We start from the raw sequence: 922,746 nt of genomic DNA on the forward strand, positions 1-922,746 counted from the left end.
TGGTGTTTTTTATTGCCTATTGTGGCCGATGCACCCCGTAATCGAAGCCAACACCCTAAAAGCCGCCTTAGATAAAGTCATACATCATTTGTATAATTATTTATTGAATGTATAATAATATCCAACAAAGACCAAAACGGCTAAATATCATGCAAACACAAGACGCTTTATATTACCGCCGAGCCGATTATGCAGAGAGCCTGCTAACCAGCCTAAACGGCATCACACATGCGTTTACACTCTTTGCCCCGCGCCGCATGGGTAAAACACAATTTCTATTAAAAGACATTGCCCCTACTGCCGAACGTATGGGCTTCAATGTGTTTTACTTTTCATTTATGGACGATACAGGCGCAAACGTTGCCGCCGATTTTCAAACAGCCTTATATCACTTCGCCCAAAGCATACGGACAGGCAGCGGCATCAAATCATTTTTAGGCAGTCTGAACAAAATTGACATCATGGGCATAGGCATAGGGCGGGAAAACAAAGCCGAAACCCTACCCAAAATCAGCGACATTATTACCAGCATAGCCCACGACAACGCTCCGACATTGCTATTGCTGGACGAAGTTCAGGAACTGGCACGGATAAAAGACACAAGCGGCCTAATACGTTCATTGCGCACAGGCTTGGACATCAACCAAAACCGCGTGAAAACCATTTTCACAGGCAGCAGCACCAATGGCCTGAAAGCCATGTTCAACAACAGCAAAGCCCCGTTTTTCCACTTTGCCCACGCCCTGGATTTTCCCCTTTTAGGTAAAGAATTTACCGACTTTTTAGCCGATGTTTATCAGAAACGTACAGGCAAACAAGCCGATAAAGCCGCCTTTTACACCATGTTTAAGCGGTTGAACCACACGCCTATGTACATGCGGGCAGTTGTACAAGACATGATAATCACACCCGAATTAAGCCTAGAAGAAGCCGCATCAAGCCGCTTGCAGCAACTCAATGAACAACACGCCGAAAAAGGAATCTGGGCAGAGTTAAAACCGATTGAGCAGGCCATTTTGGCGGATATAGCACGCAACCCCAACACCAGCCCGTACAGCCAAGAAAGCCGGCAACGATATGCCGCCGCGCTTGGCATAGCCAACGTGAGCAACAGCAACGTACAGGCCGCCATTAACCGCATGGAACGGCAAGACTGGATAAACCGCAATGCAAGCAGAACATTACAAATCAACAACCCGCTATTGCAGACATGGATTTTAGAAAACACACCCTAGCGGTATGATCAAAGGCCGTCTGAAAGTTTACAACCACACCTAGCCCGCGATTAGCTACCAACGGCGAAAACTAAGAGATTATGAAGTTATGAATACTTTAAATGCAGGTTTTGAACTAATAAATGAAATTTTTGCGCAAACACAAGCCAATAAGCCACAGCCAAGAAAATATCAAGGTTTACCTGACTGTAAAATAACAGGTGAAATTTACTCTTTGCCATTGGCTGCAGTATTGTGGTGTGGTGTTCCTATTGAAGAATCTGAAGCTGCAATTGCAGAGTCTGAAAATATGGGGAAAGGAATTTATAGGCACCCTTATATTCCATGTTTAGAAAAGAAAACGAGAGCTTTATATTTTGCTATTCAAGAGAATAAGTTAAGAACCTGTCGTGAACATGGAGATGGCGGAGAAGGTAATGACCATGTGGCCTATGATCGCCGACACTTCTGGGCGTCTGATTTAAAGGAATTTATTGAGCAATACCACCCTGATGATAAGCCAGCATTCCTTTTTAGCGATGAAGAGCGAAAACCGGAAATAGATTTACTAGAATATCAGCGTATGAATGCAGAATATATCAAGCAGCAAACGGAGATAGTTCGTCTGAAAACAGAACTTGCTGCCGCTGAAAGTAAAGCGCGAGATAACGAAGCTGCTAAACTTACTGCAGATGATAGATTAGAAAAAGCAGTTCAAGTATATAGAGAAAACAAAGCAGAAATTGAATCGTTGAAAGAAGAAAATAAAAGGCTAAAAAATGCGATTAAGCAACCATCAGCCAAAACCACAAATAAGCAAAACGAAATCATAGCGGGGTTATCAGTTTTGTTTACTAAAACGGATGGCGCACAGCCATACGAAATGGCAGAAACCATTTTGCAAGAATGGCAGCGCAATACAAAAGTGTTAGGCAGCGCACCAAGTAAAGAAGCAATAGCTGCTTATATCAAATTAGGTATGGAACGAATTAAACCTTAATCCAATATTGGATTAAGTATATCCAATATTGAACTAACCGCCCCTATGAGGGCGGTATATTTTCGCCATGTTCCAACAACGCCCAAAGAGGTAAAAGGAGATTGAAACATGGCAGATGCCATCTTACGCCAACTTGAAGTACGAAAACGCTTGGGAAACATTTCATCAAGCGCGCTTTGGTACCGGCTAGACCCTAAAAGTCATCTTTTTGACCCCGATATGCCGAAACCTTTCAAACTATCCGCCAACGGCCGTTCAGTCGGCTGGCTGGAAAGTGAAATCGACGCTTATATCGAAAAACGCGCCGCCGTGCGTTTAGGTGCATAAGGGGGGAAATCATGAATCAAAAAAATAACCGCCCAAACACCGGCAAAGGCATTTCAGGCGGCCAAAAAAAGGATAGCCGTAATCATACCGTTGTTTCATCAACCGATAAACAGGTTCAGCGAAAATTCATCCTGCAACGCTTGCGCCAACGCCCCCATAGCACGCTTGAGCTTCGTAACTTCGGCATTTGTGCGCCGGCTCCCCGCGTACTGGAATTACGCAGGCAGGGCTTTGATATTGCGACTACTTGGCGGCATGAAGAAGACCATGCGGGCATTACCCACCGCATAGGCGTTTACAGCCTGATAAGCGAGAAAGGGGCGCAGGTATGAATGCATTGATCACCATCCCTTTTTACGACCAATCTTTAAATCTGATTGATTCAGACGGCAAGCCTTTTGTTGCCATGCGCCCTATTGTTCAGGGCATGGGCTTAGCTTGGCAGACGCAAGAACGGAAGTTAAAAAGCAGGTTTAGTTCAGTTATCACCATAATGGTGACAACTGGTTTAGATGGCAAAAAATATCAAATGCTTTGCCTGCCTTTGGATAAGTTGCCTACATGGCTAATGACGCTTAATCCGCGCAAAGTTAAACCGGAAATCCGAGAAGCGATTAAACGTTACCAAGCCGAAAGCGAAGCGGTATTGTGGCAATACTGGACAGCCGGCATTGCGCGGCGTGACGAGATACGGCAAGCACTATCCGAGCTTATGGCAACAGAGGCGGAATCACTCAAGCGTGGCAGTGTGGCCGGTAAAGACCTGTATATCCGCAAACTGGAGAAGCAGCGTAACCAAGCCCAAATCGCCGCATTACAAGCGGAGCTGCCGTTTATTTGGAATGTGGTAGAGGAAAGGGCAACAGCATGACACCAAAGCAAGAACAGTTTGCCCGTTTATACATCGAAACCGGCAACACAACCGAAGCATACCGCAGGGCGTATAGCACGGAAAACATGAAGCCCGAAACCATTACGAATGAAGCCTACAAGCTACTGCAATCCCCCGATATTTCCGCGATGATAGATGACCTGAAAGCAGAGCATAAGGCGCGACATTGCGTAACCGTCGATGATGTTATTGCCGAGCTGGAGCAGGCGCGGCAGGCGGCGTTAAGCACGCCTACACCGCAATCCGGCGCGGCTGTATCAGCCACAATGGGCAAGGCTAAGATTTTGGGCTTGATTGTGGATAAAGCAGAAATCAAAGCAGAAGCGGAATTACATAGCCGCAAAATCGAACCGCCTCTTGAATCGCCTTTGAGTAAAGAAGAGTTAGGCAAAGTGATTACGATGTCTTCCGGTGATTTAAGCACTATTACCCTTGCCGATCTTCAAGCGGTTACGGGTGATAGCAATGAAAAGCTGTATTGGGCAATTGTAACCATCATCTCAATAAAGAAAATAACCTGATTAACCAGATTTTCAGGCGGCTTATAGGCTGCCTGGTTTGAATTTGAGGAATAAAGGCCGCTTCAGGGTAAAAATGCCACAACCATGGCAAATTGCCACACTTGCAACAGGTACACGAACAATGAATTTGCTGACAAATACGCGCGTGCGCGCGAGAGAAAACCCCTTACTTGACACTGGCGGAAAACCACGGCAATATTCAGCCATCGGTTTCAATCAACCGACCAGCCGTGGAAAGCTGGCACAAATCGGCAGACAAGCCGCCGGGAACTCAAATTCTTTGAGCGGTGTTTTTACGTCTGCATATCCCCTTGTTTTACCTTTCGCAATGGTAGGCGGGGGCAAGGTACGGCCTAGCCGTGCCGGTTCGATTTGCCGGTTTTCCACCCCTTGCCCTTTGCTTGCCGCCCACCGCGTGGAAACGGAAAGCGGCAAAGAAGCCAAATCGAAAGGTACGATCATGCCAAAAATCCGTAAGGGCTATTCACGCCCGCTTATTTCCCGCTCTATCCGTTCGTTTGATTCGCTTGCCGAGGCAGGCCGTTTTATCGACCGTCTGACTTCCTGCAATGCCAACGACTACCGTTTCAATATCGTGCAAAACGGCACGCGCTGGACGGTGTGCAATGTGATTTCGGGAGGTGTGCAATGAATAACCGTCTTACCGTCAATAAATTCCATTATTCCGGCTTGCCTGAATTATTGGGCAACACCCACGCCTTGGCTAATTCCGAACGGTTAAGCCCTGAAGATGCAGATTATCTGCACTCTTGCGCCGATTCGGCAATGGTGTCGCTTGGCTCATTGCTGGAAACATTCGGGCGTTTGGTTGAAGTGAACAGCCACGCTACTGAAGTTCACCGTATTGAAAACGAGACTGTTGTTCAAGCCGTGTTGGATATGAACACCATCGTAGGCGGCCTGATGCCTGTTTTGGCCGAAATCATGCAGGACTTGAAACACGTCCAAAAAGAGGGAGTGTGATATGGCAGCCATGACTTCAACCGTAAACTTGATCGCCCCCGTCTACATGCACAAAGAAACCTTTTCACCGGCAGACGGCAATTGTGAAGAAACCTGCTATACGGCTTCCGTATTACCGCCCTGCCATTTGCGGCCCGATACTGATTGGCTTCAGAAAGAATGGAAGCCTTTCAATGCGCCCACGCAAGAGGAAGCGGAAGCCGCCGCAATGGCTTATTGCCGCGTTCAAGGCTGGCAGTATCAGCGCGTAAGCGGCAAGCAGCCGATTTATCCGCAAATTCACCATACCGCCGACTAATCCAAATTATCCCATTTAGCCTATTCGCCGCCGCACCCAATATGCAGCGGTAGGGTTTTTGCAGCCGCAAACTTTCCGAAACCTTAAGTTTTACTAACCTGCATACTTTTTAAGTATTTGATTTAAATGGAAATGGTAAAAATAGTGATTTTGGTGGTTTGGGCTGCATTACGGGCAGAAAGAGATTGAATCATGAACGACACCAGCAAGCTGATTAATGCAGACAACGTGCGGGCAGAGGCGCAACACCGCTGGCCGGGTATTTTGACCGCTTTGGGTGTGCCGCCTGAAGCATTGAGCAACAAACACCAACCATGCCCGGCTTGCGGCGGGCGCGACCGCTTCCGCTTTGATGATAAAGACGGACGGGGAACGTTTATTTGCAGCCATTACAACAATGGCGGTGGTGATGGTTTTCACTTGGTGCAGCACCTGTTTGATTGCGATTTTACCGCTGCCCTGAAATATGTGGCCGAAGTGTTGGGTTTGACCGCTTCAGACGGCGGCAAAACGGTAATGCCTGTTTCTGCTCCGCAGAAGCGCGTAGAGCCGCCTAAAGACCGCTTGGCTATCTTGACTAACCTTTGGAATGAATCGCAGCCATTGAGTGAATCTGACGCCGTTATCGGCTATTTGCGGGGGCGTGGCTTGGCAATGGCAGCCGATATGCCGCAAATGTTGCGCTATCACCCGGCATTGCCCTATTGGGTGCAGGTAAACGGCCAATGGCGGCAACAGGGCAATCACCCTGCCATGCTGGCCGCAATTTGTGATTTAGACGGCCATTTGCAGGGTTTGCATCAAACCTACCTGAAGCCGGCATGGGCTAAACCGTATGGCGACAACGGAAACCATCGGCCGACATACAGCAAGCTGAATCTGCATCACCCCGAAACGGGCGATACCCTGCCTGCCAAGAAAATGCAGAGCCGCTATACAGGCAGTCTTACAGGCCATGCGGTGCAGCTTTTCCCGATAGATGAAAAGGGGCGTTTGTGCGTGGCAGAGGGCATAGAAACCGCACTGGCTGCCCGTGAATTGTTCGGTTTGCCTGTATGGGCGTGTTTGAGTGCAGGCGGGCTGAAATCGCTGGTGTTGCCCGACGGCCTGAAAGAATTGCTGATCGTGGCAGACCATGACGAGCCCCGCCCTATCGGCTATGAAGCTGCCCACGGTTTGGCTGTTCGAGCCATCAAGCAAGGCGTAAGGGTGCAGTTATGGCAGCCGGATGAAGCAGGCGACGCACTGGATGAATTGTGCAAGCGCAGCCGCCCGGCTTGGCGGATTGTGCAGCAACTCAACACGGAATCGGCAAATTAAAAAAAAGCCGTCTGAAACGTAATGCTTCAGGCGGCAGGAAAGAGGATAGCTACATGAATGAAATTGTACAGCAAACCGGTGCAAACGGTGCAGAATGTAACGATAATGCCGTTTTGGCGGCATTGGCAGAAGACACCGCCATCATTATCGATCCGGCCACGATTAAACCGTTTACCCCTGAATCTCGCTTTGTTTGCGACAACAAGGGCGTATGGTGGGTAGAAGTGAAAAACAACAGCGAAACAGGGGAACCGCACGAAATACCCTTACGTTTGAGCGACACTATCGACCTGATCGGCAGCGGGCAAGATGTGGCAGGCAATTATTACCGTGTAATCCAATACCGCGACAAGATCACCCGGCAGAACAAAATAGCCGTTATCCCCACTGCCGACATAGGCAGCAACCAAGGCTGGCAGCGTTTGCAGTCGTGGGGTATCACCATCTATTCAGGCCGCCGTAAGCGCGAACTGTTGGCAGACTATCTGCAAACAGAGGGCAGTAAGGCCGCCTATACCATCACCGAAAAGGCGGGCTGGCACGATAAAGCCTACATTCTTCCAAGCGGCGAAGTAATTCATACCGGTGAGGAAGCCGCCCGGATCATCTACAACGGCGACAAGAGCCAAGCAGCGGCGTATCTGCAATCAGGCAGCCTTGAACAATGGCAGGCTGAAATTGCGCGATATGCGGCAGGTAACAGCCGCCTATGCCTAGCCCTTGGCATTGCCTTTGCCGCCCCTCTCTTATCGCTTCTGAACGTGGAATCAGGCGGTTTTCACCTATACGGCGACAGTTCGGACGGGAAAACCACTGCCGCCCGCGTCGCATTGAGCGTATGGGGCAAGCCGTCTGACATTCTGATGACGTGGCAAGGCACAGGGCTGGCGTTTTCCAATACCGCCGCTGCCCGTAATGACGGCCTGCTGGTGTTGGATGAAATCGGACAGGCAACACCGACAGTTGTCAGCAGTACCGTTTACGGCATCATGAACGGTGTTAATAAGGCGCAGGGTGCAAAAGACGGCGGCAACCGCCATCAAAGCCGCTGGCGCGTGCTGGTGCTTTCTACCGGTGAAAAAACACCCGATACCATTATGCGCGGTACCGCCGACTGGCATGCAGGCCAATCGGCAAGGCTGCCCTCTATTCCCGCCGCCGCCCAATACGGTATCTATGACACTTTGCACGGCTTTAGCAGCGGTGCCGAATTATCGGAGCATTTGCAGGCTGCCGCTACCAACCAACATGGCAACGCAGGCCGTGCATTTATCCGCCTGCTGGACGATACCGCCAAAGACAGAGCGGAAGAACGTATTAAAGCCTTTATGGACGGCCTGCCCGAATTAAGCGGACAAGCCCGCAGGGTTGCCAAGCGGTTTGCGCTGATTGCCGCCGCCCTGGAATTGGCCGCCCCGGTAACAGGACTTGCCGCTGGTGTCGGTATGGCAGGTATCAAACAGTGCTTTGACGCATGGCTGGCACGCACTGGAAGCGGCAAACAAGAGGACAAGCAAATCATCCAACAGGCAGAGGCATTTATGCAGATGCATGGTGATTCATTGCGTTTTATCGGTTGGAATGATGCAGAACCATACGTTAATCGCAATCATGCCGGCTATCGTAAATCTGCCACACAGGAAAACTCGCCTGATGAATTTTGGATCATCCCTGCCGTTTTTGAATCGGAAATCTGCCAAAGCTTTGATACGGCCAAAGTGTGTGCAGTTTTACACGGTATCGAGTGGCTGAAAAAACCTGATGGCACACGCTGGAGACACCAGCGCAAAGGTAAAGGGCGGTTTTATGTGTTGGTAGGCTTAGAACCGCCAAGTGATGAAGTGCCGGAATCGGAATAATCGACCGCAACTATACAAAGGCCGTCTGAAAATTCAGGCGGCTTTTTATTGTGGGTACGACCAACAGCAAAGCAGGGAAAAACGCTATACGCGAGAACAATTAAAAAGTAGTGGTTACCGTGGTTACTTACAATTAAAAATGCCCTGTAAGCCTTTATTTATAAGCCTTTTGGCGGTAACCACTTACAAAAATTTACATGGTTACCTGCCGGTTACCGTGGTTACCCTTTTAAAATCAGTGATTTATATTGTAAAGAAAATTTGGTAACCAGCGGTAACCAGTAAGAAAAATCTTAGTGGTTACCCGCAAAGCCTTTATCCATAAGGCTTTCAGCGTTTGGTAACCGGGTAACCACGGTAACCGGTGATTTTTCTGTATATATATACTTTCAGTCAGGCTAGTTTGCCTAATGATGCTTTGTTGATTCACTGGTTGGAAAACTTCCATGCTTTTATACCTATTAAATTTCCCAATAGGAAAACAAAGGGTAAAATATCAATTATTTTTTTTCGTAATAAGAAATACTTGGAGGTTGGGAATGGCTACTGTAATCGATACATTGTTTATCGAACTTGGTATTGATGCCAGCAAGTTTTCAAGTGAGGCGCAAAAAGCGACCGAAAAACTTGAAAAGATGGAAAAGGCTTTTGATAAGTCGGAAGCTGCTGCAAAGAAAAACGCAGAGCAGGCCAAGAAGAACGAAGTACAGTTCAAGCAGCTTGAAAAAAACATCAGAGATTTAGTCAAAGCATTTACTTCGTTTACTTCATTGGCTTTAGGTTCCGCTATGCAAGATACAGGCAAAGACATGATGGACAGTATTAGTGAAGCGGTAACTCAACTTAACCCGGGGATGATGTAATAGCAGGGAAATGAGCCATGAAAGCAGATACCATGAGTGCAACTGAAATCTATCACTTACGCCGCTCTATCCGGCTAAGTGGAGCAAAGCGGTTTCATACGACCACACAACGGGAATTTGCCGATATTCTCGGCGTATCGTTGGACGCTGTGAAAGCATGGGAACAAGGCCGCCGACGCCCTAGAGCCGCTGCCGTAACACTCTTGAATCTTATCCGGCGTAATCCAGCTATTGTTGAGACAATGAAAGTAGATTGATCCGTATCGTAACCATTAAATAGCCCGACACAGCAAAAGAGCTTCACTCGCCGGTGTCGGTATTATTTTAATTTAACGCACTTTGGATAAATTGCACTTACGGGGGCAGTGTCATCTTTTCTGTACACAATAAAAAAGCTGCCAAATAAGTTCATGCAGATGTATCATTGTGCGATGCAATCAAGGTATAAAAACGTGTGACTTTGACAAATTGGGGGTATGTTTGGGGGTATTTTGTGATTGTGTTAAAATAAATAACAATATAATCAATATTTTAATTGCATAGTTTGAGTCTGACCTTGACACTGAAAAAACAGCAGCCTTTTAGGTTGCTTTTTTTACGTCTTATATTGTCCAATAACGTCCACAAGATTTAATCAGGGCAAGGCTTAATGGTAGGGCCCTTATTGGATTGGATGGTCGGCTGCTGCAAGAACTACACGATTTAACTGGTTAAACTCCTGGACCTGTTTCCTGTACAAGAATATCAGTAGCTATATCAATGATAATACCCAGAGCAAAATTTCGCTGCTTGCTAGCAATTGGTGCATAAGTAAGGCTTATTTCTTGGCTGGGTTTAAAAAGCACTTTGAGTTTCTGCTAATTTTTATAAGTTTTTATTTTTTATATGTAAATTTCTTTTGCTGGAATATTTGATTTAGTGGCGAGTATTTGAATGTTTATTCAAATCTTTATGCTAAATAAATTGGTGTGCAAAGTGATGATTGCAGTTGTATTGCAGTGGGTTTGATATTTGAACATACTGAAAATTGGTGGGGAGTTGATTGAAATTTTCTATTTTTTGTGAATTTGTTATTGGAGTTTTAGGTTATTCAATTTTAATATTGTGGTAGATTATGCTCTAATTCTGATTTTTGAAAATGTAACAATAATGTCACAATTATTAAATAAAAGGTCATAATTTTTGCTGAGCGGTGTAAATATATTTGAATCATGATTTGATTATGTATTAGGATGCTGTCTTTCACACTAAAACAAAAAAGTACTACAGAGTACTTGAAGTATCATTACGGAGACCTTTAATTATGAAAAATATTATTATGGCTGCTTTGTCATTGTTGGGTGCAAGCTCTGCTTTTGCCTATATCAATATTAATACCGCCAATGTAAATGAGTTGGCAAAATTGCCTGGTATCGGCTTATCCAAAGCTGCGGCAATTGTGGCATACCGTAACCAAAACGGATTATTCAAGAGCTTGGATGAATTGAAAAATGTGAAAGGAATTGGTGAGCGTATTATTAATCGTTTGCGTGAGGAGGCGACGGTTGGTGCAGTGGCAGAATACTTTTAAACGTTTTATTTTGTATTGATGGAGACGGCAAGCCATTTTGCCGGAATTTAGCTTGGAATATGTAGTGATACTAATATTGAGCTCTGATAAGTAGTGTGGTTTGTGAGCCAAATATTATGTGAAAGCCGTCTGAAATATAAGTTTCAGACGGCTTTTTGATTATGATTTGAAGAAATTTTTTAGGGGCTAAGGTTGTTTAATATCTTAATCGGTTGATTATCCAAAAAATGGTACATTTGTTAAATAAGATATTGTATAGGCTTATTTTTTACGCTTGGCTCTTGGGTGGGTTTCATCATAAATCGTAGCTAGATGGTCGAAATCGAGCTTAGTGTAAATTTGTGTGGCGGCCAAACTGCTGTGGCCTAGAAGTTCTTGTACTGCGCGAATATCTCTTGCAGCTTGTAACAGATGGCTAGCGTAGCTGTGGCGCAACATATGTGGAGAGATATGTTGTGCACTGTTGTGTTTGAGTGCCCATTGTTTTAAGCGGTTTTGTATTTGACGCTGGCCTAGGCGCCGCCCTCGGTTGTTGGTAAAAACAGCGGTTTCTCCGTCAGCTGCTAGCCTGACTGGCATATATGCTTGAAGGGCGTGAATACTTTTTCCCACTATCGGGATTTGTCGTTGTTTGTTTCCTTTGCCTGTAACTTTTACCCAGCCTTCCTCAAGCATGATATCAGCTATATTCAGCTGCTGTAATTCGGAAAGGCGCAGGCCGCTGCCATACATCAGCTCAAAGATGGCATGATCGCGTAAGTCTATATTTTCTTTTTCTGCAGTATGATCTAAAAGGTGGTTGAGCGGTTCTTGATCCAATGCTTTGGGCAGACGAGCGGGCGCTTTGGGCGCTTTGAGACCTTCGGTTGGGTTGGTATCGAGTAGTTTGTTTTGGACTAGCCAGTCGCAATATTGCCGCCAAACTGATAATTTGCGCGCAATGCTCCGAGGGTGTTTGGATTGCTGGGAAAGTTTTTTGAGTGCTGTAATGAAATGACGGCGGTGTAGTATTTGATTGGCAGCATTTTCGTGAAGCAGTGTGTCGAGCTGTTTTAGATCCCTGTCGTACGCTGCAATGGAGTGAGCTGATTTCCCTTGCTGCTGCATGCTTTGCAGATAGGCTGGGTAATATTGGAGCAGTTGGCTGATTAGCATGGGTTTGGATGGTGATAGGCCGTCTGAAAGATTTGATTGTACTTTAAATAGATTTGAAGTTTATATTTAAAATATGAAATTCTGTGGCGGGATTCGTAGCCGGTGGTGAAGGTTCTTGTTTGGAATAATTTCATTCGATTGCTGCTATAAAATAAGTGATCTATTTTCTGTAGCAATAGAAGCGAATGAGTTGGATATTGTGTTTAGATAGACTTTGCTATTTTAGAAGCCGAATGGGGCAGAATGAGGTGGTCGATCATGGTTTCGGTCACGTTGTGTAAGCATAGTTATAAGCCATCATTTTGATTCGGTAGGCGTAAGCAAAATTTTGAAGCTTTCAGGTATCGAATTCACTTTCTGAGTATTGTAGCTAAAGCACACCATGCCGGTTTGTACACGTGCGATAGTTGTTTGGTCGCTTGGACGGTATAAGTGATACAACAAGGTAAACCCACAGCGGAAAATATCAGAGATGCCGATTTGAATGCTAAGCTCATCACCGTGGTGCGCTTGTGCGGTATATTGTATCGCTGTATCTGCCATAATCAGGCCGTTGCCGCCGCCAATATCGATTTCGCCGAGTTGGTGGTGCTTCAGCCAGCGGATACGCGCTTCATGACATAGGCGCAATACGGCATCATTGCTAAGGTGGTTGCCATAATTAATATCTCCTATAGCAATGGTGATGTTGGTGCTAAATAGGATTTTTTGCGGAATTTCGACAGTAATACGGGGCATCTTTGGATTCCTCGGCCGTTGTACTGCGAGTGTTAATTATTTTCCTGCTCACGGATGAGCAAGACTGGAATAGAGGATTGGCGGACAACCCCCTCTGCAACTGAACCGAGTAGTAAGTTAAGTAAACCGCTGAAGCCGTGGGTTCCCATAACAATATAGTCAGCCCTGCGCTTTTCTGCTTCACTGACAATCAAATCAGCCGTTTTCTCCCCCGCACTTTCCAGTACTACTACCTCGCTGGTTACTCCTGCGGCTTCAAGTGTGTTGGAAGCGCGTTGTAAGATTTTCTGACGTATATCGGCAATAGCACTATCTAGTTCGGAGTGGTTGCTAAAGCCTGCTACACCCCAGCTGTTACGTGTGAAATCAGCAATGTGGACGACGGTTACAGATGCGTTAAAAGCTTTAGCGAGGCGGCAAGCCTCGCTTAATGCGCCCATAGCGGCTTGACTATCATCTACAGGAACCATGATGGTATGTATGGGGGTGGTTGTTTGAGCGGCATCGAGCATGGGTTTCTCCTGTTTCAGATGGCTATATTGTAGTCATTCTAATCACATATATAGCTTAGCATAAATTGTTTGGCGGCGTGCGGCAGTGTGATCAGGTGATGCTGGTTGAAATCTTTATTATGCTCACCAGTAGGGATGTCGGAGTTAGTGGGGCATGATGGTGTGGATAAGCCGGAAATAAAGTTAAAAGTATTGGGATTGATTGGCAGGTTGTAAAAATAAATATCGGATTTATTGTGCCGGATAGATACCATTTATAGGGAAGGTATTGTTGGTTTAAAAGGCCGTCTGAAAATTTTCAGGCGGCCTTTTTAAAAAGTTAGGTACTGCTCGTATCGGTATCGTGTTTACCAGGGTGGCGTAAAGTCATGCTGTGTTTGAGTGACTGCAAAGCAGTATCAATCATAGCGGGGATCAGTAAAGTGGTATCCAGCTTTGAAGTATCTGTAAGCAGGATACGCATCAGGCCGGAGCAGAGTGATTTCAGATAAATGGCTGCTGCTTCTATATTCAGGTTAGCAGGTAGCTTTCCTTGATCAATACATTGTTGCAGTGAGGCATATAGTTGGTCGTGCCAAAAAAGCTGGTTATAGCGGTGCATCAGGTTGACGATAGCTTGGTTCTCTTCTGTATGCTCGCATTTCAAATACAAGATGCTGATAAATTTTTGATGTATTACATTGCTCTGCATTTGTTCGAACAGATTTATCAGGGTATACCGCAGCCCTTGCCATGCATCGGCAGATATATTGTTTATATCAGTGGCTGTTTTAGTATTGAAATCGTTACAGATATGTTGGAATAGGGCATCGAAAAGATCTTCTTTATTTTTAAAATGCCAGTATAGGGCACCGCGGGTAACACCTGCGGCTTGGGCAATTTCGTTGAGAGAGGCTCGTGCTACGCCACGGCTGTAAAAGGTATCTAGTGCGGCCAGTAGCAGGTGTTCACGGGTTTTCATAGCCTCGGCTTTTGTTTTTCGCATAGTGGTCTATAGTTATAATTTGTAAAAAAACAAAGATATTATAATGATGTATCTTTATTACATGCAATGGTGTATGTATAATTTAAAAATAATATTTTTAAAATAACGAGAGAACTTGTAGGCAAAATTTATTTCTTCCTAACGGTAAGAAACGGGCAGCAGAGCATGGCTTAACAGTTTAGATGCGGAAAATACTATAAAATTCCGTATGCTGTTTGCGGAAAGTGTGATTGCCGCTTGATTTATGGAATTTTATAAAATAGGAAAAGAAAAATGTTGAGCAATATACCCAAAAAATTGCGCTTGCCGGTATTGGCAATATCGGCTGCATTGGTATTGCAGGCATGTGGCGGATCAGACACGGCTGCACAAAAACAAAAAAGTGCGGCAGCTGCCGAGAGGCCGGCTCCAGTAGTCGGAGTGGTAACAGTTCAACCGCAGCAGGTAGTCATTAGCACTAATCTGCCGGGGCGGTTGGAAGCACACCGTTCGGCAGAAGTGCGGGCGCAAGTAGGGGGTATCATTAAGCGTCGACTTTTCCAAGAAGGGAGCTACGTAAAAGCAGGCCAGCCGCTATATCAATTAGATAATGCGGTTTATAGCGCTAATTTAGAAAGTGCCCGCGCCCAATTGGCTTCGGCTCAGGCGTCGTTAGCAAAGGCTAATGCCGATTTGGCTCGTTATAAGCCTTTGGTTGATGCAGATGCGATCAGCAAACAGGAATATGATGCCGCTGTGCAGGCGAAACGTGCTGCAGAGGCATCTGTTAAATCCGCACAAGCAGCCATTAAATCTTCACAAATCAATGTGAATTATTCCCGTATTACAGCTCCGATTTCAGGTTTCATCGGGCAATCAAATGTATCTGAAGGTACATTGGTATCAGCCAATGATGCGACAGTTTTGGCAAAAATACAGCAAACCAATCCGCTGTATGTCAATCTAACCCAATCTGCATCTTCTGTAATGAAGATGCGCCAAAGTATTGCTGATGGAACAATGCAGTCGGTAAACGGCGCGGTAGAGGTTGATATTTTGATGGAGGATGGCGCCCGATATGCATATAAAGGCCGCCTGTTGTTTGCAGATCCGACCGTTGATGCAACAACAGGCCAGGTAACATTGCGTGCGGAAGTGCCTAATCCGGATAACGTATTGCTACCCGGCCTGTATGTTCGCGTAGATCTGCCACAGGCAAAAATGGCGAATGCTTTTGTTGTTCCCCAGCAGGCGGTTGCGCGTGGCCAGCAAGATACAGTAATGGTTGTAAATGCAGACGGAACAATGGCGCCGAAGATGGTGACTGTAAGCCAACAACAAGGTAGCAATTGGATTATTACGGGCGGACTACAGGCTGGAGATAAGGTGATTGTCGAAGGTTTGTCGATAGCGGCAATGAGTGGTGCGAAAAAAGTTACGCCTAAAGAATGGAGTAATCCTAATCAAGTACAAGCTACCCAATCTGACAAGATGCCTGCAGGTGCGCCGGCATCTGAACCTACAGCTTCGTCAGCAAAGTAAGGAACGGAAATGGCAAAGTTTTTTATTGACCGACCTATCTTTGCATGGGTAATTGCGATTTTTATCATCATTGCCGGCTTACTTGGCATTCAAAATCTGCCGGTATCACAATATCCCTCGGTTGGAGCGCCGACAATTACATTGACGGCCACTTATCCGGGAGCTTCTGCACAAGTGATGGAAGACAGCGTTCTGTCGGTAATCGAACGCAATATGAATGGTGTAGAAGGCTTGGATTATATGTCTACCAATGCAACTTCCAGCGGCTCAGGTACGGTTAGCCTTACTTTTAAACCCAATGTTGACGAAAACCTCGCGCAAGTTGATGTTCAAAACAAACTTTCTGAAATTACGGCCGCACTCCCCGCTACGGTTCAGCAAAACGGGGTAGTGGTATCCAAATCGCGCTCAAATTTTCTGATGGTCTTGATGATGTCGTCTAAAACGATGACGACAGAAGATATTGCTGACTATATCGAACGCAATATCAAACCAGAGGTACAGCGTATCGATGGAGTAGGTGATGCCCGTTTGTTTGGCTCGCAGCGCGCGATGCGAATTTGGGTTGATCCTGCCAAATTACAAAATTACAACTTATCGTTTGCAGATGTATCGACAGCTATCAGCGCTCAAAACGCACAAATCTCAGCAGGTACACTGGGAGCATTGCCGGCGGTTGCAGGGCAAACAATCAGTGCTACGGTAACGGTGGATGGGCAACTGGCCACTCCAGAAGAGTTCGGTAAGATTATTTTGCGCTCCAATAATAGCGGAGCGAACGTTTATTTGCAGGACGTAGCAAAAATCGAGTTGGGCAGCCAAAGCTACAGTTCGTCTACACGTTTAAATGGCGAGCCTTCTGTCGGCATGGCTGTAATGTTGTCAAATAGCGGTAATGCCATGGCAACGGCTGCTGCAGTAAGAGCGAAAATGGAGCAGCTGCAGCGCTTTTTCCCCGGAGATTTGACTTGGAGTGCACCTTACGACACATCTAAATTTGTCAGCATCTCTATTGAAAAAGTAGTGCACACCCTTCTTGAGGCAATTGTGCTGGTGTTTATCGTGATGTTTTTGTTTTTACAAAATATCCGATATACCCTTATCCCTACTATCGTAGTGCCGATTTCTCTATTAGGAGCTTTCGCATCTATTTGGTATTTGGGAATGTCGATTAACGTATTAACCATGTTTGCTATGGTATTGGTTATTGGAATTGTTGTTGATGATGCGATTGTAGTGGTGGAAAACGTTGAGCGGATTATGGCGGAAGAAGGTTTGTCGCCACGGGAAGCTACTAAAAAAGCAATGGGACAGATTTCCGGCGCGGTTATCGGTATTACCGCCGTTTTGATTTCGGTATTTGTCCCCTTGGCGATGTTCAGTGGGGTAACAGGAAATATTTACCGACAGTTTGCCGTAACTATGGCAATTGCGATTGCTTTTTCTGCCTTTTTGGCTCTTTCGCTGACACCTGCTTTATGTGCTTCTTTGTTGAAACCAATCCCCAAAGGACAGCACCATGAAAAAACCGGATTTTTCGGTTGGTTTAACCGTAAATTTACGGCATGGACGCATGGTTATGAAGGGTGGGTTGCTAAAGTTTTACGTAAAACTTTCCGTATGATGATGGTTTATTTGGCGTTGGGTGGTATTGCGGCATTCTTATTCATGCGTATCCCCAGCTCATTCCTACCTCAGGAAGACCAAGGCAGCTTAATGATGATGGTACAGCTGCCCGCGGGCGCCACCAAAGAGCGTACGGATGCCACTTTAGCTATAGCTAATAAGGTAATCACCTCAATGCCGGAAGTGGAAAGCTTTATTGGTGTTTCGGGCTTCAGCTTTGCAGGTTCGGGACAGAATATGGGTTTTGGTTTCGTTACATTGAAAGACTGGAGTGAGCGCAAGGCTCCGGGTAGCGATGCTTCTTCTGTTGCCGGCAAGATTACCGGTGCGCTGATGGGAAGCGTGAAAGACGGTTTCGCTTTGGTATTGAATCCGCCGGCTATTATGGAGCTTGGTACAAGTTCTGGGTTTAGCATGTATTTGCAGGATCGTAATAATAACGGTCATGCCGCGTTACTTGCCAAGCGTAACGAGCTAATTGGAAAAATGCGCCAGAATCCGATGTTTAATCCGGCCAATGTGCGTTCTTCAGGTTTGGAAGATGCTCCTCAATTGAGAATTGAAATCGACCGTTTGGCAGCAGCTGCGCAAGGAATCGATTTTTCCAGCATCCGTACTGCTCTAGGGGCGGCTTTGGGGTCGGCTTATATTAATGACTTCCCGAATAATGGCCGGTTGCAACGTGTTATCGTACAGTCTGATGCTGCCTCCCGCATGCAGCCTGAGGATCTATTACGTATTACTGTACCTAACAGCTCGGGTATTGCCGTACCGCTTGCGTCGATAGCGACTGCATCTTGGCAAACGGGTATGGAACAAAGTGTTCGGTTTAACGGTTATCCGGCAATGCAGATTGACGGTGCGGCCGCGGCCGGTTATTCATCCGGTGAAGTAATGGCTGAAGTACAACGCATGGTGAATGAAATGGACGGCTACAGCCTTGAATGGGCAGGACAGTCGCGAGAGGAAGCCAAGGGTAAGTCGCAAACTATGATCCTATACGGTTTTGCTATTTTGGCTGTGTTTTTGGCTTTGGCCGCTTTGTATGAAAGCTGGTCGATTCCGTTGGCTGTGATTTTAGTGGTGCCGTTGGGGTTTTTAGGTGTGGTGCTGGGGGTAACCGGTCGCAATCTGACCGGTGGTCTTTTGGGCTTGCCACCTTCATATCTCAATGATATTTATTTCCAAGTAGGCTTGATTACGGTTATCGGTTTAAGTGCCAAAAATGCTATCTTGATTATTGAGTTTGCCAAAGACTTACAAGCCCAAGGCAAAACGGCGGTTGAGGCGGCACTCTCTGCGGCTCATTTACGCTTCCGTCCGATTATTATGACTTCGTTCGCATTTATTTTGGGTGTAGTGCCTTTATACGTGGCATCGGGTGCCAGTTCTGCAAGCCAGCGTGCCATTGGTACAACCGTATTGTGGGGTATGTTGATTGGTACAGTATTGGCTGTTTTCTTAGTGCCGTTGTTTTATGTCGTAGTGCGCAAACTCTTTAAGGGTAGTACACATGAGCAGGAACGTGCGCGGCAGCATGCGGTAGAAGTCGGCATTACGCCTGAAATGGCCGATAAGTACCTGCATGATGCGCAAACAGGTAGTCGCTCACTTGAGCATACTTATCCGACGGAAGATGAAAGCAAGGATAGTTAAGATGAAAATGACAACTATAAAACCTGTTTTGACTGCGGTGGCGGCAGGTCTCATTTTGTCGGCATGTACGATGATTCCGAAATATGAGCAACCTGCGGTGAATATACCCACTTCTTTTAAATATGATACTGCCGAGCCCGGAATCCAAGCAGCCTCTTTGGGGTGGCAGGATTATTTTGCAGACCCGCGCTTACATCGGCTGATTGAGTTGGCTTTGGCTCAGAATACGGATCTGAAGGCAGCGGCACTCAATGCAGAGGCTGTGCGTTCTCAATATATGATCAGCAGAGCCTCATTACTGCCTGGTATCAATGCCAGCGGTAGCGGCAGTCGGTCGCGTGTTGCTGCAGACCTGGCCGGAGGAGCTTCGTCTATTTCCTCTGCCTATAATATAGGTTTGGGCATTACGGCTTATGAGATAGATTTGTTCGGCAAGGCACGTAGTAATGCAGAGGCTGCTTTGCAAAGTTATTTTGCAACTGTGGCCGGTAAAGATTCTGCCCATTTGGCTTTGATTGCGGGGGTGGCAAAGGCCTATTTCAATGAGCGTTATGCCGAAGAAAGCATGAAGTTGGCGCAAAATGTTTTAAAAACCCGCGAACAAACTTATAAGCTGACTCAATTGAAGCATAAGGCAGGAGTAATATCCGCAGTCGATTTACGGCAGCAGGAAGCACTAATTGAAGCAGCGAAGGCATCTTACTCCTCTGCGGTACAAGGCAGGGAACAAGCGCGTAATGCTTTGGCGGTGTTGATTAACCAACCGTTACCTGATGATTTGCCGGATGGGTTGCCTTTAAGTAAGCAGTTTAAAATTGAGCGGCTGCCTGCCGGATTATCTTCGGAAGTATTGCTGAACCGACCGGATATTCGTGCCGCAGAATTTGCTTTGAAACAAGCCAATGCCAATATCGGAGCGGCCCGCGCCGCCTTTTTCCCGAGCATCAGTCTCACGGGTATGGTGGGAACCGGATCTACTGAGTTGAGCGGTTTGTTCGGTGCTGGTAACCGTACTTGGACATTTGCGCCCAGTATTAATCTGCCGATTTTCAATTGGGGTAGTAATGTTGCCAATTTGGACTATGCAAAATTGAAACAACAAGTAGAAGTAGTTAATTATGAAGCGGCTGTACAGTCGGCTTTCAGAGATGTTGCTGATGCTTTGGTCGCACGGGAGCAGCTGGATAAAACGTATGCGGCGAATGTTAGCCAAAGCAAAGCATATGCCGATTATTTGAGATTGGTTAATTTACGCTATAAACACGGCGTGGCCAGTGCGTTAGATTTGCTAGATGCAGAACGTAGTAGCTATGGTGCGGATACGGCTTTATTGAGCACGCAGCTTACTCGTTTGGAAAATTTAGCCGACCTATATAAAGCACTTGGAGGAGGTTTAAAGCGCTTTACTACCCAAGAAGAGCCTGTTTCTCAGTAAAATATGTTATTGATGTTATAAGTTGCTGGAGGCCGTCTGAAAATAGGATATGAATATTTTCAGACGGCATTTTTTATGAGAATTACACATGGTTTTCATCAAGCCGATTAAGCACGATTCATGAGGTAATCAGGCCGCTAGTGCAGGCTTTGCGTAAATTGAGCGTTACTTTTGGTGGCGAGTGATTTTTTATTGTTGCAAGGAGGTATTTTTTATCTTGTTAAGATTACTTGTTTGGTAAAACACAACATATTCTATTTGGTTTGCTTCTGAAATTATAGCTGTTTCAAAAAGCTACTTGAAAGAAGAGGGTATTTCGTGATATAAATCACGTTTTACTATTTTAGAAGTTTGGAGACTGACCATGGCACGAGTTTGCAAAGTGACCGGTAAGCGCCCGATGTCTGGCAACAACGTATCACACGCCAACAACAAAACCAAACGTCGTTTTTTGCCCAACTTGCAATCACGTCGTTTTTGGGTAGAGAGTGAAAACCGCTGGGTTCGCCTGCGTGTATCTAACGCAGCATTGCGCACCATTGATAAAGTAGGCATTGATGTCGTATTGGCTGATCTGCGTGCTCGCGGCGAAGCTTAATTTAACGCTTACTGAGGATTACTGCAATGCGCGATAAAATCAAATTGGAATCTAGTGCAGGTACTGGCCACTTTTACACCACTACCAAAAACAAACGCACTATGCCCGGCAAGCTAGAGATCAAAAAATTTGATCCGGTAGCCCGTAAGCATGTTATCTATAAAGAAACCAAATTGAAATAATTGGTTTTTGATAGTAGTCTGTGCTAAAAAACCTTTGTGTTTACACAAAGGTTTTTTATTTTGAAAGAGTCCTTCTAAATATAATCAGACGGCTTATGTTGCGGCTTGGTTTGTGTTTTGTACGAAGCCGGCTTTCTTATCTATACTCTGTTTATATTCAAAATAGGCCGTCTGAAAATGTATTTCAGATGGCCTATTAGATATTAAATAACCCTCATCTCACTTATTAGCTACCCTGTAAGCTGTTTGGTAATCAGTTTTTTAATCGGTGGGAAATTATTGCCGATTCTTAATACGGCATTGCGCAATAGTTTAGCCGGAGGCGTCTCATCGGTAAATAATTTCAACAACATATTGGTACCATGATACAACGGTTTGGCTTGGCGCATATGTTTAGCATTGTATTGGCTCAGGATATGCTCCGAACCAATATCCAAATGATGCTTGTGGGCATTCAGAATTAATGTGGCTAAAATCTCTGCACTGGATAAACCGAGGTTGAAACCGTGAGCAGTGACAGGATGCATACCAACTGCCGCATCGCCGATAATAGCACTACGGGTGCCGTAAAAACGTTGGGCAATCATACCTACCAAGGGGTAACTGTGTATGGTGCTGGCCAACTCCATGTCGCCTAATCGGTGGTTGAGCTGTTTTTGTATACTTGCCGCTAACGCTTCAGGTGTCATAGATTCGATTTCGGCTGCTTTGTCGCTATCTACGGTGATGACGGTATTCGTGAGGTGCTCTTCCAGTGGGAGCAGGGCGATGGTTCGACCATAATGGAAACATTCGTAAGCCGTATGTTGGTTGGAGATAGTGTGCTTCATACGGCAGACAAACATTGTCCGGCTGTAGTCATGCATATCGCAGGAAATGCCAAACTGGCGTCTTGTTTGGGAAAAGCGGCTGTCTGCAGCAATTAACAGGCGGGCCGTTAACGTTTTGCCGTTGTCGAGGATTGCTGATACACCTTGAGTGTCGGTTTGTGTATGTATTACGGTGCTATTGCACAATAAAGTAATATTTTTTTTATCGCGAATGCTTTCATAAGCCGCTTGGCGTATGTTGTGATTGGAAATAAGATAGCCTAAGCAGTCTGCTGAAATATTCAGGGTTTGATCGGGAGGGGGGAAATGGAGTTGGTAGGAAGAATTACCGTTCAATACTTTGGCATCACGTAGGGGATAGATTTCGCTTTCTGAAATTCTTTGCCATATACCTAACCGTTGCATAATATTTTTTGAAACGTGGGTAAGGGCGATTTCACGACCGTCATAAGGCGGATTTTGAAGCGTTTCCAGAGAACTTTTCTCTATTAGGGTAATATTCAGACTGCTGTCAGCGAGCGCAGCGGCAAAACTTAAACCGGCAGGGCCAGCGCCGATAACTAAAATATCGCTGTTCGTTGTCATGGTGCTTCCTTGGAATAATAAATATTTCAAGCTGGGTGAGGATAAACGAAAGCGGCCGTTTGAGGGAAAACTTTTGAAATTTGCTTAATATATGTCAAAATCTGATGCAGGTAAGCTTGGATAGTTTAAATATAAGCATAAAAAATTCAGACGGCATTTATTAAAATGCCGTCTGAAATATTTCTAATCGGATCGCTTATTTCCAATAACGCCACCAAGGCATGCTATCCAATTTCCATCCGGTTTGCAGATAGGGGCTGTTGGGGAAGTTTTGCGACAAAATACGGCGGGTATCGTCTGCCAATTGGGGTTTGTTTAACCGTTGATAGGCTTGCTCCATGATGGCTAGAGCCTCTTCTACAAAACGTGTGTTTTGATACTGCTGAACCACTTTTTGCGCACGGTTTGCAGCCGCCAAATAGGCTCCGCGTTTCATGTAATAGCGGGCTACCGCAATTTCATTACCTCCCAAGGCATCTACCAGCTTGGTCATGCGTTCGGTGGCATCTTGTGCGTAGCGACTGTTGGGATAGCGTTCGATTAATTGCGCAAAAGCATGATAAGCATCGCGGTTTGCTTTTGGATCTCGGTCAGACCAGTCTTGCGAGGCCAGTTTGTTCAGGAAAGACTGATCTTCATTGAAGAGGATGAGGCCTTTTAAATAAAGGGCGTAATCCATATTCGGATGTTGGGGGTACATACGCTGGAAACGCTCAACTGCGGCGAGGGCTTTTTCAGGTTCGTCATCTTTATAGTAGGCATATGCGGTGTCAAGCTGCGCTTGTTGCGCATGGCGGCCATTAGGGAAGCGCGATTCTAAAATTTCGTATAACTTGATGGCTCTAGTATAATTGTTGCTGTTTAAGTCGTCTTGCGCCTCGGTGTAAAGACGTTCTACTGTCCAATCTTGGGTCATTTGGGCATCTTTATCTACGGTGCCGGTAGCGGCACAGCCGCCCAATGCCAAGCCTAGAGTTACTACTAAAAGAATTTTTTTCATGCAAAACACTTCCTTTGACAATGAAGCCGATTATAACGATGATTTGGAGTTTTCGGCAGCCCCTGATGCAGAAAGTTGCATAAATTTAACCATTCCGGTCGACTTTGCCGGTATGCGTTTGGATGCGGCTTTAGCTAAATTATTGCCTGACTACTCACGCAGCCGCTTGACCGGATGGATTAAAGAGGGTGCGGTTTTACTAGATAATAAACCAACACAACCGAAAGATAAATTAATAGGTGGCGAACAAATTGCAGTAACCGTAAAGGTGAGCGATGAAGCATTGGCTTTTACTGCGGAAGAGATGGATTTGGATATCGTTTATGAAGACGATACCGTAATCGTGATTAATAAGCCTGCCGGTTTGGTGGTGCATCCGGCAGCCGGTAACTGGAGCGGTACTTTGTTAAATGGTTTGTTGGCACATTGTCCGGGTTTGGCACAAGTACCACGGGCAGGTATCGTACATCGGTTGGATAAAGAAACCAGCGGTTTGATGGTTGTAGCAAAAACTTTGCCGGCGCAAAATCATTTGGTTCAGCAGTTGCAAGCGCGTACGGTGAAGCGGATTTACCGTGCGGTTGCGAATGGCGTCGTGCCTTTCGATGGCAAAATCGATACTTTGATTGGGCGTGATCCGCATAACCGTTTAAAAATGGCGGTAGTGAAGTTTGGCGGCAAGCCTGCGGTAACGCATGTGAAGGTATTGGAACGTTATCGGGCGCACAGTTATATAGAGTGTGCATTGGAAACGGGGAGGACGCATCAAATCCGCGTACACATGCGGGAAGCCAATCATCCTTTGGCCGGAGATCCCGTATACGGTAATCCGCGCCATATATGTTCCGATCCGGTTAAAGAGGCAGTTAAAGGACTGGCACGGCAGGCACTGCATGCTTATCGTTTGAGCTTTGTTCATCCGCTCCGCGGGGAAACGGTTTCTTTTGAAGCTCCTATTCCGGAGGATATGTATCATTTGCTATCAGTCTTGCGTTTGGAGGCCGGATTGGATTCATCGTTGAGCGACGCGGTCGAGTGGAAAGACAAGCTGGGCGGCGATGACGATGATGATTGGAATGATGATGACTATGATGTTGAAGTCATGTATGTGCGTGATTAAGCCGAATGATATTTCTTTAAAATGCTTTATGCATGTTTGATACTTTATATTGTAGAATCGGTGTTTTTGAAAAATATGGCAGTCTCTCTATATATTATGAGGCCGTCTGAAAACAGAAAGAAGAAAGCTGTAGCATGAAATCATTGGATTTAAATGAGGCAATTGGGATAAGCAACGGCGAAACAGTATTTCTGCGGGCGGATTGGCCCGCTCCTTCGAATGTGCATACATTAATCAGTACGCGTAACGGCGGTGTTAGTAAGGCGCCTTTTCATAGTATGAATGTCGGTATGCATGTCGGCGATGATGATGAGGCTGTTTGTGAAAATCGGCGAAAAATTCAGAATCAGGTCGGCTTACCTCTAAAATACCTTAATCAAGTGCATGGTACGGATGTCGTACAGGCGGTTGATGGAGAAGTGCCTGCTGATGCAGATGCGAGTATAGATCGTAGCGGAATGGTTGCTTGTGCCGTGATGACTGCCGATTGCCTGCCGGTTTTGTTTTGTGACCGCATGGGTACGGTGGTTGCAGCGGCACATGCCGGGTGGCGCGGTTTGCAGGGCGGTATATTACAAAATACTGTGGCTGCCATGGGCGTGCCGCCTGAAGAAATATTGGCTTATTTGGGGCCGGCTATTGGCGCTGACGCTTTTGAAGTAGGGCAGGATGTCTATGATGCTTTTTGTCGAGAGATGCCTTTGGCGGAGGCAGCCTTCGAGCCGATCGGAGATGGTAAGTATTTAGCAGATATTTATATGCTGGCACGTTTGATATTGCGGCGGGAAGGTGTGACGCAAATTTACGGCGGGGATCGCTGCACCGTATTGGAACGTGATTCATTTTTCTCATATCGTCGGGACGGGAAAACCGGACGTATGGTAAGTGCCATTTGGTTAAATAAAGATTAAAGCATAAGGGGGATATGATATTTTTGAAATTTTGATATTAAATTTATAAAGAGCCGTAGCCGGTATTTAAAACGGCCTGTCTTAAAGAAGTTTGCATGGTAACACGCGAAGATGTTACGAATTGTGGGTTTAACATAAATCGCTGAAATATAAATAATTCGGCAGGTAATATTTGGATAATATGGATAATAAAATTAAAGGTATGATGATCGCCACAGGTTTGATGCTGTTCGCATTGTTTTTTGGTGCGGGCAACTTGATTTTCCCTGCGGCAATGGGGCAGCAAGCCGGTAGTAATTTATGGTCGGCAATGTTTGGTTTTATGTTGACTGGTGTCGGCTTGCCTTTGTTGGGGGTAGCCGCAATCGGTTATTCGGGTTCGCGCGATGTACAAGAGTTGGCCTCGCGCGTCACTCCGTGGTTTGGTTTTGCTTTTGCCGTATTGCTTTATCTTTCTATCGGCCCGATGTTTGCTATTCCACGTACAGCCACAGTAGCTTATGAAATTGGCGTCGTTCCGTTTTTGGGTGAGCTGACCCAATATGGGAAGGAAATCGCTTTGGCTGTTAGTAGTGTGGTATTTTTCGCCGTTACTTATTGGCTGTCTATTTCTCCGGGTAAATTGGTTGACCGTATTGGTAAGGTTTTAACCCCCGCTTTATTGTTAAGTATTGCAATTTTGGTTGGAGCCGCTATTTTTTCGCCCATGAGTGATTTACAGGTTGCGCAGGGCGGTTTTGTAGAATTACCGGTGCTGACAGGCTTTTTGGAAGGTTATAACACTATGGATGCATTGGCTTCGTTGGTGTTTGCCATTATTGTTATTGACGCAGTGAAATCAATGGGGGTTGAAAATCAAAACCAAATCATGCGCTTAACTATTGCTGCCGGCGCCTTGGCCGCTCTATGTTTGGTTTTGGTATATGCTTCGATTGCTTATATGGGGGCTACTAGTGTTGGCTTGTTAGGTTTGCTTGATAACGGTGCTCAGGTTTTAGCTTTATCGGCTCAACATTATTTTGGTGTTGGCGGGAATGTTTTGTTGGCGGTGATTGTATTCTTGGCTTGTTTGAGCACTTCTGTCGGCTTAATTACTTCTTGTTCAGAGTATTTCAACAGGGTTTTCCCTCAGATTTCCTACAGAAACTTTGCTATTATTTTTACACTTGTCTCATGTATTTTGGCCAATAAAGGCTTGAGCGGTATTATTAGTTTCTCTATTCCGATGCTGATGTTGCTCTATCCATTAACAGTAGTGATTATTTTATTGGCATTTTTGCATAACTTTTTTGGCGGAAGCCGTATTGTTTATGCATGCACGATGTTTGCAACATTGGTAGTAGGATTGTTGGATGCATATAAAACCGCATTTGGATTTAGCGCTAAAACTTTAGAGTCTATCAATAATACGTTGCCATTTTATGATGTAGGATTGGGATGGATTTTACCTACACTGGTAGGATTCTTATTAGGCTGTATGTTGAATGTAGCTTTAAAGAAAAAAAGATCTTAAATTAAAGCCCGTCTGAAATTGAGTTTCAGACGGCCTTTTAAAGTAAGAATGATGATTGGAAGAAATCTAATAATTAAAACTTACTACTTAAGAATAATAAAATCCTGGCCTGCGAACATAGATATTTTATTGCTAATGCGGAGAGTAAAACTTTAATTCAAATAACAGACTAAGAAGAGAAACACAAATTATTGCAGCAGGTATGGCACTATGTGCCATACCTGCTGCAATATTAATGGTATTTTTTAATTTGTAATTGATATCTTGACCGTATATGGCCGTAGATTATTATTTTTTCTGGCTCCATTTCGGGTTTGTAAAACACGTACTTCATAAGGCCCGGTAAAAGGGAGAATCTGATCAGAGGTTGCTAATAATTCATCACTTTTATTCTGACCTAAATAGCGTACTGAAACATCGATGTTCGGATTACTGTTATTCCAATTAATATTTAAGGTTTGCCCTTTTTTTGCATAAAAGCGGTAGCTGTCAAAATCATAACCTTTAATTTTCCCTTTATAAGTAGCGGAGGAGGAGCCGGGTTTAAATTGTACATTCACCGTTTTAACAGGCTTATCGCTGTTTGCAATAGCTGCTAACGGTGTTACGGCTAACATTATAGATAGGGATAATGTTGAGATTGAACGAATAAGCATAGTTTAGATCCTTATTTGATAACGTTTTAGAAATGATTGAGTAGTAATATAAAGAATAAAATTGAACAAATATTATATAATAAATTTATATATTTAAGGCATATTTAAATTTATTTGGAATATCATACGGAAATATTGATATGCGAGCAATAGGTTTTCATATCATGAGGTAAGTGCAAGCAACCTATAAATTGTGTTTGGCTAACTGGCCTATATCGTTCACAATAAATAACAAAAATAATGGCTCTACAGGTAGAGTATTTATCCAGATAAATTAATGTTTATCATGGCTTTTCAGCTGGTTGTCGCTTCGTTGTGCCGTTTTGCTGTATTCATTGCATTATGGCTCGGCGTTCTGTCATATATAGTCAGTTCGGTTGGTTATAGGTAGTACGTATCTTGTTTTCTTCAACTTTGGCAAGTTACAAATCATATTGTGTCAGGGTTAAAACCTTGCTCACTCAAAAAGCTACTGGCAAGACTTATGAGGCTTTGGGGTATAGTAATAGCAACTTGTAATCCATGCCAGTGATGATTTTTCTTATGGGATTGCTACTAATATAGTTGCTGGTATTTTTGCTGGGAGCAGGGGGGGCTGATTAAACCGTGTAGTTTTTGCAACAACCGACTATTCAATCAGACAAGAGTACTTTATGCGGCTTTGGCCATTTCATTTTTTGTCAGTACACATAGTATTTCCTTGCCGTCGATTTCTTTTCACATGAACCGCCCCTAATAAATACATAATCAAATAACACACCATTTCTGTTGTGTTGATCCATGTCGACCATCGACAAACGGCAGTAAAACTCCGGTACTCTGTACAGGGCAAGGCGGACATATGCTGGGTTATGAGGTTGGATAAATACTACTTTAATGCCTAGACAGGTTTATGATTTGTAAATTCCGACATGACCGCATATGCAAAATAGCCTCTGTTGGTTACCTGATGTTTCGGTAATAGGAATTGAACCTTGTACAACAATTTGATTCAGCAGGTTCTCGATGACTGCCAAAATGGTTTTATCCAACGGTATATTGCTTATAAGTGCCGGTATGTGCAATAGCTTTTTCCGCCTTATGGGCTTTCAGCGGTATAGGTTGACGGTGTACCATGAGGGATAATTGTCTGAAGGTGTTAAACCTGTACAGTGCTTCTTGCGGTTTTGGCTTGCTCTTAGATGTGGTAAAAGCTTTCCCTGCGAGGAGAATAGTAATTTGGTGGCCTCATCTTCCTCAAGTGATACGGCAGGGGTATTTACCAATTGAAAGCAATCTTTCTTTTTACCAATATGGTATTTAGCCGCTACAATTTACTGCCTGCGAGATAATAACCAAGTATGGGGGCTTAAATGCCGTCTGAAACTTGTAGGCTTTAGTGTTTTAAATTTGAGGTTACTTAGCAGCATTTCGGGGGGTGTTTCCAAGGATATTTATAGAGCATTCCTAAAATATACCCCTCTTTTAAGTTGATTTAGCAGAATTACTTTATGCTTTAGATGTTATTGGATATAAAATCAGTGGCAGGAGAATAGGTGAACCGGCTGAAAGCCTTGCTCTGATTGAATCTTGTGGGTGTTATCGGACGATATAAGGCGTAAAAAAAGCAACCTAAAAAGGCTGCTGTTTTTGAGTGTGGTGCCCGGAGCCGGAATCGAACCGGCACGACCTGTTTAGGGTCGACGGATTTTAAGTCCGTTGTGTCTACCTATTTCACCACCCGGGCTATACTCAAGCTTTTTATTTCTTGAATATATTTAACTGGAGGCGGGGGCGCGGATTTTAACCGGCCTAGATAAGGGTTGCATCCCTTAACGCATAAACACTCTGCCACCCCGCCATTAAGGCTTTTGTATTTGGAGGCGGAAGTCGGAATCGAACCGGCGTCCACGGCTTTGCAGGCCGCTGCATAACCACTCTGCCATTCCGCCTAAACTGCAAACAAGCCGTTTTGTGGTTTAAACGGCTTGGTTTATATTTGGAGCGGGAAACGAGTCTCGAACTCGCGACCTCAACCTTGGCAAGGTTGCGCTCTACCAACTGAGCTATTCCCGCGTGGGTATGTCAAAATTAATTTTGGAGCGGGAAACGAGTCTCGAACTCGCGACCTCAACCTTGGCAAGGTTGCGCTCTACCAACTGAGCTATTCCCGCGTGGGTATGTCAAAATTAATTTTGGAGCGGGAAACGAGTCTCGAACTCGCGACCTCAACCTTGGCAAGGTTGCGCTCTACCAACTGAGCTATTCCCGCTTTGTTCTCTAGTGAAGAGAGAAAGCTATTATAGTGTCTAAAAAATAAATGTCAAGCATTTAGGAAAAATTATTGTTGAAACTCTTTCCAAGCCATTTTAAGATAATAGAACATAGACCAAATGGTTAATATTGATGCAATCAACATCAGCATATTGCCGATATATATTAAGTCAAAACCGTAAAAATTTCTTAGGCCGACGAGTAAGCATAAAATGGCTGCCATTTGTGCTGCAGTTTTAAATTTACCTATGGTGGCTACAGCAACGCTGCCACGCTTACCCATTTGAGCCATCCATTCGCGTAAAGCGGAAATAGTAATTTCACGGCCAATGATAATCATGGCAAATATGGCGTATGTGCGCCCCAAGCTGACAAGTAGGATCAATGCAACGGCAACCATCAGTTTGTCGGCTACAGGATCCAGAAAGGCCCCGAAATCGGATGTTTGCTTCCAGCGGCGGGCTAAGAATCCGTCAAACCAATCGGTTATCGCTGCGGCAGCAAAGATAAATGCAGCTAGCCAATTGACGGTGATATGGTCGTTTAGCCACTCTTTGGGTAAGAAAAATAAGATAGTAAATACCGGAATGAGCAGGACGCGCATCCAAGTGAGGAAAATCGGGATGTTCCACGGCATGGTTTCGGCAAGACTCTCTTTTTTGAAGTTATCAGGAGGGCTAAAATATGGCCTATTATAGCGAATTTATGATGATGCTTGTGGATTTCTGGCAGATTCGGATCTCCGGTCATCATTAAGTTTTTATGTTTATTGCAGGTCCTGATGGCCAGTCGGAGTATTTTATTCTAACTTTTCTTCTTAGCGGACAGAAAACCTTCTCGGAATGAGGTATGTCGTGTTTGAGAAGGCTTTCGGATGCTGTATCATTTTATGGTTCGCGATGAACAGGTAATGCGCCAAAGCTTTGGGCAACAGGCATGATTTCTATACTGTTTACGTTCATGTGCGCTGGACTGCGATATAACCATAATACGGTGTCTGCAATATCTTCGGGACGAATGAATTGTACTTTTTCGTATAATTGGGCCGCTTTTTCATGATCGCCTTTGAAGCGTACATTGGAAAATTCGGTTCCTCCGCATAATCCCGGTTCTATATTGCTAACGCGTATACCGGTTCCTGCTAAGTCGGCACGTAAGTTTAAGCTAAATTGTCTTACATATGCCTTGGTTGCACCGTATACATTACCTCCGGGATAGGGATAGGTGCCGGCGATCGAACCGATATTGATAATGTAACCACTATTACGGGTTACCATTTGAGGTAGTATTTGCCGGGTTAGATAAGTGAGTCCGATGATATTGGTTTGGATCATGGTTTCCCAGTCTTCAAAATCTGCTTTATATGCAGGATCCAAGCCCAGTGCCAAACCTGCGTTATTGATGAGGCAGTCTATTTGTTGGAAGGGCTCAGGTAGTCTTTCTAATGCGTTACGAATACTTTCTTTGTTGGATACATCCATCTCCAGAGCCGTAAATTTAGAGCCTAATATGTCTTGTAGTTCCTGCAGCTTATCTATGCGTCTAGCTGCTCCGATTACTTGAAATCCTGCTTTTATAAAGCTATGGCACATTGCTAAGCCAAATCCGGCGGAAGCGCCGGTTATTAAAATAGCCATTATCTCTCCTTGGAAAACAGTTATTTGATAGTGTGTGCTTACTAAAATAAAAGCATTATAAGGTTTGAAGAGGTCGGAAACCAGTAAATATAAAATGAATCAAATGGCTATCTGTAAAGAAAGGTGTATAAATGATTTATGGCCAATAGTTATGCGGTGGCTTGTGGGAACTGTATTTTGCTTGCTGCTCCTAATGCTTAGCAGGAGTGGTGGTGAAGAGTAAACCAGATACGGTATGAATCAGTATCCGTTTTATGTTTTTTATGTAGGCCTTTATCCCATTTTTTATGGCCGGATGCTTTTTATTGACCGGTAGAAGACAGCTTTAATTTTATTTTTAAGTTTGGCTAAAGATTGATTACTTATCATTATAGAATCTAGGATCACAACCATAATCTAATTTATTAATTTTTAGGAGTATTTCTTGATGAATGCAGTTTCACCTTTTGTATTTATGTTGATTCCGGCAGTGATATCGGTAATAGGCGGTGTTGTTGCCTTACTTTGGAATCCTTCCCCTCAGGCTAGGAGCATGATACAGCACTTTGCGGCCGGCGTAATTCTGGCGGCATTAGCCACTGAGTTACTGCCGGAAATTGCACGCGAACATGCAAAGCCTTCTATATTGATTATTTCTTTTGCATTGGGTAGTTTTTTTATGTTTGGTATGAAGCTGTTGACCGATTATTTAGAGAAAAAAGAATTATCAAAGCAGCGGGAGGGGGAGCCTAAAGGATTGGCTTTGGGAATGTTGGTTGCGACGTTTATTGATATTGCCGTTGATGGCTTGATTATTGGTGCGGGTTTTGCCAGTAATACTGAAACAGGTATGATATTGGCCTTGGGTTTATCGGTAGAAATGTTGTTTTTAGGGTTAGCTTTAGTATCGGATAGATTGAAAGGCTGGAAAATTGTAGCGGTTACTGCGGTGTTAGGTATTGAAATTCTGGCTTTTGCTTATTTGGGCAACTTGCTCCTCAGTAATGCTTCGACTATGGTTATATCGGCTGTTCTCGCTTGCAGTGCTGCCGCGCTCTTGTATTTGGTTACAGAGGAATTATTGATAGAGGCACATGAAACAGAAGAAAAAAATTACTATACCTTGGTGCTATTTGCCGGCTTTTTGGCATTTTGGAGCATTCAAATGTTGGGTGTAAAGTAACTTATTGAAATATTTGTAATATAATAATTTTTTGAATATTATGAATGAGAAATTCCATATGATTTTTTGATTTAATTATTGGTATATTCCGTTTTTCGTAAAGTAGTTATAAAAATCGAAAGATGGATATGTAGCCGACCAACTATTTTTATCGAGCATGAACCTAAATATGTGATGTATGTTCTCTTGAAAATGTTGCTCGGCTTTATTTTTTGTGGATATGGTTATATTTCTTAAGCCTGTAAATCGGCTGTACGACATTTTTTCTTAAGTAAATCATTGACAGAAAAACCATGTTCGCCCATTATCCTTTCAAAGTGAACTTTACTTGTGGAAAGGAAAAAATGATGAAAATGAAAACAGCTTTGGCACTCTTGAGCTCGACGTTAGTTTTTGCGTTAACTGCTTGCGGTAGTGGCGGTACATCCGGCGAACCTGCAAAAGGACCAATTTCAGAGGCTCGCACTACAGCTTTTAAAGCGATGATGCCGAATTTCAGCAGTATGGGCAAAATGGTAAAAGGCGAAGAGTCTTATGATGTGGAAAAGTTTAAAACTGCCGCTGCTGCGTTTGCAGAAGATAGTAAAAAGCCTTTTGAGCATTTTCAAAAAGATGAGCAAGGTGATGGCGACTTATTACCGGTTACTTGGGAAAAACCGGACGAATTTAATGCCCAAAAAGAAAAATTTGCCGCTGCGGTTGCTGAGTTGAACGCTCAGGCTCAAACAGGTAACTTGGAGGCTATTAAAGTTGCTTATGGTAATGTTGGAGCAAGTTGTAAATCTTGTCACGATACATTCCGCCGTCCTAAATAAGTTGCTTAGCCCATAAATATAAAAGGCCGTCTGAAACATTTCAGGCGGCCTTTTATATTTATGGGCTAAACTCGGTTAATACTTTCAATTTAATATATTCAATTAAAGGTTGAAAATGCTTTGGTACAGGTTGGTTATTTTATGAGCATAGGTTTTGTTCTGAACCGAATAGTTCGTACGGTATTTTCTCCTGCTGTTAGGGAAAGGGTTTGTAGTTTAATATCACTTATATATGTATCTTTACTACAAATTTGCATATGGTTTAGAGGATGAACTATATGGTGATGAGATTCTGCATCATACTGGCTTGTATATGTTAAAAAGAGAGGGGGCTATAATTTTTATTATGCGCCTTTTTCTTTGTATTGATTCTTAAGATAAAAAATGCACACATTCTTTTGGAATGTGTGCCAAGTCTACAAAGGAGAAATAGAGGAGAAACTATTAACTGGTAAGTTCAAACCAATCAATGCCGAAATTATGCCAAAAATTTGTAAGTGCCGTCAATCATTTGTTTATTTTATTACGTTATCTGTGTGATGGTGTTGTTATTTTGTAGTTAAATTCCATGGATAAAAAATACGCGCATCAAAAAGGATGCGCGCCAAGTCTACAAAGGAGAAATAGAGGAGAAAGTTAAGCTGCGCTAAGCAACTTAACGGGTGTTATTATCCCTGTTTTGTCGTGGTTAGTCAATTAAATTTTGCGATTTCCATCATAAAAAAAGCAAAATCGCAACATAACGCACATTTGTAAACTTATTTTTGTTCGTTTTTTTTCACTTTGACGGAATGTCAAATCAGTGGCCTAAGGGCATCAGGGTTATTGTTTAGGCGGGTTTATCCTGAGAATTTGTATTTTTTAAGAATACGATAAGGTACGGAAATACTCGGGTGGTATGAAAGTTAGTGTCTGCACATTACCCCTTATCCGATAAGATTCGCTGTAAATTAGCTGTTGCCTAGGAGTTTGATTAAGTCGTTAGCACTTTCTGTGCGCTCGCGATGGCTTTGTTCAGGTTGGTGGGTATTGAGAGACGACCACTTACTTTGGCTGCGTGCCTTATTTAAAGCTGTGGGTAATTTCGAAGCCTGCCAAGGTGCTTTGCCGCTTTGCATTCGGATTTGTGTCTGCGTCGCATGGCCGCGGCTTTGCAGCGCCGTGAGTAAATCTAATGCCCGGGCAGCCAGTAGGGTGATAGTTTCTGGATCGATATGTAAAGTTTGTTTGCCGGAAAGTTTGTCGGAAATGGTTTGCATATTTGGTAGAACTCCACCTAAAACACTGCCGATGGCGGTTCCTAATCCGAGTGAGCCGCCGAGGGTAACCATATCTACGCCTAGGCCGATGAGTGCCCCCGTAGCGGCTCCGGTAGTGGTGCGTATACCGTATTCTTTTAAAAGTTCGCTATCGAACGGATCTTGGCGGAACTCTTTCAACATCCATTCGCCGGTGTCGATTTCACTGTGATAAAAGCGGTAGTTGTGAAAAAGCTGTTGTTGTAGCTTGCGTTCGAGTTGTCGGACGGCCGCCTGCATAGTTTGTAGAACAGGCTGCGGGTTGTCGTCTTCATTGATTTCTTGCTTGTATGCTGCAACGTCAAGTAGGAAGTGGGCTATATCACGTTTGGATTCGATATCAAGCTGCTGCCATTCCCGGCGGCGCATGGTGATAAGCCGGTCAAGTACTCCGCGATCGGGTAGCATGGTGGCAAGGTTGTCCCATAAACGGATTTCTCCTTCAAAATCAAAAGCTACAGTATCGAATCCGCTGTATACGTGTAGGTTTCGGCGGGCAAGCATTGTCGTCCAGTCGGTTAGGTCTTGTTCTGCGATAAAGTTGAAAACAGGCATCACTGGTTTGGCACACCAAGACAATACGGTGAGCTCGTCTTTGTATTTGTTTAAAACAGGTTCGCGAGCGTCTACAACATATAAAGCCATATCGCTTTGCAGCAGTTGGCGCAATACTTTGGCTTCTTGATTGAAATCTCCTGTGGCAGCGGGGCTTTCGAGAAATTGTTGCAACCGTTCGATACCGTCTGAACGTGGCGATGTGTTTTCCTCCAGCCAGTCTAATACGCCGCCCGCATCTTCTAATCCGGGTGTGTCATAAAGATAAACCAAGGTTTCGCTACCGTTATTGATTGCGGCCTTTTCGACATGGCGGGTGGTGGCGGCCGCATTTTTTACCTCTCCGAAATTGCTGTCGCGCAGAAGTGTTCGCAAAAGTGAGGTTTTACCAGTATTGGTATGGCCTACTACGGCAAGTGATAGGGGCTTCATATGGTTATCCTGATCGTTTTGAAACGGCTTTTAGGCCGTCTGAAAACCGTATTCAATATTATGAAAATTGAGAAATATCATTTTATTTTTCAATAGTCGGCTGGGTACGGCTTTGCTGACTGATGCGCGGTGGATCAATCCATGCAAGCTGGCGTTCGGCTAAAGCCGTATGCCATTGCTCCATATAATTTTGAAGGCCGTCTGAAGGATGGCTGTCAGTTTCTGCCAACAGTTGCACAATTACGCCTCCTTGGGCTGCTTCGGCTAGAGTAAGCAATTGACGCAGAATACCGCGGTCAGGTACTTGGCGCGTACGTACGCCTACTAAAAGTTGTACAGGCTGTTGAGATAATTCTTGTTTTAAGGCTGCTACGGCGTCGCGGCTGTCTGCTATTCCTTTATCTAACCAATGAATACCGAGTATATGGCGGTGCCATGTTGGGTCGGACCATGGACTTTCAAGCATGATGGCCCATTTTGGGGTGTTCTCGTCCAAGCGGATTTTGGGCTGGACGGATTTCACGGTTTCGGTGTGGATGTCGGCATCTACTATTTTGGTTTGCCAAAGTTGTAGAATTTGTTGGTAATACGGTTTCTCGATAGGTAGCGGGCTTTGCACGCTTTTGGCCAGCCATTTGCATATCAACCAAGCAGCAGCCCGCGGCAGCCAGCCGTAACAGATGATGCTGCCGATGAGCAATCCGCCCCATTGTCGGGCGGTTGTGGTATCGCCACTCATTCGGCTTGCCAAAACGGCTTGGGTATCGGGGGTTGGAAAGCCTAGTTTGGCAGGGAGCCACGTCAAAATCTGTACGATACTGGCAAATGCTCCGTCGCTCAGTAAAGTGCTTTCCCAGTTGAAGGTATATTGCCGCACCATCAGTAATAAAACGACCGCGGCAAGCATCCCGCTCAAAGCGGCTAACCAAAGTCGATGGCTGATCAGGCTTATTTGCCAGCGCATGCCGGGTTTGTGCCATTCGTCACCATATAAACGTAAAATGGCTTGGTTTATAGGATCTTTGCCGCGTATCCATAAAGCAGGGTTGACAAAAAAACCGTTAGATTTGAAGCGCGGCATCAAGGCGAACAGTAACCAAGCCAGTAGCATGAAAGTGTGTAGGCCGAGCACGCTGGCAAGGATGAAAAAGAAATTCAAGCCTGATTGTTGCATGAGGGTAAAAGTGCCGGTAAAGCCGCCGAACAGCCAAAAGAGGGTAGCGGCCAATAGTAGCCAAGAAAATGTACTTCGTACTCGGGTCAGTGCGTCCTGAAGGCGATGATCGCTATCAATCATTTCGGCGCGGCGGTTTAGCTTGGTTTCCGGACTACCTTCGGTATGGCGGAGGGTTTCGGTTATCGGCTCGGGGTCGGCAGAAAAAATATAGCCGCGCTCTTGTAACAAGCGGACGAGTTCGGTGAGCTGGCGGGACGGATTGAGCATAAGAGTAGGATGCCGTCTGAATCAAAGTGAAAAAACAATTTTAGCATAAGTGTTTTTTGCAGTAGCTGATAAAGAGGCTGTCTGAAATTTATGGATATGAAATTCAGGCGACCTGCTTTCTTTATATGAACAGTCGCTCTTTAATGTAGGCTGTCATATATTTTTTCGGCCAATGCGGCGCTAATACCTTCTACTTGAGCCAAGTCTTCTTTGCTGGCTGCCGCAACACCCCTTAGCCCGCCAAAGCGGGTTAGGAGTGCTTGGCGGCGTTTGCTGCCGATACCCGGAATGTCAGTGAGTGATGAGGTAATGCGTGCCTTATCGCGCTTTTTACGATGGCCGGTAATGGCGAAGCGGTGAGATTCGTCGCGTACGGTTTGCAGTAAGTGTAGGGCAGGGCTATTGGGCGGTAGGCGGAACGTTTCTCCGGTGAGCGGGAGGATAAGTTCTTCTAAGCCGGCTTTGCGTTCGGGGCCTTTGGCGATACCGATGATGGGGATATTAAGGCCAAGCTCCTGCCAAACGTTGAGGGCAACACCGACTTGCCCTTTACCTCCGTCGATTAAGACGGCATCAGGCCATTTGACGCTTTCTCCGTTGGCTTGTGCTTCCGCCATTTTGCCGTAATGACGGGTCAATACCTCTTGCATGGCGGCATAATCGTCGCCTGGTTTTGCGGTGGTAATGTTGTAGCGGCGGTATTGGCCGGGTTGGATTTTATGTTCGTCGTATACAACACATGATGCTGTAGTTGCTTCGCCTTGGGTGTGGCTGATATCAAAACACTCTAACCGTTGAAGATTGTCGCTGTCGGTGTTGAGGATGCGTGCCAAATCTTCGATACGTTGCTCTTGGTTATGGTGTTGCAGTTTGTGTTGGTTAAGGGCAAGACGGGCATTTTGCTCGGCCATCTTCAGCCAGACCCTCCGCTCTCCTATGGTTTTTGTGATGAACTGTATTTGTTTGTTGTGTTCAAGATTCAATGCTTCTTGTACGGCGGCAGGTACGGTAAAGTTGCTGATAATGATATCGGGTTTGTTTTTGCTCAAATAATGTTGGGCGATAAAAGCCTCCGCATAATCTTGGGCTTGAGGGTCAGGATCGTTGCGTACATCGGGAAAGAAGCTTTTGTCGCCGACATGCCGCCCGCCGCGGATGCTGACCCAATGAATACAGACCGCACCGCTTTCGATAAGCAGGGCAAGGATATCAATATCGTTAGGGTTATTGGGATTTTTGCTATCGATAAATTGTTGGCTTTGTACCAATCCCAGTGCCTGCAGTTGGTCGCGATAACGTGCCGCTTCTTCGAAATTGAGGGAGGCTGCAGCCTTTTGCATTTTGTGTTGAAGTGTTTGAGTGAGCTCATCGGTTTTGCCGTTGAGAAATGTAACGGCCTCTTGTACGCTGGCTTTGTAATCTTCTTGGCTGATGTGTCCGACGCAGGGGCCTGAGCAGCGGCGGATTTGATAGAGCAGGCAAGCCCTGTCCCGGTGTTCGAAAACGCTGTCTTCACAGGTGCGGAGACGGAATACTTTTTGCAGAATTTGGATGCTGTCGCGTACGGCGTAACCGTTGGGGTAGGGGCCGAAATATTGGTTCGGTTTTTTAAGTGTGCCGCGGTAATAGGCCATTTGCGGGTAGTCGTGACCGCTGAGCATGAGATAAGGATAGCTTTTGTCGTCGCGAAATAAGATGTTGTATTTGGGTGAGAGGGCTTTGATGAAGTTGTTTTCCAAAATCAGAGCTTCGGCTTCACTGCGGGTAAGGGTGGTTTCCACCGAAGCAACTTGTTTGAGCATCAGTTTAATGCGCGGCGAATGGTCATTTTTTTGGAAATAGCTTGACACCCGCCTTTTCAAGTTGACGGCTTTCCCGACGTATAACACGTGTCCATCCCGGTCTAGCATGCGGTAAACACCTGGTAGGTTGGGTAGGTTTTTAAGAAAAATATCAATATCGAAAGTTTGGCTCACGGTGTGCGACGGATAGGTTTCAGACGGCATAAATAATACATTAATTCTTGGCAGCCGTCTGAAAACGGTGGAAGCCCGGAAAATCTTTTCCGGGCTTTATTGATATTGCGATGAAGTGGTTTTTGTTGTGTATTCAAGCTAAATCGAGTTTGTAAAAATTACGGGACAAACTTTACTTAAGATTTGTCCCGCATAAGCATAATAGATATGTTTACCGCTTGGCTATCAGTTGCAGAATTTGCTGATATCCGCGTCATAACGCTGTATGAGCTGATCGCGGTTGTTGCTGCGGGCACTCTCCGCAAACTGGCGGTTCATGCGGGCTGTTTTACAGTTGGCTTCGCGTTGCTGACGGTTTTCTTCTTCGATTTTTTTATTTTGCTCTTCTATTTGCCGGTTATGTTGCGCCACTTGGTTGCTGAGTTGTTGTTGCTGTTCGGCCAAGGATTCTCCGCTTACCGGTTCTGCTGCGGGAGCGGCAGGCGGCGGGGTGACGGTTTGGGTACGCACGTTCAGACGGCTGGCATGAGAAGGTTTGAGATTGCGTGGTACGTCTGAGTAACTTGTGCTGCCGTTGGCATTTTTCCAGCTGAATACTTCTGATGCGTATAAGCTGCTGCTTGCGAACAATACGCCTAGGGCGAGAATTTTGGCGGTTTTGATAAGTTGCATAGTTGGTTATTCCCCTAAATTGTGGTTTTCATAGCCCTGCTATTGTACTGTGTAATCAGCGGGATGTCATGGGTGGGAAAGGGCGGAAATTTGGCTAAATTTTCGTAAAACGGCCTGACAGAAAGGGTGTAAATTTGCTACAATGCCGTGCATCTTGCACAAACTGAAAGTCTGAAAGCATCATGCGTATCGTAGAAAAAGCCTATACCTTTGACGATGTTTTGTTGGTTCCCGCACATTCCCAAGTGCTCCCGCGAGACGTTAGCCTCAAAACCCCGCTCACTCGAGCCATTTCTTTGAATGTTCCCTTACTTTCCGCCGCGATGGACACGGTAACCGAAGCCAGGTTAGCCATTTCTATGGCACAGGAGGGCGGTATCGGTATTATCCATAAAAATATGAGTATTGAACGCCAAGCCAATGCCGTGGCGAAAGTTAAGCGTCACGAAAGCGGTGTGGTGAAAGAGCCCGTAACAATTTCACCCGATATGCCGGTTGGTGAGTTGATGGAAATGCAGGCGAAACGCAAGCGCAAGATGTCGGGGTTGCCGGTAGTGGAAAACGGTAAAGTGGTCGGTTTGGTAACCAACCGTGATTTACGTTTTGAAAAGCGTTTGGATCAGCCTGTATCTGCGATTATGACACCGCGCGAACGTTTGGTAACTGTACCTGAAGGTACGTGTGTCGATGAAGCGCGCGATGTGATGCACGAGCACAAAGTAGAACGTGTTTTGGTGGTTAATGATAATTGGGAGTTGAAAGGCCTGATTACTGTAAAAGATATTTTGAAAAATACCGAGTTTCCTAATGCGAATAAGGATAGCGACGGTCGTTTGCGTGTCGGCGCAGCCGTGGGGGTTGGTGCGGATACGGACGAGCGCGTAAAGGCTTTGGTTGAGGCAGGTGTCGATGTATTGGTAGTGGATACTGCCCATGGCCATAGCCAAGGCGTATTAAACCGTGTTAAATGGGTTAAGGAAAATTTCCCTCAGGTACAGGTCATCGGCGGCAATATTGCTACGGCTCAGGCTGCACGTGACTTGGTGGCCGCAGGCGCAGATGCGGTTAAGGTGGGTATTGGCCCCGGCTCGATTTGTACAACCCGTATCGTGGCCGGCGTGGGGGTGCCCCAACTGACTGCTATCCATAATGTAGCCGAAGCGTTGAAAGGTACGGGTGTTCCTCTGATTGCGGATGGCGGTATCCGTTTTTCAGGTGATATTGCCAAGGCATTGGCTGCCGGCGCGCATTGCGTGATGCTGGGCGGTATGTTTGCCGGTACGGAGGAGGCCCCGGGAGAAATCGAGCTTTATCAAGGCCGTTCTTATAAATCTTACCGTGGTATGGGGTCTTTGGGGGCAATGAGTCAAGGTTCTTCAGACCGTTATTTCCAAGATAAAGAAGATAATGCCGATAAATATGTACCGGAAGGTATTGAGGGACGGGTGCCGTATAAAGGCCCGATTGTGCAGATTATCCACCAGCTGATGGGTGGTTTGCGCTCGAGTATGGGCTATTTGGGATGTGCGACTATTTCGGAAATGCATGAGCGTGCGGAGTTTGTGGAAATTACTTCGGCAGGTATGAGTGAATCACATGTGCACGATGTGCAAATTACCAAAGAAGCACCAAACTATCATATTCGTTAGGCATTAAACAGGGGGGTTGTCTCAAGCAGGCAACCCTTTGCTGTATTTGTAGGACGGTAATGTTTCAGCAGTTTGATTATTGATAGGGTTGGATTACGGTTGGTTCGCCGTTTGGTACGTTATTTATACTGTAGGCAGCCTGCCGTTTTGCATCATTTTATGGTGCCTAACTCGATTTAAGAGATTTTTGGGGAAATACTCGTTTGATACCGTCTGAATCAGTATAATCCCGTTCGGTAATGTTTTTTCAGACGGCGTGGTTCGGATAATATTTTATTATCTAGATTCGTACTGTTATTTTTTATTTTCAGGAGACTTTGCATGAGCGCAATTGTTGATATTTTCGCCCGCGAAATTTTGGATTCACGCGGCAACCCGACTGTTGAATGTGATGTGTTGCTCGAATCGGGCGTGATGGGACGTGCCGCAGTACCTTCAGGTGCATCTACCGGTCAAAAAGAAGCTTTGGAGTTGCGTGATGGTGATAAAAGCCGTTACTTGGGTAAGGGCGTGTTGCAGGCTGTTGAAAATGTAAACAATGAAATCGCTCAGGCTTTGATCGGTTTGGATGCAAGTGAGCAATCTTATATCGATCAAGTTATGTTGGATTTGGATGGTACCGATAACAAAGGACGCTTAGGTGCGAATGCTACTTTGGCCGTATCTATGGCTGTGGCGCGCGCTGCAGCTGAAGATGCAGGTTTGCCATTATACCGTTACTTGGGCGGTGCAGGCCCTATGGCTATGCCTGTACCTATGATGAATGTTATTAACGGCGGTGCACATGCCAATAATAGCTTGGATATCCAAGAATTTATGATTATGCCGGTAGGCGCCTCCAGTTTCCGTGAAGCATTACGGTGCGGTGCGGAAGTATTTCATGCTCTGAAAAAATTGTGCGACAGTAAAGGTTTTCCCACAACGGTCGGGGATGAAGGTGGCTTTGCTCCGAATCTGAGCAGTCATGAAGAAGCATTGAAGCTGATGCAAGAAGCAGTAACTGCTGCCGGTTATATTCCGGGCGAGGATGTGTTATTTGCTCTGGATTGTGCTTCGAGCGAGTTCTATAAAGACGGTAAATACCATTTAAGCGCTGAAGGCTTGGCTTTGAGCAGCGAAGAGTTCGCCAATTATCTGGCCAAGCTGGTTGACGAGTATCCGATTGTGTCTATTGAAGACGGCATGGATGAAAACGACTGGGAAGGTTGGAAGCTGTTAACCGATAAGTTGGGTGCTAAAGTACAGTTGGTTGGTGATGATTTATTTGTGACCAATCCGAAAATTTTGGCCAAAGGCATTGAGGCTGGTGTAGGTAACGCCTTGTTAGTAAAAGTAAACCAGATCGGTACTTTGAGCGAAACCTTAAAAGCAGTAGAGTTGGCTAAACGCAACCGTTATACCAGCGTATTGAGCCATCGTTCGGGTGAAACCGAAGATAGCACTATTGCGGATTTGGCCGTAGCAACCAATTGTATGCAAATTAAAACCGGCTCGTTAAGCCGCTCTGACCGTATGGCAAAATATAACCAATTGTTGCGTATTGAAGAGGAGTTGGGCGAAGCCGCATACTACCCGGGTAAAACCGCTTTTTATCAACTGGGTAAGTAAGGTCTGATACATGAAGTGGGTAACAGTGGTTTTAATTGCAGCGTTGGGTGGCTTTCAGTATAACCTTTGGTTGTCGAAGGGTGGCTGGCGCGATATGTGGAGCTTGCAAGACCAAGTGGTTGAGCAAGAGGCCAAAAACCATGTGCTTACCTTGCGCAATGCCGCACTGGATGCAGAGGTAACCGATTTGTCGGAAGGCCGTGATGCTATTGCGGAAATTGCCCGTGTAGATTTGGGTTATATCCAAAACGGTGAAGTTTTTTACCGATTAGTGAAGAAGCCTTAAAGCTTTTTAGTAGTATGAAAATGCCGTCTGAAAATATTTTCAGACGGCATTTTCATTACATATTTATAAATAATATTAATGATGTTTTTATTGCGGAAGATAAGGGGCTAAGGTGTGGCGTAGTATCTTGTAGTCAGATACTTCAGTAATATTGGCTTCACCTATGCGATTTAAACCAATAAACCTCATAATGCCGCCACTAACTTTTTTATCATGTTGCATGTGTTGTATCCAGCGTTCAAAAGGAAACTGGGGCGGAGCTGTTGGTAAGCCGGCTTTTTCAAGTAAAGTAGCAACGCATGCAATATCTTGGTCGCTGATTGAGCCTGTTTGGCTGGATAGTCGGCAGGCCAAAACTAAGCCGGCAGCTACGGCTTCTCCATGTAGCCAGTTGCCATATCCCATTTCTGCTTCGATAGCATGGCCGAAAGTATGGCCAAGGTTTAGCCAAGCACGAATACCTTGCTCGGTTTCATCTTGCCGTACGATGTCTGCTTTCATTTTGCAGCAGTGATAAACGGCTTCTGCTAACGTATCAGGATTCTTTTGCGTTAAATCAGTAACGTGTTGTTCTAGCCATTTTAGAAAATCCGCATCACCGAGAAGGCCGTATTTAATGACCTCTGCCAAGCCGGCAGATAGTTCGCGAGAGGGAAGGCTGGATAAGGTGTCCAAGTCAGCGAGTACGGCTTGAGGTTGATAAAAGGCGCCAATCATATTCTTGCCTAGAGGATGATTGATGGCTGTTTTTCCTCCTACTGAGGAATCAACTTGGCTAAGTAGGGTTGTCGGAATTTGAATAAATGGAACACCACGTTGGAAGGTAGCTGCAGCAAAGCCGACCATATCCCCAATTACTCCTCCTCCTAGGGCGATTAATGTGGTTTTCCGGTCAGCATGATTCTCTAGAAGGCCGTCAAAAATAAGATTTAATGTTTGCCAATTTTTGTGTGCTTCTCCATCAGGCAGAATAATCGCAAAATGCGGAATACCGATATTATTTAATGCCGTCTGAAGCTGATTCAAATATAGTGGCGCTACGGTTTCATTGGTGATAATGGCTACTTTACCCGTAAGATGGCGTTTTAATATATCCTTATTGCCCAGTAGTTTTGAACCTATATAAATGGGATAAAAATGGGAAGGTGCTTGTACGGTTAAAGTGCGCATAAGTTATTTTTTCTCACGTATGGCTGTAAGTAGCTGCTCAATGGTTTTTTGGCAGTGATTGCGGTTGGCATCCAGTATAATATGGGCAGTTTCCCGGTATAGGGCATCTCTAGCAGAATACAGTTCTTGTAGTTTACTGAGAGGATCCGGAACATTTAATAATGGACGGTTACTGTCGCAGCGTGTGCGTTCCAGTAAAATTTTCGGCAGGGCATGGAGGTAAATAACCGTACCACGTTGACGTAAATAACGGCGGTTTTCTTCTCTCAGTACGGCACCTCCGCCGGTAGCAAGTACAATGGGATTTCGTTGGGATAGTTCGTCAATAACAATACTTTCCCTGTTGCGAAAACCTTCCTCGCCTTCCAGCTCAAAAATAGTTGGAATAGAAACCCCGGTGCGCTCACATATCACATGATCACTATCGTAAAACGGACGCTCCAATAATCTTGCGATTTGCCTACCGATAGTGGTTTTGCCTGCACCCATTAAACCGATTAAAAATAAATTGCCTGCTATGTTTTCCATAGCAGGCATTGTAAATGAAAACTTCTGAGAAGTGTTTAATTTCTTAACACTTTAAAATTTTCATCCGAATCAAGTTAGTAACGCAGAGTACTGCCGATATTATCCATAATGCGCGGGGTAATAAAGATCAACAATTCGCGGCGTTTTTCATTACGTGATCGAGATTTGAAGAGATTGCCGACAACCGGAATATCTCCTAATAGTGGTACTTTATTCACAATATTACGGTTCTCTTCTTCATAAATACCACCGACAATTAAGGTGCCGCCGTCTTCAACCATCGCATTGGTTTGCAGGTTTTTAGTGCTGATACATTTAGTTGTCAAACTGTTGATCACACAGTCTTGGGGCGTATCTTTATTAATTTTGATAGTCATAATAATTTGCCCGTCGGGGGTGATGTTAGGTGTTACAGTCAGCCCTAATACGGCTTTTTTGAAGGTAATCGAAGTGGCACCGCTGGAGGTAGCTTCTTCATAAGGAATTTCAGTACCTGATTCGATAACGGCTTCTTTACGATCTTGGGTCAATACTCGAGGGTTGGAAATAATTTTCCCTCGGTTTTGCTCTTGCATAGCACTCAGCTCTAAGCCCAATGCGCCGGAGCCGATCGCGCGTACTAAGGCGATGCTGGAGGAGGCTGCAGCTGTAGGCAAGTTGATGTTGGGACTCATGGTGAAAGTAGGAGCCGTTATAGTATTGCCTCCTGATAAAATAGTATTGGCATTAGCTAGATTGGCTGTTCGTTGTGCACCCAAGTTATCAACAGCATTTGACCAGTTTGAACCCCAGCTATTATTCGTACCAACGCCTTGATAGCCAAATTTCACACCAATATCACGTGAGAAACCATCATCGGCCTCTACAATACGAGCTTCTACCATCACTTGACGAGCCGGAACATCCAATTCATCAATTAATTTTTGGAATTTCTGAATTACAACACGGTTATCAGTGATGATAAGGGTATTGGTGGCAGGATCTATCAAAGCACTACCGCGCGGACTAAGTAGGGTGTTGTGGTTTTTATCTGTATTGCTACTTGAGTCATCCAAACGTAGAATTTTCCGGAATTCTTCTACATTTTTATACTTGAGCTGGAAAGTTTGTGAAAATAGAGGACCGAGCTCTTCAATTTCTTTTTGTGCTTGCAACGTTGCTTTATCTTTTGCCAGCAGCTCTTCACGAGGAGCAATATTGATGATGTTGCCTTGGCGACGCATATCAAGATTACGTGCCTGCATCACTAAATCCAAAGCTTGATCCCAAGGTACATCTTTGAGACTCAGGGTCATTTTGCCATTTACGCTATCACTGGCAACAATATTGGTACCGGATTCTTTAGCTAAGATTTGTAAAATAGTACGAACCTCAACATCTTGGAAATCCAATGAAATACGGCGTCCAGTAAAGTTGCGTTTCGGGGCACTGCCCAAGCCTTGAGAAGCGACATCAGTTTTGGGGGAAATTTCAAAACTAAAACGACTGTTGCCCTGCTGTGTACGGATATCCCAGCTACCTTGGTTACGGATAATAACTTGGGTCGAATTACCGATACGTTTCATAGTTACGTTTCGGACGGGGGTGTTGAAGTCAGAGACATCCAAACTACGCTGCGCTTGAGTCGGCAGAGGGTAGTTTTTCAATGTAATGATGACGCGGTCGCTTTGTTGTTTAATATCCGGTTGGCTGCTGAAAGAAGGAGCTGTTAGTTCGATAATGCCGCTGTTTCGGTTACCGCGTCGGAAATCAATGTTTGCAGAAATCTGAGTTTGCTTGTTGCTGGAAGTAGCAACAGCTGCGGATCGTGAATTGCTTGATACTATGGTGCTGGTAATATTGTTATTATAAGTAGGCGCAGTTGTTTTATCAGCTGCTTCGCTGACATAGACCCATACTTCGTCACCTTTGATTTCGGTATTGTATTGGCCTGCATTATTTAGACCGAGAAGGATACGCGCCCTATCATTGTTTTGGGCAGCTGTGATTTGATTTAATAAAGGATCGGCATATTCTAATACGGATTGGGGTAATTGAATGCCGGTGCTGGGAAAGTCTAAGGCAATACGCGCTGGAGTAGTCGTAATAAAACCGCTTGGTGATACTACATCGCGGTCAAATTTGATTTTGATGATTTTCTGATTGTCCGGCAAAGTTGAAACATTGATGTCTGTAATATTCCCTGCCCAAGCAGCCTGTAGAGTCAAAGCGAGGCTGAAAGCAGAAAGCATTTTGATTTTATTGAATTTCATTATCTTGTTACCCCTTTAATTATTTGTTTGGTTGGCGTTGTTGTCCGATGTGCTGCTGAGAGGTAGCTCGGCATTACGAAAGGTCCAGTTGCCGTAAGTATCTTCTACAACTTCCACAATTGTGATTTTGTCTTCACGAATAGATTGAATTTTACCGAAATTTTGCCCGATATAGTTACCAGGGCGAACCGTATAAACATGACCATCTGCCTCAACAAAACCTGATGTACTGCCGTTCTTAGTCAGTCTGCCGACATAACGGAGGTTTTCTAGACTGAAAGCTTCCAATACTTCTTTGGGTCTGTTTGTGTTAGGCGCATTGGTTCCTTGATTGGCTGCGTTTAAACGTTTGCTATCAAAAGCATTTAGTCCCGTATAAGTAGGAGGATTATAGGGTTGTGGCGGATTAACAGTCGGTGCTTCAAAAGGTCGGATGCTTGCTTTGGCTTGTTTTTGGGTATCTTCCATCCATTGATGTAAATCTTCATGCTTAGGAGAACAAGCAGTCAATATAATGAAGCAAGGGAGTAAAAGTTTAATTTTCATTTGGTACCCCGTTAGTTTTTATTGGCTTCGCTAGCGGCAGCCTCTAATTCTGCGGCAACTTCTTCAGCAGGGCGGGCTTTATAGGTATTGGCCGTGGCACTCAGAGTCAGTTGATTTGATTTGTCATCAGATTTCAGTTGTAATGATTCAAGCGTAATGATGCGCGAAAGTTGGCCTACATCACGTGTGAATTGGCTAATCTGATTATAACGTCCGCTGATGCTGATATCGTATGGCAGTATCTGGATAGGGCCGTCGTTGATTGGTGCTTTGGGGCTTACGCTGTCCATTCTCATGCCATTTGAAGCTCCCGCTTGATGAAGTTCTTGGATCAAATTCGGAATTTCTGCATCCGTGGGTAATTGTCTCAACAGCACATCAAAAGCGGAGCGCAAAGATGCAAGCTCTTTTTTCAGATTATCGAGGCTCGCTGTTTGGATACTTTTTTCGTTATAGGTGCTTTTTAGCTCAGTTTCTTTTGTTGCAGCTGTTTCCAGTGCATCGAGTTGCGAGCGGAAAAGCAAGCCATAGCCAAGTATTAAAATACCCACTATAACAATAATGGCAAGCAGTAGTTTTGCGGGGCCTCCGAGTTGGTGGAGATTTTTGATGTCTAGGTCTTTATTCATTTTAGTCATAATTATTTCACCTCGGCTGCGACGGTTGTGTTATTCGGAGCAGGTGTAGCCGTGCGTTGGTTTAGCAAGACTTTTAAGGTGAATTCTTGTGCATTATTTTCTTTTTTGATGCTCAACAGTTCAGGCTGCATGAATACCCCTGTGCTTGGAATCGAACGCATAAACATGGCGATTTTATTGTCGCTTGTTGCTTTACCACTGATGGTATAGGTATCTGCAGACTCTGCTTGTATATTGGTTAGGTAAGCACCTTCCGGAAGAAGAACATTTAAAGTATCAATAATAGATGCTGCTTGGAAACGCTTTTCTTGTAGTTCTTCAACTTTTTGCTTACGTGTAAGAAAGTTTTGTTTCTCTTGCTCAAGTTGTTTGATTTCCACAAGTTTTTGATCTAGCTTTTCTATCTCTGATGAAAGAAATTGGTTACGGTCTTCTTGTCGGCTAATTGCTTGGTTTAAGCCTACATAAGCTAAAGCAGATAGGCATAGACCTATTACTGCTGCCGTCAGCATCATAATTTTAAATTGTTGTTTCTTTTTTTGTTCAATCTCTTCACGATAAGGAAGAAGGTTGATTTTAATGAGTTCGATCATGTTTATAACCCCCTAAGTGCCAAACCGAAGGCAATAGTCAATAATGGTGCGTCTCGTTGTAATTGTGGTAAGTCTATATGGTTGCTATGGTTTGTATACAATACCGGGTGAATACATTCGGTAGCCGTATTTGTTTGGGTAAAGACGGTTTCCGGCAAACCATTTTGTTGTGCAGGCAGACCCGTAAGTAGGATATGCTTCACGCTGGAGAATTGATCGCTAGGCTGAGTTGTGTAATAAAATTGTAAGACCCGTTGGATTTCTTGCGCCACTTGTATATTAAAACGGTCGGCAACTTGGCTTTGGTAATCGGAGGGTTTTGATGTGGAAAGCAGAATTTGATCTGCTTTTTCTTCGGTAACTTGGTATGTGCGTTGAATGAGCTGATTCAGCTGTTCTGCGCTTACAGAAGTTTCTTGTTTGTAGAGTATTTTGCCTTTTTCTACAATCAATGCGTACATTTGTGTTGCGTGAATGCCAATCAATGCAATTTTTTCATCTGCCATTTCAGGAGCATGTTGGTTGATCCAGAACGAAAAGGCGTTTGATTGCGCGAAAAGATCAACATCCATAAATGATAGGGGCATGCCGGCATTTTCAAACATTTCGATACGCGGCTCTACATCATCTTTACGAACCGCAGCCAGCAGGATTTGCTCCGATGCAGCACTTGAGTCTACAACTTGATAATCGTAGTTCATTTCTTCAATGGGAGCGGTTTGAGAGACTTCAAACTCTACAAAGCCTTCAATATCTGTTTCTGCGTTTTGGGCGTTGTATGTTAAGTTTTCAATTGTGGAGAGATTCTGTGGTAATGCAGCAACAATATTTTTGCTGTTGGCATGCAATTGGGTATATGCGTGTTGCAAATACGTGGTTAGCTGTTCGTAGTCTTGAATTCTACTGCCTTTGATAATATTTTTAGGCAATTTGGCAATAACATATTTTTCCAACTGAATTTGGTTTAAACTACGGCTGGAAACTTGAACCAAGGTGATTGCATTTTGTGTGATATCTACGCCTATAGCAGAACGGGCGGATAACGAATTTAATGCCTTATTATTTGTATTTTTTACACTTTTTTTGAAACGCATCATGTAACTTTCTTGCTCTGAGTAAGTAAATGGTGTTTGGCGTTAACTGTAATGTTTCTTTCTTAAACGGGTTCTGTTTAGGCTGCCCATTTTGAAATATTTGGTTATTTTACTTTATTTAATGCTTTTGATGGCAAAATTTATATTTGGTTATGGTTAAAAAGATTATAACAACTCTAGTTGGTTTAATATTCGGATTGGCTTTATTTGGAGTAGGCCTTTTGGCGATTGCAATTTTGGTTACATATCCCAAATTACCTTCGTTGGATACATTGCAGCACTACCAGCCCAAAATGCCTTTAACGATTTATTCTTCAGACGGCAAGGTCATCGGCATGTACGGCGAGGAGCGCCGCTCGTTTACAAAAATAGCTGATTTTCCTGACAACCTGAAAAATGCTGTAATTGCGGCAGAGGATCAGAGGTTTTATCAGCACTGGGGAGTAGACGTAATTGGTGTTGCGCGTGCCATATTAGGTAATTTGAGTTCCGGTTCAGTACAATCGGGGGCTAGTACGATTACCCAGCAGGTTGCTAAAAACTTTTACTTAACCAATGAGCGTACGTTTACGCGTAAATTTAACGAAGCTTTATTGGCTTATAAAATCGAACAGTCTTTAACTAAAGATCAGATCTTAGAGCTGTACTTTAATCAAATTTATCTTGGCCAGCGTGCCTACGGTTTTGCGGCAGCCGCTCAAATTTATTTCAATAAGCCGGTAGACAAACTGACTTTGGCTGAGGCATCTATTTTGGCCGGCCTGCCCAAGGCTCCTTCTGCATTTAATCCTATTGTAAACCCCCAACGGGCTAAAGTACGTCAGCAATACATTCTGAATAATATGGTGGAACTGAAAATGATCAGTCCGCAAGAGCGTGATCAGGCTTTAGCTGAAAAATTGCATTATGAACGGTTTGTACAGCGGGTAGATCAAAGCGCACTGTATGTGGCTGAAATGGCAAGGCAAGAGCTTTACGAAAAATATGGTGAAGATGCCTATACCCAAGGCTTTAAAGTTTACACTACGGTAAGTACCGAACATCAAAAAGTAGCCACAGCCGCTTTACGTAAGGCATTACGCAATTTTGACCGAGGCAGCCGCTATCGAGGAGCAGAGCATTATCTGGATTTAAGTAAAGAAGAAAATCCGGAAGATGCCGTTAGCCAATATTTGTCTTCTCTTTATACTGTCGACGGCTTGGTGCCCGCAGTAGTGACGGCAGCCAGCAAACAGTTGGTGACGGTTCAGATGCCTGATGGAGAAGAAGTAAAATTAGGTAGTGCGAATTTGGGCTTTGCTGCGCGGGCCGTCAATAATAAATCCATGGGAGATGCTCAAATACGCAAAGGAGCGGTTATCAGATTGCAAAACCGTAATAATCGCTGGTATGTAGCCCAAGAGCCTTTGTTGCAAGGGGCGCTGGTTGCTTTGGACAGTAAAACCGGTGCGGTTCGCGCTTTGGTGGGCGGTTATGATTTTCACAGTAAAACATTCAACCGTGCTACACAGGCACAGCGCCAGCCGGGATCGTCATTCAAACCTTTCGTTTATTCTGCAGCATTGGCAAAAGGTATGACTGCCTCAACGGTCATTAATGATGCACCAATCTCTTTGCCGGGGCGTGGGCCGAACGGTTCTACTTGGAATCCTAAGAATTCAGATGGACGTTATGCGGGTTATATTACCTTGCGCCAAGCTTTGACCGCTTCTAAAAATATGGTTTCCATCCGTATTCTGATGTCGGTTGGTGTGAATTATGCACAGCAATATATTCAGCGTTTTGGCTTCAAGCCGTCTGAAATACCGGCCAGCTTGTCTATGGCTTTGGGAACAGGTGAAACTACCCCATTGAAAATGGCGGAAGCTTATGCAGTATTTGCTAACGGCGGTTATAAGGTTTCTTCTTACGTTATTGACAAAATATATGATAGCCAGGGACGGTTGCGCGCCCAAATGCAGCCTTTAGTTGCAAAAGAAAATGCCCCTCAGGCTATTGATCCCCGCAATGCATATATCATGTACCGTATGATGCAAGATGTTGTCCGTTATGGTACGGCCACCCGAGCTAATGCTTTGGGCCGAAGTGATATTGCAGGTAAAACCGGTACAACTAATGATAATAAAGATGCCTGGTTTGTCGGATTTAACCCGGATATCGTTACGGCCGTTTATATCGGTTACGATAAGCCCCAGAGTATGGGACGTGCGGGTTATGGCGGTACTATAGCGGTACCGGTGTGGGTGGATTACATGCGTTTTGCGCTGAAAGGCGTTCCTACAAAAGGAATGACGCCGCCTGAAGGTTTGGTTAACCGGGGTGGGGAATACTATTTGCGCGAGCAGCAGAGCACCAATCCGAATCTGCCTCTCGATAATCGAGCCAGCAGACCGGTGGCGAGCGAAGAGCGTGATTCAAGTATCGCCGCCGAACAATCGCCGGGTAAATCCGAGCAAAACGGAGGGGCGCCGTCTGCTGCTCCTTCGCAAGGAGGGGAGGGTTCGTTACCTTCTCAGCCCGCACCGGCTCAAGGCGGAGGACATGGCCAATTGGATTCCTTATTCTAAGGAGACTCCGATAAGCAAAATATAATCTTAAACAGCCGAAACGGTTTGCCCGTTTCGGCTGTTTTATTATCGGATTGATAAAGAAGATGATAATCAAAAAATGCCGCCTGAAAAATTAAATTTCAGACGGCACGGATTATGATGGTCATATGGTTTTGTTATTGCCGACAAGCCCAAAAATTTATATGCGATAAAGGCGTGCGATAGTTTCTGCCGCTGCTACACATTCTTCTACGCCGGCGACCAGCGCAATACGGACATAGCCTTCGCCGGGGTTGCCGTCAACACCATCCCTAGCTAAAAAGCGGCCCGGCAATACTTGGATAGCTGCTTTCTCCCATAAATTTTTGGCAAAGGCCAAATCATCGCCTCCGGGTACCTTTAACCATAAATAAAATGACGCATCAGGCATATTTACATCAAAAGATTGGCGTAATATCGGCAAGACTTTATCGAATTTTTCTTGGTATAGGCGGCGGTTTTCTTCAACATGCGCTTCGTCATTCCAAGCAGCAATGCTGGCACGTTGGACCGGAATGCTCATGGCACTGCCGTGATAAGTCCGGTAAAGCAGAAAAGCTTTTAATAATTCAGCATCTCCGGCTACAAAACCTGAACGAAGGCCGGGAACGTTCGAACGTTTGGACAAGCTGGTAAACATCACAATGCCTTTATTGCTTCGGCCTAGCTCTGCTGCGGCTTGTAGACATCCGATAGGTTTGTTGCCGTCGAAATAGATTTCCGAATAGCATTCGTCAGAAGCAATGACAAAACCATAGCGGTCTTGCAGGTTGAAGAGTTCCTCCCAGTCTTCTTTCTGCATCACGTTGCCGCTGGGATTATTCGGAGAGCAAACGAACACCAAGGCGGCACGCTGCCAATCTGATTCGCTGATTTGCGACCATTGCGGCAGAAAGCGCGGGGCATTACAGTTTGCGAAAACAATATCCGCTCCACCTAAAAAAGCAGCTCCTTCGTAAATTTGATAAAACGGATTGGGGCTGATAACGGCCTGTTTGTCATCTTTGTGTGCCAACACTACTTGCGCAAATGAAAATAAAGCTTCGCGGCTGCCTAATACAGGCAGGATTTCAGTGTCAGGGTCGAGCTGTAAGCCGTTATAGCGTCTGGCCGCCCAATCGGCACAGGCTTGCCGCAATTCCGGCAGGCCGGCAGAAAGCGGGTAGGCGGAAAGCTCCGGCAGGGCTTCTGTTAGCGCATCGGTAATCACTTTAGGGGTCGGATGTTTCGGTTCGCCTATATGCAGGGGAATAGGTTTGATACCTTCGGGCGCATTACAGTTTTGCATGGCTTCGCGTAGGCGGGCAAAAGGGTAGGGCTTGAGCTGGCTTAGTAAAGGATTCATAGCGAAAATTCAAATCAGATAGGATAAAACGGTTTAATGTTAACACTATTTGCTGTTTTAGTGGTTTGCCAACATTCGAACACCCAATGCTTGCAGTTTGTCGAGTGTATATGTCCATGCGTCATTAATGGATTCGCAAGCAGTGTTTTCGGCTTTTAGGCCAAACTCGATATGTGGTTGTTGAAATCTGCCTGCACCGTCCGGTTTGCCTACGCTTGGCAGACTGAAAGTGCGGATGCCGGGATAGATTGCTTCGATTTCATGCATCAGCGGGACGAGCTTAGACTCGGCAATGTCAAATAAATATATTTGGCGTTGGCAATTTTTGCGTTTATGGAAATATTGCGCATAGTATGTTGACAATACCCATTCAGCCATCGGATGCGCCATTACGGGGAAACCGGGCAGGAAGTAATGTTGGCGGATAGAGAAACCGGCGATTTGGTTGTAACGGTTTGGAATTAATGTGGATTCTTTGGGAAACTCCGCCATTTTCAACCGTTGGAGGTGGGGTGCGGAGTCAAGACTATCGCCCCGTTGCAGAGAAACTTTTTCAATCAGGGCAGAGGCCTCTTCGTGCAGCACTAAAGGTGTATTTAATGCTTCTGCCGCTGCCTGTCGGGTATGATCGTCCGGTGTGGCTCCGATGCCTCCGGTCACAAAAGTAGGTAGGCCGTCTGAAAAACTACGGCGCAGCTGTTTGGCCAACCATTGCCGGTCATCAGGCAGATATTGTACTTGGCCTAGATTAAATCCGTATTTTTCTAAGAGTGATTTAAAAAACGCAAAATGTTTGTCGGTACGGCTGCCGTGTAGGATTTCATCGCCGATAATGATTAAGTTGAAGTACATGCGGGTATCCTTAAATAATTTAAGACTAAGTGTGCCGAAGCCGTCTGAAAACAGGTATGCAGTTGGAAAAACTGGACTAATCAGCAGATTCATACAATAATAAACCCATTTTGACACTATATCTGCATTACATCGGAATAAACAGCATGAGCACACAAAATCATACTATTTTACAGACTCTTCCTGTCAGCCAAAAAGTCGGCATTGCTTTTTCAGGCGGCTTGGACACATCAGCAGCCCTTTTATGGATGAAGCTCAAAGGTGCGCAACCTTATGCCTATACGGCCAACCTCGGGCAGCCGGATGAGGAAGATTACGATGCTATTCCACGTAAAGCCAAAGAATACGGTGCGGTAGAAGCCCGTCTGATAGACTGCCGTACACAATTGGCTCACGAAGGCATTGCTGCCATCCAATGCGGTGCGTTTCATGTGTCGACCGGCGGAATGACTTATTTCAATACCACGCCGTTGGGGCGTGCGGTTACCGGTACCATGCTCGTAGCCGCTATGAAAGAAGATGACGTGAACATTTGGGGCGACGGTTCGACTTATAAAGGCAATGATATCGAACGCTTTTACCGTTATGGTTTGATCACCAACCCGAATTTGCGTATTTACAAACCATGGCTTGACCAACAATTCATCGATGAATTGGGTGGGCGTCAGGAAATGAGCGAGTTTCTGATTGCCAATGGTTTCGATTATAAAATGTCGGTGGAAAAAGCCTATTCTACTGATTCGAATATGCTCGGTGCGACTCATGAAGCCAAAGATCTCGAGTTTTTGAATACCGGCATTAAAATCGTCAAGCCTATTATGGGCGTGGCGTTTTGGGACGAAAGCGTAGAGGTCAAGCCCGAAGAAGTGACTGTACGCTTTGAAGAAGGTGTGCCTGTGGCCATTAACGGAAAAGAATACGCTGATCCGGTAGCTTTATTTTTAGAAGCGAACCGTATCGGTGGCCGTCACGGTTTGGGTATGAGTGACCAAATCGAAAACCGCATTATCGAAGCCAAATCACGCGGTATTTACGAAGCTCCGGGGATGGCTTTGCTGCATATCGCTTACGAGCGTTTGGTAACCGGTATTCATAATGAAGACACTATTGAGCAATACCGTATCAACGGCTTGCGTTTGGGACGTTTGCTGTACCAAGGCCGCTGGTTCGATTCACAGGCACTGATGTTGCGCGAAACTGCGCAGCGTTGGGTTGCTCGTGCCGTTACGGGCGAAGTAACGCTGGAGCTGCGTCGTGGTAATGATTATTCGCTGTTGAATACCGAGTCGCCCAATCTCACTTATGCACCGGAACGTTTGAGCATGGAAAAAGTAGAGAATGCAGCCTTTACACCTGCCGACCGTATCGGTCAGCTGACTATGCGTAATCTGGATATCGTTGATACCCGTGCCAAGTTGGGTATTTATTCGAAATCAGGCTTATTGCAATTAGGTGAAGGTTCTGTGTTGCCGCAATTGGGTAATGAGAAATAGTGTACACAATTGATTAAATTTGAAAATAAAGGCCGTCTGAAATTTTTCAGACGGCCTTTTTAGTATTTTATGCTGTACGGGAATAAACTATCTATAGTTAATATAATTTGGTTAAATATTTTATCATTAGATTTATTTGGAATAAATGGTAGAGTATTTGCTATTATTCGCATAATATTTTTATTGAAACCGCTGTTTTATTTAGACAGCTAGTGACTATTCAAGAAAATTTAACGAGGGAGAAAGTATGAAGCGTACATTAATTGCAGCATGGATTGCGGCATTACCGGTGTGGGCGGTTGCCCAAGATACGGTGGTGTTTGGAGACAGTTTGAGTGATATCGGCCAGCCGGGGTGGGCTCTAAAAGCTACATATACAGACGAAACGGGGCAGCCGCATCGGTTATACGGCGAAATCGTAGCTGAATCTTTGGGTAGTAAACTGGTTGCTTCAGGAGCCGGCGGTACTGATTATGCTTATAGCGGGGGTGTTGTGGTAGGCAGTAATAGCGAACGTACTGCCGCGCAGCCGAATTTGGCCTTGCAAACGCAGGTAGATAATTATCTGGTTGCTGGTGTTAAAAAAGATGCCCTGCATATTTTATGGGGCGGCGGTAACGATATGGCGGCTATTTTGGAACGGGCGCAAAGCAGCGCTTCACCTGCTTTGTCGGCGGCGGTAGACATTGCGGCTGCTGCTCAAGCCAGCGGTAAGCAGTTGCAGAGTTTGAAAAATGCCGGGGTAGATTTGGTGGTGATGCCGAATGTACCGAATGTTGTTTATACGCCTACTTTGTTCGAATCATTTGCTGCGGCAGCGGCAGCGAGCGTTAATAAGCAGGTGAGCGGTGCTTTGATAGCAGCGGGACAGGATGCCCAACAGGCGGCAGCAACAGCTGGTATGGTTGCTGCCCAATTTACCCAAGCATTTCAGACGGCTTCAGCTTCATTGGCTACCAGCAAGCAAACTTCGTTAGCAGACTTTGAAAATGCCCGTGTTGCGGTACTCAATGACACTGTTGAAAAATTATATGCTACGCCTATAGGTGCGGCATTGACGGCGGCAGGTGTGGGCAAGGCGGCTTTTTCTGCGGGATTGCAGGCTCAATACCAAACATTTTCGACCAGTGCGGCGGATGCAACGGGCCGCTTGAATAATGAAACCAATACAGCTATCGGCAAAGTCGGTGGCAATGTTGTCCGATTGGATACCAACCAACTTTTCACCGATATATTAAATAACCCGGCGGCTTATGGATTTAATAATACGACTGTTCCGGTTTGCAGTAGCAGTACTGCGCAAACTTTATGCAGCCCTGCCAATGCCGCAGAAGCGGATAGCCGCTTGTTCGCCGATAGTTTCCACCCAGGACCGAAAGCACATCAGATAATGGCCGATTATCTGCTTAGCACGCTACAGGCACCGCAAGAAATAGCAGGGTTAGGACGCACGGCCTTATCCGGTAGTTTGGCGGCGGCAGATTTTATCAGAGAGGAAAGCCGCCGAAGCCGTAAACAGCCTCCGCGCACATTAGATGCGATAGCTGCGTACAATCATAACGGTGATGACGGGCAGACTGTTTATGCGGGTGCAAAGGTGCAGTTTGATCCGCAATGGCAAGCCGGGGTAATGGTCGGAAGACAAAATGTAGACAGCCGTTATGGTCAAACCGAGATTGGCGGCAGAGCCCATCATTTCGGGGCTTATTTGCGTTATGATATGCCGCGTGCTTGGGTAGGCGGTTTGCTGCAGATCGGTGATGCCGATTATACGACGCGTCGAAGCATCGTGTTAGGCCAAAACCGCATTAGCCAGCAGGCCGAAAGCGGTGGCCGTATACGGTCGGCAGGTTTGTTCGGCGGTTATGATGTATGGCGGCAAGGTGATACCCGTATTGCGGCTTTGGGAGATTTGACTCTATCTTCAGGTAAAGTCAATGCCGTAAACGAGAGAAGCGGCGGAGCGACACAGATGCAATTCGCCGAACAAAATATCCGCTCATTGCGTAGTGGTTTGGGTTTGGAGGCCAAACATACGGTAGGTAATCTGACGCCGTTTGCCAATGTGCGTTGGGTAAAAGAGTGGAAAAATAACCAACAACAGGTAACGGCCACTTTAAACGGTAGCAGTTTTACTTTGCCAGTAGCCGATGAAGACCGTAGCTGGATCAACGGCCAACTGGGCGTGGTATGGCAACCTAAGGAGCGCTTGCGTTTCCACACTGCCTTGGGGCGAGATTTTGCCCGTGAAGGCAGCAGTAATACTTCGGTGCGGGTAGGTGTGGGAATGCTGTTTTAAATCTCTGGTGAAGCGCGGAAGCAGATAAAGTTGATATATCGATAATCTGCAGTATTTCACCGTTCAAATGCCGTCTGAAAAGTTTCAGACGGCATTATTTTGTTAATACCGCTGTTTAGATATTTTTTATTTGATATTTTTTATTTGAATTGCTGCAATTTTAAAATTTTATTTTTTTAGATGGGTTGTTTGGAAACTTATTGGATTTTCAGACGGCCTTGGTAGATAGGCCGCCATATTATCCGTTTGCTTGGTTATAAAATTTTTAGGTTGGCGGGTTTTGTGTAAACAGTGCGGCAAGGGCTGAAAGGCGGAGGGTGTCGCTCCCCCATTTTCGCGCCTGTAGGTGGCGCATCCAATTTATCGGTTTTATAGATGAGTTGATTGCGGTTGCAATATCGTTGGAGAGGGTATTCTGATGTTGCTGCCAAATAGCAGAGGCTTGGTTTAGTAGATTGTGCTTTCTCAGCCAGATAGCGGTAGAGTGCAGATAGCAAAGGTAATCGCGGCTTTGGCAGCGTTCTATAGTCAGATAATCACCCGGATCATCTTCAAAGTCGATAAAGCCGATGATACCGTCCTCGCAAACGATCATATTGCGGGCGAATGCTTGGCTGAGATATTGGTTTTGCTTGTGCACGTTATCGATGGCATCCAGGCCTTGTTGCCAATACTCAAGGCGGTCGGGGCTGTTTTCGATGTAGTGAAGCAAGGTATGATCGCCGATATGGGTGAACATCAATCCGTTGTCGGCTTCTGCCAAAAGGCGCGGAACGCGGATATGATGCCGGCTGAGTTGACGCAAACGACGCGCTTCAATTTTCAGTGCTGCCCGCCCGCCCGGATTCGGAACCGGTTGCAGTGCACCCAAATTTAATGAGCGGGAAAGAATACTGAGTAGGGTGTAGCGCCATTGGGGAATGGTTTTGCCGGTTTTGCGTACCCATACATTTAGGCCGTCTGCAAGAATATGGTGGGCAATGGTGGCGGATTGCGTGGCAAGTAGGCGGTTGAGTTCAGCGGTATAGTCTGTCATCGGCGGGCATCTTGAAAACGGTAGTAGGAAGAGCCGACAAATGATGCGGCTTTACGTAGAGGCTTGCCTCCGAGAATGCTTCTGTGGCGGAGCTGTTCAAAAGGCCGCAGGCGGCTGCTGTCGCCTAATATCGCCTCTGCAACAGCTAAGCCGGCAATGCCTGTAATGGCCATACCGTGGCCACAATAGCCTTGCAAAAAGTAGAGGTTGGCTGCTTGGCGGCCAAAATGCGGAGTAAGGTTGGGAGTAATATCACAATCTCCTCCCCATGAAAAGTCGATGCGTGCATTTTCGAGTTGCGGGAAAACTTTCAACATATCACGGCGGACGGCTTGGGTCATGCGTTTGGCATCATAGATGAATTCACTGTCTTTGCCGCCGAAAAGAAGCCGTCCGTCGGCGCTGAGGCGGTAGTAATCGAGAATGTAGCGGTTGTCGCATGCGGCCATATTATTTCGGATAAGCGTTTGCGCGGTAGTACCTAATGGTTCGGTAGCAATCATAAAAGTGCTGACCGATAGGGCTTTACGGTCTAGACGTCGGAATGCGCGGTTACGGTTTTTGCCGGCAAATGTATTAACTGCCAACACAACGTTGTCGCATTGAATGGTAGCCGCGGGAGTGTGTACCAGCCAACCTCCGAAAGCAGGCTCCATGCTGATGAAGGGGGTGTTTTCATATATATGCGCTCCCGAAGCGGCTGCGGCACGAGCAATGCCTAAAGTATAGTTGAGCGGGTGAAGATGTCCTGAAAGAGGATCATATAGGCCGCCGAGATAGCGCTCGCTGGCGAGTTGTTGTTGAAGGGCGGTTTTATCCCACATTTCCAGATGGGTAATGCCATATTGGCGGCGGGCTTTTTCCTGCCACTCTTCTAAGGCTTCTAAATGACGGGGGCGGATGGCAACGGTGGCATAGCCTCGTGTCCAATCACATTCGATACGGTATTTACGGATGCGTTCGTCTACCAACTCGACAGCTGCCAGTGATTGTTGCCAAAACCACAGGGCGCGTTCGCTGCCGGCCTGCCTTTCTAAGGTTCCCATTCCGCAGGCATAATCGCTGAGTATTTGCCCACCGCTGTGCCCGGATGCTCCCGAGCCGATACGGGCAGCCTCGATGAGCGCGACACTATAGCCGTTTTCAGCCAGCGGTAGCGCAGTACATAAGCCTGATAGCCCGCCGCCGACAATACATGTGCCGACTTCAATATGCTCTTTTAGTTGAGGGTATCGGGGTGGTGAGATAATGCTGTGGTGGTAATAAGAGGAGGTGGAGTCTTTTGAAGCCGGAGTTCGCATAAAAATAAAGTTGTTGTCGGCAAACTGTTTTCAGACGGCACCGATATTTTGAAGTGGAAAACCGAGGCCGTCTGAAAACGGTCTGAAGCAGGTATTAATACAAATAACAAGTATGGTTTGAGAGGTATAAATACAAATTTGATGGTTGGTTGATTATAGAATTAAATTGGAAAATCGTCTGCATGTTTTTGTAAACACTTAATAAAAATACAGGCCGTTTTGAAACGGCCTGTATTTTTATGCCTGATTGGCTTTTTCAAGCGCTAATTTTTCTTGGCGGTAAGCTTCGGCCGCTTCCCGTTCCCGCTTCGTAGTTTGGCGCATCATGTAGTAATTGATAAGGATGACCAAGCTGCCTACGATGGTGATGAAAATAGTGGCCAATACGTTCATCTGCGGATCAAGGCCGAGTTTGATTTTTGAGAAAATCACTTGCGGCAATGTGGAAGATCCCGGGCCGGATAGGAACGAAGTAATTACCAAATCATCCAACGAAAGGGTAATACCCAATAAAAAGCCCGATGCGATAGCAGGAGCAATCAGAGGCAGGGTAATCACGAAGAAAATCTTCAATGGACGGGCGCCCAAGTCCATTGCTGCCTCTTCTAGAGATTGATCCAATTCAATCAAACGTGAGCGGATGACCACGGTGATATAGGCCATGCATAAAGTGGTGTGACCGAGAAAAATGGTGAAAAAGCCCCGGTCAAAATACAGGAAACTGAGCAGTTCGCTGTTTTGCAGGAACATTTGCACTTGGATAATCAGCAGCAGCATTGATAGGCCGGTAATAACGTCAGGCATTACCATCGGTGCAGATACCATACCTGCAAACAGAGTACTGCCGCGGAAGCGCTTGATACGCGCGAGAGCATAGCCAGCCAGTGTACCCAAAATAACGGCAGCAAAAGACGAAACCAATGCAATGCGAAGCGAGAGCCAGGCCGCTTCCAGAATAGTGCTGTTTTGTAGCAGTTCGCTATACCATTTGGTCGAAAAACCACCCCATACGGTTACCAGTTTGGATTCGTTAAACGAATAAATGACCAGTACGACCAAGGGAATGTAAAGGAACGCCAAGCCGATAAACAGCATCAGCTTTAAGAACCAGGAGAGTTTGTGACCCTGCATTATTTCGCTCCTTCTTCAAGTTCGCGGTTTTCATAGCGGTGGAACAGCACAATAGGCACGACCAGCAGCAATACCATGATAACGGCAACGGCGGAAGCCAATGGCCAGTTGTTTTGGTCAAAGAATGCCTGCCACAATACTTTACCGATCATCAGATTTTCTGGGCCGCCTACCAGTTCGGGAATCACAAATTCACCGACGGCAGGTACGAACACCAGCATCGACCCTGCGATAATGCCTGTTTTCGAAAGCGGCAGAGTAATAGTGAGAAAAGATTTGATCGGGCCGGCTCCAAGATCAGATGCGGCTTCAAGTAAGCGGCCGTCAAGTTTTACCAGCTGGGTATAAAGCGGCAGAATCATAAACGGCAGGTAGGCATATACCATAACCAAGTTGAGCGAGAAAGCATTGTAGAACAAATCCAACGGTTGGCTGATAACGCCGTATTTCATCAGCATGTTATTAATGATGCCGTTGTGGCCGAGTAACCCCATCCATGCATAAACGCGCAACAGGAAAGATGTCCAAAAGGGCAGCATGATAGCCAATAACAAGCCGTTGCGGATAGAGGGGTTGGCACGGGAAATTGCATAAGCAATCGGGTAGCCGAGCAGCAGACAGATAATGGTTGTCGTCAGCGCGGTTTTGATAGAAAGCCAATAAGTCAGCAGATAAATATTATTGCCGCGCCCTTCGGTAAACGGATTCAGCATTTGGCTGAGCGTAGACCAGAAGTTTTGGAAAATATCCGCATAGTTTTGATAGCTCAAGGCGATATTCAGACGGCCCATGTCGGGGTCGGTGGTGATCAGCGGAGAGTAGGGGGGAATGGCCAACTCCTGCTCAGCAAAGCTGATTTTCAATACAATCGCAAAGGGAATCAAAAACAACACCAGCAGCCAAATATACGGTATGCCGATAACCAGGCCGCGGCTGGGCTTAAAGTGAAGCTTGCTTTTGAGTTTAGGAAAATCCATTGGGCTTGCCCTTTATTTAGCGGGTGAGCGGGGTAGGCTGGTTTGCAGGCCAGCTCATGTACACGGTTTCGTCCCAAGTAGGCGGTGTGATATTGCGTACATACCAATACGGGGCAGGAACTTGGCTTTTTATGATGCGGCCGTTTTCCAACTCAACGTGATAGGTAGCAAAGCTGCCGAGATAGGCAATTTCTTTAACCGTACCGCGCGCCCAGTTGAACTCGCCCAAGTGTTCGGGTTTTTCTTTATATAGGTCGATATCCTCAGGGCGGATACTCAACCATAAATCTTGCTCGGTTGGGCCGCCTAAGCCGTGGTCGATGCGCACGGGATTTTCCAGCTCGGGGCAGTGGATGACGGCGTAATCGGCATGGTCTTCCGTTACCGTGCCTTCGAAAATATTAGTTTCGCCGATAAATTCAGCGGTAAAACGACTGTTAGGGAAGTCGTACACGTCGCTTGGGGTACCGACTTGCTGCAATTGGCCTTCGGACATAATGGCAATACGGGTTGCCATGGTCATGGCTTCTTCTTGGTCATGGGTAACCATAATGCAGGTAACGCCGACTTGTTCGAGCGTGTTTACCAACTCGAGTTGTGTTTGCTGGCGCAATTTTTTATCGAGGGCGCCTAATGGTTCGTCAAGCAACAGGATTTTCGGGCGTTTGGCCAAGCTGCGGGCCAATGCGACGCGTTGTTGTTGGCCGCCTGAAAGCTGGTGCGGTTTACGTTTTGCAAATTTGGTCATTTGAACCAAGCGCAACATTTCTTCTACGCGGGCGGCGATTTCGTCTTTCGGCATTTTGTCTTGCTTGAGGCCGAAGGCAATATTTTGCTCTACCGTCATGTGCGGGAAGAGGGCGTAGCTTTGGAACATCATATTAATCGGCCGGTCGTACGGGGCCAGTTTGGTAATGTCTTGCCCGTCGAGGATGATTTTTCCTTGTGTAGGCGTTTCCATGCCCGCAAGCATGCGCAGCAAAGTTGATTTGCCGCAGCCTGAGCTGCCGAGTAGGGCGAATATTTCATGTTTGTAGATATCGAGGTCGATATGGTCGACAGCGTAATTGTCACCAAACTTTTTCACCAGCCCTTGGATTTGCAGGTAGGGCGCGGCGGAAGAGGCAGCGGTTGCGGTCATGGGCGAATGCTCCGGTTAAGTAGCAAAATGCCGTATGCGGCATTTTTTATAGGGTGATAAAAAGCTGTTTGCTTGCTGGAAAAGCGCACGGGCAGCAGGTTATGTACAGTTGAATTACAAACTTGTAATTATATTAGGCTATGGCTTTTCGGGGCAATATAAAATTGGCTTAATGTTGGTATTTCTTGGTTAGAAGAATTGTTTTGCATTGTCGGGCGGCTTTTAATGAGGGAAGGTCGTATTTTTAGGTACGCTGAAATGTATTTCAAATACTTTTTTACAAGAGATCTAAATCCGGTTGGGAGTATGTGTGCGGATATGTAAAAGGCGCGTTGCTGTAAAGCAAAGCGCGCCAAATGTCGGATTGGGATGGTTTTAGGCCTGTAATTTCAATAAAACACCAGCTAGTGATTTTTGCCAGTCGGCAGGGATAATGCCTAAGGTGTTTTGAATTTTGTTGCAGTCCAGCACACTGTAGGCAGGGCGGGCGGCAGGAGTGGGAAAGCCGCTGCTGTCGATGGCATGGATTCGGGGAGGTTGTTGCGTCGGATCCTGTAAAGCGGCAGTTTCGAAAATCGTGCAGGCAAAGTCATACCAAGAGGCGGGCTTGTCGCCACAGTAATGATAAATACCACGGGGAAAGTCTGACTGTTGCAGCATGGTAAGGATGGTTTGTGCCAAATCGCCGGCGTAAGTGGGCGTGCCGATCTGATCGTTAACTATATGCAAGTCTCCACGCTCTTGAGCTGCTTTCAGCATAGTTTTCACGAAATTTTGGCCGTATTCGCTAAATACCCATGAAGTGCGAATAACCACGCTGGCGGAGTGTTCGGATAATGCCAGCAGCTCGCCGGCTAATTTTGATCGGCCGTAAACGCTTTGGGGTTCGGGAGCATCACTTTCGGTATAGGGAACTTTATTGTTGCCGCTGAAGACGTAATCGGTCGAAATGTGCACGAAGCGGGCGTGTACGGCACGGGCTGCGGCAGCTAGGTTATATACGGCGCGCGCATTCACGGCAAAGGCTTTGGCGCTTTCGCTTTCGGCCTTATCTACGGCAGTATAGGCCGCTGCATTGATGATTGCATCGGGTTGGAAGTTTTGCGCCATATTGAGAACGGCGGCGGCATCGGTAATGTCGAGTGTGGCAGAGTCGGCGGCAATCAATTCCCAATCTTCGGGCAGACGGTCTTTGATGCAGCGGCCGAGTTGGCCTTTGGATCCGGTGAGCAGAATTCTCATGAGTCATTTCCTTAGGTTGTTTGTTATCCAGGGTATATACACCGATAGCCCGTGTGCGTAGTTGTTGTTAATGGGCTGCGGGGTAGATTGGCCGTTGATTGGGTTCGGCTGTGCCGTAATCTATAATATATTTCAGACGGCGTGATTGTTTCCATTATAAAACAAGCAACATAAATTACACGAAATTATTTGATTTTTTGAAATATTCTGATGAGCGTAGTGAAAGTTAAAAAATGTGTTGTGTTTAAGATAATTATTTATTGTTACGATGCCTTCATTTTGTAATAGTGCGGCTTTGGGCTATACTCAATCAGGTATGTTTCAATAGACGGTATGAAATTGCGTTTGCCGTTGAAGCGGTAAGATTTTGTTTGATTTGAACGGAGTGTTCTAAAAATGTTGAAAAAATGGTTGGCCGCGGTTGCGGTGATGTTGTCTTTGTTTAGTTTGAGCGGTTGCGGTTATAACACTATGCAGGCCCAAGATGAGGCGGCTAATGGAGCTTGGTCGGAAGTTTTAAACCAATACCAGCGCCGTGCCGATTTAATTCCGAACTTGGTAAATACGGTAAAAGGTTATGCCACACATGAGCAAGAGGTATTTACCCAAGTAACCGAGGCGCGCAGTAAGGTAGGCAGCATTCAACTGACTGCCGAAGACGCTACCGATCCGGAGAAAATCAAGCAGTTCCAACAGGCTCAAGGAGAGCTGAGCAGTGCGCTTTCACGTTTGTTGGTGGTTTCTGAAAACTACCCCCAATTGAAGGCCGATCAAAACTTCCGTGATTTGCAGGCACAATTGGAAGGTACGGAAAACCGGATTTCTTTGGCGCGTAACAATTATATCAAAGCGGTGCAAACTTATAACACGACTTTGCGCCAATTCCCGCAAAACATTACGGCAAAAATTTTCGGCATGAAGGTTCGCGCCAATTTCAGCGTAGAAAATGAAGCCGCCGTTTCCAATGCTCCGAAAGTTTCTTTCTGACTTTCTAGGTTAGTGTTTATTCAGACGGCCCAACCTTTTATAGGCCGTCTGAAAATTCCGTATGTTGAAAACATTGTTTTTATTTGCGGTTACGGCTTTAGCTGAGATTATAGGCTGTTACCTGCCTTATGTTTGGCTGCGGCAGCAAGGTTCACCTTGGTTGCTGGTGCCGGCGGTTGTAAGTTTGGCGTTGTTTGCCTGGTTATTGACTTTGCACCCAACTGCCAGCGGTAGAGTGTATGCGGCTTATGGTGCGATTTATGTGTGTGCCGCTTTATTGTGGCTGTGGCAGATAGATGGCGTTCGCCCTACGGCAACCGATTTGCTCGGGGCTGCGCTGTGTTTGAGTGGAATGGTCGTCATTATGATGGGGGCGAAAACATAAAACCGCCAAGGTAATATCAGCGGTTATTTTCAGCCTTCTTGCCGACTGTTTGAAAACGGTAACTTAAAATTATTTTCTTTTAAAGCTGCTTTAAAACAATGCGAGAGCGGGTTCGGTTATTCCGTGTATGTAGTCTTAAACCGCGTATGCTTGGTTTATTTAGGGAAAAGTATGCTATTGAATATCCAACGTTTCGGCACTTTTCTGGCAGTGTTGCTGACCAGTATAGGATTATTTGCCGCCGATTTGGCAGCGATACCGCCGCTTACAGCACCCGTTATGGACAGTGCGCAGATGATGCAGCCCGAGGCACGGGTGCAGCTTAATACGCACCTTACCCAATATAGTCGTGACAAAGGCAGCCAGATTGTTGTGTTGACGGTTCCTACCATTGCTCCTGAAACTCCTTTTGATTATGCGGCCAGAGTTATGGAAGCATGGGCTCCGGGGCGCAAAGATGTTAGTGATGGCGTGTTGTTGCTGTTGGTGCGCGACGAGCGAAAAACCCATTTGGCAGTGGGGCGCGGCTTGGAAGGTGCCATTCCTGATGTTTATGCCAAACGTATCTTGGAAGATGTTTTACGTCCGTATTTGCAACGGGGTCAAACCGATCAAGGTATTTATGCGGCTGTGGCTCAGATTGAAAAACTGATTGCAGGTGAAGAGCTACCTCCTCCCGTACACACTAGTACCGGATATGATGTGCAAGAAGAGGGTAGCAGCCTGATGTTTCTGCTGATCTTTCCGTTTGTTATCGGCGGCTTCTTAAAAGCAGTATTTGGGCGGATTTTGGGCAGTTTGTTTACCGGAGGTGCATTGTTCGGCCTGGCTTGGTTTTTGGGCTGGGGCGTGATTATTGCCGCTCTGGCCGCTGTTGCAGGCGCAGTGCTGGTGTTTGCGCTTGGCAGCGGGACATTTATTTCAGGAGGCGGCGGACCGATGCGTGGTGGCGGTTGGCACAGCGGAGGAGGTTTTAGAGGGGGCGGCGGCTTTGGCGGCGGCGGTGGTTTTGGCGGCGGCGGTGCATCGGGAGGTTGGTAATGCAGGAAAAAAATAGATTTAAACGTTTATGGCAGCATTGGCTGCATCCCCGCTGGCGTGTCGAACGGTATTTCCCTTCATCCGAATTAAAGAAGCTCAGTGATGAAATCGGTAAATCCGAACTGACCCACTCGGGTGAAATCCGATTTGTGATCGAGTCCGGTTATGATAGCACCGATGTATTAAAAGGCATAGATACGCGTACTCGGGCATGGCAATGGTTTGGCGAGTTGGGTGTGTGGGATACCATGTCTAACAGCGGGGTGTTGGTGTATGTTTCTTTTGCCGATCATGCGGTTGAAATCGTAGCGGATCGCGGGATTGCGGCAAAAGTACCGGAAAGTGAGTGGCGCCGGGTGTGCGACAATATGTTGTTGCATTTCCGCGGCGGTGATTTCATTTCCGGATTACGGTTGGGATTGCGCGATATCGGCACGATTTTGGCCCGGCATTTTCCACAACAGCCGGACAGCGATGTCAACGAGCTTTCTAACGATGTGATATTGCGTTGATAACGGTTGCTTCGGTATCCCGTTTTAATATAAAAAACAGGCCGTCTGAAAATTTCAGCAGGCCGTCTGAAAATTTCAGACGGCCTGTTTTTTATATTTTTAATAAATACTGCGGTTGCTGCTTGCAAGTGCGGCGGCAATATCATCGGCCAGTAGCTCGCATTCCGATAAATTGAGATTGCTGATGGTAATGCGGATGGCGGATTGTTTCCGAATGGTAAAAGGAGAACCGCTTTGTACCGCCCAGCCTTTTGCCGCAAGAGATTGGATGACATGGGGTTCGTTGCTAACGGGCAGCCAAATATGCATACCTTCTCCGGTTTCGGGATGGTAGGGCAAATGAATATTGTGGCGGCAGAGGCTTTCTAACAAACAGGTACGCCGCCGGCTGTAACTTTCTGCAATTTCATTTAAACGTGAAGGAGTGAAGTTTCTCCAAATATGCAGTGCCATGTGTTGCAATAATTTGCTTATCCATCTCGGACCGAGGGTAAAGCGTATTTTCATGGCACTCAGAATGGGCGTATTACCTGTTGCGATAGCGATGCGGAAATCAGTGCCGAGGAATTTACTGGTCGACGTAGAATAAATCCATTCGTTTTGAAATCCTTCCATGCCGTGAAAGGTTTGGTGGCTGAGCGCCCCCCAATGGTCGTCTACGATTAAAAGAGCCGTATGGCGGCTTAAAGCTTGCTGCCATGCCCGCCAGCGAGAAGCACTGTAGCAAATGCCGGTTGGGCTGTGCGCGCGTGCTGTAAGGATAACGGCCGAGGCACCTGCCAAATCGTTTTCATCAGGTATTTTTGCACCTTCGCTATCGAGTACAAGTGGTACGGCTTGCAGGCGCAGATGGTTAATCAATGCGAGGGCCGGTGGCCAGCAAGGGTCTTCGATGAGGACTTTTGCACCGGGCATGCAACGCTGGGTCAGGGCGCGTTCGATAATATCGAGTGTACCGAAAAAAAGATACGGTTCGTGCTTGATTCCGCAGCGGGCATCCAGCCATTGGCGGGCAAAATCCACTAAATCACTGCTGTCGCCATGACTGCCGACATCCGTAGCCAGTGTGTAACCTTCGGTTAACTCAGGGGTAAGAACGGGCAGTAACCGGCGGTCTACATTGCCGCTGGCTAAATCCACCAAGCCTGCCGGAATTGCCATTTCGGGATAGTGGGCTGCCGTTTTTTCGGGCACAAAACTGCCTCGGCGGCCATCTGTTTGGATAATGCCGGCATCCCGTAATTGCTTATAAGCGGCTGAGACCGTGTTGGGATTAACGTTGAGTTCGCTTGCCAGTGCGCGCACGGTCGGAAGTTTGTAGCCCGGCGGCCACGTTTCGGTACGGACGAGTTCTTCTATTGAGGCGGCGATGTTGACAGCACTGTTGCCTTTCGGTTTTAATTGCATAACACAAAATTAATATTGTTCTAGTACAATAAAATCTAACCTACTTTTCAATATTTGGCAAGCGTTTTCAGATGGCATAACCCCAATGCTTTCATATATATCAAATTGTGTTGATGTATATATTTGAGGCCGTCTGAAAGAACCGTACAATGCAATTGCAATTCCGCCGGGCGGAGCCAATTATTATGAATAATTCAATTATTATGAATAATTAAGGAATACAAACTATGTCAACCGAGCCGCAATCCAAACAGCCGAAAGAGCAGGTTATCCAGCTTTATCAAGGCAGTAAGCGTATTCATCCGAAGTTGGCGAAGGGACGCTTTGCCAATTTGCGTATTTTGGCGATTTTAGCCACGCAGTTTGTATTTTATGTTTTGCCTTGGTTTAACTGGGGCGGCCGGCAGATGGTGCTGTTTGATATTCCCGACCGTCATTTTTATATTTTCGGTTTGTCGCTGGGCATGGGTGATTTAATTTATCTGGCCGGGTTGCTGATTATTTGTGCATTCGGTTTGTTTTGGTGGACAACGTTGGCGGGGCGCTTATGGTGCGGCTATGCCTGTCCTCAAACCGTTTACACCGAAATTATGTTGTGGATAGACCATTTGGTAGAAGGCGACCGTAACAAGCGTTTGAAGCTTGAAAAAGAGCCGTGGAATTTTCGTAAAATCCGCATTAAAGCCACAAAGTATCTGTTGATTTTTTTAGTGTGCGCATGGACAGGGTTGACATTTGCCGGTTGGTTTACCCCTATCCGGGAGCTGATTCCAAGCCTGTTTGATTTCAGTATCAGCGGGGGCGCATTGTTTGCGGCTGCTTTTTACGGCTTCATGACTTTCTTATTTGCACATATTATGCGCGAGCAAGTGTGTAAATACATGTGCCCGTATGCGCGTTTCCAAAGTGCCATGTTCGATCACGATACATTGATTATTTCTTATGATGAGGAGCGCGGCGAACCACGCGGCGCCCGTAAGAAAAATGTCAGCCGCGAAGAAACGCCTTTGGGTGATTGTATCAACTGTACGATGTGTGTTCAGGTATGCCCCGTAGGTATTGATATCCGGGATGGTTTGCAATACGAGTGTATCGGTTGTGCCGCTTGTATTGATGCTTGTGATGAAATCATGGATAAAATGAACTATCCGCGCGGCCTGATACGCTATACCACCGAAAGCGTGCTTAAGCACGAATATACAGATAAAGATATCAAAAAACGCTTGCTGCGCCCGCGTGTGTTGGGTTATGGTGCTGTTTTATTTATCGCCGTGGCAGCGTGGTTGTTCGGAATCTCTACCCGCGAAGCGTTGCGTATCGACATTATCAAAGACCGTGGCGTGATGGTGCGTGAAAATAAAGCGGGTTGGTTGGAAAATGCTTATAATCTGCGCATTATCAACTCCAGTGAAGACGAACAGGTGCTCAAAGCCAGCGTAAGCGGTTTTGAAGATATCGCCCTTACCGGCCTGCCCGAGGAGGGGGTGCGTATTCCGGGAAACGATACCATCACTATTCCCGTTCAGGTTTCTACCATTCCTGAATACGCGGATAAAGGCAGCCATCCGATTGAGTTTACCTTCCGCTACCACGAGACAGATGATGAATCTGAATTTCGCACCATCATTGAAAAAGCATCTTTTATCGGAGAGTAATATTGGTTAAAGAGCAGCAAAAATCCAAGGTTTGGTATAAAGAACCCTGGCCTTGGATTCTTATGAGCGGCCCTGCTATTGTAGTAGTGGCTGCTTTTATCACCTTGTATATCGCCCGAAGCAATTCCGTAGATTTGGTGAGTGATGATTACTATAAAGACGGCAAGCATATTGATATCCAGCTTCACCGTGATGAAGAGGCATATAAGCGTAATATCCATGCCCAAGTATTGGTAAGTCCGGGTTTCGATAGTGCAAAAGTTTTTGTAAGCGGTGATTTCGACCCCAAACAGCCTCTGAATTTGTTGTTGATGCATCCGGCACGAAAAGCAGAGGATCAAACCGTAAAACTACAGCCTGTCCAAGAGGGTGTGGCCTCGGGCGGAAAATATGAATATAACGCAGTATTCAAACCCTTGCCGCAAACCCACCATTGGTATGTGCGTGTAGAGGATGCGGGCGGGATTTGGCGCGTAGAAGACAAATGGTTGGTTAGTCAGGGTAATGCAATTAGTCTGAAGCCTATGGACAAACTGCTGGCCCCTGCGGCTAGCTCCTCCAACTAAGTTTTAACAGTATTATTTTTATTTGTTTTAATCAGGACCGTTTGAAAAATATTTCTTTCAGACGGCCTTTTTATTTATTGGTTGTATGCGGCGGCAGTTACACATGATAACATTGCTGCTTTATAACCTTATTTTCACCGTTGGGATATGCAGACGGTATTGTCAAACAGCCAGTCAATCATCAGGACACGAAAAGCATGGACGATTTAATCAAAGAAGCAGCCCTTCATTTTCACGAATTTCCAACCCCCGGTAAAATCCAAGTTGCGCCGACAAAGCCGCTGGGTACTCAGTATGACCTTTCTTTGGCCTATTCGCCTGGTGTTGCCGCACCTTGTATGGAAATTTACAACGACCCTCTGGCTTCGTACAAATATACCGCGCGTGGTAATTTGGTTGCCGTAATTTCCAACGGTACCGCCGTATTGGGTTTAGGTAATATCGGTGCGCTGGCAGGTAAGCCGGTTATGGAGGGTAAAGGCGTACTGTTTAAAAAATTCGCCGGTATCGACGTATTCGATATCGAAGTCAATGAAACCGATCCTGATAAATTAGTTGATATCATCGCCTCGCTTGAACCTACTTTCGGTGGTATCAATCTTGAAGATATCAAAGCGCCCGAATGTTTTTACATTGAGAAAAAGCTGCGCGAGCGCTGTAATATTCCCGTATTTCACGATGACCAACACGGTACTGCCATCATTACCGCAGCCGCCGTATTGAACGGCTTGCGCGTTGTTAACAAAAAAATCGAAGAGGCAACATTGGTTTGCTCGGGTGCGGGCGCAGCGGCGATTGCCTGTTTGAACCTGTTGGTTGCTTTGGGTATGAAGCGTGAAAATATCACCGTATGCGATTCGAAAGGTGTGATCTACCAAACCCGTGAAGACAAAGACCGCATGGACGAATCTAAAAAACAATACGCCATTGCCGACAACGGTCAGCGCGTATTGGGAGATGCGGTTCCGGGTAAAGATATTTTCTTAGGTTTGTCGGGCCCCAATGTTTTGAGCACCGAAATGCTCAAAACTATGAATGACCAGCCAATCGTATTTGCCTTGGCCAATCCCCAGCCGGAAATTTGGCCGCCAGAAGCCAAAGCTGCCCGCCCTGATGTGGTAATCGGTACGGGGCGCTCTGATTTCCCAAATCAAGTTAACAATGTATTGTGCTTCCCCTTTATTTTCCGCGGTGCGCTGGATGTGGGTGCGACGACGATCAACGAAGAAATGAAATTGGCTTGCGTGCGCGCGATTGCGGATCTTGCTTTGGCCGAAGCCAGTGATGTAGTGGCGGGCGCATACGGCGGCGAAGAGCTTACTTTTGGCCCGGAATATCTGATTCCCAAACCTTTCGACCCGCGTCTGATTGCCAAAATCGCACCGGCCGTTGCACAAGCTGCCATGGATTCGGGAGTGGCAACGCGCCCGATTACCGATATGGATGCTTATGTTGAAAAATTGACACAAAGCGTTTATAAAACCAGCCTGTTTATGCGTCCGGTATTCAATCAGGCTAAGAAAGAAATCAAGCGCATTGTATTAACCGAAGGTGAAGACGAGCGTATTTTGCATGCCGCCCAACAAGTGGCAACGCAAAAACTGGCTTTCCCGATTTTGGTAGGTAACTTGGAAGCGATTGAGGAGCGTTTGCAGTCTCAAGGCTTAACAATCCAAGCAGGTAAGGATTTTACCGTTATCGATCCGCACCAAAATCCTTATTTTGAGGAAAGCTGGAGAGAATATTACAAACTGCGCCAGCGTAAGGGTGTAACCGAAGAAATGGCCCGCCGCCGCGTTCGTGCCAACAGTACGTTGATCGGAGCGCTAATGGTGCGTTTGGGTCATGCAGACGGCCTGGTGTGCGGTACGATGGGCCGCTTCCGCGACCATTTCACTATCATGGAAGAGGTGATCGGGTATAACAATCCCGAAAAAGACGCCTTTGCCATGAATGCGTTGATTTCTAATAAAGGCAACTATTTTATCGCAGATACTTATGTAAACCATGAGCCGACCGCCGAACAGCTTGCCAAGGGTACGATTATGTGCGCCCAAGAAATGAAGCGTTTCGGTATTAAACCGAAGGTGGCATTGGTATCTAATTCCAACTACGGTTCGCATGTGGATAAAGATACACTGAAGATGCAGAAAGCTTTGGAGCTTATCCGTGCTGCCGATCCCGAATTGGAAGTGGATGGTGAGATGCAGGCCGATGTGGCGATGGACGAAGTGATGCGCAAAAAAATCTTCCCCGAAACCACGCTTAGTGGTTCGGCTAACTTATTGGTAATGCCGGGGGTGGAGGCCGCCAATATCAGTTACAACCTCTTGCGTGTACACTCTTCCAACGGTATCACTGTCGGCCCGATTTTGATGGGTTTGAATAAGCCGGCTCATATCGTAACGCCGATTTCAACCGTACGCCGCATTGTGAACATGATTGCGTTGGCGGCAGTGGATGCCCAACGTTTGTAATTAGTTTCTTAGAACCAGTAAGGCCGTCTGAAATTTTCAGACGGCCTTTATTTTATTAGGTGCCGATTTGAAATATTTGTTGTAGTGTTAGGCTTGATGAAGAAATGCTGTATTTCCAGCCGGGAGCCGCCTGGAGTCGATGTATCGGTTGGAATAACAGAGCCTATCTTTTATTCCAAACAATTTTGTTTAGTCGGCTTAAAATTTGTTTTTCGATTGTTCTTTCGGTTGGTTATGTGTGTATTTCTCGCCGACTACCTCTTTTAAGGGTTCGGCCTCGGCGATTTTTTCGGCGGCTTCCTGCTTATCGTCCTCATCAGGCAGGCTTTCTTCTTGAAGCATTTCGGCGGCCGGTGAGAATTGGAATTTACCGTATACGGGGAAATGGTCGGAACCGATCGAAGGCAAAACTTTAATTTCACTCATCATGAAATCGTTGCTGTGGAAAATATGGTCGAGAGGCCAGCGCAGCAGTGGGTAGCCGGCATGAAAGGTATTGTATAGCCCGCGGCCTTTGCGGGGGTCGAGAAGTCCGCTGATTTGTTGGAATAATTGCGAAGTGCGGGACCATGCGACATCATTCAGGTCGCCGAATACTAATACGGAATGGTTATTGCGACCGATTTCCCTGCCGACTAACAGTAGCTCGGCATCGCGGTCGGTAGCGGTGTCTGCTTCGGTAGGGCTTGGCGGCATCGGATGTAAACAGTAAATACGAATCCATTGGCCGGAGCGCAGTTGCAAACCGGCGGCAATCGAAGGGATATTTTCTGCCACCCAATGGCGGATTTCTACATCGCGTAGCGGCAGACGGCTGTATAAGTGCATACCGTAAAGATTGTCGAGTGGGATTTTAACCGTATAGGTGTAGCCCATATCGGTTTCGAGAGGGGACAATTGCTTTTCCCACCATATATCGGTTTCCAGTGTTAGAACAACATCGGGCTGGTGTCGGCGTATTTGCGCCAATAGCAAATCGGTACGCCGGTTTGGGGTGAGCACATTGCTGGTGAGCAGGGAAATAGTATGTTCGTTATCGGGTCCGAGGTATTGTAATACTTCAGGTCGGGTGAGACGGGTATAGGCGGCGATTGCTTTAAGTTGGTAGAGAAAACAAGCCAGATTGATAACTTCAAAAACATTGAATAACCAATAATCGGTAGGGCGTAGCAGCCAGTTGAGTATTACGCATAAAAGGCTGACGGCTGCAATTTGCAGGCGGGGAAAGTCAAAAATACGAAATACCCAATGGGGGTGCTTACATAGCGGTAATAAAGTGGTAATTACCGGCAGCATCAGAAGGGCGAGTAGTAACCAATCGGTAGCGGTTAGTTCAGTCATAGTAAAGAATGATCAAACAAAAGCAGGCGGTTGTTGTCGGGTATGGCTTGGATTTTCAGATGGCATATCGTTTTCAACAGCCTTTTCCAATATAGCCGATTAAGACTTCGACGGCAAACTTATTCCGATAAGCTGTTTGTTCCCTTGTGTACGCTTTGTGGATAAGTAGGCTTTTTAGTTGAATCGCTTAGAAAATTTATGATTGATTGAAAAATGGGCAATGTGCTGATTGGTGGGGTCGCAATATATACAAATATTTGCCAAGCAGTTAATTCTTCCATATTTGTACATAGTGCTCTCTGTCTGATGATGCTTAATATGCCTGAAACATAAGTCAGGTTAAGGCTGCCTGAAAAATACTGCGGATTTATCCTTGATAAATGTTTGCGTATATGTGCGCATTATGTGGATAAGTATTGTTGTCGCTTGAAATATTTTAGAAAAATATAATTGCTTAAAAAGTGTGCAGTTATATGGTTGCCATATATTAGGCCGTCTGAAAGGTTAGACAAGATATTTTTTAGCTAATCGGATTTTTTTGGGCTTGTATGGTTGTTTGATTGTTAATGTCGGGTAGCTCAATTTATTCGATATTTATCCGCATAGTTTGTTTGCTGTCATGTGCATGGTGTGTGGATAAGCTGCTTTATGATTTGAATTGCTTGGAAAAAATAGATTTGCTTAAAAAATAGGCAATATTGGCGTGTGGGGGGAGGTTTGATACATAGTGGGCAAAGTTGCTTATCCTCATCTGCTGTTTGCGGTTGTGTGTACGATGTGTGGATAAGTGGGGTTATATTTTGAATGAATTGATAAAAATAGATTTGCTTAAAAAATAATCAATGGTGTATGGTAGGGGCGGCGCGTTATAATTCGGACGGCCTGTTTTATTTGGAAAACTTATGCATACTCTTTCTGCACAAGCACGTAGTGCTGCGGCACGTGAGCGGTTGCGCCGTGGTCGGCGGTTGGCGACCGGCTTACTGATAGCGGCCTGTATTTTGTTTGCGGTGTCGGCGTCTTATGTGCGCGAATATCCCGTTCTCGGTTATGTTAAAGCTTTTGCCGAAGCGGCTATGGTTGGGGCTTTGGCTGATTGGTTTGCAGTAACGGCATTGTTCCGCCGACCTTTAGGCCTACCGATTCCGCATACGGCAATTTTGCCGCGTAACCAACACCGTATTGCGGATGAATTAGGGCGTTTTATCGAAAACAATTTTTTGCAGGGGCGGCCTATTGCATTGCGTGTTTATCAAGCTGCGCCGAGTGAAAAATTATTACGTTGGCTGGCCGGAGAAGATATGCGCCGGCGTTGGTTGCCTTGGTTGGCTGTACAGCTGCCGGTTTTATTAAAGGTGGCCAAGCCCGACCAAGTGGCGCGATTCGGCAGCCTTATGCTGGCGGAACAATACAGCGGCGATAAAATTGGTAAAACGCTGGCCAATGGTATGGCCGTATTAAAAGCTCAGGGCTTGCATGAAATGCTGCTGCTGGCTTCTATCAAACAGTTGCGACGTTGGTTACAAGATGCCGAAACACGGGTCATTCTTGAGCAAAACCTGCGGGAGTGGGCGGCAAGGGTAGAAAGTGATGCGCCCAGTGCGTGGGACAAAATCAAGGCATCGTTAAAGGGTACACTGGTAGAACGTGTAGACGGCTGGGTAGCAGCTAAAGCTTTGGATTGGGCAGATGACTATTTAGCAGCGGCTCTGGATAATCCGCAGCACCGCTTGCGTTTGGGTTATGAAGAACAGTTCGACCGTATTACCGACGCTCTGAGGCACTCTCGGTTATGGCATAAGCGTTTGGAACAGGGTAAGATGCAGTTGGCACATTCACCGGCGGTACAAGATACATTGGCGCGCGCTTGGGTGAGCTTGCAGAATTGGACGGCTGCCGATGTGGTGAAAACAGATTCGTTGTGCTTGGCGCAGTTGAACAAATTGCTTGACCATATGTTGTCTCAAGCACATGAATATCCGCAGTTTATGCGGCGGGTAGATGTGCGTTTGTCGTTGATGGTACGCGATTTTGTGATGAAGTATAAAGATCGGGCAGCAGTGTTTGTGGCGGAAAAGGTGAAAAGTTGGGACAGCCGTCAGATGGTCGAAAAATTGGAATTAAGCGTCGGCAAAGATTTGCAGTTTATCCGTATCAACGGCACGCTCGTCGGCGGTTTGGTGGGATTGGTGATTTATACTGTATCGCAATGGCTATTTTGAGTTTGAATAAACTGAAAGAATTATATTTTTGAAAGGTTTACTCTTTTTCAGACGGCCTTGTCTATAATTAATAGATCGTTTCAAATAATGGTGCAGGTGCCGCGATATGCTGTCGTATCATTGCCGTATTAGAGGCTGTTATAAAAATACCGCCCGGGGAGAGGGCGGTTTTTATGTGAGAGCCATTGGGTTTTAATCTCGGCAAGGCTGCACCAATACCCAGGGTGCCACTACGACTGCCCACATATCCTGGTTGTCATCGAGAAACTGCCGTGCCTGATTTTCCGTCACCACGCCGAACCGGCCTTGCTGCATCAGCTTTGCCAACTCAGTGCTGTTATCGTCAGCCATCATCTTGGCAATGCCGATTAAATCCAAATCTTCGGCCACATAAACCGCTACGCCGCGTGCAAAGTGCGGTTGTAGTTCAAGCCATGAAATGCGGGCGGTTTCGAGATTGAGTTTGTCGCTGAGCAAGGGTTCGGACATAACGGCTCCGTGCAGATTGAAAAAAATGTATTGTACCGAAATTCAGACGGCCTGGTTTGTTATGCGACGGTATATTTTACAATTATAATGTTATACAGTATCATTTTGCTGTTATTCTAATATTATCTGTTTTCAGACGGCCTGCTTTTTCGGCAGGCCGTCTGAACTCTTCATACTTATGAAATCTATTTTACTGGCCGGCCTCAGCCGGCGACTGATTTTGGCTGCGGCAGCATTGCTTTTGCTGTGGGGTGTTTACTTCTGGGCGGTTGGGTTATGAGTATCGTTGTTGAAAATCTGACTGTAAGTTACCAGCACCGCCCGGCTATCCATCATTTTGATATGACTTTCGATGATGGTCAGATGTGGGCGGTATTTGGGCCGAACGGCGCAGGTAAGTCTACTTTGCTCAAAGCCGTGATGGGGTTGGTAAAAGCCGATACCGGAAAAGTAGAATATAAGGATTTGCAGCGCAGTGGGATCGCCTATCTGCCTCAACAAAGCGAAATCGACCGTAGCCAGCCGATGACAGTTTTTGAATTGGCGGCTATGGGGCTTTGGTATGAAATCGGCTTTTTTAAACAAGTAAATGCCGTACAACGTAAGCGGGTAATGCAAGCTTTGGAACGGGTGGAAATGGCCGATGCCGCTGACCGTCAAATCGGGCATTTGTCAAACGGCCAGTTTCAGCGGGTATTGTTTGCCCGAATGTTAGTTCAGAACGCCCGTTTTTTGTTGTTGGACGAGCCGTTTAATGCAGTGGATGCGAAAACGACTTATGCCCTATTGGAAGTTTTGCGCCAATGTAACCGCGAAGGATGCGCGGTGATTGCGGTATTGCACGATTATGAACAGGTGCGTGCATATTTCCCGAAAACAGTATTGGTGGCACGGGAAAAAATTGCGGCGGGAGCTACCGAACAAGTGTTGATGGATGAGGCTCTGGCAAAGGCCAATGATGTCATGATGCGCCACGGTAGCGGTGATTGGTGTGCGGCCTGATATTTTCAGACGGCTTTTGATCAAGGCTTAAGGCCGTCTGAAAAAAGCGGTACGGTATAAAATGAATATTTATGAATTGATTGTTTCCCCTTTTGTAGAATTCGACTTCATGCGCTATGCGCTGGCTTCGGTGGTATTTTTAGCTTTGAGTGCTGCGCCGGTAGGGGTGTTTTTGGTGATGAGGCGCATGAGCTTGGTAGGTGATGCCCTGAGCCATGCCGTTTTACCGGGTGCGGCCATAGGTTATATGTTTGCCGGTCTCAGCCTTCCGGCAATGAGCTTAGGCGGATTTGCAGCCGGTATGCTGATGGCTTTGTTGGCAGGCTTGGTTAGCCGTTTCACTAATTTGAAGGAAGATGCTAACTTTGCCGCATTTTATCTTAGCAGCTTGGCAGTCGGCGTTGTGCTGGTGAGTAAAAGCGGCAGCAGTGTGGATTTACTGCATTTGCTGTTTGGCTCGGTATTGGCGGTAGACTTGCCCGCTTTGCAATTGGTCGCCGTTGTAGCCAGCCTGACAATCGTTACATTGGCAGTGATTTACCGGCCTCTGCTGCTTGAGAGTATTGATCCGCTGTTTTTAAAGGCTGTGGGTGGTAAAGGTGGCTTTTGGCATATCCTGTTTTTGATTTTGGTGGTTATGAATTTGGTAGCGGGCTTTCAGGCATTGGGGACGTTAATGTCTGTCGGATTAATGATGTTGCCTGCGATTACCGCCCGTTTATGGGCAAGAAGTATGGGCGTGCTGCTGTTGTTGACGGTAGGATTTGCTTTGCTGTGCGGGTTTGGTGGGTTGCTGTTTTCGTATTACATTGAAATACCTTCGGGGCCGGCGATTATCTTATGGTGTGGTGTGGCTTATTTATTGTCGGTCGTGTTCGGTTGGGAAAGCGGTTTGTTACCGAAGTGGTTGCGTCGTTTACGCCATCACAAAGTCTGATGAATAGTGCCGTCTGCATTCCGTTTCAATGAAAATTATAAGTGTGAGTGAAAAACTTTCAGACGGCCTCTATGGTTGGAGACATTAGGTTGGCAGCATGGTGTAACTGATAATTGTATTGTCGATTACGGGTAATTAGCTGTTAACCGAATATGGGATTGGCTTGAAAGAGTTGTGTAATAAAGGCTAACAGGCCAACTGTTATACTGTTTTTTTACTGCAATTTGTTATGTTATATCATTGGAGGATTTTATGAAGCATTGGAAATTGGGCATATTGGCGGCTTTGGTTTCGTTCGGTGTGCAGGCCGAGCCACTGAAAGTAGTGGCCAGCTTTAGTATTTTAGGCGACGTTGCCAAGCAAATCGGTGGTGAGCGGGTGGCAGTACAGAATATAGTCGGCGCGGATCAAGATGCCCATGCCTACCATCTGACCAGTGGTGATATCCAGAAAATACGCAGTGCAAATTTAGTGTTGCTTAATGGTTTGGGTTTGGAAAAAGCCGAATTGCAACGGGCGGTGAAGCAAAGCAAAGTGGCGTATGCTGAAGCTACCCAAGGTATCAAGCCGTTGGCTGCTATGGAAGAAGGGCATCATCACGGAGACGGCCATGATCATGACCACGACCACGGTGAGTTTGATCCTCATGTGTGGAATGATCCTATGCTGATGCAGCGTTATGCGGCGAATGTAACTGCGGCCTTGATAAAGGCCGATCCCGAGGGCAGGGCGGAATACCGCCGCCGTTTTGCCGCATATCAAAACGAATTGAAAAAACTACATGTCGATACTGCCAAAACCTTTGCTGCTATTCCTGTATCTAAGCGTAAGGTGTTGACCGGACATGATTCCTTTGCCTATATGGGCAAGCGTTACAACATACAATTTGTTGCACCGCAAGGGGTGAGCAGCGAAGCAGAACCTTCGGCCAAACAAGTTGCAGCGATTATCCGGCAAATTAAGCGCGAGGGTATTCAGGCTGTATTTGCCGAAAATATCAAAGATGGCCGCATGGTTGAGCGTATTGCAAAAGAAACCGGTGTGAAACCGAGCGGCAGGCTTTATTCGGATGCGCTCGGCAAAAACAGTAATGCCGATACTTACGTCAAAATGTATCGTTCCAATGTACAGGCATTGGCTGCTGCCATGAAATAAATCTCATCCGTAATTTCATGCCGTCTGAAAACTTTCAGACGGCATTTTATATTGCAAAACTTGACTTTGATTAAAATTTGCAGTATCTTTCGAAGATTAATTTTATGCGCCGATTTGACACAGCTTGCGGGCGCGAAAACAGCTAAAGCGTGCGGTTGAGATGCCGTAATGCTGTATATAATTTTTGGCCCGCTGTGTTACACAACGGGCTTTGTTGTTTTTGGATGGATTATGATTATTCTGGACAACGTTTCCAAACGTTACCAACATCGCGACAAATCATGGTTTACTGCTGTAGAGCCGACTACCTTGTCTATCGAGCAGGGTGAAGTATTCGGCTTGATGGGGTATTCGGGAGCCGGCAAATCGACGCTGTTGCGTCTGATTAACCTGCTTGAGCGTCCCGATACCGGAAAAGTGGTGGTGGACGGACAGGAACTTACGGCGCTCAATGCGGCCGATTTGCGTCGTGCGCGCCAAAATATCGGTATGGTGTTCCAGCAGTTCAACTTGTTAAGTAACCGAACCGTGGCCGACAATGTGGCTTTTCCTCTGGAAATTGCAGGTTGGCCTAGTGACAAAATCAAGCAGCGCGTAGCCGAATGTTTGGAAATCGTTGGTTTGGACGATCGTGCCGGTCATTACCCTTCCCAACTGTCGGGCGGGCAAAAGCAGCGTGTGGGCATTGCCCGCGCATTGGCTCCCAGCCCTAATGTGATTTTGGCGGACGAACCTACTTCGGCATTGGATCCCGCTACTACCCGCAGCGTATTGGAATGTTTGCAAGACATTAACCGTCGCTTCAATGTGACGATTGTCATCGTTACCCATGAGATGAGCGTTATCCGTCGCCTGTGCGACCGTGCGGCTTTGTTGCATCAAGGAAAGTTGCTGGAAGTGGTGGATGTACGCGACAATCGGATTCATGCCCAATCTGAAATTGGCCGCGAACTGATTCAGGAGGATTGAAATGGCCGATATCACTTTTGCACAAGCTGTCGCCACAATCAGCGGGATGCGCGGCGAAATTATCCAAGCCTTGTGGGAAACCTTCATTATGGTCGGTCTTTCCACAACATTTGCCGCTATTTTCGGTACTTTGCTCGGCGTGTGGTTATTTGTCACCGCAAACCGTCAGTTGCATTACAGCCGTCCGATTAATCTGGTGTTGGATAATCTGGTCAATCTGATGAGGGCATTTCCGTTTGTAATTCTTATGATTGCCATGATTCCGGCCACACGCGCTATTGTCGGCAGTACCATTGGCCCTGTAGCGGCCTCGCTGGTGTTAAGCGTATCCGGTTTGTTTTATTTTGCCCGGTTGGTTGAGCAAAACCTGCGCGAAGTACCGCGTGGTGTAATTGAGGCTGCCAGCAGCATGGGGGCGACGCCGATGACGATTATTCGTAAGGTATTGTTGAACGAAGCCCGTGCGGGTATGGTGTCTAGCATTACCGTATTGGCCATCGGCCTGCTGTCATATAGTGCGGCGGCAGGTATGATCGGCGGCGGCGGTTTGGGTGATTTGGCCATTCGTTACGGCTATTACCGTTACCAGACCGAAGTTATTATTTTTATTGTTGCTATTTTGGTGTTATTGGTAGTATGCATCCAAAGTTTGGGCATGTTTATCGCCCGTAAGTTGGATAAGAGATAATTTTAGGTATCAGATTCAGCATGAGATAGCAGGCCGCCGGAATATTCCGTTTTCAGACGGCCTTGAAAATAATTTATATTTAATCAAACAAAACATTGCATTCATTTCAAGGAGATATATTATGCAAACCAACATTTTATTGAAAACTTTCTCTGCCGGCGTCTTGGCATTGGCACTGGCGGCTTGTGGTGGTCAAAAAGAAACTGCACCTGCCGCTGCTTCGGTGGCCTCAGGTGTTGCTGATACTGCTGTTGATAAAAAAGAAATTGTTTTCGGTACAACAGTAGGTGATTTCGGCGATATGGTGAAAGACCAAATCCAGCCTGCGTTGGAGAAAAAAGGCTATAAAGTGAAGCTGGTTGAGTTTACCGATTATGTTCGCCCGAACTTGGCTTTGGCCGAAGGTGAGTTAGATATCAATGTGTTTCAACATAAACCTTATTTGGATAATTTCAAAAAAGAGCATAACTTAGACATTACAGAAGTATTCCAAGTACCGACTGCTCCCTTGGGATTGTATCCAGGTAAGCTGAAATCATTGGATGAAGTGAAAGATGGTAGTAGTGTATCTGCACCGAACGATCCTTCCAACTTCGCCCGCGCTTTGGTTATGTTGGATGAATTGGGTTGGATTACTTTGAAAGAGGGCGTAAACCCGCTAACTGCTTCTAAAAACGATATCGCCCAAAATCTGAAAAATATTAAGATTGTTGAACTGGAGGCAGCTCAGTTGCCGCGTAGTCGTGCAGACGTTGACTTTGCAATCGTAACCGGCAACTATGCTATGAGCAGCGGTATGAAATTGACCGAAACTCTGTTCCAAGAACCTAGCTTTGCTTATGTAAACTGGTCTGCTGTGAAAACTGCTGATAAAGACAGCCAATGGGTGAAAGATGTAACCGAAGCTTATAATACTGATGAATTCAAAGCTTATGCGCACAAGCGTTTCCAAGGTTACAAATATCCTGCGGTTTGGGGTGAACAAGCCGTTGCCGGAGCTTCTGCTGAAGCCGCCTCTGCGGCATCCGCTGCCAAATAAGCTATATTTTCCGGTTGATAAAAACGCCTGTCCTGTTAGGAGAGGCGTTTTTGTTTATCGTCTATATTTGAATAAAGATTTAGATGTCGATAAAAAGGTTATTGATTCGATGCAGAATCGTTATGTCAACTTGAGGAAATGGCTCGGTGATTTACAGGTTTTACCAGTAGAAAATATATCTGAAACTGCATCATGGTGATATATGCCGTCTGAACGTTTCAGGTGGCATATATCAATCAGAATAAATAGAAGAGCATATTGCGCGGAATGTGTTGTTGGAATTTCGTATCAGGACAATTTGGCAGCAGTTTCGTGGTCGCGCAGAATTTTTTCATATACGGGGCCTGGAATATATCGGCGTACCACATCACGCCAGCCCTCCGGACCAACCATGCCTTTAACCATTGTAGATGATACTTCGGCAAATTCCCGTGGCGGCATCAGCAATACGGTGGAGATTTGGGGCTGCAAATCACTATTGATATAGCGCATTGAGCGTTCATATTCATAATCTGAAGCTGTTCGTATGCCGCGCACAATAAATTGGGCGTCGATGCTGCGTGCATAATTTACTAAAAAACGATTACCAAACGAAGTAATACGTACGTTTGGAAACTCTTTGGTAGTGGCCTCCAGCATTTCAATGCGTTCTTGTACGCTGTATGTGCTGCGTTTGTCAGGATTAACGCCGATGGCAACGATCAATTCGTCAAATAAAGCTTGTGCTTCGCGTATCATCCATAAATGGCCGTTGGTAGGAGGGTCGAAGCTGCCGGCATAAACCGCGCGACGGATAGTTTGGTTCATATTGATACGATGTTATTTAATGCAGATTGCAGCATAAACGCCCAAACTGATGATGTCAAAGAAAATGCCGCCTGAAGGTTTTTCAGACGGCATTTTTATTTAATAACTTTTAAAAACAGCTCATATATCGTATCGTCGTATAGGCTATTTTAGGATGCTGCTTAATCTTCACCGGTGAGGGAGGTCAAGATATGCAGCAGGCTGCTAAAGATATTGTAAATTGAAATGAAGATGGTTAAAGCGGCACTGATATGGCTGGTTTCGCCACCGTCAATTACAGTGCGGATTTGATACATAATCAGTAGTGAGCTGAAAATCACAAAGCCGGCAGAAATCGTGAGGCTTAAAGCGGGAATTTGCAGGAAGATATTCGCAATTACGCCAACCATCAATACTACCGCTCCAACCGTTAAGAAACGACCCAAAGACTGCATATCGGCGTTGGTGCGTCTTGCTAAGGCAGACATGGTAAAGAAAACCGCTGCTGTCATGACTGCCGCAATACCGACTATTTGTGCGCCATTGCTAAAGCTCAATGTGTATTGAAGAAGAGGACTAATCAATACGCCCATGCCGAAAGTAAATACCATAAGCAAAGCAGCGCCGGTATTGCTATAGCGGTTTTTTTCAATCAAAAAACACATGCCGTAGAAAAAGGCGAAGAATACGCCTAAAGCTACCCAACGGTTGCCAAATAAACTGAACAGGCTAAAGCCCATTTGGTTGCTTAAAAATGCGCCGAGGGCACAGGGGATAAATGATAGACCTAGTAGGCCATAGGTTTTTTGCAGTACGGTATTTTTTTGTACTGCGCCGGGGGCGGCTGGTTGTGTGTAATCGTAAACGTCGCGTTGCATGGCGTTTGCTTCCTTTTATTTAGATAGTAAGTACGTTGTTGAAGAAAAATGATTTTAACAGCAAATCATGAAAAATGTTGAAAAATTCTCTCAAATAAATGTGAGTTCCTAAAAATTTTATCAGAATAGTTTATTTATGTTGGTATTGGACATGAGCCGGAAAAATATCATGTGGCGGTACATTTCGCTTACTTCAAAAAATTAGGGGAGTTTACTGAAAATACAAGAAGTTGGAAGAAAGTAATTTACTTATGTAGGATAATGGGTGGAGTAATTTCGTATTGAACCATCTTTCTGGTAACGGGATACTACATTTCTTTCAATCTTAAATGATTGAAGAAATTAAGAGTATTTTTAGAGCTTGTATTTAATTGGGCGATATGTGCAAAATAAGGCTGATTTGTTGGCAATCCCAAGCTATAATCCGAGAATGCCGTGTAGAAACGGCTTGTGCTGCTGATGGCAGACAATATGAAATTCAATTCATTTATCAAGGTAAACAGACCGTCACTTAGGAGAAAAGATTATGACTGCTGCAAATAATTACGAGCGCGTACAGCACGCAGGTTTGCGTGAAAAAATTATGAGCGCGGAGCAGGCAGCCGAATTCATTCAAAACGGTATGAATGTAGGTATCAGCGGCTTTACTGGTGCAGGCTATCCTAAAGCCGTGCCAACAGCGTTGGCAAAGCGCATGGAAGAGGCGCATGCACGTGGTGAGGAATTCGGTATCGGCATGTTGACCGGTGCTTCTACCGCAGATGAGTGCGACGGTGTATTGGCGCGTGCGCAAGGTATCAAATTCCGCACGCCGTTCCAATCTGATCCCACTTTGCGCAAACAAATTAACGCAGGCGCTACCAACTATATTGACGTGCATCTGTCTCACTTGGAGCAGCAAGTGCGCTACGGCTTTTTTGGAGAAATGGACGTTGCGTTGATTGAAGTAACCGGTATTTTGCCTGATGGCCGTTTAATCCCTTCGTTGGGTATCGGTACTAATAACCAATGGTTGAAATCTGCCAAAAAAGTAATCGTTGAGGTTAACAGCCGCCAAAATATTTTGCTTGAAGGTATGCACGATATTCATCCTGATATCGGTGTGCCGCCGAACCGTAAACCGATTCCGATCACAGCGCCGAATGACCGTATCGGTTCCCCTTATTTGGAATGTGATCCGGATAAAATTGTTGCGGTGGTATTAACCGATTTGCCTGACCGTAACAGTAAATTTGCCGATCCGGATGATAATTCAAAACGCATTGCCGCCCAAATTATCGATTTCTTCTCTCATGAAGTGAAAATGGGCCGTATGCCGAAAAACCTTCTGCCGTTGCAATCCGGTGTGGGTAACGTAGCCAATGCCGTATTGGCAGGTCTGCAAGATGGCCCGTTTGAGAACCTGACCGGCTATACCGAAGTATTGCAAGACGGTATGTTGGATTTGATTCTTTCCGGCAAAATGCTGTCTGCTTCGGCAACCGCATTGTCATTCAGCCCGGATGCGCTAGACCGTTTTAATGCCAATATTGAAACGTTGAGATCAAAAATTATTCTGCGCCCGCAGGAAGTTACCAACCATCCCGAAGTGTCGCGCCGTTTAGGTGTGATTGCGATGAATGCAATGATCGAGTGTGATATTTACGGTAACGTAAATTCTACCCACATCATGGGAACCAATATGATGAACGGTATTGGTGGTTCGGGCGACTTTGCACGCAATGCCTTCTTGTCTTTCTTTGTGACTCCTTCTGTCGCAAAAGACGGTGCGATTTCTTGCATCGTACCGATGGTGTCGCATCACGACCATACCGAACACGATGTGATGGTATTGGTAACAGAGCAAGGTTTGGCTGATTTGCGTGGTAAGTCTCCGCGTCAACGTGCCAAACTGATTATTGAAAATTGTGCGCATCCGGATTATCGTCCGATGTTGAAAGAATACTATGAGCGCGCTGAAAAAGCAGGTGGTCTGCATACTCCTCATGTTCTGAACGAGGCGTTGTCATGGCATCAGCGTTTTGTAGAAACTGGTGATATGCGCATCAAATAAGTATCAGAATTGCTTGATTAAAACCTCTGCTTAGGCAGAGGTTTTTGCTTCATAGAGATGATATTAAGATTTTCAGGTATAGTTTCTTAATTGTTACTTATGATCTGGGTATTTTGATTAAGTTATTGCCAAATAAATAATCGATAAGAAGGGCCGTCTGAAAGTTGACTGATGCCAACATACTAGATTATTCAGTTTTTTGTATATATGAAGCATAGAATTTCTGTGGTCGAATAAATTCTAGGCCAGTATTTAAAAATGTTTGGTTACGCTAGTTATTTTCGGCGGAGATAAGTAAAACCAAGCCATATGGTGATGGCTTGGTTTGATTTTTATTGGCTAATCAAAGAAGTTACTCTTGGGGTGTATAGCCTTGCACATGGTCGGCTCCATCGCCGAAGAAATAATTTTCCATTTGCTGTGCAAGATATTGACGGGCACGGGGGTCTGCCAAGCTCAAACGGTTTTCATTAATCAACATGGTCTGATGACGTGTCCATGCCTCCCATGCTTCTTGTGATACATTTTCAAAAATACGCTTCCCCAACTCATTGGGAAGAGGTGCGAATTTCATACCGGGGGCTTCTTTGCCCAATTTCACGCAGTGAACCATACGGGTCATGGTGTCGTTCCTTTGAGAATGATTCAGACGGCTTTTATTTTAGCCGAATGCAGACAACCTGTATATTGTGGGATTTAGATCCGATAAACAAATACTTTGGATTTGCGTCCGCTATCATCATATTCGCGGCGACGCTCGGTGGGCAGTTGGTCTACCGAAGCCGTTTGGAAGCCGCGCTCGATGAACCATTCGCCAGTATGGGTGGATAGGGCAAAAAGAGTATGGATACCGCGTGCTTTCGCTTGGTTGATCAAATGCTCAAGTAAGAGTTCACCGTACCCGCTATCTTGTGCTTCGGGTGAAACGACTAAACAAGCCAATTCTCCCACACCCGCTTCATCAAAGGTTTTCAAGATGACACAGCCGTAGATATGACCGTCGTGTTCTAATACGGAAAATTCGCTAATGTGGTTTTCAAGATATTCACGGCTGCGGCGCAATAGAACACCGGACTCTTCCAAGGGGCGTATTAAGGTAATGATGGCTGCAATGTCGCTGCTGGTAGCCTGACGAATGTTGATAAACGGGTTTCGGGCAATAGATGTACCTGCGCCATGCCGTGTGAATAGTTCGCGAATCAGGCTGCCGTCTTGGAGGCCGCTAAGTATTTGTGTGCGGCTTACACCATTTTCGACAGCATTGATCGCATGGCCGATAAGGCGGCGTTGTTGGTCATGGATACGGTCTGAGTTTAAATATTCTTGTGCTTCGCGGGCAGAGAGGTTGTCGAGTAACAGGCCTTGTTTATCGAGAATACCTTCCTGCTCGGTCAGGTAAATCAATTTTTCGGCGGCTAAGGCGATGGCAACTGCCTCGGCAATATCACCCATGCTGAGATTGAAAGTTTTTCCGCTCAGAGAATAGCCGAGCGGGCTGATTAATACCAATGTGCCGTTATCCAAATATTGGCGGATGGCTTCAGTATCAATTTTACGGATACGGCCGGTATAGCCCATATCTATACCGTCGATTACACCCAACGGGCGAGCAGAAACCATATTGCCGCCAGCTGTGCGTAGAGGTTTATTGCGATAAGGAGAAGGTGCGATACCTACAGCTAATGCGGCTTCTATTTCGTAACGCAGCATACCGCTGGCTTGTTTGGCACGAATAAGAGTGGTTTCATCGGTAATGCGGCGGTTGTTGTAATATTCCGGAGTAATGCTGTCTGCTTCGAGTAGACTATTGATTTGGCTTCTCGAGCCGTGTACGACTACAAGTTTCACACCTAAGCTAGCCAGCAGGTTTAGGTCGGATGCGATCGAACGTAGGGTAGCTCCCTCTAACAGTGTGCTGGAGATGCCGATAACGAGAGTTTTGCCCCGTAGATAGTTAATATAGGGGGCGGCTTCACGAAAGTCGGGAACGAAAAATTCGGAATGACTCATTTTCGGCTTAGCGCAGTAAGAAAAGGTAGAAAAGTTGCATGATCAATACGGTAAGGGCCACCATTGAAGCCATGGTCCAGTTGAAGCCTTCTTTGGCATCTTTTTGTGAGGCGGCTTGATTGGTGGGTTCTCGTTTGGTCGTAGTAGTCAGCATATTATCGAGCAAGTCGGCAATTTCGTGCTTGCTCATGGTTTTTTGCTTGCGGACTTGAGGGCCTAGGCTATGAACCAGCTTTACGTCGGTGATGGCATTAGGTAATTGGCCTGGTTTGACATTTTTAGGCATCTCGCGGGTATGGTGTTTGGCTTGGAACAAACCTTCGCATTTGCTGCACACGACATAGCCTTGGGCAACATTAAGTTGGTTGTCTTTAACCCATAGCTGGGTTTTACAGTGCGGACACACGCTGACTGGCATAATCGGCTCGGCCTTTTGAATCAAGGATATATTATTTTAAGGGGTTTCTGAGTTTGTGTATATCAACTACCGCCTGAGAAAAAGGCGGTTAGGTATTACTCTACGCCGTACCGTTCGCGGTATTGCCGAACAGGTTCTAAGTAACTTCCAAACTCTTCATTATTGTGTAAGAGGGTGAATAAATCGTTGAGATTTGCAATGGAGATAACCGGCAGACAGTATTGTTGCTCGACTTCTTGTACCGCCGAAAGTTCGCCGGTGCCTTTTTCCATGCGGTCAAGTGCAATCACAACGCCTGCCGGTTCGGCGTTTTCACCTTGAATCAATTTTACTGATTCGCGTACGGAAGTTCCGGCAGATATGACATCATCGATAATCAATACCTTACCTTGTAGCGGTGCGCCAACCAATACGCCGCCTTCGCCATGGTCTTTCGCTTCTTTCCGGTTGTAGGCAAAAGGTACGTTTATCCCTTTTTCGGCCAGCATCATGGCTGTAGCGGCCGCCAAGATAATGCCTTTATAGGCAGGGCCGAACAGCATATCAAATTGAACTTTACTGGCAATAATGGCTTCGGCATAAAATTTGGCTAGTGCCAAGGTTCCGGCGCCATCGTTAAATAGACCGGCATTGAAGAAGTAAGGAGACTGACGGCCGGCTTTGGTGGTGAATGAACCGAAACGCAAAACATCTTGGCTGAGAGAGAATTTTAAGAAATCTTGGCGGAAATCAGACATAACGGTCTTTCTTCAAAATAACAAAGGGTAGGGCAAATATGGTCGATTATAGCAAATAAAGAATATGCGTATGGGGTTGTAGCTTTCAGACGGCCTTGGGTACTTCTTAATTATTATTTTTGAGGGTTGGGAATTTTCAGTGTCCGCCGCCGCCTCCGCTGCCAAAGGGCGGTTTGGCAAACCATACTACGGTAATCATGAGAATAAACAAAATGCTTCCTGCCCAAAATATTTCGTTTGAGCCGATTAAAAAGCCCTGTTGGGAAATGGTGCGGGCTATCGTCCCGTATGCTTGTGTATCATTCATGCCCAGTTGTACCATACCGTTTAATGCCTCGCGTGTGGCATCGGAATAGGGTGTAATATTTTCTGCCAATTGGGTATGATGCAGGGCTTCGCGTTTTTCCCACATCGTGGTTACCACAGATACGCCGACACCGCCCATAAATACCCTTAGGAAATTTGATAAGCTGCTTGCGGCGGCGATTTGGGAGCCTTTCATATTGGAAAGTGTAATGGTGGTAAGCGGCATGAAAAACATAGCTACGCCCAAACCTTGCCAGAATTGCGGCCAAACTACGTTGCCGAAATCCATACCGGAATAGAAGGTGGTGCGCCAATAGAAGGTGCCGGCAAAAACCAGAAAGCTGGCACTTACCAACCAGCGCATGTCGAGCTTTCCGCCGAAGCGTCCGATAATAGGGGATAAAATGACCGGCAGAATGCCGACGGGTGCAGCCGCCAGCCCCGCCCAGGTGGCGGTATATCCGAGGTGCCCCTGTAATACTAGCGGTAGCAGGGTGAGCGTTCCCATATAGAGCATAAAACCTAGGGAAATAGTGATGACGCCCACGGTAAAATTACGGTCTTTGAAGAGTGATAAGTCAACAATCGGATATTTTTCGCCCAGCTCCCATACGATAAAGTAGCCTAAGCAGACAGTGGCAATGACAGCCAATAAAATAATTTCTCCTGATGCAAACCAGTCTAATTCTTTGCCGCGATCAAGCATCATTTGTAATGCACCGACGCCGATAACCATTAAAACCAATCCTGTATAGTCGACAGGTGTCCGTTGTATTTCGGTTTCTCTGTGGCGCAGATGTTTCCAAGCAACTAATGCGGCAACCAGGCCGATAGGTACGTTGATAAAGAAAATCCAGCCCCAATGCCAATTATCGGAAATCCACCCGCCTAAGATAGGCCCCATTACCGGAGCGACAACGACAGTCATCGCCCATAAAGCCAGTGCCAATGTCCGTTTTTCGGGAGGATAAGATGCCATCAGCAAGCTTTGAGAAAGAGGTATGAGCGGCCCCGCGATAAAACCCTGTAATACACGGAATAACACCAATAAGCCCAAACTGTGGGCAATACCGCACAGCCATGACATAACAACAAAGCCAATGGTAGAAAAAACAAATACGCGTACTTCACCGAAACGACGGGCCATAAAGCCGGTGAGTGGAACTGAAACGGCATTGGCTACGGCAAAAGAGGTAATCACCCAGGTTCCTTGTGTCGTAGCCGCTCCTAAATCGCCTGCGATAACGGGAACGGCAACGTTGGCGATGGTGGTGTCCAGCACTTCCATAAAAACAGCCATACTCAATGCTAAGGTAACCAACACCAATGGAAGGCCTTTGAGTGGCGGGTGATTCATAATATTTTCCTTTGGATTTCAGACGGCCTGCCGGATAAGGGCTTGAAACAGCAGTCAGATAATTTTCATTACAACACTTTTTGTTTTTATTTTTAATAGAACGGCCTGTAAATTTTATTGGTTTGGGTAGCGAAGTGGGTTTCTTACAAAAAGGCCGTTTAAAAGCATAAGTTGCACCAGAAGAAGTTTGTGTTTGAAAATTGTTTGGCAAATCGGAATGGATGCTTTGCGGAATGTTACCGGAGATAAATCATTCAGACGGCCTTGTACATCAGCCAAGCGATTAAGTAATTCGGCAAATAAGGCCGTCTTTTTTATTGGGAAATACATTTTAGACTTAATATAACGGCAGCCTGATAAATTCTTATCCGGCCGCCTAAGGTATTTATTTTGCGTATTTTTCAAAGATTTGGTCAATCAGTGCATCTGCGGCAGCCCAGTCTACCGGGTCTGCTTCGGGGGCTATTATATTTTTGGCTGCGGCAGCCGCCATGTTTTGGCCGTTTTCATTCTTGGTGTCGACTGTAACCGACATAGACAAACCGACCCGAAGAGGATTTTTTTGCAATTCTTGCGGATCCAAGCTGATACGTACCGGTACGCGTTGCACAACTTTAATCCAGTTGCCAGTAGCATTTTGCGGCGGCAGCATGGAAAAAGCGCTACCCGTTCCGGCCGATAGCCCCATAATTTTGCCTCGGTATTTGACTTTATTGCCATAAAGGTCAGAAGTCATGACTACAGGTTGGCCTATGCGCATTTTGCTTAATTGTACTTCTTTAAAGTTGGCGTCCACCCAAAGATCTTGTAAAGGAACAACAGCCATCATCGGTGCGCCGGGTGTTGTTTTTTGGCCGATTTGGATATTGCGTTTAGCGATTTGGCCTGAGGTGGGAGCGCGGATTTGGGTACGCTGAAGGTTTAACCAAGCATCTTTAATGTGGCTGACGGCAGTTTGTACTGCTGGCTGCTGGCGTAGGGGAATATTTTTACCTAATGCGGCTTGAACTGATGATTCTTGAGCCTGAACTGCTTTTAAAGCGGTTTGTGCCTGCACCACAGCGGCACGGGCATGGCTCAGTTCTTCTCCTGAAATAGCATCCGTGCCGGCCAAAGATTCGCGCCGGCGTAGGTCTGCCTGTGCTTTTGCCAAATCGGCTTTAGCGGCTAAAACCCGTGCTTGCGCTTCGGCATTGCCTGCATTTTGTTGTTGGTATTGGCGGATAGCCTGAATCAGTTCGCTTTGCGCCCTGTCGTATGCCAGTTGGAAGTCACTATCATCCAGTATCACCAAGACATCGCCTTTTTTTACGATATCAGTATCTTCGACAGCCACTTTGCGTACAGTTCCAGCTACTTGGGGGGTGATCTGTACCAAATGGCCGGCAACATAGGCGTCTTCAGTTTCTTCTTGGTGTTGCCAAACCAGCAGGTATATCAGTAGGAATCCAAGACCGATGATGATAAAAAAGAGAGTTAGCAGAGTCAGATTACGTTTACGGTGGCCGGATATGCCGGTTTTTCTAACGGTAATAGATCCCGGTTGTTCTGTTGCCATTTCGGTGCTTGGGGAAGAAGTATGATTGTTATTCATAGTGATATTCGGCTTTGTTTGGTTGTATTCTTTATTCACAACAGTGTCGGGACGATTGGTTTTGTGCGGCCGGCAGGTATCAGTTTGGAATCGATTTTGCGATGTTGTTGCCCGTTTCGTACTTGGTTGCCCCGATATGATTACTTTGAATTGTACGACTATTTGCGCTCCGCTGCCTTATACTATTTCGTTTGGTTAAGGCAATTGTATTCATTTTAATACGGAAATTTGAATACGGTTTATTCAAAAATGCTTTCAGACGGCATACATACTTTTCTGATGTATGGATGCCGTCTGAAAATAATTGGCAGAAGTTTATTTTATTCCGCCTTAAATCCTCCGCCAAGCTGTGCATGTAAATTGCTCCATGAGGTTAGCAAATCAGCTTGGATTTTTACACTTTGTTGCTGTTGTTGTAGTGCTGCGTCTTGTTTTTGCAGATAAGTGAGCTTGCTATCCAATCCGGCACGGACTCTACGTTGGCTGGCCGTGGCTGATTTGTTTGCGGTTTGCTCCGCACGCTTTTGCAAATTAGCTTGTTCTTGCAGTATTTGGTAATCACTGACCGCATCTGCCGCTGAGCGCATGGCATTCAATACGGTTTGGTCGTATAGGGCAATTTGACGGTTATATTCTGCGCGGCTCATAGCTAACCGTGATTGTAAGGCTCCTGAAGTGAAAATCGGTAAATTAACGGCAGGCAGAAGCCCCAGCATGGCGGAATTTTTGCCGTTTACAATATTGAAAGCGTCAATATGCGATAAGCCGGCCAAAAGCTTAAGTTCGATATTCGGGTAGAATTCCGCTTTCACTGCTGTGATGTCTTCGGAGCGAGAAAGCAGTAAAGCTTTTTGAGCGGCAATATCGGGCCTGCGGCTCAGTAAATCTGCCCGGATATTGTTGATGCGCAATGAAGGAGCATTTGAAATCGCCGTGGGTTGGAAGTTATCGAGTGCATTGGGAGCCTGCCCGCAGAGTGTTGCAAGACTGTGACGGAGACGGGCGCTTTGGCGTTGCAATTCAAGAAGCTGACTTTGCAAAAGCAGCTGAGCCTGCTCGGCAGGATATAAGGCACTACCAGGCAATAGTTGTGCTTGGATGCGTTGGCGTAATAGCGTTTCGGTTTCTGATGCGAGAGCGATTCGTTCTTGTAAGATTTTTTCTTGTGCAGAAAGGCTTTGTAAGCTGAAATATTGGGCGGCAACCGCTTGTGCAACTGTTAGGCGGGCTTGTTCCGCTTCATATGCAACTGCTTGTTTTTGTCCTAAAACGGAACGTATGCGGGCACGGTTTTTGCCCCAAAAGTCGAATACCCAGCTGCTTTGTACGGCCAAGTTGGCAAATTTTAAAGTATTTCCGGTATCGCCGTATGGTGAGGAGGGCTTGGGTGAAACGTAGATTCCTGCCCCTTGGGCGGTTAAACCGATTTGAGTTTTATCGGCGGCTTCGGTGATCCCCAGTTGGGCTTGCGCCTGATTAAAGCGGGCTTGGGCGGCGCGCAAGTCCGGTGAGGTTGCTAATGCGCGGTTAACCAATCGATTGAGCTGAGGATCATTTAGCTGCCGCCACCAGTATGGGGCACTTGGTGTGGAACGGCCTTTCGGCAACGAATACGCCGTTGGAGATTCCAACGGCGATTGTTTTCCAAGGGGTGCGCATGCTGCCAATAGTGATATTGCGCTTACCAGCGTTGCGCATCTTAGGATAAATAAACGGTTCATACAGTTTTCCAGCAATACTTCTGTCTGCGACCAAATCAGTTGTTCAGTCGGGTCAGCAGTTTGCTCAGCAGATGGTGCAGTTGGGTATAATCTTCTTCGGTAAATACGTCCCAGACATTATCGCCATTATCAGAAATCTTAGGCCAAATTTTCTGGATGAATGATTCACCTTCGGCAGTTAATTTTAGCACGATTTGCCGACGGTCTTGTTGGTTTATATGCCGTTCTACCCAGCCGCGCTCTACCATTTCGTCGGAAAGACGGGTAGCACTGGTACGGGTCAGATCCATCAAATCGCTCAGGCGGGAGGGAAGAATTTCACTGTTTGGGCTTACATATACCGCCATTACGGCAAACCAAAGGTTTTCATTAATGCCGTAAGCTTTCAGACTTTCATTCAGTTTGCTGCTCAAGCGTTCGGTAACAACACGAAGCATGCGGGTTGCCCGTGCCTGCGGTTCTGAAAATTGAGGCAGTCGCTCGGAAAGCAGGCGTAAAGCATTAGATAATTCGGCTTGTGAAAAACTCATATTTATTATCTCGAAAATTAGATTTAAGCAAAACCTTAAGTTACATTAACAGTGGAAACTTCATGTTAGCAGAGGGTAAATGCAGGTAGGCTATAAAATAGATAATCGGTTAAGCTATGCAACAGGCGGTTTAATCACTTCTTGAATTGTTTTATTGTGAGTTGTGTTGCAGGTTGCTTTTCTATTTTTAGCTTTCGCCAGGTTTGGGGAGCAATGTCAAAATACCTTTTTTTAGGGAAAGTGTATTTTGATCGGTGGAGTGCTCGTATATGGCGGCTTTCCTTAAGTCTAGTACTTGGGTTCGCGGTTGATTGTCTGTTGTGCGCCAGCTAATGAGATAAAGGGTGGGAGATACTGTTGTGATGGCTGCATGAGTACGGTATATGCTGCCTTGAGTAATTGGAGTGAGGAGAATTTCATTATCAGAAACAACGGTAAAATTATAACGTTCGTTGCCGAAATCAATACGGTATGTTCTGCCGGCAGCTGGGAAGGGAGATTGACCGTTGTTTGCAAACGGGCTTGATGCAATAGCAGTATTTTCGGGTGTTGGTGAAGGAGAAGGGTGTTCAATTTTAATTGAAAATGCAGCATCTGTTTGGGGCATAGCTACTGTGGGGGCTGCTTCTTTTTCAATGCGGACAGGAAAGGTGATATCGGGAGTAAGGATCTTATATTCTAGACCCCAGGCCGGCAATGCCGCGGCCCAAATACCTATACCGTAATAAATAATTGGTCTAAACATAGTGCAACTCATACTCCATTGAATTTGTTTTATTTATAAATTAAATACCTTGTATCTCCAGTTAGACTTTTAGATTTGAATTTAGTTTCTATACTTTACTAATAAAATAGCATTAAGAATTATTATTTTATTTTTCATAAAAATGATGCAGTTATATTCTATAACAAAAGTATTTTTGCATATTTGTTGCATTAATGTTTGGGGACGGATTGGGAATTTTCCTACGTTATGATGGTGTTTCTATATTCCATGAAAATGGAAAATAGGAGTATTAAAATACCAATTATTACAGTTTGAATTAAATATGGAGACGTAAAATTTATGTGTTATCGGTTTAATGCTATAATTTAAAAATTGCACTTGTGGTTCGAGAACCTCCCACATAAAAAAACTAAGGAAATTGATATGTCTAGAAGTGAACAGGAGTTAGACGGGATTACTTTATTGGGTGATAATAATACCCAATATAAAACCGAATATGCTCCGGAAGTACTGGAAGCTTTTGACAATAAGCATCCGGATAATGAATATCTCGTTAAGTTCGTATGTCCTGAATTTACCAGCCTGTGCCCGATGACCGGGCAGCCGGATTTCGCCACTATCTATATCCGTTATATTCCTGACGTGAAAATGGTGGAAAGTAAATCACTCAAACTCTATCTCTTTAGTTTCAGGAATCAAGGTGATTTTCATGAAGATTGTGTGAATATCATCATGAAGGATCTGATTTTGTTGATGCAGCCTAAGTATATCGAAGTACTGGGGGAGTTTACCCCCCGCGGAGGTATTGCTATTCACCCGTTTGCCAATTATGGGCGCCCGGGAACACGCTTTGAAAAAATGGCTGAAAACCGCCTCTTTACTTACGATTTGCCTTAAACAAAAATTACCCGATTATTTTTTAAGCTTAAGTGAAATACCTCAATTGGTATGCCGTCTGAAAGTTTCTTTCCGGCTGCTTTTGTATGCCAATGATGAATGATAGAGGTATGCGGTTTACTTTATTCTGATTGAAAGATTGTTATGTATCATTTTACAGCGGAACAACAAAGCAAAGCTTTGGTTTGGTTGTGCTTTTTTCATATTTTAGTTATTGCGGCCAGTAATTATTTGGTGCAGTTTCCATTTGAAATTTTTGGTTTTCATACCACCTGGGGAGCTTTTACTTTTCCCTTTATTTTTCTAACTACCGATTTGACAGTACGCATTTTCGGCCAATATTTGGCACGTCGGATTATTTTTTGGGTGATGCTGCCGGCCTTACTGTTGTCTTATGTGGTTTCGGTGTTGTTCAGCGAGGGAAATTGGATGGGCTTGGCCTCTCTGTTCAGTTTTAACACCTTTGTCGGGCGGATTGCCTTGGCTAGTTTTGCTGCTTATGTAGTAGGGCAGCTTTTGGATATTTTTGTTTTTAATCGCTTACGCCGTCTGAAAGCTTGGTGGGTTGCGCCTGCAGCTTCAACAGGATTTGGTAATGCGGTTGATACTTTGGTTTTCTTCAGTATAGCTTTTTACGCCAGTAGTGACAGTTTCATGGCGGCCAATTGGCCAGAGATTGCGTTTGTTGATTTCTTATTCAAACTGATTATTTGCGGTTTATTCTTTTTACCCGCATACGGTGTGATTTTGAAGTATTTGACGGCCAAACTGACGACTTTAAAGAAGAAAGAAGAACCTTTGTTTGAATCTGCTTAACAACTGGCTTCAAGATTTTTTGTTGGCCTATTATTCTGGAAAACCGGCTTTAGAGAGGCCGGTTTTCTTATTGCGGAAAGCTAAGCCATCCATATTTCGTTTTAAAAAAAAGATTGCTGCCATGTAAAATAAGCCAATTGCCACAAGGCCCAAGCACATACCAGCATGCCAGCTATAAAACGGACATATTGTTGTTGCAGAAATCCTTTAAGTTGGCTTGCGAAAAAGCCCATTGCAAGCAAATTAGGCAGGGTTCCCAAGGCAAAAGCCAGCATATACAACCCGCCTTTTAAGGCACTCCCACTACCTAGTGCGTAAAGTGATGCGCTATATACCAATCCGCAAGGTAACCAGCCCCATAAAATACCGACTCCCAAACAAGCCGGTAGTGAGCGTATCGGTAGTAATTTGTTGAGCAGAGGATTTAAGCGCCTCCATATTGGGCGGCCTAGGTTTTCGATTTTGCTGGCGGTGTTGGTAAGACCAGCCAGATACAGGCCTAACAGCAGTAGAAGTATATGGGCGGCGATGAATAAAATATTTTGAATGCTACGGGTTTGATCTAATGAAATACCGACTTGGCCTAGTAGTCCGAGTAAGACACCTATAATCGTATAACTGGAGATGCGGCCGATATTAAGCAGTAAAATCAACCAAAAGCGCCGGATGTGCGATGGCAGCTGTAAGGCAAATGCGCTGGAGAGTCCACCGCACATGCCGACACAATGTCCGCCCCCGAAAAAGCCGATTAAAAATAATGTAAATAAGGTAATGTTGCCGCTCATGGCTGTTGCCGCTTGGTTGGAATAATGATGAAGCAGTAGCAGTTATTGTAGCAATAATATCTTTAGGCTGCTGATTTGTGGACAGTGCAATACACATAAATTGTAAAGGGAATAATATTAAGGAAGCTCTTTTTGGGGAGATCTTGCATTTGATTTCCATGGAAGAAAGATCTATTAGATAGGTATATCCATATGTAAATTCGAGTAATTTTTACAAATGCTGCTTGAAAATTTGGCGGCTAAATGGAATCTTATAAACGAACCGGGCGTGGCTCGGGTTTTTAAATCTCTTAGGGAGTCTAAATTATGGGGCTGTTTAGCTTTGTTAAAAATGCAGGTGAAAAGCTGTTTGGTAAAGATGAAAAAGAAGTAGCGGCTGCGGCTGCTGCCAATGTGGCGGATTTGAACGGTAAAGCTTCTGCTGCGATCCAAACCTATATCGAAAAACAAAATCTCGGTTTAACCGGTTTGGCAGTATCTTTCGACGGTGCGACCGGCAAGGTTACCTTAAACGGCTCAGCACCTTCTCAAGAAGCTGCCGAAAAAGCAGTGCTGGCTGCCGGCAATGTAACCGGTGTGGCTGATGTTGATAATAATTTGGTATTCCCTGCTGCCTCTGCTGCACAATATCATGATGTGGTAAGTGGTGATACTTTGTCTGGTATTGCTAAAAAATACTATGGTGATGCCAACAAATATATGAAGATCTTCGAGGCCAATAAGCCTATGTTGAGTGATCCCAACAAAATTTATCCGGGGCAGAAGTTGCGTATTCCTGAATAAGCTCAGTTTATTGGATAACTAACGACCTTATCCTAAGGCCGTCTGAAAAAAGTTTCAGACGGCCTTTTTGTGTTCAGATGTTTTTGAATAAACCATATTGCTACGAAAATTTCATTCATTTTATTTTTAAGTGTTTTGTAGTGAAGCTAATTTGACATAAATTTATTTAAAGTAATTTTTTTTTAGAATTAAATTTTTTCAAATCATGTTTTAGGTATCGATTCATGTAATTTTACCCAGTGCAATTTATTTTTTTTTCGCCTAATATTCGAAGCACAGACTATTTTGTTTGCCCGATAAGGATAAAAAATGAGCAAAACATATACTACTAAATTTTCATTGCTTGCAGTGGCTGCGATGGCTTTGGCCGCATGTTCGCCTGCCGAGCAGAAAAGTGCCGCTGCTACTGATGCCGCTCCTGCTGCCGGAACCGTAAAGTATGTAGCAATCACAGCCATTGTCGACCATCCTGCTTTGGAGAGTGTGCGTAAAGGTGTGATAGAGGAGCTGAAAACACAAGGTTTTGAAGAGGGTAAAAACCTGAAAGTCGATTTCCAATCCGCACAGGGCAGTACGGCTACAGCGGGGCAAATTGCGAAGAAATTTGCAGGCGACAAACCCGATGTGATTGTTGCCATCGCCACACCCAGTGCACAATCCATGGTTGCGGCAACCAAAACCATTCCGATCGTATATGCGGCAGTAACTGATCCGGTTGCGGCGAAACTGGTGCCGAGTTGGGAGGCTTCTAAAACAAACGTTACCGGCGTTTCTGATGAGCTGCCGTTGGAGCCGCAGATCGAATTGATCAAGAAAATTGTGCCTAATGTAAAATCCGTCGGCTATGTGTATAGCCCGGGAGAAGTAAATTCAACGGTCGTATTGGATCAGCTGAAAGCAGCCTTGATTCCTCAAAATATCACCGTAGAGGCTGCTCCTGCACAGCGCAGTGCCGATGTGCCGACTGCTGCCCGCAGCCTGAAAGGCAAAGCTGATTTGATCTATACTTCATTGGATAACAATGTGGTGTCTGCATTTGAGTCGCTTTACAAAGTAGCCGTAGAAAATAAGCTGCCACTTTTGGCATCTGATACCGGTTCGGTAAAGCGCGGTGCAGTAGCCGCATTGGGTGTTAATTATATTGATCTGGGTAAGAAAACCGGAGAAACGGTTGCCCGTATTCTAAAAGGTGAAAAAGCCGGCGATATTCCTTCTGTCCGCATGGACAAGCTTGATCTGATCGTGAATAAAAAGCATGCGCAAGAGCAAGGCCTGACTCTTTCGGATGAAGTTTTGAAAGAGGCGGCAGAGGTACAGGAGTAAAGCAGAACATTGGATGAGATTGCTGAAGGTTTTACGCAGTCTCTCGGAACCATAAAGGCCGTCTGAACGGAAATCATTATTCGGACGGTCTTTATTGTTGGATTTACAGTTTGAAAAATAAGCAGAAAAAAATGTCTATAGAAGCATTATTCGGAGCGTTTGAAAGCGGTTTGATTTATGCACTGGTAGCCATCGGTGTGTTGATTTCCTTCCGCATTTTGGATTTTCCTGATCTGACTGCCGACGGCAGTTTTCCCTTGGGTGGTGCGGTGGCCGCAGTTTGTATCGTAAGCGGGGTAAATCCGTGGTTAGCTTGTGCCGCAGGAATGCTTGCAGGCGCGGTAGCCGGTGTGGTTACTGCCTGGTTGCATGTGTCGCTGGGTATTTTGCAGCTCTTGGCCAGTATTTTGGTGATGGTCGCGCTGTATTCCGTCAACCTCAGAATTATGGGGGCGCCGAATGTACCGCTGATTGGGGAGAGTACCGTATTTACTCCATTTGTTGCCGAGGATTTCAGTAATCAATATTGGGTGCAGCCGCTGGTGATTTTGGGTTTCGTGATAGTGGCAAAACTGGTTATGGACTGGTTTTTCTCAACAGAAGCGGGTTTGTCGATGCGCTCGACGGGGGCTAACGGCCGTATGGCTAGGGCACAGGGCGTGGGTACGTCTAAGATGATTATTATCGGTATGGCGATTTCCAATGCACTGGTTGCATTGGGCGGCGCGCTGTTTGTGCAAACACAGGGCGGTGCTGATATTTCTATCGGTGTAGGTACGATTGTGATCGGTTTGGCGGCAGTGATTATCGGCGAAACTTTAATGCCGAGTAAGCGTGTGTGGGTATGGATACTATCGGTGGTGGTAGGGGCGGTGCTATACCGTTTGTTTATCGCCTTGGCCTTAGGCAGCGAAACTTTGCGCAACATAGGTTTCGGCCCGCAAGATTTGAATCTGCTTACCGCTGTTTTAGTCGTGATTGCTTTGCGTATGCCCTATATTAAACGCCGCTTGAAAAGGAAACATTCATCATGATGCGCGCCGATAATCTGAAAATTACTTTTAACCCGGGTACGCCGATTGAAAACCCGGCCTTGCGCGGCACCAGCTTGAGCATTGCAGATGGTGAATTTATAACCGTTATCGGCAGCAACGGCGCGGGTAAATCTACATTTTTAAATGCCATCAGCGGTGATTTGCAGGTGGACTCGGGAGTGATTACGATTAACGGTCAAGATGTTACCCGTTTGCCCGCCCATAAGCGCGCACATCTTGTCGCTCGGGTGTTTCAAGATCCGATGGCAGGAACTTGTGAAGCTCTGAGTATTGAAGAAAACATGGCACTTGCTTATAAGCGTGGACAAAAACGCGGCTTGGGGTTGGCTTTGAATAAGGCGAACCGCGAGCTTTTCCGTGAAAAACTTTCAATACTGAAGTTGGGTTTGGAAAACCGTTTAACCGACCGTATGGGCTTGCTCTCGGGCGGACAGAGGCAGGCGGTTAGTTTGCTGATGGCTAGCTTGCAGCCCAGTAAGATTTTGTTGCTTGATGAGCATACCGCCGCACTCGACCCGAAAACGGCGGCTTTTGTATTGGAGCTGACCGACCGTATCGTGAATGAAAACAAACTCACGGCCATGATGGTTACCCATTCGATGCGGCAGGCTTTGGATCACGGTAGCCGTACGGTAATGCTGCATCAAGGGCAGGTGGTGTTGGATGTATCAGGTGAGGAGCGTGCGGGTATGGATGTTCCTGATTTGTTGGACATGTTTGAGCGCACGCGTGGTGAGAAAGTGGCGGATGATACATTATTATTGGGTTGATTATTGTAAAATGATTGAACTGTTTAATATTGAATAATTGCCGGCCAAATATGCTATGCCGTCTGAAACTAAGTTTCAGACGGCATTTTTTACTTTGGGCCAGATAGGTTTGAAAAAAGTTTATTTTTAATTGACTAAAAAATGATGGGAGTATCAGGCTTTAAATTGATAAATAAAACTTAAGCCTGGCGGCGGCGTGCGGCCATTTTTTCACCGATAATGGTTAACTGTTCGACCGGAATAAATTTTTTGCCTAGCTCAAATAAGGGTTCTTCCAGCGCCAAGTGTTGTTTATAGGCTCGCGTAAAACGACGCAGAATTTCTTCATTCGGAAGATATGGTGTGTCGCCGGTTAATTTTTCAAATTCTGCGGTAAGTGCTAACCAATTGAGATGAAGGGATTCGTGCTGTTGTAACAGCAGGTTGATATCATTTTGAGTTTGCGGGGCATATTGTACCAATAGAGGGAAAAAGTCCTCTTCTTCGTCTTGATGGTGAAGTGGCGCAGCCTGTGTGAAGTAGCGGATGATTTGTCGTACGGCTTGGACTGCAACAGCGTCATATCCTTTTTCGGCAATGTGTTGCGGTAGAAGATTAATATCGTTGCAGAAACGGCGTACTTTTTCGTGGCATGCGTACAGCATTTCGACAGGCTCTGCAAAGGTTGTGCTTGTTTGGCCGGCGGGTGTAATTTGTATCATGACAGTAGGCTTTCCGACAAAATGATTAATTTATATGATAGCCGATTGGTGCGGTATTGCCATTCTTCAGAATGACTAGCGGCAACATGTGCCATCGAGAAAGTTGTGCATCACTATTCGGATGTAAAATAGTAAAGATAATAACTATTGTGCCGCACTTGATACAATCCGTATGTAGGGCCAAGCGGAAAACGGCGGATAAAGTTTCAGGCCGTCTGAAAATATGCTAATTTAGTATGGTTTTAATAACGGTTCGATAAGGGGAAAAACATGTATATGTTGGCGAAAAACCGTGCCGAATACGACCGGGAATGGGCGGTAGGGCGGCAACTGGCCGCATCGGATACGCAATCTCTGATTGAACGGATTCACGCGGGCGGTTCGGCGGCTCTTGAAGCATTGGATAAATTATCAAATATCCATTTTGCCCGTGCTTTTGTTGCATTAGAGCAGACCGATCTCCGAGCTTTCCGTCAAGAGTGCTATACGGCGGGCAAACTGCATATTATGGCTGCTTTTAATGATGGTCATGGCGGCCAGCCGTTTAAGGTTCATAGCGGAAATTATATCTATATTTTGTTTGCGGCTTTAATGTCGGGAAATCCTGCTTTAATCGGATTTTTGCAGCAAAATACCGAACATATCGGGCAGGGTGGGTTTAAGTTTTCCGGTGTGGATGGCGAACCGTATTTGGCGCAAACGATTTTATTGGCTTTGAAAGGCGATTTTTCTGCTGTGGCGCAGCGTTGTGCGTTATTTTTAGAAAAACCGGTAACTAAAGCAATGCAGAAGCGTTTGGCGGATTTTCAATTTTTGCAGGCGTTGGCAGAGGGGAATATCAAAGCAATGATCGGTTCGCTCACTTCTTTGCTCGAACCTGCTACCGCACGCCGTTCCGCCCAAGGTATGCTTTGCGGGTGGGATTTCTGTTTACAGCCGCAGGTATTGATCTATTTGCGGGTGGCGCAATTGCATGGTTTCGTATTGAACATTGCTTCGAATATTGCGCCGCGCGGCTTGGCTTTGGCACCGATGCCGTCTGAATATAGTGAATCTTATCCGTGGATGGCAGATTATGATTTGGGTGCACCTTTCGACCGGCAATATCAGTGGCTGGAGAAATTAAGCGCATAAAATTGATTGGTACGAGGTGATAGGCCGTCTGAAATATTGAGTTTCAGACGGCCTATAAATTTGCAATAACCTTAGTAAACCTATTATAGCCAATGCTGGTGCTAGGTGATTGTAGTTTAGTCTATGTGGTTTGATTTTATTGAGTAGGAGAAAGCCGTCATAACTGGGCGCGTAAATTATGAGTTATGACCCGTGGCGGCTAAACAAGTTTGTGTCAATTAATTGATATAAAAGTGATTTTTCTGTTTTCATTGATAGCTTATATGATTGCAAACAAAATTATGCCAATACGGTAACAGCATCACCTACGGCAACCGTGCCGCTGTTGAGCGCCCGCATGTTCATGCCGAAAATGGCTTTTCGGGTTTGGGCTAGGGTTTTCAGCGGCTGTTGTTGGGGGTCTTTTTCACCGTTGTGCAAATCTACGGTAGTCATCACACAGCGTGTACAAGGTTTGAATAATTCAAACCGCACATTACCGATTTGAATTTCCCGCCAGCTTTCTTCTTCATACGCTTCGATACCGTTAATCACGAGGTTAGGGCGAAAGCGGCGCATTTCCACTGTGCGGGGCAGGGTGGCATTCAGAGCTGCCAAAGAGGCTTGGTTGGTAAGCAGATAGGGTGCACCGTCGGCAAAGGAAAGAGGGGTGTCCGTGCCGGCAAGGGTACGGTTGCTTGGTGCGCCGATATAATTCAGACGGCATTGCGTACCGATTTTGCTGCTTAACCATGGGTCTGTATCATTGGTGTTTTGTTGTGCGGCAAAAGTATCTTTCCATACGGTTACATTGCTTGTTAACGTAAATTTTTTGGTAGGAAAAAAGCGGGATTCTCCATCAGGTGCGGTCAGGTATAAACCATCGGTTTCCACTGTTGCCTGCCATAGAAGTAGTTGGGGATATTTGCGGGCGGTGATGAAATTGCCTGTAAGGTCGGTCAGCAGCCAGCAGCGGTCGTGTTTAATGCCCATGGGTAGGATTTCCGTTTGTGCCATGTTGATGCCGCGCATGGATTTAACGGGATAGTAAATTAGTTCGGTCAGTTGCATAGTGGACTTCCGTTTCCGTGTGGTTGGAGCAAGTGGCAAGCAGAGCAAGGCCGTAATCGGCATTTGGATGGGTGGCCTGAAGGCTCCAACGTTATCGTAAAACCATTCTCTCTTCAACATACGCGATAGATTTTGATTGTAAAGAGATTTTGACTGTAATTTAAGTTGTCGGATTCTGAATGTTGCTTGCCTTTTAATTATTGGAAAACGTATCTGTATTTGTGATGTAAAAGGCTGTCTGAATGTATGATGGTGTTGATAGGCTTTTAATGCAGTTTAAGGCTTAAAATGATATGGGAGGTTGTCAGACGATATATTTTGAAATTCATCGGGCTGGTGTGTATTTATGGGTATACCGATATTAAAAGCCGACAGTTCACAAACTGTCGGCTTTTAATATCGGGCAAACGAAGAGTGAAGTATCTTAGGCTTCTGTTTGGTATTGCAGAGGCCGCAAGCCTAATTTGTCCATCAGCAGGCGGTCTTTGTCTTCTTCGGGGTTACCGGTAGTCAATAGCTTGTTGCCGTAGAAAATAGAGTTGGCACCTGCCAGAAAACACATGGCCTGCATGGCTTCGGGCATTTCGCCGCGCCCTGCCGAAAGCCGTACATAGCTGTTGGGCATGGTAATGCGGGCAACGGCAATGGTGCGTACGAATTCTGTCCAGTCTAAGTCTTCGGCATCGGCCAGCGGCGTGCCTTCTACTTTTACCAGTTGGTTGATGGGTACGCTTTCGGGCTGGGGGTCGAGATTGGCGAGGCTGGCGATCAAGCCGGCACGCTCGGGACGGCTTTCGTTCATGCCGACGATACCGCCGCAGCATACTTTCAAACCGGCACGGCGTACTTTACCTAAGGTATCCATACGGTCTTCGTGTTGGCGGGTATGGATAATGTCGTTGTAACGCTCGGGGTCGGTATCGAGATTATGGTTGTAGTAATCCAGTCCGGCATTTTTGAGGTCTTCGGCCATGCCTTCTTCGAGCATGCCGAAGGTGCCGCAAGTTTCCAAGCCGAGATTTTTGACGGCGGCGATAATTTCGCTAACTTGTTCGACATCTTTTGGTTTGGGGCCGCGCCAGGCAGCACCCATACAGAAACGGCTGGCTCCGCGTGCTTTGGCGATTTGTGCTTTTTCGAGAATTTCGGCCACATCCATCATGGTTTCTTTTTGAACCTCGGTGCTGTAATGCGCCGATTGCGGGCAATACTCGCAATCTTCGGGGCAACCGCCGGTTTTGATGGAGAGTAAGGTAGAGAGTTGGATTTCTTGTGGGTTGAAATGCCGGCGGTGTACTTCTGCGGCCCGGTAAATTAAGTCGAGAAACGGCATTTCAAACAGTTCTTCTACTTGGCATTTGCGCCAATATTGTGCGGTAGCGTGCGGGTTGCGTTCGCTTTGGCGGCGCAAGGCAACTGGGGATACGGTCATGATATGGCTTTCTGTGGTTTGCAGCGGCGCAATGACGCTGACGTGCCGTTTGCAAGCGCAATGTTTGCAAGGGCGGTGGTAGGGATAAGGCCGTCTGAAAGCTATAAGGATTCAGGCGGCCCCAGTATGTGCCGCTTAGTGTAGCATACAAATAAGTGGCGGACATATTTGATATATGGTAGGAATGCTTTACATCGGATTGGCTTTTCCTTTTATGAGGTTGGTGTGGGATGAAAGAAATAGAAAGGCCGGTATTTAAAGAAAGCCAGCCAGAAAAAGTTCGTTTAATTGATACGTATATTTTTTTGAGATGGAGCGAAAGAGGTGCTGCGGCGGTAGGAAACACGAGGTTGGGCTGCAAGCCGCATAACTTTTTAGGAGCAGCCGCTTGGTGAAGGCTTTAGCAGCCGGTGTTAATTGAGTAGCATTTCCTGCATTAATTTCATTCCCCACTGCCAACCATGCAGATAACCGTTCAAATGGCCTTCATGAGGCGACGTAAGTAAGCGGGCATTCCAACAGGCCGCTTGTGAAGCTGCCCATTCACGGGTGCAGTAAGGGTCGTTATTTCCGATAACCAAAGCGGTTTTGCAGTGACAACGTACCCTTTGCAGTGTATGGCAGCCATCATCGGGAAACGCGTGTTGCAGAGGCGAAACCAAAATCATATTTTTGATCCGCTTTTGCGTGTTGACATCTGCGAGATAAAGCCATGCCAGCCAGCCGGACACGCCCGCGCCATGTGAAACTACAGCGATATTCCGACTATGTATATCCTGCCAAGCCTGTCCAATAACCTGTTGCCAGTGAGCAATTGTCTGGTTTTGAGAAACTTCCGTAAGGCGGACGGTGGGATAACTGACTGCCCAACGGTCGATCCACATTTCAGGCTCGTCCGCATCGCGGACCAGCAGTAGGGTAAGGTCTTCGAGTTCTTGCGTATGCATGGCTTTGCCTAAAAGTTTCAGACGGCCTTATCGGATAGAAAATAAACAGTAGGGCTAAAGCAGTTTACAGCGAATAATCATATTCCACCACTAAAGGCGCATGATCGGAGAATTTTTCATCTTTATAAATATGGGCGTGCAGTGCGCGTTCGGCCAAGTGAGGCGTTACCATTTGATAGTCGATACGCCAGCCCACATCTTTCGCATAGGCCTGCCCGCGGTTGCTCCACCAAGTATAACCAGGTACTTCGGGGTACAATTTGCGCCACATATCCACCCAGCCCAAATCGCGAATCACTTTGCCTATCCATTCACGCTCTTCGGGTAAAAAGCCCGAGTTTTTCTGATTGCCTTTCCAGTTTTTCAAGTCGATATTTTGATGGGCGATATTCCAGTCACCGCATACCACAATATCACGGCCTTCCATTTTCATAGTTTCCAACATCGGGTAAAACGCATCGAGAAAACGGTATTTGAGTTCTTGTCGTTCCGGTGCGCTGGTACCCGAGGGTAAGTAAAGCGAAATAACGGAGAGATTACCGAAATCGGCACGTACAAAACGGCCCTCACGGTCAAATTCTTCAATACCCATACCATATTGAACATTATCCGGAGCCTGTTTGCTATAAATGGCCACACCGCTGTAGCCGCGTTTTTCGGCACAATGCCATACACCGTGCATACCATTCGGATTACGCATTTCAGGCTTCATATCAGCCTCTTGGGCTTTTAATTCTTGTACGCATACCACATCGGCATCCACTCGGGCAAGATATTCAATAAAGCCTTTTTGAGCGGCAGAGCGAATACCGTTTACATTGGCAGAGATAATTTTCAGCATAAATGTTTGGAAAAGGAAAAAATTGAAAGGTTGTATTGTACCTGAAAACCTTTTTGGACAGTTTGGGGAAAATAATAGTTATTTTATTGCTTTTGCTATTTTGTTTGGTTGTTATCATGCAGTTATATTGTTGTGCGGCTTTTTCGGCGGCTACGGCTGTGCTGCCGCCCGATGCGGGGCTGCTGCCGTTAATGTAGGCCAAGGTCGCGCCCAATGCGGGGCTGCTGCCGTTAATGTAGGCCAAGGTCGCGCCCAATGCGGGGCTGCTGCCGTTAATGTAGGCCAAGGTCGCGCCCAATGCGGGGCTGCTGCCGTTAATGTAGGCCAAGGTCGCGCCCAATGCGGGGCTGCTGCCGTTAATGTAGGCCAAGGTCGCGCCCAATGCGAAGTGTCCCAGTATTTGGGCGGCTTCGTTTTTGTTTTCACCGTGGCCGAACTGCTGTCCGATAGCGGCTGCCTGCAGGTCGCTTTGTCCGCCCAATGCGCCGGTAATGAGGGTGGTTGCGGCATTTAGGGCGCGGCTGTTGCTGCCGCCTACGCCCCAATCGCGGGCTTTTGCATAGGCCGTCTGAAAGCTTTCGCTATTGTTTAGCAGAAAGAGGGTTTTTCCTGTGTCGTCCAGATTGGCGTAATGCATTTGTTGTTCGGGCGACAGGTTGTTGAGGGCTTCTGCGCGGGCGGTTTCTTGCTCTTTTAGGGCATCGGCAGCCATATTGCCGCTAATGGTGCGTACGGCGGAGAAGATGTCGGTAGTGGCTTTGGCAACGGTTTGCTGTTTCTGCATCACCTCGCGGATATCGGGCAGGGCGTCGATTTGGCGGTGGGCGGCTGCCGCATCGCTGTTGATGCCCAATTCCTGTGTGGTGGTTGCTTTACCGCCGATATTCAGACGGCCTTCGCTTAGGGTGGCGTGGATCTAATAGTAAGAAAATGCTGTATGAAAAGTTACAGGCTGCTTTCAATCTGTAAAGGCAGCCCGAAAATCAGCGGCAAAAGTAACGATTAGAAATTGTCAAAACTAACAATGCAAAAAGTTGGGTCTTGACCCAACCTACGCTTACTACTTGCTAAAAAAAGAAAAAAATCCCTGTTTCCCTTTCTATTGCTATAGAAACTAAATCAAATATCTGCTTATAGATTTCTTCAGGGCTTTCCTGTATCCAATCTCTCAAAAAGTTTCTAAGGATAATTAATTTTTTAATATCAGTAATTTCTTCATTTTCGAAATCATCTATATTAATATCAAGTATATAGTTGATTTTTTCAAAAAAATCAGATGAAAATAGTTTATTAATTTGTTCCTGGTTAAGTGTTATTTCAATTAACTCATCTTGACTAGCTTCATTATACATTAACCTCTGTAAAGCTAATATATTAATAGGAACTGTGATGTACTTCATGATTTTATCCTAGTTCTTAATCTTAAAATGGGTTACTTCATTATATTCAGCAGTAGTTCTTCCAGCCTGTTTTCCCGTTGATATAATTTTATTATTTGGTACAGTTCCATTTAAATCAAGATAATTTCTTTTTCCAGATATTTTAGTATCTAAAATTCTAAAATATCCTCCCGCAATGTCCTGAACAATCTGTATCCCATTCTTTCCTTCATATATAGCTTTACCTTTAGGGGTAAAATATATTTTAGGATTGCTACCAACAAATTTTCTAATAGTTTCGTCTAAATCAGCTTCCTTCCAGTTTTGGCTGTATACTTGGGCACGTTTAGCACCCAAAGTTACCTTTTGTGGCACGGCAGCCATTTCTCCATCTACAGGAGAAGGTTTAGCTATTTGATTACCTCTTTGTAAGGTCGTTAATGTTTTAGATGAAGTTGCTTTAATTGCTGCCCCCGAAATGGCGGCTCCCACTACCGGACTAAGCTTCACCCCCGTATCCAGTAGTTTTGCACCGTCCGTTAACTGGTCTTCGTGGTAAGTTAAGTCAGGAAGGTTGGAATCCAACGCCAAGCCCCATGCCGAAAGGTCGGTTCTGCCTGATTCGGTTAGTGAGAACAGTAATCCGTTATTTATGATGGTCGCTGCCGCCTGATTGGTATTTCTCAAGTCGGCAATTGCGTTCAGATGGCATTCATTCCCTTTGCTGCGACAAAGTTCTCTCAATGCTTGGGATTGCTTTTCACCTTTTTTGCGGTATTTTTCAATTATCCTTTCTTTTTCTTCGTCTGTCTTGGCACGTTTAAGCTCGGCACGTAAATCGTTGACATCTTTTAAACTTAGATAGTTATTCTCGACTGCATTCTGCCCAATCACCCCGCCAATCTGCGCACCCAAGGCAGAGCCGCCGTCTCCGGTTGCGCCAACGATAGACGCAATTACACCGGTAGTCGATTTAATTTCATCTTTGATATGCTCGGGTAACAGGTTGGCGTTGAATTCTCCCGTTACCGGATCGCGGGCGGTTTGTCCGTCGTCATACTGTTGCGCCAAATATTGTGCGGCTTTTTCGGCGGCTACGGCTGCACTGCCGCCCGATGCGGGGCTGCTGCCGTTAATGTAGGCCAAGGTCGCGCCCAATGCGAAGTGTCCCAGTATTTGAGCAGCTTCGTTTTTGTTTTCACCGTGGCCGAACTGCTGTCCGATAGCGGCTGCTGCATAAGGGGCGAGAGTGTTGGCGGCTGCCTGCAGGTCGCTTTGTCCGCCCAATACGCCGGTAATGAGGGTGGTTGCGGCATTTAGGGCGCGGCTGTTGCTGCCGCCTACGCCCCAATCGCGGGCTTTTGCATAGGCCGTCTGAAAGCTTTAGATTGCTTTATATTACAAGTATACCGTCTGAAAAAGATAAGATTTTTTCAGACGGTATCAAACTTATATATTTAAAATTTCATATTATTTTTTCTTCTGTTTATATATGAATTTATAAGTTTAGTTATTATGTTTAATAGTATTAAAAATATAATGCTTGAGATAATTGAGGCTATAAGATAAATTTCTTTTGTTTTGAAAATAGGTATGTGTATGGGCCTGTATTGATTGTCTGAGAATCCAATAAATAATCCATATCCATAACAAAATAATAATAAAAAAGTTGAAACAAGATTAACTATTTTGTTTTTTATAAAATATCTTAATGTGGCAATAATAAGTAGTGCTAGGAAAAAATAAAGATATGCTATAAATGCAGCACCAAAAGATCCTGTAATATAGTCTATTATTGTTTCAAATATATTTCCTTCTTTATAATTAATGCTTAATAATAAGTATGCAAAAAAAATATATGAAATAATAAAAAATGTTAATGAGGTACAAAAAAAGTGAAAAATAAAAGAAGGTTTTTTCATGATTTACATCCTTGCTTTTCTGTATAGCCTAGGAGATTACATCCATATTGTATTCTTGACTTGTAGTCTAAAATATTTACTCCGCTTACTATTTCAGATACTTTCCGAAATAGCTGTTTATTAGCAAGATATTTATCATGAATCGGTTGTAATACTCTTTGTTCATCTTTAAGTTGCTTAATATCCCATTGTATTGGGTTGGGTCTATTGTTATATAAATATTTAAAATTATTAAAACCTTGTGTTATTAATGTATCTCCAGCTTCTTTACGCCAACTATAGATATCAGGATTAGAAAGGATTTTACCAGCACCAAATGTTATATAGGAGCCGCAACCATCTGCTCCGAGGCCTGTTATACAATTACGAGAAACTTTTTCTGCACCTTCAAACCATTTTGCCCCCACTCCTAAGTTTTTCTCATATTGGTTACTTGCTGCAAAAAAGTCTGCTCGGTTATCAATGGTATTCATATAATGAACCAATCTATCTTTTGCTTTTTCCGTATTGTAAATGTAATTAAATGTTTTATTAGATGTTCTTGAAACATCTTGTCTCATGACGTTCCATGCTTCTTGCATAGAAATATACTTTATTTGATTTGAAATTCCTGTTCTACATGCATCACTATACGGATTTGTAGAACATAATCTTTGTACTTCCTGATCTAGTAATTCACTAATTTTTTCAGCTTCTTGAGTTGATAATTCACCACGTTTCATTCTTTGGAAATGTATTGGGGTGAGATAATTATTTTCTACAGCATTTTTGCCAACGGCGGCATTGATTTGGGCGCTTAATGCCGAATCACCGCCAATGCTGCCTACAAATGCGCCTACCGCACTGCTGAGACTGCGGATGTTTTCTTTCTGATCTTCGGTGAGGTTGTTCGGATTATCCGCTGCTTCTTGACCGTATAGTCCTGCCGTAATCACTTTGGCTGCGGCCTCCGCACCGGTGCCGGCTATTGCGCCGGTACCGAAGCTGCCGCCGTTGGCATAGGCCAGTAAACCGCCGATGACGGCATGGCTGAGAAGCTGTGCCGCTTCATTCGGATGACTGCCGCTTTGCCCGAAAGTTTTACCGACCGTTTCGGCGGCATAGGGTGTTGGCGGCTGCTATAGCGCTGTTGATGCCTAATTCCTGTGTAGTGGTTGCTTTACCGCCAATATTCAGACGGCCTTCGCTTAGGAGCGTAGTTGCTTGAATAGTAAGAAAATACTGTCTGGAAAGCTGGAATTTTTTCAGACGGCAGTGTCATTTACCAAAACAGAAAAATAATTAAATTGAGTTGGCAAAAGAGGTTATTCTACAGTTCGTTAAATTTCATTAAAGAAATCAGGATTTTCAAACAATTTGTAAATAAAATTTTCTATTGAATCTGCTAATGGGTTCTCCATATCCCATATCCAATATACAGGTTGTTTAGGTTTGTCTACATCTCGTATATCAAAACAAACAAAATATTCGCTAAATCTTTCGAAAAATGGTACTTGATATGGCTCGAGAACGAAATCTGGAGATATTTGTTCTGACTCTCCTTTTAGTATATCTGCAATTGATAGGGGATCCATTAGTCTATTTACTTCCTCTGTTACTTTACTTTTATCAGCACTAGTTTTAAAGAAACCATATCCTATTTCTTGCCAAAAATAGAGCAAATCAGATGGAATATGAATATATTTTTCCAGCTCTGCAAAGTCGTCATCTGGCAGCTTGAAAAATAAATTTTTTTCTACAGGCGATGTATATTCACTTGGGTCATCCATAATAACGGAAGCATTCTTTATTGAATCAAACATATTATTTATCCTAATCTTTTTGAAGACTTCTTAGTGGGCCACCTGAGCGGTGAATACCGCCTTGATGTTGGTCAGGGTATCTAGCAGGAGTAATATTTTGCCAAATGTTAGCGCCATTATTTTCTAGTGGTTGAATATGATGTACATCATATTTATCTCCTATATTCCTAATGCGTAGCCCTGTTTTAGATGAATTAACAGGCTTAGTATAGGTTGGCCATTTTTGACCTGTATTCTGTTCCCATTCTCTGATGAGTTTAGCTTTATTTCTGCCAAACTCCGCTCGGCGTTTTGCCAACTCCTGCTGGCTTGGTCTGGCTGTACCATTGGCTCTTATATATTCAGTTAACCCTGCACGCTGGCTAAATTCAATACGATAGCCCGTTTGAGCCTGAATATCATTTAAGTATTCTCGAATATTCAATGCTCTTTGAGTTACCGCGGTAGGTGTTTGATAAGCCTGATAGTTATTATTAAATCTTGCTACATATTCAGCTTGGCTTCTTCCTCTCGGTTGCGTTCTTAAAAACTCTGCAAATGCCCTCATTTGAGCAATTTCTGCAGCAGTTATAACACCCCTTCCTTCTGCGTCTATATTTCTATATGTCGGAAACCCATTAAAGTTAGGTATAAAAGAGCGTACTTGTGCCAATTGAAGATTATTGGCCGCAATATTAGAATCATTTCTCACTAATTGTGGGGCTCTAAATCTTCTTCCGGCGGTATTATTCTCCACCGCATTCTGCCCAATCACCCCGCCGATCTGCGCACCTAAGGCAGAGCCGCCGTCTCCGGTCGCGCCCACCACGGCAGCAATCGCTCCCGTAGCGGCTTTGATTTCATCTTTGATATGCTCGGGTAACAGGTTGGCGTTAAATTCTCCCGTTACCGGATCGCGGGCGGTTTGTCCGTCGTCATACTGTTGCGCCAAATATTGTGCGGCTTTTTCGGCGGCTACGGCTGCACTGCCGCCCGATGCGGGGCTGCTGCCGTTAATGTAGGCCAAGGTCGCGCCCAATGCGAAGTGTCCCAGTATTTGAGCAGCTTCGTTTTTGTTTTCACCGTGGCCGAACTGCTGTCCGATAGCGGCTGCTGCATAAGGGGCGAGAGTGTTGGCGGCTGCCTGCAGGTCGCTTTGTCCGCCCAATACGCCGGTAATGAGGGTGGTTGCGGCATTTAGGGCGCGGCTGTTGCTGCCGCCTATGCCCCAATCGCGGGCTTTTGCATAGGCCGTCTGAAAGCTTTAGATTGCTTTATATTAAAAAATATGCCGTCTGAAAAATATAATATTTTTCAGACGGCATATTAGCCATTTTATTTTAGGTAGTTTGATTTATTATACTACTTACCATCATTTTCTGCTCCTTTTAAGAAAGTAAGAAAGCATTAAAATATTTCAAAACTTAATGTTTTTCATTGTGTTTAATATTTAGAATGTAAATATTTAATAATATGGAGTGAAATTATCTTGCTTATAATTTAAAATTATTATATTTTTATTTGCAAGAGTCTACAGGGTATCTCCATTGAATGATTATTTGCTTTTGGTTTGAGATATCGTCAAAGCTGATGAATATAGCCTCTTTATCCCGGCATACCCCATTAAATCCAATGGAAGGAATTTTATTTTCAATAATGCTATTTATTTTTTTATAGTCTTCTTCTGTTCCTTTGATATAAAAGTTATTAATGCTTAATGGACCTTGTTGGGCGTGATTTTTTTTATATATTTTATAAGGTTTTATAATATATTCAATTTCGGCTGATATTTTATTATTTCTTTCTGAGTAATCTTTTTTGTACCCGAATTTTTCTTTTTCAAATTCAAACCTCGTTACTAAGAATATTATAAAAAAGAGGAATGCTGAGAAAAATAGAATTTGGTATCTTAATTTTATATGAATATTAGAATGCCACATTAAAATAACTCCAATTGAAATATTTTATATATTTATGTATTTTCTGTTCAGTCTGTAATAAATTTTCCAATTTTTACCATATTTGCTTTCCCAATAGAGCCAGAAGGAGATTTAGTTGTTGTAATTCCAAATTCAAAAGATATTTTTCCACTAGGAGTTTTGCTACTACCTACACAGGCAAAATAACCACATCCTGATATTGTTGTAGATTGCCCTTGAAGGGTATTTGTAATTGTTTCCCATAAACGAGCTTTTTCAATAGATGATAAATTATTAATATTACCTGCTGTAGCTGTTACGCTGGGTATACCTAAAAAATTAATATTATTATTTTCTTTAATGTTTGGGGAGGCTGATGCTCCTAAAAATATTTCTCCAGTAACTCTATTTACAGCTAAGCTTAGTCCGTAGTTTAATTTATCAGTAATAGGTAAATTAATAGTAGTAGCCCAGTAATGAATGCTGGGATTATTAGCCCATGGGGTATTATAATAGTTTACAAAAGCAGGTATAGGCTTAGCTGGATTATTATTTCCATAAGAATTTAATTCTTTCTTTGTTATTTCTCGACTTAAATCTGCTTCCTTAACATATTTGCTACATAAGGTAATATTACCATTTTCAGCACATGCAGCTTTTAATTTTTCATTACGATTTTTACTTATTGCATAAAGCTTTTGTTGAGCTGTGCGATAACATGCAGCTATATTTTGATTTTGTGAGCAAGATTTAATAGTATCTCGATATTTATCCCAATCTTGCTGAAGTAAGTAATTATTTTCTACCGCATTTTTGCCAACGGCGGCATTGATTTGGGCGCTTAATGCCGAATCACCGCCAATGCTGCCTACAAATGCGCCTACCGCACTGCTGAGGCTGCGGATGTTTTCTTTCTGATCTTCGGTGAGGTTGTTCGGATTATCGGCGGCTTCTTGACCGTATAGTCCTGCCGTAATCGCTTTGGCTGCGGCTTCCGCACCGGCGCCGGCTACTGCGCCGGTACCGAAACTGCCGCCGTTGGCATAGGCCAGTAAACCGCCGATGACGGCATGGCTGAGAAGCTGTGCCGCTTCATTCGGATGACTGCCGCTTTGCCCGAAAGTTTTACCGACCGTTTCGGCTGCATAGGGGGCGAGGGTGTTGGCGGCTGCCTGTAAATCGCTCTGTCCGCCAAGCAGGCCGGTGGCTAGGGTGGAAACCACATTCAGTGCGCGGGATTTGCTGCCGCCCATCTCCCAGTCTTTGGCTGCCCGGCTGGCTAGATCCAATCGTACGGCCGCTGTATCTATGGCAGCCTGATCATTGCTTTGCAATGCCGTCTGAAGCTGTTCTTGTGCCTGTTGCTGCTCTTTTAGGGCATCGGCAGCCATATTGCCGCTAAAGGTGCGTACGGCGGAGAAGATGTCGGCAGTGGCTTTGGCAACGGTTTGCTGTTTCTGCATCACCTCGCGGATATCGGGTAGGGCGTCGATTTGGCGGTGGGCGGTTGCCGCATCGCTGTTGATGCCCAATTCCTGCGCGGTGGCTGCTTTACCGCCGATATTCAGACGGCCTTCGCTTAGGGTGGCGTAGGTGGTGCCGCTGTCGCCACCGCTTTCGTATTGCGGCAGGGTAGGGGCGAAGCCGGCTCCTTGGTTCATACTTTGTCCGGCAATGGCGGATGATTTGCCCAATGCGCTTTGTTTGAAGGCTTCGCCGGAATTGAGCTGTCCGCCGTAGCCGCCGCTCAACCCGATATTTGACGCTTTGTAGCTGCTTTGGTTTTGAATATCTTCAAAGGTAAGGCTGTCGGCAGTCAGCTCGTTTTGCGCTGCGGGGGCGGTTGAGGTGATGGCGCCGCCTTTGAGGTGGACGCTGTCGGCTTTGACATGGTAGCCGCCTTCTCCGGCAAAGAGGCCGGATTGTCGGTTGCGCTTTGTCCGCCGACTTCAGAACTCGTAGGTATGGTTAACTGCCCTATGCGGCATAACCGTACGAATCCCTTTGAAATGAAAATATGCACAGCCGTCTGAAACAGTTTTAAGAAAACGGATTTCAGACGGCTTTTTAAATAAATGCCGTCTGAAAAGTTAGAGTTTTTTCAGACAGCATAGAACTGTCAATTATAGAAAGTATACTATAGGTACGTCCCATATCTGTGAATTTTATATATTATTTAGGTTGCAACTTACTAATCATCCTTATTTACTATATCAAATAGATTTTTAGTAAGATTTAGGCATTCATCTTTGCTTAATTTGAACTCTTCTCCCATATCCATTGCAATTAAATTCATAATTATATCTCGGCTTTCTTCGTTAAAATTAGATGAATATTTATTTAGAATTTTCATAGATATATAAGAAATAATATTTGCATCAAAATTATTTTCAATGTTATCTTTTAAATATAAGAGTGCATCTAAAAAGCTTCGATCAAAATTAGTATTAATCTTCATTTTTTAATTCCTTGATTAATTTCATGGCCTGTTGGTGGATAATGTTGCCCAGAAACAACTTGACCATTTATAGATTTTGGATGTACTTGAATGACATTTCCATTTTTGTCATAATTTTCCATCCATTGTCGAACATGACCATTGTTAGGATTATATTCTGTTACAAAAGAAGCTCCTCTTGTATATCCTGCTTTTTTAGAAGGAACTTCTTTATCATAATACCTTATACGCCCATCAGGTAATTTTGTTATTCTAACAGCTGACTTTTGAGCCCCCTGAAGGCCAGATAATTTTGCCCGCAAAGCTGCTTGTGCATTCAAATTATTAGAAGTGGAGGGATTATTTCTGTTAGATACCTTTTCATTAATAGCAGGTGCCTCTTTAGATATGTCAGTATGTTTGACACCTTTCAGATTATTAACTTTACTGGCACCAGTAGTACCTACCATTCCTGCTTTACCTACACTCAACGTATCCACCGCCAGTTGCACATAATTGGCAGCCTGTTCAGATAAGCCCAGCTTTTTCAAACCTTGAACAGTAACAGTAGGTCTTTGTTCGCTGGCTTTCTTTCCGAAATTGCTCAAACCGGTAATCAGATGGTCGCTTGATGAAGCGAGGCCAACTGCTGCTGCACCACAAGTCAGGCCAAATGTTTGGGCACAAGTGGCTGCGCCACCTTTTACCGAAATAACAATACCCGATGCACCGCCTACAATTTCAGCACCCGGAGTGATATAGCGATGGAGGATACTTTTATCTTCACGGCTCAGCTTTTCGTATTGTGCTGTTAAATAATCAGCAAGTATTTTCGGATTATCGGATAAGAATTGCATTGACTCGATTTGTAAGTCTTTATAACTTCCCGAAAATCTTGTGTCTTGAGCAAACGCAATAATACGTTTGACATCTTGACGGCATTCTTGAATTCTACCGCCCTGGCACTCTTTGTGTACTTTATCCTTTAATACTTTATATATATTTCGAACTTCTCTTGATGTTTTAGCTAAAGCATTCTCAGTCAGATAGAAATTATTCTCGACTGCATTCTGCCCAATCACCCCACCGATCTGCGCGCCTAAGGCAGAGCCGCCGTCTCCGGTTGCGCCAACGATAGACGCAATTACACCGGTAGTCGATTTAATTTCTTCTTTGATATGCTCGGGTAACAGGTTAGCGTTAAATTCTCCTGTTATCGGGTCGCGGGCGGTTTGTCCGTCGTCATACTGTTGTGCCAAATATTGTGCGGCTTTTTCGGCGGCTACGGCTGCGCTGCCGCCCGATGCGGGGCTGCTGCCGTTAATGTAGGCCAAGGTCGCGCCCAATGCGAAGTATCCCAGTATTTGGGCGGCTTCGTTTTTGTTTTCACCGTGGCCGAACTGCTGCCCGATAGCGGCTGCGGCATAAGGGGCGAGGGTGTTGGCGGCTTTGGCCGGATTCAAGGCGTATGTTTTGGGCGGCATCAAGGGCGATGGTGTCGCCCGCGCCGGCGTTGGTGTGGTGCAGCCGGATGTCGCCTTCGGTAGCTTGTAGATTGAGGTTGCCGCCGGCGGTGAGGCTGTTGGCCTGGCTTTGGGCATAGCTTTGGTTTTGGCTGGAATTGGCGGTTTTGAAGCCGACACCGGCTTCCACCTTGGCAATCACGCCCTTGCCGGAAACGGCATTATAGGCCTGATAACCCTGCGCGGCGGCGGCCATGCCTTGCAGGGCGCGGGTGCGGCCATCGGCTTTGCTTTCGGCTGCACCTTCTACGGCGTTGAGCAAATCAATCAGCGGTGAGGAGACTTTGGCAAAGCTGCCGATTTTGACATCGCGCTCGGATTGCTGATTGCTGCCGTAGTTGCTGTCGGCCAAGACATCGATGCTTTGGGCGCGGATGTTGATATCCTTGGTGGCGGAAACATCGGCCACTTGCTGGGTGTAGCGTTCTGAGGCACGGATGTTGACGTTGCCGTCGAGGCTGCCGATTTAGGCTTTGACTTGCTCTACCTGATTGCTGCGGCTGTTTTGGGTGTTTTTCATCCAACCGCTGAAGTATTCAGTGTCGGAGATTTGGACGGAGCCGATGCCGCTGCTGGTTTTTTGTTCGCTTTGGCTTTTGAAATTGTTAGAGAACAAAGGCCGTCTGAAAATTGATATTTCAGATGGCCTTTATTTAGCTGTTAGTTATTCAATGCCCATAAATTCTGGCAGATTACGAATAAAATTAATTTCTTCCTGCGTGTAACTATTTAACTCTAAAGATTCAAGTGTTTCTAAAAAAATTTTTATATCAATTTGATTCATTTCTTGGAAATTTATAGCTATACTTTCCATAATTTCAATAGCTGAATCTGGATTTAATATCTCTTCATTTGAAAACTCGAAAAATAAAAGGGCATCTATTAATGATTTCATTAAAATTTGGTTCATATTAATTCCTATGGTTTAACAACTTTTACGGATATATTTTTAATGTTTAACTCCTTAAGTAATTTATTAGCTCTATTTGCTTGTAATTCTGATGAAACCTCCCACCGTCCAGTCATTCCATTTTCTTTAAGTGCTTGTGATTGCCTGATTGCTTGATCCTTAGCTTTTGGGGTAGTTACAACGGAAATCTTTCTATCAATCAGTATATTATTCTCCACTCCATCAAATCTTACTAGCTTTTTACTACCATCAGCTAATGTCCTTTCTAGAGCAGGTGCTTCTCCCTGTTTAGTTTGAATATTAGATCGGGCTCCAGTTGCAGCATCATTGTAGCTACGAGCTTTTGAGCCCATATGCGCATTTTCTTTTACCCAAATGACATTTTTATCACTAGCATTCCACTGATTGCCAACCTTAGATTTCCCAATACTGCCAATTATTCCAACTGAGGCGTACATTGCTGATTTTGCATGGTCGATAACTTCTTGGTCATTCATGCCACGGAAATCAAGAATTTTACCTAGTGCTCCGTTGCGGTAGCCGTCTGCGGTTCGCTTCAAGAATTCAGAGTTACGCTCTACAATTGATTGGTCAAGATTGTTTCTTAAATCTTGCCGGGTGATTTCGTCGCGACAAGTTTGATTGTTGCCGCACAATAGGTGGAGAGCTTCCTTACCGGGTTTAGAAGGGTCTGGTCTGGGGTAATTATCACTCTCAGTAATTACTGCCCAGTCGCCTGATTGCGCACCTCCAATTAAATCAGCACAGCCTTTTGTTTGCGGGGCGGTAGTACAAATATTGACTAGTTTTTGCCGCTGATAAGAATCTAACGCAGCATAAGTTTTCTTCACATCTACGCAAGCTTGTTCATTGCCTGATTGGCAATGTTCTTTTAATGCATCTGCATATGCCCAAACTTGTTTTTCAGTCAGGTAATTATTCTCCACCGCATTCTGCGCCACCACGCCGCCAATCTGCGCATTCAACGAAGAATCGTCCGCTACTCCGCCAACCAGCGCACCGACTGCTGCACTCAAGCTCTTGATGTTTTCTTTTTGCGTTTCAGACAGACTATTGGGGTTGGCGGCGGCTTCTTCGCCGTACAAACCGAGGGTAATCGCTTTGGCTGCGGCTTCCGCTCCCGTCCCTGCTACTGCGCCGGTTGTGAAGTCTCCGCCATTGGTGGCGGCTACTACGCCGGCGAGGATGGCGTGGCTTAACAGTTGCGCGGCTTCGTTGGGGTTGCTGCCGTTTTGGCCGAAGGTTTGGCCTATGGTTTCAGCGGCATAGGGCGCGAGGGCGTTGGTGGCCGTCTTAAGACCGCTTTGGCCGCCCAGTGCGCCGGTAACGACTGTGGTGACGGCATTCAGGGCGCGGCTGTTGCTGCCGCCGATGCCCCAATCTTTAGCGGATTGCTCGGCCTGATTGTAACGCTGCATGGCTGCTGCTATGGCCTGATTGTCTTGGTTTTTAATGGCCGTCTGAAGCTGATCGTATGCCTGCTGCTGCTCTTTCGCTGCCTTATCTGCCATATTACCACTGAAGGTTTTCACCGCCGAGGCAATATCCGCCGTAGCGGCGGCTATGGTTTGCTGTTTGTCCAACACTTGTTGGATATCGGGTAATTCGTTCAGCTTTTGATGTGCGGTAGCTGCATCGCTGTGAATGCCCAGCTCTTCAACCGTGGTTGCTTTACCGCCGATATTCAGACGGCCTTCGCTTAGGGTGGCGTAGGTGGTGCCGCTGTCGCCGCCGCTTTCGTATTGCGGCAGGGTAGGGGCGAAGCTGGCTCCTTGGTTCATACTTTGTCCGGCAATGGCGGATGATTTGCCTAATGTGCTTTGTTTGAAGGCTTCGCCGGAATTGAGCTGTCCGCCGTAGCTGCCGCTCAAACCGATATTTGACGCTTTGTAGCTGCTTTGGTTTTGAATATCTTCAAAGGTAAGGCTGTCGGCAGTCAGCTCGTTTTGCGCTGCGGGGGCGGTTGAGGCGATGGCGCCGCCTTTGAGGTGGACGCTGTCGGCTTTGACATGGTAACCGCCTTCTCCGGCAAAGAGGCCGGATTGTCGGTTGACGGTTGCGCTTTGTCCGCTGCCTTTGCTTTGGTTGAAGTTACCCGAGGCTTCCCAAGCTGTGCCGAGGGATACCTGTACCCGTACGCCGGCACCGCTTTGTTTGCTTTCCTGAGAAAGTGTGTCTTGCAGGCTTTCGATATGGAGCTTGCCGCCGATATCGGTGTCGATACGGCGGGCGGTGGCGGCGGCACCGCGCAGGGTTGTACCGCCTTTGCCGGTGATGCGGATGTGGTCGGCATTGAGTGTGGTGTTTTCGCGGGTTTGGGCATCGCTGCGGTATTTGCCTTTGCCGGCACCGGCTTCGGCATAAACGTATACGCCGGTTTGTGCCCCTACGGATGCGCCTACGCCGACAGATGCGCCGACATTACTGTTCTTACCGTCTGCATGCTGCCGGCTTTGTCCGGCTTCTTTTTAATCTTTAATTTTTATTTAAATATAGATTTATTTGAATCATAATTTATTATTTATGTTTTTAATCAATATATCTAGAACTTTAATGAGCAGTTGATACATGCTATGGGTTACTTAAACACTTTGGATTGTTCTTATGTTCACCTTGTCTCCATGAAATAGAGAAAGAAATTTTACCACATATATAATATTTCTTATCAGCTTCTACACCATAGTCCATATTTTTCTCAGCGCGTATGTCGGTGATTGAAACATCTTTTTTGCAATAGTAAGAAGTGTTTCCAATTTGGTTGAATCCTTGGTTATATAAGGCTTCTTTAAATGCATAATATTCAATACACTTGGGTAAGGTAATATATGCGCCCACATAAACCCATGCATTTTTTTCAACATATTTACCATCTCCATAATCCCATAATTTTGCATTTAGTGATTGAGCTAATTCGGAAATAGTATTTTTTGTATGGTTTAGCTCGTATAAACCATTGTTACTTAAAAATCTTTCTGGTTTTTTGGATGAATTTTTAAGCATAAAGAAGAAAAAAAGCACAAATAAAAGGCTTGTTATCTTCATGATTATTTCAAATTTTTTCACAAAAAATCCTAATTAAAAAATGCAAAGAAATAAAAAGTTAAAATATTATTTCCCATGAAGATCATTAAATAAGCCATTCAATTTTAAGGTGGGGTTTACCACCAATAATGTGTATCTTTTAATATTGGATTAAATAGCGTATAAATATCTCTGAGTTTGAAAAAAAGGGTTAAATCTTGGGTTTGATAATTTAGTAATCTTAATTTCCTACTTTGCTACTAATAAAAATACCTACTAGAGTACGGAGAATATTCTCTGCAGGATTTTTTCTTTGGATTTTTCAAGAATTAGCTGTTGTGTTGATAATCAATTAATAAAACCAAAATTATATTTAGAAACAATACCGTCCGTGGCATATTTGAAGCAATAGTAGGATAATTTATTGATATCCCATTTTTTTGAATGGTTGAGCTATCAGTCTTGGTATAAAAATTTATGTTGACCAAAAAATATTAATCACTAATAAAATTAGTATAATTACACCAAATATTAAATTAATCCTTAATAAAAGCAAATTAAATTTGTTTGATATCTCTTTTTTTCCGAACAATATTTTGAAATATTTAAAATTTAAGTGGCTAAATTTAATTAAAAAATCAAAAAATCCAGAAATTTCTCCTTCTTCTTTAAATATTTTGTATGAAATTATGAAGTTCAGTATAGCTACTATTATATAAATTAGTATCAGAATTCCAAAAAAATAAGGTGATGACATCATTTAGTGTTTCCTTTTGATTTAGGTACATTAACTGTCCATTGATAACCGATATTTGCATTGGCGATTGCTGAAGCTCCTCCTCCTACTTTTCCTGTTAACACTAATGGTTCATTTCTTGAAAGATGTGCACCTGCACAACCACCTAATACAATACCTCCACCAGCAGTACTACATACTTCAGTAAAAGCACCATCTCCTCTAGAAACATTCGAAGCGGATAAACCAGCAAAAGCTTCGAAGCCAGTACCGGCTGTAAGAGCAGCTGTTATTACAATGCTTTTATCTTGGTTAATAGTGACACTTAAATTGGCACCTAATCCCAGTGCAGCCGTTACCTCCGCAGTAAGGGCAGCATTTGCCTTGTAGGTTTTTAATAGATCAAATAATTTTTTTCTCTCTGCAGCAGTACTATTTGCATTGACGATAAATTGTTGGGTTCGTTGATGTGCCATTTGTTGTAGATTGCTTTGTGCATTTGGAGAAATCCCAAAATCACTCAACGAGAAATTATTCTCCACCGCATTCTGTCCAATCACCCCTCCAATCTGCGCACCCAAGGCAGAACCGCCGTCTCCGGTCGCGCCCACCACGGCAGCAATCGCTCCCGTAGCGGCTTTGATTTCATCTTTGATATGTTCGGGTAACAGGTTGGCGTTAAATTCTCCTGTTATCGGGTCGCGGGCGGTTTGTCCGTCGTCATACTGTTGCGCCAAATATTGTGCGGCTTTTTCGGCGGCTACGGCTGCACTGCCGCCCGATGCGGGGCTGCTGCCGTTAATGTAGGCTAAGGTTGCGCCCAATGCGAAGTGCCCCAGTATTTGGGCGGCTTCGTTTTTGTTTTCACCGTGGCCGAACTGCTGTCCGATAGCGGCTGCGGCATAAGGGGCGAGGGTGTTGGCAGCTGCCTGCAGGTCGCTTTGTCCGCCCAATACGCCGGTAATGAGGGTGGTTGCGGCATTTAGGGCGCGGCTGTTGCTGCCGCCTACGCCCCAATCGCGGGCTTTTGCATAGGCCGTCTGAAAGATGGTATTTTATGCAGATTTACTATTTACAAGCGGGATAATCTTTATACGCATTTTTATCGCATGTACGTTTTCCATTAAATAAATATCCTTTTTTTTCCATACATAAAGAAGCTTTAATGTATTTGTTGTCTGACATCTCTGCATTATTCCATGCATTTTCAAATCCACAAGAACGCATATCGTTTTGCACCACTTCGTAACCAGGCCATTTGCCGTTTTTTTTCCAATATTCGCTTGCTGTAGGAAATGTACCGCAACCAACCAGCCATACCATTATTACTATTGCCATCAACATATTCTTTTTCATTTGTAAATCCTTTCATTCACCAATTTGTTTTACTGTTAAAACTTGCAGGTTTCCATTCGGGTAAATTATTAGGAGATTGTTGCCAATATCTCTTATCTCTACACAAATCATTACCTTTTCCATAACAACTGTGCACCGTAGCTGGATTTCCAAGCATATCCTTCCATTCTTGCCATGTGGTTTTACCTTCAGAAAGATTCCCACCTGTCGACTTATTTCCACCGATTAAGCCGCCCACCGCATCGGCTTTATGAGATTGGTACTTCAATTCGGCTGCGGCAGCCTGCTCAGATGACATTTTTTCACGACCCTGCAATGGAGCAAGAAAACCGTCAGCTTTGCTTGCGTTATAGGCCGGCCCTACAAAATGAACCGTTAAAGCAGGTAATTGTCCCAATTGTGCTTCATCTTTAGCCAATGATTCCAAAGCATTGCCTGTTGTCATTGCCCCACGGCTATGGCCATCGATATGAACACCATCTTGCCCGTATTTAGCCATAATGGCTTTGGTTTCTTGAGTAGCATTGGTTAGCCCCATAAAATCATTTTCCATAAATTTCATATACCCTGCTACCAGCATTTCTGCAAAAGCATTATTGGTTTGTGGGAAATAAATGAAGTATTGGACGTCCGGATTATGTTGGTCGGCATATTGGGCGGCAGAATCGATATTGGTAAAAATGCCATTATTAAATACGGTTACTTTTCCTCCCGGACCAGCCTGCAGGTTCTGCTTTTCTTCATCGGTTACTTTTCGATACTTGGGCAACTCTTTTCCATTTTTGTCTGTTCCATTGGGAATAATTTTGCCATCTTTATCTCTTTCCAATACATATACATCAGCAGACTCCACAAACATTTTGTTATAAGCTTCATCGCTACTAAACGTTAATGCCAAATCCGTTAACGTGCCTTTAGCATCTCTTTTTGCTTCTACGTTGGTCAACATTTGCTGAATATCAACAGCCTCCAATTTTCTGTGCGCACCCTCTAAATCTTTTCTGATTGATTCAGCAGCTTTTTGTCCATTTTCAGAAGAAATATTGAATACACCATCACTGAGTACGCTATAGGTTGTACTGTTATCGGATTTAGATTCTGAAGAATTGGCGACCTGATCCATAACCACACCACGGGCAATCGCATATTTACTGCCATTCAGCATATTTTGATCAACACTTACACCCATACTGCTGGCACTGCCGCTTGTATGATTGCTCATGTTTTCATAGCTGAAATCATTGGCAGTCAGCTCGTTTTGCGCTGCCGGTGCGGTTGAGGCGATGGCGCCGCCTTTGAGGTGGACGCTGTCGGCTTTGATATGGTAGCCGTCTTCTTCGGCAAAGAGGCCGGATTGTCGGTTGACGGTTGCGCTTTGTCCGCTGCCGTTGCTTTGGTTGAAATTGCCCGAGGCTTCCCAAGCTGTGCCGAGGGATACCTGTACCCGTACGCCGGCACCGCTTTGTTTGCTCTCCTGAGAAAGTGTGTCTTGCAGGCTTTCGATATGGAGCTTGCCGCCGATATCGGTGTCGATACGGCGGGCGGTGGCGGTGGCACCGCGCAGGGTTGTACCGCCTTTGCCGGTGATGCGGATGTGGTCGGCATTGAGTGTGGTGTTTTCGTGGGTTTGGGCATCGCTGCGGTATTTGCCTTTGCCGGCGCCGGCTTCGGCATAAACGTATACGCCGGTTTGTGCCCCTACGGATGCGCCTACGCCGACAGATGCGCCGACATTACTGTTCTTACCGTCTGCATGCTGCCGGCTTTGTCCGGCTTCGAGCATGATATCGCGGGCGGAATCCAAAGAGAGGGTATCGCCGGCTTGTACCTGCGTGTGTTGCATGCGGATATCGCCTGCGGTGGATTGGAGGTTGACGTTTCCTCCTGCAGACAGGCGGTTGCTTTGGCTTTGCGCGTAGCTTTGGTTTTGGCTGGAATTGGCGGTTTTAAAGCCGATGCCGGCCTCGGCTTTTGCCAATACGGCTCCTTGTTTCAAGTCTTTGGGGTCGACGGCAGTGCCGTTTTGCAGTGCTTTTTGTACGGCTTGAGCGTTATCGGCGGCTGCGCCGGCGACTTTGTTGACGGCATCGTAAGCCTGATAGGCTTGGGCACCGGCGGCCAGCCCTTGGAGGGCGCGGGTGCGGTCGTCGGCTTTGCTTTTTACTGCGCCTTCGGCGGCATTGGCTAAGTCGATGAGCGGTGATGAGACTTTGGCGAATGCACCGATTTTAAGGTCTCGTTCAGATTGGCTGCTGCTGCCGAGATTGTGGTCTTGAAGGATGTCGATGCTTTGCGCGCGGATGTTGATGTCTTTGGCCGCGGCTACATCCGCAACTTGTTGGGTATAGTTGCCGCCTGCTTGGATATTGACATTGCCGCCCAAGCTGCCGACTTGTGATTTGACTTGCTCTACTTGGCTACTGCGGGAGCTGCGGGTGTTTTTCATCCAGCCGCTGAAGTATTCGGTGTCGGAGATTTGGGCGGAGCCGATGCCGCTGGCGGTTTGTGTTTCGCTGAGGTTGCTGCTGTTTTGGGTAGAGCGGATATTGACATCGCGGGCGGCATTGAGGGTGAGATCTTCTTGTGCGACGGCACTGCTGCCTAAAATGTTGATATCGCCTTTTTGGGTTTGCAGGGTGGCGGTACCGCCTACGGACAATCGGGTAGCGGTAGTATTGGCCAGTGCGCCCCGGCCGTCGCCGCGGTCTTTGAATGTGCCGGCGGGAGTCAGCACGTCGACGGTATCGATAGCGAAACCGCTGCGGCGGCTGTCGGCGCTCTGGTTTTGGCTATCGGTGGCGAATCCTAGGTTGATGTTGTCGCGGGCATGCAGCAGGGCGTTGCCTTCGGCGGAGATTTTAGTGCCTTCGCTGTTGATGCTGCTTTGGGTAGCGATAATGTTTAGGTTGCGGCCTGCGGTGATTTCTCCGGTAACGGCTTGTTCCGAAGCGGTATTTTGCCGGATCTCGCTATTGGTTTGGCCTCCGCGGATAACCAGAGGCGATTGTACAGACGTAGCGCCTTTAAATGTGGCCAAGCCGTGCGTAACGGATTTTCCGACCAGGCTGCCGCTGTTTTGGCTGCCGGCCATGGTTTTGTCGTAAACGTCTTTGGTTACTTTGAGCGGGTTATAAACCAGCCCTACGGATAAGCCGCTTTGTTTGCTTTGCTGCTCGGTATGGTTGCTGTCTGTGATATGCGCTGCGGTCAGGTTGACTTCGCTGCCTTGCAGGTTTATGTCTTGACCGGCATTCAGACGGCCTGCTTCGATGTTGAGAGCCTTATCCGCAATAATGGTTGTGTTGCCTTGGGTGCTGCCGATTTGGGAAAGGGTAAGGGTTTGGCTTGTGCCTTCTTGTTGCAGGCTTTGGCTGGATTTGCCGTAGCCTATGGAGGCAACGCCGCCTTTCAGGCTGCCGGTAAAGCCTTTGCGTGTTTCCTGCTGGAAGTTTTCATGATGAGTAGTATCAGTAACGGTATCAATATGAATATTTTGTCCGGCAACTAAACGGGTTTGTTCTTGTGCCAAAATGTTACTGCCACTTACCGTCAAATCATTGCCTGCACTAATCTGGATATTTCGTGCGGCAAGATTGCTGCCAACGGCATTTTCTTCAGCTATCCGGATATTGCTGATATTGGTCTGCTTACGTCCTCCTCCGGTTCGTCCGACATGCTTGGAGGCGTCATCAACCGTGTTGCTGCTGTTGCCTGCATTCAGTGCAATATCGTTACCGGCGCTCAGATTGAGTTTGCCGTCGCTGCTGTAAAGATCGGCGGCTGTGGTACTGATGTTATTTTGAGCTGCCAGCGTAATATCGCCTTGTGCATGAATGGTGCTGCCTATATCGGTATGACTGTCACGGATAATATGGTTGTCGGCATCAAAATGGTTTTCCTGATGGCGGCCAGTACCCACAGCTCCCAGTACAATCTTATTACCCGCCTGCAACAACGTTTGACCGTTGACTGCTGAATTGCCGATGTCGGCGGCAGCAAGGTTGATATTACGCCCGGCATCCATTTGCAGAATCGCATTCTCTGCACCAGAAACGTAAATGCCGGCCAAGCGATCAAGATGGGTAACCGAACCTTGTTCGTTTTGGTTGCTTGCACTGGTACTGCGGTGATTGATGTCGCGCTCTGCTTGCAGCAGCAAGGTATTGTCGGCATCTATGCTGCCTCCAATATTGTTGATATCTTCGGCGGCATTGGCAGCCAATCGGGCAGCATGGATTCTGCCGCCGATGTTGTTAACCGTATCGGCATTAATTTGCAAGGCTTGGCGGGCGGCTATGGTACCGCTGTTGTCAAGGTTGCCGCCTATATCCAATGCAGCGACACTGCCTGAGAGTAGTGCGCCGTTGCCGTCTATATCACCCGGTTGTACACGGACATAAACTTGCGGTACAAAGACAACTTGGACACTACCGTCGGGTAATGTAACATCTTGAGCAACCAGCCAGATGATATCACTGGTAAGGCGAGCAATCTGTTCTGCATTCAAGGCGATACCGGGAGTGAGGTTGAAAGCTTGTGCAGCAGTGATTCCGCTGTCCATCAAGGCCTTGAATTGTTCTTCATTATTGCTATGGCCATTCAAATAACGTTGGCCGGTGAGGTTCAGAATCTGCTCAGTGACCATGCGTTGCTCGTAATAGCCGTCGCCTAAGCGTTTATGCATATTTCCGGAATCAATGTTCAAGGCTTTGAGCATGTAATCGCTGGATAACCACTGGCGGTAATTGGTAAAAGCAGGGTCGGTTTCAATCAGATAACTGCCAGACTGGGCATTAACGGCAAACAGGCTGCTGTTCGGCAGTGTAGCGCCCGGTGTGCCGGTACGCACGGCTACTTCGGCAGCGGTGGCTGCATTGGTTTGTCGTACTGTTTGCTGGCTGTCATTTTGTGTTTTTGTGGCTTCGGCAGTGATAGTTTGGGCCGTGGCAGCACGATTTGGGATGTCTATGACCGATGTGGCCGCATCGGTGTTGATGCGCAAACCTTGGCGTTTCTCGGTGGTGTTTGCAGGTGTAACAGCCGCATATTCCCGGTAGGCAAAAGAGCCGAGGGAAATATGGTTATTGATTTCCGGTGCCGGAGCGTAATCTACCCGGTTGTGACCGGTACTATCCCGGCCTTTTTGGTGGTTACGCCAGTAAGAATGCAGGCCTGGAGAGGATTCGCTGTTCCAGCGCCCTTTGCTTATGTTGAGCCCGGCCTCGGCTGCTTGTTGCTGGGTCAGGCAACCATCGGCATTTGCGTTCTCGACCGCGCAACCCAAATCATGGGTTATCTTAGTGCCGAAGGATTCTTTATTAAACAATTGGCCTTTAGGCAGATTAGCAGCCAGCTTGCCTCCAGCCACGATTTGGCTGTCGCTGTTCCACAATTCACTGGCGTTAATGGTCAGATTGTTACCGGCAATAATTTTGGCCGGAGCAGTTTCTGTAACACGGGTTTCCTGGGTAATACGCCAATAATCATACTTATGCCAGCTTTCATGGCGTTGGCCGTCAGGAGTGCGCAACTGATTGGATTCATCGTTAAAAATACTCCAGCCCAATTCGGTCTGAGTGCCTTCGCGCAATCGTTCATCGCGCCCTTCTTGTGCCCCGTATTCAACGATATGTTCACGACTGGTTTCCACCAGCTCGGTCTTAAGGTGCTCGTTGGTGTTACGCAGTTCTTTGGCGTAAATTTGCATATCACCACCAGATTCGATGGTGGCGCTGCTGTTGTGGATGGTGTCCGCTGTGCCGATGGCTTGGTTTCGTCCGTCCAGTGCACCACCAATGGCCATTTCTCCATCGCTGAGTATTAGTGCATTTTCCCGGTTGGTGAGGTTTTTTACTCCAAGATCAAGACGGCTTCGTGCTGCAATGGTGCCGGCTTTACCGTTTTCATTGTCGTTATTCAGGGTTTGGGCGGCAATAGCCAGGTGATTGCCATAAATTTTGGCGTTTTCTCCTAGATTGTGGAGCGTTTGTGCTGCAATCACGGTGTCGGCACCATCAATCAGACCCTGATTGGTTAGGGTGCCGCTGATCTGAATTTGTGTGTCAGTGGCGTTGATTGCTCCGGTAGCTGTGTTGTCAAGCTTGTCCGCTTGCAAATGCAATTGTTGGCCGGCTTGCAAATTGCCCCGATTATCCAGTGTGCCGTCAATTTGAATATTTGCGTTACCTGAGGCGGCCATATCGCCGCGCTGCTGGTAATCCGAGGCAAGATGGGCATTCAGGTTGCCCAAAGAGATGATTTTGCCGTCAAGGTTATTCAGAGTTTGGCTGCTCAAATTGAGTTGGTTGCCTGCAAACAATTTACCAGTGTGGTTTTCGAGGGTGGTCAGCGGATGATTGCCATTACTGAGAGAAAGTGTATCAGTCGCAGTGATTTTGCCTTGGCTGTTATCCAGGTTATGGCTGTTGATGTCTATGTGGTTGGCTTGAATGCCTTGGCTTTCGGTTTGGGTTCGGCTGTTATCCAACAAGGCTGTTTGAATGGAAAGGGATTCTCCGGCAGCCATCAGCCCCTGTTGGTTATTTAGCTCGTTGGTACTGGCAAGCTGCATATTGCCAACGGTCTGGATTTCTCCGTTTTGGTTATAAATGGCCGTGCTGTCGACAATGATGTTATTACCGCTCAATATGCTGCCTTGCTGGTTTTCTAGCGAGGAAGTATGGATCGACAGGGAGTCTTGTGCCAACAAGCCGCCGTTGCTGCGGGTGTTCTGATTGTTGAATGCGTGGCCGTGCGTATCGATATTGAGCGTACCGTTACTTTGTATCATGCCGCTGCTGTTGTTTAACGCGCCGCTTTGTAGCTCGGCTTGCGTGATGGCGCTGATACGGCCATTCTGATTATTGAGCTGTTGTTGCTGGGTGTCGATATGCAGATGCCCGTTAACACTGATTTCACCAGCCTGATTATTCAAACCCAGGCTGGCTAGGGTGGTTTCACCACCCGAAACAATACGACCCCGGCTGTTGTCCAGGTCTTTTTGGGCATGGAGGGCTATCTGGCCGCCAGACAGGATGCCGCTTTGATTGCCAATTTTCTGGGCTTGGATGTACAGTTGATCGGCCGCCGTGATTTGACCGCTCCGATTTTGTAGATTGCCGCTATTATTGATTGTTGTTGTGGAGCTTGCGGAGCCTATTTCACCGTTTTGATTGTCCAGATTGTTGCTGTTTAGACTGAGTAACCGATTTGCAGCAATCAAGCCGCTTTGGTTGTTCAAGTCGCCCGTCACATTGGCTGTCAGCATGCCGGTGCTGAGTATGTGTCCTTGTTGATTGGTCAGAGTACCGGAGGATAGCAGCGTATCGCCGCCCGTTATTTGCCCTTGAGCATTGTCCAGCGTCCGGGATGTGAGTTGCAAAGACTCAGCAACAGCGATGCTGCCTTGGTTGTTGGTGCTTTCGGTTGCCTGGATATGGGCTGTTTTAGCAGCTATTGTGCCATCATCGTTGTTCATCCTGCCGCTTTGAATATTGAGGTCGGCTGCATAAATGCCTCCGCTGCCAGCAGTATGACTATTGTCCAATATTTTCTGGTGCGTGTTAATCAAGGCGGCTTTCTGTGCAATCAGACTCCCATTTTGGTTCAGTAAAGCTCCGCTCTGAATTTCAGCCTGCTGCCCGGCACCGATTTGCCCATCGGTATTGGTAAGTTGCCGACCTTGTGTGTCCATGGTAATGTTTTGATTGGCTAGAATTTGGCCTTGGCTATTGTCTAGAGCACCGCTGCTTATTTGCAAGTCGGTTTGGCTTAGCAGTTTCCCTTGTGTATTGTTGATTTGCTGGTTGCCTGCGCGCACATCCAGTTTGTGTCCCTGTATTGTGCCTTCAGTATTCTGGATGCCGCTTGCCATCAGCGAGATATTTCCCGTGGATTGGATGCGGCCTTGCTGGTTGTTAAGGCTGCCTGATTGTCCATCAATCGAAACGGTATCTTGTCCTGAGATGATTTCACCGGCTTGATTGTCAATGCCTTTGCTTTGCAGCGTAATGGATTGATTGGCATGCAGTTTGCCTGCTTGATTTTGCCAAAGCGCCGCGGCATTGATATAGAGTGCATCGGCGCTGGCAATGCTGCCTTGCCGGTTGTTACCCTCACTGGTTCGGATTTCGGTGCTTTCACCGGAAGCTATATTGCCTTTGCTGTTGTCAAAGTACTCGCTTTCGATATTGATGCCATGACGGGCGCGGATTCGGCCGGATTGGTTGCTGAATGCCTGAGTTGCGCTTTGGAAATCAGTGGTTTCGATTTGGCCTTGGTTATTGTTGAATGTTTGTCCTCCTGCGTTCAGGTTATGCAAATTCAATATGCCCTGATTGCTGAGACTGCTGTGGCTGTTCACATCCGTTTCGCCGTTGGCACTGATACTGCCGCTGTTAATTAGGTTATCTACAACAGCAATGCTGCCTGCGGCTAGTGTTACAGGAACACTTGTAGTCGGCACGGTAGTAGTGACACCTCCGCCGGTGGCGGTGCTGGGGGCAGGAGAGGCGTTGCCGTTATTACTGCCGTTATCGGAGGAACCGTCGCCGGTGCTGCTGTCGGCCGGGGTGTAGCCGATCAGGCCGTTGTTACGGTTGGTGAGCGTCGCGGTATCTACAGTCAATGTCTGCAAACCGGTTTGGCTGATGTCGCCACTGTTGAGGAGAGTGTCTGTTTCAATATCGAGGCGGGCTGCGCTGGTTTGGCCGCTGTTGCTGATTTCGCCGTTATTACGGATGTTCAGCTCGTTGGAGGAGGCTAACAGACCGCTGTTGTTCAATGAGGCCGTCTGAATGGCGGCTTTGCCTTGGGCGGAAATGCTGCCGCTGTTTTCAAGCGCATCGGCACGAATGCTGACGGACGCATTATCAGCATGGCTTTGCTTTTGCTCGGAAGCAACGATGCTGCCGCTGTTGCCGATTTTGCCGTCGGCGCTGAGGGTGACGCCGCCCGCTCCTGCGAAGATTTGGCCGGCATTGTTGATGCCGATGCCCTTATCGGTGCTGACAAGGCGGATTTTACCAGCATACATGCCGCCGAGGCTGCCGGTATCGATGGACACTTGGGGGGTATCAGTAGTTTGGCCGTCTGCAACCGGGGTATGCGTGCCGTCGGCGTGGATGTCGTTGCTGCCGGCAACCACTTGCAAGTCTTTCGCCCAAATGCCGGCATTGATCTGGGCGGCACGGGCGAGGATACGGGTGTAGTCGCTGTCGGACGTATTAAGGCCTTTACCTGTAATGTCGATGCTGCCACCGCGTATGATAAAGCTTTCAAGATAGCCGTTGTTGAGCACTGGTTTGCCGGTAGTGAGTGTGACGCCGGCGGTGTTGATGAAGCCGCCGCCGTTCACCTGAATGCCGGCGGGGTTGGCCATGATCACTTCGGCGCGTTTGCCGCCTACTTCGATGTAGCCGTTCAGCAGGCTGGGGTTGCTGCTGTTGACTTGGTTCACAATCACTTTGGCTTCGCCGCCGGCCAGCCATGGATTGCCCTGTATCCAGCCGCCCAGCTGTGTTTGGGTATTGCTGCGGCTGTTGTTGAGGATGGCGCCTTTGCCGTCGACGTCGAACTGGCGGTATTGGTTCATCGATACGCCGCCGACCGTCGGCGTTTGGATGTTGACTTGCGGCAGGCCGTTGCCGGTTTTTAAGACGGTGGGCTGCTGGTTTTGCGGGGCGGCTTTGTCGGCCGTAATGCCGGTGGCGTGAGCGGGAAGTACCAACGCCAAACCGAACGCGAGCATCAGCGAGAAACAGACAACTGGTAGATGCAACACCGGAGTTGCTCCCCTTGCTAAAGTCGTGCCACCCGCGCTGTCCTGAACTGATTTACCTTCACGGGTAGTATTTTCGGCAACCACCACCATTTGGCCACGTTTTTTGTTGAAGATGACTTTATATAGGGTTTTGTTCATGATAATGCTTTGTTCAAATAAACGTTTGAATAATTGGAATAGATACTAAATAATTGTTTAAAACGGTGCTTGCCGTATAGGGTGAGCCTTCTCCCATGCAGCTTGTTGTACAGCATCAACGGCTTGCCCTTTAAACAACATGATTCTCATGCCGCGTTCATCCCCTCTATGATGTAAAGAACGCACGCATTGATGGGGAAATAGCTGAACCGTTATATTTTTTATTAGGCGGCTGTGTCCAAAGGGAGCAAACCAATTAATGAACCACATGCAATCACCACTGTTCCAATCTTGGTTCTGCAGCAAGCTGTCGTTCGATTCCAGGTAACGTGATTGAGCCGCCTCATCGAAGTAGGCCCACGTGATATAACCCAGAGGTTGGGCATGACGGCTAAACAAGGCAAACTGGCCATTTTTCAATACGGGCAATACCCAAGCAGCCATTTCGTTGATAGGGCTGTTGCAATAGGCTTTTGATTTCATCCACAACCAGGTAATAGCGCCAAAAACCTCTGCTTCATTCCAAATTTCATCAGGAAACAGGCTCGGAGCAACAACATCTATATCTTCAAATTTCATTTATCTGCTTTTCATTAAAACGAATAATTCAAACTGAATCCCAATGCCGTATTGGCCGTCTGAAAGCCGGAGGGCTTTTTAAACGGCCTGCCGGCGAACACATCGTAATAAAGCTGGCCGCCGGCCTTGATTTGCCCTTTAAGACCGACCACGCCGCCGGCGAGAGTTTGATCGAGCAGTTTCGGCGCGGATGGCCCAGACACATGGCCGACATCGGCACCGATATACGCCAAATGTCCCGGCCGGTATTGCCAGCTCAGATCGTTGCGCCAATACCAGCCACGCTCGGCCGCCAGGGTCATCTCGCCATCGAAGCCACGCACGGTGTATCGCCCGCCGATGGCAAGTTTGTCCAGCTGTATCAGCGGCGATTTGTTCCATTGGGCATGTACGGCGGTGTCGTAGGCCAAAGTCTGTTTGCCGATGGAGAAGGGTAGGTTGAGACCGGCATCGGCAGTGAGGATTTTCATGCGCGAAGTGCCTTCGCCGACGGCTTCTTCAGGCGCACGCAAGCTGTTGGCCCCGCCGGTACCGCGTTTGTAGGCCGCACCAAGGTTGAGGGTGGCATTGCCGATGTATTCCTTGTGGCTCAGATTGAGTCCCCAACCGGCGGTTTTGCGGCGCTGTACGGGAATTTCAGCATCATTGATGAAACTGTGTGATTCCTGCTTCCACAGTTTCAAACCGGCATGACTTTTACGGTGGGCATCCCGGTAAAGCAGGCGGGTGACGCCGATGTCGGTATTGAAGCGCTCACCGTTGTAATCATAGTTTTCACTATCGCCGGCCACCGCCTGATGGTAGCGGTAACGGCTGTGGTTGAACGCCCACAGCCAGTTGCCGAACGGCACTGAATAATGTGCTGCCAGAGATTTGCTGCCGCTGCCGGTGGTGTGGCCGTCGTTATCTGTGTAGCTGGCTTTATGGCCCAAATCGCGGCCGTATGAAAGATAGAACAAATCGCTCAAACCAAACGGGTTGTCGGCCGAGAAGGTCACATTGGCCTGGTATTTGCCGGTTTCCTTACTGCCGCTGTCGTCAACGCCGAAACTCAGGCGGTAGGGCAGAGGGCGCTGCTGCCATTGCACCACCACGTCGCTTTGGTTGGGGACTGCTGCCGGTTCGATGCGGATGTCGGCTTCGGCGGTGGGGATGCGTTTGAGGTTTTCCAGTCCTTGCTCCAGATCACGGAGATTGAGAATTTGGCCGTTTGAAATAGGAAATTCGTTCTGAAAGTTTGCAATGCGTCCTGCGGTATTATTGCTGTTTTCTTTTCCTTGCACATATAGTTTGCCTATACGTCCGGGGGCAACAGTTAAGGTCAGGATACTGTTATTTAAGTCTTGCGGGGCAGCCAAAATGCGGGTGGTGATATAACCCTTGCCGATTAATGTATTTTGGGTAGATGACATTATGCGGTTGATTCCTTGCGCCCCCAAGCACATACCGGATTTAAATCCGAGAGAATCTAATGACTTTTTGAGGTCTGCTTGAAATTGCTGTGCACTATCGCCATCAAGCAATACTTGTTGGATGTGGAAGCATGGAGACTCCTCCTCCGGCAGGGTTGTTGCAGGTGATTGTATTTTTCTATCTAAACGTACATCTTGGCTAGGCTGCCATTGTTGCTGTTGCTGGTCGATGCGCTGCTGTTCGCGCAAAAAATGATTTTCTTGTACTTCGGCGGCTTGATGTTCTGATTCTGCAGCGATGGGAGCCGAAAAAAGAGTTGTTGGTAAGGTAAGGGTGACTAAAGCTGTTGCTAAGGGTTTGATTTTATAGTTTAGCGTTTTCATCTTTATTAAATAAACTTATCTGGTTGTTAGATATATTTTATTTGTAAAAATAATTTAACATTAAGTGGAGCTGAAAGGCTGAACCAGGTAATAAAAGGTTAAAACTTAGTAATGGGCGGTATTGGGAAGTCGCGATTTCATTTTCAGTAAGAGAACTTATTTATTATTTTATTTAAATCTTAACAGGCTCGCCGTAAGACTATTGGTATCTCTAATTGAAACTGGCTGTGGATTTTCAAAAAATTGAAATACTTGAAGTTTATAGGGTTCTAGCCATTATTTTCAGACGGCTGTTTGAAGATACCTGTTGCGGATCCTTATGCACATGATATTAGGCTACAAAAAACCGCTGTAATATACAGCGGTTTTTTAGTAAGAAGCCCGTATTTAGGCTAGTTTGCCATGGCACTGCTTATATTTTTTGCCACTACCGCAAGGGCAGGGATCGTTGCGGTGGATAAGTTGGCCTCGAGCTGCTAATGCTTCCGGGCTGAAATCGTTACCTGTCGGATCGAAAGCTTCGGTAGCCAAATTGTCGCGCGATTCTCCCAAAACTTCCGCCATAGCAGGTGCACCGGAATGGATTTCTTGTATGTCACTAATTTCCTGCGGTTGTGTTTCCGCAATGATGTCTTCGGTACGCTCTATTTGAACAGAGGTTAGCAATGAGGCAACGTTGTGCTTGATGCTGCTCCATAAGTTTTCAAACATTGAAAAAGCTTCGCGCTTGTATTCTTGTTTGGGGTTTTTCTGTGCGTAACCGCGCAGGTGGATGCCTTGGCGTAAGTAGTCCATAGCGGCTAAATGTTCGCGCCAGTTGCTGTCGATAACTTGCAACATAACGTTGCGTTCGAAGCCACTCATGGTTTGCTCGCCGACAATTTCTACTTTTTCGGCATATTCACGTTCTACTTGCTCTATCAGGCGGGCTTTGATATCCGGATTATCTAAGGTTTTTTCTGCTGAGAGCCAACCTTGAATATCGGCGTGAACGCGGAATTCGCCTGCTAATTGGGCTTCAAGTGCGGGAATATCCCATTGCTCCTCCATGCTGTCAGGCGGCATATGCAAATCGACCAAGTCACCGATTACCTCTTCACGGATACTCTTAGCCAGCTCGGTTACATTGTGATTGGTTAGGATTTCGTTTCGTTGGTGGTAAATCACTTTACGCTGGTCATTCGCAACGTCGTCATATTCCAATACTTGTTTGCGCATATCGAAATTGCGGCCTTCAACTTTGCGTTGTGCCCCTTCGATTTGGCGTGTTAACAGGCCGTGTTCAATGGCAACGCCGCGCTCGGGTGCGAGGCGGTTGAGAATGGCAGCAGCACGGTCAAGTGCAAACAGGCGAAGTAAAGGATCTTCAAACGAAAGGTAGAAGCGGCTTGAACCGGGATCTCCTTGACGGCCGGCACGACCGCGCAGCTGATTGTCGATACGGCGGCTTTCGTGGCGCTCCGTTCCGATGATGTGCAGGCCGCCGGCAGCCAATACTTTTTGATGCTCTTCTTCCCAACCGGCTTCCAGCGCGGCGATACGGGAGGCTTTTTCTTCATCGCTCAGGCTGTTGTCGGCCATGATGGCATCGGATTGGTGTTTGACGTTACCGCCCAATACAATGTCGGTACCGCGTCCGGCCATATTGGTGGCTACGGTAATCATGCCGGATTTGCCCGCTTGTGCCACGATCAGTGCTTCACGTTCGTGCTCTTTGGCATTTAAGACGTTGTGAGGTAATCCCTCACGATTTAGAAGCTGGGATACGAGTTCGGAGTTTTCAATACTGGTGGTGCCCACCAATACGGGCTGACCGGCTTCATAACAGCGTTTGATGTCGGCGACGACGGCTTCGTATTTTTCTTCTGCACTTCTGAAGATTTGGTCGTTGGCATCTTTGCGCTGCATCGGACGGTTGGTCGGGATAATAACCGTTTCCAAGCCATAGATGCTTTGGAACTCAAATGCTTCGGTATCGGCTGTGCCGGTCATGCCGGCAAGTTTGTCGTAGAGACGGAAATAATTTTGGAAGGTAATTGAGGCCAGTGTTTGGTTTTCACGTTTGATTTCTACGCCTTCTTTTGCTTCTACGGCTTGATGTAAGCCCTCGGACCAGCGGCGTCCTGCCATCAGACGGCCTGTAAATTCATCGACAATAACGATTTCGCCGTCTTGGATAACGTAATGCTGGTCTTTGTGGAACAGGCTGTGTGCGCGTAATGCGGCCATCAGATGGTGCATCAGCATAATGTTGGCAGCGGAATATAGGGAATCGCCTTCTTGTAACAGGCCGATTTTTACCAAGATATCTTCGGCATGCTCATGGCCTGCTTCGCTCAGGATAACCACATGGCTTTTTTCGTCCACCCAGTAATCGCCTTCACCTTCTTCGGTTTCTTGGCGGGTAAGCATGGCGGGTACTTTATCCATGACTTGATAAAGTTGTACGTTATCATCGGCTTGGCCGGAGATAATCAGCGGTGTACGCGCTTCGTCGATTAAGATCGAATCGACTTCGTCCACTACGGCAAATGACAGTTCGCGCTGGACCTTATCGTATTGGTCGGTAACCATGTTGTCGCGCAGGTAGTCGAAACCGAATTCATTATTGGTGCCGTAGGTTATATCGGCGTTGTAAGCGGTTTGGCGGTGGAAAGGCTCCATATCAGCCACAATCACGCCTACGCTTAAGCCTAAGAAGTTATACAGTGGCTCCATGATGCTGGCATCGCGGCGGGCGAGATAGTCGTTGACGGTTACGACATGTACGCCTTTTCCGGATAGGGCATTCAAATAGACGGGGAGGGTGGCAACCAGTGTTTTGCCTTCGCCTGTACGCATTTCTGCAATTTTACCGTCGTGCAATACCATGCCGCCGATCAGCTGTACATCGAAATGACGCATACCGAGCACGCGTCGGGAAGCTTCGCGGCAAACGGCGAAAGCTTCTTCGAGAATATCGTTAAGTGTTGCGCCATCGGCCAAGCGTTGTTTGAATTCGGCGGTTTTGGCTTGAAGCGCTTCATCGCTGAGTGCTTGGATTTCGGCTTCGCGGGCATTGATTCGATTAACTGTTTTACGGTATTGTTTGAGCAGACGGTCATTACGGCTGCCAAAGACTTTTTTGGCTAATTTTGTAAGCATATATGGATTTCCTGCGCCAGAGTTAAAGTTGGCAATCAACTGCCGATTTTAACACAAACGCTGCGTTTTAAGGGACAATGCCGACAGATATGGCGGCCGATCAGCCGGATTTCAATTCTGGGAATATAACTTTTCCCTGATCTTCGCCCGTCGAAGGGTATCGGATACGGATCAGTATTATGGATTTAGACCAAATCGGTAGGCGTAATGCCGGAGCGGTAGAACACACCCGGTTAAAGAGCTTGATTGCGCAGGCACGTTATTGGCATAGACTGCATAGCCGGGTAAGTGAGATTCTTCCGGCCAATTTACGTCCTTATGTTCAGACGGCATGTATTGAAGAAGGTTGTTTGGTATTGTTGGCAACCAATAATATGGCGGCGTCACGTTTGAAAATGTTGATGCCGGGGCTATTGCCACAGTTGCGGCAGTTGGATAGCCGTATAGAGAGGGTGCGGGCACGTTTGATACCGCAGCCGCCCCAGGCGTTAAGAGAAAACCGCTTGCAGATGAGCAAAGCGGCTTTGGATGGTTTCAGCCGCACAGCCAGACAGTTACAGCATCATCCGGAGCTGGCTGAGGCTTTGCAAAAGTTGGTGCGGCGTCGGAAAAATACGGCTGGGTAATTTCTAGAATATTGAATATATTTTGAAAATTTATCTTATTGATGGAGTGTTAATGCTACTTGAGTAAGGTTGTGCGGATTCCTACTTATTGTGTTATGCATGTGTAAATTTATGTCGTTTTATTTTGATATAAGACAAAACTGATACACAATACATAGACCATATGACATATCGGTTTGGCCGAAACTGCTATGGTTGGAAACCAATCGACGGATAAGGTATGGCTTGCTGCTAAAAACCGAGCTTTTGTATTGCGTTTCTCAGCTAACCCGTCCCTGTTTTAGGGAAATCTAGAAATACCAAGGAGTATATTATGAAAGTTTATCTGGCTATGATTTCCGCTGCTGCATTAGGCTTGGCAGCCTGTTCGCAAGAAGCTCCGAAATCTGCCGAAACAGCAGCACCTGCTACCGAGGCTTCAGCAGCAGCTTCTGCTCCGGTAGCAGAAACCGCACCTGCATCAGCCCCGGCTGCTGCATCATCAGCGGTTCCGGCAACTGCGGCAGCCTCTGATGCGGCGTGCAGTACGGTTGTCGAAGCAACTGATGCGATGAAATACAATGTATCTGAAATTAATATCAGCAAAGCTTGCCCGAAATTCTCTATTACTTTGAAACATGTAGGTACGATTCCGAAAGCGGCAATGGGACACAATCTTGTGATTGCGAAAACGGAAGATGTTGACGGCGTGGTTCAAGAAGGTGCGGGTGCGGGTGCCGACAATAACTTTATTAAGGCGGATGATACCCGTGTAATCGCCCACAGTAATTTGGTGGGTGGCGGTGAGGAAACTACCATCACGGTTGATACCGGCAAATTCTCGGCGGGCAACCAATATGAGTTTTTCTGTACGTTCCCCGGCCATGTGTCGATGATGCGCGGCAAGGTGAATTTGACTGATTAATATGCTTTAAATCAATTGAGAGGCCGTCTGAAATTTTCAGACGGCCTTTTTTATGGTTTGGGTAGTAGGAGATTTTACAGTTTATTTTTAAAACTTATATTCTAAAGAGCTGGTTTTTTTATATCTTGCCCGTGGTGGGGTTTTATAGTCGGCGGTAGAATTTTATCGGCTGTACGGATGGGTATGCAAATTCGGGCGGTGCTACGAAGAATATGGATATTCGCTGCTTTATATTGTGCGGTTGTGTTGTTTGATTTAACACAAAGCCGCCAAAGCATATCCGTATCATACTGAACACCGTTGCGAATGCTTGCTATCAGGGTTATTTTTATTTATTGGGAAAGTATTCCGTGTTCTCAAAGGAGTAAGATTATGAAAACTTATTTGGCTATGATTTCCGCTGCCGTACTGGGTTTGGCAGCCTGTTCCCAAGAGTCTCCCAAATCTGCTGAAACCACAGCGCCCGCTGCCGAATCTCCGGCATCGGCCGCAACGGCAGCCTCTGCTGAAACCGCATCTGTCGCGGCGGCAGATGCGGCTTGTAGTACGGTTGTGGAATCTGATGACGCTATGAAGTTTAATGTGTCGGAAATCAATATCAGTAAAGCTTGCCCGCAATTCTCGATTACGCTGAAGCATGTGGGCAAAATGCCCAAAGCGGCAATGGGGCATAATATTGTGATTAGTAAGGCCGAAGATGTGGATGCTGTGGTGAAAGAATCTGCCGCAGCAGGTGCCGATAACGAATTTGTAAAAACCGATGATGCTCGTGTGATTGCACACAGTAGCTTAATCGGTGGCGGTGAGGAAACTACATTTACGGTTGACACCGGTAAATTCGCAGCCGGCAACCAGTATGAATTTTTCTGCTCATTCCCCGGCCACGTAGCCATGATGCGCGGTAAGGTGAATCTGACGGAATAATAGGCAGTATACATAAAAACACTTACGGGACTTCAAAAAAATGCCTGCAGGATAATGCGGGCATTTTTTGTTGCATAGCTTGCCAAACGGGAAAATATGGAAAAGATATGGATATATACACCTTATTATTTGATGATGCCGTCTGAAAAATGCGTATTCAGACGGCTTTTTAAAGATTGTTAGGTAATAGTGGGGGCGATGTATTTGGTTGCAGGTGTTGGCCGTCGAAGTAGATAAATTAATTTTCCACTAACGAGCCGCCTGCCGTGTCGGCTTTATGCTCTGAATATTCAGGTAATGCTTCCTGGCTGTTTTGGGCTTGTTCGATTAGGGATTTTTCTAATTGCTTGCTGGCTTTCGCTCCCAATTTGTAAAGTTTTTGGGCGCGATTTACCAGATTGCCCCGGCCTTCGGAAAGTTGTTTATAGGCAGCCTGATATTGGCTTTGTGCCTGCTCCAGGTTTTTACCTATATTTTCTAGTGTGCCGACAAAACCGACGAATTTGTCATATAACTTGCCGCCCTCTTCGGCAATCGCAAGTGCGTTTTGGTTTTGCTGCTCATTACGCCAAATATTGGCTACGGTCCGCAAAGTAGCCAGCAGGGTACTGGGGCCGACCAGCATGATGCGTTTGTCGAAGCATTCTTGGAATAGGGTATTGTCGTGTTGAAGAGCCAGCAGATAAGCGGGCTCGACTGGAATGAACATAAAAATGAAGTCGAGGGTATTGATGCCTTCGATGTTGCTGTATTGTTTGAGGGAAAGCCCTTTGATGTGCGCGCGGATGCTGGCGACGTGTGCCGCCAAGTGCTGTTTGGCTTCGCTACTGTCGGCAGCTTGGGTATGGCGCACATAAGATGTCAGGGATACTTTGCTGTCGATAATGATTTGTTTGTTGTCGGGCAGGTTGACGAGAATATCGGGTTGCAGCCGGCGTGTACTACCGTCTTCTTCCGTACGCGTGCCTGCAGCCTGGACAATATATTCACGGCCTTTGAGTAGGCCCGAATTTTCTAATACCGTTTCGAGTATCATTTCGCCCCAGTTGCCTTGGGTTTTGTTTTGAGTGCCGGTGAGGGCTTGGGTAAGTGCTTGGGCGTCATTATGCAGTTGCGTGTTGAGGTTTTGCAGGCGTTTGAGTTCGTTTTCGAGAGTTAACCGTTCTTTGGCTTCTTTTTCGTAAGTATTTTGTACCAATTGGCTGAATTGCCCCATCCGTTCATTGAGCGGATTGAGCAACCGATTGAGGCTTTCGGTATTTTGTTCGTTGAATTTTTTGGTTTTTTCTTCGAGTATGCTGTTGGCGAGATTTTGGAATTGGTCGCTTAAGCTGGTACGCGCCTCGGTAAGTAAGGCGAGCTTTTCTTCGTGAGCAATTCGGTCTTGCTCAATGCGGGTGGCAAGGCCTTCATTGCGGACTTGTTCTTCGGCCAACTGCCGGCGTAATTCTGTCGCTTCGGCTTGTAGAACGCCGAATTCTGTATCCCGCTGTTGTCGCGCTTGGTTGACCAGTGCGGTTTTTTCTTCGTACGCCAGCCGCTCTTGTTGGATTTGGGTGTGCAGCCGCTCGTTACTAACTTGCAGGGCAGAATAGGTTTGCTGTAATTCTTGGTAGTCTTCTTTCAGACGGCCGTATTCATTGTTGTGGGCTTGCAGATTTTCAACTTGTTGGGTAGCGGCGGCAAGACGGCTATGTATATCTTGTATTTGTGATTGTAGCTCGTGAACAAGTTTACGGCTTTCTTGGAGTTCGGTTTGCAGGCCGGGCATTTGGGCAGCTGTGGTTTCGGCTGCCGTAAGAGCGGTTTGGCTGTGCCGGTATTGTTGTTGCAGCTCTGCCAGTTCGGCTTCTGCCGAGGTGCGTGTTTTCTCGGAGAATTGGTATTGTTGGTTCAGTTCGGTAAGGCGGTTGTTGAGTTGTGCGGTTTCGGTTTGATGTTTGTTACGCAGTACCAGCCAAACAAGTAATGCACTCAGTGCGGCTGCGGCAAGGGCTGTGAAGACTAGGATAATAGGGGCTGAATCGGTCATGTTTGTGAGATAAGATTGGGTTGGTAAAGGTTTTTTATTATAGCTTATCGCGGATAAACGTTTAGGGCTTTATCAGCAATGAAACATGGCAAGTTTGATTGGATAAATTAAAAAATGCCGTCTGAAAATTCAGACGGCATTTGTTTTGTATAGGGTTTAAAGGGTAACCCTATGCCAATCAGGCGGTTTTTAATTTGCTGTTTACATCGCGTAGTGCGGTGCGCAGGCCTTCTTCAATCACGGGGTGGTAGAAAGGCATATCGAGCATTTGTGTGATGGTCATTTTTTGCTGGTGTGCCCAAGCCAGCAGATGCGCAAGGTGTTCGGCTGCGGGTCCGACAATTTCGGCGCCGAGGAATAGTCCGCTGCCTTGTTCGGCGTAAACGCGCATGTGGCCTTTATTAACCAGCATGACGCGGCTGCGGCCTTGATTGCGGAAGGATACTTCGCCGATGGCAACGTCATCCGGATTGGGATATTGGGCTTGGACTTGGGCGAATTTCAGACCGATGCTGGCAATTTGCGGGCTGGTAAAGACTACGCCGATAGGGCTGCGCCGTAAACCATTGCGGATTTCGGGGTAAGTACCCGCGTTTTCACCGGCAATTTTGCCTTGGTCGCTGGCTTCGTGCAGCAGCGGCAGTTGGTTGGATGCGTCTCCGGCGATAAAAATGTGGGGAATGCTGGTTTGCATGGTGAGACGGTCGGCTTTGGGAACGCCGCGTTCGTCTAACTCAATATTGAGGTTTTCCAAGCCGATTTGGTCGGTGTTGGGGCGGCGGCCTACTGCAGCCAGCAGGTACTCGGCAGTGAATACTCCGCTTTCGCTTCCTTCGCTCCATTGAACTTCTACTTTGCCTTTGCTATTGAGTTTTACGTCGGTTTTAGCATCCAGATTCATGGTGAGTTCTTCGCCGAATACGGCTTTGGCTTCTGCGAGTACGACAGGATCGGAAATGCCGCCGAGCATACCGCCCAAGCCGAAGATGTGTACACGCACTCCTAAGCGGTGCAGTGCTTGTCCGAGCTCCAAACCGATAACGCCGGGGCCGAATACGGCGACGCTTTCGGGCAGCGTATTCCAAGAGAAAACGTCATCGTTAATAATCAGCTTGTCGCCCAAGCCTTGCCATTGTGGGAGGATAATCGGGCGCGAACCGGTAGCAATAACGATGCGGTCGGCAGTGATTTGGGTATGGTCGTCGATTTGAATGGTGTGTTCATTGATGAATTTTGCTGCACCGATGATGCGTTTATCGGCCGGCCATTCTTCTACGTCGCTCACTACAAAACCGACAAAGCGGTCGCGTTCGGATTTAACGCGGTCCATAACTTCTTCACCATTGACTTCAATACTGGTTTTATCCAGGTGTACGCCGAACGGGTCGGTATGCAAGGCATGATGGCGGGCTTCGGCTGCGGCAATCAGTAATTTGGAAGGCATACAGCCTACGCGTGCGCAAGTGGTGCCGAATGCATGGCTTTCAATTAAATAAACATTGTCGGTGTGCAGGCGCGCGTTGCGGAATGCGCCCATGCCGGCGGTGCCGCCGCCGATAACTACTACGTCTGCTTGGATTTTTTTCATTCTGTTTCCTTGGGCGGCCGTTTCAGACGGCATCGCTTTGTTGGTATGGGATTATTTCGGCTTTGTATTGTCGTTTTAAACTTAAGAAATCAAAAGATTATTTAAGGCCTTGCTATCGGCAGGGTAGTTAAAAGCAATTTGTAAAGCCAGATATAAAAAGAGTTACCCGCCTGCCTTAGGATGCCCTGTGACTATGCGGATAACCCTTGATTAATCAGGTTGTTGGAAACAGCCTGATTTTTCGGTTTGCATTAACGGTATTAAACGTTGGCCAAGTAAGCTGCCAAATCTTCGCTGCCGCCGATATATTTGCCGCCGATGAATACTTGCGGAGCGGTAGCTTTACCGGTAATAGCGCGTACAGATACGATGCTGGCGTCTTTACCCAATACGATTTCTTCGTAAGCCAAGCCTTTTTCTTCCAAAGCGGCTTTAGCTTTGGCACAGAATTGGCAGCCGGGTTTGGTGAAGATAGCGATGGATTCTTGCGGTTTCCATTCGGGGGCAATGTGTTTCAGCATGGTGTCGGCATCTGATACTTCGAAGGGGTCACCTTCTTTTTCAGGTTCGATGAACATTTTTTCGATTACGCCGTCGTTTACCAGCATAGAGTAACGCCAAGAGCGTTTACCGAAGCCCAGGTTGTTTTTGTCAACCAACATGCCCATGCCTTCGGTGAATTCGCCGTTGCCGTCGGGGATCATCACGATGTTGTCAGACTCTTCGTCGGCAGCCCAAGCATTCATTACGAAAGTGTCGTTTACTGATACGCACAAGATGCTGTCTACACCGTTTTCTTTAAACGCGTTGGCCAACTCGTTGTAGCGGGGCAGGTGGGTAGAAGAGCAGGTGGGGGTGAATGCGCCCGGCAGAGAGAATACGACTACTTTTTTGCCGCTGAACAATTCATCGGTAGTAACGTCTTTCCAAGAATCGCCTACGCGGGTGTGGAAGGTGCAGCTCGGTACTTTTTGACCGGTACGATCTACTAAAGCCATGTGATTACTCCTAATCGTTAAAAAGGTTGGAACAACTATATTAATTTCACGCTTTGCATTATAGCGTCTATCGGTGTGGGTGTTAATTTACACTTCAAATGATTGTTATTATGAAAAGCTATATATATTTAAAATTTGATTGGATTTGTTTGTTGGGGCGATGTATCCGTATGCGTGTGGGCGACCGGGCTGTCGGTCATCACTTTACTACGGACAAAGTTTTCGGAAATTTCTTTGAGTTGGAAACGGTCTGCTCCGGGATATTGTTCGGGCATGAGGGGAGCGTCAAAATCGATACGGATGCATAGGCCGGGCATGGAAACTATACGCCAAAGAGAGCGGAAAAGGTTTGTTTTGCCTGCATACGAGGCGGTGGTGGTGCGTTGCCCGGTATGATCATAATAGCGTAAAGCAATACTTTGAATCGGTACGTTGCTGTCGATGGCGGCTTGGAACAATGCGGCTTTGAAAGGTAAAACATCAATACCCAGTGAAGTGCGTGCCTCAGGAAAGAAGCTGACATTCAAACCATGCCGAAGGGCGTCGTTAACTGCTTGTTTGGCCGGTTCGATATCGCGGCGGGAGTCGCGGTTGATGAATACTGTGCCGGCATTTCGTCCCATTTTGCCTAATATGGGCCAGCCGCTGATTTCTTTTTTTGCAATGAAACTGCTTGGATAGACTGCGCTGATGGCAAAAATATCCAACCATGAAATATGGTTGGCGGCAACTAATGCACCTGTCCCTTGCAGCATTCGGGGCGGTGCTCCGATTTCAAGGCGGATATCCATGGCTGTCAAAGCACCGCTACCTAGACGGATCAATACCTGTTCCCGCCCGGCTGCATCGTCGCTTTTTACATTGCGCAGGTCGCGACCGGTACGGAACAACCAACATGCCATACGGCATAAGCGGGTGATACGTTTGGTAAGAGGGGCTTTTTGTTTGGACATGGCGCCGAAATTAGGTTTTTTAATCTAATCTTAAATTATATTACAAGTTTGTTGGGTGTGCAGACTAAATCTGATTTGGCTTGGGAACAGTATTGTTTGGAGTATATATAGACATATATGGAATACGGCTAAGATTTCAGACGGCATTTTTGAAAATGAAACATAAATCTGGCAGATGGCAAATAAAAATACAAGAATAAGCTTCGGGCTTGTTTTGTTTTCGTACCTTTTTATTTGGGGCCGTCTGAAAAGCAAGCCGATAAGCGCGCATATCAACTATGATTTTATAGTTTATGCTTTCCGTCATGCAGTCTGCGGGCAGGCTTTGGATTGCATGCCGGTGAAGGATGGTGAAAAAGCGCTTTATGAAGGCTGTGGTAATTTTATACGGGTTTTTGTGTTGCCTTTTATCGTGCCGCTAATACAGAAGGGGTAAGTGCGGCTTTGAGCTTGACGTTATATCCGCCTTCTTCTGTTGCTTTGACTTGAAGCCACCAGAATCCTCCTTTTTTGTATGACCAATATTGTTTGTCGGACCAATCGCCATTGAATAAAAAAGCGGTTAGCTCGCCCAACCAAGGCTGGTGGCCGACAATGACAACGGTTTCATCGTTATGGATACTTTCTAATAGCCGGGGGAGCGTGCGGGCATCGGTTTCCGGATTGAGGCGGGAAAGCGACAAATAATCCTTCCTCAGATAAGAAGCGGTTTGCCGGCTGCGTTCTGCTTGTGATGCCCATAATTGATAATTGGGAGGCAGGTGTCGGTTTAGCCAGGCGGCCATTTGTTTGGCTTGTTTGCATCCTTTGTCGGTCAGACGGCGTTCCAGATCGGGTGGTCCGTATTCGGCTTCGGCATGCCGCCATAAAATAAGATCCATTTTTATTCCCTTTAAAGTATCCGCTAATCGTATTGTGATTATAGCGTGCTTTTCAGGCGGCCTATATAATGCGGCGCATGGATAATTTATTAGATTGGCAGGCTTCTTTGCCGGATGTTTTTTTTGCTCCCGAAGTGGTAGTCGCACAATCTTTGACGGCGGCCTTGCGCAGTTTGGGGGCGGAATTTTCAGTGCGGCTGCTGTATCTTGGGAATGTGGGTTTTGATCCGATTTTTGCCGGTGGTTTGCAAGAGCAGGGTAAAAATAATTGGTTTGCCCGCGATGTTTTATTGTGTTTGAACGGCACACCGGTAGTGTGGGCACGTAGTATGTGTCATGAAGGTGCAGATAGATGGTCGGCATTACTTGATTGTGGTACCCAACCTTTGGGGGAACGTTTGTTTGACGGCTCTCTGCCCTTGATCCGTACGTCTTTCGAATACGCAAGTATACCGCCTGCCCGGTTGCCGCAAGGTTTGGTTGCGCAGGAGGTATTGGCAAGGCGTTCGTTTTTTGATTGGGAAGGGCAAACACTTGGTTTGGCAGAATGCTTTTTACCTGCTTTGTCTCAGTTTTTACCGGCCAAGCCACAATAAGTTTGCTGGCGGCTTAGTTTGCATTATGAAAAGCTGTTTTTATAATTAAGGCGCCGGGTGCTAAATTTAAGACATAGGATCAATATGTGGTAGATGGAATGTAAAAGCCATATAATGCCCGATTGCCTGAAATATGCTTTCATTGCTCAAATATATTTCTATAATATTGATATAAAATTTTCAGACGGCCTTGTGAAAACCAACTCCTTTACTTTAACTTTCCATGGAAAAGAATATTAAAAGACTATTACTGCGGTTTCTGCCCCGTTATGCGGTTGGCAGAATATCGGTGTATGCGCGTCTGATGCGTATCGAGAAGCCTATTGGTACGTTGCTTTTATTGTGGCCGACGCTTTGGGCGCTATGGATTGCGGCAGAAGGTATGCCCGATTGGCCTATTTTGTTTGCCTTCGTTTGCGGTACTTTTTTAATGCGCAGTGCGGGATGCGTCATTAATGATTTTGCTGACCGTGATATAGACGGGGCGGTTGAGCGTACAAACCAAAGGCCGTTTGCCAAAGGTTTGGTTACCAAAAGCGAAGCTTTGCTGTTGGTGTTGATATTGTGTTTGTTGGCAGCCTTGTGTTTGTTGCCTTTAAACGTGCTGACGTGGCTGATGAGCCTGCCTGCACTGTTTCTGGCGATGACTTATCCCTTTACCAAAAGATTCTTTCCCTTGCCGCAACTCTATCTCGGTTTGGCCTTTTCATTCGGTATTCCTATGGCTTTCGCAGCGGTAAGCGCGGATGTACCTCATTTGGCATGGTTGCTTTTTGTGGCTAATGTGTTTTGGACATTGGCTTACGACACTGTTTATGCCATGGTTGATAAAGAAGATGATCTTAAAATAGGCATTAAAACGTCAGCCATTACATTTGGCGATTATGATGTTGCGGCGGTGATGTTATGTCATTTCTGGTTTACTGCTTTGATGGCTGTTTTAGGGTGGCAGATTGGAGCAACATGGCCTTATTGGGTGGTTTTACCGATTGTCGTTTACTGGCAATGGCATCAGTATCGGACGATTAAGACGCGTGATCGGGGAGCATGTTTCCGTATATTTTTAGAAAATAACCGGATAGGCCTGCTTTGGTTTGTGGGTATTGTTTTACATTATGCTTTCAAACTTTAAATGGATCCGTCTGTGGCCGCCTAAGGTGCCGAAGTTGAGTTTTAAAGCACTTTTTAAATTATAGATGATTGATTTATTTTTGGAATTGTGCTGATTATGTTGCCGTTGCAAATGTAAAATACTTTGCAAAGATTGAGATTTAAAACAACACTCGGTACAATCAGCGATTGTTTTGCTTACTTACTAAAGAGAAGTTCTATGAGCCTTATCGGCGAAATTTTGCCCATCTCCCATATTTTATTAGATTTGGAAGTTAGCAGTAAAAAACGTCTGTTCGAACAGGTGGGTCTGCTGTTGGAAAATGAGGCCGGTTTGGCACGGGCGGATGTTTTCGATTGTCTTTTTGCCCGTGAAAAACTAGGTACTACCGGTTTGGGGCAGGGCGTTGCCATCCCCCACGGTCGTCATGCTTCTGTAAAAAAAGCTGTCGGTGCGTTTATCCGTACCAAAGAACCGGTTGCTTTCGATGCGCCTGACGGTAAGCCTGTTTCGCTTGTTTTCGTATTGTTGGTGCCTGAAAATGCGACGGGCCAGCACCTCGAAGTTTTGTCTAAGCTGGCGGGCAAATTTTCACAAAAAGCAGTACGGGAAGCCTTGATGACTGCAACCGATCCCACAGAGGTACAGCACCTGCTAACCGAAGAGTAAATATTATGCCGAGTGTTTCTGTCCGCCGCCTGTATCAAGATAATCAAACCAAATTGCAGTTGGCTTGGGCAGCCGGTACGGCAGGTGCCGACAACCGCATCGGCGTAGAGGCCGACAAGCCCGTTTTGGCGCTGGTCGGCCATTTGAATTTTATCCATCCCAATCAAGTGCAAGTGTTAGGTGTTGCCGAAGTCGATTATCTGCAGCGCGTTGAGAACGGTGATATCTCATACAGTTTCGACCAATTGTTTGATTTCCCGATGTCGCTGGTGATTGTCGCTAATGGCCTGCCTGTGCCGCCTATTTTGCGTGATTATTGCCATACCCATAATGTACCGCTGCTGACTTCAAAGCTGGAAAGCCCATATCTAATGGATGTGTTGCGGATTTATCTGCAGCGAACTTTGGCTGTTTCCACGGTAAAGCACGGTGTGTTTTTGGATGTATTCGAAGTGGGAGTGTTGATTACAGGGCAATCGGGCTTAGGTAAGAGTGAGCTGGCTTTGGAATTGATCTCACGGGGACATAGCTTGATTGCAGATGATGCGGTGGAGCTTTACCGAACAGGCCCGGAAACATTGGACGGACGCTGTCCGCCGATGTTGCGTGATTTCTTGGAAGTACGCGGTTTAGGGGTGTTGAATATCCGCCATATTTTTGGCGAAACCTCTATCCGACCTAAAAAAATACTTCAATTAATCATTAATTTGGTTGCAGCTGATGATGAGTATATGAAGCGGCTCGACAGATTGAGTATCCGTACCGAAACCGAATCCATCTTAGATGTAAGTGTACGTTCGGTGACCCTGCCGGTAGCGATAGGTCGAAACCTTGCTGTTTTGGTAGAAGCTGCGGTGCGGAACTATATCTTGCAATTACGGGGTAAAGACAGCACCAAAGAATTTCTCGAACGCCATCAAACTATGTTAAAAGAAGACGAACTCAACCATGAAAATAGTTCTAATTAGCGGTCTTTCCGGTTCGGGGAAATCGGTTGCGCTAAGATTATTGGAAGATTTAGGTTATTTTTGCGTCGATAATCTTCCGCTCAAACTTTTACCCTCACTTATTCTTTACCATATCGGTGAAGAGACTGTAGAAAATTTGGGAATCAGTGTCGATATCCGTTCACGCATTGATTTGTGTGAAGCACGAAAGCATATTGAAAATCTTCGAAACCAGGGCCATGAAGTCGAAGTGCTGTTTTTGGAGGCTGAGGAAGGCGTATTGGTACGGCGTTTTTCCGAAACACGCAGAAGCCACCCCCTATCTGGTCAAAATCTCACACTGTTGGAAAGTTTGAATCAAGAAAGGCAAGCCCTATCGCCGCTTAGAGAAATAGCATACTGCATTGATACTTCTAAGATGAATGCCCAACAGTTGCGTTATACCGTACAGCAATGGTTACAAATCCAGCGTAAGGGCTTATTGGTTATTTTGGAATCTTTTGGTTTCAAATACGGCGTGCCGACCAACGTCGATTTCTTATTCGATATGCGCAGCCTGCCTAATCCCTATTATGATCCTGAATTAAGGCCGTTTAACGGCATGGATAAAGAAATTCAAGATTATCTTGATGCCCAGCCTTTAGCGGGTGAAATGCTTGAGGATATCAACTTATTTCTTTCCCGTTGGTTGCCGAGAATGCAGATAGAAAGCCGTAGTTATGTCACCATAGGCATCGGTTGTACTGGTGGCCAGCACCGTTCGGTTTATATGGTTGAGCGCTTGGCGGAACGGCTTTCCGGTCAGTATGAACTTCTGGTACGCCACCGCCAGGCACAGAATTTAGCCATGCGTTAAACAGTATGGAATCGTTATTGCTTTGAAAAGTTAAAAGCTTAGAAATACAATCTGCTATAATGCAGTTTTATTTTCAGGCAGCCTTGGTGCTGCCTGAAATACATTATTCTTTTCCGAGATATTTTCAGACGGCATATTGGTTTGATAACTCAATAAAAGCCAAAAATAACCTGGCCTAATAATGGGCCTCTGCCAATTATGAAATAAAAAATTAAAGAGAACAATATGGCAATCCAATGGTATCCCGGCCACATGCACAAGGCCAAAAAAGCCATTATTGAAAGGCTTAAAAGTGTTGATATGGTGATCGAGGTACTCGATGCCCGGTTGCCGGCTTCCAGCGAAAATCCGCTGTTGGCAAAGCTTTCAGCCGATAAACCGAAATTGAAGATTTTAAATAAACAGGATTTGGCGGATCCGGAGCGTACCGCTGTGTGGCTGGCTGAGTTTCAAAGCCGTCCTAATACCAATGCGATTGCGCTGGATGCCTCAGACCGAGGGGCAGCTGCCAAATTAATTGAAGCCTGCCGAAAGTTGGTGCCAAACCGTAAAGGTGTCGACAAGCCGTTGAGGGTATTGATTTGCGGTATCCCCAATGTGGGCAAATCTACCTTGATTAACGGTATGCTGGGTAAAAAGTCAGCCAAAACGGGTAATGAACCCGGGATTACTAAAGCCGAGCAACGTTTGTTTTTGGCCGATGATTTTTGGTTGTACGATACGCCGGGAATGCTATGGCCTAAAATCATTGTAGAGGAAAGCGGTTATAATCTGGCTGCCAGCGGTGCGGTGGGGCGTAATGCTTTGGATGAGGAAACCGTAGCACTTGAGCTTTTGGACTATCTGCGCCGTCATTATTTGTCGTTGTTGCAGGAGCGTTACCAAGCCGATAGAGATGCAAGCAGCCACTGGCGTGATGACGAGTGGTTGGAATGGATAGGACGTAAACGCGGCGCATTATTGCCGGGCGGGCGCATCAACTACCAAAAAGCCGCCGAAAATACGTTAACTGATTTTCGCGACGGCCAAATCGGCCGCATTACTTTGGAAACGCCGCAACAGTGGGAAAATTGGTTGAAAAAAGCCCGGCAGCACGAGGCGGCGTTAAAAGCCGAACGCGAGGCGAGAAAAGCGGCGCGTAAAGGCCAACCCCTGCAAGAGCATTAAATGTTAATTTGATGAAACAATATTTTCAGACGGCTTGGCAATATACGGGCCGTCTGAAAAATACCGGTTCAAATTTGATTGCATTACGGAAACCATGTCGAAACCACGTTCGCAAACCATCAGAATTTTTTTACCCGACGGTAATCCGCGCAGTATCCGCAAAGTAGAGCGCAGCAGTAACAGCAATATCCGCCTGTTTGATATTCCGCGCGCTGAGCTGGGAAAATTTTGTCAAATGAACGAAGCGGCAAATATGGGTATTTACCTGCTGCTCGGAGACGGTCAGCTCTACATCGGGCAAACTTCCGATTTGGGCGCGCGTCTGAAAACGCATGACAAAAACAAACCGTTTTGGCAACGGGCATTTGCCGTTGTTTTAAATAACGATTTCCGTACGTTCGATCATTTGTATTATCTTGAGAAAACCGCTATCGAGCATGTGCAGAAGGCGGGACGGCTGGTGTTGGAAAATGGAACGGCCGGAAACAACCATCGCCATCTGCATGATTCGATCAGATCGGACTGCGAGAATATTTTTGATGAAATCGAAACCCTATTGGCGGTATTGAATCAGGATTTTTTCACGGAAGAGAAGGCTGCTGTATTGCCTGAGATATGCGCTTCGGGTGTTGTGGTGGAAAATGGAAAAACTTTATCCGTTGAAACAACGGCTGATGAGAGGCTGTCTGAAAACAATAGGGAGATATTTTATTGTAAACGTGGCGTTGCGGATGCGCGTGGCTTTTTACATGAGGACGGTAAGCAATTTATTGTAATGGCGGGTTCTTTGATCAATAGCGAGTATGCTTCATATGCGCCGCGCGCTATTGAAATACTGCGTCAACAATGGCTTTCAGAGGGCTTGTTGTCGCCGGTAAATTCCAAACAATACCGATTGAATCAAGATCAGATATTTAGCAGTGTCAGTTATGCGGCTGTGATGGTAATTGGTAAGAACGCGAATGGTAGAGCTGAATGGAAGAATGCTTCGGGCCGAACATTTAAGGAATGCTATCCGCAAGAGTCTGAAAAATAAAATGGCCGCAAACCGTATGCCTGAAATACTGTAATTATTCAAAAAAACGGTAAACCGATATGATATGGTTTCAGACGGTTCCACATTATTTCAGGCCGTCTGAAAAAATAATATTTTAAGAATGAACGATAAACTTTCTCCCGATGCGCTGATAGAAGCCGCACTGTTAACCCAAATCGAGCCCTTGAGCGAAAAAGCCATGCGAGAGTTGTGTGTGCCGCCGCTTTCCGCAGATAAGCTGATTGACGTACTTTCTACACTGAAAGCACGTTGGTACAACCGTGCATTGCAGTTGGTTCACACACATGAGGGCTGGCGCTTCCAAATTGATGCCCGTGCATTCGAGCGTTTGGGCAGTTTGCAGGAGCAGCGCGCACCGCGTTACTCGCGGGCTGTAATGGAAACACTGGCGATTATCGCTTACCAACAGCCTGTTACCCGAGGTGATATCGAAGGCATACGGGGCGTAGCGGTGTCCAGTAATGTGATGCAGACGCTTCAAGACAGAGGTTGGATTGAGGTAATCGGCCATCGGGATACGGTTGGACGGCCGGCTTTGTGGGCGACCACAGAGGCGTTTTTAACCGATTTGCAGTTGAATGATTTAACCGAGCTGCCGCCGCTTACCGAATTGGGTGAATTGGTGTTGCCGGATTTGATGGAACCCCCGCCTGAAGATGATAGCGAAGAGATTGAGAAAGATATAGTGGAAGCGGTAGAAAACGTTTCTGCATCAGAAAACGGCGGCACTTTATTAAATTAAAGGCCGTCTGAAAACCGTAATACGGATTAAATGATTTTAAAGGCGTTTAATTGGTGTTATCGGGCTAAATGAGGTGGGCAAGCGCCGCACCGTTTTAACCATCCTGCCGCATAAGCCGCAGAAGAACTGTTTGAAGACAGTTAGGAGATATGTCATGAAAAGTAAACAACCTACCAGCAAACGGGAGTTTAGGGACGGTGTGGGCACCAAACCTACTACCCGCAAACCTCAAGCCAAACGCTCGGGTAGTCCGAAAGCACAGATGCAAGCGGCTAAAGGTAAGTCGCAAGCTAATGATAAATTAAAAAATACCACTGGCAATGAGCAAAGTGCGCCAAAAGTGCGTGTCGCACGGGCAAAGAAATTAGTGGTGCGTTCGCCCAACCAAAAAATCCAAGACCGTGTACGAGATTTGAAAGATAAGCGTGTAGATGCCGAATATATCGAACCAGTACGCTTGCAAAAGGCGTTGGCTGCATCAGGCGTAGGCTCGCGGCGTGAAATGGAAGAATGGATTGCACAGGGCTTGGTGAAAGTTAACGGGCGAGTGGCCGGTTTGGGTGAAAAAGTCGCTCCGGGTGATCAGGTATTGGTGAAAGGTCAGGTGATTAACCTGAAATGGGCCGACCGTTTGCCGCGTGTGATTCTGTATTATAAGCAAGAAGGCGAGATTGTTTCGCGAGACGATCCGCAAGGCCGGATCAGCATTTTCGACCGTTTGCCGCAAGCCGCCAGCAGCCGCTGGGTTGCTATCGGCCGATTGGATATCAATACCAGCGGTTTGCTGATTCTCACTACTTCGGGTGAGTTGGTACAGCGGTTTGCCCATCCAAGTTTTGAGGTAGAGCGCGAATATGCCGTCCGTGTGTTGGGCGAGTTGACGACCGAGCAAATGAAAATGCTGACTGAAGAGGGCGTGATGCTCGAAGACGGTTTGGCAAAAGTAGAGCGCATATACGAGCAGGGCGGAGAGGGTGCGAACAAATGGTATAACGTGGTGATTAAAGAAGGCCGAAACCGCGAAGTACGCCGTATTTTCGAAAGCCAAGGTTTGACTGTGAGCCGGCTGGTTCGTGTGGGTTTTGGCCCGATAGGATTACCCAACCGTTTGAAACGTGGTCAGTTTTACGAGTTGAATCCTGCAGAGGTGGCCAATATTATGAAGTGGGCGGATATGCCTCTGCCGGGCGAGCGCCGCCGTAAAAAATAAGCATATTCTATATGCCGGTTGTATCAATAAAGGCAGGTATAAGCTCTGTTTAATGTTGGAATTTCAGTATGGTTTTATGATTTGCAGATAGAATCCATTTTCTGGATTTCTCGTTGACTGATCATTCTGATGCCGTCTGAAAGAAAAATAATGATGGAAAAGCCCCGTTCGTTTTCTGCTGTTCAGTTCATTGCATTGTATGAGGTAGGCAAAGGAATTCTGGCACTGCTTACCGCTGCCGTAATTTGGTACGATCGGGATAAACTATCGTTATTAGCACAAGTGCTAACAGAAGGTTTACATCATTTTTTTGGTCGCTTTCTTGTTTATCAAATCGATAAATTGTATGCATTGAGCCAAACGGCGATTCACAACGTATATGCTGTTATCACTATGTTGGTAATTTATGCCCTGATTCGTTTTGGTGAAGGCTATGGGCTATATCGTGAACGAACTTGGGGTTATTGGTTTAGTTTTATTGCTTACGGTTTGTTTGTCCCTGTTGAGTTGTACGAGGTTGTAAAACGGTTTAATTTTGTTCACTGTATGGTTTTTATTGTGAACATTGCCATTATGGTGGTGATTTATAAGCGGATGAAAAAACAGGGGTTGCTGTAATTTTTAAGGGGCTGTATTAGATTGGCAGTTATGTTACCCTTTAAAAATGAAGATAACATACTGTAAACTATCTAAAAAAGTACAAAAAAAGTTGCTTGAATTTTTTGTACTTGAGGTAACCGCCCGTTCTGCTGCCAATTTATTGGATATTAACCCCAATTCAGCAGCTCTGTTTTACCGTAAAATTCGCCAAGTCATTGCCTATCATTTAGAGCTTCAAGCTGATGAAATCTTTGATGGTTCAATCGAGCTTGATGAGAGTTATTTTGGTGGACAACGAAAAGGCAAACGCGGTCGCGGAGCGGCTGGGAAAGTAGCGGTATTTGGTATTTTGAAACGTCAAGGCAAGGTTTATACTGTTGTCGTTAAAAATACCAAACAAGATACTTTACTACCTGTTATTAAACGAAAAATAATGCCTGATAGCATTGTTTATACGGACTATTACAAAAGCTATGATGTGCTAGATGTGAGTGAATTTACGCATCACAGAATCAATCATTCAGAGCTTTTTGTCGACCGTCAAAACCATATCAACGGTATTGAAAACTTCTGGAATCAGGCAAAGCGCGTTCTACGAAAGTACAATGGAATTGACCGAAAATCTTTCCCTTTATTCTTGAAAGAATGCGAATTTCGTTTTAACTTTGGTACACCAAAAGAGCAACTTAAAATCTTGCGAATTTGGTGTGATATTTAAGGCTAATCTAATACAGCCCCATTTTTAATTAAGGCTTGCATGGAAACATGTAGGCCTTTTATTTTGCTGATTATAGGGCGCGTATTTTTAAGTTGATTAAAAATTTAGAGGCCGTCTGAAAATTATTGAGGCTTGGGTTTGATTGCATTTCCAATGATTGCCGGGTACATGTGGGATAAGTGCATCGGGATTGACCATGGTGTAGAAATATAAAAGCTTGGCTGAGTAAATAGGCCATACTATGGGAAATATGAAGATAGTATCTTGAGGGGATGAAAAGGCTGGATTCGGTTTATATTTGCCCTAAGCTGAGCCATATTATTTTGAAATAAAAAACAAACCTGCTTTGATTTTATCAAAGCAGGTTTAAAATTTTTGGTCGGAATGAGAGGATTCGAACCTCCGACCCCTTCGTCCCGAACGAAGTGCGCTACCGGGCTGCGCTACATTCCGATTAAGCTGGACATTATAGATAGTAATCCGCTTTTTAGCAAGTTTTGTTTACAGTTTGGAGGAAACGGGTTTTATCCAGTCAAAATTTTGACGGTTATCTGCCTGAATGTAGTACGAAAATAGTAGGGCGCTTTTTTAGTTGAGGTAATTCGCTGCGCTTGCGCCATTCGGATATAGGCAGGCTGATGATGTTTTGGGTGGGTAAGGTTAAGTCGCAAGCGATGCAAAGGCGGGTATCAGGGTGCAGTATATTTATGGCATCTTCGAGTAGAGAATCATTCCGATAGGGCGTTTCGATAAATAATTGGGTTTCATTTTCTATTCGCGAATGCTGCTCTAGTTTTTTTAATGCCTGCAAACGTTCTGTTTTATCAGTAGGCAGGTAGCCTTTAAAGGCAAAATTTTGCCCGTTTGTACCGGAAGCCATCATTGCCAGTAATAGGCTTGAAGGGCCGATAAGGGGACGTACTTCAAAGCCGTGCGTGTGTGCCAGTGCAACTAAGTTAGCGCCGGGGTCGGCTATTGCCGGGCAGCCGGCTTCACTGAGTAATCCGAGGCTTCGGCCTTCGTGCATAGGCTCCAAAAGCTCGGGTAAGATTTCTTGTGGGGTGTGTTCGTTGAGCGGTTTTAAATTTAATTCACGAATAGGTGTCGTAACGCCTAAGTGTTTGAGATGGGCGCGGGCTGTTTTTTCTGCCTCAACAACAAAGTCTTTTAAATTAATAATTTGAGCCTGCTCGTGAGGTAATAAGCAGGGCGTATCGGCAGTGCCTAGGGGGGTTGGGATAAGATAGAGAATTGGTTTCATATACGGCGTTTTAAATGTCGGTGGTAAAATGTTAGATAATGCAACCCATAAGTATTTATTGTTTTCTTATACGATATAAATACCTTCGGTATTGAGAAAGTCGACCAATCGGAAAAGCGGTAAGCCGATTAATGCGTTGGGGTCGGTTGTTTCAATCCGTGAAAGTAGAGCGGCGCCGAGCCCTTCACTTTTCGCTGCTCCGGCACAATATATAGCGTCCGGTTCTCGTTCCAGATAGCGGCTGATCTGTTCAGAGCTCAAAACCCTCATAGTGACGGTAGTATGGTCAACATAGCTATGCAGTTTGCCGGTGGCGGTATTCAGTAGGCATAGGGCACTGTAAAAGTCAATGTGCTGTCCTGATAGTTCCTTTAGCATTTGTTGTGCTTTTGCTACGCTCATGGGCTTGCCTAATTGTCTGCCGTTACAGTAGGCCACTTGGTCGGCACCGATGATGAGGGCCTTCGGAAATTTTCCAGCTAAGGAATATGCTTTGTTTTTTGCGAGCCTGAGGGCAGTCGTTTCAGGTGTCTCGCCTGATAGGGGTGTTTCATCGCACTCAGGTTTTGCGATTTCGAAATATAGTCCCAGTGTTTCCAGCTGCTGCCGGCGGAAGATGGAAGTTGAACCCAAAATAATTGGTAAGTAGGTATTCATCTGTATAAAATATGTAAAAACATTGACGTTAAGCTTTCAAAATTATATCATACCCCGTTTATGTTAGACCCTATTTTGATTGACCCCGAGGTGTTCGCAGCTGAAAAGCGCCGTTTGCAGGGCGAGTTGATACTGAATCAGCTTGACGAACGCGTTTGGTCGCACGAATATTTGGCAGACACTCAAGCTAAGGTATCGTTTACCCTACAAGGCGGACGAGACCGTTTGCAACGTTTGTTTCTGGAACTGGAGCTCAAAGGCGACGTACCGTTGATTTGTCAGCGGTGTGTAAAACCGATGCCGTTCCGGTTTGATGAAGCAAGCCGTATTGTATTGTTTGCTGATGAAAACAGTTTGGACGAAGCCATGCTGGCCGATGATGAGTTGGAGGGCATGCTGCTTGAGAAAGAATTGGACGTGCGTGCGTTGCTCGAAGACCAAATCCTGATGGCTTTACCGTTTTCGCCGCGGCATGAGGATTGCGGAAATGTTGTACTGACTGAAGTCAATCAAGACAAACCCAATCCTTTCGCCGTATTGGCAGGGCTGAAAAGCAGCCGCTAACCCATTTGTATTTTAAAATTTAGGAGCTTGAAATGGCCGTTCAACAAAACAAAAAATCTCCCTCTAAACGCGGTATGCACCGCTCTCATGATGCGTTGACTGCGCCTGCTCTGTCTGTTGACAGCGCTACCGGCGAAGTGCACCGCCCGCACCACATTTCTCCCAACGGTATGTACCGTGGCCGTAAAGTGGTAAAAACCAAAGGCGAATAATCTTTATTTTGCCTTTTCTAATAAGACGAAAGCCAGACGATTGCCTTTGAGCTGCAATTACTGGCTTTTTTCCGTTAAACAAACAGCGGTTCGCTTGCCTGAGCCGTTTTAGTGGTAGTTTCAGCCATGACAACAAAAATTTGGTACACCTATGATGATATCCACCGCGTTATCAAATCATTGGCAGAAAAAATTCAGGCTTCGGGTGTGAAGTATGATGCCATGATTGCGATCGGTGGTGGAGGTTTTATTCCTGCCCGTATTTTGCGCTGCTTTCTTGATATTCCGATTTATGCTGTAACCACTGCTTATTACGACAGCGAATATGAAGGTAAAACTACTGAAGAAGTTAAAAAAGTCCAGTGGTTGGATCCAGTGCCGGATGTATTGTCCGGTAAAAACGTACTTGTCGTTGATGAGGTGGATGATAGTCGTGTAACGTTGGAATTTGTATTAAAAGAGCTGGCGAAAGAAGATTTCGGCACTATTGGTGTTGCCGTATTGCATGAAAAAATCAAGAATAAAGTCGGCCAGCTACCGGAGGGAATGCCTTATTTCAGCGGCATTACTGTGGAAGACTGGTGGATTAATTATCCTTGGGATGCGGAAGAGCTTGACGAGCATAATCGTTTGGCTGCGATCGGCCCGCATTAAAACTATGATCTCGCAGCAGATTTGCTGCGGTGTTTTTTTATAGACAGATAAATCCTTTCAGCCTTGCGTTTCCAAGACAAAGGCCGTCTGAAAAGAAAGGGGATAGATAATGATTACTTTGGCTGTAGATGCTATGGGAGGAGACGCCGGACTGGATGTCACTATCCCGGGCGTATTGGCTTTCTTAAAACAACAAGAGCAGGTAAAGCTCATTTTGGTGGGGGATGAAGAGAAAATCCGTGTGGCTTTGACTGCAGCAAAAGCCCCATTGGATCGGATTGAAATCTGCCATGCTACCCAAGTGGTTGAAATGGACGAACCGCCGCAGTCGGCATTGAAAAATAAAAAAGACTCTTCGATGCGAGTGGCGATCAACCAAGTGAAGGAAGGGCGGGCTCAAGCCGCTGTATCGGCTGGAAATACCGGTGCATTGATGGCAACGGCACGTTTTGTGTTGAAAACCATTCCCGGTATTGAACGGCCGGCTATTGCCAAGTTTTTGCCATCTGCCGGTAATCATATGACTTTGATGTTGGATTTGGGCGCAAATGTTGATTGTACCAGTGAGCATTTGGTGCAGTTCGCAGTTATCGGCGGTGCCCTTGTTCAAGCATTGTACCCTGAGAAAGGCGCACCACGTATCGGTTTGCTGAATGTCGGAACGGAAGATATAAAAGGTACGGATACTGTTAAACAAGCCTATCGTTTGCTCAAAAGCAGTGATATGAATTTTATCGGCAATGTAGAGGGTAACGCGGTATTTGGAGGGCAAGTTGATGTAGTGGTGGCTGATGGCTTCGTAGGTAACATTATGCTAAAAACCATTGAAGGCGCAGTGAAATTTATGGGCAGCGCAATTAAGCAGGAATTTCAAAGCAGCCTGTTTACCAAGGCCGCTTCCTTATTTGCACTCCCTGCACTAAAGAGCTTTAAAAACAAGCTGGATCCACGCCGTTTTAACGGTGCTATCTTCCTAGGGTTGCGCGGAGTGGTCATTAAAAGCCACGGTGGTACAGATGCGGTCGGATTTACCTATGCTTTGGAAGAGGCATACCACGAAGCTAAGGCGGGAAGCTTGGCAAGAATAGAAGAAGGTGTTGCGGCCCAGTTATCGGTTTTATCGGAAAAGAAAATGGAAGCAGAACAGGCGGCCATGGCCAATAATTTGGACTAAATATTGGTAAATGTTGGGATGCTTTTGCGATGCAGCCCTGATAAATAGGCTTGGCGGCATTGAGTAATTAGAGTGTTTTGACTACAATCGCATCTTAACGATGCAAACCAGTAAAGGCTAAAACCATGCAATACGCCAAAATTCTCGGTACGGGCAGTTATCTGCCGGCTAGCCGTGTGACTAATGACGAACTGGCACAAAAGGTAGATACCTCTGATGAGTGGATTACCACGAGAACAGGTATTAAAGCCCGGCATATTGCGGCAGATAATGAAAAAACCAGTGATTTGGCGACAGAAGCAGCCAAAAGAGCTCTGCTGGCTGCTGGTGTAGATGCGGGAGAAATCGATCTGATTGTACTTGCAACGGCTACGCCTGATATGCAGTTTCCCTCTACCGCGACGATCGTTCAAAATAAATTGGGTATCGCTGGATGCGCTGCTTTTGACGTGGCGGCAGTATGTGCCGGCTTTATGTATGCTCTCACTACCGCTCAGGCGTATATTCAAAGCGGTATGGCTAAAAAAGCATTAGTTATCGGGGCCGAAATATTCAGTCGGATTGTGGACTGGAACGACCGCAGCACTTGTGTGTTGTTTGGTGACGGTGCGGGTGCAGTCGTGTTGGGCGCTTCAGAGCAACCGGGCATTATCGGTGGAAAACTGCAGGCAGACGGTAATTATTTACCTTTGTTGCAAGTGCCGGGGCAAATCGCCGGTGGCAAAATCACCGGTACGCCGTTTGTGCAAATGGACGGACCCGGTGTATTTAAGTTTGCAGTAAAAACATTGGCCAAAGTAGCAGAGGATGTTTTGGAGCAAACCGGCACTTCGGCGGAGGAAATCGATTGGATTGTGCCTCATCAGGCTAATAAGCGGATTATTGAAGCTACCGCCAAACATTTGGGTTTGAGTATGGATAAGGTGATTCTGACGGTAGAAGAGCATGCAAATACTTCAGCAGCCTCCATTCCGCTTGCCTTGGATACGGGTATCCGTAGCGGGAAAATACGCCGAGGGCAGACTTTACTGCTTGAAGGTATAGGAGGTGGTTTTGCATGGGGGGCGGTGCTGGTAAAATACTAAAGGCCTAGAGGCCGTCTGAAGCCTTCAGACGGCCTTATTTTTATTTTATAAATCAACTTAAAAAATAATAATGAAGCACAATAAACATTACGGAACGGTCAGCTATTGGTTTGATGACCGTAAAATCGGAGCGATCCGCTCGGATGAAAATAGGGGGAGGCATGTGATGCTGACAGCAGAACAGCTTGCCGGAGATTATAAATTCCCGAAAGCAGGAGACGAAGTTTGCTATGGTTTGGGAGTCGATGCTAAAAGCCGCCCGCTGGCGCTTGCCGTAGAACGCCTGAAACCGCCGCCTGAAGGAAAGAGGGTGCGTTTGGTGCTCGAATATTGGGATTTCCAACGCAACGGCGGATATGGTTTTTATGGTGATGACAGGCCGGTGCAAGTGTTTATTTTAGGACCGTCCCTACGTGACCAGCGTCGTGTACCAGAGGATGGAAGCATGCTAGAAGGGCTATTGTTGCAGCATGGTAATGGACAATGGATACTGGACGATGTTGTTAGCGTAGACCATTTAGATGTAGAACAGCTTTCGGATTCACCTCATTCGGCGGATATTACAAAAAATATTGTGACAACCGGTCTTGAGGCTGAAGCTGAAGAGGATTATCGAGTTAGCTGGGATGATGAGCCTCAGGTAAAACAAGAAAGTTCCATCCCCATCAATACGTTGTTGGAAGGGCGTGTTGTTTATTGGGATAAAAGTCGCGATTACGGTTTCATACAATACGGTAATGAGCGTGTATTATTTTATTTATCAGCTTGCCAAGATGGAAAGCAGCCTTTCGAGGGCGCAGTTGTTAATTTTCTATGCCGCCCATTCGGCGAGGAAGAAAGTAAGCGAGCTGTGAAAGTGGTATTAAAAGACGAATATGCCCATTTATCGCCCTCTATCTCTTCCACAGAAACAGGAAAGAAATACTTAGTGCCGCGGAAATACAAAATATCGTTATATATATTTTTTATACTGGTTTATGTGGCTTTTTTAACGTATCGTTTTTGGCCGTTGGCATTGTGGTATGCAGTGTGGAGCATAGTCGCTTGGTTGATGTACCGGCATGATAAACAGCGCGCTTTGGCATTTGGAGCCTATAGGGGTTTTGCCGGCAGGATACCGGAGTCGACTTTGTTGGCGGTAGGCCTGATAGGCGGTTGGCCCGGAGCATTGCTTGGGCGTTTCTTCTGGCGCCATAAAACTACCAAACAGCCGTTTGTTGCTTGCTTTTGGATTACCGTATTGATAAATATTTTGGTTACGTCACTATTGGTGTGGTCGGGTATTTTGGATTGGCTTTCCCATTTGCTAACCGTTGAATTCGGGTCGAACGGGTTGTCGTAATTTAGGATAAGATTTTTATGCTGCCCGAGAGCGAATTAAAAAAGATGTTTCCCGTAGTAATGACGCCCAGTCATGACGGTAAATATTTTCAAAATTATACATAGTCATTGTTAAACCTGCTATCAGCCTCTTATGACTATGGTTTTGGTTTGCCAGATATCCCTTCAACGCGGAGAGAGTCTGATTACGCGGGCAAGAAATAATGCAGTAGCCGAGTTTTTATCTCATTCCCAGTGGACACATCTTTTTTGGATAGATAGCGATATTGGATTTTCACCGCAGGCGGCAATCCGTTTATTACTATCGGATTACGATGTCGCTTGTGGGGTTTATCCGCTCAAGCATGAAAATTGGCCGCTAGGCGGACTTCCTCAGGGCATGACACGGCAGCAGTTCGAAGCACAATATACCCGTTATACTGTAAACATAGTCAATGCAACAGTAACGGAGAAGTTGAAATAAACATCGGTTCAGACGGCTTTTTTGAAGTAGACGAGACCCCTACCGGATTTATGCTGATCAAACGCAGCGTATTTGAGCGTATGATATCTGCCTATCCTCAATTGCGTTATGTACCTGATACACTAGGTGTTGCCGATCAGGGACTGCATTACCGCTTTTTTGATGTAATGGTGCATCCGGATAGTGGACGTTATTTGTCTGAAGATTATGGATTTTGCAAATTATGGCGTGATATCGGCGGTAAAATTTATGCAGATGCAAATTCTAATCTAAATCACCAGGGTAGTAAGTTGTATTGTGGAAATTTTGCTGAATCGCTGACAAACAGCTTACAGTTTGCAGTTGGGGCGCCTAAAGGGATGAGTATGAAGCTGCATGGTGCCGAATATCACAACCAAACGGAAGCGGCTCTCAATAGTATGAGGGAAGCATCTTAAAATAAAAGAAATCAGTGTTTGCCGGTTTGCTTTTATTATGCAGTTGGTGTGGATTTTTCTTGAATATTTTTATGTAAAAGAGTTGAAACATTATGAACTTTGCCTTTTTCTTTCCCGGCCAAGGCTCGCAAAGCCTAGGTATGATGAACGGTTTTAATGAAAGTAACGTTGTAAAAGCAACTTTTGATGAAGCTTCTGCGGCTCTTGGCCAAGACCTATGGGCTATGATGAATGCCGAAGATGCAGGGCCGATTAATGAAACCGTAAATACCCAGCCGCTGATGTTGGCTGCCGGTGTAGCCACTTACCGTGCATACCTTGAAGCAGGTGGGCAGGCACCTAAAGTTGTGGCAGGTCATAGCTTGGGCGAATATACGGCTTTAGTAGTTGCAGGTGCATTGAAATTTGAAGATGCCGTCAAACTTGTACGTTTGCGTGCCGAATTGATGCAGTCTGCCGTACCGGCCGGAGTGGGAGCAATGGCTGCTATTTTGGGTTTGGAAGATGAACAGGTAAAAAACATTTGTGTTCAAGCGGCGCAAAACGAAGTAGTCGAAGCTGTTAATTTCAATTCGCCCGGCCAGGTTGTTATTGCCGGCCATACTGCTGCCGTGGAGCGTGCAATTGCATTAGCAAAAGAAGCAGGAGCCAAGCGCGCTTTACCCTTACCGGTATCTGTACCCTCGCATTGCAGCCTGATGAAGCCGGCTGCTGAAAAATTGGCAGAAGCATTACAAGACGTGGAAATTACCCGTCCGGAAATCGAAGTAATCCATAATGCCGATGTGGCTGCTTATACTGATGTGGAGAAAATCAAAGATGCATTGGTACGTCAGCTTTACAGCCCGGTACGATGGACTGAAACCGTTAATGCATTGGTTGAACGTGGTATCACTGAATCAGCGGAGTGCGGTCCGGGTAAGGTCTTGGCAGGTTTGGCCAAACGTATTAATAAAGCCGCTGTTTGTACGGCTCTAACTAATATGGAGCAGGTGGTAGCATTTATTAATTTAAAATAATCTGTAGTTAAGTCAAAATGATGTAAGCCGTCTGAAGTTTTTTTGGGCGGCACTTTCATATTGTCTATTGTCCTAATTTTTCATCGGAATTTATATATGTTGCATAATTATGTTATTAGTCTTCCTCAAGCAGAGGAAAGAAGACAACATATTAGAAACGAGTTTGATGCGAAAAATATACCATTTAAATTTTTTGATGCACTACAACCATCGCTTGAATTACAGCAACATATAGTGAAGATGCTTCCGCGTTTGCAAGATGAGCCCAATATGACTGATGGAGAAAAGGCATGCTTAATGAGTCATCTTGTATTGTGGCGGAAATGTCTTGAAGAAAATTTGCCATATATTGCTATTTTTGAAGATGATATTGTTTTAGGAAGTCAGGCTGAAAAATTTTTAATAGATACGTTATGGTTGGAGCAGAGATTTGCTAATGATGCATATTTCCTATGCTTGGAGACCGTGTTGCGCTTAATTAATTTAAAATCAACTGGAATACAAGAATATCAAGGCAGACAGTTTAAATTTCTAGAAAGCAGCAATAGTGGATGTGGTGCTTATATTATATCAAATCAGGCTATTAGACTGTTACTCCAAAAGATACATACTTTGTCAGCTTATGATTTAAATCCTGTAGATGTATTAGTTTATGATTACTTGAATAATATTCCTAAATTTTCCTTATACCAATTAACTCCGGCTCTCTGTATTCAAGATAGTGTTTTAAATAAACAAAAAGGATTAGTAAGTCAATTGGAAAAAGATAGGTTTTTTAATTTTAATAACTTGCCTAAAAAGAAAAAAAGAAAAAAATTTTCTGAAAGAATTCAACATGTATTGTTGAAGCCTATAAGAATGATAAAAAAAGTGCAGCGTCAGCGTGTTTTATTTTTATAGCTTTTGAAGAGAGTCTAATGAATAAAACTATTTTATTTGGAATGCCATCTTTTGCAGGGATGTATAAGCTAATTGAAAAGAATCTACAGTATTATGGATTTAATGTAATTAATATTGTAGAAGATTTTGATAATTGGAAGCCATCTTTAAGTGAAAGAATTTATGGTAGATGGAGAAAAATCCGTTATCGTGATTATAGCTATAAGCACAGTTTAAAAGCTAAAAGATTGAAATATTTGGCAAGTGAGAGAATTCAAGGAGTAAGTTTAGACTATGCATTATTTATAAATGGCCATATATATAGCCAAGATTTTCTAAAATTTATTAGTAAAGAAAGTAAACATGGTATTGTTAATTACCAGTTTGACGGCTTACATCGATTTCCTGAGATTTATTCAGTAATTGATATATTTGATCGGTTTTATGTTTTTGATTCGAGTGATTTGGAATTTCCAGGATTAAATATTTATCCAGCAACTAACTTTTACTTTGATTATGATCTGCATGATAGTTATGAAATAAAGAGCGATTTTTATTTTATTGGGGCACATATGGATTGTAGAGTGAATGTAATCAATAATTTTTTAAGATACATAAAAGCAAATAAGTATTCAGCTGATATACAAGTGTGCGGAAAAGAGGTTGAAAAAAGAACTTGTTATCTTGATGGAATTAAATTAAATAATGGATTTATTTCTTTTGAAGAGAATTTAAAAAGAAGCCGGCAAAGCAGGGTCCTGGTTGATTTTGTAATAGATGAACATTCGGGCTTATCATTTCGAACATTTGAAGCATTGGGATATAGAAAAAAGCTTATTACTACGAACACAAAGATTTTAAATTATGATTTTTATCATCCTAACAATATTTTGGTTTGGGATGGTGAGGATTTTTCTAAGTTAAATGACTTTTTAGAGCTACCATACTATGAAATTGATATTGGTATTCGCCAGAAATATAGCTTTGGTAACTGGATTAAATATATTTTAAATATTCAACCACATCAAAAAATTTCACTTCCTCAATAGAGTTATATATTGGAGATAATATTGGCTGATTATCCTTTAGTTTCTGTAATTATTCCCTGTTTTAATGTTGAGCAATACTTACCTGAAACATTAGAGAGTTTGTTTGCTCAAACTTATAAAAATTTTGAAGTTATTGCTATTGATGATGGTTCTACAGATGGTACTCTTAGATTGTTAGAGCACTATGCGGAAAATAATGCCAATTTAAAAGTTCTGAGTCAAGAAAATGCTTATTGTGCTGTAGCTAGGCAAAATGCTATTGCTTATGCTAAGGGAAAATATTTAGTTTGTTTAGATTCGGATGACAAATTAGATCCTAGTTATATTGAAAAATGCGTTGCTGTGGCTGAGTCTAATAATGATGTCGCGATTGTTTATAGTAATGCTGTTTTGTTTGATAATGAAAATAAGCCTTGGTATTTGCCGGAGTTTGATACAGTTGGATTTTTATTAAAAAATTGTATATATGTTACTGCATTGATTAGAAAGTCAGTATTTGATAAGGTCGGAGGGTTTGATACTTCACTTACAATGTATGAAGATTGGGATCTATTTATCTCTATTATAAAGAATAATGGTAAGGTATTTAAGATAAATGAATATTTATTTTTTTATAGGAAAAGAAAAAATAAAACATCTGTTTCTAATTCTATTTCCAAAGAAAATGAATCAAATAACTTATTAAAAATTTATAACAAGCACTATGAGTTTTATATTAAGAATGGAATTTACTTTCAAGAATTAATGTGGTCTGGGTTTGAAAAAAGGGAAAAATTAAAAAAGTATTATAATAGGTTTTATAGAAAAATATTTTATAAGTGGTTTAGGCCAAAAAAATATCGTCAAAATTCTTATATGAAATAATGATTTTAGGGTACGGTATCAATATCGATTCTGATTGCCAAAGAAAGGATGATTCATGAGTTCACAAAATTTAACCGGTAAAGTTGCGTTAGTTACAGGTGCTTCGCGCGGTATTGGTGCGGCGATTGCGGATACATTGGCGGCAGCTGGTGCCAAAGTTGTCGGTACGGCTACTTCTGAAAGCGGTGCAGCCGCTATAGGCGAGCGCTTGGCGCAATGGGGCGGAGAGGGCAAAGTATTGGATGCTGCTACGGAAGGTAGTATTGAAGCTTTGATCTCCGAGATTGAAAAAGAAAACGGTAAATTGGATATTTTGGTGAATAATGCCGGAATTACCCGCGACAACCTTTTAATGCGTATGAAAGAGGAAGAGTGGGATTCTATTATGCAGGTAAACCTGAAATCGGTATTCCGTGCCAGTAAGGCCGTGTTACGCGGAATGATGAAACAGCGCAGTGGTCGTATTATCAATATTACTTCCGTTGTCGGCGTAATGGGAAATGCTGGTCAAGCTAATTACTCGGCTGCAAAGGCAGGCTTGATCGGTTTTTCAAAATCTATGGCACGTGAGGTAGGCAGCCGAGGTATCACTGTGAATTGTGTCGCTCCTGGTTTTATTGATACTGATATGACCCGTGCTTTACCTGAAGAGCAGCGTGCGATGTTTGAAGCGCAAACGGCTCTGGGCTGTTTCGGTGAAGCTCAGGATATTGCTGATGCGGTTTTGTTTTTGGCCAGCCCTCAGGCTAAATATATTACCGGGCAGACATTGCATGTTAATGGTGGCATGCTGATGCCGTGATATTTTGAGTTTTTTTAAGGCCGTCTGAAAATATATTTTCAGACGGCCTTTTATTTATATTCCCAAATAGGTTTATATTGGTTTGAATATGAAGATGATTGGTCTATTGTTGGTAGGTTATATCAATAGTGATCAATCTATCGGTTTTAAATTGAATGGTTGCTTAAAATGCAAAATATTTTACTCAAGTATAAAAAGTTCTTTACCGTGTTGTTTTAACCATGTTTTAGCGTTAATGGTATGCGGGGTATAGAGGTTGACGGCAGCCCAGAATTGTTTACTGTGGTTGGGATGAACTAGGTGGCAGAGCTCGTGTATACATACATAGTCGATTACAAAATCGGGTGCGCCTATTAGACGGTAGTTTAGGCGGATACCGCTTTGGGTACGGCATACTCCCCAAAAGGTTTTGGCGTTTGATAGTGCTATGGCTGCGGGAAATAGTTCTAATTGTTCTGCATGTGTTTGTAAGCGTGGAAGTAAGATATTTTCTGCTTGAGTTCTTAAAAAGCGGAGCAAGTGGGCTTTTTGTTGTTCCTGCTCTTTTTCAGGAAGAAAAATATGGTTTTCGGCAATCTCAATATAGGGCTTATTGTGGCTTCTCACATCATGTGATATGCCTCGATACCAGATTTTTTGAGGAATATTGTTTTCAGGAGGCGTTTCCGCAAGATTGCGTTTAAGAATATTACGTAAGACTTTTTCGTTGGTTTGAAGCCAGTAGCGAAGTTGTTTTTCGTTGAGCTTAGGCGGGATGCTTAAGCTGATCTGGTTACCGTGCATAGGGCGCAAGATAATGTTTTTTTTCGCACGGCGGACTATATGCAAACAGATAGAAAGGCCGTCTGAAAGAGTATGAGATATTTGCATTTATAGCCAGCCGAGATAATAAAGCAAGCTTAGTAAAATAATTACGGTAGCAGTTCCTAAAATAATACGGCGCCAAAGTGCAGGAATAGCATTGTTTGCCAAAGCCCGATTAAAATGCTGCCAGCCGAAAATTAGTGCCACCGCTGCAAAAGCAACGGCGGCTAATGAGTCATTATCCATTTCAGACGGCCTTTGGGGATTTGGCGCACGGGCCAACACCGCTGATTTGTGATTGCTGCTCTTCGATCCAATGTTCGCATCGCTTCATCATTTCTTCGGGTGTGCCACTATTGTGTGCGATGGGTTGGCCGATAATAACGGTTATTTCGCCCGGGTATTTCATAAAAGAATTTCGCGGCCAAAATTCACCGCTATTGAGTGCAACGGGTACCAAATCCATTTCAAACATTTTAGCCATACGGGCTCCGCCATAACGATATTTCCCACGTTCACCCGGCGGCATACGGGTACCTTCGGGAAAAATAGCAATCCACAAGCCTTCATTGCGGCGGGCAATACCTTGCTCCATCAATTGTCGACTGGCTTCCGCACTGTTGCTGCGGTCGATACCAATGGCTTTGGTTAGCTTCAAGCCCCAGCCAAAAAAAGGAAGTTTGAACAGTTCGCGTTTGGCTACATATACATGCAGCGGAAATATTTCTTGAAGGGCTAAGGTTTCCCATCCCGATTGATGCTTACTGCAGATAATAGCAGGACCTGCCGGGATATTTTCACGGCCGATAACGCGGTATTTAAGGCCGATAATATTTTTTAGCATCCATAATAAGGTAAGAGCCCATAATCTTCCCATTTTCCCTGCTCCATTTGGAAACAGTAAAGCAGGAGGAAAGAGAAATAAGAACATCGGCGGGGTAATCAGACACAATAACAGCCAATAAAGTAAATTTCGGAGTAACAGCATGATGATTCCGGTTAAATCGTCTAAATCAGGCGGATTGTAGCATGTTTGGAGAAGGATATTTTCAGACGGCATGCTTTGCTTCGGGAAAGAGCCGCCTGAAAAATTGGATTTAGGAGAAAGATATCAGTCCGCGGCCCCCGGTGATTGTTGCTCGCGGATATACTGGGAAAAGGCCATCAGATCGTCAAAAATTTGGGTATTTTCAGGTAATAGGTCTGCTTGGGTAGCAAGTGTTTTTTTACCTTTTCCTGTCAATACTAAAGCGGGTTTGCCGCCTACCGCCGCAATTGCCTGTAAATCGCGTAGGCTGTCTCCTACCAGCCAAGTTTCTTTGGCCTCGGCATTGAATCGGTCGATAATATCTTCAATCATACCGGGTTTGGGTTTGCGACAGTTACATGCGGAGTCGGCCGTATGCGGGCAAAACCAAATACCATCGATGTGTCCGCCGGCCTGCTGTACTAAACGGTGCATTTTTTGGTGCATTTCGGTTAGGTCTTGCATAGTGAAATAGTGGCGGCCTATGCCGGATTGGTTGGTAGCAACTGCTAGGGTATAGTCTGCTTGTGTTAGAAGGGCTATGGCATCCATGCTGCCTTCTATCGGCATCCACTCATCAACATTTTTTACAAAGTCGTCACGGTCGTGGTTAATAACACCGTCACGGTCAAGAATAATTAGTTTCATTTTTTATATTCCAAACAAACTAAGCAGGTTCCAGCATCTTGCAGAGTTGATTTATATGGTATGAGAGGGTGGGGTTATAGTTTAATGCCTGTAAAGGGTTATTAATCTTATGTTTGCCGTTTTGTTTTAATATAACAGCTTGGGTAATATATTCAGCTAAAGTTTGAGGGTTATTACGAGAAAAGAAAAAGCCAGCTTGGTTATTCAATACTTCACAACATCCCATATTGTCTGCCAATACGACACGTGTACCGCTTAATACCGATTCTACGCCAATTAATCCGAATGGTTCGTATTGTGACGCCATAATGGTGTAATCGGCAGCTTGGTAGAGTTCGGGCATGTTTTTACAAAAGCCCAGCTCTATCACATTTTTCATAGGACGTGGTAATGGAGAGCCGGCAACGGCAAGCTTAACAGGTAAGTTTGTTTGTTCAAAAAAATCGGCTAGAAAATCTAAACCTTTACGTTTATGCCCAGTAGAGGGAAACAAGAATACCGTATCTTTTTCATTAAAGCCGTATTGTTTTCTGAGTCTAGAAATTTGCTCCTTGTTGGCAGGTTGAAAGCGTTCGGTATCTGCTGGTGGATGAACTACATGGATTTTTTCAGGGGATATACCGTACAAAGAGGTAAGCTCATGTTGCATTAAGTGTGAGTGTGCCATAATAGACTTTGCAGTTTTATAATTGGTATGGTTACGATGGATAATGAGCTTATCAAGAATCCCTCCTTGCTTTTGCATGCCTTTTAGGTAGCCCAAGTGCGTACCGCCACAGATAAATACATCTGCATAGTCAGTAGGGTTGCAAGCAACTAAATATTCATTCGATTGGCGGTATTTTTGTAGCTGTGGGCTGAAAAAGAACGGCCTAAGTTTTTTGGGAATACGTTTTTGATTAATCTCTACAGCTTTAATGTGTTGGTATAGAGGCAGTTGGGTATCGAAGGTAGTAGCATAAATTTTGACCGGATGTTGGATTGCCGTTAAATATTTAACAAGGTCAAAAGTATAGCTTTCCATACCGCCGCCGCTACGAAAACGGTTGATGCTGATAGTGATGTTTTTATCCATAAGATTTAATCTAATATTGGGGCTTTGTGAAGCGGTAAACCATTCAAATCTTTAGCTGAAAGTTGCGGTTCGCCTTTTAGTGGCCAGTCTATGCCGATATCCGGATCGTTCCAAAGCAGGCAGTGTTCTGCTTCGGGATTATAGTAGTCGGTACATTTGTAGACAAATTCGGCACCTTCGCCCAAAACATAAAAGCCGTGGGCAAAGCCTTCGGGAACCCAAAGTTGGCGGCGGTTTTCGGCTGATAGTTCTGCACCGACCCATTTGCCAAGAGTGGGTGAGTTGCGGCGTAGGTCGACAGCGACATCAAATACTGCTCCGGCTACCACGCGTACCAGTTTGCCTTGGGTGTTGCGGGTTTGGTAATGGAGGCCGCGCAGTACGTTAGCAGATGATTTCGAATGGTTTTCTTGTAAGAAGGTACAGGGGGCGATATGGGTTCGGAACCATTCGTCACGAAAGGTTTCCATGAAAAACCCCCGATCATCGCCGAAGACTTTCGGCTCTAGGATTTTAACGTCTGCAATGGCGGTGTCGATAATGTTCATATATTTTCACCTTTGGTTTAATGGGTATGTTGCAGTAGTCGCAACAGATAGCGTCCGTATTCGTTTTTTGCCATAGGTGCAGCCAGGGTTTCGAGTTGGCCGTCTGAAAGCCAACCATTGCGCCATGCAATTTCTTCTAAGCAAGCAATCTGCATATTTTGCAGTTCTTCAACGGTTTGTACGAATGATGCGGCTTGATGTAGGCTTTCATGTGTGCCGGTATCTAGCCAGGCAAAGCCACGACCGAGTAGTTGTACTTTCAGCGAACCGTCTTCTAGGTACATTTGGTTAATACTGGTAATTTCCAGCTCACCCCGTTCGGACGGTCTAACCTGTTTGGCAAATTCCGTTACTCTGTTATCGTAGAAATACAGGCCGGTTACAGCCCAGTGTGATTTGGGTTGGATTGGTTTCTCTTCGATAGAAAGGGCGCAGTAGTCTTTGTCGAATTCAACAACACCAAAGCGTTGCGGGTCTTTTACTTGGTAGGCGAATACCGTTGCGCCATGGCTCTGTGCTGCTGCTTTTTGCAGGCTTTGGCTGAATGATTGCCCGTAGAAGATATTGTCACCCAATACTAAGCATACGCTGTCGTTACCGATGAATGACTCGCCTATGATAAAAGCTTGGGCCAGACCATCAGGACTGGGTTGGACGGCATATTCTATTCGTATGCCGAAATCACTGCCATCACCGAGCAGACGGCGGAAAGCCGCATTATCTTCAGGGGTGGTAATGACTAAAATTTCACGTATACCAGCTAGCATTAATACCGATAAAGGGTAATAAATCATCGGTTTGTTGTAAACTGGTAGTAGTTGTTTGGATACGCCGCGGGTAACCGGATAGAGTCGGGTACCTGAGCCGCCAGCCAAAATAATACCTTTCATACGTTTATTCCTTGTTATAGCTTGTGTGTATTACCGATCCCGTGTGGTTGGGTGTCCGAGCCGCTCCATTGCATATGAACCGTCTAATACACGTTGCCACCATTCGGTATGATTCAGATACCATTCTACGGTTTTTCGCAGGCCGCTTTCAAAGCTTTCTTGTGGTTTCCAACCTAATTCGCGTTCGATTTTTGAGGCATCTATGGCATAGCGGACATCATGCCCGGGACGGTCAGGAACGAACGTAATCAAATCTTCGTAATGGTTTACACCATCGGGCTTTTGAGGAGCTATTTCTTCAAGTATTTGACAGATGCTACGTACGACATGAATATTGCTTTGCTCGTTGTGCCCGCCGATATTGTAGGTTTCACCAACTGTGCCCCGGGTAAGGACAGTATAGAGCGCGCGGGCATGATCTTCTACAAATAACCAATCACGTATTTGCTGGCCGTCGCCATAAACAGGCAGCGGTTTGCCTGCCAATGCATTTAATATCATTAAAGGAATGAGTTTTTCTGGGAAATGATAAGGGCCGTAGTTGTTTGAGCAGTTGGTCACCAGTGTCGGTAGGCCGTAAGTGCGCTGCCATGCGCGTACAAGATGGTCGCTTGAGGCTTTGGAGGCAGAATAGGGGCTACTTGGTGAGTAGGGCGTGGTTTCGGTAAACAAGTCGTTCTTGCCGTGTAAGTCGCCATACACCTCATCGGTAGAAATATGATGGAAACGGAAATTATTTTGAGTTTCGGCTGGCAGTTGTTGCCAATAAGATCGAGCTGCTTCAAGAAGGGTATAGGTGCCGATAATATTGGTTTCCATAAAGGCTGCTGGGCTATCGATAGAACGGTCGACATGGCTCTCGGCAGCCAAATGCATCACGGCGTCAGGCCGGTATTCTGTAAAGATGCGGTCTAATTCTACGCGGTTGCAGATATCGGTTTGCTCGAAAGCGTAGCGAGGGTTGTCGGCTACGGAAGCGAGGGATTCCAAATTGCCGGCATAGGTAAGTTTGTCGACATTGATAATATGGTGTTCGGTATGGGTGATAATATGGCGGATAACTGCCGAACCGATAAATCCGGCACCGCCGGTAATCAGAATGTTCATTAGAAATTTCTTTTTTAATATTTATAGGTTTATAGATTAGCGCAAAGACTCTTGCCATTGTTCGAAGGCCGTCTGAAAAACTGCTGCCAGTAGCCGTTGATTTTCATTGCTGTTGTTTACGTGATAAAAACTGTCGAGTTCAGGGGTATTCATGGTGGTCACGTAATCTTCCATAAATTTACCATAGCCTTCGTCTTCATCATCATAATAAAAGGCGGTAAAGCGTTGTCCTAGCTCATTAAAATCTTCAGGAATAAGTGCCCCGTCCATATGGGTCAATACAAAATCAGCACCGCTCATCTCTCCGGCCAGCATGGCTTTAAAATCCGAGGCGCTTTCGGGGGAATTTTGCCAAGTAGGGTTTGCCAAGCCTTGCGAGGCGGCCCATGCCCAATACATACCGATATGGGTGGCTGCGGCTTCCGGCGGAAGGTTGGCAGGATAGTTTTCATCTGTATGGAATCGGATATTGTCGTACATGGCGGTAGGCTTTCTTTATAAGCGGTTTGACCGATTATAGCATTTTTGCGGAAACGACAGAGGCCGTCTGAAAATAGACGGCCTCGGGAAAATATACATTCCGGCTTTAACCTTAGTCGGTTAGCTGTGAAATATCGGCTACCGCATTGAGTTGCTCAGCTAAACTGTTCAGTAAGTTAAGGCGGTTTTGCTTAATGCTTGCATCATCTGCCATCACCATCACACCGTCGAAGAATGTATCTACTTGCGGCTTGATAGCAGCCAACTCGGATAAGGCGGTTTGGAAATCCTGTGCAGCCAGTGCTGATTCGATCTTAGGTGCCAGATTTTGAGCGGCTGTGAACAAGGCTTTTTCTTCTTCTTGCTGGAATAGGGCAGGATCAGGCAAGCCCAATTCGGCATCGGCCTTTTTCAGCAGGTTTTGTACACGTTTGTTAGCTGCGGCCAAGGCAGAGGCTTCCGGCAGTGTCTTAAATGCGCTTACAGCCTGCAGACGCGCTTCGATATCACTTAAGCGTGAGGGCTGTTTGGCTAAAACGGCAGCAACGATATCTTGCGGATAATCATTCTGAAGCAATACGGCCAAACGTGCACGCATAAAGTCGGCTACTTCGGCTACGGTGTTAGATGCGAGTTTGCCGGCAGGAAAACTGTCGTAAGCGGCTTGAAGTAAATCATTGATGCCCAAATCATGCCGCATGAGCATCCGTAATACGCCCAAAGCGGCACGGCGCAAGGCATATGGATCTTTGTCTCCCGTCGGAATCAGGCCGATGCCCCAAATCCCTACCAAGGCTTCGAGTTTATCTGCTAGCGCAACGGCGGTGGCCGTATGGCTTTCGGGTAGTGAGTCACCTGCAAAGCGCGGTTGGTAGTGTGCTTCGATGGCAGAGGCTACTTCTTCGCTTTCTCCGTCTAGGCGGGCATAGTATTTGCCCATAGTACCTTGTAACTCGGGGAATTCACCTACCATTTCGGTAACCAAATCTGCTTTGGCCAAGCGGGCGGCACGCTCTGCTGTTTTGCTATCGCTGCCCAATGCTTCGGCCGCATAGGCGGCAATTGTGGTAAGACGGGCTACACGTTCTGCCTGGCTGCCCAGTTTGTTGTGGTAAACCACATTTTCCAGTTTGGGTAAGCGGCTTTCAAGCGTGGCTTTTTGGTCTTGCTTGTAGAAAAATTCGGCATCAGCCAAACGGGCGCGTAATACACGTTCGTTTCCGTGGATGATATGCGCGGGGTTCTCGGCTTCTAAATTGGATACCAATAAGAAGCGATTCATTAGTTTTCCGTTACCGTTTAACAGCGGGAAGTATTTTTGGTTTTGCTGCATGGTGAGGATCAGGCATTCTTGAGGTACGGCGAGGAAATGTTCTTCAAATCCCGCTTCGAGTACGACAGGCCATTCAACTAATGCGGTAACTTCGTCTAATAGGGCCTCATCGGCAGCTACGGTCGCTCCCAAGCCGGCGGCTTGTTGGTTTAAGGCTGATTGGATAGCCGTTTTGCGTTCGGCAAATGAAGCAATGACTTTGCCCGTACTCCGCATTTTTTCAGCATATTCGTCAGCATCGGAAAATACTATTTCTCCTTGAGACAGAAAACGGTGCCCTAAGGTATGGTTGCAGCTTTGCAAACCTAATACGGTTGCGGGTACGGTATCCTTGCCATGCATCACGACCAAGCCGTGAACAGGGCGCACGAAGGTATGGGTACTGCTACCCCAACGCATAACTTTCGGAATCGGCAGTTTTTTTACTGCTTGCGCCAACATATCACTGATAAGTGCGCTCAATGGTTGGCCGGTTTGGGTAAATTCGTAAGCATATACATCTTGCTTTCCGTCATTGACGATCGAAAGCGAAGCGATATCGGTATTGCATGAGCGGGCAAAGCCTTCTAAAGCTTTAGTTGGGGTGCCGTCTTTCATACCGGCTGCTACCGAAGGGCCTTTGCGGGTAACTTGGCGGTCGGCTTGTACGGATTTGACGTTACGTATTTGAACAGCCAGACGACGGGGCGAGGCGTAGGCGGTGTAATCAGGATTGCTTTCGATAAGTTGTTCTTTTTCCAAAGATTCGACGATGGAGTCTACCAAGCTGTTGCCCAAAAGATTGAGGGCTTTGGGCGGCAGCTCTTCGGTGAGCAGTTCGATTAACAGGGTTTGGTTAGTCATAATATTTTTAACTTTCGGTATGTTTTCAGACGGCATTCTTGAGAGAAACATCAGGCCGTCTGAAAATATCTTTTAATGTTTTTAATCGGCTTGTTTTTTAATCAGCGGAAAGCCTAATTTTTCACGGCTTTCGACAAATTTTTGCGCGACCATACGGCTGAGGGTGCGCACTCGGCCGATATAGGTGGCCCGTTCGGTAACAGAGATAGCACCGCGCGCATCCAGTAGGTTGAAGGTATGGCCTGCTTTCAATACTTGTTCGTAGGCGGGCAGGGCAAGGCTGGTGTCTTCTACTTCCAACAAACGTTTGGCTTCGGCTTCGAAATTATTGAAGTTTTGCAGCAGAAGTTCTACGTTGGCGTATTCGAAGTTGTAGGTAGACTGTTCAACTTCATTTTGGTGGTATACATCGCCGTAGGTAACGGTTTGGCCGTCGAGCGTTTTCGCCCATACCAGATCGTAAACATTTTCAACGCCTTGCAGATACATGGCCAAGCGTTCGATACCGTAAGTGATTTCGCCCAGTACGGGAGAACAATCAATACCGCCTACTTGTTGGAAATAGGTAAACTGGGTAACTTCCATACCGTTTAACCATACTTCCCAGCCCAAGCCCCATGCGCCTAAAGTTGGATTTTCCCAGTCGTCTTCTACGAAGCGGATATCGTGCTCCAGCGGTGAAATACCCAGTTCGCGCAATGAATTGAGGTAAAGCTCTTGGATGTTTTCCGGCGCCGGCTTTAATGCCACCTGAAATTGGTAATAATGTTGCAAACGGTTGGGGTTGTCGCCGTAGCGGCCGTCTTTAGGGCGGCGGCTGGGTTGTACGTAAGCGGCAAACCAAGGTTCCGGGCCGAGGGCGCGCAGGCAGGTGGCCGGATGGCTGGTACCTGCTCCGACTTCCATGTCGAAAGGTTGCAGGACGGTACAGCCGTGGTTAGCCCAGTAAGTTTGCAGCTTAAAGATGATTTCTTGAAAGGTCAGCATGATAAAGTGTTCGGAATAGTAGAGAGATAAAGCCGCTATTTTACTGTTTCGGCGGCCTATTGAACAGGGATTCGGCTGTCGCATCGCCGTTAAGTTGGGTATAATGCGAAAAATCACTAAATTACGGTGTATTACAAATACGCTGATATCCTGTTTGCTTTACTTTGAAAAGAGAGGCTGGAAATGTCTGATCGTGACGACGATAAAGAACAACGTTTAGGTTTGTGGATTGCCGGCGGAGCTGCGGGCCTGGCTGTTTTGGCAACATTATTTTACGGTATTTGGGGCTGGGAAAACGGCCATGTCGAAGGTGCGCCCACTTATGGTCAGGTCTCGGCAGCTTCTGCTGAAACGGTAGCTGCTTCTGCCGCTTCCGGCGAAGCAGTGACTAATCCGGCCGAAGTTATTTTGGCTCCTGTTGCAGCCAGTGCGGCAGATGAAGCTTCCGTAGTTGTGGAAAATGGCGTGGTGAAATTCTATTTTGCCAGCGGTAAGGCGGATTTGGCCGTTGGTGCGCAAGATGCTTTGCAAGACGTATTGGCCGGTACTCAAAATGGTAAAAAAGCAGTGGTTTCCGGTTTTCATGACAGTACCGGTAATGTACAGCAAAATGAAGAATTATCGAAACAACGTGCTTTTGCCGTACGTGATGCCTTGTTGGCCCTCGGTGTGCCTGAAAGTCAGATCGAGTTACGCAAACCGGCCAGCTCGGATGGCGGCGGTAGCGGTAGTAATGCCGAAGCTCGTCGCGTTGAGGTAGTTTTGGAGTAAAGTTCCCCTAACTTTTGAACAGCCCGGAAATATCCGGGCTGTTTTATTTTTAGTGGCGGATTATGGATTAGATAGTAGCGGATTAGAAAAAAATGTGAAAGGACGTAGGATAGAAAGCCTTTTAGAAGGCAAGAAATGTTCAAATAGATAAGATCGGGCCAGATAAAAGTATTAAAGGCCGCCTGAAAAGACGGCCTTTGCTATATTGCGTTTGGAAATTATTTGAACGGTTTAACTTCCAAGCCGAACATCGCACGGGCGGTATTTAGCATTTGGCAGCTGAACCCCCACTCGTTATCATACCAAGCAAATACTTTAACCATATTGCCGCCGGTTACTTTGGTGAGCGTGGCATCATAATGGCTGGCTTCGGTAGTGTGGTTGAAATCCATAGAAACCAAAGGAAGGCTGTTGTAACCTAAAATTCCTTTTAACGGGCCATTTTCGGCGGCTTTTTTCATGATTTCGTTAATTTCGTCTACAGTAGTATCTCTGCCTGCCTTAAAGCTGAGGTCCACCAGCGAAACGTTGATTGCCGGTACCCGGATGGCCAAGCCGTCTAAGCGGCCTTTGAGTTCGGGTAATACCAAGCCGACCGCTTTGGCTGCTCCGGTTTTGGTTGGAATCATATTCTCTACACCACTACGGGCGCGGCGTAAGTCTTTATGGCGTACGTCGGTAATGTTTTGATCGTTGGTCAGGGCGTGGATGGTAGTCATCAACCCTTTACGGATGCCGATGGCGTCATTGAGTACTTTGGCAACGGGGGACAAGCAGTTGGTTGTACATGATGCATTGGAAACTACAGTCATATCGTCAGTTAAAACATCATGGTTCACACCGTAGACGATCGTAGCGTCTACATCGTCTCCACCGGGAGCGGAAATCAGCACTTTTTTTGCGCCCGATTCTAAATGTACCTTAGCTTTTTCTTTGCTTGTGAATGCGCCGGTACATTCCATTACCAAGTCTACTTTCAGTAGTTCCCAAGGTAATTCCGCTGGGTTGCGGGTAGAGAAGAAGGGGATTTTTTTACTATTAATAATTAAATGGTTTTCATCATGATCAACATCGGCGGAAAAGCGTCCGTGTACGGTATCAAATTTGGTCAGATGGGCATTGGTTTCCAAACTGCCGCTGGCGTTAACGGCTACAATCTCGAGTTGGTCTTCCAATTTATAATCGTAGATTGCGCGTAATACTTGGCGTCCGATACGGCCATAGCCGTTGATGGCAATCCTAATGCCCATGTTTGAATTCCTTATATAATATAGTTTATGTTTCGCAAAATTGCAGTTTTTTGGCAGGGCGGATTATATCGTAATGTAGTGGTGTGTAGTCAAGGTGGAGTTACAAGCGGTTACAGTTTGAAGCCATAAGGTGTTGCATATGAGAACGGTTATTCAGTGGTTAGATGATATGGGAAATAGGTGCTAGGAAAAATTGGGAAAAACGGTACGGATAGATAATGTAAAGATATAAATAAAAGGTGGCAGGCAAGGTTTAAAAACAGCAGATAAAAAAAACCATCTATACCAAGGGGAAAAGTATAGATGGCCAAACACATTACGGGGAAAACGTCTTACTCACTTACTCACTTCTCATGAAGTAAGTGTTACTTCAGACGTAAGAATTATATAATAGTTCACTAAAATTAGTGTTAATAATTGTAAATATGAAAAATGAATAAATAATTTGTTGATATTAAATAAAATTTAATAAATTTATTTGACTGGGATTTTATGGATTTAAGGGGGAAATAAATTTCCATTGCCCGGGTAATAACGATTGGGTATCCAGTTCTCCGAATTTTTCACGGTGTAGATGGCTGACTCGGTTACCAGCGGCAGCAACCATACGTTTGACTTGATGGTATTTGCCTTCGGTAATGGTAAGCATCAGCGTAGTGGGGGTTTCCAATACGGCATCTGCGGCACAAACGGTTTCTTGATCATCGTGCAGCAAGACGCCTTTTTTCAGCGTCATGCAGATTTCCTCATCTGCCGGGTGCTTGAGTGTGACGCGATAGAGTTTGGCCACTTTATGCTTTGGCGAAGTAACCCGATGGTTGAATTGGCCGTCGTTAGTAATCAATAAAACACCGGTGGTGTCTGCGTCAAGCCTGCCGACTGCCTGCATATCTATATTACGCATATGGTTGGGAAACAAGCTGAAGACACTCGGATATTGTTGGGGCTTGTGTGAGGTTTCATAGTTGGCAGGTTTGTTGAGTAATATATAAAAAAAAGGCATCGGTACTGTGACGATTTCTTCACCATCTATTTCTAACTTGTAGATATCATCAGGATTAATATCGGCTTTGGAGTTGTTGGAAATTTCACCGTTGAGGGCGATACAGTCGTTTTCGATCAGCCATTGGCATTGTTTGCGACTGCCTACGCCTTGTGATTGGATATATTTGAGTAGTTGCATGGTGATATGGAATATTGAATACAAAGCCGTATTGTAATTTATTTGAGGCCATCTGGAAGGCAAAAAAAAGCCCCTGCGTGAGGGGGCGTAAAAGGAACACAAACCACTACCAAAATTTTATGGGCATCTATAAATCTGCTATGGAAAGATGGGCTGCAGGATATAAAGCCCTATGCAAATCTCCGGCACAAAGTGTGAAATCTTGGCTATTGCCTATAGTAAAGCGGCCTTGTAGGGGTATCAGCTCAAGCAGATGGGTATTGGCAACTTGTATTAAAGAATCCTTTGTATGACGTATGCGTTGCTGGAGTGTGTGTAGTGCGCGGCTATACAGGCTGCTTTTAGGACTGATAGCTTTGGTGTCTGCAATCCAGCTTAAACGGGCTTGATTAGCATTGTCTTCTATCAGAAAAATCCCTTGGCGGTTTCTATACGGTATATCCGCTTGCGGCAGCCAAACATAATAATTGCCATCAAGCGTAACATATACGCTCTCATGAACCTCAGCGCTGCTATTACATTGGGTAGCTAATAGCAAACGATATGTATGCTGGTGTAGTCGCAATATATCTAGAGAGATTTGCTTGAAAATATTTTCTGGCATATAACTCTCCTTTACTGTTGGTTACCGTTAACCATATAGTACGGAAAATTAAAAATAATTGCAAATGATAATTGTTTTTATTTAAAAAAATTATTTTAGTATTTTGTATTTAAAGGAAATAAAGTTTATTTAAATAGGGGTGGTTATGGTTTTTCATTATCGGAACAGGCTTATTTTTACTTTGACGGCTGCTTTTAGTATGATGCGGTTGAATTTTAAAGAAAGCTTTTATCTAGTATGAGCCAACGTCAAATTATTCTTGATACCGAAACCACGGGTCTTTATCCCCAAAGCGGCGACCGTATGGTGGAGTTTGCCGGTTTGGAAATGGTAAACCGCCAATTTACCGGTAGTAACCTACACTTATATATTCATCCGGAACGTGATATGCCGGAAGAGGCGGCCGCCGTGCATGGTTTAACGATTGAGGTGCTTGAAGAAAAAAATGCGCCTATATTTGCCAAGGTGGGACAGGAAATTGCCGATTTTTTACGCGGAGCCGAGTTGATTATCCATAATGCCAAATTCGACGTAGGTTTTTTGGATATGGAGTTTTCCCGTATGGGTTTGCCAAGCATAGAGGAGTTGGGCTGCCGTGTTACGGATACTTTATCGATGGCGCGCGAAATGTTTCCGGGCCAAAAAGCCAGTTTGGATGCGTTGTGTACCCGCTTTGATGTAGATCGTAGTAAGCGTGTGTACCACGGTGCATTAATTGACTGCGAATTGTTGGGTGAAGTGTATCTGGCGATGACGCGTGGCCAGTTCAGTTTGGTTGATGGTTTGGCGGAAACCGCTGCCCAAGAGGAGGTACGGCAAGTGGCACGTCCTGTACATTTGAAAGTGTTGAAGGCAGATGAAGCCGAATTGGCCGAGCATAAAGCATATTTGGATATTTTGGACAAGGCTTCCGGTGGTAATTGTATTTGGCGGCCTAAAGAAGCAGAGGCTGAAGCATGAGGCGTAATATCGCATTGATTCCGGCAGCTGGAGTGGGCGCGCGTTTTGGTGCAGACAAGCCTAAACAGTATGTCGTGATTCATGGTAAAACAGTATTGCAGCACACGCTGGACATATTCATCAATCATACAGCTATACATCATGTAGCCGTTGTATTGTCGCCGGAGGATAATTATTTTCAGACGGCCTCATGTGAGCGTGTGAGCATCTTACGTTGTGGTGGAGCAAGCCGTGCGGAAACGGTGCGAAACGGTATCAATGTTTTGCTGGGAAAAGGTGTTGCAGCGTTAGAGGATAACATTTTGGTGCATGACGCCGCACGTTGCTGTTTACCCGAACAAGCTCTAGACCGATTGATCGAATCGGCGGGAAGCCGCTCCGAAGGGGGAATCCTGGCTGTGCCGGTTGCCGATACGCTCAAGCGGGCTGATGCAGGGCAGCAGGTTGAAGAGACCGTTTCCCGGGATGGTTTGTGGCAGGCACAAACGCCGCAGCTGTTTCAGGCTGCATTGTTACAGCGTGCTTTGTCGGGTGATTTAGATAAGGTAACTGATGAGGCAGGTGCTGTGGAAGCATTGGGCATAAGACCATTTTTGGTAGAAGGGGATAGCCGCAATTTGAAATTGACCCTGCCACAGGATGAATATATTGTGCGCCTGCTTCTTTCGGATAATTTGTGAAATATCTACTGTAGGACGATTTAATGGGCGACAAGCCACAGTCGGTTGTTGATGGGGTTCCTATAATAATGTGCCGTCTGAAAATAAACGAATGAAGGGTAAACCTCAAGGGTATCTATGGTGCCTCCAATAAGTATGGTCTGATTTGGTTAGGCCCATGATTTTTTTAGGTAAAGATTAAATAGGATCCGTATAGGGATCTGATATAGAAAGTATGAAGGTTAAATAATGAATATCCGTATCGGACAAGGCTATGATGTGCATCAATTGGTAGAGGGGCGCCCTTTGATTCTTGGCGGAGTAACGATTCCGTTTGAGAAAGGTTTATTGGGGCATTCTGATGCCGATGCTTTATTGCATGCGATTACAGATGCACTGTTAGGTGCCGCGGGTATGGGCGATATCGGCAGCCATTTTCCTGATACTGCAGCAGAATTTAAGGATGCAGACAGCCGCATATTATTGCGTGAAGCCTACCGTAGCGTAGTAGAGGCTGGCTGGCGTGTGGTTAACGTAGACAGCACCATTATTGCTCAGCAGCCTAAGCTTGCTCCGCATATCGCTGCCATGCGTGCCAATATCGCTGCGGATTTGGGTTTGTCTGAAAATGCCGTCAACATTAAAGGAAAAACCAACGAAAAGCTGGGCTATTTGGGGCGCGTAGAAGCAATTGAGGCACAGGCTGCGATCTTGTTGCAAGCAGTATAGGGCGGTGTGAAACTGCTGCGGCAGCGGTGGAAAAATGTTAGGATTTATTGGTCAGTGTGGTTTCAACGAGGAGATATTTCATGGCAACACAAGATGATTTGAAGCGTATTGCGGCAGAAAAAGCCGTAGAATTCGTACCTGAAAACGAGTATATCGGTATTGGTACGGGCTCAACCGTTAATTTCTTTATCGAAGCTTTGGGAAAAAGCGGTAAGAAAATTAAAGGGGCGGTCGCTACCTCTCAGGCAACGGCCGATTTGATGGCTAAGTATGAAATCCCGCAGGTAGCTCTAAACGATGTGATGGGTTTGGCGGCTTATTTTGATGGTGCAGACGAAGTCAATCATTCGTTGCAAATGATTAAAGGGGGCGGCGGTGCGCATTTGCGTGAAAAAATTGTCGCCAGTATGGCGGATACTTTTGTGTGCATCGCGGACGAAAGCAAATATGTGTCACGTTTGGGCAAATTCCCCCTGCCGGTAGAGGTGATTCCGATGGCACGCTCGATGGTATCCCGTCATTTGCTGGCAATGGGTGGTGAACCGGAATTGCGTTTGAATTTTGTTACCGAGTCTGGTAATCAGATTGTAGATGTACACGGTATGTATTTCCCTCAACCTTTAACTTCGGAAGACGAAATTAATAAAATCGCCGGTGTGGTTGAAAACGGCTTGTTTGCCCGTAATGCGGCCGATATTTTGGTGTTGGGAACTGCTGATGGGGCAAAAGTCATTAAGCCTCAATAGTAAATTGTTGGTATGATACCGGCAAAGGCCGTCTGAAAGCCTAGTTTCAGACGGCCTTGTTTTATTTATGGGGTAGTACAAAAGAGTGCAGTGGAATGTTTTCCGAGAAGTATTTATATAAGAATTAGTAGATAAAAATATTAGAACTAATATTTAAGAATTTGAAAATACGCGGAAAATAAGTATTAAACAAAGGATTCGGTTTGGTTGGCGGTATCAACGGCCGATAAAGGTAGCTGGCAAATATTTTAAGTAGTAAATATGGATTTGAGTTTTTTATATGGCTGGGTAGTGGCCATATTCGGTTTGTTGGGTGCAAATGTGTCGGATGCGGCATTGCCCCAATGGCTTCAAAATAGTGTTGAGTTTATCAGGAAGCAAAGTCGTGAGCAGACTGAATCGGCAGCACAGGCACACTTTGGCGCATATGTGTCTGCCGTATCTGATGGTGACAGTATCAGGGTAATTGATCCAAACGGCCAACGGCGGCGTATACGTTTCGCTTATGTCGATGCTCCCGAATTAAACCAAGCATACGGTAAAGCAGCGCGTAAGGCCTTGATGGAGATTATCGAGGGACAAAATGTGGAAGTGCTGGTGTTCGATCGCGACCGCTACGGACGGGAAGTCGCTCAAGTCCGCCTCAATGGCCGGGATGTAGGTTTGTGGATGATTGCCAACGGGCATGCTTGGCATTATAGGCAGTATGCAAAGCGTGCTCAAAATGGTGTGGACTACAGTGATTATACGTATGCCCAAGCGCAAGCCCGGCAAAACCGTATTGGTTTATGGCGGGCAGCCCGGCCGCAAGCTCCGTGGGATTTTCGGGCAATGATCAGGGAGCAGCAAAGTAATACGGGTAAGTAAATATTAAAGAAACAGTATTCGGAAAACCATATACAATATTTGATTTAAGGGTAATGCCTCCCGGATGATATGCGCCCCCTGAACAATTGTCGCCTAGCCGCTCATAAATAGGCCGTAGCTGCCGTGTTAGGTCGGTTTGCGATACAGGATTTATCACGATACAAAGTATGATTGATTATGAACAAACATATCCGCCAAGAAATATTTGAAAGATTGCGTGCCGATAATCCGCATCCGACTACCGAGTTAAATTTCAGCAGCCCATTTGAGCTACTGATTGCCGTATTACTTTCTGCGCAGGCAACGGATGTTGGCGTAAATAAAGCCACGGCCAAGCTTTTCCCTGTTGCCAATACACCGCAAGCCATGTTGGATTTGGGTTTGGAAGGTATTATGGAGTACACGAAAAGCATCGGGCTTTATAAAACCAAATCCAAGCATATTATTGAAACTTGCCGTATTTTATTAGAAAAACACGGTGGGGAAGTGCCGGATACCCGAGAGGCTTTGGAAGAGTTGCCCGGTGTAGGGCGTAAAACGGCGAACGTTGTATTGAATACGGCTTTTCGCCAGCTTGCTATGGCTGTAGATACCCACATTTTCCGAGTCAGTAACCGTACACGGATTGCTCCGGGTAAAAATGTACGTGAGGTTGAAGACAAACTGATGAAGTTTGTTCCGAAAGAATTTTTGCTGGATGCCCATCATTGGCTGATTTTGCATGGCCGGTATACCTGTAAGGCCCAGAAGCCGCAGTGCGAACGTTGCATTATTAATGATTTGTGTGAATATCCAGCAAAAACAATAAAGATATAAAATATTTTCCTTGGAAAATATTTCTAAAGATATTGCTTTGCTATGGTAATTGTTTATATCGCATTTTGTTTGGGGCTCTGCTTATTTTTTCAGACGGCTATAAACAAGTATTTCATTTTTTTAATAAACGTTTTGTGCAATCAGGCTTGATTTCATTTAAAATGATCTTTGGATCGGTTGATGGACAATATGAAAACAAAAGGAAAAGTTGTGAATAATAAGCCAAAATATATCGCACTGCTTCTTGCTTCTTCGCTGGCTTTGGGCGGCTGCGACAAAGTAAGTAGTTTCTTTGGTCAAGATGAAGCTAAAGAAGGCAGTTTGGTACAAACGGTCGAAACTAAAACCGAGGACGGCACGGTTAATATGCTGCTGCCCGACTTTACCAAACTGGTTGAGCAAGAAGGCCCGACGGTTGTGAATATTCAGGCAAACAAAGCGACGATGACGACTGCATCGCGCAGTGACAACGGTATGGACTTGAGCCAATTCACCGACAATGATCCGTTTTACGAGTTTTTCAAACGACTGGTTCCGAATATGCCGGATGTGCCGCAGCAAGAAGAGGATTCCGAGCTTAATTTCGGTTCAGGCTTTATCATCAGCGCCGATGGCTATATTCTCACCAATACCCATGTAGTCAACGGAATGAACAATATCAAGGTGTTGCTTAACGACAAGCGCGAATATACAGCCAAGCTGGTTGGTTCGGACCAGCAATCCGATGTGGCATTATTGAAAATCGAAGCCAAAGACCTTCCGGTCGTAAAAGTCGGTAATCCCAAAACTTTGAAGCCGGGCGAGTGGGTTGCCGCCATTGGCGCCCCGTTTGGCTTTGATAACAGTGTGACGGCAGGTATCGTATCGGCTAAAGGGCGTAGTTTGCCAAATGAAAATTACACCCCGTTTATTCAAACCGATGTGGCGATTAACCCCGGTAACTCAGGCGGCCCGTTATTTAATCTGCGCGGACAGGTAGTTGGTATCAACTCTCAAATCTATAGCCGTAGCGGTGGGTTTATGGGTATTTCTTTCGCCATTCCGATTGACGTTGCCATGAATGTTGCCGAACAATTGAAATCAACCGGTAAAGTACAGCGCGGTCAATTGGGCGTGATTATTCAGGAAGTTTCGTATGATTTGGCCAAATCATTTGGTTTGGACAAGGCCAGCGGGGCGTTGATTGCCAAAGTTTTGCCGTCTAGCCCGGCTGCTAAGGCAGGATTGCAGGTGGGCGATATCGTCCGCAGTGTAAACGGTGAAGAAATCCGTACCTCAAGCGACTTACCCGTTATGGTAGGTGCAATGGCACCGGGTAAAGAGGTCATCTTGGGGGTATGGCGAAAAGGTAAGGAAGTAGAAGTCAAAGTGCAGCTTGGTTCGGTTGATGGTGCTAATGAGTCGGGTGAGGCTGCATCTGATAATACTACCTTTGGTGCACAACAAGGCCAAGGTTTTACCATAAGTGAAATGGGATTGAGTTTGCAGGTGCGTGAGCGTAACGGTAGTAAACGCTTGGTGGTGTCGAATGCGGAAGGGTTGGCGGCACGGGCAGGGTTACGCAGGGGCGATGAGATCCTGGCTGTTGGCCAATTGAGCGTAGAAGATGAGTCTACTTTCCGAAGTGCCATCGAAAGTACGGGAAAAAATATTCCGCTTTTGGTGCAGCGCGACGGCAGTACTTTGTTTCTTGCAATGAATCTGCAATAAAGATGATTAATGCGTTTCAGACGGCCTTTTTAAAAAAAGGCCGTCTGAAATTTTTGAAAACCATAATTTAGTATATTTGATTCGGCTTCAAATCAGTAGGCCGGATTTTATGTTTTCTCCGAGGATACTATGTCTGAAACCCGTATTCCGCGCGGCCCGGTAATGGCCGATGTACAAGCTTTCAAGCTTACTGAAGAAGAAAAGCAGCGCCTGCGCGACCCGGCAGTGGGCGGCGTGATTTTATTCCGTCGAAATTTTGAAAATATCGAGCAGCTTAAAGCGTTGGTGGTGGAAATCAAAGCTTTGCGTACTCCCGAATTGATTATTGCCGTAGATCATGAAGGAGGAAGGGTACAGCGTTTCATAGAAGGCTTCACCCGTTTGCCCGCCATGAGTGTATTAGGTGAAATTTGGGATGAATCCGGAGCGGATGCAGCTAAAGCTCAGGCGGAACAAGTCGGTTGGGTATTGGCTACCGAACTTTCTGCTTGCGGTATTGATCTATCATTTACGCCAGTGTTGGATTTGAACTGGGGGCAATGCGCCGTTATCGGTAACCGTAGTTTCCACCGAGAGGCTGAGGTTGTTACTGAATTGGCTTTGGCATTGCAGAAGGGTTTAAATCGTGGCGGTATGAAAACTTGCGGTAAGCATTTTCCCGGTCACGGTTTTGTAGAGGGAGACAGCCATCATGTGCTTCCACAAGATAATCGTTGCCTGAAGGAGCTTGAAGCGGCCGATATTCTGCCTTTCCGCCGATTGGCTGCCGAAGGTATGGCGGCGGTGATGCCCGCACATGTGGTTTATCCTCTGGTAGATTCGAAGCCCGCAGGCTTTTCTGAAAAATGGCTCAAGCAGATTCTGCGTAGGGATATCGGCTTTAACGGGGTGATATTTTCAGACGACCTGACTATGGAAGGCGCTAGCGGGGCGGGCGGAATTAAAGCGCGTGCGCAAATTTCGTTTGATGCGGGCTGCGATATTGTTTTGGTATGTAACCGCCCGGATTTGGTCGATGAATTACGTTGTAATTTTGAAATGCCCGACAATTCCGAGTTGGCTGCACGCTGGCAGTATATGGCCAATACTTTGGGAACGGAAAAAGCGCAAGCGATTTTGGAAATGCCCAAGTTTCAAGCTGCTAGGGTTGCCGTTGCCCGTTTGGCGAGTCCTAAAGATTTGGCCGGCGGTGTGAAAGTAGGTGAAGCATTTTAACGGTATTTTTATGATTGGTTAGGCTTAAGTATTGGCAAAATGAATGATACGCTGAAGAATTATATTACCCCTAGCGGTTGGCAGGCATTAAAAGACGAGCTTTATCAGCTGGTCAATAAAGAGCGCCCTGAAATCGTGCAGGTAGTGAATTGGGCGGCCGGCAATGGCGACCGTAGCGAAAACGGCGATTACCTTTACGGTAAGCGTCGGATGCGTGAAATTGACCGCCGCATTCGCTTTCTAACCAAGCGTTTGGAAGCGGCCGTGGTTGTGGATCCCGAAGCAAGAGAGCCGACCGATCAGATATTTTTCAGTGCTACGGTTGAATTGTTGCGTGGTGATGGCAGCGAGCAAACCGTTAAAATCGTCGGAGTGGATGAAATTGATACTGCCCGCAACAAAATTTCTTGGGTATCTCCTTTGGCCCGTTGTTTGATTAAAGCGCGCGAGGGAGATGAAGTTGTGCTGAACGGTCCGGATGGACAGGAAACCATCGAGATTTTATCGGTACAATATATCAAGATTGACTAAAGAATTTCTATTTAAAGTGATTTTCGTAAAATAGGCCGTCTGAAAAAACAGAAGATAAGTATCTGTAATTTTCAGACGGCCTATATTTAAATTTTGATCTATCGGTATCCGTATTAAAAGATTTCACCCCGCTGTTTTTCAGAAAGCGGGGTGAAATCTTTTATGGAAATGAGAAGGCTTTAAGCCACGTTTACCCCCAATAATTTACCGATGAAAGCCGTGGATGCCAATGCGACGGAGCCCCAAATCAATACGCGCATCAGTGCCGGCAGAATCCGTGCGCCGCCGAGTTTGGCCGATAAAAAGCCCAAAATGGCCAAGCCGATTAAAGTGGTTCCGGCTAATACCGTCATTAATTGTTCGGAAGGAGTGAGCAGCGCAACAAGCAGCGGAAGGATAGCTCCGCAACAAAAAGCCAAAGCGGAGGCTCCCGACGCTTGCAAAGGATTGGCACTGGCGGTTTCGGTAATGCCGATTTCGTCACGTGCGTGGGCATCGAGCGCATTATGTGCGGTCAGCTGTTCCGCCACTTGTTGAGCCAGCTCTGGTGTCAGTCCGCGTTGGCGGTAAATTCCCGCCAGTTCAGCTAGTTCACGTTCGGGGTTGTTGGCCAATTCATATTCTTCTTTGGCTAAGTCGGCGCGTTCGGTATCAGATTGGCTTGATACGGATACGTATTCGCCAGCTGCCATGGAAATGGCTCCAGCTACCAAGGCGGATACACCGGTAAGCATTAATGTGTGGAAATCGGGCTTGGCAGCGGCTAAACCCATCAAAAGGCTGGCGGTTGAAATCAGGCCGTCGTTTGCACCGAGCACACCGGCCCGCAGCCAGTTACCGCGGTGGCTGTAATGTTGTTCGCTGTGGGAATGCATGAGAGTTCTCTATCGTTAATAATTTCTTATAAATCTTAACATAGAAGGATTAAGTAAAGCTTAAATTAGAGAGTAAGCGAATAGCTGCCCGGTTTGATTGCTACTGCCAGGCCTTCTTTTGTGTCTGTGTTTCTATTGCATCACAATATACTGTGCCTATGACCTTTGCCATAAGTAAGTCTGTAAAGATTGATCGGTATAAAATAGGTATTAAGATTGAACAACTTCGGAGGGTGAGTCCTATCAGGTAAGCACGTTGGTGCATATCCGTGCTTACCAAGATTAATAAAGGACTGTGGTGTGTATTTCAGTAGTAAAAAACGCTGAGATTCTTAATCGTATTTACAGAGTTTCGGGGTATCAATTGTTTTGTTTCCGCTTATTGCGGCCATTTCATTTCACCGCTTAATACCTTGGCACTTAATTCCAAATCTTGGGTGCCTTTGTAATTCGGATATTCGGCTTTTATTTTTTGGATAAATACCTTGCTTGTTTCACCTGGATGCCAATTTTTTTCCACATGGCGCAGATATTCTTGGTTTTCTTGAATAACCTTTGGACTAGGTGTACCGATAAAGTGTCCGGGAATAACCGTTTTGGGTTCTAATTCTGCCATTTGTTGAAGGCTTTGCTGCCAGCGGCTACGGGCTTCTGCCGTTTGGCTGTCAGCCAACCATAAGTGCATACCTTGGTAAAGTTGCACACCGCCAAATAGGGTGCGGCTTTGCGTATCCCATAAATAGGTATGTGCAGGGTCAATATCTTGGCCTTTTATGGCTATGCGGCTGTTGCCGACTGTCAAGTTGTTGCCGGTAAAAGGTTGTGGCAATACTAAAGCCTTTGGGGCATTTTCTTTTAGAATCGGTGACCAATAGTTGTATTTGCCGATAATACTGTTTTGAATATGATTAGCAGTTTCGGGAGTAGCGATTACCTTTGCCTTTGGAAAAGCTTGGGTGATGACATCTAAGCCAAAATAAAAATCAGGATCATAGTGGCTGATATAAATGATTTTCAGAGGTTTGTTGAGTGATTGCAGTTGAGATACTACTTTCAGTGCGTCATTACGTTGGAATTGTGCATCTACAAGCATCAACTCGCTGTCTCCTTCGACGATAACGCTGGTAACCGGGAAAATACTATTTTCTTGAGGGTTGTAAGTATGAAATTTTAAGTTATCCGCTAAAGCGGTTTGGCTTAAAAGTGAAGCAGTTAGAAGTAGTGCGGCGGTATTTTTCATTGTATAGAACCTTATATTGGATAACGAATTTGATTGTATTCGTTTTAAAAATAAAAAAATAGATACTAAAATGAAAGTATTGTTTTCAAATATGGAAATTAAAAATGGATTTAAATGCAGTAAAAATGTTTATTGCCTTGGTTCAAGCGGGAAGTTTTTCGGGTTGTAGCACTAAAACAGGCATTCCTATTGCCACTTTGAGCCGAAAAATTAAAGAGTTGGAAAGATACTTGAGCGTACAGCTTATTGAGCGTTCCCGCCAAGGTATCCGTTTGACATCAAGCGGCCAGCAGCTTGTTGAACAGGCAGGAGAAAGTATTGAAAGTTTGAGTACGGTAGAGCAGTATATCCGTAACAGCCAGCAAAAATTAACTGGAAAATTAAGACTTTCGATGCCGCAAGCTTTTGAATTGTGGTGGGCATTACTGCATGATTTCCAATTGGCTTATCCTGATATCGATGTACATGTAGCAGCGAATAACCGAAAACTCGATCTGATTGCTGATGGTATTGATGTGGCTGTTAGAGTGGGAGCTGTCGGAGTGGAAAATATGGTAGCGAAAAAAGTGATGGAACTGGAAATGCGCTTGGTAGCCGGAAAAACGTTTACTGCCCGTTACGGCATGCCGGACAGTATTGACAGGTTATTGGATTTTCCTTTGGCTTGTAATGCAGAGGCGGCGGATAAGCAGGCAGAATGGAGACTGGGTGGTGAGATACTGGTGGTAAAGCCGCATTTTGCTACCAATGATTATTTCCATTTGCGATATTGGGCATTGTTGGGTAACGGTATATGTGAGCTGCCGGCGATGCTAGCAGATAGTTTTATCCGTAGTGGAGAGCTTGTCATCGTTTTGCCAGAGCAGGCTTTGCCTAAGCAAAATATCCATTTGGTTTATCCCAGCCATCGTCATCCATCCAGCATCGTGCGTGTTTATATTGATTTTTGTGTAACTTGGTTGCAGCAACATGATATGGTTGGGCAAGCAACTTTGCAAGGTATTCCCTTGAGATTGGGATTAGGGTAGCTTGTAAATTTATTTTTCTATATTAATCAATTATCTTGTTATGTCTGTCGGCTATTCTTTAGGATAGCAATGTAAGGGTTATGGATAGTGATTATTGCCCGCGTAAAAAAAGTGAATCTAAATCTTTTAACGACAGTTTTACCCAAGTAGGGCGGCCGTGGTTGCATTGGTTGCTACGCGGTGTACGTTCCATATCGCGCAAGAGAGCGTTCATTTCGGGCAGGGTGAGTTGGCGGCCTGCACGTACCGAACCGTGGCAGGCCATGGTAGCAAGCATTTGGTTTTCCCGTGCTTCTATGGTTTGGGCCGATCCTGTATGGGCGACTTCATGCAGCATATCGCGCGCCAGTGCGGCAACATCTGATTTCCCTAGCATTTGCGGTACGGCCCGCACGGCGATGGTGTTGCCGCCCATATCGGAAAGTTCCAAGCCGTATTCGCACAATATTTCACCGTGATCTGCCAAGGCGGCGATTTCCTCATGGCTTGCGGTAAAGGTAACGGGGATCAGAAGAGATTGTGAGGATAGGCTGCCTTGTTCGTTGCGGCGTGCTTTCATTTTTTCATAATTCACCCGTTCGGCTGCAGCGTGCATGTCTATCAGCAACAGGCTTTCCTCGGCTTGAGCCAATATATAGATGCCTAAAAGTTGGGCGATGGCGAAGCCGAGGGGAGGTGTTTCCGTATCGGTTGTTTGGTTTTCACCAGTGGAAGGTGTGGTGATTCCGTTTGTTTTGCCACCGAAATAAGCCGATTCTATTGGGTGCAGCTCGGTATCGTTGTGATTAACCGGTTTATGGTCACGGTATAGCTCCGCGTATGTATTGAGTGCAGCCTGGCTTTCGCGTAAGGATAGGCTGCGTTGTTGGGGCGGCCGTGCGGCCGGGGTATAGGAGACAGGCGTGGATTTGATATTGTCATTTTTAAAAGTAGCACTTTTTTCGGCAGGTAAAGGATTCATGCCGTCTGAAAAAGAAGAGGTAGGGTTTGCAGAGTTTTTTTCCACTGCAATGTTATGCAGTATGCTGCCTGCATTGCTAACGCTTTCGGTTTGGTCGGCCCGGGTTTCTGCCAAGGCTTTGTTGAGGGTGTGGAAAACCAGCTGATGTACGGCTTGGCTGTCTCGGAAACGGATTTCGGTTTTGGTTGGGTGTACGTTGACATCCACAGCTTCGGGCGGCAGTTCTAAAAATAGTACGAATGCGGGGGTAAGTGCATTGTGCAAAACGTCGCGATAGGCTTGCTTAACGGCATGTAGCATGACTTTATCGCGAACGAAGCGGCGGTTGACAAAGCAGAATTGTTTGTCGGTTTTTCCTTTGGTAAAAGTGGGTTTGGCAATAAAACCGGTTAAACGCAACGGGCCGCTGCCGCTGTCGATTTCCAGCGAGGCCGTCTGAAAGTCTGCGCCGACAATCGCGGCTACGCGTTCACCGAGCGATTGCGGCGGATATTGGAAAACGGTTTTACCTTCGCGCTTGAGAGAAAAACCGATATGGGGATTGGCCAATGCCAGGCGTTCGAGCATGGTGGCGCAATGGGCGTATTCGGTGTTTTCTGACTTCAAAAATTTACGGCGTGCCGGTGTATTGAAAAATAATTCGCCGACTTCTACGGTAGTGCCGACCGGATGTGCGGCAGCACCGCCTTGGTGGAGTTTGCCGTCTACGGCACTGATGCGTCGTCCATGGCTGTTATCGGCTTGTCGGCTGGTTAGTGTGAGCCGCGATACCGATGCGATACTGGCTAAACCTTCGCCACGAAAACCCATACTGGCCACGCGCTCCAAATCGGAAAGGCTTTGTATTTTGCTGGTGGCATGGCGTGAAAGCGCCAATTCGATATCGTCCGGATGAATGCCTTTGCCGTTGTCGGTAATGCGGATGAGTTTGATGCCGCCGCCCGAAAGTTCGACATTGATTTCGGTAGCGCCCGCATCAATGCTGTTTTCAACGATCTCCTTGACGGCGTTGGCCGGGCGTTCGACTACTTCACCCGCTGCGATTTGGTTGACAAGATGGTCGGGAAGGGCGGCAATACGGTTCATTTTCATCAATCGGCAAGGGTACTTAATGGGGGTGATTATAGCGTATAGGCCGTCTGAAAGGAAAAAGCTCCCTCTTGACGACTTTTGATTAAACAGGGTAGATTGGTGTCAAAGCAAGTTTGCTTTTGTTTTTTTAGATTTTTTTATTCCATTTTATCTTAGCGGTGCCATGAAAGAATTATCGAATCAGCCGGCTTAATTTTATTGGTTATTCAGTTTTTGTAACGTTTCATCAATAAGGTTGTGCCTGCGGTGAGTACCATGTGCGATGCCAGGAGGAACTATGCAGAAAACCAGCCCAGCCAGCAGAAACCTTGATGAGGCTTACCTTGAAGCCAGCCGTATGCTGGATATTGTCAATACACCCGAGGAGCAATTGAATGACGAACAGCGCCATTGGGTATCTTCTCAAGTAGCCGAAAATTTTGCCAACCACGTTAACCGCGGCTTTTTGAATTATCGAAAATCAGTAACCGAAACTACGGATTTTGCGCTTACCGATTGGTGCGGCGAAGGTTCGATATTACGCGATATTATGGGGCGCGAATATATCGATATGCTCGGAGGATTCGGGCTTTATAGCCCGGGTATCCGTCATCCTAAAATTGTTGCAGCTGTCAAAGCCCAGCTTGACCGAAGCCCGCAATACAGTCAGGAAATGCTTGATCCCTTGCGAGGGCAGTTGGCTAAAGTATTAGCCAAACTGACTCCGGGAAATCTGCAATACGGATTTTTTGCCAATAGCGGCACCGAGGCGGTGGATGGGGCGATGAAACTGGCCAAGCTTTATACGGGACGGCGCGGTTTTATCTCGACTACCGGCGGCTTTCATGGCAAATCTTTAGGTGCGCTTTCGCTGTTGGGTAAGTTTGTTTACCGCGAGCCTTTGCTCCCTCTGCTGGGCGGTATCCGCCATGTACCATACGGTGATGCCGATGCGGTGGAGCAACTTTTGCGTATCGCCGATTCGGTAGGCAGTATGGATGTGGCGGCCGTTGTGGCAGAACCCGTGCAGGGAGAGGCCGGAGCGATTGTTCCGCCTGACGACTATTGGCCTCGATTGCGCGAAATATGTAGCCGTTATGGCGTCTTGCTGATTGCCGATGAGGTGCAAACCGGTTTTGGCCGCACCGGTAAAGTATTCGGTGTAGATCACTGGGGGGTAACGCCCGATATCATTTGTTTCGGCAAAGCCTTGGGCGGTGGCGTAGTACCGATGTCCGGCTTTTTCTCTAGCGCTGAAATTTGGGCATGTCTCGAACCCAATCCGTTCATGCATACCACTACTACGGGCGGTAACCCGTTGGCTTGTGCCGCTGCGCTAGCCGGAATCAGTGTTATGCTCGAAGAAAACCTACCTCAGCAGGCAGCGGAAAAAGGCGAGTACCTGATGAAGAAAATCGGTATGTTGCGCAACAAATATCCGCATATTTTGAAAGATATCCGCGGTAAAGGCTTATTGCTTGCTATGGTGTTTGAAAACGATGAGATCGGCTATAAAGTGGTTTCGGGTTTGTTCAAGCGCAATGTGTTGACTTCGGGTACGCTGAATAATTCTTCAGTCGTTCGTCTTGAGCCCGCACTCAATATTTCTTACGAATTACTCGATGAAGTGTTGTTACGGTTGGAAGATACGCTTAAAAGCGTCAGCGAAGCGGTTTAAATGAAAAGGCCGTCTGAAACAGAGTGTTCAGACGGCCTTTGTGTTTACTAAGTAATAAAATGGTACGGAGTCAGTCGTGCGGAAACAAAGGAGAGAAGCGATGGAATATAAATTATGGATTAATGGTGCGTGGCAGAATGGTGCAGATACAATTGCTGTCGAAAATCCGGCTACGGGCGAGACTGTAGCACAAGTGGCAGTAGCGGGAGAGAAAGAAGTTAACGCTGCGGTGTCTGCGGCTAAAGAAGCATTTGAAGACGGTCGTTGGAGCAAGCTCAGCCCGGGAGAGCGTTCGGCCGTATTGTGGAAAATGGCGGATATCGTTGAAGAGCGTAGTGACGAGTTGGCAAAAATCGAAAGTGAAGACAGCGGTAAACCTTACGAATTTGTCAGCAAAGGAGGGGATTTACCCTTTGTGGCAGACAATTTGCGCTTTTTTGCTACTGCCGCACGCGATATCCATGGCAGCCGTGCGGGTGAGTATAATCCCGCGTATACCTCGATGTTGAGAAGAGAGCCATGCGGTGTAACAGCAGGTATTGCGCCGTGGAATTATCCACTGCTGATGGCAGCTTGGAAAATAGGCCCGGCATTGGCCGCAGGTTGTACTTCCGTTATTAAGCCTTCCGAGCTTACCCCGCGTACCGCATTATTATTGGGAGAAATTGCTCAAGAAGCCGGTTTGCCTGACGGTGTGCTGAATATTATTACCGGAGCCGCAGAAACGGGTAAAGCGATTGTGGCTCACCATGATATCCAAATGGTAAGTTTAACCGGCTCCAGCGATACCGGAAAATTTATTATGCGCTCGGCGGCAGATACCCTTAAGCGCGTACATTTGGAACTAGGCGGAAAAGCTCCCTTGATTGTTTTGGCGGATGCCGATATTGAAAAGGCAGCAGAAAAAGCAGTGTTCGGCGGATTTTTCAATTCAGGGCAGGATTGTACTGCTGCTACGCGTCTTTTAGTGCATGAATCTGTTGTGGAACAGTTTACTGAAGCACTGCTGGCTGCAGCGAAAAACTTTAAAGTAGGCTTGCCCTTTGAAGCTGATACTATGATGGGATCGTTGATTTCAGCCAAGCAGCTGGAGCGGGTATCCGGTTTTGTCGAGCGTGCCAAAGCGGCAGGTGCAAAAGCATTGTTCGGCGGACACACGCTTGATTTTGGGGGCGGTCATTATTACAGCCCGACTATTCTCAGCGGCGTGGAGCAAACTGCTGAAATTGTGCAAAACGAAGTATTCGGCCCGGTAATGACCTTGCAAACATTCAAGAATGATGAAGAGGCATTGCATATGGCCAATGATGTGCGCTTTGGTTTGGCTTCATCGGTATTCACAGCTGATGTGGCCCGCGCTATGAATTTTTCAGCTAATTTACGCTTTGGCACGGTATGGGTAAATGATCATTTGCCGTTGACTTCTGAAACACCGCATGGTGGGTTCAAGCAATCCGGTTTTGGTAAGGATTTATCGGCTGAAGCAGTGGGAGATTATCTCATTACCAAACATGTAATGGTCGCTTTGTAGTTAGCTTTTCTTCTTAGGGAATCAAATGGTTGGAGGATATAGTAGGTATTAATGCCATGTAACCCAATTAATCAGCCGACTTGATGAAAGATTATTTGATAACCGTTTTACAAAAGTAGAAGGGCTACCTGATAGATATATTTTCAGATGGCTAAAGCCCTTTGTAATGCCTCTAAATTCTTTTGAAAGAATTTAGAGGCATATTTTCTATAAGAAGCAGAGCTTACTTCTTTGCTAAGCTAGCCCGCAGAATGCTTGTTATGCATTTTGTATAGAGCCGCTTCCTTTTTCTTTTCAGCAGGTACAGTTCTTATGGAATAGCCATATATTTATGTAAATGCCACTATCAAAAATCAAATGTAAGTGTTTACAAATCGTATGATTTCAGAATGGTATGGAGTGCAAAATGTTTAGAGGGAAATCTTTTGGCAGGGAAATGAAGCCGTAAAATACGTAGTTATTGAAGATTCGGTTAAGTGGATTGCAAACTGCAAATGAATTGTTTTAGAAGCTTGAGGATAAGCAGCTATATTATTGGGTTTTATGCGGATTAGCGGAAAAGTCATTTGAAAGGCGGGCGTTTAAATTTATCAGAGAGTAAAAAAGCTTTGCATACTAGGTATTCAGGGGGGTTATAAAGATTAAAGGTTGATATCTGCTTTATTTGAGGAATAAAAATACCCGCCCTGAGGCGGCGGGTATCGGAATAGGGCAGAAATTAACCTTTGCGAGCCGGCAGTTTTTCTTTAATACGGGCTGCTTTACCGGTCAGGCCACGCAAGTAGTACAACTTGGCACGACGTACGTCACCACGGCGTTTAACTTCGATTTTTTCTACGTTCGGAGAGTACAGTTGGAAAGTACGCTCAACGCCTTCGCCGCTAGAGATTTTGCGAACGATGAAGTTGCTGTTCAGACCACGATTGCGGCGGGCGATAACAACACCTTCGTAGGCTTGCAGACGGCTGCGTGAACCCTCTACTACGCGTACAGATACCACAACGGTGTCACCCGGAGCAAATTCGGGGATATCTTTGTTCAAACGAGCGATTTCTTCCTGCTCTAATTGTTGGATCAAGTTCATTTTAATTTCCTAAATTATAATGGGATTCTCGTTCCTCTTGCTTAATTTCCTGCAAGAGCCTAGATTCCTGTGGGGTTAATTCGCGCTTTTCCAGTAAATCAGGGCGGCGCGCTAAGGTGCGTTGTAACGCCTGCTTGAGACGCCACTCGGCTATCAGTGCATGGTTACCAGAGCGTAAAACTTCCGGTACTGCCATACCCTGAAATTCAATAGGGCGGGTATAGTGTGGGCAATCAAGCAGGCCGTCGGCAAAAGAGTCTTGTTCGGCGGATCTGCTGTCACCCAACACGCCGGGTAAGAGCCGTAATACTGCATCCATCAACATCATGGCGGGAAGCTCTCCGCCTGAGACGACAAAATCGCCGATACAGATTTCTTCATCTACTTCTTGTTGCAACAGCCTATCATCTATGCCTTCGTAGCGGCCGCATAGCAAGATAAGATGTTTTTCAGTAGCCAGTTCACACGCTTTGGCGTGGGTAAGCGGTGTTCCTTGCGGGCTGAGGTAAATTACTTTGCCTTGGCTATTTTGTGCTTTCGCTGCGTTGAGGGCTGCGGCTAGGGGGGGGGCCATCATAATCATGCCAGGTCCGCCGCCGAAAGGCCTGTCGTCAATATAGCCAAGTTTGTTATCGGCAAAACTGCGCGGGTTTATGACATTGAATTGCCATAAATTTTGCTTTAGTGCTCTTCCGGTTACGCCATGGCATGTGATGCTGTCGAACATTTCCGGAAAGAGGGTAATTGCTTGAATGAGCATTAATAATCCAAGCCCCAGTCAGCAATAATAATGCCGTTGGCACTGTCGACTTGGTCGATATAGTGGGAAACGAACGGAATCAGTTTTTGCCCATGTTCACCTTCAAGCACCAATACATCATGAGCACCGGTTTCCATTAGGTTTTTTACTTTGCCGAGGGTTTGGCCTTCTCGGTTATTTACCGTCATGCCGACTAAATCGGCCCAATAATATTCGTCTTCTTCGGCGGGGGCAAACTCACTGCGGCATACTTCGATGGTGTAGCCTCTGAGTGCGAAAGCCGCATCTCTATCATCTATGCCTTCAAGCTTTACTTGAAGCTCGCCGTTAACTGCTTTGCCTGATTCGACTTTGACTGTTAAAAGACGTCCGTCTTTGTTTAGCCGCCACTCGGGGTAGTCCAGCAGGCTGTCGGTATATTCCGTGCCGGCTGCTATTTTTACCCAGCCTTTTATGCCGAATACGCCTTTGATGTAGCCCATGGCTACCCATTGTTGAGTGTCGGTCATGGCAGTCTAAATCAGAGGATTAGGCGGCAGCTTTTTGTTCTTTGACTAATTTGGCTACGGCGTCGCTCATTTGTGCGCCTTGGCCCAACCAGTGGTTTAAGCGTTCTGCGTTCAAACGTACGCGTTCTTGTTTTTCATTGGCTACGGGGTTGTAGAAGCCTACGCGCTCAATGAAACGGCCGTCGCGGCGGTTGCGTGAATCTGCAACTACTACGTTGTAAAACGGACGGTGTTTTGAGCCACCACGGGCTAAGCGGATAACTACCATGTTGATTCCTTCTGTGAAAATCGGATATATAGAAAACCGCTAATTTTAGGGTATTTTGCGGTTTTTGTGCAAGCATTTATTGTTTGTGCTTGCGCCGGGTGTTGTGTTCAGGCGGCAAAAGCGGACGTTCGGCTTCGCAGATTTCGCCCTCGTGGGGAGAGGGGCGTATATGAAAGCCTAGTTTTTCGGCCAGCTTGAGCATGGGTACGTTGCTTTTGAGGATTTCCGCAGTCATGCTGCGATAACCCTGTGTGGCGGCATGGCTGAGGATTTGCTGCATCAGATGGTAGGCTAGTCCTTGTCCGTGCATGTTTTCGGCGACACTGATACCGAATTCGCAGCTTTCGGGAAACCGATTGCAGCTATATCGGCTGATGCCCAGCAAAATACCGTTTTCATCTTCGGCTGCAAACGCTGCTTCACGGTGGTAATCGAGATTACAGAAGTTAGCCAGCATCGTTGGATTGAGCTCTTTAATATGTGCCATAAAGCGGGTTTGACGGCTTTTTTCCGAAAGGTTGCGTACATATTGTTGCTCTGCCTCGGCATCTTCGGGGCGGATGGGGCGGATGAATACGCTGCCGCCGTTTTTAAGTGTGAAAATATGGCTGGTTTGATCAGGGTAAGGGCTTAGCACGTTGTCGGCTCGACCGAGTGTGGAGGAAAAGTCAAGCTTGGTAACGGTGTTTTGTTGCCCGATATTGATATGTAGGGTTTGCAGTGTGTGAAGTTTATCGGTCGCTTCGTTGAGGCTGTGCAACCATTGGTAAAGGTTTTTTTGTTGGCGTTTGAGGTTGAAAGTGTGGATGAGGGTGTCGGCATGCATGGTATTGAAGGGTGGCAAAAAGGCTAGCGAGACGTGGTTTTTTTCTGCAGATAGAACGAAACCGTAGCGGTTACGCTCCAGGATTAGGTTCAGGCCGTCTGAAAGGGGTGCTGTTGCGGGATTGTATTCGGGTAGATATAAGGATTTCAGCCATTTTTCAGGTATATCCGTTTGGGTAGATGCTGCCTGTATTTCGGGTGTTTTGACATAAGCGGGCAGTGGTTTGGCGGTTTGGATAAGCTGCTGTTTGAAGCGGTGGTAGCGTTGGTGCTGGTGGAAAGCTTGCATGGCTTGTTCGGAAGTGGAAAACTGCATCAGGCCACGGGCATGGGGACTGCTGATAATCAGTGGTTTGGGCGATTGGTTCTGCAGTTGTGCCAATGCGGTGGTAATGCCTGACTCGGCACCGTCGGGCGTGGGAGCGATTACGGCCAACAGGGCGTGGGTATGTTTGCTTTCGAGGTGTTCATGAGCCAAGCCTCGGTAGTGTGTAATGCTTGGGTTGCTACCAATGTAACCGTTGTGACGTGCGGCAGGGCGGCGGTTATCGTTGCTGACGCGTAAGTCGATATCAAGGATTTCTGCTCTCCGTTGCAGCCAACCGCAGGCTTCGTTGGCAATCAGATGCAGGTGGCTGGCAGGTAGTTTGTTGGAGGAGAGGGCGTGAATGGCAGTGAAGAGTTCTTCGGGAGTGAAAGTGGGTAGAAAGCCGCAGCGGCCTGCAAGGTGATGCAAAATGGCTTGTTCGCGAGTGTCCGCATAATGGTTGCAGTGCAGTATCAGCGGTTTTTTGCGGGCGCAGTGGCGTAAGGCGCTGAAGAGTTCGCGTAGGTTTTGGGCAGGTTGGTATTCAATGATAACCAGTTTGGTTTGTTTGTCTTCAGCGAGATAGTCGAGAATTCCGGCACTGCATTCGGGCGTTAGTTTTGGGTGCAGGCCGACATGGTGTGAGATGCCTATCCCGGCTTGCTGCAAAATAGGATTGATAAGGGCGGAAAATTCACTATGGCAGCCGACTAGAGCAATATCGCCTTTACTAAAAGGTACGGTATATACGCTGCCGTGCAATCTAGCCGCAGGGGTGGTTAGTCCGGAAGTATTGAGGGCTATGATATGCAACCCCGCTTGTTTGCCGCGGGAGATGGCATTTTGTGCCAGTTGCCATTCGCTATCGTTAAAATTATCCCAATTTTGCATAACGATTATATGGGGAATCTGCTTTTTATAGCAGGCCTTGAATATGGCATCGTAGGTATCGGGCATGGTAACGATCCATGCGGTATCGGCATATTCGGGTACTCTGTTGATATTCGGGAAAGCTTTAATGCCGCCGATTTGTTTATGGCGCGGGTTGATAGGGGTGATGCGCCCTGAAAAGCCGCCGCGCAAGAGGGCGGAAAGAATGCGTTCACCCAAGCTGTATTGGCGTTCGCTGGCACCGATAAGAAGAATATGTTCCGGCTGGAAAAATTTGGAAAGCGGGTGAGGCGTAGTCATAATCAGATGCCTTTGGCGGAATTTGCCGATGATGCCAATCTTACAATATTAAAGTGCGGGAGTATTGGCTTTAGGGTTAAGGTACGAAAGGCCGTCTGAAAAAAGTAGTAACTGCTATGGTGGTAGATGTACGCTGGTTTTCAGACGGCCAGCCGTAATTTTATTTTTGTTTGGGGCGGAATGCTTGGCAGATATCTGGGTGGGTTTCGATAAATGCACCGCCGATTAAATCAATGCAGTAAGGAATGGCGCTGAATAGACCGTGCACTTGGATATCTCCGACCGGGTTACGCACGCCGCCTAGGGTTTCGGCAATTGCTTTCGGTCTTCCAGGCAGGTTGACAATCAGGCTGCGGCCGCGAATGCCTGCTGTTTGGCGGGACAAGATAGCAGTCGGCACATAATATAGGCTGATTTGGCGCATTTGTTCGCCGAAACCGGGCATTTCTTTGTCGATAACGGCAAGGGTAGCTTCAGGCGTGACATCACGCGGGGCGGGGCCTGTGCCGCCGGTTGTAAATATGAGGTCGCACTGGTCGTGATCAGCCATGCGGCACAAGGTGTTTTCAATTTCGGCTTGATCGTCGGGAATGAGGGCTTCAATAAAACGGATAGGGTTGCGAACTGCCTGTTCCAGCCAGTTTTTCAGTGCGGGGATGCCTTCATCGGTGTAAACGCCACTGCTGGCGCGGTCACTGGTGGAAATCAGGCCGATGGTAACGGTTTGCATATAGATGATCCTTTTAAGCGGCTTGTTTTACAAATCGGTAAGCAGAAGGCGGATTTTTTCGATGGCCTGATGGGTTTGGCGGCTACGGAAATCGGGTGAAGACGTATGGCCGTCATTAAAGCCCGTCATGCCGATTACACCGCACAAGTGGGCATAGGCTATGTTGAGTTCGCGCGCTAACACGGCTTCGGGCATGCCGGTCATACCGATAATGTCTGCGCCGTCGTTTCTAAAGCGCCGTGCTTCGGCACGAGTAGGCAGGCGAGGGCCTTCGATGCAGCCGTATACAGCACTGCTGATAACAGGTGTTCCATGTGTTTCCGCATGTTTGATCAGGCCGACACGGAATTTTCGGTCGTAAGGGTGAGTAAAGTCGGTATGCACGACTTCTTGGTCGGCACCTTCGAAAAAGGTAGATACGCGGCCCGAGGTATAGTCGATAATATCGTCAGGTACTACCAGCGAGCCGGGTTCGATGTTGGAATTAAGGCTGGTTACCGAACCTACGGAAACGATACTTTGAACACCTAAAGAGTGTAATGCCCAAATATTGGCGCGGTAGTTTATTTCGTGAGGCGCCAAAGTATGGTTGAGGCCGTGGCGGGCGAGAAATACGATTTGGTGGCTGCCGAGTGTGCCTTGCATGAGCGGACTGCTGGGCAGGCCGTAAGGTGTGCGGACAATTTCGCGGTGGGTAATGTGCATTTCGGGCAGGCGGGTGAGTCCGCTGCCGCCGATGATGGCGATCATGAGCTAGACTTTCGGTCGGTTGGAGAAATGTTATTGTAAAGGATTTGAATCGTGCTGAGTATGATTGTTGGCACTGCTAAACAGAGGATTGGAAATGCAATAGACGAGATAATCAAAACCAGCCGTTTGAAAATGTCGGCTGATTATTTTCAGACGGCCTACTTCTCAAATTATGAAGAGTTAAGAGGCTCTAAAAATATGCTGCAGTTATAAACGTTAAGAAAGCCGCAAAAGGCCTATTTGCTTTTGCGGCTTTCTTAACGTATAGATGCTTTACAGGTGTGGTGCGATGGTTTGCAGCATTTGCGCCAGTACTTTCGGATTGGCGGCAACGATATCACCGCTTTCCAGCCAGCCTTCGTTACCATGCATATCGGTAACGATACCGCCCGCTTCCTGTACCAACAGAGCGCCGGCTGCGATATCCCAAGGTTTTAGGTTAAATTCGAAGAAACCGTCCAAACGGCCGCTGGCTACGGCGCATAAATCCAAGGCAGCAGAGCCTTCGCGGCGGGCGCCGGCGGTTTTGGCAAGAAAATCTTTCAAGATAGCCAGGTAGGTATCCATTATGCTTTGATCGACCACCGGAAAGCCTGTGCCCATCAGGCAGCGGTTCATTTCGATGCGGTTGGATACACGGATGCGGCGGTCGTTCAGAAGTGCGCCTTGGCCGCGCGAAGCCATGTAGCAGTCGTTGCGTTCTGGGGCGAATACCAAAGCTTCTTGTAATTTGCCTTTGTGCAGCAGTGCCATAGAAACAGCATATTGAGGGTGACCGTGCAGATAGTTGGTAGTGCCGTCCAGTGGATCAATCACCCATTCGTATTCGGGAGTGGCAGGTACGTCTGCGGCGGCTATTTGTTCGATTTGCAGACCTTCTCTGGTTTTGCTGGCACGGAAGTAACCGCCTTCTTCGCTGCGGATGAGGTGGTCGGGATAGCTGTAAAACAGGGTGTCGAGAATCAGGGCTTCTGAAGTACGGTCAACATCGGAAACAAAATCGTTAAACGCCTTGCTGTCGATTTTGATGGCATCTAAGTTGGATGAAGCGCGAATCATCATATCGCCGGCTTTTCGGGCGGCTTTGAAGGCTGTATTTAAAATAGGATTCATGGCAGTCTTTCTAAATCGGGTACAATGGCTGCTTGCATCGGCAAACAGGCAAAACGTTAAAACGATAGAAACCGCCGCCGCAGATATATTGGGCGGTAAAAGCAGTTTCCGATGTTAAAGAGCATTCAGACGGCAATCAAAGGCCGTCTGAAAAATGTGTTGCAATTATACGCCCATTCTGAAAATAAAGCATGATGAATAAACCGACAGTTCCCGATTATCTCGACAATATCCATATTATTTTGGCGCGTACCAGCCATCCGGCCAATATAGGATCCGCAGCGCGCGCGATGAAAACCATGGGTTTGGGACGACTGACACTGGTAGCGCCGCAATTGATTGCAACGCCGATGACGCCCGAGCCGCCTGTGTTTGATTCCGCCAATGTGCAAAACTTTGTTTTGCCCGAAGAAAGTTTTGTGTTGGCTTCGGGGGCGGCAGACGTATTAGAGAGGGCGAGGATAGTAGCTGATTTGAGTGAAGCCTTGGCAGAAACTACTTTGAGCTGCGCCCTTACCAGCCGCAAGCGCGAATTGACCTCGCCGCTGCAAACTCCGCGGGCATTGGTGCCCGAGTTGTTGCAGGCGGCACATTCGGGACAGCAGGTAGCGTTGGTGTTTGGCAATGAAACGTTCGGTTTGAGTATCGAAGAAGTGCAGCAGTGCAACCGGTTGATGACGATTAACGGCAATCCCGATTATTTTTCACTCAATCTAGCCCAAGCCGTGCAGGTGGTCTGCTATGAGCTTTTCAGTCAGGTCGATATGCCGATGACGCATCTCGAACAGGAAAACCGCCCTGCTACGCATAGCCAGGTCGCTGGTATGGTGGCGCACATGGAGAGCGTGATGGATGAAGTCGGCTTTTTTAACCGCCGCAACGGTGAAAGATTAATGCGGCGTATGCAGAATTTATTTAGCCGTGCCAATATGGAAACAGAAGATATTGATATTTTGCGCGGATTTTTTAATACGGTAACGCGCCGTTTGAAATAGGCCGTCTGAAAAATGAACTACGCATTAGATGCCTTGTGGTGGCGGTTGACTGATCCGAACGTACGCGATTTGGCCGCTTTGCTGACTGCTCCTCCGCTATGGCATACGGGGTGCGAACTGGAAATACGTAAACTTTTGGGTGAAACAGGTTTTCGTTATCTATTGGCTTTGGATGAAAATCCGATGCCTTTGCATCGGCATTTGCAACAAGAAATACCTTTTAGCCATAGGTTGGGGTTTTATGCCGAAAGTTTGCTGGCGTTTTGGTTTGCTCATGCGCCGCATACGCAGCTTTATGCCCGCAATCTGCCCGTGCAAGATAAAAACGGGCATACATTGGGAGCGTTTGATTTTATTGCCGCAGTGAACGGCAAGCCCTACCATATCGAGTTGACATGTAAGTATTACGGTAGCTTTTGCGGCAAGCCTGAAAACATGATCGGGCTTAATCCGAAAGACCGTCTGGTCGACAAGGTGGCAAAATTACAGCGGCAACTGACATGGTCGCAATTGCCTGAAGGAAAAGAGGCTTTGAAAAAGGCTGGATTTGGCCATTTTGATACAACAGCCGTATCGATTGTGCGCGGCATCGGTTTTTTTTTCAGAACGGCGGGTGGAGCGCGAACCGTTGAATCCTTACGGTTGGCATGGTTTGTATATAGATGACTGGACACAATATACGCCTGTAACAGGGCAGCGTTATTACCCTTTGTTGCCTATGCAGATACTTTCGCCTGCTCGGGTATCGGAAACTTACGCTGCCGAGGCAAGTATTTTGCCTGAAATCCGGTTTGGCCAAATCGCCGTGCTTGAAAAACGACCGGACGGCTATTGGCATGAAACTGCACGTATTATGAAAAGCAGGCCGTCTGAAACGATATAGCCGTTTTTTATTGTGAGAATATATTTTATTTCCGCATTGTGATAAACTTGCAATTTAAATTTTTGCCCCTTTGTGGGCGCTTACGGAACAGCATCAACGGGCACAATGCCGGTTGTATTGATTAACCCAGTATAATTAAGGGCTTATAATGAGCGTAACTGTAGAAACGTTAGAAAACTTGGAGCGCAAAGTCGTATTGTCTTTACCTTGGAGCAGCATTAATGCCGAAACCGACAAACGCCTGAAACAAACACAGCGCCGTGTAAAAATCGATGGTTTCCGTCCGGGCAAAGCACCATTGAAAATGGTTGAGTCTATGTACGGTGCCAGCGTACAAAACGACGTAATGAACGAACAGGTGCAACAGGCTTTCTACAACGTAGCAGTAAGCGAAAATCTGAAAGTGGCCGGTATGCCCCGTTTTGAAGGCGTGGAAGAGCAAGATGACAAAGAAGCTTTCAAAGTTGCCGCTATTTTTGAAGTATTCCCTGAGGTGGTTGTAGGTGATTTGGCTGCTCAGGAAATTGAAAAAGTAACCGCCCAAGTGGGTGATGCGGAAGTTGATAAAACTATCGATATTTTGCGCAAACAGCGTACCCGTTTCAACCATGTAGCGCGAGAAGCCCAAAACGGCGATCGTGTAATTATTGATTTTGAAGGTAAAATCGACGGCGTACCATTTGAAGGCGGTACTTCCAAAAACTATCCTTTCGTATTGGGTAACGGTCAAATGCTGCCTGAATTCGAAGCCGGTGTAGTAGGTTTGAAAGAAGGCGAAAGCAAAGATGTGGAAGTAAACTTCCCAGAAGATTATCACGGTAAAGACGTAGCAGGTAAAACCGCCGTATTTACTATCAAACTGACCAACGTATCAGAGCCTGTATTGCCTGAAGTAGATGAGCAGTTTGCCAAAGCATTGGGCATCGCGGACGGCGATGTAACTAAAATGCGCGAAGAGGTGAAGAAAAACGTAGAGCGCGAAGTGAAACGCCGTACTCAAGACCAAACCAAAGAGGCGGTGATGGAAGCTTTGCTGAAGTCTACCGAAATCCAGCTGCCCAAAGTATTGGTAGACGAAGAAGCCGCACGTTTGGCTGCGGAAATGAAGCAAAACTTCGTTAACCAAGGTATGGCTGATGCTGCCAATTTGGATCTGCCTGCCGATATGTTTAAAGAGCAGGCAGAGCGCCGTGTAGCTTTGGGTTTGATTCTTGCCAAAGTGGTAGAGGAAAACAAGCTGGAGCCTACTGAAGAGCAAATTAAGGCTGTTGTTACCGATTTTGCGGAAAGCTACGAAGATCCTCAAGAGGTTATTGATTGGTATTTCGCCGACCAACAACGTTTGCAAGGCCCGACTTCTTTGGCAGTGGAAGCCAATGTTGTAGATTTCGTATTGACTAAGGCTAAAGTTACCGAACGTGCTTTGTCGTTTGACGAAGTAATGGGTGCACAAGCCTAAGCCGGCGCAAAGCTGAGTGATTGAAAAAGCACCAAGCCTTTTTGTGTTTGGTGCTTTTTTGCAGAATTATCCTGAAGAAGGAAAGGAGTAGAAAATGACTCTTGAAATTGAAAATAGCTATTTGGTGCCTACGGTTATCGAACAAAGTGGCCGCGGCGAGCGCGCGTTTGATATTTATTCGCGTCTTTTAAAAGAGCGGATTATCTTTTTGGTTGGTCCCGTAAACGATCAAACTGCCAATTTGGTGGTGGCGCAGCTGCTGTTTTTGGAAAGCGAAAATCCCGATAAAGATATTTACCTTTATATTAATTCACCGGGAGGGTCGGTAACGGCAGGTATGTCGATTTACGATACCATGAATTTCATCAAACCGGATGTTTCTACCCTCTGTTTAGGGCAGGCTGCCAGTATGGGTGCGTTTTTGCTGTCGGCCGGAGCCAAAGGAAAGCGTTTCGCTCTGCCAAACAGCCGTGTCATGATTCATCAGCCTTTAATTAGCGGCGGCTTGGGCGGACAAGCATCTGATATTGAAATACACGCTAAAGAGCTGCTGAAAATCAAAGACAAGCTCAATCACTTATTGGCTAAGCATTGCGGACGCGATGTCGCTGATTTGGAGCGGGATACGGATCGTGATAATTATATGTCTGCGGAAGAAGCCCGCGCTTACGGTTTGATTGATCAGGTATTGGAAACTCGAGATAGTATCCATCAGTCTAAATAAGATCCGGTAAGATAAATATTTGATATTTAATTTATTCTGAAAGGCCGTCTGAAAAAATCAGGCGGCTTTTTTATCTGGAAATAATGATGTCAAAAGTTATAAAACAAACATATTGTTATCTGCTTGGGGCAGGTGGTTTGAGAAGCAAGGATAGGTTATAAACAATGGCTTGGAAAATCTGAATTTGATGCAAGCTCTTTTCATTTAAAAGTTATACCATCTTATAAGAAAATTCATATAGAAACATGGAATTATAATTTTGAGCGCTTCAGATTGCACAACAATTATACTTATGGCATATAATTTTTAGTTATAAAGAATATCAAAAGTGATTCTTTGTATTTGCATCGGGCTTAAAGTAGAATATCAAAATTACATTACAGTTAAGATTAAGGTTGATCATTATGTTGAAAAAAATCGTACTTGGTAGCATTGCCGCTTTGGTATTAGCTGCTTGCGGCAATGAAACAGCCGGAAACAGCGCTTCTGTTGCGGCATCTGCTCCGGCTGCAGCTTCATCAGGCTCTTTGCTTGAGCGTATTAATAACAAAGGTACGATTACAGTTGGTACGGAAGGTACTTATGCGCCTTTTACCTATCATGACGAATCTGGCAAGCTTACCGGTTACGATGTTGAGGTTACCCGTGCAGTAGCTGAAAAATTAGGCATTACTATTGATTTTAAAGAAACTCAATGGGACGCTATGTTGGCCGGCTTGAAAGCGGGTCGCTTTGATATGGTTGCCAATCAAGTTAGCCTTACCACTCCTGAGCGCCAGGCTACTTTTGACAAGTCGGAGAATTACAGTTATTCCGGCCCGATGGCGGTTAGCCGTCAAGATGATGACCGTATCAAATCATTGGCAGATATGAAAGGCTTGTCTTCAGCCCAGTCTTTGAGCAGCAATTATGGCGAAATGGCACAACAAGCGGGAGCTAAAGTAGTGCCTGTTGACGGTATGGCGCAAGCCTTGGCATTGGTACAGCAAAAGCGCGCTGATTTCACCTTTAATGATTCTTTGGCCTTGCTTGATTATTTGAAGAAAAATCCGCAATCCGGCTTGAAAACGGCTTGGGTCGCTCCTGCGGAAGAAAAATTGGGTGCGGGCTTCATTGTAAACAAAGGCAATGAGGAAGCATTGGCTAAAATTAGTACCGCGGTTGAAGAACTGCGTGCAGATGGCACATTGAAAAAATTAGGTGAACAATTCTTTGGCGAAGACGTAAGTGTTAAGTGATCTCTTAAGCGCATTACCGTTTATGACTGAAGCCCGTGCGGCTTTGGTCATAAACGCTTTTTGGCCGATGGTAAAAGCAGGTTTCATTTATTCCATTCCTTTGGCCGTTGTCTCTTTTATATTTGGTATATTGATTGCCTTGATAGTTGCCTTGATACGGATTATACCGGGCAAGGGTTTTGCATACCGTTTATTGTTGGCCGCAGTAAGGTTTTACGTATCAGCTATCAGGGGAACGCCGATGCTGGTGCAGTTAATGATAGTGTTTTACGGTTTGCCCGCTATCGGTATCCGTTTGGACCCACTTCCTACGGCTATTATCGGCTTCTCGCTCAATATCGGTGCCTATGCCTCAGAAACGATCCGCGCGGCGATCTTGTCCGTACCGAAAGGGCAATGGGAGGCCGGTTTTACTATCGGCATGACCTATATGCAAACTTTCCGACGTATTATTATGCCGCAGGCGTTTAGAGTATCCGTACCGCCTCTGAGTAATACGTTCATTAGCCTGTTTAAAGAAACTTCGCTGGCTTCGGTGGTAACGATTACCGAGCTTTTCCGGGTAGCACAGCAGATTGCTAACGCCAGTTACGATTTTTTACCGGTGTATATCGAAGCAGGTTTGGTTTATTGGGTATTCTGTTTCTTCTTGTTTATCGGACAGTCGAAATTGGAAAAACGCCTTGACCGCTATATAGCCAAGTGAGAATGATAGATGATAAAAATCCGTAATATTCATAAGGCTTTCGGTAGTAACCAGATTCTTCGCGGTATTGATTTGGATATTGCTAAAGGCAATGTGGTGGTGGTACTTGGGCCTTCCGGCTCTGGGAAAACGACTTTTCTTCGCTGCCTTAATGCTCTGGAAATGCCTGAAAAAGGTGAAATCGAATTCGACGGTTCTCCTGCATTAAAAATTGATTTTGCCACTAAGCCGTCTAAAAAAGATGTATTGATGCTACGCCGTAAATCTGGCATGGTTTTCCAACAATACAATCTTTTTCCCCATAAAACTGCATTGGAAAATGTGATGGAAGGGCCAGTAGCCGTACAAGGCAAGCCTGTAGAGACGGCTCGTGCGGAGGCACGGGCTTTGTTGGAGAAAGTTGGTTTAGGAGATAAGGCTGATCTTTATCCTTTCCAACTTTCCGGCGGCCAACAACAAAGGGTAGGAATTGCCAGAGCTTTGGCAATCCAGCCTGAGTTGTTACTATTTGACGAGCCTACTTCGGCGCTTGACCCCGAACTGGTGCAAGACGTGTTGGCAACTATGAAAGAGCTGGCGCGCGAGGGCTGGACTATGGTAGTTGTGTCCCATGAAATTAAATTTGCTTTGGATGTGGCAACAACAGTGGTCGTTATGGACGGCGGGGTAATTGTAGAGCAGGGCTCACCCGAACAGTTATTCCAAAATCCGAAGCATGAGCGAACCAAACGTTTCCTACAACAAATTAGAGCAGAGGCATAAACTTTATTCTTTTGACTAAGATGTTGCATATCTCGGCGGTTTCTGTGATTTTTTAGATACTATCCGTTGTTTTAAAAATGCCGTCTGAAAACTATTTTGGTTTTCAGACGGCATTTATTTTAAAAGAGCAGCAGATAAAAAATCGTTCCGGATAAGCTTGGTTTTGCTGCTGAAGAAATCAAACAAGCGTATAAGTTATCTGGATGTTTTACCGCTAGATACGGTAGGTTAGCTTGGAATCTTACATGTTTGTTTGATTTTTTAACAGTTTTGCGCAGCTGATAACAACCTTAAAACCTATATGTAAGTACCGCTCCGCTGCCTTCAGCATGTTTACGAAATTCAGTCAGGCTTCGTGTATTTCGCTTGTTAATTGGCGGCAGAAGCGGCTGCTTCGGAGGTTGCAGCAGGTTGTTGCTCGGCCGGCCGTTCAAATCCTTTTTCTTTCATGCAGGCATCGAAAGCGGCACGGTCTTGGCCGGCACCGGTGGTTTGTTGGCACTCTTGCAGAGCTTGCTCAACTGCAGGGTTGGCGCCTTGAGGGTGGGAAGACTGCTGTTCTTGTTTTGCATCGTTGCTGGCACAAGCAGACAGCATCATAATCAAAGCAGTAGTTGCCAATAATTTTTTCATATTTCAAACCTTTCGATTGTTTTTCAAATAATGCTCCGTTCCTTCCCTTTGATAACTCAGGTTGGGAAAGCAGTCATGCGTTTACATATATTCTGCTTTTTCAGGAGTATCGAAGCTTTTCAGTACTTGCCGGCTCAAAGAGCCTCATACTGTTCAAGAGGGTGCGGGGTTATGCCGCACTTGTACTTTACGACTATCCGTGATTTGGGAAAGTTTCAAAAAAATTTATTGGGTTTGTGAAATGCTTTTGATTTTTTTGATAAAAAAATAGAATTTTATGCTTAAATGAAGAGGAAATAAATTGAACAATGTGATTAATGCAATGGAGATTCAGTTTTGTGTTTGGCATTTATCCATGCGACCAAAGACAGCATAACGGGCACTTCCACCAATACGCCGACAACAGTAGCCAGAGCTGCTCCGGAATGAAGTCCAAAAAGTGAGATGGCTACTGCAACGGCCAATTCGAAAAAATTAGATGTTCCGATTAAGCAGGCGGGTGCGGCGATTTCATGCGGTAGCTTGAGTAGACGGGCACCGATGCGGCCGATAAAAAATATGCCGTATGTTTGTAACAGCAGAGGGATAGCGATCAATACGATGACCAATGGTTGTGCGATGATGGTTTGAGCTTGGAAACCGAATAGTAGGATAACGGTCAATATCAGCCCGCAAACGGCAAAAGGTTTCAGACGGCCTGAAAAAACAGTAATAGAATGTTTGCGTTTGATTAATAAGCGGCGTGTCATCATGCCTGCTGCGAGCGGTAATACAACGTAGAGTAGGGTTGAAAGCAGCAGCGTACTCCAAGGAACCATAATTTCGGAAACACCGAGTAAAACAGCGGCAATAGGTGCATAGGCAACAATCATAATTAAATCATTAACGGATACCTGCACCAAAGTATAGTTGGGATCACCTTTAACGAGTTGGCTCCATACGAAAACCATGGCGGTGCACGGTGCAACGCCTAGTAAAATCATACCTGCAATATATTGTTGGGCATCGTTGGGGTTTACCATTGAGGCAAAGAAAACTTTGAAAAACAGCCAACCCAGAGCTGCCATAGTGAATGGTTTTATTAGCCAGTTAATGATTAAGGTAAGGAATAAACCTTTGGGGCGTTTTCCGACTTTTTTTACTGCCGACCAATCAATCTGGATCATCATCGGGTAAATCATTAACCAAATTAAAACAGCCACCGGCAAATTAACATGTGCCCATTCGAGTTGGGCAACGGCTGCAAAGATATTGGGTACCGTTAAACCCAACAAAACGCCTGCGGCAATCGCCAAGGCAACCCAAATGCTTAAAAAGCGTTCAAAAATTCCCATTATTTATCGCCCCGTTCATTAGAAAGTTGGTTATTGTTACAAGTGTTTAATCCGCTGCCCGTTAGCGTCGATAACCGGTTCGCCATCTTCTTTAAAAAATACCCCTTGCTGCGGAGAAGGCAGAATATCCAACACTTTTTCAGACGGCCTGCATAATGCCGTACCCAAAGGGGTGACCACAAAAGGGCGGTTAATCAGAATAGGGGCTTTTAGCATGGCGGCTATAACGGCTTCTTCGCTTAAGGTATCATCGTTAAGATGAAAGGCTTGAAATTCGGGAACATTGGTTCGCAAGGCCGAACGTGCACTTAGACCGCTTGCCGCCAGCAAACCGCGTAAGTCGGATTCGCTTGGCGGTGTTTTGAGGTATTCGATAATGTGCGGCTCGATACCTGCATTGCGGATTAAGGCGAGGACATTTCTGGAAGTGCCGCAATTTGGATTGTGATAGATGGTTACTTTTTGCATAATGAGTTTCCCAGTCGGATACGCGGTTTTTGTTGCGGAATACCGCATTGGTCGGGTGCAAGGCATGCGGTCAGAGTGTTCTCCAAACGGAAAATGCCGTCTGAAAAAGAAAGGTGGTATTTGCCGATGGTTTGATATTGGTATTCGACTTCGATTTCTGCATCGGGCAAATCCAATTTACGCTCGCTCAGGCGGATGATGCTCAACAATTTGGCGGGTGAAAGCCTGTGTTCGGTATCGTGCGCTACCCATAATTGGAAACCTATTCGGGTTTCATGGCGGATAATACCGCCGCAATCAATAAAGTGCTTATCGTTTTTGGCGACTTCGGTAATATGGAAATGTGCGGGTACGGCAGAACCGCAGGGCAGGATGAATGTCAGTGCATTAAGGTTGTGGAGATGTTGTTTGAACTTGGAAAGTTTCATATTGGTTCGGATTTTTTGTCGGAATGGGCTATACAAATAGTATCCAGTGAAGATACGGCTTGGCGGCAATGGGAATTTTGTGCGCCTTGTGTTGGAGGATAGTTGGAGCAACATTCTTCGGTTAGAAATGTAGTAAGCCCGACCATAAGTGCCAAATCTGCATGATAGCGTTGAAAGCGGCCTTCTTGTGTGGCTTTGATTAAGCCCGTGTGGCACAAGTCTTTCAAATGGAAGGAGAGGTTGGCTGGAGATATGTTGAGGGTTTTAGCGATTTCTCCGGCCACCATCCCAGCGTCACCTTGAGTAACCAGTATGCGGAAAACGGCCAACCGTGTGGCAGAACCTAATGTGCCGAATAATTTGCTTGCAGTTTCAATATCCATTGTCGAATGATAGCATCCATATTTCAATATTTAAAGAAATATTGAAATATGGATAAAAATATATGACCGACAGTAGAGGCCGTCTGAAAAACAGGCTGTCGGTCATATGTCTTAATAAATAGGTTGTTGGCGCTTGTATTGATTTAATTGTAATGCTTTGCTCTATAAGAGATTTTTTGATACAGCTCATCATTGTAAAGATCGCTTACAGGCACGATATAAAACAGCTCATTACTGCGGACAAAGCGGCTGATCAGGTTTTTATCAATGTGCAGAATATGATGACGCAAAGTATTCAAACCTCTGAAGAGCATATGTTGTGGTGATAAATAGTTGTCGGAATTGGGGCGGATATCATTCATAGCATCCAACGCTAATAGTTTCCGGTTACGCTCTTCTTTTGTAAGTGGGTGAGAAAAGATAGAGCGGAAATAAAACGGGTGCTCAAATTTTGGCGGCAGGCTCAGCATGGATCCGCTTGGGCCGATGGGGTAATCATCGCCGATATAGTGTAAGGTATGTAAAAACAATTCACCTTTGCGGTAATCGATTTTTTTCAGTGCGTCAAAAGTTGCCATGGCCGCCATTTGGTGGTCTTTATGTGCGTCTAGATTGGGAGTAGGGACAACAATAATATCAGGCTGAAATACTTGAATAATATGGGCGAGATTGCCGACCAAATCATGCCAAGTTGAGCCGCCGGTCAGCTGCTTCGAGAATTCGGATGAGTTACCGCTGCGGAAGATATTCAGGTCTGCCGTATCCAGTTTAGTTGATTTCACTTCCATATCGGGATGTTGGTACATTTCTTCTAAAGTACCGTCAAAAAAGCCAAGTTGTAAGATTTGTTCAGAGGGAACTTTGGCTAATAGCGGAACGGTTAGGCTGTTCCAAACGCGCATACGCCCCTTTTGCAGATATTGGGCTTCTGCTTCTTCGGGTTGGGTGCGGTTGTAAAGGTTGGGATAGTGGAAGCTGCCTCCCTCGCTGGCAGTTAATGTGACAATAAAACTATTTTGCGCGTGTGTTTCGTATAAACCGTATGCAGATAATTCGGCATCATCAGCATGAGGTGCGATAACCAGAATTTTTTTACCTTCTAACTGTCGGGCCGGATAAACGGATAATTCGATTTCCTGATTGGAAAAGGCTAATCTTTGCGCAATAAGCTTTATGCATTTATCTGTTTCGCTGAATGTGTGGCTTAGGTTGAGATAACGTATGCCGCGACCTCCGTGTTCGACAGGATGCTGCCATTGGCCTTTGCTTGATTCAACTGTGATTACAGGGAGTTTCCAGTAGCCAGATAAAGATGATTTCACACGTATTTTGGCTATTACTGTATCTCCTTCGTTTAAATTTGCCGGTAACTCCAGCGTACCGTTTTTCAACTGTACTTTTGCAGAAATAGGTAAATCATATTGATAGTCTTTATTGGTATTGTAGGTAAATTGTTTTTTACGGCTGATAGCGATAATGGCTGCAGCAATGGGCGTTAATAAAACGCTGCTGAAGAAAATGCTTAACATGATGGTGCCCGTATTGGTGGGTGTATATTTTGGGGAGGTTCGTGGGATGGCGGGAGCTCTACTTGGGAATGCAATAGATGGAAAGAATTATTGTAGAAATTTTATACACCCAATAATTAAGAGAATTCTTATGTCTATCTTAATTTTTTTGTGAAAGTATGAAAGCCATTTTTTGATGTGGAAATGATTTTCACAAACATGAGTACTGTCAGAGTATATTGCACAAGGATTATTTGAGTATGTATATAACATAAGATAGGAGTGTAAAGTGTTAAGAGTTAATATTATTTTTTAAAGATTTTTATTTGTTTTATTTAATTACTTTGAACTACATAAAACAATTCTGAGAATACCTGATATTATTAAAAGTGTAAATAAACAATAATATTTTATTTTTATTTGTCATTTTATTTTAATTTTAGTAATTATAATTATATTGAAATTTTATAGCTTATTAGCAGTTGATTTTATATGGATGGTGGGTTCATTTTTTGTAATGAAAAGATATTTGCTTTGATCGTAAAACCGAAATCAGCGTAATAAAAACGCCCGCCTGTGATTATTCAGGCGGGCGTTTAATATGCATTGCTAAGCACTTTAGTGATGATGTATTTGGTGATTGGTTTTGCGTGGATCAAGGCGGTTATACATTACCCATACCATTAGGCTTAAATAGCCGATGCTGGATAATACGCCGATTACAGCAAAAATCGGTATAAGGCGTTCTATCATAGAAAATACTCCAAGATGAAATGATGTAAGCTGAAGCAATAGGTTTTCAAGTTATACAGCGAAATTGCTGCTTATTTTTCCCGTAGTTATATTCACAAATAAAACTATATTTTTGAATATAATAAAATTATGATACTGAATGAACGGTCCGTCAATGATGTTGCATGGTAAAAGTCATTGTAATCATAGAATTTACATATTGATACGTGAGCAGTTGTATTTTTGCAGCTAAATTTTGTTACGTTTGTTTGAATGCTTCAGGCAAATTTGATTTTTATTTTATGTTTTAAAATTTAAAAGTCATGATATTATGTTTTATTTGTTTGGGGTTGTAATGAATACTTGGTTATCTGCATTGGCGGGCGGTCTGCTTATTGGTTTCGCAGCCGCAATATTATGGCGTGGGTATGGCCGGATTATGGGGTGTAGCGGTATTTTAGCCGGGCTTTTTCGGGGTGGGGCTTGGCGAGTGGCATTTGTTGCAGGTGTTTTGGTTTCACCTTGGTTATATAAAATTTGGTTTGGTATTCCGGAGATTGTAGTCACGAATCAGCCGGTCCTTTTGGTGTTAGGTGGATTATTGGTAGGTTACGGAGTACGTTTAGGTTCTGGTTGCACCAGCGGACATGGGGTATGCGGTTTGGGGCGGTTATCAAAACGCTCGGCAGTGGCGGTGGGTGTGTTTATGCTGTTTGGATTTTTAACTGTTTTTATATTGAAGCATATGGTGGGTATAGTATGAAGATTTTAGGGGTATTTTTGTCCGGCCTTTTATTTGGATTCGGTCTGCTGCTTTCGGGAATGGCTAATCCGCAAAAAGTGCAGAATTTTTTGGATGTATTTGGTAATTGGGATCCGTCGTTGGCTTTTGTGATGACGGGAGCGGTAATTGTTACATTATGGGCTTTTCGTATCGGAAGAGGCGCAAAGCACAAAGCGCAACCAAAATGGTCGGAACGGTTTCATAGTCCGGAAACCGTACATATCGACAAATCTTTATTGCTGGGCAGTGCTCTATTCGGTATCGGTTGGGGTGTAGCAGGTATTTGTCCGGGGCCTGCATTGGTATTGATAGGCATGCTGAGAGTCGAAATGTTGTGGTTTGGTGGTGCAATGGCAGTGGGATTGTCGTTATATCACTTGCAGAACAAGCATCGGATAGCGTAAATTGCTTTATAGTTATTCAAGATAGGAATTTCGACCTGAATGTCGGAGGTCGGTAGCCGATATTTTTTGGCGGGCAGACAAATAGTCGTTAATACGGACGAGCGGCCGTTCCTTTTTTATAAGTTTGTAGAGTTTATCGATAGTTTGGGAGGTGCTATGAAATATATTCCGGTATTCTGCGGTTTGGCTGTATCGGTATTGGCGGGCTGTGCAGCCACTCCCGAGCAGATTGCGGCCAGAGAAGAAGCAAGGCGCCGTTACGAGCAAGATCTTCAGATTACCTTGGCAGCACAATGTGATGTAAAAACGGCTGAAATCATGCGGGCGCAATTTGATAAATCCGTCGACTTGGATAGTAAGGCAGGAAAGGAATTTCGCTTGCAATATATTGATAAGATTTCTGATCCTATGTTCCAAAGCTGCTACAAAATGGCTTGGCAGAACTATATTTCTCAGAAAAAGTTGCAACAGATACGTTATTACTACGATGACTGGGATGACTTTTATTATCCGTTTCAGAGGCCGTTTCGGCGTTATTACGGGTGGTGAGTAACGATATTGAAGATGATTTCAGACGGCCTGAACACATAATATTGGCCGTCTGAAATTTTCTAAGCCAGATTCATATTGAATATTATTAAATGAAATACAGTACAACAATATTGCGGGGAAAGAGGAAAACTACTGTTTAAAAACGGTTTTGTTGAAAAGGCGGAATATGCAGAAAATTTTATTGACGTTATTTGCTTTGTTTTGGGCAGTGACGGGGTTTGCTAAAAGTAATATTCAAGACAACACATTTTTATGGAAAATCAGCAAAGAAGGTAGACCTGATTCTTATCTGTTGGGTACGATGCACGTCGGCCCTGTGGGTGTGCGGCTGCCGGCTGCTTATCAGGGTGCATTGGATCGAGTTGAACGGTTGGTGGTAGAAAGCAATGAGGCCGAATTGCATGATCCCCGCTATGCCGCGGATATGGCAAAAATGTTTTTACTGATGGCAGACGGCCGAACTTTAAATCAATCGCTGGGGGCAAGGCGGATAGAGGCATTAAACCGTTCTTTATCGCTAGGTAACGACAAATTGGCATTTGACGGCAACAGTAAATTGAAACCTTGGGCCGTATGGCTTTCCGTTCAAAGCTTGTTTGTGCCCAAAGGTTATTCTTCCGAATACGGTATTGATGTCCAGTTGATTAAGCGTGCAACGGAAAGCGGAAAGACAGTGATGGCGTTAGAGCGCTTGGAGCCTTTGCATTATTTTCAAACTGTTCCCGAAGATAAAATCAAGCGGGGTTTTGATGTCATCAATCGCAATCCCAAGCGTTTTTTAAAGCAGCAGGCACAAGCAATTGAAGACTACTATGCAGGTAACGCTTTAAAGTTGTGGTCGGATTTGGCTAATCCGAACTATGTATTGGCAGGAACGCCCGGGCGCGACAGGGCATACTGGCAAGACTTTCTATACAATAAGCTTTTAATCGAGCGAAACCAGCAATGGCTGCCAAAGCTGATTGAAATTTTGCCTAAAGAGCCGACTTTGGTGGCGGTAGGAGCGGCGCATCTTGATGGAGAACATGGCTTAATACGCCGTTTACGTCAGGTTGGCTACCGGGTAGAACCGGTGCGAACACGATAACCGTAAAGGTATAAATTGACCCGAAGTTGAAAAAGGCGGATAATTTACAACACTCTATCTAACGATATTTATCTGTTTCAGACGGCGCTTCACGCCGTCTGAAACATTTGTAAGGTTTAAAACACACATGAAATCTCCCGAACTTTTATTACCGGCCGGCGGCTTGGAGCGTATGCGTGCCGCATTTGATTACGGTGCGGATGCCGTTTATGCGGGTAGCCCGCGTTACTCGCTGCGTGCGCGTAACAACGAATTTGCCAAATTGGACGTATTGGAAACCGGCATCCGAGAAGCGCACGAGCGCGGTAAAAAATTCTTTCTTACAGTCAACACCTTACCGCACAATAGTAAGCTGAAAACCTTCATAGCGGATATGGAGCCATTGATTGCCATGAAGCCCGATGCTTTGATTATGGCAGACCCAGGCTTGATCATGAATGTACGCGAGCGTTGGCCGGAAATGCCTATTCATCTTTCCGTGCAAGCGAATACCACCAACTGGTGGGGCGTGAAATTCTGGCAGAAAATCGGTGTGGAGCGCATTATTCTTTCCCGCGAGCTTTCTATGGAAGAAATCGCCGAAATCCGCCAAGAATGCCCGGATATCGAGTTGGAGGTATTTGTACACGGTGCATTGTGTATTGCTTATTCCGGCCGCTGCCTGCTTTCGGGTTATTTCAACCACCGCGACCCCAACCAAGGTACTTGTACCAACGCTTGCCGTTGGGATTACAAAGTACATGATACCGAAACCGATGAAATGGGTGACAGCAAACTCTTGCAAGGTTTTGATTTTAATAAAGCCCAAGAAGAAGCCAATTCAGTTTTCGAAGGCATTAACGGACAAATCCGCCATCCGGCTGCTGATAAAGTATTCTTAATAGAAGAAGCGAACCGCCCCGGTGAGCTGATGCCGATTATGGAGGATGAACACGGCACTTACATCATGAACTCCAAAGACTTACGTGCGATTGAGCAAGTGGCCAAGCTGGCGGAAATCGGCGTAGACAGTTTGAAAGTAGAAGGACGTACTAAGTCCGTATATTACGTTGCCCGTGTGGCTCAGGCCTACCGCAAGGCTATTGATGATGCCGTTGCCGGCCGTCCCTTCGATTACAGCTTGCTGGCTGAGCTGGAGGGCTTGGCCAATCGCGGCTATACTCCCGGATTTTTGGAACGCCACCAGACAAAAGAGTACCAAAACTATCTCTCAGGCCATTCTTTGGCCAAGCAAAGCCAATTTGTCGGTCAAGTTACAGAAATTGATGAAGAGGGCTGGGCTACAGTGGATGTGAAAAACAAATTCAGTGTCGGTGATACCTTGGAAATTATTCATCCGAGTGGAAATCAAACACTGGTATTGGCGCAGATGAAACGTAAGGGAGAAGCAGTTGAGGTGGCTCCCGGTAACGGTGTCCAAGTACAGATTCCATCAATGAAAGGTAAAGAAAAAGCCTTATTGGCCCGTGTGATGAATCCGTAAATGGTGAGATAAAAAGATGCCGTCTGAAATTTTCAGACGGCATCTTTTTATATTTTTATGGTTCAAGGTGCAGTAATACTTGGAACGGGCAGTCATACAATGGAAAAGAAAATAAATAATTTGAGCTGTATGCAAATAGGGTTAACGTATGGTTTCTTAATAGAGGATGATTAGTTTTTATCTGTGTAATCAAAAGCTTTTCTTTATTTAATGAAATGGTTATGCCCCATATACCAGGCCGTCTGAAATTTTTCAGACGGCCTTTTTTAACCCGCTTTTTAAAATCAAATATAAAAGAATATATATATAAAATATAATTATTATTATTTGCAAATAATAATAATTATATTTTATAATAAATTTGTATGTTAATTAACCTTTACAGTAGTAAAGTTGGGTGTTGCTGGTAATGGTTTTATTTTTATATTTTATAAAACAATGTTTTAATGATGGAGGTGGTATGTTTCGGCATAAATTGGGATATTTGAATTTATGTTTGCTGGCGGTTTATTGCACCGGTTGTGCTTCAGGGGGAGGAAGTTTGGAAGTTGATAAGATTCCGGACCGTAGTAGCAATATTCAACGTGGGCCTGTGTATATAAAAGGGGATACGCCAACAGCGGCAGATCAAACCGAGTTGGGTTATACCGTAACCGTACCGTGGGGAGAAGATTGGGAAAAACATGGTGTGAAAGCGGTAACTGAAACCCGGGTGGATAAAGACGCGAGCCAATACGATGCCATCCGCTTTGTGGCAGACGATGGTAAAAAAGAAGAGCGTCTGATTTCACTAAAACACGATGGGGAAAAATGGTATCCCGGGAATGGCTTGGATGACGTTGCTCTGGAGTCGGATTTAGCTAAACATGGTTTGTTTGGTAAACGCTATGGAACGGATTTTCGTGAGGATACATCGAAAGAAACCCGTTTGCGTGAGCATGCTTTTGAATATAGCAAGGTTGGTTTCGTAGATATCGTGGTGAAAGGGGAGAAGCGTTGGCAAGATAAAATGTACCGCAATATCTATTACAAAGGACAAAACAAAACTGCCGATATGCCGGTAGGCGGTACTGCGGAGTATTCGGGTACGTGGGAGTATGCCACTCGAAATCAGGTTTCGAGCAACGGTTTTCATCTTGCGGGCAGCCAACCGGATAATGGGCGTTTCAGTAAACAGAATACGGCGGATTTTAAAGTTGATTTTGGCAGTAAAACATTGAACGGGGCTTTGAAAGCACAAAATTCAAACCGTCGCGGCGGTCAGATTCACTATGACATTTCGGCAAATATCAGTGGCAACGGATTTCGTGGCGAAGCGGTAAAAAATACCAAAGGTACGACTTTATTTGAAGATGATTCATCTAATAACCCCTTAGATGATAAAGCGGATGTAAGCGGTTCATTTTTCGGGCCGAAAGCCAGTGAGTTAGCCGGCCGCCTAAATGGTAAAACGGGTAGTATTGTCGGTGTTTTTGCCGCAGAACAGAAAACTTCAGACGGCATTAAAACAGACGGTAAGCAGATACACAGTTCTGTTTTGCGCTTTAATCCCGAAATGACCAAGAACTATCAGATATCTGAATCGGCAAAAGGTTTTGAGAACAATAATTTTTCAGGTGATATCAAGTTGTTGCAGTTGGATGGAATGCTGATTGAACTAGATAAAATGGCAGAAAAGAGTACGGCCAATCCGATATGTTGTGATGTTTTTGATTTTGTACGCTTGGGACGCTACTTCGATGTGGCCAGCCAAACCAGCAACAAGGCAGGTTATTTTATCCAAGGCCATGTAACGCCTGAATCTGATATGCCGGTAAATGGTAAGGCTAAGTATAACGGTTTTTGGTACGGCTACGGTTTCAGTAGCCAAGACGGAAAAGGAGTTTTGTTCTCCGGTAGTAAGCTAGATGCCGACTTCACCGCCGATTTTTCTAATAAAAAACTGCTGGGTAACTTACACAGTGCCGCCGGTGTGCCGGGGGCGGTAGAGTTTGCCGCAGATATCAAAGGTAATGGTTTTTCAACCGATAAGGCAATATTAAAGATCAATGCCGACAGCGGTAACAATCTAAGCCGTAATTTGATTGCGGGAGAAGGGCGGGTTCATGGCCATTTTTACGGCAGTAAAGCCAACGAATTGGGCGGAACCGTTACTAAAGATGATCATTCATTTGCCGCAGTATTTGGTGCTAAGCAAATTAAATAATCTTTATTTTCAATAGATTTCCTAATTTTTCAATTATGTAATTCAGGTTTGGAGGCTATCGAATTAGGCTCTCCAAGTTGTCGTGCGGTTTGTCTGCATGCAGGTTAATAAGGAATGGTATGTCAAATTTATTATTCACCCGACGCTTTCGTATCAATTATCTGGCTTATGTAGTATCTACGGTTTTTCTAGGTATACCTTTATGTGCCGGAGCGGCACAAAATACGAACTTATCAGAAGATGCAGCACTGAACGAAGCGGAGCTTGAAACTGTTCACGTATGGGGAAAGCGTTCACCTGTAAAAAGCGGTAATGCCAGCGGTTTGGGCGAAATTAAGAAAATATCCGGAAGATTACAGCGCGAGCAGGTGGAAAACATTCGTGATTTAGTGCGTTACGATCCGGGAATTGCCGTGAATGAGTCGGGGGGACGGGGAACATCGAGAGGCTATGCTATACGTGGTGTTGAAAAAGAACGGGTAGCGGTAACGGTGGACGGTATGGGGCAGGCGGTTATGCTGAAAAGGAGAGATCGAACTGCAGGGCTTAATTCTGCTTCACGTTCCAGCGGCGCTCAAAATGAAGTCGAATATGAAAACTTGAAGGAAGTTGTGTTGAATAAAGGATCTGCTTCTTTTGAGTCAGGTAGTGGGGCATTAGGGGGTGCAGTTGCTGCTACTACCAAAGATGTTTCTGATTTTTTGGATGAGAGGGAGAATTTTTCCGGACGTTTTAAAACCGGATTTACATCGAAAGATATGCGTAAGATGGGATCACTTGCTTTAGCTGGTCGTATTGGAGATTTTGAAGGGTTTATCCAATATACCCACCGAGGCGGGCATGAGACCAAAGCGCATGGTGATTTATATAAACAAAGTGTTTATGTGCAGAACTATTCAGATGCTTCACGAGGGAGGTTGCTTTCTGCCAACCAAGTGAGTGGTACAGATGCGGAAAGCGGTGCGATACGTCGGATACCTAATCCGCTAGATTATTTGAGTGGATCGTGGTTATCTAAATTTGGTTGGAATATTACGCCGGAACATTATGTTGGCGCAGTAGTAGAAAACAGCCGACAGAAATACCAAGTTCGGGATATGTTTGTACCGAATTATCATGGAGCACGAACGATAAAGGATGTACAAGAACCACTATATGAAATTGATAGTGATGTAATTAAATATACGCCGACCAGGTTTTATGTAGATGACCATGATAATCGGCGCTTGGGTATCGAATATAAATATCGAGCCTCCGAAAATGATTCGGGTTGGTTGCCGGATACATTAACTCTACGGGCAGATAGTCGGGATTTACAGCTAAAAACTACTGTGAAAACATTGAACTGCTCTCCTTGGCCGAGTATAGATATCAACTGCTGGCCTGAAAAAAGTGCGGATAATGTTGGCAAACGCGGCTATTGGTTGGATACCGTCTTGGCGCAAAAAGATACACGGTTCGAGTTAGATGCCGGTAAGCAGTGGCAATTTAAGGATATAACTTACGATTTATACTTTCGTAGCGGCTATACCCAATCCCAGTTTGATGTAGACGAACGCGCTCGATACGTTAAGGTTGATCCAACTATTACCGGATTTGAAGTATCTGAATATGATTATTCAGATCATGCAGGGCCGATTAAGGGGAAACATTGGTTTGTTTCTGTGGGTAACCATGTGGATTTGGATGAAAAAGTATCATTGAGTGGCGGAGTCCGATATGACCGACATAATTTTTCAGCGAAACCAGATGATGAACAAAAGAAAAGAGGGATCATCTTTACTAATAGCCGTTATGGTAATCTTTCATGGGATTTGGGCATGCAGTATCGCCCTGTTGATGGTTTAGCATTTTCTTACCGTAACAGCAGTGGTTTTAGGGTACCAAGTATAGTAGAGCAGCTAGGGCCAGATTTTAATATCAGCAGTGTATTTTTGCAGCATCAGCCGCCCAAGGCAGAAAAATCGCTAAATAATGAAATCGGCATAAATTGGCAGAGTCCTTTACTAAAATTTTCAGGGAGTTATTTTTGGACAAGCTATCGGGATTTGATTGGAGTAGCCTCTAAGCCAAAACCGAGCGGTATCGGTCATGGAGATAACGTTTATTACAATCTGCATAGGGTTAAGACTTATGGGTTTGATGTTAGTGCATATGTGGATGGTAACACGCTTTGGCAGAAATTACCGGAAGGTTTGAGATTATTTGCTCGTGTCAGCCAGACTAAACATAAGGGAACAGTGGAAATCAGTCCTGAATATAGTATGGTTTTTGGATACTCCCTAGATGCAATACAGCCGTTGAGGATTGTGTACGGTATTGATTACAACCGACCGGATGATAAATGGGGAATAAATTTTACTACTACATATTCAAAGGCTAAAAATCCTAATGAATTGGTACTAAATATGCGTCAGGGTAGAGAAGAAAAAGTCAGTGATAGTATGGATGTCCGTGCAAAAAGCTGGCGTATTGCCGATTTGTCTGGTCATTATCGTTTTGGTAAAAATAGCGTTTTACGGGCCGGGGTGTATAACTTATTTAACTACCGCTATACCACTTGGGAATCTCTGCGCCAAACCTCCTATGGCTTGGATGCACGGATTTCTACCCCTAACTATACTGCCCTAGCAGCACCGGGACGCAATTACCAAGTTAGTTTCGAAATAAAGTTTTAACCGCTTATAAATTTGGGTTATCTGCCTACTTCACGAATAAAGCAGGCAGATAGCCCTGTTTTTAAGAGTGTGGTGTTTAGACAGGCGGCAGGCTTTAAAGAGAGTGCCGGCTTTTCCTTCTGATTCATTTTCTACCGCATTGTGGAATGAAATCGGTAAAAAATTATTTCACCGGATAAAAGTATGAAGTTATTGTTCAAAGGCTTATCGGAAGTGTCGTGTGGGCGGATATTTATCTTTTGGGGCTGTTTATTGTGTGTCGGTGTAGGGGAGTCGATGGCGCAAACTTTGAATCCTTCGGATGAACCGCCCGATTTGCAACGCAAGTTGGAACACAGCAGTCATTTATTGGAAAGCACGGCTGTTCCTAATGAATATCCCATATTGTCTTCGGAACATGGGGTATACCAAGTTAGCAGCGAGCAAATTTTGGCCCAGCCCCGATTGTTGGAGCAAGCTATGCAATCGGTTGTCGGCAGGAACAATGTGGCGGGGATTTCAAAAATTTTGCCTTTATATATGCGTTTGCCCGGGCATAACCCTGCATTGGCCGCCTATGCCCAAGGTATTTTGCTAATGCATAAAAAGGAATATGCCGAAGCGGCCGGATATTTTCGGCAGGCAGGTGTGGATTCTCATTATGCGGAGGCAGCTTCGCTTTATCTGGCTGCTTCAATGGCTGTGAACAAACAAAATTACGAAGCGCGGCAGATATTGGATGATCTGAAGGCAAACGCTTCCGATAATACTATAAAAGAAGCTGTCGCTTTATATGCCAATTCATTGGAGCAAAGAGGAAAATGGCAAGCCGATTTATCTGCTTCATTTATTTACGACCGCAATCTTAATAATGCCCCTGATGCCCGTAGCTCTGGTGGTTTTACGTTTAATGAAAAAATTGAAGATAGCGGTATACGCTTTCAATCTAATGTGGCCCGCCGTATTGCGCTACCTAAAGGTTTTTATTTACAACCTTATGCGGATATATGGGGAAAATATTATAAGAAGGCAAGGGATTTTAATGATTTGAATATTCAAACTGCTATGGTGCTGGGTTGGTCGGATCGGCGCTATGATTTATCCGTCAAGCCGTATGCAGGAAAGCGTTTTTATGGCAACCGTCCCTATTCCCATACAGTCGGCAGCCGTTTTAGTTTGGCCCGCCGTTGGCAAGATTATATAACCACTTCGGTTGCCTTTGATCATGCACAAGAAAAACTTTCTAGGAAAGAGCGTCGGATATATAACAATAAAAACAATGAGATTAGCTTTAATTTGGCCGGTAGTGATCCTAATGGCGGTTTTGGTGCTTTGATTGGTGTTGATATTGGCCGCCATTACGGAACCCGGGATTCTGAAGACCGTTATCAAAGCCGCCGTATGCGCTTATTGTGGTCGCAGCAGCTGCCCGCCGGTTTTAAAGGGCAGCTTGGCTTGGTGAAGGAAAAGCGCAAATATGGGGGAGGCACTTTGTTTACGGGAATACATCATCGTAGGGATCAGTATACGTTGCTGAGCGGAACATTATGGAATGATAAATTTGAGATTGCCGGGTTGACGCCCAAATTATCTTGGCAACGGCAGAAAAATCAAAGTAACAGTATTTTAAATACATTTAGCAAGCAAGGTGTATTTGTTGAGATAGAAAAGAAATTTTAACTTAAAATATAGTAATTAATGTTATAATTTAAAGCCGTCTGAAAGTGTATATTATCTTTTCAGACGGCCTGTTTTAAAATGCGTGTTTCAATAAAATAAGGATGGTCTGCTTATATATAGGCAGGAAAAATCCGTTTGCGATAACCATGAAAAATCATCATCATGTTTAAGAAAACACTTACTCTTCTATTGGTTTTTTCTTCGCCGCTTTATGCGCAAAATCAGACAACTCCGCCACAGCCGGCACCCGATCCGGTATCTTTTGGAAACGGTGTGGAAAGATACAAGACATCGTCGCAAGAAGTATTACCCGATAAGCCGTCTGAAAAACTGGGGTCGGAGGTATTAACCGAAACAGATTTACTTGCCAAGCCGGAGACATTGGTCTATTTGATTAACCGGGCGGTAGTAAACAAACAATGGGATTTATTGACAGATTTGTTGGCAGTATACCGCCGGAGTGAGCAGCCCGACCAAAACCTGATTCGTCATGCCGAAGGTGCTTTATTGCGTAAGCAGGGGCAGGTAGGCGAGGCGGTAAAACGTTATCGCAGCCTGCTTGAGGAACAGCCGGAGCTAGATTACGTCAAGCTTGATTTGGGTTTGATGTTGGTCGAAGATAAACAATACAAAGAGGCCGAGGAAGTGTTGTCTTCGCTGAAGGATTCCGATTTGCCACCCCGTGCTAAAAATATGGCGGCGGCCTATAGCAAGGCGTTGGACAAGGTGCAGGCGTGGCAGCCGGATTTTTCTTTACACTATGAGCGTACGGATAATGTAAACAATGCCTCAAATGAGCGCGTAATCGAATGGCAGGGAAAACGGTGGACAAAAAATGCCGAAAGTCTGCCGCAAAGTGCCGAAGGTTTCCGCTACGGTGCAGGGTTTAAGCGTGATAAAAATATAGGTGGCAACCATTTCATTCATGCCAATTTGAGCGGGGACGGCGTGTTTTATTGGGACAACCATGATTATGACGAACAAAGCCTGCGCTTGTCGTCAGGTTATAAGAATCAGAATGCGAACCGTTCATGGGGTGTAATCCCGTTTGTTGAGAAAAACTGGTTGGGAGGCTCCTCTTACAGCCGCTTACACGGCGCAGGATGGGAATACGGCTATAAAGTGTCGCCCAGGCTGAACATTGCGCTTAACGCTTCGCGTACCGAGCGGCGCTATGATAAGGAAGAAACGGCCAAACGGTATAACGGATTCAGTAATGCGTTGGGTACCACCGCCACATATAGGGTAGACCGCTCGTGGACGGTGTTCGGCGGTTTGGATTATCAGGTAGATAATAACCGTGATGCCTCGGTATCCTCCGACCGCCGCGGTGTCCGCATCGGAACAGTCAAAAACTTTGATAACGGTTTGGGCACCCGTGTGAATTTGCGCTACACCCGCCGTATTTTTGATGCGCCGGAGCCTGTGGTTTACCGCTATATCCGTAAAGACCACGAATATCAGGTACAGGCATCGGTATGGCATCGTAAATTGGCTTGGCAAGGTATCATGCCCCGGTTGAATTTCCGTTATCTGAATATCGACAGTAACATGCCGGGCTTTTACTCCCGCAGTAGCGCCCAGTGGTTTGTAAGTGTTGAAAAAGCATTTTGATTGAGTATTAAAAAATGCCGTCTGAAAATTTTCAGACGGCATTTTTTATCGGAAGATATGTTTTAACCCATCAGTCCGCCAATATATTTAACCAAAGTGATACCGCTCAAAATAGCCATCAATACCACGACTACGATGCCAGATAAAGTCATCCAAAACGGGTGTTTGTAGTCGCCGACAATTTTGGTTTTATAGGCGGCCATCAGGATCAAACCCAAAGAAATAGGCAGAATCAGGCCGTTGAGCGTACCGACGAATACCAATACCTGCGCGGGGCGGCCGATAGTGGCGAGTACGGCGGTAGAGATCAGAATGAAGCCGATGATCCATTTGTTACGGTGGCGTTGGATGGCAGGGCTTAATCCGGCAATAAATGATACGGATGTATAAGCCGCCCCGATTACGGAAGTAATGGAGGCCGCCCAAATCACCACGCCGAAAATCATCAGGCCTGCCGAGCCGGCGGCATAGGCAAACGGCGTAGATGCCGGGTTTTTAGGATCAAGCTCTACGCCTTGCGATACCACGCCGAGTACGGCCAAAAACAGTACGATGCGCATGATAGAGGCGATTAGGATAGCCGATACCGAACTTTTGCTGACTTGGGGCAGCGCTTCTTTACCTTTGATGCCCGCATCCAGCAAACGGTGTGCGCCGGCAAAAGTAATGTAGCCGCCTACCGTGCCGCCTACCAAGGTAACGATTGCGATTGCGTCAAGTTCCAAAGGCGCAAAAGTACGTACGACTGCTTCGCTAACAGGGGGATTGGCTTTAAAGGCGACATAAACAGTCAGCGCAATCATGACAAAACCCATGATTTGGGCAAAGCGGTCCATCACTTTACCTGCCTCGCGGAATAAAAATATACCGATGGCGATGATACCGCTGATGATGGCGCCCATCTCAGGGCTGATACCGGTGAGGAGGTTCAAGCCCATGCCGGCCCCGCCGACGTTACCGATATTGAAGGCTAAGCCGCCTATTACGATTAATAGTGCCAGAAAGTAACCCGAACCGGGCAATACTTTGTTGGCGATGTCTTGTGCACTTTGTTCGGAAACGGCAATGATGCGCCAGATATTCAATTGGGCGCCGATATCCAACAGAATAGAAAGTAAAATCACAAAGCCGAAACTGGCCAAAAGAGTTTGGGTGAAAGTGGCAGTTTGGGTAAGAAACCCCGGGCCTATGGCAGAAGTAGCCATTAGGAAGGCCGCGCCCATTAAGGCACTGCGGTTGGAAGGTTTGCTAGACATCTGAAGAACTCCTTGTTATAGAGGCATAGCCGTTGAAATGATATGCTTTGATATTTTATGTATATGATTTTAAAAGTAAATATTTCGATTAGGAAAATTTCAAGCAAGATGGGCGGCTTCAGCCGGCCTTGACGGCAATACCGCCGGCCCGTAACGCATCGCTGATTTTGTCTGCGAAAACCAAAGCATGAGCGCCGTCTCCGTGAAGGCAGATACTGTCGGCACATACGGCAACTTCGCCGCCGTCTACGGTATTTACCGTTCCTTGGCGGATCATTTGCAATACTTGGGCAATGGCTTCGTCGTCATCTTCGATTTGGGCATCGGGGCGGCTGCGCGGTACCAGGTTGCCGTTAGACAGATATCGCCGGTCGGCAAATACTTCCGAAATTACACCTAATCCGGCGGCTTTTCCGGCTTCTAAAAGTTGGCTTCCGGAGAGTGCCATCAGTTTCAGTTTGGGATCGAACTGCCGTACGCAGTCTACCACGATATCGGCTAAAGCACGGTTGACAGCCGCTTGGTTATAAAGCGCGCCGTGCGGTTTTACATAGGCCATTTCCATACCTTGGGCGCGGCATAACGCCTGCATGGCTCCTAATTGGTAAAGGAGATGGGCGCGTAATTCCGCTTCGGGTAAATCCATATTGGTACGGCCGAAATTTTCACGGTCGGGGTAACCGGGATGAGCGCCTATCCGTACACCGTTAAGTTTGGCCCACTCCAGAGCACGTTGCATTTCGGCGGCATTACCCGCGTGCAGGCCGCAGGCGATATTGGCGGAGGAAACCCTTTGCAGCAGGGCTTGGTCATTGCCGCAGCCTTCTGCTAAATCAGCATTAAGGTCAACTTGCATCATTGGCTATCTTCTTTATTTGGTTTAAATACACTTGGTTTTTTCTTTGCAGATGGGCTGCTTGGGCAGGCGTTATCCGTTGGAAATAAACAGGGCTGCCGAAGCGGATTTGCGCCAAACGCCCTAAATCGGCTGCCGCAACGGCGGCGATTTTCGGATAACCGCCCGTGGTTTGGGCATCGGCCATCAATACTATCGGCGAGCCGGAAGGGGGAACTTGAACCGTGCCGAATGCCACGGCATGAGAAAGCATTTCAAGCGGTTCGCGTAAAGTGAGATTACCACCCTGCAAGCGGTAACCCATGCGGTTGCTGTTACTTTGCAGCGTCCAGCTTTGGGACCACAACGCACGGTGTGCTTCCGGCGTAAATGCTTCGTATTCGGAAGAGGGCAACGCATGGATGCGGTTGGTCAGCGCAATCGGTGCGATACCGATTTTAGAAAGTTTGCGTGCTCCTTGGCCGATTGCGATTTCATCGCCGGCGCGCAGACAGCGGCCTTTAAATCCGCCGAAGCCGGTTTTTAAATCTGTGCTGCAAGAGCCAAGAGCGGCGGGTGTGTTAAAACCTCCCGCTACACATAAATAACCATACATGCCTTGTACGGCGCGGGTAAGCGTGAGTATTTGGCCGCGTTTGGCGGTGTAACGCCAGTATGAGTGAATCGCCTCTCCATCGAGATCGGCTTGGTAAAGGGCTCCGGTAATGCAAAACGGCGTATCTTGGGTAAACGATACACTGATACCGCCTAAGGCAATTTCCAAAGCCGCTGCCGAGGGGTTATTGTGCAACAACAGGTTGCCTGCCTGCAAAGCCAGCGTATCCATTGCGCCGGCATGTCCGATACCGAAGCGGCGCAACCCGAAACGTCCTAAATCCTGAATATGTGCAATAGCCTGCACGGAATGTACGCGCATCATAGAATCACCTTTTCCGCGACAAAACGTACGGTATCTCCGGCGGCCAGCAGGGTTGGCGGCGAAGCGTCCGCTTGAAACAAAGCGGTTTCGGTTCGACCTATCAGTTGCCACCCGCCGGGTGATGAAAAGGGGTAAACCCCGGTTTGGCTGCCGCCGATGCCGACAGAGCCTGCCGGAACGGAGGTGCGCGGTGTGGCACGGCGCGGTGTGTGAAGGTGCTCGGGCAGACCGCCCAAATAGGGGAAGCCGGGCTGGAAACCCATCATATATACGGTGTAAACCGGCTCGGTATGACGGCGTACGATTTCGGCGGGTGTGGTTTGGTGAAAGGCCGCGACTTCGGCAAGGTCTTCGCCGAACTCACCGCCGTAATATACGGGAATTTCAATATGACGGCCTTTATGCACACTGCTTTTGATTGTTGCCCATAGCTTATTAAGGCCGTCTGAAAGAACGGCCAAATCGGTTTGCGGGTGAGCGAATACGGTAAGGTTGTTCATGCCTGTTACGGTTTCCGACACACCTTCCATGGCGGCAGCGGCTTCGGCAAAGGCCCATAGTTTTTGCTGCTTTTCCAATGAAGCAGGCGGCGGCAGAGTACATGCCAATGCAGATTCGCTGATAGAAGTAATGATTAAGGCAGACATGTGTGATTTTTTGTTAGTTTATTTTAAAAAAAGTGTTTGTTTATAGCTTTTTGTGTGTTGGGTGTCAATAATCGCTGCGTAAAACCTGCTATTGATTTTTTTATGAAATTTGGCATTTTAGAGGAAGGTTGCGAGCGCAGCCGGAGAATGATTTTGGTATGTAATCTTTTATTTTAGCGAGTGTCGGCCGTATTATTTTTTTGTTTTACCCATATGAAGTTTGCTTGAAGACGGGGAACCGATGAATATGCTTGCGACATGGCATATATACAACAAGGCCGTCTGAAATTTCAGACGGCCTTGTTGTATTTTAAATTAATAAATATAGTGACTAATTTGTATATGTTTTAAATATTTATCGGTTTGCGGGAGTATTTTTTGCGGAAAGGCGTTGGCGCCGTTTTTCCTGTTTTCGGCGAACGTTGCTGCGCCAGATAAGCTGTACCAAAATATAACCGCAAACGGCAAATGTAATACCCATTACTAATACGCCGACGGTTAAAGGTTTTCCGAATTGCAGCGCCCAACGCCCGGCATCGGCCCAAAAACCGGGCTCTCCTAATGCCGGCATGACCAAATCTCCGGCAGGAGTATGGCCTGTTAAGAGTAAACCGCCGAGTTTGTATGCGGCAACATATAGAGGGATAAGGGTAAGAGGGTTGGTATAGAGCGTAGAGAAGAGAGCTACGGGCAGATTGGTGCGGGTGAAATAGGCAATGAGCAGGGCAAACGCAAATTGCGTGGGAGCCGGAAGCATACCGCAAAAAAGCCCGATAGCTACCGACAGAGCAACTTTGTCGCGCTTGAACGACCAATATTCGGGCTTGTCGAAAAGCGGTGCGAGAGGTTTGAAAAATCGGGAAGCAAAGATTTTTTCACGGGTAGGGAGTTTGTGTTTCCAACGTTCGATCATGTGTGTTGCTTCGATTATTATGGTTGGTCAGGCGGCTTCAAACGGAGCGGTAAAATAAGTTGCGCTATTGTTATCCGGCCGGGCATGATGCCGTTGCATTGGTACATCAGCTTAATTCGTTATTGTAATTAAATTTTGCAGCTAATTGTATTTAAATTCTTTGAAATTGAATTAATTTTGATGTTTTGCTGAAAATTTCCGAAAAAATATAAGTATTTTTGAAACAGGAGGCTAAGATTGCCGTCTGAAAAATTCAGACGGCATAACGGCGGATGTGCAATATTGTTATCAGGGTTTCCAGATTTCGCGTTTGGGTTGCAGGTAACGGGCATCATCGTAGGTAATCAATAGTTGGGGTGCAAGCGCGACAAAGATTGCCGTAAAAATACCGCTGAGAAAACCTTCCCCCCAGGTAAGCAGGAAAAATACCGGAAACGCGTTTCCCCATAATACCGCCGGTTCGTATGCCCCTGTAAATTGAAGGCAGAGCAGTAATACTATGCCGGTAAGTATCATGCTGGCGGCTGCCGTAAAAAAACCATTGACGAATATGTAGATAAAAATATGCGGCGGCAGACGGCGGCTGAAACGACGGACACTCAAATTCAGTAAAATGGAAGGCAGCAGTAAGGCCAACGTATTGATACCGATGACGCTTAGATTTTCCACGCCGTGCAGCAGCCAAGTGTAAGGAATCAAAAGTAGGGTGCCTAACCAAAGTGCAGCAGGGGCGCCCAGCATCAGTACTACCAAGCTGATGCCAAGCAGATGATAAGTCATTCCGGCCAAATGGCCTTCACCCAGTTCGACGTGAAGCCCCCATAAGATGCTTAATGCGACCGCAGCGGCAGCAAAGGCCGGCAGCCGTTTGTGAACGGCTGATAAGGCCGGTTTGGCGGTTTTAATCAAGATAAGCAATAACAAAATATTGGCGCCGACAAGTATTGTGTGGGGGAACCAAGAGGCAAGGAAATTCATGGCGCTAAAGTTTGAAGATTTTAGGGCGAACTATTGCATTATACGCGTGCAGATGCAGCTGTGAAGGTAAAAAGTTCGGGGGAAGGCTTGATACAGTACGATTTGATTCGGAGGGCGGTTTCAGATGGCGGAAAGCGGTTCTGTTCATATCAAAAACACGTTAAAATAACGCATTTGTCTGAAGAGTGCTTCAATGGCTTGGCCTGTTGTCCGGATGGGCGGCAGCATTGGGGATTTCTGATTTCTTAATTCGGGACTGCCGTATTTATGTTGTGGATTTTTTTATTGATTATCTTGGTCGGTGCGATTGCCTGTGTACTTTGGGTCCGTCATCGCCAAGAGCAGGAATGGATGCGCGAGCTGACTTATCTGAGCCGCCATGAAAACGGAGAAAAAAACAGTGGGGCGGCGGAAATGAAACCTGCCAAAGAAATCCGCGGTGCCGACCCTAATCTGCAAAATATCCGTCAAAGCCACAAGGCCGCGGAAGAGGCAAGGCAGGTGTATGAAAAAACGGTTGCCAAGCTACGCGAGCTTTCTCCAAAGCACAGTCGCAAGTTGGATGCTATTTCCGGTAGAAATATGCCGTCTGAAAACGACAATCTTGATGACTTGCCGATTTTTGCCGCATTGCCGAAAACAGAAGAATTTGCCGAAGTTGATGATAACAACAGCGTGCCTAAGCCGGTAAATCCGGAGCAGTCGGAAGCAGCAGAAGCATCCGTTCATCAGTTAAAAGCAGAGCCTCTGGAAGCAGCCCGTGAAGATAACGGCAATGACCGTGCGCATGATATTCCCATGTTCGGCGCCGTATTGGAACCTATGGTGAAACCGGCAGAAGCCGTAAGGAGCGGTAAGGCGATGGCGCCGGCGCCGTATCTGACTTTTGAAGAAAGTGAATACCGCCCGGTAAAAAAAGTTGATGCGGACCTTCCCGTTATTACTTTGGAAGAAGCGACCCGCAGCCTGCATGAGACACCTTTGGCCGATTTAATCAAATCTCCCGAGGAAGAAACGGTAGCGACAGTAAAAACACCGCCGCCCGCGGATTTGGAAGTAGTCGATATCAATTGGCATTTTAAGCCGGCTTTGGAAATGGAGGGCATACAAACGCCCAAGCCGCCGGTAGAGCTGAAAACCATCAGCCCGGACGATCCCGCGTTGGTACGTACGAGAAACCGCACTTTGGCGGAAGTTCAGAAAATCAGCCATGATGTCCCGAAAACAGAAGCGCGCCCCGCAGCTATTGGCGATGCTTCTGCCGCGCCCAAGATTATCGGTGAAGACGATATCCGCAGTAATCTGTTGCGCCAGCGTTTGGCGCGCCGTCGCCAGGTTTCAGCCGAAAGCCCGGTACAGGAGGTTATACCTAATGTGATTCCTGAGGGAGAGATTCTGGCTAACTTGGCTAAAACGGATTCGCCGGTAAACCGCCAGCGTATCCGCCGGGTAAGTACGGCTATGCGCGAGAGCGTAATTCCCGAGGCGGCCCGGGTGGAGCAAAGTCATGCGATCCGGCTCCAAACGCCTAAAGCCACGGCTCCGATTTCGACCCGCTTTACGCCTTATACGGCGGCGGTGATTCCTGCTCCGACGGCTACGGTGGTAGAGCCTCCCCCCGTTCCTGAAATAGAAATGCCTGCAATCGATATTCCGCCGCCACCTGTATTTCAGGAAGCGGAAATATATCCCCATGTAGCGGATGAGGTTGAAATATTGCCGGAACCGGCACCCGTAACGGCGAGCGCGCATATCAGCGATACTCCCCGTTGGTCGATTACCGATCGTTTGATTAGCGAATCGGCTGCCGTATTTACCGAGCATGTGCCGCAACGCAGCCCGCTGGCGGAGGTTTTGGGCGAAGAAACATTTGAACCAGAGGCGGAAGAAGGGCAATGCGGTACTTCTCCGGCGCCTATGCAGCAAGCCCAAACCCAAACCCAAACCCAAACGGCAAATCCGGCAGTGCATATGCCGTCTGAAAACCGTTTGCCTTCTGTAGATTTGCTTTTGCCACCGCAATACGATCCGAGTGCCGCCCAAACGGAAGAGGCCTTATTGGAAAACAGCATTACGATTGAAGAAAAGCTGGCTGAGTTTAAAGTTAAAGTCAAAGTGATGGATGCTTATGCCGGGCCGGTGATTACCCGCTATGAAATCGAGCCTGATGTCGGCGTGCGCGGTAATGCGGTATTGAATTTGGAAAAAGATTTGGCCCGCTCGCTGAGTGTCGCTTCTATCCGAGTAGTGGAAACCATACCGGGTAAAAGCTGTATGGGCTTGGAGTTGCCGAATCCGAAACGGCAGATGATACGCTTGAGCGAGATTTTTAATGCCCCTGCATTCCAAGATTCCAAATCTAAGCTGACCTTGGCTTTAGGGCAGGATATTACCGGTGAACCGGTAGTAACCGATTTGGCCAAGGCCCCCCACCTTTTGGTAGCAGGCACGACCGGTTCGGGTAAGTCGGTAGGTGTGAATGCAATGATTCTTTCCATGCTCTTCAAGGCAACGCCCGAAGAAGTCCGCATGATTATGATCGATCCGAAAATGCTCGAATTGAGTATTTACGAAGGTATCCCGCATTTGCTCGCACCCGTGGTAACCGATATGAAACTGGCGGCAAACGCACTTAATTGGTGTGTGAACGAAATGGAAAAACGTTACCGCCTGATGAGCCATATGGGTGTGCGCAATTTGGCAGGCTTCAACCAAAAAGTAGCCGAAGCCGCCGCACGCGGTGAAAAGTTGGCAAACCCGTTCTCACTGACGCCCGCTGATCCGGAACCTTTGGAAAAATTACCGTTTATTGTGGTTGTGGTAGACGAATTTGCCGATTTGATGATGACGGCAGGTAAGAAAATCGAAGAGCTGATTGCGCGGTTGGCGCAAAAAGCCCGCGCAGCGGGTATCCATTTGATTTTGGCTACCCAACGCCCGAGTGTGGATGTGATTACCGGTTTGATTAAGGCCAATATTCCGACCCGTATCGCATTCCAAGTATCGAGTAAGGTGGATAGCCGTACCATTTTGGATCAAATGGGTGCGGAAAACCTTCTCGGCCAAGGCGATATGTTGTTTTTACCGCCCGGAACGGGTTATCCGCAGCGTGTGCACGGTGCATTCGCATCTGATGAAGAAGTGCATAAAGTGGTCGAATATTTGAAACAGTTTGGCGAACCCAATTATGTAGATGATATTCTGACTGCCGGTGTCGGCAGTGATGATATGTTCAGCAATGCCAACAGCGGGCGTAATAATGATGGCGAACTTGATCCGATGTATGACGAAGCGGTTGCCTGCGTATTGAAAACACGCAAGGCGAGCATTTCATCTGTACAGCGTCAATTGCGCATCGGGTATAACCGTGCGGCACGTTTGATTGATCAGATGGAGGCGGACGGTATCGTATCGGCACCGGAAACCAACGGTAACCGTACGGTATTGGCACCGCCGAATAATGAAAGCTTGGATTAATGCCGCTTGGTATAAATAATAAAAGGCCGTCTGAAAGTTTCAGACGGCCTTTTATTTTGGTAGGCAGCTGTTTTTTATTATTTAATCGGTAACCGCACGCGCGGACGTATTGATTTTCAAATGATCGGTGGTATTCCGAAAGCACGGTCACATTTAGCCCGCCGGATTTAGCTCGGATCAAATATATATTGATGGAATATGAAATCAAAGCCAGGGCGCAAGATCGGCCGTATCGATATCCCAAGACCATACGCCGTTGCCGTTATTGTTCAGGCCGCGTAAAAACAGATAGCGGACAGCAACCGTTTGCAGCGGGCGGCCGCGTTGTTTGAAATAACGCGCAGTGGCAATGGCGTAAATGAGGGCTTGAAGATAATAGTGGTGCTCGGCCATGGCGGTATCCATATTCTCTGCGCTGTAATCATTGCTGCTATTGCCTAAGTGATTGGATTTGTAGTCGATAATGCAGACATGGCCGTCTGAATCCTGATAGACCATATCGATAAAGCCGTTCAAAAAACCTTTTACGTCGCTGAAGTCGAGTAGTGCGGCGGCATCAATGCACACCTGCGGCAAACGTATGTGGTCTTGGGCCAACCATGTTCGGATATGCGGTAGTTTGAAATCCTCCATGTGCAATACAAACCCCATTTCGGGCAAACGCTGTTTGGTTGGTATATCGGCCAAGGCGTATTTCCCCGTGAGCTGTGTTCGGCGGGTATGTTCGAGCATGGACGCAATAGAAGAATACCAATACTCCGCATCAAAGCTGTGTTTGGCTAACGTGGTGCGGATCAATTCAGTTTGTTCGACGGCGGAAAGATTGAAATTAAATTTCTCAAGTAGTTCATGCAGGCAGATACCGGCAGCCGCACCGCGTGGGAAATCGAAGATGCTGTCGGCTTCGGCAGTATCGGTGCCGGATACGGGCAGGTTGGACAAGCCTGCTTCGGCGGGGTCGAGCGTGGGTTGCAGTTCGCTGTATTCGTAGTCGTGGGCGGGGGTGGTTCTGCTTAAGCCGGTAAAGCTGGTATGTCGGATAAATTCGAATATGCGTTCAGGCAGAATATGTGCCTGATAGTTGCCTTGTGTGCTGTTGTTTGCGTGGTAAACGGCGGGAGGCGGGATATCGTTGCATAAGGCAATACCGCTATCGGGGTGTTTTTGCACAAAGCTTTGCCAATTCCGATAAAACATCTGCATTTCTCCGGCGGCTTTGTTGCTTTTTCTTTCGGCCATATATGCAGCGGCCGTGTCTTCACGGCTTGTTTGCGGCGTACCTTCCAATAAATAGGCAAAAGTATTATCGGGCGTATTGTTGCAATAGCCTGCATAGATGGTTAGCTGTTCCGCAGCACGGGTAAGGGCTACATATAAAAGACGCAGGTTTTCCGAGGCGGTTTCATCGGCTAATTGTTGTTCGTTGCTGCTGTCGAGCTGGTGTTTGGCCAGTAATTCGGTGCCGCCGGAGGGCGTGTGTAAAACCTGCCAATCATCCGGAGTGTTTTTAGCCGCATCCCAAATAAAAGGGCAGAACACCAGCGGATACTCCAATCCTTTTGAGGCATGGATGGTGACGATTTTGACCAGTGCTTCGTCGCTTTCCAAACGTAGGATGTTGCTTTTGGCAGATTTACCGCTATGTGCGCTTTGAATTTGTGCCTGAAGCCATTGGAGCAGTGCAGCGGGCGTGTGGCTTTGTTCGTCTTCTTCGGCCAGTTTTTCCAGAAGCTGATGATAATTAGTAAGGCTGCGTTCGTTACCGGAGGCAAGCAGATGGGTTTCTATACCGTGGCGGGAGGAAAAAGCCTGCATGGCGGCGTAAAAACCGTGTTGTTGCCATTGTTGTGCGGCCGTTTCGGCCGAATGTATCCACTCGGATAATTCGGCTTCGCTTTGGTTTAGGGTGTGTAGGTCGGCAGCAGTAAAACCGAAAAGGACGCTGCTCAATACAAATCTTAAAAGCTCGGTACGTTGGGGTTGAAGCCAAAAGGAGATCAGAGCCGCAAGGGCAGCGGCCTCTTCGGCTGCAAATACCGAATCGTGGTAGATTAATACGCTCTGAACGTTTCGGGCTTTGAGCGCTCCGGCTATCATATGCCCTTCGTTGTGGGTGCGTACGAGCACGGCGATATGGCCGGATTGCAGCGGCTCTCCTTGAAAGTTCAGACGGCCTGTTTCGGCTTGGTTTAGGATACCGGCGATTTCATCGGCACAATAATCGGCCGCCCTGCGGCGTAGGACTTCTTTACTGACGGCTTCGGTTTCATTGCCGTGCAGCCAGCGGATGCGGATGACATTTTGCGGCGGATCCAGCCTGCTTTCGTTACGTTGCGCGCGGACCTCTGCAAAATCAAGGTCTTCGAGTACAAACGGGCGTTGCTTTTGGTTAAACAATGCACTGATGCCGTCTACCAAGGCCGTGTGGCTTCGATAGTTTATATCGAGCGTATAGTGATATTCGGCATCTTTGGCTGCCTGCAGATAGGCATAAATATCGGCACCGCGAAAGCTGTAAATAGCCTGTTTGGGGTCGCCCACCAAAAATAGAGGGTTGCCGTGCCGGATAAAAATATCACGGAAGATGCCGTATTGTAGTGGGTCGGTATCTTGGAATTCGTCTATCAGGGCTACTTGCCAGTTCTCTGCTACCGTTTTTGCAAAGGTATGTCCAAGAGGGCTTTCGTTGAGAGCATTGTGGACATCAATCAGCAGATCATCAAAGTCGCGTTCCCGGTTGGATTTTTTGTATTCGGCCTGTGCCTGGTTAAGGTAAACCAGCATATCTATTTGCAAGGCGGTGAGAACGGCCGTTGCGGCTTCTTCGTGCGCTGTTTTCAGACGGCCTAGTTCGGCCAATATATGCAGTTGCTTAAATGCTTCGTGGTTGGCAGTTTGGCCTTTCTTTAGCTTACTTTGTAGTATTTCGGCATCCAGATCAGCCAATTTGCCTTTGGAATCTCCGGGAATCAGACCGTTATCAGCCGCATATTGCAATTCGGCGAACAGTTCTTTAAATGTGCTTTCACGGTAGCTGTTACCGTTTAGCGTAGGACGGACATTCCAGAAAATACGGATAAGTTCGGGCAGTCGGTTGCGGACATCCTGCCAGCAGGTGTGTAATTCCGCTTCAATTTTATCTAAGTCGGCATTGGGCCGTCTGAAATTCAGATGGGGGCGGTTGAGAAACCGGCGCAATGATGCCAGCATGTTTTGCGGAGTATATTTGTGTTCATATACCAAACGTGCCAAGGTGGGATTGTTCGCAATACGGGTGCGCCAAAAATCTTGGGCGGGTAGAAGTAGGCGCTCGTCGTTTTGCTCGGTAAGCTCGGTATCGAAGGGTACTTGGCATAGAAAAGCGTAATCGCGCAAAAGCCGTTGGCAGAAACCGTGTATGGTGAAAATGGCCGCACTGTCGAAATCGGCAATGGCGGCTTTCAAACGGATAACCAGCCGAGGCAGGTTTTCTTTTTTCAAAGCTTCGGCAAGCAGCTTGAATATAAAATCATCGGGAGCCTCTTCTTGCCGGCGGTATTGCCGGTAGAGGGTGTGCAGTGCTTGATAGTCGGTATCGTGACGGATCAGTTCGATGCCGGGGGTTAATGTTTCCAATACTTCTAATGCGTCTTCCAACCGTGCGCGCAGGCGGGTTTTCAGTTCGGCGGTGGCAGCTTTTGTGAAGGTAACGACTAAGATTCTTTCCACAGCCATTTTTTCAAGCACAATCAGGCGGGTAAAAAGGGCTGCTATGCCGTAGGTTTTACCAGTGCCCGCAGAGGCTTCGATCAGGTTGGTTCTTTCGATGGGAATAGTCAGTGCGTTGAAGGGTTGGGTTTGGAACATCATATGAAAAAATCAATATAGTGGCTGGCAGAATTATATAGATAATCGGTTTTCAATACTGTTATGTATCGAATTATTTTTTAGAAAGCATGGTTATGAGCGGCTGCATTGGCTGAAGCTGAAAATTAATTTGTAGAATATTGGGCTTTAATTCAATTCCGGACAATCATGATGATTTGTCTGTTTTGGCACATACCGCATATAATAAAAAGTTGAATCTCAAAAAAATAGTTTTTCAGGCCGTCTGAAAAGTATAGGCGATTCAGATGGCCGGATACTCAATATAATGATAGAAAGGTATAAAAATGAAGCAGTTTTGTGTAAAAACCTTACTCCTTACCACAGTATTTGCATTGGGTGCATGTGCCACCGAATCTTCGCGCGTATTGGAAACCGCGCAAGTGGCAGGTGCGGCTACCGCGGCACAATATCAAGGTGTGCGCAGCCCGATTGCGGTAGGTAAGTTCGACAACCGTTCAAGCTTCCAGCAAGGTGTGTTTTCAGACGGCGCAGACCGTTTGGGTAATCAGGCAAAAACCATTTTGGTAACCCATTTGCAGCAAAGCGGCCGCTTTAATGTGCTTGACCGCAGTAATATGGCGGAAATCAAAGCGGAAGCCGGTATCCGGGGGCAGACACAAGCGTTGAAAGGCGCGCAATATGTGGTAACCGGTGATGTAACTGAGTTTGGCCGTAAGGAAGTGGGCGATCACCAATTGTTTGGCATCTTAGGCCGCGGTAAAACCCAAGTGGCTTATGCTAAAGTGAATTTGAATGTCGTGAACGTTTCCACCTCGGAAGTCGTGTATTCGGCTCAAGGAGCAGGGGAGTTCGCGCTTTCCAACCGTGAGATTATCGGTTTCGGCGGTACGGCCAGCTATGACTCTACTTTAAGCGGTAAAGTGTTGGATTTGGCCGTTCGTGAGGCAGTAAATAAATTGGTAGCCGGTATCGATAGCGGTATGTGGCAGCCGGCGAAGTAAGCATCTGACGGAGATCAAGGGAGATAGGGAAAATGAAAAAAATACTCTTGCTGCCGCTGGCTGCGATGCTGGCTGCGTGCGGTACGTCGCAACAGACTCTATATCACTGGGAAAAATACCCCGATACCGTTTATCAAGGTATGCAGGGGAAAAAATCCCCTGATCAGCAAGTGGTTGAATTAGAAAAGTATTTAGAGCAGGCTAAATCTAAAAACAAGGCGGTTGCTCCCGGCGTATATGCCCAGTTGGGTATGCTATATGTAGAAATGGGGCGAGGCGAGCTGGCTGCAAAGGCATTTAACGAAGAAAAGGTAAGATTTCCCGAGTCGGCGCAATTTATGGATTTTCTATTGAAAAACAAATCAGCCAACCAAGGAGCCGGTAAATGAATACGTTGCGTATATGTGCAGCGGCTTTAGCTGCAGCTTTATTGGCGGGCTGTGCGAGCCAAGCCGTGCCTCATGACTATAGTGCCTTTAAAGCCAGTAATCCGCGTTCTATTTTAGTATTGCCGCCGGTAAACGAATCGCCCGATGTTAATGCGGTGAACGGCTTTTTGTCGCAAACCACTTTACCTTTAGCCGAAGCTGGCTATTATGTGTTTCCCGTGGCGGTAGTGCAGCAAACTTTCCGACAAAACGGTTTGGATCATTCTGCGGATATTCACGCTGTTCAGCTCAGTAAGTTGCATGAAATTTTCGGAGCGGATGCAGTGCTTTATCTTAAGGTGAAACAATACGGTACCAGCTATAAAGTATTGGTAAGCGATACCCGTGTAACTGCTGATGCAATATTGGTCGATGCTCGCAGCGGCCAAGAGTTGTGGCGCGGAGAGGCAACTGCTTCCAGTACGGAAAATCAGAGTCAGCAAGGATTACTGGTTATGTTGGTACAGGCAGCAGTTCAGCAGATTGCCAGCAATATTGGTGATAAAAGCTATGAAATCGCCGGAATGACCGCACAGCGTTTACTCAATGCAGGCGGCTCGAAAGGTATTTTATATGGACCGCGCTCGCCTTTTCATTGGAATCAGAAGCAAGAGAAGTAAATAGCCTTCTATTAATCAAGCTAATAAAAAAGCCGCTTGCCTATAGCCTATAGGTAAGCGGCTTTTTTTAAGTTGGTTGTGCGTATTTGTTTGGGCTGGCTTCTATTCGTTGGTTTGACCTGAGCGACGGGCCCGGATAATTTCGATAATGCCTGGCAATATGGAAATAACGATGATCGCGGCCAATACCAAACTAAGGTTGTTTTTGACGATCGGTAGATTTGCGAAAAAATACCCAGCGTATGAAAAAGAGGCTACCCATAAAACCGCGCCGATAACGTTATAGTGCAGAAAGCGGCCGTAATGCATATCACTCATGCCTGCAACGAAGGGGGCGAATGTGCGTACAATCGGTACGAATCGGGCGATAATGATAGTCTTGCCGCCGTGTTTTTCATAAAAACGGTGGGTTTTTTCCAGATAACTGCGGCGGAAAATTTTGGAATCGGGATTGGCAAACAATTTGGCGCCGAAATACTTGCCGATCATGAAATTAACCGCATCGCCTACAATAGCGGCAATCAGCAGCAGCAGTACCATCACATGAATGTTCATACCGCCCACAGCAGCAATACCGCCTGCCGCAAACAATAATGAATCTCCGGGCAGGAAAGGAGTAACCACCAAGCCGGTTTCACAGAAAATAATTAAAAACAAAATGGCATAAATCCATAGCCCGTACTCTGCCGACAATGCAGCCAGATGTTGGTCGATATGGAGAATAAAATCAATAATGGTACTGATCACGGTGTTCTTTCAGATATAAATATGAAATATTTGTTGTAAAGCCCCAAGCAGGCTTTCAGACGGCATAGCTTGTATAAAAGTTCATCATTTTAAGCGAAAAAAGTAGTCGCGCCAAATCAGCCGCCTATACGGCGCAGCTTGCCGCTGAACGTTGAAACAACGTACAATCAGATGTTTTCCAGTCTACCGGTTAGCCTTGTGAACCAGCTGATTTTTGATTTTTCCGCCGATGCTTATCCGGCATTTGATAAGTTTTTGGGTACCGCCAATGCAGAGCTTGTGCATGTGCTGCAACAGCAGCACGGCCAGTTTATTTATGTTTGGGGTCAGCCGGGGTCGGGGAAAAGCCATTTGTTGCAGGCATGGATAGTACAGGCTTTGGCGGCAGGTTACCGTGCCGCTTATATTGATGCGGCCGGTATGCCGCTTACCGAAGAAGCATTTGATGCCGATTATCTCGCCATCGACCAAGCGGATAAGCTCGGTGATGAAGAGCAGGCTTTATTATTCAGCATATTCAACCGATTCCGTAACAGCGGTAAGGGCTTCTTGCTGCTTTCCGCAGATGCGCCGCCGCAACGGCTGATGATTCGGGAAGACTTACGCACACGCATGGGTTATTGCTTGGTATATGAAGTCAAACCGTTGACTGATGAGGAAAAAATCAATGCTTTGATGAGCATGGCGGCGGCGCGTCAGATTACCGTGGAGCCTGAAATTTTCGAATACCTGCTGAACCATTGGCGCCGAGATATGGACAGTCTAATGCAGATGCTTGATACGCTCGACAGCTACGCGGTTACATTGGGTAAACGTATTACTCTGCCGTTGTTGCGCCAACTTTTAAAACAACAGGAAGCCGAATGAAAAACCTCGCCATTTTCGATCTCGACAACACATTAATCAACATTGATTCCGATAACACCTGGCCGCAATACCTGATGAAAAAGGGCGTAGTGGATGCAGAGTTTGTGCGTATCAAAAACGATAAATTTTATCAAGACTACAAAAATGGCTGTCTCGATATAGATGAATTTTTAAAATTTCAGTTAGAGCCGTTAAGCCGCTTCGATATGGAAGAATTGGCGCAAATGCACCGTGAGTTTACACAGGAGTTTATCCTGCCGCATATTAGCCCGATGGCAAAAATGCTGGTACAAAGCCACCGCGACGCAGGCGATGAATTGTTAGTCATTTCTTCGACTAATGAATTTATCATTACCCCGATTTGCCATTTGTTCGGCATTGAAAATATTATCGGTACGCAGCTTGAAGTCGGTACGGACGGCCGCTATACCGGCGCATATATCGGTACGCCCAGTTTGAAAGAGGGTAAAATCACGCGCTTAAACGAATGGCTTGCCAAGCGCGGCGAAAGCTTCTCCAGCTACGGAAAAATCTATTTTTACAGTGATTCAAAAAATGATTTACCGCTGCTGCGTATTGTTTCTGATCCGGTAGCTGTGAATCCGGACGAGGAACTGCAAAAAGAGGCAATGGCCAACGGTTGGCCGGTTTTAAACTTCATGTAAGGTATCCAGCCTGTGGCACATTTCAAACCGGTTATTATCACCACCACCGCTCCGAATCTCGATGAAGCGCGCCGGATAGGTGCGGCTTTATTGGAAAAAGGTTTGGCGGCGTGTGTTCAATATGAAAGCATCACCAGCCATTACTGTTGGCAGGGAGAAGCGGTTTGCGAAGATGAAATCCGCATTACTATTAAATCTGCCCGCTGCCATTATAAAAAGGTAGAAAAAACTATTTTGCGTTTGCACAGCTATGAGTGCCCGCAGGTTCTGATGCAGCCTGTGCATAGAGGGTTTACTCCATATCTGGTATGGGCAAAAGCGGCTTTGGGTTTATAATACAGGCCGTTTGAAAGCGTGTATAATCCGGCAGTATAGATTTCAGACGGCCTCAGATGCCGTCTGAATGCTTTAAAAGATTGAATTTGATTTAGCAGAAAGAAAACCATGTTCCGTACCATGTTAGGCGGCAAAATTCATCGTGCAACCGTTACGGAAGCCGATTTGAATTATGTCGGAAGCATTACGATAGACCAAGACCTGCTTGATGCCGCAGGCATTTGTGTGAATGAAAAAGTACAAATCGTCAATAACAACAACGGAGCCCGCCTCGAAACCTATACCATTCCCGGCGAGCGCGGTAGCGGTGTTATTTGCTTAAACGGTGCCGCCGCGCGTTTGGTTCAGAAAGGCGATATCGTGATCATCATGTCGTATGTGTTGATGAGCAACGAAGAAGCGCAAAAACACGAACCGAAAGTGGTATTGGTGAACGAGCACAACAAAATCCGCGGTATTATTCATTACGAACCGCCGCATACGGTGTTGTAGAAAAGGGTTCCTTAAAGGCCGTTTGAAAATGATGTTTCAGACGGCCTTTTCTTGTTTATATCTGTTGCACACTGCATAATCGTTGGCTGTATATTCAAGTGATGCCGTCTGAAAAGGAATATGTATGAAACCCGCTAAATTTTTCAAACTCGCCGCTTCGGTGTTGAAGCGGCTCGATGCTTTGTTGCCCCCCGAAACTGCTGAACCGGATTGGCAGGCATTGGCTTTTCGCTGGCAAACGGTGGGTAGGAGCGGTATTTTGGAAAGTTTGCCGCAGCCGCATACCTTCCCTTTGAGCCGCTTGGCTGCGGTGGATAATCAAATACAGCGGTTGGTACGTAATACCGAACAGTTTCTTGAAGGCCGGCCGGCTAATAATGTATTGATGACCGGTGCACGCGGTACGGGTAAATCTTCACTGGTTAAAGCTTTGCTGCACGAATACGCAGGGCGGGGGTTACGATTGATTGAGGTGGATAAAACCGATTTGGTAAGTTTGCCCGCCTTATTGCCGATATTATCGAAGCGGCCTGAGAAATTTATTGTTTTTTGTGATGATTTATCATTTGAAAGCGGTGAAGATACTTATAAAGCTTTGAAAACCGCATTAGACGGTGGCTTGTCGCAACGTTGTGTCAATGTTTTGGTTTATGCCACTTCCAATCGACGCCATTTGATGCCGGAATATATGGATGAAAATACTGCCGTAACCGGTATTCGCGGGGAAGTGCATCCGAAAGAGGCGGTAGAAGAAAAAGTATCTCTTTCCGACCGTTTCGGTTTGTGGTTGAGTTTTTATCCGTTTGATCAGAATGATTATTTACAGGCTGTTGCCAATTGGTTGGATGAGTTCGGTTTGCCGCTGGACGATACCGCCCGCCAAGCTGCTTTGAATTGGTCGTTGATGCGCGGCAGCCGCTCGGGGCGGACGGCTTGGCAGTTTGCCTGCGATTGGGCAGGACGTTTGCCGCAGCAGCGGGTGTTGGATTAATTATTCAGACGGCCTGTTGAGATAATCGTTAAGCAGGCAGATAAGGCGGCAGGGTTAGTATGAATATGGTACAATCGACGCCGATTTGAATAATTTGGGGAAGCTCCGAAGCGGCCGGTTCAAAGCCTTACCCTTATCGGTAAGCAGAGCGGTAGCTGGCGGGGCTTTCCGTTGCATAAGGTTGATATAAAATGATTTCTACTAACGGCATTACCATGCAGTTCGGCGCCAAGCCGCTGTTTGAAAATGTGTCTGTGAAATTCGGTGAGGGCAACCGTTACGGCCTGATCGGTGCCAACGGTTCGGGTAAGTCCACATTTATGAAAATCCTAGGCGGTGATTTGGAACCGACCAGCGGCGAAGTAGCGATTGAAAACGGTGTACGCTTGGGTAAATTACGGCAAGACCAGTTTGCCTACGAAGATATGCGCGTGTTAGACGTAGTGATGATGGGGCATGCAGAAATGTGGGCGGCCATGACGGAGCGTGACGCTATCTATGCCAATCTTGATGCTACCGAAGACGATTACATGCGTGCTGCCGAATTGGAGGCCAAATTTGCCGAGTACGACGGCTATACCGCCGAAGCGCGTGCTGCCGAATTGCTCAGCGGCGTAGGTATTTCTGAAGATTTGCATAATGCTCTGATGAGTGAAGTTGCTCCCAGTTTCAAACTACGCGTTTTGCTGGCGCAGGCGCTGTTTTCAAAACCGGATGTGTTGCTGCTCGACGAACCAACCAACAACTTGGATATCAATACTATCCGTTGGTTGGAAGGTGTGTTGAACCAATACGATTCCACAATGATTATCATCTCGCACGACCGCCACTTTTTAAATGAAGTGTGCACTCATATGGCTGATGTCGATTACAACAGCATCACCATTTATCCGGGAAATTACGATGATTATATGTTGGCTTCGGCTCAATCACGCGAACGGGCAATGAAAGACAATGCGAAGGCCAAAGAAAAGCTGCAAGAGCTGCAAGAGTTCGTGGCGCGGTTTAGCGCCAACAAATCTAAAGCCCGTCAAGCTACAAGCCGTCTGAAACAGGCAGATAAGATTAAAGCAGAAATGGTAGAAGTGAAGCCTTCTACCCGCCAAAACCCGTATATCCGCTTTGAAACTGATGAAAAAGCCAAATTACACCGTCAAGCCGTAGAGGTAGAAGGGCTGAGCAAACGTTTTGAAACCCAATTGTTTAAAAACCTCAACTTTATGCTGGAAGCCGGTGAGCGATTAGCGATTATCGGCCCTAACGGTGCAGGTAAATCCACTCTGCTGAAATTATTGGCCGGCGCATTTGACGCAGAGTACGGTGAAGGTGTAGAAGCCGATGCAGGCACGATTAAATGGGCGGAAAAAGCCAATGTGGGCTACTATCCGCAAGACCATGAAAACGATTTCGATGTTGAGATGGACCTCACCGAATGGATGCGCCAATGGGGGCAAGAAGGTGATGACGAACAAGTGATTCGCGGTACCCTCGGCCGTTTACTGTTCGGCAGTAACGATGTTGTAAAGCAGGTACAGGTACTCTCGGGCGGTGAAAAAGGCCGTATGCTGTACGGCAAACTGATTTTGCTCAAGCCGAACGTATTGGTGATGGACGAACCTACCAACCATATGGATATGGAAAGTATCGAGTCGCTGAATATGGCTTTGGAAAAATATAAAGGTACGCTGATTTTCGTATCGCACGACCGTCAGTTCGTATCTTCTTTGGCCACTCAGATTATCGAGTTGGATGGTAAAGGTGGTTATGAACATTATTTGGGCGATTACGAAAGCTATTTGGATAAAAAAGGCGTGTAATTATCTGATGGTTTGAAAAATGCCGTCTGAAACTTTGGTTTCAGACGGCATTTTTATATGCAATATATTTTTTAAGCGGAGGTAATTTTATTTATGAGTAAAACTGTTTATTTGTTCTTGTAAGAGAATTATCTTTTGAAGGTTATCTTGCTCCAGTTGATTTAGCTGTTTTAACTCAGGAAGAGTATAGGTTGATAAAAATTTTATAGCCTCCTCAGATTCTTTTTTCATTGTCGATAGCTGTTCTTGAATATTAGCTATTTCCAAATCAATATTACTGTTATTTAGATTCAGTATTTCATTACTTAATTCATTAAGATTTTGTTGTTTTGTTTCTGCTATTTTTTTACGCTCAGCATAATTGTAATATTGTAATAAGATAAATTTATTATTATCTATATCACTCAAGGAGGTTGAGCTTGTATCCCAATCTGAGGGATCAAGGGTTTGGTTGTTTATAATATAAACTTGGGCATATATATTTGTAGATATGGTAATTAAAAAAAAGAGGAGCCATTTTTTTAATTTATTGTTTTTTTTATAATGCATCTTGTAGTTCTCCTAGCATTCTTGGCTGCGTACTTGATAGGGCTTCAAGAATTTATCAAGTAATTCGTATACGCCTTTATCTATCATTTCTTTAATAGCGGCAGTTTTAGGATCTGAAACTTCAACAGAGTAATCAAGCCCGTAATCTTTCGTGCCAATCAGTCTGAAAAAGTTATTTCCGGTTTTTATGGTATAAATGGCATTTGTCAGATTAATACTGGCTAAATCACCTGTTTGGGTTCTTACGATGGCCCCTGTCCATGAGTCGATTAATCTTAGATTAATCGTAGTCGTAATCATACTTACGTCATGTCTGAACTGATATTGGTAGATATCTGCAGCAATACTGCGCTTACTGGGTAATACGTCGCTTTCGTCATATTGGATAATTGCCCCGCTGATATAATAATTAGAGGGAAATAATACACCTATGGGTAAATGTTGGAGAGTAGTCATAGTTGCAGCAAAATTTTGAATAATACCCGGCTGCATTCCATAGCGAGGATCTAGAAAGTTATTGCGAGAATCTGCTAAACCATCTGGGGAAAGTGGCGTTTCCAACACATCAAAATGTTTGAAATGTACTAATGAATCCATCACCATATCTGATAATACGGTTGAATTTGTATCAAAAATTTTCCCGGTTTTATCACGGATAGGCGCAACAGACATACGGAACCGGCTATTATTTTTTAGTTGTCCTGATTTTTGTGCCGCAATAGTTTGAGCATCAAAAAAATCTTTATGTAAGTTGCTTAAACACTCTAGTTTTTTTCCATAAAAAGTACGGTCGGTTGAAATTTGCTTAGAGCGCTCGTCAGCTACTTTTTGTTGTTTTTGAAGACTTTTTTCTGAGCGGTAATGAGCTCGGGATAGTTCTAAGTCAGTTGTCGTACAAGCACTTAATGCAAGAGCAGCAGCCGCTGCGATAATAGAAGTTTTTAAAGAAGTATTAATCATTTGCAATAGCCTCGAAGTAATTATTCCCCCGGATTTCTACGGTAATATTATTTTCATCGTCCTTGCCGGATCCTGTACATACAACGCCTGCACAAGCAGATGCACCGCCTGAAGACTTGGCACGGACGGTGGTGTTTTGTGCTTTTACACGCACATTATTAACTTTCACTCGAGAGGTGGAGTTCCCGTATTGTTTTCCGTTTTCAATAATGATGATTGCCGCATCGCCGTCGCTATTGTCTTGTTTATATCCGTCACTAATAATGCGGGTATTCTGAACTAAAATATTTTTATTTTTAGGATTTTGGATTTGTATGAGCGGTTGGCTTGTGCCGGGTTTAGATACAATAGTACCTCCTTGAACGACAATGTTATTGCCATTTTGAATAATCTTGCCGTCCTTCAATCCGTTTATTTTTATAATTTCCTTGTTTTTAGTTTGCGAACTAGCTGAATTCTGGGGTTGAGTAGATTTGGGTTGGCTTGCTGAACCTTTGTTGGTAATCGAACTAGGGGATGCCATCACTAAGCTGGATATAGCCAATATAGTGGCAGCGAATTGGAATGTTTGAATTGCTTTTGCCATTTTATGTTCCTATTGTGGCTAGTTTTTAAATACCAATTAAGGAAACACAAGTCAGTATTTTTCATGTAGATACTTCATACTGACTTGTGTTTAAAAATAAATTATTTATTAATCACTCCGCCTGCATATGCGGCACCACCACCGCTTGCTTTGGCTCTAGCCTTAATCGTACTATTTTCGATTACGCCGGTAGTTACGCTAAGTTTTACACCTTTCATATCAGGTGATGCGCTAATTACACCACCGGCCATGGCTTCAGAATCTTTTCCGCTTGCCTCGGCAGTAGCATCAATGGTGCTGTTGGTAATTACTCCTGTTGTAACATTCCCTTGAGCTCCGGCGACAGCGCCAAGCACACTCGCAACACCTCCTATCCCTCCTGCTTGCACCGCAGCAGTCATAGACATAGCCAATAGAAACAGAGTAATTTTTTTCATGATCAAATCCTTTGAAATTTAAAGATTAAAAACTTGGGTACCGGTAATTGAGGTGCACCTAATTACGTTAGTAAGATATGTTGCTCTAAAAAGAAGTTCAATTAATAAAATTACAGAAAGATTTTACGGATATTAACAATTGATTTTATTGGAATTAAAATAGATGTCCTATTATTGAAATAATAACCTTGTGTGTAGTCATCTATATAATATATTGGTGTTTTCGATAAAAATTTATGATGTTATAATAATTTATATTATGAAATTTATGATAAATAAATGAGCATCAAACAATGGCCTCAAGGGGAGAGGCCGCGTGAAAAATTATTAGAGAGAGGGGCTGCCGCGCTTAGCGATGCGGAACTGTTGGCAATTTTGTTGCGCGCCGGTACGCGTGGAATGAGTGCAGTGGATTTGGCACGCTATCTGTTGGGTGAGTTTGGCAGTTTGGGTAGGCTAATGAATGCGGATCAGCGCGAGCTTTCGGCTTATAAAGGCATGGGGCCGGCTAGCTATACCCAATTTGCCGTGGTACGCGAAATCGGGCGGCGTGTGTTAAGTGAAGAACTATCGGAAGAAACGGTATTTAACCACCCTCAGGCCGTAGCGGATTTTTTACGTTTACAGCTCGGACATGAAAAAGTAGAGGTAACGCTGGCCTTGTTGTTGAACCAGCAGAACCGGTTAATTTGTCTGCGTGAATTAGGAAGGGGGACGGTAGCGGAAAATACCGTATATATCCGAGAGGTGGTGAAATTGGCTTTGGAAAACCATGCCAGTAGCTTGATTATTGCGCACAACCACCCGGGCGGGTTACCGGAACCTTCGAATGCGGATATTGACTTTACCCGCAGATTGCATCAGGCATTGGCACTGGTAGATGTGCGCTTGTTGGATCATTTTGTGATAACGGCGAGTCAGGCCGTATCCTTTGTCGAACGAAGGCTGCTTTAAGCCGTTCTACGCTTTATTGGTGCTGTTAATCCGTGGTTTGTGTCTCTTCGCTACCGGCAGTTTCATTAGGCAACAGCCAGTTTAAGACAATAGCCAAGATAGCGCACAGGCCGACACCGGCAAAGCTCATATTACCGAATTTCATCACCATACCGCCTACACCGGTAGTCAGTACGGAGCTGACAATCACCAAGTTTTTGGGTTGCATCAAATCAACTTTTGCATCAATCAGTGTTTTTAGGCCGAGCGAGGCAATGGTGCCGAATAGAAGAATCATCACGCCACCCATTACCGGTAGTGGAATAGAGGCCAGAAATGCATTGAATTTACCGAAAAAAGCCATGGCAATCGCGAAAACGGCGGCCCAAGTCATGATTTTGGGATTGCTGTTTTTAGTGAGCATGACCGCACCGGTTACTTCTCCGTAAGTTGTTACGGGCGGACCACCGATTAAACCGGCGGCGCATACGCCTAGGCCGTCGCCGGCAAGTGTTTTGTCTAAGCCCGGATCTTTGGCATAGTCTTTACCGGTTACTTTTCCGATCGCCATTACCCCGCCGATATGTTCAATAGCGGGTGCAATCGCTACCGGCAGCATAAATAGGGCTGCATGCCAGTTAATTTCGGGCGTAATGAAGTGGGGCACGGCAAACCATGGTGCTTCTATAATCGGAGTGACATCAACCAAACCCATGATTAAAGCGACAATATAACCTGATACAACACCGATCAAAATCGGGATCAATTTCATCATTTTGCTGCCGAATACAGCTACTAAAACGGTAATGGCAAACGTAAAACCCGATAGCAAGAGAGATTGGCTGTATTCCATCACCTGATTGCCGCCTGATTGTCCCATGGCCATTTGGCTGGCAACAACTGCTACCGACAAACCGATCACCATAATAACCGGGCCGATAACTACGGGAGGAAGCAGTCGGTTAACAGCAGCCAAACCGCGCCATTTAATCAGTGCGGCAAAAACAAAATACATAAAGCCTGCGGCGAACAAGCCGAACATGGTGGCAGGCAGTCCCCATTCGGCAATTGCGTAAATGATCGGGGCGATAAAGGCAAAAGAAGAGCCGAGGAAAATCGGCACTTTACGCTTGGTAACTAATTGGAACAATAGAGTACCGATACCTGCTCCCAATAGAGCCATTGCCGGATTCAAGCCGGTAAGCAGCGGTACCAAAACCATTGCGCCGAAAGCCACAAAAAGAATTTGTGCGCCCGAAACGGCCATTTTGAGTTGTTGCATGTTAATTCCTGTTAACAATCTTAATAAACGGTGTGGATTATAACGCTGTGTGTTGATTTTGTATGTAGCATTCCGTTTGTATAAAAAGATTTGCCTGTTAAAAAAGGAATATAGTGGCGATTGGGGTATACGTTTTTAGCAATATTTATACTAAATATTTGATTTTAAATGAGTATTATTCTATTTGACTGATGATGCTATTTTACGGATAAGGCCGTTTTTGAATTTTGTGGAGCTTATCGGCTACAGAAAATATGACGAATTATTGCATTAGTGTCGTATTGCTGATGTGACTATAAGAAAAATGCCGTCTGAAATGTTTTAGGCGGCATTTTTTTATGTATATCAAGATGAAGATAACGATGGATGTAACCTACGTTTTTCAGACGGCCTTACAGATAATTTAATTGGTGTTGCCGAATAAATGAAAATTTATTGTTTATTTAGCCATTAAATGAGGTTATTTATATGATTAGCCAATAAAACCTAGGCAGATTACATATGCAAAGCCGCCTTGGAGGCGGCTTAGGGCGGATTTTTAGGCGTTGACATTAATCACGGTACGTCCGCGAATTTCCCCTTTGAGGATACGTTGAGCCACTTCTACAGCTTTTCCCAGCGGATATTCATTGATCATTTCGGCCAGCTTGTTGCGGTCAAGGTAGCGTGCCAAACCCTCCCAGGCAAGGCGACGTTTTTCGACAGGGGCATATACGGAATCGATGCCGGCCAAAGTGACGCCGCGTAAGATAAAGGGCATCACGGTCGTTACCAAATCAGCACCTTGTGCCAAGCCGTTGCAGGCTACTATGCCTCCGTAACGGGTTTGGGCGAGAATGTTGGCCAGCGTGTGGCTGCCTGCCGAATCAATGGCGGCGACCCAGCGTTCTCGAAGCAGAGGTTTGGATGACGGAGCATCTAATTCGCTTCGGTCGATGATTTCGTTTGCCCCCAATTTGTGCAGATAATCGGCTTCATGCATCCGGCCCGTAGATGCAGTAACGCGGTAACCGAGTTCAGCCAGCAATGCTACGGCAACCGAACCGACACCGCCGCCTGCTCCGGTAACCAATACTTCGCCTTTATCGGGCGTCGTGCCGTGTTGCTGCAAGGCCAATACGCCCAGCATGGCGGTATAGCCCGCGGTGCCGATTGCCGCGGCCTCTCGCGTTGTAATACTGTCGGGCAGTTTGATCAGCCATTTGGCCGGTACGCGCGCAAGCTGTGATAAGCCGCCGTGATGGGTAAAACCGAGATCCCAGCCGTTGGCAGTAACACGGTCGCCGGCTTTGAAATCAGGGTGGGAGGACTCTGTTACCGTACCGGCAAAATCAATACCGGCAATCAGCGGAAAACGGCGTACGACAGGTGATTTATGGGTGAGCGCCAAGCCGTCTTTATAGTTGATCGTACTGTATTCTACGGCTACGGTTACTTCACCTTCGTCTAAATCGTGCGGTTCTAGAGTCACGATTTCGGTTTGCCGTCCTGCTTCGGTTTGGCTGAGGTAGATGGCTTTAAACGGCATAACGGCTGCTCCTTAATGCGGGTAGACATAGGTAAAGATATTTTGATTCTGCCTTGAACAGCAATGAATAGCAAGCGTATTGAGGAAGAAATAACTTCATGCCGGGGCGTTTAAGGTTTGTTAGCTACTCGGTGGTATCAGGTGCATGAACTGAGCAGGGCATGAGATAAACAAAAGAAAATAACAGGCGGCCTGATGGATAAATATATGGTTAGTTATCGTTTTCAGACGGCCTGATGGTGAAATTAGCGGTGTTTATTTGTGTAAACCGCATTCTTTGCTGTCACGGCTTTCCCACCACCAGCGGCCTGCTCGAATGTCTTCACCTTGTTTGACCGGGCGGGTGCAGGGTTCGCAGCCGATGCTGGGGTAGCCTTGGTTATATAAATCGTTTAAGGGGATTTGATATTTGTGCGCATAGGCCCAGACATCTGCTTCTTCCCAATCGTAAATCGGATTGAATTTGGCAATTTTTCTGATCTGGTCGTGTTCTTCAAAATTTAGATCGGTTCGGGTGGAGGATTGGCTGCGGCGTTGGCCGGTAAGCCAGGCAGGTGCGTTGGATAGGGCACGGTTGAGCGGTTCGATTTTGCGTATATGGCAACATTGCTTGCGCTTTTCGATACTTTCATAAATGGCAGAAATACCGTAGTCGTGATCGAATGAGGCGGCAGCTTTTGCTTGCGGATGGTATACCTCGATAGGAATGCTGTAACGCGTATTGGTGATATCAATCAACGCTTCGGTTTCGGGGTTGAGTTTGCCTGTATTTAAGGTAATGATACGCAAGGGTAACGACAAACGGGCGATTTGATCGGTAATTACCATATCTTCCACCGCCAGACTCGATGCGAATACGGCCTGCGGATAGCGTTCGGCGATTTCCTGTAGGCGCGTTGCGAGAGAAGCTTCTAAAGCGGTTAGTCGGTTTTCATCAGCGGTATGACTGGTGGGGACTTGCCAAAGTTGTGGTTTGCTCATGATGTCGGCCCAGTTATCGGTATTGAATAACCGTATTTTCAGCCGCAAAGATGCAGTTGGGAAAGAATGGTTTTTTATGTACTTATAACTAAAAGGTTTATCATGTGTTTTGCTTGTATATACAAAAGCCGTTGCTTAATATTTCTCACATTTGATATCTTGGTTTCTGCAAAAAATTTCAGATTGCTCTGCTTTGCAGGCGCGGCTGACTTGCAGGCGGGCAAGCCCTTCGTTTTCGGAAGCGGCTTCATAAGTTTTACCGAATGGAGAAGTGCGGCATGTATATAGATTGCGCACGGCTTGGCGGTTTTCAATCACAATCCGCTGTGTCTTGTTTTGTTGTTCTAAAAATTGAACGCGGCGGCTTAGTTCTGCAACTTGCTGCTCCAAGCGGGCGATGCGTAAATTGTCGGAATCAGCAAAAGCGCTATAGGGCATCATCAAGGCAGTTAAAGTTAATAAAAAAGCTTTTTTCATAAATAAACAAGGGGGCTGTATTAGATTAGCCTTAAATATCACACCAAATTCGCAAGATTTTAAGTTGCTCTTTTGGTGTACCAAAGTTAAAACGAAATTCGCATTCTTTCAAGAATAAAGGGAAAGATTTTCGGTCAATTCCATTGTACTTTCGTAGAACGCGCTTTGCCTGATTCCAGAAGTTTTCAATACCGTTGATATGGTTTTGACGGTCGACAAAAAGCTCTGAATGATTGATTCTGTGATGCGTAAATTCACTCACATCTAGCACATCATAGCTTTTGTAATAGTCCGTATAAACAATGCTATCAGGCATTATTTTTCGTTTAATAACAGGTAGTAAAGTATCTTGTTTGGTATTTTTAACGACAACAGTATAAACCTTGCCTTGACGTTTCAAAATACCAAATACCGCTACTTTCCCAGCCGCTCCGCGACCGCGTTTGCCTTTTCGTTGTCCACCAAAATAACTCTCATCAAGCTCGATTGAACCATCAAAGATTTCATCAGCTTGAAGCTCTAAATGATAGGCAATGACTTGGCGAATTTTACGGTAAAACAGAGCTGCTGAATTGGGGTTAATATCCAATAAATTGGCAGCAGAACGGGCGGTTACCTCAAGTACAAAAAATTCAAGCAACTTTTTTTGTAATTTTTTAGATAGTTTACAGTGTGTTATCTTCATTTTTAAAGGGTAACATAACTGCCAATCTAATACAGCCCCTAAACAAGAATTAATAAAACGCAAAATTATAACATTCCGCATATAACGAAATCTGCTAAAGAAAGTAAAAAAGGTTCTTTCCGCTGTGTTTCAGACGGCCTTAATATAAAAGTTATTGAGACTAATTGAACCATTAAGGCATACGATGAACCATTACCCGATTTATACCGATTTAAAAGGCCGCCCTGTGTTACTGGCCGGTGCGGGCCATGTGGCAGAACGAAAAGCCGAAAGTCTGTTGGCGGCTGGTGCGCGTGTACGGGTGGTGGCGGAAACCTTAAACGAGCATTTTCGGAAATGGCATGCTTCGGGTGTAATTGAATGGTTGGGTACAGCGTTTCACGAATCTTTGCTGCAAGGGGTGTTTCTGGTAGTAGCGGCAACCGATGATCATGCGCTCAACCGCCGTATTTTTGAGGCAGCCGAAGCTTCTGGGAAATTTTGCAATACTGTAGACCAGTTGGATTTGTGCTCTTTTATTGTGCCTGCCGTAATTGATCGCAGCCCGATACAGATTGCCGTATCTAGCGGCGGCAGTGCGCCGGTGTTGGCGCGCAAATGGCGGCGGCAGATAGAAACGCTGATACCGCAGCACACAGGAAAAGCAGCAGCTTTGGCCGGGAAATGGCGTAGCCGCGTGAAGGCGCAAATAGCCGATATGAGTAGCCGCCGCCGTTTTTGGGAAAACCTTTTCGACAGCCGTTTTGATACTTTGGTCGCGCAAGGTAAAAAAGAGGAAGCCGAAGCCGAATTGCAGGCACAGTTGGAAGGTTCGGGAGCACAGCAGGGCGAGGTGGTATTGGTGGGTGCGGGGCCGGGCGATGCGGGTTTGTTGACGCTTAACGCATTACAAGCCATACAGGCGGCGGATATCGTGTTTTACGATGCTTTGGTTTCAGAGGAAATCCGCGCCTTAATCCGTAAAGATGCCGACAAGGTGTGTGTGGGTAAACGGGCAGGACTGCATCAGGTACAGCAGGAACAAACCAATGCTTTGCTGGTGGAACATGCTTTGGCCGGCAAACGGGTGGTGCGTTTGAAAGGCGGAGATCCGTTTGTGTTCGGGCGAGGTGGCGAAGAGGCGCAAGTATTGGCGGAGAAAGGGATTCCGTTTCGTGTAGTGCCGGGTATTACCGCTGCTTTAGGGGCAACCGCTTATGCCGGTATTCCGCTAACGCATCGTGATTGTGCGCAAACCGCACTGTTTATCACCGGGCATTGCCGTCCAGATGGTTCGGAGCTGCATTGGCAAACACTGGCACGGGGCAACCAAACGTTGGTGATCTATATGGGCACGATTAAGGCGGCGGAAATCACAGAGCAATTAATCGCACACGGACGTGCTGCGGATACGCCCGTGGCAGTGGTATCTAACGGTACCTTGCAAAAGCAAAGCGTGCGTACCGGTATTTTGGCCAATCTGCCCGAATTGGCGGCGGCAGCCGAGCGGCCGGCTTTGATGGTGATTGGCGAAGTGGTCGCCTTGCGTGAGGAATTACGTTGGTTTGCCGATAACGGTGAAAATTAAAGTATTTATTTTTACAACATGATAAGGTATTTATAAGATTTCCATGGCTAAGGTTGGAGACCGTCTGAAAATATCGGCAGCAAAAAGTAGGCTTTTAAGCCTGCTTTTTTCTATGTGCGCTCCGTTTTTCAATTAGCTAATATTTTTCAGACGGCCTTGCTATACCTAAGGGTAAATCCATAAAAAGCGCATAAACACATTGGATTGCATTATGCGGAAAGTTTATGTGCAAGCCGTGGTGCTGACCTCCAAACGGCGGTTATGGAATGCTGCCAGCGTTCCGCGGTGGCCAATGCTGACAATCATACTGTCGGGCAGGCGGGTGCGTATCAGGCGGTAAAGATAGGCTTCGGTATCTTCGTCCAGCGCACTGGTGGCTTCATCGAGCAGTATTGTTCTCGGGCGGCTGAGCAGAATGCGGACGAAAGCGATACGTTGCAGCTCACCCGGGGAAAGCCGCTGTTGCCAGTCTTCGATGTCATCCAACTTCTCAACCAGATGAGACAGGCGGCATTCGGTTAAGGTTGCCGCTAAACCGGTATGTTGCGGGTTGATGTTTGGATAGCATACCGCTTCTCGTAGGCTGCCTTGAGGCATGTACGGGTGTTGCGGCACAAACAGCATACCGCTTTGGGCTGGGCGGCGTATCAGGCCGCTGCTGCCAAATGGCCATAAACCTGCCATTGCACGCAATAATGAAGTTTTGCCGCAACCGCTGGGGCCTTGTATCAGTAATGCGTCGCCTTTTTTGATATGGAAGTTGAGTTGGGTGAGCAGAGCTTCGCCGTTATTGCGGTATATGGAGAAACGGCTTAATTGCAGGCCGTCTGAAATTTCTTCGATATCCGCTTGAGAAATGATTTGTGTTTTGCCAAGGCTGGTGAGAAAGCCGCTTAAGCGCTCCAAACGTGCACGATAAGCGGTGAATTGTTCGTAAAAATTGCGGAAAAACGACATGGCTTTCTGTAATCTGGCAAATGATTGTACGGTTTGCTGCATATCGCCGATTTTGATTTGCCCGGCAAAAAAACGAGGGGCTTGCAGCATAAGCGGCAGCAGTTGCATACATTGTGAAAAGATGTCGTTGAAGCCGCTTAAGGTAACGCTTTGGCGGGCAATGCGCCAGCGATTGCGGATAATTGAGGCGAAGCGTTGCGAGATTTGGCGGTGTTCGCGCCATTCTCCGTTGTAAAAGGCAATGCTTTCGGCATGGTCGCGTATACGGATTAACGAGTAGCGGTAATTGCCGTTGAGTTTTTCATTGTCGTAATTGGAGCGGATAAGCGGACGGCCTATCCACATGGCAGCGGCGGTAGCCAGCAGAATGGCAGCATATACGAAAAAAACGATACCGCGCGGAATTTCAAAGCCGAGTATGGGCAGCGTGCCGGCCAATCCCCATAAAACAAGGGTGAATTCTATAGTGGAGATAATCGAATTGAGCATGCCGCGTACGAATTCTATGGTTGAAACAATAAAGTCTTGTGCATCTTGCTGAATGCGTTGATCGATATTGTCGGGCGTATGCCGCTGCATTTGCAGGCGGTAATAGTTTTTATCCGATAACCAACGGCGGGTGAGTACGCCGTTAAGCTGTTCCGACCATTTAATCGCCAGAGCCTGGTCCAGAAAATCATTAAAAATGCCGTTTACTGCGCGTATGAGCATTACTGCGGCATTAATCGAAACCGCTGTCCAGAATACGGCTGCCAGTTTGTCTTGCAGGGCACTGTATGCACTGTTGTAGAGGAAAGTATTTAAAACGAACAGGCGTATTTCGGTTAGCAGCAACAGTATCATCAAAGCAATCATAAAAGCTGCTTTTATACTGATTTTACGGTTGAGGCAGGGGCGGAGTATCTGCCAAAATTGTTGGCCGAAGCGCGTTTTACCGATACAGAAAATGATGATCACCAAGGCTGCCGTTACACCGCCAAATGTTTGTAGCAGCCATAAAGGCGTTGCATAAAGTTCGATTTGCCATTTTTGCATAAAAATTTCACAAGGCCGTCTGAAAATGTTTCAGACGGCCTAAAAAATGTCTGTTGAAGCGGGAGTTACTATTATTTTTAATAAAACAAAAGGTTGTTAAAAAAGCTAAGCAACCGTGGGAAAAAGCGTTGTTTTCGAATTATAATACGAAAATCTTATGTAAATAAATATGATTATCAAAATTAATTTATTTTAAAGAAATAATATTGAATAAACTTTCAGGGATTTCAGCTATGAAAAAACAAACACAAGGTTTGGCATTGCTGCCTTTTTTAGTATGTCAGGCATTGGCATATGCAGAAACAGAGCAGGCGGAAGCAGGAAAAGTGCAACTGGATACCGTGGTGGTTAAGGCAAAATCGGCAAAGTCGTTTTCGATTGCCAGTGACGGAGATTTACAGGACCGTGTCAATCTGGGTTTGTTGGGGCGGGCAAATGCTTTTACCGTACCGATTACCGTGGTGAATTACGATGAGAAAATGTTGGAAAACAATGCTGCCCGAACTTTGGTGGATGCGGTGGCACAGCGTGATGCTTCGGTGATGCAGTTCGGAGGAGAAAGTAACACTTTGCAAGGGCTGTATATCCGTGGTTTCCAACTTGATGCACGACAGTTCAGCGTTAACGGATTGTCGGGTATGTATGCTTACCAAAGTTCGCCCACGGCGGCAGTCGGCTCAGCACAGCTGATTAAGGGAGCCAGTACTGCCATCGGCGGTATGGATCCTGAAGGCGCGGTTTCGGGAGCGGTGAATATTGAAACTAAAAAGGCGGCTGATGAAGGCAGTCGAAAAATCGGTATCGGCTATTTCAGCAACAGTCGGGCACAAGCTACGTTTGACTTGGGGTGGCGTTTCGGTAACGCGAAAGAGTGGGGTATCCGCACCAACGGCACATTTCGGCACGGTGACACGGCACGCAAAAATTATCAGGAAGACAATAAAGAGTTTGCCCTTAATACCGACTATCGGGGTGAGAAACTCCGTGTGGCATTGGATCTGATGCAGGCCGAACGTAAAACTACAGGTGCGCGCGCCCGTTTCCAAGATTTGCAAAATTTGCAATTTTCTTTGCCGAAAGCACCCGACGGAACAACCAATCTGGTACCGGGCTGGCAGGCGCAAACCACCCAAGACCGCACCGCTATGCTGACTTTCGGATACGATACCGATTGGCCGGTACAGTTTTCAGGCGGCATCGGCTATAGCCGCTCGAATTATCAAGGTAACTTTGCGCAGCTTACCGCCCTTAACGAAGCTGGGGATTATTATGTGGGGACGGCTAGAAACGGTTCTCGTTTATCTGATCAAACCAGTAAAACCTTCAGTATGAATCTGACTGCCCGCGGTGAGCTGGAAACCGGTGATGTATCGCACAACTGGAGCGCAGCTTATGATCGTGTGCGCCGTTCACGTTTGAATTATTGGGGCAGCGGATACAGCAACAGTATTGCTACCAATATTTATAACCCTTACGGCAACAGGGCATTTGGTGATACGGCTCCCGTATTGGCCGGGCTGAATGCCTTGCCCGATGTTCATTCTACTTATACAGCCAACAGCGTAGCGTTTTCCGATACATTGGGCTTTGCCGACAACCGCTACCGTTTGACTTTGGGCGGACGGATGCAATGGATCGGACAGGAGGATAAGCCGCGTCGCACAAATAATGCTTATCAAAAGGCTTCTGCACACCGGTTCAGTCCGATGCTGGCAGCCGCATGGGTGCCGGGTAACGATTGGGTAGTTTACGGCAACTACATGGAAGATTTGGAACCCGGTGCGATTGACAGCGAGAGCGGTACGATGGCTAAACCGCGTGTAAGCCGCCAAATGGAAGTGGGTGTGCGTAAAAATTGGGGTAATGTGGTCACTGCTTTGAATGCTTTCCAAATTTCCCGTCCCGGTTATTGGCGAGGCAACAGCACTTCAGGTACGGATTTTGTGCGGATGAATGCCATTGCAGGCGAAGAGCAGGGTAAAGAGCGTAATCGCGGTATCGAGTTCAATACCTATGCCAACTTGCTCAACCAAACACTGCGTCCGAGTTTTGGTTTGACGTATATGAAGGCCGACTTGATCGACTATCCGACTTACGCAGATAACTTGGTTAACGGCAGCCAAGTAGCCAGCCCGCGCGTGATTGCCAAAGCAGGCGTGGAGTGGGATTCTCCGTTTGCAGACGGCCTGACCTTAAATGGCAACGTGCAATATTACGGTAAGTCTTACCAAGATACACAACGGCAATATAAATTGCCCGGATATATGCTGGTGGATGTGGGTGCACGTTATACAACCATGTGGGCAGGTAACAAGTTGGTCGTTAGCGGAGCAGTAGAGAATCTCTTTAATAAAAATTATTGGCAGGTACAACGCGGTCAGTATGACCGCAGTTTTGCCGTATTGGGCTTGCCGCGCACTTATTGGTTGAAAGCTTCTTTAGAGTTTTAAGCGCTGTCATGCGACCGAATCGGATAGGATGGTTTAAGTATCGGCAGAAAGCGGTTCACCAATAATTGCTAATCCCCCGGTTCGGCAGGCTTGAGCAGAAACGGATTCAGTATTCAGACGGCATTGAGTAATCTTTATTGCAACGGCAAAACGGTTTATTCGCTATCTTGTCTTTGCATATGTCGGATCAAACGATTGCGCAGCCAGCGGGCGGCGGCAGGAATTTCGCCGGCTAACATGCCGACTTCGCCGATTTCCGAATCACGCAATACGTCTGCCGCTGCTCCGTGCAGCCATACGCCGGCGCAAGCTGCTTGGTAGGCATTGAAGCCTTGTGCGCAAAGGCTGCCGATTATGCCGCTGAGAACGTCGCCGCTGCCGGCCGTTGCCAGTCCGGGGTTGCCGCTGGTGTTGGTGTAAATTTCTTCTCCATCGCGGTATACCAAACTGTTGCAACCTTTTAAAACTACACACGCATCATATTTCCGGGCAATGTCGAGTACGGCTGTGCGGCGGTCTGCTTGAACCTCGGCAGTCGTGCAGCCGATTAGACGTGCCGCTTCGGCTGGATGGGGGGTGAGAACCAGATTGGTTCGGTTGGGGTGTTTTTTCCAATCAGGTTGGTGCGATAGCAAGGTGAGGGCATCAGCATCCAGTATGAGCGGCGCTGTGGTTTCGGTGAGAAAGTATTTGACCAATTCGGCGGCGGTGCCATCCAATCCCAAGCCGCAACCGACAACCCAGGCGTTAATATCATTGCGGCTACATAGGTTTTTTGCGGTAGCCAGCATAATTTCGGGGTGCTCGGGAATAACTGGTAAGGGCAAGGCCGCTTGGTTGAATCCGGCCCAGACTTTACCGCAGCCGTTATACAAGGCTGCCGTTGCCGCTAAAATTACCGCACCGCTCATGCCGCTACTGCCGCCCGCAATCGCCAATGTGCCGTATGTGCCTTTATGGCTTTCGGGGTGACGCGGTTGGAATAAAAAAGGAAAATTTTTGCTTTGCTCCAAGTATGCTCGAATATCTGTTGTTTGATACGGGCTTGAAAACATGGTGATTCCTAGCGGGGGATTGGTTACAATAAGGTATCGGACGGCGGTTTGCGGGCTTATTTTTTATTGGCGGTAGTTTATGATCAGATAGTTGCCAACAGTTGATCGTTTCCTTGTCCGCTTAGATTAAACTGTATCAGAAATATTTGCTCCGACTATATCATCTATATTCAAGAAAGTAATTTATGAAGCAAAGTTTGAAAGTATGGGATTTTCCGACTAGGCTGTTTCACTGGACTTTAGTGGCTGCTTTTGCCTTTATGTGGTACAGCGGTGAAAACGGCGGTAGCCTGATGGCATGGCACTTGCCTTGCGGACTGCTCATTTTAGGTTTGGTAGTGTTCCGCTTGTGTTGGGGCATATGGGGTAGTGATACGGCGAGATTTGGCAGCTTTGTACGTGGCCCGGCGCAGATCCGCCGTTACTTACAGGGTGATATCTCGGAAAATGAGCAGCCGGGGCATAATCCGCTGGGTGCTTTGATGGTATTGGCTCTGTTGGGCGCATTGTCTGTACAGCTGCTAACGGGATTACTGGCCAGCGATGAAAACATGTGGTTGTACAACGGCTACTTAAACGGATTGGTAGGCAGTGAAACAGGTGCCCAAATGCGTGGCATCCATGTGGCCTTTTTTAATGTATTGTTGGTATTGGTAGTGGTTCACGTTGCAACGATTTTGTTTTATAAGTTTGTGAAAAAACATAATTTGATTACGCCGATGCTTACCGGATACAAAGAGCTGGAAGGCAAGCTGCCGGTATTGAAATTTGCCGGCGCCGTAAAATTCGTATTGGCGGCGGCAGTTGCATTTGCAGTGGTTTGGTTGGTACGCTCGCTGGCTTGAGTGCTGTTTATCAAATGGATACAGGCCGTCTGAAAGCTTTCAGACGGCCTGTATTGTTTGGAACAAAGTTACCTATTATTTATTTCAAATTCAAGCGGTGTGCCCAAGTTTTGACGAACGCGGTAATTTCGGAAACACTTTCGGGCTTCAGCCACGGCTTGGCTTCTTTAGCCAGTTTTTTGATGTCGGTAAAGTTGATTTCTCCGGCACGGTATCTTGCCCAGTGGGTTTGAACAAAATTTTCCATCTCTTCTAGGTGCTGCTCTTGAGTATGTTTGAGTAGGAATTTTAATGCTTGTTTTTCAAGGATATTCATAGAACTTCAATAAATCGGGTAATGTAAGGGTTAAGGCTGCCGATAGCTTGAGCAGACTATAATATATGTTTGTTTTTTTACTTAAATATCAAGTATTGTGCGAATCATAAGCAGGCCGTCTGAAAGCTTTCAGACGGCCTGTTGATCATCATACATTCAGATACATTTAAGCGACTTGGGTTTGATGCTCTTCGCCGTTGCGGGCGCGGATTACACCGATGCGGTAAACGGTTTCGCCTTGTGTTTCCAATAGTTGCTGTACTGCATCCGCGTCTTCCTGAGAAACCACCACGACCATACCGATACCGCAGTTGAAGGTACGGTACATTTCCTGTGTTTCTACGTTGCCTACCGCTTGCAGCCACTGAAACAGTTTGGGTAACGGCCATGAGGCGGCATCAATTTGGGCTACGGTATTTTCAGGCAGGATGCGAGGTACGTTTTCGGTAATACCGCCGCCGGTAATGTGGGCCATGCCTTTGATAGTGTATTGCTTTAAGGCCGCTAAAATCGGTTTGACGTAAAGGCGGGTAGGAGCAATAACGGCTTCGCGCAAGGTTTTTTCGCCATCAAAAGGTGCGTCTAAATCAGGCTGGTCGCGGTCGATAATTTTGCGGATGAGAGAATAGCCGTTGGAGTGTGCGCCGTTCGAAGCCAGACCCAATACGATATCTCCGGGAACAATACTGCGGCCGTTGATAACCTTGTCTTTTTCTACCACGCCCACGGCGAATCCTGCCAAATCGTATTCCCCCTCGGGGTACATGCCCGGCATTTCTGCCGTTTCCCCGCCGATTAAGGCGCAGCCCGATTCTTCACAGCCGGCGGCGATACCTTTGATTACATCGGTTGCGCGGGCGACATCAAGCTTGCCGCAGGCAAAATAATCAAGGAAAAACAGTGGTTCGGCACCTTGTACGAGAATATCATTCACGCTCATGGCAACTAAGTCTATGCCTACGGTATCGTGCTTATCCCAATCGAACGCCAGTTTTAATTTGGTGCCGACGCCGTCCGTACCCGATACCAAAACAGGATTACGGTATTTTTTACTGATTTCAACCAATGCGCCGAAGCCGCCCAAATCCCCCAAAACCTCTGGGCGCATGGTGCGTTTGGCAAACGGTTTGATATTTTCGACTAATTGGTCGCCGGCATCGATATCTACGCCGGCATCGCGGTAGCTCAGTGAATCGCTCATCTTGCGGGGCTTTCTTTGAGTAGTTGGGTGGGTAAAAGTCGGCTGCTATTTTACCTGATTTTTCTAATACCTGCCCTGATGCGGCAAATTATTTCTCTATGCCACTCCGATTCGTTTTGAAAGGCAAATTAAATGACATTTAAAACTTAAGGATACAGATGCAAAAGCAGCATTTAGCTGGTATCCTGAAGAATAGTGATAAATGACTTTTAATAAGGGCAGGTTAATGTATCTGAAGAAAAAGCGCGGAATACAGCCGTGGATGGCGGCGGTAGCGGCATTACTTGTTGTAATATGGTTGTTTTATGCATTGGGCAATATACTGACCCCTTTTCTCATTGCTGCGGTGCTGGCTTATATTCTGAACCCTTTGGTAGAAAAATTGCGTGACAGAGGTATGAAGCGGACACTTGCTTCGATGTTGGTCATGGTGTTTGCTTTGGTCGTTTTATTGGCGTTGGTGCTGATTATCGTACCCATGTTGATTAACCAATTCAACAATTTGGTTGCACGATTACCGCAGATAGTAGGTTATGTTCAAAATACACTACTGCCGTGGATACAGGGTTTTGCCGGTGATTATGTATCCTTGAATACAGATTCGATTGTGGCTTGGTTGCAATCGCATACCGGTTCGTTAAACGAGGCTCTGCAAAAAATCGTACCAACGGTGATGAAGCAGGGGGGGAATATGGTGTTGGGCGTAACCAATCTGTTTCTTTTGCCGTTTTTGCTGTATTACTTTTTGCTTGATTGGCAACGTTGGGCACATGGTATACGCGCTCTTGTGCCACGCCGTTATATCGATACCTACAGTCGCATCAGTTCCAATATGGATCAAGTATTGGGTGAATTTCTGCGTGGGCAGCTTACCGTAATGCTGGTGATGGGACTGGTTTACGGCATCGGCTTGATGCTAACCGGTTTGGACTCCGGCTTTGCCATCGGCATGATTGCCGGCATTTTGGTTTTCGTACCTTATCTGGGAGCATTTACGGGCTTACTGTTGGCTACTTTGGCAGCTTTGCTTCAATTCGGTTCGTGGCAGGGATTGCTGATGGTTTGGGCAGTTTTTGCAGTTGGCCAATTTTTAGAAAGCTTTTTCATTACGCCGAAAATTGTCGGCGAACGTATCGGTTTGTCGCCTTTCTGGGTGATTTTCTCGTTGATGGCTTTTGGTCAGCTGATGGGTTTTATCGGAATGTTGATTGGTTTGCCGTTAGCAGCCGTGAGCTTGGTATTGCTGCGTGAAGGAGCCGATGCTTATTTTAAAAGCCATTTTTACCAGCATAAATAAAAGGGAAATAACCCATATCGAAAGGCCGTCTGAATATTTTCAGGCGGCCTTTTTTAAGGTCAATGGTATATTGAGCCGGGTTGATTGAAATATTACTGTACTGTTGTCGGGTGCGGTTCGGCAGGGAGTATGCCATTCCCAGTGTTCTTGCTAAGTAAGAATGGGTAAGAAAATGACCGGGTTTTTACCCGGCCGTATGTAAAATTTATTTGAAGTTAGTTACGGAATTTGCGAAACAGGCGCTTTTCGGCTGAGTTTCCATTTGATACCGTAACCGATTAATACCGGAACTACGGATAAAATACTTTTAAATGTCCAAGTAGCGTACCAAGGTTTTGCGATAACGATAGTATCGGTGGTTGCACCGGGAACAACGATATCGCGGATAGCTATCCAATCCAGATAAGGCCACCAGCAGGCGGCAAGCAACCCCAAGAATATCGGCCAAATCAGTCGGGTTAGATTGCGCTGCCACAAAATAAAAAATACAACCGCCCAAACCAAAGTGAGCAGGCTGATTAAAAGCGTGGTGTGCGTGGGCGCACCGAAATAGTCGGCGATAAAGTAGGTTAGCGCTACCCACAATGCCGCCAATACGGCCATAATCAGTTCTTCAGGGCGTTTAAACATACCAAGGTTGTCCTTTTATCAAGTGTTGCAAATCATTATACCAACAGTATCAGTTGCTGCAAGCATTCGCAGATGCTGTATTTGAGGGATTACTCGAAAGATATTTTTAAATGGGTAAAATTTTATATGCCGTCTGAAAGATCGGGGTAATCGTTGTATAATCGCCGATTACATTGAAAAATTTTCAGACGGCCTTTGCCGCTTTTGTTTTATATCATGGCCAAACAAAACCGCACCCAAATGTTTCCCGAAGAATGGCGCGCCAGCAGCTCTTTAGCGGGAGTTTATGCTTTACGTATGCTGGGCATGTTTTTGGTTTTGCCCGTTCTTGCTCTGTATGCGGCTACTTTGCCCGGGGCGGAAAATAATAAAGTATTGATTGGTTTGGCCATGGGGGCGTATGGCTTGACCCAGGCGGTAATGCAACTGCCCTTAGGGATGGCCTCCGACCGTTTCGGCCGGAAAAAGGTGATTTATGCGGGCTTGCTGGTGTTTGCAGCAGGCAGCTTTATGGCTGCCGTTGCAAATAGTTTGGAAATGCTGGTTTTAGCCCGTGCGGTGCAGGGGGCGGGAGCAGTGAGCGCAGCGGTAACGGCTTTAGTAGCCGATCTGACGCGCGAGGAAGTCCGTACCCGTGCCATGGCCATGATAGGCTTGAGCATTGGTTTGACATTTTCATTCAGCTTGGCGGTCGCTCCGCTGCTAACCCGTTGGATAGGGGTGCCCGGCTTATTTTTACTGACGGCCGTGCTGACCTTGATCAGCATCGCTGTAGTGGCGTTTATAACTCCTGATCCTGTCCGCTCAAAACTGCATGAAGACGCGCAAGTCCAACCCGGGCGCTTGGGAGAGGTATTGAAAAACGGGCAGTTATTGCGCCTGAACTTCGGTATTTTCGCACTTCATGCCGCACAAATGGCATTGTTTACTTCGTTACCGTTTGCCATGGTGGCGCAAGGTCTGGATAAGGTACAGCATTGGCAGGTGTATCTTCCTGCTACCGTTATCGGTTTGATTGTGATGGTGCCGTTGATTATAGTCGGGGAAACGCGCAATAAGCTCAAACAGATATTTATATTAGGTATCGCATGTATAACAGCCGCGCAATTGGCGCTTTGGCTCGGCTTATCGTCATTGTGGTGGATTGCTTTGGCTTTAGTGGTGTATTTTATCGGCTTCAATGTGTTGGAAGCCAGCCTGCCGTCTCTAGTATCGAAAATCGCTCCGTCTGATTTAAAAGGCACGGCTATGGGTGTTTATAATACCTTACAGTCTGTCGGTTTGTTTGTTGGCGGAGCAGCCGGCGGCGTATTGTTCCAATACTTCGGTTTCGGCGGTATATTCGCATTCTGTATCGGCTTAATGTTGTTATGGTTCTGGGTGGCGGCTACCGCGCCTGCCCCAAAGCCGGTAAAAAATATTGCGTTCGGCGTACCAGCAGCTTGGCAGGGGCGTGAAGACGCTTTACACTCTGCATTAAATACGCTTGACGGTGTAGAGGCTGTGAGTTTCAGTGCCGACAAACAAACCGTGTATATCAAGGCACTGCAAAAAGGTTTTGACGAGGCAGCGGCCAACCAAATAATTTCAGGAGTAGAAAATGTCATTAAATAAAGTGATTTTAATCGGTAACCTTGGCCGCGACCCAGAAGTGCGCTATATGCCCAACGGCGAGGCCGTATGTAATTTTAGTATCGCAACCAGCGAAACTTGGAACGACCGTAACGGCCAGCGTCAAGAACGAACAGAGTGGCACAATATCACTATGTATCGCCGCTTGGCCGAAATTGCGGGCCAATATTTACGCAAAGGCAGTCAAGTGTATATTGAAGGCCGCATTCAAAGCCGGAAATATCAAGGTAAAGACGGCATTGAACGCACTGCATACGATATTATTGCAAGCGAAATGAAAATGCTCGGCTCGCGCAGCGGCGGGAGTTCTGCCGAATATGCGGATCAAGGTAGTTATCAATCGGCGCCTTCTCAAAATCATTACCAAAGCGCACCGCCTGCTTACCAGCAGGAAGCCCCGGCAGCCCCACCGGCAGCACCGCGCCGCCAAGCCCCAGCAACGCCTGCCGCTCCGATCGATGATATTGATGATGATATTCCGTTCTGAGTGTATAGAAAGAAAAAACGGAAGCAAGGCTTCCGTTTTTTCTTTCTTACATTTCAAACCATTTATTACACCGAACGTACATTTTTATAAATCAACTTCGCGATTCTACGGCTAACTCGGTATTGAATTAGGTTTGCTCGAATATGGTCAGGGTCGTCCAGTAAATGAGTAAGGTTAAACCCACTGGTGTTGTAAAGAGTTTGCTTGCGGTCTTTACCTACAATTTCGGTGAGTTTTTTATCCAGTATTTTTTGCGAAAACCGTTCTTTTTCAGGCTTCTTACGGTCTGCATCAAACAAGGCTTTCATCGTATCCGTATGCGGGGATAAAATCGCATCAAAACGCGCTAACACAATCAGCGGCAGCATTACATGGCGATATTGTGGCGGACGGTAGGTACCGCGTAAACCGTTGGCAACAACCACCAAGTGTTAAAAGGAAAAGGACGTTCCACGCGAAACGGAGGCAAAATAGCGTTTTGCCATCGTTGAGTGATTGATCAACCAAATCAGATATTCTGGTAACAAGGCTTCTCCCCTCTAAATTAATTATAAATGGATTGCTTATTACCAATTTATCTTAATACCTCACGTAATAAAAATAAGTCATCAGCTCCCTTTGTGTTACCAATAAAATAGCATTGTGTAGCCAAAATGACGGCTTAGGATCATACTTCCAATCAATGCTTGTGAGAAGTGTAGTATTAATTTGATAAGAGTCTTCTGGAAGTGGTATGAAGCGGTATTATGCCGACAAAGGAAATAAAGCATAAAATTTTTATGGCTCTCTTGAAACGAGTTAAATAAAGGAGTGAAGAATGTCGGCAGAACAAATGAACACCTTGGAAGAGATTCGTGCGCAGATTGATGTGATTGATGCGAAGCTGATTACGTTGCTTGCCGAGCGTCAAAAATATGTAAAGCGTGCGGGTGAGATAAAGCCAAAGAATAATCCTATGGCTGTTGCAGCCCCTGACCGCGTCGCACAAGTGATTGCAAAACGGCGTGAGCAAGCAGAAGTAGTAGGCTTGGCACCTGATGTGGCAGAAGCCGTTTGGCAGGCGATGATCACAGCGTTTATTGCATTTGAGCATCAGATAAATGTTGCTGATTAGCAGTATATCATTATTTTTGAATTATTTTTATTACGACGTATTTTTATAGATGGGTGTCGAGTGCCATCTGTAAGACGGAGATTCTGGGTGATGTTTTTTTAACACTCTCAATATACATATAATAGTAAACCGGAATGTCTAAAAGTTGATGTAGGGCGAATGAATGGATATTGAAATAGGATACTGCGTTTCCTAGATTTGGTATTCTTATCCAACTTACGAAAATTTTGTTTGGAAAGGTGCAAATCTATAAAGTAAACGGCTTTACCATGTCATTAAAATTAGATTGCAACGGTTGCTATTTTGGCTATCTTTGATACAATAAGCACTATATTTGAAAGCAACAAGCAAGCCGCCGCAATTCGGGCGGCTTGCGTTTTTATATTAAAAAACAGGGCGGGTGCGCCGCTCTTTTGGAGAAGAAGAAATGCAGAAAATTCCGTTGACCGTACGCGGTGCCGAATTGCTGAAAGCCGAATTGCAGCACCTTAAAAGTGTGGCCCGACCTGCTGTCATCGAAGCCATTGCCGAGGCCCGTTCACATGGTGATTTGTCTGAGAATGCCGAATATGAGGCTGCTAAAGAGCGCCAAGGTTTTATCGAGGGGCGGATCGCTGAGGTAGAGGGTAAGCTCTCGATGGCGCATATTATCAACCCGGCCGAAATCCATGCCGAAGGCAAGGTGGTTTTTGGCGCAACGGTGACTTTAGAAGACTTAGAAACCGAAGAGCGCGTTCGTTATCAAATTGTGGGTGAAGATGAGGCAGATATTAAAGAAAATAAAATTTCTGTCGGCTCGCCGATTGCACGAGCTCTGATTGGTAAAGAAGAGGGTGATGTGGCTGAAGTACAAGCTCCGAGCGGTGTGCGCGAGTATGATATTGTGAGTGTTGAATACATTTAATTGTATTTTACAGAATTGCTTGCTGTGTTATTAATGATTGAGGGCATCGGATTTAATAGAATTGGATCCGGTGCCTTTGTTTTCCGATTCTAATTTGTAAAAACATTTTAAAACAAGGGTACAAAGATTATTGGTTGGATTATGTGGCAGATAGGATGATCTGGCTGGGTAAATATACAGTATCCTCATATATTTACTGTGGTAATATTTGCACTAAGAGGAACGTTTATCCGGATAAACCTTTGCTTTGTCTTAAACGTTTGACAGTAAGGGCAGGCTCAGCGTATACAGGCAGACATACGATAAGCAAATTATAAAATGAGGTAGGAATGAATAAACTGGCAGCAGTGTTGGCAGGTGCATGGTTGGGCTTGCAATTGGGTATAGGTTATCTGGCCGTGCCGGTGCTGTTTTCTCATATGACGAAAATGGAAGCCGGAGCTATGGCCGGAAGTATGTTTAATGTTGTGGCCTATAGTGGTTTGGCGGTATGGTTGTTAATTTATTTTATAGGCCGTCATGAATTGAGCCGAAGCCTAATCCGTACCAAAACCAATAAATTCGTTTTGCTGTTGCTGGCTTTGTTGGCGATAAATCAATTTTTGGTTACGCCGGTAATTGAAGCGCATAAGGCGGGAACAACCAATTGGTTGCTTTCTCTGGTAGGCGGGAGCTTCGGACAATGGCACGGCACTTCGAGCGTGATTTATATGGTTTGCAGTATATTGGCTTTCGGATTGGTATTTCGTATGTTACGCTTGGAATGGCATTAAGCTAGATTTGGATATTAAACAAAGGCCGTCTGAAAATTTTCAGACGGCCTTTGTAATTCAAGATAGGGTTACTCTTTAAGCTTCAATATTTTTACGCCATAAAACCAGTAATTTGCCAATATGCTGAACTAGCTGAGCATCTACGGCTTCGCAAAGAGCTTCGCACATTTCGATACGTTCGCTGCGGTCATCACCCAAAACACGTACTTTAATCAATTCGTGCGCGGTGAGCGCCGCATCGGTTTCTTTAATAACCGATTCGGTAAGGCCGTTTTGGCCGATCATTACTACCGGATTCAGGTGGTGGGCACGGGCTTTAAGCGCCAAAATTTCTTTATGGCTGAGCTTGTCTGTCATGATGAACTACTTTAAATCAAATAAATAAATTCTTATTTTACGCGAATTGCAGCCTTTCGTGCAGAAAATAACGTACAATAGCACTCTTTTGTTTTTCAATATGGCTTTATGGCAGTCCGTTCGAAATCCTCCAAAGCTTGGCTCAACGAGCATGTGAACGATCACTATGTGCATATGGCGCAAAAAGATGGCTATCGTGCGCGCGCGGCTTACAAACTTTTGGAAATCAATGAAAAAGATAAGTTGATCAAGCCGGGTACAGTATTGGCAGATTTGGGTAGCGCTCCGGGCAGTTGGTCTCAGGTGGCAGCCAAACTGGTCGGCCAAGGCGGTGAAGTTTTTGCTTTGGATATTTTGCCGATGGAACAGATTGACGGCGTATCGTTTATCCAAGGTGATTTTCGTGAAGAATCCGTATTGGCGGAGTTCGAATCTTTACTTGCGGGGAGGCCGCTAGACCTTGTAATTTGCGATATGGCCCCCAATATGTCGGGCAATGCAGTAACGGATCAGGCCCGTAGCTTCTACTTGTGCGAGTTGGCCTTGGATTTTGCGGCCAACCACCTGAAGCCTGGCGGTATGTTTTTGGTTAAAGTATTTCAAGGTGCCGGTTATCAGGAGTATCTGTCGGAAATGAAGAAAGTTTTCACTACAGTACAGACGCGCAAGCCCGAAGCTTCACGCAATCGTTCCAGTGAGATTTATCTATTAGGTAAAAATAAACGCTGACAATGCACCTGCCCTGATTTAAAATTCATTTTTCATTTTCACCCTATTTATGGAGCCTGTTTCAGTGGGGAATACCGTTAAAAACTTATTGGTCTGGCTGGTTTTGGCCGTGTGTTTGATGGCAGCATTCAATGCCATCACCGACAAACAGGAAAACAAACAGCAGATCGAATACTCGCAATTTATCGAACAAGTTAATAAAGGTGAAGTAGCCAGTGTCAATATCGAAGGTTCGGTAGTTAGCGGCTATATGATCAAAGGCGAGCGTACCGACAATACGCCTTTCTTTACCAATGCTCCGTTGGATGACAATCTTGTTCCTACGCTTTTAGAGAAAAAAGTGCGTGTGCAGGTAACGCCGGAAGAAAAGCCGAGCATGTTTACTAGCGTGCTATTTAGCTTGCTGCCTGTATTGCTGCTGATCGGCGCATGGTTTTATTTTATGCGCATGCAAAGCGGCGGTGGCGGCAAGGGCGGAGCTTTTTCATTCGGCAAGAGCCGCGCCAAGTTGCTGGATAAAGACAACAATAAGGTAACTTTTGCAGACGTGGCAGGTTGCGATGAGGCTAAAGAGGAGGTGCAGGAAATTGTTGATTACCTAAAAGCACCCAACCGTTACCAAAGTTTGGGCGGACGTGTGCCAAGAGGCATTTTGCTGGCTGGTAGCCCGGGTACCGGTAAAACTTTGCTGGCCAAGGCGATTGCAGGCGAAGCGCAAGTACCGTTTTTCAGCATTTCGGGCTCGGATTTCGTAGAAATGTTTGTCGGCGTGGGTGCCAGCCGTGTACGCGATATGTTTGAGCAGGCCAAGAAGAATGCGCCGTGTATTATCTTTATTGATGAAATCGATGCGGTAGGCCGTCAGCGCGGAGCAGGCTTGGGCGGTGGTAATGACGAGCGTGAACAAACCTTGAACCAACTGCTGGTTGAAATGGATGGTTTCGAAAGTAATCAAACTGTTATTGTGATTGCTGCTACCAACCGTCCGGATGTGTTGGATCCGGCGTTGCAACGTCCCGGACGTTTTGACCGCCAAGTAGTTGTGCCGTTGCCGGATATTCGCGGACGTGAGCAGATTTTGAAAGTGCATGCGAAAAAAGTACCGCTAGATGAATCTGTGGATTTAAAAACTTTGGCAAAAGGTACCCCGGGTTTTTCAGGTGCGGATTTGGCCAACTTAGTGAATGAAGCCGCCTTATTTGCAGGCCGTCGCAATAAAATCAAAGTAGACCAAAGCGACTTTGAAGATGCTAAAGACAAAATCTATATGGGGCCGGAGCGCCGTTCGATGGTGATGCACGAAGATGAGAAGCGGGCCACTGCTTATCATGAGGCAGGTCATGCCATCGTAGCTGAAACATTGGAAGGAACGGATCCTGTTCATAAAGTTACCATTATGCCGCGTGGTCGTGCTTTAGGTTTGACTTGGCAGTTACCTGAACGTGACCGCATCAGTCTATATAAAGATCAAATGCTGAATCAGATTTCGATTCTGTTCGGCGGTCGTATTGCCGAAGATATTTATGTAGGCCGTATTTCGACAGGGGCTTCTAACGATTTTGAGCGTGCTACTCAGATTGCGCGTGATATGGTTACCCGTTACGGTATGTCGGAAAAAATGGGGCCGATGGTGTATGGCGAGAACGAAAGCGAAGTATTTTTGGGTCGTTCGGTAACTCATTCGCAAAATATCTCCGAGCGGACTATGCGCCAGGTTGATGCCGAAATCCGCCGTATTATCGATGAACAGTATGCGGTTGCTTACAAAATCTTGAGTGAAAACCGCGATAAAATGGAAACCATGACCAAAGCTTTGATGGATTGGGAAACCATTGATCGTGATCAGGTGCTGGAAATTATGGCAGGTAAACAGCCCAGCCCGCCTAAAGATTACAGTCATAATATCCGTACTGAAGAAGTTGTTGAAACTCCTGCTTCTGAAGAGGCTGTGCAGGCTGAGTCTTCAGAGCATGTACAACCTACAACAGGTTCTGCGGATATTGAGACAGGGCGTCCTAATCCTGATGGAGATCAACCGCATCAGCCTTCGGATAAAATTTGATGGCAATACAAAACAGCAGCTTGAAAGGCTGCTGTTTTTTTATGGTATTGAATGGGCGTATGAATAGATTATTTTACCTAGCCTGTCGGATCAGGAATGGCTTCAGACGGCCTAGGAAGAAATCAAGATTTTGATACTTATAAGGAAATAGTAGTTATCCATAAATAAAATCACATCACTTTGATATTTATTAATGACTCGGATGCCCTATATGGTATCGTTTGTAGTTTCCATAATTATATAATATGCAAATTTTATCAATGTAGTGGCGATCGCCGAAGACCTGACGTTGTAGTAAAGATTAAAGCATATTGAGTTTTTATTTTCGCTATCTTGATGTATTTGTAAAAGAAACCTATGAAAAATTATCAATGGCAATGTAACCGTTTTACTCTCGATTTGGCAGAAACCAAAATTATGGGTATCGTGAATTTAACGCCTGATTCGTTTTCAGACGGCGGTGTTTATTCGCAATCAATTCAGTCATCTTTAAAGCATGCCGAGCAATTGCTTAAGGATGGTGCGGATATATTGGACATAGGCGGCGAGTCTACCCGTCCCAGTTCGGATTACGTGTCGCCAGAGGAAGAATGGACACGAGTAGAACCCATATTGGAAGAAGTTGCAAAATGGAATGTACCTGTTAGCTTGGATAGCCGGCGTACTATTGTCATGCAGCGGGTTTTGTCAAATGGTTGGGTAGATATTATTAATGACGTGTCGGCATTGTCCGATACAGGTGCGGTTGATCTGCTGGCAGGGTACGATAAGGTAGGCGTGTGCTTGATGCATATGCAGGGAGAACCGAAAACTATGCAGCAAAATCCGACCTATCAGGATGTGGTGGCGGAGGTGGCCGCTTATTTGGATGAGCGGGTTCGTATTTGTGAGGAGGCCGGTATCGCAAAAAATAGAATTGTGGCAGATCCGGGGTTCGGTTTTGGTAAAACTTTGCAGCATAATATTGCTTTGATGGAGCATTTGGAAGAATTAGGAGCCAGTATTGATTTGCCGTTGCTGGTTGGGATTTCTCGAAAAAGAATGATTGGCGAGCTAACCGGAGAAGGTAATGCGGAGCTTAGGGTTTACGGAAGTGTTGCGGCTGCTTTGGCTGCTGCCGCACGCGGCGCCCAAATACTGAGGGTACATGACGTAAAAGCCACTTCGGATGCGTTGAACGTATGGCGCGCATTAGGTGTCTATAGTCGGTCCGTCAGATAAAACCAAAGAAGTAAATTTTCAGGTTTAAGCGGCATAGGATTTAGCAGTAAAAAATATTTCAGTTGCAGATGGCATAAGTAATGGTTATTGGGATAAAAACCGTATAGATAACCGTTTGAACGCTACAAGCAGCCAGCTGTCCTGATTATGCTTTCTTATTTGGATTAGTAGCAGATAATAGTGAAGTATTTTCAAAAGCGGAAAGACTATGCCTGCCTGGGGCAAAAGCGGATAAACCGCTAGCTGCTTTGGTTGTGCTGATTTAGAATGTCTACTGAATTAAATGGAGACTCCATAATATGGCGAAAAAATATTTTGGTACCGATGGCGTTCGCGGCGAAGTCGGCCAATTTCCGATTACCCCTGATTTTGTATTAAAGCTGGGTTATGCCGCCGGCCAAGTATTGGTGCAGCATGATAGCGAACAAAAGCCGACTGTGATTATCGGTAAAGATACCCGCATTTCAGGCTATATGTTGGAAGCGGCATTGGTGGCGGGCTTTACCGCTGCCGGTGTAAATGTGATTCAAACCGGCCCGCTGCCGACGCCGGGCGTAGCATATTTAACCAAGGCTTTACGCCTTTCTGCCGGCGTGATGATTTCCGCTTCGCATAACGTTTATTCCGATAACGGCATTAAATTTTTTGCAGAAGGCGGCGTTAAGCTGAGCGATGAGATTGAGTTGGAAATCGAAGCTAAGCTGGATGAAGAAATGAAAACCCAACCTTCTTCCGGTTTGGGTCGGGCCCGTCGTATTAATGGTGCGGATGACCGCTATATCGAATTCTGTAAATCAACCTTTCCCTCGCAAATGGACTTGCGTGGTCTGAAATTGGTAGTAGATACAGCTAACGGCGCAGGATACCATGTCGCCCCTAAAGTATTCCATGAGTTGGGTGCCCATGTCATTACCATCGGTGGAGAGCCAAATGGCTATAACATCAACGAAAAAGTAGGCGCTACCCACCCGAAAGCATTGCAGGCGGCTGTTCTGCAAAACGAAGCCGATTACGGTATTGCATTGGATGGTGACGGCGATCGTTTGATTATGGTGGATAAAAACGGGAAAGCCTACGACGGCGACAGCCTAATTTATGTAGTGGCCAAAGCCCGCGCCAAAGAAGGGGTTGATATAGGTGGCGTAGTAGGAACTGTGATGACCAATATGGCGATGGAGTTGGCCTTGCAAGAGCAGGGTATACCGTTTGCCCGTGCTAAAGTGGGTGACCGCTATGTCTTGGAGCAGCTTCATAAACGCGGATGGTTGATTGGCGGTGAAGCCAGCGGCCATATTTTGTGTATGGACAAACACAATACCGGAGACGGTATTATTTCGGCTTTGCAAGTGCTGGCCGCTCTCAAAACCCTTGAGCAGGATTTGGCAACGGTATGCGCCGATTGGCAGCCGTTTCCTCAAACCATGATTAACGTACGCATCCAAAAAGGCCAGGATTGGCAAACTGCTTCGAAAGATGTATTGGCCGAAGTAGAGAAAGAGCTTGAAGGTAAAGGACGTGTCGTGTTACGGGCGTCCGGTACAGAGCCTGTAGTGCGTGTGATGGTAGAGGCGCGCCAAACCGATTGGGCTAAGCACGGTGCGGAGCGGATTGCGGCAGCAATCCAAGGCACTAAAGCGACAAAAAAGTAAAGTAAGCGGACAGTATAGTTGCCGCTGTTTTGAGGCCGTCTGAAACGCGGCCTGGAAACCGGATATTGTACCGAGGGAGGCCTTAGCGATTAGTAGGGTTTATCGGTACAATATTTCTGTAGTTACCGGTTTCTTCGTTATAATAACGAATTGACTTTTCTCATCAGGGAATCCGATCTGCATGTTAGCCTTATTAGAAGCTTTTTTCACCCAATACGGATATGCAGCCGTATTTTTCGTACTGGTTGCTTGCGGTTTCGGCGTACCGATTCCGGAAGACATAACACTGGTAGCCGGAGGGGTGATTTCTGGTCTGGGCTATGCCAATGTGCACATCATGGTTTTGATCGGAATGTTGGGGGTGCTGGTAGGGGACGGACTGATGTTTACGGCCGGCCGCATCTACGGCCATCGTATTTTGAAAGTTCCTTTTATTGCCAGGGTTATGACCCCGAAGCGCTATGCACAGGTACAGGAAAAATTTGATAAATACGGCAACCGCGTATTGTTTGTTGCCCGTTTTTTACCCGGATTGCGCACGCCGATTTATATTACCGCGGGTATCAGCCGCAAAGTATCCTATACCCGTTTTTTACTGATGGATGGCTTTGCCGCCCTGATATCGGTTCCCGTATGGATATACCTTGGTGCATATGGTGCAGAGCAAACCGATTGGCTTATGGAAAAAGTACATCAATTCCAGTCCGGTTTGTTTGTATTAATTGGTATAGGTGTGGCGATATTGCTTTATTTCTGGTGGAAAAAGCGTCAGCGTTTACGTTTTTACCGTCAGCACTTAAGCGAGCTGCGGGCCAAGCGCAAAGCTGAGCGGGCCGCAAAAAAAGCCCGATAGTAAGTTTGTTTGTTACAATGCCGTCTGAAATGTTTCAGACGGCATTTATACCGCCTAGACTTCAAACAGTACGATATCGATACATCATCAATAATTCTGTATGCTCCTGTTATGAGGGAGCGGGCTATTTGAAATCTTATTTGCCGATATGGAAATTGGTTTCCGTGTAATGCATTTACGATAAAACAGAAGTAAAGGATCATCTCAATGACTGAAAAAATTTACGGCGACGGCGCGTTTCGCCGGGAATCGTTGAAAGGCTCGACTATTGAAAACACGTATGCCGGTGCGCTGTCGTTTATGCGCCGCCGTTATACTCGTGATTTGAGTGGTGCGGATGTAGTGGTTTCAGGTGTGCCGCTTGATCTGGCAACGACTTTTCGTCCGGGAGCCCGCTTAGGGCCGGCCGCGATTCGGGCGGCCAGCGTGCAATTGGCCGAGTTGAATTTGTTTCCTTGGGGTTTTGATCCGTTTGATGATTTGGCCGTTATTGATTACGGCGACTGCTGGTTTGATGCGCATAAGCCGTGGGGCATACGCGAAACCATCAAGCAGCATGCTTTGGATATTATCACCAACAGTGATGCCAAAATGCTCACTTTGGGTGGCGATCATTTCATTACATATCCTTTATTGCAGGCACATGCCGAAAAATACGGTAAGCCGCTCAGCCTGCTGCATTTCGATGCACATTGCGATACCTGGCCTGACGATGATCCCGAATCATTGAACCACGGTACGATGTTTTATAAAGCGGTGAAAGACGGTTTGATTAATCCGGCTACTTCCGCACAAGTCGGTATCCGTACTTGGAACAGCGACTTTATGGGTATGAATATGCTGTTTGCACCGTGGGTAAATGAAAACGGCGCAGAAGCTACTGTAAAACGGATTTATGAAATTATCGGTGATAATCCCGTTTATATCACTTTTGATATCGACTGCCTTGATCCCGCTTTTGCTCCGGGTACGGGTACGCCTGTTCCGGGCGGATTGGATTCGCATACGGCTTTGAGCATTGTACGCTCGTTGGGTGATTTGAATATTGTCGGTATGGATGTGGTAGAGGTATCGCCTGCTTATGATAATGCGGAAATCACCGCCATTGCTGCTGCGCATGTGGCCGCCGATATGCTGTGCTTGATGCGTAATAAAAAAGTAGCCGGGAAATAATTTGTAATAACGGGATATGTCGGGTTGTAGTGCACCGTTATATTTCGCGCTGATAGCGGTAGCGGGATACTTATTGCATATATCGGCATGGTTGGTATCGGCTTGCGTGATCCGCAGGCCGATATGCATATTCAGGATAAGGATGATGGCATTGAAAAAGCGTATTTTCGTACTTTATACGGGCGGTACGATCGGCATGTGCCAAAGTGCCGAGGGTTTGCGCCCTGATACCGCATTGGTTGGGAGGGCATTGAAACCATTTTCAGACGGCCTTGATTTCGATTGGCACGTTTGCAGCCCTTTGATTGATTCGTCTGCGGTAACATTGGCTGATTGGCAGCAATGGTTGGATTTGTTGGCCGATAAGATACCTCAATATGACGGTATTTTGGTACTGCATGGAACGGATACACTGGCTTATACTGCCAATATACTGGCTTTGGGGTTGCAGAATTTGGATAAGCCTGTGGTATTGACCGGTGCCCAATGGCCGTTTGATAGCGAGGGCAGCGATGCGCCTTTCAATTTGGCAACGGCAGTAGCAGCTTTTGAGCTGCCCGATTTGCGTGAAGTAGCAGTAGCATTTAACGGAAAGCTTTTTGCGGCGGTGGGCAGCAGTAAAATCAGTACGGAAACATCTGAAGGTTTTGGTAACCCGCATTTTGGCATACTGGGGGAGTGGGTGGAGCGGCAAGGTTGGCAGAATCTGGATATCAGGCCGTCTGAAAACTGCGGGGGCGGTTTTTTTGCCCGGTCGTTGGACTCCTCTGCCAAGGTGTGGTGCCATACGCTAACGCCCGGTTTTTCCTCGCATATACTGGCATTTCAGTTGGCAAAGACAGATGCCCAAGCCGTGATACTGCAAAGTTACGGTCATGGTAACGCGCCTGCGGAGGAAGATTTTATTGGTGCCGTATCGGCTTTTACCGGGCATGGCGGTTTGGTGTTGAATATCAGCCAAGTGCAGCAAGGGTGTGCCGCGGCGGTTTATGCACAAGGTGATGCTTTGCGTCGGGCTGGTGTGGTGAATGGCGGTAAGGCCAATCTGGAAACTGCGCTAGCTTTGTTAACGTGGGCGGTATCGTTAAAATGGAGTAAAGCGCGTTTGGAAGAAGAACTGCAATTTTTGAAATTAGTATAAGCATTTTGCCGTCGTATAAAAAAACATGCCGTCCGAACGATTTCAGACGGCATGTTTTTTACATTACGAATCAGGCATAAACAAAGTAAGCCCAGAAGCCGACTAAAAGAATACATAAGATATTCAGCAGCATCCCTGTCCGCATCATTTCGCGTTGCTGGATTAACCCCGTGCCAAATACGATGGCATTAGGCGGAGTGGCAACCGGCAGCATAAAGGCGCATGAAGCACCGATACCGATAACAAATACCAATACTTCTTTAGGTAATCCCATTTGGGTGGCAATGCTGGCAAAAATCGGTACCAACAATGCGGCAGAAGCCGTATTACTGGTAAATTCGGTCAGGAAGATAATAAAAGTCGCTACGGCCAAAATCACGATTAAAGGATGGGCGAGGACGAAAGTCGTTGCAATTTGCTGTCCGAGCGCTAATGAAGCGCCTGATTTTTGCAATAGGCTGCTCAGTGCGATACCACCACCGAACAGCATCAATACGCCCCAATCGGTATTGCGGGCAATTTCTTTCCAACGGGCCACGCCGAATACGACTACGGCAATTGCGGCAATTAAAGCTACAACGGTATCAGGATTACTGATGCCGAAAGCAGTTTTAATTTTGTCGCCCGAGATCCACGCAACAACCGCACCAATGAAAATCAACATGGCTAATACACGGTGGAGGGTCCAAGGAATTTCTTCATTGGTAACGGTAACTTTTTCGCTCAAATTCGGGCGTAGGATAACAAACAACGAAATCAACATCAGCGGCAGAATCAGCAGCATCATGGGCAGACCCATTTTCATCCAACCGGCAAAATCCAAATCAAGTGCTTTGGCGGCGATTGCATTGGGCGGAGAACCAACTACGGTTCCCAGGCCGCCGATGCTAGCGCAATAGGCGATCCCGAGTAAGACAAAAACAAACGTTTTACGGTCTTTCTCACGGTCTAGGTGGTCCATCATACCAAGAGCAAGCGGCAGCATCATGGCTGCCGTGGCAGTGTTGCTGATCCACATCGAGAGAAACGCCGTAACGCCGAAAATAGCCAAAACGGCGATTTTCATATTACCGCCTGAAAGCGAGATCAACCATAAGGCGATTTTGCGGTCGAGACGTTGCATATGCAGGGCTGTCGCCAATGCGAAACCGCCGAAGAAAATATAAATAATCGGATCGGCAAAACCTGCCAGAGCAGTTTTCGTATCCATTTCCGGAATGCCGATAATGGCGGCCAATACCGGAATCATCAGCGCGGTCACGGTAATATGTACGGCCTCGGTAAACCATAAGATGGCTACGAAAATTAATACGGCGATACCTTTGTTGGCATTTGTTTCATAGGGAAGAATCTGATAAATCAAAAAACTGACAATAGCGGCAATAAAGGTGATCAGCAGCCCTTTGAAATTAGTAATCGGCAGCTGCGCGCTTAGTAGCTCGACATTGTCGGGGCGTTGGTCTTTCTGTTGGGTCATTGTTTCTCCTGGTCATATAGGCGCGGATAATTTGAAGTTAATTGCAGTATAAAACGTGATTTTGGCTGGTTTTGCTGCAAATTCACCGATTTATTATAAATGTAACTGTATGTAATTGTAAAGATATTGTTAAGCTGTCTATTGTGATTTGACGATGATATGCAGATGGTTTTAATTGTCGGCGTGTCGCTTCATATTTTAAAAGCAGTTGGTACTGGTCGGGTGCAGTCGGCAGAGAGCAAGACAAAAGGCCTTCCTTGTTAAAGAAGGCCGTCTGAAACAATACGGGCTGTTTAAATCGAATAATCAATCAGCTCGTTTTGCGAGAATATATAAATTTGTTTGGGGGTGAGTGCGATTTCTTGTCCGACTCCCAAGCCTCGGTGGGCAACTTCACTGTCGGCAAAGCTGACATGGATATCGCGCTTGTCGTGCAGCGGCTGCATAGTCAGATGGGTAAGTGCGCCTGCAGCATGGATTTTTTTTATACGGGCTTGCAGCATCGGGGTATTACCATTTTCGGCAATCGCCCATTCGTGCGGGCGGATATAGCCGGTGGCGGTCTGCTCCTGCCAGGCTGCAGTGCTATCCAGCGACCACTTGAAGCCGTTGTATGTCCAAGCACCTTTCTCAATACGCCCTTCGAAGGCATCGGTTTCACCGAGAAACTCGGTAACGAAAGCATTGGCCGGGCGGCGGTAGAGTGTGTCGGCAGTGCCTATTTGTTCGATGCAGCCGTGGTTCATCACAACGATTTCATCGGATACTTCCAGTGCTTCTTCTTGGTCGTGTGTAACTAAAATACTAGTGATGTCCAGCTCGTGGTGGATATCGCGCAACCAAACGCGCAATTCTTTGCGTACTTTGGCATCTAACGCGCCGAACGGCTCATCGAGCAGCAACAATTTCGGCTTGACTGCCAATGCGCGTGCCAAGGCGATGCGTTGGCGTTGGCCGCCTGATAGCTGGTGCGGGTAAGACTTGGCCAAATGGGAAAGTTGTACCAGCTGCAGCAGCTCTTCGACACGCGCGCGGATTTCGGCTTTACCCGGGCGTTGAGCTTTTGGCAGCACGGTCAGGCCGAAAGCGATATTATCGAATACGTTCATGTGACGGAACAGAGCGTAGTGTTGGAATACGAAGCCTACCTTACGCTCGCGTACATGTTTGTCGGTAACGTCTTGCCCGTCGAACAGGATTTTACCGCTGTCGGCATTTTCCAAACCGGCAATAATACGCAGCAGGGTAGTTTTTCCGCAACCGGAAGGGCCCAGTAGGGAAGTGAGCTTACCTGTAGGTACGTTGAGGTTGATATTGTTGAGCGCACGAAAGTTTTGGAAAGATTTGTTCAAATTTTGGATGGTGATGCTCATACGCTGCTCCTTTCGGCGGCGGCAAGTTTACGTTCTTGAATGCGGCTGATGATGTTTTGTACGGCAAGGGTGGCCAAAGCCAGCAGTGCCAAGATGCTTGATAAGGCAAACGCGCCGGTAAAGTTGTATTCGTTGTAGAAAATTTCGACCAGCAGCGGCACGGTATTGGTTTCGCCGCGGATATGCCCTGAAACAACGCTGACTGCGCCGAATTCGCCCATAGAGCGGGCATTGGTCAGGATAATGCCGTACAGCAGCGCCCATTTAATGTTGGGCAGGGTGATGCGCCAAAACATCTGCCAGCCGGATGCACCTAAAATCAGTGCGGCTTGCTCTTCACTATCGCCTTGTGCCTGCATCAGCGGAATTAGCTCGCGCGCGACAAAGGGAAAAGTAACAAACAGGGTGGCCAGAATAATGCCCGGAATGGCAAAAATGATTTGGATGCCTTGTGCTTCAAGCCAGCCGCCGAATGCGGTGTGTGCGCCGAAAAGCAGAACAAACATCAAACCGGCAACAACGGGCGACACGGAAAACGGTAAATCCAGCAAGGTAGTGAGAAGCTGTTTGCCGCGAAAATCGAAACGGGTCAATAGCCAGGCCATGGCTACGCCTAGTACAGCGTTAACGGGCACCACAATGGCTGCGGTAATTAATGTCAGGCGGATGGCAGACCAAGCTTCAGGATCGGTTAGCGATTGAAGATAAAGGTTCCAGCCACCTTTCAAAGCCTCGTAGAATACGGCGGCCAGCGGTACCACCAGCATCAGCAGTAAAAAGGTGAGCGCAGTGCCAATCAGGATACCGCGCAGCCATTTCGACTCGGTTAGGTTAGGATTGGAAATATTCGTTTTCATGTTTCTCTACTTTTTGTCTTTATTATTTTCAGACGGCCTTTTTTTAGCCTTATAAAAGCTAGGCTTTTGCACCGGCCCGTTTGCTCAAAGCCCATTGGCCGATATTAAGGGCGAATAAAATCACAAATGAAATTATCAGCATGAATAGGGCTACTGCCGAGGCGCCGGTTACGTCGAATTGTTCGAGTTTGCCGGTAATGATAAGAGGCAAGATTTCCGACACCATGGGGATATTGCCGGCGATAAAAATCACGGAGCCGTATTCTCCCGTAGCACGGGCAAACATCATGCCTGCGCCGGTAAGCAGAGCAGGGGTGATTTCGGGCAGTAGTACGCGGCGGAACGTGGTGAAGCGGCTTGCGCCCAACGTGGCGGCGGCTTCTTCATATTCGCCGGAAAGCTCTTCCAAAACAGGCTGTACCGCCCGCACGATAAAGGGGAGGCTGACAACAACCAATGCAATCCAAATACCAATGGGTGTGAAAGCGATTTTGATATCAAACGGAACAAACCAGCGGCCTAGCCAGCCGTTAGGCGCATAGAGTGTGGCCAATGCGATGCCGGTTACCGCAGTAGGTAGGGCAAAAGGTAGATCAACCAAAGCATTGACCAAGCTTTTGCCGGGAAAGTCGTAACGTACCAATACCCACGCTACTAATGTGCCGAAGACAATATTGGTAAGCATGGCGTAAAAAGACATTTTCAGACTGAGCCATACGGCGGCTAAAACATTTGGCTCGGAAATGGTACGCCAAAAGCCGTTCCAACCGATATCTGCCGCCTGAACCGCCATCATGGCAAAGGGCAGCACCACCAGCAGCGAAAGGCATAAAACGGTTAGGCCGAAGCTGATTTTGAAGCCGGGTAGTACGCTCGGGGTTTTCAGTAGCAACATAATCGTAAAGTAAGGGAATTTTGATGATGCTTACTTTAGCGAGGCCGTCTGAAAAAGGGAAAGAATGGTTTATTGTATGTAAATGAAGTTTGGTTATATACCCCGGGTGTATGGTGCGTAAGCCGGGCGCTTTTCTGGATTCGTTTCGTTAAAGAGCGGTAAAAATGGTGGGAATATTGAGGTAAAAGTCAGTAACAAAATAGGATAGCCAATACGGATTATCCGACTGATATTTATAAACGATAAAAGATGCCGTCTGAAACATTCAGACGGCATCTTTAAATAAATAGAGTGTGTTTGCCGGTCATTCAACCAAATAGTAGCCGGTTAAATTTCAAATGTACTTTGTGCCTGCGTGCTGCTGATCATGCCTGCAGCAACGGTGTGGTGTGTCGCTTCGTCGATCAGGATAAACGAGCCGGTAGCCGGATTTTCTTCATATGTGCTAGCAGTAAGCGGTTGCTGTGTTTTCAGGCTGATGCTGCCGATATCGTTTAGTTTCAGTTCGGTGGCGGACTGCACGTGGCTTAATGTATGTACATCCCAAATGTAGGAAATTTCATTGATTTTTACGGCGGTAGTTTGTGTGGCTTGTTTCAGCAGATATTTACGGCGCAGATTGAGCGGCGTTTCGTCAAACCAGCATAAGGCCGCCTGAAAGTTTTGACCGGGGCGGGCGGTGTGGGTGGTGGCTAAAATACTGTCGCCGCGGGAAATATCAATATCTCGATCAAGCGTGATAGTGAGGGTTTCACCTGCTTCGGCAGATTCGGTTTCACCGTCCGGGTTGTAAATTGCGCCGATACGGGCGTTTTTTCCAGAGGGCTGTATAACCACTTCGTCGCCTTTTTTCAGGCGGCCTGACTCCAAGCGGCCTTGATACCCGCGAAAGTCGTCACTGCTGCTGCCGTCTTGGCGGGCAACGCGCTGAACGGGAAAATGAGCAGGCAAGTCGGCACGGCCTTGGCCGGCGACGGGCAGACTCTCGAGCAGCGGCAGCAGCGGTTGGCCTTGATACCAAGGTGTATGCGGGCTGGTTGAAACGATATTGTCGCCTTGCAATGCGCTAATCGGCAGATAATAGATAGTTGCTTGTAAGCCGATTTGGGCGGCTAAGGCGGCATAGGATTCGGTAATCGCACGGTAACGGTTTTCGTCAAAATCAAGTAGATCCAGCTTGTTTACCGCTACGATGATATTCGGGCAGCCCAGCAGTTTTAAAATCGCACTGTGGCGTTTTGTTTGCGGTAGCAAGGCGGCGGGCGAGGTGGAAAAGTCCACGCGGGTGGCGTCAATCAAAATAATCGCGGCATCTGCGGTGGATGCTCCGGTTACCATGTTGCGGGTGTATTGTTCGTGACCGGGCGTATCGGCAATGATGAATTTACGCTTGGCGGTGGCAAAATAGCGGTAGGCCACATCGATGGTAATGCCTTGTTCGCGTTCGGCGGCGAGGCCGTCGGTCAGGCTGGCGAAATCTATATTGCGGCCCTCGGCTGCATCCCGGTTGAGCTTTTCGAGTTGGTCGGTGAGCAGGGTTTTGCTGTCGTAAAGCAAACGGCCGATGAGAGTAGATTTACCGTCATCAACGCTGCCGGCTGTGATAAAGCGCAAAACGGGTGCGGTATTTGCGGACATGGCTTTTTCCTTTTGCAGATGGCTTGAAATTTGGGCTTTACTTTAGCGAGGCCGTCTGAAAAAGGGAAAGAATGGTTTGTTTTAATAAAATGCAATTTCGTTATATATATGACGGATTAGTTGTTTTAGATGGCTTTAGGTGCAGAGGATATGCTGATTGCAGGTGTTCCGGCTTTATTAATATAAGCTGTCATGTATTAGGGATAAAAATAAAAAAATCCCCTGTTTTAAACAGGGGATTTGCAAAGGGAAAAGTGGTTATGCCAAACCGGATAGAGCAGCAGTATCTTGTGCAATCATCAGCTCTTCGTTAGTCGGAATTACAACTGCTACGGGGCCGTTGCCGGTAGCGGTGATAACGCCCGCATTGCCGAAGCGTGCTTTTTGGTTGGCTTCCGCATCTGCGTTGAAGCCCAAGAATGCTAGATAACCCAATACTTTGGCGCGGATAACGTCTGAGTTTTCACCAATACCGCCGGTGAATACCAGCGCATCGATGCCACCTGCCGCAACGGCCATGCCGGCAACGTACTTGGCCAAACGGTAAGCAAAGATTTCCAGTGCCAATACGGCACCTTCGTGGCCTTTGGCAGCTTCTTCTTCAATAGTGCGGCAGTCGCTAGAGAGTTCGGAAATACCCAGTAGGCCTGATTTTTTGTTCAGCAAATCGGTAATTTCGGTGATGGTCATGCCTGTGTTTTGAGCCAGGAAAGAGAACACGCTCGGATCGATATCACCGCTGCGGGTGCCCATAACCAAGCCTTCCAGAGGGGTTAAGCCCATGCTGGTATCGCGGCATTCGCCGTTTTGAATGGCGGCGATAGATGCACCGTTACCGAGGTGGGCGATTACCATGCGCAGGCTGTTTTTGTCTTTACCCAAGAAACGGGCGGCTTCGTCGGCAACAAAACGGTAGCTGGTACCATGGAAGCCGTAACGACGCAGGCCGTATTTGCGGTAAAGTTCGCGTGGTACGGCGTAAGTGTAGGCGTGTTCGGGCATGGTTTGGTGGAATGCGGTATCGAATACGGCTACATTGGGCAGACCGGGGAAAATGGTTTGTACGGCGCGGATACCCAGTAGGTTGGCAGGGTTGTGCAGCGGTGCCAGCGGGATACATTTTTCGATACCGGCTATAACGTCTTCATTAATCAGGATTGAATCGCTGTACGTTTCGCCGCCGCTTACTACACGGTGGCCAACGGCGGCTACGCGGTCGGCCAGGTTGCGGGTTTTCAATTCTTCCATCAGCGCGCCTACGGCACCGGTGTGGTCGGGTTGTTGGGTTAATTCTACTTTGTGTTTTTCGCCGTTTGCTTTAAAGGTGATGTAGGCATCCGGCAGATTTAGTTTTTCCGCCAAGCAGCTCAGGATCACTTCGCCGCTGCCATTGTCGAGCACGGCGCCTTTTAAAGAAGAACTGCCGCAGTTTAATACCAAAATCAGTTGGGAAGACATTAAAAACTCCTAGTGTTTAGTTTGGATTTATCATAAAAAATAGAATGATAAAGAAAAGTGATTGTTGAGCGGGCTATATTCTAACAAAATTTCTTGTCCGGCGGCATTTTGCTTGAAATAGTGTTATAAAATTTCTGTTTTTGGGGCTAATCAGAAAAATGTACCGGCACCGACATAACGGTCGGCAAAATAACGATTGTTCATTTGTTCGGTACGGATGGTTCCTCTGCTTGAGGGCGCGTGGATGAATTGGCCGTTGCCGATATAAAGGCCAACGTGGGAATATTTACTGGAGCCGCCGGTGTTAAAGAAAACCAAATCTCCCGTTTTAAGGTTTTTGGGGGAAATAGGGCGGGCGGCCGCAGCCATATCGCGTGCGGTACGGGGCAGTTGTATGCCGAGAGCGTTTTGATAAACAAACTGTACCATACCGCTGCAATCAAAACCTGTAGCCGTGCTGTTGCCACCATATTTATAAGGTGTGCCGATCAGGCTCATGCTGTGTAACATCAGCTCTTGAGAGGCCTGATCACGGCCGATGTGGGTGATTCTGATTTTCTGAGTTTGAATACTGCTTATTTTGGTTTTAGGTGCTTTGCTACTGCCGCAGGCGGCCAGTTGGAGAATGGAAACGGCGAGAATGGTGGATTGGAACAGGGTTTTCATTAGGATGACTTAATCGATGGCAGTGGAATACTATTGATTATAGTAGAACTAGGCGATTAGGCAGGTAAACAGTTTGCGGATATGCATTTTATTGTTGTATTTGCTGTTTAAGCAGATTTGTTTTTCGGCTTTTTAGAGGCCGTCTGAAACTTTACAAGAATAGTTTGTAGCCGTGTAATAGCCGCGGGGAATAATCTTTTTATCGGCATAATATAAATATGTATGTAAGCCTGTTACCGATATTAGATATGATGTGTTTTCTATTTTATCGGGTTATAAATATTGAGGCCGTCTGAATTTTCTTATAGATATTTCAGACGGCCTGTTTCAATTGTGGCAAATTATGCAGGCTCGGCCATACTGAGTGCTTGTTGGATATCAACGGCCACAATACGCGATACGCCTTTTTCCTGCATGGTTACGCCGATCAGCTGTTCGGCCATTTCCATGGTGAGCCGGTTATGGGAAATATAGAGGAACTGGGTTTGTGCCGACATTTCTTTCACCAGATTGCAGAAGCGGCCGGTATTGGCATCATCCAGCGGTGCATCGACTTCGTCCAGCAGGCAGAAAGGTGCTGGATTGAGACTGAAGAGTGCGAACACCAAGCTCATGGCAGTAAGGGCTTTTTCTCCGCCGCTGAGCAGGTGGATGGTGCTGTTTTTCTTGCCGGGCGGGCGCGCCATGATGGATACGCCCGCTGAGAGCAAATCGTCACCTATCATATGCAGTTTTGCTTCTCCGCCGCCGAAAAGGGTCGGGAAGAAGGTTTGTACCTTTTCATTAACCGCATCAAAGGTTTCTTTAAAGCGTGCTTTTGTTTCGTTGTCGATTTGAGAGATGGCTTCTTCGAGCAAATCAATAGCGGATTGTACGTCTTCGCTTTGGCTTCGGTAATAGCCGTCGCGTTCACGTGCTTCTTCCAGCTCTTCCAGTGCGGCCAGGTTTACGGCACCGAGTGCTTGGATTTTTTGTGCCAAATTGCCGATATCTTCGCTTAGTGCGTTGAGATTACCCGAGGCATCCGCGAGGTTTTCAAGTTCACTTAGATCAGCATTGCGAACGGCGAGATTTTCGTGGAAACGTTTGGCATTAAGCAAGGCTTCTTGCTGTTGCAGCAGGGCGGTTTGTGTGGCGGCTTGCAGTTGGGGCAGTTTTGCCGATAGAGCCTGCTGCTGTGTATATTGTTGACGCCCTTGTTTCTGTGTGGCCGAAAGCTGATCTTGGATACCGAGATACGCTTCATCCAAGGTTTGTACTTCTTCACCCAAACTTTGTAGTTTGATGTGTTGTTCGTCATTTTGCTGTTCGGCTTCGTAAGCCAGTGCCAGTTCGCTTTGGCGTTCCTGCCAGTCAAGCGTTTGTTGCTCGAGCTGGGCAAGCTGCTGCTCTCGACTTTGTTTTTGCTGTTGCAGTTTGTGTACGGCTACTTCGACCAAACCATATCGGCGGTTGGCCTCTAGAAGGGCGAGTTGCGCCTGCTTGAGTTGGTTTTGTTGCTGTTGGCGGCTGCCTGAAGTGGTTTGTTGTTGTGTTTCCAGCTCCGAACATGCTTCGGTGAGTGTGGCGATGTCGTCTTCGAGGCCGTCTGAAGTTTGCTCGAGTATCAGCTGCTCTTCTTCGAGTTGCAGTAGTTCCCGGGTGATATGTTCGCGACGGATTTGCCCTTGGTTGGTACGGGCCAGTAGTTCGGCTGCACGGGTTTGAGCGGCCTGGTACTGTTGATTGTGTTGCTTCTGCTGCTGTTGTAGGTTTTTATAGTGTTGTTCGGCGGCAAGAAGGGCGCTATGACTTTGGTTACGTTGTTGTTCTGCTGCCGCCAGCTTTGGTGTGAGTGTAGCCAATTCGGTGTTAAGCTCGTCTAAGCGGGCCTTACGGGAAATCAGATTTTCTTGCCCCGCCTCTGCGTAAAGTAATACGCCGGCTCGGTCGACTTGGTGTCCTTCTGGAGTAAGCCAAAGTTGTTTGCCTTGTAAGTCGCCTTGGTGGGCAAGGGCATAGTCTAGATCCGGGGCGCATAATACGCCGTCCAACCAATGGTGCAAAGCAGCTTGGAATGCGCCTTGAGCATGAATTTGGTTAAGAAGGGCCTGAGCCGGCAGTGATTTTTTTAGGCCGCCGCTGAGTTTGTTGTCGATCCAAGCTGCCCGCCCGTTCGGTAGAGGGGTAGGAGGGTGGAATGTAACTGGTACGGCTCGGGCATGCAGTCGTTCGGCCAGAAATGCACTTAGGGCATGCTGCCATTGGGCTGGTGCTTGTATGTGTTGCCAAAGTTGGGGCATTTCTACAGCGTCGGTATGCTGCCAGAAATCGCTGTTGGCATTGTCTTGCGCAAGTAATTGGGTAAGGGCCTGTTGTTGGGCGGTTAGTGTGATGTGTTGCTGTTGAATGGTCTGATGATTCGCCGAGGCCGTCTGAAAATCATTTTGCAGGGTTTCAAGTTGTGTTTCCGCAGCCAGCAATTGTTCTTCGTAATGTTCTTGTTGGCTTTGCAATAAGGCTGCCTGCTCTTGCGCTGCTTCGGTATCTGCTCCGGCGGGCAGGTTCAAGGCCTTATTTTCTTCGTCTAAGCGTTGGCGGCGCTGAGCATGCTGTTTGACGGTTGCTTGGGCGTGAGTCAACTGTTGTTGTTTGAGAGCCAATTCACGCTTGATACGGTTGTATTCGTCTTGTTGAGCTTGGAATGCATTGTTTAAATTAGATTGTGCTTCTTCAAGCTCGGGCAGGCGTTCTTCATGCTCGGCAACTTGCATTGCCAGTTCGGCTAGCTCAACTTGCTTGTTTTCAATTTGGATATCGTGCTCTTCAATCTCCGCATGAATTTCTTGCTGTTGCTGGTGGATACGCTGCAACTGGGCTTGTGCCGCTGCTTTATCACGTTCGATACGCTGGTGTAGGGTTTGTTGGTGGCGGATTTGTTCTTCTAGGCGGGCGATTTGTTCACGCAGCACACTGCGACGGTTGCTGATATCTTGTACTTGTATCTGTTGCGCTTGCTCTGTAGCTTGCAGTGCATGAATTTGTTCTGTCAAAGCTTGGATTTGCGCGGCCATTTCGTCTTGTTGTTGTTGGAACTGCCGGTGTTGTGCAGTAGCTTTGTCTGCATTAGCCAAGGCTTGTTGCCATTGCAGGTAATCCAGTAAATCTTGTTGCTTTGATAGCTGTTGTGTAAGGGTTTTGTAGCGTTGGGCCGTTTCGGCTTGCTTTTCAAGTTTTTCAACCTGGCGGGCCAATTCGTTTTGCAAATCTGCCAAACGTTGCAAATGCTCGCGGGTATCTTTCAGACGGCCTTCTGTTTCTTTGCGCCGCTCTTTATATTTAGATACGCCTGCCGCCTCCTCTATATATGCACGTAACTCTTCGGGGCGTGCTTCGATAATCCGGGAAATCATGCCTTGTTCGATAACGGCATAACCACGCGCGCCCACACCCGTTCCCAAGAAAAGGTCGGTGATATCTCGGCGGCGGACAACTTGATTATTGATAAAGTAGGTGGATTCTCCTTGTCGGGTCAGTTGGCGTTTGATACTGACTTCAGCATATTGCCCCCATGGTCCTTGTAGAGAGTGGTCTGCATTATTGAAAACAAGCTCTACAGAAGCGCGTGGAGCGGGGCGGCGGGTCGCCGCACCATTAAAAATCACATCCTGCATGCTTTCACCGCGTAATTGCTTGGCGGAAGCCTCTCCCAGTACCCAGCGAACTGCATCGATTACGTTGGATTTTCCGCAGCCGTTTGGGCCTATTACTGCAACGAGTTGTCCCGGTACGTGAATGGTTGTGGGATCGGTAAAAGATTTAAACCCTGCAAGTTTAATATGGGTAAGGCGCATGTCGGTGAAGTTTGCTTTGAAAAAAGACTGCTATTTTAGCTGAAAATTATTATTAAGTGATGGATTTTTCGGATAGAAAATACTTAGATATATAGTGCAAGACGGGTTTAAATTTCAAGTGAAATATTTGATCGGTCGCCGGATAAATTTGAATATTCAAATTATATCCTAGGCTGCCTACTCTAAATTACTTGTGTGAAGCGGATTGTTGCAGAAAAGTAACGGGTGAAACTACCACTTGTCAGGTTAACTAACCGTATAGGTATGCTAAAGAAATGCGAGATAAAATGCCTTTATCATCTTAAACATAGTAAAGGGGTTATTATCTATTGTCTGCCGATTTGCTGGGGATTTTGTTTCGGCAGATATATCGGGGATGTTTCTGTCTTAAGTTAACCTCTTAAAATTAAAACAATTTATTAAAATTTATATTCAAATAAAATTAGGAGCCTGTCATGATGTTTTCTCGTCGCCATTTAGTTTGGGTTTTGTTGCCGTTTTTCGCTACAGGTTGCGTCACTCACTCTAAAGTGACTTGGGTTGATACTAAAGACATTGTATACAGCACTTCAGTTCCAGAGGGGCGCTCTTCAGTAGTGTTTTACCGATCTAGTGACGCAATTGACGGACCAACGGTAAATATTTATGTAAATGGTGAATATCTAGGTTCGCTGCAGCCCAATGCATACCGTCAGGAAACAGTATGTGCGCAAAATCAACGTTTCCATGCGGATTTTACAAATCAAGATCGCGCATATCGTAAAAAGGCCGACTTAGGGGATTACTATAATCTTCCTGAGGCGGCTGTATCTTTCTTTAAAATTACCAACAATAATGGACAACCGGCTTTGGAACCCGTAACTCCGGAGCAGGCTGAGGCTGATTTAAAAGGTGTTCAGCAGCAAAACCATACTTTGTCACGCGTATCAAAAGCCAGCCAATGTGCCGAAGTATTGAAAAAATACAGCTTGCAGGCTTCGGCTTTATTTAAATTTGATCGTTCCGAATATAAAGATATGTTGCCTCAGGGTAAACGTGAGGTAGCTGCAGTTTCTGATGATATCAAGCAAAATCTCAATCGGGTCAGCAGCATTTCCGTAATCGGTCATACCGATCCGGAAGGTAGTGATATTTATAACAATAAATTGTCGACTGCTCGTGCTGCTACTGTGAAAAAAGCGTTGATGGAAAGTGGCCTCCAAGGTGGAATGATTGTTGCCGAGGGACGCGGTAAAAAAGAGTTGTTGGTAACTAACTGCCGTGCTCAACATCCGAAAAATGCCAAAGCTCGCCAAGAGTGTGATCAGCCTAATCGTAGGGTAGAGATTCTGCTTCATGGTGAAAAAGCTGCAAAATAAATTAGTAAAAATAAATACATATATCAAATAAAATAGAAAAGATAAGGTGAATCAAATGGCGAAAAACATTACGCTCAATATTAATAATGCTAAAGAAGTAGTGGAAAGCATCAAAATTCAGACTGCCAGTGGTGAGGCTGTCCGTATTGCGGCGCAACCGGGTGTGAATTATCAATTTATTGATGACCTAACTCAGTTCGGCCCTGAAAATATCATGATTAAGCGTGTTGGGGACGACTTGTTTGTAGCGGTTGAAGGTACAGATATTGCTAATCCCGATTTAGTGATTGAGGGATACTACTCGGGTAAAACCAGTGCGTATAAAGATAGCTTGCTGATCGGGCAGCATGAGAACGGTAATATTTATCCCTATATCCCTGAAAGTACCCTTCCGGAGGATGCGGTAACCTTGCTGGCTGAAGAAGTGCAAGCCGGTCAAGCTTTGGGTGGAGAAGTGATCCAAGCTTTATGGATGCCGAATCCATTATGGTTATTGGCTTTGATGCCGTTGGCCGCATTGGGAGCGCAAGGGGGTAATAATAACGATACTCCAGTTCCAGAGCTTCCTGCTCCTGAAATCACAGTTGATGCGCCAGACCTGACTAATGATAATACCCCGACTATTAGTGGTAAGACTGATGCTGAGCCGGGACAAACAGTTTCTGTATTGATTACAGACGCGGAAGGCAAGCAGCAAACAGTTACTACTACAGTTAAAGATGACGGCACCTATGAAGTGGATGTAAAAGAGCCTTTGGCTGATGGAGAATATACTGCTGAAGCAACTGTGAATAATAAGGCTGGTAAAACAGCTACTGCTACTGATCCTGGAACGGTAGATACAATGGCGCCAAGTGCTCCTGTTGTAACTATTATCGAAGATAAAAATAATGATGGCTATATCAGTTCTGATGAATTAGATGGTGATATCAATGTAACTGTAACGTTGCCACGAGATGCCGTAGCGGGAGACACGCTGAACGTCGACACCAACGGCGACGGCAAACCCGACTTCAGCCATGTACTGACCGCAGCCGACATCGTTAAAGGCAGCGTAGACGTACCGGGCGTTAAGAATCCCGGCGAAGGTAAGACCCTGACCGTAGAGGCCTGGGTGACCGATCCTGCCGGCAACAGCGGCGAGAAAGGCCGCGACAGCGCCGAAATCGACACCCAAGCACCGGGTGCGCCGACGGTTGAAATCAAAGACGGCGGCGACGGCTATGTGAACGGCGAAGAAGCCAAAGGCGGCGTAGAAGTATTGATCACCCCGCCGAAAGACGCGAAGCCGGGCGACGTATTGGAAGTTGACTATGACGGCGACGGCAAACCGGACTTTACCAAAGAGCTGACGCCGGAAGACATCGCGGGCGGGGTAACCGTAACCGTACCGGAAGACAAGATTCCGACGGACGGGCCGCTGGAAGTAAGCGCGACCGTAACCGACGCGGCTGGCAATACCGGCCCCAAAGGCAGCGACAGCACCCAAGCCGATACTGCCGTACCGAACAACGGCGTAGCACCGGTAGTGGAAATCACCGAAGATGCCAACAACGACGGCTTCATCAACCGCGAAGAGCTGGATGGTGCGGTAGACGTTAAAGTCAGCTTCGACGGAGACAAAGTATCCGTAGGCGACGTTGTGAAAGTGACTTCGGGCGGCGTTACCAAAGAAGTGATCGTTACGGCCGAAGACAAAGCCAAAGGCTACGTGACCACCGAATTCGACGCACCGGCACACGGCAGCGAAATGGTTGTGACCGCAGTGATCGCAGACAAAGCCGGCAACGTTTCCGAGGAAGGCCGCGACAGCGCCAAATTGGATCTGAGCGATTTGGTTTCAGACGGCGTCAGCATCGTGATTGACGAAGATGCCAATAACGACGGCTTCATCAGCAAAGAAGAGCTGCAAGGTACCATCGACGTTACCGTTACTCTGCCCAAACAGGCAGTGGCGGGTGATCTGCTGGTCGTGACCGCCACGGGCAATACCCCGAAAGAAATCACGCTGACCCAGGCCGATATCGATGCGGGCAAAGTCAGCACCAGCTTCACCGCACCGGGCAACGGCACCGAGTTTGTCGCCACAGCGCAAGTGAGCGATGCCGCAGGCAATAAGAGCAATGTTGCCGAAGACAAAGCGACGTTGAAACTGGACGAGCCTGGCGCACCGGTAGTGACCATCGTTGAAGACAAAAACAACGACGGCTACATCAACGCGGACGAATTGGACGGCGACATCAACGTATCGGTAGAGTTGCCGAAAGGAGCGGTTGCGGGTGATACCCTGACCGTCACCGACAACGCCGGTAACGAACAAAAAGTCGTACTGACGCCCGAACAAATTGCCGCAGGCAAAGTAGAAGTTACCCTGCCGGCACCGCAAGACGGCGGTAAGATCGAAGTAAGCGCGACCGTAACCGACGTAGCCGGTAACACCGGTCCGGCGGGTACCGATTCCGCCACCGTAGACACTACCGTATACAAAGGTCTGGTGATCGAAATTACCGAAGATGCCAACAACGACGGCTACATCAACGCGGCCGAGCTGAAAGGCAACGACATCGACGTACGCGTTACCCTGCCGGAAGGCGCGGCAGCCGGCGATACCCTGACGGTAAGCGGCAGCGGCAATACCGACAAAGTGATCACGCTGACACCGGAGCAAGTAAAAGCCGGTTACGTGGACGTGAAATTCAATCCGACGGGTGACAACACCGACTTCGTAGCGACCGCCTCTATCCGTGATGTGGCAGGCAACAGCGCCGGTCCGGTTAACGACAGCGCCCGTCTGCAACTGAGCGCGCCGGGCAAACCGATCGTGACCATTACCGAAGACGCGAACAACGACGGCTTCATTAACGGTAAAGAACTGAACGGCGACATCGGCGTCAACGTAGCGCTGCCGGCGACAGCCGTAGCGGGAGACACGCTGAACGTCGACACCAACGGCGACGGCAAACCCGACTTCAGCCATGTACTGACCGCAGCCGACATCGTTAAAGGCAGCGTAGACGTACCGGGCGTTAAGAATCCCGGCGAAGGTAAGACCCTGACCGTAGAGGCCTGGGTGACCGATCCTGCCGGCAACAGCGGCGAGAAAGGCCGCGACAGCGCCGAGATCGACACCCAAGCACCGGGTGCGCCGACGGTTGAAATCAAAGACGGCGGCGACGGCTATGTGAACGGCGAAGAAGCCAAAGGCGGCGTAGAAGTATTGATCACCCCGCCGAAAGACGCGAAGCCGGGCGACGTATTGGAAGTTGACTATGACGGCGACGGCAAACCGGACTTTACCAAAGAGCTGACGCCGGAAGACATCGCGGGCGGTGTTACCGTAACCGTACCGGAAGACAAGATTCCGACGGACGGCCCGCTGGAAGTAAGCGCGACCGTAACCGACGCGGCTGGCAATACCGGCCCCAAAGGCAGCGACAGCACCCAAGCCGATACTGCCGTACCGAACAACGGCGTAGCACCGGTAGTGGAAATCACCGAAGATGCCAACAACGACGGCTTCATCAACCGCGAAGAGCTGGATGGTGCGGTAGATGTTAAAGTCAGCTTCGAAGGCGACAAAGTATCCGTAGGCGACATTGTTAAAGTGACCTCAGGCGGCGTTACCAAAGAAGTGATCGTTACCGCGGAAGACAAAGCCAAAGGCTACGTGACCACCGAATTCGACGCACCGGCACACGGCAGCGAAATGGTTGTGACCGCAGTGATTGCCGACAAAGCCGGCAACGTTTCCGAAGAAGGCCGCGACAGCGCTAAACTGGATCTGAGCGATTTGGTTTCAGACGGCGTCAGCATCGTGATTGACGAAGATGCCAATAACGACGGCTTCATCAGCAAAGAAGAGCTGCAAGGTACCATCGACGTTACCGTTACTCTGCCCAAACAGGCAGTGGCGGGTGATCTGCTGGTCGTGACCGCCACGGGCAATACCCCGAAAGAAATCACGCTGACCCAGGCCGATATCGATGCGGGCAAAGTCAGCACCAGCTTCACCGCACCGGGCAACGGCACCGAGTTTGTCGCCACAGCGCAAGTCAGCGATGCCGCAGGCAATAAGAGCAATGTTGCCGAAGACAAAGCGATGTTGAAACTGGACGAGCCTGGCGCACCGGTAGTCACCATCGTTGAAGACAAAAACAACGACGGCTACATCAACGCGGACGAATTGGACGGCGACATCAACGTATCGGTAGAGTTGCCGAAAGGAGCGGTTGCGGGTGATACCCTGACCGTCACCGACAACGCCGGTAACGAACAAAAAGTCGTACTGACGCCCGAACAAATTGCCGCAGGCAAAGTAGAAGTTACCCTGCCGGCACCGCAAGACGGCGGTAAGATCGAAGTAAGCGCGACCGTAACCGACGTAGCCGGTAACACCGGTCCGGCGGGTACCGATTCCGCCACCGTAGACACTACCGTATACAAAGGTCTGGTGATCGAAATTACCGAAGATGCCAACAACGACGGCTACATCAACGCGGCCGAGCTGAAAGGCAACGACATCGACGTACGCGTTACCCTGCCGGAAGGCGCGGCAGCCGGCGATACCCTGACGGTAAGCGGCAGCGGCAATACCGACAAAGTGATCACGCTGACACCGGAGCAAGTAAAAGCCGGTTACGTGGACGTGAAATTCAATCCGACGGGTGACAACACCGACTTCGTAGCGACCGCCTCTATCCGTGATGTGGCAGGCAACAGCGCCGGTCCGGTTAACGACAGCGCCCGTCTGCAACTGAGCGCGCCGGGCAAACCGATCGTGACCATTACCGAAGACGCGAACAACGACGGCTTCATTAACGGTAAAGAACTGAACGGCGACATCGGCGTCAACGTAGCGCTGCCGGCGACAGCCGTAGCGGGAGACACGCTGAACGTCGACACCAACGGCGACGGCACACCCGACTTCAGCCACGTACTGACGGAAGCCGACATCGTTAAAGGCAGCGTAGACGTACCGGGCGTTAAGAATCCCGGCGAAGGTAAGACCCTGACCGTAGAGGCCTGGGTGACCGATCCTGCCGGCAACAGCGGCGAGAAAGGCCGCGACAGCGCCGAGATCGACACCCAAGCACCGGGTGCGCCGACGGTTGAAATCAAAGACGGCGGCGACGGCTATGTGAACGGCGAAGAAGCCAAAGGCGGCGTAGAAGTATTGATCACCCCGCCGAAAGACGCGAAGCCGGGCGACGTATTGGAAGTTGACTATGACGGCGACGGCAAACCGGACTTTACCAAAGAGCTGACGCCGGAAGACATCGCGGGCGGTGTTACCGTAACCGTACCGGAAGACAAGATTCCGACGGACGGCCCGCTGGAAGTAAGCGCGACCGTAACCGACGCGGCTGGCAATACCGGCCCCAAAGGCAGCGACAGCACCCAAGCCGATACTGCCGTACCGAACAACGGCGTAGCACCGGTAGTGGAAATCACCGAAGATGCCAACAACGACGGCTTCATCAACCGCGAAGAGCTGGATGGTGCGGTAGACGTTAAAGTCAGCTTCGACGGAGACAAAGTATCCGTAGGCGACGTTGTGAAAGTGACTTCGGGCGGCGTTACCAAAGAAGTGATCGTTACGGCCGAAGACAAAGCCAAAGGCTACGTGACCACCGAATTCGACGCACCGGCACACGGCAGCGAAATGGTTGTGACCGCAGTGATCGCAGACAAAGCCGGCAACGTTTCCGAGGAAGGCCGCGACAGCGCCAAATTGGATCTGAGCGATTTGGTTTCAGACGGCGTCAGCATCGTGATTGACGAAGATGCCAATAACGACGGCTTCATCAGCAAAGAAGAGCTGCAAGGTACCATCGACGTTACCGTTACTCTGCCCAAACAGGCAGTGGCGGGTGATCTGCTGGTCGTGACCGCCACGGGCAATACCCCGAAAGAAATCACGCTGACCCAGGCCGATATCGATGCGGGCAAAGTCAGCACCAGCTTCACCGCACCGGGCAACGGCACCGAGTTTGTCGCCACAGCGCAAGTCAGCGATGCCGCAGGCAATAAGAGCAATGTTGCCGAAGACAAAGCGATGTTGAAACTGGACGAGCCTGGCGCACCGGTAGTCACCATCGTTGAAGACAAAAACAACGACGGCTACATCAACGCGGACGAATTGGACGGTGACATCAACGTATCGGTAGAGTTGCCGAAAGATGCGGCGGCAGGCGATACCCTGACCGTAACCGACAACGCCGGCAACGAACAAAAAGTCGTACTGACGCCCGAACAAATTGCGGCAGGCAAAGTAGAAGTTACCCTGCCGGCACCGCAAGACGGCGGCAAGATCGAAGTAAGCGCGACCGTAACCGACGTAGCCGGTAACACCGGTCCGGCGGGTACCGATTCCGCCACCGTAGACACTACCGTATACAAAGGTCTGGTGATCGAAATTACCGAAGATGCCAACAACGACGGCTATATCAACGCGGCCGAGCTGAAAGGCAACGACATCGACGTACGCATCACCCTGCCGGAAGGCGCGGCAGCCGGCGATACCCTGACGGTAAGCGGCAGCGGCAATACCGACAAAGTGATCACGCTGACACCGGAGCAAGTAAAAGCTGGTTACGTAGACGTGAAATTCAATCCGACGGGTGACAACACCGACTTCGTAGCGACCGCCTCTATCCGTGATGCGGCAGGCAACAGCGCCGGTCCGGTTAACGACAGCGCCCGTCTGCAACTGAGCGCGCCGGGCAAACCGATCGTGACCATTACCGAAGACGCGAACAACGACGGCTTCATTAACGGTAAAGAACTGAACGGCGACATCGGCGTCAACGTAGCGCTGCCGGCGACAGCCGTAGCGGGAGACACGCTGAACGTCGACACCAACGGCGACGGCACACCCGACTTCAGCCACGTACTGACGGAAGCCGACATCGTTAAAGGCAGCGTAGACGTACCGGGCGTTAAGAATCCCGGCGAAGGTAAGACCCTGACCGTAGAGGCCTGGGTGACCGATCCTGCCGGCAACAGCGGCGAGAAAGGCCGCGACAGCGCCGAAATCGACACCCAAGCACCGGGTGCGCCGACGGTTGAAATCAAAGACGGCGGCGACGGCTATGTGAACGGCGAAGAAGCCAAAGGCGGCGTAGAAGTATTGATCACCCCGCCGAAAGACGCGAAGCCGGGCGACGTATTGGAAGTTGACTATGACGGCGACGGCAAACCGGACTTTACCAAAGAGCTGACGCCGGAAGACATCGCGGGCGGGGTAACCGTAACCGTACCGGAAGACAAGATTCCGACGGATGGCAAACTGGTGGTTGAAGCGACCGTAACCGACGCGGCCGGCAACACCGGCCCCAAAGGCAGCGACAGCACCCAAGCCGATACTGCCGTACCGAACAACGGCGTAGCACCGGTAGTGGAAATCACCGAAGATGCCAATAACGACGGCTTCATCAACCGCGAAGAGCTGGATGGTGCGGTAGACGTTAAAGTCAGCTTCGACGGAGACAAAGTATCCGTAGGCGACGTTGTGAAAGTGACTTCGGGCGGCGTTACCAAAGAAGTGATCGTTACGGCCGAAGACAAAGCCAAAGGCTACGTGACCACCGAATTCGACGCACCGGCACACGGCAGCGAAATGGTTGTGACCGCAGTGATCGCAGACAAAGCCGGCAACGTTTCCGAGGAAGGCCGCGACAGCGCCAAATTGGATCTGAGCGATTTGGTTTCAGACGGCGTCAGCATCGTGATTGACGAAGATGCCAATAACGACGGCTTCATCAGCAAAGAAGAGCTGCAAGGTACCATCGACGTTACCGTTACTCTGCCCAAACAGGCAGTGGCGGGTGATCTGCTGGTCGTGACCGCCACGGGCAATACCCCGAAAGAAATCACGCTGACCCAGGCCGATATCGATGCGGGCAAAGTCAGCACCAGCTTCACCGCACCGGGCAACGGCACCGAGTTTGTCGCCACAGCGCAAGTGAGCGATGCCGCAGGCAATAAGAGCAATGTTGCCGAAGACAAAGCGACGTTGAAACTGGACGAGCCTGGCGCACCGGTAGTGACCATCGTTGAAGACAAAAACAACGACGGCTACATCAACGCGGACGAATTGGACGGCGACATCAACGTATCGGTAGAGTTGCCGAAAGGAGCGGTTGCGGGTGATACCCTGACCGTCACCGACAACGCCGGTAACGAACAAAAAGTCGTACTGACGCCCGAACAAATTGCCGCAGGCAAAGTAGAAGTTACCCTGCCGGCACCGCAAGACGGCGGTAAGATCGAAGTAAGCGCGACCGTAACCGACGTAGCCGGTAACACCGGTCCGGCGGGTACCGATTCCGCCACCGTAGACACTACCGTATACAAAGGTCTGGTGATCGAAATTACCGAAGATGCCAACAACGACGGCTACATCAACGCGGCCGAGCTGAAAGGCAACGACATCGACGTACGCGTTACCCTGCCGGAAGGCGCGGCAGCCGGCGATACCCTGACGGTAAGCGGCAGCGGCAATACCGACAAAGTGATCACGCTGACACCGGAGCAAGTAAAAGCCGGTTACGTGGACGTGAAATTCAATCCGACGGGTGACAACACCGACTTCGTAGCGACCGCCTCTATCCGTGATGTGGCAGGCAACAGCGCCGGTCCGGTTAACGACAGCGCCCGTCTGCAACTGAGCGCGCCGGGCAAACCGATCGTGACCATTACCGAAGACGCGAACAACGACGGCTTCATTAACGGTAAAGAACTGAACGGCGACATCGGCGTCAACGTAGCGCTGCCGGCGACAGCCGTAGCGGGAGACACGCTGAACGTCGACACCAACGGCGACGGCAAACCCGACTTCAGCCATGTACTGACCGCAGCCGACATCGTTAAAGGCAGCGTAGACGTACCGGGCGTTAAGAATCCCGGCGAAGGTAAGACCCTGACCGTAGAGGCCTGGGTGACCGATCCTGCCGGCAACAGCGGCGAGAAAGGCCGCGACAGCGCCGAGATCGACACCCAAGCACCGGGTGCGCCGACGGTTGAAATCAAAGACGGCGGCGACGGCTATGTGAACGGCGAAGAAGCCAAAGGCGGCGTAGAAGTATTGATCACCCCGCCGAAAGACGCGAAGCCGGGCGACGTATTGGAAGTTGACTATGACGGCGACGGCAAACCGGACTTTACCAAAGAGCTGACGCCGGAAGACATCGCGGGCGGTGTTACCGTAACCGTACCGGAAGACAAGATTCCGACGGACGGCCCGCTGGAAGTAAGCGCGACCGTAACCGACGCGGCTGGCAATACCGGCCCCAAAGGCAGCGACAGCACCCAAGCCGATACTGCCGTACCGAACAACGGCGTAGCACCGGTAGTGGAAATCACCGAAGATGCCAACAACGACGGCTTCATCAACCGCGAAGAGCTGGATGGTGCGGTAGATGTTAAAGTCAGCTTCGAAGGCGACAAAGTATCCGTAGGCGACATTGTTAAAGTGACCTCAGGCGGCGTTACCAAAGAAGTGATCGTTACCGCGGAAGACAAAGCCAAAGGCTACGTGACCACCGAATTCGACGCACCGGCACACGGCAGCGAAATGGTTGTGACCGCAGTGATTGCCGACAAAGCCGGCAACGTTTCCGAAGAAGGCCGCGACAGCGCTAAACTGGATCTGAGCGATTTGGTTTCAGACGGCGTCAGCATCGTGATTGACGAAGATGCCAATAACGACGGCTTCATCAGCAAAGAAGAGCTGCAAGGCAGCATCGACGTTACCGTTACTCTGCCCAAACAGGCAGTGGCGGGTGATCTGCTGGTCGTGACCGCCACGGGCAATACCCCGAAAGAAATCACGCTGACCCAGGCCGATATCGATGCGGGCAAAGTCAGCACCAGCTTCACCGCACCGGGCAACGGCACCGAGTTTGTCGCCACAGCGCAAGTCAGCGATGCCGCAGGCAATAAGAGCAATGTTGCCGAAGACAAAGCGATGTTGAAACTGGACGAGCCTGGCGCACCGGTAGTCACCATCGTTGAAGACAAAAACAACGACGGCTACATCAACGCGGACGAATTGGACGGCGACATCAACGTATCGGTAGAGTTGCCGAAAGGAGCGGTTGCGGGTGATACCCTGACCGTCACCGACAACGCCGGTAACGAACAAAAAGTCGTACTGACGCCCGAACAAATTGCCGCAGGCAAAGTAGAAGTTACCCTGCCGGCACCGCAAGACGGCGGTAAGATCGAAGTAAGCGCGACCGTAACCGACGTAGCCGGTAACACCGGTCCGGCGGGTACCGATTCCGCCACCGTAGACACTACCGTATACAAAGGTCTGGTGATCGAAATTACCGAAGATGCCAACAACGACGGCTACATCAACGCGGCCGAGCTGAAAGGCAACGACATCGACGTACGCGTTACCCTGCCGGAAGGCGCGGCAGCCGGCGATACCCTGACGGTAAGCGGCAGCGGCAATACCGACAAAGTGATCACGCTGACACCGGAGCAAGTAAAAGCCGGTTACGTGGACGTGAAATTCAATCCGACGGGTGACAACACCGACTTCGTAGCGACCGCCTCTATCCGTGATGCGGCAGGCAACAGCGCCGGTCCGGTTAACGACAGCGCCCGTCTGCAACTGAGCGCGCCGGGCAAACCGATCGTGACCATTACCGAAGACGCGAACAACGACGGCTTCATTAACGGTAAAGAACTGAACGGCGACATCGGCGTCAACGTAGCGCTGCCGGCGACAGCCGTAGCGGGAGACACGCTGAACGTCGACACCAACGGCGACGGCACACCCGACTTCAGCCACGTACTGACGGAAGCCGACATCGTTAAAGGCAGCGTAGACGTACCGGGCGTTAAGAATCCCGGCGAAGGTAAGACCCTGACCGTAGAGGCCTGGGTGACCGATCCTGCCGGCAACAGCGGCGAGAAAGGCCGCGACAGCGCCGAGATCGACACCCAAGCACCGGGTGCGCCGACGGTTGAAATCAAAGACGGCGGCGACGGCTATGTGAACGGCGAAGAAGCCAAAGGCGGCGTAGAAGTATTGATCACCCCGCCGAAAGACGCGAAGCCGGGCGACGTATTGGAAGTTGACTATGACGGCGACGGCAAACCGGACTTTACCAAAGAGCTGACGCCGGAAGACATCGCGGGCGGTGTTACCGTAACCGTACCGGAAGACAAGATTCCGACGGACGGCCCGCTGGAAGTAAGCGCGACCGTAACCGACGCGGCTGGCAATACCGGCCCCAAAGGCAGCGACAGCACCCAAGCCGATACTGCCGTACCGAACAACGGCGTAGCACCGGTAGTGGAAATCACCGAAGATGCCAACAACGACGGCTTCATCAACCGCGAAGAGCTGGATGGTGCGGTAGACGTTAAAGTCAGCTTCGACGGAGACAAAGTATCCGTAGGCGACGTTGTGAAAGTGACTTCGGGCGGCGTTACCAAAGAAGTGATCGTTACGGCCGAAGACAAAGCCAAAGGCTACGTGACCACCGAATTCGACGCACCGGCACACGGCAGCGAAATGGTTGTGACCGCAGTGATCGCAGACAAAGCCGGCAACGTTTCCGAGGAAGGCCGCGACAGCGCCAAATTGGATCTGAGCGATTTGGTTTCAGACGGCGTCAGCATCGTGATTGACGAAGATGCCAATAACGACGGCTTCATCAGCAAAGAAGAGCTGCAAGGTACCATCGACGTTACCGTTACTCTGCCCAAACAGGCAGTGGCGGGTGATCTGCTGGTCGTGACCGCCACGGGCAATACCCCGAAAGAAATCACGCTGACCCAGGCCGATATCGATGCGGGCAAAGTCAGCACCAGCTTCACCGCACCGGGCAACGGCACCGAGTTTGTCGCCACAGCGCAAGTCAGCGATGCCGCAGGCAATAAGAGCAATGTTGCCGAAGACAAAGCGATGTTGAAACTGGACGAGCCTGGCGCACCGGTAGTCACCATCGTTGAAGACAAAAACAACGACGGCTACATCAACGCGGACGAATTGGACGGTGACATCAACGTATCGGTAGAGTTGCCGAAAGATGCGGCGGCAGGCGATACCCTGACCGTAACCGACAACGCCGGCAACGAACAAAAAGTCGTACTGACGCCCGAACAAATTGCCGCAGGCAAAGTAGAAGTTACCCTGCCGGCACCGCAAGACGGCGGTAAGATCGAAGTAAGCGCGACCGTAACCGACGTAGCCGGTAACACCGGTCCGGCGGGTACCGATTCCGCCACCGTAGACACTACCGTATACAAAGGTCTGGTGATCGAAATTACCGAAGATGCCAACAACGACGGCTACATCAACGCGGCCGAGCTGAAAGGCAACGACATCGACGTACGCGTTACCCTGCCGGAAGGCGCGGCAGCCGGCGATACCCTGACGGTAAGCGGCAGCGGCAATACCGACAAAGTGATCACGCTGACACCGGAGCAAGTAAAAGCCGGTTACGTGGACGTGAAATTCAATCCGACGGGTGACAACACCGACTTCGTAGCGACCGCCTCTATCCGTGATGCGGCAGGCAACAGCGCCGGTCCGGTTAACGACAGCGCCCGTCTGCAACTGAGCGCGCCGGGCAAACCGATCGTGACCATTACCGAAGACGCGAACAACGACGGCTTCATTAACGGTAAAGAACTGAACGGCGACATCGGCGTCAACGTAGCGCTGCCGGCGACAGCCGTAGCGGGAGACACGCTGAACGTCGACACCAACGGCGACGGCAAACCCGACTTCAGCCATGTACTGACCGCAGCCGACATCGTTAAAGGCAGCGTAGACGTACCGGGCGTTAAGAATCCCGGCGAAGGTAAGACCCTGACCGTAGAGGCCTGGGTGACCGATCCTGCCGGCAACAGCGGCGAGAAAGGCCGCGACAGCGCCGAGATCGACACCCAAGCACCGGGTGCGCCGACGGTTGAAATCAAAGACGGCGGCGACGGCTATGTGAACGGCGAAGAAGCCAAAGGCGGCGTAGAAGTATTGATCACCCCGCCGAAAGACGCGAAGCCGGGCGACGTATTGGAAGTTGACTATGACGGCGACGGCAAACCGGACTTTACCAAAGAGCTGACGCCGGAAGACATCGCGGGCGGTGTTACCGTAACCGTACCGGAAGACAAGATTCCGACGGACGGCCCGCTGGAAGTAAGCGCGACCGTAACCGATGCGGCCGGCAATACCGGCCCCAAAGGCAGCGACAGTGTTAATGTTGATACCAAAGCACCTACTATAGACATTAACCATATTGCCGGTGAGAACCAAGGTGCGACGGATGCCGACGGTTATGCTGTAATCAATGCGGCGGACAAACAAAACGGCTTCAACGTATCGGGTGTAACCGATGCGGAGAACGGTCAGACCGTAGTTGTGAAAGTATTGGATGGCAACACAGAGGTGGCCAGCTATACCACTACCGTGACTAACGGTACATGGAGTGCTGCCGTACCTGCGGGAGCTGCTTGGGTTGCCGACGGTAAAGCGTATAGCTTCAGCGCCAGCGTTACCGATAAAGCAGGTAATACAGCTACTGACGTAGACGTAACCAAAGCTACCGACTTGACTGCTCCGAATGCCAATACGACCAAACTGGTTATCAGCAGTGTGGCAGGTGATGACGTATTGAACGGCCAAGAATCTGCTGCTACTGAAGTTCCGGTGGTAGGCAAAGTAAGCGGTGAATTTAAAGCCGGAGACGTCGTAACCGTAGTGGTTAACGGCAACAGTTACACAAGCAAAGTAGATGCACAAGGTAACTTCACCGTTAAAGTCAAAGGTAGCGATTTGGCGGCCGATGCGGATAAGGTAGTAGATGCCAGCATCACGACTACAGACGCGGCAGGCAATACCGGTACGATAACTGCTACCCGTCCGTACACCGTGGATGGAAAAGTTTCTATCGACATCAACCATATTGCCGGTGAGAACCAAGGTGCGACGGATGCCGACGGCTATGCTGTAATCAATGCGGCGGACAAACAAAACGGCTTCAACGTATCGGGTGTAACCGATGCGGAGAACGGTCAGACCGTAGTTGTGAAAGTATTGGATGGCAACACAGAGGTGGCCAGCTATACCACTACCGTGACTAACGGTACATGGAGTGCTGCCGTACCTGCGGGAGCTGCTTGGGTTACCGACGGTAGAGCGTATAGCTTCAGCGCCAGCGTTACCGATAAAGCAGGTAATACAGCTACTGACGTAGACGTAACCAAAGCTACCGACTTGACTGCTCCGAATGCCAATACGACCAAACTGGTTATCAGCAGTGTGGCAGGTGATGACGTATTGAACGGCCAAGAATCTGCTGCTACTGAAGTTCCGGTGGTAGGCAAAGTAAGCGGTGAATTTAAAGCCGGAGACGTCGTAACCGTAGTGGTTAACGGCAACAGTTACACAAGCAAAGTAGATGCACAAGGTAACTTCACCGTTAAAGTCAAAGGTAGCGATTTGGCGGCCGATGCGGATAAGGTAGTAGATGCCGGCATCACGACTACAGACGCGGCAGGCAATACCGGTACGATAACTGCTACCCGTCCGTACACCGTGGATGGAAAAGTTTCTATCGACATCAACCACATTGCCGGTGATAACCAAGGTGCGAAGGATGCCGACGGCTATGCTGTAATCAATGCGGCGGACAAACAAAACGGCTTCAACGTATCGGGTGTAACCGATGCGGAGAACGGTCAGACCGTAGTTGTGAAAGTATTGGATGGCAACACAGAGGTGGCCAGCTATACCACTACCGTGACTAACGGTACATGGAGTGCTGCCGTACCTGCGGGAGCTGCTTGGGTTACCGACGGTAAAGCGTATAGCTTCAGCGCCAGTGTTACCGATAAAGCAGGTAATACAGCTACTGATGTAGACGTAACCAAAGCGACTGATTTGACTGCTCCGAATATTACTGTGGATGCTCCTGATAACAGTAATGACAATACACCGACTATTACAGGTACGACGAATGCACCTGCCGGTTCGGTAGTAACTATTTCTGTTACAGACAGCAATAGCCAAGTACAAACCTTCACGGCAGTAGTGCAGCAAGATGGTACATACCGTGCAGATGTTCCGAATCCGCTTGCGGACGGTAATTATCTTGCAACAGTTACCGTAAAAGATCCGGCCGGTAATGAAGCAAGGGCACGAGATTTAGGTAGTATTGATACTGTTAATCCGACTGTATCTGTGAATGACGCCAATCTTGCAGTGAAAGAGGCTTCAGGTGCTAGCGTAAGCGGTATTATTAAAGTTAGCGATAGTAATGGTGTAGCTTCCGTGACCGTTGGTGGCAAAGATGTAACTTCTGCTACTACTTCTACGCCTGTAGTTATTACCACTGCTAAAGGTACCTTGACGATTACCGAATACAATGCTTCTACCGGTGTGGTTTCTTACACTTATAAAGAAGCTAATAAAGCACAAGATCACAGCCAGGGAGATTTATCAGTACGTGACAGCTTCATCGTAACCGTACGTGATAAAGCGGGCAATATGGTGATGGACAGCTTGGATGTTGTCATTACAGATACTGCTCCGGTTGCTGCGAATGATACAAAAGCAATCAATGAAGGAGACATTAGCGTAAGTGGCAATTTGTTGGCTAACGATACAATTGGTGCAGATGCGCCAGTCACTGTGAGCATCGCCAAATCTGCCGGTAATTATGGTGTACTGACCGTAGATGCTTCTGGTAACTATAAGTATGACTTGAACTCTGCGAATCCTGCTGTTAAAGCATTGAAAGACGGCGAGACTCTGAAGGAAACCTTCAGCTACACAGTAACCGATGCAGACGGCGACAGTAGTACTGCCCAGCTGACTATTACGATTAATGGTGCCAGCGATAAATCTGTTATTGGCACTAACAAGCCTGATGTTATTACAGGTGGCAATGGAGATGATGTACTGGTCGGCGATACAGGTGGTTCTGAAATCATCATTACCCCGGGGGCTAATTACAATGTAATGATCCTCTTGGATAATTCGAACAGTATGAACTTCTTTAAAGCGGCTAATGGTTTGACTTATGGAGAGATGGCTAAGAAATCATTGTTGAAGTTGGCAAATGATTTGGCCGGGCATGATGGTAAGATTAACGTTGCATTCATGACTTTCAACAAAGTATCAAATATGCAGTTGAGCATAAAAGACTTGAATGGCAGTAATGTTGATCAATTAATCAATAAGATTAATAGCTTAGCATTTACGGATGCAACCAACTATGATGATGCTTTCCGTGATGCGACAACTTGGCTAAATAGCGTTTCATCAAATGGCTATAAGAATGTTACTTATTTCTTAACTGATGGTGAACCGACTACTTATGGTACAACTGGTTGGATTAATGGTGCTTATGTAACACAAACATCAATGGATGCCGCCTTGTCTAGCTTTAAAGGGCTGAGTGCGATTTCAGATGTACATGCCATCGGCTTCTCTAAAGGTGTTGGTAACAATACACTGAAATATTTCGATAATACTTCCGATAGTGATTTGGTGTATAACCAAGAATGGCAAAATTATTTTGCACCGTCAGGTTACAACACTGTTAAATTGAGCGGTTATACCGGTGAGTCTGCGATTGTAAGTAACCCTGATGAACTGGATGCTGCATTGCAACACGGTACTACTCAAATTCATTTGGATAGTGTTTCAAATGATGTAATCAGTGGTGGTGCAGGTGATGATATTCTGTTTGGTGATACAATCAACACGGATCATCTGTCTTGGGTGAACACTAGCACAGGTGTGGCGTACACTTCTGATAACCATGACGGTCAAAGCATTAATGCGCTGAAAGAGTACATTAAATGGACCGATAACAGTGGTGCAGATGCTACCAGCGATCAAATCAACAGTTATGTCCGCAGCAACTGGCAGGATCTGTTGGATGGTCGTAGTGATGGCGGAGACGATACGCTCAACGGTGGCAGCGGTAATGACATTCTGTTTGGTGGAGCCGGAAACGATACGCTGACTGGCGGTGAAGGTGCTGATCAGTTTGTATTCCTGGCCAACAGCAACAGTGGTCAAGATATCATTACTGATTTTGAGGCCGGTGTGGATAAAGTAGTGTTTGCCGACTTGGTAAGCCCTGCTCAGTTGAAAGGTGCTGTTTGGAATGATGCAACCCATACCTTAAGCTTTACCGGTGTGGGCAGTGATGGCCAAACTTACAACAACAGTATCACTTTCAAAGGAATGGCTTCGGGCCAAACCCTAAACATTATTTTGGACAACCATGTTGAATTTATCGGTTAAAGTTGTCTGAATATATCCCACTATCAAAGCCCTGCCGAAAAAGCAGGGCTTTTATTATTTATTTAGATAAGGCTGTCTGAACATAAGGTTGCTTGGAAGATAAAAGATATAGGTGATATGGTTACCATGTTTTGAGTGTTTCAAATAATGTTTTGAATAAATGGTAAACTTTGTTTGCAGAAAAAAATTTTATGGGGTGAAAATATATTCAAGCCAAAAAATTTCTAAGATAGAAGGGGACTAATAATTTTTCTAAATAGGTTTACTTTCTAACTTTACCTTTACAATACAGTCGGATTAAGATGCCGTCTGAAAAGATTAGAGAAACAAATAATATGCCTAAAATTACTTTGATTGCCGCTTATGCGGCGCACCGCTGTATCGGTATTAATAACAGTATGCCGTGGCATTTGCCCGAAGACTTTGCTTTTTTCAAACAATATACTCTCGGCAAACCGGTTGTTATGGGTAGGAAAACATGGGAATCGCTGCCTAAAAAGCCATTGCCGGGTAGGCGTAATATTGTTATCAGCAGGCAGGCAGGTTATATTGCTGAAGAGGCGGAAATTGCAGCTAGCCTTCGGGAGGCTTTTGAAAAATGTTTGCATGCTGAAGAAATCATTGTGATGGGGGGGGAGCAGATTTATCGCCAGAGCCTGCCGTTTGCAACCGATTTAAGAATTACCGAAGTGGATTTGGATGTGCAGGGCGATGCGTTTTTTCCGGAAATTTCCCGTAAAGAATGGGAAGAAGTTTCCCGAGAGGTATATCAAAGCAGTAAAAACATCCGTTATGCTTTCGTTCACTACAAAAGAAAAGATACTGCTAAGCTTGATGTGGCTTGCGGATAAAAAGTAGAGCTTAAAAACCGTTTATTGACCATGCCGCTATCTTGCTATATTTTTCAGACGGCTTTACTTTATTCATGATCGCGTAAAATATATTATCTGATATTAAACTTATTGCCAGAGTTTCACAAATAGGCAGCGGCAAAACAAATATTAAAATTCAGGAATCTAACCAATGACCGAAACAATCCAACGTGACAGCATGCAATATGATGTTGTAATTGTCGGGGCAGGGCCTTCAGGCTTAAGTGCAGCCATCAAGCTCAAACAGTTGGCTGAAAAAGCAGGCCGTGAGATCAGTGTTTGCGTTGTAGAAAAAGGCTCCGAAGTTGGTGCGCATATTTTATCCGGTGCCGTAATTGATCCGAAAAGCCTTACCGAGCTACTGCCGGATTGGAAAGAGCAGGGCGCGCCGCTTACCCGTAGCGTTACCGAAGACAAGGTATTATTTCTCACAGCCCAAAAAGCACATAAATTAATTACCCCGCCCAGTTTTCAAAACCATGGCAACTACATCATCAGCTTAGGGCAGTTAACACGCTGGCTGGCCGAACAAGCCGAGAGTTTGGGCGTGGAAATTTATCCCGGGTTTGCCGCTTCGGAAATACTTTATCACGAAGACGGTTCTGTAAAAGGTATTGCGACCGGTGATATGGGTATCGGTAAAGACGGTCAACCCACGGCAAATTACCAGCCCGGTATGGAATTATGGGCGCAGCAAACTATTTTCAGCGAAGGTTGCCGTGGTTCGTTAACCAAGCAGGTGATTAAGCGTTTTGCCTTGGATCGAGACAGCCAGCCGCAAACTTACGGTATCGGTATTAAAGAAATCTGGGAAGTCCCCGAAGCACAATGCAAGCCGGGTTTGGTTATCCATACGATAGGATGGCCTTTGGACAACCAAACCTATGGCGGTTCGTTTATTTATCATTTGGATAATAACCAGGTAGCCGTAGGATTTGTAGTTGGCTTGGATTATCAAAATCCCTATTTATCGCCGTTTGAAGAATTACAACGTTTTAAAACACACCCTGAAATACGCAAAACCTTCGAAGGCGGGCGCCGCATTGCTTACGGAGCTCGAGCCTTAAGCGAAGGAGGCTTGCAGAGTTTGCCCAAACTCAGTTTTAAAGGTGGCGTATTGGCGGGCGATTGTGCAGGCTTTTTGAATGTACCGAGGATTAAAGGCATTCATACCGCCATGAAATCCGGAATGCTGGCGGCAGAGGCCGTATTTGGCGTATTAGGCGAGAGCGTTGAAATAGAAAGCGGTAAGGAGGCTTCGGGCTTGAACGAATTGTTCAAACAAAGCTGGCTTTACCGTGAGCTTTACGAGGTACGCAATATCCGCCCCTCATTCAGATACGGACTTTGGCCCGCCATGATTTACACGGCTCTCGAGCAATACGTTTTCAAAGGCAAGGCGCCGTGGACACTTCCTCACCATGGTAGCGATCACAGCAGCTTACGTAAAGCCGCTGCTTGCCATCCGATTGATTATCCGAAGCCGGATAATGTGCTGACTTTCGACCGCCTCAGCAGCGTATTTTTGGCAAACCTCAGTCATGAAGAAAACCAGCCGGTACATTTGAAATTGGCCAATTTCCAATTAGCGTTGGATGTGAACAAAGCCGATTATGCTTCTCCGGAAACAAGATATTGCCCGGCTGCGGTATATGAAATCGTAGAGGCAGAAGGCAAACTGGCTTTGCAGATTAACGCGCAAAACTGCGTACATTGCAAAACCTGTGATATTAAAGACCCGACCCAAAACATCACTTGGGTTTGTCCTGAAGGTGGAAGCGGCCCGAATTACGGTGCTATGTAATAACAAACTTTCTATGGTTGTCAGGCTGGTAGTGAAATAGTCTTTGGCAGATAAGTCGATGTTATCTTGTCTCGTTCCAAAGGCCGGCAGTATGATAGTGATGCCGAATCAAAGAAAGCTTGCGTACCGTTATCGCTAGAAGCTGACCAATATTTCATATCTGCTCTTAAGATGAAGAGTACCTGATTACAGGTACTCTTTATTTTTTGTGCGATGATAAGCGGAGATAGAAGGAAAGAATTTAAACATTTACTTGATGTTCAAACCAATTACAGCACAATCACCATATAATACTGATAATAAGCCGCTATTTTTTGATTTTTTTTTCACTGTAATTATGCCACTGTTCCCTTTGTGTTTGATCTCTTCAAACACAATAAAACTGTGCGCCATATCCAGCAGCGTTACCCAACTGAGCAGCTTTTGCATCAATACCTCCAATTCGGACTCGTTGTAGTGTGCCTCACTTTCGCTCGAGTGTGTTTTCCATGTCATATAGCGACTGAGATCCGCTGGAGTCTTACCTGCTCTTGCTTCTAGGCCGTCTGAAACAACATTGAACGTATTGCAAACAAACAGTTCGGGCAGCTTGCCTGATAAGTTTGAATCTGATTAAACGCCCCTCTTACGGCCGCTTGGGCATCCGCCGCATTTTTCAGCATCCAGCACCACCAGCGGCAAACCGTTTACAAATAAAACCACATCAGGCCTGCGCTCTGTGCGTTGGTTTTTGATGGTGAGTTGATTTATCACCCGCAAACAGGTTGTCTAGCGGATAATCCCAATAGACCAGCCAAGCCAGCTTGCCTTGCGTATGGCCGTTTTCGTAGCTCTCCAGCTTCACGCCCTCGGTCAGCATCCTGTGGAAAGCCTAATTGCCTGCCGTTAAACCCTGAGCGTAAACGCTTTCCGCCTCGCGTATTACCTGCGCAACCTGTTTATCGGTTAAATCTGGATTAATCGCCGCTACAGCCTATTACAACACCGGTTGAGCAAAGCTTGCGAATACGCGCATTGAAAGGCTGCCGCTTGGCTCAAGCGGCTGAGACGTGATGATATTCATCGCCTAGGGACTGCAACATCTCAACAGCTATTTGTTAGATATCTGATTCGTAGATTCTGCTCATATTCCGTTTTCCTTTTCAGACGGCATGCTGAAAGATATATTTTTATTTTTAATGCATAAATGTGTTTTTAGACAGGATTTGGCGATATTTAGGCCATCTGAAAAATTAGGGAAGCTGTGCGTTGGTTTCGGTGTAACTGCTGGTGGCGTAGACTTTATCGGATTTGCAAATTTTTAAACAGGCGGCGACCTTGATATTTATATGGAAAAGAAGAAGACAATAAAAAAAGACCTTGAAGAAATCAAGGTCTTTTCTTTGTAACTGGTGGAGGCGGGGGGAATTGAACCCCCGTCCGAAAGCCCTCTACAAAGCGTTCTACATACTTAGTCGAATCTATTTGAATCTTGTTTCCATTCCGCCGACCGACAGGCTGTTTGGAAACCAGTTACCTTAAATCTTATTTCCTGCCAAGTAACCCGACAGAAAACCAGCCAATGTAAATGACGTTGCCGTAGGTTTTACCCTACACAGCCCATCGGCCAACTGTTGCAACGGCAGGCCTTAAGCGGCCAGTGCGTAAGTTTCGTCGTTTGCGACTATTTAATTTCAGTGTTTTACGGGAATCTGAGACCCCGGTATGCCCGCATCTGCTTCGCAACCCCCGTCGAAACCAAGATCGCCCCCAGATAGGAATCGCCGATTATACGCGCTTTGCGGCAAAAACGCTACCGGAGGGCGTACGGCGGAGGGTAAGAAGGCACAGTATTTCGGTTATAATGTCAAAATATTTGTAAGGATTGATGATTATGTATGACGTAAACACGCAAGACGTGCGCCGCTTTTTTGCGGATGTGTGGCAGAAGCGTTTTTTGCCTTTGGAATTGGACGCCTTGCAGCAGAAGGCTTTGCGTATTATCGAAGCGCATCCCGAATATCATCATTTTTTAGAGAATATCGAGGATTATCTGGAAACGGTGTGGACACCCGAAAAAGGTGAAACCAATCCCTTTTTACATATGTCGCTGCATTTATCCGTGCAGGAGCAGGCGGGAATCGACCAGCCGCCGGGCATCCGCGAAATCCACCGTCGCTTGTGTGCGAAATTCAATGATGATTGGGTGGCGGCTGAGCACGGCATGATGGAGGCTTTGGCCGAAACGGTATGGGAAGCCCAGCGTTTCGGGCGAGGCTTGGACGTGAATGCTTATATGACCCGTCTTCGCAAATTGTTGGGCTTAGGGCAGGAGGATAACGCCCGTATCAATCCGCATGAAGTGGCTGTTTCCGATAAAATCAGTAGTCGTGATTAGATGATTGGTAAAGGTTGTATGGTTTTCAGACGGCCTTTCAAAAGCGAAAATAAAAAAGGGAGGGAGCTGACAATGGGTATCGTCTTAACACTATTTCTGGCTGCAGTTTTTATCGTGCTGCCGGTAATGATTTACAACCGCTTGGTGCGCGCGCGTAATGAATACCGCAATGCGTTGGCGCAAATTCAGGTTCAGCTGAAGCGGCGTCATGATTTGGTGCCTAATTTGGTAGAGGCAGCCGCAGCGGCGTTAAAACACGAGCGGCAAACGCTTGAAGCGGTGATGACTGCGCGCAATCAGGCGGCTGCCGTATTGCAGTCTTCTATGGGTAGCGGTGAAACGGCGGCATTGGCGCAAAGCGAAAATGCGCTGACCTCGGCTTTGCGCGGATTGAATGTGGCGGTTGAGGCTTATCCTGAATTAAAAGGCAATGAAACGATACAGGCTCTAACCGAAGAATTATCGAGCACGGAAAACCGTGTGGCGTTCGCGCGGCAGGCCTACAATGATTCGGTGATGTCGTACAACAATACCCGCGAAACGTTTCCGGCTTCTTTGCTGGCTGATTTCTTCGGCCACAAGAAAAACGCTCCCTTGCTGCATTTTGATGATTATGCGGCTATTCGGCATGCGCCTAAAGTACATTTGGATTTAAACGGGTAAAGTATGCGCTTTCTCGAGCATCAGCAAAAAGCACGCCGCTTAAGTGGTGTGCTTTTGCTGTTTTATATGTTGTCGGTGGTTGCCGTATCGGTGTTGGCGGCGGTATTGACGGCTTGGGTCAGCTCTATAGGTATCAGTATTTCTGCCGATAATAGCCGAAGCCGTTATGAAACCGTTTTTATTTTGTCTTTTCTACTCACCGGAGTAGTAGTGGCCGGTTGCAGTTGGTTCCGGATGCGCCGTCTTGCCAAAGGCGGCAAGGTGGTGGCCGAAGCTTTGGGCGGACAGAGATTACGCAGGCACGAAGCGGATTTGGGTGGGCAGCGTTTGTTGAATGTGGTGGAGGAAATGGCGGTGGCTTCATCAATGCCCGTTCCCGCGGTGTATATTCTGCCGGAGAAAAGTATTAATGCCTTTGCCGCCGGTATGACGCCTGCCGATGCGGTAATCGGTATTACTTACGGTGCAGTGCGCATGCTGAACCGTAATGAATTGCAGGCCTTGGTAGCGCATGAGTTTAGTCATATTGTAAACGGCGATATGCGTAGCAATATGCAGCTTTCGGGTTGGTTGTTCGGTTTGCAGGCGATCAGCGTAGCGGGACGATTGCTGACTTTTGGTGATACGCAGGAAAGTTTCTGGGATTCGGCAAATTCGGTTTTGAATAAAAAGCAGGATGATGCACAGTTTCTGCCGACAGCCGTTTTGGGTATTCCTTTGCAGATTTTAGGTTGGTTCGGCTCATGGCTGGCGGGCTTGATTCAGGTGGCTATCAGCAGACAGCGCGAGTTTTTGGCCGATGCGTCGGCAGTGCAGTTTACGCGGCAAACAGAAGGCTTGGCCTCGGCTCTGTATAAAGCGGCAACGGCAGAAGATACTCGTTTCCATGCTGTTCATGCAGCGGAATATGCTCATTTTATGTTTTGCAGCATTGACGGCAGGCGCAGATTTTGGGCGGATTGGTTGGCGACGCATCCCGATGTAGTCGAACGCATCCGCCGCATCAGCGAATACCGTGCGCGTCGTTGGGAAAACGCTATCAGAAGGGCGGAGGAAAATGCGGCGGTGGTTGTGTTTGATGTGGAAAGCGGTATTTCCGGCTTTGCACCTGCCGCTTATTCTGAGCAGGCTGGTTCTCGTGAAAGGCACTATCTTTTGCAGGCAGTGCGTGCGGCTGATGCGGATTACGATATGCGGCAGCAGTGCTGGGCGGATTTCCTGGGAGCGGAGCGTTGGCAAAGCGCGGCAGGTGATGCCGAGCGATTGTTGGTGGCATTTGCCGTTTTATGGCTGCCTGACGGCATAGCCGATGAAACATTATCTCTTTGGGAGCGGCATTATCCGGTACGTGCCGCGTGGTATCGGCGTTTGCGGCAAAACCAACTGCACGGCCAGGTACGCTTGGCGATATTTGAACAACTACTTCCTTCTTTGGCATGGTTATCTGTGCAAGAAAAGCAGGTGCTGCAACAGGAGTTGATGCGTGTGTTGCAAGGCCGGGTTTTATCGCCGTCTGAATCTTGGCAGTGGTTGATGGTATGCGCTTATACCGCTAATAGTGAATCATTGTTGTCGATTGAAACGGCAGGTATAAGGGCGGAAAACATATTAGAAAAAGTCGCGGCATGGGCAGCGGGAGGCGGTAGTTTGGCTGCTCCCTTGTTAGACAAATTGCCTGACGTTTTACAAACTGCCGCCGCATGGCAGCCTGAGCAGAGGCATAAACTTTACGATGCATGCCGTTATGCCCTTGCGGGGCAGTCGGATGAAGAATGGCGGAGCGGTGCGGAGGCAGCGTTGGGTTTGTACCTTTTGGATAAGGGGCTTAGGTGTAAACGATAAAGGGCAGATTAGAGATATTTAAGGGCCGTCTGAAAATTTCAGACGGCCCTTTCACAAAAGTATTGTGTGTCACAAAGGCGCAAGGTCATTCTTATGAACAATAGCTGTATATAAAGCGGTACCCGCAAAGATTTTTAGGATACCGCTGCTGATTTTAGGTGGTTAGAAATAACCGGCTTTCTTGCGTTCTTCCATTGCAGCTTCTGATGTGCGGTCGTCCATACGGGTGGCGCTGCGTTCGGAAATGGTGGCGGCGGCGGTTTCGGCAATAATTTCAGACGGCGTGGCGGCAGTGCTGGCAACGGGACAGGTACATGAAATATCACCGACAGTACGGAAGCGGACACTTCTTACCGAAGCGGTTTCTCCATCACGTTTGGGGGTAAGCGGGGTAACGGGAACTAGCAAACCGTTGCGTTCGACTACTTCGCGTTGGTGCGCGTAATAAATCGGCGGTAGTGCGAGGTTTTCACGTTCGATATATTGCCAGATATCCAATTCTGTCCAGTTGGATATCGGGAAAACGCGCATATTCTCACCGGCAAACAAACGGGTGTTATACAAGCTCCACAGCTCGGGGCGTTGGTTTTTCGGATCCCACTGGCCGAACTCATCGCGGAAAGAGAAAATCCGCTCTTTAGCACGTGCTTTTTCTTCGTCGCGGCGCGCGCCTCCCATTAGAGCGTCGAAGCCGTGTTCTTCGATTGTTTCCAATAGCGTAACGGCTTGCGCGGCATTACGAGAATCGGTTTCCCTGCGCAAAACCACTGTTCCTTTTTTGATAGAGTCTTCTACATGGCCGACAACAAGTTTTACGCCGGTGCGGGCGACGGTTTCATCCCGAAAGCGGATGACTTCGGGGTAGTTGTGTCCGGTATCGACGTGCAGTAGTTTGAAAGGCAGATTGAGCGGGCGGCCGGGAATGCGGAAGGCTTTGACTGCCAGCGAAAGCAAAACAACCGAATCTTTTCCGCCGGAAAATAATAGGGCGGGATTTTTCGATTCGGCGATCACTTCGCGGATAATGTAAATGGATTCTGCTTCAAGCCAATCGAGGTGTCGATTTTGAATGGGCATAATGATTCCTTTTCGGGCGATGTCTTGAATAGGTTAGGCTCTACTTTAAACAGGCCGTCTGAAAAAGGGAAAGAATGCTTGGTTGTAATAAAATGCGCTTTGGTTATATGAAGAGGTGGAGTGGATTTGCTTGGCTTTATTTCTTAGATAGTTTTGCCATTGAAAAAGGCCGTCTGAAAATTTCAGACGGCCTTTTTTGTATGCAGCGGATATTAATTGCTCAATACGTCTACACCTTTGGGCGGTGTGAATTTGAAAGTATTGCGTGAAAGGTTCGGCTTGGTATTGAGGTTGCTGAAGCTAATGCTGGTTTCGTTGCCGAAGCTGTCTTTCAACTGCATGGCGGCCAGATTGTCTCCCTTGAAGCCGATTCGGATATATTGGTAGCCGGCGTTGTTGCGTTTAGGCTGTGCCAATACATAATCGATACCGTTGCTGCTGCCGTCTTCTTTCAGGTTGTAGCTGCTTTCAAGCGCGGTTTTATTTGAAAGGATGGCGGCGGGACTGTCGCCGATGGTTTGGTTTTGCGATGATTTGGTTACTTGTGCCAAGTCAACATCGTAAAGCCAAATGGTTTTGCCGTCGCCAACGATGGTTTGTTTGTAGGGGCGTGTGTATTCCCATTTGAACAGGCCGGGGCGGAGGATTTGAAAGGAGCCTTGCGTGGTTTGGGTGCGCTTTTTGCTTTTCACGGTTTGGCTGAAGTTTCCGCTGATGCCGTCCGTATCGGCATTAAATTTTTTCAGCGCATCAATAGCGCCTGCTTGTGCAAAGCTGATGACACCGGTAAGCGCCAATGCGGTAAAGGTTCGGATGATGCGTTGTTGTTTCATAATGCTCCTTTTTGGATGGGACAACATGTGTGTTGCCATTATGGCGTGTTGTCGGAAAATTTCCAGTAGCCGGATACGGGCGGCAGTTGTTTCAGATAGTGGTTATGCGGCAGGATAAATTGTGTAAACGGCTAAACCTTAACACAATCGGTTGAGTTCAAGAGGATTTTATTTTTGCCTGAAAGCGGCTGTTTACGTTTATTTAAATGCCGTTGGTATGGTAAAGCAGCGGGCAAAAAAATGTAAATTCAAAATTCATTGTGATTTTTAAATGATTTTCGGGCTTGCGCTATAATGGTAGATTATTTGTAAGAAGAGTATTTTGTACGAAACATGGATTCTATTTATCCGTTTTTGGAAGCGGTGCTTTTAGCAGAAGACGCTGTTGAAAAATGTCGTTTGACAAATGAGATTTACCAAGCCCGGCAAGCTGGGCGGTTGGGGTGTTTGGCTGCCGGGGCAGTGGCTGATTTCCGTTTTGCCGGTCGGCCGCGGCGCCCTTTATTGGTGCCTCCGGCACAAGTTCGGCAGCGTAAAATGAGCACGAAAGAGGGATATGCGGCCATGCTGCATGCCATCTGCCATATAGAGTTCAACGCCATTAACTTGGCTTTGGATGCGGCTTATCGTTTCCGCCTGTTACCGGAAGCTTTTGCCGACGACTGGCTGCGGGTAGCCAAAGAGGAAGCTTACCATTTCAGCCTGATGCGCGGGCGCTTGAATGATCTGGGTTATGACTACGGTGATTTCGAAGCGCATAATCATTTATGGGACATGGCTTATAAAACCGCTTTTGATCCTTTGTTGCGTATGGCGTTAGTGCCGCGTGTGTTGGAAGCGCGCGGATTGGATGTTACACCGGGAATACGGGCCAAAGTTGCCCAGCGCGGTGATGATGAAACGTGTGCGGTTTTGGATATTATTTATCGTGATGAAGTCGGCCATGTACAGATCGGCAATTATTGGTATCAGTACCTTTGCCGGAAGCGGGGCTTGGAACCGGTGGCTTTGTTCAGGCGTTTGTTGAGTAGGTATGATTTGTTTGTTTTCCGCGGTTATGTGAATTTGGAAGCAAGAGAGCGTGCAGGTTTTAGCCGTTTTGAGCTGGCAATGTTAGAAGATTTTGAAGCATCTTTAAAAGTCCGGCCGATGCAGGGGAGTTGGCAGCAGGCATTAAGCCGTTAACATTCAATGGGTAATATTTTGTGCTGTTTGCATTATCACTATAAATCCTCTTAAAAAATGCCGTCTGAAATTTCAGACGGCATTAGTATTAGGCAAGACCGGTTTAACTGTCTATCAAAACAGTGCAGGCCGAGATGCCCGCAATTTTTTATCAGTTATGGGTTTACACCGTTTCGGGTAATTCCATATTCAAAACGGCTTGTTCTTGAGCGGTGCGGAATTTTGCCAGTTTTTCTGCCAGTTCGGCATCTTCGTTAGCCAAAAGGGAAACGGCGAATAAAGCCGCGTTGGCCGCGCCTGCTTCGCCAATGGCAAAGGTGGCAACCGGTACGCCCTTTGGCATTTGTACGATGGATAGCAGGGAGTCTTCGCCGCGCAGATATTTGCTCGGTACGGGTACGCCCAAAACGGGCACGATGGTTTTGGCAGCGACCATGCCGGGCAGATGGGCTGCGCCGCCTGCTCCTGCAATGATGGCTTTAATCCCGCGCTCACGGGCAGTTTCTGCGTATTCGAACATTAAATCGGGTGTGCGGTGTGCGGAAACCACACGGGCCTCAAAGGATACGCCGAATTGCTGTAGGAATTGGGCGGCATGTTGCATTACCGGCCAATCGCTGTTGCTACCCATAATAATACCGACTTGAACCATGGTGTGTTCCTTTAAATATAAATATCAAACGCGCTTTAAGAAGGGCGGTGTTTTCAACGTTGGTTGAGTTGGACGGCCGCACGCTTGGCGGCGGCACTGTCAGGATAGGTTTGGATAAGTTTGCGTAAGGTATCGCGTGCGATATCCCGCTGCTGCATCCGCTGTTGGCACAAGCCTACGTTATAGAGCGCATCGGGAGCATCTGGGCTGCTGCGGAAACGGTTGGCGTAGCGGTTGCCGATATTGATCACGGATTCGCAGTTTGATAAGCGGTAATGGCTCTGCATCAGAAGAAACATACTGAGACGGTCTGTTTCGCTGCCGTTGCCCCCGCCTTCCGCATCATTGAGCAGGTTTACGGCGGCAGTGTAGCGCCCCTGGTTGTATTGTTGGCGGGCTTGCAGATAGCGGTCTTGGTCACGGGTATTGTTTGTTCGGGCGGGTACGGAGCTGGTATTGCTCCGGTTATCTTTTCGCGCTGCGGGGCGAGCGGTACGGGCGGGTACTGATGAAGCGCGTTCGAGTTGTTGAATGCGCTGCTGCAAGCTTTCGATTTGTTGTTGCATGCGTGCGACGTGTATGCCCAAGCGTTCGATTTCGGATTGCGTATCAACGGTGGGATAGGGTACCGGTTTGGTTTCGCGTATGTAAGGCGGCGGATTGCCGGTATCCGGAGCGACTGCCGAAGGTTGTGCCGTAACGGCGCATGCACTTAGAAAAATACTGGAAAGACTGACAAGACAGGTTTTTTTCATAATGTTTTCCTGCGGGTTTATTTTTTGAGCAACAGGGTTAGACCATCGCCCACGGGCAGGGTGATCGGAATGATACGGGTATCGTGCGGTAAGGATTCGTTGAAATCTTGCAGAATTTTCAGACTGGGCGGGTTGTCTGCCGCCGGCGGATTTATAACCCGACCGTTTAGCAATACATTGTCGATAGCTATCAGGCCGCCTTTGCGTACCAATCGCAGGCAATATTCGTAATATTGCGGGGTGGGCGGTTTGTCCGCATCAATAAAGGCGATGTCATAGCTTTCTGCTTCGCCATCGTCCAGCAGCTCTTCTAAAGTGAGTAAGGCCGGTTGGAGATGGAGCGTGATTTTATCAGCCACGCCGGCACGTTCCCAACTTTGGCGGGCGATATCGGTAAAGCTGACGTTGATATCGCATGCGGTAATTTTACCGTGGGGCGGCAGAGCCAAGGCCATGGCGGTACTGCTGTATCCGGTGAATACGCCGATTTCGAGATATCGTTCGGCGCACATCAAGCGTGCAAGCCATGCGAGCAGAGAGGCCTGTTCGGGGGCAATCGCCATATTGCCCAAGCGGTGCTGTGCGGTTTGGCTACGCAACTCGGTAAGGGCGGGATGCTCGGGTTCGCTGATGCGGCGAAGATAATCAATAAGGCCGGGGTGGATATTGCCGGTGTTTATGGTCATGACTGAGGCCGTCTGAAATAATCAGTCGGGTTGGTAGGCATAAGGTTTTTTTGGCAGAGCGGCTGCTGCAAAGTCGGCCTGTTCTTCGGGGTTGAGTTCGACATCCCACAATAAGGCGCGGTTTTTCAGGCGTTGTTCGGCTTCTTGCGGGTTTTTATCCAGGTATTCTTCGATAAATTGGGTAGCTTCGGATTTGTAGTTGTACATGCTGTGTGCTCCTGATAAAAATCGGCTGTCCCTAACCGTATGCTTCAGTATTCGGGGCTTGGCTCGGGTGGCGCTTATTATAGCCGATAAATTTTTTTCGAGGCAGTCTTTAAGGTATAATTATCGTTTTGAAATTTAAGGCCGTCTGAAACCTTTGCAGGAATATTTTAAATAAAGATATCCCTGCAAAGGTTTCGTTTGGCAAACCGCTGCGTTTCAGACGGCCTTTTTTCCCGTATGGTGGACAAGTTTATGTTGAAAAAATGGCTGCACAAAGTGCTGCCCGGCGGGCGCGGGCGTGTGCAAAAGCAGGTGTTGGAATTTGCGGAGCACGGCATTCGTGCCGATATGATTAGCTTTGCCGCTGAAAAGGTGGTGAAAAGACTGCATCAGGAAGGATTCCAGGCTTATGTGGTGGGCGGAGCAGTGCGCGACCTGCTGCTGGGGATCGATCCGAAAGATTTTGATGTGGCTACCGATGCGACTCCTGAGCAGGTACGCAAGGTGTTTCGCCGTAGCCGCATTATCGGACGCCGTTTTCAAATCGTGCATGTGATGGTGGGGCCGGAAACGATTGAAGTAACGACTTTCCGCGGTGGTAGTAAGGTTCAGCAAAACGAGCACGGCCGCATCATGAAAGACAATACTTACGGCAGTATTGAAGAGGATGCCATGCGTCGGGATTTTACTTGCAATGCCTTGTATTACGACCCTATTCGCCAGCAGTTATTAGATTTCCACTGTGGGGTGGAGGCGGTGCGTGCGCGTAAATTGGTGATGATAGGAAATCCGGCGGCGCGCTATCAGGAAGATCCGGTTCGGGTTTTGCGCGCAGTACGCCTTTCGGGCAAATTGGGCTTCGAGGTTGATGCGCCTACGGCTGAGCCTATCCCGCATGAGGCAGGCCGCCTGAAGCAAGAACCGGTGGCCCGGTTGTTTGACGAAATTATGAAACTGCTGTTTTCGGGGCATGCTCTCCAATGCTTGCAACAGCTGAAAATATTGGGGGTGGATGCGAATATTCACCCGTTGCTGAATGCCTTGTGCCAAAGTGCGCAGGAGAACGGTCAAAACATTGTTACTTTGGCCCTTCATAATACGGATGCACGCCTGCGTGCCGATAAGTCGGTATCGGTGGGGTTTGTATTGGCAGCGGTATTATGGCCGCAGCTGAACGGGCGTTGGCGACAATATTTGATGCAGGGGCAGAAACCGGCAGGCGCCATGAATTCGGCGATTGCCGATTTTCGAGATGAAATGGAAAAGGGTTGGGGCGTACCCCAGCGTTTTGCTGCGACTATGCGCGAAATTTGGGTATTGCAGCCTCAGTTTGAATACTGCAAAGGTGCACGGCCACACCGGTTATTGGCGCAGCAGCGCTTCCGTGCAGCTTACGATTTTTTAATATTGCGCGCGCAAATGGGTGAAGTAGATGAGGCGTTGGCCCAATGGTGGACGGCTTTCCAACATGCCGATGAGGTTTTGCGTAATGAAATGGCGCAAAGCAGTATGCGTAGCGAGAGCGCTTCATGGGATGATGGCGGAGAGGTTGCCGTAAAGAAAAAACGCCGCCGCAAGCCGCGCAAACGGAAACCTAAGGCGGAAGCGGCATAACAGATATATTTGTTGTAATTGGTAAAACATTTAAAACAATATTCGGCTTGGCTATATAATGCCCCGCCAAACGATTTTTAGGAGTATTTAATGCAAATCTTACCTTTCCAAAAAGAGATTGCCGAACGTATGTTGGCTGGTACGGAAGGTGAAATCATTCATCCCGAATCGGTATTCGTGCAAACGGAAAACGGCTATTGGGTGGCATGGCATGAAGGGCTGGCAGCCGTTTTGGCTCCGGACACTCCGCCTGATATTCCTTGCGATTGGGTGGAGGGCGCACATTCTCTGGAAGAAATGGTAGCGTTGCTCGAAAGCGGCGAGTATGCCGAAGTAATGGAGTTTGACGGCGATGACGAAGCATGGCAAGAGGCGTTGGCAGAATGCGGCGAAGATCATGACCATACTGAAAGCTGTTGCCATACTAAAAATTAATTTGGTTTTGTGATATCGGATTAATGTATTTAAATTTAGAATAAATTTTACGGCGGCTCTGTTTGGGCCGCCATTGTCTTAATCTGCCGATGGGGAATGTTTAAAACCGTAGGCACGCTGTCGGTAGTATTTATTTAGGAGTTTCAAGCCAAACTAATTCTTTTGGTTTGCGGAGAACGCATAAGGTGCGGATTCTGCTGTTTTGTATTTTGGATTTGTTTGAATATGCCGTCTGAAATTTTTTCAGACGGCATATTTTATGGGATTGCCTTGGATAAATAGGGTTTTAAAAAATAATTAAACAATTGTACGGCGCAGGGAGCTTCTTACCATACGCTAAACAGATTTAACCTGTTTTACGGTACAATGCCGGATTATCTTGACTAAAAAAGGGTTGCCGCACAGATGGCTTCTTTAGAAACCTGGATCGGCCTGCGCTATCTGCGGGCAAAAAAGCGCAACGGCTTTATGTCGTTCATTACAATGATTTCGATTGCCGGTATCGCTTTGGGCGTTATGGCGCTGATTGTGGTGCTGTCGGTGATGAACGGTTTTCAGAAGGAAATCCGCGGGCAGTTGCTGAATGTGGCGCCGCATGCGGAAATCGGTTATTACGATTCTTCTGCCGGAGAATCATGGCAGGATTTGCGCAAATATATAGCCGGTAAAAAAGAAGTATTGGCAACGGCGCCTTATGTCGCCGACCAGGCTTTGCTGGCTAACGCCGGTGAAGTGCGCGGTGTACAGTTGCGCGGTATTCTTCCTGATGAAGAACAGGCAGTGGTGGATTACGGCCAAAATATGCCACAAGGCAGCTTTAAAGATTTGAAAGCGGGTGAGTTCGATATTATTCTCGGCCAAGGTTTGGCGGAAGCCTTGGGGGCAGAAGCCGGCGGTAAAGTAACCGTGATTACGCCTGAAGGCAATGTTACGCCAGCCGGCGTGGTACCTCGTTTGAAACAATTTAATGTAGTCGGTATTGTGAAGACGGGGGTGTATGAGGTCGATAACTCGCTGGCGATGACGCATTTGCAGGATGCGCAGGTACTCTACCGCATGGGCGACGGCGTAGGCGGTTTGCGCTTGAAGTTGGCCGATCCGCAAAATGCCCCGTCGTTCACCGCCAATCTGATTCCGAAAGCAGAGCAGGACAAAGTATGGGTGCGCGATTGGACTTTTTCCAACCGCAGTTATTTTGAGGCGGTAGAATTGGAAAAACGTATGATGTTTATCATTCTTACGCTGATTATCGCGGTGGCGGCTTTTAATTTAGTTTCGTCTTTGGTGATGGCGGTTACCGAAAAACAAGCCGATATTGCGATTTTGCGTACCTTGGGTCTGTCGCCCGGCGGCGTGATGAAGATTTTTATGGTACAAGGTGCGTTTGCAGGCTTTTTTGGTACTTTGATAGGCGTGGTGTTGGGAGTATTGTTGGGCTTGAGCGTAGGCCGAATCGTGGCTTTCTTTGAAAACCTTTTCGGTGTTCATCTGATCAATTCACAAATTTATTTTATCGATTATCTACCCAGTGACGTAAATCCGCGTGATGTGGTGGTGATTGCTTGTATTTCGCTGTTGTTGGCATTTTTAGCCACCCTTTACCCGAGCTGGCGGGCGGCGAAAACCCAACCTGCGGAGGCTTTGCGTTATGAGTAATGTAGTTTTGTCGTGCAACCGTGTCAGCAAAAGCTATCGTGATGGCGAGTTAAATGTAAACGTGTTGCAAAACCTTGATTTCCAAGTGGCGGCGGGTCAGAGTGTGAGTATTATCGGTGCTTCGGGTAGCGGTAAATCAACTTTGCTGCATATTTTGGGCGGTTTGGATATGCCCAGTTCGGGCAGCGTCAATCTGATGGGTCATGATTTGAGTAATATGAGCCAGAAGACGTTGGGCGACTTGCGCAATCAATACTTGGGCTTTGTTTACCAGTTTCACCACCTGTTACCGGAGTTTTCGGCTTTGGAAAACGTGATGATGCCGCTTTTGATCGGTAAAAAGCCTAAGGTGGAAGCCGAAAGCCAAGCTGCGGCTATGCTGGAAAAGGTCGGGCTAAAACAGCGTATGCTGCACCGCCCGAGCGAGCTGTCGGGGGGGGAGCGCCAACGTGCGGCGATCGCCCGCGCATTGGTTACCCGTCCGAAATGTTTGTTGGCTGATGAACCGACCGGTAATCTTGACCGTAAAAATGCCCAAAATATTTTGGATATGATGCTGGATTTGAAAAACGAGCTGGGTACTGCTTTGGTAGTGGTAACACACGATGACGAACTGGCTGCCCGTTTCGATCGGGTAATGCTGATGAGCGACGGTTATCTGGCAGATAAACCTGTTGCGTAACCGTATTGTAGCGGTATGTTTTGCTGAAAAAAGCCGTCTGAATAATTTTTCAGACGGCTTTTTTGCAGAATAAGCCAATCTATAAACAGTAACCACTAAAAAAGCTTTATTTTAGAGCCAATTCAAGAAAATGAGCTGCTTTGATGCCTTTAGGTAAGGATATAGGCGGCTTTCTGTATAATGAAGGCAGAAATATTTATATGGAAGCTTTCCGGCCGATGATTACATAAACTTAAATATGTATCGTTTGAATGTGCGAGAAGCCTCTATGCAATATTCTCACGATAACAATACCCAATTATAGGAGAACTCATGCAGCAGAAACCTTTTCCCCGCGTTTTAACTATAGCCGGATCTGATTCAGGCGGAGGGGCAGGCATTCAGGCGGATTTGAAAACCTTCGGAGCGTTAGGCGCTTACGGAGCCAGCGTAATTACGGCGGTAACGGCTCAGAATACGCGCGGTGTGCAGGGTGTGCATGTGATACCGCCGCAGATGATTGGGCAGCAGTGCGAGTCGGTATTTAGCGATATACGCATTGATGCGGTGAAAATCGGTATGCTGCCTGATGCCGCCAGTATTCGTGTGGTGGCAGATATGTTACGCCGCTATACCGTTCCTTTTGTGGTGTTGGATCCTGTATTGGTGGCAACCTCAGGCGACAAGCTGGCCTTGGAAGATACGGTGGAAGTAATGTGCAGCGAGCTGCTTCCTTTGGCTGATGTCCTGACACCGAATTTAAGTGAGTTGGCGGCTTTGACGGGTAATCCGCTTGCCACGGATGAAAAAGAGATGTTGGTGCAAGGCGAAAAATTGTTGGATTCGGGAGCAAAAGCCGTTTTGCTCAAAGGCGGGCACTGGCAAAGCCAAGAAGAGGCCCGTGATTGGTTGGTACAACAATCGGCGCAGCCGCAATGTTTTGTGAATGCGCGTGTTCCGACTCAAAATACACACGGTACGGGTTGCACGCTGTCGGCGGCAATTGCGGCTTTGTATCCGCATAGGGGCAATTTGAATTTTGCCGTAGCCTCAGCCAAAAGCTATCTGCATGGGGCGATAGAGGTCGGCCAATATTGGCATCTCGGCAGCGGGTATGGTCCTCTGGCACATTTTTGGCGTACGGTTCGGGATTGATTGCCGGTGTTTATCCAAAATAAGTAAAGCTTAAAAGCCGCTATTTTACGAGGCCGTCTGAAATTTTCAGACGGCCTGTTGTTTTCATGTTTCGATATGGCGGCTTTATACGCCGAACCCCGGTTTTATACCGCTGGCTCTGTTTGCCAAACGATGCCGTCTTGTATCAAAAAAAGCATATCGGCTATATAATCCGGTCCTATGAAAACGATTACTTCCGCACAAAACGAACAATTGAAGCGCTTGGCCAAACTGCTTGGTTCTGCCAAAGCACGCCGGGAGACGGCCCAAACGGTATTGGAAGGCATACATTTACTGCAAACCTATCTGCAAAACGGCTTTGAGCCTTTGCAGGTGTATGTTCCCGAATCTAAATTACAATTTGAAGAGGTTCAATCCTTATTGGTACTTTTGCCGCCGGAAAAGGTGGTGTGCGTAAGCAAGGATGCTCTGGGAAAAATTACCAGCCTGGCCGAAGGCGAAGACGTGATGAGCCTGATTGCCATTCCGGCTGAAGAGGCATTACCGCAAAACGGAGATTGCGTAGTGTTGGAGCGGGTACAGGATCCGGGCAATGTCGGTACGATTTTGCGTAGTGCTGCCGCATCAGGAGTTTCGCAGGTGGTGTTGAGCGAGGACAGCGCCGATGTTTGGTCGCCGAAAGTATTGCGTGCCGGGATGGGAGCGCATTTTTTATTGAAGCTTTTCCGCGGCGATTTATTGCAATGGCGTCAGGCTTACAAGGGCAAGGTTTGGGCGACCGCTTTGAGCGAAAAGCGTCATTACAGTTTGTACGAAATGCCCGAGCATATGCCTTGCGCGTGGGTGTTCGGCAACGAAGGCAGCGGAGTAAGCGATTCTATGCTGGATTCGGCGGATGGTACGGTAAAAATTCCGATGGCTGGAGCAACCGAGTCGCTCAATGTGGCGATGGCGGCGACTATATGTTTGTTCGAACAGATGCGGCGGCGTTTATAGGCTGTTTGATGTGATGGCGAAATAGCGGTATTTATAGTGCCGATGACAATTTGAAAATAGGAAAAATAATGCAATTACAAACATTTGATGATGCGGCTGCGAAACGTTTGGCCGGGCTTTTGGATAGCAAGGCCGAAAACGGCAATGCTATGCGTTGCGACGAAGTACAAGGCTTTATGATGGCTTTGCTTTCCGGTCCGGACGCTTTGAATACGGCCGAATGGCTGCCCGAGGTGCTGGGTGATGAAGAGTTGTTTGACGAGGCAGAGAAGGCCGAAGTTGAAAAGTTGGTTTTGAGCTGGGCGGCCGATATGAAACAGCAGCTGGCGGCGAAAAAACTGCCGGAGTTATGTTTGTATGATGATGAACAGGGCAACAGCGATTTTTTCAGCTGGTGTAATGCCTATCTCTATGCTCTTGACGTCGTGCCTACCGACTGGTTTGCCGAGGCTGATGATGAAGAATTTGAAGACTTGTTTTATCCGTTGATGGCATTGGCCGGGTTTTACGATGAAGACGAAGAAGGGCGCACCGTACTTTCCCTCAGTGATAAAGAGCTGACGGCATTAGAAAGTGAAGTTCCGCATACCTTGCTGGATATTTACGGTTATTGGCAGGCGGTGATTAACAAACCTAAAACCGTGCGTCGGGAAGGCGAAAAAATCGGACGTAACGATGCTTGCCCGTGTGGCAGCGGCAAAAAGTACAAAGCCTGCTGCGGTAAAAACTAAGCTTTTGAAGGACGTTTCTAGAACGTTATTCCTGCTGTTTGCCGTTCGGTTTTGCATCGGGTGCCAGTTGTAAATTAAGTGCTTTTAGCATGAAAGGCCGTCTGAAAGTTTCAGACGGCCTTTTCCCATATTTGCAGTTTCTATATATGCAAGCTTTATTACTGTTTTGAAAAAGACTACAATAAAATAAAATTTCCTCAAAAAATTAAGCCTTTGAATATGACAAACGACCATATTAAATACTAATGAAATTTTCCTCTTTTCGCTCCGTTTTGATAGCAGTATTACTGACCTCTTTGGCTTACAGCTTTTGGAAAAGTCCGGCGTGGCTGCAACTTTGTTATGGCTTGGCTTTGTTTTTATTTGGCATGCAGTGTATTGAAGAAGGTTTGCGTAATGCCGCAGGAGGTACCTTAGAACGATTGATGGCGCAGAGTACGGCAACCCCGGTGCGGGGCATGTTGTTCGGCATGGGTGCGACTTTTATCCTGCAATCCAGCACGTTGGTATCTCTGCTGACCATTGCTTTTTTAAGTACGGGACTGATCGGTTTGGCAGGCGGCATAGCCGTATTGCTCGGTACCAATTTGGGGGCGACCAGCGGTATTTGGCTGCTGGCTTTGGCCGGGCAGAGTATCAGCCTCAGTCCCGTGGCCGTGCCGATGCTGGTGTTCGGCATTCTGATCGGTTTTTTCAAAGGAAAAATGAAGGCGATAGGGCGGGTTTTGGTTGGTATTGCCCTGATTTTTATCGGTATTGATGCGATTAAAAACGGTTTTCAAAATGTTGGCGACCAAGTCGATTTTGCTATGTTGGCCGCCGGCGGTGCGCTCGAAGTAGCCGTATTTAGCGGCATCGGGTTATTGCTTACCATCATTCTCCAATCCACACATGCAACCCTCATTCTTACGCTGGCGGCATTGGCCGGAGGGCAAATCAGCTTGGAGCAAGGGTTTGCCATTGCCGTCGGTTCAAACGTCGGCAGCAGCATTTCTACTGCTTTAGTCGGTATGCTGGGCAGCCAGCGCAGCGGTAAGCGGCTGGCTTTGGCACATTTGCTGTTTAACGTGGTAACAGCCGTGTTGTCATTATTATTATGGCTTCCGCTTACGGGCGGAGTAAAAATGTTGGCCGGATGGGTCGGTTTGAACAATTTACTACAGCTGGCATTGTTTCATACCTTGTTCAATCTGTTGGGATTGGCGGTTTTTTGGAAACTGCAAAACCGCTTGGCCGATATGCTGATGCGCTGGCTGCCTGAGAAGCCTGAAGAGGTGTTGATTGCCAGTGAAATAGAAAGTAAAGCCCGTAAACCCCAAAAAGAACCGGTGAGCCATGCGCTTTACCTTTCCAAGAATATGCTTAAATCCAGCGATACCGCTGTGATGGCAGTCCATCAGGAGTTACGTCATTTCGGGGCGCTTTGTTTGGAAGTTATTTGCCATGTTTTATTTGTTTCCTCTAAGCAGCTTTACGAATATGCGGAACAAGAACTGCCGCCTCCGGAACCGCCGTTGGAGCTCGACGCCGAGCAGCTTTACCGTTGCCACATTAAGCCTGTATACAGTGAGTTGTTGGATTTTACCAGCCGTGCTGATTTTGAAGATGCACAACAGCAGCATTTGATGATGCAGGCGCAATTGGCTGCATTGCATATGGTGGAAACGGTGAAGGACAGTAAGCATTTGCAGAAAAATATGCGCCATTATCTGCAACAACCCGATCACAGCCTATATCCCCATTACCTCGACTTGCGCAAACGTTTGTTTGATATTTTGGTTTTATTTAGGCAGACTGCCGCCCAACCTTTGTATAGCGAAGATTGGTATGCCGGTGTCGCACGCTTGGAAGAATATACCGTTATGCTTGACACCGCTTTCCGCAGCCAAGTTTTATTGTTGTTGAGAGACAAACAGATTGATGGCTGGGGCAGTAGCTCGTTGATGAACGATATCAACTATGCCCGCCGCATCGGTAGCGGTTTACTGGAAATTTTATGTGTAGCCGAAGACAAATTACTGGATGAAACCGAAGAAGATACAAAAATTTTGCATGTTTGAATAATCTGCCTTTTATTTGATTTCCGCCCGGGTAGTGTTTGTCCGGGCGGATTTTTGTTTACATACACCTCCGTACAAAATAAAACAGCCAAAAGCACTTGATACTTTTCAGACGGCCTTTATATGAAAAATGCACACCATTCAAAAAAAGGAAAAATCATGAAAGCCGTTTCCATGCTCAACCTTGTGCCGGTGCGTGCAGGGCAGACTAATGCCGAAGCCATCGGATCTATGGTTAAGCTGGCAAAGGAAGCCGAAAAACTCGGTTATGCGCGTTATTGGATTGCCGAACACCATAATACGGGCAGCTTGGTCAGTTCGGCCACACAATTGTTGATTGGCCATACTTTGGCGCATACGGAAACCATCCGCGTTGGTTCGGGCGGTGTCATGCTGCCTAACCATAGTCCGTTGTTGGTTGCCGAACAATACGGCACGTTGGCTACCATCTATCCAAACCGTGTTGATCTCGGGTTGGGGCGCGCACCCGGCACCGATCAATTGACGGCAGCAGCCTTGCGCCGTAACGAGCGGGATGTTTCGCTGAATTTTCCCGATGATGTCCGTGCCTTGCAGCGTTATTTTGGCCCGGCAGACAAACAAGGTTATGTGAAAGCATTTCCGGGCGTGGGCTTGGAAGTGCCGCTGTATATACTCGGCTCGAGTACCGAAAGCGCATACCTTGCGGCGGAGTTGGGTTTGCCTTATGTCTTTGCCGCACATTTTGCCCCGCGTATGCTGGAAATGGCCGTAGAAATTTACCGGCGCGGTTTCAAACCTTCGGCAGTGCTTGATAAGCCCGAAGTGATAGTGTGTTTGAATGCTATTGTGGCCGACAGCGATGAAGAAGCCGCTTATTTGGCAACCTCACAAGAGCAATTTTTTCTGAATGTGGTGCGAAATACGCGCAATCCTTTGCCCTTGCCGGTAGAAAGCATGGAGGGAGTATGGAGCCATCCGGAAGAAGCAATGGTAAGACAAATGCTTTCTGAATCTTTGGTTGGCAGCAAAGAGAGGGTGGCCAAACAGCTTGAATCATTCCAAAACCGTTTGCATGCGGACGAAGTGATGGCGGTCAGCTATATTTATGATGAAGAAAAGCAATACCGTTCCTACAGCTTGCTAAAAGAAATAGTTTCTGATGGCTGTATCGGGTAAGTAGAAAATAATATAAATGCCGTCTGAAAATATTTTCAGACGGCATTTATTATATTAGGGCTTGCGAGGGTGTGTTGTTAAAACAGATTGGCTGGAAAGTTTGCAATAGGTTCTTTACGGACAGGAAAATATTGTTATCTGAGAGTAGCTGGTGAAGGTTAATTGTTAATTTGGAGCTTTTTCAAGCTATTTTGGAAATTATTCGACAGCCGAGAAGTTTAGGCGGTTTGATAGGCGGATTGTGTTGGCCGGTAAGTGTGTAGCCAAATTTAAATATTTAAGAAGTTTGCAAATGGCTGTTTGGAAATTGGTTTTAGGTTTTATTAGTATCAAGATCAAGCCCGTCTGGATCTTAAAAGTAAAGTGAGCCGGATTTTCTTTAGTTAAGAAGATTTTCAGTATTGTTTGCACTTACGGATTTAAAACAGGTCGTTTAAGCCGAGATAGCGCACTGCGCACAGTAATTTAATGTGAAACACAAAAAGTAGTTATCAAAAGAGTATTCGTTTATTTTAAATGTTTGGGTATAGCCGGGCAGCACACCTATGTTCAATTTACAGACAAATTAAAACATACCGTATCCTTATAGCTATCCGATTTCATCTGTATGAAATTGAAATGTCCTATAGATATAAAGGGTATTTAAACGGGAGTTTTCAAGCTGCGTGCAAGAGCTAAAGTATCGGCGATCATACCGTTTCCGCTACTGATTTTACTGGCAGTTTCAATAATTAGCAGATTGGCAGGGCGGCCGGCATGAAGGCTCATGCGCATTTCAGCAGCGGTGAAGGGCAGGCCGCGGCTTTGGAGAAATGCTTGGGCGCGGCGGTTTGCTGTGGTCAGCATGGGCAACAAGGTAATGTCGAGGTGGAAGCGGCGTACCCCCAAAACAATGATGCGGGCGGCAAACCAGTCTGCTTCTTCAGTGAAAGTATCGGGGCTTGGCGCATCGAATTTATGACGCATCGCTGCAATCAGCATGGCTACGGTACGGATTTGAGGCAACATCGCTTCGCTGATCATCGGGTGCTCGCCGGTAGTTGCAGGTAATGTAGTTTGGCATAAATCGGCACGGTGGCTGTTGCCGTCTACAATCAGGTGGGTGCAGTGTAAGGGTTCTGTTTGCGGAAGGGTTTTCAAGGTCGCTGCTTTCATTTTATTTGCTCCGGTTAGATTCGGCGGCAAATAAAAGAAGCCGCCTAAGTTTTCTTGGGCGGCTTTTTTCGCGTTTGCTTATGTGGTTTTGCTGTGTTTCAGACAAGCGCAAAAGAGTACCGCACATTTGTGTGGTACCAATAAAAATAAGCAAAGGGGCGTAAATTAGATGTATTCATGGGCTTGAGATTAAAACAAAGCATCGAGTATTGTCAATATCCAATTTGCAAAATCTATAATCATTTTTATAAACTCTTGTAATCCTTGCACTTTATTCTCCCCATTTTTTCATTAATGTGTGGGGGATGCGTAGCTGGTCAAGAATACGGGCAACAACAAAATCAATAAGGTCTTCTATGGTTTTCGGATGGTGGTAGAAACCAGGGGACGGAGGTAGTATTACCACGCCCAATTTGGCAAGATTTAAAAGGTTTTGCAGATGCAGGGCGGATAAGGGGGCTTCACGCGGGACGATAATCAGTGGTTTGCGTTCTTTGATGGCAACATCGGCCGCGCGTTCGATAAGGTGGTCGGAGGTGCCGTGGGCAATGGCGGCCACCACTCCCATGCTGGCGGGGCATATAATCATGGCATCGGCAGGATTTGTTCCGGATGCGGGCGGTGCAAACCATTCGTCTTTTCCGAATACCCGCAGCCGTTCGGGCGGAACGCGAAAATGCTCGCATAAGGTTTTCTGACAAGCATCTGCCGAAGCAGGCAGCTGAAGCCCCATTTCTTGCTTTGCAACCACTTGGGCGGCTTGGGAATAAAGCAGCCATACGGTTTTACCCGCATTCAGCAAACACTCGAGCAATCGCATTCCGTAAGGCATACCTGAAGCACCGGTAAAGGCTAGGGTAACGGTTTGTATAGAGTGCGTTTGAGTATTCATTGAAGGGTGCAAGTGCAAAAGTAACGGTAGGATTATAAACGATAAGGCAGCTTAAATGGGAATCGGAATAGCAGGAATGATGGCAGGAGATACATTGGGTACGGAAATGTTTTCCTAAAGGTTTTCAGACGGCCTTTGGGGAAAGATAAAGATATGGTTTAAGAAAAATAGGCATCTTATTTTTGATAAATGCTAAAAATTATATGAATATTGGAATTTTTCTCTTTTCTTAATATTTTTTTCTGTTATCTGCTTGCAGATTTCGGGTAGATACATTACATTTCTTCACATAAAAATTGAGCTTAAACTCAATGAGACGCCAAGTTAACAAGGCGAGAGAAGGAAGAGAAAAAGCAGTACCATTACAGCAAACGAGCTATCCGATAAAATTCGGATATAGCTCGTTTTTAATTTTGGGCTAGGCAAATCAAGCCAAAATCATTGCCTAAACGTTTTTCAGACGGCATCTGAGTTGCCTCAGTAAGTTTCAGTTGGTGTTTTAGTGTGCTTATGTGCAATGTGGGCAGTTAAGTATCGGGCATATCTGTGAATAATTAAAAACATAGCTGTGTTACAATAGCCGTTGGATTTTTTAATTTTCCGTTGTCAGATCAAGTAAAGGGAAAAATGATGGCTCAAATCGCCCGTGATATTTTTAAAGCTTACGATATCCGTGGTATTGTCGGTAAGACGCTCACTGAAGATGCCGCATATTTAATCGGTAAGGCTATCGCATCACGTGCAGCCGCACAAAATCTCACTCATATCGCCGTAGGTCGAGACGGGCGTTTGAGTGGTCCGGCTCTGATGGATAATTTGATACGCGGAATTACCGAATGCGGAATTCATGTGTTGAATGTGGGTATGGTGGCCACACCGATGCTTTATTTCGCCGCTATCCGAGAATGTTCCGGAAGCGGCGTAATGATTACCGGCAGTCATAATCCTCCTGATTACAATGGTTTTAAAATGATGCTCGGCGGCGATACTTTGGCCGGCGAGAGTATTCAGGAATTGCTAGCCGCTATCGAAAATGATGCTTTTGTAGAAAATGCGGTTGCTGGAAATATTGCCCATAAGGATATTTCAGAAGAATACCGCGAATATATAGCAGCACATATTAAGTTGCGCCGCCCGATGAATATCGTTATCGATGCCGGTAATGGCGTTGCCGGAGCTTTTGCCGGTGATCTTTATCGGGCTTTGGGCTGTACCGTTACCGAACTTTATTGCGATGTAGATGGCAATTTCCCAAATCATCATCCCGATCCGGCCAAGCCCGAGAATCTTCGAGATGTTATACATGCATTGGAAAACGGCGATGCCGAAATTGGTTTGGCATTTGATGGAGATGGTGACCGTTTGGGTGTTGTAACCAAAGATGGCCAAATTATTTTCCCCGACCGTCAGTTGATGTTGTTTGCCCAAGATGTTTTGAGCCGTAATCCGGGGGCGAAAGTGATTTTCGATGTGAAATCCACCCGCTTGCTGGCTCCTTGGATTAAAAAGCATGGCGGGGAGCCGATTATGGAAAAAACCGGGCATAGCTTTATTAAGTCTTCCATGAAGAAAAACAGCGCATTGGTTGCAGGGGAAATGAGCGGCCATACTTTCTTTAAAGAACGCTGGTTCGGCTTTGACGATGGCATGTATGCCGGCTGTCGTATGTTGGAAATTATTTCCGCTTCGGATGATCCTTCTGCGGTATTAAATGCTTTGCCCGATAGTATTTCTACTCCTGAATTGAATATCCATCTGCCTGAAGGCAGTAATGGCCATCAGATTATTAGTGAGTTGGTGGCAGATGCCGAATTTGAAGGTGCGCAAGAGGTTATTACCATTGATGGCCTACGTGTTGAATTTGCAGACGGCTTCGGCCTGATGCGTGCTTCCAATACGACCCCCGTATTGGTATTGCGCTTTGAAGCCGATACGGATGAGGCAATTACCCGAATTCAAAGCCAATTCAAGCAGTTGATTGAAAGCTGCCCGGGCTTGAAATGGCCTTTATGATTAATTGCTTTTAAAACATTAAAAATATGCCGTCTGAAATTTTCAGACGGCATATTTTTTATCATGGTTTGCTAAATTAGGATTTAGGCAAGTTTGAAGATTGCTCCGTATTTTCCAGTTCGGTAACATGCGGCGCATCTGTTACGGGTACTTCGCTGACTGGGATTTGCTCGTCAGGATCAAGATCCGAAGGAGGGGCTACTTGTACCGCCTCTGCGATATCGGCTTCTAGCTTTTCAGGAGAGTGTGCATCAGTTTCTTCTACACTCATGCCTTCGCTTTGCAAAATGCTATCCGTGATTTCAGAAGCTGCAGGAGCAACTGCCGATACGGCCAAATAAGAAACCGTAACCGATTTATTGCTGCGTAAAGCCAGCTGTTCTTGCAAAGCCTCTTTACCCATCAGGCTTTGGGCTCCCGTACTTAAATGCTGTATCACTTTCTGATAGCTGCGGTTTAATTCATCTACTGCGGCAGCGGTATCGATAAAGTGTTTATCGACATCTTGACGGTAATGCTGGAAAGTTTGTACTAATTCTTCATGCTCTTTTTGCTTGGCTTTATTCTGACGCAATAAAAGCCATGTTATCAGGATACCAACTGCCAGTCCGATAACGAATGCCAGTATGAGTTGTACTTCCCAAGGCAGTGTGTTCACAATACTCTCCTTTTCCGGTTTGGTAATTTTAGGTTGCCCAAATATGAAAATAAATACCGTAGATTCGTATCATTTTCTTTTTTGGCAGCTATTTTCAAGAATAGATATAGTCTTCATCTTACCAATGAAGCGAATAGATAAACAAGGTTTATAGCTTATAAAGTTATTTGATTTTATTAAACAATAAGATATGTTGGAGAGAAATATAAATATGCAGCTGGATAGGCTGCCTGTACGTTACTGTTGCTCACGTTGGCTATACCAAGCGTGGCGGCATATCGTTGCCGGCTTTCTTGGCTATACGGGCTGGTGTTGGGGTTGCGTGCTATATCGGCCAAAATGGCCTGCTCAATCGGTTTTAACTCTGCCCAGATTCCTTTTTCGGCGTGTTGTTCATTGAGTTGCTGCAAGCGGCTTGATGCGGCTTCTTCTAGGCTTAATTCGGGTGTGATTATCATGTCTTGTACAACTGCCCGCATGTACATAGGCGTGTGGTTCAACCGCTTAAACATGGTGTAAAAGGCGGCTTTATCGGCTTGTTTGCCTGTACGTTTCTGATAAACATCGGCTAAAAAGTCGGTAAATTCTTTACCTAAAAGGGGAAAATCCAGGGCGTGGGCAAAGTGGAAAAACGGGGCTTTGCTGTTGTTGAACATGGCTTTCAGGCCATTGGTGCTGCTGCCTGTGAAAATGGTTTTCACGCGGTTTTGGTTGATGTCCAAGCCTGTGCGCAATGAACGTATTAGGCCGCTTGTGTCTTTTATCCGTGCCAGTTCCTGAACTTCGTCCAGCAATAGCAATGTCGGAGCGTTGTCGTGGGCTATGCTGGTAATAATGTCGCTGATTTTGGGTAGGGTTTCGGCTTTGTTTTCCCGCCCTATGCCTATGCCCATGATGTCAATTTTGTTCAGACTGCCTAAAAATGATTTGATGCCGCTGCCTGTCCGTATGCTTTGGGCGAAGTGATATAAGGCTGTTTGAAAATCGGCGGCAACGTTTGCGCCTGTATCGTCCATAAATGAAAAGTAAAACACATTGAAGCCCATACGTTCGGCAGTAGGGGCAATGTCTTTTAATAGAAATTGTATTTTACCCATGCGGCGCGGGGCAAAGAGTGTAAACGCATATGTGATGCCGTTTAGGCTGGTTAGCAGTCTCTCTGCATAATTGGCGCAGCGGCAATATAAAGCGTCTTTTGTTTGCATGATATTCAGCCGTTTTGGTCTTTGTTGGATGTTATTACACATTCAATAAATAATTATATAAATAATATATGATTTTATCTAAGACGGCTCTTAGGGTGTTGGCTTCGATTACGGGGCATATCGACCACAATAAGCAACAAAAAACAGCAACGGAACTGGTGTTTGTGACTTTCAGGTAACCTATAACCCGCTGGCAACAGCTTTCAGGCTATCCACTGCTTTGTTATACCAATCGCTATACCACTGCATCATTGCCCAGCGTTCTTCCATGTAGTCAGCTCGGTTATAGGCGGCTCTTATCTTGTTTTCTTCAACGTGGGCAAGCTGTAATTCGATAGCATCAGGATTAAAGCCTTGTTCATTCAGTACGCTACTGGCGAGGCTGCGGAAGCCGTGGGGTGTGGCAATGCCTTTATAGCCCATGTTATTGATGATTTTGCCTAAGGTATTTTCACTGATATAGCCGCTGGTGTTCTTGTGGCTCGGGAATAGATACGGTGTTTCCCCCGTCAGGTCGTAAAGCTCTTGCAACAGCTCAATTGTCCAATCCGACAATGGAACTTCATGCGGTCTTGGCCGCTTCATTCTTTCGGCCGGAACGCGCCATAGCTTGGCCTTGAAGTCGATTTCTGCCCACATACCGCCCCGCAATTCGGTATTACGCAAAAACACCAGCATAATCAACATCACGCCGATTCTGTTCTGCTGGTTCACATCGGCCACAAGCAAGCGGCGGTAAAATTCGGTCAGCTCTTCACCCGGCAAAGCGGGCATATGCTTGGTTTTGGGTTTGGGCAAATACTGCTTTAATGCACGGGCGGGGTTACGGTCTGTTAATTCCAACATGGCCGCATATTCAAAAACCGCCCCTATCCATTGCCTGATTTTCTCGGCAGTCGGAATTGAACCGCGTACAACGATGCGATCTAACAGGTTCTTAATGGCCGCCACATTGATTTCATCCAACGGCATATTGCCGATTAACGGTAGTACGTCTTTCTGGAAGTGGTGTAATACCCTTTCTGCATGTATGGGCTTCCAGCGATGCAGGTTGGCCGCGTGCCATTGATGGGTGATTGCCTGAAAGGTGTTAGCCAGTGCTGCTGCTCTTTCGGCTTTGGCTTGCTGTTTGGTCGCGCTTGGGTCTTGCCCTGCTGCCAACATAGCGCGTGCATTATTAGCTGCTTCGCGAGCTTCTGAGAGTGATACAGCAGGGTATTTACCGATTGAAAGCAGTTTTTCTTTTCTATCAATACGGTACTTCAATCGCCATAACTTACCGCCTGCGGGGGTAACAACCAGATGCAGGCCCGCCCCATCTGAAAGCTTATAGGGCTTATCAGTTGGCTTAGCATTTTTAATTTGACGGTCATTTAGTGGCATTTGGGGGTATTTTTTTCAGGGGTATTTGCAAGATACCCCAAAATATACCCCCGCTTTTTGGTTGATTCAACAGGATTGCATTGGACGTTATTGGATATAAAACCGGTGACGAGGGAATGGGTAAACCGGCTGAAAGCCTTGCCCTGATTAAATCTTGTGGACGTTATTGGATAATATAAGACGTAAAAAAAGCAACCTAAAAGGCTGCTGTTTTTTCAGTGTGGTGCGGACGGAGAGACTCGAACTCTCACACCTCTCGGCGCCAGAACCTAAATCTGGTGCGTCTACCAATTTCGCCACGTCCGCAAAGAAAGCAATAATATCAAAAATTTTTAAAGATGCAAAGGGGGAGAGCTTGAAAAGGTGGAAAAAATGCCCATGTAACGGGGTATTCATTTATATAATACATACAATGGCTGTTTGATATGCCGCTTCAGATTTGGGAAACGCCTGATTGAATGAGGGCGGATTTTTAGTTAATTGGTTGTTTTAATTAAATAGAAGGATAAATATGTCGGCTTTATTAGTTCAGGATTATTTGCAAACCCAAGGTTTGCGGTTGCCGACAGATGAAGTGCGGGTAGCACTGATGACGCTGCAGGCAGTTATAAATATGGGTGAGGTTTCGGTAGACCGTAATATTTTATGGTACTGCCGAGATCATGTGGTTTTATCGGATTACGTGGCTGAAAATTCTGATAATGAAAAGCTGCTTAAACAAATTTTCATGGCCCTTGATTCTGTAGGTAGCCGTTGCGAAGGTTGGCAAAGTATAGCGGTATATGCATTGATGCCGTCTGAAAACGGGCAGCCTTTTTTATTGCGCTTAGCGCAACAGGGATCGGTATTGGAACAAAAAATCGAGGTAAATGAGGAGAGCGGAAGGCGTTATTTATCTTGCCGAACGGCAGCTACCGGTTGGCTGAATGTTGTTAATGATATGCAAAAATGGTTTGAGTTGGGCGAGGTAGAAGGAGATCATCATCGTTGCTTGAGCCAGATGGTGTTGCCGGTATGTGCTGAAAGCGGCAAAGTATTGGGTGTGGTACAAGTAGATTGTGCACAAAAAAATGCTTTTGATAATGCGGTGCAAACTGATTGGGTAGCATTGGCAGTTGCACTGGCCGAACCAATGCAAGCTTTGTTGGGGGAAGGTTCGGAAGGGGAGTGCGAGAATGAATAAGCCGCTTAAATTTGTCGCATCTTGCCGCCTGCCGACCGAATGGGGTGTTTTTACCATGCATGGCTTTGAAGAGAGCCCGGGCGGACAGGAGCATATTGCGCTGACAATGGGTGATTTTTCTGACGGAAAGCCTGTTTTGGCTCGAGTTCATTCGGAATGTTTGACTGGAGATGCTTTATTTTCGCAAAAATGCGATTGTGGTCCTCAATTACAGGCTGCAATGCAGGCAATACAAAAAGAAGGGCGGGGAGTAATAGTATATTTACGCCAAGAAGGACGGGGCATCGGTTTGATTAATAAGATCCGTGCTTATCAACTGCAAGATCAGGGCTTGGATACGGTAGAGGCAAATGTGGCGTTGGGGTTGCCTGTGGATGCACGCGATTTCACATTGGCAAAACATATGTTTGAATATTTGGGTATCAGTGAGATACGGTTGTTGACGAATAATCCTCGGAAAGTAGAAGTTTTGCAAAATGCCGGAATTCATGTGAGCGAGCATGTGCCTTTGCAAGTGGGGTTGAATTCTGAAAATCAATCTTATTTACATACTAAGGCGGAGAAGTTCGGACATTGGTTGGATGTTTAAAATAAAAGTAATATTTGGATGAAATTAATTTTTATTAATTTCAGATATTTATTTTATTTTTAATAGAAAGATAAATAAAGTGCTTGCGCGCATGTAAGAAATTTGGTTTAATTACGTTCTCGCAACGTTAAGCGAGAATAAAAAAGGGTGATTAGCTCAGTTGGTAGAGCGTCTGCCTTACAAGCAGAATGTCGGCGGTTCGACTCCGTCATCACCCACCAAGTCTTTTATGCGGAGTGGTAGTTCAGTTGGTTAGAATACCGGCCTGTCACGCCGGGGGTCGCGGGTTCGAGCCCCGTCCACTCCGCCAATATTCGAAGAAGAGCCTGATAATATCATCAGGCTCTTCTTCTCTTTTTAGAAGAATATTTTTATAATATTAAAAGCCGTCTGAAATATATTTCAGACGGCTTTTTGTGATTTGAAGAAATGTAAATATTTTATATCTTATTTGGTTGAACTTAAATTTATTGTGCTTACTCTTTTCTTTATATCAGAAAAATCAATAATATTAAAATGCGATAAAATGAATTTCTTTATAAAATATCAGCATATTAATATCTTATGTGATGGTGCGATACGGCAAAATCGTAAGACCCTTTATAAAATAAAAAAATAACTGCCTAAAGAATATTTGTTTGATATAAAAGTGCTAAATAATCTTTATATTAAAGTAATATCAGGCCGTATCTGAATTACAGATAACCCACGACTTGGTAAGGGGGTGTTTTGAATAAGTTTGTATCAGCCTATTGAAAAAGGCCGTCTGAAATTTCAGACGGCTTATCGCTGCAATGCTTTCCCCGTCTTTGTTAGCCGCCTGAAAGCAAAGGGCAAGCCGATAAAGCTGATACTGATTGCCATCATGCGTAAATTGGCCGTAATAGCATTTACCTTGCTTCAAAACGGGCAAGATTTCCAGCCAAGCCGCTACCAGTAAGCAAATTTAAAAGCCTTAGATATTAAGAGACTGAAAAAGAAAAACACCCTGAATAAGTCAGGGTGTGGCTTCATGAAATGTCAAGAAATGTAAATATATTTGACGATGTAATACACTATCTTTTTGATATATAGCCTAAATTTATGAAGAGGCTTTGCCTTTATTCATGCTCATAACGGTCAGGAAAAGTGCTGCAAAGACTACCGCGGCAATTGTCCAGCCCAAGCTGCCTGTGATCAGGGCTTGGCCAATCAGGCCGCCTTGAATAACGTAGTAGCACATCGGAATCAGAGTTTTACGGATGATATCACCTTCACGGTTAATCAAACCGACTACCGCAGCCGCAGCTACCACATTGTGTACGGCGATCATATTACCTGCTGCTCCACCAATCGCTTGCAATGCAACTACCAGTGCGGAAGCGTCAATGTTGGAATAAACTTCTTGGGCGGTTGAAAATTGGAAGTAGGAGAACATCATGTTGCTGACTGTATTTGAGCCTGCAATAAATGCGCCTAAAGCACCAATCCAAGGAGCAACATTCGGCCATGCATTACTGAACCAATCTGCCGCACTTTGTGCCAACACCATCGGCATGGCGGGTAGAGCTCCGGCTGCAGTCATATCACCAGAAGCGGAGTTGATGAACACTTGTACCATCGGAACAGACAACAGCAGTGCAGGTGCTGCGGATATCATAGTTTTGCCTGAGTTGCCCCAACCGCGCATGAAGTTTTTCATGCTCATACTAAAGAGAGGGATGCACAACAGAGACACTAAGATTAATACTGTACCCGGAGAGTAACCGAACTGTACTTTAGAGGTGATGGAGGTACCAAACAGATTGCTAAGAGTAATAGTGGTAAGCTCCCCGGTTAAGAATGCTTTTAACGGAGCAACTACACGGGTCAGAATTAGCACGCCGATTACGATTACATAAGGAGCAAAGGCGCGGAATACAGAGAAAGTCGGTTTATTGTCGTCTTGGCTATCTTCCAAATTGCCTACCCAGGTGCTCTCCCATTTGTTGCGTTCAGGAAAGTCGAATACTTCTTTGGGTACGAACCAACCGCGCTTGGCTGCGGGTACGACAATCATCAGGCCGACAAAACCGCCTACCAATGAAGGAAACTCCGGGCCTAAGAAATGGGCAACCAAGTAGTAGGGGAAAGTAAAGGCGATACCGGCAAACAAGGCAAATTTCCAGGCAGCTAAACCTTCGCGGAAAGAGCGTTTTTCACCGAAGAATCGGGTTAGCATGCTGACCAAAATTAGCGGAATGAGGAAACCCACCAAAGCATGTAGTAGGCCGACATTGGCGGTAATCTGCATCAGGTATTGTTCTACGGTAGCGGGAGCAACTGCGGCTGCAACATCTTCTTTGTTGTTGATGCCGGTCCATACGCCCAGAAGCAGAGGTGTGCCTACTGCGCCGAAAGATACGGGAGTAGATTGGATAATCAATACCGACATAACGGCAGCCATTGCCGGGAAGCCCAAAGCCAGTAGCAAAGGAGCGCCTACGGCAGACGGTGTACCAAAGCCGGAAGAACCTTCTACCAGAGAACCAAATAACCAGGCAACGATGATTACCTGAACACGGCGGTCGGGTGAGATATCCATAAAGCCTTGGCGGATAGATTTGATGGCACCGCTTTCTTTAAGAGTATTCAACAGCAAAATTGCTCCGAATACGATATACAGTACGGTTAGGGCGACAATGACGCCATTTACGGTAGCCGCTGCAACGACGGCCGAATTTGTTTGCCAGACAAACAAAGCCAAAAGGGCGGTCACCAAATAGGCCGTCCCCATGGAAATTTTGACTGACAGACGCATTACCACCAATAAAACGAATACGGTGATAATGGGGAGCAATGCTAAAAATGTATGCAAAATGCTCATGGTTTTCTCCAAAATGATGATGGATTGCTTGTTAAGCCAGGTATTTTTGTTTTGTACCGCACAGTTTCCCCAAATAAGGTATTTCTAGGATATGGCGGTTATGGTTATTGTGTTATTTGGCCGGGTTGTTATTCTCCTTCTTCCAATTGTTTTCAGATGGCCTGTTTGGTTATGTAGAGGCCGTCTGAAAAACCTCTTAACTGTGTATTTTGATTACTTGCAGGTATTGCGGGTAATCATCATGTGTTTAGGTATTTTTTTGTTTTTCCGTTTGTTTTTCCGCAACCATCTGATGTAGTGTTTTGGCTGCAGGTTTGAGTGGTACGTGGTTGAGAGTCCAGCCCATTTGCTGGCTAGGAGCCAAGGCGCGGAAGGTGGTTGCCGCCCAACCAAAGGCTCGGTAGGCTTTTTTGCCGCCGAAAATACCGTTAAAGGTACGCCAGGCAATTTGTTCACCTAGGTTGTGAGAAGCGCCTTGGCCTTTAATCGGATATGTAACTTGCTCGTTAGGGGAGCGCTGCGCTTCTTCGCGCAGACGTGCCATTTGTTCTGTAATCGGAATTTTTACCGGGCAAACCTCTACACAGGCGCCGCACATCGAGCAGGCTGTCGGCAAATCGCGGGTTTTATCCAAGCCCAGTAAGTGTGGTGAAATGATTTCGCCGATAGGGCCGGGGTAGGTAGTACCATAGGCGGCACCGCCGATGCGGCTGTATACCGGGCAATGGTTCATGCACGCGCCGCAACGGATACATTGCAAGGTTCGGCGCATTTGTTCTTCGCCGTAAGCTTGCGTACGGCCATTATCCAGCAGTACCAGATGCATTTCCTGCGGACCGTCCAGTTCGTTGATGCGGCGGGGGCCGGTGATCATATTGAAATAGGTAGTGATAGGTTGTCCGATGGCACTGCGCGGTAATAGGCTGTATAGAGGCGGAATGTCGGACAGTTTTGCCACGACTTTCTCAATGCCGGTAATGGCAATGTGTACCAGTGGTACGGTTGTGGTTAAGCGGCCGTTACCTTCGTTCTCTACCAAACACAAAGTACCGGTTTCGGCAACGGCGAAATTTACGCCGCTTAGGCCGACATCGGCGGTGCGGTAGATATCGCGCAGGGCTTTGCGGGCAATACCGGTGAGTTCGTCTACATCGTCGGTCAGTGCGGTAGAGAGGTGGTCGCGGAATAGCTCGCTTACTTGTTGTTTGGTTTTGTGAATGGCGGGCATCACGATGTGGGTTGGTTTTTCACCGGCCATCTGAACAATGTATTCGCCCAAATCACTTTCAATCGCACTGATGCCGTGGTCTTCCAAATAATGGTTCAGCTCGATTTCCTCGCTCACCATAGATTTGCCCTTAACCATCAGCTTACCGTTATGTTGTGTAACGATATTGTGGATGATTTGGCAGGCTTCTTTAGGCGTTTCCGCCCAATGAACCTTCACGCCCAAGCGGGTGAGGTTACTTTCCAGTTGCTCCAAAAGCTCCGGCAGACGTGAGAGTGAGCGTTGGCGGATATGCTCGCACAGACTGCGTAAGCCTTGCAGTTCGACTTCATCCGACAGAGAAGCCTTGCGACGGGTCATCAACATATCCATGGCCGTACGCAGGCTTTTGCGTAAGGGCTTGTCGGCCAGCGCGACTTGTGAATTTTGCTTGAATGTTTCCGGTTGGGGATGAATGGTGATTACAGGCTTGCTCATGCGGTTTCCTCCAGGTCCGCCGGATTAATGTGATCGGGCAGAACAGCCAAGACGACCATATCGCGCGGACCGTGCGCACCATATGCCAAAGTCAGCTGGATATCGGCGGTTTTGGAAGGGCCTGACACCAATACAACGTTGGTCGGCATGTCGCCGGCCATCTGTTCGCCTTCTACGGCTTGGTGAAAGTTGTTATACATACGGGTAGTATCGAACAAGCAAATATGTACCGGTGGTACCAAGCTTTGGCTGCGGGGTTCTTCAGGTGTGGGCCAAAGCATCAGTGTGCCGGTGTGGGCGATACCGCAACGCGAAGAGGTAAAGCCGGCATCAACACCGTTGAAAAATTCGTCTTTCCAATCTTCGATTAGTCGGTCGAATACTTTGATTTCTACTTCAGGAGCATTGCTTTGCAAGGCTTGGGCGGCGAGCTTGCCATGCTCTGTCTGCATCGGCATCAGGATATTTTTCAAACCCTTTTCTTGCGTTACTTGGCAGAAAACCTGAGTCCAATTGTTTGAGTTTACCCAGTAAATTTCGGTTTTGACTGCACGCATGGCTTTGGCCCAATGTTTGAGACGATCGGTTTCGTTTGGCCATTGAGGTGTCATTTCGGCGTAATAATCGAAGGTATCAGGTTCGCGCATCGGGTAGGCATCGGCTTTGCGCAGTTTAGCTAAAATATTTTCACGTGCACTCATGATTTCCCTCCCGTACGTTCTAATAAGAAGGTTGCAATGTGCTTGGGTTTGGGCATACCGGGTTCGTCTTTGGCGATTTTTCCGCCGATATTCAACATGCAGCCGGCATCGGCGCTGATGATTTCTACTGCACCTGTTTCCTTGAAGGCGCAAACCTTATCGGCAACCATCGCACCGGAAATATCGGGATGTTTTACTGAGAAGGTACCGCCGAAGCCGCAGCACTCACTTTCGTGGTCGTGTACGACACGTTCTACGTTGGTAAGGCTGTCGACAAGCTGCCAGCCGGTGAGGTGCACGCCCATTTCGCGGCGGGCAGAACAAGAAGTGTGTACAGCCACCTTGGCAGGCTGACCTTTATCTTGCGGTTGGTAACCGATACCAACCAAAAAATTGGTGAATTCGACTACACGCGCGGCAATATCTGTAGCTTTTGCTTCGTAGGGCGTATCTTTGAACAGACCGGGCCAATGATGTTTCATCATGCCGCCGCAAGAGCCTGAAGGCACGACAATCGGCCAGTTTTCGGGAAAAAGATCAAGCTGTGATTTGGCTACATCGAACGAATCTTTAGGATGGCCTGAAGTAAAGGCCGGTTGGCCGCAGCAGGTTTGTTCCATAGGGAAATGTACACGTATACCCTGCTGTTCGAGCAGGGTAATGGCATCCATACCCGCTTCGGGCATGAAAATATCAAGCAGGCAGGTGCCGAAAAAATAAACGTCGCTCGGCATTGTGGCGGTGGGTGCCGGTGAAGCCATTTTGTGTTATCCTTCTTTGGTTAATTGGTATGACCAATTTTTTTAAGCTTTTCGACACTTTACAAAAGCTTGCAGGTTCGGTCAATTCATTTGCCATCAATTAAAATGTAAAAAATGTAATAAGATGTAGTTTATTTTGGTATTAAAAAAGCTTTATTTAGAAAAAAATTGCTGATTAAGTAAGTCGTTACCAGATTTTATTGTAGGTGGTGACAATCGTTGAGATGATGTTAATAAAAAGGAGCTATATAGTGGGAAATTCGCAAATTCGCCCGCTGTCGGTTACCGAGCAGGTAGTTGCTGTATTGGAACAGAATATTTTGGATGGTGTGTACAGCAGTGGTGCCAAGCTGCCTCCGGAGCGGAAATTGGCCGAAGAGTTTGGTGTTTCCAGGCCATCCGTACGTGCCGCATTACAAATGTTGGTCGCTCGCGGTATGGTCGTGTCGCGGCATGGGGACGGACATTATGTATCCGTACGTTTGGAAGAGGGATTGCTCAACGGCTGGCAGGAATTATTGGAACGGCATGAATATCTGCAAAATGACGTATTGGATTTCCGCCGCTCTTTAGAAGGTGTTATCGCGGGTTTGGCGGCAGAGAGGCGTACGGATACCGATTTGAACCGCTTGCAGTTTTGGTTGGATGAGCTGGAAAGTGCGTATCAAAGCGGTAATATCGAAAGACAATCGGAAGCAGACGTAAACTTTCATCAAGCCGTGGCGGAGGCTGCGCACAATATATTGTTCGCACATATTTCGGGCAGCCTGTTACATATGTTACACCGCCATACACAGCAGAATTTAGCCAATATGTTCGGTGTGGCTGATGTAAAGCCTCAGTTGATGTCGCAGCACCGTGCTATTTTTGAAGCCATTCGTGCCCAGTTGCCTCATGCGGCTGCTGCTGCTGCCCAAGGCCACTTGGATTTTGTCGGAAGCTGTCTGACACAGGAAAGAGAACAAAGCCATTGGCGGCAGCGGGCGGAAGCTTTGGCTGCGAAAGATTTGAGGGAATATAAGGGCAACGGTAAATAGTAAAGTTTTGCTATATTTGCCGGCAACAACCAGAAGATAATTTTGTTATGATATAAATTTTGCCAGGTTGTTTGGCAGATAGTAATTAAGAATGTGGGAGCAGAAAAATCATTATGTTGTTTCAGAGGGAGTACGGGAGCTTTTTATTCTTTAGTGAAAGGCTGATTTGTGGCAAGATAATGGTTTGCCGTATCAATAACGATAAAATAACAAATACGGTAAATCTTTCAGACGGCCTGCTGCTTTCATGGCGTTAAATATCCTATTCCAATCATTAGCTTGCAGTAGTGAAACGATAAATTATGCCGTCTGAAAATTTTTCTACACTTATATATTTGCCTACCGGTAAGCGTATTAAATTTATCGGCGTTGGCGTAATAAAATTAAACGGAGCAGATTTTGAACCACTTTACTACGTTGGGATTGTCCCGCGAAATTACCGACGCACTGGCCGAACAGGGCTATGAAACACCCACTCCTATTCAGGCCGCAGCCATTCCCAAAGCCTTGGCCGGACATGATTTGCTGGCTGCCGCACAAACCGGCACGGGTAAAACCGCTGCCTTTATGCTGCCGAGTTTGGAGCGTTTGAAACGCTATGCGACGGCAAGCACTTCTCCTGCGATGCATCCTGTCCGTATGCTGGTACTAACGCCCACACGCGAGCTTGCCGACCAAATCGATCAAAATACTTCGGCTTATATTAAGAATTTGCCGTTACGCCATACTGTGTTGTTCGGCGGCGTAAATATGGATACGCAGGTAAAAGATTTACGATCCGGTTGTGAAATCGTGGTCGCTACCGTAGGCCGCCTGCTCGACCATGTTAAACAAAAGAACATCAATTTATCCAAAGTCGAAATCGTAGTGTTGGATGAAGCCGACCGCATGTTGGATATGGGCTTTATCGATGATATCCGCAGCATTATGCAAATGTTGCCCAAACAACGGCAAACCCTGCTGTTTTCGGCAACTTTTGCACCGCCTATCCGTAAGTTGGCCCAAGATTTTATGAAAAATCCGGAGCAGATCGAAGTTGCCGCGCAAAACACTACTAATGCCAATGTTGAACAGCATGTGATTGCCGTTGATACGGCTCGCAAGCGTAATTTATTGGAACGTTTGATCGTCGATTTGAACATGAATCAAGTGATCGTGTTTTGCAAAACCAAGCAAAGCGTTGATCAAGTAACGCGCGATTTGGTGCGTCGGGAGTTAGCCGCCCAAGCGATTCATGGCGACAAATCGCAGCAAACCCGTTTGGAAACGCTCAGTGCCTTTAAAGAAGGACGCTTGCGTGTGTTGGTAGCAACCGACGTTGCTGCCCGCGGTTTGGATATCGCCGAATTACCCTTTGTAATTAACTATGAGCTGCCGACACAGCCTGAAGATTATGTTCACCGTATTGGTCGTACCGGTCGGGCAGGGGCGGATGGCGTCGCCATTTCCCTGATGGATGAAAACGAGCAGAAAATGTTTGAGTCGATTAAAGAATTAATCGGTCTTGATATTGCTGTGGAGCGTATTGAGGGCTTTGAACCGCGTTGGTGGGACAATCAGGAAAACAGTCATGCTGCAACGGATAACCGCCATAATACCGAGCGGTCGGCCCGTAACCAGCCATCCGAACGTCAGTACAATCGGGAGTCGCACCAAACAGGGCGTGAAGAGCGCGATAATAAGCGTGAGAGCCGCAGCAGTGAGCGTGATGCGGGTGCCGCTTGCGGAAAAATTGCAGGCCGTAGCCGCCGTAGCCGCCGCGAGCAACCCAAGTGTGCTTTGCTGCAACCGAATTTCGGTATACGCTGATATTCTGTAAATATTGAATGATTTTAGGCCGTCTGAAATATGATTCAGACGGCTTTTTAACTTTTAATAATAGTATGTTTAGAAGGGATTTACTTTCTATAAAGTATGTAGCTTGCTTGCTATCAGTAAATACCTGCCAATAAAAAATGCCGTCTGAAACATATATTTTCAGACGGCATTTTTTATTATTTATTAATAGAGAATTATAAGGCGGCTAATACGGCATCACCCATTTCGGAACACGAAACCTGTTTGGTGCCGGCTTCGAAAATATCGGCGGTACGGTAGCCTTGTTCCAATACTTTTTGTACGGCTTTTTCGATTTGTTGCGCACGCGCTTCGTCATTGAGGCTGTAACGAAGCAGCATAGCCAGTGACAAAATGGTTGCCAGCGGATTGGCTTTATCTTGACCCGCGATATCGGGCGCCGAACCGTGAGAAGGTTCGTATAAACCTTTGCCGTTTTCATCCAACGAGGCAGAGGGCAGCATACCGATGGAACCGGTAAGCATCGAAGCTTGGTCGCTTAGGATGTCGCCGAAAATATTGCCGGTAGCGATGACATCGAATTGTTTGGGTGCGCGCACAAGTTGCATGGCGGCATTATCGACATACATATGGCTGAGGCTGACTTCCGGGTAGTCTTTGGCGACTTCTTCAAAAATTTCTTTCCACAGCTCGGTAGTTTCCAATACATTGGCTTTATCTACCGAGCAGAGTTTTTTACCCCGTTTTTGGGCTGCTTCGAAAGAAACTTTGGCAATACGGCGGATTTCGCGTTCACTGTATTTCATAGTGTTGAAACCTTCGCGTTCACCGTTTTCCAAAGTACGGATACCGCGCGGTTCGCCGAAATAAATATCACCGGTCAGTTCGCGCACAATCAAGATATCCAAACCGGCGACGACTTCTGGTTTTAGCGTAGAGGCGTTGGCCAATTCTTTATAAAGGATGGCAGGGCGGAGGTTGGCAAACAGGTTCAGATCTTTGCGGATTGCCAACAAGCCGCGCTCAGGGCGCAGTGGGCGTTCGAGTTTATCGTATTGGGGTCCCCCGACCGCGCCGAGTAATACGGCATCGGCGTGGCGGCACAGATTTTGGGTAAATTCGGGGTAGGGGTGGCCGTATTCGTCGTAAGCCGCGCCGCCGAGCGGAGCATAGCTATAAGCGGCATCCAAGCCTTGGGCGATTAATTTGTCGAGCACGCGCACGGCTTGGGCAATGATTTCAGGGCCGATACCGTCACCGGGGAGAATAGCGATTTGTTTGGTCATAAAAATTTATCCTTAATTTATATGGAGAGAATAAAAATTTTTGGAGTGCTTCGGTAATTTATTTACCAATACTTTCCGTACGAATTTTAAATACCGCCTTGCGGATATAAGGTTGGTTTCCTACTAAGGGCGCATGTGCGTCTGTCGGGAAAAACAGGGCAAATTGGCCGGACGCGACTTCAAACCATGTATCGGGCGCATCTGTAAAAAATTCGATATCGCGCTGCTCGTTGTAACCCAAACCGTTTTTCAGACGGCTTTTTTCAATCCAGCCGTAACCTTCGCTACTGTTGATGGGTATTTGGATATCGACATGATATTGATGTGCCTCGGGATATGCAGCCTCTCTGCTACGCATGGCTTCGCTGCCGATAAAGATACGGATATTGGGGTTGGTACATGGTATTTGCCCGTCGGGCAGTGCGTGGAAGTCAAGTGATTGCATCAGTTCGAAAGCTTCTGCGAAGTCGGGATGCAGAGAGCTATAAAATGCAGCGTTTGTAATGGTATCTAAAATCATAGTGTTTGAAGAAAGGCCGTCTGAAACTGGTTTTCAGACGGCCTGTAATATCAAGAATGAAACAGCCAGGGTTGGGTAGATTTACGCTTGGCTTCGAATGCTTTGATTTCATCGGCGTGTTGCAAAGTCAGGCCGATTTCGTCCAAGCCGTTAAGCAGGCAGTGTTTGCGGTGTTCTGTAATATCAAATACAAACGATTCTCCGCTCGGTGTGGTAACGGTTTGTTTTTCCAAATCGATATCCAGTGCATAGCCCTCTGTGGTTTCGGTTTCCCGGAACAGTTGTTCGACAACGGCTTCATCAAGCACGATGGGCAGCAAGCCGTTTTTGTAGCAGTTGTTGAAGAAAATATCGGCAAACGAGGGAGCGATAATGGCGCGGAAGCCGTAGTCGTCCAAAGCCCAGGGGGCATGTTCGCGTGAGGAACCGCAGCCGAAATTTTTGCGGGTCAGCAATACTTGCGCGCCTTGGTAGCGTGCTTGGTTGAGAGGGAAGTCGGGGTTTAGCGGGCGCTTGCTGTTGTCCATGCCTGGCTCGCCGTGATCCAAATAACGCCATTCGTCGAATGCATTGGGACCGAAGCCGGAGCGTTTGATGGATTTTAAAAATTGTTTCGGAATTATGGCGTCTGTATCGACGTTGGCACGGTCTAGTGGGGCAACCAGTGCGGTTATGCGAATAAATGCTTTCATGGGTGTACTTTCGGTTGGCAGCCGGGATTCGCAGGTGAATCCCGGAGGAGTGGGCTTATTGCGCGTTGTGGCGTTCGGCAGACTGCTCAAGTTTGCTGCCTGCTTTTTGCACATCAGCTCCGAAGCCAGCTACGGTATTGCAGGCACTGAGTAATACGGCCGCACCTAGGGCAAGCCAAAAAGTTTTTTTCATCATGGTGCTTTCCTTTCGGGTAGCGGTGGTCATTTAGTTAGCTACGCGTTCGATAGTGTTGCCGGCTTTTTGTACGTCTTTGCCGAAACCGGATACGGTGTTGCAGGCAGAGAGTATAGCGGTGGCGGATAGGGCGATAAGAATTAGTTTTTTCATCTTTGAAACTCCTTTTAGATATCAAGTACAGCCTGAAAAGCATAGCTGTATCGGTATCATAACCGAGCGGCTACGGTGTGACAATCTTGCGGTTGCCGCTGAGGCGGGTTTGTAAATTTTGCTTTATAAACTGCGTACATCGGTAAAGTAGCCGGTAACGGCGGCGGCGGCGGCCATTGATGGGCTGACTAAATGGGTGCGCCCGCCGTTGCCTTGGCGGCCTTCGAAGTTTCGGTTGGAGGTGGAGGCACAGCGTTCTTGCGGTTCGAGGCGGTCTGCATTCATAGCCAGGCACATGGAGCAACCGGGTTCGCGCCATTCGAAGCCGGCTTCGATAAAGATTTTGTCTAAGCCTTCTTTTTCGGCTTGTTCTTTAACCAAACCCGAGCCGGGTACGACCAATACGCGTTTGACGTTATCGGCTTTCAGACGGCCTTTGGCTACGGCGGCGGCTTCACGCAAATCTTCGATACGGCTGTTGGTGCATGAACCGATGAAAACAACATCAACCGGTATTTGGTTTAACGGGGTATCGGCGGTTAGTCCCATATATTGCAATGCGCGCTCCATACCGCTGCGTTTGACCGGGTCGTTTTCATCAGCAGGGTTAGGGACTTTGCCGTTGATATCCAATACCATCTCGGGAGAGGTTCCCCAGGTAACTTGTGGTTCGATATCGGCAGCATTAAATTCAAATACTTTATCGAATTGAGCGTTTTCATCTGAAACGAGGGTACGCCAATAGTCTACGGCTTGGTTCCAATCTTCACCCTTGGGTGCAAACGGTTTGCCTTCGATATAGTCGATTGTGGTTTGGTCGACTGCTATCAAGCCGGAGCGGGCTCCGGCTTCTATGGCCATATTGCACAAAGTCATACGGCCTTCCATAGAAAGATTACGGATGGCTTCTCCGCCAAATTCTATGGCATAGCCTGTACCTCCGGCCGTGCCGATTTGTCCGATGATATAAAGTGCGAGGTCTTTTGCGGTAACACCGGCTTTCAGACGGCCGTTTACTTTAATCAACATGGATTTGGATTTTTTTGCGGTAATACATTGGGTGGCCATGGTGTGTTCCACTTCCGATGTGCCGATACCGTGTGCCAATGCACCGAATGCGCCGTGGGTAGAGGTGTGGGAGTCGCCGCATACGACAGTCATGCCCGGCAGTGTTGCGCCTTGTTCGGGGCCCATGACATGAACAATACCTTGGCCTTTGTCTTTAAAAGGAAAATAGGCAAGCGCACCGAATTCTTTAATGTTGTCGTCAAGCGTATCAACCTGTAGTTTGGAAATTGGATCTTTGATGCCTTCGTCCCAATGGTCGGTCGGAGTATTGTGATCGGCGGTAGAAACCACGCTGTCGACACGCCATAATTTCCGGCCTGCCATTTTCAAGCCTTCAAAGGCTTGGGGGCTGGTGACTTCGTGTACCAAGTGGCGGTCAATATATAGTAAAACGGTACCGTCTTCTTCTTCGCGGACGATATGGCTGTTCCAAAGTTTGTCGTAAAGGGTTTGTGCGCTCATGGTTTTCTTTTACCGTTGTCGTGGATATGTGGTCATGTTAGACTTTTTGGACTGAATATGCAATAGATTGCAATAGAAATTAAAAAATAAAGATATTTTTGGACATTTTGTCTTTTTTGTGTATGAAATAGCGGGCATTAAGCCCGCTGGGTTATTTGAGTATTGGTTGTTTTAAGATTTAGGGGTGCTGTCCCGCAGTTCCCGCCGCAGTATCTTGCCTACGTTTGATTTGGGGAGATCATTGCGGAATTCTATATCTTTCGGTACCTTATAGCCGGTTAGTTCGTGCCGTGCGTACTCTATCAGCTCTGCTTCGGTAAGCGAGGGATCTTTCTTAACGACGAAAAGTTTTAACGCTTCGCCGGTTTTCTCACTGCTGACACCGATGCAGGCAACTTCCAATACTTTGGGATGTTGGGCGATAACATCTTCGATTTCATTTGGATAGACATTAAATCCGGATACCACAATCATATCTTTTTTGCGGTCGACCAGTTTGATCCAGCCTTTTTCGTCTACCACGGCAATATCGCCCGTAGCCAAGTAGCCGCGGCTGTCTAATACTTTGGCGGTTTCGTCGGGGCGGTTCCAGTAACCGTTCATGACTTGCGGGCCGCGAATCCACAATTCTCCCGCTTCCCCAATACCCAGAGCTTGGCCGTTATCATCACGGATTTCAATTTCCGTATTGGAAATGGGTAAGCCGATATTGCCGGTATGAGCAGTAATGTTCAGCGGATTAATGGCCACACCGGGGCTGGCTTCCGTGAGCCCGTAAGCTTCTACAATGGGAACGCCTGTAATGGCCTGCCATTTGTCTGCAACGGCTTTTTGCACCGCCATGCCGCCGCCTAATGCTAATTTCCAATGTGAAAAATCGAGTGATTTGAAGGCTTCTTGGTTAATCAAGGCATTGAAAAGCGTATTGACGCCGATAAATACGGTTATTTTATGTTTGTCGATTTCTTTAATTAATGCAGGTAAATCGCGCGGATTGGTAATCAATAGGTTGGCGGCGCCCATTTGCATGAAAATCATTACATTCACGGTAAGGGCGAAAATGTGGTACAGGGGAAGGGCGCTGAGTGCTACCTCTTTATCACCGTTCAAACTTTGGCTGATCCATTCTTTTGCTTGTGCCATATTGGCGCAAATATTGCCGTGTGTTAATACGGCGCCTTTGGCTACGCCGGTCGTGCCGCCCGTATATTGTAAAAAGGCGGTATCCTCAAGCGTGATATCGACCGGAATAAAAGGTCGGGCACGTCCGAGGTTAATGGCTTGTTTGAAGGTAACGGAACCGGGCAGGTTGTAGTTCGGCACCATTTTTTTTACTTTGCGTACTACAAAGTTGGTCAGCCAGCCTTTAAAGCTGCCGAGCAAATCGCCGATGCTGGCGACAATAACGTTTTTTACTTGCGTACGCGGTAGAACCATTTCCAGCGTATCTGCAAAATTTTCCAATACGACAATGGTTTGGGCTCCGCTGTCGTTAAGTTGGTGTTCCAACTCGCGGGGTGTATAGAGGGGGTTGACGTTAACGACAATCATACCGGCCTGTAGTGCTCCGAATAATGCAACCGGATATTGCAATAAATTGGGCATCATAATGGCGACGCGGTCGCCTTTAGTCAGTTTGAGATGATCTTGAAGATAGGAGGCAAAATGTCCTGAAAGTTCGGCCAACTCGCCGTAAGTCAGGCTTTTTCCCATATTGATAAAAGCAGGACGGTTGGCATATTTGGTACTGCTTTTTTGAAAAGCATCAACTATCGAAGTAAATTGGCGGATATCCACTTCTTCTTTCACACCTGCTTGATAGCTTTGTAACCAGACTTTTTCCATGATGTTTTCTCCTGATGGTTATTGTTATTGGCCGGGGAGGCTTCTTATCTGCATACGCAATCCAAGCAGATAACGTTCAATATATCCGAAATCGATGATAATCGCTGAACTTATTTTGAGTAAGTGCTTTATATCATAAAAATGCCGTCTGAAAAGCAATTTTTATCTTATCGTATTGATAAGTAATGATATTTTATTGTGTAGATATCGATTTGGCTGAATGCTTTATGCGTAAAGAGGCTAAGGTAATGGTGAAAGAAATAATATTCAAATGTGAAAAAGCATCCGTTTGATAACGGATGCTTTGAAATTTTGAAACCATATTTGATTTGTCGGAGGAGGATTAACTTTGTACGTTAATGCCCGCGGTAACGGTCATATTTTGAGCTTGGCTATTTGCCGTGTTTAAAAAAGATGAGGCCAAATCGCTGCAACATCCGCAGCAGGTAGCTACGCCAAGTTGTGCCTGCAGATCGCTGAGCGTACTTGCGCCGGCAGCAACGGTTTCTTGAATTTGACGGTCGGTAATGGCATTGCAGATACATACGAACATGATGTGCTCCTGTTTCTGTTTTCTCTCAAATAATGATAAGAGTCAGTTTTATTTGTTTATGTAAATATAAATAAAAACTGTTCGCATTGCAAGTATTGAAAATGTAAATTATGGTGATAAAAGCAGAAAATAGGATAGTTGGATATTGTGCTTATTATTTGATTACGGATAGGTAAGAAACAATGATGATACCCTCACCTGGATTTTGATATGAGGGTATCGTATAGAGTTTAAACAGTGTGTTTATGATTGAGAATAAGATTTAATAGACATCGCGCTGGTATCTTTTCTCTTCTCTCAGATTGTTCAGATACTCTTCGGCGTCATCCTGATCCATGTTCCCTTGTGTGGCGATGATATCAAGCAGGGTATTTTCTACATCGCGCGCCATACGGGAGGCATCGCCACACACATAAATGTGTGCGCCTTCTTGCAACCAACTCCATATTTCTTCGGCGGCGGTAGCTAATTTGTGCTGGACATAAACTTTTTCCGAGCCTTGCCGGCTCCATGCTAAGTCGGCGCGTGAGAGCAAACCGTTTTTTCTATACTGTAGCCATTCGCTTTGGTACAGGAAATCATCGGTAAATTTTTGATTACCGAATATCAACCAGTTTTTGCCGGTATCACCGTTTGCTTCACGTTGTTGCATAAAAGCGCGGAAAGGAGCCACTCCGGTGCCTGCGCCTATCATAATAATAGGTGTACCACCGTTTTCAGGCAGACGGAAATGCGGGTTGGGTTCCACAAAAACCCGTACAGTGTCTCCCTCTGCAAGCGTGTTACCTAGAAATCCTGATGCCGCTCCCGTATAGCTGTGTCCGTGGTGTTCGAATCGGACAACGCCGACGGTAAGATGAACTTCTTCGCCAACCTCTTCTTGGCAAGACGCAATAGAGTAGAGCCGGGGAGTTTGAGGGCGGAATAGATTGAATAGGGTTTCTGCATCCAGAGGATTGGGGTGGTCGGAAAAAACACCTACGGGTGGGGTTGCCGCCAGATAAACATCTAATGCTTCCGCGTTTTCTACCGTCTGTTTTAGCACTTCATCATTGCTGAGTAAGGCATATTGGGTGACTAATGCGGGGGTGTTTTGGGTAATGTCCGCATGATGGGTGAGTGCATTGCGGATATCGGTTTCGCTACCGCTTGGAAGTTTGACGGTTTCGCTACCGTTGAGTTGATGCAATGACAATATTTCATCAACCAGCGTGCTATTATTTACCGGCCAAATACCCAAGGCATCTCCGGCTTTGTAGCGGATACCCGAGCCTGATAAGTCGATTTCGATATGTTCGACATCTTTTTCCGCTGTGCGTGCGGTAATTTTTTGACGCACCGAAAGGCTAGCGGTAAAGGGTTGCTCTTTCGTATATAACTGCGCGGGTGGGGAGTGAGTTTGTGAAGTCGAGCTTTGGGGAGCATTATTTGCGGTATTTTGCCGGCACAATTCACTTATGGTTGTACTGATTTGTTCTATCCAAGCATTGGCTTGGGTGTCATAGTCTAAATCACAGTCAACGCGTTCGGCCAAACGTTTGGCACCTAGCTTAGACAGCTGGTTGTCAAAATCCTTACCCGCTTGGCAGAAATTTGGATAGCTGGTGTCGCCCAAACCCAATACCGCAAAACTAAGCTTGCTTAAATCCGGTGCTTTTTTGCCGAAAAGGAATTTATACAGAGGTACGGCTTCTTCGGGTGGTTCGCCTTCGCCCTGGGTAGAGGTAACCAATAATAAGATATCTTCTTCAGGCAGGTTTTTGCTTTTGAAGTCGGCCGCTCCGATTAAGCGCACATCAAGCCCTGAGGTTTCGAGTTTTATCAGTAAGTCGGAGGCAACGCGGCGGGCATTGCCGGTTTGCGAGGCCGATAATATGGTGATACGGCGGGCTGGCGCCGCATCGGCAGAAAAATTTTCCGAGAAGGCTACGGTTTGCGCCACGCCTTGGCTTTGTGCCCAGCAGTAACCGGAAAGCCAAGCCAACTGAGTAGGGGAAAGGGCGGCAAGTTGCGTTGCTATTTCAGGCGGTAGAGGTAGGCTGGTCATTTATATGATTCCTTTTTATTTGTTTGTTCATACTTTAAACAGGCCGTCTGAAAAAGGGAAAGAATGGTTGGTTGTAATAAAATGCTATTTTGTTATAAGCGTGGAAAGTATATTGGCTTAGGCCGTCTGAAAAATGCGCGTAAGATGGGTAATGTGGCGTAGTTTATTGTGTCTGGAAGCTTAAAGTTAGTAACAAATATTAACGATTCTTGACTTATATGTAAGCTTAATGTTAAATAAGCAAGATTATTGCACAAAAATTACGGTCTTAAAGCAGTCGGTTGTCGGAAAATAAAAAGATATACGGATTGCAATACTGCTGCCGTTACTAAAACGGAAATGTTGCAATCCGGCATATGTTCGCTTTTTCGATACGATACTGTATCTAATCCGTTCTCATCGTCTGGCTTGCTATAAAAGGGCTGGTTCGATATTCAAAAAAACATATCAATATGAGGTTTACAAATGGGTAACTTTAATCCGATGTATGTCACTTTTGGCATCTATCTGATTGCTGTGTTGCTGATAGGCTTCGCTGCTTATTTCTCCACCCGCAATTTTGACGACTATATTCTCGGAGGCCGCAGTTTGGGCAGTTTCGTAACTGCGATGTCTGCCGGTGCATCCGATATGTCAGGTTGGCTTTTGATGGGCTTGCCGGGCGCGATTTATGCAACCGGTATGAGTGAGGCTTGGATTGCCATTGGTTTGACGGTTGGCGCATATTTCAACTGGCGCTTGGTAGCCGGCCGCTTGCGGGTGCATACCGAATATAATAACAATGCGTTGACGCTGCCTGATTATTTCTTTCACCGCTTCGGTGCGGAAGGCAAACTGATGAAAGTGATTTCTGCTGCCATCATTTTGTTTTTCTTTACTATTTACTGCGCTTCGGGCATTGTGGCGGGCGCTCGTTTGTTCCAAAGCCTTTTTGATATTTCATATACTCAAGCTATGTGGTTGGGCGCGGGTGCGACTATTGCTTATACATTTATCGGCGGTTTCTTGGCCGTTAGCTGGACGGATACCGTTCAAGCTACTTTGATGATTTTTGCTTTGATCTTGACGCCTATCATGGTGTATTTGGCTGTCGGCGGTGCTGCCGAAATGAGTGCGGCTATTGCTCAGGTGGCGGCGGCTACCGGTAAGGAGTACGGCAGCTTGCTGGCAGGCACGACCTTGATCGGTATTATTTCAACTGCCGCTTGGGGTTTGGGTTATTTCGGCCAACCACATATCTTGGCACGTTTTATGGCGGCAGAGAATGTGAAATCATTGGTGAAAGCCCGTCGTATCGGTATGACTTGGATGATTCTGTGTTTGGCCGGCGCAGTAGCCGTGGGCTATTTCGGTATTGCTTATTTCGGCGCGCATCCGGAGCAAGTGTCAAGTATGGCCGGTAATGATGAACGTGTATTTATCGCATTGACTACCTTGCTGTTTAATCCATGGGTGGCAGGTGTGATTTTGAGCGCGATCCTGGCAGCCGTCATGTCTACTTTATCGTGCCAGTTGCTGGTGTGCTCAAGTGCCATTACCGAAGACTTTTACAAAGGCTTTTTACGCCCGAATGCTGCCCAGCAAGAGTTGGTGTGGATCGGCCGTCTGATGGTTTTGGCCGTAGCGGTTATTGCGATCGTGATTGCTTCGGATCCGGAAAGCCGCGTATTGGGCTTGGTAGCTTATGCTTGGGCAGGTTTTGGTGCGGCTTTTGGCCCTGTGGTGATTTTATCGGTATTCTGGAAACGGATGACGGCCAACGGTGCTTTGGCAGGTATGTTGGTAGGTGCGTTGACAGTGGTATCTTGGAAAGCTACCGGCAGCAGCCTGTATGAAATTGTTCCGGGTTTTATCGCCTGTGCGATTACCGTTGTTGTCGTATCCTTGATGGGTAAAGTACCTGCTTCGGTAGAAACTAAGTTTGAAGAGGCCGATAAGGCTTTCAAAGAAGCTAACTAGTTGAAAATGTATCATTTGAAAATGCCGTCTGAAGCTTTCAGACGGCATTTTTATTTGTGGTTTAAAAATAAAATGACTTATTCGATATTGTGATGCCGTCTGAAATGTTTCAGACGGCATATTGGAAGGTAAGGTATTGCTGGAGTAGTTTGTATATATTTCAAAAATAATCTTGCCGCCGGTTGCTTTTGCCGTATGCCGCATATCGGGCACGGGCGGCTGTAAGGCGGTTGTAGGTAAGGCGTTGGGTATTTTCGTTATCGTATACAACCATTTCTCCTTGCGGTGGCGGTGGCAGCGCATCAAACCATTTCGGTAGCGTTTCCCAATAGCTGCGCGGAATATGAATAATGGAAAACATGTCCGAAGCCAGCCCTATCCCGATACTTATTTGTGTTGATGATGCCTGCAGACAATAACCCCGATCATTGAATAAGCAACAGTCTGAATCATAATGATAACGGTATAAGCCGATTTTAACGGCTTGGGGATCGGCGAATAAGGCGGCAAACATTCGTTCGAATAAGGAGGGACGATATAAGCCTTCGCTCAGCATTCCGTAAAGATTGGCCAGCCAGCGGGTGTATTCATCCATGGTAAAGCCAAACGTATGCAAAATCTTTTCTACGCGTTGGTGCGGCCTTTGTGCAATGAGTTCGACAAACTCGGCACTTATTTGAGGAAGGCGGTGTTGCAGGGCTTGGTGCCAGAGGTAAACGAAATGGTCTTCACGGTTATGAGGGTTTCGTAAAATACTCAATAGCTTTAACTTTAGTACCTGCCATAATGAAGATGGAATTTTCAGATGGCCAGAAGGGGATTGGCGTAAGTTTTGGCAAGCTTCTTCGAAGCCGCTTTCGTATCGGCTGAACCAGCTTTCCAAATTATATTGCTTTCCCCCGTTGCCATTGTCAAAGGTCAGCGTATATAAATTATTTACTTCAAGATTGGATGCGATATTCACGCTTTGTGCTTCGCCTCGGTAAGGGGAATGAAGCAGATTAACCGGCCAGCGGTAGACATTTTGGTTTTGCGGATTTACACGAGTGTTAAATGCAAACTGCCGCTGTTCGGTTTGAGCGATGAAATGATGGCCTTTAGTCAAATTAGCCACTAAAAGAGCATATGACTTTTCCGAACACTCGGAGTTTTCACAATCGCTAAGGATAAATGCCCGCATATGAAACCGTGATAAGGAAATATGAAAAGTTCATCATAAGTGCTTTGAAAGAGCAGGTAAAGAATCAGCTAGGTAAAATCCGAGTTTGTTATTATATGAATTAATTGTTTTTGTTTGATGGCAACGGATAGATATGTTCGGCGGCATTTTAATATTTTTCAGACGGCAGGGAGGACAGTTTGATTGATTTTACTTGTGATGCAGACGTAAGCATGTGAAGATCCGCATAGCTATATTATTTTGGAGAGTGAAATGATGGGTAATGAAAATATTATTCGTGCTTGGGCGGTAAAGCAGCCCGGAGCAGAACTTGAGCGTTATGATTTTGACGCAGGCCAGCTGAAAAACGACGAAGTAGAAATTAAGGTTGAATATTGCGGTATTTGTCATTCTGATTTGTCGATGATGGCTAACGATTGGGGTTTCAGCCACTATCCTTTGGTACCTGGTCATGAGGTGGTCGGCGAAATAGTGAGAATGGGAAACGCGGTAAAGGGTTTGAAAGTGGGGCAAAAAGTCGGCTTGGGGTGGACAGCAGAATCATGCCAGCACTGTGATCCCTGTATCGGTGGCCATGCTAATTTATGTTCCCATGCTGTGCCTACGGTCCTTGGCGGAATACATCAGGGCGGTTTTGCCGATAAAGTGCGTGCCCAATGGCAATGGGTGATTCCTCTGCCTGAAAATATGGATATGAGTAAGGCTGGCCCTTTACTATGCGGGGGAATTACCGTATTTGAGCCACTGTTGCAGCATGGAATCAATGCCAGTCATAAAGTTGGCGTAATCGGCGTTGGCGGTCTCGGTCATATGGCGTTAGGTTTTTTCAATGCTTGGGGCTGCGAGGTAACCGCATTTAGTTCGAATCCTGATAAATATGATGCGATTTACCGCATGGGAGCACATAAAATTCTGGACTCTCGCGATACGGAAGCATTTACCCAGGCCGCAGGAAGCTTGGATCTGATCGTTTCAACGGTTAACGTGAAATTAGACTGGAATGCTTACATGACCTTGCTGAAACCGCATGGAAAACTGCATATTGTCGGTGCTACGTTGGAGCCACTTGATATTGCCGCATTTTCATTGATCAGCGGGCAAAAAGCCGTAGCGGGGTCTCCTACCGGTTCGCCGGCACAATTGCGTACAATGATAGAGTTTGCCGCCCGTAAACAGGTAGAGCCGATTGTTGAAGAGTATCCGATGTCTCGGGTAAATGAAGCTGTTCAACATCTTGAAGCAGGCAAAGCACGTTATCGGATTGTATTAAAAAGTGATTGGTAAAAATAAAGGCCGTCTGAAAAATTTCAGACGGCCTTTATTTTTAGTCTAATAATGATTTTTTTATTACCGCAGGATTACCTGCAGCCAAAGTATAAGGAGGAACATCTTTGGTAACAACGGAGCCAGCCCCGATGACTGCTCCCTCGCCGATGGTAACTCCCCCCATAATGATGGCACGCCGGCCTATCCAGGCATTGTCTCCGATAGTGATCGGATTGGTTTCCGTGTAGCCGTCAAATATACGCCGTTCTTTATCAAACTTATGGGCATTTGAGTAAAATATGCACTCAGGCCCCATGAGGACATTTTTACCGATGGTTAATCCCCGGCAAATTTCACTGTTTACCCCAATTCCCGAGTTATCACCTATCACAGTATCGGGAAATACATACGCACCTTTTTCAATATTGACATTTTTCCCCATATTCGGACAAACTTGTTTTCCTAATAGAAAGCGGATTTTTTTAGCTGTTTTCCCAAATGGTTTGCTGTAAGAGGGAGGTAACCAACTGCCTAATACCATCAATATTTTTAAACTGATTCTTCGTTTCATTAATTATTTCTCCCTAATTGATGATTTATATCATCTAAAATAAAGGTATATTGCATAATCTATCTTTAATTATTTGGATATAAATAATTATGAATATGCCAAATGTATTATAGCAAATCTGATTGCATTTTAAATACTCAGTATTTTCAAGAAAGTATGCCTATACTTGAATTGGATTCTATACCTGTTTATGTGGAAATCAGTTGATATAATATAAATATTCGGTTGTTTCCGAAAAAATTGCTGTATAGCCATCTGAATCAGATAAGGATAAGCCTAATGAGGTATAGCCGGCGTGGGCGGTTTTTAATATTTATTAGGGGGAATAAAAAACAAGTGGTTATTTAACCACTTGTTTTTTTATTGGTGATAGGTTAATTAATGGTGGTTGTCTGCTCTTGGCTTTCTTTTAGTGCGATTTCGGCTTGCTCATCGGCATGATAGCTGGAGCGCACCATCGCACCGATAGCGGCATTTGTAAAGCCCATGGCATAAGCCTCTTGTTCAAACTCTTTGAATTGAGCAGGCGTTACATAACGTAAGACAGGCAAGTGGCCGTCTGAAGGTTGTAGATATTGCCCTACCGTAATCATTTCGATGTTGTGGGCACGCATATCACGCATAATTTCCCGTACTTCGTCATCTGTTTCACCAAGGCCGACCATAATGCCCGATTTGGTAGGAATATGTGGCATCATTTCTTTATAACGGCGTAATAATTCGAGAGAATGCTTATAATCTGAGCCCGGGCGGGCCTGTTTGTATAGGCGCGGGTGAGTTTCCAAATTATGGTTTAATACATCAGGCGGAGTTTGAGCAAGAATCTCTAAGGCGATATCTAAACGCCCACGGAAATCGGGCACAAGAATTTCGATTTTGGTTTGCGGGCTCTTTTCGCGGATGGCATTGATACAATCGGCAAAATGTTGGGCACCGCCATCACGCAGATCGTCTCGGTCAACAGAGGTAATCACGACATAGCGCAGATTCATCGCCGCAACCGATTCTGCCAAATTTTTCGGTTCGTCCGGATCTAGCGGGTTGGGGCGGCCGTGTCCTACGTCGCAAAATGGGCAGCGGCGGGTACAGATATCGCCCATAATCATAAATGTTGCGGTTCCCTTGCTGAAGCATTCGCCGATGTTAGGGCATGAGGCTTCTTCACATACGGTATGCATTTTTTGATCGCGCAGTATGTTTTTAATTTCGAAAAATTTTTTTCCACTTGGTAATTTGGCGCGAATCCACTCGGGTTTTTTTAGTTTTTCTTCAAGAGGAACAACTTTAATCGGAATGCGCGCGGTTTTGTCGGCACCTTTCAGTTTGATGCCTTGTTTGGGATCTGTTTTGATTTCGCTCATGATGTGTCTTTCGAGATTAGGCAAGATTGGCGCTAAGGTGTTCGGTGAGTTTTGCGGCAACTTCGCTTAGAGGCGGACAGGGTGTGATGAAGTCGGCAATCTGTACCATTTCCATTCCGGCATAGCCGCAGGGATTGATGTGTGTGAAGGGGGTTAAATCCATATCTACGTTTAATGCCAAGCCGTGGTAAACTGAACCGTTTTTAATACGCAAACCTAGTGAAGCGATTTTTCTTCCATCAACATATACGCCGGGGCGGGCCGGATCGGCAGCCGCTTCGATACCGTAATCGGATAAAGTGGCGATAATACTGTTTTCTAAAGCCGAAACAATATGGCGAACACTGGTTTTGCGGCGTTTAAAATCAATCAAAGTGTAAATGACCAGTTGGCCGGGGCCGTGGTAGGTAATTTGTCCGCCTCGATCAATTTGTACAACGGGAATGTCGTCATGTATTAACAAATGCTCCGGCTTACCCGCCAAACCTTGGGTAAAAACCGGAGGGTGTTCGACTATCCACAGTTCATCCTCGGTAGCATCGGTGCGCTCCGCATTAAATGCTTTCATAGCTTCGAAGACGGGTGTGTATTCAGCTTGGCCCAGCTCTACAACTTTCATTTTATAAAACCATTTTGATCATCGGATGGCTTGTGAGGGCACGATAAATATTATCCAGCTGCTCCTGGCTAGATACATTTACTTTAGCTGTGGCACCTAAATAATTGCCTTTACTGCTTGGACGGATACTGATTTGCCCGGCTTCGGTATCCGGGGCGTGTTGACGGATGATTTCCAATACTGTTGATTCGAATTCAGGATGTTGCGCACCCATGATTTTCAAAGGGAACTGACAGGGAAATTCGATCAGTGAGGTTTGTTCTTCAGACATTGCAACTCCTTAAAAAGCGGCATGCCGGTTATCTGAAACATTTCAGACGGCATAGACAACAAAATTTTTTTTATTCTATCGCAAAGTGCCGTCTGAATCTATGTTGCAGGGAAATCGTTAATCAAAACATTTTTACACATTTGCTACCGGTATGGGGATGATTTGTGTAAAGGTTGAACATAGATGCCGGCCATCTTCTTTTCAAGGCTTGAAAAAAGTAGTGCTGCCCCAACTTCGCAGTTAACCTAATTTGCAATGAAGCAAGAGATACCAGCAATGACAGACAAAAAATTCGAGGAATACAGTGCATTGGCAACATTGCCCTTGCGTGACGTGGTGGTTTATCCGCATATGGTGTTGCCGCTTTTCGTAGGTCGGCCAAAATCAATTGCCGCGCTGGATTTGGCGATGGCAAATGATGAGCCGGTATTTTTATTGGCGCAGCGCAACCCCAATGATGAAGAACCCAATGCTAAAGATCTGCATGAGATGGGTACGGTTGCACACGTCTTACAAGTATTAAAATTGCCTGATGGAACAGTAAAAGTATTAGTAGAAGGTATCCGACGTGCCCGTGCGCTAACCGTAGAAGATAACGGGGATCTGTTTCTGGCACATGTGGAGGCTGTTTATGACACCGAAACGGATAATGCCGATATGGAGGCATTGCGTCGAACCTTATTAGCCCAATTTGATCAGTTTGCCAAACTGAATAAAAAAATACCTGCCGAAGTTTTGGGTACCATTCACGGCATAGAGGATAATAGCCGCTTGGTAGATACTGTGGCCGCCCACTTGCAATTGAAGCTTGACCAGCGCCAAGAAATTTTGAATACCGTAGGTGTTTCGGCGAGGATGGAATATTTGCTGGCGCAAATCGAGTCTGAGCTGGATATTATGCAGGTGGAAAAGCGTATCCGCGGGCGTGTAAAACGCCAAATGGAGAAATCGCAGCGCGAGTATTACCTTAATGAGCAAGTCAAGGCAATTCAGAAAGAGTTGGGTGAGGAAGACGAGCGTGGCGAGCTGGATGCGTTAGAGGCAAAAATTAAAGCTGCCGGTATGAGTAAAGAGGCTGAAGAGAAATGTCTGTCTGAACTCAAAAAGCTGAAAATGATGCCGCCTATGTCGGCGGAATCAACAGTTGTCCGCAACTATATTGATACTTTACTTGAGTTGCCGTGGAAGAAAAAATCACGCGTTATCAAAGATATTGCAAAAGCAGACCTGGTGCTTGACGCAGACCATTACGGTTTGGAAAAAGTAAAGGAGCGTATTCTGGAATATTTAGCAGTTCAGAAACGTGTTGATAAAATCAAAGGCCCGATTTTGTGTTTGGTAGGTCCACCGGGGGTAGGTAAAACTTCTTTGGGTGAATCTATTGCCAAAGCAACGGGACGCCAGTATGTGCGTATGGCTTTGGGTGGCGTTCGGGATGAAAGCGAAATAAGAGGTCACCGCCGCACCTATATCGGTTCGATGCCGGGTAAAATTTTACAGAACATGGCTAAAGCCGGTGTAAAAAACCCATTATTTTTATTAGATGAAATCGATAAGATGGGGAATGATTTCCGCGGTGATCCTGCTAGTGCCTTATTGGAAGTGCTTGACCCTGAGCAAAACAGTAAGTTTGCCGACCATTATGCGGAAGTTGATTACGATTTGAGCGATGTAATGTTTATTGCTACATCCAATAGCTTGAATATCCCTCCGGCATTGCTTGATAGAATGGAGATTATCCGTCTTTCAGGATATACCGAAGATGAGAAAATAAACATTGCTATGAAATATCTGGTACCTAAGCAGATGAAGCGCAATGGTGTTAAAGAGGGTGAGGCAGTCATTGATGAAACCGCTGTGCGCGATATCATCCGCTACTATACCCGCGAGGCCGGGGTGCGCTCGCTTGACCGCGAAATTGCTAAAATCTGCCGTAAAGTCGTGATGTCGGTTGCTTTGGCAGAAGATAAAAAAGCGGCAAGTAAGCCTAAGGGTAAAGGCCGAACCGGTAAAGCAGCTGTTGTAAGTGTGAATGCCGAAAACTTGCATGAATACTTGGGCGTTCGCCGTTTTGATTACGGTGTGGCCGAATCGGAAAACCGTATCGGGCAAGTAACAGGTTTGGCCTGGACGGAGGTTGGCGGAGAATTGCTGACTATCGAAGCCGTTGCTTTGCGTGGCAAGGGTAATATAGTGCGTACCGGTAAGCTCGGAGATGTGATGCAAGAGTCTATTTCCGCTGCTTGGAGCGTAGTACGCTCTCGTACCGAAGGTTTGGGTATTGCACCTGACTTCTACGAGAAAAAAGATATGCATGTGCATGTGCCGGAAGGAGCTACTCCGAAAGACGGCCCGAGCGCGGGTATTGCGATGACATTGGCTATGGTTTCGGCTTTAACCGGCATTCCGGTTCGTGCTGATGTGGCGATGACTGGGGAAATTACCTTGCGTGGCGAAGTATTGCCCATCGGCGGCTTAAAGGAAAAACTCTTGGCTGCATTACGTGGCGGTATCAAACATGTTTTGATACCGAAAGATAATGTGAAAGATTTAGAGGAAATTCCTCAAAATGTGAAAGACGGCTTGGAAATTCATCCTGTCAAATGGATTGATGAAGTATTGGCTTTGGGCTTGGAGCGCCAACCGGAGTCTTGGAAAGATCTTGAAGATACTGTTGGTCCCGCATCGGGTACTACAGTAACGGGCAAGTCAAGTACAAAAGCCACCAAGCATTAGAATTGTAGCTGATGTGTTGTAAAAGGTATGGAGTATAGTGGATAAACGTCAATAAACCGCCATATTCCGTACCTTTGTGCTTGACACGGTGTTTTTAGGCTTGTTATAAAGTCGCCAGATGTGTAAGTTTTAACCAAATGCCCGTTATACGTGGCTTTCATTATTCTCTAAACGATAGAAAGGGACTTATCGTGAACAAGTCTGAATTAATCGAAGCGATTGCTCAAGAAGCTGATATTTCTAAAGCTGCTGCCTCTAAAGCATTGGACGGTATGATTAATGCCGTAACCGGCGCCTTGAAAAAAGGCGATACCGTAACTCTGGTCGGTTTCGGTACTTTCTATGTTGGTGAGCGTGCAGAGCGCCAAGGCCGTAACCCTAAAACCGGTGAGCCCCTGACTATTGCAGCAGCCAAAACACCTAAATTCCGTGCAGGTAAAGCATTGAAGGATGCTCTGTAATAAATATTTGTTTTAAAAGCATCCACAGAGCAGGCTTTCGGCCTGCTTTTTTTATGGTTGAAGTTTTTCTTTTACGCAAGTCGGAGTCAGTAATTATTGTTCTGCGCGATTTGTACGGGTTACATTTGGAGTATTTGAAAGACCGAATTTTCAGGCGGCTTGAGATTGCCCGATTTGAAAAGAGGCCATTTCCCAGCCGACCTTTATAATTAATCATAAAGATTTTTTGAGATATGAGATGTACGAATATGAAAAATGCCGCCCATAATTTTAGTGGGCGGCATTGGTATTTCAATTAGTTATGAAGCAAAGCGTTTTGCTACTTCATCCCAATTTACGATTTCCCAAAAGCCTTTGAGGTAGTTCGGGCGGCTATTGCGGTAGTCGATATAATAGGCGTGTTCCCATACGTCACAAGTCAACAATGGAGTGGCATCTCCGGTTAACGGAGTGGCGGCATTGCTGGTGGAAACCAAGTCTAAAGAACCATCGGTTTTTTTGACCAACCAAGCCCAGCCGGAGCCGAAAGTACCTGCAGCACAGGCATTGAATGCTTCTTGGAAGGCTTCAAAGCTGCCCCATTTGGCATCAATTGCGGTAGCTAAGTCACCGCTAGGTTTGCCTTGGCCTTTGGGTGTAAAGCCCAGCCAGTAGAAAGTGTGGTTCCAAGTTTGGGCCGCATTGTTAAAGATGCCACCTGAAGATTTTTTAACGATTTCTTCCAAAGACAGATTTTCAAATTCGGTGCCTTTGATTTGATTGTTCAGGTTGGTGATATATGTTTGATGGTGTTTGCCGTAGTGGTATTCTAAAGTTTCTTTGGACAAGTGCGGTTCGAGAGCGTCTAAAGCGTAGGGTAGTTCGGGCAATTTGTGTTCCATGATTCACTCCTGTGGTTTGGTGTTTGTGTGTTTGCATACTTGGAAAAGCTGCCTGTTGTTAAGTGGCGGCTACCAAGTTTAGCTTGATTGATTTTACCTGCTTCGGCTTGAAAAAACCAATAAAACTTATCGTAGCTCTCTTCCAACCGTTATAATGATAAGTTGATCGATAAGGAATGCAGTATGAATGATTTAACCGATATGATGCCGTCTGATGATAGGGAAGTGAGTGTGCTTTCGTTGCCGCCGCATTCAATGGAGGCTGAACAGTCGGTATTGGGCGGTCTGTTGTTGGAAAATTCGGCATGGGATCGCATTGCTGATGTGGTCATGGGAGAAGACTTTTATCGCCACGAACACAGAGTAATTTTCCGTGCTATTGCCAATTTGATTAATGAAAGCCGTCCTGCTGATGTGATTACGGTTCAAGAGGCATTGGAGCGTAATGGCGAATTAGAAGCGGCGGGAGGCTTTAATTATCTGATTACATTAGCTCAGAATACGCCGTCTGCAGCTAATATCCGCCGTTATGCTGAGATCGTTCGCGAGCGTTCGATTATGCGGCAATTGGCAGAGGTCGGAACGGATATTGCCCGCAGTGCTTATAACCCTCAGGGGAGGGATGCGGGGCAATTATTGGATGAAGCGGAAAATAAAGTATTCCAAATTGCGGAAAGCACAGCAAAATCCAAACAGGGTTTTTTGGATATGCCCGGGCTGCTGAAAGAGGTGGTTGAGCGCATTGATATGCTTTATTCGCGTGATAATCCTAATGAGGTAACAGGTATAGCAACTGGCTTTATTGATTTAGATAAAAAAACATCAGGTTTACAGCCGGGTGATTTAATTATTGTTGCCGGTCGGCCCTCTATGGGTAAAACGGCTTTTTCAATCAATATCGCTGAATATGTAGCAGTGGAATTAAAGTTGCCGGTTGCCGTATTTTCCATGGAAATGGGGGGGGCACAGCTTGTAATGCGTATGTTGGGTTCGGTTGGGAGAATTGACCAGCATGTGTTGAAAACCGGAGCGTTACAGGATGAACACTGGGGGCGTTTGAACGATGCGGTTGTGAAGTTATCTGATGCTCCGATGTTTATTGATGAAACACCGGGTCTGACTGCACTTGAATTGCGTGCCCGAGCGCGCCGTTTGGCCCGTCAGTTTGGTGGCAAGCTTGGTTTGATTGTGATTGATTATCTACAATTAATGCAAGGTTCTGGCCGTTCGGATAACCGAACTGCGGAATTGGGTGAGATTTCACGTTCTTTGAAGGCATTAGCCAAAGAGTTGCAGGTGCCGGTGATTGCTTTGTCGCAGTTAAGCCGTGCAGTAGAGCAGAGAACCGATAAGCGCCCGATGATGTCGGATTTGCGTGAATCCGGTGCGATTGAACAAGATGCTGATTTGATTATGTTTATGTATCGTGATGAATACTATAATGCTGAAAGTCAGTTGAAAGGTTTGGCTGAGTGTATCGTCGGTAAACATCGTAACGGCCCAACGGGTAAGGTTTTTCTCACCTTTATGGGGCAGTTTACAAAATTTGATAATGCGGCTTATATTCCTGAGTCGGCAATGATGGAAGATTGATACATAAGTATAGCGAAATACCATATTTTATTAGGTGCTCTCACACTTATCGTTTAAAATGCCATCATAAAAAATTCACAAAATACTACACATTACGTAAGCCCATGCAGTTTGAAACTAACTTGGTCTTACCGAATTACGTCTATCAGGCAAATTTATGCATTTGAAACAAAAAGGTTTTACACTAATCGAATTGATGGTGGTGATTGCCGTGATGGCTATCATGGCAACCATCGCCCTTCCAAATATGAGCCAATGGCTTGCCAGCCGGAAAGTGGCATCGCAAGCCGAAAAAGTGGCTAATCTTCTCCGTTTTGCGCGTGCGGAAGCCGTGCGTTTGAACGCTCCCGTTTATATTTGCCCTGTGCAGGTAAGATCTGACGGTAATATCGACAGTTATTGTGATGCTAATTATGCCCAGCAGGGTATTGCAGCATATGCCGAGCGTGATGATAATCCCAATAAGTATGAGCGTAAATCTACTGATATAGCCTTGCGTGCAGTGCCGTTGAATATGAATGGTAGCTCGGCAATTTCTTTTAGTGCCGAATCTGTACCTGTTTCAGGGACGGGTAATGGGGCGGCAGTTAAAATGATGGGATTTTTACCTAACGGTAACTTCGGCTATAACACCCAAAATATGAGTCCTACCAGTTTAAGCTGGTCGGCGGGGGCCGTAGTTTTGACTTTGAGTGATACTGCCAATGGTTCGGGTTATCAATCCAAGCTGTTAGTTGATAACAGTGGACGTGTAAGTTTTTGCGAACCTGGTGATTCACGGACTGGATGTAGTGATGAGGAAAAACCATGAAAGTAATGAACGTGAAGTCATATGATGTTCAACAGTCCAGCCGTGGCCGTCTGAAAAATCAGCAGAGCGGTATGACGTTAATCGAAGTATTGGTGGCTATGGTCGTGCTGGCTTTAGGTATTTTGGCATTGTTGGCTACCCAGCTACGTACGGTTTCCGGCGTGGCTGAAGCGCAAAGTCAAACAGTTGCGGCACAAGCAGTGCAGAATCTGATTGAAGGTATGTTGGCTAATCCAACAGCTACGGCAGTAACAAAAAATGGCAATGAAACAGGTTGGAAAAGTTATTCTTATGCTGCTTATCATAAAACCGGTACCGCAAAGCAAACTTCAATAACAAATAAAAACGAATTTACTAAAAGCGAGTTGGCGGCAAGTCAATTGGCTGAGTTTGAGAATGCATTAGTCAATGTTTCCGAGACTCCTGCACGATATACAATTGCGGCAAATGCAACCGGTGATACGGTAATTACCGTAACATGGGGTGGAGATGACCAAATAACTGAAAGCTATACTTATTCGGCACGGGTATCACAATAATGACGATAAATATAAAAAAAACAAGACACATAACGGCGGCAAGAGCACGGCAAAAAGGCTTCAGCCTGATTGAATTTTTGGTGGCCAGTATATTAAGTATGATTGTGTTAATCGCAGTCGGCTCGGGTTATTTTGCTTCACGGAAAATCAATGATGTTGCGCTTGCCAGACTTTCCGTACAGCAGGATTTGCGTAATGCGGCCAATCTGATTGTGCGGGATGCGCGTATGGCAGGTGGTTTCGGTTGCTTCAATATGTTAAATCATAAAGCAGATGCGATTAAAAGCGATGATGATGATATTGCTAAAAGCGATGATGATGATATTGCTAAAAGCGATGATGCCGCAGAGTATCCACCAAAATTAAAGCCTGAGGATACCGCACAAACTACTTTAGTTCCGATTAAGCAGCAACCTTTGCCTAAGTTAGGTTTAAAAGGTAATGCTTTGATCTTCCAATATGGTATCGGGTCTGCTTCTGTGTCGCAGAATGCGGCAGGCAGCTTACGCTTAAATATACCCACCGGTGATCCTTTGCAGGGATTAAATGCTTCGATGCCTTTGATTATCAGCAGTTGTAATGTTTTAGATCGGCCTTCATCCATTACTTGGGCCAATGATCAGTTAACTACTACTCCGGCTATTGATGCAACTCATGTACCGGCAGAGATGGTAGTACAGCGTTACGTTGCGAATGCCTATGGTATTGGAGATGAGGGGGGGTTGTTGCGTTATGAGTTAGGGAGTGATGGGAAGTGGAGTAAGGATTCCGCGCAATTATTGATGGCAGATGTCAGTAGTATGACTGTGAATTATGGTTATCTAGTATGCCCGAATAATGCTGCAGGCGCTGTAGCAGGCACAGCAGCAAGTGAAACCTATCAATTTTCTACCCAGCTCCGTACTGATATGGCACCTGCTTTAATCCGTATTACGTTGAATGGCGGCAGTATGGCTGCGGGGGGGGGTAATATTGATGCCGGTAATGTAGATATTTATACAATTGATGCTGCTGTAAGGGGAGGCATGACATGCGAAGACAATATTTAAGCAATATGCCGCCGGTTAAGCAGCAGGGCTTTGCTTTGTTTATCGTTCTGATTATGATGATTGTAGTGGCCGTATTGGTTGTGGCTGCAGCCCAATCCTACAATACGGAAATGAGGATCAGCTCAAATGATGCCGATCGCAAGTTGGCGATGTCGGTTGCAGAAGCCGCCCTACGGCAAGGAGAGAGTGAAATTGCAGATTTGGAGGATCCTAGTTTTACTGCTGATTGCACAGATGGCTTATGCTCTCCTGCAAATGCGCAAGCTGCAACAGTTAGCGGCACCCGTCAAGGCACGGTTAATTTGGCTGCAGGCGGTACTGTTCCAGTTTGGCAGCCTAAATCATGTGGTGAAGATACTTGCTTGGAAAGCAAAGGTAAAACGTATGGGGCAACCGGTAGCGGTGTCAGTAAGGCGGCACGTTATGTGATTGAGTTTATCAGTCATCAAAATAATGTTACGGTTTATCGTGTAACAGCCCGTGCTTGGGGTAAAAATGCCAATACTATGGTAACGGTACAATCTTATGTTGAATCATCGGGTAATTGATACGGGCAAAGATTATGAATCAAAAATTGAATACTGCCGGTATGACATTATTGGAAATTATGATTGTTATCGCTATTTTAGGTATATTGGCAACTATCGCGTATCCTTCCTATATCCGTTATGTAGAGCGTGGCGATTTGGTTAGTGCACAAGCGGATATGATGAAAATTAATGCTTTGTTAAAAACCGAGCAGGTTAAAAATCCAAAAGTAGATTTGCAAAATGCGGTTACTATCAGCAATGAGTTGGATAAGAGGGTCAATGAAAAATATACGGTGGCCTTGAAATTGAAAGAAGCCGGTTGCCCGACTACTTATTGTTTGGTAAGTGTGCCTAAAGATAGCAACTATACGCTTGCCGCATGGATGGATAGCCTGGGCAATAATTACAGTTGTACTACTGCCGCGGCAGCCAATGGTTTCAATACCAGTGGCGCATGTGAAAAGCGGTAGTAAAGCGGTAGTTCGGCATCAATTATCTCCTTATAGCAAAATTAGGTGCATAAAAGCATCAAATCTATATTTGTTGATTTTATGAATATATAAGGCCGTCTGAAAACACGGATTGCAGCACATGCTACAATCTTGCTTTTCAGACGGCCTTTTTACAATTATGGCAAAAGCACCGAAAACAATTTATCAATGCAGCGAATGTGGCGGTACAACTCCAAAGTGGCAAGGAAAATGCCCGCATTGCGGTGAGTGGAATACGTTACAGGAAAGTTTGGCAGCGCCTGAGCCGAAAAATGCCCGTTTTCAGTCTTGGGCGGCAGATGTATCTCAAGTACAGGAGCTGTCGAAAGTAACGGCAACAGAAGTGCCCCGTTGCGCAACAGGTATGGGCGAGTTGGACCGTGTATTGGGAGGAGGTTTAGTTGAAGGTGCGGTGATTTTATTGGGAGGTGATCCGGGTATCGGTAAATCAACCTTGTTATTGCAAACAGTTGCTCTGATGGCCAAAAACCGAAAAGTTTTGTATGTGTCCGGCGAGGAATCGGCACAACAAGTGGCTTTGCGCTCCCAACGTTTTGGTTTGCAGAGTGATGGTGTAAACCTTTTGGCTGAAATCCGTATGGAAGCGATTCAGGCGGCTTTGAAGCAGCATGAACCTGCGGTTGTGGTGATTGATTCGATTCAAACCATGTATTCCGATCAGATTACTTCTGCACCTGGCTCGGTTTCCCAAGTACGTGAGTGTGCGGCACAGCTGACGCGTATGGCGAAACAAATGGGGATCAGTATGATTTTGGTCGGCCATGTAACCAAAGATGGAGCAATCGCAGGCCCGCGTGTGTTGGAGCATATGGTCGATACCGTGTTGTATTTTGAAGGGGATCAGCATTCCAATTACCGCATGATACGTGCGATTAAAAACCGTTTTGGCGCGGCCAATGAATTGGGTGTATTTGCGATGACTGAAACAGGCTTAAAAGGTGTTTCCAATCCATCGGCGATTTTTTTGGCGAGCTATCGTGACGATGTGCCCGGTTCATGCGTATTGGTTACTCAAGAGGGTAGTCGTCCGTTGTTGGTAGAAATTCAGGCATTGGTAGATGATGCGCACGGTTTTACTCCCAAGCGCTTGACGGTTGGATTAGAGCAAAACCGTTTGGCGATGTTATTGGCGGTATTAAATCGCCATGCAGGGATTGCATGCTTTGATCAAGACGTATTTTTAAATGCGGTAGGTGGTGTCAAGATTAACGAACCTGCTGCGGATTTGGCGATTATTTTGGCTATGCTTTCCAGCTTTCGAAACCGTCCTCTGCCTGAGAAAATGGTGGCTTTCGGTGAAATCGGTTTGAGCGGCGAGGTGCGTCCGGTCGCACGCGGGCAAGAGCGTTTGAAAGAGGCGGAAAAATTGGGTTTTAAAAAGGCTATTGTGCCTAAGGCTAATTTACCGCGTGATATGCGGGAGTTTCCGAATTTACAGATTTTTGGTGTGAGCAGTTTACAAGAAGCGGTAGAAATTTGCCGCCATGCCGCAGATTCATAAAACATCAGTGAATATATTTGACGATATATTTCCTGCTTATTTGAAACCAGATTGATAAAAATCGGGATGATTGTTAGAGGTAGCGGTTATTCAATCAGCTTTATCCATGCCGTCTGAACATTTTCAGACGGCATTTGTTATTTTGCAGTTATTCGGAGATTTTAAAATACTCGTATAAGAGATATTGCTTGATTACATCAGGTTTGTGTTGGGCAAGGTTTGGATAAATGTTATTAGGGTTAATAGGGTTTGAATAAGTATTCTTCATTGTGGGAAGAGGGGGTTCTTTAAAAAAATGAGCTGCAATGGTAAGTTGCCGTGTTGGGTGAATGAAATTTTCTTATTAGGCAACCGTTTGGCTTGATAATTTCTCCAATAATGAAAGCCGGATAATCTTTGGGGATTATCCGGCTTTATTATATCTCGAACTTTATATTTTATGGTCTAGCCGCGTTTGGCCGGAGTACTTTTTTTAAAGCTGCCAGCAGATTTTGGCTTGCCTTTGAAGCCTTCGCTTTTTGGTTTACCTTTGAAACCCTCGGTTTTCGGTTTGCCGCCGAATTTTTTATCACCGATTTTTTTCTCCCCCCAAGAGCCGCCTTTGCCTCCCCAGCTTTTGCCTTTGGGTTTGCCGGCGCCGCCTTTGCCGCGCTTGCGGGTGGGTTCCATGCCTTCGATAGTCATTTCTGGCAGTTTTCGGTTAATGTATTTTTCGATTTTGTGCACTTTTACATATTCGTTTACTTCTGCAAAGGTAATCGCCAGGCCGGTTCGGCCTGCACGACCGGTTCGTCCGATACGGTGCACATAATCTTCGGCTTGTTTGGGTAAGTCGTAATTGATAACGTGGGTGATGGTGGGGACATCAATTCCGCGTGCCGCAACATCAGTAGCAACTAAAATTTTAATACGACCTTTACGCAAATCCATCAGGGTACGGTTACGCCAGCCTTGCGGCATATCGCCGTGCAGGCAGTTGGCAGAAAACCCTTTTTCGTAAAGTTCGTCGGCCAATTGTTCACTCATGGCTTTGGTGGAAGTAAAAATAACGGCTTGATCGATATTGGCGTCTCGTAGAATATGGTCGAGCATGCGGTTTTTATGGTTTTTATCATCACAGTATAAAAGTTGCTCTTCGATTCTACCTTGTTCGTCGACACGTTCGATTTCGATAACTTCAGGATTTTTAGTCAGTTTGCGCGCCAGTTTGCCAACAGCACCATCCCATGTCGCTGAGAAGAGCAGGGTTTGGCGTGATTCGGGAGTGGCTGCAACGATGGTTTCGATATCGTCGATAAAGCCCATGTCAAGCATGCGATCGGCTTCGTCAAGAATCAGCACCTCAAGGCGGTCGAAGTCGATGCGCCCGCTGCGCATATGATCCATCAGGCGACCAGGGGTAGCGACGATGATGTCGACGGGGCGGCTGAGGGCATGAATCTGTTGGCCGAACGATGAGCCGCCGACCAAAGTGACGGTTCGTAGCCATTTCATATTTTTTGCGTAAGTTTGGGCGCTTTTTTCAACTTGTGCTGCTAATTCGCGGGTAGGAGTCAGAATCAGGGCGCGCGGGCCTTTTCCGGGTTTTTCGCTGCGGCGGGTAACGCATTGCAGGGTAGGCAGCAGGAAGGCGGCGGTTTTTCCCGAGCCGGTTTGCGCCGATGCCATGATGTCTTTTTTGTTGAGAGCGGCTGGAATGGCTTGGGTTTGGATCGGAGTGGGGATGTCGTAACCGGCTGCGGTCAACGATGAAAGGATGTCTTTATTTAGAAGTAGGTCGGCAAATTTTACGGACATGATGTTCCTAAAACGGACAACAACACATTCTGCCGTTTATCAAATCGGCAGCCTGAAGCATGGGAACGGGTAACGAAAAAGGTTACTGCAAGGTTGTCGCAAGCTTTTATGCTTGTGGGTTAAACATCGGCGACAACCTGCAAATCAGAGATACGCTCAAAGGCGTGCAAGCAACTGGGCTTGGGTTGGCTGAAGACGATGGCTTCAAAGGTAATGAGGGGTGAATCATAAAGAGATATGCTATTGCGGTCAAGCACAATCGGGTTAAGTAGGGTAAAATCGCTTTTTTATCCAACTGGCCGTCTGAAAAATGAGTGACATTACTGCATTTGTTAACCGTTTGGGCAAAAATGCCAAGCATCAGTTGAAATGGGCACGGCGCAACGATATCGAGGCTTGGCGTTTGTATGACCGTGATATTCCCCAATATCCTTTTGCCGTTGATGTTTACGGTGAATATATTCATTTGCAGGAATATGATACGGGGTGGCTGATGCAACCGGAGGAGTATGAGGCTTGGTTGGCCGAGGTGGTGGAGGCGGTTGCCTTTGTAACCGGCTTCAGTGCTGAAAATATCCATTTGAAACGCCGTGCGAGGCAGAAAGGTACGCAGCAGTATGAGAAAACGGGCTTGGCGGGCGAGGATTTTACTGTTACCGAAAACGGACGCCGTTTTTGGGTGAACTTGGAAAAATATTTGGATACCGGCTTGTTTTTGGATCACCGCAACACGCGCCGGCGGGTGGGTGAAATGGCTGATGGCAAGCGGTTTTTAAATTTGTTTTCCTATACCGGCAGTTTTACCGTATATGCCGCTACGGGCGGCGCGGTTTCAAGTGAAACGGTTGATTTGTCGAACACTTACTTGGATTGGGCGCGGCGTAATTTCGAACTGAACGGCATGGATTTGGAAGCGCATCAAATTGTGCGTGCGGATGTGTTCCAATATCTTCAGGCGGCTTTGCAGGAGGGTAAACGATTCGATTTGATTGTGATGGATCCTCCCAGTTTTTCCAACAGCAAAAAGATGCTGGACATTCTCGATATCCAAAGAGACCATGGGCGTTTGATTGACGGGGCTATTGCTTTGTTGGCCGAGGGCGGCGTTTTGTTTTTCTCTAATAATCTGCGCAGTTTCGAGCTGGATGCTGCGGTATCGGAAAAATATAGGGTGAAAGATATTTCGAAACAGTCTGTACCGGAAGACTTCCGTAATAAAAAAATCCATCAATGCTGGGAAATCCGCCGTCGTTAAAAAGGCCGCCTGAAAGGAAAAATATGAAACTGTGGATAGGGATGGTATCTGTGTTTTGCTTGGGCGGTTGTATGTATGCAGAAACGCCCTATGGCAGAGTGGCGGCGGTAGATTTGCCGGTACACAGCCAAACCACGGTAAATAAAACCGTTACTATCAACGCGCCGCCGGGTACGACGGTGATTTATCAGGATTCCGAACCGGTAGGATATCCGATTCGTCCCCGCTACCGTTATTGATAGAGCAAATAAAAACATGCCGTCTGAAACTTTGCAGGTTTCAGACGGCATGTTTGTAGCCAGATTTAAATCATACGGTTGAATACCAAATGACCGTTTTCGGCTTGGACACTGATGGTGCTTTCAGGCGCATAACGGCCTTCGAGCAGAGCTTTAGCCAGCGGGTTCTCAATTTCGGCCTGAATCGCGCGTTTGAGCGGACGTGCTCCGTAAACGGGATCGAAACCGGCTTCGGCAATCAGATCCAATGCGGCATCATCCACATGCAGGCTCAGATTCATGGCTGCCAAGCGTTTTTCCAAGCTGCGCAATTGGATTTTGGCAATACTGCGGATATTGGCCTGATCCAAACCGTGGAAAACGACTACTTCATCAATACGGTTGATCATTTCGGGACGGAAATGCTCTTTCACATCTTCCATTACCACTTCTTTTACCGCCTCATAGTCGGCGACGCCCATTTGCTGGATGTGTTGGCTGCCGATGTTGGAGGTCATCACAATCACCGTATTTTTGAAATCTACAGTACGGCCTTGTCCGTCGGTAAGCCGGCCATCGTCTAATACCTGAAGCAGGATATTGAAGACGTCGGGATGGGCTTTTTCCACTTCGTCCAGCAAAATCACGCTGTAAGGTTTGCGGCGCACTTGTTCGGTAAGGTAGCCGCCTTCTTCGTAACCGACATAACCCGGAGGCGCACCGATTAAGCGGGCAACGGCGTGTTTTTCCATATATTCCGACATATCAATGCGGATCAGATGGTCTTCACTGTCGAACAAGAAGCTTGCCAAGGTTTTGCACAACTCGGTTTTGCCGACACCGGTCGGGCCGAGGAACAAGAAGCTGCCGTAAGGTTTATTGGGGTCGGCCAGGCCGGAACGCGAACGGCGGATGGCGTCGGAAACCGCACGCACCGCTTCGTCTTGGCCAACTACGCGGACATGTAATACGTCTTCCATTTTCAGTAGTTTTTCACGTTCGCCTTCCATCATTTTGCTCACTGGGATACCGGTAATGCGCGAAACGATTTCGGCTACTTCGTCTGCACCGACTTTAGTGCGAAACAGCTTGTTGGCCTGTACTTTGTCGGCGCTTTGTTCGGCGGCCTCAAGTTGTTTGCCAAGCTTCGGCAGTTCGCCGTATTCCAATTCGGAGGCGCGGGCAAAATCTCCTTGGCGCTTGGCCTGCTCGATTTTTACTTTGACATCGTCAATTTGTTTTTTGATGTCGGTGGTGCTGTATGAAGAGGCTTTTTCAGCTTTCCAGATTTCGTCCAAATCGGCGTATTCTTTTTGCAGTTGGGCGATTTCTTCACCGATTAATTCCAAGCGTTTTTTACTGGCGTCGTCGCTTTCTTTCTCAACGTGCATTTTTTCCATGCGGAGCTGAATGATGCGGCGGTCAAGCTTATCCATTTGCTCGGGTTTGCTGTCGAGTTCCATCTTGATGCGGCTGGCCGCTTCATCGATAAGATCGATGGCTTTATCGGGTAAAAAGCGGTCGGTAATGTAGCGGTCGCTCAATTCGGCAGCGGCTACAATCGCCGGGTCGGTAATATCGATACCATGATGGATCTCGTAACGCTCTTGTAAGCCGCGCAGAATGGCGATGGTATCCTCAACACTCGGTTCGCTTACCAATACTTTTTGGAAGCGGCGCTCCAAGGCGGCGTCTTTTTCTATGTATTGGCGGTATTCGTCGAGGGTGGTGGCACCAATACAGTGCAGCTCGCCGCGTGCCAATGCCGGTTTGAGCATATTGCCTGCATCCATTGCACCGTCGGTTTTGCCTGCGCCCACAAGGGTATGGATTTCATCGATAAAGATTAAGGTATTGCCGTCATCTTTAGACAGGTCATTCAAAACGGCTTTCAAGCGTTCTTCGAATTCGCCGCGATATTTCGCACCGGCAATCAGGGCTGCCAAGTCGAGTACCAGCAGGCGTTTGTTGCGGAGGCTTTCAGGCACTTCGCCGTCGACGATGCGCTGGGCCAAACCTTCGACTATGGCGGTTTTACCGACACCTGGTTCACCGATTAATACAGGGTTGTTTTTGGTGCGGCGTTGCAATACTTGGATGGCGCGGCGGATTTCGTCGTCGCGGCCGATAACGGGATCAAGCTTGCCTTCGCGGGCGCGTTCGGTTAAGTCGAGCGTGTATTTGGACAATGCTTCGCGTTGGTCTTCGGCGTTGGGATTATTAATGCTTTCTCCGCCGCGAACGTTGTCGATGGCCGCATCCAGTTGTTTTTCAGTAATGCCGGCATTTTTAAGAATTTTGCCGGTATTGCCGTTTTCTTGCAGTAGGGCGAGCAAAAACAGCTCGCTGGCAATGTAAGCGTCGCCGCGTTTGGTGGCGGCTTTATCCATCAGATTCAGTGTGTTTTGTAATTCGCGGCTGGGCAGGATTTCACCGCCTTGTCCGGAAACTTTGGGCAGGCTGTCCAGTTGTTGTTGCAGTTCGCGTTTGATTTGGGCAACGTTACCGCCTGCCTTGACGAGTAAAGCGGCCATGCCGTTGTTTTGATCGTCAAGCAGTGCTTTTAAAATATGGCCGGCTTCGAGGTGGCCGTTATCTTGCGCCAATGCCAGGCTTTGGCCTTCTTGTAGGGCTTGCTGGAATTTGGCGGTTAATTTGTCAAATCGCATAAATACTTCCTCCTCGGGAAATAGTGTTGTGGTATGCGGTGTATATTGGGTTTCCTGTGGATAAGTCAATTATTGGAAATGTTAAATTTTGTATTTCTGTGGATAATTTTATTTGTACGTTGATGCGCCCGGATAAGATAATAATGCCGTCTGAAAAGGTTTTCAGACGGCATACATATATGAAGCAAAGAAAAAAGTTTTAATTTAATCGGGAAGGTTTTTATTACCCGTAATCATGGCTCGAACCAAATTTATTTTACCGATGTATGACATCAGAAGGGCGGCGGCAACGTGTAAGACAATTAATGGAATCAGGCTATTTGCCAAGGTTTCGTGCAGTTCTTCTATCATTTCGTCACCCCAAAACATATCGGTTCCCATCATATATCCCGTAATGCCCAAGCCGATAATAATGCCCCACAAGGCCAACATCATTAATGCGCCGAAAGGGTTATGGCCGGGATGAGGATCGGGTTGGCGGTTTTTTAATATTTGCCAGTGAGCACGCAGGCGGGAGGGGGTGGGCCAAAAGTCGCTGAAGCGTGCATGCCGGCTGCCGATAAAACCCCAAATAACACGGAAGCTGACAATGCCTACCGCGGTATAACCGATAATTTGATGGATATCGCTGCCGCTTTCGGTAACGGCAAGGTTGGCTAATATGCAGGCGGCAAGTGCCCAGTGGCAGATACGGACGGGAAGATCCCAAACTTTAACGGTACTCATGGTTGGCTCCTATTTGAAAACCTTTTATATGTAATAGCTTGCGAAAGAAATTTGTTATATGGGCAAGCGGTAAAGCGTAAATATTTGATTTTTATTTGCAATCGATCAAGATAAAAATACTTTCGGATATTGTATTTTTATTTTGAGAAACTGGATTTTGGTCGGTTGTAAAAGTATGGGCTGGGGGCTAATAAGGCCGTCTGAAATTTCAGGCGGCCTTTTGACTAATTGGGCGGTATTAATCAATTTCGCTTTTTACGGCTTTGCCGGTTTTGGTGTCGAAATAAATTTCTACTTTTTGGCCTTGTTTGTTTTTGCCGTAAAGTTCATAGCAGTTGTCGCTGGTTTTGAATTTTTTAATGGTATAGCCTTGATCTTTCAGCTGCTGCTGGAATTTTGCCGGCGGAATTTGTTCGCTTTTGGGATGGGCTGTGCATTTTGCAGAGGCGAAAGCGGAAACTGAGGCGGCTACGGCTATCAGGCCGAATAAGGTTTGTTTCAACATGGTACTTCTCCTTGAAGGGGTGGAATCAGCGTTTTGCTGTGAGGCTATTTAAACAAATGCTTCTTAAGAGAAACTTAAAATCAGACTATTTTTGAAAGACAAAATATTTTTATTGTTAACATATTGTAAATAAATGAATTTTATTTTATTTGGGTATTTGGGAAAGAAAGGTTTTTTGTTAAGGATTGCTTAATTTTACTTTGATATAATTAAAACCATTTGACATAACAACTACAAGATAAGGAAATTTTATGCAGATGCGTTTGACTGCAAACCGTGCCGTATTTTTATTTTGCTTGTATTGTATGCTGGTATTCAATATAGGTTTTTGGCAGGGAGTATGGGTAAAAAGCGAATCCACGGCAGGGCATGATTGGCTTTTACTGGCTACAATGCCGTTATTTATTTTGGCGGCCATGAATTTTTTAATACAGCTTTTGTTTTGGCCGAAGGTACACCGCTTTTTGATACCGCTTTTGTTAGTGCTGGGTGCGGGTGCGTCTTACGCCATTATGGTACAGGGTATTTATTTCAATTCGGATATGATTCAAAACCTGCTGCAAACCACGCGTTCCGAAGCTACTGCATGGCTTTCGGTTAAGTTTTTCGGCTGGGTATTGCTGACTGGGGTTCTGCCTGCTGCTTTGTATGCGCGCTATGGCAAAATCAAATCCGATTTGAAGTGGCATAAAAAGCTGATGTGGCGTTTGGTCAGTATGGTTGTTTCCATATTGGTTGTAGCGGCGATCGCGGCAGTGGCATATCAAAACTATGCTTCGTTTTTCCGTAACAACAAAGGCATTAACCATCAAATCGTGCCGACTAATTTTATCGGTGCCAGTTTTAAAACGGTTTATAACATTTATGATTCGCACCGTCCGTTTGAGCAAATTGGTACGGATGCTACGCGCGAGCGTACACCGGGCGAGCGCAAACGCCTGCTTGTACTGGTAGTGGGCGAAACCACCCGCGCGCAAAACTGGGGATTGAATCCCGGCGCTCCGGACACCACGCCCCAGCTGAAGCAAATGGCCGATGTAGTGAACTATACCGAGGTTTCTTCGTGCGGTACGTCTACCGCCATTTCCGTACCGTGTATGTTCTCGCGCATGAACCGTAGCGATTACAACGGTAATAAAGCCAAGCATCAAGAAGGGTTGATGGATATCTTGCAGCGTGCCGGCCTTTATACCAGCTGGCGGGAAAATGACGGAGGCTGCAAGGGCGTCTGCGACCGTATCAAGCATGTGGATATCCGCGAGTTGGCCGATAAAAGCCAGTGTGGTAGCGAAGGTTGTTTGGATATGTCGTTGTTGAACGGTTTGGAAAAAGAAATTCAGGAGATGCCGGGCGATGGTGTCATCGTGCTGCATACGATGGGCAGCCACGGGCCGGCTTATTATCAGCGTTATACTGATGAGTTCCGTAAATTTTCACCGACTTGCGATACCAACCAAATCCAAGACTGCAACAATACCGCTTTGCAAAATACATATAACAACACTATTGTTTACATCGACCATATGTTGGCTTCGAGCATAAATATGTTGCGCAAACAGCAAGATAAATCGGTAGCATTGTTGTATTTGTCTGACCATGGAGAGTCTTTGGGGGAAAAAGGCATGTACCTTCATGCGGCTCCGTATGCGGTTGCACCACCGGAACAAACCCAAATTCCGATGATTTTTTGGGCAAACGAAAATTGGTACGGCGATATGAAGGTTTCAGCCGCCTGTATGCGTGAAAATGCCGGCAAACCCTATTCGCACGATAACTTGTTCCACTCCGTACTCGGGATTACCGATGTGAAAACCGAAGAGTATAAGCGTGATTTGGATATGTTTGCCCAGTGCCGTTCATAATTAAGCAGGAGCGAGGCCGTCTGAAAATTCAGGCGGCTTTTTATATTGAAAGATAGGGTCGTAGTTGAAAATTATCATATTTGCCAATAAGCTTACGCAAAGGCGGAGTCGGCGGTATTCCGCATTTGAACAACAGCCCGTCAGGGCATATAGCAAGGAGATGCATATGAGCCAGGTGTTTACACTTTCCAGCCCCGAATTTACCGAAGGCGCACTGTTAGACAGCAGTTATCAGGCAGATCGGGACAATCAGTCGCCTGAACTGCACTGGCAGGGCGCTCCCGAAGGTACAAAAAGTTTTGCCGTTGCTATGCACGACCCTGATGCACCTACAGGTGGTGCGGGTTGGTGGCATTGGATGCTGGTTAACCTGCCTGCCGATACGGAGGCTCTGGCGCGTAATGCAGGTTCTGCCGATGGCCAACACCTGCCCGAAAATGCCCGCCAGTTGCGAAATGACGGCGGCAACATAGGTTATATGGGTTGCTATCCGCCGGTGGGTGATCCCGCACACCGCTATATTTTTACCGTATATGCTTTAAACGTAGAGCACTTGGATTTGCCTGAGGATGCTACTACCAGTTTGGCCGGTTTTATGGTTAATGCGCATACCATCGGTAAAGCAAGCCTCAGCGCGCGTTATGCGCGCGAGAGCGAATAAAGCCTGATCCAAATTGCCGTGCCGCTCCGAATCGGAGCGGCTTTTTTACATTTTGGGGCGTAATATGGGCGGCCGTTTTGGCGAATACCGTAATATAAATTGTTATATGGGGCATAGTGTTTGCCTGCGATATAATGTCTGCTTTCAGACGGCCTTATCTTTAAGCATAGAAAATGACAAACCAATCTTTGAATTTAACATTAATGTTTCGTGAATATTGCAGCCTATGCCACAAAATGAAGGATGCTTTGGAAACTTACCGGCTGCAATACGGCTTCGAATTGGAAATTATCGATGTCGACGAAAATGCCGAACTGGAAGAAAAATACAACGAATTGGTACCGGTTTTGCTGCACGGTGATCGGGAAATCTGCCATTGGTTTTTAGACGAAAACGCCTTACGGGATTTTTTGGATAATTATAGAAAAGGCAATATTTAAAATGAAATGCCGTCTGAAAATTTTCAGACGGCATTTCATTCTTTCAAAGAGTTTTTTAAAGGCCGGATAGCAGTTGGGAATAATAAGGTTTTTCTAAGCGGTATTTTCAGACGGCCTTAAAACATCTTCACGCCGTTTCGGGTATAATCCGCCCTTACTCTCGAAAGCTTGTGAATTATGTCTAAAAAACCGAAACACGAACTGGAAAACAATAAATTAAACAAACGCCTGCGTCATGCCGTAGGGGATGCCATCAACGATTTTAATATGATCGAAGAGGGCGATAAGATTATGGTGTGTTTGTCGGGTGGAAAAGACAGCTACGCCTTATTGGATATCCTTCGCCAGTTGCAAGCCAGCGCGCCGATTAATTTTGAATTGGTAGCGGTGAATCTCGATCAAAAACAACCCGGTTTTCCCGAGCATGTGCTGCCGGAGTATCTCAGTTCTATCGGCGTACCTTTCCGTATTGTCGAAGAAGACACTTACTCTGTGGTAAAGCGGGTGATTGAAGAGGGAAAAACCACTTGCTCTTTATGCAGCCGTTTGCGTCGGGGCGTGCTTTACCGTGTGGCTAAAGAATTGGGCGCGACTAAAATCGCATTAGGCCACCACCGCGATGATATCCTGCAAACTATGTTCCTAAATATGTTTTACGGTGGCAAGCTTAAGGCTATGCCGCCTAAGTTGGTATCCGATAATGGCGAACATATCGTAATCCGCCCGTTGGCGTATGTAAAAGAAAAAGATTTGGAGCGTTACGCGGAATTAAAACAGTTTCCGATTATTCCGTGTAATTTGTGCGGTTCTCAACCCAATCTGCAACGGCAAGTGATTAAAGAAATGTTGAACGAATGGGACAAAAAATTTCCCGGCCGTATCGAAAGTATGTTTTCAGCTTTACAAAATGTCGTTCCTTCGCATTTGGCAGATATCGAACTTTTTGATTTCAAATCGTTGGAGCGCGGCCAAGCTTTAAAACATGGCGGTGATTTGGCTTTCGACCGGGAAAGCGTGCCACAGCGTTTCCCCACCGCGGAAGATGGGGATACTATCCGGGTAGATGGCGCTCCGGCGAAAAAAGTCATTAATATTTTGGCCAGTAAGCCGAAAGAGTAAAAGTCCAGCCGATAGGCGGAAGCCGTTACAGCATTAAATTTTCTATTGATTAAAAATGCCGTCTGAAATATTCAGCCGGCATTTTTTGCAAAAGGAAAACAAATACATTCGAAGAAATTATTTGCCAAACAGATAGGGTGATTTTTATGGTTTGGCAGCGGGTGTTTCCTAATATATCCCGTATGTGTATACGCCGTTTGGCCAGAAGATCGTATGCCTATTCCGAATGGCACTCGGTGTTGTAATGTCGTGCTAAAAACTGTAGAGCTGCTTGTACTACCCAGCCGACGCCAAATGCAAACAACAGCGTACCCAAGCCTACCGCTCCGCCCAGCAACCACCCGACCAAGCACACGCCGCCTTCGATCAAAGTGCGCACCAAACCCACTCGCCAGCCGATGGCTCTGCACAAACCAACCATCAAGCCGTCTCTCGGGCCTGCTCCCAAATGGCAGGTGAGGTAGAGTGCCGAGGCAATGCCAACGATGGTTACCCCCGCCACACAGGCTGCCAGCTGCTGCCAAAAACTGTTAACAGGTTGAATATATTGGACAAAAATACCAAGCGTTGCCGCAATCACCAATATGTTCATCATCGTACCCAAGCCGGGGCGTTGGTGTAGCGGAATCCAGGCCAGTAGCACCGCCACACTAATCCAAAAAGTTGTCCAGCCTAAATGGATGCCGGATGAGGCAGAAATGCCTTGTGCAAGTACCGTCCACGGTGTAGAACCGAGTTGGGCAATAACAAGTAGCCCTTCTCCGATGCCGAAAAGAACCAGCGAGAGGAGTAAAACAGTGAATGGTTTAGTTGAAAACTCCCAAAGATGGTTTGCCGACCATGGTGTGCGAGGCAAAACTTTGCCGTTGTTTTTCATTGCGTGTATTTCCTTTTTTTCTTAGTTTTTTGATTATCTCCGATATTTTCCGTTGATAGAAGTTTATTGCATACTGAATATTAAGAAAACCAAAGGACTCTTAAAGATTATTTTAAAAATGCCGTCTGAAAACTTTCAGACGGCATTTTTGCTGCGAATCACGGCTTTAAAATGGAATGTTTCTAGAACTGGGGATTGTTTTCAGCAGTGATTATCCGGCAGATACTTTGGCAGACTTGGGTGTCTTGCGGTTGTCTGCAAACATCGTTAGCAGCCGGTAAACGGAAAAGATACCGATTATTAAATTAGGAACGATATAAACTGCCATAACCCAAGTTTTGTGGCTGTCTGTGCCTGAAAGAAGGCCGTGGGCCGTAATCAAAACATAGGATAGAAATGCCAAGGGATGAATCCATCGCCACAGCGAGCCATGCAGGTGACGGCGCAGGTAATGGGCGGTCATAATCAGGAGGCCGATGTAAAAGCCGCACTGCCCCAAACCTATCCATATTCTTAATTCGTGCGGCAGGGCAAACGGTAGTAGTAAGTCGTAGAGGCCGGGTCGGACATAGTTGTCTCCCAAGAGAACCAGTGCGTGAAAAAGTGCCAGTGCCAGCCCCAGCAGTGCGGTGAAATCGTGCAATGCCATTGCAGTTGGCGCGAAATTGGCAGCTTTGGCGGCACGGCTCGACAGCAGCAGGCCGAATAACACGCTCAAACTCATGGAAAAATAAGCGGCTAGCCCTGATGAACGTGAGAGTAGCCAATAGCCCGGGGCATCGGAAGAGAGGGATTGGGCGAGGGGGAGGGCCCACTGGGCGGAAACCGCTATGGCGGCAGCAGTACCGATAAGGGCCGCAGATATGATGGTAAACCAAGGTATGGGTTGTCGGGCAGAGGCGGTATTCATAGTGTTGTTTCCAAATGGGGATCAAGCAGGGCAGTATGCGGTGCGTGCAGCCAATCGAAATTTCCGCTTGTTTGCCAACCTTGCGTTTCACTGTACCAGCAGGCAGATAGATTGTTTTTATCTACCAACCAATGTTGCGCATCAATACTGCCAAGTATGACGAGTGTTTTGGCAGCGGTTTCTGCTTCAATGATATTGGGTGCGGTTACAGTGGCGCAGACAATATCGCTTTGTGCGGGTAATCCGTTGGCGGGGTTGATAATATGATGCTGCATTTGGCCTTGCCGCTGCCAGCGGCGATAGTCCCGCCCGGAAGTAGCGACGCAGCCCTGCTGCAAATAGAAAGAAGCTGCGGTTTTTTCTTGATTTATCGGATCGATAATGGCAATCGGCCAGCCCGGCTGTGTTTCAGGTGTGCCGGATATGGCAATATCTCCTCCGGCGTTTACCAATACCGCACCATATCCGGCCAAACGGTTGGCGGCTTGTTGCGCGCTCCACCCTTTTGCTGTACCGCCTAAATCAATTTTTGCGCCATGTAATCGGATACTACGGGTATCAGAGCAGCATTCGATATTTTTCCAATCGGAGCAGGGGCGGGATTGCGGCCATGTAAATACGGCATCGGGGCAGTTGTATCGGGCGGCTATTTTTTCGAATGAAACATCATATCCGGCATGCAACAAGGCAGGTAGTACGGTGGGCGTAACCAAGCCGTTGCTGTATCGCGCCGCGTAAAGAGCCACTTGTAAGGCAGCCCAAAAATCCTCGCTTGCATAGCCGCCACCGTTTCGGTTGAGGCAGTTCAGCTCACTGTCGGGTATGAAACGGCTCAGGCGGTTTTCCCATTCGGCAAACCACCGGGGCGCTTTTTCCAAAGCCGCTTGTGCGCTGGTGTCGGTAGATTCCAGCAGTATTTGCACGGTACTGCCCATCGCACGAAATTCTATTTCCAACATGGCTTTGTCCTGTTTTCATAGATTAGCGTGAAGAAGAGGTATAAGCGACCGGCACGGTTTCATATGTCCGTAGGATAGGGGTTTGGTTATCGGGTAATTGGGCAGATGAAACTTCTCGCAAGGATGCTGCTGCGGTAGTTTGGGGCGGGGCTGTGTTTACGGTAGTTCCGCTATCGGTTGCTTGTTCTGCCAACAATATCCCCCATGCACCCAATACGCCTGATACCGAGGCGGCAATCAAGCCGGTTTTAAACCAAAGTATGCGGTTATCAGCCATCGTCTCTCTCTCCGTGTTCGCCTTCGTCATCGTCATCATGATCGCGCTCGTATTTTCGTGCGTATTGTTGAGGCGGCGGCGCGGTATTAAGGGCGGCGGGAACGGATAAAATTTGTTTGGTTGCAGCATCAACATATACCAAACCTTGCTCGGTGCTAACTTCGTATGCCGCACGTCCGTCGAATCGGACTGCTTGCGGTTGCCCGCTGATACGGCTCGCAGGGTAGGTTTGCTGTACGATTTGCAGGGTGGCCGAGGCATCATTGGGGATGGCGGCAGTTTGTACGGGTGCGGTTGGAGTTGTTGTATCAGCTTTTGCCGTAGCGGACGATTGCATGGCAGTGCCGATTCCGGCCAGCAATACTGTTGCGAATACACCCAGCAGGATGCTGGTAAATAAGGCTTTTCGGTTCATAATTAGGGTTTCCTTTGTGCCGGGCGGCAGGCAGTATTTTGCCGCGTTATGGAAGCAAGCATAAACGGATTGGATTAAGGGTAGCTTAAATCTTGGAAAATAAAGAAAATCTATAATTAAGGGCCGTATGGCAGGGTATGAAAAATGCCGTCTGAAAAGGTTTCAGACGGCATTGTCATATTATTTTAAAGAGAGGCTGATTTGATTACGGGCAGGGATTGCTTATCTCTGCATGTACTTTATCAATTTCCGCTAAAACATCATCACTCAAGATGACATTAACGCTGTCGATATTTTCCCGCAATTGTTCCAATGAAGTGGCTCCGATAATGTTGGCGGCAACAAAGGGGCGGCTGTTCACGAAAGCAAGGGCAAGTGTGGCCGGAGTGAGCCCGGCGGCCTCGGCAATTTGGGCATAGCGTTCGGCAGCGGCAATGCCTTGGAGGTTGTTGTAACGTTGGAAGCGTTCGAACAGTGTGAGGCGTGCGCCGTCGGGGCGATTGCCGTGACGGTATTTACCGGTCAACCTGCCGAAAGCTAATGGCGAATAGGCTAATAGGGGAATATGTTCCCTTAGGGAAATTTCCGCCATGCCGACTTCATAGCTGCGGTTTAGTAAGTTGTAGGGGTTTTGTACCGATGCAACTCGCGGAGAACCGGGTAAAGATTCATGTGTACTGAGATGTCGCATCACGCCCCATGGTGTTTCGTTTGATAAGCCGTAGGCACGGATTTTGCCTTCCCGAACTAGTCCTTGCATGGTTTCAACAATACGGGTGAAGGATTCGAACCGCTCGTTTTCATCCGGCTTGGCAAAACCCAGTTTGCCGAAGAAATTAGCTTGCCTGTCGGGCCAGTGAAGCTGGTAAAGGTCGATATAGTCGGTGTTTAGCCTTTGCAAACTGGCATGACAGGCCTCGATAATTTGCTGCGGGGAAAAGTCATTACTGCCGCCGCGGATATGGCCACCGAAATTATTTAGCCCGACCGGCCCCGCTATCTTGGTTGCCAATACAAAATCATCGCGTTTGCCGCGGGCTTGAATCCACGAACCGATGTATTGTTCGGTGGTAGCGTAGGTTTCTGCTTTGGGTGGTACGGGATAGAGTTCGGCAGTATCGATAAAATTTACGCCTTGCGAAAGCGCATAATCGAGTTGCTCATGCGCTTGGGCTTCGGTATTTTGCTCGCCCCAAGTCATAGTGCCGAGACAGATTTTGCTGACTTGGATGCCGGTTTTGCCGAGCTCATTGTATTGCATGGTGTTCTCCGGGTTATTTAGCGGCGGCGTTGTTGCACTTTACGGCTGATATGGCTTACGGCTTTTTGAACCAGATAGGCAACAACAATTTGTTTGATTCTTCGCATTAACATAGCGGTATCCTTAAGAAAAGATAGGAAGAAAAGCCGTTTTTATTTGCTTGCCGACAAATAGGTAGGCCGTCTGAAACTTTCAGACGGCCTTTACATTGTGTTAGAGCAATACTTTTTCAATACCTCCGTTGGTTGCCCGTTCTATAAAATCCTGTTGCCAGTTGTCTCCAAGTATATGTTTGGCCATTTCGATAACAATGTAATCGGCTTCGATATTGTTATCATCGCTATAACGGCTCAAACCTTGCAGACAAGCAGGGCAGGAAGTGAGGATTTTCACTTCTTCGGCAGCAGGCAGTGCCGCCAGATTTTTGGTAATTTCTTCTTGTTTGCGGAATTTCACCTGTGTGGCGATATCCGGTCTTTTCACCGCAAACATACCGCTTTCGCCGCAGCAACGGTCACTGAGTAAAACTTCCTGTCCCATCAGTTTGCTGGTGAGCTGGGTGGGGTTGGTTGTTTTGATCGGCGTGTGGCAGGGATCGTGGTAAAGATATTGTTTGCCGGCGACACCGTCGAGTTTGATGCCTTTTTCAAGCAGAAACTCGTGGATGTCGATAATACGGCAGCCGGGAAAAATTTCTTCAAATCGGTATTTTTCCAATTGGTCGTAACAAGTGCCGCAGCTGACCACCACGGTTTTAATGTCGAGGTAGTTGAGGGTATTGGAGACACGGTGGAACAATACGCGGTTTTCGGTAGTGATTTTTTCGGCTTTGTCTGCCATACCGCCGGCATCTTGCGGATAGCCGCAGCACAGATAACCCGGGGGCAGTACGGTTTGTACCCCGGCATGCCACAACATGGCTTGAGTTGCCAAACCCACTTGACTGAACAGACGTTCGGAACCGCATCCCGGAAAATAAAATACGGCTTCACTGTCTTCGGATAAGGTAGGATTACGAATAATCGGTACGGTTTTGTTGTCTTCCACACCCAATAGCGCGCGAGCTGTTTTCAGTGGTACGTTGCGCGGCAGGGGGCGGTTGATAAAATGAACGACTTGTTCTTTGATCGGCGTGCTGCCCAAAGTGGCTTTTGGGGCTTCTTTTTGTTTGTTCAAGCCCAAATGAAACTTTCGTCCCATCTTATAGCCCCAGTTTTGCAGGCGGAAACCGGCATCTACTACGCTTTTACGCAATACGTTTACGGTACGCGGATCTGTGGCGTTGAGAAAAGCCATGCCGGCGGCAACGGCGGGATTGAATTTGCGTTTGCCCGATTTGCGCAAATAATTGCGGATGGCAACTGTTACATCACCGAAATCAATATTGACCGGGCAAGGTTTGACGCAGCGGTGGCATACGGTGCAATGGTCGCCTACGTCGCTGAGTTCGTCGAAGTGGCGCAGCGATACGCCGCGGCGCGTTTGTTCTTCGTATAAAAAGGCTTCAGTAAGCAGGCCGACACCGAGGATTTTGTTACGCGGGCTGTAAAGCAGGTTAGCACGCGGTACATGGGTAGAGCAGACGGGTTTGCACTTGCCACAGCGCAGGCAGTCTTTCACCGATTCGGCAATGGTGCCGAGATCGGATTTTTCCATAATCAGAGATTCTACGCCCAGCAGTTCGAACGAAGGTGTATAGGCGTGGCGCAAATCGGCACCGCGCATCAATTTGCCGCGGTTGAAATGGCCTTTGGGGTCGATTTTGGCTTTGTAATCCCAAAACGGTTGCATTTCTTCGTCGGTGAGGTATTCCAGTTTGGTGATACCGATACCGTGTTCGCCTGAAATGACGCCGTTGAGGCTGCGGGCGATGCCCATGATACGGTCAACAGCTCTATGGGCTGTTTGCAGCATTTCGTAATCATCTGAATTGACCGGAATATTGGTGTGTACGTTACCATCGCCTGCGTGCATATGCAGGGCGACAAATACCCGGCTGCGGACTACGCGGCTGTGGATTTTTGCCAAGTCGGCTAAAATCTTAGTATCTGTTTTACCGCTGAAAATTTCGGCGAGCGGTTTCATGATGTCGGCTTTAACCGATACGCGCAAACGGAAATCGCGAAAAGCGGTAAAGCAGCTTTCTTCGTCTTTGGCCTCGGCGGCAGCATGTACGGCTTCGCCGTAGCGTTGTTTGTATTGGGCTAAGGGGGTGTCGAGATTATCAAGCAGCCACTGCCAACGTTCTTTGACTTGGTTGACATGGTTAAGGGCATGATGGGCGCGGCTGCCCAAGAGTTCTTCGCTAGGCAGATCGGTTCCCATTTTATCAACGGGCAGTTTGCCTTGCAGATAAGGGATCAGTGCCTCGCATAGAGCGAGTTTGTTTTTAATCGACAATTCGATATTAATGCGCTCGATGCCGTCTGAATATTCTCCCAAGCGCTCAAGCGGAATCACTACGTCTTCATTGATTTTAAAGGCATTGGTGTGCTTGGCGATGGCAGCGGTGCGGCTTCGGTCTAGCCAGAAGGTTTTGCGGGCTTCTGGGCTGACGGCGATAAAGCCTTCGCCGTCGCGCGCTTGTGCCAGAGAGACAATATGTTCGGCAGCTTCGGTAACGGCTTGTTCGTCATCAGATACTATATCGGCAATCAACACCATTTTGGGGCGGCCTTTGCCGGCCGCTTTGGTCGCATAACCGACGGCTCGGACATATCGCCAGTCGAGGTGTTCCAAACCGGCCAGTTTTACACTTTCGTGCGCCAGCAGATAGTCGCGGATTTCCACGATAGACGGAGTGGCATTTGCCACAGTGCCGAAGAACTCCAAGCATACGGTACGGATATATTTCGGCATGGTGTGCAATACGAAGGCTACGCTGGTAATGATGCCGTCTGTACCTTCTTTTTGCACACCGGGCAGACCGGCCAAGAATTTGTCGGTAACGTCTTTACCAAGGCCGACTTTACGGAATTTGTGGCCGGGGATTTCCAAGCGTTCTGTTTTAGCGATGGTTTGACCGTCCGCTTTTAGGGTATGGACATCAAAAATAGCAGTTTCTTCGTCATGAATTTTGCCGAAATTGTGGCGCACCCGTTCGATTTTCAGCCATTCTCCGGCCGGGTTGACCATTTTCCACCAAGCCAGATTATCTAAGGCCGTACCCCATAATACGGCTTTTTTACCCCCTGCATTCATGGCGACGTTCCCCCCTACGCACGATGCGTCGGCAGAGGTGGGATCGACGGCGAAAACCAGTTTGGCAGCGGTGGCGGTTTCCTCTACGCGGCGGGTAACAACGCCCGCACCGCAGTGGATAACGGGATGTTTTCCTTCCAAACCGGGAAGTTCGACAAATTCTACACCGTTGTGGCGGTCGAGTTTTTCAGTATTGATTACCGCGCTCATGGCATCCAGAGGTACGGCACCGCCGGTGTAGCCGGTACCGCCGCCGCGCGGAATGATGGTGAGACCTAGTTCGATGAGGGCTTTTACCAATGGGGCAACTTCGGCTTCGGTATCGGGATTGACGACTACGAAAGGATATTCGACACGCCAGTCGGTTGCATCGGTAACATGGACGACCCGCGCCAAACCGTCAAACATGATATTGTGTTTTTTGGTAATACGGCTGAGACGCTTGAAGATTTGGTCGCGTTTTTGGCGGGTGTCTTCAAAGCTGTCGTCAAAACGGGTAACGGCAGCTTCGGCACTACTGATCAGCTCCGCAACAAGCGGGTTGTCATCGCGGCGTTTTTGGATTTCGTTTAGGCGGTGCCGCATCTCTTTGACCAATGCTTGTTGGCGGTCGGTGTGTTCGAGCAGATCATCTACCAAATAGGGATTGCGTACAACTGCCCAAATATCGCCCAATACTTCAAACAGCATACGCGCCGAGCGGCCGGTTACCCGTTGGCCGCGCAAGGTTTGCAGGATGTTCCACGCCGGCTCGCCCAGAAGGCGGATAACGATTTCTCGGTCAGAATACGAAGTGTAGTTATAAGGGATTTCCCGGATGCGTTGCGGTGTGCTCATGGGTAGTGTCCGTTTTTATTTTGAGATTTTGCCGTTGGTGTATGGTAAAAAAATTCAACATAAACAGGCCGCGTGTGTTGATTCGAAGCCTGCACAAGCAGTGGTTCTGTTGATAATAAGTTAATTAATGTAATGTAATTTCAACCTTTTTTCAATGGAAAATATCTGTACTGCAATATGTATAAAATTCATCTGCATTGTTTGCCGGTTAAGGTGCAATCAAGGCTTGGCGTTTGAGTTGAAAACGGTTATAATAAACTTCTTACGGCGGGTCTCCCTGCATAGCAAGTTGGAGCAACGGGTCAGGGGCGGAAGCCAGCAGCCCACTCTGAGGCGTTAGTGCCAGGGGTTTGGCTCGCCACCTTATTTAAAAATGCCGATGGTCGTGTACCATCGGCATTTTTTGTTTTTGTAAAAGTATAATTATAGGAAATAAACGGTTGTTTGATTTTTTATAAGAATAAATATAGAGCTGTAGTCAGTGGTGGCGTAAGTGTGTTATGCAGTTTTAAAACTATATATTTTTGATATTTAATTGAGTTTTTAATTTGTATTTGAAGATATTATATTTTAGAGGCCGTCTGAAAATTTTTTCAGACGGCCTCGCTTTATGAAGGGAAATATTTTCGTTTGTTTGTATCGGAAAATAAGTTCAGCTTCTTGGAAAATAAATTTAGCTTCGACAAGGTAGGAATACTGTACGTTGGCTTATGGGTTATGTGTCCGGGAGTTTAAGTTTGTTATTTTTCATCAGGATAATTGGAATACACTGTCAGGCCGTCGTAGGCCGGAGCAACACCGGCAGGGCAGCGTGCTAATAAATGGTCATAATCAAGACCGTGGGTCATGTGTATAAGCCATGTTTGTTGTGCGCCGATGCGGGCGGCAAAGTCTAGGGCTTGGGCCACGCTAAGGTGGCTGGGGTAGGGGTGCTCGGCCAGGCAGTCGATAAAGAGGTGATCTAAGCCTTGTAACGCGCTAATTTGGCTATCGCTAATATCGTTTGTGTCGGTGAGCCAAGCGATGTTACCGATACGATAGCCGGTGGTTTCCCAAGGGCCGTGTGGCATTTGGAAATGTAAGACCGGTACTTGGTTGATATACAGGCCGTCTGAAAGAGGATGGGCTTTCAATACGGGGCGGTTCCAATGGGTATTGGGTGGAAAGAATGCATAGCCGAAGCGTTCGGTAATATTGTTTAAGGTAAAAGCGCTTCCGTAAATAGGGATGGCACCTTGCTGGCGATAGCAAAAACCGCGTAAATCGTCTATGCCGTTCAGGTGGTCGGCATGGGGGTGGGTATACAGTACGCCGTCGATACGGGGGATATTCTCGCGTAATACCTGTTCGCGAAAGTCGGTACCTGTATCAATTTGCCAGCCTTGGCCGCCGATATCCAGCCAGGCGCTGCAACGTGTACGCCGGTTTTTCGGATTGGTGCTGGTGCAGACAGGGCATGGGCAGCCGATGGCGGGAGTGCCTGATGAGCTGCCGCAGCCGAGTACGGTAAGGCGGATATCGGTCATGTTGTCGGTTTGGGTTATGTTGGAGCCGTCTGAAAAGGTTTTTCAGGCGGCCTTGTGATATTTAAATACCAATACGCGGTACTTTGTTAAACAAAGTATAGAAATTATCCGTGGTAACGGCTGCTATGTTTTCCAATGTGTCGTTACGTAACTGTGCGATAAATTCTGCGGTGTGGCGTACATAAGCGGGTTCGTTGGGTTTGCCGCGTTTCGGTACGGGAGCCAAGAAGGGCGCATCGGTTTCAACCAATATACGGTCGGCCGGTACGTATTTGGCCGCTTCTTGTATATCCGCTGCGTTTTTGAATGTAACTATGCCTGAAAATGAAATATAAAAACCTAAATCAAGTGCCATTTTGGCAACACGTACATTTTCTGTGAAGCAATGGATAACTCCGGCATGGGCGTGGCCCTCCTTAAGCAAAGCCATGGTGTCGTCCGCCGCCTCGCGGGTGTGGACGATTAAGGGTAATGCTGTTTGGTTGGCTGCTTCGATATGCTCTGCAAAACGGCGGTGTTGCCAGCTTAAATCACCTTTGCACCAATAATAGTCCAAGCCGGTTTCGCCTATGCCGACTACTTTGGGATGCGCGGCGTGTTGCACCATTTCGGCGATACTGAATTCTTCGGCGTCTTGTTGGTCCGGATGAACGCCGACAGTGGCGAAAATATTCGGATTGGCTTCTGCTATGGTTAAAACTTCCCGAAAACTGTCGCGGCTTACGCTGATAGCCAATGCCTGCTTTACTTCGTTTTCTGCCATGTTGGCCAAAACTTCGGGCAGACGGCCTGCCAGTCCTTCGAAATTCAGGTGGCAGTGTGAGTCGATTAATTGCATAGGTGTGTGTTGCTTATAGTGTAAAGGTCGCCCGGTCATTGCGCAGAGTCGGGCCGAGTTCGGCTTCAATCAAGTGCTTGGTTTGGATGCTGATTTCATCATTGCCAAATGCCAAACCAACACCTTTGGGGCGATGTGCGGAGGTACGGGCGGGATTAATCCAAGCTACTTTTGTGCGCAGGAATCTTTTATCAGGCATGCCCGGCAGTTCGATGGCCAATAGGATTTCGTCACCTAATGAGAAACTGTCGTCCGTTGGTACAAAAAGTCCGCCGTGTTCGAGAAAAGACATATAGCTGTTGTAAAGCATAGTTTTGTCGCGCAGTTGGAGTGCGAGCATTTTTCCGGGCAGGTTTTCTAATGGTTTCATGATTTTGCCTTTGTTATTTGTTTTGCCAGAAACTCAAATAGTCGAGCAACAGGGCTTCGGTTTGCATTTTAACACTTAAGGTGTGATAGCCGTAAGGGCTGAGGCGGTTTAAGGTGGCAATCAGAGAGAACAGTTTGTCGGGCCGTGTTTTTTTGCCGGTTTGCCGGATGGTTTCTGTGTGTGTCGGATAATAAAGGGGCGGCATATTTTGTTGTGCCAAGCCGACGTCTAAAAGCCATTTGTGCAGCCAGTCGAGCAAAACGGCGAGGGGAAGCTTTTGTTTGTCGAAGAGGGCGGCATAATCGAGAATGGCTAAGAGTCGGGGGGTAGCCAGTAATTCGAGCAATTGTCGGCGTAGTTCGTCTTGTTCGGGTGAAACTTCAAAAAGTGGCGCGCCGCTGTGAAATGCCAGTAACGATTCGGCATTCTCTATCTGCTGGTGTTTAAGGTAGGCAAGTGCTTCGGAATACGAGGGGGCAGGCAGCAGCATTTGGCGGCAACGGCTTTTGATGGTAGGCAGTAGCTTGTCTCTCGAATGGCTGACCAAGAGAAAAATGACATCGGCGGGCGGTTCTTCCAATGCTTTGAGCAGGCTGTTGGCAGCTTGGATATTCATGCTCTCGGCAGGATGTATTAGTACGACGCGCCTGCCGCTGCGTACGGAGGTGAGCTGGATATCTTCGATCAGTGTGCGAACGGCATCTATTTTGATTTGTAATAGTTTGCGTGCGGTGTTTTCTCCTTCGGGTCGCTCGGGCGTCAGCTCGTAGAAATCCGGGTGGCTTTCTTTTGCAAATAGGTGGCATGACGGACAATGGCCGCAAGGATGGTGTTCCGCTTGCGGTGATTCGCACAATAAGGCTTGTGCCAAATGGCGGGCAAAGGCCGTTTTGCCGGTGTTTTCTTTACCGGTAAACAGCCACGCGTTGGGCTGGGTTTGCCATGATGCGGCTAGTTGCTGCCATTGGGGTTGGTGCCAGGAAAAAATCATTGCTAGTTGCTTTTTATTAAATCTGGTGTTGATTATACAGGGCTTGATGCCGTCTGAAAGTTTTGGCTAGGTTTTTACCAATGGCCGCAAAATCGACTTGGCTAGGTGTTATTTAACGGTATCGTTTACCGCGTTAGGTTTTGGGGTTGAATATTTTTCAGGCGGCGATGCCGAAATGCCGCGCCAAGGTGTTTTCTATATTTTGCCTTACATGCTCAAGAGGGCGGTTGCTGTCGATAATTGCATAATGTTCGGGCGAGGAAGCCGCCCGTTTCAGGTAAACTTCGCGAACGCGGGTGAAAAATTCCGCCTGTTCTTGTTCGAAGCGGTCTTTTTCGCGTGCTTGGCTGATACGGCTCATGGAAACTTCGAGCGGAACATCCAACAATAGGGTTAAGTTCGGACGGAGGTTCCCCTGAACCCAATTTTCCAGTATTTCGATATCCGGTAACGGAACGCCGCGTCCTCCCCCCTGATAGGCGAAAGTAGCATCGGTAAAACGGTCGGAGACGACATGGATGCCGGCTTCGAGTTTTGGGAGGATGATTTCGTCCAAATGCTGCTGTCGTGCGGCGAACATCAGCAGAGTTTCGGTACGCAAGCCGGCACGGGTGGCAGGGTTGAGCAGTATGTCGCGCAACGCTTCTCCCAGCATGGTGCCGCCCGGTTCGCGAGTGAAGTAAACCGGTAAGTTGTGGGTGGCGAACCAATTGCGGATCACTTGCAGATTGGTTGATTTTCCGGCGCCGTCGATGCCGTCGAGAGTGATAAATTGTGCTTGCATATCAGAGTCGGGAGTATTAATGGGAAGATTATAGCGAAATAGTGCCGGATAATATATCCGTTATCATAAAGAGGCCGTCTGAAAACCAATTTTCAGACGGCCTCTTTTTTATTGCTGTGGGTATTATTTTTTCAAAATATATTTGCGTACCGCGGCATTGTGTTCATCCAGATTATGGCTAAACTGGCTAAGCCCCGTACCATCCATGCGTGAGACGAAGTAGAGGTATTTTTCGGGAGAGGGGTGGGCGGCAGCTTCTAGGGCTGCTTTTCCGGGTAAGGCGATCGGAGTGGGGGTGAGTCCGGCGCGTGTATAGGTATTGTAGGGGGTATCACGCTGCAGATCCGCTTTACGGATACGGCCATTATAGCGGCTGCCCATGCCGTAGATAACAGCCGGATCGGTTTGCAGACGCATACCGATATTGAGGCGGTTGACAAATACGGCCGATACATGGCGTCGGTCGGCTTCATGGCCGGTTTCTTTTTCAATCAGGCTGGCCATAATCAAGAGATCGTAAGGGTTTTTATATGGCAGGCCGCTTTGGCGCTCATCCCATGCGGCTTGCAAATGGCGCTGCATGGTACGGTAAGCAAGACGGTAGATTTGCAAATCGCTGCTTTCTGCATCTATTTCATAGCTGTCGGGAAAAAATAACCCTTCGGGATTATTGCTTAGAGGAGAGGGATCGATTTCTTTTAATAGTTTTTCATCACTCCAGCCTTGGGTATCGTGTTTGAGGTCAGCGGTATTGTTGATGATGTTGCGCATTTGTGAAAAACGCATGCCCTCGGTAATGCGGATGGTAATGGTATCAGGGTGGCCGTCACGCAGGCGTTGCAGAATCTGCCATGCGGAAATTTGCTTAGGCAAACGGTAGGTGCCGCTGTGTAGTTGGTTGTGCACGCCCGTGAGGTAGGCCGCGACTAGCATGACATGGCGGTTATAAACAATATTTTCATCTGCCAATTTTCGGCTTACGGCTGAAATACCTTGCCCTTTTTCAACGCGCATACGGTAAATTTGCTCGTTGCTTTTGGGAACAAAGAGAAGTCCCGCAAAAACCAACGTACATAAAATAAACAGGCCCAGTAGCCATTTAAATGCTTTTTTCAACATGGTAGGATATTTGTTCGGATTATTTTCGTGAAAAATTTGGCGACAGTATAAAGCTGAAATGCAGACTGTGCTATGCTCAGATAAAGTATTCTTGATAAATTACAGTGGCCGGCTGAGGAGGTAAAGCGTGGATAAGGTCAGGAAAAGTAATGAAGAGTGGCGTGCGGAGCTTTCACCTGAGGTTTATTATGTGACTCGTGAAGCGGGCACGGAGCGCCCTTTCAGCGGACTTTATAATGATTTTTATGAACATGGTGATTACTATTGCGCCTGTTGCGGAGCGCTTTTGTTTAAATCACAGCAAAAGTTTGACAGCCATTGTGGCTGGCCGGCTTTTTTTGATGAGGCGGAAATAGGCAGCACTTACCGTGTGCGCGATTTAAGCCATGGTATGGTACGAGAGGAAGTACGTTGCAGCAGGTGCGAAGCACATCTGGGGCATGTGTTTCCGGACGGACCTCCGCCTACGGGTGAACGTTACTGTATCAATTCGTTGGCGATGGCGTTCAAAGCCCGTTCTGATACGGAAGCGGAGAAATAAATTATTACATGTTGAGTTAAATAGAAAAGAGGGATTCGGCTGTATTTTCTCTTTTTATTTTGAATAATATACAAACGATATTGAGCAGGCCGTCTGAAAGTCAAATAATGATTATGAATACGGAAAATTGGCGACAGGGTTGGTGGCTGCACGCCCGCCGGGTTGATTCGCCGAATTTCGGCAAGCGTGAAAGTGGCGAAAAAGTTTCGTTGGTGGTGTTGCATAATATTTCATTACCACCTTTCGAATACGGCAATGGTGCAGTAGAGCAATTGTTTACCAATAGTATTGATCCGCATGCCCATCCTTTTTTCAGTGTTCTTACCGAATTGAGGGTATCAAGCCATTTTTTAATTACAAGGCAGGGTGAGGCGGTACAATTTGTTTCATGTGACGATATGGCCTATCACGCCGGTATTTCTTCATTTCAAGGGCGTGAAAAATGCAATGCTTTTTCAATCGGTATCGAATTGGAAGGTTGTGACTTTGAACCTTTTTCCGAAGCCCAGTATCAATGTTTGGGTAAGCTGCTGCGAGCCCTTGCATCTGCTTATCCGATTGAGGCGGTTACAGGACATCAGGATATCGCACCAGACAGAAAAACCGATCCCGGGCATTTTTTCGATTGGGAGCGTGTAGGCCATTGGGGACTAAACGTTGTACGTTAAACGCCTAAATGCTGTCAGATAGGTTAAATTTTCGTTATAATTGCGCGTAAATGACATAAAAAGCGTTTGAAGATTGGCAAAATGCCGTCTGAAAAAACGGTATCGGTAATTTTAAGATACCTCGCTATATAAACACTGCTTTTAAATTTAAATAGCATTTGGTTTTAAACGGTTTTAAGCGGCGTTTCGGTTAACGATACGTCTTAAAATAACAGACAAGGCAGATTTTCTACTTGGGCGGGTTGCCGAAAAAAGCATGGCACAGCGTTTTAGGTGCCTTTTCAATATATAAAAAAACAGGCTTGAATTTATGAATGATACTACCCTGATTATTCTGGTTTTATGTGCAGCCGTGATTCTCGGCTTGATTATTTACAACATGTATCAGGAAAACAAATACCGCCAACAAGTGCGCGAGCAATTTGGCCATGCCGACCAAGATGCGCTTTTGGGCAGCAAGCCTGCATCGGTACGTGATGGTAAGCAAGGAGGTGTTCAAAATACACCTTTGCGTGCGCCGCGCAAAAAAGATTTGTCCGAGGCAGAAATTCCCGCATCCAAACCATCGGTAAAGGCAGCGGTGGAAGACGATTTGTTTACTGCTAAAGTGAGCAAGGCGGCAGCATCCAAGCCGGATGTGGAAATCGAAATACAAGATGACTTCGATGTTGAACCGCAAACATATGCCGAGCCTGTATTGGCGGCAGAAGAAGAGAAAAGCCGTGAGGCGTTCGCATTTGAAAAAGTAGCTGCACCGCAGCCTTCTCAAACCAAGTTGTACGGCAAGAAAAAAATGCTGCTTGATTTAAATGATCTGACCAAGCTGCAATTGCCTTGGTTTGACCCGCGCTTCGATTATATGGCTTATATTTCTTTAAGCGAACCGCAGGAACTCCATGCGATTCCCCGCCTTTCCAACCGCCACCGTTTCCAAATTGCCGGTTGTACTATGGATGACCGTTTCCAAATCGCAGAACCGATTCCGAGCGTTTATTATCAAGGTTTTGTTATCGGTTTGCAGGCAATCAGTCGCAATGGCTTGGCTACCGTACAGGATTTGGAACATTTTGGCGAGCAGGCTAATAGTTTTGCAGAGAAAATGAACGGCGGTTTGATGTTGACCGATGTGGATGCTTTCTTAAACGTAGCCCGCCCCCTGGATGAGTTATGTGCCCGTGTTGATAATACGATTGCTATGCATTTGGTATCGCGAGGCACCGTGAGCGGTACGGAATTGCGGGCGGCTGTAGAGGGCTTAGGATTCGAATTAGGGGCCGACGGAGCTTTCCATCTTTGCAGCGAACAGGGCGAACCTCTGTTTACAATCACCAACTTAGATAATTCGGCATTTACCGCAAGCCTCTTATCCAGCCAAGCTTATCGCGGTTTCAGCATGCTGTTTGATATTCCGCATGTGCCGGCAGGAGAAAAACAGTTCAACCGCTTCATGGATTTGGCGGTTAAACTTTCCAGCAATTTAAGCTTGGATTTGGTAAACGACCGTTTGGAAGAGCTTTCTACCCAATGGTTGAAAGAAGTCCGCAATTATGTATTGGCGCGGCAAGATGAAATGCAGAAAGTAGGCATAGAGCCGGGTAGTGATTTGGCACAACGCTTGTTTTCTTAACGGTTAAATAGTTTTTCAAGAAGCGGGTGCATCATTTTTAGTGCACCCGCTTTGTATCTGTATATCCGGCTTAAGTCTAGATATCCCGAATATTCATGTCAGCCATTAATCTTGAGGATGCTGCCGGGTTATCTTAAGCCTTATTTAAAATCATTGTTTGTTCGGATACTGTGAATACGGTAGTCGTATCAGATATTTGATTTTTATTTATAACGGTTTCAGTCGGTTAGATAACAATGCCGTCTGAAAACTTTGTTCAGCTTTCAGATGGCATTGTTATTATGGAAAATCCAGTTCAACGCATCCGCTCCCTCACCGAACTACTTAATCGTTATGCTTACGAATACTATACATTGGATACGCCCAGTGTACCTGATGCCGAGTACGATAAACTTTTTCGGGAATTACAAGCTTTAGAGGCTGAATATCCTCAATACCGAGAGAAGGATAGCCCCACCCAGCGGGTAGGCGGGCAGCCGTTGGCGGGATTTGATAGTGTTGTGCATACAGTGCCTATGCTTTCCTTAAATAATGCTTTTTCCCCGCAAGATGAAAATGGTGTATTTGATCACACCGAGATGCTGGCTTTTGACGAGCGCATAAAGAGCGGTTTGAGTGGAGTGGAATATGAATATGTCATTGAGCCGAAATTTGACGGCTTGGCAGTTAGCCTGTTGTATCAAAACGGTGTGTTGGTACAAGCCGCAACACGGGGGGATGGTTCGACCGGTGAGGATGTAACTCAAAATGTACGAACAATCAGCAATGTACCGTTGCGCTTGCAAGGTAGTAACGTACCTGAAATGATTGAAGTACGCGGTGAAGTATTGATGTTAAAGGCTGATTTTGCTGCTTTAAATGCCAAGCAAGAGGCGGAAGGGCAGAAAATATTTGCCAATCCGCGTAATGCGGCAGCCGGGAGTTTGCGACAGCTGGACTCACGTATTACAGCCCGTCGCCGCTTACATTTTTTTGCCTACGGTATTGCCCGTATCGAGGGAGGCAATACTTGTAGCGAGCATAGTAAAGAATTGGCATATTTAAGCACATTGGGCTTCAGTCTGCCTCATGGAAATTTCGGTTGTTTTGACAATATTGGTTCGGTGCTGGCATTTTATGAGACCGTATCTGCCCGTAGGGCTGAATTACCGTATGAAATTGACGGGATGGTGGTAAAAGTCAATTCACTGGCACAGCAGGATATGCTTGGATATATATCCCGTGCTCCACGCTGGGCAATTGCACATAAATTTCCGGCGGAAGAAGCATTAACGGTGGTTGAAGCGATTGATGTTCAGGTGGGGCGTACCGGTGCTGTTACACCTGTGGCGCGGCTAAAACCTGTATTTGTCGGAGGGGTAACCGTTACTAATGCTACATTGCATAACGAGGGAGAAGCGCGCCGTAAAGATGTACGTGAAGGTGATACTGTTGTGGTGCGCCGTGCAGGGGACGTGATTCCGGAGGTCGTACGTATTGTGCCGGAGCGGCGGCCGATGATTGTGCAATCGGTAGATGCGGGAGGCCAACCGGATTTGTTTGGCGAGAAGGATAATACTGTCGGGCAGGTACCTAAATATCCTCCTTATAGTTTGCCGGCATCCTGTCCGATTTGCGGAAGCGGCATCGAGCGGGAAGAAGGCGAAGCAGTAGCACGCTGCAGCGGCGGAATGTTATGCCAGGCACAGCGTGCACAAGGATTGATTCATTTTGCCTCGAGAAAAGCTATGGATATCGAGGGGTTGGGGCAAAAACAGATTGAAGCTTTGGTAGCGCAAGATTTAGTGCGTCATTTTGCCGACATCTATCGTTTGAATGTTCCGATACTACAGCGAATGAAGGAAAACGGTACCGTTGAGGAAACGGATACGGTAAAAACAGAGGCTCAGAAAAAATCTTCGCCTACCAAGTGGGCGGAAAATATCTTGGCCGGTATCGAGACTAGTAAAACACCTGATTTGGCAAGATTTTTATTTGCTTTGGGCATCCGTCATGTTGGCGAAAGAACTGCCAAAGTGTTGGCTCAGGCATTCGGTTCTTTAGAGCGTGTACGCCGCGCCCCCGAGCCGTTATTGGCCTGTTTGCCGGATATCGGCGGTGTGGTGGCGCATTCGGTAGCACAGTTTTTTGCCAGCCCCGAACAAAATACAATGCTGGATGATTTGTTGGCTGTTGGCGTATTACCGAAAAGCCAGCCGGTTGTTTTAAATCCGGCGGAATATGCAGCTCCGCAACGTTGGTTGGCAAGGCTGCCTGATTTTAAATTAAGCGAAACTCGGGCAGCGGCATTGTGGGATTTGGCAGGCTGTAGTGTAGAAGGATTGTTGCACGATAAGGCTTTGCCGATCGAATGGCAGCAATGGCGCAGCCAACTTAAAAATAAAGTATTATTAGAGCAAATACAGAATTTTTTAACAGAAATTTTGTCTGAAGGCGGCCAGCAAATGGTTTCAGACGGCCTAAGCGATAAAGTTGTTGGCAAAACTTTTGTGTTGACAGGTACATTGTCGAATCTGAAACGTGATGAGGCTCAGGCCATGATCGAAGCGGCTGGTGGTAAAGTATCGGGTAGTGTATCGAAAAAAACCGATTATGTGGTTGCAGGTGAGGCAGCCGGCAGTAAATTGGAAAAAGCCCGGAGTCTAGGCATAGCGGTATTGGACGAGGGCGGGCTATTGGCGCTATTGCAAAGTTAATGTGGAAGCATGACTGCTTTCTTAGTATTAATGGCAACAGATAATATATAGAAGATATGTTGTTCGGTTGTCGTTTTAAATATGAAAATATTTTCAGTGTATTTTTACATTTTTAATTTTTGGGAGAAACAAAATGAAACCTATTAAAAAAGCCGTATTCCCTGTGGCAGGTATGGGAACCCGCTTTTTGCCGGCAACTAAGGCTAGCCCGAAAGAAATGCTGCCGATTGTAGACAAACCTTTGATTCAGTATGCAGTTGAGGAAGCATTAGAGGCCGGTTGTACCGAAATGATTTTTATCACCGGCCGTAATAAGCGCAGTATTGAAGACCATTTTGACAAAGCTTATGAGCTGGAAACCGAATTGGAAATGCGCAATAAGGAAAAATTATTGAGCTATGTGCAAAATATCCTGCCTTCCAATGTTACTTGTTTGTATATCCGCCAGGCTGAAGCTTTGGGGCTGGGACATGCGGTACTGTGCGCGCATGCTGCGGTAAATGACGAACCATTTGCAGTTGTATTGGCAGATGATTTGATTGATGCGCCCAAAGGGGCTTTGAAACAAATGGTGGAAGTATATAACCAAACCGGTAACAGTGTATTGGGCGTAGAGACTGTCGAACCTTCCCAAACAGGTTCTTACGGTATCGTTGAAGTAGAGCAATTAAAAAGCTATCAGCGCATTACCAATATTGTTGAAAAACCTAAACCCGAAGAAGCTCCCTCCAACTTGGCTGTAGTGGGGCGCTATATTTTAACGCCGCGTATTTTTGATTTGCTGACTAATCTGCCCCGTGGAGCGGGTAATGAAATCCAGCTGACCGACGGTATTTCCCGTTTGTTGGATCATGAATTTGTGTTGGCGCATGCTTTTGACGGTACACGTTATGATTGCGGCAGTAAAATCGGCTATTTGGAAGCTACCCTCGCTTATGGTTTGAAGCATCCTGAAACGGGTGCTGAGTTTAGTAAGCTGCTGAAGCATTACGCAGAAAAAGCTTAAATCGACGGCAGATGGTTTTAGATGATTGTATTGCTTCTCCGGGTCAAGGCCGTCTGAAAAATTAGTAAACAGATAAGATTTAAGCCAATAAAAAACGGATTCCATTTTAGTTTGGAATCCGTTTTTTATTGATTTTGTTTTGATATGGGTGTTTATGGTGCTTCCCGATGGGTTTGATACCAATCGATAAATGCGGCGGGCTTGACGAAACCCAGCAAAGCTTCGCTACGACTGCCGTCCGCACGAATAATAAAAATTCCCGGAGGGCCGAATAGGCCGTATTCTTTAAGTAGGGCTTGGTGTTCCGGCGTATTTGCCGTTACGTCTATCGTAAAGAAACGGTTCATATCTACGGCTTCGGTGACTTCTGTCTGATTAAGGGTGTAGGCTGCCATTTCTTTGCATGAAATACACCATTCGGCATAGAAATCCAGTAATACGGGAGCATTAGAATTAGTATCCAAAGCCCTTTGCATGGCTGCTTTGAGTTCGCCGACATCCGTAAATACATGTCCATAAGTATGATTGCCCGTAGAGGTAGTAGGATTCAGCGTAAGAAAATGATGCAGAGCGGTACTTTGTCGGTTAATGCTTTGATAGCCGAACCAAGATCCCCCGGCCAACAAGACGATACCCGCTATCAGACTGAAAGATTTCAGACGGCCTGTTAATTTCGGTAATTTTGCCAGCATTAATCCGGCGGGAATGATCATTAGCAATGTATAAAGTGTTGCTACAACGGAATAAGGCAGGTAAGGAGTAGCCAAATAGACGGCAACGCCGAGCAGGATAAAGCCGAATGCGTATTTGATGCCGTTCATCCAAGTGCCGGCTTTAGGCAGAATATGACCGCCGAAAGTACCGATAAGGATTAGCGGTATGCCGGTGCCGATGGCCAACGTATAAAGCGCTAAGCCGCCAAGGGCTGCATCTCCGGTTTGCCCGATATAGCCGAGTGCGAATGCCAGCGGTGGAGCAACACAAGGACCGACGATCAGTGCTGAGAGCATACCCATCACGAATACAGATGCTACCTTGCCACCGGATAGGCGGCTGCTTTGCTGTTGGAAATAACTTTGTAATGATGACGGCAGTTGGATACTGAATACACCAAACATTCCTAAGGCCAGTATGACCATTAATACTGATGCGGCCAATACCACCCAAGGTTGCTGCAACCATACGGTTAGCAACGCACCTGTAAGTCCTGCGAAGACACCAACCAATGTATAGGTGAGCGCCAAGCCCTGTACATATATGAACGACAAAGTAAAAGCGCGTTGTTTGGAAGCGGATTTATCACCGACTACGATACTGGAAACAATCGGAATCAGGGGATACATACAGGCTGTAAAACTTAGCCCCAAACCGGCCAGAAAAAATGCCAATAAATTGGCATTCAGAGTATCCCACGATAAGGTAAACCGGCTATTGCTTCGGCTAGGAGAGCTTGCGGGCGCGTTATCGGAAGGGGCAAGGAAACGGTCTACACGGTTTGATGGTAGTGCTTCGGGTTGGTAAATTCCCTCGCTGCCGATATTAAAAGTGGTTTCAACCGGCGGATAGCAAACCCCCGCATCGGCACAGCCTTGGTAGCTGAGGGTGAGGATATAAGGTTGCGGTGTACGGTTGTATGGCCAGTTAATTTGTGCCGCCTGATGATAAACCGTTTGTTTTCCGAAAAATTCGTCTTCTTTAATTTCTCCGCGGCTGTATTGCGGGCTGTTCAAAAAGCCGGCAGGAGAGGTATCGGCAGTGATTTTAGATTGATACAGATAATAGCCGTTTGCAATTGAAAATTGCACATTGATTCCTTGTTTGGTTGCGATAACTTGGGGAATGAATGCCTGTTCGGGTGGTAATAGTTTGGATGCATCTATCCCCCATGCCGTTTGGACCAATGCAAATAAGGAAAGCAGAGCGTAAAAGAATTTTTTCATAATCGTGTTTAAGGGTTTCAAACCGTTTATGGATTAGTCATAGGTTTTCAGACGGCTTGGCATATATTTTAATTTTTTGAAGACGGATAATTGCCCGATCCAAGTAAATCCGTATAACCGCCGTGATTGGTTATGCGGGTATAGCCGAGTTGCCGGAGTATTTTGCGAGCCGTTTCGGCACGGCGACCGCTGCGGCAATACAGATTGATTTGCATATCTTTATTTGTGCTGACAGTAGCGATTTGTGCACCAATATGCTCAACCGGAATATTTATGGCACTTTGCAGATGGCCTTTATCAAATTCTTGCGGCGTCCGTACGTCAATCCAAATACCGTCAGTGCTTTTGAGTTCGGATGCCGAGGTTGTGTGAGGTACGGAGGCAGTTGTTAGAGCTACCATTATTGCCGTAATTAGTATGCCGGGCTGTTTTGAAACCATCAATCCGCCGAAATAAATAGTTTGATTGGGCGGATTATACCCTGTTCAGACGGCATTGGATGCCGGTACGACAGTATTTAATCAATTATTACGGATAAATGATTGGTTTTGCCTATGGCTTACGATTCATTTATGTATATGTAATATTACAAATAGATAAAATATAATGTAGGATACTATTAATATAAATATTAATTTAAGGGGTGCTGGTGTTCGGCAAAATATTACCCTTTTGGGTAACCGGTGTAGTGGTTTCATTTGCTTTGCCAACGGCTGAGGCATGGTTGATATTGGTTATGGTGTTACTGCTATTCGCAATGGTTTGGCAATTTCCTAAGTTATTGCTACCGTTGTTTTTTGTATCGGGTATAGCTTACGGGGTATGGAGAACCCAGAACAGTTTGTCCGCACAGTGGCCGTTGGAGGCGCAGCAGGTGCGATTATCCGTTACAGTAACCGATTTGCCTCAGAAGGATGAAAACAGGGTACGTTTGCGGGTGGAGGCAATAGATGAAAAAGGCCGCAGCTACCGTTTGCAATTGTCTGATTATCAGTTGAGGGATTGGCCGGTCGGTAGCCGTTGGCTGATTAATGCAAGAGTCCGGCCGCCAATAGGAGAGGTAAATACGGTAGGGTTTAATCGTGAAGCGTGGGCATTGGCAAACCGTATCAACGGCATAGGAACAGTAGGCAAGTGGCGGGAAAGCTTGGGGCAAAGTGCAAGTATACCCATACAAAAACTTCGTGAAGCCATTAGTTTGAATTGGCAAGGCGACAGCCATTCGATGGTGTTTTCAGACGGCAGGGCGCTGATGCGGGCTTTGGGTATCGGAGAACAAGGGGCATTAAGTATTAGGCTCTGGCAGGTATTCAGGCCGCTGGGGTTAAGCCATCTGGTCAGTATTTCGGGCTTGCATGTGGGTATGGTGGCGTTTTGGGCGGGTTGGCTGTTAAAAAAGTTACTATACATTTTGCCTTATACGCCTGCCAGACCTAAAGCATGGATACTCGCTGCCGGAGTGTCTACGGGTTTGGCATACGCAGCTTTGGCGGGATTCTCTATTCCTACCCAACGCAGTATATTGATGTTGTTCGCTTTTGCATGGGCGTGGTGGCGGGGTAGCGGCTGTTCGGTGTGGCAGGGCTGGTGGCAGGCTTTGGCAATGGTTTTGCTGATTGAACCTTCGGCTGTATTAGATAACGGTTTTTGGCTCTCTTTCGGTTTGGTAGCTGCCTTACTGTGGATATCGTTCGGGCGCAACCGTAAATATATTTCCGGTTGGCGGTTGGCTGTGGATGGCCAATTGGCTGTGACTGTATTATCAGTAATCGTTTTAGGCGTTTTGTTTTCTTCTGTGCCTATTATCAGCCCCTTGGTGAATGCTGTAGCAATTCCTTGGTTTTCATGGATTTTGGTGCCTTTGGCCTTGTTGGCTTCTTTGTTACCTTGGCCGCCGTTGCAATGGCTGGCGGCTGCGGCAGGCGAGTATACCCTGCAGGTATTGGCAAAGCTCGCTGAATATGCGCCTGAATATACGATTGCTGCCGCTCCGTGGCCCTTAGTCGTATTGGCTGTTATAGCGGCAGGATTGGTATTGTTGCCGCGCGGATTGGGGCTGAAACCTTTTGCTTTGATCGTATTGTTAGGTTTCCTCGTTTATAAGCCGCCCATGTTGGAGAAAGAGCATCTGAAAGCGACCGTATGGGATGTCGGGCAAGGATTATCCGTATTGTTGCAAACCCGCAATCATAGCTTGTTGTTCGATACGGGTACGGAAGCGGCAGCCAATATGGCAGTAGTGCCAAGCTTGAATGCGGCTGGGGTAAAGCGTTTGGATGGATTGGTATTGTCTCATCATGATGTGGATCATGATGGTGGTTTTACGATATTGGCTAAAGCTAAACAACCTGATGTTGTTTGGGCGGGACAGCCCGAATTTTATCCGAATGTCCGACATTGCGAGGAACAAGCTTGGCAATGGGACGGAGTACGGTTTGAATTCTTGAGAGCGGCGGCGATGTCCGGCAAGGAGCATGATAACGACCAAAGCTGTATTTTGCGTGTGTTGGTTGGTCATCAAGCATTGTTGCTGACGGGAGATTTAAGTCAGGCAGGTGAGCAGGCATTGGTAAATCATTATGGAAAAAGCTTGTATAGCCAAGTTTTATTATTGGGGCATCACGGTAGTAACTCATCATCTTCGGGTACGTTTCTGAATGTTGTTTCTCCTGTTTATGCAGTGGCTTCAAGTGGTTATGCCAATCCTTACCAACATCCTAGCAAGGCTGTCCGCAATAGGATTAGGGCACATGACGCCCGTCTGTTGCGTACCGATTTATCGGGTGGTTTATGGTTTGAGCTGGATAATGAGGGTATCAGGCAAGGCCGTCTGAAGATTTGGAAACCTTATTGGCAGAAAAAGCCTTTTGAATAATAGACAAAAAGCCGTCTGAAAATTTTCAGACGGCTTTTAAAAATTTATTTGTATAAGTAAAAACGAATATTGCAATACTTGGCTTTCAAGTTATTACCGTAATTTTTTAGCTGCCTATGAGTGTTAAACGTTGACCAGGAGTGATGGTGCGGGTATTTCGATTCCAACGGCGGATATCGTTTACATCCACATTGAAGCGGTTGGCGATGGTATTTAATGTATCACCTTTGCGTACAGTGTAGGAAACATTACGTACGGCAGCGTTGCGCTGAGCTACTGCCGTTACTTTTAATGTTTGGCCCACACGGATATTGTTACCTTTGATATTATTGGCGGTAACTAAGTCGGCAACGCTTAAGTTGTATCGTTGGGAAATACTGTATAGGGTATCACCCGCTGCCACTTGATGGGTACCTGTGTTCTGGGGTTGACTGTTGGCTCGGGCTAAGCGTGCTTCGGTACGCTGTTGTTGTTTGGCTCGAGCTTCTGCAAGTTGTGCGGCACGGGCACGTTCGGCTGCTTCCCGCGCTTCTACTTCCGCAACAGCATTACGTACGGCATCGGCTGCATTAACACGCATACTTGAGGCTTGGGCTAAAGCCAATAGTGGATCTTCTTGTTCCGACAAGGTAAATGCTTCGGGTGCTGCCGAAGCTAAGTTATCAGCAGCAGGTTCGTTCAGCGGTTGTTGGGTAGGCAACGGCAAAGGTTCATTTAATGCGACTGCTGTTGTAGTGTTGGTATTGTTTACGTTGACGGCTGATTGAGAAGTGGAAACACGCTTGGGCATGGCAGAGGCAGTAGTAGTTGTGCTGCTATTAATTTGTACCGGAGGAGCTGCTGCTATGGTTACCGGAGCTGCTGTTCGCCGGGTAAAGTCGGCTTGTGCCGGTTGTTGTGATGCTACTGCTATATTTTGAACAACCGGACGGGGAGTGGCCGCAACGGTTTGGATGGCAGGCACATCCGAAATATAAGTATCCGGCGTATTATCGGTATCTAAACCGGCAAAATTCGTATAGGCTTTATTTGCACCGTTGTTCAAGCTGTTTTTGGCAACCAGGATGCTTCGGCCCGAGCTAATGCTGTTTCCGCTCATGCTATTTAGGCGCTTGATATCAGCGACACTCATACCGGTTTCCGCTGCGATGCTTGAAAGGCTGGTATTGCCGTAAGCAGTGTATACATCCCATGAAAGCAGAGTATCGGGATTGGCTTTACGCAGGTTTTTCTCAAAATTTCCGGCTGCTTTTACAGGCAATAAGAGTTTTCGGTTGGCTTTAGGTACGAATACGGGAACATTAAAGCCGGGATTAAGTGCTAAAAATTCGCTTTCGCTGATTCCTGCTAAGCGTGCAATAGCAGCATTGTCAATGGGTTGGTCAATGCTGACGGCTTTGAAGTGGGGTTTATTGTCGATATCGCTGAGATTAAGGCCGAAGCCTTCAGGGTTGCTGACTAAATTGCGAACAGCCAAAAGTTTCGGTACATAATTACGCGTTTCGTTGGGCATGCGCAGATTTTCGTAAGTCGGCTCTAACCCTTGGGCACGGGCACGGTTAACGGCGCGGCCTACATTGCCTTCTCCCCAGTTGTAAGCGGCCAGAGCCAATGACCAATCACCAAAAAGCCCGTGCAGGTATTGGAGATAGGTGAGGGCGGCATCGGTTGCTGCATAAACATCGTGCCGGCCATCGTAAAGTGCAGTGCGTTCCAAGCCGTAATGGCGACCGGTAGCAGGCATAAACTGCCATAAGCCCGAAGCACCGACGTGGGAACGGGCTTTGGTAACGAATGCGCTTTCAATAAAGGGAAGTAATGCGATTTCAGACGGCATATTGCGTTTTTTTACTTCATTTGCAATATGGTACATATAAGGTTTGCTTCGGTTGATTGTGCGGTCGAAATAAGCACTATTTCTGACAAAGCTGTTTTCATGACGGCGTACTAATTCGGGATTTACCTCTGCCATTCTGAAGTCTTTGCGCAACGCGTTCCAAAGGCTGCCTCCGGCAAATTGGGTTGTGTTGCCGGTTTCAAGAAGTGAGGCGTTTAGACGCATCATCGCCATACCGGTTTGATTGGGCGTGGCTGCTTGGCCAAGTGACGCCATAGAGAAGGCTGAGATACCGGTAACTGCGAAAGCGATTGTTTTTAGTTTAGCCATAGTCTTGAATTTATTTAGCTTGTAAGTCAATCTTGGAATGGTAACTGTTCGGGCTTTATGCCGTCAAGCTTTGGTAATGTTAAATTTTTTTCTTGATAATATAGCAACTTGTTGTTTATGCTGAAAGGCTTCGGCTGTCTTAACTAGGTTTAGAGAACCGCAGGCCGGTATTGGTAACGGATATACGGATGATGATGAACGGATTATCGGTTTGGTTGGCGGATACGCAGTTAGGGCGTTATAGCGTAAAAAAAGAAGAAGCTTTTTATGAGCGTGCGTTGGATGGCGTATATGGCGGTGTGCAGGTGCAGCTGGGGTTGCCGGATTGGCGTTTGTGGCCGGGAAAAGAAGTATTGTATGTCGGACGTGATATATATATGAAATCCGAGGCAGCCGCTTTGGCCTGCCGGAGCGTAGATGTTTTGTTGATGCCGCATGTGTTGGAGAATTGTTCGGATCCTTCCCGGGCTTTGGCTGAAGCCTACCGCATATTGAAGCCTGAGGGTATGTTGGTGCTAACCGGGTTTAACCCGAATTCTTTATGGCGCTTCAGCCGTCTGTTTGATGGTAAGCGGTTACCGCAAAGAAGCAAATGTTTGCCTTTGCCCGTGTTGAAAAAGAAGGTGCGGGCGGTAGGTTTTTCGATTCAAAGCGGTAGTTTTATGGTTTATGTGCCTCCTTTTGAAAACAAAAGGTTGCTGGGTATCTGCCGATTTATGGAGGCGGCGGGCGACCGCTGGTGGCCGCATGGCGCAGCGGTTTACGGACTGGTTTTGGTGAAGCGTGTAGCCGGAGTCAAACCTTTACCCGAATATGAGTATAAAGCAGGTGTAAAAGGGGAAATGGCTTTAGGGTTGGCTAATGTTTCGTTGCCTGTAAAAATTTCCGAATGAGCGTTACCAAATAAAATTTTTGCTTCCTTGTACTTTTATGAGGGAGATAGGTGCGGATACTGGGTAGCGGAGGATATGATGAAAAAATGTGTAGTCTTAAGCGGAGCAGGGATAAGTGCGGATAGTGGTTTGAAAACGTTTCGTGATGCGGGTGGTTTGTGGGAAGGGCACCGTGTAGAAGACGTGGCAACACCTGAGGCTTTTGCTAAAAATCCGCAATTGGTATTGGATTTTTATAACCAGCGCCGCCGGCAAGCGGCGGAGGCCTTGCCTAACGAAGGCCATTATGCACTTGTAGCCTTGGAAGAATATTTTGATGTTCGGATTATTACCCAAAATGTTGATGATTTACATGAGCGCGCAGGTAGCAGTAATGTGCTGCATTTACACGGGGAGCTGAATAAAATCCGCAGTACGCGTGATGAACACGATATTGTGGTATGGCAAGGGGATCAGTCCTTGGAAGATACGGATGCTGAAGGTTGTTTGATGCGCCCGCATATTGTTTGGTTTGGCGAGGAAGTGCCTATGTTTGAAAAAGCATTGGAAGAGGTGGCCGGTGCGGATATTCTGATTGTAGTAGGTACCTCTTTGCAAGTTTATCCGGCTGCATCATTACTGCAATATGCTCCGCCCCATGCGGATATTTATTTAGTGGATCCGAACCCGAAACAGGTAGGTGCGAGGGTGGAGGTTATTGCTAAAACGGCTAAAGAAGGATTGCCGTCTTTGGTAGATTATCTTGTAAAACAGAGAATTTGATCTGTTTTTAAATTATAAGATCGGGAAATTATTTGATTGTTTTATTGGATTTTAAAAGGCCGTCTGAAAATATTTTCAGACGGCCTTTTTAGTAACGTATGCACGGTTTATTTGGCAGGGGTATCCATCCAGTCCACACGGTTCATTTTACGGACGACTACCCATTCGTCGCGATTGGAACCTACCGTTCCGTAGTAGTTGAAACCGTAGGCCAATTGGGCGTAGCCGCCGATCATATGGGTAGGTTTCAATACGGCGCGGGTAACCGAATTATGGATGCCGCCGCGTTTGCCCGATACTTCGGCTCCGGGTACGTTGACGATTTTTTCTTGTGCGTGGTACATCAGAATCATCGTCTCCGGTATGCGCTGGCTGACTACGGCACGGGCAGTGATGGTACCGTTGGCGTTGAATATTTCTACCCAGTCGTTATCGGTAATACCTGCTTTTTTGGCATCGGCTTCGCTAATCCAAACGTTGGGGCCGCCGCGGAATAGGGTCAGCATCCGCAGGTTGTCGGAGTAGGTGCTGTGTATGCCCCATTTTTGGTGCGGGGTGAGGAAGTTCAGCGTGATTTCAGGGTTGCCGTTTTGGTGTTTGCCAAGCATTTTCTCCACGGTTTTGAAATTGACGGCCGGGCGGTATACGCACAAACTTTCGCCGAACGAACGCATCCACAAATGGTCTTGGTAGAATTGTTGGCGGCCGGTGAGAGTGCGCCACGGAATCAGCTCGTGTACGTTTGTGTAGCCTGCATTGTAGCTGACTTCCTCACTTTCGATGCCCGACCAGATGGGCGAGGAAATAATTTTACGCGGTTGGGCAACGACATCACGGAAGCGGATTTGGGTGTGTTCCGAAGATTCGGCAAGATGGCGGTGTTCGCGTCCGGTTGCTTTACCCAGTGCGTCCCATGCTTTCACGGCAACGTGGCCGTTGGTTTCGGGTGCGAGGGTCAGAATCATCTCGGCGGCATCGATGGCGGTATCGAGTTTGGGTTGTCCTTTGCCGACACCTTCTTCGCGTACGCCGTTGAGTTTGCGCAGCAGCTCGACTTCATGGTCGGTTTGCCAAGCCAGGCCTTTACCGTTGTTGTTTATTTTTTCAAGCAATGGGCCGATAGAGGTGAATTTTTCGTAAATCTTACCGTAATCACGCTCCACTACCGTCATATTCGGCATGGTTTTGCCGGGAATCGGATCGCATTCGCCATGTTTCCAGTCTTTCGGATCGAAAGGCTGGCCCATTTCTTGAGGGCTGTCGTGCATCAGCGGGGTTAGTACGATATCTTTGCGTACACCGATGTAATCTTGAGCGATTTCGCTGAATTTTTTGGCGATGCCTTTATAAATTTCCCAGTCGGTTTTACTTTCCCATAACGGATTAACCGCTTCGGTCAACGGATGGATGAAGGGGTGCATGTCGGATGTATTCAAATCGTCTTTTTCATACCAAGTGGCGGTAGGTAAAACGATATCGCCATAAAGGCAGGTAGTCGACATACGGAAATCCAATACCGTCAGCAAATCAAGTTTGCCTTCGGCGGCCGGACGCACGGTAATTTCAGACGGCGTGATACAGTCGGCTTCCTCGCTGAATACGGCGTTTTGCGTGCCAAGCAGGTATTTCAGGAAATACTCGTGGCCTTTGGATGAGGAGCCGAGCAGGTTTGAACGCCATACAAACAGGTTGCGCGGGAAATTTTGCGGATTGTCAGGGTCGTTACAGGCCATGTCGAGGCTGCCTGATTTAAGACCATTAACGACATATTCGACAGGATTTTCTCCAGCGGCCGCGGCTTGGTCGGCGATATCGAGCGGGTTGGCCGACAGCTGGGGTGCCGAAGGCAGCCAGCCCATGCGTTCGGCTTTGGCGTTGTAATCGATCATCGACAGTTTGGCCATTTCGCCGTTGGCATTGGGGGCGAGGATTTCATCTACGCCGACTTTTTCATGACGCCATTGGCTGGTATGAGCATAGAAGAACGAAGTGCCGTTCATTTGGCGTGGAGGACGGTGCCAGTCGAGGCCGAAGGCTAGCGGAGCCCAGCCGCTTTGCGGGCGCAATTTTTCCTGGCCGACATAATGACACCAGCCGCCGCCCGATTTGCCGATGGCGCCGCAAAGCATCAGCATATTGATGATGCCGCGGTAAGTCATATCCATGTGGTACCAGTGGTTGAGGCCGGCGCCGACGATTACCATGCTGCGGCCTTCGGTATCGTGGGCATTTTGGGCAAACTCGCGCGCTACTTTGATGACCAGCTCCGGTTGTACGCCGGTATGGATTTGCTGCCATGCAGGGGTATAAGGTTTGAGTTCGTCGTAAGAAGCGGCACAATTTTCATCGTTTAAGCCGCGCTCGATACCGTAGTTAGCGGCCATCAGGTCGAATACGGTAGCTGCGAGTACGGTTTCGCCGTTACCCAAAGTGATGCGTTTGGCGGGTACTTTACGGTAAAGCAATTCGTCTTTTTCAGAGGCGAAATAGGCAAAGCCCACTTTTACGACATCGTCGCTTTGGTTTTGCAGGCTCAATGCGGCGTGAAGTTCTTCGCCTGATGCGAGGGTTTCCAAGTTCCACTTACGGCTGCCGTCCCAACGGAAACCGATAGAGCCGTTAGGTGCTTTAAGGCTGTTTTGCCGTTCGTCCCAAACCAAGGTTTTCCATTCGGTGTTGTCGGTTTCGCCGAGTGAGCCGTCAATGTCTGAAGCCCGCAGGAAATATTCGGGTATATAACCGTTACCGTTTTCTTTCAGGCGAACCAGCATCGGCATATCGGTATAGCGGCGGATATAGTCGGTAAAGTAGGGCGAGGGATTTTCAATGTGGAATTCTTTCATAATCACATGACCCATCGCCATCGCCAAGGCCGCATCGGTACCTTGTTTGGGAGCCAGCCAGATGTCGCCGAATTTGGCCATTTCGCCGAAGTCGGACGATACGGCAACGGTTTTGGTGCCTTTGTAGCGTACTTCGGTATAGAAGTGGGCGTCGGGAGTACGCGTCATCGGTACGTTCGAACCCCATACCATTAGATAGTTTGAGTTGTACCAGTCGGCCGATTCGGCTACGTCGGTTTGTTCGCCCCAGATTTGCGGGCTGGCAGGCGGAAGGTCGCAATACCAGTCGTAGAAGGAAAGCGGCACACCACCCAGCAGGCTGAGGTAGCGCGAACCGGATGCATAGCTCACCATCGACATGGCAGGAATGGGGGAGAAGCCGATAACGCGGTCCGGACCGTAGTTTTTCACGGTATAGGCGTTGGCGGCGGCAATGATTTCGTTAGCCTCTTCCCAGCCGGCACGGACGAATCCGCCCAAGCCGCGGCGGGTTTTATAGGCTTTGGCACGGGTTTCATCTTCAACGATATAAGCCCATGCTTCGGTAGGTGACATGGTTTTACGGGCTTTACGCCACATTTCGGCCAATACGCCGCGTATCATCGGGAATTTCACCCGTTGGGCGGAATATACATACCAACTGTATGATGCGCCGCGCGGGCAGCCGCGCGGTTCGTGGTTGGGTAAGTCGGGGCGTGTACGCGGATAATCGGTGGCTTGTACTTCCCAAGTGATCAGGCCGTTTTTCACGTAGATTTTCCAGCTGCAAGAGCCGGTACAGTTCACGCCGTGGGTGGAGCGTACTTCTTTATCGTGCGCCCAGCGGTTGCGGTAGGCGTTTTCCCACTTGCGGTCTTCGAGCGTAACCGCGCCGTGGCCGTTGGCAAAGGTTTCGTGTGCTTTGCCGAGGAATTTTAGTCTGTCTAAAAAGTGGCTCATGGAAGTATTCCTTGCTGATGCGCTCTTAAACGGCTGTGCCGTCTGAAAGCTGTTCTCAAATCAAAACCGATTTCTATGCCGTGTAATATAAAATAGCGGGGTGGTAAAAAATATGCCCCGAAAGGGCGTGCACGTGCGGCATTGGCATAGGGTGGGTACTACCGTAAAGATTAGGCGTCCTACTACTTTCGGCTTAATGATCGGAGAAGGCACTCATGCCGCCTGAAAACAAATGTGCCTAACTAAGCAAGCGTAATGACGGCGGCTGGATTTTTTTGGAAATTTGTTATTTGGAGTATATGGTTAAGTGAAATGCCGTCTGAAAAATTTCAGACGGCATCTTTTAAATATGGAAGTAACCGGTAAGATTTATAGTGTGTATCAGCTTGTTTAGATGTGTTTTTATTTTCCTGTGATGGCTCTTGGATTACCGTGTTTCAGACGGCCTTTGTTTGTTCGGGTAAGTAAAAATCACCGCTGCCTACTTTGATTGCTTCATCCCTGACAGTAATCCGGTTTTCCCCGTTTACCCGGAGTGACAAACGGTTGGGGCGGCTCATATGGTCGCCTTGGAAAATAGTATGGCTGATGGGAGTCCGTTGGAAAAACGCATAATTTCGAAGGCGTGATCAGCCGCGTGAAGGGAACAAAGGCATAATACCGGTTTGTTGCGGCAAGCTGTTGCGGATACTGTTTAGGCGGCTGCAGATACGTTGAGTAACTGCTTCGGCCGCTGCCAAATCGTCATTTGTGATCTCGCTATGGCTGCGGTTGAATAATGCGGTATCAAGCAAACGTTCGGCGTGCATGCCCTTACGGCAATAGTGTAAAACTCCCGGTTCGTTTTCACCAAATAAAGTGCCGACTACACTGCTGCGGGTTAATGCGATACCCAATGCCGCATCTTCGCCTCCGAAACGTTTGAAGATTTCGTCTTGGGGAAAACCGCCACAGGCCAGAAGGGCATTCTTACGGAAAACGGTGTTGCCGCCTACGGTCATTTCCAGCCGCTGCCATGCTGAAGGCAAACCACAGTGTCGGAGATAGCGTTCCGGCAAGCCGACAGGTTTGAGTTTCAAACGAACCAAGCTGAGTTCGGCATATTGGGTAAGGGCGATAAGGGCGGCTTCGAGCGCACCGGCTTCATAGGCATCGTCGGCATCAAGAAAAGCAAGATAGTCTGCATCGCTTTGCAACATCCCCCAATTGCGCGCCCGCGATACGCCGCCGTTATCAGGCAGGAACGAAGGTTTGATACGAGGATGGGCAGAGGCCAATTGGCGGATAATATCGCGGCTGGTGTCGGTAGAGGCATCGTCTATCAGCCAAACATAACGGACTTGTGTTTGAGCTAAGGCGCTTTCGGCGGCACGGGTTATGGTAGAGGCAGCGTTATAACAGGGAATAATGACATCAAGAAATGTGTTCATTGCAATATTATCCGCGGGATGATAGGTATGGGTAATGTTGTAATATTTTTTGTATTTTTATACTTTTTATGCGGACTAAGGAAGTAATTTTATCGATACTTGTAGTCATTTAAGTAATTAATTTTTATCTGTTATTAAAATGCCGTCTGAAAATTATTCAGACGGCATTATTTGGGTGTTTCATTCTTAAAAACAGAATGAAAAAACTCTGAGTTTTATTGTGATTGCTTGGCTAAAAAGTCGTTCAATTCGACTGCTGTCGGCATACCGCTTTGGGCTCCTGCTTTGGTAACGGAGAGTGCGGCGGCGGCACAGGCATATTTCACTGCTTTGGCCAAATCGTGTTGCCAAAATACCGCCAGTGCGCCGTTAAATGTATCGCCCGCACCGGTAGTGTCAACAGGAGTAACGCAGTAGGTCGCTTGGCTGCGGATTTCACGGTTTTCATCCACATACATAGCGCCTTCGCTGCCGCGTGTCATGATAACGGGGCAAGGTGTTTGGCTGATTAATGTTTCTGCAGCAGTATTTTCAGGCAAACCGAGGCTGATTGCGAGTTCGTAGGCATTGGGCGTTAGCGCGGTGACCAGTTGTAGCAATTCTTGCGGCAGTTTTTGTGCGGGTGCAGGATTGAGGATAAAGGGTTTGCCGTGCTTGGCCGCAAGTTTGGCGGTGGCAAGCACGCAGTCGGCGGGTATTTCCAATTGGCTCATCACAACATCGGCAGCGGCGATACGGTGCTCATTGGCTTCGATATCGGCCGGTGTCAGGCAAAAGTTGGCACCAGAGATGACAATAATATGGTTGTCGTTTTCTGCAACTGTAATGTTGGCCAGACCGCTGGATTGTCCGGTAACGGTTTTAACACCTTCGGTATTAACGCCTTCTTTACGCAGGTTGGCCAAAAGCTCTTGGCCGAAACTGTCGTCGCCGACAGCACCGATCAGATCGACTTGAGCACCTAAACGGGCAGCCGCTACGGCTTGATTGGCACCTTTGCCGCCCATAAATTGATTGAAGCCCTCACCCAGTAGCGTTTCTCCTACCGTTGGAAATCGGGAAGAGCGGGTAACGAGATCCATATTGATGCTGCCGACAACAGTGATTTTGCAAGATGTAGTCATTGTTTGTTCCGTGTTGAGATTAGAATTGGAGTTTTATTGCGGAGAGCCGCTGATTGTTAGTAATCAATTTGCTAACCCATTATGCTCTTTGCGATGGTAGCGGAGAATATAAAATATTATGCCGTCTGAAAAAATTCTTATCAGGCGGAAACCGAATATCTGCATATTTAAAATCGGGTTTCCGTCTTGTTTTTCAGACGGCATTAAGTAATGTTGCTTCCGTTATCGGCCTAAGCGGGCAATTACTTGCTCGGCATAGTCGCAGCTGGCACTGATGCCGACTCCAAGTTTGTCGGCCTCTTTAATGACGCTGCTTACCAAAAAATGCGCTAAGCCTTGACCGCGGTATTGGGGGGCTATGCGTGTTTCGGTGATATTCCAACTGTTACCGATCAGTCGGTATTCAAGGTAGCCGATTTCTTCGCCGTCTTCTTTGGAGAGAGTAAAACGGTTGTTGTCCGGATGATGCTGGATATTGTTCATCGCAAACGCTCCTTCTTCGGGTTGAAATACGGTTGTTTGTTACCGGATACAGTATAGGCCGTCTGAAACAATCGGGCAATTCAATCAGCATTGCGGGCCGATTCCGCCGGGCAGGTTGTTTGTAATCTGCCGGAATTTAAATATCTACTTCAGCAGTGTCGCCTTCAGCTTCCATCCAGGCGCGCCGGCTGGCGGCTTCGCCTTTGCCCATCAGTTTTACAAAAATGCTTTGCGTTTCTTCTGCCGCACCCTCGGGAATTTGAACTTGCAACAGTCGGCGTGTGTCGGGATGCATGGTCGTATCTTTGAGTTGGTCGGGGTTCATCTCTCCCAAGCCTTTGAATCGGCTGATGGAGTAGGCCGATTCCCTTACATTTTCTTTTTGCAAGCGTTCGAGAATACTGTCTAGCTCGTTTTGGTCGAGCGCATAGAGTTTGCGGGCAGGTTTGTTTTTACCCAGTGCGTTTACATCTACACGGAACAGCGGCGGCTGGGCAACATAAATATGGCCTTTTTCCACAAGTTTGGGAAAGTGGGTATAAAACAGCGTTAGCAGCAATACTTGGATATGCGAACCATCGACATCGGCATCCGAGAGGATGGCGATTTTGCCGTAACGCAGGCCGCTTAGATCAGGATTATCGTTTTTGCCGTGCGGATCAACGCCTATGGCAACGGAAATATCGTGGATTTCGGCATTGCCGAACAATTGGTCGCGGTGGGTTTCGAAACTGTTGAGCACTTTACCGCGCAGAGGCAGAATGGCTTGCGTGGCTTTGTCACGGGCCAGCTTGGCGGAGCCGCCGGCCGAATCGCCTTCTACTAGGAAAAGCTCGTTTTCGCGAGTATCTTCGCTTTCGCAATCGGTCAGTTTACCGGGCAGTACGGCGACGCCGCTGCCTTTTTTTTTCTCGATTTTCTTAACCGAACGCATACGCGCTTGGGCTTGCTTGATGGCGAGTTCGGCAATTTTCTTGCCGGCTTCTACATTTTGGTTGAGCCAAAGTTCGAGTGGGTCGCCGGATACCGAGGCCACTAGCTTTAAAGCATCACGGTTGGTGAGCTTATCTTTGGTTTGACCTTGAAATTGCGGATCTAGTACGCGCGCGCTTAAGACGAAGGCGACTTTGCCAAATACATCGTCGCTTTGGATTTTGACGCCGCGCGGCAGCAAGTTGTGATGGTTGATAAAGTTGCTGACCGCATTGAATACCGCTTGCTTTAAACCCGCTTCATGAGTGCCGCCCAAAGGGGTGGGAATCAGGTTCACATAGCTTTCGTTGGCGGTATTGCCTTCTTCCAACCATGTGAGGGCGAATGCGGCACCTTCGCCGGGCGTGAAATCCCCTTCGTGGTCTGCTCCGATATAGTTTTCAGAGGCAAATACCGGTACGGCTTCTTGAGCTTCGCTGATGAGGTTGGTGAGATAGCCTTTAAGGCCGTCGGGATAATGCCAGCTTTGTACGAAAGGTTCGTTTTGCCCTTTAACCGGGCGGGTCAGGGTAACGGTAACGCCGGGCAGTAATACTGCTTTTGCACGCAGCAGCCGCTCCAGTTCGGGAATACTGTAATTCGGTGATTCGAAATACTTGCCGTCCGGCCATACACGCACTTCGGTACCGGTATCGCGTACGGCACATTTGCCGACTTCGACCAGAGGTTCGACCACCTTGCCGCCGGCAAATACGATGCGGTGGATTTTACCTTCGCGTTTGACTGTTACCTCGAGACGCTGCGATAAGGCATTGGTAACCGATACGCCCACACCGTGTAGGCCGCCTGAAAAAGCATATGCGCCGCCGTCTTTTTTATTAAATTTACCACCGGCGTGCAATTGGGTGAAAACTAATTCGACAACAGGAACGCCTTCCAGCGGATGCAGGCCTGTGGGAATACCCCTGCCGTTGTCTGCCACCGATAAAGAACCGTCGTCGTGAATGGTTACCTCGATGCGGTCGGCAAATCCGCCTAAAGCTTCGTCTGCCGCATTATCAATGACTTCTTGGCAGATGTGAGTAGGGCTGTCGGTACGGGTGTACATACCGGGGCGTTCTTTTACAGGATCAAGCCCCTTGAGGACGGTAATACTGGATTCGCTGTATTGTGAGGGAGTGGTCATGGGTTTATGTTGTCATTAATATTGGTTTGAGCAGTTTCATACGGCCTGTTTGCTAATAAGGCCGTATAAAAGTAGAAAATTTTATGGTCGGGCAGAATTCTAACATGATTCACAATAGTGTTTCATAGGCCTTTTTATACGGCTTTTTTAAAAATCGGCAATTAAAAACGCTTTCAGAAGGGCTGAAAGCGTCGGGTGTCAGAGGCTAGGTGCTTGAGCGGATAGTTTGCCGACTGTTTTATGCAGCATAACTCGCGGCAGGACGGGCTTTATGGCGTTCGATATAGCGGATAAATACGGCGTCGGCAGGCAAAGCGCTGGCACGGTTAATCAGCCAGTCAAGCAGGTTGGTGTAGTATAAGTCGAGTGCAGTAAAGTGCGAATCTACTATGTACTCACAGTTTTCGAGATGTGCGCGCAAAGTATTAACAACAGTATCTAAGTCGCCGTAGCCGATAGAGCTGCGTATATGTTTTTCATTTACCAAACCGCGAAGTTTATCCATGCCGGCATATTCTAGATGGATGGCAAACAGTAACCAGCGGTAATATTGCCCGCGTTCTTCGCTGCCAGCAGAGGGAATGAGATTTTTATTCGGGAATTGTTCTGCAAGGTAGGTGACGATTGCGGCAGTTTCGGTGAGTACCTGGTTGCGGTGTTTCAGAGCGGGCACTTTCCCCATCGGATTAATTGTTAAATAGTCGGGTGATTTGAGATCGTCAAACGACATGGCTACCACTTCGTAATCGGCGCCGCATTCTTCCAGCATCCATAAAACAGTGTTTCCGCGAGAGGGCGAAGCGGTGTAAAGAATAAAGTCTTTCATGGGGTTATCTCAATATTTGGTTGGGGGAGTGGCAAGTATACGCGTAGTTTGTGTTAGTTTTTGTCAGATAGCTGTTTCAGATGGATTTTCTTTATTAAATAAGCGTTGGCTGTGAATAAAAGCCGGTAACAAAAATATTTTTATCAAAGTAAAACCGATAATTGTTTTACAGTACATATCATTTTTTTACCGGACAAACCAATGGTAGGCAGTAGAACAGCAGCTACAAGAATTTAGAAAATGTTCTAAAACTATAAATAATGTTGGTATAGGCCGTCTGAAAATAAAAAACGCTTTCAGACGGCATGAAAGCGTTTGGGTGGATTCTTGATTATTTAAGTTCGATTTGGCGGCGGTTGAACTCTTCCAGCGATTCCAGCCCGCGTAGAAAACGGGAAAGTTCGAGCAGTGCGCCTTCGTAAACGCCGCGTTTGAAGTCGATTACTTCATCTATCGGCGCCCAATATTGGTGCCAACGCCAGCCGTCAAATTCCGGGTGGCTGGTGGCACGAAGATGGACATCGCTTTCCCGGCCGACTAGGCGTAAGAGATACCAAATTTGTTTTTGACCGCGATACGAACCGCGCCATTCACGCCGAACCCAATGCGACGGCACGTCGTAACGCAGCCAATCGCGCGTACGCCCTAAAATTTTGACGTGGTGAGGTAATAGGCCGACTTCTTCCAGTAATTCGCGGTACATTGCCGTTTCCGGGCTTTCTCCCGGTTTGATGCCGCCTTGCGGAAACTGCCACGAGTGCTCTCGCACCCGTTTGCCCCAAAATACTTCGTTGCGATCGTTGGTTAAGATGATACCGACATTGGGGCGATATCCTTCTCTGTCCAGCATAGTGTCGCCCTTGCAAAATAAAATTTTAATCGTGGGATTTTCCCATAAGCGCGGGGCTTTGACAAATCTATCGGCATATTACCGGAGCATTGTGTAAACTAAATTCTTTTTATTTGAGAAACCTACGTACAGGTATGTTAAAAAATGTTGGTTTTTACATGCTAAAGTATTGCATCTTCAGGGCTTTTGCCGTTTAATTCAGGAATGTGTCCTATTACAGGCAACATTGCGTTCCGAGCCGGTTTCGGCGCGGAGGTTTTGAATATCACTTCATCAAAACGGGAAGGGTAATTAATGAAAAAAACATTGTTGGTTTCTGCTTTGGCAGGCTTGTTTTTGGCTGCATGCGGCGGATCAGGTAATCAACAGACCGAAACGAAAGCTCCGGAAACACCCGCATCTGAAAATGCGAGCAGGATAGAAGCTCCTGCTGCTACGGGCAGTTTGAATATTTACAACTGGTCGGATTACGTTGACCCGGAAACGGTTACCGAATTTGAAACAACCAATGGTGTTAAAGTTCGTTACGACTATTACGACAGCAATGAAACCCTAGAGGCCAAGGTGCTGACGGGTAAATCGGGTTATGATTTGGTTGCCCCTTCCATTGCCAACGTGGGACGCCAAATCCAAGCGGGTGCTTATCAGGAAGTGGATAAGGCCCAGATTCCGAATTATGCCAATATCGATCCCGAATTGCTGAAGATGATGGAGCAGGTTGATCCCGGCAATAAATATGCGGTTCCCTATTTTTGGGGTATTAATACTTTGGGTATTAATAAAGACCAAGTTGCCAAGGCACTGGGTACCGATAAGTTGCCTGATAACGAATGGGATTTGGTATTTAACCCCGAATATACGGCTAAATTGAAATCTTGCGGTATCAGTTTCTTAGACAGCCCGACCGAGCAAATTCCTTTGGCTTTGAACTATATCGGTAAAAATCCGAATAGCGAATCACCCGATGATTTGAAAGCTGCAGTTGATATGATGAAAAAAGTACGCGGCGATGTGAAGCGTTTCAGCTCTTCAGGTTATATCGATGACATGGCGGCAGGTAACTTGTGTGTTGCCGTAGGTTACGGCGGTGATTTGAATATTGCTAAAAACCGTGCCAAAGATTCTAAAAACGGCGTAAACTTGCAAGTGCTGACACCCAAAACAGGTGTCGGTATCTGGATTGATTCGTTTATGATTCCGAAAGATGCACAAAATGTTGCCAATGCCCATAAATACATCAGCTACACACTTGATCCTAAGGTGGCGGCTAAAAACGGCAATTTTGTGACTTATGCGCCGGCAAGTTTGCCTGCACGTAAGCTCATGGATCCTGCTTATGGTGAAGACAATTCGATTTTCCCGAGCGAAGAAGTGAAAGTAAAGAGTTTTGTCGTGCTTCCCAAGTCGCCCGATGCGGTGAAATTGAGTGTACGTCTGTGGCAGGGATTGAAAGCCGGTCAGTAAGTTTCAGACGGCTTAAGCTAAAAGCTGGTCAGCCACCCCAATTAATATAAATTTTTTTAGAAAAAGCACCGTATGATAGCGGTGCTTTTTTATATTTATTAAAGATATGCCGGTTGAGTTCATAAAAATTATTGAGATAAACCCAATGGCATATTTGTTCAATATGGTTTGTATATTGAAGATATAATCAATCGGCGGTAATTTCGGAAATAGACAATTTCCCATTGCAGTCGTTACAATAGGCCGTCTGAAAAAAGGTAGAACATGAATATTCTGATTTGTAACGATGACGGCTATTTGGCAAAAGGAATCGCTATTTTGGCCAGAGTGGCGGGGGAGTTCGCCAATGTGCGTGTGGTGGCCCCCGAGCGCGACCGAAGTGGCGTGAGTAACTCGCTGACGCTTGACCGCCCATTACGCATCCGCCAAGCTGAAAACGGTTTTTATTATGTGAGCGGTACGCCGACCGACTGCATTCATTTGGGCTTGCATGCTTTACCTGAATTCAAGCCCGATTTGGTTTTATCCGGCATCAACCATGGCGCGAATATGGGGGACGACACCCTGTATTCAGGTACTGTGGCAGCGGCTACGGAAGCTTTTTTGCTTGGCATTCCCGCCGTGGCATTTTCTTTAAACGATTATAGCGGCCGTTATTGGGATACTGCTGAAAAAGCCGTATGGATGATGCTGGAACATTTACTTAAAAAACCGCCTAAGCAACCTATATTGTGGAATGTGAATATACCTGCAGTTTCTCCTGAGGATATCCAAGGTTGCAAGATTACCCGTTTGGGACGGCGCCATCATGTGCAAAGTATTGTTCCGGCGAGTAATCCGCGCGGTGAGGCCGTATATTGGATAGGCCCTGCCGGCGATGTTTCCGATCGTAATAGCGGTACTGATTTTGCCGAGAGTGAGTCAGGTTTTATTACGGTAACCCCTTTGCAAATCGATTTGACCAATTATGATGCGATGGCCGAAGTGGCCGCTTTCTGGCAGGGAGTCGTTTCCTAATGCAGCATGGCCGTTGGACTGGTTTTGAAAACCGGCGCGACAGAATGATAGACCGCTTGGCTCGTATGGGTATCGGTATGACTGTTTTGCAGGCAATGGCGTCGGTACAGCGGCATTTGTTTGTCGAAGAGGCGCTGCGTACTCGTGCTTATGATGAAATGTCGCTACCATTAGGTTTGGGACAAACCATTTCCCAACCCTATACCGTGGCTTGCATGACCGAGCTGTTGCTGGGCAGTCAGCCGCGTAATATGCGAAAAGTATTGGAAATTGGCACCGGTTGCGGTTATCAGACTGCCGTATTGTTGGCTTTGGGATTGCCGGAAATATATTCCGTAGAACGGCTCAGGCCGCTTCACGAACGCGCCAAGCAACACCTGCGTGCGGCAGGATTGTTGGCCAAAGCAAGAATGGTCTGCGGCGACGGCTATCTCGGCTTGCCTGAGGTGGCTCCGTTTGACGGAATTTTGGTAACGGCGGCTCCTTCTAAAATACCCCTGGCCTTATTGCAGCAGCTTGCGGTAGGTGGGCGCATGGTACTGCCTTTGGATGAAGGTGGCCGCCAATATTTGTGGTTGATCGAAAAAACCGCCCAAGGCTATCGGGAAACTTGTGTGCAAGAAGCCAATTTCGTTCCGCTTGTCGGTGGCTCCGATACACCGTAAAAAAACGCTAAAGACTTGAGAGATGGGCATAGTTTGATTATGATATGCCCGAATTCCGAATCAGAACCACCAAACAAAAGGTATTAGAGATATGTTAAGAAAAACCGCATTCCGTATTGCTCCTGCCGCCGTTGTATTGGCTTTGGGTGCATGTTCGTGGCTGCAGCAGCCGGCAGCTCCGGTGGTGCAGGGAACCGCAGGCACAGTGGGCAGCACGGTGGGTGCTGCCGATCAGAATCCTTACGGCGCAACACCTTATGATCCGAATGCGGCAGGTTCAGCTCCCGTACCTTATACACCACCTCCTGCCGCTCCTGCTTCTACAGGTACTTATATTCCTTCTTATGCGCCGGTGGATATTAATGCGGCAACACATACAGTAGTGCGGGGTGATACTGTTTATAACATTTCCAAACGCTACAATATTACCCAAGACAATCTGCGTGCATGGAATAATTTGGTTGATAATAACATCGGCGTGGGCCAAGTATTGCGTGTGAAGCCGGCTGGTTATGTTGCTCCTGCCGTGGCCGCTAACACCCCTGCTCCGCGTCAAACCGCACCGGTAGCTTCGACAACCCCTGCTACTCCGGCGGCGACCCCAACCGTATCGGGCAGTACCCGCAATGTTGCAGGTATTACTTGGCAGCGCCCGACGGCAGGTAATATTGCAACTAACTTCGGCGGCAATAATAAAGGTGTAGAAATTGTCGGTACGGCAGGCCAAGCAGTGGTTTCCGCGGCAGACGGTAAAGTAGTATATGCAGGCTCGGGCTTGCGTGGTTACGGTAATTTGGTAATCGTGCAGCATAACTCTACTTTTTTAACTGCTTACGGTAATAATCAAAGCTTGCTGGTAAAAGAAGGACAAACTGTAAAACGTGGCCAAACTATTGCCCGTATGGGTAATTCCGATGCTTCTCGTACCCAGTTGCATTTTGAAGTCCGCCAAAACGGTAAGCCGGTGAATCCGACCCAATACGTACCGTTTTAATTTTCAATCACGTTACATACGGTTCCATGCCGCTTTCCAATATCCTATAGGGAGTTGGAAAGCGGTTTTGTTTTGTCTTTCAGATAAGCTATGTAAAAATCTTTTAGTTTGGAGTGTAAAATTTATTTTAAATACATATTGTTATGTGTTATTTGGGAGGGTTTGCAGATGTTGGTAAAGTCTTAGGTGGCTTGTTGTATAAGGCAGTATGCAGTATTATTGGACAGGTGTCCAATTGTTGATGACGGAAGTTTTGATTATGTCCGACCATGCCCGTGCACAATTTATTAATGCCGGCTTACGGCTTTATCCGCAGTATGGTTATTACAAATTATCCATACGCTTGTTAGCGGCAGAGGCGGGATTGAGCCCGGGGATGTTTCACCATTTGTTTGCCGATAAAAATATCTTTATTCATGAAGTACTGGAAACACAGCATGAAAAAACTTTTGGCCGTCTGAACCTGTCCGGTTTAGAAGGCAATGCGTTGGTAAAGCTGAAAAATTCTCTGCAAATGTTGGCCTTTTGCATACGAGACAACCTTGATTGGGTACGTCGGGCATTTGCCGATAGTGGCGAGGGTGCGGAGATAGTGGCTGGGTTTTGGCGGCAGAATTTCAGTTTGCAAACAGAATATTTTTTAGATTTGTTGGCAGCCTGCGGAACATTAGAAGAAGCGGAACAAGTCCATAGGCTGGCTTATTTGAGCAGTTCGGTTATCGGACCTATGGTAATCGGTATGCGGTTGAGTGAAATGGGTGTGTTGTCTGATGCTTTAGGGGCGCATATTCCTGATATTTTGTCGGATGAGGCGATTTGCCGTCGTATTGATTGGGCGTTGGCAGCTTTATTCCCTGATGAGAGGTTGTTTTTGGTTGAGGGGCAGGTATGAAAAAAATGTTTGTCGTGTTGGTATTGGCGGTGCTCGTGTTAGTGGGGTTGTATGCCTACCAACAGCGGAACCACAATGAATTACCCGAAGGCTTTTCGGCTTCGAACGGTCGTTTGGAATTAAACCGTTTGGATGTGGCTTCGCTCTATGCAGGTCGGATAAAGGCGGCACCGGTAGACGAGGGCAGCTATGTTAAAGAGGGGGATATATTGGCCGAGCTGGCTTCCGAATCCGCCAGTAGCCAACTGGATGCGGCAAAAGCTCAAAAACAGCGTGCACAGGAAGCCGTTGCCCGAGCGGATGCGGAAATACAGGCATACGAACAGCAAAGGAAAGTGGCCGGATTAGAGTTGGATAATGCTCAAAAATTAAAACGTGATGGCTTGGTTTCGGATACTGAGGTAGCCAAGCGTAAAGCTGCATTGGATAGTGCTACCGCATCGTTGAATGCGGCGCGGGCCGCAAGGGCCGAAGCGCGGGCTGCCGCTTCGGCTGCCCAAGCACAAGCAGACGGAGCTGCTTCGGTGAGTGATGATATGGTTATCCGTGCGCCTATCTCTGGAAGGGTGGAATATACAATTGCTGATGCCGGCAGTGTGATCGCGGCAGGTAGCAAAGTGGTGAGTTTGCTTAATCCGTCGGATGTTTCTATGAATATCTTTCTGCCTAATGCGCAAATGAGCCCTCTGAAGGTGGGAGATGAAGCACGTATCGTACTCGACAATATTGATGCGGTATTTCCGGCCAAAATCAGTTTTATTGCTACTTCCGCCCAGTTTACGCCTAAAGCAGTGGAAACAGCGGATGAACGTGCAAAGCTGATGTTTAAAGTCCGCTTGAAAGTGCCGGCGGAAGTAGCGCTCCGATATGAAGGTTTGTTGAAAGGCGGCATGACGGGTAACGGTTATGTCCGTACCGATGCCCAAGCCCAATGGCCGGCAAATTTGGCGGTTAGGTTGCCTGATGTGAAAAACTGAATAATAAGAAATTAATTAATGTTGTCATATTTTCAGACGGCCTGTTTGGCGATAATCGAAATTGCCATGCAGCATCGGCTAAATGGTAATTGTCATTTGGAGGCCGTCTGAAGTTATTTGGTAAACAGAGGAGAAAAGTATGAAAGCGAAGTTGAAACAGTATTTGGAAAATCTTTATCAGCAATATCAACAGCATGATGAGGGAGAAGCGGATCGTCTCAATCGGTGGTTAAGTTTAGAGCCCGAAACAGCGGCGTTGCTGGCGGTTATGGTGCGCAGCAAGCAGGCGAAGAAAGTATTAGAGGTAGGTACTTCGGGAGGTTATTCCACTTTGTGGTTGGCCGATGCGGTGCGGGATCACGGTGGTTCGGTGCGAACGTTAGAGATAAATAAAGAGCGTAAAAAAACGGCTAAGCAGCATTTGCGGGAAATGAAGCTTGATGGTTACGTTCGCATGGAAGTATGCGATGCCGGTGATTTTTTGGCTGAGTATCAAAAATATTACGATGTGGTATTTCTTGATGCGGACCGCAGCCGTTATGCCGGTTATTGGCCGCATCTGCAAAGAGTTTTGGCCAAACCCGGTAGCCTGTTGGCTGTGGACAATGTTTTATCGCATCCGGAGGAGTGTGCTGAATTTTTGGCTTTGGTGGCCGCAGACAAGGAATTCAGATGCACGACTGTGCCGGTGGGTAAAGGATTATTTGTGGCAGTTAGGATTTAAGCATGGGAAAACGGGCGGGATTTTGTTTGCGCCCGTTTATCAAATCAACCGCTTGAGGCTTAAAACCTGATGTTGTGGTTTGAGGCCGTCTGAAAGAAATGGATGAATACCGAACAAACATCAGCCGTTACCCTTCATGCCGTATCACATCATTACGGTAAAACCCTTGCGCTCGATAATATATCTTTAGAGTTGCCAAGAGGGGTAACCGTCGGCTTAATCGGCCCGGACGGTGTCGGTAAATCTACCTTGCTGTCGCTGATAGCGGGTGTGAAAGTGCTGCAAAACGGCAGTATTACGGTATTGGGCGGTGATATTGAAGATAAAGCGGCCAGACAAGATTTGGCGTGCCGCATTGCTTTTATGCCTCAAGGTTTGGGACGTAATCTTTATCCTACGTTGTCGGTATATGAAAATATCGATTTTCATGCAAGATTGTTCGGCTTGGAGATACGGGAGCGCAAGCAGCGTATTCAGAGATTATTGGATGCCACGGGCTTGGCTCCGTTTCCTGATCGTGCTGCCGGAAAGCTTTCAGGCGGCATGAAACAGAAATTAAGTTTGTGTTGCGCTTTGGTACATAATCCCGACCTGTTGATTTTGGATGAACCGACTACGGGCGTTGATCCGTTGTCGCGTCGGCAGTTTTGGGCTTTGGTTGAAACCCTGAAGCAGGAAATCGGCGGAATGACGGTGATTGTCGCTACGGCCTATATCGAAGAGGCCGAGCATTTCGAACACCTTTGGGCAATGGATGACGGCAAATTGCTGGTTAATAGTCCGACGCGCGAGGTAATGCGGCATTACGGGGCAAAATCTCTGGAAGAGGCCTATATCGCCATGCTGCCTGATGAGAAGCGCCAAGGGGTGGGTAGCTTGGAAATGACACCGTTTGTCGCTGCAGAAGGGCAGCCTCCTGCGATGGAAGCGCACGGGCTGACCAAGTGCTTTGGTAATTTCACGGCGGTGGATAATGTGAGTTTTACCATTCAAAAAGGTGAAATTTTCGGATTTTTAGGATCGAACGGATGCGGCAAATCCACAACCATGAAAATGCTGACGGGTTTGATCGAAGCCAGTGAGGGAACCGCTGAATTATTAGGTAAACCTGTAGATGCGGGCGCGATGGATGTGCGTATGCGGGTCGGGTATATGTCGCAGGCGTTTTCGTTATATGAAGAATTAAGCGTTCGTCGAAATTTGGAACTGCATGCGCGCTTATATCAGATGGGTGAAGCGGAAGGACGGCGGGCAGTTCGAGAGGCTTTGCAGCAGTTTGATTTGGCAGATGTGGCCGATACTCCACCGGCGGCACTTTCGCTGGGCATGCGTCAGCGGTTGCAGCTGGCCGCCGCTTGCTTGCATAGGCCGGAAGTGTTGATTTTGGACGAACCGACTTCAGGCGTGGATCCGGCCGCACGCGATATGTTTTGGCGTCATTTGCTTAAGCTTTCACGCGAAGACCGCATTACCATTTTTGTTTCTACACATTTTATGAATGAAGCCGCCCGTTGCGATCGTATTTCCTTTATGCACCGCGGGCGGGTATTGGCGGTTGGCACCCCGCAGGAGTTGCTGAAGCAACAAAATGTTTCCGATTTAGAAGAGGCTTTTATCGGATATTTATTGGCGGACGAAGAGGCAGAAAACCAAGCGGTAACAATGCCGTCTGAAAACCTGCCTTCTGAAACCGCACAAATTGCTTCGGACTATTTACAAGCGGTGCCTGAAAAAACCTTCGGTTCCAATCAGAATAAAATCATTTTTTCAGACGGCTTGCCGGCACAGGAATCGAGGCCGTCTGAAAAAGCGGCGGCTTCGGGAAATAGCTGGTTGGGCGGAGTATGGACGTTTGCCGCGCGTGAGGCCAAAGAGTTATTGCGTGACAAAATACGTTTGTTTTTTGCCGTGCTCGGACCGGTGATTTTAATGGCGGCTTTGAGCTGGAGTATTTCATTTGATGTTCAAAATCTGCGGTTTGCTGTTTTTGATCAGGATCAGACCACCCAAAGCCGTGAGCTTGTCGAATATTTTTCAGGTTCGCCTTATTTTGTTGAGTTGCCGCAACTACAAACACGAAACGATATCGACCGTGTGTTGAAAAGTGCCGAAGCACAATTGGTGATTGATATACCTTCCGGCTTCGGTGTGGAAATGATGCGTGCCAACCGTCCGGAAGTCGGATTTTATATAGACGGATCCGCTCCGTTTAATGCGGAAAATATCAAGGCGTATGTGGGAGGGATTCTCTCTCTGTATACCCGGGATTCGCTACTTGCTACGGGATTGCCGGTTTCATTGCAGCCGGCGGCGGATATGGAGGCGCGCTTTCTTTATAACCAAGATTTCAAAAGTATGTATGCCGTAGCGCCGGGTATTATGATGATGGTGCTGATGTTGATCCCTGCCATGATGACGGCCATAGGTGTCGTACGTGAACGAGAGATCGGCTCGATTGCAAACCTGTATGCTTCGCCGGCTACTGTATCCCAGTATCTGGTCGGCAAACAGCTGCCTTATATTGTTGTCGGCATGGTGAATTATTGCGTTTTGTTTTTCATGATGATTTTTTGGTTTCAGGTGCCGTTGAAAGGATCGTTTGCCGCGTTGACTTTAGGTACGGTGTTGATGATATGCGTATCTACCGCCCTGGGTTTATTGGTATCCAGTTTTGTGCGCTCGCAAGTGGCGGCAATATTTGTAACCGCTATTATCACATTGGTGCCTACGGTAAATTATTCCGGTTTTCTATACCCCATTTCTACCATGACGGGTAGTGCTTATTGGATAGGTACGCTTTTCCCGGCGTCATGGTATCTGCGCATCAGTGTCGGTACGTTTACAAAAGGTTTGGATTTTACGGGCTTATACGGTGAATTTGCGGTTTTGGCAGTGAGTGCTGCGGTATTCTTAACGGCTGCCTGCCTGTTGTTGAAAAAGCAAGAGGTGTAACGGGATGCGTGTATTGAAGACTATTTGGCATCTGGCCGTGAAAGAGTTACGCAGTCTTTTCGGCGACCCGATGCTTGTATTGATGATTGTGTTTGTTTTTTCGGCATCGATTTATTCTGTAGCCAAAGGTGTGAGTAGCGATGTGAAAAATGCGACGGTAGCGGTGATGGATGCGGATAGGTCGGTTTTATCGTACCGCATACGCGATGCCTTGCAAGCACCTTATTTTAAGCCTGTTCAAGATATTTCCCGCGAAGAGGCAGACGCGGCACTGGATTCCGGGCAGTATATTTTTATTCTCGACATTCCGCCCAATTTTGAGCGTGATGTGCTGGCGGGAAGAGGTCCGCAGCTACAATTGTTGATTGATGCAACCACTATGACGCAGGCGGGTGTAGGCGCATCTTATATCAATCAGATTTTCAGACGGCAGGTTAACGAGTTTCTCCATATAAAAGGGGACGAGGCGATGATGCCCGTCGAACCGGTTGTGAATATCGTTTTCAATCCAAACAGCCGTAGCGATTGGTATATGCCGGTAATGGAAGTCGGCAATATGATTACATTACTTTCTTTGGTGTTGGTGGGTGCAGCGGTTATTCGTGAGCGGGAACGCGGTACGATAGAGCATTTGTTGGTGATGCCGGTAAATGCGGTAGAAATCATGATGGCGAAAGTGTTGTCGAACGGCATCGTGATCTTGGCAGCTTCGCAGTTATCAATGTGGTTTATGGTGCATAAAGTTATCGGCGTTCCGATAGACAGTTCGGCCATTATGTTGTATTCGCTGGGAGCGGGCGTATATCTGTTTTCGATTGCTGCTTTGGGGATTATGCTTGCCACTATTGCTCCTACCATGCCGCAATTCGGTCTGCTGATGTTGCCGGTGTTTATGGTTATGCTGCTGTTTTCAGGCTCCGGAGCACCGCGAAGCAATATGCCGCAAGTTGCTAGGCAGCTTAGCGAATATTGGCCGTCTACTCAATTTGCACAATTTGCACAAAACGTATTATTCCGCAGTGCGGGTTTGGAAATTGTTTGGCCTCAGCTGTTGGCGATGGTGCTGACAGGTGCCGTGTTCATTGTATTTGCATTATTTCGCTTTAAAAAAATGCTCGAGCAGCAAGGATAAAGCAGAGGCCGTCTGAAAGGAAAAGCATGATGAAAACAAAATTACCTGTTTGGTCTGTAGGTTTGTTGGCCGTTGTTATGCTGTCCGCTTGCCCAAATACTTTTGTGCCTTTGAAAAGCCAAATTGAAATACCACAGAAATTTGACCACGCGGCAGCTGCCAAGGGGAGTACCGAAATTAAGCAATGGTGGCGTAATTGGCATGACCCGGTATTGACGGCATTGATTGAGCAGGGGCTAACCCAGAATCACGATATGCGTATTGCGCTTAGCCGCTTAAATGAAGCACGTGCGATTAACAAAATGGCAGAAGCCGATATGGGGCCAATGGTGGGCTTGAGCGGTTCGGCAGGTTTGATACGGGGAAATGCGGATAATCCTCTCAATCGCGATACACGCGCTTTGCTTGGCCGTTTTCCGCAAACCTCAAATATGGCTGATGATACGCAAAGCATTCAAGGAAGCAGCCTGACGGGAGGTTTTACAGCTTCTTGGGAGCCTGACATTTTCGGTGTCAAACGCAGTGATGCAGATGCTGCCGGCTATGCTTCTATAGGTGTACAGGAACAGGTGTATGGAGCGCAGATATTGTTGGCCGCCGATATTGCAGATAACTATTTTCAAGCGCGTGCAGCCCAAAAAAGTATGCAGATATCCCAACAGCGAATCACTGTTATGCAGCGTATGCTTCAATATGTGACAGGTCGTTTTCAATCCGGGCAGCTAACACGCTATGAAGTAGGTGATGTCGAAAGCAAGCTTACGGCTTTGCAGGCAAGGCAAGCCACCATCCAAACGGAATATGATACGGCGGTACGTAAAATAGCCGTATTAATCGGGCAAACGCCCCAGCAATTCAATTTGCCCGAATCTTCTATTGACGTATTGGCGATACAACCTGCGGCACCTTCGGGACAGACGCCTCAAGGTATGTTAGGGCGCCGGCCGGATATCCGTACCCAGGAGGCGCAAGTAAATGCTTATGCAGCCAAACTTGCCAGCGCTAAGGCTGATTTGCTACCCCGTTTTACTATTAATTTTTTAGGGCAGGGTGGAAAAATTTCTGTTGATAGCGATAGTGCGCTTAAGGGTTGGGGGAATTTGTTGGGCGTGGGTATACAAGTGCCGATTTTTACCAATGGACGGCTCAAAGCCAATATCGCTGCCAGCGATGCCCGTTTGCAGGCTGCTCTTTTACAATATGATCAAGCTGTTTTAAGGGCTTTAGGGGAAGTTGATAGCGCATATCAAGCCAAATATGCTCTAAGCAGACAAAGCCTGTTGTTGGCTAAAGCCCAGCAGCAGGCAGCCAGACAAGCTGCAGATGCTCAAAAACTGTTTAAATACGGCCATAAAACGTTGGATGAGGCTTTAAAAGCCCGGTTGATGCAATACGAAATGGCTGAAAACCTACTGCATACCCAAGTGACTGGCGCACAAGCCTCTATTAATCTGTATAAAGCCTTAGGTGGAGGATGGTAAAGAAAGTATCAGGAAGCCAACTCTAGAACCAAAAGATTTGATTTGAATGAAAAGGGTAATTGGATGTTTCCATCAATGTTAACCCAGCTGGTGTGGCTACTTGCCAAATAATTTGGCGGCTTTATTGAGGAAATATTTTTTGTAATGATTATTATGTCAATAATATTTATGAGGCTTTATTTTTAGGCCTTTGGCGGGATTTTTGAGTAAGTGCACCTCTAAATGATTGTTGTCGTTGAATTATGCCGCTATGTAGTGGAATTAAATCTGATTCTATGTAAGCTTGTTGTTAAATTTCATTAAAAAATATGCAAAAAAAGACTGTTCAATAATTGATAAACAATGTAAATTATGCAAACTAAGGTAGTTGTACGAATTAAGTACCTACTGTTTTTGGTTTTGAGATTATTGAGAAAAATATCAAAGAGGAATTGAAATGCAGACGAAGCAACGCCCTGTATTCCTGGAACTCCCCAATATCAGGTTGCCGATTCCGGGAATTGTTTCCATCCTGCACCGTATCAGCGGAGTGATCTTGTTCGTGAGCCTGCCGCTTTTGCTATGTTTTTTAGCCGGTACCTTGAGCAGCGAATCAGCATTTGAAACCTATCAAAATGTTGTGTCTAATCCTTTGGTCAAGCTGGTGTTAATCGGCCTTTTATGGGCATATCTGCATCATTCGATTGCAGGTATCCGCTTTTTGCTGTTGGATGCGCATAAAGGTTTGGAACTTGAGACCGCACGTTTAACCGCCAAAGTGGTATTTGTATCGGCTTTGGTGCTGACAGTTATTTTGGGAGCATGGTTATGGTAGACCGTAAACTGGCCGGTGCCCATTACGGCCTGCGCGATTGGGCGATGCAGCGGATTACAGCAGTCGTTATGTTGGTTTATACAGTTGCATTTGTTATTTTTCTTTTGTCTTTGCCGAGCGGTTATGAGGCTTGGCAGGAATTTTTTGCTCAAACCTGGGTTAAAGTTCTGACCCAAGTTACTTTTATCGCTTTGTTTTTACATGCCTGGGTAGGTATCCGCGATTTGTGGATGGACTACATCAAGCCTTTCGGTTTGCGCTTGTTTTTACAATCTGCAACCATTGTTTGGCTGGTGGGCTGCTTGGTGTATTCGGTTAAAGTAATTTGGGGGTTGGTATGAGTTTTCCTGTTCGTAAATTTGATGCAGTTATTGTTGGCGGCGGCGGTGCCGGTTTGCGTGCCGCCCTTCAATTGTCGAAATCTGGCTTGAATACTGCTGTATTGTCAAAAGTATTCCCAACGCGTTCGCATACCGTTGCGGCTCAAGGTGGTATTTCTGCTTCTCTGGGTAATGTCCAAGAAGACCGCTGGGATTGGCATATGTACGACACTGTAAAAGGTTCGGATTGGTTGGGTGACCAAGATGCCATTGAGTTCATGTGCCGCCGTGCTCCAGAAGCAGTTATTGAGCTGGAGCATATGGGTATGCCTTTCGACCGCGTCGAAAGCGGCAAAATTTATCAACGTCCTTTCGGCGGTCACACGGCTGAGCGGGGTAAACGTGCGGTAGAGCGTGCATGTGCGGTTGCAGACCGTACCGGTCATGCGATGCTACATACTCTGTATCAGCAAAACGTGCGTGCCAATACACAATTTTTTGTGGAATGGACGGCGCTGGATCTGATTCGTGATGAAAGCGGTGATGTGGTCGGCGTAACGGCGATGGAAATGGAAACGGGAGATGTTTACATTTTCCACGCTAAGGCTGTTTTATTCGCAACCGGCGGTGCGGGTCGTATCTATGCTTCTTCAACCAATGCCTTTATGAATACCGGTGATGGTTTGGGTATTTGTGCCCGTGCCGGCATTCCGTTGGAGGATATGGAGTTTTGGCAATTCCATCCTACCGGCGTTGCCGGCGCTGGCGTGCTGATCACAGAAGGTGTTCGTGGCGAAGGCGGTATCTTGTTGAATTGCAACGGTGAGCGTTTTATGGAACGCTATGCGCCGACAGTAAAAGATTTGGCTTCTCGCGATGTAGTATCGCGTGCTATGGCGATGGAAATTTACGAAGGTCGCGGCTGTGGTAAAAACAAAGACCATGTATTGCTGAAAATCGACCATATCGGTGCCGAAAAGATTATGGAAAAACTTCCGGGTATCCGTGAAATTTCCATTCAGTTTGCAGGCATTGATCCAATTAAAGACCCGATTCCGGTTGTGCCGACCACCCATTATATGATGGGCGGTATTCCTACCAACTATCTAGGCGAGGTAGTTGTCCCTAAAGACGGTAATCCGGAAGCTGTAGTCAATGGTTTGTATGCAGCTGGCGAATGCGCTTGCGCTTCAGTTCACGGTGCAAACCGTTTGGGTACCAACTCACTGCTTGACTTGGTAGTATTCGGTAAATCGGCCGGCGACAGTATGATTGAATATATTAACAAGCAAAGCGGTTGGAAAGAGTTGCCGGCGAATGCCGGAGCATTGACAAAAGCCCGTTTGGATCGTTTGAATAATCAAACAGGCGGTGAGAATGTTGATGCGTTGCGCCGCGAATTACAGCGTACTGTTCAGTTGCATGCAGGCGTATTCCGCACAGATGCCATCTTAAAAGAGGGTGTTGATAAAGTATTGGCTTTGGCTGAACGTGTAAAAAATACTGAGATTCAAGATAAGAGCCAAGTTTGGAATACCGCCCGTATCGAAGCCTTGGAATTGGATAACTTGATTGAAGTGGCAAAAGCTACTTTGATTTCGGCGGAAGCGCGTAAAGAGTCACGCGGTGCACATGCTTCGGATGACCATCCAGAGCGTGATGATGAAAATTGGATGAAACATACTTTATTCTACACCGCAGATAACAGTCTCTCTTACAAACCGGTTCATACCAAGCCGCTGACCGTAGATTACATTGAACCGGCCAAACGCGTTTACTAAGGACAACAGCACATGGAAAAAGTACGTTTTAAAGTCTATCGCTATAATCCTGATGTGGATGCAAAGCCATATCTTAAAGATTACGAGATCGAAATCGAGCCTACTGATGTCAAATTGCTTGATGCTTTGGTTAAGTTGAAAGCGCAAGATGATACCTTATCGTTCCGCCGCTCTTGCCGCGAAGGTATTTGTGGTTCAGACGGCATGAATATCAACGGTAAAAACGGTTTAGCATGTTTAACTGATATTCGCAGCCTGAAACAGCCGATTGTATTGCGCCCTCTGCCCGGGTTGCCTGTTATCCGTGATTTGATTGTGGATATGACCCAATTCTTCAAGCAATATCACTCGATTAAGCCTTATGTGGTAAATGATGAGCCTGTAGATGCCAATAAAGAGCGTTTGCAAAGCCAAGAGGACCGGAAAGAGCTGGATGGTTTGTACGAATGTATTTTGTGCGCCTGCTGTTCGACAGCATGTCCGTCATTCTGGTGGAACCCGGACAAGTTTGTAGGTCCTTCAGGCTTATTGAATGCTTACCGTTTTATCGCAGATACCCGCGATACCATTACCAATGAGCGTTTGGATAACCTAAATGACCCATACCGCCTGTTCCGCTGCCACACTATTATGAACTGTGTGGATGTGTGTCCGAAGCACTTGAATCCGACCAGAGCCATCGGTAAGATTAAAGAAATTATGTTGAAACGGGCAATCTGACCATATGGCAAAATTTGACGAAACTGAGAAACGGCGTATACGTTTTCAAACCCGTCGAGGACTGCTCGAGCTGGATATCCTGCTCGGGCGGTTTATGGAAAAAGAATTCCAACACTTGGGTGATGATGAGTTGGCAGTGTTTGTTGAAATTTTAGATTTGCCGGATCAAGAGTTTTTAGCCTTGGTAAATCGGAAAGAAACAACGGACCAACTGCATTTTATCCCGCTTTTGGAAAAGATCAGGAAGGCTTGAGGATTCTGTTCCAACAGGCCGTCTGAAACACACTATGCAGTTTTCTGCATTGTATTCAAATAAGAAAATAGGAGTTAAAGAGATGTCTAAAACCATCAAGTTGCAAGTTGAAGGCCAAGAAGCATTTGAGCTGCCGGTTTTGGAAGGTACCTTAGGCAACGATGTTGTCGATATCCGTACTTTTACCAAAGAAACAGGCATGTTTACTTTCGACCCAGGTTTTGTTTCTACAGGCAGCTGCGAATCGAAAATCACGTTTATTGATGGCGAAAAAGGCCAGCTCTATTACCGCGGTTACCCGATTGAGCAACTTGCGGAAAATAGTGACTATCTCGAAACCTGCTATCTGCTGATTTTCGGCGAATTGCCGACAGCCGAACAAAAAGCCCAATTCGAGCATACCGTAAGCCGCCACACTATGGTACATGAGCAGTTGACTTGGTTCTTCCGCGGTTTCCGTCGTGATGCACATCCGATGGCTATGATGGTAGGTGTGGTGGGTGCATTGGCTGCATTCTATCAAGATAGCTTGGATATCAATAATGCGGATCACCGTCGTATTGCAGAGTTCCGTTTGATTTCGAAAATCCCGACAATCGCTGCAATGTGTTACCGTTATTCAAACGGTTTACCGTTCAACTACCCACGCAATGATTTGTCTTATACCGCAAACTTCATGCACATGATGTTTGCAACACCATGCGAAGAGTATCAACCTAATCCGGTATTGGTGCGTGCACTTGACCGTATCTTTATTTTGCATGCTGATCACGAGCAAAATGCTTCTACTTCTACCGTGCGCTTGGCCGGCTCTTCTGGTGCTAATCCGTTTGCATGTATTGCTGCCGGTATTGCGAGCTTGTGGGGTCCCGCACACGGTGGTGCTAATGAAGCTGTGTTGAAGATGCTGGATGAAATTGGTGATGTATCGCGTGTTCCTGAATTTATGGAAGGCGTGAAAGAGCGTAAATACCGCTTAATGGGTTTTGGTCACCGCGTTTACCGTAATATGGATCCGCGTGCTAACATTATGCGTGAAACTTGTTACGAAGTGCTGAAAGAACTCGGCTTGGAAAATGATCCGAAGTTCAAATTAGCGATGGAGTTGGAGCAAATTGCTCTGAACGATCCTTATTTCGTTGAACGCAAACTGTATCCCAATGTGGATTTCTACTCAGGTATCGTATTGTCTGCATTGGGTATCCCGGTTTCTATGTTTACCGTTATCTTCGCCTTAGCGCGTACAGTAGGTTGGATTTCGCATTGGCATGAAATGATTGCCGATCCGGGTCATAAAATTAGCCGTCCGCGCCAGCTTTACACCGGTGCAGTCCGCCGTGATTATGTTCCGGTAGATAAACGTTAAACTGCAAACCCGAATACAAATTAAAAATAGTTAGTTCAGAAGCCGTCTGAACCCGTTCAGACGGCTTTAACTATAAAATTGAAGTTATGTAAAAGTGCGGACAGAAGCTGCCATACCCGAATACGGAGAGTAGAATAAGCATATTTTCAAATATAAATGTTTGAAAATAGGCCTATTCTACTCTTTATTTTTGACCAACAAAGGGCTTTAGCCATGATGGACGACAAACAGAGTTTTTCTTATTTATTTGGATCAAACGCACCTTATATTGAAGAGCTTTACGAAAATTACCTCAACAATCCAGACTCAGTAGATGAGCATTGGAAACAATATTTCGGGCAATTGCAAACTCAACCGGGCGCGGTTGAGCGTGATGTTGCCCACCGTCCGATTCAGGAATCTTTTATTAATTTAGCCAAGCGTCCGCCTGTTGCGGCAGGAGTGGATCCTGCTTTATTGCAAAAACAGGTATCGGTTTTACGCTTGATTTCGGCATACCGTATCCAAGGCTCGGGAGCAGCTGATTTGGATCCGTTAAAACGGGTATCCCAAAGTAATGTGGATGCATTGGATCCAAAATATCACGGCTTAAGCGATGCCGATATGGCTGTACAGTTTAACATTGGCCAAGGCGATTTCTGCGGCAGTGAAAAATTGCCTTTGTCTGACATTATCAGCAAATTAAAACAAACGTATTGCGGTAATATCGGTGTCGAATACATGCACATTTCAGATGCTAATGAACGCCGTTGGATTCGCAAACAATTCGAAACAACTCTTTCTACACCGCAATATAGCGCAGATGAAAAACGCCGCATTCTGAAGCAGCTAACTGCCGCAGAAACACTCGAGCGTTACCTGCATACCAAATATGTAGGACAAAAACGTTTCTCCGTAGAAGGAGGCGAAAGTGCTATTGTCGGTTTGAATTATCTCATTCACAACGCAGGCAAAGACGGTGTGGAAGAAGTGATTATCGGCATGGCGCACCGTGGCCGTCTGAATGTATTGGTGAATACTTTAGGCAAACTTCCGCGCGATCTGTTTGCCGAATTTGAAGGCCGTGCAGAGGCGCTTTTGCCTAGCGGCGACGTTAAGTACCATATGGGTTTCAGTTCGGATATCGCTACGGCGAACGGTCCGATGCATGTTACTTTGGCCTTTAACCCTTCGCATTTGGAAATCGTCAATCCTGTAGTTGAAGGTTCGACCCGTGCCAAGCAGCGCCGCCGCGGAGAAGAGGGCCACAAACAGGTATTACCTGTTCTGATTCACGGTGACTCTGCATTTATCGGCTTAGGTGTTAACCAGGCGACCTTTAACCTTTCCAAAACCCGCGGATATATGACGGGCGGTACAATCCATTTGGTGATTAACAACCAAATCGGCTTTACTACTTCCGATACCCGTGATGTGCGTTCGACAACGCACTGTACCGATATTGCCAAAATGGTTGAGGCGCCGATTTTCCATGTCAATGCGGATAATCCTGAAGCAGTATGTTACGTAATGCAAATTGCTATGGATTACCGTCGTACCTTCAATAAAGACGTGGTTATCGATTTGGTTTGCTACCGCAAACTCGGCCACAACGAAGGTGATGATCCGTACCTGACTCAGCCTATGATGTACAAAAAGGTTGCCCAACACCCGGGCACTCGTGCGTTGTACGCAGAAAAACTGGTAGCGGAAGGTGTAATCAAAGCCGAAGATGCCGAAGAATATATCCAAGAATACCGTAATGCTTTAGACAAAGGCGAGCATGTAGAGCAAACCCGCCTGTCTGATTATGAAAGCAAACATCGTGTTGATTGGTCGAAGTACAACGGTAAAGATTGGCGCGAAGAAGTGGATAGCAGCTTGTCTGCCGCAGATATCAAACGTTTGGCAGATAAATTTACCCAAGTACCGGAAGATTTGGCTTTGCACAATACGGTGAAAAAAGTATTGGAAAGCCGTAAGGCTATGGCTGCCGGCGAACAGCCGATTGATTGGGGCATGGCGGAAACATTAGCATATGCCGGCTTGGTAACGAACGGTATCGGTGTGCGTATTTCCGGTGAGGATTCCGGTCGCGGTACTTTCTCCCACCGTCATGCAGTATTGCATGACCAAAATCGTGAAAAACGCGATGCCGGAATATATGTTCCTTTAGCTCATATGGCAGAAGGACAAGCCGACTTTGTCGTTATCGATTCAATTTTGAATGAAGAAGCCGTAATGGCTTATGAGTATGGTTATGCCTGCTCAGCACCTGATAAATTGGTGATTTGGGAAGCTCAGTTTGGCGACTTTGCCAACGGCGCCCAAGTTGTAATCGACCAGTTTATTTCTTCCGGCGAAACCAAATGGGGACGTTTGTGCGGTTTGACAACTATTTTGCCGCATGGTTATGACGGTCAAGGACCTGAGCACTCTTCGGCACGTTTGGAACGTTGGTTACAACTTTGTTCTGAGCACAACATGCAGATTGTTATGCCGTCTGAAGCTTCGCAAATGTTCCATATCCTGCGCCGCCAGGCTTTACGAACTTATCGTAAGCCATTGGTTATTTTTATGTCGAAACGTTTGTTGCGCTTTAAAGATTCAATGAGCCCGCTGGAAAACTTTACGGAAAACTCTACCTTCCGTCCGGTTATCGGCGATGCGGTTGAACGTAAGGATAACGGCAGCGTAAAACGTGTTGTGATGTGTTCGGGTCAGGTTTACTATGATTTGGCTAAAGCTTGTGCCGAGCGTAACCTTACCGATGATATCGCTATTGTACGTATTGAACAGCTGTATCCGTTCCCGTATGCAGAAGCTCAAGCCGAATTGGAGAAATATCCGAACGCAACCCAAATCGTATGGGCGCAAGAAGAGCCGAAAAACCAAGGTGCGTGGTATCAGACCCGCCATCGCTTGGAGCGTTTATGCAAAGAAGGACAGCAAGTTTCTTTTGCCGGACGCCCAAGCAGCGCCTCTCCTGCAGTAGGTTACATGAGTAAGCACATTGCCCAACTGAAGCAGTTGGTAGATGATGCATTGGAATTGAACTAACGACTATAAGGCCGTCTGAATGTTCAGACGGCTGCATACCAAACTGGAGAACAAAATGATTGTTGAAGTAAAAGTACCTGTATTATCAGAAAGCGTTTCAGAAGGTACGCTGATGAGCTGGCATAAAAAAGTCGGTGAATATGTTGAGCGTGATGAAATCCTGATTGATGTAGAAACCGATAAAGTTGTACTTGAAGTGCCTTCTCCCCAAGCAGGTGTATTGGTAGAAATCATTGCGCAAGATGGCGAAACAGTTGTTGCAGAGCAATTATTGGCTAAAATCGATACCGAAGCCGCTAAAACAGAAGCAAAACCCGCTACTGAAGCTCCCGCTCAAGCTCAAACCGAAACAGCTGAAACCGCACCTGTATCTTCCAATGCTCAAGCCGGTGTGGCCATGCCGGCTGCTGCCAAACTAGCTGCCGAGAAAGGTGTTGATATTGCCGGCGTACAAGGTTCAGGTCGCGACGGGCGAGTGTTAAAAGAAGATGTGCAAAATGCACAAGCTGCTCCTAAAGCGACAGCGGCAGCACCTTCGGCTTCTGTACCGGCCGGTGCACGTCCGGAGCAGCGTGTGCCGATGAGCCGCTTGCGCGCCCGTGTCGCGGAGCGTTTGTTGGCTTCACAACAAGAAAATGCAATTCTGACTACCTTCAATGAAGTTAACATGAAGCCGGTTATGGATTTGCGTAGCAAATATAAAGAACAATTCGAAAAAGAGCACGGCGTGAAGCTGGGCTTTATGTCGTTCTTTGTTAAAGCAGCTGTAGCGGCATTGAAGAAATACCCGGTCGTTAATGCCTCTGTTGACGGCAATGATATTGTTTATCACGGTTACTTTGATATTGGTATCGCCATTGGCAGCCCGCGCGGTTTAGTTGTGCCGATTTTACGCGATGCAGATCAAATGAGCATTGCTGATATCGAGAAAGCCATTGTAGATTATGCAGTTAAAGCAAAAGACGGCAAGATTTCTTTGGATGATCTGACCGGTGGTACTTTCAGTATTACAAACGGAGGTACTTTCGGCTCAATGATGTCTACGCCGATTATCAATCCACCCCAATCAGCGATTTTAGGTATGCATGCGACTAAAGAGCGTGCCGTCGTTGAAAATGGCCAAGTCGTTGTCCGCCCGATGATGTATTTGGCACTTTCTTACGATCATCGCATTATTGACGGTCGTGAAGCCGTATTGACCCTGGTAGCTATTAAAGATGCTCTGGAAGATCCGGCCCGCTTACTGTTGGATCTGTAATTTGTTTTCAGACGGCCTTTGTAGTTTTATAAGGCCGTCTGAAAAACAATTGGATCCGGCCTAAATTTAAAGGGAACGGCATGAGATATGCTGCATTGACATTTGTTTTACTGTTGGGCGCTTGCGCAAGTTGGCAGGGAAAAGAATATGCTGTTGGCGCTTATACTGCTAGCGGACAACCTGTAAACAAACATTTTAAAATCAACAGTAATAAAGCCGGTATTGAAGTGGCTCGGGATTCATTGTGTAAGGTATATCCGAATGCAATCATCCGTGTCTACAACAATATTACCCGGCAAGAGGTAGTTGAATACAGCCCGTATTCATGCCGTACCCGACGTTAATAGCTCAGGCCGTCTGAAAAACGAACTAAAATCGTTTTTGAATAAGTGCCTGAATCAAATTATGCAAAGGATTTTTGATGTCTCAATTTGATGTAGTAGTAATTGGTGCCGGCCCCGGCGGTTATATTGCCGCTATCCGCGCAGCACAACTTGGTTTTAAAACTGCGTGTATCGATGCAGGAGTAAACAAAGCTGGAGATGCTCCTGCTTTGGGTGGTACTTGTCTGAATGTAGGTTGTATTCCGTCGAAAGCATTGCTGCAATCATCAGAGCACTTTCATGCTGCCCAACATGATTTTACAGAGCACGGCATCAGTGTTGACGGATTGAAATTCGATGCCGCGAAGATGGTCGAACGCAAAGACGCTATCGTTACCAAATTGACAGGCGGTGTGAAATTCCTTTTCCAAAAAAACAAAGTAACCAGTTTGTTCGGTAAAGGCAGCTTCAAGGGCAAAAACGGTGATTTATGGCAAATTGAAGTTGACAACAACGGTGAAAAAAGCGTGGTTGAGGCCAAACAAGTGATTGTCGCTACCGGTTCCGTGCCACGCCCTCTGCCTTTGATTGATATTGATAACGTTAATGTGTTGGATAACGAAGGTGCATTGAACCTGACGGAAGTGCCGAAAAAACTAGGCGTAATCGGCTCGGGTGTTATCGGTTTGGAAATGGGTTCGGTGTGGAAGCGTGTTGGTGCTGAAGTAACTATTCTCGAAGCTATGCCTATATTTTTGGCAGCGGCTGATCAGCAAATTGCCAAAGAAGCCCTTAAAGTCTTTACCAAAGAACAGGGCTTAGACATTAAATTGGGCGTGAAGCTTAATGAAATTAAAAATGTTGAAGGCGGTGTGTCGGTAAGTTATGAAGCGGCAGGCGAACAAAAAACCGAAACATTTGATAAATTAATCATTTCTATTGGCCGTATTCCGAATACTGAAGGTTTGAATGCCGAGGCTGTCGGTTTGGAAAAAGACGAGCGCGGATTTATTAAAGTAGACGGAGAATGTCGCACCAACCTGCCTAATGTATGGGCAATTGGCGACGTAGTACGCGGTCCGATGCTTGCACATAAAGCCAGTGATGAAGGCGTTGCTGTTGCCGAGCGTATCGCCGGACAAAAACCGCATCTTGATTTTAATACCATTCCTTTCGTTATCTACACTGATCCGGAAATCGCATGGGTGGGTAAAACTGAGGAACAGTTAAAAGCTGAAGGTGTTGAATATAAAAAAGGTACGTCAAACTTTGGTGCTAATGGCCGAGCATTAGCCTTAGGAAAAGCCAAGGGCCTGATTAAAGTTTTGGCAGATGCCAAAACCGATCGCGTACTGGGTATCCATATGATCGGCCCGGTTGTGAGCGAATTGGTAGCAGAGGGTGTGATGAGTATGGAATTCTCTGCCAGCAGCGAAGATATTGCCCGCATTGTACATGCGCACCCGACTTTATCCGAAGTGATGCACGAGGCTGCATTAGCTGTAGATAAACGTGCTTTACATGGATAAGCAATATTAATTTTAACTAGCCGTAATCTGACAACAGGCCGTCTGAATTATCAGCCGGCCTGTTTTATATGTTATATAATGCTGTAAAGCTATTGTTATCTAAAAAATAATTGGAATTGTGTATGGGGTTGCGGTTGTTAAAGTAGAATGGGGGGCAGGCCATCTGAAAAACATTAAATTTATTTTTGATGAATATCCTGCGAAGTATTACCCGTATTAATACCTATAAGCCGCTACTGTTTGTTAGATTTTATTATCAGAAAATCAATAGACTACTGATTATTTATAGCTGTTTCTTATTCAAAACTTGGTAATTTCATGATTAGTAAAGAAGCACTTGGGATTTTATTTTTGCCGGCGGGCATACTGAGTATGTGTATGGCGGCTTTATGGCAGATGTATATTGTAGTAACTGAAAGTTACCCGCTCAATCGTTATAAAGAGTGGCGGTTGGTTGGTGTTGTAACCGCTTTATTTTTTAGTTTCAGTATCGCCATTTATTGGTTTTGCCCGAATGCCCGTAAAAAAGGCATTATTTTTGCGTTATTGGGTGTAGGTGGCGTATTGATGTATATCTTGGCAAAAATATGGCTGCCGTGGAAAGAGTAATATTTTATATGCTTTAGCAAGTTTGTTTGTTAAATCTGTATAAATAGAATTTCAATGTAATTCAGATGATTAGTATGAATAGCTTTGATTTTTTGTGATAATGTTACTTTCAATGCTTGACACATATTTTCTTGTTCGGTATAGTTCTCATCTCTCGACGGAGAATTGGCTGAGAGGCTGAAGGCACACCCCTGCTAAGGGTGCATGTGGGCTGAAACCTGCATCGAGGGTTCGAATCCCTCATTCTCCGCCAGTATTATTGCAAATCCCACTACTTTTTAGGTAGTGGGATTTGCTTTTCTTTGGCTGGTTTGTTCGAGTGAAGCAATTAAGTAAGCAAATACTTACTTGGCAAGCTACTTTCAAACTTTCTTATCTGATTTTACCCCGTATTTATTTGAGGAATTATCTTGGATAAGAAAAGGGTTGCCTTGGTTTGTTACTTAGTCTGATTATTATTTTTCCCATTAATTCCAATAAATAAATTCGTTTTAAATTATTACAAATTATCCGTTCTATTGTATATTCTTTATCGCATCCATTGTATGCGTATAAGCAAAATAAGCTTGGCGTATAAACTGCTTTGCGGCAGTGATATAATGTAAAAAATTTCCCTGAAAGTTCGTTTAAAGGATAAATAATGGCAAACGTATTAGTTGTACCTGTTTCTACCCGTTCCGATGGTTGGGCAGTCACTCAGGCTGTTGCTTCTGCCCTGCCTAATGCGACTACCTACCGTGCTTTTGATGATTCGGGTGTGGCCGAGCGTTTGATTAGCGCCGGCAAAAGCGATGACTGGTTTGATATGTTAGTTGCGCGTGTAGGCGAGCTTGATGCTGAAAATGTAGTTATTAAAGGTATTAAACCCGATGCCGAACGAGTATTCTTGTCTACTAAGAATCTTGAGTTGGCTTTATCTTTTGATGCTGCCGTAGTATTTGCCGTTTATACCGCCAACAATGATGTGGAGTGTGTGGCAGAGCGTTTGAATTTGGCTAAGCAGGAATATGTTACTGCTCCGGGCTTGTTGGCCGGTTTTGTGCTAGATGGCGGTGACGAAGGGGCAGGTGCGACTATTGCCGAGAAAACAGGGTTAACTTATTTCGGTTCCAGTGAAAACATTAAAAATGCCGATTTATTATTGAAGAAATCGGGCGGCCGAATGTCTCCGGCACAATTCCGCGTCAATATGATGGAGTCTGCCAGCAAAGCAAATAAACGCATTGTTTTGCCGGAAGGTGCGGAACCCCGTACTGTTCAGGCTGCGGCTATTTGCCATGAAAAAGGCATTGCCCGCTGTGTGTTGTTGGCACCACGAGCCGAAGTAGAGGCAGTTGCGAAAGAACGCCATATAAAACTACCTGAATCTTTGGAAATCATTGATCCGGCAACTTTGGTGGAACAGTATGTAGAGCCGATGTGTGAATTGCGTAAGAGCAAAGGCCTGACTCCTGAGCAGGCACGCGAGCAATTGCAGGATACGGTTGTACTAGGTACTATGATGATGGCGCAAAATGATGTCGACGGTTTGGTATCCGGCGCCGTGCATACAACGGCCAATACCATTCGCCCCGCTTTGCAGCTGATTAAAACGGCTCCGGGCGCCAGCTTGGTTTCAAGCGTATTCTTTATGTTATTGCCTAATCAAGTATTGGTATATGGTGACTGTGCAGTAAATCCTGAGCCTACTGCCGAACAATTGGCTGATATTGCCATTCAGTCTGCCGATTCTGCAAAAGCTTTCGGTATCGAACCAAAAGTAGCGATGATTTCTTATTCTACTGGTACTTCTGGCAGTGGCCCCGCGGTAGAGAAGGTTGCCGAAGCAACTAAAATTGCTCAAAGTAAGCGTCCTGATTTAGCTATTGACGGTCCGCTTCAATATGATGCGGCTACCGTACCGAGCGTAGCCAAATCTAAAGCGCCTGATAGCAAAGTGGCGGGGCAGGCAACCGTATTGGTATTCCCTGACCTAAACACAGGTAACTGTACTTACAAAGCTGTACAGCGTAATGCGAATGTCTTGAGTGTTGGCCCTATGTTGCAAGGTTTGCGTAAACCGGTCAATGATTTGTCGCGCGGTGCGTTGGTAGATGACATTGTGTACACTATCGCTTTGACTGCAATCCAAGCAGTACAAATGGCTGAATCTTAATCTGCTTTTTTAATACAAATTTACGGTGCGTGCCTAGGATTTTGACAAGAAGTATTTAGATTGCAACCTATGTGATTTAATGTGTAAGATATTGTATATATTAGTTTTTAATATGCTGTCTGAAATTGATTTTGATAAGGTGTGATGTATTGAGAAGATAAATAGAAATCATTTTAAAAAGACCAATAAAAAGGCCGTCTGAAATTTTGGCTGTGATTTCAGACGGCCTTTTATGAAGAGGCTGTTAGTTACTGCTTTAATACATAGGCCAGAGCATATTTTCTGCCGTTGTCGTCGCTCTCCCAGTAAACACCTTGGATTTCAGGTTCGAAGCCGGGCAGTTCGTTTACACTTTCTTCCAATGCACGGAAGTAGGCTAATACGGCTCCTCCCCAGATTTCTCCGGGTACGATACAAAGTACGCCCGGAGGATAAGGAAGGGCGCCTTCAGCGGCAATACGGCCTTCGATCAGGCTTAAAGGTACTAAATCGATATCGTTGCGAACATAGGCATGATGCGTTTCAGACGGCATTAGTTTTGTAGCCGGCCATTTGTCTCTCCGGAACATGTCTTGCAGCAATTGATTTAATTGATGTTTGCGGTAAAAGTCGTGCATACGTTGGCACAATTCCTGAATCCGCATATTTTGGTAAATAGGGTATGCGGCGGCAAGGCTAGGAAGCATTTCGCGCACCAAAGTATTGGCTTCGTAAAGTTCTTCGAAGCGGGCGATGGTTGCAACCAAATGCTGGAACTTGGCCATGTTTTCCGCCGGAGTCAGTAGAAACAAAATTGAGTTTAAATCTGCTTTTTCGGGAATCAGTGAGCGTTGGCGGAGATAATGCGCCAATACGGAAGCAGGAATACCGCTGGGCTCATACTCGCCTGTTTCACGGTTGATTCCGGGGGTTGTAAGCAGCAGTTTGCAGGGGTCGATGAAGTATTGATTTTCTGCATAGCCGTCGAAGTCGTGCCAAGAAGCATCTTTTGCAAAGCGGAAGAATGAAATATCGTCGACCATATCTTCACTTTCGTAATCCTGCCAAGGTTTGCCGTGAACGGTAGGAGGAACAAAAGGTTTGATAAGTTTGCAGGTTTGCAGCAGCATTTTCCGCGCTTCGATACCACCAAGTACACATTCACGCCACATACGCTGTCCGGCTTTGCCTTCGTGCATTTTGGCGTTAACGTCCAGCGATGCAAACAATGGGTAAAACGGGCTGGTGGATGCGTGCATCATGAAGGCATTGTTAAAGCGTTTGTGGTTGCAGTATCGTGCTTGTTTGCTAATGTGATTGTCTTTTTTATGGATTTGCGAAGTTTGTGAAAATCCGGCCTGTTGTTTGTGCACGGATTGGGTAACTAAAATACCGGGATCATTCTCATTTAATTCAAGCAATAAGGGGGAGCAATCGCGCATCATGGGGATGAATTGCTCGTAGCCTACCCACGCCGAATCAAAAAGGATGTAATCGCATAAATGGCCGATCCGATCAACCACTTGGCGCGCATTGTAAATTGTGCCGTCGTAAGTACCCAATTGGATGACGGCTAAGCGGAATGGGCGTGGGCTATCGGCACGCTCGGGGGAAGCTGCCCTGATGCGTTTGCGAATAGAGGTTTCGTCAAAATCATTTTCTGGAATTCCACCGATTAGTCCGTAGGCATTTCGGGCTGTCTGCATATAAACGGGGATGCCGCCGCTCATTGTTAATGCGCCGTGATGTACCGATTTGTGGTTATTGCGGTCGAATAAAACCAAATCACCGGGTGCGACGAGTGCGTTGATACATACTTTGTTAGCGGCAGAGGTGCCGTTTAGAACAAAGTAGGTTTTATCGGCATTGTAAACTTTGGCGGCATGTGCCTGTGCGGTATAAGCCGGGCCTTCGTGAATCAGTAGGTCACCTAGGCGTACATCGGCGTTACATGAATCGGCACGGAATAATGTTTCTCCGAAATAAAGGAAAAAACGCCGGCCCGAAGGGTGTTTGCGGAAAAATTGGCCGCCTTGATGACCGGGGCAGTCGAAAGCGGCATTTCCATAATCGGTATAGTCTTTGAGGGCTTGGAAAAAAGGCGGGTCTAGGGAATCGATGTAGTCGGATGCGGCAGCGTTGATGAGCTGGCCGTTATAATATTTTTGATCCAGTGAGAGTTCGATCACTCCATATACTTCAGGAAGCCACTCGGCGGGTACGCTTTGACCATATTCCACAGCGGCAAAAATCGGTATGGCGAAGCCGAGCCGTTCTAATTCTTCCCACACCGTAGGCAGATCTTCGATTGTGGCCACTACTGCACATACATTGGTGAAATCGGTAAGATTGATATCCATTGTTTTGTAGTCGGCTTCAAATGCGAATTCAGTCCCTTTGCTGGCTGCGATTTTCATGGCTTTCCTTTGCAGAGAGTGATGGTGGAAATTTAAGAGAATAGGGCAAAGATTCTAGAGTGTCTATTTCTTTTACAGGTTTGTTATGCGCTTTGTTTTGTTATGAGCATACTTGATTATGAGGCCGTCTGAAAAAGAATGAGTAAAGGCAATCTTTAGTTATAAGCTTCTTGCCGCCTGTCTTAAATGTACATATGCCGCGTTTTGAATTTTCAAGTCGCGGCATGTGATGGATTAATGATGATTTATTTCAAGCAGGCTTTTAACCATTGTTGGCGTTGCATCGGGGTAAGCAATTGGTAAAAACGGTGCTGGATTTTTAATTCGCCTATTGCGAAATCCATACTAGGCATATAGCGGGCTTGGATATAATCACGGGCAGCGTTTTCGTTAAAGCTTTCCGCGGAAAGCAGCCGCATCAGTGTAGGATGGCGGAAGCGGCTGATACGGTTATTTTTGCTGTTGGCTTGGTCGAGTTCGCGTTTGTAATCGTAACGGATGGTGCGCAATTGGTTGCGCTGTTCCGGAGTGAGAGAAAGCTGGCGGATATCGCAATTGGGTTGGAAATCATCCAAGGGTGCTGATAAGGGGGTGGCAGATAATAAGCTGGCACTACTGAACAAAGCACCAAATAATGTGGTTTTGATAACAAGCGGACGGAGCGGATGAAAGTGCAGCACAGTTGTTTTCCCTATCATTCAATCTATTGAGGAATGTAGCCGATGGGCGTGTGAAACACGGTATAATGGCCGTAAACTTGCGTAAAACCGCATTATCAACCAAAGCTGCGGTACTGTCTAATAAATTAATAAGGTATTACGGTACTGCAAACGGTATATTGTAAATCATATGCCGCCTGAAAAATGGAGAATACAAACGTGACAAATTACCGTATCGCCCCCAGTATTTTATCTGCAGACTTTGCCCGTTTGGGTGAGGAGGTTCGTGATGTTATTGCTGCGGGAGCAGATTTAATTCATTTTGACGTAATGGATAATCATTATGTTCCTAATCTGACTTTCGGACCGATGGTATGCGAGGCCTTAAAACCATATGCTACCGTGCCTATTGATGTTCATTTGATGGTGGAACCGGTAGATGATTTGATCCAATCGTTTGCTAAAGCAGGGGCCGATATGATCACTTTCCATCCGGAGGCAAGTCGGCATGTCGACCGTAGTTTGAGTTTGATTAAAGATGCCGGATGCCAGGCTGGTTTGGTATTGAACCCGGCGACACCTGTTTATCTGTTGGAAAATGTATTGGAGCGGCTGGACATGGTGTTATTGATGTCGGTTAACCCGGGCTTCGGAGGCCAAAGTTTTATTCCGCAAACCTTGGTTAAAATACGCCAAGTACGGGATTTACTGGACATGTATGAAAGCGAGAGCGGGCGCCGCATTGCTTTAGAAGTAGACGGGGGGATCAAGGTCGATAATATTGCCGCTATTGCAGATGCGGGCGCAGATACTTTTGTTGCCGGATCAGCTATTTTCGGTCAGGCCGACTATAAAGCGGTGATTGATCAGATGCGTACGGCCTTAGCATAAGTAGCTAAACTAGCTTGAAATAGATTGTGTAATAAATCTACAGATACCTGCCGATCAATCGCGGCAGGTATTTTTGTGCCATTCAAAAGATTCGGTCTTGTTTGAAAGCTCATATTTTAAGAGATGTGTGCAAATCATATAAAATGACAAAAAACAAGCAAAATTGTTAAAGCCTGTTAATTTAATATTAAGTGTCAAAAATACATCTAATTATAATTTAAAATATTAAATAAATTTTTTAATTGAAATAAATATTTATTTTATTCCTGTTTTTATTGAGTTTGCTTTCCATGAAACTGAAAAAAACCTTTGACGATTGACAACAATTTCCGTATTTTAGATAGCCTAAAGATTAACTAAATACACTTGCCCGCATTACCGTAAATCTCAAGTATTTTTATTACACTTGATGATGTTTGAAGCAGATGCAAGAGCGGCAGCCTCTACAACAATTTGCAGGAAAGGTTCATTATGTCCATGCTGTATGATCGTACACTGGAAAAAGAAAATTGCGGATTCGGCCTAATCGCCAATATTGATGGCGAACCAAGCCATAAAGTGGTTCGTACCGCTATTCTCGGCTTGTCACGTATGCAACACCGTGGCGCCATTCTTTCAGACGGCAAAACAGGTGATGGCTGCGGTTTGCTGTTGCAGATGCCTACCACGTTTTTCCAAACCGTTGCCAAGGAAGAAGGGTTTTCGTTAGCGCAAAATTTTGCCGTCGGACAAATTTTCCTGCCGCAAGACGAAGCATTGGCACAACAATACATTGCCATTATCAATGAAGAGTTGATAAATGAAACCTTAAGTGTGGCGGCGTGGCGTGACGTACCTACCAATGTATCGGTATTGGGTTCTATTGCCGCTGCCGACATGCCCAAAATCAAGCAAGTGTTTATCAATGCGCCCAGTGGCTGGCGTATTCAAGATGTACAGCGGCGTTTGTTTGTAACCCGCCGCCGTATTGAGAAACGCATTGATCATGATGATTTCTATATCTGTAGCCTCTCAAACAGAACTATTATCTATAAAGGCTTGTGCATGCCTAAAGACTTGCCCAAGTTTTATCTGGACTTGGCCGATTTGCGTATGCAGTCAGCAATCTGTTTGTTCCATCAGCGTTTTTCAACCAATACTATGCCGCGCTGGAAGTTGGCCCAGCCGTTCCGCTATCTTGCGCATAATGGTGAAATCAATACGATTTCTGGGAACCGCGCATGGGCACGCGCACGTGCTTATAAATACCGCACACCGTTGATTCCCGATTTGGCAACTGCTGCTCCGTTTGTTAACGAAACCGGCTCCGACTCGAGTTCGCTTGATAATATGCTGGAGCTATTTGTTAATGGCGGTATGGATTTGTTCCGTGCTATGCGTCTGTTGGTGCCGCCCGCATGGCAGCAGAACCCGGATATGAGCGATGATTTGCGCGCATTCTATGATTTCAATTCCATGCACATGGAGCCATGGGACGGTCCGGCCGGCATCGTGCTTTCAGACGGCCGTTACGCAGCTTGTAACCTCGATCGCAACGGTTTGCGTCCGGCACGTTATGTCATCACCCAAGACCGTTTGATTACCATTGCTTCGGAAGTAGGTATTTGGGACTACGCCCCTGATGAAGTGGTAGACAAGGGCCGCGTCGGCCCCGGCGAATTACTGGTGATTGATACCGGCAAAGGCAAGCTGATGCATTCTCATGAAATTGATGATGAATTACGTGCGCGCCACCCTTACCGTAGTTGGTTGGATAAAAACGTACAGCGCCTGATTCCGTTTGAGCAATTGCCGGAAAACGAAGTGGGCGAAGCGAATATGGATGCTGAAACGCTTGCCGTATATCACAAGCAGTTCCTTTACGATCTTGAGGAATTGGAAAGTACCGTGCGCGTGATGGGCGAGAACGGTCAGGAGCCTGTAGGTTCGATGGGTGATGATGCGCCGTTTGCCGTATTGAGTGAACGCCCACGCCTGATGTACGACTATTTCCGTCAGTATTTCGCCCAAGTAACCAATCCGCCTATCGATCCATTGCGAGAAGCACATGTGATGAGTTTGGCTACCAGTATCGGCCGTGAGATGAGCGTGTTTTTCGAAGCTGAAGGCATGTCGCATCGTGTAAACTTCAAATCGCCGGTTCTGTTGTATTCCGATATGCAACAATTATTGCGCTTGCCTGCCGAACACTATAAGCATGTTGTACTTGACATGGTTTACAGCCCAGATGAGCGTAACCTCAAAGAAGCCTTGGAAAAACTTTGTGATGATGCCGAAGCAGCGGTACGCGATGGCGCCGTATTGTTGGTATTGTCTGATAAAAATATTGCCAAAGACCGCCAGCATATCCCTGCTGCACTTGCCGTAGGCGCAGTACAAAATCGCTTGGTAGCAACCAACTTGCGTTGTGATGCCAATATCATTGTAGAAACAGGTTCTGCCCGCAATCCGCACCATTTCGCAGTATTGATCGGCTTGGGTGCGACTGCTGTTTATCCGTATCTGGCTTATGAAAGCTTGGGGCATATGGTAAATGTGGGGGCGATTACCAAACCGCTGCGTGTTGTTATGGCCAACTTCCGCAATAGTGTGAATAAAGGTTTGTACAAGATCATGTCGAAAATGGGTATTTCCTGCATTGCATCCTATCGTGCAGCCCATTTGTTCGAAGTGGTTGGCTTCAGCAGCGAAGTTACCCGTTTGTGTTTCCCCGGCATTACCAGCCGTGTAGAAGGTGCGACATTTGCCGACCTGCATGAGCAGCTTTGCAGCCAACGCAAGCGTGCATGGCAGCGTAGCAAAGGCATTGACGCGGGCGGCTTGCTCAAGTTTAAACCTCAAGGCGAGTATCACGCTTACAATCCTGAAGTGGTTAATACTATGCAGGCGGCTTGCAATAGCGGAGATTACAGCAAATACCGTCTTTATGCCGATGCGGTGAACAACCGCCCTGTAACCACCATCCGTGATTTATTACGCTTGAAAATCGAAGGGCGTGAGTCTATCGCTATTGATAAAGTAGAACCAGCCGAAAACCTCTACAAGCGTTTTGACAGTGCGGCTATGTCAATTGGTGCATTAAGCCCTGAAGCGCACGAAGCATTGGCAATTGCGATGAACCGTTTGGGTGGGTATTCCAACTCAGGTGAAGGCGGTGAAGATCCCCGCCGTTATGGTACTGAAAAAGTATCTCGGATCAAGCAAGTCGCGTCCGGCCGCTTCGGCGTAACGGCGGCCTATCTGATGAGTGCCGATGTTATTCAAATCAAAGTGGCTCAGGGTGCGAAGCCGGGCGAAGGAGGCCAGTTGCCCGGCGACAAAGTAACGCCTTATATTGCACAGCTTCGCTATGCTGTGCCGGGTTCTACCTTGATTTCTCCGCCGCCCCATCACGATATTTATTCGATCGAAGATTTGGCACAGCTGATTTTCGATTTGAAACAGGTAAATCCGAAGGCTTTGGTATCGGTAAAACTGGTATCGCTGCCCGGAGTCGGTACGATTGCTACCGGTGTAGCCAAAGCTTATGCTGATTTGATTACTATTTCGGGTTATGACGGCGGTACGGGAGCAAGTCCGCTTTCCAGCGTGAAATATGCCGGTTCTCCTTGGGAACTCGGTTTGGCCGAAGCGCAGCAGGCTCTGGTAGAAAATAATTTGCGTCACAAAATCCGCCTGCAAGTAGATGGTGGTTTGAAAACCGGTTTGGATATTGTGAAGGCCGCTATTTTAGGAGCTGAGAGTTTCGGTTTCGGTACGGGCCCGATGATTTCTTTGGGTTGTCGCTATTTACGAATCTGTCATCTGAACAATTGCGCTACCGGTATCGCTACCCAAGACGATACTTTACGCAGCAAGCATTATCACGGGTTGCCTGAAAAGGCGATGAACTATTTCAAATTTATCGCACAGGACGTACGCGAGCTGATGGCTGAGTTAGGCGTGGAAAAACTCACCGATTTAATCGGCCGTACAGATTTGTTGGAAATCGTTGAAGGTAAAACTTCCAAACAGCGCGGTTTGGATTTAAGCAAGTTGCTGTATGCGCCTAAAGTGCCGGAAGGCAGCGCGCGCTATTGCACGCAGACTAACGAACCGTTTGATAAAGGCTTGCTGAACAGGGCGATTGTAGAAGAAACTCGAGAAGCATTTGTTTCGGGTGGTAGTATTGATGCGAGTTTTGATATTACCAACGTAGACCGTTCTGTAGGCGCTACACTTTCCGGTATGGTTGCTGAAAAATACGGTAACCGTGGCAATGCCGAACAAACGTTTAACCTTCATTTCGACGGTACGGCGGGCCAAAGCTTCGGCGTATGGCTGGCCGGCGGCATCAATCTGACACTGACCGGCGATGCCAACGACTATGTCGGAAAAGGTATGGCTGGCGGGCGCATTGTGATTAAACCGCACAATGGTGCTGCGTTTAAAGCCGAAAAAGCCACTATTGCGGGTAATACCTGTTTATACGGTGCGACCGGTGGCGAATTGTTTGCATCAGGTCGTGCCGGCGAGCGTTTCGCCGTGCGTAATTCGGGAGCAACTACGGTAGTAGAAGGTATCGGCGATAACGGTTGCGAATACATGACCGGTGGTGTGGTAACGGTATTGGGTAAAACCGGTATCAACTTCGGCGCAGGTATGACGGGGGGTTTTGCTTATGTACTTGATGTTGACGGCTGTTTCCAAGGCCGTATCAATCCTGAAATGGTAGAAGGATTGGGTATTGAAGATTTACCAATGCATCAAGAACATTTGCGCGGCCTGATCGAGCGTCATGTGAGCCTGACCCACAGCCGTATCGGCGAGGAAATATTGGCAGATTGGGAAAACTATATCGGTAAATTTGTTCTGGTAAAACCCAAGGCAAATGATGTGGATGCACTGCTGGGACACAAACGCCGAACCGTAACCGAGCTACGGTTGGTAACTCAGTAAGTGCCAAAGTTCAGACGGCCTGAAAAATTTAAACAGGCCGTCTGAAAAGACTGCTTGATTGGATAAAGGTATTATTTTTGAACCGACTTCAGCCAATTTCGCATTAAATCGATTTCAGGCCGCTGGGCCGCGATAATGGATTCTGCTAATTTTCGGGTTGCCGGATTGGTGCCGTAGCGAAGTTGTATCTCCGCCATATCGATTGCCCCTTGGTGATGTGGAATCATAGCTTGGGCAAATGCAATATCGGGATCGGGATGCTTCGCCGCATCTGCCATAGCATGATGTTGGTTTAAACCCAGATATGCTTGGGTATGAGGATAGGCTTTACCGGAAGGCGGGGTAGTCGTCGGATGCTGTTTTAGCCAGTTGGACATTGTCTCGATCTCAGCCTTCTGGGCGGCAATAATATTTTTTGCCAGTTTGCGCATGGTTGGATCTTGGCCGTATTTAAGCTCAATCTCAGCCATGGCGACAGCTCCTTGATGATGGGGAATCATACCCGCATTGAAAGCAGCGTCTGGATTGGCGATATATGCCGCTTGATTCATACCGTGATGCATATGTTCCATGCTTTGCAAATAGGCTTGGATATGCGGTGCGGTACCGTTTTTCTGGATGTGATACCCGTTGTGCATTGAGGCGGGCTGTCCAGGTATATGGCAGGCAGAAAGCAAAATGGCTGTGGCTAGATTGGAAATTAACAAGATTCGGTTTTTCATCGGATTTTCCTGAGTTGGTATGATCGGGAGAAGCAGTATTAAAAGCATAAGGTCTAACCCCCGGTTAAGGTCAAGCAGCGTAAAACGGGTTTGTAAAACATTTAGGTAGATTATCCAACGATTACATAATCGGTTGCCTTTCCTGTTTGTGGGAGGGTAGACGTCAAAATACAAGGAACACCACTATGAGTGAACGTGAAAACGTATATCAGTTTATCGACCTGCCGCGTGTCGATCCGCCGAAAATTCCCTTGAATACGCGCAAAACCAGTTTCGTAGAAATCTATCAGGCTTTCAGCGACAAGCAGGCGCAAGCGCAGGCAGACCGTTGTTTGGCTTGCGGTAATCCGTATTGTCAAAACAAATGCCCGCTGCACAACAATATTCCCAATTGGCTGCGCTTGGCTAACGAAGGACGTATTATTGAAGCGGCGGAGCTGGCTCATACTACGAATAGTCTGCCGGAAGTATGCGGACGCGTCTGCCCGCAAGACCGTTTGTGCGAGGGCGATTGCACCTTAAATGCAGAGTTTGGTGCGGTAACGATAGGCAATGTGGAAAAATACATTACCGAAAAAGCCTTTGAGATGGGTTGGAAACCGAATCTGCATGATGTACCCAAAGCAGGTAAAAAAGTAGCCGTTATCGGTGCTGGGCCGGCCGGTTTGGGTTGTGCCGATGTGTTGGTTCGTAACGGTGTAGATGTGACCGTATATGAGCGTCAACAGGAGATTGGCGGTCTGCTTACCTTTGGTATTCCTGCGTTTAAGTTGGAAAAAGAAGTGATGGTACGCCGCCGTGAAGTGTTCGGCGAAATGGGCATCGAGTTCAAGCTGGGCGTGGAAATCGGTAAAGACATCGGCTTGCAGGATTTGGTTGAACAATACGATGCGGTATTCCTCGGCGTCGGCACATACCAAGGTATGAAGGCCGATATTCCGAACGAACATGCCCAAGGTGTATATTCCGCGTTGCCGTTTTTGATTGGTAATACCCAAAATTTACTCGGATTGCCAAGTGCGGACTATGTCAGCATGGAGGGCAAACGCGTGGTTGTATTGGGCGGAGGCGATACCGCTATGGACTGCGTCCGTACTTCAGTGCGTCAAGGGGCGGCAGAAGTTACCTGTGTTTACCGTCGAGATGCGGCTAATATGCCGGGTAGTAAAAAAGAGTTTACCAACGCTAAAGAAGAAGGTGTGGCTTTCCAATTTAATGCCCAACCGGTTGCGATAGAAGCAGATCCGGTTGCCGTTGAAACCGATGCTACAGGTAAGGTTACCGGTATCCGTATTGTGAAAACCCGTATGGGTGAGCCTGATGAAAAAGGCCGCCGCCGTGCCGAAATTATTGAGGGTAGTGAGGAAGTTATCGATTGCGATGCGGTTATTGTGGCATTCGGTTTCGCACCGCATGAAATGCCGTGGCTGCAAAGCGTCGGTGTGACAACCGATAACCGCGGCCGTATTGAAGCGCGTGGTATTTATAAGCAGCAAACCGCCAATCCGAAAGTGTTTGCAGGAGGAGATATTACCCGTGGTTCGGATTTGGTCGTTACGGCTATTGCCGAAGGCCGGGATGCAGCCGAGGGTATTCTGGATTATTTGAATATTTAATTTATTTTAAATATTTGTTTTTAATGAGTTATAAGGCCGTCTGAAAGTTTAGGCGGCCTTTTTATCAAGATTTAATACACATTACACGATACCGGATAGTATCTGTATAATTTTATTTCAAGAGATATAAATCAAATGATTTTCAGACGGCCTTATTTATAATGCCGTCTGAAAGTATTTATACGACAAGACAACCTCCAGTCATAAGGAACGACAAGATGAGCAGTTCTGTTATTACCGTGATCGGTAAAGACCGTATCGGTATCGTTTACGATGTATCCAAACTGTTGGCCGAAAACCAATTGAATATCCTAAACATCAGCCAGCAGCTAATGGATGATTTTTTTACCATGATTATTTTGGTTGATACGAAAAAATGCCCGAAAAGCCGCCGGGAAATCTTAGATTTATTTGCAGAAGAAAGCAAAAAACTTGCTTTGGATATCCGTATGCAAAATGAAGAGATTTTTAACGCTATGCACCGTATTTAAGGGGATGTGATGCAAACGAGTATTCACTCCAACGAAATTTTGGAAACCGTCAAAATGGTGGCGGATCAAAACTTTGATGTCCGCACCATTACCATCGGTATCGACTTGCATGACTGCATCCATCCCGATATCGAGGTATTAAACCAAAATATTTACAATAAAATCACTACAATCGGTAAAGATTTAGTAGCTACGGCAAAGCATTTGTCGGCTAAATACGGTGTTCCGATTGTCAACCAACGTATTTCGGTAACGCCGATTGCACAAATTGCCGCGGCAACCGGTGCCGATAGCTATGTGAGCATTGCCCAAACTTTGGATAGGGCGGCAAAAGCCATCGGCGTATCGTTCATCGGCGGCTTTTCCGCTTTGGTGCAAAAAGGAATGTCGCAGGCAGACGAAGTATTGATCCGTTCGATTCCCGAAGCGATGAAAACCACTGATATCGTGTGTAGCTCGATTAATATCGGCTCGACCCGTGCGGGCATCAATATGGACGCAGTGAAGCTGGCGGGGGAAACCATTAAACGAACGGCAGAAATTACACCGGAAGGTTTCGGTTGCGCCAAAATCGTGGTGTTTTGCAATGCGGTGGAAGATAACCCTTTCATGGCAGGTGCATTTCACGGTTCGGGTGAAGCGGGGGCAGTGATTAATGTCGGCGTATCCGGCCCCGGCGTAGTGAAAGCGGCTCTGGAAAATTCCAATGCGGTTACTCTAACTGAAGTAGCCGAGGTGGTGAAAAAAACCGCCTTCAAAATTACCCGTGTCGGTGAGCTTATCGGTCATGAAGCCAGTAAAATGCTGAATATTCCTTTTGGCATTTTGGATTTATCACTTGCTCCGACACCGGCGGTGGGTGATTCGGTGGCGCGTATTTTGGAAGAAATGGGCTTGAGCGTATGCGGTACGCACGGCACTACGGCTGCTTTAGCTTTGTTAAATGATGCCGTGAAAAAAGGTGGCATGATGGCATCAAGCGCGGTAGGCGGCTTGAGCGGTGCTTTTATTCCCGTATCGGAAGATGAGGGTATGATTGCTGCTGCCGAAAGCGGTGTGCTCACATTAGATAAATTGGAAGCCATGACCGCGGTTTGTTCGGTAGGCTTGGATATGGTGGCGGTACCGGGCAGCACGTCGGCGGCTACCATTTCCGGCATTATTGCGGATGAAGCGGCCATCGGTATGATTAACAGTAAAACAACTGCCGTACGCATTATCCCCGTGCCGGGTAAAGATGTCGGCGATAGCGTGGAATTCGGCGGATTGCTGGGCTATGCGCCGATTATGCCGGTAAAGGAAGGTAGCTGCGAAATATTTGTAAACCGCGGTGGGCGGATTCCCGCACCGGTGCAATCCATGAAAAACTGATAAAACCGATGATGATATGAGGCCGTTTGAATATTTTTCAGACGGCCTTTTTAATCGGCTGCATATATTGGCTTTGCTTTTTATATTTGATCCATATATCAGCTAGAATGGGGGCTGTTCCCCTGATGGTTGTTCTTATCAAATGTCATTTTATTTGCAAGGCCGTCTGAAAGGCATACGAACTATTTATTGTCATATCCATTTATACAGGGTAACTTGCTATAATGCGACGGACAATACAGTTGTCTTTTGCCTGACGGGTTACCCTAAGCAAAGGATTCTGCTGACTTGCCGTATAGTGTGCCGAATTTCGGTATTTAAGGTTTAGGCCGTCTGAAAGGCTGATTTTATTAAGGAAAACCAATGTCGCTTCCCGTTATGTCTGAACAATATCTGTCTCGGCTGAAAGCTTTCGAGGCTGTTATTTTGTCCAACCAAACCAAAATCGAAGCATGGTTCCGCCAAAAGTGGAGTGAGCATACGCCGCCATTTTACGGTTCGGTTGATATCCGTAATGCCGGATACAAAATGGCTTCTATTGATATGAATCTGTTTCCCGGCGGTTTTAATAATCTCAACCCGGCGGTAGTGCCGTTGGCGGCTTTGGCTGCACAGAGTGCGGTAGAGCGTGCTTGCGAAACGGCCAAATCGATTTTGATTGTGCCTGAGAACCATACGCGTAATACGTTTTACCTGCAAAACGTGTATGCATTGAGCAATATTTTGCGTTCGGCAGGTTTTGAGGTTCGCTTGGGCAGTTTGAATCCTGAAATTACGGAACCTACCGAATTAACCACAGCCTTAGGCGATAAGGTTTTGTTGGAACCTTTGCAATATACGCGCAACCGTGTTCATTTGGCAGACGGCTTTTCGCCTTGTTTGGTGTTGTTGAATAATGATTTGTCCGCAGGTGTACCGGAAATTCTGAATGGCTTGAGCCAAAAAGTGCTGCCCCCGTTGCACGGTGGCTGGACTTCGCGTCGGAAAACGGCGCATTTTGCCGCCTATAATGAAGTGGCGGCAGAATTTGCCGAATTAATCGGCATTGACGAGTGGCAGATTAACCCGTATTTCGAACAAATCAGCGGTTTGAATTTCCAAGACCGTGAGGGTGAAGACGCACTGGCCGATGCGGTGGAGAGAATGCTGGCAAAGATTCAGGCCAAATACGATGAAAAAGGTATTACCGATAAGCCCTTCGTGATTGTAAAAGCGGATGCCGGCACTTATGGTATGGGTGTGATGAGCGTGAAATCGGCAGACGAAATTCGCGGACTCAACCGTAAAAACCGCAATAAAATGGCCAAAGTGAAAGAGGGCCTGGAAGTTAGCGAGGTTATCGTTCAAGAGGGCATTTATACCTACGAGACCTTAAACGGCGCGGTTTCCGAACCGGTGGTTTATATGGTAGACCGTTTTGTTGTGGGTGGTTTTTTCCGTGTACACGAAGGCCGCGGCACGGACGAAAATCTCAATGCTTCGGGTATGTTGTTTGTGCCTTTAGAGCAAAACATTCCGGTAGCAGGCGATGAAAGCGGCGGAGAGGAGCGTTGCAAACGGGTATTTGCCCAATGGGACAGCTTGGGCGTACCGCAAACTAACGGTGATCTTGATTGCGAATGCAACCGACTTTATGTTTACGGTGTATTGGCAAGGCTTTCATTGTTAGCCGCAGCATTGGAGCTTGGGCAGCCCCAACCTGCCTCGTAAGTACACACTATAAAAACATGCCGTCTGAAACTTTCAGACGGCATGTTTTTTTATCTAAATGATAAATTAGTGTTTACAGCATTTTTTCATATCCAACACCATACGGCCTTGGATTTTACCATCGTGCATTTCTTGGAAAATATCGCCTACCTCATCCAACGCGCGAGTCTGTACCACAGGAACAACCAAACCGCGGGCGCCGAAGTCGAAGGCTTCCGCCAAGTCTTGGCGTGTGCCGACTAAGGAACCGACAACTTCGATGCCGTCCAAAACAGTGCGCGGAATAGACAAATCCATGGTTTCCACCGGCAGACCGACCGCAACCACACGGCCACCTGCGCGAACGCTGTCTACCGCATTATTGAAGGCCACTTTGGATACTGCCGTAACGATAGCGCAATGACTACCGCCATCGGTAATTTCTTTGATACGGGCGACGACATCTTCTTTAGCGCTGTTGATGACTACTTCAGCGCCTACTTCTTTGGCTAATTGCAGTTTGTCGTCATTAATATCAACGGCAATCACGCGCGCACCGAATACTTTAGCGGCGTATTGGACTGCCAAGTTGCCCAAACCACCTGCGCCATACATGGCAATCCATTGGCCGGGACGTACACCTGCTACTTTGGTGGCTTTGTAAGTGGTCACACCCGCACAGGTAATCGAGCTGGCTTGGGCCGGATCAAGGTTGGCCGGTACTTTAACCGCATAATCTGCTTCAACGACACAATATTCAGCCATGCCGCCGTCTACGGTATAGCCGGCATTTTTTACGGTACGGCATAAGGTTTCACGCCCGCTGTTACAATATTCGCAATGACCGCAGCTTTGGTAAAGCCAGGCGATGCTGACACGGTCGCCCACTTTCAAACTGGTCACATCGGGCGCGATTTCCTTAACAATGCCTATACCTTCATGACCTAATACGCGACCGGGTTGTTTGCCGTAATCGCCGGCTGCCACATGAAGGTCGGTATGGCATACACCACAATACTCCACCTCAACCAAAGCCTGGCCGGAGCCTACTTGGGGAATGTCTTTTTCTACTACTTCTACGCCGTTACAGGCTTGATTGACAACTGCTGCTTTCATATCGTTACTCCTTATCAAAAAATATTGGAAACCGGTTGAATGAAACAGATGCAATAACCGTTTGATCGTAGTTGTCTTGCGGCAGAATTGCCGTTTCACTCGAAATAAGCAATCTTTTACAAGACGATATCAGTATTGCCGAAGTAGGTTGTTGATTCAAATTAAAAATCATAAAGGTTTTTTCAAAGCCGAAAAAATTGGCCAATGTGACTTTATAACGTTATGGTTGGCGGATAGGGTAGATATGTAAGTTTTGTATCACACACTGTTCTAGTATGTTATCAAACATATGTGTATCTAAAATGTAGGCTTAAATAGTGGTATTTCGCATAGCAGTGATGATTTTGCTATAATCAAAGGCTTTAAGAGCCGGCTTTTCAGACGGCCTGCCAATCGGAAAATAATCATGACTAAACGCGTATTGACGGGTGTTACCACCACAGGTATTCCACATTTGGGCAATTATGTCGGCGCAATCCGCCCCGCCATTCGAGCCAGCCAAGAAGAGAATACCGAATCTTTCTTATTCTTAGCCGATTACCATGGCCTGATCAAATGCCGTGATCCCGAAATGATTCATCAATCTACGCAGGCTGTTGCCGCTACTTGGTTGGCTTGCGGCTTGGATCCTGAGCGGACGACTTTTTACCGCCAGTCTGACATTCCCGAAATTATGGAATTAAACTGGATCCTCACCTGTATCACGGCCAAAGGCTTGATGAATCGCGCACACGCTTACAAAGCGGCTGTTCAGGCCAACGAAGAAGAGGGTAATGATCCCGATGCAGCGGTCGATATGGGTTTGTTTTGCTATCCGATGTTGATGAGCGCCGATATTCTGATGTTCCGCGCACATGATGTGCCGGTAGGCCGCGACCAAATCCAACATGTTGAAATGGCACGTGATATTGCAGGACGTTTTAATCATCTTTACCGTGATTTATTTGTATTGCCCGAAGCCAAAATCGAAGAAAACGTTCAAACTTTGGTAGGCTTGGATGGCCGGAAAATGAGTAAAAGCTACGGTAATACTATTCCGCTTGTTGAAACCGAGAAAAAATTGCAAAAAGCCGTGAATAAAATCGTAACCAATTTGAAAGAGCCGGGAGAGCCCAAAGGTACGGATGAAAGCCCTTTATTTGAAATCTACAAAGCTTTTGCTACCGAAGAGGAAACCGCCGCTTTTGCCGTTTCTCTTGCCGAGGGTTTAGCTTGGGGAGAAGCCAAAAAAATATTGGGTGCGAAGCTGAACGAAGAATTAGCCGATAAGCGCGAGCGCTATCACGAGTTGACCGCTAATCCTGCCAAAATCGAAGAAATTTTGTTGGCAGGTGCTAAAAAAGCACGTGCAGAGGCGCGTGAGCTTTTGACACAAGTGCGCGATGCAGTGGGTATCCGCGTATTGAAGTAAATTTCTAACAATAGAATGAAAAGGCCGTCTGAAATTTTCAGACGGCCTTTTCGTTTTAGAATACCTACAGGTAATTGTTTTTAAAATGGTTTAATATCATTAGAATAGATTTTTAAATGTTGATTGAATAATAAAATTTTTTATTGGAAAATCTCTGCATCGATAAGGGCATATGAATTTACTCTTCTCATATTTATTGGTCGGGTGTTATTTGAAAAGTAAACAGTGCCGTCTGAAAAATAGTTTCAGACGGCACTGTTTATCGGCTGTCTTCAAGCAGGTTTGCTTGAATTGGGGGCATGAAGAATACAAATTCGGATTGGTTGATAGGACAACACGGTGTTTATAAAAAAGCAGGAGCTAAACGGGTAATCGTATCGCGCAGTGCAATTAGTTTGCCGTGGAAGAAATGAGAGGCTTGGGGTACGGTTATAACAGGAATGTCTTGGACAGCGGCCCATTTCAGCGCATTATTCAGGGGAACGACATCATCGGTTTCGCCGTGAATCAACAAGGTTTGCGCAGGTACGGGAGAAGCTGGTTCGCTCCGTTCATACATACCGACGGCAGGGCCCATTAACAGTAGTAAATGGGGCGTTCGTGTTTGAGAGGCGAAAAGTGAGACATAACCGCCAAATGAAAAACCGCCAAGTACAAATTTGGGCGCATCAGGATGTTGGGTACGGGCATAATCGATTACAGCAATACAGTCTTCAGTTTCACCTTGGCCGTAATCGTGTGTGCCATCGCTGTTGCCCACTCCGCGCAAATTAGGCAGGTAACAATGGAAGCCCAATTGACTGAGTGCTTTGGCAGCGGTTTGTATTACTTTGTTGGTATTGGTTCCGCCTTGGCGGGGATTGGGATGGTTGATAACCGCCACACCGCAAGCATTACCTTGGGCGGGAATATAAATGGTTTCCAGCAAACCTGCCGGACCGGGAATCATAATAGGAGTAGGGGCTTTTAGCATAATGTTTCGTTAATAGGGAGGCCGTCTGAATTTGGGTTAGAGGGGAACAGAATACGGTATTTATTCGGATGCCGGCGGATCAATCAATAAACGCTCAACAGCTTTGCCTTGTGCCAAATCTTGGGAAAGAATGTCTTGCAGATCTTCTTCATCAACATAGGTATACCAGCGGCCTTCAGGATAAATGACCATAGCCGGGCCGGATTCGCAGCGCCCGAGGCAGCCCGTGCTGCTGATACGCAGTTTGCCCGGGCCGATTAAGCCTTGCTGTTTGGCGCGGCCTTTTAAAAAATCAACTGCTGCATCACCTTCGCCGTTATCGTTACAGCTTTGTTTGCAGTTATCGTGGCGGGCATTGGTGCAGATAAATAAATGTCGTTCGAAATAGCTCATGAGATATCCTGTGGGTGCCGTCTGAAAAGTTTATAAAAATAAATTTTTACCGTTGTTCACATTATGTGATTTTATGGCTGAAAGCATACGCTTGAAATCCAAATTGTATTTTTCGCTCAATTTCTCGGCACGTTTTTTCAGATTGTCGAAATTTTGTTCGCGCGGAGCGCTTTGAAAAGCAAAAACCGCCATATTCCCGTGGCTTTCTGCAGGCAATTCCAACACACGACCTTCGAAGACGTCAAGCAGGCTTTCGACAAACCGTTGGTAGCGTTTGTCGCCGCTCCACCAGTTGGTTACGAATATACCGTCCGCCGATAAAGCGCGGCGGCAGTCGGCAAAAAAAGTTTCGCTTACCAGCGCATCGATAATTTGTTCACCGTCAAAGCCGTCTACCAAAATCACATCAGTACCGCCGCGTACGGTTTTAATATATTCGGCTCCATCTGCCTCAACGATTTCAAATTGCTCTCCTTCAAACGGCAATTCGAACAAACTGCGCGCGACACTGATAACTTGCGGATTAATATCTACAGCGGTTTGTTTGGTATGCGGCAGATAAGCATCAATCCAGCGTGCAAACGAACCGCCGCCCAAGCCGATTTGGGTGATATGCCTGGGTTCCTTTTCGGCAAACAGCAGCCAAGCCATCATAGCGCGGCTGTAAGACAATACCAATTCGGCAGGGTAATCCAGATTCATAGAGCTTTGAATTGTGGCGCTGCCTAAATGCAGCGAGCGGATGTTGCCTTCTTCGGAAATACCTACTTCGGGCAATTCGAATTTCTGTGCCCTAAGGCGGCGGTAGGGATGTTGTGCCATAGATGAAAGCGATGGATATAAAGACGTTTATTTTAATACAAATCAGCTTTGCAGACAGATTTTTATCAGAAAAGGTAACTGGATTTATACTTTGTATAGCTTAATCTGAAAAATAATTCAGATAAAAAACATGATATTATATTAAATTTGTAAAATTTTTTACCGATATCGCTTGCCAATGTTAAAAAAAATAGGCATAATGCGTGCTTCTTTAGCCGGTATAGCTCAGTTGGTAGAGCAGCTGACTTGTAATCAGAAGGTCCCGAGTTCGACTCTTGGTGCCGGCACCAAGAAATTCAATAAAGATAAGGCTTTCCGCAGGATGTGGTGCATTTTTGGTGCAGCAGTCTGAAAGAAAGCCTTATTTTTTATCATTAGCCAATACGATGTCTTTCGACCCATAGGTCTACTTCCTTTTTCGACCACAATTTCTTTTTAGGGGATATGCTTCTCTCCGGTGGGAAATCTGCACGTTTGGCATAAGTGCGCAAAAAATAGGGGCGTTTAATCCGTAATAGTTCTGCGCAATCGTTTGCGTCGTAATATTGTTGTGCCATTTGTTGCTCCAATAATAAAACAGGCCGCTTGTATGCGGCCTTGGATTAATCTTGATTAATGTATGGTTTAAGGTCGGGCGGGGTGTAGCTCCCGCCTTTTTTGATTTTGCCGTTGTCGTCAAATACCGGCTGCCCATCAACAAACTTGCTCCAGTTTGAGCGGTTGACTTCGGATAGAGCTTTATCAATATCAAAGCCCATCATATAGCCAACGCCAAGCGCGGTTACGATTTGATCGCACAGGGCATCCAGTAACTCCACTTGCCGGCTTTTGCTTTCGCGGATTAACTCAACCGCTTTAAGGTTTGCTGATTCGCAAGCTTTAAAATTTTGCGCATTATTTGCAAGATGCTTCCCTAGGTTACTACCGCGCATAATTGCTTCAAACATTTCCGCTATTTCTTCGATGTGGCAGCCAAGTTGCACGGAAATATCTTTCTGTTCCGGCTTGGGTTTGGCCGCCTTGAACCAATCTAAAATGTCAGATAACAGCGGATCATGTGATTTTTTACTTTGTTTCCACGCTTCCCGCGCCATGAACAATCCGAATTCCATGGTAAATTCTCGATGCTCTTCCGGGATATCGTATTGATTCTCGCGCAAATAAGGAAGAAGCCATGCTTCAAAGCGACGGTACTCTTCTGGAATAATATCTGATGTATTTTCTTTTATCATTTATCTTGCTCCTTAATAAAATTTTGAATGCGCTTGCCGATCCATCGCATGACTGGAACGACCATGCTGTTACCGATAGCCTTATAACGTAGGCCGTCCGGGCAATCTTCGGCGGGTTTGCCTCGCCACGGTATGCGTGTGTGGTCATCCGGGAATCCTTGTAGCCGCTCACACTCAACAGCGGTTAGCCGCCGTACTCGATACTTATCGGTTACGGCATGGACGCCGCTGGCAACCAGCGTGTAGGACTTGTTATCAGTAATTACGCCTATTCCAGCACAGCCCGACTGTCCGTTAGGATTTTTATTTATAACGTTGGCGTTTACGCAGATTACGTTTGTCATGCCGTTGTGCTGGCAATCAAGCGTGTGTGCTTTGTCTGATACACAAGGGTCTTGGCGACCGTTGACTACAATTAAATCTGTGGCAGATTTAAAATCCCGCGCCTTAACTGTCGAGGACTTGTCGTCTTTAATGTAATGTCCAAAGCCCATCATTCTGTATGTTTGAGAGCTGCTACCAATTGTTCTGGTAGTTGTTTCCCTCGGCGTTCCGCCCGTCTCAAAATCCCCTCGCGCGCGTGCGCGCTCAAAAAGTATTTCGGCAGGGGAGATATCTCCAGCACTTGCCACAAGAAAGATTCTTCGGCGTCGTTGGGGCACTCCGAAAAATTGAGCATCGAGTACGCGCCACGCGATTTTGCGGGATTGTCCAAACACACAACCAGCGTTTGTCCATCTTTTCCCTGCTGGTTCAAGCGGATGTTCTTCGCCGGCAAGTCCTGCCAAAAAACATCCAAAGGCGTTGTCTTTTGTAGACAAGACGCCTGGGACGTTCTCCCATACCAAGATGCAGGGCGGCTGTCCGTTTCCTGCCCGAATAGTGTCAATTGCATTTAAAATTCTCACTAGTACAAGTGTTAAATTTCCGCGCTCGTCATCCAAACTTTTTCTTTCACCAGCGACCGAAAATGCTTGGCATGGAGTTCCGCCGACCAAAATATCAGGAGCAGCAATCTCGCCCGATAAAATCTTTGCTGGCAGCTTTGTCATGTCGCCAAGGTTAGGCACATTAGGCCAGTGATGCGCCAAGACTGCTGCTGGGAAAGGTTCAATCTCCGCAAACCAAGCTGGCTGCCAGCCTAGCGGCTCCCATGCCACGCTTGCGGCTTCTATCCCACTGCATACGCTGCCATAAATCATTCTTTGCTCCAAAATTAAAGCCGCTATCTTTTACGGATAACGGCTTGCCAGTTTATTAATCGGCGGCGGTGCTGGTGTCGTATCATTCATCACCGCCTTTCTTCTCACCACAAAACGGGCAGAAAGAATGCAGTAGCTTTTGCTTTTGCTTTACCGACTTTGTATTTCCATTCTTATAAGTCTTTTTTATTGAAAAACTTAGATTTGAAAATGTAGACTTGTCCGAAAACTCGCCCCCTGATAGCGTAAATACTGCCTCTATCTTTGGATTTTCGTCTAAAACAAAACCTTTTTCTGCTAAGTTTTTAGCAAATTTATCTTGCAATTCATTAATACAATTACACATTTCCTACTCCTAAATATTTTTCTGATTTTTTTGTCATATCATGCCGCCTTTTCGGCCACTTGGCCTACTAAATCCAACATATCCAAGTAACGCTGTTTGCTTTTACGGACGGCCTGTAAATTGTCAGGCTCGGCCATGTTGGTAAAATCACGCTCAAGTAAAAACAAGCTGCCAACAATACGGTAAAAGCAGATTTTTACATGCTCCACAATCAATCCGTATTTGGTTGACGCTTGGGTAAGGCTAAGGCCGTTTAAGATGTCTTTAACCATCTGTTTTAGCTGCTCCGGCTCGCCCATGATGGCCTTAAAAAGGTACTTGGAAACGTGATTACCTGCTACGCTCCCGGCATCTGTATAGGCTTTTACCGTGTATTGCCCGATCGAGTTGCAGAAGTAGTTTATAAGCGCAATCAGGTTTTTAAAGTATTCCCGACGCTCTGCCTCTGTCGTCTTGGCATCTACATCATAATCCTGCATCTGCTTTAGGCAGCGATCGTGCATTTTAATCAGCAGCGGATTGTTTACTTGCCGTGCGAAAACCAAGATGGTGTCGCACAATACGCGGATATTATGGAACGCGCTTTTGCTGTTGTAGGCCAGTAAAGATTGCAGATTAACTCGGCAATAAAGCTCAATGTCTATCTGCTCGTCTTTGTTTGGCTTAATACCGCCGCCACGGTAAATCATGCTAATTATGCCTTGTGATGGCAGGGGGCTTTTGTTTGGATTATATTTTTTAGTGCGTTTAGCCATTTTTTAATCCTCTTTGGCCTGTGGTAGCGGCTGCCAGTAAACAACTTTGGCATACCCATCTTCCTCGCATTTAAAGAACATCTTTCCGTTTTCTTTAAATACCTCGGAAACCGTTACATCGCCGCTTTCGGTCTGCACAATCACTTCCGCTTGGTCTTCGTAGACGTCTTCCGGGTCTTCTGCGCCAATCCAAGCGTATTGCGGATGGCGAGAAACCAGCTCTAGATATTTACGCTCGATTACATATGAATAATTTTCAGATGCAATGCGGCATAACGAATAAGCATCTCTTTGCACAACAAAGATGTTCATTGGCTCCGTGTTGAATATTTCATTTTTAGTGTCAATTACACGAACTAAATCGCCAAAATTAAACTTAGCCATTTTCATACTCCATCGCTTCATCAATCGCATCACGGATTTCTTTAAAATTTTTATGCGCCATGTTGGCCGGCGCAAACCCATAGCCGTTATAAATAACTTGGCATGGCTGCTCTTCTAACATTGCTTTTTCTAACCAATCAAGCCGAACTGTGTCGGGGTGCGGAATAAGCTCTAAATCTTCGGCTTTATATTCATTTAAGCCAAATTCGTCATAATCGCCATGTTCGCTTGGGCATGTTGCCCATACTTGGACAAATTTCCCGTCATCAGAAACATCGATTACAACACCTGTTGCCGAACCATCTATTTCAGATAAAATTTTTACAAGGTCGCCCTTGCGGAATGAATTACTCATATCTTCCTCGCTCAAAAATAAGCCGCCTGAATCGGCGGCGGATAATACGCTCAAGAATCAATTGCCCAATGACTAGGGCTAGTCTGATAATGTCGGGCATGGTTTATCGCTTTTTCTTGCGTTGGTTTTTCGGGCGGCGGAATGGTTGGTAATTCTCGGGCTTGTATTTGCTTTCGATTGGCTTTGGTTCCGCTGGTTTGCGCTCCAAGGCCTCTTTAATATGATTTAATACTTTGCGTAGGCTGTTCATTTTTCATTCCCAAATAAAAGCCCTGCATGGAGCAGGGCGGGGTTAAATGTCAGAATGGTATGTCGTCATCAATATCATCGTGCGGTTTAGATTGGACGCCATTTTGCTGTTGCGCTTGGTGCGGCGGCTCTTCTGATTGGCCGTCATTTTTTCCGCCAATCATTTTCATTTGATCGCAGATGATATCGTATGCGGTGCGCTCGATACCGTCTTTACCGGTGTACTTGCGGCTTTGGATTTTGCCCTCAAGGTAAACCAAGCTGCCTGTATGCAAATATTGCCCGGCGATTTCAGCCAGCTTGCGGTAAATGGTGATATTGTGCCATTCGGTGCGTGTTTGCTTTTGGCCGTTGGAATCTTTCCAGCTTTCGTCCGTGGCTACGGAAAAATTGCATACGGCATCACCGTTGGGCATATATCGAGTTTCAGGGTCTCGGCCTAAGCGGCCTATTAGGGTTACTTTGTTCAGCATTTTTCTTCCAATTCTTTAATTTGTTGTTCCAATTCACCCAAGAAACTTACAACCTCGGTTTCAATTTCTTGGATTAAGTCATCATCTCGATTTATGCGTATGCACTTGTAGGATAGGTGTTCAGGCAGACGGTCGTCATAACTCACAAAGTCGCACCATTTTCGCCCCGTGCAGGCCATTTGCCATTGCATTTGATAAAAATATTCATCTTTGGGCTTTGAGTTTTTCAAAAACCCAATATGAACGGCTGTTGTTGGGCATTTAATTTCCACAAGTCCGTCAGGATATACAAGGCCGTCCGGGCTTGCGCCGCTCCCTGTAATTTCAGGGTGCTGAATAAAGCCTATCTCGCTCACGTCATTACCGGTTTCGATGATGTAGATTGCCCGTGCTTTCGGCTCTAAATCGCGGCCATGCTGAAGGCTTCGGCTGTTTACTGATTCGCTTGGGCTATTAGTTAGGCGCTCGCAAAGAAGTTTGTTTAAATAATCTTCACGCGCCTTGTAGTATTGGCCGTTTCTGCCTTTTGCGGCAACGGCATAAACCATGCTTGCTGTAACCTTGCCAGCCCTAGCGGAAAACCATTCGTCTGTGCGTTGTTCCATGTTTTTTCCTTTTAGGCCGTCTGAAAATTCAAACGGCCTATTGCTACTCTACAACTTCAGCGGTGACGGTGTTTTCAGCAACTGCTTTCAGTCGCTCCATTTCGTCAACGCCTAAAATATTTCTACTTTCTCTGCCGATGGATTTAAGCCAATCTCGCAATTCATCTACGCCGCGCATAGCTACTGTCTCTCCTGTTGCGATAAGCTCGGCGCGCTCGTTGCTGTTTGTGTCGCCGCGGAAAGGGCTTACTTCGGCTTCGGAAACGCCGTCATTGGCATCTTTAATGCGCTCGGCTTCGTCCTCGTCATATATTCCGGTAAAACCAAATGCCAAGCGTGCTGCCTGAATCATTGCCTTATGTCTATGCATTCGTTTGGTATGTGATTGCCAAGGGCCGGTTACATCGCCATATTTGGTTTTAAATGGCGGGCGGTACACTTCGTCTAAGTATTCACGGGCAACAATCGGGTGGCTGCGGTCTTTGCGGTAAATAACACACTCTACCCATTCATGGGCTTTTGATTTCGCCCCTTCGGGCTGCGTCATTTCTGAAGAATAATTAAATTCCATGCCGTCAAATTTTTCATGGCGGTTAATAATGCTTGCCCAACCATCAACGCCGACAACAGGAGTAATGCCGTTGGATTTATCAGGGAATGCGTAAATCTCTTTTGTAAACGGGTTTAAGGCGTGTTGTGCAGCAACAATCATTAAAGCATTAAACTGTTCGTTTGTTGCTTCACCTTTAAATACCGTGGCTTTGAGTGTGCTGATTAATTCAGCCGGGTTCCCGGGAATATTGAATTTTTCGGCTAGTGTTAGTGCCTGTTTTTCGGCAATTGTTAATTCTTTGCTCATTGTCTTACTCCAAAATTAAAGCCGCTCAATCGGCGGCTTGGGTAGGGTGGATTAAAGCTGCATCTTTCCCGTAAATCTCACGGATAAGCAGCTTTACAATTTGCTTTGTAGCACTTTCTGAAAATGTTGTTTGCGTCCTGCCTTGCTCTATCACAAGGCACTTGTTTTTCACCATAAAGGTGGTTTTCATATCAACCTCACTTATACGCTTCCGCATCACCACGGAAGAATTGATAATCCATCTGCTCGTATTGCTTCAGGGCTTCGATTTCTGCCGCCCGTGCTGCGCTTTCAAGCGCGTTTAGACGCTCGGCAGTATCATCGGTAGGCTTGGGTGTGATTACCTCGTATTTACGCTCTAAGGCTGCTTGCTGGTCGCAGCTCGTAGGCGTAAAGCTAACGCAGCCGAACATTAAAAAAGCCGCTATTGCGGCAATTGTTGTGTTTTGCATAAGTCCTCCTGCTCTCGGCAGTATTGGGCTGCTTCTTCCATTGTTCCGAAAACTTTTAAGCCAATAAATTTACGGTCACGAATTGTGTAAATACTTTTGTTTTTATTGACAAAGCATTTGCCGTTATCGTGGTAGTAGCCGGCAGTCCATTGTCCGGATTTTGTCCGTTTGTAAGAAAATGATGCGATCGGTTTCATGATGCCCGCCCCATAATAAATCCGACAAATACGGCCAAAATAGCCATTAAAGGAACAATCCATGTTAAGGCCGCTGATTGTGCTTGATAGCTTTGAATCAGATTATCACGCTCTTCTTCAATAATTTCAGCCGCCTTTTGCGCTCGGAATCGTGCAAATTCCAAGGCTTCTTGTTGCCCTAAAATTTTAATGTCGGATTGGTACTGTCGCTCGATATGCTCTCTGGCGTCTTTATCAGATACCCCCGCAAGTATTTGATTAATTGTCATGGTCTCTCTCCTGTTAAAAATCGCTTACTGAAGCCGTCTAAGCTAAACGGCTTGATAAACAATCTAAGGCTGCTTAGGCCAGCCAATCCGCCACCGCCTCGGGAAAGGATGAAATGCCGATCAATAGCTGCCGCTGTTATCCCTCACCTGCGGCTGGAGGCCACATCATGAATGACTGCATAGCAAAGCGTGTAGGCTCTCGCAGTTTCCGGGTAGCTATCCCGTTGGCCGCTAGCTCTGCCACGCTTTGATATGCCGTCTTAGACGGCCTTGGTTACATTGCCTGAATTACCCCCGCTATCAGGGCAGGGACAAAAATAACGGCTGCGATTGCAGCCCCTTTTAAATACTCTTTCATGCCAAATTCCTTTTCCAATAATCAAGGATTTCTGCTTTTTCGCTATCCGTGTAGTCTTGGTCGTTACCCCAAAACTCGGCCATAGCGATTTGCTCTAATTCGTCTTCCGGCGTCGGTTCGTCTAAATCCCCACAATCCAATAGATGATTGTCGTAGTCTTTTGCTTCGGCAAGCCAAAACGCCCGTACTTTCTGCGCTTCAATTTCCGCCCAATCATCTATTGCTTGGCGGCGGTCTGCTTCTCGATAGTAGGCTGTCATGCCCCAGTCGATGTTGTTCATGGTTCTCTCTCCCAAAATCACTTACTAAGGCCGTCTGAATCAAACGGCCTGATAAGTAATCTTTTTGCCTCGCGGTATCCTATGTTCCTCCGCAGTTTTGTATTGGCTGCCTGCTAGGGCTTATCGGCCTTGCCCCCCAGCTCTCTAACTGGGCTTGACCGTTTTATATACCGCTAGGTCTTGGCTCGGTGCGGTGTATTGCTGTGTTTTGCTGCTATGGGTGTATTTAAACATAGCGTTTAATAAAATGCAAACGATTTGTTTAAATAATTTGTTTAAAATTATGAAACATATTGTTTAGTAAAAGAAAAAACTTTGATTGACTGTGAAGTCAGGGCAACAAAAAAGCCGCACTAGGCGGCTTGAGAGTGAAAGAAAACCCGCATGGGGCGGGTTGATTTATTTATGAGGTACTTACAAAAGTCATGTGTCTGCTTTCTGCCAAGACAGTGTTGCCGGCCTTTAAGCATACATGAACTTTCTGTTCATGTTCGACCTGAAATCCATTGATGGTTTGGTTGAACATGAATGTAAACGATTCTGGTGTATTTTGCTGTGGCAGTTGTTCAATATCAACTGGTGGTGCTTCTATGGCTGAAAGGAGTTCACCATTCAGTAACACCTCCATTTGTAATGGTTGATTTGCTAATTCTTTTATCTGCTGTAGTGATAGGGCAAAAGCAGCAACAAATGCCAGTTTACCAATAATGACCTTGGGCGCAGGAATGGGGTAAATATCATTGTAAACGCCAATCAGGCTGTATTTATTGGGGTCGGCATGGATGATCATATCATCACAATACTGAACGTTGAATGAAATTGGCGTCATGCCTTTTGCTCCAAATATTCATATTGTTGCTCAAATGCGGCGCGGATTTCTAAAGGCGAAACCCCTAATGCATTGGCAAGCTTTTCAACGGTCTCATTTCTTAAAGACAGCTTGGTGTTTTCAATGCGTGACAAGTAGGGCTGGGGCAGTTGAGCCGCTTTGGCAAGCTCTGATTGAGTAAATCCTTTTTTCATACGCAGACTGACAAAGGTTTCGCCCTGCATTTCGCGTTCCAGACGTGCTGCTATTTTGGCCGCTGCTTTATCCATAGCGGCTTTTCGTCGTGGATTTTGGCGGACATTATGAATATACTCATCGGCAGTTGTTGTACGGCTGCTAATGGGTTTGACGGTGACAGACTGGCCGTTAATGATGATATGACTTGTTTCAATCTGTGCATGAGACAATGGGGCTACGATACAGGTTGCAACGGCAAACGTAAAAGCGGCACCTGTGCGTACCCATTCAGTTTGAGTGCAGTTCTTCATAGTCTTTGATTATCCGTGTTGTGATGGGATGTTCGGGCTGATAATTAAAATTATCCAGCTTCTTATTAATAACAGCGAGAATATAAATTTCTCGATGGTAGGAGCCGTTAGGTTGTTTTTCAAAAATAGGGGCATAAATCATGCGGTAATCGCTTACCTCGCCATCATCAAACCTAATGCGTATGACTTTGATGCCTTGCTTCTGCAAGGAAAGTATAGGTTTACATTGCAAACCTAATGGCCCGGGTGGACTATATTCCCTATGATATTTGTCATTTAGTATATCTTCTGCCAAGAAAGGATTGGTATTCAGTATATTGATGACATTATCTAAGTAACCGACGGCTGCTTCGCCTTCCTCACCTTGCTCGAAGAATCGGTCTAGGTCATTCTCAGCATTAAAATGAACATTGACTTGCATTTTATATCTTTTTAGTTATATCCCGCAATCAAAAAATCACAATGGTGATTGCCCGGTCTGTTTTTTATCGTGATTAATCCAACACGCTCCACCAAAACACGCGGCCGATAATGGACACGTCCTCTGCGCTTACTTCCTCGTCGGGCCATTCCGCTGTGTTGTAGCTTTTCACCCGGATTTTATTGTCCGGTAGGTTTTGCAGGATTTTCGTGCGCAGTAGGCCGCCGTGATTAATGGCGTATATCTTTCCGTCTCTTATTCTTTTATCGCCCGTATCAATGCCGATTGTAGAGCCGTCGGGCAGTACTGGCTCCATGCTGTTCCCCTCGATTTTTACGCAAACAACATTTTCAGGTGCAACACCTGATTTTCTTAATGTACGTCTAGAAAATCTTAATTTATTGCCGTCGTTGTACTCGGATATATCGGCGGCAAAGCCGTTCCCGGCTGATAACTCAATATGCTTGTATAGCGGCACTTCGCAGTCATCGTCATCTAACGGGGTGTTGTTATCCCAAGCATCTACGCCGCCAATGATGGTAGCATTTGATTCAATTGGTTGCCCGCTTGTCATTTCGCCACGGCCTGTTTCCAGCCAAAAGATAGAGCAGCCAATAATTCTAGCTGCCTCAATCATTCCCTGTTTTGATACGCCTCTCGTTTCCCAATTCTTGACCGTTTGAGGCGATGTATTAAGCAATCGTGCTAATGCTGATTGCCCTTTAACGCCTTTCAATTCTTCAGCTGCTTTGTAAAGCCTTTCTGTTATCTCGTTCATCTTTAATTCCTGTATTTCTAGTGCCTATATTTAACAATATTTAAACAAGTTGTTGTTAAACAAAGTGATTGACTATTTTTCAAACATAGTGTTTAATAATAGACATAAAATTAAACAGAAAGTTTAATGATGGACAAAAAAAAGAACATCGAACGAGATAGAAAATTGCTGATGCGTCTTGGGGGCTACTCAAAAGTTGCGCGCATGACAAATAAAAGCCCTCAATGTGTTTTTAATTGGGGTAAGCGAGGAATCCCGCCAAGGGTGAAATTGGATTTCCCTGAGCTTTTTTTGAAAAAAGATGCTTGAAAGAAGAACTTAATGAACGAGTTGAAATTTGTAGTTTGGGAAGATGCTTTTGGTTGTCCGGCTGGCTGGGAATTGATGGAAGAAATTGAAAAGCAAACGTCTGTTGTCCATTCAGTTGGCTTTGTGATTGCTGAAACGGAGCAAACACTAACGCTTGCTCCGCATATCGGCGGTCAGAACCGCGAAAACCAGCAGTATGCCGGTGTAATTACCTTACCAAAGCGGCAGATTATTTCTATCTCGTCTTTAGTCAATATTCACGCGATGTCTGAGTCTGCGCTTGAGGCAATACCTTTTGTTGATATGACGAGAGATGAAATTGTAGCGTATTTCAGCCGTTATGGCTTCAAAGATAAAAACGGTCATCATATTGAATTTTGTGATGATTTTTTAGCTTTGGTGGATTTAGCTAGTAAGTAGACGAGAAAAAGCCCGTGGGGGAACACGGGCAATTTCAGATGTGCAACTCACTAACTTACGGAGTAAGCAAATTATGAACGAAACAGAATCACAAAGCAAGCAGATTTTAAATCATCTGCAATCAGGCAAGGGGATTACCAAAGAAGATTTGGCAGTCCGCGTAAAAAAGCTTGTACAGGTGCAGGAACAAATGGATTCCGCCATGAAATCGGAAGACGTTGAACTGTCCTTTGAATTATTTCAAACGTGGCAAGCTGTTATTGAGCAGGACGCCGAAGCAGTTAATTCTGCCTTTGCAGGATTAACAAATTCTGACCTGATTGAGATTGCGATTATTGCCGCTGGCGAGCGGGGTGAAGATGAGCGTCAAAACTGGCTGAAATATTACGAAGCCAAGCGTTATTACAACATCTTGGCCAACAAGAATTTCAATCAGCAAAACTTCATGGAAGCCATTCGGATTTTCGAGGGTTTTTATGTCTATGGCGACAACATAAGAGGTGGCAAGGATGAGTGTTAAGTTGATGTCAAAAGCTTGGGAGATGGATATTCCGTCTGGTCAAAAAATGGTTTTACTTGCCTTATGCGACCATGCCAATGATGACGGCGAATGCTATCCAAGCCAAAAGAATTTGGCGAAAAAATGCAGTATGAGCAGCCGGGCAATTTCCAATCACATTAAGTGGCTGCATGACTGCGGTATTTTGGAGTCTGAACGCCGCCAAACAACAAATGTTCGTAAATCAAACCGATATTTTATCTCGTTGGAGAATTATCAAGCTGCAAATTCTGCACATGCAAATTCTGCACATGCAAATTCTGCATACCCGAACATGCAAAATTTTCCATCCGAACATGCAAATTTTGCACCTTCGTATATAGATGAACCATCAGAAAGAACCATCAGAGTAGAACCATCAGATATTTGCGATGACGCTTTCGCGCTATCGGCCCCGACGGTTGAGGTTGAAGTTTTGCCTGCTGAAAAAATCAAGCCTGCTAAACCGAAAGACAGCTCCAAATCAGCGAAGCTATGGGAAGCATATGCCGCTGCATACCAACAACGATATCAGGGGGCTTTGCCTATCCGCGATGCGAAAACAAATTCCACGCTGTGCAAAATCATTGACCGTGTTGGTGAAAAAGAAGCGATACAGCTTGCTTGGTTTTACCTATCTCACTCGAAGGCGTATTACACCCAGCGCAGTCATGATGTCGGTATTTTCTTGCAAGACTTGCAAGCCATCCGAACGGATTGGGTAACTGGCAGGTATTCAACGGCAGTACAGGCGCGGCAAGCCGAAAAAACAGCTGCAAACCTGCAAAGCCATAACGGCGCGATCGAAATTCTGAAAGCTAAGGGGTTGATGTAATGACTACTGAAAAATCGAAAAACTTGCAAATCTTGGAAGCGATTGCTGTTGCTGCCGAGCTGGTTGGTGCGGAATTGAGCGATGTTGCAAAGGCGGCGATGGTTGAAGAACTGACCGTCTATCCACTGGCAGACGTGCTAAATGCCCTAAACCGCTGCCGAAAAGAACTGACTGGACGCCTGACTTTAGCAGCAATCCTGCAACGTCTTGATACTGGCCTACCGTCTGCCGATGAAGCGTTTGGTCTGTTGGTTGATGGCTGGAAAAACGAAGCCGTTACGGTGGTGGTGCCTGAAATTGCGATGTTGGCTGCCGGTATGGGTGCAAGCGGATTGTACGACAACGGCGACAAAACCGGTGCGCGTATGGCTTTCAAAGCAGCGTATGAAAAGCTGGCTGCCGATTTAGATTTATCTAACGGGGTTAAATGGACGGTATCGCGTGGCACAGATCGGGCCAATGCAGAAACGGTCATCATGGAAGCCGTGCGATTGGGCCGGTTGCCGAAAGAAAAAGCAATGTCCTTGTTGCCGTCTGAAGCGACTGAATCGCGGGAATTTTTGCTGACCGGCCAAGTGTTGAGCTTGGAAGATAAGCAGCGAGCCAAGCAGCACACTGGCAAGTTACTGTCTTTGCTATCCAGCAAAATTATTACAGGCAATCAGCAGAGCAATCCGGCAGATGATGAGCGTTTGCGGAGAATTGAAACACAAATCTACGGCGAGGTGAGGGCATGAAATGCTACCGCTGCGCACATGCGGATTTTAAATCCAACGCGAACGATCCGGTTTTTAAGGGCTTTTTGTTTTGCGGGAAAGTGGCTTCAAAAGCTACTAGACGCCCAAGCAATGAAGTGTGCGACAACGGCAAGTTTGAGCCTGCCGGTGAAGATGTTATGAACCGCCGCAGGGTGTTTTTTGAGAGCAACGGAAAGGTTGTGCCATGGAAAAGATAGTCCGTGCTTACGCGCATAACGCCAATCTTGTTGTTATCGAGTTCGATTCGGGCGAAATGTGCGCTTACTGCGATAAAACGCCGGTGCTTGAAAAGATTGGGAATGTCTTAGCGGTGAATTTGGACGTGCATCATACGCGCTTGCAAGCAGCGATCAACGCGGCGGTTGGTGAATCTGCTGATTTGGATATGACTGTAATCCGCCAATTATTGGTGCGTGGCCGTGAATATGTTGGCGGCGGATATGTAGTGCGGAGGTTGAAATGAGTGTGCATTTTTCATCTAAAACAGATTTATGGGCGACGCCTCAAGATTTTTTTGACAATCTAAACGAAGAGTTTGGATTTGAATTGGACGTTTGCGCACTGCCCGAAAATGCAAAATGTGAAAAATATTTCACGCCTGAGAACGACGGGTTAAAACAAGATTGGACTGGCACTTGCTGGATGAATCCGCCATATGGCCGAGAAATCGGTAAATGGATGAAGAAAGCCTATGAAAGCAGCTTAACGGGTAATGCGACGGTTGTCTGTTTGGTGCCGGCTAGGACAGACACTAAGTGGTTTCATGATTTCGCAATGAAAGGCGAGGTTAGATTTATCAAAGGCCGTTTGAAATTTGGCGGGTCAAAAAATTCTGCGCCTTTCCCGTCTGCGGTGGTGATTTTCAGAGGTGAGACATGGCGCGCTTGAGGAAATGCCGAGTATGTGGCGAAGAGTACGAGCGCCGCAACATAAATCACATGGCTTGCAGCCCTAAATGTGCGGTCGAGTATGTCCGCCAGCAAAAGGAAAAGGCGGCACTCAAGAAACAGGCTGAAGAGAAGCGCAAGGAGCGAGTTAAAAAGGCACAGATGCGCGAACGCTTGGAAACCATTCCGGAGCTTATCAAGAAAGCGCAGGCGGCCTTTAACGCCTACATACGGGCAAGGGATAAGGGCAAGCCGTGTATTTCTTGCGGTACGGCATGGCGAGAAAACTTTCAGGCTTGCCATTATGTTCCGGCCGGTCGAAGCAATAAGTTACGTTTTGACGAGGACAACGTTCACGGTGGTTGCGTGAGATGCAATATGTACGAGAGCGGCAACTTGAGAGGTTATCGCATAGGTTTAATCCAGCGTATTGGGGTTGAGCGTGTCGAGCAGATGGAAACTGATTATGAGATTCGCAAGTGGGATAAAGACGAGTTAAGAGCTTTGATCGCTTTGTATCGGAAAAAGACAAGGGAATTAAAAAGTAATGGTTGATTGTCTTTACCATTTTTCAAAAAAGACAAATTTTTAGGAGTGTAAGCATGGAAACATTTAAAGATATGCCATTTGGCGATGCTATTGAACTGCTAAAGAAAGGCAAGAAAGTTTGCCGTGCAGGTTGGAATGGCAAGGGTATGTGGTTGTTTCATGTTTCAGGGCAGGAAATGGCGCGCCGCACGGGATATGGTTTCGGTCAATATTTATATGAGCCTAATTGGAATGGCTTCATTGTGATGAAAACGGTAGACAATAATCTTGTTCCTTGGACAGCAAGCCAAACGGACGTTTTGTCAAACGATTGGCAGATTGTAGATTAATTCAGGGCTGCATAGTATGCCAATCACTGCAAGCATAGTTAAAACAACAGACGGAACGTTTATCCCGTCTACCGCTTACGATGCCGAGCTATTAGGCGAGCTGAAAGCAGGCAAGCCGTACAAAGTGGAAATCAAGCAAATGAGTAACCGCAGCTATCAGCATCATAAGCTGTTTTTTGGCGGCTTGCTGCCCTTGGCTTATCAGTATTGGCAGCCTACTGGCGGCTTGATAACGGACGTTGAGCAAAAGCTGATTGAGGGCTTTGCAAAGCGTTTAGAGGCCATGCACGACAGCGGCGGCTTATTTATCGAGTTTGCGGGTGAGTTTGTTCAGACTGTAGCCCGTAAGCGTGGCGAGAAAATCGGTGCGGTATTGCAGAGCATGGAATCATTCCGTAAGTGGTTGACGATTGAAGCCGGCTACTTTGACGTTTACGAGACGCCTACCGGCATACGCAAAGAGGCCAAGTCAATCAGCTTTGGGAACATGGAGCAGGAAGAGTTTAATGCGTTTTACAAAAACTGCTTTCAGGTGGCATGGAACATGATGTTGTCGAGCAAGTTTGAAAGCGAAGAAGCGGCCTTGCAAGCGGCGCAAGAGATGATGGAGATGGGCGGATGAATACATTTCTTGAAATACTTTTTTTGATTGCAGGGCTTATTTTTTGCGGATTTGGATTAGTTGGCGTGTATTGGCTTGTTTTACAGATAGGCGCATATCGGCATCAGGCGCAAATCCTTAGCAAATTGGGCGTGAAAAGCCAAAAAGAAAGAAATATTAATTTTATTAAGAATTGTTTGTTGTTTTCAATTCAGGTGGTTATTTACTTTGTTGCTGGTGGGTTTTTGATTGGGGCGGTGAAATGAATTATGACGAATTACGCGAATATGTAAAAAACTTATTTGAGGGTAAGGTTGATAAAGGCGGGCGGCCTTACTTTCGGCATTGTCTTCGGGTAGCTAAAAATAGTACCGATTCTGAATTGGGCTTGCTTCATGACGTAATGGAAGATTGCGGCGTTACCCGTGAAGAGCTGCTGAATTTAGGCTTGCGTGAAAAGCTTGTTGATGCGGTAGAAGCTATCACCAAGAAAAAAGGTGAAAGCTATGACGATTATATCAACCGCATCATTTCTTTTGCGGAAGAGACGCGCTGGCTTTCAATTTTATCTGTTAAGCAAGCTGATTTAGTGGACAACATGGATGTTTCGCGGTTGCCAGTAGAGTTGACACAAAAAGACTTTGAACGGTTAAAAAAATACCGTAAGGCTTATGCAAAGATTGTTGAGGCAGAAGAGAGAATTCGATGTGAAATTCTTGCCGAATTGAGTCAAGAGAATAACTGATTTGGCTTTGGGTGAAAGCGGAAGAAAGCGGGGAGTAGTATGTATCGGTCGGTGGATGAAGTATTAAGAGATGTTTATCGGTTGCACGCAGTCCGTATTGAGCCGATGAACAACACGGCGCAGGTTATGCAGTGGTGCGAGTACAAGGGCGTTAGAGGTGGCGGGGGAGAATTGACGCAGCACGAACACCATGCCAATGCTGCAATGGTGATAGCCCGTGTAGAGCGTGTATTGAACCGCTATGAGCTTGCAGTAGTACAGTGCCAATACAGTGCGGATTATAGTGGGATTATTGACTTGACGGCCTTTATCGAGCGGCAAAATAAAGGCGTGAACCTGTTGATATGTGATGCCGTGTTATCAAACTTGTTTTCAGGTCAGCCCAAGCAAACGGCAATCATGGATAAGTACGACTTAAGCAAGGGGCATTTCTACCGACAACAGAAGAAAGTTAAAGGCATCGTGGCCGCATTATTAGATAGCGCGGTGTGCAAGCTACAAGATGAATTTGAAAGTTGTCGGATTATTGAAAAAGACGCCGCTTAAGAAATTGATTTTATTAAATCCTATTGACAGAAAGCGGGGAGTTTTGGTAAGATTTTGCTATATTCGGAAGTTAGTGCGTATAAGTGATTAGTTTCTGATTTTTTAAATTGCTGCCATTTGGTTCTCTCCCTATGGATATATACAGCAGTTTATAAAATGTTTGGTTCTAAGTTTCCTAGGCCGAAAACCAAACGAAGTGTATTAAGAAAAGGCGGTTAGGCTTTATTGCTTAGCCGCTTTTCTTTTGTGTTTTCAAATACGGGAAAATCCCGTATTACAGATGTTGATATTTTCCGGCCAATCCAGTTGTAGGGATTATCTCTACAACTGGATGAAACACTTGTTTAGTTTTCGATTTGATGCCTAGTGAGTTGAAATAAAATGCTAATCATAGCTATTGCTTGGTTGGCATTTTCTGTAACTGATACCTAGGGCGTCATGAAACAATATTCCAAAATTCAATAAATGCGGCGTATGGACTAAATCCATGCGCCTTTTTTCATGGGTGAGCGTATGAAACGCATGGCCTTAAACCTAAAGATAGACCAGCACATTATCTTACCTAGCGGGCGCGCTGCCCGTGTGCGGTACATATTCGCTGATGCGGTATTGCTGGAGTATCTGGACAACAAAGAGCGTTTACAGTTATCGCGCCTGTTTGCTGTTAAGCATTGGGGTGTGTGAAACAAGAAAGGAAGCCTGATATGGCGGAAGAAGCAAAACGCCCAGTTGGGCGACCGAGTGGATTTAAACAAGAGTATTTAGAAGCGGCAGCTCATTACCTTAAAGGCGGCTTTATTGAGTGCGGCGACAGAGTTCCGACTGTTGCGGGGCTTGCTTGTTTTATAGGAACGAGCAACCGGCAAGTGTGTCGATGGGCAAGTGAGCACGAAGAATTTCGTCATGCGTTAGAAGCGATCAAGACCGCTCAAGAGAAATTGTTAATTAACGGCGGGCTTAGCGGGGATTACAACGCAACGATTGTGAAGCTCATGCTTGCTAATCATGGTTACAGCGACAAAGTAGAAAACAACCATACAAGTTCAGACGGCAGCATGACGCCTGTTACTAAGATTGAGCTAGTTCCGAAGTCATGAGTACTGTTCAGGTTGAGTTGCCGCCAAAGATTGTCGAGATATTTAGCGAGCCTAGGGGTTCGTTGCGATATCGAGGTGCGTATGGCGGGCGTGGCAGCGGTAAGTCAATGGGCTTTGCCAAGATGGCCGCGATATGGGGGCTGATAGAGCCGCTTAGGTTTTTGTGTACACGCGAGTTTCAAAACTCAATCAAAGAGTCATTCCATGCCGAGCTAAAGACGGCGATTGAAAGTGAGCCGTGGCTCGCTGCGGCCTATGATGTGGGTATTGATTACATCCGCGGCGCAAATGGCACGGAGTTCATTTTTAAGGGCTTGCGTAACAACATTCAGTCCGTTAAGTCTTTGGCTCAAATTGACGTATGTATTGTCGAGGAAGCAGAAGATATTTCCGAGTCTGCGTGGGAAGTGTTAGAGCCGACGATACGCGCGCCGAAGTCTGAAATTTGGGTTATTTGGAACCCGAAAAAGAAGGGAAGCGCAACAGACAAGCGTTTCCGACAAAGCACGCCGCCACGTTCGTGCATTCTGCCGATGAACTATTCGGATAATCCGTTTTTCCCGGCAGAGCTTGAAGAGCAGCGGCGGCACGCCAAGGAAGTATTGGACCCTGCACGCTATGCTTGGATTTGGGAAGGTGCGTATTACGAGCTTTCCGATGCGCAAGTGTTCGCTGGTAAATACTTGATTGCTGATTTCGAGCCGTTACAGGGTTGGAATGGTCCTTATTACGGACTTGACTTTGGTTTTGCGAAAGACCCGACGGCAGCAGTCGAATGTTGGGTGGCAGATGGTCGTCTGTATATTCGGAAGGAAGCTGGCGGGGTTGGGCTTGAGCTGGATCACACTGCAAAAGAGTTGATTAACGCGATACCTGATATAGATAAGCATGTGATAAGGGCGGATAACGCGCGGCCTGAATCAATTAGCTATTTGCGCCGCCACGGTCTGCCTCGCATTACGGCAGTGGAAAAAGGTAAAGGCAGCGTAGAGGATGGTGTTGAACATATCAAGTCGTTTGAAAAGGTGATAATTCACCCGAGCTGTATGGAAGTTGAAAATGAGTTTAAGTTTTACAGCTATAAAACTGACCGCATGAGTGGTGATGTGCTGCCCGTACTTCTTGATGAATACAACCACTACATAGATGCTATACGCTATGCCTTGCAGCCGTTGATTAAGAATCGAGGCGAGGCCAAACAATTCAAAACAGGATTTATGTGATGTCTTATAAAACGCTACACCCTGAGTATAGCTTAATGCAATCCGAGTGGACGATGGCGACAGATGCGTTAATGGGCGAGTCTCAAATTAAACTGCGTGGCGAAACATATCTTCCGAGGACTGCCGGAATGATTAACGCGGCTAACTCTAACACAGTCGATGTCAATGCGTTATATCAGGCCTATAAAAGTCGAGCGCAATATCCTGAGTGGGTGCGTGATGCTGTGCGGTCGATGATTGGTTTGATTTCCCGGCTGCGGCCCAGCGCTGAGTTGGATCATCCGAAAATCAAAGGTATGGAGCATAACGCAACGGCGGATGGCTATCCTCTGCAACAGCTATTTTTACGCACCGTACAAGCCAATATCCGGAAAGGACGCTATGGTCTGCTTTGTGATGTCGATGATATGGGCTTGCCTTTTATCGCTACATACGACGCGGAAAGCATAATTAACTGGAAATTGACTGCCGGTGCAGATGGCCGCATGGATTTATCTTTGCTGGTATTGAAAGAGTCTGTGCCTAAGTCCGCTGATATGTACAGTCATGACACTAAGGACGAATATCTTGTGTACTGGCTGGAAAACGGCGCGTGCTATTCAAAGCGCATTGGTAATGATGGGCATGAGGTTGGCGAAGTGCGCAGCTTGGTAACGAGCGGCAATAATCCTCTTGGATTTATCCCGTTTGTTTTTAGCGGTGCTGTTGACAACGCCCCTGATGTGGATATTGTTCCGCTATCAACGATGATTAAGGCGGCGGTAAAGTCGTATCAAATCAGTGCGGACTATTTCCAAGAATTACACCTTACAGCGCACCCACAGCCGGTTATTACTGGGCAGGATTTAGAAACCGCCAATATGATTACCGGCCCGATGATGGCGTGGGTGCTGCCCAGTCCTGAAGCGCGGGCGTTCTACCTAGAGATTGGCGGAAACGGCATTGAGGCCAAACGCCAAGCGATGATAGAGCAGAAAAACGCTGCACTTGAAGCAGGCGCGCGCGTGATGGATGTTGGTGGTACCGAATCAGGAGAAGCACGCCTCGCCCGGCAAAATGATCAGTATGCGACCTTGCAAAGTATCGTTCGCAACAGCGCGGAAGCGATCGAACAATGTCTGCGCTACTTAGGCGAGTGGTACGGCCTGACGGTAGAGCAGGCCAATGAACAGCTTAAATTCCGCGTGGATTTGGATTTCAATAAGGTCATTGATACTACCATGCTGCAACAGTTGTTTAATGCGGCGCAAATGGGTATGGTTAGTCCTGAAACGGTTTGGGAGTACATGCAGACCGGCCAAATTCCGGAGCGTGGTTGGGATGACGAGCATGGACGAATTTTAGATGCGGGAATGAGCAATGGCGGACAATCTGAATGATTTGAGCATGCAAAGCGCAATCAGGCTTGAGGGGGTAAAAGAATACCTGTCGGCTGATATGCGCGAGCGTCTGTTATCCATGCGTGAACAAGTCAAGCGTGTGCTTGATGTAGATGACGAATTGTCAGATATGACACGCAAAGAGCTGCAGGATGTGCTGGATGAACTTGATGCAGTGCTTTTATCTGCCTTTGCTGTTGCGACAGATGGCTTAAAAAAAAACTTAACTGATTTGTCATTAATATTGGCAGATCACGAGGTTGCCGCACTTGGCGCATTGGGTGTGAATGTTAAGCAGCCGTCTGGCCTTGTGATTCAAACCTTGCTGAAATCGCGACCGCTATCAGTCGAGGGAATGACGACAGAACCACTGCTTGAACCGTTTATCAATGGGTTTTCCGCTAATCAGCGCATGCGTATTTCCGCTGCGATTAAGCAAGGTATCGCGCAAGGGCAAACTAACGCTCAAATCAGACAAAGGATTATCGGCACGAAAAAGGCCAATTACAATGATGGCATTGTCGGTGCTTCTTTCCGTTCCGCTGATGCTATTGTCCGCACTTCTGTGCAGCATGTTTCTAGCATGGTTCGGCAGGCTATGGCGGAAGAAAACCGCGATATTGTCGAGGGCGTGCAGATTGTCGCAACGCTTGATGGGCGAACATCCAGCTTGTGTCGATCGCTTGATGCCAAAATCTACCCGTTAGACAAAGGGCCGCGGCCGCCATTTCACGTTAATTGCCGCACGACAACCGCGCTGGTGCTGAAAAAAGAGTACCGAGGCCGTGAAATTGTCGGAACCCGGGCTAGTATGGGTGGGCAAGTATCTGATGGCCTAACCTATTATGACTGGTTAAAAACGCAATCGGCGGCGTTTCAGGACGAAGTATTGGGCGTTCAGCGCGGAAAGTTATTCCGTGATGGCGGTATTAGTGCGGCGAGGTTCGCCGAGTTGCAACTTGATAAAAAATTCCGCCCGCGCACGCTGGATGAATTGCGCGAACTGATTCCAACGGCTTTTAACAAGGCCGGACTTTAAAATTAATTTTCTTTTCTGCCCTGTGCATTACGCGCAGGGCTTTTTTATTGGGTAAAGCCCATGATTAACGTCTTTAGGAGACAAAATGAAATATCAAAACATGGTAATGAAACACGGTTATTGCAATACTGCCCATGAAGATGGTGTGGGTAGTGGTGCAGGTGGTACGCCACCTGAAACATTCACCGCCGAAGAAGTGGAAAAGCTGGTTTCAGAGCGTTTGAATGAAGCGGTAGCCGGCCTGAAAGCGAAGAACGGCGAAGTTATCGGCGACAACAAAAAGCTCAAGGAGCAGTTGGCGCAGTTTGACGGCATTGACCCGGCAGCAGTTAAAGCCATCTTGCAGCGTTTTTCGGATGATGAAGAAGCCAAGTTGATTGCCGAGGGCAAGATTGACGAGGTTTTGAATAAGCGTACCGAACGCATGAAAACCGCGCATGAGAAACAGTTGGCTGAAATGACCGCTAAAGTCGAAGCAGCCGAAGCGCGTGCGGCCAAGTTCACCGATCGTGTGCTTGGTGATGCGATTCGTGCCGCGGGTTCGGAAGCCGGTATTCACAAAACAGCCTTTGAAGATGCGATTTTCCGTGCCAAAACCGTGTTTGATATTGACGATGACGGCAATGCCGTAGCGAAAGACGGTGTTTTCGGCAAGGACGGCAAGCCGCTCACTTTAAAAGAGTGGTTTGGTGATATGCAGGAATCTGCGCCGCACTGGTTCCCAATGCCTCAAGGTGCGGGGGCGCGTGGCAGCGGAAGCTCGCAGCCCGGGCAGAAAAACCCGTGGAAGAAAGAAACTTTTAATCTGACTGAACAAGGCCAGATTTATCGTGAAAATCCTGAATTGGCGCGCCAACTGGCAGCTCAAGCAGGGCAAACTATTTAAGATAAGGAACTGAAAATATGGCAGCAACAAAAATTGCAAATGTGATTGTGCCTGAAGTATTTGCCAAGTACACCATTCAGCGCACGCGCGAAAAATCAGCTTTATTTCAAAGCGGCATCATCTCTGATATTCCGGAAGCGCAATTGATTGCACAGCGTGGCGGTGCCGGCATTGTCTTGCCGTACTGGAAAGACTTGGACGGCGATAGTGAGGTATTGGCTGACAACAAATCGCTTACTCCTACTAATATCGAAGCCGGGAAAGACGTGGCCGTCTTGCATGCGCGCGGTAAAGCGTGGGGGGTGAATGATTTGGCTACTGCTTTAAGTGGTGATGACCCTATGGGGGTGATCGCTAATCTGTCCGCTGATTACTGGAACCGCCAAATGCAGAAAATGCTTTTGGCGTCACTGAAAGGTGCGTTTTCAGTCGATGCCATGGCCTCGAATATTCACAACATTTCAGGTGGTTCCGGTGCGGCTGCTGTAATTGGCGGCGAGGCGATTGTGGACGCCGCCTATAAGTTGGGTGATGAGGTGAATCAAATCACCGCTATTGCTATGCACTCTGCAACTGCTGCGGTGTTGGCAAAACAAGGCTTGATCGAAACGGTGCGCGACGCAGACGGCGTCATCCTGTATCAGACCTACATGGATAAGCGCATCATTGTTGATGATGGCATGCCTAACGAGGGCGGTGTTTACACTACATACCTGTTTGGTGCCGGCGCAATCGGCTATGCGGAAGTTCCCGCACCTGTGCCGGTTGAAACCGATCGTGACAGCTTGGCAGGTGAAGATGTCTTCATTAACCGCCGCCACTTTATCTTGCACCCGCGCGGTATTAAGTGGGCAGGTGCGGCCGGTATCGCGCCTGATAATGCTGGACTGGCGACTAAGACAAACTGGTCTAAAGTGTACGACACTAAAGCCATCCGCATTGTCGCCTTGAAGCACAAAGTAACTGCCGCTTAATAGCGGTTTTTTTATATCCGCCAATCTTTCGGGGTTGGCGGTTATTTTTTGAGGATGATGATATGGGATTAGCAGCATTTAACCGCATGCGCCGTGAACAAGCAGAGGCTAAAGAGCGCGAGCAAGCAGAATTGCAGACAGAATTACAGCCGGTACCTAAAACAGTGGAAGAATTGAAAGCCGCTTTAGTTGAATTGGGCGTAGAAGTGCCTGATGGTGCGAAAAAAGCAGAATTGCAAGCCCTATATGCCGATGCAATGAAAAAAGACGAAAGCCCGGAAGATGGCGATTAACGTTTATATAACCGTTGCCGATGTCAGCGAGCGGATGGGTGGTGGGTGGTGGACTGATGTATCACCCGAACGCTCTGTTATGTTGGCTAATTTATGGCTGACAAGCCGTGGTGTTGTTTTCGGTGGTGAAGTGCCTGATGCCGTGAAGCAGGCTGGTGCGGAACTGGCTGTCTTGGCTGGTTCAGGGAAGCTCTACGCGGACAAGCAAGTCGGGCTATTGGCCGAAACCGTGCAAGCCGATTCAGTGAGTGTTTCGCAATCGTTTTCAGCGTCGGCCAAGTTGATAACCGCAGAGATGCAGATTATCGAGGCTTTAATTAAGCCTTATATCGGCATTGCCGGTAGCAATCCATTTGTTGTCCCGCTGGTGAGGATGTAATGAAAGCTACGATTCAAGCGAAACTGGCCGCCGCCTTATCCGGGAAACTGGCTGATGCTACGCAGCCGTTGACGTTAAAGCGTGTTGAAAAGACGGCGGATAAGGTGCGCGGCACGTTTACCGAGATGACAACAGAGTATGTCGGGCGCGGGGTCTGCCGTTTGTCGTGGGGAGCGCGTGAGGCCGCCGCGCTGAACATCCCGCAGACAGACGGTAAAGCTATCATCTTGCAGTCTGAAATAGACACTATCCCGCAATCAGGCGATTTAATCGACTTCGGCGATGGTTATTGCAAGGTGATTTTTGTGTGGCAAGACCCCGCGCGGGCGACATGGAAGCTGCAATACAGAAAGGCTTGATATGGCATGGGATAAGATGCCTGATATGTTTTCAGACTTGGTTCGCGAAGATGTAGACAAGCGTGTTAGGGGTTTTGCGATTACTTGCTTTCGCAGCATAGTTTTTAATTCACCGGTCGACCAAGGCAGATTTAAGGGAAGCCACATTATAAGTGTCGGCAATCCTGATTACACGGTAACAACCGCATTAGACAAGGCTGGTTCGATAACATTTCAAGCTGGTGTTGCTGTTATCAATAGCGTGCCGGTTGGCGGCATTAAAAAAATCTATATCCAAACCAATCTACCTTATGCAACGCGGCTTGAGAACGGTTGGAGTAAGCAGGCGGCTAATGGTATTTACGCCGTGTCCTTTAACTACGCAGTGCAGGCTTATAAATGACGGAATATCAGTTTAAGCAGGCGGTTTTATCTCTAATCTTGGGAGCAGGCATCGTTAATGATGCCCAAGTGGACGTACCGAACAGTAAGTCTTTCCGGCCGCCTGATGGCGTATGGTTACGGGTAGGATTTAGCGGTGCGCAAGGTGTGTTTTCCGGTTTCGGCAGCCGTCCTTGTACGCGCAGAACCGGCTTAATCATGCTTCAGTGCTTCACCTGTGCGGAAGAGTACACTAAGCCGCTTGACGAGCTTACAGATGCGCTTGTTGGCCTGTTAGAGTGGCATTTTGCTGATGGATATGAGCTTCAAGCTGCTGAAGTGATTGATGTGGGCGAAACGGAAAACGGAGCCTACTATCAGAAAAACGTAAACATTCCCTTTTTGATTAAAACAGCCGCCTGAATGGGCGGTTTTTATTTGGAGTAAAAACTATGAGTTCAGGCGCAAAACAAGTCCTTTATATTGTGGCCGAAACCGTTGCCGGTACTACGCCGGCATCACCAAAGTGGCTGACTTTACCATTTAAGACATCCAGTCTTGACGGTACCGTGAATAAAACTGATTCGGACACAATCGCAGATGGTCGATTGGGCCGCGGCGGCTTGCCGACAAGTATGGAAGTGGCCGGCGATATTCAGGTAAACGCGGCATTCGCCACTTATGATGATTTGTTGGCAGCGGCGTTTTTTAATAATTGGTCGTCTGAAACGCTTGCAATCGGTTCTATCCGAAAAACATTCAGCGCAGTGCGCGGTTATACGGACATTGCCAACTACCAAACATTTACCGGCTTACATGTTGCCAATTTCGCATTGGAAATTCCAGAAGAGGGCTTGGTAACGATGACTTTCGGCATGGCCGGGCTGAATCGTTCGCAAGCTAATAGCGTGCCGGCCGGAACTATTACGCCGCCCGTGCTGAATGAAGAATTTACCAATGTGGGTGTTGGTGAGCTGACTGTTGACGGCCAATCACTGAAAGGTGTTGCCTGTGTAACCGCATTCAGCTTTAACTTGGATAACGGCTTGCAGGTGCAACGTTGCCTAGGCAGCGGCTTGGCAGTTGGCAAGCAGCTTGAGGGCAAGGCCAAAGTAACCGGATCGTTTACCGTGGCTTGGAGTACGAAAGCAGCCGAGCTGTACGAGAAGAAATTCAACAACGGTAAAATTGCCCTGAAAATCCCGTTTGGCGACGGTGCCGGCAATCGTTATGAATTAAGCCTACCAGTTGTAACGATTAACGGTTCGCTGCCGAGTGGTGGAGCGGAAGAATTGCTGACTACGCAATTTGAATACACCGTCCAAGACCAATCGCCGATCCTCAAGCGCGTTACCGCATAACCTGATAGCCCTGCCTTAATCGGCGGGGCTTTAATTTTGGAGTAAAACATGGCCTTAAAGCTGAAGAAGAAACAGGAAATCGAAGCCCGCTGGGTAGATTATAAAGATGGCGACGAAACACTTGCCCGCTTTTTGATTAAACCGATCGAAGATAGCCGTTACCAAGTAGCGGTCGAGCGCAATCAAATCGGAACCCGTGCTGATGGCGTAACGATTGATAATATCGCCGATGACGCCCGCCCGTTTTTGGAAAAAGACGCCGAAGCCGTTGCCCGTTATCTGCTGGTAGATTGGGATGGTGTTGAAGATGCAGATGGCAATGCCATTAAATACAGCCCGGAAACCGCCTACGAAGTATTGACTAAAACACAAATCGGCTTGGTGCTGTGGGCGTGGATTAAAGAGCAAGCTGAGGCAATTCAGGCTGAAGCCTATAAAGACCGGGACGAACTGGTAAAAAAGCCGTTGAATGGTACAAATGGCAAACCGGTGGTTTCCAAAGCCTAAAAAAACGCAAGGTTTACGAGTATCTCAACATGGAGCCGCCGAAGCAGCCTGAATACTCGTATCTTGCCGATTGGTTTTTTTTCGCTTTTGAGCAAATCAGCCGGGCGCGCCGGTATGAGCAGGGTATAGCTCTACCGTTGCGCTTGGTTGATATTACCGCTTTCGCTGAATGCGAGGATATGCCGGTAAGCAGAAGCATTCTGAACCGTGTGATTTTCGCTATTGACGACGTGGAGCTTGCCCGTATGCGGAAAAAATAAAGTCTATTTTAGTTTCATAGCAAAATACCCGAAAGTTCGCAGCTTTCGGGTATTTCTGTATTCAAACCTTTGACACAGAAAGATTGAATAGTTGTATGGATTGTAACATATATTTTAATTCCATCAAGGAGTTAATTGTGGAATATGGATTATTTTCAGTTGCATTGGCTTGCGGGTGCTTGATATTGATTTGGCGGTTGCCAGAGATTATTCGCGCATGGAAAGAATAGGGGGCGGTTGTAACGTAACCGTCTATTCCAAAACTTACCCAATTGTATTAAAATTTAGCTTTACTCACTTTAACAAATGGGGGCGAGATGAAGAAAATAACAGTGATTTCGGGTGAGTTGGCAGCAGGTGAATATGAATACAACAACATTATGATAAAGGCTGATAAAAAGAGCATTCGACTGGCTACTGATGTTGTTGGCTATTCGATTTCTAGCGATGGGAACATCGTTTTGTCGTTGAAAAAGTATAAGACGCTTACTATTGAAAATAATGATGACTTTTTGGGAATCATTAAAATAAATTTGGAAAATGCTAAACCTGAGGATAAGTCCATTGCCAATGTAGGCTGGACAATATTAATTTTAGGGTTGTTGCTGACATACGGTTTATATTCTTGTGGAACGCGTTCCACATCTGGCATTGTTAAGGATAATGCAATAGGTTCATACCCGGAATCAGCCTTTCCAAAGCTATATGCGAAATGGGGGGCAGATGGAGTTAAAAGAATTATTGCCAATGATAAAGCTGCGGCAGCGTATGCAGCACGATCAGGGAAATGTGATGTAGTTGAATTTGTAGCATTTTCGGAAAGAAGCTTATATCCGCATCGAATTGTTAGTTTTGTAGATTGTAGAAATGGCACACGTATTTACTACGATTCTAGTATGGTTAATAAGTAAGGTTGTCATAAAATGAATAAATTTTTAATAGCCATTGCGTTGCCAATATTATTTCTATTAAATGCATGTAGCCATAATTCTTATAATACTACGCCTCATCAAGTGGATACTGGCTGGTCTTCAGGAACTTGGTCATCATCTACTTATGAAGGTAGCACTTATAAACCTGTTAGAGTAAAAGGCTATTATCGTAAGGATGGAACTTACGTTAAACCTCATACGCGAAGCAGGCCAAGCCGAAGAAGGTAAATTTATACACTTTTGGTCGAGAGGGTGAGGAATACAACACCCCGTAACAGGGGGAATAACTCCAGCCTATCTTGTGGGGGGCTTTCGAACCTCTCGACCGCCCAATCCGCCTAGTGCGGATTTTTTATTGCATAAAATAAAAAGATTGGGTATATTGCGCGCATGAGGTGTCGTAGCCTTATGTAAAAGCGGTAATCACCCCGTAAGCGTGATTTTTTTGCGTCCATAGATAATGTGTCATGGTTCTCTCTCCTCAATATCATGACCGTTTCCTTTATGGCCGAGAGGGCGAGGAATAAAATACCCCACAGGGGAAATAACTCCACCCTTCTTTTACAGGGCTACGAACCTCTTGGCCGCCCATTTGGGTAAATTTCGTAGATATGTAAAGGAAACATCATGAACGCAATCAGTATCGACTTTGCACAATTCGTGCAAATCCATCATTCCACCCCGATCACTACAAGTGAATTTATCGCCAAAGCGTTTGGCAAAAACCATAAAGACGTTTTGCGTAAAATTGATGAAATTCGCACGCAAGTCGTTGATTCTTTCGAGAAGCGCAATTTTGCGCCGCTAGAGAAAAAAGTAAAAAGCAACCTTGGCAATGGGCATTATACAACTAGAGCCTACGAACTAACCAAAGACGGCTTTATGCTCTTGGTGATGGGCTTCACGGGTAAAGATGCAATGGCTATTAAAGTAGCCTATATCGAAGCCTTTAATGCAATGGCCGAGAAGATTAAGCAGTTGGAAGCGCAGCCGGTTCAGTTGCCGCACATTATCGGCGAGGAACAGGCGGCACAAATCAGCAAGGCGGTATTGGCAAGATGCAGCCGCACGGGCGAAAGCTGGCAAAAAGTGTATCACGGCTTGCATGATTACTTAGGCGTGGATAGCTACCACAACATACCGTTTTCGATGTACCACACGGCCATAAGGTATCTGAACAGTATCGACAATGCGCCCGAACTATTTACACCGGAGCCAAAGCCTGAACCACGCGAACCAAAGCCAAACTTTGAGGTTGTCAACGGACGGCGCGTGAAGTACACCCTAAACCTGAACATTAAGCAGTTTGACGACAACGAAGAAGTCTACTTTATCAAAGTGCAAACAGGAAAAATCACCGAAATGCAGTCTTTCCGGCCAAGTAACGCACGGCTGGAAAAGACTAACTAAATAAGGCAAAGACCCCGTGAAAGCGGGGTTTGCTATGAAAGTTTACAAGTATAGCTTTAACGGTTAAGATAGCTAAACTATGATACAGCCAAAAACGAAATCTGAAGAATTATTTAGAAAAATTGAGGCGCTATACGAGCAAGATAAGCCGGTTTTGCCGCTTCAAATACAACGCTTAAAACAAGACGTTATTAAGAGTGTTTTTTCTGAGAGCGTTGGTTTGGGGCATGTGCTTTATGGGCTGATTACCGGCTTGGAAAATAAGCCTGATGAAATCGCATCGCGCTATCGACAAGCGCAACACTATCTTAATGATTGCCTTATTACGCATATGAATTTTATGACGGCATTTAAATATGTTGGTCAATATCATGAAGCGGGAAGGGCTTTTGAGGCTGCATTCGAGACGGTAGATCCTAGCAACCCATTCCAACTTAGATGTATGATATCCCATGCTGCGAGGCTTGGTTTTTATAAAAAAGGGCAAACAGCCATAGAGTTGTTGCAAAAGCTCAACGAAGTTCCTGATACTGCTGAGCGGGCAACTCTAAAAAGTTTGGAGGATTTCTCCATGAAGGAGCAAGAGCTTACTGGTTTGATTGCACAGATTTTGTCTTTTCTGCACAGTAAAGGTATTCATAAGCGCCTTAACCATATAGAAACTTCTCATCTTTGTGAAGATGGTGAGAATTTCCATGTTTATTCAGTTCTGCTTGATGGCCAAGAACCGGAAGAAATCGCACAATATCAATACGAATGCGATAATGTATTAGCTGATTTTGCTAATGAGAAAGGTATTGATTTAAGCAATTTTGTTGTCAATATTTTGCCAATTGAGGCTTAATCATGATTAAGCCTTCAGACCTAATTGATTTTTCCAAAAAGCAGTCTAATGCGTCCGATGAAGTTGCACGCCGTTGTGGTATTCATGCAGCTTATTATGCTTTGTATCATGATGCACTTGAATGGGCAGAACAAAATGGCTTCTGCTTTAACGGTGGTGAAAGTAAGCATAAACAGGTGCGTGATTTTTTTGAAGGGCATCAAGATCGCAGGGCAAAAGCTGTTGGGCATATTTTGAAAGCAGCTATTACCAAGCGAATTCTTGCTGATTACCATTTGGAAAAAGATGTGGGGCAGGCAGAGTTAAAAACACATCAATATCATTGCCAAATGGGTATGCAGGATTTGAATAGCTTGAAAAAAGCATGTGATGAATCAAATAAAACTGCCTAGTAGCCTAATATTGGTTTATTAAAACCCCGCTGATGCGGGGTTTTTTACGCCGTCTGAAACAGGCGGCTTTTTTATGGATAACAGATAGCAAAAAGCCCTGAAAGGCGGGAATCTTTCAGGGCTTTTCTACATTAACTTAATACGAGTAAGTCAATGAATAGGAAAGATTATAGCAAAACAAAAATGGAATTGCACCCTAGGGAGGGTATGAAATTGGAAATGTACACAAGCCCATTTGTCCGCGCTTGCATTGGCATTGCCGTGTTGTTGGTAGCCTCAGGGTTGCTTGCTTTGATGGTTACACCTTTGATTTATGCCTTGAAGTAGGCCGTCTGATTATTTTTCAGACGGCTTTTTTATTGGAGTTGGAATATGGCCGAACAGAAATCACGCTTAGTAGTGGAAATCAGCGCGGAACATGCCGAACGGGCAATTGCGCGCTTGAAAAAAGAGCTGCAAGGGCTGACTGAAAACGGACAAATATCATCTGCCAAGGTTCGGCAGCTTGGCGAAGATGCCTATGCGCAAACCGGTAAGCTGGACGCGATGGCACGGTCTGTAAAGCAGCTTGCTGCGTCTTATTTGTCATTCCAATTGGTACAGAACGGTATTGCCCGGGCGGATGCTTATACCGGATTACAAAACCGCTTGCGTCTTGTTACCGATTCAACGGAAGAGCTGAATGCGGCGATAGACGAAACCTACAAGATTGCACAGCGTACGCGCGGATCGTGGGATGGAACGGTTCAGGTGTATCAGCGATTTGCACAGAATGCGGATAAGCTGAATCTGTCAATGAAAGATGTCGCGCGGGTTACTGAAACTGTTAACAAGGCCGTTGCGATGTCAGGTGCTTCGGCCGCTGGTGCGGAAGCTGCCTTGTTCCAGTTTGGTCAAGCGTTGGCAAGTGGCGTGTTGCGTGGCGACGAGTTTAACTCAATGGCAGAGCAAACGCCTGCGGTTATGGATGCATTGGCAAAAGGTCTTGGCGTTACCCGTGGCGAGCTGCGGGCAATGGCGGCTGATGGCAAGTTAACAGCAGAAACGGTAACACAAGCGTTATTAAGCGTGTCGTCATCGGTAGATTCTGATTTTGCTAAAACCACGGCGGCAGTAAGTCAATCGTTTGCAATGTTCGGCGATGCTCTTACTAAGTGGGTTGGTGAGATGGATAAGGCCACCGGTGCATCATCTGTTTTGGCTGCCGGTATTTCGTTGTTGGCTGGCAATATTAACGCGCTGGCACTTGGCGCAACTGCCGGCGGATTAGCAATGCTTGCCCCGCGCTTGGTTGCAGTTACGGCGGCTGCCGGCGGTGCGAGTACGGCACTATTTACGATGCGCGGCGCATTGGTTGCAGTGCAAGCCGCATTAACCGGCCCCGCCGGTATAGCATTGGCTGTTTTTGGCGCCGCCGCCGCTTACGATCATTTTGTGGATAGCAATGAAGATTTGGCGGCAAAGATTGATAGTCGTACCAATCCGGCTTTGAAAGAGTTACAAAAAGAGTTTGATAAGCTAGATAAGCGCGGCAAGGAACTTAAGCTTGAGGAAGTTGGCAAAGCTGCAGAAGAAGTTTCTGAAGCAATGGAAACATTGCGTAAACGATTAAGTGGCGGATGGGAGCATAACAAGCCGCTTGATGGTGTGATTAAGCAGTTTTTAGACGGCAAGATCGCCATTGATGATCTAGACGCCGCCATGTTGAATCATGGCGTTAGCTCTGAAAAGACCCGTGCGAAAGTGATGGAGCTGGCGAGTGCCTATGATAAAGGCCGAGTAAGCGCAGAGGACTTAAAAACACAGCAAAAATATCTGAACGGCGAAATATCCGACATGCAGAATGCCGCCGGCAAGGCGGGTGCCGGTGTTGACGGCTTGGCTAACAAACTGGACGACTATGCTGCAAAGGTTAAGGCTGCCCACGAGGAAACACAAAAGCTATTTGACCGTTGGGCGAGTGCTGACCGAAACAATGCCCGAGTGTTGGAATTGATGAAGCAGCACAACGTACCTCAAACGGTTGCCAAGCGTATGGCCGAGGCAGAGACGGCGGCGGTTGGTGGCGGCGATCATGCTGTATTTATGGCTAGGTTTAAGGCATGGAAAGAAGCCGAAGCTGCCTTAAAGGTGCAGTCTGAAATCGCTAATATCGAAAAGCAGCGGAATGAATCGGAAAGGGCAGCGACAAAACAAACCAAAACCCGAACTGCCGAGCTTGAAAAGCAGCGGAAGATTTTAGAAAAAACCGCCTATCAATCGCCTTATAGCGGTAATTACCGTATCAGCAGCGGCATGGGTGCGCGCAATACCGGTATTAAAGGCGCATCGACCAATCACCGGGGTGTAGATGTCGCGATGCCGGTAGGTACGCCGTTAAAAGCAATGGCAGACGGAACGGTTACAACACACATGCAGAACGGCGGTAAGAGCGGCTATGGTCTGTATGTGAAAATCCAGTATGACGACGGCAGCAGCAGCTTGTACGGCCATTTGAGCGAGTTTCTAGCCAAGAGCGGCCAACGTGTTAAGGCGGGAGAAGTTGTAGCGTTGTCCGGGAATAGCGGAACCAGTAGCGGCCCTCATGCCCATATTGAAAACCGTGATGCAAAAGGCAATTTGCGGGATTTTCGCAAGGTTGTCGGCACACAGGCAGCATCTGATGAAATGAGCCAAGTCCAAGCCAAGCGTCGAGAGCGCGAGGATGAGGCTAAGACAAAAATGGAGATGGTGCAGCGGCAGTATGACGCATATCTCTTAAAGATGCGCGAAGAAGTCGCTACGTTGGGTGTGAAAACCGAGTATGCCCGCCTTGAAGCGCAAATCAAAGTAGGTATGTATGCCGATTTGTCGCCTAAACAGCAAGAAGCCATGCTAAACGAGGCCAAAATCCGTGATGAAGCGGTGAAGAAAAACGAGGTGGCTGAAAAATATAAAGAGCTGATCGAGCAAATCACCGGTAGTAAAGCTATTGAAGAATATCAGGTGAAAGTTGCTATGTTGTCGCAGGCATGGGAAGAGGGAAAAATCAGTGCGGAGCAGTACCAGTTAGCTGTATTGAAACTTCCAAAGCCTGATCAGATGAAAGACCCGAATGACTATTTGGGCGGCGCGATGGATGGAATTGTGAGTTATCAAAACCAAATCGGAACGGTTCGCAAACAGGTTGAAGATATGGTTGTCGGCTCTCTAGGTACGATGGAAAACGCTTTAGTTGATTTCGCGACATCTGGGAAACTTAGCTTTAAAGACATGACGGCCAGCATACTAAAAGATTTATCCCGTATGTTGATCCGCATGGCCTTGGTTCGAGCTTTACAAGCCGCAATCGGTGGAAGTGGTTACTTTGATGCCGGCGGCGGCGGGCATTGGTCATCTATCAAAGTCGGCGGAACATATTCCGACGGTGGCTATACAGGGCCGGGCGGAAAGTACGAGCCGGCAGGTATCGTGCATCGTGGCGAAGTGGTTTTCTCGCAAGAAGATGTGCGGCGTTTCGGCGGTGTTGATCGTGTTGAAGCTATGCGTTTGCGCGGTTACGCGAGTGGCGGAATTGTCGGGCAGCCATCTGCTAAAGGGCAGGGATTGGGCGGCAACACCGTGATAAACGTTACCGTAAACCGAGACGGCTCGGCGGAATCTGATGTTCAAAGTGACATAGAAACCGGCAAGGCATTGGCATCTTTTGTTAAAGGACAAATTGAAGAGTGGGCTTACAGCAATATCGCGAGGCCGGGAGGTAAATATTATCGTGGTTGATGAATAAAGAAATTTGGTGTCGTTATGGTGAGTTTCAAAAGATGCACATCACGGATTTTTGGTGTGCCACCATAGCGGCATAGACCAAAGCAAAACCCCGCAGACTTGGGCAGGTCTTGCGGGGTTTCTGTATTTAACCTTACTGAACTAAGGGAAAATCATAGATGAATTATAAACCAAAACATCAAGTAAAGGTAGATGGAAAGATGAATGCTAAAGATGCAGGAATTGTCGGTAAGCGACTGGCAAATGCAGCAATCATATTTGCCACCTTGACTGGGATGGCGGCTTTATTAGCAGCTATTGCACAGTTCTACAAATAACTATCTTACATATTCCAAAAAAATAAATATTGCATTAACATACATAGTTACTCACCTTATGAATATGTATAAAAAATGCCATTAAAAGTCAACATTAAAACAATTGGGAAAAGGCTACAAACGCACGTTACGATAAAAGACGGCAGCAAGGTTGTTTTTAAAACAACATTCGGTGCGTTGATATTGGAACATTGCTTGTCCGGTTCAGGTAAATACTGGGTAGCAAACTTTGCCAATAGCTCGCACGAAGATTCGGGCAAAACCTTTATTTTCAGCCTGCCTTGTGGTGAGCAAATCTTTGAGGGCTATACAGAGGGCGGATTTATACAGTCCTTCCAGTTTACAGATGATGACCGACTATTTGCCAAATATCAGTACGGCCTTTTTGAATTAGACTTTGCCGGAAAGTTGGTTGAGCGTAGGGCATACCTGCAAAAGATGCTGGAAGAGGCCGGCACGGATTTAATTTATAGCGCTGATTGGTATCTGCAAGAATATGACTATAGCCCTGAAGCCATGCAGAAAATGTGCGATGCGATGGATAGAGCCTTTAACAAGCTGATACATGAATATCATGGCAAAACATGGGGAGCCAGTGCATTACGCGTAAAAGGCGAGCTGCTGGAAAAGCTAGGCAAGGATGAAGAAGCCTTACAGGCATACACCGATGCCCTGTACCTAAATGGCAAGGTTGGTGTTAAAAACAAAGCTAAGGCCATTTATCGGCGGCTTGGAATAGAGCAAGGTACATATCAGCCGACTAGGTTGGTTAAGATTTTCGCTTGCGAAAACGATATATCGTCGAACGAACAGAAGCAGCGGCAGCAGCAAGAGCGCGAAGATTTTTTCTTGGAAAATGCCAAAAGGCAACGGCAACAGGTTTTGGCTGAACGGCATAGAGAAAAGTACGCCAAAACGCACCCGCCAAAAGTGAATAAGGTAATGAATAGGCTATTAAGAGCATTAATAGTTTTATCTGGTATTGCACTGGTTTATTTAGTTTTAAGTGGGGGATAAAGTAATGATTGAAATAGTAATGGCTCCATTGTTTAATTTATTGAAATTGTGTGTTTTGTTTATTATTATTGACTATACCGTTTATTACGGCGGAATGTATATTTACCGGGAATTAACCGGAGCTTCAAAATGGGAAGCAAGGGATAAATTCCGGTTTTCCGGCAGAATAACCGCTGCCATCATTTGTAGCATAGTAGCGTATTTCATTTTTTAGTTGGCATCACTTTTTAAAGCCCCGCAAACGCGGGGCTTTTGCATTTCTTGGAAAAAATTATGAGCGATATTTTTGAATGGCCGGTAGATATATCCGGTACCAGCCGAGAGGTGAAGTTTGCTGTCAGAACCGTGCAGTTTGGCGATGGTTACGAGCAACGGCAGGCCAAGGGATTGCGGAAGAAAACCGAAAGCTGGCAGGTATCGAAAGTCGGTTACAAAGCAGAAATCGATGCGATTGAAGCATTTTTAAATGCCCGTGCAGGGGTGAAATCGTTTATATGGCGGCGTGATGGTGCGGCTGATTTACGCGTTACCGTAGACGGCTACAACACGACGCCGCAGGGCGCGGATGTTTGGAAAATCAGCTTTACTTTTAAGGAGGTACTCGCATGAACCCGAGAATAGCGCAGATGTCTGGCGAGATGATTAAAACGCTTTCAAGCAGTGAGCAAGACGCTTTGCTTGATTTGTGGCAGGTAGATTTTCGGGAGCTTGGCGGCGAGGTCTTTTATTTCTGTAACCACATGAACGAAAAGGGAACCGCGGTTGTTTGGCAGGGGCAGGCGTATGATCCGTACCCAATCAAGGCAGACGGTTTTGAGTTGTCATCTCAAGGCGCGGGCAACCGGCCAACGCTAACGGTATCCAATCTGCTTGGCTTTGTAACTGGAGCGGCAGAGCGGTTTAATCAGTTTGTCGGCGTTACCGTTATCCGGCGGCAAGTGTGCGCCAAGTTTTTAGATGCCGTGAATTTTCAGGCGGGCAACACGGCTGCCGATCCGACGCAGGAAGTCGTAAGTAAGTTTGTAGTCGAGCGACTGGCGAGCATGACGGCGGAAGTTGCAACGTTTGAATTGGCAATGCCGTCTGAAGCAGACGGCGCGATTATCCCGGCACGGATTATGTTGGCAAACATTTGCTGCTGGCAGTATCGGGGTGAGGGTTGCGGTTATACCGGGCGGGCGGTTGCAGACCGTTTCGATATGCCCACAAGAGACCCTGCCAAAGATGCTTGCAGCGGCACATTAACCGGCTGCCGTGCGCGTTTCGGTGCGGTAGCCGTGCTGCCGTTTGGCGGTTTCCCAAGTTCGGACAAGGTGACTACATGATTAATTTAACGAAAAAAACAGTTGAGCAAATCCGCCGCCATGCGGAAGAGGCGGCTCCTAATGAATCTTGCGGCCTGATCGTTATGGCAGGGAGAAAGCAGATTTATGTAGCTTGTGAAAACACGGCGGAAAATCCGGCTGAAACTTTTGAGATATCGGCGGACGAGTGGTTGGCGGCTGCCGAAATGGGCGAGATTGTGGCGGTGGCGCATTCACACCCGAACGGCGAACCTTTTTTATCAGGGGCTGACCGGCAAATGCAAATCGGCAGCGGTGTAGATTGGGTATTGGTTGTCGGCAGCGAAGTGAAGATATTCCGCTGCTGCCCGCACTTGCGCGGTCGCTTGTTCGATTACGGCAAGGCGGATTGCGGAACATTGGTGCGCGATGCTTTTATGTTGGCCGGTATCGACTTGCCCGATCATGCCCGTACGGAAATGGACGCTGACGCAGCTGCCGGATATTGGGAAAAGCATCTTGAAGCGATTGGCTTTAAGCGCGTGCCTGATATTGCCGATTTACAGCCGGGCGATGTGGTGTTGACGGCATTGGGCGGACAAGCAAACCATGCCGCGTTTTACCTAGGGCATGGTGAAATTCTGCACCATGCCTACAACCATTTAAGCCGCCGCGAACCTTATAACGGCTATTGGCGGGATTGTACGCATTCTATTTGGCGTTGCCCTGATTGGCAGCCGGAAATGATTCGGGCAGTTGAAAATGATTTAGCATTTAGCACATGAGGTATTGGAATGATTACAGTATGTTTGTACGGCGACCTACGACAGTATGGCCGCCGTTTTAATTTGCATGCGGAAAGCCCGGCAGAAGCGTTGCATGCGCTTTTCACCCAGATTGATGGTTTGCGCGAATATATCCGCAATGGTGTGTATCAGGTGCGGTTTAAGCGTCAAGACCACAGTGAAGATAGCATTCGGGATACTTTCAAACAGCCTGATTCGGGCGTGTTGCATATTGTGCCGCGTGTGGCCGGTGCAGGCAGGAATGGCGCATTACAAACGATTATCGGGGTTGTTTTAATTGTTGTAGGTTATTTTACATGGGCTTATGGCGGTCAAGTATTAGTAAGCGCAGGGGTAGGCATGGTTCTTGGCGGCGTTGCCCAAATGCTGACTAAGCAGCCTGATTTTGATTCGAGTAGCGGTGCTGAATCAAGCCGAAACACATCATTTTCAAACTTGAGTAATACGGCGGCTCAAGGCAGGCCGGTACCGCTGGCCTATGGAATTTGCTATTGCGGCAGCCGCGTCATTTCGCAGGGCGTTGAATCGCGCCGCATACAAACGGGAGCTGACAGCAAATCCATCAGCACGGGCAACAGCGTTGTGAAGATGGTGGCCGAGGCGGCGGGGGTAGATGCTACCGGTAATGACCCGCTGGCGGTGGACTTAACCCTTGGCATGGAAAAAACATATACCCGCGGCGTGGCGGCAACTGCACCGAACGGGCAGAAATACGAAACCGATTTTAATGACGACAGCGTGCGCGCTAGAAACTATCAGGCGTCGTACACAGTAAAGTAGGAGTGTAGAGATGGGTGGACAATCAGGCGGCGGCGGATCAACGCCGTACGAAGCACCAAATACCTTATCAAGCGCGCAATCGTTGCGGATTATTGATGCGATTTCAGAGGGTGTTGTATCGGGTTTTGCTAACGGGGATAGTGCGCCTTTTAAAAGCGTGTTTTTAGATGATACGCCCGTGCAGAATGCCGACAACAGCTACAACTTCAAGGGTATTGTCGGCTTTTTCCAGCGCGGTACCCAGGATCAAACTTATGTTCCGGGCTTTGACGCATCGGAGCGTACTGTACCCGTATCAACATCGGTGAAAAAAGCAACGCCCGTTGTGCGTGCGGTATCGGATGATTTGGTTAACCGGTTGCGCGTAACCGTAGGCGTTGATCGGAATGTGCGCGTAAAAGATAACGGCGATTCGGTGGCGGCCACTACCCAATTGCGCATTGAGCTGGTGGGCAATAGCGGGGTAGTTGCGGCCAAAACGGTTACTTTTAAGGAAAAGGGCAGCGGCGCATATTATCAAGACGTGCTGTTTAACAAACTTCCGCCCGTGCCGTTTAATATCCGCGTAGTACGGGTTACTGCGGACAGCACAACCGATAAAATCAGTAATAACACCTTTTTCGCATCTTACGTTGAAATTATCGATGCCAAGTTGAGCTACCCGCACACTGCCTTTGCTGCACTGGCGATTGATTCGGATCAGTTCGGTAACAATGTTCCGCGCCGAAACTATCTGCTTAAAGGTCGTTTGGTAAAAGTGCCGAGTAATTACGACCCGGAAACCCGTACTTACAGCGGCGGTACTTGGGATGGCAGCTTTAAAACCGCGTGGACGAACAATCCGGCATGGGTGTTTTATGACGTGCTTACTCAAGCGCGTTTTAGCACGCTGGCACGCCGTCTGAAATTGGCCGATGTCGATAAATGGGCGTTGTATCAGGTAGCCAAATACTGCGATGAATTGGTGGATGATGGTTTTGGCGGGAAAGAACCGCGTTTTGTCTGCAATGCCTACATTACTGACGTTACGCAGGCGGGCGAGTTTTTAACGAACCTTGCCAGCGTGTTTACAGGTTTGCCGCTATGGAACGGCAATCAAGTATCTGTGGTAATGGATGCCGACGCCGATCCGGTGGCCTTGTATAACAACAGTAACGTTAAAGACGGCTTGTTTACTTATTCCGGCGCGGCTTATAAATCTATCCATACTGCCGTACACGTCCAGTATGTCGATAAAAACGATAGCTATCGGACGAAAACCGAGTATGTGGCTGATAATGATGCCATTGCCCGCTATGGCCTAAACATTAAGCAAATAACCGCTTTTGGTTGCGATTCTCGCGGGCAGGCTGCCCGCTTTGGTGCGTGGGTGTTGCAAACAGAATTGCGCCAGCAAAACATGGTGTCTTTTGAGGTAGGCCGTGATGGTCTGAAACATCTGCCTTACGACATCGTGCAGGTGATGGACAACCATTACGCAGGAGCCGAGCTGTCTGGCCGCGTGCAAGCTGTGGACGGGACGACCGTTACACTAGACCGAGATGTTATTGATAGTGTAGGCGCGCTGTTTTATTACAGTGATGCGGATGGCCTGAAATCTACCAAAGTAGTACAGCAGCCGGCTGCCAATCAGGTAGTGCTTGAATCGGCAGTCGGCGTATCAGTACAGACCGGCTGGGCATTGAGCGGTAAAGTCAAGCCGCGCTTATACCGTGCGATTGGCATTAAAGAAAATACGGAAGAAGGTACTTACACCATTTCCGCTTTGCTGCATGATCCGAAAAAATACGCAGCGGTAGACAAATGGGCGAGCTTTGATCGTGAAATCACAACTCTGCATAACGTAGAGCCGGTATTGATTAATGGTGATTTGGCAACAGACGGTAATGCGGTTGTGCTTAGTTGGGATAACCTGACTGCCAGCGGCCAAGTGCTGACCTACGATATTAAAATTTATCGAAATGGGCAGCTTTACCGTCATACGCCTGATGCTCAAACGGCTGAAATCCGCCTTGAAAACCTGCCAAACGGCGATTACAAGGCTGAAATACGCGGCAGAAACGCCCGCGGCGTGCTGTCTGAGCCATTGGTTAAGGCGTGGAGTATTAATTATTCCGTAACCGGTTTGCGCGCTATCCCGAAAACATTCGCCATTGGCTTGGATTGGGTATTGCCGCAAACGGTAGTATCAAGTCTGACCTCTGAAGTTTGGTATAGCCAAACAAACGATATTCAGACGGCCACTAAGCTGGTATCGCTGCCTTATCCGCAGAATCACTACACCCTGACAGGCGTCGGAATTTCCGACGTCTTTTATTTTTGGGTGCGCATTGTTGATGCGGCGGGTAATGCGGGCGAGTTTACTGCCGCCGTACAAGGTCAGGCGGATAATAATCCTGCCCCGATTGTGCAGCAGATTCAGGGGGCGATTACTAAATCTGCATTAAGCCAAAGCCTGATTGAATCACTCAACAGCGATATGTCGGCAACAGCGCAGACGGAAACGGCTAAAGAAGCGGCAATTCGCGCAGCCGAAATACGCGCCACGGCGAACAAGGCTGCATCTGACTTGACTGCTAAGGCCTCGGAAATCGGCACACGCGTATCTGCGGTTGAGACCGTGAATAACCAACAGGCGCAGCAGATTAGCACGGTTACGGCGGCTCAAGGTCAAACTGCTGCGGGATTGGAAGCAGAAAAGAAAGCCCGGGCAGATGGAGATGCGGCGGAAGCATCGGCCCGTCAGACGCTTGCATCGCGAGTAGCAAGCGCGGAGAGCGACATCACACAAGAGGTATTGGCAAGAACTGCCGCCGATAACGCGCAAGTAGCCGAAACCAATGCTTTAAAAGGGCGGGTTGGAAATGCCGAAAGCAGTATTACTGATTTGCGTGAATCTAAAGCAGATGCCAGCCAAGTGGCGGCAATTGCCCGTACGGCATTACAGGCTGAATGGCGAGGTTATGCGGATAGTCTAAACAATGTTGAATATGTTAATAACAGCGTTAATTTAGATGAAAGAAATCCGTCGTGGTACGCGGCCAAGGCCAGGGGCGACTATAAGATGCTTGCTGATGCCGGTCGGTTAGGCATTGGAAATTTCGGATGGGTAACCGTAATAACAACTAATGCTTATGGCACATCGGCTCATGTTACGCAACGGGCGGTATCAAGTAATAGTGGTTTAGTTTGGCAGCGCGTCGGCGTGGACGGTACTACATGGGGCGGCTGGACTAGGCAAGAAACTGTGGCGGGAGCGGCTGAAAAGGCAGAAGCCGCGAAAAATGCAGCAATTGCAGAAGCGCAACGGTTAAGCATTGTCACTGATTCCAGAATCACTGCTTTACAGCAAACCGTAGCCGAAAAAGACCGCGCGACGGCCAGTCAGCTTAACGCACTGACGGCCAGCCTGAACAATATTGGCGGTGTAAACCTGCTGGTGGATAGTGAGTACACTAGCCCGCTGGCTTGGTCAGGCGCGGCTGCTTTATCGTCGTCGGTTTTTCGTGGCCGCCGTTTAATCCGCATAGGCGTTAAAACGGATGGTGTGGCACAGATTGGCACGGTGCAGGTTGTTGGCGGAGGAAAAACCAAGCTGGTCGCCGGAGTTGAATACACTTTATCCATGAATATTCAAGGTACCGCAGGGTTCCAGGCAACAGGCATGAATTATGTGTATTTAATGCGTGATAGTGCGGAGGGTGTAAATCATAGGCTAGATAGAATTCCGATTACGGCAAGCTTAGGGAACCGAGTTAAGTTGACGTTTACTGCACCTTTTACCAGTAACACGGTGCGGCTGCTGATTGCAGCCAATGGTACGTTTGCTTCTTCCGATTGGTTCGCCTTTCATTCGGTTAAGCTTGAGCGGGGTGGTGTGGCAACGGACTGGTCTGCTACGCCTGAAGATTTAGATGTAGCCGTATCTGCTGTTGATGCCTCATTAACTGATTATAAAGCAGCACAGGCTGCCAAAGATCAGGCAACGGTTACGCAGCTATCCGGATTGACGGCCCGGGTCGGCAGTGCGGAATCAAGCATTAGTCAAAATAGTAGTGCCATAGCTACCGTGGACGGCAAAGTACAGTCCATGTACACGCTCAAAGTTGAAACAATCAGCGGCGGGCGGAAAGTGGCGAGCGGCCTCGCTCTTGGTGCTGATGGACAGACTGGCGACAGTCAAATCTTGCTGTATGCGGATAAGCTGGCACTTGTGAACCCTAGCAGCAAGGCAATCAGCCCGCCGTTCGTAGTGACTACTAAGGCCGGCGGTGGGGCGCAAATGGCATTGGACGGTGATTTTATTGCCACGGATAGCATTTTGGCGCGCCATATCGCGGCAAATCAGAAAATCACTACGCCGATTTTGGATGCGCCAACCATTAATGCCGGACGCCTGAATAGTACGACTATCAATAATGGTAACGGGGCATTCACTGTAAATGAAGCAGGTGATTTATATGCTCGAAATGGTCGATTTGAGGGGGTGATTAGGGCAGATAAGATAGAGGGATTTTTAGTTGAACAGATTACCGTTAGAAGAGGAGAAATAACATATCGATACGGAACTACTAGCGATTACCGATGTAGTTATGTTTTTGAAAAAGTGGATGCAAGGGCAGCATACGCTGCAATTGAAACCATTGAATCATTTGCAACTGCGAGCGGCTCTAATGCCATTACAACAAATACTTATGTGAGACTATATCTTGATGATGTTTTAGTTAGGCCGCGCAGAGTATATGAAAGTTTAGATGGCGTGGATAGCTCTAACGCTACCGCCGGTCACCCCAAAACTGGTGTTGTTCCATTGCCGGTTTTTAAGGTTGGCACTGGTAGCCATACTATCCGAGTTGAGGTTTACGGGTGGCGTCAAGGGGTAGGAATAACGGCTAATGTGCCTGATTTTTTAACAATCACGTTTAACTACAATTAATCAGCCGCCGAAAGGCGGTTTTATTTTTATTAAAAGGAAAAAATATGTCTGAAAAAATTATTGCAATCAAAAAGCAAATTGAAGATGAAGCGACAGGCGCGGTATCTGAATATCACGTTATCAAGCACTTTTATGTTGATCGAAGTGTGAGCTATGCCGAAGTTGGCTTTGCAACTTATTTTAGTGAGGCTGCTTATAAAAACGGCCGCCGCCCGGTATCGACAACGGGGATTATCCTTAAAATTAATCAGGTTCCGCCGCGTGGAGAAGATTTAGATAATTGGTTTTATAAGATCGCTGCTGCCCAATTGGAAGAATCGGAAAGCGGGTCTGTTTTGGCTGGTGGTGAATTAGTGATGGAATCAGAGTAACCCGCTTCGGCGGGTATTTTTATACCCGCCAAACTTCGAAAAGAAAGGTAGAAAATGCCTGTAAACACTACAAGCACGGCAACCTACGCGCTCAATGTTGGCGCAGTGGGCATTGTTGGTACTTTTATGGGAATGCCGCTGGACGCCTTAATTTTAGGCGCATTCGCAGGGGCAATCATGCACGGCCTAAGCGCGGCAGGTAGCCGCACTAACGGCATTACAACAATCATCACTAGCACGCTGTTAGCGGGAGCGTTTTCCCCTGCTGTGGTGGGTTGGCTGATTGTTAATGTTGATATGGGCAACCCAGACTATGAGGAGTCAGTATTTAAGCCTCTTGTATCTGTAGCTATCGGTGGCGCGTGGCCTTGGCTTTTGCCGCTGCTATCGGACGGCGTTAAAGAGATATGGGCTGCCGTTGTTGGCCGCTTTATCCGTTTTATCGATTATATGGGGGGCGGCAAGTGAGCATGTTTTTAATATGGGTCAATATGGCAGCGGTGGCGGTTATATTTGTGCATTGTGTCTGCCGATTATCTCGCAGACGGTGGACTGTGTGGCAGCCGGAGCTTTTGGCACATGCTATTTTGTGCGGCGGCGCGGTGGGCGTGCTTGGGCATAGCCTCATGCAAGGCGGATTACATCACCCGTCTGAGATTGTGATTAACGTCGGTATGGCAGTGTACTTTTTATCGCAGAGCTGGCGGCGTTATCTCATATTCCGCTTTAAATAACAGGCCGTCTGAAATGGACGGCCTTACTTTTTGGGAGTTTTAAAATGGCTAAATATGGCAGCACGGGCGCAGAAGTTCGCGCTATCCAGCACGCGCTTGGCTTGGTGATTGACGGACATTTCGGCGCGAAAACCAAAGCGGCGGTAGTTGATTTTCAGCGGGTCAACCGCCTTAAGCCGGACGGCATTGTCGGCCCTCATACTTGGAGCTTGCTTAAAATTGAGCTTGGGGCGAAAGAGCTGTTACCGCTTGATCGTTCGGCGTTTTTTAACGAGGTGCGCGGCTTGTTTCGTGGCGGCCTGAAGCAATCTCAAGTTGACGGCCTTAATGCCTTGTTGGACGCAGTGACCGGCTGCGGCATTAACGAGGCAGCTTATATGCTGGCAACCGCCTGTCATGAGACGGATTTTACTATGCTGCCCATCGAGGAGCGCGGCAAGGGTCGCGGGCGTGATTACGGCAAGCGATTAAAAGAGAGCCGCCAACCCTACAATGATACGGCAGCGATTTTTTACGGCCGCGGCTATGTACAGCTAACATGGTATGAAAACTACGCCAAGGCCGGGCAAAAACTAGGCATTAATCTGTTACAAGAGCCAGAGCTTGCGTTACGCCCGTTAATCGCCGCCCGCATCATGCGCGAGGGAATGCTTGAGGGCTGGTTTACCGGGCGGAAACTATCGGATTATGTCGGCCTTTATCGTGCCGAGTATGTAGGCGCGCGCCGCATCATTAACGGGCAGGATAAGGCCGCAGCGATTGCCGATTACGCGATCGCTTTTGAAACTGCGTTGCGAAAGGCTAAAAAATGACTTGGTTAATCAAATACCGCTGGCCGCTGTTGGTCGCAGCGGCTTTGTTGTTTTTGGCCGCCGGCTGGCGGATTGACCGCGCGACGCAGTACCGCCAAGGCCATGCAGACGCAACAGCCATGATGCAGGCAACGGCTGATAAGCAAGCCCGCCAAGCTGCCGAAGCGGCAATCGCCAAGGAACGCGCTGCTGCTGATGCACTGGCAGAAAAACAAAAGGAAATTGAGTATGAAAAACGCCAAACCGCCGCTGCTGTGTCTGCTCTTGATGTTGAGCGTAAGCGCGTGCAGCAATACGCAACACGCCGTGCCGACAGTCTATCCCAAGCCGCCGGTACCGCCCGCACATCTGATGATGATGGAGCTGCCCGAGGCTGGCAGTTATTCGGCGCGTGCGCGGCAGAATATGGAGATATGGCAAAAGTAGCCGATACACAACGAGACGCGCTGGCAGAGTGGCAGGCTTATGGTAGCGCGGTCGAGCAGATAAGAGGTGAGTAATGGATCGAATCACTATCAAGCGCGGGGCTACCCTGCGCTTTTTTGTCGACTTTGACTTGTCGGCGGAAGAAATCATTAAGACGTTTAGCGGTGCGACGGCTAAAGCAGCCATTCGTCCGGCTAATCGTGCCGCATCATCGATGCTGCTTAATACGGCGGTCGATGCGGCTAACCAACGCATCATCTGCGAGCTTCCGGCGGCAAAAACGGAAATGCTGGCAATCGGCTTGCACATTGTCGATATCAGGGTGGCGTCGGCGGCTGGTGAAGTGGATTACAGCAAAGATATTGAGATTAATGTAGTGAGGGAAACAACAAATGCTTGAAAATTTTAAAGTTATCGTTGGTTATGTGGATGGCGTGCCAATATATACCGATTTACTGTCGCTTTTTCAGTCGGCACCGGGCAATAGCGGCAAGTCGCTTGAGGATTTTAAAAACTGGTTTTTTAACCTTTCTGCAGCGGCTTTGCCCGGTGCCGATAGCGGTGCGCCTGCGCCAACACTGGCGGAAGTGCAGTTGTCTTTGGCTAAAGAAGCCGGCTATCAGACTGTTGCTGAGTGGTTGCAGTCGTTTAAAGAAACTCCATTAAATGAACCGGCGGAAACGGCCTTAAATAGCATTGTTGGAGATGACATGTTGAAAGAAATTTTATCACTGCTTGGAGAAAATCAAGATGGCACAAAATAATTTTAGTATCGCCCTATTGGCTATGGCTCGCGGTGTAGCTGATGCTAAACAGGCGGCGGAGTCGGCAAAAGATGTTGAAATAGCCGTGGATGAAGAGAATACTCTTAAGGCTAACGGAAAAGACACAGGCATTAAAATCATTACGGAAAACGGGGTGGCTAAAGCTGTTGGAGCTGCTTTAAGTTCATCTGACACGGCCTCGAAACTTGCTGAAGAACAGGCGGCATTCCGGCAAAGCCAAATTTCTGCCAATATTCAAATCGCCCTAGAAAAGGGCGTTTTTTATATTGAGGACGGATTAACGTCTGATTTACGCGGCAAAGCATTGTCCGGCTGGTGGAAAACCAACAAGCAGACGCCTGAAGAAGCAGCTTTGGTATCTGCTCAAATCCAAGACTATATTAATCGTCTGCCTAGTGGGGTAGTGGTGAAAGCCCGGCATGGCAGTGTGTTTTCAATCGACAAAAATGTCGGTGCGTTGCCCGAAAAATTCGGCACGGATGGTCGTCGCATAACTGTTGGCGGTATGACGTTGACTATTGACGGTGCGCAACCGTGTATTTATATCGATAAAGATAGCGGCGACGGCCGCGTGTACGATTTTCGCGGCGCGGAATTTATTGTTGAATCATTAGGTGTGAACGCATTTGAATATACCGGCGACAACAATGTGATTTTAAATGGCGGTATTATGCGCACGCGCGCATTGTTAGAGTTTGGATATGTCCGCGGTGCCGATAAGGACAAAATGCTGTTCGCACCGATTGATGGCTGGACAAAAGAACGGCCTGATATTGGTTTTGGATATGCCGACAAGGGATTGTGGGAACTCGGTTTTAATACCACAACCCTGCGCCATGACCTTGCCCGTTACCGGAATAACGCCGCCCAAGTCCATGAAGTACGCCAACCTGACGGCATGAATAAAGCGCGTTGTGCGGAACTCACGCGCCAAGAATCTAGCCGTAAATATGATTCTGTCGGCGGCTATTGGGATGAAAATGGGGAATCGGCATTCCCGCAAGACGATGGCACTACTTCGCCGATGTGGGGAAAATGGCGCGGCGGGCAACGCGGTAGCCGTGGTAACGGTATCACTCTGTACAACTGCCATAATACAACCATCTTTGATTTTGATATTGAGGGATTTGACGGATCGGCTGTGCAGATGGGTTTGTATGCGACACAAGACTGCCAAGATGTTGCTGGCGGCGATACTGCTACCGCTGAAGCAAAAGGCATGATCGCTTATGACACACTGATTTGTGGCGGCTGGTTTGACAAGATGTACACTGGCGGCGTTGGTGCGGTTCGGGCGGTTGGTCTTACTGTTACAGGTTTGCAATGCCAAGGTAACAAGGTCGGTCATCCGGACTGGTCGGTAGAACATAGCCGTGATGGAAAGATGGTAACAATTGACCCGGGTTATATGTTGTGGACATCTCGCTATATGCCGATGGTTTCGGTTGTTTTTACAAACAATCATTTCGGCACGGCTGCTCGGAAAGTAATTGACGCGCACACCGGCAACGATATAACCATCACCGGGAATAGTGGATCAGCCGGTTATTATGGCATATCAGTAGTTATAGAGGAGACGTTTGCCAGTCAGAGAGATGCAGGCGCGCCGGCAGAAACATCCAGCTTTTATTACCAAGAATCAAATATGACTATTGCCAATAATAATGTGATGGGCGGTGTTTATGGCGTCCATTTAAATAACGGTGCGACCGGTATTAAGGCGCGAAAAGACCGGGGGTTATGGTGGTTGCGCGGCAATATTAAAGTGCGCGATAACATCATTAAATCTGCCTATGTTGGAGTTTGCTACAACTACGGCCATTATGGCTTTGATATCACCGGTAATAGCGTTACTTTTGCGAATAAGCTAGGAGAGCCGTACGGCCAACGCCGTTTGAATACTATTAATGTAACGGACGGCGGCTCGGGATATAGCGCAGGAACCTACTTAACCATTAGCGGCGGTGGCGAATTGGCGCGTGATGGCTATGCCGAACCTGTTATTAAAGATGGCGTGATTACCTCTGTGGTTGTGCGCAAGACAGGCACTCGTTATGAGGATGCCGCAAGTATTGTTGTAACCGCTGTTGATCCAACAGGAGCGGGTAGCGGAGCGACGTTTTCAGCGACAATATCCGAGACAAGCTACGCTTATATGATCGGTGCCGAGCCGCGTTACGGGGCAATGCAAGTTAATTTCACGGGCAATCGTGCAGCAAACTCGCCGGATGGTAATTTCGGCCGCTTGCTTGTTTCCGGTACTTGTATCGGATCAACATTCCGCGACAACTTGTTTAACGAGACGCCTTATACTAAGGGTGATGATGCCTCGAAACCGTACATTTCAGCCAAGGATTATGTCCATCGTTCGGGGTTGCCGTCGCAATTGTTAGCGCAAACTCAGGATCATGTTGACAGTCACCACGAAAACAACAAGGCGATTAATGAGTTGAGCGGAAAGGTTACGGATTTGTTATTTAAAAACAAATATGTTACAACCAAAGCCCCCGAAGTGCCTCTCACAAGCTCAGAGATTGAAACCCTTGTAAACAACCGTGTTGCCGCTATTTTGGCGGAAAAAAATGTGCAAGCATCAGAACCTGCCGCCAGCCCTGAATCTCAGGCAGGTACTCAGTCACAACCGGAAGCGACTAATGAAGAGCCTACCAGTGGCTTGCCTAAGATTTTGTCATTTAATATGGCAACAGCTACCGGGTCACTGGTTCGCGATGACAGTAATGCCGTAACGGTTGAGGTTGGTGGTAGTTATCCGCCTCCGGGATGGTCTGATGTGGCCGATGTGTCGGGTGAAAATAAGTTCATCATGGCACGGCTTAAGGACAAAGTTTCGGCTTCGGCCGGCGTTTACCCGCGCTTTAAGGTTGATTTATCGGCGGAAACTGAAAGTACTATCGTGCTGCCAATCAAAGTACACAGTCTTGGCACTCGGGCAGGGGTTGTTTCAATCGGCCTAACGCCTTATGTGAGCGATGATATTAGTACAAGCCTGCTGATTGATAAAAAAACCGAAACCAATCAGATCGCTATCCGGAATATGAGCCGATACAGCGTATCGATCGATGGAGTAGCAAACACGGCTGATACTCGACTAGACTACGATAAATGGTACATCTTGGTGCTTAAATCTAAGTTGGGTGGTGAGTATATCAATTTAGGTACAAACCACACTGGTAACGGTCAGATTGACGCTGATTTCGGCGCAGGTTTAACTGTGTATCGTAACCATACGCCGAGCGCGGAAGATTTGAACTCTTTGGTTGAGAGTTTAAAAGTTAAGTATCATAAGTAAAAAAAGGCCGTCTGAACTATCCTAAAAGGCGGTTCAGACGGCTTTTTTTGTTTTGGCCTACTGCCGCGCTTTTCGTGCGCGTTGCCACGCTTCGCCAGCCTCTTGGGCAATCCTAGAGGCATTTAAAATTTGTTCGGGGGTGAGGTTTTTCGGTTGCTTGATTAATTTACCGTCAAAAAACACCTCTCCGCTTTCTTCTCCTTTGACAAACTTAAAGACCCAGCCATCCTCGTGGGTGGCTGTCTGTTGTTCAAAATCTACTGTCCAGCGGCGTTGCCAATTCCGGTTTTGATGCGCCATGTAATTTTCCTTTATGCAAAAAAGCCGCGCTTGGCGGCTTTAATTAAATCTCAATTCCTACTTTAGCAAAAGAATTCACCACTAATTGCAGGTTTTTAACTGCCTCTTGCAGTTTTTCTGTTTCATTTCTTTTTGCGGCTGCCCAATATTCAGCAGCGCGGTTTAAGTACACTTTGGCATTTTTTCGCGCCATTGTGTGTAATTTGAAACGTTCGTTTCCATCAAATACAGCTTTTGCTGCTGCGAAAACGGTTAAAAAGTTTTGAGTAGTAACAGTTGTTTTCATTTTATTTCCTTACCCCTGATTGACCGAGGTGCGTCTTGCGCGATTCGCGCTGTTTCTCTATGTGTGTATAATACCAATCTGCCTAAATTTAGGCAAGTATTAAATTTGTTAAATTATGTAATAAGATTGCCAATAACAGAATCTATCTTAATCTGCTTTTCTTTTAGCAAGGTTAAAATGTCTACAACAATCCCGGGCGGAATTTTTCTTGTGCCTGCCACCATTTCTCTTATGCGGCGGCTATTTATATTTAGCGCATCGGCTAAATCGGTTTGCCACCGCTCACCATATAAAACTTTGCCGATTGCTGTTAGATTTTCAGCGGTGAACTCTTTGTCGGCAGCATAAAGGTAATCGTAATAGCCTTTCCAGAATGGGCCTTGATTATGGAGTTTTACGCCGCGCAAGGCTTCTGATTCTGCCGGTATTTTATCTATAATTCTGGCGATTTCTTCTTGATCCGCCAGCTTCACAAGGCCCGGCTTTTTAGCCATCATAGCTATCCCTGTTGCTGGGTGAGTAAGTAGCTGTGCCTGTACGTCTGCCGGAATTTCACGGCCATAAACGTGGGCAGCCAACTGGCCTACCGCATTCATGATTTTATTTATGTCATTCATTTTTTATCCTTTTCAATAGGCGGCAATAAACCGCCTAAATGGTTAGCTAATAACCAATTGCTCGGCTTCTTGCCAGCTAAGGTTATTAATAATAGCCTGTTTCTTTTTCTCGATTTGTTCTGTGCGGCGGATGATGATATTTAGCAGACGACGATATGTTTCCCGCTCTTCTTTTGAGAGTGGATCGAAGTCTATAGAATCGAAAAATCCGGCTTCAGGGTTTTCCGCTTGATATTGAGTATTTCCTGCTGCTTCTTTTGCTTCAAGCGGGCTTAGTTTTTTCTCTGCCCACTTAATAATCCAATCACTAGCCAGTTGGCTGTTTACTCTTTCGATTTGGTTAAGTTTATCCATTTTGAGGGCTCCTTTTATAGCCTTTGAGGTCGGCACCATTGCCTTACCGCGTGATATAATAATAGCACTTTGCCTAAATTTAGGCAAGTACTATATCATTTATTTTATGTGGAGATTGAGGGGATAAAAATGCTGCGCTAGTCTAATAAATCCGCCACGCCTGCCATATCCGGAGCGTAGTATGTGTTTTGCAAAATTCGGATATCTCTATGGCCTGATATTTTCGCAAGCAACATAACGTCAACCTTTTTTGCCATTCTTGTTAGGGCTTCTCTTCGGCTATCATGGAAATGTAAATCTTTGATTCCTGCTGCATCTCTAGCGCGGCGGAACAAGCTGTCTAATGATGCGGCCTGAATATTAAATACTTCTACTGGGTGATTATTTTTTAGTTTGCTGATGATCTCTATTGCTCTGCGTGATAAGGGTACGTCTCGGCTATGTCCGTTTTTGGATATTTTAATGTGTGCAAGCCGCCGTGATTCGTCTATGTCATCCCAAGTCAAAGCACATATTTCACCTGCTCGCATAGCTGTTTCTATGGCAAATAAAAATGCCAAGGCTGCACGCTCGGAAACTGTGGTTACAGGGATATCTTCTACATACCCAAGATTTTCACATATAGACTGTATCTCTGCTTCTGTTGGCCGCCTTGTTCGTGGTTTGGCTTGCTTTGGCTTGCTAATTTTGAGTAGGGGATTTTCTTTTAGCAATCCCCATTCTTTCATGGCGTGATCGCAAATAGCTGATAGTGAGGATATTTCGCGCAGGACGGAATCAGGCTTTACTTCGGTTAGTCTCTTATCTCGCCAGTCTGCAAAGTGGCTTGGGCGTAGGTTTTCCAACAATACATCCGCTAATTTGCTGTTCCGTAGCAGTAATTTTATGCGGTATGTTTCGTGTTTGGCCCCTCGCTTTTTTGGAGTAACCTCGTTAAGATAGCGCTCTGCTATATCTCCAAAAGTCAGATATTTTGCCGATACATTTTCAACGCCATCAAGTATGGCCGCTTCCATTCTTGCCGCCCATGATTTGGCGTCTGTATGCGTTCGGAATGTTGCTGATTTACTTATGCCCTTAATGCGGACTTGGGCGCGCCATTTTTCGCCGCGTTTGGTGATGGTTGCCATATATTTTTAGGTGCATTTTTGGTGCAATGATGGTACACTAAAACGCATCATAAAGCATCATTGAGCAATATTTAAAAAAAATAACCTTTTGAAATTTATTTATAAAACATTAAAAAGCAGTAAATGGCAGGTTATTTTCGGCGCGTGGTGCCGGCACCAGAAAATTTAAAACAGCCTAGTCTAATGATTAGGCTGTTTTTCCATATGTAGCATGCTTAGGCTTTGGAAAAGCTTATGAGATATTAATCATTCGCTATCGTGATTGATGCTTTATATTAAGGAAGTTTTTATATTTGAAACATTTTTTATAGAACGATAAAAATCAGGCCGTCTGAAAATGATTAAGAGGATGGGAATACTAATCATAAAAGTTGTTTTAAAATTCAAACAGTGCAAAATATAAAAAGCCGCCCGGTAATTCCGGGCGGCTTTTTTTTGTGGTTTTTATACCTCAGACATCGTCATCAGACTGGCATTGCCACCCGCTGCGGTGGTATTGGTACTACGGCTGATTTCTTCGAAAAGCTGCAACGTATCCACGCCGGCTTGAGCGTTGACGATACGGATCAGTGCTCCGTCAGTTTCGGCCAGGGCGCGTTTGACTTCAACGGGTAAGCTTTCAAGTGCGACGATATGGCTGATGCCGGTTTGTTCCGGATAGGCCGATACTTCCAAATGATTGCCTAAATGCTCTTGCCAGATAGCCAATGGATGGGCGGGTAACACCGATGCCTTGATATTGGCTGCGCCCAAGTGGATAAGCGCGGCGTAAGCGCTTTCCAGTGTGCCGCCGTAGAGCCATACTTTTTTCGGTGCTTTCCAGGTTAGCACGTTGTTTTCTCCGGTAGGCCCGGTTAATACGGATTTGGCTCCGCGTAAAGTATTAACGCGGCATTTGCCCAATTCGGCGGCCAAGCGCAATTTGGTTTCTTGGTCGAAACCCATTTGGTGCATTTGGCTTTCCAATTCGGCCAGAGCTTTTTCATCCGCTTTTCCAATACGGTTGAGTGTCGGAGACTTCCAATATTCGGCTGCGGTAAGGCGTTGCAGGTAGAAAGGGCCGCCGGCTTTTGGTCCGGTACCTGATAGGCCGTGGCCGCCGAAGGGTTGCACGCCTACTACTGCGCCGACAATATTGCGGTTCACATAGATATTGCCTGCTTCGATGCGTTCGGCGATATGCTCGATAGTGCTGTCGATACGGCTGTGGATACCGTGAGTTAGGGCATAGCCTTTGGCATTGATTTGGTCGATCAGCTGGTCAAGCTCTTCTGCGCGGTAGCGTACGACATGCAATACGGGGCCGAATACTTCGCGTTGCAGCTCGTTGAGGTTGTTCAGCTCAAATAAAACCGGGGCTACGAAAGTAGCGTTTTCAGCATCTTCGGGCAGGGCGGTTTGATGATAAGCCTTGGCGGCTTTTTTCATCTTTTCAATATGGGTGAGCAGATTATGCTGTGCTTCTGCATCAATCACCGGGCCGATATCGGTATGCAGCTTGATAGGATTGCCGACGCGTAATTCGTTCATGGCGCCTTTAATCATAGTCAGCATGTGATCGGCAATGTCTTCTTGCAAACAGAGGATACGGAGTGCGGAGCAACGCTGGCCGGCACTGTCGAATGCGGAATTGATGACATCGCCGCATACTTGTTCGGCTAAGGCGGTACTGTCGACGATCATGGCGTTTTGGCCGCCGGTTTCGGCGATTAATACGGGTGTATCCGCACGGTTTGCCAAGGTGCGGTTAATGAGCTTGGCCACTTCGGTAGAACCTGTAAAAATCACACCGTTGATACGTGGGTCTTGCGTCAGTGCGGCTCCGGCCTCGCCTGCACCCAATACCAGTTGTAGGGCATCTTTAGGGATACCGGCTTCGTGCATCAGCCGTACGGCGTAATAGGCAATCAGGCTGGTTTGTTCGGCAGGTTTGGCGACTACCGTATTCCCTGCGGCCAAAGCGGCTACGACTTCGCCGGTAAAGATGGCCAGAGGGAAGTTCCACGGGCTGATGGCAACAATGGTACCGAGTGCGCGTTCGTTGCGCAGGGTTTGTTCTGCCTCCTCGGCATAGTAGCGGCAGAAGTCGATGGCTTCGCGCACTTCTGCAATGGCGTTTTGCAAGGTTTTTCCGGCTTCGCGCACGGCCAGCATCATGAGCTGTGGTGTGTGTGCTTCAAGTAAGTCGGCAAAGCGGCGTAGGCATTCTGCGCGCTCGGTTGCTGTCTTGGTTGACCATGTGGTTTCGGCGGCATTGGCGGCAGCGATAACGTCGCTGATAGAGGCCGTCTGAATAAAGGCCGCACTGCCTACCGTGTCATTATGGTCGGCCGGATTGAGCACCGGATGGGCGGGTTGGCTTTCTACCGGTACGGCGGTAATGGAAACAGCCTCGATCAGTTGGGCTGCCGCTTCATTCATTTCGCGCTCAAGCGCTTGTAAAACAAACTCGTTACTTAAATCGACACCGGCAGCGTTCAGACGGCTTATGCCGTATAGATGTCGGGGCAGCGGCAGTGCGGCATGCATACGGCCTGCGGTTTGTTCGGCGGTATCAAGCGGGCATTTTACCAAGTCGTCTATGCTGACTTTTTCATCGACGATTTGGTTAACGAATGATGAGTTTGCACCGTTTTCTAGCAGGCGGCGTACTAAGTAGGCCAATAGGGTTTCGTGTGTGCCTACGGGCGCATAGATACGGCAGCGGCGGCCTAGGTTTTGCGGGCCGACAACTTGGTCGTACAGGGTTTCGCCCATACCGTGCAGGCATTGGTGTTCGAAGTCTTTGCCTTCTCCCATTTGGTAAATGGCAGCAAGGGTATAGGCGTTATGGGTAGCGAATTGGGGGAATATGGCATCTTGTGCCGCCAGCAGTTTGCGCGCACAGGCGAGATAGGAAACATCCGTATGTACTTTACGGGTGTAAACCGGATAGCCGTCTAAGCCATCAACTTGTGCCCATTTGATTTCACTGTCCCAATACGCGCCTTTAACCAAGCGGATCATGAGTTTTTGGTTGTTGCGGCGGGCTAGGTCGATCAGATAATCGATGACAAAGGGGCAGCGTTTTTGATAAGCCTGTACGACAAAGCCGATACCGTGAAAGCCGGCCAAATCGGGATCGGACACCAGAGCTTCCATCAAATCAAGCGACAACTCAAGGCGGTTGGCTTCTTCGGCATCAATATTCAGGCCGATATCGTATTGTTTGGCCAATAGGAATAATTGTTTTAGGCGCGGCAATAATTCGTTCATCACACGCTCATGCTGGGCGCGTACATAACGGGGGTGAATGGCCGAGAGTTTGACTGAAATGCCGTTGCCTTCGTATACGCCGGCTCCTGCGGCATCTTTGCCGATGGCATGGATGGCGTCAATATAGTCTTGGTAGTAGCGGTCGGCATCTGCTTGGGTCATAGCGGCTTCGCCGAGCATATCAAATGAGAAGCGGTAGCCCATTTTCTCGCGCTCTTTGCTGTTTTTCAGCGCTTCTTCAATGGTTTGTCCTGTAACGAATTGTTTGCCCAAAAGGCGCATGGCGTAATCGACGCCTTTGCGGATGAGGGGTTCGCCGCCTTTGCTGACAACGCGGGTTAGTGCAGAACCGAGATTTTGCTGTTTGGTATTTGCAGAGGTGAGTTTGCCGGTAATCAACAAGCCCCAGGCGGCTGCATTGACAAACAACGACGGACTGTTGTTCAGATGGCTTTTCCAGTCGCCGCCGGAGAGTTTGTCTTGAATCAGTTTGTTACGGGTGGCGGTATCGGGAATGCGTAGCAGGGCTTCTGCCAAACACATTAAGGCAACGCCTTCTTCGCTGGAAAGTGAAAATTCGTGCATGAGGGCATCAACGCCGCTGGCTTTGCTGCGGTTTTCACGCACTTGGGTAACTAGGCGGCGAGCCAGTTTGGCGGCGGCCTCGCGCTCCAGCGGGGTCATTTGCGCTTGGTTGAGCATATCTGCAACGGCTTCGGCTTCATCGCGGCGGTAAGCGGCAGTGATGGCATTGCGTAATTCTGATTGAGAGTGAGAAAAGGCGAACATTTAGGTGTAATCCTTTTAATAACAGTGGAAAAGCACGGCTGGTTTATAAAACCGGCTTTTGTGGGTACAGGATGGCTATTTTACTTGGAAGGCAGCTTGTTTTGCCGTGTTTTCTTTTGTTCCAAGTCAATGTTCCGCATAGCTGTCATGCTATGTAGGTATATTGTTTTAAAAATAGTTTTTGTAAGCATATTGTGCTAAACAAGCTTATATATCAGAAGCGGCCTGTTCGGGCAAGCAGGCCGTCTGAAAATATAGTTACCAGGTTGTATGCTTATTGGTTCTCATCGCGTGTATAAACCAAAACCGCGGCAGCCAGATCTTCGGCAGCTGTGCCGACCGCTTTATATACGGTAATCTCCTCCTCGCGGCTGCGCCCGGGATGTTTGCCTTGGCAGAGGCTTTCCAAATCGGCGCATACTTGTTCTCGTTTGAAAATGCCGGCGGCCATAGGCGAAAGCAAATCTCCGGCTTTATCGAGAGCCTCGTCCGTATCGACAAATACTGAGGTGTCGGCAAACATGGCATCATCCGTTTCGCGCATATCAGGCTTGAAACTGCCAATTAAATCAATGTGTGTGCCGGGACGGATCCATTCACGCAGAACCAGAGGGGCGGTAGATAAGGTAGCGCAGCTGACGATATCACTGCTTTGCACTGCACTTTGCAAATCTGTTACGGCCTCGGCATTGAAGCCTTGCTGCCGTAGCGTTTCGGCAAGCTGTTCTGCCTGTTTGGGATAGATGTTCCAAATAAGAATTTTTTCCAGACGGCGCACTTCGGCATATGCCGGAGCAATTTCACGGGCAACATTACCGGCTCCGACAATCAGTAAACGGGAAGCATCTTCGCGTGCCAAATATTTGGCAGCCAATGCCGAAGCGGCAGCAGTGCGGCGGCAGGTGATTTGGTTGCCGTCCATTACGGCAACGGGTACGCCGTTTCGAGCGTCAAACAACGTGTAGGTGGAATGTAGGCCGGGCAATTGGAATTTGGCACTGTTATCCGGGTAGATGGTAACGTGTTTAATCCCCAGATATTTGTTTTTCTGCCAGGCAGGCATCAATAGCAGGGTGGCAGCAGTATCATCACTGTCGATAGCGTGTATGTGGCGGCGCGGTACGGTACAGCCTTCGTTGAAAACTGCGTGGATGGCTTCGATTAATTCGGGATAGGGCATGCGTTCGCCGGTGCTTTGGTAGTCGAAAATCTGCATATCGGATTCCTGAATGATTGTGAGATAGTAGGGAATAATCGTTATCTTATCATATTGTATATTTTCGTATAGTGGAATTTTTATAGATGCTTAAGTGCAAAACAGGGGTTGTGATAAAATGCGCTAGATTCAGCCCGCCGCGCATATAACTGGCTAACTTGCTCGGTGTGCTTTTATAAACCGCATATCAATAAAAATTGATTCCTCCTTATCGCCGATATTCCAAATTTATTATGAAAAACCAAGAACAAGCAGGAAGCACGCACGAACAAAGTAATAATTTTTTGGCCAACCGTTTACATACTTTGCGTAAGCAAGCTGGGTTGACTTTGCAGCAGTTGAGTGAAAAAAGCCATATTTCCGTATCGGCTCTTTCCAAGATTGAAAAGGGGCAGTTGTCGCCTACTTATGAAAAAATCGCTTCTTTGGCGCGCGGTTTGAATATCCATGTTGCAGAACTATTTCATGAAGAGACTGCCGCTATGCCAAACGGACGCTTGACGGTTAGCCGTGCCGGTAGCGGGCGGATACACAGTACCGACCAATACGACTACCGGCCATTATGTGCGGAATTGAGCAATAAACAATTTGTGCCGCTGTTAACGCGTATCAAGGCCAGAAACGTGCATGAATTTCCTACCTTGCTGCAACACGAAGGGGAAGAATTTATTTATGTGTTGGAGGGCGAAGTAACACTCCATACCGATTTTTACTGTCCGACAATGCTGAGCCAAGGCGATTCCTGCTATTTCGATAGCGGTATGGGACATGCTTGTGTGGCGGGCTCGGAAGATGCTTGGGTATTGTGGGTATCTTCGCATACTTCGTTCGCTTAGATCCGTATGCAGTTTATCTAAAAAATATAATTATCTAAAAAATATAACCGTTGATTATAGAGTAAAGGCCGTCTGAAACTTTCAGATGGCCTTTGTTTACCGGTTCGACAGATAGTTAATGATCCAGTTTTTTACCTGCCGCTTCACTTACCGCAGCAATGGCCAACAACGATACCACGCCGGTAAAGATGATATAACAGGCAATCGGCACGTAAGAATGGTCAAACTCTTTAAGCAAGAATGTTGCAACCAACGGTGCTGTACCACCTGCCAAGGCCGCACCGATTTGATAACCCAGCGTAATACCGGTATATCGTACATTGCTTTTGAAAATTTCAGAAAACATCGTACCCAATACTGCGGTAGTAGGGGCCCAGATAATGCCCAATCCGATCACAGTTGCCAATACCAGCATGAAAAACGATTGGCTTTGCAGCAACCAAAAATAAGGGAAGGCGTACAACATCATCAGCAGAACACCACCGATATACACGGTTTTACGGCCGATTTTATCGGAAAGCGCACCCATCATCGGAATCAGGATAGTCGTGATGATGGTGGCAATGGTAACAGCATTAAGCACCTGAGTACGGCTGAAGTCCAGCTCTGTTGTCGCATAGTAAACAATGAAGGTAGACATGATATAAAAGGGAGCGGTTTCAACGAATTTCGCACCCACGGCAATCAATACTTCACGTTTGTGATGTTTGAGTGTTTCAAACAAAGGCACGGCTACGACATTGCCACTCTCTTGGTTTTTCTTGAAGGAAGGCGTTTCATCAATGCCTTTGCGAATCAACAGGCCGACAAATACCAATACTGAGCTCAACACAAACGGCACGCGCCAGCCCCATGACAAAAATGCTTCGTCGGGCAGCATACTCATCACGGTAAGCGCCAAGGTAGCCAACAGCATACCGATGGTAACCCCCATTTGCGGTACGCTGCCGAAAAAGCCACGTTTATTATCGGGTGCGTATTCGACCGCCAACAACATAGCACCACCCCATTCACCGCCAATGCCCAAGCCTTGCACCAAACGCAGCGTAACCATCAAAATCGGCGCAGCAATACCGATAGCTTGGTAAGTAGGCAGAAGCCCCATCAGTACAGTCGCACCACCCATTAGAGACAGGGTGAGTACCAGCGTTTTCTTACGGCCGATTTTATCGCCAATATGACTGAAGATAATGCCGCCGAACGGGCGGATGAAAAACGACAAGGCAAATGAAGCAAATGCCAACATCGTGCCGACAGCAGGGTCTTCGGCAGGGAAAAACAATTGGTTGAATACCAATGCCGCTACCGTGCCATAAAGGAAATAGTCGAACCATTCGATTGAGCTGCCGACCAAGCTGGCGAGCAATACCCGGTTGGATACTTTTTTACTGTGCATAGCTTCTCCTCTGATGCATGTTTTAAAAAATGTAAATTTATTTTATACGCTATTTAATTTTCTTAAAAGAAAATTTTATCGAAAAATATAAATCACATACTGATTTTTCAGACGGCCTTCAATTTAACTGCAAGACAAGCGGCGAAAGGCGTACAATGAACACATATTATTGATTTCGAACAGCTATGAATGCCCGTTTGCCTTCGAAGTGGCTGCCTTTGCTGCTGGCGGTTGCGATTTTTATGCAGTTGCTGGATGCCACGATTTTAAACACGGCCTTGCCAAAGATGGCGGTTGATCTGAATGTGCCGTATTTTATTTGGCATATTCTTTATGCTGGTTTAGGATTTTGAATTGATTTGGAATTTTGAATTAGAGAGAAGCGCTGATGTTTAAGCTGATGTTTAATATGTTGGCTGATTTAATTTATTCAAATCACAACTTGAAGATAGGGGAAAGAGAAAGCTTTCCCCTGCTGATTTTATATAAGCAGATCAAATAAAATTATAGTTTATTAAAAGGTGAAAGAAATCTATGCTTTTTATGATTAAGCTACTTTTCAAGGCGCGCGCTTTTTGACAATCAAGTAGTTTCCGTATTTGCTTTTATCTGTTTTGACACACAAATATTCCCCGCAACGGGTTATATCGGATTCGTTAATCAATTTTACCATCTCAGCTTCGGGTTTGAGATCCTGAATAATTGATTTATAGTATAACGATAAAGCAATGCCGCATACCAGCAGCAATCCCAAACTGCTTGCCGTAATGATCCAACTTAATTGGGCCAACCGGCGGTTTTTTGCGGAAGTGGCCTCCAGATAAGTGTTGAATTCCTTTGTATGATGAATAATACTGTCGCGTGCATTGTTGAGGGTCTGCTCATAATCACTGATACTTCGTTCCAAACTATTTTTTACATCGGTTCGAACCGATTGAACTATCTCGCTTCGTGCCTGTTCTAAATGATGCGAGATTTTGTCATTTGTCTGGTTGCCTATAGTTTGGCATTGATCTTGAAAAAGCCGCATCAGCTCAGCAGTTTCATTAATCAGCTGACTTAATCTGTTTTCGTTCATTTTCCCATCTTTTAAAAATTATCTTGAAATTGACATGCCATGGTTCATTTCTTGCCGCTGTGCATCTTGCTGGAGCTGAATTTGCTGTTTGTATTTGATGGCTTCGTCGGCTCTCTGCATCATCTCTTTTCCTGCTTGATTATCCCCGAGGGTATTAATAGTTTGGGTGAAAGTGATGCTGTCGGAAGCTGCGGCAGATTTCAGCATATTGATTTTATCGGATAAAGACGGCTTCTCCTGTGCAGGTGCGTTGTCGGCAGATGCAGCAGGTGCTTTCACAAGAGAATCTTTACGCTCTTGCTCAGCGGATTGGCGAAGGCTTTGTTCGGTAGATTGGTAATAAAACCCATCTGCTTTAGCGCGCGCGCCTGCTTCAACATCTCCGGCAATAACTTCTACTGCTTTACGGGAGGCATTACTAAGCACCTATGTAATGTGAACCGTAAGTAATATAAACACGGTTATCATGGATATCCCGGTCAAATTTATTGACCATTGCACGGTATTCTTCATTCCGTTGCAGATATTCTTGCGGACGGGTTAGCACGCCTATACCGGGTTCGGTAAAATTGGCAATACCGTGTTTACCCAAGGCTGTACCCAACACCGGTACCGGACTTCTAGAGTCAAACGGGTCCAATCTTGACATGGAAAGAGGCAGTGTAAAAGGCAGCCGCCGGTCATGGTTGGCATAGCCGCCTTTATGTTCCAATGCTTCGATTTCTTCAGCAGTAGCATATTTTTTTACCGCACCGTAATGCGGAGAGGCGGCGCACACCACATCAGTGGCCATACAGAGGTTGGTAATGCCACGTGCTTCTGTGTCGGCGGGAATGCGGTAGCCCAAACCGGCCGAGCCGTAGCCGTTGTAGGTATAGGCATGGTCGATGGCATCGCCGAAATAGTGCTTCAGGTATTGAACTTCAGCGCCGCCAAGGGAGTGGCCTGCCAAGTAGACGTTAGGGGAAATACCGCTGATATTACTTTCTGTTTTAGCATATTCAAATAGACGATAGCCAAATTCGCGTGCCTCGTCGAATTGAGGGTTGGTACGGGTCAACACCATCGCACCGTCTGTCCACAGTCCATCAACCAGCAGCCCTTCCGTTCCGCGGATGGTACCGTGAAATGCTTTGGTAGTTTGGCTTTGGTAAATCGAACCATTGAAGCCGTCGCCTCTGATAGAGCTGTGTTCATTAGGGAAATCTTCAATAACGTCTAAACTCTTCTACTTCCCCGTCGGGATAAATAACCCTGACAATCTGCTTCCCATCTTTCACATTGATACGGTGTTTATGATCGGAATAGCTGTCCTCGGCTAAAATGGCATTTAAGTATTCGGCTTTATTAAATGTTTGCTCAGTCATTATTTTTTCCTGACTTCATTTTTTCCTGACTTCATAGCGGATAATAGCTAATTGTTTTTTTTGTTCTTCCCCAAATTTTTCTTTGGAAGAAAGTTGTACTGTAAACTTCTTAATACTGTTACTGTTGCCTCTTGGTTGGTTGAATCTCCAAAGCGTGTAATAACCATCTTGGCGATATAGATTGTCTGAAACCTTATCCCTGTCTGTTACACGTCCGGAATAGCGAACCATACTGATGTTCGGATTCGGTTCAAAATCCATACCCAATAATCCCCACTGCCAATGACAGGGTTTTTCTTGGTTTAAATAATCTTCATCCAGTAAGGCATCGAAATATACCGTGCCTTTGTAGACGTTTGAATTGACTTTTTCAAACGGAACAGAAATCGTTGCTTGAAAATTAGCCCGTGCTCCCATTAGTTTATTGGTGTCATATCGGCAGTTAGGAATGAAATAATGTGCATAGGCGGAAACTGCTTCGAGATTGTCGGGCGCGTCTTTCAGCGTAACGGTAAATTCATAAGCCTCTTTAGGATTGGGGTTTTTTTTAACCTGAAATTTTTCCTGATTGACGGTTTGCTGGATATCGTTCATCGGTTTTCCTGTAACGTTGGTACAGCCTGCTAAAGCGAGCAGCAGCACTGCGGGGTGGATAAGGGAGAAACGGGGCAACATGGCATGCTCCTTGTTTTAAATCGGTTGGCAAGATTGTTTTCAGACGGCCTATTGTAAATAATGTTGTTTGTGAATTGTATGGTTTATTAACGTTAGGAAGAATGTTATTGGGATATTCGGTTTTGTTAAAGGATTGTTGGCTATTATTTTTTCCTTACTTCATAGCGGATAACAGCTAATTGTTTTTTTTGTTCTTCCCCAAATTCTTCTTTGGAAGAAAGTTGTACTGTAAACTTCTTAATACTGTTACTGTTGCTTCTTGGTTGGTTGAATCTCCAAAGCGTGTAATAACCATCTTGGCGATATAGATTGTCTGAAACCTTATCACTGCTTGTTACACGCCCGGAATAGCGAACCATACTGATATTCGGATTCGGTTCAAAATCCATTCCGAATAAGCGCCACTGCCAATGGCAGGGTTTTCCTTGGTTTAAATAATCTTCATCCAGTAAGGCATCGAAATATACCGTGCCTTTGTAGACGTTTGAATTGATTTTTTCAAACGGAACAGAAATCGTTGCTTGAAAATTAGCCCGTGCTCCCATCAGTTTATTGGTGTCATATCGGCAGTCGGGAATAATGTAATGTGCATAGGCGGAAACTGCTTCGAGATTATCGGGAGCATCTTTCAGGGTAACGGTAAATTCATAAGCCTCTTTGGGATTGGGATTTTTCTTGACCTGAAATTTTTCCTGATTGACGGTTTGCTGGATATTGTTGACCGGTTTTTCCGTAATATTGGCGCAGCCTGCCAGAGCGAGTAGCAGCATTGCAGGGTGGATAAGGGAGAAGCGGGGCAGCATAGTATGCTCCTTGTTTTAAATCGGTTGACAAGATTGTTTTCAGACGGCCTATTGTAAATAATGTTGTTTGTGAATTGTATGGTTTATTAACGTTAGGAAGAATGTTATTGGGATATTCGGTTTTGTTAAAGGATTGCAGGCTATTATTTTTTCCTGACTTCATAGCTGATGGTTGCTAAATGCTGTTGCTGCTCTTTGCCGAACTGCTCTTTGGGAGATACATGTAAAGTAAATTTTTTATCCATAGGTTTTCCTACGAGTTGGTTATATTTCCAAAGTGTAATATAACCTTCTTGGCGGTATAGGCCGTTTGAAACCTTATCACTGTCTGTTACACGTCCGGAATAGCGAACCATACTGATGTTCGGATTCGGTTCAAAATCCATACCCAATAATCCCCACTGCCAATGACAGGGTTTTCCTTGGTTTAAATAATCTTCATCCAGTAGGGCATCGAAATATACCGTGCCTTTGTAGACGTTTGAGCTGACTTTCTCAAACGGAACTGAAATCGTTGCTTGAAAATTAGCCCGTGCCCCCATTAGTTTATTGGTGTTATATCGGCAGTCGGGAATAATGTAATGTGCATAGGCGGAAACTGCTTCGAGATTATCGGGAGCATCTTTCAGGGTAACGGTAAATTCATAAGCCTCTTTGGGATTAGGGTTTTTCTTGACTTGAAATTTTTCCTGATTGACGGTTTGCAGGATATCGTTGGTCGGTTTTCCTGTAACGTTGGTACAGCCTGCCAGAGCGAGCAGCAGCACTGCGGGGTGGATAAGGGAGAAACGGGGCAACATGGCATGCTCCTTGTTTTAAATCGGTTGGCAAGATTGTTTTCAGACGGCCTATTGTAAATAATGTTGTTTGTGAATTGTATGGTTTATTAACGTTAGGAAGAATGTTATTGGAATATTCGGTTTTGTTAAAGGATTGCTGGCTATTATTTTTTCCTTACTTCATAGCTGATGGTTGCTAAATGCTGTTGCTGCTCTTTGCCGAACTGCTCTTTGGGAGATACATGTAAAGTAAATTTTTTATCCATAGGTTTTCCTACGAGTTGGTTATATTTCCAAAGTGTAATATAACCTTCTTGGCGGTATAGGCCGTTTGAAACCTTATCACTGCTTGTTACACGCCCGGAATAGCGAACCATACTGATGTTCGGATTCGGTTCAAAATTCATTCCTAATAAGCGCCACTGCCAATGGCAGGGTTTTCCTTGGTTTAAATAATCTTCATCCAGTAAGGCATCGAAATATACCGTGCCTTTGTAGACGTTTGAGCTGACTTTCTCAAACGGAACTGAAATCGTTGCTTGAAAATTAGCCCGTGCTCCCATCAGTTTATTGGTGTCATATCGGCAGTCGGGAATAATGTAATGTGCATAGGCGGAAACTGCTTCGAGATTATCGGGAGCATCTTTCAGGGTAACGGTAAATTCATAAGCCTCTTTAGGATTGGGATTTTTCTTGACCTGAAATTTTTCCTGATTGACGGTTTGCTGGATATTGTTGACCGGTTTTTCCGTAATATTGGCGCAGCCTGCCAGAGCGAGTAGCAGCATTGCAGGGTGGATAAGGGAGAAACGGGGCAGCATAGTATGCTCCTTGTTTTAAATCAGTTGGCAAGATTGTTTTCAGACGGCCTATTGTAAATAATGTTGCTTGTGAATTGTATGCTTTATTAGCGTTAGGAAGAATGTTATTGGGATATTCGGTTTTGCTAAATGATTACTGGTTATGACTGCTTTATGATTTTTATAGCGGATAGTTATCTTAGATTTTTTCTGAATTGTCTATATTTTTATGATTCTAATATCGAATATATAAAATTTAGTGATATTGTATATTGGATCTGTAGCTAAAAAATTCATGATTAAGGAAATTAATAACATTAGCTATGTTTAATTTTCAATAGTCAATTAAAAAATTGAAAAATGGTGAATACTTTTTAAAAAGTTAGAAATTAGATTTATTTTCTATTGGAAATTTTTAATCTTTTAAAATTTTCTGCTATTTAATTTTCTTAAAAGAAAATTTTATCGAAAAATATAAATCACATACTGATTTTTCAGACGGCCTTCAATTTAACTGCAAGACAAGCAGCGAAAGGCGTACAATGAACACATATTATTGATTTCGAACAGCTATGAATGCCCGTTTGCCTTCGAAGTGGCTGCCTTTGCTGCTGGCGGTTGCGATTTTTATGCAGTTGCTGGATGCCACGATTTTAAACACGGCCTTGCCTAAAATGGCGGTTGATCTGAATGCGTCGCCTTTAAATATGCAGTCGGCAGTGATCGCCTATGCGCTAACTTTGGCTTTGCTGATGCCTTTGAGCGGCTATTTGGCCGACCGTTTCGGTACGCGCAAAGTGTTTATTGTGTCGGTAGCGGTTTTTATGCTCGGTTCGACTATGTGTGCCGCCTCAACCAATGTTTCCGCTTTGGTAGCGGCAAGGGTGGTGCAGGGGATAGGCGGTTCGATGCTGGTGCCTATTCCGCGGCTGACTTTATTGAGGGTATATGAGAAGTCGCAATTGCTCAATGCGATTAATTATGCCGTTATGCCGGCTTTGCTCGGCCCTGTATTGGGGCCTTTGGTGGGTGGTTATTTAGTGGAATATGCCGGTTGGCATTGGATTTTTCTGATTAATCTGCCGATTGGTGCATTAGGTATTGTGATTGCATTAAAAATTATGCCTGATGTCAGAGGTAAGCTGAGCCGTTTTGATTTGCCGGGCTTTTTATTGTTTGCTATTGCCGCATGTTCGTTCAGCTTGGGCGTTGAGTTGGCGACCCATTCGCGGGCTTGGTCGTTTTCTTTATTGTTGGCTTTAGCGGGAGTAGCGTCCGCTTGGCTGTATTGTCGGCATAGTGCCCATAGCAAAGCACCTTTGTATGCCCGCAATTTGTTCATGGTGCGTACTTACAGATTGGGTTTGGCCGGAAATTTATTCAGTCGTTTGGGTATCAGTGCGGTACCGTTTCTATTGCCGCTGCTTTTTCAAGTCGTACTCGGCTTGAGTGCGAGTTTGTCGGGTTGGCTGGTTGCGCCGCTTGCTATGGCTGCTTTGTTGATGAAGCCTTTGATTAAACCTGTGATGGATAGATTCGGTTATCGGCGGGTTTTGGTGTTTAATACCCGGTTGCTTGGCGTGCTTATTATGTGTTTGGCCCTGCCCGAGGGAGATGCTCCTTTGTGGCTGTGGGCGGTTTTGCTGTTTTTAATCGGCAGTAGCAATTCGTTACAGTTTTCGGCAATGAATACCCTTACTATTTCTGATTTGCGCCCCTATCAAACGGGTAGCGGCAACAGCTTGATGGCGGTCAACCAGCAGTTGGCGGTTAGTTTGGGTATCGCATTGGGAGCCTTGGTATTGCAGGTTTTTAGTAAAAGTACCATCGGAGAAGAAAATCTGCATAATGCATTCAGATATACTTTTGTGTATATTGGTATGGTAACGTTTGCTTCTGCTTGGATCTTTGCACGTTTGCACCGTTCCGATGGTCAAAATCTCTTAGTAAAAACACCTAACCACTAATGAGAGGGGAATATCCGATGTCTTTTCCTATTCATAAATATCGTGCCGGCGGTAAAAAGCTGGATTTCAAACAACGTAGGCCTGATGATAAATCCGATGTGCCGCAAAAAAAGGCTGACCGCCGTGCGGAAACCGAACAGCTGGGTCAAGAGCTCAATAGCTTGCAGGATATTCTGTATGCGGAATCGAAGCACCGTTTTTTAGTGGTTTTGCAAGGTATGGATACTTCGGGTAAAGACGGTACGATTCGTGCTGTTTTCAGAAGTGCCGATCCTTTGGGTATGCGTGTGCAGGCTTTTAAGGCACCGAGCGAAGAAGAAAAGGCGCGGGATTATTTGTGGCGCGTACATCAGGTAGTGCCGAAAAACGGTGAAATCGTAATTTTTAACCGCAGCCATTATGAAGACGTTTTGGTTACGAAAGTGCGCGGTTGGATAGACGAAGCCGAATTTGAACGCCGTATCCACCATATTAATGATTTCGAACGTATGTTGGCTGAAACAGGCACTACGGTGATTAAAATCTTCTTGCATATTTCGAAAGAAGAACAACGTGAACGTTTGCAGGCCCGCTTAGATGAGCCTGATAAAAATTGGAAATTCAATCCCGGTGATTTGGAAGACAGGAAATATTGGGATGATTTTATGCAGACTTACCAAAACGTAATCGCCGCTACCGATAAAGATCATGCACCGTGGTATGTGGTACCGGCCGATTCCAAATCAGCGCGCAACGTGGTTATCGTTAATATTTTGCTTGAGCATTTGAAAAAGCTGAATCCGGCTTATCCTGTGGTCGATAAAACAAATTGGCCGGATAAAATCGAATGATATGGAATACTTCTATTAAAAATGCCGTCTGAAATTTTCAGACGGCATTTTTTGTAAAATCAATCATGCGTATTTTATTTTCAATAAAAAAGCAGTTGAAAATAAAACAGCTGCTTTGATTGAATGCAAAAGCAAAATTTATTTACGCAAAAGCTCTTCGGTTGCAGCGCGTGCTTTATCACTGATTTCTTCTGTGAGATAGGCCTTCATTTGGGAATAAACCAATGCGATGACGGCAATATCGTCGGTGAAGCCGAGCGGACCCAGTAAATCGGGAATGCTGTCGATAGGGCTGAAGAAATAAACCAGTGCGCCCAAAATAATCATCTTGGCGCGCTTAGGTGTGCTTGGCTCTTTAAACAGAAAATATAAGGCGTAAAGCTGTTTGATAGCCGGTGCACCCAAGCGGCCGGCAAAGCGTGCCAGCTTGCGCAGGAAGCCGGGTTCATCGAGCTTTTTACGGCGGAATTTGGGGATAAACTCTTCGGGCGAAGGGTTTTGTTTCATACGGCATCCTTTCTGAATAAAACAGAGCCTTATCGGCATCAACGAAACCACGATAAGCAGCGGTAAGCCGGTTTGCTTTCGGGCTGAGTTCAAAATGGAGTAATGTGCTTGTTATTTCAAGACCCTGTGTTTTCAGGCGGCATTGAAAAATTATGTTTGGGAACGTTTGCGTCTTTTTTCACGGTTCATAAGGGCCAGATACATCATGGCAACATTAATCGAGTCGTTTAAAGCATCGTGGCGGGGCAGGTCGGGGATGCCGAGTTTTTCTACCATGGTAGCCATGCGTAGGTCGATATAGGCATTATGTATGGTTTTATTCATTTCTTGCTGGTAGAAAATACTGGAAACCTCTACCTGACGGTTGGGCAGCTTGATGCCGAGCATGGGTTTTAAAAATTTGTTAACCATGGCGATATCGTATTCCAAATAATAGCCGACCAAAGGCCTCCCGCCGATAAAGTTTAAAAAGCGGTGCAGGGCTTCTTCTATCGGCATGCCGTCTGAAAGATCTTTAGGCCGTAAACCGTGTATGGTAACGTTGGCTGCCTCCATAATGCCTTCGGGCTTGACCAATACGTAAAAAGATTCGCTGGTTAAGATTTCGTTGCCGCGTATTTTGACTGCGCCGATGGAAATAATTTCACCCTCTTTCACATTCAGGCTGGTGGTTTCGCAATCAAAGCTGACCAATTCGGTAGGATGCTCTTCATAAAGAAAATCGTAGCGGGAATCGCGCAGTTTTTTACGCTCGCGCTGCTTGAAAAAGTTTTCAAACATCAGTGCACCCCCAAATGGAAATGATGGCTGACCATGGCTTTGAAGCGTTTGACTACTTGCAAGGCGTCTTTAAGCAAATCACGCTCAAGGGTGGAGAGCTGTTCGGTGTCGACTTGGTTCGGCTCGATCAGACCATGCTCGCTTAATGCGCTCAAGCCGGATTTCAGGCGCAAGTCCATCAGATAACCGAGTGCTTCGGCAGTATCTTTGCCCAATTGCTCATCCAATACTTTCAGCTGTACGAGTTTGGCGATGCGTTCGAAAGAGTTGGTTTCCTCTACCCGCGCTTCTAAAGCTAAGGCCCGGAGGCCGTGAACAACGGGGAAAGTTCCCATTTTTTTGATATCCATTTTGTCATGTTTGCCGCGACCGAGAAGCTGGGTAAAGAATCCTTTGCTGTGGGTGTCGAAAAGCTCAATGGCACGGGCAAAAGCCATCAGCATGCCGGCATCGTTGCTGAGGGTTTTCTGAAGATGCTGCTTCAATTCGGCTAACATATTTTCTGATCCGGCAACGGCTTTCGCATCAATAAAAATAGCCAGATTCATCATGGATTCGGGGCTGGGCGAAAGGCACCAGCGGGTAAGCATTTTCTTAAACTCGGACAGGGTTTTGCGCCATAACGGGTTGTTGACCATGATTTTGCCGTTGCAGGGCGGGTAGCCCAAACGCTCCAGCGTGGCGGAAAATTCGGCGGCGGTTTTTTCCGCCAAGACCAAATCGGCTTGCTCGGTGAGGATAAGGGCGTTGTCTTGGTCGGTTTTGAGAATCTGTTCGCCTCGTCCTTCCGAACCCATTACAATCAAACATGAATTTTCATAAAGTTCGGGCGGAGCTAACAGCCGCCATACTTTTTCAAACAGGCTTGAATTCAATACCTGCATCAGCTGTGCCAATTGCGGCGCGCGCACGCCGTTGTTGCGTAAGATTTGTATGGACTGCGTCATTTGGGAGGCGATGTCGACCAGCTCGTCTATCGTTTCCGCACGTTCCAAACGCTGGGCGACAAGGTGGGTGTGGTTGGAGAAGTAGGCCAGCACGTCAATTTGCTCCAAGGCGCCGACAGGCTCACCGTCTTCCAACACAATCACCCGCTGGATTTGGAATTGGGTCATACGCAGCAGGGCGTTGAAAACAAAATCTTCAATATCAATAGCAATCAGGTTGAAAGTAGACCATTTGCTGACGGCTTCTTCAGCAGACGCGCCGGCAATCGTAATATCTCGAAATGCCGACTCGGTAAATAAGCCGACTTGGCTTTCATGCTTCACCAATACCGATTTGCTTTTACGCTCTTTCATCACCTTTGCGGCATCTAAAATACTGGCTGATCCATCTAACCATACCGTATTGTGGCGGTAGGCATCGCGCACTTTTGCCGTAAACAGGCTTTCAAACTCGTGCTGTTTGCTGTTTACCGAAAGGCTGGACAGTTTTTCCGCAACGCTGGCATAGAAATAAGCACCGAAGCGAGGATTGGATTCCATCAGCTGCATCACGGTAGCTTTGGGAATGGTGTAAACAAGCGCCTGTTCTTCTACGGCAAACTGATGAGAACTCGCTCCTTCAACCAAAGCCCGCGCTTCAAAAGTATCCCGTGGGCGGTAGATAGCCAGCACCTCGCCATCCGGCCCTGTTTCCTTAATCATGCCTTTAATCACGACATACAGATGATCAATATTTTGCTGCGGGCTGATGATGACTTCATCGTCATTAAAAAATGCGATATTCAGCGATTCTTGCAGGATTTTTTGCTCGGAATGACTGAGCATATCGTAAGGCGGATAGTCGAAATCGAAGCGTTCCATTAGCACATCCCTTGATAATAATTGAATTGACGAGAGGCCTGCGAAGCGAAAATACAAATAAGAAGTGAAGTTGTTTTTGTTTTACGGGCTAAAATGCCCTTGTTATATTTCAATCGGGTATACCACCTACTATACCTAAAATTTTCGGGATTCGGTTATGTTTTTTATAGTGATTAGGGAAGGGGTAAGGGATTGCTTTGATTGATAAAATAGGATTAGGGTAGGCATAAGGCCGTCTGAAAATAAGTTTCAGACGGCCTTTTATTGATAAATAGCAGGATTAAGCAAGTTTACTGCTTACCCATCCCTCCACTCCATCTAATGCTTCAGTCAGCTTGCCGACTTCCGTGCCGCCGGCTTGTGCCAAGTCGGGACGACCGCCGCCTTTGCCGCCGATTTGTTCGGCAACAAATTTCACCAAATCTCCGGCTTTGACTTGGGTGGTTAAGGGTTTGGATACGCCTGAACACAGTGATACTTTGCCGTCGTTTACCGCTGCCAGCAGCACAACGGCTTGGTCGGATTTTCCGGTCAGGTCGGTAACGATATCCCGCAGAGCGGCAGCTTCGGCGTCGATTTGAGCGACTACCAAGCGGGCGGTGCCCAAGTCTTTGGCGTTGTCGAGCAGTTTGGCGGCGGCGTGTACGGCCAGTTCGCCTTTGGCTTTGGCCAGTTCTTTTTCCACCACTTTGGCTTGTGCGGCCTGGGCTTGGATTTTGTTCAAAACGTCTTTTTCGGTTTGCGCTTTCACTTCGCCGATGATGTCTTTAATCAGGCGTTCTTGGTTTTGCGCCCATTGCAGCGCGTTCAGACCCGTGATGGCTTCCAAACGGCGGACGCCTGCGGCGATACCGCCTTCGCTGATGATTTTAAACAGGCCGATGTCGCCGGTGCGGGCAACGTGGGTGCCGCCGCACAATTCGGTAGAGAAATCACCCATTTTTAATACGCGCACTTCTTCGCCGTATTTTTCGCCGAACAGCATCATGGCACCGGCGGCTTTGGCATCGTCCATGCTCATCACGGCGGCTTCAACGGGTACGTTGGCCAAGATGGCGGCATTGACGCGGCGTTCCACTTCGGCGATTTCTTCGGCGCTGACTGCTTGCGGGTGGGAAATATCGAAGCGGGTAAGTTCGGCGGTAACCAGCGAACCTTTTTGTTCGACATGGCTGCCCAATACATCGCGCAATGCTTTGTGCATCAAGTGGGTTGCGCTGTGGTTACGCATATTGGCATTGCGGATATCGTTGTCGATTTTGGCGGTAACGGTGTCGCCGACTTTCAGACGGCCTGAAACCAACACGCCGAATTGGCCGAATACGGCGGCTTTGATTTTTTGCGTATCGCGCACTTCAAAGCGGTTTTCGCCGGCAAAGATATAGCCGACGTCGCCGATTTGGCCGCCCGATTCTGCATAGAAAGGCGTAGTGTCGATCACGACGGCGCCGCTTTCGCCCTCGGCTAGTTCGTTAACGGCTTCACCATCTTTATAGAGTGCCAATACGGTGGCTTCGGTTTGGCGTTCGCTGTAACCGCGGAATTCGGTATCGCGGCCTTCGTAAGCCAGTTGCGCATCGGCTTTGAAGCTTTGGGCTGCGCGGGCGCGGGCGCGTTGGGCTGCCATTTCGCGTTCAAAGCCTGCTTCATCCATGTCGATACTGCGTTCGCGGCAGATGTCGGCCGTGAGGTCGTAGGGGAAACCGTAGGTGTCGTAGAGTTTGAAGATTACTTCGCCGTCAAGCTGTTTGCCGCCGTTTGCCAGGGCTTCTTCCAACAAGGCCATGCCGGTTTCCAGCGTTTGCGCGAAGCGGGTTTCTTCGTTTTTCAAGGCTTCGGTAATCTGCGCTTGCTTTTCTTTCAGTTCGGGATAAGCGCTGCCCATTTCGGCAACCAAGTCGCCCACGAGTTTGTGGAAGAAGGCTTGTTTTTGGCCGAGTTTGTAGCCGTGGCGTACGGCACGGCGGATGATGCGGCGCAATACGTAGCCGCGGCCTTCGTTGCTCGGCAACACGCCGTCGGCAATCAGGAAGGAGCAGGCGCGGATGTGGTCGGCAATTACTTTCAGGCTGGGCTGTTCCATGCTGAAGGGTGTGCCGGTTTCGCGGGCGGCGGCTTTGAGCAGGTTTTCGAACAGGTCGATTTCATAGTTGCTGTTCACATGCTGCATCACGGCGGCCATGCGCTCCAAGCCCATGCCGGTATCGACCGAAGGTTTGGGCAGCGGGTTCATATTGCCTTGTTCATCACGGTTGAACTGCATGAATACGCAGTTCCAGATTTCGATAAAGCGGTCGCCGTCTTCTTCCGGGCTTCCCGGCGGGCCGCCCCAAATATGGTCGCCGTGGTCGTAGAAGATTTCGGAGCAGGGGCCGCAGGGGCCGGTGTCGCCCATTTGCCAGAAGTTGTCGGAGGCGTATTTGGCGCCTTTGTTATCGCCGATACGGATGATTTTTTCAGACGGCAGGCCGATTTCGTTTTGCCAGATGTCGTAGGCTTCATCATCTTCGGCGTAAACGGTGGCCAAGAGTTTTTCTTTAGGGATGTTCAGCCATTCGGGCGAGGTGAGAAATTCCCAAGCAAAATGGATGGCATCGCGTTTGAAGTAGTCGCCGAAGCTGAAGTTGCCCATCATTTCGAAAAAGGTATGGTGGCGCGCGGTGTAGCCGACGTTTTCGAGGTCATTGTGTTTGCCGCCGGCGCGTACGCATTTTTGTGCGGTAGTGGCGCGGTTGTAAGGGCGTTTGTCGAAGCCTAGAAATACGTCTTTGAATTGGTTCATACCCGCATTGGTAAACAGTAGGGTGGGATCATCGTGCGGTACTAATGAGGACGAGGCCACAATCTGATGGCCTTTGCTTTCGAAGAATTTTAAGAATTTTTGGCGTAGTTCTGCGGTTTTCATGATGTTTTCTATTTGAAAGTAAGAGGTTTTTCGAAGCGGCGCATATTGCTTTGGGGCCGTCTGAAAATGAAAATAAAATCTTGCTAATATTACCGCAGATTTAGGCCGCCGCCTACCCAAAACAAGCCTGTTGCTTTATACTTTTGCGGAATATTCGAAGCCTGCGGTATGGTGTAGCCGTGGGCTTGGTTATTTCCGACTAACCTTTTGCATAAGGAACTTTAATGATTAAAAAAATATCATTACTCGGCCTTGTGGTATTGGTGCTTTCGGCTTGCGGAGACAAGTCGAACGAAAAAAAACCGCCGAGTGCGGCTGCTTCAGCTGCTGAAAATACGCAAGCTGCAACCGCCCTTCCTGAAACTACTTCTTTGAAAATCTATAACTGGTCGGATTATGTCGATCCAGAAACCGTAAGCGCATTTGAAAAGCAATACGGTGTCAAAGTTACTTACGATGTGTATGACAGCGATGAAGCACTCGAGGCTAAAGTACTTTCCGGAAAATCCGGTTACGATATCGCCGGACCTTCCAATGCTTTTATCGGACGCCAAATTAAAGCGGGTGCATATCAAAAGCTCGATAAATCTTTAATTACCAATTATAAAAATATCAATCCTAAGCTGCTTGAGCTGATGCAGGAAGTGGATCCCGGCAATGAATACGCCGTGCCGTTTTTTTGGGGAACAAATACGTTTGCCATCAATGTAAACCGTGTGAAAAATGTTTTGGGTACCGACAAACTGCCTGATAACCAATGGGATTTGGTATTTAATCCCGAATATACGGCCAAATTGAAAAAATGCGGTATTAGTTATCTGGATAGTGCCGCTGAAATTTATCCGATGGTATTGAATTATTTGGGTAAGAATCCCAATAGCAGTAATATTGATGACATTAAAGCCGCGACTGAATTGCTGAAGAAAAATCGCCCCAATATCAAACGCTTTACTTCATCCGGCTTTATTGATGATTTGGCACGCGGTGATACCTGCGTTACCATCGGCTTTGGTGGTGATTTGAATATTGCTAAACGCAGAGCTCAGGAAGCTGGCGGTAAAGAAAACATCCGGGTGATGATGCCCAAAGAGGGAGTGGGTATTTGGATTGATTCTTTTGTGATTCCGAAAGATTCACAAAATGTACTGAATGCACACCGTTATATCAATCATGCTTTGGTGCCTGAAGTGGCGGCAAAAAATGCCGAGTATGTAACCTATGCACCTTCCAGTGTACCGGCGCGGGAGTTGATGGATACCCAATACCGTGATGACAATACTATTTTTCCGACGGATCAAGATATGGAAAACAGTTTTATCATGGTGCCGATTGAGCCTGAAAGTTTGAAATTTATGGTACGCCAATGGCAGAGTATCAAAGCCGGTAAATAGTTTTCTTACTGAAAGCACCGCTTAAAATGTATAGTCCCTTGAAATGGTTTTTTATTTAAAGGGACTATTTTTATGTGTAGGGTAGTGAAAAAGTAGGCAATTTGTTCTTGGTAATTTATGGGGCGTTTGAATGGTAGTGATTGAAATGAGGTTTTTTTATATAGAGTAACGGGTTTAAAAATTGCTTTGCTAGGCTGTTTGGGAATAAATTTTTGAGACGGTTCGGAGCAATGAATCAGAAAATAGTTGGAAAGTTAAAAAATACCGTCTGAAAAAGTTTCAGACGGCATCTATATAAATAATATGAAATATTATTGCTTAAGCAAAAGAATATTAATCAAACATTGATGTTGATTAAAAACGCCGCTTTAGTTTGCACATCTGCATAATGTTGACTGCCAGTTCCTCAACCGATTTATCTGTAGTGTTGGTAAAGGGGATGTTATGGCGCCGGAATATGGCTTGGGCATCAGACACTTCGCGGCGGCATGTGTTGATTTGGCTGTAGTTGGAATCGGGGCGGCGCTCTTGGCGTATGGCTTGCAGGCGTTCGGGCTGGATAGTCAGGCCGAATAATTTGTTTTTGTAAGCTTTTACCATGCGGGGTAGATCGGTGCTTTCCAAATCATCGGGTGTGAGAGGGTAGTTGGCGGCTCGGATGCCATATTGCAGCGCAAGATAGAGGCAGGTTGGCGTTTTGCCTGAACGGGAAACACCCATCAAAATCACATCGGCGTCTTTTAAGTCTTTGCCGCTAATGCCGTCGTCGTGGTTAAGTGAGAAGTTTACCGCCTCCATTCGTGCGTCATATCTTTCGGTATCTGCGATGCCGTGGTTTCGGCCGGCCTTGTGGCGTGCGGAAATGCCCAGCTCGCATTCGATTTTATTTAAAAATGCATCGAAAAAACTTAAATGCATACCCGCACTGGTTTTGACTATTTCACGGATTTTTTCATCGATGATGCTGGTGAATACCAACGGACGTTGACCACTTTGTTCTGCGGCATTATTAATAATATGTACTAAAGCCTGTGCTTTTTCCGGAGTATCGACGAAAGGATAGGTAGCCCGTTTAAAACTGATGCCTTCAAATTGATCAAGCAGGGCTTCTCCCATGCTTTCGGAAGTAAGGCCTGTACGGTCGGAAATAAAAAATGCAGGACGGCGTGCCATAGAGTTTCTCGCTTTAATATCGGTTCGGCTGTAAATGAAAACCGGCTTGTATTCTTTTAGGAAATAATAACTTAATTAATATATAGCCGATTGTGCAATTACATATCATACCAAGCCCGAAGGAGGGAATAAAGGGTTAAGCTGAAAACTACACATTATTACTAATGATTTTTAATAAAATGGAAATACACATATTTTTGAACTTTTTTGATTTTTTTTGGTATAAAATTGCAGAAATAAAACTTCATGTTATGCGGGGATAATTGTTAATTTATTCCGAAAGTCCTAATTTAACGGTGTTTAACATAGAAAAGTCGGTTATTGTAGTAGAGTTTCATTTAACTACAAATGCGAAAAGCCGCAATTTTAAAAGCCCGAAGGCTGATTCCGCAGCAAAGAAAAAGCATGACAGTCGGCAAGGGAATTAGGTAGAATAGCCGCGCATAATTCATTTCTTTTTTAACTGACATAACCTTGGATGAAAAATGTCTGCAAATTACGTTATCTGGTTTGAAAATCTACGCATGACCGATGTGGAAAGCGTAGGTGGTAAAAACGCCTCACTGGGCGAAATGATCAGTCAGCTTACCGAAAAAGGTGTGCGTGTGCCGGGCGGCTTTGCTACAACGGCTGATGCATATCGCGCATTCTTGGCACATAACGGCTTGAACGAACGTATTTCAGCAGCACTGGCTACGTTGGATGTTGAAGACGTGGCGGAGCTGGCGCGGGTAGGCAAACAAATCCGTGAATGGATTTTGGAAACACCTTTCCCCGAACAGTTGGATGCCGATATTCAAACCGCTTGGGAAAAAATGGTGGCTGAAGCAGGCACCGATCAGATTTCGGTTGCCGTCCGCTCTTCTGCAACAGCTGAAGACTTACCGGATGCTTCGTTTGCCGGCCAGCAGGAAACTTTTTTGAATATCAATGGTTTGGAAAACGTTAAAGAAGCGATGAAGCATGTATTCGCCTCTTTGTATAACGACCGCGCTATTTCTTACCGTGTGCATAAAGGTTTCGCACACGATGTTGTAGCATTGTCCGCCGGCGTTCAACGCATGGTTCGTTCCGACAGCGGCGCGGCCGGCGTGATGTTCTCCATCGATACCGAAAGCGGCTTCGACCAAGTGGTATTTGTTACCTCTTCTTACGGTTTGGGCGAAACAGTAGTTCAAGGTGCGGTTAATCCTGATGAATTTTATGTTCACAAGCCGACTTTGCAGGCTGGAAAACCTGCTATTTTGCGTAAAACCCTCGGTTCTAAACTCATCAAAATGACCTTTACCGACCAGGCTCAAGCCGGTAAGTCGGTTCAAGTGGTTGATGTGCCGGAGAACGAGCGTAAGCAGTTCTCGATTTCGGACGAAGAAATTACCGAGTTGGCAAAATATGCGGTGATTATCGAGCAGCATTACGGCCGTCCGATGGATATTGAATGGGGTCGTGATGGTGTAGACGGTAAACTGTATATCTTGCAGGCGCGTCCGGAGACTGTGAAGTCGCAAGAAACAGGTGGTCGCAGCTTACGCCGCTACCGTATTGATCAAAAATCAACCGTATTGTGCGAAGGTCGTGCAATCGGCCAAAAAGTTGGCCAAGGCGTAGTACGTTTGGTAAAAGACGCTTCTGAGATGGAAACCGTAAAACCCGGCGACGTGTTGGTTACCGATATGACTGACCCGGATTGGGAACCTGTTATGAAGCGTGCGGCTGCGATTGTTACAAACCGCGGCGGCCGCACCTGTCACGCTGCGATTATCGCCCGCGAGCTCGGTATTCCGGCTGTCGTAGGTTGCGGTAACGCAACTGAGGTATTGTCTGAAGGCCAAGAAGTTACTGTATCTTGTGCCGAAGGTGATACGGGTTTGATTTACGAAGGTTTACTGAATGTAGAAGTAAACGATGTGGCTTTGGATAATATGCCCAAATCACCCGTTAAGATTATGATGAACGTGGGTAATCCCGAGCTGGCATTCTCGTTTGCAAGTTTGCCTAGTGAAGGTATCGGTTTGGCACGTATGGAATTCATTATCAACCGCCAAATCGGTATCCATCCGAAAGCTTTGTTGGAGTTTGACAAACAAGACGAGGATTTGAAAGCGGAAATCAGCGAGCGTATCGCAGGCTACGCCTCACCGGTATCATTCTTCGTTGACAAGATTGCCGAAGGTGTTTCTACTTTGGCCGCTTCCGTATACCCGCGTAAAGTTATCGTACGTATGTCTGATTTCAAATCAAACGAATATGCCGGTTTGATTGGCGGTAATTTGTACGAACCTCATGAAGAAAATCCGATGCTGGGCTTCCGCGGTGCGGCTCGTTATGTGTCGGAAGACTTCAAAGACTGCTTTGCTTTGGAATGCCAAGCATTGAAACGTGTTCGCGACGATATGGGCTTAACCAACGTGGAAATCATGATTCCGTTTGTCCGTACGCTCAGCGAAGCCGAACAGGTTGTTAAAGCATTGAAAGAGAACGGCCTGGAGCGCGGCAAAAACGGTCTGCGCTTGATTATGATGTGCGAAGTGCCGAGTAATGCTTTACTTGCCGAGCAGTTCTTGCAATATTTCGATGGCTTCTCTATCGGTTCGAACGATATGACCCAGCTGACCTTAGGCCTGGACCGCGATAGCGGTGGTCCTATTGCAAGCACATTCGACGAGCGTAATGCCGCTGTTAAAGTAATGTTGCACTTGGCTATTTCGGCTTGCCGCAAGCACAATAAATATGTGGGTATTTGTGGCCAAGGTCCTTCGGATCATCCTGACTTTGCCAAATGGTTGGTTGAGGAAGGAATTGATACCGTATCTCTGAATCCGGATACCGTGATTGAAACCTGGTTGTATTTGGCAAAAGAAGTAGCTGCTAAATAAATGTGAAGGGTGAATCATCAACCCAAAAAACGCCGTATTTTTAGGATACGGCGTTTTTTATTTGCAGGAATGTTTTTTGCTTTAAATCAGAAGGCCGTCTGAAATTTGCTTTACAATCCCGTTTTCATAATAGCTTTTTTCAACAAAATATGTCTGATCTTTCTCCGCATGAAATTTTTAAGATAACTCTGGAAAAAGGTGTTGCCAAAACATCAGAGTGTATCGATACATTGACAGTTTTAGGCTTTCTCGGCGGGGCATTTATTTCTATCGGTTATTTGGCTTATATTCGTGTGACGGGAGTGATACCGGCGGAGTGGGATGGATTGGCCGCATTTTTAGGCGCCGCTGTTTTCCCCATTGGTTTGATTTGCATTTTGATTGGCGGTGCGGAACTGATTACGGGCAACATGATGGTTTTACCTGCCGCATGGCTATCTCGTCGTATTTCTATGGAGCAATTGTTGCGGAACTGGTTGTGGGTGAGCGTGGCAAACTTGGTGGGTGCTATGTTTGTAGCATGGTTTTTCGGGCATTATGTTGGTTTGACGGAGGGGGCTGTTTGGCATAAAACTTTATCGGCGGCTCAAAGTAAAGTAGATGCCGGCTTCGGTAGGGCCTTGGTTTCGGGTATCGGTTGTAATTGGTTGGTCGGTATGGGCGTATGGCTATGCTACGGTGCAAAATCATTTGCCGGTAAAATTCTCGGAATTTGGTTTCCGGTGATGATTTTCGTATTAGTCGGTTTTCAACACGTTGTGGCCAATATGTTTGTCATTCCTGCTGCGATTTGGGGAGGAGCGGGTATTGGATGGGATCAGTTTGCTTACAATATGCTTGCGGTGTATGTAGGTAATGCCATTGGCGGAGCGATTTTTGTGGCAGGAGCATATTGGTATGCCTACCGGAATAAAATTTAGAAGAGAGTTGGTTTGCCCTTAGGATTATTGATGTATTTTAAAGTGATATGGCTAACAACCAAAACCAAATGTTATTTAGCAATGAAAAGGCCGTCTGAATTTTTCAGACGGCCTTTTCATTGCTAATAATTTGATTATTTGAGGATTATGTAGATTGGTGCAAACGGTGTACGTATTCTACTTCTTCACGGCTGCCCATGATAACCGATACGCGTTGGTGTAAGCCCTGAGGTTTGATATCCAGCATATTTTCGATGGCATTGCCGGAAGCGCCTCCTGCCTGCTCGAAAATCAGACTTAAAGGATTCGCTTCGTACATCAAGCGTAATTTACCTGGTTTTTGCGGATCACGGGCGTCTTGCGGGTACATGAATACGCCGCCGCGCATCAAAATGCGGTGGATTTCGGCCACCATGGAAGCTACCCAACGCATATTGTAGTTTTTACTACGTATCCCTGTGTCACCGGCTAACAGCTCTGCAATATATTGTTGCATAGGGGGGAACCAGTGGCGTTGGTTAGACATATTGATAGCGAATTCTTTGGTTTGTGCAGGTATTGAAGGGTTTTCCAGTGTTTTGATAAAGGCGTTATTCTGATCTAGCGTGAAAACGAATACACCGTGTTTTAAGGTGAAAACCAATTGTGTTTGAGGGCCGTATAGAACATAGCCACTGGCTACTTGATCGCGGCCTTTTTGTAGGAAAGATTCTGTATTCAGTTCGCCTTCGGGTTTGGCCAAAATAGAAAAAATAGTGCCGACCGAAATGTTGACATCGATGTTGGATGAACCGTCTAACGGGTCGAACAGTACCAGATAGCCGCCTGAGTCATTGCATGCAACGAATGTATCTTCTTCTTCACTGGCAATACCGGCTACATTATTGTCAGATTTTAGTGTCTGAATGAGTAAATCGTTGGCGATGACGTCTAGTTTTTTTTGGTTCTCGCCTTGGACATTGCCGCTTCCGGCTTCGCCCAACACACCGGCCAGTGCGCCCAACCGTACTTGGCTGTTAATATCAATACAGGCAGTTACGACCGACTGCAATACAGAGCCTAGCTCTTTAGGCAAATTGTTCGCTTGTAAATGTTGTGGGAGGAATTCGGCTAAAGTAATCATTGGTTTCTCTCTGTTTCAAATGATTTTGAATTGGTATTTGGGTGTGCGCCGCTTTTTTGATATACGCTGCTGAAGCAGGAGCTGGCGGCTTCGATTAATTTGGCTCTTGCTTCTTCACTGATGCTGCCGGTAACGGCTTGTGCAATTTCAGTTGCAGTTAATTTTTCATAGGCATTTTCTGCCGAACATTCGCAGATTTTTTGGATTGGCTCGGTATTTCGTAATGCTGCAGGTGCGGCTGCAACACATTCTTGGGTAGATGCCGCAATAAATTTACTGCGGAAGGTATGGCTGAAAGATTGTTTGGCCTGCTCTTGTTCTTTAGTGCAAGCTCCTAGAAGGAGTGGCAATAAGAGAGTAGGCAAACATAAGAAGCGGGCAAGCATATATCGTACCAAAAAGTAAGTTTGCGGTTATATTGTCGTATAGTGTAATCGAAAGTGTTTGGGCTTGCATGTCTTTAAAAGATATCTATTAATATTGTCCTTGTTTGACAATATCAAGAGGTGATAGTGCTTCTTTCTTAGCTAATGACTGATAGTATTTCTAAGTCTTCATCGAACAAGGAATAAGTTGTTTCAGAATCAAGATTAAATTCACGATTGGGTTGAATATAATTCAAGCGGACTTGTGTCATCGCGTAATATTCTGCGGCCATAATGGTATCAACATGGCTTTCATGCCGATAAGCGTCTCGAATAACTGAATCTGTTTCTTCGCCGATAAACAAATCAGAATCGATGGCTGAAATGGCTTCTTTCAAGGCGAACCAATACAACCCATATTCAAGATACCGCTTATTTGCAGCATTATCTATTACACGCTGATAAATGATAGATGCCGCATTTTTAGCGAATTCATCAATAGTAGGTTTTTTGTCTTCAGGGAATTTATTGCTATATGTATCGAACATTTCATTTTTAAATTTTTCTAATTCAGATTGGCTGATTTTATTAATTCCATTCATATTTATATCCTTTTTAACGATATTGGGGAATCTCAACAATCATATCACCAAGATTCCCTAAATCAATTACTTTTTATAGATCGCCAAGCTGATAGTTTGAAGGCCGTTTGAAATATCATGCCTTAAAAATATCTTTAATATTCTTATTTAATTTGGTAATCAAGTTTAAACTGCGCAGTCTGGTCTTGATCCAGAATTTTAACCAGCTCTGGTAGTGTTGTTTTCAATTGTTCAGCCAATATATAAGGCGGGTTGACGATAAACATCCCGCTGCCGTGCATACCGAAACCGTCTGGACGGGGAGCATTTACGTGGAGTTCGGCACAGAGATATTGCTCGGGAGCCAGTTTAACCAATTGCTCGGGTAGTTTTCTGCTCTCTTCGCGTGAAAGACAGGGATACCATACCATGTAACAGCCTTGTGCAAAGCGTTTTAATGCTTCTTGCAGGGTATGGGATACACGGCTGTAATCTTGCTTTTCCTCATACGGAGGATCAATCAGTACGACGGCGCGCCGAGTCGGTGGCGGCAGCTGGGCGATAAGTTGCCGGTAGCCGTCGCCTTGGGCAACAGTGCCGCGTCTACCTAATTTGGCTTCGCGCATATTGTTTTGTAAATGGTTGAAGTCGGCAGGATGCAATTCGAATAAGCGGAGTTTGTCGCATGGGCGGGTTAGGGCTTGCGCAAGCCAAGGGGAGCCGCAATAGTAATTGCCTTGAGGTAGGATGGTATCAAGAAAGTTGAGAAAATCTACCAAAAGAGGGTCTGAAGGCTTTGCCTTTTTCAGGCGTTGGATACCTTGTTCGTATTCGCCTACTTTCTGTGCTTCTTTCGAAGCTAAATTATACAGACCGGCGCCGCTGTGGGTATCAATATACCAATAAGGTTTGTCTTTTCGGTTGAAGTAGTCCAACACCAAATAAAGCACGAAATGTTTGAGCATATCTGCATGATTGCCTGCGTGAAAAGCGTGTCGGTAGCTGAGCATGGTAAGTTGGGGCCGTCTGAAAAATAAAGCCGTATTTTACGGGATTACCGCTGCCGATAGAAAGGGGCATGTAAGGGTGATTTATTAAATAAAACGCGTTACAATGCTGGTTTGTTTGAGCTTCGGATTTTAAAAAACATTATGTTTTCAACAGTAGACAAATATAGCGGTGCGGCTAAGGTGCTGCTCGGATTGATTGCGCTGACTTTCGTCGGTTTCGGCGCCAGTACGGTAGCAGCGCCGGGTTCGGACTATATCGTTAAAGTAGGCGATATCAAAATTAGTGCGCAGGCCCTCAACGATGCAATGCAAAATGCGCAAGCCGCAGGCGGCCAGCAGAGCCGGGATGCGGTTTTTCAAGGACTTTTGCAGCGGGCTTATCTAACACAAGGTGCCAAGCTGATGGGCATTGGTGTATCACCGGAGCAGATTAAGCAGATTATCGTTGATGATCCGAGTTTTCACGATGCCTCCGGCAAATTCAGTCAAGCATTGCTGACCCAATATTTGAAACAGCGCAATATGAGCGAGGATCGTTTTGTAGAAGATATTCGGGAGCAGTTTGCTTTGCAGAATATGGTAAATTTGGTTCAAAACGGCGTGTTGGTAAGTGATGCGCAGGCAGCGCAGTTGGTTAATTTATTGCAATCCGAGCGCATTATCCGCTCGGTGACTTTCAGCCCGGAAGCTTTCGCAGCCCGTGTGAAAACTGATGACGTTACGTTAAAAAACTATTACGAAGCCAATAAAAAAGATTATGTGATTCCCCAGGCGGTCAAAATCGAATATGTTGAATTAAACATGAAGGATCTGGCCGATAAGCAAACTGTTAGTGAAGAGGAAATTAAAAAAGCTTTCGAGCAGGAAAAAACTTCAGCTCAACCGCAGCGTGAAGTAGCGCATATTTTCTTTCCGGTAGCACAGGATGCAGACGAAGCAACCCGTAAAGCAGCAGAAGCCGAAGCGGAGAAAGTGCTGGCTCAAGTTAAAGCCAAACCGACCGATTTCGCTGCCCTGGCTAAACAATATTCTAAAGATCCCTCCTCTGCAGACAATGGCGGAAATCTGGGGTATGTGAAAAAAGACGGCGGTTTGGGTGCGGCATTTGAAAACAGCGCATTCTCTTTGCCTAAAGACGAAGTGAGCGGCGTGGTGAAAACCGAATACGGTTACCATATTATCAAGGTTCTGAATATCAAAGACCAAGCTGTTTTGGATGATGAGGAAAAAGCCCGTATAACAGCTGAGTTGAAGCAGCGCAAAGCTTCCCAAGCATTTAACAAAGCCAAAGAAACATTGGCTGAAGAGGCATTCAATAATCCGAATGCTTTAACTGAGGTGGCAAAGAAAACCGGCTTGAAAGTAGCTGCTCCCGACGAATGGTTAAACCGTGAAAACGGCAAAGCGGCAGGAATGCCGGAGGAGTTATTGAAAGTTATTTTCAGTGATGACGTATTAAAGAAAAAACATAATTCCGAGCCGGTAACGGTTAATGAAAATACCGTATGGGTTGTACGTGCCAAGGAGGTGCGTGAAGAAAGCACGGAAAGCTTTGAAAACGCCAAAGCACTGGTCAAGGCGAATTACCTGCGTTCGGAAACAGCCAAACTGGCAGAGGCCGAAGCCAAAAAAATGTTGGTCGACTTGAACAATGGTGAGAAACCTACCTTGGCTTGGTCACCGGTGGTGAAGCAAACAGCGGACGAAGCACGTCGTTCTATGCCGCCCGAAGCATATACTCAATTATTGAAAGCGCGTCCGGTTAACGGCAAGCCGGCTTACGTATTGTTGGAGGGCTTGCCTGCGCCGGTGTTGTTGGAAGTGCAAGCGGTGAATCCACCGGCCGATATTGAGGCGCAATTGCCGCTTGCCCGTCAAATGCTGGCGCAGGGTCAGGCAAACGGTATTTTTGAAAACCTAATGACTTACCTTCAGCGCACGGTGAAACAAAAGCAAGGTGCACAGAAAGTTGCAGAAGGTACGGAATAACGGTCGGTTGATAAAATGCCGTCTGAACAGATTCAGACGGCATTTTTATTGTGCGGCTTAAGTATGGCTGTAATGATATTCGGTCATGGTTTGTATTAGCGGAAAAACAGTTTTTCCGCTAGAATAGTCAGTTATTTATCCTTAATATACTGCTTGTTTTGAAAATGCCCGATGCATTTTCAGGCGGCCTTGATAAAATCTAACGGTTAGAAATAAATACATGAAAAATATCCGTAATTTCTCAATTATTGCTCATATCGACCATGGTAAGTCTACTTTGGCAGACCGCTTTATCCAATATTGCGGCGGCTTGGATTTACGTGAAATGAGCACCCAGGTGCTGGATTCGATGGATATCGAAAAAGAGCGGGGCATTACCATTAAAGCGCAAACCGCAGCCTTAAATTATAAAGCACGTGACGGTCAAACCTATCAGCTTAATCTGATTGACACTCCCGGACACGTTGACTTTTCATACGAGGTATCCCGCTCCCTTTCTGCGTGCGAGGGTGCTTTATTGGTTGTAGATGCATCCCAAGGGGTAGAGGCGCAAACGGTTGCCAATTGCTATACCGCTATTGATTTGGGTGTGGAAGTGGTTCCTGTTTTAAATAAAATCGACTTACCGGCAGCCGATCCCGACCGTGTATCTCAGGAAATCGAAGATATTATCGGTATTGATGCTGTGGGCGCCGTAACCTGCTCGGCTAAGAGCGGTTTGGGCGTGGAGGACGTGCTTGAGGAAATCGTTAAAAAAGTTCCTCCTCCCGAAGGGGATGAAAATGCGCCGCTTCAAGCCATGATTATCGATTCTTGGTTTGATAACTATGTGGGTGTGGTGATGCTTATCCGCATTAAAAACGGTACGTTGAAACTAAAAGACAAAGTCCGTTTTATGAGCACGAAGGCGGAAACCCAAGTAGAACAATTGGGTATCTTTACACCTAAATCAGTGGCTAAATCGGAACTGAAGGCCGGCGAGGTGGGTTTTTTGATTACAGGTATCAAAGAGCTGGGTTCTGCCAAAGTGGGTGATACTGTTACAGCCGTAGCCAATCCTGCGGCAGAACCGTTACCTGGTTTTCAGGAGGTACAATCACAAGTATTCGCGGGCTTGTATCCGGTGGAGAGCCACGATTACGAAGCATTGCGCGATGCTTTGGAGAAACTCCAGCTTAACGATGCTTCGTTAAAATTCGAGCCTGAAGTTTCTCAGGCGTTGGGTTTCGGTTTCCGCTGCGGTTTCCTCGGCCTGCTGCATTTGGAAATTGTACAGGAGCGGTTGGAGCGTGAATTCGATATGGATTTGATTACTACCGCCCCTACGGTAGTCTATGAAGTATTGATGAAAAATGGTGAAAAAATCGAAGTGGAAAACCCTTCGAAGCTACCGGATATCGGCAGCATCGAAACGATTTTCGAGCCGGTAATCACTGCTACTATTTTAGTTCCGCAAGAGTATGTCGGCAACGTGATGACGTTGTGCAACCAAAAGCGCGGCGTACAGGTAAATATGCAGTATTTGGGCCGTCAGGTAATGCTGACTTACGATTTGCCGATGAACGAAGTGGTTATGGACTTTTTCGATAAGCTGAAATCTACTTCGCGCGGTTATGCTTCTTTGGATTACGAATTTAAAGAATTCCAGCCGTCTGATCTGATTAAGTTGGACATTATGGTGAACGGTGAAAAAGTAGATGCGCTGAGTTTAATTGTGCATCGCCAAAGTGCCGTACATCGCGGCCGTGAGTTGGCGGCGAAAATGCGCGAGTTGATTCCGCGCCAAATGTTTGATATTGCCGTTCAGGCTGCCATCGGGAGCCAGATTATCGCCCGTGAAAACGTTAAAGCACTGCGTAAAAACGTATTGGCAAAATGTTACGGCGGTGACATTACGCGTAAGAAAAAACTGTTGGAGAAACAAAAGGCCGGTAAACGCCGTATGAAACAAGTTGGCAATGTGGAGATCCCGCAGTCCGCATTCTTAGCTATTTTACAGGTTGGGGATAAATAAATGATGAGTACGACATTGATCATGGCTGCCGTCGCCGCGTTTGTTGTGGGGTTGATTTTATTTTTCACCAGTAGCAAGCAACGTGAGGCGAACGGAGAATGGAGCGGTGCACTTCAGTGGGGTTATTTGTTGATGATGGTGGGTGTGTTCGGCCTATTGTCATCAGTCATGAGTTTTACCGCCGTATTGCTGATTTTTGTGTTGTTCACCGGTATTATTTGGTTCGTACATAAGCGGCTGCAGCGTAATCCGAAGCATACCGACAGTAATCATTTTACCGATTATATGAGCGGTTTCTTTCCGATTATCCTGATTGTGTTTGTATTGCGTACTTTCGTGGCTGAGCCGTTCCAAATTCCTTCTAGCTCCATGCGTCCGGGTTTGGTAGTGGGCGACTTTATTTTGGTAAACAAATTTTCTTACGGTATCCGCTTGCCGATTGCCAATAATGTTATTGTGCCGGTAGGTGATGTAGAGCGCGGTGATGTCGTAGTATTTAGTTACCCGGAAGATACTAAGATGAACTACATCAAACGTGCGGTCGGTATACCTGGTGATGTAGTCGAATACAAAAATAAAGTTTTGAGTATTAATGGCCAAGCGGTTGAGGATAAGGTTATCGGAACCCGCAGCTATGCAGAAAAAACCAGGCAGGGCATGGTAGAAATCAGTGCGGATGCTTTTCAAGAAAGCATTGGTAGCCATCAGTTTGAAATATTAAAGATGGCTCAAGTACCAAGCTTTTTACCTCAAGGAGTACGTGAAGATTTTGCTTTCAGAAATCAGTGTGAGTATGCCGAAGATGGTTCGTGGTTCCGCTGTACTGTGCCTGAAGGACATTACTTTATGTTGGGTGATAATCGGGACAATAGCGAGGATAGTCGTTATTGGGGATTTGTGAATGATAATTTGATTGTCGGTAAAGCATTTTTCATTTGGATGAATTTTGGTGATATGAGCCGTGTCGGTACCCGTATCGAATGATTTTCCAGATGAACTGATATTAATTAAGTATGGCGGAGCGGCGATACCGTTCCGCTTTTTGCGTTTATAACTGTCAAAATATTAACAATGGGATATTTTTGAAAAATTTTATTAATCAAATCATTTCAATTGGTTGGTATTGGCTTCCTGTTTTATCAGGCCGTCTGAAAAATATTGTTGAATACAGAAAAAGTTACAGAAACTTTTTCTGTCCACGTAGGAAGTATTTTTGAAAAATAGTGATGGTGCGATTGGCAAGGTAATGATTTATCCGTTATTGTATGGTTTATTTTTATGTTTGAAATCGGGTATTTACTCGAAATGATGATGAGGGAACGGCTATGACGCATGTTGCTATTGTCGCTGCGAAACGTACGGCTGTCGGCAGTTTTCTGGGAAGCCTTCGCAATATCGGCGCGCCGGAGTTGGGAGCGGTAGTTATTAAGGCGGTTTTGGATGAAGCAGGAATAGAACCGGCTTTGGTGGATCAAGTAATTATGGGAAATGTGCTAACTGCTGGTGTAGGGCAAAATCCGGCAAGGCAGGCTGCATTGGCAGCGGGCTTGCCGGTTGAAGTGCCGGCTGAAACCTTGAATGTCGTATGTGGTTCGGGCTTGCGGGCGGTACATTTGGCAGTACAGAGCATCGTTAGTGGAGAAGCGCAGATTGTTGTTGCCGGCGGCCAAGAGTCAATGTCGCTGGCGCCGCATTATTTAAACGGTTTGCGGGGCGGACAAAAAATGGGTAACGGCACTTTGGTCGATAGCATGGTTTCAGACGGCCTTACCGATGCTTATCACGGTTATCATATGGGAATAACGGCTGAAAATATTGCCGAAAAATTAAATATCAGTCGTGAAGAGCAAGATAGTTTTGCGTTGGAATCCCAAAAGCGTGCGGCAGCTGCCCAGGCAGCCGGAAAATTTAAAGATGAGATTGTGCCTGTTTCAATACCGCAGCGCAAAGGAGAACCTTTATTATTTGAGGAAGATGAATATATCAAACCTGATGCTGATGCGGCTGCCATGGCAAAATTGCGCCCGGCATTTAAAAGTGATGGCACGGTAACGGCAGCTAATGCTTCTGGCTTGAATGATGGGGCAGCAGCGGTTTTATTGATGAGCGCCGAAAAAGTTAAGGAATTAGACATACGGCCCTTGGCTTGGATTAAGGCGTATGCCGCAACAGGAATTTCACCTGAAGTAATGGGTTTGGGGCCAGTAGCGGCAGTACGGAAAACATTAGAAAAAGCAGGTTGGCAGCTTGATGAGGTGGATTTAATTGAGGCAAACGAAGCATTTGCCGCGCAAGCTTTGGGTGTTGCCAGGGAGCTTGGCCTGAATCTTCGGAAAACTAATGTAAACGGTGGCGCGATTGCGATTGGTCATCCGATAGGTGCGTCGGGTTGCCGTATTTTAGTAACCTTGCTGCATGAAATGAAACGTCGTGATGCGCAAAAGGGTTTAGCTACCCTGTGTGTCGGTGGTGGAATGGGTATCGCTTTGGCGGTTGAACACCATTAAAGCATTGGATACTAGAAATACAAAAAACGGTTCTTTTTAAAGAACCGTTTTTTGTATATATAGATTGTTGAATATGCCTAGTTATATTTTTCAGGCGGCGGTTAGTGAGTTGAATACTTCGAAATAAGTGGGGAAGGTTTTGTGCGTGCACTTCGGATCATTAATGATGATCGGTACGCCTAAAAGTGATACTAAAGAAAAACACATAGCCATACGGTGGTCGTCATATGTATCGATTTCAGCATCGGCAACTAATTGTGCCGGTGGGATAATGTGGATGGCTTCAGGTTCTTCTGATACGGTAGCTCCGACTTTTCTCAATTCCGTAGCCATAGCCGTAATACGGTCGGTTTCTTTTACCCGCCAGCTTCCGATATTGCGTAATGTACAAGGTGCTCCGCTTGCCAGGGCAACAATTGCCAAGGTCATTGCTGCATCGGGAATATGGTTAGCATCCAAATCGAAGGCTTTTACTGGGGTGTTGATAGGACGTGAAACTTCGATAAAATTATCCCCCCAATTAACAGTGGCGCCGATCTTTTCCAATTCGAGAGCAAAAGCTATGTCGCCTTGGATACTGTTTTTCCCTATCCCTGTTACACGTATTGGCGTACCGGATATTAAGCCTGCGGCCAGAAAATACGAAGCACTGGAAGCGTCACCTTCTACATGTACAACATCCGGCGCATGGTAGCGGCTGTTGGCCGGAATTTTAAAACGGCGATATTCTTGGTTCTCAATATGAATACCAAATTGAGCCATTAATTTTAAGGTAATATCAATATAAGGTTTGGAAATCAGCTCGCCTACCACCTCGATTTCAAATGTTTCGCCCGTGAGCGGCAGAGCCATCAGAAGAGCGGTAAGAAATTGGCTGGATACATTGCCTTTAATCGGAATAATCCGGGTGCCGTTATCTGAGCGCTCGTTAATTTGTAGCGGCGGATAGTTTTGATTACCTAAATAGCGGACATCTGCTCCGGCAATACGTAAAGCATCAACTAAGTCTCCGATTGGCCGTTCATGCATGCGCGGAACACCGTGCAAATGATAATCGCCGCCCAATATCGCCAATACGGCTGTTAACGGGCGGAATGCCGTGCCTGCATTACCTAGAAACAAATCAGCATTGCGGTTGGGGAATGAACCTCCGCAGCCGTGTATTTTCAGACGGCCTGCTTCTAAAAAATCGATTTTTACCCCTAATGCAGCCAGAGCCTCAAGCATTCGATCCGTATCATCTGATTTGAGTAGGGAGTGGATTTCACAAATATTATCGGATAGTGCCGCTAATAATAAAGTCCGGTTGCTGATACTTTTCGAGCCGGGAAGTGCAACGGTAGAAGGTTTTAAGATGGCGGCAGGCAGGTGGATGCATTCGGTCATAGCAGCTTTCTAAATCGGTAAAATTTAAGAAAATACGAAGATGGAGCAAATAGTGTAATTTTGTTATTATGCCAAGAATTGTGCCAATAGAATATAGAGAAACTGCATGGATTTAATTCAAAACGTTATCGCCATCGATGGCCCCAGTGCTTCAGGCAAAGGAACTGTTGCTTCGCGTGTGGCAGCTGCTCTCGGGTTCGATTATTTGGATTCGGGTGCACTATATCGTTTGACGGCATTATATGCTCAAAAGAAAAACGTAGATTGGAATGATGCCGAAGAAGTAGCAAAGCTGGCTAAAGACTTACCGATAGAATTTGATGGGCAAATTGTGAGACTGGCGGGTGAAGATGTTTCTAAGGCAATCCGCCTTGAAAATATCGGTATGGGTGCATCGGCAGTTGCTTCGTTGCCGCCTGTGCGAGAGGCTTTGCTTCAGCGCCAACGTGATTTTCTTACTGAAAAAGGTTTGGTAGGCGATGGCCGTGATATGGGTTCGGTTATTTTTCCAAATGCAGTATTGAAAATTTTTCTGACGGCTAGTCCCCAAGTTAGAGCCGAGCGTCGGGCGAAACAATTGGGGCTGCCTATTTCTGGTTCGGATTTTGACCGTATTCTATCTGATATAGAGGCGCGGGACGAGGCCGACCGCCGACGTCCGGTAGCACCATTGGTGCAGTTGCCGGATGCTAAACTTTTGGATACATCAAATTTGACTATTGAAGAGTCTGTAAAAAAAGTACTTGATTGGTATGGTGAAAAATAAAAATTAATGTATAATTTACCGTTATCCGTTCAGACGGCCTTAATTTGTTTCGCAAGGCCGTCTGAAAAGCTTTAAGAAGTACCGTTTGCTGCGCCAAGGGCGGTAAACGTCCGTTAAACCAACCCCCGCACGCCTTGGCAGTGTATTGAAAAGAGATATTATGACTATGGAAAATTTTGCCCAGTTATTGGAAGAAAGCTTTACCCTTCAAGAGATGAATCCCGGTGAAGTGATTACTGCCGAAGTGGTGGCAATCGACAACAACTTCGTTACCGTAAATGCCGGTTTGAAATCAGAATCTCTGATTGACGTAAGCGAATTCAAAAACGCTCAGGGCGAGATTGAAGTTAAAGTTGGTGACTTCGTTACAGTAACCATCGAGTCTGTTGAAAACGGCTTCGGTGAAACCAAACTGTCACGCGAAAAAGCCAAACGTGCCGCTGATTGGATTGCGCTGGAAGAGGCCATGGAAAACGGCGACATTCTGTCTGGTGTTATCAACGGCAAAGTTAAAGGTGGCTTGACCGTTATGATCAATAGCATCCGCGCATTCCTGCCGGGTTCTTTGGTTGACGTGCGCCCCGTAAAAGATACTTCACACTTTGAAGGCAAAGAAATCGAATTCAAAGTTATCAAATTGGATAAAAAACGTAACAACGTGGTTGTATCGCGTCGCGCCGTTTTGGAAGCTACTTTGGGTGAAGAGCGTAAAGCCTTGCTGGAAAACCTGCAAGAAGGTTCAGTGGTTAAAGGTATTGTTAAAAATATTACCGATTACGGTGCATTCGTTGATTTGGGCGGCATTGACGGCTTGCTCCACATTACTGACTTGGCATGGCGCCGCGTGAAACATCCGAGCGAAGTTTTGGAAGTCGGCCAAGAAGTAGAAGCCAAAGTTCTGAAGTTCGATCAAGAAAAACAACGCGTATCTTTGGGTATGAAACAATTGGGCGAAGATCCTTGGAATGGCTTGGCTCGCCGTTACCCGCAAGCTACCCGCCTGTTTGGTAAAGTGTCCAACTTGACCGACTATGGTGCATTCGTTGAAATCGAACAAGGTATCGAAGGTTTGGTACACGTTTCGGAAATGGATTGGACCAACAAAAACGTACATCCGAGCAAAGTGGTTCAGCTGGGTGATGAAGTAGAAGTGATGATTCTTGAGATCGATGAAGACCGCCGCCGTATTAGCTTGGGTATGAAACAGTGCCAAGCTAATCCGTGGGAAGATTTCGCCGAGAATCATAATAAAGGCGATAAAATTTCAGGCGCCGTTAAATCTATTACTGACTTCGGCGTATTTGTAGGCTTGCCTGGTGGTATCGACGGCTTGGTTCACCTTTCTGATTTGTCTTGGACCGAAGCCGGTGAAGAAGCTGTTCGCAAGTACAAAAAAGGCGAGGAAGTTGAAGCCGTTGTATTGGCTATCGATGTCGAAAAAGAGCGTATTTCTTTGGGCATCAAGCAGTTGGAAGGCGATCCCTTCAGTAACTTTATCAGCGTAAATGATAAAGGTGCTTTGGTAAAAGGTACTGTTAAATCAATCGATGCCAAAGGTGCGGTTATCGCTTTGTCTGATGAGGTAGAGGGTTACCTACCTGCTGCCGAATGGTCTAGTGAGCGCGTTGAAGATTTACGCAATGTGCTGAAAGAGGGCGATGAAGTAGAAGCCGTTGTGGCAACCGTTGATCGCAAAAACCGCAGCATCCGTCTGTCTGTAAAAGCCAAAGATGCTAAAGAAAACCGTGACGCTCTGAATTCGGTAAATTCTGCAGCTACAGCCAACGCTGGTACAACCAGCTTGGGTGATCTGCTGAAAGCCAAATTATCAGGCGAGCAAGAGTAAGGTGCGGTAATGACCAAATCCGAGCTTATGGTTCGCTTGGCTGAAGTATTTGCCGAGAAGAATGGTAATCAATTGGTGGCTAAAGATGTTGAATACAGCGTAAAGGTTTTAGTGGATACTATGACCCGTTCGCTGGCAAAAGGCCAACGTATTGAAATCCGTGGATTCGGAAGCTTCGACCTTAATCATCGTCCGGCACGTGTAGGACGTAACCCGAAAACAGGTGAAAAAGTGGAGGTGCCCGAGAAGTATGTGCCCCATTTCAAACCTGGTAAGGAATTGCGTGAACGCGTAGATCAGGCATTTTTAGGTAAGTAAGAAATTTGTAATATAAACGCCGCAGTAATGCGGCGTTTTTGTATTGCGAAAATTTTATTAAAAAGAGAGTAATTCTTCATTGTTGAAAAAATAGTAAGCAATAGACTTCATGCCGTCTGAAATACTTTATAATGACCATTTGATTTTTGTAACGAATGGTTGATATGAATAATAATGAAAACCGTTTTACCCCACCGGATTTTGTCAATCACAGTCCGTTGACTTGGTACCAATCTGCTTCGGAACAACCTGCTTTTATCAAAGATGCAGCTCAAGCCAAAGCTATAGAACACCTGGATAAATTGTGGACTGAGCTTATGCTTTTCAAGCGTAAGCGCAACCGTTTCTTAGGACGGAGTTTACGTTCTCCACAATTGCCTAAAGGCCTTTATTTTTACGGAGGCGTAGGGCGCGGTAAAAGTTTCTTAATGGATGTTTTTTATGGCTGCCTACCGTATCGGCGTAAGCGGCGAGTTCATTTTCATGCTTTTATGGCAGAAGTTCACCAGCGTATGAAGGTGTTAAAAAGCGAGCCTAATCCTTTGAAGGCGGTGGCAAAGGAAATCGCACGAGAAACCCGAGTATTGTGTTTTGATGAATTCCATGTTAGCGATATCGCTGATGCTATGATCTTGGGCCGTTTGCTAGAGAATTTATTTGATGAGGGGGTAGTGTTGGTTGCTACTTCAAACTATGCACCTTCGGAATTATATCCTCAGGGGCAAAATCGCAGTAGTTTCTTGCCAACAATCGCTCTGTTGGAGGAAAAACTAACTGTGCTAAATGTGGATGGGGGTGAAGATTACCGCTTACGTACTTTAAGACCTGCAGAGGTATTTTATGTGCCGGCTTCATTGGAGACGGAGCAAAAGCTGGCTGAGCTTTTTAAAGGTGTAAGCGGCGGAGTAAGTAAAAAACCTCATGTCGTGACCATACTTGATCGGGATATCATGTGTAATGCGCGTAGTGAAAAAGCCATTTGGTTTGACTTTCGTGCATTATGTTTCGGTCCTCGTTCTCAGGCTGATTATCTGTATCTGGCCGAGAATTACGAAATGGTATTTTTGTCTGGTATTGAGAAAATGGATGAATCCCAGCGTGCGGAAGCTCGCCGTCTTACTTGGCTTATCGATGTCTTATACGATTTTCGAGTAAAACTGTGTGCAACCAGCGAGGTGGCTGCCGAAGAAATTTATGTTGAAGGTGATTTTGCTAATGAATTTGTGCGTACGGTTAGCCGGATTGTGGAAATGCAGTCGCAAGAGTATTTGTCTTTACCGCACCTTACGTTGGGAATGGATAAAAAATCTGCAAACAACTCACAAAAAATACAGAAATCTTGATAGAATACAGCGCCGTATTAATTAATAGTCATATTTTATTTGAGGAGTAGGTAAATGGCGATTGAACGTACCATTTCGATTATCAAACCCGATGCAGTAGCGAAGAATGTTATCGGTCAGATTTACAGCCGTTTTGAAGAGAATGGCTTGTGTGTTGTTGCTGCAAAAATGAAACACTTAAGTGAAAAAGAAGCTCAAGCTTTCTATGCCGTACACAAAGAGCGCCCCTTCTTTAATGACTTGGTTGCTTTCATGACTAGTGGTCCGGTTATGATTCAAGTGCTTGAAGGTGAAAATGCTGTTGCTAAAAATCGTGAATTGATGGGTGCAACCAACCCGAAAGAAGCTGCTGCCGGTACTATTCGTGCTGATTTTGCAGAGTCAATCGATGCGAATGCCGTTCACGGCTCAGACAGTTTGGAGAATGCAGCTATTGAAATCGCTTACTTCTTCAGCCAAAGTGAGATTTGTGCACGCTAAATGCTCTTAAATATCTTGCAAGGCTGTCTTGATTTAATCAAGACAGCCTGAAGGTTTTTAAATTAAAGCCATTTTGCTTCTTTGTTGGTGTTTTCTTGTGAATTCAGTACAATGCGGTGAGGTGGTGTTTAATCTGAATACCTGCTTTTAGTCAAGCGGTCGGGTATTTTCGATATATTGAATATTTCAATATTTACCCTGACTGATATGGCGAGAATTATTACAAGAATTACATGAAAACCAATCTCCTGAATTTTGATTTAAACGGTCTGACAGAACACTTCTCTCAAATGGGAGAGAAGCCTTTTCGTGCTAAACAGGTTATGCGTTGGATGCATCAATCGGGTGCATCTGATTTTGATGAGATGACTGATTTGGCAAAATCTCTGCGTACCAAGTTAAATGCGGAAGCTTGTATTCAAGTGCCTGAGTTAATGATGTCACAAGAATCTTCAGACGGCACGCGCAAATGGTTGCTGGATGTGGGCACAGGAAATGGCGTAGAAACGGTATTTATCCCGGAGGCCGAGCGCGGCACTTTATGTATCTCCTCTCAGGTAGGTTGTGCATTGGAATGTACATTCTGTTCGACGGGCCGCCAAGGTTTTAACCGTAACCTGACAGCTTCTGAAATTATCGGTCAGCTTTGGTGGGCCAATAAGGCTATGGGGGTTACTCCAAAAAATGAACGTGTAATTTCTAATGTTGTCATGATGGGGATGGGTGAGCCGTTGGCAAATTTTGATAACGTTGTTACCGCATTAAGCATTATGTTAGATGACCATGGTTACGGGCTTTCACGCCGTAGGGTAACGGTTTCCACTTCAGGCATGGTGCCTCAGATGGATCGTCTGAAAGAAGTGATGCCGGTAGCCTTAGCTGTATCTCTGCATGCTTCTAACGATGCTGTACGTGATACTATTGTTCCACTAAATAAAAAATACCCTTTAAAAGAATTGATGGCAGCTTGCCAACGGTATTTGGTAAAAGCTCCCCGTGACTTTATTACATTTGAATATGTTATGCTTGACGGGGTAAATGACTTGGCTAAGCATGCTTATGAGTTGATTGATTTGGTTAAAGATGTACCGTGTAAATTTAATCTAATTCCTTTTAATCCATTTCCTAATTCGGGTTATGAACGCTCCAGTAATGAGAATATCCGGATTTTTAAAGATATATTGCAGCAAGCAGGTTTTGTGGTGACGGTACGTAAAACACGTGGAGATGATATTGATGCCGCTTGTGGTCAGTTGGCTGGCCAAGTGCAGGATAAAACCCGCAGGCAGCAGAAATGGCAGCAGTTGATTGTAGATTAAAAAGGGTAAGATAATGAGATTGAAATTCTGGCAGCCTTTGTTATTAGCAGTACTCTTGAGCGCTTGTGCGAGTAGTGGTTCTTCCAAGCCTAGTGCTAAAGAGCGGGCTTTGCAGGTTTCAAATATTAAAACCCAGCTGTCGGTTGAGTATATGAAGGCACAAGACTACCGCCAAGCTATAAAAAGTATTGACGAGGCCTTGGCATCTGATAGCCGTAATGCGAATGCTTGGTTAGTACGGGCACAAATTTATCAATACTTAAAAGTCTCTGATAAAGCTCAAGAAAGCTTTCTGAAAGTTTTAGATTTAAACCCAAATAGTGCAGAAGCCAATAACAATTATGGTTGGTTTTTATGCAGTATACAAAATAGGCCGTCTGAAGCGATACCTTATTTTGATAAGGCTCTTGCCGATCCAACCTATCCCAACCCTTATGTTGCTTACCTGAATAAAGGGATATGCAGTGCTAAAACCGGCCAATATTCTTTATCTGAGGCATATTTGGAAAGAGCATTGGCTACTGAGCCGCGCTTTTATCCGGCAATCAAAGAATTGGCCCGTACAAAATATTTAGCAGGGCAGCTTAGCGATGCGGATTATTATTTCAGACAATATCAAAGCAAAGTGGATATGTTGTCGGCAGATGATTTATTGCTGGGATGGCGGCTGTCCCGTGCGTTAGGTAATATTCAAGCAGCATATGAGTACGAAGCACAATTGCGTGCGAATTATCCTTATACCGAAGAACTTCAAATGATTACAACAGGACGTTTGTAATGACTGATAACCAACAACAAAACGAACAGCTGTCGGGTAACGCGGCACAAGAATTGGGGCAGAAATTGAAAAATGCCCGTGAAAAGCGTGGTTTTTCAATTGGAGAAGTGGCTGAGCGCCTGAAATTACCGGCCCGCCAAATCGAAGGATTGGAGAGCGGAAATTATGAAGGTTTGCCAGAACTTGTATTTGTACGAGGTTTTTTGCGTACTTATGGTCGGTTTTTAGAGTTGGATGACCAAGAGGTGGCCGGTTATCTGGACCGCATTATGCCGCAAGCTCGCAGCAATACTTATGCCGTACAGCGTGAAAAAAATTCAGACGGCCTGAATTATCAACAGACAACTGTGAAAAAGCCTTTTCCTGCATGGGTTATTGGTCTATTGGGAGTTGTGGCGATTGCCGGCGGTATTTATGCATGGCAAAGCAAATCACAGGCGGAAAGTGCAAAACAGGCTACTGAAAGCCAAGTGGGCTTAGGAGAGGTTGCAGAACCAAATCTGAAAGCCAGCAATGTTTCTGTAGTTGCCATGGCAAGTGAAGAGAGTGCTTCGGTAGCTGCGCCTGCAGCTGCTTCTGCAACTACTGCATCAGCAGCCTCTGAATCTGTGGCATCGGCATCAGCGGTAGCCGAAGCCGGTACGATTGCATCAAATGAGTTGGTCGTAAAGGTGCGTTACCGTTCGAATTTGGTAATTAAAGATAAAAATGGGCAATTTGTTATTAACCGTATTGTCCCAGCCGGTAGCGAACACCGTTTCCAAGGCGGTGCGCCTTATGATGTATGGATTGGTTATGCAGTTGGCGCAAGTGCCAATTATGGCGGTAACGATATTAATGTAGGTCAGCATATGGTGACTAAGAAAACTTCTTCATTCAAAGCAGGACAGTAAACCGTAATGAGTACTATGCCATCTCGCCGTGCCACTTATCAGGTAGAAGTTGATCACATTACCGTAGGTTCTGAATCTCCGGTCGTAGTACAATCGATGACCAATACGGATACTGCCGATGCGGCCGGTACGGCAGAGCAAGTAAAGGCTTTAAGTGATGCCGGTTCCGAAATGGTACGTATCACAGTCAATAGTCCGGAGGCTGCTTCCAAAGTAGCAGAAATACGCCAGCGTTTGGATGATATGGGATGCCAAACACCGTTAATTGGAGATTTTCACTTTAACGGTGAGCGTTTGCTTGCAGAGTTTCCTGATTGTGCAAAAGCTCTGTCAAAATACCGGATTAATCCAGGCAATGTCGGTAAAGGTGCGAAAGGCGATGAGAAATTTGCTTATATGATTCGTACCGCTGCCGAACACAATAAAGCAGTCCGTATTGGGGTTAACTGGGGCTCGCTGGATCAGAGTTTGGCCAAGAGAATGATGGATGCCAATTTGGCTTCGGCAAACCCCAAAAGCCCCGATGAGGTGATGAAAGAGGCACTCATCGTATCAGCGCTTGAGTCGGCACAAAAAGCCATTGATTTAGGCTTGCCTGAGAACAAAATTATTTTGTCTTGTAAAGTAAGCTCTGTACAGGATTTGATCCAAGTTTATCGTGATTTGGGGGCGCGTTGTCGTTTCCCGCTGCACTTGGGCCTGACTGAAGCCGGTATGGGCAGTAAAGGTATTGTTGCTTCGACTGCGGCATTGGCGGTTTTATTGCAAGAAGGCATAGGCGATACTATCCGCATTTCGCTAACACCGGAACCGGGTAGCTCTCGCACGCAAGAGGTTGTGGTAGCGCAAGAAATTCTGCAAACAATGGGTTTGCGCTCATTTACACCGATGGTAACTGCCTGTCCGGGTTGCGGACGCACGACCAGCACGGTATTCCAAGAGTTGGCTCGTGACATCCAGCATTATTTACGGGAACAAATGTCGGTATGGCGTTGGCAGTATCCGGGTGTGGAAAGTTTGAATGTTGCTGTAATGGGGTGCGTGGTAAACGGCCCGGGTGAAAGTAAATTAGCCGATATCGGTATCAGCCTGCCGGGTACAGGGGAAACCCCGGTTGCCCCTGTTTATGTGGATGGTGAGCGAAAAGTTACACTCAAGGGCGATAATATGGCCGAAGAATTTTTAGCCATCGTACAAGAGTATGTGGAAACCAATTACGGAGAAGGCGGAGCGAAACGCTCAACTAAACGTGTCATTCCGATTCAGTCTTCTTAATATGTAATACTGGAAGGCCGTCTGAAGCTGTTTATGCTTTCAGACGGCCTCAGACATAGATTTATTAAAGATAGTGTGATATGGGACAAAAAATCCAAGCTGTAAAAGGCATGAATGATTTACTGCCGGTGGAGCAGAAAGATTTTAAATTAACCGCTGCTTTGTGGCAGGAATTCGAAATGACCGTGAATAATTGGACACGGCGTTACGGGTACAGTCAAATTCGCACACCTATCGTAGAGCAAACGGGATTGTTTGTACGCTCAATAGGTGAAGAAACTGATGTTGTAGGAAAGGAAATGTATACGTTTTCCGATTCTAACGACAAGCTAAGTTTGACATTGCGACCGGAAGGTACGGCATCTTGCTTGCGAGCAGTAGTTGAGCATAATTTATTGTATAACGGTCCTGTGAAACTTTGGTATATGGGGCCGATGTTCCGCCGTGAGCGTCCGCAGAAAGGACGTTACCGCCAATTTCATCAGGTAGGTATCGAAGCCCTAGGTTATGAAGGCCCTGATATTGATGCTGAGATTATCGCCATGTGTGCAGATTTATGGCGGGAGCTGGGTATTTCCGATTTACTTAAATTGGAAATTAACAGCTTAGGGAACAGGGAGGAAAGGTCTGCCCACAGAGAGGCGTTAGTAGCATATCTTGAGCAGCATGAAGCCATTCTGGATGAAGACAGCAAACGCAGAATGTATACAAACCCTTTGCGCGTATTGGATACTAAAAATCCGGCGCTGCAAAAAATGGCAGATGAAGCCCCCCGCTTGAGTGATTATTTAGGCGAGGCATCTCGTGCGCACTATGAAGGCTTCAAAAAATTTCTTGACGGCTTGGGGGTCGACTATTATGAAAATCCCCGTTTGGTTCGAGGCTTGGATTATTACAACCAAACCGTTTTTGAGTGGACAACAGACAAACTAGGCGCACAAGCGACAGTATGCGGAGGCGGCCGTTATGACGGTTTGATTGAAGAGTTGGGCGGAAAATCTGCACCTTCTATCGGATTCGCTATGGGTGTAGAACGTTTGCTTTTGCTAGTGAAAGAATTTGGTAGTTTGCAAGTAGATGCGGCAGCAGATATTTATGCCATATATCAGGGTGATGGTGCTGCCTTGCAAGTAATGCGGTATGCACAAAAGTTACGTGCTGCAGGTTTTGATGTAATTCAGCATTGTGGAAGCCAGAGCTTGAAAGCACAGATGAAAAAGGCGGATGCCAGCGGAACTCGTTTCGCATTAATTGTAGCCGGGGATGAATTGGCTACAGATACCGTTACACTAAAAGATATGCGGGGCGAAAGAGGGCAAGTTACTATTGCCTCGGCAGATTTGATTAATACTTTACAAGGATGGAAACAGGCGTAAATGGCAACTCATATCCAAGATCAAGAGGAACTTGAGAACTTCAAATATTTTTGGAAAAGCTGGGGGCGGTGGCTGTTTGTAGCATTAGTATTGGCTGCGTTGGCTTATTTTTCCTATGTAATGTATCAACGCCATCAGTTTAACCAAAATCAGGAAGCGGCGGCAGTAATGGCTGGGCTGGTGGAAAAAGCTCAAAATAAAGGTGATGAACAAGCCATTAATGCCGATTTACAGCAGCTTCAGCAAAATTATCCGGCCAGTATTTCGGCAGCACAGGCAACCCTAATGGTGGCAGCCGCTGAATTTGATAAAGGCCGCTATGATGCGGCAAGTAATCATTTAAATTGGGTATTGAAAAATCAAAAAGCTCCTTTGGTTCAAGCTATTGCCGCACAACGTTTAGCCGTTGTGCAGTTACAAGAGAAAAAATATACCGAAGCATTGGCAACATTAAATATACCGGTTGATGAGGCGTTTATACCGCTCTTTTTGGAAACCAAAGGTGATGTTTATGCTGCGCAAGGTAAAAATAAAGAAGCTTTGGAGGCTTACGAACAGGCATTAACAAAGTTGCCTAAAGAAGCTCCAAACCGAGAATTATTGCAACTTAAAGCTGACCAATTTAAATAATTTTCCTGTGGTATTACTGTAAAGACAGTGTATTGCTCAAAGGAGTGCATAACAGGCTTGCTAAGAGATAATCTCATGCAAGCCCGTTGTGTTTTAACCTGAATTCATACGTTGAGAATATTATGAAACCCACTATTGCCTTAGTAGGCCGTCCGAATGTCGGTAAATCGACATTATTTAACCGTTTAACCCGAACAAAAGATGCATTGGTTGCCGACATGCCCGGTTTGACCCGCGACCGACATTACGGGCATGGTCGTATAGGCAGTAAACCTTATTTGGTTGTTGATACGGGTGGTTTCGAACCGGTTGTTGACAGTGGTATTCTGCATGAGATGGCCAAGCATACTTTACAGGCAATTGATGAGGCAGATGCCGTTATCTTTTTGGTAGACGGTCGTAACGGACTGACACCGCAAGATAAAATTATTGCCGATCGCCTCCGTCAAAGCCCTCGGCCGGTTTTCCTAGCTGTTAACAAAGGGGAAGGGGCCAATCGTGCCGTGCTGGCTTCTGAGTTTTATGAACTGGCTTTAGGTGAGCCTGTTGTGATTTCAGGGGCGCATGGAGATGGTGTTTATCATTTGATAGAAGATGTATTAGAACACTTTCCTGACGTCGAAGAGGAAGTTGAAGCCGCCAAGCATCCGGTATTTGCCGTTATTGGCAGGCCGAATGTAGGTAAGTCGACTTTAGTAAATGCCATTTTAGGCGAAGAGCGTGTGATTGCTTTCGATATGGCGGGTACGACGCGTGACAGTATCCATATTGATTTTGAACGAGAGGGAAAGCCGTTTACCATTATTGATACGGCAGGCGTTCGTCGTCGCGGCAAAGTAGAAGAGGCAGTAGAAAAGTTTTCTGTAATCAAGGCTATGCAAGCTATCGAAGCTGCTAATGTAGCCGTATTGGTACTGGATGCGCAGCAGGACATTGCTGACCAAGATGCGACTATTGCCGGTTTTGCGCTGGAGGCAGGGCGTGCTTTGGTAGTTGCCGTCAATAAGTGGGATGATATTGATGAGGATCGGAAAAACCAAGTAAAGCGTGATATTGCCCGCAAGCTGTATTTCTTGGATTTTGCCAAGTTCCATTATATTTCTGCTTTGAAGGAGCGGGGAATTGACGGCCTATTCGGCAGCATTCAAGCTGCTTATGATGCGGCAATGATTAAAATGCCCACGCCGAAAATTACCAGAGTATTGCAAAGTGCGCTGGAACGCCAGCAACCGCCGAGAGTTGGCTTGGTACGCCCGAAAATGCGCTATGCACACCAAGGTGGTATGAATCCTCCGGTAATTGTAGTCCACGGTAACTCTTTACAGCATATTTCAGATGCATATACGCGCTATCTGACACAGACTTTCCGTAAAGCCTTTAATCTGCAAGGTACGCCTTTGCGTATTCAGTACAATGTTTCGGAAAACCCATATGAAGAAGCAGCCGATAAGCCTAAGAAAAAACCTTTGCGTCGGGTGGCTTTAAGCAACCGTATCGAAAAGCGTGAAGGGCGTAAAGAAGAGAAGAGCCGTTTTAAAAAGAAAAATAAAGTCAGCATAAAAAAATTACAGGCTAAAAAATAGTTAACTATGCCGTCTGAAATCAGGAACTTTCAGACGGCATAGCTTTCTGACATAAGCGACTGCTGTGTTTATGTCGTTAATTTAAAAAAATGTAGTCAACCATCGGCTTTTATAGTGCCATATTGCCTTTGGAAATTGTGGTATGTATTTGGAAAAATACGCCCCCGGGTGCTATAAGCCTATTAGCCGGCCATATCTGCAAACCTCGTTTATAGTTGAGGGTAATCATAAATGTTTGCAAAATGCACTATAAAAGTGTTGGTAAAAATTCGCATTCAAGGCTACAATCAGACGGCAATTTCCCGAAACTTTTAAAACATAATAACGGAGTATAAAATGACCGCTAAAGGACAAATGTTACAAGATCCTTTCTTGAATGCTTTGCGCAAAGAGCATGTGCCGGTATCGATTTACTTGGTAAACGGTATCAAACTGCAAGGCCAAGTAGAATCTTTTGACCAATATGTGGTTTTATTACGCAACACATCAGTTACCCAAATGGTTTATAAGCATGCTATTTCTACCATCGTGCCGGCACGAGCGGTAAGCCTTCAGCATGAAAACCGCCAGCAGCAGGCTGCACCGGTTCAAGTAGAAACCACACAGCCGGCAGAATAAAAACAACTTGTGTTGAGTGTAAACAAAAATACCTTACTTAACGGTAAGGTATTTTTGTTTTTGGTATTGGAAATAGCCTCAATGAGTAAAGGCTATTTCTGTTGCACTTTAGGGTGTTTACAATTCTTAACTTTTTAATGAGAAAACGGCTAAAGCAAAGCTGGCAATCTGCAAGCATTGAGCATGCAAGGACTTATGCTATTAAGCATGAAAAAGCTCAAACGAAGAGAGTATTTTTTTCGTATCTTGTCAAGACTGGCAGGCCGTCTGAAATTACTTTATATTGTGGTCTGTCTCTTGTGATACTACTGTATCTTGTGTTTTAACCTCAGTCGGAAATTTGTTATGAATGCAGCCGCCAACCTTAAAGTAACCAAACGTGACGGGCGTTTGGAGGATATTAATCTCGATAAAATCCATCGTGTAATTACTTGGGCGGCAGAGGGGTTGAATAATGTATCCGTATCACAGGTGGAATTGAAGTCACATATTCAATTCTACAACGGCATCCGTACCGATGATATTCACGAAACCATTATCAAAGCGGCAGCCGATCTGATTTCTCAAGAAACACCCGATTACCAATATTTGGCCGCCCGATTGGCCATTTTCCATTTGCGTAAAATTGCCTATGGCCAATTTGAGCCGCCTCATCTTTATGAACATGTGGTGAAGTTGGTTGAGGCGGGAAAATACGATCGTCATTTGTTGGAGGACTATAGTCGCGAAGAATTTAATGATCTCAATGACTATATTGACCATGAGCGCGATATGTCGTTTTCCTATGGTGCAGTCAAACAGCTGGAAGGTAAATATCTGGTACAGAACCGGGTCACCCGTGAGATTTATGAAACTCCGCAGTTTCTTTACATCTTGGTGGCTATGTGTCTCTTTGCTAAATATCCGAAAGAAACCCGCTTGAGCTATGTGAAGAAATTTTACGACGCCACCAGCTTATTTAAAATTTCTCTACCCACACCGATTATGTCGGGAGTTCGCACGCCGACCCGCCAATTCTCCAGCTGCGTACTGATTGAGTGCGACGATAGCTTAGACAGTATCAATGCCACTACCAGTGCCATTGTAAAATATGTTTCCCAACGTGCCGGTATCGGTATCAATGCAGGACGCATCCGCGGCTTGGGTAGCGAAATCCGCGGCGGAGAGGCGCAACATACCGGTTGTATTCCGTTTTTCAAAATGTTTCAGGCGGCAGTTAAGTCATGCTCGCAAGGCGGGGTGCGAGGCGGGGCAGCTACTTTGTTTTATCCGCTTTGGCATATTGAAGTTGAGAGTTTGCTGGTACTGAAAAATAACCGGGGTGTAGAAGATAACCGTGTGCGCCAATTGGATTATGGCGTACAAATCAACCGCCTGCTTTATACCCGTTTGATTAAAGGTGGCGATATTGCATTGTTCTCACCGCAAGAAGTACCCGGTTTGTATGATGCTTTCTTTGCTGACCAAGACGAATTCGAGCGCCTGTATACAAAATATGAGCAAGATCCGAATATTCGTAAACGTGTGGTGCCGGCAACCGAGCTTTTTTCTATCCTCATGCAAGAGCGCGCGGGAACAGGCCGTATCTATATTCAAAACGTCGATCACTGTAATACCCATAGCCCGTTTGATCCGCGCGTCGCACCTGTCCGCCAGTCTAATTTGTGCTTAGAAATCGCCTTGCCGACCAAGCCTTTGAACGATATTAACGATGAGAACGGCGAGATTGCCCTGTGTACTTTATCTGCCTTCAATTTGGGTGCACTGGAAAGTTTGGATGAGTTGGAAGACTTATCCGATTTGGCGGTGCGTGCATTGGATGCCTTGCTTGATTATCAAGATTATCCGATTAAGGCTGCCCGTATCGCAACCATGAACCGCCGTACTTTGGGTATTGGTGTAATCAACTATGCTTACTATTTGGCGAAAAACGGTGCTCGATACAGCGATGGTTCTGCATTGGGCCTAACCCACCGTACTTTTGAAGCAATCCAATACTATTTGTTGAAAGCATCTGTTCAACTGGCAAAAGAATATGGAGCTTGCCCACTGTTTCACGAAACTACCTATGCCCAAGGCAAACTGCCAATCGATACCTACAAAAAAGACTTGGACACTATTTGCCAAGAGCCTTTACAGCTAGATTGGGAAAGTCTGCGTGCCGATATCGTGAAATACGGATTGCGTAATTCTACGTTGACTGCACTGATGCCGTCTGAAACCAGTTCTCAGATTGCTAATGCAACCAACGGTATTGAACCGCCGCGCGGCTTGGTATCTGTGAAAGCATCCAAAGACGGTATTTTGAAACAAGTGGTACCTGAATTTGAGCGCTTGCGTAATGCTTATGAGTTGTTATGGCAAATGCCGGGTAATGATGGTTACCTGCATTTGGTGGGTATTATGCAGAAATTTGTCGATCAAGCGATTTCCGCCAATACCAGCTACGACCCCCAGCGCTTTGAGGGCGGCCGCGTGCCGATGAAACAGATGCTGAAAGACTTGCTCACCGCATATAAATACGGTGTGAAAACCTTGTATTACCACAATACCCGCGACGGTGCCAACGATACCCAAACCGACCTGCAGGATGACGGTTGTGCGGGTGGTGCGTGTAAGATTTAATTAGAAATCAAGTTGTTCGGGTGTGTGAATAAGGCTTCAAAGGATTAGGAAGCCTTGACTTGTCTTATCTAGAGCTCTGGTTTCTCAGTTACTCAAAGCTTTATTTGCATATGTAATTTGTTATTTTTATAAAAATATTTATGCAAAAAATATTTGATCATCCTTGGTTGTCTGCTTTCTTTTTTATGGGCTTTTTAGCTTTAATAATCTTTATTGTATATAGAGCACAAAGTATTAAGGTTTCTCATACTAATAAAGAAGGGAGCGCAACTATATTTGAATATAAAAGTAAATAAGTTATACCTCTAAAAGATTTGAATTGGATAAATCATGTCCTGCGAACATTTAGTTATGTCATACAGCACTTTCAGTAAAGAAAAAAATAATGCATTGCTGGAGCCGATGTTTTTCGGACAGCCGGTGAATGTGGCACGTTACGATCAACAGAAATACGAAATTTTTGAAAAGCTGATTGAAAAGCAATTATCTTTTTTTTGGCGCCCGGAAGAAATAGATGTATCGCGCGACCGTATCGACTATCAAAATCTACCCGAGCATGAACGGCACATTTTTATCAGTAATTTGAAATACCAAACCCTGCTTGATTCGATTCAAGGACGTAGCCCTAATGTCGGTTTGCTTCCGTTGGTGTCGATTCCGGAGTTGGAAACTTGGATTGAAACTTGGTCTTTTTCGGAGACCATTCATTCCCGTTCTTACACCCATATTATTCGCAATATCGTGAACGATCCTTCAGTGGTATTTGACGATATTGTTGATAATGAATATATCATCCGCCGTGCGGAAGATATTGCCTGCTATTACGATGATTTGATCGAATATACCCAGTATTATAATTTGCTGGGTGAAGGGCGGCATCAGGTAAACGGTAAAACGGTTTCTATCAGCTTACGCGAGTTGAAGAAAAAACTGTATTTGTGCTTGATGTGTGTGAATGTGTTAGAAGCCATCCGCTTTTATGTATCGTTTGCCTGCTCGTTTGCCTTTGCGGAGCGGGAGTTGATGGAAGGTAATGCGAAGATTATTAAGTTGATTGCCCGCGACGAAGCATTACATTTAACCGGCACGCAGCACATGTTGAATCTGATGCGTAGCGGGGCAGATGACCCTGAGATGGCGGAAATTGCCGCCGAATGCGAAGGCGAATGTTTCGAGCTGTTTAAAAATGCGGCGATGCAGGAAAAAGAGTGGGCGGAATATTTATTTAAGGATGGTTCGATGATCGGCTTGAACAAAGAGATTCTCAGCCAATATGTTGAATACATTACCAATCTGCGTATGCAGGCAGTAGGCTTACAGCCGGCCTTTGAGAAAGCCAGTCAAAATCCGATTCCGTGGATCAACGCTTGGCTTTCTTCCGATAATGTGCAGGTAGCCCCTCAAGAGGTCGAAATCAGCTCTTATTTGATCGGGCAGATTGATGCCGAAGTGAAAGTAGAAGATTTAGGGGATTTTGAGTTGTAAACTTTTTGAATAACAGGCCGTCTGAAACAGTTGTGGTTACGGCAGCTTTTCAGACGGCCTTTATTTTTATAAAAATTTATGTAGCCCGGATCTTGAAGTTATATCAAATGATTCATTAAAACGTCATCGTTTTTTTATAATCTTTTCAGACGGTATTTACCATCTGAATCGTATAGGAAAACGATGCTTGATAAAAACACATTATATTTTTCTTCACCCGGTTGGCCTTTGCAGACCAAATGTCGGGTTTTGACTAAGAGTATGACCTTAATCACCACCAGCGATAAAATTTTTGAACTGCAAGCAGGAGAAACACTTCTGGAAGGTTTAGAGCGTACCGGCCATGAAGTGGAATACCAATGCCGTAGCGGCTATTGTGGTTCGTGCAGGATACGCTTGGTTTCCGGCAGTGTAAGTTATGATGAATTGCCGCTGGCTTTTATCGGACCTAATGAGATATTACCTTGCTGTTGCCGTGTGCGAGAGCCGATAACAGTTGATTGCCATACGGTTTTGAGGGAAAAGGATCTGTTTGAGCCGGAGTTATTTTCGGATTAGTAGAAATGGGTGTAAGGTTGGCTTTTAGATTTGACTATCTGCCGTAAAGATAGATTGGGCATAAATTTTTAAGCGCTTTAATCTTTGTGTCGGTAGCTATGAAAGCCAAGCCGGGAAATTTTGTATAACGAAAATAGGCCGTCTAAAAAAAACTGTGTTTTCAGACGGCCTATGGTTAAGGTAGAAGAAGTTGTTGTCGGTAGCAAAGCAGAAAAGAAAAATGGCAGACGAAATAATCTGCCATTTTTTTTAGGGGGCAAAGTTAGCCTAAAGCTTTACGGGCTCCTGCAAACAGTCTGTACCAGCCTGACAGCTCGCCCCAATTTTCCGGAGCCCAGCTCATCTGTGCCGTACGGTAAACACGTTCGGGATGCGGCATCATGATGGTTACGCGTCCATCGGCATTTGTAACACCGGCAATCCCCTGTGGCGAGCCGTTCGGGTTAAGCGGATAGGTCTCGGTAATTTGGTTTTGGCCGTCTACATATTGTAAAGCGATATTCAGGCCATCCGAAACGTTGCCGCTCAGATGGTTGAAATCGGCACGGCCCTCGCCATGGCTAACGACTACAGGTAGGCTGGAACCGGCCATTTCTGCCAAGATCAGGGAGGGTGATTTTGGAATATTCACCATGCTCAAGCGTGCTTCAAATTGTTCGCTGAGATTGCGTTTGAATTTCGGCCAGCCGGTTGTACCGGGAATGATTTCGGCAAGGCTGCTGACCATCTGACAGCCGTTGCAGACGCCAAGGGTAAGGGTATCGGAGCGGTCGAAGAAGGCAGCGAACATATCGCGCAAGGCGGGATGGAACAAAATAGATTTGGCCCAACCCTCACCGGCACCTAAAACGTCGCCGTAACTGAAACCGCCGCAGGCAGCCAGCATTTTAAAGTCTGCCAAGTTGGTACGGCCGGCCATTAAATCGCTCATATGCACATCATAGGCATCAAATCCTGCACGGGTAAATGCAGCGGCCATTTCAATTTGGCCGTTAACGCCTTGTTCGCGCAGTATGGCGATTTTGGGTTTGGCACCGCTGTTGATAAATGGTGCGGCAATGTCTTCCGTTGTATCGAAAGTGAGATTGGTAAATAGTGTGCTGCGCTTATCATCTGTCAATAGGGCAAATTCACTGTCTGCACAAGCCGGATTATCGCGTAAACGCTGCATCTGGTAGGAGGTTTCGCTCCAAGCTTTTTGCAGATCGAGGCGGTTTTCGCTGAGTAAAACGGTATTGCCGTTTTGAATCAATAAGCGGTCACTTTGGTTGATTGTACCGATTGCATGTAAAGTTTCGCTGATACCGGCTTCTTCAAAGGCAGTTTGTAGAGCGGTGATGTGCTCGTTAGCTACTTGGATGACAGCCCCCAATTCTTCGTTAAAGAGTGTTCGTGCGGCTGCATCTTGTAACTTGTGGTTGGCGCTATTGGCGTTGGTTTCGGCAATCATTTCAGCCAAATCGATATTCAGGCCGAGATGAGCGGCAAAACTCATTTCGGCCAAAGTGGCAAAAAGGCCGCCGTCGCCGCGGTCGTGATAAGCCAGTAATTTGCTTTCGCTAACCATTTGTTGGATAACGCGGTAAAAGTTTGTCAGTAAAGAAGGCGTCTCTAAATCAGGGGCAGTGCCCGCCATGTTTTTCCATACTTGGCTGAGCGCACTGCCGCCCATGCGGCTGCGACCTCTTCCTAAATCAATGGCAAACAAGGTGCTGTCAGGGTAGTTTTTAAGTTCCGGGGTAACGGTTTTGCGTACGTCGGCCACGGGGGCAAATGCCGAAATAATCAGAGAAAGCGGCGAGGTAACTGATTTTTGTTCGCCGTTTTCCTGCCAAACGGTTTTCATCGACAATGAATCTTTACCTACGGGGATGCTCAGGCCGAGTCCTTGGCAGGCTTCTGATACAGCTTCTACGGTACGGTAAAGTTTTTCGTCTTCGCCGGGATTGCCGCAAGCAGCCATCCAGTTGGCGGAAAGTTTGATATTGCCGATTTTTCCGATATTAACCGAAGCAATATTGGTGATGGCCTCGCCAATAGCCATACGGCCTGAAGCGGGTGCATCGAATAGGGCGACGGTGGGTTTCTCACCCATACTCATGGCTTCGCCCTTATAGGTGTTGAACCCCATCATGGTTACAGCGGCATCGGCTACGGGCGTTTGGAATGGTCCTACCATTTGGTCGCGGTGGGTCAGGCCGCCCACGCTGCGGTCGCCGATGGTGATCAGGAAGTTTTTCGAAGCAACGGTAGGCAAGCGTAATACACGATAGGCCGATTCGCGTAAGTCATAACGTCCGGCATCGAATATTTGTTCGGCAGCAGCGGTTTTATTATCGCTGCGGGTGGTTTTGGGCGGTTTTCCGAGCAGAACATTCAAAGGTAAATCAACCGGATGGTTGTCGAACAAATCATCACGCACCTGTAGATGGCCGTCGTCGGTAGCAGTGCCGACTACGGCAAACGGGCAGCGTTCGCGTTCGCAGATAGTGCGGAAGGCTTCCAAATCTTTTTCCAAGATGGCTAATACATAACGTTCTTGGGCTTCGTTACACCAAATTTGCATTGGGGTAAGGCCGTGCTCTTCCAGAGGAATATCGCGCAGTTTGAATACGGCACCACGACCGGCATCGTTCACCAATTCAGGGAAGGCATTGGATAGGCCGCCCGCGCCGACGTCATGAATCGAGATAATCGGGTTATTACTGCCGAGTTGCCAGCAGCGGTCGATTACTTCTTGGGCACGGCGTTCGATTTCGGGATTGCCGCGCTGTACCGAGTTAAAGTCTAAGTCGGAATGGTTAGTACCGGTATCCATGCTGGATGCGGCGCCGCCGCCTAAACCGATAAGCATACCGGGGCCGCCGAGTTGGATAAGCAGGGCACCCTCGGGAATTTCGTTTTTATGGGTTTGTTGCGCTTGGATGTTGCCTAAGCCGCCGGCAATCATGATGGGTTTGTGGTAGCCGCGCATCTGGCCGTTATGCTCTTCTTCGAAAGTGCGGAAGTATCCCAAAAGATTAGGGCGGCCGAATTCGTTGTTGAACGCAGCTCCACCGATGGGTCCTTCGAGCATGATATCGAGTGCGCTGCTGATGTGGTCGGGCTTGCCGTAAACGGGTTCGTTCGGATTGTATTGCTCCCAAGGCTGCGGAGCATCGGGGATATTCAGGTTGGAGACGGAAAAGCCCGTTAAGCCTGCTTTGGGGCGGGAACCTTTGCCGGTTGCACCTTCGTCACGGATTTCACCGCCCGCACCGGTAGCCGCTCCGGCAAAAGGAGCGATAGCCGTGGGGTGGTTGTGCGTTTCCACTTTCATGATGATGTGCGTTGGTTCTTCATGGAAGCGGTAGGCTTGGTTTTCGTTTGCGCTTGGGTAGAAACGTTCGATGGTGGCGCCTTCGATAACCGAAGAATTGTCTTTATAGGCGACTACCGTGCCTTCAGTGTGGGCATTATGGGTATCGCGAATCATGCCGAATAATGATTTGGGTTGCTTTTCACCGTCGATGATGAAATCGGCATTGAAGATTTTATGGCGACAGTGTTCGGAGTTGGCTTGGGCAAACATCATGAGTTCGACATCGCTGGGGTTGCGCTTGAGGGCGCGGTAGTTTTCAACCAGATAGTCGATTTCATCTTCTGAAAGTGCGAGACCAAGGCTGCTGTTGGCTTCGACCAATGCCGCACGGCCGTTTTCCAATACGTTTATGCTACCGAAGGTTTGTGCTTCGGGATGGTTGAACAGGAGTGATGCGGTTTGAAAATTGGGCAGTACGCTTTCGGTCATGCGGTCATGCAGCAGATCTGCCCATTGTTGTTTTTCAGATTCATTCAGACGGCCTGAAACCCATACGGCCATGCCGCGTTCGATACGCAGTACGGATGATAAACCGCAATTGTGTGCGATGTCGGTTGCTTTGGAAGCCCAGGGTGAAATAGTACCGATGCGGGGCGTGATCAAAAATAAATGCAGGCCGTCTGAAGCGGTAGGCGTGGTATTTACGCTTTCGGCTGCCAGTAGGGCCTGCAATTTTTCAACGGTTTCTTTTTCAAGTGGATCGGCACTATTAACAAAGTACCAGTATTCGCTATTGATTTCGGTGTGCGGTAAACCGGCTGATGCGGCTTTTTGTATGAGTTTTTCAATACGGAAATCGGATAAGGCAGTAACGCCGCGTAAGGGCAAAACGACAGACATGGAATTCAGCTCACAAATGCGGTTGGAAAGAATTTGGATTGTACGCGAAATCGGCCTTTTTTGCTTGGGATTTTTCGGTGTCTGGCAATTGAATTCGGGCTTTCTTTGTGTTAACGTAACAACATAAATTGCAAACAATTTTCTATCTGTTTTGATATCGTAAGGAAAGCTGCCATGAAAAAAATCGAAGCTATTATCAAGCCCTTTAAGCTCGACGATGTAAGGGAAGCTTTAACGGAAATCGGTATTACGGGCATGACTGTCAGTGAGGTGAAAGGGTTTGGCCGCCAAAAAGGGCATACTGAAATTTACCGCGGGGCAGAATATGCCGTCGATTTCTTGCCTAAGGTTAAATTGGAATTGGTTTTGAGCGATGATCAGGTAGAGAATGCCGTTGAAGTAATTGTAGAGGCTGCCCGTTCCGGAAAAATCGGAGATGGTAAGATTTTTATCCTACCTGTTGAGGAGGCCGTACGTATCCGTACGGGCGAACGTTCGGATGCGGCTGTATAAGCATATATTTGATTTTCCGGATTTTAAACATGCCGTCTGAAAATTTTCAGACGGCATGTTTTTAGTCGGCTTTAACCAAGGTGGCGCAGAGCCCTCCTTGGGGGCGGTTGGTTAATGTAAGCTTTAGTCCGTGTAATGCGGCAATACTTTCTACAATTGAAAGCCCTAAGCCACTGCCTTGTTGGTTTTGCCCGGCAGGCCGGAAAAACCGTTCTCTGATGCGGGGCATATCTGCTTCGGCAATACCAGGTCCTTCATCGTATACTTCTATGCTTTGAGGGTTGAGTACAAGGCTGACCTTGCTGTTTTCAGGGCTATAGCGTATGGCATTATCGAGCAGGTTGCGCATCATTAATTGCAACAGCATGGGGTTTCCTTCTTTGGGGGTAATGTTGTCGAAGCCGTAAGGACATTCCAGCTTGAGCTGTACGCGCTTTTCGCGTGCTTGAAGGTTAACGCTTTTAAGGGCTTGATGGGCAGTTTCCTGCCAATTGATCGGTACGGCATCCGGCAGTGCTTGCATCGGGTCGAGACGGGACAAGGTGAGGAGTTGTTCGGTCAGGCGGTGGGCGCGGTCTATACTTTCGCGGATGTTGTTCAAATGATGTTGTTGTTCGTATTCGTTATTGCTGATTGCCAGTACTTCCGTTTGAACTTTCAAGGCGGCCAGCGGGCTGCGCAGTTCGTGTGCGGCGTCGGATGTAAAACGCTGCTCTCTTTCTAATGTAGCGGAAACACGTGCTAACAGGCCGTTTAGTGCCCGTATCATCGGTAGGGTTTCGGTAGGTACGTTTTCAGATACGGCTTGCAGGCTTTGGGCATCGCGCGCTTGTAATTCTTGAGTCAGTTTGTCGAGAGGCTCCAAGCCTTTGCGTATGCCGTATGAAATCAGCCAGAGTAAAGCGGGCAGTAATATAAGCGATAGCCCTAACTGTACCCATAAGGCATTAGTTAGTGTGGCAAAACGTTCTTTCAAATTTTGGGATACGGCAACAGTATGTCCGCTTTGGGAATCATGAAGATAGAGGTAACGCCATGCACTACCTTTCCAAAATGTATAGCTGTTATGGAATCCCTCTGTTTGCCGGTGTTCGATTTCTTTACCGTCAAGGTTGGCCGTTAGCAAATCCCCTTGTTTGTTCCAGATGGCAAAACCGTTGTTATCATCCTCATGAAAATCATTTTGGGGTAATCCGGCACGGATGATACTGCTTTCTTCGTGATCGTTTAGCGGTCGGGACAGTTGTAGCAATACGCGCGCAAGTTGGCTCATTTGGTGGTCGGCCACTTCATTTATTTCATGCATGGCTATGGCCGCACTGCCGACAGCAGTTGCCAGCCATAATGCTAAGAGGCCGCCGCTCAAATAACTGATGAGACGGCGGCGGATACTGATTGTTGCTGCGGGACGGCTCATTTAAGGCATCTCTCCGATTTTATAACCCAAACCGCGGTGGGTTTGAATGAAGCAGCTGCCGATTTTTTTGCGTAAATGGTGGATGTGTACTTCTACGGCGTTGCTTTCGACTTCTTGATCCCAACCGTAAAGCTTGTCTTCGATTTGTGCACGACTATGGATATGAGTCGGTTGTGACAGTAATAGTTCAAGTAGCATATATTCGCGCTGTGTCAGAACAAGTGGAGCACCGTGTAGGGTGGCGCTTTTTGCAGTGGTGTCAAGGCTGAGATTGCCGTAAGTTAATGCACTACTGGCACGGCCGTGGCTGCGGCGGATAAGAGCCAGCAGTCGGGCGGCAACTTCATCTAGGGCAAAAGGCTTGCAGAGGTAGTCGTCTGCTCCAGCGTTTAATCCGGCCAAACGGTCAGGTAGTGCGTCTCGGGCGGTAAGGATTAAAACGGGAGTATCGGATTTATTGGCACGCCAATGGGCCAAAATATCCATTCCGTCGATATGGGGAAGCCCCAAATCCAATACGACGGCATCGTAGGGGGCTGCTGACAAGGCATCGCGGCCATGTTTGCCGTCTTTAAACCAGTCAACGATAAAGCCGTGTTTTAAAAGGCCATGGTATAGGCCGTCGCCGATATGACGGTCATCTTCAATCAATAAAATACGCATAATTTTTGGGGCTGTATTAGATTGGCAGTTATGTTACCCTTTAAAAATGAAGATAACACACTGTAAACTATCTAAAAAATTACAAAAAAAGTTGCTTGAATTTTTTGTACTTGAGGTAACCGCCCGTTCTGCTGCCAATTTATTGGATATTAACCCCAATTCAGCAGCTCTGTTTTACCGTAAAATTCGCCAAGTCATTGCCTATCATTTAGAGCTTCAAGCTGATGAAATCTTTGATGGTTCAATCGAGCTTGATGAGAGTTATTTTGGTGGACAACGAAAAGGCAAACGCGGTCGCGGAGCGGCTGGGAAAGTAGCGGTATTTGGTATTTTGAAACGTCAAGGCAAGGTTTATACTGTTGTCGTTAAAAATACCAAACAAGATACTTTACTACCTGTTATTAAACGAAAAATAATGCCTGATAGCATTGTTTATACGGACTATTACAAAAGCTATGATGTGCTAGATGTGAGTGAATTTACGCATCACAGAATCAATCATTCAGAGCTTTTTGTCGACCGTCAAAACCATATCAACGGTATTGAAAACTTCTGGAATCAGGCAAAGCGCGTTCTACGAAAGTACAATGGAATTGACCGAAAATCTTTCCCTTTATTCTTGAAAGAATGCGAATTTCGTTTTAACTTTGGTACACCAAAAGAGCAACTTAAAATCTTGCGAATTTGGTGTGATATTTAAGGCTAATCTAATACAGCCCCTAATTTTTTTACTATACCATTCAAAAGTTGCCGACGTGCATTCAGTAGGACAGACGGATGGGGTTGCAAAAGGAGTTAAGCCAGCTGAAAGTGCTGTTTTGCTAGTAAAGCAAGTAAGACTTAAAAGAATCTTAAGTTTAGGCGGTTTATTTTCAGACGGCCTGCTGTGTTGTTGGCGGGCCGTCTGATAGCTACTTTACTGGATTAGCGTAACGCGGGTAAGGTATTAAGGATAGCTGAAAGAGTTGCTTCGCCTAATCGTAGTGAGCGCTGGCCGTTCCAACCGAAATCATCATCCGGGATATTGTTGTTGTCTTTGAAAGGCATTTCCAAGGTATAAGCCAAGCATTTAAATTCTTCGCCTACCCATGAGGTAGCCATGCTGAGGTCGGCTTTGCCGGGCTTTGATTTCGGATAACCGTGTTCGTCTTGGAAATCCGGACTGGCTGCTTGAAGTGCGTTTTTGAAACGGGTTTCCAAATCGGCAATGCGTTGCGAGTAACTGGGCACGCCTTCTGTTCCGGCAACGAAAATATAAGGTATGCTCTCATCTCCATGGATATCGAGGAATAGGTCTACACCGGTTTCGCGCATTTTATTGCGGACATAGTATACTTCCGGGCTTTTCTCGATGCTGGGAGACAGCCATTCGCGGTTTAGATTGGCGCCGGCGGCATTGGTACGCAAGTTACCTAAAGCCGAACCGTCTGGATTCATATTGGGAACGATGTAAAAAGTGGCTTGGTCGAGTAGGGCGCGCGCAGTCGGATCCTGAGGATCAAGCAGACGGGCCAACAGGCCTTCTACAAACCATTCGGCCATGGTTTCGCCCGGATGTTGGCGAGCCGTAATCCAAATTTTCAAATCGCTTTCGACTTGGTTGCCTATGGTAAGCAGGTTGATATCGCGCCCCTGTACGGTGCTGCCCAAATCATCGATTTGGCATAGGCCGCTGCCTTGGGCATCACCTAGTAGGTTAAGGTGCTGTTCGCTGGAATAGGGTTCGAAGTAGGCGTAGTAAATGCTGTTTGATAGGGGGGTATGCTCAATAGTCAGCACGCCGTTTTCATATTTGGTGGGGACGCGAAACCAGTTTTGGCGGTCGTAAGATGCGCAGGCCTGATAGTCTTCCCAACCTTCCGGATAGGCTGAAGATGCTGCGTTTTCAAAGTGCATAATGCAGTTTTGGTAGGCAGCTCCCTGTAGGCGGAAGTAAAACCATTGGGCAAAGTCTGAAGCGTTGTCGGGGCGGAGTTGAAGCCGTATATTCTGAGGGTCTTGCAAATCTACAACGGTTATCGAACCGGCATCGAATTGGGCACTGATTTTCATGTAAGTTTCACCATTTGATAGGCATAAAGCGTTATTGTACTGCTTGTGCCGTATTTTGACAGTAATTTGTTACCACCTTGATTGTATAAACGACGGTTTATAGGGAAATGATGATGTTGGCAGAGCAATACCGCCGATTGTGGATGATTTTCAGTGTGTTTTTGCGTTTGGGCTGTACGTCTTTCGGCGGCCCCATAGCACATCTGGCTTATTTTCATGAAGAATTTGTCCGAAAACGCCGTTGGCTGGATGAAGCGGAATATACCGATTTGGTGGCGTTGTGCCAGTTTTTACCCGGACCTGCAAGCAGTCAGGTCGGCTTGGCTTTGGGGTATCGTAAGGGCGGATACGCAGGAGCTTTTGCCGCTTGGTTGGGTTTTACTATGCCTTCGGTGCTGATTTTGCTGCTGTTTGCTTTAGGTATGGTAAAGGGGGGATTGTTTAATGATACGGTGTTGCATGGTTTGAAAATTGTGGCTATGGCTATTGTGATTCAGGCCTTGTGGCAGATGGGACAAAAAAACTGTAATACAAGAACCAAATTTGCCGTGATGTTGATTGCTGCGGTATTGATGTCAGTTTTTGTCTCGGCATGGATGCAGTGGCTGTTGATTGTATTTTCCGCGCTAGCAGGGGTGTTATTGTTTAGACAGCCTGAGCAAAAAAGGCCGTCTGAAAAGAGAGGGTACAGTCGTGGATGGGTCTGGCTGGCAACCTTGTGTTTATGCGGGGTGGTTTTGTATGCTGCTGCTGTTTGGCTGGGGGGCGTTTGGCAAATTGCCGATATTTTTTATCGTGTCGGCGCAAGTGTGTTTGGCGGCGGGCATGTTGTGCTGCCTATGTTGCAAACGGAGCTGGTGTCGACAGGCAAATTATCGGCAGATTGGTTTTTAGCAGGTTATGGTTTGGCACAGGCTGTGCCGGGGCCGTTATTTACGCTGGCGGCATTTTTGGGTGTGGCCGCTTTGCCGCAAATGCCTTTATGGGGAGGGGTGGTTGCGGTGGTTGCCATTTTTGCACCTTCGTTTTTTCTCGTATTCGGTGTTTTGCCATATTGGCAGAAGTGGCGGGAAACTGATACGGCCCGGGCTGCTTTGACAGCGGTCAATGCGGCGGTAACGGGGTTATTGTTGGCTGCTTTATATCGGCCTGTGTTTACTGAAACGATTGGTTCTGCCGTTGATATTGTATGGCTTGCTCTTGCTTTGTGGGTGCTGGTGCGCTTAAAACTTCCGGTTTGGTTGGTGGTGTTGGCGGGGGCATTGGCAGGTTATTTAGTTGGAGTGCTGGTAGCTTGATGATTTACCTATTTAAGTCATTAAAACGCCGCCGAAACATTTGTTGTTGCCGGCGGCATTTTGATAACTATATATTTAAGTTAGGGTAAGGCCGTCTGAATTTCTTGGCGCAATTTGTTTAGGAATCTTCCTTGACGAACATAAACTGCTGCATTTTCATAGTTTTGCTCTGTAAAAGCCGAGACAAGTTTTTGATACAGACTGTTTTGCTCATTATTGATTTCGGTATCAAGTTTTAGTAGGGCGGTTTCATTCTGATCGGCACGGGCATCTTCCAGGGCTTCTCGCCATTCCATCTGTTGCATTAAGAATTCAGGGGCGAAGGCGGTGTGTTCGGGAGCATCTGCATCAATATTATGTTGTTTCAGTAAATAAGCGGCTCTATCAATGGGAGATTTTAAAATCCGGTAGGCTTCGTTGATTGTTGATGACATCATCATTGCTTGTTTTTGTTCGAATACTGATGCGGAGGAAAACTTATCAGGATGAAATTTAGCTGCCAAGGCATGATATGTATTTTCAAGGGCTGTGCTATCAATATCAAACTGGGCAGGCAGTTGGAAAAGTGTGAAATATTGGTTCATGCTCATGATGTCGGTATCGGTAGTATGGCTATTGTATCAGGCCGTCTGAAAATTTTCAGACGGCCTGTATTGGATTTCAGGGTTTATTTTGTAAAGATTGAAGTAATGACGCTGCGTTTTCAAACGTGGAAGCTTTCACCGCAGCCGCATTCGTCTTTAACGTTCGGATTTTGGAATTTAAAGCCTTCTTGCAAACCTTCTTTGGTGTAATCCAGTTCGGTACCGTCAAGATAAACGTGGCTTTTGGGGTCGACAAATACTTTAACGCCGTGGCCTTCGAACACCAAGTCTTCAGGTCGGATTTCATCTGCAAATTCGAGCGTATAGGCCATGCCCGAGCAGCCGCTGGTTTTTACGCCTAAGCGGATACCTTCGCCTTTGCCACGTTTGGTTAGAAAGTTTTGAATGTGCTGGGCGGCATTTTCTGTCAGGGTAATCATGGTTTATCCTTTGAAAATCATAATGATTTAAAAATTTTCAGACGGTTTGGTTATTATTGTTTTCATGGCGAAGCTGTTGTTTTGCCCAATCGATAGCCGTTTTTATCGCTTTGTGTGCTTGCGGGCTGTTTCTCCAACAAGATGATCCGGTTATTTGGGAACCTTGCTCTAATACATGCTCAATATCTGCGTTAGCCAAGGCTTCAATATTATCCAGTCCCATTTGTTGCAAGCGTTGTAAAATAGTAGGCCCAATGCCTTTTTGTGCCAATAAATCGCGTTGCTTTTCTAAAGTAAACGGCATTTTTGATTTCCTTTAGCTTTTGAAGAGTTAATCGGGGAAATTTAAAGCACACCGTATTGGCAAATTTTGCCAAATCAGCTTCCAACGTACTATTTTACAAATAGAGCTTAAAGAGCTTGACTGGGCAAGGATTGGTGTATGCGGAGGATGGCTATCCTCCGTAATTTGCCGGGCAGGCATTGTAGCTTGCGAGCTTATTCGCCTTTTTTCTTTTTATAGTCGGATACTGCAGCTTTAATTGCATCTTCCGCTAAAATCGAGCAGTGTACTTTTACCGGAGGTAGCTCCAGTTCTTCTGCGATTTCACTGTTTTTAATCGCCATGGCTTCGTCCAAGCTTTTGCCTTTTACCCATTCGGTAATTAAGGAAGAAGAAGCAATAGCAGAACCACAGCCGTAAGTTTTGAATTTTGCATCTTCGATAATGCCGGCTTCGTTTACTTTGATTTGCAGTTTCATTACGTCGCCGCAAGCAGGTGCGCCGACCATGCCGGTGCCGACGTTATCGTCATTTTTATCGAATGATCCGACATTGCGGGGATTTTCATAGTGATCAATCACTTTGTCGCTATAGGCCATGGTATGTTTCCTTGTTTAAAATTTGATGTATTTTTGTAAGTGGCCGTCTGAAGGGTAGAGAAGAGGGTATTCAGGCGGTCTGTTTTACGAATGGTGCAATATTAATGTGCAGCCCATTCTACGGTATTTAAGTCAATACCGTCTTTGAACATTTCCCACAAAGGTGAAAGTTCGCGCAGTTTGCCGATTTTTGATTTGATCAGTTCGGCGGCAAATTGTACCTCCTCTTCGGTAGTCATGCGTCCGAAAGTGATGCGCAATGATGAATGTGCCAACTCGTCGTTACGGCCGAGTGCGCGCAATACGTAAGAGGGTTCGAGTGAGGCGGAGGTACAAGCCGAACCGCTGGATACGGCCAATTCTTTCACTGCCATGATCAGGCTCTCACCTTCAACAAAATTGAAACTTACATTCAAATTGGTGGGAACGCGCTGTTCCATATCACCGTTGATATACACTTCTTCGATACCTTCGATGCCTTTAAGGAAGATATCGCGTAATTTCAAAGCATGGGCACGGTCTTGTTCCAATTCTTCGCGGGCTAAGCGGAAGGCCTCGCCCATACCGACGATTTGATGGGTAGGCAATGTACCGGAGCGGAAACCTCGCTCATGACCGCCGCCGTGCATTTGCGCTTCTAAGCGAACGCGGGGTTTGCGGCGTACATATAATGCGCCAATACCTTTGGGGCCGTAGATTTTATGTGCGGACATTGACAATAAATCTACTTTCGCCTCTTCAACGTCAATCGGGGTTTTACCGCAGGCTTGCGCTGCGTCAACATGAAAAATGATTTTCCGTTCACGGCAGATTTCGCCGATGGCAGGAATATTTTGGATAACGCCGATTTCGTTGTTTACCCACATTACCGAGATCAGGATGGTATCTTCGCGGATAGCCGCTTTCAGTTCTTCCAAATCCAACAGGCCGTTTTCTTGAACGCCCAGATAGGTAACCTCGAATCCTTCGCGCTCCAGTTCGCGCATGGTGTCCAAAACCGCTTTGTGCTCGGTTTTAACGGTAATCAGATGCTTGCCTTTGCTTTGGTAAAAATGAGCGGCACCTTTAATCGCCAGATTGTTGGATTCGGTTGCGCCGCTGGTAAATACGATTTCTTTGGCGTCGGCATGAATCAGTTTGGCAATTTCCGCACGGGCATTTTCTACTGCTTCTTCAGCAGTCCAGCCGAAGCTATGGCTGCTGGATGCAGGATTACCGAATTGTTCGGTAAGATAAGGAATCATCTTTTCAGCTACCCGTTTGTCTACCGGAGTGGTGGCGGCATAGTCGAGGTAAATAGGGGTTTGTACGGTCATGGCAGTGTTCTTTCTCTGTTTTATTCGCTGTGGAATGTGTTTGTTAGGGACTTTCAATCAATATGGGTGAAAGTGACAATATGTTTGGTGGTTTCAGACGGCCTTTGCTGGTTTAAAATGCTTTGCAGGGTCACGCTGCTGAGATAATCATTGATGGTTTTGTTTAAATTTTCCCACAAATCATGGGTAAGGCAGGGAGCGCCTTCATGGCAGTTAGCGCGGCTTTTACATTGTGTGGCGTCTAGGGTGTCTTCGGCGGCGGCAATGATTTGTGCGACATTAATCTCGGAAGCTTCGGCAGCCAAAATATAACCGCCGCCGGGGCCGCGCACGCTCTCTACCAAATGGGCGCGGCGCAATTTGCTAAAGAGTTGCTCCAAATAGCAAAGCGAAATATGCTGCCGTTCGCTGATAGCGTTTAGTTTGACAGCGCCGTTTTGCGCATGCATGGCCAAATCTATCATCGCTGTAACGGCGAAGCGTCCTTTGGTAGTCAGTTTCATAAATCTCAGGCCGGTTGTTGTTTTTAATTGTTTGGAGATTTTAGAATATCCGAGTGAATTAGTCAACAATAGCGGGATAGGTGATTGTTTTTTCTTATCGGTATGATTTTATTATAATTATTATGCTACTTTGTTGCCTTTAAATTTGACTGAAGATTGACTGAAGATATTGTGTTTACGGCGCATCATTTTTTAAAGAGGAAGGTCGGTTCTATTCGAAGCTGTTTGGCGCAGTAGGGATATATTTGTAGTGCTTTGTTATAAATTTCTCAAAAACAGTCGGCACAATATGTATTTTTATGTTAAAGTTTGGTTTTAATAATATAGGCAAATTTATTGTGCCTTTTGGGGCTGTTTCAGTTTGAACATACGACATTTTTCAGCATCTATTTGGTGCGGGTTCGTTTTTTGGCGGACAGGTCGGTGCTTAAGCAAAACAGCCCTCAATTTCGTTTACAGGAAGAGATTCAATGCAGTCTTGGCAATTACCCGAGCATATCGCCGACATACTGCCCTCTGCCGCACGGGAGTTGGAAAGTGCAAAAGAGCAGCTGTTGGCTTTATTTCGTGTGCATGGTTATGAATTAGTGCATCCGCCGATGATGGAATACAGTAACTCGCTGTTGACTCATATCGATGCGGGTTTGTCGTTGAAAACCATTCGGGTGGTTGATCAGCTTAGCGGCCGCCAATTAGGTATGCGTGCAGACATTACTCCGCAAGTGGCGCGTATTGACGCACATTTACTTTCTGCCAATAACGGTATCAACCGTCTTTGTTATGCGGGTACGGTACTGCATGCGCGTCCCGATGGCTTTTTAAGTACACGAGAACCTTGGCAGGTGGGAGCCGAATTGTACGGTTTGGAAGGCATTGAGGCTGATATCGAGTTGATCGACCTGATGCTCAAAAGTTTAAATGTGGGGCGTGTGGGTGCTCTGATGCTTTCTCTCGGGCATATTGGTGTCTTCCGTGCGTTGGCAGGGGCGGCTGAATTAAATGAGCAACAATCGGCGCAGCTGTTGTCACTGATGCAAAATAAAGATGCCGAGGCAGTTAAAGCCCAAGTAAACACTTGGAAACTAGACGGTATGTGGGCGAAGGCTTTTACGTTACTGCCGACATTATATGGTGATCGTGTGGTATTGGATAAGGCGCGCGCTCTTTTGCCTGATTTGTTTGCGGTAGGTGCAGCGCTGGATGATCTGAAAGCAGTATGCGATGCCTTTCCTGCACAAGATGTTCATATTGATTTATCCGAATTGCGGGTAGATAACTATCATACCGGCCTTTTATATGCCGCTTATGGAAACGAATGCCATGATGCAGTTGCCCGTGGAGGACGTTATGACGGTTTGGGCGAATATTTCGGCCGTGCACGTCCTGCAACCGGTTTTAGTTTTGACTTGCGAACTTTTATCGGCCGGTTACCCCCCGGAGAGCGTATGCCGGTAATCGCCGTAGCAAAAGAAGATATGGCGGCTGCAAGGGAAACTATTGAGAAACTACGTGCCGAGGGACATTGTGTCGTGATTGATTACGGTATCGTTTCCAACTCATCAAGTGATGTCAAAAACCGTTTGACATCTGAAAACGGCAAGTGGGTTGTTGTTCCGAATACTTAAAACGGATTGTAGTTTAATTGTTGGTTAAAAAATTTAAGGTGTTGAAATGGTAAAAAATGTTGTTGTAATCGGCGCCCAGTGGGGTGATGAGGGCAAGGGTAAGATTGTCGATTGGCTTGCAGAGGAAACCAGTGGTGTTGTTCGTTTCCAAGGTGGTCATAATGCAGGGCATACTCTAGTAGTCGGCGGTAAAAAAACCATTTTGCGTTTGATTCCAAGCGGAATTTTGCATGAAAAATTGGATTGTTTTATCGGTTCGGGTGTAGTAGTCAGTCCGGAAGCTTTGTTGGGTGAAATCGACGAATTGAACGCGGCAGGTGTAAAAAATGTAGAAGGCCGTTTGAAAATTGCGCCGACCTGTACTGTTATTTTGCCGTATCACGTTGCACTTGACCAAGCTCGAGAGGCTTCTCGCGGAGCTGGAAAAATCGGTACGACCGGGCGTGGTATCGGCCCCGCTTATGAAGATAAAGTTGCCCGCCGCTCTATTCGGATGGTCGATTTACTTGATATGGATAAACTGAAAGCCAAGCTGGAATCGGTATTGACTTATTACAATGTTCAATTACAACATTTGCATGATGCCGAACCGGTAAAATTTGAAGACGTAATGGCCGTCATCGAAAAAGTCGCTCCACGCATTAAGCCGATGTTGGCAGATGTATCGCGTACGCTTTACGATAAAAATCAAAAAGGTGAAAAGTTACTGTTTGAAGGTGCTCAGGGTACTTTGCTGGATATTGATTATGGTACATATCCTTATGTTACTTCATCCAATTGTTTGGCTGGTGCGGCTGCAGCAGGTGCAGGCGTACCGCCGCAAATGCTGAATTATGTGCTGGGTATTGTTAAGGCGTATACCACACGTGTTGGTTCTGGTCCTTTTCCCACCGAGTTGTTTGATGAGGTGGGAGCCGGTTTGGCCAAGCGAGGCAATGAATTCGGTTCGGTAACAGGCCGTGCCCGCCGTTGTGGGTGGTTCGATGCTGCTGCTTTGAAACGTTCTATTCAAGTAAACGGTATTTCAGGTATGTGTATTACCAAACTGGATGTCATGGACGGTATGGAAAATATTCAAATCTGTGTAGGTTATGAATTGCCAAACGGCGAAAAAACCGACATTTTGCCTTTTGGTGCGGATGCTGTGGAAGCGTGCAAACCGATTTACGAAACCTTACCGGGCTGGTCGGAATCAACCGTAGGCGTAAAAAGCTATGATGCTTTACCGGAAAATGCTAAAGCATATCTGAAGCGGATTGAAGAAGTTTGCGGTGCTCCGATTGCAATTGTTTCTACTGGTCCGGATCGTGAGGAAACTATTGTTTTACAACATCCGTTTGCTTAAGAACGGTTTAGTTTAATGTTTACAAAAACAAAGGCTGCTTTGGGCAGCCTTTGTTTTTAGCTAAAAAGCCAGTAACAAGTAAACAACCCTGCGGATGGTTATCAGCAGGGTTGTTTACTTGTTAGCTATGGTTAAGAATTATTTCAGCAGATGGGCAACACCAGCTTTTTCTTCTTCCAGTTCATTTAATGTAACGTTGATGCGTTCACGGCTGAATTCGTCGATTTCCAAATCTTTTACCAATTTGTATTCACCGTTTTCACAAGTTACAGGGAAGCCGAACATAGTACCTTCGGGAATGCCGTATGAGCCGTCTGAAGGAACACCCATGGTTACCCATTTGCCGTTGGTGCCCAATACCCAATCACGGATATGATCAATAGCGGCATTCGCGGCAGAGGCTGCTGAAGATAGGCCGCGTGCTTCGATAATGGCGGCGCCGCGCTTGCCTACGGTCGGCAGGAATACATCTGCATTCCATGCTTGATCGTTGATCATTTCTTTTACGCTTTCGCCGTTAATGGTGGCGAAACGGTAATCGGCATACATAGTGGGAGAGTGGTTGCCCCATACGCACAGTTTTTCAATGTCGGCTACTGCTTTGCCGGTTTTTTCCGCGATTTGGCTCAATGCACGGTTGTGATCTAAGCGCAGCATGGCGGTAAAGTTTTTGGCGGGCAGATCCGGAGCTGATTTCATAGCGATATAAGCATTGGTATTGGCAGGGTTGCCGACTACCAATACTTTCACGTTACGGTCCGCCACTTTATTGAGTGCGGCACCCTGAACGGTGAAAATTTCGGCATTTGCCTGCAGCAAATCGGCACGTTCCATACCTTTGCTGCGTGGGCGAGAACCGATCAAGATGGCGATTTGCGCATCTTTGAAAGCTTCTTCAGGATTATCGGTAGTGAACATGCCGGCCAACAGGGGGAATGCACAGTCTTGCAATTCCATCATGACGCCTTTTACGGCATTTTGAGCCTGAGGCAGGTCTAGCAATTGTAAGATGACAGGTTGGTCTTTACCCAACATTTCGCCACTGGCAATACGGAACAGAATAGCGTAGCCGATTTGGCCGGCTGCACCTGTAACGGCAACACGAACGGGTGATTTCATACCTAAATTCTCCTGAATGATTTAGTGGTGGTTAAGCGGGCTGGAACAATACGTTTATTAACGAAGTATTAGTTTTTAATACCTTTGAAACAGCCTGTTTGATGCGTGGATACTGCTTGAATAAGGCAGAATACCGCCATGGCTTCAGTAGCATGCCGCTATAAATTATTCAGACGGCATGATTTGTAAAGCGAGCCAGAGTAAAAGCCTTAACGGTGCTTATCATACCAAATTTACCGCAGGGGGCAATATTATTTTGTAATCGTTTGGCTTTTTTTATGAGTTGGCTGGATTTGCGAATATATTTTTGAGCTATACGGCAATGTTTTTTAATATGAAAACATTATTTTGATTATCTTTTATTTATTATTTTTTATGATGGGGTTTGGATTTCACTGACATTTTTAACAGAATCTTCATTATCCCATAAGCTTTGCTGGCAACCTTTGGGAGTAAGATGGCCTACGCCGATGCCTATGAGGCGGTAAGCGGTATCTTCTGGGGAGGATACTCTTCCTGCTAATTTGTATGCGGCTTGATAAAGGGCTGCGGCGTCGGGCAATACCGAAGAATAAGTATGGGAGCGGGTAATCACCCTGAAATCAGTGGTTTTGAGTTTTAATGTGATACTGCGGGCCTGCACCTGTTTTCTGGTGATTTGTTGCCATAAATCTTGGGTAAGGTAAGGAAGGTGAGTCATGATGCCCGTTAAAGATAAATCTTCCGGAAGGGTAATTTCAGTAGATATCTGCAGGCGCTCGCGGTTGGGTTTGACCGGCCGCGGATCTTCGCCGCGTACCAAATCATAGAGCCGGTAACCGTAACGACCGAAGAGATTAAGTAACTCTCCGCGTGTTATTTTACGGAGGTCGCCCGCTGTAAACAGACCAAGGGAGTGCATTTTTTTTAAGGTAACTTTGCCTACGCCTGGAATTTTGCCCAAAGGCAGGGTTTCTAAAAATGCTTCTATTTTTTCCGGAGGTAGAACAAATTGGCCGTTTGGCTTGCGCCAGTCGGAAGCGATTTTGGCTAAAAATTTATTCGGGGCAATACCGGCTGAAGCGGTCAGCCCCGTAGTTTCGAATATTTCGGTACGGATACGGCGTGCCGTCTCACTGGCATAAGGGATATTTTGCAGGTTGCTTGTAACGTCGAGGTAGGCTTCATCAAGAGACAACGGCTCAATGAGATGGGTATAGCGGGCAAAAATATCGTGTATTTGTTTGGAGGCTTCACGATAAAGGTCGAACTTAGGTGGAATATATATGGCTTGGGGGCAGAGCCGTTTGGCAGTGCTTACAGACATAGCGGAATGCAGGCCGAATTGGCGGGCCTCATAGGAAGCCGCACAAATAACGGAGCGGGGGCCTTCCCAAGCAACGACAACCGGTTTGCCTTTTAAATGCGGTTGTTCCCGCAGTTCTACCGAGGCGTAGAAAGCGTCCATATCGATATGGATGATTTTTCTGGTCTGCATCTTATGTTAAAAGCTAGGAGCGGTATGGGAAGGTAAGTGTAGCTGAGATTATAGCTTGCTAAAATCGGATAAAAACAGCTTTTCGGTAGGTTTGTACGGATTTGCCTAGAGGGCTGGATTTTATTGTAGAGTAAGGTAAATTGGAGTACGAAAGTTGCTTTTTATTATACAAGGCCGTCTGAAATATTTTCAGACGGCCTTGTATAAAAATTTTTAATAATTTGTCATATGTTGCGATTTCTCTGAATGCTTCCGGCTCCAACGTCGGCAACTGCGAAGAAGCGGGGATGCCGCCAAAGTGGCAGCGGCCAGCAGCAGGGTTACCATTAGGGGTAAAGGGCGCAGCCAGATATCAAAATCAAACCAATGAATTGCAAGTATTGCAATCAGGATGGTAAAAACAGCGATATAGATTATGCTGACTGCCGGCAATAATATTCGGGCAATGATGTATCGCATGTCATAATAGCTTTATACTGAGGTGAGTGATGCAGGGTGGCGCTCAATGTCCAAGCTGCCTTTTTATTTGAGTTTATTATAGAACTTTGGCTTTAAAATACAGTTAGGCTTTGGCAAAGATACGGCTATGGGAAATCAATTTAGGATAATGGCTATGGAATATTTTGATATAAGCTGTTGAATAAATTTGATTTTAATAAAAATTCATACGGCATGAACCGCCGTTGTCCTGCCGTATGGTGTAGAGAATTTTAAAGGTATTTGGTTTGATATTTTAAGCGTTGACCGGTTGTAGGGTGAGGTTTAGATTTTCTTGTTTTACTTTGAACAGTAAATCGATATTGGGGTGTTTGCCAGGGTTGGTTTCTGCATCCGCTACGTGTTCGGCAAAAAGCGATAGGCCGTATTCTGCTGCTTCCGCATTGAGTGTATTGCTAAATTTTTCAGCCAAAGCATTGTATAGTTTGAGTGAACCGAGTTTGCCCGGAGCTGCGGGAATGTGGTGGATAACATTCCCGGCATTGTCGGTGATATTCAGGCTGCTTAGATGGTCGATGGAAGGAAGGGTAGCGAGGTTTTCTTGAAAGCTCATGTGTTTTCCTTTTATTTCAAATAATTGTACTGTTTTGGGTAAGGGTGGTAGAAATTTACAGGCCGTCTGAAAGTTTTCAGACGGCCTTACCAAATTAGCGGGTACCGAAAATTTTATCGCCGGCATCGCCTAAACCGGGGATGATGTAGCCGTGTTCGTTAAGGTGGCTGTCGAGGGCGGCCGTGTAGATGGTAACGTCCGGATGGGCATCGTTAACCAGTTTTACCCCTTCAGGCGCCGCTACTAATACCAATGCTTTGATGTTGCGGCAGCCTTTGCTTTTGAGCAGGTCGATGGTGGCGACCATTGAGCCGCCGGTGGCCAGCATGGGGTCAATGATCAAGGCCGGGCGCTCTTGCATGCTATCGACCAGTTTTTCAAAATATGGAACCGGCTGAAGGGTTTCTTCATCACGTTGCAGGCCGACTACGCTTATTTTAGCGGTAGGAATCAAGTCTAATACACCGTCAAGCATGCCCAGGCCGGCACGCAGAATCGGTACGACGGTCAGTGTTTTTCCTTTGATACGCGATCCTTCGAGTTCGCCGCACCAGCCGTCTAGGATAAAGGTTTCGGTTTCGAAATCACGACTGGCTTCATAAGCCATCAGACGGGCAAGCTCTTTGGTAAGGGTACGGAATTTGTAAGTGCTGCAATCGGCTTCACGCATCAGGGTGAGTTTGTGTTTGACCAATGGATGGTCGATAATGGTGATGTTCATGAATCTGACTTTCTCTGTTATTTTCAGACGGCATTATGAATAAAATTTGGTACGGATTATAATGTTTTTCAAGTTTGCTTGTGAATATGCAAGCTGTAAAAAAACCTGCTTGCGGCAGGTTTTTCGGGCTTAGGCTTTCAAAATATCTTGTAGTTCGCCTGCTTCATACATTTCCATCATGATGTCGGAACCGCCGATAAATTCTCCGTTTACATATAGTTGCGGAATAGTCGGCCAGTCGCTGTATTCTTTGATACCTTGGCGTACTTCGTCGTTTTCCAATACGTTTACGGTAACGAAGTCGTTACAGCCGGCTGCTTGCAGGATTTGTACTGCACGGGAAGAGAAACCGCATTGGGGAAATTGTTTGGTGCCTTTCATGAATAAAACGACACGGTGTGTGGTAACGACTTCTTTGATTTGTTCTTGAATGCTCATAGGTATTCCTAGATGGTAAGGGTTTGCGGGGAGCGTGTAGCGGGGATCCGCTCAACTGCTTTTTTCCAATACGGCGGCGAAGAAGCCGTCAGTTTGGTGGCAGGCGGAATCCAACCGTAAGTATACACCTGTATCCAACCCGATTTTATAGTTACTTAGTAGGGCAGCGCAATCGACAACATGCCATTGCGGATATTTTTCTAAGAAACGGGCAATCTGCATTTCGTTTTCTTCGGGTAGGATACTGCAGGTGGCGTAAACCAATCTGCCCTTTTCGTTAACAAGTTTTGCAGCTTCGGTAAGAATCGAGGCCTGTTGCTCTTGCAGGGCGGCAACGGTATCGGCGGATTGCCGGTATTTGAGATCGGGATTACGGCGTAATGTGCCGAGGCCGGAGCAGGGGGCATCAACCAATACACGGTCGGCTTTGCCTGAAAGACGGTTGATCCGTGGATCGGTTTCACTGCTGATACGCTCGGGATGGATATTGGTCAGCCCGGCCCGAACCATACGGGGTTTGAGATTGGCCAAGCGTTTTTCGGCAATGTCGAAAGCATAGATACGGCCTTTGTTAGCCATCATGGCACCGATAGCCAAAGTTTTTCCGCCCGCTCCAGCACAGAAATCCACGGCTATATCGCCGCGCTTGGCACCTAGCAGCAAGGCCAATAATTGGCTGCCTTCGTCTTGCACTTCCAGCGTGCCGTCAAGAAAGCGCGGGTGTTTGTTGAGGGCGATTTTATTTTTCAAACGGATTCCCCAAGGTGAATATGGGGTGGCTTCCGCATCCAAGCCCTCGGCTTGCAACTCGGCAAGTATTTTTTCACGTTTGCCTTTAAGGGTATTAACGCGTAAGTCTAGCGGAGCCGGCTGGTTGACGTTGCGGCCGAATTTGAGAATATCTTCTTCAGAATAGTGTGTGCTTAATTGTTCGATCAGCCATTGCGGTAATTCGGCGGCGGTATTGAGGCCGTCTGAAAACTCGTTTTTACGGGCTTTTAGGTTACTTAGAAAGGTTTTTTCGTCTTCATCCAACAGTTCTTCAAGCTGGCTGATATTCATGCTGCGGCCTAAAACTAAGGCAGCTAGCGCGGCTTTTTTTGCTTGAGCATGGGGGCGGCGTAAGGCGGAGGAGATTTTTTGATAATGGCGGAGTGCGGCAAACGCGGTTTCCGCAATTTCATGGCGGTCTGCACGTCCGAGTTTGTTGTGCTGGCGGAAATAGGCTGATACGACTGCATCGGCAGGTTGTTTGAAGGTTAGCATCTCTGCCAGTACGGCGGAGGTGTGTTCGAGTTGGTTAGCATTCATAGTTGGTTTTTATATCGGACTGATGGCGGAATTATACGCGATATTGGCTGATAAGGGTTTCAGACGGCCTATTTTAAGAAATGGTTATAAAAACACCGTATCCCGTTAGTAGGATACGGTGTTGAGGGAAGGGAAATAAATTTAAGGATTAACGGTTTGGCCGTTGATTTTGATGGAGGTTAGTTTCAGATCATAGGTTTTGCCATCGTCTGTATAGCTGATTTGTGCAGGAATGTTGCCCAAAGCAGGTGCGAATGCGTATGTGATGGTATCCTCACCGCGGCGGACACGGTAACGGCTTACATTGGCATTTCGGCCGCCGATTTTTACTTGTCCGCTGCCGATGCTGTTCAGGTTGCCTACGCTATATAATTTTTTACCGTTGGTAATTTTCAAGCCGGCAGGCAGGCGCGCATCGTTAGCGGCCAGTTGCCATGCGAGGGTAAATAAATCCATGGTCGGGGCGGATACGTTTTCGGTTTTTTGTTCGCCTACTTTGCCGTAGGTAACTTTGCCTCCACTGAAGCGTGCTTCGGCGTAGGTTTTACCGCCTCGTACATCTTTGTAGTAGCTTGGGCGCAGGGTGTTGCCTGAAATGGTGCCGCCTGATTCGAAGCGGATGCGGTAAAGCGGCACTTTGATGTTGGAAACCACCGTGTAGTTGTTGCCGCTGCGATTGAAAGTCATGGTAGCAGGAATGCCGTAGCTGCCTGAATATTGTAGTTCTGCAGATTGGGGCAGCTCTGCAGCCAATGCCGGCGGAACTGCTAATACGGAGGCAGCCAAGATAGTGCTTAATACGGTTTTGCGGTTCGACATAGGTTTTCCTTTTCCTATTGTGAGGATGGTGTTAGGCCAAAAGAGGGGTTTGGCTGTGCTGCTGTTCTGTACGGATAACGCGGTTGCCTTGGATACTTAGACGGCCGGCGGCAAAGTCGTCAACGACTTGGGGTAGAAGCCGGTGTTCTACTTCCAGTACGCGTGCGGCCAAATCATCGGCTGTATCATGATCTAAAACGGGTACGGCGCCTTGGGCGATAATGGGGCCGCAATCAAGCTCGGAGGTAGCGAAGTGAATGGTACAACCGGCAATACGGCATCCGGCTTCTATAGCGCGCTCGTGGGTGTGCAGTCCGGTGAACGAGGGCAACAGCGAAGGGTGAATATTAATCAAGCGGCCTTCATAATGGCGGCAGAATTCGGGAGTGAGAATCCGCATAAAGCCTGCCAATACTACCAAATCGGGTTGATAAGCATCGATTTTTTCCATCATGGCTTTATCGAAAGCCAAGCGGTCTGCAAAGGTTTTGTGGTCGAGGCTGTCGGTCGGAATTCCACGGCTTGCCGCCCATGCCAAACCGGCGGCTTGGGCATTATTGCTTAATACGGCGGCAATTTGAATGTTCTGAATGTCGGCTTCGACAATGGCTTGCATATTGCTGCCTCTGCCGGAAATTAAAATAACGATATTTTTTTTAGATTGCATTTTTTCAGACGGCCTTTTAAGCGGATAGCTGAATAAAAGTTAAAAGTAAGGGGTATGCCGGTTTGAAACAAGCGTTTTAGCTTAATTTAACGGCTTTTTAAATCTTTGTGGTGGTTTATTGTAATCGAAATGCATTGGATCGATGAAGTAAATCGGAGAGTGAGATTGCGTAATAATTGAAAGAAGTGAAGTTTGCAAGGGTTTGCCACATTGAATGGGCCGTCTGAAAGGCATCTAAATTGCAACTGTTTTTCAGACGGCATGAGATATTTTTCTACAACCAGTTTGCCCAAAGAGGGTACAGCAGGCCGTAGGCCAGATAAAACATCATTACGGCAATCAGGCTATCGAGAATCCGCCATACTCTTTCGCGCTTGAACAATGGTTGCAGCAGGCGGCTGCCATAACCTATGCTGATGAACCAAATGCCCGATGCTAAAACGGCGCCGATAAAAAAAGCAGTTTTATCTGAGTGGCTTAAGTTTGCAGCACTTCCTCCGATTAATACGACTGTATCTACATAGGCATGCGGATTCAGCAGAGTGAGTGCCAGAGCAGTTGCCGCAGTGCGTAATGCGGAAACTTCGTTGGCAGACGCAAAAGCCGCGGTCAGTTTGTTTCCGCCACGCAATGCCCGTTTGACGCTCAGTAAACCGTAGGCCAGTAGAAAGAGCCCGCCTGCCAAAGAAAGCCAGTTACCGGCGACGGAGTTGCCCGAAAGCAATAAGGCCAGCCCGAATACGCCGGCACCGATCAGAATAACGTCACATAGCCAACAGAGGATAACCACCACTCCGATATGTTGTCTGAGAAGCCCTTGTTTCAAAACAAAAGCATTTTGTGCCCCAATGGCGACAATCAGGCCGCCTGAAATCAGAAAACCGTTGAAAAAAGCGTTCATGATAAGATTTTGATGTATGGATGGGGCGCATTGTGTGGTATATAGCCGCTTTTCGCTACAAAATACATTATTTTTCAGGCTGCCTGAAAAATATTCAGGATTAAAAATATGAATTGGGATTTTAAACAATGGTCGGCATTATCGGCGGCGGCAGATTGCGGAAGCTTCGAACAGGCTGCCGGTATCTTGGGGATTACAGCCTCGGCGGTTTCCAAGCGTATCCGTGAATTGGAAGAAGCTGTCGGAGCTGTATTGCTTACCCGCAGCCGCCCGTGCAGGCCGACGTCGGAAGGGCGGCGGCTATTGCGTTATTGGCGGCAGATTCAAGGGTTGCAGCAGTCTTTAGAAAGCGAATTACAGGCGAGGCCGGCTGTATTGTCGTTGGCGGTGAATCATGATTCGCTGGATACCTGGCTGCTGCCAGTGTTGGCGGAAACAATCGGGCGGGAAAATATGTTGCTCGATATCCAGGCAGACGATCAAGACTACACCTTGCAGCTTTTGGCTGAGGGGCGCGTAACGGCGGCTGTTAGCAGCTCCTCCGAGCCGATAAAGGGATGCGAAGCGCATTTAATCGGAGCATTGCGTTACCGCTTGACGGCCTCTCCCGATTTTGTTGAAAAATGGTTTTCAGACGGCCTCACTATTAAGGCTTGCAAGAAAGCTCCTTTATTGATGTTTAACCGAAAAGACGATTTACAAAACAGCTTTTTACATCAGCATTTCGGTATAGATGCCGCAATATGTCCCGTTCATTATATTCCCGCCTCTTATGCGTTTACCCAAGCGGTTTATCTTGGACTGGGCTATGGTATGCTGATGGATGTGCAGATTGCAGAGGCTATCGGGCAAGGACATTTAATCGACTTGTGTCCGGGAGCTTATTTGGATGTTCCGCTTTATTGGCATTGTTGGCAAATGCAGCCGCCGCAATTGGCCCGCCTGCCCCAATTAATACGTGAAGCAGCAGCGGTATATTTGGTTTAGGCATTTGGATATCGCAAAACTAAACCGGCTGATTGGATTGAAACCATGTCTGGTTTTCAGACGGCCTCGTTCATAAACCATATAAGCGAAAGAATTTATACAGATTGTTTATAGGGGATGGCTGTTTTAAACATTGCACGGAATGCGTAGAGGAGCATTTAGAGATAAAAAATCTTTTTCTTTGGTATTTTAAGAATAAAACCGCCTGAAACAGCCAGGCGGTTTTATTTAAATAAAGGATACAGATTATTTGTCCGCACCCACTTTAACGAGTTTTACATCAAACACCAAAGTGCTGTTCGGGCCGATTTTGTCGCCCATAGCTTGCTCGCCGTAAGCCAGTTTGGCAGGAATAAAGAACGTATATTCGGCACCTTCTTTCATCAACTGTACGCCTTCAGTCCAGCCCGGAATCACTTGGTTCAGCGGGAAAGTAACGGGTTTGTCGCCGTGTTGTTTGCTGCTGTCGAATACCGTACCGTCAATTAAACGGCCTTCGTATTCAACACTTACAGTATCGGTTGCTTTAGGTTGGGCTCCGTTACCTTCGGTTTTTACGATATATTGCAAGCCTGAGGCAGTAGTTTTTACACCCGGTTTAGTTGCATTTTCTTTCAGGAAGGCTTCGCCTTTGGTTAAATTGGTTTTGGCATCTTCAGCTTGCTTGGCTTGAGCTTTTTGTTGCTGTTCGGCCAGGAATGTCATCATTACTTCTTGTGCTTGTGCTTCGCTCATTTTCGGCTCTTTACCATCGATCATGGTTTGGATGGCTTCGTTAAAGAGCTTGAGATCTACTTCGCTACCTTGATCTTTCATTTGTTTCAGAGTGCGACCGATATCGATACCCATTGCGTAACTGGCTTGTTGGATAGGCGTACCCAAAGATGAACCTGCAGCTTGGGTGCTTGATGCCGCACTACCTGTCGCAGCTTGGTTTTCTTGTTTGCAGGCTGTTAGCGAAAGGGTGGCGGCAATAATGGCGGCACTGATTTTTAGGGTTTTATTCATATGATTACTTCCTGAAATTTAAAAATGCAAAGAATAATTATAGGCGAAATTTACGTTAATATGGATTAAGGCCGTCTGAAAAATGAAAAGGTATTTCAATTTCAGACGGCCTTTCAGAGGGTGGTTTACTGCTTATTTTTCTTTATCTTCGGTTTCTTTTTTCGGAGCCGGTTTTTTAGCTGCTAACCCTAAAGACTTCTGCCATTGGGCAGGTGATTTAACCAATTCTAATGCTTTACGCAGTTGGTCGTCTTTAGCAGGATTAGGAATACGGCGGGAGCCGATATCCTCTTCTTTGTCGTTTTTCGCAGATGAGGCGGCCTCTTCTACGGGCGTGCTGTGCTCTAAAGTACGGCCGCTGACTTCATTGCCGCCCAAAGGGTTGCCGATATGGCCGACCAAATCTGCTTCGCGACTCTCGTAAGTACGCTTTTTATCCACCACTTCTACATCAGGCACGATACCTTGGGCTTGGATGGAGCGGTCGTTCGGCGTGTAGTAAAGCGCGGTAGTCAGCTTAACCGCACTGCCGTTAGATAGGGGAAGAACGGTTTGTACCGAACCTTTGCCGAAGCTTTGCGTACCCACGATAACGGCACGTTTATGGTCTTGCAGTGCACCGGCCACGATTTCGGAAGCCGAAGCCGATCCGGAGTTAATCAATACGGTGAGCGGAATAGATTTTAATTCGGCAGGCAAGCCGGCTAAAGGATCTTTGCCTGAAGCCAGCATGTAATCTTCAGGATTTGCTTTTAATTTCATGCCGTCTTTACCGTTGCGGCCTTTGGTGCTGACTACCGCCGCATCTGCGGGAAGGAAGGCGGCGGATACGCCGACTGCTCCGTTGAGCAGACCGCCCGGGTCGTCACGCAAGTCTAAGACCAAACCTTTTAACGGTCCGCCGTTTTGTTTTACCAGTGCTTTGGCGGATTCGTTTAATGCCGGCACGGTACGCTCTTGGAACTGGCTGATTCGGATATAGCCGTAGCCCGGCTCCAGTAAGTGGTGGCGGACACTTTTTACTTTAATAATCGCGCGGGAGAGCTTAACAACGATGGGTTGCGGAGCATCTTTGCGGGAAATGGTCAAGGTGATGGAAGTGCCGGGTTTGCCGCGCATTTGTTTAACAGCTTCGCTGACTGTCATACCACGTGTGGAAGTATCGTTGATTTTAACAATCAAATCTCCGCTTTTGAGGCCGGCACGCTCAGCAGGAGTGTCTTCAATAGGAGCAACAATTTTGATAAAGCCGTCTTCCGCGCCAACTTCCATACCAAGACCGCCGAATTCACCACTGGTGGATTCTTTCAAATCAGCATAGTCTTTTAAGGTCATATATTCGGAATGAGGGTCTAATCCTGCCACCATTCCCTTCATAGCGCCTTCGAGTAACTCAGCGTCTGTTTTGTCCTGATAATAATTGGCTTTAATCTGGCCGTATACTTCGGCCATGGTACGGATGGATTGAACCGGCAAAGCTTCTTTATTTTTATCGGCATTGGCGGCATAACTTTGTATGCTGAGGCTCAGAATCACGCCGCTAAAAGCACCGAAAGTGTAGAGGGCGGCTTTTTTTAAAGTAGATTTTCCCATTGGTTTGATACTTTCCTTTTATTTCGGAGAAGGATTCGGAGGGCCCGATACTCAAATTGTATGAACTTTATTTGAATTGACGGTAATCGGCAACTTTATAGAGGGTAAAAAAACGCTAACTGTCCACTTACCGATATTATCTGACCCAAGACAACGGGTTCATGGCTTGTTGGCGGTGGCGTATTTCAAAATATAGCCCCTGTTCACCGCTCGGTAGCGTACCGCTGGTACCGATACGGCTGCCGGCAGAAATACGGCTACCGTTGCCGACGGCTATATTGCTAAGGCCTGAATAAACACTCAGATAGCTGTCGCCGTGATCGATAATGACGATATTGCCGTATCCGCTGAGCGAGCCTGCATAAGCAACCGTGCCTGAAGCGATGCTTTGCACCGGCGCAGGGGCAGTTGCAAAAAATACGCCGCGCCAATTACCGCCGCTGGGGCGAGCCTGGCCGAACCGGCCGCTGATACTACCGCCTACAGGGCGGCGCAGGCGCCCCTGCATGGTGCTGAAACCGCCTGATACGGTTTGTACTTCAGCCGGCGCTTGTAATGCGCGGTCTTCCGCGGTGAGGGTTGATTGGGGAATAGGGCGTGAAGTGGTTGGAACTGTTTTTTTATCGTTATTTTTAGAGTTTGATTGCGCGGTTGCGCGGCCTTTTTTCGCTGCTTCCACCCGCGCTTTATTCGCAGCGGCGATACGCGCTTCGGCAGATTTTTTACGCGCAGCAGCTTCTTGACGGCGCTTTTCGGCATTACGGCGGGCGATATCGGCTAAAAGATTGTTTAGCTTTTGTTCGTCCGCACGCAATTTTGCAATACGTTGGGTTTGGCTGTCTATTTGGGCCGAAAGTCGGCGGCTTTCTTGTTGGGCACTGGAATTATTGCGGTTGAGTTTGCCTAGTGCTGCCTGTTTTTGCGCTTTTAGTTTGTTTAGGCGGGCTACTTCGGCATCAATCGCCGCTTCTTGGCTGACCAAGGCTTGTTGTTGGCTAATCAAGTCATTGATAACTTTTTGGTTAGCTTCGTTAATATAGCGGGTGTATTGTAAATAGCGTGCTTTTTGACCGGGCTCGGCGTTTTTCAAAAACAGCACAACGGCATTGGGTTGGCGGTTTTTATAATGTCCCGCAAGCAGGCGGGATACTTGTGCTTTCGCACCGCTTACTTCTATTTTCAGACGGCCTAATTCGTTTTGCAGCGCTTGCAGCTTTTCCCAGGCGGCACGTTGCTTTTTATTGATTTCATTTAATTCCTGTTGTGCTTTGCTAAGGGCGGCACGGCTTTTTTCCAAGGCTTGTTGGGCGCTTTTTTGTGCCGCTTGTTTTTCACGCAAATCTGCTTGTGCCGCACTGATGGCTTTTTGGATTTCCTGCAAATCTCCGGCCGTTGATTCGGGAGCGGCCGATACGGGCAGGGACAAGCCGATTAGCACGGCAAGCAATAAAGGTTTTAACAACATAAATCAGGCAGCGTGAATAAAAGTAAAAACGGTTTGATTATACTGATTTACCTGAAAATCTGAAAGCATGGGGTGCAAAAGCCGCTTGTATTCTTTTTATAACCGATAAAATGGCAGGTAATGAATCGGAAGTTACCAAACAAATGTTCCGGAAAAATGTGATGAGGCCGTGGAATGGTTTTAAATTGCTAAGAGGAATGTATACCGTGTCAGCGTGAAATTTTCAGACGGCATTTTAGAGAAGGGCTGTTGGCAGTTACTCTTGCAAAAGCAGTATTCTGCCTCTATATTTCGGCGCAAATATAGGAAAATAACGCATTATGAATTTATCTGATCATTTTCTGATAGCCATGCCCTCTATGGAGGATCCTTTCTTTGAAAACAGCGTTGTGTACATCTGCCAACACGACGAACAAGGTGCGATGGGCATGATTATCAACAAACCTTCACCGGTAACTATGGATTTGGTGTTTGCAGCATCTGAACATGAGGTACCGGACCGCTTCAAGCATGAATGGGTGATGATGGGCGGGCCTGTGCAGCTTGACAGGGGATTTGTCGTACATACGCCTGTCGGTTCATGGCAAAGCAGTTTGCAGGTTAACGAGAATGTGGCCATGACTACGTCACGAGATATTATTGAAAACCTTGCCAAACCGGAGGCGGTTGAGCGTGCGGTGGTAAGCATAGGCTATTCCAGCTGGAGCAAAGGTCAGTTGGAGCGCGAGTTGGCGGAAAATGCCTGGCTGACGGTACCTGCCGACAGGCGTATCCTTTTTGAACTGCCTTATAACCAACGTTATGATGCGGCGTTGGCCAAACTGGGGATAAGTACTACGGTATTAATGAGCGGAGCCGGGCATGCTTAGTGCGAAAAAAGGAACGACTTTGGCATTTGATTTCGGCGAGGCCCGTATCGGTGTGGCAGAGGGAGACGCAGAAGTGGGGATCGTTCATCCTTTGGTTACCGTTAGCGGCGACAGTAATGCGGCCAAGTTTGATGAAATTGCCCGTTTGATTAAAGAATGGCAACCGGTTCAATTGGTAGTAGGACTGCCGACACACAGTGATGGCACCGAGCATGAATTGACACGCTTAAGCCGTAAATTCGGACATCGTCTACATGGTCGTTTCAAGCTGCCTGTATATTGGGTAGATGAGAGGATGAGCTCTCTTTATGCTGAGAGCCTGTTGGCGGAAGCCCAAGTATTTGGCCGCAAACAGAAAGCTGTATTGGATCAGGTGGCCGCCCAGGCGATATTGCAAGGCTTTTTTGAAGGTGGCGCCATTGAATACTTTAATGGTGCGGAACCGGAGGAGTAAGTTTGAGAGAAAGTGCGATTGAGGCAGGCTTGAAGGAAACAGGATTTGGCTGAAATCTTACTATTTATCTTTTACCCGAATGGTTTGAATTTTAAAGTAAAAGCCGTTTGAAATTTATTTTCAGACGGCTTTTACTTTTTATAAAATTTAACTGTTGAATCGTTATATTTAGCTGTTTTCACAGTGCATTTAGCTCTTTTCCATTCAATCAACTATAATAAGTTTACATCATAGACAATGGTGATTTTTTAATTTAAAGCCACTTTAGGAAACACAATTATGAACATCATTGGTATTGCCATACGCACGACTAATCAAAATAAACAGGCCGAGCAAGATATGACCGCGCTTTGGCAACAGTTTTTTGCGGAACACATTTTGGAAAAAATTCCCAATAAGTTAAACACACATATTGTTTCTATTTATACAGATTACAAAAGTGATTACACGGGTGCTTATACAGCAATTTTAGGCGCAGAAGTCAACAGCCTGGACACCATTCCTGAAGGTATGGTTGGGCGCACATTTCCCGAACAAAAATTTCAAACTTTTCTTGCCAAAGGATGTATGCCCGGTGCAGTTGTAACAACTTGGCAAAGTATTTGGCAGCAAGATGAACAATTAAATCGTGCCTATACTTATGATTATGAACTGTATACTGAACGAGCACAAAACGGTGAACAATCAGAAGTACCTATTATGATTGCAATCAAATAGGTTGGCATTGATTTGCATGATTGTCCAATACGATGCCGGTAAGTATATTTTAATGGCGAAGTTTTAGGTAGCACTGATAAAAATATATATCTGATTAATATACTGGGCTTAAGTAGCGTAATTATTAATAAAACTTAACGGCCGGAAGCAGTTTGCGCGGGGCGGTATTGCTCCGGTTTAGGATTGGTTTTGAAAGCACGCTTGGCGGCTTGGAAAATACTTTGTCGTCTACGATGTTGCATCATTATGCTCCTTTCATTGTCATTGTTTTACCTGTGCGCTCTTAGGCTGCAAATTGTCAGGCTGTCTTATCGGAGAAGTTGGGTTTTGATTTGATAAGACAGCATTTGTATTGATATGTTCCTTATGGTATTTAAAATCAACAAATATCAACGTATTGATTACATAAAAATTATAAATTGTGCATATGACTATATGATGAAAGCGGCAAATGATTTGAAAAATGTTTGGATAGAGGAAATAAGCTTGTGAAGGCTAAACCACAAATTGAAAGGCCGTCTGAAATAATTGTTTCAGACGGCCTCAAGTTAAATACGGTATTGGTTATTCTTTAAGTGTAGCTTGCAATAAACCAAACCAAATCGCCTTTTAAGGCCATAACCATGCCCATACGCGCCGCCCTTCGCTTTGTAAAATCATAATGGTGCGACAGGCTGCTGCGGTCGACATGCTTTCCAAGCCAACTCCTTTAGCTGCTAATGCGGCATTGATTTTAGGATGCAGAAATAGCTGTTTCTCTCCTGTACCGACAATCACCACTTCGGGTAGGGGTGTTGACACATGGTTTAAAAAATCGTTTTCGGTGAGGTCGGCCGGTTGGCGGTTTTCTAAAATTTGTACGCCGTTTTCGGTAAGAATGACGGCTTCGGTATAAACATGGCCGTTTACTTCCAAATGGCCGGAACTATGGGCGGTAATATTATACCCGCCGCTTTGGCGGTTTTCTTCGATCAGCATGGCGGTAGTCCGTAAAATCAGGTGCAAAAACAGATAAATTCGGGTAGGATAAAGCCCTTTTATTTTAGAGCAATAATACGTATCCATACTAACACACAACGGCTTAAGGAGACACGATGAAGCCTATCAATATCGGTATTTTGGGTTTGGGAACAGTCGGCAGCGGCGCTGTCGGCGTTTTGCGCAATAATGCAGCAGAAATCAGCCGCCGTTTGGGCCGTGATGTGAATGTATTGATGGTAGCTACGCGCAGCGAAGAAAAAGCCCGTGCGGTGTGTACGCCTGAAACAAAGGTGACGGCAGACCCTTTTGATGTGATTAAACACCCTGAAATCGATATTGTGGTGGAGTTGTTCGGCGGAACCGATATTGCCAAAGATTTAGTATTGCAAGCGATTGAAAACGGCAAACACGTTGTGACAGCCAATAAAAAGCTTTTGGCCGAGTACGGTAATGAAATTTTTGCTTTGGCCGAACAGAAAAACGTGATGGTGAACTTTGAAGCCGCCGTGGCAGGCGGTATTCCGATTATTAAAGCTTTACGTGAAGGTTTGTCGGCTAATAACATCCGAACGATTGCAGGTATCATCAACGGTACAAGCAATTTTATTCTCAGCGAAATGCGCGAAAAAGGCAGCGATTTTGCCGATGTATTGAAACAGGCTCAAGCGCTGGGTTATGCCGAAGCTGATCCTACTTTTGATATTGAGGGACATGACGCAGGTCATAAAATTACCATCATGAGCGCATTGGCTTTCGGCACGCCGGTCAATTTCAATGCTTGCTATCTGGAAGGTATCAGCAAACTGGATAGCCGTGATATCAAATATGCCGAAGAGTTGGGTTATCGTGTGAAGCTGTTGGGTATTACCCGTAAAAGTGAAAAAGGTATTGAATTGCGGGTACATCCGACCTTAATCCCCGAATCCCGTCTTTTAGCCAATGTAAACGGCGTAATGAATGCCGTGCGCGTAGATGCCGACATGGTTGGCGAAACTCTGTATTATGGTCCGGGCGCAGGTTCATTACCGACAGCCAGCGCCGTTGTGGCGGATATTATTGATATCAGTCGTTTGATTACCGCCGATTCGGGTAACCGCGTACCGCACTTGGCCTTCCAAGCCAGCGAAGTGAAAGCACAAAGAATGCTGGATATGGATGAAATCATCAGCAGCTATTACTTGCGTGTTGAAGCAGACGATAAACCAGGTGTGCTAGGACAAATTGCTAATTTGTTGGCAAAAGAAAACGTATCCATCGAAGCATTGATTCAAAAAGGTGTTATCGATAAAACCAATGCCGAAATCGTTATCTTGACCCACAGCACCATTGAAAAACAAATTAAAAACGCCATTGCCGAAATCGAGGCTTTGGACAGTGTAAATACGCCCGTTGTAATGATCCGCATGGAGAGCTTACATGACAAACGAGGCGAATAATTCCAAAAATACCGAAAATACCGAAGAGCAGCGCCGTAAGGCTAAAGCTAAAATCCGTACCATACGCATTTGGTTTTGGGTAATACTCGGCTTGCTTGCAGGTACGTTTTTCTTATCACAATGTGCTATGTCCAAGCCGCGTGCCAAGCAAGCGATTTACGAATCGTGTGTAAAAAATATTCCATTTTCCGAAAAGTGGCAGGCTGATTTGAAACAACATGGGCTTGCCGATGAAAAAGGCCGTTTAGTTACCCAATATTGTGCCTGTATGTGGGATGAACCACTGGATAAGCTGACTGAAAAGCAGTTGCGATCGTTTGGTAAGATCAGCCCGCAAGAGCAGTTGGAGTTATTGGGCGGAGCTTCTGCTTTTGAAGCACGAGACCGCCAGTGTATTGCAGGTTTGGGTACTGAATAAACATACGATTATATAAAATGCCGTCTGAAAAATCGGTTCAGACGGCATTTTTTATGTTTTGCCAAGTTATGAGGTTGTTTAAGCATGATTTAAGGTGTCGAAATTAAAATTTGAGTCATGGATTTGCTATAAATTACATAGGGTAAAATGATATTTCGAAAACGGATATTTTACTGCTATGTAGTTTAATAGGTTGGCTCAAATAAATGGGTATAGAAAATTCTTTTTTATTACATGATATTGCTGCCTTAATTAATAATAAATGATATCTATTGATGTATATATGGCAATTTACGGGTGGATAAACAGTGTATTTATTTCGCTTTGAAAGCGGAGTATGATAATACGATTAATTACTCGGGAAGTGCGCTATGAAAGTATTGTTTATTGCCGATCCGATGGCCGGTTTCAAAACCTATAAAGATACTACTTACGCCATGATGCGTGAAATGGCTAAGCGGGAATGGCAGCTTTACCATACCCTCAGTAGCGAATTATCAATACACAACGGTATTGTGAAGGCTCGGGCGGCTTCCTTTGAGTTTATCGGTGCCCAAAATGATCACGACAAAGCTTGGTTTTTAACAGAAGAGGTGCAAGAAAGCGCATTAAAAGATTTTGATGCGGTGATTATGCGTACCGACCCTCCTTTTGATATGCAGTATCTTTATAGTACGCAGCTGCTTACACTTGCAGAGGCACAAGGAGCAAAGGTTTTTAATAGCGGCCAGGCGATGCGCGATTTCAATGAGAAATTGGCTATTTTAAATTTCAGCCGTTTTACTGCTCCTACGCTAGTTACCACACGTAGTGCGGATGTGCGTGCTTTTCTAGCCGAACACGGTGATATTATCGTAAAACCTTTAGATGGTATGGGCGGTATGGGTATTTTCAGGCTTACACAGGCTGATCCCAATATCGGCAGTATTTTGGAAACACTAATGCAGCTGGATAGCCGTACCATTATGGCACAACGTTATATCCCTGAAATTGTACACGGAGATAAGAGGATTTTAGTAATTAACGGCGAAGTCGTTCCGTTTGCATTGGCACGGATTCCGCAAAACGGTGAAACACGCGGTAATTTGGCTGCCGGAGGGCGCGGTGTGGCACAAAAACTCAGTGATCAGGATAAGGAAATTGCCGAAACACTGGCTCCGGAACTAAAACGGCGCGGAATTTTATTGGCCGGATTGGATGTTATCGGCAATAATCTAACTGAGGTGAATGTAACTAGCCCGACGGGTTTCCAAGAAATTATGAAGCAGAAAGATTTCGATGTAGCCGCAATGTTCGCCGATGCAGTAGAATCGGCATCCAAAACCGTGTAGGCCGTCTGAAAACAGTTTTCTCATTATAATTATTTTATCTGTCGCTTTTCTTATAAATAAAGAAGCAATAGTTACAGAAGAAAGCAGGAATTATGTCTGAACAAGATTATGCCGAACAGCTGAAAGGTAAGCGAGGTTTCCGCCGTATTGTGAATGCCGCAGGCTATTCTCGAGACGGTTTGACTGCTGCTTACCGTTATGAAAGTGCCTTCCGTCAGTTGGTGTGGCTAAACGGTATATTGATTATTTTGGCTTTTATATTGGATTTCGGCCCGGCCAGCCGTATGATTTTAGTCGGTGCATCCTTTTTGTCGTTGATTGTCGAGCTTTTGAATACTGCTATTGAGGCGGCTGTCGACCATACGTCTACAGCAAAGAATGAATTGGCTAAACGCGCCAAAGATGCCGGATCTGCCGCACAAATGTTGAGCATGACGTTAATGGCTATTTTATGGCTGATGGCTTTATGGCGGGAATACGGTTTTAATATTTTTTAAACCTTTTAGGCTGCAAGATTTTATAAAAGTAGTTACAATGCTTTTTTAGTATATGTCCGTAAAGGGCAATGGTAAGTAACCCGAAAGGAAACCACCATGAAAAAATTATTAGCGGCATTGGCTTTAGCCGGCATGTTTCAAACAACCTCTGCAGCGGGCATCGAAATCGATGATGCTTGGGCACGCACTACCGTACAAGGTATGAGTATGGGAGGTGTATTTATGGATATTGAAAACGATGGTAAAACTGATGATGTGTTAACTGGTGGCAGTACCCCCGTAGCTGAAAAAGTAGAGATACATACCCATGTAAACGATAACGGTGTTATGCGTATGCGTGAAGTTGAGGGTGGTTTGGCTTTGCCTAAAGGCGGTGAAGTGAAATTAAAACCGGGTGGCTATCATGTTATGTTGATGGGGCTTAAGGCACCTTTACAGGCAGGGCAAAAGTTTCCGCTTACTTTGAACTTTAAAAATGCCAAATCGCAAACTGTAACGGTAGAAGTAAAAAATCCGGCTGCGAGCCAAAATACCCAGAAGCAACATGGGGCACATCATCATTGATATCATCTTTTAGAGATAAGTAAATATAAAAACATGCCGTCTGAAAATTTTCAGACGGCATGTTTTTATATGGTTTGAAGTAGCTCGGCATTTATACTTATCAAATATTCTGACTCATCATTGCCAAGCGTGCTTGGGGCGGCAGTAGCAATTCATATGCGGGGATTCCTAAGGCATTTGCCATTTTCTCTATATTCGATAAGGCAATATTCCAACGTTTGCGTTCTATTGCCGAAACATAAGTCCGATCAAGCCCGCATTGTCTGGCCAGCTCTTCTTGTGACCATCCTTTATTTACACGAAATAAACGCATATTGTAGGCTAAAACAGCGCGTAAGTCGTTTTCATCGGGTAGCTCGGCAGGGATTGTCAGTTTGTTGGCCATAGTAGTTTAATTTCTATATGTATTGTTTGCTTTAACGGATTTTACTTCACATATAGGCAAATGAGAAGTGCGATTTGAATGAAAATTTGTTCTAAGAAAGTAAGGGAAGTATAAACATGCAAACGATAACAAGGCCGCCTGAAGTTTTTCAGACGGCCTTGATGATTGATAAAAACAGCTTGCCTTGGTTATTTATCCAAACCGTTTTGCACCATTTGGGCCGCTCTCAAAACGGCACGGGCTTTATTTTGGGTTTCCTGCCATTCATCTTCTTCATCCGAATCAGCCACGATGCCGCCGCCACTTTGTACAAATAGGGTTTGATCTTTAATCACTGCCGTACGGATGGCGATGGCTAAATCCATATCATTGTTGAAGCTCCAGCAACCGACCGCCCCTCCGTAGATACAACGTTTGGCAGGCTCAAGCTCTTCGATGATTTCGAGGGCGCGTACTTTTGGGGCACCGGATAATGTACCGGCCGGAAAGGTTGCAGCCAAAACATCCATATTAGAAATGCCGGGCTTGAGTGTGCCTTCTACATTGGAAACAATGTGCATCACATGAGAATAACGCTCTACAACCATTTTTTCGGTTACGTTGACTTTACCGGTTTGGCTGACGCGTCCGACATCGTTACGCCCCAAATCAATCAGCATAACATGTTCGGCAATTTCTTTAGCATCACCGAGCAAATCTTGCTCTAATGCCGCATCCTCTGCGGGAGTTTTGCCGCGCAGGCGCGTACCGGCAATCGGACGGACAACAATTTGATCACGTTCACGTCTTACCAAAATTTCAGGAGAGGAGCCGACAATATGGAAATCACCGAAATCGTAATAAAACATATAGGGTGACGGATTGAGCGTACGCAGTGCGCGGTAAAGACTGAGGGGGTTATCAGTATATTTCAACTTCATTCGCTGGCTGGGTACGACTTGCATACAGTCGCCGTTTAAAATGTATTCGCGGATTTTACGAACATAGCTTTTGTATAATTCTTCGCCTGTTTCATGCTCCGGATTGGCGGCTGTGCTACCCAGAGAAAGAGGAATGGCACAGGTTTGCCGTAATTCAATACGCAGGCTTTCCAAGCGTTCGCGCGCTTTTTGATAACTTTCCTGTTGGGAAGGATCAGCATAAACAATCAGGTATATTTTCCCGCTTAGGTTATCGACAACAGCCAGCTCTTCGGAAAGCATCAGCAATATATCGGGCGTACCGATGGTGTCGAGTTTGTTATTTTGACGGAAACGATGGGCGAAGTGCTCGAAGTGGTAGATGGTTTCATAACCGAAATAGCCGACCAAACCGCCGGTAAAGCGCGGCAGCCCCGGAATCTCCGGTGTTTTAAAACGATTGTGAAAGGCTTCGATAAAGTGAAGAGGATTACCTTCGTAATGCTCAATTGCCTCACCGTCTTGATAAACTTCAACTTGTTTGCCGGAGGCTTTCAGGTAAGTACGGCAGGGCAAACCGATAAAAGAGTAGCGGCCGAAACGTTCGCCGCCTACGACAGATTCCAATAAGTAAGTGTAAGGGCGGTTGGCAAGTTTGAGGTAAAGTGAAAGCGGGGTATCAAGATCGGCCAAAAGCTCTTGTACCAGCGGAATACGGTTGTAACCGGCTTCGGCCTGTTGTTGGAACTGTTGCAGCGTAATCATGTTTCAAACAGCCTGATGTAATGTAAATTTATCTTGGCGAGTATAGCAGTTTTTAGATAAAAGTTGGAAAAAGGCCGTCTGAAAATCATGTTTCAGACGGCCTAGGGTAGTTAGGCAAATCTGATGTTATTCTTCGGGCATCTCGCCGTCTGTATCATCCAGCTTACCTTCCGTAATTTCCATATCAACGCCTACGGCAGAGCGGATTTTCGTATCAATTTCGTTGGCGATTTCAGGGTTTTCCTTCAACCAAATACGTACGTTATCTTTGCCTTGGCCTATTTTTTGGCCGTTGTAGCTATACCATGCGCCTGATTTTTCAATAATATTGTGTTTTACACCGATATCGATCAATTCACCTTCCCAGCTTACGCCTTCGCCATACAGAATATCGAATTCAGCTTGGCGGAAAGGGGGGGCGACTTTATTTTTGATAACTTTTACTTTGGTTTCGTTACCAATAACGTCTTCACCTTTTTTAATTTGGCCGGTACGGCGGATATCCAGGCGGACGGATGAATAGAATTTCAACGCATTACCGCCGGTAGTCGTTTCGGGGCTGCCGAACATTACGCCGATTTTCATACGGATTTGGTTGATGAAAACAACTAAGGTATTGGTTTTTTTGATATGACCGGTGAGCTTTCGCAAGGCTTGGCTCATCAACCGGGCTTGCAAGCCGACGTGGCTATCGCCCATTTCGCCTTCGATTTCTGCTTTGGGTACCAATGCGGCAACAGAATCGACCACAACCATATCCACACCACCGGAGCGAACCAGCATATCGCAGATTTCCAGCGCCTGCTCACCGGTATCAGGTTGGGATACGAGAAGGTCTTCTACTTTTACCCCGAGTTTTCGGGCATAAATCGGGTCGAATGCGTTTTCTGCGTCAATAAACGCACAGACGCCGCCGTTTTTTTGGCACTGTGCGATTGTTTCCAAGCAAAGAGTGGTTTTACCTGAAGATTCGGGGCCGTAAATTTCTACGATACGACCTCTGGGCAGGCCGCCTACGCCGAGAGCCAAATCCAATCCGAGCGAACCGGTGGAGATGACTTCGAGATTTTCATCTTTGTGGCTGCCGTCCATTTTCATAATGGAACCTTTGCCGAAGCTTTTTTCAATTTGTGCAAGGGCGGCGGCTAGTGCTTTACTTTTTTCGTCTGACATATTGGCTCTCGTTGGGGTTAAATATTTTCTTATTTATTATCTCATAAAATAAGAAAAAGTATACAAAAAATTTACTTTTGTTTTATTTTGATGAAATTTTTAAATCGCTTTGATTGCATATTATCCGCTTTAAAATAAAAAACAGCGATATTGTCAAGCCGCATATTTATATGCGACTGCATATCCAATGCTTGATTTTCTGCGTTCGGCCGATATTTGTAAAGTTGCTTTTCGGTCTTTATCCGCTTAAGCCGTCTGAAAAATTAACCGATTATTATGGGAAGTAATTTTTCAGACGGCTTACTATTTTAGGTAAGGCAAACTGCCTGTGTGATTGTACGGGGGATAATATGCTTTATTTTCCTTGCAGTTTCTTCAAAACGGTTTTTACGGTTTGGATGCGTGTATCAATATTGTCCATGACTGCTTCTACCCGTAGTTTGTCTTGCCCGGCAAGACGGTAGTTTTTATTGTTTTGGATCAGTAGGATGATTTCCGTAGGATCAATAGTGTGGTTTTTGCCGAAGGTGAGGGTTAAGGCATCGCTGTTTGCATCAATGGCATCAATACCGAGTGCTTTGGATTCGAGACGCAGGCGGTGGCTTTCGAGTAGGGTTTTAACCGGCTGCTCGGGGAGTCCGAAACGGTCGACAAGCTCTTCGTGTATGGTGTTGATACAGGCTTGGTTATCACAAGCAGCCAAGCGTTTGTAGAGTACGAGGCGTTCATGGATGTCCGGACAGTAGCTTTCGGGCAGTAGTGCGGGGCTATGCAGTTTGATGTCGGTGGTTACGCCGAGAGGAGCGTCCAAATCAGGTACGCGGCCTTTTCTAAGATCACGCACGGCTTGTTTGAGCATTTCGGTGTATAGGGTAAAGCCAACTTGCATCATTTCACCGCTTTGCCCTTCGCCGAGAATTTCGCCGGCACCCCTAATTTCGAGGTCTTGCATGGCTAGGGTAAATCCGGCTCCGAGTTCGTCGGCAGCAGCAATGGCATCTAAGCGTTTTTCGGCGTCTTTGGTGATGTATTCGGGTGTGAGCAGGTAGGCATAAGCCTGGTGATGGCTGCGTCCTACGCGTCCGCGTAATTGGTGTAGCTGTGCCAGGCCGAATTTGTCGGCGCGGTTAATAATGATGGTGTTGGCATTGGGTATGTCGATACCTGTTTCGATAATGGTGGAACAGAGCAGGATATTGAAACGTTGTTGCAGGAAGTCGCGCATGACTTGTTCCAGTTCGCGTTCCCTTAATTGTCCGTGAGCAACGCCGATGCGGGCTTCGGGTAGGAGTTCGGCGAGGCGCTCGTGCATGTTCTCTATGGTGTCGACTTCATTGTGCAAGAAGAAAACCTGTCCTCCGCGTTTGAGTTCGCGCAATACGGCTTCGCGTACGGTGGCCTCGCTGAAGGGTTTGACAAAGGTTTTGACGGCGAGGCGGCGGCTGGGTGCGGTGGTAATCAGGGAAAAGTCACGCAAGCCGTCCAAAGCCATACTGAGGGTGCGCGGAATCGGGGTGGCAGTTAGGGTAAGTATGTCGACATTGGCACGCAAGCGTTTGAGCTGTTCTTTTTGGCGGACGCCAAAACGGTGCTCTTCGTCAATAATAACCAAGCCCAGATTTTTAAATTCGATATCGGGCTGAACGAGTTTGTGGGTGCCGATAACGATGTCGACTGTTCCATCGGCCATGCCTTGCAAGGTTTCTTTGGTGGCTTTGCTTGTGTTGAAACGGGATAGTTGGGCGACTTTTACTGGAAAATCGGCAAAGCGGTCGGCAAAATTTTGCGCGTGTTGTTCGACGAGTAGCGTGGTGGGGGCGAGCACGGCCACTTGTTTCCCTCCCATCACGGCAACAAAAGCGGCGCGCAGTGCCACTTCGGTTTTACCAAAGCCGACATCTCCGCACACCAGCCTGTCCATCGGTTTGCCTTGGGTAAGGTCTTTCAATACGGCGGCGATGGCCGCGGCCTGGTCTTCGGTTTCTTCATAACCGAAGCCGTCTGCAAAGGCTTGGTAATCGACTTCATTCAGTTCGAATTTATGACCCTCTTGCGCGGCTCTTTGTGCATAAAGGTTGAGCAGTTCGGCCGCTGTATCGCGGGCTTTTTCGGCAGCTTTGCGTTTGGCTTTACTCCAACTGCCGCTGCCCAGTTTGTGCAGTTGTACGCTTTCGGCTGCATGTCCGGCATAACGGCTGATCAGATGAAGCTGGGATACGGGTACATACAATTGTGCTTCATCGGCATATTCCAGCAACATCATTTCACTGTTGCCTTCTCCCAAATCCATATTGACTAAGCCCATGTAGCGGCCAATGCCGTGATCTTCGTGTACAACGGGGTCGCCGATATTGATCTCGGCCAGGTCACGTAAAAGGCCGTCTGAAACGGCGGTGTGTTTTCGGCGCCGGTGATTGCTGCGCGCTACATATTGATATAGATCGGATTCGGTAATCACCGCTATCTTTTTATCGGGCAAACAGAAACCGAAAGACAGCGGGGCAACGGTGAGCATCAGTTTGGCGCTATCGGACAGAAAGCTTTGCCAATCGGCAATCGGTTTGATTTTCAGATTGTGCTGCTGCGTAAAACCAAGCATGGTTTCCCGTCGCCCAAGGCTTTCGGCACATAAGAGAATACGGCCGTCGAATCTGGCTTGAAAATCTTTTAAAGCTTCAAGAGGCATATCTGCCTGGCGGTTTACCGCGACGTTGGGCAGAGTATGGGTAGGGCTGTCGATATCGGGTTGGATTTGAGGGTAGGTTTTCAGACGGCTGGAAAACTCGTTATCACTGAGATACAAATGCCGTGGATGCAAAGGCGGATAGGTTTCGTCGCCTTGTGCCATGGTAAACCGTGTTTTTACATCTTTCCAAAACCGTGCGGCTGCCGCATGTACATCGCCGATACAAACAACAATGGCTTCTTCTCCCGCATAATCAAACAGGTTGGCACACTCTTGTTCGAAAAAAAGCGGCAGGTAGTATTCGACGCCCGCACCAAAATGGCCTTTGCTGACACTTTTATAAACCGCTGCTTCCGAAGGGTCGCCTTCGATTTCTTCGCGGAAACGGGTACGGAAGATTTTTTGTGCTTCGTGATCGGTGGGGAATTCGTGGGCGGGCAACAGGCGGATTTCGCTGACGGGGGCAATGGTGCGCTGGCTGTCGGGGTCGAAAGTTTTGATGCTGTCGATTTCATCATCAAACAAATCCAAGCGGTAGGGCATTTCGCTGCCCATTGGAAACAGGTCGACTATACCGCCGCGTACGGCAAATTCGCCGCTTGCAACCACATTGCTCACACTGTTGTAACCTGCTTCGACCAAATTTTCACGCAAGGCGTTGATATCGAGTGTTTGTCCGGTTTTCAGCCAAAAGGTGCGCGCGCTCATAAACGATGCGGGAGCAAGTTTCTGCATGGCGGTGGCAACCGGTACAAATAAAACATCGGCTTGACCGTTTTTCAACTGCCATAATGCCGCCAACCTTTCCGAAACCAAATCTTGGTGCGGTGAAAAGCGTTCGTAAGGAAGGGTTTCCCAGTCGGGTAAGAATACGCATATATCATGGGGTTTGAAGAAACGCCATGCCGCTTGGAGCCGCAAAGCCTGCTCCGTATCTTGGGTAAGAATGATTTTTAATGGTTTGGCCGGTAAGTTTTGTGTGAGATATAGGGGCAGGCTGCCGCGGGAAAGGCCGGGCCAGAAGGTTTTTTGTGCGGGAGCGGGAACGGTGTAATTCATAAAGTATCAGGGAAAGGCTTATGTAGATGCCGTTTGGATATATTTTTCAGACGGCATTGATTGCAATAAAGCGGTATTTTAACAGTTTTCTTTTGTATTGAATCCGTTGTCGGCATCGGGCAAAACAGACCGGGATAAATTGTTATCGGGCGCAAATCCTCCGGAGTTGAGATTTCGGAGGTACTTTTCATCAGACAATGCCGTAGAACCGATTTTTAGAAATAATCAAAATATATCCATAGAGATTGCGATGCCATCTGAAAATATTCGGAAAGCATTTTAATGTTTGGCGCAAGCTTGTGTCCGGCATATCTCTTAATGAGCAATCAGCTGCGTTTCAATATTTTCAACAGTATTTCCAGCCGTTTCCCGTAAGGCGGGGCAAGCCAAGAGGCAGTGTTGGCTTTGGCTTGGTAAAAAACAGGTTTGAGGTGTGAGAACGTATCAAAACCGGTTTGTCCATGATACGCGCCGATACCCGAAGCACCGATTCCGCCGAAGGGTAAGTTTTCTTGGGCGGCATGAAAAATCGTGTCATTCACAGAAACTCCGCCGGATACGCTTTGGCGTAATACGTTTTCGATTTCTCCCTTGTTTTGCCCGAAAACATACAGTGCCAAAGGCCGTGGGCGGGAACGGATATATGATAGCGCATGACTGGGTGTTTCATAAGCCACCAGCGGCAGTAGCGGGCCGAATATTTCCTCTTGCATGAGTGCGGTTGTATCGGGGGCATTTCTGATCAGATGCGGCGGCAGACAATTGCTGTTTGCGGATACAGGGCCTAATGCTTCGATTTTTGCTCTGGCGGTTTGGGCTTCGGCAAGCATGGCTTTCAGACGGCCGGTTTGTTTTTCATTGATGATGTGGGTGTAATCGGGATTGTTTTCATAATCGGGATAGTGCTTGCTTACCCATTGACGTGCCTGGAGTGTAAATTCGCCAACTAGGTTTTGTGGTAACAAAACGTAATCGGGAGCGATACAGGTTTGCCCGGCATTGAGTAGTTTTCCCGCCATAATGCGCGCGACAGCGTGAGGTAAGTCGGCATCGGGCAGCACCAATGCCGGTGATTTGCCGCCTAATTCGAGCGTAACCGGCGTGAGATTTTCAGCGGCGGCCTGCATAACTTTTCTGCCGATTTCTGTTGAGCCGGTAAATAGCAAATGATCGAAAGGCAGGGAACAAAACGCAGCGGCAGTGTCAGCCCCGCCGTTGATAACGGCAACTTCATCTTTTGCAAAATATTGCGGTACGGTTTCTGAAAGCCATTGGGCAAAAGCAGGAGCAAACTCGGATGTTTTGATCATAACGCGGTTGCCCGCCGCCAGTGCGCCGACCAATGGCCCGGTGGTGAGAAACAGCGGATAATTCCAAGGAGCGACTATGCCGATAATACCCAAAGGCTGTGGAATAATTCGGTTACGGGCAGGCCAAAACCACCAGTCTGTAGCAACTTTCCGCGGCTTCATCCAACGACGGCCGTGTTTGAGAGCGTGACGGATAGCAGCCAGAGTAGGAAAAACCTCCAATAGAGCGGTTTCGTGCCGGCTGCGGTTGCCGAAGTCTGTACAGATAACTTTAACCAACGCGGCTTCGTTGTCCCGCACCATGTGTTCCAGCCGTTGCAACCTTTGGGCACGCAAAGCCCAAGCTACATCGGTTTGCATCCGTGAGGCTTGGAAAATTTCGTTGAAGCGTTTTTGTAAATCGTTATTATTCATTTTATTTTATAAGGTTTGCGATACTTCAGACGGCCCGCAGTATCCAAACATCATTTCAGCTCCACCGTATCTATTATGGTTTGCGGCCTATTTTGATTTGGTATAAGCCGCTTATTGCGAAACAGGCCGTCTGAAATTACCGCTTACAAACCCAAGGCATCGGCATGGAATTCGATATGCGTACCGATAAAGCTGGCTACAAAGTAGTAGCTGTGGTCGTAGCCGGGGCGGAGGTTATATTGAACGTGGAAGCGGTTGGCACGAGCGGCGGCTATAAATTTTTCCGGTTGTAACTCATGCGGATAAAATTCATCGGCATCGCCTTGATCAATCAGTATCGGCAGCGGGTGTGCGCAGCGTTTAATAAGTGCCGTACTGTCGTAGGCCAGCCAATTTTCAGTTTGGCCGCCCAAATAAGCTGAGAATGCTTGCTGTCCCCAAGGTGTTTCGCTCGGATTGACGATCGGTGCGAATGCCGATACGGCGGCATAGCGCGTGGGATTTTTTAGTGCGATTTGCAGGGCACCGTGTCCGCCCATGCTATGACCGGAGATACTGCGTTGGTCGCTGACGGGAAATTCGGTTTCAATCAGGGCCGGCAGCTCGTGCGTAATATAGTCGTACATTTGATAGTGTGCGACCCAAGGTTTTTCGGTGGCATTCACATAAAACCCCGCGCCTTGCCCCAAATCATAACGGTCGTCATCAGCAATATCGCTGCCCCTCGGAGAAGTGTCGGGTATAACCAAAGCCATTCCCCATTGTGCCGCATAGCGTTGCGCCCCAGATTTGGTTGAGAAATTTTCATCGGTACAGGTTAGCCCTGAAAGCCAGTAGAGAACGGGAACGCGGTAACCTTGCAATGCTTGCGGCGGCAGGTAAATGGAGAAAGTCATCTCACAGCCGTTTGCATTCGAGTAATGACGGTGACGCTCATGGTGGCCATTGAACATTTTATGGCGGCTAAGCAAAGTAGTAGGCATAACGGGACTTTCATGAAAATAAAAATGGCTGTTGTGCCGTATTGAAAGAATACAGAGGTGGAACGGCCTGATGATTATAAAAGTTTTTTTACTTTTTCGGGAAAAGATCAGCCGGTATGGATCTGTTTTGCAGCGGTGCGGCCGCACGCCAACGAGGTTATAATATGCTACTTTTTATTTGCTTGTTTGAAGTCTATGCAGAAACCTACCGATGCTTTTAACCGCCTGATTGATGCCTTGAAAATATTACCCAATGTCGGCCCGAAATCGGCACAGCGTATGGCATACCAACTTTTGCAGCACAACCGGAGCGGTGCGGCCGAATTGGTTGAAGCGTTGCAATATGCCTTGAAACAAGTACGCCATTGCGCCGGTTGCAATACGTTTTGCGAACATGAATATTGCGATATATGCGCCGATGAAAAACGCGACCGCCGCCGTTTGATGATTGTGCATATGCCGGCGGATGTGGCGAGTATGGAGGCGGCGCATTGTCACGACGGCTTGTATTTTGTATTGATGGGACAGGTTAACCCCGTGCAAGGGATGGATTTGAGCCATATTGCATTAGAGCGGCTGGTAGAGCGGTTGAAGGAAAGCGAAACCGAAGAAATCATTATCGCTACTAATTTTACAGCCGAAGGCGATGCGACCGCCTATATATTGTCGGAGCTGTTTAAAAACCTGCCGTATAAAGTAAGCCGTTTGGCACGCGGGATGCCTTTGGGTGGCGAACTGGAATATGTGGATGCGGGTACGTTGGCGCAAGCGGTATATGAGCGGCGTTTGTTGAAAGAGTAATATCGGCTTAGAGGAAAATTGATTGAAAAGGCCGTCTGAAAACGTATTTTCAGACGGCCTTTGATCATTTTGGTTTAACGGCGTGCTAATACGGCGTTGCTTAGATAACTGCGGATGCCTTGGGCGATTGCATTTGCACTTTGCTGGCGGAATGAGGCGCTGGCCAATAGTTTTTCTTCGGTAGGGTTCGATAGGAAAGCCGTTTCTACCAAAATAGAGGGAATATCCGGGGCGCGCAAAACGGCGAAGTTGGCTTGGTCAACATAACCTTTATGCAGTTTGTTGAGCTTGCCCAGCTCGTCCAACACCCTGCGGCCGAGTACTAAGCTGTCTTTGATTGTAGCCGTTTGGGTCATATCAAGAAGAGCGCTGTCGACTTGTTTGTTTCCCACTTTTTGTACGCCGCCGATTAAGTCGGCATTATTTTGCGTTTGCTCGAGAAAGCGGGCGGCCGCACTGGTCGCGCCGCGTGTGCTGAGCGCATAAACGCCTGTGCCGCGTGCCGAAGGGCTGGTAAAAGCATCGGCATGGATAGACACGAAAATATCCGCTTTAAGTGATCGGGCTTTGGCGACACGCACGCCTAATGGGATGAAAACATCTTCATTACGCGTCATATAGGTTTGGTAGCCCATAGCGTCCAATCGTTTTTTGGTTTCGCGGGCAATTGCCAAGACAACGTTTTTTTCACGTAGGCCGCTGGGGCCGATAGCGCCCGGATCTTCGCCGCCATGACCGGGATCAAGCACGATAATCGGTTTGCGGTTACTGCGGCGGGTATCTGTAGGCGGCGGAGTGTCGACAATAGCGGGTTGGCGGTCTTGTACAGGGGGGACGTTGCCGCCGCTACCCGTGCCGTCGCTGCGGATGCGGCCTTGCGTATAGTCTTCGAGCAGCGCCATTAAAGGATCGTTTGCTTCGGCGGCAGCCGCTACGGCAGCAGATGGGTAAAGGTCGATAACCAAGCGGTTTCGGAAATTGGCGATCGGTGCCAGAGTAAATACTTGCGGGTTGACTGTTTGTTTCAAATCAATCACAACCCGTACGGTAGTCGCGGTATTTTGTCCAACCCGTATGTTGGCGATATAAGGGTCGCTTTTTTGAACTTTGGTATTGATGCTTTGCAATACATTGTTTAATGTCGAACCCTCGATATCCACTACCAAACGGGACGGGTTACTTAGGGTAAAGTGCTTGTATTTGAGCGCTTGGGAGGCTTCGAGCGTGATACGGGTGTAGGCGTTGGCAGGCCAGATGCGGACAGCTACAAACTCAGGAGCGGCTTTTGCCAGTGCGCCTAATGGTGTAACTGTGAACAACAAGCCGGCGGCACTACTTAAAACGCGGCGGCGGGTAATTGGTTTGACCATACTTCTAAACTTTTTCTGCCGATATCGGTATGTGCGGTTAGGGTGAGGGAGCGGCCGTCGCCTGAGCGTTTGAGGGCGGCGGTAAGGTCGGCAGGCGGTACGAAACCTTCTGCCTGTTGCGGCCATTCGATGAGGCAGATGCTGCGGTTGTCGAATAATTCATCTAAACCGGCATCATCCCATTCTTCGGGGCTGCCAAAGCGGTAGAGATCGAAATGATGAAGGGTAAACCGCTCAAGCGGATAAGATTCGACCAATGTATAGGTAGGGCTTTTAACTGCGCCTTGATGGCCGAGTCCGCGTAATAGGCCGCGGGTAAAGGTAGTTTTGCCGGCACCGAGATCACCATCCAGATAAATCACCAGAGGCGCCGTCAGGCCGGGCGCCAAGCTGCCGCCCAGAGCCAAAGTGGCCGCCTCGTCGGTCAGGTAGTGTGTTATCGGAGTGGATGCTGTCATAGTATGTGCCTTGCCGGGCAACCCCGGTAAATATTTCGGAACAAACGCTAATTATGCGGTAATTGTAACGGTTTGCAAACCTTGTAAATCGCTAAATTTGTTTAAATAGACTAAAAAATACCTGATTTTTCATGATTCGGTCATATTTTAGCGGCTAAGACTATTGTTTGCTTTGTTCTGCACCCGCAGTGGCGGCGTTTGTTTCGGGTATTCGGAAACGGGAGTACAATACAATGCCTTAGGGTGATAAGCTTCATGCCGTCTGAAAAATAAGATGGCAGGCTTTTGCCAGATATTGATTGTTTGGGAAGCATTTGGTTTCATAACATTGGATTTTTAGTTTTTCTATTAGGTTTAAATAATGATGCGAACTTCTTGAATAATTGTTGTAATGTAAAACACTTTTTAATCGGATATTTTGGTTGAGTAATGAATAATAAGCAGCGTCCTATCGGTGTGTTTGATTCTGGCGTGGGCGGTCTTACCAATGTGCGTGCATTGATGGAGCGTTTGCCGATGGAAAATATCGTTTATTTCGGTGATACGGCCCGTGTGCCCTATGGTGTGAAGTCCCGTTCCACGATTGAATCTTTTACCGCTCAAATTGTTGATTTTCTTTTGCAAAATGATGTTAAGGCCTTGGTGATCGCCTGTAATACCATTGCTGCCGTTGCAGGTCAGAAGGTGCGGACAATGGCGGGTAACATGCCGGTATTGGATGTGATTACGGCGGGAGCCGAGGCAGCGCTCAATACTACGCAAACCAACTATATCGGCGTTATTGCGACAAGCACTACGGTAAACAGCAACGCATATGCCCGTGCTATTCACAGCTGCAATGCCGATACGCGGGTGCAGTCGCAAGCGGCTCCTTTGTTGGTGCCTCTGGTAGAAGAAGGTTGGCTTGACCATGAGGTAACGAGGTTAACGGTACGCGAATATCTCAAACCTCTGTTGGCAGAAGATATTGATACGCTGGTGTTGGGTTGCACGCATTATCCATTATTGAAACCCCTTATCCGCAGGGAAGCACCTGGTATTGCATTGGTGGATTCCGCCATCACAACAGCCGAAGCGACCGCACGTGCATTGGCTGAAGCAGACTTGCTTAATACCGATAACCCGGCGCCCGATTACCGTTTCTATGTTAGTGATATCCCCTTGCGCTTCCGAACTATAGGCGAGCGTTTTTTAGGCCGCAGCATGGAGCAGATTGAAATGGTTTCATTGGGTTGATACGCCTCGCCGAGAAATTATTTTTCAGACGGCCTTCCAGTTTGACGGAAGGCTGTTTTCTTTTGTAAATTAAGTGTTTGAATAAGATTAAAGATTCGAATTGTAAGAGGTATTTGTTGCTTACGTTAGAAATAATTTGAACTTTTTACTCTAGAGCCTTTCTGAAAGATACATGTTAACAAAACATGTCGTTTCTCAAATTTTAAATGAAGAGAGGATTTTTAGTTATGAAAAAAATCGCCGTATCCTTATCAGTATTGGCTTTGGTTGGCGTTGCTGTAGCCGCTCCTACTATCCAAGTGCAAACCGAATCGGCACAACCGGCTGTTCAAAGTGCTTCTGCTGCTTCGCCAGCTGATGTTCTGAATGGTCAAAATTTGCAAACCGAAGCTTCTGCCGCTGATACTTCTGGTGCGGCTTCTTCAGTAGAAGCACCTGCCGAAGGTGCTTCGGTTTCCGCCAATTAATAGAAATTCACAAAAACCGCCAGAAATATTCGATTTCGGGCGGTTTTTTTATTAAAACATGCAAGTGAGAAATTTTTCAGGCAATTATGCGGTTGATTTTTTACAAGTGCATAACAGCTGTTAACCCTGATCGGTCTATGATTCGTTCCAACACGGCAGGGCAATATGCACCGCGGTGCTTTCACTAAATATTAGGAGTATCACCATGAAAAAATTCACCACTTTTGTTTCTTTATTGTTTGTTTCCGCAGGCCTCATGGCTGCACCGATGAAACAGCTTGTGCCGCAAGATGCGCCCAACGGCAAACAGCCGGTTGCCCAGCAGTTAAATAAGCAAGCTCCTAAAAAGCATGGGGCAAAAGAAGCGCATGGTAAGAAAAAAGAACATCATCAAAAAGAAGCCCGCCACGGCAAAAAAGAGCATGGAAAAGAACATGGCAAACAAGAGATGAAAGAGCAGCGCGCCAAACACCAAGGGGCGGCTAAAGAACCCGTTTCTTTAAAACCTGCCAACTAAATAGAAAAATTAGGAAGCAATCGGAAATTGAGGTTCTCGGATAACCCATTTTTCAACCGGGCTTAAATATACGCGATCCGAATAACAAATCTTGAGAGGCCGTCTGAAAAAATTTCAGACGGCCTGCTTATTGGTATAGAAATATTTAGCAGACAGAGAAACCCATTTATTTCATTCCATGAATTTACAGGGTTTTTTGTTTTGTGATTTGGATGCTATCAGTTAGAATAAGCACCAATTTTTCACTTTCAGACGGCCTCATTCCAACCGGCGTAACATGCCGTCTGAAAAACGATTGTTTATTTCAAGCAGAGAGCAATATGGCCCAATATGTATATTCTATGCTGCGCGTGAGCAAAGTAGTTCCGCCGCAGAAAACCATTATCAAAGATATTTCATTATCATTTTTTCCGGGCGCTAAAATCGGCCTTTTGGGTTTGAACGGTGCGGGTAAATCTACCGTGTTGCGGATTATGGCCGGGGTAGATAAAGAGTTTGAAGGAGAAGCCGTGCCGATGAGCGGTATCAAAATCGGCTATTTGCCGCAAGAGCCGGAGCTTGACCCTGAAAAAACCGTGCGCGAAGAGGTAGAAAGCGGCTTGGGTGAAGTGGCCGATGCGCAAAAGCGTTTGGAAGAAGTTTATGCTGCTTATGCCGATCCGGATGCCGACTTTGATGCTTTGGCAGAAGAACAGGGGCGTTTGGAAGCGATTATCGCCGCCGGTTCCAGCACAAGCGGCGGTGCCGAGCATGAATTGGAAATTGCGGCAGATGCCCTGCGCCTGCCCGATTGGGATACCAAAATCGGCGTATTATCTGGCGGTGAAAAACGCCGCGTGGCTTTGTGCAAATTGCTGTTGTCCAAACCCGATATGCTGTTGTTGGACGAACCGACCAACCACTTGGACGCCGAATCGGTAGAATGGCTGGAGCAATTCTTGGTGCGCTTCCCCGGAACGGTAGTGGCGGTTACGCACGACCGCTACTTCCTTGATAATGCCGCCGAGTGGATTTTAGAGCTCGACCGCGGCCACGGTATTCCTTGGAAAGGCAACTATTCTTCATGGCTGGAGCAAAAAGAGCAGCGTTTGGCCAACGAAGCCAAATCCGAGGCTGCCCGTATCAAGGCTATGAAACAGGAATTGGAATGGGTTCGCCAAAATACCAAGGGCCGCCAAGCCAAATCAAAAGCCCGTTTGGCGCGTTTTGAGGAAATGAGTAATTACGAATACCAAAAGCGCAATGAAACACAAGAAATCTTCATTCCTGTGGCCGAGCGCTTGGGTAACGAAGTGATTGAGTTTGTAAATGTTTCCAAGTCATTCGGCGATAAGGTACTGATTGACGACTTGAGCTTTAAAGTGCCGCCCGGTGCGATTGTCGGCATTATCGGCCCCAACGGTGCCGGTAAATCGACCCTGTTCAAAATGATTGCAGGTAAAGAGCAGCCTGATTCGGGTGAAGTGAAAATCGGCCAAACCGTCAAAATGAGCTTGATTGACCAAAGCCGCGAAGGTTTGCAAAGCGATAAGACCGTATTCGATACCATCGCCGAAGGCCGCGATATTTTGCAGGTAGGGCAGTTTGAAATTCCCGCCCGTGCTTACTTGGGCCGTTTTAACTTCAAAGGCAGCGACCAAAGTAAAATTGCCGGCAATCTTTCAGGTGGTGAGCGCGGCCGTCTGCACTTGGCCAAAACCCTTTTGGCGGGCGGCAACGTATTGTTGCTGGACGAACCCTCCAATGATTTGGATGTAGAAACCCTGCGTGCCCTTGAAGATGCTTTGCTGGAATTTGCCGGTAGCGTGATGGTGATTTCGCACGACCGCTGGTTCCTTGACCGCATTGCCACACATATTTTGGCATGCGAAGGCGATTCAAAATGGGTGTTCTTCGATGGCAACTATCAGGAATACGAAGCCGATAAAAAACGCCGTTTGGGTGAAGAAGGTGCGAAGCCGAAACGGATTAAATACAAACCGGTAACACGTTAAATTTATTTTAAAAGGCCGTCTGAAAATTTTCAGACGGCCTTTTTAATCATAAAAGTGCGGTTAATGAACCTTTGTGTTTTTAAGTCGAAGGGCATTGGCTAATACGGATACCGAACTTAAAGCCATAGCGGCTCCGGCGATAATCGGGTTGAGCAGGCCAAATGCCGCCAGCGGAATGCCTAAGATATTATAGATAAATGCAAAAAATAGATTTTGTTTGATATTTTTCAGCGTGGCGCGAGAAATTAACAGGGCATCAACCATTTGATTGACCGAGTGCTGCATCAGGGTAGCAGAGGCTGCGGATTCCGCAATATCCGCGCCGTTTTTCATGGCAAAGCCGATATTGGCAGCGGCTAATGCAGGCGCATCATTAATGCCGTCTCCCACCATGGCTACGGTTCGGCCTTTATGGCGCAAGGCTTGAATAGCGGCGGCTTTTTCACGCGGGTTCATATTGCCTTTGGCATGTTTGATGTTTAGCTTTTGTGCAATATAAGCTACAACTTCCGGGCGATCCCCACTCATTATATGAATATCGATATTTTTCTCCTGAAGACGGCGGATAGCTTCGGCAGTATCGGCTTTCAATTCGTCTGCCAGTGCAAATATGCCGATAGGGCCGTTGTCGGCGGATACCGCAACCAAACTCGAAATCTGCCAAACAGCATCCATGTCTTGGGGCGGTGAGATACCGCACCATTCCGGTTTGCCCACACAAACCCTACCATATTCCGAAACATCGGCAGAAATACCTGCCCCGGCCTCTATTACAATATTTTCGGCGTCAGGAATATCCAACTGCCGTTCTTTGGCAGCATTAATCACTGCATCGGCCAAAGGATGTTTGGCATATTGTTCGACTGCAGCGGCAGCACGGTAAAGGCTGTTTTCATTATAGCCGCTGTCGGGTGCAAGCCATACGGCGGCAACTTTTGGCCGACCTTGGGTGAGTGTGCCTGTTTTATCAAGTACGACAGTATCGACACGGGCGGCTTCTTCCATAGTGGCAGCGTCTTTAAACCAGATACCGTGTTTAACCGCTTTGCCCATTCCCACCATGATGGCGGCAGGCGTCGCCAAGCCGAGTGCGCACGGGCAGGCAATCACCAAGACGGCAACGGCATTCATCAGGGCGTTTACCCAATCGGATGTAAGATATCCCGTGATGACAAACGTTAACAGCGCAATACCGACTACTGCCGGTACGAAAACGGCTGCCACTTTATCCGCCACACGGGCTATAGGGGCTTTACTGCCTTGTGCTTCGGCCAGTGCGGCCATCATATCGCCCAATAGGGTTTGGCTGCCGAAATGTTCGGCTCGGTAGGTGATGCTGCCTCCGGTTATCATAGCGCCTGCCAATACCCTACTGCCTACGGTTTTTGCTTCGGGATTGGATTCTCCCGTAAGATGGCTTTCATCGGCCCAGCCATTGCCGCTTTCCACAACGCCATCTGCGGCTATGCGCTCTCCCAAACCGGCACGGATAAGTTCTCCGGTGCGGACTTGGTTTAAGGGTAAGGTTTGCCAACTGCCGTTTCGCTCCACATTGACTTGTTTGGGTGTAAGGGTGAGCAGTTCGCCCAAACTGTTGAGGCTTGCTTTTTTTGTACGCTGTTCTAAAAACTTACCCAAGCTGACAAAGCCGATAACCATCACACCGGCTTCAAAATAAACATGGGCTTGCGTGCCGTGGCCGGACGGATGGGCGAATAAAATAAATGCGGAATACAAATAAATAGCAAGCGTGCCGAGTGAAACCAAGACGTCCATATTGGCCAAACCGCCTTTTACCGATGCCCATGCGCCACGGTAAAAGGGCGTGGCAAGCCAAAGTTGGACTATGCTGGCCAAGACAAATTGCCATATAGGCGGCAGCATCCAATGATGCTGCCCGAGCAGCATACCGGCCATGCCGATGATAAACGGGATATTGATGGCTAATAGCAGCCATAGGTGTAAATGGGAGGGATGTTCGGCAGCCGTAGTAGTGGTTGGCCCGCTTTCGGTTTGCAAAGTAGCCTCAAAGCCGGCTTGGCGGATAATGGCGGCGATGGCCTCATTATTGCTGATTTCGCCGTCAAAAGTAACGACGGCTTCTTCACTGGCGAAGTTGACGTTTGCTTCGCTAATAAAATCTTTTTTGTTCAGCACTTTTTCAATTCGGCTGGCGCAGGCTTGGCAGGTCATGCCGCTGATGCTGAAACGGGCTTTTTGCTGCATAGTCGTTCCGTTGGCGTGAGCCGTTTTTTAACGGCCGGATGTGGGAATGCGGAAGCGGTAGGCTGAAATTTTTTATAAATATTCCGAAATGGAAAATGCTTTAGGTTCGCCGCACTTTATAAGTTTTGCGTGCTGCCATCCTGTATTGGCATTACCGCATTGATAATCCGAAAAGATGGTTTTCAGACGGCCTGTAAGTTTTTTGACAGGCCTTCCGAATATAATATTTAAATTTAATTAGGCAGGGGATTCATGCAGGCAGAGATGCGTCGAACCCGGCGTTTTCAATTGCTTCAATCAGTTGGGCCGTATCGGTTTTACCTTCCGCGATATTAATAACGGCACGGCCCGAGGCCAAGTCTACGTGTGCTTTTTCCACGCCTTCTACTGCTTCAAGTATGCGTGTAACACTGTTAACACAACCGCCGCAAGTCATGCCTTCGATATTTAAGGTAACCGTTTTCATTGTGTTTTCCTAAAAAATGTTTTCAGACGGCTATACTATAAACCTTTACGCGGGGTTAGGGTCAAGAGGCCAGAGAATTGATAAGTGTTCCGCAAACTTTAAGATAGGGTTGATAAGGTATTCAAAAATAGCAGTCGTTTTCATATAACCGGTATGGCGTAGATGACTTATTTTGCAAAGTTTGTCTTTTAAAAAATGCCGTCTGAAAATTTTTCAGACGGCATTTTTTAGTAAGGCTCGGGATAAGTGCCTTTTATCAAAATGTTTTTATCTACGTCGGCAAGATTTCGATGACCGGTAAATGCCATAGTGATATCCATTTCTTTATAAAGTATTTCCAACGCTCGGGTAACGCCTTGTTCTCCGTATGCGCCCAAACCGTAAAGATAAGCGCGGCCTGTCATAAAACCGCGGGCGCCAAGAGCCCAGGCTTTGAGCATATCTTGGCCGCTGCGTATGCCGCTGTCCAGCCATACTTCGGTTTTGCTGCCGACAGCCTGTACGATATTGGGCAGGGCGCGGATGGTTGAAAGCGCGCCGTCGAGCTGGCGGCCTCCGTGGTTGGATACAACAATGGCATCTGCACCGTGTTTGACGGCCATTTCCGCATCTTCGGCATCTAAAATACCTTTGATGATCAGCTTCCCGCCCCATAAATCTTTAATACGGGCAACGTCGTCCCAGCTTAAACGGGGATCAAATTGTTCGGCTGTCCATGAAGACAACGAGGAAACATCGGTAATGCTTTTTGCATGGCCGACGATATTACGGAAAGTACGGCGTTCGGTATTGAGCATGCTTAAGCACCACTCCGGCTTGGTGGCCAAATTGAGCCAATTTTTCAGGGTGGGTTTCGGTGGGGTGGAGAGGCCGTTTTTAATATCCCTGTGGCGTTGACCGAGTATTTGCAGGTCGGCGGTGAGAATTAAGGCGGAACACTGTGCGGCTTGGGCGCGGCGGATAAGGTTTTCCATAAACTCGCGATCGCGCATTACATATAATTGAAACCAGAAAGGTGCCGAGGTGTTTTCGGCAATATCTTCGATTGAGCAGATCGACATGGTGGAGAGCGAAAAGGGGATGCCGAATTTTTCTGCTGCGCGTGCGGCCAGAATTTCGCCGTCGGCGTGCATCATGCCGGTTAGTCCCGTAGGAGCGGTTGCCAAAGGCATGGTATATGTTTGCCCCAACATAGGGGCAGACAGTGAACGGCCTTCCATATCAACCAATACTTTTTGACGCAGTTTGATGGCTTGGAAATCATCACTGTTTGCCCGGTATGTGGATTCCGTCCATGAGCCTGAGTCGATGTAGTCGTAAAACATTTTCGGCATTTTGCGCTTGGCTACACGGCGTAAGTCTTCTATACAGGTAATTTTACTTAAATCTTGTTTCATAGGTTCCGCCTCTCTAAGGTATCTCCGGCAGGCTGCCGATATGGTGTGATTGTATCAGGGTGAAAGTAATTCTAAAAAATACTGTTTGTAGTCAGGACGTATTTTGAAGTTAGGATATCATATCCTTTTAAAACAATGCCGTCTGAAAGATTATTCAGACGGCATTGGCTTTAAATCGGGCTTTATTGTGCTTCTTCAATCCATGCTTGTTGGATGGCTTCGAGAATACGCTCGCCGCAACGTGAGGGATCGTCATCAAAATCAGGTAATGCCAAAACCAGTTCGCGCAATTGGGTAAAGCGGATGGTTTGAGGGTCAATATCATTATGATTGTCGTAAAGCTCTTCGGCTATGCGTTGGGTGTCAGTCCATTTCATGGCATGTTTTCCTTATGGTTTGGTGTGTTTGTATATTGTAGCAAATAGATGGCGCCCTACATAGGAAATAGATCTAAGCCGTGTTAAGCTGCCGGTAACTGGTGAAGGCAGCCGCGTTTGTAAAGCCCTTAAAATTTTGATGATTAAACGGGTGAAATTATGATTAAAGTAGTTTATACCTATCGTACTAAAACAGAGGATTTAAGCGAATTGATGGAAAAGTTTGCCCGCTCGGCTTTGCCGCAGTTCGATTCACAACCCAATAATTTAAAAATCGAGATGAGCCGCCGTGATGAGGGCAGGGATACTTATATTCGTTTGGATATTTATTATAACTGTATAGAAGATTATCAAGTCCGCAACCGGCAAGAGCGAAGTTGGCCGCAGTGGCAGGAAATTTGGTTCAATCCTGATAATAAACATACGGAGGTATCGGTAGAGGTTTACGAGGTATTGCATACCGGTTGAATTTTCCTATGATGTAATAAAAATCCCCGGTTTTTCCGGGGATTTTTATTTGCAATCAAAGATGAATCAGTGCTGCTCGGTATGCTCGAGTGAAGAGTGATGAAGAATAATACGGATACGGCCGTCATCTCCCTTAATAAACTGCCAAGTTTTATCAACGGTAACATCATGGCCGTCTTTATTGGTGAAATGTACTTTACCCATGGTGGTGGCGGTATTGCCGGAAATAAAAAGCGCGGCGTTTTCAGGTTCGCATTTGGTCCAACCCTTGAGAGCGAATCCTTTATCGGTAGGAAAGTTTTTATTACCGCCCACGAAGTAGGATAGCGCGCCTTCAGGAGTGGTACGGAATGTTTGCGGTTTCACGGATAATGTGGGTTTGAATAAAACCGGACCCATGTCATAGCCATATAAATCTTCGATGGCTTTTTGAGCTGATTTTTCTGCTGCTTTGCGGCCTCTTTGCTCATATGTGTTGCCGATATCCAATAATGAGCGACACCATTGGTTTTGTGCGTTTAAGACTTCGTTTTCCGAAATGGTTTTGTTAATAATACTGTGGGGTTGAGCAACGAAAGCAAGGTTTTCGGCCGGTGCCGCATAAGCGGGAATTGCAAAAACGGCCGATAGGAAAAGCAGAAAAACTTTTTTCATAGACATATTCCGTGAAATATATTTTCAGAAGTAATGAAGTAATGAAGAGTTATGACTTTTCTGCTATTGCGGTATATATGATGAAAACAGTCAGGAGAATAAATTCTTTATTTCCGTATTTTCGTTAAACAGAAAACATAGTTCTACCTCAAACTACCTGGAAAATGTATCATGGCTACTCTTGTTAAGGTTTGATTTAAATCAGAAACGGCCTGCATTAAGCAGGCCGTTTTTATTTGGAAAGATTATTCAGTTTCAGAAACTGCCGGTTCCAAACGTCCGTTTAAAGCGGCATCCAGCTTTTCTTTATCTAATGCGTTTTCCCAGCGGGCAACAACAATCGTGGCACAGGCATTACCGGTAAGATTGGTTAGGGCTCGGCACTCGGACATAAAGCGGTCGATACCCAAAATCAAAGCCATACCTTCTACCGGCAAACCGGGTACTACCGATAAAGTTGCGGCCAGCGTAATGAAACCTGCTCCGGTAACACCGGCAGCACCTTTTGAGCTCAGCATGGCAACCAACAGTAAAGTGATTTGATGAGTAAGTGTCAGTTCGATATTTAGAGCTTGGGCAATAAATAGGGCAGCCATAGTCATGTAGATATTCGTTCCATCCAGATTGAAAGAATATCCGGTGGGTACTACCAAACCGACCACGGATTTTTCACACCCGGCACGCTGAAGTTTCTGCATCAGGGTAGGTAAAGCGGCTTCGGAAGAGGATGTTCCCAGCACCAACCACAATTCGTCTTTTATGTATTTAATCATTTTAATGATCGAAAAGCCGTTGTAGCGGGCAACTGCTCCTAAAACCACTAATACGAACAAAAGGGACGTAATATAGAAAGTAGCAACCAGTAAAAGCAGATTGCTGATAGAGCTGATACCGTATTTGCCAATTGTAAAAGCCATGGCACCGAAGGCACCGATCGGAGCGGCTTTCATCAAAATGGAAACCATCTTGAATACAGGGGCAGACAGCTCTTGCAGAAAATTGATGACCGGACGGGCCTTGTCGCCAACAGAAGCAAGTGATATCCCAAATAAAACGGCAACAAAAAGCACTTGAAGGATATTACCATCGGTAAGCGGGCTGACAATTGTTTTGGGAATAATATCCATCAAAAAGCCGGTAATCGTGCTTTCATGGGCCTTTTCCACATATTCGGCCACTTTATCCGCTTTGAGGGTATGAGGGTCGATATTCAAACCGGCGCCCGGTTCGATAACATTGGCCACTACCATGCCCACAATCAATGCCAGTGTGGAAAATGTTAAAAAATAAATCATGGCCTTGCCTGCTACCCGGCCGATAGATTTCATATTATTCATGCCCGCAATACCGGTAACCACCGTTAGGAAAATAACCGGGGCAATAATCATTTTAACCAGTTTGATGAAAGCATCTCCCAAAGGTTTCATGCTTTCGCCGATATCCGGATAAAAATGGCCTAATAGGATACCGAGAATAATAGCGAAAATAACTTGCACATAAAGAATCTGGTAAAACTTCTGTTTGCGCAGCGGTACGGTATCATTCAATTCTGTCGGATCAATATTCAACATGATTTGAGGGTCCTCTAAGTACAATCTTTTACTTTTCTATATTTGGATTTGGCCGGCAAACATTGCTGTCAACCAAGTTGAGGCCTTTCCAAAGCGGTATCAATTGATTGCGTATGCCGGTAAATTTGAATGCCGTTTTGATAAAGCCTCAAGTAGAATTAATCTACTCCTTAATTTTCGGTAACACAAACAGCTAAAATGTAAAGAAATAGGTTTTATAATCAGTTCATTGTAAATATTGAGAATTAAATTTCGATTCGATTGGGCGGATATAGCCCGTAAGTGTTGCTTGGGCACCTCATGCCAAACTATCGGATCGGTAAAGAGGTTAACTATCTAAAAAGTTTTTGAGTCGAAAAGATATCGGATGTCTCTTTGTGTCGGCATCAGGATATTTCATTTATACTTTATCTTTTTAAACCGTTTTAAGCTATGGTGCGGATAAATCAACCGGACTCCCCTCGGAGTGAATTTTTCAGAGGAATGAAAGACTGCTTGCCGATATTGGTAGGCATCTTGCCGTTTGCATTGATTTTGGGGGTACAAGGTGGTCAAAAAGGAATGACCATAGTGGAAATGCCATTGATGGCAGGCTTGAATTTTGCCGGAGGCTCGGAATTCGCTGCGGTAGGCTTGTGGCAGCACCCGTTACCGATTGTATTGATTTTGGCCGTTACCTTTATGATCAATACCCGGCATATTTTGATGGGTGCGGCATTGGCTCCTTATATCCGCCATATGCCGATGAAAAAAGTATTGCCGTTATTGTTTGTCATGACTGATGAAAGTTGGGCTATGGCTTTTGCAGATATCAACCGCCGAAAGGCCGCCGGTTTGCCTGCTTTCAGCCTATTTTATTATTGGGGGGTGAGTATAGCCCTGTATGTGGTATGGATCATCTTTACCACGCTGGGTACCGCCATAGGTCCCTCGCTCGGCAATATTGCGTCCTGGGGTTTTGCAATGGCTTTTCCCGCCGTATTTTTAGTGTTGCTAAAAGGCATGTGGAAAGGCTGGTATGCAGCCCGCCCATGGTTGGTTAGCCTCTTGGTTGCGGCTTTTATTTATCGTTTTTCAGACGGCATTTGGTACGTGCCGGCAGGAGCGGTTGCCGGGTTGACGGCAGCTTACTTTTGGGCGGAACCGTCATGATATCGCTTGATTCGTTGATAACCATATTGGGCATGCTGGCGGTTACGTACACTACGCGCTTGATCGGTTTTTTTGCTTTGAGAAACCGTTCTCTGAGCCCGAAAGCGGCAGCAGTTTTAGATGCGGCTCCGGGCTGTGTACTAATAGCCGTAATAGCGCCTTATTTCGTGACCGATAAACCGCATGAATTAGCTGCTATGGCGGTAACGCTCTGTACAGCACGATATTTCGGTATGCTGCCTACGGTTTTGGCAGCTGTTGGATCAGCTGCTTTGTTTGGCCAAGTATTCGGGTGAAAATTAAAAATCTACAATGAAGAAAACTAAGTATTGCCTATCAAAACTTTTGATTTATTTAAGAAATGGTTTATGCCCCGACTTTGTATACGGTTGCTACCTAAATGTGAAAAGAAAATCTTAACCGGTTAATTTTTAACCGAATAATGTGGGTTATCTCATCAAAGAGATAAAAATTCAGTAGAGTATAGAAACTAATAAAAAAGCAGCCATAAGGTTGCTTTTTTATATCCGCAGGAGAAGTGGTTAACGCTTAGTTAATTAGCTAGTAGCAAATTGCTTTTCCACATCGGTGAGCTTTTTTGCATAATATCTAACGCTGTAGATGTTTCAAAGATAGGGATATTTTTTAGATGCTTTCGTCATATGGAAGAATATCCGGCCAAACTGGGCAGACGGCTTGAATGGATTAATCCAAATAGAGGAGCAGAAGTTAAATGATAGTTAAAAAATAAAAAAGCCCAAACGATTGTTTGGGCTTTTAAAATTTGGCTCCCCGACCTGGGCTCGAACCAGGGACCTGCGGATTAACAGTCCGTCGCTCTACCGACTGAGCTATCGGGGAAGAAGCACGCATTATAGCGTTGATAAAAAAAGTGTCAATCAATTCAGCGAAATTTTTTTATGATTTTTAAATAAAAATTTGAATTTTAAAATAATTTATTTTTCTAGGTAGTATTCTTAATTTTTGTGGCTAGTATTGGGCTATTTGATTTTTCAGACGGCCTTATTTGTAATGAATAAGAGCGCTTCTTAGTTAGTAGTGGCGACAACAAACAGTGATTTCCGTATAATCGCAGCCGGAAAAAAGAATATGGAAATTTTATGGCAGGTATTTCTTATCAGCAGCAACTAGCAGAAAAAAAAGAATATATTCGAAAATTATTTGAGGATTTGGCAACTCCCGAATTGGAGGTGTTTGAATCACCCTCAAAATACTATCGTATGCGTGCAGAATTCAGAGTATGGCACGAGGGGGAGGTGTGTTTCTATGCGATGTTTGAACCGGGTAAGAAAGCGGGCGGCGCATCTTTAATCCGTTGCGATCAATTTGATACCGCACACAGCAGTATTAATGACATGATGCCTAGGCTGATGGCTGCTGTGACTGATAATCCTGTACTGAAAAATCGTTGGTATGCGGTCGAGTTTTTAGCCACTTTAAGTGGCGAAATGCTGCTTACGATGATTTACCATAAAAAGCTTGATGAAGAATGGCAAGCAGCCGCTCGGGCTTTGCAAGAAGAGCTTGGTATATGGATTATCGGCCGAAGCAGAGGGCAAAAAGTAATCTTAACTCAAGATTTTGTTACCGAGCGTCTGCAAGTGGGAGAGCGCGTATTTGTTTATCGTCAGCTGGAAGGCGGTTTTACGCAACCGAATGCGGAAGTATGTCAAAAAATGCTGGCATGGGCTTGTGATTGTGCCGAAGGCTTGGGTGGCGATATGCTGGAGCTTTATTGTGGAAACGGTAATTTCACTTTGCCTTTGGCAACCCGATTCAAGCATGTATTGGCAACCGAAGTGTCGAAAACTTCGGTAAATGCGGCCTTATGGAATATTCAGGCCAATGATTGCGATAATGTGCAGATCGTAAGGCTTTCTGCCGAAGAGTTTACCGAGGCGTATACGGGCAACCGTGCATTCCGCCGGTTGCAGGAACAAGGTATCGCATTAGCTGATTATGAGTTTTCAACGATTTTTGTTGATCCGCCGAGAGCCGGTGTGGATGATGAAACTTTAAAATTGGTCGCACAATTTGAGAATGTGATTTATATATCCTGCAATCCTGAAACCTTGCATGATAATTTGGTGAAACTGAATGCTACGCATACTATCGAACGCATGGCTTTATTTGATCAGTTTCCGTTTACCCACCATATTGAAAGCGGCGTGTTGCTGAAAAAGCGTTAAAATTAATATTATATTTTAATGAACAATGCCGTCTGAATTTTCAGACGGCATTGTTTTCATGCAAGATACTTTTTATGAGGATGATTTGTCATCGGCCTTACGCGCCCAATATGAAGCCAGCAGAGAGCCGGAAATATTATGCCATACGCTGAATAAGGCACTGGGAACTGCTGCCAGAGGGGTGAAATAGGCTGCAGCCAGTGCGGCGCCCAAGCCTGAGTTTTGCATGCCGACTTCAATGGAAAGGGTTTTCTGGGCATCGTAAGGTAATTTGCACAGCTTTGCGGTTAAAAAACCGAGCAGGTAACCGATACCGTTATGTAATACTACCACGGCAAAAATCAATAAGCCGCTTTCGATAATTTTAGGCTTACTGGCGCCGATAATTGCACCGATAATCAAAACGATAGAAAGCACCGAAACCAAAGGAAGCAAGCCGTTGGCGGCTTCTGTTTGTTTTTTCAGAAGCATATGTGCCAAAAGCCCTAAAACAATAGGCAGCAATACGATTTGGAGAATCGATACAAACATAGATGTGGCTGAAATTTCCAGCCATTGATTAGCTAATAAGTAAAACACCGCAGGTGTCAATATCGGAGCCAATAATGTGGAAACCGAAGTAACGGCTACCGAAAGCGCCACATTACCGCGTGCCAAATAGGTAATTACGTTAGAAGCGGTACCGCCGGGACAAGAACCAACCAAAATCACCCCGATAGCAATTTCTGCAGGCAGATCCAGACCTACCGCAAGTGCATAAGCCACCAACGGCATGATTATGAATTGGGCAGCTACGCCGATTAAAACAGCTTTGGGGTGTTGGCCGAGAATTTTGAAGTCGGCAGGAGAGAGCGTCATGCCCATACCAAACATAATAATGCCCAATAGCCACGGAATATAAGGTAAAGCCCATTTAAATGTTTCTGGAAAGAGGAAACCGATTAAAGCAAATAAAGCGGCCCATACTGCAAAAGTGCGGCCGACAAACTGACTGAATTTCAATAAAGCATTCATAAAAACGATAAATAAAATAAAAGAAAAGGCGTAGCTTACGCCGAATCGGGCAATTATAAAAGCATTGGATATATACCAATTTGGTGAAAATGGAGTGAAAGCGTAAAATATTGCCCCTAAAATATTAGGGTATGAATTATGACGCAAAAAGTAATTATCAGCGGCCATAGCAGTGGATTAGGTAAGGCATTGGCTACTTATTATGCGGAAAAAGGCGCGGCTGTCTTGGGTATTGCCCGCAGAAAATCAGCAGATTTGATGGAAAATATACAGCAAATCAGTTTGGATTTAAGTGATACGGCGGCTTTGCAAAATTTTTGCCGACAACCCGTATTGGCGGAATTTACCGCAAATGCGTCCGAAGTCATTTTGATTAATAATGCGGCTACAGTTTTGCCTAATGCATTGTTAGGCCGGCAAAATGATATGGAGATTGCCGCGGGGGTAGGCTTAAACATTACCGCGCCTTTAATTTTGAGCAATATGATGATACGGGCAACAAATGGCCGCGCATTAAAAATTATCCATATCAGCAGCGGAGCTGGGCGTAAGCCGTATCCGGGATGGAGCGTATATGGGGCAACCAAGGCCGCACTTGATCATCATGCATTGTGTGTAGCGGCAGAACAGCATGAAAATGTGCGGATTGCCAGTATTGCCCCCGGCGTAGTGGATACCGATATGCAGGCGCAAATTCGTAGCGCCGATGAGTCGAGTTTTCCAATGAGGCCGTACTTTGAAGCTTTAAAAACAGAGGGTAGTTTGGTCGGGCCGCGGCAAACCGTAGAAAGAATTGCAGCTATGATCGAAGATAAAGACTTTGGCAGGTATGTACTTGCCGATGTGCGTGATTATTGCAGCATAAATAAATAATACTGAATAATTATAGAGAGGCTAATATCGTTTCAGACGGCCTTTAAATTCAGATGCCGTCTGAAATAATATAACTGTTTGGATTTGGAAATAATCATGGTTCAAGATTTTCAAGAAGCATTAAAGCAATTGGGCAAACAAGCCAAGCAGGCAGCTGAAGAACGTGCAAAAGTTGAGGCAGAGGCAAAGCGCAAAGCGGCTGAAGAAATAAGTTTTGCCCAGGCTGTCGGCGGTGGGGTAGTTCCTTTAAAAAACACCAACCGTTATATGCCCCCGCGCGATACTAGCCCGATCAAGCCCCGCCAGAAGCAGGATACAGGTTTATCCCAAGAAGATTATTTTTATGTGGGCGACAGTTTATACGAAGACGATGTGCCGCCAACATTCAGTAAAAACGGGCAGGGCAAAAATGATATCCGCCGCTTGCAAAGCGGGCATTGGCCGGTAGTTGCCGATGTCGATTTACACGGCTATACGCAGGAAGAAGCCCAACAAGTATTGAATGAGTTTATTGAATTTTTAGCTGCCCACGGTGTGTGCGGTGAAATTGTGCACGGCAGCGGTTTGGGTTCGTCGGGTTATAAACCGCGTTTGAAAATGCTGGTACGCCGCTGGTTGATGGCTCACCCTGATGTATTGGCTTATGCCGAACCGCACAAAGGAAATGACGGTGCGGTTAGGATATTGATACGCCGCCGTAATCGTCATCAAGAAGGATAAACAGCAGAAATTCTGGATTCCGAATGACAAGCAATGCCGTCTGAATGTTTTCAGACGGCATTTATTTTTGGAAATATTCAAATTAAGACTGTATTTTAGAGAGGGCTTAATAAGGTCGGTAATTCGTTTTGGCTATTTTTATTTACCCGTTTTAACGATTTGAGCCTTAACTCCAATCCGGGCGCTTTTTTGTGGGTTGTAATGTTCAAAATGTGTGAAAATTATTTTCTATTTAGAAAAATATAAAAGAGAATTTAGATTCTGATTGTTGAAAAGTGAAAATAATTCACAAATTAATGATTGAAAAGATACTTTTTTATAGATTTTATCAGCAGTATATTTGCCAGAATTACAGTTTGCTGATACGATTTGCAAGCATATTGCCGTTATTGCGGCTGCTATATTCAGATGTTTTTGAAAACATGGAGTTTTGCAGCTGAGTGATGGTTTCGCTATTCTGATGCAGCACCCCGAGAGCAGCCGTCCGTCAGTAGAAATGTTCGGTTGCAGTTCACAAACGAAAATGAGCGGTAGTGTTTGAGCTGCCGCACCCATAACTCATCAACTGAAGGGATAATCATGTCTACCCAAACCAACGATGTTCATGACATTGATCCGATTGAAACCCAGGAGTGGCTTGACGCGCTGAGTTCCGTTTTGGAAAACGAAGGCACCGAGCGCGCCCATTTCCTGCTGGAAAACCTGGTGAAATATACCCGTCGTCGCGGTGTACACTTGCCATTCGACGCCACTACCGCCTACTTGAATACCATTCCGGTCGGCAAAGAGCAAAAATCACCCGGCAATCAGGAGCTGGAACACCGAATTCGTTCGATTATCCGTTGGAACGCCGCCGCTATGGTGTTGCGTGCCGGTAAAAAAGATTTGGAATTAGGCGGCCATATCGCTTCGTTCCAATCCGCCGCTACACTTTATGATGTAGGTTTCAACCATTTCTGGCGTGCCAAAGGTGATGATGTTGAAGGCGATATGATTTTCGTTCAAGGCCATTCTGCACCCGGCATTTACGCCCGTGCCTTCGTAGAAGGCCGCCTCACTGAAGAGCAGTTGGATAACTTCCGCCAGGAGGTAGACGGCAAGGGTTTGTCTTCTTACCCGCACCCCCATTTGATGCCTGACTTCTGGCAGTTCCCCACCGTGTCTATGGGCTTAGGCCCCCTGATGGCGATTTACCAAGCGCGCTTCCTGAAATATTTGGATTCGCGCGGCTTGAGCAAAACCAAAGGCCGTAAAGTGTGGGTATTCTGCGGCGACGGCGAGATGGACGAACCGGAAAGCCAAGGTGCTATCGCATTGGCTGCCCGTGAAGGTTTGGACAACCTGATTTTCGTGATCAACTGTAACTTACAACGCCTTGACGGCCCCGTACGCGGTAACGGCAAAATCATTCAAGAGTTGGAAGGCAACTTCCGCGGTGCCGGCTGGAACGTATTGAAAGTGATTTGGGGCAGCCGCTGGGATGCTCTTTTGGCGCGTGATACCGATAACGAACTCAAAGCCCGTATGGATGAATGCTTGGACGGCGACTACCAGACTTATAAATCCAAAGACGGTGCCTACGTGCGCGAGCACTTCTTCAACACCCCGAGTTTGAAAGCCATGGTGGCGAATATGTCCGACGCTGAAATTTGGGCGTTGAACCGTGGTGGTCATGATCCTCACAAAGTATATGCAGCTTATTACGAAGCCGTGAACAACCCCGACGGCCGTCCGACCGTGATCTTGGCCAAAACCATTAAAGGTTACGGTATGGGACATGCCGGAGAAGGTCAAAACGTTGCACACCAAGCCAAAAAAATGGATACAGAATCGCTGAAACAATTCCGTACCCGTTTTGACATACCGGTAACCGACGAGCAAATCGAAAGCGGCAACATTCCTTACTACCGTTTCCCTGAAGACAGCGAAGAAATGCGCTATCTGCGCGAACGCCGCAATTCATTGGGCGGCTATCTGCCTCAGCGTAATCCGAATACCGAAGCATTGCCTGTACCTTCGCTGGACGCATTCGATGCACAACTTCAAGCCAGCGGCGACCGTGAGTTCTCCACTACCATGGCGTTTGTGCGTATTCTGAGCACCCTGTTGAAAGACAAACAAATCGGTAAACGCATCGTACCGATCGTACCTGATGAAAGCCGCACTTTCGGTATGGAAGGTATGTTCCGCCAATACGGTATTTGGAACCCGAAAGGCCAACAATACACCCCGCAAGATAAAGACCAGCTGATGTTCTATAAAGAATCGGTTGATGGTCAGATTTTGCAGGAAGGTATTAACGAACCGGGCGCGATGGCTGACTGGATTGCCGCGGCAACCAGCTATGCCAACAACCATTTCGCCATGATTCCGTTCTATATTTATTATTCAATGTTTGGTTTCCAACGTGTCGGCGACTTGGCTTGGGCGGCAGGCGATATGCACGCACGGGGCTTCCTGTTGGGTGGTACTGCAGGCCGTACGACCTTGAACGGCGAAGGTTTGCAGCACGAAGACGGACACAGCCACATTCAAGCTGATCTGATTCCGAACTGTATTTCTTACGATCCGACTTACTCTTATGAGTTGGCCGTGATTATCCAAGACGGTTTGCGTCGTATGTATGTAGAAAACCAAGATGTGTTCTACTACATCACGTTGATGAACGAAAACTACGCACATCCTGCCTTGCCTCAACGCGAAGGTATCGAAGAGCAAATCCTCAAAGGTATGTACCTGCTTAAAGCCGGCGGTAACGGTGATAAGAAAGTACAGTTGATGGGCTCCGGCGTGATTCTGAATGAAGTAATCAAAGGTGCCGAATTGCTGAAAAACGATTTCGGCGTAGATGCCGATATTTGGTCGGTGCCTTCGTTCAATCTGCTGTACCGCGATGCTATCGAGGCCGAGCGTTTCAACCGTCTCAATCCGTTGGCAGATCAACAAGTACCGTTCGTGACCCAACAGCTGAAAGGACACGAAGGTCCGGTAATCGCATCTACCGACTACATCCGTAGCTTTGCCGATCGCGTACGCGCTTATATCCCGAATGATTACTATGTTTTGGGTACCGATGGTTTCGGCCGCAGTGATTCACGCGCCAACTTGCGTGATTTCTTCGAAGTAGACAGCCGCCATGTTGCCGTTTCAGCATTGAACGCTTTGGCCGAACAAGGCAAAGTCAGCAAAGAAACCGTACAACAAGCGATTGAAAAATACGGTATCAAAACCGATACCGCACCGAGCTGGAAGCGCTAAAACGCATAATTTTCAGACGGCCTTTTCCTTTTAATGAGGCCGTCTGAAAACAGCCTGAAATCAGATCGTTTTAACAAATAAACCGGTATGCAAGCCAAATAAGCTTGCTGCTGTTAAAGGAAAGCACGATGAGCCAAATCGTAGAAATCAAAGTACCCGATATCGGCGGTCATGAAAATGTCGATGTGATCGATGTAGCCGTTAAGGTTGGCGACACCATTGCCGCAGATGATACCCTGATTACCCTCGAAACCGACAAAGCCACTATGGATGTACCTTCTGATACCTCTGGTGTGGTGAAAGAAGTGAAAGTAAACGTAGGTGACAAAGTTTCTGAAGGAAGCGTTATCGTTACCGTAGAAGCTGTCGCCGGGGATACAGCTGAAACCCAAGCTGTAGAAAAAGTTGAAGAGCAGCCGAAAGCCCCTGAACCGGTGCCTGCCGCACAGGCTAATACGCCTGCATCAACTGTTAAAGTAGAAGTACCCGATATCGGCGGTCATGAAAATGTCGATGTGATTGCCGTTGAAGTAAAAGTAGGCGATACCGTATCGGCTGACGACACTTTGATTACATTGGAAACCGACAAAGCCACTATGGATGTGCCCAGCACAGCTGCTGGCGTTGTGAAAGCCGTTTTCATCAAAGTAGGCGACAAAGTATCGCAAGGCACTGTGATTATCGAACTCGAAGCCGAAGGTGCGGCAGCGCCTGCTCCTCAAGCGGTTGCCTCTGCATCTGTTGCCGAAGCACCAAAGGCTCCCGTATCTGTTGCGGCTCCCGCTGCAACTTCGGCGGAGGTAGCTCCCAAAGCTGCTTTTGGCAATACGCCTGTTAACGAAGCGGCATTTGCCAAAGCACATGCCGGTCCGTCGGCCCGCAAACTGGCGCGCGAACTCGGCGTAGATCTGAGCTTGGTCAGCGGTACAGGCTTGAAGGGCCGCATTATCGGCGAAGACATCAAAGCTTTTGTTAAAGCAGCCATGCAGGGTGGCGCAGGAAAAGGCGCACCGGTTGCCGCAGCTGCATCTTTGGGCGGAGGTTTGGATCTGCTGCCGTGGCCGAAAGTGGATTTCAGTAAATTCGGTGAAATCGAAGTCAAAGAACTCAGCCGTATTAAGAAAATTTCCGGCCAGAATCTTTCCCGCAACTGGGTGGTTATTCCCCATGTTACCGTGAACGAAGATGCGGATATGACCGAGCTGGAAGAGTTCCGCAAGCAGCTGAATAAAGAGTGGGAGCGCGAAGGCATTAAGATGTCGCCCCTGGCATTTATCATTAAAGCTTCCGTAACTGCATTGAAAGCTTTCCCCGAGTTTAACTCTTCGCTGGACGGCGATAATCTTGTTCTGAAGAAATACTACAACATCGGTTTTGCGGCTGATACGCCAAACGGTTTGGTTGTTCCCGTGATTAAAGATGTTGATAAAAAAGGCTTGAAAGAAATTTCTCAAGAGTTGACCGAATTGTCGAAAAAAGCACGCGAAGGCAAGCTCAAACCACAGGAAATGCAAGGTGCGTGCTTTACTATTTCCAGCTTGGGCGGTATCGGCGGAACAGGGTTCACTCCGATTGTAAACGCTCCCGAAGTCGCTATTTTGGGTGTGTGCAAATCGCAAATCAAACCAGTATGGAACGGATCCGCTTTCGAACCGCGCTTGATGTGCCCGTTGAGCCTGTCGTTCGATCACCGCGTTATCGACGGTGCGGCCGGTATGCGTTTCACAGTATTCCTGGCGAACCTGTTGAAAGATTTCCGCCGCGTATTGGTATAACAAGGATCATTCAGACGGCCTTATTTGAAGGTAGGGCCGTCTGAATACCGATTTCAAGTGGTTTATACCGCTTGTCCGAAAGGTAAAACATGAGTTTGATTGAATTAAAAGTACCCGATATCGGCGGCCACGAAAATGTAGATATTATCGCCGTGGACATCAAAGCCGGTGACACGGTTGCTCTCGAAGACACCTTGATTACTTTGGAAACCGACAAAGCCACCATGGATGTGCCGGCTGATGTGGCAGGTGTAGTGAAAGAAGTTAAAGTAAAAGTAGGCGACAAAATTTCCGAAGGCGGCGTGATTGCCGTGCTTGAAGCGGCAGGAGCCGAAACGGCTGCGCCTAAAGCCAAAGAAAAAGCCGCTCAGGCAGCTGTTGAACAACCAATTACCGCCTCACCGGCACCGCAAGCCGCACAATTTGCCGGTTCAGCCGATGCTGAATACGATGTTGTTGTTTTGGGCGGCGGCCCCGGCGGTTATTCGGCGGCATTTGCGGCGGCTGATGAAGGTTTGAAAGTTGCCCTTATCGAACGCTACAACACTTTGGGCGGTGTCTGCTTGAATGTCGGCTGTATTCCTTCTAAAGCATTGTTACACAATGCCGCCGTAATCGATGAAGTACGCCATTTGGCTGCCAACGGTATTAAATATCCCGAGCCGGAGTTGGATATCGATATGTTGCGTGCTTACAAGGAAAAAGTAATCGGTAAGCTCACCACTGGCTTGAGCGGAATGGCAAAAGCCCGAAAAGTGGATGTGATTCAAGGTAACGGCCAATTTGTCGGTGCCAACCATATTGAAGTAGCACTGACCAACAGTGAAAAATATGAGCAAGCAGTAGAAACCGGCGAGAAGAAAACCGTTGCTTTTAAAAATTGTATTATCGCAGCCGGTAGCCGTGTAATGAATCTTCCCTTTATTCCGAAAGACCCTCGTATCATCGATTCTAGCGGTGCTTTGGAATTGCGCGAAGTTCCCGGAAAAATGCTGATTATCGGCGGCGGTATTATCGGCTTGGAAATGGGTACTGTATACAGCACTTTAGGGACGCGCTTGGATGTTGTCGAAATGATGGACGGCCTGATGCAAGGGGCTGATCGTGATTTGGTTAAAGTTTGGCAGAAGTTGAACGAATACCGTTTCGATAACATTATGCTCAATACTAAAACCGTAGCGGTTGATGCCAAAGAAGACGGTATTTATGTCAGCTTCGAAGGTGCCAATGCGCCTAAAGAGCCGGTTCGCTATGATGCCGTATTGGTAGCGGCTGGTCGTGCGCCTAATGGTAAATTGATTGGTGCGGAAAAAGCCGGTGTTGCCGTAACGGATCGCGGTTTTATCGAAGTCGACAAACAAATGCGTACTAATGTGCCGCATATTTACGCGATTGGCGATATTGTCGGTCAACCGATGTTGGCGCACAAGGCTGTACACGAAGGCCATGTGGCTGCTGAAAACTGTGCAGGTCATAAGGCTTATTTCGATGCCCGTGTAATTCCAGGTGTTGCTTATACCTCTCCGGAAGTCGCTTGGGTTGGCGTAACGGAAAGTGTTGCTAAAGAGCAAGGCCTGAAAATTACCAAAGCCAATTTCCCATGGGCAGCATCAGGCCGTGCCATTGCCAACGGTTGTGACCAAGGTTTCACCAAGCTGATTTTTGACGAAACAAGCGGCATGATTATCGGTGGCGGTATTGTCGGCCCGAATGCAGGCGACATGATCGGCGAAATCTGTTTGGCTATTGAGATGGGATGTGATGCCGCGGATATCGGTAAAACTATCCATCCTCATCCTACTTTAGGCGAAACCGTCAGTTTGGCTGCTGAGGTTGCATTAGGTACTTGTACCGATTTGCCGCCGCAGCGTAAGAAAAAATAACTGTTTTTATTGATAGGTTATTTTAAATTTAAAGGCCGTCTGAAGTTCAGACGGCCTTTATATATACTTATCTTATTGGCTATATTTAATTTATATGTGTTGCCAATAAAGCTGATTTTACTGTTAGAGGTTTAATTATCGTTCGGTTTTTTAGCAATTTGGGGTTAATTAACTGTCATTATAAAAAATATTTAAATTTTCTTCAGATTATGAATGGCCTTTCATCATAAAATTTAATGCCGTCTGAAAACTTTCAGACGGCATTTTGGGCCATTTTAAGATGAAAGTCTGTTATATCTTAGTGATGGTTATGGCCAATTTGAAAAGTCAGAGTCGTGTAGCTGGCGAGCTTTTGGCAGACTTTACTATCGGGGAAGTCGGATTTATGCACTACGCGGGCTTTCCAAAATCCTTGACGCAACGGGATGATTGAGGTGCTACCATCGGCAAGGGTGGTGTCAGAGAATGCTTGTGCCTCTAATTTGTGTACTTTTGAATTAATTTCGCTGAAGCCGTCGAAAGTAGCCGTTAAGGTGGCATCCGGCAATGGTTCGCCATTAAATAATACCCGTACCGGAAATGCTTCGCCTACTCGAATATTGGCCGGATTTTCTAAAGGAACAATTTCCAAGCCTTGTCCTACAGGGCGGGTAATAATTGATTTTCCTGCGCTGTTGTGACCGACATTGATAATATTTTTTGCGTACATACGTGTTTGTTCGCAATATTCGGCATCCGGCATTTCTGTCATATTCACTTGTTTCCAACCATTGCTGTTTTTTGACCAGAAAGTAGGTTGGTATGTACCCAATACTAAAAAGCTGCCTTCGGGTACGGGTTGCTTACTTTGAAATTGGTAGTTATGTTGGCCTTTTTGTATCAGGTTTTCGGTACCTTTTTCGGTAACGAGCTGTAAAGGTTGTTTGAAAATATGCAGCCGGTCTTTGGGAATAGGGGCTAATTCGGGAAAATCTCCATAGCCTAATTCGGCTTTTAAAATTTCACCGCCGTGGGTATGTGCGGTTTCTACCCAAATTTCATGGGCTTGAGCCGAACCGATTGCTGCGATCAGGGCGAGTAGGCTGAAAATTTTTTGCATGATGTTAACTCCGATTGACTATTTTTTGAAATGTTATACTGTAACATTTAAATTGTAAAGAGTATGTTGATGAGAAATGCAAGCAAAGTTTAACGCTATGGTGATAAATTCAGGGTGGAAAATATGCAGTTAACTTAGAAAAGGCTATATATTTGAGTTTTTCACCATTGATAAAACGGTGTGGAAAAAATGATTTACATGGTTTGAAATATCAAAATGCCGTCTGAAAATTTTCAGACGGCATTTTGATTGACAAAGCAAATATATGATTTATTTAACCACTAATAAAGACAGTATTACAGAGTAAGCGGATTCGGATATCGAGGCATATTTGAATATTGCTCGGCCAATTCTTTATTTAAATTATTTAAAGTATCTTGAAGGCTGAGATGCAATAGTTGGGTAATCCATTCAGCATTTACATCGTCTTGCTCTGCTAAGAGAGCGCGAATATCCAATGGTTTAGCTGCGCGGATGTGAGCTGTACGGCCGCCAACAGGACGCGGCACGAATTGATGCAGGCTGTTGAGCTTGCTACCCCATGCCAGGTGGTCATTACGCAAACGTTTGATACATTCGGCAAAATGTTCCTGCTGCCATGTTTCCTGTGTATAAGCTAAACGGGGTGTCCGCAGAATATATTCCAATTCTTTGCTGTGGCGGATAACGGTTTGATCTAAATTTTGCCCGTTTCTTTTAGCTTGGCGGATTGCGCTTATCATGGCTTCGGCTTGCTCTTCCAAACTGCCGTCAAATGTACCGAAGCTTTGTAGTGATTCAAGGAGTTGCTTGAGAAAAACAGATTGGGCCTCAAAAAAGTTGAGGTGCTTAGGCGGCTGGAGTCCTGATTTTTCAAACCGGAGCCATAAAACTTCCTTATATAGCCGTGATAGGCGGGCAGACAAACATGCTTGAGGCATAGATGGCAGTTTTAACTGTTTTTCCAACCGTATCATTTCAGCATGAAGGTTTTTTTCTTCATCACGGATAAATTTCAACTTCCATACAAGCGGCTGTATCAATACCGGACGGGAGCCTTGTGCGGCAGCTTGTAATGCCATTTTTGCTGCACCGGGAAAAATAGTATTGATACGGTCGCTTTGCCAATATACGCGGCCTTCCGGATGCAGCAATACCGGTGTGCCGGATTGGGCGGTCGCAACTGAATAGGCGAGAGCTTGATCTGTATTACCCGGTACTTGGGCAATCAGATGATTGGCAAGCCAGAATTTTTGGCCTATTTTACCCATACCGTTCACAATATCATGTGTAGCCCAACTGGCGGTATAGGGGACATAGCGGGCGGATATTTCTTTATCTATCATCCAATCCGTAAAAAATTCGGGATGATTTGGTGTGATAAAGGTACAGTTGCTGGCGTTTAAAGCGGCTTGCAGACGTATATGATCATAGGTGGGAATGTCGAAATGACGTATATCGCATAAGCCGCGGATAACAGGTAAACGGTTGAGTATGGGGATATCGCGTAACACGGGAATACCATAAAGGTTAATCAGGCGGTTGATGCCTGTCATAACATTAATTACGGCATGGTTGGGGCGAGGAGGGACAAATGTGTTTAGAAAAGATTTTTTATCGGTATCCATTTTTTCTTGTGTTGGGGGTAGAAAATACGTAGTGTAGTAGGAATGGCAGCCGTTATCCATATATCAGGAATGATTGGTTCGTATCGCTAACCAGATGGCGGTAGATATAGGCCGTCTGAAAAATTATAGCGGTAATATAAGTAGAGACAAAAAACAGCCGAAGCGTTGAAATACCGTTTCGGCTGTTTGATTATGATTTTACTGTTACAGAATGTTTATACTGCTTTGTGGTTTCGTGCAAATACGATTTTACAGGCTTGCCATGCTACGCAGCAGGCACCGCCGATAAAAATCAGGTCGGCGATAGTGCGCACCCAGCGCAATGTATCAAGCAGATCTTGTTGCATAAACCCTTCACTTCGCGCATACCACAGACCTTGAGAAATGCTGGCATAAGCCTGAATAACACCTATGGGCAGAAGGCTGATTACAACCATTAGGGTAAGGCCGATGTTCAGAAGCCAGAAGCCCCAAGTCATCAGTTGGTCGTCAAAATGGACGTCAGGTTTCAGATAACGTGCAACCAGCAATACAAAGCCCAAGGCTAAAAAACCATAAACACCGAAAAGAGCGGAATGGGCATGTACGGCAGTAGTATTTAAGCCTTGCAGATAAAACAGGGAAATAGGCGGATTGATTAAGAATCCGAAAACACCCGCCCCCACCATATTCCAGAAAGCTACTGCCACGAAACACATCAGCGGCCAGCGTAAGCGACGCGCCCACGGAGCGGCGTGTTGGTATGACCAATGTTCATAAGCCTCTTTACCAAGCAAAATCAGCGGAACGACTTCCAGCGCGGAAAATGATGCACCGACTGCCATAACCGGAGTGGTCGTGCCTGAAAAGTAGAGATGGTGGAATGTGCCGGGAACGCCGCCTACCATAAATAAGCTGGCAGAAACTAGTGAGGCGACGGTTGCCATTTTCTTGGTGACCAAGCCCATGTTATAGAAAATAAAGGCGAGCGCGGCGGTAGCGAATACTTCAAAGAAACCTTCAACCCACAGATGTACGACCCACCAACGCCAATATTCCATAATAGTAAGGCTGGTATGTTCACCATACATCAAACCGGGGGCATAGAACACGCCTACCCCTATAATCGATGCGACAAAAATAGCCAATAAGTTTTTATCGCCGTTTTTATCTTTAAAGGCATTTACCGTACAACGCAGCATCAACCACAACCATAAAAGCAAACCCACCATCAGCAGGATTTGCCAGAAACGTCCTAAATCAAGATATTCGTAACCTTGATGGCCAAACCAGAAATTCAAATGCGACGGAATCATATGGCTAAGAGCAAAGAAGTTGCCGGCATAAGAACCGCCCACCACGATAAATAACGCGATATACAGCAAATTAACACCCAAGGCTTGATATTTCGGATCCTTACCGCCGTTTACGATAGGAGCAAGAAACAGGCCCGCGGTTAGAAAGCCGGTAGCAATCCAGAAAATAGCCGATTGGATATGCCAAGTACGAACGAGGGCGTAGGGAAACCACTCGGAAAGGTTGATGCCATAAAACTGCTGGCCTTCAACGGTATAGTGTGCGGTTACACCGCCCAGCAATACCTGTACCACAAAGAGGGCTACAGTTAGGAAAACATATTTGCCCAAAGCTTTTTGTGAAGCGGTAAGAGTGATCTTTGCAATAGGGTCTTGCGCCACACTACCGGTTTCATGCTCGGCTTTGTTTTTATTGCTTAAGAAAGAGAAGCCCCAAACCAACAGGCCTACACCCAGAAGCAGGAAAACAATAGAAGCCAGAGACCACATATAGTTTTCGGGAGTCGGTACGTTATTGATCAAAGGTTCGTGCGGCCAGTTGTTGGTATATGTTGCGGTGTGTTCAGGGCGGTTGGTAGAGGCGGCCCATGCAGTCCAGAAGAAGAAGTTAGTCAGCTTTTTACGCGCCTCTTCGCTCGGCAGCGTGCCGTTTTTCATAGCGAAGTGCTCGCGTGTAGTAATCATAGAAGGATCGTCACCGTAAAGGGTAATGTAATACGGGGCGACGGCTTCGATCGCTTTGATACGCGTATCGGAAAGCACGACTTGACCGTTATCTCCCATACGGCTTTGGTTACGGTATTCATCGCTTAAACGCTCGCGCAAACCTGCTTGGCGGGCACTGTCCAGCTGTTCGTATTTCTGACCGTATTCGGCTTGTGCGGTGATATCCAGCCAAGCGACTAACTCTCGGTGAAGCCAGTCGGCAGTCCAGTCCGGAGCCTGGTATGCACCGTGACCAAGAATCGAACCCAATTCCATACCGCCGGTACTTTGCCACGCGGATTGACCGGCCAGAATGTCTTCTTTTGTCATGACCACTTGGCCGGATGTGGAAACATATTGCTGCGGAAACGGCGGCGCTTGGCGGTAAACCTCAACACCTAAGTAACCGAGCAGGGAGAAAGTAATCGTTAGTACGGCAATTAAAGCGTACCAAAGCTTTTTATATTGTCCCATTATTGTGCTCCTAAAAAGGATGATTTGCGATGAATTAAAATTCATATTAAATGAATCTTTAGGAATTGTATCACGCACAAATTTGCGAGTCATGTATTTTTCAGATGGGATGAGTGAATGAGTGGTTTAAGTAAGTGAATTTTCTTTAAATATATATTATTTAATTATTTTAATAGGATGATTGAAGTATAAATGTCATTGTAGATATAAAGGGTTGATATGCAAAAATAAAAATCATTAGTATTTTTTTTGCAAATCAATCTTGTAAAAATATTCATATTTTTTGAATAAATTGATATGAATCAAGAATGGCGAAAGGCACTTGCAGCATAATTTGTAAAAAACAGTAAAACGATTTACTGCCAAAGCAACCTGATAAAAGGAACCATCATGAAACGCCAAATATTAGCTGCCTGCATTGCATCTTTATTCATGCTTGGAGCATGTGGCCAAGAAGAGGTTAAGCAAAACAACGTAACTGCAGCCTCTGCGGAACAACAGGCTGCATCTCAAAAAACGCAAGGAGAGCTACCGGTTATTGATGCCGTGGTAACCAGTGCGCCGAACGTACCGCCGCCTATTGATCGGGATTACGAAGCCAAAGTGGTGGTGAAAATCGAAGTGGTTGAAAAAGTTATGCAGATGGCCGATGGCGTAGATTACAAATATTGGACGTTCGGCGGTAATGTACCCGGGCAATTTATCCGGGTGAGGGAGGGAGACCAAGTAGAGGTTCAATTCTCCAACCATCCGGATTCCAGTGTTCCGCATAATATCGACTTCCATGCGGCTACCGGCCCAGGAGGCGGCGCTGCGGCTTCATTTACGGCACCCGGCCACACTTCTACTTTCAGCTTCAAAGCCTTACAGCCCGGATTGTATATTTACCATTGTGCTACGGCACCTGTAGGTATGCACGTGGCCAACGGCATGTACGGTTTGATTTTGGTTGAACCTAAAGGCGGTCTGCCGAAAGTGGATAAAGAGTTTTATGTTGTGCAAGGAGACTTCTACACTAAAGGCAAATACGGTGAGCGCGGCTTACAGCCTTTTGATATGGAAAAAGCGATTAAGGAACAACCGGATTATGTCGTATTTAACGGCCATGTCGGTTCCCTCACCGGCGATAATGCTTTAAAAGCGAATGTCGGCGAAACCGTACGCCTGTTTGTGGGTAACGGTGGTCCAAACTTGGTATCGTCTTTCCATGTGATCGGTGAAATTTTCGATAAGGTTTATGTAGAGGGTGGCGATTTAATCAACAAAAACATCCAAACCACGCTGATTCCTGCGGGTGGTGCGGCCATTGTTGATTTCAAACTCGATGTGCCGGGCAGCTACACATTGGTTGACCATTCTATTTTCCGGGCGTTTAACAAAGGCGCCCTGGGACAATTAGTTGTAGAAGGGGATGAAAACAAAGAAATCTTCTCCGGTAAAACAGGTGAGAGTGTTTATCAGCCCGAGGGGGGTACGATTCAAACCGTTCCCCTCAGCGCAAGCGAAGCCGAGCGCGTGAAAGAGGGACCGTCTAAAGCAGCTAATAAAGAGGAGCAAATCAAGCTGGGTAAAATCGTTTACGAATCCAACTGTTTGGCTTGTCACCAAGCCAACGGCCAAGGCGTCGACGGTGCATTCCCGCCATTGGCAAAATCCGATTATCTGGCTGCCGATATCAAACGTGGTATTCATGCCGTGCTGCGCGGTGTAAGCGGCAAAATCGTCGTGAACGGCAAGGAGTTTAATAGTGTGATGCCCGCCATGTCGTTGAATGATGAACAAACGGCTAATGTATTAACTTACATTCTGAATGCTTTTGATAATGGCGGCGGACAAGTTACACCTGAGCAGGTAGCGGCAGAGCGTAACGCAAAATAAAGGTTGAGGCCGTCTGAAATGGTTCAGACGGCCTTTCAAATGTTAAAAACTGAGTAGGGCGTTTTTTTAAAATTACGCTTTTCCGATATGATGTGGTTTTTGATCACTTAGATAAAATAATGAAAAACTTTTCCTATTGGCTGGTATCTAGCTTTTTATTACTAGGCGGGTGTTTTGCATTTGCAGCGGAAATGGCTCAAATCAAAGGCGGCAGTTACCGGCCTTTATATTTGAAAAAAGATACGCCGATGATTGCGGTGAAAACTTTTTCTTTAGATAAAACCCCCGTTAGCAATAGAGAATTTTTTGCATTTGTAAAAAGCAACCCTCAGTGGCAGCGGGGAAAAATCAATAGCAAACAAAGTGATGCCCATTATCTGAAACATTGGGTTGCGGCCGAAGGCGGCTATCAGCCCAAAGCGGCTGAACTGGATTATCCGGTTACCAATGTTTCTTGGTTCGCTGCCCACGCATATTGTGCGGCCCAAAGTAAAAAGCTGCCGACCATAGATCAATGGGAATATGCGGGATTGGCCTCGGCAAAGCGCAAAGACGGAAGCTCTGAAGAGGGCTATAATCGTTTGATTCTCGATTGGTATGCCAAAGGTAGCAGTCAAGGCTTACGCGCCGTAGGCCGATCTGTACCGAATTATTGGGGCGTATACGATATGCACGGTTTGATTTGGGAATGGACGGAAGATTTCAATAGCAGCTTACTCAATTCGGGCTCGGCAGACAGTAGTATGTTTTGTAGTGGTGCGTCGGCCGGCAGTGCCGATCCGGGCAACTATGCCGCCTTTATGCGCTATGGTATGCGAACCAGTCTTCAAGCAAGATTTTCATTACATAATTTAGGTTTTCGCTGCGCAAAATAATCATTTATAAAACAAAGGCCGTCTGAATTTCAGATGGCCGTTGTTCATCACGAGGATTTAAAAGAGTGATATAGCGTAAGTTAAAGCATAATGGTTACATTATTTACTGTGTAGTTCCCTCATGGCTTCTTCGAATTCACCTGCCATGATTTTGGGTAGCCCGCGTAAGGATTTGGCGATACTGTCATCAATTTTTTGGCGGTCTTCCGCACTGGGTTTGTTTAATACATAGCCGACAACCAAATTACGATCGCCCGGATGATCAATACCTAAGCGCAGACGGTAATAATCGGGAGTGCTCAAGCGCGCTTGGATATCTTTCAAACCATTATGGCCGCCGTTGCCTCCGCCGAGTTTGAATTTGATGCGGCCGCAGGCAATATCCAATTCATCATGCACTACCATGATTTCGGAAGGCTTGATTTTATAAAATTGAGCCAAGGCGGCTACGGCCTGCCCGGACCGGTTCATGAAAGTATTCGGTTTCAGCAGCCAAACATCTCCTTCGGGGCGGGAAACACGCGCTACTTCACCGAAAAATTTTTTCTCTTCTTTAAATGTGGCTCTCCAAGCCCATGCGAGTTCGTCTACAAACCAAAATCCCACATTATGGCGGGTTTGTTCATACTCTTTACCGGGGTTTCCTAAGCCGACTATCAGTTTGATGGCAGACATTCTGTTCTCTTTAAATAAGGCCGTCTGAAAGATTTTTTATGAAACACTTCTCGCTATTGCTACGGTGATATTTCCGACGGCAGGATTATGCTTCTTCTTGTTGCTTGGCCTGTACGCGCAGGCGGCGTGCTTCTTTGGGGTCGATTAGAAGAGGGCGGTAGATTTCGATACGGTCTTTATCACGCAACAAGGTATCGTCTTTTACTCTTTTACCGAAAATACCTAAGGGAGCATTTTGCAAATCAGCTTCGGGAAAGTGCTGTTTTACCGCGCTGGAGAGTACGGCCTGTCGCGCAGTAGTTCCCTCCGCAACCTGCATGGTTAGCAGTATTTGTTTTTCGGCGGTTCCGTATGCAATTTCAATATTAACCATAACGGCGGTCGGCCTCTTTGATAAAAGCATCTACCAGCGTACCTGAAAGGTGGCTGAATACGGGTGAAATCAGAGTGGAAAGAAGGCTGCTGGAGAAGTCGTATTCGAGTTTGAATTCAACTTTGCACGCATCATCTCCCAAGGGAATAAACCGCCAATGCCCCTTCAGAGTTTTAAATGGGCCTTCAAGCAGATTAAGATGGATTTCCCTGCCGGGAATGTTATGGTTATGGGTAGCGAAAGATTGCTGAACACGCATATAGTCCATAAACAAGCGGGCTTTTAACTCCGTGTCGGTGCGTTCGATTACCTCGGTTTTGCTATACCAAGGTAGGAATTTTGGATAATCCTCAACACGGTCGACAAGCTCAAACATTTGTTCTGCACTGTGTAACACCAATACGCTTTTTTCTACGGTTTTCATTAGACTGGCTGAATAAGACTGCGGCAAAGGGCATTATTATAAACCAATCCGGAAAATATGTATGCGTTGCATGGCATTGCCGGTACGGTAAAAGTGTATATAGGGTAAAGATAAAAGTAAGAAATGCCGTCTGAATTTTCAGGCGGCATTTCCGTATGGGTCTATTATATATTATGACGGCTTAAACGATTTCTGCTTTGGTAATAACCACAGGATCAACCGGAACATCATCATGGTAACCATGGCGTTTGGTTGCTACACCTTCGATGGCGTCTACAACGTCTTGGCCTTCAACCACTTTGCCGAATACGGCATACCCCCAACCGTGCAGGCTCGGCTCGGTGTGGTTCAGGAAAGTGTTGTCTTTGGTATTGATAAAAAATTGTGCCGAAGCAGAATGGGGAGCTTGTGTACGAGCCATTGCAATGGTGTATTTGTCGTTTTTCAAGCCGTTTTGAGCTTCGTTTTGGATCGGATCACGGGTGGCTTTTTCGTTCATATCTTGATCCATACCGCCGCCTTGAATCATGAAGCCTTTGATCACACGGTGAAAGATTACTCCGTCATAAAAGCCATCTTTCACATATTGTTCGAAGTTAGCCGCTGTAATAGGGGCTTTTTCGTGATCCAGCTCAATGCCGATAACACCGAAATTGGTATGTAGTTTAATCATTTCGTTTCCTTTATTTCAAGTTGGTGGGAGCAGATATAAATATCCGTTTTCCTTTTGAGGCCGTCTGAACATACTATGTTAAGCCGGCCTCTACCTTATTTTATCAGCGTTGGCTATCCAGCCAGCGTTCGGCATCCAATGCAGCCTGGCAACCGGATGCGGCGCTGGTAATCGCCTGGCGGTAGGTGTGGTCTTTTACATCTCCGGCCGCCCACACGCCTTCGATATTGGTAGCGCCTACATTGTCGGCACTGCCTCCGCGCGTTTTCAAATAGCCGGTTTCATCCATATCGAGCTGGCCTTTGAAAATATCGGTATTGGGTTGGTGGCCGATGGCGATAAAGATACCTTTAACGGTGATTTCTTCGGTACTGCCGTCGTTATTTTTCAAGCGGGCACCTGTTACGCCCATATCGTCACCGAGCACTTCGTCCAGATTGCTATTGAGCTTGAGGATGACTTTGCCTTCTTCTACGCGCTTCATCAGCTTGTCTACCATGATTTTTTCGGCACGGAAGCTATCTCGGCGATGGATAAGGGTAACGGTATTGGCAATATTGGCCAAATAGAGGGCTTCTTCAACTGCTGTATTGCCGCCGCCGATCACTGCAACGTCTTGCTTTTTGTAAAAGAAACCATCGCAAGTCGCACAAGCCGATACACCTTTGCCTGCAAAAGCCTCTTCGCTGGGCAAACCCAGGTATTTGGCGGATGCGCCGGTAGCAACAATCAAGGCATCGCAAGTGTATTCGCCCATATCGCCTTTAAGAGTAAAAGGACGGTTTTGCAAATCAACGGCATTGATTTGGTCGAAAATCATCTCTGTACCGAAACGTTCGGCATGAGCCTGAAAACGTGCCATTAATTCAGGACCTTGAACACCTTCGGCATCTGCTGGCCAATTGTCGACTTCTGTAGTGGTCATCAGTTGGCCGCCTTGGGCAATGCCTGTAATGATGACGGGGTGCAGGTTGGCACGTGCCGCATAAATAGCAGCAGTGTAACCGGCAGGGCCGGAGCCGAGGATGATTAGTTTATGGTATTGACTCATCGCTTTTCCTTTGGATGATGTTTTCAGACGGCCTCTATTTTACTATAGCCTAGGCCGTCTGAAAGTATTGATAGTTTGGTTTTAAATACCTGATTGCGTCCGCAGTTGTTTAGCGGCGGCGCATACCGCTACGGCGGGCCGGTTTGCGGTAGTTTGGTTGTGCCTGCTGTGCCTTGCGGTAGTTGGGCGAGTTGGCTTTGTTGGCCTGTTGCGCCGGTACGCTACGGGTGTTCAGTTGTTGGCTTGTACGGCCTTGGTAGCGTGAAGATTGGTAGTAATTGCTGCGTACTTGTTGGGCTGTGGCCGAATTGGCAGGTGCTTTGGTAAATTTATTAGCCAACATATTGCCCAAAAACGCACCGGCGGCCGCACCTACCAAACTTTGCAGCAGCCAGCTGCCGGTTGATTGGTCATATACATATTCCTGCCCATCCGTACCGGTGACGGGCTGGCCGTTATTGCCATTTTGGAACTCTGCCGGAATAGTAGAGGCAACCGCATCAGGGTTAAGTTGATAAACGGTTTGGTCATCATTGGCAGCAGGGCCGTTTTGTTGCGCCAACTGTTGTTGAAGAGCTTCAATTTGTTTTTGTTGTTGTTCGAGTTGGGCTTGCGTATTGTCTTTACAGGCAGACAGAGCCAGAGCGGATAAAGCGGCAAGGGTAATATAACGTTTCATGCGTATTCCGTAGTTGGGTTGGTGACAGCGGCAATATGGGGCAAAGTTTTATAAAAATCAAGTAAAAGCAAGCCTTTTCTTAGGCTTGCTTTACACTATTGCTCGCTAAGGTTTGCACTAAAGGGCGCAAGGTTTGTATCAGTGATGCTCGCGGGCATGATTAATGGTGTATTTAGGAATTTCTACAACCAAATCTTCACCGGCTACTTTTGCTTGGCAGCCTAACCGTGAATCGGCTTCCAACCCCCAAGCCTGATCAAGCAAATCTTCTTCGATTTCGGTTGGCTCTTCAAGGCTGTCGAATCCTTTACGGATAATAATATGACAAGTGGTGCACGCGCAGGATTTTTCACAGGCGTGTTCCAATTCAATATCGTTTTCAAGCAAAATATCCAAAACTGAAGTGCCCTCGGCAGCATTTTCGATGGTTTTGCCTTCGGGACAGAGTTCTGCGTGGGGTAATACGGTAATTTTCGGCATGCGTGTTCTCTTGGTAGTGATTAAGCCTTAAAAGCCTTAAATTTATTAAATAATTTTTTCAGACGGCTTTGTAATAAAAAGGCCGTCTGAAAAGCGTTTACAGATTTTCTATACTTTGCCCGGCCAATGCGCGTTGGATGTTACGGTCCATGCGTCGGGCGGCGAAATCATCTGTGTTGTGTGCCAAGTCGGCAGTTGCATTGCGGATTTCTTCAGCGCTTCCTTGCGTCAGCAGGGCTTGCAGACCGGCTATTTTTTCTTCGATGGTATTGAGCTCTTGTGCCGATAACAAATCGGCATCTAAGGCCAAAGCCGCACGCACTGCTTCCATTAATCCTTCCGCTTCTACAGCAGCTTCTGCTCGTGCGCGTGCTGCCATATCATCTCCCGCGTTATTCATGCTGTCTTTAAGCATTTGGGTAATGGTTTCGTCGTCCAGACCATAGGCTGGCTTAACTTCGATTTGCGCTTGTACTCCGGTGGACTGCTCGCGTGCGGATACGGAAAGTAATCCGTCCGCATCAACCTGAAAGGTAACACGGATACGGGCCGCTCCGGCAACCATAGGGGGGATGCCGCGCAAGGTGAACTTAGCCAAGCTGCGGCAGTCGGCAACTAATTCGCGCTCACCTTGCACCACATGAATGGTCATGGCGGTTTGGCCGTCTTTAAATGTGGTGAAGTCTTGCGCTCGGGCAGTAGGAAGGGTTGAATTGCGCGGAATTACTTTTTCGACCAGGCCACCGTAAGTTTCAAGGCCGAGTGACAGTGGGGTAACATCGAGTAGAAGCCAATCTTCTTCATTTTTATTGCCCGCCAAAACATTAGCCTGGATAGCCGCACCAAGGGCGACAACCTGATCGGGATTAAGATTGTTGAGTGGGGTTTGGCCGAAGAATGTAGCTACGGCCTGCTGTACATGCAACATGCGTGTAGCACCACCAACCATAATCACGCCTTTGACATCGGCTTTGGTAATGCCTGCATCTTTTAACGCCTGTTTCACCGGTTCGATGGTTTTGGCAACCAAATGCTGGGTGAGGTTGTGGAATTCTTGCCGGGTGATTTGGGTGTCGATTTTGTGGCCGTCTGAAAGCTGTGCCTGAATGGTTGCGCTGGTCTCGGTAGTGAGCGTTTCTTTGGCTTCCCGTGTCAGGCTCAGCAAAAGCTGGCTGTCGGGCTCGGAAAGTTGGGAGAGTGTGTTTTTTTCAAGTAAGTAGCAGAACAAACGGTGGTCAAAATCATCACCGCCCAATGCGCTGTTACCTCCGGTAGCTTTAACTTCAAACAGGCCTTTGGTGAGCTTTAATACTGAAACGTCGAATGTGCCGCCGCCCAAATCATACACAACAAAGGTGCCTTCCGAACGATTATCAAGGCCGTAGGCGATGGCAGCGGCGGTAGGTTCGTTTAGCAGGCGCAAAACGTTTAAACCGGCCAATCGTGCTGCATCTTTGGTAGCCTGACGCTGGGCATCATCGAAGTAAGCAGGTACGGTAATTACCGCGCCGGTAAGTTCACCGCCCAAACTCTCTTCGGCACGCGCTTTTAAGGTGCGCAGAATTTCGGCGGAAACCTCAATCGGTGTTTTACTGCCTTGACGGGTGTGCATTTCGATAATGCGCTCGCTACTGCCGAATCGGTAGGGAAAGTAATGGTTATCGGCTTTCAGATCGGCAAGTGTTCTGCCGATTAAGCGTTTGGCGGAGCTAATGGTGTTGCTAGGGTCGATTTTTTGTGCTTTTAGGGCATCATATCCAACCTCTACGCGCTGGTCTTCGCAATAGCGGACCACAGAAGGTAGGGTAACACGGTCTTGTTTATCCGGCAGGCAAATTGCGCTACCACTTTTTACGGTGGCAACCAAACTGTTGGTTGTGCCTAAATCAATACCTACGGCGAGGCGGTGCTGGTGCGGAGCGGCGGAAAGGCCGGGTTCGGCGATTTGCAGTAAAGCCATAATGGTTTGTGCCTTAATGTTTTTATCGTGAATGGGGCGTATTTTAGCAGATTTGCAGCAGATAGTTGAGTGTTTTTGTCGGGATTAGATTGCTTTTATCGGTATGTTTGTAACGGCATATCTGCAAACCGTATCATTCGGTATTTTTCATACATTTTAAGATGAAATTTGCTGCTATGCGTATTTGTGGCCGTCTGAAAATCCGCTACAATTCCACATTGATAAATGACCGGGAACAAATGTGCAGCCACTTGAATATTGCCGCCAAAAAGCCGCAGAAAGCCGTTCTAGTTTTTTGGCCGCTTTCCGTTTTTTGCCCCAGCACCGGCAAGATGCATTGACGGTGCTATATGCATTTTGCCGTGAATTAGACGATGTGGTAGACGATTGTTCTGATCCGTCAGTCGCGCAAACCACGTTGAACTGGTGGCGTTTGGAGTTGGATAAAGTATTTTCAGACGGCCTGCCCGAGCATCCCGTATGCCAAGCATTGCAAACAACAGTCAAAGATTTTTCACTGCCTAAAGAGGAGCTATTAGAAGTGGTGGAGGGCATGCAAATGGATTTGCAGCATGCCCGTTATGCGACTTTTGCCGATTTGCAGCTTTACTGTTACCGCGTAGCCGGGGTAGTAGGCAGGCTGATTACCCGTATTTTAGGATTTACCCGTTCGGAAACATTGGATTATGCCGATAAAATGGGGTTGGCTCTCCAACTAACCAATATCATCCGCGATGTCGGCGAAGATGCTAGAAGCGGGCGTATTTATCTGCCTACCGAAGAATTGCAGCGCTTTAATGTGCCTGCCCAAACAATTATGCTAGCAAAGCCCGATCAAGCATTTGCACAACTGATGGCCTTTCAAATCGGGCGCGCCCGCCAAATTTATCGGGAAGCAGTAGCACTTTTACCGGCCGAAGATAAAAAGTCGCAAAAAGTAGGACTGATTTTGGCCGCGATTTACTATGCTTTACTAAATGAAATAGAGCGGGATGGTGCGCAAAACGTGTTGAAATACAAAATTGCTATTCCCGGCCCACGCAAAAAGCGTATTGCCTTGAAAACCTGGCTGCTGGGATTCAAACCATGAAAAATCCGGCACGAAAAAAAATTGCCGTTATCGGTGCAGGGTGGGCAGGGCTTTCCGCCGCTATACATCTAAGTGCCAAAGCCGACGTAACTATATTTGAGGCCGGTAAACAAGCGGGGGGTAGGGCTCGCGCATTGAATGCCGTTAATCATAATTTTAGTTTTCTAGATAACGGCCAGCATATTTTGCTTGGCGCTTATCACGGCGTACGCACATTGTTGAACCGAATCGGTGTAAATGAAGCAGAAGTTTTCGAGCGCCGGCCTTTGCAGTGGTATATGGCAGACGGTTTGCAGTTCTCCGCCTCCAGCAGGCTGCCTGCACCTTTGCATTTGATAACAGGCATTCTTCGTGCGAAAAATATCGGTTGGGCAGATAAGATCCGCCTGCTCGACAGCATGAAGGCTTTGCAAAAGCGCCAACACTTCAACCCTGCGGATATGAGTGTGGCTGATTGGTTGAATGTCCGTCAAATGCCGCGTAAATTGGTGGCAGAGTTTTGGCAACCGTTGGTATGGGGCGCATTGAATACGCCTTTGCAAAATGCCAGCCTGAATATTTTAAGTAACGTTCTGCAAGACGGTGTATGGGCTGATAAAGCGGCAGGCGATTATCTGTTACCTAAATGTGATTTAGGGAAACTTATGGTCGAGCCTGCCTTAAGTTTCCTCAAAAAACAAAAAGCAACTATTCGGTTGGCAACACGGGTGGGAAAATTACAAATCAGCCCCGACGGACGTGTGCGTATTGAAAATGAACTATTTGATGCGGTAATTTTAGCCGTTGCCCCATATCACGCCGCCGCATTAATGCCGTCTGAAACACCACACTATATCCAATCAGAATATTCAAAAATACAGTATCACGCCATCACCACCGTATATTTGCGTTATGCCGAAGCTCTCGAAATGCCCTCTGCAATGACCGGTTTTAGCCGGGGAACGGCGCAATGGTTGATATCACGCGGTGCATTGGACGGAGATAAGCACGAACTAACCGCGGTGATCAGTGTGTCTGATTTACATTCCAACCACACCAATGAACAATGGATTGAACGTGTGCATGCAGATGTATTAAGAATTTGCCCGACGCTTAAAGCCCCCGTTGCCGCACGTGTGATCACCGAAAAGCGTGCAACTACTGCCAGTACGGTTAACCGCCGTCTGCCTGATACGGTTTGGCTGCACCACCATCACATTTATCCTTGCGGTGATTATCTGCATCCGCGCTATCCCGCTACACTGGAAGCCGCCGTACAACACGGACAAAGCACCGCCGCGTTATGCCTGAACAATTTAACTGCTTGAAGGGAAGCGAAATGACTCAACTGACCGATAAAATCATTCTGGTGACCGGTGCCTCGCAAGGCATAGGCGAACAAGTCGCCAAAGCCTATGCGGCTGCAGGTGCTACTGTAGTATTAGTCGCACGCCATCAGAAGAAATTGGAAAAAGTATACGACGATATTGTAGCCGCCGGCGGCCCGGAACCGTTTGCAATTTGCTTCGACCTGCTTACCGCCGAAGAAGCCGAATTCGGCCGCTTGGCAACCACTATTGCCGAAGCGACCAACCGCAAACTCGACGGTATTGTGCATTGTGCCAGCTATTTTTACGCATTATCCCCTTTGGATTTCCAAACCGTATCAGAATGGGTGAACCAATACCGTATCAATACCGTCGCTCCGATGGGGTTGACCCGCGCATTTCTACCGCTTTTGAAAGAATCTCCCGATGCTTCGGTTATTTTTGTCGGAGAAAGCCATGGTGAAGATCCTAAGGCTTACTGGGGCGGTTTCGGCGCTTCTAAAGCAGCACTCAACTACTTATGCAAAGTAGCTGCCGATGAATGGGATCGTTTTGACAACCTACGCGCCAATGTATTGGTGCCGGGGGCGGTTAACTCTCCCCAACGTATGAAAACCCACCCTGGCGAAGCCCGTAGCGAGCGTAAAAACTACGAAGATATCATGCCGCACTTCGTATGGTGGGCAAGTAAGGAAAGCAAAGGCCGTAGCGGTGAAATCGTTTATTTGTAAATCGAACCGGTAAAGCACAAACAACTATGAATACTTGGAAAGAAGCCTTGGGCGCTGAAAAACAGCAGCCTTATTTCCAACATATTATTAATACCGTAAGGGCGGAGCGAAACAACGGCCAAGTTATTTACCCGCCCGAAAAAGATGTTTTTAACGCTTTTCGGGCAACTGAATTCGACCAAGTAAAGGTGGTGATTCTAGGGCAAGATCCATATCACGGCCCGGGACAGGCTCATGGGCTTTCTTTTTCCGTACGGCCGGATATACAGATTCCCCCGTCTCTACAAAATATTTATAAAGAGTTGGCAGACGATATCATCGGCTTCCGTATTCCTTCGCATGGCTATTTGCAAGCATGGGCGGAGCAGGGTGTATTGTTATTGAATACCGTTTTGACCGTTCGGGCAGGGCAGGCACACTCTCATGCATTATTGGGGTGGGAAACCTTTACCGACAAAGTCATCCGCCAGCTGGCCGAGCAAAGGGAGCATCTTGTATTTATCTTATGGGGTAGCCATGCCCAGAAAAAAGGAGCCTTCATCGACAGAAACCGCCACTTGGTAATAACATCCCCCCATCCATCGCCTTTATCTGCTTATCGTGGTTTTTTTGGCAGCAAGCCTTTTTCACGCACCAATAAGTATTTGCAAGAACATGGTAAAAGTATGATTAATTGGCAAATATAAGTATAATAAGCGACATATATGCAAAAGGCCGTCTGAAATATAATTTTTCAGACGGCCTTTTTCTTTTAGAGTTATTAAGATTCTTTTGTCTTAAGGTGCCAATCGCGCTTTCAGCCAAACACCGTTTTCTTGCCGGTAACATATACGGTCATGCAAACGGCTCGGCCGGCCTTGCCAGAATTCCATATAATTAGGTATGACGACATAGCCACCCCAATGAGGAGGGCGGGGAACATGAAGAGGATGTTTTAAACCGATAGCCGCTGCACGCTTAACCAATACTGATTTGCTTTCAATAACTTGGCTTTGTTCGCTTGCCCATGCTCCGATTCTGCTTGTATAGGGGCGGCTTTCGAAATATTCGTCTGATGCTTCCGGCGAAAGACGGCTGACGCAACCTTCAACGCGCACTTGCCGCTCCAGCTCAGGCCAAAAAAAAGTTAATGCCGCAAAAGGATTTTCCTCTAGCGAACGGCCCTTGCGGCTAAGATAATTGGTAAAAAATACAAAACCTTCAGAATTAACTTCTTTTAATAAAACCACCCGGTTAGAGGGTTTTCCGTCTGTGCCGACGGTTGCAATATTCATAGCCGTAGGTTCGTTTACTTTGGCATGTATGGCGGCTTTAAGCCAATATTCGAACTGCACAATAGGATTGGCATTGCATTCATGTTCGGATAATTCCTGTTTAGAGTAATCTTCGCGAATATTGTGCAGATCCATTTTGGGAGTTGTCCTTTTGAGTATTTATGTTTAAAAAATAAAATTAGAGGGAAAAGGAGCCAAGCATCGCACTTATCTTCGTATGAGATTGTATATGTATATATTGTTTTCATAAAGCTGCCTTATGTATTTAGCTTAAGTGCCTGTACACTTCCATGAATAAACTGTACCGTCTGAAAATCCAAACCTTCAGACGGCGTTTTTTCTATATCCGTGCGGCATAAATATCCACCTTGCTATAATTAATGATTGTTATAATTTGTACATGCTACATTGCTACTGAAAAAACTATCAGCGAAGGAAAGGATACAATAGGCAAAGTGACCGAACAGTTATTTGACTCTTTAGCCAAACAAAACGGTTTCATCAAGGATAGTCTGTTTATGCAGCTCAGGAGAGCAAAGGGGTATTAAAAGTTACTGATCAATTTTATTTGGATGCCCAACATAAAAACCACTTGGAGGTTTTTGATAAAAATGGAAACTTTAAATTTGTTTTAAATATGGATGGTTCGTTCAACCAAATAAAAACCAAAGCAGCAAAAGGGCGTAAATTAAACTTAAAATAGGAAATTATTATGGAAACATTGAATGATGTAAAAAAAAATTCTGATTAATTTAGGTCTTCACCAAGGATTTGACTTAACAGATTTGCAAATATCAAGAGCTATAGATCATGAAATAGGCAATATTAGGTGGTGTAAAGATTACACTTTAGAAGGAGATTGGGATAATGAGTTTAAAGAAGATTTAAGAAATTTTTTAAATTATATGAGGATATGTCAATTTGCGCTAAACGATCAAAATTTCAAAATTGCTAGTAATGCCTTATTTATGGCTATGATTTATGCGGGTAATCTATCTCAAATTTTTGATGCTATAAAATCCGACATATCAACATTATTAAGTGCGGAGTATAAGGTAAATGATTTCCAATGGCCACAACTTGATGAATAGCAAGCGTAGGCACAGTGCATATTGCCTGCACATTTCCATGAATTTTCTAATTATTCATAAATAAACTATGCCGTCTGAAAATCCAAATCTTTCAGACGGTTTTTTTATTCTATCTGTATGAGTATGAATGCTCAGCCTAGTTACAAGTCTGGGTCTATTAAATGAGAGAAATAAGAATAGTTACTTTATTTTTTACTCCATCATTATTCACACCATCTTTAAATTTAACATAATATACATTATTGCAAAGTTATATTATCTTATATTGAGATTTGTATGTCGAATTTTTCCTTTCTATATCCATTTACACTTTCCCGTTATGCAAATGGGGGCTTTAAGCATTAACTTTAGTTGAGATTTAATTTTATTCGAAATATGATATTTCCTCAAGGAGACATCATCGAATGAAAGCAACAAAATTTATCAATGATACATATTTGGCCATGTTACATTTTCCAACATTTTATTGATAGCCTTGAACAATTGGGCTACGCAGAAACAACAAGAAAGAGTTACCAATCTCAGCTTAAAAGATTTGGAGCCATTTTAATCGAACTGGGTTATAAATATCATGATGAATCTTTAACCAGCCTGCCAATTTTTTACAAGACGCTTTTTGAACATCACAAGCGGCTACTAAAAGCAGCCGGCAGAAAAGGGATAAGCAATGCTTGCTTAAATCAATATATTTCTGCTTGGAATCGATTCTGCCGTTGGTATGTTAATAGTGGGGTACAGAAGCATACCAAGTCCCCCCGGCATAGCAACAGCAGGTGGCGGACTCAGTACCTCAGACATTTCTCAGTCGGATCATGCCGTTCTTTTAAGGTTTACCCAAAGCTTCCTTGTATAGTGGAATTGGATAAGTTGGTATGGAAGGAACCGGATAACTTCCAAGATTATCATTCGTTGAGACAATGGTGTATTGTTGATTTACTTAGTACAGCTGCACTGCGAGTCAACGAAATCAGGCACCTGAGAATCCAAAATATTTCATTAAAACACCAAGCTGTAATGCTGCAAAACGGGTTTGCTCATCCGCGCAATATTTATCTGGATAATAAGTCAACAACTTATCTCTCTCAGTATTTGCGATTATTGAAGAAACAACTTAATTTGCCTCGCCTACCTAAGGATATGTTTTTGTTTGTAAAGAAAAACAAACCACTATCTAAAGGCGAACTGTACCAGACAACCCGATTAGTTACTTATCATACTTTGGACTTTGCGCTCACTCCTCATCAAATCAGAATAGCATGTGGCAGAACCCTGTTCTTTAAATGCAGAGATGAACGTTTAATCCAAGAATTTATGGGATATGACACACTCGCCCCCATTTTGAAGTATCACTCGGTTGATATTGCAACCTTTAAGGATGTTTTGAGTAAATACCACCCTCGTTTTGTGAGAAAGCACCAAAATCTTTGAGAAAATAAAAATCTTTATTTCCTCAAAGATTTTATTTTTAAAGATATTTCTTCAGATATTTTGCCTGCAAAAAAACCATGTATGCACTGCTAAAAATAGGCAGCAACAGCCAGTAAGGGGATAATGTAAATGGGCTGCACAGGTAAAACAGAATGCTTAACCAAATAATGCCGCTCCGCCAGTATTTTGCCCGATGATAAATACCGGCACTCTCTCTTGAGGCATTCTTTTGACGGATACGCCGCATGACCAAACCATCAATTAAGGCCAAAACATAGGCGGTAAAGGCTAAACCGACAAATAAAAAAATGTTACCGATACGGAGGGAGATAAGCTGTAAAGTTTTGTCGAAATGTTTCAGCAAGTCCAATCTCGGCATTAGGTAATTCTTGAAGCGGTATCCAAAATCTGTTTCAGTTTGTGCTGCTAACGCAGTATTAACCTGTGTCCACTCGAAAAACATCGTGCTGAGGGCATGGTAGGATAAACGGGCAACAGAGGTATTGATGTTTTCAGACGGCCTGTTTTCATCCTGCCACAGGCTGCGCTTGTCATGCTGGACCAGTTCCATATGCTTTAATTCCTGATTCAGCAAATCAGGAGTCTGTAAATAGTTTTGGCTAATCAAGGATAATCCGAAAATAATCAATACAATTAAAAACACGGTATAGAGTGCTTTGAAGGGGGAGAGTAGGAACTTCAAAGGCAGAGAGTTCATATACCATCCGCTAGCTTTAGCTGCCATAGGCCACTCCTTCCACAAATGCACTTTCGTCTTCGACAGGCAGGCTTAGGCGGTAAGTTTCACGCATAGCCGCAGCAATATCGGTAATATGGCGAGGAATAATTGCAGCTTCCTCAGAATCAACTTTTGGGAGTGGCAGCCTTATTTTGTACAACTGACCACCTTCAATCAATGCAAACGCCTGGCCTTTCGGAAGCTGTGTCAAATCAGCTACGGTCAGCATAGGAACGGTTTCTGCACCAATACGGTCTTCGTTACCACTGCCAAAATCCTCATGACTGTCAGGAAATGCGACATCATTAGCGCGTGAGACCAAGGTACTGGCCATAATTTTTACTTCAGGTAACTGGTTGGTCAGCATTTCTGCAGTTTCTGCCGTCTTAACGCGAAGCATAATCATGGTATTCAAGTTACCACCAATTTGGCCGGCCTTAGCCGGTGAACCGATTTTAGCCTCCACATCTTTCCAGGTTTGCGTGTAGACGGTTACTTGATAGCCTGCGCCGCCAGCCTTATTGAGCAACGGAATAAATTCATCTCCGATGAGCTCGTTAAACTCATCGGCATGAATGGATATCTTTCGCTTGCCGGTAACACCGCTTTGGCCAAAACCGTGTCCGTGTTTGTAAATTTGGCCGGCAAGTGACGTTAAATCTGCAAACATGGCGTTACCGACAGTTCCGGCAACCTCTGCGTCAGAAAGTGAATCCAGACCAACATAGACAACCGCATTGCTTTCAATCACTTTTCGCCAGTCCATAATTGGTCGGGAATCAAGCAAATCAGAAGTATCCGGGCTGATGAGTTTGGCCACATCACCGGTGGTCAATTTTTCAAGCAGAGGATAGAGCGAGCTGACCAGCTTTTCAAAATAGGATCGGTCATTTGAAAGGATGCCGCCCAAGGCATCTATCAGCGGTTCATTGTGCTGTTTGGCCTTAAGAAAAGACCCCAATTTGATAGTATCCAAATTGCGTCCGGTTTTAACGGCCGTTTTGGCCTCTGATTCCGGTAAAGCGAATTCCTCAAATTCTTTTAGCCAACCGGGATAATTTTTATCCAAAATCAGACGGAAGTAGTCGCCGGCCAATTGGTCAACGTTGGCAGCAGCTTTATAGATATTTTCGTAATTAGGCTTGATGGACAAGCCTTCCATGGTTTTAGTCAGCACATTGACAAAGCGCCATACGAAATCCCGGAAGGCGGCCGACTGCCCCTCACTGGGCAACTGATTGGCGATACGGGTGGCTACTTCCGTGATACGGCCATAGTCACTAATCGGGTTATAACGGCAACTGTGCTCCGGAAAACCCAAATGAAACATGTAGAAGGGTCTTCCTGCTTTTTGTGCTTCCACATACATACGGATCATCAAATCCGCATCACCTTTAGGGTCAAATGCAATAGTTACATCGCCACGGGCGATATCCTGCACAATCATGGTTTCACACAGGCGGGTTTTGCCGACACGGGTGGTGCCAAGTACAACTTTGTGGCCGACACGTTCCCCCAAGTCTTCCCAAATATCTTGTTCATCTATTTCAATCCCGTGGAGTTCAGGTGACCCGCCGACAGGAGGTAATGGTGCAACCGGATTCCACCAGGCATTTTTGCGCGTCAGGTGTGTCACCCAATTGCTGCCCGGGGTTTCAATTTCATATTTTCTTGCCGCACGGTACAAGGCGGAAGGCCTCAAAAGATGCTCGTTTTCCGGTTGGCGAACCATGAACAGACGCTGGGTATGGGTCTGCGTCCAACGGAAGCCCTTACCCAGGTAAAGAGCCTTATCTGATACGGGAATTTCATCTGCTGTCAGTGCATAGTAGGGTAGTCTGCGGATATTCTTGCGAAATTTCATGATGCGTCTGGCAGAAAGCGTACGTTTTAGTGCGGCACCGCCGCAAAACAGCAGACCGCCGTAAGCAACCGGTGTCGGCATAGGCAACACGGTCAATGCTGCGGCAGCTGAAGTATAAGCTGCGACACTGATCCACTCATAAGGGGCTCGATAAACATTTTCGGGAAATTGGGTACTCATTCCTGCTCCAGATTCAAAAGGTCAGCATCATTTTCCAAGGCGATATTGGTATTGTTCGCCGGGCGAGAGCTGGGCTGGATAATATGTTTGATATTGTGTTCGGGAATCAGATAACAATAAAACAGACGTTTATTGCTGCCATTGTTGGCAATAGCGCGAAATAGCGCTGTACGCTTACTTCTTTTGTGCAGACGCAAAGATTCAAAGCCTTTCTGTGCCATAGGCCCAAAACTTTCCGTATCCGATTTATTGAACACGCCACCTGCATAATCCCTAAAAATAACAGGGGAAACCAACAGCATACCGTGTTCAATGAAATGAACCGGCGAACCTGATTGATTGGTCGAAATTGATCCATCTGCCAATCCGTTGCCGAGCCAATGGATGAATTGGATACCGCGCTGGCGGGCTTCTACCTTTTTTTCTTCGATTGCGGGGATAATCTGCTCTTCGTTCTCTGCTTCCGCTTTAAGCTGTTGCTCAGCCATGCTGCTTTCCAAAATCGTGATTTCTTTCAGGCCTGACTGAACGTCTTCAAGTGTCGGATCAGGGGCAATTTTTACCGGTCTAGGACTTGATTCCGGAGCGGATTGACGTTCACGGATGATTTCTTGCAATCCTGTTTGAGCAGTATCTGCCTGTGTCAGTTTTTCTATTGGTTGTTTTTTCTGATTTTCCGGACTGCTTGGCGGTTTTTCTTCGTCAAATACTTCGGCAAATAGTTGTGTCAACAAGGTTTTGTTGGATTTTCCTACCGGTTTTCTATTCTTGGGCTCCGTATTTGCAGACTTATTTTGATTTTGGATTTTGCCGCCCACCACCTCAGACTGTAATGGAATATCGGTTTTGGGAATTTCAGGTCGCCGTGATTCAGAATTCGACGGCAAAGATTCTGTAGCCGTACCTCCCTGCTCGATGACGGAATCAGCCTCTTCTTCAGTAATCAAATTGAATTTGGAAAGCAGGCCGTCTATACCTACGACAGTATCTTCCGGCACAGGTACGGTAGGCAGAGAAATCGGCAGGTCATCAGTTTTTTTCTGCGCAACACTGGTTTGCTCGGGTTCGGTTATATGGAGGGAAGATACGTTTTCAGGAGAAGATCCCTTATGAGCCAAGAAGTCTACTTTCGCTTTCTGCTTGGCATCATCTTGCAAATCGGAGGTTTTATGCACGTCTGGAACCGGAACCGGCTGTTCTATGACGGGGAGGGTTGCCGGTTTTCCGGTAATAACTTGCAGACTGCCCTTAAATTCCTCAGGAAACGTACCGTCAGGGTAGAGTGTAGTTGCTTTAAAGCATAACACACTGAAATTGGCAGAAATTCGTTCGCCATCATTGCGGGTAAAGTTGACTTCGATATTGGAAACGGCTCTAAATGGATCTGAGGCAGGTACAATGGCACCGTATTCGTACAGAGTATCGAAAATCCGTTGATTATCGGAAGGAAAAGACGGCGCAGCAGGATGGCGATGATTGTGTAGGTATTGACGGACAAAGTCAGGGACATTTTTGGCCATCATGTAGATAAAATCACCTTGGCGGAAAAGGTCACCTCCCGCCGTAGTGGCGATACTGAAATGTGCGCCACGGTCAGACAACATCTCCCGTAAGGTTTCCATCACGGTTTCAATCAACGGCGTGCGTTTTGCGGAAGCAAAACGTTGACGGCTGCCTGATTTCAAGTCGCGGGAAACGGATACCATATCTGCACGCGTAATTACTTCCTGCAGCGGGCTGCCATCTTTTTGTCCGCTCAAATAATTACGCAATTCAATCATCAGGCTTGGGTCGGTTTTGGCAATCCAACGCCGGACATGCGCGGGCACCAAACTCTGAAAAAACGTCCAGGCGATTTCGGTATGGGCGCGATAGGCCGATCGTGCATCAGGAAAAGTCACACGATAATATGCTTGGTCGCTGTCTGTCATTGATCCTGCATCAGGCAACCATAGTGTGTGCTCGTGTGTGACTGTGTCAGCATACAGTTCGATGCTGAAACCGGTAATGGTCTTGCCCACATCATGCAATATGGCCGCGCACATAATGCCGTAACGCCATACGGCTGTTTTTTTGCAATATCTTCGGTTTTTGCATTGGGCGGCCAGGATTGTGAAGTTGAGGCAATCAGTGCCAGGCAGGCAACGTCAAGCGTATGCTTGACCAGGCCGCCGTCTCCTGCATGGTGGTGTGATTCCGAAGCCGGAAGGCGCTGTACGAATTCGATATATTGGTACAAAAAAGGCAGGGCATCTTTCTGCCAGTTTTCATTAGACAGCCCCAGATTGTTTTTAATATTCGCAAGCAGAGGAGACAGATCCAGTGTACGGACAAGCTGATCTGCATTCAGCACCAAAAACCGATCGCCACTGATACAGGGCATATCGGTTTTTGGTAAATCGTCATCGGCTGATGTATCGGATTTGTGTTTCAGTAGGTAGATGGCCGATAACGCGCCGGCAGACAGTGAGCCGAGCAGTAGGGTTTCCAGCAGCATAGAATCCCGTGTCACTCACAATACAGCAGGGCACGCAGCCATGCTGCAGTTTTACCTGCTTCTTCATGCGGCTGGTCCAGTACAATCAGATTAGGGAGCTTCATCTCGTGACGGCGGATGAAGCGGGAGAGACTTTCTTGGGTGGAATTCCAAATATCCGGACCGTACTGGGCGCGGAAAAAAAGGATTTCAAAATCCTGCGACAGGGCATGAATCAAGTCGTCGTCACATGCTGTTGAAGGCAAATCAGCAAGAATCTGTGTCAGCTTTTCTATTAAAAAGGGCGGGGTTTCGCTGCCGTCTTCAAACGTCATCAGTTCCATAAAGCCATCGGCACGCCCAATCCAATAAGTCAGCAGGCCGCTCCAGTTGGCATGGAGGTTCTTAAAATTCGAGAGCGCAGCGAATAACGTTCGGATATCGGTCTCAGTCATTTTGATCAATTGTGCTTCTTGAGGCCAATGTTCGTAACCATTTTGATCATGTAAATTTCTTCTTTCAATTAACCACCCAGGTTCTCCTTCTACTCCTCCTAAACAACTTTGTTCTCGAAGCAACTCTTCTAATTCTGTAAATCGCTCATTTTCTATTAAACAAGATAAAGCAAATTTAATAGCTGCATCTTCATTCAGTAATTCTTCTAAGTCTCTAAAAACTAAGTTATATAAATTCATATAAGTCTCACTTAATAGGGTGAACATTACCAACATAAGGACTTTTTGTTTTAGGATCAATATTTATATACACTTTAAATTTGATACCGCCTTCTTTAATTATGGAACTAGTTTCGCCATTCTTTTGGCTAGAGCATCATCAAAATCTATTAAATCATAAATATATAAACAAGCGTAGGGTGTGTGCCCCAGCACGCACGCGTTTGAACAATATACAGGGAATTTGGATATTTACGTTTATAACAAATGCCGTCTGAAAAATCTTATAAATTTTCAGACGGCATTGAATTCAAATCCATAGAACTCGTGCGTGCTGGGGCACACACCCTACCTGTGGATTTTAGGTTTCATGCAGGCTATGGCTTTTCTTTTTCCAGCTTTTCATAAACTTCTTTAACTGCTTTTTCCGATAGAGGTGCACCACATCGGCTACAGTATTTTATAAAGGGAGATATTCCTTTTGTGTAAGAAATGGAATTACTATCCATACCGATTGCTTTACCATTTAATTTTTGAAACCTATGGCAATGTGGGCACACCCCTAATATTAAGGTAGATATTAAACTATATAAAACAACGATCCAAAATATTCCTATCATCCACATTAAATGAGTATCATCTAATTGGATGTTAAATTTATAAATTTTATTCAATAATAAATATAAGACAATAATGGGTATGAAATAATAGATTAATCTTGATGGGAATAATCTATTTTGGAACTTTTTTGCTGTTATTAGTTCACTTTCTTTATTTTTTGGTTTAAAAGGTAGGGTTTCATTGTAATCTTTTTTCATGTTTGTTAGTCCTATAATTTAAAAAGTCCCATTTAATTACTCCACCAACTCCTAATTGTGTTTTAGCCGTAGCATTATTAGACCAGTTTTTATAAATAGATGAAGTTCCATCTGTTTTATATTCTCTCCCTTCGGTTACTTCCGTATTTAAATTCACAACTCCTGCATTTAGCTCAACAGAAGCTTTAGTTGATAATGTGGCAGAATCAGGATTTGGCTTAGAGCCAAATGTTACTTCTCCTAAGTTGGCACTGGAGGAAATATTTACATTTTTTTCCTCTCTTTCCCATTTGCCTGCCTTAGCTTTAGCACCGACACCTATACCCACACCACCTTCAAATTGTGCTGCTGCCCCTCTGTTTCCGATGGCAACATTAGCTTTAACATTGCCTCCTACCCCAAGATAAAGTGCAGCATCTGTTGAGACTGAAAGCTCCATGCCTGTGGGATAAGTATAATCTTTCCAGCCATTATAGGTACTTGTATCAATTTTATTCCTTAAGTTTACACAGGTAGATGTATTGATACCCTTGTCACAGGCTGCATATAAGTCTTTTTGATTTTTTATTGCCGTACTTTCCCATTTATTCTCTACTTCAAGCTCACAAGATAAATTTCCTTTACAAGCTTTAAGCTCCGATTTCATTACCTGACGCTGGCCAATTTGCAGGTGGTAATTATTCTCCACCGCATTCTGCCCAGCCACAGCACCAATCTGCGCATTCAAAGCCGAATCACCGGCCAAACCACCCGATACCGTGCCGAATACCGCCGATAAGTCGCTGACCAGTGTCTTTTCCTGCTCACCCAATATGCTCGGATTGGTCGCTGCTTCTTCGCCAAACAGGGTTTGTGTGATGGCTTTGGCCGCCAGCTCGCTGCCCGCGCCGCTGACGGCACCGGCTTCAAAGCTGCCGCCGTTTACAACGGCCAATACGCCGCTGTTGACAGCATGGGCAAGCAGTTGCAGTGCTTCATTCGGATGGCTGCCGTTTTGACCGAAAGTTTGGCCGATCAGTTGGGCGGTGTAGGGGCTGGCGGTATTGACCGCTGCCTGAACTTCGCTTTGGCCGCCAAGTATGCCGGTAATCAGTGTCGTACCTGCGTTTAAGGCTCGGGCTTTGCTGCCGCCTGTTTCCCATGCTTTCACATTCTCCCGTGCTTCATTCAGACGGCCTCTGGCTGCTTCGATATCGCTTTGATTGCCGCTGAAGGTTGCACCCATCAGTTCTGTTTCAGCATTGCTGAGGGCTTCTTGGGCTTTGGCCAGTTGGTTTTGGCGGTAAGTCGATACGGCTGAAGCCACATTTGCCGTGGCCTTCGCCACAATCTGCTGTTTCTCCGTAATCTTGGCCAAATCGGGTAGGGCAGCAACGGCTCGGTGCGCGCTGCTGCTGTCGCTGTTTATGCCCAGTTCCTGTACGGTGGTGTCTTTACCGGCTATGTTCAGACGGCCTTCGCTCAGGGTGGCGTAGGTGGTGGTGCTGTCGCCGCCTTTTTCATATTGCGGCAAAGACGGGCTGAAGCTGCTGCCGTCGGTGTAGCCCGGTTCATTGTCGGGGTTTTCGCCATAGCCGCCGCTTAAGCCGACATTGGACGCGCTGTAGCTGCTTTGGTTTTGAATGTTTTCAAAGGTAAAGCGGTTGGCGGTCAGCTCGTTTTGCTCTTTAGGCGCGGTGGAGGCAATCGCGCCGCCTTTGAGGTGGACGCTGTCGGTGTTGATGTGGTAGCCGCCGTCTCCGGCGAAGAGGCCGGATTGGACGGATACGGTGTCGCTGCTGCCCGAGGCTTTGCTTTGGCTGAAGTTGCCCGAGGCTTCCCATGCGGTGCCAAAGGATACTTGAACGCGTACGCCCGCGCCGGTCTGTTTGTTTTCCTGCTCGAGATGGTCTTGGACGCTTTCGATGTTCAGACGGCCGCTCACACCGGCATCGATGCGGTTGGCGGTGGCCGCTGCCCCTTTGAGGGTGGTATCGCCTTCGCTCGCCAATTGGATATTGTCGGCTTTGAGGGTGGTGTGGTCGTGGGTTTGGGCAAGATAACGGTTTCTGCCTTTGCTGCCGCCGACTTCGCCATAGGCGTACACACCGGTTTGCGCGCCCACGGAAGCGCCGACACCGACCGATGCGCCGAGGCTGCTGTTTTTGCCGTCGGCTGTTTGGGCGGATTGGCCGGATTCGAGGATGAGGTCTTTGGCCGAATCTAAGCGCAGGATATCGGAGGAGAGATGACAAAAAAGCCGTCTGAAAGATTTGATGGCTTTCAGACGGCTTTTTCTACGAGTAGGCCATAGAACACGTGCGCGCTTAGGCGCACACCCTACACATGGATTTTAAGTTTCATGCAGGCTACGGCTTGCTACGCTTGCTTGTCATTCAGTACGAATTTTACCAATTTTTTTACGAACCAAATCTAGCGTTTTAAAACCAGCAACATCATCACCGTTTTTATATTGCACATATGCTTGTTCAATCAGCTGTAAACACTCGTCAAAAACAGGTTTATTACCTTTTTCTCTTTTTGCTAAGTCAATTCCTAATCTAAGCCCTTCGAATGCCAAAGATAAAGACCATTGGCTATCAAATGGCCGACCTTCCCTATTAGGAAAATCTGAAGGGGCACACATTGCTACAAAGCCAACATAATCTTTAAAACCATGTAAATCATCAAATGGGAAATCGTTCATTTAAAATCCTTATGTTTCAAAATTAATAATTATTGTGGAATACTATAAGATCCTCTAGAAGTTGCTCCAGAAGGTACAATAATGGTTGTTTTTGCACCATTACTGTAACGATTAAAATCTTGTATTTGCTTTGATTGTTTGGTTTTAAACTCCAATGATCCATCTAAAATTGTTTTAGATCCAGGAATATAAACATCAGGAATACGATATTTGCCACTCCCTAAAGGATCGTAGAGTCTGCGATTGATTTGAATGATTTCACTAGGACCTTCTTTAATTCCCTCATTTTTTAACCAGTCTCTTAAATTAACACGAGCATATTGGTCTGCATTGGATCCAATTTCTCTATTTGATTTTCCTATTTTACCTTGTTCCGCCAATTTTTTGGCTTGTGCATAACCCTGATCATAGAATTTTTGATAATTCATCCTAACAGCTTCTGTAAATTCTTGAATTGAGCGATAACCCGATTTCCCAATTGTTTGGGTTGCAGATTCCGTTACCTTCCGATTATTAGATATTTGCTCCTGCTTATTAACACTTCTAGATTGAGAAGAAGCAATATTTTTAGCAGTTTTCTGTTGATTACTTGCAGTAAAGATGGGTTTAACCGAACCCTTCGGTGTATTCCCGTATCCCCCAGCCAATAATGTCATGCCGATTTCTTGACTAGGAGTTAGCTTTACGCCGTCTCGCTGCATTCTCGCATCAAGAATAAAATCCAAAATATCCGCTTGAGCCTTCACTTCGGCATTGGCAACCATATTGCCGTATCCGCTTTTACGGATGGCACTGACCCTTTCTGAGGATTTGGATTGCAGAAGCGTTAATTCAGCATCGGTTAAAACGCCTTTTTGAATCAAATCTACAATTTTGGCATCGGCTTTATTTCTGGCAGCTTGGTATTTTGCTACAGCAGATTTGCAGCCGTTACATTTCTCATATTCTTCTGCCAATGCTTCAAAATCAGCAATACCGTAGCGTTTGAGTTTATTTTCAATCTCTAATAGTTGTAATGCTTCTTGACTGCCTTTCTTCGCTTGTTCCGCCAGATTTCTACGATATGTACTGCTGCCTAACCAGTTATTCTCCACCGCATTTTTACCCGCAACCCCGCCAATCTGTGCATTCAAAGCCGAACCACCGGCCAAACCGCCCGATACCGCACCGAAGGCAGACGACAAGTCTTTAATCAATGCCTTTTCCTGCTCGCCCAGTGCGTTAGGATTGGCTGCTGCTGCTTCGCCAAACAGGGTTTGTGTGAGGGCTTTGGCCGCCAGCTCGCTGCCCGCGCCGCTGACGGCACCGGCTTCAAAGCTGCCGCCGTTTACGGTTGCCAGTATGCCGCTGTTGAGGGCGTGGCCAATCAGTTGCAAAGCTTCATTCGGATGGCTGCCGTTTTGACCGAAAGTTTGGCCGATCAGTTGGGCGGTGTACGGGCTGGCGGTATTGACCGCTGCCTGAACTTCGCTTTGTCCGCCAAGTATGCCGGTAATCAGTGTCGTACCTGCGTTTAAGGCGCGGGCTTTGCTGCCGCCGGTTTCCCATGCTTTCACATTCTCCCGTGCTTCGTTCAGACGGCCTTGTGCGGCATCAATATCGCTTTGATTGCCGCTGAAGGTTGCCCCCATCAGTTCTGTTTCGGCATTGCTGAGGGCTGCTTGGGCTTTGGACAGTTGGTTTTGGCGGTAAACCGATACGGCTGAAGCCACATCTGCCGTGGCCTTCGCCACAATCTGCTGTTTCTCCGTAATCTTGGCCAAATCGGGTAGGGCAGCAACGGCTCTGTGCGCGCTGCTGCTGTCGCTGTGGATGCCCAATGCCTGCACGGTGGTCTTGGCGGAAAGATGATAAAAAGGCCGTCTGAAAGATTTGATAGCTTTTCAGACGGCATTGGGCTGTAGGCCATGGAACGCGTGCGTACTGGGGCACGCACGCTACATATGGATTTTAAGTTGCATGCAGGCTACGGCTTGCTTATCCATTATTTATCCAAACTTGATTTATCCATGAGCTTAGATTTGGCCAGCATTCTTCAGTAAGTCCGTTACTTGTCCAAAGGTGAATACTTTTATCTTCTGTTAGGCAATAATAATCGCCATTATCTTCGCAGATAGGAAGCCAATTACTGGGAACACCAAGCAATTTGGCCTCTGAAATAGCGTGACTAAGTTCACTCCTACTGGATTGGTCAGCAGTTATTACCAATGGTTCAATGAAGCCATAAAGTATATTACTGGCATTTTTTAGAAAAAATTTGTACTCTTCGTCAAAATGTAGACCAATTATTTTTTCATATTCTGCAATTAGATTGTCATCTGGCAATGGGATTTGTATTCTATTTCCTTCTGCTCGATTAATTAAATCTAAAATAGTTGATTTTAGCTCTTCATTTTTCATAATTTATTACCTTTCAAAATCCTTTGCTCTATTAGTCCAATAGTTGGCTCTCCACTTATTAAATTCTACCCTATTGATACCTGAAGGTATATTATTCCCTGTATTAATGTGAATAATAGCAGAATTTTTTTGATGAAACGTTTGAGTTACCTCTGCAATTGGCCCGTTCTGTGTTTGTATCATATGGTGGAGGTTTATCGGTTTGCCATCAGGACCAATAGGAGCCCTACCCATTTTCATCAATTCTAAATTTGTCTTTCCCGTCTTAGAATCAATAAAATCAGGTTTTATTAAATCATCTCTTTGATACACTATATTTCCAGAGAATTGAACAGGTTCTTTTGACCAATAGTTTCGCTCTTGCTTAAAGTATAATTTAGCAGTTTCTGAATAATTGTTAGTAGAGTAAGAATTATTTCTGACAGCTCTTCCTCCCCCAGCCATCTCCCCATCAACAGTCGACATAACCCGCTGCCCCAAAGGCTGGCTAAATTCCCTGCCACCCACCTTCAAACTCTTGTTTCCCAAAAGCTTGACGGCAACGGTCTTGGTCGCTTTACCAATCCCCAAGCCCATCAGTTCAAACTCAGGATACACCGGAATAAGGCCGACTTCTCCGGTGCGTATGCCTCCTAATTTGCTGATGTTCGTCAATGGAACTTCTTTGTCAAACATAAAGCCTTCTTTGGCTCTGCCGGATTGCTGGACTATTGAAGCCAAGCTTTCCACTTGGTTTTTAAAGTCCTTACGTACCTTGGCATCGGATTGATAGGCTTTGATGAATTCAGGGCTCGCAGCCAGAGCATCCATCTGTTTCAGACGGTTTACTGCAATCAGGCCGTCTGAAATAGGGTGATCGGCTCCTACTTTATCCAAATATTGCAAAATTGGTGCAGATGGTTTGCCAAGACCTGAAGGAATGGCAGCCAATTGCTGTTTGGTATAAGCAACAGATTGTTTTGCTTCGTTCTGTTTGGCCGTACATGCTTCAATTGAACCATATACCGAACAAGCTTGTGCCAATTCATGATTGCGGCGTTTGCTGATTTCTTCAAGTGCTTTGGCTGCTTCAGTATAACAACGTGCGCCTTTTCCTTGGCATTGGGCAATCTCTTGATGGTATTTAGACCAGTCTTTCGGAAGGAGATAATTATTCTCCACCGCATTCTGCCCCGCCGCAGCACCGATTTGCGCGTTCAAAGCCGAACCACCGGCCAAACCGCCCGATACCGTGCCGAATACCGCCGATAAGTCGCTGACCAGTGTCTTTTCCTGCTCACCCAATATGCTCGGATTGGTCGCTGCTTCTTCGCCAAACAGGGTTTGTGTGAGGGCTTTGGCCGCCAGCTCGCTGCCCGCGCCGCTGACGGCACCGGCTTCAAAGCTGCCGCCGTTTACGGTTGCCAGTATGCCGCTGTTGAGGGCGTGGCCAATCAGTTGCAAAGCTTCATTCGGATGGCTGCCGTTTTGACCGAAAGTTTGGCCGATCAGTTGGGCGGTGTACGGGCTGGCGGTATTGACCGCTGCCTGAACTTCGCTTTGTCCGCCAAGTATGCCGGTAATCAGTGTCGTACCTGCGTTTAAGGCGCGGGCTTTGCTGCCGCCGGTTTCCCATGCTTTCACATTCTCCCGTGCTTCGTTCAGACGGCCTTGTGCGGCATCAATATCGCTTTGATTGCCGCTGAAGGTTGCCCCCATCAGTTCTGTTTCGGCATTGCTGAGGGCTGCTTGGGCTTTGGACAGTTGGTTTTGGCGGTAAACCGATACGGCTGAAGCCACATCTGCCGTGGCCTTCGCCACAATCTGCTGTTTCTCCGTAATCTTGGCCAAATCGGGTAGGGCAGCAACGGCTCTGTGCGCGCTGCTGCTGTCGCTGTGGATGCCCAGTTCCTGTACGGTGGTGTCTTTACCGGCTATGTTCAGACGGCCTTCGCTTAAGGTGGCGTAGGTGGTGCTGCCGTCGCTGCCTTTTTCGTATTGTGGCAAAGACGGGCTGAAGCTGCTGCCGTCGGTGTAGCCCGGTTCATTGTCGGGGTTTTCGCCATAGCCGCCGCTTAAGCCGACATTAGACGCGCTGTAGCTGCTTTGGTTTTGGATGTGTTCAAAGGTAAAGCGGTTGGCGGTCAGTTCGTTTTGCTCTTTCGGCGCGGTGGAGGCAATCGCGCCGCCTTTGAGGTGGACGCTGTCGGCGTTGATGTGGTAGCCGCCGTCTCCGGCGAAGAGGCCGGATTGGGCAGATACCGTATCGCTGCTGCCCGAGGCTTTGCTTTGGCTGAAGTTGCCCGAGGCTTCCCATGCGGTGCCGAAGGAAATCTGCACCCGCGCACCGGCGCTGCTTTGTTTGTTTTCCTGCTCGAGATGGTCTTGGACGCTTTCGATGTTCAGACGGCCGCTCACACCGGCATCGATGCGGTTGGCGGTGGCCGCTGCCCCTTTGAGGGTGGTATCGCCTTCGCTCGCCAATTGGATATTGTCGGCTTTGAGGGTGGTGTGGTCGTGGGTTTGGGCAAGATAACGGTTTCTGCCTTTGCTGCCGCCGACTTCGCCATAGGCGTACACACCGGTTTGCGCGCCCACGGAAGCGCCGACACCGACCGATGCGCCGAGGCTGCTGTTTTTGCCGTCGGCTGTTTGGGCGGATTGGCCGGATTCAAGCAGCAAATCTTTGGCCGAATCCAAACGGATGGTATCACCGGCTTTGGCTTGGGTGTTTTGCAGACGGATATCGCCTTCGGTCGATTGGATATTGAGGTTGCCACCGGCATTTAATACATTGCCTTGACTGAGGCTTTGGCTTTGGTCTTGGCTGCTGTTGGCGGTTTTGAAGCCGAAGCCGACTTCTGCTTTGGCCAATGCGCCGCCGCTGGTGGCGGTATTGTAGGCGGAATAAGCTTGTGCGCCGGCCGCCAGCGTTTGCAGTGCTTGTGTGCGGTCGTCGGCTTTGCTCTTCACCGCGCCTTCGGCGGCATTCACCAAATCAATCAGCGGCGAGGATATTTTGGCAAAGGTGCCGATTTTGACATCGCGCTCGGCTTGGTGGCTGCTGCTGAGGTTGTGGTCGGCCAATACGTCAACGCTTTTGGCGGTGATGTTGAGGTCTTTGGCCGCCAATACGTCGGCGACTTGCTGGGTGTAGTTGCCCCCGGCCTGAATGTTGACATGGCCGCCCAAACTGCCGACTTGTGATTTGACCTGCTCGACTTGGCTGCTGTTGCTGTCTTGGCGGTTTTTCATCCAACCGGCGAAGTGTTCGGTATCGGAAATCACCGCCGTGCCGATGCCGCTGGTGATTTGGCGTTCGGATTGGCTTTGGCTATTTTGGGTGGAACGGATGTTGATGTCGCGGCCTGCAATCAGGGTAACGTCATCTTGGGCGGCAATGCTGCTGCCCAAGATGTTGATATCGGCTTTTTGCGCCTGCAAGAGGGCTGTGCCGCCGGCAGACAATTGTGTGCCGGCGGCTTTGTCGAGGTTGCCTTGCGCGTTGCTGCGGTCGTTGAAGGTGCCGATCGGAATGGCTTCGCGGTTATCAATGCTGAAGCCGCTGCGTTTGCGCTCGCCGCTTTGGGCAGCCGTATCGCGGGCAAAGCCCAATTCGATGCTTTCCGTGGCCGAGAGCAAGGCATTGCCTTCGGCGGCGAGTTTCGCGCCTTCGCTGCGGATATTGCCATCGGTGGCAATGATGTTCAAATCGCCTTGTGCTGTCGCTGCGGTCACGACTGCCTGAGTGCCTTCGCTATGGCGGCTTTCGCTGGATTTTTGACGGCCTGCAGTGAAGACGGTTACTTGGGCAGCTGCATGAATGGCTTTGCCGATGGCATCGTCGCGCTGCAGGGTTTTGCCGACAACAGAGTCGCTGTAACCGCTGCTCTGCATATTGCGGTCGTAGCTGGCTTTGGCTGCTTCAAACGGATTCACGGTGATGCCGACCGACACGCCTGATTGCTTGGCTTCCATACGGCTGTCGCTTTGCGAAGCGGTATGCGCGGCGTTTAAAGACATATTTCGGCCTTGCAGGGTCATATCGCCGCCTGAGGCCAAGACAGCGGCTTCGGTGGTCAGATTGTTGCCCGCAATTATGGCGGTGTCGCCCGCAATGCTGCCGACTTGGGAAACCGTCAGGCTGGTGGCCGCGGTGTTTTGATCGAGTTTTTGCGATGATTTACCCACGCCGACGCTGACCACACCGTCTTTAAAGCCGCCGGTCAAGCCAGAACGCTTACGTTCGTGGAATTCATGGTCGGCATAAATGTTCTCGGCCGCCGTGATGTTCACATCATTGCCTGCTTTCAACACAGTACGGTCGTCTGAAACCACATTGCTGCCGCGCACATTCACATCCTGCTCGGCCTGAACCACCACTTCCTTGCCTTTGATGCTGCTGCCCACCGCTTCATCGTGTTGGCGGCGGTATTGGTCGAGCGATGTTTTTTTAGACACGAAGCCGCTGGATTTGCTGTAAACCGATTCGTCCAAATCCAGGGTTTTACGGCCTTCGGTAATATCGACATTGCGGCCGGAGAGGGTAATCCTGCCGTTATCGCTTTCAATACGGCCTTGGCGAATGCTCAAATCATCTTTGGCCGAAACCAACACATCCCCCGTCGCGCTGATGCTTGTACCGGCTTCGGAGGTTTGGCTGATGTGGCGGTGGTTTTTATCGCTCAATTCGCCCTGTTTGCCGTGTGACCCGAGTTTGGCGGTGCCCAAATCGATGCGGCCGTCGGAAACGATTTGGGTTTTACCCTTGGCCGCTTCGTTGCGCAGGTTGGCGGCGACGAAATCGATGCTTTCGTTGGCTTTGAGGCTTAAGAGGCCGTCTGAAGCGTGGTTGACATACAAACCGGCGACGCGGTCGATTTGGCTTTGGCCGTTGCGCTCGTTGCCGCCGGTGACTGTGGTAGAAGCAACGCGGATACGGTCGGCTTCGACGGCCAAGAACGTGTCGGCGGCAACGGTGCCGCCTTCGATGCTGACGTCTTGGCCGCGCAAACGAACTTTACCGCCTTGGATGACGCTGCTGTTTTGAATGTCGGTGGCGGATAGGTCGACAATCTTGCGTCCGGCCAGTGTGCCGCTGTTGACGATGCTGCCGGCGCCGTCCATCGCCAGTTTGTCGGCACTGATTAAGCCGCCGTGGGCGTTGATGTCGCCGGGTTTGACGGTGAGGTAGACTTTGGGTGCCAATACGTCAACCGTGCTGCCGTCGATTAAGGTCAGGGTTTGCGTTTCCAGCCAGACGATATCGGAGGTGAGGCGCGCCACCTGTTCGGGCGAAAGGGCGATGCCCGGTGTGAGCTGCTGCTCGCGGGCAAAGGTAATACCGGCTTCCATCAGGGCTTTGAACTGCTCTTCATCGTTGCTGTAGCCGTCGAGGCGGCGGTAGCCGGTTAAGCGGGCGATTTGCTCGTTGACCAGCTTTTGCTCGTAATAGCCGTCGCCCAGGCGTTTGTGCATGCTGCTTGGGTCGAGGTTGAGGGCATTGAGCATATAGTCGCTGCCCAGCCATTGTTTGTAGTTGGCAAAGGCGGGATCGGTTTCGACCAGATACGACGGGTTGGCCGGGTTGACGGCATACAGGCTGGATACGGGCAGTTGGGTGTCGGTATTGAGGGTTTTAACGGGTGCGGGGGTGCTGTTTGAAGGTTGGATATCTGTACCGCCAATTTGTGCTTGCTCTGCGGATGCAACAGCCGTATCGCCTTGGTAATGGCTTTCGGTTTTGACAACATTCAGGCGGAAATTGGGGGTTTTGACCAATTCGGCATCGGCAGGGGCGGGACGGCGTTCAAATTTATCTTTTTTCTTGCTTTTCCAATCATAATAAACATGATGCCAGTCACGGCTTGCACCGACTTTCATGGTGACTGATTTGGCGGTTTCGTCATCAAGGTTTTTAATCGGGTAAATCGGTGTGTCAAGGCTGCCTGCGGCCAGAATATGACTTTTGTCGTTGGTTACGTCTGCGCTGGCAATGGTAAGATTGCCGCCGGAGAGGATACGGCCGGGATTGCTGCTGTCCACTACGGTTTCTACATCGTATTGCGTGTAACGGGTGCGGGTGTAGTCCTCATGATATTGCCCGTTATTCAATACTAAGGAACTAAAGCCGGCGCGATGATGAATGTCTTCTTCTGTGTATAAAGTCAGCCCATGGTCTTCATTGAAGTTATAACCCCTGTTTTCCATTAAGTATTCTGTAACTTGCTTGCGGCTGCCCGGCACTTCCTGGTGGGAAGAACGGTAATTGCTGTTACGGTTGAGCAGTATATCTGCTGCAATATGCATATCCCCTTGGGATTGGATTTCCGCGCCGCTATTGCCCAGTTTGGTGGCTGACCCCTGTGCCTGATGCTGCTCATCCAAACTGCCGCCGATGTTCAGGCTGCCTTCACTGGATAGCTTGGCACTTTCCTGATTGGTGATGTCTTTCGCCCCCACAGCCAAATGATTGCGCGCGGCGATGGCGGCGGCTTTGGTTTCGCCATTGGCCGTTTCTTCTTGATTTACCAGCTTATCCGCTTCAACCGCCACCCAGTCGCCGTATACGCGGCCGCTGCCGATGTTCAGCACGGTGTCGCCCGCTTCTAAAAGGGTGAGACCGTTGCTGTTGATTAAGCCGCGGTTGGTGATGTTGTCTGCTTTGAGTTGCGTATCGCTGCCGGATTGGATGATGCCGGCGGCGGTGTTGCGGATGTTGTCGGCTTCCAAGAGGGCGAAACGGCCGCCTTCCAGCGTGTAGCTGTTGTTGATATCGCCTTCGCTGCTGATGTTTAAACCTTGCCCGGCGCGGAGGTCTTGTTCGGCGGTAAAGCTGTCTTTGAGCTTGAGCGACAGGTTTTGATTGGCGGCCAGCGTGCCTTGTTTGGCCAGTATTTTGGCTTGGATATCAAGGTTTTGTCCGGCCAGGATTTCGCCTGAGGTGTTGTTCAGCGTTAAGGTTTGCTGATTGCCGTCGTGGATGCGGATGTCTTGAGCCGAACCAATCAGGCCGCTTGAGTTTTCGAGGCCGTCTGAAACCTTGAGTTCGGTCAGTTCATCGCTGCGGATTTGGCCTGCGGTATTGTCCAGACGGGCGGCTTCGGCTTTCAGACGGCCTGTGTCGATTTGGCCGTTTGGGTTGGATAGGGTGGCTGCTTTGATATCGGCCTGTTGATTGACGGTTAATTTGCCGTGGCTGTTGTCGAACGTATCGGTTGTTGCGCTCAATGTGCCGCCGGATTGTAAGTTGCCTTCATGATTGTTTAAGGTTTGGCCGTTGAAGGCAAATGATTCGGTTGCAGTCAATGAGCCTTGGCGGTTGTCCAATGTTTGCGCGGTCATCTCGGCTTGGCGGGTGATGATTTCGCCTTCGCGGTTGTCCAGCAATGCGCCTTGGGCATTGAGCTTGCCCAAATGCAGTTTGCCGCTGTTGGCCAAGCTGTTTTGCGTGCTTAATTCAATACCGTCGTTAGCGGTGAGGGTGCCGCTGTTTTCCAGGCCGTCTGAAACTTTTAAACGGCCTTGGGCAAGATTGAGTGGCGCGGCTGCGGTTTGGCTTTGACTTTGGGTAGAACCTGCGCCGGTTGCGGTGGTCGGCGCGGAGGGTGCAGCAGGGGAAGCATTGCTGCCGTTGTTGGAAGCATGGTCTTGCTCGGCATAACCGATTAAACCGCTGTTGTTCAATTTGCCTGCTTCAATATTGAGGCTTTGCAAACCGGTTTGCGCCATATTGCCGCTGTTGTTCAGACGGCCTGTTTCGATGTCGAAACGGGCAGCCTGCAGGGTTTGGCGGTTGTCGAGGTTTCGTGTACGGATATTCAGTTCGTCGGATGAGGTGATCAGGCCGCTGTTGTTGACATTCGGACTTTGAATCGCGGTTTTGCCTTGGGATGACACGGTGCCGCTGTTGTCAAACGCCGTGGCTTGAATGTTCACACCCGCCGCTGCGCTCGAGCGTTGCGTATTGTCGGCGGCCACCATGCTGCCGCTGTTGCCGATTTTACCGTCGGCACTCAGCGTTACACCGCCGGCGGTGGCAAAGGCTTGGCCGGCATGATGAATGGCCGAGCCTTTGTCGGTAGAAACCAGCGTAATTTTGTTGGCATACATGCCGCCCAGTTGTGCGGTGTCGATGGCCACAGCAGGAGCAGGGCGGCCGTCTGAAATTTGGGTGTGGCTGCCGTCGGCCGCTACATCGTTGCTGCCCGATACCACGCTTAAATCTTTTGCCCATACACCGGCATTGATTTGCGCGGCACGAGCCAGAATGCGGGTGTAGTCGGCACTTGAAGTGTCCAAACCGCCGCCGTTGACGGCGATATGACCATCACGCACTTGGAAGCCGCTAAGGTTGCCGTTATCAAACAGCGGTTTGCCTGTGGTGAGCGTTACCCCCGCCGCATTGATAAAACCTGCGCCGTTTACTTGAATACCGGCAGGATTGGCCAATACCACATCGGCACGACGACCCGCCACTTCGATATAACCGTTCAGCAGCGACGGATTGACGCTGTTGACCTGATTCACAATCATCTTGGCTTCGCCGCGCGCCAGCCACGGATTACCCTGTATCCAACCGGCCTGCTGCGTCTGCACATTGCTGCGGCTGTTGTTCAAGATGGCACCGTGTTTATCCACGTCGAATTGGCGGTATTGGTTCACCGACACGCCGCCTGCGCTCGGGGTTTGGATGTTGACTTGCGGCAGCCCATTGGCCGTCTGTAAAACGGTGGGTTGTTGGCTCAAAGGCGCGGACTTGTCCGCCGAAATCCCTGCGGCATAGGCCGGTACCATCACGGCCGAACCGACCGCCAGCAACACCGAAAACGCCGCCGTGTGCATTTGAAACTTGGCAGCACCTTGCGAGAGGCCGTCTGAAACAGCCGCTTCGCTGTCTTGCACGTTTTTACCGTCGCGGGTGGTGTTTTCGGCAACGGCCATCATCATGCCGCGCTTTTTATTGAAGATGACTTTGTAGCAGGTTTTGTTCATGGCGGATTCCTATGAAGCAAGAATACCCCCATGCCTTCGGTTTTCAGACGGCATGAGGGTAGGGAAGGGATTAGAAACTGTAATTCAAATTGAAGCCGAACGTGGTTTTGGCCGTCTGAAAGCGGTCGGGTTTATGCAGTGGCTTGGCGGCAAATAAATCGTAGGAAAGCGTTCCGCCCGCTTTGCTTTGGCCGCGCACACCCAAAGCCGCACCGCTCAGGCTTTTGCCGAGCAGGTATTCGGCAGACGGGCCGGAAACGCGGCCGGTGTCCAAACCCGCATAAAGCTGATGGTTCGGACGATACTGCCAAGACAAATCATTGCGCCAATACCAGCCGCTTTCGGCAGATAAAGTGGTTTCACCATCAAAACCGCGCACGGTATAACGGCTGCCGATGGCCAGTTTGTCTTGCGGCGTTAATGGCGTTTTATGCCATTGGGCATGGAGGTTGCTGTCGAGGGCGAAGTTTTGCCGTCCGATTTTAAACGGTACATTCACACCGGCATCGGCAGTAAGGATTTTCATGCGTGATGTGCCTTCGCCAAAGGCTTCTTCGGGCGCAGACAGGCTGTCGTTGCGGCCGGTACCCCGTTTGTAACCCAAGCCCAGATTCAGCGTGGCTTGGCCGATGTATTCCTTATGGCTTAAATGGGCAGACCAACCGGCCGTGCGGCGGCGTTGCACTTCGATTTCCGCATCATTGATGAAGCTGTGCGTTTCACGCTGCCATAATTTGAATGCGGCATGGGTTTTACGGCGGGCATCACGGTAAAGCAGGCGGCTTACACCGACATCGCTGTTCCAACTTTTACCGTTGTAGTCATACACCTCTGAATCCCCGGCCACCGCCTGATGATAGCGGTAGTAGCTGTGGTTCCAAGACCATAACCATTTGCCGAACGGCACCGAATAATGGAAGGCATAACCATTGGTGCCGCCTTTAACCGTATGGCCGTCTGAATCCGTTGCCGCCGAACGTGTGCCCAAATCATGGTTATACGAGGCATAAAACAAATCGCTCAAACCAAAGGGATTATCGGCAGAGAAAGTCGCATTGCCCTGATAGCGGCCGGTGGCTTTGCTGCCGGAGTTGTCCAAACCCAAAGTCAGGCGGTAGGGAACGGTGCGCTGCTGCCATTTCACCACCACATCGCTCACATCCGGTTTTTCAGACGGCACAATCTGAATATCCGCCTCGGCAGTTGGAACGCGTTTGAGGTTTTCCAAACCCTGTTCCAAATCGCGCAGGTTCAATAGGCCGTCTGAAGCAGAAGGAAATTCGTTTTGAAATGCAGTAATCCGACCGACATGGATTGCTGCGGCATGGCTTTCATCAAAACGGATGCGGCCGATTTTGCCCACCATAACCGTCAAGACCAGCTTGCCGCTGTTCAAGTCTTGCGGTGCCGCCAAAATTCGCGTGGTGGTATAACCGCGCTCGATCACCGCATTTTGTGCCAAAGTCATGATGTGGTTAATGCCTTGCGCACCCAAACACATCCCGGGCTTGAAACCGGATTGTTTGATGGCTTTATTCAGTGCAAATTGGAATTTGTTTGCAGAATCGCCAACCAAAGAAATGTCGTGAACGGTGAAACAGGGCGATTCGTTTTGAGGAAGCAGCAATGAGGAAACGGCTTCTGCGGTTCGGTCTAAGCGCACATCCGGGGCAGACTGCATTTGCTGCTCAAGTTGGCGGAGACGTTGCTGCTCCTGCTGGGCTTGTTCTTGCTGAATCAGACCTGCTTGTCGTTCATCAGCCAGAGCCGGCATAGCCGCAGTTGCCAGCAAAGCGAACGGCAACATCAATGAACGGCAGCTTGAAGAAAAGTGAAAGGCGGACATGCTTGGAACCTGTAAGGTGGTTGACTGAGTCATGTTATTGGAATAGGGTAAAGAAAAGCAAAGTTCATACAACCAAAGGTCAATTATTTGGATGGTCGGCCACTTCAATTAGTAATTTACTTGTTATTTTATATAATCAATACTCTATTTGAAATTTACCTTAAATTTAGGGCCGAATGAATAAATTGCGTGATAGCAGGGTAAATCCACGCTATTTCAGTCCAAGTAGATATTGATGTTGCATAAAAAACGGCTGCCGAAGCAGCCGTTGGGGTTTAGCGTTTACCGCACAGAATCAACAAATCTTCCAGGTATTTCAAAAGGTACTGCTTTTCCACCGGCCAATGGCGGTCGGTGTCAAAGGAATACCACGAACCTGTCCAATCGTTGATGAACCACGCCGTCGTCCAAAAACCATTGCTGTGGCTGGCACTGTTGATTTCCAGCTTGTCCTGCCGGATTTTACCGCCGTAGCCTTTTGAATGAATCAGAATTGGGATGGTGGCGCTGCTTAAAACATCGGCATAACGGCTGCGGATGGCCAAGGCCAGCATCAGTCGTTCGGCATCAATTTCGATGGCTGCCTCCGGGACGGATAAATCATTTTCGTCGCTGCACTCAAAGGCACTGCCGTCATCACGCGTTTCGGGCAGCTCCAGATAAAGCATGACGCGGTGGTCGTAGATGTTGCTGCAGGGGTAAAACTTCAGTTCGGATTCATACATACGTTGCTCCTTCAGATACAAAGAGACGGATGTATGCCCTGACGGGATACACCCGTCGGGTGGGTTGCTTTTCAGACGGCCTTATTCGTCATCATCTTCCTCATCTTCGTATTCGTAGCCGAACACTTCGATGGCAAACTGACGGATATTGCGGCCGCTGTCCGACACCTGCTCGTCAATCAGGACAGCCCCTTCATTACGATACCGCCCGGCTACGCCGTTGCTCTCCTCGAGATAGATGGCTTCAAAGTCCAGCGTAGGAAAACCTTCGACAAGTGCACGGTAAAAACCTTCCGGCGGGCACCATGCGGATTCGAAGGAAACTGTCAGCTTTCCCGGAGCCGGTGATACCCGACAATAGAAGGCTTCTCTGCCGACTCCCCAATGCTTGGTTCGCCACGCATAAGCACTCATCTCTCCGAACACCTGCTGGCAAGCCCGGGCGGATTCGAATACGTCGCGCTGATAATCGTAGCGTTCAGCCAAGTCGGAATCGGCATTCAGACGGCCTACCAAATCATCTGCCGTCATTTCCTGCCAGCCGGGAAAGTCTTCGGCCAACTTTTCAGCCAAAAGACCGGCCGGGCCGGTGCGGTCAGGCTTCAGGGCTTCGGGTAACAATGTATCCGGTTCTGCCCGAGCCAGTACGATCATCAGCAGATTGAGTGCATGGTAATCGAGTTTGGCCAAAGTTTCAGGAACCGGCAAAAGGCCGTTGAAATCCAGAATCAGGCCGTCGCCTTTGCCTGGGTGGTTTTCGTGATTCTCACGCACAATCAGTGCGGTGAGGCGGTCGATTTCCGGCTGTGTGCCGGTCACGGTAAAGCTATTGGAACACCAATTAGGCATAACAGACTCCTTAAAAAACAGGAGCAGTATGCCCCCTGAGGGGCAGACCGCCCCTCAGGTTTACAGGTTAAACAAATGCGGTGGGTTACTCGTCATCATCGTCATCAAACGTCCAACCGAAGTGCTCCTCTGCGAAAGCTTTAAAATCGCCATTTTCACAAGGAAAATCCTCCAGTAGGCCGTCTGAAGCGGTGAAGGTACCGGCAAAGCAGCCGCCTTCGTCGATGTAGCGCACCATCATTTCGACACTCGGAAAAGCTTCAGCCAGAATCTCGAACAGAGGTTCCGGCGGCGACCACGCGGTGTCGAAGGTAATGGAAAACGAAGTATCCGACCATTCGTTGAGGTACTGATGGTAGGCATTCCACTTGGTTCCCCAGTGGCGGTTGCACCATTCATACCAGGTCGGGCAGCCATGCACGGCAATGTTGCGCTGAATCTGCTCCAGATAAGGCCGGTTGAGGCCGATTTTCTCGAGTGAACCAGGGGTGGACAGTACCCGCTCTTTCAGACGGCCGACCGTATCGGTCTGCCAATCCACAAGCGTTTCAAAGTGCTGTTTCAGTCTCGATGCGAGCCAGATCTTGCCGAATGCTTCATCAGACAAAAGCCAGTCGTCTTTCATCGTCAGCCAGTCCTCGGCACTGGATGACATCGAACCGTGCTCGATGTCCATACCTTCCGGCTGGGGCAGGAGGGTGTTGAAATCGACCACCATATCCGGCAGCTCAGGGCTGCTTTTTTGGTCGGGAATGCCGGCTCGGAACCACGCGGCTTTCAATTCGGCTACTGCTTCGGCCGGACCGTTTACGGTCATGATGTTGGTAACATGGTTAGGCATGATATTGCTCCATAAAAAAGGAGCCGGACACCCCTGACGGGGCATCGCGACCCCGTCGGGTTAAAAACAGGCTTGCGCCCGGTTGGATAAAGTTACCGCCGGCAAAACCGGCGCACATTTCAGGTAACAAGTGCTTTTTAAAACAGCCCTTACTTCAGGCTGTCGAGATAGGCTTTGACGGTATAGCAGGCCCAGCGGTAAACCACTTCCCAGCGTACTTTGGCCGGCACTTCCAAAATCTGGCTGTGTTCGTGACCGAAGTCTTCCAAGGAAAAACCATGATCAGACATCCACCAAGAGATGGTTCTGCTGTTGCGCCGGTACAGCCATTCCGCATCGACTTCGTCCAGCTTGTCTGCCAGAACGCTTTCGATGTTTTGCAGGCCGTATTCGACATCTTTCAGCAGATAGGCAATGTCGTCATAACCACCGAAATTCGCAGCGACGGGAACCAGCAGGAAATCCTGCGGCTGGCCGTTGGTGCAATCAGACACCGCCTGCATCAGCAGGGCGTAATCCACAGCCCGGCCGACCATCATGCTGCCGAATACTTCTCGTGCAACATCATCGGACAAGGTACTGAGGAACGCCGGTTGGCGGTAGGCAGCCAGCCAGTTTTCCCGGTTGGGAAGCGTCGGGATTACCACCGCCGCGCTGTAACAGTTGTCACTGCGGCTCGGCATGGATTCATGCACGTTTTCGTTGCGGATATACTCAGCCACCGGTAGGACGGCATCGACCAGATCGCCGGAATAGCCCAGCTCGCGCAGTCTTTCGCCAACTACGTCTGCCGGTTCCGGATATTCCGCATCCGTCATCCGCAGCACTTGGCCGTTTAAGGCTTCGGACGCACTTGCGGCCGCCTCGAATTCGCGGTGGAACCAAACGATATAGGTATTGGAAACGGTGTTCACGGTGAAACTCCTTTTTGAAAATCGGAATACCGCGAACCCTGACGGGACGAAGTATCCCGTGTTGGGTTGAAAAAAGATTCCCACCGACACCTAAGGTGTGGGTGGGAATCGGGTGTACCGCTGCGCGGTACGGGTTGAATGTTACTTCAGATTCTGTTTTTGCCGGCTTTCATTTTTTCTTCATGCTCTTTTTTCAGTTTGTTAACCGAATGTCGGGCAATAAAGAAAAACGTCCAGACCAGTGCAAGCACAATCAGCAGAAATACAGTCAATGAGTCCATCAGTCCTCCCCCTTCCTGCTCATCCATGCCTCAATCGGGGCTTCACTCAGTTTGAAATACGGCAGAATTGCAATCAAGCTGGCTTTGGTAACATCTTCAAACAATTTGTACCAAAAGTCAAACAAGTGCTTTGCCATCGGAAGACGTATCAGATCAGAAAGTGTCATTCTCTCTGCTCCTGTACGCATTTGGATTTTAAACACAATTTGCAGACGCGTATTACCACCCTGAGCCAGGACATAATGGCCTTCATCCGGACGCTGGGTCACATGAACAGGCTGTTGGATACCTGTCGCACGGATAGACTCCTTGATAGCCGCATAAGCGGCGGCATCATGGCGGCGGCGCGGGTTCTTGTCGAAAAGCTCGATTTCCTCAACCGGCAGATTCATAAACATACCGCTGCCCATGTGGGGCTTATCAGTCAGATTCATGGCGGTTTGTGCAGGCGTGCCCACGTGCAGACTCAAGCCTGCCAAACCCTGCGTGAGTTTGTTTCTGTTTTCCAAACTCATGATTGCACCTCCGCTGCACGGTTTTCTTCAGGAAGGAGGGTACTCATGTCATTAAAGCAGCTGCCGCGCAGTTCACGTTCTTTGATTCCAGGAAAAATCTCATAAACGATGTTGTGTATTACTTCGTAGGCGGGCATCAGCTTACCGGGGTGTGTTTGCTCGTGGCAATGCACCGGTACGCGCAGAGTCGCCGCCTCTTTGTAGGATTTGGCTTCCGGCACATGGGTTTGGAGCAGTTTTTTACGGTCATCGAGTGATGCGCTGAAAAATTCACGGATTTCCTGTGCAATCAGCTTGGCATCTTTGCTGCGGTCTTGGGCATAGATGACGGCGCGAAGCTGGGGCATAGCCAACCCCATGACTTCGCCTTGAGCAAGGCGTGCCAAGGCTTCCTGAGTGCCCGTGACAAACTCACGGGCACTCAGGATTTCGGGCATGATGGGGGTTAATCAGACAGCCTGAAGCGAATGCGGCTGCATCCTGCAAAGGACCGACGGCACCTTGGGTATCAATCAGAATCACGTCGTAGTTATTTTGGAAAAAAGGATTTTGCAGTTTCGCTTTCAACAAAAAGGCACGGTCGGCGCGGTTGGCGATTTTGGTTTGGATGTCGGCCGAAATATTATTGGAAACGATGATGTCCAGATTCGGAAAGACGGTATGGGAAACGGTCGAACGCACATTGGCATCGGAATTGTCGCCCAAAAGCAGCTCGACAATCCCGTGCGGCGCACGGTAGCTGAGCGGATAATATTTGGAGAGTGACGGCTGGACATCGGCATCAACCATCAGGACACGGAGGCCGATATCGGCAAGTACGGCTGAGATGTTGGCCAGCAAAGTGGTTTTACCGACCCCGCCTTTGGTTGAGGTGGCGGCTAAAATTACGGGTGCAGACATAATTTAAACTTTCTAAAACAGTTGGTTAGGTAAGAATAAATATCTCTGCAATAATATTCGGGAGTGGGAGGCTCCGATGTCGCATTTCACAGCCGTGTCATTTCAGGCAGTCATAAAATTTAACATAATATAAATTATGCGAAATATCAAATGTCATATTTATTAACTAATTGTTGCATATGGTTTTTCAGCTAAAACCAAAATCAACCGAAATTTGAATAGAACCTTAATTCTATTTGTTTCATTAAATTTCGTTAGATTTTGATAGCAATGATTAACAAACTTGGATGTGAGCCAGTATGAAAACCTCCTAATTAATCACGGAGTGTTTCAAAAAATGACTGCACCATTTGTACTTACCAGCGCATCCACCAAAGGTGGAGTCGGTAAAACGACAATCATCGCAAATCTCTCAGCCGTCTTAGCGGACATCGGGATGCGTGTATTGATGATCGATGCCGACATCCAACCAAGCCTGTCTCGCTATTATCAGCTGCATCAAACAGCTCCCTGCGGATTGGTTGAGTTGCTATTCGACGAACCGTCGGAATCATCTATTTGTTCTACCATTTCATCAACGATTTATCCAAACTTGGATATTGTCCTGACGAATGCGTTTACGGCAGACCTGCAAAACAAAATTTCGTCACGCTTGGACGGCATCCTCTTGCTCAAAAACAAGCTAAGACACCCATATTTTGCGCAAAATTATGATGTTATTTTAATTGATACGCAAGGAGCCAGCGGCCCGTTGCAAGAGACTGCATTTTTTGCATCTTCCTGTCTCTTGGCTCCAATCATGCCTACCGCCCTGTCTGCCCGGGAGTTTAACTCCGGTACGGATTTGCTCTACCAACGCCTTGAGCAAGGACGTGGATTGGGATTGGAGGTTCCGCCAATGCGTGCAGTCATCTGCGGTAAAGACCGCACCCGTGACGCGCGTGAAATCACCGAAGAAATCCAACGTCATTTTAACCGCAAAATCAATTTGGCAATCAACAGCAGTCATCAACTGCTAGACACCATTGTGCCTTACTCAAAAGCGTACAAAGAAGCAGCGACACGACGCGTGCCGGTACATTGCCATGAGCGCACAACTCAAAATAAAGAGTCATTATCAGCTTATGACACTATGCACGCCCTGCTCTATGAGCTGTTCCCGGCACTAAAAGAATCCAATTACCGTGGAAGTTGTTTCAACGACATGACGAATCTGCTTCTTCCGGAAGAAACCAAACTTGAGGAGCATGGCCATGACTAATCCCCTGCTCCAGCTTGGTAATAAAACGCCGCAACCTACCCCAACCAGCGAAACCCGCCCGGGTTCGAAAGCGCATGATTTAACGGCTTTGAGCCTGAATCTCGGAGTACCGAATAAATCCGGAATGGATTTATCGGTCAAGCAGGTTGCATTGCCCGGAACATTCATGACATTGTCGGTCGAAGAAATTGACTTTTTCGAGCATAACCCTCGAAAACATCAAGATGCCGAATCGCTTAACAGCTTGAAAGAATCGGTACGGGCTGCCGGTATCCAGCAACCCGTACATGTAACGCAGCGGCCGGGAAGCAATCGGTATGTCCTATCGCAAGGCGGCAACTCGCGTTTAAAAGTATTGAAAGAGCTGTTCGCCGAAACCGGAGAACCGCGTTTCGGCCGTATGCCCTGTATTTACCAAGAATACAGCAACGAAACCAATTTGCAGGTTGCCCACTTGATCGAGAACGAACAGCGGGCAGAAATGTGCTTTTGGGATAAAGCCTGCGCTTACGGAGAGCTGCGCGACATCATGCAGCAAGAGGCGGATCACCGCCTCAGCCTCCGGGAGTTGGAAATTCTGTTTCAAGACTACGGTTTGAGTATTTCCCACAAAACCTTGGGATTGTTCTTCTTCGCCGAAGAAAACTTGAGTGTCTTGGGACAGATGGCCGTTGACTTATCCACTTCGAAAACCGAGGTGCTGCGCAAATTACACGGCACCTTGTCAGCAGAAAGCAAAAGACTGCAACAGCAAGAGTTATTCGATGATTTTTGGCTGTCATCGGTCGAAAACTGGGTCAGCAATCATACAGTTTTTGATGCAGTGGAGCTTGCCGATTTTATTGACGGCCAGTTCCGGGAAATTTTTGATACGACAGACGATACAGATCCGCCCCAACCGGCTCCATCTGCCAAACAGGCCGTATCGGCTGATTCAGCCTCTCAAAAGGAGGAACCTGCAGCAGAAGTCGACAGCTGTCTGCAAAGCCGGCAAGGACAAGAATTACCTGAATCAGCACAATATCAAGAGCAGGACTTTCTACAATCGTTGGATGAGCCGTCAGGAACGGTTCATGGGGTGGCCAATCCGCCCCATGAAACGGAAGATGCGGAACAACAACCTGCTACGTTTGCAAAAACCGACATCTGTAAGAAGCTGCATTCGGTTATCCGGAAATGGTTATCTATGGTTAACCTGCATAACTGCTTCCGCAGCCATCCGGGCTTTAAATACGGTTTCTACATTGAGTATCCGTCATTTGAATCTATTACCCGTAAACCGGGAGCTTACTGCCTGATTGATTCGCTGCATAACGATGCAGGCAACGTATTTGCCTACCTGTCCAAATTCAGCGGGCAGGAGGCTTGGGTATATGACGATACCGGCAACCCCGGTAATCCGATTTTAACTTTAGGAGACGCTTCCAAACTCAAAATCGCATATCAGGACCCCGATAAGTTGGATGAATTCAATATCGGCGGCATCGGAGACCGTTCGAATCTGTTGGTTAAGGTATTTGACTGGCAGACCGAAAAGGATCACCCGTACCAACCGCTAATTGAAGAAATTATTTCACTTACCAAACAATTCAATGTATTGGGAGAAGATGATGAGCGATAAGAAAAAAATGGGAACCGTTTACCGATTAATCCAAGGAAATAATCACATAAGCCATGTCATTCTGCAACGCTTGGCGTCAGCACCACACAGCCGGGGCGAAGCATCCTATAACGCAATGACGATTACTTCGCAACGGGACACTTTGCATGAATTAGGCACTTTGGATGCGCGTATGCTGCAAAAATTAGCGGAGACGGCATTCGATGCCGTCACTGTCGAGGTTGATTTAATCCGTCTGAAAACACTGATTGAAGAACTCAAAAAACAGGTTTCGGCGGATAAGGATATGCAGACCAAAATCCGTTGGCTTATTGAGAACGATGCCAGCAATCAGCAAATTTTGGTTTTATGCCCCTTGGCCGAGCCGCAAGACATTTTTGATTTAAGGATTCAAATGGGGCGGCCGGTGAAAAAAGGCCGTCTGAAAATGCCGCCGTTTAACGTAAGGCTGGAGATGATCGACTGCTGGAATAGGACGCTGTCCAATCTCAGTATGTATGATCGTTTTTGCGAGCTGAAAACAAGGTTCCCGGACTACACACTGGGTCAGATTTACACTGTTATTACTTCGGAAAAAGGATGATGCTATGAAAAACCTACCCCTTAGCCAGCCTTTGAATCAAACTTTAGCATCATTTCAGGATTTTCAGCCCACGGCTGCCGACTTGGCTACATTATGGGAAGAGCCGATTACCTACGTTAAGCAATTTGCAGAAGCCTTGCAATGCGTGAATCTTGGTTATTTCATCAGCTACCTTACCCAAAAAATTATGCCCGGCGAATGGATCAAGCTGAACGACAAGGTCGTCAGCGGTGAAACCGGCTTGTCACCTAAGCAATGGCGCATCATCCGTGACCGCCTGCTCAGTCGTGAATTATTGCTTAACCGCAGAACATCGGCCGGATCGGAGTTTACGCTTAATGATGAGCTGCTTGAGGAATTGATCCGCCAGCATAGCGACATTACCCCTGCGGGTATGTTTGCAGCCCCTTTAACCATCAACCGCCTGCATCTCAAAGCGTTGACAGCTGCCGGCTTGTCCTTTAAGGCGGTACTGCTGTTGTCTTTGATTCAGCAGGAAACACCCCATAAGGCTCTTGGCCAAAGGGGTGAGTTATCCGATTGGATTACCCTGTCTGAAAAGCAGGTGTCCATCCTTACCTGCCTGACTTATGCCGAACAAAAAAGCGCACTGGAGGACTTGGCATCGATGGGAATCGTAGAGTATGACACTATCGGATTCCCTGCGGCGCGGCATTGCCGTTACAGCCTGAAAAGGCTTGCTGAAATTACGGCTTCGTATCTCCGGGGGAATTAATTATGTCAGCAAATGCAGTTATCAAGCTGCCGCCGGCACCGGTCTTTAATGGCCGGCTGGCAGACTGCTGGCAAGAGTTACAGGGCGGACGCTCTATTGTCGTGTACCGCTCCTTGATTGCCATCAGCGGCAATCTTAAAACGGCAGTCATGCTATCACAGTTACTTTACTGGACAATCAACGGTACCCAAGTCGAAGAAAATAATGGCTGGATTTATAAAACCATCGATCAGATGGAGGAGGAAACCGGCCTGACAAAACGCGAACAAGGTACTTGTAAGGACAAACTTGAGGAGCTGAAGCTGATCGAGCGGCAGCGGCACGCTTTCGGCGGCAAATTGGCATTACGGGTCAATCTGGACGAATTGGTGAATGCAGTTTGCCGTTTTTACCGTGTGCCGGGCTGCCCTGATTTAAACCTGCAAACCCTGCGCAGTAAAAGCTCTCTATTCTTTCGGAAGTATTTCGGTAAGCGTGTAGCCTACCACCGTGACCTTGTCACTCTGACGGGCGATATTCACGCGGCAATCATGTTGTCGCATATCATGTCCGAATCGGTACGGTACGGCATCAATCAGTCTAATCCTAACCGTCATGCTTTTGCCAGCCTTACCATTAACGACTGGTTATCTACGATTGGCATCTCTTACAAATCTCAGCTCAATGCGCGTAAAAAACTCAAAGAATTGGGTTTGATTTTGGAGAAACACTTCATGGCCAGCCGTCGGATTTTCACCTTGGCTGATGGCCTCAATATCATCAAAATGCTCAAAAAAGCGGTTACTGCCCAAGAATCGGAAAAAAAGGCAAGAATGGCTCTGAAAGCCCCGTATTCATCCAGTTTTCAAGAAAGGGCAAAACCAGTTTTTAAAAAAGGGCAAAACGTTGTAAATCAACAAGTTAAAATTTCTGAAGATTCCCACGAAAATATGACATTTAGAAGTGACAAAAGGGAAAATACAGAAGTGACAAAAGGGAAAATTAAGAAGTTACAAAAGGGAAAATTAAGAAGTTACAAAAGGGAGAATACATCAGTAACGAAAGGGAAAATACAATAGCGACAAAAGGGAAAATTATTTTAGATTCTGATTACGATAAGTTGTTATCTAGCGATAACAACAACTACAAAGATGGGTTGCCAGCTCCTGAAGAAAAAGCGCAACCGGACTGCTCAGGTTCTGTTGTGGTTGTTGAATCTGTTTTTTATTGGCCAAGATGTTTTACTCGCGAGAAGCGAGAAGCGGCCATAAACCTGTTTACAAAACAGCTGCCGAACACCGCAGTGGATCGCCTGCAGGAAATCCTTGATGAAATATCCGGGCAGAAAAAGGCAATATCCAGCCCAATGGGATTGTTGGCGACTTTGGTTAACCTCGAAAAGCAAGGTTTCTTGGAGTGTTTGGTTGCTCCGACCGTCAAAGCCCGTAGGTATGAAAACCTCAAACGTCAGGAAGCTGAACAGTTACGCTTGCGTGAACTGACTCAACAGGGTGATTCTGATAAGACTGCTGAACCGGGTTCGGAAAAGGCGAGGTTCAAAGGGCTTTTAGCGAAGCTCAATAAAGCCAAGCACTAAGTTTTACCGCCTATTTAAGCGATTTTTATTTAAATTCTTACAAAATCATTTATATTCGCTTAAAAGTATTTAAATTTCATTAAAATTGGATTTCATCATGGAAATTTTAAAACAACAGTTTGTTATCAAGCCGCACACCATTGCCGTTACACAAGATTTTGAAATTAAGGTGGCCTCGAAAAGCTCCCCGTTCAGCGATGGTTACGATATGGCCTTTGCTGCCGCCAAGCTCGGAGACAAAGTCAATGGCACGGTACCGGAAGATGATCCGGATTACCGTGATTGGGAAACTTTCAAGGCACATGAGTTGCTGCTGAAAAAACATCTGAAAAAAGTAACGGGGCGTTCCCACAAGCTCGTTTGGGGTGAGTACGAAATCCTTTCGAAAATCGACGAACGTTTTGACGGAATGGCGAATCTGCGCAACAAAAGCACGGACAGTTTCATGCTGCATACCAAGCAAGGAATGCGTATGTGGGATGGCAATGACAATCATCGCGATGGAGCCAAGTGGCCGGGGATCCGTTACGGCCTGAAACTGTCGAATGACCTTATCAAGCTGGCCAAACAAGACAATCCAATCGCTCAGTACGAGCTGTTACGGTTCGAAAAAGAATTGGTTGAGACCGAAAAGTTTTTTGAAACGGAGGCCGCCAATATTGAGCAGAAACTAGAGCAAGAAAGACAGAACGGCATCAACGTGTCGATTATGGTTAGTCAAAATCCAAAGGTGATACCGCTGTACTCAATGCGCGGCTACGGTTACAGACTGATCCGTCTTTTAACCAGCTACGATCACTTTGTATGCGGCATTAAAACCATCAGCATTAAGGGCATCATCTCCAATACCCAAGCTCGTGAAAAACTGTATGGCGGCGGCCGCCAATTACGACGCTTGTTGCAAATGCTTTATGATGCGGTATCCCTGCTTAATGCCATTGCGGAATTTAAGCGGGAGTCTGTTTTGGATGAAACCAATCGTCAGAAATTGGCGAATGCGGTGTCAGAGGGATTGATTAATCCGTTACCGTTATCAGTTTGGCGTTATGAAACAATGCCTGCTTTTGTATATATCCGTGATAAATTAGATGATAGCCGATTGGAACAGATCATTGATTTCGCAACTCAGTGCGGCATGGTGCTTTCCGAGGATGAATAGTAAGCGGTTGTAACGGGGGGTTACAGGCTGTAACCCCCCGTTACAGTTTGGTAGACATGTAAAAATGGGAATTTTCGGGCATGAAAATGAAGCAATCTAAAACAGTAGTCAAATTGACTAATGTTAAAAGGCTTTTAAGGGTAAGGGGCTTAGAGGAAATAGAAAACCTTATTACCGAAAAAGAAAGTCAGCTGTTAAAGCTGATGGATGATGCCCGTAACTATTGTGAAGAGTGTAAAAAATACGATTTCGTCTATACGGTAACTTATGTCGGGATACCGATAAAGGCTAAGACGATACCGGCCGCAAAACGGAAGATACTGCAGGTTCCGGAGGTCAAGTTTAGAAAATACATCATGTCAAATTCGAGAGGTACGGTTTCAGAAAGGCGCGATATTAATACATGGGACGAGTTAAGTGCCAAACTGGATGAAACCAATGCTTCCCTCGAAGAACGGCAAATCCACATGTTTATGTTCATACAGTTTAAGGTCATATATGCCCAAGCACGGGTAGTTGCACAAGAACTGGTATCTCTATACGGGTTAAAGTCGGATCGGGATGATATGTTTGAATTTGAGTCGATGAAAGTTTCCGCGATGCCTAAGATTATGTTGTGATGGTTTTGTATAATATGAACAGCCCTTCGGGCTGTTTTTTTATGCAGGCCGGCCGTTACCCGGTTTGCTGTAACCCCCCGTTACAGCTGCACACTCCATTTTCCGGTGGCCGGCCGTTACCCGGTTTGCTGTAACCCCCCGTTACAGCTGCACACTCCATTTTCCGGTGGCCGGCCGTTACCCGGTTTGCTGTAACCCCCCGTTACAGCTGCACACTCCATTTTCCGGTGGCCGGCCGTTACCCGGTTTGCTGTAACCCCCCGTTACAGCTGCACACTCCATTTTCCGGTGGCCGGCCGTTACCCGGTTTGCTGTAACCCCCCGTTACAGCTGCACACTCTTTGGTGCTTGACACAATGTTTCATCGTGATTTAAAATTAATTACCCTTAATCTCATGATGGGGTATTTCATCTCAAATGTCTGCGTCTGCCCCCTTCTTTTAATTTTTTTGGAGCAGAACAATGACTATTCACATCGAAGTCCAAGGAAACCTTGGGCAATCTCCTGAATTGCGCCCAGTAGCATCTGATAAAAGTAGTGAGCCAAGCCTTGTGCTTAACTTCTCTATTGCTTCTTCACGTTTCAAAAAAAATGAAGAGGGCCGACTTGAAACCGTCGGCGAACCTGAATGGGTGAATTGCGAATACTGGAACAGGGATGCTGCTCATCTGCATAAACTGCTTCAGAAAGGTATGCCCGTTTTTGTCAAAGGCGAAGAAATTCAGGAATCCTATACTGATCGTGACGGTAATCTCGTCAAGGCGCGCAAAGTGCGCGTTCAGCAGATCTATCTTGGATTGACAAAACGAATTGAAAACATCGTCTTACGGCCTAAACGCGAGCAACAGCCGGGAGAGCAGAATGGCAATCCAAACTCCGATTCAGATGATAGTGATATTCCGTTCTGAGTCACATATTAAATATGCACTTTAACCATGACCGCAGAACTGCCCGTGAAGAAATCGGGCAGTGGCTGCGTATCGTTTGGCAGGAAGTCAAAGGCTATCTGTTTAAGATGGTAATCTGCTTAATCATACTGGCTGCTTTGACTTACTGCTTCGTCACTTCCTTTTTTGTGTTTTTCCTATGGTTTAAGTCATCAATTCCCGAATAAGGCCATTATGAGACTTTTTTTATGTGAGAAACCATCTCAGGCAAACGACATCGCAAAGGTGTTGGGTGTCATCGGAGGACGCTATGACGGCTATTTTCAAAAAGGTGATATTACCGTTACTTGGGCATTTGGCCATATTCTGACACAGGCAATGCCGGCTGCGTACGGTGAGGAATTTGCCGATTTCGGCAACATTGAAGCCCTACCCGTACTGCCCGTTCAATGGCAGATGGAGGTGCAACCTAAAGCAGCCAAGCAGTTTAAAGTCATCAAAGGGCTATTGGCTAAAGCTGATGAGGTGGTTATTGCCACTGACGCAGATAGAGAGGGAGAGGTCATCGCCCGCGAAATCCTTGATTATTGCGGATACCGTAAAAAAGTATCTCGTTTTTGGACCAGCGGTTTGGATACAGCCTCCGTTAAAAAAGCCTTGGCTACGATTATGCCCGGACAACAAAAAGAAAGTCTGTATCAGGCCGGATTGGCCCGTTCCCGGGCCGACTGGCTGGTCGGTATGAATTTGAGTCGAGCCTATACCGTGGCCTACTCGGAGGGGTTCGGCAAAGAGCATACCTTGTCCATAGGGCGCATTCAGACGCCGACATTAAATTTAGTAGTCCGCCGCGACCATATTATCGAGAATTTCCAACCCTATCCGTACTATATTTTGAGTGCTGATTTTCAGACAGCATCAAAAGCAGTCTTTACGGCAGCTTGGCAGATTCCCGAATCTCTCAAAAACTCTGACGGCCTATGTACCGACAAGGATTTTGTTACAGCTTTGGCCAAGCAGCTTACAAATGCGGACGGTACTGTCGTTTCCGCCAAAACGGAACGCAAAAAAACACCGGCTCCATTGCCTTATAGTTTGTCTGCCTTACAAAAAGAAGCCGGCAAAAAACTAGGCATTTCCGCATCAAAGGTGCTTGAGATTGCTCAGGTACTGTATGAGAAGCATAAGATTACATCTTACCCGCGCACCCCGTGCCGATACCTGCCTAAGTCGCAGCAAAGCGAAGTGGCCGATGTTTTTGCCGCCATAACCGCCATTGACGGCAGCCTCTCTGATGTGTTGGCCAAAGCGGATCCCGACCGACCATCACGGGTTTGGAATGATACGCAGGTCAACAAACACTCGCACCACGCAATTATCCCGACCAAAGTCTCGAATTTTTCGCTTTCCCAACTGGATAAGAAGGAACTGGAAATCTACCTGATGATACGCAACCGCTACATCGCCCAGTTCTATCCTGACTATGAATACGATGCGACCGTTATCTTGGCCGAAAGCTGCGGCCAGCAGTTTAAAGCCACCGGACAAACCCCGAAAGTCCAAGGCTGGAAAGCGTGGTTGGGTAAAACCGATGAAGATGATGATGAGGGCGGCATTGTTTTGCCAATTGTTTCCGACGGTGACAGGCTGACTGTAACCGGCAGTAAACCGGAAACCAAAAAAACCGCACCGCCGCCGCGCTTTACCGAATCCACTCTGTTGGACGAAATGCAGAGTTTGTCTGATTTTCTCAAAACGGTCAAAGACGAGGAAATTAAGAAAATCCTCCGCAGCACCGAGGGGTTGGGAACAGAAGCGACCCGTGCCAACATCATTGACCGCCTGTTTGAGATGAACTACATCGAGAAGCAGAAAGGCAAAATAGTCTCTACCGAAAAAGGCCGGCGGCTGATTGCCCGCATACCGGCCATGGTGGCAGACCCGGTAACTACCGCCAAGTGGGAGCTGGCATTAGCCGGCATCGAGTCGGGTAAATTGACGATGGCAAATTTCATGGCATACCAAGAAGGCTTAATCCGACAGTTGGTCGATCAGGCTAAAGAAGCAGCAGCTAAAAAGCCTGCGAGCAGTATCCGCAGAAAAACACAATAACGCCATTTAATGAGAGGATGAATGTATGAAAGAATTAGACATTACAAATCATCAGCTGGAGCAGCTATGGATTTAAGCCGTCGAGATTTTTTAGGCCGTACAGCTGCCGTTGCCGGTTTGGTTGCGACAGGCGGAACCGGATTGCTTCTCCCGGAAGATGTGGCTGCGGCCGGTATGGAAAATTTTTGGTTACAAGACCGAATAATCAGCTGCCGTCGTGCAGACACTAAAGAAAAACGCGATATTCGTTTCTTTTCCGCCAATCAGGGGTATCTGAATGACGGTTATCGTTATGCCTGCTGGCTGATGAGAGATGCAAAAGACGGCAACGCCGTTACCAATATTGACGTGGGCTTGTTGAACTTGCTCTACGCCCTGCAAGAGTGGGCGCGCCTTTCGGGCAAGCCCGACCCCGTTATCACAATTAACAGCGCGTATCGCACTCCTCGTCGCAATGCCAGTATCGAGGGAGCAGCCCGGAATTCACTGCATACTCGCGGTAAAGCAGTTGATATTACCATGCGGGGCGTGACGCTGGATCAGTTGCGGTTGATGGCCGATTATTATAAAGTCGGCGGAATCGGCATCTATGATACGTTTATCCATCTTGATGCAGGCCGTTACCGTTCTTGGCGGGGATGACAAATTATATTGAACAACAAAAAGGAAGAATGATGAATAAAACCGAACTAATTGAAGCTATGGCCGCATGGCCCGGTTTGAATAAAGAGCAAGCCAAAATAGCTGTCGAGGCATTTCAGGTATTGGTCGAGGGTGAGCTGGCCAAAGGAGGCCAAGTCAGCCTGACCGGCTTTGGCAATTTCTCCGTGGTCGAAAAAACAGAACGCAAAGGCCGTAATCCCAAGACCGGTGAGGAACTGACTATTCCGGCGCGTAGAACCGTTAAATTCAAACCCGGTAAAGGTTTGGCCGAAGCGGTAGCAAAATAATTATAAACGGCTGCTTATGCAGCCGTTTTTTATTTGGGTCTGATATTCGGGTATTGACAAATCTGTTTTTAAGTATATGATAATAACTGTTTTAAGGTGTTTCAGGCTTCACCCAAAAGTCTGCCATGTAGTTACGCGAGCATGGTCCTGATACGTCAGGGAGTAACGTTCCTTATTTATCCTGCCTTCCTTTAGGCTCCCAGGTCAGTTTCGGCAATCGGAAAGGCCGCCTCTTTATTTTAAACCCTTTGGGGATATATCTTCCCCAAACGGGACTGGTATATCCCCTTTTATTTTGGAGATATATCATGTCAAACAATCAAAACCAAGCTACTTACTACAACTTGATCATCGAAGGCGTAGGTTTTCTGAATCGTCCCCGTGAAATATCAAGCAAGCGTGGTAACTCATATTATGGGCTAACTATCAATGCTGCTCGCGGTTATTCGGAAGATAACGAAAAAACTCGAATCGATTGTCGGATAGTCGGTGAAGAAGCCAAAGCAATTATGGCCAATTTGCTGGATGCCCATCCGGAGTTGTTAGATAACGATTGGAAAAAACATCCTACGGTACATGTAGGTTTTCGTGTAGGTGACGTTTTCCCTTCCAAATTCACTAACCGAAAAGGTGAGGAAGTCCTCTTTTTAGATGGCCGCTTACTTGCTTTTAAGTGGATTAAGGTTAACGGTGAGTTCTTTTACAAGCACGAACAAGAGCAGGAATCAATGGATGCAGCACCCGTTCAGGATGCAGCTCCGGCGAAACCGGCCCATGAACCTAAGAAAGCCGAACCACAACAATCTGCTTCAGGCAGTGTATATGGTTCTCAAACTAAACAAAAAGGCGGTTATCAACAAACTTCCTATCGTTTTAGTTAATGCGGCTTTTTATGAGAAAAGAGAAAACTTTGGTTTTCTTTTTTCCTCAGACTTTAACCTGTGCTTCACCCGCATAGGTTTTCCCAAGCAGGTTTGGATACAGCCTGTTTCGGAAAACCTATCCGGGGACACTAACACCCTCCTCTATTCTGTGGCGATGGGGCTTCGCCCAAAATCAGCTCCGGCTTACAGCTTATTCCGTTTATTTATCGATGCCCGTTATGCGGGTATCCGTAAGTATCCGTAACCCCGATCTTTAACAATTCGGATTGAAATTTTGAGTAATACCGTGCGCGGCCGATTGGCTGTGCATGGTACTTTCACATGGTCTGCGAGACAGACCTTTTCATTTCTTCAGGCAGCTTGCGCAGCAGGCTGCCGACCTGAGCGTTTTCCGACCGGAGACCGTTCAGGTCGGCATCTGAATTTAACCGACAGTCTCTGACTGTTAGTTACGGTATAGCCCTTAAGTACCGGCCTTATTCGTAAGGTTTGTGGCATTTTTTATAACTTTTTTATTCTGGCATTCTGTACGGATCGGTGCAGTTCTTTACGGTTACGCCCCGTTAAAGTATTGATTTCCGTGGTGCAGCGAAAATCAATACATTTATGACGGTAACTAGCGGTTTTACCGCTTTTTTTGGAATCCACCGGGTGTGGGTTCTTTCAGATGGCTTTACATAGGCTCTCTGAAAGAGTACATACCCTTTTTTCTCGGCCTTTATGGCTGATTTGCTTTAGCCGTTAACCAAAAGCAGATACATTCGTGTATTTTACGGCATTCTTTTAAACCCATCGGGGAACACCTTCCCCGGCGGGCATGGTGTATCCCCTATTTTTTATGAGGAATATCACCATGAACTTCAATCTTATTCATCGTATCAATTCTTATCTCTACCGTTCCGGTGTCATCTTAAATCCCAATATCCCTACCCCGCAGGCCATAAAGCTCGGCGACATCCTGACCCATCGTTACAACCATGAAAAAATGGTTGTGGCATGTGTAGAGGACAAGCATATGCTACTGGTCGATCAGTCAGGCAAAATACACCGGCTGAAATCCCGTCGTATTGTCGAGCTGTATTGCCGTAATGCAAATGACCCGCATAACCCAAACAATGCGGCCGTTGCGTTGGAAAAAGCATCCCAAGTCATCAGAAATGACCGCAGGGTGCTTACCCGTCTCGGCCTCCGGCTGATGCAGGTGGTTTATTTGGATAACATCTATCGTTCAGTTATGCACTGATACAGCGTCTTAATCGGACGTTTTCCCAACCACGGGGATACCTTTCCCCGTGAACGGTATCCCTGTTTTACAGGAACCGTACTATGTCTATTTCTATTTCAGGAACACTTACAGTTAAAACCGTCGAAGGTCAGCGCGGCCCATTCAATGTAGGTAAATTGAATACCAGTATTGGGATTTTCGAAGTTAAAAATCCCGTACTGAAAAAATTTGCTCCCGGCGATTACCCCGGCAATTTCATCATTGAAAAAATCAAGGTGAAATTTTTTGAATGGAACGGCGGCGGGTCAGCTTATCTCGATGTTACGCTCGACTGGGCCGCATTGGAGTTGATGGCTGAGGATGGCAATACCATTGAAACAGAGCCTCCCGTTGTTATGGCCGGTACCGGTGACAGCCGTCCTATTGAAATTCCGCTGTTTGCCGAAACTGCCGATGATGTAGCGGCGATGGTCGATAAAGGTTGTAACGAAATCCGCCTTGGCGAATACCTCCTCAATGACAGGGAGGCTATGAATCAAGCACGAAGCTTCATGAAAGAAGCCGGGTATTGTTACAAACCACAAAGCCAGTCTTGGCGTTTGCAAGTGCAATAAGGGGGAGCTGGCATGTACCTAACTTCCCGAAACAGCCTGATGGCAGATGCTTTTTTTCTGCTTGGCCGCCGGCTGATGTTCGCATCCCTCCACGGACGGGATGCTGACATGTTGTCCTTTCAGGCAGCTCTGCAATCACCACACCCTTATGGCATTAGCAGGCTTGGTTTCAGACAGCCTGACGAAAAACTCGAATATCCGATTATGACGACTGCGGAAGTGATGACAGGTTTGAGTAAACATCTGACTAAGTACCCGACTCACAATTACGGACTGGTCACGCATATGTTTCTGTATGCCGAGGAGTTGGCAACGCTCAATCGTGATGCAAAACACGGTTGGGTGCTGCTTGATGATACTGCTGCCGATTTGGATAAGGCTGCATGGCATTGCCTGCAACAGTTATCCGACATCCCGTTACTGGATCAATGGCGTTATAAAGTCTTGGATACTTTGACGGAATTGGGCTGTATCAACCGCTATACACCGGGCATCAATGAAAATGCCGCTGTAATCGGTGTGCAGGCGGTGGAAGTCCGCATACCGGATGATTTTGATGCTGTTATCAGCAACCTGCTGTGCAGCGGCAAACTGCCTGCTGTATAGCTTTAAGCCCCAAGCGGGCTTTTTCAGACGGCCTTGGATGAGGCTGCCTGAAAAAGTCTGTTTATACGCTGACAGTCGTCCTACTGTCTTGACGTTACCGCTAATCATCGTCGGCCGCACTCGTGCGGTGCGGTTTTCTATCTTATCAACCCCGAACGGGAATACTTCCCGTCGGGCGGTATTCCTATTTTTTTATATTTTTGAGGAGTATCGCCCATGAGTTATCTTGCAGAAAAAATCAACGAACTTAAAGATGAGCCTTTTAAGGCCATTACTATCCATAACCCGGCAGGTGCGGACTATGCTTGCCAAGCCAAAGTTCTGTATCAGGCTAAGGCTACGGAATACTTTGACGAAGTCACCCTGTATTACACCCAAAATGAGAATTTTGTGTTGATACGGAATAGTCCTGATTGGCAACCTGTTATAACCAGAGACGCACCAAGTTTATTTGGCGTGCTTGGTTACGGCAAAGATGCCAAACAAATATACCAAGAACTAGGTATTGAAGAACTGAAATATATTTAATTCAACCCTATGGGGATAGCCATCCCCGTAGGGGTGGTTTCTCCCCGCTTCTTAGGAGATATACCATGAATGTTTATACAAAAAATGAACAACTGATATTAGCCAACCACGGGGCAGCCGAAGTATTGAGACGGCTTGTTTTGAGTTTGTACAACGGCTATGCGCACCCTATGCCGACAAGCTGCATCAGCCTGCTTGACCGCGATCATTACAGTATCTTTAACGAGATATTGTCTGAATACCACCAGCATGGGGAAACCTTGGAACTGCGTACTTTGGCGCAAAAAATTAGTGATGCTTTCCCGGAAAGCTTTACGAGTATGACTATGAAAATAGCTGATTTGCGTCAGGCTATTGGGTTTTACGATTTGTGCCAAGAAGAGCAGGATGCCGGTAAAACCGGTGCGCGCCGAGATGCCCGTGAGTGGGTGATGAGTGCGGCCCGAAAAGTAGCCGGTATGGAGGTATCAGAATGAAACCGAGGTTGAAAGTATATGTGTACTCAACAAATTGCGAAACCAAATCGGCGGATTTAATCCTTGCCGTCACCGGAGGAGAGATTCGTTTCGATTGTACTGTTGACCTTAATTCGGCCGATGACATCATTCCGGAAACACTCAGATTTAACAGCATGACACAATCCGAGTTTCTATATGATGGCAGCGTACCCAAGAATAATGTCTTTTGCGTAAATGCCTTAAGCAACAATATGGACAATATCTACCCGGTTAACTATTTGCGAACCGACTTATTTAATCCGGCCATAGTAGAAGCTATGATGGCCATTGCGAATCAAGCATACGATGTTGAATATTGTTGAATATGAGTGATTCGTAAACCTGCTCTTGAGCAGGTTTCTTTAGACAGCTTTGAAATATAGGTTGTCTAAAAAAACCTATTCAATTTCTTATCTTAGGATTTCAAGATGTATTCGATTTCAGAGTTACAAGTAATGCAATCTCCTGCCGGATATTATGTCGGCAGAAGTTATTGTGAAATGGATCGTCCGGAATGGAAGTTCCCTTATTCACGCGAATCAGGCTACTTCCCTACATACGAACAAGCCCATGATTGCCTACAAACTCTAAAGCAGGAAGAATCCTTAGAAGATTTATAAGACTGACAGACTTAATCTGTCTTGATGCTGCCGTTAACCATCATCAGCCGCATTCGTGCGGTACGGCTCTTTTATCAACCCTATGGGGATACTGTTCCCCGAGGGGCGGTATGCCCTTTTTTTAATGAAAGGAAATACCGTGGGTACTTCAAACTTCATGTTTAACCATCGATTAGACGTTGTCAAAGACAGTATTGGTGATAACTGCAATGACTTCTGTACCGAAGATTTCATAGAGTCTTTCAAATATCTTGCGGAAGAACCTTACCGCAACCGCCATACGAAAAACCGTTTCCGAAAACACCGCATTGACGGATTCCATATCACAACCACTACCCAAGCTGTCGATAAACGACACGACAGCTACTACGACCATAACTATGGTGGTAGACAGGTGGCTGAAATCAGTGCCGATACGCTGTTCTTCGGTCAGAATATCCGCATGAAGATGGATGTCATTATTCGCTATGGGTACTTTGACGGCATCAATATTGACCAGCAGATCAACATAGAAACCGATTTTTCCGACTATTGGTGTTGGGATGGTTACAAGGATGATGATATTGGTATAACGGTAGATGCAATCATTGATGAATATAGCGATTACCACATTGCGAGCAAAGCCAAATTGGCACTTTACCGTAAAGGTATTGCTAACCGCCTCAATGCGCTGGAAACCGCGCTATGGTCTCGCTATGAGGAATTGGTATCGCCATATTGTGAGGAATACTATGTAACCGCGCGTTTCAGCAACGGTGAAACTTGGTATGAAAAGGCCGCATAATTTTTAATCTGTTTGTACACATTTTTTAAGGAGAAAAATCATGGAAGTACCTTATTACGAACCGGAAACGGAAGCTGCAACGGAAGCTGCAGAAGTTGTTTCAGAAGCAGCGTGGGAACAAAATCAGGATGCCAAAGCCGGTTACGTTACCCTAAATGAGCTGTCATGTACTGAACAAGACAGTCGCTATTTTGGCGTGGCCAAATCGGTTGTGTTCTTAGAGGTTTTTGACGAAGACATGCGCGCTTGGGTACCTAATCAGACTGATCTGAAACCAGCTTGGGATGGGTGCATGAAAGGAAGTGAGACGGATTTTGATCTGACTCTTCCCGACGGTTCCTTTGTCCGTGTAATCGGGTCGGAGCAGAAAATGCAAGCATATTCATCGGATGATAAATTGCTTCTGACTCTGCGTTCATCGTAATTTTTACCTGCTCTCGAGCAGGTTTTTTCAGACCGTCTTGGTTGAGGCGGCCTGAAAAAGCCTGTTTTAACGCCGACAGTCGTTCCACTGTCTCCGACGCTGCCGTTAACCATCGTCAGCCGCATTCGTGTGGTACGGCTCTTTTATCAACCCTCGCGGGCTTGCTCCCGTCAGGGCGGCAGTTCCGCCCTTCAAGGAGCATAACATGCGTAACAACCCTTTTCCCCGGCCCAATTTGGATTGGGATTTTGTCGAGGCACATTACCCCGACTACTATCACTGCAACATCATCTGCCAATCGGGTGATATGTCCGCCTGCTTTGAGTTTACAGACCTTGACTCGGACGAAGTCATTACCAAAGAAGCCATAGGCCGCTTGAAAGCTTTGGCTCCGGATAGATTCAACAGTAGAGAACCATCATATCAGCAGGTTCAGGCATTTAGTGATTACATCGGCAGCGGCCTGACTTTCGGTCAAGCGCAGCAGCAGATTGACGATTACTGTTTGGCCAAAGCGGTGCTTAACTGCCCGGCAGATGCCGCCGTACTGTCCGCAGAAACCTTAAAGTGGGCGCAAGTCGTACTGAATGACTGGAACAACGAACCTCTGTTTCATGTTGTCGTGACCAATAAAAATACCGGCCGCAAAACGGTAGTCAGCAACCCGCTGACCGAGCAGCAGGGATATACCCTGCGTTCCAAAATGATGGAACATGACTGGCGTATGATTACGGTCGAAAGATTCTTTGGATAATCGACCTCCTCAAGTTACAACCGATGTTGTGCTGTTGGTTGTAGCTAATGAGGAGCCTACCCAACCTGCCCCAAGCAGGTTTTTTAGCTGCGCTGAATGTTTTCAGGCGGCCCCGGCGCAGCCAAAAAGCCTGTTTTAACGCCGACAGTCGTCCTACTGTCTCCGACGCTGCCGTTAACCATCGTCAGCCGCATTCGTGCGGTACGGCTTTTTTACAGCGGTGCCTCCGGGCATTATTTTTAACCCTTTGGGGATACACTTCCCCAAGGGTGTGTATCCCCTTATTTTTATTGGAGATACACTATGTATAACCGGACAATTGATTTGGTCTCGATGGAGTAAGGTGGTAATATATGCTTAAACGTATATTTAAACTGATACTCCGGCTCATTTTTCCGTTCACTTTACCAGTATCCAAAAGAATCTTTGATTTTTGGGTCAAGGTTCTTGAGGATGGTTCCAAAGCTGCTTTCTTAGCAGCAGGGCCTTATCTTTGGATAGGTGGCGGTGATTTCAAAATAAGAATTTGGAATACCATCGCATTGCTTGTTGTCGGATATTTGGCGCATATCGCCGTATATTTTTTAGACAAAAAAGAAGCCCAAATCGTAAGGCAGGAAAAGAAAGGAAATTAAACATGGTAATGACTTACAGCCTGTTAGTCATCATCGCTTTGCTTTTGGTTCTGATTTACAAGCTGGACAAGCTTGGTTCAGACTAGCAAAAATCATGGGGCTGTATTAGATTGGCAGTTATGTTACCCTTTAAAAATGAAGATAACACACTGTAAACTATCTAAAAAAGTACAAAAAAGTTGCTTGAATTTTTTGTACTTGAGGTAACCGCCCGTTCTGCTGCCAATTTATTGGATATTAACCCCAATTCAGCAGCTCTGTTTTACCGTAAAATTCGCCAAGTCACTGCCTATCATTTAGAGCTTCAAGCTGATGAAATCTTTGATGGTTCAATCGAGCTTGATGAGAGTTATTTTGGTGGACAACGAAAAGGCAAACGCGGTCGCGGAGCGGCTGGGAAAGTAGCGGTATTTGGTATTTTGAAACGTCAAGGCAAGGTTTATACTGTTGTCGTTAAAAATACCAAACAAGATACTTTACTACCTGTTATTAAACGAAAAATAATGCCTGATAGCATTGTTTATACGGACTATTACAAAAGCTATGATGTGCTAGATGTGAGTGAATTTACGCATCACAGAATCAATCATTCAGAGCTTTTTGTCGACCGTCAAAACCATATCAACGGTATTGAAAACTTCTGGAATCAGGCAAAGCGCGTTCTACGAAAGTACAATGGAATTGACCGAAAATCTTTCCCTTTATTCTTGAAAGAATGCGAATTTCGTTTTAACTTTGGTACACCAAAAGAGCAACTTAAAATCTTGCGAATTTGGTGTGATATTTAAGGCTAATCTAATACAGCCCCAAAATCATTGTTAAACCCTATTCCCACCGTGCTTTTGCTACGGTGGGATTTTTCAAACGAAGCCGGGAGGCTGTATATGGCTAAATTTTCTTATGGTGACATGGTCCGGCATGTTAAATTCGGGATTGGTTTGGTAACTTTTGAAGATGCCGAACATGCCTATGAAAGTCATGTCTCTTTTTATGAGCATGATGAACGTTGGGTACTGGATTCGGAATTAACCTTAATTCCCCGGCAGGATACCCTGCGTTTGGATTGGATGTTGAAACATTCCAACCCAAATGGGCATACCCGGTCATCTGTTGATAGAGCCATTGAGAATAAGCATTAGGACTTACCTAAGTCCCCTAACCTGCTCTCGAGCAGGTTTTTTCAGACCGCCTTGGTTGAGGCCGCCTGAAAAAGCCTGTTTTAACGCCGACAGTCGTTCCACTGTCTCCGACACTGCCGTTAACCATTGTCAGCCGCATTCGTGCGGTACGGCTTTTTGCTTGTACTATTCCCCTTAATCCTTGTTTATCAAGGTTTCACAATAGATTTATCTTTTCTTCAACCCGGATGGGGCATACCCCCATCTAGGCGGGTTTGCCCCTTTTTTTCAGGAGCAAACCATGTTGCGTTTAAATCCACTTTTATTAGTACCACAAATGGCTGAACTCGAGCAGCTCTTTTCCCAAACAGGGGGAGATGCTGTCGAGGAAACCGCCATACGGGAGATGGAGCAGTTGCTTGTTTCTGCTTCGGAGCCTGCCAATTCGGAGCCTGCCAATGAGCCTATCACGCAGGAAGTTTCCGACGATAGCAATGTCTATGATACGGAAGAAGAAAACGACAGCGATATGCCGCTGGTACAGTTTTTATCCGAATTCGGTGACAGCTTGTTTGATGCCGTTACCCGGCAGAACTTACCCATCTATCAAGGGCAAATACATCCTGAAACAGAGGCGGTGCTGGATGGTTTGTCCCGGCCGCTTTTTGCCGCCCAACGTGAAGTTGTACGGGCGGTCGTGCAGTTATTGGTGCATGAAAACAAACCTGCGGCCATCATCAATGCCGAGATGGGTACAGGTAAAACCATGATGGCCATTGCAGCTGCAGCTGCGGCGCATCAGGCCGGTTATTACCGTACTTTGGTTATCAGTCCTCCGCACTTGGTTTACAAATGGCGACGCGAAATTCTGCAAACTATCCCGGATGCACGGGTGGTGATTTTGAATGGCGCGGATACTTTGTCCAAGTTGCTGAAAATCCGAGCTGTCGACCAAGAACCAACCGTTCCGGAGTTTTACATTATGGGGCGTGTGCGGATGCGTATGGGGTATCACTGGCGGCCTGCCTATGCGGTCAAACGCAAATGGGTGCCTGCCAGCGGTTCTTTTTCCGGTTACGCAGTCGATCAGTTTTGCTGCCCGAAGTGCGGTAGCGAAATTCGGACCGAAGAGAATAAGCCTTATGCCAACAAGCACTCTTTAGAAAGTGCGCTGGCCAAGAAACGGAGCTACTGCAAACGCGAAAAGTGTAAGGAGCCGCTGTGGACCTTGTGCCATAAAAACCAAAATAGCGGGAATATTGCCATGCCTACGGTCTATGAGCGCGTAATGAAAACGATTACGTCGCTGCCGGGTATCGGTCCTAAAACCGCTCAAAAAGTCATCTCGTTATACGGTGAGGAGTTCTTGGCCAAATTGTTGGAAAACAATATCCAAGCATTTGCCAATCTGATGGATGAAAACGGTGATTTTTTGTTTAACGACCGTCAAGCTACCCGCTTAGACCGGGCTTTAGGCAATACCGAGTTTAGTCTTGGTCGGGGCAGTTACCAACCGACGGAATTTATCAAACGCTATCTGCCTAAGAACTTTTTTGGGCTGATGGTGGTGGATGAAGGACACGAGTACAAAAACTACGGTACCGCCCAAGGGCAGGCAATGGGTGTATTGGCGCGCTGTGCGCAAAAAACACTTTGCCTAACCGGTACGCTGATGGGCGGTTACGCCGATGACCTGTTTTATCTGCTATGGCGTTTGTGGCCGCAAATGATGATTGAGGACGGTTTTGTTTATAACAAAGGCAATACGCTCGGCACTGCCGGGATGGCCTTTATGAAGCAGCACGGTGTCCTTAAAGAAGTAGTACGTCATTTGGGCAATGAATATAGCAACGGGTCTTTCAGCTCTTCCCGAGCCGAACGGTCGCAAGTGAAAACATCCAAAGCACCGGGGTTTTCGCCGTTGGGCATTATGCGCTATGTGTTACCCATAACCGTATTTTTAAAACTGCGGGAATTGGGTGAAGGCGTGTTACCCGCTTATCAGGAAGTGTTTCGGCCTATCGAGATGACGGAGACGCAGCGGACTGTTTACAAGACTTTCCAAGACACTCTTAAAAACTATCTGAGACAGGCTCTGAGAAAGCGTGACAATACCCTGACAGGGGTTGTACTCAACGCCTTACTGGCATGGCCTGATTGCTGTGACAAAGAGCAAGAGGTCTATTGGCGGTCAGAGGGTAAAACGTTGGTTCATACCGAATCACAATTCGGAGCGGATGAACTTTCGCCCAAAGAAGCCGATATGCTGCAGGTGGTCAAAGAGAACCTTGCCAGAGGAAGAAAATGCTTGGTTTATACGGTTTACAGCGATACCCGTGATACGACTGCCCGTCTGAAGCATCTGCTTAAAATCAATGGTGTGAAAGCGGCGGTTATGAAAGCATCAGTCAAAGCAGACGAACGCGAGGACTGGGTAGCGGATCGCTTAACCGAAGGTGTCCAAGTCATTATCTGTAATCCGGAGCTGGTAAAAACCGGGCTTGATTTACTGGAGTTCCCGACTATTTACTTCATGCAAACCGGGTATAACGTCTATACCTTGATGCAAGCGGCCAGACGCTCTTGGCGTATTGGCCAGCGTGAGGACGTTGAAGTGTATTTCGCCGGCTATACGGACACCGCCCAACAAATCTGTCTTGAGTTGATGGGTAAAAAAATCGCCGTTACACAATCGACATCCGGAGATATGCCGGACACGGGGCTGGACATCCTCAACCAATCCGAAGATTCAATCGAGGTTGAGTTGGCCAAACGCCTTGTCGACAAGCACTAGGACTTGCCTAAGTCCCCTAACCTGCTCTCGAGCAGGTTTTTTCAGACCGTCTTGGTTGAGGCGGCCTGAAAAAGCCTGTTTTAACGCCGACAGTCGTTCCACTGTCTTGACGTTGCCGTTAACCATCGTCAGCCGCATTCGTGCGGTACGGCTCTTTTTCAAGCGGTGCCTCACGGCACTATTTATCAACCCTACGGCGAAAGGAATTTGTCTGATGCAGTATAGTAAAAACAAAGATTTTCGTTCTTACATCCGTAGTTTGGTGGACAGCGGCCAATGGATATATTTAAACCCCAAAGGCAAGCACGGCGTCCTCAAACACATTCCTAGCGGTCGCAAAATACCGGTTCCGGGAACCCCCGGAAAATGCCGACGTAGTTTGCATAACTTTAAAGCGATGGTACGCAATACAGAGCGCATCGTTCTTCAATAATTTTCGGCTTGGCCGAACCCTGCGGGGACTTGCCCGCCGGGAAAGTCTCCGCTTTTTACAGGAGACTACCCATGAAAAACCATCTTATGCACCCCCGTGCAGCCAATAACTACCGGAGTAACGGTTATTTTCCAACCGATACCGGTACCTTAGAAGCGATTGCAGCAAAACTTGAAGTACCGGCTCCCGGTACGGTGATTCGGGCATTTGATCCGTGCTGCGGCGAAGGCCATGCACTCGCTTATTTGGCCGAACACCTGACACAGTCGGGAGCCGAATGCCAAAGCTTTGGTGTGGAGCTGGATCATAACCGGGCCGAAGCGGCCCAAGACCGTTTAAGCCATACTATCCGTGCCGATATTGAGAACTGTATTTTGCAGGCATCAGCGGTCGGATTACTGTTTCTCAATCCCCCTTACGGTTTTACGGCCAAAGACCAGCTGTCCAACCAACGTACAAAACGCTTGGAAGAGATTTTCTTTGACAAGACTTTTGGGACGTTGCAGGCAGGCGGCGTATTGGTGCTGATAGTGCCTGAAGCGGCTTTGACGGAGCATCTGACCCGAGACATTGCTACGTCGTGTACCGATGTCCGGATTTTCAGGGCCGCCGTCGATACCTACCGCCAATACGTCATTATCGGCATTCGCCCGAAAAACAAAGCCACCATCGGCAAGAAACTGGCGGACAGCCAGCAACGCTTATTGATGGATTATCAATCGGCACCGGATTGCGACTCGGCAGATACGTTCCGTTACCGAATACCGCCGGTTCCGGGCAAGGTATTCCGGCCGATGAGTTTCGTACTGGAACAGGACGTACTGGATAAAGAGCTGAAGCAGCAACACAGCCGTACCTTGTGGCCGCACTTCGGCCGCTTTTTCGGTGCGGTTGCCGCTGCAGCTAACAGCCGGCGGCCGTTGTGTGAGCTTGGCCAGTGGCACGCTGCCTTGGCATTGGCCGCAGGTCAAGTACACGGTATCGTCACCTCTGAAAATGGCCGTAGGCTGTTGGTGAAAGGTTCTACCCACAAAACCAAGGTCAACACGAAAATGGAAGAGTACGATAACAACGGACGGCTGGTCGTCACCATGACGGCTCTTGATCGCTTCGTACCCAGTATCCGGGCCATAGACCTGACACAAAATACGCCCGATTTCGGGCGTGTTCTGACTATCAAGTAAGTTTTGTTGCCGTTAGAAATGTACGGCCGGATTCCTCCGGCGGTCTTTCTCTTAATCTTAAAAATTATGTTTTCACCCTGCCGGGTTATATCCCGCAGGGGTATGCCCGGCTTTTTTTAAGGACATACCCATGAAGCATACACAATTGAAATCAGCCCTGTTTAAAACGGGTACCGTTGTCATGACCCGCAGCGTGGCCGATTGGATGGAAACATTGCCTGTAACCATTCGGCAATATTTGCCTGCAGTTTTATTGGCGGCCCACACACGCGGCGTTTGGGACAGCTTGACACCCAATGATGCGGCAGCCAACCGTGCCGCACTCAAGTCCGGGGAGGAAGAACGCATCATGTCGGTGTATTCCATTTTGGATCAGAAAATTTGGATTATCACGGAATGGGATAGAAGCCTTACCACCATACTTTTCCCAAGTGATTATTGATTGCCGTTTTACCTGCTCTCGAGCAGGTTTTTTAGCTGCGCTGAAACTCGCCGGGCTTGTTTTCAGACGGTCCCGGCGCAGCCAAAAAGCCTGTTTTAACGCCGACAGTCGTCCTACTGTCTCCGACGTTGCCGTTAACCATCGTCAGCCGCATTCGTGCGGTACGGCTCTTTTATCAACCCTCGCGGGCAATACACCCGCAGGTGTATTGCCATGCTTTTTTTGGAGATACACCATGACTACGTTTCGAGATACCTACAATAAGTACAGCGACCCCGGCCACGGTTGGCTGGAGGTACCCATTGCAGAGCTGCACGCCTTGGGCATCTACAAGCAAATCAGCGGATATTCCTACCGTAACGGGCAGTTTGCCTACCTTGAGGAAGATTGTGATCTGCATTTGTTCAGAGTAGCAAAACAGGAACAGCAAGGCATTGCGATTAAATACATTCAACACTTCAGTGATGTATTGCCAATACGCCATTACTGCAGTTTTCACTAAATCTTAACCCCGGGCATCTTCCAAGATGCCCTCTTTTGGGAGGCTAACCATGCAACATTATGTTGTTTTGATTAATCCTGCACTCGAACAAGCCAAACGTGTGGCTGAATGCTTGGCTGACGTTGTATTCCGTTACCGGTGCGATCATAGCTTGGCTGAGGAAATTCATGCGTTCTTATTGGCCAACAGCAAACCGGCTGACGCTGTTACCGAAATTATGCCGTTGGGTGATTTCATGCGGAATTTGAATCACTCTGCTCCGTTATCTTTCGTTGCACATGTGGCATGGGCGACAACCGAGCTGGAAGATGATAATGGCGGTTCTTTGGAGGATATTTGCTACCTGTTAAAAGGTAGCGGATGGAACATGAACAATATCGACATGCTTATCTACGATTTAACAACGGCAGATACCGCATGGCTGTATGCACGTCATGAATCGGAAATTATCCAATGGTTGACTGACAGCGGCCAAGATATTTTCAATTTCGGTTACGGCCTGCAGGACGTATTTACGAAACACGAAAAATTCTTGTTTGAAATTGTTTGCCGTTGGGCAGTTTTTCGGGTTAAACGTTCGCTTTAAGAATTTAAAACACGCTTAAAAAAGAATGTTATATAATTAAACCCACACAGCCTGCGGACTGTTTTCCGCAATAGGATGATGCCGCTGATTATCCGGCTACACTCGTGTAGCTGCGGCGTTTTCAACATCTTCGTGCATCTGCACTTTCATAAAACCCTATTGGGGATACCAATCCCCAAAGGGGCATGGTATCCCTTATTTTTTAAGGAGATTATCATGTCGAATCATGTATTGCACAATATAACCGTTCGCGGTTCTGCCTCTTCAGTATCAGCACTCAAAGCAGCATTGTTCAAAGCCGGAATACCGGAACGCGATGCCGGTGGCCATGGATTGATTGTCGATTTCAACGGCATCATACCGGAGCCTAAAAATTTGAGCGGCCAAGATTCTGAAGCATGGCGCATCAACAATTGGGGAACCAACAACCCCTTTAATCAAATTATTCACCGGTTAGATGAAACAGAACTGCATTTTGAGTTCTGCACCACTTGTGAATCACCTAATGCCGTATTTCAGGCTATTAGTGACCGATTCCCCGAGTTGGAACTTGACATAGGTTTTATAGACGCCTGCGGCTGGTTTGCCGGTATCTATACAAAAAAACCGAGTCAGCCGGGTCAGCCGAACCATCTGCTGATCCGTGCGGATTATGATCATGAGTCAACCATGCCGGTAATTGAGCGTTACTTTAATCAGTAACACTTTTTTGGGTATTGCCGTGAACCGTTACCCGAGCTGCAGCAATGCAGCTACGGCATTTCTCTAAACCTGCCCGTGTCCTTGTGTCCGGGCATTTTTTTTAACCCCGTGGGGAAATGTTTCCCCTAGGGGAAACTGCTCCCCGTTTTAAGGAGCATTACTATGCCTAATCATGTTACCAATAAAATCAGCGCAAGCGGCCCTGCTGATGTTGTAGCCAAACTTAAAGCCATGCTGCTGCGGCCGGTCGACCCGGAAAAGGATGAGCCGACCGAGTCCGGATTAGTGGTGGACTTTAATCTCTTCTTCCCTATGCCGGAAAGTTTGGGTATTGGGGACAGCCCGCAAACCGTTACCCTTTTAACGTTGCCGAAAAACAGTTTGTTAAAAGAACATGAAGACAGATTTGACAAACACTTCTTTTGGCCGACTTTACTGAAAAGTTGTGTTGAATTTAAGGATAAAGCCGGCAATGGAATTGACTGGGACAGCCTCACGGTGCAAGCGATTATTGATCTGCTGGAACAGTATCCTGACTTTGCCAAAACCTGCAACCTAAATATTGAATTGGGGCGGGCTTGTATCCAAAACCTGCAACGTTATGGATATACCAATTGGTATTGGTGGAGAATGGCAAACTGGGGTACCAAATGGAACGCCTATCATCAGTATGTCGATGTAAGCGATACAGAGTTATATATCACTTTTGATACTGCATGGTCTCTGCCGGAGCCAATCTACCGGGAAATTGCGAAACTTTTCCCGGAGTTGAAGATGGAGGTGCTTTATATTGACGAAGGTTGCTTTTTTGCAGGTACTTATGTTTTGTCCGGTGGATGCTTGAATGATCATCAGTGTTCGGATGATGAGTTCAAGCAGTTTGCAGAAACCCATTTCGGTTGGAGTTTTGAAGAAGAGGAGTAACTTAAACATCTTCTGCTAACCACTGTTCTACGGAGGCACCCTACGGGGTACCTCCGTTTTTGAATAAATGGAGTTTATATGGAATCTGAATTACAACCGCTTAAATTGATTGAGCCTTGTAGTGGAGAGCTTGCTTTACAGCTGGTATTGCCGCCTGAATGTGATGATTTGGATATGGTATCTTGTAACAATGAGTATGATTTTACTGTTCCGGACTTGGAAATCACACTCTGCTTACCCTCCCTGATTACAGCTCTAAACGTTTTACACCAATACCCCGATGTCCTGCATCATGTAAGTTCAAAATGCAGTGTTAGTTCAAAAGGATTTGAAGGGAAAATTAGCTGTGAGTACCTTCAAATTTATGCTAACAACTTTCAAGGTTGCTGGTATTATTCGTTCTTCTTAAATTTCAGCAACGACTGGAGCAGTTCTGTTTACTTTTTCGATTTGAGCATCTACCTTTTTGATTTTTTAAAAGGTTATGATGATATTGTAAGCAAATTGGAACAGTTAGAAATGACATAATAAAAAAACCGCTTGGGAGTTATCTCAGGCGGTTTTTTTATAGCTTTAGGCGGGGGTCTGCTTCAGTGCTACCCATACCCATAAAATTTAATCTATATCAGCGTTGAGCGCTCTATTGAATCTTTTCATAAACTCGGCAAAACTAACCAGCTCGCAAGCCAATTTCTCAAAGTCAATACTTTCAAAGCTTTTTATGAACTCAACTAATTCTCTAGCGGACAAATCATCATTATTAGAATTAGGATTAATTTTGCAACGTAATTGTTTTTTTAGAGACTTCGGAGAGTCATCGTTTCCCGGACCTTCTTCATATTTCTGCCCATTTTGGTAGCTATCAACCAAACACAAGAGCCATGATTCCGACTTCGGTTTGGCTAACATTGCAACTCCCCTATTCGGAAAGCCTGAAACGGCAAACCCATTATCAATAGAGTTAAGCTTTTCTTGGTAGTCAGTATCATCCGGAGAATCGGTATCCCTGAAAAATACAGGTATCACACATTCGACAGATTCTTCTTGTTTCAATGAGTCTGCTCTCCAACCCAATGCACGGGCCATGAACCCATGAGGTTTCAGTTGATGATTTTTTAAACCGGGCAAGAGTAAAGCTCTCTGTCTATCGCTCTTTTGCTGCTTGGCAAAATCACTAAGCTCAGCCTCTGTGATGAATCGGATTTGATCCGTACCACTCTCAAGCAAGGAATAGTTATATTTTTCTTGAAAAAGACCATTTATGAAATAAGTCAGCGGCCCCGGAATAAATTCTCTACCTTTAACACCTAAATTCATTCTTCCTAGATCTGTAGGCCCCTCGCCTGATAACAAAAACAGCATGAACTATTCCTTTGGCTGATTATTATCAAGGGCACGACACTTATCTGCTAAAGAATTTAGATTTGTATTGGCATACACCTCTCCCGGTCCCGCAAAATCCAGCATTTTCGGTTCATCAATCACATCAAAAAACTTTCTGATATTCAAGCTTCCTGTTTCAGTACGGTAAGCAAAGTAAACATCTCGTCTGGCTTGCTCATCAGTCAGGTAATTAAGCAGTAATGGGCTGTGTGTAGTAATCACTACTTGGGTTTGGCCAGCGGAAAGAAATTTAACCAATTTCCCCATGATTTCTTGATTAACGCCGTTTTCAATTTCATCCAAGAGTAGTAACGTAGGGAAGCTGTTTTTCTGCTGGGCCAAAACTGCTAAAATCCTTAATAAGCCGTCATTGATGTGAATAGATTCAGAAACGGTTTTTTGGCCTTTAAATGTTTCTTCAAATTCCAGCTGTACCCATCCGCCTACTTTTTTCTTGGTTGTGATTTTGCTTAAATGGGGATAAAAAACACGCAGAGATTGAGTTAGCTCTTCTTGCTGTTCTTTATTTAAGCTATGTATAAAGCTGGGAAGATTTTCACCGCTCATACCGATACGGTTAACAGTAGCCCGTGAACTTTTTTTGAGTACAACAGGAGACAACAGCTCTAAAGAGGATATACCTAAGAGAATTTCACGAATTTTGGCTAACAACCATCTATCTTCAAACCAACTGTCTGCCATAGATGATAAAACCGAACCTGTATAATCCCATAAAATATCAATGAAAGTGCCACCACTACAAATATCTCCTAGCTCTCCCTCACTCGAATGAAATATTTCACGGCCGCCACCTGAAAAAATACTCTCCTGTACACATTTAAGCTGTCGGATATCAAATACCGCCACCCACTTGATTTGTATAGTATGCAAGAGATCTATGTCATCCGGAATCCATTCAAAATTAACAGCGACCTTTATAAAACTGCTTTTGGGTTTGAGATTCTGGTTAATTAACTGCTTGGCATCCCAGCCACGTTGATCCAGCCACACATCCATACGACCAGCCATCAACTGCGAGGTAAAATCCAATGCCTGAAGGATGGTACTTTTACCTGCCCCGTTCATTCCGACAATACAGGTCAAGTCATCAAAATCGATATGAATTTGGTTTATCGACTTGAAGTTTTGAATACTAAAACTTTTAAATTTAAGCATAATGGGTGCAGTCATTAGTCTTGTAATAGTTAAAGTATAACGGAATTTTGAGTTTGAGTTGTTCTTATCCAACAAAAAGCTCGTTTAGACGTTGATATTTTTCCAGTAAAATTACAGTTTTTCGACAGTTTATATATTGTTTAGTAAAGTCCGGCTGTAGATTCTAGGCTCCTCGACAAGGTTTGAGCCGTTACGAACGTAGCTTTTCAGTATCTAACCTAACTACCGGTTGTTTATCAGCTTCAAAACCAAGTGCAGGTTTGTTCATGCATCATCTCAATTTACCGGTAAGCTTGGGGAACCCGAATTTTGAATAATATTGCTTGCTACGAATTGTGAGTAATCAAGCAATACCAATGAACAGCCTTATTATTTGATTCAGAAAGAAGTCACAGCATGAAACGATTACACATAGCGTTAGTTGTGAAGGAACCGTAACTGAATATAGATGAGTAACTTGTTCTTCTTAGAAAACAAGAGAACCAAATCAGTGGGTAATTTAAAAAAACTACAGATGTTTGTACAAGCACTACCAAATGAAATTAAGTTAGAAAAGACTCACAGGCAATATAAGACTGTAACACTAGAGGGGTACCCACTTGCCCTTAACCTTACTTCAAAACTCTGTACCAGATAAAATAGCTCTTACCATTTTAGAATATTATTCGTGATATACGTCATCCTCATAAAGAGGTAATTTATGGGTAAAAATAATATATTATTATTTTTAACAATTTTTTTATGGGGTACGGTATGGTATGCCATAAAATTTCAATTGGGAGAAATTCCAATTATAGTTTCAGTTTTTTATCGAATTTTTTTGGCTGCTATTATTTTATTAATATGGAATTATTTAATTTATAAAATGCCTAAATTTAACATAAAGGATCACATTTATTTTATATTAATGGGATTTCTATTGTTCTCAGGAAATTATTATTGTTTTTATGTATCTACTAATTATATTAAGAGTGGCTTGGTTTCAATAATTTTTTCAACTTTAGTTTTGATAAATAGTTTAAATAAACGGATTTTCTTAAATGAAAAAATTAATAAGGCAGTGGTACTAGGAGGCTCTATAGGAGTAGGTGGAGTTTCATTACTATTCTTTAGCGAATTAAAATATAGTCATAATTTATCAGAACTTTGGCACGGTTTTTTATATGCGGTACTAGGAACCTATATGGTATCTCTTGGCAATATAATATCAGCACGCTTTAGCAAACAAAATATGCCTGTATTGACATCAACAAGTTTAGGTCTCGTTTATGGTGCTGTTTTATGTTCTTTATTTATCCTATACCAAGATTATTCATTTCGCATCCCATTGACTATAACTTATTTATCATCATTAGTTTACTTATCTGTATTTTGTACAGCACTTGCTTTTTGGCTGTATTTAACCTTAGTAAAAAATTCCGGACCTGACAAAGCAGCTCTTGCTACTATTCTATTTCCATTAGTCGCTATGCTTATTTCCAGCATCTTAGAAGGCTATTCGTGGTCTCTGCTTTCTATATTTGGTGGAATTTTAATTATTATAGGGTATGGAATTAGCTTTATTTATAAAAAATAAATCTAATTTTTCTGTTTGATATGGCGGATAATCATTTCCATAACCTGCGAATAATCTTGCTAATCCAGCTGATTTTATTATCCTGTTGCAGTTGAATAATATAAGCTTTCAACTCTTTATTTTGATCTGCTTCACGAGCATAGCGTCTGTCTGATTCAATAATTTTTGTATGAAGTGAATGAGATTCCGAACTAAGGTGGGCGTATTGATTTTCTAAATATTCTACTTTACTTTTAAAATCAGAAATTTCCTTTTCCTTTTGCTCTATCAGTATTTTGGCATCAGCTAGTTCATTTTGTAGTGTATTAAGCTTTCTAGTCAGTTTGACAGCAGCAAGATATATTAGTGACTTAGGGTCGTTATAAACTACCCCACCAATAGATTTTGAAAATATCCGGCGTAATTTATCCAAGTGCTTTGTAATTGTAAGATCAGCATCTTCCTCATTCATTTTGGCAACTTCTTCTTCATTGAGAAAAAGCGCGCTCTTGGGATCTCCGGTCGCAATCTGAATCACTGGGATACCGATACTCTCTAGATCACGGCATTTTGACGAATTGGATGATAATTTGGATGTATGGTAAATTTCAAATGCGATCAGTCCGTTCCAACGTTGTTCTAATGAAAATAACGGCGAGGAGTCTGGTGGGGATTTAAAGTGGCAAAGCGCATCGATAACATAACGATGTTCTCCAACCTGAACTGTTTTTTCTGCTGCTCCGCCGTCAAAAATAATCGGTTCATCATCCCTGTCCTTATAGGGGCCAAATGTATTGAAAAACTTCAAATGAGTAGCTGCCCTGTTTTGTGCTAACTCCACAATTACCTGTTTGCACAATGTATGAGTCAAAGTTTCCGGAGCAGTTTTTCTTTCATGGTCAGACTTGCTTTTATAAGCAAAATAATGTGTATGGCCACGTTGCATTTTAATCATTTCAAGCCGCTCTCCGGGTTTGTGGCAGCTATAAAATGTATTTCCCTTCTTTGCCCTCAAAGCCGTAACAATTTCATTATTATTTTGGCCTGTGTATGCAACAACTTTCACGATTTGCTCCGGATAAAATATGCTAAAAACTGCCTGAATACAGCTAACTATATCAAAGCTTGAAATAATTTTCAGATGACATCGTGTTACCAACTTTCTCTTAAGAAGGAAGAAAACAGATGAAAGTTGCCAAAATTTATATCCGTGCCGATACTGGTAATCAGGACCTGATGCAACAGCATGAAAAAGCCAAAGAGCTCTTGAAAGAAAGTAAGTTCCGTTTTAATTTCAGAACACCGAGGCGGCGGCTGAACCCCTAATACTTTGTGACATTTAGAGTTAATTTACTCACTCTTCTTTGATTATTTTAGGACAAATTTTAACTGGGAAATTAATAGAATTAGCCAAAAAACATTCTTTGTGAGCATCATCGTGAAGTTTACTTGCTTTATCTAAATCTGAGCCTTGGGTTATGGTAACAACTGGGTTTAGAGTTACTTCTTCAAACTTGCTTACTCCCTCCTCTACTTTGTGCTCAACCATCAGCCCTTCTGCGGAGTCAATGTAGTCGATAACAATAATATTGTTAATGGCACATAAGTGCAAATACCATAATTTATGGCATGAGGATATTGCAGCAACTAGCATTTCCTCTGGGTTCCACTTGGAGGTATCACCTAAAAATGATGGATCTGAAGAACCCTTTATTTCGTTTTTCTTTGCAGCAGAAAAAACACAAAAATCTCTCGAATAAGAGCGGTAATTTTCTGTACCTACTCCTAGGTTTCCTTCCCATCGGATGTTAACTAAGTATTTATGCTGCTTCATTGGTTTCTCCTTTTTCGTTTCATATTCAATTTAGGCTGCCCCAGGCAAGTCCACCACCATCCACAACTAAGTCGTCCAAGCATCGTCTGATGCCCAAAATAGCACTGATTTTGTAACCTCAATAGGATTACCTGCTCGACAGTTCTCAGAATTTGTGACAACTATAAAATATTGACCGCAAAGACGTAACGATTTCATTATTATTTTCGCCTGTGTATGCAACAACTTTCACGATTTGCTCCGGATAGAATATGCTAAAAACTGCCTAAATACAGCTAACTATATTAAAGTTTAAAATAATTTTTAGATGACATCCATGGCTGAAATAGACGAGTAACTTGTTTTTCTTAAAAACAGACCGTCTGAAAAATTTCAAAAGACTATAAAAAGCCTCGTAGCAGCATATTAATTAGTGATGCGACGAGACTCTTAGAAGCAATAGACAGTCGCCAATCTGTTTGTAACGCAAAATATTTAGCTTTCCCAGAAAATTTTTTACAGGTAGTCAGTATCTGTAACCAATTTTCCCCATCACTACTTGCGCACTTTCAGTTTAGGCTTGATATCCTTACTCTTAACTCAGGGTATATTGAAAAAACGTTGTTTGGGAGAATGAACATCATGTTCCAGACTCATCGGTTTCTACATCTATCTCGGGCTGGCCCTGTCTAGCATAGTAGGATGAAAATCGTGAAATCATATCCTTTAAAAAAGGAGCTGAAATTTGTATTTTAGGGATGCCAAAAGAGGTATTAATCTCTTCTTCAGTATATGTAGATACTCTCCGGAAATTAATCACTCCACCAGGGTAAAATTCTACTTCTGGCAACCTGTGATAATAAAGTGACTTATTATTTTTATAGATTCTCTGTAGTTCTTTTCGATCATTCCGAGAAAGATTGTCCCAGTTAAAATCTGGATAAATCTCTTCTAAAGGTTGTATCTCCACTAGAAGAGCACGATCAGTATTACAGCCACCATCTCCTCGTTCAGCTAGATCACAAGCTGGATTCATTACAATGAAATATCTTTCAGAGTCTTTTTTCTTAAGAATGCTGCCCGTATTAATCCGTTCATCTATCGGAGGATATATGTACATTTCCTCAGGATAACAACGATTAATATCATTATCTAAATGCAGGAGTAGATGATTCAACGTATATCTTAACAATGCTTTTTCTGTCCTAGGGCTATCAGATTCTGCATGTTTAATCCAACCTATTTGTTTACCAGAAGAACTTCTAGTTCTCAAAGCTGGTATGAGATTTTCGGTAAATATGGTCGCAAGCATCTTTTCGATTGAGCCTTTGCCACCAAGGATTTTGGTCAGTCCAGTACGGTAAATGCCACAGAATTCCTCTATTATCTGACTATATTTAACATCTCCCCCTTTTTCATATATATTAATTACTGGAAAGCCATGTTGTACGGCAACGTTCGGGGTTCCTGTAAAAATCACAACAGGGATACGGCTAAAGCTATTCTTGATTTGTTCAATAACCTGATTACCTTCATCTTCTCCTGAATTGGTAAGCTTCATATCAATAATCACACCATCAAAGTCTGATTGTTTCAATTTTTCTTCAGCTTCTGTAACATTTCCACAAACTTCTAAGCAAACTCTGAATTCGGTATTATCTTCATTAAAATCGCTTACCGCATTTTGGCAGATTAGTTGGTCACTCTCAGAATCTTCAACTAAAAGTAATTTGATATCACTCATTATCTATATTCCTCACCTGTAATCTAAAGTAAGCTCCTGTATAAGACTGAAGTGCAGCCAGTTTTAGACCATTTCGTTCAGCTGCTTCCCCAGCAATAGTCAATCCGATACCGGTTCCCGATGGTTTTGTACTAAATTGCGGTTCAAAAATCACACCCTCCTCAATCAGAGTTGTTTCAATCCCAGGGCCGGTATCGCGAAAATCAACATAGATCAGTTTATTATTTTCTGATTCTATATCCACCAGAATTCTTCTGTCATTTAATGAGTTTTTTTCCTTCAGCCAAAATATACTGTTGTCAATCAAATTAGTAAAAATGGCTTGAATATCTTGTTGCCAAGTTAATAAAGTCAAATCATCATTTCCATTTATTTCAAACTGAATTTGATTATCCTCCATATCTTGGCGGAATATATCAAAACATTTCTGAATTTCTTGTTTGATTCTTAATTCTTGGGGAGAAGCCCTTCGACCTGATGCCAAAGGATCTAATCGTTTAAACAGATCAGAAAATATAGTGGCATTTGACTCAACACCTTTGGCAATAGTGGCTATTTCATCGATATACTTTTCATCTCCGGTTTGCAGCAATTTTTTCTGAAACCTACTAATACGTGGCGCTTCATGACGGAGGTAGTTTAATGGCCTTCGGCCTTCATGCATGACAACAGTGAGGATTTTTCCCAATGTAGCCTGTCCCTGATAAGTAGCTACAGCACGGCTAATTTCTTCAACACTTTTTTCTTTACTTACTTCTTCATCAGTAATTAATCGAATAATTTCATCTGCTGCCTGCTCTTTTATTCCTTGGCTAATTAACTTTTTCCGTATTTCCTTTTTCAGTCCGTCCAAGGAAAAAAGTTTCTTTAGCTCTTTTTCCACTTTAAGTGAGGATTTACCTAGACCAGCTTTTCTTCTGTAAATGAACCTGCGACTTTCAAGCTCACTAATCACTTCTCTTGTAATTTTTTTTAGCTGTTCATAAGAAAAATTTTCTTGTAAACCATCTCGGGCACTTTTTTCAATCAGGTTAGATTGTTCTTCAGATTGAACAAGTACGTAACCGACAACTTGGTTACTACCAATCCGCATGGAAGGGTACTGAACACGCTCTTCATTTAATTTAAGCCAGTCAAATTCAGCATCGCCAAGAGGGCGAATCCTGAATCCATTACGGTAGACACCTATACCGTTAACTGAGTTAAGCAAATGAGCAGCCTGCCGTTTACCAACATAATTACCTGCTTCATCTTTTAAACCTCGTTTAATTAGCATTTCTATTGCTTCTGAGTCTCGGTCATAAACCCTGATATCAAAAATCAAGTCACCGCAAGCAGTATCACGTCCACGGTTTATGGTTATTTCCTCTTCAATAGTATTTTTTGCTTTCTTGTTGGAATAAATGAGTTTTCCCTGACCATCAGATGTGATTTTCCCTGTGATTCTATAATCAAATAGTTCCAAAATAGGATAAGGCTCAATGAGTTCATTAACATCTGGCATATCAGTGAAGCCAGATATAATCAATCGGATTTCAAAGTTTTTATGATCTTCATTAAGGACACTTTCTGCAGGAGTTGGAGAAATTAATTTTTTTAATTCAAATCTAAGATTGTCAAATTGCCTCTTATTCCATTCTTCATAATTTGACTGATTTCCCGTTATGGTTAATGTTGTCCCTTGGAGTTCTTGCGAAGGCTGATTTTCTACCAGAATTTCAACATCATCCAGATATTCTGAATGTTCAAAACTATCCCATTCAACAAAAACGGTTGTCTTCTGACCAGTATTGTCTACTGTTTCTAGTAGAAGGTCTTTTCCCAAGACTGAAGCCGCATAGCGTCCTATTCCTTTTCTTCCTTGCATAATTCGTCCAGCAGGACTGGTTTTGCGCTCAAGCTTATCCTTAGTAGACGGAACCATCCACTTATTAATTACTGTATCCCGAGACATACCGTGACCATGATCTTTTATGGTGATAACATATCCCTTAAGATCATCGTTCGCTGTGAAATTTATTTCTACGCAAGGAGAATCGGCGTCATACGCATTTTTTACTAACTCCACAACTGCGGCATAATTATCCTGTATAAGATCTCGGCCAATTGTCAACAAATGGCGACCAGCTGGTCTGATTTTGTATACACCATTAGTACTCATATCCATTTCTCCTTAAGCTTTTCCGCAATTTTTCTGGCCAATAGTACAGGAACCGCATTACCTATTTGCCGAAAGGCTGCAGCACGGCTTGGTTTTTCGGTGGCTCCTTCGAAAAAATAATCATCTGGAAAAGTTTGTAGTCTGGCTGCTTCTCTTGGGGTAATTGATCGGTTTTGTTTTATATCCGGATGAATATAGTAATGGCCATCCTTTGATAAATGTGCTAGCACAGTATGTGCAGCCGGCAAATCAGCGGCAACAACTTTAAACCGGTCAACAAATGCAGTCCGGTTAGTATGGGTTTTTAAGTATTCAGGAAGTTCATCATACTCTAGGCGTTTTTTCTCTTTTATCCAAAGCTCGACAGCTTTTCTGTAGATTTCCCGATCCCGCTCATTGTTAAAGCGAGCAATATGCCAAGTTACAGGAAAGCGATTATTTTTGATGCCTGAATCATAAAGCCATTTTCCTTCGTAATTTTTTATATTGCACATTCGAATGTTTCCTTCTCCAGCTTGTAGCGGGGGAAGATCATCAAATATTTCGCTGACAGACACTCCCGGATTCCAGATATCCGGTTCAGGATAAAAATCTGATTTTGCATTTCTACAGCCAACTAGAATGATACGTTTTCTGGCCTGCAAGACCCCATAATCGCTTGCGTTCAGTATGCGATACTCGGTTGTATATCCTGCTTCTTTGAACAACCTGCACATTTCATCAAAATATAGTTGACCGTTTTGGTCTTTTGCAGACAGCAGGCCAATTACATTTTCAAAGATAAAAAATTTGGGTTTATAGCGTTTCAGGAATTCAACGTAGAAGATATAAAGATAGTTTCGTTTATCTCCAACCATCTTATTAGCGTCACATGCTCTACCAACTAAGGAGTAAGCTTGGCATGGTGGTCCTCCAACAATCAAATCAAGAGTTTTATCTTTCAGTAAACCATCAATGGCAAGAAAAATATCCTTTAAAGATTCCTCGGATATTTCTCTGTTAATCACCGAACTCATGATTTCTTCAGGAACAGAGGCATAAAGTTTATCTCTGCTTATTTTTCCTGTCAGATAATCTTCATAGATATTTTCTTGCTGATTGGATATTAGCCAATGATATGCTGAACGAGTACGAAGAGTAAAACAAGCAGCTTTATCAGATTCTATATGAGCAATAGGTTCAAACCCAGCTTGGATAAAACCTTCTGATAAGCCTCCGGCACCCGAAAACAAATCAAGAAAACATAGCTTTTTTAACATAAAACCACCTTATCTATTACTTCTCGCATAACATAATCCGTTTTGCCTTTAACTTTTAAATAGGTAATAACTATTTTGAAACACAAAATTAGATAGGCAGTCCAATCTTAGGATAAGTAATCTAAACTGTATTTGTATAATTAACCTGCTTTATTGACCACATATTGAGCCGATTATTGAATTGGAAGATTATAGCAAATTAATAATTTTTCGAAAAAGTTCAAATAATCTGCGGTCTGTAACGGATTCGGGCATGGTTTGTGCTAGATGATGCCTTGATGTAGCCAGCCACCAGTCTGTAACGCTAAAGCGATGTACTACGAAATACCCGCTTTAAGCTGTTTGAACCTTTAGCCTTCCCGCATAGCTGTCATTGAACAGCATACATCCACAACATCTAGAAGACTTTCACTATATTTTCTATGTATCCGTTTACGATCAGTTTAAGCCTACTTGCCCGCTGTAGTCACAATCACTTAAGTTGCAGCAAAGAGATCTAAGTCTTTACGCCCCGAGAAACCAGTTTAGGTAGAATCATGCGGTAATCGCCGGTAAGCGGTGTATTATTGATTTCCATTTTACCATCACTGAACAGGGTTATCTGCATGGTTTTGAACAGCTCAACAGTTCTCAGAATTTGTGACAACTATAAAATATTGACCGCAAAGACGTAACGATTTCATTATTATTTTGGCCTGTGTATGCAACAACTTTCACGATTTGCTCCGGATAGAATATACTAAAAACTGCTTGAATACAGCTAACTATATTAAAGCTTGAAATAATTTTCAGATGACGTCGTGCTTATGTGTTACTCAATCAATACTTGACCAACCAATATCCAATTGAATTGGCTTATTATTGGGTTCAGGGAAGCAAACTTAATCTGTACCAAATCGTCATAGGTATTCTCAAACCAGTTAAGAATAAGAACAGGAGTCACAACATGAAACGATTGCACATAGCGTTAGCTGTGAAGGAATTGGAACCCGCTATTGAGGAATATACAAAACGCCTGGGAGCAAAACCGGTATCGGTAGCCGATAATGCTTACGCCTTATGGCGAACCGATCAAGTTAATCTGTCAATCAGCGTGAGACCAGAAGAAGCCGGGCAGCTGCGCCACTTAGGCTTTGAAGATTCGGAAGCTTCAGAAATGTCTGCTGATTATGATGCCCAAGGAATTATGTGGGAGCGTTTTACAGCTGAACAACAACGTGAAGAGATTTTTCGGTACTACCCTACTGCAGACTATCCGATAGAGAATCTTTAGTCTTTCACTGCATTGGGTTTGAGTATGGGCAATTCAAAATCTGTACATAGTAATAAGCAATAAAGTACGAGCCGAGCCGGCTAAAACAATTCAGTAAAACAGTTTTTAAGTACAATATATAACTTAGGAGAAAAACATGAAAAAAACCTGCCAAGCTATTGCGCTGACCTCTGTTATAGCCCTCTCCGGCTGTGCCGATTTGGCTCTGCAGGCGGCCATCAATGCCATTGCCACTACAACAAGCATGAATATGAAATATGGCAATTACCCTCAAGTCGGCAAAGCGCAACGTATTTCTGATCGTGATTTCCGCGAGCTGAAAAACAGCCCGAATCCCGAATTGGCTGCCATTGCGGCCAAAGGCGACGTACTGCGGATTATCTCGGAAAGCCGGGAGTTCAAACCGTTTACATTAGAAGATTTCAAATCGCATCGTATTGAAAAAAGGGCGTTTTCCATTTATCCTAACGGTACGGCACTTGACTACTACATCTATGCCACTTTGGATATGAAGAAAGATGCCGAGCTGGTAGAAATCGGCCGGGAAGCAGCGGCCAAAGGCGGGATCGTTTTGGTACGCGGCCTTAAAAACGATTCCGTTGATGAGACCATGACGGCCGCTAAACTGATTACGGATACCGGTGCTGTATTGCTGATGGCTCCCGGCATTATGGAAGAATTAAAAGCGAAATTTTCGCCGACATTTGCAGAAGTGACCGTATTGCCGGACGGAAAATACGGATGTCTCCCGGTTAAACCGGGTACTAAGTGTAATGTTTACAGCGGCAACACCGGCTTTATGCGCCCGGTATTCGGCAGCAAAGAGGCTACCCCGGCGACAAAATAGCCATGGCCGCAGAAAGGACGTGAAATGAAAAAAATAACAAAATTCGCGATCTTGATCTAGGACAGTCCCATAAATTATGATATTGGAGTACCAATTAGATATTTTTTGTGATAAATTTCTCTTGGTTATCGAACAAGGTTACAAAAATGGAGAATTCATGCATACAATCTGTAACTTTATGTGCAGAAGAATGCCTTTTAAGGTAGAATTTTAGTCTAAATTATAATGAATCCATATAAAGATTTTAATACTTATCAAACATACCGACTTTAGGATTATTTCATGACTTTATCTACTAGACTTAAAGCAGAACCATTAATTGATGCCATTTTTGAATGTCGCCTTACCACAAAAACAAATATTCTTTTATCTGGAGTTTTCCCGGGAATTTTGTTTTCAAGTTTAAAAGATGAAGAAAAACTTTTAGAAAGATTGCCCTCATATGATATACCAGAGTTTATTAAACAAAATGAAATTAATGTAAAATATCTACCACTGATTAAAATTAAACTATCTGATTACAATATACTGATTGGCGACAACAGCGTTTCTATATCTTGTATTCCACCATATAAAGGATGGGAAAATTTTAAAAGCAAAATTGAATCAATATTATCAATACTTATTGATAATAGTTTAATTGATACCATTGAAAGAATTTCACTTAAATATGTTAATTTGATAGAGACTGAAAACCTTACTAATCATGTAGATTTAGTTAATATTTCCTTGTCTATTGGAGATGAAAAATTAACCAATCAGCCATATCAAATTAGAATGGATAGCAAAAAAAATGGGGTAATAAATATACTCCAGATTATATCTAATGCGATACATAAAGATAAAAATAATGTAAAAAAAGGGCTTGTTATTGACATTGACTCCATTAAAATTATTGAAAATCAATCAATTGATTCATTAAAGAGTAATTTGAAAAATGATTTGGATGAAATTCATAATATAAATAAATCTATATTTTTGAATTGCCTTAAGAATGAAACAATTAAAGGTTACTTGGGAGCTGAATATGAGTAAGCATGACTCCAGTATATCCAAGATAAATAGTACATTATCCATAATTCCCCTTGCATTTCTTACATATTGCCCGGGCGAAATACAAAATTCTAACTATATAAAAGAAGTATCTAATAACTACGGCTACAGCTACAATAGACATTGTATCATGCCTAATTCATATTCACCTGAGATAACGAACGAAACAATTTCAATTGGAACTACATATACAAATTTAGGCTATGATGAAAGTAACCTATTAAAAATCATGAATGTATTTTTAGTTGATTTACTTTCTAAGCAAGAATCTCTTGAGGATGAGTTCGCTAAAGTATTATTTAATAATATTGATGAGTTATACCAAGGTTAATACCACAGTTAATTTATATCATGGAAAAAAATATTTTAAATGATATTAAGTGCTATATGCCTCCTTATTTATTACAAGATAAAGATGCTACAGCAGGATTTATTAAAAATCTAGAGAATTTTCCTGATAATACTAATTATTATACATCGTATCACTATGATGATGAATTGCAGGGTGATGGTTGGTCAGGATTAGATATTGTTAATATAGAAACTTTAAAAACAACTTCTATAAAAGGAATAATATTAAGCAATAGCTGTGACATTTCACCGGAAAATAAAAGAGATATTCCTACAAATATTATTTTTGCCCCTATTATAAAATTAGATATGTATAAAGATAAATTAATACAGTCAGGTATTTCTAAAAGTAGAATAGATTCTAAGATTGATGCAATCAAAAAACAGCGAGTAACATCCCTATTTTATCTTCCTAAACTAGAAGAAGAATTCCCTGAATCAATAGTTGTTCTTGATGATGTACGATCTTTACCGATAAATTATTTTCAAAATAAAAAATTAGAGCAACAAACTAATAAAATATTTACATTAAGTCAGTTTGGATTTTATTTATTCCTGATTAAGATCTCTATTCATTTCTGTCGTTCTCATGAGAAAATTTTAAGAGATAATCCTTCTTTATAGTAAAAATCTTCTCTACACCTTTAACCAGAAATTCAGTAAAAAATTGCTGGTCCAAATAAGTGGCAAGGGCAGTTTTGTTTATATAATTTAAAAGCCAAACTTCAAAGCCAAACTTCGGTAATTTTTTTGTTCAACAGCTGTACAATACTGCAGCAACAATCCTACTCAAGATCATTTTTTATAAAAATTAACTTTATGTATTTACTCATTTTTTACCCTTGATAAATAAGAAAAATCAATGCTTACAAGAAATTAGAACCTTTTTTATAGACATTAAAATTTTGTATTACATATCGTTTTAGGTATACTAATGTAGTACACGTTTACAAGAGTAATTTCTTATCGTAATTTTAAAACTATTCTAGATAAAAGGACGTGAAATGAAAAAAATAACAAAATTCGCGATCTTGACAGCGTTATTTACAGTAACCGCTGCAATTAACGCTTATTGGGATATGCGTGTCGGCAGCGAACTCGGTGCGGTGCTGGTAGGTGCGCTTGTGCCTGCAGTCGTATTGACTGCGTTTGGTGCATTGATTTTGTCTGTGACAGCTGATGACTTTGTTCAGTCAGATGAACATGATGAGACTGAAGAAAATGACTTATTCAGTAGCGACCCACAACGGTATCATCCTGCATACCGCCTCCATCCTCGTAATATTCATTACGAGCATGATGAATAAAAAAGGCTGCATAAGCAGCCTTTTTTATTGCCCCAGTAAAGCCTATTTAGAACTTTCCTTGTAAGCCTGATTTAAAGCCTTTTGAACGGCATCAATACTGACCGCAAACGCGGATTTGGCTTCTTGGCTCTGCAAATCATTGCCGCCGCTGTACGACAAATGGATTTCAAAGCCCTCTTCCTCGTCGGAATCCCGAATTTCTATCACGATATGACTAACGGCCATTTTTATTCCTTTCCTCGTTTATTTTAGTTTATGCCCCATCCAAATGGCATCTTGCTGCGGATTGACGGCCACGCCGTTGCGGCGGATGGTGACGTGCAGGTGGGCGTTACCTAACCCCGTATCGCCGGTGCGTCCTAACAACTGCCCTGCTTCAATCCGTTGCCCGGTCTTGACGGTGAAGCCCGGCGACAGATGCCCGAACTCCCAACGCCGGCCGCTGTCGCCTTGGATATAGATAGCCTGCCCATATCCGGTAGCCTTGCCGGCTTTGATAATTCTGCCGCTCTCCGGTGCGTACAGCTTGGTGCCTACCGGAGTGGCATAATCCACACCTCTATGGTCGCGGCTGGCTCCTTTGATACCTATATCGCCTCGCGGCCCGAAGTCTGATGTCATGCGGTATGTGCCTTTTACGGCCATAACATAACTGCTCTGCCCTTTAGCGGCCGGAGCGCGCATCCGCCCTATCACCACCGACCCGTTACCCGGAAACCGACCGGATAAATAAGCCGGCGGTGTTAAGGCTTTTTTGACGGCAAAATCCGTCCGCTGCCGCTCGATGCACTATTGCCCGGACGTTCGGTAATGCTACCTTGATCCAAGTTCAGCGAGTTGCGCAGATTGGGGTTATCGACCGTATTGGCATATACGTTGTCGTAACCGCTGCCTGTATAGCCTTTGCCGTCTCTAATGTTTTGCTGCATTTTGGCGGTATCGGGGTCGTATTGCTTCGAATTCATCCGCATCGGCACCGAATCCAACGTCCGGCCCATTTGTGCGGTTTGCCCCTGCAGATAATCGGCTTTTTGGTTGTAATTATCTTTCGATTGGTCGATATTGCTACCGATGCTGCTCTGTGCTTGGTTGAATTGTGAGGATAAATGACGCTCGCTGCTACCTAAGTCGGCTACAACCGCAGATGGCACCAAGCCCGACTGGCCGGCCCGGCTTTCAAGTTGGCTGAATGCCGCATCTCGCTGACCGTCAACGGCCGCCATATTACTTTGATGGGCAGCTCCCACCCGGTTAACCGGCATGGTATTGTGGGAGATATGGCCGCTCGAATCGAACCGCGTTCCCTCCGCCTGACGCTGCAGATCGCCGGCTTTGGTGGTTGCGGCTTCCATTGCGGCCGCATAGACCAAACCGGTATCGCCGGCGACTTGGGACATGGTGTACCCGTGGTTTTCGGCATATTGACGGATGGCATCCGCATTGTTGACCGTAACCGTAGCACCGCTCTCAGCCGCCCGGCTTGCCGCTTCTCTGTAGCTTTGCGCCGTTTCGTAGCTTTGGGTTGCCGCCAAACTGGCTTGCCGGGCTTTGCTGTAATTAGCGGTCGCAGCGGTGGCCAAACTGTTACCGCTGGATACCGCATTTTGGAATTGAGAAGATTGGCTGAACTTGTTCGCAGTACCCTCGTCCAACGATACACCTTCTTGGCGCATGGCCTTGATGGTATTGGCCAAGTCAGTTGCTAATTTTTCTTGATTTGTAGCAGTACCCATCCAACCCAATTGAGGCATCAGTTTTTTAATACCCTCTACCAATGCTCCTCCTGACATTTTGCCAAGTGCCGAATTGGTGTTTAGTCCCAAGCTAATAACACTATCGATTGCGGATGTTGCACCTAATGAATGACGCTTGGACAACTCATCAGCCGCCTGAACGGCTCTACTCATATTTGCCGACTGCGTAGCATCAAGCCCTACGCCGTAGCCGTTGCTGCTGCTTTGGTTACGCGCATACTGCATACCCCACGCCATAGATTGCCCCGTGGCCAGCGAAAGGCTTTCCGATGCCACGGCCGATTGTTGCTGGCCGGCTCTCATACTGCTGTCTGCGGATTGGCTGTAAATATCCGACATCCGGACGTGCGATTGTGCGGCCACCGGGAAATTGTCGATATTGCTTTGGAAACGGCTGTTTCCGGTACCCGCACTATGCCAAGCATTGCCGGTAGTGGTTTGTGACTGCCACATGCCCGGATCGCTATACACCGGATTGCGGATGTCGCGATTGGCTGAAGCATTGTTGTAGTTCAGGTTGCCGCCGCTGTAATTGCCGGCTCCGGCACTGGTACCGGCGGCTTCGGCCGGAGCTTTGGCTCCGGTAGCCATAGTACCGATACTGTTGACCATCGCCCGGCCAAGCATAGCCAAACCCAATGAAATGACCGGCACGAGCCACATGGCACCGGCCGCAACCGCTTGGGCATCGATCGCAGCATTCAATATCGTATTGCTGCTGCCCAAACCGACGCCGGCGGATGTACTGGCTGCGGTCGTAAACAGACTTTTGGCATGGATAGTCGACACCAAATTGATGACGCTGGCCACCGGAGACCACAACTGCACCCAAAACATACCTTGGAAATAAAACAGAATGCCGCGCAATGCCATCACGCCGGACATCAGCGAGATGACCAACATCATCGGAAAGATGCCGATTAAAATCGCCTCGAGAACGGCACGCACGATAGGCAGGTTCCAACTGGCCATCATGCCCCCGCTCTTTTGCGCGCCGATATACTGACTACGCGCTTGGGCAAATGAAAACGCCTTTTGCATCATGGCTTGGTTGTTATTGCGCTGCGCGTTGATGATGGTGGCTTCACGCATCATTTCACCCATCGCAATCTGCTCGATCTGCTTCAGCGTATCCAACCGGGAGTTGTTCATCAGGTATTGGAAAGAACTGTTCCCGAGTGATGCGAGAGCTGTCGTCTGATTGACGGTACCGCTTCCCATGCCGAAATAACCCAAAACCTTATTGGCGGTTCTAGGTATCGTCACGTTGCGGATAACGGTAGTGGTTTTTTGCTTCAGGTACGCATAGGCTTCGCTGCAAACCATAGTTTTGCTGCCCGGCTTATTTTGCCCCTGCGTGTAGAAGCTGACATTGGTAAACATGGTTTTATTGGTCTTGCCCAATGTTCCTAAAATATCCGGGCTGTTGCGCAGCTCGTCAATCGTATATTTGTGATAAAGGTTGTGATCGAAAAACGAACAATTGTTCATGAACAATGCCCAATCTTGGGTCAAGACCGGGTCATTGAGATTGGCATTGTGGATCTGCTCGTATAAACGTGCGCCGAACAGAATACCTGTTTTACTGTAGTTGAGATCGTTCGGCAACGAATACAGGGCTTCGAGACTACGGGTCATTTTGTAGCCGAAAGAAGTCACGACGTTGCCGGCAATGGCGAATCCCAACGGAACGTTGTCAACCGTGTACATCTGCCCGCTGCGGCCGTAGCCGGCCGCTTCAGTAATGATGACCGTCGTTTTGGGAACAACCAACCCCATCCAAACGCCGGCAATGACCAGCAGCGACGTCAAACTGTCTTTTACATCCAGTTTATAGACGGCCATGGCGATCATCACCAAGAAACCGAACATGGCCGCAGCTTGGGCTGCACTGGTCATCGTTTCCGAGCCGCTGTACATGGCAACGGCGTTCAAAACTACTCGGACAACCTCACCGTTGCCCGGAAAAGTAAAATATTCAAGAGCCACGTCTGTCTCCTACAAGCGGTTTTGGGTATCGAAATCAATAGAGCTGCCGGTATCGAAGTTAGCAGCCCGCCATTGGCTTTCGAACTGCTTTTGCATTTGCATAAATGCCTCTTCGGATTCGATATTGCGCATTGCATCGCGCTTTTCGGCGTAAATGGTCTGACGCAGCTTATTCATGTTTTCGTATATCCTATCCGCCCTTCCCTGTGCGGATTCGTCCAGCTTGGTGTAAAAACCCATGGCCCGGCGCATGACGCGCTCGCTGCGGTCAAGGATATAGGCAACGTAATCGACAGCAACCGCATCGATTACGGCTTCTTTGGCCAAATATCGGCTGCCGGTCAGTGCGTCACTGACCGCCATACGCAGAATCGGCAGTTTGGTGCTGTTGACATACTTGGCCAGCGTCTTTTTCTCATCTTCAGTCCAACCCTGATCCGTATTGAGCTTGGAAACCAACTTCGTGAAAATCTCGTTGATGTCATAGCGGATGCTTTTTACTTGAACGTCCTTTTGGATAAAGCAGTTTTCCCTTAGCTTTTTAGGACCGTTGACACACTTATTCATGTCGATATTGATGTATTTGCTCGATAACGGAGCCTTGTTCTTGCCGCCGAGCAAATCACCGACATGCACGATGGTGGGAGCCACATCCTGTACGCCGGAGGCAGTGTTTTGCTTGCTGTTTTCGTTGGTGGAAACGGTTTTAGGCGGTTGGAAGATGGCCGTGCCGGCCAATGAGAAGTACAGCATTAAATCCTCTTCGTCCAAGTCATCGGTCACGCCTGCCTGACTCAATGCGGCATACAGCAAATTGCCACCGACGAAGCTGATGGTGTCCTCCGGTGTATTTTTGCCTCGAACTTCATCTGCCGCCCGCACGATATTTTCACCGGTGCGACACATCCAGCCTGCGTCCGAATAGTCATCGGCAGAGCCGCTGGCCAAGTGGGTTGCCTGACAGTTTTTCGCCATGGACATACCGATTTGATTGGCAATCCCGCCGACCAGCAGCTTACTGCTCTCACAAGAGTTTAGATTGCTGCGGTTGATTTGGTTAACCAAATCGCGAATACCGCCGATGGCATCTTGAATCATCGGATCCAAGGCTTTTAATGCCAAATCGAATGCCACGCCTGCAGCGTTATTACCGAGGTTGCGTACAAATTGGATAAATTGTTCTTTGTTTACGAAAGAGAATGCGCCGCCGAAAATATCAATGCCGCCGCATCCTGCATTAATAGAGGGAAGTTGGGTGCTGGCCAACTGAATATCCGATACGGAGGTGCGTGCGGAGAAACTGCCGCCGCTGTATAGCGAGCCTGCTTGTCCGTGAAATGCGCCTGCTTCAGTATAGTTCGTTTCCACACCCATGGAATTGAACATACCGGCCATCTCCTGCTCCAGTGCTGCTTGACTGGTGAGAGGTTGTATCAGACAAAGACTGATAGCCAGCACTTTGGCTGGCTTTGTAAAAAATGAATATTTAAATTTCATAACCGTTCCGCTCTAGGTACGGCTATGACTGAGATTAAGAATCTCCGCCATAACCTGAAAGTTATGGCAGAGACAAGGGATTGGGCGAATTAATTATCTGATAGGATTAAAGAAATGTCAATAAAACTGCCAGGGCATTAGTTAATTTCCGAGAGAAATTTTACTGACAGCGGCCTGTACTCTTACTCAACGCATCACACGTTCTTAATCAAGAATAATTAAAACTATAGAAATATCTCCAAATATTCAAATTTCAGATGCCAGTAAATTAAAAAGTGAAAGTTTAGTTTTTCACCCCTTCATCCTTTTCGTGAATCTTAAGAATATCCAATAATACATCCTTCAATAATTCAAAATCAGCTGCTAGTTGCTGTGCATTAATTACCTCGTATTGCGCACTGTGCTTGCATAAATTACCCTTAGATGCAATTTCGGAAAGTGCCTGTTTGTACGCCTTTTTCTCCTCTTTCCTTTGAATTAATTTATCAAGTTTTTGGTTGAAAAATGCCGTAAACTCCTGCCCAGGATCTTTATTTAAGCAATTTTTGAGTGATTCAAAAAACGACCATGCGCAAACGTAAGCTAATAAAGCATCGTTTTTCAGACAAACTCTGCATAAAGATTTATAAAATCTTTGTATTTTAGTATTTCCCAACCTACTTAATGATTGGTACAACTCTTCCGAAAATTTAATTTTTTCAGGTATTGGGTCGTTAGCAGAGATATTTTTATCTGGTTGAGATCCTTGAGATCCAGTGCCTGACGAAGAGGTATTTGGATCTGGTTGAGATCCAATATCTGATGAAGGAGTATTTGAATCCTCATCGGTACTTGATTCCGATTTACCTCCTTTAGGTTTTGATGGTTTTCTAGCCCGAAAATTCTCTGCTTGATTTATAAAGTCAGGCTTCTCACCATCTCCTTTGAGCTCGCTGTGCAACAATCTGTAAAGACCGTTCAGGTTTTCATCAAATCCAGTTTTCAAAAAGTTCACAGGAAAATTATCTAAATGCAACTCACCGTAAATTCTTTGAGCCGCATATTTGTTTGAAGTTTGATAAAGCTCGGGCGGTATATTTCTATCACGCAAAGTTCCCAAAACAACACGGTTATTTCGAAGCAGTCGCAAACCGGGTTGTTTGTAACTACCTTTATTCATAATTGTAATGAAACCTTTAACTTTTCGACCTGCATAATCCAATTCAATTAATTTTTTCCAAGTAATATTTTCTCCTGAGCAGTTACCTCTTTTATCAAATATAGGAGCAATAAGCGGATCTGGATTACTTAATATATCCGTATCATTCTGAAGAACCAGTTGGTCAAAAATAATTGTTATTTTTAAAAATGAGAACTTGAAAAAAGTTTCTCGTAAAAAAGGCAATACTGTATCGCGAAAATATTCTTCTTCAAGTTCTCGCTCAATATTAGTAATTACAATAGAAGTATAGTGGGAATCGATCTTCTCCGGCATGCTTTCCACAACAATAGAATCTTTCCCAGTATGTAACAATAAATTGAGATCGAAAGAAGCTGTTAATTTTTCATTGTATCCTAATGCGCTTGTTTCAATTTTCCAAGTATTGGAAAACCAAATGGCTGAGGATTTAAGACCAATACCATACACTGATAAGCTATCTGCTTGATGACTAAAATCCTTTTTATGCCCCATGCGGATTGCACGCTGAAAATTATTTCTGTTAATTCCAAATGCATTATCACGAATGATCAGCATTTTCTTTTCTGAATCAACCTCAATCTGCACTTCTAACTTTTCAGGCCTAACCTCTTGATCAATGTAATCTATATACGATTGCACCGAGTTATCAACGAATTCAGCAATTGCATTCTCCATATTATATGAAAGCTTCTGAAGTACCTTATACAATTGCATCTCAGGAGACACATTCACTTCGAAAGTATTTTTTTGGTTTTCCATCTCTTTCCCTTTTTCAATTATTGAATATTGCAATAAGATTGGTTGATGCTATCCGCAATATCTCCTACGATTTTTGCATTGACCGCATTACCTAATGCTTTAAAAGCTTTCATTCTGTTATTTGGCAGACGGTTTAAATTCTGTAAATTCTGCAATCGAGCCGCTTCCTGGACGGACATATAACGGTTTTCAGATGGAATAATTGGGATTTGAGTTGGCGTCATTGAAATGAGTGAAGGAGCAATATGCGAGCGCAATACTCTAATACCAGAAGCTCTAAATTGAATTAAATGAGAATAAATATCCAAACAGGAAGAAAGACCACGCCATTCTAAAATTTGCCAACTATTATTATTCTTATCCAACCCTTCCGCCCAAGTTTTACATATCTCTGTTTGAGTGGCATATAACTCCCTAGAGTATAAAACAGATTTCAAAATCCAATTAGGTACTTTTTGAGCTTTACGCACATAGGACGGCATTTTCTGCAGAACTTCCGACCAAGATTGGCAACTCTCCAAACTCTGCCCATAAGCCCCTCTGTATTGGCGAATTTCTGACAAAGTCATAGATGCGAAATCTAGAGGATAATTCGCCCCGAACTCAGGAGCCACAATAGAAATCGAGGCAAGTTTTTTCAAATTAAGTTGCAATAACAACTTTTGCCAGTGGGCAAGCAGCTGAATTTTTGCTGGTTCAAGGCGTTTTGCATCGGTGTGATTTTTTAAAATCTGAGTTAGAGAAACCTTACCCAATCCTATAGAAGCAGGCCAATTAAAATAACCATTATCCAAGTCTTGACGGATTGCGACAATGAATACCCGCTTGCGATTTTGAGGAATACCCATATCGGTAGGTGAAATAATCTTATGATAAAGCCGATAACCACACTGAGAAAATGAATCCTGCAGATATTTCCAAAAGGCCCCCTCTGCAATACTGATAATGTTTGGAACATTTTCTAGTAAAATAAACTTAGGATGATGAAATTTAGCAATTCTTATCACATGGTCAATTAACTTACCTGATTTGGGACATTCTGCACCTTTTTTCTTTCCTGCCAATGAAAAAGGTTGACATGGAAACCCAGCACATATTACTTCGTGCGGTGGAATCTTCGAAACATCAATTTTTGTTACATCATCAAAAGGCTTAATACCGTAATTAAGATAATAAAGCTCCCTTAAATCCGGTTCAATTTCACAAGCAAAAACACATTGAAATCCTTTTTCAGATAACCCCACATGAAACCCTCCCAACCCCGCAAACAGATCAATAAATCTCATTATCATCCTCCTTGAGTAAACTCTTCTTAATGCTTGCTAAAATTGCTTTTCGCTAAATTACTAATATTTCTTACTAGATTAACTAGATGCTTCTCCAGCTCAGGATGCTGTTGTATCAATCTTTCGAGTTCCTTAAATTCGCGTGCGATTAACTCGGACTTTTCACTTTCATAAGGATCAACATCTAAAAAGGCACACAACTCCAACACTCTTAAGCCAACTATTTTGCATCTCCCTGATTTCAACCGCTGAATAAAATCCTTATTCAGCGGTACTTTTTTACCCATTGCAATATCTTCGGAATAAGTTTGGTTGTACAAATTCACGCACTCTCGCAAGGTTAATTTGCGTGATTTCAGAGCATGGTTTATGTCAACTGCAATCTGTGTATATGGCCGATAATGTTTCATTTTGTCTTAAAAAAATAATAATTTTATTAATTATATATTATAATTTTGATACAAATCAAGGGACAAACATCACGACGGCCGTATTAATAATTTAGCCAAACACATTTAAAAACAGACAAGGTGAAAAATGATATGACAATGGAGCTAAACGCTCCCATTTTGACTTAAAGCGCGAAACAGGAGAAAAAGTGCAACAGGGCATACTGAGCAGCACAGGTTATCCTGAGCCAGGTGAAAATCAGACAAAAGACACCCTGAGTAGAAATCTTAACCAAACTAATAAGTTGAAGCAGTACAGACTCACAATTCGATCTTCGATTTGACTGACTACACTAGCCACCCAATCTTCAGCAGTGAAGTAGTGTAAAAAATAGGAGCATGAAACGGTGACAAAAGCCCACCAATAAGAAAGACTATAAATAGATTTAAGGCAGCTTTAAAGCTGCCTTAAAAGGTAAATACATCTGAAGTATTAGCCGCTCACATCCAGTAGTAAGGATTTCCAATCTGATGGAGAATTCGCACTTTCCAACATATCCTTTGCCATATTTAGTCTCCGGCGAGTTGACGATAGCGAGCATAACAGAACGTGGAAGCAGGACGAATTGATTCAAGAGAGCTTTGCATGGATTTCTCCAAGAAACCGAGAAAGCTGCTGATAGCCGGGTCAGTCCCACATTCTTCATCAATTACATCTTTTTCAAGCAATACTTGTCCGCCTTCTAATACGGAGAAACAGAGTTTATCTTGTTTTTCCAATCCCAATGCTTTGCCTTCTGATTCCGAATTGGTTGTTTGGTTTTTACTGGTCATTGTAGACACTGCATTCAAAATAACATTCATATCCATATTACAACGGCTTAAAGGATTTGCATATTTGTTGAAATATACCACCTCTCCTATTGCAATCAAATCTCCTTACTACCGTCAAGAGTTTAGATACATGGACTATCTAAATCAAACTAGAAGTTATAACTCCAAAATTTACACTATCCACACAGGATAGTTATTTCCCATGGAAAATAAACCGATAAAAGTATATTCATTAGGAGACTCTGCACTCGTAGGGTTATTTAGCATCCAAGTTCAGACAATGTATGCATTTCAATATTTAATGCACCGGAACAAAATCTTCACTCAAGACAAAGATACCTCATTACGGCCGATAGCATCTAACGGTCTTTAACAAAAAAGTCGAATTGGTCTTTATCACCTGATTTATGGCTTGCCTTATAGCTACGCCTTACTTTGCTGACAGTCGACATACTGCAATTTAAGGTTGAGGCAATTTGCGTGATGCTCAAACCTTTCAAGGTCAACTGTATAATATTGTTATGCAACGTCTTGTTGGCAGCCCTGCCTTTCATTTTCCCTGCGGCTTTTGCCCGCTCTATTCCTTGCTGCGCACGGTCACGCCGGGTTTTCCAGTCCTCATGGGCAATACTTAATGCCATACGCAGAAACATTTTCTGCAGAGCTTCCATCAACGGTTCGGCCAAGTATTTAGGCAGCGAATCGTCGGCTCCCATTAGGTCATCGATATTGCCGAATGAAAACACATCAGGCACATGCAACCTAGCCCCCTTTTCGGTAATTTGTTTGATCAATAACTCCGCCTCTCTAGGGGGCAGTCTAGTGATTCGGTCTAACCGCTCGGCAATTACCCAATCGCCCTCTTGAAGATCATTAATTAGCCGGGTCAACTCGGGTCTGTTGGCATTTACTCCGCTGGCTTTTTCCTCATAGACACCCGCTATGTAAAACCCTTTTCTCTTAGCCTCTTCAATCACCTCTCGCTGTCTGTCCAAATTTTGTTGCAGAGTGCTTACCCGGAGATAGATACGGGCGACTTTGTTGGGTGTGGCCATGTATTTTGATTCCTGCAATTAATACAGTGGATTTTAAGTTACTGTATTTCTATTTTACAGGGGTGATTTAGAGACTGTAAATAGACTGTGGTCTATTTACAGGTTCCGAGAATGTTTTTAATCACCATAATTAGAAACCACCTGATTGCTTCAGGTGGTTTCCAAGTGTAAATATTACATGTGTTATTTTAGGACATCATTTCCGCTAAAATATTTTTATATCGTACGATATAAAATACAATTAAGCGGCATCGTTCATCTCTTCCGAATCCGAACTATCGTCACTACCATTGAGTTTGACGAAAGCAATTTTGCATTTGCCGCACCATAAATCCAGTGAAGGCTTACCCCACGCTTTGTCTCCACAGGATTGACAAAGATACGTCGCCTTACGTTTTGCGGCCGCTTCTAATTCTTGCTTTTCACTTAATGCAACCACGTCTATGTCGAACTGTTCTGAAAACGGCCGTATTAAAGAAAGCTCTGCCAAGCGATCTTCTTCGCTATCAAAAGTACAACCAGTATTTTCTTCAGGTACGGTTTCCTCCAGCGTTATCTCTTTAATAAGCGCAGCAGCCCCGAGACTTGTTTCCATTAATTGTTCAATATCATTATTTCGGACTTGGGATGTTCCTGTTTTAGCACATCGGTCATAAAAAGGCAGTTTATAGCCCATTTTTGAAAACACGATACACTGCAAATAAAAGGCTCCGTTTTTAATTGGGTAGTCGCTCATTCGCTGCCCGGTACGTTTCCCGCCCGGCTCACCGGTGCTGCTAGGCATCAGGCCGATAGATTCCATTTTATCGGCCCATTCTTTATTGTGATAAGTGCGGTGGCTAGGCTTGCCGAACTCATGCTGCCACAGATGCACCATCTCATGCACTAGCGTTTGCATTAATTCCAACGGTCGATGGGTAATAAAGTATTGCGGATTAAGTGCAATTTCATGCACCGTTTCCTCATCTTTGCCTTTTTGCCATCTATTGTTAGAGAAATAACCCATCACGCTACTGTCGCGCTGCAGCGTTAACAGACACGCCGGAAGTTGGCCGGCAAATAGCCGGTCATTAAAAAAATCGTAGGCATCCTGTATAAAGGTATACATTTGCATGGTGGGTTTCATCGTGGATTCATTCATGGCTGTTTAATTTATTTTATATCGTACGATATAAAATAAATTAAACAGTGGGAATAGTCAAACATTTACTTGAGCAATCTAACCCTTTAATTTAAAATAAGGTATGTTGTTTACTACTAATAGGAGGCGCAAATGCCCACCATTATTACCTCGCAAGATTTCAATCGACGTGTGAGCCAAGCTCAACGTGATTGTCAAAAAGAACCAGTTTTAATTACAAACCGAGGTCAATTGGCATACGTCCTGTTGAGTTACCAAGAATACGCCCGGTTATCAAAATCAAAACCCACAAGTATTGCGGAAGCCCTTTCGGCTCCGGCGGATGCCGATATGATTGACATCGACTTTGACCGCGCCACCATCGAAACCCGTGACAGTGAGGAATATTGATGTACTTACTGGATACGAATATTATTTCTGAAATTCGAAAAATCAACAGGGGACGGGCTAATCAGGGTGTAGTTGATTGGGCAACAAGTGTTGATGCAGTATTGATGTATATTAGCTGCATATCACTGCTTGAGATAGAAAGTGGTATTTTAAGCTTAGAGCGTAAAGACATACGCCAAGGACAGCTCTACCGTGATTGGTTTGAAAGTACAGTCAAACCACAATTCCATAACAAAGTGCTTCCTATTGATGGTGAGATTTCCCTGATATGTGCGCGAATGCACGTCCCGGACAAAAAGAACTTAGCAGATAGCTTAATTGCTGCGACAGCAATCAAACACAACCTGACTCTTGTTACACGCAATATAAAAGATTTTGAATATACGGGTGTACGCCTTTTAAACCCGTTTGTTTAACTTTAAATAGGATTCATTAATTCCGCCACTTGTCATTGCTATTTGCTCGGTATGCCAGCTCAAAGTACGTTGATGCTTTAGGATCAGTATAAAAATACATAACGCTTACTGGCACAGTCGCAAGCTTTATTTTCTTTTTTTTATTTTTTAGGGCAAATTAAATGGTTGTCTGAATTACTTCAGATGGCCATTTAATTTATTTAATAAAGTGCTCCAACCGGCTTGGCATATGCCTCAAATCTGTCTTCTAGCGTAGATTACGATATCACGCCTGAACCAAGGTCTTCTACTTCCAAAGACGTATCCCTCTAAGCTTTCGGCTTAACACTAGTTATACCGATATCCAAAAAAGCCGCTGCTTCCAGCCGATATAAAAATGCTGGCAAGCGGCGTAAGGTTGCATTGTAAAAATTTATTTACTGAAAGTCGCAGTCTTTTGTAAAGAAATGTATTGCGGCAAATTGTAAGGATCAATGCAATGGCTTCTCAACAATATAAACAATATTCCGTGCTGTTTTCCAGCACATGGGCGTTTACCGTCTGTTTCATGGTTTGGATGATGCTGGCAGTTGTCGGCATTCCGATTAAAAATGAATTGGGGCTGAGTGAAACAGAATTCGGTATTTTAGCGGCAACACCCGTGTTATCAGGCTCTTTAGTGCGCGTACCATTGGGTATTTGGACCGACCGCTTCGGTGGCCGTATCGTGCTTTTCCTATTAATGCTGGCTTGCGTGCCTGCAATTTTTGTCATGCAGTATGCCAATCAGTTCTGGCATTTCCTACTTATTGGTCTGATTATGGGATTAGCCGGCGGTTCGTTTTCGGTAGGCACTCCTTATGTAGCACGCTGGTTCCCGAAAAATCAGCAAGGCTTGGCAATGGGGATTTTTGGTGCCGGCAATGCCGGATCGGCCTTGAATAAATTTCTTGCACCGGCATTAATTGCTTACGGCACATGGCATTTTGTCCCAACTGTTTATGCTGCCATTATGTTGGGAACGGCCATGTTGTTTTGGTTTACTTCTTATAGCGATAAAAGCCATCAGGTATCTTCATCCGTTACTCTCAAGCAGCAGTTGGCTTTGCTGAAAGATCCGGGCGTATTGCGTTATAGCCAGCTTTATTCGGTGGTGTTCGGCGGTTATGTCGGCTTAGCTCTATGGATGACTAAATATTATGTAGGCGAATACGGTCTCTCTTTGCAAACTGCGGCATTCTTAGCAGCCTGTTTCTCTCTTCCCGGAGGCGTATTGCGTGCTTTCGGCGGGTATCTTTCAGACAAATTCGGTGCTTATAAAGTTACTTGGGCGGTTATGTGGGTATGTTGGGTATGCTTCTTCCTGCTTTCTTATCCGCAAACCCAATTACACATTCAAACTACCGATGGCGGCACGATGGCTATGCATATCGGCCTGAATGTAACTGTTTTCACTATTTTGATGTTTGCCGTAGGTATTGCCATGGCTGTGGGTAAAGCTTCGGTATTCAAATTTGTTGCTGATGATTACCCTACAAATATCGGGGCGGTATCAGGCATTGTCGGCTTGGCCGGTGGTTTGGGGGGGTTCCTGTTACCGATTATGTTCGGTGCGCTTGAAGATATCACCGGTATCCGCTCAACCAGTTTTATGCTGCTTTACGGAACAGTGTGCGTTTCTTTGGTATGGATGCACTTTTCCATGAAAGCCAAACGCATTGAAGCAGAACGGAAAAATAATTAATTATCTATAAATTAGTAAGAATTTACTATTTCAATTTGTTTTCAGACGGCATTTAATAATTGCCATAAACAAGGCCGTCTGAAAAGAAATATTTATTGGAGATAAAAATGAATCATTTGATTCAAGATTGGCGTCCTGAAGACAAACAGTTTTGGGAAACCAGCGGGCGAAAAACTGCCAAACGCAATTTGTGGATTTCCATTCCCGCGCTTTTACTGGCATTTGCCATTTGGCAAGTGTGGAGTGTTGCAGTGGTTAATTTGCCCAACATCGGTTTTCAATACAGTGAAAACCAGCTTTTTTGGTTGGCTGCTCTACCCGCACTCTCAGGCGCTACTTTACGGATTTTTTATTCGTTTATGGTCCCCGTATTCGGAGGTAGAAAGTGGACAGCAATTTCTACTGCCAGCCTGCTTTTACCCGCAATAGGTTTGGGCTTTGCCGTGCAAGATCCTTCCACCAGCTATTTAACCATGATGATATTGGCATTATTGTGTGGTTTTGGCGGAGGCAACTTTTCATCCAGTATGGCCAATATCAGCTTTTTCTTTCCAAAGGCTGAAAAAGGCACTGCACTCGGCCTCAATGCGGGTCTGGGTAATTTAGGGGTATCCGTTGTGCAATTCGTTGTACCGCTAATCATCACGGCAGGCGTTTTCGGCGCGTTCGGCGGTGATGCGCAAACATGGGTGAAAGGCGATGCCACCAAACAAGTTTGGTTGCAAAATGCGGGATTTATTTGGGTTCCCTTTATTATTCTTTCGACTTTGGCCGCTTGGTTCGGAATGAATGATTTGGCCAGTGCGAAAGCCAGCTTCAAAGAACAAGCAATTATTTTCAGCCGTAAGCACAATTGGATTATGTGTATTTTATATTTGGGTACTTTCGGCTCATTTATCGGCTTTGCCGCTGGCTTCCCGCTGTTGATTAAGGCACAATTTCCCGATGTCGATTCGGTTAAATATGCCTTTTTAGGTCCTTTGGTCGGTGCTTTGGCCCGCCCTATCGGCGGTTGGCTTTCCGATAAAATCAAAAGCGGTGCCAAAATCACTCAAATTGTATTCGCCGGTATGATTATCGCCGTATTAGGCGTGATCTCTTTCTTACCTAATAACGGCCAGGGCGGTAGTTTTTGGGGATTTTTCGCCTGCTTTATGGCACTTTTCGCCCTCACCGGCTTAGGCAATGGTTCGACTTTCATGCAGGTTCCCGTTATCTTCTTAAATATGCATGAAAAATTTGCACAAAACGGCTTAAAAACCGAAGAACAAGCTCGTTTGGATGCGACAAAGGAAGGTGCGGCTGTAATCGGCTTTACCGCAGCTTTTGCTGCATACGGCGGATTTTTTATTCCCAAAAGCTATGGTACTTCAATCGCATTAACCGGTAGTGTGAATGCGGCTTTGATTGCCTTTATTTGCTTCTACACCATCTGTTTGCTTTTAAATTATTGGTACTATGCACGCAAAAATGCCGAAGCAAAATGCTAAATATTAGATTGTAATCCGAGCTTTTATTTCTCTGGCCGAACAGTATTCATATTACTTTTCGGCCAGTTTTGTGTTAAAAAAGCCGCACCTTCTGCATATAAATGCAAAAAGCCTACCAATTCTTGCTCCTGAAAGATTTTAATTTTATGATATGTCCACAGGTATGCAGCAGCATACCGATATAAAGGACACATACATGAACAAAACCAAAATCTTCACCTTGTTTGCTGCCGCTGCCGTATTGGCTATCGGCGCTAATGCGTATGCAGCCAAAGAAATCAAAATTGCAGCCGATAACAGCGGCTATTCGCAAGATGATGCGCAAAAATTGGCTTCTACCGCTGTAAGCATGGGTGTTAAAGAACCGGTTAACCTCAACTTGGCCGGCGGTAACTTAACCGTATCAGGCAGCAACAGCACCAAATGCGTTTTTAAAGTAGGTAGTGAAAGCAAACCCAAAATTCAGGGCGTAAGCTGTAAATAAACTTTTTTAATCATGCAGAGCCGTCTGAAAAATTATTCAGGCGGCTCTGTTTTCATTTAGAATAGCCGCACAAAAATTTCAATAAATATTTATTTTTATCATGCAAATATATCTTGTCGGCGGTGCTGTACGTGATTTTCTATTGGGTTTACCTGTTAAAGACCGAGATTGGGTCGTTGTCGGTGCAGATGTTCAAACCATGCTGGCACAAGGGTTTTCTCCGGTAGGAAAAGACTTTCCCGTATTTCTGCATCCGAACACACATGAAGAATATGCTTTGGCACGCACCGAGCGCAAAACTGCCAAAGGCTATGCGGGCTTTGTGTTCCATACCGACAAAAATATCACACTCGAACAAGACCTTGAGCGCCGTGATCTAACTATTAATGCAATGGCGCAAACGTCCGAGGGCGAAATTATCGACCCCTTCGGCGGTCAAGCCGACTTGGCCAACCGCGTATTACGCCATGTTTCCCCCGCTTTTGCCGAAGATCCGGTCAGAATTCTCCGGGTTGCCCGTTTTGCCGCCCGCTATGATTTTGAGGTGGCCTCCGAAACCATGCAACTGATGAAAGATATGGTTGCGGCGGGTGAAGTAGATGCTTTGGTTGCCGAGCGTGTTTGGCAGGAATTATCTAAAGGTTTAATGGAATCTTACCCGGCAAAAATGATTGAAATTTTGCGTGAATGCGGGGCATTGGAAATATTACTTCCCGAAGTGGAAGCCTTATTCGGCGTCCCCCAACGTGCGGACTACCATCCTGAAGTAGATACCGGTATCCATACCCTAATGGTACTTCAACAAGCAGCCGAAATGCAGTTGAGCCTGCCTGAGCGTTATGCCGCACTACTGCATGATTTAGGTAAGGCATTAACTCCGCCCGATATTTTACCCAAGCATCACGGGCATGATATCGCCGGCGTTGATCCTGCCCGCAGGGTTAATGCCCGTTGGCGCGTCCCCAAGCATTGTGCAGAGCTGGCGGAACTGGTATGCCGTTGGCACATTATTTTTCATAGTGTTAGCGAACTCAAACCGCAAACCGTACTTAATACTTTGAAAAAAACCGATGCCTTCCGCCGCCCAGAACGTTTTCAGGCTGCCTTGAATGTGTGTGTTGCCGATACGCGCGGCAGACTACATCGGGAAAACACCCCCTACCCCCAGCGCGATCATTGGCTGGCTCTATTGGATGCTGCTAACAATATCGACACAACTGCTATTGTCAACACCCATAAGGATTGTCCTCACAAAATCGCAGAAGCAATCGATCATGCGCGTCTAACCGAAATTACACCTTTGCAAGCGGCATACCGTAAGATTACAAGTATTCATACGTATTAGAAAAAGTATAAAAATATTACAATGCTGTCTGAAAATTATGCTTTCTTAATTGCCTACATATAAATTTTTCAGACGGCCTGTAAACCTTACAAACGATAATAGCCGAAATCAAACAAATACTACCGGTTGATCATGAAAAAGTGCCTGCCTTGTTTCTACAGGCTTTCTCATTTTTGCTAACGATTTATTACGTTTTAGAAATTGACTTGATTGCCCGACTTGATATCATTCCATATGAATGACATCGGTGTCTTTTTAGACAGTATAATGCAGTACCCCATACCTTTTAATTACACCCCGCCGACAGGAATAAAACCATGCAGCTAAAAAACGAAGCCATGCTGATTACCTATGCCGATAGTTTAGGCAATAATTTAAAAGACTTAGCCAAAGTATTACAAGGTCCTTTAAAAGATGTGGTCGGCGGGGTGCACATTCTTCCCTTTTTCCCCTCATCAGGTGATCGCGGTTTTGCCCCTATGGATTACACCAAAGTTGATCCTTCGTTCGGAAATTGGGAAGATATTCGGGCTTTGGCAGAAAATTATTATTTGATGTTCGACTTTATGGTCAACCATATTTCAGCCCAATCCCCTTATTTTAAAGACTTTTTAGCTAAAAAAGACCAATCCGAATACGCTGATTTATTTATCCGCTACAAAAATTTCTGGCCAAATGGCAAGCCTACCCAAGAACAAGTAGATCTAATCTACAAACGCAAACCGCGCGCGCCCTATCGTATTGCCGAGTTTGCCGACGGCACCCAAGAAAAAGTGTGGTGTACTTTTGATGAAGAGCAAGTGGATTTGGATGTCACCACACCCACCACCAAAAAATTCATCAAAAACAATTTGGAATTTCTAAGCAAGCAAGGAGCTTCGATTATCCGTTTAGATGCTTTTGCTTACGCCAATAAAAAAATCGGCACCAACTGCTTTTTTATCGAACCCGAAATTTGGAAAACTTTGCGGGAATGTACCGATGTATTGGACGCGCACAACGTAGCCGTATTGCCGGAAATTCACGAACACTACACTATCCAGCTGAAAATTGCCGAACACGGTTATTATGTATACGACTTCGCTCTGCCGATGCTGGTATTACATACCTTGTTTAGCAGCCGGGTTGACCGTTTGGTACATTGGATGGAAATTTGCCCGCGCAAACAATTCACTACACTCGATACGCACGACGGCATCGGAGTTGTGGATGTAAAGGATTTAATGACGGACGAAGAAACCGAAGCAGCGCGTGAAGCCTTATATGCCCAAGGCGCAAATGTTAAGAAAAAATACAGCAGTGCCGAATACAATAATCTCGATATTTATCAGATCAATTGTACTTATTATTCGGCATTGGGCAATGACGACCAAGCCTATCTGCTGGCACGCGTATTACAGTGTTTCGCCCCCGGTATTCCGCAGATTTATTATGTCGGCCTACTGGCCGGTGAAAATGATATCGAGCTATTGGAAAAAACCAAAGAAGGCCGCAATATCAACCGCCATTACTATACGTTAGAGGAAATCGAGGCCGCCGTACAACGTCCAGTTGTGCAACGTTTATTTGGCCTTCTGAAATTCCGTAATACCAGCAAAGCATTTGATGGAGAATTCAGCGTAAAAGCTTTGAATGAAAATACAATTGAAATTACCTGGAATAATACGGCCGAAAAAATCAGTACGAAAATGACCGCAAATATCTGTAATAAAACCTTTACCATTATAGAAACCGTAAACGGCAAAGATCATGAAATCAAAATTTAGCATAATGAGCGTGATATAACCTTTATATCAAATATGCCGTCTGAAAAAGTTTTCAGACGGCATATTTGATATTTCGTAGTTAGATATTAAAAATATAACCACCAAGGACAAATTAATCCTATTTTAAATACACCCTACCATTTTCCATCTGCCAAGTTTCTTCGGCTAATGCATGGGCATCCGCCTTATCATGAGTAATCAAAATCATCGGTACACCTGTTTGTGCTTGTAACAAAGCCAATTCCTCACGCGTATGCTTTCGCAAATCAGTATCCAACGCAGAAAAAGGCTCATCCAACAAAAGCAAGCGCGGTTTGACAGCTAAAGCCCGTGCTAATGCGGTACGCTGTTTTTGCCCACCGGAAATCTGGCTAGGCAGTTTGTTTGCAATATGGCCGATTTTTAATATATCCAGCCAAAACGCCACCTCTTCAGACGGCCTTTTACCCGGATTGCGCCATCCTTGCTGCAAACCGAAACCGATATTTTGAGCCACAGTTAGGTGAGGAAACAGCGCATAATCTTGAAATACCAAGCCTGCTTTGCGCTGTTGTATCGGTAAATTGATATTGGTTTCCGAATCAAACCAGATTTCACCGTCGATTTTGATGTGACCGGCATCCGGAGCAAGCAGTCCGGCCAAAATTTGCAAAGTCAGGCTTTTACCGGCACCTGAGGCTCCGATCAAAGCTAGCTTTTCAGCATTGGTTGCCAATTTTACTGCCAAAGAAAAGCCGGAAAAATTTTTTTCAATATCAATATCAAACTGCATCACGCGCACTTCCGTCTTTTGCCTTGGCCAGTTTGCCTAAGACCAACAAAATTATGATACACACAATCGAAATCAATAATACTAAACGGTTGGCCAATATATCGTTACCGGCTTGAACAGCTTCATAAACGGCAATTGACAATGTTTGTGTTTGCCCCGGAATACTGCCCGCTACCATTAAAGTTGCCCCAAACTCTCCTAAGGCACGGGCAAAAGCAAGCAACATTCCTGCCAAAATGCCGCGCCAAGCCAGGGGCAGACTTACTCTGAAAAAAACAGAAAGCGAACCCAAGCCCAATACCTTGGCCGCTTGTTCAAGCTGTGGCGGCACACTTTCGAATGCGGAGCGTGCGGGCTTGAATACCAACGGAAAAGTAACCACCATGGCGGCGATAACCGCGCCCTGCCAAGTAAAAATCAAATTAATACCGAAGGTATCCTGTAACCATGTGCCGAAAGCTCCGTTTCTACCGAGCAACACCAATAAGTAATAACCCAGCACTGTAGGCGGCATCACCATCGGCAAGGTCAGCAGCGTATCCAACAGCTCCCGGCCGAAAAAACGCCAACGTGCCAAAACAAATCCGGCTGCAGTGCCAAGCAGCAGGTTACAGAAAGTGGCGATACCGGCAACTTTGAGCGACAACCATAATGCGGTTAATGCAGAAGCTTCTTCCATATTCGAACTTATATAAAAAGGCCGTCTGAAAACTTCAGACGGCATAATTGTATCGTTTCGCTATTTTACACGTATTCTATAAAAATGCTTAAGCACTAAAAATGCTTAAGCACTTTGAAGTATGGATAAAAGATCGTTTTATTACAAGCTGCGGTGTACTCGCGCCGGATTACCGAAAGCAACTACTCCGGCCGGAATATCGCGTACCACCACGCTGCCTGCACCGATCATACAGTCGGCCCCGATTTCTACGGTTTGGATAACACAACTGCCAATGCCTACTTGGGTACGCGCGCCAACAGTTACGCTGCCGGCTAAGGCTGCTTTTGGCGCAATATGCGCATAATCACCAATAATACAATCATGTTCGACAATGGAACCGGTATTGAGAATGACACCCGAACCAATTTTAGCTCCGGCATTCACCACTACCCCAGCCATTGCCACTGTACCCGGGCCTATTTCGGCACCGGGCGAAACCACCGCATGGGGGTGAATCAAGCTAACCGGTGAAAAGCCTGCTGCAATGACTTTTTCACTTAGTTTTTGCCGTGTTGTATTATTACCTACGCCGATAACCATATCGCCCGGCGGTAACGATTCATGAAAAGGCGTACCATTGGCATCATCAAGAAATACAATGTTTTTATAATTAAAAAATCTGGCAATATCGGCTACTACCCTGCCATGCCCGCCTGCACCATAGATATAAAGCAGCGTTGAATTCATCAAAAACTCTATGTTATTAAGCTGTAAATCAAAGCATCATATTTTTATTAAAAAAGCGGCGCGCATTATAGCAATAAAAAAACTTGTACGCCGATAAATTTTGACAAACGATCAATATGATGTTTGAATTAACTAACCCGATATTAAATAATAAGAAATTAGAAATTAAGTCGGCCGGCTTTTTAATTTGAAAGTAAAAATAATACCGAAAAAAATAATTTATCTAATTAAATATTAGCTACCATACCAACATTCTTTTGCAGACGTGGTATAGGTTAATTGACAAATTAAACCGCTGGCAGTTTCAGAAATTTTTATGGTTTACCAAAACCATACTTTCTTAAAATATTTTGCGCTTCGACAGAGGCCAGATAGTCAGTAAATCTCCGTGCTTCAGTGGCTTGCCGGCTGTCTTTTACTACTGCCGCCGGATAGGATACCGTCTTGTCTGTTTGCACCGTTGCAGCAATTTTGACTTTACCCGGCATTAAAGCAGCATCTGTACGATAAACAAAACCCGCATCTACCTCTCCCCTTGCCACATAATCCAAAGATTGGCGTACATGTTGGGTTTGAATGATCTTCGGAAGAACCTTCTGCCACTGCCCGCTTCTTTCCAATGCTGCCTTCCCATACCTGCCTGCCGGAACTGAAGCCGGATTACTTAACGCGATTCGGCGAACATCGGGAGATGGCAAATCGTTTATACTGCGGATATTCAAACGGCTTTTCACAGGCACAACCAATACCAGCGTATTACGTGCAAATATCTTTCTAGCCGCCTTATCAACAATACCGGCCGCTTGCGCCTTATCCATCGTTTCATCATCGGCAAACGCCAATACATCTACAGGTGCTCCCCGTATCGCCTGTTGCAGCAATGTTCCCGAACCTGCCGTATTTAAACGGATTACGGTATCCGGATAACGTTTTTGATACTGCCCGGCAATATCTTTGAAAGCATTCGACAAACTTGCTGCAGCAGATACGGTAATTTCTGCTGCCCAAACAGAGCTTTGACAACACAATAATGCAGAGCCCAATATAAGAAAGTGTAATTTCATAACTATTTTTCCAAAGTTAAATACAAACAGAATTTTGGCTTTTATCGATTAGAAAAAACAAGACAACAGAATAACTGCCGCTAAAGTAGTATTTTTTACAAATTAAGGTAGGCATTATATCCGATAAATTTATGCTAAGAGGCCGCCAAAATGCTTATGTCGATTATTTACGCTTACGGCAGATATTTTCAAACGGCCTATGCTGATGTTATGCTGACATTATGAAAATATTTACTTTTTTATAGATACACATTCATTGAGAACATCATTATGTACAATTTTAAAAATGATTATGCCGAAGGCGCCCATCCGAATATTCTGAATCGTTTGCTTGTCAGCAATTTAGAGCAACACGAAGGCTACGGAGCTGATTTTTACAGTATTAAAGCCAAAGAAATCCTACGCGGCTTGATCCAAAATGAATCCGCCGCCATCCACTTTCTAAGCGGCGGCACACAAACCAACCGTTTGGCCATGACTGCTTTTTTACGTCCGCACGAAGCAGTTATTTCTCCTTCAAGCGGTCATATTGCAACTAACGAAGCCGGAGCCATCGAAGCAAGCGGCCATAAAGTCATTACCGCCCCGGCGGAACACGGAAAGCTTACTGTTTCAGCCATCGAAGCCGTTGTGAAAAATCACAGCCTCGCTCCGCATGTGGTAAAACCGAAGCTGGTATATATTTCGCAGGCCACCGAAGTTGGTACAGTTTATAACTTGGCCGAATTAGAGGCTCTCTCAAATTATTGCCGTAATCATGGCTTATATTTTTACATCGATGGTGCACGTTTGGGGAGCGCCATAATGGCGGAAGGGTGCGATGTTACACTGCCCGACTTAGCCCGCCTGACCGATGCTTTCTATATCGGAGCCACTAAAAACGGCGGCTTGCTCGGTGAAGCCATGGTAATTGCCAACCCTGATTTGCAAAATGATTTTGATTATATCGTCAAACAAAACGGCGCTTTGCTTTCCAAAGGCCGTTTACTGGGTATCCAATATTTCGAACTTTTTTCAGACGGCCTTTATTTCGAGTTGGCTCGTCATGCCAATACAATGGCTGCTAAAATTACGGCTGCTTTACGCGGAAAAGGTTATAATTTTTTAACAGATTCCACTACCAATCAAATATTTCCGATTCTTCCCTATAGTTTGATTGAAAAACTGAAAAGTGATTTTGATTTTTATATTTGGCAAGCAATTGATAACAACCATGCAGCGATACGCTTGATTACTTCGTGGGCGACACCTGAAAGTGCAGTCGATCAGTTTATTGCGGCATTAGAATAAATTGCTGTCAAAAATATATTTTCAGGCCGTCTGAAATACTTTTTCAGACGGCCTTTACGTTTTCAAGTCATTAAGCCGTACGATTTTCCGTTATAATTCCCAACTCCATTATTAATCATATCTTTGCTTATGCCGTCTTACCGGCCTATCCGTACCTACCGGCGCTGGTGGCGTTACAAAGCCCACCATCATGATGCAACGCTGCCTGCCCATACTGTCGATTGTCCCGAATGCGGGTTGCGTATTGATATTCCACGCCTGCTTCAAGGGCAGGAGGCGCATTGCCCGCGCTGCAGCCATGAAATCGTCGAAGTGGAAAAGAACCCTTATATCGCTCCGCTGGCATATGCGGTAACTTCGCTGATTTTGATGGTATTCGTATACGGCATGATGTTTATAACAGTATCGTTCAGTAGCGTTACCTCAATATTATCCCTGCCTGCCATGATGAAAATTTTAATTGTGCAGGATTTCGGTTTTCTGGCCGAAGTAATGTTTGTTCTAACCTTCGGAATACCATTGCTATTTTTACTGATGTGCTTATATGTTTACACGGCATTGCTGCGTGAAAAAATGTATCCGGCCTTGTTTTATGCTACGCGCACTTTGGTACGGCTGCGCCATTGGATAATGGTAGATGTGTTTTTTATTTCTACATTGGTGGCTTATATCAAGCTGACTTCCGTGGCGGAGGTTGAATTCGGCGCGGCATTCTATCTGATGTTTGTTTTGGCCGTAATGCTAATCCGTACTTCGGTATCGATCCCCCAGCATTGGGTGTATTACCGTATCCATAAAATCAGCGGTCGAAACACCATACAAGCTCCGGCAGCCGGTCTTATTTGTTGCAGCCGTTGTTTGTATTTTCGCCAAGCCGATGAAAATATCTGCGGGGTATGCGGCTCGGCACTTTTCAGTCGCCGTCCTAAAAGTCTGAGTGTTTCCCTGGCCTTTTTGCTGGCCGCCACAATATTGTATATTCCTGCCAACCTGCTTCCGATTATGATTTCCTCAAATCCTTTCAATACGGAAATCAGCACCATTATGAGCGGTATTATTTATATGTGGAAAGATGGTGACAAACTTATCGCCGCCATTATTTTCAGTGCCAGTATTTTAGTACCGGGTGCTAAAATAGCTTCCTTGTTTTTTTTACAAATTGCTGCCGCTTCAAGCAAACTGCCCTTATCGGCACACACATTATCGCGGCTTTACCGCATGACGGAGGCAGTTGGGAAATGGTCGATGATTGATATTTTCGTTATCATCATTTTGATGAGCGCGTTTCATACTCCTTTGGCACGCGTCACCCCCGGACCGGCCGCCGCTTATTTCTGCTCGGTGGTCGTGCTGACCATGTTTGCCGCTTACTTTTTCGATCCCCGCCTACTGTGGGATAAAGCCGCCGAAAACAGGCCGTCTGAAATCCCGGATACCTTACATACGCAATATGACTGACACGCCCAACAAAAAAAACTCTGCTACCGTACCTGCCCGCGTCCGTAAAACCAATGTTTTTACTTCGGTGGTTTGGTTGATTCCGCTGATTGCATTGATTACCGGAATTTGGCTTCTGATGCAGAATATCCGTAACACCGGCCCTGAAATTACCCTGCTGATGGATAGCGCAGACGGTATTGAAGTCAACAATACCGTTATCAAAGTGCTAAGTGTAGATGTCGGGCGCGTTACGCGAATCAAGTTGCGTGAAGACCAAAAAGGCGTTGAGGCTACCGCCCTGCTCAACGCGGATGCAAAAAACATGATGCGAAAAGATACGCAATTTTGGGTAGTCAAACCGCGTATCGACCAAAGCGGCATTACCGGCCTGAACACTTTGGTATCAGGCTCATATATTGCCTTTACACCCGGTAAAAGCGAAGAAACCCAAGATACCTTTACCGTTCATGATATTCCCCCGATTACCGCCATCGGCCAAGTCGGACTACGTCTGAAACTGGTAGGCAAAAACAATAAAATGCTGAGTGTCGGCAGCCCAGTTTTATACCAAAACTTCACGGTCGGCCAAATCGAAAGCGCTCATTTCGATCCCGAACAGCAAACCGTAAACTACACCATCTTTATCCAAAGTCCCAACGACCATTTGGTTAGCACCGACAGCCGTTTTTGGCTAGACAGCGGTATCAGTGTGGAAGCAACCGGCAGCGGTATTCGGGTGGACTCTGCCCCTCTTCCAGCCCTGCTTTCCGGAGCTATCGCTTTTGATTCCCCTTCGGGCTCCCGAGGTAGCCAAGCCGTTCGCAATGAAGATACTTTTACCATTTATAATGACCGCAACCAAATCGATAACCTACCCGGTTCCCGTGCCCTGTATTACATTACTTTTTTCAAACAAAGTATCCGCGGCTTAAATCCCGGCTCTCCCGTAGAGTATAAAGGTATTAACATAGGCTCCGTAGCAGACGCACCGTATTTTGCTGAAAACGACAGTCTGAAAATCTTTGAAAACGGCTGGATTCCGGTACGCATCCGTATCGAGCCGGAACGTTTGGAAATCAACGCCAAACAACAAAGCCGGGAATACTGGCAAACCCAATTTCAGACGGCATTAAGCCGCGGGCTATATGCCACATTGGGCAGCAATAATTTGGTAACCGGAAGTAAAATTATCGAATTGTCTGATAAACCCTCGGATACGCCTGTATTACACCCCTATCCGAACTACGGTGGCAATACTGTTATTGCCACCCGTGGCGGCGGCTTAGATGAATTGCAAGTACAGCTAAGCAACCTGTTAGAGAAATTTAACCGCTTACCTATCGAAAAAACAGTGGGCGAGCTGAATAGTTCATTAAAAGAGTTACAACGTACCCTGAATTCGGCCAACAAACTCCTCAGCCAACCGCATATGCAAAATATTCCGCAAGAGCTGAATAAAACATTGGCTGAATTAAGAACCGTATTGGCAGGAGTTTCGCCGCAATCACCGATTTACGCTGATGTCCAAGCTACCTTGCAAAATATCGATAAAACCCTGCAAGAGGCCCGCCCTGTCATCAACACGCTGAAAGAAAAACCGAATGCTCTGATTTTCAACAGCAACCTTAAAGATCCGATACCAAAAGGAAGTCGCTGATGCGCCGATTGCTTTATATTTTGCTGACTGCCGCCGCCCTCACCGCTTGCAGTACACCACAACAAACCCGATACTTTACCCTGCCCGACAGCCAATTCAGCCTGCCAAACCAACACAGGCAAGAAATTGCCGTGCAAACCATTTTGGCTGACCCGCTTAATAACGGCGGCTTGGTTTACCAAAACGATGCGCAAAGTTTGAATTTTGCACGCAACCATCTTTGGGCTGCCCCTCTAAATCAGGCTTTAAATGTAAGCTTTAGTAATAAACTCAACCGGATCGGTAATAAACACTATATGTTTGTTCCGGCAGGACGTAGCCAAAGCAACCGGGTTTTGAAAATATATATTGAAGCATTTCAAGGAACTTATCTGGGCATCACGCAAGTTAACGGTTATGCAGTGTGGCCCGATGGCAGTAGCCGTAATTTTCAAATTGACACACCCCAGGAAAAAGATGGTTATCCGGCCATGATCGAATCACTTGATCGCGGTGTGTATGCTGCTGCCGCCACCATCAGCCGCTAAACTGAAATCAAATAGCCCCCTTGCTTATTGTTTGAAGCAAGGGGGTTATTTGATTGATGCCGTCTGAAAGCTTTTATCGACTAATAGTCTTTCGGAGTATAACGTCCGGCCATCGCTTTATAAATCATATTCTCGTATTTTAAAACTTCATAGCGTTGGCTGAGTACATTTTGCTCCGAGCCATACTCACTGTTAAGCGCCTCCAGCCAAGATTTCAATTCGTTTTTACCGTATTGGTAGCGTACTTGGTAATAGCGGCTGTTTTTCTTATCCAAAGCATACCGCCTCTCTAAGTTGGAAAGTGTTTGCAAGCTGGTTTGATAAAGCCGGTAATGGCTATTCACTTCATTTAATGCCGTAGTCAAAGCTTCTTCAAAGCTTAACCGTGCACTTTCAAAATTAGCTTCGGCCGTTTTATCTTCCCATTTCAAAACCTTCCAATTTAGGAACGGTAAATTTATCTGTACCGAGCCGCCTAAAACAGGCACTTTAAACAACGATGAAGCCTTATCTGAGGCAGTGTTTAAAGAAGCTCCTAAAGTAATACTCGGATACCAACTACGCTTTTGTGCTTCCAGACTTCTTAAAGATGACTGTAATCGGTATTCAGCGGCACGCAAATCCGGACGGTTGGCTAAAACTGTAATCGGCACATTTAAATCAACATTTCCCACTTTTTTAGGTAGGCGGTAATGTTCTGAGGTTACAACCGGATTTTCCGACGGCTTTAGGTTCAATAGGTTTCGTAAGGTAGTTTCAAGATTTTCACGGCTGCTTTTTAAATTTAACAAAGTACTTTGAAGGGTCAATAAAGATTGTTCGGATTGGTTAGGTTCGGCAGAAGAAACTTTCCCATACCGGTATTTGGCACGCACAATTCTATCAATGTCTTGGTATTGATTAACTGATTTTTGCGTAAGCGCAATCGCTTCATTCAAATAAGCGATATTAAAATAAGCATCGGCGACATTATTAATCAAAGTAAGACGTGCTGCGGCCAAATCTTTACGGCCTGCCTGATATTCCCAAACTTGTGCGTCAGTCTGAGCACTGAGCTTCTTCCATAAATCCAGTTCATAACTTAATCCCATCTGGCTGCTGAAGCTGTTACTACTCGAACCGCCTGTCTTAAGATTTTTAGAAGCAGAAGCGCCTAATGATGAGTTAAACGATGGGGTAAGGTTCGCACCGATAATATTTGCTTGATACAGTGCTTTATTGACATTCAATGCTGCCTGACGCAAGTTGATATTATTTTGCAGAGCTTGGTTAATAAGGCTGTTTAAGGATTCGTCTTGGTAAATCTGCCACCAATCGCCGTTGACATCATAACTTTCGGTAGTTTGTTTTGCCGACAATACTTGGCCGCTTGATTCTAATGTCAGCGGTTCTGCTACTTTATGGGTAGCACAAGCACTTAGTGCCAAAGCAGCCGCTACGATAGAGGCCGTCTGAAAAATATTTTTTCGATTCATTTAATTTTCCGCACCTGATAAGAATACTCAGAATTCAAACCGGATAGTTACTTTAAAGCTAATGGCTTAGTCATGGGCTAATGCATCTATCGGATTAAGTTGGGAAGCACGCTTAGCAGGCATAAAGCCAAATATGATACCGATAACAGTTGAGCAAGTTACCGCTGCAATAATCGATACGGTAGAAAACGACATAGCAAAATTGGTCGTGAAATGATTGAACACAATACTTATTAAAACCGAAAACAATATGCCTGCCAAACCGCCGATCAGACAGATTAATACGGCTTCAATCAAAAATTGCTGCAATATATTGGATTGCCGGGCGCCGATTGCCATACGGACACCGATTTCTTTTGTGCGTTCGGTTACCGATACCAACATGATGTTCATCACACCTATACCACCAACCAATAATGAAATCAAAGCAATACTGGAAATTAAAAGAGTGAGTGTATTAGTAGTACTTTCAATAGTTTGCTTGATGCTGTCGATATTATTCATGAAGAAATCTTCTTTTCCATGGCGTGCAGTCAATAGCTCTTTCAGACTTTTTTCAGCTGCTTTAGAGTTAACATTGTCTTTTACTTTCACCGAAATCGAACTGATGTGACGCGCACCGGTAATTTGCTGCATAACCGTTGTGTAAGGGGCCCAAAGCTGTAACTGGTCATTTGAACCGAAACTTGAATCTTCATTCATTGCGACACCGATTACACGTAACGGGCGCTTTTTAAATAATATCGTTTTCCCCAAAGCACTCTCACCCGACCGGAATAATTGCTTTTGGGTATTTTCATCTATCACAACAACTTGATTACTACCTTTAACATCGGCTAAATCGTAAAAGCGCCCTTCTTTCAGCTTTATGCCTTGAACATTAAAATACTGCTCCCCCGCACCGTAAAGCTGGGCCGTGAGTGCTATATTGCGGTAAGTTAACGTCCCTCCCCCCGAAGTCATCGGAGTAGCACTTTCGATATAGCTTTGCTTACTGATAACGTTCGCATCGCTTACGGTTAAAGTTTTTACCCGACTGGACCTACGATCGCCAAAGCCTTTACCCGGGTAAATCGTGATGGTATTGGTACCCATCGCATTAATGTCTTTTAATATTTTTTCTTGGGAGCCTCGTCCTAAAGCAACAACCGAAACTACCGAGGCAATACCAATAATGATGCCTAGCATAGTCAGTAGCGAGCGCATTTTATGAGCCAAGATAGCCTGCACAGACATCCGGAAAGATTCTGCAAACTGATCTTTATAAAAAGACCATGAGCGATTTTCATGTACACTCTGCACAGCTATGGCAGTAATATCAGTATTTTTACTGATATCGGAAATGATTTCACCATCACGGATTTCAATGACACGATTAGCGTTTGCTGCGATATTGGGATCATGCGTAACCAAAATAACCGTATGCCCTTGTGCATGCAATTGATGGATGATTTCCATCACATTGGCTCCGCTTTCGGTGTCCAATGCCCCGGTAGGTTCGTCTGCAAGAATAATTTCCCCGCCATTCATCAGCGCACGGGCAATACTGACACGCTGTTGTTGGCCGCCTGAAAGCTCGCTGGGTTTATTATTCTCTTTTCCAGCCAACCCCAAATCACTCAGCAAACCATCGGCACGACGACTGCGTTCTTCATAATCCAAACCAGCATATACGGCAGGTAAAGCGACATTTTCACGCGCGTTTAACGAGCTCAATAAGTTATAGCGTTGAAAAATAAAACCAAATCGCTTTCGGCGTAAGCCTGCTAACTCATCGGCAGTCATGGCGGAGGTTTCTATACCGTTTACCTTATATGAGCCGGAAGAAGCAACATCCAAACACCCCAAAATATTCATGAGCGTCGACTTGCCCGACCCCGACTGGCCGATAATTGCAACAAAATCGCCTTTCTCGATATTGAGATTAATGTTTTTCAGCACATGAACACGGTTATCGCCGCTGCCGAAATAGCGGTTAATATTTTTACATTCGATTAAACTCATGGCGGCACCGTTTACATAGGCGGGCGGCCCATGCCGCGCGATGTATTTTTTTCATCTGCCGATACTTCGGAAACGATAACCTTTTCCCCCTCTTTCAAACCCGACTTGATTTCGGTAGACATACCATCGCTTAACCCGACAACTACTTCGCGCTCCTGCGCTTGGTTTTGCTCTCCCAACACACGCACAACCGCTTTTCCATGGTTGTATTTCACCGCCAAAGTCGGCACCGCTAATACTTGTTTAACTGAATTGACCACAATAGAATTTTCAGTAGTCATACCGATATAAAGAGAGTGGTCTTCATTTGGCACATATGCCCGTGCATAATAGTAAATTGCGGAGTCCGTAGTATCGGTACTTTTGGTGTAGCTGCCTTTCGACATGGTTGTCAGCCCTGGATCTACCGAATCCAATACCCCTTTTCGTACTCTATCGGGCTGAGCCAGTGTAGTAAACGTTAAAGATGAGCCTGCTTTAACTTTATCCACATCACCTTCGGCCACTTGCATTTTATTAAGCATTTTGGTCAAGTCGGCAATTTGTACAATAGTCGGAGCTGATTGGTTTGAATTGACCGTTTGGCCCTCTTCTACCACGATCGATACCACGGTGCCGCTCATAGGTGCTTTAATGCGCGTATGCCCTAAATCAGCCTCGGCCGTATTGATAGAGATTTGAGTTTGCCGAATTGCTGATTTGATTTCCGCAATATTGGCTTTAGCTGCGGCCAAAGCATCCTGTACACTTTCCAATTCTTCTTTCGAAGTTGCATTTTCCGCCCATAAAGCCTGTTCGCGCTTATATTTATTTTCAGCGGATTTCAAGGCAATTTGAGCCGATACCAGCTTGGCTTGATAAGTTTCCAACTGTGCTTTGTGCGTACTCAAGGTATTTTTTTGAGTAGTGGAATCGATGTCCGCAATCAAATCGCCTTTTTTTACCTGCTGCCCGACTTTTACATATAACTTGTTGATTTGACCGGTCGACTGCGCCCCTACATCAACTAGTTGAGCAGCAGAAATTTCACCCGTAGCACTTACGGTTTGCTCAATATCGGTACGCTTGACGTCTTCAGTTAAATAAGTGATTTCATTTTTGGGTTTTAACCACCACCATGCACCAGCGGCAATTACTGTTAAAAAAGCTAAAATAATTAACCATTTGATTGGCTTTTTCATAAATCACAAAGTCCATAATTCGAGAATATTCAAAGATATATTTTTTATCCGGTTTCAAATCATCAGGCCGTCTGAAACTTTATAACATACTAAAATCCAAACAGACTAATAATAAATTAGCCGCAAGTTTACTGGAGTTCATAATGCCAGCCAAGCGCAAAGTAGCAGAAAATATTATTTAATGCATTGATATTTAAAATATTATTCCAAATATCTTTACAAAGAGAACGCAACTATTTTACAAAATTGCATATTATTTAGTGAAAATATTAACAAATATCGCGCTCGTCGCATTTATGCAACGCTCAGATAAAGTTGCACTAAATTTACAATAAAGTAAGCTACAATTTACCTTTTAAATATATTATTGATGCCTAATGACATCGGCATTAGCTATTTCTTATGAAACAATACCAAAAAGGCTTCACCCTAATTGAAATGATGATTGTGGTAGTCGTATTAGCCATTCTCGCCACAATAGCCTATCCTTCATATCAGAAATATGTACGGGATACACGCTTAGAAAGTGCTCGTGCCGACTTGTTGCATAATGCCCAATTAATGGAGCGTTATTATGCACAACATTCCCGCTATCCTACTGTTCAAGATAATGTTTCATTGCAGCAGAACAAATACTTTTCCATTTTATTGGAAACTCCGAACAAGGATAATCAATGTACTGATAATTCCCCTGAAAATTGTGGCTTTATCTTGAAGGCCGACTATAAAGATGAATATAAAAGCAAGAAAGATGAGGTACTCTCAATTATTCTAACAGAAAGTGGCACCACTATTGTTTGTGAAGGTCCTCTTAATAAACCGGAATGCTCTAGCCGTTAGTTTACGCTGACAATAAAATTACATTGTCATTTTTAAAATTGAAAGGCATAATAACAAAAGTTATTAAATTAACTTGGAGTTATTATGCTCTTTAATATGAATAGCCGTGGTTTTACCATCATACAAATCATTTTTGTTATTCTTATTATCAGTATTATTACCATGGTGGTACTCCCCACCTATCAGCAGCATACCCGTAAAGCCCGAATAGAAAGAGCTCGTGCAGCTCTACTGGAAAATGCCCACTATTTAGAACGCTTTTACTCACGTCATAGTACATTTAAACAGACTTCAACCACATGGCCCAATTTACCGGTTACCCACACCCAACATTTTTGTATTCGCCCACAAGGCAATGCCAGAGGCGCGCTGGATGATAAATTTATGTTGAAAGCCGTAGCTTACAATAAGCAAGATGAACCACGCATAATCAAAATTAATGAGTCACTTACCACATATCTCTGCGAAACCTCTTCATCTACCTGCTCGGATAAAAATACATTTTTCACAGGTGGCAGCCGCGTAGATAAAAACTGTAAACTGTACCAATAATATAATCTGCCCGTTCTTGTTCGGTGGTAATTTAAGATAATGGTAAAATACTGTACTCTGTAATCCGTTAAATAACATGCTACTCAGATAGCGATTGTATTGTATGCATGCGGCTACTGCGTTACACTTACGCTTTGTATCATACATTATCAGTTTCAATGAACCACATTGCCATCTTGTTTTGCCTGATCCTCGCCATACTATTCGGTATCTGTGTTGAACGCTTTCTTGCCAAAGACAGATGTTTGGACGACGGAGGCAAATACCATAACAGTATTTGCTTTACCAATAAGCCACTTCCCTCAGGAAATTAAAATATGTCTGAAAAAATCCGCCTAATTATCGATACCGATCCCGGTCAAGACGATGCAGCGGCCATTCTGATGGCTCATGGCTTGGCCAAACGCGGTTTAATTGATTTTATGGCTCTAACCGTAGTTGCCGGTAATGTCGGTTTACACCATACCAGTACCAATGCCCGCATTATCTGTGATTGGGCCGGTGAAAAAAACTTCCCCGTTTATGCCGGAGCATCAAAGCCGTTATTGCGATCATTGGTTACTGCCGAAGAGGTACACGGGAAAACCGGGTTGGATGGAACGGAACTACATGTGCCTACCTGTCCGCTCCAACCTATTCACGCAGTTCCCTACCTCATCGATACGCTGCGAAAAGCTGATGATTCAAGCATTACTATCTGCCCAATAGGTCCGCTAACAAATATTGCCCAAGCTTTAAGCTTGGCTCCCGATATTGCCCGCGCCATCAAACAGATTGTATTGATGGGCGGTAATTATTTTGAAGCCGGTAACATTACCCCTGCGGCAGAATTTAATTTCTATGTCGATCCCCATGCCGCGCAAATCGTGTTGCAAAGCGGAGTTCCGATTGTTGTTTTACCTTTAGATGTTACACATAAAGCTACTATTACTACCCCCCGCATGGATATTCTGCGTAAACAGGATAATACCAATGGTATGCGATTAGCCAACATTTTGCAGAGCTATGAGCGTTTTGATACCCAGAAATTCGGCTTGGAGGGAGGCCCTCTGCATGACCCATGCGCCATCACTTATGCCGTATTCCCCGAGTTTTTCAGTGGTCGAGACTGTCATGTTGACATAGAAACACAAAGCGAACTCACAATGGGCGCATGCGTGGTAGACTGGTGGGGGACAACCGGCAAACCTGCCAACGTTCACTGGGTAACCGAAGTAAATGCCAATAAGATGTTCCACGAATTGGCCGAATCAATCAAACAACTTCCCTAATATTAATTATCAGGCCGTCTGAAGAAAATATTTTCAGACGGCCTTTTAAAATTTTATGAATACATCCAATCATTTAAAACCAGGTTTGACCGTTGCTTTAATTACTAAAAATGAAGCGGCCAACTTAGATGCTTGTTTACAAAGCCTATCAGACTTAACCGATAAAATCATTATTATTGATTCCGGCAGCACAGATGCTACTGCCGAGATTGCAAAGCGTTATCATGCAAGCTTCTATCAATATGCAGACTGGCCCGGATTCGGCTCCCAACGTAACCGTGCCCATCAATATATCCAAACTGAATGGGTGTTGTGGTTAGATGCTGACGAGCGTTTAACGAACGAATTACAGCAAAGCATCCGTGATGCCGTACTGAATACTCCGGCTGATGGTCATACCGCATTTGAATTTAACCGTCTCAGCAATACTTTCGGAGCATTTATCCGGCATTGCGGATGGTATCCCGATTGGATCGTTCGTCTTTATCCTACTGCCTATGCCCGTTATAGTAATGATTTGGTACATGAAAAAGTAATCCTGCCTGCGCATACCCAAATAAAAAGATTAAAGGGAGATGCCCTACACTATACCTATACAACATTAGAACAATTTTTAGCAAAGCAGAATTTATATAGTAAAATCTGGGCCGAACAACGCCTCGCAGAAGGTAAAACATCATCTTTAGGCCAAGCTTTACTGCATGGGGTCGCAAGTTTTATCAAAATGTATGTTTTGAAAGCGGGATTTTTAGACGGCAAACATGGTTTGTTATTATCCGTATTATCCGCACAATCTGCATTCAATAAATATGCAGCATTATGGTTAGCGCGCAAATCATAATTTTTTCAATGAAACAAGCCGTCTGAAAAAATTTTCAGACGGCTTGTTTTTTACCATACCAACTTAGCGCTTATCAAAACTCCACTTTGGGCGACATAGCAAAATATGCCAAATTACCAATGCCCAATATACATAAGCCTTATCCCAAGCTTTATTTTGCTTCTTGCTTAAACTGAAAACAGCAACTAGGGTTTGGGCTACTGCATTTACTAATGTGCGCATTAAAGTCCCTATAAATAATAATACAACTGCTCCGATACCATAATGCTTGTAAAAATATTTGTAGCGAGATTCTTGAAACTGTACTCTGGCTCCGATCGGGCGTTTATTGGCACTTTCACCCTGCATATGCATAAGCTGTGCTTTGGGCTGATAAACAATCTTACCGCCCGATTTTATGATTCTCTTGCAAAAATCAGTTTCCTCAAAAAAGAAGAAAAAACGTTCGTCAAAAAAGCGTCCGTCTACCCCCAGCCCCAACGCTTTTAATTTTTCAATATCAACAACCATACAAGGCCCTACGATACTTGCTACCAGTGAGGGATTACTTCGGTCGTAATCTAAAAGCCTGCGGGCTACACTGCGATTAGTCAGCTCTGTTACCAGTGTCGGCTCCGGTACGACTGCTGCTTGTAGAGAACCGTCCGGTCGATGAAGCTCCGGACAAGCCAAAACAGCATTAAATTGTTTTAGAGCTTCAACCAATAGAGCTGGCACATCATTTTTAAACTCAATATCCGTATTTAAAATTAATGCAAAACGGCTTTCCGAAGCATTCAATCCTGCATTCACAGCTGTTGCGAAACCAGAGTTATAACCCATTTCGATCAGTTTAGCTTCCGGCAAGCGGGCTTTGATCTGTGCACAAGAATCATCAGCCGAACCGTTATCCACTACACAAATCCGATATGGTAGAGAAGTTTTATTTAGTGTTGCCACTGCAGTAAATAATAAGTCGGCAGAGTTCCAATTAATAAAAATCAGTTCAACCTGATCCATTCTTTATCCTTTTATATTTACATAGCCGAATATTTTCCTGCTGTATGTAGCAGTTCGTCTTTCTTTTCAGACGGCCTAATAATTCGCTTATTATACCCGATAAGGATAACGCCTCTCTTTAAATATTCCCACGTATCCCCACTTAAACCATTATGACAATACCAAACCACCGTAAAAAATTGAGCCAAAAACTCCCTCATCGAGATGAAATTTTCGCATCCCGATGGGCAAAGCCGTTTGCGCCTATGTTTGACAAGCCCTATTTTTGGACACTTAACCGTAGACAAGCGGCTGTATCTGTGGCAGTAGGCTTATTTTGCGGACTTATGCCGGGCCCGACGCAAATGCTTAGCGCACTAATGGTTGCTTATTTTTTGCGTACAAACTTACCGGTTGCTTTATTTACTACGCTGTATACCAACCCTCTAACCTATATGCCTCTTTACTATGCCGCCTACCGTATCGGCGCATCAATTCTAGGAAAAGATTCTTCAGAAAGCTTGGAATTTCCTTCTTTAGATAATAATAACTTTATTATCGAATCATGGAATTGGCTGTTAGGTGCCGGTAAACCCCTCCTGGTCGGTGTTCCTACACTGGGCATAACATTGGCAATCATCGGATATATTGGCGTTTTATGGATATGGCGGTTACGTACCACTCATAAATGGCACAAACGTAGGGGGAAAAATGCAAAGTAGCTTTAGGGCTCTTACGGATACTGAAATCGAAACGGCAAAAAAGATTTTTGGCAATAGTATCGATTATCAAAAAGTACGTATTTTTAAAGGTATTCCCTTACTACCTTTCATTAAGACAGCAGTGGCTCCCTGCAACAGTATTTTTTTTCCGCGCAGTAATTGCCCTGATGATTTTACTTGTACAACCGAATCTCACCAAATGTGGTTGATACACGAACTCACCCATGTTTGGCAGTATCAAAACGGCTTTAAACCATTATTGGCCGGAATATGGCTGGCATTATGCGGCGGATACCGACATAAAAAAGCTTATGCTTACCCTGATCTTGAAAGCATCCGCTCATTTTCCGATCTAAATATGGAACAACAAGCCGATATGCTGGCACACTACTATGCGGGTAAGTATCTCGGTTGGCAGAACTATGTTAAACAGCTGCCTTTATTTGAAAATATTCTGAAAGAATTTCTAAGCAATCCAAATTGCAAAGCCTTGTTGCCTTCCTATCAAAAGCAATACACCTGATTTATAGGATTAATTATACAAAACAAGCAAAGGCCGTCTGAAAACTATTCGCTTTTCAATGAAATATGGTTTTGGGTAATACGGTTACAGCCATTATTCCAAATGGAATTTTTGCAAGCAAGATGCTCAACATATTGTAATCTGGCAGTAGCTCTAACGGTGGCAATATCACCTTCTCGCATATGTAGAATATCTTGCGGTGTCACCCATTCGGCCGGAGTTCGTGTGAGCGGTTTACCAATGGCGTTAAATGCTTATATCACAAATTGGGAACAAAAAAAGCCCTGCCCTGCAAAAGGTGTAATTAAAATAGTTGCCATAGAGCTAAGACAAAAATGGCGTATGTGACGCGGCATAATAGGTAATTCGCAGACATTGCGGGTGATAGAATAGGTGCTTTGTTTGGCAATACCGAGATAATTATAATTTTTTCCTGCCTGCTGTTCGGCAAAATGGCGTAATTGCAAAATATCTTCTTCATTTACATCCGGGTATCGGAAAGCAGCCATTAAATTAGACTCTTGTAGGGCTTCTTTTAATGGTCGAATGCGCACACCGGAACCTACTGCTTCGGCAATTTGCCCATCACCCAAATAAATAAAAGCATGACTGACGGCAGCGTTATTAAAAAGACGTACACCTAGTGAGACCACTGAACGGTTAGCAGAAAATAAAATATCGCCTGCTTGCAAATCTTGGCTTTGAATGGGGCGAGCTTCGGCTTTTGGTAAGGTGCTGCTGCGCGCATGTTTGAGTTGCAAACCGTGTTCATTTTTCTGCCATTGTGTGGCACAAGCTGATAGCGTACCTATTAGAGTAAATATAAGCACCAATTTTTGCAGAATACGGATATTCATCTTGGCGTGTTTGTTCTCAACAATAGTCTATATTTTACTGTTTGAACATACGTTTTTGTTTTCAGATCGCCTGAAAGTTAGCCAATTCGTTTAAATGGTAGTAAATAAGCTAAGGATTACTTGCCCTAAGCTACTGTTTGAATGCGGTTGTCTAAAATCCCCGCCCATAGATAGTCTCGCTCGGTACGAATTAATCGCCCAACGGCTTACATGAGTTTGATGCTGGCTTCGGAAACGGTAATTTCCATAATAGGGACGCCACCACGTTTTTGATTCAACGGTTATGATGCTACTTCAATCATGATGATGTAAATGATAAATCTGAGCAACCGCATCCACCAGCTCGTTATCTTGCCCACTCGCCTTATTCAAGGTGCGCGTAGGTGAATGCAGCAGCTTATTGGTAAGCTGTACTGACAAACGTTCCAGCACTTCCTCCGGTGGGGTGCCTTTTGCAAGCTGTTTCATTGCATTTTCGAGAACGTAGCGACGTGCACGCTCGCCTTCGTCACGCAAAGCACGGATTAAAGGAACGCTCTGACGGCTTTTTTGCCACTCAATGAATTCACATACTTTCTGCTCAACCATGGTTTCCGCTTCTGCAGCAGCTTTTCGACGCGCTTCTTTTCCCTGCTGCACGATTGCCATCATATCGTCAACCGTATATAAAAAAGCATCATTAAGTTTGGCAACTTCTTTTTCAATATCTCGAGGTACGGCTAAATCCAGCATAAATACAGGCATATAATGACGCCGCTTTAACGCTTGTTCTACCATGCCTTTACCGACAATCGGCAACTGACTGGCTGTAGATGAAACCACTACATCATACTGGTGAAGAATTTCAGGTAGCTCAGTTAACAAGCAAGGCGCGGCATTCACCCCTAATTTTTCGCACAACTCTTGCGCACGCAGCAATGTTCGGTTAGCAACCGTGATCATTTTTGGATTTTTGGCTGCAAAATAAGTGGCTACCAGCTCGATCATTTCACCGGCACCGATAAATAATACATTCAAATCAGAAATATCCGGGAAAATTTGTTCGGCCATTTTTACCGATGCCGCAGCCATGGAAACCGAATTTTCTCCTACCGCCGTGCCGCTGCGTATATCCTTGGCCACTGAGAATGTTTTTTGAAACAAAGCATTCAACCAAGTGCTTGTCGTACCTTGCTCTTGAGCAACCCTGACTGCATCTTTAATTTGGCCTAGAATCTGCGGCTCGCCCAGCACCATGCTGTCTAGCCCACAAGCAACCCTAAAAGCATGGCGGATAGTATCGCTGCAACCGTAAATATATAAATAAGGTCTGATTTCTTCAACCGACAATTGTTGGTAATCTGCCAGCCACTCGACTATAGACTCCGGATCGCCGATGCAATAAAGCTCGGTTCGGTTACAAGTAGAAAGAATAACGGCCTCTTGCGCCGCATGGCTATTAACCAACCCGCGAACGGCATCCGGCAATACTGCGGCCGCAAACGCAAGTTTTTCACGTATGCTAAGGGGTGCGGTTTGATGGTTAAGGCCTATGGCGGTGAGTTGCATTATGAAAGTTGGTTTATTGTTAATAAGCAAACACGCTATTGTATCGCAAATTTCGATTGAAAAAAATGCTATATACCGATAGTGAAACAGTATATAAACCTAAAAACGGCTGCCTCTCTATTACCGCGCCAGAAGAAAATTCTATAGGCATATAAAAAATACAAACTAACAAATTTTCTATTCTATTTACATAGAAACAAATAGCTCATTTGCATATCTATTTATCGTTATCAGAAATAATAAATCAAGCAAATATCTATATATACTGCTCCAACAGTACTTCTGTCTTACTGTTAGGATAAATTCGAATTAGAAAATCTACTGATACTGTGATTACTCAAATTTTCGGGTAGAAACTGCAGAGAAATACATCAGTCTCTTCAGCATTATAGTGAATCCATAAAAATCATCACTATAAAATTAAGAATTGGCGGAGAATGTTTTAAAGTCGCCTTTATTAAATAGCCGCATTTTTATATATATTAATTATTAAATCAAAAATATATTCTCTTGCTCAACAAGCTTTCGTAATAATCGGTAGCTGACGCCCGTCATCTCTATGGTTTTAATCGGATAGCTTTGCTGCGACTATTACGAAAACTAAAACAACAATCAAAGATATAAATTTACTTATTAATTATTAGAAAACTGTTGATTCAAACGTTCTTGACATCCACCCAAATGGCGGCGCATGGTTTTACATACGCGCGCACGTTTTCCTTCACTTAACAAATCCAAGATTTCTTTGTGTTCTTCATATGAACCATTGCGACGTACAGGTTTATCGAATACCGCAATCATAAGTGATGAACGCGCACAGAGTGAATTCATCATCTCGGTTAAAACATCATTATTTAGCAAACGTACCAGTTCGACATGGAAAGCATTAACCAAACGTACCCAATTAACTTTATCCCCCTGCTCGAATGCAATTTTTTCCTGCTCGATCATTTCATATAAAGGGCCTAACCGACTGGATAAGTCAGGTAAATCAAGTAACATTTCCATAACCATTTCTTCGAGTGCAATCCGAAGCTCATATACGTCTTTGGTTTCTTTAGCATCCGGTTCATGTACGAATGCACCTCGATTAGGCAACAAATCAACGATTTTGTCATGTGCCAATAATGACAAAGCCCCTCGAACAGTACTGCGGGAACAATTCATCTGACGGCACAGATCAGATTCCGTAAGTTTTTTTCCCGGCAGTAATACACGGTCGGTAATGGCGTCTAAAATAGCGGCGTAAACACGGAAAAGCTCGCTGTCGTGCCGCTCTTCAGGAAGCATAGATGAAGCGGCAGGCGCCTCTATTAAACGATTTTCTAATTCATTTTTCATAATATTTTTTCCGCCGCATATATTGCAGCTTTGTTTTATTTTCAGAAAGACAGGCTTTAAATGCCTGCCTTATAGCTTATTACAGTACCAAATAATTTATGAAATATATTATAGCCGAAGTGCTAATATTGTTGACAGTTTATTTCTGCTGCTTAGGCAGGGCAGTTTGAATAGTCTGATTATTCTAATAAAAAAGCGGAATCCCTGTAAGATTCCGCACTCTTCACAAATTAAATTATGGTTTAGGCTGCAACGATTTCAAAGCTGTGGCTGATTTTAGCTGCTTTGCCTAGCATAATAGAAGCCGAACAATATTTCTCTGCCGACATTTGTACGGCTTTTTCAATGGCGCTTTCTTTTAAATCATAACCAATTACTTTGAAATGAATATGTATTTCGGTAAATACTCGCGGGGTTTCATCTGCTCTTTTGGCTGTAACAGTAGCTTGGCAATCAACGATATTCTGACGCTGTTTTTCGGCAATCATCACAACATCAATACTTGAGCATCCCGCAACCCCCATAAGCAACATTTCCATCGGGCTGGGACCCCGCTTTGCCTTACCTTCGGCGGCGGATCCTTCCATGATAACACTGTGGCCTGATTCGGCCGTGGCAACGAAGCACATATTGTCGAGCCATTGAGAGGTAATCTGCATCTTGTTCTATTCCTTTTCGTGTATCGGATGAGACGATACCAATATTCCGTCGGCATCGCTGTAAAGATAATGACCGGGGATAAAATCAACCCCGCCGAAGCTAACTACGATATCTGTTTCCCCTAATCCGTCTTTGGCACTTTTACGCGGATTGCTGCCAAGCGACTTCACACCAAATTCCATCATATTGATGGCTTCGGTATCGCGGATAGCTCCGTTAATCACGGCTCCAGCCCAACCATTAGCTGCGCCTGCACCGGCAATTAAATCTCCCATTAGCGCGCTATACAGCGAGCCGCCGCCGTCTACCACTAAAACTTCTCCGTTTGCCGGGCTATTCATCAATTGCTTGACCAAACCATTATCGCGGTGGCATCTGACAGTACGGATTTTTCCATAAAAGCATGCTCGGCGGCCAAAATGTTTGAATTGTGTTTCGCACGATGGTGTACCAGGGGCGATATCAATTAGGTCGGCAGTTGAAAAGTTAAATTTCTCACTCATATTGCGTTCCTTATTTCATGTTTTATCGAAGTACCTGCTTAAAGCTGAATGCATTTGATTTGAAGCGTTTTCTTTTTTATTTTTCAGACGGCCTTATAAAAAATAGAAGGCCATCTGAAATTATTATTTACTGCAAAATCACACTTACAGGTTTTGCAGCATCCAATGCACATAACGGCTTACGCCTTCGTTTACATCGAGGAAACCATCTTCATAACCTGCCTCTCGCAAACGGGAAATATCGGCTTCGGTAAAGCTCTGATATTTGCCTTTGAGCGTATCGGGGAAAGGAATATATCTGATGAGCTCTTCTTCTACCAACTCTTTCAAGCTCATTGCCTGCTTGCCTTCTGCTACACGGCATGCATTAACTGTAGCAGCCGCCAAATCATTAAATGGTTGGCTTCGCCCTGTGCCGAGGTTAAAGATGCCGGATTGTTCAGGATGATCAAAGAAAAACAGATTAACTTTAACCACATCTTCAACACTAACGAAGTCACGGGACTGCTCCCCATTGCCGTAACCGTCGTACCCGCCAAAAAGATTAACATAGCCGTTTTCACGGTATTGGTTGAAATGATGGAAGGCTACGGAAGCCATGCGGCCTTTATGCTGCTCATGTTGGCCGTACACATTGAAATAGCGGAAACCCGCAACTTGGGCGGTTAATCCCTGTTCCATGCGGCGGCGGACGATTTGGTCGAACAGGAACTTGGAATAACCGTATACATTAAGCGGTGCTTCCAACTCGCGTTCTTCCCTGAAAATTTCACCCTTTCCGTAAACAGCGGCACTGGATGCGTATAGAAACGGAATACGCTCGTCTTGACACCAATCAAGTAAATCAAGAGTGTACTGGTAGTTGTTTTCCATCATGTACAGGCCGTTATGTTCCATGGTGTCGGAACATGCACCTTCGTGAAACACTGCTTGGATATCATCGTAAGGTAGGGTGTGCTCACGCACTTGACGGATAAATTCATGTTTGTCGAGATAGTGTGCGATTTCGCAGCTGACAAGGTTTTTAAACTTTTCGCCTTTAGTTAAATTATCTACGGCAATAATATCGGTAATGCCGCGCTCATTTAGGGCTTTGACGATATTGCTTCCGATAAAACCGGCGGCTCCGGTTACGATGATGGTCATATATTTTCCTCTACTATTTAGTGCCGTCTGAAAATACTTTCAGACGGCACTTCAATTTAATCTTGTGCCAAGGCGTTATTTAACTCTTCAAAACTGCACACGGCAGTCCCCAACTTAGCAACCACTACACCTGCTGCCGCATTAGCCAAATGCATGGCTTGGGCAGTATCGAATCCGGCAGCCATTGCCAAACCCATAGTTGCAATTACGGTATCTCCCGCACCTGAAACATCATATACTTCTTGGGCGCGCGTAGGCTGATGGGTAATTTGATCTTCTCCAAATAAACTCATCCCCTCCTCGCTTCGTGTTAGCAACAAAGCATCCAAACCTAAGCGGCGACGCAGGCCTTGGGTTTTCTCGGTTAACTCTTCTTCTGTTCGCCAACTACCGGTTACTTCTCTCAACTCCGCACGATTCGGCGTGAGTAAGGTTGCACCGGTATATTTATCGTAATCATCGCCTTTGGGGTCTACTAAAACGGGCTTTCCCGCTTCTCTCGCCCAATCTATCATAGCAGAAACGTGGGTAAGGCCGCCTTTGCCATAATCAGACAATACGATTACATCATATTCCGACAACAGGCTGCGGTATTGCTGTTTCACGGCGTCCAATATTTCTCGGTTGGGCATTTCTTCAAAATCAAGGCGGATAAGCTGCTGATTACGGGCGACTACGCGTAATTTAACGGTGGTTGCAATTTCATTATCACGCAACAGATAAGAAGCAACACCGTCTTGCAACATCAGATTTTCCAATACGTCGGCGGCTTCGTCATCGCCTGTTACCGACAATAAAGCCGCTTTTCCACCTAAGGCGGCAATATTACGCGCGACGTTAGCAGCTCCGCCGGCCCGTTGGTCAATCTTACCGATTTTAGCAACCGGAACGGGAGCTTCGGGAGAAATACGCGAAACATCGCCGAACCAATAGCGGTCGAGCATCACATCGCCAACCACCAAAACACGTGCCTGTGCCAAGCGCTGTTTTAATTCTTCTGAACGGATATGAGCAATCATGGATTGGCTTTCTTATTTAATAACCTGCATTGGCAAACGCATTCACTTCGTCCAATACGGCAATAGGATTAACAGCTTGGGTAACGGGACGGCCCATCACCAAATAAGTAGAACCTGCCGCTAATGCTTGTGCAGGTGTCATGATTCGACGTTGGTCATCATTATTACCGGCAACATCTAAGCGGATGCCGGGCGTGACCAATACAAAATCTTCTCCTAAAGTACGGCGCAATGTAGCAGCCTCGTGAGCTGAACAAACCACTCCGTCCAGCCCTGAATTTTGTGCCAGTTTCGCCCAGTTTGCCACGAGTTCCTCTACAGGGCGGCTCAAGCCGATTTCGGCCAAGTCTGCCTGCTCCATGCTGGTTAATACGGTTACGCCGATTAACAGGGGTTTTTGGCAGTGATTCGCTACTGCATCGGCGGCGGCTTCCATCATACGGCGGCCGCCTGAAACATGCATATCTACCATCCATACCCCCATATCGGCAGCGACTTTACAGGCTGACGCAACCGTATTCGGAATATCATGGTATTTCAAATCAAGAAACAGCTTGAACCCTTGGTTAATGAGGCTTTCGGCTAAATTTCTACCGGTAGCCGTAAACAATTCTTTGCCGATTTTCAACTGGCACAAATCAGGATTTAGGCGGCGGACAAAATTGAGCGTATCTTGCCCATTAGCAAAATCCAGCGCCACAATCACAGGAGTACGGCGGTTTTCCGAATGAAAATCGGCAATTAAAGGGTTCATAATATCTCTTTCTTATCAAATACTATTCAGACGGCATGCTTAATTATCCAGCCGTCTGAAAAAAGATTTCCGACAAATAAAAGCCTGCTGTTTTATTAAATTTTAAATACGCTATGTTGTACTTTTAGTATTGCAGCATGATTTTATCAGTTTTTAAGCAGGTCGGAACCTACTTCGGGCTGCCCAAAGCAAGTGCTTTCTGCTAACATCCTGCCGTTATTTGATGATTTATCCGATTATGCCGATTATTTTACCTCCCGTTTCATTCAAACGCCGACTGGCAGCTTTGATTTACGAAGGCCTGCTGATAGGTGCGGTAACCGCCGTGGCTGCCGTAGCCGCCGGTATTGCCGCAACGGTGCTAAACACCATATCTCCTTTTCTTTCCAGCATTTGCGTTACTCTTATTTTACTAATCTCTTGGTGGTTGTACTTTAAATTAAACTGGAACCGCCAAGGCCAAACGCTGCCTATGAAGGTATGGAAAATCGGTTTGACCAACCAACAACAAGTCCGCCCTCCTCTGCCCCAATTACGTCTGCGTTTTATGTGGGCTTGTGTATTTGTGGTGTTTATCCCGTTATTGGCCTATATAGGATTGCGTGATCTGCTCCATCTACCGCCGGTTAACGCCTTTTTTATGGCATTGATTTGGTGGATACTACCGTGGGGATTTGCCTTTTTTAATGATGACCGCCAATTTTTGTATGATTTTTTATCGGGCACGCGCTTGGTAAATTTGAAAAAGACTGAAGAATAAACCTTTCATATAACTTAATAAAACAAAAAGATGCCGTCTGAAAACTTTCAGACGGCATCTTTTTGTTTTAGCTAAAGCTACTACTTGTCCAATTTAGCCTACCAAAAAATCTGCTTTCACAATGCCGGCCAAATCTAATTCCAATTTATCGCCGGTGTTCAGCTCTCCTACACCGGCAGGAGTACCTGTAAATACAATATCACCTTTTCTTAATCCATAGGTTTCAGACAATTCTTTTAAAATATGCGATAAAGGATAAATCATATGTGAGGTTTGTCCTTGTTGGCGCAATTCTCCATTGATTTTAAAAGTAAAAACGCAATCATTTGGATCAGCCAGTTTATCTGCCTCAACGAAACGCGATAAAGCAGCCGCGCCGCGAAAACCTTTGGCTTTAGTCCAAGGCAAGCCTTTTTCTTTCAGACGGCTTTGTATGTCGCGTGCAGTCAAATCCAATCCGACCCCATAGCCCGAAATGATGGATAGCGGGTCGGTTTGATTAATGGAGTCCGCATCTTGTCCTATCAATAATACCAGCTCGCATTCATAATGCACGGATTGGCTGTATGCGGGTAATGTTAGAGTTTGTCCGCTTTCAATAATGCTATTGTTCGGTTTCATGAAAACTACCGGTTCGGTAGGTGTTTCATTTTTCAATTCAGCTATATGGTCAACATAATTACGACCGATACAAAAAATATTGTTAACTTTTACTGTTTCTTGCTCTAAGTGGATTTGTGTCATCTCATATTCTCCTTCGAGTTATAAAAATACCGCCCTAGTTGTAGCCGGACGGTATTTTGAGGTGGAATTTATCTGCTAATTTCAGACGGCCTATGCGTCTTTAATCAATCTGCCAATACCGCCAATACTTTACCTACAATTTCACCGATAGCCACAGTTTCGTTTTCTTCTGCGGCGCGGGCCCGGTATTCAACGTTACCCTCTTTTAATGCACGGTCGCCGATAACGATGCGGTGCGGAATACCCAATAATTCGGAATCATTCAACAATACGCCCGCACGCTCATCTCTATCGTCCAACAATACATCCACACCTTGAGCCAACAACTCTTCATAAAGCTTATCGGCCGCTTCGCGTACACTATCGGATTTTTTGTAATTCATCGGCACAATCACCACAGTAAAAGGTGCCATGGCTTTTGTCCAGATAATACCGTTTTCGTCATGATTCTGCTCGATGGCCGCCGCTACGATACGGGTAATACCGATACCGTAACAGCCCATTTCCATGATTTGCGATTTACCGTTGTTATCCAAGAAAGTGGTATTCATGGCTTCCGAATATTTAGTACGCAATTGGAAGACATGTCCGACTTCAATACCGCGCGCTAATTTCAGACGGCCTTGCCCGTCGGGGCTGGGATCGCCTTCCAGTACGTTGCGTAAATCGACAAACTCAGGCTCAACCGCATCACGACCGAAATTGAAACCGGTGTAGTGGTAGTCGTCTTCATTGGCACCGATAACCCAATCGGCCGCTTTTTCGGTAGCAAAATCGGCATAAACGCGGCCTTTAAAGCCTACCGGTCCCAAGGAACCGCCGTTCGCACCGAATTCGTCACGAATCAGGGCAGGATTTGCCATGGTAAGCGGTGATTTTACACCTGCCAGTTTTTCGGCTTTGATATCGTTGAATTCATGATCTCCGCGCAATAGAAGCAATACCAACTCGCCCTCTTCTTCACCTTCTACCACGATGGATTTTAAAGTGCGCTCAATTGGTACATTTAGGAATGCTACCAACTCATTAATGGTTTTAACATTAGGAGTATGCACTTTTTCTAATGTCTCTGCGGCAGCGGCACGTTCGCCCGCTAGCGGCAGGGTGGCGGCTAATTCGACGTTGGCGGCAAAGTCAGAAGTATCGCTGTAGGCAATAACGTCTTCACCACTTTCTGCCAATACTTGGAATTCATGCGAACCCGTCCCGCCGATACTGCCGGTATCAGCAGCCACGGGGCGGTAGTTCAAACCTAAACGGTCAAAAATCCGACAATACGCATCATACATCGGTTGGTAGCCGTCACGAACTAATGATTCATAGTCGGCATGGAAAGAATAAGCGTCTTTCATCACAAATTCGCGGGCGCGCATAACACCAAAGCGCGGGCGAACTTCATCGCGGAATTTGGTTTGGATATGATAAAAGTTTTTTGGTAGTTGTTTATAGCTGGTGATTTCCTTGCGCACAATGTCGGTAATCACTTCTTCACAAGTCGGCCCCATGCAAAAATCACGCTCGTGGCGGTCTTTGATGCGCAATAATTCTTTACCGTAAAATTCCCAACGGCCACTTTCCTGCCATAATTCGGCAGGCTGTACTACCGGCATCAGTAATTCTACCGAACCGCTGCGGTTCATCTCTTCACGCACGATAGCTTCCACTTTGCGTAAAACACGCAAACCCATGGGCATCCAAGTATACAAACCGGATGCGACACCTTTAATCAAACCGGCGCGGATCATTAATTGATGACTGGGTAAAGTGGCTTCGGCAGGTGCTTCTTTGAGCGTGGAAATGAAAAATTGACTGGCTTTCATAATATGTAAATTCTGGTCATTAGAATGATGTCGCATTGTACAGTGAAACCGTGTCGAAAGCATACTTTTCTCACCGAAACCGCCGTATTTTGATAGTTGTCAACTGCTTTCATACACAGCTTTTTCAACCGCATTGTTTTTACTTATAATTTTTTTTAAATAATAAGATTCATATCAAAATTTAAATAACTCATTGATTTTAATATGATTTTAAATTGACTATTTTTTAATCAGATTAAGCAGAGGATTGGAGTTTTCTTGATTTTTTCACATTACTCAAAGCTTATCCACAAAGTTATCCACAGATATTGTGTATGAATTATGACTGCCCGCCAAAATATAAAGAAAAACCAGGCAGCCATACCGTTTCCACGTGAAATTTTTATGCTATCCGATAGTACTTGTTGATTTATCCCACTCGGTAGAACGCCAAACTACCTAAAAGATTGGGCAGCTTTTCGATTCTTTTACTACCAGCCATCACCGAACGCTCCAATACTCGGATATTATTTTTGGCACATAAGCGGTCAAAATCTTCCAAAGTACACCAATGAATATTCGGTGTGTTATACCATTGATAAGGCATACGCTCGGATACAGGCATATGGCCGCCAAATGCGATTTGCAAGCGGTTGCGCCAATAACCGAAATTCGGAAACGATACAATGGCCTGTTTAGCGACACGGGTCAGGTCGCGTAAAATAGTTTCTGTGTTTTGCATAGCCTGAATGGTTTGGCTTAATACGATAACATCGAAACTATTGTCGTCAAATACCTGTAGGCCCCGTTCCAAATCCGCCTGAATAACATTTATCCCACGGCCGATAGCCGCAATAACGCTGTCCGTATCAATCTCCACGCCATAACCGCTGCACTGCTTGTAAGTAACCAAAGCAGATAGTAATTCGCCGTCTCCGCAGCCGAGGTCTAAGACACGGCTGCCGGCAGGAATCCATTCGTAAATCAATTGCAAATCATCGCGTAATTTCATGCCCGAAGTTCCTTATCAATATTATTCATATAGGTGCGCACTGCACGAATATACGGCTCATCCTCCATCAAAAAGGCATCGTGCCCGTGATTGGATTCTATTTCGATGTATTGAACAGGTTTTCGGGCGGCAATCAATGCCTTGACCAACTCATGGGAACGCTCGGGTGAAAAACGCCAATCGCTACTAAAGCTGGCTACGAAAAATTTGGCTTGCGTATGACTCAAGGCTTTTTGCAGATCATGCCCGTATTCGGCGGCAGGATCAAAATAATCCAAGGCTTTTGTCATCAATAGATAGGTGTTTGCATCAAAACTGCCGGCAAATTTGTCGCCCTGATAACGGAGATAAGATTCCACTTCAAACTCAATATCATACCCGTATTGATAACGGTCATTGCGCAATTCGCGTCCGAATTTTTTACCCAATCCTTCTTCAGCCAGATAAGTAATATGCCCCATCATCCGGGCAATCTTCAAACCGCGCTTAGGTATTTTGTTGAACCGTTCATAATGGCCGCCGTAAAAATCAGGGTCGGTTAAAATCGCTTGGCGGGCGACATCGTTAAAAGCAATATTTTGAGTAGAAAGCTTCGGTGCGGAAGCAATAACCAAAGCATGGCTTACACGCTCGGGAAAATCTATCGCCCATTGCAGAGCCTGCATGCCCCCCAAGCTGCCACCGACTACCGCCGCCCATCGGTTGATTCCAAAATAATCGGCCAACAGAGCCTGCGAACGAACCCAGTCTTTCACCGTTATCATAGGGAAATCGGCTCCGTAATTGTGGCCGCTTCGCGGATTAGGCGATAAAGGCCCCGTACTACCGTGACAGCCGCCCAGATTATTAAGGCCTACGACAAAAAAGCGGTCAGTATCAATCGGCTTGCCGGGACCTACCATATTGTCCCACCAGCCGGCATGTGTATCCTCGGCACTATGCCTGCCCGCAACGTGATGATGCCCTGATAGCGCATGACATATCAATACCGCGTTAGATTTTTCTGCGTTTAATTCGCCATAAGTTTCCACCATCAAATCAAAGCGTGGTAAAACTTCACCGTTTTCTAAAGACAATGGTGTTTCAAAAGAGATTTTTTGCGGTGAAACCAACCACACATTTTGATTTGTGCTCATAACAATCGGACAAATACGGCGGAAAACGGTTATTATAGCGGCTTGTCGGTATTTTGTGGATAAAAGGCCGCCGGAATAAGGCGTTCAGACGGCCTGCAAAAATCAAAATGATTGGCCGTATCTTAAAAATTATCTTCTTTTTAGGAATTATCGGATTGATTATCAACCGATTATTCAACCGTAAGCAAAAGCAGACGATTAGCCGTGTCATGATTATCAGTGCATGGGTTTATCTCGTCGTTTCCGCCATTGTTTTAGCCTGGTATCTTTACAAATCACTTTCATAACCTGCCACTGCCACACTTTCAGACAGCCTATGTTTTCAGCAATAAATATAGCTAGCCTCTATCTTATGCCTTCATTTTAAAACTAATTTTTGATGTTTAAAAACCCACCTGCCATTTTCTATTTAGATCTGTCTAACGCAAGCCAAATATTACGTTTTCAGGTATCATTGAACTGATTTTCTTTAAAGTTTATACCATGCTGCAAACAGATAACCTCACGGCTGCCGCATCGCAGCGTATCATTACCTCGCATAATATTTCTTCGCAAGAAGAGCTACTTGAGCGCGCTTTACGTCCGAAAACCCTGCAAGATTATATCGGGCAAGCCAAAGCCAAAGAGCAGCTGGCTATTTTCATCCAAGCTGCCAAAAAGCGCGGCGAAGCACTTGACCACACATTATTATTCGGCCCCCCGGGACTGGGCAAAACGACACTGGCGCACATTATCGCCAAAGAACTCGGTGTAAATCTACGCCAAACCAGTGGCCCCGTATTAGAACGTGCGGGAGATTTGGCTGCATTACTCACCAATCTCGAACCTCACGACGTATTGTTTATCGATGAGATTCACCGTCTAAGCCCTGTAGTTGAAGAAATCCTTTATCCCGCATTGGAAGATTATCAGTTGGATATCATGATCGGAGAAGGTCCCGCCGCCCGGTCGGTTAAAATCGATTTGCCGCCCTTCACTCTTGTGGGAGCGACAACCCGCGCCGGCATGCTGACCAATCCGCTGCGTGACCGTTTCGGTATTGTTTCTAGACTGGAATTTTACGAACATACCGACTTAGCGACTATCGTCAGCCGTTCGGCACAACTTTTACAATTGAATATGGGTAAAGAAGGTGCGATGGAAGTAGCCAAGCGCAGCAGAGGAACCCCTCGAATTGCAAACCGCCTGTTACGGCGGGTGCGAGACTATGCAGAAGTCAAACACAGCGGCGTCATTGATGCGGCCGTGGCAGATGCCGCACTTTCTATGCTTGATGTAGATGCGGCCGGATTAGATTTAATGGATAGAAAATTTTTAGATGCCATTTTGCATAAATTCAGCGGTGGCCCGGTAGGCTTGGAAAACGTTGCCGCTGCCATCGGTGAGTCTACTGACACGATAGAAGACGTTATCGAACCGTACTTAATACAACAAGGCTTTTTACAACGTACACCCCGCGGCCGCATAGCTACCGAACGGTCATATCTGCATTTCGGCCTAAACAAGCCGGATTCAGAATAGATATCAGCTTACCCGAACACTAAATTGCTGCAGTGAAAAGTTAGGTATTTTAGTTAGCTTTTCACTGCAGCAATTTTTTATAGGCAAATTTAAATGATCCCTATTTAAAGAAACAGGGTTATATTTCTTTTTTATACAAATGAAAAATAAATAAAATTAAAGGCTGAATCCAGTAAATAGAGTTCAGCCTTCGCTACTTTTTATAAATCATTCAAAGTTTGAAAAGTCATTCATACTTTCAGACGGCCTTATTTACTTCCTCTCATCAATTCAAAGAAATCATTGTTGTCTTTTGAATCTTTCAATTTACCAACTAAGAATTCGGTAGCTTCCAAATCATCCATCGGATGTAAGAATTTACGCAACAGCCACATTTTCTGTAACTGATCATTCGGCACCAATAATTCTTCACGGCGCGTGCCCGACTTATTAATATTAATAGCGGGGAAGACACGCTTTTCCGCCAAGCGCCGATCAAGGTGTAGTTCCATATTACCCGTACCTTTGAACTCTTCGAAAATCACATCATCCATACGGCTGCCGGTTTCTACCAAAGCAGTCGCGATAATGGTTAGAGAGCCACCCTCTTCGATATTCCGTGCTGCGCCAAAAAAGCGTTTCGGACGATGCAAGGCATTTGCGTCAACACCGCCTGTCAGAATTTTTCCTGAAGCCGGAACAACGGTATTGTAGGCACGCGCAAGACGGGTAATCGAATCGAGCAAAATGACTACGTCTTTCTTATGCTCTACCATACGTTTGGCTTTTTCAATCACCATTTCGGCTACCTGCACATGGCGCGCTGCCGGTTCGTCAAATGTAGAAGATACCACTTCACCGCGCACTGAGCGGGTCATCTCGGTAACTTCTTCAGGACGCTCGTCAATCAGTAAAACAATCAATTCCACTTCAGGATTATTGGCTGTAATCGCATGAGCAATATTTTGCAGCATAACGGTTTTACCCGACTTCGGCGGAGCAACCAATAAAGCGCGCTGCCCCATGCCAATCGGCGAAACCAAATCGATGGCACGGCTGGTAATATTTTCTTCGGCTTTAATATCACGCTCCAGCTTGAGCTGGCGTGTCGGGAAAAGCGGAGTCAGATTTTCAAACAGAATTTTGTGTTTGCAAACCTCAGGATGGTCGCCATTGATTTTATCAAGGCGTACCAAAGCAAAATACCGCTCGTTATCTTTCGGAACACGTACACTGCCTTCAATAGTGTCGCCTGTATGCAGGTTAAACCGGCGGATTTGATTGGGCGATACATAAATATCGTCCGGGCCGGCCAAATATGAAGTATCGGAACTGCGCAAAAAGCCGAAACCGTCGGGCAGAATTTCCAAAGTACCCGAGCAGGTAAAACTTTCGCCCTGCTTCATCATTTGGCGCACAATGGCAAATACCAGATCTTGTTTGCGTAAGCGGTTGGCATTTTCAATACCGTGTTGCTCGGCCATTTCTAAAAGTTTGGAAATATGCTGGGTTTGTAATTCGGAAACGTGCATGATTTTATTTTATATGATTTGAATAATGAAAAATTGAAAGCCGTTGAGAAAGGCCGTCTGAAAAATAATTTGAAACTAAATTTAAGGGAGTTGCTGCCGATTAGGCTGAGATAGGACGACAAAGCATTTGTCTGACGCGGATTCTATGGACTAGTTCCGTATTTGTCAAATTTAATTATATTTAAAATCTGTTTTCGATTGATTGAAGGGTTATAATTAAAGCCGTCTGAAAATTCCAGGCGGCTTTATTTTCGAATGGCTAATTTTTGGCTTGCCAATTATCTTTTAATGTAACGGTGCGGTTAAACACCGGAGCATCTGGCTTATGATCGTAGCGGTCCGTTACAAAATAACCCAATCTTTCGAATTGATAACGGGATTCAGAAACCAAAGTATTTGCAACAGGTTCTACCCAAGCATCGATTTTCGTCATCGAATCCGGATTGAGAAAGTCTGTAAACGGCAAGTATTCGCCGTCTTCTCCGCGTACCGCATCGGGGCGCGCTTCGGTAAACAGGCGGTCATACAAGCGTACAGTAGCATGCACGGCATGCTCTGCCGCAAGCCAATGGATAACGCCTTTTACTTTCCGCCCTTCCGGCTTTTTACCCAAGGTATCATGATCGATACTGCATTTTAGCGAAACGATACGGCCACCGGCATCTTTCACCACCTCTTCGCATTTGATAACGTAGCTGTAACGTAAGCGGACTTCGCCGCCCAGAGTCAGACGCTGCCAACCGGCCGGTGGATTTTCACTAAAATCATCAGCTTCTATATAAATAGTTTTAGAAATCGGTATTTCCCTCTCGCCTAATTCAGGATGATTCGGATGATAAGGAGCGCTACGGCTTTGAGTAATGGCAGAATCATAATTGATCAGCTCTACTTTAATCGGATTAAGCACAGCCATCATGCGCGGCGCACTGTCTTCCAGCTCTTCGCGGATAGCACCCTCGAGTACGCTCATATCAACAATATTTTCCGATTTGGAAATACCAACGCGTTTGGCAAATAGGCGTAAGCCTTCCGGCGTATAACCGCGGCGGCGCATACCGGAAATAGTGGGCATGCGGGGATCATCCCAGCCATTTACATGACCGTCTGTAACCAGTTGATTTAGCTTACGCTTAGATGTAATCGAATAAAGCAGCTCCAAACGGGAAAACTCGTATTGACGCGGGTGGTTATCAATTGGAATATTGTCCAACACCCAGTCGTATAAGGGGCGATGCGCTTCAAACTCCAATGTACATAAGGAATGGGTAATATGTTCGATGGCATCGGAAATAGCATGAGTATAATCATACATCGGATAAATACACCATTTATCACCGGTATTGTGATGGTGCACGCGGCGGATACGGTAAATTACCGGATCGCGCATATTAACGTTACCTGATGCCATATCGATTTTTAAGCGCAGGGTTTTACTGCCGTCGGGAAACTCACCGGCCTTCATACGCATGAATAAATCAAGGTTTTCTTCAACGCTACGGTCACGGTACGGGCTGTTTTTACCCGGTTCGGTTAATGTGCCGCGATATTCGCGCATTTCCTCCGCGCTCAAATCATCTACATAAGCTTTACCGTCTTTAATCAGGCCGACCGCATACTCGAAAAGTTGATCAAAATAATTTGAAGCGAAACGGGGTTCACCCGCCCATTGGAAACCCAGCCATTGAACATCTTCTTTAATGGCACGGACATATTCTTCCGACTCTTTTTCCGGATTGGTATCATCAAAACGCAAATTGCACAAGCCGTCATAGATATAGGCCAAACCAAAGTTTAAGCAAATGGATTTTGCATGACCGATATGCAGATAACCGTTGGGTTCGGGCGGGAAGCGGGTTTGAATGGCTGTATGTTTACCGCTGGCAAGATCTTCATCAATGATATTGCGGATAAAATGATTATCGGCAAATTGTTCTTTATTCATCATAATATTAATGTGGTCGATTATTTCGAGTAAGTGTATGAAAACATTATGCGGCCGTCTGAAAGGCCTGTTGCTTCGTTTGAGTAATAATGGTGTATTGTACCTGAAATTTCAACTGCCTGTTTCAGACGGCCTGCTTGATTTAAAAAATTTCAGATTTTACTAAGGTCAGGCATGGGTTGCCAATCGCGTCGGAGATAGAGTCGCCTTGGCAACTATGCCTAATAAAAAAAGACCACCCGTTCCGGTGGCCTTTTTTTATTAGGCGAATAATGGTTACTTGGCAGCCGAAGCTTCTGAGGCTGCAGCTTGTTTGGCACCTCCGAACCATTTATCCTGAATCTGCTGGTATGTACCATCTGCTTTGATAGCAGCCAACCCTGAATTAATTTTAGACAACAATTCATCACTACGGCCTTTTTTAACAACAAAACCATAGTATTCTTTCTCAAAAGAAGGATCAGTAATAGTTCGAAGTTTGGCGTTCGGATTATTGTTTACAAAGTTTTGTACCACACCGTTATCGCCCACGGAAGCATCAGCACCTCCACTCAACAACTCCGTGAGTGCTAACGGCATATTTTCAAAACGTTTGATATTCGTGCTATTTGCACCTTGTAATTTTTGTACAACCAAATCACCGGTCGTGCCGTTTTGTACGGAAACGGTATGTTTTTTCAAATCTGCAAATGATTTGATTGTATCTCCTTTTTCACCAACGACAATCAGCTGGGAAGCTTCAAAATACGGGTCTGAAAAATCCAATGAAGCTTTGCGTTCGTCTGTAATGGTTACGCTTGAAGAAACTACATCACTATCACCCTTATTCAAGTTGGCGAAAATACCTTCCCAAGGTGTATTCACATAATCGAATTTGATACCTTCTTTGGCTGCAATGGCGTCTAGAATATCAATTGAAAAACCTACGACTTTACCGTTATCTTCAAATTCAAATGGTGCATAGGCGGCATCAGCAGCCACGATATAGGTTTTACCTGCCGGAGCTTCGGTTGCAGTTTTCTGACTGCTTTCATTTTTCGAGCATGCTCCCAGAAAAAGAGCAGAAGCCAAAGCTGCCAATACGGCGGTTTTTTTAAACATGGTGAATCCTTATAAAATCATAATATGCCGTTAAAACGGCATATCATACACAATATTTTTTGCGCTGGAAATTTACTCTACGCCGGTAGCCATATCCGTCATTAAATTCCGGGTATTTGTGCGACAGAATGCCGGCAAACATACCTTTAGAATTTGATGCCTTTATGAAGCGCTACCACACCGGCAGTCATATTATGATAGTCGACACTATCAAATCCGGCATCCAACATCATTTGTTTTAATGTTTCCTGATCAGGATGCATACGGATGGACTCGGCCAAATATTGATAGCTGTCGCCATCTTTGGCAATTACTTTTCCCATCAACGGCAACAGTTTGAATGAATATAAATCATATGCAGGTGCCAGCGGTTTGAATACTTTCGAGAATTCCAATACCAATAACGTGCCTCCCGGCTTAAGCACGCGGTACATTTCTTTTAAAGCAGCATCTTTATGAGTCATGTTACGTAAACCGAAAGCAACCGAAACCAGATTGAAATAATTATCCGGGAAAGGTAACTTTTCGGCATCTGCCAAGGAAACAGGCAGAATCAAGCCTTCGTTAAGCAGTCGGTCCCGGCCTACGGTAAGCATAGATGAGTTGATATCGGTCAGCCATACTTCGCCTTCTTTTCCGACACGCTTGGCCCAACCGCGCGACAAATCGCCCGTACCACCCGCGATATCCAATACTTTATCCCCCTTATTCAAACGAGCTGTATTGATTGTGAAATGTTTCCAAACACGATGCAGCCCGCCCGACATGACATCGTTCATAATGTCATAATTGCTGGCTACCGAATGGAATACCTCGGCTACTTTTCCGGCTTTTTCACTTTCATCTACGGTTTTGAAACCGAAATGGGTTTTGTTGTCACTCATTTTTTATCCTGATACTCTGCTTTTTGCTTTTAATGTTTGCCGCAACCGCCCGAACCGCAGCCGGTTTTAGCCGGCACGGCTTCTAGCGGAGATGCGATGCGCGACGCACCTGCCGCTTCGATTGCGCGTAAATAGTCTGCCCACATTGTATCGTATTCGTGAGCCAATTTATATAAATAATCCCAGTCGTACAAACCGCTGTCATGGCCGTCTGAAAAAGTAATTTTCAAAGCATATTGCCCTACCGGCTCCAATCCCATGATCAAAACAGCGGCTTTCCCTGTTTGTAATACTTCCTGGCCTACTCCGTGGCCGCGCACCTCAGCACTAGGAGAATACACTCTCAAAAACTCGGCAGGCAGTGATTTTGCCGAACCGCCATAAACCAAAGTTAAGGCCGCACGGCTGTTTTGCAGCCTGATTTCTTCGGGAGTCGGATACTTCATAGTTAATGTGTTCCTACTTGAGAAAATAAATTAATTACCAAAACACCGGCAATAATCATGCCTATACCGATTAAAGCCGCCATATCGAGTTTCTGATTCATAAACAACCAGCCGATTATTGAAACAGCGGCGATACCAACGCCCGACCATATGGCATAAGCAATTCCTACCGGAATGGTTTTCAACAATACCGACAGGCAGTAAAAAGCCAAACCATAACAAAATAGCGCCCCGGCTGCAGCCTGCCAGTTAGCAAAGCCATTGCTCAGCTTCAGCAGTAATGTACCGCATATTTCCAGAGCGATGGCCAATGCCAATAAAATCCACACGTTCACCGGCTATCCTTACGCTTCAGTAAAAATACGCGAATACTAAACAGCCCGCCTATCAGCGCAAAAAACACCAATGCATATAGCGACAAGCGCACTGCCCAAAGCCGCCCATTACTATCCAAGCCCATCGGCAGCAACATGAAAGTTACCACCAAAGTAAAAGCCAACATCATGGCTGCAATAGAGAGAAACGCGGCGCGTGTGGCACTACGGATTTTCACGCTGTCCATCAAATGTCTTTCAAGAGGCTGTAATCTTATTTTATTGTAGCAGAAACTGCCTGTGAGCTTTTCTTAAAACATTAAGGAAGGTAATCCGATAGGCTTCCCCACCTAATCTTTTTACCTAAGTTTCAGACGGCCTATTTAAACTTTCTTTAACCGTGCCCCAACAACAGAACTAAGGAAATAGAAAAAAACGATATAACTGTTGTCAGTAACATTACCGCCGCAGTTTGCCGGGCAAAACCGTATTGCCTACCGAAAATCGGGTACATACTGGCCATAGGTACGCTTGCCAGCAAAGCGCCCGCAAACATTATTTCTTTACTTGCGCCAAAGCCCCACAAACAAGCCACTACCAATAAAGGAAATACCAAAAGCTTTCCGATCACTACAGGCAAAATATCTTTCAAATTACCCTGAACAGACAAGCCTACTAATCCGCCGCCTATCACAAATAAGGCCAGCGGCGAAGCCGCCGAAGCCAACATAGCGGATACCCGCTCCAATACCGCAGGCACGGGAATAGCAGATACAGAAAAAAACAACCCTATCAACAATGCCAAAATAATCGGATTTTTCAAAAGGTTAATAGCCAGCCGCCGTAAAGTTGCCCCGACTTTTTCACTACCCTTTGCCAAATCAATCAATACAAACATCAGCGGCAAAATCAAAATATTTTCAATCAAAACATTCATGGCAAAATATATGCCCGCCGAATTGCCCAAAGCCATTACCGCCAAAGGATAACCGATGAAGCCGGTATTCGACATTCCCGTTGCCAATCCGTTAAGAGCGGACAATACCGCTTCTTGCCCACGATAACGGCTAGCAGCCCAACCCACAACAAATGCTAACAACGAAGCCATACCATAGCCTGCCAAATATATAGGGCTAAACACATCGGCAATCGGGCGGGTAGCAATGGCATGAAACACCAACATCGGCAAGCCGATACGGATCACAAATTTACCCAAAGCGGCCAATTGGCTTTCGGTAAACATTTCGAAGCGGACTGCAAAAAATCCCATTGCCATCACGACAAATATCGGTGCGGTAATGGTTAAAACGGCAAGCATGGCTTTATCCTCAAAAATCCGCCGGTTTTAAAATAAATTACATGGCAGATTTCGTAATTTTAACAGAAGCAGCCAGTCCGAACTGCCTAAAACGCCCGTAATCAAATCTTGTTGCCAAATCTTCAGCTACAATCTTTTGCACACGCTGTCTGCATCCGCTCTTTCAGACGGCACCAAATCACGCTATATTAATATTTTTACCCCATACAGCCAGGAGCCCTTTTATGCAAACCCAAGCCGTTATCGACCATATTGTCAATTGGCTGAAAACCTACGCCCAAAATGCCAAAGCAAAAGGCTTTGTAGTGGGAGTTTCAGGCGGCATCGATTCTGCTGTCGTATCTACTTTGGCCGCCCGTACCGGCATGCCCACCCTGCTTTTGGAAATGCCCATCCGCCAACAAGCCGACCAAGTCAGCCGAGCGCAAGAGCATATTAAAAATCTTACGGAGAAATTTCCCAACGTATCAGGCTTAAGTGTTGACCTTACCCCTACTTTCAACCAATTTGCCGAAACGGTAAATGTAGATGAAAATGCCTACCCCGCCAAAAATCTAGCATTAGCCAACGCCCGCTCCCGGCTACGCATGGTAACACTTTACTACTATGGTCAAATCAACGGCCTGCTGGTTACCGGCACGGGCAATAAAGTTGAAGATTTTGGCGTGGGCTTTTTCACAAAATACGGCGATGGCGGCGTTGATATCAGCCCTATTGCCGATCTGCTGAAAAGCCAAGTTTACCAATTAGCTAAAGAACTCGATGTAATCGAATCCATTCAAAAAGCCGTTCCCACAGACGGATTATGGGACATCGAGCGCACCGACGAGCAGCAAATGGGCGCAAGCTATAACGAATTGGAATGGGCTATGAGCGTTTACGGCAAACAAAAGCCCGAAGATCTGCAAGGCCGCCAACGTGAAGTATTGGAAATCTATACCCGCCTGCACAAAGCTATGCAGCATAAGGTTAACCCTATTCCGGTATGTGATATTCCCGATGAACTTCTGAAATAGTTTTGCGCGATCGAAACAGCTTATCCTTTTAATTGCCGGACGCAACATATGTTCAGAGTTCAAAATTAAGAACCTTACGTTTGAGAATAGCAGCCTAGCATTATCATAAAAAATGCCGTCTGAAACTTTCAGACGGCATTAAATATTTATCCATATCTTCTGTAATGTTTCTACCAGACTAAGCAATAGAATTAAGCCGAAGATTAGTTAATCAAATCAACCCCACTGCCAGCGGTTACGCCATGCTCCCAGCACCGCATTCGGGTATTTATTGCTACCCAAACTACCGTTAAAACGTGCCAGTGCGCGGGAAAGATTACCGCGTTCGACATTATTGTAATGCCGTAAGATTGTGCAACCGTAACGAAGATTCGTGCGGATATCGAAAAGGTTGTGCTCAGGCTTGCCGATATATCGTTTCCAGAACGGCATAACCTGCATCAAACCTCGGGCACCCACACTGCTGATGGCATATTGGCGAAACGCACTCTCTACCTCTATCAAACCCAAAATAACCTGCGTATCCAAGCCGGCACGCACCGACTCATATTGGATATTAACCAACAGGCGGCGGCGCTCGCCTTCGTCGGGCACAAAACGGGCCAACCGTGCCGACATATCACCCAACCAGCGCCGACCATCCTCTGCACGGGCAAAAACCAGTCGGGGCGGATTGACATTATTAATCGAACTGCGCATCACCGAAGCAACGTCATCCGAAAGAGTTTCCTCGCGTTGCGCCCCTGCCTGAGCCCAAGCCGGCAATAAAAGCGCAGATCCCGCCAATAACAGGCGGCGGCGGCCAATGGGGAAATCTAAGTGAGGTAGAAACATTTCTTTTTCCGTATCGTGAATAATCATTATTAGATTTTTTGAAAATATACCGCTAAAGGCCGTCTGAAAAACCTTAACGATATTTATGGGGTATTTCAGACGGCCTATTAGATTTAATACGCTTAAATTAATATTCGTATTGCACACTCCAAGCAACCGTTCCGCCGGCTCGCATCGGTACTATTTTTTCACCGTTACCGAAAGGCAAGCTTTCAGGCACTTGTTGGGCTTGTTTGTGCAAAGTTAACGTACCCGGATTTTCAGGCAGCCCGTAGAAACGGGCGCCATTTTTTGATGCAAAGGCTTCGAGTTTATCTAATGCGCCAGCCTGTTCGAATACTTCGGCATAAAGCTCGATAGCGGTAACGGCACTAAACATCCCCGCACAGCCGCAAGCATTTTCTTTTGCGGTTTGAGCATGCGGCGCACTGTCCGTTCCCAAAAAGAATTTATGTGATTTTTCACCTGTTACAGCCGCAACCAATGCTTGGCGGTGGCTTTCGCGTTTCAATACGGGCAGACAGTAATGATGCGGACGAACACCGCCGACCAACAAATCATTACGATTCAGCAACAAATGCTGCGGCGTTACCGTTGCGGCGACATTTTCGCCCGCTTCACATACCAAACGGGCGGCTTCCGCCGTGGTAATGTGCTCAAATACCACCTTGAGATTAGACACTTTTTCTAAAACAGGCTTCATCACGCGTTCGATAAAGACTGCCTCACGGTCGAAAATATCAATTTCCGGATCGGTCACTTCACCATGTACCAAAAATAAAATTTCCTGCCGGGCCATCTCTTCCAACACTGGAATCAGCTTGAACAAATCGGTTACGCCGGAATCTGAATTAGTAGTAGCGCCCGCCGGATAAAGTTTGAAAGCAACGATACCTGCGGCTTTGGCTTCGCGCACCAACTCCGGTGTGGTACGGTCGGTGAGATATAATGTCATCAAAGGCTCAAAACCTACCCCTTCCGGTACCGCAGCCAAAATACGCTGTTTATATGCCAAAGCCTCTTCGACTGAAGTTACGGGCGGTTTCAAATTCGGCATAATCAGCGCACGCCCCATCTGCCTTGCGGTAAACGGCACTACCGTCTGCATGGCTTCGCCGTCGCGTACGTGCAAATGCATATCATCCGGCCGGATTATAGTAAGTGTTTGCATAATATTCCTTTATAGATATTTTCATGGAGCTAAGTTAATGATTAATGACTACTTTTCCGAGTTGCTCTTCCCGATAATCCAAAGCGGCCTGGGCAGGCAGAAAATCAGATACCGAGGTATTGGCGGTTAATAACACTTCGCTTCCACTCCCGGGGCGCCACCAAGAATAGACTTTCTGGGTAAAAGGAAACGGAGTCGAAGTATAATTTTCCGCACGTAAAGCCGCCTGTACACCGTTACGCCCCTGTAAAGCCAACTTGGCGAAGCCCTCCTGCAGGATATCCGCATCGGCACGGGTAACTTGTATACGGCAGTTTCCGTCTCCACTCAAATAATATGCCGTGTCTTTATCCGGCCTGAACAGCCATACGTTTTTTGCATCTGCGGCTAATAATCCGAACGGCTGAGCGGTCAATTCGGCTTTTTCCAGCTTATGCCAGCCTTTTTGCCGGGCCCAAGCGGCCATGCCTTGCAAATCGGCGCCTGTTTCGATACAGGCTTCGGCAAAAAAAGCAATTGCCGTCGTCGCATTGTGCCGCATCAAATTGTCCCCGGCCTCATCCGTCCGGTTGCAGGCAGAAAGCAGGGAAACGGTTAATACTGTTCCCAAAACACCGTATGTTTTCACTTTCAGACGGCCTTATTTGTGCTTAACGACTAAGCGGTAAGTACCGTCTTCTTCTGAGGATTCCAGCAAAACATGTCCGGTTTGCTTACAAAACGCAGCAAAATCGTCAGGAGCACCGGCATCGGTCGCCAATACGGTCAAAACTTCCCCCGCCTGCATAGCGGCCAGTGCTTTTTTGGCTTTCAAAATCGGCAACGGACACTTCAAACCCGTCACATCCAATAATTGCGTATCCATAAATATTCTTCTTTAAATAATTTTTAATTATATAACCAAATAAAATGAATCACCAATACGGGCAGGATGCCTGCACCCGGCCTTTTCCTTAACCTATATTGCACGGCCGAAACGAAATCCCTACAATAGTGCACGCAAATCAATTGGAGAACACTATGCGCCGTTTATGTTTGCTGGCTATGATTATCGCAAGCGCCCAGGTTGTCGCGGCATCCCGCCACGATAAAGACACGCTGGTTAACACGCGCTATGTAGAAAGCGCGGCCGAACGTGCCGCAAATGGTTTTAAAGAAACCGAAGTAGATTTACCTCCCGTACCGGATACTCGCACAGGCGAGTGGTTCGAACTCCATATCAACAATGATTTCAACAAAAGTCCGCTATTACTTCTGGATAGTTTGAGCCTGGCTCCCGACGGCAGTGTGCGTTATATATTGAACACCCGCTCGGTGCAAGGTTACGACAACCTGAGCGCAGAAGGCTTTTACTGCGCGGGTACATCGTTGGCTGCAGATGAAAAAAACCGTTCCAGCTTTAAAACTTTTGCTTATGCAGATACTGTTAACCAACGCTGGATACGGCCGCGTAATGCCGAATGGAAACCTATCGGTGCAATTTTGAATACGGCCGACCCCATACGCAGCGTCATTTACCGTGCGTTCTGTATTGACGGCGTTCCCGGTACCGAAGAAGGCTTGAAACAACGCATACGCCAACGCAGCGGCCGTTATGCCGATACCCTTACCAATACCGCCAAATAACCTTACAGGCCGTCTGAAATATTCAGACGGCCTCTTTAACGACTCTCCCCTTTATGGACGAACATTTTATTCTGTTGCTTATTATCGGCTTTTTAGCCGGCCTGATGGATGCCGCCGTCGGCGGCGGCGGATTGCTGCAAATTCCCGGCTTGTTCAATTTCCTTCCCTCCTCTACACCGGTAGCCTCGTTAATGGGCATCAATAAATTCGCATCATTTTGCGGAACCTCCATGGCTACCGGCCGGTTGGTACGCAGCATAGCCGTACCGTGGAAAATGCTGCTTCCTGCTGCTGCGGCTGCTTTTGCCGCCTCCTATTGCGGAGCCAAACTAATCGCTTATCTGCCCGTGCAATACATCAAGCCCGTTATGTTGGTGATTATGGTGGCTATGTTTATTTACACCTTCGCCAAAAAAGATTTGGGGCAAACCGTACGCACCACCGCACTCAGCCGCAAAGAAAACTATATAGGCTTGGGTTTCGGCGCACTTATCGGTTTTTATGACGGCATTTTCGGCCCCGGAACAGGTAGCCTGCTAGCTTTCATATTCGTAAGGTTTTTCGCCTATGATTTTCTAACCGCCAACGCATCGGCCAAAGTGATCAACCTTACAACCAACTTGGCCGCACTCACCTTTTTTATTCCTAATGGCCATATCGTCTGGGCATGGGCATTACCGCTTGCCGCCGCAAATCTTTCGGGCGGCCTTATCGGCGCACAGGTTGCACTGAAAGGCGGCAGCCGCTTTTTGCGCTACGGCTTTATGGTTTTACTGGTAATTATGATAGGCCGTTTCGGCTGGGATTTATTCAATGCTTAAGGAAAAACCGTGAACATCAGCGAAGCGGCCAAACGTACAGGGCTTTCCGGAAAAATGATCCGCGATTATGAAAAAATGGGGCTGATCGCTCAAGCGGAACGCAACCAATCAGGTTACCGCCGCTACACCGATGCCGACCTGGAAGCTCTGCACTTTATCAAACACGCGCGAGATGTGGGTTTCTCGCTTGCGCAAATCAAAACCCTGCTTGAGCTGAAAAATAATCCCCAACGCACCAGTGCAGAGGTAAAACAGCTGACTGCCCGGCATATTCTCGACCTACGCGAAAAAATCGAACGCCTACAAAGCATGACGTCCACTTTACAAAGTTGGCACGACAGCTGCCAAGGTAATCTTGATCCCTGTTGTCCGATTATCGAACAACTGTCAAATCATACATAAAAAAGATATAAAAGCCGTGGAAGCATATACTGCAAAATAAAAATACTTATAAACCCCGTTTTCAAACATAGCATAAGGTTGGTCGCAATCATCAAGCACCATGATTACCCTGGGCCTAAATACAAAATATACAAGGCCGTCTGAAACTTTTCAGACGGCCTCTTCTTTATCCATATTTTATTTTCAATACAAACGCCCTATCATTTCACGCAAAGCACTACGGCGCGGTTCGTTCAAAACACAAGCACGCTTAAAGGCCGCCTCCTCTCCCCAAAAAACAAATCTTTCACGCGCCCGTGTAATAGCAGTATAAAGCAAGGCTTTGTTCAACCCCGCCCCATTCTCGGACAATAAAGTTACGGAAGGCAGCAGCAGCCAAACATCGCGGTATTCCGAACCTTGGCTTTTATGTACCGTCATCGCAAATGCTTCAACGGTTGCAGGCAAGCGGCTCAAGGCAATCTGACGATATCCGTCTGCCGAAGCAAACCAAGCGCTTAAGCGATTATTTTCATCAGGCATCACCAATCCGATATCACCGTTAAACACACCCAAACTGTAATCATTGCGCTCCACCATCAATATCTGCCCTGCAAACCATGATGTATCGGTCCGCACCCGCCCGTATTTCGCCAAGCAGCGGCGATAGGTTGCATTAAATTCGATCGCATCATCACGCCACGCAGCCAATACAACCGCATCAGTTTGACGGGCAAATGCTTTGGCCACATTACCTTCGTCTACAGCTGCCCAATAGTCCTTCTGTAATTCATACAGTTCTTCGGCTTGCAAACGGCTCGTCCCCTGCCTTGCCGACAATACTTCGGGATGACGTTCAAACTGAGCCCAAGCTTTGTCGGCATCTTCCGCCACTACCGAACGTGCCAAATTGCCGATTCCACTGTTTTCGCCAAAACGGTGGCTTACCAACAAGCGGGCGATATTTTCCGATAAAGGCTGCGGCTGAGAGGCCGTCTGAAAACCGTGTTGCGGCAACATGTTCTGCAATAGTTGTGCAGTCTCGCCGCTTAATATGGTGGGTTGTGCCAACTGCGCCAACACAGCCCCTGCACCTACCGAAGGCAATTGGTTTTCATCTCCTAACAATATCACACGGCAACCGCTGGGAACGGCAGCCAACAGCTGGCGCAACAAAGCGATATCAAGCATAGAGGCTTCGTCTACAACCAAAATATCCAAAGGCAGCGGTTGGTCGGCATTAAATTGCGGCGCCATCTGCGGAGGGCGCAATTTTAATAAACGGTGTACGGTTTGGCCTTCTAACTGAAGCAGATGATTACGCACTTTTTCCGACAACTCGAAATCATCCAAAGCTCTGTATAAAGCGCGCGCCATGTGTGCCGCGGCTTTACCCGTGGGCGCCGCCAATGCGATGCGCGGCAAAGCAGAAATACCGCTGCACAACAAGCCCAACAATTTTGCCACCGTAGTGGTTTTGCCCGTACCCGGGCCACCGCTAATCAACATAAACGGCTTCAGCAACGCCAAAGTAGCCGCGTCCCTCTGCCCTTCACTACCCGGACGTATAAACCAATCGGATAACAATTGTGCCGCTTGCATCCAATCCACCGGCGCAATTTCAGACTTAGCCAAACGTACAATCTCTCTGGCCAAATCGTATTCAAGCTGCCAGATTCTGCCGATAAACAGCCGACGCCCCTCCAAAATCAGCGGCGTATTGCCGCTGTTACCCACAATCGGAAATGCCTGGGAAAGCTCTTCCGCCTCCTCGTCATTCAACCAAATAAAAGCATGGCCGTCTGAAAGTGCAGAAAACAAACGCGGCAGATACGGCAACACTTTGCCGGCCATTTCGGGACTGCGGCGCATCAGTAAATCGGCTACGGCTTCCGCTGCCGCGCGGTTAGGGTCTATCTGTAAAACTTCGCCTGTCATCGTTTAGTTAATTTCTAAAATAATATATTGATTTATATTAAAAATAAGACAAAAAGCAAGGCAGTATGATAAAAAGCTGCCGAACAAATCGTTCATTCCGGCCAAATATATTTTCAAACGGCAAAATCAAATAACCGATCAGTAAACTACCCCAATCTTGCTCGATACGGAAAAAGCAATGTTAGCATATAAAAACGGCACGCCCATAAGGTGTGCCGTCTGAAAAACTGCCAAAGTATATTGCGTAAGAATATTGTATCAGCTCTCTTGCGCCCCTGTTTGCAGGTAATTGGGCAAACCCAAACTGGCAATTAGTTCTTGCTGGGTTTCCAGCCAGTCAATGTGTTCTTCGTTGATATTTTTTTGCTTTTCAAGCAGCGCACGGCTGACATAGTCCTGCTTCTCTTCACACAAAGCAATTGCCGCCGCTAAAGCTTGATGTTTCTCATTCTCTTTGTTCAAATCACAGTCAATGATTTCTTCGGTATTTTCGCCGATCAACAATTTACCCAACTCTTGCAAATTAGGCAGGCCTTCCAGCATCAAAATCCGCTCGATTAAAGCATCGGCTGATTTCATTTCTACGATAGACTGTTTGTAAAAATGCTCGCCTAATTCTTCCAAGCCCCAGTTTTTCAAAATGCGGGCGTGTAGAAAATATTGGTTGATGGTTACCAGTAGCAAACCCAGATTTTTATTCAGTTCGCGAATCACCATACGGTCGCCTTGCATCACACTCTCCTTAATTTCGTGATGATTACAGTTGGCTTTGCAAATAGTTTTGCAAACCCATCAATTCAATCAAACGCAGCTGCTGTTCCAACCAATGCGCATGGTCTTCTTCGGTATCTTTCAACTGTGCCACCATCAGCTCACGGGTTACATAGTCCTGCTTTTCCTCGCACAACTTAATGCCTTTTTTCAAAGCATCACGTACTTCATATTCCGTATTCAAATCAGCGCGCAACATGGCCGGAACATCTTCACCGATATTCACAGCGGCGGGTACCATTTTAGGTGTGCCGCCCAACATCAAAATACGGCGGATAAAAGCCTCTGCATGCTCGGTTTCTTCTTCCATTTCATGTCCCAAGCGCTCAAAGAGTTTGTTATACCCCCACTCGGCATACATCCGTGAATGGATAAAATATTGGTCACGCGCGGCAAGCTCACCGGCTAAAAGTTCGTTCATATAAGCAATCACTTCTGGGTTGCCTTGCATTGTGTCTTTCCTTTCAGTATTAACAATATGCAGCCATACCGCCCTAGCCATTCAGACGGCATGTCACGGTTTCTATTCATGACGCCATTGTAACAACCGGGGTATATTTTTCAACTTTCTATTTAAAATACAAACAATTATCAAATGTAACCACATTGCCTCCATGCTTACGCTCCCGCTTAGATGTTTGTTTATTTTAGATTTTTGTCACTTATGATATTGATAATCTATCACACGCCGCCTGTTAATTTACAAAAATTAACTAGAGAAAATGACTATATCATTACAACACCCGCCACCTTCAAGGTTTACATACACATAACGATTCGCAAATTAGCTGGAAAACCGTGTTATAATGTGCAGTTATCTTTTTAGAAATTTATAAAGGCCCTTAAGCCATGAAAGCAATTCGCAATATTGCCATTATCGCCCACGTTGACCACGGTAAAACCACCTTGGTTGACCAACTACTGCGCCAATCCGGTACATTCCGCGCCAATCAGCAGGTTGACGAACGCGTAATGGACAGCAACGACCTTGAAAAAGAACGCGGCATTACCATTCTTGCCAAAAATACCGCCATCGAATATGAAGGCTACCATATCAACATCGTTGATACGCCCGGACACGCCGACTTCGGTGGTGAAGTAGAACGTGTACTCGGCATGGTCGACTGTGTAGTATTGTTAGTCGACGCCCAAGAAGGCCCCATGCCGCAAACCCGCTTCGTTACCAAAAAAGCACTCGCACTCGGCCTGAAACCGATCGTTGTCATCAATAAAATCGACAAACCGAGCGCACGTCCGAGTTGGGTAATCGACCAAACCTTCGAATTATTCGACAATCTCGGAGCCACAGACGAGCAGCTGGACTTCCCCATCGTTTACGCTTCGGGCCTTTCGGGTTTTGCCAAGTTGGAAGAAGAAGACGAAAGCGACAACATGCGTCCGCTTTTCGACACCATTCTGAAACATACTCCCGCCCCCAGCGGTAGTGCGGGCGCACCGCTGCAACTGCAAATTTCACAACTCGATTACGACAACTATACCGGCCGCCTGGGTATCGGCCGCATCCTTAACGGCCGCATCAAACCGGGCCAAGTCGTTTCCGTAATGAATCACGACAAACAAGTCGCCCAAGGCCGCATCAACCAACTCTTGGGCTTTAAAGGCTTGGAGCGCGTGCCTTTGGAAGAAGCCGAAGCGGGCGATATCGTAATCATTTCCGGCATCGAGGATATCGGTATCGGCGTAACCATCTGCGAAAAAGACAACCCTGTCGGCCTGCCCATGTTAAGCGTGGACGAACCTACCCTCACCATGGACTTCATGGTTAACACGAGCCCGCTGGCCGGCACGGAAGGTAAATTCGTTACCTCCCGCCAAATCCGCGACCGTTTGCAAAAAGAGTTGCTGACCAACGTAGCCCTGCGCGTAGAAGATACCGATGATGCCGACGTATTCCGCGTATCCGGCCGCGGTGAGCTTCACCTGACTATCCTTCTTGAAAATATGCGCCGCGAGGGTTATGAGCTGGCCGTAGGCAAGCCGCGCGTAGTATATCGTGAGATCAACGGTGAAAAATGCGAGCCGTATGAAAACCTGACCGTAGACGTACCCGACGATAACCAAGGGGCGGTTATGGAAGAGCTGGGACGCCGCCGCGGCGAGCTGACCAATATGGAAAGCGACGGAAACGGCCGCACACGTTTGGAATACCATATTCCGGCACGCGGTTTGATCGGTTTCCAGGGCGAATTCATGACCATGACCCGCGGTACCGGTTTGATGAGCCACGTTTTCGATGACTATGCACCCATAAAACCGGATATGCCGGGCCGTCATAACGGTGTATTGGTATCGCAAGAAAACGGTGAAGCCGTAGCTTATGCCCTGTGGAATCTTGAAGACCGGGGCCGTATGTTCGTATCCCCGGGCGAGAAAATCTACGAAGGTATGATTATCGGCATCCACAGCCGCGACAACGATTTGGTGGTTAACCCTCTCAAAGGTAAAAAGCTCACCAACGTTCGCGCCAGCGGTACCGATGAAGCCGTACGCTTGACCACACCGATCAAGCTGACTTTGGAAAGCGCAGTAGAATTTATCGATGACGACGAGCTGGTCGAGATTACTCCGCAATCCATCCGCTTGCGCAAACGCTACCTGCAAGAACATGAGCGCCGCAAGCATTTCAAAAAACTTGATTAATTAACATTAATCTTGTGAAAATGCCGTCTGAAAATATTTTCAGACGGCATTTTTATTAAAACCATCAATTACGGATATTCACTGGAATACCCGTAATCAAATTTTTTATTTTGCAAACATTTGATTTGCAACCCCTCCATCCCTTTCTTCCTATCCGGATATCAGTTAACCCTTCATAAAATTTGACAGTACGTTTAAAAATACGCACACTCGCAGCACCTTTATATATCCGTTTTCATTATGACTTGGACAGCCCGCTTTCAACAGGCATTAGCCGAACAACAGCGCAAGCAGGCTTATCGCCGCCTCATCGCCCGCCGTGCAACTCAACCGCCTTACCTCGAGCGCAACGGAAAACGCTACCTGAATTTCGGGGGAAACGATTATCTTGGCCTTAGCCATGATCCCGAAATCATCCGCGCATGGCAGCAAGCCTTATCCTGTTATGGTATAGGCAGCGGAGGCTCGCCCCTAGTTAGCGGCCATACCGAAGCGCATGCGACCCTAGAACAGCAATTGCAACAATGGTTGGGCTATGAGCGCGCCTTACTGTTTTCCAGCGGATACAGCGCGAATCAAGCCGTATTACTCGGTCTGCTCCGTCAAGATGATATTCTTCTGGCCGATAAACTTTGCCATGCTTCCATGCAGGAAGCCGCCGCACTCTCTCCGGCGCTTTACCGCCGTTTCGCCCATCAACGTTACGACATTCTTGCCCAACAACTCGAAACATACGCCGATAACTCTGTTTTAATCGCCAGTGAAGGCGTATTCAGTATGGACGGCGATTGTGCCGATATCCCGCAATTATGCGCACTCTCCCGCCGCTACGGAGCCTTATTGCTCCTAGACGATGCGCACGGTATCGGGGTACTCGGAAAAGAAGGCCGGGGCAGTGCGGCAGCGGCAGGCGAACATCCCGACATCCTGATCATCACATTCGGAAAGGCAGTCGGCTCAATGGGAGCCGCCGTATTGTGCAACCATGAAACTGCCGAGTACCTGATCCAATTTGCCCGGCATCTGATTTACAGTACGGCTATCCCGCCAGCCCAAGCCGTTGCACTCAGCACCGCATTCCAACGGATACGGGAAGCAGACGGATTAAGAGCGAAACTGCAGCAAAACATTACCCGTTTCCGAGCAGGGATTCGGCAACTCGGTATGGCAGAACGCCTGCTCCCCTCTCAAACCGCCATTCAGCCGCTTATATGCGGCAGCAATCAAGCCGCATTGGATGCCGCTGAAAAGCTATCGGCACAAGGTTTGTATGTACCCGCTATCCGGCCACCTACCGTACCGCAAGGGCAGGCGCGCCTTCGCATTACATTGACTGCCGCTCATGAAGCAGAACATATCGACGCCCTTTTGCAAGGATTGCACTATGCCGTCTGAACAAAAAATACGTATCGCCCGCGCATTCAGCCAAGCCGCCCAAGGATATGACCGCGCGGCCGAACTCCAACGCCATGTCGGCCATACCCTGCTGCAATATTTGCAATGCACTGAAGCAAACGGACTAACCGGAAAAAACATTCTCGATATCGGTGCCGGCAGCGGCTACTTCAGCCGTATTCTCACCGAAGAAGGCGCCAACGTGCTGGCTTTAGACTTAGCCGAGGGCATGTTGCGCCATATCCGCCAAACACCCGATGCCCCTGCCTGCCTCCTGGCCGATGCCGAAGCATTGCCTCTTACCGAAAACAGTTTCGATATCTGCTTTAGCAGCCTTGCGGTGCAATGGTGCGATCTTCCTCAAACCGCCGCAGAAATGCTGAGGGTATTAAAACCGGGCGGAATAGCGGCCGTTGCCACACTCTCACAAGGCAGCCTGAGCCAGCTTTCACATGCTTGGCAAGCGGCAGACCATGCCGCACACACCAACCGCTTTCTACCGCAAGAGGAAATCACCGCTGCTTTCGATATTTTTGCTACCCGCACAATTTTTAGTGAAACCTGTACCCGCCGCTTCCCTGATCTCAAAAGCCTTTTGGGTGATTTGAAACACGTCGGCGCCAATCATGTGCTTGAGCGCACTGAACGCGGCCTGACGGGCAAACAGCGTTGGCTGAAATTTCAGACGGCCTATGAAGCCATGCGGGATGAAAACGGCTTGCTACCGCTTGATTACCATGTAGTTTACGTTATCGCTCGAAAAGCCTTATAGGAAAACACCTATGGCTGATTTTTCGATACGGCCTCCCATTACCAAACAAGATTACTTGGAAAAAAGTCATGAAAGCGCAAAAATGGAAAACGGCAGGCTGCATCATCCTTCTCGCGGCACTATCCGCCTGCTCTCCTCCTGGTTCAGGCCAACCGCGGCAAAAAACCTCCGCCCAGCAACCTTTACAATCGGTATCCCGCCAAGATGCCAGCCAATAGGCTGGCCTATATCGCGGTGAATTGCCCTGACCGGACTGCGATTACATTGAGGCCGAACTAACGCTCCGCCCAGAGGGAATTTATGTTTTCAAAAGCCGCTATGTCGGCAGAGTGGCCGGTGAGCTGCCGCAAATCAGGCGGGGAAGGTTTCTTTGGAAAAAGACGGTATGATTGAATTAGATGCCGCAGCACATAATATGGTATTTTTTGTAGGCAACGGCGCGCTGGAAATACGCGGTACGGATGGCAAAGCACATCCCGACCGTCACGGAAAAATCTGCCGCTTGCCCAAAATAGAAAGCTTTGACCTTCCCCGCTAATGGCTTAGAAAACACCAGCAGGCAACCATACGAAACCAACGGATCCGCGCTTTATAAGTTTTTATTACAAAAATAAAATGCCGTCTGAAAACCACACATTTTTCAGACGGCATTTTTACGAGGAAAATTAATCGGGCAATAAATGAATATTAACCTTCTGCCCTTCGGAAATGGTTTCTCCGGGAGGCACTTCGCAAAACGCATGCGCGCGCGCGCAAGTACTGAGCATGGCGGAACCCTGATTCGGTAACAAACGGGCCACGGTATCGCCAGCCTCATCTGTTTCTACCATTACCCGTAAAAACTCCCTGCGTTTAATCGGTTTGGCAGTATTGAAAGCCGCTTTGGCAGTGATCACGGGCAATTGCCAATGACGGGGGTTTTTACCCATCATTTTGTTTAGTACCGGCAACAGCAACATATGTGCGGTTACAAATGTCGCAACAGGATTACCCGGCAGGATAAATACATTGGTACGTGCGATACTGCCCCACGCGAAAGGCTTGCCGGGCTTGATGGCCAATGTGTGCGTAGTCAGATGGCCGACATTTTCGATTGCCTGTTTGAGATAATCGGCTTCCCCTACGGAGGCACCGCCGCTGGTAACAATTACATCAAATTTTTTAGCGGCAAAGCCCAAAGCAGCTTCCGTCCGCGCCAAATCATCGGGCAAAATACCGCCGTCCATAACTTCGGCGCCAATCATGCGCAACAATGCCATCAATTGGTAACGGTTGGCATCATAAATTTTACTTTCCCCCAAAGCATCGCCCGGTTCGGTCAATTCATTGCCGCTGGAAAATACAATAACTTTTAAACGTGCAAACACGGGAACATTCTTATACCCCTGGGAAGCGGCCAAGCCCAAAGCAGCGGCATTCAGGGTGCATCCTTCCGGCAACAACTCTTGCCCTGCATCGATTTCTTCAGCCTTCAGGCGCATATGCTGCCCTGTACGGATATCGGCCTCAACCGAAAGAATATCGCCGTCTATCGTAGTTTGCTCCTGCGGTACGACGGCGCTAGTATTGGCCGGCAGCGGCGCACCGGTAAAAATCCGTACCGCCTGCCCGTGAGATAACGGCATATCGGCAGTTTGCCCTGCTTGAATACGGCTGACTACGGAAAATTGCTTCAAACCCCCTTCGGTATCGCAAACGGCATAGCCGTCCATCGCACTATTATCAAACAAAGGGCTTGGATAGCGGGCATTCAGCGGAGCTGCCAATACACGGTTGGCAGCTTCTCCTAAGGCAAGATTAACGCATTCCAGCGTACAATTATGAGTATCGAATAATTGCCGGCGGGCGGTTTCGAAATCTATCATGTCGGATATTCCATATCTTGTGGTGAGTTGTAATTAGTGAAATCAGCCTCATGCGGAAACATCACTGCTCGGGCGCGCTGTTGCTGCAGCCAACCGCGAATAGTGCGGGCACCGGCATTCAGATAAGTGACTGCGGCAGGCAAAAGCTGCGGACGGACAAACATAATGCTGTAATGCGCACGCGCAGAAGTTTGCGCATAAAACGCATGGCACAAAGGGGATTTACGGGCGGCCGCCGAAAATGTGGCGGCCAAATCCGGCGGCAGATAGGGAGTGTCGCAAGGCACGGTTAACAGCCAATCCGCACTGACCAATTGCAAATCGCTGGCAGCGGTACACAATGCGGCCAAAGGGCCCATCATCTGCCAACGCCGCGCATCGGAGAATACATGCGGGCTGCGCTGTGCGTATTGCTCCAAATTGCGGTTGGCACTGATGGCAATATGTTTTACTTGGGGACGCAGGCAGTCGACCACATGGTCAATAAAAGCTTTGCCTTGCCACTCAATCAAACCTTTGTCTTCGCCCCCCATGCGGCTGCCTTGTCCGCCTGCCAAAATCAATGCCGTAATATTCATTGCGCCTTTTTCCAACTTTGGGCCGCTTGCATATCGGTAGTTTTAGCCTCCACCCAATGAGAACGGCCGTCTGAAAAATGCTCCTGCTTCCAAAACGGGGCTTCTGTTTTAAGGTAATCCATCAGGTATTCGGCAGCGGCAAATGCGGCTTTTCGGTGTTCGGAAGCAACCAATACCAATACTATCTGCTCTTCTGCCGCCAACATTCCCACCCTATGGATAATGGTGCAGGCGGTAAGTGGCCAACGGTTGAAGGCGGAATCGGCAATACGGGCTATTTCCGCTTCCGTTACCTCAGGGAAATGCTCCAAAAATAAATGCGAAAGCGGGGTATCGGTATCTCTATCGCGCACCAATCCGCTAAACGCCACGACGGCTCCGGTATTACGGCTTCGTTGAAGCAACGCCTGATACTCTTCGTTAATGTTGAAATCTTCATGCTGGATACGAATGAGGGTTTTCATATTCAGCCCCCTGTTACCGGGGGCAACAGGCCGACTTCGGCACCTGAAGGGATATAGTCTTCCCAACTGCTGATTTTCTTATTGATGACTAACCGGAAAATCTTGTCTTCTGCCAAAGCCTCGCGCCATACTTCACCGCGTGCATGTAAAAATTCCAACAGCTCCCGACCACTGCCGCCCTGCCATTCCAGCTGTTCCTGTACGGTAGCCAGCTGCTGTTTCAATACACCGAAATAAAGAATCGTAATCATTGTGTTCAAACCATTATCGTATTATTTGTAACCACGGTATTTACAACCGCATTACAAGCCGTCTGAAACGCCTTGCCTGTACCGTTTCCTACCGTGTTATGGAAATATTGTCAGAATTTTACCGCAAAACCCATCTTCATAAGGCTAAAGCGGCATCCTCCCTTTGGCGGATTGCAGCCCGCTTCTTACGGTGATAGGGTATCCATCATTTTTACCAACCTGCCTTATCCATGAATCTGATTGCACGGTTCCGCCGAAAATACACCGCCAGTTTATCCGGGCGACTTAAACTGCTTACCTGTTTGTGGGTAGGCGCGGCTTTGTTTTCCATCGCTTTCACGCTGGTACTTTCATGGCGGCTGGAAGGCGCAGGGGCAGCTATCAACGAGGCGGGCAGCCTGCGTATGCGTACCTACCGTTTGGCTTATCTGGCCGAGCGCCAAGCAGATTATGCGGTGATCGAAGCCCAACTGCAATCTTTCGAAGATGCACTGCATACCATTGAAAAAGGTGACCCCAAACGCCCGCTGTTTCTGCCCGATACACCGCAAATCCACCAAAATATGCATAATATGCAGCAACATTGGTATCAGAATATCAAGCCGAAAATTCAGGCAGGCACCGTACCCGATGCCGCGCAACTCAAACAATTCGTCGGTATTATTGATGACTTTGTTCTTTCGGTAGAAAAAATCAATACCCGCAATACCGAATGGCTCCGCCTTTTTCAGACGGCCTTGATGGTCATGGTATTGGTTGGTGCCGGTGTGATGGTGGTATTACTGTATTTATGGGTAATCCGTCCGATTGATATTTTACGCGAAGGGGTAAGTGCCATCCGCAAAGGCCATTTCGGCACCCGCGTTGCCACCGGCACCGTTGCCGAATTTGACCAATTGGGCAAAGGCTTCAATCAGATGAGCGCACACCTGCAAACTCTCTATACCGACCTTGAAGGCCAAGTGGCTTTGCAAACGCGCAATCTCGAATTAAAAAACCACGAATTGGAAACGCTGTACCAAACCTCAAGCGAACTACACCAATCACAAACCTCCGTAAAAGCCGCCGATAATTTTCTCAATAAAGTATTACCTCAGCTACCGGCTTCGGCAGCCAGTATCCGGCTGCTTGATTTCGATAGGCAACGGATGGATTTAGTTGCCAGCAGTGGCTTGCCTCAAACAATGCAGAATGCTGAGCAATGCGAACATCTTGAAGACTGCCTTTGCGGAAAATCTGCCGCGCGTACAGACGGCTATCCCGTACAGTTTTACGATACGCATCAAAAGGTATCCGGTGAAAATATCGCAAAAACCTTATGCGAGCGTGTCGGCTTTGATGATATCGCTGTTTTCCAGATCCGCTACCAAGAGCAAAAAATCGGTATTCTCACACTGTATTTTTCAGGCGGCCTCAAACTATCCAACCAAGAGACCGCCCTACTCAAAGCACTGTGCGACCAACTCGGCGTAACCATCGCCAATATCCGATTAGTAGAAGAAAGCCGACAATTAGCCGTATTACAAGAGCGTAACCTGATGGCACAAGGCCTGCACGATAGCATTGCCCAAACACTCACCTTTCTCAACCTGCAAGTGCAAATGCTTGAAAGCGCCATGCAGCGCCAAGAACAAGAGCAAGCCGAAGAAAATCTGCGCTTTATCAAAGACGGCGTACAAGAATGCTATGATGACGTACGCGAACTACTACTCAATTTCCGTACCAAAATCAGCCGTAAAGAATTTCCCGAAGCCGTGCATACTCTAATAAAACGCTTCGAACAACAAACCCAGATTCCCGCCGATATCCGTTGGCAGGGAGAAGGCTTTCCCCTTAGCAGCGACGAACAACTTCAAGTGATTTTCATCCTGCAAGAGAGTTTGTCGAACATCCGCAAACATGCCCAAGCCCGACATGTCGACATCCAGATTATCAACGAGCAAGATTTCATACTACGCATCCGCGACAACGGCATCGGTTTTGATACCGCCCGCCTCAAACAAATTTCCGGCGAGCACGTCGGACTGGGCATTATGCACGAGCGCGCACGTCGCATTCATGCAGAACTTAACATACAATCCGGGGTAACCGAAGGTACTGAAATCACCCTTACCCTGCCACATCACGAAAGAACCGTAACATGAGCCATATTAAAATTGCATTAATCGATGACCACACACTATTTCGCAGCGGAATCAAAGCATTGCTTTCAAGACAGAACGATTTTGAAATCGTCGGCGAAGCTGCCGATGGCCTAGCCGGAGTCAAGTTGGTAGAGCAGGTGTGTCCCGACATTGTACTACTGGATTTGGATATGCCCGTAATGAACGGCCGCGAAGCCTTGGCACAAATCCTTAGTGCCAAGCCCGAACAAACCGTAGTGATGCTGACCGTATCGGAAGACAGCGACGATCTCACCGAATGTATGCGTATCGGCGCACGCGGCTTTCTGCTGAAAAATATCAATGCCGACTTTTTACTTGAAAGCATCCGCAAAGCCGTAGACGGTGATAACGTTTTTTCGCCCGAAATGACGGCACGCCTGGTTCAATCGCTGATTTCCCCCACCACTCCGCCAAAAAACCAAGAATTAGCCAGCCTAACACCTAGGGAAATGGAAATTCTCGGCCACTTGGCCGCGGGCCACAGTAATAAAGTGATTGCCCGCCATTTGGATTTAGCCGAATCCACTATTAAAGTACACGTGCAAAATATCTTACGTAAACTTGAGCTAACCAGCCGAGTACAGGCAGCCGTATATGCCGTACAGCACAACGTACCGCAACCGGACTAGAAAACATAGCCGAGCACAAAAATGAAGCGGTAAGCCCGTTTCACTTTCCTTGTATTCGGGTAAATCAACCTTAAAAAAAGAGACCCTTCCGGGTCTCTTTTCAGACGGCATTATTTCAATTGCGGCTCACTTTCACCAAACTAACATCTTTTGTCTCGTGTACGCTCCATAATGCCAATAACGATAAAATACCGTTTACGGCCAAATAAACGCCTACACCCATTAAACCGTAATTTTCATTCAATTTAATCGCCACAATAGTTGCAATCGACGCTCCGACAATAGCGGCAAAATTATATGCAAGCGATGCGCCCGAATAGCGTACTTCAGTAGGGAAAAGCTCAGGCAACAAAGCGGCCATCGGGCCGAAAGTACAACCCATCAACACCATACCGACCAAAATAAAAGCCAAAACACTGACAGGTGTACCGTTCAGCAGAAACAAGGGCATCGCCAAACCGAAAATAATAATAAGCAAGGTTATGCCGATCAACCAAGCACGGCGGCCGATTTTATCTGCAAAAATACCTGAAATACTGGTAAAAATACCAAACACCACCGCTCCGATCATCAAAAATCCGGTAAAGGTATTTGCCGCGATACCCAAACCCGTAGGATGTCCTGACGGCGACAAAGCCACAGGGCTTTTAGAATAAACCTGCACAAATGCCGTCATCACATAAAACAGCACATACGTTGCAGTCATGATAAACGTACCCTGCAGAATCGGCTTGATATGCTTCACCATCACCTCTTTTACCGGCGCATCCACTTTCAAACCTTTATCTTCAACTTCTTTAAAGACATGGCTTTCATGCAGCGTCAGGCGCATATAAAGACCGATTAACACCAAAACAATCGAAATTAGAAAAGGAATACGCCAAGCCCATTCAACCAACGCATCGGCACCAAAAATCGCACTCACGCCGAAAAAGGCACCGTTAGCCAATAACAGACCGATGGGTGCTCCCAATTGCGGAAATGTACCGAACCAGGCACGCTTGCCCTCGGGAGCGTTTTCCGTAGCAACCAGAGCCGCACCGCCCCATTCTCCGCCTAAGCCAAGCCCCTGCCCGATACGGCAGATACACAAAAACAAAGGTGCCCAAATACCGATACTTTGATAAGTGGGCAACAAACCGATGGCAACGGTAGAAATCCCCATAGTTAGCAAAGAAGCCACTAAAGTTTTCTTACGGCCAATTTTATCGCCGAAATGTCCGAAAAGTGCCGATCCCAAAGGGCGGGCAAAAAAAGCCAAAGCCAATGTGGAAAGTGAAAGCAAAATAGCAACGCCGGGGTTGCTTTTGTCGAAGAACTGGGTATTGAACACCAGCACAGCTGCTGCCGCATAGATATAGTAATCGTAAAATTCGATAGCCGTACCGATCATTGAGGCAACCGCCACTTTGTACGGATCGTTGCGCAACACGGCCTCTTGCCCGTCTGCACCCCGGGTAATATTACTCATTTTCAGATGCACTCCAAAATATTGTCTGTTAAATAAACACCGCTTATTTGCCGTCGGATAGACAGTTAACCCGGAGTTGTGCATCTGTGCTTTGTGAGCGAGATATCCCTCGGAATAAGCATATGGTAGTGCGTTCTTCAGGCCAATCAGGTTTTGCGGCAGTATCGTACCCAATATAGCAAGTTTACAAAAAACCATCAATTGTAAACTTAGGTAACTCCGGAGCCATTCATGCCGTCTGAAAATTTTCGGCATTGCGGTGGTTGTTTTTCTCTAAAACAATACCTCACCGGTGCAGCCAAACCATTTTTTTTATGGCATGATTCAACAGTTCACCCTTTTCCGCCGGGTTCGATAACACCCGCGCTATGCGCCATATCGGAAGATTTATTATGCAAACCCTTATTCAATCCGTTCAGCAGGAACTGCGTCTAAAAAAGCAGCAAGCCGTAGACGCCTACCGTGAGAATCGTCAGCCCAATCTTTTTTTCGAACGATACGGCAATGCGCTAGATACTGCATTGGGTACGCTATGGGCTGAATTTTTTGCAGGCAGGCCTTTATGTTTGCTGGCAACCGGCGGTTACGGACGCGGCGAAATGTATCCCTTTTCAGATTTGGATTTAGCTATTGTTTCCGAAGAGGCGCTTACCGAAGGCGAACAAGAAAATATCGCTCTGTTTATACAAACCTTATGGGATATGCAACTGGCTCCGGCTGTAAAAGCCGGTAGTATCAACGAATTATGCGCAAGCGCCGCCGAAGATATTACGGGCGATACTGCTTTTTTAGAAGCGCGTTTTTTATGCGGTAGCCATCTCGTAGCTGAAAAAATGTTTATCCATTTGGGCTTCCAACGAGATACCGCCACTTTTATCGAAGCCAAATTAGTAGAAATGCAGCAAAGGCACGATAAATCCCAAGGCTCCGGCGCTGTCTTAGAACCCAACGTCAAAACGTGCCCGGGCGGGCTGCGCGACATTCATACAATGCTATGGCTAGCTAAAGTACAAGGCTTGGAAGCCGATATTCATACCCTGATCAGCCAAGGCATTATTACCCGCACCGAAGCGGGTATGCTGATGAACAGCCATAAACAGCTGGCTAAAATACGTATCGACCTGCACCTGACAGCAGGACGGGAAGAAGACCGGCTGATTTTCGACCTGCAAACCCAAGTGGCCGCTAATCAAGGGCTGCAAGACGACAAGCGAAATATCAAAAGTGAGAAACTGATGCGGGCGCTTTACCGTGCCACCAAGACAGTCAAACAGCTCAACGGCATTCTACTACCCATGTTGCGCGGTCGCGTATATTCTCGCCTGCCGCGAATCGTTTACGATATCGATGAAGACTATTATCAAGTGGGCAACCAAATCGCTGCCAAAGATAAAAAATTATTTATCAAAAAGCCTACCCATATTTTCAAAATCATCCAGCTTTTGCAAAGCCGCAACGATCTCACCGACATTGCCCCGCAAACCCTGCGTGCTTGGTGGGCTGCCTCACAACGTATCAATGAAGACTTTTACCAAAATCGGGTCAACCGCGAACGTTTTATCAGTTTTTTCAAACAAGGCAGCGGCCTTACCCACGTTGCCCGTTTTCTGAACCTGTATGGCGTGCTAGGACGTTACCTGCCTGCCTGGGGAAAAATCGTCGGGCTATTACAGCATGATTTGTTTCACATCTATCCGGTAGACGACCATATTCTGATGGTTTTGCGCAACATGAGGCGGCTGGCTATGGATGCCCACAGTCATGAGCTCCCATTTGCATCAGCCCTGATGAATTCTTTCGAGCACAAATATATCTTATATTTGGCTGCTGTTTTTCATGATATCGCCAAAGGCCGGGGCGGCGATCATTCCGAACAAGGTATGGCGGATGCCCGCGACTTCGCCCGCGACCACTTTATGCCCGAAACAGACAGTGATTTGCTGGTGTGGTTAGTAGAAAACCACCTGCTGATGTCTGCTACCGCTCAAAAAGAAGATATCCAAGATCCCGACGTCATCGCTCGTTTTTGCAGTAAGGTTCAATCCCAAGAACGGCTGAATGCCCTTTACTTGCTTACCGTAGCCGATATTCGCGGCACTAATCCCAAATTGTGGAATGACTGGAAAGCCAATCTTCTACAAAACCTCTTTCACGCTGCTGCCCGACATTTTGCAGGTGAAACCCGAGACCGTTCGGTCATTGTCAGCCGCCGCCAAAAAAGTGCGCAAGAACTACTCTCCCACACCGGTACGCCTGAAAAACAACAAAAAAAATTGTGGCAGGTACTCGGCCCTGCCTATTTCGTGCGCCACGAATCACAAGAAATTTTGTGGCACTGCGCCAATCTCGTTCATAACATAGAAACCGCACAAGCACGCAGCCGCATATCGCCCGATGGCAATACTTTGCAGGTGATGGTATTTATGCCCAATGCCGCCCGTGTATTTGCCCGCTTGTGCCGTATTTTCAGCCATCATGGCCTCAATATTCTTTCGGCCCGTGCCTATGTAACCGAACATAATTATCTGCTCGATACTTTCATCGTACAAATACCCGCCCGCCACCAAAGCAGCGATTATCCCTATATACAAAGTGCCCTCGAAGCCGAACTGAACAACTTCATCCACGGTTTTCATACCGAAGACGACGCTACCTGCGGTATCCGTAGTCGCCGCAGCCGCCATCTGCCGATAGCACCGCATATCGTTTTAACACCCGAGGAAAACCGCCCCGGCTGGTACACGCTGGAGCTTATTGCCGTTAACCGGCCTTATTTGTTGGCCAATATCGCCGAAGTCTTGTCCGACCAAAACATCAGTTTGCGCTATGCCAAAATCACCACGCTGGATGAGCGCGTGGAAGACAGCTTCGTGCTTTATTGCCCGCATTTGGAAAACCCCAAAAACCAATTGGAACTCAAGCGCGCCCTGTTGGAACAGTTAAGTAATTAATCCAAGGCCGTCTGAAAATATTCAAAACTTTCCGCCAAAATAAAATGCCGTCTGAAAATATTTTCAGACGGCATTTTTCAAATAAAAATCGCTTTATCTGTATATTCAAACTGCGACAAAGCCTGTTCAAGTACTTCTGCCTCTTTAATAGTACGAATATGCTCAAACAATAATTGAGCTTCCGGATAAACCTTACGCAGCATCCCCAACCATTGCTTCAACCGTGCTACCGGATATTTATTGTTCGCCTCTTTTTTCAAACACAAATCAAAAAACAAGCGTATCCAATCCATCACTTCTGAAAATTGTGCTTCTACTACCGTTGTTCCATGCTCATATTGTGCGATTTGTCTGGCCAAATCAGGCCTCATCACCGCACCGCGCCCAAGCATAATGCTGTCGCATCCGCTTTCAGCCTTAATGCCGATATAATCGTTTAAGGTGAAAACATCACCGTTGGCCGTTACCGGAATATTAACCGTATCACGTATTTTCCTTACCCAGCGCCAATGTGCCGGCGGTTCGTAGCCTTCTACTTTGGTACGGGCATGAACGGTTAGCGCACATGCCCCTCCTTCGGCAATCGCACAAGCATTTTCTAAAGCCAGTGATTTGTCTTCGAAACCCAACCTCATTTTTGCAGTGAGCGGGATGTGCGGCGGCAATGCAGAACGTAAAGTCTGCACAATATGCTGGATAAGCTCAGGCTCTTTCAAAAGCACCGCCCCGCCCTTGTGCTTGTTCACCGTAGGCGCCGGGCAGCCGAAATTAAGATCAATTTTATCCACGCCTAAGCGAACCGCTGCCAAAGCGTTTACAGCCATGTTCTCAGCATCACTACCCAATAATTGGACGGTACAAGGCACCCCTGCATAAGTACGGTTGCCATTAGCAATTTCAGGAACATATTTCAACCAGGTTTGGCGGGAATGAACCGTATGGGTGATGCGTACAAATTCACTAACACATTCATCAAAGCCACCGATACGGGTAAGCAGGTCCCGCATTACATCATCACAAAGCCCCTGCATCGGAGCCAGAACCAAACGGTGAGTGTTCATCAAGATATACCAAAATATTAAAAAATATCAGCGGGTTTGAATCTTTCAAACCCGCTGCTTCAACAGCCCATAAGTTTATTTTAGCGGCGGTGGTACTTTTTGACTACCGGTTTGCGAACTTCATCCGACTTTTCAAGCAAATCTGCCGACTCTGATTGATACCCGATATCATGTCCTTCGTCTTTCGCTGATTGTTTACTTTTTTCATTCCACATAAATGCTTCGGAAAGATCGGTAAAAGTAATCACATCTTGACGATTACGGTCTAAAGTGAAAACAGGCTTTCCATAACGATAAACCAAATTGGCATCAATATTCAAAACATGCTGCTCGGCATTAACTTGGGCATAGTTGCGTACTCCCAAAACCCGCCCGTTTCGGTTTAGATAAAAACTTGTATAGTAATCGCTGCCAAAGTATTTTTTGAAATCGAATTCTGCCATTGCTTTTGACAATTTTTCAGCAGAATCGCGCGCCTCTTCGATTTTCTGCTCATCTATATTTTGCTCGGGCAAAGTTTTTTGCAAATAATCAAAATGCTGCCTGTATGCTTTTATAAAAGCATCGGCATAGGCAGTTTTTGTCGGCTTGTCCCACCGGATTTCCAAGCGGTATTTAGCGCCTAATTCTTTGGCAAACTCGTCTTTCTCTGCCAATCGATAAGTTTCCGCAGGCAATGAGCCGTATGCGCTATACGATGCCAATACCCATGCCCTAAAAATATTCCGTAACGGTATGTCATCCAAAGTACCTTTCGGTAAGGTGAAACGGAATGGTTCGTTTAACATACGCAAACGCATCGGAGAAGCAACGAAAAAATCCAATATTGCCGTAATACTGCCCGGAGCTTCCATAGTAAGGCTCAGATTTTTCAAATCAAATAAAAGCGGCAGTTTCATACTGCTATATTCATTACGTCCCCGCATAAGCAATTCGGGCGTTAACTCCAACAATTCTTCGCGTAAATCAACCGCTCCCGCATATTTCAGACGGCCACTTTCCAAATATTGGGTTAGATTGGGATATTGTTCTAAAGCTCGCGTCGCTAATACACCTACATTCTCACTTTCCTCGGATGAACCAAGTATGGTTGACAACAAATCTCCCTCTGCTGCATTTTCATCAGCTCCGCTTACAGACTCATCCGCCAACGACAATGTGGCTGTTTCATTGTTTCCTGTATCTTCCCCATCCGGCAGCTTACTTTCCTTATCTGCAGACTTCATAGGTAAAACACCTTCATATCCGTCTGTCTGTCCTGCTTTTTCAGTATCGCCCTCTTTCAAAGCAATTTTACGGCTCTTTTCAAAAGCCTGGGAATCAGAGGGCACTCCCTTATTTTTCTCACTTAAGAAAATACGCATTTCACCGCTGAAATTGTAGCTGCTATCCTGCTTTGTACTACGCTCCATCGCGATTTTCATCATATCTTGCGGAGATTTTCCGTTTAATGTACCGCAAGCACTTAAACCAAAGACAACAGGCAGCAATACCGCCAATACAGTCCTCCTCATATCCTTTTCCTTTTAAAATATAAAATTTATTCAATATTCTAAACAAATTCTTAACAATCTCCAATACAAAAAAGGTCATTAACCAATATCGCCCATCGTTGGCATATGCAGTATCATGTACAAAATCACTATTTATCATCTACGCCTTCAACACCACCCGTCATTATTATGCCTTACACCGTTACTCTCTCACCGGACAATACCGAATTCCCCATTAACGATAACGAACCGATTCTGGCTGCAGCAAAGCGCTATGGCCTTAATTTGCCGCACTCGTGCCAAAATGGCATTTGCGGACAGTGCAAAGCAGAAATTCTCGAAGGGGAAATCATTCAAGGTCCTCATGCCGAGCTGGCATTAAGCAGCGAAGAAACCGTACACGGTAAAATCCTAATGTGCTGTTGTGGCGTAAAAAGCAATATCCACCTCAAAGTACCTGCGTATAACGGCATCAAAGCACCACCCGTTAAAACCCTGCCCACCCGTATAACCGCCATTGAAATCAGAAATCACACTGCCATTGTGACACTGACCCTCCCCAAAGCGCCTCCGTTTATTTTCCATCCCGGCCAATACATTGATATTTTATTACCCAACAACCAAACCCGCAGTTATTCGATTGCGAATAACCCACAATATACTGAATGGCTGGAACTACATATCCGAAAACATGACAACGGCTTATTTAGTAATATGATTTTTAACGATAAGCCTACCGTTCAACCCAAAAGCATTTTACGTATCAGAGGCCCTCTGGGTACATTTTCCCTAAGAGAGGGACAAAAACCGATTATCTTTTTAGCTGCCGGTACGGGTTTTGCCCCCATCCAAAGTATGCTGCATCATCTTATCAACATAGATAGCATACGCCCTATTCACTTATATTGGGGTATGCGTACGATACAAGACTTTTATGCTTTGGATACCGCAGAAAACTTAATCGCACAGCTACCGAATGCGCGCTTTACTCCGGTTCTCTCCCGTGCAAATAGTGATTGGCACGGTGCGCGGGGTTATGTTCAAGACCACGTTATCCAAGACTACCCAGATCTGTCCGGTTACGAAGTTTATACCTGTGGCTCTCCTCAAATGATTCAAGCTGCCAAAACGGTTTTATCAGAAAGATGCAGGCTACCCGAACATGCTTTTTTTTCAGACATCTTCCTACCGGCATCAACCTAAACCATAAAAGCATACGGCCTTCCATAACTGGTAGCCGTTTTACTTTTACTTCAGGTAGCTAGGCAATACAAAATACAAATATTCCCGATTTAACAACCAACTCTCCCAACCTTGACTTGCATCAAAGACCTTGCTCGGATTTTCCCTATAATGCCTAATAACAAAGCCTAAAAACTGAATTTCATAATTTAACTAACGGTGAAAACTATGGAACTCTTTAAAGAATTATTTGCATCTCCGGTAGGTATTTTGTCTTTTATTACGATTGCTGTAGTGATTGTTATTGCAACATTTTTATTTTTCTGGGTTAAAAAGCAAGCAGACAATAGTTCTCAACGCTGACGTTTCTTTTCCTCTTGATGTGTGTGTGTTTAGGGTGTGGCTGGTGTCACACCTTTTTTTTGTTTATGCTAACAGTTTTATCAAATTTATTTCCAAATAACTATTTTTGAATAAAAAATTTAGTTCACAATATTTAAAATACGATATATTAAAACTATTAACAATTAATTAAACTATCCAAATCTTAGATATAATAACTGGTTATTTAGAAAATTATAAATAGTTCCCATTATAAAAGTTAAATAAAGTAAATAAAATACATTGCTATCCAGATAAAAACAATTCTTTACATACCCATTAAAAAATGAATTTAAAAGTATAAAAATATCAAAATAAACTACTTATAAAAATAGTTAATTTTTTCAAAACAAATAGATAAAAAGCTCTATAAATAATTTAAAAAATAAAAATAAAACAATAATTTAAACAATACAAAACAATCATATACAAGTAATTTATTTATAAAATTTATTATTTGTATCCGATTAAATACATTTTTAATATTATTCCGTGAAATACCGAAAAGAAAGGTAAAACGATAACTTTAAAGTTAAATAGCCGCCTATGATATATCTATGGTAACCGCCTTAATCAAGGCAGTCTTTTGAAGAAAGTATATTAAAATGAAAAAATATTTTGCCGAATTTTTTGGTACCTTTTGGTTGGTATTAGGCGGTTGCGGCAGCGCAGTATTGGCCGCTGCTTTTCCTGAATTGGGTATCGGCTTTGCAGGCGTAGCGCTCGCATTCGGTTTAACCGTACTGACTATGGCTTATGCCGTAGGCCATATTTCAGGCGGCCACTTTAATCCGGCAGTTTCCGTCGGATTGTTTATAGGTGGCCGTTTTAACGGTAAAGATTTGCTGCCCTATATTGCAGCCCAAGTAATCGGCGCCATTGCCGCCGCTGCCGTGCTTTACTGCATTGCATCAGGCAAAGTCGGCTTTGATGCCGCTGCATCAGGCTTTGCCAGTAACGGCTTCGGCGAACACTCTCCCGGCAATTACAGCATGATGTCGGCTTTGGTTATCGAAGTTGTTCTGACTGCGTTTTTCCTGATTATCATCATGGGTGCCACCGACAAGCGCGCACCAGCCGGATTCGCACCGATTGCCATCGGCTTGGGCTTAACATTGATCCACTTGATCAGCATCCCAGTAACCAATACTTCTGTTAACCCCGCCCGCTCTACCGGTGTCGCATTATTCCAAGGCGGTTGGGCTGTCGATCAACTATGGCTCTTTTGGGTAGCACCGATTATCGGCGGTGCCATCGGTGCGGCAATTTACCGTTATTTGTTAAGCGACAACGACTAACATACAAGATTGAACCTTTGTGCGGTTACCAAAGCAAATGCAGCCTGATTTCAGGCTGCATTTTTTATTACAACATTGAAGCACACATACTATTCTGCCGCACCAAACAGCAAGCCTTCTTTAATCCCCCGAATCTTATCGCGCAATACCGCCGCTTCTTCAAACTGCAAATCACGGGCGGCTTGCTGCATGGCTTTTTCGAGTTTGGCAATCTCTTTCAAAGCATCTTCTTCGGTGTGGATTTCACCCACTTTTACCGATTTTCCTTTCAGACGGCCTTTATTATTTTCTTCATGATACACGCCGTCGATAATGTCTTTTACCTGTTTGGTAATTTGTGTGGGTGTGATTCCGTGCTCTTCGTTAAACTTGATTTGCTTCTCACGACGGCGTTCGGTTTCTTCGATGGCTGCTTTCATCGAATCGGTTATTTTATCGGCATAAAGAATCGCAACGCCGTTTACGTTACGGGCAGCCCGACCTATGGTTTGGATTAAGCTGCGGTGGCTACGCAAAAAACCCTCTTTATCGGCATCCAAAATCGCCACCAGAGAAACCTCGGGAATATCCAAGCCTTCGCGTAATAAGTTGATGCCTACTAACACATCAAACAATCCCAAACGCAAATCACGAATGATTTCCACGCGCTCAACGGTATCAATATCACTATGGAGATAGCGTACTTTAACTCCCAATTCACTGTAATAGTCGGTCAGCTGCTCAGCCATACGCTTGGTGAGCGTGGTTACCAACACCCGCTCGCCTTTGGCAATCCGGTCGTTGATTTCACTTAGTAAATCATCCACCTGTGTAACCACCGGACGGATAATGATTTGCGGATCAACCAAACCTGTGGGACGAACCACCTGCTCGACAACTTGACCTGCATGTTCGGACTCATACTGGGCAGGAGTTGCCGATACAAAAACGGTTTGCGGCATGATTTTTTCAAATTCATGAAACTTCAGCGGACGGTTATCGCGGGCAGACGGCAAGCGGAAACCGTAATCCACCAAATTTTGCTTACGGCTGGCATCTCCTTTATACATACCACCGATTTGGCCGATGGTAACATGGCTTTCATCAATAAACATGATGGTATTTTTCGGCAGATAATCCATCAACGTGGGCGGTGGCTCCCCCTCTTTTTTACCGGAAAAGTGGCGGGAATAGTTTTCAATGCCTTTGCAAAAACCCATTTCATAGAGCATTTCCAAATCGAAACGGGTACGCTGTTCGATGCGCTGTTGCTCGACATGGCGCATTTCTTTGGCAAAAAATTCGATACGCTCGCGCAATTCTTCTTTGATTCCCTCGCAAGCGCGCAAAACCGTATCACGGGGGGTAACGTAATGGCTGGAAGGAAACACGGTATAGCGGCCTACCCGCTGAATACTGCCGCCCGTTAACGGATCAAACAAATCCAAGCGGTCAATCTCATCATCAAACAAACTGATTCGCAAGGCATTATCCGAACTTTCGGCCGGGTAAACATCTATCACATCGCCCCGTACTCGGAAAGAGCCGCGTTTGAAGTCCATATCGCCGCGTTCGTATTGCATGGCAACCAAAGTAGCGATGATGTCGCGCTGCGACAAAGTATCGCCCTCTTTGACCGACAGCACCATTTGCTGGTATTCAGTAGGATCACCGATACCGTAAATTGCGGAAACGGTAGCAATGATAATCACGTCATTGCGCGTCATCAGGTTTTTGGTGGCAGAAAGGCGCATTTGCTCGATATGTTCGTTAATCGCCGAATCTTTTTCGATAAACAAATCACGGCTAGGTACATACGCCTCAGGTTGATAATAGTCGTAATACGATACAAAATATTCCACCGCATTTTCAGGGAAAAATTCGCGCATCTCGGCATACAGCTGCGCTGCCAGCGTTTTATTGTGCGCCATAATGATTGCCGGCCTGCCGCTGCGGGCAATCACATTGGCCATGGTATAGGTTTTTCCCGAACCGGTTACGCCCAACAGCGTTTGATATGCCAGGCCGTCTGAAAGACCTTCCAGCAAACATTCTATCGCCGTTGGCTGGTCTCCTGCCGGCGGAAACGGCTGATGGAGAATAAACGGACTGTCGGGGTATCGTATCACTTCCATAATGAATGCAGACTCTTAACTAAGTACAGACTGTTTATCATACCAAAAAAGCCTATGGCCGTCTGAATCCGACTATCTGTATATAACAAAATCGCATTTAATTAAAACCAAGCATTCTTTCCCTTTTTCAGACGGCATGGGCTAAAGTAACGCCATACGGAACGAAATAATAAGGAACACCTATGCCCTCCCAAGATCCGCGTGCCAAACTGCCTGATACACCGCTCTCCGACAACGAGCGCCTGAAAGACCACAGCGACTACCTTCGCGGTACGATCGCTTCGGATCTTTCAGACGGCCTCACAGGCGGCTTCAACGGTGATAATTTCCAATTAATCCGCTTTCACGGCATGTACGAACAAGACGACCGCGATATCCGTGTCGAACGTATCGAACAAAAATTGGAACCGCTGAAAAACGTCATGCTGCGCTGCCGTCTGCCCGGCGGCATTATCAGCCCCAAACAATGGCTGGGTATTGATGAATTTGCCACCGAACATACCCTATACGGCTCTATCCGCCTGACCAACCGTCAAACTTTCCAATTCCACGGCGTATTGAAAGACAACATCAAGCCCATGCACCAATGGCTAAATGCGCTTGGGCTTGATTCTATTGCCACCGCTGGCGATGTAAACCGCAATGTTTTATGCACCAGTAATCCGGTCGAGTCGTCACTGCACCGCGAAGCATACGAGTGGGCAAAAAAAATCAGCGAACACCTGCTGCCTCAAACCCGTGCCTATGCCGATATCTGGCTTGACGGCGAAAAACTGCACTCAACCGAAGATTTAACCGCCGCACCGCTGGTTACAGGCGCAAACAGCGGCGACTCCACAGAGCCCGTATTGGGCAAAACCTACCTGCCGCGCAAATTCAAAACCACCGTTGTTATCCCGCCGCATAACGATGTCGACTTACACGCCAACGACCTTAACTTCGTCGCCATAGGTGAAAACGGCAAGCTCGTCGGCTTTAACGTTTTGGTAGGCGGCGGCCTCTCTATGGAACACGGCAATACCAAAACCTATCCCAACACCGCCAGAGAATTCGGCTTTATACCGCTTGAAAAAACCCTAGATGCCGCCGCCGCCGTGGTGTCGGTACAGCGCGATTGGGGCAACCGCTCCGACCGTAAAAATGCCAAAACGCGCTACACCCTCGAGCGTGTCGGCGTACAAACCTTTATCGAAGAAGTCGAAAACCGCATGGGTGCGAAATTCGAGCCTGTCCGTCCTTACAGCTTCACCACACGGGGCGACCGCATCAGCTGGGTGGAAGGCGAAGACGGCAAATGGCACCTCACCTTATTTATAGAAAACGGCCGCTTACTCGATTATCCGAACCGGCCATTAAAAACAGGCGTGCGTGAAATAGCCAAAATCCACAAAGGCGATTTCCGTCTCACCGCCAACCAAAACCTGATTGTGGCTGGCGTCAGCCAAAACGATAAAGCCGAAATCGAAAAGATTGCCCGCGACTACGGCCTAATCAGTGACAGTACCACTGCACAGCGCGAGCATTCGATGGCTTGTGTTTCCCTGCCCACCTGCCCGCTGGCAATGGCCGAAGCCGAACGCTTCTTGCCCCAATTTACCGATAAAATCGATGCCCTGCTGGCACGCCACCAACTCAGCCAAGAACATATCGTCCTACGAATCACCGGCTGCCCTAACGGTTGCGGCCGCGCCATGCTGGCCGAAATCGGTTTGGTCGGCAAAGCCATAGGCCGGTACAATCTTTATACTGGCGGCAACCGCGAAGGCACACGTATTCCGCGCTTGTTTAAAGAAAACATTACCGAGGCGGAAATTCTCGAAATTATCGATAGCTGGCTGGCCGCCTGGGCTGCCAACCGCACCGACGGAGAAGGCTTTGGCGACTTTGCCATACGCAGCGGCATCGTCAAACCGGTATTAGATGCCCCACGCGATTTCTGGATCAGTTAAGCCCTAATCCGATACTGCCCGCCACCTTAGCAAGGAAACGGCGGGCAGCATTTACTTAAGTAGGCCTATACCATATCCCAATGTATCGGCTTGACAACAGCGGATTTCCCAATCGTCTCACCATATCAAATATAAATAGCAAGACTTTGAAAATTATTACATATTTGCTATCATAAAACGCCTTCTGAACAAGCAAGGCAATTTTTTATAGAAAGGCATCCTAATGAAAAAACGCAGTACCGAAATCAATAAAGGGCCGATTAAAGACAACGCTTTAAAAGCCCTTGTGAAATCGAATATTTTCCGGCACAAGGTTTATAAAAACAAAAAAGGTAAAGGCTCATATAGCCGAAAAGGCCGCCTAAACCACACCGAATCAGGTTTTTTGCGTATCATGCATAAACCTGATTTTTTATTGGCCGTCTGAAATGCTGCTTTTAATTTTTTCTTTGTTTACCGCTCTGCTGGCGGCGGATATTTATGTCGCCCTCAAAGCACGCCGGCAAAGCTATCAAAATACCACCCGTATTCCGGCTTGCGATTTCGGCCTGATTTTAGGCACGGCAAAATTCGTCGGCAGCGGACACGGACTAAACCGCTACTACCAATACCGTATCGATGCCGCAGTCGAACTTTGGCGTGCCGGAAAAGTAAAACAATTTGTCGTGAGCGGCAGCGGCATTGACAACAAACCTAGCGAAACCGTCTGCATGCAAGCGGATTTGGTAGCCGCCGGCGTTCCTGAAAACGTTATCTGGCAAGACCCGGCAGGGTTTCGCACACTCGACAGTATCATCCGTTACCGCGATACTTTCCGCCAACACAGTGTCTGCATCATTTCCCAACCCTTTCACAACCAGCGCGCGCTAATCCAGGCACAAGCCTACCGTTTGAATGCCTGCGCGTATAATGCCCAAATCGTAGGCGTACGCGCAGGCTGGAAAATCCATGCGCGCGAACGCGCCGCCCGCCTACGTTTGTGGTACGACTTACTCAGCCGCGCCAAACCTGCCCGCAATACGGAGCAAACTCCTATCAAACAATATCCCACCAAACCTTGCATTTAAATTTTTCAGATTCAAAGGCCGTCTGAAATTAAATGTTTTCAGACGGCCTTTTCATATAGAAATTGGTTTAAAATAACGCCCATTCCGATTTCACATCATTACTAACGAGACACAGCAATCATGCTAGATATCCAATTACTCCGTAACGATACCGCGGCTGTTGCCGCCCGACTGGCTGCCCGCGGCTATGAATTTGATACTGCCCGTTTCGAAGCTATCGAGGCCAAACGTAAACAGCTCCAAGTTAAAACCGAAGAATTACAGGCCGCGCGCAACAGTGTGTCCAAGCGAATCGGCGCACTCAAAGGCCAAGGAAAACACGAAGAAGCAGAAGCGGCCATGGCCCAAGTTGCCGCTATCAAAGCCGATTTGGAACAAACCGCCGCCGATTTCGATGCCGTACAAACCGAATTGGACAACTGGCTGGCCGGTATCCCGAACCTGCCTCACGAAAGCGTACCTGAAGGCAAAGACGAAAGCGAAAACGTGGAAGTCCGCAAAGTAGGTACGCCGCGCAACTTCGATTTTGAAATCAAAGATCATGTCGACTTGGGTGCACCACTAGGCTTGGATTTTGAAACCGGTGCGGCACTTTCGGGCGCGCGCTTTACGGTAATGAAAGGCGCCATTGCCCGCCTGCACCGTGCATTGGCTCAATTTATGCTTGATACCCATACGCTGCAACATGGTTATACCGAGCATTACACACCTTATATCGTAAACGACAGCACATTATTCGGCACCGGACAACTGCCCAAATTTGGTGAAGATTTGTTTCACGTTACCCGCGGCGGTGACGAGAGTAAGCTCACCCAATATCTGATTCCTACTGCCGAGGTTACCCTGACTAATACTGTGCGCGACAGTATCGTTCCTGCCGAATCTCTGCCGCTGAAACTGACCGCCCACTCACCCTGCTTCCGCTCAGAAGCGGGAGCTTACGGCAAAGACGTACGCGGCCTTATCCGTCAGCATCAGTTCGACAAAGTGGAAATGGTACAAATCACCCATCCGGATCACTCTTACGAAGCACTTGAAGAGATGGTAGGCCATGCCGAAAAAATTCTGCAACTACTCGAATTGCCCTACCGTGTGATAACGCTATGCACAGGCGACATGGGCTTCGGTGCAACCAAAACCTATGATTTGGAAGTATGGGTGCCCGCACAAAACACCTACCGCGAAATCTCCAGCTGCTCCAACTGCGAAGACTTCCAAGCCCGCCGCATGAAAGCACGCTTCAAAGACGAAAATGGTAAAAACCGCCTTGTACATACATTAAACGGCTCCGGCTTGGCTGTCGGCCGTACTTTGGTAGCGGTATTGGAAAACCACCAAAATGCAGACGGCAGCATCAACATTCCCACTGCTTTACGTCCTTACTTGGGCGGGGCGGAAAAAATCGGTGTATAAACGCATCTCAATTTTGTAGCACCATCATTCAGGCCGTCTGTAAAACTCAGGCGGCCTATTCAAACAATAATGAAACGGAACCAACCATGCAAACAGAAGTCGAATTGAAAATCCTCAATGCCAAAATTGCCGACCAACTGCCCGCCTACGCGACCCCCGGCTCGGCAGGACTGGATTTGCGCGCCTGCTTAGATGAGCCCGTTACCATCCAGCCGGGTGAAACCTATCTTGTTCCTACCGGATTAGCCATCCACTTGGCCAACCCTGCTTATGCCGCTATGCTGCTGCCCCGCTCCGGCCTCGGCCACAAGCACGGTATCGTATTGGGCAATTTGGTCGGCCTGATTGATTCAGATTATCAAGGCGAAGTAAAAGTGTCTGTATGGAACCGCGGCCACACTGCCTTTACAATCGAACCGATGGAACGTATCGCCCAAATGGTAATTGTGCCGGTAGTGCAGGCAACATTTAAAGTAGTGGACGAATTTGCCACCAGCGAACGCGGTGAAGGCGGGTTCGGCAGTACCGGTAAAGTCTGATTACCAATCATGACTTGGTATTGGAAACCGAACAACAATATTTATACCTACTGAATTTTCTTTCATAAAAATTAAACCAAACCAATGCCATCCGAAACATTTTCAGACGGCATTGGTTTGAGACATTTAATATATTCTTTACAAAAAATCATACTTCGTTGAATGGAGAATCTTAGTAAAAAATAAATAGCTTCCAAGTTCCAGTTTGCATATACAAATTACCAAGCCGCTTGGAAGCCTGTTTAAATCATATTAAAATTGAATTTCTCGAGTAACCTGTATAATTAACAGGCTGCGTCCTTAGATATAAAAAGGAGTATTCATGAATAAATATTCAATCTTGGGTCTTTTAACATCATCATGCTTTTTAGCCGCTTGCGGACAGCAAGCAGAAACAGAGGTCAAAACAGTATCTGCAGCAAGCAATGTTATCGAAGCAACCGCATCCGAAGCCAGCCAAACCGTCTCCTCTCAAGAAGCATCTGCTCCTGCAAATGATGCATCTGCCGCTTATGATGGCCCTGTAAAATCATATACCGCTTTTGGTAATACGCCCAAACCGTGGCGCATCGTTGTAACCGGCAATGCCGAATCTACCGGTAACCGATTAACCTTAGAAGGCGATGATCTGAAAGGTACGTTTGAAGCCGAACGTTCTGCTTATGCCAAAGGCGTTGAATTTACCGGCACACAAGAGAATGTAAACTTCGGACTGAATATTAAAGGTGAAACGTGCAAAGATGATGCCGGCAACGAGCACGAATTTACGGCAACCTTTGATTACGGCGATGTACGCTATAAAGGATGTGCCGAACGCGGTGCATTAGAGCATGCCCAAACCTAAGTCTTCTATAGCCTTACAAACACAATCTGCTTATTTACATAGCCCATGATATTAGGATTATTACCTAATTTGGCAACTTATAGTAAAGCCTAAAATTATCTGTGCAGATTGTATTAAAACCAAGCAGCCATACTTTTAAGATATGGCTGCTTGGTTTTAATTTGTAAAATCAGAAAAATACCAATCAAGTCGAGGTATTGAAATATTCAAAAATTATATCAGTATGAAATTATTGGGTTGAATTTCACCTAAGGCTATTTAAAAAAAACTGCACTTAATGGTGAAGCCTGCGATTGTTGCAAGATTGTAACTGTCACTTTCAATAGGTTTTGCAAACTCTGCGCCTCAGTAGATAATGCACGCAAACAAAGCGCGCAACCGGCAGCCTGACTCACACCCCACAATAAGGAGTTCATTTCAGCAGTATATTCATCAAGTTTCTCAAATATACGTTCGTTGAGTACGCGGATTTCCTCGGGACTAAGAGCAGTATGAACATAAAACAGATTCAATTGGTGGGTATATTGTTCCATTTGTCCAATAGTATCAATCTGATAGCGTTTCGGATACCATTGAATATTGTCAGTAATCAACTTATGGCCATGATAAGTGATACACAGATGAGAAGAAAAACGTTTGAATGCGAAACGTTCGCCTCGCAAAACTCTACCTGCAGCAATGATTTCACCATAAACTAACTCGCAATCATCATCTAGTTCAATCTCAGTGTACTGAATGAATGTGCTATTCGCATGCAAAACCAAAGGGTGTGGCAGATAACACAGGTGAGAATGTGGCTCTTGACGAATATGGGTGTGCTGTTCGGCTTGCTTTCCATCATTCATTTCCAATACACGAGTAAATGCTTGTGTATACAGAGAAAGGTGTGAATATGCGGCCAAAGTAATGCTTATTTCTATGAGATCCCCACCCAATAGACCTGGTGAAGACGACATTTGTACCACACGCAACATACCATTAGCATCAGACGGCAAACTTATCAACTTCAGCGGAGGAGAGGTAAAGTTTTTTTGCAAACTGGTACGCCCATTGCGGACTTGAGTGGTAAGCACAAGTTGACTATACATAAAAATTGCCGAAAAAACGGTAAGCAATAAAAGAGTATTGACACCATCTGCACAATAGGAAGACAGTTCACACTTTCTCTAATGGTCTGTAAATAAACCAGATATTAACGGACTAATCCCATAGGTTCTTCAATGTTTTCCAAAAGGGCATATTTCCGAATCCAACCGATAACTGAATCTAAGTTTTCATCTTTCATAAGGTTAGTGAATAAGAAAGGCTGGCCTCCACGCATTTTGCGTGCATCGCGCTCCATCACTTCCAAACTAGCACCGACAAATGGAGCCAAGTCAGTTTTATTGATAACCAATAAATCCGATCTAGTAATGCCCGGCCCGCCTTTACGCGGAATTTTTTCACCTTGGGCCACATCAATCACGAAAATAGTGACATCGGCCAAATCCGGGCTGAAGGTAGCCGAAAGGTTATCCCCTCCTGATTCAATAAATACAATTTGTACGTCAGGAAAACGTTCTACCATTTCATCGACAGCCTCTAAATTCATCGAGGCATCTTCACGAATAGCTGTATGTGGGCAACCGCCAGTTTCCACCCCCATAATACGTTCAGATGGTAATAAGCTGTTACGGGTTAAAAATTCAGCATCCTCACGGGTGTAGATGTCATTGGTAATGACCGCAATACTATATTGATTGGCAATTTTACGGGTTAGGCGTTCAATCAGGGCAGTCTTACCTGCACCAACAGGGCCTGCTACCCCGATTTTGATGTATTGGCGCATAAGTTATCCTTTTTCATTGTAAAAGTTTTTAGCTGGTTTTATTGGTAACAATTAGACTAGGGTCACAACCAACAACAGCGTTATGCATCAAGCCAACAATAGATACAAACCGACCGAACCAATGGCTGTGCCGATAGTGCGGTTAATCCAAACATTTTGGTGGAAAGCAGATCCTATGAAAAAACCGACTGCGTGCAATAAAACAGTACTTATGCTGAAGCCCAACAAAAAGCTATTAATGTTACCAACCATCTCTATACTATGCGCTGCACCATGAAAAATAGCAAAGATACCCACAACAACTATAGCAATAATAGTAGGAATATGTTTTACCCAAGCAGCGGCTAAACCAATAACCAATACCGAAGCAGCAATACCTTGTTCCATCGCAGTAACATAGATGCCGTAATTACCTAAAAAGAAACCTAACACCATCATTCCAACAAATGTAATCGGAATTACCCAACGCGTTTTGCCATTAAAAGATACCGCCCATAGACCAACCGCCAACATTGCTAAAATATGGTCAAGGCCACTAACGGGATGAAATATCCCTGCCAGCATGCCACCATCACCGTTATCGGGATGAGCAAATGCCAAAGCCGGAATACTCAACACAGCAGTCACCAAGATTTTTTTCATATCATATTTCATACTAGAAGTTCCTTTAAAACAAATCGTAAATAAGAAAGCAGGGATAAATTTGGTGAAATTGCCTAAAAAGCTGATTACTATTTCAAGCAACCTAACTCATATAAAGCCTGCTATAAAGCCGTTCATGTCTCATAGCACGGATGTCGGCTGCCGGGCTGGCAGCACCAATCCATTCAGCATCCGGCTGCATACTTTCAGCCACTGCCATATCAATCGCATCACGTAGTTCAAATAAAATATCTTGTCCATCGGCTTGACTCAATGGAATCAGTTTAACTCCGTTAGTGATAGTTCCAACAGCTGTGTTGTAATAAAATGCAGTCAGCGTATCTTCTTTGCTTTGTCCCATAGCTGAGGCAATCAAACCAAATACTAACGGATAAAAACCCTGTACTCGTTTGGTCATTAAAGCCGACTGAAAAGCATTGACTAGCTTATGTTGTTCGTAACGTGCAAAAATTTTCAAGAGCCGAACCCCGAGTTTTATCGAAGCTTCACGAATTTCACGAGGTGTTTTCGCTGCGGCAATCGTCTTGTCCAGCAACTCTAGTGCTGCAATATCTCCGACCTTTACTGCATCATAAGCTATTGATACATAGGCACCATCGTTATATGTCCAATTTTGCGCCAACTGAGTTTCAACATATTTTTTCAAACAACTACTGGTATTCACCACACCTTCTTGAACGAATGTTTCCAAACCAGCGGAATGATTGAAACTACCAATCGGTAGAGTTGAATCAACTAAGTGCAGTAAAGCAGTTAGTTTAGTGCTCATATCTATCTATCTCACTATGAGAATGATTATGGTACTGCCTATACTCATGCTTATGTATATGGCCCCCTCCAATACCTGGTGCAGAATTAGCCCGTAACACCTGATTCAAACGCCGTTTCTCTTGCTTCGGTGCAAAGCCTGCAGCCTGAAGCCAGAGAAACATTGGTTTGTCATAAGGCATAACCAATTCATCACCATCAAGAAATAGCGGTGAATGCTTATTTCCGATTTCATAACAGGTACGCGCCATATCTGTTAAAGTTTTTGGTGCCATAACAATCGCATCACACAGTTTAATTTCTATACTGATAACTAAATGTTCGTCAGCAAACACAATATCCCCGTGTTGCAGCCGTTGACCCTCATGCAATAAACGAAAGGAAATATCACGACCACTTATTGTAGTTTTACGCAAAATACGGCGGTCTGCCTCATACCATTCGAGTACAACATAATCATGCCGGGCAATCGGGCTCAAGGCTTTATCTTTGGGCAAAATTTCTTGAATAATCAGATTCATCAGTGGAGTTCCTAAAATAAGCACAAATTCAGGCAGGGATATATCACCAAAGCAGCTTAGCCTTAAAAAACAATTAAAATAGGAAATAGCGTTGTGCTAATGGTAACTTGCCGGCTGGCTCACAAGTTACCAATTCACCCTCAACGCGCACTTCATAACGTTCCGGGTCAACCGTAATTTCCGGAGTGGCATTATTATGAATCAAGTCTTTTTTTCCAATATCTCGACAACCATGTACTGGTAATGTTTGTTTATTCAAACCATACTGTGTACGGATATCAGCCTCAACAGCAGCTTGAGAAACAAACAATACTGCCGTTTGCTCTACCGCTTTGCCCTGTGCGCCAAACATAGGGCGGTAAACTACAGGTTGCGGTGTGGGAATACTGGCATTAGGGTCACCCATTCGCGCATAGCTGATGAAGCCATTTTTAATAATCATTTCAGGTTTCACCCCGAAAAATGCTGGCTTCCATAATACGATATCTGCCATTTTGCCTACCTCAATCGAACCAACATATTGGCTAATACCATGAGCAATAGCCGGATTGATGGTATATTTTGCGATATAGCGTTTAATACGGAAATTATCACTACCATCAACATCCTCCGGTAATACACCGCGCTGTTGTTTCATTTTATCGGCGGTTTGCCAGGTGCGAATAATCACCTCAGCCACTCTCCCCATTGCTTGTGAATCGGAGCTCATAATGGAAAACACACCCATATCATGCAAAATATCTTCGGCAGCAATCGTTTCTGGTCGTATACGAGAATCAGCAAAGGCGATATCTTCTGGAATATGCTTATCAAGATGATGACAAACCATCAACATATCGAGATGCTCATCAATTGTATTGATTGTGAACGGGCGCGTTGGATTAGTAGAAGCTGGCAAAATATTGGGATACATAGCAGCTTTGATAATATCGGGTGCATGTCCCCCTCCTGCACCTTCAGTATGGAATGTATGCATGACACGACCATCAATGGCCTTTATCGTATCTTCCAAAAAACCACCCTCATTGAGTGTATCGGTATGAATAGCAACTTGAATATCCATCTCATCCGCCACCTTCAGGCTGGCATCGATAACTGCAGCAGTCGCCCCCCAGTCTTCATGAATCTTCAAACCCAATGCACCTGCACGGATTTGTTCGCGTAAAGGCTCTGTAGAAGCGCAGTTGCCTTTACCGAAAAAACCCAAATTTACCGGATAACCATCAGCAGCCTGCAACATACGTTGCAAGTTCCAAGCCCCAGAAGTAACGGTAGTTGCATTGGTACCGTCAGCAGGACCGGTGCCACCACCAATCATGGTAGTGATACCACTTTCAATCGCATGATAAATTTGTTGTGGGCAAATATTATGAATATGTGTATCTATACCACCGGCAGTAGCAATCAGGTGAGCACCATTATGCACTTCGGTAGCCGCACCGATAATCATATTTGGGGTAACCCCATCCATTGTATCGGGATTACCGGCTTGGCCTATCCCAACAATTTTACCGTCACGAATACCAATATCGGCTTTAATAATGCCGCTATGATCAATAATAAGTACATTGGTAATGGCAAAGTCGAGTACATTATTATTAGTGCGTGGCTCAGTAGCAGATTGCGCCATTCCGTCCCGTACCGATTTACCGCCACCAAATTTACACTCTTCGCCATAAGTCAGTAAATCACGCTCAACCGTAGCAAACAGATTGGTATCGCCTAAACGCACCTTATCACCAACAGTTGGGCCATAAGTAGTCAAATATTGAATCCTTGGGATAGTCAGCGTGGCACCGCTAATCGGATTATCTACTCTTACTGTTTTATTTATGAGATTTTGAAAACCATGAATATTTTGCCGCCCCCCGAATGCAACAAGCTCAACAGTTTTACGCTCGCCCGGTTCAAAACGTATAGCGTTACCACTAGGAATATTCAGACGGAAACCTTTAGCTTGAACTCGGTCAAATTTAAGTGCTGAATTGGTTTCATAAAAATGAAAATGCGAGCCTACCTGTATCGGGCGATCACCGATATTCGCTACTTCTAAAATACGGGTTTCACGATTCACATTGGCAGCAATATCAGTTGAAGCCGGAAAATACTCTCCAGGATTCATATATTCATCTTCCTTTACTTTAAGACTATCCAAATAGGTCGAAAAGGATAATATAGTGTATAGAGTGACCAACCAAGCACAAAACACTTGATTGCCATAACTACTTAACGGATAGGCTGATGTACAGTAACCAGCTTAGTACCATCAGGAAAAGTTGCTTCAATTTGAACCTCATGTACCATTTCTGCAATTCCTTCCATTACATCATCTACTCCTAATAAGGTAGTACCGTATTCCATCAGCTGTGCCACGCACATACCATCACGAGCAGCTTCTTGTAAATGCGACGAAATATACGCAATTGTTTCAGGGTAATTTAATTTCACCCCACGAGCTTTGCGCTTAGCGGCTAATTCTCCAGCAAGAAATAGAAGAAGTTTTTCTTGCTCTCGAGCAGTCAGATGCATATCAATATCCTTATTACATTTTAAATATAAGTAAAATTTATTAATTTTATAAATAAAATTAATAAAAAAATTAAACAGACATCTTAAATATCGAATACCTGAATCGATTGTCTACAATCACACAAAAATTGTCAACAATTTTACAAATTATTCAACACAAAAGCAAAAATATGGCAACGGCATTATCAAAATCTAGAACTATGTATTTATGCGGCTTAACCGTCACCGACAAAATGATATGAGACCACGGCCCGAGCTATCAGTGCGCTCAGGTATAGCTGAGAGTCATGGTATTCTGAAATGTAATATATAAACTATATTTGAGAATTTGCTTCAAGCTTACCGTGCATGAAGCAGGTATGGCACTTCGAAGATTTGATTAACGGTTTAAATGAAGATAATGAAGCAACATGCTTGAAGTATTAAAAAAAACAAAACATTAACGAAATATAGGTAAAATGTCGAATAATCTGTTATTCATCAAACTGAACATGTAACAAACAAAAGTTGAATAAAATCATTAAAGCCACTAGTGGCTAATTTTATACAAGCTATAAAATCAGAAAATTTGCCTTAAGCCGTCTGAAAATTATTTTTAGACGGCCTGATTTACATACAAGAATGAATTACAGATAAGCCAATAAATCCATAGGCTGACGAATTCGGTAGTCATATAACCAAGATTCGGTATCATCGTTTTCCGCAATATATCCCCAATCCACCAATACCGTACGCATACCGGCATCTTGCCCAGCCTGCATATCCCGCTCCGCATCGCCTACATAAATACAATGCTCCGGTGAAACGCCAATTTGTTGGCAGGCGTAGTACATTGGCTTTGTGCTAGGCTTGGCTTCCGTACACGTATCACCGCTTACCACAACTGCCGGCGGCACGGCAAAGCCGAGCTTGGGTACCAAACGATGGGTAAATGTATGCGGTTTATTAGTAATAATGCCCCATTTGATCCCTGCTTGATCCAATACACAAATCAAATCATTAATGCCTTCGAATAATACGGTATCACAGTCAAAGCAGCGTTCGTATTCCGCCAAATATTCTTGCCGCCACTGGGTGTAATCCGGATGATCCTTACCGATACTCGCCCCTAAGAAAATCAAGCCCCTGGCCCCATGGCTCGCAACCGGGCGGATTTCAGTCATATTTTTTTCCGGCAGCCCGTACCGCCTAAGTAATGTATTGAGTGCGCCGCCCAAATCTAATGCGGTATCGGCTAAAGTTCCATCCAAATCAAATAAAACGGCTTGTGTGTTCATGGCTGCTTTCTATTATTTATCAGGCCGTCTGAAAAATATTTCAGACGGCCTTTATTTTAGCAGAATTAACGGAAAAACAAGGAGCAATCACACATATCTTAAATAGCAATACATAACCAAACGCTTATTAATGCGCATGATGATGGTGCCCGCGATGGATATCGCCTATGTCACATAACAAATGATCTCCGTGATTATGTGCCCGACTTTCCGTCTGTACCGTCACGTGGCTGATATTTTTATGCTGCAAACGGTAGGTAAGTTCATTTACAATCTGCTCGGCCTCGCTCACATGTAAATCACCGTTCACAACAATATGGCAAGACAACGCATGTATACCGCTGGTAATGGTCCAAATATGCAAATCATGTACAGCTTCGACACCTTCTGTTTCAGCAATCAACGCAGCAACTTCATCATAATCGGCATCCGTAGGCACACCTTCCATCAAAATATGTACCGTTGTTTTCAAAATACCCCAACCGCTTTTTGCAATCAGTAATGCAACTACTACACTAGCCAAAGGATCGGCCCATTGCCAACCGAAAGCCATCATTAATATGGCTGCCGTAATTGCTCCTACCGAACCCAACAAATCACCTAAAACGTGCAAATACGCACCTTTCATATTGATATTATCTTCAGTATCTCCGCCTTTATGCATATACCAAGCTACAAAAAGGTTAACCAGCAACCCCAAAATACTGATGGCCAACATACCCTTAGTAGCGATTTCCGGCGGGCGGCTAAACCTACCTGCGGCTTCATAAAAAATCCAAACCGCAATTAATAACAATGTCATTCCATTTAGTGCGGCAGCTAAGATTTCAAACCGCTTGTAGCCAAAAGTTTTGCTTCTGCTGCCGGCGCGTGCGCCAAAGTGAAAAGCCGCAAGAGATAACGCCAAAGCAGCCGCATCCGAAAACATATGCCCGGCATCAGACAGCAAAGCCAAACTATTGGTTAGCAGGCCTCCTACCAACTCCACCAACATAAAAGAAACAATCAATGCCAAAGATACGCGCAAAACCCGCTTATTTGTATGATGATCGTGATGGTGGTCGTGTGTATGTGCCATAACAAATGCCTCAATGATGTGATATACATGCTCTATAGCCTGATTAAGCAGGCTGATAACATGAGGGGCGCTTTCAGAATAAAATCGCCTCTTTAAAAACTTTTTTAATTAATAAATACTTTATTGCAATCCCGTAGACAAAAAAACTCACTGCAAATAATAAAGAATGCCCAATAAAAAATGTCGGGTTATTTACTCCATCAGGCTCTATCAGAAGGTAAATGCCAATCGAAGCAGTTACAGCAACCAAAGTACTTCCAAACAAATAAATGATTCTAGGAAATTCCAATAAAGTATTATCAATAATCTTAGATAAGAAATTACTACGATCGTCAACCAATCTTTGTATAGTTGTTAAAATTCCTATGGCAAAAATTGTACCTAATAATGTCAAAAAGAATTCGCGTATAGACACGAACTTACTTTCCGAAAATTTAATCAACTCCGTGCTATTTTGAAAAAAATTTGATATCAAAACAATAACAACAAAAAGAATTAATGTTTGCATCCCAAAAGCAACCAGCTCTTCTATAAAAAATTGTATTTTTTTATTTTTTATACTTTGAATACTTAGATTATTATCTTGCATATGCCCCATTTCAGCATTATCCCAACTATTCAAAAACTCTTTTACGAACGGGCACGCACATCAAATGCATACCTTAATCCCTCGCCTATCATCACCAACAGCAAGAGCATTAAAGTAAGCGTACTGACGGCAGACAGCCCTATCCACCAAGCATCAAGATTGTCTTTTCCTTGTGCCAATAATTCTCCCAAACTAGCTTGGCTTGCCGGCACGCCCAATCCGAGGAAATCAAGACTGGTTAAAGCAAGCACGGCTCCGGAAATACGAAACGGCAAAAATGCCAATACAGGCGTCAAACTATTGGGCAGAATATGCCGCCACATAATGGATCTATTCGATACGCCCATACTCTTGGCGGCTAATACATAGTCAGCCTGGCGGTTTTTTAAAAACTCTGCCCGCACATAATCCGAAAGCCCCATCCAACCAAACAATGCCAATATAACCAATAACACTAACAAACTCGGGTTAAAAAACGAAGACAGGATGATTAAGAGGTAAAGTTCGGGCAATCCGCCCCAAATTTCCAAAAAGCGCTGCATCACCAAATCAACCTTACCGCCGAAATAACCTTGCACCGCCCCGGCCAATACTCCGATAACGGTAGTAATCGCAGTCAGTGCCAAAGCAAATAATAAAGAATCTCGGAAACCGTAAACCAAACGGGCCAATACATCCCGGCCACGATCATCAGTTCCTAGCCAATGTTGTTTGGAGGGAGAGGCAGGGTCCGGGGCGGTATCGAAATCATTTAAAGTATTAGCGGCATACGGGTTGGGCAGATATACGGCATAGTTACCATTTTCAGTAATATTGTAGCGAACCAACGGATCGAGATAGTCGGCCGGAGTATCAAAATCACCGCCAAACACAGTTTCATGATAGGTTTGGAACAACGGAAAATAATAATGGTCGTTGTAATGTATCCATAAAGGCTTATCATTGCTCCAGAGAGGAGCCAGCAAAGAAATTGAGAAAAGTGCGGCCAGCAGACGCAAAGCCAGCCAGCCGCGCTTGTGTTGTTTGAATGCCTGCCATGCTGAGGCTGTAGGTGTATTTGGCTGCATAAATATGGTTTTTATTTCCCAATGCCGTCTGAAAATTGATTATCCGATATGAATTGATATTTGGCTGCCTACGTTTATTTCTGTCCATCGAAATGAATGCGCGGGTCTATCCAAGAATAAGAAATATCCGACAATAATTTTGCCAGCAATCCCATCAATGTAAAAATATACAGTGTTCCCATCACAACAGGATAATCACGCTTCATCACCGCCTCATACGAAAGCAAGCCGAGGCCGTCGAGTGAGAATAGGGTTTCAATTAAAAGGCTGCCTGTAAAAAACGCACCGATAAAAGCAGCGGGGAACCCGGTAATGAGCGGTATCATGGCATTACGAAACACATGCTTCCATAAAATTTGCCGCTCCGGCAGCCCTTTTGCACGGGCTGTATAAACGTATTGTCGGCGGATTTCTTCAAGAAATACGTTTTTGGTCAATACCGTCATCAAGGCCAGATTACCTGCCACAGATGCCGTAACGGGTAAAGCCATATGCCAGAGGTAATCTTGTATTTTCGCCGGCCACGGCATTCCTTGCCAGTTATCACTCACCAACCCACCCTGCGGAAACCATGCAAAAAAGCTGCCGCCGCCGAATAAAACCAGCAACACGAGCCCCAATACAAAGGGAGGAATCGTGTAGCCCAATAAAATTACAATGCCGGTAGCCGCATCAAACCGCGTGCCGTCTCGCACGGCTTTGGCAATGCCCAATGGAATGCAAATAAGATAAGTTAGAAAAAACGTCCACAAGCCCAAACTCATTGAAACAGGCATTTTTTCTTTCACTAATTCAAATACAGTTTGATGATGAAAAAAGCTTTCACCCAAATCAAAGCGAATAAAACGGCCTACCATCTCGATAAAGCGAGTAAACGGGGGCTTATCGAAACCATATAACGCATTTAATGCCGCCAAATCTTCACTACTCAAGTTTCCTTTGGCATGGTTCATCCCTTGCCCGGAAAATGTTACGGTTTCTCCTGCACCGCCAGCGTTTCCGCTTAGCTGTTGTACCATCTGCTCAACCGGGCCACCAGGTACGAATTGGATAATGGCAAACGTAACTGCCAAAATACCTAGTAAAGTAGGAACCAACAACAACAAGCGTTTCAAAATATAATGCCACATACCCACAACCTTAAATATACCGATACACTTATGCCGGATAACAAAAGCCGTCTGAACACAAGATTCGATCCAGACGGCCTAAATAGTTGCGGCTTATTTTGACAAAATAAAAAATTCAATCAATACGTTTTTAAAGATAAAGCCGAATACACCCAATCCCAATACCAAAAATAAAATAAAGGTGCCGAATTTTCCGGCCTTTGATTCTTTACCCAAATTCCAAACAATGAAACCCAAAAAAACGATTAATACGCCCAAACAAATTTTGAGCGCCCATGCCGAAAATACTGCCTCATCCATTTTTAGCATCCTTTTTTTCCGATAAATTATTACCTCATATGAAAATCTGGTAAAACAAATCATATACTTATCGGTTCTAACCTACCGATCTATTTTCAGACGGCCACAAGCGGGCCACCAGCCATATGTGTATCAGACCATGGCCTGGCGCAGATCCTCAATCAGGTCGTCTGCATACTCCAAACCGACCGATAAACGTACCAAGCCCGGCCGGATACCTGCTTCCAATTTGGCTTCGGCGGCCATTCTTCCGTGTGTAGTCGTCCACGGATGAGTAATGGTCGAACGAACATCCCCCAAATTGGCCGTACGTGAAAAAATATTGACACTGTCGATAACTTTCCATGCGGCATCTTGCCCGCCGTCCAGTTCGAATGCTACGACGATACCGCCTGCAGTTTGCTGTTTGCGAACCAAATCGGCCTGAGGATGATCCTCAAAACCCGCATGGTATACATTAAGCACTTGCGGCTGCCCGCGTAACCAAGCAGCAATTTTATCGGCATTCTCACATTGAGCCTGCATACGCACCGCCATGGTCTCTACACCGCTTAACAATACCCAAGCATGAAAAGGCGACATCGAAATACCGGCAGAGTTCATAAACATCTGTACCTGTTTCATCAACTCGGTATTGCCAATCACCACCCCTCCTTGCACCCGCCCCTGCCCATCGATGGCTTTGGTTGCGGACTGTACCGACAAATCAGCACCAAAACGCAGCGGCTGCTGCAAAACAGGCGTACAGAAACTGTTATCCACCACCAATAATGCACCTGCGGCATGGGCAATATCCGCCAAAGCTTCCAAATCAGCCACTTCATTCAGAGGGTTAGAAGGTGTTTCTAAGAAAAACATCTTGGTATTAGGGCGTACGGCGGCACGCCACTCGGCCAAATCGGTTTGCGAAACCAAAGTTACCTCAATACCGAAACGGGTAACATGATTCATGATGAAACCCATGGTCGTACCAAACAGGCTGCGGCTGCATACCAAATGATCACCCGCACTTAAAAAAGTCAGCAATGCCGCCTGAATAGCAGACATCCCGGTTGAAGTAGCAACCGCCTGCTCACCTGCTTCCAATATAGCGATACGCTTGGCAAATGCAGCAGTAGTCGGATTGGCGGTACGACTGTAAGTATAACCCTCTTTCTGTCCGGCAAATACCGCTGCACCATCAGCTGCCGTATCCCACATAAAACTACTGGTAATGAATAAAGCCTGATTGTGTTCATTAAATTCGGTTTGCTCTTTGGCACCGCGAATGGCAAGTGTTTGCGGATGTAAAGGCTTAGTCATAATATTGCCCTATCAATAAAATAATCGGTTGGCATACTTTAAAACAGGAAATCGGCACAGCCTAGGCAGTTTACCGAATACCAAATCAAACCGGTAAAATACTAAACTGCATTATTTCTTCCAACCTTTTCACTATACACTAAAAATATTTTCAGCCGGCCTGAGAATGCCGTCTGAAATATTATGTTTATTCATCTTCGTCATCATTATCACTAATGCGTATACTATGCTCGACTTGGCTGGGTTGCACTTGTGCGGCGGCTACCGAAGACTTACTTGCAGACAGTTTCTGCAAATAAGATTCATCAATATCACCGGTGAGATAGCAGCCGCTAAAACATGAAGTATCAAATGATTCGATTGCCGGATTTAATACACGCACGACTTCTTCCAAATCGGCCAAATCTTGAAACACACAACCATCTGCGCTGATTTCTTTGGCAATTTCGTCTGCAGTACGGCCATTTGCAATCAACTCGTCCCGCGTTGGCATATCAATGCCGTAAACGTTCGGAAAACGCACTTCGGGAGCCGCCGAAGCAAAATATACCTTGCGTGCCCCAGCATCTCTCGCCATTTCTACAATTTCACGGCTGGTCGTACCCCTTACGATAGAGTCGTCTACCAATAAAACGCTCTTTCCTGCAAATTCGCAATTCATGGGATTCAGTTTTTGACGCACTGATTTTTTACGGGTTGCCTGCCCCGGCATAATAAAAGTCCGACCAATATAACGGTTTTTAATCAATCCCTCACGGTAAGGTTTTCCTAAATGGTGCGCTAATTCCATCGCACTCGGGCGGCTGGTATCCGGAATCGGCATAACCACATCAATATCATCCAGTGGCAAACTGCGTTTCACTTTTTCAGCCAGTGTCACGCCCATATTCATCCTGGCTTGGTATACCGACACACCATCTATTACAGAATCCGGGCGGGCAAAATATACATATTCAAAAAGACATGGGCTTAACTTCGGCGACTCAGCACATTGCCTAGTATAAAGTTTACCGTCAAAAGTGACTACAACAGCCTCGCCGGGTGCAATATCCCTTTCCAAATGGAAAGCCAAGCTGTTAAACACAACAGATTCAGATGCTACACAATAAGTAGTTTTGCCGTTGTTATCCGTATGCGTTCCCAGTGCCAACGGACGGATACCCAAAGGATCACGAAATGCCACCATGCCGTAACCCGCGATCAGTGCTACTACGCCGTAAGCACCGCGCACACGTTTATGCAAGTGGGAAACTGCATTAAAAACATGATCAACATTCAATACTGCATCACCCATCGCCGTTACTTCCCGACGCAGCTCATGAGCAAATACGTTCAGTAATACTTCTGAGTCAGAGCGTGTGTTGATATGACGTAAGTGTTTATTACACACGCTTTCATAGAGTTCCTCGGTATTAGTAAGATTACCATTGTGCGCCAATACAATACCGAAAGGCGAACTGACATAAAACGGTTGTGCCTCTGCACTGCTGCCCGCATTTCCCGCCGTAGGATAGCGCACATGTGCGATTCCGGCATTGCCGACCAAATCACGCATATTGCGGGTACGGAATACATCACGCACCATGCCCTTGCCTTTGTGCATATGAAACATACTGCCCTCGGCAGTTACAATCCCCGCGGCATCCTGTCCCCGATGCTGAAGCATCTGCAAGCCGTCATATAGCAACTGGTTAACCGGCTCATGAGCAACTAATCCTAATACACCACACATTGCGTTTTCTCCAAATTTTAAAGCGTCGGATACCGCACCTGTCCACCAATAAACGGTGGAAGATAAGGAACGGCCAACTGGGCGAGACTTTCAAAATAAACAGCGCTAAATGACTGCCGCCAACCTTCTGTTTGCGGCAAATCGGTAAAGGCACAAACTAATACAACCAGCGTTACGATCAAAACGCCCTTTACCGCCCCAAACAAACCGCCGAGGATACGGTTTATCCCCCCCAAACCTACGGCAGTTACCGCCGCCGTAAGCAGCGAACGTAAAAAATGCTGCACCAACCATGCAGCGATAAAAAGTAAAATAAAGCCGGCAACCACCGCCAACTCAGGAGGTTGGATACTACTTAACGCCAGCTCGGCAAATGGAACGGCAAACATTTTTGCCACGACAAAAGCAATAATCCAAGTCACCAAAGAAGTAACTTCGGCAATCACCCCGCGTATCATAGAGACAATCATACTGATTGCCACTACGGCCAAAGCCAATATATCAAACACCGCCATATTGTTACTGCCCGATTACCATTCCGTCTACACCTTGCTGGCGGATTTTTGCCAGAGCTTGATTGGCTGCATCACGGCTCGGGTAGCTGCCGGTACGCACTCGATAAACCGTACCTTTACTGGTTTGTGCCTCGCTGATGTAAGCGCTTACTCCCGCATTAGCCAACTTCTGCTGGATTTGATGGGCCTGTGCGCTACTGCTGTATGCACCTGCCTGAATCAATGCCCGGCCACCGCCACTTCGCCCTTCTAAAATTGCTTGGGGATTGGCGGTTGACTGAGACTTCTTAGCTGCTTGATTATTAAGAATTTGCTGTGCACTTAATTTTTGATCGGCTTGTTTTTTAGCTGTTTGCTGCTGTTGGCGCTTTTGTGCCGCCTGCTTCGCTTCAACCTGTTTTTTTAATTCAACCTGTTTTTTCAATTCTGCTTGTTTTTTTAAATCCGCCTGTTTTTTAGCCTCTGCGTTTTTTGACTGTTGAGCTTGGGCTTCTTTCAACTGTTGGCTATCACGCTCTTTTTTTACCGTATTTTTTGCTATGGCTGGCTGTTCTACGACTTTTCTTTCTGCTCCGGCTTTATTTATCTGGGCATCAGTCGCTTTATTATTGATCACTACAACCGGCGGAGGCGCATCTTCGATAGCTTGTTTGGGCATTGCAGATTTTTGAGCCTGTGCTGGAAGCTCAGCTTTGGCAGGGGCAGGTTTGGCAACTGCAGCTACAGATGGTTCTTTTGTTACGGTTTGATCCGTCGTATCGGTTGTATTATTTTCTGCTTTTTCGGCCGGAGGATTCAACAAAGGATTATCCAACTCGGTTACCCGAGTACGACCATCTTCTTCAGGAACCGGCTCCAACACTGCCGAAGGAGCTAAGTCAGATGCATCATCTGTAAGAGCCGTTTGATTATTTACCGAAATTACGGGAGCGGTTTCCGAGGTTGCCTGAATATCAGAAACTGCACCTTCCATATTCACAGTCTGTACCGTTTCATCATCGGTATTGTTTTGATTGAGTACGGTGGCTAACAAACCGCCAGCCAATACGACCAAAACAGAAGCACCCACCAAACGGCGTCGGTTTTTACGCTTTAATTGCTCGTAGTCATTCAAAGGGTTGAAGCGGTTGTTTGTCATTCCTGGATTCCTGTTACAACATTTTCATCACTTCGGCCACCGTATGAAAAGAGCCGAAAACGGTAATTCTATCATTTTCCGATGCTGCCGCCAAAGCAGCTTGGTATGCAGCTTGTATGCTTTCAAAAGCTTTTATATTTCCAATACCGTGCGTCTGAATTTTTTCTTGTAAAGCTTCTGTAGACATACCACGTGGCAAGTTAAGCGGAGCAATATACCAATAATCAAATTGCTCTTTAACCAATTCTAAAACCGTATCGATATCTTTATCTGCCAACATACTGAAAACCGCTATACGGTTTTCTGCAAAGGGCAGCGCCATGAGCCCTTGCTTTAATGCTTTAGCCGCATGAGGATTATGACACACATCTAAAATCACTAATGGTCTGCCCGGCAGCACCTGAAAACGTCCGGGGTTATTCACCAATAATAAGCCCCGCTTAATCGAACCTATATCAATCGGCAGCTTATGGTTCAAGCATTCGATAACGGCTAACGCACAAGCGGCATTATTCAATTGATATGCTCCCCGTAAGGCTGGAATCGGTAAAGCGTTACGGTTGCGTTTTTGTCCCTCCGCACCACCGGGATGGAAATGAAAAGACCATTGCTGCTGTTCTAGTTTGCTGAAATCAAAATCCTGCTTAATCACTAAAAGGTCGGCATGAATATCTTGTGCATGTCGACGCAACGACTCAGTCGGTGGATTTTGTCCGCAAATAGCCGGTTTGCCGCCACGGAAAATGCCTGCCTTTTCAAACCCGACCTTCTCTATCGTATCGCCTAAGAAAGCTTCGTGATCCAAATCTACGCTCGTTACAACCGCACAATCGGCGTCAAATACGTTGACGGCATCCAAACGTCCGCCCAAGCCGACTTCCAATACCATAACATCAACATTTGCGCACATAAAAATATCTACAGCCGCAAGTGTATTGAATTCAAAATAGGTGAGGGAAATTTCTTTTCTTGCCGTCTCTATACGCTCGAAAGAAGCTGTAATCACATCATCACTTACAGGTTCGCCATCGATAGCAATTCGCTCATTAAATTTTAAAAGATGCGGGCTTGTAAGCGTGCCGACTTTAAAACCGGCCTGCTTATAAATTTGGGTAAGAAAAGCACATACGGAACCTTTGCCATTGGTGCCGGCCACGATTACAACCGGACATGCCGGAACCAAACCCATTCGCTCTTTTACCTCGCCTACCCGGGTCAGCCCCATATCAATCAAGCCCGCGCTATGGGCAGTTTCCAAATAGCTAAGCCAATCATTTAATGTTTTCATAAATTTCAATATTCAAGGCCGTCTGAAATATACTGAGCAGTGCTAGTTTCCACTCTGCCCCCACTGTACCCAAACTTGCAAACGGCGGTAACTTTCATCATCTGTCATATCAGGTAAAACACAATGACTGAATCTCCGGCCTTGTGTCTCCCATTGCAAAAATAAAGCTTTTCGGGTCACCATACTTCCCGGTCGGAGGGAAGCTTGAAAAGCCGTTTCATCGGAACCGACAAATACTGCCGCCCTTCCCTGTGCGTCAATGGCAATTTTACGTATCGCCGATTTTTCGCATAGTCTTTGTTTTTTCCATGCAAAATAAAAGCTTGCAATTAATAAAATCAAGCCTAACCAACACATCCAACCATAAAAGGCCTGGCAACAAACCACTACCGCAACCACATGCAGTAATACAACCGCCATACAAGTAATTCTAGAAGGCCTGAATACGGCTTGAAACGGCTGCATCATAGTGTTTACATCATGTTATCGAAAACAGGGCTAGCGCTCATATCCGCATCTTCCATATCCAATACCATGTCGTGTATTTCGATATCGAAATACTCCCAAAAAGCTTTCAGGCTCATATCTTCAGGCCATTTGCTTTTAGGCACATCCCAGGCGGCAACCTCTGCTTGGAAAATTTCTTGGTAACGCTCGTCAAAATAAGCAACCGCAGCTTCCGGTTCGTCAAACTCGGGAATCAAATATACGGAACAATTCGTACGCAATTGATCCAGTGTCAAATCAGGCATATCCTCATCCGAAGCTTTCAACCAAGCCAAGAATTGCGCGGTAGGTTTTAAAACTACCGCGGTGCGGTCTACAAAATACATAATTAATCCTTTATCGTTTTTCAGACGGCATTGTACTAAAGAAAAAGGCCGTCTGAAACGATTTTTAGCTTCGTTTTCAGACGGCCTTTGTTGTTTTTCAACTATTAGTACTTAGTGGTCAGATGCCTCTTCCGCTCCGATACCGGTCATAGAGCGAACGTATTGCGCTTCATAACCTGCACGGTCTTGTTTGGCACGCTCTGAATTATCGGTAATAGAGCCCAACCAAGCCATAATGAATGCGGCGGGAATACTCACAATCGCCGGGTTACCATACGGGAAAATCGGAGCTTCATGATGCAATACTTGTACCCATACGCTCGGGCCGAGAACAATCAACACCAATGCCAAAATCAAACCTGAGAAACCACCGATAACCGCACCACGGGTTGTCAAGCCTTTCCAGAACATCGATAGCATTAAGATAGGGAAGTTTGCAGAAGCAGCAACGGCAAATGCCAAACCTACCATGAACGCAATGTTTTGGTTTTCAAAGATCAAACCAAACAAGATAGCCAAAACACCCAAAGACAATACTGTAATACGCGATACACGCATTTCTTCTTGAGAAGTGGCTTGGCCTTTACGGATTACAGAAGCATAGATATCGTGGCTTACAGCAGAGGCACCGGAAAGGGTCAAACCTGCCACTACCGCCAAAATGGTTGCAAATGCCACGGCAGAGATAAAGCCCAAGAACAAGTTACCACCTAATGCTTCAGACAAATGAACCGCAGCCATATTGGTGCCACCGATCATTTCCACTACAGTTTTGCCTTCTTTCACCATGGTTTGGAAGAACTCGGGATTATCCTTGGTTACAAAAATAATGGCACCGAAACCGATAATGAAAGTCAAAATATAGAAGTAACCGATGAAACCTGTAGCTACGAACACAGATTTACGTGCTTGTTTTGCATCAGGTACGGTAAAGAAGCGCATCAAAATATGGGGCAAACCGGCTGTACCAAACATCAAAGCCAAGCCTAAAGAAAGCGCATCGATCGGGTCTTTTACCAACCCGCCGGGCTCCATAATCGAAATGCCTTTTTCATGAATGCTGGTTGCCTTAACGAACATTTGCTCCATGCTGAAGCCGGAAGCTTTCATAATCATAAAAGCCATGAAAGTCGCACCGCTCAACAGCAATACCGCTTTAATCATTTGTACCCAAGTCGTTGCCAGCATACCGCCGAACAATACATAGGCCACCATCAAAATACCCACAATAATTACTGCGGAGAGATAATTCATACCGAAAAGTAATTGAATCAGTTTGCCCGCACCTACAACTTGGGCAATCAGATACAAAATTACCACCAAAATCGAGCCTGACGCAGCAAACAAACGAACTGGGGTTTGTTGCAGGCGGTAAGCCACTACATCGGCAAAGGTAAATTTACCTAAGTTGCGCAAACGCTCGGCAACAAGGAACAATACCAGCGGCCAACCTACCAAGAAACCGGTTGAGTAAATCAAACCATCATAACCGCGTGTAAATACCATTGCGGAAATACCCAAAAACGAAGCGGCAGACATATAATCGCCCGCAATCGCCAAACCGTTTTGGAATCCGGAAATACCACCGCCGGCAGTATAGAAATCTTTAGAAGACTTATTCTGTTTGGCTGCCCATTTAGTAATGTAAAGAGTGGCTCCAACAAAAATAAAGAACATCACCACTGCGGCAATATTCAACGGGCGCTGTTGCACCTCACCTGCAATTGCATCCGCTGCCCAAGCACCGTTGGCCATTGCCAAACCGGCTAAAGCAAAAAATAATTTATTCATTTTTCCACTCCCATTACTTCTCGCACAACTTCTTGCGTAGCCTGTTCAAATTTACCGTTGGCCACATAAACATACACACCCGTGATGGCAATGGAGAACAAGATAACAAACAGGCCGATATAAATACCCCAAGTCGTCACACTTCCTTCCGATACAGGTGTACCAAAAGTATGGGGGTCAATACCAATAAATAAAATATAAATCACATACACAGCAAACATTATGGCAGAGAACGTCCAACCTAAAATAGATTTTTGTTTGGCCATCGTTTGAAATTTGGGATGTGAAAGCACTCTTTCTGCAGTCTGCTTGTCCATCTGGGTTTCTCCTAATTCTTCTTTAAATATCAAGCCGAGATTACGGCGATTCGATTAAAATATTTTCCCAAACCTTTGGCTAATTTTATTTTTTGATGCCCGCCATCTGCAAAACTGATAGCTATTAATGAATAAATTGATTTCTAACAAAAAATTAGAGCAAAACCACTTTTAATCAATTTGAAAATATGTTAAAAAGTGATAAGGAAGTTAGCGTATTAACGGCCTGACACAAGAGTTGGCTAGAGCATAAAAACGTACAACATGCATTATGGCAAGACATGCCGTCCAGCTCCCAAAGGAAAATAGAGCTACGCTATTATTATATTTACGATAGCAAATTAAAACTTTGAGAAACTCATGGATTACACCCAGCTGAAAACTTTTACGGCAGTCGCCCATCTAGGCAATCTCACTCAGGCAGCCGAACGCCTGCATCTTTCACAACCTGCTGTCTCCGCACAAATCAAAGCACTCGAAAAACAGCTTGACGTACTTCTTTTTTACCGCAATACAAATGGTATGAGTTTAACGCCTGCCGGAGAAGTTTTACTTCCTGAAGCCGAGTCCCTTTTGCAACACCATCATAAGCTTGATCGCTTTTCCAAAACACTATCTACGCAATATGTGGAACATGCCGAATTAGGACTAATACATCCTGCGGATCCGGTTAAAATTACCCGTCTCACCACAGAAATCCTGCAAAATGATCCAGATATCCAACTACATATTCAATACGGCATGAGCGGGGAAATTGAACAACGTGTTTTAGACAAAAACCTTCACGGCGGTTTTTTCCTCGGCCCGGTTACCCACCGCAGTTTACGTTCTGTATTTCTTGAAAATATCCACTACTCTCTGATTTGTGCTGCCGATCAAGCTCAAGATATACAAAAAAACTTACCAAAAAGCCTTAATCAATACGCTTGGATTGAAATGTCTGCCACTTCAGGCAGCAGGAAAAATCTCCAACAATTTTGGCGTAAACATAAAATCACCCCAAAGCGTCAAATTATCTGCGATTTTCCACAAACTATTATTGATTTAGTATGTGAAGGCCTCGGCGTTGCCATGGTTCCGTCACACAAAGCAGAATCTGCTTGGACTGATGGAAAACCGATTTGCATCTTAGACGAATATCGCCAAGCATTACCCCTTAGCTTTATATATCTTAACGAATATGAAGAAGACCCTTCCTTGAAGCTTTTGAAAAAATGTGTTGAGAGCATTTGGAGCGACGAGCAACCATTTGAAATACCTGCTATAAAAACCGAACCTAATACCGATTAATAAGTATAAAAAGGCCGTCTGAATTTTTCAGACGGCCTTTCGACTTTTGTCAACATACAACTACAAATAAAAAGCTTACTTCACGCGATCTCGGAATAACTGCCAAAGCACTAAAGCCGCTCCGGCTAAAATCCGGTAACGCCAACGCACAGGCAACATCAAACCATTCCAAAGCAATCTACTTGAAGGTAAACCTTTGGTTAAACCAAACGCTGTTTTAGTTATGCCTAAAGCTTGATTAAATCCAGCATCTACACGCTGCTGCTCTCTGGCCAACTTTTGTTTTTTCAAATACTCTGCTGCGATTCTCAAACGTACTAGCTGAGCTTCCAGCTCCAAAAGAGCTATCTTTTCTTTATTGGAAAGACCCATATTTACTCCTTATCTTTAGAAACCGAGTTGCGCCCCATACGTCCTCTCAAATATGCAAAATCTTGCTGCATATCTTGAAGAGTACCCAGCAATTGGCCACCTTGATTTTTCCAACTTGATATGCACCAAAATAACAATCCAATAACTGTAAGAAACAGAACAGCAGCAAAACCAAAAAAGAACCAAATCCTAGCCTGAGGTTCTAAAATACTGTTTAAACCAAACAACAAACTGATTAAGCATACCAATAACAACACCGCGGCAAATATAATCACAGCAATAACTTTTACTGCATTACCGGCTTGGGCATTAAGCTCCAAAGCCAAAATACGTAAACGCAATAACAACAGCTCACTGCCCTGATTCAATAGCGTTTTGAAATGCTCCAGATTTCTTCCCAAGCTGCTCATGCGGACTCCCTTAATTTTTCACGGCAAGGCGAGTTTAAATAATTACAGCGTATTTCCATTGGTTAGTATATTTCCCCAAATAAAAAATACAGCATTAAATAATTACTTAAATAACATAAAATATTAAAGATAATGCGCTTTATATTTCTTACCCACCTTGAAAATATAAAGCCGCCCTATGCAAAACGGCATTCGGGCGGCAGACTTCCAAATTGTGCTGTCTTTAATAAACACTTACATAACAACATTCACAAACTGTTTATTGAAGTATGCATGAAAAAGCCAGCAACCATCCGAAGCATTAACGACGGTTTAACAAAATACCGACTACCAAACCCGCCAATGCAGCAAATCCCATTGCATAGTAGGGTTTGTCTTGAATCATTTCATCTGTTTGTCGGGCAATACCGCGGGCACGATCTGAAGCATAACAACCTGCTTCTCGGGCACGTTCAGCGGTATTATAAGCAGCATCACGTACACGATCTGCTGCATCACGCGCTTTTTCAGCTGCAGAAGCCTCAAAGTCAGCAAACTGAGCCTTAACTTTGCTCAACTGCTCCTTAGCTTTTTCTTTCATAGCTTTAGCTTCTTCGGTACCATTTTCAACGCTAGTTTCATACAAGCTTTCCACTTCTTGCAATACTTCACGCACTTCTTTCATCAAAACTTCTTTTTGGCTATCAAAGTCACGGTCTTTTCTCATTATTTTGTCTCCTGAAAAATTCAAACAAAGAAATCGACAGAAGTGCCAAGTTCTGCCTCTATTCAGTTTTCAATATGGACTATTTTTTAAAAAAAAACAAGTAACTTTAGTATCTTTAACCAAATAATTTTCAATTCAAACAATATTTTATGATAGCCAAGAAATTACTAACACAACTCAACTAATATATTAAAAAATTACCAAATACAGATAAACCAATATTTAGCAAACTATCTTTCTTTATAAGAACCCTCAAAACAACAACTATCTCAATAAATTTTTATTTACGCACAATATCTTGCAGATCACAGGCCAAATCTATCGTGCCTATGCCATCAAATAAAGGCTAGCTAAAAACTTCAGAAACTCTAAAGTCAACTTTTAAAGTCAACTTTGCATTATTTTTAATACTAGAATATCTACTTTACCCAACAAACGCTTCTTAAATACTTTTTCTTCATAATAACGAATCTTGTCGCACAGTACAGGGTATTCTAAACCTTCATAAATAAAAATTTCTTTATTATTAGGCATTGCTTTAAAGCGAGAAGGATCAATTTTTTCTCCTTGCTTATTTGCATACCGTCCTGCCAAATCATGTCTGCCGTATTCATGAGTAGCTTTTGAAAAGTTTGCTTCTGCAAAATCAATAATTCGCTGATTTTGCCGCTCCTGAATTTCTGCCATTCTCCACTCCTCTTCTATATTTATTAAAAGTCAATCTGCAAAAAAACGGATTGCTTCTGCTTTAATCCAACCAGTTGCACAGACACCTGTTGCAACAACAAAAATTTGGTCCTTATCTATTGTACTAGTTAGCCTACATTCAGCACCTACCGGTTTTTCAACTCTCCATTTAGTCTGAAAATCGGCTATTGGAACGCATTTTTCTGAATTTGTATTATTACAAACAGCCTCATCGCTTATTAACGGTACTTTTTTAACCAATACCCACCTTTCAGATATAGGAGCATCCGCCACAACACAGAGATATTGGTTCGATTTCAATTTCATAACCGTCCGAGCCCAACTTTGCGGCTTCTCTTTCAACAAAGCTCCTTTTTTTGCCTCCACATAAACTTGATTACTACATGCAACAGATTGATTATGAGATATCCCTGTCAGATTTATTGAATTAGCATAAATATTTGCCGAAGCAAATAACATTAAAGGTAGAATAATTTTTCTCATAAATAAGAACTTTTCATCATAAGGTTTATTTAACCGAAACCATCTGAAAAACTTCAAACTTCCCCACGAATTAGCCGTTTACTCATAAACATAAATTTAAACCAAGTAGAAAAGTGTATTACTCCACTTCTCAGTCTGATTCAATACATATCGTAACGCGGGTCTTTGTTACAGTGAGAATAGTAAATCTTACATTCCGTTGCATCTAAAGATCTACAATCTTCCCTAATTATTGATTGCGCCTCTTCAATTGTCGAAGCTCCTCTAATCCGAAGAAAAGTTAGACCATCTTTCTTAGTAGCCGTCCCGTAGGCAATACAGCTATTTCTTACAAAACCATAAACCTTGCAATTTACACCACCCTGATCTTTACAAGCCTGTAGCGCCTGTTTTTTAGCCGCCCGCTTACCTTTCAAAACATTTTCCGAAACGCCTATGATACCTTTCTCAAGGTCAGCCGCCACCATTCCCCAATGAGTAGGAATATTAATCACTATTCTTGGTTGTCGACTACTACCCCCTCTACAGGAATCTGGGTAATACATGCAAGGATTTTGCTCTAATGTCTGTTCTGCATTGGCAAAATTAAAAAATACCAGAAAAGAAAAACAACCCAACACGCCTAAAATATAACTTATTCTCATGCGGCACCTCCAGCCGTAATTTTTGTTATTTATATCCATTCCAGTTTGACCTGCTAAATATCTTCTATCTATGAACATTTCATATTCAGTCGATACAATGCCATGCTGTATACCAACACAATCTTCACTCCTACCATATAAACCACCATTACTTTGTCCCCCCCAATCGCTTAAGGCCGTCTGAAAAACTATTTGCTATCCTGATTCAATACATATCGTAACGCGGATCTTTGTTACAGTGAGAATAGTAAATCTTACATTCCATTGCATCTAAAGATCTACAATCTTCCCTAATTATTGATTGCGCCTCTTCAATTGTTGAAGCTCCTCTAACCCGAAGAACGATTACACCATCTTTCTTAGTAACTGTCCCGTAGGCAATGCAGCCATTTCTTACAAAACCATAAACCTCGTAATTTACCTGTAGCGCCTGCTTTTTAGCCGCCCGCTCACCTTATCAAAACATTTTCCAAAACACCTACGATACCTTCCTCAGAGTCAACCGCCACCACTCACCAATGAAATGAGTAGAAATATTAATCACTCTTCTAGATGCCTGTTACCTATTCTGACTACCATTCCCATAATAGTGCCGAAGGGAATTTTCATATCCATTACCCAAATATTCATTAGGAGCAGAATAAGCACTCGAATAAAAAAAGCTAAATAATATCAATATTATTTTCTCACACCGTACTTCCTGATGTCTTGGATTTATTTGTCTGCACTACAGCTTTAGCTGTCGAATATTGCTGCTTAACCGCAACTGAATCATCTCCTATGCCATAACCTGAAATATTTGATGAACTAACATGATTTGCAGCTAATCCATGAGTAGAATTATCTGCTGCTTTGACATTATCAAAATTCTTCATGATATGGGATGAGGGTAAACCATTTGAATTTACAATAACAGGAGAAGTCGGTCTTCCATCGTTTTTTAGCTCGTTTACCTTATTTATCTGAGCAGGTTTCCCATCTAATGGATTTCCATTAGCATCACGCTGCTGATTGGTAAACGAATTATACGAAGTAAATACCCCCATAGCCCCACTCAATAATCCAGCTGCCATCTGTGGCACCGTTATTATCAAGGTACTCATCTCAAACCTAAACCACCCTGCATCATTGTCGTTTGAGCTATACCTTCAGTGGAAGACTCTAAAAATCTGAGCACCTCGTATTTCGCCAATACTGCACTACTATATACCAATACGATCTTCAAACAAATCGTAACCATCGCCGTCAATACCGCCAAAGTCAGCAATGCGCTTAGGGTAAATTTCAACCAACCTTGGAAGTATCCTTTGGTCGGTTCGTATAAAAGTGCCAAAATAAAGGCCGGAGCTGTCATCAAGCTTAAGGAAATAGCTACTTGATTCAACAACAGTAATGAGCCTGCCACCACTGCAGGTGCACCTTGGCTAATGCCGCTCATGCTTATAAAATTAGCCATCGAATTACCCTGTTCAGGATTAACCGTCGCATGTATCTGACCGAACGTAGCCATCACCAGCTGCATAATCAGTAAAGTAGCATCAACCATAGATTCAGGGGAACCATATTCATTGCCAACGATTACTGTGGTAATGGCATCTTTGATATTATCGTTAAACCATTCTCGGATTTCGCCCGTATTACCCATTATCCAGCCTGCAATAGTGGTAATTACTACTACCTTACCCACCTTCCAAAATACTGCTGTCAGTGGTTCCCTAGTTTGGCCGTTCAGAATACGGTAGCCCTCCAGCATCACCCATACACTCACCATTACGCCTACAGCCGGCATAAATACCGCTGATACTGCTTGCAAGCCTTTATCACCGAACTGCGTAATCAATTTCTCCATATAAAGCTTGATAAATATAAACAATCCAATGCTATCGCTAGACATATTTTTGCTTTCTTAAATTAAGAAACACCGAGCTTTTCTTTTAATTCGTCGTAAACACGGGAAACGGCTTGAAGAATCTTATCTAGGATATTTGATCCTGCGTCACTCTCCAAACCTGTTGCAACTGCTGCTCCGGCAGCCATTCCTGCTAATGAGCTTACGCCGCCTCCGGAAATATTTTCAATTTTCTGTACCGCTTGTGTGGCTGACGAAAGCGAGTTCTTCTCGGCACGCTTGCCATAAATAAGGGTATGAGAAGATTCCGCAAAAATCTGATTGTAATATTTGGCCTTTGTGTCGTATGCAGCTAAAGCGGCCTGAAGCCGTGCCATATCGTTTTGAATCAATGCCTGCATTACGCCGATTTGATATTGGCGCTTTTGAAGCTGCCCGGAATCTGAATAATTTTCGGTCAGATAGCTCTGTAAGGCAGTATTACGACGCTCTAAAACAGTCATTGCGTTACGGATATCATACAATTGCATAGCTAAGATATTACGCGCACTATTACACACTTGCGCCATGCGTATTTCGGGATCGCTGTCTTCTTCGAATGCTTCGTAACTCGACACACCGAATACCTTCGATACAGCATTCTTAACCGTGCTACTTACCTTTGATTTAGCTTTTGCCATCAAATCGTTTTGGATACTAATCTGGTTGCATGCAGCACTGCCGTTTGTACCGTAAAACATCTGCACCGCGGAGCTATTGATATGCGCGCCGGCAAAATCGGAATTTAAGGTAATATTACGCGAATCGGTTTCATATTTACCAAAACTGCTACCAGTAATGGATGACATAGCTTCCGACAAACCCAACCCAGATGAGTTTTTTAAAGCATTGCTTTCACCAGCTCCAAAAAATTGGTTTAGCTGTCTCAGGTATTCTGAAATCTGCTTGGTATTACTAATAACATCTTGGTCATTTACCGGTACACTTTGGGAAGTACCGCCGGTCATTGCCATAGCCGGATTCTCCGATGCCAATGCCAATACAAACAAAACAACAGATAATTTACGGTTTAGCATATTTTTTGTCTTAATAAGATAAGTTTAATTGGTATTTTTCATTTATGTCTGCTTGCTGCGCGAACCTTTGCGTTGATCGTAAAAATCTTGCAACCATTGCTCTGGGGTAATTTGGTTAACCGAAATACCCAGTCTGGAAGCATTTTCCCGAATAATGCGCTGCATAATTTCAATATTGTCGGTACTCGCAGAAATTACTGACAATACATCGTCCATACCCCGCAAATTCAACTGGCATACAGCGGAACTATGTCCCTGCTTAACTAAGAAACAACGAGATCTTTCGTCTAAATTAACGATAACGTTAAATTCTGCTTCGGTCAGCTTCAACCCTTCTATATAGTCTTTTTTGTCTGCATTTGGATTGGGTAGTAAAATCATAGTGGCTGTTTGCTCAATCAATGCCGCAGAAATATCACTACGCAGAGCATCTTCTGGCGACTGAGTTGCAAAGATACCCACGATTCCGTATTTATTTTTATAGCTATCAAATACTCAAATTAAATTACATTTTAACCATACCTAACTATTTAAATAATCTTACACTCCCATCTTCTCATGATCAATCTCTTGCCATAAGGCCCATTTACCACCAAGCATAAGTTTTTCCTATAAAATTCAATTTTATAATCAACAAAATCAACCTGTTTACACAATATATTTTTTGTATCTCATAGACTTACTTTCTAACTCATATAAATTCCTTTACTATAAATTCAATATAAGCTTTTCAAGCTTTATGGAATTTATCACATTCATATAGATATCAAAGAGATTATCAAAAATCTAATATAGCTATGTAACCTATTATTTAAAAACTATATGCTTGCCTTCGTTGAAAAAATAAACCCCATCTTCTCTAAAGATAACTCAAATAAATTATCACAAACCTTATTAAAAAAATGCAAGAATTATTTAATTAATAGCTAACCATCAAGAATAGATTTATTATCAATTAGTAACTTAGCAAGCTAAACACATTATAGCTATAATATTAAAGAAAAAATTTTAATAGAAAAATAAGATCTCATAATTGGCATTCAATATACAATCAAAAATATAATTTATTTTTTATCGCCACTCTAACATTAGAGTAAAAGTAGATAAAATTCATCATTAAAACTAGTAGCAGCCACCAGTTAATATAATTTCTCTTATCAAGAATTGATACCAAATAGATTATACAAAATAGATATAAATAAGGCCTTGCCAAAATTGGCAAGGCCTTATTTATCAAACTGGCACGCCCACGGGGAATCGAACCCCGGTTACCGCCGTGAAAGGGCGATGTCCTAACCGCTAGACGATGGGCGCATTAGAAAATCTTGATGGCGCACCCGGAGCGATTCGAACGCCCGACCCTCTGGTTCGTAGCCAGATACTCTATCCAACTGAGCTACGGGTGCGTTTTACTCATCAGCTCTTCTTAGTGCTGTGAATCAAGAGACCCAAATCATATAGAAATAATTAAACCATGTCTAGCATTTTAGATAAATATTTTTAAAAAATAAAATAAACAATTGAAATAAATAAATTTATTTTTATAACCATTTTTATATCATACCAGTACCGGAAAGCTCTCTAGCCATACGGGCAGCTGCATTATCGGTCATTCCTCCTACAAAATCCAATATCTTCATATAAGCTTCATATAAAGAATCTTTAGTAGTAATAGGATTTTCGTGATTCAACAACTCCAAAACCAAAGATTGGCGGACACCTACCCTGCCTTCTGTAATCAACGTATGAGCAGCCGGCACTAATAAGTCTAAAACAGAACCCAGGCATGGAAATGCTGCAATTTCAGTTCTCAATTTACTCTGATGGCGAAAAATGCGTGTACGTGCCAAATCTTTGGCCTTCTCCAGGGTATTTTGGACTTCAGGACTACACAATGCCAATAAATCCTTACCCTGAAATTCACCTTTCAATAAATCTGATTGGTGCGACATAAAAGTATGGGCAACATCATCAATCGCTCTACCAATAGCGATACCACGTAACATTGCGCAACGTTGGCGACTAGATTGAGCGTGCCATGTATTTTCAACAAATGTCAGCTCTGATAATACACTTTCGACCTCCGCATCTGCCAACAATCCAATTTCTACGGCATCTTCCAAATCCAATAAGGCATAACAGATATCATCTGCCGCTTCCATTAAGTAAGACAACGGATGGCGGATCCAGCGGTCTTGCCCTTGTTGGATCAATCCCAATTCTTCGGCAATACGGCGTATATAAGGTAATTCGGTTTGATAAATATTGAATTTCCGGCAACCTTCCGGAGCAAGTGTTGTCCACGGGTATTTTAATAGGGTTCCTATGGTGGCAGCAGTCAACCGCATTCCGCCGCGATTGCAATACATTTCCAATGTTGCCAACAAACGCAAACTGTGGGCATTACCTTCATAAGTTTGTACATCCAAACGCTCTGCCTCACTGAGTTTTTCAAGATAATATTGATTTTTCGGATTGCGAAACCAATCCCTCAAAGCCTCTTCCCCCGTATGTCCGAACGGCGGATTACCCAAATCATGCGCCAAACACGCCACCTGAACCACTGCACCAATATCATTAGGCGTATTTCCTAGCGGAAGAAACTCGCCGGCCTGAAGCATTACTCCAACCCGATTTCCCAAACTGCGCCCAACACTGGCCACCTCTACGCTATGCGTTAGGCGGTTATGAGTATGATCATGCTCGGCAAAAGGATGAACTTGTGTTTTACGCCCCAAACGGCGGAAAGCCCCTGAAAATACCACCCGGTCATAATCGATATGAAAATCGGTACGTAAAGCATCAACTCCCTCTTGGGTTGAGGGCGTACTAGTCGGAATAATTTCCCCGTCTTTAGCGCGAAACCGTTGTGTACTCAATAACTGCTGCCAATTCATTTTATCCATGCTTGATTCCGTAAACTAAAATTTCCCAAATATTTTTATTTATTTTACTCTTTATAATATTTCATACCGATAATCCGACTCGCTCTATTTTCCGGACAAGCCCAAACTCATATTGGGCAAATATATCCTTCAGATAATATAGAAGCAGGCCGTCTGAAACAATAGTTCAGACGGCCTGCTATGTTTTAGCCAGTCACATATACCAAATTAAGCTTCTTCGGAGGCTTTTTTCAAGATAACGTACAATTGATCCTTCAATTGCAGTTTTTGTTTTTTCAATTCTTCAATTTCATCCAAACCACTGGTTACAGGATTATTTACCAAGCCTGTAATCTTATCATCCAGCTTATTATGTTCGTCGAACAGACGAGCAAAGTGTGCATCTTCTTGTTTCAGTTTTGAAATCAAATCACGATATTCAGGAAACATAGTTCATCCTCTTAATTAAAAAGTGTACAACAGTTAAAAATCAAGCGCTTTATTATTCGCTTTCTTCGGTTTTATTATAGCAAAGGCGGCCTCCCGATACAGCCTTATTTACATCGCCCTGCATCCTTTCTTAACCTTTTTTGACAAAAAGCAATCTCTTTTACCACCGCATCTATAGCCTAATACCATAAGCTGGACGCCGATACCGACAACTCTTACAATCATAAAAGAATACTCAGCTTCCCACATGCAGACACCACTATTGAAGGACCTCAGATATGTCTCAAAATGCTGTACAAACTATCTTAAATCATCGCACATATCGCCACTTTAAAACTGGAGTGCCATTGCCGGCAAACCACTTACAAACCATTATCGATTGCGCACGTCAAGCGCCCTCTTGGATGAACGGACAACATTACAGCATTATAAATATCACCGACCCCAATCTGCGGGAACAGATTGTTGCACTTCAACCTTCTAACCCTCAAATCGGTACTTGCAGTACATATTTGCTTTTCATTGCCGACCTTCACCGTGCGGATTTATCCAGTCAGGCTTACGAAGGTAATTTTACTGCTGCAGGTGATCCGGACAGCCTGATTACTGCGATTACAGATACCGCATTAGCTGCACAAAATGCCGTAATCGCTGCCGAAAGCCTCGGCTATGCTACCTGCTTTACCGGTGGTATCCGCTTGATTGCTCCTCAACTGACAGAACTTTTATCATTGCCCAAAAATACTTTTCCTATTGTCGGTCTCTGTATCGGCACACCCGATATCCAAATGCCGCTTAAACCGCGTCTGCCCAAGGAAACAGTTTATTCCGAGAACCACTATCCCGATGATGAAACCCTTTCAGATGGCCTCGAACAATACGAAAAAACTATGACTGCATTTGGTGAAGCACGGGAAAAGTTTCCTTTCCGTGAAAAATTTGCCCGTTACTATAGCAATACTTACGCACCGGAAAATATCCCATTGTTAAAGAAACAAGGCTGGCTAAACAATCTGAAATAAATTATTTTACATTGTGCAGAGGATATGTGATGTCCAGGCATTATCACCATATCTGGGGAGTAAGCGGACAGTTTGTCCGATTAGAAGGCCGCTATGACTGGTGGCCTCTTAATGATCCCTTGTGGGTAAGCGAGGATGCCACCAACCTAGATTTTTATTTTTCTCCCGAAACATCCTATCTTGCAAATACAGAAAAAACGCCATCACCAGAAAAATTACTGGCGTTTTCCCAAGCTGCGCGGGAAATCGCCCGTAAAAAACTTGATGCGGTTGCCAAACTGGCCGTTGCACAAAATTTACGTGCCTCGCAAGAAGCCTATGATTTGGAACGCTTGATTGCCTCCATCGACCATTTTATGCGGCAAGACGACCTCTACCGCTAATCCCTCTTTACCTCGCTACGTTGCAATATTTTTTATGAATAAAACTTTCATTCTGCCTGCAACGTTTTCATAACACCCGCTTTTAATTTCGGTTACAATACCGCTTCATCTTCTTTGCTTTCGGCGCGGCCATTTATGGGGCCGTCTGAAAACCTTTACTCCACCCCACTCAAAGGATTTCTGCATGTTCTCAAAAAGCATAACCATCGAAAAATATGATCCCGAATTGGCTGCGGCAATTGCTGCCGAAGTACAGCGCCAACAAGATCACGTTGAATTGATTGCCTCTGAAAACTATGTCAGCTGCGCCGTAATGGAAGCCCAAGGCTCCCAACTCACGAACAAATATGCCGAAGGTTATCCCGGCAAGCGCTATTACGGCGGCTGTGAACATGTTGACGTAGCCGAACAGCTGGCCATCGACCGTGTGAAAGAACTTTTTGGTGCTGCTTATGCCAACGTACAACCGCACTCAGGCTCGCAAGCCAACCAGGCGGTATATGCAAGCGTGTTAAAACCGGGCGATACCATTCTCGGCATGAGCCTCGCACACGGCGGCCACCTCACCCACGGTGCATCAGTTAATATTTCCGGCAAATTGTATAACGCCATCACCTATGGCTTGGATGAAAACGAAGTGCTGGATTACGCCGAAGTAGAAAGATTGGCCTTGGAACACAAACCAAAAATGATTGTAGCCGGTGCCTCTGCCTATGCTCTGCAGATCGACTGGGCCAAATTCCGTGAAATCGCCGATAAAGTAGGTGCTTATCTTTTTGTCGATATGGCCCACTATGCCGGTTTGGTCGCTGGGGGCGAATACCCGAACCCCGTTCCTTTTGCCGATTTCGTAACCACCACCACCCACAAAACCCTGCGCGGCCCCCGCGGCGGTGTGATTTTATGCCGAGACAACACTCACGAAAAAGCACTGAATTCGGCTATTTTCCCCAGCCTGCAAGGCGGCCCTCTGATGCATGTGATTGCAGCCAAAGCAGTGGCTTTTAAAGAAGCCCTGCAACCTGAATTCAAAGAATATGCGAAACAGGTTAAGGTAAATGCTGCCGCAATGGCCGAAGAACTTGTAAAACGCGGTTTGCGCATTATTTCAGGCAGAACAGAAAGCCATGTATTCTTGGTCGACCTGCGCGCCAAAAACATTACCGGTAAAGCGGCTGAAGAAGCCTTAGGCAAAGCGCACATTACCGTTAATAAAAACGCCATTCCCAATGACCCTGAAAAACCCTTTGTTACTTCAGGTATCCGTATCGGCACCTCTGCGATCACCACCCGCGGTTTCAGTGAAGCTGATGCCCGCGAGTTGGCCAACTTGGTAGCAGACGTTTTGGAAAATCCTGAAGATACGGCCACACTCGAAAGAGTAGCCAAGGCAGCTACCGCATTATGTGAAAAAAATCCGGTTTACGGCGCATAAATTTTCGGAATTTCCGTTACATTGATTGTTATTTTTAAATAAATAATGTAGCCTAAATTCTGATAATTAAAGGCCGTCTGAAAAATTGTTTTCAGACGGCCTTTATATAAATTCACACCTTATCCAAATATTTCAAACCCTATGGTCAACGCTCAAATACTCGCTACGAAAATCAGCAATGCCGACTACCGCCAGCTGATTACCCGTAACACAGCAAACTTCAGCCCTGCCGAGCTAGATTTACTAAACGACATCCTAGCCGCTTTCGAATTTGATGTCGTACAAGAGCAGGCTTTGGCACAAGCTGTGATGCAACAGGCCAAATTTGATCCTAATGCTTTACACATCGAAGAAGATGACGAAGACATCACCGGCGTATGTCCTCACTGCCTTAATCCGCCCGTACCACCCTTACGCGATTACCAAATGTGGCGTGAAACAAGGAAAAATACCGCCTGATAATCAGACGGTATTTTCAGAAAACATTACTTCTTATTACTTCACTAAATTTTTCAACACCAGCGAAGCCAAATCATCCAAACCGAAGCCGTCTACCTCTTGGGCATTACCGTTAGGCGTAGCCGTATCAATCAAATTGGGCAGATGCTGTGCTAACAAATCACCGGCCTGCTGCCCGTTCATACCGAACTTAGCTGCAATTTGCTCTATCACACCGTTACCTAAGGCAGACTGTAAATCACCTCCGGATACATTCTGATTGGCGCTACTGGAAGAAATCCAGCTTTGCAGCGCACCACCCAAGCCGCCTTGTTGCAATTGATTAATCAAATTACCCACACCACCACTTTGGTGCACAAGCTCCATTACCATAGATATTGCCGTACCCTGTTGGCCGCCCTGCGTATTTTGGTTTAATGCCGAAGCGGCTGCATTAAGCAAAGAATCCATTAAAGCCATTTGTTAAACTCTCCATAATATATTTGACGACACCTGCAACAGGTACCATAACAATTGTCACAACAGGTTTTGAAATCTTCTGTGTGGCATACTTAATTTACGGAATACAGTGTATCTGATTTATATCAGACCGCACCCTATTTAACATATTTATTACATTATGCCGTCTGAAACATACAAGTCGGCGGCATTAAAAACTCAAATCGAAAATATCTCTCCGAATATGCAAATTACCCCATCGGCCATACTGGCGCATTAGCTGCCGATAATCGGTACATTAATACGATAAAACAATTTCGCTACACCCGGTACGGGTACACTATTTTAGACGCTATCCGAGTATCAAGACGGTTTACCAGCCGACAAGGTTCAGGGTAAAATTACGGATTCCAATTGAGCGGTAAATCATCATGACCAAATTTATTTTTGTAACCGGCGGCGTAGTATCTTCATTAGGTAAAGGTATCGCCGCCGCTTCAATTGCCACCATCCTTGAATCGCGTGGTTTGAAAGTCACCATGCTCAAGCTCGACCCTTATATCAACGTCGACCCAGGTACCATGAGCCCGTTTCAACACGGCGAAGTATTTGTAACGGAAGACGGCGCCGAAACAGACCTCGATCTCGGCCACTATGAGCGCTTTATCAACTCAACCATGTATAAGCGCAATAACTTCACCTCCGGTCAAGTGTATGAAGCCGTTATCGCAAAAGAGCGTCGAGGCGATTATTTGGGCGGCACAGTACAAGTGATTCCGCACATTACCGATGAAATCAAACGCAAAGTTCACGAAGGCGCCGCAGGCCACGACGTAGCGATTGTAGAAATCGGCGGTACCGTAGGCGATATCGAATCGTTGCCTTTCTTGGAAGCCATCCGCCAAATGCGCAGCCAGCTTGGCCGTAACAATACTTTGTTCATGCACCTTTCTTACGTTCCCTATATTGCGGCTGCGGGCGAGATTAAAACCAAACCTACTCAGCACTCGGTTAAAGAGCTGCGTGAAATCGGTATCCAGCCGGACGTATTGATCTGCCGCATGGACCGCCCTCTACCCGAAGAAGAAAAGCGCAAAATCGCTCTTTTCTGCAATGTGGAAGAGCGCGCCGTAATCGGCTGTTATGACTCCGACAGTATCTACAAAATTCCCGAGATGCTGCACAGCCAAGGTATTGACAATATTATTTGCGAGCAATTGCAGCTCAATATCCAACAAGCTGATCTGACCGAGTGGAAAAAAATCGTTTATGCGATTGAAAACCCGAAACATATTGCCAAAATCGCTATGGTCGGCAAATATGTTGACCTAACCGAATCTTACAAATCGCTGACCGAAGCCTTGAAACATGCCGGCATCCACACCGATACCGACGTACAGATTACCTATGTCGATAGCGAGGCTATTGAAAAAGAAGGCATCGAATGCTTAAAAGAAATGGATGCGGTTTTAGTACCGGGCGGCTTTGGCGTACGCGGCGTGGAAGGGAAAATCGCAGCTGTAAAATATGCCCGTGAAAATAATATTCCCTATCTTGGCATTTGTCTGGGTATGCAAATCGCACTCATCGAATACGCCCGTGATGTTGCCGGCATGACAGGTGCCAACTCTACCGAATTTGACTTGAAAACACCTTATCCGGTAGTCGGCTTGATTGACGAATGGCAAACCGCAGACGGCAATGTCGAGACCCGCGATGAAAATACCGGCTTAGGCGGCACAATGCGCTTAGGTGCGCAAGAAGTCGAACTTAAGGCTGATAGCCTAGCTGCCAAAATATATGGTAGTAACCAAATCAAAGAGCGACACCGCCACCGCTATGAAGTCAACAACCACTTTATCGGTGACTTGGAAAAAGCAGGCTTGGTTATCAGTGGTGTCTCTGCCGGACGAGAGCGCTTGGTAGAAACCATCGAGCTGCCCGGGCATCCGTGGTTCTTTGCCTGTCAGTTCCACCCCGAATTTACTTCAACACCGCGTAAAGGCCATCCGCTCTTTACCGCATACATCAAAGCCGCACTGGCCAATAAAAAAGTCTGAGTACCCAAAACAAAAGCTCCCCTTGCGGGAGCTTTTTATCTCATAACCTTACAATTGCCGAATTGCAACAACGCTTCATCAAACGGATGACAATCCGCCCGTCAAGAGCTACCATTAATCGTTTTTGTCAATCCACACCTACGCCATGAACAATCCAAATATTCTCGCTTCAGTCGATTTAGGCTCCAACAGCTTCCGCCTCCAAATATGCGAAAACCATAACGGCCAATTGAAAGTTATCGACTCTTTCAAACAAATGGTTCGGTTTGCGGCCGGTTTGGACGAACATAAAAACCTTGACCGCGAATCACAGGAGCGCGCATTACTCTGCCTAGCCCGCTTTGGCGAACGTTTGAAAAACTTCCGCCCTGACCAAGTACGTGTGGTGGCAACCAATACTTTCCGCGTTGCTAAAAATATCGACCAGTTCATACCCCGTGCCGAAGCAGCTTTGGGCTTTCCGATCGAAGTAATCGCAGGTCGCGAAGAAGCCCGCCTGATCTATACCGGTGTTGTGCATACCCTGCCGCCCAAAGGCGAAAGAATGTTGGTAATCGATATCGGCGGCGGTTCAACCGAATTCGTCATCGGCTCCGATTTACAACCTACCAATACCGAAAGCCTGCCGCTGGGCTGTGTGACATACAGCATTCGCTTTTTCAGCGGCAATAAAATCACTCAAAAAGATTTTCAGGCGGCTATATCCGCGGCGCAAAACGAAATCCAGCGCATCAGCAAATCCCTGAAACATACCGGCTGGGATTTTGCCGTCGGCACATCCGGATCCGCCAAAGCCATTCGAGACGTTATTGCCGCCGAATACGGTGAGGACGAAGAAATCACCTATAAAGGTATGCAGCAAATCGCCGAACGTATCGTTGCGGCGGGAAATACCAAAAAAGCCAAATTTGCCGGTCTCAAGCCAGACCGCATCGAAGTATTTGCCGGCGGCTTGGCAGTGATGATGGCCGCTTTTGAAGAGCTGAAAATCCAAAAAATGATTGTGACCGAAGCGGCATTGCGCGACGGTGTGTTTTATGATTTGATTGGTCGCCAGCTCAATGAAGATATGCGCAATCAGACTACCGAACAGTTCCAAAAGCGCTATCATGTCAGCCCTAATCAAGCGGCACGTGTAGCAGAAGCCGCGCAGATGTTTATGGAAAGCATCTGCCACGCCTACAACACCCCCGTACAAGAGCTGGCCTATTGGCAGCAATATGTCCGCTGGGCCGGCCTGCTTCATGAAATCGGTATCGATATCGCCCACACCGGCTATCACAAACACTCTTCCTATATTCTTGAAAATGCGGATATGCCCGGCTTTTCTCGTAAAGAGCAGCATATTCTTTCCCTGTTGGTACTCGGACACCGAGGCGATCTGCGTAAGATGACCGATTTGGTGGGAGACAACCAAATCATGTGGTTTGCCATTCTCTCATTGCGTTTGGCCGCGCTATTCTGCCGTGCCCGCCTACCGCTGGAGCTTCCTCCTTTTACCCAACTGCGCCTTCAAGAAGACGGAAAAGGCTTTTTGCTCCGCATCAGCCAAAGCTGGCTCGACGAGCATCCCTTGGTGACCGGTGCTCTCGATTATGAAAGTGAACAATGGCGTAAAATCAATATGCCTTTTGCCGTACAACCGCAATAATATTTTAAGGCTGTCTGAAAATATTTCAGACGGCCTTTACGACTTTTTATTCTTATAATCCATGTCGAATACTCTACCCGTTTCCACGGCTTTAGACGAACACTCGCTAACGCGTACCGATGTCAGCCATGTGCCGCTTCATGCCATCCACCAAACCATATATTCAGCCGATACATTTTTTCAAACCGACTATATCCCCAGCGAAGATAATAGTTTTTTATACACGGAAAACAACCCTTTACAACCGGCAGCACCGCACAATGCATCATCCGGAGAAGTTAACTGGCTACATTTCGTAGGTATTCATAATCCCGAATTATTAAAAAAAGTATTGGCGCCCTACGGCATACACGAGCTGGTAATCGAAGATATACTCAGTCCAAAGCAACGCCCGAAAGTAGAAGACTACGGCGATTATCTGTTTATCGCCACACGCGTTTACCAATACAATGCAGGCAAGCTCTCTTCCGACCAGGTATATCTGATTCTAGGCAATGATTTTGTTCTAACCTTCCAGCAGCGCCCTCTCGGCCTTTTCAGCAGTATCCGCGAACATTTGGCCGACCCGCGTTACGGTATCCGCCAAAAAAACGCTTCCTTCTTAGCATACCGCTTTATCGACCGCTTGATAGACGACTATTTTATCACCCTCGATCAATACAACCATAAAGTCGAGTCTATCGATAAAACCTTATTTTCAGACGGCGTTGCAGGAGATAGTGATCTTCTCGGCCGAATCCACCGCCTGAAAAGAGATTCAGTCCGCCTGCGCCGCACTTTGCAGCCGTTGCGCGAAGTATTACTGCAACTTACCCGGGGCGAATTTGCCACTTTCCACGGTGAATCCAATATTTACTTAAGAGATGCCTACGACCACGTTTTACAATTACTTGAATCTCTCGATGCCTCGCGCGATATGGTAATGAGCATGATGGATATCCACTTGTCTTTCCAATCCAATCGGCTCAACCAGCAAATGCGCGTTTTAACCGTTATCACCTTACTGTTTATGCCGCTTACCGTGATTACCGGTATCTACGGTATGAATTTCGATAATATGCCCGAACTGCACTGGCATTACGGATACTTTATGGTTCTCGGGCTGATGGTGTCTGTTGTCGTCGGCCTACTGGTGTTTTTCTACAAACGAAAATGGCTCTAAACCATTAGATATCCGCAAACACAATCAAAGATATACATATGAATACCCCCACCGAAATACATTCCGAAAACCAAGCACAACACCAATTACAAATGAGCGTACTGATGACGCCCGATATGGCCAACTTTACCGGCAACGTACACGGCGGCGACCTCCTCAAATTATTGGACCAAGTCGCCTACGCCTGTGCCAGTCGCTATAGCGGCTATTATTGCGTCACACTATCTGTTGACCGCGTTACCTTCAAAGAGCCGATTTACGTCGGTGAACTGGTAACGTTTTACGCCAGCGTAAACCATGTAGGCCGCACCTCAATGGAAATCGGGATACGCGTAGAATCACAAAATATACGTACCCAAAGCGTTCGCCATACCAACAGCTGCTATTTCACTATGGTAGCCATTGACGAAGGCAAACCGGTTACAGTAGCGCCCCTCAAGCTGGAAAGTGAAGCACAGCGGCGTAGGTTTGAAGCTGCCGAACGCCGTAAGGCTCTGCGCCTGCAAGAGCCGGAATAAACAAACCGCTACTGCTTACGGTTAAGTGCTACAATAGCTGGCTTTCAAACACATTATCCACGTAGAGAATTCATGTTTACAGGTATCGTACAAGGCACAGGGATCGTGACATCCATCACTCAACCCTCACCAGATTTCCGCACACATACCATCGAACTCCCCCTTCACATGGCCGATAACTTACAAATAGGCGCATCCGTTGCCCATAACGGCTGCTGCCTGACCATTACCGACTTTAACGGCAGGGAAGCCAGCTTCGATTTAATGGGCGAAACTTTAGCCAAAACCAATCTCGGCACACTTAAAACAGGCGACCGTGTCAATCTCGAACGTGCCGCACGCTTCGGAGACGAAATCGGCGGACATGTAATGAGCGGCCATATCATCGCCACCACCGCCATTACCCGTATTGACCAAAGCGAGCACAACCGGACTATCTGGTTCGCACTGCCGCAAGATTTAAAACCCTATATCCTCACTAAAGGATTTATCGGTCTGGACGGTTGCAGCCTCACGATCGGAGAAGTGAATAACGACGAATTTAATGTCCACCTCATTCCCGAAACCCTCACCCGCACTCTTTTCGGCAACAGACAGGTTGGCGACATCATCAATGTCGAAATTGACCCTCAAACACAAGCAGTGGTCGATACCGTTGCCCGTATCCTTGCCGCCCGATAATCATAATAATTAAGGCACTCACTATGCTCTTCAGTTACCGCCATTTGGTGGGGAAATCCGTTCCCCGCCGCAACAATCCCGTAACAGCCTTTTTAGGCGGCTTATTTCTCAAAGTGCTTGGCTGGAAAATATGCGGCAGTCTGCCCGATTTGCCGAAAGCCGTTGTAGTTGCAGCACCCCACACCAGCAATTTCGATGGTGTTGTCGCACTTCCCGCTCTTTTGGCCCTCGACTTAAAAGGCAACCTGATGGCCAAAGCAAGCCTGTTCCAGCCACCCTTTGGTAAGCTGATGCGTTGGTTCGGTCTGATTCCTGTAACCCGGAATGCAGCCGGCGGATTAGTAGTAAGTGCTGTAAACGCTTTTAACAACAATTCCCAACTTTGGCTGGGCATCGCTCCCGAAGGTACGCGCCACAACGCAGAGCAATGGAAAACCGGGTTTCACCGTATCGCATTGGCCGCACAAGTTCCCATTGTGCCTGTCGCTTGGAACTATGCCGACAAAACCATTGTTTTGGGCGATCCTTTTATGCCCGGAGAAGACCTGCAAGCCGATTTAAACCGTCTCTACGCTTTTTACCAAGACAAACAACCTAAGCATCTGCAACGATTATCCCAACCTCTGAAATCAAACCGCTGATTTTTATATTCCGCCGACACAGGCCGTCTGAAAACCGTTTTCAGACGGCCTTATTTTTAATATTTACTAAAAAGTAATTAAATCAAGCCAATTTAAAATTTGCCTTTTGGTAAACTCAAGCATACAATCTTCTGCAACGTTAATCCCCACAGGAACCGTATGGACACCACCACCCTCAGACGGCACAACCTGCGCCAATGGATACAGCAACAATACGGCGGCCAGCAATCGGCTTTTGCCGCCGCCGCCCAAATCAACCAAGGCGAGTTATCCTCATTGTTAAAAAACAAATCATTCGGCGAAAAAAAAGCCCGTAAAATCGAACAAGCCGTTGGTATGCCTAATATGTGGCTCGACCAAAACCACGGTTTACATACTTCATCTGTCTCTCCACTCCCCACATCAGAAACGAACTACAATATGAGCGAAATTTCCCCCATCAGCGATATTCTGGCCGACATCCGCGCCGGAAAAATGGTGATTATTACCGATGCCGAAGACCGTGAAAACGAAGGCGACCTGGTTATGGCCGCCCAATTCGTTACCCCGCAGGCAATCAACTTTATGATCAAACACGCACGCGGCTTGGTTTGCCTACCGATGAACGACGAACTTGTCGACCGCCTGCACCTGCCGCAGATGACTCAAAAAAACGGTGCTCAATACGGTACAAATTTCACCGTTTCCATTGAAGCCGCCGAAGGCATTTCCACCGGGATTTCCGCTGCCGACCGCGCCCATACTATCCTGACTGCCGTTTCTCCCACTGTTAAAGCCGAAGATATCGTACAGCCCGGCCATATCTTTCCCCTTCGCGCGCAAAAAGGCGGTGTATTGGTGCGCGCAGGCCATACCGAGGCAGCGGTAGACCTTGCCCAAATGAGCGGTTTGATTCCCGCCGGCGTGATTTGCGAAATTCTGAATGACGACGGCACCATGGCGCGTATGCCCGAACTGATTCAATTCGCCAAAGAACACGACATTAAAATCGGTACGATTGCCGATCTCATCGAATATCGCAGCCGCAACGAAAGCCTGCTCGAGGAAATGGGCGACACACTCGTCCAAACCCCTTGGGGGTCGTTCCAACAGCATGTATATGTAGACAAACTGTCGGGCGAAACCCATCTTGCACTAGTAAAAGGCAATCCCGAAACAGCCGCAGAAACACTGGTTCGCGTTCACGAACCATTCAGTGTGATGGATTTTCTGCAAGCCGACCCCAACCATAGCTGGCCGTTGCCCGAAGCACTTACCCACATTCAAAACGCTGAAGCGGGTGTGGTTATCCTGTTGCACCGTACCGAAGACGGCAGTGCCCTACTTGAACGGACCCTGCCAAAAAACGCATTCCAAGTCAAAAAGTGGGACAGAAAAACCTACGGTATCGGCGCACAAATTCTGGCCGGGCTGAATGTAAAAAAAATGCGTGTGATGGGCAAACCCTCCGCACTCAACGGATTAACAGGCTTCGGTTTGGAAGTTGTCGGCTTCAAAACCTACAACCGATAAACCTTACTGATATTTAGCGGTACCTAAAATTCGACCCAAAGTACACTCTTGCTTTAGGAAACCGGTACTTTTCAGACGGCCTGAAAATCCGTGAAACAACTTATTGCCGTTGTTCAACCGGCTGCGGAATATGACCAAACGCCCCAAATAATTACGGCCAAGCCAAACGGTCATACCGCAGCCAATGCATACCATCATATTAAGGAAACACGATGAACCACGCCACAGCCAACCACCATGCCGCACCGCTATTGGTTTTGGGCTGCATCGTTTTCGGATTGGGCAGTCTGATAGTCAAATTCGTACCGGTAGGAGCCTATGCGATAGCCTTTTGGCGGCTGGCAGTTGCCGCTGTGATTTTTTGGCTGGTGGGTCGTTTTTTCGGGCAAAAAATACCCAAAAGCAAAAAAGCGCTCAAGTTGGGCCTGCTTTCGGGAGCCTTTCTGGGATTGGACTTGGCACTCTGGCACGAAAGTATTTACGCCGTCGGCCCCGGTATATCCACCCTGCTCAATAGTTTGCAGATTTTCTTTTTATCAGCGATCGGTTTTTTCTTTTTCGGCGAACGCCAAAGCCGGCTGCAAGTAGCCAGCCTGTTTATTGCCATTTGCGGTGTTGCCTTGATCGGCAGTCCCGAATTCGGCCAAAACCATCATGCTGTTTGGGGATTTGCCAGCGGTATCATCTCAGGCGCATTGTTGGCCTTATCAATGATTTTTATCCGTGAAACGCACAAAATCGAAAGAATACCGCTGTTTCCAATGATGCTTCTCGTCAGCCTCGGCGGTATGGCTGCACTGATACTGCCGGCGTTGATATTCAATGCAGACAGCCTATACCCTACCACTTGGCATGATGTGGGATTGATTTTGATTTACGGAGCTGTAATGCAATGTTTGGCTTGGGGTTTGATTGCCTATTCCGTTCCTCTACTATCGCTCACACTAACCGGGCTGTTACTTCTTACCGAACCCGTAGCCGCACTACTGATTGATTATTTTTGGCTGCATAAACCCATCAATGCCCTGCAATGGGCGGGAGCCGCCCTCACCCTATTGGCAATTTATTTAGGTTCTCTTAAGAATAAACACCCCTAAGCAGCATAGTGCCGCTAGCCGTGCGAAACCGCGGCGAATCGTGTAAAATCCGCTTTTAAATCACAAGCCATACTCTAAAAATATGAATAAATTTGCCCAAGCCTTATCTACCGCACTCGGCCGCTGTATTGCAACCAAGGCAGTCAGCGAAGAAGGGAAACCTATCGGGTTTATGTACCGTGAGGCTCCCGTATTTGAAAACGACAGCGGTTGGCGCTTTTTTACCGGGGACGAAACCGACGAATATACCGACAATCCGGATAATTTTACGGTTTATAACGTCAGCGATATTACCAAAACCAACCCCGCTGTCAGCGAATTTATTAACCATCCCGAAGGTTCTGCATGGGAGCTGGACGATAACGGCGAATTCCGCAGCGTCCGCGACTGGCAGCCTAAAGACTAACCTTCCAAACCGCCCAAGCAGCCGCCGCTCTTTCAGACGGCTCCTAAATACGACAACCCCAAAGGGAGTAACGCCATATGAACATCATCGAACCCAATCTGAACGGTAAAGGCCTGCGTATCGGCATCGTACAGGCACGTTTTACCAATGAAGTCGGCAGTGCCATGCTGAAAGTCTGCACCGACAAGCTGCAAGAGCTGGGCGTAAAAGGCAAACATATCACCGTTACCACCGTTCCCGGCGCCCTCGAGGTACCGCTGGTATTACAAAATATGGCGGCTGCCGGCAAATATGACGCATTGATTGCTATCGGCGCGATTATCCGCGGTGAAACCTATCATTTCGAACTGGTTGCAAACGAATCGGGCGCCGGCGTTACCCGTGTCGGGCTGGATTTCAACATTCCGATCGCCAACGCTATTTTAACCACCGAAAATGATGAGCAGGCACATGTCCGTATTCAAGAAAAAGCCACCGATGCCGCCATCGTCGCCGTAGAATGCGCCAACCTCGTCAATGCCTTTATGGCGGCCAACGAAGAAAATAACATCTGAATTTAACCGATTGAATTTTTCAGACGGCCTGTATTTTTCCAAGCCGTCTGAAAATCATTTTATACAATAAGGAAATACCACATGAAAACACCCCGCCGCCGCGCCCGCGAATTTACCGTGCAAGCGCTTTATCAGGTTGCGCTCAACAGTACTGCCGCACCCGAAGTTGCCAAAAACATCCGTGAACACAGCGACTTTGCCAAAGCCGATGAAGAACTGTTTACCAAGCTTTTTTTCGGCGCCAATGCCAACCAACGCGAATACATGCAGCAAATCCGCCCTCTGCTCGACCGTGATGAAAATGACTTAAGCCCGATCGAGCGCGCCGTATTACTGATGGCCTGCCACGAGCTGGCCGCCATGCCGGAAACACCCTATCCCGTTATCATCAACGAAGCCATCGAAGTCACCAAAACATTCGGCGGCACTGACGGCCACAAATTTGTAAACGGCATCCTCGACAAACTCGCCGTACAATTGCGCCCCAACGATCCGAAACGCGCTTAAAATATATCCGCAAGGCCGTCTGAAACCTGATCCCATTATTCAGACGGCCTATTTGCCGCACCAATACTGCTCTATCAGCCATCATCATTCATTATGAACATTCTTTCCGTAGAAAACGCCTCTTTTGCCGTCGGCCATGTCCCCCTTCTCGACAAAACCTCTTTCCAGCTGGACAGCGGTGAAAAAATCGGCTTGATCGGGCGAAACGGTGCCGGCAAATCATCTTTTTTGAAAATCTTGGCCGGTGTACAAAAACTTGATGACGGCCAAATCATTATTCAAAACAATCTCAAAATCGTTTACGTACCGCAAGAATCTTTCTTCGACGAAAACAGCAGCGTTTTTGATGTTGTTGCCGAAGGCCTTGGAGAAGTGCGCGACCTATTGCGCCGCTATCACCACATCAGCCTTCAACTTGCACAAAACCATAACGAACAGCTCCTCAAAGAATTAAACGAGTTGCAAACTGCACTTGAAACAAAAAACGGCTGGCAGTTCGATGCCGCCATCAAACAAACTATTTCAGAATTAGGGCTACCCGAAAACGAACTTATCGGTAATCTTTCGGGCGGCCAAAAAAAACGTGTGGCACTGGCTCAGGCATGGGTACAGAAACCCGATGTATTACTACTGGATGAGCCGACCAACCATCTTGATATAGACGCCATCATCTGGCTGGAAAACCTGCTGAAGCAATTCACCGGCAGCATGGTGGTCATCACCCACGACCGCCGTTTTCTAGATAATACAGCCAACCGCATCGTCGAACTTGATAGAGGCATTTTGCGCAGCTATCCCGGCTCATTTGCCAAATACAGCGAGAAAAAAGCCGAAGAGCTGGCCGTCGAAACCGAACACAACCGCCTTTTCGATAAATTCCATGCCCAAGAAGAAGCTTGGATACGAAAAGGTATTGAAGCCCGCCGCACCCGTAACGAAGGCCGGGTACGCCGCTTGGAAGAGCTCCGCCGCCAACGTGCCGAGCGCCGCAACGTGCAAGGCCAGGTCAATTTCAAACTGGATACCGGCGAAAAAAGCGGCAAAATCATTGCAGAGCTGGAACATGCCGGCTTCCGATACGGCGACAAAGTCATCATGGATAATTTTTCCGCCATTATCCAACGCGGCGACAAAATCGGCTTAATCGGCCCCAACGGCATCGGAAAAACCACTTTCCTTAAACTGATTTTAGGAGAGTTGCAACCTACCGGCGGCCGCATCCGTATCGGTAGTAAACAAGAAGTCGCCTACTTCGACCAATTCCGTAGTTCACTCAACGAAAACGACACCGTTTTCTACACACTCGGCCAAGGTAACGATTATGTAGAAATAGGCGGTAAGAAAAAACATGTGATGAGCTATCTGGAAGACTTCCTCTTCCACCCTGCCCGCGCGCAAAGCCCGGTTTCCTCACTTTCCGGCGGTGAACGCAACCGTCTGCTTTTGGCCAAACTATTTACCCGTCCGGCCAACATCCTGATACTCGACGAACCTACCAACGACCTCGATATCGACACGCAAGAGCTGCTTGAAGAATTGCTGCGCGACTACAACGGCACCGTATTTCTCGTCAGCCACGACCGTATGTTTCTCGACAACGTGATTACCCAAAGCATCGTTTTTGAAGGAGAAGGCCGTCTAAAAGAATATATAGGCGGCTACCAAGACTATCTCGATGCCAAAAACCGCGAACAGCAACTCGAAACCGCCGCCGCACCGAAAAATACAAACGGCACCGAAACAGAAAAAAGCCGCCCTAAAGCCAACCGCACCGTTAAGCTCTCATACAAAGAACAACGCGAACTTGATGCACTGCCCGACGAAATCGCCGCATTGGAAACCGAGCAAAATGATTTGAATGCTCGCCTCTCCGATCCCGAAATCTTCAAAGATTACGAACAAGCCGCCGCATTACAAGCACGCGCCGAAGAAATCGAGATACAGCTTTTGGAAAAACTAGAGCGCTGGGAAATACTGGAAGCCAAGCAAAACGGCCATATCTGATATTTGCCCCAACAAGCAACACGCCGTCTGAAATCCTTTTTCAGACGGCTTTATGATACAATTCGGCACAAATTTTCCACTATCCCTTTCTTTGCGGAAAAATCATCATGACCCAAGATAAAATCCTCATTCTAGACTTCGGTTCCCAAGTCACGCAGCTGATTGCCCGCCGCGTACGAGAAGCACATGTGTACTGCGAGCTGCACTCTTACGATATGCCTTTGGAAGAAATCAAAGCGTTTGCCCCCAAAGGCATTATTCTTTCAGGCGGCCCCAATTCCGTTTATGAATCCGACTACCAAGCCGACACCGGCATTTTCAACCTCGGCATCCCCGTATTGGGCATCTGCTATGGCATGCAATTTATGGCTCACCACTTGGGTGGAGAAGTCAGCCCCGGTGATCAGCGCGAATTCGGCTACGCCCAAGTAAAAACCATCGACAGCGAACTAACCCGCGATATTTACGACGGCACACCCAATGTATTGGATGTTTGGATGAGCCACGGCGACAAAGTATCCAAACTGCCCGAAGGCTTTACCGTTATCGGCGATACCCCAAGCTGCCCGATTGCAATGATGGAAAATACCGAAAAACAATTCTACGGTATCCAATTCCACCCCGAAGTAACCCACACCAAACAAGGCAAAGCGTTACTAAACCGCTTCGTATTGGATATCTGCGGTGCCCAACCCAGCTGGACCATGCCCAACTACATTGAAGAGGCCGTTGAAAAAATCCGTGCCCAAGTCGGCAATGACGAAGTAATTCTCGGTCTTTCCGGCGGTGTTGACTCATCCGTAGCCGCCGCCCTCATCCACCGTGCCATCGGCGACCAACTCACCTGCGTATTCGTCGACCACGGCCTGCTGCGCCTCAACGAAGGCCGGATGGTTATGGATATGTTTGCCCGAAACCTCGGCGTTAACGTGATTCATGTTGATGCAACCGATGACTTCATGGGCAAACTGGCGGGGGTTACCGATCCCGAACAAAAACGTAAGATTATCGGTGCGGAATTTGTCGAAGTATTCCAAACCGAAGCCGCCAAACGCAAAAATGCCAAATGGCTGGCCCAAGGTACCATTTATCCCGATGTTATCGAATCTGCTGGCGCCAAAACCAAAAAAGCCCACGCGATCAAGAGCCATCACAACGTAGGCGGCTTGCCCGAAACCCTCAACCTGAGCCTGCTTGAACCACTGCGCGATTTGTTTAAAGATGAAGTGCGCGAACTGGGTGTCGCCCTCGGCCTGCCCCGCGAAATGGTATACCGCCACCCCTTCCCCGGCCCCGGCTTAGGCGTACGCATTTTGGGCGAAGTGAAAAAAGAATATGCCGACCTGTTGCGCCGTGCAGATGACATTTTCATCCAAGAATTACGCAATACCATCGATGAAAACGGCACATCTTGGTACGATCTCACCAGTCAGGCTTTCGCCGTATTCCTACCGGTAAAATCAGTAGGCGTGATGGGCGACGGACGCACTTATGAATATGTGGTGGCTCTGCGTGCTGTCGTAACCAGCGATTTCATGACCGCACACTGGGCGGAACTACCATACAGCCTGCTTGGTCGGGTTTCCAACCGTATCATCAACGAAGTACGCGGCATCAACCGCGTGGTTTATGATGTCAGCGGCAAACCGCCTGCTACGATTGAGTGGGAATAAACAGTTAATAATCGTTAAACCCCTGATAAACAAATCAAACAGCCAAGCTCCTTTATTTTGAAGCTTGGCTATTTTATTATATTTTTTAACAAAAGATTACTATTTTATACTAATAAACAATACAAGATATATTGAAAGCACTGATAATAATTTGTAGTATTATTACTTTAAAGTTTCAATATAATATAATAAGGATTATGATTACTCAGTTTAATAAGCTAATTCATTCTTCTATTTTTATTACCGTTCTTTGCTGGGGTACTGCTTATACCTACGGTTGGGGTACCGCATTAACCTATGGCTATCCTTGGTGGTATATCGAAGTAGGCGGTAGCAACATCGCAACCAGTTTGGCTTATGTATTGGTGATGACTATATTATTAGCCATAGGTTATTTTATCGGTCTTTATCTTATGCGCAACGCCATCAGCCGCAAATTAACACTGATCGGTTCTATACGCATCCTAACCATTTTGTCGATTCTTTTCTTAGTCAGCATGGCGGGTATGTACATTTTTATCGGTAGGCCGCCCCTGTATTTCTTTTTACTCTACTTATGCCTTGCTATCACATTACCATGCGTTTTTCACAGAGCGGGCACACTTTTTTCAATAGATTACCGCCATTTTAAAAAATCAGAGTCGTTTATATTTACCTTAATGGGTTTCTTAGTCATATATTTTCTTAGCTTCGCTTTTATTATCGGGCTAGTCCGCCCTTATCTATACACGGATTATGCAGTCATCCATTATGAAGGAAAACCCTATTACATATTGAAAGTAAACAATAACGATTACATTCTCGCTGAAAAGCTTTACCGTAACGATAGCTTCGTATTCTTAAACCGAACGACACTGAAAGGTTACTGTATCAAGATGGTTTCCACAGCCAATAATTAAATCCTAATCATCTTATTCGGTAAACAACATGAAAAACAGGAGCCTCCGTCGCATGTAATACTACGGAAGCCCCTGTTAATTATGATATCGGTCATAACAAACAAGCCGTCTGAAAATTAATTTGCCACACCATACGCTTCAAGCCAAAGACCTTCTAATATTTTGCCAACCACGCCTGCAAATCTGCCATATCACTGAAAACATGGCCCTCACCCAAACGCTGCAACCAGCGTGTGCGTTTTAACAAATCTTGCGGCTGTTGGCGCAAACCGTAAATCAAAATCGGAATATTCTTTTCCTGATAAAGCTCCAGTAGTTCTTCCAAAGATTCCTCGCCGGACGAATCAATATAAATCACCCCCGAAAAATCCAATACCAACGCCCGTTTAGGCACATTCACCAATAACTCGTCTACAAACTTTACGGCCCCGAAAAACAAAGCACCTGTCAGCCTATAAGCAGCCACCCCTTCGGCAGCAAAATCATCAGGCAGCTTGAATGCTTCGGCAGTCGAAAGACTGGAAATACGGTAAATGAAAATAAAACAGGCAAAGAAAATGCCCACTTGCACCGCCACAGTCAAGTCTACTACCACCGTCAAAACGAATACCGACAACAAAATAATCCGATACGGCAAACGGAATGTACGCAAACGGGCAAACTCCCTCCACTCTCCCATATTCCAAGCGACAAACATCAAAATTGCCGATAAAGCCGCCAACGGAATATATTGTGCCAACGGTGCGGCCGCCAACACCACAACCAACAACGCCAAAGCATGTACCATACCGGCAATCGGGCTGCCGCCGCCGTTTTTAATATTGGTCACAGTACGCGCAATCGTACCGGTAGCCGGCATACCGCCGAAAAACGGCACCACCATATTGGCAAAGCCTTGTGCCAACAATTCCTGATTGGAATCATGCTTATCCCGTATCATGCTGTCTGCCACGCGCGCGCACAACAGCGATTCAATTGCACCCAATACTGCCAGCGTAGCGGCAGGAAGAAACAGGCCTTTAATCTCATTCCAACTAAAATTCGGAATAGTAATTTCCGGCAAACCCTGCGGAATACCATTAAACTTACTGCCGATCGTTTCCACCTGCAAACCGAAAAACTGCACCATCAGCGTTGCCGCAACCAAGGCCACAATCGATCCGGGTATCAAAGCCAACGAACCCGACACCCTCGGCAACAATCCCGCTTTATCAAATGCCACTGCATTTTTTTTGGCACGCCACTGCCACATAATAATGATCGCCAATGAAAGCAAAGCCACACCCAAAGCCTGCGGATTCCAACTAGGCAATGCCTGCCAAAGCGTTTTTAGCATAGCGAAAAACTCGGCGGGCATTTTGCCTGCCACCTTCAAGCCAAAAAAATCCTTAATCTGTGAAAGCCCGATCAATACCGCAATCCCGTTAGTAAAGCCGATAATCACTGCCACGGGAATAAATTTAATCAGCACGCCCATCCGCAAAAAACCCATCAGCCACAGCATCACGCCCGACATAAACGTTGCCAGCAACAGCCCGCCTACGCCGTATTGCTCGACAATACCGTACACAATTACGATAAACGCCCCCGCCGGGCCGCCGATTTGCACTCTTGAGCCGCTAAAAAGCGAAATCAGAAAACCGCCGATAATCGCCGTAAACAGCCCTGCTTCAGGCTTTAGCCCAGAAGCAATCGCAAATGCCATAGCCAACGGCAACGCAACCACAGCCACGGTCAGGCCCGCGCCTAAATCTTTAATCAAACGCCGGCGAGGATAACCCTGCGTAAGCTCGAACAATTTCGGATTAAAACGGGTAGTAAATTTCATCATGGTTCAGGCAGCTATTCTGTAAAATATCGCAAAATTTTCTTATTATATAGTGAAACAGAGTATGCCGTACCGTATTGTTACTTCAAGCCGTTTCATGCTCTTTTTGCATATCGTTACAGCATAAATTGCCTTGATTTCACACCTTCCTCAAAAGGCCGTCTGAAACCTTTTCAGACGGCCTTCAAATCTGTTAACTGCATCCAATCAAAACGCTTAAAAATGCTATAATTGCCTATTCCTTCGACTAAAAATCCAGCGGTAAAGAAAGCAACCAATATGGCCGACAACGACACCATCCGCATCCGCGGCGCACGCACCCACAATCTGAAAAACATCGATCTCGATATTCCCCGCCATAAACTGGTCGTGGTAACGGGATTGTCCGGCAGCGGCAAATCTTCGCTTGCCTTCGATACGCTCTATGCCGAAGGCCAACGCCGCTATGTGGAAAGCCTTTCGGCCTATGCGCGCCAATTTTTGCAGATGATGGACAAGCCCGATGTCGATTTGATCGAAGGCCTTTCGCCCGCCATTTCCATCGAACAAAAATCCACCAGCCACAACCCGCGTTCTACCGTCGGCACGGTAACGGAAATCCACGACTACCTGCGCCTGCTCTATGCCCGCGTCGGCACACCGCATTGCCCCGAACACAACCTACCGCTGAGCAGCCAAACCGTATCGCAAATGGTCGATCATGTTTTGGGGCTGCCTGAAGACACCCGCGTCATGATACTCGCCCCCGCCGTGCGCGAACGCAAAGGCGAATTCGCGGATTTTTTTGCCGACCTGCAAGCGCAAGGCTTCGCCCGCGTGCGTGTGGACGGCGAAGTTTATCAGTTGGACGAAGTTCCCAAGCTGGAAAAAAACATCAAACACAATATCGACGTGGTGATTGACCGCGTCAAGGTGAAAGCCGACATTAAGCAACGCCTGGCCGAAAGTTTCGAAACCGCATTGCGCCACGGCAACGAGCGTGCGTTGGCATTGGAAATGGACAGCGGCCAAGAACACTGGTTTTCCGCCCGTTTCGCCTGCCCCGTCTGTTCGTACAGCCTGCCAGAGTTGGAACCGCGCCTGTTTTCGTTCAACAATCCCGTAGGCGCCTGCCCGACATGCGACGGCTTGGGCAGCATGAACTTTTTCGATCCCGAGCGCGTGGTAGCCCACCCCGAATTGTCTTTAGCCGCCGGTGCCATCGACGGCTGGGACAAACGCAACCAGTTTTATTTCCAGATGATTCAATCGCTGGCCGCGCATTACGGTTTCAGCGTCGATACCCCGTTTGAAGCGCTGCCTGAAAAAGTGCGCCAAACCGTGTTGCACGGCTCCGGCAAAGAAGTGATCGAGTTCCGCTATCTGTCCGAAAAAGGCACCACCTTCAACCGCAGCCATGCTTTCGAAGGCATTATTCCCAACCTCGAACGCCGCTACCGCGAAACCGATAGCGAAACCATCCGCGACAAACTGCGCGACTACCAAAGCCACCGCGCCTGCCCCGCTTGCGGCGGCGCCCGTTTACGCAAAGAAGCCCGCCATGTTTTTGTCGGCGGCCAAGCCCTGCACCAAATTTCCGCCACTCCGCTCAAGCAAACCTTGGACTTTTTCGAGCAACTGGAATTGGACGGCAACAAAAAACACATCGCCGAAAAAATCCTCAAAGAAATCACCGAACGCTTGGGCTTTTTAATCAATGTCGGCCTTGATTACCTCAACCTTGCCCGCAGCGCCGAAACCCTTTCCGGCGGCGAAGCGCAACGCATCCGCCTGGCCAGCCAAATCGGCAGCGGCCTAACCGGCGTGATGTATGTATTGGACGAACCCTCCATCGGCCTGCACCAGCGCGACAACGACCGCCTGCTTGCCACCCTCAAACGCCTGCGCGATTTGGGCAACAGCGTCATCGTGGTGGAACACGACGAAGATGCCATCCGCGAGGCCGATTTCGTGATCGATATGGGGCCTGGCGCGGGCGAACACGGTGGCACGGTCTTGATTGCCGACACTCCCGAAAAAGTGGCTGCCTGCGAGCAATCCGTTACCGGACAATACCTCAGCGGCAAAAAAGCCATTACCGTGCCGTCTGAAAGAACCCCTGTCGATCCCGACAGAATGCTGGTGCTCAAAGGCGCACGCGGCAACAATCTGAAAAACGTGACGCTGGAACTGCCGCTGGGTTTGATTACCTGCATTACCGGCGTTTCAGGCAGCGGCAAATCCACCCTGATTAACGACACACTAGCGAAAATCACCGCCCGCGAACTCAACCGCGCCCACGAAGAACCCGCACCCTACGACGAAATCAGCGGATTGGAGCATCTCGATAAAGTCATCAACGTCGATCAATCCCCCATCGGCCGCACACCGCGCTCCAACCCTGCGACCTATACCGGACTGTTCACCCCCATTCGCGACCTCTTTGCCGGCGTGCCGCTGTCGCGCGAACGCGGTTACAGCGTCGGCCGCTTCTCGTTCAACGTTAAAGGCGGCCGCTGCGAAGCCTGCCAGGGCGACGGCGTGATTAAAGTGGAAATGCACTTTCTGCCCGACGTATACGTTCCCTGCGAAGTGTGCCACGGCAAACGCTACAACCGCGAAACGCTGGAAGTGCAATACAAAGGCAAAAACATCAGCCAAGTGCTGGACATGACCGTAGAAGAAGCGCGCGAATTCTTTGACACCGTGCCCACCGTATCGCGCAAACTGCAAACCCTGATGGATGTCGGCCTCGGCTACATCCGCCTCGGCCAATCCGCCACCACCCTATCCGGCGGCGAAGCCCAACGCGTCAAACTCGCTCTCGAACTTTCCAAACGTGACACTGGCCGTACCTTGTATATTTTGGACGAACCCACCACCGGTTTGCACTTCGCCGATATTGCCTTGTTATTGGAAGTCATAGGCCGTCTGAAAGGCAAAGGCAACTCGATTGTGATTATCGAGCATAATCTTGACGTCATAAAAACCGCTGATTATATTGTGGATTTGGGGCCGGAAGGGGGTGACGGTGGGGGGAGGATTATTGCGAAAGGAGATCCAGAAGAAGTGGTAAAGATTAAGGAAAGTTATACTGGGAAATATTTGAAACCTATTCTGTAGTGATGTTGTTCTGCATTAATATTTGGAGTTTTGAGTAATGAATCACAGCAATCAACTTACAACTTTCAATCAACAGTTACCTGATTTATCAGCCAACACTATACCTGCAATAAATCAACTAGTTACATCTCTTGGCTTCCCTAGAGAAGTTCTCGCAAGTGATGAAGAAATTAGATATGCATGGAGCGATTTACCTCGAGAATTAAGAAATATACCAGTTAATAATGTTGCTCCTGAACTCATTGCTCGTATGTGTATAGCAACAAGTTCAGGATTATTTGATGGAGCAATCAATTATATTTGGAATGCTGCTATTTTAAGGCTTCGAGATAAAGTCAGAAACTTTGGATTACCTATTGTTTCTCAAATTAGAGAAAAGGATTTTGAAGATAATAATTTAATATCACTACAAGATAGTCAATTATTAGATTTATGTTTAGAGCTTAATATCTTAAATGAAGAGGGTTTTCTATTTTTGAGTCAATGCAGAAATATTCGTAACAATTTTTCTGCTGCACACCCATCACTTGGTAATCTAAATGATAGGGAGTTTATTACTTTCTTAAATCGTTGCATAAAATATGCACTAGGTGATTCATCATCTCCCAAAGGAGTAAATATTAATGAATTTATTAAATCTCTTAAAGAAGTAAGATTTAGTGAACCTCAATTAGAATTATGGAGAAATCGACTATCTGAAACCCACGAAGCTCAGAGACAGTTATTAATTATGATGGCTCACGGTGTATATTGCGATTCTAAATCGCAAGAACGTACAAGACTTAATGCTTTAGATATTTGTAGTTTATTTAAAGATAGTTTTTCTGCTTCATTACGTTCTTCCTTAATTGATAAGCATTCAGAATATATTGCAAAAGGTGATGAACAACGACTAACAGCATCAAGCCAATTTTTTGAAAAACTTGGCTTACTAGGATTGTTATCAGCTCCTCAACAGCATACAATTTTTTCTACTGCTGTTCAAAGATTACAAATTGCTCATGATGGTTTAAATAACTTTTATAATGAAGCCCCACACGCTGAAAGATTACTAGAGCTGTCCACAGCTACAGCTGTTCCTGAAACTATTCAAAGTGATTTTGTAGATACTGTTGTATCATGTTATTTAGGAAACGGTTATGGAATTTCATGGGCAGCTATTCCTTTTTATGAAGAAATAATTAAAAATTTTTCTCCTATGGAAATTGCAATTATGCTGCGTCATGCACAAAGTGAAACCTCTAGAATTGCTCGTATGATACCACATGAAAGAAGAAGATTTGTAAAAGCACTAGCTTTAATTGATCCCGCCAGCGTCCCGCATAGTGTCAAAATAATATATGATCAATTTACCACATCGTAAGCAAGCCTTAACATGTATGAAATATAAAATCTATACATAGCAAACCGTAGCCTGCGTGTAGGTATGCACACATATACTTTCCACCTCTCAATGCCGTCTGAAACCTAATTTTTCAGACGGCATATTTTATGTTTTACTCTGCCTTTCCAACCGGTCAGCCATTACAAAATCTATCAACAAAATCCCCATATCTTTTTATTAAACAAACCTAATGCTACTTAAACCTTACTACCTAACACCCAAGACAACTTGGCAAACCTACCGGATAACGTTTATCATCTTGTTCTATGCTCAACTTATCAAAACATTAACATTAATTTATAAAAAGGTACTTTATGGATTCTATTGTCGTTGATCCTTACTACACGCTTATTGTCGCCACGTTGGTTTTGTTAGTCGGTCGTTTGCTGGTTAACAAAATAAAATTTCTTCAAAATTTCAATATTCCCGAGCCTGTGGCGGGTGGTTTGCTGGCAGCGATAATTATTTATCTTTTATATACAAGCAGCGGTTTGTCGTTTAGCTTCGACCAAGGCCTGCAAACGGCGTTTATGCTGATTTTCTTCTCCTCTATCGGATTAAGCGCGGATTTTTCCCGCTTGAAAGCCGGCGGTGCGGCGCTGGTGCTTTTTTTGGCGGTGGTAAGCGTATTTATCATCGTGCAAAATGCAGTCGGTGTCGGACTTGCTACTTTGCTTGATTTAAAACCGATTGTCGGCCTGATCACCGGTTCGATTACACTTGTCGGCGGTCACGGTACGGCGGGCGCATGGGGCAAGGTATTGGAGGAAAAATACCATATTACCGGCGCGATCGATTTAGGTATGGCCAGTGCGACTTTCGGCTTGGTTTTGGGTGGTTTGATCGGCGGCCCGGTAGCGCGTAAGTTGGTGAACAATATGGGTATGAAACAGATCAACGCCCAAGAGCACGCTAAAGCAGGCAATCAACAGGATACCGATATTGCTTCAACCGTAGACAATACGTTCGAACACGCCGAGCAGCCCCGCCTGATTACCGCCACCACGGCAATCGAAACCATGGCGCTTTTTGCCGCCTGCTTGGCATTTTCCGCTTTGATGACTACCCCCCAAGTAAAAGCCTGGCTGCCCGAAAGCTTCACCTTACCGCAGTTTATATGGGCGCTTTTCTTCGGCGTGATTTTGCGGAACGTGCTGACCACGGTATTCAAATTCAATATGTTCGACCGTGCCATTGATGTATTCGGCAACGCCTCGCTCAGCCTGTTTTTGGGTATCGCACTACTGAATCTCAAATTATGGCAATTGTTGGATCTTGCTTTGCCGATGCTGATTATCCTAACCGTGCAAACTATCGTTATGGCTTTGTTTGCTTATTTTGTTACCTTTAGAGTAATGGGCAAAAACTATGATGCCGCCGTATTGGCTGCCGGACATTGCGGCTTCGGTATGGGTGCAACGCCGACCGCAGTAGCCAATATGCAATCCGTTACCCAGCATTTCGGCCCTTCGCACAAAGCATTTTTAATTGTGCCGATGATTGGTGCCTTCTTCATAGATTTTGTAAATGCGTTTATTCTGACATTGTTCGCAAACTTTTTAGGCTGATGTTTGTTTGACATAGCTCATAAATTAAGCCGAATATTTTACCGAGTTTAGATAAAATGCCGTCTGAAACCAAATTTCAGACGGCATTTTTTGTATATACATACCCAATAACCAATTGAATTATTTTATCTATTTTCAATATAGGCTGATATATAAGCAAATTGGAAATATTTTTTGATTTTGCGTGAGGCAGACATTATAATGCCAACCCCTTTAATAGTTACATTATAACATTATGACCTCAAAATCGATTCTATTCTTAGCAAGCAGTTTTCTGTTTACCCATCAACTGGCCGCAGCGAAACCTCTGGAATTCAGCGTAGGCGGCGAACGCTATCAAGAAACGTATCGCGAGTACCAAAATGGTGATGACCGCTTTATGCAGCAGCGCGGTAATCTATGGTCTATTAACGGTGAAGTGAAATACCACTTAAACGAACAACACGCCGTCAAATTTGAAGGCCGTTATTCAAAAGGCAAAATCGACTATATCGGCGGTGAAAATCCCAGTGATGAAAACCCTCAAGGCACGCCTTACGGCTCTGTACGCCAACACAATATTGAGCGCAAATCCACCGATGCCCGTGTAATTTACAAATACAGCCGCCCGCTCAACGAACAATTCACGCTGCAACTGGAAACCGGTTTGGGCTACCGCACCTTGCATGATTTAAGCGGTAAAAGCGATCCGGAAGATTATAGCCGTAAAAATAAAACCGCTTATGTTCACGTTGGCGCAGGTGTTGATATCAAACTGCCGAAATCATTTGAATTGAACCCCAAAATCGGTTACAACCGCGCCATTTACGGCCGCCAACTTTCTTATTTGCATAACGGCACCATTGTCAACAAGCAGCGCAACGGCCAAGGCCTTGAAGTGGATTTGCCCGTGAGCAAAACCTTCGGCACACACGGGAAATTGAGTGTCGGCCCCTTCTATCGAGGCTGGAAAGTATTCGATTCGGATAGTGCCACTCATTTTGATGATCAAACCAATGAAGCTTTTGAGGCGGTAGAACCCAAAAACTACACCCATGAAGCCGGTATCAAAGTGAAATATACTTTCTAATATCCACATATTTAAGGCCGTCTGAAATATAAGTTTCAGACGGCCTCTGTTTGCCTGACAAGTATACCGGCTATACGCCCAAATACTGCTCTCTACTGGATAACCACCGGTTAAGGTGGGCTTCGACAATATCGGGGCGTTCGTCTATCAATTGCGGAGCGATATTGCGCGCCGTTTCCAAAAGATGCAGGTCTTCCTGCAAATCGGCAAAGCGCAACATGGGTACGCCGCTCTGCCGCGCGCCGAGAAACTCACCCGGCCCGCGTATGTTCAAATCCTGCCGCGCGATTTCAAAACCGTCCGTATGCTCGTAAATCACTTTCAAACGGGCTTTGGCCAATTCGCTCAAGGGTTCGGAAAACAGCAATACGCACGCACTGGCTGCGGCACCGCGCCCTACCCGCCCGCGTAATTGATGCAGTTGCGCCAACCCCATGCGTTCCGCATGCTCTATCACCATCAGGCTGGCATTAGGCACGTCTACGCCGACTTCGATTACAGTAGTCGCCACCAAAACATTCAGACGGCCTGCCGAAAATTCAGCCATCACGGCGGCTTTTTCGGCAGCTTTCATACGTCCGTGTACCAAACCTATGTTCAGTTGCGGCAAGGCCGTCTGAAGTTGGGTTAAGGTTTCGGTAGCGGTTTGCAGTTGCAGCGTTTCGCTTTCTTCAATCAGCGGGCATACCCAATAGGCCTGCTGCCCTTTCAAACAAGTGGATAATACGAAGCTCTCTACTTCTGCGCGGCGCAAGCTGTTCACAAGCCGCGTTTTAATCGGTGTTCGGTTAGGCGGCAGTTCGTCGATAACGGATACGTCCAAATCAGCAAAAAAACTCATTGCCAATGTCCGCGGGATAGGCGTAGCCGACATCATCAGTTGGTGTACGTCTTCACCTTTATTTTTTAAAGCCAAACGTTGCGCCACGCCGAAGCGGTGCTGTTCGTCCACAATCACCAAGCCGAGATTTTGAAAGCGCACGTCTTCTTGAAACAAGGCATGCGTGCCGACTGCCAACAAGGTTTCGCCGTTTTCCAAGGCGGTTTTAGCCGCATCTTTGGCTTTTTTACGCAGGCTGCCCGATAGCCATGCCACGCTCAAACCCAAAGGTTCAAGCCATTGTTTGAATTTGATATAGTGCTGCTCCGCCAAAATTTCAGTGGGCGCCATCACCGCCACTTGGTAGCCCGCTTCAATCGCGACAAGCGCGGATAATGCGGCCACAATCGTTTTACCGCTGCCCACGTCTCCTTGTAAAAGCCGGTGCATGGGAAAGGTTTGCGCCATATCGTGGCGGATTTCATCCAATACGCGCTGTTGTGCGCCGGTAAGGGAGAAAGGCAGGCTGTTTAACAATTTTGCAGATAGTTCGCCGCTGCCCAGCAAAGCTTTGGCACTGCCGCTGATACGCTTTTGCCGTGCCAAACGCATAGAAAGCTGCTGCGCCAGCAGTTCGTCGAATTTCAGCCGTTGCCACGCAGGCAAAGTGCCGTCTGAAAGTTGGTGAATCGTGTAATCGGGCGGCGGGAAGTGCAATAACCGTAAGCTTTCGGTCAAATGCGGCAGTTTCAAACGGCCTAACAAGTCGTCAGGCAAGGTATCTTGCAACGGCGTAACGTCTAATGCCGTCTGAATAATACGGCGCAAGGTAGGCTGGTTTAAGCCGTTTACGGTCGGATAAACAGGGGTAAGGCTTTCTGCCAAACCACTGCTTTTGGCATCACGTATCTTCGGATGTATCATCTCGCTGCCGAAAAAGCCTTGTTTGATTTCACCCACCGCACGGATACGCTTGCCTTCGGCCATTTGCTTTTGATGACTGGGGTAAAAATGGATAAAACGCAAAAACAATACGCTGCCGGATCCGTCGCGCATCTGAACAATCAGTTGCCGGCGCGGCCTGAACTGTACCTCTTGATGCACTACCTCTCCTTCCACCTGG

850 protein-coding genes, 14 tRNA genes, 2 other RNA genes, 7 pseudogenes and 1 riboswitch (1 of these 874 cut by a window edge) are annotated in these 922,746 nt (G+C 46.3%); of the genes and pseudogenes, 439 read left to right on the forward strand and 434 right to left on the reverse strand.

All coding sequences use genetic code 11. The features are described from left to right. The first annotated feature begins 149 nt into the window (after positions 1 to 149). The 14 genes from LVJ86_RS02010 (at position 150) to LVJ86_RS02075 (ending at position 10,848) form a co-directional block, all read left to right on the forward strand. The gene (locus LVJ86_RS02010) at positions 150 to 1,235 is read left to right on the forward strand and encodes an ATP-binding protein (protein ID WP_244702590.1); all 1,086 of its coding nucleotides are present in this window, start codon (positions 150 to 152) and stop codon (positions 1,233 to 1,235) included. Between the two features lie 88 nt (positions 1,236 to 1,323). Beyond that, on the forward strand, positions 1,324 to 2,214 hold the full coding sequence (locus LVJ86_RS02015) for a hypothetical protein (RefSeq protein WP_053008325.1): 891 nt from the start codon (positions 1,324 to 1,326) through the stop codon (positions 2,212 to 2,214). 108 nt (positions 2,215 to 2,322) lie between these two features. After that, on the forward strand, positions 2,323 to 2,541 hold the full coding sequence (locus LVJ86_RS02020) for a helix-turn-helix transcriptional regulator (protein ID WP_047760763.1): 219 nt from the start codon (positions 2,323 to 2,325) through the stop codon (positions 2,539 to 2,541). Positions 2,542 to 2,552: 11 nt separating this feature from the next. Next, a complete protein-coding gene (locus tag LVJ86_RS02025; RefSeq protein WP_082131246.1) occupies positions 2,553 to 2,873 on the forward strand; it encodes a helix-turn-helix domain-containing protein in 321 nt (106 codons plus the stop codon). Next, positions 2,870 to 3,412: a phage antirepressor N-terminal domain-containing protein gene (locus LVJ86_RS02030; RefSeq protein WP_047760762.1), complete on the forward strand. Its 543-nt coding sequence runs from the start codon at positions 2,870 to 2,872 to the stop codon at positions 3,410 to 3,412. The genes LVJ86_RS02025 and LVJ86_RS02030 overlap by 4 nt, the downstream gene beginning before the upstream one ends. Then, positions 3,409 to 3,954: a terminase small subunit gene (locus tag LVJ86_RS02035; RefSeq protein ID WP_047760761.1), complete on the forward strand. Its 546-nt coding sequence runs from the start codon at positions 3,409 to 3,411 to the stop codon at positions 3,952 to 3,954. The genes LVJ86_RS02030 and LVJ86_RS02035 overlap by 4 nt, the downstream gene beginning before the upstream one ends. Before the next feature lie 73 nt (positions 3,955 to 4,027). Next, positions 4,028 to 4,606: a hypothetical protein gene (locus LVJ86_RS02040; protein ID WP_152667038.1), complete on the forward strand. Its 579-nt coding sequence runs from the start codon at positions 4,028 to 4,030 to the stop codon at positions 4,604 to 4,606. Beyond that, the gene (locus tag LVJ86_RS02045; RefSeq protein ID WP_047760759.1) at positions 4,603 to 4,938 is read left to right on the forward strand and encodes a hypothetical protein; all 336 of its coding nucleotides are present in this window, start codon (positions 4,603 to 4,605) and stop codon (positions 4,936 to 4,938) included. The genes LVJ86_RS02040 and LVJ86_RS02045 overlap by 4 nt, the downstream gene beginning before the upstream one ends. Position 4,939: 1 nt before the next feature. Beyond that, positions 4,940 to 5,236, forward strand: a complete 297-nt coding sequence (locus LVJ86_RS02050) for a hypothetical protein (RefSeq protein WP_047760758.1) — start codon at positions 4,940 to 4,942, stop codon at positions 5,234 to 5,236. A 192-nt stretch (positions 5,237 to 5,428) separates the two neighbouring features. Further along, a complete protein-coding gene (locus tag LVJ86_RS02055) occupies positions 5,429 to 6,556 on the forward strand; it encodes a DUF7146 domain-containing protein (RefSeq protein ID WP_047760757.1) in 1,128 nt (375 codons plus the stop codon). Then, the gene (locus LVJ86_RS02060) at positions 6,493 to 8,415 is read left to right on the forward strand and encodes a DUF927 domain-containing protein (protein WP_235284595.1); all 1,923 of its coding nucleotides are present in this window, start codon (positions 6,493 to 6,495) and stop codon (positions 8,413 to 8,415) included. Before LVJ86_RS02055 ends, LVJ86_RS02060 begins: the two co-directional genes overlap by 64 nt. 539 nt (positions 8,416 to 8,954) lie before the next feature. Next, complete coding sequence (locus LVJ86_RS02065) at positions 8,955 to 9,278, forward strand: hypothetical protein (protein ID WP_152667037.1); 324 nt, start codon at positions 8,955 to 8,957, stop codon at positions 9,276 to 9,278. Positions 9,279 to 9,295: 17 nt separating this feature from the next. Further along, positions 9,296 to 9,535: a helix-turn-helix domain-containing protein gene (locus LVJ86_RS02070; protein WP_047760754.1), complete on the forward strand. Its 240-nt coding sequence runs from the start codon at positions 9,296 to 9,298 to the stop codon at positions 9,533 to 9,535. A gap of 1,046 nt (positions 9,536 to 10,581) precedes the next feature. Next, entirely contained in the window at positions 10,582 to 10,848 is a 267-nt protein-coding gene (locus LVJ86_RS02075; protein WP_047760753.1) for a ComEA family DNA-binding protein, read from the forward strand. A 261-nt stretch (positions 10,849 to 11,109) separates the two neighbouring features. Here LVJ86_RS02075 and LVJ86_RS02080 read toward each other — a convergent pair whose 3' ends face one another. The 4 genes from LVJ86_RS02080 to mtrR form a co-directional block, all read right to left on the reverse strand. Continuing rightward, the gene (locus LVJ86_RS02080) at positions 11,110 to 12,003 is read right to left on the reverse strand and encodes a tyrosine-type recombinase/integrase (protein WP_047760752.1); all 894 of its coding nucleotides are present in this window, start codon (positions 12,001 to 12,003) and stop codon (positions 11,110 to 11,112) included. A gap of 297 nt (positions 12,004 to 12,300) precedes the next feature. Next, positions 12,301 to 12,741, reverse strand: coding sequence for an acyl-CoA thioesterase (locus tag LVJ86_RS02085; RefSeq protein ID WP_047760751.1), 441 nt, complete (start codon positions 12,739 to 12,741; stop codon positions 12,301 to 12,303). A 32-nt stretch (positions 12,742 to 12,773) separates the two neighbouring features. Continuing rightward, positions 12,774 to 13,253: a universal stress protein gene (locus tag LVJ86_RS02090; protein WP_047760750.1), complete on the reverse strand. Its 480-nt coding sequence runs from the start codon at positions 13,251 to 13,253 to the stop codon at positions 12,774 to 12,776. 319 nt (positions 13,254 to 13,572) lie between these two features. Further along, positions 13,573 to 14,238 (reverse strand): multidrug efflux system transcriptional repressor MtrR, encoded by a 666-nt coding sequence (gene mtrR, locus LVJ86_RS02095; RefSeq protein WP_047760748.1) that lies wholly within the window; start codon positions 14,236 to 14,238, stop codon positions 13,573 to 13,575. 273 nt (positions 14,239 to 14,511) lie between these two features. On the opposite strand from mtrR, the gene LVJ86_RS02100 reads away from it, so the two are divergent. The 5 genes from LVJ86_RS02100 (at position 14,512) to rpmG (ending at position 21,256) form a co-directional block, all read left to right on the forward strand. After that, entirely contained in the window at positions 14,512 to 15,759 is a 1,248-nt protein-coding gene (locus LVJ86_RS02100) for an efflux RND transporter periplasmic adaptor subunit (RefSeq protein WP_047760747.1), read from the forward strand. A gap of 9 nt (positions 15,760 to 15,768) precedes the next feature. After that, complete coding sequence (locus LVJ86_RS02105) at positions 15,769 to 19,041, forward strand: efflux RND transporter permease subunit (protein ID WP_082131245.1); 3,273 nt, start codon at positions 15,769 to 15,771, stop codon at positions 19,039 to 19,041. A 1-nt stretch (position 19,042) separates the two neighbouring features. Then, entirely contained in the window at positions 19,043 to 20,476 is a 1,434-nt protein-coding gene (locus tag LVJ86_RS02110; protein WP_047760746.1) for an efflux transporter outer membrane subunit, read from the forward strand. Between the two features lie 364 nt (positions 20,477 to 20,840). Continuing rightward, a complete protein-coding gene (gene rpmB, locus LVJ86_RS02115) occupies positions 20,841 to 21,074 on the forward strand; it encodes a 50S ribosomal protein L28 (RefSeq protein ID WP_002216391.1) in 234 nt (77 codons plus the stop codon). Positions 21,075 to 21,100: 26 nt separating this feature from the next. Beyond that, positions 21,101 to 21,256: a 50S ribosomal protein L33 gene (gene rpmG, locus LVJ86_RS02120; protein ID WP_003684373.1), complete on the forward strand. Its 156-nt coding sequence runs from the start codon at positions 21,101 to 21,103 to the stop codon at positions 21,254 to 21,256. A gap of 230 nt (positions 21,257 to 21,486) precedes the next feature. Here the strand turns inward: rpmG and ubiM are convergent, their stop codons facing one another. Both ubiM and LVJ86_RS02130 read right to left on the reverse strand, forming a co-directional pair. Further along, positions 21,487 to 22,671, reverse strand: a complete 1,185-nt coding sequence (gene ubiM / locus LVJ86_RS02125) for a 5-demethoxyubiquinol-8 5-hydroxylase UbiM (RefSeq protein ID WP_047760745.1) — start codon at positions 22,669 to 22,671, stop codon at positions 21,487 to 21,489. Between the two features lie 196 nt (positions 22,672 to 22,867). Next, positions 22,868 to 23,671 carry an outer membrane protein assembly factor BamD gene (locus LVJ86_RS02130; protein ID WP_047760744.1) on the reverse strand — a complete coding sequence of 268 codons (804 nt, stop codon included), beginning with the start codon at positions 23,669 to 23,671 and terminating at the stop codon, positions 22,868 to 22,870. Between LVJ86_RS02130 and rluD the strand changes: the two genes are divergently transcribed. From rluD to brnQ, 3 genes are all read left to right on the forward strand, one after another. Next, a complete protein-coding gene (gene rluD / locus LVJ86_RS02135) occupies positions 23,670 to 24,791 on the forward strand; it encodes a 23S rRNA pseudouridine(1911/1915/1917) synthase RluD (protein ID WP_047760743.1) in 1,122 nt (373 codons plus the stop codon). The two genes, LVJ86_RS02130 and rluD, sit on opposite strands and share 2 nt — an antisense overlap. A 134-nt stretch (positions 24,792 to 24,925) precedes the next feature. Beyond that, positions 24,926 to 25,702 carry a peptidoglycan editing factor PgeF gene (gene pgeF, locus LVJ86_RS02140; protein ID WP_047760742.1) on the forward strand — a complete coding sequence of 259 codons (777 nt, stop codon included), beginning with the start codon at positions 24,926 to 24,928 and terminating at the stop codon, positions 25,700 to 25,702. A 181-nt stretch (positions 25,703 to 25,883) separates the two neighbouring features. Beyond that, the gene (gene brnQ, locus LVJ86_RS02145) at positions 25,884 to 27,215 is read left to right on the forward strand and encodes a branched-chain amino acid transport system II carrier protein (RefSeq protein WP_075968081.1); all 1,332 of its coding nucleotides are present in this window, start codon (positions 25,884 to 25,886) and stop codon (positions 27,213 to 27,215) included. 245 nt (positions 27,216 to 27,460) lie between these two features. On the opposite strand, the gene LVJ86_RS02150 is transcribed toward brnQ, so the two are convergent. The 8 genes from LVJ86_RS02150 to LVJ86_RS02185 all read right to left on the reverse strand — a co-directional run bounded on the left by LVJ86_RS02150 (position 27,461) and on the right by LVJ86_RS02185 (position 31,761). Further along, complete coding sequence (locus LVJ86_RS02150) at positions 27,461 to 27,871, reverse strand: hypothetical protein (protein WP_047760741.1); 411 nt, start codon at positions 27,869 to 27,871, stop codon at positions 27,461 to 27,463. A gap of 1,636 nt (positions 27,872 to 29,507) precedes the next feature. Further along, positions 29,508 to 29,597, reverse strand: a tRNA-Leu gene (locus LVJ86_RS02155). A gap of 131 nt (positions 29,598 to 29,728) precedes the next feature. Beyond that, a tRNA-Cys gene (locus LVJ86_RS02160) sits at positions 29,729 to 29,802 on the reverse strand. Between the two features lie 48 nt (positions 29,803 to 29,850). Continuing rightward, positions 29,851 to 29,926, reverse strand: a tRNA-Gly gene (locus tag LVJ86_RS02165). Between the two features lie 22 nt (positions 29,927 to 29,948). Continuing rightward, positions 29,949 to 30,024: transfer RNA gene (locus LVJ86_RS02170), tRNA-Gly, on the reverse strand. Positions 30,025 to 30,046: 22 nt separating this feature from the next. Continuing rightward, positions 30,047 to 30,122, reverse strand: a tRNA-Gly gene (locus tag LVJ86_RS02175). Between the two features lie 69 nt (positions 30,123 to 30,191). Then, positions 30,192 to 30,761 carry a CDP-diacylglycerol--glycerol-3-phosphate 3-phosphatidyltransferase gene (gene pgsA, locus LVJ86_RS02180; RefSeq protein ID WP_047760740.1) on the reverse strand — a complete coding sequence of 190 codons (570 nt, stop codon included), beginning with the start codon at positions 30,759 to 30,761 and terminating at the stop codon, positions 30,192 to 30,194. Positions 30,762 to 31,011: 250 nt separating this feature from the next. Beyond that, on the reverse strand, positions 31,012 to 31,761 hold the full coding sequence (locus tag LVJ86_RS02185; RefSeq protein ID WP_047760739.1) for an SDR family oxidoreductase: 750 nt from the start codon (positions 31,759 to 31,761) through the stop codon (positions 31,012 to 31,014). Positions 31,762 to 32,188: 427 nt separating this feature from the next. Between LVJ86_RS02185 and LVJ86_RS02190 the strand changes: the two genes are divergently transcribed. Next, positions 32,189 to 32,923, forward strand: a complete 735-nt coding sequence (locus LVJ86_RS02190; RefSeq protein WP_047760738.1) for a ZIP family metal transporter — start codon at positions 32,189 to 32,191, stop codon at positions 32,921 to 32,923. Between the two features lie 353 nt (positions 32,924 to 33,276). Continuing rightward, entirely contained in the window at positions 33,277 to 33,738 is a 462-nt protein-coding gene (locus LVJ86_RS02195; protein ID WP_047760782.1) for a c-type cytochrome, read from the forward strand. Positions 33,739 to 34,688: 950 nt separating this feature from the next. Here the strand turns inward: LVJ86_RS02195 and LVJ86_RS02200 are convergent. From LVJ86_RS02200 to LVJ86_RS02215, 4 genes are all read right to left on the reverse strand, one after another. Continuing rightward, positions 34,689 to 36,023, reverse strand: a complete 1,335-nt coding sequence (locus LVJ86_RS02200) for a DUF3482 domain-containing protein (RefSeq protein WP_047760737.1) — start codon at positions 36,021 to 36,023, stop codon at positions 34,689 to 34,691. Between the two features lie 82 nt (positions 36,024 to 36,105). Next, the gene (locus LVJ86_RS02205) at positions 36,106 to 37,467 is read right to left on the reverse strand and encodes a DUF2868 domain-containing protein (RefSeq protein ID WP_047760736.1); all 1,362 of its coding nucleotides are present in this window, start codon (positions 37,465 to 37,467) and stop codon (positions 36,106 to 36,108) included. 140 nt (positions 37,468 to 37,607) lie between these two features. Then, on the reverse strand, positions 37,608 to 39,473 hold the full coding sequence (uvrC, locus tag LVJ86_RS02210; protein WP_047760735.1) for an excinuclease ABC subunit UvrC: 1,866 nt from the start codon (positions 39,471 to 39,473) through the stop codon (positions 37,608 to 37,610). Positions 39,474 to 39,668: 195 nt separating this feature from the next. Then, complete coding sequence (locus tag LVJ86_RS02215; protein WP_047760734.1) at positions 39,669 to 40,115, reverse strand: DUF4124 domain-containing protein; 447 nt, start codon at positions 40,113 to 40,115, stop codon at positions 39,669 to 39,671. Between the two features lie 182 nt (positions 40,116 to 40,297). On the opposite strand from LVJ86_RS02215, the gene guaB reads away from it, so the two are divergent. The 3 genes from guaB (at position 40,298) to ftsB (ending at position 43,658) form a co-directional block, all read left to right on the forward strand. Then, positions 40,298 to 41,764, forward strand: coding sequence for an IMP dehydrogenase (guaB, locus tag LVJ86_RS02220; protein WP_047760733.1), 1,467 nt, complete (start codon positions 40,298 to 40,300; stop codon positions 41,762 to 41,764). 321 nt (positions 41,765 to 42,085) lie between these two features. Continuing rightward, positions 42,086 to 43,372 (forward strand): phosphopyruvate hydratase, encoded by a 1,287-nt coding sequence (gene eno, locus LVJ86_RS02225; RefSeq protein ID WP_047760732.1) that lies wholly within the window; start codon positions 42,086 to 42,088, stop codon positions 43,370 to 43,372. A 10-nt stretch (positions 43,373 to 43,382) separates the two neighbouring features. After that, positions 43,383 to 43,658, forward strand: a complete 276-nt coding sequence (ftsB, locus tag LVJ86_RS02230) for a cell division protein FtsB (RefSeq protein ID WP_047760731.1) — start codon at positions 43,383 to 43,385, stop codon at positions 43,656 to 43,658. 87 nt (positions 43,659 to 43,745) lie between these two features. Here the strand turns inward: ftsB and aroB are convergent, their stop codons facing one another. The 7 genes from aroB to pilM form a co-directional block, all read right to left on the reverse strand. After that, positions 43,746 to 44,828, reverse strand: a complete 1,083-nt coding sequence (gene aroB, locus LVJ86_RS02235) for a 3-dehydroquinate synthase (protein WP_047760730.1) — start codon at positions 44,826 to 44,828, stop codon at positions 43,746 to 43,748. 3 nt (positions 44,829 to 44,831) lie between these two features. Next, positions 44,832 to 45,365 (reverse strand): shikimate kinase, encoded by a 534-nt coding sequence (locus LVJ86_RS02240; RefSeq protein ID WP_047760729.1) that lies wholly within the window; start codon positions 45,363 to 45,365, stop codon positions 44,832 to 44,834. Positions 45,366 to 45,430: 65 nt separating this feature from the next. After that, positions 45,431 to 47,608, reverse strand: a complete 2,178-nt coding sequence (locus LVJ86_RS02245) for a type IV pilus secretin PilQ (RefSeq protein WP_047760728.1) — start codon at positions 47,606 to 47,608, stop codon at positions 45,431 to 45,433. Between the two features lie 15 nt (positions 47,609 to 47,623). Further along, entirely contained in the window at positions 47,624 to 48,154 is a 531-nt protein-coding gene (locus tag LVJ86_RS02250; protein WP_047760727.1) for a pilus assembly protein PilP, read from the reverse strand. An 11-nt stretch (positions 48,155 to 48,165) separates the two neighbouring features. Continuing rightward, complete coding sequence (locus LVJ86_RS02255; protein ID WP_483310651.1) at positions 48,166 to 48,792, reverse strand: type IV pilus inner membrane component PilO; 627 nt, start codon at positions 48,790 to 48,792, stop codon at positions 48,166 to 48,168. 2 nt (positions 48,793 to 48,794) lie between these two features. Further along, positions 48,795 to 49,385, reverse strand: coding sequence for a PilN domain-containing protein (locus tag LVJ86_RS02260; RefSeq protein WP_047760725.1), 591 nt, complete (start codon positions 49,383 to 49,385; stop codon positions 48,795 to 48,797). 2 nt (positions 49,386 to 49,387) lie between these two features. Beyond that, complete coding sequence (pilM, locus tag LVJ86_RS02265) at positions 49,388 to 50,479, reverse strand: type IV pilus assembly protein PilM (protein WP_047760781.1); 1,092 nt, start codon at positions 50,477 to 50,479, stop codon at positions 49,388 to 49,390. A 152-nt stretch (positions 50,480 to 50,631) separates the two neighbouring features. Between pilM and LVJ86_RS02270 the strand changes: the two genes are divergently transcribed. Continuing rightward, positions 50,632 to 53,046: a penicillin-binding protein 1A gene (locus LVJ86_RS02270; protein ID WP_047760724.1), complete on the forward strand. Its 2,415-nt coding sequence runs from the start codon at positions 50,632 to 50,634 to the stop codon at positions 53,044 to 53,046. A 181-nt stretch (positions 53,047 to 53,227) separates the two neighbouring features. On the opposite strand, the gene dapC is transcribed toward LVJ86_RS02270, so the two are convergent. Continuing rightward, positions 53,228 to 54,412 carry a succinyldiaminopimelate transaminase gene (dapC, locus tag LVJ86_RS02275; RefSeq protein ID WP_047760723.1) on the reverse strand — a complete coding sequence of 395 codons (1,185 nt, stop codon included), beginning with the start codon at positions 54,410 to 54,412 and terminating at the stop codon, positions 53,228 to 53,230. A gap of 57 nt (positions 54,413 to 54,469) precedes the next feature. Next, a complete protein-coding gene (locus LVJ86_RS02280) occupies positions 54,470 to 55,264 on the reverse strand; it encodes a competence/damage-inducible protein A (protein WP_047760722.1) in 795 nt (264 codons plus the stop codon). Between the two features lie 146 nt (positions 55,265 to 55,410). Between LVJ86_RS02280 and argG the strand changes: the two genes are divergently transcribed. Together argG and LVJ86_RS02290 are read left to right on the forward strand one after the other, a co-directional pair. Continuing rightward, the gene (gene argG, locus LVJ86_RS02285; RefSeq protein ID WP_047760721.1) at positions 55,411 to 56,757 is read left to right on the forward strand and encodes an argininosuccinate synthase; all 1,347 of its coding nucleotides are present in this window, start codon (positions 55,411 to 55,413) and stop codon (positions 56,755 to 56,757) included. Positions 56,758 to 57,004: 247 nt separating this feature from the next. Beyond that, positions 57,005 to 59,056 (forward strand): autotransporter domain-containing protein, encoded by a 2,052-nt coding sequence (locus LVJ86_RS02290; RefSeq protein WP_047760720.1) that lies wholly within the window; start codon positions 57,005 to 57,007, stop codon positions 59,054 to 59,056. Positions 59,057 to 59,321: 265 nt separating this feature from the next. Here LVJ86_RS02290 and LVJ86_RS02295 read toward each other — a convergent pair whose 3' ends face one another. The 6 genes from LVJ86_RS02295 to rfbD form a co-directional block, all read right to left on the reverse strand. Continuing rightward, positions 59,322 to 60,092: a BUD32 family EKC/KEOPS complex subunit gene (locus LVJ86_RS02295; protein WP_047760719.1), complete on the reverse strand. Its 771-nt coding sequence runs from the start codon at positions 60,090 to 60,092 to the stop codon at positions 59,322 to 59,324. Continuing rightward, a complete protein-coding gene (locus tag LVJ86_RS02300; RefSeq protein WP_047760718.1) occupies positions 60,089 to 61,393 on the reverse strand; it encodes an NAD(P)/FAD-dependent oxidoreductase in 1,305 nt (434 codons plus the stop codon). Before LVJ86_RS02300 ends, LVJ86_RS02295 begins: the two co-directional genes overlap by 4 nt. Before the next feature lie 237 nt (positions 61,394 to 61,630). Beyond that, on the reverse strand, positions 61,631 to 62,524 hold the full coding sequence (locus tag LVJ86_RS02305) for an ABC transporter permease subunit (protein WP_047760717.1): 894 nt from the start codon (positions 62,522 to 62,524) through the stop codon (positions 61,631 to 61,633). Beyond that, positions 62,524 to 63,501, reverse strand: a complete 978-nt coding sequence (locus tag LVJ86_RS02310; protein WP_047760716.1) for an ABC transporter permease subunit — start codon at positions 63,499 to 63,501, stop codon at positions 62,524 to 62,526. Before LVJ86_RS02310 ends, LVJ86_RS02305 begins: the two co-directional genes overlap by 1 nt. 16 nt (positions 63,502 to 63,517) lie before the next feature. Further along, complete coding sequence (locus LVJ86_RS02315) at positions 63,518 to 64,642, reverse strand: ABC transporter ATP-binding protein (RefSeq protein ID WP_047760715.1); 1,125 nt, start codon at positions 64,640 to 64,642, stop codon at positions 63,518 to 63,520. 375 nt (positions 64,643 to 65,017) lie between these two features. Continuing rightward, positions 65,018 to 65,884 (reverse strand): dTDP-4-dehydrorhamnose reductase, encoded by an 867-nt coding sequence (rfbD, locus tag LVJ86_RS02320; RefSeq protein ID WP_047760714.1) that lies wholly within the window; start codon positions 65,882 to 65,884, stop codon positions 65,018 to 65,020. Positions 65,885 to 66,280: 396 nt separating this feature from the next. Here rfbD and LVJ86_RS02325 point away from each other — a divergent pair, with 396 nt between their 5' ends. From LVJ86_RS02325 to LVJ86_RS02340, 4 genes are all read left to right on the forward strand, one after another. Then, a complete protein-coding gene (locus tag LVJ86_RS02325; RefSeq protein WP_047760713.1) occupies positions 66,281 to 66,871 on the forward strand; it encodes a LemA family protein in 591 nt (196 codons plus the stop codon). 61 nt (positions 66,872 to 66,932) lie between these two features. Then, positions 66,933 to 67,256: a YnfA family protein gene (locus tag LVJ86_RS02330; RefSeq protein WP_200900166.1), complete on the forward strand. Its 324-nt coding sequence runs from the start codon at positions 66,933 to 66,935 to the stop codon at positions 67,254 to 67,256. A gap of 171 nt (positions 67,257 to 67,427) precedes the next feature. Further along, positions 67,428 to 68,297: a TPM domain-containing protein gene (locus tag LVJ86_RS02335; RefSeq protein ID WP_047760712.1), complete on the forward strand. Its 870-nt coding sequence runs from the start codon at positions 67,428 to 67,430 to the stop codon at positions 68,295 to 68,297. Continuing rightward, on the forward strand, positions 68,297 to 68,809 hold the full coding sequence (locus LVJ86_RS02340) for a TPM domain-containing protein (protein WP_047760711.1): 513 nt from the start codon (positions 68,297 to 68,299) through the stop codon (positions 68,807 to 68,809). Before LVJ86_RS02335 ends, LVJ86_RS02340 begins: the two co-directional genes overlap by 1 nt. A 99-nt stretch (positions 68,810 to 68,908) precedes the next feature. Here the strand turns inward: LVJ86_RS02340 and LVJ86_RS02345 are convergent, their stop codons facing one another. Continuing rightward, positions 68,909 to 70,216 carry an aminotransferase class I/II-fold pyridoxal phosphate-dependent enzyme gene (locus LVJ86_RS02345; protein WP_047760710.1) on the reverse strand — a complete coding sequence of 436 codons (1,308 nt, stop codon included), beginning with the start codon at positions 70,214 to 70,216 and terminating at the stop codon, positions 68,909 to 68,911. Between the two features lie 227 nt (positions 70,217 to 70,443). Between LVJ86_RS02345 and ccoG the strand changes: the two genes are divergently transcribed. From ccoG to LVJ86_RS02360, 3 genes are all read left to right on the forward strand, one after another. Further along, positions 70,444 to 71,871: a cytochrome c oxidase accessory protein CcoG gene (gene ccoG / locus LVJ86_RS02350; protein WP_047760709.1), complete on the forward strand. Its 1,428-nt coding sequence runs from the start codon at positions 70,444 to 70,446 to the stop codon at positions 71,869 to 71,871. 2 nt (positions 71,872 to 71,873) lie between these two features. After that, complete coding sequence (locus tag LVJ86_RS02355; protein WP_268777109.1) at positions 71,874 to 72,437, forward strand: FixH family protein; 564 nt, start codon at positions 71,874 to 71,876, stop codon at positions 72,435 to 72,437. 197 nt (positions 72,438 to 72,634) lie between these two features. Beyond that, positions 72,635 to 74,914 carry an NADP-dependent malic enzyme gene (locus tag LVJ86_RS02360; protein ID WP_047760708.1) on the forward strand — a complete coding sequence of 760 codons (2,280 nt, stop codon included), beginning with the start codon at positions 72,635 to 72,637 and terminating at the stop codon, positions 74,912 to 74,914. A gap of 198 nt (positions 74,915 to 75,112) precedes the next feature. On the opposite strand, the gene LVJ86_RS02365 is transcribed toward LVJ86_RS02360, so the two are convergent. Continuing rightward, complete coding sequence (locus tag LVJ86_RS02365) at positions 75,113 to 76,255, reverse strand: endonuclease/exonuclease/phosphatase family protein (protein ID WP_047760707.1); 1,143 nt, start codon at positions 76,253 to 76,255, stop codon at positions 75,113 to 75,115. Positions 76,256 to 77,157: 902 nt separating this feature from the next. On the opposite strand from LVJ86_RS02365, the gene LVJ86_RS02370 reads away from it, so the two are divergent. Next, entirely contained in the window at positions 77,158 to 78,477 is a 1,320-nt protein-coding gene (locus LVJ86_RS02370) for a DUF445 domain-containing protein (RefSeq protein WP_047760706.1), read from the forward strand. A 192-nt stretch (positions 78,478 to 78,669) separates the two neighbouring features. Here the strand turns inward: LVJ86_RS02370 and LVJ86_RS02375 are convergent, their stop codons facing one another. Further along, positions 78,670 to 78,966 carry a DUF2288 domain-containing protein gene (locus tag LVJ86_RS02375; protein WP_047760705.1) on the reverse strand — a complete coding sequence of 99 codons (297 nt, stop codon included), beginning with the start codon at positions 78,964 to 78,966 and terminating at the stop codon, positions 78,670 to 78,672. Positions 78,967 to 79,242: 276 nt separating this feature from the next. Between LVJ86_RS02375 and LVJ86_RS02380 the strand changes: the two genes are divergently transcribed. The 6 genes from LVJ86_RS02380 (at position 79,243) to LVJ86_RS02405 (ending at position 84,756) form a co-directional block, all read left to right on the forward strand. Beyond that, entirely contained in the window at positions 79,243 to 79,968 is a 726-nt protein-coding gene (locus LVJ86_RS02380; protein WP_047760703.1) for a metal ABC transporter ATP-binding protein, read from the forward strand. Between the two features lie 61 nt (positions 79,969 to 80,029). Next, the gene (locus LVJ86_RS02385) at positions 80,030 to 80,905 is read left to right on the forward strand and encodes a metal ABC transporter permease (protein WP_047760702.1); all 876 of its coding nucleotides are present in this window, start codon (positions 80,030 to 80,032) and stop codon (positions 80,903 to 80,905) included. A 252-nt stretch (positions 80,906 to 81,157) separates the two neighbouring features. Continuing rightward, positions 81,158 to 82,060 carry a metal ABC transporter solute-binding protein, Zn/Mn family gene (locus tag LVJ86_RS02390; protein WP_047760701.1) on the forward strand — a complete coding sequence of 301 codons (903 nt, stop codon included), beginning with the start codon at positions 81,158 to 81,160 and terminating at the stop codon, positions 82,058 to 82,060. Between the two features lie 231 nt (positions 82,061 to 82,291). Further along, complete coding sequence (locus LVJ86_RS02395; RefSeq protein ID WP_047760700.1) at positions 82,292 to 83,029, forward strand: methionine ABC transporter ATP-binding protein; 738 nt, start codon at positions 82,292 to 82,294, stop codon at positions 83,027 to 83,029. 1 nt (position 83,030) lies between these two features. Continuing rightward, positions 83,031 to 83,717 (forward strand): methionine ABC transporter permease, encoded by a 687-nt coding sequence (locus tag LVJ86_RS02400; RefSeq protein ID WP_047760699.1) that lies wholly within the window; start codon positions 83,031 to 83,033, stop codon positions 83,715 to 83,717. 121 nt (positions 83,718 to 83,838) lie between these two features. Further along, the gene (locus LVJ86_RS02405; RefSeq protein WP_047760698.1) at positions 83,839 to 84,756 is read left to right on the forward strand and encodes a MetQ/NlpA family ABC transporter substrate-binding protein; all 918 of its coding nucleotides are present in this window, start codon (positions 83,839 to 83,841) and stop codon (positions 84,754 to 84,756) included. A gap of 288 nt (positions 84,757 to 85,044) precedes the next feature. Here LVJ86_RS02405 and coaD read toward each other — a convergent pair whose 3' ends face one another. Then, the gene (coaD, locus tag LVJ86_RS02410; protein WP_047760697.1) at positions 85,045 to 85,563 is read right to left on the reverse strand and encodes a pantetheine-phosphate adenylyltransferase; all 519 of its coding nucleotides are present in this window, start codon (positions 85,561 to 85,563) and stop codon (positions 85,045 to 85,047) included. 161 nt (positions 85,564 to 85,724) lie between these two features. Further along, positions 85,725 to 86,420 (reverse strand): Bax inhibitor-1/YccA family protein, encoded by a 696-nt coding sequence (locus LVJ86_RS02415; RefSeq protein WP_047760696.1) that lies wholly within the window; start codon positions 86,418 to 86,420, stop codon positions 85,725 to 85,727. Between the two features lie 526 nt (positions 86,421 to 86,946). Between LVJ86_RS02415 and LVJ86_RS02420 the strand changes: the two genes are divergently transcribed. Then, positions 86,947 to 88,473, forward strand: a complete 1,527-nt coding sequence (locus tag LVJ86_RS02420; protein WP_047760695.1) for a succinyl-CoA:acetate CoA-transferase ScpC — start codon at positions 86,947 to 86,949, stop codon at positions 88,471 to 88,473. Between the two features lie 352 nt (positions 88,474 to 88,825). Here the strand turns inward: LVJ86_RS02420 and LVJ86_RS02425 are convergent, their stop codons facing one another. The 9 genes from LVJ86_RS02425 to LVJ86_RS02465 all read right to left on the reverse strand — a co-directional run bounded on the left by LVJ86_RS02425 (position 88,826) and on the right by LVJ86_RS02465 (position 97,891). Then, the gene (locus tag LVJ86_RS02425) at positions 88,826 to 89,095 is read right to left on the reverse strand and encodes an oxidative damage protection protein (protein WP_047760694.1); all 270 of its coding nucleotides are present in this window, start codon (positions 89,093 to 89,095) and stop codon (positions 88,826 to 88,828) included. Between the two features lie 74 nt (positions 89,096 to 89,169). Next, the gene (argA, locus tag LVJ86_RS02430) at positions 89,170 to 90,483 is read right to left on the reverse strand and encodes an amino-acid N-acetyltransferase (RefSeq protein ID WP_047760693.1); all 1,314 of its coding nucleotides are present in this window, start codon (positions 90,481 to 90,483) and stop codon (positions 89,170 to 89,172) included. A gap of 7 nt (positions 90,484 to 90,490) precedes the next feature. Continuing rightward, entirely contained in the window at positions 90,491 to 90,901 is a 411-nt protein-coding gene (locus tag LVJ86_RS02435; RefSeq protein WP_047760692.1) for an MJ0042-type zinc finger domain-containing protein, read from the reverse strand. Between the two features lie 95 nt (positions 90,902 to 90,996). Further along, entirely contained in the window at positions 90,997 to 91,638 is a 642-nt protein-coding gene (pyrE, locus tag LVJ86_RS02440; protein WP_047760691.1) for an orotate phosphoribosyltransferase, read from the reverse strand. Between the two features lie 136 nt (positions 91,639 to 91,774). Further along, positions 91,775 to 93,301: a DHA2 family efflux MFS transporter permease subunit gene (locus LVJ86_RS02445; protein ID WP_047760690.1), complete on the reverse strand. Its 1,527-nt coding sequence runs from the start codon at positions 93,299 to 93,301 to the stop codon at positions 91,775 to 91,777. Positions 93,302 to 93,686: 385 nt separating this feature from the next. Next, positions 93,687 to 94,859 carry an HlyD/EmrA/EmrK family protein gene (locus tag LVJ86_RS02450; protein ID WP_047760778.1) on the reverse strand — a complete coding sequence of 391 codons (1,173 nt, stop codon included), beginning with the start codon at positions 94,857 to 94,859 and terminating at the stop codon, positions 93,687 to 93,689. Positions 94,860 to 95,215: 356 nt separating this feature from the next. Then, on the reverse strand, positions 95,216 to 96,616 hold the full coding sequence (locus LVJ86_RS02455) for an efflux transporter outer membrane subunit (protein ID WP_047760688.1): 1,401 nt from the start codon (positions 96,614 to 96,616) through the stop codon (positions 95,216 to 95,218). A gap of 35 nt (positions 96,617 to 96,651) precedes the next feature. Next, positions 96,652 to 97,146, reverse strand: coding sequence for a MarR family transcriptional regulator (locus LVJ86_RS02460; protein ID WP_047760687.1), 495 nt, complete (start codon positions 97,144 to 97,146; stop codon positions 96,652 to 96,654). Positions 97,147 to 97,333: 187 nt separating this feature from the next. Then, positions 97,334 to 97,891 carry a MoaF-related domain-containing protein gene (locus LVJ86_RS02465; RefSeq protein ID WP_047760686.1) on the reverse strand — a complete coding sequence of 186 codons (558 nt, stop codon included), beginning with the start codon at positions 97,889 to 97,891 and terminating at the stop codon, positions 97,334 to 97,336. A 356-nt stretch (positions 97,892 to 98,247) separates the two neighbouring features. Continuing rightward, positions 98,248 to 98,292, forward strand: a riboswitch (PreQ1 riboswitch). Between the two features lie 4 nt (positions 98,293 to 98,296). Between LVJ86_RS02465 and queF the strand changes: the two genes are divergently transcribed. Beyond that, positions 98,297 to 98,770, forward strand: a complete 474-nt coding sequence (queF, locus tag LVJ86_RS02470) for a preQ(1) synthase (RefSeq protein ID WP_047760685.1) — start codon at positions 98,297 to 98,299, stop codon at positions 98,768 to 98,770. Between the two features lie 144 nt (positions 98,771 to 98,914). Then, positions 98,915 to 99,586 carry a 7-cyano-7-deazaguanine/7-aminomethyl-7-deazaguanine transporter gene (locus LVJ86_RS02475; RefSeq protein ID WP_047760684.1) on the forward strand — a complete coding sequence of 224 codons (672 nt, stop codon included), beginning with the start codon at positions 98,915 to 98,917 and terminating at the stop codon, positions 99,584 to 99,586. 101 nt (positions 99,587 to 99,687) lie between these two features. Here LVJ86_RS02475 and LVJ86_RS02480 read toward each other — a convergent pair whose 3' ends face one another. Continuing rightward, positions 99,688 to 100,371 carry a sulfite exporter TauE/SafE family protein gene (locus LVJ86_RS02480; RefSeq protein ID WP_047760683.1) on the reverse strand — a complete coding sequence of 228 codons (684 nt, stop codon included), beginning with the start codon at positions 100,369 to 100,371 and terminating at the stop codon, positions 99,688 to 99,690. Positions 100,372 to 100,677: 306 nt separating this feature from the next. On the opposite strand from LVJ86_RS02480, the gene lysM reads away from it, so the two are divergent. From lysM to LVJ86_RS02500, 4 genes are all read left to right on the forward strand, one after another. Continuing rightward, positions 100,678 to 101,154, forward strand: coding sequence for a peptidoglycan-binding protein LysM (lysM, locus tag LVJ86_RS02485; RefSeq protein WP_047760682.1), 477 nt, complete (start codon positions 100,678 to 100,680; stop codon positions 101,152 to 101,154). Positions 101,155 to 101,511: 357 nt separating this feature from the next. After that, a complete protein-coding gene (locus LVJ86_RS02490) occupies positions 101,512 to 102,477 on the forward strand; it encodes an ABC transporter substrate-binding protein (protein ID WP_483310653.1) in 966 nt (321 codons plus the stop codon). A gap of 131 nt (positions 102,478 to 102,608) precedes the next feature. After that, entirely contained in the window at positions 102,609 to 103,511 is a 903-nt protein-coding gene (locus tag LVJ86_RS02495; RefSeq protein WP_047760680.1) for an ABC transporter permease, read from the forward strand. Continuing rightward, the gene (locus tag LVJ86_RS02500; RefSeq protein WP_047760679.1) at positions 103,508 to 104,302 is read left to right on the forward strand and encodes an ABC transporter ATP-binding protein; all 795 of its coding nucleotides are present in this window, start codon (positions 103,508 to 103,510) and stop codon (positions 104,300 to 104,302) included. Before LVJ86_RS02495 ends, LVJ86_RS02500 begins: the two co-directional genes overlap by 4 nt. Before the next feature lie 179 nt (positions 104,303 to 104,481). On the opposite strand, the gene LVJ86_RS02505 is transcribed toward LVJ86_RS02500, so the two are convergent. Beyond that, positions 104,482 to 104,994: a hemerythrin domain-containing protein gene (locus LVJ86_RS02505; RefSeq protein ID WP_414629255.1), complete on the reverse strand. Its 513-nt coding sequence runs from the start codon at positions 104,992 to 104,994 to the stop codon at positions 104,482 to 104,484. 279 nt (positions 104,995 to 105,273) lie between these two features. On the opposite strand from LVJ86_RS02505, the gene LVJ86_RS02510 reads away from it, so the two are divergent. Next, the gene (locus tag LVJ86_RS02510; protein ID WP_047760677.1) at positions 105,274 to 106,137 is read left to right on the forward strand and encodes a hypothetical protein; all 864 of its coding nucleotides are present in this window, start codon (positions 105,274 to 105,276) and stop codon (positions 106,135 to 106,137) included. Between the two features lie 279 nt (positions 106,138 to 106,416). Here the strand turns inward: LVJ86_RS02510 and LVJ86_RS02515 are convergent, their stop codons facing one another. Together LVJ86_RS02515 and bioB are read right to left on the reverse strand one after the other, a co-directional pair. Further along, positions 106,417 to 107,187, reverse strand: a complete 771-nt coding sequence (locus LVJ86_RS02515) for an MOSC domain-containing protein (RefSeq protein WP_047760676.1) — start codon at positions 107,185 to 107,187, stop codon at positions 106,417 to 106,419. Positions 107,188 to 107,611: 424 nt separating this feature from the next. Then, positions 107,612 to 108,619 (reverse strand): biotin synthase BioB, encoded by a 1,008-nt coding sequence (bioB, locus tag LVJ86_RS02520; protein ID WP_047760675.1) that lies wholly within the window; start codon positions 108,617 to 108,619, stop codon positions 107,612 to 107,614. 230 nt (positions 108,620 to 108,849) lie between these two features. Between bioB and LVJ86_RS02525 the strand changes: the two genes are divergently transcribed. Beyond that, complete coding sequence (locus tag LVJ86_RS02525; protein WP_161796051.1) at positions 108,850 to 109,014, forward strand: hypothetical protein; 165 nt, start codon at positions 108,850 to 108,852, stop codon at positions 109,012 to 109,014. 18 nt (positions 109,015 to 109,032) lie between these two features. On the opposite strand, the gene LVJ86_RS02530 is transcribed toward LVJ86_RS02525, so the two are convergent. The 25 genes and pseudogenes from LVJ86_RS02530 to secA form a co-directional block, all read right to left on the reverse strand. After that, positions 109,033 to 109,566 (reverse strand): alpha/beta hydrolase, encoded by a 534-nt coding sequence (locus LVJ86_RS02530; protein WP_047760674.1) that lies wholly within the window; start codon positions 109,564 to 109,566, stop codon positions 109,033 to 109,035. A gap of 64 nt (positions 109,567 to 109,630) precedes the next feature. Continuing rightward, positions 109,631 to 110,407 carry an exodeoxyribonuclease III gene (locus tag LVJ86_RS02535; RefSeq protein ID WP_047760673.1) on the reverse strand — a complete coding sequence of 259 codons (777 nt, stop codon included), beginning with the start codon at positions 110,405 to 110,407 and terminating at the stop codon, positions 109,631 to 109,633. Continuing rightward, positions 110,343 to 111,260: a hypothetical protein gene (locus LVJ86_RS02540; RefSeq protein ID WP_244702594.1), complete on the reverse strand. Its 918-nt coding sequence runs from the start codon at positions 111,258 to 111,260 to the stop codon at positions 110,343 to 110,345. Before LVJ86_RS02540 ends, LVJ86_RS02535 begins: the two co-directional genes overlap by 65 nt. 214 nt (positions 111,261 to 111,474) lie before the next feature. After that, entirely contained in the window at positions 111,475 to 111,807 is a 333-nt protein-coding gene (locus LVJ86_RS02545; protein ID WP_053008324.1) for a hypothetical protein, read from the reverse strand. 9 nt (positions 111,808 to 111,816) lie between these two features. Continuing rightward, entirely contained in the window at positions 111,817 to 112,944 is a 1,128-nt protein-coding gene (locus LVJ86_RS02550) for a VENN motif pre-toxin domain-containing protein (protein WP_235284593.1), read from the reverse strand. Positions 112,945 to 113,243: 299 nt separating this feature from the next. Further along, positions 113,244 to 113,708, reverse strand: coding sequence for a hypothetical protein (locus LVJ86_RS02555; RefSeq protein WP_047760671.1), 465 nt, complete (start codon positions 113,706 to 113,708; stop codon positions 113,244 to 113,246). Further along, on the reverse strand, positions 113,705 to 114,643 hold the full coding sequence (locus tag LVJ86_RS02560) for a VENN motif pre-toxin domain-containing protein (protein ID WP_082131242.1): 939 nt from the start codon (positions 114,641 to 114,643) through the stop codon (positions 113,705 to 113,707). The genes LVJ86_RS02555 and LVJ86_RS02560 overlap by 4 nt, the downstream gene beginning before the upstream one ends. 384 nt (positions 114,644 to 115,027) lie before the next feature. Then, complete coding sequence (locus LVJ86_RS02565; RefSeq protein ID WP_047760670.1) at positions 115,028 to 115,510, reverse strand: SMI1/KNR4 family protein; 483 nt, start codon at positions 115,508 to 115,510, stop codon at positions 115,028 to 115,030. 10 nt (positions 115,511 to 115,520) lie between these two features. Beyond that, entirely contained in the window at positions 115,521 to 116,528 is a 1,008-nt protein-coding gene (locus LVJ86_RS02570) for a VENN motif pre-toxin domain-containing protein (RefSeq protein ID WP_244702598.1), read from the reverse strand. Positions 116,529 to 117,006: 478 nt separating this feature from the next. Further along, positions 117,007 to 117,429 (reverse strand): hypothetical protein, encoded by a 423-nt coding sequence (locus LVJ86_RS02575; RefSeq protein WP_047760669.1) that lies wholly within the window; start codon positions 117,427 to 117,429, stop codon positions 117,007 to 117,009. A 47-nt stretch (positions 117,430 to 117,476) separates the two neighbouring features. Then, positions 117,477 to 119,159 carry a VENN motif pre-toxin domain-containing protein gene (locus LVJ86_RS02580; RefSeq protein ID WP_244702601.1) on the reverse strand — a complete coding sequence of 561 codons (1,683 nt, stop codon included), beginning with the start codon at positions 119,157 to 119,159 and terminating at the stop codon, positions 117,477 to 117,479. 440 nt (positions 119,160 to 119,599) lie between these two features. Beyond that, entirely contained in the window at positions 119,600 to 119,866 is a 267-nt protein-coding gene (locus LVJ86_RS02585) for a hypothetical protein (RefSeq protein WP_047760667.1), read from the reverse strand. After that, positions 119,863 to 121,308, reverse strand: coding sequence for a VENN motif pre-toxin domain-containing protein (locus tag LVJ86_RS02590; protein ID WP_342346022.1), 1,446 nt, complete (start codon positions 121,306 to 121,308; stop codon positions 119,863 to 119,865). The genes LVJ86_RS02585 and LVJ86_RS02590 overlap by 4 nt, the downstream gene beginning before the upstream one ends. Beyond that, positions 121,232 to 121,777, reverse strand: coding sequence for a hemagglutinin repeat-containing protein (locus LVJ86_RS02595; protein WP_047760666.1), 546 nt, complete (start codon positions 121,775 to 121,777; stop codon positions 121,232 to 121,234). The genes LVJ86_RS02590 and LVJ86_RS02595 overlap by 77 nt, the downstream gene beginning before the upstream one ends. A 57-nt stretch (positions 121,778 to 121,834) precedes the next feature. Further along, on the reverse strand, positions 121,835 to 121,984 hold the full coding sequence (locus LVJ86_RS02600) for a hypothetical protein (RefSeq protein ID WP_161796050.1): 150 nt from the start codon (positions 121,982 to 121,984) through the stop codon (positions 121,835 to 121,837). A 48-nt stretch (positions 121,985 to 122,032) separates the two neighbouring features. Next, entirely contained in the window at positions 122,033 to 122,278 is a 246-nt protein-coding gene (locus LVJ86_RS02605; protein ID WP_047760665.1) for a hypothetical protein, read from the reverse strand. A gap of 8 nt (positions 122,279 to 122,286) precedes the next feature. Continuing rightward, positions 122,287 to 124,170 (reverse strand): VENN motif pre-toxin domain-containing protein, encoded by a 1,884-nt coding sequence (locus tag LVJ86_RS02610; protein ID WP_053008320.1) that lies wholly within the window; start codon positions 124,168 to 124,170, stop codon positions 122,287 to 122,289. Positions 124,171 to 124,500: 330 nt separating this feature from the next. After that, a pseudogene (locus LVJ86_RS02615) lies at positions 124,501 to 124,704 on the reverse strand (hemagglutinin repeat-containing protein); the annotation flags it as partial. Positions 124,705 to 124,870: 166 nt separating this feature from the next. Next, entirely contained in the window at positions 124,871 to 125,362 is a 492-nt protein-coding gene (locus LVJ86_RS02620) for a hypothetical protein (RefSeq protein ID WP_047760664.1), read from the reverse strand. A gap of 714 nt (positions 125,363 to 126,076) precedes the next feature. Then, positions 126,077 to 127,009, reverse strand: a complete 933-nt coding sequence (locus tag LVJ86_RS02625; protein WP_053008318.1) for a VENN motif pre-toxin domain-containing protein — start codon at positions 127,007 to 127,009, stop codon at positions 126,077 to 126,079. Positions 127,010 to 127,124: 115 nt separating this feature from the next. Beyond that, positions 127,125 to 127,412 carry a hypothetical protein gene (locus LVJ86_RS02630; protein WP_047760663.1) on the reverse strand — a complete coding sequence of 96 codons (288 nt, stop codon included), beginning with the start codon at positions 127,410 to 127,412 and terminating at the stop codon, positions 127,125 to 127,127. 16 nt (positions 127,413 to 127,428) lie between these two features. Further along, on the reverse strand, positions 127,429 to 137,331 hold the full coding sequence (locus tag LVJ86_RS02635) for a two-partner secretion domain-containing protein (protein WP_047760662.1): 9,903 nt from the start codon (positions 137,329 to 137,331) through the stop codon (positions 127,429 to 127,431). A 57-nt stretch (positions 137,332 to 137,388) separates the two neighbouring features. Continuing rightward, complete coding sequence (locus LVJ86_RS02640) at positions 137,389 to 137,910, reverse strand: toxin-activating lysine-acyltransferase (protein WP_047760661.1); 522 nt, start codon at positions 137,908 to 137,910, stop codon at positions 137,389 to 137,391. A 14-nt stretch (positions 137,911 to 137,924) separates the two neighbouring features. Beyond that, positions 137,925 to 139,706: a ShlB/FhaC/HecB family hemolysin secretion/activation protein gene (locus LVJ86_RS02645; protein WP_082131241.1), complete on the reverse strand. Its 1,782-nt coding sequence runs from the start codon at positions 139,704 to 139,706 to the stop codon at positions 137,925 to 137,927. Between the two features lie 387 nt (positions 139,707 to 140,093). Next, positions 140,094 to 142,850, reverse strand: coding sequence for a preprotein translocase subunit SecA (secA, locus tag LVJ86_RS02650; protein WP_047760660.1), 2,757 nt, complete (start codon positions 142,848 to 142,850; stop codon positions 140,094 to 140,096). Between the two features lie 179 nt (positions 142,851 to 143,029). Between secA and LVJ86_RS02655 the strand changes: the two genes are divergently transcribed. The 3 genes from LVJ86_RS02655 to azu (LVJ86_RS02665) all read left to right on the forward strand — a co-directional run bounded on the left by LVJ86_RS02655 (position 143,030) and on the right by azu (LVJ86_RS02665) (position 145,304). Beyond that, complete coding sequence (locus tag LVJ86_RS02655) at positions 143,030 to 143,476, forward strand: DciA family protein (RefSeq protein WP_047760659.1); 447 nt, start codon at positions 143,030 to 143,032, stop codon at positions 143,474 to 143,476. A 313-nt stretch (positions 143,477 to 143,789) separates the two neighbouring features. Next, positions 143,790 to 144,380, forward strand: coding sequence for an azurin (gene azu / locus LVJ86_RS02660; protein ID WP_047760658.1), 591 nt, complete (start codon positions 143,790 to 143,792; stop codon positions 144,378 to 144,380). Between the two features lie 372 nt (positions 144,381 to 144,752). After that, positions 144,753 to 145,304 (forward strand): azurin, encoded by a 552-nt coding sequence (gene azu / locus LVJ86_RS02665; protein WP_047760657.1) that lies wholly within the window; start codon positions 144,753 to 144,755, stop codon positions 145,302 to 145,304. 238 nt (positions 145,305 to 145,542) lie between these two features. Here the strand turns inward: azu (LVJ86_RS02665) and LVJ86_RS02670 are convergent, their stop codons facing one another. The 5 genes from LVJ86_RS02670 to LVJ86_RS02690 form a co-directional block, all read right to left on the reverse strand. Next, positions 145,543 to 147,336, reverse strand: coding sequence for a DNA recombination protein RmuC (locus LVJ86_RS02670; protein ID WP_082131240.1), 1,794 nt, complete (start codon positions 147,334 to 147,336; stop codon positions 145,543 to 145,545). 178 nt (positions 147,337 to 147,514) lie between these two features. After that, positions 147,515 to 148,924, reverse strand: a complete 1,410-nt coding sequence (locus tag LVJ86_RS02675) for a dihydrolipoyl dehydrogenase (protein ID WP_047760656.1) — start codon at positions 148,922 to 148,924, stop codon at positions 147,515 to 147,517. Between the two features lie 260 nt (positions 148,925 to 149,184). Next, entirely contained in the window at positions 149,185 to 149,922 is a 738-nt protein-coding gene (locus LVJ86_RS02680; RefSeq protein ID WP_047760655.1) for a glutathione peroxidase, read from the reverse strand. 128 nt (positions 149,923 to 150,050) lie between these two features. Further along, positions 150,051 to 150,875 (reverse strand): 1-acylglycerol-3-phosphate O-acyltransferase, encoded by an 825-nt coding sequence (locus LVJ86_RS02685; protein ID WP_047760654.1) that lies wholly within the window; start codon positions 150,873 to 150,875, stop codon positions 150,051 to 150,053. 407 nt (positions 150,876 to 151,282) lie between these two features. Next, positions 151,283 to 151,756 carry a SixA phosphatase family protein gene (locus tag LVJ86_RS02690; protein ID WP_047760653.1) on the reverse strand — a complete coding sequence of 158 codons (474 nt, stop codon included), beginning with the start codon at positions 151,754 to 151,756 and terminating at the stop codon, positions 151,283 to 151,285. A 77-nt stretch (positions 151,757 to 151,833) separates the two neighbouring features. Between LVJ86_RS02690 and LVJ86_RS02695 the strand changes: the two genes are divergently transcribed. The 11 genes from LVJ86_RS02695 to LVJ86_RS02745 all read left to right on the forward strand — a co-directional run bounded on the left by LVJ86_RS02695 (position 151,834) and on the right by LVJ86_RS02745 (position 161,429). Further along, a complete protein-coding gene (locus LVJ86_RS02695; protein ID WP_047760767.1) occupies positions 151,834 to 152,352 on the forward strand; it encodes a chorismate--pyruvate lyase family protein in 519 nt (172 codons plus the stop codon). Between the two features lie 223 nt (positions 152,353 to 152,575). Further along, positions 152,576 to 153,484: a 4-hydroxybenzoate octaprenyltransferase gene (gene ubiA / locus LVJ86_RS02700; RefSeq protein WP_047760652.1), complete on the forward strand. Its 909-nt coding sequence runs from the start codon at positions 152,576 to 152,578 to the stop codon at positions 153,482 to 153,484. A 198-nt stretch (positions 153,485 to 153,682) separates the two neighbouring features. Further along, on the forward strand, positions 153,683 to 154,132 hold the full coding sequence (ptsN, locus tag LVJ86_RS02705; RefSeq protein WP_047760651.1) for a PTS IIA-like nitrogen regulatory protein PtsN: 450 nt from the start codon (positions 153,683 to 153,685) through the stop codon (positions 154,130 to 154,132). A 5-nt stretch (positions 154,133 to 154,137) separates the two neighbouring features. Beyond that, positions 154,138 to 155,100 (forward strand): HPr(Ser) kinase/phosphatase, encoded by a 963-nt coding sequence (hprK, locus tag LVJ86_RS02710; RefSeq protein ID WP_047760650.1) that lies wholly within the window; start codon positions 154,138 to 154,140, stop codon positions 155,098 to 155,100. Next, complete coding sequence (rapZ, locus tag LVJ86_RS02715; protein ID WP_047760649.1) at positions 155,081 to 155,935, forward strand: RNase adapter RapZ; 855 nt, start codon at positions 155,081 to 155,083, stop codon at positions 155,933 to 155,935. Before hprK ends, rapZ begins: the two co-directional genes overlap by 20 nt. 225 nt (positions 155,936 to 156,160) lie before the next feature. After that, positions 156,161 to 157,102, forward strand: a complete 942-nt coding sequence (gene ylqF, locus LVJ86_RS02720; protein ID WP_047760648.1) for a ribosome biogenesis GTPase YlqF — start codon at positions 156,161 to 156,163, stop codon at positions 157,100 to 157,102. A gap of 94 nt (positions 157,103 to 157,196) precedes the next feature. Next, the gene (locus LVJ86_RS02725; protein ID WP_053008316.1) at positions 157,197 to 158,138 is read left to right on the forward strand and encodes a GIY-YIG nuclease family protein; all 942 of its coding nucleotides are present in this window, start codon (positions 157,197 to 157,199) and stop codon (positions 158,136 to 158,138) included. A gap of 121 nt (positions 158,139 to 158,259) precedes the next feature. Further along, the gene (scpB, locus tag LVJ86_RS02730; protein ID WP_047760647.1) at positions 158,260 to 158,901 is read left to right on the forward strand and encodes an SMC-Scp complex subunit ScpB; all 642 of its coding nucleotides are present in this window, start codon (positions 158,260 to 158,262) and stop codon (positions 158,899 to 158,901) included. A gap of 262 nt (positions 158,902 to 159,163) precedes the next feature. Next, entirely contained in the window at positions 159,164 to 160,111 is a 948-nt protein-coding gene (locus LVJ86_RS02735) for a pseudouridine synthase (protein ID WP_414629254.1), read from the forward strand. Between the two features lie 153 nt (positions 160,112 to 160,264). Next, entirely contained in the window at positions 160,265 to 160,729 is a 465-nt protein-coding gene (locus tag LVJ86_RS02740; RefSeq protein WP_047760765.1) for a DUF2127 domain-containing protein, read from the forward strand. Positions 160,730 to 160,775: 46 nt separating this feature from the next. Then, a complete protein-coding gene (locus tag LVJ86_RS02745; protein WP_244702549.1) occupies positions 160,776 to 161,429 on the forward strand; it encodes an IS1595 family transposase in 654 nt (217 codons plus the stop codon). Between the two features lie 376 nt (positions 161,430 to 161,805). Here the strand turns inward: LVJ86_RS02745 and LVJ86_RS02750 are convergent. The 3 genes from LVJ86_RS02750 to LVJ86_RS02760 all read right to left on the reverse strand — a co-directional run bounded on the left by LVJ86_RS02750 (position 161,806) and on the right by LVJ86_RS02760 (position 163,347). Then, a tRNA-Pro gene (locus LVJ86_RS02750) sits at positions 161,806 to 161,882 on the reverse strand. A 94-nt stretch (positions 161,883 to 161,976) separates the two neighbouring features. Continuing rightward, complete coding sequence (locus LVJ86_RS02755) at positions 161,977 to 162,690, reverse strand: SAM-dependent methyltransferase (protein ID WP_047761087.1); 714 nt, start codon at positions 162,688 to 162,690, stop codon at positions 161,977 to 161,979. A 66-nt stretch (positions 162,691 to 162,756) separates the two neighbouring features. Continuing rightward, entirely contained in the window at positions 162,757 to 163,347 is a 591-nt protein-coding gene (locus tag LVJ86_RS02760) for a Maf family protein (protein ID WP_047761088.1), read from the reverse strand. Positions 163,348 to 163,407: 60 nt separating this feature from the next. Here LVJ86_RS02760 and LVJ86_RS02765 point away from each other — a divergent pair, with 60 nt between their 5' ends. The 13 genes from LVJ86_RS02765 to fabG all read left to right on the forward strand — a co-directional run bounded on the left by LVJ86_RS02765 (position 163,408) and on the right by fabG (position 173,890). Further along, entirely contained in the window at positions 163,408 to 163,911 is a 504-nt protein-coding gene (locus LVJ86_RS02765) for a YceD family protein (protein WP_047761089.1), read from the forward strand. Between the two features lie 32 nt (positions 163,912 to 163,943). After that, positions 163,944 to 164,123: a 50S ribosomal protein L32 gene (rpmF, locus tag LVJ86_RS02770; protein ID WP_047761090.1), complete on the forward strand. Its 180-nt coding sequence runs from the start codon at positions 163,944 to 163,946 to the stop codon at positions 164,121 to 164,123. A gap of 126 nt (positions 164,124 to 164,249) precedes the next feature. Then, positions 164,250 to 164,777 carry a phosphoribosyltransferase gene (locus LVJ86_RS02775; protein ID WP_047761091.1) on the forward strand — a complete coding sequence of 176 codons (528 nt, stop codon included), beginning with the start codon at positions 164,250 to 164,252 and terminating at the stop codon, positions 164,775 to 164,777. A gap of 109 nt (positions 164,778 to 164,886) precedes the next feature. Further along, positions 164,887 to 165,951 carry a phosphate acyltransferase PlsX gene (gene plsX, locus LVJ86_RS02780; RefSeq protein WP_047761092.1) on the forward strand — a complete coding sequence of 355 codons (1,065 nt, stop codon included), beginning with the start codon at positions 164,887 to 164,889 and terminating at the stop codon, positions 165,949 to 165,951. Positions 165,952 to 166,076: 125 nt separating this feature from the next. After that, on the forward strand, positions 166,077 to 167,036 hold the full coding sequence (locus LVJ86_RS02785) for a beta-ketoacyl-ACP synthase III (RefSeq protein ID WP_047761093.1): 960 nt from the start codon (positions 166,077 to 166,079) through the stop codon (positions 167,034 to 167,036). A gap of 70 nt (positions 167,037 to 167,106) precedes the next feature. Next, complete coding sequence (locus tag LVJ86_RS02790) at positions 167,107 to 168,378, forward strand: DUF1294 domain-containing protein (RefSeq protein WP_082131255.1); 1,272 nt, start codon at positions 167,107 to 167,109, stop codon at positions 168,376 to 168,378. Positions 168,379 to 168,510: 132 nt separating this feature from the next. Further along, entirely contained in the window at positions 168,511 to 168,840 is a 330-nt protein-coding gene (locus LVJ86_RS02795) for a hypothetical protein (protein ID WP_235284602.1), read from the forward strand. A gap of 50 nt (positions 168,841 to 168,890) precedes the next feature. Continuing rightward, the gene (locus LVJ86_RS02800) at positions 168,891 to 169,277 is read left to right on the forward strand and encodes a hypothetical protein (protein WP_235284603.1); all 387 of its coding nucleotides are present in this window, start codon (positions 168,891 to 168,893) and stop codon (positions 169,275 to 169,277) included. 92 nt (positions 169,278 to 169,369) lie between these two features. Then, the gene (gene fabD, locus LVJ86_RS02805) at positions 169,370 to 170,296 is read left to right on the forward strand and encodes an ACP S-malonyltransferase (RefSeq protein WP_047761094.1); all 927 of its coding nucleotides are present in this window, start codon (positions 169,370 to 169,372) and stop codon (positions 170,294 to 170,296) included. Positions 170,297 to 170,392: 96 nt separating this feature from the next. Continuing rightward, positions 170,393 to 171,196, forward strand: a complete 804-nt coding sequence (locus LVJ86_RS02810; RefSeq protein WP_047761095.1) for a glycosyltransferase family 25 protein — start codon at positions 170,393 to 170,395, stop codon at positions 171,194 to 171,196. 17 nt (positions 171,197 to 171,213) lie between these two features. Further along, on the forward strand, positions 171,214 to 172,224 hold the full coding sequence (locus LVJ86_RS02815; protein WP_047761096.1) for a WaaS/CpsH family glycosyltransferase: 1,011 nt from the start codon (positions 171,214 to 171,216) through the stop codon (positions 172,222 to 172,224). Positions 172,225 to 172,245: 21 nt separating this feature from the next. Further along, the gene (locus LVJ86_RS02820) at positions 172,246 to 173,088 is read left to right on the forward strand and encodes a glycosyltransferase family 2 protein (RefSeq protein WP_235284604.1); all 843 of its coding nucleotides are present in this window, start codon (positions 172,246 to 172,248) and stop codon (positions 173,086 to 173,088) included. 55 nt (positions 173,089 to 173,143) lie between these two features. Then, complete coding sequence (gene fabG / locus LVJ86_RS02825) at positions 173,144 to 173,890, forward strand: 3-oxoacyl-ACP reductase FabG (RefSeq protein ID WP_047761097.1); 747 nt, start codon at positions 173,144 to 173,146, stop codon at positions 173,888 to 173,890. A gap of 180 nt (positions 173,891 to 174,070) precedes the next feature. On the opposite strand, the gene LVJ86_RS02830 is transcribed toward fabG, so the two are convergent. From LVJ86_RS02830 to glyQ, 11 genes are all read right to left on the reverse strand, one after another. Continuing rightward, the gene (locus LVJ86_RS02830; RefSeq protein WP_047761098.1) at positions 174,071 to 174,760 is read right to left on the reverse strand and encodes a M48 family metallopeptidase; all 690 of its coding nucleotides are present in this window, start codon (positions 174,758 to 174,760) and stop codon (positions 174,071 to 174,073) included. Next, positions 174,761 to 174,940 carry a hypothetical protein gene (locus LVJ86_RS02835; RefSeq protein ID WP_047761099.1) on the reverse strand — a complete coding sequence of 60 codons (180 nt, stop codon included), beginning with the start codon at positions 174,938 to 174,940 and terminating at the stop codon, positions 174,761 to 174,763. Between the two features lies 1 nt (position 174,941). Further along, on the reverse strand, positions 174,942 to 175,682 hold the full coding sequence (locus tag LVJ86_RS02840; protein ID WP_047761177.1) for a lysophospholipid acyltransferase family protein: 741 nt from the start codon (positions 175,680 to 175,682) through the stop codon (positions 174,942 to 174,944). Between the two features lie 123 nt (positions 175,683 to 175,805). Further along, positions 175,806 to 176,369 (reverse strand): D-glycero-beta-D-manno-heptose 1,7-bisphosphate 7-phosphatase, encoded by a 564-nt coding sequence (gmhB, locus tag LVJ86_RS02845; protein WP_047761100.1) that lies wholly within the window; start codon positions 176,367 to 176,369, stop codon positions 175,806 to 175,808. Between the two features lie 19 nt (positions 176,370 to 176,388). Continuing rightward, positions 176,389 to 177,444 carry a glycosyltransferase family 4 protein gene (locus tag LVJ86_RS02850; RefSeq protein WP_047761101.1) on the reverse strand — a complete coding sequence of 352 codons (1,056 nt, stop codon included), beginning with the start codon at positions 177,442 to 177,444 and terminating at the stop codon, positions 176,389 to 176,391. 5 nt (positions 177,445 to 177,449) lie between these two features. After that, positions 177,450 to 177,992 carry a dTDP-4-dehydrorhamnose 3,5-epimerase gene (rfbC, locus tag LVJ86_RS02855; RefSeq protein ID WP_047761102.1) on the reverse strand — a complete coding sequence of 181 codons (543 nt, stop codon included), beginning with the start codon at positions 177,990 to 177,992 and terminating at the stop codon, positions 177,450 to 177,452. A 17-nt stretch (positions 177,993 to 178,009) separates the two neighbouring features. Further along, a complete protein-coding gene (rfbA, locus tag LVJ86_RS02860; RefSeq protein WP_047761103.1) occupies positions 178,010 to 178,882 on the reverse strand; it encodes a glucose-1-phosphate thymidylyltransferase RfbA in 873 nt (290 codons plus the stop codon). A 30-nt stretch (positions 178,883 to 178,912) separates the two neighbouring features. Next, complete coding sequence (gene rfbB / locus LVJ86_RS02865; protein ID WP_047761104.1) at positions 178,913 to 179,989, reverse strand: dTDP-glucose 4,6-dehydratase; 1,077 nt, start codon at positions 179,987 to 179,989, stop codon at positions 178,913 to 178,915. Positions 179,990 to 180,025: 36 nt separating this feature from the next. Then, the gene (locus tag LVJ86_RS02870; protein WP_047761105.1) at positions 180,026 to 180,469 is read right to left on the reverse strand and encodes a DUF7832 domain-containing protein; all 444 of its coding nucleotides are present in this window, start codon (positions 180,467 to 180,469) and stop codon (positions 180,026 to 180,028) included. A gap of 112 nt (positions 180,470 to 180,581) precedes the next feature. Further along, on the reverse strand, positions 180,582 to 182,645 hold the full coding sequence (gene glyS / locus LVJ86_RS02875) for a glycine--tRNA ligase subunit beta (protein ID WP_047761178.1): 2,064 nt from the start codon (positions 182,643 to 182,645) through the stop codon (positions 180,582 to 180,584). An 81-nt stretch (positions 182,646 to 182,726) separates the two neighbouring features. Beyond that, positions 182,727 to 183,632, reverse strand: a complete 906-nt coding sequence (gene glyQ, locus LVJ86_RS02880; protein WP_047761106.1) for a glycine--tRNA ligase subunit alpha — start codon at positions 183,630 to 183,632, stop codon at positions 182,727 to 182,729. A 183-nt stretch (positions 183,633 to 183,815) separates the two neighbouring features. On the opposite strand from glyQ, the gene LVJ86_RS02885 reads away from it, so the two are divergent. After that, a complete protein-coding gene (locus tag LVJ86_RS02885; protein WP_047761107.1) occupies positions 183,816 to 184,403 on the forward strand; it encodes an OmpA family protein in 588 nt (195 codons plus the stop codon). A gap of 218 nt (positions 184,404 to 184,621) precedes the next feature. Here LVJ86_RS02885 and gap read toward each other — a convergent pair whose 3' ends face one another. The 3 genes from gap to LVJ86_RS02900 all read right to left on the reverse strand — a co-directional run bounded on the left by gap (position 184,622) and on the right by LVJ86_RS02900 (position 187,440). Beyond that, positions 184,622 to 185,653 (reverse strand): type I glyceraldehyde-3-phosphate dehydrogenase, encoded by a 1,032-nt coding sequence (gap, locus tag LVJ86_RS02890; protein WP_047761108.1) that lies wholly within the window; start codon positions 185,651 to 185,653, stop codon positions 184,622 to 184,624. 490 nt (positions 185,654 to 186,143) lie between these two features. Further along, positions 186,144 to 186,836, reverse strand: coding sequence for a 16S rRNA pseudouridine(516) synthase (locus LVJ86_RS02895; protein ID WP_047761109.1), 693 nt, complete (start codon positions 186,834 to 186,836; stop codon positions 186,144 to 186,146). 127 nt (positions 186,837 to 186,963) lie between these two features. After that, on the reverse strand, positions 186,964 to 187,440 hold the full coding sequence (locus LVJ86_RS02900) for an NGO0322 family iron-responsive protein (protein ID WP_047761110.1): 477 nt from the start codon (positions 187,438 to 187,440) through the stop codon (positions 186,964 to 186,966). Positions 187,441 to 187,677: 237 nt separating this feature from the next. Between LVJ86_RS02900 and dnaQ the strand changes: the two genes are divergently transcribed. From dnaQ to greB, 9 genes are all read left to right on the forward strand, one after another. Continuing rightward, positions 187,678 to 188,400, forward strand: a complete 723-nt coding sequence (gene dnaQ / locus LVJ86_RS02905; protein ID WP_047761111.1) for a DNA polymerase III subunit epsilon — start codon at positions 187,678 to 187,680, stop codon at positions 188,398 to 188,400. After that, complete coding sequence (gene ispD / locus LVJ86_RS02910; protein ID WP_047761112.1) at positions 188,397 to 189,080, forward strand: 2-C-methyl-D-erythritol 4-phosphate cytidylyltransferase; 684 nt, start codon at positions 188,397 to 188,399, stop codon at positions 189,078 to 189,080. The genes dnaQ and ispD overlap by 4 nt, the downstream gene beginning before the upstream one ends. A gap of 228 nt (positions 189,081 to 189,308) precedes the next feature. Continuing rightward, positions 189,309 to 189,788: a 2-C-methyl-D-erythritol 2,4-cyclodiphosphate synthase gene (ispF, locus tag LVJ86_RS02915; RefSeq protein ID WP_047761113.1), complete on the forward strand. Its 480-nt coding sequence runs from the start codon at positions 189,309 to 189,311 to the stop codon at positions 189,786 to 189,788. Between the two features lie 80 nt (positions 189,789 to 189,868). Next, complete coding sequence (gene rpiA / locus LVJ86_RS02920) at positions 189,869 to 190,534, forward strand: ribose-5-phosphate isomerase RpiA (protein WP_047761114.1); 666 nt, start codon at positions 189,869 to 189,871, stop codon at positions 190,532 to 190,534. 261 nt (positions 190,535 to 190,795) lie between these two features. Beyond that, positions 190,796 to 191,401: a thermonuclease family protein gene (locus LVJ86_RS02925; protein WP_053008338.1), complete on the forward strand. Its 606-nt coding sequence runs from the start codon at positions 190,796 to 190,798 to the stop codon at positions 191,399 to 191,401. A 177-nt stretch (positions 191,402 to 191,578) separates the two neighbouring features. Next, positions 191,579 to 192,217, forward strand: coding sequence for an endonuclease III (gene nth / locus LVJ86_RS02930; RefSeq protein WP_047761115.1), 639 nt, complete (start codon positions 191,579 to 191,581; stop codon positions 192,215 to 192,217). Positions 192,218 to 192,427: 210 nt separating this feature from the next. After that, positions 192,428 to 193,927 (forward strand): DegQ family serine endoprotease, encoded by a 1,500-nt coding sequence (locus LVJ86_RS02935; RefSeq protein WP_047761180.1) that lies wholly within the window; start codon positions 192,428 to 192,430, stop codon positions 193,925 to 193,927. 129 nt (positions 193,928 to 194,056) lie between these two features. Beyond that, positions 194,057 to 195,142 (forward strand): beta-N-acetylhexosaminidase, encoded by a 1,086-nt coding sequence (gene nagZ / locus LVJ86_RS02940; RefSeq protein WP_047761116.1) that lies wholly within the window; start codon positions 194,057 to 194,059, stop codon positions 195,140 to 195,142. A gap of 39 nt (positions 195,143 to 195,181) precedes the next feature. Then, a complete protein-coding gene (greB, locus tag LVJ86_RS02945) occupies positions 195,182 to 195,673 on the forward strand; it encodes a transcription elongation factor GreB (RefSeq protein ID WP_047761117.1) in 492 nt (163 codons plus the stop codon). Between the two features lie 179 nt (positions 195,674 to 195,852). On the opposite strand, the gene LVJ86_RS02950 is transcribed toward greB, so the two are convergent. After that, entirely contained in the window at positions 195,853 to 196,548 is a 696-nt protein-coding gene (locus tag LVJ86_RS02950) for a VIT1/CCC1 transporter family protein (protein WP_047761118.1), read from the reverse strand. 379 nt (positions 196,549 to 196,927) lie between these two features. After that, a complete protein-coding gene (locus LVJ86_RS02955; protein ID WP_047761119.1) occupies positions 196,928 to 197,788 on the reverse strand; it encodes an MBL fold metallo-hydrolase in 861 nt (286 codons plus the stop codon). 104 nt (positions 197,789 to 197,892) lie between these two features. Here LVJ86_RS02955 and LVJ86_RS02960 point away from each other — a divergent pair, with 104 nt between their 5' ends. After that, on the forward strand, positions 197,893 to 198,816 hold the full coding sequence (locus LVJ86_RS02960; protein ID WP_047761120.1) for a LysR family transcriptional regulator: 924 nt from the start codon (positions 197,893 to 197,895) through the stop codon (positions 198,814 to 198,816). Between the two features lie 91 nt (positions 198,817 to 198,907). Here LVJ86_RS02960 and mutL read toward each other — a convergent pair whose 3' ends face one another. Then, entirely contained in the window at positions 198,908 to 200,863 is a 1,956-nt protein-coding gene (mutL, locus tag LVJ86_RS02965) for a DNA mismatch repair endonuclease MutL (protein ID WP_047761181.1), read from the reverse strand. Positions 200,864 to 201,146: 283 nt separating this feature from the next. Between mutL and LVJ86_RS02970 the strand changes: the two genes are divergently transcribed. Beyond that, on the forward strand, positions 201,147 to 202,526 hold the full coding sequence (locus tag LVJ86_RS02970; protein WP_047761121.1) for a putrescine aminotransferase: 1,380 nt from the start codon (positions 201,147 to 201,149) through the stop codon (positions 202,524 to 202,526). Between the two features lie 100 nt (positions 202,527 to 202,626). Further along, positions 202,627 to 204,057: an aminobutyraldehyde dehydrogenase gene (locus tag LVJ86_RS02975; RefSeq protein ID WP_047761122.1), complete on the forward strand. Its 1,431-nt coding sequence runs from the start codon at positions 202,627 to 202,629 to the stop codon at positions 204,055 to 204,057. A gap of 718 nt (positions 204,058 to 204,775) precedes the next feature. Here the strand turns inward: LVJ86_RS02975 and rplS are convergent. The 7 genes from rplS to LVJ86_RS03010 form a co-directional block, all read right to left on the reverse strand. Then, entirely contained in the window at positions 204,776 to 205,141 is a 366-nt protein-coding gene (gene rplS, locus LVJ86_RS02980; protein ID WP_047761123.1) for a 50S ribosomal protein L19, read from the reverse strand. 1 nt (position 205,142) lies between these two features. After that, positions 205,143 to 205,901 carry a tRNA (guanosine(37)-N1)-methyltransferase TrmD gene (gene trmD / locus LVJ86_RS02985; protein WP_047761124.1) on the reverse strand — a complete coding sequence of 253 codons (759 nt, stop codon included), beginning with the start codon at positions 205,899 to 205,901 and terminating at the stop codon, positions 205,143 to 205,145. Next, positions 205,901 to 206,410 (reverse strand): ribosome maturation factor RimM, encoded by a 510-nt coding sequence (rimM, locus tag LVJ86_RS02990; RefSeq protein ID WP_047761125.1) that lies wholly within the window; start codon positions 206,408 to 206,410, stop codon positions 205,901 to 205,903. Before rimM ends, trmD begins: the two co-directional genes overlap by 1 nt. Before the next feature lie 19 nt (positions 206,411 to 206,429). Next, complete coding sequence (gene rpsP, locus LVJ86_RS02995) at positions 206,430 to 206,678, reverse strand: 30S ribosomal protein S16 (RefSeq protein ID WP_047761126.1); 249 nt, start codon at positions 206,676 to 206,678, stop codon at positions 206,430 to 206,432. A 76-nt stretch (positions 206,679 to 206,754) separates the two neighbouring features. After that, complete coding sequence (locus LVJ86_RS03000; RefSeq protein WP_047761127.1) at positions 206,755 to 209,001, reverse strand: bifunctional acetate--CoA ligase family protein/GNAT family N-acetyltransferase; 2,247 nt, start codon at positions 208,999 to 209,001, stop codon at positions 206,755 to 206,757. Positions 209,002 to 209,161: 160 nt separating this feature from the next. Further along, positions 209,162 to 209,731: a molybdopterin adenylyltransferase gene (gene mog, locus LVJ86_RS03005; RefSeq protein ID WP_047761128.1), complete on the reverse strand. Its 570-nt coding sequence runs from the start codon at positions 209,729 to 209,731 to the stop codon at positions 209,162 to 209,164. A 27-nt stretch (positions 209,732 to 209,758) separates the two neighbouring features. Then, complete coding sequence (locus LVJ86_RS03010; RefSeq protein ID WP_047761129.1) at positions 209,759 to 210,481, reverse strand: S-methyl-5'-thioinosine phosphorylase; 723 nt, start codon at positions 210,479 to 210,481, stop codon at positions 209,759 to 209,761. Between the two features lie 51 nt (positions 210,482 to 210,532). On the opposite strand from LVJ86_RS03010, the gene LVJ86_RS03015 reads away from it, so the two are divergent. Continuing rightward, positions 210,533 to 210,694, forward strand: a complete 162-nt coding sequence (locus tag LVJ86_RS03015; protein ID WP_161796058.1) for a hypothetical protein — start codon at positions 210,533 to 210,535, stop codon at positions 210,692 to 210,694. Between the two features lie 60 nt (positions 210,695 to 210,754). On the opposite strand, the gene LVJ86_RS03020 is transcribed toward LVJ86_RS03015, so the two are convergent. After that, positions 210,755 to 211,594, reverse strand: a complete 840-nt coding sequence (locus LVJ86_RS03020) for an inositol monophosphatase family protein (protein ID WP_047761130.1) — start codon at positions 211,592 to 211,594, stop codon at positions 210,755 to 210,757. Between the two features lie 191 nt (positions 211,595 to 211,785). Between LVJ86_RS03020 and LVJ86_RS03025 the strand changes: the two genes are divergently transcribed. The 7 genes and pseudogenes from LVJ86_RS03025 to LVJ86_RS03055 all read left to right on the forward strand — a co-directional run bounded on the left by LVJ86_RS03025 (position 211,786) and on the right by LVJ86_RS03055 (position 218,361). Then, positions 211,786 to 212,589 carry an RNA methyltransferase gene (locus LVJ86_RS03025; RefSeq protein ID WP_047761131.1) on the forward strand — a complete coding sequence of 268 codons (804 nt, stop codon included), beginning with the start codon at positions 211,786 to 211,788 and terminating at the stop codon, positions 212,587 to 212,589. Positions 212,590 to 212,601: 12 nt separating this feature from the next. Further along, positions 212,602 to 213,472 (forward strand): annotated as a pseudogene (locus tag LVJ86_RS03030) (DUF1853 family protein). A 148-nt stretch (positions 213,473 to 213,620) separates the two neighbouring features. After that, positions 213,621 to 214,931 carry a trigger factor gene (gene tig, locus LVJ86_RS03035; RefSeq protein WP_047761133.1) on the forward strand — a complete coding sequence of 437 codons (1,311 nt, stop codon included), beginning with the start codon at positions 213,621 to 213,623 and terminating at the stop codon, positions 214,929 to 214,931. Between the two features lie 94 nt (positions 214,932 to 215,025). Beyond that, positions 215,026 to 215,655, forward strand: a complete 630-nt coding sequence (gene clpP, locus LVJ86_RS03040; RefSeq protein ID WP_047761134.1) for an ATP-dependent Clp endopeptidase proteolytic subunit ClpP — start codon at positions 215,026 to 215,028, stop codon at positions 215,653 to 215,655. Positions 215,656 to 216,059: 404 nt separating this feature from the next. After that, complete coding sequence (locus LVJ86_RS03045) at positions 216,060 to 216,893, forward strand: amino acid ABC transporter substrate-binding protein (protein WP_047761135.1); 834 nt, start codon at positions 216,060 to 216,062, stop codon at positions 216,891 to 216,893. A 22-nt stretch (positions 216,894 to 216,915) separates the two neighbouring features. Then, positions 216,916 to 217,599 (forward strand): amino acid ABC transporter permease, encoded by a 684-nt coding sequence (locus LVJ86_RS03050; protein WP_414629258.1) that lies wholly within the window; start codon positions 216,916 to 216,918, stop codon positions 217,597 to 217,599. A gap of 9 nt (positions 217,600 to 217,608) precedes the next feature. Then, on the forward strand, positions 217,609 to 218,361 hold the full coding sequence (locus tag LVJ86_RS03055) for an amino acid ABC transporter ATP-binding protein (RefSeq protein WP_047761137.1): 753 nt from the start codon (positions 217,609 to 217,611) through the stop codon (positions 218,359 to 218,361). A gap of 369 nt (positions 218,362 to 218,730) precedes the next feature. Here the strand turns inward: LVJ86_RS03055 and LVJ86_RS03060 are convergent, their stop codons facing one another. From LVJ86_RS03060 to LVJ86_RS11045, 7 genes are all read right to left on the reverse strand, one after another. Further along, positions 218,731 to 218,994: a hypothetical protein gene (locus LVJ86_RS03060; RefSeq protein ID WP_047761138.1), complete on the reverse strand. Its 264-nt coding sequence runs from the start codon at positions 218,992 to 218,994 to the stop codon at positions 218,731 to 218,733. Positions 218,995 to 219,308: 314 nt separating this feature from the next. After that, positions 219,309 to 220,328: an ACR3 family arsenite efflux transporter gene (gene arsB / locus LVJ86_RS03065; protein ID WP_047761139.1), complete on the reverse strand. Its 1,020-nt coding sequence runs from the start codon at positions 220,326 to 220,328 to the stop codon at positions 219,309 to 219,311. Positions 220,329 to 220,364: 36 nt separating this feature from the next. After that, positions 220,365 to 220,796, reverse strand: coding sequence for an arsenate reductase (glutaredoxin) (arsC, locus tag LVJ86_RS03070; RefSeq protein WP_047761140.1), 432 nt, complete (start codon positions 220,794 to 220,796; stop codon positions 220,365 to 220,367). Further along, complete coding sequence (locus tag LVJ86_RS03075; protein ID WP_047761141.1) at positions 220,784 to 221,224, reverse strand: DUF6428 family protein; 441 nt, start codon at positions 221,222 to 221,224, stop codon at positions 220,784 to 220,786. The genes arsC and LVJ86_RS03075 overlap by 13 nt, the downstream gene beginning before the upstream one ends. Next, positions 221,221 to 221,607 (reverse strand): ArsR/SmtB family transcription factor, encoded by a 387-nt coding sequence (locus LVJ86_RS03080; RefSeq protein ID WP_075968086.1) that lies wholly within the window; start codon positions 221,605 to 221,607, stop codon positions 221,221 to 221,223. Before LVJ86_RS03080 ends, LVJ86_RS03075 begins: the two co-directional genes overlap by 4 nt. A gap of 143 nt (positions 221,608 to 221,750) precedes the next feature. Continuing rightward, positions 221,751 to 223,136, reverse strand: coding sequence for a PIG-L deacetylase family protein (locus tag LVJ86_RS03085; RefSeq protein ID WP_047761142.1), 1,386 nt, complete (start codon positions 223,134 to 223,136; stop codon positions 221,751 to 221,753). A 597-nt stretch (positions 223,137 to 223,733) separates the two neighbouring features. Further along, a complete protein-coding gene (locus LVJ86_RS11045) occupies positions 223,734 to 223,868 on the reverse strand; it encodes a hypothetical protein (protein WP_268777878.1) in 135 nt (44 codons plus the stop codon). 334 nt (positions 223,869 to 224,202) lie between these two features. On the opposite strand from LVJ86_RS11045, the gene LVJ86_RS03090 reads away from it, so the two are divergent. From LVJ86_RS03090 to LVJ86_RS03130, 9 genes are all read left to right on the forward strand, one after another. Further along, the gene (locus tag LVJ86_RS03090) at positions 224,203 to 224,610 is read left to right on the forward strand and encodes a YeeE/YedE family protein (RefSeq protein ID WP_047761183.1); all 408 of its coding nucleotides are present in this window, start codon (positions 224,203 to 224,205) and stop codon (positions 224,608 to 224,610) included. Beyond that, positions 224,607 to 225,035, forward strand: a complete 429-nt coding sequence (locus LVJ86_RS03095) for a YeeE/YedE family protein (RefSeq protein ID WP_047761143.1) — start codon at positions 224,607 to 224,609, stop codon at positions 225,033 to 225,035. The genes LVJ86_RS03090 and LVJ86_RS03095 overlap by 4 nt, the downstream gene beginning before the upstream one ends. A 156-nt stretch (positions 225,036 to 225,191) precedes the next feature. Further along, positions 225,192 to 225,584, forward strand: a complete 393-nt coding sequence (locus tag LVJ86_RS03100; protein ID WP_047761184.1) for a hypothetical protein — start codon at positions 225,192 to 225,194, stop codon at positions 225,582 to 225,584. A 169-nt stretch (positions 225,585 to 225,753) separates the two neighbouring features. Continuing rightward, positions 225,754 to 226,674 carry a TraB/GumN family protein gene (locus tag LVJ86_RS03105; protein ID WP_047761144.1) on the forward strand — a complete coding sequence of 307 codons (921 nt, stop codon included), beginning with the start codon at positions 225,754 to 225,756 and terminating at the stop codon, positions 226,672 to 226,674. 127 nt (positions 226,675 to 226,801) lie between these two features. Further along, complete coding sequence (gene trhP / locus LVJ86_RS03110; RefSeq protein WP_047761145.1) at positions 226,802 to 228,157, forward strand: prephenate-dependent tRNA uridine(34) hydroxylase TrhP; 1,356 nt, start codon at positions 226,802 to 226,804, stop codon at positions 228,155 to 228,157. A gap of 460 nt (positions 228,158 to 228,617) precedes the next feature. Then, the gene (locus tag LVJ86_RS03115) at positions 228,618 to 230,363 is read left to right on the forward strand and encodes a transferrin-binding protein-like solute binding protein (protein WP_047761146.1); all 1,746 of its coding nucleotides are present in this window, start codon (positions 228,618 to 228,620) and stop codon (positions 230,361 to 230,363) included. Between the two features lie 119 nt (positions 230,364 to 230,482). Further along, entirely contained in the window at positions 230,483 to 233,041 is a 2,559-nt protein-coding gene (locus tag LVJ86_RS03120) for a TonB-dependent hemoglobin/transferrin/lactoferrin family receptor (protein ID WP_047761147.1), read from the forward strand. 183 nt (positions 233,042 to 233,224) lie between these two features. Next, the gene (locus LVJ86_RS03125) at positions 233,225 to 234,700 is read left to right on the forward strand and encodes a surface lipoprotein assembly modifier (protein ID WP_082131257.1); all 1,476 of its coding nucleotides are present in this window, start codon (positions 233,225 to 233,227) and stop codon (positions 234,698 to 234,700) included. Positions 234,701 to 234,862: 162 nt separating this feature from the next. Continuing rightward, entirely contained in the window at positions 234,863 to 236,314 is a 1,452-nt protein-coding gene (locus LVJ86_RS03130; protein ID WP_053008339.1) for a surface lipoprotein assembly modifier, read from the forward strand. Between the two features lie 62 nt (positions 236,315 to 236,376). On the opposite strand, the gene LVJ86_RS03135 is transcribed toward LVJ86_RS03130, so the two are convergent. The 6 genes from LVJ86_RS03135 to LVJ86_RS03160 all read right to left on the reverse strand — a co-directional run bounded on the left by LVJ86_RS03135 (position 236,377) and on the right by LVJ86_RS03160 (position 241,883). Then, entirely contained in the window at positions 236,377 to 237,570 is a 1,194-nt protein-coding gene (locus LVJ86_RS03135) for an NRAMP family divalent metal transporter (RefSeq protein ID WP_047761149.1), read from the reverse strand. A 118-nt stretch (positions 237,571 to 237,688) separates the two neighbouring features. Next, positions 237,689 to 238,429 (reverse strand): 5-oxoprolinase subunit PxpA, encoded by a 741-nt coding sequence (pxpA, locus tag LVJ86_RS03140; protein WP_047761150.1) that lies wholly within the window; start codon positions 238,427 to 238,429, stop codon positions 237,689 to 237,691. Beyond that, positions 238,416 to 239,345 carry a 5-oxoprolinase subunit C family protein gene (locus LVJ86_RS03145; RefSeq protein WP_047761151.1) on the reverse strand — a complete coding sequence of 310 codons (930 nt, stop codon included), beginning with the start codon at positions 239,343 to 239,345 and terminating at the stop codon, positions 238,416 to 238,418. The genes pxpA and LVJ86_RS03145 overlap by 14 nt, the downstream gene beginning before the upstream one ends. Beyond that, the gene (pxpB, locus tag LVJ86_RS03150) at positions 239,342 to 239,992 is read right to left on the reverse strand and encodes a 5-oxoprolinase subunit PxpB (protein WP_047761152.1); all 651 of its coding nucleotides are present in this window, start codon (positions 239,990 to 239,992) and stop codon (positions 239,342 to 239,344) included. The genes LVJ86_RS03145 and pxpB overlap by 4 nt, the downstream gene beginning before the upstream one ends. Positions 239,993 to 240,347: 355 nt before the next feature. After that, positions 240,348 to 240,905, reverse strand: coding sequence for a DUF2062 domain-containing protein (locus LVJ86_RS03155; RefSeq protein WP_047761153.1), 558 nt, complete (start codon positions 240,903 to 240,905; stop codon positions 240,348 to 240,350). A 288-nt stretch (positions 240,906 to 241,193) separates the two neighbouring features. Then, positions 241,194 to 241,883 (reverse strand): energy-coupling factor ABC transporter permease, encoded by a 690-nt coding sequence (locus LVJ86_RS03160; protein WP_047761154.1) that lies wholly within the window; start codon positions 241,881 to 241,883, stop codon positions 241,194 to 241,196. A gap of 267 nt (positions 241,884 to 242,150) precedes the next feature. Between LVJ86_RS03160 and LVJ86_RS03165 the strand changes: the two genes are divergently transcribed. Then, positions 242,151 to 245,360, forward strand: coding sequence for a DNA translocase FtsK (locus LVJ86_RS03165; RefSeq protein WP_047761155.1), 3,210 nt, complete (start codon positions 242,151 to 242,153; stop codon positions 245,358 to 245,360). 204 nt (positions 245,361 to 245,564) lie between these two features. Here the strand turns inward: LVJ86_RS03165 and recB are convergent, their stop codons facing one another. Further along, complete coding sequence (gene recB / locus LVJ86_RS03170) at positions 245,565 to 249,209, reverse strand: exodeoxyribonuclease V subunit beta (protein WP_047761156.1); 3,645 nt, start codon at positions 249,207 to 249,209, stop codon at positions 245,565 to 245,567. Between the two features lie 302 nt (positions 249,210 to 249,511). Here recB and LVJ86_RS03175 point away from each other — a divergent pair, with 302 nt between their 5' ends. From LVJ86_RS03175 to LVJ86_RS03185, 3 genes are read left to right on the forward strand one after another with little or no spacing between them, the layout of a single operon-like run. Further along, on the forward strand, positions 249,512 to 250,189 hold the full coding sequence (locus tag LVJ86_RS03175; RefSeq protein ID WP_047761157.1) for a CsgG/HfaB family protein: 678 nt from the start codon (positions 249,512 to 249,514) through the stop codon (positions 250,187 to 250,189). Between the two features lie 32 nt (positions 250,190 to 250,221). Next, complete coding sequence (locus tag LVJ86_RS03180; protein ID WP_047761158.1) at positions 250,222 to 250,578, forward strand: DUF4810 domain-containing protein; 357 nt, start codon at positions 250,222 to 250,224, stop codon at positions 250,576 to 250,578. Between the two features lie 5 nt (positions 250,579 to 250,583). After that, complete coding sequence (locus tag LVJ86_RS03185; RefSeq protein WP_414629259.1) at positions 250,584 to 251,237, forward strand: DUF799 domain-containing protein; 654 nt, start codon at positions 250,584 to 250,586, stop codon at positions 251,235 to 251,237. A 102-nt stretch (positions 251,238 to 251,339) separates the two neighbouring features. Here LVJ86_RS03185 and LVJ86_RS03190 read toward each other — a convergent pair whose 3' ends face one another. Continuing rightward, entirely contained in the window at positions 251,340 to 251,984 is a 645-nt protein-coding gene (locus LVJ86_RS03190; RefSeq protein WP_047761160.1) for a DedA family protein, read from the reverse strand. 198 nt (positions 251,985 to 252,182) lie between these two features. Between LVJ86_RS03190 and hda the strand changes: the two genes are divergently transcribed. The 6 genes from hda (at position 252,183) to LVJ86_RS03220 (ending at position 257,152) form a co-directional block, all read left to right on the forward strand. Then, positions 252,183 to 252,851, forward strand: coding sequence for a DnaA regulatory inactivator Hda (gene hda, locus LVJ86_RS03195; protein WP_047761186.1), 669 nt, complete (start codon positions 252,183 to 252,185; stop codon positions 252,849 to 252,851). Next, complete coding sequence (locus tag LVJ86_RS03200; protein ID WP_047761161.1) at positions 252,848 to 253,516, forward strand: histidinol-phosphatase; 669 nt, start codon at positions 252,848 to 252,850, stop codon at positions 253,514 to 253,516. Before hda ends, LVJ86_RS03200 begins: the two co-directional genes overlap by 4 nt. Before the next feature lie 12 nt (positions 253,517 to 253,528). Next, positions 253,529 to 253,852 (forward strand): divalent-cation tolerance protein CutA, encoded by a 324-nt coding sequence (cutA, locus tag LVJ86_RS03205; protein ID WP_047761162.1) that lies wholly within the window; start codon positions 253,529 to 253,531, stop codon positions 253,850 to 253,852. A gap of 108 nt (positions 253,853 to 253,960) precedes the next feature. Then, complete coding sequence (gene panD, locus LVJ86_RS03210; RefSeq protein ID WP_047761163.1) at positions 253,961 to 254,344, forward strand: aspartate 1-decarboxylase; 384 nt, start codon at positions 253,961 to 253,963, stop codon at positions 254,342 to 254,344. A 124-nt stretch (positions 254,345 to 254,468) separates the two neighbouring features. Then, positions 254,469 to 255,335, forward strand: coding sequence for an ATP-binding protein (locus tag LVJ86_RS03215; RefSeq protein ID WP_047761164.1), 867 nt, complete (start codon positions 254,469 to 254,471; stop codon positions 255,333 to 255,335). Between the two features lie 191 nt (positions 255,336 to 255,526). Then, a complete protein-coding gene (locus LVJ86_RS03220; RefSeq protein WP_047761165.1) occupies positions 255,527 to 257,152 on the forward strand; it encodes an ABC-F family ATPase in 1,626 nt (541 codons plus the stop codon). Between the two features lie 87 nt (positions 257,153 to 257,239). Here the strand turns inward: LVJ86_RS03220 and LVJ86_RS03225 are convergent, their stop codons facing one another. The 4 genes from LVJ86_RS03225 to LVJ86_RS03240 form a co-directional block, all read right to left on the reverse strand. Continuing rightward, positions 257,240 to 257,701, reverse strand: coding sequence for a hypothetical protein (locus LVJ86_RS03225; RefSeq protein WP_047761166.1), 462 nt, complete (start codon positions 257,699 to 257,701; stop codon positions 257,240 to 257,242). 12 nt (positions 257,702 to 257,713) lie between these two features. Beyond that, on the reverse strand, positions 257,714 to 258,661 hold the full coding sequence (locus tag LVJ86_RS03230; protein ID WP_047761167.1) for a hypothetical protein: 948 nt from the start codon (positions 258,659 to 258,661) through the stop codon (positions 257,714 to 257,716). Continuing rightward, entirely contained in the window at positions 258,654 to 259,247 is a 594-nt protein-coding gene (locus LVJ86_RS03235; protein WP_047761168.1) for a hypothetical protein, read from the reverse strand. The genes LVJ86_RS03230 and LVJ86_RS03235 overlap by 8 nt, the downstream gene beginning before the upstream one ends. Before the next feature lie 101 nt (positions 259,248 to 259,348). Beyond that, positions 259,349 to 259,684, reverse strand: a complete 336-nt coding sequence (locus LVJ86_RS03240) for a hypothetical protein (RefSeq protein WP_047761169.1) — start codon at positions 259,682 to 259,684, stop codon at positions 259,349 to 259,351. 279 nt (positions 259,685 to 259,963) lie between these two features. Here LVJ86_RS03240 and radC point away from each other — a divergent pair, with 279 nt between their 5' ends. Further along, entirely contained in the window at positions 259,964 to 260,638 is a 675-nt protein-coding gene (radC, locus tag LVJ86_RS03245) for a RadC family protein (protein WP_047761170.1), read from the forward strand. 25 nt (positions 260,639 to 260,663) lie between these two features. Here the strand turns inward: radC and LVJ86_RS03250 are convergent, their stop codons facing one another. From LVJ86_RS03250 to LVJ86_RS03270, 5 genes are all read right to left on the reverse strand, one after another. Next, on the reverse strand, positions 260,664 to 261,899 hold the full coding sequence (locus LVJ86_RS03250; RefSeq protein WP_047761171.1) for a uracil-xanthine permease family protein: 1,236 nt from the start codon (positions 261,897 to 261,899) through the stop codon (positions 260,664 to 260,666). A 538-nt stretch (positions 261,900 to 262,437) separates the two neighbouring features. Continuing rightward, positions 262,438 to 263,427: an acrylyl-CoA reductase (NADPH) gene (gene acuI, locus LVJ86_RS03255; protein ID WP_047761172.1), complete on the reverse strand. Its 990-nt coding sequence runs from the start codon at positions 263,425 to 263,427 to the stop codon at positions 262,438 to 262,440. Positions 263,428 to 263,682: 255 nt separating this feature from the next. Then, positions 263,683 to 264,408, reverse strand: a complete 726-nt coding sequence (locus LVJ86_RS03260; RefSeq protein WP_047761173.1) for a phosphoadenylyl-sulfate reductase — start codon at positions 264,406 to 264,408, stop codon at positions 263,683 to 263,685. Between the two features lie 135 nt (positions 264,409 to 264,543). Continuing rightward, complete coding sequence (locus LVJ86_RS03265; RefSeq protein ID WP_047761174.1) at positions 264,544 to 264,885, reverse strand: hypothetical protein; 342 nt, start codon at positions 264,883 to 264,885, stop codon at positions 264,544 to 264,546. A gap of 31 nt (positions 264,886 to 264,916) precedes the next feature. Beyond that, positions 264,917 to 265,570, reverse strand: a complete 654-nt coding sequence (locus tag LVJ86_RS03270; protein WP_244702552.1) for an IS1595 family transposase — start codon at positions 265,568 to 265,570, stop codon at positions 264,917 to 264,919. 184 nt (positions 265,571 to 265,754) lie between these two features. Between LVJ86_RS03270 and cysG the strand changes: the two genes are divergently transcribed. Continuing rightward, on the forward strand, positions 265,755 to 267,137 hold the full coding sequence (cysG, locus tag LVJ86_RS03275) for a siroheme synthase CysG (protein WP_047761724.1): 1,383 nt from the start codon (positions 265,755 to 265,757) through the stop codon (positions 267,135 to 267,137). Between the two features lie 222 nt (positions 267,138 to 267,359). On the opposite strand, the gene LVJ86_RS03280 is transcribed toward cysG, so the two are convergent. Further along, entirely contained in the window at positions 267,360 to 269,129 is a 1,770-nt protein-coding gene (locus LVJ86_RS03280) for an ABC transporter ATP-binding protein/permease (RefSeq protein WP_047761723.1), read from the reverse strand. Between the two features lie 233 nt (positions 269,130 to 269,362). Between LVJ86_RS03280 and LVJ86_RS03285 the strand changes: the two genes are divergently transcribed. Beyond that, positions 269,363 to 271,579, forward strand: coding sequence for a TonB-dependent receptor (locus tag LVJ86_RS03285; protein ID WP_047761722.1), 2,217 nt, complete (start codon positions 269,363 to 269,365; stop codon positions 271,577 to 271,579). 155 nt (positions 271,580 to 271,734) lie between these two features. On the opposite strand, the gene LVJ86_RS03290 is transcribed toward LVJ86_RS03285, so the two are convergent. Beyond that, entirely contained in the window at positions 271,735 to 272,634 is a 900-nt protein-coding gene (locus tag LVJ86_RS03290; protein ID WP_047761721.1) for an NAD(P)H-hydrate dehydratase, read from the reverse strand. Positions 272,635 to 272,819: 185 nt separating this feature from the next. On the opposite strand from LVJ86_RS03290, the gene LVJ86_RS03295 reads away from it, so the two are divergent. Then, positions 272,820 to 273,479 carry a cytochrome b/b6 domain-containing protein gene (locus tag LVJ86_RS03295; RefSeq protein WP_047761720.1) on the forward strand — a complete coding sequence of 220 codons (660 nt, stop codon included), beginning with the start codon at positions 272,820 to 272,822 and terminating at the stop codon, positions 273,477 to 273,479. Between the two features lie 79 nt (positions 273,480 to 273,558). Here the strand turns inward: LVJ86_RS03295 and LVJ86_RS03300 are convergent, their stop codons facing one another. Continuing rightward, positions 273,559 to 273,795, reverse strand: coding sequence for a hypothetical protein (locus LVJ86_RS03300; RefSeq protein WP_047761719.1), 237 nt, complete (start codon positions 273,793 to 273,795; stop codon positions 273,559 to 273,561). A 166-nt stretch (positions 273,796 to 273,961) separates the two neighbouring features. Next, on the reverse strand, positions 273,962 to 274,996 hold the full coding sequence (gene purM / locus LVJ86_RS03305) for a phosphoribosylformylglycinamidine cyclo-ligase (protein WP_047761718.1): 1,035 nt from the start codon (positions 274,994 to 274,996) through the stop codon (positions 273,962 to 273,964). Between the two features lie 226 nt (positions 274,997 to 275,222). On the opposite strand from purM, the gene LVJ86_RS03310 reads away from it, so the two are divergent. Beyond that, a complete protein-coding gene (locus LVJ86_RS03310; RefSeq protein WP_047761717.1) occupies positions 275,223 to 276,293 on the forward strand; it encodes an AI-2E family transporter in 1,071 nt (356 codons plus the stop codon). A gap of 219 nt (positions 276,294 to 276,512) precedes the next feature. Here the strand turns inward: LVJ86_RS03310 and LVJ86_RS03315 are convergent, their stop codons facing one another. Beyond that, positions 276,513 to 276,923 (reverse strand): hypothetical protein, encoded by a 411-nt coding sequence (locus tag LVJ86_RS03315; protein ID WP_047761716.1) that lies wholly within the window; start codon positions 276,921 to 276,923, stop codon positions 276,513 to 276,515. 216 nt (positions 276,924 to 277,139) lie between these two features. Between LVJ86_RS03315 and LVJ86_RS03320 the strand changes: the two genes are divergently transcribed. Together LVJ86_RS03320 and LVJ86_RS03325 are read left to right on the forward strand one after the other, a co-directional pair. Beyond that, complete coding sequence (locus LVJ86_RS03320) at positions 277,140 to 278,537, forward strand: MFS transporter (RefSeq protein WP_047761715.1); 1,398 nt, start codon at positions 277,140 to 277,142, stop codon at positions 278,535 to 278,537. Further along, on the forward strand, positions 278,524 to 279,042 hold the full coding sequence (locus LVJ86_RS03325) for a single-stranded DNA-binding protein (protein WP_047761714.1): 519 nt from the start codon (positions 278,524 to 278,526) through the stop codon (positions 279,040 to 279,042). Before LVJ86_RS03320 ends, LVJ86_RS03325 begins: the two co-directional genes overlap by 14 nt. Before the next feature lie 65 nt (positions 279,043 to 279,107). On the opposite strand, the gene LVJ86_RS03330 is transcribed toward LVJ86_RS03325, so the two are convergent. After that, on the reverse strand, positions 279,108 to 279,467 hold the full coding sequence (locus LVJ86_RS03330; RefSeq protein ID WP_047761713.1) for a type I restriction-modification system subunit M N-terminal domain-containing protein: 360 nt from the start codon (positions 279,465 to 279,467) through the stop codon (positions 279,108 to 279,110). A 392-nt stretch (positions 279,468 to 279,859) separates the two neighbouring features. On the opposite strand from LVJ86_RS03330, the gene LVJ86_RS03335 reads away from it, so the two are divergent. The 3 genes from LVJ86_RS03335 to LVJ86_RS03345 all read left to right on the forward strand — a co-directional run bounded on the left by LVJ86_RS03335 (position 279,860) and on the right by LVJ86_RS03345 (position 281,833). Further along, positions 279,860 to 280,156, forward strand: a complete 297-nt coding sequence (locus LVJ86_RS03335; protein WP_047761712.1) for a chorismate mutase — start codon at positions 279,860 to 279,862, stop codon at positions 280,154 to 280,156. A 427-nt stretch (positions 280,157 to 280,583) separates the two neighbouring features. After that, complete coding sequence (gene greA / locus LVJ86_RS03340; RefSeq protein ID WP_047761728.1) at positions 280,584 to 281,060, forward strand: transcription elongation factor GreA; 477 nt, start codon at positions 280,584 to 280,586, stop codon at positions 281,058 to 281,060. Between the two features lie 329 nt (positions 281,061 to 281,389). Beyond that, positions 281,390 to 281,833: a DUF4149 domain-containing protein gene (locus LVJ86_RS03345; protein WP_047761711.1), complete on the forward strand. Its 444-nt coding sequence runs from the start codon at positions 281,390 to 281,392 to the stop codon at positions 281,831 to 281,833. Positions 281,834 to 281,908: 75 nt separating this feature from the next. Here LVJ86_RS03345 and yhbY read toward each other — a convergent pair whose 3' ends face one another. After that, complete coding sequence (yhbY, locus tag LVJ86_RS03350) at positions 281,909 to 282,190, reverse strand: ribosome assembly RNA-binding protein YhbY (RefSeq protein WP_047761710.1); 282 nt, start codon at positions 282,188 to 282,190, stop codon at positions 281,909 to 281,911. Positions 282,191 to 282,298: 108 nt separating this feature from the next. On the opposite strand from yhbY, the gene LVJ86_RS03355 reads away from it, so the two are divergent. The 7 genes from LVJ86_RS03355 to LVJ86_RS03385 all read left to right on the forward strand — a co-directional run bounded on the left by LVJ86_RS03355 (position 282,299) and on the right by LVJ86_RS03385 (position 291,018). Then, on the forward strand, positions 282,299 to 282,919 hold the full coding sequence (locus tag LVJ86_RS03355) for an RlmE family RNA methyltransferase (RefSeq protein ID WP_047761709.1): 621 nt from the start codon (positions 282,299 to 282,301) through the stop codon (positions 282,917 to 282,919). A gap of 64 nt (positions 282,920 to 282,983) precedes the next feature. Then, complete coding sequence (gene ftsH, locus LVJ86_RS03360) at positions 282,984 to 284,981, forward strand: ATP-dependent zinc metalloprotease FtsH (protein WP_082131269.1); 1,998 nt, start codon at positions 282,984 to 282,986, stop codon at positions 284,979 to 284,981. Between the two features lie 357 nt (positions 284,982 to 285,338). Then, positions 285,339 to 286,202 (forward strand): dihydropteroate synthase, encoded by an 864-nt coding sequence (folP, locus tag LVJ86_RS03365; RefSeq protein ID WP_047761707.1) that lies wholly within the window; start codon positions 285,339 to 285,341, stop codon positions 286,200 to 286,202. Positions 286,203 to 286,501: 299 nt separating this feature from the next. Beyond that, positions 286,502 to 287,851, forward strand: coding sequence for a phosphoglucosamine mutase (gene glmM / locus LVJ86_RS03370; RefSeq protein WP_047761706.1), 1,350 nt, complete (start codon positions 286,502 to 286,504; stop codon positions 287,849 to 287,851). Between the two features lie 181 nt (positions 287,852 to 288,032). Further along, the gene (locus LVJ86_RS03375; RefSeq protein WP_047761705.1) at positions 288,033 to 288,704 is read left to right on the forward strand and encodes a DedA family protein; all 672 of its coding nucleotides are present in this window, start codon (positions 288,033 to 288,035) and stop codon (positions 288,702 to 288,704) included. 207 nt (positions 288,705 to 288,911) lie between these two features. Beyond that, the gene (speB, locus tag LVJ86_RS03380; RefSeq protein ID WP_047761704.1) at positions 288,912 to 289,877 is read left to right on the forward strand and encodes an agmatinase; all 966 of its coding nucleotides are present in this window, start codon (positions 288,912 to 288,914) and stop codon (positions 289,875 to 289,877) included. 151 nt (positions 289,878 to 290,028) lie between these two features. Continuing rightward, on the forward strand, positions 290,029 to 291,018 hold the full coding sequence (locus LVJ86_RS03385; RefSeq protein WP_047761727.1) for an asparaginase: 990 nt from the start codon (positions 290,029 to 290,031) through the stop codon (positions 291,016 to 291,018). Between the two features lie 70 nt (positions 291,019 to 291,088). On the opposite strand, the gene LVJ86_RS03390 is transcribed toward LVJ86_RS03385, so the two are convergent. The 8 genes from LVJ86_RS03390 to smc all read right to left on the reverse strand — a co-directional run bounded on the left by LVJ86_RS03390 (position 291,089) and on the right by smc (position 303,215). Beyond that, positions 291,089 to 292,495, reverse strand: a complete 1,407-nt coding sequence (locus LVJ86_RS03390) for an SLC13 family permease (RefSeq protein ID WP_047761703.1) — start codon at positions 292,493 to 292,495, stop codon at positions 291,089 to 291,091. 293 nt (positions 292,496 to 292,788) lie between these two features. Beyond that, the gene (locus LVJ86_RS03395) at positions 292,789 to 293,868 is read right to left on the reverse strand and encodes a sulfate/molybdate ABC transporter ATP-binding protein (protein ID WP_047761702.1); all 1,080 of its coding nucleotides are present in this window, start codon (positions 293,866 to 293,868) and stop codon (positions 292,789 to 292,791) included. Then, on the reverse strand, positions 293,865 to 294,725 hold the full coding sequence (gene cysW, locus LVJ86_RS03400; RefSeq protein WP_047761701.1) for a sulfate ABC transporter permease subunit CysW: 861 nt from the start codon (positions 294,723 to 294,725) through the stop codon (positions 293,865 to 293,867). The genes LVJ86_RS03395 and cysW overlap by 4 nt, the downstream gene beginning before the upstream one ends. Positions 294,726 to 294,783: 58 nt before the next feature. Next, on the reverse strand, positions 294,784 to 295,620 hold the full coding sequence (gene cysT, locus LVJ86_RS03405) for a sulfate ABC transporter permease subunit CysT (RefSeq protein ID WP_047761700.1): 837 nt from the start codon (positions 295,618 to 295,620) through the stop codon (positions 294,784 to 294,786). A gap of 327 nt (positions 295,621 to 295,947) precedes the next feature. Then, positions 295,948 to 297,258 carry a sulfate adenylyltransferase subunit 1 gene (locus LVJ86_RS03410; RefSeq protein WP_047761699.1) on the reverse strand — a complete coding sequence of 437 codons (1,311 nt, stop codon included), beginning with the start codon at positions 297,256 to 297,258 and terminating at the stop codon, positions 295,948 to 295,950. A 258-nt stretch (positions 297,259 to 297,516) separates the two neighbouring features. Then, on the reverse strand, positions 297,517 to 298,716 hold the full coding sequence (locus tag LVJ86_RS03415) for an acetate kinase (RefSeq protein WP_047761698.1): 1,200 nt from the start codon (positions 298,714 to 298,716) through the stop codon (positions 297,517 to 297,519). 150 nt (positions 298,717 to 298,866) lie between these two features. After that, positions 298,867 to 299,382, reverse strand: a complete 516-nt coding sequence (locus LVJ86_RS03420) for a C40 family peptidase (RefSeq protein WP_047761697.1) — start codon at positions 299,380 to 299,382, stop codon at positions 298,867 to 298,869. Between the two features lie 341 nt (positions 299,383 to 299,723). Then, entirely contained in the window at positions 299,724 to 303,215 is a 3,492-nt protein-coding gene (smc, locus tag LVJ86_RS03425) for a chromosome segregation protein SMC (protein WP_047761696.1), read from the reverse strand. 455 nt (positions 303,216 to 303,670) lie between these two features. On the opposite strand from smc, the gene LVJ86_RS03430 reads away from it, so the two are divergent. The 4 genes from LVJ86_RS03430 to LVJ86_RS03445 all read left to right on the forward strand — a co-directional run bounded on the left by LVJ86_RS03430 (position 303,671) and on the right by LVJ86_RS03445 (position 324,530). Then, a complete protein-coding gene (locus LVJ86_RS03430) occupies positions 303,671 to 304,573 on the forward strand; it encodes an OmpA family protein (protein WP_235284623.1) in 903 nt (300 codons plus the stop codon). A 55-nt stretch (positions 304,574 to 304,628) separates the two neighbouring features. Beyond that, a complete protein-coding gene (locus LVJ86_RS03435; protein ID WP_244702606.1) occupies positions 304,629 to 321,854 on the forward strand; it encodes an Ig-like domain-containing protein in 17,226 nt (5,741 codons plus the stop codon). 335 nt (positions 321,855 to 322,189) lie between these two features. Beyond that, complete coding sequence (locus tag LVJ86_RS03440) at positions 322,190 to 322,705, forward strand: dihydrofolate reductase (protein ID WP_047761850.1); 516 nt, start codon at positions 322,190 to 322,192, stop codon at positions 322,703 to 322,705. A 172-nt stretch (positions 322,706 to 322,877) separates the two neighbouring features. Further along, positions 322,878 to 324,530 (forward strand): electron transfer flavoprotein-ubiquinone oxidoreductase, encoded by a 1,653-nt coding sequence (locus tag LVJ86_RS03445; protein WP_047761849.1) that lies wholly within the window; start codon positions 322,878 to 322,880, stop codon positions 324,528 to 324,530. Positions 324,531 to 324,779: 249 nt separating this feature from the next. Here the strand turns inward: LVJ86_RS03445 and LVJ86_RS03450 are convergent, their stop codons facing one another. The 3 genes from LVJ86_RS03450 to ssrA all read right to left on the reverse strand — a co-directional run bounded on the left by LVJ86_RS03450 (position 324,780) and on the right by ssrA (position 326,281). Continuing rightward, positions 324,780 to 325,025, reverse strand: a complete 246-nt coding sequence (locus tag LVJ86_RS03450; RefSeq protein WP_047761848.1) for a hypothetical protein — start codon at positions 325,023 to 325,025, stop codon at positions 324,780 to 324,782. 117 nt (positions 325,026 to 325,142) lie between these two features. Continuing rightward, positions 325,143 to 325,283, reverse strand: a complete 141-nt coding sequence (locus LVJ86_RS03455; protein WP_235284630.1) for a type I restriction endonuclease — start codon at positions 325,281 to 325,283, stop codon at positions 325,143 to 325,145. A gap of 636 nt (positions 325,284 to 325,919) precedes the next feature. Beyond that, positions 325,920 to 326,281, reverse strand: a transfer-messenger RNA (tmRNA) gene (gene ssrA, locus LVJ86_RS03460). A 122-nt stretch (positions 326,282 to 326,403) separates the two neighbouring features. Here ssrA and LVJ86_RS03465 point away from each other — a divergent pair. From LVJ86_RS03465 to LVJ86_RS03475, 3 genes are all read left to right on the forward strand, one after another. Continuing rightward, positions 326,404 to 326,907, forward strand: coding sequence for a DUF1841 family protein (locus LVJ86_RS03465; RefSeq protein ID WP_047761847.1), 504 nt, complete (start codon positions 326,404 to 326,406; stop codon positions 326,905 to 326,907). A gap of 72 nt (positions 326,908 to 326,979) precedes the next feature. Continuing rightward, the gene (locus LVJ86_RS03470) at positions 326,980 to 327,570 is read left to right on the forward strand and encodes a LemA family protein (RefSeq protein ID WP_200900183.1); all 591 of its coding nucleotides are present in this window, start codon (positions 326,980 to 326,982) and stop codon (positions 327,568 to 327,570) included. A 3-nt stretch (positions 327,571 to 327,573) separates the two neighbouring features. Beyond that, positions 327,574 to 329,412, forward strand: coding sequence for a M48 family metalloprotease (locus LVJ86_RS03475; RefSeq protein WP_053008370.1), 1,839 nt, complete (start codon positions 327,574 to 327,576; stop codon positions 329,410 to 329,412). Between the two features lie 162 nt (positions 329,413 to 329,574). On the opposite strand, the gene cysD is transcribed toward LVJ86_RS03475, so the two are convergent. Both cysD and lolA read right to left on the reverse strand, forming a co-directional pair. Beyond that, positions 329,575 to 330,489 carry a sulfate adenylyltransferase subunit CysD gene (cysD, locus tag LVJ86_RS03480; protein ID WP_047761846.1) on the reverse strand — a complete coding sequence of 305 codons (915 nt, stop codon included), beginning with the start codon at positions 330,487 to 330,489 and terminating at the stop codon, positions 329,575 to 329,577. 212 nt (positions 330,490 to 330,701) lie between these two features. Then, positions 330,702 to 331,322 carry an outer membrane lipoprotein periplasmic chaperone LolA gene (gene lolA, locus LVJ86_RS03485; protein WP_047761845.1) on the reverse strand — a complete coding sequence of 207 codons (621 nt, stop codon included), beginning with the start codon at positions 331,320 to 331,322 and terminating at the stop codon, positions 330,702 to 330,704. Positions 331,323 to 331,473: 151 nt separating this feature from the next. Here lolA and LVJ86_RS11070 point away from each other — a divergent pair, with 151 nt between their 5' ends. Both LVJ86_RS11070 and LVJ86_RS03490 read left to right on the forward strand, forming a co-directional pair. Further along, positions 331,474 to 331,593, forward strand: a complete 120-nt coding sequence (locus LVJ86_RS11070; protein WP_414629269.1) for a hypothetical protein — start codon at positions 331,474 to 331,476, stop codon at positions 331,591 to 331,593. Positions 331,594 to 331,655: 62 nt separating this feature from the next. Next, complete coding sequence (locus LVJ86_RS03490; protein WP_047761844.1) at positions 331,656 to 332,507, forward strand: ferritin-like domain-containing protein; 852 nt, start codon at positions 331,656 to 331,658, stop codon at positions 332,505 to 332,507. A 163-nt stretch (positions 332,508 to 332,670) separates the two neighbouring features. Here LVJ86_RS03490 and purE read toward each other — a convergent pair whose 3' ends face one another. The 4 genes from purE to LVJ86_RS03510 are packed head-to-tail and all read right to left on the reverse strand — an operon-like array spanning position 332,671 to position 334,807. Next, positions 332,671 to 333,159, reverse strand: coding sequence for a 5-(carboxyamino)imidazole ribonucleotide mutase (purE, locus tag LVJ86_RS03495; RefSeq protein WP_047761843.1), 489 nt, complete (start codon positions 333,157 to 333,159; stop codon positions 332,671 to 332,673). Between the two features lie 53 nt (positions 333,160 to 333,212). After that, positions 333,213 to 333,914 (reverse strand): tetratricopeptide repeat protein, encoded by a 702-nt coding sequence (locus LVJ86_RS03500; protein WP_047761842.1) that lies wholly within the window; start codon positions 333,912 to 333,914, stop codon positions 333,213 to 333,215. 17 nt (positions 333,915 to 333,931) lie between these two features. Continuing rightward, on the reverse strand, positions 333,932 to 334,600 hold the full coding sequence (locus LVJ86_RS03505) for a class I SAM-dependent methyltransferase (RefSeq protein ID WP_047761841.1): 669 nt from the start codon (positions 334,598 to 334,600) through the stop codon (positions 333,932 to 333,934). Between the two features lie 21 nt (positions 334,601 to 334,621). Continuing rightward, a complete protein-coding gene (locus LVJ86_RS03510) occupies positions 334,622 to 334,807 on the reverse strand; it encodes a DUF3460 family protein (protein WP_047761840.1) in 186 nt (61 codons plus the stop codon). Positions 334,808 to 335,059: 252 nt separating this feature from the next. On the opposite strand from LVJ86_RS03510, the gene LVJ86_RS03515 reads away from it, so the two are divergent. The 9 genes from LVJ86_RS03515 (at position 335,060) to LVJ86_RS03555 (ending at position 345,255) form a co-directional block, all read left to right on the forward strand. After that, a complete protein-coding gene (locus LVJ86_RS03515; protein ID WP_047761853.1) occupies positions 335,060 to 336,421 on the forward strand; it encodes a polynucleotide adenylyltransferase PcnB in 1,362 nt (453 codons plus the stop codon). A 90-nt stretch (positions 336,422 to 336,511) separates the two neighbouring features. Continuing rightward, the gene (locus tag LVJ86_RS03520; protein WP_047761839.1) at positions 336,512 to 336,856 is read left to right on the forward strand and encodes a hypothetical protein; all 345 of its coding nucleotides are present in this window, start codon (positions 336,512 to 336,514) and stop codon (positions 336,854 to 336,856) included. A gap of 405 nt (positions 336,857 to 337,261) precedes the next feature. Further along, entirely contained in the window at positions 337,262 to 338,512 is a 1,251-nt protein-coding gene (locus LVJ86_RS03525; protein ID WP_047761838.1) for a lipoprotein-releasing ABC transporter permease subunit, read from the forward strand. Beyond that, complete coding sequence (gene lolD, locus LVJ86_RS03530) at positions 338,505 to 339,194, forward strand: lipoprotein-releasing ABC transporter ATP-binding protein LolD (protein WP_047761837.1); 690 nt, start codon at positions 338,505 to 338,507, stop codon at positions 339,192 to 339,194. The genes LVJ86_RS03525 and lolD overlap by 8 nt, the downstream gene beginning before the upstream one ends. 312 nt (positions 339,195 to 339,506) lie before the next feature. Next, a complete protein-coding gene (gene thiD, locus LVJ86_RS03535) occupies positions 339,507 to 340,328 on the forward strand; it encodes a bifunctional hydroxymethylpyrimidine kinase/phosphomethylpyrimidine kinase (protein WP_047761836.1) in 822 nt (273 codons plus the stop codon). Positions 340,329 to 340,529: 201 nt separating this feature from the next. Beyond that, a complete protein-coding gene (locus LVJ86_RS03540) occupies positions 340,530 to 341,306 on the forward strand; it encodes a TrmH family RNA methyltransferase (RefSeq protein WP_047761835.1) in 777 nt (258 codons plus the stop codon). A 68-nt stretch (positions 341,307 to 341,374) separates the two neighbouring features. After that, the gene (locus LVJ86_RS03545) at positions 341,375 to 342,037 is read left to right on the forward strand and encodes a UPF0149 family protein (protein WP_047761834.1); all 663 of its coding nucleotides are present in this window, start codon (positions 341,375 to 341,377) and stop codon (positions 342,035 to 342,037) included. Positions 342,038 to 342,282: 245 nt separating this feature from the next. Then, the gene (locus LVJ86_RS03550; protein ID WP_047761833.1) at positions 342,283 to 344,097 is read left to right on the forward strand and encodes a Na/Pi cotransporter family protein; all 1,815 of its coding nucleotides are present in this window, start codon (positions 342,283 to 342,285) and stop codon (positions 344,095 to 344,097) included. Positions 344,098 to 344,256: 159 nt separating this feature from the next. After that, complete coding sequence (locus LVJ86_RS03555; protein ID WP_047761852.1) at positions 344,257 to 345,255, forward strand: LLM class flavin-dependent oxidoreductase; 999 nt, start codon at positions 344,257 to 344,259, stop codon at positions 345,253 to 345,255. Positions 345,256 to 345,897: 642 nt separating this feature from the next. Here the strand turns inward: LVJ86_RS03555 and LVJ86_RS03560 are convergent. Together LVJ86_RS03560 and LVJ86_RS03565 are read right to left on the reverse strand one after the other, a co-directional pair. Continuing rightward, positions 345,898 to 346,410 (reverse strand): hypothetical protein, encoded by a 513-nt coding sequence (locus LVJ86_RS03560; protein WP_047761832.1) that lies wholly within the window; start codon positions 346,408 to 346,410, stop codon positions 345,898 to 345,900. Positions 346,411 to 346,681: 271 nt separating this feature from the next. After that, on the reverse strand, positions 346,682 to 347,302 hold the full coding sequence (locus LVJ86_RS03565) for a flavin prenyltransferase UbiX (protein ID WP_047761831.1): 621 nt from the start codon (positions 347,300 to 347,302) through the stop codon (positions 346,682 to 346,684). Between the two features lie 630 nt (positions 347,303 to 347,932). Between LVJ86_RS03565 and LVJ86_RS03570 the strand changes: the two genes are divergently transcribed. Beyond that, on the forward strand, positions 347,933 to 349,315 hold the full coding sequence (locus LVJ86_RS03570) for a phosphomannomutase/phosphoglucomutase (RefSeq protein WP_047761830.1): 1,383 nt from the start codon (positions 347,933 to 347,935) through the stop codon (positions 349,313 to 349,315). Positions 349,316 to 349,391: 76 nt separating this feature from the next. Here the strand turns inward: LVJ86_RS03570 and LVJ86_RS03575 are convergent, their stop codons facing one another. The 4 genes from LVJ86_RS03575 to LVJ86_RS03590 form a co-directional block, all read right to left on the reverse strand. Further along, a complete protein-coding gene (locus LVJ86_RS03575) occupies positions 349,392 to 349,973 on the reverse strand; it encodes a Z-ring associated ZapG family protein (RefSeq protein ID WP_053008369.1) in 582 nt (193 codons plus the stop codon). A 176-nt stretch (positions 349,974 to 350,149) separates the two neighbouring features. Further along, positions 350,150 to 351,178, reverse strand: a complete 1,029-nt coding sequence (locus tag LVJ86_RS03580) for an ATP-binding protein (protein WP_244702609.1) — start codon at positions 351,176 to 351,178, stop codon at positions 350,150 to 350,152. A gap of 180 nt (positions 351,179 to 351,358) precedes the next feature. Beyond that, the gene (locus tag LVJ86_RS03585) at positions 351,359 to 352,561 is read right to left on the reverse strand and encodes a tyrosine-type recombinase/integrase (RefSeq protein ID WP_244702613.1); all 1,203 of its coding nucleotides are present in this window, start codon (positions 352,559 to 352,561) and stop codon (positions 351,359 to 351,361) included. Positions 352,562 to 352,782: 221 nt separating this feature from the next. Further along, positions 352,783 to 352,867: transfer RNA gene (locus LVJ86_RS03590), tRNA-Leu, on the reverse strand. A 205-nt stretch (positions 352,868 to 353,072) separates the two neighbouring features. On the opposite strand from LVJ86_RS03590, the gene LVJ86_RS03595 reads away from it, so the two are divergent. From LVJ86_RS03595 to LVJ86_RS03615, 5 genes and pseudogenes are all read left to right on the forward strand, one after another. Continuing rightward, complete coding sequence (locus LVJ86_RS03595; protein WP_047760615.1) at positions 353,073 to 353,744, forward strand: GAF domain-containing protein; 672 nt, start codon at positions 353,073 to 353,075, stop codon at positions 353,742 to 353,744. Then, positions 353,737 to 354,333, forward strand: coding sequence for a GTP cyclohydrolase II (gene ribA, locus LVJ86_RS03600; RefSeq protein WP_047760614.1), 597 nt, complete (start codon positions 353,737 to 353,739; stop codon positions 354,331 to 354,333). Before LVJ86_RS03595 ends, ribA begins: the two co-directional genes overlap by 8 nt. Positions 354,334 to 354,478: 145 nt before the next feature. After that, a tRNA-Val gene (locus tag LVJ86_RS03605) sits at positions 354,479 to 354,554 on the forward strand. 12 nt (positions 354,555 to 354,566) lie between these two features. Next, positions 354,567 to 354,643, forward strand: a tRNA-Asp gene (locus LVJ86_RS03610). A gap of 426 nt (positions 354,644 to 355,069) precedes the next feature. Then, positions 355,070 to 355,273, forward strand: a pseudogene (locus LVJ86_RS03615) (hypothetical protein); the annotation flags it as partial. Between the two features lie 141 nt (positions 355,274 to 355,414). Here LVJ86_RS03615 and LVJ86_RS03620 read toward each other — a convergent pair. From LVJ86_RS03620 to LVJ86_RS03635, 4 genes are all read right to left on the reverse strand, one after another. Continuing rightward, positions 355,415 to 357,178 carry an L-lactate permease gene (locus tag LVJ86_RS03620; protein WP_200900164.1) on the reverse strand — a complete coding sequence of 588 codons (1,764 nt, stop codon included), beginning with the start codon at positions 357,176 to 357,178 and terminating at the stop codon, positions 355,415 to 355,417. Between the two features lie 247 nt (positions 357,179 to 357,425). Continuing rightward, complete coding sequence (locus LVJ86_RS03625) at positions 357,426 to 358,883, reverse strand: LutB/LldF family L-lactate oxidation iron-sulfur protein (RefSeq protein WP_047760612.1); 1,458 nt, start codon at positions 358,881 to 358,883, stop codon at positions 357,426 to 357,428. Further along, positions 358,880 to 359,584: a LutC/YkgG family protein gene (locus LVJ86_RS03630; RefSeq protein WP_047760611.1), complete on the reverse strand. Its 705-nt coding sequence runs from the start codon at positions 359,582 to 359,584 to the stop codon at positions 358,880 to 358,882. Before LVJ86_RS03630 ends, LVJ86_RS03625 begins: the two co-directional genes overlap by 4 nt. Then, positions 359,581 to 360,345, reverse strand: coding sequence for a (Fe-S)-binding protein (locus LVJ86_RS03635; RefSeq protein ID WP_047760610.1), 765 nt, complete (start codon positions 360,343 to 360,345; stop codon positions 359,581 to 359,583). Before LVJ86_RS03635 ends, LVJ86_RS03630 begins: the two co-directional genes overlap by 4 nt. A 227-nt stretch (positions 360,346 to 360,572) precedes the next feature. Between LVJ86_RS03635 and LVJ86_RS03640 the strand changes: the two genes are divergently transcribed. Together LVJ86_RS03640 and LVJ86_RS03645 are read left to right on the forward strand one after the other, a co-directional pair. Further along, positions 360,573 to 361,382, forward strand: coding sequence for a FadR/GntR family transcriptional regulator (locus tag LVJ86_RS03640; RefSeq protein ID WP_047760643.1), 810 nt, complete (start codon positions 360,573 to 360,575; stop codon positions 361,380 to 361,382). 399 nt (positions 361,383 to 361,781) lie between these two features. Then, a complete protein-coding gene (locus LVJ86_RS03645; protein WP_047760609.1) occupies positions 361,782 to 363,191 on the forward strand; it encodes a DEAD/DEAH box helicase in 1,410 nt (469 codons plus the stop codon). Positions 363,192 to 363,394: 203 nt separating this feature from the next. On the opposite strand, the gene leuB is transcribed toward LVJ86_RS03645, so the two are convergent. From leuB to LVJ86_RS03690, 9 genes are all read right to left on the reverse strand, one after another. Further along, positions 363,395 to 364,465, reverse strand: a complete 1,071-nt coding sequence (gene leuB, locus LVJ86_RS03650; RefSeq protein WP_047760608.1) for a 3-isopropylmalate dehydrogenase — start codon at positions 364,463 to 364,465, stop codon at positions 363,395 to 363,397. Positions 364,466 to 364,523: 58 nt separating this feature from the next. After that, on the reverse strand, positions 364,524 to 364,985 hold the full coding sequence (locus tag LVJ86_RS03655; protein WP_047760607.1) for a NanQ anomerase/TabA/YiaL family protein: 462 nt from the start codon (positions 364,983 to 364,985) through the stop codon (positions 364,524 to 364,526). Between the two features lie 50 nt (positions 364,986 to 365,035). Next, entirely contained in the window at positions 365,036 to 365,677 is a 642-nt protein-coding gene (gene leuD, locus LVJ86_RS03660) for a 3-isopropylmalate dehydratase small subunit (protein WP_047760606.1), read from the reverse strand. 55 nt (positions 365,678 to 365,732) lie between these two features. Beyond that, positions 365,733 to 365,873: an entericidin A/B family lipoprotein gene (locus tag LVJ86_RS03665; RefSeq protein WP_414629253.1), complete on the reverse strand. Its 141-nt coding sequence runs from the start codon at positions 365,871 to 365,873 to the stop codon at positions 365,733 to 365,735. A gap of 30 nt (positions 365,874 to 365,903) precedes the next feature. After that, positions 365,904 to 366,026 carry an entericidin A/B family lipoprotein gene (locus LVJ86_RS03670; RefSeq protein ID WP_075968078.1) on the reverse strand — a complete coding sequence of 41 codons (123 nt, stop codon included), beginning with the start codon at positions 366,024 to 366,026 and terminating at the stop codon, positions 365,904 to 365,906. A 123-nt stretch (positions 366,027 to 366,149) separates the two neighbouring features. Further along, positions 366,150 to 367,556: a 3-isopropylmalate dehydratase large subunit gene (gene leuC, locus LVJ86_RS03675; RefSeq protein WP_047760605.1), complete on the reverse strand. Its 1,407-nt coding sequence runs from the start codon at positions 367,554 to 367,556 to the stop codon at positions 366,150 to 366,152. A 171-nt stretch (positions 367,557 to 367,727) separates the two neighbouring features. Continuing rightward, positions 367,728 to 369,401, reverse strand: coding sequence for an AMP-binding protein (locus LVJ86_RS03680; RefSeq protein WP_047760604.1), 1,674 nt, complete (start codon positions 369,399 to 369,401; stop codon positions 367,728 to 367,730). 343 nt (positions 369,402 to 369,744) lie between these two features. After that, positions 369,745 to 369,954: a (2Fe-2S)-binding protein gene (locus tag LVJ86_RS03685; RefSeq protein ID WP_047760603.1), complete on the reverse strand. Its 210-nt coding sequence runs from the start codon at positions 369,952 to 369,954 to the stop codon at positions 369,745 to 369,747. A gap of 262 nt (positions 369,955 to 370,216) precedes the next feature. Beyond that, positions 370,217 to 372,001 (reverse strand): assimilatory sulfite reductase (NADPH) flavoprotein subunit, encoded by a 1,785-nt coding sequence (locus tag LVJ86_RS03690; protein ID WP_047760602.1) that lies wholly within the window; start codon positions 371,999 to 372,001, stop codon positions 370,217 to 370,219. A gap of 465 nt (positions 372,002 to 372,466) precedes the next feature. Between LVJ86_RS03690 and putP the strand changes: the two genes are divergently transcribed. Continuing rightward, the gene (gene putP, locus LVJ86_RS03695; RefSeq protein ID WP_047760601.1) at positions 372,467 to 373,960 is read left to right on the forward strand and encodes a sodium/proline symporter PutP; all 1,494 of its coding nucleotides are present in this window, start codon (positions 372,467 to 372,469) and stop codon (positions 373,958 to 373,960) included. Between the two features lie 160 nt (positions 373,961 to 374,120). On the opposite strand, the gene LVJ86_RS03700 is transcribed toward putP, so the two are convergent. After that, complete coding sequence (locus tag LVJ86_RS03700; RefSeq protein ID WP_047760600.1) at positions 374,121 to 375,140, reverse strand: DUF4238 domain-containing protein; 1,020 nt, start codon at positions 375,138 to 375,140, stop codon at positions 374,121 to 374,123. Positions 375,141 to 375,392: 252 nt separating this feature from the next. Between LVJ86_RS03700 and ahr the strand changes: the two genes are divergently transcribed. Next, positions 375,393 to 376,424, forward strand: a complete 1,032-nt coding sequence (ahr, locus tag LVJ86_RS03705) for an NADPH-dependent aldehyde reductase Ahr (protein WP_235284589.1) — start codon at positions 375,393 to 375,395, stop codon at positions 376,422 to 376,424. Between the two features lie 40 nt (positions 376,425 to 376,464). Here ahr and LVJ86_RS03710 read toward each other — a convergent pair whose 3' ends face one another. The 4 genes from LVJ86_RS03710 to LVJ86_RS03725 all read right to left on the reverse strand — a co-directional run bounded on the left by LVJ86_RS03710 (position 376,465) and on the right by LVJ86_RS03725 (position 379,228). Further along, complete coding sequence (locus LVJ86_RS03710; RefSeq protein WP_047760599.1) at positions 376,465 to 376,977, reverse strand: acyltransferase; 513 nt, start codon at positions 376,975 to 376,977, stop codon at positions 376,465 to 376,467. Positions 376,978 to 377,351: 374 nt separating this feature from the next. Next, positions 377,352 to 378,338: a lipoyl synthase gene (lipA, locus tag LVJ86_RS03715; protein ID WP_047760598.1), complete on the reverse strand. Its 987-nt coding sequence runs from the start codon at positions 378,336 to 378,338 to the stop codon at positions 377,352 to 377,354. Between the two features lie 16 nt (positions 378,339 to 378,354). After that, positions 378,355 to 378,957, reverse strand: coding sequence for a lipoyl(octanoyl) transferase LipB (gene lipB / locus LVJ86_RS03720; protein ID WP_047760597.1), 603 nt, complete (start codon positions 378,955 to 378,957; stop codon positions 378,355 to 378,357). Between the two features lies 1 nt (position 378,958). Further along, positions 378,959 to 379,228, reverse strand: coding sequence for an HP0495 family protein (locus LVJ86_RS03725; protein WP_047760596.1), 270 nt, complete (start codon positions 379,226 to 379,228; stop codon positions 378,959 to 378,961). Positions 379,229 to 379,504: 276 nt separating this feature from the next. Between LVJ86_RS03725 and lon the strand changes: the two genes are divergently transcribed. Both lon and LVJ86_RS03735 read left to right on the forward strand, forming a co-directional pair. Beyond that, positions 379,505 to 381,964, forward strand: coding sequence for an endopeptidase La (lon, locus tag LVJ86_RS03730; RefSeq protein WP_047760595.1), 2,460 nt, complete (start codon positions 379,505 to 379,507; stop codon positions 381,962 to 381,964). 191 nt (positions 381,965 to 382,155) lie between these two features. Beyond that, the gene (locus LVJ86_RS03735) at positions 382,156 to 382,425 is read left to right on the forward strand and encodes an HU family DNA-binding protein (protein WP_047760594.1); all 270 of its coding nucleotides are present in this window, start codon (positions 382,156 to 382,158) and stop codon (positions 382,423 to 382,425) included. Positions 382,426 to 382,724: 299 nt separating this feature from the next. Here LVJ86_RS03735 and LVJ86_RS03740 read toward each other — a convergent pair whose 3' ends face one another. Continuing rightward, positions 382,725 to 383,306, reverse strand: a complete 582-nt coding sequence (locus LVJ86_RS03740; RefSeq protein ID WP_047760593.1) for a superoxide dismutase — start codon at positions 383,304 to 383,306, stop codon at positions 382,725 to 382,727. A gap of 183 nt (positions 383,307 to 383,489) precedes the next feature. Here LVJ86_RS03740 and dnaB point away from each other — a divergent pair, with 183 nt between their 5' ends. The 7 genes from dnaB (at position 383,490) to radA (ending at position 389,841) form a co-directional block, all read left to right on the forward strand. Beyond that, the gene (dnaB, locus tag LVJ86_RS03745; RefSeq protein ID WP_047760592.1) at positions 383,490 to 384,899 is read left to right on the forward strand and encodes a replicative DNA helicase; all 1,410 of its coding nucleotides are present in this window, start codon (positions 383,490 to 383,492) and stop codon (positions 384,897 to 384,899) included. 157 nt (positions 384,900 to 385,056) lie between these two features. Continuing rightward, positions 385,057 to 385,710 carry a GspH/FimT family pseudopilin gene (locus LVJ86_RS03750; protein WP_047760591.1) on the forward strand — a complete coding sequence of 218 codons (654 nt, stop codon included), beginning with the start codon at positions 385,057 to 385,059 and terminating at the stop codon, positions 385,708 to 385,710. Beyond that, a complete protein-coding gene (gene pilV / locus LVJ86_RS03755) occupies positions 385,707 to 386,249 on the forward strand; it encodes a type IV pilus modification protein PilV (RefSeq protein WP_053008311.1) in 543 nt (180 codons plus the stop codon). The genes LVJ86_RS03750 and pilV overlap by 4 nt, the downstream gene beginning before the upstream one ends. After that, positions 386,249 to 387,298 carry a PilW family protein gene (locus LVJ86_RS03760; protein WP_053008310.1) on the forward strand — a complete coding sequence of 350 codons (1,050 nt, stop codon included), beginning with the start codon at positions 386,249 to 386,251 and terminating at the stop codon, positions 387,296 to 387,298. The genes pilV and LVJ86_RS03760 overlap by 1 nt, the downstream gene beginning before the upstream one ends. Further along, positions 387,280 to 387,846, forward strand: a complete 567-nt coding sequence (locus tag LVJ86_RS03765) for a pilus assembly PilX family protein (RefSeq protein ID WP_047760590.1) — start codon at positions 387,280 to 387,282, stop codon at positions 387,844 to 387,846. The genes LVJ86_RS03760 and LVJ86_RS03765 overlap by 19 nt, the downstream gene beginning before the upstream one ends. Positions 387,847 to 387,860: 14 nt before the next feature. After that, on the forward strand, positions 387,861 to 388,298 hold the full coding sequence (locus LVJ86_RS03775) for a type IV pilin protein (protein WP_047760589.1): 438 nt from the start codon (positions 387,861 to 387,863) through the stop codon (positions 388,296 to 388,298). Positions 388,299 to 388,458: 160 nt separating this feature from the next. Next, positions 388,459 to 389,841 carry a DNA repair protein RadA gene (gene radA / locus LVJ86_RS03780; protein ID WP_047760639.1) on the forward strand — a complete coding sequence of 461 codons (1,383 nt, stop codon included), beginning with the start codon at positions 388,459 to 388,461 and terminating at the stop codon, positions 389,839 to 389,841. Between the two features lie 444 nt (positions 389,842 to 390,285). Here radA and LVJ86_RS03785 read toward each other — a convergent pair whose 3' ends face one another. Next, entirely contained in the window at positions 390,286 to 391,638 is a 1,353-nt protein-coding gene (locus LVJ86_RS03785) for a DEAD/DEAH box helicase (protein ID WP_047760588.1), read from the reverse strand. 59 nt (positions 391,639 to 391,697) lie between these two features. Between LVJ86_RS03785 and LVJ86_RS03790 the strand changes: the two genes are divergently transcribed. From LVJ86_RS03790 to LVJ86_RS03800, 3 genes are all read left to right on the forward strand, one after another. Further along, positions 391,698 to 391,862 (forward strand): hypothetical protein, encoded by a 165-nt coding sequence (locus LVJ86_RS03790; protein ID WP_161796048.1) that lies wholly within the window; start codon positions 391,698 to 391,700, stop codon positions 391,860 to 391,862. An 86-nt stretch (positions 391,863 to 391,948) separates the two neighbouring features. Beyond that, positions 391,949 to 392,893 (forward strand): class I SAM-dependent methyltransferase, encoded by a 945-nt coding sequence (locus LVJ86_RS03795; protein ID WP_047760587.1) that lies wholly within the window; start codon positions 391,949 to 391,951, stop codon positions 392,891 to 392,893. Between the two features lie 23 nt (positions 392,894 to 392,916). Next, complete coding sequence (locus tag LVJ86_RS03800; RefSeq protein ID WP_047760586.1) at positions 392,917 to 393,132, forward strand: hypothetical protein; 216 nt, start codon at positions 392,917 to 392,919, stop codon at positions 393,130 to 393,132. Positions 393,133 to 393,197: 65 nt separating this feature from the next. Here the strand turns inward: LVJ86_RS03800 and clpB are convergent, their stop codons facing one another. The 3 genes from clpB to LVJ86_RS03815 all read right to left on the reverse strand — a co-directional run bounded on the left by clpB (position 393,198) and on the right by LVJ86_RS03815 (position 397,011). Continuing rightward, positions 393,198 to 395,780: an ATP-dependent chaperone ClpB gene (clpB, locus tag LVJ86_RS03805; protein WP_047760585.1), complete on the reverse strand. Its 2,583-nt coding sequence runs from the start codon at positions 395,778 to 395,780 to the stop codon at positions 393,198 to 393,200. A gap of 204 nt (positions 395,781 to 395,984) precedes the next feature. Further along, positions 395,985 to 396,506: a cytochrome b/b6 domain-containing protein gene (locus tag LVJ86_RS03810; RefSeq protein WP_047760584.1), complete on the reverse strand. Its 522-nt coding sequence runs from the start codon at positions 396,504 to 396,506 to the stop codon at positions 395,985 to 395,987. Positions 396,507 to 396,744: 238 nt separating this feature from the next. Next, positions 396,745 to 397,011, reverse strand: coding sequence for a PepSY domain-containing protein (locus LVJ86_RS03815; protein ID WP_047760583.1), 267 nt, complete (start codon positions 397,009 to 397,011; stop codon positions 396,745 to 396,747). A 251-nt stretch (positions 397,012 to 397,262) separates the two neighbouring features. Here LVJ86_RS03815 and LVJ86_RS03820 point away from each other — a divergent pair, with 251 nt between their 5' ends. The 4 genes from LVJ86_RS03820 to ttcA all read left to right on the forward strand — a co-directional run bounded on the left by LVJ86_RS03820 (position 397,263) and on the right by ttcA (position 401,093). Further along, complete coding sequence (locus tag LVJ86_RS03820) at positions 397,263 to 398,873, forward strand: phosphoethanolamine transferase (RefSeq protein ID WP_047760582.1); 1,611 nt, start codon at positions 397,263 to 397,265, stop codon at positions 398,871 to 398,873. Positions 398,874 to 399,039: 166 nt separating this feature from the next. After that, complete coding sequence (locus LVJ86_RS03825; RefSeq protein WP_047760581.1) at positions 399,040 to 399,534, forward strand: YbhB/YbcL family Raf kinase inhibitor-like protein; 495 nt, start codon at positions 399,040 to 399,042, stop codon at positions 399,532 to 399,534. A 188-nt stretch (positions 399,535 to 399,722) separates the two neighbouring features. Further along, entirely contained in the window at positions 399,723 to 399,974 is a 252-nt protein-coding gene (locus LVJ86_RS03830) for a glutaredoxin family protein (protein ID WP_047760638.1), read from the forward strand. Positions 399,975 to 400,151: 177 nt separating this feature from the next. Further along, positions 400,152 to 401,093: a tRNA 2-thiocytidine(32) synthetase TtcA gene (gene ttcA, locus LVJ86_RS03835; protein ID WP_047760580.1), complete on the forward strand. Its 942-nt coding sequence runs from the start codon at positions 400,152 to 400,154 to the stop codon at positions 401,091 to 401,093. 217 nt (positions 401,094 to 401,310) lie between these two features. On the opposite strand, the gene yczE is transcribed toward ttcA, so the two are convergent. The 7 genes from yczE to LVJ86_RS03870 form a co-directional block, all read right to left on the reverse strand. Further along, on the reverse strand, positions 401,311 to 401,970 hold the full coding sequence (gene yczE, locus LVJ86_RS03840) for a membrane protein YczE (RefSeq protein WP_047760579.1): 660 nt from the start codon (positions 401,968 to 401,970) through the stop codon (positions 401,311 to 401,313). Between the two features lie 211 nt (positions 401,971 to 402,181). After that, a complete protein-coding gene (locus LVJ86_RS03845) occupies positions 402,182 to 402,880 on the reverse strand; it encodes a ferric reductase-like transmembrane domain-containing protein (protein WP_053008308.1) in 699 nt (232 codons plus the stop codon). Next, positions 402,877 to 403,839, reverse strand: a complete 963-nt coding sequence (locus LVJ86_RS03850) for an FAD:protein FMN transferase (protein ID WP_053008307.1) — start codon at positions 403,837 to 403,839, stop codon at positions 402,877 to 402,879. Before LVJ86_RS03850 ends, LVJ86_RS03845 begins: the two co-directional genes overlap by 4 nt. Before the next feature lie 22 nt (positions 403,840 to 403,861). Beyond that, entirely contained in the window at positions 403,862 to 404,116 is a 255-nt protein-coding gene (locus LVJ86_RS03855; RefSeq protein WP_047760578.1) for a hypothetical protein, read from the reverse strand. Further along, positions 404,109 to 404,531: a PepSY domain-containing protein gene (locus tag LVJ86_RS03860; RefSeq protein WP_047760577.1), complete on the reverse strand. Its 423-nt coding sequence runs from the start codon at positions 404,529 to 404,531 to the stop codon at positions 404,109 to 404,111. Before LVJ86_RS03860 ends, LVJ86_RS03855 begins: the two co-directional genes overlap by 8 nt. A gap of 205 nt (positions 404,532 to 404,736) precedes the next feature. After that, complete coding sequence (locus LVJ86_RS03865; RefSeq protein ID WP_047760576.1) at positions 404,737 to 405,792, reverse strand: NADP(H)-dependent aldo-keto reductase; 1,056 nt, start codon at positions 405,790 to 405,792, stop codon at positions 404,737 to 404,739. A 213-nt stretch (positions 405,793 to 406,005) separates the two neighbouring features. Next, positions 406,006 to 409,830, reverse strand: a complete 3,825-nt coding sequence (locus tag LVJ86_RS03870) for a DUF3683 domain-containing protein (protein ID WP_047760575.1) — start codon at positions 409,828 to 409,830, stop codon at positions 406,006 to 406,008. Between the two features lie 266 nt (positions 409,831 to 410,096). Between LVJ86_RS03870 and ffs the strand changes: the two genes are divergently transcribed. Beyond that, an RNA gene (ffs, locus tag LVJ86_RS03875) (signal recognition particle sRNA small type) lies at positions 410,097 to 410,193 on the forward strand. A 377-nt stretch (positions 410,194 to 410,570) separates the two neighbouring features. Here the strand turns inward: ffs and LVJ86_RS03880 are convergent. The 6 genes from LVJ86_RS03880 to mltG all read right to left on the reverse strand — a co-directional run bounded on the left by LVJ86_RS03880 (position 410,571) and on the right by mltG (position 415,458). Beyond that, on the reverse strand, positions 410,571 to 411,356 hold the full coding sequence (locus LVJ86_RS03880) for an MBL fold metallo-hydrolase (RefSeq protein WP_047760574.1): 786 nt from the start codon (positions 411,354 to 411,356) through the stop codon (positions 410,571 to 410,573). A gap of 61 nt (positions 411,357 to 411,417) precedes the next feature. Next, positions 411,418 to 412,194, reverse strand: coding sequence for a TatD family hydrolase (locus LVJ86_RS03885; RefSeq protein ID WP_047760573.1), 777 nt, complete (start codon positions 412,192 to 412,194; stop codon positions 411,418 to 411,420). A 13-nt stretch (positions 412,195 to 412,207) separates the two neighbouring features. After that, positions 412,208 to 412,564: a PilZ domain-containing protein gene (locus tag LVJ86_RS03890; protein WP_047760572.1), complete on the reverse strand. Its 357-nt coding sequence runs from the start codon at positions 412,562 to 412,564 to the stop codon at positions 412,208 to 412,210. Positions 412,565 to 412,577: 13 nt separating this feature from the next. Continuing rightward, entirely contained in the window at positions 412,578 to 413,555 is a 978-nt protein-coding gene (locus LVJ86_RS03895; RefSeq protein ID WP_047760571.1) for a DNA polymerase III subunit delta', read from the reverse strand. Between the two features lie 157 nt (positions 413,556 to 413,712). Beyond that, positions 413,713 to 414,339 (reverse strand): dTMP kinase, encoded by a 627-nt coding sequence (gene tmk, locus LVJ86_RS03900; RefSeq protein WP_047760570.1) that lies wholly within the window; start codon positions 414,337 to 414,339, stop codon positions 413,713 to 413,715. Between the two features lie 123 nt (positions 414,340 to 414,462). Then, positions 414,463 to 415,458, reverse strand: a complete 996-nt coding sequence (mltG, locus tag LVJ86_RS03905; protein WP_047760569.1) for an endolytic transglycosylase MltG — start codon at positions 415,456 to 415,458, stop codon at positions 414,463 to 414,465. 127 nt (positions 415,459 to 415,585) lie between these two features. Between mltG and msrB the strand changes: the two genes are divergently transcribed. From msrB to galU, 5 genes are all read left to right on the forward strand, one after another. Beyond that, positions 415,586 to 415,999, forward strand: a complete 414-nt coding sequence (msrB, locus tag LVJ86_RS03910; RefSeq protein WP_047760568.1) for a peptide-methionine (R)-S-oxide reductase MsrB — start codon at positions 415,586 to 415,588, stop codon at positions 415,997 to 415,999. A 107-nt stretch (positions 416,000 to 416,106) separates the two neighbouring features. Then, positions 416,107 to 416,667, forward strand: a complete 561-nt coding sequence (gene ampD / locus LVJ86_RS03915; RefSeq protein WP_479687129.1) for a 1,6-anhydro-N-acetylmuramyl-L-alanine amidase AmpD — start codon at positions 416,107 to 416,109, stop codon at positions 416,665 to 416,667. A gap of 325 nt (positions 416,668 to 416,992) precedes the next feature. After that, positions 416,993 to 418,294: a cell division protein ZipA C-terminal FtsZ-binding domain-containing protein gene (locus LVJ86_RS03920; RefSeq protein ID WP_200900165.1), complete on the forward strand. Its 1,302-nt coding sequence runs from the start codon at positions 416,993 to 416,995 to the stop codon at positions 418,292 to 418,294. A 281-nt stretch (positions 418,295 to 418,575) separates the two neighbouring features. Further along, positions 418,576 to 420,990, forward strand: coding sequence for an NAD-dependent DNA ligase LigA (ligA, locus tag LVJ86_RS03925; RefSeq protein ID WP_047760566.1), 2,415 nt, complete (start codon positions 418,576 to 418,578; stop codon positions 420,988 to 420,990). Between the two features lie 133 nt (positions 420,991 to 421,123). Further along, positions 421,124 to 421,996, forward strand: a complete 873-nt coding sequence (gene galU, locus LVJ86_RS03930; RefSeq protein WP_047760565.1) for a UTP--glucose-1-phosphate uridylyltransferase GalU — start codon at positions 421,124 to 421,126, stop codon at positions 421,994 to 421,996. A 152-nt stretch (positions 421,997 to 422,148) separates the two neighbouring features. Here the strand turns inward: galU and dsbD are convergent, their stop codons facing one another. Both dsbD and LVJ86_RS03940 read right to left on the reverse strand, forming a co-directional pair. Continuing rightward, positions 422,149 to 423,936, reverse strand: coding sequence for a protein-disulfide reductase DsbD (dsbD, locus tag LVJ86_RS03935; protein WP_047760564.1), 1,788 nt, complete (start codon positions 423,934 to 423,936; stop codon positions 422,149 to 422,151). A gap of 68 nt (positions 423,937 to 424,004) precedes the next feature. Continuing rightward, positions 424,005 to 424,337 carry a rhodanese-like domain-containing protein gene (locus LVJ86_RS03940; RefSeq protein WP_235284587.1) on the reverse strand — a complete coding sequence of 111 codons (333 nt, stop codon included), beginning with the start codon at positions 424,335 to 424,337 and terminating at the stop codon, positions 424,005 to 424,007. A gap of 245 nt (positions 424,338 to 424,582) precedes the next feature. On the opposite strand from LVJ86_RS03940, the gene LVJ86_RS03945 reads away from it, so the two are divergent. Next, positions 424,583 to 426,811, forward strand: a complete 2,229-nt coding sequence (locus tag LVJ86_RS03945; protein ID WP_047760634.1) for a DNA internalization-related competence protein ComEC/Rec2 — start codon at positions 424,583 to 424,585, stop codon at positions 426,809 to 426,811. A gap of 106 nt (positions 426,812 to 426,917) precedes the next feature. Here LVJ86_RS03945 and LVJ86_RS03950 read toward each other — a convergent pair whose 3' ends face one another. Beyond that, positions 426,918 to 428,978, reverse strand: a complete 2,061-nt coding sequence (locus LVJ86_RS03950; RefSeq protein WP_047760562.1) for a LysM peptidoglycan-binding domain-containing protein — start codon at positions 428,976 to 428,978, stop codon at positions 426,918 to 426,920. Positions 428,979 to 429,172: 194 nt separating this feature from the next. Between LVJ86_RS03950 and LVJ86_RS03955 the strand changes: the two genes are divergently transcribed. Together LVJ86_RS03955 and LVJ86_RS03960 are read left to right on the forward strand one after the other, a co-directional pair. Further along, a complete protein-coding gene (locus LVJ86_RS03955; RefSeq protein ID WP_053008314.1) occupies positions 429,173 to 429,871 on the forward strand; it encodes a class I SAM-dependent methyltransferase in 699 nt (232 codons plus the stop codon). A gap of 78 nt (positions 429,872 to 429,949) precedes the next feature. Beyond that, positions 429,950 to 430,633, forward strand: a complete 684-nt coding sequence (locus LVJ86_RS03960) for an SIR2 family NAD-dependent protein deacylase (protein WP_047760561.1) — start codon at positions 429,950 to 429,952, stop codon at positions 430,631 to 430,633. A 107-nt stretch (positions 430,634 to 430,740) separates the two neighbouring features. On the opposite strand, the gene LVJ86_RS03965 is transcribed toward LVJ86_RS03960, so the two are convergent. From LVJ86_RS03965 to LVJ86_RS03995, 8 genes and pseudogenes are all read right to left on the reverse strand, one after another. Next, a complete protein-coding gene (locus LVJ86_RS03965; RefSeq protein WP_047760560.1) occupies positions 430,741 to 434,415 on the reverse strand; it encodes a nitrate reductase subunit alpha in 3,675 nt (1,224 codons plus the stop codon). A gap of 437 nt (positions 434,416 to 434,852) precedes the next feature. Continuing rightward, a complete protein-coding gene (locus LVJ86_RS11050; RefSeq protein ID WP_268777046.1) occupies positions 434,853 to 434,975 on the reverse strand; it encodes a hypothetical protein in 123 nt (40 codons plus the stop codon). 69 nt (positions 434,976 to 435,044) lie between these two features. Further along, positions 435,045 to 435,845 carry a glycosyltransferase family 2 protein gene (locus LVJ86_RS03970; RefSeq protein ID WP_047760559.1) on the reverse strand — a complete coding sequence of 267 codons (801 nt, stop codon included), beginning with the start codon at positions 435,843 to 435,845 and terminating at the stop codon, positions 435,045 to 435,047. Between the two features lie 215 nt (positions 435,846 to 436,060). Then, complete coding sequence (rbsK, locus tag LVJ86_RS03975) at positions 436,061 to 436,969, reverse strand: ribokinase (RefSeq protein ID WP_047760558.1); 909 nt, start codon at positions 436,967 to 436,969, stop codon at positions 436,061 to 436,063. Between the two features lie 222 nt (positions 436,970 to 437,191). Further along, positions 437,192 to 437,455, reverse strand: a pseudogene (locus tag LVJ86_RS03980) (GNAT family N-acetyltransferase); the annotation flags it as partial. A 133-nt stretch (positions 437,456 to 437,588) separates the two neighbouring features. Then, the gene (locus LVJ86_RS03985) at positions 437,589 to 439,571 is read right to left on the reverse strand and encodes a DNA topoisomerase IV subunit B (RefSeq protein WP_047760556.1); all 1,983 of its coding nucleotides are present in this window, start codon (positions 439,569 to 439,571) and stop codon (positions 437,589 to 437,591) included. A gap of 238 nt (positions 439,572 to 439,809) precedes the next feature. Next, complete coding sequence (locus tag LVJ86_RS03990) at positions 439,810 to 440,397, reverse strand: glutathione S-transferase family protein (protein ID WP_047760555.1); 588 nt, start codon at positions 440,395 to 440,397, stop codon at positions 439,810 to 439,812. 331 nt (positions 440,398 to 440,728) lie between these two features. After that, on the reverse strand, positions 440,729 to 441,247 hold the full coding sequence (locus LVJ86_RS03995; RefSeq protein ID WP_047760554.1) for an RNA pyrophosphohydrolase: 519 nt from the start codon (positions 441,245 to 441,247) through the stop codon (positions 440,729 to 440,731). A gap of 294 nt (positions 441,248 to 441,541) precedes the next feature. Here LVJ86_RS03995 and LVJ86_RS04000 point away from each other — a divergent pair, with 294 nt between their 5' ends. The 23 genes from LVJ86_RS04000 (at position 441,542) to pta (ending at position 467,712) form a co-directional block, all read left to right on the forward strand. Continuing rightward, entirely contained in the window at positions 441,542 to 442,711 is a 1,170-nt protein-coding gene (locus LVJ86_RS04000) for a polyamine ABC transporter substrate-binding protein (protein ID WP_047760553.1), read from the forward strand. A gap of 264 nt (positions 442,712 to 442,975) precedes the next feature. Continuing rightward, the gene (gene surE / locus LVJ86_RS04005) at positions 442,976 to 443,728 is read left to right on the forward strand and encodes a 5'/3'-nucleotidase SurE (protein ID WP_047760551.1); all 753 of its coding nucleotides are present in this window, start codon (positions 442,976 to 442,978) and stop codon (positions 443,726 to 443,728) included. Then, positions 443,728 to 444,393, forward strand: a complete 666-nt coding sequence (locus tag LVJ86_RS04010; protein WP_047760550.1) for a protein-L-isoaspartate(D-aspartate) O-methyltransferase — start codon at positions 443,728 to 443,730, stop codon at positions 444,391 to 444,393. The genes surE and LVJ86_RS04010 overlap by 1 nt, the downstream gene beginning before the upstream one ends. Positions 444,394 to 444,484: 91 nt before the next feature. After that, positions 444,485 to 445,387: a peptidoglycan DD-metalloendopeptidase family protein gene (locus tag LVJ86_RS04015; protein ID WP_047760549.1), complete on the forward strand. Its 903-nt coding sequence runs from the start codon at positions 444,485 to 444,487 to the stop codon at positions 445,385 to 445,387. 208 nt (positions 445,388 to 445,595) lie between these two features. Continuing rightward, a complete protein-coding gene (locus LVJ86_RS04020) occupies positions 445,596 to 446,279 on the forward strand; it encodes a TetR/AcrR family transcriptional regulator (protein WP_047760548.1) in 684 nt (227 codons plus the stop codon). After that, the gene (locus LVJ86_RS04025; protein WP_047760547.1) at positions 446,276 to 447,256 is read left to right on the forward strand and encodes an HlyD family secretion protein; all 981 of its coding nucleotides are present in this window, start codon (positions 446,276 to 446,278) and stop codon (positions 447,254 to 447,256) included. Before LVJ86_RS04020 ends, LVJ86_RS04025 begins: the two co-directional genes overlap by 4 nt. Before the next feature lie 139 nt (positions 447,257 to 447,395). Beyond that, the gene (locus LVJ86_RS04030; RefSeq protein ID WP_047760546.1) at positions 447,396 to 447,980 is read left to right on the forward strand and encodes an O-methyltransferase; all 585 of its coding nucleotides are present in this window, start codon (positions 447,396 to 447,398) and stop codon (positions 447,978 to 447,980) included. A gap of 102 nt (positions 447,981 to 448,082) precedes the next feature. Further along, positions 448,083 to 450,932: a ribosome-associated ATPase/putative transporter RbbA gene (rbbA, locus tag LVJ86_RS04035; RefSeq protein ID WP_047760545.1), complete on the forward strand. Its 2,850-nt coding sequence runs from the start codon at positions 448,083 to 448,085 to the stop codon at positions 450,930 to 450,932. Between the two features lie 4 nt (positions 450,933 to 450,936). Then, entirely contained in the window at positions 450,937 to 452,064 is a 1,128-nt protein-coding gene (locus tag LVJ86_RS04040) for an ABC transporter permease (RefSeq protein ID WP_047760544.1), read from the forward strand. Positions 452,065 to 452,090: 26 nt separating this feature from the next. Next, positions 452,091 to 453,545 (forward strand): TolC family protein, encoded by a 1,455-nt coding sequence (locus LVJ86_RS04045; RefSeq protein ID WP_327134069.1) that lies wholly within the window; start codon positions 452,091 to 452,093, stop codon positions 453,543 to 453,545. Positions 453,546 to 453,981: 436 nt separating this feature from the next. Beyond that, positions 453,982 to 454,359 (forward strand): succinate dehydrogenase, cytochrome b556 subunit, encoded by a 378-nt coding sequence (gene sdhC, locus LVJ86_RS04050; protein WP_047760542.1) that lies wholly within the window; start codon positions 453,982 to 453,984, stop codon positions 454,357 to 454,359. Next, positions 454,353 to 454,700 carry a succinate dehydrogenase, hydrophobic membrane anchor protein gene (gene sdhD / locus LVJ86_RS04055; protein ID WP_047760541.1) on the forward strand — a complete coding sequence of 116 codons (348 nt, stop codon included), beginning with the start codon at positions 454,353 to 454,355 and terminating at the stop codon, positions 454,698 to 454,700. The genes sdhC and sdhD overlap by 7 nt, the downstream gene beginning before the upstream one ends. Then, positions 454,697 to 456,460, forward strand: a complete 1,764-nt coding sequence (gene sdhA / locus LVJ86_RS04060) for a succinate dehydrogenase flavoprotein subunit (protein WP_047760540.1) — start codon at positions 454,697 to 454,699, stop codon at positions 456,458 to 456,460. The genes sdhD and sdhA overlap by 4 nt, the downstream gene beginning before the upstream one ends. Before the next feature lie 12 nt (positions 456,461 to 456,472). Beyond that, on the forward strand, positions 456,473 to 457,180 hold the full coding sequence (locus LVJ86_RS04065) for a succinate dehydrogenase iron-sulfur subunit (RefSeq protein ID WP_047760539.1): 708 nt from the start codon (positions 456,473 to 456,475) through the stop codon (positions 457,178 to 457,180). A 4-nt stretch (positions 457,181 to 457,184) separates the two neighbouring features. Then, positions 457,185 to 457,433, forward strand: a complete 249-nt coding sequence (locus tag LVJ86_RS04070) for an FAD assembly factor SdhE (RefSeq protein ID WP_047760538.1) — start codon at positions 457,185 to 457,187, stop codon at positions 457,431 to 457,433. An 82-nt stretch (positions 457,434 to 457,515) separates the two neighbouring features. After that, positions 457,516 to 458,799 carry a citrate synthase gene (gene gltA / locus LVJ86_RS04075; RefSeq protein WP_047760537.1) on the forward strand — a complete coding sequence of 428 codons (1,284 nt, stop codon included), beginning with the start codon at positions 457,516 to 457,518 and terminating at the stop codon, positions 458,797 to 458,799. 213 nt (positions 458,800 to 459,012) lie between these two features. After that, positions 459,013 to 461,838: a 2-oxoglutarate dehydrogenase E1 component gene (locus LVJ86_RS04080; RefSeq protein WP_047760632.1), complete on the forward strand. Its 2,826-nt coding sequence runs from the start codon at positions 459,013 to 459,015 to the stop codon at positions 461,836 to 461,838. Positions 461,839 to 461,893: 55 nt separating this feature from the next. Beyond that, complete coding sequence (odhB, locus tag LVJ86_RS04085; RefSeq protein WP_047760631.1) at positions 461,894 to 463,096, forward strand: 2-oxoglutarate dehydrogenase complex dihydrolipoyllysine-residue succinyltransferase; 1,203 nt, start codon at positions 461,894 to 461,896, stop codon at positions 463,094 to 463,096. An 80-nt stretch (positions 463,097 to 463,176) separates the two neighbouring features. Beyond that, the gene (locus LVJ86_RS04090) at positions 463,177 to 463,440 is read left to right on the forward strand and encodes a hypothetical protein (protein ID WP_047760536.1); all 264 of its coding nucleotides are present in this window, start codon (positions 463,177 to 463,179) and stop codon (positions 463,438 to 463,440) included. A gap of 77 nt (positions 463,441 to 463,517) precedes the next feature. Next, positions 463,518 to 464,948 (forward strand): dihydrolipoyl dehydrogenase, encoded by a 1,431-nt coding sequence (gene lpdA, locus LVJ86_RS04095; protein ID WP_047760535.1) that lies wholly within the window; start codon positions 463,518 to 463,520, stop codon positions 464,946 to 464,948. A gap of 321 nt (positions 464,949 to 465,269) precedes the next feature. Further along, positions 465,270 to 465,557: a hypothetical protein gene (locus LVJ86_RS04100; RefSeq protein WP_047760630.1), complete on the forward strand. Its 288-nt coding sequence runs from the start codon at positions 465,270 to 465,272 to the stop codon at positions 465,555 to 465,557. 159 nt (positions 465,558 to 465,716) lie between these two features. Then, a tRNA-Ser gene (locus LVJ86_RS04105) sits at positions 465,717 to 465,810 on the forward strand. Positions 465,811 to 466,197: 387 nt separating this feature from the next. Continuing rightward, entirely contained in the window at positions 466,198 to 467,712 is a 1,515-nt protein-coding gene (pta, locus tag LVJ86_RS04110; RefSeq protein WP_047760534.1) for a phosphate acetyltransferase, read from the forward strand. Between the two features lie 248 nt (positions 467,713 to 467,960). On the opposite strand, the gene speC is transcribed toward pta, so the two are convergent. After that, complete coding sequence (speC, locus tag LVJ86_RS04115; RefSeq protein ID WP_047760533.1) at positions 467,961 to 470,108, reverse strand: ornithine decarboxylase; 2,148 nt, start codon at positions 470,106 to 470,108, stop codon at positions 467,961 to 467,963. A gap of 245 nt (positions 470,109 to 470,353) precedes the next feature. Continuing rightward, complete coding sequence (locus LVJ86_RS04120; protein WP_235284585.1) at positions 470,354 to 470,788, reverse strand: Spy/CpxP family protein refolding chaperone; 435 nt, start codon at positions 470,786 to 470,788, stop codon at positions 470,354 to 470,356. Between the two features lie 198 nt (positions 470,789 to 470,986). On the opposite strand from LVJ86_RS04120, the gene rpe reads away from it, so the two are divergent. Further along, the gene (gene rpe, locus LVJ86_RS04125; RefSeq protein WP_152667034.1) at positions 470,987 to 471,658 is read left to right on the forward strand and encodes a ribulose-phosphate 3-epimerase; all 672 of its coding nucleotides are present in this window, start codon (positions 470,987 to 470,989) and stop codon (positions 471,656 to 471,658) included. Between the two features lie 471 nt (positions 471,659 to 472,129). Further along, positions 472,130 to 476,596, forward strand: coding sequence for a glutamate synthase large subunit (gene gltB / locus LVJ86_RS04130; protein WP_200900163.1), 4,467 nt, complete (start codon positions 472,130 to 472,132; stop codon positions 476,594 to 476,596). A gap of 71 nt (positions 476,597 to 476,667) precedes the next feature. Here the strand turns inward: gltB and copM are convergent, their stop codons facing one another. Continuing rightward, a complete protein-coding gene (copM, locus tag LVJ86_RS04135; protein ID WP_047760531.1) occupies positions 476,668 to 477,318 on the reverse strand; it encodes a CopM family metallochaperone in 651 nt (216 codons plus the stop codon). Positions 477,319 to 477,503: 185 nt separating this feature from the next. Between copM and LVJ86_RS04140 the strand changes: the two genes are divergently transcribed. From LVJ86_RS04140 to gshA, 4 genes are all read left to right on the forward strand, one after another. Then, complete coding sequence (locus LVJ86_RS04140) at positions 477,504 to 478,934, forward strand: FAD-dependent oxidoreductase (protein WP_047760530.1); 1,431 nt, start codon at positions 477,504 to 477,506, stop codon at positions 478,932 to 478,934. 218 nt (positions 478,935 to 479,152) lie between these two features. Further along, entirely contained in the window at positions 479,153 to 479,425 is a 273-nt protein-coding gene (locus tag LVJ86_RS04145; RefSeq protein WP_047760529.1) for an ACT domain-containing protein, read from the forward strand. 9 nt (positions 479,426 to 479,434) lie between these two features. Next, on the forward strand, positions 479,435 to 480,796 hold the full coding sequence (locus tag LVJ86_RS04150) for a PFL family protein (protein ID WP_047760528.1): 1,362 nt from the start codon (positions 479,435 to 479,437) through the stop codon (positions 480,794 to 480,796). A 363-nt stretch (positions 480,797 to 481,159) separates the two neighbouring features. Beyond that, a complete protein-coding gene (gene gshA, locus LVJ86_RS04155) occupies positions 481,160 to 482,506 on the forward strand; it encodes a glutamate--cysteine ligase (RefSeq protein WP_047760527.1) in 1,347 nt (448 codons plus the stop codon). 66 nt (positions 482,507 to 482,572) lie between these two features. On the opposite strand, the gene adhP is transcribed toward gshA, so the two are convergent. Further along, the gene (gene adhP / locus LVJ86_RS04160) at positions 482,573 to 483,601 is read right to left on the reverse strand and encodes an alcohol dehydrogenase AdhP (RefSeq protein ID WP_047760526.1); all 1,029 of its coding nucleotides are present in this window, start codon (positions 483,599 to 483,601) and stop codon (positions 482,573 to 482,575) included. A 403-nt stretch (positions 483,602 to 484,004) separates the two neighbouring features. Here adhP and trpS point away from each other — a divergent pair, with 403 nt between their 5' ends. Beyond that, positions 484,005 to 485,012: a tryptophan--tRNA ligase gene (gene trpS / locus LVJ86_RS04165; protein WP_152667032.1), complete on the forward strand. Its 1,008-nt coding sequence runs from the start codon at positions 484,005 to 484,007 to the stop codon at positions 485,010 to 485,012. Between the two features lie 343 nt (positions 485,013 to 485,355). On the opposite strand, the gene LVJ86_RS04170 is transcribed toward trpS, so the two are convergent. Genes LVJ86_RS04170 through LVJ86_RS04180 form a run of 3 tightly spaced genes read right to left on the reverse strand, consistent with a single transcriptional unit; the run spans position 485,356 to position 487,200 of the window. Then, on the reverse strand, positions 485,356 to 485,985 hold the full coding sequence (locus tag LVJ86_RS04170) for an alpha/beta hydrolase (RefSeq protein ID WP_047760524.1): 630 nt from the start codon (positions 485,983 to 485,985) through the stop codon (positions 485,356 to 485,358). A gap of 60 nt (positions 485,986 to 486,045) precedes the next feature. Beyond that, positions 486,046 to 486,378: a (2Fe-2S) ferredoxin domain-containing protein gene (locus LVJ86_RS04175; protein ID WP_047760523.1), complete on the reverse strand. Its 333-nt coding sequence runs from the start codon at positions 486,376 to 486,378 to the stop codon at positions 486,046 to 486,048. A gap of 30 nt (positions 486,379 to 486,408) precedes the next feature. Beyond that, positions 486,409 to 487,200: a polyamine aminopropyltransferase gene (locus LVJ86_RS04180; RefSeq protein WP_047760522.1), complete on the reverse strand. Its 792-nt coding sequence runs from the start codon at positions 487,198 to 487,200 to the stop codon at positions 486,409 to 486,411. Positions 487,201 to 487,414: 214 nt separating this feature from the next. Between LVJ86_RS04180 and LVJ86_RS04185 the strand changes: the two genes are divergently transcribed. Continuing rightward, positions 487,415 to 487,490: transfer RNA gene (locus tag LVJ86_RS04185), tRNA-Thr, on the forward strand. A 312-nt stretch (positions 487,491 to 487,802) separates the two neighbouring features. Here LVJ86_RS04185 and LVJ86_RS04190 read toward each other — a convergent pair. From LVJ86_RS04190 to LVJ86_RS04280, 19 genes are all read right to left on the reverse strand, one after another. Then, positions 487,803 to 488,432 carry a nucleoside triphosphate pyrophosphohydrolase family protein gene (locus tag LVJ86_RS04190; protein ID WP_200900162.1) on the reverse strand — a complete coding sequence of 210 codons (630 nt, stop codon included), beginning with the start codon at positions 488,430 to 488,432 and terminating at the stop codon, positions 487,803 to 487,805. Beyond that, positions 488,429 to 489,634: a DNA (cytosine-5-)-methyltransferase gene (gene dcm / locus LVJ86_RS04195; RefSeq protein ID WP_047760521.1), complete on the reverse strand. Its 1,206-nt coding sequence runs from the start codon at positions 489,632 to 489,634 to the stop codon at positions 488,429 to 488,431. Before dcm ends, LVJ86_RS04190 begins: the two co-directional genes overlap by 4 nt. Before the next feature lie 82 nt (positions 489,635 to 489,716). Next, complete coding sequence (locus tag LVJ86_RS04200) at positions 489,717 to 489,980, reverse strand: hypothetical protein (protein ID WP_047760520.1); 264 nt, start codon at positions 489,978 to 489,980, stop codon at positions 489,717 to 489,719. A 38-nt stretch (positions 489,981 to 490,018) separates the two neighbouring features. Next, the gene (locus LVJ86_RS04205) at positions 490,019 to 490,669 is read right to left on the reverse strand and encodes a hypothetical protein (protein ID WP_047760519.1); all 651 of its coding nucleotides are present in this window, start codon (positions 490,667 to 490,669) and stop codon (positions 490,019 to 490,021) included. Positions 490,670 to 490,738: 69 nt separating this feature from the next. Then, complete coding sequence (locus LVJ86_RS04210; RefSeq protein ID WP_047760518.1) at positions 490,739 to 491,119, reverse strand: hypothetical protein; 381 nt, start codon at positions 491,117 to 491,119, stop codon at positions 490,739 to 490,741. Further along, positions 491,112 to 491,489, reverse strand: coding sequence for a hypothetical protein (locus LVJ86_RS04215; protein ID WP_152667031.1), 378 nt, complete (start codon positions 491,487 to 491,489; stop codon positions 491,112 to 491,114). The genes LVJ86_RS04210 and LVJ86_RS04215 overlap by 8 nt, the downstream gene beginning before the upstream one ends. 88 nt (positions 491,490 to 491,577) lie before the next feature. Continuing rightward, the gene (locus tag LVJ86_RS04220) at positions 491,578 to 491,724 is read right to left on the reverse strand and encodes a hypothetical protein (protein ID WP_161796047.1); all 147 of its coding nucleotides are present in this window, start codon (positions 491,722 to 491,724) and stop codon (positions 491,578 to 491,580) included. 49 nt (positions 491,725 to 491,773) lie between these two features. After that, on the reverse strand, positions 491,774 to 492,196 hold the full coding sequence (locus tag LVJ86_RS04225; protein WP_047760516.1) for a single-stranded DNA-binding protein: 423 nt from the start codon (positions 492,194 to 492,196) through the stop codon (positions 491,774 to 491,776). After that, a complete protein-coding gene (locus LVJ86_RS04230) occupies positions 492,190 to 492,801 on the reverse strand; it encodes a lambda exonuclease family protein (protein ID WP_047760515.1) in 612 nt (203 codons plus the stop codon). The genes LVJ86_RS04225 and LVJ86_RS04230 overlap by 7 nt, the downstream gene beginning before the upstream one ends. 43 nt (positions 492,802 to 492,844) lie before the next feature. Further along, complete coding sequence (bet, locus tag LVJ86_RS04235) at positions 492,845 to 493,660, reverse strand: phage recombination protein Bet (protein WP_047760514.1); 816 nt, start codon at positions 493,658 to 493,660, stop codon at positions 492,845 to 492,847. 25 nt (positions 493,661 to 493,685) lie between these two features. Continuing rightward, the gene (locus LVJ86_RS04240) at positions 493,686 to 493,850 is read right to left on the reverse strand and encodes a hypothetical protein (protein WP_161796046.1); all 165 of its coding nucleotides are present in this window, start codon (positions 493,848 to 493,850) and stop codon (positions 493,686 to 493,688) included. 7 nt (positions 493,851 to 493,857) lie between these two features. Continuing rightward, on the reverse strand, positions 493,858 to 494,112 hold the full coding sequence (locus LVJ86_RS04245; protein ID WP_047760513.1) for a hypothetical protein: 255 nt from the start codon (positions 494,110 to 494,112) through the stop codon (positions 493,858 to 493,860). Then, entirely contained in the window at positions 494,085 to 494,309 is a 225-nt protein-coding gene (locus tag LVJ86_RS04250; protein ID WP_047760512.1) for a hypothetical protein, read from the reverse strand. Before LVJ86_RS04250 ends, LVJ86_RS04245 begins: the two co-directional genes overlap by 28 nt. Beyond that, positions 494,306 to 494,578 carry a hypothetical protein gene (locus LVJ86_RS04255; protein ID WP_047760511.1) on the reverse strand — a complete coding sequence of 91 codons (273 nt, stop codon included), beginning with the start codon at positions 494,576 to 494,578 and terminating at the stop codon, positions 494,306 to 494,308. The genes LVJ86_RS04250 and LVJ86_RS04255 overlap by 4 nt, the downstream gene beginning before the upstream one ends. Positions 494,579 to 494,932: 354 nt before the next feature. Continuing rightward, on the reverse strand, positions 494,933 to 495,217 hold the full coding sequence (locus tag LVJ86_RS04260; RefSeq protein WP_047760510.1) for a hypothetical protein: 285 nt from the start codon (positions 495,215 to 495,217) through the stop codon (positions 494,933 to 494,935). A gap of 403 nt (positions 495,218 to 495,620) precedes the next feature. After that, positions 495,621 to 496,046, reverse strand: coding sequence for a hypothetical protein (locus LVJ86_RS04265; protein ID WP_047760509.1), 426 nt, complete (start codon positions 496,044 to 496,046; stop codon positions 495,621 to 495,623). Then, complete coding sequence (locus LVJ86_RS04270) at positions 496,043 to 496,534, reverse strand: helix-turn-helix domain-containing protein (RefSeq protein WP_047760508.1); 492 nt, start codon at positions 496,532 to 496,534, stop codon at positions 496,043 to 496,045. The genes LVJ86_RS04265 and LVJ86_RS04270 overlap by 4 nt, the downstream gene beginning before the upstream one ends. Next, the gene (locus LVJ86_RS04275) at positions 496,512 to 496,955 is read right to left on the reverse strand and encodes a hypothetical protein (protein WP_047760507.1); all 444 of its coding nucleotides are present in this window, start codon (positions 496,953 to 496,955) and stop codon (positions 496,512 to 496,514) included. The genes LVJ86_RS04270 and LVJ86_RS04275 overlap by 23 nt, the downstream gene beginning before the upstream one ends. A gap of 73 nt (positions 496,956 to 497,028) precedes the next feature. Beyond that, a complete protein-coding gene (locus tag LVJ86_RS04280) occupies positions 497,029 to 497,733 on the reverse strand; it encodes a LexA family transcriptional regulator (RefSeq protein ID WP_047760506.1) in 705 nt (234 codons plus the stop codon). A 126-nt stretch (positions 497,734 to 497,859) separates the two neighbouring features. Between LVJ86_RS04280 and LVJ86_RS04285 the strand changes: the two genes are divergently transcribed. From LVJ86_RS04285 to LVJ86_RS04520, 48 genes are all read left to right on the forward strand, one after another. Further along, positions 497,860 to 498,042, forward strand: coding sequence for a helix-turn-helix domain-containing protein (locus tag LVJ86_RS04285; protein ID WP_235284584.1), 183 nt, complete (start codon positions 497,860 to 497,862; stop codon positions 498,040 to 498,042). Positions 498,043 to 498,054: 12 nt separating this feature from the next. Next, on the forward strand, positions 498,055 to 498,462 hold the full coding sequence (locus tag LVJ86_RS04290) for a hypothetical protein (RefSeq protein ID WP_047760505.1): 408 nt from the start codon (positions 498,055 to 498,057) through the stop codon (positions 498,460 to 498,462). 73 nt (positions 498,463 to 498,535) lie between these two features. After that, on the forward strand, positions 498,536 to 498,982 hold the full coding sequence (locus LVJ86_RS04295) for a hypothetical protein (protein ID WP_047760504.1): 447 nt from the start codon (positions 498,536 to 498,538) through the stop codon (positions 498,980 to 498,982). Further along, complete coding sequence (locus LVJ86_RS04300) at positions 498,972 to 499,835, forward strand: helix-turn-helix domain-containing protein (protein WP_082131236.1); 864 nt, start codon at positions 498,972 to 498,974, stop codon at positions 499,833 to 499,835. The genes LVJ86_RS04295 and LVJ86_RS04300 overlap by 11 nt, the downstream gene beginning before the upstream one ends. After that, a complete protein-coding gene (locus LVJ86_RS04305; RefSeq protein WP_047760503.1) occupies positions 499,835 to 500,572 on the forward strand; it encodes a hypothetical protein in 738 nt (245 codons plus the stop codon). The genes LVJ86_RS04300 and LVJ86_RS04305 overlap by 1 nt, the downstream gene beginning before the upstream one ends. 205 nt (positions 500,573 to 500,777) lie before the next feature. Then, entirely contained in the window at positions 500,778 to 501,056 is a 279-nt protein-coding gene (locus tag LVJ86_RS04310) for a hypothetical protein (RefSeq protein ID WP_047760501.1), read from the forward strand. Beyond that, positions 501,053 to 501,481 (forward strand): DNA N-6-adenine-methyltransferase, encoded by a 429-nt coding sequence (locus LVJ86_RS04315; RefSeq protein ID WP_047760500.1) that lies wholly within the window; start codon positions 501,053 to 501,055, stop codon positions 501,479 to 501,481. The genes LVJ86_RS04310 and LVJ86_RS04315 overlap by 4 nt, the downstream gene beginning before the upstream one ends. A 50-nt stretch (positions 501,482 to 501,531) precedes the next feature. After that, the gene (locus tag LVJ86_RS04320; RefSeq protein WP_235284583.1) at positions 501,532 to 502,035 is read left to right on the forward strand and encodes a recombination protein NinG; all 504 of its coding nucleotides are present in this window, start codon (positions 501,532 to 501,534) and stop codon (positions 502,033 to 502,035) included. A gap of 47 nt (positions 502,036 to 502,082) precedes the next feature. Then, positions 502,083 to 502,358 carry a DUF2829 domain-containing protein gene (locus LVJ86_RS04325; RefSeq protein ID WP_053008305.1) on the forward strand — a complete coding sequence of 92 codons (276 nt, stop codon included), beginning with the start codon at positions 502,083 to 502,085 and terminating at the stop codon, positions 502,356 to 502,358. A 16-nt stretch (positions 502,359 to 502,374) separates the two neighbouring features. Continuing rightward, entirely contained in the window at positions 502,375 to 502,980 is a 606-nt protein-coding gene (locus LVJ86_RS04330) for a DUF1367 family protein (protein ID WP_047760498.1), read from the forward strand. After that, entirely contained in the window at positions 502,977 to 503,225 is a 249-nt protein-coding gene (locus LVJ86_RS04335; RefSeq protein WP_047760497.1) for a hypothetical protein, read from the forward strand. Before LVJ86_RS04330 ends, LVJ86_RS04335 begins: the two co-directional genes overlap by 4 nt. Next, the gene (locus LVJ86_RS04340) at positions 503,222 to 503,704 is read left to right on the forward strand and encodes a hypothetical protein (RefSeq protein ID WP_047760496.1); all 483 of its coding nucleotides are present in this window, start codon (positions 503,222 to 503,224) and stop codon (positions 503,702 to 503,704) included. The genes LVJ86_RS04335 and LVJ86_RS04340 overlap by 4 nt, the downstream gene beginning before the upstream one ends. A 39-nt stretch (positions 503,705 to 503,743) precedes the next feature. Beyond that, a complete protein-coding gene (locus LVJ86_RS04345; RefSeq protein ID WP_047760495.1) occupies positions 503,744 to 504,250 on the forward strand; it encodes a hypothetical protein in 507 nt (168 codons plus the stop codon). Between the two features lie 513 nt (positions 504,251 to 504,763). After that, positions 504,764 to 504,934 (forward strand): hypothetical protein, encoded by a 171-nt coding sequence (locus tag LVJ86_RS04350; protein WP_161796045.1) that lies wholly within the window; start codon positions 504,764 to 504,766, stop codon positions 504,932 to 504,934. Positions 504,935 to 504,954: 20 nt separating this feature from the next. After that, complete coding sequence (locus LVJ86_RS04355; protein ID WP_047760493.1) at positions 504,955 to 505,347, forward strand: terminase small subunit; 393 nt, start codon at positions 504,955 to 504,957, stop codon at positions 505,345 to 505,347. Continuing rightward, the gene (locus LVJ86_RS04360) at positions 505,344 to 506,570 is read left to right on the forward strand and encodes a PBSX family phage terminase large subunit (RefSeq protein ID WP_047760492.1); all 1,227 of its coding nucleotides are present in this window, start codon (positions 505,344 to 505,346) and stop codon (positions 506,568 to 506,570) included. The genes LVJ86_RS04355 and LVJ86_RS04360 overlap by 4 nt, the downstream gene beginning before the upstream one ends. Then, positions 506,570 to 507,949, forward strand: a complete 1,380-nt coding sequence (locus LVJ86_RS04365; RefSeq protein WP_047760491.1) for a DUF4055 domain-containing protein — start codon at positions 506,570 to 506,572, stop codon at positions 507,947 to 507,949. The genes LVJ86_RS04360 and LVJ86_RS04365 overlap by 1 nt, the downstream gene beginning before the upstream one ends. After that, entirely contained in the window at positions 507,930 to 508,988 is a 1,059-nt protein-coding gene (locus tag LVJ86_RS04370) for a phage minor head protein (RefSeq protein ID WP_047760490.1), read from the forward strand. The genes LVJ86_RS04365 and LVJ86_RS04370 overlap by 20 nt, the downstream gene beginning before the upstream one ends. 85 nt (positions 508,989 to 509,073) lie before the next feature. Next, the gene (locus LVJ86_RS04375) at positions 509,074 to 509,874 is read left to right on the forward strand and encodes a hypothetical protein (protein ID WP_047760489.1); all 801 of its coding nucleotides are present in this window, start codon (positions 509,074 to 509,076) and stop codon (positions 509,872 to 509,874) included. Between the two features lie 17 nt (positions 509,875 to 509,891). Next, positions 509,892 to 510,848 (forward strand): major capsid protein, encoded by a 957-nt coding sequence (locus tag LVJ86_RS04380; protein ID WP_047760488.1) that lies wholly within the window; start codon positions 509,892 to 509,894, stop codon positions 510,846 to 510,848. 62 nt (positions 510,849 to 510,910) lie between these two features. Further along, positions 510,911 to 511,141, forward strand: coding sequence for a HeH/LEM domain-containing protein (locus tag LVJ86_RS04385; protein WP_047760487.1), 231 nt, complete (start codon positions 510,911 to 510,913; stop codon positions 511,139 to 511,141). Further along, entirely contained in the window at positions 511,131 to 511,520 is a 390-nt protein-coding gene (locus tag LVJ86_RS04390; RefSeq protein WP_047760486.1) for a hypothetical protein, read from the forward strand. The genes LVJ86_RS04385 and LVJ86_RS04390 overlap by 11 nt, the downstream gene beginning before the upstream one ends. Next, positions 511,520 to 511,879, forward strand: a complete 360-nt coding sequence (locus tag LVJ86_RS04395; protein ID WP_047760485.1) for a hypothetical protein — start codon at positions 511,520 to 511,522, stop codon at positions 511,877 to 511,879. The genes LVJ86_RS04390 and LVJ86_RS04395 overlap by 1 nt, the downstream gene beginning before the upstream one ends. A 1-nt stretch (position 511,880) precedes the next feature. Next, entirely contained in the window at positions 511,881 to 512,261 is a 381-nt protein-coding gene (locus LVJ86_RS04400) for a hypothetical protein (protein WP_047760484.1), read from the forward strand. Beyond that, on the forward strand, positions 512,258 to 512,662 hold the full coding sequence (locus LVJ86_RS04405; protein WP_047760483.1) for a phage tail terminator-like protein: 405 nt from the start codon (positions 512,258 to 512,260) through the stop codon (positions 512,660 to 512,662). The genes LVJ86_RS04400 and LVJ86_RS04405 overlap by 4 nt, the downstream gene beginning before the upstream one ends. Positions 512,663 to 512,691: 29 nt before the next feature. Next, complete coding sequence (locus tag LVJ86_RS04410) at positions 512,692 to 513,600, forward strand: phage tail tube protein (protein WP_047760482.1); 909 nt, start codon at positions 512,692 to 512,694, stop codon at positions 513,598 to 513,600. Between the two features lie 48 nt (positions 513,601 to 513,648). Beyond that, on the forward strand, positions 513,649 to 514,107 hold the full coding sequence (locus LVJ86_RS04415) for a hypothetical protein (protein ID WP_047760481.1): 459 nt from the start codon (positions 513,649 to 513,651) through the stop codon (positions 514,105 to 514,107). A 29-nt stretch (positions 514,108 to 514,136) separates the two neighbouring features. Then, positions 514,137 to 514,367, forward strand: coding sequence for a hypothetical protein (locus tag LVJ86_RS04420; protein WP_047760480.1), 231 nt, complete (start codon positions 514,137 to 514,139; stop codon positions 514,365 to 514,367). A 317-nt stretch (positions 514,368 to 514,684) separates the two neighbouring features. Beyond that, positions 514,685 to 515,278 (forward strand): hypothetical protein, encoded by a 594-nt coding sequence (locus LVJ86_RS04425; RefSeq protein WP_053008304.1) that lies wholly within the window; start codon positions 514,685 to 514,687, stop codon positions 515,276 to 515,278. Positions 515,279 to 515,926: 648 nt separating this feature from the next. Continuing rightward, positions 515,927 to 516,709 carry a Rha family transcriptional regulator gene (locus LVJ86_RS04430; protein WP_053008303.1) on the forward strand — a complete coding sequence of 261 codons (783 nt, stop codon included), beginning with the start codon at positions 515,927 to 515,929 and terminating at the stop codon, positions 516,707 to 516,709. Between the two features lie 79 nt (positions 516,710 to 516,788). Continuing rightward, the gene (locus tag LVJ86_RS04435) at positions 516,789 to 517,553 is read left to right on the forward strand and encodes a hypothetical protein (protein WP_047760479.1); all 765 of its coding nucleotides are present in this window, start codon (positions 516,789 to 516,791) and stop codon (positions 517,551 to 517,553) included. 2 nt (positions 517,554 to 517,555) lie between these two features. Then, positions 517,556 to 517,945: a hypothetical protein gene (locus tag LVJ86_RS04440; protein WP_047760478.1), complete on the forward strand. Its 390-nt coding sequence runs from the start codon at positions 517,556 to 517,558 to the stop codon at positions 517,943 to 517,945. Between the two features lie 372 nt (positions 517,946 to 518,317). Next, positions 518,318 to 521,704 carry a tape measure protein gene (locus LVJ86_RS04445; protein ID WP_053008302.1) on the forward strand — a complete coding sequence of 1,129 codons (3,387 nt, stop codon included), beginning with the start codon at positions 518,318 to 518,320 and terminating at the stop codon, positions 521,702 to 521,704. 164 nt (positions 521,705 to 521,868) lie between these two features. After that, the gene (locus tag LVJ86_RS04450) at positions 521,869 to 522,027 is read left to right on the forward strand and encodes a hypothetical protein (protein ID WP_200900161.1); all 159 of its coding nucleotides are present in this window, start codon (positions 521,869 to 521,871) and stop codon (positions 522,025 to 522,027) included. Between the two features lie 75 nt (positions 522,028 to 522,102). Beyond that, complete coding sequence (locus tag LVJ86_RS04455; RefSeq protein ID WP_047760477.1) at positions 522,103 to 523,044, forward strand: YfgM family protein; 942 nt, start codon at positions 522,103 to 522,105, stop codon at positions 523,042 to 523,044. A 273-nt stretch (positions 523,045 to 523,317) separates the two neighbouring features. After that, positions 523,318 to 523,653: a phage tail protein gene (locus tag LVJ86_RS04460; protein WP_047760475.1), complete on the forward strand. Its 336-nt coding sequence runs from the start codon at positions 523,318 to 523,320 to the stop codon at positions 523,651 to 523,653. Beyond that, positions 523,650 to 524,369, forward strand: a complete 720-nt coding sequence (locus LVJ86_RS04465; protein WP_047760474.1) for a phage minor tail protein L — start codon at positions 523,650 to 523,652, stop codon at positions 524,367 to 524,369. Before LVJ86_RS04460 ends, LVJ86_RS04465 begins: the two co-directional genes overlap by 4 nt. After that, positions 524,366 to 525,112 (forward strand): C40 family peptidase, encoded by a 747-nt coding sequence (locus LVJ86_RS04470; RefSeq protein ID WP_047760473.1) that lies wholly within the window; start codon positions 524,366 to 524,368, stop codon positions 525,110 to 525,112. Before LVJ86_RS04465 ends, LVJ86_RS04470 begins: the two co-directional genes overlap by 4 nt. A 9-nt stretch (positions 525,113 to 525,121) precedes the next feature. Next, positions 525,122 to 525,913, forward strand: a complete 792-nt coding sequence (locus LVJ86_RS04475) for a tail assembly protein (protein WP_047760472.1) — start codon at positions 525,122 to 525,124, stop codon at positions 525,911 to 525,913. Between the two features lie 10 nt (positions 525,914 to 525,923). Then, positions 525,924 to 530,849, forward strand: a complete 4,926-nt coding sequence (locus LVJ86_RS04480; protein ID WP_082131235.1) for a TipJ family phage tail tip protein — start codon at positions 525,924 to 525,926, stop codon at positions 530,847 to 530,849. A gap of 44 nt (positions 530,850 to 530,893) precedes the next feature. Continuing rightward, a complete protein-coding gene (locus LVJ86_RS04485) occupies positions 530,894 to 531,220 on the forward strand; it encodes a hypothetical protein (protein ID WP_047760471.1) in 327 nt (108 codons plus the stop codon). 54 nt (positions 531,221 to 531,274) lie between these two features. Next, positions 531,275 to 531,688 carry a hypothetical protein gene (locus LVJ86_RS04490; RefSeq protein ID WP_047760470.1) on the forward strand — a complete coding sequence of 138 codons (414 nt, stop codon included), beginning with the start codon at positions 531,275 to 531,277 and terminating at the stop codon, positions 531,686 to 531,688. 2 nt (positions 531,689 to 531,690) lie between these two features. Next, positions 531,691 to 531,954 (forward strand): hypothetical protein, encoded by a 264-nt coding sequence (locus LVJ86_RS04495; RefSeq protein WP_053008301.1) that lies wholly within the window; start codon positions 531,691 to 531,693, stop codon positions 531,952 to 531,954. Between the two features lie 44 nt (positions 531,955 to 531,998). Beyond that, positions 531,999 to 532,766 (forward strand): peptidoglycan-binding protein, encoded by a 768-nt coding sequence (locus tag LVJ86_RS04500; RefSeq protein ID WP_075968076.1) that lies wholly within the window; start codon positions 531,999 to 532,001, stop codon positions 532,764 to 532,766. Beyond that, complete coding sequence (locus LVJ86_RS04505; protein ID WP_047760468.1) at positions 532,763 to 533,266, forward strand: hypothetical protein; 504 nt, start codon at positions 532,763 to 532,765, stop codon at positions 533,264 to 533,266. Before LVJ86_RS04500 ends, LVJ86_RS04505 begins: the two co-directional genes overlap by 4 nt. Next, positions 533,266 to 533,592: a hypothetical protein gene (locus LVJ86_RS04510; protein ID WP_047760467.1), complete on the forward strand. Its 327-nt coding sequence runs from the start codon at positions 533,266 to 533,268 to the stop codon at positions 533,590 to 533,592. The genes LVJ86_RS04505 and LVJ86_RS04510 overlap by 1 nt, the downstream gene beginning before the upstream one ends. Then, positions 533,585 to 533,956, forward strand: a complete 372-nt coding sequence (locus tag LVJ86_RS04515) for a hypothetical protein (RefSeq protein ID WP_047760466.1) — start codon at positions 533,585 to 533,587, stop codon at positions 533,954 to 533,956. Before LVJ86_RS04510 ends, LVJ86_RS04515 begins: the two co-directional genes overlap by 8 nt. Then, positions 533,943 to 537,287 (forward strand): hypothetical protein, encoded by a 3,345-nt coding sequence (locus LVJ86_RS04520; protein ID WP_047760465.1) that lies wholly within the window; start codon positions 533,943 to 533,945, stop codon positions 537,285 to 537,287. The genes LVJ86_RS04515 and LVJ86_RS04520 overlap by 14 nt, the downstream gene beginning before the upstream one ends. Positions 537,288 to 537,344: 57 nt before the next feature. Here the strand turns inward: LVJ86_RS04520 and LVJ86_RS04525 are convergent, their stop codons facing one another. From LVJ86_RS04525 to lhpI, 7 genes are all read right to left on the reverse strand, one after another. After that, complete coding sequence (locus tag LVJ86_RS04525) at positions 537,345 to 537,587, reverse strand: hypothetical protein (RefSeq protein WP_047760464.1); 243 nt, start codon at positions 537,585 to 537,587, stop codon at positions 537,345 to 537,347. Positions 537,588 to 537,630: 43 nt separating this feature from the next. Continuing rightward, on the reverse strand, positions 537,631 to 537,873 hold the full coding sequence (locus LVJ86_RS04530) for a hypothetical protein (protein ID WP_047760463.1): 243 nt from the start codon (positions 537,871 to 537,873) through the stop codon (positions 537,631 to 537,633). Positions 537,874 to 537,986: 113 nt separating this feature from the next. Then, a complete protein-coding gene (locus LVJ86_RS04535; protein WP_053008300.1) occupies positions 537,987 to 538,490 on the reverse strand; it encodes a hypothetical protein in 504 nt (167 codons plus the stop codon). Between the two features lie 42 nt (positions 538,491 to 538,532). Continuing rightward, a complete protein-coding gene (locus LVJ86_RS04540) occupies positions 538,533 to 538,844 on the reverse strand; it encodes a hypothetical protein (RefSeq protein ID WP_047760462.1) in 312 nt (103 codons plus the stop codon). A gap of 137 nt (positions 538,845 to 538,981) precedes the next feature. Beyond that, a complete protein-coding gene (locus tag LVJ86_RS04545) occupies positions 538,982 to 539,974 on the reverse strand; it encodes a tyrosine-type recombinase/integrase (protein WP_047760461.1) in 993 nt (330 codons plus the stop codon). Positions 539,975 to 540,418: 444 nt separating this feature from the next. After that, on the reverse strand, positions 540,419 to 544,018 hold the full coding sequence (putA, locus tag LVJ86_RS04550) for a bifunctional proline dehydrogenase/L-glutamate gamma-semialdehyde dehydrogenase PutA (protein ID WP_047760460.1): 3,600 nt from the start codon (positions 544,016 to 544,018) through the stop codon (positions 540,419 to 540,421). 274 nt (positions 544,019 to 544,292) lie between these two features. Then, positions 544,293 to 545,234, reverse strand: a complete 942-nt coding sequence (gene lhpI, locus LVJ86_RS04555) for a bifunctional Delta(1)-pyrroline-2-carboxylate/Delta(1)-piperideine-2-carboxylate reductase (protein WP_047760459.1) — start codon at positions 545,232 to 545,234, stop codon at positions 544,293 to 544,295. Between the two features lie 233 nt (positions 545,235 to 545,467). Here lhpI and LVJ86_RS04560 point away from each other — a divergent pair, with 233 nt between their 5' ends. Next, on the forward strand, positions 545,468 to 546,070 hold the full coding sequence (locus tag LVJ86_RS04560; protein ID WP_047760458.1) for a helix-turn-helix domain-containing protein: 603 nt from the start codon (positions 545,468 to 545,470) through the stop codon (positions 546,068 to 546,070). A gap of 115 nt (positions 546,071 to 546,185) precedes the next feature. Here the strand turns inward: LVJ86_RS04560 and LVJ86_RS04565 are convergent, their stop codons facing one another. Further along, entirely contained in the window at positions 546,186 to 547,466 is a 1,281-nt protein-coding gene (locus LVJ86_RS04565) for an MFS transporter (protein ID WP_047760457.1), read from the reverse strand. Positions 547,467 to 547,651: 185 nt separating this feature from the next. Here LVJ86_RS04565 and LVJ86_RS04570 point away from each other — a divergent pair, with 185 nt between their 5' ends. Continuing rightward, a complete protein-coding gene (locus LVJ86_RS04570) occupies positions 547,652 to 547,819 on the forward strand; it encodes a hypothetical protein (protein ID WP_162488656.1) in 168 nt (55 codons plus the stop codon). A 206-nt stretch (positions 547,820 to 548,025) separates the two neighbouring features. Here the strand turns inward: LVJ86_RS04570 and LVJ86_RS04575 are convergent, their stop codons facing one another. The 8 genes from LVJ86_RS04575 to LVJ86_RS04610 form a co-directional block, all read right to left on the reverse strand. Beyond that, positions 548,026 to 548,544: a hypothetical protein gene (locus tag LVJ86_RS04575; protein WP_047760456.1), complete on the reverse strand. Its 519-nt coding sequence runs from the start codon at positions 548,542 to 548,544 to the stop codon at positions 548,026 to 548,028. Positions 548,545 to 548,562: 18 nt separating this feature from the next. Beyond that, positions 548,563 to 548,970, reverse strand: a complete 408-nt coding sequence (locus LVJ86_RS04580) for a hypothetical protein (protein ID WP_047760455.1) — start codon at positions 548,968 to 548,970, stop codon at positions 548,563 to 548,565. Next, entirely contained in the window at positions 548,963 to 549,610 is a 648-nt protein-coding gene (locus LVJ86_RS04585) for a hypothetical protein (protein ID WP_053008299.1), read from the reverse strand. The genes LVJ86_RS04580 and LVJ86_RS04585 overlap by 8 nt, the downstream gene beginning before the upstream one ends. 142 nt (positions 549,611 to 549,752) lie before the next feature. Continuing rightward, the gene (locus LVJ86_RS04590) at positions 549,753 to 549,911 is read right to left on the reverse strand and encodes a hypothetical protein (protein WP_161796044.1); all 159 of its coding nucleotides are present in this window, start codon (positions 549,909 to 549,911) and stop codon (positions 549,753 to 549,755) included. Between the two features lie 15 nt (positions 549,912 to 549,926). Then, complete coding sequence (locus LVJ86_RS04595; RefSeq protein WP_047760454.1) at positions 549,927 to 550,586, reverse strand: hypothetical protein; 660 nt, start codon at positions 550,584 to 550,586, stop codon at positions 549,927 to 549,929. 143 nt (positions 550,587 to 550,729) lie between these two features. Then, positions 550,730 to 551,389 (reverse strand): hypothetical protein, encoded by a 660-nt coding sequence (locus tag LVJ86_RS04600; RefSeq protein ID WP_244702616.1) that lies wholly within the window; start codon positions 551,387 to 551,389, stop codon positions 550,730 to 550,732. Positions 551,390 to 551,532: 143 nt separating this feature from the next. Then, on the reverse strand, positions 551,533 to 552,189 hold the full coding sequence (locus LVJ86_RS04605) for a hypothetical protein (RefSeq protein ID WP_244702617.1): 657 nt from the start codon (positions 552,187 to 552,189) through the stop codon (positions 551,533 to 551,535). Between the two features lie 143 nt (positions 552,190 to 552,332). Continuing rightward, a complete protein-coding gene (locus tag LVJ86_RS04610) occupies positions 552,333 to 552,989 on the reverse strand; it encodes a hypothetical protein (RefSeq protein WP_244702618.1) in 657 nt (218 codons plus the stop codon). A gap of 551 nt (positions 552,990 to 553,540) precedes the next feature. Between LVJ86_RS04610 and LVJ86_RS04615 the strand changes: the two genes are divergently transcribed. Both LVJ86_RS04615 and LVJ86_RS04620 read left to right on the forward strand, forming a co-directional pair. Then, positions 553,541 to 554,935, forward strand: coding sequence for a DHA2 family efflux MFS transporter permease subunit (locus LVJ86_RS04615; protein WP_047761623.1), 1,395 nt, complete (start codon positions 553,541 to 553,543; stop codon positions 554,933 to 554,935). Positions 554,936 to 554,952: 17 nt separating this feature from the next. Further along, complete coding sequence (locus LVJ86_RS04620) at positions 554,953 to 555,765, forward strand: PPK2 family polyphosphate kinase (protein ID WP_047761624.1); 813 nt, start codon at positions 554,953 to 554,955, stop codon at positions 555,763 to 555,765. A 138-nt stretch (positions 555,766 to 555,903) separates the two neighbouring features. Here the strand turns inward: LVJ86_RS04620 and LVJ86_RS04625 are convergent, their stop codons facing one another. The 4 genes from LVJ86_RS04625 to alaS form a co-directional block, all read right to left on the reverse strand. Then, positions 555,904 to 556,272 (reverse strand): YkvA family protein, encoded by a 369-nt coding sequence (locus tag LVJ86_RS04625; protein ID WP_047761625.1) that lies wholly within the window; start codon positions 556,270 to 556,272, stop codon positions 555,904 to 555,906. A 150-nt stretch (positions 556,273 to 556,422) separates the two neighbouring features. Further along, complete coding sequence (locus tag LVJ86_RS04630) at positions 556,423 to 557,052, reverse strand: 3'-5' exonuclease (protein ID WP_047761626.1); 630 nt, start codon at positions 557,050 to 557,052, stop codon at positions 556,423 to 556,425. Further along, complete coding sequence (locus tag LVJ86_RS04635) at positions 557,052 to 558,860, reverse strand: DUF294 nucleotidyltransferase-like domain-containing protein (protein WP_047761627.1); 1,809 nt, start codon at positions 558,858 to 558,860, stop codon at positions 557,052 to 557,054. Before LVJ86_RS04635 ends, LVJ86_RS04630 begins: the two co-directional genes overlap by 1 nt. 280 nt (positions 558,861 to 559,140) lie before the next feature. Beyond that, a complete protein-coding gene (alaS, locus tag LVJ86_RS04640; RefSeq protein WP_047761628.1) occupies positions 559,141 to 561,765 on the reverse strand; it encodes an alanine--tRNA ligase in 2,625 nt (874 codons plus the stop codon). Between the two features lie 224 nt (positions 561,766 to 561,989). Here alaS and LVJ86_RS04645 point away from each other — a divergent pair, with 224 nt between their 5' ends. Then, positions 561,990 to 563,156 (forward strand): polyamine ABC transporter substrate-binding protein, encoded by a 1,167-nt coding sequence (locus LVJ86_RS04645; protein ID WP_047761629.1) that lies wholly within the window; start codon positions 561,990 to 561,992, stop codon positions 563,154 to 563,156. 354 nt (positions 563,157 to 563,510) lie between these two features. Here the strand turns inward: LVJ86_RS04645 and ppsR are convergent, their stop codons facing one another. Then, positions 563,511 to 564,329, reverse strand: coding sequence for a posphoenolpyruvate synthetase regulatory kinase/phosphorylase PpsR (ppsR, locus tag LVJ86_RS04650; protein ID WP_047761630.1), 819 nt, complete (start codon positions 564,327 to 564,329; stop codon positions 563,511 to 563,513). Positions 564,330 to 564,814: 485 nt separating this feature from the next. Between ppsR and ppsA the strand changes: the two genes are divergently transcribed. Together ppsA and LVJ86_RS04660 are read left to right on the forward strand one after the other, a co-directional pair. Further along, positions 564,815 to 567,205 carry a phosphoenolpyruvate synthase gene (gene ppsA / locus LVJ86_RS04655; RefSeq protein ID WP_047761631.1) on the forward strand — a complete coding sequence of 797 codons (2,391 nt, stop codon included), beginning with the start codon at positions 564,815 to 564,817 and terminating at the stop codon, positions 567,203 to 567,205. Between the two features lie 149 nt (positions 567,206 to 567,354). Next, complete coding sequence (locus tag LVJ86_RS04660) at positions 567,355 to 568,125, forward strand: formate/nitrite transporter family protein (RefSeq protein WP_047761632.1); 771 nt, start codon at positions 567,355 to 567,357, stop codon at positions 568,123 to 568,125. A 145-nt stretch (positions 568,126 to 568,270) separates the two neighbouring features. Here LVJ86_RS04660 and LVJ86_RS04665 read toward each other — a convergent pair whose 3' ends face one another. The 4 genes from LVJ86_RS04665 to LVJ86_RS04680 all read right to left on the reverse strand — a co-directional run bounded on the left by LVJ86_RS04665 (position 568,271) and on the right by LVJ86_RS04680 (position 571,204). Continuing rightward, entirely contained in the window at positions 568,271 to 569,248 is a 978-nt protein-coding gene (locus tag LVJ86_RS04665; protein ID WP_047761633.1) for a class 1 fructose-bisphosphatase, read from the reverse strand. Then, on the reverse strand, positions 569,245 to 569,634 hold the full coding sequence (locus LVJ86_RS04670) for a hypothetical protein (protein ID WP_047761634.1): 390 nt from the start codon (positions 569,632 to 569,634) through the stop codon (positions 569,245 to 569,247). Before LVJ86_RS04670 ends, LVJ86_RS04665 begins: the two co-directional genes overlap by 4 nt. 137 nt (positions 569,635 to 569,771) lie before the next feature. After that, the gene (locus LVJ86_RS04675) at positions 569,772 to 570,215 is read right to left on the reverse strand and encodes a hypothetical protein (RefSeq protein ID WP_047761635.1); all 444 of its coding nucleotides are present in this window, start codon (positions 570,213 to 570,215) and stop codon (positions 569,772 to 569,774) included. 143 nt (positions 570,216 to 570,358) lie between these two features. Continuing rightward, positions 570,359 to 571,204 carry a 23S rRNA (adenine(2030)-N(6))-methyltransferase RlmJ gene (locus LVJ86_RS04680; protein WP_047761636.1) on the reverse strand — a complete coding sequence of 282 codons (846 nt, stop codon included), beginning with the start codon at positions 571,202 to 571,204 and terminating at the stop codon, positions 570,359 to 570,361. Positions 571,205 to 571,345: 141 nt separating this feature from the next. Here LVJ86_RS04680 and LVJ86_RS04685 point away from each other — a divergent pair, with 141 nt between their 5' ends. From LVJ86_RS04685 to LVJ86_RS04700, 4 genes are all read left to right on the forward strand, one after another. Further along, complete coding sequence (locus LVJ86_RS04685) at positions 571,346 to 573,193, forward strand: SurA N-terminal domain-containing protein (protein ID WP_047761637.1); 1,848 nt, start codon at positions 571,346 to 571,348, stop codon at positions 573,191 to 573,193. A 220-nt stretch (positions 573,194 to 573,413) separates the two neighbouring features. Continuing rightward, positions 573,414 to 575,207, forward strand: a complete 1,794-nt coding sequence (gene lepA / locus LVJ86_RS04690; protein WP_047761638.1) for a translation elongation factor 4 — start codon at positions 573,414 to 573,416, stop codon at positions 575,205 to 575,207. 3 nt (positions 575,208 to 575,210) lie between these two features. Next, entirely contained in the window at positions 575,211 to 576,191 is a 981-nt protein-coding gene (lepB, locus tag LVJ86_RS04695) for a signal peptidase I (protein ID WP_047761658.1), read from the forward strand. Between the two features lie 341 nt (positions 576,192 to 576,532). Further along, positions 576,533 to 577,714, forward strand: coding sequence for an acetyl-CoA C-acetyltransferase (locus LVJ86_RS04700; protein ID WP_047761639.1), 1,182 nt, complete (start codon positions 576,533 to 576,535; stop codon positions 577,712 to 577,714). A gap of 90 nt (positions 577,715 to 577,804) precedes the next feature. On the opposite strand, the gene aroA is transcribed toward LVJ86_RS04700, so the two are convergent. Then, entirely contained in the window at positions 577,805 to 579,100 is a 1,296-nt protein-coding gene (gene aroA / locus LVJ86_RS04705; protein ID WP_047761640.1) for a 3-phosphoshikimate 1-carboxyvinyltransferase, read from the reverse strand. A gap of 106 nt (positions 579,101 to 579,206) precedes the next feature. On the opposite strand from aroA, the gene cmk reads away from it, so the two are divergent. The 16 genes from cmk to yfaE all read left to right on the forward strand — a co-directional run bounded on the left by cmk (position 579,207) and on the right by yfaE (position 596,993). Further along, the gene (gene cmk / locus LVJ86_RS04710) at positions 579,207 to 579,866 is read left to right on the forward strand and encodes a (d)CMP kinase (RefSeq protein ID WP_047761641.1); all 660 of its coding nucleotides are present in this window, start codon (positions 579,207 to 579,209) and stop codon (positions 579,864 to 579,866) included. A 160-nt stretch (positions 579,867 to 580,026) separates the two neighbouring features. Next, positions 580,027 to 581,712: a 30S ribosomal protein S1 gene (gene rpsA, locus LVJ86_RS04715; protein WP_152667073.1), complete on the forward strand. Its 1,686-nt coding sequence runs from the start codon at positions 580,027 to 580,029 to the stop codon at positions 581,710 to 581,712. Positions 581,713 to 581,721: 9 nt separating this feature from the next. Then, positions 581,722 to 582,030: an integration host factor subunit beta gene (locus LVJ86_RS04720; RefSeq protein ID WP_047761642.1), complete on the forward strand. Its 309-nt coding sequence runs from the start codon at positions 581,722 to 581,724 to the stop codon at positions 582,028 to 582,030. A 164-nt stretch (positions 582,031 to 582,194) separates the two neighbouring features. Then, positions 582,195 to 583,373 carry a cell division protein ZapE gene (zapE, locus tag LVJ86_RS04725; RefSeq protein WP_047761643.1) on the forward strand — a complete coding sequence of 393 codons (1,179 nt, stop codon included), beginning with the start codon at positions 582,195 to 582,197 and terminating at the stop codon, positions 583,371 to 583,373. Between the two features lie 54 nt (positions 583,374 to 583,427). After that, positions 583,428 to 583,853 carry a nucleoside-diphosphate kinase gene (gene ndk / locus LVJ86_RS04730; protein WP_047761644.1) on the forward strand — a complete coding sequence of 142 codons (426 nt, stop codon included), beginning with the start codon at positions 583,428 to 583,430 and terminating at the stop codon, positions 583,851 to 583,853. 233 nt (positions 583,854 to 584,086) lie between these two features. Beyond that, positions 584,087 to 585,172 carry a dual-specificity RNA methyltransferase RlmN gene (gene rlmN, locus LVJ86_RS04735; protein ID WP_047761645.1) on the forward strand — a complete coding sequence of 362 codons (1,086 nt, stop codon included), beginning with the start codon at positions 584,087 to 584,089 and terminating at the stop codon, positions 585,170 to 585,172. Positions 585,173 to 585,185: 13 nt separating this feature from the next. Further along, complete coding sequence (gene pilW, locus LVJ86_RS04740; RefSeq protein WP_047761646.1) at positions 585,186 to 585,950, forward strand: type IV pilus biogenesis/stability protein PilW; 765 nt, start codon at positions 585,186 to 585,188, stop codon at positions 585,948 to 585,950. Further along, on the forward strand, positions 585,950 to 586,843 hold the full coding sequence (locus tag LVJ86_RS04745; RefSeq protein ID WP_047761647.1) for a helix-turn-helix domain-containing protein: 894 nt from the start codon (positions 585,950 to 585,952) through the stop codon (positions 586,841 to 586,843). Before pilW ends, LVJ86_RS04745 begins: the two co-directional genes overlap by 1 nt. A 6-nt stretch (positions 586,844 to 586,849) precedes the next feature. Continuing rightward, positions 586,850 to 588,118 carry a flavodoxin-dependent (E)-4-hydroxy-3-methylbut-2-enyl-diphosphate synthase gene (gene ispG / locus LVJ86_RS04750; protein WP_047761648.1) on the forward strand — a complete coding sequence of 423 codons (1,269 nt, stop codon included), beginning with the start codon at positions 586,850 to 586,852 and terminating at the stop codon, positions 588,116 to 588,118. An 80-nt stretch (positions 588,119 to 588,198) separates the two neighbouring features. Beyond that, on the forward strand, positions 588,199 to 589,494 hold the full coding sequence (gene hisS, locus LVJ86_RS04755) for a histidine--tRNA ligase (protein ID WP_047761649.1): 1,296 nt from the start codon (positions 588,199 to 588,201) through the stop codon (positions 589,492 to 589,494). Further along, entirely contained in the window at positions 589,495 to 590,124 is a 630-nt protein-coding gene (locus LVJ86_RS04760; RefSeq protein WP_047761650.1) for a YfgM family protein, read from the forward strand. A gap of 122 nt (positions 590,125 to 590,246) precedes the next feature. Next, on the forward strand, positions 590,247 to 591,707 hold the full coding sequence (gene der / locus LVJ86_RS04765; RefSeq protein ID WP_047761651.1) for a ribosome biogenesis GTPase Der: 1,461 nt from the start codon (positions 590,247 to 590,249) through the stop codon (positions 591,705 to 591,707). Positions 591,708 to 592,043: 336 nt separating this feature from the next. Beyond that, the gene (gene hfq / locus LVJ86_RS04770; protein WP_047761652.1) at positions 592,044 to 592,325 is read left to right on the forward strand and encodes an RNA chaperone Hfq; all 282 of its coding nucleotides are present in this window, start codon (positions 592,044 to 592,046) and stop codon (positions 592,323 to 592,325) included. A gap of 345 nt (positions 592,326 to 592,670) precedes the next feature. Beyond that, positions 592,671 to 594,950: a class 1a ribonucleoside-diphosphate reductase subunit alpha gene (nrdA, locus tag LVJ86_RS04775; protein WP_047761653.1), complete on the forward strand. Its 2,280-nt coding sequence runs from the start codon at positions 592,671 to 592,673 to the stop codon at positions 594,948 to 594,950. A gap of 351 nt (positions 594,951 to 595,301) precedes the next feature. Continuing rightward, the gene (gene nrdB, locus LVJ86_RS04780) at positions 595,302 to 596,435 is read left to right on the forward strand and encodes a class Ia ribonucleoside-diphosphate reductase subunit beta (RefSeq protein WP_047761660.1); all 1,134 of its coding nucleotides are present in this window, start codon (positions 595,302 to 595,304) and stop codon (positions 596,433 to 596,435) included. A gap of 261 nt (positions 596,436 to 596,696) precedes the next feature. After that, positions 596,697 to 596,993: a class I ribonucleotide reductase maintenance protein YfaE gene (yfaE, locus tag LVJ86_RS04785; RefSeq protein WP_047761661.1), complete on the forward strand. Its 297-nt coding sequence runs from the start codon at positions 596,697 to 596,699 to the stop codon at positions 596,991 to 596,993. 262 nt (positions 596,994 to 597,255) lie between these two features. On the opposite strand, the gene purL is transcribed toward yfaE, so the two are convergent. Continuing rightward, a complete protein-coding gene (gene purL, locus LVJ86_RS04790) occupies positions 597,256 to 601,194 on the reverse strand; it encodes a phosphoribosylformylglycinamidine synthase (protein WP_047761654.1) in 3,939 nt (1,312 codons plus the stop codon). Positions 601,195 to 601,368: 174 nt separating this feature from the next. Between purL and LVJ86_RS04795 the strand changes: the two genes are divergently transcribed. Continuing rightward, the gene (locus LVJ86_RS04795; protein WP_047761655.1) at positions 601,369 to 601,707 is read left to right on the forward strand and encodes a P-II family nitrogen regulator; all 339 of its coding nucleotides are present in this window, start codon (positions 601,369 to 601,371) and stop codon (positions 601,705 to 601,707) included. 61 nt (positions 601,708 to 601,768) lie between these two features. On the opposite strand, the gene LVJ86_RS04800 is transcribed toward LVJ86_RS04795, so the two are convergent. Further along, entirely contained in the window at positions 601,769 to 603,124 is a 1,356-nt protein-coding gene (locus tag LVJ86_RS04800) for an ATP-binding protein (RefSeq protein ID WP_047761656.1), read from the reverse strand. Then, positions 603,125 to 603,787, reverse strand: coding sequence for a response regulator (locus LVJ86_RS04805; protein WP_047761657.1), 663 nt, complete (start codon positions 603,785 to 603,787; stop codon positions 603,125 to 603,127). It lies immediately after the preceding gene. A 46-nt stretch (positions 603,788 to 603,833) separates the two neighbouring features. Here LVJ86_RS04805 and LVJ86_RS04810 point away from each other — a divergent pair, with 46 nt between their 5' ends. Then, positions 603,834 to 604,487, forward strand: coding sequence for an IS1595 family transposase (locus tag LVJ86_RS04810; RefSeq protein WP_244702552.1), 654 nt, complete (start codon positions 603,834 to 603,836; stop codon positions 604,485 to 604,487). Positions 604,488 to 604,711: 224 nt separating this feature from the next. On the opposite strand, the gene LVJ86_RS04815 is transcribed toward LVJ86_RS04810, so the two are convergent. Beyond that, positions 604,712 to 605,839: a M14 family metallopeptidase gene (locus LVJ86_RS04815; RefSeq protein WP_047761286.1), complete on the reverse strand. Its 1,128-nt coding sequence runs from the start codon at positions 605,837 to 605,839 to the stop codon at positions 604,712 to 604,714. Between the two features lie 107 nt (positions 605,840 to 605,946). Here LVJ86_RS04815 and chrA point away from each other — a divergent pair, with 107 nt between their 5' ends. Next, entirely contained in the window at positions 605,947 to 607,137 is a 1,191-nt protein-coding gene (gene chrA, locus LVJ86_RS04820) for a chromate efflux transporter (protein ID WP_047761287.1), read from the forward strand. 80 nt (positions 607,138 to 607,217) lie between these two features. On the opposite strand, the gene hscB is transcribed toward chrA, so the two are convergent. The 6 genes from hscB to iscR form a co-directional block, all read right to left on the reverse strand. Beyond that, entirely contained in the window at positions 607,218 to 607,721 is a 504-nt protein-coding gene (gene hscB / locus LVJ86_RS04825; RefSeq protein ID WP_047761367.1) for a Fe-S protein assembly co-chaperone HscB, read from the reverse strand. A gap of 119 nt (positions 607,722 to 607,840) precedes the next feature. Next, a complete protein-coding gene (iscA, locus tag LVJ86_RS04830; protein ID WP_047761288.1) occupies positions 607,841 to 608,161 on the reverse strand; it encodes an iron-sulfur cluster assembly protein IscA in 321 nt (106 codons plus the stop codon). A gap of 37 nt (positions 608,162 to 608,198) precedes the next feature. After that, positions 608,199 to 608,465 carry a recombinase RecA gene (locus tag LVJ86_RS04835; RefSeq protein WP_047761289.1) on the reverse strand — a complete coding sequence of 89 codons (267 nt, stop codon included), beginning with the start codon at positions 608,463 to 608,465 and terminating at the stop codon, positions 608,199 to 608,201. A gap of 194 nt (positions 608,466 to 608,659) precedes the next feature. After that, entirely contained in the window at positions 608,660 to 609,043 is a 384-nt protein-coding gene (gene iscU, locus LVJ86_RS04840) for a Fe-S cluster assembly scaffold IscU (RefSeq protein ID WP_047761290.1), read from the reverse strand. A gap of 101 nt (positions 609,044 to 609,144) precedes the next feature. After that, positions 609,145 to 610,359: an IscS subfamily cysteine desulfurase gene (locus LVJ86_RS04845; RefSeq protein WP_047761291.1), complete on the reverse strand. Its 1,215-nt coding sequence runs from the start codon at positions 610,357 to 610,359 to the stop codon at positions 609,145 to 609,147. Between the two features lie 53 nt (positions 610,360 to 610,412). Beyond that, the gene (iscR, locus tag LVJ86_RS04850) at positions 610,413 to 610,862 is read right to left on the reverse strand and encodes a Fe-S cluster assembly transcriptional regulator IscR (protein ID WP_047761292.1); all 450 of its coding nucleotides are present in this window, start codon (positions 610,860 to 610,862) and stop codon (positions 610,413 to 610,415) included. 470 nt (positions 610,863 to 611,332) lie between these two features. Between iscR and LVJ86_RS04855 the strand changes: the two genes are divergently transcribed. Beyond that, positions 611,333 to 612,487 (forward strand): ATP phosphoribosyltransferase regulatory subunit, encoded by a 1,155-nt coding sequence (locus LVJ86_RS04855; RefSeq protein WP_047761293.1) that lies wholly within the window; start codon positions 611,333 to 611,335, stop codon positions 612,485 to 612,487. A gap of 46 nt (positions 612,488 to 612,533) precedes the next feature. Then, the gene (locus LVJ86_RS04860) at positions 612,534 to 613,832 is read left to right on the forward strand and encodes an adenylosuccinate synthase (RefSeq protein ID WP_047761294.1); all 1,299 of its coding nucleotides are present in this window, start codon (positions 612,534 to 612,536) and stop codon (positions 613,830 to 613,832) included. 138 nt (positions 613,833 to 613,970) lie between these two features. Here the strand turns inward: LVJ86_RS04860 and LVJ86_RS04865 are convergent, their stop codons facing one another. From LVJ86_RS04865 to LVJ86_RS04905, 9 genes are all read right to left on the reverse strand, one after another. Beyond that, positions 613,971 to 614,951 (reverse strand): malate dehydrogenase, encoded by a 981-nt coding sequence (locus LVJ86_RS04865; protein WP_047761295.1) that lies wholly within the window; start codon positions 614,949 to 614,951, stop codon positions 613,971 to 613,973. Between the two features lie 373 nt (positions 614,952 to 615,324). Beyond that, positions 615,325 to 616,428, reverse strand: a complete 1,104-nt coding sequence (gene dinB, locus LVJ86_RS04870; RefSeq protein ID WP_047761296.1) for a DNA polymerase IV — start codon at positions 616,426 to 616,428, stop codon at positions 615,325 to 615,327. Between the two features lie 733 nt (positions 616,429 to 617,161). Next, positions 617,162 to 617,479 (reverse strand): DUF2322 family protein, encoded by a 318-nt coding sequence (locus tag LVJ86_RS04875; RefSeq protein WP_047761298.1) that lies wholly within the window; start codon positions 617,477 to 617,479, stop codon positions 617,162 to 617,164. A gap of 94 nt (positions 617,480 to 617,573) precedes the next feature. After that, a complete protein-coding gene (upp, locus tag LVJ86_RS04880; protein WP_047761299.1) occupies positions 617,574 to 618,200 on the reverse strand; it encodes a uracil phosphoribosyltransferase in 627 nt (208 codons plus the stop codon). A gap of 129 nt (positions 618,201 to 618,329) precedes the next feature. Then, complete coding sequence (gene grxD / locus LVJ86_RS04885; protein WP_047761300.1) at positions 618,330 to 618,638, reverse strand: Grx4 family monothiol glutaredoxin; 309 nt, start codon at positions 618,636 to 618,638, stop codon at positions 618,330 to 618,332. A gap of 51 nt (positions 618,639 to 618,689) precedes the next feature. Beyond that, positions 618,690 to 619,949, reverse strand: coding sequence for an RsmB/NOP family class I SAM-dependent RNA methyltransferase (locus LVJ86_RS04890; RefSeq protein WP_047761301.1), 1,260 nt, complete (start codon positions 619,947 to 619,949; stop codon positions 618,690 to 618,692). A gap of 141 nt (positions 619,950 to 620,090) precedes the next feature. After that, positions 620,091 to 620,768, reverse strand: a complete 678-nt coding sequence (locus LVJ86_RS04895; protein ID WP_047761302.1) for a DUF3108 domain-containing protein — start codon at positions 620,766 to 620,768, stop codon at positions 620,091 to 620,093. 31 nt (positions 620,769 to 620,799) lie between these two features. Next, positions 620,800 to 621,435 carry a phosphoribosylglycinamide formyltransferase gene (purN, locus tag LVJ86_RS04900; protein ID WP_047761303.1) on the reverse strand — a complete coding sequence of 212 codons (636 nt, stop codon included), beginning with the start codon at positions 621,433 to 621,435 and terminating at the stop codon, positions 620,800 to 620,802. Between the two features lie 274 nt (positions 621,436 to 621,709). Further along, a complete protein-coding gene (locus LVJ86_RS04905) occupies positions 621,710 to 622,336 on the reverse strand; it encodes a LysE/ArgO family amino acid transporter (protein ID WP_047761304.1) in 627 nt (208 codons plus the stop codon). 108 nt (positions 622,337 to 622,444) lie between these two features. On the opposite strand from LVJ86_RS04905, the gene LVJ86_RS04910 reads away from it, so the two are divergent. After that, a complete protein-coding gene (locus LVJ86_RS04910; RefSeq protein WP_047761305.1) occupies positions 622,445 to 623,323 on the forward strand; it encodes a LysR family transcriptional regulator ArgP in 879 nt (292 codons plus the stop codon). Positions 623,324 to 623,569: 246 nt separating this feature from the next. Here LVJ86_RS04910 and bamJ read toward each other — a convergent pair whose 3' ends face one another. The 3 genes from bamJ to LVJ86_RS04925 all read right to left on the reverse strand — a co-directional run bounded on the left by bamJ (position 623,570) and on the right by LVJ86_RS04925 (position 627,389). Next, positions 623,570 to 624,331, reverse strand: coding sequence for a BamJ family beta-barrel-assembly machinery protein (gene bamJ / locus LVJ86_RS04915; RefSeq protein ID WP_047761306.1), 762 nt, complete (start codon positions 624,329 to 624,331; stop codon positions 623,570 to 623,572). A gap of 132 nt (positions 624,332 to 624,463) precedes the next feature. Next, on the reverse strand, positions 624,464 to 625,924 hold the full coding sequence (locus LVJ86_RS04920; protein WP_047761307.1) for a S41 family peptidase: 1,461 nt from the start codon (positions 625,922 to 625,924) through the stop codon (positions 624,464 to 624,466). A 136-nt stretch (positions 625,925 to 626,060) separates the two neighbouring features. Further along, the gene (locus tag LVJ86_RS04925) at positions 626,061 to 627,389 is read right to left on the reverse strand and encodes a murein hydrolase activator EnvC family protein (protein ID WP_047761308.1); all 1,329 of its coding nucleotides are present in this window, start codon (positions 627,387 to 627,389) and stop codon (positions 626,061 to 626,063) included. A gap of 320 nt (positions 627,390 to 627,709) precedes the next feature. Between LVJ86_RS04925 and LVJ86_RS04930 the strand changes: the two genes are divergently transcribed. The 3 genes from LVJ86_RS04930 to LVJ86_RS04940 all read left to right on the forward strand — a co-directional run bounded on the left by LVJ86_RS04930 (position 627,710) and on the right by LVJ86_RS04940 (position 629,429). After that, positions 627,710 to 628,258 carry a YqgE/AlgH family protein gene (locus tag LVJ86_RS04930; RefSeq protein WP_047761309.1) on the forward strand — a complete coding sequence of 183 codons (549 nt, stop codon included), beginning with the start codon at positions 627,710 to 627,712 and terminating at the stop codon, positions 628,256 to 628,258. Then, positions 628,251 to 628,712 (forward strand): Holliday junction resolvase RuvX, encoded by a 462-nt coding sequence (gene ruvX, locus LVJ86_RS04935; protein WP_047761310.1) that lies wholly within the window; start codon positions 628,251 to 628,253, stop codon positions 628,710 to 628,712. The genes LVJ86_RS04930 and ruvX overlap by 8 nt, the downstream gene beginning before the upstream one ends. Before the next feature lie 279 nt (positions 628,713 to 628,991). Further along, positions 628,992 to 629,429, forward strand: a complete 438-nt coding sequence (locus LVJ86_RS04940; protein ID WP_047761311.1) for a GyrI-like domain-containing protein — start codon at positions 628,992 to 628,994, stop codon at positions 629,427 to 629,429. Positions 629,430 to 630,038: 609 nt separating this feature from the next. Here LVJ86_RS04940 and LVJ86_RS04945 read toward each other — a convergent pair. Beyond that, positions 630,039 to 630,407 (reverse strand): Mth938-like domain-containing protein, encoded by a 369-nt coding sequence (locus tag LVJ86_RS04945; RefSeq protein ID WP_047761312.1) that lies wholly within the window; start codon positions 630,405 to 630,407, stop codon positions 630,039 to 630,041. Positions 630,408 to 630,523: 116 nt separating this feature from the next. Here LVJ86_RS04945 and LVJ86_RS04950 point away from each other — a divergent pair, with 116 nt between their 5' ends. The 5 genes from LVJ86_RS04950 (at position 630,524) to LVJ86_RS04970 (ending at position 634,656) form a co-directional block, all read left to right on the forward strand. Then, a complete protein-coding gene (locus LVJ86_RS04950; protein ID WP_047761313.1) occupies positions 630,524 to 631,846 on the forward strand; it encodes a homoserine dehydrogenase in 1,323 nt (440 codons plus the stop codon). Then, positions 631,827 to 632,264 (forward strand): hypothetical protein, encoded by a 438-nt coding sequence (locus LVJ86_RS04955; RefSeq protein ID WP_047761314.1) that lies wholly within the window; start codon positions 631,827 to 631,829, stop codon positions 632,262 to 632,264. Before LVJ86_RS04950 ends, LVJ86_RS04955 begins: the two co-directional genes overlap by 20 nt. A gap of 371 nt (positions 632,265 to 632,635) precedes the next feature. Continuing rightward, positions 632,636 to 633,595, forward strand: coding sequence for a glutathione synthase (gene gshB, locus LVJ86_RS04960; RefSeq protein WP_047761315.1), 960 nt, complete (start codon positions 632,636 to 632,638; stop codon positions 633,593 to 633,595). Positions 633,596 to 633,687: 92 nt separating this feature from the next. Beyond that, positions 633,688 to 634,092: a diacylglycerol kinase gene (locus tag LVJ86_RS04965; protein WP_047761316.1), complete on the forward strand. Its 405-nt coding sequence runs from the start codon at positions 633,688 to 633,690 to the stop codon at positions 634,090 to 634,092. Between the two features lie 96 nt (positions 634,093 to 634,188). After that, positions 634,189 to 634,656 (forward strand): copper chaperone PCu(A)C, encoded by a 468-nt coding sequence (locus tag LVJ86_RS04970; RefSeq protein WP_047761317.1) that lies wholly within the window; start codon positions 634,189 to 634,191, stop codon positions 634,654 to 634,656. Positions 634,657 to 634,756: 100 nt separating this feature from the next. Here the strand turns inward: LVJ86_RS04970 and LVJ86_RS04975 are convergent, their stop codons facing one another. The 6 genes from LVJ86_RS04975 to fghA form a co-directional block, all read right to left on the reverse strand. Further along, the gene (locus tag LVJ86_RS04975) at positions 634,757 to 635,041 is read right to left on the reverse strand and encodes a helix-turn-helix domain-containing protein (protein WP_047761318.1); all 285 of its coding nucleotides are present in this window, start codon (positions 635,039 to 635,041) and stop codon (positions 634,757 to 634,759) included. Positions 635,042 to 635,229: 188 nt separating this feature from the next. After that, a complete protein-coding gene (gene trpE, locus LVJ86_RS04980) occupies positions 635,230 to 636,705 on the reverse strand; it encodes an anthranilate synthase component I (RefSeq protein ID WP_047761319.1) in 1,476 nt (491 codons plus the stop codon). A 126-nt stretch (positions 636,706 to 636,831) separates the two neighbouring features. Beyond that, positions 636,832 to 637,878 (reverse strand): recombinase RecA, encoded by a 1,047-nt coding sequence (gene recA / locus LVJ86_RS04985; RefSeq protein ID WP_047761320.1) that lies wholly within the window; start codon positions 637,876 to 637,878, stop codon positions 636,832 to 636,834. 355 nt (positions 637,879 to 638,233) lie between these two features. Further along, entirely contained in the window at positions 638,234 to 641,623 is a 3,390-nt protein-coding gene (mfd, locus tag LVJ86_RS04990) for a transcription-repair coupling factor (protein WP_047761321.1), read from the reverse strand. 326 nt (positions 641,624 to 641,949) lie between these two features. Next, on the reverse strand, positions 641,950 to 643,347 hold the full coding sequence (locus tag LVJ86_RS04995; protein WP_053008344.1) for a coniferyl aldehyde dehydrogenase: 1,398 nt from the start codon (positions 643,345 to 643,347) through the stop codon (positions 641,950 to 641,952). A 143-nt stretch (positions 643,348 to 643,490) separates the two neighbouring features. Further along, positions 643,491 to 644,330: an S-formylglutathione hydrolase gene (gene fghA, locus LVJ86_RS05000; RefSeq protein ID WP_047761322.1), complete on the reverse strand. Its 840-nt coding sequence runs from the start codon at positions 644,328 to 644,330 to the stop codon at positions 643,491 to 643,493. Between the two features lie 195 nt (positions 644,331 to 644,525). Here fghA and recR point away from each other — a divergent pair, with 195 nt between their 5' ends. Then, positions 644,526 to 645,131: a recombination mediator RecR gene (gene recR / locus LVJ86_RS05005; protein ID WP_047761369.1), complete on the forward strand. Its 606-nt coding sequence runs from the start codon at positions 644,526 to 644,528 to the stop codon at positions 645,129 to 645,131. Positions 645,132 to 645,205: 74 nt separating this feature from the next. Here the strand turns inward: recR and LVJ86_RS05010 are convergent, their stop codons facing one another. Together LVJ86_RS05010 and tsaE are read right to left on the reverse strand one after the other, a co-directional pair. After that, the gene (locus LVJ86_RS05010) at positions 645,206 to 646,501 is read right to left on the reverse strand and encodes an N-acetylmuramoyl-L-alanine amidase (RefSeq protein ID WP_047761323.1); all 1,296 of its coding nucleotides are present in this window, start codon (positions 646,499 to 646,501) and stop codon (positions 645,206 to 645,208) included. Continuing rightward, a complete protein-coding gene (gene tsaE / locus LVJ86_RS05015; RefSeq protein ID WP_047761324.1) occupies positions 646,468 to 646,959 on the reverse strand; it encodes a tRNA (adenosine(37)-N6)-threonylcarbamoyltransferase complex ATPase subunit type 1 TsaE in 492 nt (163 codons plus the stop codon). The genes LVJ86_RS05010 and tsaE overlap by 34 nt, the downstream gene beginning before the upstream one ends. 429 nt (positions 646,960 to 647,388) lie before the next feature. Between tsaE and murI the strand changes: the two genes are divergently transcribed. The 4 genes from murI (at position 647,389) to ettA (ending at position 651,173) form a co-directional block, all read left to right on the forward strand. Then, positions 647,389 to 648,195: a glutamate racemase gene (gene murI, locus LVJ86_RS05020; RefSeq protein ID WP_047761325.1), complete on the forward strand. Its 807-nt coding sequence runs from the start codon at positions 647,389 to 647,391 to the stop codon at positions 648,193 to 648,195. A gap of 227 nt (positions 648,196 to 648,422) precedes the next feature. Beyond that, positions 648,423 to 648,662, forward strand: a complete 240-nt coding sequence (locus LVJ86_RS05025; RefSeq protein ID WP_047761326.1) for a hypothetical protein — start codon at positions 648,423 to 648,425, stop codon at positions 648,660 to 648,662. A 205-nt stretch (positions 648,663 to 648,867) separates the two neighbouring features. Further along, entirely contained in the window at positions 648,868 to 649,179 is a 312-nt protein-coding gene (locus LVJ86_RS05030; RefSeq protein ID WP_047761327.1) for a hypothetical protein, read from the forward strand. 320 nt (positions 649,180 to 649,499) lie between these two features. Beyond that, positions 649,500 to 651,173 (forward strand): energy-dependent translational throttle protein EttA, encoded by a 1,674-nt coding sequence (gene ettA / locus LVJ86_RS05035; protein ID WP_047761328.1) that lies wholly within the window; start codon positions 649,500 to 649,502, stop codon positions 651,171 to 651,173. Positions 651,174 to 651,233: 60 nt separating this feature from the next. Here the strand turns inward: ettA and LVJ86_RS05040 are convergent, their stop codons facing one another. From LVJ86_RS05040 to iscX, 4 genes are all read right to left on the reverse strand, one after another. Next, positions 651,234 to 653,399, reverse strand: a complete 2,166-nt coding sequence (locus tag LVJ86_RS05040) for a heavy metal translocating P-type ATPase (protein WP_047761329.1) — start codon at positions 653,397 to 653,399, stop codon at positions 651,234 to 651,236. Positions 653,400 to 653,649: 250 nt separating this feature from the next. After that, positions 653,650 to 653,865, reverse strand: coding sequence for a heavy-metal-associated domain-containing protein (locus tag LVJ86_RS05045; RefSeq protein WP_047761330.1), 216 nt, complete (start codon positions 653,863 to 653,865; stop codon positions 653,650 to 653,652). A 227-nt stretch (positions 653,866 to 654,092) separates the two neighbouring features. Beyond that, the gene (locus LVJ86_RS05050; protein ID WP_047761331.1) at positions 654,093 to 655,262 is read right to left on the reverse strand and encodes an alpha-hydroxy acid oxidase; all 1,170 of its coding nucleotides are present in this window, start codon (positions 655,260 to 655,262) and stop codon (positions 654,093 to 654,095) included. Positions 655,263 to 655,444: 182 nt separating this feature from the next. After that, the gene (gene iscX / locus LVJ86_RS05055; RefSeq protein WP_047761332.1) at positions 655,445 to 655,639 is read right to left on the reverse strand and encodes a Fe-S cluster assembly protein IscX; all 195 of its coding nucleotides are present in this window, start codon (positions 655,637 to 655,639) and stop codon (positions 655,445 to 655,447) included. Between the two features lie 159 nt (positions 655,640 to 655,798). On the opposite strand from iscX, the gene LVJ86_RS05060 reads away from it, so the two are divergent. Then, complete coding sequence (locus tag LVJ86_RS05060) at positions 655,799 to 656,107, forward strand: hypothetical protein (protein WP_047761333.1); 309 nt, start codon at positions 655,799 to 655,801, stop codon at positions 656,105 to 656,107. 66 nt (positions 656,108 to 656,173) lie between these two features. Here LVJ86_RS05060 and LVJ86_RS05065 read toward each other — a convergent pair whose 3' ends face one another. Both LVJ86_RS05065 and LVJ86_RS05070 read right to left on the reverse strand, forming a co-directional pair. Next, complete coding sequence (locus LVJ86_RS05065) at positions 656,174 to 656,761, reverse strand: hypothetical protein (RefSeq protein WP_047761334.1); 588 nt, start codon at positions 656,759 to 656,761, stop codon at positions 656,174 to 656,176. Between the two features lie 245 nt (positions 656,762 to 657,006). Beyond that, positions 657,007 to 658,332, reverse strand: a complete 1,326-nt coding sequence (locus LVJ86_RS05070; protein WP_047761335.1) for a dicarboxylate/amino acid:cation symporter — start codon at positions 658,330 to 658,332, stop codon at positions 657,007 to 657,009. A gap of 441 nt (positions 658,333 to 658,773) precedes the next feature. On the opposite strand from LVJ86_RS05070, the gene LVJ86_RS05075 reads away from it, so the two are divergent. Both LVJ86_RS05075 and LVJ86_RS05080 read left to right on the forward strand, forming a co-directional pair. Next, positions 658,774 to 659,484: an AzlC family ABC transporter permease gene (locus LVJ86_RS05075; RefSeq protein ID WP_047761370.1), complete on the forward strand. Its 711-nt coding sequence runs from the start codon at positions 658,774 to 658,776 to the stop codon at positions 659,482 to 659,484. Continuing rightward, the gene (locus tag LVJ86_RS05080) at positions 659,481 to 659,780 is read left to right on the forward strand and encodes an AzlD family protein (protein WP_047761336.1); all 300 of its coding nucleotides are present in this window, start codon (positions 659,481 to 659,483) and stop codon (positions 659,778 to 659,780) included. The genes LVJ86_RS05075 and LVJ86_RS05080 overlap by 4 nt, the downstream gene beginning before the upstream one ends. A gap of 489 nt (positions 659,781 to 660,269) precedes the next feature. Here the strand turns inward: LVJ86_RS05080 and LVJ86_RS05085 are convergent. After that, positions 660,270 to 660,345, reverse strand: a tRNA-Asn gene (locus LVJ86_RS05085). A gap of 260 nt (positions 660,346 to 660,605) precedes the next feature. Here LVJ86_RS05085 and trmA point away from each other — a divergent pair. After that, the gene (trmA, locus tag LVJ86_RS05090) at positions 660,606 to 661,694 is read left to right on the forward strand and encodes a tRNA (uridine(54)-C5)-methyltransferase TrmA (protein WP_047761337.1); all 1,089 of its coding nucleotides are present in this window, start codon (positions 660,606 to 660,608) and stop codon (positions 661,692 to 661,694) included. Between the two features lie 72 nt (positions 661,695 to 661,766). Here trmA and LVJ86_RS05095 read toward each other — a convergent pair whose 3' ends face one another. Then, positions 661,767 to 662,708 (reverse strand): bile acid:sodium symporter family protein, encoded by a 942-nt coding sequence (locus tag LVJ86_RS05095; RefSeq protein ID WP_047761338.1) that lies wholly within the window; start codon positions 662,706 to 662,708, stop codon positions 661,767 to 661,769. Positions 662,709 to 662,846: 138 nt separating this feature from the next. Between LVJ86_RS05095 and LVJ86_RS05100 the strand changes: the two genes are divergently transcribed. From LVJ86_RS05100 to lpdA (LVJ86_RS05120), 5 genes are all read left to right on the forward strand, one after another. Beyond that, positions 662,847 to 663,581 carry an SDR family NAD(P)-dependent oxidoreductase gene (locus LVJ86_RS05100; protein ID WP_047761339.1) on the forward strand — a complete coding sequence of 245 codons (735 nt, stop codon included), beginning with the start codon at positions 662,847 to 662,849 and terminating at the stop codon, positions 663,579 to 663,581. 96 nt (positions 663,582 to 663,677) lie between these two features. Continuing rightward, positions 663,678 to 664,301, forward strand: coding sequence for a Smr/MutS family protein (locus LVJ86_RS05105; protein ID WP_047761340.1), 624 nt, complete (start codon positions 663,678 to 663,680; stop codon positions 664,299 to 664,301). 579 nt (positions 664,302 to 664,880) lie between these two features. After that, positions 664,881 to 667,559 (forward strand): pyruvate dehydrogenase (acetyl-transferring), homodimeric type, encoded by a 2,679-nt coding sequence (gene aceE, locus LVJ86_RS05110; protein WP_047761341.1) that lies wholly within the window; start codon positions 664,881 to 664,883, stop codon positions 667,557 to 667,559. 128 nt (positions 667,560 to 667,687) lie between these two features. Next, positions 667,688 to 669,334 (forward strand): dihydrolipoyllysine-residue acetyltransferase, encoded by a 1,647-nt coding sequence (gene aceF, locus LVJ86_RS05115; protein WP_047761342.1) that lies wholly within the window; start codon positions 667,688 to 667,690, stop codon positions 669,332 to 669,334. An 89-nt stretch (positions 669,335 to 669,423) separates the two neighbouring features. Then, on the forward strand, positions 669,424 to 671,217 hold the full coding sequence (gene lpdA / locus LVJ86_RS05120) for a dihydrolipoyl dehydrogenase (protein ID WP_047761343.1): 1,794 nt from the start codon (positions 669,424 to 669,426) through the stop codon (positions 671,215 to 671,217). Between the two features lie 298 nt (positions 671,218 to 671,515). On the opposite strand, the gene LVJ86_RS05125 is transcribed toward lpdA (LVJ86_RS05120), so the two are convergent. From LVJ86_RS05125 to LVJ86_RS05135, 3 genes are all read right to left on the reverse strand, one after another. Then, the gene (locus LVJ86_RS05125; RefSeq protein WP_047761344.1) at positions 671,516 to 672,316 is read right to left on the reverse strand and encodes a DUF4198 domain-containing protein; all 801 of its coding nucleotides are present in this window, start codon (positions 672,314 to 672,316) and stop codon (positions 671,516 to 671,518) included. Positions 672,317 to 672,612: 296 nt separating this feature from the next. Further along, positions 672,613 to 673,923: a hypothetical protein gene (locus LVJ86_RS05130; protein ID WP_053008345.1), complete on the reverse strand. Its 1,311-nt coding sequence runs from the start codon at positions 673,921 to 673,923 to the stop codon at positions 672,613 to 672,615. Between the two features lie 215 nt (positions 673,924 to 674,138). After that, on the reverse strand, positions 674,139 to 676,397 hold the full coding sequence (locus tag LVJ86_RS05135) for a nitric-oxide reductase large subunit (protein ID WP_047761345.1): 2,259 nt from the start codon (positions 676,395 to 676,397) through the stop codon (positions 674,139 to 674,141). Between the two features lie 390 nt (positions 676,398 to 676,787). Here LVJ86_RS05135 and nirK point away from each other — a divergent pair, with 390 nt between their 5' ends. Next, positions 676,788 to 678,275, forward strand: a complete 1,488-nt coding sequence (nirK, locus tag LVJ86_RS05140; RefSeq protein ID WP_047761346.1) for a copper-containing nitrite reductase — start codon at positions 676,788 to 676,790, stop codon at positions 678,273 to 678,275. Positions 678,276 to 678,394: 119 nt separating this feature from the next. After that, positions 678,395 to 679,150 carry a formylglycine-generating enzyme family protein gene (locus tag LVJ86_RS05145; protein ID WP_047761347.1) on the forward strand — a complete coding sequence of 252 codons (756 nt, stop codon included), beginning with the start codon at positions 678,395 to 678,397 and terminating at the stop codon, positions 679,148 to 679,150. Positions 679,151 to 679,249: 99 nt separating this feature from the next. Here LVJ86_RS05145 and pth read toward each other — a convergent pair whose 3' ends face one another. The 8 genes from pth to hscA all read right to left on the reverse strand — a co-directional run bounded on the left by pth (position 679,250) and on the right by hscA (position 685,465). Further along, on the reverse strand, positions 679,250 to 679,825 hold the full coding sequence (pth, locus tag LVJ86_RS05150; protein WP_047761348.1) for an aminoacyl-tRNA hydrolase: 576 nt from the start codon (positions 679,823 to 679,825) through the stop codon (positions 679,250 to 679,252). Between the two features lie 85 nt (positions 679,826 to 679,910). Continuing rightward, positions 679,911 to 680,198: an RnfH family protein gene (locus tag LVJ86_RS05155; RefSeq protein WP_047761349.1), complete on the reverse strand. Its 288-nt coding sequence runs from the start codon at positions 680,196 to 680,198 to the stop codon at positions 679,911 to 679,913. After that, positions 680,191 to 680,622 carry a type II toxin-antitoxin system RatA family toxin gene (locus LVJ86_RS05160; protein ID WP_047761350.1) on the reverse strand — a complete coding sequence of 144 codons (432 nt, stop codon included), beginning with the start codon at positions 680,620 to 680,622 and terminating at the stop codon, positions 680,191 to 680,193. Before LVJ86_RS05160 ends, LVJ86_RS05155 begins: the two co-directional genes overlap by 8 nt. Before the next feature lie 181 nt (positions 680,623 to 680,803). Beyond that, on the reverse strand, positions 680,804 to 681,295 hold the full coding sequence (locus tag LVJ86_RS05165; protein WP_047761351.1) for a peptidylprolyl isomerase: 492 nt from the start codon (positions 681,293 to 681,295) through the stop codon (positions 680,804 to 680,806). A gap of 103 nt (positions 681,296 to 681,398) precedes the next feature. Continuing rightward, positions 681,399 to 682,346 carry a thioredoxin-disulfide reductase gene (trxB, locus tag LVJ86_RS05170; RefSeq protein WP_047761352.1) on the reverse strand — a complete coding sequence of 316 codons (948 nt, stop codon included), beginning with the start codon at positions 682,344 to 682,346 and terminating at the stop codon, positions 681,399 to 681,401. 109 nt (positions 682,347 to 682,455) lie between these two features. Continuing rightward, complete coding sequence (locus LVJ86_RS05175; protein WP_047761353.1) at positions 682,456 to 683,025, reverse strand: hypothetical protein; 570 nt, start codon at positions 683,023 to 683,025, stop codon at positions 682,456 to 682,458. A gap of 138 nt (positions 683,026 to 683,163) precedes the next feature. Further along, complete coding sequence (gene fdx, locus LVJ86_RS05180) at positions 683,164 to 683,505, reverse strand: ISC system 2Fe-2S type ferredoxin (protein WP_047761354.1); 342 nt, start codon at positions 683,503 to 683,505, stop codon at positions 683,164 to 683,166. 97 nt (positions 683,506 to 683,602) lie between these two features. Further along, positions 683,603 to 685,465: a Fe-S protein assembly chaperone HscA gene (gene hscA / locus LVJ86_RS05185; protein ID WP_047761355.1), complete on the reverse strand. Its 1,863-nt coding sequence runs from the start codon at positions 685,463 to 685,465 to the stop codon at positions 683,603 to 683,605. A 241-nt stretch (positions 685,466 to 685,706) separates the two neighbouring features. On the opposite strand from hscA, the gene hpnD reads away from it, so the two are divergent. The 4 genes from hpnD to ung are packed head-to-tail and all read left to right on the forward strand — an operon-like array spanning position 685,707 to position 689,279. Then, positions 685,707 to 686,555 carry a presqualene diphosphate synthase HpnD gene (hpnD, locus tag LVJ86_RS05190; RefSeq protein WP_047761356.1) on the forward strand — a complete coding sequence of 283 codons (849 nt, stop codon included), beginning with the start codon at positions 685,707 to 685,709 and terminating at the stop codon, positions 686,553 to 686,555. Further along, entirely contained in the window at positions 686,552 to 687,862 is a 1,311-nt protein-coding gene (gene hpnE, locus LVJ86_RS05195; RefSeq protein ID WP_047761357.1) for a hydroxysqualene dehydroxylase HpnE, read from the forward strand. Before hpnD ends, hpnE begins: the two co-directional genes overlap by 4 nt. An 11-nt stretch (positions 687,863 to 687,873) precedes the next feature. Further along, the gene (locus tag LVJ86_RS05200) at positions 687,874 to 688,593 is read left to right on the forward strand and encodes an SDR family oxidoreductase (protein WP_047761358.1); all 720 of its coding nucleotides are present in this window, start codon (positions 687,874 to 687,876) and stop codon (positions 688,591 to 688,593) included. 26 nt (positions 688,594 to 688,619) lie between these two features. Beyond that, on the forward strand, positions 688,620 to 689,279 hold the full coding sequence (gene ung, locus LVJ86_RS05205; protein WP_047761359.1) for a uracil-DNA glycosylase: 660 nt from the start codon (positions 688,620 to 688,622) through the stop codon (positions 689,277 to 689,279). A gap of 90 nt (positions 689,280 to 689,369) precedes the next feature. Here ung and pdxH read toward each other — a convergent pair whose 3' ends face one another. Next, entirely contained in the window at positions 689,370 to 690,002 is a 633-nt protein-coding gene (gene pdxH / locus LVJ86_RS05210) for a pyridoxamine 5'-phosphate oxidase (RefSeq protein ID WP_047761360.1), read from the reverse strand. Between the two features lie 650 nt (positions 690,003 to 690,652). On the opposite strand from pdxH, the gene LVJ86_RS05215 reads away from it, so the two are divergent. Next, positions 690,653 to 690,958 (forward strand): DUF6853 family protein, encoded by a 306-nt coding sequence (locus LVJ86_RS05215; protein WP_235284610.1) that lies wholly within the window; start codon positions 690,653 to 690,655, stop codon positions 690,956 to 690,958. Between the two features lie 426 nt (positions 690,959 to 691,384). Then, entirely contained in the window at positions 691,385 to 692,386 is a 1,002-nt protein-coding gene (locus LVJ86_RS05220; protein ID WP_047761361.1) for a tyrosine-type recombinase/integrase, read from the forward strand. A gap of 37 nt (positions 692,387 to 692,423) precedes the next feature. Here the strand turns inward: LVJ86_RS05220 and LVJ86_RS05225 are convergent, their stop codons facing one another. The 20 genes and pseudogenes from LVJ86_RS05225 to LVJ86_RS05315 all read right to left on the reverse strand — a co-directional run bounded on the left by LVJ86_RS05225 (position 692,424) and on the right by LVJ86_RS05315 (position 720,067). Beyond that, positions 692,424 to 693,131: an IncC plasmid conjugative DNA transfer DtrJ family protein gene (locus LVJ86_RS05225; RefSeq protein WP_047761362.1), complete on the reverse strand. Its 708-nt coding sequence runs from the start codon at positions 693,129 to 693,131 to the stop codon at positions 692,424 to 692,426. Next, positions 693,121 to 695,169: a type IV conjugative transfer system coupling protein TraD gene (traD, locus tag LVJ86_RS05230; protein ID WP_047761363.1), complete on the reverse strand. Its 2,049-nt coding sequence runs from the start codon at positions 695,167 to 695,169 to the stop codon at positions 693,121 to 693,123. The genes LVJ86_RS05225 and traD overlap by 11 nt, the downstream gene beginning before the upstream one ends. Beyond that, positions 695,166 to 695,657, reverse strand: coding sequence for a conjugal transfer nickase/helicase domain-containing protein (locus tag LVJ86_RS11075; RefSeq protein ID WP_414629261.1), 492 nt, complete (start codon positions 695,655 to 695,657; stop codon positions 695,166 to 695,168). The genes traD and LVJ86_RS11075 overlap by 4 nt, the downstream gene beginning before the upstream one ends. Before the next feature lie 954 nt (positions 695,658 to 696,611). Beyond that, positions 696,612 to 697,666 (reverse strand): annotated as a pseudogene (mobH, locus tag LVJ86_RS11080) (MobH family relaxase); the annotation flags it as partial. An 11-nt stretch (positions 697,667 to 697,677) separates the two neighbouring features. Beyond that, positions 697,678 to 698,340, reverse strand: a complete 663-nt coding sequence (locus LVJ86_RS05245; protein ID WP_152667059.1) for a hypothetical protein — start codon at positions 698,338 to 698,340, stop codon at positions 697,678 to 697,680. A gap of 356 nt (positions 698,341 to 698,696) precedes the next feature. Continuing rightward, complete coding sequence (locus LVJ86_RS05250) at positions 698,697 to 699,137, reverse strand: hypothetical protein (RefSeq protein WP_047761364.1); 441 nt, start codon at positions 699,135 to 699,137, stop codon at positions 698,697 to 698,699. Then, on the reverse strand, positions 699,118 to 701,403 hold the full coding sequence (locus LVJ86_RS05255) for a hemagglutinin repeat-containing protein (protein WP_342346023.1): 2,286 nt from the start codon (positions 701,401 to 701,403) through the stop codon (positions 699,118 to 699,120). The genes LVJ86_RS05250 and LVJ86_RS05255 overlap by 20 nt, the downstream gene beginning before the upstream one ends. Before the next feature lie 105 nt (positions 701,404 to 701,508). After that, positions 701,509 to 701,823 carry a hypothetical protein gene (locus LVJ86_RS05260; protein ID WP_047761365.1) on the reverse strand — a complete coding sequence of 105 codons (315 nt, stop codon included), beginning with the start codon at positions 701,821 to 701,823 and terminating at the stop codon, positions 701,509 to 701,511. 29 nt (positions 701,824 to 701,852) lie between these two features. After that, a complete protein-coding gene (locus LVJ86_RS05265; RefSeq protein ID WP_244702619.1) occupies positions 701,853 to 703,652 on the reverse strand; it encodes a VENN motif pre-toxin domain-containing protein in 1,800 nt (599 codons plus the stop codon). A 148-nt stretch (positions 703,653 to 703,800) separates the two neighbouring features. Beyond that, entirely contained in the window at positions 703,801 to 704,223 is a 423-nt protein-coding gene (locus tag LVJ86_RS05270; protein ID WP_047761930.1) for an SMI1/KNR4 family protein, read from the reverse strand. Positions 704,224 to 704,229: 6 nt separating this feature from the next. Then, positions 704,230 to 713,196 carry a two-partner secretion domain-containing protein gene (locus LVJ86_RS05275; protein ID WP_244702620.1) on the reverse strand — a complete coding sequence of 2,989 codons (8,967 nt, stop codon included), beginning with the start codon at positions 713,194 to 713,196 and terminating at the stop codon, positions 704,230 to 704,232. Positions 713,197 to 713,266: 70 nt separating this feature from the next. Next, entirely contained in the window at positions 713,267 to 715,042 is a 1,776-nt protein-coding gene (locus LVJ86_RS05280) for a ShlB/FhaC/HecB family hemolysin secretion/activation protein (protein ID WP_082131276.1), read from the reverse strand. Positions 715,043 to 715,317: 275 nt separating this feature from the next. Continuing rightward, entirely contained in the window at positions 715,318 to 715,767 is a 450-nt protein-coding gene (locus tag LVJ86_RS05285; RefSeq protein ID WP_047761819.1) for a hypothetical protein, read from the reverse strand. A gap of 81 nt (positions 715,768 to 715,848) precedes the next feature. Continuing rightward, positions 715,849 to 716,616 carry a DUF1281 family ferredoxin-like fold protein gene (locus LVJ86_RS05290; protein ID WP_047761818.1) on the reverse strand — a complete coding sequence of 256 codons (768 nt, stop codon included), beginning with the start codon at positions 716,614 to 716,616 and terminating at the stop codon, positions 715,849 to 715,851. Positions 716,617 to 716,701: 85 nt separating this feature from the next. Then, entirely contained in the window at positions 716,702 to 717,457 is a 756-nt protein-coding gene (locus LVJ86_RS05295; RefSeq protein WP_053008368.1) for a DUF1281 family ferredoxin-like fold protein, read from the reverse strand. Between the two features lie 149 nt (positions 717,458 to 717,606). Further along, a complete protein-coding gene (locus tag LVJ86_RS05300) occupies positions 717,607 to 718,371 on the reverse strand; it encodes a hypothetical protein (protein WP_047761817.1) in 765 nt (254 codons plus the stop codon). Positions 718,372 to 718,517: 146 nt separating this feature from the next. Beyond that, a complete protein-coding gene (locus tag LVJ86_RS11055) occupies positions 718,518 to 718,652 on the reverse strand; it encodes a hypothetical protein (RefSeq protein ID WP_268777911.1) in 135 nt (44 codons plus the stop codon). Continuing rightward, complete coding sequence (locus LVJ86_RS05305) at positions 718,652 to 719,167, reverse strand: ParB N-terminal domain-containing protein (protein ID WP_047761816.1); 516 nt, start codon at positions 719,165 to 719,167, stop codon at positions 718,652 to 718,654. The genes LVJ86_RS11055 and LVJ86_RS05305 overlap by 1 nt, the downstream gene beginning before the upstream one ends. Further along, on the reverse strand, positions 719,164 to 719,604 hold the full coding sequence (locus LVJ86_RS05310) for a hypothetical protein (RefSeq protein WP_235284628.1): 441 nt from the start codon (positions 719,602 to 719,604) through the stop codon (positions 719,164 to 719,166). Before LVJ86_RS05310 ends, LVJ86_RS05305 begins: the two co-directional genes overlap by 4 nt. Next, positions 719,579 to 720,067 carry a ParA family protein gene (locus LVJ86_RS05315; RefSeq protein ID WP_235284627.1) on the reverse strand — a complete coding sequence of 163 codons (489 nt, stop codon included), beginning with the start codon at positions 720,065 to 720,067 and terminating at the stop codon, positions 719,579 to 719,581. Before LVJ86_RS05315 ends, LVJ86_RS05310 begins: the two co-directional genes overlap by 26 nt. A 337-nt stretch (positions 720,068 to 720,404) precedes the next feature. Between LVJ86_RS05315 and LVJ86_RS05320 the strand changes: the two genes are divergently transcribed. The 35 genes and pseudogenes from LVJ86_RS05320 (at position 720,405) to LVJ86_RS05490 (ending at position 748,357) form a co-directional block, all read left to right on the forward strand. Next, on the forward strand, positions 720,405 to 721,328 hold the full coding sequence (locus tag LVJ86_RS05320; protein ID WP_047761815.1) for a ParA family protein: 924 nt from the start codon (positions 720,405 to 720,407) through the stop codon (positions 721,326 to 721,328). Continuing rightward, on the forward strand, positions 721,321 to 722,949 hold the full coding sequence (locus tag LVJ86_RS05325) for a ParB N-terminal domain-containing protein (protein ID WP_161796064.1): 1,629 nt from the start codon (positions 721,321 to 721,323) through the stop codon (positions 722,947 to 722,949). Before LVJ86_RS05320 ends, LVJ86_RS05325 begins: the two co-directional genes overlap by 8 nt. Then, entirely contained in the window at positions 722,939 to 723,532 is a 594-nt protein-coding gene (locus LVJ86_RS05330) for a hypothetical protein (RefSeq protein ID WP_047761814.1), read from the forward strand. Before LVJ86_RS05325 ends, LVJ86_RS05330 begins: the two co-directional genes overlap by 11 nt. 4 nt (positions 723,533 to 723,536) lie before the next feature. After that, positions 723,537 to 724,268, forward strand: coding sequence for a hypothetical protein (locus LVJ86_RS05335; RefSeq protein ID WP_053008367.1), 732 nt, complete (start codon positions 723,537 to 723,539; stop codon positions 724,266 to 724,268). Positions 724,269 to 724,270: 2 nt separating this feature from the next. Further along, a complete protein-coding gene (locus LVJ86_RS05340) occupies positions 724,271 to 725,326 on the forward strand; it encodes a hypothetical protein (protein WP_053008366.1) in 1,056 nt (351 codons plus the stop codon). Between the two features lie 41 nt (positions 725,327 to 725,367). Further along, entirely contained in the window at positions 725,368 to 725,844 is a 477-nt protein-coding gene (locus tag LVJ86_RS05345) for a hypothetical protein (RefSeq protein WP_053008365.1), read from the forward strand. Between the two features lie 97 nt (positions 725,845 to 725,941). After that, complete coding sequence (locus LVJ86_RS05350) at positions 725,942 to 727,003, forward strand: AcaB family transcriptional regulator (RefSeq protein ID WP_047761813.1); 1,062 nt, start codon at positions 725,942 to 725,944, stop codon at positions 727,001 to 727,003. Between the two features lie 356 nt (positions 727,004 to 727,359). Further along, positions 727,360 to 727,623, forward strand: coding sequence for a hypothetical protein (locus LVJ86_RS05355; protein ID WP_152667082.1), 264 nt, complete (start codon positions 727,360 to 727,362; stop codon positions 727,621 to 727,623). A gap of 462 nt (positions 727,624 to 728,085) precedes the next feature. Further along, on the forward strand, positions 728,086 to 728,532 hold the full coding sequence (locus LVJ86_RS05360) for a single-stranded DNA-binding protein (protein WP_047761811.1): 447 nt from the start codon (positions 728,086 to 728,088) through the stop codon (positions 728,530 to 728,532). A 14-nt stretch (positions 728,533 to 728,546) separates the two neighbouring features. Then, positions 728,547 to 728,738: a hypothetical protein gene (locus tag LVJ86_RS05365; protein WP_152667081.1), complete on the forward strand. Its 192-nt coding sequence runs from the start codon at positions 728,547 to 728,549 to the stop codon at positions 728,736 to 728,738. A 7-nt stretch (positions 728,739 to 728,745) separates the two neighbouring features. Continuing rightward, positions 728,746 to 730,623 carry a DNA topoisomerase 3 gene (locus LVJ86_RS05370; protein WP_053008364.1) on the forward strand — a complete coding sequence of 626 codons (1,878 nt, stop codon included), beginning with the start codon at positions 728,746 to 728,748 and terminating at the stop codon, positions 730,621 to 730,623. Positions 730,624 to 730,689: 66 nt separating this feature from the next. After that, positions 730,690 to 731,265 (forward strand): YcbK family protein, encoded by a 576-nt coding sequence (locus LVJ86_RS05375; protein WP_047761810.1) that lies wholly within the window; start codon positions 730,690 to 730,692, stop codon positions 731,263 to 731,265. Further along, on the forward strand, positions 731,262 to 731,573 hold the full coding sequence (locus tag LVJ86_RS05380; protein WP_268777910.1) for an HU family DNA-binding protein: 312 nt from the start codon (positions 731,262 to 731,264) through the stop codon (positions 731,571 to 731,573). The genes LVJ86_RS05375 and LVJ86_RS05380 overlap by 4 nt, the downstream gene beginning before the upstream one ends. A 308-nt stretch (positions 731,574 to 731,881) precedes the next feature. Next, positions 731,882 to 732,454 (forward strand): DUF3577 domain-containing protein, encoded by a 573-nt coding sequence (locus LVJ86_RS05385; RefSeq protein ID WP_075968095.1) that lies wholly within the window; start codon positions 731,882 to 731,884, stop codon positions 732,452 to 732,454. An 856-nt stretch (positions 732,455 to 733,310) separates the two neighbouring features. Beyond that, positions 733,311 to 733,700, forward strand: coding sequence for a hypothetical protein (locus tag LVJ86_RS05390; protein ID WP_047761808.1), 390 nt, complete (start codon positions 733,311 to 733,313; stop codon positions 733,698 to 733,700). Between the two features lie 83 nt (positions 733,701 to 733,783). Next, on the forward strand, positions 733,784 to 734,296 hold the full coding sequence (locus tag LVJ86_RS05395; RefSeq protein WP_047761807.1) for a DUF3275 family protein: 513 nt from the start codon (positions 733,784 to 733,786) through the stop codon (positions 734,294 to 734,296). Between the two features lie 12 nt (positions 734,297 to 734,308). Continuing rightward, positions 734,309 to 734,902 carry a hypothetical protein gene (locus LVJ86_RS05400; protein WP_235284626.1) on the forward strand — a complete coding sequence of 198 codons (594 nt, stop codon included), beginning with the start codon at positions 734,309 to 734,311 and terminating at the stop codon, positions 734,900 to 734,902. Between the two features lie 216 nt (positions 734,903 to 735,118). After that, on the forward strand, positions 735,119 to 735,430 hold the full coding sequence (locus LVJ86_RS05405) for a hypothetical protein (protein ID WP_047761806.1): 312 nt from the start codon (positions 735,119 to 735,121) through the stop codon (positions 735,428 to 735,430). Positions 735,431 to 735,495: 65 nt separating this feature from the next. Further along, a complete protein-coding gene (locus LVJ86_RS05410) occupies positions 735,496 to 735,906 on the forward strand; it encodes a hypothetical protein (RefSeq protein WP_047761805.1) in 411 nt (136 codons plus the stop codon). Continuing rightward, a complete protein-coding gene (locus LVJ86_RS05415; RefSeq protein WP_047761804.1) occupies positions 735,903 to 736,250 on the forward strand; it encodes a hypothetical protein in 348 nt (115 codons plus the stop codon). The genes LVJ86_RS05410 and LVJ86_RS05415 overlap by 4 nt, the downstream gene beginning before the upstream one ends. A 436-nt stretch (positions 736,251 to 736,686) precedes the next feature. Continuing rightward, on the forward strand, positions 736,687 to 737,331 hold the full coding sequence (locus LVJ86_RS05420) for a hypothetical protein (RefSeq protein ID WP_235284625.1): 645 nt from the start codon (positions 736,687 to 736,689) through the stop codon (positions 737,329 to 737,331). 40 nt (positions 737,332 to 737,371) lie between these two features. Beyond that, positions 737,372 to 737,755 (forward strand): hypothetical protein, encoded by a 384-nt coding sequence (locus tag LVJ86_RS05425; RefSeq protein WP_047761802.1) that lies wholly within the window; start codon positions 737,372 to 737,374, stop codon positions 737,753 to 737,755. Between the two features lie 205 nt (positions 737,756 to 737,960). Beyond that, entirely contained in the window at positions 737,961 to 738,509 is a 549-nt protein-coding gene (locus tag LVJ86_RS05430) for a hypothetical protein (protein ID WP_053008362.1), read from the forward strand. Positions 738,510 to 738,862: 353 nt separating this feature from the next. Beyond that, positions 738,863 to 739,144, forward strand: coding sequence for a hypothetical protein (locus LVJ86_RS05435; protein ID WP_047761801.1), 282 nt, complete (start codon positions 738,863 to 738,865; stop codon positions 739,142 to 739,144). Positions 739,145 to 739,279: 135 nt separating this feature from the next. Next, positions 739,280 to 739,932 (forward strand): annotated as a pseudogene (locus LVJ86_RS05440) (IS1595 family transposase). Positions 739,933 to 740,028: 96 nt separating this feature from the next. Continuing rightward, positions 740,029 to 740,283: a hypothetical protein gene (locus tag LVJ86_RS05445; RefSeq protein ID WP_047760066.1), complete on the forward strand. Its 255-nt coding sequence runs from the start codon at positions 740,029 to 740,031 to the stop codon at positions 740,281 to 740,283. Positions 740,284 to 740,791: 508 nt separating this feature from the next. Further along, positions 740,792 to 743,056 (forward strand): SNF2-related protein, encoded by a 2,265-nt coding sequence (locus LVJ86_RS05450; protein ID WP_047760259.1) that lies wholly within the window; start codon positions 740,792 to 740,794, stop codon positions 743,054 to 743,056. Between the two features lie 214 nt (positions 743,057 to 743,270). Further along, positions 743,271 to 743,489: a hypothetical protein gene (locus tag LVJ86_RS05455; RefSeq protein ID WP_047760067.1), complete on the forward strand. Its 219-nt coding sequence runs from the start codon at positions 743,271 to 743,273 to the stop codon at positions 743,487 to 743,489. Between the two features lie 29 nt (positions 743,490 to 743,518). Beyond that, a complete protein-coding gene (locus LVJ86_RS05460) occupies positions 743,519 to 744,673 on the forward strand; it encodes a DUF6094 domain-containing protein (RefSeq protein ID WP_268776903.1) in 1,155 nt (384 codons plus the stop codon). Between the two features lie 130 nt (positions 744,674 to 744,803). Continuing rightward, complete coding sequence (locus tag LVJ86_RS05465) at positions 744,804 to 745,115, forward strand: hypothetical protein (protein ID WP_047760069.1); 312 nt, start codon at positions 744,804 to 744,806, stop codon at positions 745,113 to 745,115. Between the two features lie 235 nt (positions 745,116 to 745,350). After that, on the forward strand, positions 745,351 to 745,617 hold the full coding sequence (locus tag LVJ86_RS05470) for a hypothetical protein (protein ID WP_047760070.1): 267 nt from the start codon (positions 745,351 to 745,353) through the stop codon (positions 745,615 to 745,617). A gap of 49 nt (positions 745,618 to 745,666) precedes the next feature. Then, positions 745,667 to 746,203, forward strand: coding sequence for a hypothetical protein (locus LVJ86_RS05475; protein WP_047760071.1), 537 nt, complete (start codon positions 745,667 to 745,669; stop codon positions 746,201 to 746,203). Positions 746,204 to 746,419: 216 nt separating this feature from the next. Continuing rightward, entirely contained in the window at positions 746,420 to 746,905 is a 486-nt protein-coding gene (locus LVJ86_RS05480) for a hypothetical protein (RefSeq protein ID WP_047760072.1), read from the forward strand. Positions 746,906 to 747,067: 162 nt separating this feature from the next. Continuing rightward, entirely contained in the window at positions 747,068 to 747,829 is a 762-nt protein-coding gene (locus LVJ86_RS05485; RefSeq protein ID WP_053008283.1) for a DUF1281 family ferredoxin-like fold protein, read from the forward strand. 78 nt (positions 747,830 to 747,907) lie between these two features. Next, positions 747,908 to 748,357, forward strand: a complete 450-nt coding sequence (locus LVJ86_RS05490; RefSeq protein ID WP_053008284.1) for a hypothetical protein — start codon at positions 747,908 to 747,910, stop codon at positions 748,355 to 748,357. Positions 748,358 to 748,444: 87 nt separating this feature from the next. Here the strand turns inward: LVJ86_RS05490 and LVJ86_RS05495 are convergent, their stop codons facing one another. Beyond that, positions 748,445 to 749,191, reverse strand: coding sequence for a hypothetical protein (locus tag LVJ86_RS05495; protein WP_047760073.1), 747 nt, complete (start codon positions 749,189 to 749,191; stop codon positions 748,445 to 748,447). A gap of 3 nt (positions 749,192 to 749,194) precedes the next feature. Then, positions 749,195 to 750,403, reverse strand: coding sequence for an AAA family ATPase (locus tag LVJ86_RS05500; protein ID WP_053008285.1), 1,209 nt, complete (start codon positions 750,401 to 750,403; stop codon positions 749,195 to 749,197). Between the two features lie 685 nt (positions 750,404 to 751,088). Here LVJ86_RS05500 and LVJ86_RS05505 point away from each other — a divergent pair. Further along, the gene (locus LVJ86_RS05505; RefSeq protein ID WP_047760075.1) at positions 751,089 to 751,964 is read left to right on the forward strand and encodes a DMT family transporter; all 876 of its coding nucleotides are present in this window, start codon (positions 751,089 to 751,091) and stop codon (positions 751,962 to 751,964) included. A gap of 31 nt (positions 751,965 to 751,995) precedes the next feature. Here the strand turns inward: LVJ86_RS05505 and LVJ86_RS05510 are convergent, their stop codons facing one another. Continuing rightward, positions 751,996 to 753,009 (reverse strand): hypothetical protein, encoded by a 1,014-nt coding sequence (locus LVJ86_RS05510; RefSeq protein ID WP_047760076.1) that lies wholly within the window; start codon positions 753,007 to 753,009, stop codon positions 751,996 to 751,998. Between the two features lie 119 nt (positions 753,010 to 753,128). Here LVJ86_RS05510 and LVJ86_RS05515 point away from each other — a divergent pair, with 119 nt between their 5' ends. Next, complete coding sequence (locus LVJ86_RS05515) at positions 753,129 to 753,269, forward strand: hypothetical protein (RefSeq protein WP_161796037.1); 141 nt, start codon at positions 753,129 to 753,131, stop codon at positions 753,267 to 753,269. 28 nt (positions 753,270 to 753,297) lie between these two features. On the opposite strand, the gene LVJ86_RS05520 is transcribed toward LVJ86_RS05515, so the two are convergent. From LVJ86_RS05520 to LVJ86_RS05535, 4 genes are all read right to left on the reverse strand, one after another. Beyond that, complete coding sequence (locus LVJ86_RS05520; RefSeq protein ID WP_047760077.1) at positions 753,298 to 753,777, reverse strand: OsmC family protein; 480 nt, start codon at positions 753,775 to 753,777, stop codon at positions 753,298 to 753,300. A gap of 619 nt (positions 753,778 to 754,396) precedes the next feature. Further along, a complete protein-coding gene (locus tag LVJ86_RS05525; RefSeq protein ID WP_047760078.1) occupies positions 754,397 to 755,500 on the reverse strand; it encodes a response regulator in 1,104 nt (367 codons plus the stop codon). Beyond that, on the reverse strand, positions 755,493 to 757,661 hold the full coding sequence (locus LVJ86_RS05530) for a sensor histidine kinase (protein ID WP_047760079.1): 2,169 nt from the start codon (positions 757,659 to 757,661) through the stop codon (positions 755,493 to 755,495). Before LVJ86_RS05530 ends, LVJ86_RS05525 begins: the two co-directional genes overlap by 8 nt. Next, positions 757,658 to 758,920 (reverse strand): DNA cytosine methyltransferase, encoded by a 1,263-nt coding sequence (locus LVJ86_RS05535; protein WP_047760080.1) that lies wholly within the window; start codon positions 758,918 to 758,920, stop codon positions 757,658 to 757,660. Before LVJ86_RS05535 ends, LVJ86_RS05530 begins: the two co-directional genes overlap by 4 nt. Positions 758,921 to 759,866: 946 nt before the next feature. Between LVJ86_RS05535 and LVJ86_RS05540 the strand changes: the two genes are divergently transcribed. The 6 genes from LVJ86_RS05540 (at position 759,867) to LVJ86_RS05565 (ending at position 763,751) form a co-directional block, all read left to right on the forward strand. After that, positions 759,867 to 760,193, forward strand: coding sequence for a VOC family protein (locus LVJ86_RS05540; RefSeq protein ID WP_047760081.1), 327 nt, complete (start codon positions 759,867 to 759,869; stop codon positions 760,191 to 760,193). 136 nt (positions 760,194 to 760,329) lie between these two features. Beyond that, positions 760,330 to 761,040 (forward strand): hypothetical protein, encoded by a 711-nt coding sequence (locus LVJ86_RS05545; RefSeq protein WP_047760082.1) that lies wholly within the window; start codon positions 760,330 to 760,332, stop codon positions 761,038 to 761,040. Positions 761,041 to 761,322: 282 nt separating this feature from the next. Continuing rightward, a complete protein-coding gene (locus LVJ86_RS05550) occupies positions 761,323 to 762,075 on the forward strand; it encodes a TIGR04255 family protein (protein ID WP_047760083.1) in 753 nt (250 codons plus the stop codon). After that, positions 762,068 to 762,424 carry a hypothetical protein gene (locus tag LVJ86_RS05555; RefSeq protein WP_047760084.1) on the forward strand — a complete coding sequence of 119 codons (357 nt, stop codon included), beginning with the start codon at positions 762,068 to 762,070 and terminating at the stop codon, positions 762,422 to 762,424. The genes LVJ86_RS05550 and LVJ86_RS05555 overlap by 8 nt, the downstream gene beginning before the upstream one ends. Positions 762,425 to 762,444: 20 nt before the next feature. After that, on the forward strand, positions 762,445 to 763,068 hold the full coding sequence (locus LVJ86_RS05560; protein ID WP_047760085.1) for a hypothetical protein: 624 nt from the start codon (positions 762,445 to 762,447) through the stop codon (positions 763,066 to 763,068). Positions 763,069 to 763,475: 407 nt separating this feature from the next. Beyond that, the gene (locus tag LVJ86_RS05565) at positions 763,476 to 763,751 is read left to right on the forward strand and encodes a hypothetical protein (RefSeq protein WP_152667023.1); all 276 of its coding nucleotides are present in this window, start codon (positions 763,476 to 763,478) and stop codon (positions 763,749 to 763,751) included. A gap of 42 nt (positions 763,752 to 763,793) precedes the next feature. Here the strand turns inward: LVJ86_RS05565 and LVJ86_RS05570 are convergent, their stop codons facing one another. From LVJ86_RS05570 to LVJ86_RS05615, 10 genes are all read right to left on the reverse strand, one after another. Next, positions 763,794 to 763,976, reverse strand: coding sequence for a hypothetical protein (locus LVJ86_RS05570; RefSeq protein ID WP_047760087.1), 183 nt, complete (start codon positions 763,974 to 763,976; stop codon positions 763,794 to 763,796). A gap of 18 nt (positions 763,977 to 763,994) precedes the next feature. After that, on the reverse strand, positions 763,995 to 764,435 hold the full coding sequence (locus LVJ86_RS05575; protein ID WP_047760088.1) for a M23 family metallopeptidase: 441 nt from the start codon (positions 764,433 to 764,435) through the stop codon (positions 763,995 to 763,997). Positions 764,436 to 764,494: 59 nt separating this feature from the next. Next, positions 764,495 to 767,494, reverse strand: coding sequence for a conjugal transfer protein TraG N-terminal domain-containing protein (locus LVJ86_RS05580; protein ID WP_047760089.1), 3,000 nt, complete (start codon positions 767,492 to 767,494; stop codon positions 764,495 to 764,497). A 9-nt stretch (positions 767,495 to 767,503) separates the two neighbouring features. Continuing rightward, positions 767,504 to 768,991, reverse strand: coding sequence for a conjugal transfer protein TraH (locus LVJ86_RS05585; protein ID WP_047760090.1), 1,488 nt, complete (start codon positions 768,989 to 768,991; stop codon positions 767,504 to 767,506). 283 nt (positions 768,992 to 769,274) lie between these two features. After that, on the reverse strand, positions 769,275 to 770,930 hold the full coding sequence (locus LVJ86_RS05590; RefSeq protein ID WP_047760091.1) for an ATP-binding protein: 1,656 nt from the start codon (positions 770,928 to 770,930) through the stop codon (positions 769,275 to 769,277). A gap of 17 nt (positions 770,931 to 770,947) precedes the next feature. Beyond that, positions 770,948 to 772,216 (reverse strand): DNA cytosine methyltransferase, encoded by a 1,269-nt coding sequence (locus tag LVJ86_RS05595; protein ID WP_047760092.1) that lies wholly within the window; start codon positions 772,214 to 772,216, stop codon positions 770,948 to 770,950. Between the two features lie 26 nt (positions 772,217 to 772,242). After that, on the reverse strand, positions 772,243 to 772,503 hold the full coding sequence (locus tag LVJ86_RS05600) for a hypothetical protein (protein ID WP_152667024.1): 261 nt from the start codon (positions 772,501 to 772,503) through the stop codon (positions 772,243 to 772,245). A 672-nt stretch (positions 772,504 to 773,175) separates the two neighbouring features. Continuing rightward, positions 773,176 to 773,475 carry a type II toxin-antitoxin system PrlF family antitoxin gene (locus LVJ86_RS05605; protein WP_235284575.1) on the reverse strand — a complete coding sequence of 100 codons (300 nt, stop codon included), beginning with the start codon at positions 773,473 to 773,475 and terminating at the stop codon, positions 773,176 to 773,178. A gap of 323 nt (positions 773,476 to 773,798) precedes the next feature. Further along, entirely contained in the window at positions 773,799 to 774,494 is a 696-nt protein-coding gene (locus LVJ86_RS05610; RefSeq protein ID WP_047760094.1) for a recombinase family protein, read from the reverse strand. 241 nt (positions 774,495 to 774,735) lie between these two features. Further along, positions 774,736 to 775,620, reverse strand: coding sequence for a SprT-like domain-containing protein (locus LVJ86_RS05615; RefSeq protein WP_053008286.1), 885 nt, complete (start codon positions 775,618 to 775,620; stop codon positions 774,736 to 774,738). 147 nt (positions 775,621 to 775,767) lie between these two features. On the opposite strand from LVJ86_RS05615, the gene LVJ86_RS05620 reads away from it, so the two are divergent. The 7 genes from LVJ86_RS05620 (at position 775,768) to gtfA (ending at position 783,249) form a co-directional block, all read left to right on the forward strand. Then, positions 775,768 to 776,025, forward strand: a complete 258-nt coding sequence (locus tag LVJ86_RS05620; RefSeq protein ID WP_047760095.1) for a type II toxin-antitoxin system prevent-host-death family antitoxin — start codon at positions 775,768 to 775,770, stop codon at positions 776,023 to 776,025. Next, positions 776,025 to 776,441, forward strand: a complete 417-nt coding sequence (locus tag LVJ86_RS05625) for a type II toxin-antitoxin system VapC family toxin (protein WP_047760096.1) — start codon at positions 776,025 to 776,027, stop codon at positions 776,439 to 776,441. Before LVJ86_RS05620 ends, LVJ86_RS05625 begins: the two co-directional genes overlap by 1 nt. A gap of 478 nt (positions 776,442 to 776,919) precedes the next feature. Continuing rightward, positions 776,920 to 778,164, forward strand: a complete 1,245-nt coding sequence (locus tag LVJ86_RS05630; protein WP_047760097.1) for an MFS transporter — start codon at positions 776,920 to 776,922, stop codon at positions 778,162 to 778,164. Between the two features lie 107 nt (positions 778,165 to 778,271). Further along, complete coding sequence (locus LVJ86_RS05635) at positions 778,272 to 779,654, forward strand: NarK family nitrate/nitrite MFS transporter (RefSeq protein WP_047760098.1); 1,383 nt, start codon at positions 778,272 to 778,274, stop codon at positions 779,652 to 779,654. Positions 779,655 to 779,850: 196 nt separating this feature from the next. Beyond that, entirely contained in the window at positions 779,851 to 780,138 is a 288-nt protein-coding gene (locus LVJ86_RS05640; protein WP_047760099.1) for a hypothetical protein, read from the forward strand. 100 nt (positions 780,139 to 780,238) lie between these two features. Beyond that, a complete protein-coding gene (locus tag LVJ86_RS05645; RefSeq protein ID WP_047760100.1) occupies positions 780,239 to 781,483 on the forward strand; it encodes a multifunctional CCA addition/repair protein in 1,245 nt (414 codons plus the stop codon). Between the two features lie 317 nt (positions 781,484 to 781,800). Continuing rightward, a complete protein-coding gene (gene gtfA / locus LVJ86_RS05650) occupies positions 781,801 to 783,249 on the forward strand; it encodes a sucrose phosphorylase (protein WP_047760101.1) in 1,449 nt (482 codons plus the stop codon). 118 nt (positions 783,250 to 783,367) lie between these two features. On the opposite strand, the gene LVJ86_RS05655 is transcribed toward gtfA, so the two are convergent. The 4 genes from LVJ86_RS05655 to modA all read right to left on the reverse strand — a co-directional run bounded on the left by LVJ86_RS05655 (position 783,368) and on the right by modA (position 786,493). After that, positions 783,368 to 784,021 (reverse strand): sulfate/molybdate ABC transporter ATP-binding protein, encoded by a 654-nt coding sequence (locus tag LVJ86_RS05655; protein ID WP_047760102.1) that lies wholly within the window; start codon positions 784,019 to 784,021, stop codon positions 783,368 to 783,370. After that, positions 784,011 to 784,700, reverse strand: a complete 690-nt coding sequence (gene modB / locus LVJ86_RS05660) for a molybdate ABC transporter permease subunit (RefSeq protein WP_047760103.1) — start codon at positions 784,698 to 784,700, stop codon at positions 784,011 to 784,013. Before modB ends, LVJ86_RS05655 begins: the two co-directional genes overlap by 11 nt. Positions 784,701 to 784,841: 141 nt before the next feature. Next, positions 784,842 to 785,429: an acetyltransferase gene (locus LVJ86_RS05665; RefSeq protein ID WP_047760104.1), complete on the reverse strand. Its 588-nt coding sequence runs from the start codon at positions 785,427 to 785,429 to the stop codon at positions 784,842 to 784,844. A 314-nt stretch (positions 785,430 to 785,743) separates the two neighbouring features. After that, positions 785,744 to 786,493 (reverse strand): molybdate ABC transporter substrate-binding protein, encoded by a 750-nt coding sequence (modA, locus tag LVJ86_RS05670; RefSeq protein ID WP_047760105.1) that lies wholly within the window; start codon positions 786,491 to 786,493, stop codon positions 785,744 to 785,746. Between the two features lie 270 nt (positions 786,494 to 786,763). On the opposite strand from modA, the gene LVJ86_RS05675 reads away from it, so the two are divergent. From LVJ86_RS05675 to LVJ86_RS05690, 4 genes are all read left to right on the forward strand, one after another. Beyond that, entirely contained in the window at positions 786,764 to 787,783 is a 1,020-nt protein-coding gene (locus LVJ86_RS05675; protein WP_047760106.1) for a threonine aldolase family protein, read from the forward strand. A 129-nt stretch (positions 787,784 to 787,912) separates the two neighbouring features. Next, the gene (locus LVJ86_RS05680; protein ID WP_047760107.1) at positions 787,913 to 789,241 is read left to right on the forward strand and encodes a paraquat-inducible protein A; all 1,329 of its coding nucleotides are present in this window, start codon (positions 787,913 to 787,915) and stop codon (positions 789,239 to 789,241) included. Then, positions 789,234 to 790,880, forward strand: coding sequence for an intermembrane transport protein PqiB (pqiB, locus tag LVJ86_RS05685; protein WP_047760108.1), 1,647 nt, complete (start codon positions 789,234 to 789,236; stop codon positions 790,878 to 790,880). The genes LVJ86_RS05680 and pqiB overlap by 8 nt, the downstream gene beginning before the upstream one ends. Next, positions 790,880 to 791,407 (forward strand): PqiC family protein, encoded by a 528-nt coding sequence (locus LVJ86_RS05690; RefSeq protein WP_047760109.1) that lies wholly within the window; start codon positions 790,880 to 790,882, stop codon positions 791,405 to 791,407. Before pqiB ends, LVJ86_RS05690 begins: the two co-directional genes overlap by 1 nt. A gap of 80 nt (positions 791,408 to 791,487) precedes the next feature. Here the strand turns inward: LVJ86_RS05690 and LVJ86_RS05695 are convergent, their stop codons facing one another. The 3 genes from LVJ86_RS05695 to LVJ86_RS05705 form a co-directional block, all read right to left on the reverse strand. Further along, entirely contained in the window at positions 791,488 to 792,882 is a 1,395-nt protein-coding gene (locus LVJ86_RS05695; RefSeq protein WP_047760110.1) for a TolC family protein, read from the reverse strand. Between the two features lie 66 nt (positions 792,883 to 792,948). After that, positions 792,949 to 794,886, reverse strand: a complete 1,938-nt coding sequence (locus LVJ86_RS05700; RefSeq protein ID WP_047760111.1) for a MacB family efflux pump subunit — start codon at positions 794,884 to 794,886, stop codon at positions 792,949 to 792,951. An 11-nt stretch (positions 794,887 to 794,897) separates the two neighbouring features. Further along, complete coding sequence (locus tag LVJ86_RS05705) at positions 794,898 to 796,067, reverse strand: efflux RND transporter periplasmic adaptor subunit (RefSeq protein WP_047760112.1); 1,170 nt, start codon at positions 796,065 to 796,067, stop codon at positions 794,898 to 794,900. Positions 796,068 to 796,469: 402 nt separating this feature from the next. Here LVJ86_RS05705 and LVJ86_RS05715 point away from each other — a divergent pair, with 402 nt between their 5' ends. From LVJ86_RS05715 to LVJ86_RS05730, 4 genes are all read left to right on the forward strand, one after another. Next, on the forward strand, positions 796,470 to 796,907 hold the full coding sequence (locus LVJ86_RS05715) for a type IV pilin protein (protein WP_047760113.1): 438 nt from the start codon (positions 796,470 to 796,472) through the stop codon (positions 796,905 to 796,907). Positions 796,908 to 796,991: 84 nt separating this feature from the next. Next, positions 796,992 to 797,459 carry a type IV pilin protein gene (locus tag LVJ86_RS05720; RefSeq protein ID WP_161796038.1) on the forward strand — a complete coding sequence of 156 codons (468 nt, stop codon included), beginning with the start codon at positions 796,992 to 796,994 and terminating at the stop codon, positions 797,457 to 797,459. Between the two features lie 317 nt (positions 797,460 to 797,776). Then, positions 797,777 to 798,730, forward strand: a complete 954-nt coding sequence (locus LVJ86_RS05725; protein ID WP_047760114.1) for a nucleoside hydrolase — start codon at positions 797,777 to 797,779, stop codon at positions 798,728 to 798,730. Positions 798,731 to 798,785: 55 nt separating this feature from the next. Beyond that, complete coding sequence (locus LVJ86_RS05730) at positions 798,786 to 799,571, forward strand: glycosyltransferase family 2 protein (protein WP_047760115.1); 786 nt, start codon at positions 798,786 to 798,788, stop codon at positions 799,569 to 799,571. A 63-nt stretch (positions 799,572 to 799,634) separates the two neighbouring features. Here the strand turns inward: LVJ86_RS05730 and LVJ86_RS05735 are convergent, their stop codons facing one another. Next, positions 799,635 to 800,570: a glycosyltransferase family 2 protein gene (locus LVJ86_RS05735; RefSeq protein WP_047760116.1), complete on the reverse strand. Its 936-nt coding sequence runs from the start codon at positions 800,568 to 800,570 to the stop codon at positions 799,635 to 799,637. Between the two features lie 245 nt (positions 800,571 to 800,815). On the opposite strand from LVJ86_RS05735, the gene LVJ86_RS05740 reads away from it, so the two are divergent. Both LVJ86_RS05740 and LVJ86_RS05745 read left to right on the forward strand, forming a co-directional pair. Continuing rightward, positions 800,816 to 801,271: a DUF2062 domain-containing protein gene (locus LVJ86_RS05740; protein ID WP_244702545.1), complete on the forward strand. Its 456-nt coding sequence runs from the start codon at positions 800,816 to 800,818 to the stop codon at positions 801,269 to 801,271. Beyond that, positions 801,261 to 801,794 (forward strand): hypothetical protein, encoded by a 534-nt coding sequence (locus tag LVJ86_RS05745; protein ID WP_047760118.1) that lies wholly within the window; start codon positions 801,261 to 801,263, stop codon positions 801,792 to 801,794. Before LVJ86_RS05740 ends, LVJ86_RS05745 begins: the two co-directional genes overlap by 11 nt. A 254-nt stretch (positions 801,795 to 802,048) precedes the next feature. Here LVJ86_RS05745 and LVJ86_RS05750 read toward each other — a convergent pair whose 3' ends face one another. The 9 genes and pseudogenes from LVJ86_RS05750 to pyrF form a co-directional block, all read right to left on the reverse strand. After that, positions 802,049 to 802,651: a YiiX/YebB-like N1pC/P60 family cysteine hydrolase gene (locus LVJ86_RS05750; RefSeq protein WP_053008287.1), complete on the reverse strand. Its 603-nt coding sequence runs from the start codon at positions 802,649 to 802,651 to the stop codon at positions 802,049 to 802,051. A gap of 77 nt (positions 802,652 to 802,728) precedes the next feature. Next, positions 802,729 to 802,923, reverse strand: a pseudogene (locus LVJ86_RS11085) (helicase C-terminal domain-containing protein); the annotation flags it as partial. 22 nt (positions 802,924 to 802,945) lie between these two features. After that, positions 802,946 to 804,199 (reverse strand): glutamyl-tRNA reductase, encoded by a 1,254-nt coding sequence (gene hemA / locus LVJ86_RS05755; protein ID WP_047760119.1) that lies wholly within the window; start codon positions 804,197 to 804,199, stop codon positions 802,946 to 802,948. Positions 804,200 to 804,832: 633 nt separating this feature from the next. Beyond that, a complete protein-coding gene (locus LVJ86_RS05760; RefSeq protein WP_047760120.1) occupies positions 804,833 to 805,540 on the reverse strand; it encodes a GntR family transcriptional regulator in 708 nt (235 codons plus the stop codon). A gap of 242 nt (positions 805,541 to 805,782) precedes the next feature. Further along, positions 805,783 to 806,199, reverse strand: coding sequence for an OsmC family protein (locus LVJ86_RS05765; RefSeq protein WP_047760121.1), 417 nt, complete (start codon positions 806,197 to 806,199; stop codon positions 805,783 to 805,785). 6 nt (positions 806,200 to 806,205) lie between these two features. Then, entirely contained in the window at positions 806,206 to 806,703 is a 498-nt protein-coding gene (gene rraA / locus LVJ86_RS05770) for a ribonuclease E activity regulator RraA (RefSeq protein WP_047760122.1), read from the reverse strand. A gap of 144 nt (positions 806,704 to 806,847) precedes the next feature. Beyond that, complete coding sequence (gene rfaD / locus LVJ86_RS05775; RefSeq protein WP_047760123.1) at positions 806,848 to 807,849, reverse strand: ADP-glyceromanno-heptose 6-epimerase; 1,002 nt, start codon at positions 807,847 to 807,849, stop codon at positions 806,848 to 806,850. A 56-nt stretch (positions 807,850 to 807,905) separates the two neighbouring features. Next, positions 807,906 to 808,868 carry a D-glycero-beta-D-manno-heptose-7-phosphate kinase gene (rfaE1, locus tag LVJ86_RS05780; protein WP_047760266.1) on the reverse strand — a complete coding sequence of 321 codons (963 nt, stop codon included), beginning with the start codon at positions 808,866 to 808,868 and terminating at the stop codon, positions 807,906 to 807,908. 16 nt (positions 808,869 to 808,884) lie between these two features. Continuing rightward, positions 808,885 to 809,622, reverse strand: coding sequence for an orotidine-5'-phosphate decarboxylase (gene pyrF / locus LVJ86_RS05785; protein ID WP_047760124.1), 738 nt, complete (start codon positions 809,620 to 809,622; stop codon positions 808,885 to 808,887). Between the two features lie 223 nt (positions 809,623 to 809,845). Here pyrF and LVJ86_RS05790 point away from each other — a divergent pair, with 223 nt between their 5' ends. Then, complete coding sequence (locus tag LVJ86_RS05790; protein WP_047760125.1) at positions 809,846 to 810,382, forward strand: RDD family protein; 537 nt, start codon at positions 809,846 to 809,848, stop codon at positions 810,380 to 810,382. 93 nt (positions 810,383 to 810,475) lie between these two features. On the opposite strand, the gene LVJ86_RS05795 is transcribed toward LVJ86_RS05790, so the two are convergent. The 4 genes from LVJ86_RS05795 to metX all read right to left on the reverse strand — a co-directional run bounded on the left by LVJ86_RS05795 (position 810,476) and on the right by metX (position 815,073). Beyond that, positions 810,476 to 811,126, reverse strand: coding sequence for a fumarylacetoacetate hydrolase family protein (locus tag LVJ86_RS05795; protein WP_047760126.1), 651 nt, complete (start codon positions 811,124 to 811,126; stop codon positions 810,476 to 810,478). A 104-nt stretch (positions 811,127 to 811,230) separates the two neighbouring features. After that, positions 811,231 to 812,946 carry a proline--tRNA ligase gene (locus LVJ86_RS05800; RefSeq protein WP_047760127.1) on the reverse strand — a complete coding sequence of 572 codons (1,716 nt, stop codon included), beginning with the start codon at positions 812,944 to 812,946 and terminating at the stop codon, positions 811,231 to 811,233. Between the two features lie 409 nt (positions 812,947 to 813,355). Next, the gene (metW, locus tag LVJ86_RS05805; RefSeq protein ID WP_047760128.1) at positions 813,356 to 813,937 is read right to left on the reverse strand and encodes a methionine biosynthesis protein MetW; all 582 of its coding nucleotides are present in this window, start codon (positions 813,935 to 813,937) and stop codon (positions 813,356 to 813,358) included. Continuing rightward, positions 813,934 to 815,073 (reverse strand): homoserine O-succinyltransferase MetX, encoded by a 1,140-nt coding sequence (gene metX / locus LVJ86_RS05810; protein ID WP_047760129.1) that lies wholly within the window; start codon positions 815,071 to 815,073, stop codon positions 813,934 to 813,936. The genes metW and metX overlap by 4 nt, the downstream gene beginning before the upstream one ends. 107 nt (positions 815,074 to 815,180) lie before the next feature. Here metX and LVJ86_RS05815 point away from each other — a divergent pair, with 107 nt between their 5' ends. Next, a complete protein-coding gene (locus LVJ86_RS05815; protein ID WP_047760130.1) occupies positions 815,181 to 815,360 on the forward strand; it encodes a protein MIGRI in 180 nt (59 codons plus the stop codon). A gap of 196 nt (positions 815,361 to 815,556) precedes the next feature. Beyond that, positions 815,557 to 816,594 (forward strand): Holliday junction branch migration DNA helicase RuvB, encoded by a 1,038-nt coding sequence (ruvB, locus tag LVJ86_RS05820; RefSeq protein ID WP_047760131.1) that lies wholly within the window; start codon positions 815,557 to 815,559, stop codon positions 816,592 to 816,594. A 248-nt stretch (positions 816,595 to 816,842) separates the two neighbouring features. Here ruvB and rho read toward each other — a convergent pair whose 3' ends face one another. The 8 genes from rho to LVJ86_RS05860 form a co-directional block, all read right to left on the reverse strand. Further along, a complete protein-coding gene (gene rho, locus LVJ86_RS05825) occupies positions 816,843 to 818,105 on the reverse strand; it encodes a transcription termination factor Rho (protein WP_047760132.1) in 1,263 nt (420 codons plus the stop codon). A gap of 259 nt (positions 818,106 to 818,364) precedes the next feature. Further along, positions 818,365 to 820,050, reverse strand: a complete 1,686-nt coding sequence (locus LVJ86_RS05830) for a glutamine--tRNA ligase/YqeY domain fusion protein (RefSeq protein WP_047760133.1) — start codon at positions 820,048 to 820,050, stop codon at positions 818,365 to 818,367. Positions 820,051 to 820,323: 273 nt separating this feature from the next. After that, complete coding sequence (locus LVJ86_RS05835; protein WP_047760134.1) at positions 820,324 to 821,148, reverse strand: basic amino acid ABC transporter substrate-binding protein; 825 nt, start codon at positions 821,146 to 821,148, stop codon at positions 820,324 to 820,326. 146 nt (positions 821,149 to 821,294) lie between these two features. Further along, complete coding sequence (ubiE, locus tag LVJ86_RS05840; protein ID WP_047760135.1) at positions 821,295 to 822,032, reverse strand: bifunctional demethylmenaquinone methyltransferase/2-methoxy-6-polyprenyl-1,4-benzoquinol methylase UbiE; 738 nt, start codon at positions 822,030 to 822,032, stop codon at positions 821,295 to 821,297. A gap of 29 nt (positions 822,033 to 822,061) precedes the next feature. Continuing rightward, the gene (locus LVJ86_RS05845; RefSeq protein ID WP_047760136.1) at positions 822,062 to 822,478 is read right to left on the reverse strand and encodes a gamma-butyrobetaine hydroxylase family protein; all 417 of its coding nucleotides are present in this window, start codon (positions 822,476 to 822,478) and stop codon (positions 822,062 to 822,064) included. A gap of 2 nt (positions 822,479 to 822,480) precedes the next feature. After that, positions 822,481 to 822,813, reverse strand: coding sequence for an SMR family transporter (locus LVJ86_RS05850; RefSeq protein WP_047760137.1), 333 nt, complete (start codon positions 822,811 to 822,813; stop codon positions 822,481 to 822,483). Beyond that, the gene (locus LVJ86_RS05855) at positions 822,810 to 823,040 is read right to left on the reverse strand and encodes a hypothetical protein (RefSeq protein WP_047760138.1); all 231 of its coding nucleotides are present in this window, start codon (positions 823,038 to 823,040) and stop codon (positions 822,810 to 822,812) included. The genes LVJ86_RS05850 and LVJ86_RS05855 overlap by 4 nt, the downstream gene beginning before the upstream one ends. Positions 823,041 to 823,186: 146 nt before the next feature. Beyond that, complete coding sequence (locus LVJ86_RS05860; protein WP_047760139.1) at positions 823,187 to 824,110, reverse strand: AEC family transporter; 924 nt, start codon at positions 824,108 to 824,110, stop codon at positions 823,187 to 823,189. A gap of 224 nt (positions 824,111 to 824,334) precedes the next feature. Here LVJ86_RS05860 and nadE point away from each other — a divergent pair, with 224 nt between their 5' ends. Next, positions 824,335 to 825,126 carry an NAD(+) synthase gene (nadE, locus tag LVJ86_RS05865; protein ID WP_047760140.1) on the forward strand — a complete coding sequence of 264 codons (792 nt, stop codon included), beginning with the start codon at positions 824,335 to 824,337 and terminating at the stop codon, positions 825,124 to 825,126. Positions 825,127 to 825,342: 216 nt separating this feature from the next. Here nadE and LVJ86_RS05870 read toward each other — a convergent pair whose 3' ends face one another. From LVJ86_RS05870 to LVJ86_RS05885, 4 genes are all read right to left on the reverse strand, one after another. Then, complete coding sequence (locus LVJ86_RS05870; protein ID WP_047760267.1) at positions 825,343 to 825,960, reverse strand: lytic transglycosylase domain-containing protein; 618 nt, start codon at positions 825,958 to 825,960, stop codon at positions 825,343 to 825,345. 127 nt (positions 825,961 to 826,087) lie between these two features. Next, positions 826,088 to 827,131: a dihydroorotase gene (gene pyrC, locus LVJ86_RS05875; RefSeq protein ID WP_047760141.1), complete on the reverse strand. Its 1,044-nt coding sequence runs from the start codon at positions 827,129 to 827,131 to the stop codon at positions 826,088 to 826,090. Between the two features lie 34 nt (positions 827,132 to 827,165). After that, positions 827,166 to 827,759, reverse strand: a complete 594-nt coding sequence (locus tag LVJ86_RS05880; protein WP_047760142.1) for an NMCC_0638 family (lipo)protein — start codon at positions 827,757 to 827,759, stop codon at positions 827,166 to 827,168. Between the two features lie 12 nt (positions 827,760 to 827,771). Beyond that, positions 827,772 to 827,996 carry a sulfurtransferase TusA family protein gene (locus LVJ86_RS05885; protein ID WP_047760143.1) on the reverse strand — a complete coding sequence of 75 codons (225 nt, stop codon included), beginning with the start codon at positions 827,994 to 827,996 and terminating at the stop codon, positions 827,772 to 827,774. Between the two features lie 155 nt (positions 827,997 to 828,151). Here LVJ86_RS05885 and LVJ86_RS05890 point away from each other — a divergent pair, with 155 nt between their 5' ends. The 3 genes from LVJ86_RS05890 to cueR are packed head-to-tail and all read left to right on the forward strand — an operon-like array spanning position 828,152 to position 829,980. Next, the gene (locus LVJ86_RS05890) at positions 828,152 to 828,757 is read left to right on the forward strand and encodes a CNP1-like family protein (RefSeq protein ID WP_047760144.1); all 606 of its coding nucleotides are present in this window, start codon (positions 828,152 to 828,154) and stop codon (positions 828,755 to 828,757) included. 53 nt (positions 828,758 to 828,810) lie between these two features. After that, positions 828,811 to 829,578, forward strand: coding sequence for a sulfite exporter TauE/SafE family protein (locus tag LVJ86_RS05895; protein WP_047760145.1), 768 nt, complete (start codon positions 828,811 to 828,813; stop codon positions 829,576 to 829,578). Positions 829,579 to 829,587: 9 nt separating this feature from the next. Next, positions 829,588 to 829,980, forward strand: coding sequence for a Cu(I)-responsive transcriptional regulator (gene cueR, locus LVJ86_RS05900; protein ID WP_075968067.1), 393 nt, complete (start codon positions 829,588 to 829,590; stop codon positions 829,978 to 829,980). 183 nt (positions 829,981 to 830,163) lie between these two features. On the opposite strand, the gene recD is transcribed toward cueR, so the two are convergent. The 3 genes from recD to bfr (LVJ86_RS05915) form a co-directional block, all read right to left on the reverse strand. Beyond that, the gene (gene recD / locus LVJ86_RS05905; protein WP_047760146.1) at positions 830,164 to 831,897 is read right to left on the reverse strand and encodes an exodeoxyribonuclease V subunit alpha; all 1,734 of its coding nucleotides are present in this window, start codon (positions 831,895 to 831,897) and stop codon (positions 830,164 to 830,166) included. A gap of 258 nt (positions 831,898 to 832,155) precedes the next feature. Beyond that, positions 832,156 to 832,629: a bacterioferritin gene (gene bfr / locus LVJ86_RS05910; RefSeq protein WP_047760147.1), complete on the reverse strand. Its 474-nt coding sequence runs from the start codon at positions 832,627 to 832,629 to the stop codon at positions 832,156 to 832,158. A gap of 25 nt (positions 832,630 to 832,654) precedes the next feature. Continuing rightward, positions 832,655 to 833,119, reverse strand: coding sequence for a bacterioferritin (gene bfr / locus LVJ86_RS05915; RefSeq protein ID WP_047760148.1), 465 nt, complete (start codon positions 833,117 to 833,119; stop codon positions 832,655 to 832,657). Positions 833,120 to 833,517: 398 nt separating this feature from the next. On the opposite strand from bfr (LVJ86_RS05915), the gene typA reads away from it, so the two are divergent. The 5 genes from typA (at position 833,518) to LVJ86_RS05940 (ending at position 838,034) form a co-directional block, all read left to right on the forward strand. Further along, the gene (typA, locus tag LVJ86_RS05920) at positions 833,518 to 835,329 is read left to right on the forward strand and encodes a translational GTPase TypA (protein WP_047760149.1); all 1,812 of its coding nucleotides are present in this window, start codon (positions 833,518 to 833,520) and stop codon (positions 835,327 to 835,329) included. Between the two features lie 240 nt (positions 835,330 to 835,569). Beyond that, a complete protein-coding gene (gene bioF, locus LVJ86_RS05925) occupies positions 835,570 to 836,724 on the forward strand; it encodes an 8-amino-7-oxononanoate synthase (RefSeq protein WP_047760150.1) in 1,155 nt (384 codons plus the stop codon). Further along, the gene (gene bioC, locus LVJ86_RS05930) at positions 836,714 to 837,496 is read left to right on the forward strand and encodes a malonyl-ACP O-methyltransferase BioC (protein WP_047760151.1); all 783 of its coding nucleotides are present in this window, start codon (positions 836,714 to 836,716) and stop codon (positions 837,494 to 837,496) included. The genes bioF and bioC overlap by 11 nt, the downstream gene beginning before the upstream one ends. Before the next feature lie 68 nt (positions 837,497 to 837,564). Continuing rightward, the gene (locus LVJ86_RS05935) at positions 837,565 to 837,714 is read left to right on the forward strand and encodes a hypothetical protein (RefSeq protein WP_161796039.1); all 150 of its coding nucleotides are present in this window, start codon (positions 837,565 to 837,567) and stop codon (positions 837,712 to 837,714) included. Between the two features lie 167 nt (positions 837,715 to 837,881). Beyond that, positions 837,882 to 838,034 (forward strand): hypothetical protein, encoded by a 153-nt coding sequence (locus tag LVJ86_RS05940; RefSeq protein ID WP_161796040.1) that lies wholly within the window; start codon positions 837,882 to 837,884, stop codon positions 838,032 to 838,034. 127 nt (positions 838,035 to 838,161) lie between these two features. Here the strand turns inward: LVJ86_RS05940 and LVJ86_RS05945 are convergent, their stop codons facing one another. Genes LVJ86_RS05945 through LVJ86_RS05960 form a run of 4 tightly spaced genes read right to left on the reverse strand, consistent with a single transcriptional unit; the run spans position 838,162 to position 840,654 of the window. Next, positions 838,162 to 839,361: a molybdopterin molybdotransferase MoeA gene (locus tag LVJ86_RS05945; protein WP_047760152.1), complete on the reverse strand. Its 1,200-nt coding sequence runs from the start codon at positions 839,359 to 839,361 to the stop codon at positions 838,162 to 838,164. Further along, positions 839,358 to 839,939: a molybdenum cofactor guanylyltransferase MobA gene (gene mobA / locus LVJ86_RS05950; RefSeq protein WP_047760153.1), complete on the reverse strand. Its 582-nt coding sequence runs from the start codon at positions 839,937 to 839,939 to the stop codon at positions 839,358 to 839,360. Before mobA ends, LVJ86_RS05945 begins: the two co-directional genes overlap by 4 nt. Next, the gene (locus LVJ86_RS05955; RefSeq protein ID WP_047760154.1) at positions 839,936 to 840,403 is read right to left on the reverse strand and encodes a molybdenum cofactor biosynthesis protein MoaE; all 468 of its coding nucleotides are present in this window, start codon (positions 840,401 to 840,403) and stop codon (positions 839,936 to 839,938) included. The genes mobA and LVJ86_RS05955 overlap by 4 nt, the downstream gene beginning before the upstream one ends. Positions 840,404 to 840,405: 2 nt before the next feature. Next, on the reverse strand, positions 840,406 to 840,654 hold the full coding sequence (locus LVJ86_RS05960; RefSeq protein ID WP_047760155.1) for a MoaD/ThiS family protein: 249 nt from the start codon (positions 840,652 to 840,654) through the stop codon (positions 840,406 to 840,408). Between the two features lie 230 nt (positions 840,655 to 840,884). On the opposite strand from LVJ86_RS05960, the gene LVJ86_RS05965 reads away from it, so the two are divergent. Together LVJ86_RS05965 and LVJ86_RS05970 are read left to right on the forward strand one after the other, a co-directional pair. Next, positions 840,885 to 842,798, forward strand: coding sequence for a type IV pili methyl-accepting chemotaxis transducer N-terminal domain-containing protein (locus tag LVJ86_RS05965; RefSeq protein ID WP_047760156.1), 1,914 nt, complete (start codon positions 840,885 to 840,887; stop codon positions 842,796 to 842,798). Then, positions 842,795 to 843,448, forward strand: coding sequence for a response regulator (locus tag LVJ86_RS05970; protein ID WP_047760157.1), 654 nt, complete (start codon positions 842,795 to 842,797; stop codon positions 843,446 to 843,448). The genes LVJ86_RS05965 and LVJ86_RS05970 overlap by 4 nt, the downstream gene beginning before the upstream one ends. A gap of 115 nt (positions 843,449 to 843,563) precedes the next feature. On the opposite strand, the gene LVJ86_RS05975 is transcribed toward LVJ86_RS05970, so the two are convergent. Beyond that, positions 843,564 to 844,919 carry an MFS transporter gene (locus LVJ86_RS05975; protein WP_047760158.1) on the reverse strand — a complete coding sequence of 452 codons (1,356 nt, stop codon included), beginning with the start codon at positions 844,917 to 844,919 and terminating at the stop codon, positions 843,564 to 843,566. A 392-nt stretch (positions 844,920 to 845,311) separates the two neighbouring features. Between LVJ86_RS05975 and glnD the strand changes: the two genes are divergently transcribed. Continuing rightward, positions 845,312 to 847,870 carry a [protein-PII] uridylyltransferase gene (glnD, locus tag LVJ86_RS05980; RefSeq protein WP_075968068.1) on the forward strand — a complete coding sequence of 853 codons (2,559 nt, stop codon included), beginning with the start codon at positions 845,312 to 845,314 and terminating at the stop codon, positions 847,868 to 847,870. A gap of 77 nt (positions 847,871 to 847,947) precedes the next feature. Here the strand turns inward: glnD and LVJ86_RS05985 are convergent, their stop codons facing one another. Then, entirely contained in the window at positions 847,948 to 848,931 is a 984-nt protein-coding gene (locus tag LVJ86_RS05985) for a tRNA dihydrouridine synthase (RefSeq protein ID WP_047760159.1), read from the reverse strand. 80 nt (positions 848,932 to 849,011) lie between these two features. Next, positions 849,012 to 850,445: a hypothetical protein gene (locus tag LVJ86_RS05990; protein WP_047760160.1), complete on the reverse strand. Its 1,434-nt coding sequence runs from the start codon at positions 850,443 to 850,445 to the stop codon at positions 849,012 to 849,014. A gap of 168 nt (positions 850,446 to 850,613) precedes the next feature. Between LVJ86_RS05990 and LVJ86_RS05995 the strand changes: the two genes are divergently transcribed. The 3 genes from LVJ86_RS05995 (at position 850,614) to aqpZ (ending at position 853,285) form a co-directional block, all read left to right on the forward strand. Then, on the forward strand, positions 850,614 to 851,627 hold the full coding sequence (locus LVJ86_RS05995) for a 2Fe-2S iron-sulfur cluster-binding protein (protein ID WP_047760161.1): 1,014 nt from the start codon (positions 850,614 to 850,616) through the stop codon (positions 851,625 to 851,627). Between the two features lie 207 nt (positions 851,628 to 851,834). Further along, positions 851,835 to 851,969 carry a DUF3149 domain-containing protein gene (locus tag LVJ86_RS06000; protein ID WP_082131226.1) on the forward strand — a complete coding sequence of 45 codons (135 nt, stop codon included), beginning with the start codon at positions 851,835 to 851,837 and terminating at the stop codon, positions 851,967 to 851,969. A gap of 623 nt (positions 851,970 to 852,592) precedes the next feature. Continuing rightward, complete coding sequence (gene aqpZ / locus LVJ86_RS06005; RefSeq protein WP_047760162.1) at positions 852,593 to 853,285, forward strand: aquaporin Z; 693 nt, start codon at positions 852,593 to 852,595, stop codon at positions 853,283 to 853,285. An 89-nt stretch (positions 853,286 to 853,374) separates the two neighbouring features. Here the strand turns inward: aqpZ and uvrB are convergent, their stop codons facing one another. After that, entirely contained in the window at positions 853,375 to 855,399 is a 2,025-nt protein-coding gene (gene uvrB, locus LVJ86_RS06010; protein ID WP_047760163.1) for an excinuclease ABC subunit UvrB, read from the reverse strand. A 182-nt stretch (positions 855,400 to 855,581) separates the two neighbouring features. Here uvrB and cysI point away from each other — a divergent pair, with 182 nt between their 5' ends. The 6 genes from cysI to LVJ86_RS06040 all read left to right on the forward strand — a co-directional run bounded on the left by cysI (position 855,582) and on the right by LVJ86_RS06040 (position 861,211). After that, positions 855,582 to 857,348, forward strand: coding sequence for an assimilatory sulfite reductase (NADPH) hemoprotein subunit (cysI, locus tag LVJ86_RS06015; RefSeq protein ID WP_047760164.1), 1,767 nt, complete (start codon positions 855,582 to 855,584; stop codon positions 857,346 to 857,348). Positions 857,349 to 857,571: 223 nt separating this feature from the next. Continuing rightward, the gene (locus LVJ86_RS06020; protein WP_047760165.1) at positions 857,572 to 857,775 is read left to right on the forward strand and encodes a ribosome alternative rescue factor ArfA; all 204 of its coding nucleotides are present in this window, start codon (positions 857,572 to 857,574) and stop codon (positions 857,773 to 857,775) included. Position 857,776: 1 nt separating this feature from the next. Then, positions 857,777 to 858,415 carry a SanA/YdcF family protein gene (locus tag LVJ86_RS06025; protein ID WP_047760166.1) on the forward strand — a complete coding sequence of 213 codons (639 nt, stop codon included), beginning with the start codon at positions 857,777 to 857,779 and terminating at the stop codon, positions 858,413 to 858,415. A gap of 120 nt (positions 858,416 to 858,535) precedes the next feature. Further along, positions 858,536 to 859,828, forward strand: a complete 1,293-nt coding sequence (gene serS, locus LVJ86_RS06030) for a serine--tRNA ligase (RefSeq protein ID WP_047760167.1) — start codon at positions 858,536 to 858,538, stop codon at positions 859,826 to 859,828. Between the two features lie 86 nt (positions 859,829 to 859,914). Further along, the gene (gene dut / locus LVJ86_RS06035; protein ID WP_047760168.1) at positions 859,915 to 860,367 is read left to right on the forward strand and encodes a dUTP diphosphatase; all 453 of its coding nucleotides are present in this window, start codon (positions 859,915 to 859,917) and stop codon (positions 860,365 to 860,367) included. Between the two features lie 322 nt (positions 860,368 to 860,689). Further along, positions 860,690 to 861,211 (forward strand): hypothetical protein, encoded by a 522-nt coding sequence (locus LVJ86_RS06040; protein WP_053008288.1) that lies wholly within the window; start codon positions 860,690 to 860,692, stop codon positions 861,209 to 861,211. A gap of 254 nt (positions 861,212 to 861,465) precedes the next feature. On the opposite strand, the gene LVJ86_RS06045 is transcribed toward LVJ86_RS06040, so the two are convergent. The 22 genes from LVJ86_RS06045 to LVJ86_RS06150 all read right to left on the reverse strand — a co-directional run bounded on the left by LVJ86_RS06045 (position 861,466) and on the right by LVJ86_RS06150 (position 881,877). After that, on the reverse strand, positions 861,466 to 862,299 hold the full coding sequence (locus tag LVJ86_RS06045; protein WP_047760169.1) for an urease accessory protein UreD: 834 nt from the start codon (positions 862,297 to 862,299) through the stop codon (positions 861,466 to 861,468). 104 nt (positions 862,300 to 862,403) lie between these two features. Next, positions 862,404 to 863,039 carry an urease accessory protein UreG gene (gene ureG / locus LVJ86_RS06050; RefSeq protein ID WP_047760170.1) on the reverse strand — a complete coding sequence of 212 codons (636 nt, stop codon included), beginning with the start codon at positions 863,037 to 863,039 and terminating at the stop codon, positions 862,404 to 862,406. A gap of 87 nt (positions 863,040 to 863,126) precedes the next feature. Beyond that, on the reverse strand, positions 863,127 to 863,693 hold the full coding sequence (locus LVJ86_RS06055) for a HupE/UreJ family protein (RefSeq protein WP_047760171.1): 567 nt from the start codon (positions 863,691 to 863,693) through the stop codon (positions 863,127 to 863,129). A gap of 91 nt (positions 863,694 to 863,784) precedes the next feature. Further along, positions 863,785 to 864,471 (reverse strand): urease accessory protein UreF, encoded by a 687-nt coding sequence (locus LVJ86_RS06060; protein ID WP_047760172.1) that lies wholly within the window; start codon positions 864,469 to 864,471, stop codon positions 863,785 to 863,787. After that, a complete protein-coding gene (gene ureE, locus LVJ86_RS06065) occupies positions 864,461 to 864,991 on the reverse strand; it encodes an urease accessory protein UreE (RefSeq protein ID WP_047760173.1) in 531 nt (176 codons plus the stop codon). Before ureE ends, LVJ86_RS06060 begins: the two co-directional genes overlap by 11 nt. Positions 864,992 to 865,064: 73 nt before the next feature. Beyond that, positions 865,065 to 867,113, reverse strand: coding sequence for an urease subunit alpha (gene ureC, locus LVJ86_RS06070; protein WP_075968069.1), 2,049 nt, complete (start codon positions 867,111 to 867,113; stop codon positions 865,065 to 865,067). Between the two features lie 104 nt (positions 867,114 to 867,217). Beyond that, complete coding sequence (ureA, locus tag LVJ86_RS06075) at positions 867,218 to 867,520, reverse strand: urease subunit gamma (RefSeq protein ID WP_047760174.1); 303 nt, start codon at positions 867,518 to 867,520, stop codon at positions 867,218 to 867,220. A 626-nt stretch (positions 867,521 to 868,146) separates the two neighbouring features. Further along, on the reverse strand, positions 868,147 to 868,797 hold the full coding sequence (locus LVJ86_RS06080) for an HAD family hydrolase (protein ID WP_047760175.1): 651 nt from the start codon (positions 868,795 to 868,797) through the stop codon (positions 868,147 to 868,149). A gap of 127 nt (positions 868,798 to 868,924) precedes the next feature. Continuing rightward, positions 868,925 to 869,875 (reverse strand): cation diffusion facilitator family transporter, encoded by a 951-nt coding sequence (locus LVJ86_RS06085; RefSeq protein WP_047760176.1) that lies wholly within the window; start codon positions 869,873 to 869,875, stop codon positions 868,925 to 868,927. Positions 869,876 to 869,948: 73 nt separating this feature from the next. Then, positions 869,949 to 870,497: a hypothetical protein gene (locus tag LVJ86_RS06090; protein ID WP_152667025.1), complete on the reverse strand. Its 549-nt coding sequence runs from the start codon at positions 870,495 to 870,497 to the stop codon at positions 869,949 to 869,951. A gap of 8 nt (positions 870,498 to 870,505) precedes the next feature. Next, positions 870,506 to 871,531, reverse strand: coding sequence for an ABC transporter permease (locus LVJ86_RS06095; protein ID WP_047760178.1), 1,026 nt, complete (start codon positions 871,529 to 871,531; stop codon positions 870,506 to 870,508). Positions 871,532 to 871,605: 74 nt separating this feature from the next. Then, the gene (locus LVJ86_RS06100) at positions 871,606 to 872,661 is read right to left on the reverse strand and encodes an ABC transporter permease subunit (protein WP_047760179.1); all 1,056 of its coding nucleotides are present in this window, start codon (positions 872,659 to 872,661) and stop codon (positions 871,606 to 871,608) included. A gap of 93 nt (positions 872,662 to 872,754) precedes the next feature. Continuing rightward, the gene (locus LVJ86_RS06105; protein ID WP_047760180.1) at positions 872,755 to 872,961 is read right to left on the reverse strand and encodes a DUF2788 domain-containing protein; all 207 of its coding nucleotides are present in this window, start codon (positions 872,959 to 872,961) and stop codon (positions 872,755 to 872,757) included. Positions 872,962 to 873,093: 132 nt separating this feature from the next. Continuing rightward, positions 873,094 to 874,263 carry an O-succinylhomoserine sulfhydrylase gene (metZ, locus tag LVJ86_RS06110; RefSeq protein WP_047760181.1) on the reverse strand — a complete coding sequence of 390 codons (1,170 nt, stop codon included), beginning with the start codon at positions 874,261 to 874,263 and terminating at the stop codon, positions 873,094 to 873,096. A gap of 187 nt (positions 874,264 to 874,450) precedes the next feature. Next, entirely contained in the window at positions 874,451 to 875,995 is a 1,545-nt protein-coding gene (purF, locus tag LVJ86_RS06115; RefSeq protein WP_047760182.1) for an amidophosphoribosyltransferase, read from the reverse strand. Positions 875,996 to 876,012: 17 nt separating this feature from the next. Further along, complete coding sequence (locus LVJ86_RS06120) at positions 876,013 to 876,510, reverse strand: CvpA family protein (RefSeq protein WP_047760183.1); 498 nt, start codon at positions 876,508 to 876,510, stop codon at positions 876,013 to 876,015. 4 nt (positions 876,511 to 876,514) lie between these two features. Further along, entirely contained in the window at positions 876,515 to 877,648 is a 1,134-nt protein-coding gene (locus LVJ86_RS06125; RefSeq protein WP_047760184.1) for an SPOR domain-containing protein, read from the reverse strand. 13 nt (positions 877,649 to 877,661) lie between these two features. After that, positions 877,662 to 878,936: a bifunctional tetrahydrofolate synthase/dihydrofolate synthase gene (gene folC / locus LVJ86_RS06130; RefSeq protein ID WP_047760185.1), complete on the reverse strand. Its 1,275-nt coding sequence runs from the start codon at positions 878,934 to 878,936 to the stop codon at positions 877,662 to 877,664. Between the two features lie 42 nt (positions 878,937 to 878,978). Then, on the reverse strand, positions 878,979 to 879,404 hold the full coding sequence (locus tag LVJ86_RS06135; RefSeq protein ID WP_161796041.1) for a protein YgfX: 426 nt from the start codon (positions 879,402 to 879,404) through the stop codon (positions 878,979 to 878,981). Positions 879,405 to 879,409: 5 nt separating this feature from the next. Continuing rightward, the gene (locus tag LVJ86_RS06140) at positions 879,410 to 879,769 is read right to left on the reverse strand and encodes a hypothetical protein (RefSeq protein WP_047760187.1); all 360 of its coding nucleotides are present in this window, start codon (positions 879,767 to 879,769) and stop codon (positions 879,410 to 879,412) included. Between the two features lie 111 nt (positions 879,770 to 879,880). Then, a complete protein-coding gene (locus LVJ86_RS06145) occupies positions 879,881 to 881,560 on the reverse strand; it encodes a cation acetate symporter (protein WP_047760188.1) in 1,680 nt (559 codons plus the stop codon). Beyond that, positions 881,557 to 881,877 carry a DUF485 domain-containing protein gene (locus tag LVJ86_RS06150; RefSeq protein ID WP_047760189.1) on the reverse strand — a complete coding sequence of 107 codons (321 nt, stop codon included), beginning with the start codon at positions 881,875 to 881,877 and terminating at the stop codon, positions 881,557 to 881,559. Before LVJ86_RS06150 ends, LVJ86_RS06145 begins: the two co-directional genes overlap by 4 nt. Before the next feature lie 360 nt (positions 881,878 to 882,237). On the opposite strand from LVJ86_RS06150, the gene LVJ86_RS06155 reads away from it, so the two are divergent. Beyond that, positions 882,238 to 883,167: a LysR family transcriptional regulator gene (locus LVJ86_RS06155; protein ID WP_047760190.1), complete on the forward strand. Its 930-nt coding sequence runs from the start codon at positions 882,238 to 882,240 to the stop codon at positions 883,165 to 883,167. Positions 883,168 to 883,242: 75 nt separating this feature from the next. On the opposite strand, the gene LVJ86_RS06160 is transcribed toward LVJ86_RS06155, so the two are convergent. From LVJ86_RS06160 to LVJ86_RS06225, 14 genes are all read right to left on the reverse strand, one after another. Beyond that, positions 883,243 to 883,539 (reverse strand): hypothetical protein, encoded by a 297-nt coding sequence (locus tag LVJ86_RS06160; RefSeq protein WP_047760191.1) that lies wholly within the window; start codon positions 883,537 to 883,539, stop codon positions 883,243 to 883,245. A 2-nt stretch (positions 883,540 to 883,541) separates the two neighbouring features. Next, complete coding sequence (locus LVJ86_RS06165; protein WP_047760192.1) at positions 883,542 to 883,949, reverse strand: phage holin family protein; 408 nt, start codon at positions 883,947 to 883,949, stop codon at positions 883,542 to 883,544. A gap of 301 nt (positions 883,950 to 884,250) precedes the next feature. Continuing rightward, the gene (locus LVJ86_RS06170; RefSeq protein WP_047760193.1) at positions 884,251 to 884,655 is read right to left on the reverse strand and encodes an ElaB/YgaM/YqjD family protein; all 405 of its coding nucleotides are present in this window, start codon (positions 884,653 to 884,655) and stop codon (positions 884,251 to 884,253) included. 387 nt (positions 884,656 to 885,042) lie between these two features. Beyond that, positions 885,043 to 885,342 (reverse strand): hypothetical protein, encoded by a 300-nt coding sequence (locus LVJ86_RS06175; protein ID WP_047760194.1) that lies wholly within the window; start codon positions 885,340 to 885,342, stop codon positions 885,043 to 885,045. 30 nt (positions 885,343 to 885,372) lie between these two features. Further along, entirely contained in the window at positions 885,373 to 885,846 is a 474-nt protein-coding gene (locus tag LVJ86_RS06180; protein WP_047760195.1) for a hypothetical protein, read from the reverse strand. 140 nt (positions 885,847 to 885,986) lie between these two features. After that, a complete protein-coding gene (locus tag LVJ86_RS06185) occupies positions 885,987 to 886,568 on the reverse strand; it encodes a DUF4189 domain-containing protein (protein WP_047760196.1) in 582 nt (193 codons plus the stop codon). Positions 886,569 to 887,176: 608 nt separating this feature from the next. Further along, on the reverse strand, positions 887,177 to 887,563 hold the full coding sequence (locus LVJ86_RS06190; RefSeq protein ID WP_047760197.1) for a hypothetical protein: 387 nt from the start codon (positions 887,561 to 887,563) through the stop codon (positions 887,177 to 887,179). A 26-nt stretch (positions 887,564 to 887,589) separates the two neighbouring features. Further along, the gene (locus tag LVJ86_RS06195) at positions 887,590 to 888,384 is read right to left on the reverse strand and encodes a TrbL/VirB6 family protein (RefSeq protein WP_047760198.1); all 795 of its coding nucleotides are present in this window, start codon (positions 888,382 to 888,384) and stop codon (positions 887,590 to 887,592) included. Between the two features lie 17 nt (positions 888,385 to 888,401). Next, entirely contained in the window at positions 888,402 to 889,415 is a 1,014-nt protein-coding gene (locus LVJ86_RS06200) for a hypothetical protein (protein ID WP_047760199.1), read from the reverse strand. A 42-nt stretch (positions 889,416 to 889,457) separates the two neighbouring features. Beyond that, positions 889,458 to 889,877 (reverse strand): VirB4 family type IV secretion system protein, encoded by a 420-nt coding sequence (locus tag LVJ86_RS06205; protein WP_047760200.1) that lies wholly within the window; start codon positions 889,875 to 889,877, stop codon positions 889,458 to 889,460. A 777-nt stretch (positions 889,878 to 890,654) separates the two neighbouring features. Then, positions 890,655 to 890,729: transfer RNA gene (locus tag LVJ86_RS06210), tRNA-Glu, on the reverse strand. A gap of 15 nt (positions 890,730 to 890,744) precedes the next feature. Then, positions 890,745 to 890,821 (reverse strand) — tRNA-Arg (locus tag LVJ86_RS06215). Positions 890,822 to 890,968: 147 nt separating this feature from the next. Next, complete coding sequence (locus LVJ86_RS06220) at positions 890,969 to 892,312, reverse strand: deoxyguanosinetriphosphate triphosphohydrolase (protein WP_047760272.1); 1,344 nt, start codon at positions 892,310 to 892,312, stop codon at positions 890,969 to 890,971. Positions 892,313 to 892,528: 216 nt separating this feature from the next. Further along, complete coding sequence (locus LVJ86_RS06225; protein ID WP_047760201.1) at positions 892,529 to 892,750, reverse strand: HP1242/YdcH family protein; 222 nt, start codon at positions 892,748 to 892,750, stop codon at positions 892,529 to 892,531. Positions 892,751 to 893,028: 278 nt separating this feature from the next. Here LVJ86_RS06225 and LVJ86_RS06230 point away from each other — a divergent pair, with 278 nt between their 5' ends. The 4 genes from LVJ86_RS06230 to LVJ86_RS06245 all read left to right on the forward strand — a co-directional run bounded on the left by LVJ86_RS06230 (position 893,029) and on the right by LVJ86_RS06245 (position 896,049). Next, entirely contained in the window at positions 893,029 to 893,772 is a 744-nt protein-coding gene (locus LVJ86_RS06230) for a nitroreductase family protein (protein ID WP_047760202.1), read from the forward strand. Between the two features lie 29 nt (positions 893,773 to 893,801). Further along, the gene (locus LVJ86_RS06235) at positions 893,802 to 894,155 is read left to right on the forward strand and encodes a hypothetical protein (protein ID WP_047760203.1); all 354 of its coding nucleotides are present in this window, start codon (positions 893,802 to 893,804) and stop codon (positions 894,153 to 894,155) included. Between the two features lie 184 nt (positions 894,156 to 894,339). Further along, positions 894,340 to 895,590, forward strand: coding sequence for a serine hydroxymethyltransferase (gene glyA, locus LVJ86_RS06240; protein ID WP_047760204.1), 1,251 nt, complete (start codon positions 894,340 to 894,342; stop codon positions 895,588 to 895,590). A 141-nt stretch (positions 895,591 to 895,731) separates the two neighbouring features. After that, a complete protein-coding gene (locus LVJ86_RS06245) occupies positions 895,732 to 896,049 on the forward strand; it encodes a hypothetical protein (protein ID WP_047760205.1) in 318 nt (105 codons plus the stop codon). A gap of 36 nt (positions 896,050 to 896,085) precedes the next feature. Here the strand turns inward: LVJ86_RS06245 and LVJ86_RS06250 are convergent, their stop codons facing one another. Further along, the gene (locus tag LVJ86_RS06250) at positions 896,086 to 896,508 is read right to left on the reverse strand and encodes a YidB family protein (protein WP_047760206.1); all 423 of its coding nucleotides are present in this window, start codon (positions 896,506 to 896,508) and stop codon (positions 896,086 to 896,088) included. A gap of 410 nt (positions 896,509 to 896,918) precedes the next feature. Between LVJ86_RS06250 and LVJ86_RS06255 the strand changes: the two genes are divergently transcribed. The 7 genes from LVJ86_RS06255 to ribBA all read left to right on the forward strand — a co-directional run bounded on the left by LVJ86_RS06255 (position 896,919) and on the right by ribBA (position 904,712). Beyond that, positions 896,919 to 898,547 carry a CTP synthase gene (locus LVJ86_RS06255; RefSeq protein ID WP_047760207.1) on the forward strand — a complete coding sequence of 543 codons (1,629 nt, stop codon included), beginning with the start codon at positions 896,919 to 896,921 and terminating at the stop codon, positions 898,545 to 898,547. A 145-nt stretch (positions 898,548 to 898,692) separates the two neighbouring features. Beyond that, positions 898,693 to 900,198 (forward strand): exopolyphosphatase, encoded by a 1,506-nt coding sequence (ppx, locus tag LVJ86_RS06260; protein WP_047760208.1) that lies wholly within the window; start codon positions 898,693 to 898,695, stop codon positions 900,196 to 900,198. Positions 900,199 to 900,259: 61 nt separating this feature from the next. Next, positions 900,260 to 901,360: a magnesium/cobalt transporter CorA gene (gene corA, locus LVJ86_RS06265; protein ID WP_047760209.1), complete on the forward strand. Its 1,101-nt coding sequence runs from the start codon at positions 900,260 to 900,262 to the stop codon at positions 901,358 to 901,360. A gap of 38 nt (positions 901,361 to 901,398) precedes the next feature. Further along, positions 901,399 to 901,878 carry an acyl-CoA thioesterase gene (locus LVJ86_RS06270; RefSeq protein WP_047760210.1) on the forward strand — a complete coding sequence of 160 codons (480 nt, stop codon included), beginning with the start codon at positions 901,399 to 901,401 and terminating at the stop codon, positions 901,876 to 901,878. Between the two features lie 72 nt (positions 901,879 to 901,950). After that, positions 901,951 to 902,559: a riboflavin synthase gene (locus LVJ86_RS06275; protein ID WP_047760211.1), complete on the forward strand. Its 609-nt coding sequence runs from the start codon at positions 901,951 to 901,953 to the stop codon at positions 902,557 to 902,559. Between the two features lie 23 nt (positions 902,560 to 902,582). After that, positions 902,583 to 903,200, forward strand: a complete 618-nt coding sequence (locus LVJ86_RS06280) for a 1-acyl-sn-glycerol-3-phosphate acyltransferase (protein ID WP_047760212.1) — start codon at positions 902,583 to 902,585, stop codon at positions 903,198 to 903,200. 159 nt (positions 903,201 to 903,359) lie between these two features. Further along, positions 903,360 to 904,712 (forward strand): bifunctional 3,4-dihydroxy-2-butanone-4-phosphate synthase/GTP cyclohydrolase II, encoded by a 1,353-nt coding sequence (ribBA, locus tag LVJ86_RS06285; RefSeq protein ID WP_047760213.1) that lies wholly within the window; start codon positions 903,360 to 903,362, stop codon positions 904,710 to 904,712. A 3-nt stretch (positions 904,713 to 904,715) separates the two neighbouring features. Here the strand turns inward: ribBA and LVJ86_RS06290 are convergent, their stop codons facing one another. Continuing rightward, the gene (locus LVJ86_RS06290; protein WP_161796042.1) at positions 904,716 to 904,886 is read right to left on the reverse strand and encodes a hypothetical protein; all 171 of its coding nucleotides are present in this window, start codon (positions 904,884 to 904,886) and stop codon (positions 904,716 to 904,718) included. 38 nt (positions 904,887 to 904,924) lie between these two features. Between LVJ86_RS06290 and LVJ86_RS06295 the strand changes: the two genes are divergently transcribed. The 7 genes from LVJ86_RS06295 (at position 904,925) to LVJ86_RS06325 (ending at position 911,852) form a co-directional block, all read left to right on the forward strand. Further along, a complete protein-coding gene (locus tag LVJ86_RS06295) occupies positions 904,925 to 905,809 on the forward strand; it encodes a DMT family transporter (RefSeq protein WP_047760215.1) in 885 nt (294 codons plus the stop codon). 82 nt (positions 905,810 to 905,891) lie between these two features. Then, positions 905,892 to 906,215: a DUF2185 domain-containing protein gene (locus LVJ86_RS06300; protein ID WP_047760216.1), complete on the forward strand. Its 324-nt coding sequence runs from the start codon at positions 905,892 to 905,894 to the stop codon at positions 906,213 to 906,215. A gap of 77 nt (positions 906,216 to 906,292) precedes the next feature. Further along, the gene (ribH, locus tag LVJ86_RS06305; RefSeq protein WP_047760217.1) at positions 906,293 to 906,769 is read left to right on the forward strand and encodes a 6,7-dimethyl-8-ribityllumazine synthase; all 477 of its coding nucleotides are present in this window, start codon (positions 906,293 to 906,295) and stop codon (positions 906,767 to 906,769) included. An 81-nt stretch (positions 906,770 to 906,850) separates the two neighbouring features. After that, the gene (gene nusB / locus LVJ86_RS06310) at positions 906,851 to 907,276 is read left to right on the forward strand and encodes a transcription antitermination factor NusB (protein ID WP_047760218.1); all 426 of its coding nucleotides are present in this window, start codon (positions 906,851 to 906,853) and stop codon (positions 907,274 to 907,276) included. 93 nt (positions 907,277 to 907,369) lie between these two features. Then, entirely contained in the window at positions 907,370 to 909,280 is a 1,911-nt protein-coding gene (locus LVJ86_RS06315) for an ATP-binding cassette domain-containing protein (protein WP_047760219.1), read from the forward strand. Between the two features lie 107 nt (positions 909,281 to 909,387). Continuing rightward, a complete protein-coding gene (gene guaA / locus LVJ86_RS06320; RefSeq protein ID WP_047760220.1) occupies positions 909,388 to 910,953 on the forward strand; it encodes a glutamine-hydrolyzing GMP synthase in 1,566 nt (521 codons plus the stop codon). 197 nt (positions 910,954 to 911,150) lie between these two features. Continuing rightward, positions 911,151 to 911,852 carry a hypothetical protein gene (locus tag LVJ86_RS06325; RefSeq protein WP_047760221.1) on the forward strand — a complete coding sequence of 234 codons (702 nt, stop codon included), beginning with the start codon at positions 911,151 to 911,153 and terminating at the stop codon, positions 911,850 to 911,852. A gap of 154 nt (positions 911,853 to 912,006) precedes the next feature. Here the strand turns inward: LVJ86_RS06325 and LVJ86_RS06330 are convergent, their stop codons facing one another. After that, positions 912,007 to 913,683, reverse strand: a complete 1,677-nt coding sequence (locus tag LVJ86_RS06330) for a SulP family inorganic anion transporter (protein WP_200900155.1) — start codon at positions 913,681 to 913,683, stop codon at positions 912,007 to 912,009. Between the two features lie 276 nt (positions 913,684 to 913,959). On the opposite strand from LVJ86_RS06330, the gene uvrA reads away from it, so the two are divergent. From uvrA to LVJ86_RS06350, 4 genes are all read left to right on the forward strand, one after another. Further along, positions 913,960 to 916,782: an excinuclease ABC subunit UvrA gene (uvrA, locus tag LVJ86_RS06335; RefSeq protein ID WP_047760222.1), complete on the forward strand. Its 2,823-nt coding sequence runs from the start codon at positions 913,960 to 913,962 to the stop codon at positions 916,780 to 916,782. Positions 916,783 to 916,819: 37 nt separating this feature from the next. After that, positions 916,820 to 918,145 (forward strand): hypothetical protein, encoded by a 1,326-nt coding sequence (locus LVJ86_RS06340; RefSeq protein ID WP_047760223.1) that lies wholly within the window; start codon positions 916,820 to 916,822, stop codon positions 918,143 to 918,145. A 335-nt stretch (positions 918,146 to 918,480) separates the two neighbouring features. Continuing rightward, positions 918,481 to 919,734 carry a sodium/glutamate symporter gene (gene gltS, locus LVJ86_RS06345; protein ID WP_047760224.1) on the forward strand — a complete coding sequence of 418 codons (1,254 nt, stop codon included), beginning with the start codon at positions 918,481 to 918,483 and terminating at the stop codon, positions 919,732 to 919,734. 235 nt (positions 919,735 to 919,969) lie between these two features. After that, positions 919,970 to 920,803 (forward strand): outer membrane beta-barrel protein, encoded by an 834-nt coding sequence (locus tag LVJ86_RS06350; RefSeq protein ID WP_047760225.1) that lies wholly within the window; start codon positions 919,970 to 919,972, stop codon positions 920,801 to 920,803. A 70-nt stretch (positions 920,804 to 920,873) separates the two neighbouring features. On the opposite strand, the gene recG is transcribed toward LVJ86_RS06350, so the two are convergent. Then, positions 920,874 to 922,746, reverse strand: partial view of an ATP-dependent DNA helicase RecG gene (gene recG, locus LVJ86_RS06355; protein ID WP_047760226.1) — the 3' portion only. The gene runs 167 nt beyond the window's last position; only the last 1,873 of its 2,040 coding nucleotides appear in the window; the start codon falls outside the window, past its right edge; the stop codon is at positions 920,874 to 920,876.

Source organism: Neisseria arctica, assembly GCF_022870905.1.
GTDB classification, from domain to species: Bacteria; Pseudomonadota; Gammaproteobacteria; order Burkholderiales; family Neisseriaceae; genus Neisseria; species Neisseria arctica.

Bases quoted from the DNA above. Each gene is read 5' to 3' on its own strand.
- LVJ86_RS02010 (WP_244702590.1), top strand. From the start codon at position 150: ATGCAAACACAAGACGCTTTATATTACCGCCGAGCCGATTATGCAGAG.
- LVJ86_RS02015 (WP_053008325.1), top strand. From the start codon at position 1,324: ATGAATACTTTAAATGCAGGTTTTGAACTAATAAATGAAATTTTTGCG.
- LVJ86_RS02020 (WP_047760763.1), top strand. From the start codon at position 2,323: ATGGCAGATGCCATCTTACGCCAACTTGAAGTACGAAAACGCTTGGGA.
- LVJ86_RS02025 (WP_082131246.1), top strand. From the start codon at position 2,553: ATGAATCAAAAAAATAACCGCCCAAACACCGGCAAAGGCATTTCAGGC.
- LVJ86_RS02030 (WP_047760762.1), top strand. From the start codon at position 2,870: ATGAATGCATTGATCACCATCCCTTTTTACGACCAATCTTTAAATCTG.
- LVJ86_RS02035 (WP_047760761.1), top strand. From the start codon at position 3,409: ATGACACCAAAGCAAGAACAGTTTGCCCGTTTATACATCGAAACCGGC.
- LVJ86_RS02040 (WP_152667038.1), top strand. From the start codon at position 4,028: ATGCCACAACCATGGCAAATTGCCACACTTGCAACAGGTACACGAACA.
- LVJ86_RS02045 (WP_047760759.1), top strand. From the start codon at position 4,603: ATGAATAACCGTCTTACCGTCAATAAATTCCATTATTCCGGCTTGCCT.
- LVJ86_RS02050 (WP_047760758.1), top strand. From the start codon at position 4,940: ATGGCAGCCATGACTTCAACCGTAAACTTGATCGCCCCCGTCTACATG.
- LVJ86_RS02055 (WP_047760757.1), top strand. From the start codon at position 5,429: ATGAACGACACCAGCAAGCTGATTAATGCAGACAACGTGCGGGCAGAG.
- LVJ86_RS02065 (WP_152667037.1), top strand. From the start codon at position 8,955: ATGGCTACTGTAATCGATACATTGTTTATCGAACTTGGTATTGATGCC.
- LVJ86_RS02070 (WP_047760754.1), top strand. From the start codon at position 9,296: ATGAAAGCAGATACCATGAGTGCAACTGAAATCTATCACTTACGCCGC.
- LVJ86_RS02075 (WP_047760753.1), top strand. From the start codon at position 10,582: ATGAAAAATATTATTATGGCTGCTTTGTCATTGTTGGGTGCAAGCTCT.
- LVJ86_RS02080 (WP_047760752.1), bottom strand. From the start codon at position 12,003: ATGCTAATCAGCCAACTGCTCCAATATTACCCAGCCTATCTGCAAAGC.
- LVJ86_RS02085 (WP_047760751.1), bottom strand. From the start codon at position 12,741: ATGCCCCGTATTACTGTCGAAATTCCGCAAAAAATCCTATTTAGCACC.
- LVJ86_RS02090 (WP_047760750.1), bottom strand. From the start codon at position 13,253: ATGCTCGATGCCGCTCAAACAACCACCCCCATACATACCATCATGGTT.
- mtrR (WP_047760748.1), bottom strand. From the start codon at position 14,238: ATGCGAAAAACAAAAGCCGAGGCTATGAAAACCCGTGAACACCTGCTA.
- LVJ86_RS02100 (WP_047760747.1), top strand. From the start codon at position 14,512: ATGTTGAGCAATATACCCAAAAAATTGCGCTTGCCGGTATTGGCAATA.
- LVJ86_RS02105 (WP_082131245.1), top strand. From the start codon at position 15,769: ATGGCAAAGTTTTTTATTGACCGACCTATCTTTGCATGGGTAATTGCG.
- LVJ86_RS02110 (WP_047760746.1), top strand. From the start codon at position 19,043: ATGAAAATGACAACTATAAAACCTGTTTTGACTGCGGTGGCGGCAGGT.
- rpmB (WP_002216391.1), top strand. From the start codon at position 20,841: ATGGCACGAGTTTGCAAAGTGACCGGTAAGCGCCCGATGTCTGGCAAC.
- rpmG (WP_003684373.1), top strand. From the start codon at position 21,101: ATGCGCGATAAAATCAAATTGGAATCTAGTGCAGGTACTGGCCACTTT.
- ubiM (WP_047760745.1), bottom strand. From the start codon at position 22,671: ATGACAACGAACAGCGATATTTTAGTTATCGGCGCTGGCCCTGCCGGT.
- rluD (WP_047760743.1), top strand. From the start codon at position 23,670: ATGCAAAACACTTCCTTTGACAATGAAGCCGATTATAACGATGATTTG.
- LVJ86_RS02130 (WP_047760744.1), bottom strand. From the start codon at position 23,671: ATGAAAAAAATTCTTTTAGTAGTAACTCTAGGCTTGGCATTGGGCGGC.
- pgeF (WP_047760742.1), top strand. From the start codon at position 24,926: ATGAAATCATTGGATTTAAATGAGGCAATTGGGATAAGCAACGGCGAA.
- brnQ (WP_075968081.1), top strand. From the start codon at position 25,884: ATGGATAATAAAATTAAAGGTATGATGATCGCCACAGGTTTGATGCTG.
- LVJ86_RS02150 (WP_047760741.1), bottom strand. From the start codon at position 27,871: ATGCTTATTCGTTCAATCTCAACATTATCCCTATCTATAATGTTAGCC.
- pgsA (WP_047760740.1), bottom strand. From the start codon at position 30,761: ATGCCGTGGAACATCCCGATTTTCCTCACTTGGATGCGCGTCCTGCTC.
- LVJ86_RS02185 (WP_047760739.1), bottom strand. From the start codon at position 31,761: ATGGCTATTTTAATAACCGGCGCTTCCGCCGGATTTGGCTTAGCAATG.
- LVJ86_RS02190 (WP_047760738.1), top strand. From the start codon at position 32,189: ATGAATGCAGTTTCACCTTTTGTATTTATGTTGATTCCGGCAGTGATA.
- LVJ86_RS02195 (WP_047760782.1), top strand. From the start codon at position 33,277: ATGAAAACAGCTTTGGCACTCTTGAGCTCGACGTTAGTTTTTGCGTTA.
- LVJ86_RS02200 (WP_047760737.1), bottom strand. From the start codon at position 36,023: ATGAAGCCCCTATCACTTGCCGTAGTAGGCCATACCAATACTGGTAAA.
- LVJ86_RS02205 (WP_047760736.1), bottom strand. From the start codon at position 37,467: ATGCTCAATCCGTCCCGCCAGCTCACCGAACTCGTCCGCTTGTTACAA.
- uvrC (WP_047760735.1), bottom strand. From the start codon at position 39,473: ATGCCGTCTGAAACCTATCCGTCGCACACCGTGAGCCAAACTTTCGAT.
- LVJ86_RS02215 (WP_047760734.1), bottom strand. From the start codon at position 40,115: ATGCAACTTATCAAAACCGCCAAAATTCTCGCCCTAGGCGTATTGTTC.
- guaB (WP_047760733.1), top strand. From the start codon at position 40,298: ATGCGTATCGTAGAAAAAGCCTATACCTTTGACGATGTTTTGTTGGTT.
- eno (WP_047760732.1), top strand. From the start codon at position 42,086: ATGAGCGCAATTGTTGATATTTTCGCCCGCGAAATTTTGGATTCACGC.
- ftsB (WP_047760731.1), top strand. From the start codon at position 43,383: ATGAAGTGGGTAACAGTGGTTTTAATTGCAGCGTTGGGTGGCTTTCAG.
- aroB (WP_047760730.1), bottom strand. From the start codon at position 44,828: ATGCGCACTTTAACCGTACAAGCACCTTCCCATTTTTATCCCATTTAT.
- LVJ86_RS02240 (WP_047760729.1), bottom strand. From the start codon at position 45,365: ATGCCTGCTATGGAAAACATAGCAGGCAATTTATTTTTAATCGGTTTA.
- LVJ86_RS02245 (WP_047760728.1), bottom strand. From the start codon at position 47,608: ATGAAATTCAATAAAATCAAAATGCTTTCTGCTTTCAGCCTCGCTTTG.
- LVJ86_RS02250 (WP_047760727.1), bottom strand. From the start codon at position 48,154: ATGAAAATTAAACTTTTACTCCCTTGCTTCATTATATTGACTGCTTGT.
- LVJ86_RS02255 (WP_483310651.1), bottom strand. From the start codon at position 48,792: ATGACTAAAATGAATAAAGACCTAGACATCAAAAATCTCCACCAACTC.
- LVJ86_RS02260 (WP_047760725.1), bottom strand. From the start codon at position 49,385: ATGATCGAACTCATTAAAATCAACCTTCTTCCTTATCGTGAAGAGATT.
- pilM (WP_047760781.1), bottom strand. From the start codon at position 50,479: ATGCGTTTCAAAAAAAGTGTAAAAAATACAAATAATAAGGCATTAAAT.
- LVJ86_RS02270 (WP_047760724.1), top strand. From the start codon at position 50,632: ATGGTTAAAAAGATTATAACAACTCTAGTTGGTTTAATATTCGGATTG.
- dapC (WP_047760723.1), bottom strand. From the start codon at position 54,412: ATGAATCCTTTACTAAGCCAGCTCAAGCCCTACCCTTTTGCCCGCCTA.
- LVJ86_RS02280 (WP_047760722.1), bottom strand. From the start codon at position 55,264: ATGTACTTCAACTTAATCATTATCGGCGATGAAATCCTACACGGCAGC.
- argG (WP_047760721.1), top strand. From the start codon at position 55,411: ATGAGCACACAAAATCATACTATTTTACAGACTCTTCCTGTCAGCCAA.
- LVJ86_RS02290 (WP_047760720.1), top strand. From the start codon at position 57,005: ATGAAGCGTACATTAATTGCAGCATGGATTGCGGCATTACCGGTGTGG.
- LVJ86_RS02295 (WP_047760719.1), bottom strand. From the start codon at position 60,092: ATGACAGACTATACCGCTGAACTCAACCGCCTACTTGCCACGCAATCC.
- LVJ86_RS02300 (WP_047760718.1), bottom strand. From the start codon at position 61,393: ATGCGAACTCCGGCTTCAAAAGACTCCACCTCCTCTTATTACCACCAC.
- LVJ86_RS02305 (WP_047760717.1), bottom strand. From the start codon at position 62,524: ATGCAGGGTCACAAACTCTCCTGGTTCTTAAAGCTGATGCTGTTTATC.
- LVJ86_RS02310 (WP_047760716.1), bottom strand. From the start codon at position 63,501: ATGGATTTTCCTAAACTCAAAAGCAAGCTTCACTTTAAGCCCAGCCGC.
- LVJ86_RS02315 (WP_047760715.1), bottom strand. From the start codon at position 64,642: ATGACCGCAACCGCTGCCTCTTCCGCCGCGCCCTACCTGCAAATCCAA.
- rfbD (WP_047760714.1), bottom strand. From the start codon at position 65,884: ATGAGAATTCTGCTCACCGGATCCAAAGGCCAACTCGGCCGCTGCATC.
- LVJ86_RS02325 (WP_047760713.1), top strand. From the start codon at position 66,281: ATGTTGAAAAAATGGTTGGCCGCGGTTGCGGTGATGTTGTCTTTGTTT.
- LVJ86_RS02330 (WP_200900166.1), top strand. From the start codon at position 66,933: ATGTTGAAAACATTGTTTTTATTTGCGGTTACGGCTTTAGCTGAGATT.
- LVJ86_RS02335 (WP_047760712.1), top strand. From the start codon at position 67,428: ATGCTATTGAATATCCAACGTTTCGGCACTTTTCTGGCAGTGTTGCTG.
- LVJ86_RS02340 (WP_047760711.1), top strand. From the start codon at position 68,297: ATGCAGGAAAAAAATAGATTTAAACGTTTATGGCAGCATTGGCTGCAT.
- LVJ86_RS02345 (WP_047760710.1), bottom strand. From the start codon at position 70,216: ATGCAATTAAAACCGAAAGGCAACAGTGCTGTCAACATCGCCGCCTCA.
- ccoG (WP_047760709.1), top strand. From the start codon at position 70,444: ATGTCAACCGAGCCGCAATCCAAACAGCCGAAAGAGCAGGTTATCCAG.
- LVJ86_RS02360 (WP_047760708.1), top strand. From the start codon at position 72,635: ATGGACGATTTAATCAAAGAAGCAGCCCTTCATTTTCACGAATTTCCA.
- LVJ86_RS02365 (WP_047760707.1), bottom strand. From the start codon at position 76,255: ATGACTGAACTAACCGCTACCGATTGGTTACTACTCGCCCTTCTGATG.
- LVJ86_RS02370 (WP_047760706.1), top strand. From the start codon at position 77,158: ATGCATACTCTTTCTGCACAAGCACGTAGTGCTGCGGCACGTGAGCGG.
- LVJ86_RS02375 (WP_047760705.1), bottom strand. From the start codon at position 78,966: ATGTCCGAACCCTTGCTCAGCGACAAACTCAATCTCGAAACCGCCCGC.
- LVJ86_RS02380 (WP_047760703.1), top strand. From the start codon at position 79,243: ATGAGTATCGTTGTTGAAAATCTGACTGTAAGTTACCAGCACCGCCCG.
- LVJ86_RS02385 (WP_047760702.1), top strand. From the start codon at position 80,030: ATGAATATTTATGAATTGATTGTTTCCCCTTTTGTAGAATTCGACTTC.
- LVJ86_RS02390 (WP_047760701.1), top strand. From the start codon at position 81,158: ATGAAGCATTGGAAATTGGGCATATTGGCGGCTTTGGTTTCGTTCGGT.
- LVJ86_RS02395 (WP_047760700.1), top strand. From the start codon at position 82,292: ATGATTATTCTGGACAACGTTTCCAAACGTTACCAACATCGCGACAAA.
- LVJ86_RS02400 (WP_047760699.1), top strand. From the start codon at position 83,031: ATGGCCGATATCACTTTTGCACAAGCTGTCGCCACAATCAGCGGGATG.
- LVJ86_RS02405 (WP_047760698.1), top strand. From the start codon at position 83,839: ATGCAAACCAACATTTTATTGAAAACTTTCTCTGCCGGCGTCTTGGCA.
- coaD (WP_047760697.1), bottom strand. From the start codon at position 85,563: ATGAACCAAACTATCCGTCGCGCGGTTTATGCCGGCAGCTTCGACCCT.
- LVJ86_RS02415 (WP_047760696.1), bottom strand. From the start codon at position 86,420: ATGCAACGCGACGTTTACGATTACACACAACCAGCCGCCCCCGGCGCA.
- LVJ86_RS02420 (WP_047760695.1), top strand. From the start codon at position 86,947: ATGACTGCTGCAAATAATTACGAGCGCGTACAGCACGCAGGTTTGCGT.
- LVJ86_RS02425 (WP_047760694.1), bottom strand. From the start codon at position 89,095: ATGACCCGTATGGTTCACTGCGTGAAATTGGGCAAAGAAGCCCCCGGT.
- argA (WP_047760693.1), bottom strand. From the start codon at position 90,483: ATGAGTCATTCCGAATTTTTCGTTCCCGACTTTCGTGAAGCCGCCCCC.
- LVJ86_RS02435 (WP_047760692.1), bottom strand. From the start codon at position 90,901: ATGCCAGTCAGCGTGTGTCCGCACTGTAAAACCCAGCTATGGGTTAAA.
- pyrE (WP_047760691.1), bottom strand. From the start codon at position 91,638: ATGTCTGATTTCCGCCAAGATTTCTTAAAATTCTCTCTCAGCCAAGAT.
- LVJ86_RS02445 (WP_047760690.1), bottom strand. From the start codon at position 93,301: ATGAATCACCCGCCACTCAAAGGCCTTCCATTGGTGTTGGTTACCTTA.
- LVJ86_RS02450 (WP_047760778.1), bottom strand. From the start codon at position 94,859: ATGGCAACAGAACAACCGGGATCTATTACCGTTAGAAAAACCGGCATA.
- LVJ86_RS02455 (WP_047760688.1), bottom strand. From the start codon at position 96,616: ATGAACCGTTTATTTATCCTAAGATGCGCAACGCTGGTAAGCGCAATA.
- LVJ86_RS02460 (WP_047760687.1), bottom strand. From the start codon at position 97,146: ATGAGTTTTTCACAAGCCGAATTATCTAATGCTTTACGCCTGCTTTCC.
- LVJ86_RS02465 (WP_047760686.1), bottom strand. From the start codon at position 97,891: ATGTTTAGACCAATTATTTATTACGGTATAGGTATTTGGGCCGCGGCA.
- queF (WP_047760685.1), top strand. From the start codon at position 98,297: ATGTCTAGAAGTGAACAGGAGTTAGACGGGATTACTTTATTGGGTGAT.
- LVJ86_RS02475 (WP_047760684.1), top strand. From the start codon at position 98,915: ATGTATCATTTTACAGCGGAACAACAAAGCAAAGCTTTGGTTTGGTTG.
- LVJ86_RS02480 (WP_047760683.1), bottom strand. From the start codon at position 100,371: ATGAGCGGCAACATTACCTTATTTACATTATTTTTAATCGGCTTTTTC.
- lysM (WP_047760682.1), top strand. From the start codon at position 100,678: ATGGGGCTGTTTAGCTTTGTTAAAAATGCAGGTGAAAAGCTGTTTGGT.
- LVJ86_RS02490 (WP_483310653.1), top strand. From the start codon at position 101,512: ATGGCTTTGGCCGCATGTTCGCCTGCCGAGCAGAAAAGTGCCGCTGCT.
- LVJ86_RS02495 (WP_047760680.1), top strand. From the start codon at position 102,609: ATGTCTATAGAAGCATTATTCGGAGCGTTTGAAAGCGGTTTGATTTAT.
- LVJ86_RS02500 (WP_047760679.1), top strand. From the start codon at position 103,508: ATGATGCGCGCCGATAATCTGAAAATTACTTTTAACCCGGGTACGCCG.
- LVJ86_RS02510 (WP_047760677.1), top strand. From the start codon at position 105,274: ATGTATATGTTGGCGAAAAACCGTGCCGAATACGACCGGGAATGGGCG.
- LVJ86_RS02515 (WP_047760676.1), bottom strand. From the start codon at position 107,187: ATGCAACTGACCGAACTAATTTACTATCCCGTTAAATCCATGCGCGGC.
- bioB (WP_047760675.1), bottom strand. From the start codon at position 108,619: ATGACCGTATCCCCAGTTGCCTTGCGCCGCCAAAGCGAACGCAACCCG.
- LVJ86_RS02525 (WP_161796051.1), top strand. From the start codon at position 108,850: ATGAAAGAAATAGAAAGGCCGGTATTTAAAGAAAGCCAGCCAGAAAAA.
- LVJ86_RS02530 (WP_047760674.1), bottom strand. From the start codon at position 109,566: ATGCATACGCAAGAACTCGAAGACCTTACCCTACTGCTGGTCCGCGAT.
- LVJ86_RS02535 (WP_047760673.1), bottom strand. From the start codon at position 110,407: ATGCTGAAAATTATCTCTGCCAATGTAAACGGTATTCGCTCTGCCGCT.
- LVJ86_RS02545 (WP_053008324.1), bottom strand. From the start codon at position 111,807: ATGAAGTACATCACAGTTCCTATTAATATATTAGCTTTACAGAGGTTA.
- LVJ86_RS02555 (WP_047760671.1), bottom strand. From the start codon at position 113,708: ATGAAAAAACCTTCTTTTATTTTTCACTTTTTTTGTACCTCATTAACA.
- LVJ86_RS02565 (WP_047760670.1), bottom strand. From the start codon at position 115,510: ATGTTTGATTCAATAAAGAATGCTTCCGTTATTATGGATGACCCAAGT.
- LVJ86_RS02575 (WP_047760669.1), bottom strand. From the start codon at position 117,429: ATGTGGCATTCTAATATTCATATAAAATTAAGATACCAAATTCTATTT.
- LVJ86_RS02585 (WP_047760667.1), bottom strand. From the start codon at position 119,866: ATGAAGATTAATACTAATTTTGATCGAAGCTTTTTAGATGCACTCTTA.
- LVJ86_RS02605 (WP_047760665.1), bottom strand. From the start codon at position 122,278: ATGAACCAAATTTTAATGAAATCATTAATAGATGCCCTTTTATTTTTC.
- LVJ86_RS02630 (WP_047760663.1), bottom strand. From the start codon at position 127,412: ATGAAAAAGAATATGTTGATGGCAATAGTAATAATGGTATGGCTGGTT.
- LVJ86_RS02635 (WP_047760662.1), bottom strand. From the start codon at position 137,331: ATGAACAAAACCCTATATAAAGTCATCTTCAACAAAAAACGTGGCCAA.
- LVJ86_RS02640 (WP_047760661.1), bottom strand. From the start codon at position 137,910: ATGAAATTTGAAGATATAGATGTTGTTGCTCCGAGCCTGTTTCCTGAT.
- LVJ86_RS02645 (WP_082131241.1), bottom strand. From the start codon at position 139,706: ATGAAAACGCTAAACTATAAAATCAAACCCTTAGCAACAGCTTTAGTC.
- secA (WP_047760660.1), bottom strand. From the start codon at position 142,850: ATGCTTACAAAATTAGCCAAAAAAGTCTTTGGCAGCCGTAATGACCGT.
- LVJ86_RS02655 (WP_047760659.1), top strand. From the start codon at position 143,030: ATGGATTTAGACCAAATCGGTAGGCGTAATGCCGGAGCGGTAGAACAC.
- azu (WP_047760658.1), top strand. From the start codon at position 143,790: ATGAAAGTTTATCTGGCTATGATTTCCGCTGCTGCATTAGGCTTGGCA.
- azu (WP_047760657.1), top strand. From the start codon at position 144,753: ATGAAAACTTATTTGGCTATGATTTCCGCTGCCGTACTGGGTTTGGCA.
- LVJ86_RS02670 (WP_082131240.1), bottom strand. From the start codon at position 147,336: ATGACCGATTCAGCCCCTATTATCCTAGTCTTCACAGCCCTTGCCGCA.
- LVJ86_RS02675 (WP_047760656.1), bottom strand. From the start codon at position 148,924: ATGAAAAAAATCCAAGCAGACGTAGTAGTTATCGGCGGCGGCACCGCC.
- LVJ86_RS02680 (WP_047760655.1), bottom strand. From the start codon at position 149,922: ATGGCTTTAGTAGATCGTACCGGTCAAAAAGTACCGAGCTGCACCTTC.
- LVJ86_RS02685 (WP_047760654.1), bottom strand. From the start codon at position 150,875: ATGTCCAAACAAAAAGCCCCTCTTACCAAACGTATCACCCGCTTATGC.
- LVJ86_RS02690 (WP_047760653.1), bottom strand. From the start codon at position 151,756: ATGGATCTTATTTTATGGCGGCATGCCGAAGCCGAATACGGACCACCC.
- LVJ86_RS02695 (WP_047760767.1), top strand. From the start codon at position 151,834: ATGGATAATTTATTAGATTGGCAGGCTTCTTTGCCGGATGTTTTTTTT.
- ubiA (WP_047760652.1), top strand. From the start codon at position 152,576: ATGGAAAAGAATATTAAAAGACTATTACTGCGGTTTCTGCCCCGTTAT.
- ptsN (WP_047760651.1), top strand. From the start codon at position 153,683: ATGAGCCTTATCGGCGAAATTTTGCCCATCTCCCATATTTTATTAGAT.
- hprK (WP_047760650.1), top strand. From the start codon at position 154,138: ATGCCGAGTGTTTCTGTCCGCCGCCTGTATCAAGATAATCAAACCAAA.
- rapZ (WP_047760649.1), top strand. From the start codon at position 155,081: ATGAAAATAGTTCTAATTAGCGGTCTTTCCGGTTCGGGGAAATCGGTT.
- ylqF (WP_047760648.1), top strand. From the start codon at position 156,161: ATGGCAATCCAATGGTATCCCGGCCACATGCACAAGGCCAAAAAAGCC.
- LVJ86_RS02725 (WP_053008316.1), top strand. From the start codon at position 157,197: ATGTCGAAACCACGTTCGCAAACCATCAGAATTTTTTTACCCGACGGT.
- scpB (WP_047760647.1), top strand. From the start codon at position 158,260: ATGAACGATAAACTTTCTCCCGATGCGCTGATAGAAGCCGCACTGTTA.
- LVJ86_RS02735 (WP_414629254.1), top strand. From the start codon at position 159,164: ATGCAAGCGGCTAAAGGTAAGTCGCAAGCTAATGATAAATTAAAAAAT.
- LVJ86_RS02740 (WP_047760765.1), top strand. From the start codon at position 160,265: ATGGAAAAGCCCCGTTCGTTTTCTGCTGTTCAGTTCATTGCATTGTAT.
- LVJ86_RS02745 (WP_244702549.1), top strand. From the start codon at position 160,776: ATGAAGATAACATACTGTAAACTATCTAAAAAAGTACAAAAAAAGTTG.
- LVJ86_RS02755 (WP_047761087.1), bottom strand. From the start codon at position 162,690: ATGAAACCAATTCTCTATCTTATCCCAACCCCCCTAGGCACTGCCGAT.
- LVJ86_RS02760 (WP_047761088.1), bottom strand. From the start codon at position 163,347: ATGAATACCTACTTACCAATTATTTTGGGTTCAACTTCCATCTTCCGC.
- LVJ86_RS02765 (WP_047761089.1), top strand. From the start codon at position 163,408: ATGTTAGACCCTATTTTGATTGACCCCGAGGTGTTCGCAGCTGAAAAG.
- rpmF (WP_047761090.1), top strand. From the start codon at position 163,944: ATGGCCGTTCAACAAAACAAAAAATCTCCCTCTAAACGCGGTATGCAC.
- LVJ86_RS02775 (WP_047761091.1), top strand. From the start codon at position 164,250: ATGACAACAAAAATTTGGTACACCTATGATGATATCCACCGCGTTATC.
- plsX (WP_047761092.1), top strand. From the start codon at position 164,887: ATGATTACTTTGGCTGTAGATGCTATGGGAGGAGACGCCGGACTGGAT.
- LVJ86_RS02785 (WP_047761093.1), top strand. From the start codon at position 166,077: ATGCAATACGCCAAAATTCTCGGTACGGGCAGTTATCTGCCGGCTAGC.
- LVJ86_RS02790 (WP_082131255.1), top strand. From the start codon at position 167,107: ATGAAGCACAATAAACATTACGGAACGGTCAGCTATTGGTTTGATGAC.
- LVJ86_RS02795 (WP_235284602.1), top strand. From the start codon at position 168,511: ATGACTATGGTTTTGGTTTGCCAGATATCCCTTCAACGCGGAGAGAGT.
- LVJ86_RS02800 (WP_235284603.1), top strand. From the start codon at position 168,891: ATGCTGATCAAACGCAGCGTATTTGAGCGTATGATATCTGCCTATCCT.
- fabD (WP_047761094.1), top strand. From the start codon at position 169,370: ATGAACTTTGCCTTTTTCTTTCCCGGCCAAGGCTCGCAAAGCCTAGGT.
- LVJ86_RS02810 (WP_047761095.1), top strand. From the start codon at position 170,393: ATGTTGCATAATTATGTTATTAGTCTTCCTCAAGCAGAGGAAAGAAGA.
- LVJ86_RS02815 (WP_047761096.1), top strand. From the start codon at position 171,214: ATGAATAAAACTATTTTATTTGGAATGCCATCTTTTGCAGGGATGTAT.
- fabG (WP_047761097.1), top strand. From the start codon at position 173,144: ATGAGTTCACAAAATTTAACCGGTAAAGTTGCGTTAGTTACAGGTGCT.
- LVJ86_RS02830 (WP_047761098.1), bottom strand. From the start codon at position 174,760: ATGCAAATATCTCATACTCTTTCAGACGGCCTTTCTATCTGTTTGCAT.
- LVJ86_RS02835 (WP_047761099.1), bottom strand. From the start codon at position 174,940: ATGGATAATGACTCATTAGCCGCCGTTGCTTTTGCAGCGGTGGCACTA.
- LVJ86_RS02840 (WP_047761177.1), bottom strand. From the start codon at position 175,682: ATGCTGTTACTCCGAAATTTACTTTATTGGCTGTTATTGTGTCTGATT.
- gmhB (WP_047761100.1), bottom strand. From the start codon at position 176,369: ATGAAACTAATTATTCTTGACCGTGACGGTGTTATTAACCACGACCGT.
- LVJ86_RS02850 (WP_047761101.1), bottom strand. From the start codon at position 177,444: ATGGATAAAAACATCACTATCAGCATCAACCGTTTTCGTAGCGGCGGC.
- rfbC (WP_047761102.1), bottom strand. From the start codon at position 177,992: ATGAACATTATCGACACCGCCATTGCAGACGTTAAAATCCTAGAGCCG.
- rfbA (WP_047761103.1), bottom strand. From the start codon at position 178,882: ATGAAAGGTATTATTTTGGCTGGCGGCTCAGGTACCCGACTCTATCCG.
- rfbB (WP_047761104.1), bottom strand. From the start codon at position 179,989: ATGAACATTCTGATTACCGGCGGTGCCGGATTTATCGGTTCGGCAGTT.
- LVJ86_RS02870 (WP_047761105.1), bottom strand. From the start codon at position 180,469: ATGTACGACAATATCCGATTCCATACAGATGAAAACTATCCTGCCAAC.
- glyS (WP_047761178.1), bottom strand. From the start codon at position 182,645: ATGACTAACCAAACCCTGTTAATCGAACTGCTCACCGAAGAGCTGCCG.
- glyQ (WP_047761106.1), bottom strand. From the start codon at position 183,632: ATGCTGACCTTTCAAGAAATCATCTTTAAGCTGCAAACTTACTGGGCT.
- LVJ86_RS02885 (WP_047761107.1), top strand. From the start codon at position 183,816: ATGTCTGATCGTGACGACGATAAAGAACAACGTTTAGGTTTGTGGATT.
- gap (WP_047761108.1), bottom strand. From the start codon at position 185,653: ATGGGCATTAGGATTGCCATCAACGGCTATGGCCGTATCGGACGCCAA.
- LVJ86_RS02895 (WP_047761109.1), bottom strand. From the start codon at position 186,836: ATGCAACTACTCAAATATATCCAATCACAAGGCGTAGGCAGTCGCAAA.
- LVJ86_RS02900 (WP_047761110.1), bottom strand. From the start codon at position 187,440: ATGCCAGAAAATATTTTCAAGCAAATCTCTCTAGATATATTGCGACTA.
- dnaQ (WP_047761111.1), top strand. From the start codon at position 187,678: ATGAGCCAACGTCAAATTATTCTTGATACCGAAACCACGGGTCTTTAT.
- ispD (WP_047761112.1), top strand. From the start codon at position 188,397: ATGAGGCGTAATATCGCATTGATTCCGGCAGCTGGAGTGGGCGCGCGT.
- ispF (WP_047761113.1), top strand. From the start codon at position 189,309: ATGAATATCCGTATCGGACAAGGCTATGATGTGCATCAATTGGTAGAG.
- rpiA (WP_047761114.1), top strand. From the start codon at position 189,869: ATGGCAACACAAGATGATTTGAAGCGTATTGCGGCAGAAAAAGCCGTA.
- LVJ86_RS02925 (WP_053008338.1), top strand. From the start codon at position 190,796: ATGGATTTGAGTTTTTTATATGGCTGGGTAGTGGCCATATTCGGTTTG.
- nth (WP_047761115.1), top strand. From the start codon at position 191,579: ATGAACAAACATATCCGCCAAGAAATATTTGAAAGATTGCGTGCCGAT.
- nagZ (WP_047761116.1), top strand. From the start codon at position 194,057: ATGTCTGAAACCCGTATTCCGCGCGGCCCGGTAATGGCCGATGTACAA.
- greB (WP_047761117.1), top strand. From the start codon at position 195,182: ATGAATGATACGCTGAAGAATTATATTACCCCTAGCGGTTGGCAGGCA.
- LVJ86_RS02950 (WP_047761118.1), bottom strand. From the start codon at position 196,548: ATGCATTCCCACAGCGAACAACATTACAGCCACCGCGGTAACTGGCTG.
- LVJ86_RS02955 (WP_047761119.1), bottom strand. From the start codon at position 197,788: ATGAAAAATACCGCCGCACTACTTCTAACTGCTTCACTTTTAAGCCAA.
- LVJ86_RS02960 (WP_047761120.1), top strand. From the start codon at position 197,893: ATGGATTTAAATGCAGTAAAAATGTTTATTGCCTTGGTTCAAGCGGGA.
- mutL (WP_047761181.1), bottom strand. From the start codon at position 200,863: ATGAACCGTATTGCCGCCCTTCCCGACCATCTTGTCAACCAAATCGCA.
- LVJ86_RS02970 (WP_047761121.1), top strand. From the start codon at position 201,147: ATGCAGAAAACCAGCCCAGCCAGCAGAAACCTTGATGAGGCTTACCTT.
- LVJ86_RS02975 (WP_047761122.1), top strand. From the start codon at position 202,627: ATGGAATATAAATTATGGATTAATGGTGCGTGGCAGAATGGTGCAGAT.
- rplS (WP_047761123.1), bottom strand. From the start codon at position 205,141: ATGAACTTGATCCAACAATTAGAGCAGGAAGAAATCGCTCGTTTGAAC.
- trmD (WP_047761124.1), bottom strand. From the start codon at position 205,901: ATGCTCATTCAAGCAATTACCCTCTTTCCGGAAATGTTCGACAGCATC.
- rimM (WP_047761125.1), bottom strand. From the start codon at position 206,410: ATGACCGACACTCAACAATGGGTAGCCATGGGCTACATCAAAGGCGTA.
- rpsP (WP_047761126.1), bottom strand. From the start codon at position 206,678: ATGGTAGTTATCCGCTTAGCCCGTGGTGGCTCAAAACACCGTCCGTTT.
- LVJ86_RS03000 (WP_047761127.1), bottom strand. From the start codon at position 209,001: ATGACTACGCCTCACCCGCTTTCCAAATTTTTCCAGCCGGAACATATT.
- mog (WP_047761128.1), bottom strand. From the start codon at position 209,731: ATGCAAACCGTTACCATCGGCCTGATTTCCACCAGTGACCGCGCCAGC.
- LVJ86_RS03010 (WP_047761129.1), bottom strand. From the start codon at position 210,481: ATGATCGCCATCATCGGCGGCAGCGGACTCACCCGCCTGCCCGAAATG.
- LVJ86_RS03020 (WP_047761130.1), bottom strand. From the start codon at position 211,594: ATGAATCCTATTTTAAATACAGCCTTCAAAGCCGCCCGAAAAGCCGGC.
- LVJ86_RS03025 (WP_047761131.1), top strand. From the start codon at position 211,786: ATGATGAATAAACCGACAGTTCCCGATTATCTCGACAATATCCATATT.
- tig (WP_047761133.1), top strand. From the start codon at position 213,621: ATGAGCGTAACTGTAGAAACGTTAGAAAACTTGGAGCGCAAAGTCGTA.
- clpP (WP_047761134.1), top strand. From the start codon at position 215,026: ATGACTCTTGAAATTGAAAATAGCTATTTGGTGCCTACGGTTATCGAA.
- LVJ86_RS03045 (WP_047761135.1), top strand. From the start codon at position 216,060: ATGTTGAAAAAAATCGTACTTGGTAGCATTGCCGCTTTGGTATTAGCT.
- LVJ86_RS03050 (WP_414629258.1), top strand. From the start codon at position 216,916: ATGACTGAAGCCCGTGCGGCTTTGGTCATAAACGCTTTTTGGCCGATG.
- LVJ86_RS03055 (WP_047761137.1), top strand. From the start codon at position 217,609: ATGATAAAAATCCGTAATATTCATAAGGCTTTCGGTAGTAACCAGATT.
- LVJ86_RS03060 (WP_047761138.1), bottom strand. From the start codon at position 218,994: ATGAAAAAATTATTGGCAACTACTGCTTTGATTATGATGCTGTCTGCT.
- arsB (WP_047761139.1), bottom strand. From the start codon at position 220,328: ATGGGAATTTTTGAACGCTTTTTAAGCATTTGGGTTGCCTTGGCGATT.
- arsC (WP_047761140.1), bottom strand. From the start codon at position 220,796: ATGCAAAAAGTAACCATCTATCACAATCCAAATTGCGGCACTTCCAGA.
- LVJ86_RS03075 (WP_047761141.1), bottom strand. From the start codon at position 221,224: ATGAAACTTTCCAAGTTCAAACAACATCTCCACAACCTTAATGCACTG.
- LVJ86_RS03080 (WP_075968086.1), bottom strand. From the start codon at position 221,607: ATGGATATTGAAACTGCAAGCAAATTATTCGGCACATTAGGTTCTGCC.
- LVJ86_RS03085 (WP_047761142.1), bottom strand. From the start codon at position 223,136: ATGTTAAGCATTTTCTTCAGCAGCGTTTTATTAACGCCCATTGCTGCA.
- LVJ86_RS11045 (WP_268777878.1), bottom strand. From the start codon at position 223,868: ATGATAGAACGCCTTATACCGATTTTTGCTGTAATCGGCGTATTATCC.
- LVJ86_RS03090 (WP_047761183.1), top strand. From the start codon at position 224,203: ATGAATACTTGGTTATCTGCATTGGCGGGCGGTCTGCTTATTGGTTTC.
- LVJ86_RS03095 (WP_047761143.1), top strand. From the start codon at position 224,607: ATGAAGATTTTAGGGGTATTTTTGTCCGGCCTTTTATTTGGATTCGGT.
- LVJ86_RS03100 (WP_047761184.1), top strand. From the start codon at position 225,192: ATGAAATATATTCCGGTATTCTGCGGTTTGGCTGTATCGGTATTGGCG.
- LVJ86_RS03105 (WP_047761144.1), top strand. From the start codon at position 225,754: ATGCAGAAAATTTTATTGACGTTATTTGCTTTGTTTTGGGCAGTGACG.
- trhP (WP_047761145.1), top strand. From the start codon at position 226,802: ATGAAATCTCCCGAACTTTTATTACCGGCCGGCGGCTTGGAGCGTATG.
- LVJ86_RS03115 (WP_047761146.1), top strand. From the start codon at position 228,618: ATGTTTCGGCATAAATTGGGATATTTGAATTTATGTTTGCTGGCGGTT.
- LVJ86_RS03120 (WP_047761147.1), top strand. From the start codon at position 230,483: ATGTCAAATTTATTATTCACCCGACGCTTTCGTATCAATTATCTGGCT.
- LVJ86_RS03125 (WP_082131257.1), top strand. From the start codon at position 233,225: ATGAAGTTATTGTTCAAAGGCTTATCGGAAGTGTCGTGTGGGCGGATA.
- LVJ86_RS03130 (WP_053008339.1), top strand. From the start codon at position 234,863: ATGTTTAAGAAAACACTTACTCTTCTATTGGTTTTTTCTTCGCCGCTT.
- LVJ86_RS03135 (WP_047761149.1), bottom strand. From the start codon at position 237,570: ATGTCTAGCAAACCTTCCAACCGCAGTGCCTTAATGGGCGCGGCCTTC.
- pxpA (WP_047761150.1), bottom strand. From the start codon at position 238,429: ATGATGCAAGTTGACCTTAATGCTGATTTAGCAGAAGGCTGCGGCAAT.
- LVJ86_RS03145 (WP_047761151.1), bottom strand. From the start codon at position 239,345: ATGATGCGCGTACATTCCGTGCAGGCTATTGCACATATTCAGGATTTA.
- pxpB (WP_047761152.1), bottom strand. From the start codon at position 239,992: ATGTCTGCCTTAATCATTACTTCTATCAGCGAATCTGCATTGGCATGT.
- LVJ86_RS03155 (WP_047761153.1), bottom strand. From the start codon at position 240,905: ATGATCGAACGTTGGAAACACAAACTCCCTACCCGTGAAAAAATCTTT.
- LVJ86_RS03160 (WP_047761154.1), bottom strand. From the start codon at position 241,883: ATGAATTTCCTTGCCTCTTGGTTCCCCCACACAATACTTGTCGGCGCC.
- LVJ86_RS03165 (WP_047761155.1), top strand. From the start codon at position 242,151: ATGTTGTGGATTTTTTTATTGATTATCTTGGTCGGTGCGATTGCCTGT.
- recB (WP_047761156.1), bottom strand. From the start codon at position 249,209: ATGATGTTCCAAACCCAACCCTTCAACGCACTGACTATTCCCATCGAA.
- LVJ86_RS03175 (WP_047761157.1), top strand. From the start codon at position 249,512: ATGAAGCAGTTTTGTGTAAAAACCTTACTCCTTACCACAGTATTTGCA.
- LVJ86_RS03180 (WP_047761158.1), top strand. From the start codon at position 250,222: ATGAAAAAAATACTCTTGCTGCCGCTGGCTGCGATGCTGGCTGCGTGC.
- LVJ86_RS03200 (WP_047761161.1), top strand. From the start codon at position 252,848: ATGAAAAACCTCGCCATTTTCGATCTCGACAACACATTAATCAACATT.
- panD (WP_047761163.1), top strand. From the start codon at position 253,961: ATGTTCCGTACCATGTTAGGCGGCAAAATTCATCGTGCAACCGTTACG.
- LVJ86_RS03215 (WP_047761164.1), top strand. From the start codon at position 254,469: ATGAAACCCGCTAAATTTTTCAAACTCGCCGCTTCGGTGTTGAAGCGG.
- LVJ86_RS03220 (WP_047761165.1), top strand. From the start codon at position 255,527: ATGATTTCTACTAACGGCATTACCATGCAGTTCGGCGCCAAGCCGCTG.
- LVJ86_RS03225 (WP_047761166.1), bottom strand. From the start codon at position 257,701: ATGCATTATAAAAAAAACAATAAATTAAAAAAATGGCTCCTCTTTTTT.
- LVJ86_RS03230 (WP_047761167.1), bottom strand. From the start codon at position 258,661: ATGATTAATACTTCTTTAAAAACTTCTATTATCGCAGCGGCTGCTGCT.
- LVJ86_RS03235 (WP_047761168.1), bottom strand. From the start codon at position 259,247: ATGGCAAAAGCAATTCAAACATTCCAATTCGCTGCCACTATATTGGCT.
- LVJ86_RS03240 (WP_047761169.1), bottom strand. From the start codon at position 259,684: ATGAAAAAAATTACTCTGTTTCTATTGGCTATGTCTATGACTGCTGCG.
- radC (WP_047761170.1), top strand. From the start codon at position 259,964: ATGAGCATCAAACAATGGCCTCAAGGGGAGAGGCCGCGTGAAAAATTA.
- LVJ86_RS03250 (WP_047761171.1), bottom strand. From the start codon at position 261,899: ATGCAACAACTCAAAATGGCCGTTTCGGGCGCACAAATTCTTTTTGTG.
- acuI (WP_047761172.1), bottom strand. From the start codon at position 263,427: ATGCCGTTTAAAGCCATCTACCTCAGCCAAACCGAAGCAGGACGGCAA.
- LVJ86_RS03260 (WP_047761173.1), bottom strand. From the start codon at position 264,408: ATGAGCAAACCACAACTTTGGCAAGTCCCCACCAGTCATACCGCTGAT.
- LVJ86_RS03265 (WP_047761174.1), bottom strand. From the start codon at position 264,885: ATGAAAAAAGCTTTTTTATTAACTTTAACTGCCTTGATGATGCCCTAT.
- LVJ86_RS03270 (WP_244702552.1), bottom strand. From the start codon at position 265,570: ATGAAGATAACACACTGTAAACTATCTAAAAAATTACAAAAAAAGTTG.
- cysG (WP_047761724.1), top strand. From the start codon at position 265,755: ATGAACCATTACCCGATTTATACCGATTTAAAAGGCCGCCCTGTGTTA.
- LVJ86_RS03280 (WP_047761723.1), bottom strand. From the start codon at position 269,129: ATGCAAAAATGGCAAATCGAACTTTATGCAACGCCTTTATGGCTGCTA.
- LVJ86_RS03285 (WP_047761722.1), top strand. From the start codon at position 269,363: ATGAAAAAACAAACACAAGGTTTGGCATTGCTGCCTTTTTTAGTATGT.
- LVJ86_RS03290 (WP_047761721.1), bottom strand. From the start codon at position 272,634: ATGTTTTCAAGCCCGTATCAAACAACAGATATTCGAGCATACTTGGAG.
- LVJ86_RS03295 (WP_047761720.1), top strand. From the start codon at position 272,820: ATGAAGCAAAGTTTGAAAGTATGGGATTTTCCGACTAGGCTGTTTCAC.
- LVJ86_RS03300 (WP_047761719.1), bottom strand. From the start codon at position 273,795: ATGAATATCCTTGAAAAACAAGCATTAAAATTCCTACTCAAACATACT.
- purM (WP_047761718.1), bottom strand. From the start codon at position 274,996: ATGAGCGATTCACTGAGCTACCGCGATGCCGGCGTAGATATCGATGCC.
- LVJ86_RS03310 (WP_047761717.1), top strand. From the start codon at position 275,223: ATGTATCTGAAGAAAAAGCGCGGAATACAGCCGTGGATGGCGGCGGTA.
- LVJ86_RS03315 (WP_047761716.1), bottom strand. From the start codon at position 276,923: ATGTTTAAACGCCCTGAAGAACTGATTATGGCCGTATTGGCGGCATTG.
- LVJ86_RS03320 (WP_047761715.1), top strand. From the start codon at position 277,140: ATGGCCAAACAAAACCGCACCCAAATGTTTCCCGAAGAATGGCGCGCC.
- LVJ86_RS03325 (WP_047761714.1), top strand. From the start codon at position 278,524: ATGTCATTAAATAAAGTGATTTTAATCGGTAACCTTGGCCGCGACCCA.
- LVJ86_RS03335 (WP_047761712.1), top strand. From the start codon at position 279,860: ATGTCGGCAGAACAAATGAACACCTTGGAAGAGATTCGTGCGCAGATT.
- greA (WP_047761728.1), top strand. From the start codon at position 280,584: ATGCAGAAAATTCCGTTGACCGTACGCGGTGCCGAATTGCTGAAAGCC.
- LVJ86_RS03345 (WP_047761711.1), top strand. From the start codon at position 281,390: ATGAATAAACTGGCAGCAGTGTTGGCAGGTGCATGGTTGGGCTTGCAA.
- yhbY (WP_047761710.1), bottom strand. From the start codon at position 282,190: ATGACAGACAAGCTCAGCCATAAAGAAATTTTGGCGCTTAAAGCCCGT.
- LVJ86_RS03355 (WP_047761709.1), top strand. From the start codon at position 282,299: ATGGCAGTCCGTTCGAAATCCTCCAAAGCTTGGCTCAACGAGCATGTG.
- folP (WP_047761707.1), top strand. From the start codon at position 285,339: ATGAAAAATTATCAATGGCAATGTAACCGTTTTACTCTCGATTTGGCA.
- glmM (WP_047761706.1), top strand. From the start codon at position 286,502: ATGGCGAAAAAATATTTTGGTACCGATGGCGTTCGCGGCGAAGTCGGC.
- LVJ86_RS03375 (WP_047761705.1), top strand. From the start codon at position 288,033: ATGTTAGCCTTATTAGAAGCTTTTTTCACCCAATACGGATATGCAGCC.
- speB (WP_047761704.1), top strand. From the start codon at position 288,912: ATGACTGAAAAAATTTACGGCGACGGCGCGTTTCGCCGGGAATCGTTG.
- LVJ86_RS03390 (WP_047761703.1), bottom strand. From the start codon at position 292,495: ATGACCCAACAGAAAGACCAACGCCCCGACAATGTCGAGCTACTAAGC.
- LVJ86_RS03395 (WP_047761702.1), bottom strand. From the start codon at position 293,868: ATGAGCATCACCATCCAAAATTTGAACAAATCTTTCCAAAACTTTCGT.
- cysW (WP_047761701.1), bottom strand. From the start codon at position 294,725: ATGAAAACGAATATTTCCAATCCTAACCTAACCGAGTCGAAATGGCTG.
- cysT (WP_047761700.1), bottom strand. From the start codon at position 295,620: ATGTTGCTACTGAAAACCCCGAGCGTACTACCCGGCTTCAAAATCAGC.
- LVJ86_RS03410 (WP_047761699.1), bottom strand. From the start codon at position 297,258: ATGTCCGCAAATACCGCACCCGTTTTGCGCTTTATCACAGCCGGCAGC.
- LVJ86_RS03415 (WP_047761698.1), bottom strand. From the start codon at position 298,716: ATGTCTTCCCAACTGATTTTGGTATTAAACTGCGGCAGTTCTTCTTTA.
- LVJ86_RS03420 (WP_047761697.1), bottom strand. From the start codon at position 299,382: ATGAAAACCCTGTTCCAATCCACCATTCTCGCCGTTTCCATTCTCCAA.
- smc (WP_047761696.1), bottom strand. From the start codon at position 303,215: ATGCGCCTTACCCATATTAAACTTGCAGGGTTTAAATCTTTTACCGAT.
- LVJ86_RS03430 (WP_235284623.1), top strand. From the start codon at position 303,671: ATGATGTTTTCTCGTCGCCATTTAGTTTGGGTTTTGTTGCCGTTTTTC.
- LVJ86_RS03435 (WP_244702606.1), top strand. From the start codon at position 304,629: ATGGCGAAAAACATTACGCTCAATATTAATAATGCTAAAGAAGTAGTG.
- LVJ86_RS03440 (WP_047761850.1), top strand. From the start codon at position 322,190: ATGCCTAAAATTACTTTGATTGCCGCTTATGCGGCGCACCGCTGTATC.
- LVJ86_RS03445 (WP_047761849.1), top strand. From the start codon at position 322,878: ATGACCGAAACAATCCAACGTGACAGCATGCAATATGATGTTGTAATT.
- LVJ86_RS03450 (WP_047761848.1), bottom strand. From the start codon at position 325,025: ATGACATGGAAAACACACTCGAGCGAAAGTGAGGCACACTACAACGAG.
- LVJ86_RS03465 (WP_047761847.1), top strand. From the start codon at position 326,404: ATGTATGACGTAAACACGCAAGACGTGCGCCGCTTTTTTGCGGATGTG.
- LVJ86_RS03470 (WP_200900183.1), top strand. From the start codon at position 326,980: ATGGGTATCGTCTTAACACTATTTCTGGCTGCAGTTTTTATCGTGCTG.
- LVJ86_RS03475 (WP_053008370.1), top strand. From the start codon at position 327,574: ATGCGCTTTCTCGAGCATCAGCAAAAAGCACGCCGCTTAAGTGGTGTG.
- cysD (WP_047761846.1), bottom strand. From the start codon at position 330,489: ATGCCCATTCAAAATCGACACCTCGATTGGCTTGAAGCAGAATCCATT.
- lolA (WP_047761845.1), bottom strand. From the start codon at position 331,322: ATGAAACAACAACGCATCATCCGAACCTTTACCGCATTGGCGCTTACC.
- LVJ86_RS03490 (WP_047761844.1), top strand. From the start codon at position 331,656: ATGGATTCTATTTATCCGTTTTTGGAAGCGGTGCTTTTAGCAGAAGAC.
- purE (WP_047761843.1), bottom strand. From the start codon at position 333,159: ATGGTTCAAGTCGGTATTATTATGGGTAGCAACAGCGATTGGCCGGTA.
- LVJ86_RS03500 (WP_047761842.1), bottom strand. From the start codon at position 333,914: ATGAAAAAAACCTGTCTTGTCAGTCTTTCCAGTATTTTTCTAAGTGCA.
- LVJ86_RS03505 (WP_047761841.1), bottom strand. From the start codon at position 334,600: ATGACCATAAACACCGGCAATATCCACCCCGGCCTTATTGATTATCTT.
- LVJ86_RS03510 (WP_047761840.1), bottom strand. From the start codon at position 334,807: ATGTACAACTACAAATCCGAAGCTACCCAATTTATCGAAGAATACCTG.
- LVJ86_RS03515 (WP_047761853.1), top strand. From the start codon at position 335,060: ATGTTGAAAAAATGGCTGCACAAAGTGCTGCCCGGCGGGCGCGGGCGT.
- LVJ86_RS03520 (WP_047761839.1), top strand. From the start codon at position 336,512: ATGCAAATCTTACCTTTCCAAAAAGAGATTGCCGAACGTATGTTGGCT.
- LVJ86_RS03525 (WP_047761838.1), top strand. From the start codon at position 337,262: ATGGCTTCTTTAGAAACCTGGATCGGCCTGCGCTATCTGCGGGCAAAA.
- lolD (WP_047761837.1), top strand. From the start codon at position 338,505: ATGAGTAATGTAGTTTTGTCGTGCAACCGTGTCAGCAAAAGCTATCGT.
- thiD (WP_047761836.1), top strand. From the start codon at position 339,507: ATGCAGCAGAAACCTTTTCCCCGCGTTTTAACTATAGCCGGATCTGAT.
- LVJ86_RS03540 (WP_047761835.1), top strand. From the start codon at position 340,530: ATGAAAACGATTACTTCCGCACAAAACGAACAATTGAAGCGCTTGGCC.
- LVJ86_RS03545 (WP_047761834.1), top strand. From the start codon at position 341,375: ATGCAATTACAAACATTTGATGATGCGGCTGCGAAACGTTTGGCCGGG.
- LVJ86_RS03550 (WP_047761833.1), top strand. From the start codon at position 342,283: ATGAAATTTTCCTCTTTTCGCTCCGTTTTGATAGCAGTATTACTGACC.
- LVJ86_RS03555 (WP_047761852.1), top strand. From the start codon at position 344,257: ATGAAAGCCGTTTCCATGCTCAACCTTGTGCCGGTGCGTGCAGGGCAG.
- LVJ86_RS03560 (WP_047761832.1), bottom strand. From the start codon at position 346,410: ATGAAAGCAGCGACCTTGAAAACCCTTCCGCAAACAGAACCCTTACAC.
- LVJ86_RS03565 (WP_047761831.1), bottom strand. From the start codon at position 347,302: ATGAATACTCAAACGCACTCTATACAAACCGTTACCCTAGCCTTTACC.
- LVJ86_RS03570 (WP_047761830.1), top strand. From the start codon at position 347,933: ATGGCTCAAATCGCCCGTGATATTTTTAAAGCTTACGATATCCGTGGT.
- LVJ86_RS03580 (WP_244702609.1), bottom strand. From the start codon at position 351,178: ATGCAAACAAAAGACGCTTTATATTGCCGCTGCGCCAATTATGCAGAG.
- LVJ86_RS03585 (WP_244702613.1), bottom strand. From the start codon at position 352,561: ATGCCACTAAATGACCGTCAAATTAAAAATGCTAAGCCAACTGATAAG.
- LVJ86_RS03595 (WP_047760615.1), top strand. From the start codon at position 353,073: ATGTCGGCTTTATTAGTTCAGGATTATTTGCAAACCCAAGGTTTGCGG.
- ribA (WP_047760614.1), top strand. From the start codon at position 353,737: ATGAATAAGCCGCTTAAATTTGTCGCATCTTGCCGCCTGCCGACCGAA.
- LVJ86_RS03620 (WP_200900164.1), bottom strand. From the start codon at position 357,178: ATGAGCATTTTGCATACATTTTTAGCATTGCTCCCCATTATCACCGTA.
- LVJ86_RS03625 (WP_047760612.1), bottom strand. From the start codon at position 358,883: ATGAGCAAGCCTGTAATCACCATTCATCCCCAACCGGAAACATTCAAG.
- LVJ86_RS03630 (WP_047760611.1), bottom strand. From the start codon at position 359,584: ATGAGTGCACGTGAAAATATTTTAGCTAAACTGCGCAAAGCCGATGCC.
- LVJ86_RS03635 (WP_047760610.1), bottom strand. From the start codon at position 360,345: ATGGCTTCACCGGCACCCACCGCCACAATGCCGAGCGACGTTTATTTT.
- LVJ86_RS03640 (WP_047760643.1), top strand. From the start codon at position 360,573: ATGTTAATAAAAAGGAGCTATATAGTGGGAAATTCGCAAATTCGCCCG.
- leuB (WP_047760608.1), bottom strand. From the start codon at position 364,465: ATGACCAAACAAATCGCTATTCTCCCCGGTGACGGTATCGGCCCTGAA.
- LVJ86_RS03655 (WP_047760607.1), bottom strand. From the start codon at position 364,985: ATGATTTTAGATACCATTACAAACGCTGCATTTTATAGCTCTCTGCAT.
- leuD (WP_047760606.1), bottom strand. From the start codon at position 365,677: ATGAAAGCATTTATTCGCATAACCGCACTGGTTGCCCCACTAGACCGT.
- LVJ86_RS03665 (WP_414629253.1), bottom strand. From the start codon at position 365,873: ATGATGAAAAAAACTTTTTGGCTTGCCCTAGGTGCGGCCGTATTACTC.
- LVJ86_RS03670 (WP_075968078.1), bottom strand. From the start codon at position 366,026: ATGAAAAAACTAATTCTTATCGCCCTATCCGCCACCGCTATACTCTCT.
- leuC (WP_047760605.1), bottom strand. From the start codon at position 367,556: ATGAGCGCACAAACCCTTTACGACAAACTTTGGAACAGCCATATCGTC.
- LVJ86_RS03680 (WP_047760604.1), bottom strand. From the start codon at position 369,401: ATGGAAAAAGTCTGGTTACAAAGCTATCAAGCAGGTGTGAAAGAAGAA.
- LVJ86_RS03685 (WP_047760603.1), bottom strand. From the start codon at position 369,954: ATGTTCGTATGTATCTGCAATGCCATTACCGACCGTCAAATTCAAGAA.
- LVJ86_RS03690 (WP_047760602.1), bottom strand. From the start codon at position 372,001: ATGACCAGCCTACCTCTACCGCCTGAAATAGCAACGCAACTTGCCGCC.
- putP (WP_047760601.1), top strand. From the start codon at position 372,467: ATGGGTAACTTTAATCCGATGTATGTCACTTTTGGCATCTATCTGATT.
- LVJ86_RS03700 (WP_047760600.1), bottom strand. From the start codon at position 375,140: ATGCGGGCATTTATCCTTAGCGATTGTGAAAACTCCGAGTGTTCGGAA.
- ahr (WP_235284589.1), top strand. From the start codon at position 375,393: ATGATGGGTAATGAAAATATTATTCGTGCTTGGGCGGTAAAGCAGCCC.
- LVJ86_RS03710 (WP_047760599.1), bottom strand. From the start codon at position 376,977: ATGAAACGAAGAATCAGTTTAAAAATATTGATGGTATTAGGCAGTTGG.
- lipA (WP_047760598.1), bottom strand. From the start codon at position 378,338: ATGAGCGAAATCAAAACAGATCCCAAACAAGGCATCAAACTGAAAGGT.
- lipB (WP_047760597.1), bottom strand. From the start codon at position 378,957: ATGAAAGTTGTAGAGCTGGGCCAAGCTGAATACACACCCGTCTTCGAA.
- LVJ86_RS03725 (WP_047760596.1), bottom strand. From the start codon at position 379,228: ATGTCTGAAGAACAAACCTCACTGATCGAATTTCCCTGTCAGTTCCCT.
- lon (WP_047760595.1), top strand. From the start codon at position 379,505: ATGACAGACAAAAAATTCGAGGAATACAGTGCATTGGCAACATTGCCC.
- LVJ86_RS03740 (WP_047760593.1), bottom strand. From the start codon at position 383,306: ATGGAACACAAATTGCCCGAACTACCCTACGCTTTAGACGCTCTCGAA.
- dnaB (WP_047760592.1), top strand. From the start codon at position 383,490: ATGAATGATTTAACCGATATGATGCCGTCTGATGATAGGGAAGTGAGT.
- LVJ86_RS03750 (WP_047760591.1), top strand. From the start codon at position 385,057: ATGCATTTGAAACAAAAAGGTTTTACACTAATCGAATTGATGGTGGTG.
- pilV (WP_053008311.1), top strand. From the start codon at position 385,707: ATGAAAGTAATGAACGTGAAGTCATATGATGTTCAACAGTCCAGCCGT.
- LVJ86_RS03760 (WP_053008310.1), top strand. From the start codon at position 386,249: ATGACGATAAATATAAAAAAAACAAGACACATAACGGCGGCAAGAGCA.
- LVJ86_RS03765 (WP_047760590.1), top strand. From the start codon at position 387,280: ATGCGAAGACAATATTTAAGCAATATGCCGCCGGTTAAGCAGCAGGGC.
- LVJ86_RS03775 (WP_047760589.1), top strand. From the start codon at position 387,861: ATGAATCAAAAATTGAATACTGCCGGTATGACATTATTGGAAATTATG.
- radA (WP_047760639.1), top strand. From the start codon at position 388,459: ATGGCAAAAGCACCGAAAACAATTTATCAATGCAGCGAATGTGGCGGT.
- LVJ86_RS03785 (WP_047760588.1), bottom strand. From the start codon at position 391,638: ATGTCCGTAAAATTTGCCGACCTACTTCTAAATAAAGACATCCTTTCA.
- LVJ86_RS03790 (WP_161796048.1), top strand. From the start codon at position 391,698: ATGGGAACGGGTAACGAAAAAGGTTACTGCAAGGTTGTCGCAAGCTTT.
- LVJ86_RS03795 (WP_047760587.1), top strand. From the start codon at position 391,949: ATGAGTGACATTACTGCATTTGTTAACCGTTTGGGCAAAAATGCCAAG.
- LVJ86_RS03800 (WP_047760586.1), top strand. From the start codon at position 392,917: ATGAAACTGTGGATAGGGATGGTATCTGTGTTTTGCTTGGGCGGTTGT.
- clpB (WP_047760585.1), bottom strand. From the start codon at position 395,780: ATGCGATTTGACAAATTAACCGCCAAATTCCAGCAAGCCCTACAAGAA.
- LVJ86_RS03810 (WP_047760584.1), bottom strand. From the start codon at position 396,506: ATGAGTACCGTTAAAGTTTGGGATCTTCCCGTCCGTATCTGCCACTGG.
- LVJ86_RS03815 (WP_047760583.1), bottom strand. From the start codon at position 397,011: ATGTTGAAACAAACCTTATTCGGCCTGATAGCCGTAGCCGCCTCAGTT.
- LVJ86_RS03820 (WP_047760582.1), top strand. From the start codon at position 397,263: ATGCAGATGCGTTTGACTGCAAACCGTGCCGTATTTTTATTTTGCTTG.
- LVJ86_RS03825 (WP_047760581.1), top strand. From the start codon at position 399,040: ATGAGCCAGGTGTTTACACTTTCCAGCCCCGAATTTACCGAAGGCGCA.
- ttcA (WP_047760580.1), top strand. From the start codon at position 400,152: ATGTCTAAAAAACCGAAACACGAACTGGAAAACAATAAATTAAACAAA.
- yczE (WP_047760579.1), bottom strand. From the start codon at position 401,970: ATGAAAAACAACGGCAAAGTTTTGCCTCGCACACCATGGTCGGCAAAC.
- LVJ86_RS03845 (WP_053008308.1), bottom strand. From the start codon at position 402,880: ATGAATACCGCCTCTGCCCGACAACCCATACCTTGGTTTACCATCATA.
- LVJ86_RS03850 (WP_053008307.1), bottom strand. From the start codon at position 403,839: ATGTTGGAAATAGAATTTCGTGCGATGGGCAGTACCGTGCAAATACTG.
- LVJ86_RS03855 (WP_047760578.1), bottom strand. From the start codon at position 404,116: ATGGCTGATAACCGCATACTTTGGTTTAAAACCGGCTTGATTGCCGCC.
- LVJ86_RS03860 (WP_047760577.1), bottom strand. From the start codon at position 404,531: ATGAACCGAAAAGCCTTATTTACCAGCATCCTGCTGGGTGTATTCGCA.
- LVJ86_RS03865 (WP_047760576.1), bottom strand. From the start codon at position 405,792: ATGCAATACAATGAGCTCGGCAAAACCGGCATCCAAGTCAGCAAAATC.
- LVJ86_RS03870 (WP_047760575.1), bottom strand. From the start codon at position 409,830: ATGAGCACACCGCAACGCATCCGGGAAATCCCTTATAACTACACTTCG.
- LVJ86_RS03880 (WP_047760574.1), bottom strand. From the start codon at position 411,356: ATGACCGATATCCGCCTTACCGTACTCGGCTGCGGCAGCTCATCAGGC.
- LVJ86_RS03885 (WP_047760573.1), bottom strand. From the start codon at position 412,194: ATGCAATTAATCGACTCACACTGCCACCTGAATTTCGAAGGACTGGCA.
- LVJ86_RS03890 (WP_047760572.1), bottom strand. From the start codon at position 412,564: ATGAAACCATTAGAAAACCTGCCCGGAAAAATGCTCGCACTCCAACTG.
- LVJ86_RS03895 (WP_047760571.1), bottom strand. From the start codon at position 413,555: ATGATTTTTTCCTGGCACCAACCCCAATGGCAGCAACTAGCCGCATCA.
- tmk (WP_047760570.1), bottom strand. From the start codon at position 414,339: ATGCAAGCACAATTTATCACTCTCGACGGCATCGACGGCGCCGGAAAA.
- mltG (WP_047760569.1), bottom strand. From the start codon at position 415,458: ATGTTGAAAAAAGCATTTAAATGGCTACTGGGCCTGTTTATTTTATGT.
- ampD (WP_479687129.1), top strand. From the start codon at position 416,107: ATGATTATGAATACGGAAAATTGGCGACAGGGTTGGTGGCTGCACGCC.
- ligA (WP_047760566.1), top strand. From the start codon at position 418,576: ATGGAAAATCCAGTTCAACGCATCCGCTCCCTCACCGAACTACTTAAT.
- galU (WP_047760565.1), top strand. From the start codon at position 421,124: ATGAAACCTATTAAAAAAGCCGTATTCCCTGTGGCAGGTATGGGAACC.
- dsbD (WP_047760564.1), bottom strand. From the start codon at position 423,936: ATGAAAAAATTCTTTTACGCTCTGCTTTCCTTATTTGCATTGGTCCAA.
- LVJ86_RS03940 (WP_235284587.1), bottom strand. From the start codon at position 424,337: ATGGTAGCTCTAACAACTGCCTCCGTACCTCACACAACCTCGGCATCC.
- LVJ86_RS03950 (WP_047760562.1), bottom strand. From the start codon at position 428,978: ATGGCTAAACTAAAAACAATCGCTTTCGCAGTTACCGGTATCTCAGCC.
- LVJ86_RS03955 (WP_053008314.1), top strand. From the start codon at position 429,173: ATGAACGGATTATCGGTTTGGTTGGCGGATACGCAGTTAGGGCGTTAT.
- LVJ86_RS03960 (WP_047760561.1), top strand. From the start codon at position 429,950: ATGAAAAAATGTGTAGTCTTAAGCGGAGCAGGGATAAGTGCGGATAGT.
- LVJ86_RS03965 (WP_047760560.1), bottom strand. From the start codon at position 434,415: ATGAGCCACTTTTTAGACAGACTAAAATTCCTCGGCAAAGCACACGAA.
- LVJ86_RS11050 (WP_268777046.1), bottom strand. From the start codon at position 434,975: ATGAGCCGCCCCAACCGTTTGTCACTCCGGGTAAACGGGGAAAACCGG.
- LVJ86_RS03970 (WP_047760559.1), bottom strand. From the start codon at position 435,845: ATGAACACATTTCTTGATGTCATTATTCCCTGTTATAACGCTGCCTCT.
- rbsK (WP_047760558.1), bottom strand. From the start codon at position 436,969: ATGACTACATCTTGCAAAATCACTGTTGTCGGCAGCATCAATATGGAT.
- LVJ86_RS03985 (WP_047760556.1), bottom strand. From the start codon at position 439,571: ATGACCACTCCCTCACAATACAGCGAATCCAGTATTACCGTCCTCAAG.
- LVJ86_RS03990 (WP_047760555.1), bottom strand. From the start codon at position 440,397: ATGAAAGACTTTATTCTTTACACCGCTTCGCCCTCTCGCGGAAACACT.
- LVJ86_RS03995 (WP_047760554.1), bottom strand. From the start codon at position 441,247: ATGCTGGACAGAGAAGGATATCGCCCCAATGTCGGTATCATCTTAACC.
- LVJ86_RS04000 (WP_047760553.1), top strand. From the start codon at position 441,542: ATGAAAAAAACATTGTTGGTTTCTGCTTTGGCAGGCTTGTTTTTGGCT.
- surE (WP_047760551.1), top strand. From the start codon at position 442,976: ATGAATATTCTGATTTGTAACGATGACGGCTATTTGGCAAAAGGAATC.
- LVJ86_RS04010 (WP_047760550.1), top strand. From the start codon at position 443,728: ATGCAGCATGGCCGTTGGACTGGTTTTGAAAACCGGCGCGACAGAATG.
- LVJ86_RS04015 (WP_047760549.1), top strand. From the start codon at position 444,485: ATGTTAAGAAAAACCGCATTCCGTATTGCTCCTGCCGCCGTTGTATTG.
- LVJ86_RS04020 (WP_047760548.1), top strand. From the start codon at position 445,596: ATGCAGTATTATTGGACAGGTGTCCAATTGTTGATGACGGAAGTTTTG.
- LVJ86_RS04025 (WP_047760547.1), top strand. From the start codon at position 446,276: ATGAAAAAAATGTTTGTCGTGTTGGTATTGGCGGTGCTCGTGTTAGTG.
- LVJ86_RS04030 (WP_047760546.1), top strand. From the start codon at position 447,396: ATGAAAGCGAAGTTGAAACAGTATTTGGAAAATCTTTATCAGCAATAT.
- rbbA (WP_047760545.1), top strand. From the start codon at position 448,083: ATGAATACCGAACAAACATCAGCCGTTACCCTTCATGCCGTATCACAT.
- LVJ86_RS04040 (WP_047760544.1), top strand. From the start codon at position 450,937: ATGCGTGTATTGAAGACTATTTGGCATCTGGCCGTGAAAGAGTTACGC.
- LVJ86_RS04045 (WP_327134069.1), top strand. From the start codon at position 452,091: ATGATGAAAACAAAATTACCTGTTTGGTCTGTAGGTTTGTTGGCCGTT.
- sdhC (WP_047760542.1), top strand. From the start codon at position 453,982: ATGCAGACGAAGCAACGCCCTGTATTCCTGGAACTCCCCAATATCAGG.
- sdhD (WP_047760541.1), top strand. From the start codon at position 454,353: ATGGTAGACCGTAAACTGGCCGGTGCCCATTACGGCCTGCGCGATTGG.
- sdhA (WP_047760540.1), top strand. From the start codon at position 454,697: ATGAGTTTTCCTGTTCGTAAATTTGATGCAGTTATTGTTGGCGGCGGC.
- LVJ86_RS04065 (WP_047760539.1), top strand. From the start codon at position 456,473: ATGGAAAAAGTACGTTTTAAAGTCTATCGCTATAATCCTGATGTGGAT.
- LVJ86_RS04070 (WP_047760538.1), top strand. From the start codon at position 457,185: ATGGCAAAATTTGACGAAACTGAGAAACGGCGTATACGTTTTCAAACC.
- gltA (WP_047760537.1), top strand. From the start codon at position 457,516: ATGTCTAAAACCATCAAGTTGCAAGTTGAAGGCCAAGAAGCATTTGAG.
- LVJ86_RS04080 (WP_047760632.1), top strand. From the start codon at position 459,013: ATGATGGACGACAAACAGAGTTTTTCTTATTTATTTGGATCAAACGCA.
- odhB (WP_047760631.1), top strand. From the start codon at position 461,894: ATGATTGTTGAAGTAAAAGTACCTGTATTATCAGAAAGCGTTTCAGAA.
- LVJ86_RS04090 (WP_047760536.1), top strand. From the start codon at position 463,177: ATGAGATATGCTGCATTGACATTTGTTTTACTGTTGGGCGCTTGCGCA.
- lpdA (WP_047760535.1), top strand. From the start codon at position 463,518: ATGTCTCAATTTGATGTAGTAGTAATTGGTGCCGGCCCCGGCGGTTAT.
- pta (WP_047760534.1), top strand. From the start codon at position 466,198: ATGGCAAACGTATTAGTTGTACCTGTTTCTACCCGTTCCGATGGTTGG.
- speC (WP_047760533.1), bottom strand. From the start codon at position 470,108: ATGAAAATCGCAGCCAGCAAAGGGACTGAATTCGCATTTGAAGCCGAC.
- gltB (WP_200900163.1), top strand. From the start codon at position 472,130: ATGTCCATGCTGTATGATCGTACACTGGAAAAAGAAAATTGCGGATTC.
- copM (WP_047760531.1), bottom strand. From the start codon at position 477,318: ATGAAAAACCGAATCTTGTTAATTTCCAATCTAGCCACAGCCATTTTG.
- LVJ86_RS04140 (WP_047760530.1), top strand. From the start codon at position 477,504: ATGAGTGAACGTGAAAACGTATATCAGTTTATCGACCTGCCGCGTGTC.
- LVJ86_RS04145 (WP_047760529.1), top strand. From the start codon at position 479,153: ATGAGCAGTTCTGTTATTACCGTGATCGGTAAAGACCGTATCGGTATC.
- LVJ86_RS04150 (WP_047760528.1), top strand. From the start codon at position 479,435: ATGCAAACGAGTATTCACTCCAACGAAATTTTGGAAACCGTCAAAATG.
- gshA (WP_047760527.1), top strand. From the start codon at position 481,160: ATGTCGCTTCCCGTTATGTCTGAACAATATCTGTCTCGGCTGAAAGCT.
- adhP (WP_047760526.1), bottom strand. From the start codon at position 483,601: ATGAAAGCAGCAGTTGTCAATCAAGCCTGTAACGGCGTAGAAGTAGTA.
- LVJ86_RS04170 (WP_047760524.1), bottom strand. From the start codon at position 485,985: ATGCTAAAAGCCCCTACTCCTATTATGATTCCCGGTCCGGCAGGTTTG.
- LVJ86_RS04175 (WP_047760523.1), bottom strand. From the start codon at position 486,378: ATGAGCTATTTCGAACGACATTTATTTATCTGCACCAATGCCCGCCAC.
- LVJ86_RS04180 (WP_047760522.1), bottom strand. From the start codon at position 487,200: ATGGCACAACATCCCTACCGCCGCCTTAGGGCACAGAAATTCGAATTG.
- LVJ86_RS04190 (WP_200900162.1), bottom strand. From the start codon at position 488,432: ATGATAAAAGAAAATACATCAGATATTATTCCAGAAGAGTACCGTCGC.
- dcm (WP_047760521.1), bottom strand. From the start codon at position 489,634: ATGATTTATGGCAGCGTATGCAGTGGGATAGAAGCCGCAAGCGTGGCA.
- LVJ86_RS04200 (WP_047760520.1), bottom strand. From the start codon at position 489,980: ATGTGTAATTGTATTAATGAATTGCAAGATAAATTTGCTAAAAACTTA.
- LVJ86_RS04205 (WP_047760519.1), bottom strand. From the start codon at position 490,669: ATGATTTACCGTGGCGGCGGTATTAAGCCAAACAAAGACGAGCAGATA.
- LVJ86_RS04210 (WP_047760518.1), bottom strand. From the start codon at position 491,119: ATGGCTAAGTTTAATTTTGGCGATTTAGTTCGTGTAATTGACACTAAA.
- LVJ86_RS04220 (WP_161796047.1), bottom strand. From the start codon at position 491,724: ATGAACAGCCTACGCAAAGTATTAAATCATATTAAAGAGGCCTTGGAG.
- LVJ86_RS04225 (WP_047760516.1), bottom strand. From the start codon at position 492,196: ATGCTGAACAAAGTAACCCTAATAGGCCGCTTAGGCCGAGACCCTGAA.
- LVJ86_RS04230 (WP_047760515.1), bottom strand. From the start codon at position 492,801: ATGGAACAACGCACAGACGAATGGTTTTCCGCTAGGGCTGGCAAGGTT.
- bet (WP_047760514.1), bottom strand. From the start codon at position 493,660: ATGAGCAAAGAATTAACAATTGCCGAAAAACAGGCACTAACACTAGCC.
- LVJ86_RS04240 (WP_161796046.1), bottom strand. From the start codon at position 493,850: ATGAAAACCACCTTTATGGTGAAAAACAAGTGCCTTGTGATAGAGCAA.
- LVJ86_RS04245 (WP_047760513.1), bottom strand. From the start codon at position 494,112: ATGCAAAACACAACAATTGCCGCAATAGCGGCTTTTTTAATGTTCGGC.
- LVJ86_RS04250 (WP_047760512.1), bottom strand. From the start codon at position 494,309: ATGAAACCGATCGCATCATTTTCTTACAAACGGACAAAATCCGGACAA.
- LVJ86_RS04255 (WP_047760511.1), bottom strand. From the start codon at position 494,578: ATGACAATTAATCAAATACTTGCGGGGGTATCTGATAAAGACGCCAGA.
- LVJ86_RS04260 (WP_047760510.1), bottom strand. From the start codon at position 495,217: ATGAACAACATCGACTGGGGCATGACAGCCTACTATCGAGAAGCAGAC.
- LVJ86_RS04265 (WP_047760509.1), bottom strand. From the start codon at position 496,046: ATGACGCCAATTTCATTCAACGTTCAGTATTGTGATGATATGATCATC.
- LVJ86_RS04270 (WP_047760508.1), bottom strand. From the start codon at position 496,534: ATGAAGAACTGCACTCAAACTGAATGGGTACGCACAGGTGCCGCTTTT.
- LVJ86_RS04275 (WP_047760507.1), bottom strand. From the start codon at position 496,955: ATGCAAGTCAATGTTCATTTTAATGCTGAGAATGACCTAGACCGATTC.
- LVJ86_RS04280 (WP_047760506.1), bottom strand. From the start codon at position 497,733: ATGAACGAGATAACAGAAAGGCTTTACAAAGCAGCTGAAGAATTGAAA.
- LVJ86_RS04285 (WP_235284584.1), top strand. From the start codon at position 497,860: ATGATGGACAAAAAAAAGAACATCGAACGAGATAGAAAATTGCTGATG.
- LVJ86_RS04290 (WP_047760505.1), top strand. From the start codon at position 498,055: ATGAACGAGTTGAAATTTGTAGTTTGGGAAGATGCTTTTGGTTGTCCG.
- LVJ86_RS04295 (WP_047760504.1), top strand. From the start codon at position 498,536: ATGAACGAAACAGAATCACAAAGCAAGCAGATTTTAAATCATCTGCAA.
- LVJ86_RS04300 (WP_082131236.1), top strand. From the start codon at position 498,972: ATGAGTGTTAAGTTGATGTCAAAAGCTTGGGAGATGGATATTCCGTCT.
- LVJ86_RS04305 (WP_047760503.1), top strand. From the start codon at position 499,835: ATGACTACTGAAAAATCGAAAAACTTGCAAATCTTGGAAGCGATTGCT.
- LVJ86_RS04310 (WP_047760501.1), top strand. From the start codon at position 500,778: ATGGAAAAGATAGTCCGTGCTTACGCGCATAACGCCAATCTTGTTGTT.
- LVJ86_RS04315 (WP_047760500.1), top strand. From the start codon at position 501,053: ATGAGTGTGCATTTTTCATCTAAAACAGATTTATGGGCGACGCCTCAA.
- LVJ86_RS04320 (WP_235284583.1), top strand. From the start codon at position 501,532: ATGGCTTGCAGCCCTAAATGTGCGGTCGAGTATGTCCGCCAGCAAAAG.
- LVJ86_RS04325 (WP_053008305.1), top strand. From the start codon at position 502,083: ATGGAAACATTTAAAGATATGCCATTTGGCGATGCTATTGAACTGCTA.
- LVJ86_RS04330 (WP_047760498.1), top strand. From the start codon at position 502,375: ATGCCAATCACTGCAAGCATAGTTAAAACAACAGACGGAACGTTTATC.
- LVJ86_RS04335 (WP_047760497.1), top strand. From the start codon at position 502,977: ATGAATACATTTCTTGAAATACTTTTTTTGATTGCAGGGCTTATTTTT.
- LVJ86_RS04340 (WP_047760496.1), top strand. From the start codon at position 503,222: ATGAATTATGACGAATTACGCGAATATGTAAAAAACTTATTTGAGGGT.
- LVJ86_RS04345 (WP_047760495.1), top strand. From the start codon at position 503,744: ATGTATCGGTCGGTGGATGAAGTATTAAGAGATGTTTATCGGTTGCAC.
- LVJ86_RS04350 (WP_161796045.1), top strand. From the start codon at position 504,764: ATGAAACGCATGGCCTTAAACCTAAAGATAGACCAGCACATTATCTTA.
- LVJ86_RS04355 (WP_047760493.1), top strand. From the start codon at position 504,955: ATGGCGGAAGAAGCAAAACGCCCAGTTGGGCGACCGAGTGGATTTAAA.
- LVJ86_RS04360 (WP_047760492.1), top strand. From the start codon at position 505,344: ATGAGTACTGTTCAGGTTGAGTTGCCGCCAAAGATTGTCGAGATATTT.
- LVJ86_RS04365 (WP_047760491.1), top strand. From the start codon at position 506,570: ATGTCTTATAAAACGCTACACCCTGAGTATAGCTTAATGCAATCCGAG.
- LVJ86_RS04370 (WP_047760490.1), top strand. From the start codon at position 507,930: ATGGCGGACAATCTGAATGATTTGAGCATGCAAAGCGCAATCAGGCTT.
- LVJ86_RS04375 (WP_047760489.1), top strand. From the start codon at position 509,074: ATGAAATATCAAAACATGGTAATGAAACACGGTTATTGCAATACTGCC.
- LVJ86_RS04380 (WP_047760488.1), top strand. From the start codon at position 509,892: ATGGCAGCAACAAAAATTGCAAATGTGATTGTGCCTGAAGTATTTGCC.
- LVJ86_RS04385 (WP_047760487.1), top strand. From the start codon at position 510,911: ATGGGATTAGCAGCATTTAACCGCATGCGCCGTGAACAAGCAGAGGCT.
- LVJ86_RS04390 (WP_047760486.1), top strand. From the start codon at position 511,131: ATGGCGATTAACGTTTATATAACCGTTGCCGATGTCAGCGAGCGGATG.
- LVJ86_RS04395 (WP_047760485.1), top strand. From the start codon at position 511,520: ATGAAAGCTACGATTCAAGCGAAACTGGCCGCCGCCTTATCCGGGAAA.
- LVJ86_RS04400 (WP_047760484.1), top strand. From the start codon at position 511,881: ATGGCATGGGATAAGATGCCTGATATGTTTTCAGACTTGGTTCGCGAA.
- LVJ86_RS04405 (WP_047760483.1), top strand. From the start codon at position 512,258: ATGACGGAATATCAGTTTAAGCAGGCGGTTTTATCTCTAATCTTGGGA.
- LVJ86_RS04410 (WP_047760482.1), top strand. From the start codon at position 512,692: ATGAGTTCAGGCGCAAAACAAGTCCTTTATATTGTGGCCGAAACCGTT.
- LVJ86_RS04415 (WP_047760481.1), top strand. From the start codon at position 513,649: ATGGCCTTAAAGCTGAAGAAGAAACAGGAAATCGAAGCCCGCTGGGTA.
- LVJ86_RS04420 (WP_047760480.1), top strand. From the start codon at position 514,137: ATGGAGCCGCCGAAGCAGCCTGAATACTCGTATCTTGCCGATTGGTTT.
- LVJ86_RS04425 (WP_053008304.1), top strand. From the start codon at position 514,685: ATGAAGAAAATAACAGTGATTTCGGGTGAGTTGGCAGCAGGTGAATAT.
- LVJ86_RS04430 (WP_053008303.1), top strand. From the start codon at position 515,927: ATGAACGCAATCAGTATCGACTTTGCACAATTCGTGCAAATCCATCAT.
- LVJ86_RS04435 (WP_047760479.1), top strand. From the start codon at position 516,789: ATGATACAGCCAAAAACGAAATCTGAAGAATTATTTAGAAAAATTGAG.
- LVJ86_RS04440 (WP_047760478.1), top strand. From the start codon at position 517,556: ATGATTAAGCCTTCAGACCTAATTGATTTTTCCAAAAAGCAGTCTAAT.
- LVJ86_RS04445 (WP_053008302.1), top strand. From the start codon at position 518,318: ATGGCCGAACAGAAATCACGCTTAGTAGTGGAAATCAGCGCGGAACAT.
- LVJ86_RS04450 (WP_200900161.1), top strand. From the start codon at position 521,869: ATGAATTATAAACCAAAACATCAAGTAAAGGTAGATGGAAAGATGAAT.
- LVJ86_RS04455 (WP_047760477.1), top strand. From the start codon at position 522,103: ATGCCATTAAAAGTCAACATTAAAACAATTGGGAAAAGGCTACAAACG.
- LVJ86_RS04460 (WP_047760475.1), top strand. From the start codon at position 523,318: ATGAGCGATATTTTTGAATGGCCGGTAGATATATCCGGTACCAGCCGA.
- LVJ86_RS04465 (WP_047760474.1), top strand. From the start codon at position 523,650: ATGAACCCGAGAATAGCGCAGATGTCTGGCGAGATGATTAAAACGCTT.
- LVJ86_RS04470 (WP_047760473.1), top strand. From the start codon at position 524,366: ATGATTAATTTAACGAAAAAAACAGTTGAGCAAATCCGCCGCCATGCG.
- LVJ86_RS04475 (WP_047760472.1), top strand. From the start codon at position 525,122: ATGATTACAGTATGTTTGTACGGCGACCTACGACAGTATGGCCGCCGT.
- LVJ86_RS04480 (WP_082131235.1), top strand. From the start codon at position 525,924: ATGGGTGGACAATCAGGCGGCGGCGGATCAACGCCGTACGAAGCACCA.
- LVJ86_RS04485 (WP_047760471.1), top strand. From the start codon at position 530,894: ATGTCTGAAAAAATTATTGCAATCAAAAAGCAAATTGAAGATGAAGCG.
- LVJ86_RS04490 (WP_047760470.1), top strand. From the start codon at position 531,275: ATGCCTGTAAACACTACAAGCACGGCAACCTACGCGCTCAATGTTGGC.
- LVJ86_RS04495 (WP_053008301.1), top strand. From the start codon at position 531,691: ATGTTTTTAATATGGGTCAATATGGCAGCGGTGGCGGTTATATTTGTG.
- LVJ86_RS04500 (WP_075968076.1), top strand. From the start codon at position 531,999: ATGGCTAAATATGGCAGCACGGGCGCAGAAGTTCGCGCTATCCAGCAC.
- LVJ86_RS04505 (WP_047760468.1), top strand. From the start codon at position 532,763: ATGACTTGGTTAATCAAATACCGCTGGCCGCTGTTGGTCGCAGCGGCT.
- LVJ86_RS04510 (WP_047760467.1), top strand. From the start codon at position 533,266: ATGGATCGAATCACTATCAAGCGCGGGGCTACCCTGCGCTTTTTTGTC.
- LVJ86_RS04515 (WP_047760466.1), top strand. From the start codon at position 533,585: ATGCTTGAAAATTTTAAAGTTATCGTTGGTTATGTGGATGGCGTGCCA.
- LVJ86_RS04520 (WP_047760465.1), top strand. From the start codon at position 533,943: ATGGCACAAAATAATTTTAGTATCGCCCTATTGGCTATGGCTCGCGGT.
- LVJ86_RS04525 (WP_047760464.1), bottom strand. From the start codon at position 537,587: ATGGCGCATCAAAACCGGAATTGGCAACGCCGCTGGACAGTAGATTTT.
- LVJ86_RS04530 (WP_047760463.1), bottom strand. From the start codon at position 537,873: ATGAAAACAACTGTTACTACTCAAAACTTTTTAACCGTTTTCGCAGCA.
- LVJ86_RS04535 (WP_053008300.1), bottom strand. From the start codon at position 538,490: ATGAATGACATAAATAAAATCATGAATGCGGTAGGCCAGTTGGCTGCC.
- LVJ86_RS04540 (WP_047760462.1), bottom strand. From the start codon at position 538,844: ATGGATAAACTTAACCAAATCGAAAGAGTAAACAGCCAACTGGCTAGT.
- LVJ86_RS04545 (WP_047760461.1), bottom strand. From the start codon at position 539,974: ATGGCAACCATCACCAAACGCGGCGAAAAATGGCGCGCCCAAGTCCGC.
- putA (WP_047760460.1), bottom strand. From the start codon at position 544,018: ATGTTCGCCTTTTCTCACTCTCAATCAGAATTACGCAATGCCATCACT.
- lhpI (WP_047760459.1), bottom strand. From the start codon at position 545,234: ATGCAGATTTTCGACTACCAAAGCACCGGCGAACGCATGCCCTATCCC.
- LVJ86_RS04560 (WP_047760458.1), top strand. From the start codon at position 545,468: ATGAAAAACCAAGAACAAGCAGGAAGCACGCACGAACAAAGTAATAAT.
- LVJ86_RS04565 (WP_047760457.1), bottom strand. From the start codon at position 547,466: ATGCACAGTAAAAAAGTATCCAACCGGGTATTGCTCGCCAGCTTGGTC.
- LVJ86_RS04570 (WP_162488656.1), top strand. From the start codon at position 547,652: ATGAATGCCCGTTTGCCTTCGAAGTGGCTGCCTTTGCTGCTGGCGGTT.
- LVJ86_RS04575 (WP_047760456.1), bottom strand. From the start codon at position 548,544: ATGAACGAAAACAGATTAAGTCAGCTGATTAATGAAACTGCTGAGCTG.
- LVJ86_RS04585 (WP_053008299.1), bottom strand. From the start codon at position 549,610: ATGGTGTTGACCCGTACCAACCCTCAATTCGACGAGGCACGCGAATTT.
- LVJ86_RS04590 (WP_161796044.1), bottom strand. From the start codon at position 549,911: ATGACTGAGCAAACATTTAATAAAGCCGAATACTTAAATGCCATTTTA.
- LVJ86_RS04595 (WP_047760454.1), bottom strand. From the start codon at position 550,586: ATGTTGCCCCGTTTCTCCCTTATCCACCCCGCAGTGCTGCTGCTCGCT.
- LVJ86_RS04600 (WP_244702616.1), bottom strand. From the start codon at position 551,389: ATGCTGCCCCGCTTCTCCCTTATCCACCCTGCAATGCTGCTACTCGCT.
- LVJ86_RS04605 (WP_244702617.1), bottom strand. From the start codon at position 552,189: ATGTTGCCCCGTTTCTCCCTTATCCACCCCGCAGTGCTGCTGCTCGCT.
- LVJ86_RS04610 (WP_244702618.1), bottom strand. From the start codon at position 552,989: ATGCTGCCCCGTTTCTCCCTTATCCACCCTGCAATGCTGCTACTCGCT.
- LVJ86_RS04615 (WP_047761623.1), top strand. From the start codon at position 553,541: ATGAATGCCCGTTTGCCTTCGAAGTGGCTGCCTTTGCTGCTGGCGGTT.
- LVJ86_RS04620 (WP_047761624.1), top strand. From the start codon at position 554,953: ATGTCTTTTCCTATTCATAAATATCGTGCCGGCGGTAAAAAGCTGGAT.
- LVJ86_RS04625 (WP_047761625.1), bottom strand. From the start codon at position 556,272: ATGAAACAAAACCCTTCGCCCGAAGAGTTTATCCCCAAATTCCGCCGT.
- LVJ86_RS04630 (WP_047761626.1), bottom strand. From the start codon at position 557,052: ATGTTTGAAAACTTTTTCAAGCAGCGCGAGCGTAAAAAACTGCGCGAT.
- LVJ86_RS04635 (WP_047761627.1), bottom strand. From the start codon at position 558,860: ATGGAACGCTTCGATTTCGACTATCCGCCTTACGATATGCTCAGTCAT.
- alaS (WP_047761628.1), bottom strand. From the start codon at position 561,765: ATGAAAACCGCAGAACTACGCCAAAAATTCTTAAAATTCTTCGAAAGC.
- LVJ86_RS04645 (WP_047761629.1), top strand. From the start codon at position 561,990: ATGATTAAAAAAATATCATTACTCGGCCTTGTGGTATTGGTGCTTTCG.
- ppsR (WP_047761630.1), bottom strand. From the start codon at position 564,329: ATGGCACGCCGTCCTGCATTTTTTATTTCCGACCGTACAGGCCTTACT.
- ppsA (WP_047761631.1), top strand. From the start codon at position 564,815: ATGTCTGCAAATTACGTTATCTGGTTTGAAAATCTACGCATGACCGAT.
- LVJ86_RS04660 (WP_047761632.1), top strand. From the start codon at position 567,355: ATGTCTGATCTTTCTCCGCATGAAATTTTTAAGATAACTCTGGAAAAA.
- LVJ86_RS04665 (WP_047761633.1), bottom strand. From the start codon at position 569,248: ATGATTACTTTAGCCGAATTCCTCCCACAACATTTACAAGCGAACAAT.
- LVJ86_RS04670 (WP_047761634.1), bottom strand. From the start codon at position 569,634: ATGCTTGCCCGCTTCTTATGTTTGCCTACTCTCTTATTGCCACTCCTT.
- LVJ86_RS04675 (WP_047761635.1), bottom strand. From the start codon at position 570,215: ATGAATGGAATTAATAAAATCAGCCAATCTGAATTAGAAAAATTTAAA.
- LVJ86_RS04680 (WP_047761636.1), bottom strand. From the start codon at position 571,204: ATGCTCAGCTACCGACACGCTTTTCACGCAGGCAATCATGCAGATATG.
- LVJ86_RS04685 (WP_047761637.1), top strand. From the start codon at position 571,346: ATGTTTTCAACAGTAGACAAATATAGCGGTGCGGCTAAGGTGCTGCTC.
- lepA (WP_047761638.1), top strand. From the start codon at position 573,414: ATGAAAAATATCCGTAATTTCTCAATTATTGCTCATATCGACCATGGT.
- lepB (WP_047761658.1), top strand. From the start codon at position 575,211: ATGAGTACGACATTGATCATGGCTGCCGTCGCCGCGTTTGTTGTGGGG.
- LVJ86_RS04700 (WP_047761639.1), top strand. From the start codon at position 576,533: ATGACGCATGTTGCTATTGTCGCTGCGAAACGTACGGCTGTCGGCAGT.
- aroA (WP_047761640.1), bottom strand. From the start codon at position 579,100: ATGACCGAATGCATCCACCTGCCTGCCGCCATCTTAAAACCTTCTACC.
- cmk (WP_047761641.1), top strand. From the start codon at position 579,207: ATGGATTTAATTCAAAACGTTATCGCCATCGATGGCCCCAGTGCTTCA.
- rpsA (WP_152667073.1), top strand. From the start codon at position 580,027: ATGACTATGGAAAATTTTGCCCAGTTATTGGAAGAAAGCTTTACCCTT.
- LVJ86_RS04720 (WP_047761642.1), top strand. From the start codon at position 581,722: ATGACCAAATCCGAGCTTATGGTTCGCTTGGCTGAAGTATTTGCCGAG.
- zapE (WP_047761643.1), top strand. From the start codon at position 582,195: ATGAATAATAATGAAAACCGTTTTACCCCACCGGATTTTGTCAATCAC.
- ndk (WP_047761644.1), top strand. From the start codon at position 583,428: ATGGCGATTGAACGTACCATTTCGATTATCAAACCCGATGCAGTAGCG.
- rlmN (WP_047761645.1), top strand. From the start codon at position 584,087: ATGAAAACCAATCTCCTGAATTTTGATTTAAACGGTCTGACAGAACAC.
- pilW (WP_047761646.1), top strand. From the start codon at position 585,186: ATGAGATTGAAATTCTGGCAGCCTTTGTTATTAGCAGTACTCTTGAGC.
- LVJ86_RS04745 (WP_047761647.1), top strand. From the start codon at position 585,950: ATGACTGATAACCAACAACAAAACGAACAGCTGTCGGGTAACGCGGCA.
- ispG (WP_047761648.1), top strand. From the start codon at position 586,850: ATGAGTACTATGCCATCTCGCCGTGCCACTTATCAGGTAGAAGTTGAT.
- hisS (WP_047761649.1), top strand. From the start codon at position 588,199: ATGGGACAAAAAATCCAAGCTGTAAAAGGCATGAATGATTTACTGCCG.
- LVJ86_RS04760 (WP_047761650.1), top strand. From the start codon at position 589,495: ATGGCAACTCATATCCAAGATCAAGAGGAACTTGAGAACTTCAAATAT.
- der (WP_047761651.1), top strand. From the start codon at position 590,247: ATGAAACCCACTATTGCCTTAGTAGGCCGTCCGAATGTCGGTAAATCG.
- hfq (WP_047761652.1), top strand. From the start codon at position 592,044: ATGACCGCTAAAGGACAAATGTTACAAGATCCTTTCTTGAATGCTTTG.
- nrdA (WP_047761653.1), top strand. From the start codon at position 592,671: ATGAATGCAGCCGCCAACCTTAAAGTAACCAAACGTGACGGGCGTTTG.
- nrdB (WP_047761660.1), top strand. From the start codon at position 595,302: ATGTCATACAGCACTTTCAGTAAAGAAAAAAATAATGCATTGCTGGAG.
- yfaE (WP_047761661.1), top strand. From the start codon at position 596,697: ATGACCTTAATCACCACCAGCGATAAAATTTTTGAACTGCAAGCAGGA.
- purL (WP_047761654.1), bottom strand. From the start codon at position 601,194: ATGTCTGTCGTTTTGCCCTTACGCGGCGTTACTGCCTTATCCGATTTC.
- LVJ86_RS04795 (WP_047761655.1), top strand. From the start codon at position 601,369: ATGAAAAAAATCGAAGCTATTATCAAGCCCTTTAAGCTCGACGATGTA.
- LVJ86_RS04800 (WP_047761656.1), bottom strand. From the start codon at position 603,124: ATGAGCCGTCCCGCAGCAACAATCAGTATCCGCCGCCGTCTCATCAGT.
- LVJ86_RS04805 (WP_047761657.1), bottom strand. From the start codon at position 603,787: ATGCGTATTTTATTGATTGAAGATGACCGTCATATCGGCGACGGCCTA.
- LVJ86_RS04810 (WP_244702552.1), top strand. From the start codon at position 603,834: ATGAAGATAACACACTGTAAACTATCTAAAAAATTACAAAAAAAGTTG.
- LVJ86_RS04815 (WP_047761286.1), bottom strand. From the start codon at position 605,839: ATGAAAATCAGTGCCCAATTCGATGCCGGTTCGATAACCGTTGTAGAT.
- chrA (WP_047761287.1), top strand. From the start codon at position 605,947: ATGATGATGTTGGCAGAGCAATACCGCCGATTGTGGATGATTTTCAGT.
- hscB (WP_047761367.1), bottom strand. From the start codon at position 607,721: ATGAACCAATATTTCACACTTTTCCAACTGCCTGCCCAGTTTGATATT.
- iscA (WP_047761288.1), bottom strand. From the start codon at position 608,161: ATGATTACCCTGACAGAAAATGCCGCCCAGCACATTCAAAACTTTCTA.
- LVJ86_RS04835 (WP_047761289.1), bottom strand. From the start codon at position 608,465: ATGCCGTTTACTTTAGAAAAGCAACGCGATTTATTGGCACAAAAAGGC.
- iscU (WP_047761290.1), bottom strand. From the start codon at position 609,043: ATGGCCTATAGCGACAAAGTGATTGATCACTATGAAAATCCCCGCAAT.
- LVJ86_RS04845 (WP_047761291.1), bottom strand. From the start codon at position 610,359: ATGACCGTACAAACCCCTATTTACCTCGACTATGCCGCCACCACTCCG.
- iscR (WP_047761292.1), bottom strand. From the start codon at position 610,862: ATGAAACTGACTACCAAAGGACGCTTCGCCGTTACAGCGATGATAGAT.
- LVJ86_RS04855 (WP_047761293.1), top strand. From the start codon at position 611,333: ATGCAGTCTTGGCAATTACCCGAGCATATCGCCGACATACTGCCCTCT.
- LVJ86_RS04860 (WP_047761294.1), top strand. From the start codon at position 612,534: ATGGTAAAAAATGTTGTTGTAATCGGCGCCCAGTGGGGTGATGAGGGC.
- LVJ86_RS04865 (WP_047761295.1), bottom strand. From the start codon at position 614,951: ATGAAATCACCCGTTCGTGTTGCCGTTACAGGTGCAGCCGGCCAAATC.
- dinB (WP_047761296.1), bottom strand. From the start codon at position 616,428: ATGCAGACCAGAAAAATCATCCATATCGATATGGACGCTTTCTACGCC.
- LVJ86_RS04875 (WP_047761298.1), bottom strand. From the start codon at position 617,479: ATGAGCTTTCAAGAAAACCTCGCTACCCTTCCTTCCATCGACCATCTA.
- upp (WP_047761299.1), bottom strand. From the start codon at position 618,200: ATGAACATCACCATTATCGACCATCCATTGGTCAAACACAAACTCACC.
- grxD (WP_047761300.1), bottom strand. From the start codon at position 618,638: ATGAGCATTCAAGAACAAATCAAAGAAGTCGTTACCACACACCGTGTC.
- LVJ86_RS04890 (WP_047761301.1), bottom strand. From the start codon at position 619,949: ATGAATGCTAACCAACTCGAACACACCTCCGCCGTACTGGCAGAGATG.
- LVJ86_RS04895 (WP_047761302.1), bottom strand. From the start codon at position 620,768: ATGTCGAACCGCAAAACCGTATTAAGCACTATCTTGGCTGCCTCCGTA.
- purN (WP_047761303.1), bottom strand. From the start codon at position 621,435: ATGCAATCTAAAAAAAATATCGTTATTTTAATTTCCGGCAGAGGCAGC.
- LVJ86_RS04905 (WP_047761304.1), bottom strand. From the start codon at position 622,336: ATGAACGCTTTTTTCAACGGTTTTCTGATTTCAGGCGGCCTGATTGTC.
- LVJ86_RS04910 (WP_047761305.1), top strand. From the start codon at position 622,445: ATGAATTGGGATTTTAAACAATGGTCGGCATTATCGGCGGCGGCAGAT.
- bamJ (WP_047761306.1), bottom strand. From the start codon at position 624,331: ATGAATAAAACCCTAAAAATCAGTGCCGCCATTATTGCCGCCACCCTT.
- LVJ86_RS04920 (WP_047761307.1), bottom strand. From the start codon at position 625,924: ATGGGAAAATCTACTTTAAAAAAAGCCGCCCTCTACACTTTCGGTGCT.
- LVJ86_RS04925 (WP_047761308.1), bottom strand. From the start codon at position 627,389: ATGTTGTTAAAACCTTTATTGCTTGCCGTGCTAATCGGCTTGTCCCTG.
- LVJ86_RS04930 (WP_047761309.1), top strand. From the start codon at position 627,710: ATGAATTTATCTGATCATTTTCTGATAGCCATGCCCTCTATGGAGGAT.
- ruvX (WP_047761310.1), top strand. From the start codon at position 628,251: ATGCTTAGTGCGAAAAAAGGAACGACTTTGGCATTTGATTTCGGCGAG.
- LVJ86_RS04940 (WP_047761311.1), top strand. From the start codon at position 628,992: ATGAACATCATTGGTATTGCCATACGCACGACTAATCAAAATAAACAG.
- LVJ86_RS04945 (WP_047761312.1), bottom strand. From the start codon at position 630,407: ATGCTGATCGAAGAAAACCGCCAAAGCGGCGGGTATAATATTACCGCC.
- LVJ86_RS04950 (WP_047761313.1), top strand. From the start codon at position 630,524: ATGAAGCCTATCAATATCGGTATTTTGGGTTTGGGAACAGTCGGCAGC.
- LVJ86_RS04955 (WP_047761314.1), top strand. From the start codon at position 631,827: ATGACAAACGAGGCGAATAATTCCAAAAATACCGAAAATACCGAAGAG.
- gshB (WP_047761315.1), top strand. From the start codon at position 632,636: ATGAAAGTATTGTTTATTGCCGATCCGATGGCCGGTTTCAAAACCTAT.
- LVJ86_RS04965 (WP_047761316.1), top strand. From the start codon at position 633,688: ATGTCTGAACAAGATTATGCCGAACAGCTGAAAGGTAAGCGAGGTTTC.
- LVJ86_RS04970 (WP_047761317.1), top strand. From the start codon at position 634,189: ATGAAAAAATTATTAGCGGCATTGGCTTTAGCCGGCATGTTTCAAACA.
- LVJ86_RS04975 (WP_047761318.1), bottom strand. From the start codon at position 635,041: ATGGCCAACAAACTGACAATCCCTGCCGAGCTACCCGATGAAAACGAC.
- trpE (WP_047761319.1), bottom strand. From the start codon at position 636,705: ATGATTACGCTGCAACAGTTCCAACAACAGGCCGAAGCCGGTTACAAC.
- recA (WP_047761320.1), bottom strand. From the start codon at position 637,878: ATGTCAGACGAAAAAAGTAAAGCACTAGCCGCCGCCCTTGCACAAATT.
- mfd (WP_047761321.1), bottom strand. From the start codon at position 641,623: ATGAATTACACCGTTCCCGCTCCCGCACAAAAAACCTTCTGGCCCGGC.
- LVJ86_RS04995 (WP_053008344.1), bottom strand. From the start codon at position 643,347: ATGAATAATAACGATTTACAAAAACGCTTCAACGAAATTTTCCAAGCC.
- fghA (WP_047761322.1), bottom strand. From the start codon at position 644,330: ATGCCTACTACTTTGCTTAGCCGCCATAAAATGTTCAATGGCCACCAT.
- recR (WP_047761369.1), top strand. From the start codon at position 644,526: ATGCAGAAACCTACCGATGCTTTTAACCGCCTGATTGATGCCTTGAAA.
- LVJ86_RS05010 (WP_047761323.1), bottom strand. From the start codon at position 646,501: ATGGTCAAACCAATTACCCGCCGCCGCGTTTTAAGTAGTGCCGCCGGC.
- tsaE (WP_047761324.1), bottom strand. From the start codon at position 646,959: ATGACAGCATCCACTCCGATAACACACTACCTGACCGACGAGGCGGCC.
- murI (WP_047761325.1), top strand. From the start codon at position 647,389: ATGAATAATAAGCAGCGTCCTATCGGTGTGTTTGATTCTGGCGTGGGC.
- LVJ86_RS05025 (WP_047761326.1), top strand. From the start codon at position 648,423: ATGAAAAAAATCGCCGTATCCTTATCAGTATTGGCTTTGGTTGGCGTT.
- LVJ86_RS05030 (WP_047761327.1), top strand. From the start codon at position 648,868: ATGAAAAAATTCACCACTTTTGTTTCTTTATTGTTTGTTTCCGCAGGC.
- ettA (WP_047761328.1), top strand. From the start codon at position 649,500: ATGGCCCAATATGTATATTCTATGCTGCGCGTGAGCAAAGTAGTTCCG.
- LVJ86_RS05040 (WP_047761329.1), bottom strand. From the start codon at position 653,399: ATGCAGCAAAAAGCCCGTTTCAGCATCAGCGGCATGACCTGCCAAGCC.
- LVJ86_RS05045 (WP_047761330.1), bottom strand. From the start codon at position 653,865: ATGAAAACGGTTACCTTAAATATCGAAGGCATGACTTGCGGCGGTTGT.
- LVJ86_RS05050 (WP_047761331.1), bottom strand. From the start codon at position 655,262: ATGAAACAAGATTTAAGTAAAATTACCTGTATAGAAGACTTACGCCGT.
- iscX (WP_047761332.1), bottom strand. From the start codon at position 655,639: ATGAAATGGACTGACACCCAACGCATAGCCGAAGAGCTTTACGACAAT.
- LVJ86_RS05060 (WP_047761333.1), top strand. From the start codon at position 655,799: ATGATTAAAGTAGTTTATACCTATCGTACTAAAACAGAGGATTTAAGC.
- LVJ86_RS05065 (WP_047761334.1), bottom strand. From the start codon at position 656,761: ATGAAAAAAGTTTTTCTGCTTTTCCTATCGGCCGTTTTTGCAATTCCC.
- LVJ86_RS05070 (WP_047761335.1), bottom strand. From the start codon at position 658,332: ATGTTGAATATTGATCCGACAGAATTGAATGATACCGTACCGCTGCGC.
- LVJ86_RS05080 (WP_047761336.1), top strand. From the start codon at position 659,481: ATGATATCGCTTGATTCGTTGATAACCATATTGGGCATGCTGGCGGTT.
- trmA (WP_047761337.1), top strand. From the start codon at position 660,606: ATGGCAGGTATTTCTTATCAGCAGCAACTAGCAGAAAAAAAAGAATAT.
- LVJ86_RS05095 (WP_047761338.1), bottom strand. From the start codon at position 662,708: ATGAATGCTTTATTGAAATTCAGTCAGTTTGTCGGCCGCACTTTTGCA.
- LVJ86_RS05100 (WP_047761339.1), top strand. From the start codon at position 662,847: ATGACGCAAAAAGTAATTATCAGCGGCCATAGCAGTGGATTAGGTAAG.
- LVJ86_RS05105 (WP_047761340.1), top strand. From the start codon at position 663,678: ATGGTTCAAGATTTTCAAGAAGCATTAAAGCAATTGGGCAAACAAGCC.
- aceE (WP_047761341.1), top strand. From the start codon at position 664,881: ATGTCTACCCAAACCAACGATGTTCATGACATTGATCCGATTGAAACC.
- aceF (WP_047761342.1), top strand. From the start codon at position 667,688: ATGAGCCAAATCGTAGAAATCAAAGTACCCGATATCGGCGGTCATGAA.
- lpdA (WP_047761343.1), top strand. From the start codon at position 669,424: ATGAGTTTGATTGAATTAAAAGTACCCGATATCGGCGGCCACGAAAAT.
- LVJ86_RS05125 (WP_047761344.1), bottom strand. From the start codon at position 672,316: ATGCAAAAAATTTTCAGCCTACTCGCCCTGATCGCAGCAATCGGTTCG.
- LVJ86_RS05130 (WP_053008345.1), bottom strand. From the start codon at position 673,923: ATGGATACCGATAAAAAATCTTTTCTAAACACATTTGTCCCTCCTCGC.
- LVJ86_RS05135 (WP_047761345.1), bottom strand. From the start codon at position 676,397: ATGGGACAATATAAAAAGCTTTGGTACGCTTTAATTGCCGTACTAACG.
- nirK (WP_047761346.1), top strand. From the start codon at position 676,788: ATGAAACGCCAAATATTAGCTGCCTGCATTGCATCTTTATTCATGCTT.
- LVJ86_RS05145 (WP_047761347.1), top strand. From the start codon at position 678,395: ATGAAAAACTTTTCCTATTGGCTGGTATCTAGCTTTTTATTACTAGGC.
- pth (WP_047761348.1), bottom strand. From the start codon at position 679,825: ATGTCTGCCATCAAACTGATAGTCGGCTTAGGAAACCCCGGTAAAGAG.
- LVJ86_RS05155 (WP_047761349.1), bottom strand. From the start codon at position 680,198: ATGGTTAATATTGAAATTGCATACGGAACCGCCGAAAAACAAATACTG.
- LVJ86_RS05160 (WP_047761350.1), bottom strand. From the start codon at position 680,622: ATGAAAACCGTAGAAAAAAGCGTATTGGTGTTACACAGTGCAGAACAA.
- LVJ86_RS05165 (WP_047761351.1), bottom strand. From the start codon at position 681,295: ATGATTAAACTACATACCAATTTCGGTGTTATCGGCATTGAGCTGGAT.
- trxB (WP_047761352.1), bottom strand. From the start codon at position 682,346: ATGAGTCAATACCATAAACTAATCATCCTCGGCTCCGGCCCTGCCGGT.
- LVJ86_RS05175 (WP_047761353.1), bottom strand. From the start codon at position 683,025: ATGAAACGTTATATTACCCTTGCCGCTTTATCCGCTCTGGCTCTGTCT.
- fdx (WP_047761354.1), bottom strand. From the start codon at position 683,505: ATGCCGAAAATTACCGTATTACCCCACGCAGAACTCTGTCCCGAAGGC.
- hscA (WP_047761355.1), bottom strand. From the start codon at position 685,465: ATGGCTTTACTGCAAATCGCCGAACCCGGCCTTTCCGCCGCTCCGCAC.
- hpnE (WP_047761357.1), top strand. From the start codon at position 686,552: ATGAAAAATCCGGCACGAAAAAAAATTGCCGTTATCGGTGCAGGGTGG.
- LVJ86_RS05200 (WP_047761358.1), top strand. From the start codon at position 687,874: ATGACTCAACTGACCGATAAAATCATTCTGGTGACCGGTGCCTCGCAA.
- ung (WP_047761359.1), top strand. From the start codon at position 688,620: ATGAATACTTGGAAAGAAGCCTTGGGCGCTGAAAAACAGCAGCCTTAT.
- pdxH (WP_047761360.1), bottom strand. From the start codon at position 690,002: ATGGATCTGCACAATATTCGCGAAGATTACTCTAAACAGGAATTATCC.
- LVJ86_RS05220 (WP_047761361.1), top strand. From the start codon at position 691,385: ATGATACATATTTGGCCATGTTACATTTTCCAACATTTTATTGATAGC.
- LVJ86_RS05225 (WP_047761362.1), bottom strand. From the start codon at position 693,131: ATGGCAGCTAAAGCTAGCGGATGGTATATGAACTCTCTGCCTTTGAAG.
- traD (WP_047761363.1), bottom strand. From the start codon at position 695,169: ATGAGTACCCAATTTCCCGAAAATGTTTATCGAGCCCCTTATGAGTGG.
- LVJ86_RS11075 (WP_414629261.1), bottom strand. From the start codon at position 695,657: ATGGCTGAGCAACAGCTTAAAGCGGAAGCAGAGAACGAAGAGCAGATT.
- LVJ86_RS05245 (WP_152667059.1), bottom strand. From the start codon at position 698,340: ATGAATTTATATAACTTAGTTTTTAGAGACTTAGAAGAATTACTGAAT.
- LVJ86_RS05250 (WP_047761364.1), bottom strand. From the start codon at position 699,137: ATGAAAAAAGATTACAATGAAACCCTACCTTTTAAACCAAAAAATAAA.
- LVJ86_RS05260 (WP_047761365.1), bottom strand. From the start codon at position 701,823: ATGAACGATTTCCCATTTGATGATTTACATGGTTTTAAAGATTATGTT.
- LVJ86_RS05270 (WP_047761930.1), bottom strand. From the start codon at position 704,223: ATGAAAAATGAAGAGCTAAAATCAACTATTTTAGATTTAATTAATCGA.
- LVJ86_RS05275 (WP_244702620.1), bottom strand. From the start codon at position 713,196: ATGAACAAAACCTGCTACAAAGTCATCTTCAATAAAAAGCGCGGCATG.
- LVJ86_RS05280 (WP_082131276.1), bottom strand. From the start codon at position 715,042: ATGTCCGCCTTTCACTTTTCTTCAAGCTGCCGTTCATTGATGTTGCCG.
- LVJ86_RS05285 (WP_047761819.1), bottom strand. From the start codon at position 715,767: ATGTATGAATCCGAACTGAAGTTTTACCCCTGCAGCAACATCTACGAC.
- LVJ86_RS05290 (WP_047761818.1), bottom strand. From the start codon at position 716,616: ATGCCTAATTGGTGTTCCAATAGCTTTACCGTGACCGGCACACAGCCG.
- LVJ86_RS05295 (WP_053008368.1), bottom strand. From the start codon at position 717,457: ATGCCTAACCATGTTACCAACATCATGACCGTAAACGGTCCGGCCGAA.
- LVJ86_RS11055 (WP_268777911.1), bottom strand. From the start codon at position 718,652: ATGGACTCATTGACTGTATTTCTGCTGATTGTGCTTGCACTGGTCTGG.
- LVJ86_RS05305 (WP_047761816.1), bottom strand. From the start codon at position 719,167: ATGAGTTTGGAAAACAGAAACAAACTCACGCAGGGTTTGGCAGGCTTG.
- LVJ86_RS05310 (WP_235284628.1), bottom strand. From the start codon at position 719,604: ATGCCCGAAATCCTGAGTGCCCGTGAGTTTGTCACGGGCACTCAGGAA.
- LVJ86_RS05315 (WP_235284627.1), bottom strand. From the start codon at position 720,067: ATGTCTGCACCCGTAATTTTAGCCGCCACCTCAACCAAAGGCGGGGTC.
- LVJ86_RS05320 (WP_047761815.1), top strand. From the start codon at position 720,405: ATGACTGCACCATTTGTACTTACCAGCGCATCCACCAAAGGTGGAGTC.
- LVJ86_RS05325 (WP_161796064.1), top strand. From the start codon at position 721,321: ATGACTAATCCCCTGCTCCAGCTTGGTAATAAAACGCCGCAACCTACC.
- LVJ86_RS05330 (WP_047761814.1), top strand. From the start codon at position 722,939: ATGAGCGATAAGAAAAAAATGGGAACCGTTTACCGATTAATCCAAGGA.
- LVJ86_RS05335 (WP_053008367.1), top strand. From the start codon at position 723,537: ATGAAAAACCTACCCCTTAGCCAGCCTTTGAATCAAACTTTAGCATCA.
- LVJ86_RS05340 (WP_053008366.1), top strand. From the start codon at position 724,271: ATGTCAGCAAATGCAGTTATCAAGCTGCCGCCGGCACCGGTCTTTAAT.
- LVJ86_RS05350 (WP_047761813.1), top strand. From the start codon at position 725,942: ATGGAAATTTTAAAACAACAGTTTGTTATCAAGCCGCACACCATTGCC.
- LVJ86_RS05355 (WP_152667082.1), top strand. From the start codon at position 727,360: ATGTCAAATTCGAGAGGTACGGTTTCAGAAAGGCGCGATATTAATACA.
- LVJ86_RS05360 (WP_047761811.1), top strand. From the start codon at position 728,086: ATGACTATTCACATCGAAGTCCAAGGAAACCTTGGGCAATCTCCTGAA.
- LVJ86_RS05365 (WP_152667081.1), top strand. From the start codon at position 728,547: ATGCACTTTAACCATGACCGCAGAACTGCCCGTGAAGAAATCGGGCAG.
- LVJ86_RS05370 (WP_053008364.1), top strand. From the start codon at position 728,746: ATGAGACTTTTTTTATGTGAGAAACCATCTCAGGCAAACGACATCGCA.
- LVJ86_RS05375 (WP_047761810.1), top strand. From the start codon at position 730,690: ATGGATTTAAGCCGTCGAGATTTTTTAGGCCGTACAGCTGCCGTTGCC.
- LVJ86_RS05380 (WP_268777910.1), top strand. From the start codon at position 731,262: ATGACAAATTATATTGAACAACAAAAAGGAAGAATGATGAATAAAACC.
- LVJ86_RS05385 (WP_075968095.1), top strand. From the start codon at position 731,882: ATGTCAAACAATCAAAACCAAGCTACTTACTACAACTTGATCATCGAA.
- LVJ86_RS05390 (WP_047761808.1), top strand. From the start codon at position 733,311: ATGAACTTCAATCTTATTCATCGTATCAATTCTTATCTCTACCGTTCC.
- LVJ86_RS05395 (WP_047761807.1), top strand. From the start codon at position 733,784: ATGTCTATTTCTATTTCAGGAACACTTACAGTTAAAACCGTCGAAGGT.
- LVJ86_RS05400 (WP_235284626.1), top strand. From the start codon at position 734,309: ATGTACCTAACTTCCCGAAACAGCCTGATGGCAGATGCTTTTTTTCTG.
- LVJ86_RS05405 (WP_047761806.1), top strand. From the start codon at position 735,119: ATGAGTTATCTTGCAGAAAAAATCAACGAACTTAAAGATGAGCCTTTT.
- LVJ86_RS05410 (WP_047761805.1), top strand. From the start codon at position 735,496: ATGAATGTTTATACAAAAAATGAACAACTGATATTAGCCAACCACGGG.
- LVJ86_RS05415 (WP_047761804.1), top strand. From the start codon at position 735,903: ATGAAACCGAGGTTGAAAGTATATGTGTACTCAACAAATTGCGAAACC.
- LVJ86_RS05425 (WP_047761802.1), top strand. From the start codon at position 737,372: ATGGAAGTACCTTATTACGAACCGGAAACGGAAGCTGCAACGGAAGCT.
- LVJ86_RS05430 (WP_053008362.1), top strand. From the start codon at position 737,961: ATGCGTAACAACCCTTTTCCCCGGCCCAATTTGGATTGGGATTTTGTC.
- LVJ86_RS05435 (WP_047761801.1), top strand. From the start codon at position 738,863: ATGCTTAAACGTATATTTAAACTGATACTCCGGCTCATTTTTCCGTTC.
- LVJ86_RS05445 (WP_047760066.1), top strand. From the start codon at position 740,029: ATGGCTAAATTTTCTTATGGTGACATGGTCCGGCATGTTAAATTCGGG.
- LVJ86_RS05450 (WP_047760259.1), top strand. From the start codon at position 740,792: ATGCCGCTGGTACAGTTTTTATCCGAATTCGGTGACAGCTTGTTTGAT.
- LVJ86_RS05455 (WP_047760067.1), top strand. From the start codon at position 743,271: ATGCAGTATAGTAAAAACAAAGATTTTCGTTCTTACATCCGTAGTTTG.
- LVJ86_RS05465 (WP_047760069.1), top strand. From the start codon at position 744,804: ATGAAGCATACACAATTGAAATCAGCCCTGTTTAAAACGGGTACCGTT.
- LVJ86_RS05470 (WP_047760070.1), top strand. From the start codon at position 745,351: ATGACTACGTTTCGAGATACCTACAATAAGTACAGCGACCCCGGCCAC.
- LVJ86_RS05475 (WP_047760071.1), top strand. From the start codon at position 745,667: ATGCAACATTATGTTGTTTTGATTAATCCTGCACTCGAACAAGCCAAA.
- LVJ86_RS05480 (WP_047760072.1), top strand. From the start codon at position 746,420: ATGTCGAATCATGTATTGCACAATATAACCGTTCGCGGTTCTGCCTCT.
- LVJ86_RS05485 (WP_053008283.1), top strand. From the start codon at position 747,068: ATGCCTAATCATGTTACCAATAAAATCAGCGCAAGCGGCCCTGCTGAT.
- LVJ86_RS05490 (WP_053008284.1), top strand. From the start codon at position 747,908: ATGGAATCTGAATTACAACCGCTTAAATTGATTGAGCCTTGTAGTGGA.
- LVJ86_RS05495 (WP_047760073.1), bottom strand. From the start codon at position 749,191: ATGCTGTTTTTGTTATCAGGCGAGGGGCCTACAGATCTAGGAAGAATG.
- LVJ86_RS05500 (WP_053008285.1), bottom strand. From the start codon at position 750,403: ATGACTGCACCCATTATGCTTAAATTTAAAAGTTTTAGTATTCAAAAC.
- LVJ86_RS05505 (WP_047760075.1), top strand. From the start codon at position 751,089: ATGGGTAAAAATAATATATTATTATTTTTAACAATTTTTTTATGGGGT.
- LVJ86_RS05515 (WP_161796037.1), top strand. From the start codon at position 753,129: ATGAAAGTTGCCAAAATTTATATCCGTGCCGATACTGGTAATCAGGAC.
- LVJ86_RS05520 (WP_047760077.1), bottom strand. From the start codon at position 753,777: ATGAAGCAGCATAAATACTTAGTTAACATCCGATGGGAAGGAAACCTA.
- LVJ86_RS05525 (WP_047760078.1), bottom strand. From the start codon at position 755,500: ATGAGTGATATCAAATTACTTTTAGTTGAAGATTCTGAGAGTGACCAA.
- LVJ86_RS05530 (WP_047760079.1), bottom strand. From the start codon at position 757,661: ATGAGTACTAATGGTGTATACAAAATCAGACCAGCTGGTCGCCATTTG.
- LVJ86_RS05535 (WP_047760080.1), bottom strand. From the start codon at position 758,920: ATGTTAAAAAAGCTATGTTTTCTTGATTTGTTTTCGGGTGCCGGAGGC.
- LVJ86_RS05540 (WP_047760081.1), top strand. From the start codon at position 759,867: ATGAAACGATTGCACATAGCGTTAGCTGTGAAGGAATTGGAACCCGCT.
- LVJ86_RS05545 (WP_047760082.1), top strand. From the start codon at position 760,330: ATGAAAAAAACCTGCCAAGCTATTGCGCTGACCTCTGTTATAGCCCTC.
- LVJ86_RS05550 (WP_047760083.1), top strand. From the start codon at position 761,323: ATGACTTTATCTACTAGACTTAAAGCAGAACCATTAATTGATGCCATT.
- LVJ86_RS05555 (WP_047760084.1), top strand. From the start codon at position 762,068: ATGAGTAAGCATGACTCCAGTATATCCAAGATAAATAGTACATTATCC.
- LVJ86_RS05560 (WP_047760085.1), top strand. From the start codon at position 762,445: ATGGAAAAAAATATTTTAAATGATATTAAGTGCTATATGCCTCCTTAT.
- LVJ86_RS05570 (WP_047760087.1), bottom strand. From the start codon at position 763,976: ATGGCCGTTAGTCATATCGTGATAGAAATTCGGGATTCCGACGAGGAA.
- LVJ86_RS05575 (WP_047760088.1), bottom strand. From the start codon at position 764,435: ATGCGCGCTCCGGCCGCTAAAGGGCAGAGCAGTTATGTTATGGCCGTA.
- LVJ86_RS05585 (WP_047760090.1), bottom strand. From the start codon at position 768,991: ATGAAATTTAAATATTCATTTTTTACAAAGCCAGCCAAAGTGCTGGCT.
- LVJ86_RS05590 (WP_047760091.1), bottom strand. From the start codon at position 770,930: ATGGAAAACCAAAAAAATACTTTCGAAGTGAATGTGTCTCCTGAGATG.
- LVJ86_RS05595 (WP_047760092.1), bottom strand. From the start codon at position 772,216: ATGAGATTTATTGATCTGTTTGCGGGGTTGGGAGGGTTTCATGTGGGG.
- LVJ86_RS05600 (WP_152667024.1), bottom strand. From the start codon at position 772,503: ATGGGTAAAAAAGTACCGCTGAATAAGGATTTTATTCAGCGGTTGAAA.
- LVJ86_RS05605 (WP_235284575.1), bottom strand. From the start codon at position 773,475: ATGGATATGAATGTTATTTTGAATGCAGTGTCTACAATGACCAGTAAA.
- LVJ86_RS05610 (WP_047760094.1), bottom strand. From the start codon at position 774,494: ATGGCCACACCCAACAAAGTCGCCCGTATCTATCTCCGGGTAAGCACT.
- LVJ86_RS05615 (WP_053008286.1), bottom strand. From the start codon at position 775,620: ATGAAACCCACCATGCAAATGTATACCTTTATACAGGATGCCTACGAT.
- LVJ86_RS05620 (WP_047760095.1), top strand. From the start codon at position 775,768: ATGCCCACCATTATTACCTCGCAAGATTTCAATCGACGTGTGAGCCAA.
- LVJ86_RS05625 (WP_047760096.1), top strand. From the start codon at position 776,025: ATGTACTTACTGGATACGAATATTATTTCTGAAATTCGAAAAATCAAC.
- LVJ86_RS05630 (WP_047760097.1), top strand. From the start codon at position 776,920: ATGGCTTCTCAACAATATAAACAATATTCCGTGCTGTTTTCCAGCACA.
- LVJ86_RS05635 (WP_047760098.1), top strand. From the start codon at position 778,272: ATGAATCATTTGATTCAAGATTGGCGTCCTGAAGACAAACAGTTTTGG.
- LVJ86_RS05640 (WP_047760099.1), top strand. From the start codon at position 779,851: ATGAACAAAACCAAAATCTTCACCTTGTTTGCTGCCGCTGCCGTATTG.
- LVJ86_RS05645 (WP_047760100.1), top strand. From the start codon at position 780,239: ATGCAAATATATCTTGTCGGCGGTGCTGTACGTGATTTTCTATTGGGT.
- gtfA (WP_047760101.1), top strand. From the start codon at position 781,801: ATGCAGCTAAAAAACGAAGCCATGCTGATTACCTATGCCGATAGTTTA.
- LVJ86_RS05655 (WP_047760102.1), bottom strand. From the start codon at position 784,021: ATGCAGTTTGATATTGATATTGAAAAAAATTTTTCCGGCTTTTCTTTG.
- modB (WP_047760103.1), bottom strand. From the start codon at position 784,700: ATGGAAGAAGCTTCTGCATTAACCGCATTATGGTTGTCGCTCAAAGTT.
- LVJ86_RS05665 (WP_047760104.1), bottom strand. From the start codon at position 785,429: ATGAATTCAACGCTGCTTTATATCTATGGTGCAGGCGGGCATGGCAGG.
- modA (WP_047760105.1), bottom strand. From the start codon at position 786,493: ATGAAATTACACTTTCTTATATTGGGCTCTGCATTATTGTGTTGTCAA.
- LVJ86_RS05675 (WP_047760106.1), top strand. From the start codon at position 786,764: ATGTACAATTTTAAAAATGATTATGCCGAAGGCGCCCATCCGAATATT.
- LVJ86_RS05680 (WP_047760107.1), top strand. From the start codon at position 787,913: ATGCCGTCTTACCGGCCTATCCGTACCTACCGGCGCTGGTGGCGTTAC.
- pqiB (WP_047760108.1), top strand. From the start codon at position 789,234: ATGACTGACACGCCCAACAAAAAAAACTCTGCTACCGTACCTGCCCGC.
- LVJ86_RS05690 (WP_047760109.1), top strand. From the start codon at position 790,880: ATGCGCCGATTGCTTTATATTTTGCTGACTGCCGCCGCCCTCACCGCT.
- LVJ86_RS05695 (WP_047760110.1), bottom strand. From the start codon at position 792,882: ATGAATCGAAAAAATATTTTTCAGACGGCCTCTATCGTAGCGGCTGCT.
- LVJ86_RS05700 (WP_047760111.1), bottom strand. From the start codon at position 794,886: ATGAGTTTAATCGAATGTAAAAATATTAACCGCTATTTCGGCAGCGGC.
- LVJ86_RS05705 (WP_047760112.1), bottom strand. From the start codon at position 796,067: ATGAAAAAGCCAATCAAATGGTTAATTATTTTAGCTTTTTTAACAGTA.
- LVJ86_RS05715 (WP_047760113.1), top strand. From the start codon at position 796,470: ATGAAACAATACCAAAAAGGCTTCACCCTAATTGAAATGATGATTGTG.
- LVJ86_RS05720 (WP_161796038.1), top strand. From the start codon at position 796,992: ATGCTCTTTAATATGAATAGCCGTGGTTTTACCATCATACAAATCATT.
- LVJ86_RS05725 (WP_047760114.1), top strand. From the start codon at position 797,777: ATGTCTGAAAAAATCCGCCTAATTATCGATACCGATCCCGGTCAAGAC.
- LVJ86_RS05730 (WP_047760115.1), top strand. From the start codon at position 798,786: ATGAATACATCCAATCATTTAAAACCAGGTTTGACCGTTGCTTTAATT.
- LVJ86_RS05735 (WP_047760116.1), bottom strand. From the start codon at position 800,570: ATGGATCAGGTTGAACTGATTTTTATTAATTGGAACTCTGCCGACTTA.
- LVJ86_RS05740 (WP_244702545.1), top strand. From the start codon at position 800,816: ATGTTTGACAAGCCCTATTTTTGGACACTTAACCGTAGACAAGCGGCT.
- LVJ86_RS05745 (WP_047760118.1), top strand. From the start codon at position 801,261: ATGCAAAGTAGCTTTAGGGCTCTTACGGATACTGAAATCGAAACGGCA.
- LVJ86_RS05750 (WP_053008287.1), bottom strand. From the start codon at position 802,651: ATGAATATCCGTATTCTGCAAAAATTGGTGCTTATATTTACTCTAATA.
- hemA (WP_047760119.1), bottom strand. From the start codon at position 804,199: ATGCAACTCACCGCCATAGGCCTTAACCATCAAACCGCACCCCTTAGC.
- LVJ86_RS05760 (WP_047760120.1), bottom strand. From the start codon at position 805,540: ATGAAAAATGAATTAGAAAATCGTTTAATAGAGGCGCCTGCCGCTTCA.
- LVJ86_RS05765 (WP_047760121.1), bottom strand. From the start codon at position 806,199: ATGCAGATTACCTCTCAATGGCTCGACAATATGTGCTTCGTTGCCACG.
- rraA (WP_047760122.1), bottom strand. From the start codon at position 806,703: ATGAGTGAGAAATTTAACTTTTCAACTGCCGACCTAATTGATATCGCC.
- rfaD (WP_047760123.1), bottom strand. From the start codon at position 807,849: ATGACCATCATCGTAACCGGAGCCGCCGGTTTTATCGGAAGCAATATC.
- rfaE1 (WP_047760266.1), bottom strand. From the start codon at position 808,868: ATGATTGCTCATATCCGTTCAGAAGAATTAAAACAGCGCTTGGCACAG.
- pyrF (WP_047760124.1), bottom strand. From the start codon at position 809,622: ATGAACCCTTTAATTGCCGATTTTCATTCGGAAAACCGCCGTACTCCT.
- LVJ86_RS05790 (WP_047760125.1), top strand. From the start codon at position 809,846: ATGATTTATCCGATTATGCCGATTATTTTACCTCCCGTTTCATTCAAA.
- LVJ86_RS05795 (WP_047760126.1), bottom strand. From the start codon at position 811,126: ATGACACAAATCCACTTAGAGCAAGAAACAGTAAAAGTTAACAATATT.
- LVJ86_RS05800 (WP_047760127.1), bottom strand. From the start codon at position 812,946: ATGAAAGCCAGTCAATTTTTCATTTCCACGCTCAAAGAAGCACCTGCC.
- metW (WP_047760128.1), bottom strand. From the start codon at position 813,937: ATGAAATTACGCGATGATTTGCAATTGATTTACGAATGGATTCCTGCC.
- metX (WP_047760129.1), bottom strand. From the start codon at position 815,073: ATGAGCACAAATCAAAATGTGTGGTTGGTTTCACCGCAAAAAATCTCT.
- LVJ86_RS05815 (WP_047760130.1), top strand. From the start codon at position 815,181: ATGATTGGCCGTATCTTAAAAATTATCTTCTTTTTAGGAATTATCGGA.
- ruvB (WP_047760131.1), top strand. From the start codon at position 815,557: ATGCTGCAAACAGATAACCTCACGGCTGCCGCATCGCAGCGTATCATT.
- rho (WP_047760132.1), bottom strand. From the start codon at position 818,105: ATGCACGTTTCCGAATTACAAACCCAGCATATTTCCAAACTTTTAGAA.
- LVJ86_RS05830 (WP_047760133.1), bottom strand. From the start codon at position 820,050: ATGATGAATAAAGAACAATTTGCCGATAATCATTTTATCCGCAATATC.
- LVJ86_RS05835 (WP_047760134.1), bottom strand. From the start codon at position 821,148: ATGTTTAAAAAAACCGCCGTATTGGCAGCTTTGGCTTCTGCTCTTTTT.
- ubiE (WP_047760135.1), bottom strand. From the start codon at position 822,032: ATGAGTGACAACAAAACCCATTTCGGTTTCAAAACCGTAGATGAAAGT.
- LVJ86_RS05845 (WP_047760136.1), bottom strand. From the start codon at position 822,478: ATGAAGTATCCGACTCCCGAAGAAATCAGGCTGCAAAACAGCCGTGCG.
- LVJ86_RS05855 (WP_047760138.1), bottom strand. From the start codon at position 823,040: ATGGACAGCGTGAAAATCCGTAGTGCCACACGCGCCGCGTTTCTCTCT.
- LVJ86_RS05860 (WP_047760139.1), bottom strand. From the start codon at position 824,110: ATGCTTGCCGTTTTAACCATTACCGCACCGATATTTGTCGTGATGGCA.
- nadE (WP_047760140.1), top strand. From the start codon at position 824,335: ATGCAAACCCAAGCCGTTATCGACCATATTGTCAATTGGCTGAAAACC.
- LVJ86_RS05870 (WP_047760267.1), bottom strand. From the start codon at position 825,960: ATGTTTCTACCTCACTTAGATTTCCCCATTGGCCGCCGCCGCCTGTTA.
- pyrC (WP_047760141.1), bottom strand. From the start codon at position 827,131: ATGCAAACACTTACTATAATCCGGCCGGATGATATGCATTTGCACGTA.
- LVJ86_RS05885 (WP_047760143.1), bottom strand. From the start codon at position 827,996: ATGGATACGCAATTATTGGATGTGACGGGTTTGAAGTGTCCGTTGCCG.
- LVJ86_RS05890 (WP_047760144.1), top strand. From the start codon at position 828,152: ATGCGCCGTTTATGTTTGCTGGCTATGATTATCGCAAGCGCCCAGGTT.
- LVJ86_RS05895 (WP_047760145.1), top strand. From the start codon at position 828,811: ATGGACGAACATTTTATTCTGTTGCTTATTATCGGCTTTTTAGCCGGC.
- recD (WP_047760146.1), bottom strand. From the start codon at position 831,897: ATGACAGGCGAAGTTTTACAGATAGACCCTAACCGCGCGGCAGCGGAA.
- bfr (WP_047760147.1), bottom strand. From the start codon at position 832,629: ATGCAAGGCGACCGTATGGTGATTCGCGAACTGAATAAAAATCTGGGT.
- bfr (WP_047760148.1), bottom strand. From the start codon at position 833,119: ATGCAAGGCAACCCAGAAGTGATTGCTTATATGAACGAACTTTTAGCC.
- typA (WP_047760149.1), top strand. From the start codon at position 833,518: ATGAAAGCAATTCGCAATATTGCCATTATCGCCCACGTTGACCACGGT.
- bioF (WP_047760150.1), top strand. From the start codon at position 835,570: ATGACTTGGACAGCCCGCTTTCAACAGGCATTAGCCGAACAACAGCGC.
- bioC (WP_047760151.1), top strand. From the start codon at position 836,714: ATGCCGTCTGAACAAAAAATACGTATCGCCCGCGCATTCAGCCAAGCC.
- LVJ86_RS05935 (WP_161796039.1), top strand. From the start codon at position 837,565: ATGAAAGCGCAAAAATGGAAAACGGCAGGCTGCATCATCCTTCTCGCG.
- LVJ86_RS05940 (WP_161796040.1), top strand. From the start codon at position 837,882: ATGATTGAATTAGATGCCGCAGCACATAATATGGTATTTTTTGTAGGC.
- LVJ86_RS05945 (WP_047760152.1), bottom strand. From the start codon at position 839,361: ATGATAGATTTCGAAACCGCCCGCCGGCAATTATTCGATACTCATAAT.
- mobA (WP_047760153.1), bottom strand. From the start codon at position 839,939: ATGAATATTACGGCATTGATTTTGGCAGGCGGACAAGGCAGCCGCATG.
- LVJ86_RS05955 (WP_047760154.1), bottom strand. From the start codon at position 840,403: ATGAAAACCCTCATTCGTATCCAGCATGAAGATTTCAACATTAACGAA.
- LVJ86_RS05960 (WP_047760155.1), bottom strand. From the start codon at position 840,654: ATGATTACGATTCTTTATTTCGGTGTATTGAAACAGCAGCTGGCTACC.
- LVJ86_RS05965 (WP_047760156.1), top strand. From the start codon at position 840,885: ATGAATCTGATTGCACGGTTCCGCCGAAAATACACCGCCAGTTTATCC.
- LVJ86_RS05970 (WP_047760157.1), top strand. From the start codon at position 842,795: ATGAGCCATATTAAAATTGCATTAATCGATGACCACACACTATTTCGC.
- LVJ86_RS05975 (WP_047760158.1), bottom strand. From the start codon at position 844,919: ATGAGTAATATTACCCGGGGTGCAGACGGGCAAGAGGCCGTGTTGCGC.
- glnD (WP_075968068.1), top strand. From the start codon at position 845,312: ATGCAAACCCTTATTCAATCCGTTCAGCAGGAACTGCGTCTAAAAAAG.
- LVJ86_RS05985 (WP_047760159.1), bottom strand. From the start codon at position 848,931: ATGAACACTCACCGTTTGGTTCTGGCTCCGATGCAGGGGCTTTGTGAT.
- LVJ86_RS05990 (WP_047760160.1), bottom strand. From the start codon at position 850,445: ATGAGGAGGACTGTATTGGCGGTATTGCTGCCTGTTGTCTTTGGTTTA.
- LVJ86_RS05995 (WP_047760161.1), top strand. From the start codon at position 850,614: ATGCCTTACACCGTTACTCTCTCACCGGACAATACCGAATTCCCCATT.
- LVJ86_RS06000 (WP_082131226.1), top strand. From the start codon at position 851,835: ATGGAACTCTTTAAAGAATTATTTGCATCTCCGGTAGGTATTTTGTCT.
- aqpZ (WP_047760162.1), top strand. From the start codon at position 852,593: ATGAAAAAATATTTTGCCGAATTTTTTGGTACCTTTTGGTTGGTATTA.
- uvrB (WP_047760163.1), bottom strand. From the start codon at position 855,399: ATGGAAGTGATACGATACCCCGACAGTCCGTTTATTCTCCATCAGCCG.
- cysI (WP_047760164.1), top strand. From the start codon at position 855,582: ATGCCCTCCCAAGATCCGCGTGCCAAACTGCCTGATACACCGCTCTCC.
- LVJ86_RS06020 (WP_047760165.1), top strand. From the start codon at position 857,572: ATGAAAAAACGCAGTACCGAAATCAATAAAGGGCCGATTAAAGACAAC.
- LVJ86_RS06025 (WP_047760166.1), top strand. From the start codon at position 857,777: ATGCTGCTTTTAATTTTTTCTTTGTTTACCGCTCTGCTGGCGGCGGAT.
- serS (WP_047760167.1), top strand. From the start codon at position 858,536: ATGCTAGATATCCAATTACTCCGTAACGATACCGCGGCTGTTGCCGCC.
- dut (WP_047760168.1), top strand. From the start codon at position 859,915: ATGCAAACAGAAGTCGAATTGAAAATCCTCAATGCCAAAATTGCCGAC.
- LVJ86_RS06040 (WP_053008288.1), top strand. From the start codon at position 860,690: ATGAATAAATATTCAATCTTGGGTCTTTTAACATCATCATGCTTTTTA.
- LVJ86_RS06045 (WP_047760169.1), bottom strand. From the start codon at position 862,299: ATGTATAGTCAACTTGTGCTTACCACTCAAGTCCGCAATGGGCGTACC.
- ureG (WP_047760170.1), bottom strand. From the start codon at position 863,039: ATGCGCCAATACATCAAAATCGGGGTAGCAGGCCCTGTTGGTGCAGGT.
- LVJ86_RS06055 (WP_047760171.1), bottom strand. From the start codon at position 863,693: ATGAAATATGATATGAAAAAAATCTTGGTGACTGCTGTGTTGAGTATT.
- LVJ86_RS06060 (WP_047760172.1), bottom strand. From the start codon at position 864,471: ATGAGCACTAAACTAACTGCTTTACTGCACTTAGTTGATTCAACTCTA.
- ureE (WP_047760173.1), bottom strand. From the start codon at position 864,991: ATGAATCTGATTATTCAAGAAATTTTGCCCAAAGATAAAGCCTTGAGC.
- ureC (WP_075968069.1), bottom strand. From the start codon at position 867,113: ATGAATCCTGGAGAGTATTTTCCGGCTTCAACTGATATTGCTGCCAAT.
- ureA (WP_047760174.1), bottom strand. From the start codon at position 867,520: ATGCATCTGACTGCTCGAGAGCAAGAAAAACTTCTTCTATTTCTTGCT.
- LVJ86_RS06080 (WP_047760175.1), bottom strand. From the start codon at position 868,797: ATGAACACACAAGCCGTTTTATTTGATTTGGATGGAACTTTAGCCGAT.
- LVJ86_RS06085 (WP_047760176.1), bottom strand. From the start codon at position 869,875: ATGGCACATACACACGACCACCATCACGATCATCATACAAATAAGCGG.
- LVJ86_RS06095 (WP_047760178.1), bottom strand. From the start codon at position 871,531: ATGCAGCCAAATACACCTACAGCCTCAGCATGGCAGGCATTCAAACAA.
- LVJ86_RS06100 (WP_047760179.1), bottom strand. From the start codon at position 872,661: ATGTGGCATTATATTTTGAAACGCTTGTTGTTGTTGGTTCCTACTTTA.
- LVJ86_RS06105 (WP_047760180.1), bottom strand. From the start codon at position 872,961: ATGGATGAGGCAGTATTTTCGGCATGGGCGCTCAAAATTTGTTTGGGC.
- metZ (WP_047760181.1), bottom strand. From the start codon at position 874,263: ATGACTAAGCCTTTACATCCGCAAACACTTGCCATTCGCGGTGCCAAA.
- purF (WP_047760182.1), bottom strand. From the start codon at position 875,995: ATGTGTGGTGTATTAGGATTAGTTGCTCATGAGCCGGTTAACCAGTTG.
- LVJ86_RS06120 (WP_047760183.1), bottom strand. From the start codon at position 876,510: ATGGCGGTGTTTGATATATTGGCTTTGGCCGTAGTGGCAATCAGTATG.
- LVJ86_RS06125 (WP_047760184.1), bottom strand. From the start codon at position 877,648: ATGACAAACAACCGCTTCAACCCTTTGAATGACTACGAGCAATTAAAG.
- folC (WP_047760185.1), bottom strand. From the start codon at position 878,936: ATGAAAACATTAAATGATTGGCTTAGCTATTTGGAAACTGCCCATAGC.
- LVJ86_RS06135 (WP_161796041.1), bottom strand. From the start codon at position 879,404: ATGATGCAGCCGTTTCAAGCCGTATTCAGGCCTTCTAGAATTACTTGT.
- LVJ86_RS06140 (WP_047760187.1), bottom strand. From the start codon at position 879,769: ATGTATTTTGTAGACCGCACCGCGGTAGTTTTAAAACCTACCGCGCAA.
- LVJ86_RS06145 (WP_047760188.1), bottom strand. From the start codon at position 881,560: ATGAATAAATTATTTTTTGCTTTAGCCGGTTTGGCAATGGCCAACGGT.
- LVJ86_RS06150 (WP_047760189.1), bottom strand. From the start codon at position 881,877: ATGGACAAGCAGACTGCAGAAAGAGTGCTTTCACATCCCAAATTTCAA.
- LVJ86_RS06155 (WP_047760190.1), top strand. From the start codon at position 882,238: ATGGATTACACCCAGCTGAAAACTTTTACGGCAGTCGCCCATCTAGGC.
- LVJ86_RS06160 (WP_047760191.1), bottom strand. From the start codon at position 883,539: ATGGGTCTTTCCAATAAAGAAAAGATAGCTCTTTTGGAGCTGGAAGCT.
- LVJ86_RS06165 (WP_047760192.1), bottom strand. From the start codon at position 883,949: ATGAGCAGCTTGGGAAGAAATCTGGAGCATTTCAAAACGCTATTGAAT.
- LVJ86_RS06170 (WP_047760193.1), bottom strand. From the start codon at position 884,655: ATGAGAAAAGACCGTGACTTTGATAGCCAAAAAGAAGTTTTGATGAAA.
- LVJ86_RS06175 (WP_047760194.1), bottom strand. From the start codon at position 885,342: ATGGCAGAAATTCAGGAGCGGCAAAATCAGCGAATTATTGATTTTGCA.
- LVJ86_RS06180 (WP_047760195.1), bottom strand. From the start codon at position 885,846: ATGAGAAAAATTATTCTACCTTTAATGTTATTTGCTTCGGCAAATATT.
- LVJ86_RS06185 (WP_047760196.1), bottom strand. From the start codon at position 886,568: ATGTTCATAGATAGAAGATATTTAGCAGGTCAAACTGGAATGGATATA.
- LVJ86_RS06190 (WP_047760197.1), bottom strand. From the start codon at position 887,563: ATGGCAGCTGGATTATTGAGTGGGGCTATGGGGGTATTTACTTCGTAT.
- LVJ86_RS06195 (WP_047760198.1), bottom strand. From the start codon at position 888,384: ATGTCTAGCGATAGCATTGGATTGTTTATATTTATCAAGCTTTATATG.
- LVJ86_RS06200 (WP_047760199.1), bottom strand. From the start codon at position 889,415: ATGCTAAACCGTAAATTATCTGTTGTTTTGTTTGTATTGGCATTGGCA.
- LVJ86_RS06220 (WP_047760272.1), bottom strand. From the start codon at position 892,312: ATGAATTGGCAGCAGTTATTGAGTACACAACGGTTTCGCGCTAAAGAC.
- LVJ86_RS06225 (WP_047760201.1), bottom strand. From the start codon at position 892,750: ATGTTTCCTGAATATCGTGATTTGATTTCAAAACTGAAACAAGAAGAT.
- LVJ86_RS06230 (WP_047760202.1), top strand. From the start codon at position 893,029: ATGTCTCAAAATGCTGTACAAACTATCTTAAATCATCGCACATATCGC.
- LVJ86_RS06235 (WP_047760203.1), top strand. From the start codon at position 893,802: ATGTCCAGGCATTATCACCATATCTGGGGAGTAAGCGGACAGTTTGTC.
- glyA (WP_047760204.1), top strand. From the start codon at position 894,340: ATGTTCTCAAAAAGCATAACCATCGAAAAATATGATCCCGAATTGGCT.
- LVJ86_RS06245 (WP_047760205.1), top strand. From the start codon at position 895,732: ATGGTCAACGCTCAAATACTCGCTACGAAAATCAGCAATGCCGACTAC.
- LVJ86_RS06250 (WP_047760206.1), bottom strand. From the start codon at position 896,508: ATGGCTTTAATGGATTCTTTGCTTAATGCAGCCGCTTCGGCATTAAAC.
- LVJ86_RS06255 (WP_047760207.1), top strand. From the start codon at position 896,919: ATGACCAAATTTATTTTTGTAACCGGCGGCGTAGTATCTTCATTAGGT.
- ppx (WP_047760208.1), top strand. From the start codon at position 898,693: ATGAACAATCCAAATATTCTCGCTTCAGTCGATTTAGGCTCCAACAGC.
- corA (WP_047760209.1), top strand. From the start codon at position 900,260: ATGTCGAATACTCTACCCGTTTCCACGGCTTTAGACGAACACTCGCTA.
- LVJ86_RS06270 (WP_047760210.1), top strand. From the start codon at position 901,399: ATGAATACCCCCACCGAAATACATTCCGAAAACCAAGCACAACACCAA.
- LVJ86_RS06275 (WP_047760211.1), top strand. From the start codon at position 901,951: ATGTTTACAGGTATCGTACAAGGCACAGGGATCGTGACATCCATCACT.
- LVJ86_RS06280 (WP_047760212.1), top strand. From the start codon at position 902,583: ATGCTCTTCAGTTACCGCCATTTGGTGGGGAAATCCGTTCCCCGCCGC.
- ribBA (WP_047760213.1), top strand. From the start codon at position 903,360: ATGGACACCACCACCCTCAGACGGCACAACCTGCGCCAATGGATACAG.
- LVJ86_RS06290 (WP_161796042.1), bottom strand. From the start codon at position 904,886: ATGACCGTTTGGCTTGGCCGTAATTATTTGGGGCGTTTGGTCATATTC.
- LVJ86_RS06295 (WP_047760215.1), top strand. From the start codon at position 904,925: ATGAACCACGCCACAGCCAACCACCATGCCGCACCGCTATTGGTTTTG.
- LVJ86_RS06300 (WP_047760216.1), top strand. From the start codon at position 905,892: ATGAATAAATTTGCCCAAGCCTTATCTACCGCACTCGGCCGCTGTATT.
- ribH (WP_047760217.1), top strand. From the start codon at position 906,293: ATGAACATCATCGAACCCAATCTGAACGGTAAAGGCCTGCGTATCGGC.
- nusB (WP_047760218.1), top strand. From the start codon at position 906,851: ATGAAAACACCCCGCCGCCGCGCCCGCGAATTTACCGTGCAAGCGCTT.
- LVJ86_RS06315 (WP_047760219.1), top strand. From the start codon at position 907,370: ATGAACATTCTTTCCGTAGAAAACGCCTCTTTTGCCGTCGGCCATGTC.
- guaA (WP_047760220.1), top strand. From the start codon at position 909,388: ATGACCCAAGATAAAATCCTCATTCTAGACTTCGGTTCCCAAGTCACG.
- LVJ86_RS06325 (WP_047760221.1), top strand. From the start codon at position 911,151: ATGATTACTCAGTTTAATAAGCTAATTCATTCTTCTATTTTTATTACC.
- LVJ86_RS06330 (WP_200900155.1), bottom strand. From the start codon at position 913,683: ATGATGAAATTTACTACCCGTTTTAATCCGAAATTGTTCGAGCTTACG.
- uvrA (WP_047760222.1), top strand. From the start codon at position 913,960: ATGGCCGACAACGACACCATCCGCATCCGCGGCGCACGCACCCACAAT.
- LVJ86_RS06340 (WP_047760223.1), top strand. From the start codon at position 916,820: ATGAATCACAGCAATCAACTTACAACTTTCAATCAACAGTTACCTGAT.
- gltS (WP_047760224.1), top strand. From the start codon at position 918,481: ATGGATTCTATTGTCGTTGATCCTTACTACACGCTTATTGTCGCCACG.
- LVJ86_RS06350 (WP_047760225.1), top strand. From the start codon at position 919,970: ATGACCTCAAAATCGATTCTATTCTTAGCAAGCAGTTTTCTGTTTACC.